This is a genomic window from Streptomyces sp. NBC_01304 (genome assembly GCF_035975855.1).
Classification (GTDB): domain Bacteria; phylum Actinomycetota; class Actinomycetes; order Streptomycetales; family Streptomycetaceae; genus Streptomyces.
This window is the reverse complement of the sequence record NZ_CP109055.1, coordinates 1546846-2469591: the sequence shown is the minus strand read 5'-3', so window position 1 is coordinate 2469591 and position 922746 is coordinate 1546846. Positions and strand designations below refer to the sequence as shown.

Sequence of the window (922746 nt, the reverse complement as noted above, 5' to 3'; positions counted from 1 at the left end):
GAAGTACGCGGCGTCGAACAGCGCGCTCAGACGGCACAGTTCGAGCTCCCCGAGGGACAGCCGGCCGTTCTTGACCAGGTGCTCGGCCGCGCGGTGCGGATCGCCGGCGCCGGCCCGTGCCTCGTCCCAGTCCGCCTGCGAGAGGCGGCCCTGCGCGATCAGGAGGGTGTCGAGGCCGGGGGAGCGCGGGCTCTCGGCGTGCACCACCTGCCCGTCGACGAGATGGAGCGTGCCCGGCTCCCGCTGCAGCGCTCCGGTGGCGCGCTCCGCGGCCAGGCGCAGCAGCATGGTGGAGCGGACGGGCAGGGTGGTCGCCGCCGCGGGCGACGTGGTTCTCACTGCAGGACCAGCCGTCTGGTCAGGTCCTGCAGGCGCAGCCGGGCGAGCGCGAGATTGCCGGCGTCGCGGTCCAGCCACAGGTGCAGGAACACGCTGCTGTCGAGGGTGCCTTCGACGAAGCGTATGAGGTGGTAGCCGTCGCGGGTGGTGATGATCAGGTCCTCGACCGGGTACGCGGGGTCCGCGTCCGCGTCGGGGGCATCGTCCGTGCGCTCGGGGGCTTCCGGACCGGCGGGTATCCGGGCACCGCCCGGATCGAACGCGCCGGACTCCATCACCAGCCTGGCCAGCTCCGCCGTCCGCGCGGCAGCCGTCTCGGGGTCCCCGCCGGGCGACTCACCGGCACAGTGCAGGGCGAAGCCGCAGGTCCAGTCGACCAGCGCGGCGCCCCGCGCGCCGGGCACGCTGATCGCTTCGAGCAGACTCACATCGATCCCGGGCACCCGAAATCCCCTCCCTGCACCGCCGGTTGGCGCACATCTCGCGCCGGGGTGACGAGGAGGCTATGCAGGCATGGTGGCCGGAATAGGGGAGTGGCACATTCCAGAGGAACTTGCCCAAGTTCGACAGTCCCGCGCTCCATCCGGCGCGGCTCCTGTCCTGTTTCCGTGACTTGTATCGCTCAAAAGAGGCAAGCGGAAGGGTTTGTACGATGCCGGGATGACGACCATCACCCTCGTCCGGGGCGACATCACCGAGCAGTCCGCCGACGCGCTCGTCAACGCCGCCAACTCGTCCCTCCTGGGCGGCGGAGGCGTGGACGGAGCCATCCACCGGCGCGGCGGCCCCGAGATCCTCGCCGCCTGCCGCAAGCTGCGCGCCGGCCACTACGGCAAGGGCCTGCCCACCGGTCGCGCCGTGGCCACCACGGCGGGGCGGCTCGACGCGCGATGGGTGATCCACACGGTCGGCCCGGTATGGCAGGGCCCCGGCAGCGACCCGGAGCGGCTCGCCTCCTGCTACCGCGAATCCCTGCGCGTGGCCGACGAGTTGGGGGCGCGCACGGTCGCCTTCCCGGCGATCTCCACCGGGGTGTACCGCTGGCCGCTCGACGAGGCCGCCCGGGTCGCGCTGGACACGGTGCGCGGCGCGCGTACGGAGGTCGAGGAGGTGGGGTTCGTGCTCTTCGACGAGCGGGCGTACGAGGCCTTCGCGGCTTGCGCGGATCTCGCGTAGGCCCCACGCCGGGGCCCGAGGCGCCGCGGTCGGCGTGCACCTCGCGCGGCCCCGAGGTGTTCGCGCTCTGCGCGGACCTCGCCCAGCCCCGCCACCGCGCCCCGAGGTTGATGTCGGATTCTCGCCAGCCATCCCCCTGACCTTGGGCGAAGCTATATCCATGCACACCGACACCGAGAGCTGCGTACGCGCCGTCCAGTCCAAGGACGCACGCTTCGACGGCTGGTTCTTCACCGCGGTCACGAGCACGAAGATCTACTGCCGCCCCAGCTGTCCGGTCGTGCCGCCCAAGCCCGAGAACATGCGCTTCTATCCGAGCGCGGCCGCCTGCCAGCAGGCCGGATTCCGTGCCTGCAAGCGCTGCCGCCCCGACACCAGCCCCGGCTCCCCGGAGTGGAACCACCGCGCCGACCTCGTGGCCCGCGCCATGCGCCTCATCGGCGACGGCATCGTCGACCGCGAGGGCGTGCCGGGCCTGGCCGCCCGGCTCGGCTACAGCACCCGGCAGATCGAGCGGCAGCTGCTCGCCGAGCTCGGCGCGGGTCCGCTCGCCCTGGCCCGCGCCCAGCGCGCGCAGACCGCTCGGCTGCTGATCGAGACCACCGAACTGCCCATGGCGGAGATCGCGTTCGCCGCCGGATTCGCCTCGATCCGCACCTTCAACGACACGGTCCGCGAGGTCTTCGCCCTCACCCCGGGCGACCTGCGCACCCGCGCCGCCCGCGGCCTGCGCACCGCCGAGCGGACCCCCGGCGTCCTGAGCCTCCGCCTCCCGTTCCGCGCCCCCCTCAACCCCGACAACCTCTTCGGCCACCTCGCCGCCACCGCCGTACCCGGCGTGGAGGAGTGGCGCGAGGGCGCCTACCGCCGCACGCTCCGCCTCCCGTACGGACACGGCGTCGTCGCCCTCACCCCGAACCCCGACCACATCGCCTGCCGCCTCGCCCTCACCGACCAGCGCGACCTCACCGTCGCCATCAGCCGCTGCCGCCGCATGCTCGACCTCGACGCCGACCCGGTCGCCGTGGACGAACAGCTCAGCGCCGACCCGCTGCTCGCGCCCCTCGTCGCGAAGGCCCCGGGCCGCCGCGTGCCGCGCACGGTGGACGAGGCGGAGTTCGCGGTACGCGCCGTCCTGGGCCAGCAGGTCTCCACGGCCGCCGCCCGCACCCACGCGGCCCGCCTGGTCACCGCGCACGGCGAGGAGATCGACGACCCCGAGGGCGGCCTCACCCACCTCTTCCCCTCGCCGCAGGCGCTGGCCGCGCTCGACCCCGAGTCGCTCGCCCTGCCGCGCAGCCGCCGCACCACCCTGACCACGCTGGTCGGCCAACTGGCGGACGGAACCCTCGACTTGGGCGTCGAACGCGACTGGGACGAGGCACGCGCCAAGCTCAACGCACTGCCCGGGTTCGGGCCCTGGACCGTCGAAGTGATCGCCATGCGGGCGCTCGGCGACCCGGACGCGTTCCTCCCCTCCGACCTGGGGATCCGGCGGGCGGCGGCCGACCTCGGCCTGCCGTCGACCCCGGCGGCGCTCACCGCGCGGGCCGCGGCCTGGCAGCCGTGGCGGGCGTACGCCGTCCAATACCTGTGGGCGACGGACGACCACCCCATCAACCACCTTCCCGCGTAACCCGTGTAAGGAGCCACACACATGGCCCAGAACAAGCAGCACATGGTGATCGACAGCCCCTACGGCCCGCTCACCCTCGTCGCCACCGACGGCGTCCTCTCCGGCCTCTACATGACCGACCAGCGCCACCGCCCTGCCGAGGAGACCTTTGGCGTCCTTGACGACGAGCCCTTCTCACACGTCATCCAGCAGCTGGAGGCCTACTTCAAGGGCGAGTTGACCGACTTCGACCTGCCCCTGCACCTGCACGGCACGGACTTCCAGCGCAGCGTCTGGGCCGAGCTCCGGAAGATCCCGTACGGCGAGACCCGGTCGTACGGCGAACTCGCCGAGGCCCTCGGCAACCCGGCCGCGTCCCGCGCGGTCGGCCTCGCCAACGGCAAGAACCCGATCGGCATCATCGTCCCCTGCCACCGCGTCGTCGGCGCCAACGGCAGCCTCACCGGCTATGGCGGCGGCCTCGACCGCAAGCAGCGCCTCCTGGAGTTCGAGGGCGGGGCGGAGGCGGAGCAGGCGCTGTTCTAGGGTCGTCGCCAGGTACAGGGGAGACACGGGGGAAGGGCAAGGCGTGTCAAAGGTCGTATGGCTGGACGAATCGGGGTGGCGGTCAAGGCCGCAGCCGGGCGGCGAGCCCCTGCTCCGGATCCTCGTCGACGAAGAGGATCTGCGGACCCACCCCGACGGCGCCGCGCCCCTCGCCTACCTGGAACGGGCCCTGCCGCCCGGCGGCGTCGCCGCGTACAAACAGGCCCGCAAGCAGGGCGTCCGGACCTTCGCGCTCTGGTTCGACGCCCACCGCGGACAGCCCTTCGCGTACGTCACCACCAAGTCCGCGGCCAAGGGCGCGTCGGCGACGTACGAAGTACTCGGCGCGAGCGGCGAACCGGTCGCGCTGATCGGGCGCGAACCGGCCCTGCGCGGCGCCGTGCGCACCCGCTGGACCGTGCAGCAGGCGGGCCAGGCACCGTTCGCCGGCCGCAAGGGCAACCCCTTCTGGTGGTGCGTGTGGTGGCTGATCTCGCCCGTCCAACTGGCCATCGGTGTCGCCGCGATGATCGGCGGGGACGGCGATGTGGCCCGGATGCCGCGCCGCACGAAATGGCGCCGGAACGGCCGGGTCGCCCTCGACTGGCAGAGCGGCGGGTCCGGCTTCCGGCTCCACGTCCACGACGAACAGCTGGACCCGCGCGCGATCGCCGCCCTGGTCGCGCTGGTGCGCAGCCACGACGGCGCGCTGGGGCACGCCTGGGACAAGCTGCCGTAGGTCAGCCCGCCAGCCGTTCGAGCAGCGCCGGCAGCGCGGTCCCGATCGGCTCGCGGATCACCTCGTGCGCCAGCCCGTCGTACGGCGTCGGCTCGGCGTTCACGATGATCAGGCGGGCCCCGTGCTCGGCGGCGATCCCGGCCAGCGAGGCTGCGGGCTGCACCTGCAGCGTCGTACCGACCGCCACGAAGACCTCACAGGCCTTGGCGATCCCCATCGCCTCGCCGAGCACGACGGGGTCGAGGCCCTCGCCGAACATGACGGTCGCCGACTTCAGGATCCCGCCGCAGGTCAGGCATGAGGGATCGGCCTCGCCCGCCTCGACCCGGACCAGCGCGTCCGCCATCGACGTACGGGCATGGCACCGGGTGCACACCACCGACCGCGCGGTGCCGTGCAGTTCATGGACCTTGCGGGCGGAGACGCCGGCCAGCTGGTGCAGCCCGTCGACGTTCTGTGTGATGACCCGCACCGGGTTCCCGGCGCGCTCGAAGGCGGCGATGGCCTCGTGCGCGACATTCGGCTCGGCGCTCCAGGTCGCGCTGGTGCGCCGCATCTGCCAGGAGCGGCGGCGGATCTCCGGATCGGCCATGTAGTACTCGTACGTGACGAGCTTCTCGGCCTCGGGATCGCGTCGCCACAGGCCGTTCGGCCCGCGGTAGTCGGGGATGCCGGAGTCGGTGGAGATCCCGGCGCCGCTGAGGATGGCGACCATGGTCATGCAGCGAGCGTACGCAGCCACCCTCGGCCCCGGCCAGCGCATTTGGGTCCGGGCGAACGAGGCACCGGGCCGGACGTCTACCTGCCGACCCGGGCCCAAGTCCCCTAGACCCGCTCCCCGTTCACCAGCTCGGCCGGCCCCGTGCCCGCCTCCAGCGCGGCCAGGGCGGCCCGGATCCTGGCGACCGTGCGCGGGGGACCATACCCGTCGAGTTCCTTGACCGTGACCAGCTGCCAGGAGTCCAGTTCCTCCTCCTGCAGCACGATCGCGTCGAGCTGCTCCTGCGTGAGCACCCCGCCGTCGTACAGATAGGCGGCGATCGGCGGCCGGTCCGGCCCAGGCACCCAGTCGATCGCGAGCAGCCGGCCCGGCGCCACGTCCAGGCCGATCTCCTCCAGGGTCTCGCGCCGGGCGGCCTCGCGGGGCGTCTCCTCGTCGTCCGACTCGATGGTTCCGCCGGGCAGGGCCAGGCCCTCGCGGTAGTTGGGGTCGAGGATCAGCACGCGGCCCTCGCCGTCGCGGAAGAGCATGGCGGCACCGGCGAGGATCTTGGGCAGGCCGGCGATGTACGTGGCGTAGTCGAGAGTGGTCACGCAGGGCAGCGTAATCGCTGCGGACAGCTCGTCCGGATCACCCGGAGAGCGTCGCCAACCGTACGGTCCGCGCCGCCAGTTCACCGATCCACGCCCCGGCGAGCGTCTGCGTCAGGGCGGCGTTCGCCGTGTCCGTGGTGAACGCCGCCGGGATCAGCGCGGCCGCGAACATCGTTCAACCGATGCCCGGCCGTCAGGTGCGGTCAGTCCTCGTCCTGGGTGCGCGACTTCACGATGCGCCGCAACCGGTGGTGACGTACCGGCGAACCCTGCTCGGAGACCGCGTCGCCCACCATCGTCTTCACCGCGTCCCGCAGGCCGTGCAGGGCGTGGCTGCGGGGCGGGCCCGCGCCCGGGTCCTCGCGCAGCTCCTTCAGCAGGGCCCAGCACAGGGCCAGCATCACGAGCACGAAGGGCAGCGCGACCAGGATCGTCGCGCTCTGCAGCGAGCTCAGGCCGCCCGCGACCAGGAGCACCGCGGCGACCGCCGCCATCAGCACGCCCCAGACGACGACCAGCCAGGTCCGCGGGTGCAGCGCGCCCCGGCTGGTCAGCGAACCCATCACCAGGGACGCCGAGTCGGCGCTCGTCACGAAGTACGTCATGACCAGGAGCATCGCCACCCACGAGGTGACCGTGCCGATCGGCAGGGCGTCCAGCATCGCGAACAGCGAGGCCTCCGGGCCCTCGTTCACCTTGGCCGCCATGTCGGCCTTGCCCGTCTCGTCCAGGCGGATGCCGGTGCCGCCCATCACGCAGAACCAGATGACCGTCGCGCCGCTGGGCACGAGCAGCACCCCGATGAGGAACTCACGGATCGTGCGGCCGCGCGAGATCCGCGCGATGAAGGTGCCGACGAACGGCGCCCACGACATCCACCACGCCCAGTAGAAGATCGTCCACTTGCCCAGCCAGGAGCTGTCGGTGAAGGCGCCGGTGCGGGTCGCCATCGGGATCAGGCGGAACAGGTAGTTGCCGACGCTCGCCGGGATCGCGTCGAGGATGTAGACCGTCGGGCCGAGGACGAACACGAAGAGCATCAGGCACGAGGCCAGCACGATGTTGATGGTGCTGAGCCACTTCACACCCTTGTGCAGCCCCGAGAAGGCCGAGGCCACGAACGCGGCGCCGAGGGCGACGATGATGATCAGCTCGACCGTGACGGAGTCCTCGACGCCCGCCGTCAGATGCAGGCCCGTGGCCACCTGCAGCGCGCCGACCCCGAGACTCGTCGCCGTGCCGAAGACCGTCGCGAACATGGCGAGCAGATCGATCAGCCGGCCCGGCCAGCCCGCCACCCGCTCCTCGCCGAGCAACGGTACGAAGACCGAGCTCAGCCGGTTGCCGCGGCCCTTGCGGAAGCCCGCGTAGGCGAGGGCGAGGCCCGCGATGCCGTAGATCGCCCAGGGCGTGAACGTCCAGTGGAAGAACGAGTACTGCAGGGCCGTGCCCGCGGCCCCCGGCGTCCGCTCGTCCATGCCGGTCCCGGGCGGCGGGGTCAGGTAGTGCTGCAGGGGCTCACCGACGCCGTAGAACATCAAGCCGATGCCCATGCCGGCGCTGAACATCATCGCGATCCACGCGAGGTTCGTGAACTCCGGCCTGGAGTCGTCGGGGCCGAGCCGGATCCGGCCGAACCGGCTGATCGCGATCACCGCGCAGAACACCAGGAAGATGTCGGCGGCGATCACGAAGAGCCAGGCGAAGTTGGCCAGGACCCAGGCGAGCGCGGTGGACGAGGCACTCTCGAACGACTTCTTGCCGAGCGCGGCCCAGGCCACCACGGCCAGTACGGCGACCACGCCGATGCCGACCAGGGTCAGGTCCGGGGCGTTGTCCTCGGGTGGGTCCGGAGGTGCGGCGGGCTGGGTTTGATCGATCGTTTCCGTGCTCATGACGCCCCACTATGGTGGGAAATCAGCTGATTTATGGGGTGGGCACGCCGTCCTCGGGCGTCTCGACGTGAGGGCCGTCATGGGCACGAAGGCCCCTCGGAGGTTAAGGTCGCAGCGGCGCGACTGCCTTGACGCGAGCAAGGCCCGGAAAGCAAGGGGATCCAAGGTGGCGGACGCTGCAGCAACGGCGGCAGAAGGTAACAGCAGGCGTGTGCTGATAGCCGCGGACAAGTTCAAGGGTTCGCTCACGGCCGTGCAGGTCGCCGAGCGAGTGACGGCCGGTCTGCGCCGGGTGGCCCCGGACGTACAGATCGAGGCCCTGCCGGTGGCCGATGGCGGCGACGGCACCGTCGCGGCCGCGGTGGCGGGCGGCTTCGAGCGCCGCGAAGTGCGGGTGACCGGGCCGGTGGGCACCGAGGTCACGGCGGCGTACGCGCTGCGCGGGGACACGGCGGTCGTCGAGATGGCCGAGGCCTCCGGCCTCCAGCTCCTTCCCGAGGGTGTCTTCGCCCCCCTCACCTCCACCACCTACGGCTCCGGCGAGCTGCTGCTCGCCGCGCTCGACGCGGGGGCGCGCACGATCGTCTTCGGCGTCGGCGGCAGTGCGACCACCGACGGCGGGGCCGGGATGCTGGCCGCGCTCGGTGCGAAGTTCCTGGACGCGGACGGTGAGCCGGTCGCCCCCGGTGGCGGGCCCCTGCGGGACCTGGCCACGGCGGACCTGTCCGGCATCGACCCGCGTTTCGCCGAGGTCGACCTGGTCCTCGCCAGCGACGTGGACAACCCGCTCACGGGCCCCAAGGGTGCCCCGGCGGTGTACGGGCCCCAGAAGGGTGCCTCGCCCGAGGACGTGGCCACGCTGGACGCGGCCCTCGCGCACTTCGCGCTGGTCCTGGAGAAGTCGGTCGGGCCCCAGGCCGCGGAGTTCGCCGCGTCCCCCGGTGCGGGTGCCGCGGGTGGCATCGGCTATGGCGCGCTGGTCGCGCTCGGTGCGCGGTTCCGGGCCGGCATCGAGGTCATGCTCGACGTCCTGGGCTTCGCCCCGGCCCTTTCGCGGGCCACGCTCGTGATCACGGGTGAGGGGTCGCTGGACGAGCAGACGCTGCACGGGAAGGCTCCGGCGGGGGTCGCTGCGGCGGCGCGTGCCGCTAGGGTGCCGGTCGTCGCGGTCTGCGGCCGCCTCGCTCTCACCGAGGAGGCGCTGGCCGGGGCCGGGATCGAGCGGGCCTATCCGCTGACTTCGGTCGAGCCGGATGTCGCCAAGTGCATCGCGGAGGCGGGGCCCATCCTGGAGCGGGTGGCGGAGCAGATCGCTCGGGACCGGCTGGTCTGAGGCTTCTTTTCCCCCACCCCGCCCCTTCCCGTAAGGCTGCCGCCGGCTTCAAAAGACTGTCCTCAAACGCCGGACGGGCTGATTCATCGCTGATGAATCAGCCCGTCCGGCGTTTGAGGACACCGCCCGCAGGGCGGAAGGCTTCGCAGAATTTCGGGAAGGGGCGGGGTGGGGAATTCTCATCCTTGCGTCAGCCGATGCGCATCCAACGCCAGCGTCATCTCCGTAAGGTCCCGCGGCCGGGACAGAGACCGCGACGTCAGCTGCTCCAAGCGCTTCAAGCGGTTGAACACCGTATTGCGGTGGCAATAGAGCCGCCCGGCCGCCCGCCCGGCAGACCCCTCACACGCCAACCACGCGTCCAGCGTCTCCAGCAACACCGCCCGATCCGCCGGATCAAGCCCGAGCAGCGCATCGAAGACGTCGGACACGAGCAGCTGCGCAAGCTCCGGCTGCGAAACCACCAGCGCGGCCGACATCCGCCGGTCGAGCCGCACGATCCCCGTCGTATCCGGCGCACACGTCCTGAGCGCCAACTCCGCGAGCTGCCGCGCCCGCCCCAGTTCGGCGAGCCCCTCCACCACGGGGCTGATCCCGCCCGGCCCGGGACAGCGTCCGTCGAGCAGCGAGGCCAGCGCGTCGAGCCCCGTGTCGGGGGCGAGCGCCGCCACCCCCAGCTCGCAGTCGGCCCGCATCCGCCACACGAACCGCACCCCCGTGCCCTGGATGAGCCGGTGGAACGGCTCGCGCCCGTCCCGCCGCTCGACCCGCAGCACCACCACCGCGTACCGCCCCTGCTCGGGCAGATCGAGCCCGGCGGCGGCGCGTGAGGTGAGTTCGGGGTCGCGGCGCCCGTCCAGGAGCGCGTCGAGGAGCGCCTGCAGCCGCTCGTCCGTACGCCGCCGAAGCTCCAGCTCGGTCGCCCGGTACGCCTCCGAGACCGTGTCCACCTGCTCGTCCACCGCGGACCACACCATGGTCGCCGACTGCATCGCCACCGCGGCCCGCTCCGGATCCTGCGCCCCCGCAGCGTCGAGCAGCGACTCCCAGGTCAACCGCCCCGCCTCCCGGTAGGCGTTCACCAGCAGATCGAGCGGCAACCCTTGCTGGGCCCGCCGCCGGCCGAGCAGCTCGGCATGGGCCAGGTCGCGGCGCGGCGAGGCACGCGGCGCCCGCATCGCCTCGATGCCTATCCGCATCGCCTCCTCGGCCTCGCGCCAGTGCTGGTCGTAGGGGATGACCAGGCCGTACGTCGGCGACTGCGCGGCGAGGCGCCGCAAGTACTCGTCGACCATGTCCGGGAGCTTCTCCAGGAGGGTGCCGCACGCCTGCGCGAGCAGCTTCCAGTCGTGCCCCGTACGGGGTCTGCGCGCCACCATGAGCCGGAGGATGCCACCCCTCGGCCCGCAGCGGCAGACCCCTGACGTGGGGTGTTGTGCGCGTGCACAACAGGGCGCGGTTCCCGCTGGTCACGGGCAGCACGTCGGCCCCGCGACGTAGACGTACCGACCGGTCGGTGCTGAGCTGTGCGCCACGCAGGACCTGCCGGTCGGAACGTGAGTCTGCCGGACCCCGGAACCCGGGAGCCGCCCGACGCGGACCGGCAGTACCTGAGACGTGCGGAATCCGTGCCGGACCCCCGGACCGGACCCGGACCGCAACCTGGATCGGACCCCGGACCGGACCGGTCCCGGGCCACACCGGACCTGCGGACCCCCCGCCAGACCTAGCCCCAGCCCCAGCCCCAGACCCCAGAACCCGCCACAGGCCCCATCCCGCACCCGTCCCCCGACGGACCGCCGGGGCCCAACAGTCCAGAGAGGGGAGCCATGGGAGGTGCCGCACTCGAAGTACGGGACCTGTCCGTCGGATACGGACCCGTGCGAGCCCTGCGCCAGGTGTCGCTCCAGGTGCCCGAGGGCGCCGTCGTCACCGTGCTCGGCTCCAACGGCGCAGGCAAGTCCACGCTCCTGCGCGCCATTTCCCGCACGCTGTCGTTCCACGGCGGCGCCGTGACCGGTGGGGCCCTGACCCTCGGTGGGCAGCCGCTGCACAGCCTCGCCGCGAGCCGGGTCGTCGCCGCCGGGGTGTCCCAAGTCCCGGAAGGGCGCCAGGTGTTCGCCCGGATGACGGTCGAGGACAACCTGCGCGCGGGCGCCCTCGGCTCGTCCGGCGACCGCGCGGCGAAGGCCAAGGCGCTGCGCCGCGTCCACGAGCTCTTCCCCGTCCTCGCCGAACGGTCCCGCCAGCACGCGGGCCTGCTCTCCGGCGGGGAACAGCAGATGCTCGCGGTCGGCCGGGCCCTGATGGCGTCCCCGAGACTGCTGCTGCTCGACGAGCCCTCGCTCGGCCTCGCCCCGCTCATGGCAGCCCGTATTGCCGACACGGTCCGGGAGATCAACGCGCAGGGCACCGGCGTCCTCCTGGTCGAGCAGAACGCGGCACTCGCCCTCCAACTCGCCTCGTACGCCTACGTCCTGGAGGTCGGCGAGGTCACCCTGTCCGGCCCCGCCGACGAACTGGCCGCCTCCGACGAGGTGCGCCGCCGCTACCTGGGCGTCGTCGACGAGACGGCCGCGGACGACGCGTCCGGGGCGGCGGCCAGGCACCCGGTGCTGTCCCGGTGGGAGGGCTGACATGACCGATGTCCCCACCCACGACGGCGGCCTGAGAGCCGACACCTTCCGCCATCGGGCCGGCGCACTCGGGCCACGTGGCCCGGTCCGCGTCACCGGTCGCCCCGCCGGGGCCGCGCGCCCGGTGAGAGGCGATGCGGCCGGCGTCTCTGCCCGAGTCGGCCCGGGAGCCGACACTTCCCGTCACCGGGACGAGGCTTTCGAGAGCTCCGCCCCGGGCCGCCGTACTGCCGGTCCTGCGTCCATCGCCGGCGCCGCGCCCGCCGCCGACCCGGCCGGAGGCCTGACATGACCGAGGCGCCACCCGTGACCGACGCACCCCCGACCGACGTACCCCCGCTCACCGTCAGCCAGTTGACGGTCCGCTTCGCCGGGCTCACCGCCCTCGACGCCGTCGACTTCACCGTCCGTCCCGGCACCGTGCACGCCGTCATCGGCCCCAACGGCGCCGGCAAGTCCACCACCTTCAACGTCCTCTCGGGCGTCTACCGGGCCACCTCCGGCAGCGTCCGCTTCGGCGCCGACGAGCTCACCGGCCTGCCTCCGCACCGCATCGCCGGACTCGGCATCGCCCGCACCTTCCAGAACCTCGCCCTGCCGCCGCGCGCCACGGTCGCCGACAGCCTGCTGCTCGGCCGCCACCGCCTCACCCGCACCGGGTTCGTCGCGGCGGGCCTGCGCCTGCCGTCCGCCGCCCGCGAGGAGCGGCGGCACCGCGAACGGGTCCGGGAGATCGCCGCGTTCGTCGGCATCGAGGACCAACTCGACCGTCCGGCAGGCTCGTTGGCGTACGGCCAGCAGAAGCTCGCGGAACTCGCCCGCGCCCTGTGCATGGAGCCCAAGCTGCTGCTCCTGGACGAGCCCGTCGCCGGCATGACCGCCGACGAGCGGCGCCGTACCGCAGCCGTCATCGCCGGGGTGCGCGACAGCCTCGGCATCTCGATCGTCCTTGTGGAGCACGACATGGGAGTGGTGATGCGGCTCGCCGACTCGGTGACCGTCCTGGACTTCGGCCGCCGCATCGCGGACGGCACCCCCGGCGACGTACAGAACGATCCGGCGGTCGTACGCGCCTACCTGGGCGGCAGCGACGAAGGCAGCGCAGGAACGGAGGCTGCCGCCTCATGACCACCTTCCTCGAACTCCTCCTCAACGGCGTCTCGATGGGCTCCGTCTACGCCCTGATCGCCCTCGGCTTCGTCGTCATCTTCAAGGCCACCGAAGTCGTCAACTTCGCCCATGCCTCACTGCTGTTGGCGGGCGGATACATCACCGCGATCCTGCACGACGACATCGGGTTCTGGCCCGCCCTCATCGTCGGCGTCGTGGGCGCGGCCCTGGTCGGCGCGGCCATCGAGTTCCTGGTGATGCGCCGCTACCGGGGCTCCGACCAGAGCGTCCTCGCCATCGTCACCATCGGCGTCGACATCCTTCTCGTCACCGACCTCACCCGGCGCATCGGCACCAGCGTCCTCACGGTCGGCGACCCCTGGGGCGACACGGTGGTGCCGCTCGGGCCGGTCCACATCGCCCAGACCCGCATCGCCGCCCTGATCGCCGCCGGGTTGCTCATCACCGCCTTCCTGCTGGCGTTCCGGTTCACCTCCTGGGGCGTCGCCATGCGGGCCGCCGCCGAGAGCGCGGAGACCGCGGCGCTGATGGGCGTACGCCTGGGCCGGGTGTCGATCAGTGCCTGGGCGGTGGCGGGCGGACTCGCCGCCGTGGCCGCGCTGTTCCTCACGGTCTTCCCGACCCCCGGCCTGGAGAGATCCACCTCCTTCGCCGCGATGAAGGCCTTCCCGGCCGCGATCCTCGGCGGCCTCGACTCCACCACGGGCGCGCTGGTCGGCGGCCTGATCGTCGGCGTCACCGAGTCCCTCGCCACCGGCTACCAGGGCGACTTGACGTTCCTCGGCCGCGGGCTCGGCGACCTCGGCCCCTACCTCGTCATGGTCGTCATCCTGCTGGTGCGGCCCGCAGGGCTCTTCGGGACGAAGGAGCTGGCCCGTGTCTGATGTCTCCCACGCCACCGAGTCCTCCGACGTGCTGGTCAAGTCACAGGAGCCGACGACCGGGCGCCCGCGCCCCAAGTGGCTCACCCCGTGGCGTACTTACGCATGGCTGGTGGGCGCCGTCCTCCTGCTCGCCTTCCCCTTCTACCTCGACCGCTTCTGGCTGCAGGCGGGACTGTTCGCCATGGCCGCCGCGATCGGCGCGATCGGCCTCAACCTGCTCACCGGAGCGACCGGCCAGCTCTCCATGGGCCATGCCTTCTTCCTCGCGGTGGGCGCGTACGGCTACTGCGTCTTCGCGGGTGACGGCAAGGGCGGGCTCACCGGGATCGGTCTGCCGCCGATGGTCGCGGCGGCCCTCGCGGTCGCCGTGTCGGGGGTCGCGGGCGGCCTGTTCAGCCCCATCGCGGGCCGGCTGCGCGGCGCCTATCTGGGCATCGCGACCCTCGCCCTGATCTTCATCGGCCAGCATGTGCTGTCCAATGCCCACGATCTGACGGGCGGCTTCAACGGCCGCGACGTACCTCCGCTGAGCGTCTTCGGCCTCACCTTCGACGACTCCGAAATCGTCATCGCCAACGTCCCGTTCGGGTCCGCGGAGAAGCTCTGGTACGCGGGGCTGCTCCTGCTCCTTTGCGGCGGGCTGTTCGCCCGCGGGGTGCTGCGCGGCCGCCCGGGGCGCGCCATGAACGCGATCCGCGACCACCGCATCGCGGCCGGCGTCCTCGGCGTGCCCGTCGCCCGCTACCGGGCCGGGGTGTTCGTCCTGTCGTCCATGTACGCGGGCCTCGCGGGCGTGCTGCTCGCCCTGGTCTTCCAGCGGACCGTGCCCGAGTACTTCGGCATGGCGCTGTCCCTGGAGTACCTGGCGATGATCGTCATCGGCGGGCTCGGCTCGGTGTCGGGGGCGGTGGTGGGCGCCGCCTTCGTGTCGCTCCTACCGCAGCTCCTGTCCCGCTACAGCGACGCCCTGCCGTTGGTCTCCGCCCCCGGTACGGGCGGCGTCGCACCGGGCGAGGCGTCCCGGTACCTCTACGGGGCCGCCGTCGTGGCGGTCGTGCTCTTCCTGCCCGGCGGCCTGGTGAGGCTCGCCGCCCGGCGCACCGCAGCATCAACTTCTGGGGAGGACAAATGAATTCGCGTACGAGAATGACAGCGGCGGTGCTCGCCGCACTGCTCGCCGTGGGCGGCGCCGCAGGGTGCAGCTCCAAGGCGAAGACCGGTGACGAGGGCGGCAAGGAGGGCGCCGGGGGAGTGAAGGCCGGCCCCGGCGTGACCGACAAGAAGATCACCCTCGGTGCGCTCACCGACATGACCGGCGTCTACGCCACCCTCGGCAAGAGCGTCACCCAGGCCGAGCAGCTCTGGGTGAAGCAGACCAACGCCGAGGGCGGCATCTGCGGCCGCGACCTCGAACTCAAGGTCCGCGACCACGGCTACGACCCGCAGCGCGCCCTCGCCACCTACACCGAGCTGGAGCCCGAGGTGCTCGGCTTCTCGGAGTTCATCGGCTCGCCCTTCGTCGCCTCGCTCAAGCAGCGCATCGACGGCCAGGACAAGGCCCTGGTCATTCCGCAGGCCTGGTCGGCGTCGCTGCTCGGCAGCCCGTACATCCGGGTGCTCGGCACGACGTACGACATCGAGACGATCAACGCGATCGACTTCCTGATGAAGGAGAAGGGCCTCAAGAAGGGCGACAAGCTCGGCCATGTCTACTTCGAGGGCGACTACGGCGAGAACGCCCTGGCCGGCTCCCAGCACATGGCCAAGGAGACGGGCCTGAAGATCGTCGAGCAGAAGATCAAGCCGACCGACAACGACATGTCCGCGCAGGTCTCCGCCCTCAAGAAGGCGGGCGTCAAGGCGATCGTGATCAGCGCGGGCCCGCGCCAGGCGGCCTCCCTGGTCGGCGTCGCGGCGGCGACCGGCCTCAAGGTCCCCGTCATCGGCAACAACTCGGCGTACGCCCCCCAGCTCCTCGCCACCGAGGCCGGGCCCGCCCTGGAGGCGATGTACTACGTCGCCACCCCGGCGCTCCCCATCGGCGACAAGGCGGAGGGCCCCGCCAAGCTCGCCGCCGACTACGCCAAGGCCTACCCGAAGGACCCCCTCGACAACGGCGTGGTCGCGGGCTGGACCGCGGCCGCCGCGTTCGGCGAGGCCCTGAAGCGTGCCTGCGCGGACAAGGACCTCACCCGCGAGGGCGTGGACAAGGCGCTCCTGACGATGAACGACTTCGAGTCCGGCTTCGGCCCGCAGAACTTCTCCGACCCGAAGCAGCCGTCGTCCCTGGAGAGCGTGATCATCAAGCCGGACAAGAAGGCGAAGGGCGGGTCCTCGGTGGTGCGCGGGTCGGAGGCGTCCGAGGCCGCCGCGTCGTTCACCAGGAACTGAGCCGACATCGGCCCCCGGCCGCCCCGGCGGCCGCGGCACCAGGCCGTCCGGGCGGTCACGGGTCAGGACCTGTGACCGCCTGGACGCTCCCGCGCGTCAGGGATGCATCCGAGCGCCCTTGAGCACCTTGTCCACCGCGCTCCGGGCCCCGTACACCGCGATGCCGACCAGGTCGAGCTGCTCACCGTGCACGGCCCGCACCGCCGCCCTGTTGTCCCGGTCGTTGCCGGTGGCGAACAGGTCGGCGGTGAACACGCCCGTCGTCAGGGAGCGGGACAGCCCACGGCGGCGCACGGCGGCCATCAGCTCCTTGGCCCCTTCGAAGACCAGCACGGGCTGGCGGAACATCGGCAGATACGCGGTCCCGTCGGCGTCCGCGTAGGGCTCGCCGACCACTTCGGGCGTCGTCGAGCCGAGCCCGCTGACCAGGAACGCGGTGACGTTCAGCCGCTGCCAGGGCTCGAGGTCCTCGCGCAGCAGCACGGCGATCTTGGTGTCGAAGCGGACGGGCGCCAGCTCGGCAGTGGGCTCGGGGGCTTCGTGGTGCGCGGTGGCGGGGGCGTCTGTTCTCATGCGTCGAGACTCCCGCGTGCGCGGATGCCGCGTCTTGTACGTTCCTTGCATGGTCCCCGGCGAGCGCATCACCGCCTGGCGTCCTGCCGTGACGGGCGTCGTGGAGGTCTTCCACGCCCGTTTCACCGAGCACGCCTACCCCATGCACGTCCATGACGCCTGGACGCTTCTGATCGTCGACGACGGAGCCGTCCGCTACGACCTGGACCGGCACCAGCACGGCACCCCGGGCGACACGGTCAGCCTGCTCCCGCCGCACGTTCCGCACAACGGCTCGCCCGCCACCCCCGGCGGGTTCCGCAAGCGGGTGCTCTACCTCGACAGCACGCTGCTCGACGAGACCCTCATCGGCCCTGCGGTGGACAGCCCCGACCTCGTCGACCCGGTCCTGCGTCGCCGTATCGGCCGGCTGCACGGGTCCCTGACACACGTCGGCGACGAACTGGAGGCGGAGAGCCGCCTCGCCCTCGTCGCGGAGCGTCTGCGCACCCACCTGCGCCCCCGTCTGACGGCAGCGGACGAGCCGCCCGCACCCGGTGTCGCCCATGCGCTGCGCGACCTCCTGGACGAGCGGCTGCTCGACGGCATCACCCTGGACGAGGCGGCCGGGCTCGTGCACGCCCATCCCGCCCATCTCGTCCGTGCCTTCAGCGCCGCCTTCGGTATCGCCCCGCACCAGTACGTCACCTCGCGCCGCGTCGACCGCGCACGCCGGCTGCTCCTGGCGGGGCGCCCGGCCGGCGAGGTGGCACGGGAGGCGGGCTTCTACGACCAGTCGCATCTGACCCGGCACTTCAAGCGCCTCATCGGGGTCCCACCGGGGCGGTACGCGGGCCGGGGCAGGCGCGGCTGACGTCGAACGGGCCGGCCGACGCGCAGGGCGGCCGGATACGCCAAAGGGGCCCGAACCTGTTGGTTCGGGCCCCTTCGGTCAACGTACTGGTGTGAACTACGGCAGCTGAGCCGCACGCGCCTCGCGGCGGTTGTCGCGGAAGTTGTTCACCCGTCGAGCCGTGGCGAAGAGCGGAATCACCGCGCCGAGCACGAGCTGCAGCGCACAGCCCGTCTGAAGCAGCAACTGCCCACCGGGCGCATCGAAGGCCCAGGCAGCGAGCAGCCCTATGCTCAGCACGATCCACGACAGCATCGCGACGGCCAGGCGGCCACGAGGCTTCGGATACTCGACCCGGCTCACCATCAGCCACGCCGTACCCACGATCGCCATCAGCGTCGCGTAGAACGGCAGCTCGAGCAGCACGATCGAGACGACCGTGAGCGCACCGAACGGCGAGGGCATGCCCTGGAAGGTGCCGTCCTTCACGGTGACGCACGAGAATCTCGCAAGCCGCAGCACCACCGCCAACAGCACGACGATCGCGCCCACCGCCGCGACCCGCTCATGCGCGTCCCTCGCGACCATGCCGTAAACGAGCACGAAGTACGCGGGAGCGAGACCGAAGCTGATCAGGTCGGAGAGGTTGTCCAGCTCCGCGCCCATCGGCGACGACCGCAGCTTGCGGGCCACGAGGCCGTCGAAGAGGTCGAAGACCGCCGCGCACAGCATCAGTATCACCGCGGTGGCGGCGCTGTTGCGGGCCATGCCCGCCTCGTCGCCGGTGAGGTGCGGGATGAGGATGCCGGTGGTGGTGAAGTACACCGCCATGAACCCGCACGTGGCGTTACCGAGGGTGAGGGTGTCCGCTATTGAGAGACGCAGCGACAGCGGCATCTCCTCTTCGGAGTCGTCCTCGGCCTCGGGCACCCACCCGGCCTGTGTATCAGGATCAATCACGGTCAATGCGAGTCACCCCAGCCTCGGTCTTCTGACCGACCTCGACCGCGACCTCGACACCCTCAGGGAGGTAGATGTCGACGCGCGAGCCGAAACGGATCAGACCGATTCGCTCACCCTGCTCCACCTTCGTGCCCTGCGGCACGTAAGGAACGATGCGCCGTGCGACCGCGCCCGCGATCTGCACCATCTCGATGTCACCGAGCTCGGTGTCGAAGTGCCAGACAACGCGCTCGTTGTTCTCGCTCTCCTTGTTGAACGCCGGCACGAACCCACCGGGGATGTGCTCGACCGAAGTCACCGTGCCCGACAGAGGCGCGCGGTTGACGTGGACGTTCAACGGGCTCATGAAGATCGCGACGCGGGTGCGTCCGTCCTTCCACGGCATGATGCTCTGCACCACACCGTCGGCCGGGGAGATGACCCGGCCCTGAGTGATCTCGCGCTCGGGGTCGCGGAAGAACCACAGCATGCCCGCCGCAAGAGCGGTGGCGGGTACGGCGACGACCCGCGCGGCCGTGGAACGGCGCGAGCGGGCGAGGCTGATCGCTGCGGTGGCGACGGTCGGCAGAAGCCACGGCGATGCTCCGCGAGCAAGGCGGCCCTTGAGGGCGCCGTCGCGTGGTGCAGAGGTTTGGCTGTGGGGCATGGATGACCTTCGTAGCGGATGATGCCGCGCGGAGACGGGGGACGGCGGCTTTTCCGGGATCGTATCGGTTGCACGCAACAACTGGGCAAGCCGGGAAGCCGAGTCGGCGGCCGAAGAGTGTTGACAGAGTGTGATCTTCATCGTGAAGAAAACACCCAAATCAGGACTTTTAGCCCTGGAGTCGATACTCCTCGAGCAGGCGCCGCCCAATGATCATTTTCTGGATCTCGGCGGTACCTTCACCGATCAGCAGCATCGGGGCCTCGCGGTAGAGCCGCTCGATCTCGTACTCCTTGGAGAACCCGTAGCCACCATGGATACGGAAGGCGTCCTCCACGACTTCTTTGCAGTATTCGGACGCGAGGTACTTCGCCATCCCTGCTTCGAGGTCGTTTCGTTCCCCGGAGTCCTTTTTGCGTGCTGCGTTAACCATCATCGCATGAGCGGCCTCGACCTTGGTAGCCATCTCGGCCAGCTTGAACTGAATCGCCTGGTGCTCGGCGATCGCTTTTCCGAAAGTGTGGCGTTGTTGGGCATAAGAGACACCCAATTCAAAGGCACGCTGCGCGACGCCGCAGCCACGCGCTGCAACATTGACGCGACCGACTTCGACACCGTCCATCATTTGGTAAAACCCGCGACCGGTGGCCCCGCCGAGCACACGATTGGCCGGAATTCGCAGTCCGTCCATGATGAGTTCGGTGGTATCGACCCCCTTGTAACCCATCTTGTCGATCTTGCCCGGGATGGTCAGCCCGGGACGGACCTCGCCGAAGCCGGGCTCCTTCTCGACCAGGAACGTCGTCATCGACTTGTGCGGCGCCGTGCCCTCCGGGTGACCCTCGTCACTCCGGCACAGAACGGCCACCAGATTCGACGTTCCGCCGTTCGTCAGCCACATCTTCTGGCCGTTCAGGACGTACTCGTCACCGTCCTTGACGCCCTTCGACGTGATCGCCGACACATCCGAGCCGAGCGCCGGCTCCGACATGGAGAACGCGCCGCGCACCTCGCCGAGCGCCATCCGCGGCAGGAAGGTGTCCTTCTGCTCCTGGGTGCCGTGCTGCTTCAGCATGTACGCCACGATGAAGTGCGTGTTGATGATGCCGGAGACCGACATCCAGCCCCGCGCTATCTCCTCCACGCACAGCGCGTACGTGAGGAGCGACTCGCCCAGGCCGCCGTACTCCTCCGGGATCATGAGGCCGAAGAGCCCCAACTCCTTGAGGCCGTCGACGATCTGCTGCGGGTACTCGTCCCGGTGCTCCAACTCCGTCGCGACAGGAATGATCTCCTTGTCGACGAAGTCCCGGACGGTGGACAGGATCTCCTGCTGGACGTCGGTGAGGCCAGCGGTCTGAGCGAGTCGGCTCATTGCTACTTCTCCTGCTTCTTCACGGGCTCGACGAGCTCCGGGCGGCCGGGCTGCTCGCCGCCGCGCTCCTTGATGTACGTCTCCGTCGGGACCATGACCTTGCGGCGGAACACACAGACCAGCGTGCCGTCCTGCTTGTAGCCCTTGGTCTCCACGTAGACGATCCCGCGGTCGTTCTTCGACTTCGACGGCGTCTTGTCGAGAACCGTCGTCTCGCCGTAGAGCGTGTCGCCGTGGAAGGTCGGCGCCACGTGCTTCAGCGACTCGATCTCCAGGTTGGCGATGGCCTTCCCGGACACATCCGGAACGCTCATGCCCAGCAACAGCGAGTAGATGTAGTTGCCCACGACGACGTTCTTCCCGAAATCGGTCGTCTTCTCCGCATAGTTGGTGTCCATGTGGAGCGGGTGGTGGTTCATGGTGAGGAGACAGAAGAGGTGGTCGTCGTACTCGGTGACCGTCTTTCCGGGCCAGTGCTTGTAGACCGCCCCGACCTCGAACTCCTCGTAAGTGCGTCCGAACTGCATCGCGCTCAGGGCTCCTTAGCTCTCGGGGATTTCGAACTTCGAGATACGCGTCATGCCGGCGGCCCGGCCCTTGCCGGAGATGACGAGCGCCATCTTGCGGCTGGCCTCGTCGATCATCTCGTCGCCGAGCATCGCGGAGCCCTTCTTGCCGCCCGCCTCGGAGGTGCAGTAGTCGTACGCGTCCAGGATCAGCTCGGCGTGGTCGAAGTCCTCCTGCGACGGCGAGAAGATCTCGTTCGACGCCTCGACCTGACCGGGGTGCAGGACCCACTTGCCGTCGAAGCCGAGGGCGGCGGCGCGCTGGGCGACCTCGCGGTAGCCGTCCACGTTGCGGATCTGCAGGTAGGGGCCGTCGATCGCCTGGAGGTCGTTGGCGCGGGCCGCCATCAGGATCTTCATCAGGATGTAGTGGTACGCGTCCGCGCCGTAGCCCGGCGGCTGCTCGCCGACGACCAGGGTCTTCATGTTGATGGACGCCATGAAGTCGGCCGGGCCGAAGATGATGGTCTCGGTGCGGGGCGAGGCCTCGGCGATCGCGTTGACGTTGTTGAGGCCCTTGGCGTTCTCGATCTGCGCCTCGATGCCGATCTTCCCGACCTCGAAGCCCATCGTCTTCTCGATCTGGGTGAGCAGGAGGTCGAGCGCGACGACCTGCTGGGCGTCCTGCACCTTCGGCAGCATGATGCAGTCGAGGTTCTGGCCCGCGCCCTCGACGACCGTCACGACATCGCGGTACGTCCACTCGGTGGTCCAGTCGTTCACGCGGACCACGCGCGTCTTGCCGGTCCAGTCACCCTCGTTGAGGAACTTGACGATGGTGTGCCGGGCCTCCGGCTTGGCGAGCGGCGCGCAGGCGTCCTCCAGGTCGAGGAAGACCTGGTCGGCCGGCAGGCCCTGGGCCTTTTCCAGGAAGCGGGGGTTCGAGCCCGGGACCGCGAGGCAGGAACGCCGCGGACGGAGACGGTTGATGGGCGCGGTCATGCGGGGACCTCCAGAGGGTCGAGCTTGTTCGCTTGCCGGATCTCGTCGACGATACGGCCGATGATCTCCGTGATACCGAAGTCCTTCGGGGTGAAGACGGCGGCCACGCCCGCCCGCTTCAATTGTTCGGCGTCGGCATTCGGAATGATGCCGCCGACGATGACGGGCACGTCGTGCGCCCCCGCTTCGTGCATCCTCTCCAGCACATCCGGCACCAGCTCGGCGTGCGAGCCGGACAGGATGGACAGGCCCACACAGTGCACGTCCTCCGACAGCGCGGCGGACACGATCTGCTCCGGGGTGAGCCGGATGCCCTGGTAGACCACCTCGAAGCCGGCGTCCCGCGCACGCACCGCGATCTGCTCGGCCCCGTTGGAGTGTCCGTCCAGACCAGGCTTGCCGACCAGGAGGCGGAGCTTGCCGGACCCCATCTCCTCGGCCGTACGCGCCACCTTCTCGCGTACGACGGCGAGCGGCGTGCCCTCCTCGGCGGTCACGGCGACCGGCGCGGACGAGACGCCCGTGGGCGCCCGGAACTCGCCGAACACCTCGCGCAGCGCCCCCGACCACTCGCCGGTGGTCACCCCGGCCCGGGCGCACTCAAGGGTGGCCTCCATCAGGTTCTCCGTGCCGGCGGCGGCGTCCTTCAGGCGCTGCAGGGCCTGAAGGGTGGTCGGGTAGTGGTACGGGTCGCCCATGCCCTGCCGGTCCGACGACTCCTGCCGGGTGGTGCGCCAGTCGCCGATGGCCCGCACCACGCGGGCCTCGACGGCCGGGTCGACCGACATGATCGCGGCGTCCAGGTCGGCGGTGAGCGGGTTGGGCTCGGTGGTCTCGAAGACGTTGACCCCGACGATCTTGTCCTCGCCGCCCTCGATGCGCGCCCTGCGCTCGGCGTGCGAGGAGACGAGCTGGGACTTGAGGTACCCGGACTCGACGGCGGCCATCGCACCGCCCATCTCCTGGATCCGGTCGATCTCGGCGAGGGAGTCCTTGACCAGCTGGGCCACCTTCTCCTCGATCACATGGGAGCCGGCGAAGATGTCCTCGTACTCCAACAGGTCGCTCTCATGCGCGAGGACCTGCTGGATCCGAAGGGACCACTGCTGGTCCCAGGGGCGGGGCAGGCCCAACGCCTCGTTCCAGGCCGGGAGTTGGACGGCCCGCGCGCGGGCGTCCTTGGAGAGCGTCACGGCCAGCATCTCAAGGACGATCCGCTGGACGTTGTTCTCCGGCTGCGCCTCGGTCAGGCCCAGGGAGTTGACCTGGACCCCGTACCGGAACCGGCGCTGTTTCGGGTTCTCGATGCTGTATCGCTCGCGCGTGACCTGATCCCAGATCCGCCCGAACGCCCGCATCTTGCACATCTCCTCGATGAAGCGGACACCCGCGTTCACAAAGAAGGAGATACGGGCCACGACGTCCCCGAACTTCTCGGCGGGGACCTGCCCTGAGTCGCGTACAGCATCGAGAACCGCGATGGCGGTGGACATCGCGTAAGCGATCTCCTGGACCGGTGTGGCCCCCGCCTCCTGGAGGTGGTAGCTGCAGATGTTGATCGGGTTCCACTTGGGGATGTGGGACACCGTGTAAGCGATCATGTCGGTCGTCAGGCGCAGACTCGGCCCGGGCGGGAAGACATGGGTCCCGCGCGACAGGTACTCCTTGACGATGTCGTTCTGCGTCGTCCCCTGGAGCTGCGTGATGTCCGCGCCCTGTTCCTCGGCGACCACCTGGTAGAGCGCCAGGAGCCACATCGCGGTGGCGTTGATGGTCATCGAGGTGTTCATCTGCTCCAGGGGGATGTCCTGGAACAGCCGCCGCATGTCACCGAGGTGCGAGACCGGTACGCCGACCCGGCCGACCTCGCCGCGGGCGAGGATGTGGTCGGGGTCGTAGCCGGTCTGCGTCGGCAGGTCGAACGCGACCGACAGGCCGGTCTGGCCCTTGGCGAGGTTGCGGCGGTACAGCTCGTTGGACGCCTCCGCCGTGGAGTGACCGGCGTAGGTGCGCATGAGCCACGGCCGGTCCTTCTGACGCTCAGTCATCTTCCGCTGCTCCTTGGGCGTTTCAGATGTTGCGGAAGCGGTTGATGGCGTCGATGTGCTGGGCGCGCTTCTCCTCGTCGCGCACGCCCAGGCCCTCCTGCGGGGCGAGGGCGAGGACGCCGACCTTGCCCTGGTGGAGGTTGCGGTGCACGTCGTACGCGGCCTGCCCGGTGTCCTCCAGGGAGTACACCTTCGACAGTGTCGGGTGGATCTTCCCCTTCGCGATCAGGCGGTTGGCCTCCCAGGCCTCGCGGTAGTTGGCGAAGTGCGAGCCGATGATGCGCTTCAGGGACATCCACAGGTAGCGGTTGTCGTACTCGTGCATGTAGCCGGAGGTGGAGGCGCAGGTGGTGATGGTGCCGCCCTTGCGGGTGACGTACACCGAGGCGCCGAAGGTCTCGCGGCCGGGGTGCTCGAAGACGATGTCGATGTCCTCGCCGCCGGTGAACTCGCGGATGCGCTTGCCGAAGCGCTTCCACTCCTTCGGGTCCTGGGTGTGCTCGTCCTTCCAGAACTTGTAGCCCTCGGCGTTGCGGTCGATGATCGCCTCGGCGCCCATGGACCGGCAGATGTCCGCCTTCTGCTCGCTGGACACGACACAGATCGGGTTGGCGCCGCCGGCGAGCGCGAACTGCGTGGCGTAGGAGCCGAGTCCGCCGCTCGCGCCCCAGATCAGCACGTTGTCGCCCTGCTTCATGCCGGCGCCGTTGCGCGAGACGAGCTGGCGGTACGCGGTCGAGTTGACCAGACCGGGAGCCGCGGCCTCCTCCCAGCTCAAGTGGTCGGGCTTCGGCATGAGTTGGTTGGACTTGACGAGCGCGATCTCGGCGAGGCCGCCGAAGTTGGTCTCGAAGCCCCAGATGCGCTGCTCGGGGTCGAGCATCGTGTCGTTGTGGCCGTCGCTCGACTCCAGCTCGACGGAGAGGCAGTGCGCGACGACCTCGTCGCCGGGCTTCCAGGCGTTGACGCCGGGGCCGGTGCGCAGCACGACGCCCGCGAGGTCGGAGCCGATCACGTGGTACGGCAGGTCGTGGCGCTTGGTGAGCTCGCTGAGCTTGCCGTAGCGCTCCAGGAAGCTGAAGGTCGACAGCGGCTCGAAGATCGAGGTCCAGACCGAGTTGTAGTTGACCGAGCTGGCCATGACGGCCACCAGGGCCTCGCCCGGGCCGAGTTCGGGCACCGGCACGTCGTCCAGGTGCAGCGACTTGCGGGGGTCCTTGTCGCGGGTCTGAAGACCCTCGAACATGTCCGCCTCGTCCTTGTGCACGGTGATCGCGCGGTACGAGTCGGGGAGGGGGAGTGCGGCGAAGTCGGCGGGAGTGGAGTCCGGCGACTGGATCGCGTCCAGGATGTCCTTCACGGGTTGCCTCCGGCGGTGAGCGCCTTTTGTTCTGAGGGTCGGCGCTTGAGGGTTACGTCGGGGTGCTGCGGTGGAGGTGTGCCGTCGGTTCGGCGGGGGTGTTGCGGCAGCGCTTTGGTGGGCGCGGGAGGTTGCCTGTGACGCAGGCGTCGTGGGGGCGGATTTGGCTGTGGGACAGCCGCCCTTCGACTTCCCTCAACGTATGGCACGCCGTGCCAGGTGGCAAGACACTGGGTGCCGCGAATTAATGAACGATGATCGATCAGTGCAGGTCAGGGGTGGTGCGGTCTCAGACGTCCCCCCCACCCCGCCCCTTCCCGAAAGGCTGCCGCCGGCTTAAAAAGATGTCCTCAAACGCCGGACGGGCTGATTCATGGCTGATGCATCAGCCATGAATCAGCCCGTCCGGCGTTTGAGGACAAGCGGGTCTGGGGGCGCAGCCCCCGGCCTCCGGAGGATTTCGGGAAGGGGCGGGGTGGGGGATTAAGAACGTTCCCGCAGAGCCGACTCGATCGTGCGCATGACCTCATGCAAAGGCGCATCGGTACGGGCCACCGTGACCAGAACCTCGCCCTGCGCGGCAAGCGACGCCGCAGGGGTCGAACGGGGCTCGGGGCCGCGCCCCGCCCCGATCCCCGTGCCGAACGTCCGGCGGACGATCGCGAAGGCGTGGTCCAGCTGGTTCTCCACGTCGCCCTGGCCCCCGGCCCGGAGCCAGCGCCGCAGCACGTGGTTGTGGGCCGTGACAACGGCCGACGCGGCGACCTCCGCGAGCAGCGGGTCGTCGTTGCCGTCGTGGTGGGCCTGCTCGTCGAAGTGGCCGAGCAGGTAGCGCGTGAAGAGGCGTTCGTAGCGGGCCACCGACGCGATCTCGCGCTCCCGCAGCGTCGGGACCTCGCGGGTCAGGCGGTAGCGCTCCACGGACACGGCCGGCGAGGCCGCGTACATCTTCATGACTTCCTTGATGCCCCGGCACACCGTGTCCAGCGGATGCTCGTGCGGCGGCGCCGCGTTGAGCACCGCCTCCGCGCGGATCAACGTGTCGTCGTGGTCCGGGAAGATCGCCTCTTCCTTGGAGCGGAAGTGCCGGAAGAAGGTCCGCCGCGCGACCCCGGCCGTCGCGGCGATCTCGTCGACGGTCGTCGCCTCGTAGCCCTTGGTGGAGAAGAGCTCCATCGCCGCGGCCGCCAGTTCCCGGCGCATCTTGAGGCGCTGTGCGGCGGCGCGAGAGCCGGCTGCGCTCTCGGGAGCGTCGGGGGATGCGGGCGTGCGGGATGACTTGGCGGCCTTGGGCATGGCATGAACGTACTGCATATACGCAGCTGGTACCGGATCCGGGACGGGGCTGCTTGACGGTTCAAGCAGCCCGCCCCAGTCCGTGTGGACCTCAGCGCCGGGCATATTCGCGGAAGCCGCGCCCCGTCTTGCGGCCCAGGCAGCCCGCAGCGACGAGGTGTTCCAGGAGCGGCGCCGGGGCCAGGCCCGGGTCGCGGAACTCGCGGTGCAGGACCTTCTCGATGGCGAGGGAGACGTCCAGGCCGACCACGTCGAGGAGCTCGAAGGGGCCCATCGGGTAGCCGCCGCCCAGCTTCATCGCGGCGTCGATGTCGTCGAGGGTCGCGTAGTGCTCCTGCACCATCTTGATCGCGTTGTTGAGGTACGGGAAGAGCAGCGCGTTCACGATGAAGCCGGCCCGGTCGCCGCAGTCCACCGCGTGCTTGCGGATCTTCGTGCACACCTCGCGGGCCGTGGCGTGGACGTCGTCGGTGGTCAGGACCGTGCGCACGACCTCGACCAGCTTCATCGCGGGGGCCGGGTTGAAGAAGTGCATGCCGATCACGTCCTGCGGGCGCGAGGTGGCGCGGGCGCAGGCGACGACGGGCAGCGAGGACGTGGTCGTGGCGAGGACCGCGCCCGGCTTGCACACCTTGTCGAAGGTGGCGAACAGCTGCTGCTTGATCTCCAGGTCCTCGGCGACCGCCTCGAGCGCCAGGTCGACGTCGGCGAAGGCGTCGTAGGAACCGGCCGGCGTGATGCGCTCCAGGGTCTCCGCGCGGGCCTCGGCGGTCATCCGGCCCTTGTCGACAGAGCGCGAAAGGGACTTGGAAATACGGGACTTGGCGGTCTCGGCCTTCTCCAGGCTGCGGGCCGCGAGGACGACCGCGTAGCCCGCCTTGGCGAAGACCTCCGCGATGCCGGACGCCATCGTGCCGGAGCCCGCGACGCCCACCGAGGAGACCGTCCGGCCCGGCGTGAGCTGGGCGTCGGCCAGCGGGGTGAGCGCGTCGCGCACGACGGTCGCGCCGCCCGGCGCCTCGTACGTGTAGAAGCCGCGCCCCGACTTGCGCCCGGTCAGGCCCGCCTCGCTGAGCTGCTTGAGGATCGGCGCCGGGGCGTGCAGGCGGTCCCGGGACGCCGAGTACATCGCGTCCAGGACCGTGCGCGCGGTGTCGATGCCGATCATGTCGAGCAGCGCGAGCGGGCCCATCGGGAGTCCGCAGCCCAGCTTCATCGCGGCGTCGATGTCCTCGCGCGAGGCGTACTTGGCCTCGTACATCGCGGCCGCCTGGTTGAGGTAGCCGAAGAGCAGCCCGTCCGCGACGAAGCCCGGCCGGTCGCCGACCGAGACCGGCTCCTTGCCCAGGTCGAGGGCGAGCGCGGTGACCGCCTCGACGGCCTGCGGGTCGGTGAGCACGGAGGACACGATCTCGACGAGCTTCATCGCCGGGGCCGGGTTGAAGAAGTGCATCCCGAGCACGCGCTCGGGGCGCGAGGAGTCGGCGGCGAGGCGGGTCACGGACAGCGCGTTGGTGCCGGTGGCGAGGATGGCGTCCGGGCGCACGACGGTGTCCAGCTCACGGAAGACCTGGTTCTTGATCTCGTACGACTCCGGCACGACCTCGATCACGAGATCGGCGTCGGCCGCCGCCTGCAGATCGCTGAAGGTGCGGAAGCGGGCGAGGGCGTCGCGCCGCTCCTGCTCGGTGAGGCGCTCGCGCTGCACCGCACGCGCGGTCGAGGCCTCGAGGGCGGCGACGGCCTGGGTGGCCGCGGTCGCGCTGATGTCGATGCCGATGACCTCGCGGCCGGCGCGGGCCAGGACTTCGGCAATTCCGGTGCCCATCGTGCCGAGGCCGATCACGGCAACGGTCTGCAGGGAGGGACGGTCCATCGCGGACTCCAGGAATGGTGAGGGTGACGACTGAGAGGGCGTACGCGAGCAGCCGGCCGTACGACTCCACGGCGAGGTGGGTCAACGGGCGTGCCGCATACGGGAGTTGCGTGTCGTGTCCGGGCGCTTAACAGGCCGACGAAGAGCGTCGGCAGACCGGCGGAGAGCGCCGGGAGCCCGGTGAAGGAGCGACGGGCCCTGTCCCCGGGCCACGTCGTACGCGTAGTGCGTGCGCGGCGCTCACAAGCGCCGTGCGATACCGAAACCGACAACACTCGCGGCGGCTGCGTCACCAGGCCGCCGAGAGACGCGGATGCTGTGGGGATTCCCTGCACCCGCTCGATTGAGCTTAACTCGCCAGTAACGAGCGCACCAGACCCCGGACTTTGTGACCTGCGTCGCTCCGAGAGCTTTGCGGGCAGGGGCTCAGGCCGGGGCTCGGGCCGGGGCTCAGGCCGGCCGGACCCGCTCCAGGGCGCCCGCGGCCGCCGCCATGAGGCGGGGGTGGGCGCAGGCCGCCTTCAGTACGTGCGCGGCGCGCGGGTCGCCGAGTGAGCCGAGGCCCTCCACGCAGGCGAGCGCCACCCGCCAGTAAGGGTCGTGCGGCTTGGCCAGCCGGCGCTCCAGGGTGGTGATGAGCGCGGGCGCGGACTCGGGAGCGCGCAGTGCGGTGAGCAGCCGCACCGGGTGCAGCGCGTAGGCGACGCGGAGTTCATTGGTGGCGAGGGCCGCGGCCGCGCGTGCCGTGCGCGGGTCGCCGAGCCGGGCCAGGGCCCCGGCGGCGGCGGCGCAGCGGTCGGGTTCGCGGTGGTTGAGCAGCAGCACGAGGGTCTCGAAGGCCCGTGCGTCGCGGGCGTTGCCGAGCCGAACGGCGGCCATCTCCCTGGCCCACAGCGGCCGTTCGGGCTCGGTCAGGACACGGGCGAGCGCGTCCAGGTCCTGGGTCGAGCGCAGCCGCTCGAACTCGGGTGTGGCGCCTGCCTCTTGGCGTAAGCGCTCCGTGACGGCTCGCGACTCCGGGTCCATGAAGTCAGCGTAGATCCCCGACGACCTGCGCGTACCGCATCTCGGGCACGGGCTCCCCGTCCACCTCGAAGGGCTCCTCGACGCCGTCCGCGTGGAAGCCGGCGTGCTCGTAGAAGCGGCGGGCGCGGGCGTTGCCGGTGAGGACCCAGAGGTAGAGCGTGGGGTATCCGGCGGCCGTCGCACGGGTCAGGGTCTCGGCCATGAGGGCCTGGCCGATGCCGCCGCCGTACTCGCCGGGGTGTACGTAGATCGCGTACAACTCGCCGTCGGCGGTGCGCCGGGGATCGTTCGGGTAGGGGCCGTCCGTGCGGTACGGGCCGTATGCGGCCCAGCCGACAGGGGTGCCGTTCCGCTCCGCGATCAGGTTCGTGACGGTGCTGTTGCGGTCGGCCCACAGTTCGCGGCGGCGGGCCGCGTCCTCCTCGACGCTCATCGCGTCGAGGTGTGCCTGGGGGATCAGTCCCCGGTACGCGGCCTGCCAGCCCCGGACCCGGATCTCGGCCACGGCGTCGCAGTCTGCTTCGGTCATCTCACGGATGTGCACGTCCATGGGGGCAGCCTTTGCCTTCAGTGGGCGGTGGTGCAAGTGCTTTACGAGTCCCCACCCCGCCCCTTCCCGAAAGTCTTCGACGACTGGGGCTTCGCCCCTGGCCCCCTTTGTCCTCAAACGCCGGACGGGCTGATTCGTCAGCCCGTCCGGCGCTTGAGGAAATTTCCCGGGGCCGGTGATCAGCCAGTCATCGAACAGTTGTCAGCCGGTCACGACCGGAAGCCCAGCAGCCCGTGCAGCACGGAAGGGCTGCCGGGGGCGGCCGTGCTCGCGGCCTTGGCCTTCAGCGGCTCCGGGTCCGGCAGGGTCGCGCACACCGCGTCCGCGTCCCCGTGGCCGTCGCCGCGCGGGACCTTGCCCGTGGCCAGATAGTCGGCCAAGTACCCGTCCAGGCAGGCGTTTCCGCTCAGTGTGATGCCGTGGTTGCCGCCGCCTTCCTCGACCACCAGGCTGGATCCGCGTAGCTTGCGGTGGACGGTGACGCCGCCCTCGTACGGAGTCGCCGCGTCGTCGGTCGCCTGGAAGAGCAGCACGGGCGGCAGCTTGTGGTTGGAGACGTTCGTCGGGTTCAGCGAGCCCGTGGGCCAGAAGGCACACGGCGCGTTGTACCAGGCGTTGTTCCAGGCCATGAAGGGCGCCTTCTCGTGCGCCTTCCAGTTGTCGTGCTGCCACTGCCCCCAGTCGCGGGGCCACCACGCGTCGCGGCACTGGACCGCCGCGTAGATCGAGTAGCCGTTGTCACCGGCCGCGTCGACGGCCGCGAAGTTCTCGTACGCCTCCACCAGCGGGTCGGCGTCCTTCTTGTTCACGTACGCCGCGAACGCCTCGGCCAGGTACGGCCAGTAGCCGTTGAAGTAGCCGCCGGGGACGAAGGTGTCCTCGAGCTCGCTCGCGCCGACCTTCTTGCCCGCGGGCTTCTTGGCGAGGGCCGCGCGCATCGCGTACCACTTGGCCTCGACCTCGGCGGGATCGGTGCCGAGCTTGTACGTCTTGTCGTGCTTGGCCACCCAGGCGGCGAAGGCCTTGTGCCGGGAGTCGAAGGCGTGGTCCTGGTCGAGGTTGTCCTCGTACCAGACGCCGGTCGGGTCGACGATCGAGTCGAGCACCGCGCGCCGCACCCGCTCCGGGTAGAGCTTCGCGTACACGGCGCCCAGATAGGTCCCGTACGAGTAGCCGAAGTAGTTGATCTGCTTCGCGCCCAGGGCCTTGCGGATGGCGTCCATGTCCCTGACCGCGCTGACCGTGTCGATGTACTTCAGCAGCCCGCCGTACTTCTTGCCGCAGGCCGCCGCGAAGGCCTTCACCCGGTCCAGGTTGGCCTTCTCGATCTTTCCGGTGCTCGGCACCGAGTCGGGCCGCACCGGCGCGAAGTGCCCGGGCCTGCAGTTGAGCGCGGGCTGGCTCTTGCCGACGCCGCGCGGGTCGAAGCCGATCACGTCGTACTGCGCCGCCACCTTCTTCGGCAGCGAGCCCGCCACGAACCCGGCCAGCGTGAGCCCGCTGGCACCGGGGCCGCCGGGGTTGACGAGCAGCGGACCCTGGTACGTCTTCGCCGTGTGCTTGACGCGCGACAGCGCGAGGGTGATCTTCTTGCCGTCGGGGTGCCTGTGGTCCAGCGGCACCTTCAGCGAGGAACACTGCAGAGTCGGATAGTCCTTGGTCGAACAGTCGGCCCACTTCAGCGAGGTGCGCGCGGCCTGGGTGTCGCTGCCGGCCGCGGACGGGGCCGCCGTGAGGAGCCCGCCCGCCAGTGCGAAGGCACCGGCCAGCGCGACTGCGCTTCTCTTCATCTGGCCTCCCGAGATGGAGGGTTCTGACTGTGCATGCCACAGCCCGAGCCGCATCGTGCCGGAAAAGGCGCCCGGAAGGGCATGTTCTGCTGAGAGTTGACCGGATTGGGGAATGCGCGAGGTATTCGGGGCGTGTCAGAGCAGGGTGAGCTGGGTGGGTTCGGTGGTGGCCGCCGCCTGCTCGGTCGGCCGCTCGCCCGCGCGCGGTGGCGGCAGCTGCCGGGCCGCCCCCGGCTGCCAGGGGCCGATGCCGAACTCCTGGGCCAGCTCGTGCACATGGCGGGTGATCCGGCGCTGGTACCACTTCGGGGCGTACGCCCCCTCCGCGTACAACCGCTCGTAGCGGCGTACGAGATACGGGTGGTGCTCGGCCAGCCACGCCATGAACCACTCGCGCGCGCCTGGCCGCAGATGCAGCACCAGCGGCGTGACCGAGGTGGCGCCCGAAGCGGCGATCGCCCGCACCGTGGCGCGCAGTTGGTCCGGCGAGTCGCCGAGGAACGGGATGACCGGGGCCATCAGGACGCCGCACCCGATGCCGTGCTCGGTGAGCGTGCGCACGACGTCCAGGCGGCGCTCGGGGGAGGGGGTGCCCGGCTCGACGGTGCGCCACAGGGCGGTGTCCGTGAAGCCGACCGAGACCGAGATGCCGACCTCGGTGACGGCGGCCGCCTGCCGCAGGAGGTCGAGGTCGCGCAGGATCAGCGTGCCCTTGGTCAGGATCGAGAAGGGGTTCGCGTGGTCGCGCAGGGCCGCGATGATGCCCGGCATCAGGCGGTAACGGCCCTCGGCGCGCTGATAGCAGTCGACGTTGGTGCCCATCGCGATGTGCTCGCCGTGCCAGCGGCGCGAGGCGAGCTGGTGGCGAAGGAGCTCCGGGGCGTTGACCTTCACCACGATCTGGGAGTCGAAGCCGAGGCCGGTGTCGAGGTCGAGGTAGCTGTGGGTCTTGCGGGCGAAACAGTAGACACACGCGTGTGAGCAGCCTCGGTACGGATTCACCGTCCACTCGAAGGGCATGCGGGAGGCGCCGGGCACGCGGTTGACGATCGACCGGGCCCGTATTTCGTGGAAGGTGATGCCCCGGAACTCGGGGGTGTCGAAGGTCCTGGTGGTCACCGCGTCCGCACCGAAGAGCGCGGCGTCGTCCCGCGCGGTGTCGGTCAGGTTGTCCCAGCGCATGGTGTCTCCTCGGTAGCACTGATCAGAGAATAGAACATACGTTCCCTTGATCGTGCGACCACCGCGCCGCGCGGTGGCGTCGACGACGTCCTGGCCACGGCCAACCACCGTCGCCCACGCGCGACGACGCCGACGGCGTGCTCTACGTTCAGCGCATCGTGGTCGTCACCGACCCCAAGGCGAAGCTCCACGCGAACGACGGGGTCAAGCAACGCGTCCTCGCCGAGCACTTCGAGATCCGCTCCGACACCACCGGGGGCCACCGCCGGGTGATCGTCTACGAACGAGCCGACTGAGCCGGGGTCACGCCCGCGCGACCCGCGTCCCGAGCTGTCACACCCGGGGGCCACAATGGGGAACGCAGGACGAAAGCCCCCGAGCAGTACCCCGGACAGCAGCAGTGGAGGAAGTGCAATGGCGCAGGTAGAGGCCACCACGGAGCGGATCATCGCGGCCGAGCCCGACGACGTGTTCGACGCCCTCGCCGACTACAGCGGCACCCGCGCCAAGCTGCTGCCCGCGCACTTCAGCGAGTACGAGGTGCGTGAGGGCGGCGACGGCAAGGGCACCCTCGTCCACTGGAAGCTCCAGGCCACCAGCAAGCGCATCCGCGACTGCCTGCTCGAGGTGGACGAGCCGACCGACGGGCAGCTCGTCGAGAAGGACCGCAACTCCTCGATGGTCACCACCTGGACCGTCACCCCGGCGGGTGAAGGCCGGTCCCGCGCCGTGGTCACGACCGTGTGGAACGGCGCGGGCGGCATCGGCGGCTTCTTCGAGAAGACCTTCGCGCCCAAGGGCCTTGCCCGGATCTACGACGAGCTGCTGGCCAAGCTCGCCGCCGAGGTGGAGAAGTAGAGCCGGAGCACTTCGAAGGTCGGCTCAGGCGGCCGGCGGCTCCTCGCGGCCGTCCGCCTGGGGCCCCCGCGCATCAGCCGCCTTCAGGAGCCACGCGGCCAAGTACGGGGCGAGACCCGCGTGATGCCGTACCCAGCGGAAGTGGTCGACGGCCTTCCCCTCGGCCGAGTCGCGCGTGTACTGCCAACGGTCCACCGCTGCCCGCGGCACCTTCCCGGCCAAGTGCTCCCGGGCGCCGACCGGGGCGAGTGAGTCGTGGTCGACGCCGACCACGAGCACCGGCAGCGCGAGGTCTCGCAGGGCTCCCTCGTAGTCGACCGGGCTGCCCGTCGGCGCGTACCGCCCCGTGCGCGCCTGCCGGGCCCAGTCCCGCATCACACCGGCCGGCTGCTGCCCGCCGAACCCGAGGCGCCGCCCCGGCCAGTGCCCGAGCGCCGTGGCCAGCCCCGCGGCCAGCTGGCTGAACACCAGCGTGCCGAGCCCGCGCACGCCGTACGCCCGCCACCACACGGACCCGGACGCGACCAGCGCCACCGCATCGACCGGGACCTTCGCGGTCGCCGCGTGCAGCAGGCCGAACTGGCCGCCCAGGCTGTGACCGACCAACGCCACGGGGGCACCCGGCAGTTCGGCGCGTACCGCGTCGAGCACCGCCGGCAGATCGTCCTCCAGCATCTCCCGGTAGCCGAACCGCACCCCGCGCGCGGCACGCGGCCTGCTCTCGCCCTGCCCGCGCAGATCCACGGTCACCACCGAGAGCCCCTCCCCGTGCAGGGCGCGGGCGAGCGGCAGATAGAAGCGGGCCGGCGTGCCCATCGCGGGCAGGATCACCGCCACCGGCCGGCCGGGCTCGGCGGACCGCAGGGCGCGCACGACGAAAGTCGCCCCGCCCGTGGACCGCACCAGGGCAAGCTCCGGCAACGGCTCGTCGTTCATGGCTCAAGACCTCTCGGTTCACCTGTCACGTGCACCCCGTCGACGTCGGCGTACGGCTGTACGGGGCAGTCATCTGCGTGCGTACAGGGCAACCCCCGCCTCCGTAAAGGGAAACCGGCGCGGGCGTGAGCGACGCCACGTCGGCGGGGCGGTCGCCAGGTCTCGGCCGGGCAACCGCCGGGTCAACCCGGGGTCGCTGATTCGGGTGGTTTCGCCCGGTCCTCGAATACGCGCGGGTAGCGCCCGAGATGGATCAAAGCCGCAGCTCCACGCCGCGCGCCCCGGCCTGGGGCGCAGTGGTCCACCGGCCCGAACTCCCCCTTCTGGGTGATCAGTTCAGTTGCTCCGGCTTGTCCCGCAATGCGAAAAAGGGGCGGCGCAGGGAGCGACGAGGGGAGCAGTTCGTGGGCGGGATCACGCTGGTGAAGGACGAACCGGACATCGCATCCCCGCCGCCTCCGGATCCACCCGCCGCGTCGGCCGTCGCAGAACTCAGCCCGCGCCGGGTGCGCATGGTCTTCGTCGGCCTGATGCTGGCGCTGCTGCTCGCCGCGCTCGAGCAGATGATCGTGGCCACCGCGTTGCCGAAGATCGTGGGCGAACTGCACGGCCTGGACAAGATGTCCTGGGCGATCACCGCCTATCTGCTGACCGCCACCATCGGCCTGCCGATCTACGGAAAGCTCGGCGACCTCTTCGGCCGCAAGGGCGTCTTCCAGTTCGCGATCGTCGTCTTCATCATCGGCTCCGCGCTGGCCGGCTGGTCGCGGACGATGGACGAGCTCATCGCCTTCCGCGCGATCCAGGGCATCGGCGCCGGCGGCCTCATGATCGGCGTACAGGCGATCATCGCGGACATCGTGCCGCCCCGCGAACGCGGCCGCTACATGGGCGTGATCGGCGCCGCGTACGGACTCGCCTCCGTGGCGGGCCCGTTGCTCGGCGGATTCTTCACCGACCACGCGAGCTGGCGCTGGTGCTTCTACATCAACGTGCCGTTCGGCCTCGTCACGCTCGCCGTCATCGCCGTCGTGCTGAAGCTGCCGAAGCCGAAGACCCGGGCCAGGCTGGACGTCCTCGGCGCGCTGCTGCTCGCCTCGGCCTCAACCTGCCTGGTCCTGCTGACCAGTTGGGGCGGCACCGAGTACGAGTGGGGCGACCGGGTCATCCTCGGCCTGGGTGCGGGCGCCGTCGTCTCGGCCGTGCTCTTCGTCGTCGTCGAGCACTTCGCCGTCGAACCGATCATCCCGCTGCGGCTCTTCCGCGATGCCACCTTCAACATCACGGGCGTCGTCGGCGCGGTCGTCGGCGTCGGGCTGTTCGGCGCGGCCAGCTACCTGCCCACGTTCCTGCAGATGGTCGACGGCGCCTCCGCCACCGAGTCCGGCCTGCTGATGCTCCCGATGATGGGCGGCATCGTCGTCGCCTCCATCGTCTCCGGACAGCTCATCAGCCACACCGGGCACTACCGGATCTATCCGATCCTCGGCGGCGCGATCTCCGCCGTCGGCATGTGGCTGCTCTCCCGGCTCGAAGTGGACACCTCGCGCCTCGAGTACAGCATCTGGATGGCCGTACTCGGCCTCGGCATCGGCCTGATCATGCCGGTCCTCATCCTCGCCGTGCAGAACGCCGTGCAGCCCGCCGACCTGGGCACCGCCACCAGCGCCAACAACTACTTCCGGCAGATCGGCGGCAGCGTCGGCGCCGCCATCTTCGGCACGCTCTTCGCCGACAGGCTCGCCGACGCGCTCTCCGACCGGCTGCCGGCCGGCGCCGATCTGCCCGACCCCGAATCCATCACCCCACAGCTCGTCCACGCGATGCCCGCCGCCCTGCGCGAGGGATACATCCAGGCGTACGCGGACGCGATGCCGCGCATCTTCCTCTATCTGGTGCCGGTACTCGTCCTCGGCCTGCTCATCGCCTGCTTCCTGAAGGAGACCCCCCTCGTGACCAGCGCCGCGTCCCACAACGCCCCCGCCGAGCCCGCCGCCTCCATTCCGCAGGCCCGTCTGTCGTACGCCGCCGGGGTCCCGGTCTGCGGCACCGTCCAGCACTCCGACGGGAGCTGTGTGCCGCGCGCCGCGCTCACCCTCATCGACGTCACCGGGCAGCAGATCGGGCGGGGCGCGAGCGGCGAGGACGGGCGCTACGCCCTGTCGACGCCGGGCGCGGGCGCCTATGTCCTGATCGCCGCGGCGGGCGGGCACCAGCCGCAGGCCGTGTCGGTCACGGTGGGGGAGCGGCCGGTCGAGCTCGATGTGGTGCTCGGCGGGGCGGGGCGCCTGGCCGGCGTGGTGATGACGGCGGACGGTACGCCGGTTCGGGATGCGGCGGTGACCCTCACGGATGTGCGGGGCGAAGTCGTGGCCACGACGCGCAGTGGGCGTGAAGGGGGTTATGTCATCACGGAGTTGGTGGCCGGGGAGTACACGCTGGCTGCCAGTGCCCCCGCCTATCGCCCGGCCGCGCTGCCGGTCAGCGTGCAGGCCTCGCGGGAGACGCGGCAGGACATCGAGCTCGCGGGTGGGGCCGTGCTCCGCGGGACGGTGCGGGCGAGTGGGGGCCGGCCTGTCGAGGACGCTCGGGTGACGCTGCTCGATGCGGCGGGGAATGTGGTGGACACGCTGACGACTGGGCCGGATGGGACGTTCCGCTTTGTGGACCTGTCGTCCGGCGAGTACACCGTGATCGCGGCCGGGTACCCGCCGGTGGCCACGGTGTTGCAGGTTGCCGGGGGTGGGCGGACCGAGCGGGATCTGCAGCTCGGGCACGAGGACTGACCGCCCGGGGTTCGCCTTCCTGGCGTCCGGCGCCTGGGTGGGGCTAGCCATGGGTTGAGCGCACTCGGCGCCTTCGTGCTGTGCCCACCCTTCCCCAAGCTCTCGGCTTCGCTCGAGCAGGGGGGACCCCCCTCGCCCTGCGGAACGCCTGCCCACAGCGGTGGGGCGGGAAGGGGGGAGGGCGGAACGACTGCCCGCAGCGGTGGGGCAGGGGGGCGACTGCCCGCAGCGGGCGAGCGGTGCGGGGCAAGCAATTCCCGCGATGCCGCACCTCGCAATGCCGTGCGGTCGTACCGTGGTTGATGGCGGCGCAGATCTTGCGCTGCCATCGGGAAGGAGCCCAGCCAAATGGAGCCTCGCACTCCGGGTGGGCCGGTGGCGCAGAGCGCGGTGGCCGGCCGTATCCCGCTGGCCGTCGTCGTCGTGGACGACGCGGGCCTGGTGTCGCACTGGAGCACCGGCGCGCGGCGACTCTTCGGCCATGCCAAGGAAGAGGCGGTGGGCCGCCCCGCCGTGGACCTGCTGCCGGTGTCCGGCGCGCTGCCCGAGCAGTCCCAGCCCAAGCCCCGTGCGGCGTACGAGGATTACGACGAGTACGGAGATCTCGGCCCCGACCTGGAGGCATCCCTCGGCGGCCGCACCTCCTACCCCGCAGCCGGCCGGGCCAGGTTCTCCGACCCGGGCGGCGACCACGACCCCGACCAGGGCCGGATCGACGTGCTGTGGTGGGCGTACCCCCTGGTCGGCCCCGGCACCGAGCGGCTCCTGGTGCTCGCGGCCGACGCGGGTGGACTCGACCACGACGACGAGGATCCGGACGGCACCGGCCTGGAGCGCATCGCGCCGGGCTTCGCCCTGCACACCGAGTTCCCCGGCTCCGAGGAACTGGCCCGCCGGCTGCCGGAGATCCTGCCGAGCATGAGCGTCGGCGAGGGGGCGCGGATCGTCTCCCAGATCCTTGAACTCGGCTATCCCGTGCTGGAGTTCAGCCAGCACGACCGCGTCCCCGTCACCCCCGACTGGGGAGTGCCGCGCCGCGCCGAGCGCCGGGCCCGCAGGCTGCGCGCCGCCCAGGCGGCCGAGGCCGGGATCGTACTGCCCGAGCAGCAGCGGCCGACGGCCGTCGAAGAGGCCGAGGACCTCGAATACGCCGCCGTACGCGAGCACTTGGAGTTCCTCAACGAAGTCAGCGGCCGCATCGGCTCCTCCCTCGACCTGTCCCAGACGATCGTCGAGGTCAGCCGGGCCGTCGTCCCCCGCTTCACCGACGTGGCCGGGACGTACCTGCGCGAGCAGGTCGTCGCGGGCGAGGGCTTCCCCGAGGGCCCGCCGGACGCCACCACGATGTGGCACCGCGTCGCCCTCGAGCACACCGATGAACCCGGGCGCTGGGACGATGTCGTACCGGTCGGCGAGTCCATGCCGTTTCCCGTGCACACCCCGTTCTTCCAGTGCATGACCACCGGGCAGCCCGTACTCGTGCCGCGCATCAGCGAGCAGATGGGTACCGCCATCGCCTCGCAGTTCGAGAAGCGCGACATCCGGCCGCTGATCACCAACCGCTCCATGCTGGTCGTCCCGCTCAAGGCCCGCAACGTGGTGCTCGGCTTCATGATCCTGCTGCGCCACCCGGCGCGCATCGAGTTCAACGACATGGACCGCGTGACGGGCGCCGAACTCGCCGCCCGCGCCGGCCTCGTACTCGACAACGCCCGCATGTACACGTACCAGGAGAGCGTCGCCGAGACCCTCCAGGACAGCATGCTGCCGCACATCGAACCGCGGATGCCGGGCTGCGACATCGCCACCCGCTATCTGCCGGGCACGCTCCTCGGCCGGGTCGGCGGCGACTGGTTCGACTCCATCAAGCTGCCGGGGTCCAGGACCGCCCTGGTCGTCGGCGACGTGATGGGCCACGGCCTCAACTCCGCGGCGATGATGGGCCAGTTGCGTACGGCCGTACAGACCATGGCGGCCCTCGACCTGCCACCCGCCCAACTCCTGCGCAACCTCGACGACTTGGCGCAGCGGCTCGGCGAGAACTATCTCGCGACCTGTCTGTACGCGGTGTACGACCCGATCGTGGGTGAGCTGCACCTCGCCAACGCCGGGCACATCCCGCCGGTCGTCGTCCGGGCCGCGGACGGCAGCAGCGATCTCCTGGAACTGCCGACCGGGGCGCCGATCGGTGTCGGCGGAGTGCCGTTCGAGTCGGTACGCGTCCCGGTCGCCCCCGGTGACCGGCTCGTCATGTGCACCGACGGCCTGGTCGAGGTGCGCGGCGAGGACATCGGCGTGGGGCTCGCGACGCTCTGTGAGTCGGCCGCCCACCCGGCCGCGTCCATGGACGACGCCTGCGACACGATCATCCGCGCCCTCAACACGCGCGGCGGCCGCAAGGACGACGTGGCGCTCCTGATGGCCCGGCTGAACGGCATCGAGCAGGCCGACGTGGCGAGCTGGCGGCTCGCGCTCGACCCCCAAGAGGTGGGCAGGGCGCGGCAGTTGGTGTGCGAACAACTCGCCGCCTGGGGCCTCTCGGCGGTCTCCGAGACCGTGGAACTCCTGGTCAGCGAGCTCGTCACCAATGCCGTACGGCACGCTCACAGCCGCCATGTGGAGCTCCGCCTGGTCCGCAGCGACGCGCTGCTCGGCGAGGTGGAGGACGACGACCACACCTTGCCCACGCTGCGCAGCGCGGGCCCCGCCGACGAGTTCGGGCGCGGCCTCAGGGTGGTGAGCAGCCTCGCCAGGGAGTGGGGCGCGAGCCGGACCGGCGAGGGGAAGTCGGTGTGGTTCGAGGTGGCGCTTCGGTAGCGGGGGCGTGCGTGCGGCGCCATCGGGTCGAACGATCAGTGAAGGTATGCGCCGGGCGCTTGTCCGCGCATGGCTCGGAGCGGTAGACCGATCTTTACGTGGTCGCGCGGGTCCCGCGTGACACCACCTGGGGATCGGGAGCTGGTCATGAGCGTCACTCAGCGATACCGCGAGGCCTGGGAAGGCTTCTGGCGCGAGGCGTCCGAGGAACAGGGCTCCGTCTTCTGGGACGCCGAGCCGGCCCTCACCGTGGGGCTCCATCTAGCCCTCTTCGAACGGCACTTGACGGCCGTCGGGCTGCCCTTCGTGGACCTGGGCTGCGGGAACGGTACGCAGACCCGGTTCCTGGCCGAGCGTTTCCCGCGCGTGGTCGGGGCCGATCTGTCGGATGCCGCGATCGAGCATGCGCGGCACGCGGATGCGGGGGGCGAGGCTTCCTACCGGGTGCTCGATGCCAGCGCCAAGGGTGAGGCCGAGGCGCTGCACGCCGAGCTGGGGGACGCGAATGTGTACATGCGGGGTGTGCTGCACCAGTGCGACCCTGACGATCGAGCGCCGCTGGCCGAGTCCATCGCTGCGCTCGTCGGGGCGCGGGGCAGGGCCTTCGTGGTGGAGCCTTCGCAGGCGGCGGGGGCGTTGCTGATGGGGCTTGCGCAGGGGCCTGGCGGGCCGCCGCCGAAGATGGAGCCCGTGTTCCGGCACGGGATCGCGCCCGTGGGGGTGCCGGATGATGCGGTGCCGGAGTACTTCCGGGCGGCGGGGCTGCGGGTCCTTGGCCAGGGTGAACTGCCGCTCACCACCACGGATTACCTGCCGGATGGGACGCGGATCGAGTTGCCGTCGCAGTGGCTGGTTGTGGGGCGCTGAATTTCCCCCACCCCGCCCCTTCCCGAAATGCTGCGCAGCCTTCCGCCCTACGGGCGGTGTCCTCAAACGCCGGACGGGCTGATTCATCAGCGATGAATCAGCCCGTCCGGCGTTTGAGGACAGTCTTTGAAGCCGGCGGCAGCCTAACGGGAAGGGGCGGGGAGGGGCGGGGAAATTCAAGCCGCCACCGCGACCCGCGCCCCCGCCCGCGCGAACCGCTCCCGCGCCTCCCCCAGCGCCGCATGCCCAGGCGCCTTCGCCGTGCGCGGCGGGTCCAGGTGAAGCTGCTGGAACACGTCGCGCCGCACGGGCGCATAGGGCCGCAGCTCGACCGGACAGTCGAGCTCCGCTCCCAGATGGGCTGCCGAGGCGACGGCCTCGGGGGAGTCCGTCACGCCGGGCACCAGCAGGTACGACATCCGCAGTGGCACCCCGTGCTCCGCCGCCCGCCGGGCAAAGGCCAGGGCGGGCTCCGCCCTGCGGTGGTGCAGCGCCCAGCTGGTGCGCTCGTCGGCGGCGTGCAGATCGAGCACGACCTCGTCGGCCGCGTCCAGGACGGAGGGCGAGAGGGCCGAGGCCGCGTGCCCGGACGTACGCACCCGCGTCCGCACCCCCGCCTGCTTGAACGCCGCGAGCACGGACGCCGTGAACTCCGGCTGGGCCAGCGGTTCGCCCCCGGACAGCTCCAGGCCCTGACCGGCCTGCAGTGCGGGGAGATGGACGAGGGCGTACATCAGAAGGTCGGCGGCGGTCAGTCGCTGGGCGCCGCCCCGGAACCAGGTCTCCGGGTGGGCCCCGTACGGGCAGCGCACCGGATCACCGGCGAGACGTACCGACATCAGCGTCCCGCGCTGGTCGTCCCGCGCGTCCAGGAGCACCGAGTGCACGAAGCCGGCCCCGGCGGGCGGGAGCGCGGCGGCCGCGGCCGTGCCGGGGCTTTCCTCCGGGCCGGGACGGCGGAAGGCCGAGCGGCGCGAGAGGGCGCTCAGGGACACGGAGCGCAGGGAACGGGAGCGGGGGAGGAATGCCATGGATGACTCGCTTGCCTCGCTGTACACGGTCGGCCCTGGTACGAGGTCGGCCTGGAAAACCATCGGTCCGCTCCTCAGTGTGCGCCGGGCGAGGCCCCCTCAAGTGCGGCGTTGGCCCTCGGTCGCCGGGCCGTTCGGCTCTAGCTCCGGGGTGATGTACTGCGGTAGCTGCCAGGGGAAGGACCCGAACCAGGCGTAGCTGAACGCGAAGCCGAAGCCGAGACAGATCAGGCCGCCGAGGGCGTCGGTCCAGAAGTGGTTGGCCGTGGAGATGATCACGAGCAGGGTGGCCACCGGGTAGAGGATGCCGAGCGCCCTGGCCCAGGGGTGCCGGGCGAAGCTCGCGATCATCGTGGCGCACCAGGTGGACCAGCCGATGTGCATGGACGGCATCGCGGCATACGGGTTCGAGACCGACGCGGCGTGGCCCTGGCTCATGGAGCCCCAGGTGTGGTGCACGGCGACCGTGTCGATGAAGCCGGCGTCCTCCATGAGGCGGGGCGGGGCGAGCGGGAAGAAGTAGAAGCCGAGCAGGGCGATGCCGGTGGTGGCGAACAGGGCGAGGCGGCCGCTGATGTAGCGGCCGGGGTGGCGGCGGTAGAGCCAGACCAGGACGCCGATCGTGATGATGAAGTGCAGGGTCGCGTAGTAGTAGTTCATGCCCGTGATGAGCCAAGTGACCTTGTTCATCGCGTGGTTGATGGCGTGCTCGGCGCCGATGCCGATACGCCGCTCCATGTCCCACACCCAGTCGGCGTGCCGGAGCGCGAGGGCCTTCTCCTCGGGTACGGCGTTGCGGACGAGGGAGTACAGCCAGTAGCTCACGGCGATCAGGACGATCTCGAACCAGAGCATGGGCTTGCGCGGGGTGCGCGCCCTGGTCAGGAGGCTGGGCCCCCGCTCGGGCTCGGTGGGCTCGGTGGGCTCGGTGGGGCGGACGGTGGTCACGGTCCCAGCCTTACGAGTGCGGGGGCGGCCGCAACTCGGGCCGGTCCGCTTCGGCGATCGCCTCGGTGCCTGCTTCGGCGCCGGCTGCGGGGACGCGCCGCCCGGCCAGCGCGTTGGCGCCGACGAGCACGCCGAGCGCCACGGCGACCACGGTCAGCAGGGCGGTGGCGGTCGTGTCGAGACCGCCGCTCTTGCGGTCGACGAGCAGCAGTCCCACGCCGGTCAGGCCGAGGCTGCCGGGGACCAGCATCCAGAAGCCGGGCAGGAAGACGACCTGGGCGGGCGGCGCATGCCGGTTGCGCTCGATCAGCCGGGTGGCCAGCGGCAGAGCCACCCCGCCGGCGAAGGCGCCGAACAGCGGTCCGGCAAGGCCGCCGGCCAGCTCCTGGCCGATCTTGGCGATACACAGGACGAGCAGCAGCCACGGCAGCGTACGCAGGGAGGCGGAGTAGTTGAGGACGTAGCCAAGGCCGAGCAGCACGACACCGGCCCAGGCCGCCCAGGCGCCCAGGGCGTCCACACTGGCGTCCTTGCCGAGCGGGTGCGCGGTGACCAACTGGTGGCCGATCGCGATGCCGAAGGCGAGCAGGACCAGGACGTTGAGGCCGTACACGAGGCGGCTTGCGCCCGACAGGATGGAGCCGGTGGCCAGCTCGATGGTGCCCATGGTCAGGGCGGAGCCGGGGAGGAAGGCGAGGAGCGGCGGGATCAGCAGCTTGGTGGGGTCCTCGCCGAGCAGCGGGCCGCTGTAGCGGTAGGCGATGGCGGTGACCAGGACGGCGGCGAGCACCGGCAGGGCGAGGGACATCACGCGCCCGGCGAGCTGCGCCGCCTCGCGCAGCGCGCCGACGAAGGCGCCGAGCACGGCGTATCCGGCGAGCGCCATGGTGTTGGGCAGGGTCAGCAGGCCGAGGCCCATGGTCATCACGACATAGCCGAGGAGACGCGGCCAGAGGCCGTAGCGGGGCTTCATCGCGTCGATCTCGGCGAGCTCGGCGGCGCCCTCGTGGGGCGACACGGGGTGGACGTAGAGCTCGTCGAGGAACCGGTAGAGCCGGTCGATCTGGTCGAAGCGCAGATTCGGGCCCTGGACGGGGGCGAAGTCGATCACGGAGTCGGGGGCGCGTCCGGCGCGTACGAAGACCCCGGTCGGCACGGCGAAGGTGTGCACGGTGGTGAAGCCGTAGTGGGTGCCGAGCCGGTTGACGGCGTCCTGTACGTCGGCGACGGACTCCCCGGCGCGGATGAGCGCGGTGCCCACCGCACGCAGGAAGGCGATCAGCTCCTGGGGCGGGGGCGGCGGTTCGCTGGACACGGGCACCTCGGCTGCGAGGGGCAGCAGGGCGCGGAGCTTGCGCAGCCGGTGCCGGGCGGCGGACGCGGACGCGTGCCGCGGCGTGGCACGCCGGGGTAGGCCGGGCCGCTCGCGGCGGGCCTCGGCCGCGGGGACGTCCCCCTCGGCGTCGCCCTGCACGGGCGTCGGCGCGTCGGCCATGGCCACATCCTGCGCGGCCCGGGACACCTGGCGCACGCCCGGCGGGGCGGCCACGGGCAAATGGGTGAGGACCGGCGTGCGATGAGTCGCGGGCCCGCGACTCGTCGCACGACGCCCGGCCACGATCGGGCGCACTCAGCCAGCGCGAATGTCGGGGGCCGTCGACGCTGGGCCCATGAGACACGGCCAGTCCCACGAGTCCGACGCGGCCAAGGGGCCCACCCTGTGGAGTGAGCTGAAGGACGCGGTGAGCCCGCGGGCCGCGCTGCTCGTTCTCGGAGTGCTGACCCTGGGTGTGCTGTTCATCGCCTCGTACGCGGGTGCCTTCCACCACCCCAAGCCGAAGGACATCTCCTTCGGTGTGGTCGCCCCGGAGCCGGTGAGCGGTCAACTGGTCGGCGCGTACGGCAAGTTGCCCGGGCACCCGCTGTCGCCGCGCGTCGTCGGCTCGGTGGAGGAGGCCCGGGGGCAGGTCGAGAACCGCAAGCTCTACGCGGCCCTGGTAGTCGACCCGAGGGGCACCGACGACCAGCTGCTCGTGGCGAGCGGCGGCGGTGCGGCCGTGTCCGACGCCGTCGCGGAGATCGTCGACACGGTGGAGGCCGCGGGCCGGCCGCCGAGGTTCGCCAAGACCGTGGACGTGGCGCCCATCGACAAGGGCGACCAGCGCGGTCTGTCGTCGTTCTATCTGGTGGTGGGCTGGTGCGTGGGCGGCTATCTGTGCGCCGCCATCCTGGCCATCGCCTATGGGGCGCGCCCCGCGAACCAGCGGCGGGCCGTGGTGCGCCTGGGCGTCCTCGCCCTGTACTCGATCGTGCTCGGCCTGCTCGGCGCGGTGGTGATCGGCCCGGTCCTGGGCGCGCTGCCCGGCAGCGTGGTGGCGCTGTGGTGGCTGGGTGCGCTGGTGTCGTTCGCGGCCGGGGCCACCACCTTCGCCTTCCAGAGCATGGCCGGCGTGATCGGCATCGGGCTGACCGTGCTCGTCATCGTGATCGCCGGCAACCCGAGCGCGGGCGGCGCCTACCCGTATCCGCTGCTTCCGCCGTTCTGGCGTGACATCGGGCCCGCGCTGATCCCGGGTGCCGGCACGTGGACGGCACGCTCGATCGCGTACTTCGACAACCGGGCGATGGGCGGCCCGCTCCTGGTGCTCGGGGCCTGGGCGCTCGCCGGAGCGGCGGTGACCATGGTTTTCGCCTCGCTGAAGAAGGGCCGCGACACGATCGACGCGAGCGAGGTCCGGCAGTGACCTCCGGTGGAGGCCCGTTCGAGGACCCCGCATGGGCGTGATCCGTGACCATCCCGAACTCGCCCTGTTCCTCTGCCTGGCCGTGGCTACCTCGTGGGCAACAGTGACCAGCACATGCCCTCGGCCGCGCAGAGCTCGGTGCCGATGCTCGGCTGCACGATCACGTACGCCCTGTCCCACTTCCTGCTGCCGCTGACCGGTCCGATCCTCGTCGGCATTCTCGGCGCCTGACCCCCACCACTGAGCCCTCCGCGACCTCCAGGGAGCCGACGTGCCGAAGACCACCTTCACCCGCGAGGAGATCCAGTCCCTCGCCCGGCTCAGCCCGTTCGAGCTGAAGGACAAGTTCATCCAGATCGCGCAGGAGGTCCAGGCGGACGAGCCCGGCCAGAAGGGCACGTCGTCCGTTCAGATGCTCAACGCCGGGCGTGGCAACCCCAATTGGATCGCGTCCGGCCCTCGTGAGGCCTTCTTCGCGCTCGGCTATTTCGCGCTCTCGGAGTCCAAGCGGGTGTGGAGTGCCGACAACCTCGGTGGCATGCCGGAGAAGAAGGACATCGGCGTACGTTTCGACCGCTGGCTGCGCGCCAACCCCGAACTGGACGGCACGGAGATGCTGCAGGCCTGCGTGGACAAGGCCGTCGAGCGCTTCGGCTTCGACAAGGACGCCCTGCTGCACGAGCTCGCAGACTCGATCGTCGGCGACAACTACCCGGTGCCCGGCCGCATGTTGATCCACGCCGAGCAAATCGTCCGCGGCTACATCGGCGACGAGATGTTCGACCGGAACCCGCCCGCGGACAACAACCTCAGCCTGTTCGCCACCGAGGGCGGCACCGCCGCCATGTGCTACATCTTCGACTCGCTGATGAAGAACGGCATCCTGCACAAGGGCGACAAGATCGCGCTCCTGGTGCCGGTGTTCACGCCGTACCTGGAGATCCCCGAGCTCGACACCTACGAGTTCGACGTGGTGCACGTCGAGGCCGGCCTGTTCGCCGAGGAGGGTGTGCGCGAGTGGCGCTACCCGACGGAAGAGGTCGCCAAGCTGGCGGACCCGGACATCAAGCTGGCGTGCATCGTCAACCCCTCCAACCCGCCCTCCCTGGCGATGAGTCAGCGCGTCATCGACCAGATCAAGGACATCGTCGCCACCGAGAACCCCCACCTTCTCTTCGTCACCGACGACGTGTACGGCACCTTCGTCGAGGGCTTCCGGTCGATCGCCGCCGACCTGCACCGCAACACCCTGCTCGTGTACTCGTACTCCAAGCACTACGGCTGCACCGGGTGGCGGCTCGGCGTGATCGGCCTGCACGACGACAACGTGATCGACGAGATGATCGCGAACCTTCCGCGGAGCGAGAAGGAACGGCTCGCCAGGCGTTACGGGTCCCTCACGCTGGAGCCCGAGAAGATCAAGTTCATCGACCGGCTCGTCGCCGACTCCCGGCAGGTCGCCCTCAACCACACCGCCGGCCTGTCCCTGCCACAGCAGGTGCAGATGGTCCTGTTCTCCCTCTTCGACATGCTCGACGAGGGCCAGGCGTACAAGCTCAAGGTCCGCTCCATCGTCCATCAGCGCCTCGAACTGCTCCTGGAGGGCGCCCAGATGAAGATCTCGGAGGACGCCGGGCGGGCCGGCTACTACATCGAACTCGACCTGCTCGCGGAGGCCGAGCGGGTGCACGGCAAGGACTTCGCGGACTTCCTGGAGCACAACTACGAGCCGGTCGACCCGCTGTTCCGCCTCGCCGAGCAGACCCGGGTGGTGCTGCTCAACGGCGGCGGCTTCGAGGGGCCCCAGTGGTCGGTGCGGGTCTCGCTCGCGAACCTCGACGACCTGGACTACCTGAAGATCGGGCACCATCTGCGGGAGATCTTCGGCGATTACGCGAGTGAATGGCAGGCGTCCAAGGCCTGAAGGTCCAAGGTCTGAAGGTCCAAGGCCTGAAGGTCCAAGGTCTGAAGCGGGCCGTTACGTCCCTGTGGGCGGCGGGAGTTGACCCGTGGTCAGGAACTGCTCGACGCGCTCCTCGTACGGCGCGATGTCGATGCCCTGCCCGTCGAGCCAGGCATCCGAGTAGTACTTGTCGAGGTAGCGCTCGCCCGGGTCGCACAGCAGCGTCACCACGCTGCCCTGCTCGCCGGCCGCCCGCATCTCCGAGATGATTTTGAACGCGGCCCATACGTTGGTGCCGGTCGAGCCGCCGCACTTGCGGCCGAGCAGCCGCTCCAGGACCCGGATCGTGGCGATGGACGCGGCGTCCGGGACGCGCATCATGCGGTCGACGGCCTCGATCACGAAGCTGGGCTCCACGCGCTCGCGCCCGATGCCCTCGATGCGGGAGCCGATGGTGGTCGTCACGGAGCGGTCGTCGTCGCGCCAGCCGCGCATGAACGCCGAGTTCTCCGGGTCGGCGACACAGATGCCGGTGGCGCGCTGCGTGTAGTGCAGGAAGCGGGAGAGGGTGGCCGAGGTGCCGCCGGTGCCCGCCGCGGCCACGATCCAGGAGGGCTCCGGGAAGCGCTCCTGGGCGAGTTGGCGGAAGACGGAGTCGGCGATGTTGTTGTTGCCGCGCCAGTCGGTGGCCCGCTCGGCGTTGGTGAACTGGTCCATGTAGTGCCCGCCGGTCTGCTCGGCGAGGTCGGCCGCGACCTGGTAGACCGAGGACGGGTCGTCGACCAAGTGGCAGGTGCCGCCGTGGAATTCGATCAGGTCGCACTTGCTGCGTACGGTCGTCTTCGACATGACCGCGACGAACGGTACGCCGATCAGCTTCGCGAAGTACGCCTCCGAGACGGCCGTCGAGCCGGAGGAGGCCTCGATCACCGGCTTGCCCGGCTTGATCCAGCCGTTGCACAGCGCGTGCAGGAACAGCGAGCGGGCGAGGCGGTGCTTGAGGCTGCCCGTCGGGTGCGTGGACTCGTCCTTGAGATAGAGGTCGATGCCCCACTCGACGGGCAGCGGCACCGGCAGCAGATGGGTGTCGGCGCTGCGGTTGCCGTCGGCCTGCACCTTGCGGACGGCCTCGCGCAGCCAGGCCCGGAAGGCGGGGTCGTAGCGGTTGATGTCCTCTTCGAGGGCGATGCCGCTGCAATCTGTCCGGGATGGTGAGGTCATAGGGCCATGTTCAGGGCGGCCGCGGCCGTCCGCGAGCAGGGAGCCGCTGGTCGTAGGCCGTCCGGAGGGACGCCAGTGGTCTGGGCCAGTGAGAGTTATCCACAGGCCTGGTCGTGATGTTCGGCAACGCGTACGGTTTCGTCCCATGAAGATCCTGATCAGCGCCGACATGGAGGGCGCCACCGGCGTGACGTGGCCCGCCGACGTGCTGCCCGGCACGCCCCAGTGGGAGCGGTGCCGCGCCATGTTCACCTCGGACGTGAATGCCGCCGTGCTCGGTTTCTTCGACGGCGGTGCCGATGAGGTGCTCATCAATGAGGCGCACTGGTCCATGCGCAATCTGCTGCTCGAGCGTCTGGACGAGCGCGCGGAAATGCTCACCGGCCGGCACAAGTCGCTGAGCATGGTCGAGGGCATCCAGCACGGGGACGTCGACGGCATCGCCTTCGTCGGCTACCACACGGGCGCGGGCGCGGAGGGCGTGCTCGCGCACACCTATCTGGCCAACTCGATCACCGGGGTGTGGCTGAACGGCGTGCGGGCGAGCGAGGGCCTGCTGAACGCGCAGGTGGTCGCGGAGTACGGAGTGCCCGTCATCCTCGTCACCGGTGACGATCTGACCTGTGACGACGCCCTCGGCTATGCGCCCGAGGCACGCAAGGTCGCGGTGAAGGACCACGTATCGCGGTACGCGGCGGTGTGCCGCACCCCCGCGCGCACGGCCGGTGACATCAGGGCCGCGGCCAAGGAGGCGGCGGCGCTCGCGGTGCGGCACGAGCCGGTGCGCGGCGGGCCCTTCACCGTGGAGCTGGAGTTCGACGCGGAGCACCTGTCGATGGCGGCGACGGTCGTTCCGGGTGTCGGGCGAACCGGGGAGCGCAAGGTCGCGTATACCTCGCAGGACATGTACGAGGGGATTCGGACCTTCAAGGCGGTCACCACGATCGTCTCGGCCGCGGTGGAGGAGCAGTATGGCTGACCGCCAGTCAGGCGCCCGGGCAGTTGCCGAGCGCGCAGCCGGCGAGGTGGACGACGAGGCGCTCGACGAGGTCGTGCGGTTCACGTCCGACCTGATCCGCATCGACACCACCAACCGAGGCAGCGGCGACTGCCAGGAGCGCCCGGCCGCCGAGTACGCCGCCGAGCAGCTGGCGGGCGCAGGTCTGGAACCGGCCATGCTGGAGCGCACCAAGGGCCGGACGAACGTCGTGGCGCGCATCGAGGGCACCGACCCCTCTGCCGACGCGCTGCTCGTCCACGGCCACCTGGACGTCGTGCCCGCCGAGGCCGACGACTGGCAGGTGCACCCGTTCTCCGGCGAGATCCGCGACGGCGTGGTCTGGGGCCGGGGCGCGATCGACATGAAGAACATGGACGCGATGATCCTGTCCGTCGTACGCGGCTGGGCGCGCGCGGGAATCCGCCCCCGCCGGGACATCGTGATCGCCTTCACCGCCGACGAGGAGGCCAGCGCCATCGACGGCTCCGGCTTCCTCGCCGACCACCAGCGCCACCTCTTCGAGGGCTGCACCGAGGGCATCAGCGAGTCCGGCGCCTTCACCTTCCACGCAGGTGGCGGCCTGCGCCTCTACCCCGTCGCGGCGGGGGAGCGGGGCACCGCCTGGCTCAAGCTCACCGCCGAGGGCCGCGCAGGACACGGCTCCAAGGTCAACCGCGCCAACGCGGTCAGCAGGCTCGCGGCCGCCGTCGCCCGCATCGGGGACCACGAGTGGCCGGTCCGCCTCACCCCCACCGTGCGTGCCGCGCTCACCGAACTGGCCGCGGTCCTCGGCATCGACGCGGACGTCGACGCCCCGGACTTCGACGTCGACCTGCTCCTGAGCAAGCTGGGCCCGGCCGCGTCCCTCGTCGAGCCCACCGTGCGCAACAGCGCCAACCCCACGGTCCTCGAGGCCGGATACAAGGTCAATGTGATCCCCGGGCACGCCACGGCCTATGTCGACGGCCGTGTGGTGCCCGGCGGCGAAGCAGAGTTCCGCACCACCATGGACGCGCTCACCGGACCCGATGTTTCCTGGGACTACCACCACGGCGAGGTCGCACTGCAGGCCCCCGTCGACTCACCCACGTATGCCGCGATGAAGGCGGCGCTGGAAGAGTTCGACCCAGGGGCACATGTGGTGCCGTACTGCATGTCGGGTGGCACGGACGCCAAGCAGTTCTCCCGCCTCGGCATCACCGGCTACGGCTTCTCGCCGCTGAAACTGCCCGAGGGCTTCGACTATCAGGCGCTCTTCCACGGCGTGGACGAGCGGGTGCCGGTCGAGGCACTGCACTTCGGGGTTCGTGTGCTGGACCGATTTCTGCGAACGGTCTAGGGAAAGTGGGGGACATGGTGCGCACCGAGGCGTACGGAGCCTGGACATCACCGATCGACGCCGCGCTCGCGGCCTCCCACGACGGGCGGCCGGAGTACGCGGAGTTCGTCGGGGACGAGGTGTGGTGGACCGCGCCCCGCCCGACCGAGGGCGGGCGCCGGGCGCTGGTGCGGCGGCGGGCCGAGGGCGGCGAGGAGTCGGTGCTGCCCGCGCCGTGGAACGTCCGCAGCAGGGTCATCGAGTACGGCGGCCGGCCCTGGGCCGGAGCGCAGCAGGGCGGCGGGCCGCTCCTGGTGTTCGTCAACTTCACGGACCAGCGGCTGTACGCGTACGAGCCGGACATACCCGGCAGCGAGCCCCGGCCCCTGACCCCCGTCTCGCCGGTCGGCGAAGGCATCCGCTGGGCTGATCCGCAGCTGCGCCCCGACCTGGGCGAAGTGTGGTGCGTGCTCGAGGAGTTCACCGGGGACGGACCCAGTGATGTGCGCCGGGTGATCGCGGCCGTACCGCTCGACGGCTCGGCCGCCGAGGACCGGAGCGCGGTGCGGGAGCTGTCCGACGGACGGCACCGCTTCGTCACCGGCGCCCGGCTCTCGCCCGACGGACGGCGTGCGGCCTGGCTCGCCTGGGACCACCCGCGGATGCCCTGGGACGGCACCGAGTTGTTGGTCGCCGACGTCGGCGAGGACGGCCGCTTCGGTGTGGCGTCGGCGGTCGCGGGCGGACCCGAGGAGTCGATCGCCCAGGCCGAGTGGGCGCCGGACGGGACCCTGCTCTTCGCGTCGGACCGCACCGGCTGGTGGAACCTGTACCGGGCCGACGACCGGGGCGGAGCGGTCGCGCTGTGCCGGCGTGACGAGGAGTTCGCGGGACCGCTGTGGAAGATCGGCGTGCGCTGGTTCGCACCGCTGGACAACGGCCTGATCGCCGTCGTGCACGGCAAGGGCGCCACCGCGCTCGGGATACTCGACCCGGAGACCGGGGAAGTCGTCGACGCCGCGGGCCCCTGGACCGAGTGGTCCGGCACCCTCACCACCCACGGCAGCCGCGTCGTCGGCGTCGCCGCGAGCCCGCGCAGCGCGTACGAGGTCGTGGAGCTCGACACCTCCAGCGGCCGGGCCCGCGTCATCGGCGCCACACACGACGACCCGGTGGACCCCACCTACTATCCCGAACCCCAGATCCGCACCTTCAGCGGCCCGGCAGGGCGCGAGATCCACGCCCACATCTATCCACCGCACAACCCCCGACACCGCGCCCCGGACGCCGAGTTGCCGCCCTACGTGGTGTGGGTGCACGGCGGGCCGACCGGGCACGCCCCGCTCGTGCTCGACCTGGAGATCGCCTACTTCACCTCGCGCGGCATCGGCGTCGCCGAGGTCAACTACGGCGGCTCGACCGGGTACGGCCGCGCGTATCGCAACCGGCTGCGCGAGCAGTGGGGCGTCGTCGACGTCGAGGACTGCGCGGCCGTCGCCCTCGCCCTCGCCGAGGAGGGCACCGCCGACCCGGCGCGGCTCGCCATCCGGGGCGGCAGCGCGGGCGGCTGGACCGCGGCGGCCTCGCTCGCCCTGACCGATGTGTACGCCTGCGGCACCGTCATCTACCCGATCCTCGACCTCACCGGCTGGGCCACCGGCGAGACCCACGACTTCGAGTCGCAGTACCTGGAGTCCCTGGTCGGGCCGCTCGCCGAGGTCCCGGGCCGCTACCAGGAGCGCTCGCCCGCCGCCCAGGCGGACAGGATCACCGCGCCGTTCCTGCTCCTGCAGGGCCTGGACGACGTGATCTGCCCGCCCTCCCAGTGCGAGCGGTTCCTCGCCCGGATGGCGGGGCGCCGGGTGCCGCACGCCTACATCGCCTTCGAGGGGGAGGGGCACGGCTTCCGTCGCGCGGACACCATGATCCGCGTACTGGAGTCCGAACTCTCCCTGTATGCCCAGACCTTCGGCATCAGACCGCCCGGCATCGCGACCCTGGAGCTGTCCAAGTGACACCGCCCAACGGAGCCCGCCGACCGGCTCCCCTCGTGCGCCCCCGCCGCCTCGTCCCCGGCGACCGCGTCGCCGTCGTGGCGCCCAGCGGCCCCGTCCCCGAGGAGCGGCTGCAGGCCGGTCTCGACATTCTGCGCGGCTGGGACCTGGACCCGGTCGTCGCACCCCATGTCCTGGACCGGCACGCCGAGTTGGGCTACCTCGCCGGGGCCGACCGGGACCGCGCCCGGGACCTGCAGCAGGCGTGGTGCGACCCGTCGGTCGCGGGGGTGTTCTGCGCACGCGGCGGGTACGGCGTGCAGCGCATGGTGGACTTGCTCGACTTCGACGCGATGCGCGCGGCCGGTCCCAAGGTGTTCCTCGGGTTCAGTGACATCACCGCCCTGCACGAGGCCTTCGCGGTCCGCCTCGGCCTCGCCACGCTGCACGGACCGATGGCGGCCGGCGCCGACTTCATCAAGAACGCACGCGCGCAGGACCACTTGAGGGCCACGCTGTTCGCCCCCGAGTCGGTACGCACCATCGAGGGGTCGGGCCGGGCGATGGTCCCCGGCCGGGCGAGCGGCATCACGCTGGGCGGCTGCCTCTGCCTGCTCGCCGCCGACCTGGGCACCCCGCACGCCAGGCCCTCCGCCCGAGGCGGCCTGCTCTGCCTGGAGGACACCGGCGAGGAGCCGTACCGCGTCGACCGCATGCTGACCCAACTCCTGCGCTCCGGCTGGCTGGAGGGGGTCTCGGGCATCCTGCTGGGCTCATGGGCGGAGTGCGAGCCGTACGAGGAGGTACGGGCCGTCCTCGTCGACCGCCTTGCCGGGCTCGGGGTGCCGGTCGTCGAGGAGTTCGGGTTCGGGCACGGCGAGGGAGCGCTGACGATTCCGCTGGGGGTGCCTGCCGTGCTGGACGCGGACGCGGGGACGCTGACGCTGGAGGTTCCCGCGCTGGGCTGACGCCGGCCCGTGCTGGGCCGACCCGGTCCGACCCGCCCCGGTCCGACCCGCCCCGCCCCGGCCCGGCGGTCGGGCGACGTGCGCCCCAGCAGCCCCACCCTTCACTGAATCTCCGTCAAGAAACCCCGGTCACACCCGTTGACCCGGATCTGACACGTGTCACAGCATGAGCGCGTCCCCGGACTTACCCGTGGGTAATTTTCAGTCCTCAGCGTGGAGGTCGTGCGTGTCCCGAGCCGTGCCCCGTTCCCGTAAGCCCCTGGCGATGGCCCTCGGTGCCGCGCTCGCCGCACCGCTCGCCCTGGCCGCTGCGCCCGCCCACGCGACGGACGCCGCGACAGGTCAATTCACCGTCACCGCGCTGAAGTTCACCGTCGACGCGGGCGGCACCACCTGCACGGTCGACGCCGACCTCTACCGCCCGGCGGGCGCCGACCGCGCCCACCCGGTGCCCGCGATCCTGACCACCAACGGCTTCGGCGGCAGCAAGGCCGACGGCTCCACCGACGCCACCGCCAAGGCCTTCGCCCAGCGCGGCTACGCCGCCCTCGCCTACTCGGGCCTCGGCTTCGGCAAGTCCGGCTGCCCGATCTCCCTGGACGACCCGCGCATCGACGGCAAGGCGGCCTCACGGCTCATCGACTTCCTCGCCGGCAAGCGCGCCGCCGACGACGGCACCAAGGCCGATTTCGTCACCAAGGACGGCAAGGGCGACCCCCGTGTCGGCATGATCGGCGGCTCCTACGGCGGGGCGATCCAGCTGGCGACCGCCGCCGTGGACCGCCGCGTCGACGCGCTGGTCCCGATGATCACCTGGAACGACCTGGCCTACTCGCTCGACCCGAACAACACGGCGCAGACCAGCGGCGTCTCCTCCGACACCCCGGGCGCGTACAAGTACCAGTGGACCAACGGCTTCTTCCTCATCGGCGAGGCACAGGGCCTGCTCAACCCCAGCCTGGACCCCTCCCGGCTCGGCGCCTCCGGCTGTCTGCACTTCGTCGCCGGCGCCTGCGAGACCAAGCGCCTCCTGGACGCCAAGCGCTACCCCACGGGCCGCACCGCCGAGATGCTGAACTTCGCGCGCGGCACGTCCCCCGTGTCGTACGTGAACCGGGTCAAGGCACCGACGCTGCTCGTCCAGGGGCAGGCCGACAGTCTCTTCAACCTCAACGAGGCGACGGCGACGTACAAGCAGCTGAAGGCCGCCGGCACCACCACCAAGATGATCTGGCAGTCCTGGGGCCACAGCGGCGGCCTCACCGACCCGGCCACGGGTGAACTCAACCTCGGCCAGGGCAACTTGGAGACGAGCTACGTCGGCAAGCGGATCCTCGCCTGGTTCGACCGCTACCTGCAGAAGCACAAGGGCACCGACACCGGCCCCGAGTTCGCGTACTACCGCGACTGGAAGTCGGCCACCGACGCCTACGGGACCGCCGCACGGCTGCCCGCCACCAACCAGAAGCTCTACCTCTCCGGCGACGGCAAGCTCGTCGACAACCGCAGCAAGGTCGCGCGCGGCAGCCGCGAGTACAAGAACTGGCTGATCCCCACCAGCCACTCCGAAAGCTCCCTCGCCGGCATGATCGGCCTGCCCGACCCGGCACCCCGGGACACCAAGGGCACCTACCTCGACTGGACCAGCGAGCCGCTCACCGAGGCCACCGACGTCGTCGGCGCCCCGAAGGCGACCTTGCGCGTCATCTCCCCGAAGACCGAGCGGGTGCAGAACTCCGGCGACGGAGCCGACAAGCTGGTGCTCTTCGCCAAGCTGTACGACATCGCGCCCGACGGCACCAAGACCCTCGTCCACCGCCTGGTCGCACCGGTCCGGGTGCCCGACGTGACCAGGAAGTTCACGGTCACCCTGCCCGGCATCGTGCACCGCTACGAGAAGGGCCACCGCCTCCAGTTCGTGATCGCCGCGAGCGACGACGCGTACTTCGGCAACAAGGGCGTCAAGCCGGTCACCGTCACCAGCGCGCCCGAGGACACCGGAGTCGTCGAGCTGCCCGTGGTCCGGTAACCCGACTGGCCCAGCCCTGAGCGCCTGTCTTTGAACCCCCGCCTGCGCCCCGATGCCCGGCACGCACCCTCGGCGCACGCACCGACTGCGCATGGCAGCGGCTCCGCCGCGGGCGCCGCGCCCGCGCTCCGCGCGAACGACGGGGGTTCGAAGGCAGGCTCTCACCCGGAGGAACGCCGTCCACCCCCGCCCGCCGTGCGCGAAACGGGACCCGCTGCACATCCTGGTCCCAGGGGGCGGACGGCCGAACTCCGACGGAAGGGTCCACGCATGAGCTCCAACGCTTCGAGCGGTGGCGGCGGCAAGAAGAACGGGATGCTCACGCCCGGCCGCCTGACCGTCGCGGGCCTCGGCATTCTCGCCCTCATTTTCATCTTCGAGAACACCCGCAACACCAAGATCCGCCTGCTGATCCCCGAAGTGACCATGCCGCTGTGGATGGCGCTCCTGGGCACGGGCCTGATCGGTGCCCTCTGCGGGGCCTACCTCATCAGGAGACGCAAATGAAGGTGCAGCGCACGCGCGGCCGGCGCATCGGCGTGGTGGCCGGAGCCGCCCTCGCCATGACCGCGATGACGGCAACCGCGGCGATGGCGGCGGGCCCGCCGATGCCGGACTTCGAGGGCAAGCCCTTGATGAACGTCTTCAAGACGGTCGACTACCGCACCCGTGTCGACGTACGCGACGCCAGCGGCTTCAACCGCTACGTCCTGTGGCCCGGCAGCTGGAAGGTCTGCGAGCAGACCCCGAAGGCGGGCGTCGAGCTCAACGGCCAGACCGTACTCATCGGGGTGGTCAAGAAGACCGAGCCCTGTCCCAAATAGCTCCCCACACCCCGAGTTAGTGTGCCGGAATGTCTTCTCACGTCACCTACCTCGCCGAGGGGCCTCGCGTCGGCATACGCCACTTCACCCACGCCGACGCCGAGGCCTTCACGGCCCTGGCCCGCGAGAGCCGGAAGCTGCACCACCCCTGGCTGGCGCCGCCCGTCACCACAGAGGCGTACGAGACCTACGCGGGCCGCCTCATCGAGGACCCCACCAAGGCGGGCTTCCTCGTCTGCGACCGCGACACAGCCGACATCGCAGGCTTCATCAACATCAACAACATCGTCCAGGGCGCCTTCCTCTGCGGCGCCCTCGGCTACGGCGCCTTCGCCCACGCCGCGGGCAGAGGCCTGATGACCGAAGCCCTCAACCTGGTCGTCGCCCACGCTTTCCAAGAACCCTTGAACCTGCACCGCCTTGAAATCAACGCCCAGCCCGGCAATACGGCATCCATCGCCCTGGCCCGAAGCTGCGGCTTCCGCCTCGAGGGCTACTCGCCGGACTTCCTCTACATCGACGGCGCCTGGCGCGACCACGAACGCTGGGCCGTCACGCGCGAGATGCGCCGGCGATCAGCAGTGCACGAACGCGAGGGGTCGGGTCGGTAGGTGCGTGCTCGACGCATACCGGACCACCTGCAATTGCCCGCGGCGAGCACGTACCCACCGACGCGGCCCCGCCTTGGGCAACGGCGCTGAGCCAGAACGCACGAGAGGGGGCCCACCCCAAAGCCCCGCCTCACAAAATCCAGCCCGTCCGGCGCTTGAGGACCAGGGGCCCGGGGGCCCGGGGGCAGAGCCCCCGCGACCTCAACCGAAGCAGAGCCTCGACGAAACACGCCAAGCTCCAGCAGGATGACCGCATGCGACGGATCGTGGTCATCGACGCCCCCTCCAACCTGGGCCTGCGCCCACCCACCCCCACCAGCGTCCCCGGCTGCTACAAACTGGCCGGCGCCCTGCGCGAGCAGCGCATCGTGCAGCGCCTGGGCGCGCACGAGGGAGGCGTAGTAGTGCCGCCCCGCTACGACCGGGGCAACTGGCAGGAGGGCGACGGCGTGTTCAACGCCGAGGCCATCGCCGCGTACACCCCCAAGCTGGCCGACCGCATCGAACAGCACCTAAGGGCGGGAGACTTCCCGCTCGTCCTCGGCGGCGACTGCTCGATCCAGCTCGGCGCGTCCCTGGCCATGCGCCGCATCGGCCGCTACGGCCTCGCGGCCATCGACGGTTCCGCGGACTTCCGGCACACGGGCAACTCCGAGCGGATCGGCGCGGCGGGCGGCGAGGAGCTGGCGATCGGCACCGGACGCGGCCAGGACGACCTCGCCGACATCGAGGGCCTCAGGCCCTACCTCCGCGACGAGGACGTACGGCTCTTCGGGATGCGTGACTACGACGAGGACCGTGCCGAACTCGCCGAGTTGAAGATTCCGACCGCGACCGTCGGCGAGATCCGCGAATGGGGCCCGGAGGGCATCGCGGGCGCGGTGCGACAGGGCTTCGAGGCCGCCGCCGAACAACTGCCCGACTTCGGCGGGTACTGGGTCCACCTGGACGCCGACGTGCTCGACCCGACCGTCATGCCGGCCGTCGACAGCCCGGACCCGGACGGGCTCCTGCCCGAGGAACTGACCCGGCTCCTGCGCACATTGGTGCAGTCCGACCACTGCGTGGGCCTCAACGTCACCATCTACGACCCCGACCTGGACCCCGACGGCACCGCGGCCGCCCTCCTCACGGACATCGTCGTGAACGCCTTTGCGCAATCCTGACCGGGAGATCCCCTGGTCAACCGCACCACCAAACTGTTCCATGGTCAGGTGACGACGATCCGACGCGACGTACTGACCCTGCCCGGAGCCGCGTTGGGGCCGGAGAACCCGCTGCCGGCCCTGCGCACCCTCGACGAGATGCACACGATCGACGAGCGCGCCAAGGGAGGCCTGCCCCGGGACATGGCGCGGCAGATCGGCTACGAGCCGCTGCACAACGTGCTGCCCGTCCGCATCCTCGACGGCTACACCCGCGACCGTGCCGAGCTCACCCTCGACACGATCGTGCTCGAGAACGACCGGCTGCGCGCCACGGTCCTGCCCGGCCTCGGAGGCCGGGTGTACTCCCTGGTCCACAAGTCGACCGAAGCGCACTCCACCGAAACCCAGACCACCGAAACCCGCCCCACCGAAACCGAACTCCTCTACCGCAACCCGGTGTTCCAGCCCGCCGACTTCGCACTCAACGGCGCCTGGTACTCCGGCGGCATCGAGTGGAACATCGGCGCCACCGGCCACACCACCCTCTCCTGCGCCCCGGTGCACGCCGCACGCGTTCCCGCGCCGGGCGGCGGCGAGATGCTCAGGCTCTGGGAGTGGGAGCGGCTGCGCGACGTGCCGTTCCAGGTGGATCTGTGGCTGCCGGAGGGATCCGACTTCCTGTACGTCGGTGTCCGCGTGCGCAATCCGCACGAGAAGCCGGTGCCCGTGTATTGGTGGTCCAACATCGCCGTGCCCGAGGAGCGCAGGGTGCTCGCCCCGGCCGACGAGGCCTGGCACTTCGGATACGAACGGAGCCTGCGACGAGTACCCGTGCCCGAGTGGAACGGCGTGGACCGCACGTACCCGCTGCGCAGCGAATACCCCGCCGACTACTTCTACGAGGTCCCCGACAACGAGCGCCGCTGGATAGCCGCGCTCGACGAGAGGGGACAGGGCCTCGTCCAGACGTCGACCGACCTGCTGCGCGGCCGCAAGCTCTTCCTGTGGGGCTCCGGCACCGGCGGCCGCCGCTGGCAGCGCTGGCTCACCGAACCCGGCACCGGCGGCTACTGCGAGATCCAGGCGGGCCTCGCCCGCACCCAGCTGGAGCATGTGAAGCTCGACGCGGAGAGCGAGTTCGCCTGGCTGGAGGCGTACGGCCCGCTCAAGGCCGACGCCCCGGCGGCGCACGGCGGCGACTGGGCCGCCGCCCGCGCCGACGTCGCCGGCCGCCTGGAGGACGTGCTGCCCCGCGCCTCGGTCGAGGAGGCCTACGAGGCCTGGCGCGCGCACGCCGACGCCGAGCCCGGCGAGCGGCTGGCCACCGGCTCCGGGTGGGGCGCGCTCGAAGTCCTGCGCACCGGCTACAAGTTGCCGGGCACCCCCTTCGACGAGGCCACGCTCGGCGACGTACAGGCGCCGTGGCTGGAACTCCTGCACGGCGGCGCCGTCCCGGAGCCGCGCAAGGTGGCACCGCCCGGGCCCACGCCGGTGGCCCCGGCCTGGCGGGACATGCTGGAGACCGCGCCCGCCGAACCGCACACCGAGTACCACCTGGGGGTCGCCCAGTGGCACGCCGGGGACCTCGCGCAGGCGGTACGCAGCTGGGAGCGCGGCCTCGAACTCGCGCCCTCGCAATGGCCGTTGCTGCGCTGCCTGGCCGTGGCCGACCGGGAGGCGGGCAATCCGGAACGGGCCGCCGACCGCTACGTCGAGGCCTTCGACGACCTGTGCGCCGAGCGGCGCGACGACGGCGAGACCTGGACCGCGGCCACCGCCGCCCTCGGCCGCGAGGCGATCGAGGCGCTGCTCGCCACGGGCCGGGTCCCGCAGGCCCGCTCGGTGTGGGACCGGCTGCGGCCGGAGAACCGGGCCCGCGGCCGGTTCCGGCTGATCGAGGCCCAACTGCTGCTCGCCGAGGGCGAGAAGGAGGCGGCGCGCGCCGTGTTCGACGCGGGGTTCGAGGTGTCGGATCTACGGGAAGGGGCGGAGGTCCTGGGGGAGACCTGGGAGGCACTGACGGATGAACCGCTGCCCGAGCGGTACGAGTTCCGGATGCGGCCGGCTGCTGAATGAGCCGTAGGGGGAACGGAACCGGCTGCTGAATGAACCGTAGAACGAATTGGTATCCCCGGGCCTGAACCGGATCGGCCCCGGTGACCGTCGCTGCGTACAGACACCGGACAACAGTCAACGGTGCGGCGACGGTCACGGGGGATGCCATGGACACGGAGAACCGGCCGGGCGCCGGCCAGGGCCAGGACCAGGGCCAGGACCAGAGCCATGTCCAGAGCCATGAGCCGTGCCCCCAGTGCGGCGCCGCCATGCCGGTCCACGCGGACCACGTCGTCTGGTGCCGGGCCTGCGACTGGAACGTGGCGCCCGAGCTCTTCGTGTTCGGAGTCGGCCGGACCGCCTCGCTGCGGCGGGAGTCGGCCGGGCGGCAGGCGGCGAGGGTCTTCCAGGAGCTGGTGGGGGCGGACCGCATCGGGCGGCGCTCGCGGCTCACCCCGGCCCATCTGGCGTCGTACGCCGTCGCGACGGTCGTCCACGGCGTCGCCCTGGGGATCGCGGCCTGGGCGGTGCTGATCCTCGTCGCGTGGTGGTGGAACCCGCTGATGTGGGTGGTCGGCCTGGCGATGCTCGGCCTGTCCGCCGTGCTGCGGCCCTGGTTCCAGTGGCTGCCGCGCCACCTGCCCCGGCTCCAACGGGCCGACGCGCCACGGCTGTTCGGTCTGATCGACGAGGTGGCGGCCGTGGTCGGCACGCGTGGCGTGGACGTCGTGGTGCTCGACCCCGGCTTCAACGCGTACGTGACGCGGTACGGGCCCCGGCGGCGCGGACTGTGCATCGGGCTCACGCTGTGGGAGACGCTCACCCCGAGCCGGCGCGTCGCCCTGCTCGGCCATGAGCTCGGGCACTACGCGAACGGCGACTGCCGCCACGGCTTCTTCGTCGGCAACGCCCTTTACACGCTGGCCCTTTGGGCCCATGTGCTCAACCCGGGCCGCTGGCGCAAGAGCCGCATGCGGCACTACTTCGCGACGTTCGTGCTGCGCTGGCCGTACTACCTCGTGGACGGCACGCTGCGGCTCCTGGAGCGGCTGACCCTGCACGGCTCGGCGCGCCGCGAGTACCTGGCCGACGGCCTCTCCGCACAGGCCGCCTCCACCGAGGCCGCGGTCGGCCTCGCGCAAGGGCTGCTGTACGGCGGGGCGGCGATGGCGGGTCTCGACGCGGCGATCGAGGGCGAGGTGCTCGACTGGCGCACCATGCCGTGGCGGGCGGCGGCCGAGGCGGTGCGGCGGCTGCCCGAGCAGGAACGCGAACGGCTGCACAGGGTCAGCCAGTTGGAGTGGCACTACGAGGACGACACGCATCCCCCGACCCATCTGCGGATCGAGCTCCTTGAGCGCCGGCCGGAGCGCCCCGGCGCGGTGCATTTCGACCGTAAGGCCGTGGCGGCCGTGGAGCGGGAACTGGAGCGCGCCGTATGGCGGTTGATCAGGCGGCTGCGCTGAGGGCGCCGGCTTCTGGTGGGTCCGGTCGGTTCCGAGGGGGCCCGTCGCTTCCGAGGGTCTAGTCGGTGCCGCCCTGCCGGTCCACGTACTCGAAGACCGAACCGTCCGGATGCACCGCGATCAGATTGCGGCCGACCGGTGTCGGCACCGGGCCGGCGATCACCTGCGCGCCGGAGCCGGTGAGCACGGTGTACGCCTCGTCGACGTCCCGCACCGCGATGGTCGCCGCGACCTTGCGCAGCACCTCCAACTCGGCCTCGGGCCCGCTCATCAGCAAGAACGCGCCGACCGCGGCGACGGACACGCCACCGCGCTCGAAGCGCAGCGCCCGGCCGCCGGTGAGACGTTCATAGAACGCGACCGAGGTGTCCAGGTCGTCGACGCAGATGCGCAGCGTGGTCCCGAGGATCTCCATGGCTACAACACCCTTGCCTCTCCGAGCCGTTGATCCTTTTTCCCTGCAACTGCCCTTGCAACTTCCCTTGCGACTTCGCTTGCAACGATTTCATGATTGCCGCGCAGCTGTCAGCCGGCCGTCAGGATCTCCGTGCCGCGTGCCGCGAGGTGCTCGACGACGGGGTCGTGCGGGTCGGCGTCGGTGATCAGTCCGCTGATCTCCTCGAAGGGCAGGACGCGGAACCGCGAAGCCGTGCCGATCTTCTCGGAGGAGGCGAGGACGTAGGTGTCCGCGGCCCTCGCGGCCAGGGCGCGCTTCATCGCGGCCTCCTCGGCGTCGCCGGTGGTCAGCCCCGCCTCCGGGTGCACGCCCGTGACGCCGAGCAGGCAGAGGTCGGCGGAGACGTTCTGCGCGGCCTCGACCGCGGCCGCGCCGCAGGCGACCGCCGAGTGCTTGAAGACGCGGCCGCCGAGCAGGAAGAGCTCCGCGCGCGGATGGTCGAGCAGGGCCGCGGCGATCGTCGGGCTGTGCGTGATCACGGTGCAGGCCAGGTCCTGCGGGAGGGCCCCGGCGACGGCGAGAGCGGTGGTGCCCCCGTCGAGGATCAGCGCGCCGCCCGGCCGCACCAGGGCGGCGGCCACGGCGGCGACCTTGCGTTTGCCGTCGGTGGCCACGTTCTGCCGGGCGGCGTAGTCCACCACGGCCGGCGAGACGGGCAGGGCCCCGCCGTAGACCCGCTGGCACAGCCCCTCGGCCGCGAGGTCGCGGAGGTCGCGCCGCACGCTGTCCTCGGAAATGCCCAGCTCGGCGGCGACGTCCTTCGCGACGATCTTCCCCTCGCGGGTGAGCAGGCCCAACAGGTGGTCGCGTCGTTCAGCAGCCAGCATGCACACTCTCTCCTGTTCTTGCACGATTCTGCATGTACGGTAACGCCTCATGACCGACGAACCAAAACCCAGCACCGACGAACCAAAGCCCAGCACCGACGAGCCACAGCGGAAGGTCGACCAGGGCGTCGCCACCGCGCACGGGGTGGTCGCGTGAGGCCCGGCATCGACACCCCCGACCACCGCGGCCGCACCGGCCTCGACCGAGTCGGCCGCGACCTGGACCGCAACCCGGACGTCGTGGTGCGCGACGTCGAGCTCACCTCGCAGGGCTGGCACGTGCTGCGGCGTACCACCTTCGACTACCGCCGTGGCGACGGCCGTTGGGAGACGCAGCAGCGCGAGACCTACGACCGCGGGAACGGCGCCGTCGTCCTGCCGTACGACACCGCACGCGGCCGCGTCCTGCTCACCCGGCAGTTCCGCTTCCCGGCGTACGTCAACGACCACCCCGACGGCATGCTCGTCGAAGCCGCCGCAGGGCTGCTCGACGCGGACGACCCGCTCACCGCGATCCGGCGAGAGAGCACGGAGGAACTCGGCGTCGCCCTCGGCCCGCTCACCCACGTCCTCGACGCCTTCATGAGCCCCGGCTCGGTGACCGAACGCCTTCACTTCTTCGCGGCGCCCTACACCCCGGCCGACCGCACCGGACCCGGCGGCGGACTCGAGGAGGACGGCGAGGACATCGAGGTCCTCGAACTCCCCTTCGCCGACGCCCTCGCCATGACCCGCGACGGCCGCATCGCCGACGGCAAGACCATCCTGCTCCTGCAATGGGCGGCCCTGGACGGGCCGTTCGCCCGCACGCCCACGGCGGCGACGTAGGGCGGCAGCCGCCGCACGACGTCGAACGTGGGCTCCTTCAGCCGGACCGGCCGGAGTTGAGCCGGGCGGCCTGGCGGGTCAGATGGTCGCGTTCGCCGAGGTTGGGTGCCTTCCGGGCCGCCTCGGCGTAAAGGCGGGCCGCCGTGGCCAGGTCGCCGTCGCGCTCGTGGAGGTACGCCGCCACCGCGGCGTGGCGGGGCAGCGCGTCGTCCAGAGGTGCGAGCGCCGCCAGGCCGGCACGCGGTCCGTCGGCCTCGCCGACGGCCACCGCGCGGTTGAGCCGTACGACCGGGTTGTCGGTCAGGGCCGCGAGCTCGTCGTACCACTCGACGATCTGCACCCAGTCGGTCTCCCCGGCGGTGGGCGCGTCGGCGTGCAGGGCCGCGATCGCGGCCTGGGCCTGGAACTCGCCGAGGCGGTCGCGCGCGAGGGCGGACTGCAGGATCTTGATCCCCTCGGCGATCGCCCGGGTGTCCCAGCGGCCGCGGTCCTGTTCCGCGAGCGGTACGAGGCTGCCGTCGGGCGCGGTCCTGGCCGCGCGCCGGGCGTGGTGCAGCAGCATGAGCGCGAGCAGCCCCGCCACCTCGGGGTGGTCGATCGCGGCCGCGAGCTGCCGCGTGAGGCGGATGGCCTCGGCGACGAGGTCGACGTCGCCGGAGTAGCCCTCGTTGAAGACCAGGTAGAGGACGCGCAGCACGGTGGCGACGTCGCCGGCTTCGTCGAACCGCACGCCGGAGACGGTGCGCTTGGCCCGGCTGATGCGCTGCGCCATGGTCGCCTCGGGCACCAGGTAGGCCTGGGCGATCTGGCGCGTGGTGAGCCCGCCGACGGCGCGCAGCGTGAGCGCGACCGCGGACGACGGGGTCAACGACGGGTGGGCGCACAGGAAGTAGAGCTGGAGCGTGTCGTCCGCGGCAGGCGTGGGCCCGGGCGCCGGCTCCTCGTCGACGAGGTCCTCGCGCCGGCGGCGGGCGGTGTCCGCGCGGGTCGCGTCGAGGAACTTGCGCCAGGCCACGGTGACCAGCCAGCCCTTCGCGTCCCGCGGCGGGTCGGCCGGCCAGTGGTGGACCGCCTCGACGAGCGCGTCCTGCACGGCGTCCTCGGCCGCCGCGAAGTCGGCTCCGCGGCGGACGAGGACTCCGAGCACGCCCGGGGTGAGGCTCCTCAGCAGGGCCTCGTTCAGCTGGGTCACCTGAGAGGTCACTCCGTGACGGTGGGCTGCTCGCCGTAGAACGGGCGTAGCTCCAGCCACTCGTGGATGGGCTTGCCGCCGGCCCCGGGGGCGGCCGACAGTTCTCCGGCCAGCTCGACGGCGCGCTCGTAGCTGTCGACGTCGATCACCATCCAGCCGGCGATGAGGTCCTTGGTCTCGGCGAAAGGTCCGTCGGTGACGGGCGGCCTGCCCTCACCGTCGTACCGGACCCACGTCCCCTCGGGGGCGAGCGCCTGGCCGTCGACGAACTCGCCGGTCTTCTCCAGGCTGTCCGCGAAGTCCCGCATGTACTGGAGGTGGGCCGAGATCTCGTCCTGCGTCCACTGGTCCATGGGCACGCAGTTCACCGCTTCCGGGGCGCCACGGTAGTGCTTGAGCATCAGGTACTTGGCCATGAGGGTTCTCCTCGGTATCGGTGCGATCCATTGTGGTCGCTCTCACCACGGGGACGGAGCCGGTCCCGCGATCTCGACATCGTCGCCGGAGCTATTTTCCGCCCGGTGTGCCGGCTGCGTTCCGCCCGGTGCGCGAACCGGGCCCGGGCGCGGCGCGCCGACCCGGCCGTACGGCGTTACGCCCCTCGGGCGGCGGGTACCCGGACGCCATGAAACGCACCGGACCCGAACATTCCGAGCACACCGAACACACCGAATACACCGAGCAGTTGGGCCGCACAGGAGGCGCGCGCGGGACGCCGGGCACGCCCGATCCGCTGGGCGCCGACCTGACCGACGCGCTCGCCCAGATCGTGCGTGACACGGTCCGCGAGGAGCTGCGCGAGCAGACCCGCAAGCAGCGCCGCACGGCCGCCCTGTACGCGGCCTCCGGGACCCTTGCCCTGTACGCGGGCGCCGCCGTCGCCCTGGCCGTCGGCCTGGCGCTCGCCCTGGGCGTGGCGTCGTGGGGCGCCGCCCTGATCGTCGGCGCGCTGCTCGCCGCCCTGGCCTACGTCATGCGCAGCGCCGCACGCTCCGGGCACCGGGCGCAGCGGGACGTCGAGCTGGACACCTCGCTGGCCGCGGAACCGGACACCGGCCGGACCCCGTTCGGCCGACCCCTGCCCGGCACCGGCTCCCCGGCCACCCCCGCCGTCCCGCCCAACGAGCCGCTGCCGCCCGACGCCCCGCCGACGCCCACCGCCGGGCCGCGCCCCATGCCGAGGCAGCGCGACCAGGCCGCACCGCCCCGGCCGGAGGGCCCGCCGAGCACCGAGCGGTGAGCCGTGGCCCGGCGCCGGAGCCGAATCGGGCGGGGCTCACCCCGCCCCGCCGCCCGGACCGGCCCACCCCGCCGCCACCACCGCATCGCGCGCGATCTCCACGACGGCCCGCCCGTCCGTGGCCACCCGCACCGTCCCCGGCGGCAGCCCTTCGTCGAGTGCCCGCGCCATGAACGCGCTGCGCCGCAGTTGCCGCTCCAGCTCCGACCCCTGCTCGCGCCCCGTGAGCCGGGCGCGGACGGTGGCGTCGGTCGCCGTGAGCAGGACGCGTACGATCCGGGCGTCGTCCCCGAGGGCGCGCGTGAACAGGCCCGACGCCTCGGCCAGGACGCTCGCCGTGTTGGTGTAGATCAGCCGACGGCAGCCGAGCGCGGCGTAGTTGGCCCACACCGCCGCCAGATTGCGCTCCGTGATCAGCGAGCGGTCCGGGTCGCCGGGCGGCGCCGGATGGATGTGGTCGAGGAAGTCGCCCTCGACCAGCGCGTGCCCGGCCTCGACGGCCCGCAGCTGCGCCGACACCTCGAAGCCCACGGACGACTTGCCGGACCCGGACCGGCCCCCGATGAGCAGCACCTCGGTGATATCCATGGCCGGAGCCTGCCACTCGAGGGCCGGTGAGCGGGCGAGCCTCAAAGCACACGGACGAGGCTCAAAGCACACGGACGAGCCTCAAAGCACCCGGAACTCCTCGATCTCCTCCGCCCGCAGCGTCAGCCCGTGCCCCACCCCCGCATCGGGCCGCACCGAGCCGCCCATCGGGTCGAGGACGCCGTCGAAGAACATCAGCTCGATCCGCGCATGGTCGTGGAACCACTCGATGTGCCGCAGGTTCGGCACGCTCGCCGCGGCCGCCGCATGCGCGTGCGGTGCCCCGTGCGCGGAGATCTCCAGGCCGTGCGCCTGGGCGAGGGCGGCGGCGCGCAGCCATTCGGTGAGGCCGCCGCAGCGGGTGGCGTCGGCCTGCAGACAGTCCAGTGCGGGGATCATGCGGGCGAAGCAGGCCAGGTCGTAGCCGTACTGGCCCGCGGCGACATCGCACACCACCGTGTCCCGCACCAGGCTGAGCCCGTCCAGGTCGTCCGAGGCGACCGGCTCCTCGAACCAGCCGACCTGCAGTTCGGCGAGCGCGGCCCCGACCCGGACGGCCTGCTTGCGCGTGTAGGCGCCATTGGCGTCGACGTACAACTCGCCCTGCGGTCCGATCACTTGGCGGGCGGCCGCCACCCGGTCCAGGTCGCGGGCGACCGCCCGCCCCCAGCTCTCACCGATCCGGATCTTGACGCGGGGGATGTGCTGGCCGTGCACCCAGCCGTTGAGCTGCGCCGCGAGATGGGTGTCGTGGTACGTGGTGAACCCGCCGCTGCCGTACACCGGCACCGACTCGCGGGCCGCGCCGAGGAGACGTACGAGCGGCGTCTCCAGGAGCCGCGCCTTGAGGTCCCACAGGGCGATGTCCACCGCGGACAGCGCGCAGCCCGCGATGCCGGGCCGTCCCGCGTTGCGCACGGCCCTGACCATCGCGGTGTGCGCCGCCGGGACGTCGAGCGCGGAGCGGCCGACGATCGCTGCGGCGAGCTGTTCGCGGATCACGTCGGCGGCGGCCGCGGGGGCGTAGGTCCAGCCCGTGCCGGTCGCATGGCCCGCGGTGATCTCGGTGATCACCACGGTGGTGGTGTCCCAGGCGAAGGTGCCGTCCGCCTCGGGGGCGTCGGTCGGCACGGTGTAGGCGGACACGGCGGGCGTCTCGATCGGCACGGTGTTCTTGGTCATCTCACGTTCTCCTGTACGCCCTTGCCGGTGCCCGCGATCAGTTCGCGGTCCGCTCGCTCCGGGGAGCCTCCGGGCCGGGCGGGAACCGGGTATCCCCTCCGGGCGGAACTAGGCCCTGTCGCACTCCGCGGCGGGCGCGGGCCCCGCGGCGAAGCCGCTGTCGGATGCGGGTGCAGAGATCGCCGGAGGGTTTGTCGAAGCGGCTCGCGGGGACCCGCAGAGACCTGCGTCCGCGATCGTGCCGGAGGTCCCCGTGAGCCGTACCCGAGTCGTGATCGTCGCAGCCGGCCGCGCCGGTCGCCGGCCGCCCGCACGCCTGCCGGGCGGGCGGGCGGGCGGGCCGGACGTGCCGAGGTCGCGCCGCCCGACCCCGAGGGCGACCGCGCCGAGCCGGCGTACGACCGACTGGTCATCGCCATAGCCCGCGTACCCGGCCGACCGGGAAAGGAATAGCGACGTGGAAAGCCACCAAGTAGCCGAACTCGCCCAGCAGTTGAGGGTCGACTCCGTCCGCATGGCCGCCGCGGCCGGATCCGGACACCCCACCTCCTCCCTGTCGGCCGCCGACCTGATGGCCGTGCTGCTCGCCCGCCATCTGCGCTACGACTTCGCCCGCCCCGACCACCCCGGCAACGACCGGTTCATCCTCTCCAAGGGCCACGCCTCGCCGCTCCTGTACGCCGCGTACAAGGCGGCCGGCGCCCTCGACGACGACGAGCTGCGCACCTTCCGCGCGCTCGACAGCCGCCTCGAAGGCCACCCCAAACCGGGCCGGCTGCCCTGGGTCGAGGTCGCCACCGGCTCGCTCGGGCAGGGTCTGCCCGTCGGCGTCGGCATGGCCCTCGCGGGCAAGCGGCTCGACCGGGTCGGCTACCGGGTGTGGGTCCTGTGCGGCGACAGCGAGATGGCCGAGGGCTCCGTGTGGGAGGCCGCCGAACAGGCCGCCCACGAACACCTCGACAACCTCACCGCGCTCGTCGACGTCAACCGGCTAGGACAGCGCGGGCCGACCCGGCACGGGCACGATCTGGCCGCGTACGCACGGCGGTTCGACGCCTTCGGCTGGCACACCATCCAGGTCGACGGCCACGACGTGGACGCGATCGACCGGGCCCTTCAGGAGGCCCGTTCCACCACCCGCCAGCCCACCGCGATCCTCGCCCGCACCCTCAAGGGCAAGGGCGTCGCCGCCGCCGAGGACCGCGAGGGCCTGCACGGCAAGCCCCTCCCGCACCCCGAGGAGGCCATCGAGGAACTGGGCGGCGTACGCGACCTCCGCGTCGAGGTCCAACGCCCGCCCGCCGCACGGACGTTGCACGCGGTCCGCAGCGGCCACCTGGAGCTGCCCCGCTTCGACATCGGCGCGGAGGTCGCCACCCGCACCGCGTTCGGGCAGGCCCTCACCGCCCTCGGCCACGCCCGGGGTGATGTGGTGACCCTGGACGGCGAGGTCGGCGACTCGACGAAGGCCGAACTGTTCGCCAAGGAGCACCCGGAGCGCTACTTCGAGTGCTACATCGCCGAACAGCAGCTCGTCGCCGCCGCGGTGGGGCTCGCCGCCCGCGGCTATCTGCCGTACGCGGCCACCTTCGCGGCGTTCCTGACCCGGGCCCACGACTTCCTGCGCATGGCCTCCGTCAGCGGGGTGTCCCTGAACGTCGTCGGCTCCCACGCGGGCGTCGCCATCGGGCAGGACGGGCCGTCCCAGATGGGCCTCGAAGACCTGGCGATGTTCCGGGCGCTGCACGGCAGCACCGTCCTGTACCCGTGCGACGCCAACCAGACGGCGCGGCTCGTGGCGGAGATGGCCGGGCTCTCCGGCATCCGCTATTTGCGCACCACGCGCGGCGAATGCCCGGTGATCTACGGGCCCGAGGAGGAGTTCCCGGCCGGCGGCAGCAAGGTGCTCAGGTCCTCCGACGCGGACCGGGTGACCGTCGTCGCGGCCGGCGTCACCGTGCACGAGGCGCTGGCCGCCGCCGACTCGCTGGCCGAGGCGGGGATCCCGGTCCGGGTGATCGACCTCTACTCGGTCAAGCCCGTCGACCGCCGCACCCTGCACCAGGCCGCCGAACGCACCGGATGCCTCCTCACGGTCGAGGACCACCGGGAGGCCGGCGGGCTGGGCGACGCGGTGCTGGAAGCCTTTGCCGATGGGCGTCCGGTGCCGCGCCTGGCCCGGCTGGCGGTGCGCTCGATGCCGGGATCGGCGTCGCCCGCCGAGCAGTTGAGGGCGGCGGGGATCGACGCGGAGGCGATCGCGGCGGGCGTACGGCTGCTTGTGGAGCAGGCGGTCGTACGTTGACGAACCCGCCCGTACGTTGACGACCGCGGGCCGTGCGTCGACGACTGCGGCGGCCCGCACCCGCCCCGCACCCGCCCCGCGCCCGAACACCCGCCCGAACTCCGGGCGCCCCGGCGAGGTTTGGCCAAGGGCGCCGGGGTCACTCGGAGGACGAGGCTGCCATGACCAATACATCCAGCAACACCCCGAAGAAGAACCAGGGCGCGGCGGACGAGACGCCGGGGCCGATGGCCGTGCTGCGCGAGGCGCGCACCCAGCTCGCGGAACTCACCGGCATGGTGGCCGAGTCCGTGTCGTCCTTCGAACGCACCGAGGACGGCTGGACGTTGGAGATCGAGGTCCTCGAACTGGCCCGGGTCCCCGACACCATGAGCCTGATCGCGAGCTACCAGGTCGACCTCGACCCGCAGGGCGCGCTCACGGGCTACCGGCGGATCCGGCGTTACGAACGCGGACGATCGGACGCACACAGGTCCGGCGGCCGCTGACGACCGCGGTCCCCGCGCCAGACACGCAAGTCAAGCCAGCAAAGGAGGAACGGTCGCGATGACCGTTGTCCCCGCACAGCAATCAGGCGGCGCAGGCGGCACGAGTGGCCTGTACGACGTCATCGAACTGGTCCTCGACCGAGGCCTCGTGATCGATGCGTTCGTACGTGTCTCGCTCGTCGGCATCGAGATCCTGAAGATCGACGTCAGGGTCGTCGTCGCCAGCGTCGACACCTATCTCCGCTTCGCCGAGGCCTGCAACCGCCTCGACCTGGAGGCCGGACCGCACAAAAGCCCCGGACTGCCCGACCTGGTCGGCGAGATGACCGAGTCCGGCGCCCGCGGCAAGTCCAAGGGCGCGCTGACCGGCGCCGCCCAGACCGTCTCCGACGCGTTCAAGCAGGCCCGCGAGGAGGGCCAGGAGTCCGCCAGGCCCAGCGCCCGCCGCACCACGAGTGCCCGTAGGAAGAAGGAGGAGCAGGAGTGAGTACGTACATCTATGGGATCGCCAGGAGTACGCACTCCAAGCTTCCCCAGGGCATGAACGGGGTCGGCACCCCGGCCCGCACGGTGCGCATCGTGACGGCGGGAGATCTGTCCGCGATCTGCAGCGACGCGCCCGAGGGGCTGCGGCCCAAGCGCAACGACCTGCTCGCCCACCAGAACGTGCTCGCCGAGGCCGGCGCCGGCGGTGCCGTACTGCCGATGCGCTTCGGCAGCCTCGCGCCCGACGACCTGGCCGTGGCCGGTGTCCTCGAAGAGCGCGGCGACCACTACAAGGAGCGCCTCGAAGCGCTGGACGGCAAGGTCGAGTACAACGTCAAGGCCACCCACAACCAGGAAGCCGTCCTGCACCAGGTGATGGCCGAGCGCCCGGAGTTGCGCGAGCTGACCGAAGCCAACCGGCTTGCGGGCGGCGGCAGTTACGAGCAGCGCCTGCACCTGGGCGAGATGGTCGTGGCCGCCGTGCAGGCCCGGGAGCAGGCGGACGCGGCCGAGCTGCAGGCGACCTTGGAGCGGGTCTCCGACGCGGTGAACGCGGGTCCCGAATCCACCGGGTGGCTGGCCAACGTGTCCTTCCTGGTGGCCCGCAAGTCCGCCGAGGAGTTCCTTGCCGCGCTCGACTCCCTGCGCAAGGAACACGCCCACCTGGAGCTGCGGGTCAACGGCCCGCTGCCGCCGTACAGCTTCGTCGACCCGGGGCCGGCCGAGCACGCGCAGCCGTCAACGGCCGACGTCTCGTCCGCGCCGTCCACGGCGGACGTGACCGGCGAGCGCGGCCGGACGGAGTGAGGGCATGGGGCTCATCGGCGAGGTACTGCTGCTGCCGATCGCCCCGGTGCGCGGCTCCCTCTGGGTGATCAGACAAGTCGTGGCCGAGGCGGAACGGATCTATTACGACCCCTCGGTGGTCCGCAACGAACTCGCCCAACTCGAGCAGCGGCTCGAGGCGGGCGAGATCGATGATGCCGAGTTCGACCGGTTGGAGGACGACCTGCTCGACCGGCTGGAGATAGCGATGCAGCGGGCCACCGGCCCGCGGAACGGAAGCCACTGATGAATCGCATGGCACTGGGCCTCGCCGTAGGGGCGGGGTATGTGCTCGGACGAACCAAGAAGATGAAGCTGGCGTTCGCCGTCGGCACGCTGGTGGCGGGCAAGCGCATGAAGCTGAGCCCGCGCGCGCTCGGCGATCTGATGAGCAAACAGCTGGCGCAGAACCCCCAGTTCAAGGAGATCGGCGACCAGCTCCGCGAGGACATGCGGGGCGTCGGCAAGGCCGCGACCGGGGCAATGCTGAACCGGCAGCTGGAGGGCCTTGCCGACCGGCTGCACGACCGGACGCTCGGCGTGCAGGACCGGATATCGGGGGTCGTACCGGACGTGCTGGGCGACGAGGACGCGTACGACGACGAGGACGAAGAGGGCGGCGAGGACGAAGGGGAGGGCCGGAAGCAGAGCTCCGACAGCGAGCGGTCCGGCGATTCCGGTCGCTCCGGTCGCTCCGGTGGCTCCGGTGGCTCCGGTGGCTCCGCCAAGAAGTCCACCGACACCGCGAAGCGCGCCAAGAAGGCCCCGGCCGCGGCGAAGAAGCCCGCGTCGCAGGCCAAGTCGGGGACCGGGCAGACAGCGGGCCGGGCCGCGAAGACCGCGAAGAAGGCTCCGGAACGGACCGCGAAGAAGACGCCGGCCCGCTCCGCGAAGAAGGCCGCGAGTGCCGCCCGTTCCACCGCCCGTCGCACGACGTCGGCGGGCTCGGGATCGGGCTCGCGACCGTCTTCGTCGAAGGGAGGCGGCGGCCGTGCCTGACACCAAGAACCCCCTGGCCTCCGTGGCCGGCAGCGCCGCCGCCGACCGCGTCAAGGCCGAACTCCAGGACTACCTCGCCGCCCAGGCCCAGCGCCTGCTGATCGGCGCGGGCCGCAAGCTCGGCGACACCACCCTCAAGCTCAACGACATCGCCGAGGGCAAGAGCCCCGGCTTCGCCAAGCTCGCCCTCGACGGCGGCCGCAAGCTCGCCGAGGGCAAGGGCCCGCTGCGCAGCGCGGTGGAGCTCGGCGCGGGCCGGCTCAAGGACACGGTGAAGGACAAGCTCAAGGGTCTCGGCAAGGGCGGCGGCCGCAAGAAGGGCGGCGGCAAGAAGCCGGTCGTCATTCTGGAGTACGTCGACGTGGGCGTCCCGCTCCGGGTCGCGTACGACCAGTGGACCCAGTTCCAGGAGTTCTCCACCTTCGCCAAGGGCGTCCGCAGCGTCAGCAGGGCGGGCGACACCGACTCGGACTGGCAGCTCAAGATCTTCTGGTCCAGCCGCAGTTGGAAGGCGCACACCACCGACCAGGTGCCCGACGACCGCATCGCTTGGACGTCGGAGGGCGCCAAGGGCACCACGAAGGGCGTCGTCTCCTTCCACGAGATGGCCGAGAACCTCACCCGCATCGTGCTGATCGTCGAGTACTACCCGAAGGGCCTCTTCGAGAAGACCGGCAACATCTGGCGCGCCCAGGGCCGCCGCACCCGTCTCGACCTCAAGCACTTCGCCCGCTTCGTCAGCCTGCGCGGCGAGGCCACCGACAGCTGGCGCGGCGAGATCCGCGACGGCGAAGTGGTGACCACCCACGAGGAGGCGATGGAGGCCGAAGAGGCCGAAGGCGTCGAAGAGGGTGAGGAGCGCGACACGGCCTCCGACGAATTCGAGGAGGACGAGGAGCCCGAGGACTTCGACGAGTCCGAGTCCGAGGCGGAGGGCGAGGGCGAGTCCGAGGCGGAAGACGAGTTCGAAGAGGAAGCAGAGGAAGAGGAAGAAGAGCCCGAGCAGGACGAGGAGTTGGAGTACGAGGACGACGTCGAGGAGAAGGAACAGGAGCTGGAGCGTCAGGGCCGGAGCGGCCGATGACGACGGCGAGCCGCCTCCCCGACCCCTACGGCCAGGGGAGCGGCGCCAACCTCGCGGACATCCTCGAGCGGGTCCTCGACAAGGGCATCGTCATCGCGGGCGACATCCGCATCAATCTGCTCGACATCGAACTGCTCACCATCAAACTGCGCCTCATCGTCGCCTCGGTCGACAAGGCCAAGGAAATGGGCATCGACTGGTGGGAGGAGGACCCGGCGCTGTCGTCAGGTGCGCGCCGGGCCGAACTCTCCCGCGAGAACACCGAGTTGCGGGCCCGCATCGCCGCGCTGGAGGAGGGGAGCGACACCGACGGGCAGCAGGCCGAGCCGGCGAAGGGGAGCCGGCGAACGACGAAGGGGAGCCGCAGTGAGCGGTGAGCTGATGTACGTCTATGCGGTGTGCCGCCCCTACGAGGCGGCGCTGCAGGCGGAGTTGACCGGGGTCGGCCAGGCCCCGGTCAAGGCGTTGCGGCACGGCGATCTGGTCGCCGTGCTCAGCGCCGTGCCGCAGCGCGACTTCGCCGAGCAGCCGCTCCGCGCCCATCTGGAGGACCTCGACTGGCTGGCCGCCACGGCCCGCGCCCACCAGACCGTGGTCGCCGCGCTGGCCACGGTCACCTCCCCGGTGCCGCTGCGGCTCGCCACGGTGTTCCACGACGAGAGCGGCGTACGCACCCTCATCGAGGCCGAGGCGGACCGCTTCCGGCGCACCCTGGACCGCCTCGACGGGCGGGTCGAGTGGGGGGTCAAGGTCCAGCTGCAGAGCGGGAGTTCGCAGCCCGAGGCGCCGGCCCGTCCGGCGCCCGCGAGCGGCCGGGACTATCTCCGGCAGCGCCTGGCCGGCCGGCGCTCCCAGGACGACCGGGACGAGCGCGCCGAACGCTTCGCCGCCCGCCTGCACCAGGAGCTGTCCCGGCATGCCGAGGCGGCCCGGCTGCACCCGCCGCAGAACTCGTCGCTCTCCCGGGAGCCGGGCCGCAACGTGCTCAACGCCGCCTATCTGGTGCCGCGCAAGGACTCGGAGGCGTTCGTGGAACTGGTGGACCGGACGAAGGGCGAGGAGTCGGACCTCGGCGTCGAACTCACCGGCCCCTGGGCCGCGTACTCCTTCACGGAGTTCGCGGAGGATGCGGAGGATGCGGAGGACGAAGCGGAGGAGGAGCGGCCGTGACCGTCATCGAACGACGTGAGGTCGCCCTCGTCGACCTGCTCGACCGGCTGCTCGCCGGGGGAGTGGTCATCGCGGGCGACCTCACACTGCGGATCGCGGACGTGGATCTCGTACGGATCGATCTCAATGCCCTCATCAGTTCCGTGAACGAGCAGGTTCCCTCGCCTTTCGAAAGGCTGGAATGACGCGCATGACCCGCCGCAATCGTGTGGAACTCGATCCCGACACAGTGGAACGCGATCTCGTCAAACTCGTCCTGACCGTCGTCGAATTGCTGCGCCAGCTCATGGAACGCCAGGCGCTGCGCCGTTTCGACACCGGGGAACTGACGGAGGAGCAGGAGGAGCGGATCGGGCTGACATTGATGCTGCTCGAGGATCGCATGGCCGAATTGCGCGAACGCTACGGCCTGCTCCCCGAGGACCTCAACATCGACCTCGGTCCGCTGGGCCCCCTGCTCCCCAGGGATTAGCGGTCAGTACCCCTGTCTACCAGTACCCCTATCTACCATCGATACCAGCGGGACCTGCTCCCGGCGGTCGTGGTGGAGCGCATCACGAAGCCGAGCAGCCAGATGACGAGCACGGCGATGGCGATCCACCAGAGAACCTTTACCGCGAATCCGGCCCCGAAAAGAATCAGGGCGAGCAGTAGAACGAGCAGAATAGGAACCACTATTCACACCTCCAGCATTCCGAGTTCCCCGGAAAGCCGGTCCGACACGGTCGTGCCGGAATCGGCTGAATCGGACCGGCACTGAATCAGACCCTGCAGAGAATTTCCCCGTGCAGTACGGAGAACCAGCCGTCCGCCTGCTTCCCCCATGCACGCCAGGCCGCGGAAATCGCCGTCAGCTCCTCGGTCCGCGCGTGCCCGCCCTCCACCGCGAGGCGCGCGTACGAGGACGCGACGGTGCGGTCGGCCCACAGGCCGCTCCACCAGGCGCGCTCCTCGGGAGTGCTGAAGGTCCAGGTGGACGACGAGGCCGCGACGTCGGCATAACCGGCCGCCAGCGCCCAGGACTTGAGCCGGCGTCCGGCATCCGGCTCGCCGCCGTTGGCGCGGGCGACGCGCTCGTACAGCTCCAGCCAGTCGTCCAGGACCGGCGGGCACGGGTACCAGGTCATCGCCGCGTAGTCCGAGTCGCGGGCCGCGACGATCCCGCCCGGCCGCGTCACCCGGCGCATCTCACGCAGGGCCTGCACCGGGTCGCCCACGTGCTGCAGCACCTGGTGCGCGTGCACGACGTCGAAGGAGTCGTCCGGATACTGCAGCGCGTGCACGTCGGCGGTGGTGAACTCCACGTTTGCCAGGCCGCGTTCGGCGGCGTGCGCACGGGCCTTGTCGACCACGTCGGCCGCCGCGTCGACACCGGTGACACGGCCCTCGGGGACCAGCGCCGCCAGGTCGGCGGTGATGGTGCCGGGGCCGCAGCCGATGTCCAGGACGCGGTGGTCCGGGCGCAGTTCACCGAGCAGGTACGCCGCCGAGTTGGCGGCGGTCCGCCAAGTGTGCGAGCGCAGCACCGACTCGTGGTGCCCGTGCGTGTAGACGGCGGTCTCCTGCGGCGTCTCCTGGGACATGGCCTGCTCCTCCCCGGTGCCCCGGCGTCGTCGTCCGGGGCGATACGGGGAACCGTACGCGAGCATGTCGAATAATGAGATGCCCATCTTGCTATGTGGGCACCAAGGGCTGTGGCCCGGCGGCGGTCGGCGGTCAGGCGTGTCTCATGCAGGCAGCGGGCGGTACACGATCAGCGCCTCGGGCAGCTTCTCCAGGAGCAACTCGCCGCCCATCTCGGTCACTTCACCGTCGTACGCCACCGGCGTCCCCGGCGTCAGGCCGCTGATCCGCAGCCGCCGCAGCCGCACCGCCGCGTGCAGGGGCGAGCGGCTGAGCGGCCCGGCGAGCGCCGCCGCGAGGAGCCGGGCGCCCGGGCGGCGGCCGCCGTGCGCGACCCGGATGTCGAGCAGGCCGTCCGCGAGGTCGTACCGGCGGCCCGGGGCGAGCCCCATCCGGTGATAGGTGCCGTTGCCGGCGAACAGGAGCCACAACGCCCGCCTGCGCCCGCCCAGTTCGGCCTCCATCGGCCGCTGGTCGCTGTGCAGCATGCGGGCCGCCGCGAGCACCCCGGCCGGCCAGCCCCCGATGAGCTTGGCCCAGCGTTCGCGGCGTTGCACCAGTTCGGGATAGACGCCCAGGCTGAACGTATTGACGAAGTGCCCGACGGGGCCGTCGGCCGAGCCGAACCGCCCCACGTCCACGGCCACCGCCTCGCCCGTGCGCACCGACTGGCTCAGGTCCTTGGCGTCCTCCACCCCCAGGTCGTACGCGAAGTGGTTGAGCGTGCCGCCCGGCAGGACCGCCAGCGGCAGGCCGTACCGCAGCGCGACGGACACCGCCGCGTTGACCGTACCGTCGCCCCCGCACACCCCGAGCGCCCGTGCGCGGCCCGCCGCCTTCTCCAACTCGGCCTGCAGCTCGGCCGGTTCGCACTCCACCAATTCGGCCGCCGGCAGCGCGTCGCGCAGTGCCTGGGCCCGGGTCGCCGAACCCGAGGCCGAGTTGACCACCATGACCAGGCCCTGGCCGTCCGGCAGCGCCGGTGCCTCGGCCTTGGGCCGCCCCGGCGGCGGCAGCTGGGACCGGGTCGGCACCATGCCGCGCACCGCGAAGGCCGCGCCCGCGCCGAGCGCGGCGCCCGCGAGGACGTCGCTCGGGAAGTGCGCCCCGGTGTACACCCGGGACACCGCCACCGCGGCCGCGAGCGGGGCCACCGCCGCGCCCCAGGCCGGCGACTCCAGGGCGACGCCGGTCGCGAAGGCCGCGGCGGAGGCCGAGTGGCCGGACGGGAAGGACGTGGTGATCGGCTGCCGGTGCAACTGCCGGATCAGCGGCACGGAGTCCAGCAGCGGCCTGGCCCGGCGCACCGACCGCTTCCCGAAGGTGTTGACCGTCGCAGAGGCGAGCGCCAGCGAGACGACCCCGCGCGCGGCCGCCCGCCGGGCCCGCGGCGTACGGCTCGCGGCGATCGCGGCGGCCACACCGAACCACAGCACACCGTGATTGGCGCTGCGGCTGAGGCGGGGGAGTGCGGGGTCGGCGCCGGGCCAGTGGCGGCTGGCCACCGCGTCGAACAGGCGGCAGTCGAGCGCGACGAGCCGGGCCCGGATCCCCTTGGCGGGACCGGCGGGCAGAACGGTGAGGTCGGCGTCAGCAGTCATGCGCTGCGAGTACCCCGTACACCCCCGCGGATCCCCGTCGGCGCCACGGTGTGAAGAGTGCCACGTCAGCCCTCTCGGCAGCCCCGCGTCGGTCTGACCAAGGCAAACGGTTTGCTCTCGCCCCCCTGCCCCGCCGAGAATGCGGAACCATGGGTCACCTGGAAGCAGCACACCTCGAATACGACCTCCCGGACGGCAGGTCCCTGCTCGGGGACGTCTCCTTCCGCGTCGGCGAAGGCGCGATCGTCGCACTCGTCGGGCCGAACGGAGCGGGCAAGACGACCCTGCTCCGCCTGATCTCCGGCGAGATCGAGCCGCACGGCGGGTCGGTCACCGTGAGCGGCGGACTCGGCGTGATGCCCCAGTTCGTGGGCTCCGTACGGGACGAGACCACGGTCCGCGACCTGCTCGTATCCGTCGCGAACCCGCGTATCCGGGAGGCCGCGAAGGCCGTCGACACCGCCGAGCACAAGATCATGACGGTCGACGACGAGGCCGCGCAGATGAGTTACGCGCAGGCCCTCTCCGACTGGGCCGAGGCCCAGGGCTACGAGGCCGAGACCGTCTGGGACATGTGCACGATGGCCGCGCTCGGCGTGCCGTACGACAAGGCCCAGTTCCGCGAGGTGCGCACGCTCAGCGGCGGCGAGCAGAAACGACTCGTCCTGGAGTCCCTGCTGCGCGGCACCGACGAGGTGCTGCTGCTGGACGAGCCGGACAACTACCTCGACGTGCCCGGCAAGCGCTGGCTGGAGGGAAAGCTCAAGGAGACCCGTAAGACGGTGCTCTTCGTCTCCCACGACCGGGAGCTCCTCGCCCGCGCCGCCGAGAAGATCGTCAGCGTCGAGCCGGGCCCGGCCGGGGCCGACGCCTGGGTGCACGGCGGCGGCTTCTCGACGTACCACGAGGCCCGCCGCGAACGCTTCGCCCGCTTCGAGGAACTGCGCCGCCGCTGGGACGAGAAGCACGCCCAGCTGAAGAAGCTCGTGGTCAACCTGCGCCAGGCCGCCGCGGTCAGCCACGAAATGGCCTCCCGCTATGCCGCCGCCCAGACCAGGCTCAAGAAGTTCGAGGAGGCCGGACCGCCGCCCGAGCCGCCGCGCGAGCAGGACATCACCATGCGCCTGCACGGCGGGCGCACCGGAATTCGCGCCGTGACCTGCGAAGGGCTGGAGCTCACCGGCCTGATGAAGCCCTTCGACCTGGAGGTCTTCTTCGGCGAGCGGGTCGCGGTCCTCGGCTCCAACGGCTCCGGCAAGTCGCACTTCCTGCGCCTGCTCGCGGGGGAGCCGGTCAAGCACACGGGCCTGTGGAAGCTGGGCGCCCGCGTCGTCCCCGGCCACTTCGCGCAGACCCACGCCCATCCCGAGCTGTTCGGCCGCCCCCTCCTCGACATCCTGTGGAGCGAGCACGCGCAGAACAAGGGCCAGGCGATGTCACGACTGCGCCGGTACGAGCTGACCGGCCAGGCGGAGCAGAAGTTCGAGCGCCTCTCGGGCGGCCAGCAGGCCCGCTTCCAGATCCTGCTCCTGGAGCTGGAGGGCTGCACCGCCCTGCTCCTGGACGAGCCCACGGACAACCTGGACCTGGAGTCGGCGGAGGCACTGCAGGAGGGCCTGGAGGCCTTCGAGGGCACGGTCCTCGCGGTCACCCACGACCGTTGGTTCGCCAAGTCCTTCGACCGCTACCTGGTGTTCGGCAGCGACGGCCACGTACGGGAGACTCCGGAGCCGGTGTGGGACGAGCGGCGGGTCGAGCGGGAGCGCTGAGCTGCTTTTTTGCCCCGCCCCGCCCCGCCCCGCCCCGCCCCGTAAGGCTGCCGCCGGCATCAATCAGCCTGTCCGGCGTTTGAGGACACCGCCCGGAGGGCGGAAGGCTTCGCAGCCCGCGGCGGCAGCCGCTGATGTCACAGTCGGGAAGGGGCGGGCAGGGGAAGAGGTCACGCCCACCGGAGCAGCGCCCCCAGCCCACCCTCCGGCACCCCGGACGCGTCCTCGACCGCCAACGCCCCGGCCCCGGAAGCCGCCGCCGCCCGCAGCAGCGCGTCATCCGCCCGAGCCTCACCCGGCGCATCCGCGCCAAGAACCCGGGCATCCGCACGCCGCACCGCAACTTGATCCGGCTCCCGCCCCACCCACACACTGCGCCGTGCATCGGCCCCGCCCGGCGCGAGCAACAGCTCGGCGATCCGGTGCTCACGCGCCGCCTCGACCAGCGCCGGCACCCCTTCGGCCGCCGCCCGGCCCTCGGCCTGCTCGCGTCCGGCCAGGAACGCCGCCACCTCCCGCTCCACCTCGCGCCGGGCGTGCTCGGCCCGGGCGCCGGCGACCTCATCGTCCAGGAGCCGGCCGCCGGCGTCGGCCCCGTCGGCGCGGCCGCCGTGCTCCGACTCGATGGTCCGGGTCTGCAGCTGCGGCAGCAGCCGGTCGTGCACCGCCCGCCGCTCGCGGGCGCCGCCCACCAGGACGATCAGGTCCGCGCGGGTCTCCTCGGCGCAGGCCACGAGGGCGCCCGCGATCTCGGCGGCGTTGTGCTCCCAGGTGTTCTCGACCTTCGCCTGGAAGTGCCGCTCCGACCAGTCGGCGGTGGACGCCTTGTGAACCGGCCACTGCCGCCCGGCCACCCCGCCGGCCGGCCGCGCCCCATGGGCGCCGCGCACCTCGAAGTCGGCGCCCCGGCGGTCCACGTACGCGACCAGACAGACCGGGGCCGGATCGGCGAGGCGGAGCAGCGGCGCCACGTGCGGCAGCGTGCCCCAGTGCACCAGCGGACTGGCGTCGGGCGGCCTGCTCAGCGGCGGATCGAGCACCACCTCGCCACCCGTGGCGAACAGCGCGCGGCCCACCGGCTGGGGCGAGTGCCGCAGCTCCTCCAGGGCGGAGTACACGGTCTGACAGGTCGGCTCGTCGGCGCCCTGCGCGGTGAGGTTCCGGAACGCCGAGAGCGCGTCGAGCGACCGCTCGTCCGGAGTGGACTCGGAGTGTCGTGAGGTGTCGACGTACACCGAGGCCCAAGGGCCGGGACGGTCGAACAGCGGGTTGAGGAAGGCGAGTTCCATGGCTCCTCCGTGCGACGTGCCGGGTATTTCGTCCCCGGCGGGTACCCGCAACACAGGCACCTATGGCCAGGGACACGGCCAGAAGGTGGCAGGAAGGCACACGCGACGACTCGAAGAGCAAGACGTCCCGAAGAGCAAGACGTCTCGAAGAGCAAGACGACCCGAAGAGCAAGACGACCCAAAAGGCGAACAGCCATGGGCGGAGTGGACCCCCGGCGCCTCGACGACCAGGAGCTGGCGAAGGAACTCGAGACCATCCACCGGACCCGGCACGACACGCTGCTGCACGGCTCGAACGACGCACTGCGTACGCACAATGAACGGATGGCCGCACTCGAAGGCGAATATCTGCGCCGCCACCCGCGCCGCCCGGTGATCGGCGGCAGGACCCGGGCCGGCGCCCGTTCGAGGGGAGAAGCACCGTCATGACCCACACCGCACTGCTCGCACGCCACGGCGAGGCGCTCGACCTGTTCACCGACCGTGTGCACCAGGTGGGCGCCGACCAGTGGGACGGGCCCACGCCCTGCACCGACTGGTCCGTACGCGACCTCGTCAACCACCTGATCGGGGAGCAGCTCTGGGTGCCGCCCCTCGTCCGGGACGGCGCGACCATCGAGTCCGTCGGCGACACCTTCGACGGCGACCTGCTCGGTCCCGACCCGGTCGCCTCCTGGGACACCGCGGCCGACGCCGCACGCCGGGCCTTCGCCGAACCCGGTGCCCTCGACCGCACCGTGCACCTCTCGTACGGCGACACCCCGTGCGCGCACTACTGCGCGCAAATGGTGACGGACCTCGTGGTCCACGCCTGGGACCTGTCCCGGGCGATCGGCGCGGACGAGCGGCTGCCCGCCCCGCTGGTGGACTACGCGGTCCGTGAAGTCTCCCCGTACGCCGCCGACTTGGCCAAGAGCGACCTGTTCGCCGCACCGGTGGAGCCACCGCCGGGCGCGGACGCACAGACCAAGCTGCTCAGCCTGCTCGGCCGACGGCCCTGATCTGATCGACCTGACCTGACCTGACCTGACCTGACCCGCCCGGCCGGGCCCTGCTCAGACGGTGGTGCTGCCCGGCCGGTCGTCGGGCCGGGCCCGGCTGATGTCGGCCAGCGTGGAGGCGGGGTCCTGGGTGACGGCCAGGTCGCCGAGGCTGACCATGCCGACGGGCCGGCCCTGCTCCACGACGGGCAGCCGCCGCACCGCGTGCTCCCGCATCAGCGTCACCGCGGCCGCCACGGGGTCCTCCGGGCCGATGACCACCGGGTTCGGGGTGCAGACGGCCTGGGCGCTGATGGTCAGCGGATCGGCCCCGTCGGCGACCGCGCGCAGGGTGATGTCCCGGTCGGTGAGCACACCCACCACCTGCCCCTCGGAGGCCACGAGGACGTCCCCGATGTCCTGGGCGCGCATCAGCTGTGCCGCTTCGACGAGCGAGGCGTCGGGGCGGACGGAGACGACGCCCGGTGTCATGACTTCCCTCACGATGTCGGCCATTGCACTGGGTCCTTCCCGGGAGTGGGGTTCATCGGCGTGACCCCGCCCGCAGTACCCCGCAGGGTGCGGACTATGCCTCGCCGGGCCCGTTGGTGACGGGTCGGTGGCCATCTTGCTGACACGGCAAAGGAGTTGCTGGGGGATACGGGAGTTTGGGGTGGGGTCTACGGGGCACCCGACGTTGCGGCCGAGCGGCCATGGGAGAGAGGGCTTCGGGCGCGGAAATCAGGGCCGCGCCCGAAGCTCCCCTCTTGCCCTCGTCGTAGCCGTCCGGGCGTCGTCGTAGCCCTACGGACGCCCACGTCGCATCCCTCCGGACGCCCTCTTCGCGGACTTCCGGACAACCTCTTCGCGCCCTCAGGCATTCGCCCTTCATGCCGGGTTTGCCGTCCCGTGTCCAGGAGACCCGGATATCGACATTCCCAGGGGAAGGAAGAGCTCATGGCGATATTCGCTGTGCTCATTCCAGTGGTGATGCTGGGCGTAGTTCTGGCGCTCGGCCGGTACGAGGAACTGATGCTGCCGCCCGCACAGGAAGCGGACGACCGAGGCGGCGCCGGGATGGCGCCCACGGCGTGAGGGTGCGAGCGGACGGCCGGCCCACGCCACAGGGCGTGGGCCGGCCGTCCCGCGCGGCGCGGCTCAGTGCTTCTTGCCCCCGCCCCCGCCGGGCAGGAACTCCTGCACCTTCGCCTTCAGCCCCTGCTTGACCATCGCACCCCGGTCCGCGTCCCCCTTGAGGATCGACGCGGCCGTCGCCTCCAACTGCTCCCACGTCGCATGCGGCGGAATAGGCGGCACCGCGGGATCGGTCAGGAACTCCACCACCGCGGGCCCGTCCGCCTCGAGCGCGGCCCGCCACCCCGCCTCGACGTCGTCCGCCTTCTCCACCCGGATGCCGGTCAGTCCGATCGACCGGGCGAACGCCGCATAGGGCACGTCCGGGATCTCCTGCGAGGGCAGGAAGGACGGGGCGCCGCCCATGGCCCGCAGCTCCCACGTCACCTGGTTCAGGTCCTGGTTGTTCCACACACCGACGACCAGCCGCGGATCCGCCCACCGATCCCGGTACTTGGCGGCCGTGATCAGCTCGGCCAGACCGTTCATCTGCATCGCCCCGTCCCCGGCCAGCGCGATCACCGGCCGGTCCGGGTGTGCGAACTTCGCGCCGATCGCGTACGGCACCGCACAGCCCATCGAGGCCAGCGTCCCCGACAGCGACCCGCGCATCGTGCCCCGCATCGTCAGGTGCCGCGCGTACCAGTTGGCCACCGACCCCGAGTCGGCCGTCACGATCGCATTGTCGGGCAGCAGCGGGTCCAACGCCCGTGCCACGTACTCCGGGTTGACCGGATCGGCGTCGAGACCTGCCCGCCGCTCCATCACCTCGTGCCAGCGCTCGATCCCCGCACACACCTCGTCGTACCACTCCCGCCCGGTGTCCCGGCGGGCCTGACCGATCAGCGGGATCAGCCGCCGCAGCGTCTCCTTCGCGTCGCCGACCAGGTTCACCTCGTACGGGTATCGCATCCCGACCATGTGCGGATCGAGGTCGATCTGCACGGCCCGCGCCTTGCCGAAGTCCGGCAGGAACTGCGCGTACGGGAAGCTCGACCCGATGGTCAGCAGGGTGTCGCAGTCCCGCATCAGCTCGTAGCTGGGCCGGGTGCCGAGGAGCCCGATCGACCCGGTGACGTACGGGAGTTCATCGCTGAGGACGTCCTTGCCGAGCAGCGCCTTCGCGACGCCCGCGCCCAGGATCCCGGCGATCTCCTCGACTTCCGCCCGCGCGCCCGCGGCGCCCTGCCCGACCAGAATCGCCGTCCTGGCGCCGGAGTTGAGCACCTCCGCGGCCCGTTCGAGGGCGTCCTGCGTGGGCAGTGACGTCCACCCGCTGCGGTCCAGGCTGGACGGCACCATCTTGAACTCGTGCGGCGGCGGGGAGTAGTCGAGTTCCTGTACGTCGCCGGGGACGATCACCGCCGTGGGGGCGCGCCGCGCGTGGGCCGTGCGGATCGCCCGGTCCAGGACGTTCGGCAGTTGTTCGGGCACGGTCACGGTCTCCACGAAGTCGGAGGCCACGTCCTTGAACAGCGAGTGCAGATCGACCTCTTGCTGGTACGAGCCGCCCATCGCGCTGCGATGCGTCTGCCCGACGATCGCGAGCACCGGCACATGGTCCAGCTTGGCGTCGTACAGACCGGCGAGGAGATGGATCGCGCCGGGCCCCGAGGTCGCCGCGCACACCCCGAGCCGGCCGCTGAACTTGGCGTACCCGACGGCCTGGAACGCGGACATCTCCTCGTGCCGGGACTGGATGAAGCGGGGTCGGTCGTCGGCCCGGCCCCAGGCTGCGAGCAGTCCGTTGATGCCGTCCCCCGGGTAGCCGAAGACCTGCTCGACGCCCCAGGCGCGCAGCCTCTCCAGGATGTGGTCGGCGACCTTGGTGCTCATGACGGACCTCCCATGACGGGCCGGTGCGCGGCCCGTTCGGCGCTGTCGGTGATGTCGTGATGCCGGCGCACCGAGTGACCCCCGCCCGCTCCGGGAAACCTGGCGCGGTGTTTGGGCGGGCGAGCCGGGGGCAGGCGAATGACGTGCTTCGGACCGGAGGCACATCCGTGGGAGCGGCTTCGCCGCCCAGGGTGTGTCCACCCCTGCCCGGCTGCGCGCACTCCCACGGTGAATGGTCCAAAAGCCGGCACCGATTCAGGGAGTTGCAGCACATATGCGTACCAACGCAGCTGTGAAGCGCCACCCGCACGACGACGCCCCCGACACCGCCGAGGACTTCCGACGCCTCGCGGCACTGCCCGACGGACCCGAGAGGGACGCCCTGCGCCAGGACCTGGTGCGCGCGTGGCTGCCCATGGCCGAGCGCCTGGCCGGCCGGTTCCGCAACCGCGGCGAGTCCTACGAGGACCTGCGCCAGGTCGCGTCCCTCGGCCTGGTCAAGGCCGTCGACCGGTACGACCCCGCCCTGGGCAGCGCCTTCGAGAGCTACGCAGTCCCCACCGTGACCGGTGAGATCAAACGGCACTTCCGCGACCACATGTGGACCCTGCACGTGCCGCGCCGCGTCCAGGACCTGCGCAACCGTGTCCGGTTCGCCCGCCAGGACCTGACCCAGACCGTCTCCGGGCGCGCCCCCACCCTCGAGGAGATCGCCGACAAGGCGCGCATGACGGTCGAGGAGGCCCGCACCGGACTCGAGGCCCTCGACAGCTTCACCGCCCTCTCGCTGGACGCGGAACTCCCCGGCAGCGAGGACGGATACGCCCTGCGCGACGCGCTCGGCGCGCCCGATCCGGCGCTCGACGTGGTCATCGACCGCGAGGCGGTCAAGCCCTGCCTCGGGCGGCTGCCGGAGCGGGAGCGGGCGATCCTGTACATGCGCTACTTCGGCGACATGGCGCAGAGCAAGATCGCCGAGGAGCTCGGCATCTCGCAGATGCATGTGTCACGGCTCATCAGCCGGTGCTGCAGTCGCATCCGCGAGGAGGCTTTGCGCGAGGCGGCTTAGCCTGCGGCGCGCTGCGGGACAGGTTGAGCCGTGATTTCGGCGGGGTCTCGGGGGCGCTGCCCCCGGGCCCCCGCTCCTCAAACGCCGGAGGGGCTGGATTCTGCCCAACTGGCCGGATGCGCCGATCTGCTGGTTGTGCCGCGCTGCCGCTCAGCCCGGGCGTCGCATGGCCAACGCCACATGACGCGACATCACATCCACCGCCTGCGCCTCCGCCATCGAGAACGCGAGGCGCGCCCCCGTACGGAACAGCGTGAGGACCCCCTCGACCCGGCCGCCCTCCGGCGCGACGAGCGGGACGCACAACAGGGACGTGACGTCGGCGCGTACGAGCACGGAAGTGCCCGCGGCGTCGACGCCGAACCCGTCCGGGTCCTCCGGGCGGACCTGCAGCGCGGTCGAACCGCCGCGTGCCGCCTCGACGACGAGGGGGCACGCGGCGGGGTCCTGCCCGGCCACCGCGGCCACCGCCCCCTCGGGGTCGTCCGCCGGGCCGAGCACCGCCGTGCGGGACATCCGTGAAGCCCCGGCGTCGGCGATCACCCAGTCCGCGAACCGCCCGTGCAGCACCTCGGCCGCACAGTTGAGCACCGCCGCCCGGTCGCCGGGCCGCAGCCCGAGCAGTCGCGACGCCATCGCGTCCACCAGATCCATCAGCGCCGCGTGCAGGGTGGCCTCGGCCAGGTCCGGCACCGGGCGGTGCACCATCTGGGGGCGCCCGGAGCGGGACTCGGCCGGCTGCAGCACCACGAGGACGGCGGTACGCGGCTCATTGCTCGGACGCAGCGGCGTGAGCGTCGCCCGCACCGGGTCGGCGGGGCGCTGCTGCAGATGCACGGTGAGGCTGCGGTCGCCCTCGCCGCGCGCCACGGCCGCGGCCTGCGAGCGGAACGCGGCACGGTCGCCGGGCGCGAGGAGCCCGGCCAGCGGACGCCCCGTCGCATAGCCCGCGCGTACGCCGGTGAAGGAGGCCGCCGCGAAGTTCATCCGGCGTACCACCGTCTCGCGGTCCACCAGCGCGACCGGCAGCGGCAGTCGCTGGAACACGGCCCGAAGGAGCTGCTGCTCCGCCCGGTCCCCGCCGCCCGCGCTCCCCGCCCCGCCACCGGCGACGAGTTGCTCGAAGCGGGGCCACAACTGCTGCGCCGCATGGTCGAGTTCGAAGAGCGCCGCGTCCAGGACCGTGTGCAGATCGTCCATGGGAGCGGTCCGGGCAGTTCTCAACTCGCCCACACGGCGCACGAAGTCCGCGAGGTCTTCACCGAATTCGTCCGTCTGCGTCATAAGAGGAAAGCTAGCCTCTCCCACCGTTTCCCGGGGTGGACCGGGGGCAGGCGAAATGGAGGAGGAGATCCCAGATGCGAGAGACCGCGTCCCTTGTCCAAGGCAGTCCCGCCCCGGAGTCCGCGCCCACCGCCCGCCGGCTGTCCGAGCTGGCGGAACAGGCCGCGCGCTGCACCACCGCCTGCTGCGGCGCCGGCGCGACCATGGCCGACCGTGCCGAGGCCGCCGCCCCCGGCGCCGCCGAGCGCCCCGCCGCCGTCACCCACCCCGACCTCGCCGCGGTCCTGTCCGTGCAGCTCCGCTCCGGCGACGGCCCCATCCCCGCCGCCCTCGAACAGGGCGAGCCCGTCGACACCGCCGACCTGCTGCACGAGGAACGCTGGCCGGACTACCGCGCGGCGGCCCTGGACGCCGGCGTACGGTCCAGCGTCACGCTGCCTTTCCAGCGGTCGGGCCTCACCGTCACTTTGAGCCTGTTCAGCTTCCGCCCCCGCGCCCTCGACGACGCCGCGTTCGGCCCCGCCCGGGCGCTCGGCGACCTCGCCGCCACCGGCCTGGCCCGCGACCGCCGCTACCACGCCGCGCTCGCCGAGATCGACCAGTTGGGCACCGCACTGCGCACCCGGCCCGTCGTCGACCAGGCCTGCGGCATCGTGATGCACGTCCTGGCCTGCGACGCCGAGGACGCCTTCGCGGTCCTGCGCCGCATCTCGCAGGCGACCAACCGCAAGCTCACGGAGGTCGCCGCGGCCCTCGTCGAGACGCGCGGCCGCGGCCTGGAGAAGGAGCTGGCCTCGCTGGCGAACTGAGCGGATCGCCGACCGCATCGCTGACCGCATCGCTGTGCGCATCGGCGTACGGCGGGCTCACCCGTGCGGCGGCGAACGTACCGCTAATGGGGCCCCGGCACGGGCGAGTGATGATTTGTCAGGTTTCTATGGCTTCGTGGGTGCGCTCCCAGCGCCCCAGCCGCAGCCGTAAGGAGCCCGACCCATGCGTATCGCCCGTGCAGTCGCCGCCACCGCACTCGCCTCGGCCGCCGTCGGCCTCACCGCGTCGGCGGCGTTCGCGGACTCGGCCGGGGTCAAGCCGAGCACCGTCGCCCCGGGCGGCACGGTCACCATCTCCGTCGACTGCTCCGCGCACACCTCCAACCCGCCGCAGTCGATCTCCGCCAGCTCGCAGGCGTTCTCCGCTGGCCAGGTCCAGCTGCACCTCGTCGCGGGCAACCAGGACGCCTCCTTCGGCCCCACCTACAGCGGCACCGCCCAGATCGCGGGCAACGCCAACTTCTCCAGCAACGGGCCCAACGGCGTCGGCGTGACCTCCGACTGGAGCGTCGACGGCAGCTGCCCCGGCGGCAGCCAGTGGAACGCGAACTTCACCGTCTCCCGCTCCGGCACCGTCCCGCACGGCGTGCACGGCGGCCTCGGCGGCAGCTTCACCGACTCGGCCACCACCATGCTCACCGGGGCCGTCCTCGTGGTCGGCGCGCTGGGTGCCGCGTACTACGTCGTACGCCGCCGGGACGCCGAGGGCCGCGGCTGACGGCTTGACGCTCCGAGGCCGGCCGCCCGTATCCGCCGGGCCGAGTCCGGGCATGGATACGGGCGGCGGCACGTCCGACTGCCCGTCAGTTCGCCGGTCTGCCGCCTGTCGTCTCCATCTGCCGTCTGTCGTCCGGCGTCTGCAATCCGTCGTCCGTCCGTCGAGAGTGCGCGGTACGTCGCCCACGCGTGCAGTGCCCAGTACGTCGTCTACGTCGTCTACGTCGTCTACGTCGCGTACGTCGCCCAGGAGTACGGAGGTACCCATGCTTCCGGAAGGCCACGGCCCCGTCCGGTACGGCCCGCCCCCGCCCGACCCCGGTCTTCCGGTGCTCCCGGAACTCGCCGCCGTGCTCGCCGCGTCCGCCGGGCGCGCCCACCCCGAACCCCCGGGCGGCCCGACCGAACTGCTCGACGCGGCCTGCGGCTACTGGGCCCGCCGTGGCCTGCCCACCGAGCGCGAGCACACCGCGGCGGGCCCCGGCGCGACCCCGCTGCTGCTCGCCCTGACGGCGGCCGTCGGCGGCGACGTCCTGTTGCCGCGCCCCTGCCCGGCCTGGTGGGAGCCGGGGGCCAGACTCCTCGGGCGGCGCACCTACCACGTGCCGACACCCGTCGAGTGCGGCGGAATCCCGGACCCGTACGCCCTGTTGGAGACGGTTCGCCGGGTCCGGGCCGAGGGCGGCGACCCGCGGCTGCTCGTCCTGTCCGTCGCGGACGACCCCACGGCCACCGTGCCGCCGCCCGAAGTGCTGCACGAGACGGTCGAGGCGGCGCTCGGCGAGGGGCTGCACCTGATCTCCGACGAGACCTGGCGCGACACCCTGCACCACCCGCAGGACACCGTCCTCATCGGCCCCGCCGAGATGGCCCCCGAGCACGTCACGGTCCTGGCCGACCTGCACGGCGCGTATCTGCCCGCCGACTGGCCCGCCGCGATCGCCCGCTTCCCGGCCACCGCCGAGGGCGCCGCCCTGCGCGCCCGCACCCTCGACGTGCTCACCGCGCTCGGCGCCCGGGTCGCGGCCCCGGTCGCCTCGGCGGCGGCGTACGCACTGGGCGAACCCGACGCGATCACCGCCCGCCTCACCGTGGCCGTACGGCTGCACGCGCGCGTGGCCACCGCCATGCACCGCGCCCTGCTCGCCGCCGGGATCCTCGCCCGGCCCCCGCAGGCGGGCCGCCATCTCTACGCCGACCTGGGGCCCCTGCGGTCGGTGCTCGCCGCGCGTGGTGTCACGGACGCGATGGAGCTGGAGGACCACCTCACCGAGCGGCTCGGCATGCCGACGCCCGGCGGTCACCGCTTCGGCGACGATCTGGGCGCGCTGCGGGTGCGCCTGTCCACCGGACCGCTGCTCGGCGCCACCCCGCAGCAACGCCTGGAATCCCTCACCGCCTCGGACCCCCTCGCGTTGCCGCACGTGGAGCGGGCGTTGAGCATCTTCGGATCGGCCCTGGACGACCTACGGGCCGACGCCCAGCGAATGGAGCCGCCTCGATGACCCAGCAGTCCGAGTCGACGACGTCCCGCGCTCTGACTCCGGCGGCGGCACCGCCGGAGTCAGAGCGCTCCACCGCGCCCCGCCCGCTCGGCGAGCCGCGCCGCTGGCCCAAGACGTTCGCCGACCGGCTCACCGCGCCGCTGCCCGGAGTCAAGGCCCTCGCCCGCTTTCTGCGCGAGGGCTCGCTCAGGCCCGGCGCAGAGGGCGTCGCGGACATCCCGCAGCTGCCGTTCGAGCCGGGCCCGCTGCCCCGCGTGGACGCGAGCACGGTGGCGGTCACCTGGGTGGGGCACGCCAGTTGGGTCCTGCGCATCGGCGGCCTGACCGTCCTCACCGACCCCGTCTGGTCCCGCAAGATCTTCGGCATCCCGGCCCGCATCACCCCCGCCGGCATCGCGTGGAACGCCCTGCCGCGCGTCGACGCGGTCGTCATCAGCCACAACCACTACGACCACCTGGACGCCCCGACCCTGAAGAGACTCCCGCGCGAGACACCGGTGTTCGTACCGGCGGGGCTTGGGCGGTGGTTCAAGCGCCGCCGCTTCACGTGCGTCACCGAGCTCGACTGGTGGGAGGCCGCCGAACTGGCCACCCCCGAGGGCGACACCGTCCGCTTCGACTTCGTGCCCGCCCACCACTGGTCCAAGCGCTTCCTCACCGATACCTGCCGCACCCTGTGGGGCGGCTGGGTCCTCACCGACGGCGCGGGCCGCAAGGTGTACTTCGCGGGGGACACGGGCTACGGCCACTGGTTCAAGGAGATCGGCGACCGCCACCCCGGCATCGACCTCGCGATGCTGCCGATCGGCGCGTACGACCCGCGCTGGTGGCTGAGCGATGTGCACTGCGACCCGGAGGAGGCCGTACGCGCCGTCGACGACCTCGCCGCCAAGCGCCTGGCCCCGATGCACTGGGCCACCTTCCTGCTGTCGGCGGAGCCGGTCCTCGAACCGCTGCACCGCGTCCGGGCGGCGTGGGAGAAGACGGGCCGGGCCCGCGAGGACCTGTGGGACCTCCCGGTCGGCGCCTCGCGCGTCCTGGAGGCCTGAGCGAGGAGCAGTGCGAGGGTCAGTGGGAGGGCCGCACCCGCCGCCACACCATCGGCGCCCCACTGATCACCACGGTCAGCAGCACCGCCGCCACCACGCCCTTCCACGGCTCGTCGAACAGCGAGCCGCCCAGGATCCCGATCAGTTGGTACGTCGCCGCCCATGCCAGACAGGCCGGTGCGTTCCCGCGTACGAAGCGACGCAGCGGCATCTTGGCCATCAGGCACGCCAGCATCACCGGAATCCGCCCCGCCGGGACAAGGCGCGACAGCACGAGCACCGCGACCCCGTGGTCGTCCAGCTTGTCCTGCGCCTGCTTCAGCCGCTCCTCCGGCGCCCGGTCGCGCAGCGCCTTGAGCCACCGCGAGCCGTTCTTCGACCGCATCCCGCGCCGCCCCAGCCAGTACAGCCCGGTGTCCCCGAGGAACGCCGCGAACGACGCCACCAGGAACACGATGAGCAGCGACAGCGGATCCGTCTGATGGAACGCCACCACCGCCGCCGAGCTCACCACCGCCCCCGTCGGCACTACCGGGACGAGCGCCCCGATCACCACGAGCAGGAACAGCGAGGGATAGCCCACGGCCTGCTGGGTCGACTCGGTCGGCACGACGGCCGCCCGGTCGGCCAGCAACAGCAAGCTTTCCAGGCTCACTTGGCGCCCTCCGGCCGAATGCTCTCGCCGTGCCCGAGCCGGTGCACCGTCACCTGCGGGGCGAGCCGCGCGGCATGGCGCTCGAACTCCACACCCGGCGCATGGAATTCGTGCGGCCTGACCGCGTCCATGCCGATCGGCCAGTACGTCCCGTAGTGCACCGGCACCGCACTGCGCGGCGCGAGCCGGGCCAGGGCCTCGGCGGCGCGGCCGGCATCGAGATGGCCGTGCCCCAGATAGGGCCCCCAGCCGCCCACCGGAAGCAGCGCCACATCGACCTCGCCGACCTCGTCGGCCATGGCATCGAACAGGCCCGTGTCCCCGGCGAAGTACGTCCGCGCCGTACCGCTCACCACATAGCCGAGCGCCGGACACCGCTCGGGGCCGTACGGCAGCCGCCGCCCGTCGTGCGCCGCGGACACCGCCCGCACGACAAGCCCGTCCCCGATCATCGTCGAGTCCCCGGGCCCGACCTCGGTGAGCCGCAGCGCGCCGTCCGCGACGACCCGCCGCAGTCCGCGTACCGCCTGCGCAGCCCCGCGCGGCACCAGGACCTGCGTGCCACGGGGCAGCTGCGCCAGCGACGGCAGATGCAGATGGTCGGCGTGCAGATGCGAGATGAGCACGGCATCGGCGACCGTGGCCCGCGGCGGCGGTACGTCGCCCCGGCGCCGCCGCAGGTGCGCGAGACGCCGCGCGAACAGGGGGTCGGTCAGCACCCGGGTGCCGGAGTCCTCGATCGTGCAGGTCGCATGGCCCCACCAGGTGATCTCCACCGGCACGTGCTGCCTCCTTACGCTCACTGCTGCAGAGCCTACGGCGAGTAGTAGGGTTCCCGGCGAAGGCCGAGGCGAGGCGGGGTGGACCCCATGGGCGAGGTAAGGGTGGCATCGATCGCCAGCCTGATGCCGCTGGAGGAGCTGGACCGCGATCCCTTCCTGGTGGATACGCGCAGTCAGCAGGCGATGTGTGCGCGGTGGGCTGCGGCCCGGGGGTATGTGATCACGCGCGAGCTCCTGGTGCACGGGGTGCGGGTCGACCACTGCAGCCTGTGGGAGGGGGCGGTCGATCTTTTCGTGGCGCCGAGTCGCCGGGTGCTGGAGCGGGCGCTGGTGTCTGTGGACGACTTCTCCGCGGAGTGCGCCCGGCGCGGGGTCCGGCTCGAGACCGCTGGTCTCGACGAGCCTGCGTACGACGCCGAGATGAAGGCGCATGTGCATCGGCGGCTGTCGATGCCGACCGCGGGCTATGACGGCTGCTGATTTATCCCCTCCCCGCCCCTTCCCGAAATCCTGCGGAGCTGTGTCCTCAAAATCAGCCCGTCCGGCGCTTGAGGACAGTCTTTGAAGCCGGCGGCAGCCTTATGGGAAGGGGCGGGGAGGGGGAATATGACACGCTTGCCCCGAGGTGAGGCGACGTGATCAAGGGGCGCTGGCGGACCGCCGGCAAGACGGCATGGCGGATCGGGGCCGTATGGATCGTCAGCACGCTGACGATGCTCGTACTGGCCGGCGCGCTCCCCGACTTCCGGCTCCAGTCCGCCACCGGCGACAGCGCCACCCGCATCGCCATCACCGCCGCGATCGGAGCCGGCGCCTTCGGCATCCTGAGCGCCCTCGTCTGGCCCTTCCTGGTACGGGCGCTCCTCCTGGTCCCCGCCCTGGTCCTGGGCCTGCTCGTCTTCTTCCTCAACGGCTCGCTCCTCCTGATCGCCCTGCGCCTCATCCCCGACGGCCGCGGTGAGGCGGCCCCGGAGACGGCGGTCGTGGTCGCCGCGGTGATGTCGGCCGTCGCGTCGGCGACCTCCACGGCTCTCGCCGTACGCGACGACGAGGCGTACCGCCGCAGGCTCTACCGCCTCGCCGACCGCCGACGGGGCAAGACCGCCGCGCCACCCGGCCCGCGTACGCCCGGCACGGTCTTCCTCCAGCTCGACGGGGTGGGCCACGACGTCCTGGAGCACGCCGTGCGGGCAGGACTCATGCCCACGGTCGAGGGCTGGCTCGCGGACACCCACCGGCTCACGCCGTGGCGCACCGACTGGTCCAGCCAGACCGGCGCCAGCCAGCTGGGCATCTTGCACGGCAGCAACCACGATGTCCCGGCCTTCCGTTGGTACGAGAAGGACACCGGCGAGGTCATGGTCAGCAACCGCCCCGCCAGCGCCGCGGAACTGCAGCGCCGCGCCATCGAGCGCACCGGCGACGGCGGGCTGCTCACCCGGGACGGTGCGAGCCGCGGGAACCTCTTCAGCGGGGGAGCCGAGCAGCTGGCCCTGGTGCTGTCGATGGCGGCCCGGCGGGGGCGCAAGAACCGTTCCCGCGCCGGATACTTCGCGTATTTCTCCGACCCGGCGAACGCCGTCCGCACCGCTATGTCGTTCATCGCCGAGGTCGGCCGCGAGATCGGCCAGTCGGTGCGGGGGCGGCTGTGCCGGGTCCGGCCCCGGGTCAAGCGGGGCGGGCTCTACCCGGTGATCCGGGCGTTCGCGACGGTCGTCGAGCGCGATGTGGTGGTCGCCGCGGTGATAGGGGACATGCTCGCCGGGCGCAGTGCGGTCTACGCCGACCTGGTCGCGTACGACGAAGTGGCGCACCACTCCGGGCCGCTCAGCCGTGACGCGGAGAAGGTGCTGCAGCGCCTGGACCGGTCCCTCGAACTCATCGCCACGGTCGCCGAACACGCCCCGCGCAGCTACCGGATCGTGCTGCTCTCCGATCACGGCCAGAGCCCGGGGGAGACCTTCCACCGGCGTTACGGGCTGAGCCTCGCCGACCTGGTCCGGGCCGGCTGCGGGCTGCCGGTGCCGCGCAAGGCGCAGCGCACCCACAGCGGCGCCGAGGCATGGGCCGCGCTCGGGGCGGCGCTGCACCGGCCCGTCGAGGAGGTGCTCGTCGCGGAGAGCCAGCGCCAGCGGCACAGCGAGCCCGTCGTACTCGCCTCCGGCAACCTCGGCCTGATCTCCTTCCCGGGTGTGCCGGGGCGGATGACCCGCGAACAGATCGAGGCCAGGCACCCGGCCCTCCTTGCCACCCTCGCCAACCATCCCGGCGTCGGCTTCCTCCTCGTCCGCAGCGAGGAGCACGGCGCGCTGGTGCTCGGCGCGCACGGCGCCGAGGTGCGCCTCGACGAGCTGGGCCCGGACGCGGGGCCCCAACAGCTCGGCCCGCTCGCGGAGTTCGGGCCCGGGGCCGCCGACGCGGTGCGGCGCACCGACTCCTTCCCGCACACCGCGGACATCATGGTCAACTCCTGGTACGACCCTCAGACCGGCGAAGTCCTCGCCTTCGAGGAGCAGATCGGCTCGCACGGCGGGCTCGGCGGCGCGCAGGGCCGTCCGTTCCTGCTGTCGCCGCGCACCCTGTCCGAGCCGGTGGGGCAGGGGGAGGAGCTGGTGGGCGCCGAGCAGGTGCACCGGGTGCTGCGGTGCTGGCTGCGGGAGGCGGACGGGCCGCAGGTGCCGGTGGGGGGTGCCCTGGAGGATCACCCGCCCCGACAGGAAGCGGAAGGAGCATTTCCGGTTACCGGTCGTGCCGTACCGGACAAAAGCCTTTGATTTGGTGCACCGTTTGCCTCTACGTGACCATGGTCGGCCGTCCCGCACCCAGCGGGCCGAACGGCACCACGAGAGGCGCACCACCCCATGCAGGACGAGCAGACCCCGCCCAGCAAGCACGCCCGGCGGTTCGGGCTGCCCATCGCGACCTGCCTGGTCATGGGCAACATCGTGGGCGGCGGCATCTTCTTGCTGCCGGCCTCGGTGGCCCCGTACGGCACCATCAGCCTCGTCGCCTTCGGCATCCTCACGCTCGGCGCGATCGCCCTCGCCCTCGTCTTCGGCAAGCTCTCCGCGCGCGACCCGCGCACCGGCGGCCCCTATGTGTACGCGCGTGAGGCATTCGGCGACTTCGCCGGATTCCTCGCCGCCTGGTCGTACTGGATCACCGCCTGGGTGTCGAACGCCGCGCTCGCCGTGATCGCGGTGGGCTATCTGAGCGTGCTCTTCCCCGGGCTCTCCGACCACAAGTGGGCGATGTGCGGGGCCGCCCTTGTCTGCCAGTGGCTGCCCGGCTTCGCCAACTTCGCCGGCACCCGCTACGTCGGCGCGGTCCAACTCGTCGCCACCGTACTGAAGTTCGCGCCCCTGCTGCTCGTCGCCATCGGCGGGCTCTTCTTCTTCGACGCCGACAACCTCGGCCCCTTCCAGACCGGCGAGGGCGGCGGCGGCATCGGCGCCATCTCCGCGGCGGCCGCGATCCTGCTCTTCTCCTACCTGGGCGTCGAGTCCGCCGCGATGAGCGCCGGCGAGGTCCGCGACCCGCGCCGCAACGTCGGCCGCGCCACCATCCTCGGCGTCCTCGGCGCCGCCGGCGTCTACCTGCTCGGCACCCTCGCGGTCTTCGGCACCGTCGCCCACGACAAGCTCGTCGACAGCAAGGCGCCCTTCACGGACGCCGTTAACGTCATGTTCGGCGGCTCCTGGGGCGGCACCCTGGTCGCCTGGGCCGCGATCATCTCCATCCTCGGCGCGCTCAACGGCTGGACGCTGCTCAGCGCCCAGGCGCCGTACGCCGCCGCCAAGGACGGCCTGTTCCCCGCGATCTTCGCCAAGAAGGAGCGGGGCGTGCCCACCGTCGGCGTACTGATCACCGTGATCCTCGCCTCGGCGCTCACCGTCTACCAGTACGCGTCCGACGGTAAGGGAGTCTTCGAACTCCTCGTCACCGTCACGACGTTCATGGCGACCGTGCCCTACCTCCTTGCCGCCGCCGCGCAGATCTACTACCTGCTGTCCGGGCAGGCGGACCGCGTGCACCGCGGACGTCTGGTGCGCGACTCGCTGGTCGCCCTCATCGCCTTCGGCTTCTCGATGTGGCTCGTCGCGGGCTCCGGCTACGAGCCGGTCTACCAGGGCGTGCTGTTCCTGTTCGCCGGAGTCCTCGTGTACGCGTTGATGTCGGCCCGCAAGAAGAAGGCGGGCCTCGCCGAAGCGGCGTGACCGCGCACCACGGAAAACCGGCCGGGCCGGTTCCGCGCACCCCCAAGGCGCAGAACCGGCCCGCCCCCGCGCTCACCTGGCCAGCGGCGCCACCACCCAGCGGCGCGTCTTGAACATGCTGTCCGGAGAACCGATCTCGATCAGCTTGCGGGCGGCGAGATAGGCCTCGTTGCCCTCGATCTCATAGCCGACCTCGAACGACCCCGCCACATCCTTGACCTCGAGCGACTGCCGGACCGCCGCGAGCGCGGAAGCCTCGGAGGACTCCACGGACGACGCCGCGAGCTCGGCGATCAGCCGCTCCTGGGCCGCCTGCAGCGCCTTCTTCGGGTCCTTCTCGCGAGCCGGGGCGGCGGGCTTCGCGCCACCCTTCGGCGACGGCGGGGCCACGGCGGAACTGGGCGTCCGCGTCGCGCCGGTGGCCTCGCGGGTGGACAGCTGCGCCTGGACGACGGTTCCGTCGTTGTCCAGCGCCACCCTGATCTCGCCCCGGTCCGGAGTGATCACCGGCACTCCGTCGAAGGCCTGCCGGAAGGTGACGAACGTCTGCAGGGAGTACGGCTCGCCGAGCTCGGTGCCGTCCTTCTTGCCGGAGTTCTCCATCAGGTCGTGCACCGAATCCAGGACCAGCTCGGCCCCTTGGGCGTGCTGCTCGGCGAAGGCACGGGCCGCCTCGACCGCGCGGTCGGTGGGCAGCTGGGTCTTGTTGCGCCGGTTGGGCTCGGCGAGCTTCACCCAGCGGATCGCGTGCGGCGCCGTCGAGATGGACCGGTCACCGGAGTTGACGCTCGCGACGCCCTGCCGCTCGATCTGGACCTCCTGCAGCGCCGCCGACGGGAAGTTCGCCAGCTGCCCCAGCTTGGTCAGTTCGGCGCTCGGGTCGCGCGGTGCCAGCTGCACGGTCTTCGGGTCCTTCGGGGCCTGGGTGGTGGCCTCGCGCAGGCCCTCGCGTGCGTAGTACCAGCGCCACACGTACCAGTTGTCCGGCGTGTGCTCCCGGTAGAAGTTCCGCTCGCCGTTCAGCCGCGCCGTCGCCTCGGCCTGGGTCGCGCCGGTCGCGCAGACCGACGGGGCCTGGCCCTTGTAGATGTCCCAACTGGCGTTCAGCCACGCGTCGCAGTAGGTCTGGCCGGCCCGCCACTTCTCCCAGAACTTCTTGCCGTAGTCACCGCTGTCGATGCTGACCGTCTCGAAGCCGAAGATCATGCGGGAGCCGAGGTTCGGGCCCGCCCAGGTGCGGATCGGGTTGTGGCCCGCAAGGACGCGCAGCGAGAAGCAGGTCGACCAGAAGACGTAGTTGGCCCTCTCGTTGCCGAACGCCATCCGGTTGGAGACCGCGTCACTGCGGCCGTCCCACACCGCGCCGAGCGGCGCGAAGAACACGCCGTTGCCGTCCATGCCGCCGTGGCCCGAGTGGTACACGGCACAGACCGCGTCCATCCCGTACCGGTCCTGCCAGTTGTCGTACGTCTCCTCGTACGCCCACGGCTGCACGCCGCCGTCGGCGAACCAGAAGTTGCGGTCGTAGAACTGCTGCAGGTATGCCAGCCAGCCGGTGGCGTCCGCGTGCGTCTGGGACAGTGGCGACTGGTTGACGAACTTCTGGATGCTGAACGCACCCCACCATCCGAATGTCGAGTCACGATCGACCGCTCCCGGCTTCTCGCCTTCGAACGGTGACGGCCCTCGGTCGCCAAAGATCATGCGCATGGCCAAGCCTCCCCTTTGAGTGCTCCGCTGAATGCTCTGTCTCCAGTGCGCCCCCGCACGTGCCCGGCACGGTGCCGTGACCGCACTGCTCCCCCTGCCCCGCCGTCGCCCCACGACGAGGGGGGCTCAACGTGTCACCGCGCGGGGCCTTTCGCCAGCGCCGATTCCGGTCATCCGGGCTGCGCCACAGGCATGTCACGTCGCCCCAGGGGACGCGCGGGGGCAGGGAGCCGCCGGTGGTACGCGCCCCGCGCGCGCCTCGCCTTGTGCGCTGCGTCCCGAGGCCAGCAGGCCACCCACTGTTCGTACCGGACCCCGTGCACCTGCGCCCCCCACTCGAACACCGCGCCGCAGCCGGTTTTCGGCCGCGGCCGGGCAAGGGGCCGTTGTTGCCCGTACGGGGCCGCCGGGTGTGGTCGGATGGGGGTGACGCTCATCGTCCGGAACCGTCCTGAACTGCTTTGCAGCGTCCCTTAGAGGAAGGAAACGTCGTGGCCACGACGCGCACCGCTCACACCGTCTGGGAAGGCAGCCTGACCGAAGGCGCCGGCGAGGTGACCCTCGACTCCTCGGGCATCGGCAAGTACCCGGTGTCCTGGCCGTCCCGCGCCGAGGCGGCCAACGGCAAGACCAGCCCCGAGGAGCTCATCGCCGCCGCCCACTCCAGCTGCTACTCGATGGCCCTGTCGCACGGCCTGACCGGTGCGGGCAACCCGCCCACCCGGCTGACCACGCAGGCCGAGGTCACCTTCCAGCCGGGCACCGGCATCACCGGGATCCACCTCACCGTCGAGGGCGAGGTCCCCGGCCTCGACGAGGCGGCGTTCCTTGCGGCGGCCGAGGACGCCAAGAAGAACTGCCCGGTCAGCCAGGCCCTCACCGGCACGACCATCACGCTGGACGCGAAGCTGGCCTGACGTCCATCGCACGCCCTTCGCGTGAGCACCCTCGCCCCGGCCGTGAACTCGGCCGGGGCGAGGGTGTGTTGGCGTACGGGAGTACTCACTCGCTAGGGCCTGTCCGGCGGATCTTCGCGGGCCCACGACGCCTGGCACGCGCCCCCAGCCTCCGGCCGGGGGTGCCCCCGCTCGCCGCACGCCCGAATCACCCAAGTACGTCCAGTACGAGGGCGATCCGGGCGCACGCCGAGAGCACGCACCAGACGCCGCGGGCTCTTCCGCGAAGATCCGCCGGACACGCCCTAGTCGTCCGCCGCACCCTCGATCCGGTCGAGCACGGCTGTGTAGCGTTCCCGGCGGTCGGGGCGGGCGTGAGCCGAGGCGTGGCGGAGTGCGGGCACCGCCGGTGTGCCGATCCGGACGAGGCCGTCGGCCGCCGCCCTGCGGACGACGGGGTGCGGATGTGCGAGCAGCGCGGTCACGGCCGGGATCGCGGGCTCCCAGGCGGCGTGGCCGAGGGTCTGGACCGCCATCCGTACGACGTTCGGCTCGGGGTCGTCGAGGAGCAGCGCGGTGTGTGCCAGGTAGGCCGCCCGGTCGAGTGCGGTGCGCGCGGCGCGGTGGGCGTGCAGCCTGATGCCCGGCTTGGGGTGGTGCAGCAACTCGCCGATCAGTTCGGCCAGTTCGGGGTCTCGGTCCTCGGTCAGCCGGGTCAGGGCCCGGCGCACCTGCTCCGGGGTGCCCGTACGGGCCAGCTCGCGGGTCTCCTCGCGGGTGGTGCGGCCTGCGGGGGTGCCGGGTGGGGTGCGGGTGAGCAGGGCCGAGAGCGCGGCGGCGTCCTCGGCGGCGGAGTCCGGGCCGCGCAGCGGGCCGTCCACGAGCAGGATGCGGTCGGCGATCGCGTCGCGGCCCTCGGCGCGCAGCCGCTCCAGGGTCCGGGCCAGTGCGGGCGTCCTCAGGAGCGTACGTCCGAGAAGAAGGTCGACGAATCCCCAGCGCCCGGCGGCGAGTTGGCCTTCGAGGGCCTGGGCGAGGACGTCGGCGGGGACGCGGTGGAGCAGCCCTGCGGCCTGCACCCGCAGGGCGGGTGAGCCGTGCTCCCACTGGTCGAGGAGGAGGGGGAGCAGTGGTTCCAGGCCGGCCGGTTCGAGCGCGGCCGCGGCCTGGAGCAGCCGGTCGGGGCGGACGCCGTCCGCCTGGAGGTCGCGCTTGCCGAGGGTGGGCAGGGGGCGGACCAGTTCACCACTGACCGGCACGGTGACGCGGCCCCGGAGGAAGGCGCGCAGCACGAGCAGGCGGGTCTCGGGTTCCGGCCAGTCGAGAAGGGCTCCGGCGGCGGCGTTCCGGCGGTCTTCCCCGGGTGCCTCCAGCATGGCGGCCAGGCGCTGGAACTGGGCGGCCGAGCGCGGCTGGTCGAGGTCGTCGACCGCAACGACCCTTGGACGTACGTCAGTTGACGGATCGCCGGTCTCGGTGAGGATCCAGGCCGGGGTGTCGAGGGGCTGGAGCGCGGTCATCCAGCCGAGGAGCGCGGCACGGACCGCCTGGCCGGCGTCGGGGTAGAGGTCGATCAGGGCCGTGAGGCGGGTGCGGGAGTCGGGCGGAGAAGGCGGGCGCCCCACGGTGCCGGATGCCGTGCCGGCCGTGCCGGTCGTTCCGGGCGCGCCGGTCGTGCCGTCCGCGACCAAGACCGCGCTCGTGCTGTCCTCGGACCGGCGCCGGAACTCCCGCAGTGCGTCGGGTGTGCGGGCCGCCTCGGTGAGCGAGGCTCGCCACTCCTCGTCGGCCCGTTCGGCGGCCCGGACGGGTTCCGACGCTCCGAACGCCTCGTGCAGCAACGCCACTTCGGCCCGTCGCGGGTCGGGGGTGAGCCCCGCCGAGGCGAGGGCCCGGTCGAGGTCGGCGCGGACCAGGACCGCGCCGAGGGCGCGCAGCAGGGGCAGCGTGGAGCGTACGCCCGCCGGGGCGGGCGGCAGCGCGCGCACCGCACCAAGCACCTCGGGCGCCTCGGCCGCCGGGAGCTCGGCCGCGACCGCTTCGAGCACGGCGAGCAGCCCGTCCCGGTCCGCCCCCGAGGCCTCGGCGAGCCCCGCCAGCAGAACTCCCTTGAACCGGGCGTACGTCGACAGCTCCCAGGCCGCCCACGGAGCCGGGCAGAGCAGCAGCGTGACCCGCAGCAGCCGGTCCCGGTCGGCGGGCCGCGCGGCGGCCAGCTCCAGCCAGTCGGCGAGCAGCGGTCGCAGCGTCCGCAGCCCGAGGGGATGCGGCAGTTGAGGCAGTGCGGCGATGCGCAGGGCGGCCTCGGGATGCCAGCCGTCGGCGAAGAGCGTTTCGACGTCGGGCTCGGCAGGGGCGGGCACCGCGTGGCCGTGCTCCGCCAGGAGGGGCGCCAGTTCGCCGAGTTCCCCGGTGGCGAGGCGTATCCGCTCCTCGGCCAGGAGGGCGAGCAGCGCCGGGGCGACGGGCGAACCCTGGGCGTGCAGGGCGGCGACGGCCCGCGCGGACAGGGCCCGGTCCAGCCCCAGGATCAGCAGCTCGCGGGCGTCCTCGGCGCGCTCGGCGGCAGCGATCAGCGTGGCCGCCCAGGCGTCACCGAGGATCTGCCGGAGGGCGCCGAGTACGGCGGAACGCAGACCGGGATTGCCGTGGTGGCCGAGCCAGTACAGGAGCTTCGGCACCGCCGCGGGCGCCCCGGCCCGGGACAGCACCTCGGCAGCGGTCTTCTTGATGTTCATGGCGGGGTGGTCCAGGCACTCGGCGATCGCCCCCGCCGCCCAGTCGGCCCGCGCCCGGCCGAGCGCGAGCAGCGACTGCCGTACGGTCTGGACGTCCTCGGCCCGGGTCAGCGTGATGAGGGTCGCCGACAGGGCCTGCGCGTCGTCGCCCGAGGTGCCCTGCCCGGGCCCCAGCAGCGCGATCACCTGCTTGCGGACGTGCCGGTCGCGGTGGCGAAGCAGCCGGTGCACCCGGGGGCGGATGTGCGGGGACGGGGCCCTGAGCAGGAGTTCCAGCAGGATGGACTGCTCGCCGTCACCGAGGTCGTCGCGGTCGAGCAGGCCGAGGGCCAGGTCCGCGACGAGTGCGTGGCCCGCCTCGTCCGGGCCCGCCGCGTCGAGCAGACAGACCGGCCGGATCCTGCCCCGCCGGTGCAGCCGGGCGCCCAACGCACGTATGGCGTCCAGGACTTCCTGCGGCACTGCGGGCGCGTCAGCGGGCAGCTCGTCCCGCGTGCGGACCGCCTCCGGACCGCCCGGCTCCAGGAAGGCGGCCTGCTCGGCCACGATGCGCAGGACGAGATCGGCCAGGACGGGCAGGAGGTCGGCGCCCCCGTGGGCGGCCAGACGGCAGAGTGCCGCCACGGGTTGCTCGGGGTCCAAGTGGGCCCGCAGGAACGCCAGTTCGCGCTCGTCGGGACCGCCGAGATCGGCCGCGACGGGGCCGGGCAGATCGGCGGGGTCGAGCCGGTCGAGGAGCTTGCGCCGGCCGGCCGGGTCGTCGGTCAGCTGCCACAGCAGGGCCAGCGCCCGGTGCCGTACCGCCCGAAGAGGCGGCGCGATCGGACCCGCGCCGCACAGACCCGCGCGTAGCGCCGCGGCCGTCCGCTCACCGCCGATGGCCTCCAGGGCGTCGAGCACCGGACCGGGATGCGCCGGCAGCAGCGCGAGCACGGCGTCCTCGGCCGGGGTGTGGCGCAGGGTGCGGAGCGCGTGCAGGAAGGGGGCGGGCGCGGGAGTCAGCGGGAGTACGTCGGTGATCGCGTCGCCGATCGGCGGGTCGCCCGCGAGGCCCTGACCGGCCAGCGCGACCAGGAGGTCCAGCCGCCGCGGCCAGGAGGGGTCGTCCGGCGCGGCCCCGGTCAGGGCGCGGAACATCTCCTGGCGGCAGGTGAACAGGATCGTGGCGACCTCGCCCGCCGGAATCGAGTGATCGGCGAGGGCGAGCGCGACGACCGGCCCGGCCTGCGCGTCGGAGGGGAAGTGGCCTCGCCGGTGCAGCCCGCGCAGGCACGTCACCAACGGCCCGCCGAACAGCAGCGGATCGCGGCCCGCGAACGACGTCAGCCCGGGTATGTCGCCGCGCTCGGCCAGGTCGCCGAGGAGCTCCAGGGCGCGGCGGCGCAGCGCGGGCGGCAGGTCCGGGTCTTCGAGGGTCGTCCGGAGTACGTCCCCGTGGCCGTGCCGGGCCACCGCGGCGAGCGCGGCCTCGGCACGCCCGGGCTCGGCCGACGCCGCGTCGGCGGCGAGGAACGGAGTGAACCGCTCGCGCGGCCACGGCTCCAACGCCGCCCAGGGCTCGGCGAGTTCACGTAGAACGGCGGTTGCCGTCCGGCCCTCGACGAGCGCCGCCAGCCGCGCGCGCACCCGGGCGGGCGCGAGCAGGCCCGTGTGCAGGCCCTGGCGGACGAGGCGCAGCGCCTCCGGGCGCAGCACCGGGTCCGTGCTGTCGGCGAGTGCGGAGACGAGTTCGTCGGGCCGGTGGGCGGCGGCCAAGTCCGTGCTGCGGACGGCCTGGTGGAGGAGCTCGCCCGCGGGTTCGTTCCGGACGACCGCCGCATCGTTGAGCAACTCGGCGCGCAGCCACGCCACTTGGACCCGTACCGGCAGATCGGCCGTACGCCACTGGAGGTGGCGGGCGCCTTCGAGGTGCCGCCCGAGGCGTTCGTGGAGGCCCGCCTGCACCAGGGCCGCCTCGGCGGGCTCGGCCACGGAGGTGGGCAGGAGCGCCGCGAGTGCGGCTTCCTCGGCGGGGCCCGCCGCAGGGTGGGCGGCCAGCCGGAGCAGACCCTGATGGCGTCGACGGGGGTCGTCGTCCTTCAGGAGCTGTCCGAAACCGTGGTCTGTCGGCGAGGTCGTCACCAGCGGATCCTAGGCACCGTGCGGGCGGCCTTTCCAACGGATTGCTGCGGGAGAGGAGCCGACGGCGGTCGGCTGCAGTACCGGCCCGGGGGATTGACAAGGCATCGCTCAAGTTTTGTGCTGGAGCTCCAGGGCACGCGGGCAGGGATCGGGACATCGGAAGACTCCGGAAGGGGACTGACATGGCACGCGCGGTCGGCATTGATCTCGGTACGACGAACTCCGTGGTCGCCGTACTGGAGGGGGGCGAGCCCACCGTCGTCGCCAACGCGGAGGGGGCCCGCACCACACCCTCCGTGGTGGCCTTCGCCAAGAACGGCGAGGTGCTCGTCGGCGAGGTCGCCAAACGGCAGGCGGTCACCAACATCGACCGCACCGCCCGCTCCGTCAAACGCCATATGGGCGAGCCCGATTGGCGCTTCCCGCACGAGGGCCAGGTGGACGGCACCCGCTTCACCGCGCAGGAACTGTCGGCCCGCGTCCTGCAGAAGCTCAAGCGCGACGCGGAGTCGTATCTCGGCGAGACGGTCACCGACGCGGTGGTCACCGTCCCCGCCTACTTCGACGACACCCAGCGCCAGGCCACCAAGGAGGCCGGCGAGATCGCGGGCCTGAAGGTCCTGCGCATCATCAACGAGCCGACCGCCGCCGCCCTCGCGTACGGCCTGGACCGCGGCGACGAGCAGACCGTGCTCGTCTTCGACCTCGGCGGCGGCACCTTCGACGTCTCGCTCCTGGAGATCGGCGAGGGCGTGATCGAGGTCAAGGCCACCAACGGCGACACCCACCTGGGCGGCGACGACTGGGACCAGCGGGTGGTGGACCACCTGGTCAAGCAGTTCAAGAACGGCCACGGGGTCGACCTCGCCAAGGACAAGATGGCCGTGCAGCGGCTGCGCGAGGCCGCCGAGAAGGCCAAGATCGAGCTGTCGTCGGCGGGCGAGACCACCGTCAACCTGCCCTACATCACGGCATCTGCGGAAGGCCCGCTGCACCTGGACGAGAAGCTGACCCGCGCCCAGTTCCAGGAGCTCACGGCGGACCTCCTGGAGCGCTGCAAGACGCCCTTCCACCAGGCGGTCAAGGACGCCGGGATCAAGCTCGCGGCCGTGGACCACGTCATCCTCGTGGGCGGCTCGACGCGGATGCCCGCCGTGACCGAGCTGGTCAAGGAGCTCACCGGCAAGGACCCGCACAAGGGGGTCAACCCCGACGAGGTGGTCGCCGTGGGCGCCGCGCTGCAGGCCGGGGTCATCCGGGGCGACGTGAAGGACGTCCTGCTGCTCGACGTCACGCCGCTGTCCCTCGGGATCGAGACCAAGGGCGGCATCATGACCAAGCTGATCGAGCGCAACACCACGATCCCGACGAAGCGTTCGGAGGTCTTCACCACCGCTGCCGACAACCAGCCCTCGGTGGGCATCCAGGTCTTCCAGGGGGAGCGCGAGATCGCCGCGTACAACAAGAAGCTCGGCGTCTTCGACCTGACGGGCCTGCCGCCCGCGCCGCGCGGCGTGCCGCAGATCGAGGTCACCTTCGACATCGACGCCAACGGGATCATGCACGTCTCGGCCAAGGACCGGGCGACCGGGCGCGAGCAGAAGATGACCGTCACCGGCGGGTCCGCGCTGCCGAAGGACGACATCGACCGGATGGTGCGGGACGCGGAGCAGTACGCGGACGAGGATCGGCGGCACCGGGTGGCAGCCGAGACCCGTAACCAGGCCGAGCAACTGGCCTATCAGACCGAGCGGTTCGTGCAGGAGAACGAGTCCCGGATCCCTGCCGATACGAAGGCGGAGGTCGAGACGGCGCTCTCCGAGCTGAAGGAGAAGATCGAGTCTTCGGCCGAGGACACGGAGGTGCTGCGCGCGGCCACGGAGAAGCTGGCCGTGGTGAGCCAGAAGATGGGGCAGGCGATGTACGCCGCCGCGCAGGAGGCCCCGTCGGACGCGGCGTCTCCCGAGGCTGAGCCCGAGGATCAGGCTCCGGGGTCCGAGGACGTCGTGGACGCGGAGATCGTCGATGACGAGAAGGGGCCGAAGGACGGCGCGGCCTGAGCATGCGCACCCCCACCGGACCGGCCAGGTGGGGCACTCACGCGGGGGCGGTAGTGCTCGCCGAAGAGCCGTGCGACGAGTTCGCCCCGGCTGGAGACCTCCGCCTTGCCGAAGACGGCCTTGAGATGGTCGCGCACGGTGTGCGGGGAGATGAACAGCGTCGCGGCGATCTCGGTGGTGGGCAGCCCGCGCGTGACGAGATGGGTGATCTCCAGCTCGCGGGGAGTCAGACCGTACGCCTCGGCGATGAGGACGGCCCGGTCGGCGGCCGCCGTCGGCTCGATCACGAGTGCCACGGGACCGGGCCGCCCGGCGGGGCCGTCGAGGCAGGAGGCATGACAGGTCAGCCAGCGGTCGTCGAGGGTTCGGATCCGTACCCTCGCGCCGCCTGCCCGCTCGCGGCCCCGGGCGATCGCCCGGGCCTGCAGCACGGTGGCGACCACCCAGATCGGCAGCCTCAGGCCCAACTCCGTGGGAATGGACGGACCTTCGGGCAGGCGCGCGAGATGCTTTCGCGCCTCCTCGTTGATCGACGTCGGCTCGCCGGAGGGGTCGAAGAGCACCAGCCCGGGCGTGGGCGCGTCGGCCGTGCCGCCGGACGAGGACGGGCGGGCGAACCGGCGCACCTGCGCGGCAAGCGGGCCGGACAGACCGGCGAGCAGCGCGCTTTCGGCCGGGCCGAACCGGACGCCACCGCGCATCCGGAACAGGCTCACCACGCCCCAAGGCCGGTCGCCGATCCGGAGCACGGCCCGTAGCTCGTCGTCGACGCCCTGGCCCTCGAGCAGCCGGCTGAAGCGCGCGCTGCGCGCGGGCAGGTCGCCGGTGGCCTCACGCAGACCGGCGGCCGGGACGGCGGCGCGGGCGAGATCCCGGAACGGCAGGACGTTCTCCTCCAGGAGTTCGCTCTCCCAGTACCCGGCGCAGCGTTCGCCGGAGCCCAGGTTCTCCACCAGCATCGGCGTGGTGACGAGACCGGTCTCCGGGTCGGTGGCCGCCCATACGGCCGAGTCGAACGGCATCAGCCGGCGCAGCTCGGCGGACGTACGGCTGAAGAGTTCCCGGGTGTCGGTGGCCCGCCGGGCAGCCGACAAGACTTTGGCGCGCGCATCGGACATGGAAATCCCCCCGTCGTCCGGACGCAGACCACCCTGCCCGCTCCCCTGTCCTGCACCAACCCCCCGTTTGAGGGGGGGGCATTCCCCGCCGGTCACCGCTCGCGGGGGATGGGGCTCGGCGCTGCCGACGGCGAGGCTCGATGACGTCGGGGCCGCACTTCGGATGCGGCCCGGAACGTCGCCACCGCAACGTCGTAGTCGTAAGGGGAAGAACATGCACATCGCCCTCGTCGGAGCAGGTGCCGCCGCCGTCGGTCTGCTGGACAGACTGGCGCAGACGGCCGAAGGCCCTGGGGCCATCACGGTGTTCGAGCCGTCCCCGTACCTGTGGCGAGGCCGCCCCTACGGCCCGGACCTGGACACGGTGCTGGTCAACGCACCCCCGGCCATCATGTCGATCCGGCACCTGGACTTCGCGCACTATGCGGCCTGGCTGGGCTCGCGCGGCCCCGCTCACCTCGACGAACGGCTGGGCCAACCGCTGGTTCCCCGCGCGCTGTTCGGCGAGTACCTGGCACACACCGCCGAGACGGCGCTGGCCGCGCTGCGCGCAGACGGTTGGCAGGTGCGCGTCGTCACGGCCCGCGTCACCGGGGCGGCCCGGTCCGGGGCCGGCTGGTCGCTGAGCACCGAGGACGGACGCGGCTACGAGGCGGACCACGTGGCCCTGTGCGTGGGCGGGGGAGCGCCGCAGGACCACTACGGTCTCGCCGGCGTCGCCGGATTCGTGGCGGATCCCTACCCGCTGGCCGACACCCTCGACCGGGTCCCGCCCGGCAGTGGCGTCGCGGTCATCGGGAGCGGCCTGACCGCGGTCGACATCGTCGTGTCGCTGGCCGCGCGCGGGCACACCGGGCCGATCATGCTGCTGTCCCGCAGCGGAGTGCTGCCCCACGTCTGGCAGCGCCCGGTCGACCACCGTCCGCAGCACGTGACCGCCGAGCGGGTGGCAGCGCTGCACCGGCAGCACGGCGGAGTCACCCTCGCGGACCTCACCGGGCTGCTGCGCACCGAACTGGCCGAGGCGGGCGAGGACTTCGAAGCCTTCGCGGCCGAACTCCACGCGGCCGAGACCGAGGATCCCGTCCGGCGCCTGCGGGCGCAGCTGGCCGCTGTCGATGACCCGAGGATCGGCCGCCGGGTCCTCCAGGAGACGGCGCACAGCGTGGGCCCGTACGCGTGGCGGCTGCTGCCCGAACCCGACCGCGTGCTACTGCGCCGCCACTTCCGCACGGCGACGAGCGTGGCCTCACCGATGGTCCCGGTGAACGCTGCCACCGTGCTGCGGCTGTTCGACTCCGGGCAACTCGCCGCCGTCGCGGGTGTCCGCAAGATCGAGGCGGCGGACGGGGTGTTCCGGGTGTACGGCGACGACGGCGAGCGCACCTTCGACGCAGTGATCAACGCGGTGAACCCGCCGCCACGGGCGATCCCACCGGCGGCCGGCCCCCTGGTCACGGCCCTGCTGGCCGATGGCTCGGCCGCGCTGCACCCGGCCGGCGGCGTGGTTCCGGCCGACCCGCGCCTGCACGTCGTGGGCGACCTCGCCGGGGGCGGTTCGTTCATCACGTCGAGCATCGCGGGCATAGCGGCTCAAGCGGCACAGGTCGCGCAGACGATCCTCGGCCGATGAGTCCGGCCGCCGCCGAGGACCACGGCTCCGAACTACGGCTCCGACCGCTCCCAGCCCCGGCGCTCCGGTCGCGCCCCCAGCTGCTTGGAGTCCCGGCTCCGGTACACCACGTACGGCCGGAACAGATACTGCACCGGCGCCGAGAACATGTGCACGAGGCGGGTGAACGGCAGCAGGGCGAACAGGAGAAGCCCGATCACCGCATGGATCTGGAAGGTCAGCGGCACCCCCACCATCAGGTCCACTTTCGGCTGGAGTTCGAAAATGGAACGGGCCCACGGCCCGATGGTCTGCCGGTAGTCGTAGCCCTCGTCCAGGCCGGAGTTGGTGAGCTTGGCCCACATGCCCATCACGATCGCCGCGAGCAGCACCAGATACATGAGCTTGTCGTTGACCGTGGTCGCCTTGAACACCGGGGTGTTGGTGCGTCGGCGCCACAGGAGCATCAGGATGCCGAGCACGGTCAGTGCGCCCGCCGCCGTCCCGCCGAACAGCGACAGCTGGTGGTAGGTGTGCTCCGACATGCCGACCTTGTCCGTCCACGACTCCGGCACGAACAGGCCCATCAGATGACCGACGAGCACGAAGAGGATGCCGTAGTGGAACATCGGCGAGGCGATGTTGAGGAGCTTCGACTCGTAGACCTGGGACGAGCGGGTCGTCCAGCCGAACTTGTCGTAGCGGTAGCGCCAGATGAGCCCCGCCACGAGCAGGGCCGCGGCGATGTACGGAAGGGCGCCCCACAGCAGCGTATTCATGAAGGTTCTCCGGTGAGTGCGGGCTCCGCGTCGATGAGCGGCAGCAGTCGCGGCGAGCCGAACGGTTCGAGCCCGACGTCCTCCATCGGCGGCCCGCTGCGCGCCAGCGCCTGAGCCTCCGCCTTGTCCTTCGGGGAGGGGCCCGGGAGCGTGCCGCAGACCGCTTGCAGGACGGAGGCGTACGGCGTGCCGTGGTCGGTCAGGGCGAGGCGGAGGAGTTCGAGCCCGGCCCGGTGCTCCTCCAGGAGCAAAGTCCCGGCCTGGGCGGAGAATTCGAGCACCGCCGGGAGGAAGTCCGGCAGTTCCTCGCCCGTGAATTCCAGGCCGTGCTCCCGGTAGGTCTGCTTGAAGCCGACCAGCGTCATCCCGCGCCGCCGGGTGTCGCCGTCCCGCCACCAACTCAGGTACAGACTGTGCCGGTTCTTGAAGTCGAAGACCCGGACGTAGTCGGCCGCCAGCTCGGGCAGGGGGATGGATTCCGCGTACGAGACGAACGTACGCAGCTCCGGGACGGCCTCCCGGACGAGCGGGAGCCGCGAGCGGAACTCGTCGTCGGGGTAGGCCAGGCAGAGCGCCGCCGCCTGGTACAGAACCGCGTTCCCGGAGATCTTCGAGGTCTTCACTGCTGCTCCCTCACGTCGTCGGGCTCGGCGTCGGCCGTCTGGCGTTTGCGGGCCGCGTGGAAGTTCTCGATCGTCACCAGGGGCAGGTTCTTGCGGCCCGAGTCCCCGCCCAGCGGACCGTCGCCGCCCATGCCGGGCCCGTCCGCGTGGTCCAGGGAGCAGGAGTCGGGGACCGCGGACTCCTCCAGGCGCTTGGCGTCGCCCATCGCGGCGGTCGGGATGACGTACCGGTCCTCGTACTTGGCGATGGCGAGTAGGCGGTACATCTCCTCGATCTCGGGGCCGCTCATGCCCACCGAGTCGGCGATCGAGTGCGCCGGGCGGTCGCCGAGGTTGATGGCCCGCATGTGGGAACGCATCGCGGCGAGCTTGTTGAGGGAGGACCGGACCGGGCCGGTGTCGCCCGCGGTGAAGAGCTCCGCGAGGTATTCGAGGGGGATGCGCAGGGTGTCGATCGCGCCGAAGAGGTTGTCCGCGTCCTCGCCGTCGAAGCCGGTCTCCGTCAAGGCGTCCACGACGGGGGAGAGCGGCGGGATGTACCAGACCATCGGCATCGTCCGGTACTCCGGGTGCAGCGGGAGCGCCACCTTGTACTTGCTGATCAGGGCGTGCACGGGGGAGCGGCGGGCCGCCTCGATCCAGTCGTACTGGATGCCCGCCTTCTCCGCCTCGCGCCGCACCTCGGGGTCCTCCGGGTCGAGGAAGACGCCCAACTGGGCCTCGTACAGCCCCTTGTCGTCCTCGGTCTCGGCGGCCGCGGTCACCTTGTCCGCGTCGTACAGGATCACCCCGAGGTAGCGCAGGCGGCCCACGCAGGTCTCGGAGCAGACCGTCGGCAGGCCCACCTCGATGCGCGGGTAGCACATCGTGCACTTCTCGGCCTTGCCCGTGCTGTGGTTGAAGTAGATCTTCTTGTACGGGCACCCGGTGACGCACTTGCGCCAGCCGCGGCAGCCGTCCTGGTCGACGAGGACGATGCCGTCCTCTTCCCGCTTGTAGATGGCGCCGGACGGACAGGAGGCCACGCAGGACGGGTTGAGGCAGTGCTCGCAGATCCGGGGCAGGTAGAACATGAAGGTCTGCTCGAACTGGAACTTGACCTTCTCCGCGGCCTTTTCGCGGGTCTTGGCGACCATCGGGTCCAGGTCGCCGTGCTCGTAGGCGCCGCCCAGGTTGTCGTCCCAGTTGGAGGACCACTCGACCTTCATCGGCTTGCCGCTGATCAGCGAGCGCGGCTCGGCCACCGGGTAGTCGTCGCCGAGCGGGGCGTCCGTGAGGTTCTTGTAGTCGTACGTCCAGGGCTCGTAGTAGTCCTTGATCTCCGGCAGCTTCGGGTTGGAGAAGATGCCGAGCAGGGACTTGATGCGGCCGCCGTTCCTCAGTTTCAGGCCGCCGCGCTTGTTGAGGGTCCAGCCGCCCTTCCAGTGGTCCTGGTCCTCGTAGCGGCGCGGATAGCCCTGGCCGGGGCGGGTCTCGACGTTGTTGAACCAGACGTACTCCATGCCCGTCCGGTTGGTCCACGTCTGCTTGCAGGTGACCGAGCAGGTGTGGCACCCGATGCACTTGTCGAGGTTCATCACCATCGCGATTTGAGCCTTGATGCGCATGGGAATCAGTACTCCAGGCTTCTAATAGGTCACAGTCTGCGAGCGGCGGCGGATGACGGTCACTTCGTCGCGCTGGTTGCCCGTCGGGCCGAGGTAGTTGAACGCCCAGGACAGCTGCGCGTAGCCGCCGATGAGATGGCTCGGCTTCATCAGGACCCGGGTCAGCGAGTTGTGGATGCCGCCGCGCTTTCCGCTGGCCTCCGCCTTGGGGACGTTGACCGTGCGTTCCTGCGCGTGGTGCATGTAGACCGTGCCGGCCGGCATGCGGTGGGAGACGATCGCGCGGGCCACGACCACGCCGTTGCGGTTGACCGCCTCGATCCAGTCGTTGTCCTTCACGCCGATCGACTCCGCGTCCTGCGGGGCCATCCAGATGCACTGACCGCCGCGGGACAGCGACAGCATGAACAGGTTGTCCTGGTACTCGGAGTGGATGGACCACTTGTTGTGCGGGGTCAGATAGCGGACCGTGACCTGCTTCTCGCCGTCCGGGCCGAGCACCGGTTCGCCGAAGAGCTTGTTCATGTCCAGCGGCGGCCGGTACACCGGCAGCGCCTCGCCCAGTTCATGGATCCAGTCGTGGTCGAGGAAGAAGTGCTGGCGGCCGGTGAGGGTGTGCCAGGGCTTCAGGTGCTCGGTGTTGAGGGTGAAGGCTGTGTAGCGCCGCCCGCCCGCCTCGCTGCCGCTCCACTCCGGGGAGGTGATCACGGGGACGGGCGCGGCTTGAGTGTCCGCGTACGTGATCAGCTTGCCCTCGTGCTCGGCGGCGAGATGCGCCATCTCCTGGCCGGTGCGTTCCTCCAGGGTGTGGAAGCCCTGGGTGGCGAGGCGGCCGTTGGTCGTGCCGGACAGGGCGAGGATGGTGTTCGCCGCCTTGACCGCCGTGTCCAGGAGGGGGCGGCCGTCGGCGGGGCCGCCGCGGACCGTGCCGTTGCGCTCCTTGAGGCTCTCGACCTCCTGGTCGGGCCTGAACGCGATGCCCTTCACGGGCAGGCCCAGCTTCTCCACGAGCGGGCCGAGCGAGGCGAACTTCTCGCCGATCGCCGTGTAGTCGCGTTCCACGACGGCGAGGCCCGGCATGGTCCTGCCCGGCACCGGTTCGCAGTCGCCGTTCTTCCAGTCCAGGACCACCCCGCCGGGCTGCGCCGTCTCGCCCGGGGTGTCGTGCTGCAGGGCGGTGGCCACGATGTCCTTGCGGACGCCGAGGTGCGCGCGGGCCTGCTCGCTGAACTTGCGGGCCAGGTCGAGGAAGGTGTCGAAGTCGCTGCGGGCCTGCCAGGGCGGGTCCACGGCGGGCGTGAACGAATGGACGTAGGGGTGCATGTCCGTGGTGGCGATGTCGTGCTTCTCGTACCAGGTGGCGGCAGGAAGGACGACGTCCGAGAGCAGCGTGGAGGACGTCTGCCGGAAGTCCAGGGAGAGCAGCAGGTCCAACTTGCCCTCGGGGGCGTCCTCGTGCCACTTCACATCACGCGGCCGTACGTCCTCGGAGGCTTCCTCGGCCCGCAGGGAGGAGTGGGTGCCGAGGAGGTGCTTGGTGAAGTACTCGGCGCCCTTCGCGGAGGAACCCAGCAGGTTCGCCCGCCACAGGGTCAGGACGCGCGGCCAGTTCTCCGGCGCGTCCGGGTCCTCGACGGCGAACTTCAAGGTGCCCGCCTTGAGTTCACTGACGACGTTGGCCACCGGGTCCTCGGCGGCCTCGGCGAGGTCGAGGGGGTTGCGGTCGAAGGTCGGGTACGACGGCATCCAGCCCGTACGGGCCGACAGGGCAAGGCAGTCCGCGCCCGTCATGCCGTCGAAGCGGCCCTCGCCGAGCGGGGAGGACAGGACGTCGGCCTGGAACTTGTCGTAGCGCCACTGGTCGGTGTTGAGGAACCAGTAGGCCGCGCCGATCATCTGGCGCGGCGGCCGGCTCCAGTCGTTGGCGCTGGCCAGGGATGCCCAGCCGGTCGCCGGCCGGCACTTCTCCTGGCCGACGTAGTGCGCCCAGCCGCCGCCGTTGCGCCCCTGGCAGCCGGTGAGCTGGAGCAGGGCCAGGAAGCCCCGGTAGATGGTCTCGGAGTGGAACCAGTGGTTGGTCCCCGCGCCCATCAGGATCATGCAGCGCCCGCGCGACTTCTCGGCGGTGTCGGCGAACTCCCGGGCGATCTTCACGGCCTTCGCGGCCGGCACCGACGTCAGCGCCTCCTGCCAGCCGGGAGTGCCTGGCGCGTCCGTGTCCTCGTACGACGACGGCCAGTCACCCGGCAGCCCCTCGCGCCCGACGCCGTACTGCGCGAGCAGCAGGTCGAAGACGGTGGTGACCAGGGGCCCGTCCTGCCCGCCGAGCCGTGTCGCGGGCACTCCGCGCCTGAGGATCTCGCCGCGCCCCTGACCGTGCTCGCCGCCCTCGGTGTCGAAGCGGGGGAGCAGCACCTCGACGCCCGCCGCGACCTCGGAGCCGTGCAGCGAGAGCTGCGGGCTGATCGAGCCGAGCTGCAGATTCCACTTGCCCTTGCCGGAGTCGGTCCAGCGGAAGCCCAACGAGCCATTGGGGACGGCCGGTTGACCGGTGGTCTCGTCGAGGACGACGGTCTTCCACTCGCCGGCCTCACCGCCCTGCCCGAGGTCGGTGGCGCGCAGGAACTTGGCCGGGACGTACGCGCCGTCCTTCTCGGTCAGCGTCACGAGGAACGGCAGGTCGGTGAACTTGCGCACGTAGTCGTCGAAGAACTCCGTCTTCTTCTCGACGAAGTACTCCTTGAGGATCACATGACCCATGGAGATCGCGAGCGCCCCGTCGGTGCCGGGGTGGGGGTGCAGCCACTCGTCGGCGAACTTCGCGTTGTCCGCGTAGTCCGGTGCGACCACGACGACCTTCTGGCCGCGATAGCGGGCCTCGGCCATCCAGTGCGCGTCCGGGGTGCGGGTGACGGGGACGTTGGAGCCCCACATCATCAGGTACGCGGCGTCCCACCAGTCGCCCGACTCGGGGACGTCGGTCTGGTCGCCGAACACCTGCGGGGAGGCGACCGGGAGGTCCGCGTACCAGTCGTAGAAGCTGAGCATCGGGGCGCCGATGAGGCTCATGAACCGGGCGCCCGCCGCGTGCGACACCATCGACATCGCGGGGATCGGCGAGAAGCCGGCGACCCGGTCGGGGCCGTACTCCTTGATGGTGTGGACATGCGCGGCCGCGACGATCTCCAGGGCCTCGTCCCAGGTGGCCCGCACCAACCCGCCCTTGCCGCGGGCCTGTTGGTACCTGCGGCGCCGCTCCGGGTCGCCCTGGATGTCGGCCCACGCGAGCACCGGGTCGCCGAGGCGCTGTTTGGCCTCGCGATACATCTCGACGAGGACGCCACGGATGTACGGGTAGCGGACCCGGGTCGGCGAGTACGTGTACCAGGAGAACGCGGCTCCACGGGGGCAGCCGCGCGGCTCGTACTCGGGGCGGTCGGGGCCGACGCTCGGGTAGTCCGTCTGCTGGGTCTCCCAGGTGATGATGCCGTCCTTGACGTACACCTTCCACCGGCACGAACCGGTGCAGTTCACGCCGTGCGTGGAGTTCACGACCTTGTCGTGGCTCCAGCGGTCCCGGTAGAAGCTGTCCGAGTCCCGGCCGCCCTTGATCGACACGCTGTGCAGGTCGGGGGCGGCGGTGCCGCGGGTGAAGAACTTGCCGGCGCGCAGCAGCGCGGCGCCCGGCTCCGTCACTTTGTCGGCCACCGTTCGAGCTCCCTCAGGTCTGCGCGCGTACACCTTGAGGCGAACCTAGGTGTGGCGCTGATGGGGCACATCCGGGCGGGGGCCGGACGGGTTGCGGGCTCCGGCCGAGGGCCGGGCGCGAGCCGTGCGGGCCGTCCGGGCTACGCGGGCTTGCGGTCGCGCAGCAGCCAGAGGCCGACGGCGGAGCCTATGACGACCAGACCGGACGGGATGCTGAGCAGGACCTGGGTCACGCCCGACGAGATGAAGCTGGTGCTGACGTTGAAGAGCACGGACGCGGTGAGCAGAACCCAGAGCAGGGCCTTCATGGTGGTGACTCCGTAGCGGTCGTGGGTGGCGTTCGAGGCCAAGCCGTGTTCGCTTGACGTGATCAACTCTGCCGTAGCGCGATCACCGTTCCGACCCTGCGGGCTGCCCAATGAATGGTGTAGCCCGCTACACCTCGCCGAATGCGCAGGTCGCCTAGCCTGACCACCATGAAAGAGGCAATACGCAGGGCAGGCCGGGCCACACTGCACCTGACCGTGGGTGCCGGGCTGAGCTTCGCCTGCTACATCCTCTTCGGGCTGATCCTGGTGGGCCTCGCGGCGACCATGCTCGTCGTCGGTGCGGGCATGCTCCCCGAGACAGTGCAGACCGTTCGCCGCTTCGCCGGCTTCGAGCGGCGCCGGACCGCCGCCTGGTCCGGGGCACCCGTGCCCGAGGCGTATCTGCCGCTGACCGGGCCGCTGGCCGAGCGGATCCGGCACGCCACGACCGACCCGGGTACCTATCGCGACCTGCGCTGGGTCGCCGCCCAGCTCGTCTACGGACTCGTTCTCTTCTACGTCGCCCTCGTGGGCTGGGTCCCCGCCCTGCTCGTCGACGGGATCTGGTCAGGGCTGCTGCGCCGGGAACCGGTCGCGCTGCCCCTGTTCACCCGGCTCGTCGACCTGGAGGCCACCTGGTCGAGGGCCCTGCTGCTGCCCTCGCCCGGCATGACCCTCGCCACCCGCGTCGAGCAGCTCACCGCGACCCGGGCCGGGGCGATCGCCGCGCACGGGGCCGAGCTGCGGCGCATCGAGCGCGATCTGCACGACGGGGCCCAGGCCCATCTGGTCGCGCTCTCCATGCGGATCGGGCTCGCCCGCCGCGCCTACGACCGCGACCCGAGCGCCGCACGCCGCCTCCTCGACGAGGCGCAGGACCAGGCGGAGGAGGCCCTCGCCGAGCTGCGGCACGTCGTACGCGGCATCCATCCGCCCGTCCTCACCGACCGGGGCCTGGCCGGCGCGGTGCGGGCGCTCGCGGCGAGCAGCGGTCTCGACGTGAACGTGCTCTCGTCCGAAGGGCTGGCAGTGGAGGACAACGGCGGGGCACGGGCGCCGGCCGCCGTGGAGGCCGCCGCGTACTTCGTCGTGGCGGAAGCGCTCACCAACGCGGCCAAGCACAGCGGGAGCGAGCGGGTCTCGATCGCACTGACCCAGGCCCCGAAGGGCCTGTCCCTTTCCGTACGCGACGAAGGGCGGGGCGGCGCGGACGAGTCGGCCGGGTCGGGGCTCCTGGGCATCCGGCGCAGGGTTGCCGCCCTTGATGGCACAGTGGCGCTGACCAGCCCCGTCGGGGGGCCGACCGTGATCGATGTGGAGCTGCCGTGCGTGTGGTGATCGCCGAGGACAACGCCCTGCTGAGAGAGGGCCTTGTGCTGCTCCTGAGTTCGGCCGGGCACGAGGTCGCCGGGGTCGCCTCGACCGGCCCCGAGGTGCTGCCGCTCCTCCTCGAACACCGCCCCGACGCCGCGGTGTTGGACGTCCGCATGCCGCCCGGTTTCCGCGACGAGGGCCTGCGGGCCGCGCTGGCCGCGCGGGAATCGCTGCCGGATCTGCCGGTGCTCGTGCTGTCCCAGTACGTCGAGGAGACCTATGCGGCGGAGTTGCTGGGCGGGGGTGCGCGGGGCGTGGGCTATCTGTTGAAGGACCGGGTCGGGCGGGTCGATGAGTTCCTGGACGCGCTGGATCGGGTGGCGGCGGGGGGTACGGCGCTCGATCCCGAGGTGGTGACGGAGCTGATGGCGCGGCGGCGCAAGGACGATCCGCTGTCTTTGCTGACGCCGCGTGAGCGCGAGGTGCTGAAGCTCATGGCGGAGGGGCACGACAATGCGACCATTGCCAAGGTCCTTGTCGTGACGGAGCGTTCGGTGCACAAGCATGTGGGCAATGTGTTCACGAAGCTGAAGCTTCCGCCGAGTGACAGTGGGCATCGGCGGGTTCGGGCTGTGCTGGCGTATCTGAACGCGGGGTGATTTCTTCCCCACCCCGCCCCTTCCCGAAATCCTGCGGAGCTTTCCGCCCTCCGGGCGGTGTCCTCAATCGCCGGACGGGCTGACTTTGTCAGCCCGTCCGGCGATTGAGGACTTTCGGGAAGGGGCGGGGTGGGGGCAATGTCCCTGCCTCAGCCTCGACGCAACGCCCGCCGAGCCGGCAACAGCACCCCCGCGTAAGCGGTCACCACCACGACTCCGACGATCGCCACGCCCTGCGCCAAAGGCAGATACGGCAGCGAACCCGTCAGTGCCACGCTGAACGCCAGCAGTGGCACCAGCGCGACGGCCGCACCGACCACCAACCCGACCGCAGCCACCACAGCGGCCTCCGCCCGCAGCATCCGCCGCAGTTGGGCCCGCCCCGCCCCCACCAGCCGCAACAACCGAAGCTGCGGCCGCCGGCCAATGGTGATCAGCCGGAGCGTGCTGAGCACGGCCAGCGCCGTGAACCCGCCGATCGCCGCAACCGCGACCAGCCCGAGCAGCCCGCTCAACTCCTCGCCCTCCAACCGGAGTCGGGGGAAAGAGGGGTGCTCGGACACCGCCACCCCGGGCCCGGCCGCCCGCTCGACCCGGTCGCGTACGGCGGAAACCGAAGAGCCGGGCTTCATGGCGATCAGCACCTGCGCGGCGCCGGGCGCAGCCACATGCCGTGCCAACTGCTCACGCGAGAGCAGGAAGTCGCCCACCGCGAGCGCGCGTTCATGGATGGCGGCCACCTTCAGCGGCGCCTCGACCCCGTCACCGAAGCGGAGCCGCACCGTGCTGCCCAGGGACAGGTCGAGCGAGGCGGCCCGGTCCCGGCCGACCGACACCCTGCCGGGGCGCAGCCCGTCGAGGGAGCCCTGCTCGACACCGGGGTCGAGGGTGCGGGCCAGTCCGCGCGGGGTCACGCCGAGGACCGGGAGCCGGTCCAGGCGCGGCTCGCCCGTCTCGTGGTGGGCAAGGACCACCGTGCTGGGCAGCACCTCCGTGGCCGCCGCCACGCCGGCCTGGGACCGGATCCGGTCCGCCGCACCGGCGGGCAGGGCGGGCGCGGTCACCGCGAGGTCCGCCCGCAGCGCCTGCGCGGCCTGCGCGTCGCCGGCCCGCGCCATCGTCGTACCGGCCCCGAGCTGCACCGCGGCAAACGCCGTGACCAGCACGATCGGGGTGATCGCGGCCCCGAGGCGACGAGGGTTCGCCGTCGAGTCGGCCGCGGCGAGGCGCCCGCCGACGCCGCCGAGGGCACGCAGTGGTCGGTTCAGGACGGCCATCGCGCCCCGGGCGATCCACGGCCCGAGGAGCGCGCAACCGATGACCATCGTGACCGCGGCGGCCCCGGCCGCGGCAGCCGCCGCGTCGCCGCTCTGCGTGGTGGCCGTACCCGCCGAGCTCAGGCCGGCGAACAGCAGCACGAGGCCGGTGATCCGCCGCTTGTTGCCCAGCACGCGCGGCTCGGTCGCGGCCTCGCCCAGCGCCTGCGCGGGCCGCACCTTCGCCGCACGCGCGGACGCGATCGCGGCGGTCAGCCGGGCCACGCCGAGCGTCAGTGCCGCCGTGGCCAGGGGCAGTGTGAACAGCCAGGCGGGGGTGGGAAGTTCGAGGCCCGGAGGGAGGACTTCGCGGGCCCGCAGGAGCGCCAGGAGGCCCAGGAAGGAAGGGATCGAGGCCGCCGCGCCGAGCAGCGCGGGACGCAGCGCCACCCGCGTCACCTCACGGCCCACCGCCGCCCGCACCTGTCGGGGTGTCGCCCCGACGGCGCGCAGCAGCGCCAGTTCGCCCGCCCGCTGTTGCAGTGCCTGCACGAGGAGCGAGGACACGACGAGCACGGCGACCATCAGCAGCGTCGCCGACACCGATCCGAGCATTTCGAGAAGGCCCGTACGCGCGGGCGGCGCGTCCAGGTGTTCGGCCGTCCCGCGGGCGTCGCCTGCGAGCACCTTGAGCCCGCCGGTGTCGTCCTTGGCGCGGTCGCCCGCGCCGACGTCCTGCAGGCCGGCCCGGTTCAGGGCGTCCTGCACGCGCGCCTACAACTCGCCGACGGACACGCCCCGTTCGGGCAGGACGCCGATGGCGTCCACGGAGGCGGCAGGGCGGCCTGCCAGGGAACGGGCCTCGGGCGTCGTGAAGTAGACCGCGTCCGGACCGCCGCCTCCGTGGATGCCATCGGCGTCCGTGGTGCCGACGACCGTGTACGTCTTCGGAGTGCCGTCCGGCGCGGTCACCGTGAGCCGGGTCCCGGGGGAGGCGGCCAGGCCCGCCGCGACCACTTCGGTGTCCTTCGAGGGCGCACGGCCCTCCTTGATCGGGTAAGGGGCCAGCTCCGCCGCTGCCCAAGGGCGGCCCTGTACCGCCGACTTGCCCGCCACGGCCACCGGGAACGCGACGTCCGGCACCGCCTCGCGTACCCCGGGCACGTCGCCCACCACGCCCACCGCAGGCTCCGGCACCCCGACCCGTTCGGTCAGGGACGCCTTCGCGGTCTTCGGCTCGCTGCCCCACGGCTTGGCCGTGAAGTGCGTGGTCTGGTCGCCGGTCACCACCAGCGGGGCCGCCGCATAGCGCTCCACGCGCGCGTGCCCGACAGCCGTGGACACCAACGTCAGCGCGAAGGTGCCGAGCAGCAGCGAGGTGAGGGCGAGCGCGGCGAACACCGTGCCCCAGGCCTTGCGGTGGCTGCGCAGGGAGCGTTTGGCGAGCAGGGCGGGGGCGTGCGCGCCCTCCCTGGCCGCTTCCTTGCCTGCTCCGTCGAACTTCCTCACCCCTTTGCCCCGGGCGCTCATCGGCCCAACCCCCGCAGTGCGCCCCGGACTTCCTCCGCGCTCGGCTGCACCAAGCTGCCCACGAGCCGGCCCCGGTCCAGGAAGACGGCCTCGTCCGCCCACTCGGCGGCCGCCGGATCGTGCGTGACCATGACCACCGTGTGCCCGGACCGGTCCACGGCCTGCCGAAGCAGGGCGAGCACCTCGGCCGCGGTCACCGGGTCGAGGGCGCCCGTCGGCTCGTCCGCGAACACCACCTCGGGCTCGTTGACCAGCGCGCGGGCGATCGCCACCCGCTGCTGCTGCCCGCCGGACAGCCGGGCCGGCGCCTCCGCGGCACGGTCGGCCAGACCCACCGCTTCCAGGGCCCGCAACGCCCGCTCCTCGTAACCCTCGTGCGCCGAGACGGAACCGGAGACGGAACCGGAGGCGAATCCAGAAGCGGAACCCGAACCCGGACTGCCTCCCGCCAGCAGCAGCGGCAGTGCCGCGTTCTCCAGGACGCTCAGCGACGGCACCAGATTCAGCGCCTGGAACACAGACCCGATCCGGTCCCGGCGCAGCCTGGTCAGGGACGTTTCCTTCAGCCCGGCCAGATCCGTGCCCGCGATCCGCACCGTGCCCGAGGTCGGCCGGTCGAGCCCCGCCGCGCACTGCAACAGCGTCGACTTGCCCGAACCGGAACGGCCCATGACGGCCAGCATCCGCCCCGGCGGCAGCGTGAGACTGACCGCGTCGAGCGCGGGCACGCCCTGCTGGTACTCCCGGCTCACCGCGTCGAGATCGAGCGCGGGCACCGGTTCGGCCAGTACCGCCGTGCCGCCACCGTCCCCGCTGCCGTCGGGTTCCGTGCCGGTGCGCCGCCTGAGCATCTCGTACGTCCTCTCGTGATCGGATACGTCACTGATCACGGTAGGAATCGGGCGGGCCGGGCACGAGGGAGCAGATACCCGTCCCGCGGTGGAGCCCGCTACACCCCCAGTGCGCCTCCAGGCCGTGCCGAGCCGCATTACCTCAGAGGTAATCGACGCCCCGGGCCCGCCCCGGCAGGGTGATGACCACCGGATCCCGGGGCGGCGCACTCCGCTCCGGTGTCCGGCCCCACCGGGCCACCACCACTCGACGGAGGTCGAACGACCATGGCTGCCATCCAGCTCACCGCCCTCGCCCGCACCACCGAGCCGACGACCGTGCTGCGCCGCTTCCTCGCCCTGGACGCGGTGGTCACCGCGGCCAACGGGCTCGCCTACCTTGCCCTTTCGGGGCCCCTAGGGCGGCTTCTCGGGGTCGGCTCGACGCTGCTGTTCGAGCTCGGCGCCTTCCTCACGCTGTACGCCGCGGGGGTCGGCTTCCTGGCGACGCGGAAGCGGCCCCCGGTGTTCCCCGTCCGCGCGGTCGTCGAGATCAACGCGGTCTGGGCCGTCGTGAGCATCGTCGCCCTCGCCGCCTGGCTGTCGCCGAGCACCGCGGGGGCCGTGTGGATCCCGCTGCAGGCGGCGACCGTCGCGGGCTTCGCGGGGCTGCAGTGGGCGGCGCTGCGACAGCTCAAGGCATGAGCATCTGCAGGTACTTGACCGTCGCCGGGTCGGCCGGGAGCAGCGTCTCGATGGCCAGCTCGGCGACGGTCACGTCCATGGGTGTGTTGAACGTCGAGATCGACGACACGAAGGACAGGATCCGGCCCTCGTGCTCGATGCGCAGCGGCAGCGCGAGATAGGCCACCGGGCCGGCGTCCGCCGCACTCTCGCCGGGGTCGGCCACCGGGTACCCGGCCACCTCCTCGTACAACTCCCGCACCGCGTCAGAGCGTTGCAGGGCGATCTGGCGCTCCATCTGGTGCAGCAGATGTCCCCGCCACTCGCCGAGATTGCGGATCCTCGGGGCGAGGCCCTCGGGGTGGAGGGTGAGGCGCATCGCGTTCAGCGGCGGCGCGAGAAGGTGCTCGGGCAGGCCGTCCATGAGCATCGCGATGCCCCGGTTGGCGGCGATGACGTCGTACTTGGCGTCCACGATCAGCGCCGGGTACGGCTCGTAGCCGCGCAGCAGCTGCTCCAGACCCTCGCGAACGGACTGGAACGAGGGATCGTCCATCGAGGTCTCGGGGAAGCGGGGTGCGTAGCCCGCCGCGAGCAGCAGGGCGTTCTGGTCCCGTACCGGGATCTCCAGGTGCTCGGCGAGCCGCAGCAGGAACTCCTCGCTGGGGCGGGAGCGGCCCGTCTCGACGAAGCTGATGTGCCGTGCGGAGGAATCGGCGCGCAGCGCGAGGTCCAGCTGACTGATCCGGCGCTGCTCGCGCCAGCCCCTCAGGAGCGGGCCGGCGCCCTTACCTGGCGCGACAGTTGTCATACGTCGACCGTAGCCGATCGAATGTCGGTCCCTTGTGGCAGGCTGAAAGCGCTGAAACGCATCGAGGAACGAAGGAGCGCGGCCATGGCACTCGCACCGCTGTCGCAGAAGGAGATCGAGGACCGGCTCGCGGAGCTTCCCGGCTGGTCCCTCGACGGTGACCGCATCGCTCGCTCGTACCGGCTCGGCTCGCACTTCGCGGCCACCGCGATGGTCGTGCACATCGCGCAGGTGCAGGAGGAACTCGACCACCACTCGGACCTCTCGCTCGGGTACAACACGGTGTCCCTGTCGGTGAACACGCACAGCGTGGGCGGGGCCGTGACGGACAAGGACTTCGAACTGGCGCGAAGGGTCGAGGAGTTCGCCCCGGGCCACGGAGCGAGCTGAGCCGTGGTGCTGCTCGACTACACCAAGGAAGCCGCCGACTACGACGAGACGCGCGGCGGCGTGCCGCGGGCCGAGGCCGCGGCGTCCGCGGTCCTGGGCCTGGTGCCCCGGGCCACCCGCACCCTGCTGGACGTGGCCTGCGGCACCGGCATCGTCCCCGAGAGGCTGGCCCGGCCCGGGCTGCGCGTGAGCGGCGTGGACCCGGCGTCGGGCATGGCGCGCAGGGCGGCGGAGCGGCTGCCCGGCGCCGTCGTCATCGGGGACGGGCGCCAACTGCCCTTCCCGGACGCCTCGTTCGACGCCGTGAGCGCGGTGTGGCTGCTGCACCTGGTCGCGGTGGCCGAGGCCGAGCGAATCGTCGGAGAGTGCGCGCGGGTGCTGCGCCCCGGCGGGGTCTTCGTGACCACCGTCGACAAGGACGCGGGGCACGACGTCGGCTCCGACATCGACGCGGTGTTCGCCCCGCATCTGTCGAACGTGGCCTCCGACCGCGCGGATCTCATCGAGGGGTACGCGCGCGCGTGCGGCCTGGAGCCGGCGGGGGAGGCCCGCTTCCCGGGGCACGGGCAGGGCCGGTCCGCGCTGCGTACGGCCGCCGCGGTGCGCCGGGGTCACTACGTGTCGCGGCTGACCGTGCGCGGCGCCGAGGCCGAGCAGGTCGCCGCCCAACTGGAGGCGCTTCCGGAACCGGACCGGCCGCGGGCCGATCCCGTCTACCGGCTGTCGGCGTTCCGGCGGCCGGGCTGAGCGGGCGGCCGACGGCGGCCTGACCGGCCGGTCCATGCCCGCGTTTGCCGAAACGGCAACGGAGATTGCCTCGCGCGAGGCGGGCGGAGCACGCTGGCAGGGACAGCGGCGAGGAGCGGAAGGGGCGCCATCCCGATGAGCGACCAGCAGCAACACCACGGCGACCACGGGCCCGAGACGCACCGGCACGGGGGTCACGACCAGCAGCAGCACCACAGCGGCCAGCGGCCCGAGACGCATGGGCACGGGGGCCACGACCAGCAGCCCGGCGGCGGTCACGGTGACCAGTCGGGCGGCGGCGGTAACGGTGACCAGTCGGGCGGCGGCGGTAACGGTCACCAGTCGGGCGGCGGCGGCCACCACCACGGCCACACCTCGGACATGGACTGGAACACCATGGGCGAGGCGCTTGAGCGCCGTGCCGCCGTCTACACCCCGGTCTACGACCAGATCATCGCCGACCTCCGCGCCCGCACCCCCCGCCCCGCCCGCATCATCGACGCCGGCAGCGGCCCCGGCGCCGTCTCCGTCAGGCTCGCCGAGGCCTTCCCCGAGGCCGAGGTCGTCGCGGTGGACGGCGGCGAGGCCCTACTGGAGCGGGCCGCCGCACGCTTCGAGCGCGCCAGGCTCGCCCCGCGCGCCCGCACCCACCTGGCCGAACTCCCGGACGGGCTCGGCGCGTTGGGCCCCGCCGACGTCATCTGGCTCGGCCAGTCCCTGCACCACATCGGCGATCAGCGGGCCGCGCTCGCCGCGTTCGCGAAGCACCTCGCGCCCGGCGGCGTCCTGGTCCTCCTCGAGGGCGGCCTGCCGGCCCGCCACCTGCCGCGCGACATCGGCATCGGCCGGCCCGGCCTGGAGGTCCGCGTCGACGCGGCGAGGGAGAACTGGTTCGCCGAGATGCGCACCTCGCTGCCCGGCGCCAAGGCCGAGACCGAGGACTGGGCCGCACTGCTCGCCTCGGCCGGACTGACCCACGCCGCGACCCGCAGTTACCTCCTCGACCTGCCCGCACCCCTCGACGATCTGGCCCGCGCCCATGTGGCGAACTTCTTCGGCCAACTCGGGGAGGCCTTCGCCGAGCGCCTGGACGCCGACGACCTGGCCACGGTCGCCCGCCTGGTCGACCCCGCCGACGAGGCGAGCGTGCTGTGCCGCCCGGACATCTTCGTGCTGACGGCCCAGACGGTACACATGGCGGTCAGGGCGGACTAGCGTCGCCCCGTACGGGCCGATCGCCCGGGCCGCGCACGGAAGTTCGCTCCCCGGGCCGCGTACGGCAGTGCGCTCACAGAGGGGAGCACGCACATGACCGGCACCCAGAAGCCCTTCCGCATCGAGACGCAGATCGCGGCCCCCGCCGACACGATCTGGCGCCACCTCACCGAACCCGCCCTGATCCGGGACTGGTTCGGCTGGGAGTACCCGGGACTCGACGACGAGATCCGGCAGATCTACATCGAGGGGGCCGACCCGCAGCCACCGGACCGCATCGCGTTCGGGGACGGCCAGGAGATGCTGCTCGTCGCCGGACGGCAGCGCACCGTGCTCCGGGTCGCGACGACCCGGGCACTGCCGCCCGGCGGCGACCCGCACCGGCACGATCCGGTGGAGGAGGGCTGGCGCGTCTTCTTCGAGCAGCTGCGCTTCCTGCTCGAACGCCGGCCGGGCGAGCGCCGGCACACCCTCTACCTCACCGGCCGTGCCTCCGGGCGCGAGCTGCTTGAGCTGATCGAGTCGGCGGCGGACAAGGAGGTGTGGCACTCCAGCCGGTTCGCGCAGCTGACGGTCGACCGCGAGGAGAACCTGATCGCCGCGGCCACCCAGGAGCCGATCACCACCGACCGGCCGGGCCCGGTGAGCGTCACGGTCAACGGCTACGGCCTCGACACCCCGTCCCGCATCGCCCTGCGCGAGCGCTGGCTGGCCCGCTGGCAGGTCGCCGACGCGGCGATCACGCCCTAGGCGTGCTGTCCCGGGACGTTGGTGACAGCACACCTAGGACATGTGTCGGAAGTCCCTCCTGCCCCGCGACGCCCGGCACGCCCCCACTGCCTCAAGAGCGTGGGAGGTGCCCCCGCTCGCCGCACCGGCCGAAAGCCCCAGTACGTCCGGTCCATCGACGGGGCCTTCCGGCCAGCACGCCGAGAGCACGCACCGCGAGACATCAGCTTCCCCAAGCTCTCGGCTTCGCTCGAGCAGGGAGGTGCCCCCCTCGCAGCGGGCGCAGGGCCCGCCCTCCGGGTGGACGGGGGGACTTCCGACACACGCCCCAGCGGCCCAGCTGCCGAGGAGACCGGGCCTGCCGGCCGCCGGGGCCCGCGCGACTCAGCCCGCGTCCTTGCAGAGGTGGATGCGGGCGGCCGCGTAGATCGCCGCGGCCTCCTTGGGCGACGTACCGGCGGGAACTTCCTTCTGTACGTCGCTCCAGTCGGCGCCGCCCTCGACCTTCCGGCAGGCCGCCTCGCCGGCGTCCAGCAGGCGGTCGCCGGAGAGCCCGGTGTCGGGCAGGCGGTCGTTCACGTCGGACAGGAAGTGGGACTGGCTCCAGGACTCCTTGTACTCGACCACCACCCAGGCGATTCCGCCGCCGAGCAGGGCCAGGGTGCCGACGGAGAGTGCGAGGAAGGTCTTTCCGGCGCTCCAGGGGGCGCGGACGTCCTTCGGCGGGTTGTGCATGAACGGTCCTGTCTTCGCGTGCTGGCCTTCTCGACCCTCTCCGGGGGAAAGAGGGGATTTCGGTGCAGGAGGTTCAGTCTCACCGGTTTGTCCGTAAACGCGCGATCCCCGCACGCCGTGGCGTACGGGGATCACGGGAGCCGCTGAACAGTGCGGCCGGATGGAACTCAGGCAGATGGAACCCAGGCAGATCGACTCAGGCGACGTCGAAGGTGGCCGGGTCCGGACCCAGGCGCTTGCCCTCGTCCAGGGCGGCGATCGCCGACAGGTCCTCGTCGTCCAGCTCGAAGCCGAAGACGTCGATGTTCTCCGCGATCCGCGACGGCGTCACGGACTTCGGGATGACGACATTGCCGAGCTGCAGATGCCAGCTCAGCACCACCTGGGCCGGCGTACGGCCGTGCTTCCGGGCGATCGCGACGACGGTCGGCACTTCAAGAAGTCCCTTGCCCTGGCCGAGCGGCGACCAGGCCTCGGTCGCGATGCCGTGCTGCGCGTGGAAGGCGCGCGAGGCGGACTGCTGGAGCTGCGGGTGCAGCTCGATCTGGTTGATCACCGGCACCACGGACGTCTCGTCGAGCAGACGCTCCAGGTGCTCGGGCAGGAAGTTCGAGACGCCGATCGCCTTCGCGCGGCCGTCCGCGTAGATCTTCTCGAAGGCCTTGTACGTGTCCACATAGCTGTCCTTGGACGGCAGCGGCCAGTGGATCAGGTACAGGTCGACGTAGTCGAGGCCCAGCTTGCCCAGCGAGGTGTCGAAGGCGCGCAGCGTGGAGTCGTACCCCTGATCGGCGTTCCACAGCTTGGTCGTCACGAAGACGTCCTCGCGTGCGATGCCGGAGTCGGCGATCGCCTGGCCCGTGCCCGCCTCGTTGCCGTAGATCGCGGCGGTGTCGATGCTGCGGTACCCGGCCTCGAGCGCCGTGCCGACGGCCTGCGCCGCCTCGTCGTCCGGAACCTGCCAGACGCCGAAGCCGAGCTGCGGCATCTCGACGCCATTGTTCAAGGTGATGGTGGGGACCTTGCTCACGATCTCTCGATCCTTACGTGGTCGACGGTTTGCTCCCAGCCTCAACGATCACAGGCTGGTCCGCATTCCCGTGCGGAGATTGGCGCGATACAGCCCCGACCTTATCGGTCTGAACCATTGACCGAGTCCGGTCACGCCATGACCCTGTAACGCATGACTGAACACAGGACACATTTATGAACGCGGCCCGAAGGTCACTTCTGGCCGCCGCCCTCGGCGGCGCGGCGGCGGCGACGCTCCCCGCCACGCCTGCGCGGGCCGCGAGCTGGCAACTGCGCTGGTCGCCCTCCGCCACGGCCGACGGACTCGACGCCTTCGAGACGATCGAGGACGACCGGGCCGACTCGCACCCGGCCGCCCGGCCGCACATCTACCGGGACGGCGACAACTGGCGCTTCAACATGCACACCGTCGACCGGGACACCAGCACCGACCGCCAGCGCCAGGAGGTCACCGGCTGCCGCACCCCCTCCGGCTACCTCAAGTGGCTTCCCGGCCAGACCTGGCGGGTCACGTACTCGATGTTCCTGCCGAGCACCCTCAAGGCGACCAGCACCTTCACGCACATCATGCAGATGAAGCAGCCGGGCACCGGCACCTCGCCGATCGTCGTCCAGTCACTGCGCCGCGTGGACGGCGCGCAGACCATCGAGCTCAAGGTCTTCGAGTCCGACACTCTCGTCGGGCGTACGCCGCTGGAGCCACTGCACAACAAATGGACCGACGTCGACTTCCAGATCAAGATCGGCGACGGTACGTCCGGCTCGGTGCGCTGGATCCTCAAGAGCGGCGGCAGCACGGTGATCGACAAGGCGAAGTCCGGCGTCGACACGCTGCTCGCGGACCGGGTGCGCCCCAAGTGGGGCATCTACCGTTCCCTGGGCGACAGTTCGGGCTCGCTGCAGAACTGCCACATGCTGATCGGCAAGATGCGCGCGTACCAGCTGGTCTGAGCCGCCGAGAGGTGGCTGAGCGGTGCCTACACGTCGGCCGTGCCGAGGTACGCCTCCTTGACCTTCGGGTCGGCGCGTACCTCGGCGGCCGTGCCCTGGGCCAGGACCTCGCCCAGGTCGAGCACGACGACGCGGGCGCAGAGCTCCATGACGAAGGCGACGTTGTGCTCGATGAGGAGCACGGCACAGCCCTCCTCGTCGGCCAAGTGCCGGATGACAGCCGACAGTTGCTGTCTCTCGTCGGCTGTCATCCCGGACGCCGGCTCGTCGAGGAGCAGTACGCGCGGCGGATCGGCCACCGCGCGGGCCAGCTCCACCATCCGGGCCTGCCCGACGGGGAGCGCGCCCGCGTAGTCGCCGGCCAGCGCGTCGAGACCGCATTCGCGCAGGACCGTGGCGGCCCGTTCCCTCCTGGCCCTTTCGTGGGTACGTCGCGTCGGTGCGGCCACGAGATCGGCGGCGACCCCGCCACCGCCGCCGCGCCACTCCTGCGCCACCACCAGGTTGTCGGCGACCGTGAGCTGCCCGAACAGCTGCTGCCGCTGGAAGGTGCGGCGCATGCCGTGCCGGGCCCGCCAGACGGGGGAGCGCCGGGTGACGTCCGTACCGTCGAGCAGGACCCGGCCCGCGTCGGGGCGGCGGATGCCCGAGAGGACGTCGAACAGGGTGGTCTTGCCGGCCCCGTTGGGCCCGATCAGCCCGCAGACCTCGCCGGGCCGGATGCCGAGCGTCACGCCCTTGAGGGCGCGGATGCCGCCGAAGTGGACGCGTACGTCCTGGGTTTCGAGGAGGTGGTCGGTCATGGCTTCGCCGCCTCAGCTGTGCCGGATTCGGTTGCCGCGATGCCCAGGTAGGCCTCGGTGAGGCGGTCCGCCTGTACCTCCGAGCGGGGGCCGCACCAGCTGACCTTGCCCTGGGCGAGGTAGGCCACGGTGTCGGCGACGCCGAGGATTTCCGCCGCCTTCTCCTCCACCAGGAGAAGTGCCGTCCCGGCGTCCCTCAGCTCGGCGAGCAGCTGGAAGACCTCGTCGACGATGCGTGGGGCCAGGCCCAGGGAGGGCTCGTCGGCGATGAGGACCTTGGGGGGCTTCTGGAGGAGCGGGGCCAGGGCGAGCATCTGCTGCTCGCCGCCGGAGAGGGAGCCTGCGGGGATGCCGCGGCGGGTCGCGAGGGCGGGGAATCTTTCGTAGACCGCCGCGCGGTCGGGCTTGTCGGGGAGGTGCAGGGCGAGGTTTTCCTCGATGGTGAGGGTGGGGAAGATGCCGCGGCCCTCCGGGGCCAGGAGGATCCCTTGCCGGGACAGCTTGACGGGGCCGTCGGTGGTGGCGTCCCGCCCCTGTACGTGGATCTGGCCCCTGATCGGGGCGATCAGGCCTGCGGCCACCTTGCAAGTCGTCGATTTCCCGGCCCCGTTGGGGCCCAGGAGGGCCAGGATCTCGCCGGACCGGATGGTGAGGTCGACGCCGTGGAGGACGGGGGCTCCGTCGTAGCCTGCGTGGATGTTGTGGAGGGTGAGGGCTGTTGATTCCCCAACCCGCCCCTTCCCGTAATCCTGCGGAGCCTTGCGCCCTCCGGGCACGTCCTCAATCGCCGGACGGGCTGATTTGCTGAGCCCGAAGCCGTCCGCAGGACTTTCGGGAAGGGGCGGGGTGGGGAGAGAAGAAGCCCGACGCCGGTGCAGCCGCACCGACACCGCCGCGCAATACCCGTCCGGGTCGTTCGCCAGTGCCAGCCCCGCCAGCCCGAACAGAATCACCGGCAGGTGTGACGAATCGGTCACGTAGTCCGACAGGACATGCGGCACCAGCGCGAACACCAGCCCCGCCACCACGGCGAACTGGGGCCGCCGCACTCCCGCCGCGACCACCACCGCCAGCCACACCAACCCGGCCATGGCCGTGAAGTCCGTGGCCGTGATGCGGGTGTTGAAGGACGCGTACATCACGCCACCGAACCCGGCCAGGCCCGCCGACAGCGTGAACAGCATCAGCTTGGTCCGGATCACGGACACACCCGACGCCATCGCCGCAGCCGGAGCAGACCGCACCGCCAGCATCGCCCGCCCCGACGCCGAGTTCCGCAGCGCGCTGAGCGCGGCCACCGCCGCCGTCACCAGGACGACCATCGCGACGCCCATCGCACGGTCGTCGTTCAGGTCGACGAAGCCGAAGACGGGCCGGGGGATCTCCCACCCGGTGTCGCCGTTCCGCAACCACCCCATCTGGAACAGGACTTGGTCGGCAAGGAAGGCCAGCGCCAACGTGGCGAGCGCCAGCGACCGCCCCCCGAGCCGCAGCGCGGGCAGCGCCACCAGCGCCCCGAGCAGCGCCGCCACACACGTGCCCACCAGCGCGGCCGCGACAAAGGGCCAGCCATGGCTCATCAGCAGCCCGGCCACGAGCGCGGCACCCGTGACGAAGGTCGCCTGCGCCAGCGAGACCATCGCGCCGAGGCCCGTCACCACGGTGAACGAGATGAATACCAGGGAAATCGCCAGCCCTTGAGCCAGGATCCCGCTCCAGAAGGGCGTCGTCACCGTGTAGAAGGACAGCGCGAGCAAGACGGCGCCCAGCGCCCATGGCCCCCAACGCCGCCCCCACGACCGCCCCGCCAGATAGTCGATCGGTGGCGCGTCCGCCGCCGCCGTGCCCGCCGTGCGCTGCCGCCGCGTCAGGACGAGGAGCCCCACGAAGAGGATCAGGAAGGGCACGGCCGTACGGAATCCGGTGATGTTGTCCGCGAAGTCGGCGTACCCCGCGACCAGGTTCTGCAGCACACCCAGCGCGAGCCCGCCCGCGAACGCGAGGGGAATGGAGGCGAACCGGCCGAGGACCGCGGCGGTGGCCGAGACGAACAGGAACAGGGTGAAGTCGTTCGCGTTCAGCCCGAGCAGCGGCGTCGCGAGAACCCCCGCCAACCCCGCCAGCCCCGACGACAGCATCCACGCGATCGACGAGAGCCGGTCCGCGCTCATCCCGCGCAGTTCGACGAGGGACCGGTTGTCGACGGAGGCCCGCAGCCGCACCCCGAGCGGGGTGTGCCGCATGACCACCCAAAGACCCACCGCGACCACGGCCGTGCACACCCAGGTGATCAGCTGGTCGGAGTCGATCCCGACCCCGTCCGTCAGCTGCCAGACCTTCGCAGGACTCGGCCCGACCCCCGGCAGCCCGAACTGGTTCTCCGCGGACTTCACCGAAGCCCCGGCCTTCTCCAGCAGCTCGACGATCCACAGCCCGAGCGCGGGCAGCGCGACGAGCAGCCCGATCGTCGCCACGATCTGCGCCGTCTCACCCACCCGCGCCAGCTTGCGGAACATCAGCCGGTCGAGCCCCCAGCCGAGCCCCGGCGCGACCACGCACACCACGAGCACGGCCGTGGGCACGGCGGGCCAGCCGAGGCCCGAGTGCAACTCGTAGAAGCCGAGGGCACAGAGGTAAGCGGTCGCCCCGTGCGCGAAGTTGAAGAGCCCGGACGCCGAGTAGGAGAGCACGAGCCCGGTGGCGAGCAGCGCGTACAGCGCACCCGATACGAGCCCGCTGAGCACGAATCCCAGCAGATCAGCCATGGTGCGGACCCCCGGCTACTTGAAGGGAATGGGCTCGTAGCACTTGAACGGCGACGACACCGCGTACTTCCCGTCCTTGAGCTGTACGAGCGCCCCGCACCCGAACGCCTCCCGCTGCCCCTTGGGCAGGGCCCGGTCGCCGACCATCGTGCCGGTGTCGGAGAAGCCGTCCGCCGCCTTCTGGAACGACTCGACGGTCAGGTCCTTGCCGGCCTTCTCCGCGATCGAGAGGAAGAGGTCCGCGGACATGTAGCCGGTCATCATGTGCATGTTGAGCGGTACGTCCTTGCCCGCGGCCTTCTTGATGTCTTCCTTGAACTGCTTCATCGAGGGGCTCGTCGACTCGAACGGCTCGAAGGCGAGCAGCACGTGCACCCCGTCGAGCGCCTGCTTGGTGGCGTCCTTGGCGAGCAGGGCCGGGTCGTAGTCCGTCGGGTCGGTGAGCACGCCCTTGTAGCCGGCGCGCTTGAGGGCCGTGAACAGGCCGATGTTGTACGGGGTCTGCATCACCGAGACGATCGCGTCGGGCGCCTTGCCGCCGTTGCTGCGCAGCAGGGCCTTGGTGTACGCGGACCAGTCGCTGGGCGCGGTGGTGGTGGGGACGTTGGCCTTGGCGTACGTCACCTTGAAGCCGGCCGTCTTGAAGCCCTGTTGGTACGTACGGATGCTGAACTTGCCGGGCTCGTTGTCATTGGCGATGATCGCCACCGACTTGCCCTTGGCGCCGCCGAGGACGTGGGCGAGGCCCTCGGGCCAGCTCTGGGTGATGGTGCCGCCGGGCATCGGGACCAGGCAGCCGTTGAAGCCGTAGAGGAACTTGTTCTGGCCGCAGAACGAGGGAAGGGTGCCCCAGCCGAAGGTCGGCACCTTCTGCTTCTCCAGGAAGTCGGCGCCGGAGAAGGTGGTGGAGCTCATCGGGGAGACGGCGAAGACCTTCTCCTGCTGGACGAGTTTGCGGGCCGCGGCCATGTTCTTGCCGCCGTCCTGCCCGTCGTCCTCCGCGCCCAGGTAGTCGATCTTGCGGCCGTTGATGCCGCCCTCCGCGTTGGCGCGGTCGTAGCGGGCCTTGGCGCCGAGGTCGGTGTCCTTCTTGCTGTAACCGCTCGCGGTCGTCATCGACACGATGCCGCCGACCTTGATGGAGTCGGCGCTCACGCCGCGTGCCGAACTGCCTTTGTCCCCATCGCCACTTGACGTGGAGGCGGAGTTGCACGCGGTGGCGGCGAGCAGCAGTGCCCCCGCTGCGGCGATGGTTCGGATGGTTCGTCGCGACACGGTCGGGATCCCTCCGCCAAACAGGAATGTTGCAGTGTGACGGTGATTCTGTGCGGGACCTGATGAACCGTCAATAACTGTCGCAGCGGGAATTGATGGACCGTCAGTTCTGGCTGTGGCGCGTGCTGATGACCCGTCAGCTCCGGTAAAGAGCCTCGACCTCAGTGTCGTACGCCTGCTCGATCGCCTTGCGCTTGAGCTTGAGCGACGGGGTGAGCAGACCGTGCTCCTCGGAGAACTGGTGCGCCAGGATCCGGAACGTACGGATCGACTCGGCCTGTGAGACCAGGGTGTTGGCGGCCACCACGGCCCGCCGGATCTCGGTCTCCAGATCGGGGTCGCGGACGAGATCGGCGGGTGCGAGGGTCGGCTTGCCGCGCATGTTCAGCCAGTGCTCGACCGAGTCGGCGTCCAAGGTGACGAGCGCCGCGATGTACGGACGGTCGTTGCCGACCACGATGCACTGGGCGACCAAGGGGTGATCGCGTACGCGCTCCTCCAGCTGCGAGGGGGAGACGCTCTTGCCGCCGGAGGTCACGATGATCTCCTTCTTGCGGCCGGTGATCGTCAGATAGCCGTCCTCGTCGAGCGCCCCCAGGTCGCCGGTCGCGAGCCAGCCGTCGTGCAGCACCGCGTCGGTCGCCTTCGGGTCGCCCAGGTAGCCCTGGAAGACCTGGTCGCCGTACAGCCACACCTCGCCGTCGTCCGCGATGTGCACGGTGGTGCCGGGGATCGGGCGGCCGACCGTGCCGAAGCGGGTCTGCTCGGGCGGATTGGCGGTCGCGGCCGCCGTGGACTCGGTCAGCCCGTAGCCCTCGTAGATGATGACGCCGGCGCCCGCGAAGAAGAGACCGAGCCGCCGGTCCATGCCCGAGCCGCCCGACATGGCGTGCCGCACCCGGCCGCCCATCGCGTCGCGCACCTTGGAGTAGACGAGCTTGTCGAAGACCGAGTGCTGCATGCGCAGCCCCGCCGAAGGCCCCGGGCCCGTCCCGAACGCCTTCTGCTCCATGGCGTCCGCGTACTTCACGGCGCACTCGACGGCCTTGTCGAAGGGGCCGAGCTTGCCGTCGGCCTCGGCCTTCCTGCGCGCCGCGTTGAAGACCTTCTCGAAGATGTACGGCACCGCGAGGATGAACGTCGGCCGGAACGCGGCCAGATCGGGCAGCAGCGCCGCCGCGCTCAGGTCCGGCTGATGGGCGAGCTTGACCCCGGCGCGCACCGCCCCGATCTGCACCATTCGCCCGAAGACATGCGCGAGCGGCAGGAACAGCAGCGTCGAGGCGACGTCGCCGGACTTGGTGTGGAAGACCGGCTCCCAGCGCTCGGTGACCGTGTCCGCCTCGTACATGAAGTTGGCGTGGGTGATCACGCAGCCCTTGGGGCGGCCGGTGGTGCCCGAGGTGTAGATGATCGTGGCCACCGAGTCGGGGGTCACGGCGCGGCGGTGGCGCTGGACCACCTCGTCGTCGATGTGCTCGCCGGCCGCCCGCACCTCGCCCATCGCGTCCGCGTCCAGCTGCCAGAGCCGCTGCAGCTGCGGCAGCCGGTCGATGACCGAGCCGATCGTCATCGCGTGGTCCTCGTGCTCCACCACGCAGGCCGAGACCTGGGCGTCGTGCAGCATCCAGAAGACCTGCTCGGCCGAGGAGGTGGGGTAGATCGGCACCACCTGGGCGCCGATGGTCCACAGCGCGAAGTCGAAGAGCGTCCACTCGTAGCGGGTCCGCGACATGATCGCGACGCGGTCCCCGAAGCGCACGCCGTGCGCGAGCAGACCCTTGGCGAGCGCGAGCACCTCGTCACGGAACTCGGCGGCCGTCACGTCCTGCCAGCGGCCGTCGATCTTGCGCCCGAACGCGGTCCGGTGCGGGTCCTCGAGGGCATGGTCGAAGACGGCGTCTGCAAGGCCGCCCACCGGCGGCGCCGACGCCAGGGGAGGGGAGGTGAACTCGCGCAATGGTTCTCCTAGTGGCGCTCCGCACAGCGCCGGTGACGGTACCCCACTGTGCGCCCCGGCGGGAGGGGGTCATTCCAGGTCGGGGCGCGCGGTATCGGTACAGGTCAGCCGGGTAAATACGGTCACAAGGGGCGAGGTTGGGGCAGAATCCGGACGGGATTCTGACTCTTCAGTAAGTTACGGCGGCGTAATCTCCACGGAATCTGTACGAGGCAGTCACCGGGGTGCCGGTGCCCGAGCCGGTTCTGGCCGGGAGTGATGCCCTTGTCCGACGGCGCCCCCACGAATAATGGAGGCGGAACGGCCCGGCCGTCCCGGGGGGTGGTCAGGTGGACCCGAGGTACCCGATGGACCCGACGAGCGTCCCGCGGCAGGTGTCCGAAGGCGGGCGGCGCAAGGTGATCAGGGTCGCGGTCGTGGACGAGAACGACATCTTCCGGCGCGGCCTGGTGGCGTGCCTGGAGACCGACGAGGCGCTCCTCGTGGTGCACGAGGCACCCTTCGGACCGGTGCCGGACGGCGTGGACGTGGTGCTCGCCTCGGCCCGCGCGGCACCCGGGCCGACCGGATCGGAAACGGCCGAGGGGCAGGGCGAGGGACAGGCCGACGGGCAGGCCGGGCGGCCGGTCGAAGGGCCGCCCCGGCTGATCTGCGCCGACCCCTGCTGCCTCGACGGGCAGCCGGGCCGGCCCCCGGCCGACGCGGTGCTCTCCCGCTCCCGGCTCACCGAGGAGCAGCTGCTCGCCGCCGTGCACGCGGCCGCCTGCGGGCTCCAGCTGCGGGGCGCCCGGCCGGTACGGGCCGAGGCGCGGGCGGCCGACGCGCTGACCGACCGCATGCGGCAGGTCCTCGCGCTGCTCGCCGACGGGTGCGGGACGCGGGAGATCGCCGACCGGATCGGGTTCTCGGAGCGCACGGTCAAGAGCGTGGTCCAGCAGGCCCAGTACCGTCTCGGGGCGCGCAGCCGGGCCCAGGCGGTGGCCACCGCGATCCGGGACGGGCTCATCTGACGGGACGGGCTCATCTGAAACGTACCGACTCGCCCGCGCCTACGGGCAGTTGACCTTCCCTTCGGGGCAAGGCCCGGTCCCGGTCTGCCCCGAGGTCCGCCCCGGCGGCCGCTTCACCGGGGACGCCGGGCACTGCTCTGCTTGCGGCATGAAGCATGCAGACGTCCCGCTGTGGCTCGACGAACCGAACGTGATCTTCCGCCGGGGCCTGGCCGACTGCCTCACCAGGGCCGGCTTCGTGATCGTCGGGGAGAGCGCGCGGCTGTTGCCCGCGCCCGACCTGGGCGCGGCCGCGCTCCTGGTCACCGGGGCGGACCCGGAGTGCCTGCCCGGCCTCGCGGCGCTCCTCGAAGGGCGGCCGCTGCCGCTGCTCGGGCTGCTCGACGCGGCCCGGCCCGAGTGGGTGCGCCCGGCCCTGGAGTGCGGCTTCGCCGGGCTGCTGGTGCGCGCCGAGACGACCCCCGAGGGCCTGGTCGCCGCGGTGGACGCGATCGCCGCAGGCACCGGCGCACTGCCGCCCGCGCTGCTCGCCGGGCTCCTCGCCGACCTCGGCGGCGCCGGGCGGCTGCGCGCGGTCACCGGCCTGCTCGCCCGGCGCGAGCTCGATGTGCTCCGGCTGCTCGCGGACGGCAGCAGCACCCGCGAGATCGCCGGAGCGCTCGCGTACTCCGAGCGCACGGTCAAGAACATCGTGCACGACACCCTGACCAAGCTGAACTGCCGCACCCGCGCCCACGCCGTGGCCACGGTGGTCCGCCAGGGCGCCCTCTAGGACGCCCCAACAGGCGGTAGCGGCTGCCCGGTTGACTGCCCGGCCGCCTCTCGTACGGCCTCCCGCACCGGCCTAGCGTCGAGGCGTACCCAACCGGCGAACGGCAGCGAGCGGGGGAGGCGGCATGTGCTCCGAGTTCTGGTGGCTGGCTTCGGTGGCATCGCCGGACGCGGCATCCGGGCGATCCTGCGACCGCCCGAATTCCTCGTCGAGGAATGCCCGGTGGACGCCGTGACGGCGCTCGTCGCGGCGACCCACCCCGATGTGCTGCTCCTGGAGACCGGCCCGTACGACGGCTTCGGGCGGGACATGCGCTCCGTGGCGGTCGCGGCCGGCACCACCGTGGTCGAGTGCTCCGCGCACCGCACCACCCTGCGCGTCCACCCGCCGACGGGCGGCTGCTTCACCCGGCCGCTCAGCGAACACGCCCTCCTCGACAGCGTCCGCGCCGGTGGGCGGGGGTGACCGTGCGGATCACCACGTACCGCATCCCGTCGGGAACCGCGGGCACCGCGCGGACCGTGCGGCACATCCGCGCCCTCATCCTGAGCGGCGCCAAGGACATGGCGGTACGCCGCCGGGCCGTGCACATCCTCGGCGTCGAGGGTGTGCCCGCCAAGGACTATCTCGCCGAGATCAGGGCCCTGTTCGAGTGGGTGCGCCGCAACGTCCGCTACACCCGCGACCCGTACCGCGTCGAACTCCTGCACTCCGCCCGGCGGATGCTCCAGCTGCGGGCCGGTGACTGCGACGACATGACCATCCTGCTCGGCGCGCTGCTGGAGTCCGTCGGGCACCCGGTCCGCATCGTCCTCGCCGGGCCCGACCCGGACCGGCCCGGCCTGTTCACGCACGTCTATCCCGAGGCCGGCCACCGCGGCCGCTGGATCGCCCTGGACGCGACGATGCCGCACCCCATGGGCTGGGCGCCCGACAGCCCGGTGAAGAAGGTCATTTCGCTGCGTACGCGAACACGAAGGGGATGTGCCATGAACTCGGCAGCGAGGAACGCGTCGCCGATGAACGCGTCGGCCGTGAACGCGCCGTCCATGAATCCGGCCGCCATGGACCCGGGGGCCCTGGACGGCCCGTTAGGACAGCCGCCCCCGGGACCGGCCGCGGACCTGATCGCGGCGGTACGCCGGCCGGGGCTGCCCGCGCGCGACCCCCGGGTCCGGGCGGTCTGGGACCAGCTGCGCGCCGAGGGCCGCCTCGGCCAGGACCCCTGGCTGCGCCAAGTGCTGCGCCGGATCTGGCAGTCCGGGCTCGGCCCCGGCCACCGCCCGCGCACAGCGGCCCGGTTGGCGGCCGCGCTGCTCGCACCCGGGACGTATCCCGGCCAGACGCCCGGCTACCCCGGACCCTGGAACGCCTATCCGGCGCCCGCGTACTACCCGGCCACCGCCCCCTTCTACGTCCCGCCCGCCCGCCGGTACTGGCGCCAGGGCCGACCCGGCTACGGGTACCGGCCGGGCTACGGCTACCGCCCCGGTCAGGGCTATCGGCCCGCCCTGCCCTACGCGCCGCAGGCCCCGTACCGCCCGCCCGTCCCGTACGCGTACCCCCGCGACCACCGCACGGCACGCGTGCGCTGAACGCCAGGACCGCATTCCCCGCGATACCCGTGAAACGCGATACCCGTGAAAGGAGAGCGAGGCCATGGCACGGGTGACCGGCGTCAAGGAGAAGCTGCACAGCCCTCTTTACGACGCCTTCTTCCTGCGCGACGACAGTGAGACGTTCGAGGACCGGATGACCGACCCTCGCGTGATCCGCTTCTTCGTCGACGTACAGGACAAGACACGCCTCGAGACCAACATGCAGGCGGCCGGTGTGCTGCCGAGCCTGAACAGCTTCGAGGCACGGGCGATGCGCGTGGTCGTCAGCGACACGGCGCCGGTCCACGACCACCCGGACCCCTTCATCCCAGACCTGATCTTCAGCTCCGTGGTGACGCTCCTGGTCGGCGAGAAGGAGGCGATCACCGCGCCGACGTTCATGTTCCCGGCCGGCGCCGGGGTGTTCTCCGGCAGCAGCGCGTCGCCGCTGAGCCACGGCATGCCCGACCCGATGGCCACCTTCCGCTTCGCCGAGCCGGTGCTCATCGAGCCCCAGCAGAACTTCCGGGTCGAAATGCTCTTCCCGCGCGGGCTGCCCGGATCCGTGGCGCGCGAGACGGGCCCCCGGAACGTCTGGGTGGTCCTCGACGGCTACCTGGAGCGCGACGTCCAGTAGGGAGACCTCAGGCATGTTCCACGACGGACTAGACGACGGACTAGACGACGGATTCGACCTCGGCGACGAGGAATTGATGACCGTGCAAGGGCTCGACGGATATGGCGCCTACGGTGCGTACGGCTGCGCGATGTGCGGCTACGGCGACTGCCCCGGTGACGGGACCTGCGGCCAGTACGAGGACGTCGCCGGGTACGGCCAGCCGGCGGGCATGGGCCAGTACGGCCAGGAAGAACCCCTCGGCTGGTACGGCGAGACCGACGAGCTCGGCCACACCTTCCAGCCGCAGGCCGCCCACACCGCCAGGTGTGTGCCGGGCGAGGTGCGCCGGGGCCGGGACGGGCGGCTGTACGAGTGGGTCGAGGGGTACGACGGGCTCGGATCCCCGGTGGGGTTCTGGTCGTTGATACCCGCCCTCGCCAAGACGGTGCTGCCGCTGGCCGCCCGCTATCTGCCCCAGGTGCTGCGGGCCGTACGCGGCCGCCGACCGCCGCGCATGCTGCCGCCCGCGATGCAGTACGCCGCCCCCACGCCCCTGGTCGCCCCCATGCCGCCCGCACCGGAGGCGCCGCCCGGCGAGGGCGACGAGCTGAACGGCTTCGGATACGGCTACGGATACGGCGAGGGCCCGGCCGACGAGCCGCTCGCCGAGGGCGAGGAGCCGGGCGGCACCGGCGACTACGTGCCCGGCCCCGAAGGCAACCCGGGACAGGGCGGCGTGGAGGGCTACGTCCGCGAACGGCGGCCCAGGACCCGGGCGTTCCGCCGCCCCGTACAGGCCCCCGAACTCTGGCGGCCGCTCTGGTGACCGGAGGTCACGATGCAGGACGACCAGCAGTACGGCCGGCAGAACGGCGCGCAGTACGGGTCGCGGTACGGCTCACAACACGGCTCGCAGCAGGGCGAGTTCGGACAGGCCCCGGTGCGCTACCCCGACCGTGGCGACGGTCAGGCGCCGTGGTCCGGGCCGCCCTCCACCAAGGAGATCCCCTTCGACCACGTCGTGGTCCTCAGGCTGCGCGGCCTGGCCGGCAACCGGGTCGAGGAGACCCTCAGCATCAGCGTCGACGGAGCCTTCGTCGCCACCTCGATCGGCTACAGCTTCATCCCCAAACCACCCACCGGCGGCGTCATCAACGGCCAGGCCGTCCAACTGCCGCCCCCCTGGGACGCGTTGGTCGGTGCCGCCTTCAACGATCCGGCGGACGCGGCCCGCTGCCTCTTCGCGCGCTTCTGCGGCATCGACTTCACGTACAGCATCGTCGACAGCGGCAGCGGCCGTGAGCTGCAGAACCGGGCGATCCACAACATCGCGGGGCTCGGCAGCTCCGACGGCGCGCGGCCGTTCAGGCCGATGGCCAAGCCGATGCTGTTCCTGCCCCGGTCCACGATCCGGATCGTCGTCGACGAGGTCTCCGAAGGGCCGCTGTTCACGGACGCGCAGCTCTTCTTCGTGCTGCACGGCTACAAGATGCTCGGCTATCTGCCATGACCGCCCAGCCGTACGCCTCCTCGTCGGCCCGCTACGACCAGGCGTCCTGCACCGTGTGCGGCTGCGCCGGAGCCGGTCAGTGCCACGTCTGCGGCAGCCCGCTGGACGCCCGGGTCTTCGACAGCTCCAGCGTGCTGGCCGCGCCGGGGCCCGGCGAGGAGGTGGTGCTCGCCCGGTTCGAACTGCCGGCCACGCACTGTGGACTGCTGCAGTACTTCGCCCAGTTCACCGACCGCTTCGCCCGCGACCCCACCAAGCTGGCGACGCCCGGGTACCGCTGGCAGATCCGCAGCGACGTACAGCCGCTCGACCCGTACCTGAGCTTCGGGCACATCATCAATCCCTGGGGCCTGTCCGGCTTTCCGCTCGACATCCGGGTCTCCGAGGGCGCGACCCTCGAGTTCACCGTCCGCAACACGGGGGCCTCGCGGGCGGACGAGTTGACCGAGGTGGCCGGGCGGATCGTGGGCCGGCACTGGTACGACGTCCGGTTCGGGGGCGCGCCGGGACGTCTGTGACGCGAAGCCCGGGACGTCTGTGACGCGAAGCCTTGACGCACGACCGACCCGAGGAGCGGGACGCGATGGTGTACATCCGAACGCCGGGCTGGTCCGGCGCACTTGGGCAGGGGCCGGTCCGGCCGCCGTCGCGGCGCTGCGCGGCGTTCAACCGGGCGAGCACGCCGCACGACACCGCGTCGAGGCTGCTGATCGAGCAGCTGCGGCTGCCGGTCACCGCCGAGCAGACGGCTCTGCAGGCCCGGCGGGCCGAGACGCTGCGCCGGCTGTTCCGGAGCCTCGATGCCGCCACGGCCGCCCGGCTGGCCGCACGCCTCAACGACATGTCCGACCCCCTCGCCAGGTTCTTGGACTGCGAACTGTCGATGCCGCTGAGGGCGGAACTGCGGGCTTTGCTGAACCGGCCCCCGGCGCCGGCCTCCTCGCCGCCCGGCCCGTCACCCAGGGCGCCGTGGCCCTTCGCGCCTCCCTGGCCGCCCGTCCAGCCCCCGCAGCCGCCGCCGTTCCAGCCCTCGCAGCCTCCCGCGCAGCCCCCGATGCCCTGCCCGCCGTGGGCGCGTTGCGGCCCCGGCGAAGAGGTCATCTTCGATCCGCCGCCGCCCGGCATCTCGGTCACCGACCTGCTCAGGCGCGCCCGCGACCTCCTGGACTTCGCCCTCAAGATCGGCCTGACCGGAGCGGCCGTCGCCGCCCTCGCGGCCGCGCTCGCCGAGGCCGGGAAGCTCCTCGCGGTGTTCACCGGGGCCAACATCGGCGGCCGGCTGATCTTCCACTCGGGTGTCGGCCGGCTGCAGATCCTGACCTCCCCGCCGGGCGCCGACGCCCACTACCTCGTCCGGCGCGCCGTCGCGGCGGCCATGCAACGCCCGGAATGGGCCCAACTGGAGGCGCGACTGCGCGAGTTGCCCCGCTTCGAGGGCCCCGTACAGGAGCAGCTGCGTGACGCCAGGGGCCGTTTCCGGCCACGGCAGCCCGGCGACCAGGGCCCCGGCTCGGACTGGGAGGAGGTCGCCTGTGCCCGGGTCGCCCGGAACTTCCCGTACTCCGCCAACAAGGTCTACGTACGCGCCTATTCGGCCCCTCCGGGCACCCCGAACCGGCGCCTGGGCCACCTGGTGATCGTCGACTGCATCGGCTCCCGCAGCCGCACCAGGGGCCTCAAGCTCTTCGAGGCCAAACAGGGCGGCTGGTTCCGCCGCCTGCAGGGCCTCGTCTACGGAATGCTGGAGGCGAACGGCGGCCAGATCATCACCGCCCGCGGCCCCTACCCCGCCGGTCTGCAGCTGCCCGTCGGCACCAAGGTCCACGTCCTGACCCCCACCAACATCGAGATGATTCTCCGGGAATCCTGATGTCGCCAACCCGCCCTTCGGTGACGGCAGTTCGGCAGCTGTCCCCGTACGAGCAGCTGGCCGCCCGCTACGACGCCCTCCTCGGCGACCGCGCCTTCGCCCGCCTCGGCCGCGCCTACGCACGGATCGAACGCCACTACGGCCTCGCCTTCCGCTCCGCCGCCGACGTGGGCTGCGGCACCGGCACCTTCGTGGCCCAGCTGCGGGCCCGCGGCATCCACCCCGTCTGGGGCGTGGACCGCTCCCCGCACATGCTGGCCAGAGCCCTCGCCAAGAACCGGGGGAACGGCGCCCGCTTCCTCCTCCAGGACCTGCGCACCCTGCGCCTGCCGCACCAAGTCGACCTGCTGACCTGCCAGTTCGACACCCTGAACTATCTGCTCCGGCCGCCCGAACTGCACACCGCGCTACGCGCCTTCGCCCGCGCCCTGCCTCCCGGCGGCCACACGGTCTTCGACATGATCGTGCGCACCGGTCCCGGTGCGGCGCCCCTGCGCCGGGTGCGGGTGGAGCGTCGAGGGCCGCAGGGGACCGCGTACGAGACCCACGTCCAACGCGCCTACCGCACCGAGGAGATCACCGCCGCCCTCACCGGCAGCGGCTTCCACCTGCGCGGCGCCCACCCGGTCCCCGAAGGGCACCCGGCCCTGCGGCTGGTCTTCGTGGCCCGCAAGGCGGACACCGCCGTCAGCCCTCGCAGCGGGCGAAGTCCATCACCCAGTTGGTCACCCAGGTCTGCTCCCCGTCCACCGAGTACGCCTGCTCCCAACGGGCCGTCGACTCACTGATGTTCGACCACCGGAACCGCACCCGCACCACCTTGCCCTCGTACGGCTCGTCCCCGAAGAACTCACCGGTCCCGTCCTCGGCGAACCGCCCGGTCACCGGCGGATACAGCAGCCCCGTGCGGGAGTCCGCCCAGTACAGCGACCACTCCTTGGTGGCCTGGTTGAACAGCCGCAGCGTCAGCCCCGAGTAGCCCTTCCCCGGAACGGTCACCTCGTCGAAGTGCGCGGCACCCCCGAAGTGCGTACCGCCCTCGGTGACCCCCTCGAACTCGTCCCAGCCACCCGCCTCCGGCGCCAGGAAGTCGTGCGCCCTGCGGTGCCGGACCGACCAGCGGCCGGTGAGGAAGTCGAAGTCGTGCGGAGTGGTCGTGGTGGTGCTCATGAGCGGTCTCCTGTCGTGCCCTCGGGGAGGGAGTCGGCGATATACGCATCCAGATCGGGCTTTTCGGGCGCGAGCATGTGCCGCACCCAGGCATCGCGTTCATGCGTGATCGGCGGGATCTCCCATACGCAGCCGATCCAGGGCGTCTTGGCGACGACGAAGTGCGTCGGGTCGAGGTCCGGGCAGTCCAGCGCCGGCTGGCCCGCGGCCGCGCCCGCGAAGTGCAGGACGTTGTCCCATGCCCAGCTGTAGGCGTTGAGGTAGGCGCCGGTGTCGGTGCCGCGGTGCAGCACGACGAAGGTGGCGGGCGGCGTGCCGTCCGGCTCCGGCAGCAGGGTCGGCAGGATCTTGTACGCCGCCTCCTCGACGTCCGGCGCGATGCCGGCCGGGTCGGCGCTCACGTGGTAGCGCTTGATCCGGCGGCCGCCCGCCTCGATGGGCGGTGGGGTCCACAGGTGCTTCTCTTCGAAAGCCGTGTTCAAAGCCATGGCTGGACGGTAGGGCCGCTTCACTGACATCTTCTGTCAGTGAAGTCGTCAGTGAAATCGTCATGAAGTCCAGCCGTCTCGTCTCGATCCTGCTGCTCCTGCAGAGCCGCGGCCGCCTGACCGCCGCGCAGCTCGCCGACGAGCTGGAGGTGTCGGTCCGTACCGTCTACCGCGATGTCGAGGCGCTCGGCGCGGCCGGGGTCCCGCTGTACGCGGACGCCGGGCACGCGGGCGGCTACCGGCTGCTCGACGGCTGGCGTACGAGGCTCACGGGCCTCACCGCGAGCGAGGCGGAGGCCCTTTCGCTGGCCGGAGTGCCGGGCGCGGCCGCGGAGTTGGGGCTCGGGCCGCTGCTCACGGCGGGCCGGCTCAAGGTGGAGGCCGCGCTGCCGCCGGAGCTGCGGGCGCACGCCTCACGGATCGCGGCACGCTTCCATCTGGACGCGCCCGGCTGGTACACGGAGGCCGACGCGGTGCCGTTCCTGCCCGCGGTGGCCGACGCGGCCTGGAACGGGCGGGTGCTGCGGGTGCGTTACCGGCGCTGGAAGGAGCCCACCGAGGTCGACCGGCGCCTGGAACCGTACGGGCTCGTCCTCAAGGCGGGCCGCTGGTACGTGGTCAGCGGCCCCCGCCCGGTGACGTACCGCGTCGACCAGATCCTCCGACTCGACGTCACCGACGAGGAGTTCACGATCCCGGACGGATTCGACCTGGCCGCGTACTGGCAGCGCTACCAGGAGGACTTCCTGGCCCGCCTGCACACGGCCGAGGCAGTCGTCCGCCTCACGGACGCAGGCGCGGCCCGGCTGACCGGGGCACAGGCGAAGGCGCTGGCCGCGACGGGCCAGGCAGCGGGCGACGGCTGGACCCGGGCGGTGCTGCCCATCGAATCGCTCGACCACGCGCACGGCGAGTTCCTGCGGCTCGGCGAGGAGGTCGAGGTGCTCGAACCGACGGAGCTGCGGGAGCGGATCGCGGCGACGGTGGCGGGGCTGGCGGGGCGGTACGGACGCGGTACTGAGTAGGGGTACTCAGGCCATCCGATCCGGCCCGGTCCATACTGACGCGCATGCCGCGACCCTTTCGTACGTACGCCGCCGTCCTTGGCACCGCCGGACTGCTCGCCCTGACCGGCTGCGGCAAGGAGCGCCCGGCCGAGAGCGCACCAGGGCAGCCGACCGCGAGCGCGGCGTCGGGTCAGCCCTCCGCGAGCGCGAGCTCCGCCCTGCCGAGCCGGCCTGCGGAGCCCGAACTCCCCGCCGCCCTGCGGAAGATCCACGAGGCCTGCGAGAAGGACCCGGCCCCCGAACCCACGGCGAGCCCGACCCCGTTCGTCGACGGCTCGGACGGCACCAAGTACGCCGAGAACCACGGCTTCCAGCGACCGTCCCGGCTGACCGGCGCCCAGCTCTGCGAGGGCGAGGCCAACAGCCGCCGCATCGTCGCGGCCCTGCGCGCACTGGACCGGCCGTCACCTGAGAGCGTGCGCCGGACCCTGGCCGACCTGGGCTATCCGGCGGAGCGCCTCACGATCCCCACCGGCGCCGCCACCGACTACGTGCCGTTCACCCTCGACCTCTCCGGACTGTGCCTGGACGGCGTCGCGGGCAGCGGCGTGCCGCGGGCCGAGCCGCACGGCAGGTACATCGAGGGCACCGGCTGCGAGAAGCCTGTGGGCGGGCACTGAATTTCTCCCCGCCCCGCCCCTTCCCGAAATTCTGCGAAGCCTTCCGCCCGTCGGGCGGTGTCCTCAAGCGCCGGACGGGCTGATTTCATGAGCCGGCCCCCCGATGCAACCGGTCACCCCCGGCCAGAACCGCCGCCGCCAACGCCTCCGCAGGGCCCCGTGCCGAAGCCCGTCGCCGGTCGTCCCCGTGCAGCAGGACGAAGTCCACGCCGCCCAGGTCGGGCAGGCCCGCCCGGACCCGGGTCAGGCCCGGGGGGATGAGGCCGCGGGTGTGTGCCATTACGCCGAGGCCCGCTCGGGCCGCCGCGATCAGGCCGTTCAGGCTGGTGCTCGTGCAGGCGATGCGCCAGGCGCGGCCCTCCCGCTCCAGGACCTCCAGGGCGCGGGCCCGGGTGAGGCCCGGCGGTGGGTAGACGATCAGCGGCACCGGCTGGTCAGGGTCGAGGCGTAGCCGCTCCGCCCCGATCCAGACCAGGTCGTCCCGCCACACGACCGTGCCCCGGGAGGCCCCCGACCGCTTGGCGAGGACCAGGTCGAGCTTTCCGTCGGCGAGCATCGCGTGCAGGGTGCCGGACAGCTCGACCGTCAGCTCCAGGTCGACCTCGGGGTTCTCGTGCCGGAAGGCCTCCAGGATCTCCGGCAGCCGGGTCAGCACGAAGTCCTCGGACGCGCCGAAACGCAGCCGCCCGCGCAGCCGCGTACCCGCGAAGAAGGCGGCGGCCCTTTCGTTCGCGTCGAGGATCGAGCGGGCGAAGCCCAGCATCGCCTCGCCGTCCTCGGTGAGCTCCACGCCGTGGGTGTCGCGGGAGAAGAGCCGGCGGCCGGTCGCGTCCTCCAGGCGGCGCACCTGCTGGCTCACCGTGGACTGGCGCAGGCCGAGCCGCCGGGCGGCCTGGGTGAAGCTGAGGGTTTGCGCGACCGCCAGGAAGGTACGCAGCTGAACGGGGTCGTACATGCCACCAGCCTAGCCCGGTTATCGCAGATCGTGATGACAGTAAGTGCGGTATGCAGGATTCCCGATTTCCGGGAAGGAGAGGACGATGGAAAGGGCACGTACCTGCACCACCCGGTCCCGCCCCCCACTCTGGAGCACCACGCACGTGAAACGCCTCGCCTGGCCGTCCCGGATGCCGATCGACCCGTACATCCTGGCTCTGCTGTCCACCGTGGGGATCGCGGCGCTGCTGCCCGCCAGAGGCACGGCCGCCGACGTCGCCGACGCCGCCTCGACCGGGGCCGTCGCACTGCTCTTCTTCCTCTACGGCGCCCGGCTCTCCACCCGCGAGGCACTCGACGGGCTGCGCAACTGGAAGCTCCACCTGACCATCCTGGCCGCCACCTTCGTGGCCTTCCCGCTCCTCGGCCTGGCGGCCAAGGGGCTGACCCCGGTCCTGTCGCAGCCGCTCTACACCGGTCTGCTGTTCCTGTGCGTGGTGCCGTCCACCGTCCAGTCGTCGATCGCCTTCACGTCGATCGCCCGCGGCAACGTCCCGGCGGCGATCTGCGCGGGCTCGTTCTCCTCGCTCGCCGGCATCGTCCTGACGCCCCTGCTCGCGGCCGGGCTCATCGGCGGGAACGCGAGCTTCTCCGCCGACTCGATCGTGAAGATCGTGCTGCAGCTGCTCGTCCCGTTCCTCGCCGGACAGTTCCTGCGCCGCTGGGTCGGCGGGTTCCTCACCCGGAACAAGAAGGTCCTCGGGTACGTCGACCGGGGATCCATCCTCCTCGTCGTGTACGCCGCCTTCAGCCTCGGCATGGTCGAGGGCATCTGGCACCAGGTCGACGCGCTGCACCTGGCCGTGCTGCTCGGCGTCGAGGCCGTGCTGCTCGCCGTGATGCTCTCGCTGACCTGGTTCGGGGCCAAGCGGCTCGGCTTCAGCCGCGAGGACCGGATCGCCATCCAGTTCGCCGGTTCGAAGAAGTCCCTGGCGGGCGGACTGCCCATGGCCAGCGTGCTGTTCGGGCCGCAGGCCTCGCTCGCCGTGCTGCCGCTGATGCTCTTCCACCAGATGCAGCTCATGGTCTGCGCGGTGATCGCCAAGCGCCGCTCGCGCGACCCGGAGGCCCTGGCCCAGGAAGGGCAGGCGGGCCCGCCGGGCCCTAGTCGGCCGGCGCGAGGCGCAGGCGTACGAACCTCGGCCGGTACAGCTCGACGTTCCGACTGACCTGGTCGTGCGCCACCTGCGGGGTGGCGTCCAGCCAGTTCACGTCGTAGCTCAGGAGCAGCCGCCCCCCGTTCGGCTCCAGCGCCGGGTGGGCCTGCGGGTTGTAGACCGCCGTGTCCTGCTTGGGCGCGCCGTCCTGCGGCATCGGCGGCGCGAAGCCCTTCGCCGGGCCGTGCCAGGGGCCGGTGGGGGAGCAGGCCCAGTACGAGGTGACGGTCGTCAGGCCCTCCGTGCCTGCGGCCATGGTGAACAGGACCCAGGTCCCGTCGTCGCGTACGACCGTGAACGCACTGCCCACCCCCTTCGCCGCCCCGTCCCCGAGCACCGCCCTCGCCTTGCGCCCGTCGCCCGTCCAGTTCTTGCCGTTCCAGTACTGCCAGCCGTCCGGGTCGGCGAGCCTGCCCTCGGGGACGCGCGCGAGGTAGGCGTTGGACGCCGGGCGGGCGGCCGCCTTTCCGTCGTTGCCGCCGAAGACGTACGTGTATCCGTCGCCGCCCTCCGTGCCCGTGCCCCGGTCGGTGTCCTGGCCGTCGACCGCCGTGGTGCCGTACAGGACGCGCTTTTCGGGGTCGGCGACCCGCGTCTGGTCGGAGACCTTCACGATCGACTCGACGCGCAGGCCGGGCAGCGAGAGGGTGGCGACCTCCGTGGCGGTCGGCATCCCGTAGATCCAGGGCTCGCCCGCCGTCGCCCGCGTCCACAGCAGGACCCGGACCACCTTCTGGTCCGAGCCGGGGGAGCGCGGCTCGACCTTCGCGGCCACCGGCCAACGCCACTCCTGCGGGCTCGGGTTGGCGAACAGGGGCGCGGGCAAGGTGCGCTCCAGGGAGCCGCCCGCCGACATCACCACGGCGGAGTTGCGCACGAACGGCGCGGTGTTGTCCCGCCACGCATGCGGCTGCCCGGACAGATTGGGCGGGGCGTGCACCTGCCCCAGATAGGTGTCCGAGAACAGCCAGAGCAGCCGCCCGTCCGGCAGCCGCACCGAGTGCGTCCCGTCGCCGCCGGTCCAGTCGTCGGCCCGCGACGCGTCGTTGCCGTACCGGACGAACTCCCCGGTCGTCCGCTCGTCCGCCTGCCACGAGCCCACCTTGCGCGGGGCGCACGGGGCGCCGCCCTCCCGGTCGTCGTCGCCCGGGAGGGCGGTGAGCAGCACGGCCCCGATGACCAGCACGAGCAGCAGCAGAAAGCCTGTCCCGTGCCGTTCGGCGGCCGACGTTCGCTCCGTTCGCTCTTTGGCGGACACGCAGGGACGCTAACCCCTGCCGCTGATCCGGTCCATGGGCAGCCACGCGACGGTGTCCCGAGTCACAGCCGCATCGGCGGTCTCGCCGGTGCGCAGATCTGTCAGCTCCTCGTCGCTCAACGCCCGGTCGTAGACCCGCACTTCGTCGATCGCGCCCGTGAAGTGCGCCCTGCTGTCCACGCGCTGCCCGATGTGGAAACCGAACCCGGAGTTGCGGGTGACCGTGCCCGGCACGTCGGGACCGGTGAGGTGCGCGCCGTCCACGGTCAGGGTGAGCGAGCCGCCCGTGCGACGCAGCGCGATGTGGTGCCACTGGCCGTCGTTGTACGCCGAAGTCGTACGCAGCGACGCGGACTTGGGCGCGGTCGCCCCCTCGCGGGTGGTGATCAGGGCCGTGATGCGGTTCGAGGCGGGCTCGCCGCGCAGCCAGACCTGCGGCTGATTGGTGCCGACGCCGCCCATCCACAGCAGGGGCTGCTCCCCGGTCGTGGCCGAGTAGCGGAACCAGAGCGAGGCCGTGAAGTCCTTTGCCCCAAGCGGGAGTTCATCCCGGTACGGCAGGCGCACCGCGTCGTCCGTACCGTCGAACTCGACCGCCCCGCCGAACCTCCCCTCCGTCTCGCGCGCCCCGCCGAGCACGGCCGCGCCCCGCGCGTGCGGTGCCCGGTCGCTCGTCGTCGGGTCGGGGCCCCGGCGCGGCTGCAGCCAGTCCTCGGTGAAGCGGGCGAAGCGGATCTCGTCGCGGGCGTCCACCGCGCCGCCCTCGTACATCAGGCCCACCGTGCCGGAGTCGACGGCGGCCATGTCGGAGTAGCCGGACCAGTCGGTGGTCACCTGGCTGCCGCGGTCGACGCTCTCCCAGGTGCGGCCCTCGTCGTAGGAGGAGCGGACCATCATGGTGCGGCGCCGGTCCGGGTCCGCGGGGCAGGCGAGCAGCATCCGTTTGCCGAGGCGGATCGCGGAGCCCTGCACCTGCGGGGTGTAGAGGTCGGGGATCGCCCGGAACTTGCCCGTGAAGGAGTCGCCGCCGTCCCGGCTCACGGCGTGCGTGCGATGGCCGAGGTCGGTGCCGTCCTGCTCGCGGCCGCTGACGTAGACCGAGCCGTCAGTGCGTTCCGCGAGGGTGATCTCGGAGGGCTTCTGCCGGAAGGTGCCGTCGTCGGCGACCGGCCAGGAGTCGGTGGCGCCGATGTCCCAGTTGTCGCCGCCGTCGTCGCTGGTGATCAGGGCGGCGTGATTGGCGGTGACCCGACTGCCGTTCCACGTCTCGGTGTTGACGCCGAACACGAGGCGGCTCTTGTGCCGGCCGCGCTGCAGCTGGATGCCGTGCACGGGCCCGGTGGCGTACCAGGAGTTCCACTCGGCGGGCAGGATCTGGTCGCTCAGGTCGCGCGGCGCGGACCAGGTGCGGCCGTCGTCGTCGCTGTGCTGCATATGGGGTGTGCGCTTGCACGGCACGTCGCAGTTGCCGCCGCCGGGCTTGCCCGGGTTCCAGGTCTCGGCGAGCACGATCCGGCCCGTCTCGCGGTCGACGATCGGGGCGGGGTTGCCGTGCGTGTCGCCCGCGCCCTCGTTGACGACCTGCAGCGGTGACCATGTACGACCGCCGTCCTCGGAACGCTTGACGACCAGGTCTATGTCCCCGGCGTCGCTGCAGTCGTTGACGCGGCCCTCGGCGAACGCGAGCAGCGTGCCCTTGACCGTCTTCACGACCGCCGGGATGCGGAAGCAGGCGTAGCCGGGATCCTGGGCGGCCTTGAACAGCACCTGCTGCTCGAACTCCGTTGCCCCGGGCGGGGATTCGGCATGCGCCGGGCCGGTGAGCCCCGCGAGTACGGCGGTGACGGCGACAGCTGCTGTCGCGGCTGGTCTGAAGCGTGCACGGAGACCTGATGGCATGGTGCGACCTGCCCTTCGGGCGTCTGGCGGTGCGGCGAGCGGCTGAGGCTGCGCCGCGTGGCTGTGCGCTGCGTGCCTGCGTGCTGCGTGCCTGCGTGCTGCGTGGCTCCGGGGTACGTGGCGCCGGTAATGCGTCCGGACAACCGGACATCCAACGTCCAATGTCCGTGTCACAGACGCTACTTGCACCGCTTCGCACCCCACAAGGAGCATGCGCGCAGGGATTTGGGCGTACGCCGACGACTCCGCTGCGACCAGGTGGTTCAGGCCGTCCCGGTGTCCGGCCGAGGCTTCGCGGGAAGGGCCTCCGCGGACCAGGGGCGGCGCAGGACCGGCAGAACCGGGAGCACGGCCGAGGCCGGGTCGGGGCCGGGGGCCGGTGCCGAGCCGTCCCTGCGGCAGATCAGTGCGTCGGCGTCGTCGGCCGGGACCTGGAGGCTGTAGCCCTGCGGACAGGCGGCCCCGGGTTCGCCCTGCGGGCCTGCGGGGCCCGGCTCGCCCCTGTCCCCCTGATTGCCCTTGTCTCCCTGATCGCCCTTGTCGCCCTTGAAGCCGGTGTCTCCGGCGGGGCCGGCCGGCCCCGCCGGTCCCTGCGCCCCGTCGGCGCCCGCCGCTCCCCGCTCGCCGGGCGGTCCTGCCTCGCCCGCCGGGCCTCGTTCGCCCGCAGGGCCCTGCGGTCCGGGCGATCCCTGCTCCCCGCGCGGCCCTTGCCCGCCGCCGGCCCCCCGCTCGCCGTTCGCCCCTGCCTCGCCCCGCACTCCGGCCTCGCCCCTTGCTCCGGGCGACCCCGGTTCACCGGCAGGCACCCGGACGCGGGCCAGGAGGTCGTCCACGGCGTCGGCGGGGTCGGGCGCGGCGGGCGTCTGCCCGGCAGCCTGCACCTGGGCACGCAGGGTGCGTACGTCCTCGGCGAGGGTGGACAGGGCCTCGCCCCTGCGCTGGGCCTCGCTCGCCATCCGGTCGGCCCGGCGGTCGCCCGCATCGATCCGGCCCCACAGGATCACCGCGATGCCGCAGAGGGCGACGAGGACGAAGACGAGGACGATCTTGCGCCAGCGCAGGGCGATCAGTTGCTCGACGCGCGTCACGTGGCGCCTTTCCTTCACGTGGTGCCTCCGAGCCGGTGGTTGTCCAGGCGCAACCGCGCGATCTCCGACTGGTCCGCGGCGTGCAGGGTGCGCAACTCGTCGATGCGGGAGTCACGTTCGGCGATCTGCCGCTCCAGCCGGTCGCGCTCCGACTGCAGGCGCTCCGTGAGGGTCGAGTAGCCGCTCAGGGCGTTCTCGCCCCGCTTGCCCAGGTACGCCACGACGGCCGCCCCGAGCACGCCCGTGCATGCCAATAACGAGCCGAGCAGGGTGGTGCCGGCATCCAAGCGACTGCCTCCGTACCTGGACCTAGAACTCATGGGGAGCAACGAGCGGTCGGGGCCGGCGGATGCGTTGTGGCCCCCTTGACCACCGGAAGAGTGTTGACGGAGCGTCAGGGCGCTGAGCTCCCCGTCGTGTCGGTCAGGTGCGGGGCCGTGTCCGTCAGGGTGCGAGGTCGCGTTCGTCGAGGTGCGAGGTCGTGTCCGTCAGGGCACGAGGACCACCTTGCCGAGGTTCCGCCTGCCCTCGATCGCCTCGTGGGCCAGTGCCGCGTCCTCGAGGGCGAACTCGCCGTGCACCGCGGGCCGCAGCGTGCCCTCGCCGAACAGCCGCCACAGCTCCGCGACCCAACCCGCGTACCGCTCGGGCTGGTTGCGGGCGACCATCGCCGTCTGGAACCCGATCACCGACTTGCCGCCGACCAGCAGGTCGTACGCCTCGACGGTCCCGCCGCCGGAGCTGTAGGCGACGAGCCGGCCGCCCGGGGCGAGTGCCTGGACGGCGGGCTTGAGGAGCTTGCCGCCGACGGCGTCGAGCACGATGTCGACCGGCTCGCCCCAGCTCGCCTCCTCGTACGTCACCACCTCGTCGGCGCCGAGCCCGCGCACGAAGTCCGACTTGGCCGGGTCGCCCACGGCCGCCACGATCCGCGAGGCGCCCCTCGACCTCGCGAGCTGCAGGGCGAGATGACCGACCCCGCTCGCGGCAGCGGTCACCAGCACCGACTCGCCCTTCTCGGGCCGCGCGGCCGCCAGGGCGCCGAGCGCGACCACACCGCTGCGGACCAGCGCGACGGCGTCCCGCGCGGTGGCGCCCGCCGGAATGGGCGAGGCCATCGCGGTCTGCAGCAGAGCGAAGTCGGCGTAGCCGTGCCCGAAGCAGAGTCCGGTCACGCGATCGCCGACCGCGTGGCCGGTGACGCCCTCGCCGACGCGCACCACCTCGCCGCCCAGCTCACCGCCGAGCGGTATCGGCTCGGCGGCCTCGCGCACTTTGCGCACGACGGGCAGCGTGACGCCGATCGCCTCCGTCCTGACCAGCAGCTCGCCCGGTCCGGGCGTCGGGACGGCGACCTCTTCGAGGAACAACGTGTCGGGTCCGCCGCTGTGTTCATACCGAATGCGCCGCATGGGCGATCGCCTCCACGTACCGTCGGGTTTCCTTGGGATCCCCAACGACGCAAGAAGTACCGTTGGGGATCCCAACGGTACAAGGGGAACCGTTGGGAAGTCCAATGATTCTTCGGTACGCTTTCCGCCATGCCGGAAACCCCGCCCGCCCCCACCCGCATCCGCACCCTCCCCAGCTGGCTCCTCGGCCGCGCCGCCGCCCGCGGCCGCGGCCTGGTCGCCGAGGCCCTCGCGCAGCACGACATGAAGATGTGGCACCACGTGGTCCTCGCGGCCGTCGCCGACCTGGGGCCGGTCGCCCAGGCGGAGTTGGGGAGGGCCGTCTCGCTCGACCCCAAGGACATGGTCGGCATCCTCAACGACCTGCAGTCGGCCGACCTGATCGTCCGGGCCCCCGACCCGAACGACCGCCGCAAGAACGCGGTGCGCCTGACGGCCGCGGGGGAGCGGCGCCTCGAGGAGTGCACGAAGGCGGGGCGATGGGCCAACGAGGAGTTGCTGGCGCCCTTGTCGAAGACGGAGCGGGAGCAGTTCCTGGAGATGCTGCGGAGGATCACCCAGGTCGGACAGTGAAGCGGGCCCGGCCGGCGCAGGGGGCGCTCCCCGCCGGTCCGGGCCCGCGTCGCCGTGTGCGCGAGGCGTGACCGCCTGGTCAGCCCTGGCCGGCCGAGGCCTCCAGGGCCAGGCGATGCTCGCCCGCGTACACGTTCATGGAGGCCCCCCGCAGAAATCCGACCAGCGTGAGGCCGGTCTCCGTGGCGAGGTCGACCGCGAGGGACGACGGGGCCGAGACGGCGGCGAGGATCGGGATGCCCGCCATCACCGCCTTCTGGGCCAGCTCGAACGAAGCGCGGCCCGAGACGAGCAGGATGGTGCGGGAGAGGGGCAGGCGGCCCTCGCGGACCGCGCGGCCCACGAGCTTGTCGACCGCGTTGTGCCGGCCGACGTCCTCCCGTATGTCGACCAGCTCTCCGGTCTCGGTGAAGAGTGCTGCCGCGTGCAGGCCCCCGGTCCGGTCGAACACGCGCTGCGCCGCGCGCAGCCGGTCGGGGAGGCCCGCGAGCAGTTCGGGCTCGATCCGGACCGGGGGAGTGTCGGCGATCTCCCAGCGCGCCTGCGTGCGCACGGCGTCGAGGCTGGCCTTGCCGCACAGGCCGCAGGAGGAGGTCGTATAGACGTTGCGTTCGAGCGTGATGTCGGGGACCACGACACCCGGGGCGAGCTTCACGTCCACCACGTTGTACGTGTTCGAGCCGTCCGCCGTGGCACCCGCGCAGTAGACGATCGACTGCAGCTCGTCCGCCGAGGCAAGGACTCCCTCGCTCACCAGGAAGCCCGCCGCGAGCGCGAAGTCGTCGCCCGGGGTGCGCATCGTGATGGCCAGGGGCTTGCCGTTCAGCCGGATCTCCAGGGGTTCCTCCGCGACGAGCGTGTCCGGTCGTGCGGACACCGCCCCGTCCCGGATGCGGATCACTCGGCGTCGCTCGGTGACGCGTCCCATGCCAGATCAGTCCTCAGTCGCGGTTCTGTACGTGCTGGTAGCCGAAGCGGCCCTTGATGCAGAGGTTGCCGTGGGTCACCGGGTTGTCGTGCGGCGAGGTGACCTTGACGATCTCATTGTCCTGCACGTGCAGGGTCAGGTTGCAGCCCACTCCGCAGTACGCGCACACGGTGGTCGTCTCCGTCTGCGCGCTCTCGTCCCAGGTGCCGGCCGCCCGCATGTCGTACTCGGACTTGAAGGAGAGCGCCCCGGTCGGGCACACCTCGATGCAGTTGCCGCAGTACACGCACGCCGACTCGGTGAGCGGCCCGTCGTGCTCGACCGCGATCCGGGCGTCGAAGCCGCGGCCGGTGACCGAGATGGCGAAGGTGTTCTGCCACTGGTCGCCGCAGGCGTCCACGCACTTGTAGCAGAGGATGCACTTGTCGTAGTCGCGGACGTAGAGGTCGTTGTCGACCTTGGGCGACTCGTTGAGCCGGGCCGCGTCCGGACCGAAGCGGTCGGGCTTGGCCTCGTACTCCTTGAGCCACCCCGCCACCTGCGGCGTGGTCGACAGGTCGACCGAGGACGCGAGGAGTTCGAGCACGATCTTGCGGCTGTGCCGGGCCCGTTCGGTGTCGGTCCGCACCACCATGGCGGGCTCCGCCTTGCGGGAGCAGGCCGGGGCGAGGGTGCGCGCGCCCTCCACCTCGACGACGCACACGCGGCAGGCGTTCTTCGGGGTGAGCGTGTCGCCCTGGCAGAGCGTCGGGATGTCCTTGCCCGCCGCCTTGCAGGCATCGAGGATCGTCGAGCCCTCGGGGACCCGCACCGGCTGCTCGTCGAGCGTGAACTCGACCAGGCGGCGCGGCAGTCCGAGCGACACGGGCACGGATGCGGAGGTCGGGCGCGGTTGCGCTGGCGCTGTCATTCGTACGCTCCAAGCCGGTCGATGGCCGATTCCACGGCGTTCCACGCGGTCTGCCCCAGACCGCAGATCGAGGCGTCCTTCATGGCCGCCCCCACTTCCCTGAGCAGGTTGATGTCCTCGGCGGCCGCCGCGCCCGTGCGGTCGGCGATGCGGTGCAGCGCCTCCTCCTGGCGGACCGTGCCGACCCGGCACGGCACGCACTGGCCGCACGACTCGTCGCGGAAGAACTCCGCGATCCGCAGGAGCATCCGGGGCAGCGGGACGCTGTCGTCCAGGGCGAGGACCACGCCCGATCCGAGGGTCGTGCCGGCCTCCCTCGTGCCCTCGAAGGTCAGCGGAATGTCCAGTTCATCGGGGCGTACGAAGCCGCCGGCTGCCCCGCCGAGGAGGACGGCCCGCAGTCGTGCGGGCTTGCCCGCCAGGTCGAGGAGGTCGCCGAGGGTCGCGCCGAACGGCAGCTCGTAGATCCCCGGGCGCTCCACGTTGCCCGAGACGCAGAACAGCTTGGGCCCGGTGGACTTCTCCGTCCCGATGGCCGCGTACGCCTGCGCCCCCATGGTCAGGATCGGCAGGACGTTGACCAGCGTCTCGACGTTGTTCTCGGCGGTCGGCTTGCCGAACAGGCCCTTCTCGACGGGGAACGGCGGCTTGGACCGGGGTTCGCCCCGGTACCCCTCGATGGAGTTGAAGAGCGCCGTCTCCTCGCCGCAGATGTACGCTCCCGCGCCGCGCCGGATCTCGATGTCGAAGGCGTACCCCTGGCCGAGGACGTCCGGGCCGAGCAGGCCGCGTGCCCTGGCCTGGGAGATGGCGTGCTCCAGGCGCCGCAGGGCGCGGGGGTACTCGCCGCGGAGGTAGAGGTAACCGAGGTGGGCGCCGGTCGCGTAGCCCGCGATCGTCATCGCCTCGATGAGGGAGTACGGGTCGCCCTCCATCAGGACGCGGTCCTTGAAGGTGCCGGGCTCGGATTCGTCCGCGTTGCAGACCAGGTAGTGCGGGTGGTCGGGCTGGGCGGCGGTCGCGCTCCACTTGCGGCCCGTGGGGAAGGCGGCGCCGCCCCTTCCTAGGAGGCCGGCCTCGGTGACCTCGCGGATCACTCCGGCGGGGCCGAGTTTGAAGGCCCTCCGCAGGGCCTCGTAGCCGCCATTGGCCCGGTAGTCGTCGAGGTTCTCGGGGTCTACGACCCCGACCCGTCGCAGGAGGATCAGGCCGTCCTGGCCTGCCTGGGGGACGGCGAGTGCGGCTGCGGGTTCGGGGGTTGCCGCTTCCGGTGCCGCGGCGGCCAGGGCTATGGCTTCGGCGGTCGCCGGGGCTATGACGGCGGTGGCTCTTTGCCGCTCCCTCGGCTCGGGTTCCTGCCCGCTGAGCGCGGCCAACAGGCTGTCGCCGGGGCCGTTTTGATCCCCCGCCCCGCTCCTTCCCGTAAGGCTGCCGCCGGCTTCCAAAGGGTTGTCCTCAAACGCCGGACGGGCTGATTCATCAGGGGATACCCCTGCCCGCACCACCAACGCCGCCGGAGCCCGCTCGCACAAGCCCAGGCACGGGCTCTCCTCCCACACGGCCCCACCCGCCACCGGCGTACCCGCAGGGCCCAGCCGGGCAGCCAAGCTCGCACACACCGAAGCCGAACCCCGGGCCGCGCAAGCCAAGTCCGTGCAGACGTGCACCACAGTCGCGGGCCGCGGCTTCACCGCGAACATGGAGTAGAACGTGGCCACCCCGTACGCCTCCGCCGGCGGCACCGTCAGCCGCCGGCACAGATAGTCGAGGGCGCCCTCGCTGATCCACCCCACCCGGTCGTTCACCGCGTGCAACCCCGGCAACAGCAGATCCCGCCGCTCCCGCGCCGCCCGGCCCCCGCGCGCCCAGCGCAGATCGGCATCGGTACGGTCCGCGGCACCTTCCCACGCCGACTCCGGAGGACCGAGCAGGGCGTCGATCGCCGCCCGCTCCTCGTCCGTCGGCTTGCTGTCACCGAAGTGCAGATCCACAGTCTCAGCTCCTCACGGCCGTGACCGGCGCATCGGCCGGCGCGAAACCGGCCGGCAGCTTCTCGATTCGTATTGCCGACGCCTTGAACTCCGCCGTCCCCGCGATCGGGCAATTCGCCTCGATCGTCAGCTGGTTGGTGTCCACCTCGTCGGGAAAGTGCATGGTCATGAAGGCGAGCCCGGGCCGCAGCGCCGGGTCGACCCAGACCGGCGCGGTGACCGTCCCGCGCCGGGAGGCGACCAGGACCTCCTCGCCCACCCGGACGCCGTAGTGCTCCGCGTCCTCGGGGCACAGCTCGATGTACTCGCCGCGGCGCAGCGGAGAGGCGAAACCGCCGCTCTGCACACCGGTGTTGTATGAGTCCAGGCGACGCCCGGTCGTCAGGCGCAGCGGATACGTCTCGTCGGTCAGGTCGACCGGCGGATCGTGCTCGACCAGGCCGAAGGGCGCTCGGCGACCGCGCAGCGCGGGGTCGGTCTCCCACAGCCGGCCGTGCAGGAAGCTCGACGGCAGCTTGTCCTCGTCGGGGCAGGGCCACTGCAGGCCCTGGTGCACGTCGAGACGCTCGTACGTCATGCCGAAGTGATCGGGGGACAGGGAGCGCAGCTCGTTCCACACGGCCTCGGAGTCGGCGAACTTCCATTCGTGGCCGAGGCGTCCGGCGATGTCGCAGATGATGTCGATGTCCTCGCGCGCCTCACCGGGCGGCGTGAGGGCGGCGCGTACCCGCTGAACCCGCCGTTCGCTGTTGGTCGTCGTACCGTCCGTCTCCGCCCAGGCGGCCGTGGCGGGCAGCACCACGTCGGCCATCTCGGCCGTCTTGGTCAGGAAGATGTCCTGCACGACCAGGTGGTCGAGTGCGGCGAGCCGGCGCAGTGCCTGCTCGCTGTCGGCCTCGGACTGGGCCGGGTTCTCGCCGATGCAGTAGACGGCGCGCAGCGTGCCGTGCTCCATCGACTCGAACATCTCGGTGAGCGTCATGCCGTAGCGCGGCTGGATCACCGTGTCCCAGGCCGTCTCGAACTTCGCCCGGTGGCCGTCGTTCAGGATGTCCTGGAAGCCGGGCAGCCGGTTGGGGATGGCGCCCATGTCGCCGCCGCCCTGCACGTTGTTCTGTCCGCGCAGCGGCTGTACGCCCGCGCCCCACCGGCCGACGTGCCCGGTCAGGAGCGAGAGATTGATCAACGCCCGTACGTTGTCCGTGCCGTTGTGGTGTTCGGTGATGCCGAGGGTCCAGCAGAGCTGGGCCCGCTCGGCGGTGGCGAAGGCATGGGCGAGGTCGCGGATGGCGGCGGCGGGTACGCCCGTCACCTTCTCCGCGAGCGACAGCGTCCAGGGCTCCACCAGCGCGGCGTACTCCGCGAAACCGCTCGTCGCGCGCTCGATGAACGTCCTGTTGTGCAGCCCCGCACGGATGATCTCCCGCCCGACGGCGTGCGCGAGCGGGATGTCCGTGCCGACGTTGAGGCCGAGCCAGCTCTCCGCCCACTCGGCGGTGGACGTGCGGCGCGGGTCGACGGCGTACATCCGGGCGCCGTTGTGGATCCCCTTGAGGACGTGCTGGAAGAAGATCGGGTGCGCGAAGCGGGCGTTGGAGCCCCACATCAGGATGAAGTCGGTGTGCTCCACCTCCTCGTACGAAGAGGTGCCGCCGCCCGAACCGAAGGCCGCGGACAGGCCGGCGACGCTCGGTGCGTGACAGGTGCGGTTGCAGGAGTCGACGTTGTTGGTGCCCATCACCACGCGGGTGAACTTCTGTGCCACGTAGTTCATTTCATTGGTGGCGCGGGCGCAGGACAGCATGGCGAAGGAGTCGGGGCCGTGCTCCTCGCGGGCCGTGCGGAACCCCGCGGCGGCCCGCTGCAGCGCCTCGTCCCAGGTGGCGCGGCGCAACGGCTCGTCGCGCGAGTCCCGGACCAGGGGATGAGTAAGTCGGTTGTACGTCTTGGGAGTTCGGTTTCGCTTCTTCACGCTGCGCTCCTCATACCTGCCCATGGAGATGGCCCCTGGCTTGTGACCAGTGGGTGCGCCCTATTGCATACAGTATTCTGTAGGCGAGCTTCAACGGAAGCCTCTTGTAAGGGATTTGAGCCGCCGGGATGTGTGCCGCCGCAATGCGAGCCGCCGGTCACCACCAATAGACGGGGTACGGCTGCCGGGCGCCCTCGCCCCCACCAGGCCCACGGCGACAAGCAGCACCGTGGCCAGCAGGAGCAGCCCGAGGAAGGCCGGCGCCGGGGGCCCGGTGAGCCCGACGATCATCGCGGTGGCGGCGGCGGGCGAGTGCGCCATCCGCAGTGTCAGCATCGCGCCCAGCGCGAGCCCGCCCGCCACGGCCGCGCTCCACGCGTTCGCCCCGCCGATCAGCACCACCAGGTAGCCGGTGACCGCGGCCACCAGCTGCCCGCCCACCACATTGCGCGGCTGGCCGAGCGGGGTGCCGGACGCTCCCGCCACCAGCGCCATGCTCGCGGCCAGTGGCGGGATCAGCAGGGTCTGCCCCCACCAGGTTCCGAGCGCCACCAGGATCAGCAGGGCGCAGATGCTGGTTCCGGTGGCGATCAGAGTGGCTCGCGCCGGGCCGCGGGGAGGCGCCTTGGTGCGATACCAGGGCGACGGTGCGGCAGGCGGCGGGGCGTTTCTCCCGGTCCGTAAGGATGCGGTCCGGGAGGTGGTCGTACGCGGCATGGAAAGCGGTCCTCCCCTGAAGGTGGAGCTGCCGGACTGCCGTCCGGCGTCTCTCAGGCGGCGGTCCCCCGGGCGAGGAGATCGGAAATGGCGTCCACCGTGCGCAAGGTGGGCACCGGGACGTCGGCGATGGACGCCAACTCGACGACGGCGGCGAGCAGTACGTCGAGTTCGAGCGGTTTGCCCTTCTCCAGGTCCTGGAGCGTCGACGTCCGGTGGTCGCCGACCCGCTCGGCGCCCGCGATGCGGCGCTCGATGGAGATGTCGGGGCGGCAGCCGAGCGCCTCGGCGACGGCCAGGGTCTCGGCCATCATCAACTCGATGACCTGGCGCGTCGTGCGATGCCGGCACATCTGAACCATCGTGGCCCGGGTCAGCGCGCTGATCGGGTTGAAGGAGATGTTGCCGAGCAGCTTGATCCAGATGTCCTTGCGCAGATCCGGCTCGACGGGGCACTTGAGCCCGCCCGCCTGCATGGCCTCGCTGAACTCCAGGCAGCGCTTGGACACCGACCGGTCGGGCTCGCCGATGGAGAACCGGGTGCCTTCGAGGTGGCGTACAACTCCCGGACCCTCCAGCTCCGTTGCCGCGTAGACGACGCACCCGATGGCCCGCCGCTGCTCCAGGACCGCGCTGACCGAGCCGCCGGGGTCGACGCTCTCGACGCGCTGCCCGTCGTGCGGGCCGCCGTGCCGGTGGAAGTACCACCAGGGGATGCCGTTCTGCGCGGCGATCACCGACGTGTGGTCCTGGAGCAGCGGCTCGACCAGCGGCCCGCACGCCGCATAGGAGTTGGCCTTGAGTCCCAGGAAGACATGGTCGACCGGGCCGATGTCGGCCGGCCGGTCCGTCGCGGGCACCTGCGCGGTCCAGTCACCGCGCGGGCTGAGCACCCTGACTCCGTGCTGCCGCATGGCCGCCAAGTGCGGTCCACGGGCGACGAGATGGACATCGGCGCCGGCGCGGTGCAGCGCGGCTCCGACGTAGGCGCCGATCGCTCCGGCACCGACAACTGCGACTTTCACTTGGCTCTCCGTTCGGTCGAGGGAACCGATGGAAGGGCGTCGAAGGACGGGAGCGGACCGGGCGGACGCTCGGCTGCCGGGCCACTCGATGTCGACTGAATATTGTCTACAGTATGGAATGAGGTGCGGCAAGACTTCGCACAGGAGCGGGAGTTGACCGGGTCCCGCGTTCGGGGCCGCGTTCGGGTGCGGGCGGCGGACCTGGCGCGGAGCGGCGGTTCGGGTGGCGGACGTGCCGCAGCCCGGCCCCTCGGGGAGAGGGGCCGGGCTGCAGGGCTCGGGGATGCCGGGTCGGGCGGCGGTCAGTTCTTGCCGACCTTGGTGTTGGAGGTGGTGGTGGCGGTGCCCTGCAGGGTCAGCTCCTTCGGGGCCACGACCATGTCCTTGCCGGACTTCTCGTTGCAGGCGTTGTAGGGAGCGGTCGACGAAAGGATGGACAGCGGGCCGTTCCACTGCCAGGGCGCGAGACAGGCGTCGTTGAGGATGTTGATGCCGCTGTCACGGTCGCTGCCGCCCGACGGGCGGTTGCAGGCGTTGTACGATCCGTCGCCGGCGCCGACGTTGCCCGGGCCGGTCCAGTGCCACGGAGCGCCGCACAGCTTGTCGCCGACGGTGGTGTTGGGGATGTCGAGCCCGAGCTTGGCGTTGCCCTTCGCGTTCCCGCCGGGGGCGTCGTCCCCGCCCGCGGCGAAGGCCGGGCTGACGGCGGCGGCGAAGAGGGCGGCGATGGCGCCGATTACGGCCAGGGACTTACGAAACATGATCATTTTCCTTCGTTTTCGGGAAGCCCTGTTTACGGGCCTCACGATTAGCAACGAAACCGGAAAAATGTGGATGCGCATTTTGCCCCGGACGGGCCAATTGTCGCGTTAGATCATTCAATTGACTCAACGGTTCGACGAAACTGCATATCGCATACGGGTGTTCGGTCGACACCCTTCCCAACCCGCCCCGGCCTTCCTAGAGTTCGCGACCATGAGCCCGCCTCTCGCACCTGTCGGCTGGAGCCGCTGGCTGGTGCCGCCCGCAGCCCTTTCCGTCCACCTCTCCATCGGCCAGGCCTACGCCTGGAGCGTCTTCAAGCCGCCGCTGGAACTGCAGCTCGGGCTCTCCGGTACGCAGAGCGCCCTGCCCTTCCAGCTGGCCATCGTGATGCTCGGCCTGTCCGCCGCGTTCGGCGGCACCCTCGTGGAGCGCAACGGGCCGCGTTGGGCGATGACCGTGGCGCTGTACTGCTTCTCCTCGGGGTTCGTGCTCGCCGCCCTCGGCGCCTGGACCGAGCAGTACTGGCTGATCGTCTTCGGCTACGGCTTCGTCGGCGGCATCGGGCTCGGCATCGGCTACATCTCGCCGGTCTCCACATTGATCAAGTGGTTCCCGGACCGGCCCGGCATGGCCACCGGCATCGCCATCATGGGCTTCGGCGGCGGCGCGCTGATCGCCTCGCCCTGGTCGGCGCAGATGATCGAGTCCTTCCCCCTCGGGACCCAGGGCATCGCGCTCGCGTTCCTGATCCACGGAGTGACGTACGCCCTCTTCATGTCCCTCGGCGTACTCCTCATCCGCGTCCCGCGGCCGGCCACCGGCGCGAGCGGCGAGCAGCGGGCCCCCGAACTCACCGGTCCCCAGGTCTCCGCACGCTCCGCCGTGCGCACCCCGCAGTTCTGGTGCCTGTGGGTCGTCCTCTGCATGAACGTCACCGCGGGCATCGGCATCCTCGAGAAGGCCGCCCCGATGATCACGGACTTCTTCGCGGACTCCAGCGCACCCGTCACGGCCTCCGCGGCCGCGGGCTTCGTGGCGCTGCTCTCGGCGGCCAACATGGCGGGCCGCATCGGCTGGTCCTCCACCTCCGACCTGATCGGCCGCAAGAACGCCTACCGGGTCTACCTCGGCGTGGGCGCGCTGATGTACCTGCTGATCGCCCGCTTCGGGGACGGCTCGAAGCCGCTGTTCATCTGCTGCGCCCTGGTGATCCTGTCCTTCTACGGCGGCGGCTTCGCGACGATCCCCGCGTATCTGAAGGACCTCTTCGGCACGTACCAGGTGGGCGCCATCCACGGCAGGCTGCTCACCGCCTGGTCCACCGCGGGCGTGCTCGGGCCGCTGATCGTGAACCGGGTGGCCGACTCCCAGGAGGCGGCGGGCAAGAGCGGCGCCGGGCTCTACGGGCTCTCGCTCACCATCATGATCGGCCTGCTCGCGGTGGGCTTCGTGGCCAATGAGCTCGTACGTCCCGTCCACCGGCGCCACCACCACGTCCCCGCGCAGAGGAAGGCAAGTGATGACGACACCGTCAGGGAGGACGCCTAGCCGCCGCGGCCTGATCCTGTTCGCCTGGCTGTGGGTCGGGCTGCCGCTCGGCTACGGCCTGTACGAACTCGTACGCAAGGCCACGCAGCTGTTCACGGGGTAGCCGGACGGCTGTTCGCGGGATGGCCACACAGCTGTTCGCGGGACGGAGCGCGGCCGTCCCTCCCGGGGAGGATGTGCGTGTTCGCCGGATAAGGGCGGACGTGCCCTCGGGATAAGGGCGGCCGCGCAGATCATGAGAAGCCTCCAAGGCCCGTGCCGGAATCCTGTCGCTTTACGTGCCCTGCTACCCACCAGTCGCTGAGCAGACTGGTGGGTCCTGATGTCACCGGCACGAGGGGTTCCACAGATGAACACAGCGCACGGTTCGCGCATCGCCGCGGTCGGCCACTACCAGCCCGCCAAGGTCCTCACCAATGAGGACGTGGCGGCACTGGTCGACACGAGCGACGAGTGGATCCGCAGCCGCGTGGGCATCCGCACCCGTCACATCGCGGGCCCCGACGAACCGGTCGACGAGCTCGCCGCCCAGGCCGGGGCCAAGGCGCTGGCCGCCGCGGGGCTCGCGCCCGAGGACATCGACCTGGTCCTGGTCGCCACCTCCACCGCGATCGACCGCTCCCCGAACATGGCGGCCCGCGTCGCCGCCCGCCTCGGCATCCCCTCGCCCGCCGCCATGGACCTCAACGTCGTGTGCGCCGGCTTCACGCACGCCCTGGCCACCGCCGATCACGCGCTGCGCGCCGGATCGGCGACCCGGGCCCTGGTGATCGGCGCCGACAAGATGTCCGAGGTCGCCGACTGGACCGACCGCACCACCTGCGTCCTGGTCGGCGACGGCGCCGGCGCCGCGGTCGTCGAGGCCGCCCCCGCGGGCGAGCCGGCCGGGATCGGGCCGGTCCTGTGGGGCTCGGTGCCGACGATGGGCAACGCCGTACGCATTGAGGGCACGCCCCCGGTCTTCGCGCAGGAGGGCCAGTCCGTCTACCGCTGGGCCACCACCCAGCTGCCGCCGCTGGCCCGCAAGGTCTGCGAGAAGGCGGGCATCACCCCCGAGGACCTGGCAGGGGTCGTGCTGCACCAGGCCAACCTGCGCATCATCGAGCCCCTCGCCGAGCGCATCGGGGCGGTGAACGCGGTGGTCGCCCGCGATGTGATCGAGTCCGGGAACACTTCGGCGGCCAGCGTGCCGCTCGCGCTGTCCAAGCTGGTGGAGCGGCGGGAGATCGAGCCCGGGGCGCCGGTGCTGCTCTTCGCCTTCGGCGGGAACCTCAGCTATGCGGGGCAGGTCGTGCGCTGCCCGTGACGTCTTCACCGCGTGCCTCTGGGGCCGGTGTGATGAGGTCAACTCCCTCTGGATCTGGCCATTGTGCTCGGTAGACTGTAGACGATAGCCAATGTAGTAGGGAGACTTGGCTGTACGTAGCCGAGGGCTGTCAGTAGCCGAGGAGGGGGACCGCGATGTTGTCCGCAGGACTGCCACAGGGTGCCGTGCCGAAACTGGAGCGGCCCGGCCCGCTGCGCGAGCGGGTGTACGAGGCGCTCCTCGAGCTGATAACGACCCGTGCGCTGCGCCCGGGCCAGCACCTCGTGGAGAGCGAACTCGCCGGGCACCTCGGGGTGTCCCGCCAGCCCGTGCGCGAGGCGCTGCAGCGGCTCAACACCGAGGGGTGGGTCGATCTGCGGCCCGCGCAGGGTGCCTTTGTGCACGAGCCCACCGAGGAGGAGGCCGACCAGCTGCTCACCGTGCGTACGTTGCTCGAGGCGGAGGCGGCGCGGCTTGCGGCGGCCAATGCGGGCACGGCGGGGATCGCCGCGCTCGAGGAGCTGTGCGAGATCGGGGAGAAGGCTGTCGCCGACGGGGAGCGTGACCTGGTGGTCGCGACCAATGCGCGGTTCCATGCCAAGGTCATGGAGCTGGCGGGGAACGTGGTCCTTGCCGAGCTGGCCGGGCAGGTTGATCGGCGGGTGCGGTGGTATTACACGCCGGTTGCCCGGCAGCGGGGGAAGCAGTCGTGGATCGAGCATCGCGATTTGATCGCGGCGATCGCCGCGCGGGATGAGGAGCGGGCCAAGGATGTGATGCGGGCGCATACCGAGCACACCCGGCGTACCTATCATCAGCGGGCCGAGGGCTGATTTTCTCCCCGCCCCGCCCCTTCCCGTAATTCTGCGAAGCTTTCCGCCTTTCGGGCGGTGTCCTCAAACGCCGGACGGGCTGAAGGCTTGCGGACCGGCTGATTGGGCCCACTCACGGAAGGTGCGAGGCTCCCTTCCGGTCAACTCACGCACGGTCGGCCGCACTTGGGACTCGTCCAGAGTCCCGTCCACATAGAAGCTGAAGAACGCCTCGACGTACTCGGCCGGCATCTGTGCGGTCATCTCCGCCCTCGCCTCGCCGTCCGGCTGGGGCTCGAAGTGGAGCTTGCGGTCCAGTACCTCGGCCAGGATGCGGACCCGGTCGGCCGGGAGGAGGGCTTCGGGGCCCGTCAGGGCGTAGGCCTGGCCCTCGTGCTGTGCCGAGCGGAGCGCGAGTGCGGCGACCGCACCGATGTCGTACGGGTCGATCGTCGCGGTCCGTACGCCGGCGAACGGGGCGCGGACCACGTCGCCCGCCGCCAACTGGTCCTTCCACTGCAGGGCGTTGGAGGCGAAGCCGACCGGGCGCAGGAACGTCCAGGGCAGGCCCGAGGCGCGGACCGCGTCCTCCGATTCCAGCATGTAGCGGGTGACCGCGTTGGAGCGGTCACCCGGTACCGGGATCGAGCTGCTGGACAGGAGCACCACCCGCTCGACGCCGGACCGGCGCATCGCGGCCAGCGACTCGGGCATCTCCTGGTAGCCGGGGAGCAGGAAGACGGCGCTCATGCCGTCGAGCGCCGCCGTGACCGAGTCCGCGCTGTTGAGGTCGCCCGCGAACCCCTCGGCGCCCTCGGCACCCTCGGGGACGCGCCCCGAGCGGCTGAACGCCCTTACCCGTTCGCCCTGTTGGACGAGGTGGCGGACGACTTCGGAGCCGACGTTTCCGGTGGCGCCGGTGACGAGGATCATGCGGTTCCCTTTCCGTAGGACCATCCCGTAGGACCTTCCAGAGCCTCGCACGCCCGTTCCTGGTGCGGGGCCGCACGCATCTTTGTCCTCAAGGTGGAGAAAGTTGGGATGGATTCCTGCTCAACTTCTTCCCAGTCCCAGCAGCCGCTGCTACGTTCCCCTCGAAAGCAGCGAGATGCCGACCACGGCGGGAGGGGCAGCGTGAGGCGCATGACGGCTCGACCCGCGAACGCGCACCAGGCGCGACTGCTCCGTCTGCTGCGTGACGGCGGGCCGAACTCCCGGGCCCAGCTCGGGGATCAGGTCGACCTCTCGCGTTCCAAGCTCGCCGTGGAAGTGGACCGGCTCCTGGAGACCGGTCTCGTGGTGGCCGACGGCCTCGCCGCCTCGCGCGGTGGCCGTCGGTCGCACAACATCCGGCTCGCCCCCGCGCTGCGCTTCCTCGGCGTCGACATCGGTGCCACGTCGATCGATGTGGCCGTCACCAACGCCGAGTTGGAGGTCCTCGGGCATCTCAACCAGCCCATGGACGTACGGGAAGGACCGGTCGCCGTCTTCGAGCAGGTGCTCGCGATGGCGGCCAAGCTTAAGGCCACCGGGGTCGCGGAGGGGTTCGACGGAGCGGGGATCGGCGTGCCCGGCCCCGTCCGCTACCCCGAAGGCGTCCCGGTCGCCCCGCCGATCATGCCCGGCTGGGACGGGTTCCCGGTCCGGGAGGCGCTCAGCCAGGACCTGGGCTGCCCGGTCATGGTCGACAACGACGTGAACCTGATGGCGATGGGGGAGCAGCACGCGGGCGTCGCACGCTCCGTGGGCGACTTCCTCTGCGTCAAGATCGGCACGGGCATCGGCTGCGGCATCGTCGTCGGCGGTGAGGTCTACCGCGGTACGACGGGCAGCGCCGGCGACATCGGGCACATCCAGGTCGAGCCCGACGGGCGCGCCTGCGCCTGTGGCAACAGGGGCTGCCTGGAAGCCCACTTCAGCGGCGCGGCCCTGTCCCGCGACGCCGAGGAGGCCGCCCGCTCCGGACTGTCCCCGGAACTCGCGGACCGCCTGGAGGCCACCGGCAAGCTCACCGCCGCCGATGTCGCCGCGGCGGCCGCGGCGGGGGACGCCACCGCGCTCGACCTGATCCGCGAGGGCGGCAACCGCACCGGCCAGGTGATCGCCGGCCTGGTCAGCTTCTTCAATCCGGGCCTGGTGGTGATCGGCGGCGGGGTGACCGGGCTCGGCCACACCCTGCTCGCCGCGATCCGCACCCAGGTCTACCGCCAGTCGCTCCCGCTCGCGACCGGCAATCTCCCCATCGTCCTGGGCGAGTTGGGGCCGACCGCAGGAGTGATCGGGGCGGCCCGGCTCATCAGCGACCATCTGTTCTCGCCTGCCTGATCCGCGCGCACCGTACGCCTCGTACGACTTGTAAGAGCCGCACGTCAGAACCACCCCAGCACAGCGCTCAGCTTTGCCCTGCCCGCTCACCGGCCGCGTACCCGCCGAGGGGAACCGTCATGGCAACACCTGAACCACCGCTGCCCGCCGACCAGCCACCCCTGCTCACCATGCAGGGCATCACCAAGTCCTTCCCCGGCGTACGCGCCCTGGACGGCGTCGCCCTCGACGTCCGGCCCGGCGAAGTGCACTGCCTGCTCGGCCAGAACGGCGCGGGCAAGTCCACCCTGATCAAGGTCCTCGCGGGCGCCCACCAGCCCGACGGCGGGCAGATCACCTGGCGCGGTGAGACCGTCACGCTCAAGTCGCCGATCGCGGCGATGCGGCTCGGGATCGCCACCATCTACCAGGAGCTCGACCTCGTCGAAGGTCTGTCCGTGGCCGAGAACGTCTACCTCGGGCACGAGCCGACCACCGCCGGGTTCGTCGTACGCGGACGGGACGCGCGCACCTCAACGGGCAAGCTGCTCAAGCGACTTGGCCACCCCGAGATCGATCCGGCCAGCCTCGTCGGCGAGCTCTCCGCCGCCCAGCAGCAGATCGTGTCGATGGCCCGGGCCCTCTCCCACGACGTCCGCCTCATTGTGATGGACGAGCCGTCCGCCGCCCTCGACCCGGACGAGGTCGACAACCTCTTCCGCATCGTCGGCGACCTCACCGCGGACGGTGTCGCCGTCGTCTACATCTCGCACCGCCTGGAGGAGATCCGCCGCATCGGCGACCGTGTCACCGTCCTCAAGGACGGCCGCGCCGTGGCCGTCGGACTCCCCGCGAAGTCCACCCCGACGCGCGAGGTCGTCGCCCTGATGACCGGCCGCAACGTCGAGTACGCCTTCCCCGACCGGCCCACCGGAGTCACCGGGGACGTCCCGCTGCTCAAGGTCCGAGGTCTCGCCCGCGACGGCGAGTTCGCGCCGCTCGACCTGGAGCTGCGGCCCGGCGAGATCGTCGGGCTCGCCGGACTCGTCGGCTCCGGGCGCTCCGAGATCCTGGAGACGGTGTACGGGGCGCGCAAGCCCAGCGCCGGTCAAGTCCTCATCGACGGACGGGTGTTGAAGCCGGGCAGCGTACGCGCCGCCGTCCGCGCCGGGCTCGGGCTCGCCCCCGAGGAGCGCAAGGCGCAGGCCCTGCTGATGATGGAGTCGGTCACCCGCAACGTGTCTGTGTCGTCCATGTCCCGCTTCTCGCGCTGGGGCTGGCTCGACCGGCGGGCGGAGCTCGCGGCGGCCCGCAAGGCCACCCAGGAGCTTTCGCTGCGGCCCGACCGTCCGCACGCCGCCGTCCGCACCCTGTCCGGCGGCAACCAGCAGAAGGCGGTCCTCGCCCGCTGGCTCCTTCGCGGCTGCCGGGTGCTGCTGCTCGACGAACCCACCCGCGGTGTCGACGTCGGCGCCCGCGCCGAGCTCTACGCAGTCATCCGCCGCCTCGCCGACGAAGGCCTCGCCGTGCTCCTCGTCTCCAGCGAGGTCCCCGAAGTCCTCGGCCTCGCCGACCGCGTACTCGTCCTGCGCGAGGGCCGAGTCGTCCACGAGGCACCCGCCCGGGAGCTCGACGAACACCGCGTACTCGACCTCGTCATGGAAGGGAGCCCCGCGTCATGAACAAGGCCGCATCGAAGGCGGAGCAGAACGGCCCCGGAGCGGGGCCCGTGCTCGCCGTGGGCAAGACGGACACCCCGAACGGCAGCCCTTGGCGCGTCACCTTCGCCCGCGCCGACGTCCGCACGCTCTCCCTGGTCGGCGTCCTCGTCGTGCTCGTCCTCATCGGCGGCATCACCAAGCCCGACGCATTCCTCGACACCCGCAACGTCCAGCTGATCCTCACCCAGGCCTCGACCATCGGCGTCGTCACTGTCGGCATGACCTTCGTCATCATGTCCGGCGGCATCGACTTGTCCGTCGGCGCGATCGTGGCGCTCTCCTCCTGCTGGGCGACGACCCTCGCCACCCAGGAGTACGGCTTCGCGGGCATCCTCTTCACCGCGGTGATCGTCGGCCTGGGCTGTGGCCTCGTCAACGGCGTGCTCGTCGCGTACGGCGGGATCGTGCCGTTCATCGCGACGCTCGCCATGCTCGCCTCGGCCCGGGGCCTGGCTCTGCAGATCACCGACGGCAAGACTCAGACCATTGACAACCAGTCGGTGCTCTCCCTCGGCGAACGCGACTCGTTCATCCTCGGCATCCCGCCGCTCGCCCTCATCTTCGGCGGCGTCGCCGTCGTCGGCTGGCTGCTCCTGAACCGGACGACGTTCGGGCGGCGCACCGTCGCCGTGGGCGGCAACGCGGAGGCGGCACGGCTCGCCGGCATCGACGTACGACGACAGCGTCTGTACCTGTACCTGCTGTCCGGGCTGTGCTGCGGGATCGCCGCCTTCCTGCTGATCGTGCTCTCCGGATCCGGTCAGAACACCAACGGCAATCTGTACGAGCTCGACGCCATCGCCGCCGCGATCATCGGCGGCACCCTGCTCAGCGGGGGCCGGGGCACCATCGTCGGCTCCGTGCTCGGCGTACTGATCTTCACCACGATCACCAACATCTTCCAGCTGAACAACCTGGAGACCGCCACCCAGCAGATCGCCAAGGGCGCGATCATCGTCGCCGCGGTCCTGGTCCAGGGTCGCGCCTCCAAAACTCCCTAGCGCATCACAGCACTGAGCAACTCCCTTCTCCCAACCGCCAGTTCCCCTCCCGCGAAGGGTCCGTCATGCCAGAAATCACGAGCCGCAGAGGGCTGCTCTTCGGAGCCGCCGCCGTGTCGACCGGTGCGCTCCTCACCGCCTGCACCAGCAATGACCCCAAGGAGGAGAACAAGCAGCCCAGCAACAACGCGCCCATCGCCGACGACAAGCCGGGCAAGCCCGTCACCATCGGCTTCGCCGGGCCCGAGGCCGACCACGGCTGGCTGAACGCCATCAACGTCAACGCCCGTGAGCGTGCCAAGAAGTACAGCGACGTCACCCTGGAGATCACCGAGGGCTCCAACGACACGGCCACCCAGATCGGCCAGATCGACACCCTCATCAACAAGAAGGTCGACGTCCTGGTGATCCTGCCGGCCGACGGCAAGGCCATGACCCAGGCCGGCCTGAAGGCCATGAAGGCCGGCATCCCCGTGATCAACCTCGACCGGATCTTCGCCTCGCCCCAGGCCTTCCGCTGCTGGGTCGGCGGCGACAACTACCGCATGGGCCTCAACGCCGGGATGTACATCGGCGAGAAGCTCAAGGACAAGAAGAACGCCAAGGTCGTCGAGCTCGCCGGGATGGACACCCTGGAGCTCACCCAGGAACGCACCAAGGGCTTCGACGACGCCCTGAAGAACTTCCCCAACGTCGAGAAGGTGGCCCGGCAGGCCGCCAAGTTCACCGTCGAGTCGGGGCAGTCCGTGATGTCCGGCCTGCTGCAGGCGCAGAAGAGCTTCGACGCCCTGTGGAACCACGACGACGACCAGGGCGTGGGCGCGCTGACGGCCATCAAGCAGGCCGGGCGCGACGAGTTCTTCATGGTCGGCGGCGCGGGCGCGCTCTCCGCGTTCGAGGCCATCGAGAAGGACAACTCGGTCCTCAAGGCGACCGTCCTCTACCCGCCGACCATGGCGGCCTCGGCGATCGACGTGGCCCGCGCCCTCGGGCAGAGCAAGGGCGTCGCAGGCTTCGCCGAACGGGAGATCCCCGCGTCCATCACGCTCTACTCGGCGGTCGTGACCAAGGACAACGTCGGCGAATACATGGCCACGGGCTTCAAGTGAGCCGTGACCAGGCGCCGTTACCGCACCGCACCGGGCCGGTCGGCCCACCGCCGTTGAGGAGGAAGACCGCATGCTGGAGGACGAGACGGAGCACACGCCGGGCGCCGGGCCGGGTGGCGGGGGAGCCCCGCCACAGGCCCTGGGCGTCGGGATGGTCGGCTACGCGTTCATGGGCGCCGCCCACTCCCAGGGCTGGCGCACCGTGTCCCACGTCTTCGACCTGCCCCTTCGCCCCCGTCTCGCGGCCGTCTGCGGGCGCGACGGCGCAGCGGTCAGGGCGGCCGCCGACCGGCTCGGCTGGGCGGCGGCCGAGACCGACTGGCGCGCGTTGATCGCACGCGACGACGTGCAGCTCGTCGACATCTGCACACCGGGCGACAGCCACGCCGAGATCGCCATCGCCGCCCTGGACGCGGGCAAGCACGTGCTGTGCGAGAAGCCCCTCGCGAACTCGGTCGAGGAGGCCGAGGCCATGGCGGACGCCGCCCGGCGCGCCCGCGCCCGCGGTCAGCTCGCGATGGTCGGCTTCAACTACCGCCGGGTGCCCGCGATGGCGCTCGCCCGGCGCATGGTCGCCGAGGGCCGCATCGGCACGGTCCGGCACGTGCGCGTCGCCTATCTGCAGGACTGGCTCGTCGACCCGGAGTTCCCGCTGACCTGGCGCCTGGAGCGCGAGCACGCCGGGTCGGGGGCGCTCGGGGACCTCGGGGCGCACATCGTGGATCTGGCGCAGTTCGTCGCCGGGGAGCCGCTCGTCGGGGTGTCCGCCATGACGGAGACGTTCGTACGCGAACGGCCGTTGCTCGACGGTGCGTCGGCGGGTCTGTCCGGGGCGGGCGGGGGCGCGGCGAAGGGGCCGGTGACCGTGGACGACGCCGCGCTGTTCACCGGTCGGCTCGCGTCCGGCGCGCTTGCCTCCTTCGAGGCGACACGGTTCGCTTCGGGGCGCAAGAACGCGCTGCGGCTCGAACTCAACGGCTCCGACGGGTCGTTGGCGTTCGACCTGGAGCGCCTCAACGAGCTCTCCTTCCACGACCACACCGAGCCCGCGGCTTCGGCAGGCTTCCGCCGCATCCTCGTCACCGAGGCCGAGCACCCCTACCTGGAGGCCTGGTGGCCGCCCGGCCACGCCCTCGGCTACGAGCACACCTTCGTGCACCAGGCGCGCGACCTGGTCCACGCGATCGCCGCCGGCACCGACCCCGCGCCGTCCTTCGCGGACGGGCTGCAGGTGCAGCGGGTGCTCGCGGCGGTCGAGGAGAGCGCAGAGAAGAACTCCGCGTACACCCCCATCCCTGTATCCGTCCCCCTCCCCGATCCCGTACAGGAGGCGTAGTCGTCATGCCCCGCCCCTTCACGCTCTTCACCGGACAGTGGGCCGACCTGCCGCTCGAAGAGGTCTGCCGGCTCGCCCGCGACTTCGGCTACGACGGGCTCGAACTCGCCTGCTGGGGCGACCACTTCGAGGTCGACAAGGCCCTGGCCGATCCGGGATACCTGCCGGGCCGGCACCAACTGCTCGAAAAGTACGGCCTGAAATGCTGGGCCATCTCCAACCACCTGGTCGGCCAGGCCGTGTGCGACTCGATCATCGACGAGCGGCACCAGGCGATCCTGCCCGCGCGGATCTGGGGCGACGGCGACGGGGAGGGCGTACGGCAGCGGGCGGCGGCGGAGATCGCGGACACGGCGCGGGCCGCGGCGGCGTTCGGCGTCGACACGGTCATCGGGTTCACCGGGTCGTCGATCTGGCATCTGGTCGCGATGTTCCCGCCCGCGCCGGAGTCCATGATCGAGCGGGGGTACGAGGACTTCGCCACCCGCTGGAACCCGATCCTGGACGTCTTCGACGCGCAGGGCGTGCGGTTCGCCCATGAGGTCCACCCCAGCGAGATCGCGTACGACTACTGGACCACGGTCCGGGCCCTGGAGGCGGTGGACCGGCGTCCGGCCTTCGGCCTGAACTTCGACCCCTCGCACTTCGTGTGGCAGGACCTGGATCCGGTCGGGTTCCTCTACGACTTCCGGGACCGGATCTACCACGTGGACTGCAAGGAGGCGCGGCGCCGCCTTGACGGCCGCAATGGCCGCCTGGGCTCGCATCTGCCGTGGGGCGACCCCCGTCGCGGCTGGGATTTCGTCTCCGCGGGCCACGGGGACGTCCCTTGGGAGGACGTGTTCCGGATGCTGCGGTCCATCGACTACTCGGGGCCGATCTCGGTCGAGTGGGAGGACGCGGGGATGGACCGGCTACAGGGTGCCCCTGAGGCGCTGTCGCGGTTGAAGGCATATGACTTCGAGCCCCCGACGGCCTCCTTCGACGCGGCGTTCGGGGGAGCCGAGTAACTGCATTCTCCCCGCCCCGCCCCTTCCCGAGATGCTGCGCAGCCTTCCGCCCTGCGGGCGGTGTCCTCAAACGCCGGACGGGCTGATGAAATCAGCCCGTCCGGCGTTTGAGGACAGAGGCCGAAGGCCGATCCGGGGTCCGGGGCGGAGCCCCGAAGCCGTCCGTCAGGACTTTCGGGAAGGGGCGGGGAGGGGATCAAACATGCCCAAAACCCCCTTTGTCCAGCCGCAGGAAAAAGCCCAACTCGACCGCTGCGCAAGGGCTTTCCGGCCCGGACAAAGCCGGATAGCGTCGTTGATGCGCGCATGACATACAGCACCGCAAGGCCCGGGTGACGGCGCACCCGGAGACCCGCCCGCCCCGTACCACCAGCTCCCCCGGAGGGACTCGTGCACAGGAAACGGCCCAGACTCCGCAAGCCACTCGCACTCCTCGCCACCACACTCCTGGCGGGCGCCACCTTGGCCCTCACCCCCGGGACCGGCGCCGGCGCCGCCGAGGCGCCCGAGCCCAAAGCGGCCGCAGCCGCCGCCGAGGACTTCCAGCAGGTCACCCTCGCCAAGGGCGAGGAGGAGGTCGGCGAGCCCATGACCCTCGCCGTCCTGCCCGACCGCAAGGTCCTGCACACCTCCCGCGACGGCGAACTCCGCATCACCGACGCGAACGGCACCACCAAGCTCGCCGGCAAGCTGAACGTCTACTCGCACGACGAAGAGGGCCTCCAAGGCGTCGGCGTGGACCCGAAGTTCGGCGAGAACCGGTTCATCTACCTCTACTACGCGCCCCCGCTGAACACCCCCGCGGGCGACGCCCCCAACGAGGGCACGGCCGACGACTTCAAGAAGTTCGACGGAGTGAACCGCCTCTCCCGCTTCGTGCTGAAGGAGGACGGCACCCTCGACAACGCCAGCGAGAAGCAGATCCTCGACGTCCCCGCGTCCCGCGGCATCTGCTGCCACGTCGGCGGCGACATCGACTTCGACAAGGACGGCAACCTGTACCTGTCGACGGGCGACGACTCCAACCCGTTCGCCTCGGACGGCTTCACGCCCATCGACGAGCGGGCGAACCGCAACCCCGCGTACGACGCCCGGCGCGGCGCCGGCAACACCAACGACCTGCGGGGCAAGATCCTGCGGATCAAGGTCAACGCCGACGGGACGTACATCAACCCCAGCGGCAACCTCTTCGCGCCGGGGACGGACAAGACGCGTCCCGAGATCTACGCCATGGGCTTCCGCAACCCGTTCCGGATGAGCGTCGACAAGCCCACCGGCATTGTGTACGTGGGTGATTACGGCCCCGACGCGGGTGCGGCAAACGCAAGTCGCGGGCCCGCGGGCCAAGTTGAGTTCGCCCGCGTCACCAAGCCCGGCAACTACGGCTGGCCGTACTGCACCGGCAAGAACGACGCCTACGTCGACTACGACTTCGCCACCGGCACCTCGGGCGCCAAGTTCGACTGCGCGGCCCTCAAGAACACCTCGCCGCACAACACGGGCCTGACCGACCTGCCGCCCGCGCAGGAAGCCTGGATCCCGTACGACGGCGGCTCCGTGCCCGAGTTCGGCAGCGGCTCCGAGTCGCCGATGGGCGGGCCGGTCTACCGGTACGACGCGGCGTCGACGTCGCCCGTGAAGTTCCCCGAGGCCTACGACGGCGACTTCTTCGCCGGGGAGTTCGGGCGCCGCTGGATCAAGCGCATCGAGCACTCCGCCGACGGCTCCGTGCAGTCCATCAACGCCTTCCCGTGGACCGGGACCCAGGTGATGGACATGGAGTTCGGGCCCGACGGGGCGCTGTACGTCCTCGACTACGGGACCGCCTGGTTCGGCGGCGACGAGCACTCCGCCCTCTACCGCATAGAGAACGCGACGGACGGCCACTCGCCGGTCGTCGAGGCGAGCGCGAGCAAGACCTCCGGCCAGGCCCCGCTGAAGGTCGGCTTCACCTCCAAGGCCACCGACGCGGACGGCGGCACGCTGACGTATTCCTGGGCGTTCGGGGACGGCGGCACGGCGACCGGGGCCAACCCGACGTACACGTACAAGAAGAACGGCACCTACACCGCGACCGTCACCGCGAAGGACTCCACGGGCCGCACCGGAAGCGCCGACGTGCATGTCGTCGTCGGCAACACCGCGCCCAAGGTCACCCTTGAACTGCCGGGCGACGGCCAGCTGTTCACCTTCGGCGACAAGATCCCGTTCAAGGTGAAGGTGACCGACCCCGAGGACGGCACCATCGACTGCACCAAGGTCAAGGTCACCCACATCCTCGGCCACGACAGCCACGGCCACCCCGTCACCTCGGCCAACGGCTGCGAGGGCACCCTGCAGACCTCCGCGGACGGCGAGCACGACCCGAACGCGAACATCTTCGGGGTCTTCGACGCCGAGTACACCGACAAGGGCGCGAACGGCCAGCCGGCCCTCACCACCCACGACCAGAACGTCGTCCAGCCCAAGCACCGCCAGGCCGAGCACTACAACGGCTCCAAGGGCGTCTCGGTCGTCGCCCACACACCGGCGCACGGCGGCAAGACCGTCGGCGACATCAACAACGGCGACTGGATCTCCTTCAAGCCGTACATCCTGGGCAACGCCAAGTCCCTTACCGCGCGCGTCGCTTCGGCCGGAGCGGGCGGCACCCTGGAGATCCGCAGCGGCTCCGCGGGCGGCCGGCTGCTCGGCTCCGTGAAGGTCGAGCCGACCGGCTCCTGGGAGACGTACAAGGACGTCACCGCGACCCTGAGCAAGGCGCCGAAGGGCACCACCAGCCTCGTCCTGGTCTTCAAGGGCACGGGCAGCGGAGCCCTCTACGACGTCGACGACTTCAGCCTCACCACCGGCTGAACCCACGGATGAGAAAGGGACAACCATGCGTGCATCAGCGCGGCTGGCCACCGCGACGGCCGCGGCCGCCCTGCTCATCGGCTGCGTATCGGGACCGGCGTCGTCCAAGGCGCCGGAGGAGTCCGCCGCCTCGGCGGCGGCCGGGAAGGTCCTTGTCTTCAGCAAGACGGCCGGCTTCCGGCACGACTCCATCCCGGACGGCATCGCCGCCGTCAAGGACCTCGGCACGGCGAACGGCTTCGCGGTCGACGCCACCGAGGACGCCGGGGCCTTCACGGCCTCGAACCTCGCCCAGTACGACGCCGTGGTCTGGCTCTCGACCACCGGCGACGTGCTCAACTCCGAGCAGCAGACCGCCTTCGAGGGCTACATCAAGGGCGGCGGCGCCTACGTAGGAGTGCATGCCGCCGCCGACACCGAATACGACTGGGCGTTCTACGGCGGGCTCGCCGGCGCCTACTTCCAGTCGCACCCCGCGATACAGGACGCGAAGGTCGTCGTCGAGGACCGGGGGCATCCCGCCACCGGGCATCTGGGCGCGGCGTGGCAGCGTACGGACGAGTGGTACAACTACCGCTCCAATCCCCGCGATAGCGCCCATGTCCTCGCCTCGCTCGACGAGAGCTCCTACACCGGCGGGTCGATGAACGGCGACCACCCCATCGCCTGGTGCCAGGACTATCAGGGCGGCCGCTCCTTCTACACCGGCGGCGGCCACACCAAGGAGTCCTACGCCGACCCCGCCTTCCGGCAGCATCTGCTCGGCGGCATCCGGTGGGCGATCGGCGACGCGCAGGCCGACTGCCGGGTGGAGAAGGGCTATACGCCCCTCTTCGACGGGACGTCGACGGACGGCTGGAAGCAGGCCGGACCCGGCGCGTTCACGCTGGCCGACGGCACGCTGACGACGACCGGCGGGATGGGGATGCTCTGGTACGCGCAGCGCGAGCTGGCGGCGTACTCGCTCAAGGTCGACTGGAAGATGGCCGGAGACGACAACTCCGGGATCTTTGTGGGCTTCCCGCCCTCCGACGACCCGTGGTCGGCCGTCAACAACGGCTATGAGATCCAGATCGACGCCACGGACGTACCGGAGAAGACCACCGGCTCGGTGTACGGCTTCAAGTCGGCGGACATCGCCAAGCGGGACGCCGCGCTCAACCCGCCGGGGGAGTGGAACACCTACGAACTCCGGGTCGAGGGCGAGCGCCTGCGGATCTACCTCAACGGTGTGAAGATCAACGACTTCACCAACACCGACCCGGCGCGCAGCCTGCGCCAGGGCCATGTCGGCATCCAGAACCACGGCGCCGACGACGAGGTCTCGTTCCGCAACATCCGGGTGAAGGAACTGCGCGCCCGGCCCGGCGGGGGTCACTAGTCGACGGTGGGCGGAGGACGCCGGACCTCCGCCCACCGTCTTTCGTCCCCCACCGTCTTTCAGCGCGTGCACGACACGTGTGCGCTGCACGTGTGTACGACACGTATGTACGGCCTATGTATGTGGAGTCGCGTACGGAGTGCGTACGTCGGGAGTACGTACGGAACTTGGGAGGCAGCCTGTGTCCACTACCTCTACCCCAACTGCTACTGGTGTCTGGCTGATCGGGGCTCGCGGCTCCGTCGCCACGACCGCCGTCGCGGGCTGCGCGGCCGTCGCGGCGGGGCTGCAACCGGCGACGGGGATGGTGACGGAGACCCCGCCGTTCGCCGACAGCGGGCTCCCGGCGCTGGGCTCGCTGGTGTTCGGCGGGCACGACACCTCCGGCTGCCCGCTGCCCAAGCGGGCCGAGCAACTGGTGAGCGCGGGGGTGCTGCCGCACGGCCTTCCGGCCGCGGTGCTCGGCGAACTCGCCGCCGCGGACGCGGAGATACGCGGTGGCGGGCCGCTGCCCGGCGACACCCGGTCGGAGGAGGAGCTGATCGACTCCTTCGCCGACGACATACGTGACTTCGTACGCCGCCAGGGTCTGGGGCGGGCCGTCGTGGTGAACGTCGCCTCCACCGAAGCCCTGCCCGGCGAGGGCGCGGGCCTGCCCGCGAGCTCGCTCTACGCGGCGGCGGCCCTGCGGGCGGGCTGCCCCTATGTGAACTTCACGCCCTCAACGGGCCTGCACCACCCGGTACTTGCTGCGCCTGCCGCCGCCAGCGGCCTGCCCTACTCGGGCCGCGACGGCAAGACCGGCCAGACCCTGCTGCGGTCGGTGCTCGCCCCGATGTTCCTGCAGCGGGCGCTCGCCGTGCGCGCCTGGTCCGGCACGAACCTCCTCGGGGGCGGCGACGGGGCGGCCCTCGCCGACCCCGGTGCCGCCGCCGCCAAGAACGCGGGCAAGGAGCGCGTCCTCGCCGACGTCTTCGGCTCGGCCCCCGAGGGCGAGGTCCACATCGACGACGTGCCCGCGCTCGGCGACTGGAAGACCGCCTGGGACCACATCGCGTTCGACGGTTTCCTCGGCTCCCGCATGGTCCTGCAGACCACCTGGCAGGGCTGCGACTCGGCACTCGCGGCCCCGCTGATCCTCGACCTGGCACGGCTCGTGGCACGGGCGGCGGAACTGGGCATCGCGGGCCCGCTGCCGGAGCTGGGCTTCTACTTCAAGGACCCGGACGGCGGCGGGTCGGCCGCGCTCGGGGAGCAGTACAAGGCCTTGGTGGACTTCGCGGGACGGCTTCGGGAGGAGGGCGCGTGAGGGGCCACCGCATACGCCTCCTCACGTCCGACCTCACCGGTGGAACGGGGTCTGCGACCGCCCCACTCCGCGCGGCGGCCGCGGGAGGCCGCCGCGCGGGGGGTCGCTGCGCGGGCTCGCGGGGATCGGGTCGGGCCCTGACTCCGGCTACGGCTACGGCTACGGCTACGGCTTCGGTGCCGGGGCTGTGGGCGGTAGTTGAGGGAGTTTGCCGCTCGGGTGGTTCGGGTGGTTCGGGTGGTTCGGACGGTTCGGGTGGTCCGGGCGTGCGTGTCGTGCCCCTGGTCGGTGTGACGGATGCGGGGGGTGGTCGGGCGAGCTTGCGGGGTTCGGCTCCGGCTCCGGTGCCGGTGCCGGTGCCGGGGTCGTGGGTGGTCGTGGGCTCGGCTGTGGGCTCGGAGGCGGTCGAGGGGGTCTGCCGCTCGGGTGGCCTGCGATGGCCGGCTCGGGTGTCGGGGCCGTGGGCGGGGGCGGTCGCATGAGTGCGCGGGACTGGGCCGAACTGCTGCGGGTCTCCGCGCTGTTCACGGTGCCGGGGGATGCGCTGGCCGGGGCTGCGGCGAGCGGGCTGCGGCCCAATCGACGGACGCTGCTGGCGATCGGCAGCTCGCTGTGCCTGTACGAGGCCGGCATGGCGCTCAACGACTGGGCCGACCGGGCCGAGGACGCGATCGACCGGCCGCACCGTCCGCTGCCCTCGGGGCGGATCGCGCCGGGTGCGGCGCTGGCCGCGGCGGGCGGGCTGACGGTGGCGGGGCTCGCCCTCGCGGCGCGGGCGGGGCGGCCGGCCCAGGCGGTGGCGGGCGCGCTCGCGGCCTCGGTCTGGTCCTACGACCTCGGCCTCAAGCGCACGGCGTTGGGCCCCGCGGCCATGGCGACGGCACGCTCGCTCGACCTTCTCCTCGGCGCGACGGCGACGGGCGGCCGGGCCCGCACGGCCCTGCCCTCCGCCGCCCTGCTCGGCGCCCACACACTCGCGGTCACCTCCGTCTCGCGCCATGAGACCCAGGGCGGGTCCGTCGCGGTGCCGGTGGGCGCGTTGGCGGCGACGGTCGTGCTGGGCGAGCTGTTGGGCCGCCCTCGGACTGCCGGGCCCGGGTCCAGGCCAGGGCGCGACGGGCTCGACGGGCTCGACGGGCTCGACGGTGGGGGTGAGGGCGACGTGGCGGGCGTGGGTGGAGACCGGCCCGGCACGGGCGTGTCCTGGGCCGGTGCAGGCAAGACCTGGTCCGCCCTGGGCGGGGGCCCACACGGCGCGGGCAAGGGCCGCCCCGGCGTGGCCGCGCGTGAGGGCGGGACCGGTGTCGGTCACCGCGTGCGCAACGGCGGGGCGGGCCTCGGTGTACGCGGGCTGCCGCGCCCGGCCTCCCTCCTTGCCGCCGCCTATGTCGCGACCGCCGCCAAGCCCCTGTTCCACGCCGCGCTCAACCCTTCCCCGCCGCTCACCCAACGCGCCGTCGGCGGCGGCATCCGGGCCATGATCCCGCTCCAGGCGGCCCTCGCGGCCCGCACCGGAGCCCTCGGCACCGCACTGGCGACGGCCGCCCTGGCCCCGCTCGCGCGGCGGTTCGGGCGGAAGGTGAGCGTGACGTGAGCGCGGTCGTGGTGCGTTCCCGCCGCCCGCGGTTGGTCGGGGCCTTTCCGAGGCCGGGCCGACCTCGGTCGGCCCGGGCCCGGCAGAGCCCAGGGCGCCCGCATCTGGACGGAGCCCTCCGGCGCCCGAGCCGCGCATACCTCGACGGACCGTTTCGGGCCCCGGGCCGCCTGGACCCGCACCCCGCCGGCCTCGACCCGCACCCCCGACGGCCCCGCCCGCCCCGCTCCCCCCAGGGAAGGTGACCACCCCATGTCCCTCCGCCTCGGCTACGGCACCAACGGCCTCACCGACCTCCGCCTGGAAGACGCCCTCGCCCTCCTCGCCGATCTCGGCTACGACGGCGTCGGCCTCACCCTCGACCACATGCACCTCGACCCGATGGCCCCGGACCTGGCCGCCCGGACCCGTCGCGTGGCCCGGCGTCTCGGTCAACTCGGCCTGGGCGTAACGGTCGAGACCGGCGCCCGTTACGTGCTCGACCCGCGCCACAAGCACGGCCCCTCCCTCCTCGACCCCGACCCGGACCGCCGTGCCGCCCGCGTCCGCCTGCTGATCCGCGCCGTGCAGGTCGCCGCAGACCTGGGCGCGCACGCCGTGCACTGCTTCAGCGGCATCACCCCGCCGGGCACCGCCGACGACGTCGCCTGGCAGCGGCTCGCCGACGCGCTCGGCTCCGTACTCGACGCGGCGACCGGCGCCGGAGTCCCCCTCGCCGTCGAACCCGAACCCGGCCACCTCCTCTCCTGCCTCGCCGACTTCCACCATCTGCGCACCCTCACCGGCGACCCCGAGGCCCTGGGCCTCACCCTCGACATCGGCCACTGCCAGTGCCTGGAACCCGCCCCACCGGCCGACTGCGTACGCGACGCGGCCCCCTGGCTGCGGCACGTCCAGATCGAGGACATGCGCCGCGGTGTGCACGAACACCTCCCCTTCGGCGACGGCGAAATCGACTTCCCGCCGGTCCTGGCGGCCCTCGCCGCCACCGGCTACCAGGGCCTGACGGTCGTCGAACTGCCCCGCCACTCCCACGCGGGCCCCCAACTCGCCGAGGAATCCCTGCAGTTCCTTTGCAAGGCAGCCGCCGAAGCGGCAACACACGCCCCCGCCGGCACCGAAGGAGGCACGCCGTGACCGACGACCTCACCGAGCCGCGCACCCGCCTCGCGGGGCAACTCGGCGGCGCCGCCCGCGCCTGGCTGGACCAGGCACTCGACGAGGCGACCGCGGGCCGCACCGGCCGGCACGCCGAACCCGAAGCCACCCCGCCCACCTGGGAGTTGCGTTTCGCGGAGGCCGGCCGAAGATGCGGCGCGCCGCACGCCGAAGCCGCCCGCGTCCTGCTCCTGCGCACCGCCCACGCCGGCTCGGCCACCCTGACCCGCCTCTACCGGCAGGGCACCGCCGACGAACGCCGCGCCGTCCTCACCGCCCTGCCCGACCTGCTGCGGGGCCCGGACGCACTGGCTCTGACCGAGGACGCCCTGCGCACCAACGACACCCGCCTCGTCGCCGCCGCCGTGGGCCCCTACGCGGCCGCCCACCTGGACGCGCACGCCTGGCGGCACGCCGTCCTCAAGTGCCTGTTCACCGGCGTACCCGTGGACGCCGTCGCCGACCTGGCGGACCGCGCCCACGCCGACGCCGAACTGGCCCGCATGCTCGGCGACTACGCGGGCGAGCGCACCGCCGCAGGCCGTCCCGTACCCGCCGACCTGCACCGGGTCCTGGCCCTGACCGCCCCCGCCCCCGCGGGCCCGACCACCCCCGCGGAGCAGCACGCACGGCACAAGGAGTCCTGATGCGCATCTTCGACCCCCACATCCACATGACGTCCCGGACCACCGACGACTACGAGGCCATGCACGCCGCCGGCGTCCGCGCCGTCGTCGAGCCCGCCTTCTGGCTGGGCCAGCCCCGCACCTCGCCCTCCTCCTTCTTCGACTACTTCGACGCCCTCCTCGGCTGGGAACCCTTCCGCGCCGCCCAGTACGGCATAGCCCACCACTGCACGATCGCCCTCAACCCCAAAGAGGCCAACGACCCCCGCTGCACCCCCGTCCTGGACCAGCTGCCCCGCTATCTCGTCAAGGACAACGTCGTCGCCGTCGGCGAGATCGGCTATGACTCGATGACCCCGGCCGAGGACACCGCGCTCGCCGCGCAGCTGCAGCTCGCCGCCGACCACGAGCTCCCCGCCCTGGTGCACACCCCGCACCGCGACAAGCTCGCGGGCCTGCGCCGCACCCTCGACGTCGTACGCGAATCCGCCCTGCCGCTCGACCGCGTCCTGCTGGACCACCTCAACGAGACCACGGTCGAGGAGGCCAAGGACGCGGGCTGCTGGCTCGGCTTCTCCGTCTATCCCGACACCAAGATGGACGAGGAGCGGATGGTCGCGATCCTGGAGGCCTACGGGCCCGAGAAGGTCCTGGTCAACTCGGCCGCCGACTGGGGCAAGAGCGACCCGCTCAAGACCCGCAAGGTCGGCGACGCGATGCTCAAGGCCGGCTTCGACGAGGAGATCGTCGACCAGGTCCTGTGGCGCAACCCCGTCGCCTTCTACGGCCTCAGCGGCCGCCTCGTCCTCGACCTGCCGGGCGCCGCCGAGGCGGCTGCGGCCACCCACGAGGGCAATTCCATCCTGCGCGGGGCGCCCAAGAGCGCGACAGCGGGGGAGTGAGCCATGCGCTTCCGGCACCCCGACGGCTCCACCCTGCACCTGGCCTACTGCACCAATGTGCACCCGGCCGAGACCCTGGACGGCGTCCTCGCCCAGCTCCGCGACCACTGCGAGCCCGTACGCAAACGCCTCGGCCGCGACCGCCTCGGCATCGGCCTCTGGCTGGCCCGGGACGCCGCCCGCGCCCTGACCGCCGACCCGGCCGCGCTGCGCTCCCTTCGCGCCGAACTCGACCGGCGCGGCCTCGAAGTGGTCACCCTCAATGGCTTCCCCTATGAGGGCTTCGGCGCACAGGAGGTCAAGTACCGGGTCTACAAGCCCGATTGGGCCGATCCCGAACGCCTGGAACACACCACTTCCCTGGCCCGCCTCCTCACCGCGCTGCTCCCGGACGACGTCACCGAAGGCAGCATCTCGACCCTCCCGCTGGCCTGGCGCACCGCCTACGACGACGAGCGCGCCACCACCGCGCACGCCGCGCTGAAGACCCTCGCCGAACGCCTCGACGCCCTCGAGGACCTCACCGGCCGCTCGATCCGCATCGGCCTGGAGCCCGAACCGGGCTGCACGGTGGAGACCACCGCCGACGCCATCGCCCCGCTCACCGCCATCGGCCACCCCCGCATCGGCATCTGCCTCGACACCTGCCATCTCGCCACCTCCTTCGAAGACCCGCAGTCCGCCCTGGCCGCCCTCGACCGGGCCGGTATTCCCATCCCCAAGGTCCAGCTCTCCGCCGCCCTGCACGCCGCGCAACCCCATCTGCCCGAGGTGCGCGAGGCGTTGGCCGCCTTCGACGAACCCCGCTTCCTCCACCAGACCCGCACGGCCGGCCCGACCGGTCTGCGCGGCACGGACGACCTGGGCGAAGCCCTCGCCGCGGCCGGGCGCGCACCCTCGCCCTCCGCCGAAGCCCTCGCCGCGGCCGGGCACGCACCCTCCGCCGAAGGTCTCGCCGCGGACGGCCCCGCACGCACCATCGAAGCCCTCGCCGCAGCGGGACCCGCGCACACCACCGAAGCCCTCCCCGTCACCACCCCCTGGCGCTCGCACTTCCACGTCCCGCTCCACGCGGCCCCCGCCCCGCCGCTGACCTCCACCCTCCCGGTCCTGCGCGACACCCTGACCCGCCTGGTCGGCGGCCCGCACCCGCGCACCCGTCACCTCGAGGTGGAGACGTACACCTGGCAGGCCCTGCCGCCCGAGCTGCGCCCCCACAACCGCACTCAGCTGGCCGACGGCATCGCCGCCGAACTCACCCTCGCCCGCGACCTGTTGACGGACCTCGGCCTCAAGGAACTCCCATGACCACAGCCACCCCGGACCCGGCCGAAGCCACCACCGAAGCCACCGCCACCGGCTCCTCCGACCCCACCCCCCTCCTGGTCCTGGACGTCGTGGGCCTCACCCCCCGCCTCCTCGACCACATGCCGAACCTGAAGGCCCTCGGCCAGTCCGGCTCCCGTGCCGAGCTCGGCACCGTCCTGCCCGCCGTCACCTGCGCCGCCCAGTCCACCTTCCTCACCGGTGCCCTGCCCGCCGAACACGGCATCGTCGGCAACGGCTGGTACTTCCGCGACCTCGGCGACGTACTCCTGTGGCGTCAGCACAACGGCCTGGTCTCCGGCGACAAGCTGTGGGACGCCGCCCGCCGCACGCACCCCGGCTACACCGTCGCCAACATCTGCTGGTGGTACGCCATGGGCGCCGACACCGACTACACCGTCACCCCCCGTCCCGTGTACTACGCCGACGGCCGCAAGGAACCCGACTGCTACACCCGGCCCCCGGCCCTCCACGACGAACTCACCGCCAAATTCGGCACCTTCCCCCTCTTCCACTTCTGGGGCCCCGGCGCCGACATCGTGTCCTCCCGCTGGATCGTGGACGCGACCCGCCACATCATCGACACCCGCCGGCCCGACCTGGCCCTCGCCTACCTTCCCCACCTCGACTACGACCTGCAGCGCTACGGCCCCGACGACCCCCGCTCCCTGCAGGCCGCCACCGACCTCGACCAGGCCCTCGCCCCGCTCCTCGCCGACGCGAGAGCAGAGGGCCGCACGGTGGTCGCCCTGTCCGAGTACGGCATCACCCGCGTCAGCCGCACCATCGACATCAACCGCGCCCTGCGCAAGGCCGGGCTCCTGGAGGTCCACACCCAGGACGGCATGGAATACCTCGACCCGATGGCGTCCCGCGCCTTCGCCGTCGCCGACCATCAGATCGCCCACGTCTACGTGCGCCGCCCCGAGGACATGGACGCGACCCGGCAAGCCCTCGACGGCCTCGACGGAATCGAGCAACTCCTCGACGACGAGGGCAAGAAGAAGCACGGCCTGGACCACCCGCGCTCCGGCGAACTCGTCGCCGTCGCCCAGCCGGACGCCTGGTTCACGTACTACTACTGGCTCGACGACAGCCTCGCGCCCGACTTCGCGCAGCTCGTCGAGATCCATCGCAAACCCGGCTACGACCCGGTCGAGCTCTTCATGGACCCCGAAGACCCCTATGTGAAGGTCAAGGCGGCAAAGGCCCTCGCACGCAAGAAGCTCGGCATGCGCTACCGCATGGCGGTGGTGCCCCTGGACCCGTCACCTATTCGCGGCAGCCATGGTCGCCTGCCCGATGACCCGAACGACGGTCCGCTCATCCTGTGCTCCACCCCCCACGCTGTCACCGGCCCCATCAAGGCCACCGATGTGAAGTCGCTGCTGCTCCACCTCGCGGGCCTCGGCTGAGTTCGGCCGAGCGTCGAACGCCCTGCCGATCCCGCACGAACAACTGAACCAGACGCCACTGACAATGCCCCTTGACCTCGGAGGAGTTCCGTATGAGCCGCACACCCGCAGACCCCGAACTCACCCGCCGACTCAGCAGACGCGGCATGCTCGGCGTCGCCGCGGGCGCCACCGCAGCCGCCCTCGTCGGTGCCGCGGCGACCCCGGCCGCCGCGCAGCCCGCACCGCAGGCCGCCACCGGCGGCCGCGGCCGCCCCGTGCTGCCGCCCGGCCGTCTCGGCATCCAGCTCTACAGCCTGCGCGACAAGGTCTCCACGCTCGGCTTCGCACCCGTCTTCGCCGAGCTGCACAAGTACGGCTACGACGAGGTGGAGTACGCCGGCTACGGACAGGGCTCGGCCGGCCCGATCACCCTCGCCGAGCTGAAGCAGCTCACCGCCGACCACGGCCTCAACGCCATAGGCAGCCACGTCGGTTACTACTCCGACGACCCGAACGCGTACACCTTCGCGCAGAACCTCACCAAGGTCCTCGACGACGCCCAGGCGCTCGGCCTCAAGCACATCGGCACCGCCTCCGGACCGTTCCGCTACGGCTCGACCGTCGACGGCTGGAAGCGGGCCGCCGAGGAGTTCAACACGTACGGCGCGGCGGCGAAGAAGCGCGGCATGAAGTTCTACCAGCACAACCATTCCGAGGAGTTCTCCTTCGCGACGGACAAGCCGAACGTCCGCCTGTACGACGTGCTCCTCGCGGAGACCGACCCCGAGCTCGTCTATCTGGAGATGGACATCTTCTGGGCGTACTCCGGGCAGTTCCGCTTCTCCCAGCAGGTGGACGGCACCCCGCGCCCCTTCGACCCGCTGCGTTACGTACTGAAGCAGCCGCACCGCTACCCGTTGTTCCACGTCAAGGACGGCATCAAGGACCCGACCAACACGTACGGCTATCGCATGACCGATGTCGGCGACGGCGACATCGACTACAAGACGTTCCTGTCCGAGGTGACCCGCAGGTCCCACAACGGCCGTCGCTACCACCACTGGCAGGCCGAACACGACCAGCCCGTCGAGTCGTTCGCCTTCGCCCGCAAGTCGAGCGAGCACCTGCATTCGCTGCGGGAGAGGTGCGGCGACTGACGTACGCGCCTTCGCGGGCAGCCCCGCGCAGGCACCCGGGCACAGGCCAGGGCCCGGCCACCGCAACCGGTGGCCGGGCCCTGATCGTCGGCGTCCCGCGCGGTCAGTCGGTCAGTCGGTCTCCCGGCTGATCGGCTGGGGGTTCGGCTTGGTGACGGGCCGCCCCCGGTAGTCGCGTCCCGGCGCCTTGAGGAACAGCGCGATGACGAACGCCACCAAGGACAGGGATCCGGCCAGGGTGAACGCGCCGTTCAGCCCCCACGCGGTGACCGCGACGGAGCCCATGCCCGCGCCCAGGCCGGAGACCAGCTTCGAGCTGTACACCATGCCGTAGTTGGAGGCGTTGTTGTTCTCGCCGAAGTAGTCGGCGGTCATGGCCGCGAACATCGGGAAGATCGCGCCGCCGCCGAATCCGGAGATCGCGGAGAAGATCAGGAACAGGGTCAAATTCTGCATGCCGGCTGCCCAGATGATGCCGAACTGGGAGAGCCCGAGCACGATGCAGACGAAGAGCAGGCATTCCTTGCGCCCGTACCGGTCGGACAGCCAGCCGATGACACCGCGGCCGGTGCCGTTGACGATGGCCTTCAGGGACATGGCCGTCGCCACGATCCCCGCGGCGAAGCCGGCCGACTCCCCGATGTCGACCTGGAACGAGATGCCGAAGATGTTCACGCCCGAGGTGAACGCGAGACAGACCCACATCACCGCGACACGGCCGGTCTTCCAGGCCTCCTTGGGCGACATCTGCTTCATGGCCGGCGGGTTCTTCTGCAGCGAACGGGCCGCACGCGGGTCGGCCGGCGGGTGCAGCGGGTCGACCTCGGCCGGCCACCAGTTACGCGGCGGGTCCTTGAAGAAGAAGCCGGCGTACGCGACGGCTCCGGCGAGGAGCAGCCCCGCCGAGACCAGCACCCAGCGGTAGTTGGACGCGTCCATGTAGCCGTGGAAGAGGAAGACGAAGGGCACCGAACCGTAGGCGAAACCGCCGTTCACGAAGCCGGTCTTGCCACCCTTGCGTTCCGGATACCACTTGCCGACCATGTTGACGCAGGTGGCGTACACCATGCCGGCGCCCATGCCGCTGAACATGCCGAACCCGATGACCGCCAGCATGACGTGCGGTGCGAAGGCCAGCGACAGGTAGCCGATGAAGGTGCCGGCCGCGCCGAGCATCATCGCCCAGCGAGCGGGCAGCTTCCCGGACTCACGCAGCTTTCCGGCCGGGAATGCGACCGCGGCCTGGAAGAACACCCAAGTGGTGAGCATCCAGTAGATGCTGGTGCTGGACCACGCGTGTGCCTCGTGCAGGGTGTCCTCGGCGGACGCGAACGCGTACTCCGCCGAGCTGATCCCCATCATGCCGATCCACGGCAGGATGACCATCCACTTGCGCTTGCGGCCCATGATGTCGATGTCGGTTTCGCCGACGCGGAACACCCGGCCGTTCTTGTCCGTCACCTCCCGGTAGGGAGCCGACGTCGGTATTTCGGTTGTTGTCATGTTGCTAAGCACCCCTTGCGTCGAAAAGAGCTTGGCCAGCGCCCCCTGTCCAATGCCTTTCGTGTGCGCCTGGGTCATGGGACGGCCTGCGCGCACCGCCTGCCGTCCCGCTCGCTCATGGACTCATGGGCCACCTCCGAGCAGCCCCGCCGCCCGCGCCCAGCGGTACTTGGCGCCGAGCGCGGCGACCGGCTTCTCGGTCGTGTACGGATAGGCCACGACCCCTCGCGCGAAGAGATACCGGCAGGCCTCCTCGACCTCGACGTCACCCGCGAGCGACGCCACGACCGGCTTCTCGATGCCCCGCTCCCGGAATTCGGCCACCACGCGCGCGGTGAGCTCGGCGAAGACCATGGGAGGCGTGACGACGGTGTGCCAGTAGCCGAGGACCAGGGAGTGGATCCGCGGGTCCTCGAGTCCGAGACGGATGGTGTTCTCGTACGTCGACGGGGGTTCGCCCCCCGTGATGTCGACGGGGTTGCCCGCGGCCCCGAACGGCGGGATGAAGGCCCTGAAGGCCGCGTCCAGGTCGTCCGGAATCTCCATCAAGGAGAGGCCGTTGTCGTACGCCGCGTCACTGAGCAGTACTCCCGAGCCCCCGGCGCCGGTGATGATGACGACGTTGTCGCCCTTGGGTGTCGGCAGCACCGGCAGCGCACGCGCGTACTCGAGCATCTCGTTCAGCCCGGGCGCCCGGATGACGCCCGCCTGCCGCAGGATGTCGTCGTACACGGCGTCGTCGCCCGCGAGGGCGCCGGTGTGCGATCCGGCGGCCCTGGCGCCGGCGGCCGTGCGTCCCGCCTTCAGGACGACGACGGGCTTCTTCGGAACGGTCGCCCGCGCGGCTTCGACAAAGGCGCGTCCGTCCTTCAGATCCTCCAGGTGCATGGCGATGCACTCGGTGTGCGGATCCTCGCCGAACCAGGTCAGCAGGTCGTCCTCGTCCAGGTCGGCCTTGTTGCCGAGCCCGACGATCGCCGAGACCCCCGTACCGGTCGACCGGGCGAAACCCAGGATCGCCATCCCTATGCCGCCCGACTGGGAGGTCAGCGCGACCGGCCCCTTCACGTCGTACGGCGTGCAGAAGGTGGCGCAGAGGTCCTGCCAGGTCGAGTAGTAGCCGTAGATGTTCGGCCCGAGCACCCGCACCCCGTGCCGCTCGGCGATCTCCACGACCTCGTCCTGCAGGGCGTGTTCACCGGTCTCCGCGAACCCGGAGGGGATCAGTACGGCGTTGGGAACGCCCTTCTTGCCCACCTCCTCCAAGGCCGATGCCACGAACTTGGCAGGGATCGCAAAGACCGCCACATCCACCTCACCAGGCACGTCAGTGACACTCTTGTACGCCTTGCGGCCCAGAATGTCATCGGCCCGGGGATGCACCGGATGGATCTTTCCGGGGAAACCTCCGTCGATGAGATTGCGCATGACCGAATTGCCGATCTTGCCCTGCTCGTTGGAGGCACCGATCACGGCGACCGACCGCGGCCGCATCAGCCGCCGCATCGACGTGAGGATCTCCTCCCGGCCGTACGTACGCCGCTGCCGGGGCGGATCCGTCGCCAGGAGCACCCGGATGTCCGCGGCGAACGCGCCCTGCGGGGTGGCGATCACCGGGTTGAGGTCCACCTCGGCGATCTCCGGGAAGTCGGCGACCAGTTCGGAGACCCGCCGGATCTGCTCGGCAAGCGCCCACCGGTCGACCGGGGGAGCGCCGCGCACCCCGCGCAGGATCTCGGCCGCCCGGATCGAGTCGAGCATCGACAGGGCCTCGTCGCCGTCGACCGGCGCGAGCCGGAAGGTGACGTCCTTCAGCACCTCCACCAGTACGCCGCCGAGCCCGAAGGCGACCACCTTCCCGAAGGTCGGATCGGTCACCGCGCCGACGATCACCTCGGTGCCCCGGGGCAGCAGTTGCTGCACCTGGATCCCCTCGATGCGCGCGTCGGCGTCGTACGCCCGGACGTTCTTGACGATCTCGTAGAAGGCGGCCCGCACCTCGCTCGCGCCCCGCACCCCGACGACGACACCGCCGGCCTCGGTCTTGTGCAGGATGTCCGGGGAGACGATCTTCAGCACCACCGGCCCGTCGCAACGTGCCGCGTACGCCACCGCCTGGTCCACGTCGCGGGCCAACTCCTCGCCCGGCACGGCGATCCCGTACGCGTCCGCGATCACCTTGCCCTCGGGCGCGGTCAGCGACGTACGCCCCTTCGCGCGTACGGAATCGAGCAGCGCCCGCACCGTGCGCACACGGTCCTGGGTCAGCACGTCATATCACCCCGCTCGACCTGAGCAGGCGCAACTCCTCGTCGCCGAGCCCCAGTTCGCCGACGTACACCTCCTCGTTGTGCTCGCCGAGCAGCGGCGAACCGGTGACGTCCACGGGGGAGTCGGAGAGCTTCAGCGGGGAGCCGACGGTGATGTACTCGCCGCGCTCGGCGTGCGGGACCGTGACGACGATGTCGTTCGCGATCAGCGACTCGTCCTCGATGATCTCCTTGGTGGAGAGGATCGGCCCGCACGGGATGTTGCGCCGGTTCAGCTCCTCCAGGACCTGCCACTTGGGCAGCGTCGCCGTCCACTCCTCGATCAGCTGGAACATCTTGGAGAGCTGGGGCAGCCGGGCCTCCGGCGTCGCCCACTCGGGGTCCTCGGCGAGCTCCGGCCGGCCGATCAGCGCGGACAGCGGCTTCCAGCCGACGGGCTGCACGATGACGTACACGTAGTCGTTCGGCCCGCCCGGCGCACACCGCACCGCCCACCCAGGCTGACCTCCGCCGGAGGCATTGCCCGAGCGGGGAACTTCCGTGCCGAAGTCGTCGTTTGGATATTCGGCGAGCGGGCCGTGGGCCAGGCGCTGCTGATCGCGCAACTTCACCCGGCAGAGGTTGAGCACGGCATGCTGCATGGCCACGTTGACCCGCTGCCCGCGCCCGGTGTTCTCCCGCTGGAACAGCGCCGCGAGGATCCCCGCGACGGCGTGGATTCCGGTGCCCGAGTCCCCGATCTGCGCACCCGTGGCCATCGGCGGCCCGTCCTCGAAGCCGGTGGTCGCCATCGACCCGCCCATGGCCTGGGCCACGACCTCGTACGCCTTGTAGTTGGTGTACGGGCCCTCACCGAACCCCTTGATGGAGGCATAGACGATCTTCGGGTTGATCTCCTTGATCCGGTCCCAGGTGAACCCCATCCGGTCCACCGCGCCCGGGCCGAAGTTCTCGACCATGACATCGCTGCGCCGGATCAGCTCGGTGAGGATCTCCTTGCCGCGCTCGGTCTTGGTGTTGAGGGTGATGCTCCGCTTGTTGGAGTTGAGCATCGTGAAGTACAGCGAGTCGACGTCGGGCAGGTCGCGCAGCTGCTTGCGCGTGATGTCCCCGGTCGGCGCCTCGAGCTTGACCACGTCCGCACCGAGCCAGGCGAGCAGCTGGGTCGCCGAGGGGCCGGACTGTACGTGCGTCATGTCGAGGACGCGGATGCCTTCCAGAGCTTTGGTCTGCGTCATGGGCACAGCGCTCCTCTTATCGGTGCGTGGGCTGGGTTGGTGAGGTCGAGGCCTCTGGCGCGGGTGCGGGCTTCTGCCCTGCCGCGCGGGCGCGCCTCATGTCGAGGGCCGTCCGCTCGGCGGTACGCAGCTCGTCGAGCCAGGCCGCACGGCCGGCCGTCCCCGTGACGGCGTCGAGGACCGGGCCCGCGTCGCCGGTGTCGACGTGCACGACGGTCACGTGCGGGGAGAGCCGCTTCCCGTAATCCCGGCGAAATCCCGGTACGGCCCCGACGACGACGATCACATCGGCGTTGGCGAGGGCGTACGGGCGCGACAGCGCGAGCTGTCCGGGGCCACCGCTCGTCGCCTCGTCCGGCTCCGTTCCCGCGTACACGGGCACCTGACGGTTGCGTACGAAATCGGCTGCCGACCCGGCGCCGAGCAGGACGGCCGGACGCTCGGCATGCACCAGCACATCGGAGAGCCGGCTGATCCCATCGGGCATACGAAGTCCTTCCCTCTGCGGGGGAGTTGGCCTGGTCACGCGGCCCTCGCGGTAGATTGCATACAGTCGACGAATACTGTATGAAGCTTGTTATCCCGCATCCGGTGGGTGGTGTCCAGGGGGCGTGCGGCACTTATTGGTCAGGAGCCGAAAATGGACCTGTACGAACACCAGGCAAGGGAACTCTTCGAGCAATACGGGGTGTTGGTGCCAAACGCCGAGGTAGCGGACTCGGCGAAGGAAGCCCGGCGGATCGCCGAACGCCTCGGCGGCCGGGTGGTCGTCAAGGCCCAGGTGAAGACCGGCGGGCGCGGCAAGGCGGGCGGGGTGAAGCTCGCCGCGGACGAGGCGGCGGCCGAGATCACCGCCCGCCAGATCCTCGGCATGGACATCAAGGGCCACACCGTGGACAAGGTGATGCTCGCCCAACCGGTCGACATCGAGACCGAGTTCTATGTCTCGTACGTCCTCGACCGCACGGCCGGCCGCTTCCTCGCCATCGCCTCCGCCGAGGGCGGCATGGACATCGAGGAGGTCGCGGCCCGGCGCCCCGAGGCGGTCGCCCGCGTCCTCGTCGACCCCGCCACCGGCGTCACCGCGGACAAGGCGGCCGAGATCGCCGCGGCCGCGGGCCTGCCGCCCGAGACCGCCGACGTCCTGGTCAAGCTGTGGACCGTAATGGTGGAGGAGGACGCGGTCCTGGTCGAGGTCAATCCGCTCGTCCGCACCAAGGACGGGCAGATCCTGGCCCTCGACGGCAAGGTCACCCTCGACGACAACGCCCGCTTCCGCCAGGCGCGTTGGGCCCCGGCGACCGAGGCGGCGTACAACGACGGACTGGAGGCGACCGCGGCCGCCAAGGGACTCAACTACGTCAAGCTCGACGGCTCGGTGGGCGTGATCGGCAACGGCGCCGGACTGGTGATGTCGACCCTCGACGTGGTCGCCGGCTGTGGCGCGAAGCCCGCCAACTTCCTCGACATCGGCGGCGGCGCCTCGGCCCGGATCATGGCCGACGGCCTCAATGTCATCCTCTCCGACCCCGAGGTGAAGTCCGTCTTCGTGAACGTCTTCGGCGGCATCACCGCCTGCGACGCCGTCGCCGACGGCATCGTCCAGGCGCTGGACTCCGTACGCCTGACCAAACCCCTGGTCGTCCGCCTCGACGGCAACAACGCCGCCCGCGGCCGCGCCATCCTCGACGGCCACTTCCATCCGCTCGTCGAGCAGGTCGCCACGATGGACGGCGCCGCCCGCAGGGCCGCCGAACTCGCCCACTAGCCGCACCACTTGAGGAGGCAGCCATGGCCATCTACCTGACCAAGGAGAGCAAGGTCCTCGTCCAGGGCATGACCGGCAGCGAGGGCATGAAACACACCCGCCGGATGCTGGCGGCGGGCACGAACGTCGTCGGCGGCGTCAACCCCCGCAAGGCCGGCCGGACCGTCGACTTCGACGACCGCGCCGTCCCCGTCTACGGCACCGTCCGCGAGGGCATCGCGGCCACCGGCGCCGACGTCACGATCGTGTTCGTGCCGCCCGCCTTCTGCAAGGCGGCCGTCATCGAGGCCGCCGACGCGGGGATCGCACTCGCCGTCGTCATCACGGAGGGCATCCCGGTGCACGACGCCGTGACCTTCCAGTCGTACGCGAAGCAGCGCGGGACTCGCGTCATCGGCCCCAACTGCCCCGGCCTGATCACCCCCGGCCAGTCCAACGCCGGCATCATCCCCGCCGACATCACCAAGCCCGGCCGCATCGGCCTGGTCTCCAAGTCCGGCACGCTCACCTATCAACTCATGTACGAGCTGCGGGACATCGGCTTCTCCACCTGTGTCGGCATCGGCGGCGACCCCGTCATCGGCACCAGCCACATCGACTGCCTCGAGGCGTTCGAGGCCGACCCCGACACCGAACTCATCGTGCTCATCGGCGAGATCGGCGGCGACGCGGAGGAGCGTGCGGCGGCCTACATCCGCGAACACGTCACCAAGCCGGTGATCGGATACGTCGCCGGATTCACCGCCCCCGAGGGCCGCACGATGGGCCACGCGGGCGCCATCGTCTCCGGCTCGTCGGGCACGGCCCGGGCCAAGAAGGACGCCCTGGAGGCCGTCGGCGTCCGGGTCGGCGCCACCCCCACCGAGACGGCGCGGCTCGTGCTCGACCGGCTCGGCATCTGACCCCAACGGGCAGCCGCGGGCGGCCACTTACCCATTGCCCGAGTGATCACCCGTACCCGCCCAGTGACACCCCTCATAGGCGACCAGGACCGCTTCCCCTACCGTCCTGCGGCAAAGCCATGCACCACTCGCCCGCCCCGACTGTGCACCGTGAGCGGAGAATCGACGATGGCAACCACCCCTTCCTCCCCTACCTCTCCCACCTTCACCCTCAAGCCGGGAACCGCCTGGACCGACGCCTGGCAGCGCTGCCGGGCCGTCGCCCCCGAGGCGTTCCGCGACGACCACGTGCTCAACCTCTGGAACGCGACGTGGCAGACCGGCGGCAGCACCCTGCCCGCCACCTCCCCCGTCGACGGCACCCCGATCGCGGGCCCGCCCCGCCTCGACGCACCCACCGCACACCAGGCGGTCCGCGCCTCACTCGACCAGCACCGCGCCTGGCGCCACGTCCCGCTCCAGGAGCGCCGGGCCCGCGTCGCCGCCACCCTCGACGCCCTCACCGAGCACCGCGAGCTCCTCGCCCTCCTCCTCGTCTGGGAGATAGGCAAGCCGTGGCGCCTCGCCCAGGCAGACGTCGACCGGGCCATCGACGGAGTGCGCTGGTACGTCGACGGAATCGAGCCGATGCTCGAAGGCCGGGCGCCCCTCGACGGCCCGGTCTCCAACATCGCCAGCTGGAACTACCCGATGTCCGTCCTGGTCCACGCGATGCTGATCCAGGCCCTGGCCGGCAACGCGGTGATCGCCAAGACCCCCACCGACGGCGGCCTCGCCTGCCTCACCCTGGCCTGCGCCCTCGCCTCCCGCGAGGGCATCCCGGTCACCCTGGTCAGCGGCAGCGGCGGCCAGCTCTCCGAGGCCCTGGTCCGCGCCCCCGAGATCGGCTGCGTCTCCTTCGTGGGCGGCCGCGACACCGGCGCCGCGGTGGCCACCGCCGTCGCGGACCTCGGCAAGCGCCACATCCTCGAACAGGAAGGCCTCAACACCTGGGGCATCTGGAACCACACCGACTGGGACGCCCTGACCGCGGTCATCCCCAAGCTCTTCGACTACGGCAAGCAGCGCTGCACGGCCTACCCGCGCTTCGTGGTCCAGCGCTCGGCCTTCGACCAGTTCCTCGCCGCCTACCTCCCGGCCGTACGCTCCCTGCGCACCGGCCACCCCCTGGCCGTGGCAGACCCGGCCGACCCCCTGCCCGCCCTCGACTTCGGCCCGCTGATCAACCCGGCCAAGGCGAAGGAGCTGGCCGACCAGGTGGCCGAGGCGATCGACAGGGGCGCGGTCCCGCTGTACCGGGGCACGCTGGAGGACGGCCCGTTCTTGCCCGGCCAGGACACCTCCGCCTACCTGCCACCCGTGACCCTGCTCAATCCGCCCCCGTCCTCCCCCCTCCACCATGCGGAGCCCTTCGGCCCGGTCGACACGATCGTCCTGGTCGACACGGAGGCGGAGCTGCTTGCGGCCATGAACGCGTCAAACGGGGCCCTGGTGGCAACGCTCTCCACCGACGACCCGGCGACGTACGCCCGTCTCGCCCCCCAGATCCAGGCCTTCAAGGTCGGCCACGGAAAGCCCCGCTCCCGCGGCGACCGCGAGGAGCTCTTCGGCGGCTTCGGGGCGTCCTGGAGCGGCGCCTTCGTCGGCGGTGAGCTGCTGATCCGCGCGGTCACCCAGGGTCCGGCCGACGAACGGCTGCCGGGGAACTTCCCGGAGTACCGCCTGATGCCGTAGCCGCAGTTCCTCCCTGCGTAGCCATTCCGTCACTCTTGGTGAAACTCTGGGCCCGACCGGCGCCGACCCCGTGCGGCCAGCGGATATGCGGGTGAAGAGCACCTCGAAACCTTGGTATTGTTGTCCATGTCGCCGCGGGGTTACGGCCCCGGCGGGCGGCAGACACCTAGTCCGGGTGGCGGAATGGCAGACGCGCTAGCTTGAGGTGCTAGTGCCCTTTATCGGGCGTGGGGGTTCAAGTCCCCCCTCGGACACAAGCAGTACACCCAGCGGTGCTGGCCGACTCTTCGGCCGGCACCGTTTGTGTTTGGTGCCCCCCGATTCGGCGGGACTTCCCCGAGGCTGGTTCTGCGCCGGAAGTCTTGCGCCTGCTCTCCGAGCTGCCGGACACCGTCGGGTACGACGCGGAACTGTTCCGGACGAGCGAGTACAGGCGGCGATCATCTTGCTCGCCCACGGCAGCATCCGTCAGCTTCGGGCAGCCATTCAGCGCCTGACCCGAGGTCCGCGCAACTGCCGGCCATCTCCAAATTGTGTGTGGTGATCAAGGTCGGGTGCGCCCCGACTCCGCCACCCGGGCCCGTAGTTGAACCGGGCGTCGCGGAAGGCCCCTCGCGGCACCGTGAGGCACCCTCCCGAATGCGCCAACAGGGCCTAAATATGGCCGAGTTGGCGGCGTGGGGAAGGATTCATTCCGCCGCTGTCGTCGGCCTGTGGAACTCCCGTCATTGCAGGTCAGACGTGCGTCTTCGGCGGCAGGTTGCCTGCAAGTGGTGATCAATTGGTGAAACCAGTTCCAAAGCTTCAGCACAAATTGCACACATCCCCTCTTCAGGCAGCCGCCAATGGTCTAGATTGACCGTGCTTCACCTGGTTGAACATGAGGCAACCAGTAATGATCAATAGGTCCGGCGCTACGAACAGCCATCAGTTGCGTTCCCGACGCCAGGCCTGGGGGTGGCGAATTCTTGGGGCCCGCGAGGGGGCCCGGGGTGCGGGGAGCACCCGGGGTTTCGACGGGTTCTCGTGCACCTCGAGCGTCTGGCGGGACATGCGAGTCCACTGCCGCCTGGGTGGGTTGTTCAAGTAGCGCCGAAACGGCCGTGACACGGCCGGGCTGTCATGCACGGGGGGCGGGGAGTCCTCCTGGGGGGAGGAAGAGCGCGGCACGGGGGGCGGGGCCTCCCATGGGGAGGAACTGTGCGGGGGGCGGGGGCCTCCCGAGGGGGAGGAACCGTGTTGGGCGAACACGTCGGACCCACTGGCGACCTGGGGGGGTCTGTCCAGGAGGGCGACTTAGTCAGCCCGTTTCCGTCAGCGCACTGGCGCATGGCGAACGGGACAATCAGCCGGCCCGCGATCGACTGGGAGCAGCGGTACCGACGTACCGTGATCCTCAGCGACACCATGGCCACCGCCCTCGTGGTGGCGGCGATAGGCGGCTTCTTCGGGGCCCGGGATGCGGCCAACTGGCATGAGAAGTGGAGAATTCTCGCCTTCCTCACCGAGCTCCTCGTGCTGGGGTCGCTCGCGGTGAGCCGGGCCTGGGCGCCGGCCGTGCTCGGCCAGGGCGCCGAGGAATTCCGCAGACTCGGACGCTCACTCTTCACGGCGGCCGTCGTGCTCTCGCTCGGCGGGATCGCCCTCACCTCGCGGAACATCAAACTCTGGATCTTCGTCGCGATACCGGCGATCGCGCTCATCACCATGACCGAGCGATATCTCCTCCGTCTGTGGCTGCACAAACAGCGGATGGAAGGAAGATGCCTGCGCCCGGTGCTCGCTGCCGGGAGTCTGGCCACCGTGCGCGACCTGATCGCCCGGACCCGCAAATATCCGCATCTCGGCTGGCGGGTGGAGGCGGTCTGCACACGGGACGGACTCGGGCTCGACGGCGACCAGTTGGACGGAGTGCCGGTGGTCGGGATGCTGGCGGACGTCGCGGGCCACGTGCGCCGCGACGGCTACCGCGTCGTCGCGGTCACCCCGGATCCGCACTGGTCGCCGGACGGCCTGCAGCGGCTGGCCTGGAACCTCGAGGGCAGCGATGCCGAGATGGTCGTGGCCCCCGTCCTCATGGAGGTGGCAGGACCGCGGCTGCACGTCGACGCGGTGCTCGGGATCCCGCTCCTCCGGGTCAGCATGCCGACCTTCACCGGAGGCCGCCGGGCGGTCAAAGGGGTCGTCGACCGGCTGGGTGCGGCGTTCCTGCTGATGGTGTTCGCCCCGCTGATGGTGGTCGTCGGGCTGCTCGTCCTGGTGGACAGCCGGGGTGGGGCGCTGTATCGCCAGCGCAGAGTCGGCAAGGACGGCCGCGAGTTCACCATCTTCAAGTTCCGCACCATGGTCTCCGGCGCCCACAAGGCACGTGCCGGGCTGACCGACCTCAACGAGGGCGCCGGCCTGCTGTTCAAGCTCCGCCGGGACCCGCGGGTGACCCGGGTGGGAGCGGTGCTGCGCCGCTACTCGCTCGACGAGCTCCCGCAGCTCTTCAACGTGCTCACCGGATCGATGTCGCTGGTGGGCCCGCGGCCTCCGTTGCCGGAGGAGTCGGCCGCGTACGGCCCGGACATCAAGCGGCGGCTCCTGGTCAAGCCCGGGCTCACCGGTCTGTGGCAGATCAGCGGACGCAGCGACCTGCCGTGGGAGGAGGCGGTCCGCCTCGACCTGCGCTACGTCGAGGACTGGTCGCTCGCCCTCGACACAGTGATCTTGTGGAAGACCCTGCGGGCGGTGCTCCAGGGCCAGGGGGCGTATTGATGCGCGGGCGGCTGCAACGCGGTGGCCCGGCCGGCGCGTGGACCGCAGGCCGAAAGGGCCTGCCCAGGGGGAGGAACAGGACATGAGAGTAAGCGTCTTAGGGCTCGGCTACGTCGGCTGTGTGTCGGCGGCATGCCTGGCCAGCCTCGGCCACGAGGTCATCGGGGTGGACGTGAACCAGGTGAAGGTCGACCTGGTCAACGACGGCAAGGCCCCCGTGGTCGAGGAGCGGATCGGCGAGCTCATCGCCGAGGTCGTACGGACCGGAGCGCTGCGAGCCACCCGCGACGTGCGCGAGGCGATCATGGGCAGCGAGGTGTCGCTGATCTGCGTGGGCACGCCGTCGGAGCCCAACGGCAGCCTGTGCACCACGTACTTGGAGCGGGTCACCGAGGAGATCGGTGCCGCGGTGGCCGAGCGGGGCGGGCGGCAGACGGTCGTGTTCCGCTCCACCATGCTCCCGGGCACCTGCCTGAACCTCCTCGTACCGATCCTGGAGAAGTACGCCGGTACCGCCGGGGTGGACTTCGGGGTCGCGGTCAACCCGGAGTTCCTGCGCGAGGGCACCAGCGTGCGGGACTTCTTCGACCCGCCCAAGACCGTCATCGGCGAACTCGACGCGGCCAGCGGCGACGTGGTGGCGGCGCTGTACGAAGGCCTGCCCGGCGAGGTGTTCCGGGTACCGGTCCCGACGGCCGAGGCGATCAAGTACGCGGACAACGCCTTCCACGGCCTCAAGATCGGCTTCGCGAACGAGCTGGGCGCGGTGTGCCAGGCGCTCGGGGTGGACTCGCACCAGGTGATGGACGTGTTCCTCGCCGACCGCAAGCTGAACATCAGCCCCGCCTACCTGCGGCCCGGCTTCGCCTTCGGCGGCTCCTGCCTGCCCAAGGATCTGCGCAGTCTGGTGTACGCGGCCCAGCGGGCCGACGTCTCGGTGCCGATCCTCGCCCATGTGCTGCCCTCCAACGCCGACCATCTGCAGCGCGCGGTGGAGCTGGTCGAGCGCACCGGCAAGCGCAAGGTGGGCCTGTTCGGGCTGTCGTTCAAGCCCGGCACCGACGACCTCCGCGAGAGCCCGCTCGTCGAGCTGGCGGAGCGGCTCTTCGGCAAGGGCTACGACCTGAAGATCTACGACGCCAATGTGAGCCTGTCCCGGCTGCTCGGCGCGAACCGCGAGTACATCGAGACCCGGCTGCCGCACCTCGGGCAGCTGCTCGCGGAGTCCGTGGACGAAGTGCTCGAGCACGCCGAGGTGTGCCTGGTCGGGACCAAGGATCCGGCCGTCCTGTCGGCGCTGCCCCATGGCACCGGCCCGATGATCGTCGACCTCATCCGCATACCCGACGCCGACGCGCGCCGGGCCGAACCTGGGTACGTGGGCCTTGCTTGGTGACACAACCAGCGGAGCCGGGGCCTCCCGGCGCGCGCTGATCTTGGTGGAGAACCTGTCGGTGCCGTTCGACCGGCGGGTGTGGCAGGAGTGCACGACGCTGCGCGACGCGGGCTGGACGGTGCACGTCATTTGTCCCCAAGGGACAAAGCGGGACATGGAGTTGGAGGCGGAGGTCGACGGGGTGCGGATCCACCGCTACCCGTTGCGCGCGGCCACCGGAGGACCGGCCGGCTACCTGCGGGAGTACGGATCCGCGCTGTGGCACACGATGCGGCTGGCCCGCAAGGTCGGCCCGGTCGACGTGGTGCACGCCTGCAACCCGCCCGACCTGCTGTTCCTGCCGGCGCTGTGGCTGAAGCGGCGCGGCGCGCGGTTCGTGTTCGACCAGCACGACCTGGTGCCGGAGTTGTACCTCTCGCGGTTCGACCGCGGCAAGGATCTGCTCTACCGCGGTGTGTGCGCGCTGGAGCGGCGGACCTACCGGGCCGCGGATGTCGTGATCGCCACTAACGAGAGCTACCGGGACGTCGCACTCAGCCGCGGCGGCAAGCGGCCCGAGGACGTCTTCGTGGTGCGCAGCGCGCCCCAGGTAGAGCGGTTCCAACCGGTGCCGCCCGAAACGGAGTTGAAGCGCGGCAAGCCTCATCTGCTGTGCTACCTCGGCGTCATGGGCCCTCAGGACGGCGTCGACTACGCGCTGCGGGCCCTCGCGAAGCTGCGCGACGAGCTCGGACGGACCGACTGGCACGCGGTGTTCGTCGGCTCCGGCGACGCCTTCGACGCGATGGTGGAGCTGTCCCGGAAGCTCGGCCTCTCGGATCAGGTGCAGTTCACCGGTCGCATCCCGGACGCCGATCTGGTGCGCTACCTGTCCACCGCGGACGTGTGCCTCTCGCCCGACCCGCGCAACCCGCTCAACGACGTGTCGACCATGAACAAGGTCCTGGAGTACATGGCGATGGGCAGGCCCCTCGTCTCGTTCGACCTCCGCGAGGCGCGGGTCTCCGCCGGTGACGCCGCCGTCTACGCGGCCGCCGACGACGAGGCCGAGTTCGCCGGGCTCGTCGCGATGCTGCTCGACGATCCGGAGAAGCGGGCCCGCATGGGCAAGATCGGCCAGGAACGGATCGGCGGAGAGCTCTCGTGGCGGAACTCGCAGGCGGCGCTGCTCGACGCCTACGCCGCCGCCTGCCGTGACCGCGCCCCGGTGGCGACGGGCAACCCGGTCCGGACAGGGAAGAAGCCGCGCCGATGAGTGAAGACCCGATACGCCTGGTCACGATCGGCCGGATCTTCCGCCGGCGCTGGCGGCTGCTCGCCGCCCTCGCCGTGGTGGGCGCGCTCGTCGGCTACGGCGTCTCCGTGCTGTTCCCGCCGCGCTACACGACGTCGGCCTCGGTAGTGCTGCCGGGGCAGTGGGAGCAGCGCGAGCTGCTGACCCAGTCGGAGATCGCGACCAGTTCGGCGGTGGTCGACCGCGCGGCCGCCAAGCTCGACTGGCCGGGCGTCAGCGGCAGCGACCTGCGGGAGCAAGTGGGCGCCAAGGCCGCCGACGGGAACATCATCAAGGTCTCGGGCACCGCCGAAACCCCGGAGCGCGCACAACGGCTCGCCGACCAGGTGGCCAAGGAATTCGTCTCGTTCGCCGCGCGGATCGCGGGCGACCCCGGCGCGGCGACAGGGCCCGAGGCGCTGCGCAAGAAGGTGGAGCAGACCAGCCGCCGCATCACCGAGCTGGCCAAGGCGGCCGATCCGGGGCAGAGCGTGGAGAGCGTGCAGGGGCGCACCGAGCTCGAGAAGCTGCGGACCGCGCTGGAGGAGGCCATGGACAAGCTGGGCGAGACCGACCCGGCGGCGAACAAGTCCAGCATGGTCATCATGGGGCCGTCGCCCCGGCCGGCCGGCGAGGCACCGCCCACGAGGATGCAGTTGATGGCCGGTGGGGCACTGCTGTTCTTCCTGCTCGCGGTCATCGGCCATCTCACCGCCGCGCGGGCGAGCCGCCGACTGCGCACCGAAGCGGAGATAGCCGCGGCGCTGGGCTCGGCGTTCCTCGGCACCGTCGACGTGCCGGAGGAACGGTCCGCGGCGCGGTCGGAGGGCGGCGGCCTGTGGGCCCGGATCCGCCGGCTGCTCGGCCTCGACATCCGATGGGACACACCGGCCCCGCGGACGTCCGGCGACGAGGCCGGACGGAAGATCCGCTACCGGCGGGTGTGCGCGCGCCTGAGGGGTCAACTGCCCTCCCGCCGACGGCTGTTGGTCGTCGTACCGGACGGCGACGAGATCGCCCGCCGGGCCGCCGGACAGCTCGCCGCCGAGGCCGAGAGCGACCCTTCCGCCGGCGCTTCGAGCAGGGGAGACCTCATGCTGCGGGTGGTCGGAGTCCCGGTGGACCGCCCGGTGGTGCCGGACCGCGCCGCCGAATCCGGCGCCCTGATCGTGCTCAGCGAGGGGAGCCTGACCGCGACGGAGCTCGCCGGCCTCGCCGAGGCGTGTGCGGACGGCAAGCACGAGGTCGTCGGCTTCGTCGTCGCCGGGACGGTCCGGGTCACCGAGCCGCTGTCCGCCGGTCAACCTCCGGAGGGTGCCACGCTGGCGCTCGCCGTGCGCGGCCACGCGACGGGGGGTTCGGCGTGACGACGAGCACGACTTCGCAGTCCTCGCAGGCTGCTCCGCTGTTCGACCTGCAGGCGCTGGTGGTGGCGGTGCGCAGGCGCCGCCGCTTCTGGTGCGCCATGGCGCTGCTCGGCCTTCTTGCCGGCGCGGCGATCGCGGTCCTGATGCCGCCGCCGCCGACCGCGGTGACCAAGGTGCTCGTCGCGCACAAGGAGGACCAGCCCAACGACCCCGGAACGCTGATCCGCACCGACGTCGCGCTGCTGCAGACCACACGGGTCGCCGGCAAGGCCCTGGACGCCCTCAAGTCCCCGGAACGCCCGGAAGACTTCATGGGCGAGTACACGGCCACCGGCCTGACCAACAACCTGCTGCAGATCGAAGTGACGGGTGACAGCGACGCCGACGCGGTGGCCCGGGCCGAGGCGCTGGCCGACGCGTTCGTCGCCGACCACGTCAGGCGGATGCGGGAAGCCTCGAACGCCGAGGCCAAGACCCTGCTCGACCAGCGGGCCCTCCTTCAGGAAGAGCTCGCCAAGGTCAACAAGGCGATCGAGAGCCAGCCGCCGGAGAGCGACCCGGACGCTCCGGCCGAAGCCGAGTCGCTCTTCGCCCGCAGGGCCGAACTCACCTCACGCATCGACGACTACGGCCAGCGCTCCGCGGAGGCACGCCTCGGCGCTCCGCAGCTCATCGCCGGTACGCAGATCGTGGACGCCCCGCGCGCGGTGCGGCACTCGCTGCCCAAGGCGGCCGTCACCAACGCCGGGATCGGGCTCGTCCTCGGGCTCGTCCTCGGGCTCGCGCTGGCCGCGGTCGGCACGGTGGTACGGGACCGCCCCGTGCTGCGCCGGGCGATCGCCGCGAACCTGGGTGCCTCGGTCGTCGCGGAGCTGCGCCGGGCGTCCCTGAAGTCGGGCAGGCCCTGGCAGCGCCGACGGACCCGGGCGGCACGGACAAGGCTCACCGCGACCCTGGCCCGCGCCGTACGCGACGCCGCGGAACCGGTGTCGCTCCTCGAACTGGGCTGTGTACGCAGCATGAGCGCCATCGCCCTGGACCTCGCCGACGCCCTGGCGGAGGACGGTCCTGTGGTGATCATCGACGGCCTGCCCGGCCGGCAACTCGCGGACCGCCGCCAGAAGCCGGGCGACCCGACCGTGGTCAGCGGCGACCGCGCCGCGACCGTGCCGAACAAGATGCGCCGGATCGGCGTCGGCTCGGTCGCGCCCGGCACGGCATGGACCGACCTGCGGCACCTCGGCACCCAGACCGTGCTCGTGGTGCGTGCCGGGCACGGCAGCGCCGCATGGCTGCACACCGTGGCGCGGCAACTCGCGGACCTGGGCATTCCAGTGATCGGTGTGGTGCTGATCGACCCCGACCCGCGCGACCGGACCGACGGCACGCTGTGGGACGGGCTGCACACCGCGCTGCGCGGCCGTGCCGAGCGGCTGCCCCGGCAGAACGGGACGGGCCAACTGAGAACCGAGCGGCAGTCGATGGTCGCCGCACGAGTCCCGGACAGCGACCAGGAGGCACGGTAAGACATGTGTGGCATAGCAGGTACCTACCGATGGCCGGACGGGAAGGCCGTGACCGACCGGCTCACCGACACCCTCGCCCACCGCGGTCCGGACGGGGCGGGCCGGTACAGCCACGCCGCAGGGGACGGCGAAGTGCAGCTCGGGCACCGGCGGTTGAGCATCATCGACCTGTCCGAGACCGGCGCCCAGCCGATGGTCTCCGGTGGCCTCGCCCTCTCGTACAACGGCGAGCTGTACAACGCGCCCGAGCTGCGTGCCGAGTTGACGGCAGCCGGGGTGCGCTTCCGCGGCACCTCCGACACCGAGGTGCTCTTGGAGGCCTGGCGGCGCTGGGGCACGGACTGCCTGCCCCGGCTGCGCGGCATGTTCGCGTTCGCGGTCTTCGACGAGCGGACGGGTGAACTGGTCCTGGCCCGCGACCAGTTGGGCATCAAGCCGCTGTTCCTGCTGCGGCGCGGCAAGGGTCTGGTGTTCGCCTCCGAGCTGAAGGCGCTGGCCGCCGCGACCGGCGGGTCGCTGCAGGTGGACGACGCGGCCCTGGTGGCCTCGCTGCTCTACTACTGGGTGCCGGACTCGCGTTGCGCGTTCCGCGAGGCGGAGAAGCTGCCGCCGGGGAGCTGGCTCAGATGCCGGCCCGACGGCCGGGTGGAGCGCGGTCAGTACTGGAACCTGAAGGACGTCGCGGCCGAGGGCCAGGAACGGGCCCGCAGCGGCGAACGGCCGGACCTGGCCGCCATCGTCGAGGAGTCGACGAAGCGGCACCTGCTCTCCGACGTACCCGTGGCGACCTTCCTCTCCGGCGGTCTCGACTCCAGCTACCTGACCGCGCTCGCGGCCCGCCACCAGCCCGGGATCTCCGCGTACACGATCGGATTCCGCGCCGAGGACGCCAAGTTCGAGGCGATGCCGGACGACCTGCGCTACGCCCGGCAGGTGGCCGGGCAGTTCGGCGTCGACCTGCACGAGATCGAGATCGCGCCCAACGTGCTCGATCTGCTGCCGGAGATGACGTACCACCTGGACGAGCCGATCGGCGACCCCGCCGCGATCAACACCTTCCTGATCTGCAACGCCGCCCGCGAAGCCGGCATCAAGGTGATGCTCTCGGGGATGGGCGCCGACGAGCTGTTCGCCGGCTACCGCAAGCACCTGGCCAACCTGATCGCGCTGCGCTACCAGCGCGTCCCGCGGCCCCTGCGGCGCGGTGTGCACGCGGCCGTGGACCGGCTGCCGGTCGCCTCGGCCCGCCGCGGGTACCGGTCGGTGCGGTTCGCGAAGCGGTTCCTGTCCTTCGCTGACCTGCCGGAGGAGACCGCGTTCCGGCGCAGCTACACCATGTACGACCAGGACGAGCTGCTCGCCCTGGTCAACCCGGACCTGGCCGGGACGGTCGACGACGTACTGACCGAGCATGCGGACATCTACCAGGACAACGACCTCGACGACTTCGTCAACCGCATGTGCCTGGGCGACGCCCGGATGTTCCTGCCGGGCCTGAACCTCGCCTACACGGACCGCTCCAGCATGGCCGCGTCGACCGAGGTGCGGGTGCCGTACGTCGACGTCGAGGTGGTCAAGGCGGCGTTCGCCGTGCCCGGCGAGCGCAAGATCGTCGGACGGCAGGGCAAGGTCGTCCTCAAGGAGGCGGCCACCTCGATCCTGCCCAGGGAGATTGCGTACCGGCCCAAGGGCCTGTTCAGCGCGCCGCTGCGGGCCTGGATGAGCCGGGACCTGGCACCGCTGGTACGCGAGGTGATCAACGACGGCGTACTCGTCAACTCGGGGATCCTGCGCCGCGACGCGCTCGCGCGGATGGTCGCCGAGGACGCCGCAGGGCAGCGGGACTTCTCCAAGCATCTGTGGCATGTGCTGACCCTGGAGTACTGGTATCGCGGCGCGACCTCTGGCTCCGGCCAGAGCCGGGCGGCCTGACGTCGTAAGAGCAGGCGCCTGACCGCGTGAGAGCAAGCGGCTAGACGGAGAAAGAGCAAGAGGAGCTCGGGTGAAACAGGTTGTGCAGAACTACAAGAGCGGCGAGCTGGCGCTGCTCGACGTGCCGGTGCCGGGATGCAAGCCGGGCGGCGTGCTGGTGCGGACGGCGTACTCGCTGATATCCACCGGCACCGAGCTCATGAAGGTGTCCGAGGCCGGCATGTCGATGGTGGGCAAGGCCCGCTCGCGTCCCGACCAGGTGGCCAAGGTCATGCAGAGCGTCGCCACCAACGGCGTGGGCCCCACCTACCGCAAGGTGATGGGCAAGCTGGACTCCTATACGCCGCTGGGCTATTCGCTGTGCGGCATCGTCGAGCAGGTCGGCGCCGGGATCGACGACGTGAAGGTCGGCGACCTCGTGGCCTGCGCGGGCAACGAGCACGCGCTGCACGCCGAATTGAACTGGGTGCCGAAGAACCTCTACGCCCCGGTGCCGGACGGTCTGGCGCCGCAGCATGCGGCCTTCGGCACCGTCGGGTCGATCGCGATGCAGGGCGTCCGCCAGGGCGAGCCGCAGCTCGGCGAGGTGGCCCTCGTCATCGGCCTCGGGCTGATCGGGCAGCTGGTGGCGCAGCTTCTGACCGCCTCGGGAGTACGCGTCGTCGGCGTCGACCCCGACCCGGCACGCTGCGAGCTCGCCGAGGGTCTGGGCGCCGCGGCCTGCGGCGACCCCGCGTCCGCCGCCGTGGAGGCCGCCGTCGCCGAACTCACCGGCGGTCACGGCGTGGACCAGGTGTACCTGGCCGCCGGCGGCGCCAGCAACCAACCCGTGGAGCTGGCCGCCAAGTTGAGCCGGGACCGCGGCCGGGTCGTCGACATCGGCAAGTGCCGCCTCGACCTGCCGTGGAACGCGTACTACGAGAAGGAACTCGACGTCCGGTTCTCCCGCTCGTACGGCCCCGGACGCTACGACCCGTCGTACGAGATGGAGGGCCGGGACTACCCGATCGGCTACGTGCGCTGGACCGAGCGCCGCAACCTGGCGTGCTTCCTCGATCTGCTCGCCCGCGACCGCGTCGACGTGGAGCCCCTGGTCTCGCACATCGCCGACTTCGACGACGCCGTGGAGACGTACCGGAGTCTGAAGGACGGCGAGCTGAAGGCCGTGGCCGTGCTGTTCCGGTACCCCGAACAGGCAGCGGAATCAGGGGAGTCGGAGCCTGCGACGGTGACCGTGCCCGCCGTCCGGCGCAGCGGCGGAGCACCCCTCCCGGCCCGGTCCGCCAAGGCACCCGTGCGCCTCGCGTTCGTCGGCGCGGGCAACTACGCGACGTCCATGCTGCTGCCGCACCTGGCAGGGCGCGACGGCGTCGAGCTGTCCACGGTCGTCACCACGACGTCGCTGTCCGCGGCCAACGCGCAGCGGAAGTTCGGCTTCGCCCAGGCCACCACCGACCTCGACGCCGTGCTCGGCGACAAGTCCATCGACGCGGTGTTCGTCGTCACCCGGCACAGCTCGCACGCCGAACTCACCGGGCGGGCGCTCCTCGCCGGCAAGGCCGTGTTCGTGGAGAAGCCCCTGGCCCTCACCGAGGACGACCTGTCGGGCGTGCTCGCGGCGGTGGAGGAGTCCGGCAACGACCGGCTGCAGGTCGGCTTCAACCGCCGGTTCGCGCCCCTCCTTCAGGAGGCTGGGAAACGGTTCGGCGCCCGCACCGGTCCGGCGAGCCTGCGCTACCTGGTCAACGCGGGCCGGCTGCAGCACGGCAGCTGGTACCTCCAACAGGGCACCGAGGGCTCGCGGTTCGCCGGCGAGGGCGGACACTTCATCGACACGGCGAGCTGGCTGCTCGGGGCCGATCCGATCTCGGTGTACGCGGTCGCCGCCTCCGGCAACGACGACCTGCAGGTCGTGCTGCGCTACCCGGACGGCTCCACCGCCACGATCAGCTACGTCACCACCGGGCCGTCGAGCTTCCCCAAGGAAACGCTGGACCTCGTCGCGGACGGCAAGGTGCTGCGGCTCGACGACTTCGTGCGCGCCTCGGTGTATTCCGAAGGCACCGCCGGCCGCAAGCGGTGGGTCAGTTCGCGGCTGCCCAAGGCCCGGGACAAGGGCCAGGAGGCCGAACTGGCCGCGTTCATCAAGGCCGTGCGGACCGGCGGGCCGATGCCGGTGCCGCTGGAGTCCCTCGTCGCCACCACCGCGGCCACCCTCGCCGTGCAGGCCGGCCTGCACGGCGGCGCGCCGGTGACGCTGGAGAGCGCGCGATGACCTTGAGCGCGGGCTGGTACTTACGGCGGCTGTCCCGGATGGGACCGCGGGAGGTCGGCGGCCGGGTGGGCGACGCGGTGCGCCGACGCCGCTGGCGGCTGTCGCTGCCGGACTGCCCGGACGTGACCGGCGCCCGGTTCACCGCGGTGCTGCCCGCCGACGTGATCGCCGCCGTGCCGGCGGCCGCCGCGAAACGGCTCATCGCCGAGGCCGACCGGCTGATGGCGGGGCACGTCGAGTACTTCGGGGTCGGCCGCGACGACCTGGCCGACCCGGACTGGTGGTACGACCCGAAGACCGGGCGCCGCGCTCCGTGGGGCTACGCCTTCGACGTGCCGTACCGCAACGAGGACGCGGTCGGGGACATCAAGCAGATCTGGGAGCTGTCCCGGCACCAGTACCTCACCGTGCTCGCCGCCGCCTACGCGCTCACCGGGAACGAGCGGTACGCCGAGCGGGTGGCCGAGCACCTGCGGCTGTGGTGGGCGGCCAACGCGCCGCTGCGTGGAGTGCACTGGATCAGCGGCATCGAGCTGGGGATCCGGCTGCTCTCCTGGGTGTGGATCCGTCGGCTGCTCGACGGCTGGGCGGGCGCGGCCGCCCTGTTCGAGGACAACCCGGTGGCACGGAACCAGATCTGGCACCACCAGCGCTGGCTGGCCGCCTTCCCCAGCCGGGGCTCCTCGGCGAACAACCACATCATCGCCGAGGCCGCCGGGCAGCTCGCCGCTGCCTGCGCGTTCAACTGGTTTCCCTCCTCGGTACGTTGGCGGGACGGCGCGCTGCGGTCACTCGAACGGCACCTGCGCGGCAATACCTTCGACTCCGGCCTCAACCGTGAGCTGGCCACCGAGTACCACGGCCTCGTCCTTGAGCTCGGCCTGGCCGCGGTGGCCGAGGCGGACGCCGCCGATGTGCCGGTTCCCGCGTCGCTCCGGCTGACGCTGCTGCGGATGACCGACGCGCTCGCGGCCGTCGTGGACGGCCGGCTGCGGCCGCCGCGCCAAGGGGACGCGGACGACGGGCACGGACTGATCGTGGACGGCGCGGGCACCGACCGCTGGGGCTCGCTCCTCGCCACCGGGGACGCCGTGTTCGGCCGGCTCGACTGGTGGCCGGCAGTGACCGGAACCGACGTGCGCACCCCGCTGCTCGCCGCGCTCATCAAGCCCACCGAGCTGTCCGTGACCCGCCCGGTGAGCCGTCCGCACCACTTCGCCGACGCGGGCCTCACCATCCTGCGCGGTCCCGACGGGATCTGGTGCCGCTGCGACGGCGGTCCGCACGGCTTCCTGTCCATCGCCGCGCACGCCCACGCGGACGCGCTCGCCGTGGAGGTCCGGCACGACGGGGTCGACGTGCTCGCCGACCCGGGGACGTACTGCTACCACGGGCAGCCCGAGTGGCGGCAGTACTTCCGCTCGACCCTCGGCCACAACACCCTGCAGCTGGACGGCGAGGACCAGTCCGTCTCCGGCGGCCCGTTCCTGTGGACCCGGCAGGCCCGCACCCGCGTCCTGGTCGCGGACGCCCCCGACGAGGGCGTGGCCACCTGGTGCGCCGAGCACGACGGGTATCAGGGTTCCGTGCATCGCCGTAGGGTGGAACTGGCTCCAGATGTACGGGAGTTGAGGGTGGTCGACGAGGTGCGCGGCCCGCGCCGGTCCGCCCGCCTGGCGTTCCACCTCGGCCCGGCGATCGCCGCGGAACTGGACGGGAACCGGGCTGAGCTCACCTGGACCCGGGACGGCGAGGACCGCTCCGCGGTGCTCGACCTGCCCGGGCAGCTGACCTGGCGGGCGCATCGCGGCGAGAGCGGCCCGCCGCTGGGCTGGTACTCCGCCGGCTTCGGGCAGAAGGAACCCGCCACCACGCTGGTCGGCACCGGCTTCGCCGACGGCGCCGCGCCGTCGGGGGAGTTCACCACCGTGCTCAGGTTCCGCGGCTAAGGAGGACGAGTGGGGATCAAGTGGCGGAACTGGGCGAGATCGTCGGCACCGTTGGCGCTGGCACTCCTTGTGGTGACCGGCTGCACGAGCACGCCAGGCGGCGCCAAGGCGGAGCCGACCGGTGGGTCGACCACGTCCAAGATGCCCGCCACACCCGTGGCCCGGGTGTGCGCCAAGCCACCGGCCGGACCGGCGAAGGCACCGGCGGGCGCGGTGACGGTCGACCCCGCGGTGGTCGGTGACCTCGTCGCGAAGACCAAGAAGAGCCCCGCGAACACCACCTTCTGGCTGCGACCGGGCAAGCACCGCCTGGAGCGGGACCGCTATGCCCAGGTCATCCCGAAGAAGGGGAACCGTTACCTCGGGGCGCCGGGCGCGGTGCTCGACGGACAGAAGGTCAACCAGTACGCGTTCGGCGGCAGCGCCCGCGACGTCACCATCAGCCAGCTGACCGTGCAGCGCTTCGTCGCGCCGCAGGACCAGGGCGTGGTCAACCACGACTCGGCCGACGGATGGGTGATCGAGCACGCGAGGATCCAGGACAACTCCGGCGCCGGGATGATGGCGGGCGCCCGCCAGCAGGTCCGCGCCAACTGCCTGCGCAACAACGGGCAGTACGGAATGAACGCGTACAAGCCAGACGGCCGCATCACCGGCCTCGTGCTTGAGGACAACGAGATCGTGGGCAACAACACCGGCGACTGGGAGCGGAAGCGGGAAGGCTGCGGCTGCACCGGAGGCGTCAAGTTCTGGGCCGTCAACGGCGCCGACGTACGCGGCAACTGGGTGCACGACAACCGCGGCACCGGGCTGTGGGCGGACACCAACAACAACGACTTCCGTATCGAGGACAACGTCCTCGAAGCCAACGACGGTGCCGCGCTGATCTACGAGACCAGCTACAACGCGGTCATCCGCGACAACACGATCCGGCAGAACAACTGGGTGGAGGGCCGCAAGCAGGCCGGCCGCGGCGACAACTTCCCCTTCGCGACCATCTACTTGTCCGAGTCGGGCGGCGAACCACGGATCCGGGCCCGCACGGACAAGATCGAGATCTACCGGAACGTGCTGGAGAACAACTGGTCCGGGATCACCCTGTGGGAGAACGCCGACCGGTTCTGCAACAGCCCGGCCAACACCTCCTCCGGTGACTGCACCCTGCTGGTGAAGGACACCGACCGCTGCGCGAAGCCGGCGATCGCCAAGGCGCCGCTCTACGCCGACTGCCGGTGGAAGACCCAGCGGGTGGACATCCACGGCAACCGCTTCGTCCTGGACAAGTCCGTCGTCAAGTGCACGGAGAAGTGCGACCGGATGGCGGTTCTCGCCAACTACGGCACCTATCCCAAGTGGTCGCCGTACAAGGGCGAGCGGGTGTCGGAGGCGATCACCCGCAAGCAGGACAACCGCTGGCACGACAACGTCTACCTCGGACCGTGGAAGTTCGTCGCCTTCGACCCGAGCCGGGTCCTCGACTTCGGACCGTGGCAGGGCAAGGGGTACCGGCAGGACGCGGGCAGCACCCTCGACCGACGGGCCGGTGGCTGAGGTGGGCAAAGACCTGAGGCCGACCGAGCTGCCGGGCGCGGCGGACACCACGGGCACACAGCCCGGCGCCGAACCGCACCCCACCGCCACACCGAGGATCGTCGCGATCGTCTGGGGACTGCTGGTCCTCAACACGCTCGGCTCCGCCGGGGCGGTGACCGTCATCCCGCTGCCCCGCTCCCTCATCCAGATGGTCACCATGGGCTCGCTGGTCGCCGCGTTCGCGCTGGCGCTCATGGTCAACCTCCAACTGCGCATCCGGGCCAGCGCGTTCCTGCTGCTGCTCACCCTGCTGCTCGTGCCGAGCGTGATCTCCAGCGTGGACCTGGAGTCCGGGTTCGGCGCGCTCTTCCGCTGCGGCCGCCTTGCTCTCTTCGTCGCCACGCTGTGGCTGCTCAGCCGCTGGTGGGACGGCGGCACGACGTTCGTCCGGTACCACATCAGGATGTACTTCGCGGTGCTCGGTACGGTCGCCGCCGGCGCGGTCATCTCACCCGGCGCGGCCATGCCCGAGCTCTACGGCGGGCGCCTCGTCGGCGCGTTGTGGCCGCTGACCCCGCCGCAGATCGGACAGTACGCCGCAGTGATCATCGGGCTCACCGTGCTGCTCCTCCTCGGCCGCCGGACCACCGGGGCGAGCGCGGCGGTGGTCATCGTGCCGTCGCTCGTCCTGCTCGTGCTGACCCATACCCGTACGGCCACGCTCGGCCTGCTCATCGGGCTCGCGTTCGCGATCTGCTCGCTCGTCCTGACCAGCGCCGCGGCCCGCCGGTTCTTCGGCTGGGCGCTGCTGTGCGCCGTCGTGGCCGCGGTGGGCTTCAGCTCCGCGCTGCAGGCGTGGTACCTGCGCGGGCAGAGCCAGGAGTACTTCTCCAGCCTCAACGGCCGGGCCCTCGTCTGGGACGCCCTGCTCGCGGCGCCGAGGTCGACCTCGGAGATGGTGTTCGGCACGGGCCTGGGCGACAAGTCGTTCGGCGGGCTGCCGATCGACAACAGCTGGCTGGCCGTCTACGCCGAACAGGGACTGCTGGGTGTCACCCTCGTGGCGGCGTTCATCGTCGTCCTCGCCGGCGTCGCGCTGCTGCGGCCACCGTCGCTGGCCCGGGCCTGCGCGATCTTCCTGATCAGCTACTGCGCGATCGCGTCGTACACCGAGGCCGGTCTCGGCGACGCCTCGCCGTATCTGCTGCATCTGACCGTGGCCGCCTCGCTGCTCGTGGTCCCTGCCGCGGTCACGCCCCGCGGGGCGGCCGACGGCCCCCGACGACGCAGCCCGCACTGGGCCCGGCACACGCCGCCCTCGACGGCCCAAGCTCCTCGACCCTCGACGGCCGGGGTCTCTCGACGACGTATCCCGCGCTGGGCCCGGGGAAAGGAGGTGACCTGACATGCACGTTCTCGTGGTGCACAACCGCTACTCCTCGGGTCAGCCGAGCGGGGAGAACAAGGTCGTCGACCAGGAGGTGGCGCTGCTGCGCGAGGCAGGGCACCGGGTCGAGGTGTTCGAGCGGCGCAGCGACGACATCGCCGACCGCTCCCTCCTCGGAAAGGTCGCGGTGCCGCTCCTCGTGCCGTGGAACCCTTCGGTGCGAAGGGAGTTGACGGCCCGGCTGCGCGCCGACCGGCCGGACGTGGTGCACGTCCACAACGTCTTCCCGCTCCTGTCGCCCGCGGTCCTTGCCGCCTGCGCCGACGCGGGCGTGCCCGCCGTCGCCACGCTGCACAACTACACCCAGGTCTGCCCGCCCGGCACCCTGCAGCGGGACGGCCGGCCGTGCACCGAGTGCGTCGGCGGGTCGCCGCTGCCCGCCGTCCGGCACGGCTGCTACCGGAACTCCAGCCTGGCGACGGTGCCGCTCGCGGTCAGCTTGTCGGTCAACCGGCGCCGGTGGTGGTCCGGCGTGGAGCGGTTCCTGTGCATCTCCGCGGCGCAGCGCGACGTCCTGGTGGCGGCCGGCATGCCGGCCGAACGCCTCGCGGTGAAGCACAACTTCGTGCCCGACCCGGGCGAGCGCCGAGCGGGCGCCGGGGAGCATGTGCTCTATCTGGGCCGGCTCGCCGAGGTCAAGGGCGTACGGCTGCTCATGGCCGCCTGGGACGAGATCGCGGCGAGCGGCGGTGTGGGCGTGCCGCTCGTGATCGCCGGTGCGGGACCGCTGGAGTCGGAGGTCACCGCCTGGGCGGCGGGCCGCGACGACGTGCGGTACGTCGGCCTGTACGACGCCGCGGAGAGCCGCAAGGCCGTCGCGCGGTCGGTCGCCGTGGTGGCTCCCTCGACCTGGCTGGAGGCGTTCGGCCTGGTGGTCGTCGAGGCGATGGCGGCGGGGGTCCCGGCGGTCGCCGCCGGGCACGGGGCGTTCGTCGAACTGGTCGAGGACGGGGTGACCGGGCTGCTGCACCAGCCGGGCGAGGCAGCCTCACTCGCGTCCTGCATACGCCGGATCGCGACCGATCCGGACCGCAACAAAGAGTTGGGCCGGGCGGCCCGGAACCGCTACGAGCAGGGCTTCAGCCCGGCCGTCGGTCTGGAGCGCCTGGTGGACGAGTACCGCACCGCGATCGCGGGTCGGCCCGGCGGCGGGGACAGCCCGCCGCCGCAGGGAAATGGAAACGCTGACTCGCGGCGGGGGGCCCGCGCGAGCAGGGGGGATGGGGGCAGTAAATGACACGATGCCGACTCTGCGGCTCGGCGGCGCTGGCGAGCGTCGTCGATCTGGGGGCGACCCCGCCGTGCGAGAGCTTTCTCGCCGCGGACCAACTGGACCAGCCGGAACCGGCGTACCCGCTGCACCTGCGGGTCTGCACCGACTGCTGGCTGGCGCAGATCCCGCCGCTGATCACGCCGGAGGAGACGTTCAAGGAGTACGCGTACTTCTCCTCCTTCTCGACCTCCTGGGTGGAGCACGCGCGCACCTACGTCGCCGACGCCACGGCGCGGGCGGGGCTCGGTTCCGACGCGTTCGTGGTCGAAGTGGCAAGCAACGACGGCTACTTGCTGAAGCATGTGGTGGACCGGGGGATCCGCTGCCTGGGCATCGAGCCGTCGGTGAACGTCGGCGCTGCGGCGCGCGACGCGGGCGTGCCCACGCTCACGGAGTTCCTGTCCCCGGAGACAGGTGCGGCCGTCCGCGCCGAACACGGCCCGGCAGACCTGGTCGTGGCCAACAACGTGTACGCGCACATCCCCGACGTGGTCGGGTTCACCCAGGGTCTGCGCGCCCTGGTCGCCGACGACGGCTGGGTCTCCATCGAGGTGCAGCACCTGCTGACCCTGATCGAGGAGAACCAGTACGACACGATCTACCACGAGCACTTCCAGTACTACACGGTCGCGTCCGCGATCCGGGCCCTGGCCAGTGGTGGACTCGCCCTCGTGGACGTCGAGTTGCTGCCCACGCACGGCGGCTCCATCCGGCTGTGGGCCCGGCCCGCCGAGGTGGCCGGTGAGCCGACCTCGCGAGTGGCCGACGTACTGGCCCGGGAGAAGGCCGCCGGGCTGCAGGAGCTCTCCGGGTACACCGAGTTCTCCGCCCGCGTCGCCAAGGTACGCAGGGACCTGATGCGGTTCCTCATCGAGGCGGCCGAGCGCGGTGAAACGGTCGTCGGGTACGGCGCCCCGGGCAAGGGCAACACCCTGCTCAACCACTGCGGCATCCGGCCCGACCTGCTCGCGTACACGGTCGACCGCAACCCGTACAAGCACGGCAGGTTCACCCCGGGCACCCGCATCCCGATCCTGCCGCCCGAGCAGATCGCCGCCGACAAGCCCGACTACGTCCTCGTCCTCCCGTGGAACCTGCGGGCCGAGCTGGTCGAGCAGCTGTCCTTCGTGCACGACTGGGGCGGCCGCCTCGTCTTCCCCATCCCGGAACTGAGCATCGTCGACGGTCACGTCGTGAAAGAGGTCACAGCATGAAGGTCGTACTGTTCTGCGGCGGCTACGGGCTGCGGATGCGCAGCGGAGCCGGCGACGACGTGCCCAAGCCGATGGCGATGGTCGGTCCGCGGCCGCTGATCTGGCACGTCATGCGCTACTACGCGTCCTTCGGGCACACGGAGTTCATCCTGTGCCTCGGGTACGGGGCACACCACATCAAGAACTTCTTCCTCAACTACGAGGAGACGACGTCCAACGACTTCGTGCTGCGGGGCGGGAAGACCGAGCTGCTCTCCACCGACATAGCCGACTGGACGATCACGTTCGCGCAGACCGGCATCGAGTCGCCGATCGGGGAGCGGCTGCGCCGGGTGCGCCACCACCTGGACGGCGACGACATGTTCCTCGCCAACTACGCGGACGTGCTCACCGACGCCCCGCTGCCGGAGATGATCGAGAAGTTCGCCGTGCGTGACGCCGGTGCGTCGATGATGGTGGTGCCGCCGCAGTCCTCGTTCCACTGCGTGGACCTGGGCGCGGACGGCCTGGTGGGGGGCATCACCGCGGTGAGCGAACTGCCGCTGTGGGAGAACGGCGGCTACTTCGTGCTCCGCCAGGAGGTCTTCGACCACATACCGGAGAACGGGGACCTGGTCGCCGACGGCTGCGGCCAACTGGCCAAGCAGGGCAGGCTGGTGGCGTACCAGCACCGCGGCTTCTGGAAGCCGACCGACACCGTGAAGGAGCGGGCCGCGCTCGACGACGCGTACGCCCGGGGCGAGCGTCCCTGGGCCGTCTGGGAACGCGACGCCGCCGCGGTGGGGACCGCGTGATCCGGCTCGGGGCCGGGCGCCTGGAACGGATCGTCGCGGTGGGCGCGCACTGCGACGACATCGCCATCGGCGCGGGCGGCACGCTCCTCGCGCTGTGCCGCGCGCACCCGGGCATCCGCGTCGACGCGCTGGTGCTCTCCGGGGGCGGCGGCGAGCGGGAGCAGGAGGAGCGGGCCGCGCTCGCCGCCTTCTGCCCGGGCGCCGAACTGCGGCTCACGGTCGACAAGTTGCCGGACGGGCGGCTGCCCGCGCACTGGGAGGAGGCCAAGTCCGCCATCGAGGAGCTGCGCGAGCGGACCGAGCCGGATCTCGTCCTCGCCCCGCGCACCGATGACGCGCACCAGGACCACCGCGGCCTGGCGAAGCTGATGACCACCGCGTTCCGCGACCACCTGGTCCTCGGCTACGAGATCGTCAAGTGGGACGGCGACCTCGGCCGCCCTTCGGCGTACCAGCCACTGACCCCCGAGATCGCCGAACAGAAGGTGCGGCTCCTGCAGGAGCACTACCCCTCGCAACGGCACCGGCCCTGGTACGACCGGGAGGCCTTCCTCGGCCTCGCACGGATCCGCGGCATCGAATGCCACGCGCGCTACGCCGAGGCGTTCGCCGTCACCAAACTCACGCTCGACCTGGGCACTTTCGATCAAGGGGAATGAACAGTGCGCGTACTACTGACCGGGCACCAGGGCTACTTGGGCACAGTGATGGCCCCGGTCCTCGCGGCCGCCGGACACGAGGTCGTCGGCCTCGACGCCGGACTGTTCGCCGACTGCGTCCTCGGCCCGCCGCCCGCGGACCCGCCGGGGCACCGGGTGGACCTGCGTGACATCACGGCCGAACACGTGGCCGGGGTGGACGCCGTGATCCACCTGGCCGCGCTCTCCAACGACCCGCTGGGATCCCTCGCCCCGGAGCTCACGTACGACATCAACCACCACGCGTCCGTACGCCTGGCCCGCCTCGCCCGCGACGCCGGGGTGCGGCGCTTCCTGTACGCGTCGACCTGCTCGGTCTACGGAGCCGCCGGCGGCGGCGAGTTGGTGGCCGAGGACGCCCCGCTGCGCCCGGTGACGCCGTACGCGGAGTCCAAGGTGCGCGTGGAGGACGACCTGCACCCGCTCGCCGACGGCGACTTCAGCCCGGTGTTCATGCGCAACGCCACCGCCTTCGGCTACTCGCCCCGGCTGCGCGCCGACATCGTGCTGAACAACCTGGTGGGCCACGCGCTGCTGTCCGGCGAGGTGTTGGTGCTCTCCGACGGCACGCCCTGGCGCCCGCTGGTGCACGCCGCCGACATCGCCCGGGCCTTCGCGGCCGCGCTGGGCGCGCCGCGCGAGGCGGTGCACGACCGGGCGTTCAACATCGGCAGCGAGGTCAACAACGTCACGGTCGCCGAGATCGCCGAGCAGGTCGCCGAGGCGGTGTCCGGCGCGAAGGTGAGGATCACCGGGGAGAACGGCGCCGATCCACGGTCGTACCGGGTGGACTTCTCCCGGTTCCGGGCCGCGATCCCCGGCTTCGACTGCGAGTGGACGGTCAAGCGGGGTGCGCTCGAACTCGCCGAGGCCTACCGGAAGTTCGGGCTGACCAAGGAGGACTTCGAGCGGCGCTTCACCCGCCTTGCCGTGCTGCGCGCGGCGTCCGAGACGGGCGCCGTCGACGACACCCTGCGGTGGTGCAGATGACCACTGTCGGCGAGGAGATGCACGCGCTGGTGGAGCGGCTGTACCCGCTGTGCCGGAGCATCACCGGCGACGGGGTGCGCGCCACCTTGGACATCGTCGGCGAATACCTCCCGCTGCAGACGCACGAGGTGCCGACCGGGACGCAGGTGCTCGACTGGACGGTGCCCCAGGAGTGGAACATCAGGGACGCGTACGTTGCCGACGCCGCCGGCAACCGGGTCGTCGACTTCGCCGAGTCCAGCCTGCACGTGCTCGGCTACAGCGTGCCGGTGTCGACGACCATGCCCCTGTCCGAGCTGCGCGCCCATCTGCACACCCTGCCGGACCACCCCAAGTGGGTGCCGTACCGCACCAGTTACTACAAACCCGCATGGGGGTTCTGCCTGGCCCAGGAGGCCTTGGACGCGCTGCCGGACGGCGACTACGAGGTCCGTATCGACTCCACCCTCGCCGACGGCCACCTCACCTACGCCGAGCACGTGGTCCCCGGGCAGGTCCCGGACGAGGTGATCGTCTCCTGCCACGTCTGCCACCCGTCGCTGGCCAACGACAACCTGGCCGGCATCGCGGTGGCCACGTACCTGGCGCGGGCGCTCGCGGAGCAGACGCCGTACTACACCTACCGGTTCATCTTCGCGCCCGGCACCATCGGGGCGATCACCTGGCTGGCCCGCAACGCGCAGCGGATCGAGCAGGTCAAGCACGGCCTCGTGCTGGCCTGCGCGGGGGACCGGGGCCAACTGACGTACAAGCAGAGCAGGCGCGGCGACGCGGAGATCGACCGGGTGATGCGGCACGTACTCGAAGCATCCGAACGCCCGCACCGCATCGCCGAGTTCACTCCGTACGGCTACGACGAGCGGCAGTACTGCTCACCCGGGTTCAACCTCGGCGTGGGCTCGCTCAGCCGGACCCCGTACGCCGGCTACCCCGAGTACCACACCTCGGCGGACAACCCGGGCTTCGTCACCCCGCAGGCGATGGCGGACACCCTCGCGGTCTGCCGCGAGGCGTTCGCCGTCCTGGATCGCAACCGGTGCTATCTCAACCTCAGTCCGTACGGCGAACCACAGCTGGGCAAGCGGGGGTTGTACGACGCGGTCGGCGGCCGCAGCGACACCAAACAGGCCCAGCTGGCCATGCTCTGGGTGCTCAGCCTCTCCGACGGCGAGCACAGTCTCCTCGACGTCGCCGAGCGGAGCGGGCTGCCGTTCGGCGCCGTCGCCGCGGCGGCCGACGCCCTGGGCGCGGCCGGGCTGGTCAAGGCTTGACGCCGATGACCACCGAGGGCGAGAAGACGACGCCGGCGGCCGGGGGGAGGCACGCCCGCCCGACCGCCAGGCGGGCCGTCGTCGGCCGGCTGTCCTGGGGCCTGGCCGACCAGGCGGTCTGCAGCATGACCAACTTCGCGGTGGGCCTCTATGTGGCACGCTCGCTGGGCCTTGCCGCGTTCGGCGTGTTCAGCCTGGCCTGGGTGACGTACGGCGTGGTGCTCAACGTCTCCCGCGGCCTCGCCACCGACCCGCTCGTGGTGCGCTTCAGCGGTGTGCCGGAGTGGTCCTGGCGCGCGGCGGTGGCCCGTTCGTCGGGTACCGCGCTCGGTGTCGGCGCCGCCATCGGCGCGGTGTGCCTGGCGGTCGGGCTGAGTCTCGGCGGCCACCTGGGGCCCGCGTTCGCCGCCCTCGGCGTGGTGCTGCCGGGACTGCTGCTCCAGGACGCCTGGCGGTACTCGTTCTTCGCCGCCGGCACCGGGCGGAAGGCATTCGTCAACGACGTCCTGGGCGGCGTCGCGCTCGTCCCGGCCCTGGTGGTGGCGGCCCGCGTGGGCAGCGTGCAGGCCTTCGTGCTCGCCTGGGGAGCGGCAGCCGCGGTGGCGGCCGGGTACGGCTGCTTCCAGTCCCGCATCCGGCCCCGGCCGGCCGAAGCACGCGCGTGGCTGCGCGAGCAGCGCGACCTCGGCTACCGGTATCTCGCCGAGAACGTCGGTGTCAGCGGCGCGGCCCAGCTGAGGGCGTACGGGCTCGGCGCGATCGTCGGGGTCAGCGCGGTGGGCGTGGTCCGGGGCGCCGAGCTGTTGCTCGGCCCGTTCCTGGCCGTCCTGATGGGGCTGTCCCTGGTCACCGTCCCGGAGGCGGCCCGGGTGCTGCGGCAGGCTCCGCACCGCCTCGCCAGGTTCTGCTTCCTGCTGTCCGGCTCTCTCGCCTGTGCCGCGCTGCTCTGGGGCGTGGCGCTGCTCCTGGTGCCGGACCGGGCCGGCGAACTGGTGCTCGGCGACGTCTGGCGGTCCGCCTCCGGGCTCATCGTGCCGGCCGCGCTCGGGCTCGCGGGTTCCGGCCTCGGCGTCGGCGCCGCGGCCGGGCTGCGCGCGCTCGCCGCGGCCCGACGAAGCCTGCGCGCCCAGCTGTTCGCCTCCACCTGCTACGTCGGCGGCGGGCTCGGCGGAGCGGTCGCGGCCGGCGCGCTCGGCTCGGCCTGGGGCGTCGCCGCCGCGACCGCCTGCAGCTCCGCCGTGTGGTGGCTGCAGCTGCGGGCAGCCCTGCGTGAGCGTCACCAAGATTCCATCCGTGAAGCGAGGACACCATGACCACCCCCCATCCCCGGCTCAGCATCGGCCTGCCCGTGTACAACGGCGAGGAGTACCTGGCCGAGTCGCTCGACGCCCTGCTGGGCCAGACCTACGAGGACTTCGAGCTGGTCATCTCGGACAACGCCTCGACCGACGGGACCCAGGAGATCTGCCGCAAGTACGCCGCGCAGGACGCGCGCATCCGGTACATCCGCCTTGACCGCAACATCGGCGCCGCACCGAACCACAACTACGTGTTCACCGAGTGCCGCGGCGAGCTCTTCAAGTGGGCCTCGCACGACGACCTCTACGCCCGGGACCTCCTGCTGCGCTGCGTCGAGGCGCTGGACGAGCGGCCGGACGTCGTCCTCGCACACAGCGGCCAGGCGGTCATCGACGGCGACGGGCAGGTGACGGTCCCGTACGAGTACGGGCTCGCCACCGACTCGCCACGCGCGCCGGAGCGCTTCCGCAGTTACCTGTTCGAGCCCGGCGGCGACGACTTCTACGGGGTCATGCGGGCCGACATGCTGCGCCGGGTGAAGCCGCACGACAGCTACCACCACGCGGACCGCACGTTCGTCGCCGAGATCGTCCTGCACGGACCCTTCCACCAGGTGCCGGAGCTCCTCTACTTCCGCCGCGACCATCCCACCCGCGCCGAGCGGGCGAACCCGTCCAAGCGCTCCCGGTGCGTCAACCTGGACCCGCGCCGGGCAGGCCTGCTGCACCCGACGCCGCGGCTGCTCGCCGAGTACGTCTGGGGCTTCGTCTCGGCGATCCGGCGGGCGCCGCTGTCCGCCGCCGACCGGCGCGCGTGCTACCGCCATCTCGCCGCGTGGATGACCAGCCGGGTCCGGCCGGGCGCCGGCGAGCGGGTCGAGGACCGCGCCCCGGTCGACCCGGCGAAGCTCACCGTCTCCGTCGACGCCCTCGTCGCCGGCCGCGAAGGCCGCCAAGGTCGTGCAGGCACTGAAGGTCGGGCAGGCAGTGAGGGTCGTGCAGGCAGTGAAGGGGGCAAGGCATGACGTCCGGACACCAAACTCCGGTACGCGTAGGGGTGTTCGGCCTGCTCGGCTCCGGCAACCTCGGCAACGACGGTTCGCTCGAAGCCGTGCTCGGCTACCTCCGCACCGCGCACCCGAAGGCGGCGGTGGACGCGCTGTGCGGCGGACCCGAGGTCGTCGCGACCCGCTACCGGATCCCCGCGACACGGCTGCACTGGTACCGCGGCGAGTACCGCACCGCGTCCCGGGCGGGCGCGATCGCGGGGAAGGGCCTCGGCAAACTCGTCGACGTCTTCCGCACCGCCGCCTGGGTGCGCCGGCACGACGTGGTGATCGTGCCGGGCATGGGCGTCCTCGAGGCCACGCTGCCGCTGCGGCCGTGGGGCTTCCCGTACTCCCTGTTCCTGCTCTGCGCGTCCGGCCGGCTGTTCGGCACCCGGATCGCGCTGGTCGGCGTCGGCGCCGCCCCGATCGGCAACCGGCCGACCCGGACCCTGGTGCGCTGGTCGGCCCGCCTTGCCGCCTACCGCTCGTACCGCGACGACCAGTCCCGCGACGCGATGCGGGCGATGGGCGTGCCCACCGCGCGCGACGAGGTCTACCCGGACCTCGCCTTCGCCCTGCCGACGAGCTCGCTCTCAGGGCAGACCCCGGACCCGCCGGGCCCGGTCTGCGTCGGCGTCATGGACTTCCACGGCGGCAACGACGACCGCGCCCGCGCCGACGAGATCCACCGCCGCTACCTCGACGGGACAACTCGGTTCGTGCGTACGCTGGTTGAGGAGGGCAGGCCGGTCCGGCTGCTCACCGGCGACGCATGCGACGCGCCGGTGGTCGCCGCGATCCTCGACGCGGTGGACTCGCCGCTGGTCACCGCCGCAGCGGCGGCCTCCCTCGCCGACCTGATGAAGGAGATGGCGGTGGCCGACGCCGTGGTGGCGACCCGCTACCACAACCTGATCTGCGCGCTGAAGGTCGGCACACCGACCCTCGCGCTCAGTTACGCGACGAAGAGCGACGCGCTCATGGACCGGATGGGCCTGGGCGCGTACTGCCATCCGGCCCGCGAGGTCGACGCCGACCGGCTGCTCGCGCAATTCCGGGACCTGGAGCGGCAATCGGGCCGGCTGCGAGGGACCCTCGCCGAGCGGAACCAGCTCGCCACCCGGCAACTCGAGGACCAGTTCACGGCCTTGACCGCTGCTCTGTTCCCGGCGACCACCCCCACCCACGCCCTTCGGGAGGCTTCATGAAGGTGACTCAAGTCCCGGCGATCGAGGGCGCGTTCCTCTTCGAGCCGACGCCGTACGCCGACGAACGCGGCTTCTTCTGCCGTACGTTCGACACCGACGTCGTCCGCTCGGTGGGCCTCGACCCGCACGCCTTCGTCCAGGACAGCGTGTCCCGCTCGGCCCGGGGCGTACTGCGCGGCCTGCACCTGCGCTCCGGCGCCGGCGAGGCCAAGCTCGTGCGGTGCTCGTACGGAAAGATCTTCGACGTCGTTGTGGACCTGCGGCCCCACTCGCCGACGTACCGCAACGTGGCCTCCTTCGAGCTGTCCGACCAGACGCAGCGGAGCGTGTACATCCCGGCGGGGTGCGCGCACGGCTTCCAGGCGCTGACCGAGACCGCCGACACCTCGTACCGGATCGACCGCGAGCACGATCCGGCCGAGGACGTGACGATCGCCTTCGACGACCCGGAGCTCGCCATCGCCTGGCCGCTGCCGGTCGCCTCCATGTCCCCGCGGGACCGCGAGGCGCCGAGCCTCGCCAAGGTCCTGCTCCAGATCGAGAGTTGAGGTCGGCGTGGACACCGAAGCCACCGAAGAGCTGCGCCTGCCCCGGTCCCGGCAGGCGAACGAGCGGCTGCACGCCATGATCCCCGGGGGCGCGCACACGTACGCCAAGGGCGACGACCAGTACCCCGAGAACCTGGCCCCGGTCATCAGCCACGGCCGCGGCGCCCACGTGTGGGACGTCGACGGCAACCGCTACATCGAGTACGGGTCCGGCCTGCGGTCGGTCAGTCTCGGCCACGCCCACCCGCGCGTGATCGAAGCGGTGCGGCGGGAGCTCGACCGGGGCAGCAACTTCGTGCGGCCGTCCATCGTGGAGGTGGAGGCCGCGGAACGCTTCCTGGCCACGGTGCCGACCGCCGAGATGGTGAAGTTCACGAAGAACGGCTCCGACGCCACCACCGCCGCGGTCCGTCTCGCCCGCGCCGTCACCGGGCGTCCACGGGTGGCGATCTGCGGCGACCACCCGTTCTTCTCCGTCGACGACTGGTTCATCGGTACGACGCCGATGTCGGCCGGCATTCCGGCGGCGACCACCGAACTCACCGTGGCCTTTCCCTACGGGGACCTGGCCGCCACGGAGGAACTGCTCACCCGGTACCAGGACGAGATCGCCTGCCTGATCCTCGAACCCGCCGGCCACACCGAACCCCCGCCCGGATACCTCGCCGGCCTGCGCGAACTGGCCGACCGGCACGGCTGCGTACTCGTCTTCGACGAGATGATCACCGGCTTCCGGTGGTCCGAGGCGGGCGCCCAGGGCCTGTACGGCGTCGTCCCCGACCTCTCCACGTTCGGCAAGGCGCTGGGCAACGGGTTCGCCGTCTCCGCCCTTGCCGGGCGCCGCGAGCTGATGGAGTGGGGCGGCCTTCGGCACTCCGGCGACCGGGTGTTCCTGCTGTCCACCACGCACGGTGCGGAGACGCACTCCCTGGCGGCCGCGATGGCGGTGCAGACCACGTACGTCGAGGAGGGCATCACGGCCCGCCTGCACGCCCTCGGCGAGCGGCTGGCCGCCGGTGTGCGCGAGGCGGCGGCGGGCATGGGCGTCGGCGGCCACATCGTCGTCCGGGGCCGGGCCAGCAACCTGGTCTTCGCCACCCTCGACGAGCACGGGCAGCCGTCGCAGCAGTACCGCACCCTGTTCCTGCGCCGGCTCCTCGCGGGCGGGGTCCTCGCCCCGTCGTTCGTGGTGAGCAGCGCGCTCGACGACGCGGACATCGACCGCACCGTCGACGTGGTGGCTCAGGCATGTGCCGTGTACCGCAAGGCACTTGACGCCGCCGACCCCACTCCGTGGCTGGTCGGGCGACCGGTGAAGCCGGTGTTCCGGCGCTTGGCGTGAAGCGATCAGTGCTGCCCGTGCCGACGGGAGTCGGCGATCCGGTCGACCACCCACGCGGTCGCCGGAATCACCGCCAGCGCGGTGCACCAGCCGCCGAGGACGTCGGTCGGGTAGTGCGCGCCCAGGGCGACCTGCGCCCAGCCCATGGCGGCGCCGGCGACCAGCGCCGCGGCGAGCACGAGCGACGTGCCGGCCGCCCTGCCGAGGCCGAGCCGGCCGGTCGCGAGGAACGCCGCCATGAGGGCGAGCGCGGTGAGGAAGGCGGTGTGCCCGCTCGGGTAGGACAGGTTGCCGTCGCCGTGGATGGTGCGTTCCACTACGTACTTGAGCAGGGTCCCCGTCCCCACAGTCATGCCCACACCGGCCACGACGAGGACCGCGGCGCGACGCTGCCGAAGCAGCAGGCAGCCCGCCACGGCGGCCACGATGAGCGTCGCCGCTCCGACGGGCTCTCCCAGGAAGTCGATGGGCAGAGCGACGTTCCGCCACGGCGGCCGCACACTGTCCGCCGTCGGCTCGACAAACCACCTGTCCACCCTGCCGGGCTCGCTGTGTCCGGCGTACAGGACCCCGAGCGCGACGACCACGAGCGCGGCGAGGACCGCGATGAACCCGAGCCACGCGCGCAGCGTCGGGGGCAGCACCGCGCGAGCGGAACGGCCGGTCTCACGCCCCACCGCTGCATCAGCGGCTTCCTGTTTCCCCTGCTCCAGGCAGATGCGATCCACCTCCCCCTCGCCCGTCAGTGTACGAGTTGTCGGTGTTGTGTGAGCCGCAGATATCCTGATCGCATGAACGAGAATCCGCCGCCATGTCCGAAATGCTCCTGTGAGTACACCTACGAGATGAACGCCCTCGTGGTGTGCCCCGAATGCGGCCACGAGTGGGTGCCCGCCGAGGAAGGTGCCGAGGTGGCCTCGGGCGGGCAGGAGAAGGTCGTCAAGGACGCGGTAGGCAACGTCCTGAGCGACGGCGACAGCGTGACCGTCGTCAAGGCGCTCAAGGTCAAGGGCAACCCCTCCGGCATCAAGGCCGGCACCAAGGTGCGCAACATCCGGCTGATCGACGGCGTCGACGGCCACGACATCGACTGCAAGATCGACGGGTTCGGGGCGATGCAGCTCAAGTCGAGCGTGGTCAAGAAGGCCTAGCCCTGCCTAGGATCGATCTTTGAGGGGCGCAGGGGCCGCAGGGCTCGAAGGGTCGCCGCAGGGGAGGGGTCGCCGATGCTGTTCCGTCAGCTGGAGTACTTCGTGGCGGTGGCCAGGGAGCGGCACTTCGCGCGAGCCGCGGAGTCCTGCTACGTGTCGCAGCCCGCGCTCTCCGCGGCGATAGCCAAGCTCGAGCGCGAACTCAACGTCACGCTGATCAACCGCGGGCACAACTACGAGGGCCTCACCCCCGAGGGCGAGCGGCTCGTCGTGTGGGCCAAGCGGATCCTCGCCGAGCAGGACGCGTTCAAGGCCGAGGTGGCCGCCGTGCAGTCCGGCATCACCGGGACGCTGCGGCTCGGCACCGAACCCACGGCGTCCACGACCCTGGCGCTCCCGGTCGGCGCCTTCTGCTCGGCGCACCCGCTGGCCAAGGTGCAGGTCCGCTCCCGGCTCTCGACGAAGGAACTGCTGCGCCAGCTGCGCGAGTTCGAGCTCGACGCCGCGATCGCCCACTTCGGCCCCGACGACCGGGACGGCCTGCAGGTGACGCCGCTGTACGAGGAGCGGTACATGCTCCTGGTCTCCAGCGACCAGCTGCTGCCGGGCACCCACACCATGACCTGGGCGGAGGCCGCCCAGCTGCCGCTCGCGCTGCTCACGCCCGACATGCGCATCCGGCAGCTCATCGACGGGGTGTTCGGCCGGCTCGGCGTCGTGGTGACCCCGCAGGTGGAGACGGACTCGATCGCTTCCCTGTACGCGCATGTGGGGGTCGGTGAGTGGGCGAGCATCGTGCCGCACTCCTGGCTGCGGGCGATGCCCGTGATCGGCCGGACCAGGGCCGTCCGCCTGGTCGAACCGGACGCCAGGGCGCAGGTGTCTGTGGCGATCCAGGCGGCGACACCCGGGTCGATCGCGGCCAGGGCGTTCGTGAACGCGGCGACGGGTCTGTCCCTGGACGACTTCTTCGACCAGCCGATGCCGGCCGAGCACCGCGTCCGATAGGGGTCGCGGCAGGCCTTCAGCGCGCGAACAGCGCGTCCACCGCCTGCCGGTCGAGGCCGCCCTTCGCGGTGTGCGGCAGCGCGGCGACCACCTCCAGCCGGTCGGGCACCTCGAAGGCCGCGAGGCGGCCCTGGCAGTAGCGCAGGATCTCCGCCGACCCGACGGGCTCGTCCGTGCGCACCACCACCGCGGCGCCGACCCGCTGCCCGTAGGTGGCGTCGGGCAGGGCGAACACCGCCGCCTCGACGACGCCCGGGTACCCGGCGAGGATGTCCTCGACGTACTCGGGCGAGATCTTCTCGCCGCCGCGGTGGATGAGGTTCTTGATCCGACCGGTGAGGCAGAGATGGCCGTCCTCGTCCAGCGCGCCCAGGTCGCCGGTGCGGAACCAGCCGTCGGTGAAACTGCGCGCCGTCTCGGCCGGGCCGGCGAGATAGCCGCGGGCCACGGTGGGTCCGTGCACCCACACCTCGCCCTCGACGCCGGGCGGGCAGGTGTGCCCCTGCTCGTCAACCACCCGTAGGGCGAGGCCCGTTGGCCGGCCGACCGACGCGTTCTTGAGCAGCCCGTGCTGCGGCAGCGGTTCGCTGGTCGCCTGGTGCGAGGTCTCGGTCATGCCGTACGCGGACAGGAGCGGGGCCCCGAAGGTCCGCTCCAGGGCGCGCTGCGTGGCCGTGTTGAGGGGCGCGCTGGAGCTGCGTACGAACTTCAGGGGTGCGGCCTGCGGGCCCGGATAGTCGCGCTCCGAGCGGTCCAGGAGGATCTCGTGGACCGCCGGGACCGCGGTGAACCAGGTCGCCGCCACCGCCCGTACGTCGTCCCAGAACGTGTGCGCCGTGAACCGGCCGTCCGCCGGAAGCAGTACGCAGCCGCCGCCGGCCAGCGAGGCGAGCAGCGTCGCGAACAGGCCGTGGCTGTGGAAGAACGGCATCACCGCGACCGTGGCGTCACCGGGCCCCAGTTCGTACGTGGCGCAGATGCCGCGCACGGAGGCCGCGATGTTGTCGTGCGTCAGCGGGACCATCCTGGCCCGGTCCGAGGTCCCGGCGGTCAACAGGACGAGGGCGTCGCGGTCGCCGAACTCGCTTGCAGCGCCCCGCAGTTGAGGGGCAACGAGGGTCCCGGCATCGAGGGAGGCCGTCGCCGTGCCGGCGCGGGAGAGGTCGACGCGCAGCGGCCAGGCCGAAGCGCCGGCCCCGGCGGGCGGAGCGCCCGGGCCGACGAGCAGGGCCCGCGCCCCGAGCGCGTCCAGGCGGTCCGACAGCTGGGACCCGGGCAGGGCCGGGTCCAGCGGAGCGACCACCAGACCGGCCCGCGCCGCGCCGAGCAGTCCGACCACGAACTCGGCCGTGTTGGCGCATCTCAGGCCGACCGCGTCACCCCGGCGAAGGCCCGCCCCCACGAGCCGGCCCGCCACGTCGTCGGCCAGTGCGGCGAGGGCGCGGTAGGACAGTTCGAGGCGGTCGCCGGTGACGACGAGCGCGCGGGCCCGGGGACGGCTCCGTACCTGACGGTCGAGGAGATCGGCGAGCCCCGTGACCGCCGGGGCCCGGTACCCGCCCGGCTCCCGCAGGGATGCTGCGGTCGGAACGGCCATGACACTCCACCTCCTCGCACCAGGCACGGCGCAGCTGTCGTGAGGCTGCCCCTGCGAGCCTGCGCGGGCGGGCGGGAGGCGTCCAATAGGCACGTCCGACCAGCCGATAGCGGCCATTTATCAAGGGAGTTCGGGCGCCCGCGACCGGCCCTGGAGGGCTCTCGATAGATGTTGGTTATCAGCTGGTCGCCGATAGGTCTTGGACGGGGCGCGAGCGCGCTGCGGAAGGTTGGGGCGTGCGCCGGAAGTCCCTCCTGCCCCGCGACGCCTGGCACGCGCCCCCAAGCTCTTCGAGCAGGGGGACCCCCTCTCGCCGCACCAGGCGAAAGCCCAAGTACGTCCAGTACGAGGACTTCCGCCCGGCACGCCGAGAGCACGCACCAGCCGCCGCAGGGCCCGCCCTGCGGGCGGACGGAGGGACTTCCGGCGCACGCCCCAACGAGTAGCCGCACGCATGACCTGCCCAAGGAGGACCTCGGACCATGACTGACCCTGCTGGCCCTGCTGAAACGGACACCGAGGCGACCGCCGAGGCCCAGGCCGCACTCACCGACGGGTACCACCTGGTCGTCGACGCGCTGAAGTTGAACGACGTGGACACCATCTACGGGGTGGTCGGCATTCCGATCACCGACCTGGCCCGCCTCGCGCAGGCGCAGGGCATCCGCTACATCGGCTTCCGCCACGAGAGCAACGCCGGCCACGCGGCAGCCGCGGCCGGGTACTTGACCCAGAAGCCGGGCATCGCCCTGACGGTGTCGGCGCCGGGCTTCCTCAACGGCCTGGTGGCGCTGGCGAACGCGACGACGAACTGCTTCCCGATGGTGCAGATCTCCGGCTCCAGCGAGCGGCACCTGGTCGACCTCAAACAGGGCGACTACGAGGAGATGGACCAACTCGCCGCCGCCCAGCCCTTCGTGAAGGCCGCCTACCGCGTCAGCCGCGTCGAGGACATCGGCCGCGGCATCGCGCGTGCGCTGCGTACCGCGATATCCGGCCGCCCCGGCGGCGTGTACCTCGACATTCCGGCCCAGGTCCTCGGCTCCATCATGGACGCGGAGGAGGGCGCCAAGACGCTGAGCCGCCTCGTCGACCCCGCGCCGCGCCAGCTGCCCGCCCCGGAGGCGGTGGACCGGGCGATCGAGCTTCTGGCCGGTGCCGAACGGCCGTTGGTGGTGCTCGGCAAGGGGGCCGCGTACGCCCAGGCCGACGACAAGATCCGCGAGTTCATCGAGTCGACCGGCGTCCCGTACGTACCGATGTCGATGGCGAAGGGCCTGCTGCCCGACGACCACCCGCAGTCCGCGGCCACCGCCCGCTCGATGGCCCTGAAGAAGGCCGACGTCGTGATGCTCGTCGGCGCCCGCCTCAACTGGCTCCTCAATCACGGCCAGACGGGCTGGAACCCCGACGCGAAATTCATCCAGGTCGACATCGAGCCCAAGGAGATGGACAGCAACCAGCCCATCGCCGCCCCGCTCGTCGGCGACATCGAGTCGGTGCTCGACGCGATCGCCGAACGCACCAAGCCCGGCCAGATCGCCACCCCCGCGGCCTGGAAGGAAGAGCTGGCGGCCCGCTCGGCGACGAACGTCGCGAAGATGGCGAAGCGCCTGGAGGCCGACCCGCACCCGATGCAGTTCATGGGCGCCCTGAAGGCCGTACGCGACGTCCTGCGCGAGCGCCCCGAGATCTACCTCGTCAACGAGGGTGCCAACGCGCTCGACATCGCCCGCAACGTCATCGACATGCACGTGCCGCGCCACCGCCTGGACAGCGGCACCTGGGGCGTGATGGGCATCGGCATGGGCTATGCGATCGCCGCCGCCGTGGAGAGCGGACAGCCCGTCGTGGCCGTCGAGGGCGACAGCGCCTTCGGGTTCAGCGGCATGGAGCTGGAGACGATCTGCCGCTACAAGCTGCCCGTCGTCACGGTCATCATGAACAACGGCGGCGTCTACCGCGGCGACGACGTCAACCCGCTCGGCGACGCCCCGTCCCCGACGACCCTCATGGGCGCGGCCCGGCACGACCTGATGGCCGAGGCGTTCGGCGGCAAGGGCTACCGCGCGACCACGCCCGCCGAGGTCACCGCCGCCCTCACCGAGGCCCTGGCCGCCGGCGGCCCCGCGCTCATCGACTGCGAGATCGACCCCTCGGCCGGCACCGAGAGCGGCCACATCGCGCACCTCAATCCCAAGGGCATCACCGTCGGCAACATCACGCCGGCCAAGAAGTGAACTCCCCTTCCCACTGAAGCACTTCACGAAAAGGAAGCCGACATGACCGCTGTGCCCTCCAACGGCCTGCCGCTCGCCGGAATCAAGGTGATCGACTTCACCGGCGTCCAGGCCGGTCCCGCCTGCACCCAGATGCTCGCCTGGTTCGGCGCCGACGTCATCAAGGTCGAGCGCCCCCAGGGCGGCGATGTCACCCGCAACCAGCTGCGGGACATCCCCGAGCTCGACGCCCTCTACTTCACCATGCTGAACAGCAACAAGCGTTCCCTCGCCATCAACACCAAGACCCCCGAGGGCAAAGAGGTCATGGAGAAGATGATCCGCGAGGCGGACGTCCTCGTCGAGAACTTCGCGCCCGGCGCGATGGACCGCATGGGCCTCTCCTGGGACCACATCCACCAGCTGAACCCGCGCCTGATCTTCGGTTCGGTCAAGGGCTTCAACGACTCCTCGTCCTGGTCGGACCTGAAGGTGTACGAGAACGTCGCGCAGGCCGCCGGCGGCGCCGCGTCGACCACCGGGTTCTGGGACGGCCCGCCGACCATCAGCGGCTCGGCACTCGGCGACAGCAACACCGGGATGCACCTGATGATCGGGCTCCTCACGGCGATCATCCAGCGCAACCAGACCGGCCTCGGCCAGAAGGTCTCGGTGTCCATGCAGGACGCCTGCCTCAACCTCACCCGCGTCAAGCTCCGCGACCAGCAGCGCCTGGAGAAGATCGGCTACCTGGAGGAGTACCCGCAGTACCCGCACGGCGAGTTCGGCGACGCCGTGCCGCGCGGCGGCAACGCGGGCGGCGGCGGCCAGCCCGGCTGGATCCTGAAATGCAAGGGCTGGGAGACCGACCCCAACGCCTACATCTACTTCACGATCCAGGAGCAGAACTGGAAGCGCACGGCGGAGGCCATCGGCCACCCCGAGTGGGTCGAGGACCCGGACTACACCACGGCCAAGGCCCGCCAGCCGCGCATCATGGAGATCTTCGGCGAGATCGAGAAGTGGCTCGCCGACAAGACGAAGTACGAGGCCGTCGACATCCTGCGCGAGTGGGAGGTGCCCTGCGCCCCCGTGCTCTCCATGAAGGAACTCGCCGAGGACCCCGACATGCGCAAGAGCGGCACGATCGTCGAGGTCGAGCAGAAGGAGCGCGGCACCTATCTGACGGTGGGCAGCCCGATCAAGTTCTCCGCCTTCAAGCCCGACATCATCGGCGCCCCGCTGCTCGGCGAGCACACGGACGAGGTCCTCGCCGACCTCGGCTACGACGCGGACGACATCCGCAAGCTGCACGAGGGCAAGGTCGTGGCCTGACCTAGGGCGCCCCGCAATACCCGGGTGCCCTGCGGGCGTGGGTCCGCGCGCAGGGCACCCGTTCCAACGTTTCGACGTTTTGACGTTTCGACGTTTCGACGTTTTGACAGGGAGGCACAATGGCGGACTTGGACCCGGCAGTGGTCCTCGGCATGGCGGATCAGGCGCCCGACGGCATCGTGATCGTCGACCGGGAAGGGCTCGTCCGGTACTGGAACCAGGGCGCGGAGCGCATCTTCGGCTGGTCGGCGGCCGAGGTCGCGGGCCGGAGCCTCGATCTGATCATCCCGGAGAAGCACCGGCGACGGCACCACGACGGCTTCGTCGCCGCCATGGCCTCCGGCACCTCGCGCTACGGGGCCGACGACCTGCTGGCCGTGCCCGCCCTGACCGCGTCCGGCGCCACCGTCTCGATCGAGTTCAGCGTGGTCCTGCTGACCGCGGCCGACGGCACGGCGAGCCACGTCGGGGCCGTCATCCGGGACGTCACCGCGCGCCGGGCGCAGGAGAAGGAGGTACGCCGCCGCCTCCTGGAGACCGCTTCGAGCCGCGCCACGCCCTGACCACCTGCCCTGCGTGCCCCGCCCGACCCGACCCGCCCGACCCGACCCGCCCGACCCGACCCGACAGGACCGGGCACGGATCGTCGGGTGCGGCAGGGTGGGTCCTTCCTAACGTGGTGGGCGAAAGGGAAGGAGTCCGGGGTGCTTGAGCGGCTGAATCGGGCCATGGAACACATCGAGGCACACCTCGACCAGCGGATCGAGGCGGCCGAGCTGGCCCGGCTCGCGGTGACGAGCGAGTATCACCTGCGGCGGCTGTTCTCCGCGCTCGCGGGGATGCCGCTGTCCGAGTACATCCGGCGCAGACGGCTCACCGTCGCGGGCGCCGAAGTGCTCGCGGGGGAGCGGACGTTGCTCGACATCGCGGTGCGCTACGGCTACACCTCGGGGGAGGCGTTCGCGCGTGCCTTCAAGGGCGTGCACGGCGTCGGTCCCGGGGATGCCCGGCGCACCGGGGCGAGCCTGCAGTCGCAGCCGCGGATGTCCTTCCGACTCACCGTCGAAGGAAGCAGCAGCATGCGATACCGCGTCGTGGACAAGGAAGAATTCCGGGTCGTCGGCAAGAAGGCCCGCGTCCCCCTCGTGCACGAGGGGATGAACCCGGCGATCGCCGACTTCATCCGGGGCATCGGCCAGGAGACCATGGAGCGCATCCGGGCCCTGTCCGACCAGGAGCCGAAGGGAATCGTCGCGGTCAGCGACAAGCTGGACCCCAGCCGGGCCGAGGGCACCGAACTCGACTACTACCACGCGGTGGTGACGAGTGCGGCCACGCCCGAGGACCTGGACGAGCTCACCGTGCCGGCCGGGACCTGGGCCGTCTTCGAGAGCTCCGGGCCGTTCCCGCAGGCGCTGCAGTACATGTGGCGGGACGTGTTCACCCAGTGGTTCCCGTCCAACCCGTACCAGAGCCGTCCGGGTCCGGAGATCCTGCGCATTCACCTGTCGCCGGACGCGACGCAGGCGGACGCGGAGCTGTGGATCCCGGTGGAGCGGACCGCTGCCTGATCAAGCCTCGCCCTGGAGGGCCGGTTCGCGCAGCCCGCGCAATGCGACGAGGCCCAGCGCGGGCAGCGCGATCAGCGGGGCGAGCGCCACCTGCAGCGAGGTGGCGTCGGCCAGGGCGCCGACGAGCGGGCTCGCGAGGCCGCCGACGCTGACGGTCAGGCCGAGCGTGACCCCGCTCGCGGTGCCCATCCGGCGGGGCAGATAGTCCTGGCCGAGGGTGATGTGCAGGGAGAAGGGCACATACAGTCCGGCCGAGGCGAGGGCGACGCACCCGTACAGCGCCGGACCGGGCACGAGGACCACCCCGGCGACGGCGAGGACCGTCAGGGCGTACGACCACCGCACGACCGGGACCCGCCCGTACCGCGTGGCAAGCCGCCCGCCCACCACCGTGCCGACCGCGCCGCCCCCGTAGAGCACGAACAGCGCGACGGTGCCCGCGACTTCGCCGCCGCCGGCGCGCTCGCGGACGTACAGCGAAATGAAGGTGCTCAGGCAGACGAACACGATCGAACGGCAGACGACGGCCCCCGACAGCCGGGCGAACGAGGCCCAGTCGTCCCTGTCGTCCTTGGCGTCCTTGGCGTCCGTGGTCTTGGCTGATGTGTATGTCCCTTCCGTACGAGGGGAGTTGAGCCCGAACAGACCTCGCAGCGCGACCACGCACAGCCCCGCGCCCACCAGCGCGGGCAGCGCCAGGAGGGGCGAGGCGCCCAGGCCGCCCGTGGCGACGACACCCGAGACCAGCAGGGGCGCGGTGGCGAAGCCGAGGTTGCCGCCGAGGGAGAACCAGCCCATCGCGGTATGGCTGCCGCCGCTCGCGAGCCGGGCCACCCGGGCGGCCTCCGGGTGGTACGCGGCCACCCCGACCCCGGACAGGGCGACCGCCCAGAGGGTCAGGGCGTACGACCCGCCGAGCCCGGCGAGGGCGACCCCTGCACCGCCCACCAGGGTGCTCACCGGCAGCAGCCACGGCAGGGCCCACCGGTCGGTGAGCGCGCCGAACAACGGCTGCACCACGGAGGAGAGCAGGGACGCGGCCAGCACGATGCCGGACACGGCGGCGTAGGTATAGGCGCGCTCGGAGACGAAGAACGGCACCAGGGAAGCGACCGCCCCCTGGTAGACGTCCACGCAGGCGTGCCCCAGCGACAGCAGGGTGAGGCTGCGCCTGCGCCTGCGAAGAGGGACAAGAGGGCGGGTGTGCAAGGGACTTGAGACTGGAGTGGTTGGCACTCAGCCATCGTCGCCACGGAGGGCCATGGCGTGCTTCCGATAAAGTGCCAACTTATGCCGGAGACCCGCCACACCCGCCAGGAGCAGGACCGCCCGATCCGCCACACCCCCGAGGCGCCCACCCGCACCCAGTCCCTGACCCCCGGGGAGCGCATCGACGCGCACCGGCACGACGACCACCAGATCGTCTACGCGGGCTCCGGCGTGCTCGCCGTCACGACCGACGCCGGCACCTGGTTCGCCCCCGGCAACCGGGCCATCTGGGTCCCCGCCGGCTGCGTCCACGCCCACCGCGCCCACGGCCCCATCACGCTGCACCTCCTGGGCCTGCCCCGCACCTCGAACCCGCCGGCCCTGGAGTCCCCGACGGTCCTCACCGTCGACCCGCTGCTGCGCGAGCTGATCCTCGCGTACACCCGGGAACCCCACGACGACACCGCCGAGCGCCGCCGTCTGCGGGCGGTCGTGCTCGACCGGGTGCGTGCCGCGCCCCGGGAACCCGGCCGGCTGCCCGCCGCCACCGACCCCCGCCTCGCCGCCGTCTGCACCCTGCTGCACGAGCACCCCGCCGACCCGCGGAGCCTGGCCGAACTGGGCGCGGCGTCAGGGGCCGGCGAGCGCACCCTCAGCCGGCTCTTCCGCCGCGAGCTGGGCATGACCTTCCCGCAGTGGCGCACCCAGCTGCGCCTCTACCACGCGCTGCGGATGCTGGCCGACGACCTGCCCGTCACGACCGTCGCCCACCGCTGCGGCTGGTCCTCCACCAGCGCCTTCATCGACGTCTTCCGCGGCGCCTTCGGCCACACCCCGGGGGCGTACAAGTCCCGTTCCTGACAGGCCGGTTCGCCCTCGCCCCGGGTTTGCCGCCTGCCCGCAGGGGCACCCCGTACTGCGGCGACGCGGAGGAGGAGCCATGAGCCTGGTGAAGGCGACAGCGATCGTGCTGGACTGTGCGGCCCCCGAGGAACTGGCCGAGTTCTACAAGGCGTTCCTGGCGGCCGAGGAATGTCCCGGCGCGACCGCCAACCGCATCGACATAGGCACCGAGACCGGCATCCGCATGGCCTTCCGCCGCGATCTGAACGCCACCCCCACCAGCTGGCCGCGCCCCGACGACTCCTACCAGTCCCATCTCGACTTCCTGGTCGACGCGTCCGACCTGGACGAGGTGGAGCGGGACCTGGTCGGGCTCGGCGCGACGCCGATGGAGACCTCGGGGCGCGGCGGGCCCAATGAGGCGCGGACCTACTTCGATCCGTCGGGCCACTCCTTCACGGTGCGCTCGTCGCTGCAGCACGGACCCAAGACGGACTGAGGGCCGCAGGTCGCGTCAGCGCGCGTCGGGGGTCGGGGTGATCAGACCGTCAACGGCCGTGCGTACGTGACGAATTCGCGGTCGACCACGAAGCCCGACTTCTCGTAGAGGCCGAGCGCCCCGGACGGATTGACCGTGTCCACGGTGAGCGACGCGGTGTCGTAGCCCGCGTCCAGCGCCCCCTGCAGCGCGTCGGCGAGCAGCGCCGGGGCCGCACCCCGGCCGCGGTAGTCGCGGCGGGTCGCCAGATAGCCGACGTGGCAGTCGCGCTTCCCGCTCGCCGCGGTGTCGGCCTCGTTCTCCTCCGCGAGCAGATACGCGCCCACCTCGTCGCCCGCCACGAGCAGCCGCGACATCGCGGGCCTGAACGAGCGCGCGCCGGTGACCCAGGTGTGCCAGTCGGTCGGGTCGAGGGCGGTGAAGTTCCAGTGGTCGCGGAACGCGTCGTTGTGCGCGAGGCGGGTGGCCTCGTCGTAGGAGTCGTCGAAGGGCACGATGCGGGTGCCGTCGGGGGCGGGCCGCGGCTCGGGGCGGTCCGACCGCAGCGGGTGGGTCATCTCGAACCACCAGCGGACGGGCGTGAAGCCCCGGTGCTCGGCCAGGATGCGCAGGCTGTCGTCCTTGGCCTTGCCGCCGATCATGAGCTCGCCGGGCAGCCCCGCCAGCTCCTCGTGCTCGGTGTGCAGGGCGGTCGCGCGGCCGCCCATCCAGTCGACGAGCCCGGCCCCGAGGCCGCGCCGCCGCCAGTCGGGGTGGACCGCTGCCCCGCCGTCGAAGCGGGCCGCGTCCACCGCGCCGTGCGGCGTGTGCACCGTGGCGAACGCGACCAGGCGCGTCCCGTCCCACAGGCCCAGGGTGTCGCTCTCCGTGTCCAGCTTGGGGTCGGCCAGCTCTTCGGCGAGATCCTCGGCGTCCACGTGATGCCCGGTCCTGTCGACCTGCTCGACGGCTTGTTCCAGCTCCAGCCAGGCAGGGACGTCGTCCTTGCTCAGCGGGCGGGCCACGAGGGCACTGAGGGCATTCGGGGTGTCCGGTCCGGATATGTCTGCCATCTCTTCATGGTCGTACGCGCCCGACGATCCCGCCGCTTCTGGGCCCGGCGCGCCGCGCCCGAGCTGCCCGCACCCGCCTGACCTGGGACTTTAAGCCGGGGTCCAAAGTCCCGGGGCCGGGACCAAGGTCGGGACGGCGGGTGCCGCCGAGCCCCCATCATGGTCACCATGCATGACGAGAAGCAGGTCGACCGGCACCAGCAGCCCCATGAGCAGCAGCCCCACGAGCAGCAGTCCCACCCGCAGCAGTCACTGAGCGTCGCGGAGCGCAGCGTTCCGCTCGCGGCGTCGCCGAACATGCGTGACGTGGGCGGTCTGGCCACCAGGGACGGGCGGCAGGTGAAGCGGGGCGTCACCTTCCGCTCCGGCGAGCTGAGCAAGCTGGACGAGGAGCAGATCGGCGTACTCGCGGCCCTCGGCATCACCCGCGTCCTGGACCTGCGCACCGACGACGAGCGCGCCAAGGGCCCGGACCGGCTGCCGCAAGGCGTACCCAGCATCCACCTCGACGTGCTCGGCGACACCAGCTCCGGCCGGGCGGCGGCCGGTGCGGGCGGCGCGGGACCGGCCGATGCGAGCAGCTTCGACGACATGACCAAGCCGGGTGCCATGGAGGGGATGTACCGCGACCTGGTCTCCGCCGGGTCGGCGCGCAAGGCCTACCGGGCGATGTTCGAGGAGCTGGCGGCCGCGGACGGCACCCCCGTGCTCTTCCACTGCACGGGCGGCCGTGACCGCGCGGGCTGGGCCGCCGCCTCGCTCCAGACGCTCCTCGGCGTCAGCAGGCAGGACGTGACGGCCGACTACCTCGCGTCCAACGAGCGCCTCGACGCCTACCTCACCAAGATGCTGGAGCCGTACGCCGCCCGGGGCGCCGACGTGGCGAAGATCAAGCAGGCCACCGAGCTGCGGCCGGCCTTCCTGGACGCCGCCTTCCAGGAGATCGACGCCCGGTACGGCTCGTTCGAGGGCTACTTGACGGAAGGCCTGGGCCTGTCCGACACCACCCTCGCCACGGTCCGCGCCGCCCACCTGCAGGCGTGACCTACACGTGCACGGTCGTGGCCTCGCCCTGCTGCTGGGCCGGGGCCCCGCGCCGGTACAGCACGTACGACACGACGAGGCCGAGCGCGAAGAACAGCGCCGACCACCAGTAGGCCGTCGAATAGCTGCGCAGCTGGGCCTCGGCCATGACGTCGGGTGTGGGCTGCCTGCCGACGAGGTAGTTGGTGGCCGCGCTGGTCGCGAGGGTGTTCAGCAGGGCCGTACCGATCGAACCACCCACCTGCTGGCTGGTGTTGACCATCGCCGAGGCGACTCCCGCATCATGCGCCTCCACGCCCATCGTGGCCATGCTCATGGCCGGCGCGAAGATCAGGCCGAGGCCGAGGCCGAGGACGAGCAGGGGCGGCAGCACATGGGTGAGGTAGCCGCTGTTCAGGTCGAGGGCGGTCATCCACACCATGCCGGCGGCGGACAGGCCCATGCCCAGCGGGACGATCGGCTTGGCGCCCATGCGCGGCACCAGGTTGTTGGTGGTGACGACGGAGGCCACGATCATCACGCCGACCATCGGCAGGAACGCCAGGCCGGTCTTGACCGGCGTATAGGCGAGGATCTGCTGCAGGTAGTACGTGAGGAACAGGAACACGCCGAACATGCCGGCGCCGGAGATGAACATCGCCAGGAACGAGGCGCCCCGGTCCCGGTCGAGCACCACGCGCAGCGGCAGCAGCGGATGCGTCGCCCGCGTCTGCCACCAGGCGAACGCCGCGACGAGCAGGGCGCCGATCACCAGGAATCCCCAGGTGGACGCCGAACTCCAGGCGTGCGTCTCGGCGTTGGAGAAGCCGTAGACGATGCAGAACAGTCCGGCCGACACCAACAGCGTGCCCGGCACATCCAGCTTCGGCCGGTCGTCCGGGCGCCCGCCGTGCAGCAGCCGCGAACCGCCGACCAGCGCGAGCGCCGCGATGGCCAGGTTCACGTACAGGCACCAGCGCCAGTCCAGGTACTCCGTGAGTACGCCGCCGAGCAGCAGCCCCACCGCACCGCCGGTGCCCGCGATCGCGCCGTAGATGCCGAAGGCCTTGGCGCGCTCCTTGGGGTCGGTGAAGGTAGTGGTCAGCAGGGACAGGGCGGCCGGCGCGAGGAGCGCGGCGAAGATGCCCTGCAGGGCGCGGGCCGTGACCAGCATGGTGAAGCTGCCGGCCGCGCCGCCGAGCGCGGAGGCGCCCGCGAAACCGGCCAGGCCGACCATGAAGACCAGCTTCCGGCCGACCAGGTCCGCGATCCGGCCGCCCAGGAGCAGCAGGCTGCCGAAGGCCAGGGCGTACGCCGTCACGATCCACTGGCGGTTGCCGTCCGTGAAGCCCAGGTCCTGCTGGGCGGACGGCAGCGCGATGTTCACGATGGTCGCGTCGAGGACCACCATGAGCTGCGCCATGCCGATGACGGCGAGGATCCACCAGCGGTGCTCGTGGGCGCCGCCGGTGGAAGGGGAAGCCGGGCGTCGGACAAGGCCGTCACTGCCCTGCAGGCCCTCGGATATCTGTACTCGGTCCATCCGGTCCATGGGAACGCTCTCCTCACCCCCCGAAATGCACCCAATTCACGCTAATAGAGCATTTCGGGAGGCGCGACCGGGGGTGGCAGAGGGGAAGGGTTACTCGAAGCCGAGCGCTGCCGCCGCCCCGGGGGTGCCTGCGGACAGGTGGGCGAAGGTGGTGAGATCCTCGCGCCGCAGTCGGCGCACCACGGCCTCGGCCTGCGCGGCGGGTGGGGTGCCGTCGTCCGCGAAGGACCAGAGGAGCTGGACATAGGGGTCGTCACCGGTGTGCCGGGCCGACGCGGGATGGATGAAGGACGCCTTCACGACGCCGGGCTCGGCATGGTGCGTACCGACCCAGATCAGTCGGCAGTCCCAGCGGCGCACCAACTCCGGTTCGTCCCGCAGCCGTTCCCGCACGAGTCGCGCGAGCGTGCGGCCGGGCCACTCCCAGCTGTGGTCCTCGGTGGCTCGCTCGACCTCGGCGTCGTAGGCGGCGGCGTCGAAGCGCAGGGCGGGCGGGATCGGCGCGTCTTCGGTGGACTTCGACCTGTGCCAGTCGCGCCAGACGACGGTGTCGCCCTCGCGGACGACGGTGACGTAGAGGGCGCCGCAGCAGCCTTCGGTGCAGTAGGCCTCGGCCAGCTCCACCTCGTGCGGCTCATCGGTGGCCCGGAGCAGGCCGGGATCGAGCAGGTACTCCGGAGCGTGGGCCGGTCCCGCGTCGAAGGCATCGGCGACCACGGGGTGGCCGTCGACGAGGATCCTGGTCTCCACCTGCGTGGAGTGCGCCGGATCGGGCACGGCCACCGCGATGCGCAGCCCCGGAGGATCGGTGGGGCACCGGGCCAGGGTGCGCTCGATCCATGCGGCCCGATGGCGCTGGTCGGCATGGGGCGCCGAGGCGCGGGCCGTGCGGACCAGCTCCGTCCAGTCCGGGCGCCGCAGGGGGCGGCACAGGGCGTCGAGGAGTTCGCCGTGCCGGCGTGGCGTCATGTCGAGCAGTCCGCTGTGACCGCTGTACAACTCCTGGACGAGCGAGGTGAGTTGGGCGGCGCGGTCGAGGGAGGGCGGTAGATCGGGGGCCGCCGCGGCGAGTGCGAGGAACAGGGCACGGGCGTCCGGGTAGTGGCGGATCTCGGCTCGGTAGTCGCCCCAGCTGGTCATCCGGGCTAGGAGGCCCAGCGTCTGGTCGACGATGCCGATGTCGTCCGGCCGCTCGCGGAGGAGGTCGAGGAGCCGGACGGCTTCGGCGATCTGGCGGGCGGTCGATGGCGCGAGACCGGCGATGGCCTCGGGGTGGTGGAGCAGCCATTCCCGTACGCGCGGGTCGTCCGCGCGCCGTACGAGTGCGGGCAGCACGTGCCTCAACTGCCGATCCGCAGGCGGCATCCGCTCGGCGAGCGACAGCAGGTCGGGCACGGGATCGGGCAGGGTCTCCAGGGCGGCGACGGCCTCGTGGGTGAAGGGGCGGGACATCCCGATGGCGCGTACCGCCTCGGTGTCGAACGGCAGCCGGGCACGGGCGATCAGGGCCAGGCCGAGCAGGCGGGCGTACCGGTCCTCGTACGCGAGGAGCACGACGCCGATGTCCCGCATCCGGGAACTCTCGGGGTGGGGCACGTCCGCGAGGACCCGGTGGATGAGGTGAGCGGAGGGCTTCAGTTCACGGAGCCCGGCAGCGAGCGCGGGGGCTCCGCCGCCCTCTTCGGGCAGCTGCGCGGTGAACAGCTGGAGCAGCTTCTCGCCCTCGGCCGTCTTGCGGGCCGGGCGGCGGCCGGTGCGGCTCACCAGCGGGGGAGGGACTCGATTCGGTAGGTCATGGGCGTGATCGTGCCTGACCGCATGCGCGGGGCGCAAGGCGTTATCCGGCGCGGCAGCGGCAGCGGCAGTGGCAGCGGCAGCGTCACGCGCCCGGCACGGTCTGGTGCAACTGCCGTACGAACGCCGCGTTGTCCGGCGTCTTGCGGAGCTGGTCGCGCAGCGCCTCGTAAGACGTCTGGGAGTCACGGTTGTGCAGGACCCGGCGCAGGCCGCGCATGGCCGTCAACTCCTCCTGCGGCAGGAGCAGTTCCTCGCGTCGGGTGCCGGACGGGGCCAGGTCGAGCGCCGGGTACATGCGCTTGTCGGCGAGGCCGCGGTCGAGGCGGAGCTCCATGTTGCCGGTGCCCTTGAGCTCCTCGAAGAAGTAGTCGTCGGCGCGGGAGCCGGTGTCGACCAGGGCGGTGGCGAGGATGGTCAGCGAACCGCCCTCCTCGGCAAGGCGCGCGGCGCCGAACAGCTGCTTGGGCCCCTGCACGGCGGACGCGTCCACGCCGCCGCTGAGCGTCCTGCCGCCCGAGGAGGCCGCGTTGTTGTAGGCGCGGCACAGGCGGGTCAGCGAGTCGAGCAGGATGACGACGTCACGGCCCTGCTCGACGAGACGCTTGGCGCGCTCGATCGCGAGCTCGGCGAGGGCGATGTGCTGCTTGGCCGGCTTGTCGAAGGTCGACGCGAGCACCTCGCCCTTGATGGCGCGGCGCATGTCGGTGACTTCTTCGGGGCGTTCGTCGACGAGGAGCACCATCAGATGGGCCTCGGGGTGGTTCGTGGTGATCGCGGCGGCCAACTGCTGCAGGAGCACGGTCTTGCCGGTCTTGGGCGGTGCCACGATCAGCCCGCGCTGTCCCTTGCCGATCGGCGCGATCAGGTCGACCATGCGCGGCGCGAGTCCGCCCGCGGGGTGCTCCAGACGGAGCCGGTCGCGAGGGTGCAGCGGGGTCAGGGTGGCGAACTTCCGGCGGTCGCGCAGGAGTTCCGGCGCGAGGCCGTTGACCTGCTCGACCTCGCTGAGGGTGCGGGGGCGGGCGCAGACGCCCTGGACGATGTCGCCCTTGCGCAGGCCGTGGCGGCGGATGAGGGCCGCGGGGACCTGGACGTCGGCGGAGGTCGCGACATAGCCGGGGCCACGGAGGAATCCGTTGCCGCCGCCCTTGCCGTTTCCGGCGGGGATGTCGAGGACGCCGAGTGCGGCGGTGGTTTCCGGCTTCTGCCGGGTGGTGCTGATGGGGGGTTCGAGTGTGGTGGTCATGATGGGGTGTCCTTCCAGGACGAGAGGGCCGCCCGCGCTGAGGCAGGGCATGGCGAAGAGAGAAGTGGGGGGCGAGAAATCAGCCCCTCCGGCGTTCGAGGAGCGGGGTCAGGGGCGGAGCCCCATGACGACGCGGAAAAGCCGGAAACCGTGAAAGTGATGCTGAGACGGGGTTCGATCCCCGGTGAGATGGACACCGACGCCGCATCCGTGAGGAATGCACGGGGGCGTAACTCAAGTGCCAATCGCACTGTAGCACGCGACGCGACCGGCCCCGCCGGGACTTTGGTCACAGATCGCTGGGGCCGCCCTCTATGCTCGGCCCCGATGTTCTCTCCCCAGGGCCCCACCCTCCGCGAACTGGCCGTTCAGGCCCTGTCCTCCGTCGAGCACGGCTACGACCTGCTCGCCCCGAAGTTCGACCAGACCCCGTTCCGTACGCCCGACCGCATCCTCGACGCGACGGAAGACGTCCTGCGTGCGCTCGGCCCCTTCGGCAGCGGCCTGGACCTGTGCTGCGGCACCGGCGCCGGGCTCGGCGTGCTGCGTGAGGTCTGCCGGGACCAGGTGGTGGGCGTCGACATCAGCGAGGGGATGCTCCGGACCGGCCGGGCGCAGGCGCCCGCCGCGCGGGTCCGTGGCGATGCGCTCGCGCTGCCCTTCCGTGAGGCCTTCGACCTGGTCGTGAGCTTCGGGGCCTTCGGGCACTTCCTGCCCGCCGAGCGCCCGCGGCTCTTCGCCCAGGCCGCCGCCGTGCTGCGCCCCGGCGGACGGTTCGCGTTCCCCGTGGCGGCCCCGCCGCGGCCCGGTTCACCGGCGTACTGGATGCTGCTCGGCTTCGACGGCGCGATGCGGGTCCGCAATGCGCTGTGGCGGCCGCCCTTCGTCATGTACTACCGCGACTTCCGCCTCGCCGAGGTGCACGCGGAGCTGCAACAGGCGGGCCTGGACGTCGAGTTGTACGCCCTCGACGACGTCGGCCGGCGCCCCGACGGCTCGCCCCGCTGCCGGCTCGTGGTCGCCACCAAACGCTGAGCCCGGCACGGAGCGGGACGTCGGACGGTCCCGGACGGATCAACTCCACCAGGTACTAGGCCTGTTGGACGAGCATGCTGATGTCTACCCTGGGAGGCGCCTGAGGGGGAGACGCATGAGCGAAAGCAGCGACCGCACCCGGAGCAACGGACGGGCCGGAGCCCGCGGGCCCGGACCCGGCAAGGGCGAGCGCATGGCCGACTGGGCCGATGGCCGGCTCGGCATCAACGCCCTCGCCAAGACCCAGATGCGCAAGATCTTCCCGGACCACTGGTCCTTCATGTTCGGCGAGATCTGCCTCTACAGCTTCATCATCCTCATCCTCACCGGCATCTACCTGACCCTCTTCTTCGAGCCGAGCGGCGTCGAGGTCATCTACAACGGCGCGTACACCCCGCTCAACGGCGTGCCGATGACCAGGGCCTTCGAGTCCACCGTCGACATCAGCATGGAAGTGCGCGGCGGACTGCTGATCCGGCAGATCCACCACTGGGCGGCCGTCGTCTTCGTCGCCGGCATGCTGGTGCACATGATGCGGGTGTTCTTCACCGGAGCGTTCCGCAAGCCCCGCGAGATCAACTGGCTGTTCGGCTGGACCCTGCTCTTCCTCAGCCTGATCACCGGCCTCACCGGCTATTCGCTGCCCGACGACATGCTGTCCGGCACCGGCATCCGCTTCGCGCAGGGCGCGATCCTGTCGGTCCCGGTGGTGGGGACGTACCTCTCCTTCTTCCTCTTCGGCGGAGAGTTCCCGGGCGACGACATCATCTCGCGGCTCTACCCGATCCATGTGCTGCTGCTGCCGGGCATCATGCTGGGCCTGATCGTCGCCCATCTGATCCTGGTCTTCTACCACAAGCACACCCAGTTCGCCGGGCCCGGACGGAGCGAGAAGAACGTGGTCGGGGCGCCGTTCATGCCCATCTACATGGCGAAGGCGGGCGGCTTCTTCTTCCTGGTCTTCGGCGTGCTCGCGATCATGGGCGCGGTCGCCTCCATCAACCCGGTGTGGGCGATCGGCCCCTACCGGCCGGACCATGTGTCCACCGGCGCCCAACCCGACTGGTATCTGGGCTTCTCCGAGGGCCTGATCCGGGTGATGCCCAGCTGGGAGATCAACGCCTGGGGACACACCCTGGAGCTGGGCGTCTTCATCCCCTTCTCGCTGTTCCCCCTGATCATGCTGGCGATCGGGATCTATCCCTTCGTCGAGTCCTGGGTCACGGGCGACAAGCGCGAGCACCACGTCGCCCAGCGGCCCCGCAACCAGCCAGTGCGCACGGGACTCGGCGTGGGCTGGCTGTCGCTCTTCGCGGTGCTGATGGTGGGTGGCGGCAACGACCTGTGGGCCACGCACTTCCATCTCTCCATCAACTCGATCACCTGGTTCGTCCGCATCGCCTTCTTCGTCGTGCCGGTCCTCGCCTTCATCGTCACCAAACGCTTCTGCCAGGGCCTGCAGCGCCGCGACCGCGAGAAGATCCTGCACGGCCGGGAGACCGGCACCATCAAGCGGCTGCCGCACGGCGAGTACGTCGAGGTCCATGAGCCGCTCTCGCGCGCCCAGCTGTACACGCTGACCTCCCATGAGCAGCCCAAGGCCTTCGAGTTGGGGCCGAAGGTCGACTCCAACGGGGTGGAGCGGAAGTTCCGCCGAGCCGACCGGCTGCGGGCGCGCCTCGCCCGCTCCATGTACGGGCCCGGTACGCACATTCCGAAGGCCACGCCGGAAGAATTCCTGGAGATCCAGGCGCACCACGGCGGTCACGAGGAGCACGGCGAGCCCGGCGAGCAGGTGTCCACGCGTACGACCGAGGGCGGTTCGTGACGGGCGCCGTGAACCAGGGGTCCCGCTTCGCCGGCCGCGTGGCCGTCGTCACCGGTGCCGCGTCGGGCATCGGCGCCGCCACGGCCGCGCGCCTGGCCGAGGAGGGTGCCGCCGTCGTCCTCGCCGATGTCGCCGCCGAGCGGGGCGAGAAGGGCGCGGCGGGCATCCGGGAGCGCGGCGGCCGCGCCGAGTTCGTGCGCGCGGACGTCGCCGAACCCGCCGACTGGGAGCGGGTGTTGGCCGCCGCGCACACCTTCGGGCCGGTCGGCGTCCTGGTCTCCAACGCCTTCACCGTCCAGGTCGCGCCCGCCCACGAGCTGCCGCTGGCCTCCTGGGACCGGCAGCTCGCGGTCAACCTCACCGGCGCCTTCCTCGGCTTCAAGGCGGCACACGCCGACCTGGTCGCCGAGTGCGGCGCGGTCGTCCTGGTCTCGTCCGTCCACGCCCACAAGGGAATCCCGGGCCACCCCGGCTACGCCGCCGCCAAGGGCGCGCTGCTCTCCCTGTGCGGGCAGCTCGCCGTCGAGTACGGGCCCGAGGTGCGGGTCAACGCCGTCCTGCCGGGCCCCGTCCTCACCGCCGCCTGGGACCGCGTCGCGGACGAGGACCGCGCGGCCAGCATCGCAGGCACGGCCGCGCGCCGCTTCGGGCGGCCCGAGGAGGTCGCCGCGGCCGTGGCGTTCCTGGCCGCCGACGAGGCCGCGTACATCACCGGTACGAGTCTGGTGGTGGACGGCGGCTGGAGCGTGGTCAAGGAGTCGTCGTGACCGCGTGAACCGCCGGAGGGCGCAGGCTGATTACGCCACCGAGTCGACCAACTCCGCGAGTGCGAGCGCGAGTTCGTCGAGGCCCGGACCCGCCGGACCGCCGGGCTCGCTCATGTACACATCGCGCCGGATCTCGATCATCAGCGCCTCGACGCCCGGCTCCCGGCCGTAGAACTTCAACGGCACATACGTCCCCGCGAAGGGCGTGTTGACCGCCGTGCCCCTGAACCGGGCGAACGCCGCCTCGGCGCGGGCGAGCAGCGCGGGCGGCGTGTGGAAGGAATCCACACCCAGGCAGACGGGCGGCCGTGGCCCGTCGCCGTGCAGTTCGTATGGCAGCGGCGCGGACGGATACGAATGGACGTCGATCACCACCGCACGGCCGGCGGCGGCCAGCCGCTCCTGGACGGCGGACGTCATGGCCTCGGCGTACGGATGGAAGTACGTCTCGATCAGCGCGGCGGCGTCCGGCGCCTCGCCGTCCGGACCCTGCGGGCGCAGTCGCGCGCGATGTGTGGTGCGGGTGTAGACCGCGCCCATGCCGACCGCCCGCATCTCCTCGCGCTCGTCGGGGAAGCGCTCGGGGTCGACCACCAGGCGGGACAGCCGGTTGACGAACTGCCAGGGTGCGGTCCGCGCCGCGGCCGCGGCGAGCGCCGCGACGGAGTCCGTGTGGGCGTCGGTGATGTGGTCCAACTCGCCTTCAAGCGAGGCGTCTTCGAGCACGATGCCCCGGCGCACCGCCGACGGCACGGCCCGCGCGCCGTGCGGCACGTGCAGCAGCACGGGGGAGTGCGCGGCTCCTGGCAGCAGCGTGAAAGGGTCCATGGGCATGAAGAGGCTCCCGGGCAGAAGGTCCGTCCGGGAGCCAACACTAGGGCCGATCAACGATCAACGATCAATGGTCGGTGAGGGCGCTCAGTGCTCAGTGCTCAGCGGTCATCGGTCATCGGTCATCGGTCAGCGGTCCGCGAAGACGATCCACACCTGACCCCGAGCGAAGTTCATCGGCGTGCCGTTCTTGAGCGAGAAGGTCGTGCCGCCGGCCGCCGAAGGCCGCTTCCACACCGTGTCGTACGCCTTGCCGTCCCGCAGCACGGTCGCCGTGCCGCGGCCCACCGTGTGGATGTACGGCGTCACGGCACCGTTCACGTCGCGGTACTTCGAGGGCCGCATCAGCACCTTCTGGATGACGATCGTGCGGGCGCTCATCTGCTTGCCGGAGGTGAGCCGGGCCGGCACCCCGTCGAACGACACCATCCACTTCTTCCACTTCGGCGACCAGCGGAAGGAGTGGCGGGCCGCCGAATAGTTCACGCTCCGCATCCAGGCCCGCTTGCCGCCCCTGGGCGCCGGGCCGAAGCGGAAGCCGATGTCCTTGGCCAGGCTCGTCTTCGGCGCCGCGGGTGCCGTACGAAGGACGGACCACGGCTTGACGAACAGGTTGTGCGGCGCCTGGCGGTCGTTCGCCCGGAAGTACGCGCGCGGGACCTTGCCGTGCGGACGGATGTGGATCGGCGACCTGCGCAGGAACTTGGCGAGCGAGCTGCGCACCCCCGAGTAGGCGAGCACGGGGCGCCCGAACTGCTTGAGCAGCTCCACGTCCGACTCGCGGGCACTGCGCACCGGACCGAGCGAGCGCGGGCGGCTGCTGGAGTACACGCCCATCAGACGGCTCATGCCGCCCTCGACCTTCTCGACGTACACCAGGTCCGCCTGGTCGAGCCCGTGGTGCGGGCGGGCGCCGCGGGCGTTGTCGAACTTCACGGCGAGGACCCGGCCCCGGTGGGTCAGCCGGCCCGTGAAGGGGTGCGGCCCCGGTGCCGTGGCGCTCACGTCCGTGGCGTTCTCGTCCGCGGGGCCCGCGGCCGTCCCCGGCGAGAGCTCCGCCGAGGAGGCCGAGGAAGCCGAGGAGGACGCGGTCGTCGGATCGGGGTCGTCGTGCGTGGACTCGTACGCCGCCGCGCCCAGGGTCAGCGAGCCTGCCGCCGCCAGGGCGATCAGCCGCGCTCCCCGGCGGATTCTTCGCGCGGCCCGCGCGTTCTGTTCGGCCCGGTCGGCCTCTGCGGTCGGTTCGCCCGGGGTGGCCTGTGCAGTCGTCGCTGTCATCGCAGCGCCTCCGTCGTCCGGCTTGGAATCCGCTGGGCGGATTCCGGTGTGGTTGTGGCAGGGCAGTCCTTCCTCCACGGCACACCGGCCGAATCACCGCAGCGGCCATCCAACCGCCAGTCATTCATCCTTTCTGGCAGCATCTGTTCGACACGCGCCGCAGCTGACGCCATGTCAGCTCATGGTCGTACGGTTCACCGCCGCGGTACGTAGTGCTGCGGCAGCCCGCGCCGCTCCACCGGCGGTAGATTGCGGGCCGGCGTCTCCACGGCCGGCGCGTGGGCGGGCGCCGACCCCCGCTCGCGGGCCCAGCCCGCGCGGGCCCTCGGGTGGAATCGGCGGCTCGGCGGGACGAGCCGCCAGGCGCGGTCGACCAGCCGGCCGAGGGCGCGCAGCCGGCGCTCGTCGCGCGCGGTCCAGCGGTGGCCGAGCCGCTCGCGGACCGCGGGCGGGTACATGCCGACCGTCATCCACACGGTGAGGCGCGCGATCGGGACGCGGGCCAGGGCCCACAGCGGATCCGGAAGCAGCCGCAGGTTCGGGGGCTTGGCGACGCGGCGGAGGTCGAGCACGTCCCGGGCCGGCTTGTTGTCCTCCAGTACGTCGGCGCACATGTGGTCCCAGTAGGCCTGGAACGCCTCCCAGTTCGCCGGTACGGGCCGCATGCTCACGCCGTACAGCGCGTACCAGCGCACATGCTCGTCGAAGAGCCGGCGCCGCTGATCCTCCGTCAGGCCGCCGCCGAAGTAGTCGGCCACGTGCATGGTCAGGACGAAGAACGTGGCGTGCGCCCAGTAGAACGTGTCCGGGTTGAGCGCGTGGTACGGGCGGCCGCGCTCGTCCACGCCCTTGATCATGTCGTGGTAGCCGCGGACCTCGCGGGCGGTCTGCGCGGCGCGCGGCCCGTCGTACACGACCCCGCCGATCGGATAGAGCGAGCGGAACAGCCGCTCCCAGCGCTCCTCGAAGAACCGCGAGTGCTCGGCGACGCCCGCGCCGAGCTCCGGATGCATGTTCTGCATGGACCCGGCCCAGGGCGCGAGCAGCACGCCCCGCCAGTCGCCGAACCAGCGCCAGGTGAGGGAGTCGGGGCCGAGTGGGGTCGCGTCGCGGGGTGCGGGGTCGGGGGGTGTCACTTCGCGCGATGTCTCGTCTGCCACGGTGTGCCTCCTGTGCGGAGTCTGCGTGCGGACCGAGCCCATGTGAGGACGGGCGTCGTCAGATTAGGATGTGCGGACAGATGGCGTCAACATGCCTTCGGGGAGGCCGAGTTGAGCGAGCGGACGTGGGGCGGCAGCACCCTGGCCGACCGTCGGGCGGAGCGCCGCGCGAGCCTGCTGGCCGTTGCGCAGCGCATTGCCGGAGAGGAGGGCAGTGCCGCTGTCACGGTGCGGTCCGTGTGCCGCCGGGCGCAGTTGACGGACCGGTACTTCTACGAGAGCTTCGCCGGGCGCGACGCCCTGCTGCTTGCCGCCTTCGAGGCGGTCGCGAGCGAGGCGCAGCGGGTGCTGGCCGACGCGGTCGCCCACTCCGGGCCGCGCCCCGAGGCCCGTGCCCGCGCGGCCGTCGAGGCCTTCGTCGGGCTGGTCCTCGACTCGCCGCACAAGGGGCGGCTGCTGCTGCTCGAGCCGTTCGCGGATCCGGTGCTCGGGGCGCGGAGCCATGCGCTGATGCCGCCCTTTGTCGATTTGATCTACGGGCAGTTGGCGCGGGACGCGGATGGCGCGGATGACGCGGAGCGGAGGATGGCGGCGTATGCCCTGGTGGGCGGGCTCGCGAATCTCTTCGCCGGCTGGCTGCGGGGTTCTTTTGAGCTGCCGCGGGAGAGGCTGGTCGAGCATGGGGTTCGGCTGGTGTTGGCGGCTGTTTGATCCCCCACCCCGCCCCTTCCCGAAAGTCCTCAAACGCCGGACGGGCTGATAAATCAGCCCGTCCGGCGTTTGAGGACATCAGTGGCAGTCCGGTTGAAGCCGGCGGCAGCCTTACGGGAAGGGGCGGGGCGGGGAGAATTTTTCGACGGGGCCGCCACGACGCTGACCTGGGCGTATCACCGTGCATGAAGAGGCCCGTACTCCCCGTCGAACTAGTTGGCCACGCCATCTATCTCCATGGCCCCGAGCATCGGGAAGACGTACCGCCGATGTGTGAAGGATCACGATGGGAGCAAAGCATGCACCTCAGCGCAGCACCGGCCAGGGAAGGAGCAGCGTCCCGCAACACGCGGGCGCGGCGCTCGGCGCCATGAGCGGAGCCGGCATCGCGTCCGGCCTCGGCCTGTACGGCACGGTCGCGGGCGCGGTCGTCTTCAGCCTGGCGGCCACGGTCGGAGGAGCTCTCTTCCAGCACGGCCTGCACCGCGCAGGGGACACCGCGAAGGGCGCCGCGGCGGCGGTGCGCGGCCGCCATCGCGGCGGGCGAAGGCGCAAGGTGGTCCGTACCGTGGCGCCCCTCGGCATCTGCGTACTGGCCGTCGGCGCGATGGCCTTCACGGGGCCCGCCGTGTCCGGCACGCAGGAGCGGCCGGCCCCGTCGTCGCATCAGCCCTGATCGGCCCCGATGCCGGGCGGGTTCGGGATGCGGTTGCCGAAGTAGTCGTACGCGCCCGTGTCGCCCGTCACCGAGCCGGCGCCGCGCGCGGGCGAGCCGGACCGCAGCCGCACATCGTCGGGCTTCGTCGGATGCGCGGAGAGCAGGAGGGGATCGGCTCGCACCCCCGAGGTGTCGCGCGGCTGGTCGGTGTTCCAGTACAGGTTGTTCGCGTACGAACCGAGCGTGTCCTTGATGGGGGAGCCGCCCCCGGTCGCCGCACCGACGAAGATGTTGTCGCGGAACGACGTGCCGGACTGGCCGTTGTTGGACACCAGAGGGGTGTCGGCGCGGTCGGTGACGATGGTGTTGCGGTAGATCCGCGTGTCCGTCGTCGGGTTGCAGACGACCGAGATCACGCCGTACGGATCCATCGTGTTGCGGTCGTTCACGCTGATGTTGTCGTGGAAGCGGTTGGCGTCCGTCTTCATGCCCGCGCCGTTGCAGACGAGGAGGAAGCCGCCCTCGTTGTCGTGGCTGTAGTTGTAGCGGTAGACGTTGCGGTTGTTGCCGCCGTCGAAGTCGAAGGCCATCGAGTCGCGGGTGCCGTGGCCGCCGGTGACCTCGTTGTACTGGTAGAGCACGTCGTCCGAATTCCAGGCCCAGATACCGGCGTTGTAGCCGGCCGAGCGCTCGTTGAAGCCGTCGACGTAGTTGTGCTCGACCAGGGCCTTCTTCGCGGTCTGGACGACGATGCCGTCGCCGCCCACGTCGTACACCTTGTTGCCCTTGACGACCAGACCGGTGATCGCCTCCCAGCTGGTGCCGGGCCCCTCGGGGTGTTCGGGCCTGCGGCCCCAGGTCGAGGACGTGCCGATGCCCGTGCGGTCCACGTGCCGGACCGTCGAGTTCTCGACGCGTACGCCGTCGAAGCGGGACGGCGTCGAAGAGCCGAGGACCGAGAAGAGGATGCCGCCGGAGGGGTCGGGGTCCTTGAAGTCGGCGCCGTTCACGTCGTGCACGTCCACCCCGGCCACCACGAAGTGCTCGGCGACGCCGTGGTCCGTGAGCTGGACAAGGAGGCCCGCGCGGCGGTCCGTGGTGGTCGGGGCGCCGGTGTTGGAGAGGTCCAGATTGCGGATCTCCCACTGTTCGGTGTCGGCCAGGTGGACGGTGGCCCGTGCGCCCGCGCCCTCCAAGTGGGGCTTGGCGCCCCGGCCGTAGGCGTCGATGCGGACGGGGGCGCCGGCCGCGCCCGCCCCCTTGGGGGCGAGTACGCCGGTGCAGCTCGTGCCGCGGCGCAGCAGCAGCCGGTCGCCGGGGCCGTAGGTGTGGGCGCTCGCCTTGGCGAGGGACTTCCAGGCGGCGCCCGACGATGTGCCGGAGGAGGTGTCGTTGCCGCCCCGGCAGTCGACGTAGAAGCTCGTGCCGGCGGCGCCGTGCGCCGATGCGGCGGCGGGCAGCAGACCCGCGGCGGCCGCGGCAAGTGCCACGGCCAGGACGGTGGTTCGGCGCAGGGGCATGGGCGGGCGCTCCGATCGAGGGGGGAGAGTGGGGGGAGAGCGGCAGAGAAGTGATCGGAACGCTAGCCAGTCGGGGCCTCAACGGCCCATGGACAAACATGACTTGGTATTGGACGCATGGGTACTGCGCGTACCGCCTGCACCGCACAGGCGTGACCTATGCGCAATGCATGGCCTTTGCGTAACCCATTGACAGCTGAGCCCGCCACGGAGAAGCTCCAACACGCCCGTGTTAACGCTAACACCGGCCGCCGGACACACCTGTGGGAGCTGCCCATGTCAGGTAGTCGCCGCCCGTTACCGAGGCGCACCGTGCTGGCCGCGGCCGCCGCGGGCGTACTCACCTCGGCGTGCGGCACCGCGTCCGGGCAGCCCCCGGGGAAGGTCGCCGTCCTGGGCGACAACGCCACCTGGGCCGCGCCGATGGCGGCCGCAGGCAAGGCCATGAAGCAGGTGTCGGGCCTGGAGCTGGTGCCCGAGGTCAACCCGTCGCTCGACTCCTTCGAGCAGGTCGTCAAGTCGTCCCTGCGCACCCACAAGACCCCGGACATGCTCAAGTACTGGTCCGGCTACCGGCTCCAGGACCTGGCCCGCACCGGCGGCATCGTCGACCTGACGAAGCAGTGGGACGCGGCGGCCGGCAAGGGCTGGGTCGACCGCTCGCTGCGGGACGCCTTCACCTACCGGGGCCGGGTCTACGCGCTGCCGATGAACCTCGCGTACTGGGTGTTCTTCTACAACCCCGAGCTCTTCAAGGCCCATGACCTCCAAGCCCCGCGCACCTGGGACGACTTCCTCACCGCCTGCGCGCGCCTGAAGGCCGACGGCATCACCCCGCTGCACGGCACCGCGGACGGGCGCTGGCCCTCCTTCATCTGGTTCCAGGAGATCCTCAGCCGCCAGGACCCGCAGTTCTACGAGGACTTGATGAACGGCCGCGAGAGCTACACCGACCCGCGCGCCGAGCGAGCCCTGCGTACCCTCGTCGACTTCTTCGACAAGGACTGGTTCACGGCGATGGACATGAACCACGTCGACGCCGCCGCGGCCGTGGTGCACGGCAAGGTCGGCATGGTGCCCTGCGGCACCTGGCTCGGCTCGACGCTGGTCGGCGCGGGCGGCAAACCGGGCAAGAACCTCGACGCGTTCGTGCTGCCCATGGCCGAGCCGGGCACCCGCCCCTGCGTGATCTTCGAGTCCAGTGCCTTCGTCTCCACCGTCAAGGGCCCCGACCGGGTGGAGGCCCTGAAGGCGGCCTCCAACTGGCTGCACCCGGCCGTGATGAAGGCCTTCTCGCACACCCTCCAGGACGGCTGCCCCAACCCGAAGGTCCCGGCCGCCAACCCCATGATCGACGGCCTGGCGAAGAAGGTCCGCGGCGACAAGCTGTGGCTGCTCAACCGCTTCTGGGAGCAGGGCCCGCCCGAACTCGTCGAGGCGACCGTCGACGACCTCGCGGGCTTTCTGCTCGACCCGTCCTCGTACAAGAAGGTCCTTCGGACCATGCAGGAGCGCGCGGACGATGCCTGGCAGGTGTGGCGGGAGGCGGAGCAGACATGACCGAGATCGCGACTCCCGCGCAGACCACGACACCCGTGCGGATGCGCCGCCGGGTGCCGGTCCGCACGCCCCATCAGGGTGTCGGCCGCAGCGCCCGGCTCGGCGGTCCGATGGCCGCGATTCCGTGGGCGCTGCCCGCGTTCGCGCTGGTCGGCGTGCTGCTCGTGTATCCGTTCTTCCGCAGCGTCTACGGCAGCTTCTTCGAGGACAACGGCTTCACCAGCTCGTTCACGGGGCTCGACAACTACTCCCGGCTCGCCGACGACCCGATCTTCGGTCGGTCGGTGGTCAACACCCTGATGTGGGTGGCCGGGACGCTGCTCCTGCCGGTGCTCGCCGGTCTTGTGATCGCGGTGGCCACGCACCGGATGCGGTTCGGCGGACTGGCCCAGCTGGCGATCATCCTGCCGTACGCGATCTCCGCGGCGGCGACCGCGGTCCTGTGGAACTTCATGCTCACCTCGGACGGCGCGGTCAACCAGGTCCTGCGCGGCATCGGCCTGGACTCCTGGGCGCAGACCTGGCTCCTGGAGTGGCCGCACAACACCCTCGCCATGATCGTGGCGAGCACCTGGCAGGCCACCGGCCTCAATGTGGTGCTCTTCGCCATCGGGCTGCGTGCGATCCCCCAAGACACCATCGAGGCAGCCCAGTTGGACGGTGCGCGCGGCTGGCGGATGTTCCGGTACGTCACCCTGCCGCAGCTGAAGGCCGTCACCGTGGTCGTGGTCGGGATGGCCGTCGTGAACAGCCTCAAAGCCTTCGACATGATCTGGATCCTCACCAAGGGCGGCCCGTCCCGCTCCTCGGAGACCCTCGCGCTGTCCATGTACCGGGAGACGTTCCGGCTCTTCCACGTCGGCTACGGCTCGGCCATCGCACTGGTCCTGTCGGTCATCGTCGTCGGCTCGTCCTGGCTGTATCTGCGCCGCCAGATGCCCGAGCAGTCCGCGCTGAAGAGCTGAGGAGGGGACGCAAATGGGGCGCTGGATGCGCAATCTGTTCGTCGCCGGGTGTGTGCTGCTGTGGCTGGTGCCGATGTACCTCCTGGTCGTCAACGCGCTGACCCCGCAGACCGAGTACACCGGCAAGCCCGACTGGACTGTCCAGGGCTTCGACCTCTGGAACAACCTCAAGACCGCCTGGGACGTCGCCGGCATCGGCGACAGCTTCCAGGCCTCGCTCCTGTACGCCGTGGTGTGCGGGCTCGCGGCCGTCCTGGTGGCGGCGATGGCGGCGTTCGCCGTCGTCATCCTGCCGATCCCGAGGCCCGCGCTGTGGTTCTGGGTGATCTACTCCGGCACCCTGTTCCCGCTGCAGATCTTCCTCGCCCCGCTCTTCGGGATGTACGCCGACGCCAACCTGTACGACACCCGCCTCGGCCTGATGCTCGTGTACGCCGCCTGGGCCGTGCCCTTCGCCTTCTTCCTGATCCGCAATCAGATGACCACGATGCCACCGGAGTTGACGGAGGCCGCCCTCATCGACGGCGCCTCCTTCGCGCGGATCTTCTGGCGCATCCACGTCCCCCTGATGAAGGCGGGCCTCGGCGCGGCCTTCATCTTCCAGTTCACCGCCGTCTGGAACGACCTGCTGCTCGGCATCACCCTCAGCCGCAGCCCCGAGGTCCAGCCCGTCATGGCGGCCCTGACCACCCTCAACAACGCCTACTCCTCGACCGGACCGCCGGTCATCCTGGCCGGCGCGCTCATCGTGTCCGCGCCGACCCTCCTCGTCTTCCTGGTGTTCCGCGGCCTGTTCCTGCGCGGCGTCACCGCATCCGCCGCCCGCTGACCCCCTTTGGAGCCTGCATGACCACTCGGGCCCTCGTCCGCACCACCGACTGGGACAACGACCGCATCCGCGCCGGGCTGCGCTCCTCCGTGGTGAGCGCGGAGGGCAGCCTCGGCGGCAGCGCCCTGCGGATCACCGAGGAGCCGCTGCTGCGCCGCGCGGACGGCGGCGGGCTGCTCCAGTCGGTGCGGGTCGAGGCCGTCAACGGGTCGGTGATTCCCGAGGAGTTGGTCGTACGCACCGACGCGGGCGAAGCCCTCACCGTCGAGCGCATACCGGGTCCGGGCGCCTCGATCCGCCTGCTCGTCCCCGCCGTGACCGCCCCCACCCGGGTCACCCTCGCCCTCCCTGACGGGCCTGACGCCATCGACGTACCGCTGAACCCGCAACGCGAGTGGACGCTCCACCTCATCCACCACTCGCACCTCGACATCGGCTACACCGACCCCCAGGGCCGCGTCCTCGCCGAGCACCTGTCCTTCCTCGACTCCTGCCTGGAGCTCACCCGGGCCACCGACGACTGGCCGCCCGAGTCCCAATTCCGGTGGTGCGTCGAGTCGTTGTGGTCCTTCCGGCAGTGGGCCGACGCCCGGCCCGCCGAGCAGGTCGCCGAGTTCGTACGCCGGGTGCGCGAGGGCCGCATCGAGCTGACGGCGCTGCCGTTCAACCTGCACACCGAGACCTGCTCCACCGACGAGCTGCACGAACTGCTCCGCCTGGCCCGCGACGTACGCGACGAACACGGCGTCGACTTCACCTCCGCCATGCAGACCGACGTGCCGGGCGCGGTCGTCGGCCTCGTCGACGCGCTCGCCGCGAACGGGGTCAAGTACCTGTCCGTCGCCCATAATTGGGCCGGCCGCTCCGTGCCCCACCTCGTCGGCGGCGAGAAGCTGCCCCGGCTCTTCCGCTGGCGGGCCCCCAGCGGCAACAGCGTCCTGGTCTGGGTCACCGACACCCCGCACGGCCTCGCCTACATGGAGGGCCCCCTCCTCGGCTTCGACACCAAGTACGCCGACGTCGACGACCTGCTCCCCGCCTACCTGACCGCGCTGGCCACCCACCCCTACCCGTACCGCGGCGGCATCTTCGGCTGGGCCATGGGCGACCACGAGGTCAAGCGCGAGCCCTACCCCTGGGACGTCCTGCACCTGCGCGTGCAGGGCAAGTTCGGGGACAACGCGCCGCCGCGCCGCATCATCGCCGACACCGTCCGGCGCTGGAACGAGACCTGGGCGTACCCGCAGCTGCGGCTGTCCCGCAACGAGGACTTCTTCACCGATGCCGAGGCCCGCCTCGGCGAGCAGATACAGACCTTCGACGGCGACTGGACCGACTGGTGGGTGGACGGCGTGGGCTCGGGGGCCATGCCGCTCTCCCTCGCGCGCACCGCGCAGTCCGTCGTCGCCGATGCCCAGACCCTCGGCGCGTTCGCGGGTCTCCTCGGCGCCACGGGGGCCGAGGAAGACAGCCGCGACGCGTCGGGGGTCCATGAAGCGGTCTCCCTCTTCGACGAGCACACCTGGGGCGCCGGGGACCCCTGGACGCACGGCGACGAGGGAGGCCACAGCGGCGAGCACCAGTGGCACTGGAAGTACGGCCAGGCCCTGCGCGCTCACGACGACAGCCGGTCGCTGCTCGGGCGGGCCTCGGCCCGGCTCGGGCAGCGACTGGCCGTCGCGCAGGACGCTGTGGCGACGTACCACGTGGTCAATACCTGCTCCTGGCCGCGCACCGACGTCGCACGGATCTTCCTTCCGGAGGCCACCGTGCCGCTGGAACAGACCGTGACGATCACCGATGCGCGCACCGGGAGCCCGCTCGCGCACGAGGAGGAGCCGCAGGTCAACGACGACCACCGGGACGCCGGGCGGTTCCTCCTCGTGCGCGTGGACGGCGTGCCGCCCCTCGGGTCGGTGCGCCTCGACATCACCGCGGACGCCGGCGCTCACCAGGGGGAAGCGGCACCGGCGTCCGCGGTGGTGCAGGCGGCGGAGGTGCCGGAGTCGACCGGGTGGAACCCCACCGGCGGCACCGAGCGGGAGGACCCGGCCGAGACCTCGGCCGCCGCACACGCGCTGCCCGACCCGACGCTGCTTGAGAACGAATACCTGGCCGTACGGGTCGACCTCGCCCGCGCCTGCATCGCCTCGGTCATCGACAAGTCGACCGGCCGCGAGCTGGTCCGGCAGGGCGCCATCACCGGCTTCAACGCCTACGTCCACGACAGCTACACGACGGCCGGTGCCTTCAACCACAACTCCAGCCGTACGACGGCGTCCGACCGCCTGGAACACCTCGGCCGCCGCACCGTCGCCCCGCCCGCCGCCCTGATCGCCCGCACCTCCACCGCCCTCGCCGAATCCCTCACCTACGAGACCCACCCGGCCGGCGCCAACCGGCTGCGCACCACCCTCACCCTGGCGCACGGCGTGGGACGCCTCGACATCGAGAACCGCCTCGACAAGGACGCCACCCTCGGCAAGGAGAGCGCCTACTTCGCGTTCCCCTTCGCCTTCGACGACCCGGAGGTCCGCATGGAGGCCTCGGGCGGCGTGACCGGTACCGGGCTGCCCGTCGTGCCCGGGTCCGCGCTGCACATGCGGGCGATCCGCCGCTGGGTGACGCTCGCCGAGGACGGCTTCGCGGTGGCGTGGGCGACGCAGGACGCGCCGCTCGTGCAGTTCGGCAACATCGCGCTGCCGTACGCGCCGTTCCCGAAGACGATGGGCCACGACGAACCCGCCACCATCTACTCCTGGATCCACAACAACCTCTGGGACACCAACTTCCCCAGCGGACAGGCCTTCGAGGTCACCTTCCGCTACAGCCTCGCCTGCGCCCCGACCACCGAAGGACTCGGCCCGCGCACCGCCGCCGCCCACAGCCGCCCGCTGCACCCCGTGCGGGCCAGGGGCGCCGCCGACGCAGGGCCGCCGCCCGCCGCGCTCGCCTTCGCCGAACTCGGCGATCCGCGCGTCCGCCTCGCCGGGGCCGCCACGCCCGGCCCCGGCGAGATCCTGCTGCGGCTGCAGTCCTTCGCCGAGGAGCCGGTCGCCTGCCCGGTCCGGCTCCACTTCCCGGTGGCGGCGGCGCACACGGCGGACTGGCTGGGCGAGGCCGGTCCCGAACTACGCGTCACAGAAGGGGAGTTCGCGGTCGACGTGCCCGCGCTCGGCACCGCGGCGGTTCTTCTCGTACGTCCCTGAGGACCGGGCCCGTCCAGGCCGGTGGCGCACCGCAGCGTCGCGCATCGGCCAGGACCGGACCGGCCCCGAACACCGGCAAGCTCGCACGAAGGAGACCGCGTGTACCGGCTCGACCCCCGCTACCCCCCGGCTCCGGGGAGCACGCTCACCACCGGCTGGCCCGCCCTCGCCGGCACCCTCCCCACGGGCCCGGCGACCCTCGCGATCGAGGGCCCGCCCACCGCAGACTGGGACACTCTCTCCGCCCGCCTCACCGACGAACTCGACCGCCGCGGCACCCGCGTGCGCACCCTCGACATCCGCGCCCACTACGCGCCGCCCGAAGTCGTCCGCCGCCGCACCGAACGCCCCGAGGACACCACCGACCCCTACTACTGCAAGCTCGCCGAGAACCACCTGCGCGACCTCTTCGGCGAACTCCCGCCCACGCCGAGGCACTACGGGCCTGACGGGCTGCTGATCGTCTACGGTCCGGGCGCCTCGCTCGTCCCGTACGACCTGCTCTGGTACGCCGACCTGCCCAAGCGCCACGCCGAAACCGCCGTCGCGGCCGCAACGGGCCGCAATCTCGGACTGCCGGACGAACCGCCCTCCCTGCGGCGCCTTTTCTACGTCGACTGGCCCATGCTCGACCGCCACCGCGACCGCCTCGCCCCCCGCCTCGACGCCTGGCTCGACCTGCAGGACGCCGACCGGCCCGCCTGCCTGGACGGCGACGGACTGCGCCGCACCCTCGCCGCCCTCGCCCGGCAACCCGTACGCACCCGTCCCTACTTCAACTCCACGCCCTGGGGCGGTCATTGGGCCCAGCGTGACCTCGGCTTCAACCCCGGCGCCCGCAACACGGCCCTCGGCTACGAACTCATCGCCCCCGAGTCCGGCGTACTCATCGGACACGGCCCCGACGCGCAGGCCGAGGTGCCCTTCCAGCTCCTGTGTGTACTTCAGCCCGAGGGGGTACTCGGCCCGGACGTCCACACCCGATTCGGCACGTCCTTCCCGATCCGCTTCGACTACCTCGACACGGTCGACGGCGGCAATCTCTCCGTCCACTGCCACCCCAAAGAGCCGTACATGCGCGCACAGTTCGGCTGGGACTACACCCAGCACGAGACGTACTACCTGACGCACGGGAGCCCCGACACGCGCGTCTTCCTGGGCCTGCGCGAGGACACCGACCTCGCCCTGTTCCGCAAACAGATCGAGGAGGCCGCCCAGGACGGAGTCCCGATGGACCCGGCCGACCACGTCCAGACCTTCCCCGCCGAACAGGGCCGCCTCTTCCTCATCCCCGCGGGCACCCCGCACGCGAGCGGCGCCGGGAACCTGGTCCTGGAGATCAGCGCCACCCCCTACCTCTACAGCCTCCGCTTCTACGACTGGCTGCGCCCCGACGCCGACGGCCGCCCCCGCCAACTCCCGTACGAACACGGCCTGGCGAACCTGGAGACGGACCGGCGCGGCGACGCGGTCGCCCGCGACCTGGTGCAGGAACCCCGCACCCTGCGCACCGGCGACGGCTGGCGCGAAGAGCTCATCGGCGCCCTGGACGAGATGTTCTACGAGGTCCGCCGCTACGCCCTGGACCCGGCCGCGACCGCCGCCGACGACACGGCCGGGCGCTTCCACGTGCTCAACGTGGTGGAGGGCGAGGGGGTGGAGCTGGTGACCGCTGCGGGAGACGTCCATGCGCTGTCGTACGCCGAGACGCTGACCGTGCCCGCGGCCGTGGGCGGCTACCGGCTGCGGGCCCTGGGCGACGCCCGGGTCTTGGTCGTGAAGGCGCTCGTACGTTGCTGACGGACGACGCGGCCCAGACGCTGCCGGGCGACGGGCGCGCCCGCACGGCCTTGACCCCGGCCCTGGAGATCGGCGGCACCCACGTCGGCGCGGCCCAAGTCGCCTTCCCCGGAGCCGAGGTGAGCGCGCGCACCCGGCTCCCGCTCGGGCCCAGGGACCGGGCGCCCGAGGTGCTGGGCGCCGTGGTGCGGTGCGCCGCGGGCCTTGAGGCACCGGACGGAGCGGTTTGGGGCGTCGCCGTGCCCGGGCCCTTCGACTACGAGAAGGGCGTGGCCCTGTTCGCCGGGGTCGGCAAGTTCGACGACCTGTACGGCGTCGATGTGCGAGCCGTCCTCCTCGACGGGGTGTGGCCGCGCCCCGCCGACCTGGTCTTCCTCAACGACGCGCACGCCTTCACCCTCGGCGAGTGGCGGGCCGGGGCCACCCGCGGACACCGGAGGTGCGTGGGCATCACCCTCGGCACCGGGATCGGCTCCGCCTTCCTCGCGGACGGGGAACTCTGCCGGGAGGGTCCTGGCGTGCCGCCGGACGGCCGGATCGACCTGGTGACGGTGGCCGGGCGGCCGCTGGAGGACACGGTGTCGCGGCGGGCGCTGCTCGCCCGGTACGGCGACCCGGACGCGGACGTACGCGACCTCGCGGTGCGGGCGCGGGCGGGGGAGCGGCGGGCCCGCCTCGTCCTGGACGAGGCCTTCGTCGCGCTGGGCGGTGTACTGGCGCCACGCTTGCGGGAGTTCGGCGCCTCGGCGCTCGTCGTGGGCGGCGCCATGTCCGCCTCCTGGGACCTGGTGGGCCCCGCCCTGCGCACGGGCCTGGGTGCGACCGGGGTCCTGCTGCTCCGGTCGGCCCTGGGGGAGGACGCGGGGCTGGTGGGCGCGGCGGCGTATGCGGCGGGGCGGAGCTGATCAATCAGCCCGTCCGGCGTTTGAGGACACCGCCCGAAGGGCGGAAGGCGTCGCGGACTTACGGGAAGGGGCGGGGCGGGGAGAATCTGGACCGAGACCACACCGAGCGGAAGGACGAGAACGCCATGCCCGACCCAAGCACCCCCAGGGGCGGGCCCCCAACCCTGAGGGACGTCGCCGAACGCGCAGCGGTCAGCGCGATGACCGCCTCACGCGTACTGCGCGACGACCCCCGCGTACTCCCCGCCACAAGGGACCGCGTCCGCGCAGCCGCAGCGGAACTCGGCTACCGCCCCAACGCCCTCGCCAGAGGCCTGCGCCTGGGCCGAGGCACCGGCCTCGTGGGCCTCGTCGTCACCCACCTCGCCAACCCCTTCTACTCGCGTCTCGCCCTCGGCGTGGACGCGGTGACCGGCGCCCACGGCCTCAAGACCGTCATCGGCAACACCGGCCAGGACCCGGACGGCGAACGGGAGTTGGTGGAGGACCTGGTCTCCCGCAGGGTCGACGGCATCATCGCCGTGCCCGCCGGCGCCGAGCAGCGCCATCTCGCCACGGCCGCCGGGGAGGGCGTCCCCGTCGTCCTCGCCAGCCGCCCGCCCGTCGGCTTCGACGCCGACTGCGTCCTGGTCGACGACTTCGGCGGAGCGCGGGCTGCCACGGCCCGGCTCATCGAGCGGGGACACCGCCGGATCGGCTTCCTCGGGTCGCCGCCCACCGTCTACACGGGCACGGAACGGCTGCGGGGTTACGCCGCCGCCCTGGAGTCGGCAGGCCTGACGGTCGACGCGCGCCTGGTCCGGCAGGGTCAGACCGAACCCGACGAGGCGACCCGCGCGGCGGCCGGGCTGCTCGCGTCCGCGGACCCGCCGAGCGCCCTGTTCTGCTCCAACAACCGCAACACCATCGGGGCGTTCCGCGCCGTACGCTCGCACGCCGAGGACATCGCGCTCGCCGGGTTCGACGACTTCGAGCTGGCGGACGCGCTGGGGCTGCCGCTGACGTTGGTGGCGTACGACAGCGACGAACTCGGGCGGGCGGCGGGCCGCCTCCTGGTCGGCAGGCTCGCCGACAAGCGGGGGGCGGCCCAGCGGATTGTGTTGCCCACCAGCCTTGTGGAGTACGGGAGTTGAGAAGGTGCGATGCGAGCGCCGGGCTCAGCGCTTCACGTACGCGATCCAGAGCTGCCCTCGCGCGAAGCTCAGCCGCTCGCCGTCCGGGCTCGTGTACACCGTCTCGGCCCGCGCGTCGGGCCGCTCCCACTTCGCCTCGTACGCCCGCCCGTCACGCAGCACCACGGCCGTGCCCGAGCCGACGGTCTCCGTGTACGGGGAGGAGTTGCCCCACCGGTCGTGGAAGCGCGAGTCGCGGACCCGCGTCTTCTGGACGACGACCGTGGCGGGCGCGAGCGCGCCGGCCGCGCCGTCCATCGCCACCTGCCAGCGCTTCTTCGCCGCGGACCAGGTGAAGGTGAACCGGGCCGAGGGGAAGCGGACCGTGCGCACTGCCGTGGGGGTGCCGCCCGGTGGGGGCGGGCCGAAGCGCAGGCCCGCCGGGGTGAGGTCGCGGGCGGTGATCGCGGGCTTCAGGCGGGCCGGGCGCAGATAGAGGTTGTGGGGGGCCGGCCGGTCGGCCGAGCGGAAGTAGGCACCGGAGGACCGTTCGGGCGGGCGCGCGATCAACTCCGCGTCGGCGATGAGGGGTTGGAGCTTGCCCTGCGCGCCCGAGTAGGCGAGGACCGGGCGGCCGTACTGGCCGAGCAGCGCCAGATCCGTCTCGCGGGCGCTGCGGACCGGGCCGATCACCGGCGGCAGATCCTCCGCCGCGTACACGGCCAGCAGCCTGCTCAGGCCCGACTCGACCTGCTCGACGTGAATGACGGAGGCTTCGGCGAGACCCGTGTGCGGGCGGGCCGGACCGACGTTGTCTATCTTCACGGCCAGGACGGTGCCGGTGACCCCGCCCTTGCCGTCCTCCTCGCCGGGGCCGGTGCCGCCCGGGCCGTTGCCCTCGATGGTGCAGCCGGTGAGCGCGGCGGCCGCGCTCCCGGCCGCCGCGCCGGCCGATCCCAGAAGAAACGTTCGACGCCTCATGGGGAAGGAGTACCCGGCGCACCCCTCCCTCAGGCCTCACCCGAGATCGAGCGCGTTGCGCAGACCGAGCCGGAAGCGGGTCCGGTCGATGCGCTTGAGCCCCTCGATCTCCGGCGGCCGGTACAGCGGGATCAGCTTGCAGCGCGGCGCGCTCGAACCCACGTTGTCCAGCAGGGCGTTGACCGCCTGGCGGGCGGAGGCGTTGGCGCCCTCCATCGTCGCGAGGTCGATGCTCACGGAGACGTAGTCACCGGCGAGGAAGAAGTTGGGGATCTTCGTGGCCGACGACGGCCGGTTGTGCAGCGTCCCGACCGGGTGGATCAGGAGCTCGTCCTCGTTCGTCGGGTTGGGCGTGCCGATGCCGTCGACGCCCGGGTCAAGGAACCACGAGTGCAGCACGGTGTCGCTCAGGACCGTCCTGCCGGTGTCGTTGAGGGAGGCCTTGAGCTGCGCCCACACCTCACGGGCGACCTCCTCGCGGGTGCACTGCTTGGCCGTCTTGCCGTAGAGGATGCCGGGCTTGTCCCACTCGGAGATGTCCACCGAGAGGCAGTCCTTGACCACGCCGTCCCCGTAGTCGGCCGGGAAGTCACGGCCGTCCCAGTGGTGGGCCTGGGCGATGGCGGTCAACGACCAGGGGGAATCTATGCAGTTGAAGTGGCCGCGTACGACCGGAGGCGTCTCGGTCAGATAGAACTGGATGCCCGTCATCCAGTCCGTCTCCAGCTTGTCGCACCGCGCCAACTGCGGGTCTGCCGCCTTGAGTTCGGCGCTCCAGGTGCGCCGGGCGTGCTCGACCGGCATCGCGGACACGTAGTGGTCGGCGCTGACGGGCTGCCGGGTGCCGTCCGGATCCTCGATGAGGGCCCCCGACACCCGTCCGTCCCCGCCCAGCTTCACCTCACGCACGGTCCAGCCGATGCGGAACTCGACGCCCAGGGACTTCAGATGGGTGACCCAGGGGTCGATCCAGGCCTCGTTGGTGGGCGCGTTGAGGATGCGGTCGGGCGGGCCGTCCGCGCCCTGGCCGAGCGCGTTGAGGACGAAGGCCTCGCCGAGCGTGCCGACGGTGCGGGTGGAGGCCTCCTCGGCCTTCGTCGCGACGATGTTGCGGGTCACGCCGATCGCGAGGATGCGCTGGTACTCCTTCGACATCTGCTCGGCGCGCACGAAGTCCCACCAAGGGGTCTTCTCCCAGGTGGAGTTGCGGCGCTCGTCGCAGCTGGTGAGGAAGACGAGCGCGCGGTTCACGAAGTACGCGGTCTCGTGCAGCGGCAGATTGAAGCCGAGCTCCAGGAATCCGGTCAGGGCCCGCTTGAGCTCGTCGAGCGTGAGCTTCTCGGGCTCGCCGCCGGTGACGTCGGGGATCGGCATCCGCAGGTCCTCGCGGCCGCCGCCCCGCGCGAACATCATCTCCTTGGGCGCGATCAGGTTGTCCCAGACGCCGTTGGCGTTGCCGGGGAACGGGATGCGCCGCATCGTGTCCGGGAGGTTGTGGTAGATCCCCGGAATGAACCGGAACCCGTGCTCCGCGGGCAGCGGTTTCCGGCCGCCCTTCGCGCTGTCCGGTACGTCCATGGAGCGGGCCTTGCCCCCGAGCGCGCGCCGCTCGTAGACGGTCACGGCGAAGCCCCGCTCGGCGAGTTCATGCGCGGCGGTCAGCCCGGCCACACCGCCGCCGAGGACGGCCACGGACTGCTGCGCCGGCTGCGCGGTGCCTGCCGCGGCACGGGCGGCCTGCGCCGTCCCGGCCCCCAGCGCCACCGCGCCCCCGGCGGCCGCCGCCCCCACCACGAACTTGCGCCGCGTACTGCCCACTTGAGCCATGGCCGTCCCCCTACCGTCGGTAACCCCTGGTGTCCGGCGGGAGCATATGAGGGAGGCGCAGGGCACGGAAGTGGCGGGCGCAAAGCTGTGGGGACATTGGCGCGAATGCGCGTCCGGCACCCCGCCGGTGTGGCAAATCAGCCCGTCCGGCGTTTGAGGACACCGCCCGGAGGGCGGAAAGCTCCGCAGGATTTAGGGAAGGGGCGGGGAGGGGCAAAAATGGCCCGTCCGGCGAGGACCGGGGCCCGGGGCAGCGCCCCGCGACCTCAGCGCCTCACCCTTGCCCCGGCGCCAAGATCTCGCCCAAGTCGTACTTGACCGGCTCCTCCAACTGCTCGTACGTACAGCTCGCGGGCACCCGGTCACCCCGCCACCGGCGAAACCGCGCGGTGTGCCGAAACCGCGTCCCCTCCATGTGCTCGTACGCCACCTCGGCAACCAGCTCCGGCCGCAGCGCCACCCAGGACAGATCCTTCTTCCCGGACCACCGGCTGGGCGCACCCGGCAGCCGCGCCGACTCGTGCGCCGCCTCATCGGTCCAGGCCGCCCAGGGATGCCCTTCGGCGGACTCCATGCGCAACGGCTCCAGCTCCGCGACGAGCTCCTCGCGGCGCTTCGCCGTGAACGCGGCGCACACCCCCACGTGCTGCAGCACCCCGTGGTCGTCGTACAGGCCGAGCAGGAGCGAGCCGACGACGGGGCCCGACTTGTGGAACCGGTAGCCCGCGACGACGACGTCCGCCGTGCGCTCATGCTTGATCTTGAACATGAGGCGTTCGTTCTGCCGGTAGAGCAGGTCGAGCGGCTTGGCGATGACGCCGTCGAGGCCCGCCCCCTCGTACTGCTCGAACCAGCCCTGCGCGACCTCGGGGTCCGTGGTCGCGGGCGCGATGTGCACCGGCGCGGTGACTCCGGCGAGGGCCGTCGTCAGGCGGGCCCTGCGGTCCGCCAGAGGGACGCCGAGGAGAGAGTCGTCGCCGAGGGCGAGGAGGTCGAAGGCCACGAACGACGCCGGGGTCTGCCCGGCGAGGAGCTTGATCCGGGACTGGGCGGGGTGGATGCGCTCGCTGAGCGCGTCGAAGTCGAGCCGGCCGTCACGGGCCACGACGATCTCGCCGTCCAGGACGCAGCGGCCCGGAAGCCGCTCCAGAAGCGCCTCGACCAGCTCGGGAAAGTACCTGGTCAGCGGCCTGCCGGTGCGGCTGGCCAGCTCGATCTCGGCACCGTCACGGAACACGATCGCGCGAAAGCCGTCCCACTTGGCCTCGTACTGCATGTCCGGCGGGATCTTGGCCACGGGCTTGGCCAGCATGGGCTTGACGGGCGGCATCACCGGTAGGTCCATGCCCCGATTCTGCGGGCTTCGGCCCCCATCCGCTCCCTGTCCGCAGCCCGCTTCTCCCGCTCCGCCGCGTTCCCTCTTCTCCCGCTCATTCCCCATATGCGGGCGGCGCCCCTTGGGCCTACGGTGGCGGGCATGGCCAAAGCTGCACCGGTGGAGCTCAAGGCAGGCGATCGGACCGTCCGGCTGTCCAGCCCGGACAAGGTGTACTTCCCGGAGCGCGGGTTCACCAAGCTGGATCTCGCGCAGTACTACCTGGCCGTCGGCGAGGGCATCACCCGCGCCCTGCGCGACCGGCCGACCACCCTGGAGCGCTACCCGGAGGGCGTGACGGGCGAGTCCTTCTTCCAGAAGCGCGCACCCAAGAACACCCCCGACTGGATCCCCACCGCCACCATCACCTTCCCCAGCGGCCGCACCGCCGACGAGATCTGCCCCACCGAACCGGCCGCCGTGCTCTGGGCCGCCCAGTACGGCACCTTCACCTTCCACCCCTGGCCGGTCCGCTCCGGCGACGTCGACCACCCCGACGAGCTCCGCATCGATCTCGACCCGCAGCCCGGCACGGACTACGCGGACGCGGTGCGCGCCGCCCATGAACTGCGCGCGGTCCTGGACGAGTTCGGCGGACTGCGCGGCTGGCCCAAGACCTCCGGCGGGCGCGGCCTGCACGTCTTCGTGCCGATCACACCCCGCTGGACCTTCACCGAGGTACGCCGCGCCGCGATCGCCTGCGGCCGGGAACTGGAGCGCCGCCTGCCCAAGGCGGTCACCACGGCGTGGTGGAAGGAGGAGCGGGGCGAGCGCATCTTCGTCGACTACAACCAGACGGCCCGGGACCGCACGATGGCTTCCGCGTACTCGGTACGCCCGCAGCCGCATGCCCCCGTCTCGGCGCCGCTGCGCTGGTCCGAGGTGGACTCCGCCGTGCCCGAGGACTTCGACATCGGCACGATGCCGGCGCGCTACGCCGAAGTGGGCGACGTCCACGCGGACATGGAGGACGAGGCCTTCTCCCTCGACGCCCTCCTCGAACTGGCCGCCAAGGACGAGAAGGACCGGGGGCTCGGCGACCTGCCGTACCCGCCGGAGTACCCGAAGATGCCGGGGGAGCCCAAGCGGGTGCAGCCGAGCAAGGCGAAGCGCGAGACGTAGTCCTTCGGCTCCCTTCGGCTCGCTCGTCCGGCGCTTTCAGGCCGGTGATTTCCGGGTGGGCCGGGGTGCCGAAGTCCGGGTGCGCCTGGACGCCGATATCCGGGTGCGCCGCGACAGCCGGCGCAGGGATGATCGACGTATGCCGATCACCGAAGTCTCGCCCGGAGTGTCCCTCGCGTACGAGACCTTCGGTGACCCCGCCGATCCGGCCGTCCTGCTCGTCATGGGATTCGGCACGCAGCTGATCGCCTGGCACGAGGACTTCTGCCGGGCCCTCGCAGACCGTGGCCGCCATGTGATCCGCTACGACAACCGCGACTGCGGGCTGTCCACCAAGTTCGACGAGCACCCCGTCGACCTGGGCCGGTTCATCGCCGCCGTGAGCTCGGGGGACATCGCGAGCGCCCTCGCGATGGTGCCCTACTCGCTCCAGGACATGGCCGACGACGGCCTCGGCCTGCTCACCGCGCTCGGGATCGAGCGGGCTCATGTGGTCGGGTCCTCGATGGGCGGCATGATCGCCCAGACGATGGCCGTCTCCCGCCCGGCGCGGGTCCTGACCCTGACGTCGATGATGTCCTCGACCGGCGAGCCCGAGTACGGCCGGGCCGCCCCCGAGGCCCAGGCGGTGCTCTTCAGCCCGAAGCCGGCGGACCGGGAGGGATACGTCGCGGCGGCCGAGAAGGAACTGGTGTGGGCCTCCAAGCGCTACGGCGACCCCGGTGACCTGCGCGAGCTGGCCGCCCGTAGCTACGACCGCGCCTACTACCCGGCCGGAGTCGGACGTCAGCTCGGCGCGATGATCCTCGGCGGCTCACGCGCGGACGCACTCCTTCAGCTCCGGGTGCCGACGCTGGTGATCCATGGACTGGACGACACGCTGATCGACCCCAGCGGCGGGAAACGCACCGCGGACCTGGTGCCCGGAGCGGAGCTCCTGCTGCTCCCCGACATGGGCCACGACCGGCCCCGTGAACTCTGGCCCGACATCATCGACGCGTTGGCGACGCACACCGGCTGAGCGCCGTCCGACCGGGCGCCGTCCGGCTGAGGGCCGCACCGACAACGGTGCCCCCACCCCGGCGCGGGGGAGGGGCACCGTCAACTTCCTCGCAGGTCAGGCCGAGGGAACGGCGATGGTCCGGAGCGGCTAGAGCTCCCTGATCCGGATGTCCCGGTACGAGACCACGTCCGTCACGCCATGCACCTGGAGCCCGATGTAGCCAGAGGCGTACCGCCGGCCGTCCGTGCCCGGATCGTCGGAGCGCGGCGGGTAGAACTCCTGCCCGCCCACGTTGTCGAACTCGTTGATCAAGGTGCCGTTCCGGTAGATCGAGTAGTGCTGGTCCACCACCTTGATCTCGTAGTCGTTCCAGGTGCCCTTGGGCGTCACACCCGCACCCGCGAGCCCGACCCGGTCGAAGCCGTAGAGCGAACCGGTCTTGTACATGTCGCCGTCGGGACGGTCGAGCACCTGCACCTCGTGCCCGTACTTGATCGCGACCCACTCCGGACGCGACTCCTCCGGATGGTCATGGACCTGCGGGAAGCGTACGAAGACACCGGAGTTGGTGTTTCCGTTGGCAGGGGCGTCGTCGCGCCACTGCAGCTTGAGCGAGAAGTCGTCGTACTTCCGCTCGGGGAACCAGAGCATTCCCATGCCCGCCACCTGCGTACTGCTGGTCATCGTCCCGTCGGCGTTGAGGCCGAACGAACCGCCGCCCACCTGCTGCCATTTGGCGAACGACGACTGGGTGCCGTCGAACAGGGACCGGTAGCCCTCGGTCTGGCCGGGCTTGCCGATGCCCGACGTCTCGGCGGCCGCGTAGATCGTGGTGTGCTCGCGCTGGTCGATGACGCCCTCCGCAAGGAGGCGGTCGAGCACCGTGTCGACGTGCTTGAGGAACAGCGCGTGCGACGACCAGTCCTTCTCGTCCTCGATCAGCTCACCGATGGTGCAGCGGGCCTTGGTCATGCGGTTCGGCACGCCGCTGTCGACCGACCCCACGAACACGGTGGCCCGCTCGTCGAACTCCGGGCAGTTGGGCGCCGGTACGCCGCCGCCCTCGACGACCGTGAAGGCCGTGGTCTTCGCCTCCGAGGTGTTGCCCGCCTTGTCGCTCGCCCGGTAGGCGACGGTGTGCCGACCCACGCGGTCCACGACCAGCGGGGCCGTGTAGGCGAGGTAGGGCGCGCCGTCAAGGGAGTACTCGATCTTGTCGAGCCCCGAGCCGCCGTCCTCGTCCTTCGCGGTGACGGTGGTGGTCGCCCTGCCGACGTACGCGCCGTCGGAGTTGACCGTGCCCGTCACCTTCGCGGACGTCTCCGGCGGCGTCTTGTCCACGGCGGGCGGTGCGACCACCGTGAACTCGACGTTCTTCTCGGCCGCGGCGTTGCCGGCCTTGTCGGTGGCGCGATAGCGGACCTTGTACGCGCCCGGGTCGTGGAACATCACCGGTGCCGTGTACGGCTGCCAGGCACCGGCGTCCCCGACCGCGTACTCGATGGTGTTGACCCCGGATCCGGCGTCGGACGCGGACACGGTGGCCGTGGCCATGCCGACGTACTGGCCCTGCTCGTTCTTCTCGCCGGTCACCGTCGCCGAGGTCTCCGGCGGCGTCTTGTCGTCCGTGGGCGGGGCGGCCACCGAGAACTCCGTGCTCTTCTCGGCGGCGACGTTGCCGGCCTTGTCGGCGGCCCGATATCTGATCTTGTGGCTGCCGACCTGGTTGACGACGACCGGGTTCGTGTACGGCTGCCAGGCACCGGCGTCCCCGACCGCGTACTCGATCTTGTCGACGCCCGAACCGCCGGTCTCGTCCGCCGCGGTGACGGTCACCGTGGCCTGGCCGACGTAGGCGCCGTCGGAGTTCTTCGTCCCGTCGACCTTCACGTCGGTCGAGGGCGCCGTGGTGTCCTCGCCGCCGCCCGCAGTGACAGTGAGGATGCCCTGCATCGTGCCGTGCCCGGGGATCGTGCAGTGGTACAGATAGCGCCCGGGCGTCAGCGTGACCTCGGCGGTGTGCTTGCCGCCCTGGTCGTCGCTCGGGTTGGCCAGGATGTTCAGCGGGACGTCGTTGTTGTACTCGGGATCGGACACGTCGAACGTCAGGGTGTGCGGCATCCCGGTCGTGTTGCCGGTGGCCGCGCTGTTCTCGAAGACGATCGTCGTGGGCCCCGCCACCGCCGTGGTCGGCGCCGACAGGTACTTGTCGATGGGGTCACCCGCGGTCCAGTTCAGCACCTGGGCCGCCACTGCCTTCTCCCCTTCGGGCAGGGCCTCCCGCCCGTACGCGGCCGGGACGCTCAGCCCGAGCAGCAACAACAAGAAGGCGAGCAATATCCGCCACGCGCGCGCGGCGCCCGTCCGTGGCATGCGGGATCTGCGTCTCACCGCTCCGCCTTCCTGGCCAGATCGGCCGTGCTCGGCGTCGGTCCGTGGCCCTCATAAGTGATCCGCCACAGCGCCGACTTGGTGTCCGAGGTGAAGAAGCCGCGCCCGTAATCGAGCACATAGAGGGCGCCATCGGGACCGAACTTCCAGTCCATGAGGTTCTTGATGCCGTCATTGCCGATCGGGATGATCTTCTTCAGGTTCTCGGCGTGCACCGGAAGGCCGCCCTTGCCGATGGTGTTCGGGTCCATCAGGACCGCGTGCCGGGGCTGGTCGGAGTCGTAGAAGTCGCCGACGAACCACTTTCCGTCCCAGTACGACGGCCACTTGCCGGCGCCCACCGAGTCGGGGTCGTAGCGGTAGACGGGCCCGTTCATCGCGGCCTGGCCGCCGCCCTTGAGCCACGGCAGCAGGAACTTCTGCTCCGCTTCCTTGTAGGAAGGGATGCCGTTCGCGTCCCTGGGGAAGTCGGGGCCGCCGCCCTGGGGCGAGTACCAGATGGTGTTGGACGTGACGGGCGGCAGTTTCACCAGGCCGTCGTTGTTCGGCGACTCGTTCTTCGGGGCGTTGCAGTCGTACCAGCCGAGGGGCTTGGTAGGGTCCGGCAGATTGCGGTCCCGGTACGGCTGCTTGTTGCCCATGCAGTACGGCCAGCCGTGGTTGCCCGGACCGGTGATCGCGGCGAATGTGTCGTACTTCGCCGGGCCCCAAGTGGTCGACGGGGCACCCGCGTCGGGGCCCACCCACCCCGCGTACAGAATGTCGGTCTTCTTGTCGATGGAGATCCGCGCGGGGTTGCGCACGCCCATCACATAGATCTCGCCGCGGGTCTTGCCGCCGCCCTCGTCCTGCTCCTCGCCGGTGAAGAGATTGCCCGCGGGGAGCGTGTAGGTGCCGTCCTGCTCCGGGTGGATGCGCAGGATCTTGCCGTTGAGGTTGTTGGTGTTGCCGGCGGTGCGCCGCGCGTCGGCGAAGGAGACGCCCTTGTAGGTGGGCTCGGGGTTGTTGCCCGAGTAGCCGTCGCTGAAGCGGCTTGAGTTGTTGTCGCCGGTCGCGATGTAGAGGTTGTTCTTGGAGTCCCAGGCCATGCCGCCGCCCGAGTGGCAGCAACTGTGCACCTGGACCGGCCACTTGAGCAGGACCTTCTCGGTGTTCACGTCCAGCTTGTTGGTGGTCAGGTTCATGGTGAAGCGGGAGACGCGGCGCTCGGCCATCTGTGTGTCGCGGTTGAGGCCGGAGTGCGGCGTGTAGTGCAGGTACACCCAGCCGTTCTCCAGGAAGCGCGGGTCCAGCTCGATGCCGAGCAGGCCCTCCTCGACCTTGATCAGCTCATCGCCGCCGCCCTTGTTGCCGAAGACGTTCAGCCAGCCCGCCTTGGTGACCTGGCCGGTCTTCGGGTCGTAGACGTGGATCTCGCCCTGGCCCTTGCCGATGTTCGGGTCGTTCCAGTCGGTCACCACGGGCTGCGAGGAGTCCGCGCCGCCCCGGCCGATGTAGATCACCCGGCCGTCCTTGGCGGTGACCAGGCCGTGCGGCTCGCCGATCTGGTCGTTCTGGCCCGGCTGGTTGGCCTTGGTGAGGCGCTCGGCACGGTAGTTGCTGTTGATCGTGGCCGTGCAGTCGGCCCGCTCCAGGCGGGTGGTCCACAGCAGGGCGCCGCGCAGGTGGGTGCGGAAGTCCGCCTCGGCGTAGCTGTCGACGGTGCCGCCCATGGCGGTGTAGAAGGAGCGGCCGCCGTCGTAGTCGCGGCACCAGGACACCGGGTGGTCCGCGCCGTTGGCGCCCTCGCCCGGGGTGTACGTCGCCTCGCGGACGCGCGCCACCGTGTGGACGTCGCCGGACGGGTTCTTGGTCCAGTTCAGCCACTTGTCGGGGCGCTTCCACTGCAGCGGCAGGGACTTGGTGGCCGGATTCTGCCGGTCGCCGACCTCCACGGTGGCCCGCTGCGAGGTGGCGCCGCTGCCGGCGGCCGGGCGGGCGCCGATCAGGCCGGTGAACCAGTCGGAGTAGGGCTCGGTGCGGGCCGCGTCGTGCAGGCCCAGGAAGCCGCCGCCGGCCTCCATGTACGCCTCCAGGCCCAACTCCTGATCGGCGTCGAGGACATCGCCGCCGCCGGTGAGGAACACGACCGCGTTGTACTTGCCGAGCTCGGCCTCATTGGTGAAGACGGAGCCGTCGTCGGTGGCAGTGATCTCGAACTGCTGGTCCGTCGGCCCCGACTGCCCGATCTTCTCGATGGCCTCGATCCCGGCATTGACCAGCGGCGACTCCTCGTTCGCGGAGGCGTGGAACACCAGCACCCGGACGTCCTTCCCGCCGGGCGGCGAGGGCAGGGACATCGTTGTCATGCCAGGCTCCGGATACGGCCGCGCGCTCGCCGGCGCCGAGGCGAGCAGCCCCGCCGTCAGCGTGCCCGCCGCGAGCCCGGCCGCCCAGATCCGCCAGGCGTTTCTCGGTCTGCGCCTGCTCAACCCTCGTAGATCCAAGGGCTTTTGATGCGGTGTGCGCCGCATGAGTTCACCCACCCCTCGTCGGTCACAGCGACAGCGCCAAGGAAGCTAGACGCCTTTTCGCGAGTCGCCAATAGTTATGACCGAGATGGCACAAACTTTGTCCTGACCGTGGATAAACGAAGATCCCCCGGCTACCGTGTGGCCGTCCCGGGGGCCACCTGAGCCCCGCCAATCTCCGTACCAACATGGGGAGTTCGGTGATGACTGAAGCGGCTGCGGCACCCGGACCGGGCGGCGGCGACCTGGGAAGACGACCGGCCGACGGCAACCTGGGCAGACGCGCCTTCACCCGGCGGTTCGTCGCCGGGGGAGCGGTGGTGGCCACGGGTCTGACATCGATGTCGGCGGCGGCGCCCGCCAGTTCGGCGGCGGACGGTCCGCGTCAGGCCGAGGCCGCCGGGGAGGTCAAGCGCATCACCCTGTACGCAGAGAAGCTCGCCGACGGACAGATGGGCTACGGCCTGGAGAAGGGCAAGGCCTCGATCCCCGGGCCGCTCCTGCAGATGGTCGAGGGCGACACGCTGCACATCGAGGTCGTGAACACGATGGACGTGGCGGTCAGCCTCCACCCGCACGGCGTCGACTACGAGATCAGCAGCGACGGCACCCGGCACAACAACAGCCATATAGAGCCCGGCGGTTCACGCACCTACACCTGGCGCACCCACGCCCCGGGCCGCCGCGCGGACGGCACCTGGCGGGCGGGCAGCGCGGGCTACTGGCACTACCACGACCACGTCGTCGGCACCGACCACGGCACCGGGGGCCTGCGCAAGGGCCTGTACGGCCCGCTGATCGTGCGCCGCGCGGGCGACGTCCTGCCCGACAAGACGTACACGATTGTCTTCAACGACATGACCATCAACAACCTGCCCAAGGGGCCGGACTTGAAGGCGACGGTGGGCGACCGCGTCGAGATCGTGATGATCACGCACGGCGAGTACTACCACACGTTCCACATGCATGGTCATCGCTGGGCGGACAACCGCACCGGCATCCTGTCCGGCCCCGACGACCCGACCCCCGTCATCGACAACAAGATCACCGGCCCTGCCGACTCCTTCGGCTTCCAGATCATCGCGGGCGAGGGCGTCGGCGCGGGCGCCTGGATGTACCACTGCCATGTCCAGAGCCACTCCGACATGGGCATGGCGGGCATGTTCCTGGTCGCCAAGCCGGACGGGACGATCCCGGGGCACGACGGGCATGCGGCGCACAAGGCCGGGGGCGGCGCGGGTGAAACGGGCAGGCACGCGCACTGAAGTCATGTGCCGGGGCGGGCACTTGTGAGTTCCCTGCCGGGCGCGCACCCGTGAGTCCTCGGCCGGGCTGCGCGCCCGAGGCGGGGCGCGATGCCTGTCAGAGGCCATCGGTACGGTGACCGCCATGGATGACGAGACCCGGCACGGCTTGATGGAGGCACAACGGGCAGCGGTGGAAGCCCGGCAGGTCACCGACGCGTGGCAGCGCATCGAGGCATGGCTCGGGCAGCACGCGCCCGGGACCCTGGCCGCCCTGCGGCCGGGTGCGCGCGACGCGGAGGTCACCGCCCTCGTGCAGGACCGGATCGGGGTGCGCATACCGCCGGGGCTGCGGGCGTTGTGGGCCGAGCATGCCGGGGTGCACGACGTTCCGTGGGCCTCGTTCATGCTCGGCGACCGGGCCCTGATGGACTTCGAGGCGGTCGTCTCCAAGTACGAGATGATGCGCGACCTGCAACGCCGCGACGGCGACGAGGAGCACCCGTTCTGGCGGGCGGCCTGGATCCCGTTCTGCTCCGCCGGTGCCCACGACACCGCGTCGGGCCTCTATCTGGATGCCGAGACCGGGCGCATCTGCCACTGGGACATGTACGGGGAGCGCACGCCGCGATACGAGTCGTTGACGACCTATCTGGAGGAGATGGCGGACCGCCTGGAGGCGCCGACCCTGGTGGGCGGCGACAAGCCGGGGCTCCTGGACCTTCGGGCCTTGGCGTGGGGGCCGCCGGTGGATGCCGAACGGGCGGCCTTGTGGGAGCCCTTCACCGGGCGTGACATGCCGAGCCGTCGCCCGGGCCGCGAGTGACGACGGCCTCGTTCGGGCGGCACCCGTCGCGCAGAGCGCGCGCACCGAATCCTCGCAGGGGCGCGATTGTCAGTGCCCGGTGCAAGACTCGTGAGTGGTAGGAGAACGGGACCCGTCAAAGGAGCCGGATCATGCTCACCACCAGTTTCGTCACCGGTTCGGTCAACTGGGCCGACCTCGGCACCCCGGACATCGAGGGTGCGAACACGTTCTACGCCGGGCTCTTCGGCTGGGCCGCGCAGTCGGCCGGCGAGGACTTCGGTGGCTATGTCACCTATCGCAGCGGCGGGAAGTCGGTCGCGGGCGGGATGGCGGTGCCCGCGGACCAGGGGACGCCCGCCTGGTCCGTGTACTTCCGGACGCCGGACGTCGACGCCACCGCGAAGTCCGTCGAGCAGGCCGGCGGCACGGTCGTCTTCGACCCCATGGACGTCGGGGACCTCGGCCGCATGGCGATCTTCACCGACTCGGCCGGTGCGAGCTTCGGCGCCTGGCAGCCGGGCACGATGAAGGGCTTCGAGACGGTGAACGACGCGAACACGCTCACCTGGGTCGAGCTCTACACCGACGACGTCCCGGCCGCCGCGGCGTTCTACAGCGCGGTGTTCGGCCTGCAGACCGCCGATGTCAGCTTCCCCGGCGGCACGTACACCTCGGCGCACCCGGCGAACACCGGCGAGGACGCGATGTTCGGCGGCCTGGTACCCAAGGGCTCCGACCCCCTGGAGGCGCAGGGCGGGGCGTACTGGCTGCCGTACTTCGGGGTGGACGACTGCGACGCGACGGTCGCCAAGGCCAAGCAGGCTGGCGCGAGCGTCCGCATGGAGCCCTTCTCCGCGGCGGGCGTGGGCCGCTTCGCCAAGCTGGCGGACCCCTACGGCGCGAAGTTCGGCGTGATCAAGGGAGACCCTAACCAGACCTGAGCGCGGAGAGCCCGGAGCCCGGGCAGGGGCCTGGGGTCGGGGGAACGCCAGGGGGTCGGGGAAGGCCCGGGGGGTCGGGGAAGGCCCGGGACTTTGTGCCCTGGAATAGAACTGACCCCCATCGTTTATATTCGTTCTATGACCGAAATGACCGGTGGTGAGGCCGCGCAGAGCGTCCATCGCGCACTCGCCGTTCCTTCACGACGGCGTCTGATGTCCCTGCTGCGGGAGGCGGACGGCCTGCTGGGCGCGGACGAGCTCGCGGCCGCCGCCGGTCTCTCGGTCGCCACGGTCCGGCACCATCTGATCGCGCTCGTCGATGCCGGACTCGTGCGGGCCACCGCTACCGCAGGCCCGGGGCGCGGACGGCCGAAGCTTCGCTATACGGCCGTCCGCGCCGCCCCGCAGGACGCCACCGGGGACACCGCGTACCGCGATCTCGCGGCCGCCCTGGTCGAGGCCGTCGCAGGCGGCGGATCCACCGCCCGCGACGCGGGCCTGGCCTGGGGCCGCCGCCTCGCCGCCGGGCCGGGGACCGCCCCACCCGCCGAGCGGGTCTTCACGCACGCCGCACGCATGGGCTTCGACCCCGAGCAGGCCCCGGCCCCGGCCGGCACCGAGCGGGTCCTGCTGCACGCCTGCCCCTATCGCGACATGGCGCGGCACCGGCCCGAGGTCGTGTGCGCCGTCCATCAGGGCGTGCTCGACGGACTCCTCGAAGGCACCGGCACCGAGGCCGAATTGAGGCCCTTCGTAGGGCCCGACCTGTGCCGCGCGGACCTGCACCCGACGTCCTGAACCACTCCGTCCCACGACCTGAACCACTCCGTCCCACGACCTGAACCACTCCGTCCCACGACCTGAACCACCGCACCCGCATGCCCTGAACCAAAGGAGAACCCCGGTGTTCCCCATCAACATCGGCACCCAGTACATACGCGGCGACATGCCCGTCGTCCGCATCGACCCGCAGGGCGCCCCCTTCAAAGAACTCGCCGCAGGCCGCATCCAGTTGCTGGCCCACACCGACCTCGAGGCCCACGCCTACGACGACTCCGAGCTGCTCCTCACCGGAATCGAGGGCGAGGTCGTGGTCGGCAACCCCGGCCGCAGCGCGGTGCGCATCGGCCCCGGCGCCTGCGTCATGGTGCCGCGCGGCGAGCTGTTCACGCTCGCCAACCTCGCCGAACAGCCCGCCACCGTCCTCGCCGTGTTCTCCCGCAGCGACTTCGTCGACAACCTCCCGCGCCCCCGCCGCGACCGCGAGCCGGCCGCCGAGCGCACCCTGCACGCCGTCGCCTGACACCCACCCGCTTTCCAGGCCATCCCAACTCCCGTACCAGACAAGGAAAACCCGCATGTTCGGCATGTCCATCGACACCACCGTCGACCCCGAGTCCCCGTTTCTCGCCCTGCGCCTTGACCCCGAGAACGGCCCGTTCCGCAGCCTCGCCGCGGTGCGCATCCAGGTGCCCGCGGGCGGCAGCGTCCCGGCGCACAGCCACGAGGGGTCCGAGCTGCTGCTCACCGGGATCACCGGTGTCGTCGAGGCGTCCTGCAAGTGCGGCAGCAAGTCCGTGGCCCCCGGCACCTTCGCGATGCTCCCGGTGGGCAAGGAGATATCGCTCGCCAACCACGGCACGGAGGACGCGACCGTCCTCGCGGTGTTCTCGCAGAGCGCGTTCACCGAGAACCTGCCGAGGGCGGCCGCCCAGGGCTGCGGCTGTCACGCATAGCTGCCGCGGCTGTGACGCATGGCTGCGGCGGCTGTGACGCATGGCTGCGGCTGTCACGGATAAACGACTCGTTGACCATTCATTGATCGATTGTTTCGTCGCGCAGGGCAGCATCACCGCCATGCTCAGCAAGACCACAGACGACGCGACCCCCACCGCCACGCCCAGCTGGCAGGAGCAGGCACTCTGCGCCCAGACCGGGCCCGAGTTCTTCTTCCCCGAGCCCGGCGGCTCCGTGAACGAGGCCAAGCAGCTCTGCCTCGCCTGCGAGGGCAGAACCGCCTGCCTCGAGTACGCCCTGGCCAACGACGAGCGCTTCGGCGTCTGGGGCGGACTCTCCGAGAAGGAGAGGCTCCGCCTCAGGCGCCGCTGAACCGTGAGTACTGAACCCTGAGCGCTCAACCGCGAGCGTTCAGGCGTACGTCACCGTGAACTGCCGTGTCCCGGCGGGCACCCGCACATCGTCGCCCGTCACCGGCAGCTCCTGCCCGTCCGCGCTCGCGCCCCGCACCGCACCGAACCGGCACGGGTAGACGAACCGCGCCCGCTCCGGCGCCTCGGTGACGTCGACCGTCACCTTCCGTTCCCCGGCGTCGTGCCGCAGCCGGTACCCGAAGGGCGCCCCGAGCAGCGTCGGTGCGGCGGCCACCGACACCGTCTGGCCGTCCGGCACCCAGTGGGGCCGTATGCCCGGCGCGATGTACAGGTGCGGATCGCGGTCCTCGTCCGCCTCGAAGAACAGGATGTCGCGGATCAGCAGCAGATACTCGGCCGCCGCCCAGCCGTGCGGGATGTCCCCCATGTACCAGTGCCGGTCGGGGAATTCCATGAAATCAGACGCGATCGGGAACGCGTGCTGTTCGTTCCACGCCCCGAGCGCCGCCGCCCGCTGCAGCGCCCTCGGGAAGGCCGCCGCCACGGTCCAGCCGAGCAGCCGGTCCATCTTCTCCGGGTCGCCCGCAAGCAGATAGGCGTGCGCCAACTGCATGCCCAGATAGGGCCCGTACGCGTTCCAGGCCGCCTCGTGCCGGAAGCCGCCGGTCACGAAGCGCGCGTACATCGTGTCGAGCGTGAACCGCGCCGCCCGGTCGACGTCCTGCCCCAGCTTCTCGCCCATGTGCAGCCGCAGCGGATGGAAGTACGCCGCCGCGCCGATCATCGTCGAGTCGCGTCGGCCCACATCGCCCGGACCGGTCGGGATGTACGTCTCCCACTCGCCGAGCCTGGCCTGCTCGCCCAGGACCCACCGTACGGAAGCGGCGGTGGCCGCCTTCAAGTCGTCGAAGGCGCCCCAGAGTTCGGGGACTTCGGGCGCGCCGAGCCGCTCCGCGAGCCGCGCCGCCTCATGGAGTCCGGCGAGTCCCCACAGGTCGTCCCAGTAGTGCGGCTGGTGCCGCTCGCCCAGGTGCTCCGCGCTCCAGCCGGCGTGCAGCAGCCCGTTCCCGTCCCGGTTGTCACGCAGCCAGCGCGCCCCGTCGAGGACGTACGGGACGTACATCCGCGCCCCGAGAGCCGAGGAGCGGTGCGTGCGGTCGAAGCGGCCGAACGCCCACAGCGCCTGCCCGTTGGAGTCCCACTCGCGGTCGTCCTTCTCGTGCGGCCCGCCGTAGAAGCCGTACTCGGCGCAGGGCCCGATGCGCCCCGTGCCCCGGTTGAACTTCAGCGGATAGTGCGTGCCCAACTGCGTCTCGGCGAGGGCGGTGTCCCCGACCAGTGAGCAGGCCGTGGCCTCCACCGAGGAGTCGCGGATCCAGAACGAGTCGTAGACGGTCGGCCCCGGATGGATCTCCCCGTGGTCGGAGAGGATGAGCAGCTGCGAGCGGGCCTGCCGGAACAGCTCGGTGAGGTGGGCCACCGGCCCGGGCAGACCCGGCTGCACGCCCTGATCCAGCAACTTGCCGTTCCAGAAGGCCCGGTTGGCCTCCTCCAGATCGGCGGCGGGGACGGAACGTATCTCCGCAAGGTCCCCCTGCCCGCTGTAGAGATCGACCGGAAGCCGCACGTCGACCTCGGCGATCTCGTCCTCGGCGACCCGGAACGGCCAGGCGAACACGGCGCTGCACAGCCCCGCCACCTGGTCCTGCGCCTCGTGACCACCGTTCAGCTTGCCGCCGTTCACCAGGTCGTGGAACGGGCTGCGCTGCAGATACGAGTCCGGGTCCTGTGAGAAGTCCGGGTTGCCGTACACCCCGTACTGCTCGGGCCGTGTGTCGAAGACGGGGCCCCAGCCGGTATTGGTCTCCACCCGTGCCTCGTCCGGGAGATAGCGCAGATAGGTGAGGCGCCGGTCGGTGATCTGCCCGCCGCCCCGGTCGTGCCGCTGGAAGCCGCTGGGTCCGGCCGGCATGACGGCCGCGCACAGCCAGCCCTCGCGCGGCTGCCCCGAGGGGCTGCCGACGGTCAGCCGGGTCACCGCGAGATCGCGCTGGCGGGCGCCGACGGTCGTCGCGAAGGTCCGCTGCACCAGCTCCACACCGTGCGCCGCCCGGAACGTGGTGAGCACGACCGGCTGATGGGCGGCCTCCATTCGCTGCTCGACCTCGGAGCCGTCCGCCGGGTCGGACAGCTGCGGGAGATGGACCTTGCCGGCGACCGGGTCGTAGAGGAAGAACGAAAGACAGTACTTGTCGTAGACCGGCTCGATCTCGCCCGCCTGCCCGATCAGGCTCTCCTGCCGGTGGTCCTTGACGCCCACCATGTGCCAGTACCGGTACAGGGCGTTGGAGGCGAAGGCGGCCTCCTTCGACTCGTACGTGAAGCTGTCGAAGTCGTCGCTCCAGCGCCGGAAGTTCGCCTGCGCCCACCAGGGCACGGGATACGGGACCCGCTCCCTGCCGGCCCAGCTGCGCCACATCACTTCGTAGAACATCCACTCATGGGTCTGTGCCATGACGGTCACCCCCTGCGGGCACCGTTGCACCGGACGGCCGGACCGTAAATGGCCCTGCCCGGCCAGCTCTTCGCCGTCCGACCCCCGTTCAACCCCTTTACACGCCCGTCACCTGTCGCTAACTTGCAGCAAATTCCTGCAACAACTTTCAATCAATCTTGAGCAGTTGAGAGGGAAGGACCCCGCAATGCTCACGAGATTCCCCCCACGCATGCTCTACGCGCTCGTGGTGGCAGGACTGCTGGCCGTCCTGCTGCCGGCCGTCCCCGCCCGAGGAGCCGTGGCCCCCGAGCCGACGGCCTCCGGGTCGACGGCTGGAGCCGATAGCGCCACCATGCTCGGCGGCGACCCGCGCAAGGATGCCGTCTATTTCGCGATGACCGCCCGGTTCTACGACGGCGACGCGTCCAACAACCGCGGCGGCAGCCAGCACGCGAAGTCGGGCAACGCCGCCAACAACGACCCCATGTTCCGGGGTGACTTCAAGGGCCTGGCCGGAAAGCTCGACTACATCAAGGGTCTCGGGTTCTCCGCGATCTGGATCACTCCGGTTGTCATGAACCGGTCGGATTACGACTACCACGGGTACCACGGCTACGACTTCTACGAGATCGACCCGAGGCTCGAGTCCGACGGCGTCTCGTACCAGCAGCTCATCGACCAGGCACACGCCAAGGGCATCAAGATCTACCAGGACGTCGTGTACAACCACTCCTCGCGCTGGGGCGCGAAGGGCCTGTTCGAGCCGACGGTCTTCGGTGTCCGGGACACGGACTGGTCCGAGTACTACGACGCCCCGGTGGCCGGCAAGGAGTACGACCCGCTCGAAGAGAACGCCAAGGGCAAGACGTACAACGGCGACGTCTGGTCCACCGACCAGCCCGCCGACAGCACCTGTCCGGACTGGGGCAGGCCCACCGGCTCCACCGATCCCGACGGCCGCAAGAACTACAACTGCCAGTGGCCGAGCCCCATGAAGGGCATGTTCCCCGCCACCGCGTACGACCAGTGCTGGATCGGCAACTGGGAGGGCGAGGACGCCCGCAGCTGCTGGCTGCACGAAGACCTGGCCGACTTCAACACGGAGAACGCGGGCGTCCAGAAGTACCTGATCGACGCGTACGCCAAGTACATCGACATGGGCGTCGACGGCTTCCGGATCGACACCGCCGTGCACATCCCGCGCACCACCTGGAACCGCCGCTTCCTGCCCGCCCTGCACGAGCGCCTGGTGGCGAAGTACGGAGCCGAGAAGGCCCAGGACTTCTATGTGTTCGGCGAGGTCGCGGCCTTCGTCAACGACAAGTGGAACCGCGGTTCGGTCAACCACTCCGCGCAGTTCTTCACCTGGCGGGAGCGCAAGGAGTACAGCGCGGACGACACCGCGGCGGCCAAGGAGATGTACGAGTACGAGCAGGCGCAGGGCACGGGCAACCAGCCCACCTCGACCAACGCGTTCCTGGACGGGAACGGCTACCACGCCCCGGACCGCTCGAAGTTCTCCGGCATGAACATCATCGACATGCGGATGCACATGAACTTCGGCGACGCCCCGAACGCCTTCCACAACGGCAAGGACTCGGACGACAGCGTCAACGACGCGACGTACAACGCCGTATACGTCGACAGCCACGACTACGGCCCGAACAAGTCGTCCACCCGCTACGCCGGAGGTACCGACGCCTGGGCCGAGAACATGGCGCTGATGTGGACCTTCCGCGGCATCCCGACCCTGTACTACGGGTCGGAGATCGAGTTCCAGAAGGGGCAGCGCATCGACTGCGGCCCCACCTGTCCGCTCGCCACCACCGGGCGGGCGTACTACGGCGACCATCTCCAAGGGGCCGTCACGGCAAGTGAGTTCGGCAAGGTCGACAGTGCGACCGGCGAGGTCGCCACCACCCTGCAGCAGCCCCTCGTGCGGCACGTCCAGCGCCTCAACCAGATCCGCCGCGCAGTACCCGCGCTGCAGATGGGCCAGTACTCGACCGAGGGCATCGACGGGCAGATGGCCTACAAGCGCCGCTACACCTCGGGCGCCACCGACAGCTTCGCCCTGGTCACGGTGTCGGGCGGCGCGACCTTCGCGGGCATCCCGAACGGGACGTACAAGGACGCGATCACCGGGGACACCCGCACGGTCACCGACGGACGGCTCACCGTGGACGGCCCCGGCAAGGGCAATCTGCGGGTGTACGTCCTCGACCTGCCCGGGAACCCGGCGCCGGGCAAGATCGGCGAGGCGGGGCCCTTCCTCAAGTAGCGCACACCTGAAGGGACTTGAAGCGGGGGACGGCTGAAAGAACTTGCAAACGACCTGGTGCCCGGGGCGGTCGAGCCCCGGGCACCAGATCGAGGGAGTACGAAGGCGGACTCAGCCGGCCTGGGCCGCCCGGGCCGCGATGCGCGCCTTGCGGGCCGCCAGCTTCTCGTCGAACTTCGAGGCCTCGGAGTCCAGGCCGCCCATGAACATGCCGAGCTCCTCCTGCGCCTTGAGCCCCTCCGGGCCGAGCCCGTCGATCTGCAGGACCTTGAGGTGGCGAAGGACGGGCGCCAGGACGTCGTCGTGGTGGATCCGCATGTTGTAGATCTCGCCGATCGCCATCTGGGCCGCCGCACGCTCGAAGCCGGGCATGCCGTGCCCGGGCATCCGGAAGTTGACGACGACGTCGCGCACGGCCTGCATGGTCAGGTCGGGGGCGAGCTCGAAGGCGGCCTTGAGGAGGTTGCGGTAGAACACCATGTGCAGGTTCTCGTCGGTGGCGATGCGCGCCAGCATCCGGTCACAGACCGGGTCGCCCGACTGGTGGCCCGTGTTGCGGTGCGACACCCGGGTGGCGAGCTCCTGGAAGGCGACGTACGCCACCGAGTGCAGCATCGAGTGCCGGTTGTCCGACTCGAAGCCCTCGGACATGTGGATCATGCGGAACTGCTCGAGCTTGTCCGGGTCCACGGCGCGCGAGGCGAGGAGGTAGTCGCGCATGACGATGCCGTGCCGGCCCTCCTCCGCGGTCCAGCGGTGCACCCAGGTGCCCCAGGCGCCGTTGCGGCCGAAGAGCGACGCGATCTCGTGGTGGTAGCTGGGGAGGTTGTCCTCGGTCAGCAGGTTGACGATCAGGGCCGTCTTGCCGATCTCGGTGACCTTCGACTGGCTGGGGTCCCAGTCCTCGCCGTCCTCGAAGAAGGCGGGGAAGTTGCGGCCGTCCGCCCACGGCACGTACTCGTGCGGCATCCAGTCCTTGGTGACCTTGAGATGGCGGTTCAGCTCCGTCTCCACCACCTCCTCCAGGGCGTACAGCAGCTTGGCATCGGTCCAGGTGTCCGAGCTGCCGAGGTGGGGAGAGGTGATCGTCACGGGGGCTCCTGCGGGGACGGAGTTCATCACGGGCGTGCTGACCTACGGGTTCGTAGGGCGTACTTACCTACGGCTTCGTAGGTTACGAGACCGTAGGTTAAGCGTCGAGTAAAGGAGATCCCTGATCAGGGGTGGCCCCTGACCGATTTCCCTCGATTCGCACGTCTACGGCATGATCCTCTTTGTCCGGAAACCGCCGTCTATGCGTACAGGCCGCGCAGCCGTACCGAGAGACACGTCACGCAGCCCTCGAGCTTCTCGAACTCGCCGATGTCCACGACGACCGGGTCATAGCCCAGATCGGCGAGCAGCTCGGCCGTCTTCGGCGCGCTCGCCGCGAGCAGCAGCTTGCCGCCGCCCAGGAGCACCACATGCGCCCCGGACTCCTCGGGCACGGGCAGAAAGCGGTCGAACATCGTGGGGGTGTCCACCAGCGGCTCGTACCCGATCACGGTCCCGTCCGGCAGCGCCGTCACCGCCGACTTCAGGTGCAGCACCTTCGCCACCGGCACGGCGACCACCCGCGCCCCCAACGGCTCGAACGCGGCCCGCAGTTGCTGCACCCCGGCGGCATTGGTCCGCCCGCCGCGCCCTACGTACACCGTGTCACCGATCTTGAGTACGTCCCCGCCGTCGAGCGTGCCCGGCTCCCAGACCCAGTTCACGGAGGCCCCGAGCGCCGCCACGGCTTGCTCGACCGCGCTCGTCTCCGGCCGCCGGGACTCGGCGCCGGGCCGGGCTATGAGCGCCACATTGCGGAACATCACCACGGTGTCCTCGACGAACACCCCGTCCGGGCAGTCGTCGGCCGGCGCCACCTCGACGGTCTCCCACCCGTGCGCCCGCAGCGCTTCCGCGTAGGCCTCCCACTGCGCGACGGCGAGATCGGCATCGACCTCGGTCCGCTCCAGATGCGTGACAAGGCCCTCGGCGAGGCGCGGGCTGGGGCGGCGGATCAGCGCCTTCTGGCTGGGCACGGGCGGGACTCCGTATCGCGTCGACGGCGGGGGCGTGTGGCGGTCATCATGCAGTGCCCCGGCCCGCCTGCGGAACCCCGCGATTCAGGCCTCCGGCCCGCCGCCACACATCCCTCACACCTGCCGCCGCACCCCTCAGACCTGCCGATACTTCGTGATCAGGTACTCCGCCTCGTCGTCGATCGCGTTCTTGAGGTAGTCGAGGTTGATCCGCATCGGATGCCCGTCGGCCGCGTTCTCCAGCTCGGCCACGTCCGCGTGCTCCTTGCCTCGCGCGTCCTCGTACTCGTCAAGGAGGTCCCCGAGGGTGGGCACCCGGTCCAGTTTCGCCTCCTTGACGAACCGCCGCCCCGGCTCGTCGAGCCCGACGGCCTTGACGACCTTGTGGTCGCGCACCGTGATCCGGTACTTCCCGAGGCCGCCGCGCTCACCGCCGAGTGATTCGAGCGTGTACGCGTACGCCGCCGGCTCCTCCCACTCCGCGGCCCGCACCTTGCCCGGCGCGGTCGTCCCGGTCGAGGCGCGCGGCGTCCCGTCGGAGCAGCCCGTCACTCCCAGGGCCAGTGCGAGCACCAGGCCCGGCACCGCGTACAGCCCTGTCCTGCCCGTCCTGCCTGCCTTTCGGTGCATGAACAGATCCTTCCCCCGTGATGAGTGCCCTTTCGACGCTCACCACGGGGGACCGGTTCCCCTGCGGTCGCGATCACCGCGTACTCATCAGCTCGCGTACCTCCTCCGCGGTGATGTCCTGCAGCTTCCCGTCGAGCAGCAGCCAGCGCGTGATGCCGATCGACTCCAGGAACGGCAGGTCGTGGCTGGCCACGATCAGCGCTCCCTCGTACGACTCCAACGCGGACGTCAGCTGCTTCACGCTCGCCATGTCCAGGTTGTTCGTCGGCTCGTCGAGCATCAGCAACTGCGGTGCGGGCTCGGCGAGGAGCAGCGCCGCGAGCGCCGCCCGGAAGCGTTCGCCGCCCGACAGGGTGGCCGCCTGCTGGTCGGCCTTCGCGCCCTTGAACAGGAAGCGGGCAAGGCGCGCCCGGATCCGGTTGTTGGTCGCGTCGGGTGCCCGCAGGGCGACGTTCTCGGCGACGGACAGCTTCTCGTCGAGCACGTCGAGCCGCTGCGGCAGGAACCTCAGCGGCACGTGCGCCACCGCCTCGCCCTCCTGCGCCGCGAGCTCCCCGCTGATGGTGCGCAGGAGCGTGGTCTTGCCCGCGCCGTTCCGCCCGACCAGCGCGATCCGCTCGGGTCCGCGCAGCTCGAACTCGCCCTGGACCTCCGCCCCGTAACGGAGCATCAGGCCGCTCAGGGTGAGCACCGACCGGCCCGGCGGCACGGCCGTGTACGGCAGGTCGACGCGGATCTCGTCGTCGTCCCTGACCGCGTCGACCGCCTCGTCGAGGCGCTCCTTGGCCTGGCTCAGCTTCTCCTCGTGCATGATGCGGTGCTTGCCCGCGGAGACCTGGGCCTCCCGCTTGCGGGCATTCATGACGATCTTCGGCTCACGCTTCTGCGCGTACATCTTGTTGCCGTAGCGAACCCGCCGGGCCAACTTCATGTGGGCGTCGGCCAGTTCGCGCTTCTGGCGCTTCAGATCGGTCTCGGCGACGCGCACCATGCGCTCCGCCGCCTCCTGCTCGACGGCCAGGGCCTCCTCGTACGCGGAGAAGTTGCCCCCGTACCAGACGATCTCGCCCGTCCTGAGGTCGGCGATCTGGTCGACCAGGTCGAGGAGTTCACGGTCGTGGCTGACCACGACGAGCACTCCCGACCAGGCCTCGACGGCCGCGTACAGCCTGCGGCGTGCGTACAGGTCGAGGTTGTTCGTCGGCTCGTCCAGCAGCAGCACACCGGGCCGGCCGAGCAGCAGCGCGGCCAGCCTGAGCAGCACGGACTCGCCGCCGGAGACCTCACCGATGGTGCGGTCGAGGCCGATGTGGCCGAGGCCGAGCTGGTCGAGGGTGGCGATCGCGCGCTCCTCGACGTCCCAGTCGTCGCCGACGGCCGTGAAGTTGGCCTCGCTCGCGTCGCCCGCCTCGATGGCGTGCAGCGCGGCACGGGTCTCGGCGATGCCGAGCACGACGTCGACCCGCAGGCCGGTGTCGAGCGTGACGTTCTGCGGCAGATAGCCGACGTCGCCGGCGACGCGGATGGCGCCCTCGCCCGGGTTGAGCTCACCCGCGATCAGCTTCAACAGGGTTGATTTCCCTGAGCCGTTGACGCCGATGAGCCCGGTCCGGCCGGTGCCGAAGGCGGCCTGCAGGCCGTCGAAGACCTCGGTGCCGTCGGGCCACGAGAAGCCGAGCGCGGTGCAGGTGATGGACGTGTGTGAAGCGGGGAAGGTAGACATGTGCGGCCTCCGGCGCGTGCGTGAATGGGCATGGCAAGCGCGTATGAGACACGAGGGTGCGACGGCCCGGAGGAGCGATGCGTCAGCGACGGCATCGGGGCATGAAAAAAGCCCTGTTCCGGGAGGTTCGGCTCTGCTGCCGAGGTCGCACGCCATGCGGGCAGGAAATACTCACTGCATCGCTTCGTGTCTCAGGACCTCAGTAGCGCAACGGCCGACTCCGATCAACGGGAACAAGACTTGTACACCGTAAAGGGCAATGGTCGGGGGCGTCAACCCCTATCTTGGGCCGCGTAGAGGGAGGTCCCCGCGCAGGGAGGTTCCCGTGCCCAGTGGCCCGCTGTCGCTTGCCGCCCAGCTGTATCTGCTTGCCTGGGACGTTCCGGACGAGACGTTCCCCGTGATCGCCGCCCCCCGCCTGACCTGCGCCGCGCACCTGCCCTACCTGGTACGGGCCGGCGCCCTGACCGAGCTCGCCCAGGGCGGTCTCCTGCGCGACGCGGACGGTGTGGCCGAGCCGGTGCCGCACGGCCGGACCGGGGACGTGGTCCTCGACGGGCTCCTGGAGCTGATGGCCGCATCCCGCCCGCGCAGCTGGCAGGCCTGGATCCTGGTGCGGGCCCACGCGACGTTGGAGGCGGTGGCCGCCGAGCTGGTGTCGGCCGGGTATCTGCGGGTCCGCCGCAGGCGGCTGCTCGGCGTCTTCCCGTACCGCCAAGTCGAGCTGGAACGGCCGCAGTTCGTCGAGGGCCTGCGGGCCGAAACCCTGGACGTGCTGGGGGCCGCCCGTCCCGTGGCGGAGATCGCGGAGCGCGACGCGGCGCTGATCGCGCTCGCGGCGGCCGGGGAGCTGAACACGCTGCTGCCGACGGCGGAACGCATGCGCCACAAGAAGCGCATCGAGGCCCTCGCCGAGCGGGGCGCGACCACGGCTCCGGCGCTCGCCTCGCTGCTCACGGGTCTGCGAGCGGCACGGATCGACGCGATGTCACTGTCGTAGTCCGGGGGGAACCACCGCCGGGTGCGCCCCGAAAGGACTGGGGGGAACTGCGCGACGCTGGGGTGCGCCCCGAAGGGGCGCGGGGAACTGCGCGCCCAGCCCCCACCGGCCTGCAGGTGAAGAACGGAGGAGCCAGCCCCAATCCCGCCCCACCGAGCCGAGCGCTACGCGTCCCGCATCAGCTGCAGCAGATCCTCATCCATGTCGAGATGCAGGTGCTCCCGGCCGGCAGGCACCAGCGCGGCCGACCGCTTGAGGAACGTACGCACCGCCGCGCTGCACACGTGGATGATCGCCGTGCCCTCGGGCGCGTGGAACTCCAGGACCGTCCGGTCGTAGCCGTAGGGCCGCACCCGTACGTCGCCCTCGCCGACCGGATTCTCCAGGCCGGTCTCGAGCAGCTCACGGGCGAACACCCAGGACACGTCCACGCCTTCGAGCGTGGCCGGGGCCGGGAAGGCCATACGGACGGCGAACGGATCACGTCGGTCGTAATGCAGCGTCGCGGGGATGGTGGGCATGCGCGGCGCGGCGGCGACGAGTCGGGCCTCGACGGCTTGCTCGATGACGATGGACAACGCCTGCTCCCTTGCGACAGCTGGATGAATGGGGCCTGGCACATGCATAGACGGTGGAATGCGGGAATCCGTGCACGTGGCGGGTCGTGAGCTGTGTCACCGAAATCGGCCCCGGGCCAGCGGGGTCGGCGCCACGGTAGGGGGGTGGGCCGCCGGCCGCGACCGCCGCACGGGGGATATTTGCGCGGGCGGCCGCACCCTGGACGCTGCCGGGGCGGTGGGCTAGCTTCGCCGCCCATGAGGGGAATGGGGAACACGAGCAGCCAGAGCCCTGCGAGCAAGCAGTGGCGCAAGCGAATCAGAGTGTCCGCGGGGGTGTGCGGGGCGGCGCTCGCCGCGACGGCCCTCGCCGGACCCGCGCAGGCCAGGGGGGTGGACCGCGGCGAAACGGCGGCCGCGAGCGAGGGAACGTACAAGAGCGGCGACAGCGGCGAGATGACGGGCGCGGCCGCGAACGGCCTGGCCGGCAAGCCCGGCTGGCAGCTCAAGGCGAGCGGCGTCGAGGTCCGCTTCCGCGGTCTTTCGGCCGTCAGCCGGAGCACCGCCTGGGTCGCCGGTTCGAAGGGCACCGTGCTGCGCACCGCTGACGGCGGCAAGAGCTGGCGCAATGTGTCGCCGCCGGGCGCCGAGACGCTCGAGTTCCGCGACATCGAGGCCTTCGACGGGCGGCGCGCGGTGGCGCTCGCCATCGGTGAGGGCGAGGCTTCCCGCGTCTTCCGTACGGAGGACGGCGGTGCGACCTGGACGGAGTCGTTCCGCAACACCGATCCGAAGGCGTTCTACGACTGCATGACCTTCTTCGACCGCTCGCACGGCCTGGCCCTGAGCGACCCGGTCGACGGCAAGTACCGCATCCTGTCCACCTCCGACGGCGGCCGTTCCTGGAAGGTGCTGCCCAACACCGGCATGCCGGCCGCCCAGGAGGGCGAGGCGTCGTTCGCGGCGAGCGGGCAGTGCCTGGTCAGCGCCGGGTCGAAGGACGTCTGGCTGGCCACCGGCGGCGCGGCCCACGCGCGCGTGCTGCACTCCGGCGACCGGGGCCTGACCTGGACGGCGACCGATTCGCCGATCCCCGCGGGCGACCCGGCGCGCGGCGTCTTCGCGGTGGCCTTCCGTGACCGTACGCACGGCCTCGCGGTCGGCGGCGACTACCGCGCCGACCAGGCCTCGCCCGACGCGGCCGCGGTCAGCGACGACGGCGGCCGCACCTGGGACCTCGCCGCACAGCCGCCGCCCGCCTACCGCTCGGGCGTCACCTGGTTCCCGCACAGCAAGTCCGTCGCCCTCGCGGTCGGCCCGACCGGCACGGACGTGACGACGAACGGCGGCCGCACCTGGAAGACCGTCGACACGGGGTCGTACGACACCGTGGACTGCACCAAGGACTTCGGGTGCTGGGCCTCGGGGGAGAAGGGCAGGATCGCCCGCCTCGAAGGCTGAGGCTTCCCCGGTCAGGTCCGGGGCTGCTGCTTGTAGGCGGCGAGCTCGGGCGCCGTACGCGTCGCGATGAACTCCGTGACGCGGTACGCGCACACGCCGGCCACGGTGAAGGGGTCGGCCGCGGTGATCTCCTCGATCGCACCGCGGTCGTCCCCGACGGCCAGGATGACCCCGCCGTCGCGCGGGTTCTTGCGCCCCGAGGCGATGAAGGTGCCGGCGGCGAACTGCTCGTCGACCCAGGCGATGTGGGCCTCCATCTCCTTCTCGACGTCGGAGAGGGGCGCGGTGTAGGTGAGCTCGAGAATGAACATGATCGCGAGGCTACCTTCCGGCGACCTCAGCCCTCATGGCCGCCCGCGGCCCGTGCTTTCGCCTGTGTGCGTTGCCCGCGCCGCCCTGCCAGCCACAGGACGGCTGCCGCGTACAGGCACACCATCGGGACGTCGACGGCGAACGTCGCCCAGTCCATGTCGGCGGCCGTCTCGTCGGTCGCGAAGCCGTCCGTGGTGCCCGCCATGAGGCCGAAGGGGAGCAGGTTGGTGACGACGTGGAGCGCGATCGCCGCTTCAAGGCCGCCGGTACGGATCGTCAGCCAGGCCGCGACCACCGCGAAGACGAACAGGTCGGCGAAGCCCCACGGGGTGCCCCAGCCGTGCGCCGCGGCGAACAGCAGCGCCTGCGGCAGCACCGCGACCCATGGTGAGCGGCACCACGCGCCGACCGCCTGCACCAGCCAGCCCCGGAACGCGTACTCCTCGGCGGCCGCCTGGAACGGCACCAGGAGCAGGACCATCGCAAGGCCGGTCAGAAACGGCGTGAGCCCCGCCCACGCCAACTCGCCGCCACCGTCCGCGGGTTCGGGCAGCAGCACCATGATGCCGAACGACGCCCCGGTCAGCGGCAGCGCGAGCGCCAGGCAGCGCCCGAGCCAGGCCCACCGCACCCGGCCCGTCACCGACGACACCGTCCCGGCCGGGCGGCGCTGCGCCCAGCGCGCGGCCAGGAGGACGACGGGCAGGCCGAGCGCGAGGCTTGCGAGGGCGACCGCCGTGTCGCCCAGCGCCCCCAACTGCCGGAAACCGTCGGCATCCTGAGGCCGGTCCAGGACCGCCCCCACCACCTCGCCGCCGGCGAACACCACCAGCGCGGCGAGGGCGACGCCGACGACCACCACACACGTCCCGGCCAGCGGCCGCCACCAACGGTGCTGCCCACTCGACAGGGCCAGCCGGTGGTAGGGGAGTGCGGGGGGCGGCAGGGTCTGCGGGCTCTGTGGGGTCTGCAGGTAGGTCGTCATGTGCCTCAGCATTCCGGTGACGTACGCCCCGGGCATCGGCCGCCCGTACCACCGCCGTCTGCAACCAGGGATAGAGACCGCCCCGTCGGACCCCAACCCCGGGCAGAGCCGCCTCCGTATGATCGTCGCCTGTATGCAGCGCGTACGAGGCACACGAGGCGCACGAGGCACACGGGGAGCACGAGGAACACAGTGAACACGGGGAACGCATGGAGCCGGAGCACATAGGGAAGCGCGCGCGGGAGTGCCTGCGGGACTGGCTGCTGCCCGCACTCGTCGCCGCCTTCCAGCTGGCCTTCTGGCCCGGTCTGAAACTGCGCGCCGGTGAGACGCCCGCGGCGCCGGACCTCGTGGTCTGCCTTGCCGTCGCCGCGGTGACCTCCGTGGCGCTCGGACTGCGCCGCCGCCGTCCGGTCGCCTCGGCACTCGCCGTCGAGGCAGGGCTGCTCGTCGGGCTGCCGGCCGCCGAGGACGCAACCCTGATGTGTTCGCTGGCCGTTGTGGTCGCCCTCTACTCGGTCGCGGTGCACCGCCCGCTCGGGACGGCGGTCCTGGTGACGTCCGTCCTCCTCGTCTCCGCCGGGCTCAGGTGCGTGGTGCGGTACGACTCGCTGCTCGAGGCGGGTGGCGAGGCGCTGGTCAACTTCGCGCTGTACGCCACCGCCGTGGGCCTGGGCCGCGGCCGCGCCCGGTGGTACGAGGGCCGCCTTGCCGCGGCCCAGGACCTGCGGAGGGCGGAGGCCGCACGGGCGACCGCGGCCACGAGCGAACGTACGCGCCTCGCCCGCGAACTCCACGACGTCAGCGCCCATCACCTCACCTCCGTGGTGGTCACCGTCGACGCCGCCCGCCGCCTTGGGGACCGCAGGCCCGAACTGGCCGAGGAGGCGCTGCGGTTCGCCGCGGAGGGCGGCCGCGAGACGATGGCCGCGCTGCACCGCCTGGTCACGGCGATGCGGACCTCGGCGACGGACGAGGAGAGCGCGCTCGAGGACCGGATCGCCGAACTCGCCGCCGGGTTCGCCCGGTTGGGGCTCCGCCCGGCCGTCCGGGTGGCGCCACCACTCGCCGGACTGACCGGGCCGGTCGCCGAGGCGGCCTTCGGGATCGTGCGCGAGGCCCTCACCAATGCCTTGCGGTACGCCCCCTCGGCCGCCGTCCGCGTCGAGGTGAGCGAACGCGACGGAACCCTGCAACTCACGGTCGACGACGACGGACCGGGTGGGTCGGCCCCGGGACCGCGACGGGACGGGCTGGGATCCGGACCGGATGGGTTGGGCTCGGGCCGCGGCACCACCGGCATGCGGGAACGCGCGGCCGCGCTCGGCGGCACCCTGACGGTCGGCCCCCGCAAGGGCGCGGCGGGCTGGTCGGTGCGGGCGAGCCTGCCGCGCACCCCTGCTGCTGCCCACCACCTGCACACACTGCGGCCGGAGCGGTCGGCCGACCTGGCGATCGTCCTCGCCCTCGCCGCGATCCCCCTCTTCGTCGTCCTCACCTTGGGGGTCGTGCCGTTCGCCGTGGCCGTGCTGCCCGCGGCCCTGCACGCGCTGCCCCTGCTGTGGCGCCGTCAGCAGCCGTGGCGGGTGCTGCTCGGGGTCCTCGCCGCCGCGTGGCTCGCCCCTGCGGCACTCGCCCTCGGGGTGGTGGAGTGGGAGGCGGCCTGGGCGCTGGGGATCGGGGGCGCCTTCGCGGACGGCGTGGCGCTGTACTCGGTCGCCGCCCATGCGGGGCGCGCACGGGATACGTGGTCGGCGATCTTGATGACGGCGTCCGGCCTGGCGGCGGCGCTGGTCGTCCTCGGTGAGCTCTCCGACTTCTCCGAATTCTCCGGCGACGTGTCCGACCCGGCCGGATTCCTGACGTTCATGACGGTCCTCGTCACGGCCCTGCTGGTCGTTCTCCTCGCCCCGGTCTGGGCCCTCGGCGCGGCCGTCCGGGCCCGCCGGGAGCGGATCAGGGGCCGCGAGCACAGCGCGCTCGCGGCGACGGTCCAGGGCGCGGTCGTCGAGGCGTACGAGGAGCGGCAGCGCATCGCCGCCGAGCTGCGCGGCGCGGTCCTGCGCAGGGCGGAGGCGCTGGTGCAGCGGGCCGGCACGGGCGACCTCGACGGCTGCGCCGAGCAGGCCCGGGCGGGCCTGTCCGCGATGCGCGAACTCCTCGCCGCGCTGCGGGAGCTGGCCGCGCCTCCGATGGGCCCTGCCGCCCCCACAGTCACCATGACCCGGCCCACCCATCCTTCCGACCTCAAGGAGACGTCACCATCACTGTCCGAGTGCTGATCGTCGACGACCAGGCCGTGGTCCGCGCCGGATTCGCGGCCATCGTCGGCGCCGAACCCGATCTGGACGTCGTGGCCGAGGCCGCGGACGGCGCCCGTGCCGTGGAGCTTGCCGCCGAACTCGCCCCCGATGTCGTCCTCATGGACATCCGGATGCCCGGCATGGACGGCCTCACCGCGACCCGCCTGCTCACCGGCCGGGCGGACGCTCCGCGGGTCCTCGTCCTGACCACCTTCGACCAGGACGCCTACGTGCACGACGCCCTGCGCGCAGGCGCCTCCGGCTTCCTGCTGAAGGACGCCGAGCCGGACGAACTCCTCACCGGCATCAGGGTCGTGGCCTGTGGCGACGGCATGCTCGCCCCCACCGTCACCCGCCGCCTGATCGACACCTTCGCGCGTACGGCCGCCCCCACCGCGCCGGACACCGCCCCGCTGGAGTCCCTCACCCCGCGCGAGCGCGAGGTGCTCTCCCTGGTCGCGGCGGGCCTGGCCAACGCCGAGATCGCCGAGTCGCTGGGCGTGACGGTCGGCACGGTCAAGTCCCATGTCAACGCGCTGCTCGCCAAGTTGGGCCTGCGCGACCGGGTGCAGGCCACGATCTTCGCGTACGACACCGGGCTTGCGCGGCCGCGCGGGACGGGGTGACGACAGCGGCGGTCCCGAAGGGCAGGCGGATCGGGCCCCGATTCCGGACGCGATATTCCGTGCGCCCGAATCCCGCCGCCGCGTACGCTCTGGCACATCATGATCAACGTACGCATCCCGGCCGACTGGCCCACCACAGAGGCCGAAGCCCGCGCCGTCCAGGACGACTTGCGCACCCGCGTCGTGCTCGGCGAACCCGGACCACCGCCGGGCACGGGGCATGTCACCGGCGTCGATGTCGCGTACGACGACGAGCGTGACGTGGTCGTCGCGGCGGCCGTGGTGCTGGACGCCGCGACCCTGGAGGTCGTCGAGGAGGCCACCGCGGTCGGGCGGATCTCGTTCCCGTACGTTCCCGGGCTCCTGGCCTTCCGCGAGATACCCACCGTCCTCGCCGCGCTCGAGGAGCTCACGGCCGAGCCCGGCCTCGTCGTGTGCGACGGGTACGGCCTCGCGCACCCGCGCCGCTTCGGACTCGCCAGTCATCTAGGGGTGCTCGGCGGATACGCCACGATCGGCGTCGCCAAGAACCCCTTCGGCTTCACGCACGCCGAAATCGACGACCCGCGCGGGAGCGCGGCCGCCCTGCTCGACGGTGCGCAGGAGGTCGGCCGGGCCGTCCGTACGCAAGCCGGGGTGAAGCCGGTCTATGTGTCGGTCGGCCATCGCGTCGGCCTGGACACGGCGGTCGCGCACACCCTCCACCTGGCGCCCCGCTACCGCCTCCCGGAGACCACCAGGCGCGCCGACTCACTGTGCCGACGCGCCCTGGCAGAGGCCCTGGCGGGCCAGGGGCGGGACACCCCCTAGCGAACCGCGACGACCCGGAACCTGATCCCCGCGTCGCGCAGCCGGTCGATCAGCGCATCGCCCATCGCGACCGCGGTCGTGACCTGCCCGGACGTCTCGGGCAGCTCGTCGAAGGCGAGGCAGAGCGCCGACTCGGCGAACATCTTCGCCGTCTCGTCGTAGCCCGGGTCGCCGCCCGAGACCTCGGTGTACACCCGGCGCCCGCCGCCCTCGCCGACGAAGCGCACCGAGAACCAGCTCTTGGCGCGCCGCGCCTCGCTCGGGCCCTCGCCCGGCTTGACCCGGCCCGACAACCAGCGCCGCGCGGGCGGCAGTTGGGCCGCGGCGACCAGCGCGCCCATCGCGGCGGCGCCGCCGAGCGCGACGGACAGGTGCTTGACGGCGGCGTAGTGCCGGTAGCGGAAGTCGGGGCCGTACCGGGCGAGGGCCCGGGCCGAGCGCTGCACGATCTGCGGGTCGATCGTCGGCAGCGGCACCGCCCAGGCGCCGACCTCCTTGGCGTACCGCGGCGCGCTCACCGGGGCGTACGCGCGCCGGCCCACCACGCGCGGCTCGTACCGGCGCCGGTCCTGCGCGGCCGCCAGGGTCTGCCGGCCGCGCGCGAACGCGGTCAGCGCGGAGGCGAACGTACCGCCGGAGAACGTGGCGTTGGACCGTACGAAACCGTCGACCCGCAGCGGCACGTCCTCGGGGAGCTGCTGCACCGTGAAGTGCACCCCCAGGTCGTGCGGAATCGAGTCGAAGCCGCACGCGTGCACCAGGCGCGCACCGGTCTCCCGCGCGCGTGCGTCGTGCCGCACGTACATGAGGTCGACGAACTCCGGCTCACCGGTGAGGTCCAGATAGTCCGTGCCCGTGTCCGCGCAGGCCGCGACCAGATCCTGCCCGTAGGTGATGTACGGGCCGACCGTGCTGGCCACCACGCGCGCGCTCTGGGCGATCTCCCGCAGCGCGGCCGGGTCGTCGGCCTCGGCCCGGATCAGCGGAAGGTCGCCCCACCGCTTGTCGATCCCGGCCAGCCGCTCCCGCAGGCTCTCCAGCTTGGCCTCGCTGCGCCCGGCGAGGGCCCAGCGCAGTCCCTCGGGTGCGTGCTCGGCCAGGTACTCGGCGGTGAGCACCCCGACGAATCCCGTGGCACCGAAGAGCACGATGTCGTACGTACGCTCCGTACGCCCTGACTTGTCCTGGTCGGCCATGTCCTCGCACCCCTCGGTTCAGCTCTCGCGCCGTTGTCGGTGGCCGAGGCTAGCGTGCGTGGTGCAGAGCAGTCCGAGGACCCCGGAGGAGTGCCATGGCCACCGACCGCAAACCGGCTGAAAAGCCGGCCGGACATTCAACCGCGAAGCCGCCCAAGGCCTCAGCCGCGAAGCCGCCCAAGGCCGCCGTCGCGCGCTGGGAGAAGGCCCGCGCCTGCGCCCTCGGGATGCCGGGCGCCGTCGAGGAATTCCCCTGGGGCGAGTCCGCCGCCAAGGTCAGCAAGAAGGTGTTCGTCTTCCTCGGCATGGCCGACGGCAGCTACCCGATGGGCATGACGGTCAAGCTCACCGACCCCGAGGCGCATGCCCACGCCCTGTCCTTTCCCGGGGTCGAGCCCGCCGGGTACGGCCTGGGCAAGGCGGGCTGGGTGCGCATCGCGCTGGCGGAGAAGGGGGCACCCGCGGCGGAGCTGCTGTGCGACTGGGTGGAGGAGAGCTATCGGGCGATCGCACCGAAGAAGCAGGTCGCGGAGCTGGACGCGCGGTGAATCCGGGCCGCGTGCGGCAGGCTGCGCCAGGAGATTTCTAAGCGCTTGCTCGCCAGGTCTTGTGCGGAGTGGAACGCGTTCTTAACATCGCTGATGTTACATCAGTTGTGTCACAGTGCTGGGGGCTTGATGACAGGCACGGCAGGGACGTCACGGACGACAGGGACGGCAGGGACGGCAGGCACACCGACCGGGCGCCAGGGCCCGCTCACCGGCGTCAAGGTGGTCGAGCTGGCCGGCATCGGGCCGGGCCCGTTCGCCGCGATGCTGCTGGCCGACCTCGGCGCTGATGTCGTGCGGGTGGACCGCCCCGGCGGCGGCGGGCTCGCGGTGAACCCGCAGTACGACATCACCAACCGCAACAAGCGCTCCGTCCTGGTCGACCTGAAGTCCCCGGACGGCCCGGACCGGGTCCTCGACCTGGTCGAGCGCGCCGACATCCTCATCGAGGGCTACCGACCCGGCGTCGCCGAGCGCCTCGGTGTCGGCCCGGACGCCTGCAAGGCCCGCAACCCCCGCCTGGTGTACGGCCGGATGACCGGCTGGGGGCAACAGGGCCCGCTCGCCCAGAGCGCCGGGCACGACATCGCGTACATCGCGATCACCGGGACGCTCGGCATGATCGGCAACCCGGACGAGCCCCCGGCGATCCCCGCGAACCTCGTGGGGGACTACGCGGGCGGCTCCCTCTACCTCGTCGTCGGCGTGCTGGCCGCACTGCAGCACGCGCGCGTGACGGGAGAAGGACAGGTCGTGGACGCCGCGATCGTCGACGGAACGGCGCATCTGTCCGCGATGATCCACGGCATGATGGCGGCCGGCGGCTGGCAGGACCGGCGCGGCGCCAACCTGCTGGACGGCGGCTGCCCCTTCTACGGCACCTACGAGACGGCTGACGGCGGCTACATGGCGGTCGGCGCCCTGGAGCAGCAGTTCTACGACGAGTTCGTCGAGATGCTCGGCATCAAGGACCAGGCCCCGGCCCGCAAGGACCTGGCCGCGTGGGGCGACCTGAAGGCGGCGATCGCGGCGCAGTTCAAGACACGTACGCGCGACGAATGGACGCGGCTCTTCGAGGGCTCCGACGCCTGTGTGGCGCCCGTCCTCTCGCTGCGCGAGGCCCCCGGCCACCCGCACCTCGCGGCCCGCGGCACCTTCGTCGAGCACAGCGGCATCACCCAGCCGGCACCCGCGCCCCGCTTCTCGGCGACGCCCGGCAGCGTACGTACGGCACCCGCCCAGCCCGGCGCGGACACCGCGGAGGTGGCCGACGACTGGGACGTCCCGAGCCTGGCCCAGGACCGGACGAAGACCCAGGACCGGACGAAGACCCAGGACCGGACGAAGACCGAGGACCGGAAGAAGGACGACGCCTGATGGAGCTCTCGATTCCGCTCGCCTACTCCGGCGGAGATCCGCGCGAGGCCTGCGACCAGGCCGCCGCCCTTGAAGCGGCGGGCCTCGACGCGGTGTGGGTCGCCGAGGCCTACGGCTTCGACTCGCCCACGATCATGGGCTACTTGGCGGCGAAGACCGAGCGCATGAAGATCGGCGCCGGCATCCTCAACGTCTACTCCCGCACCCCCGCCCTCATCGCCCAGACCGCCGCCGGCCTCGACGCGATCTCCGGCGGCCGGGCGATCATGGGCCTCGGCGCCTCAGGACCGCAGGTGATCGAGGGCTGGCACGGGATGGCGTACGACAAGCCGCTCGGCCGCACCCGCGAGGCCATCGAGCTGACCCGCCGCATCCTGCGCCGCGAGGTCATCGACCACCACGGCATCACGGACATGCCCCGGCCCGGTGGTCTGGGCAAGCCGCTGAAGATCCTCACCAGGCCGGTGCGTTCCGAAGTCCCGCTCTACGTCGCCTCCTTGGGCCCGGCGAACGTGCGGATGACGGCCGAGATCGCCGACGGCTGGCTGCCCACGCTCTTCATCCCGGAGAAGGCCCACCAGGTGTGGGGCGCGCCGCTCGCCGAGGGCGGCGCCAAGCGCTCCCCGGAGCTGGGCCCGCTGCAGACGGTCGCGGGCGGTCTGCTCGCCATCGGCGAGGACGCCGCCGCGATCCGGGACTTCGCACGGCCCCAAATCGCGCTCTATGTAGGCGGCATGGGCGCGCCGGGCAAGAACTTCTACAACGACCTGGCGGTCGCGTACGGCTACGAGAAGGAAGCCAAGCGCATCCAGGAGCTCTACCTCTCCGGCAAGAAGAAGGAAGCCGAAGCGGCTGTCCCCGACGAGTTCTGCGAGCTCATCTCCCTGTGCGGACCGGAGAGTTACGTACGCGAGCGCGTCGAGGCCTTCCGCGCGGCGGGCGTCACCATGCTCAACGTCATTCCGGTCGGCCCCGAGCCGGCCAAGTTGGTCGAAACCGTCAAGAGCTGGCTCTAGGCCCTGTCGTCAAATTCCCGTCTGCCGTGCGACGCCCGGCACGCACTCTCGCCGCACCACCCGAAAGGCCAAGTACGTCCAGTACGAGACCTTCCGGGCGGCACGCCGAGAGCACGCACCGGACGCCGCACGGCCGCCCTTCGGGCAACGACGGGAATTTGACGACAGGACCTAGGCCCAAGGAGGCATCGAGTTCCATGACGTCACAGACGCCACAGACGCCCTCGGGCATGAAGCGGCAGCTCTACACCGCCGAGCACGAGGCCTTCCGGGAGGCCGTGCGGACCTTCCTCACCAAGGAGGTCACCCCGCACTACGAGCAGTGGGAGAAGGACGGCATCGTCTCCCGCGAGGCCTGGCTCGCGGCCGGCAAGCAGGGGCTGCTCGGGCTTGCCGTGCCCGAGGAGTACGGGGGCGGCGGGAACACCGACTTCCGCTACAGCGCGGTCCTCGCCGAGGAGTTCACCCGCGCGGGCGCGGCCGGGCTCGCGGTCGGCCTGCACAACGACATCATCGGGCCCTACCTGACCGGCCTCGGCACCGACGAGCAGAAACGGCGCTGGCTGCCCAAGTTCTGCAGCGGCGAGATCGTCACCGCGATCGCCATGACCGAGCCGGGCGCGGGCTCCGACCTCCAGGGCATCCGTACGACCGCCGAGGACAAGGGCGACCACTGGCTGCTCAACGGCTCCAAGACCTTCATCTCCAACGGCATCATCTCCGACCTGGTGATCGTCGTCGCCAAGACGACGCCGGAAGGTGGCGCGAAGGGCCTGTCGCTCCTCGTCGTCGAGCGCGGCATGGAGGGCTTCGAGCGCGGCCGGAACCTGGACAAGATCGGCCAGAAGGCCCAGGACACCGCCGAGTTGTTCTTCAACGAGGTGAAGGTCCCCAAGGAGAATCTCCTGGGCGAGCTCGACGGCGCCTTCATCCACCTGATGACCAACCTCGCGCAGGAGCGCATGGGCATCGCGGTCGCCGCGATCGCCGCCGCCGAGTACCTCCTCGAAATCACCATGCAGTACGTGCAGGAGCGCGAGGCCTTCGGCCGCAAGCTGGCCAAGCTCCAGCACATCCGGTTCGAGATCGCCGAGATGGCCACCGAGTGCGCCGTCACCCGTACGTTCCTCGACCGCTGCATCGTCGATCACTCGAACGGGGAACTCGACGCCGTGCACGCCTCCATGGCCAAGTGGTGGGCCACGGAACTGCAGAAACGCGTCGCCGACCGCTGTCTGCAACTGCACGGCGGCTACGGCTATATGACCGAATACCGCGTGGCCAGGGCCTTCACGGACGGCCGTATCCAGACCATCTACGGCGGTACGACCGAGATCATGAAGGAGATCATCGGGCGTTCCCTGCTGCCCTAGCCCTCCCGGCCGCCTTGCACAGCCACCCTCATTCCGCACCCCTGAAAGGCTTGAGACCTTGAGCACCGAAGCGTACGTGTACGACGCGATCCGCACCCCGCGCGGGCGCGGCAAGGCCAATGGCGCCCTGCACGGCACCAAGCCCATCGACCTCGTCGTCGGCCTGATCCACGAGATCCAGGCCCGCTTCCCGTCCCTGGACCCGGCCGCGATCGACGACATCGTGCTCGGCGTGGTCGGCCCGGTCGGCGACCAGGGCTCCGACATCGCCCGGATCGCGGCCATCGCCGCAGGACTGCCGGACACGGTGGCCGGCGTACAGGAGAACCGCTTCTGTGCCTCGGGCCTGGAAGCCGTCAACATGGCGGCCATGAAGGTCCGTTCGGGCTGGGAGGACCTGGTGCTCGCGGGCGGCGTCGAGTCGATGTCGCGGGTGCCGATGGCCTCGGACGGCGGCGCCTGGTTCGCCGACCCGATGACCAACTGGGACACCAACTTCGCGCCCCAGGGCATCGGCGCCGACCTCATCGCCACCATCGAGGGCTTCAGCCGCCGGGACGTCGACGAGTACGCGGCCCTCTCGCAGGAGCGCGCGGCCAACGCCGTGAAGGACGGCCGGTTCGCGCGGTCCGTCGTGCCGGTCAAGGACCGCAGCGGCCTGACGATCCTCGACCACGACGAGCACCTGCGGCCCGGCACCACCGCCGACTCGCTCGCCAAGCTGAAGGCGTCCTTCGCCGACATCGGCGACCTGGGCGGCTTCGACGCGGTCGCGCTGCAGAAGTACCACTGGATCGAGAAGATCGACCACGTGCACCACGCCGGCAACTCCTCCGGCATCGTCGACGGCGCCTCCCTGGTCGCCATCGGCAACAAGGAGGTGGGGGAGCGGTACGGCCTCACCCCACGCGCCCGCATCGTCTCCGTCGCGGTCTCCGGCTCGGAGCCGACCATCATGCTCACCGGGCCCGCCCCGGCCACCCGCAAGGCCCTCGCCAAGGCCGGACTGACCATCGACGACATCGACCTCGTCGAGATCAACGAGGCGTTCGCGGCGGTCGTCCTGCGCTTCGTCAAGGACATGGGCCTGTCCCTGGACAAGGTCAACGTCAACGGCGGCGCCATCGCTCTCGGCCACCCGCTCGGCGCGACCGGCGCGATGATCCTCGGCACCCTCGTCGACGAGCTGGAGCGCCAGGACAAGCGCTACGGCCTGGCCACGCTGTGCGTCGGCGGCGGCATGGGCATCGCCACGATCGTCGAGCGCCTGTAACTCCCCAGCGGATCCAGCCCACTTCCCCAGCTTCCTTGAGCTCCCCCGAGCTCTTTGCGGAAGCTTCCTTGAGCTTTCATACGGAGACGTAGAAATGACCGAGAGCACCACCATCCGCTGGGAACAGGACGACACGGGCATCGTCACCCTCGTCCTGGACGACCCGAACCAGTCCGCGAACACCATGAATCAGGCGTTCAAGGACTCCATCGCGGCGATCGCCGACCGCGCGGAGGCCGCCCTCGCCGAGAACCCGGACTCCATCCGCGGCATCATCTACACCTCCGCGAAGAAGACCTTCTTCGCGGGCGGCGACCTCAAGGACATGATCCAGATCGGCCCGGAGAACGCCCAGCTGGCGTTCGACGCGGGCACCGCCATCAAGTCCTCGCTGCGCCGCATCGAGACCCTCGGCAAGCCGGTCGTCGCCGCGATCAACGGCGCGGCCCTGGGCGGCGGTTACGAGATCGCGCTCGCCTCGCACCACCGCGTCGCCCTCGACGCCAAGGGCTCCAAGATCGGCCTGCCCGAGGTCACCCTCGGCCTGCTCCCCGCGGGCGGCGGCGTCACCCGCACCGTCCGCCTCATGGGCATCGCCGACGCGCTCCTCAAGGTCCTGCTGCAGGGCACCCAGTACTCGCCGCAGCGCGCCCTGGAGAACGGCCTGGTCCACGAAGTGGCCGCCACCCCCGAGGAGATGATCGAGAAGGCCCGCGCCTTCATCGAGGCCAACCCGGAGTCGGTCCAGCCCTGGGACAAGCCCGGCTACAAGATCCCCGGCGGCACCCCGGCCAACCCGAAGTTCGCCGCCAACCTGCCGGCCTTCCCGGCCAACCTCAAGAAGCAGACCAACGGCGCCAACTACCCGGCCCCGCGCAACATCCTCGCGGCCGCCGTCGAGGGCTCCCAGGTCGACTTCGAGACCGCGCTGATCATCGAGGCGCGCTACTTCACCGAGCTGGTCACGGGCCAGGTCGCGAAGAACATGATCCAGGCGTTCTTCTTCGACCTGAGCGCCGTCAACTCCGGTGCCAACCGCCCCAAGGGCATCGAGCAGCGCAAGGCCCGCAAGGTCGCCGTCCTCGGCGCCGGGATGATGGGCGCGGGCATCGCCTACTCGTGCGCCCGCGCCGGCATCGAGGTCGTCCTCAAAGACGTGTCCCAGGAGGCCGCGGACAAGGGCAAGGGCTACTCGGTCAAGCTGTGCGAGAAGGCCGTCTCCCGTGGCCGTACCACTCAGGAGAAGGCCGACGCGCTGCTCGCCCTGATCACACCGACCGCCGACCCACAGGGTGTAGCGGGCTGCGACGCGGTGATCGAGGCGGTCTTCGAGGACCCGGCGCTCAAGCACAAGGTCTTCCAGGAGATCCAGGACATCGTCGAGCCCGACGCGCTGCTCTGCTCCAACACCTCCACCCTGCCGATCACCGCCCTGGCAGAGGGGGTTTCGCGTCCGGTCGACTTCATCGGCCTGCACTTCTTCTCGCCCGTCGACAAGATGCCGCTGGTCGAGATCATCAAGGGCGCGGGCACCGGAGACGAGGCCCTGGCGCGCGCCTTCGACCTCGTACGGCAGATCAACAAGACGCCGATCGTCGTCAACGACTCGCGCGGCTTCTTCACCTCGCGCGTCATCGGCCACTTCATCAACGAGGGCGTCGCGATGGTCGGCGAGGGCATCGAGCCCGCCTCCGTCGAGCAGGCCGCGGCCCAGGCCGGCTACCCGGCGAAGGTCCTCTCCCTGATGGACGAGCTGACCCTCACCCTCCCGCGCAAGATCCGCAACGAGTCGAAGAAGGCCATCGAGGACGAGGGCGGCACCTGGCCCTCGCACCCCGCCGAGGGCGTCATCGACCGCATGATCGACGACTTCGACCGCAAGGGACGCGCGGCCGGGGCGGGCTTCTACGAGTACGTCGACGGCAAGCGCGCGGGCCTCTGGCCGGGCCTGCGCGAGCACTTCACCCGCGAGGGCGCCGAGATCCCCTTCGAGGACATGCAGGAGCGCATGCTCTTCTCGGAGGCCCTCGACACCGTCCGGCTCTTCGAGGAAGGCGTCCTCACGTCGGTCGCCGACGCCAACATCGGCTCCATCTTCGGCATCGGATTCCCGGGCTGGACCGGTGGTGTCGTGCAGTACATGAACGGGTACGAGGGCGGGCTCGCCGGATTCGTGGCGCGCGCCCGTGAGCTGGCCGAGCGGTACGGCGACCGGTTCCTGCCGCCCGCGCTGCTCGTCGAAAAGGCCGAGAAGGGCGAGAAGTTCACGGACGCGTGACCGTGCGCCGCGGCTGACACTTCGTCGGCGGCTGCGGGCCCTTCGGGCCTCGCGGTCGCCGACGACGCGTTTCACGGGATTGACGCGCGGAACGGGTGGGCACGCTCGAAAGCGATGAACGAATAGTCCGGAGAGTCTGATTCATCCCGTACGTGTGACCGGGCTGGGTCCTCCGGTGCGTGTGATCGGGGAACGGCGCGAGAGGAAGCACGATGCCACTGGCGGAACCCCACCCCTTCCTGTCCCTGCTCGCCGCTCTCGCCCTGCTCTTCGAGGACCGCGCCTGGATCGCCGTCGCCGTGATGGCGGCCGCCACCGCCGCCGGGATCCTCCTCGCGGGCCGCACCGCACGCCATGCGGCGCTCGTCCTGCTGCTCGCCTCGGGCACCATGCTCACCACCGTCGTGGTCGACCTGGTGCCGGAGACCTGGCACGAGAGCGTTCTGACCGGAGTCCCCGGCTGGCTGCCGTTCGCGGCCGCGACACTCTCGTACGTCCTCGTCTCCTGCCTCACCCGGCACGAAGGCGCACACCCACGACGGGTGGCCGCGCGCAGCCGCGGTGCCCACGCACCGGGCCGGCACCGCCGCATCGAAGAGGCCGCCGGCGTGCTGTCCGCCGGGCTCGGCGCCGCGACCGCCCTGGCCGTGCACCGCGTGGTCGAGGGGACCACGCTGGCCCTCGTCTTCTCCGTGCCGGTCTGTCTGGCGCTGCTCGTGACCTCGGCGGGCAACGGCCTCGCCCTCGGGGCGATGCTGCACGACGCACGCCAACCCCTCGGGCCGTGGCTGCTGCTCGCCTGTCTGAGTCCGGCGGCCGGCGTCCTCGCCGCGCTCGCCCTCCATCTGTCGCAGACCGCGCTTCCGTTGGGGCTCGCGCTCGTCGCCGGGATCGTGGTGCGGCTCGCGGTCATCGGGTTCCGGGTCGCGGCACGGAAGCGGGCGGCCCAGGGCCTCCTCGCACGCTGGCACCTGACCACGGTGGCCGCGGCGGCCCTGGCGACGGGGGCGCTGCTGATCGCCGCGCACTGACGCCGCACCGGTTTCCGCGAGGCCGCCGTCTCGCCCGAAGGACGCCGCCCGACCGTACAGAAAGGCAGATGGCCGTGGGGGATACCCGCTCCGCCGAGGAGCCCACCGCTGCGCACGTCAGCACCGCGCGCCACATGGGGCCGGACGCCGCCGGCCACCACGACCGGCACCCGGAATTCCCGGGCCAGGACCGGCCGTTGCTCACCCCGGACGACGTACACCACAAGTGGTTCACCACGGCCCGGCTGCGGGAGGGGTACGACCTGGGGCAGGTCGACAGCTTCCTGCACGACGTCGAGGTCACCCTCGACCGGCTCTACCGGGACAACGCGGCCCTGCGCGGCCGGCTGGACCAGGCCCCCGCGCAACCCGCCCCGGCGGACGGCGAGTTCGCGGCACGAGTGCTGGCCCTGGCCGACCGGACCGCCGAGCAGACGCTGGCCTCCGCGTGCACCGAGGCGACCAGGATCCTGAGCGAGGCGCAGGAGCGGGCGGCCCGGATCGAGCAGGAGGCGGCGGAGGCGGCGCGGCGCACAGGGCAGGAGGCGGTGGAGGCGGCGCGGCGTACCGGGCAGGAGGCGGTGGAGCGCGGTCGCGCGCAGGTCGCCGCGGAGGCCGCCGACCTCGACCGCCAACTGCACGCCAGACGCTCGGAGCTGGCGGCGCTCAACAGCTCCCGGCTCTCCCTCGAGCGGCAACTCGCCGGTCTGCGCGGCCTGGTGGCCGAATACCGCAGCGGCCTGACGGTCACTGTCGCCGACGGCCTGGACGCGGTCGACCGCCGTGCCGACGCCTATCTGGGGGCGGCGTCCCCGCCTCCGCCGGGCCCTTTCATGAGCCATTGATGACCGCGACGTGAAGGCGGTGTGCGCCCGGAGCCCCGCACTCCGGGCGCACTTATGTCTTTGATACAAACGGGGAGTTGCGGGGCGGACCGCCCTGCAGCCGTTCAACTCGCAAGGAAACACGCAAGGAAACAACGGGGAGGAGCCGCACCATGCGGTTCGCATCGCATCGCGCCGTCCAGGGTGTCGGCATCGGGGTTCTCGCCCTGTCGCTCGCACTCACGGGCTGCGGGGGCAAGAAGAACAAGAAGAAGAACCGCAACGGCCGTTCGGGCCACGCGGCCCCGGCCGTGCCCGGCGCCGGCGCGGTGTCCCGCACCGGTCTGCTCACGGTGGACGAGGTGCTGCCGCCCGCCGACGCCATGCCGCCGACCCTGCGTACGGTGAAGACGGAGGAAGCCCGCTCGGGCAAGGCGGTCAAGGGCTGTGTCCCCGCCGGCAAGTGCAAGGGCTCCGTGGCCAGTGGCTTCGTCGGCTGGCAGAGCGCCGACAACAAGGACAGCGCCGACTTCAAGGTGATCGTCTTCAAGAACGCGAGCCAGGCCACCCGGGCCTTCGCCGACTGGAAGTACGAGGCGACCAACAAGCCCGACCAGTACAAGGCCGCGCCGACGGCCAACGTCGCCGAGCAGACGTACGCCTACGGCTACAACCCGCAGTACCGCTCCGACGCGAGCGACCAGACGGTCCTGCTCCAGCAGGGCAAGTTCATCGGCATCGTCAAGAGCAAGGGTGCGACCGACCTCGCCGACCGGCCCAGCGCCCTCGCCGAGCTGTCGAAGATGTTCGCCGAGCGGTTGCTGCAGAGCGCCACGGGCCAGGACATCACCGCGAACGCGGCAGCGGTCAAGCTCCCTTGACCGCTCCGCGCTCTGCGCGGGAGGGTGCTGCGGACCCCGGATAGCGGGCTCGCAGCTCCTCCTTGAGGGACCGCTGGAAGGCCGTGACCAGCGCCTGCATCACCATCGGCTGCATGTGGGCGGACAGGGACTTCATCGCCTCCACCGCCTCCGGGTTGCGCTCCTTCTCGCTGTACGGACCCCACACCTCGTCCTGGAACAGCCGCGTCAGCTCCTTCGCCGCCTCGCGCGAGTGCTCCAGCATCACCGTGCGGGCGGCCAGGATCGTCTCCAACGCGATGGGTACGTCGAGGAGTCGGACCCCGAGGTGCAGGATGCCCGGGTCGATCCGGAAGGTGTCGGGGGCGGCGGTGCGCTCCAGGACGTTCATCGCGGCGAGCCGGTCCAGGTCGCTCTCGGTCAGTGCGCGCCCGGCCCGCCGCTCCAACTGCTCGCGGCTCGTCTCCTCGGCGCCCTCCGGGATCCAACTGGCCACCAGGGCGCGGTGGATGGCGAGATCGTGCTCGCTCATGTCCGGCGGCAGCTGCTCCAGATAGCGCTCGATCGCGGCCAGCGTCAGACCGTGGTGCTGCAGCTCCTCGATGAGGGCGAGCCGGGACAGATGCTCGGGGCCGTAGCGGCCGACGCGGCGGGGGCCGATGACGGGCGGCGGCAGCAGTCCGCGCGTGCTGTAGAAGCGGACGGTGCGGACGGTGACGCCGGCGCGCGCGGCCAGTTCGTCGACCGTCAGCGTCGGCGCCGCCTCTGTATCTGGCTCGGTCGTCATGCCTGCGCTCCATCTCCCCGCCGTGTGCATCAATGCAGTGCAACAGTATTGCTGTCTCACTGAAATTGCCCAAGAGTGGCGGGGCATCTCGCCTGCGCATTGAGGTCCCATCCGTCGATGACGACGCCTGGAGGCGGTCTTGACCACGATCCTGCGCCTTCCCGGAGATCCCGCCGAGCTGACCCTGCCCGCACTGCTCCTGCGCAATGCCCAGGACCACGGCGACCTGCCGGCCCTGTCCTGGCGCGACGCCGAAGGCTCCTGGACCACCCTTACCTGGGCCGAGGCCCGCCACGAGGTCGGCGTCCTCGCCGCCGGGTACGCCGCACTGGGCGTGGAGCGCGGCGAGCACGTCCTGATGATGATGGGCAACCGCGCCGAGCACTGGCTGACCGACCTGGCCCTCACCCACCTCGGCGCCGTCCCCGTCACGGTGTACAGCACGGCCGCGCCCGAGCAGGTCGCCCACATCGCCCGGCACAGCCGCGCCCGCCTCGCCGTTCTCGAGGGGGCCCGGGAACTGGCGCGCTGGGAGCCCCTGTTGGCGGACGAATCGGTTCCGCTGGCCCGGCTGATCGTGCTGGAGGAGGCCGACGCCGCCGACCACGCGACGTATGAGTCGGTGCGCTCCACCGGGGCCGCCCGCTTCACCGCGGACGCCTTCGAGAAGGCCTGGCAGGAGACCCGCCCGACCGACCCGCTGACCGTCGTCTACACCTCGGGCACCACCGGCGACCCCAAGGGCGTACGGATCACTCACCGCAACGTCGTCCTCAACGGCGTCGCCCTCGACCGGATGGTCGAGCTGCCCGACCACGTCGAGCACATCTGCTACCTCCCCTTCGCCCACATCGCGGAGCGCATGCTCGGCATCTATCTGCCGGTGTTCCGCGCCTCGCACGTCCACCTGTGCGCCGAACCGGCGCAGGTCGCGGCGACGGCCCGGGAGCTGCACCCGGCCCAGTTCTTCGGGGTGCCGAGGGTCTGGGAGAAGCTCGCCGCCTCCGTACGGTCCGCGCTCGCCGTGCTGCCCGCGGAGCAGCAGCAGGCCATCGCCGCCGCGGGCGACACTGCCCGCGCGCACCTCGCGTACCGCGAGAAGGGCGAGGAACCGCCGGCCCCACTGGAAGCCGCGTACCAGCAGGCCAAGGAGGGGATCCTCGACCCGCTGCTCGCGATGGCCGGCTTCGAGCGCCTGGTGTGGACGGCGAGCGCCTCCGCGCCGATGCCGCTCGACGTGGTGCGGTTCTGGGCCGGGTTCGGCATCGCGATCATGGACGCCTGGGGGCTGACCGAGACCATCGGGGTGGCCACCACCAACACCCCGGCCGCCTTCCGGCTCGGCTCGGTCGGGCGGCCCCTCGACGGCGTGGAGATACGGACGGCCGAGGACGGCGAGATCTTCGTACGCGGCGAGACCGTCTTCGACGGCTATCTGCGGGCCGACGGCACGGTGGCGAGCGCCTGCGACACCGGCGGCTGGTTCCCGACCGGCGACATCGGCCGGATCGACGCGGACGGTTTCCTCTGGCTCACCGACCGCAAGAAGGAAATGATCATTACGTCGACGGGCAAGAACGTCTCGCCCGCACTCGTCGAGAACACCCTCAAGGAACACCCGCTGATCGGCCAGGCCCTGGCCCACGGGGACGGCCGCTCCTATCTGGTGGCCCTCCTTGTCCTCGACGCGGAGATGGCACCGGTCTGGGCGAAGGCCCACGGGATCGAGCCCGAGGGAATCTCGCTGGTCGACCACACCGAGGTCATCGCCGAGATCGCGCGAGCCGTCGAGGCGGCCAACGCGCGCCTCAACCGCACCGAGCAGATCAAGCGTTACCGCCTGCTCGCCGAGGAATGGGGACCGGAGACCGGCGAACTCACGCCCTCCCTCAAGCTGCGCCGCCGGATAATTGGTGAGAAGTACGAAGACGTCATTGCGGATCTGTACAACCCGGACAGCGATATTCCGTAAAGGCCTTGATCAACATGTGAGATGTTCCGCTATGTGAACTGCGCCACCGCGCCGCGGGTTAACCCTGGGTAAAGGTGTGCCGTTGGTTCGTGCCGCGTCAGGGGTGGCACGGGCCCGAGCACCCCCTGGTCCACAGAGAGTAGAACGACCCGTGAGCAAGGAAGCCGTCACCACGGCCTCGGCCGCACCCCGCACAGGTGCCGCCCCCCAGCCGCCCGCGGACGCGGGCGACGCCGGTTACAGCAAGGACCTCAAGGCCCGCCACATCAACATGATCGCGATCGGCGGAGCGATCGGCACCGGTCTGTTCCTCGGTGCGGGCGGCCGCCTCAACTCGGCCGGACCTGGCCTTGCCCTCGCCTACCTGGTGTGCGGCATCTTCGCGTTCTTCGTCGTCAGAGCCCTCGGTGAGCTGGTCGTCTACCGACCCTCCTCCGGCTCGTTCGTCTCTTACGCGCGTGAGTTCCTCGGCGAGAAGGGCGCGTACGTCGCCGGCTGGGCGTACTTCCTCAACTGGTCGACCACCGGCATCGCGGACATCACCGCGATCGCGATGTACACGCACTACTGGAGCTTCTTCACCGACATCCCCCAGTGGGTGCTCGCACTGATAGCCCTCGCCATCGTCCTCGTCGTGAACCTGATCTCGGTGAAGATCTTCGGCGAGATGGAGTTCTGGTTCTCGATCGTGAAGGTCGCCGCCCTGGTCGCCTTCATGCTGATCGGCATCTTCCTGCTCGTCACGTCGCACGAGGTCGGCGGCCAGACGCCGGGCCTGCACGTCGTCACCGACAACGGCGGCCTCTTCCCGGCCGGCCTGATGCCCGTGGTGATCGTGATGCAGGGTGTCGTCTTCGCGTACGCCTCCCTCGAACTGGTCGGCGTCGCGGCGGGCGAGACCGCCGAGCCGCAGAAGATCGTCCCGCGTGCGGTGAACTCGATCATGTGGCGCGTAGGCCTCTTCTACGTCGGCTCGGTCGTCCTCCTCGCCCTCCTCATGCCCGGCTCGATGTACTCCAGCGACGAGAGCCCCTTCGTCACGGTCCTCTCGAACGTCGGCGTCCCGGCGGCCGGCGACGTCATGAACCTGGTCGTGCTCACGGCCGCCATGTCGTCCCTCAACTCCGGCCTCTACTCCACGGGCCGCATCCTGCGCTCCATGGCGATGGCGGGCTCCGCGCCCTCCTTCACCGCGAAGATGAGCCGCAACAAGGTGCCCTACGGCGGCATCCTGCTCACCTCGGGCATCTGCGTCCTCGGTGTCGGCCTCAACTTCCTGATGCCGGAGAAGGCCTTCGAGATCGTCCTGAACGTCGCGTCGCTCGGCATCATCACCACCTGGGTCACGATCATGGTCTGCCACCTGGTGTTCGTGCGCCGGGCCAAGCAGGGTCTGCTCGAACGGCCCAAGTTCCGCCTCCCGGGCAGCCCCGTCACGGAGATCGTGACGATCGCCTTCCTGCTGACCGTCCTCGGCCTGATGTGGCAGGACCCGGAGATCGGCCGCCGCACGCTCTTCCTGATCCCGGTGATCGCCGTGGCGCTGGTCATCGGCTGGTTCGGGGTCCGCGGCAAGGTCGCGCGGAACGAGGCGGAGCGGGCGGACCAGGAACTGGGCATCAAGCAGTAGCTCCCGCCCGGGACTTACCGGAGCCCGTACGGAACTCGGGGCTTCCCGGAGCCCGTACGGAACTCGGCTTCCCGGAGCCCGCACGAAAACTGAAAAGCCCACTGTCAGTGGGGGCCTCTACGGTGGCGTCATGTCGGAGAACACGGATCTTGCCGAGATCACGTACGTCCGGGGTGACGCCACCGTTCCTTTCGGCAAGGGCGTCAAGGTGATAGCCCATGTCTGCAACGACCTCGGGGGCTGGGGCAAGGGCTTCGTCCTCGCCCTGTCGCGCCGCTGGCCCGAGCCCGAGGCGGCCTACCGCCGCTGGCACCGGGAGCGCGCGACGAACGACTTCGGCCTCGGCGCCCTCCAGCTCGTCCGGGTCGACCGCTACCTCTGGGTGGCGAACCTGATCGGCCAGCGCGGAATCCGAACAGGCAGCAAGGGAGTGCCGGTCCGGTACGAGGCGATCGACACGGCACTCGCGACGCTGGGCGACCGGGCGCTGGAGCTCGGAGCGTCCGTCCACATGCCCCGCATCGGCTGCGGGCTCGCCGGCGGGAAGTGGGGACGGGTAGAGCCCCTGGTCGCGGCGCGGTTGGCGGGCCGGGGGGTGGCGGTGACGGTGTACGACCACGACTGACGGGGGCTGGAGGTCGGGGGCCGGGGGTCGACGGCCGGAGGGAGGCCGGGGCCGGGCGGGGGCGGTTGGCCCCGGGGCGGTCGGGGGAGCGCCGGGCGGTAGTCGGGAGCGGCGTGCCCCGGGCGGCGGTCGGGAGCGGCGCGGCACCGGGGCCACCGCCTAAGTGGGGCGAATGGGGCGCGCGAATCCACCCAAATCGGGCCTCCTGGAGCCCCTTTCACCCCACTTGGCCCGCGCTGCCCGCTCCGCTCCCGCCGCCGCGTCCTCCGCCCGGCGTCCGCTCCGCCCGGCGCCCTCCGACTCCGCCCGGCCCGGCCCCGGCCGGCGCCCTCCCAGCCCCGCTCCGCCCGCGCCCTCCCAGCCCCGCCCCCTCCCGGCCCTGCGCCCGTCCCTCCCCGCGCCCTCCCTCCCCGCCCCCACCTCACCCCTGCAAGTACGCCAGCACCGCCAGCACCCGCCGATGGTCGTCCGACGCCGGCGGCAGGTCCAGCTTCAGCAGGATGTTCGCGATGTGCTTGGCCACTGCCGCCTCCGTGATGACCAGGGCGCGGGCGATCGCCGCGTTCGACCTGCCCTCCGCCATCAGGCCGAGGACCTCGCGTTCGCGTGCGGTGAGCCGGGTCAGGGGGTCGCGGCGACGGGCCAGGAGCTGGCGTACGACCTCGGGGTCGACGACCATTCCGCCCTCGGCGACCCGCAGCAGCGCGTCCGTGAACTCCGTGACATCCCCGATGCGTTCCTTCAGGAGATAGCCGGTACCCGCGCCGTGCCGCCCTTCGATGAGCTCCTCGGCGAAGGTCTGCTCCACGTACTGGCTGAGCACCAGGACCGCCAAGGAGGGCTGCAGCGACTGGAGTTCGCGCACCGCGTGCAGGCCCTCGTCGGTGAAGTCCGGCGGCATCCGGACGTCGGCGATCACCACGTCCGGCTCGTACTTCTGCGCCGCCGCGACCAGGGAGGGGCCGTCTCCCACGGCTGCGGGCACGGTGTGCCCGAAGCGCTCGAGGAGGCTCACCAGTCCCGCCCGCAGCAATACCGCGTCCTCGCCGATCACCACGGTCAACTGCCGCACGGAATCTCCACTCTGAGCCGGGTCGGCCCGCCGATCGGGCTGGCCAGGAGCATTCTGCCGTCCACCGCCGACACCCGGTCGGCCAGGCCGGTGAGCCCGGTCCCCGCCTCGGCGACCGCCCCGCCGCGCCCGTCGTCGCTCACCTCCACCACCAGCAGATCGCGCTCCCGCCAGGCCCGCACCAGGCAGCGCTCGGCCTCGCTGTGCTTGGCGGCGTTGGCGAGGGCCTCGCACACCGCGTAGTACGCGGCCACCTCGACGGACGGCGAGAGCCGGTCGCCGACGTCGACCTCGAGGTCGACGGGTATCGGGGAGCGGCCCGCCACATCGCGGATCGCGGCAGGCAGCCCGCGCTCGGTGAGCACGTGCGGATGCACCCCCTGGATCAGCTCGCGCAGCTCGACCAGCGCGGCCTTGGCCATCTGGTGCGCCTCCTCGACCTCCTGCGCGGCGCGCGAGCCGGCCGGCAGGTCGAGCCCGGCGAGGCCCAGCTTCACGCTCAGCGCGACCAGGCGCTGCTGCGCCCCGTCGTGCAGATCGCGCTCTATGCGCCGGCGCTCGGCCTCGTACGCATCGACCAGACGCGCGCGCGAGCGCCGCACCTCGCGCAACTCGCCGTCGCGCGGCAGCAGATAGAGCCGGGCCGCGGTGGACCGCACACCCGCCCAGATCACGACGGGATACGCGGCCACCGGCAGCAGCAATATCCCCGCGACGGGTCCCGCTATCGAGGCGAAGGGGCCGGCCGTCGGCTGCAGCGGAGCGGTGATCAGCGCGCCCGGGATGCCGGCGGCGAGCAGGACCACCGCGAGGTCCGCCCAGCCGAGCGCGAGTATCGAGACCGTGCCCCAGCCCGTCGCCCGCGGCCAGTTGGGCACCGGGTGGGCCTCGCGGTCGACGAGGCGCAGCCGCCACTGCTCGACCGGGCCCGCGACGGCTGCGACAAAGGCGAGCACCCCGAGGACGGCGATCGCGGCGGTCGCCAAGCCGATCCGCTGCCACGAGGCGACGATCCCGCCCACGGACACGCAGCCGCCCACCCCGAGCACGCCGCCCGCCAGCAGATAGAAGGCGGACCGCCAGGTCCAGGAGGTGCGGAGCAGGCCGAGCGGCTCACGCGTCAGCGCCTCCATCACATTGCGCGAGGACATCCGGCCCCCTTTGTCGTCGTGTCGTCGTGTCGTCGTGCCATCGCGAGAGTCGCCGTCGCGAGAGATCATTCCTCGACCGTAGCCCGCTGCCGGGCGCCGGGCACTAGTGCTAGGTGTAGTCCGAGGACTAGCGCAGGTGCCCGTGTGCCGACGAGGGCGGCACCGGTTGACTCGACGCATGTCGATGACACAGACCGTGACCACCACACACCCCGTCGAGCTGCGGGCCGTCACTCAGCGCTACGGCGCGGGAGAGCAGACGGTGACCGCGTTGGACGCCGTGTCGCTGAGCTTCGCCGCCGCCACCATGACCGCCGTGATGGGGCCCTCAGGCTCCGGCAAGTCCACGCTGCTGCACTGCGCGGCCGGACTGGACCGGCCCGCCGAGGGCCACGTCGTCCTCGCGGGCACGGACACCGCGGACCTGGACGAGACGGCGCTCACCCTGCTGCGCCGAGATCGCACAGGCTTCGTCTTCCAGGCCTTCAACCTCGTCTCGGCGCTGACCGCCGAGCAGAACGTCGCCCTGCCGGGCCGCCTCGCCGGCCGCCGCCCCGACCCGGCCGCCGTCACCGCCGCCCTGGCCGAGGTGGGCCTCGCCGACCGGGCCGGGCACCGGCCGAGCCAGCTGTCCGGCGGGCAGCAGCAGCGGGTGGCGATAGCCCGCGCCCTGATCGCGCGGCCCGCCGTGCTCTTCGCGGACGAGCCGACCGGGGCGCTCGACACCAAGACCTCGCGCACGGTGCTCGGGCTGCTGCGCGGCCTGGTCGACCGGCACGGACAGACCGTCGTCATGGTCACGCACGACCCGGCCGCGGCGTCGTACGCGGACCGTGTGGTGTTCCTCGCCGACGGCCGGATCGCCGGTGAACTCACCGGCCGCAGCGGCGCCGAGGCCATCGCCTCGCGCATGGCGGTACTGGAGGGGCAGGCATGAGCGGGCAGAGGAAGATCGCGGGAAGGCCGAGGGAAATGCGAGGAGGACCGATCCGGGGAAGCAAGCGCCTTGCCGCGTTCCTCGACCGGGTGGGCCCGCGGAGCTTCGCCAGTCTCCGGGAGCGGCCCGTCACCTTCGCGGGGTCGTTCGTCGCGCTCTGCCTGGGCGTCGCCATCCTCACCATGAGCGCGCTGGTGCTGCTGTCCGGCGGCAGCGGAGTACCGGAGCGCTTCGCGGGTACGCCGCTCGTGGTCCAGAGCGGCCAAGGCAGCGCGGGCAGCGGTGTGTTCCTGGAGAAGTACCCGTTCTCGCCCGAGCGTGCCGACGAACTGAAGCGTGAACTCGCCGCCCTGCCCGGCGTGTCCAGGGCCATCCCCGACCACGCCTTCTACGCCCAGGCGCTCATCGACGGCAAGCCGGCCGGTGAGCAGACCAAGGGCGACCGCCTCGGCCACGGCTGGTCCAGCGCCGCCCTCGCCCCCTACCGCCTCGCGGCGGGCCAGGCCCCGCGGCAGCCGGACGAGGTCGCCCTCGACCGGTCCCTGGGCCTCGCGCCGGGTGCCCCGGTCACGCTGCTCACGGCCGAGGGGCCCGCGAAGTTCACCGTGTCCGGCACGGTCGACGGACCGGGCTACTACCTCACCGACACCCGTGCGGCCCAACTCTCCGGCGGCACAAGGGTGATAGGCCTCCTCACGGGCAAGGGCGCCGATCAGGCCCGTGTCGGGGCGGACGCGAAGTCCCTCGTGGGGGACTCGGGCACGGTTCTCGGCGGACAGGCCCGCGAGGCCCTCGCCCCGCCGCGGGACGAGCAGACCCGCTGGATCGGCGGGCAGGTCGTCGCCGCGATGGCCGCGCTCTCCGCGTTCGTCACCGTCTTCGTGATCGCCTCCACCTTCGCCTTCACCGTCGCCCAGCGCCGCCGCGAGTTCGGGATGCTCCGCACCATCGGCGCCACCCCCAGGCAACTGCGGCGCATGCTGCACGGCGAGGCACTGGCGATCGGCACGGCCGGATCGGCCACCGGTGTGCTGCTCGGTGCGATCGCCGCGCCATGGCTCGGTGGACTCCTCGTGGACGCCGGCTTCCTGCCACGGGGCTTCGAAGTCCGCACGCCGCCCTGGGCGTTGGCGGCAGCCTTCGCGGTCGGCGTCGGTGTGGCCCTCGCCGGAGTTTGGTCGGCGTCCCGCAAGGCCGCCGGGATCGCTCCGCTGGAGGCACTGCGCGAGGCGGCCGTCGACGACCGGCCGCTGACCCGGTCCCGGCTGATCACAGGCCTGGCCTTCACCGGCCTCGGGCTGTGCACGGCGGTGGCCTCGGCCTCCGCCGACCCCGCCGACATGATCACGCTGTCCCTGGTCACGGCCGTCGGCCTGATCACCGGCGTGACCCTGCTCGTCCCGGCGATCGCGCCACCGCTCGTGCGCCTGGTGTCCTGGCCCCTGTCGAGGAGTTCGGGAGCCGCGGCCGTCCTGGTGCGCGAGGGCATGCTCACCGCCGTACGGCGCACCGCCGCCACGATCGCACCCGTACTCGCCACCGTCGCCTTCGTCGTCCTGATCACCGGCAACACCCAGACGAGCGCCAACTCCTATGCCGCGGAAGGGCAGGCGAGTGTCCATGCCGAGGCCTCCGTGGTCCCCGACGGCACACCGGGGCTCACCGACGCGGCCGTCGCCCGGGTCGAGGGGACCGCGCTGCTGCCCACCACCGTGTACGGAGGTGCCGGACACCAGGCGTTCGAGGGCGCCGGGATCGACCCGCGCACCTTCCGCGCCGTCCACAACCGGGTGGAGGTGACGGCCGGAGCCCTGGACGGACTCGAAGCCCCGGACACGGTGGCCGTGACCCGTTCCCTGCTCACCACGCTCGATGCGAAGCCGGGCGGCACGGCGGAGTTCACCTTCGAGGACGGACGGACCGCACGGCTGCGGATCGTGGCCGTCCTGGACGACCGATCCGCGCCGTACGGCGCGCTCTTCGCCCGGCAGACGGTGCGGGCCCACGACCCTTCGGCGCTCACCGAGGTCGTCCACCGCACGGGCCCGGCAGAGTCTCAACTCCCGGTCGGTGCACAGGAGATATCCGTCGCCGCGTACGCCGGGCAGGAGGACGCGGAGGAGGACCGACTGGTGTGGGTGTTCACCCTGCTCCTGGTCGCCCTGTCCGCCGGGTACACGGGCCTGGCCGTGGGCAACACCTTGCTGATGGCCACCGCCGGCCGCGCCGGTGACTTCCAGGTGCTGCGCCGCTCCGGAGCGCTGCCCCGCCAGGTCCTGCGGACGGTCGCGGGTGAGACGGCCTTCGTGGTCGGCCTCGGCACCCTGCTCGGCGGTCTCGTCGCGCTGCCCTCGCTCCTGGGTATCAGGGCCGGGCTCAGCGGGACGCTCGGGATACCCGTCGAACTGGTCGTGCCCTGGGCGCCGGTGCTCGGGGCGGTCGGCGGGTGCCTCGTGCTGGCGCTGGCGGCAAGTGTGCTGCCCGCTCGGCGGGCGATGCGCAGAGGGGGCGTCTGACTGGGGCCGCAGTGGGTACCCGGGGCCGAAGCACAGCCCACTGAGGGGAAACGCGAAGGACCATGAAGACCCAGACGCGCAAGGACCCGACCCCGCTCAGGACCGCCCCCGGCCCGGCGGAACGGCTGCTCGTGCGGGACAAGAGCCTGCGGACGTGCATCCCCGGCGTGCCCGGCTTCGCAGCGCCGGGCGAGAGCGGCAGTTGTGACAGGGAGCCGCACATCGTCCGAGGCGAGGACTGAAACCGATCGGGAGGTGAACGAGCGTGGCACAGCGGACCGAACCGGATCGAGAACTGATGGGTGTGGCACAGCGGACCGAACCCGATCGAGCAGTGACGGGCGTGGCACAGCGGACCGAACCCGATCGGGAGGTGACGGGTGTGGCGCAGCGGACCGAAGCGGCCGAGGGCGTCCCCTCGACCGCGGAGTTGGTGAAGCTGGCCTCGGCGCAGTTCTCGGAACTGGCGCGGGAGGAACTGGCCCTGGCCCGTGCGGAGATGCGGGAGAAGGGGCGCAGGACGGGTATCAGCGGAGGGCTGTACGGCGCTGCCGGCGTCGTGGGCCTCTTCCTGTTCCAGGTTCTGCTCGGCGCCGCCGTCGCGGGCCTCGCCCTGCGACTTCCGCTCTGGGGCGCCGCGTTGGTGGTGGCCGGAGTACTGACCGTCGGCGGCGGCGTACTGCTGCTGCTCGGCCGGCGACAGGGCCGACGCGCGACGCCGCTGGCGCCGGAGCGAGCGGTCGACAGTGTGCGCAGCGACATCCAGGAGATCAAGGAGAGGGCACGACGATGACCGGTGGAGAGAAGGAGAACGAGACAGTGGCTGCCGCGCGGGCACGTGTCGAGCAGGCCAGGGAACGCCTCGGCGAAACCGTCGGGCAGCTGGCCGACAAGGCCGACCTCAAGGGCCGGGCGCAGGAGAAGACGGCGGAGATCACCACCAACGTCCAGCAGGCGGCGGCCAGGACGGCGCACGCGGTGCAGGACCACACACCGGAACCGGTGCGAGAGGCCGCGGTCAGGACGGCCCACGCGGTACAGGAGCACACTCCGGAGCCGGTCCGGCAGGCGGCAGCCAAGGCCGCCTCGGCAGGCCGGGCCCGCCCGGGTCCCCTGCTCGTGGCCGGTGCGGCAGCGGCGACCGCCGTGGTGGTGGTGCGCCGGCGTCGCGCCCGCAAGGGGTGAGCGATGGATCCGGCGAAGCTGATGTACAAGCCCGTCGGCATGGTGGTGGGCGTTCTCGGCGGCGCCCTCGCAGGGATGGCCTTCCGCTGGATCTGGGCCAAGGTCGACGACACGAGGGAGGCGCCCAAACCCCTTGACGAGGAGCGGAGTTGGCGGGAGGTGCTGCCCGCGGCCGCACTGGAAGGTGCCACCTTCGCCGTGGTGAGAGCGGCGGTCGAGCGTGGCGGCGCCACCGCCTTTCGGCGCACCACGGGGAAATGGCCGGCCTGACCCCGAGGCCGCCGGCCCGCGGCACCCTCACGATGCTGCGTGACCTCGACACCCCCGAGGGGGTTACGAGCACCCGACACCGGGAGGGCCCGCACGCGAACCTGAGGGCCGACGCGCGAACCTGACACCGGGAGGGCCGACGCGCGAACCCGACACCGTGAGGGCCCGCACGCGAACCTGACAGCGGGAGGGCCGACACGAGAACCGACACCCCTGAGGCCCGCTATGCGAAGTGGTGGGCCAGCGCCCCGTGCGGGTCCGGCCCGACCGTCGGGTCCGGTGCCGCATGGTCGACGTGCACCGTCGCCGCCGTCAGCTTCGGCACCGCGTGCAGCAGGGCATGCTCCGCCGCCACCGCGCGGGCGTGTGCCTCGACCACCGTGAGGTGCGGGTCCACCACGATCGAGGTCTCGGCCCGCAACGCATGGCCCAGCCACCGAAGTCGGACGTCGCCCACCCCGCGTACGCCCGAAACCCCGGCCAGGGCCCGCTCGGCGGCGTCGACCAGGGTCGGGTCCACCGCGTCCATCAGCCGGTGCCAGACCTCGCGGGCCGCCGTACGCAGCACCAGCGCGATCGCGACCGTGATCGCCAGACCGATCAGCGGGTCCGCGAGGCGCCAACCGAGCGCCGAGCCGCCCGCCCCGAGGAGCACGGCGAGAGAGGTGAAACCGTCCGTGCGGGCGTGCAGTCCGTCGGCGACCAGCGCGGCCGAACCGATCCGCCGCCCCGTGCGGATCCGGGCGCGCGCCACCCACTCGTTGCCGAGGAAGCCGACCAGGCCCGCCGCCGCGACGGCCGGGAGGTGACTGACGTCCTGGGGCTCGACCAGCCGGCGCACGGCCGCGTACCCGGCGAAGAGCGCCGAGGCCGCGATCACCAGGACCACGAAGACGCCCGCCAGATCCTCGGCCCGGCCGAAGCCGTACGTATAGCGCCGGGTCGCGGCCCGGCGGCCCAGCACGAAAGCGAGGGCCAGGGGCAGTGCGGTCAGGGCGTCCGCCGCGTTGTGCACCGTGTCGCCGAGCAGCGCCACGGAGCCCGACAGCGCGGCAATCACCGCCTGGACGACGGTGGTCGCGGCGAGGACGGCGAGCGAGAACCACAGCGTGCGCAGCCCGGCCGCCGAGCTCTCCAGGGCCGCGTCGACCTTGTCGGCGGGGTCATGGCTGTGCGGCGTCACGGCATGCGCGACCCGATGCCGAAGCTTCGCCCACCGGGAGGCCGCATGGGCGTGACCATGCCCGTCTCCGTGCCCGTTCCCGTGCTCATGCCCGTTCCCGTGCCCGTTCCCCTGTCCATGAGCGTCCCCATGCCCGTGTCCATGAGCGTGCCCGGAGTGGGGTGCATGACCGTGATCGTGACCGTGTCCCTGACCTGTCATGCACCCACCGTGGCACACCAACTCCCTTGCAGCCACTGCCGAAAAGCGGCCCCTGACCAGCTGCGAAGCACTCGCAGATGCCAGTTCGGGGCCGCCCGGCAGCCGGGGTGCGGCTACTGCCCGGACGCGGTCACCGGGTAGTGGTCGGACAGGTTGGTGTACGTGTAGTCCTTGCCCCAGCTGGAGACGGTCCAGGGCGCGCTCTGCTCCTTGACGACCGTGTTGTTCCAGCCCGCCGGGCGGGCGTGGCCCGCGCGGTGCAGGACGTAGTCCAGGTCCTCGCGCGGGTCGTCCGGGTAGCGGTCCTTCGCGATCGAGTTGTCCTGGGTGTCGAAGGAGTACGGGTGCCCGGTCCGGGAGTCCGCGCCCACCAGGCCGCCGTCGGCGAGCATGGAGGCGTACTCGGCGCTGTGCGAGTCGACGTTCATGTCCCCGGCGACCAGGACCTGCTCGGAGGCGGGGATGTTCTTGGCGTCCAGGAACGCGTCGATCGTCTTGAACTGCTTGCTGCGCATCGCTGCCGCCTCACCCGCGTCGCACCCCGGGTCGGTGGACTGCGCATGGGTGCCGACCACATGCACGCGCGTGCCGTTCACGTCCAACACCACATAGGCGAAGCCCTTGTTGGAGTACCAGTCGGAGCCGCAGGCGTCCGGGTAGACGTACTGCTCCTTGCGCACGATCGGCCACTTGCTGAGCACGGTGACCCCGCCGTCCTCGGGCGTCGTCGTGGAGTAGTTGCCCCCGGTCGCGTCCCAGCCGTCCTTGCTGCGGCCGACCACCGGGGTCTGATGCGGGTACTGCGCCGCCGCGTTCCGCTTCAGGGCGTCCGACGAGGAGTTGTCGAAGGCCTCCTGGAGCACGACGACGTCCTGGCCCTTGAAGAAGGCGGTCTTGGGGATCTCGGCGGCCCGGTGGTCCTGGCCCCAGTTCGGGTAGAGCGACTTGCTGAACAGGAAGGTGTTGTACGTCAGCACCTTCAGGCCGGGGGTCGCCGCGGCGTCCGCCGCCGGGGCGACGGCGACGAGTGTGGCCCCCGCGACTGCGGTGGCGAGAGCCGCACCGGACATGCGGCGGCGTACGGAAAGGGACACAGGGACTCCTGCGGTGAGTGGGGGGTACGGGGTGGCGTCCCACATCAAAGCAGCGGTGGTTACTTCTGGGTAGCCTTTGGGTGGCGGCAAGTTGGCGTCCTGAATGCATGTTCGATCACGGGGTCGGCGGGGTAGATCATCCGCATGTACTTGCTGCCCGAAAGCCTGCCCATCGGCCCGTTGAACATGAGGGTGGAGGACCTCGCCCTCGGCGCCGTCGCCTTCGGTGCCGCCTTCGCCTTCATCCGGGCGATGGTGCTGCGCATGAATCGCGTCCTCCAGGTCCGTGAGGAACTGTCGACGATTCCCGAGGGCGGCATCTACCACGACATCTACCTCGCCGAGCAGGAGCTCGCCGCGCTGCGCTCCGGAAGCCGCCATGAGGCCGCCCGCATCCGCCAGGACGCCCTGGAGGAAGGCGCCTCCCTCCTGGTCGCCGCCCGTGAGGACGGGATCCAGGAGCGCGACCGGATCCTCGCCTCCGGCCAGGCCCGCATCGAGGCGGACCGCGCCGCGGCCGAGGCCGAACTGCGCCTCCATGTGGCCGAGTTGGCATCAGAACTCGCGGCCCGCATAGTCGGCGAGCCGATCCCCGCGGGGGCGGGCCACGGCGACGCACGCTACAACCCGTAACTCCTGCCGATGATGTCCCGCTGAATCTCGCTAGTGCCGCCGTACACCGTCGACACCACCGTGGCCCGCAGGTGCCGCTCCATGTCGTACTCGGTGGCGTAGCCGTACCCGCCCATCATCTGCATGCCCTCAAGTGCGGCCCTCTTGGCGGTCTCCGTGGCCTTCAGCTTGGCCATCGACGCCTCGCGCGGGAACAGCCGCTCCGGCTCCGCGTCGCACCGCGCCGCCAGGTCGAAGACGAGCAGCCGCGCGCACTCGATCTCCGTGGCCAGATCCGCGAGCCGGTGCCGCAGTGCCTGGAACGTGCCGACCGGCCGCCCGAACTGCACCCGCGCACCGACGTACGCCACCGTGTCCTCGAAGATCCGCTCGGCCCGGCCGAGCATGTTCGCGGCGAGGAAGAGACGCTCCGCGTTCAGCCCCGCCATCAGCTGCGGCCACGCCTCGCCCACCGTGCCCACCACCGCGTCGGCGGGCAGCCGTACGTCCGTGAAGTGGACGTCGTTGACCTCGCGCCCGCCCATCGTCTCGATGCCCCGCACCTCGATGCCCGCGGTCGCCGCCGGAACGTGGAACATGGTCAGCCCCTGGTGCTTGTCCCCGGAGGCGTCGGTGCGGGCGACGAGCAGGATGTACTCGGCGAGATGAGCGTTGGATATCCAGGTCTTGTGTCCGTTCACCAACCACCCGCCGTCCGGGCGCAGTTCGGCCTTGCAGCGCAGCGCCGCCACGTCCGAGCCCGCTTCCGGCTCCGACATCGCGATCGCGAGCACCTGGCCCCCGACCGCGCCACCCACCGCCGCCTTGCGCTGCGCCGGGCTGCCGAACCTTTCGTACGCCTTCGCCGTGATCACGGACGTCACGAAACCGCCGCACGGCACCAGGCCGCGCGCGGTCTCCCGCAGGAACAGGCAGGCGTCGGTCATGCCCCCGCCCGCCCCGCCGTACTCCGCCGGCAGACACACCCCGAGCCAGCCGAGCTCCGCCAACTTCGCGTACAGCGCGGGGGAGTGCGGTCCGCCCGGCTCGGCGGTCAGCGCATCCCGCTGCTCACGGGTTCCGCACTCCCGGCGCGCGAAGTCACGGAGCGCGGTGACGAAGTCCTGCTGCTCGGCCGTCAGGGCCATGAACGCCTCCTGAAGTGCGCTGAGTTACAAAGTTATGGAGCCGGTCTCTGTGTAGCTGTGGTTGAGTGAGTGACGAACACCAGGGAGGGGCCATGGCCGCAGAGAGCACGGTAGAGAGCGCGGTGGAGAGCAAGGCGGAAGGCGCGGCAGAAGGCGCGGCAGCGAGCGCGCTGGACCAGTCGATGCTGGCCGGCGCCCTGGGCTCCCCGCGGCCCCCCGGCGACGCCCTCTCCGAGCAGATACTCGACGCGGCCCGCGAGCAGTTCACGACCTTCGGGCTGCGCCGCTCGACCGTCGACGACGTGGCCAAGCGGGCCGGCGTCTCGCGGGTCACCGTGTACCGGCGGATCGGCGGCAAGGACGCCCTCGTATCGGCCTGTCTGCTGCGCGAGTACCAGCGCTTCGTCACCGAGGTCGACGCGGCGGTGGCGGCCCTGCCGGCCATGGAGGACCGCCTCGTCGAGGGCTTCGCCGCCGTGCTGCGGCACATCCGGGACCATCCGCTGGTCGGCGGCCTGATGCGGCTGGAGCCCGAGACGATGCTGCCGTTCCTCACCCTGGAGAGCGGGCCCGCCTTCCTGGCCATGCGGGAGTACCTCGCCGACCGGCTGCGGCGGGCGCAGCGCGCCGAGGGCAGGCCGGAGCGCGATCCCACGCCCGTCGCCGAGCTGATGGTGCGGATCACGGTCTCCTTCCTGCTCAACCCGGTCAGCTGCTTCGAGATCGACGAGGACGACCAGGCGCGCGAGTTCGCCCGCCGCTACCTGGTCCCACTGCTGCAGGCGTAGCCCCCTCCGCAAAAGCCCCCGTAAGGCCCTCTCCGCAAGGAGAGGTCAGAACCGGGCGTGCAGCCTCCGCCCCAGCTCCACCGCCTTCGCCGCCTTCTCGCGCGGCGTCGCGAACGAGGTCAGGTCGACCGCCGGAGCGAACCGCCGCACGGTCACCGACCGCGCCGCGGCGAACGCCCGCAGCCCCTCCGCCCCATGGATCCGCCCGAACCCCGACTCGCCCGTCCCGCCGAACGGCAACGACGGCACCCCGGCGAACCCGAGCACCGAATTCACCGACACCGCGCCCGAGTCGAGCCGCCGCGCCACCCGCAGCCCCGCCGCCCGCGACCCCGTGAACACCGCGGCACCGAGCCCGTACGCCGACGCATTGGCCCGCGCCACCGCCTCGTCCAGGTCCGCCACCCGGTTGACCGCCACCACGGGCCCGAAGGTCTCCTCGGTCATCGCGGGCGAATCCTCCGGTACGTCGACGAGTACGACCGGATGCACATAGGGCCCCCGCACCGACTCGGGACCGCCCAACGGGGCCCGCGCCCCACCGGCGAGGGCCTCCTTCATGTGCCGTTCCACGACACCGAGTTGACCGGGCAGCGTCATCGGCCCGTACTCCCCGTCGGGCGTCCCCGGCGACAGCGCCCGCGCGGCCCGCACCACCCGCCCGCACAGCTCCTCGTGCACCGAGGCCACGGCATACACGCGCTCCACGCCCGCGCAGGTCTGCCCCGCGTTGGACATCGCGCCCCACACCACCGCCTCGGCGACCGCGTCCAGATCCGCGTCCGCGCCCACGATCACCGCGTCCTTGCCCCCGCACTCCGCGAGCAGCGGCGTCAGCGTCCCCGCGCAGGCCGCCGCCACCTTGCGGGCGGTGCCCGGCGACCCGGTGAACGCCACCTTGTCCACACCGGACAGGGCGAGCGCCTGCCCCGTCGATCCGGGCCCCGTCACGCACTGCAGCAGATCGGCGCAGTCCGGCACCGCCTCGCCGAACGACGAGGCAAGGAACTCACCGACGCCCGGCGTGAGTTCGGACGGCTTGAACACCACGGCGTTCCCGGCCGCGAGCGCGTACCCGATCGACCCCATCGGCGTATAGACCGGGTAGTTCCACGGCCCGATCACCCCGATCACACCCAGCGGCCGATATCCGAGCAGGGCCCGCTGATGAACGGAGAGCAGCCCCGAGGAGACCTGCCGCATCCGCAGCACCCGCCGGGCATGGCGCGCCGCCCAGTCCAGATGCACCAGCGCGAGCAGCACCTCGGCCCGCGCGTCGTGCTCCGGCTTGCCCGTCTCGCGCGCGACCAGCGCGGCGAGCTCGTCCATGCGCCGGGCCAGCGCCCGCTTCCAGGCGAGCAGCCGGTCCCTGCGCCCCGCCCAGCCGAGCCCCGCCCACACGGCGGCCGCGCCCCGGCCGCGTACGACCGTGTCCCGCACCTCCTCGGGCCCGTGCACCGGGTGCTCCGACAGCACGTCACCGCTGACGGGGGAACGTACGGCGAAAGTGCTCATCAGGACTCCCGTCCGTTCATCAGGGGATGGGCCGGATCGCCGGGCACCGGCTTGAGCGGCCGGGCGTGGGCCCAGTGCGGGCCGAGGTCGTCGAGGGTGTAACCGAAGGGATACGTAAGGGGCTTGGGGAGCTTCGGCCACCAGCGCGGCCGCGCCGGCAGCAGCCGGACGAACTGCGAACGCCCCCGAACGGCGCCCACCGCGAGCCGCTGCACCCACCGCGGCTGCGGCCGGAAGCCGAGGGCGCGCAGCAGCGGTTCGTCGAGCAGCGCCAGCGAGAAGCGCGCCATGACGGGTCGCAGGAGTGCCGGATACCAGGAGGAGCTGACGCGGAAGGTGGCGGTCGCGACGCGCCGGTTGGCCGGGTGGTACGCGAACATCTCGCGCTCGTAGTCGTCAAGGAGCTTCTCGAAGGCGTCGTACGTCGACGGGGCGCCCTCGATGTGCATCATCTGCGCCATCTTGTGTCCGACCAGGGCGAGCGCCTCCGCCTCGTTGGCGCACAGCGGGCGCCAGCCGAAGCGGTCGATCCAGCGCTTGGGGCCGACGACCGTGGTGGCGAGGACGTACAGGAAGTCCTCGTTGGCGATGTCGTACTTGCCGTGAATCCTGTTCAGGTGGCGCGCCGCGGCCCGGCCGCGATCCGAGTCGAAGCCGTCCTGCGCCATCTCGTGGCCGAACAGAATGGTGTCGTCGTACCGCTTCTGGCCCGCCTTCTCGAACTCCTGGGTCCGGTCGAGGAGTTGGGAGATGCGGGGCACGCCGTAGTCGCGGATGAAGGCGATGCCGATCCCCTGTGTGTAGTCCCAGGGGAACTCGTACTGCGAGATCAGTTTGTGGATGCGCTCGAAGTCGCGCGCCGGGTCCAAGCGGCGGATCTCGCGCAGTCGCGTGTAGCGGCCCATCGGGGCTCCTTAAGGGCGGTGGGCGGGCTGCTGCCTGGTTCCATGGTGAGCCGGAAAGCGCCAACTCGTCCTGCTCCAGCGCAACTTGACGGCCCCCCTCGCCCCCGAGAGTCAAAGTTACAATGACTATTGACTTGTCTCATCAGTCGCGTCAACACTGCTGACGCAGATTCGAGCACGGGAGCCCCCCATGAGCGGACCCCCACCACCACCACCCGGCGGCATCCTGTGGACCGTCGCCGGGGACGTACGCATGCTGCTCACCCTGCCCCCGGCGCTCACCATGCAGGTCGCCCACCCGGCCGTCGGCGCGGGCGTCGACGAGCACTCGGTGTTCCGCACCGACCCCTGGGGACGCGGCGAGCGCTCGCTCCGGTCGGTGCAGCTGTGGGTGTACGGGGGAGAGCGGGCCGCCGAGGAGGGGCGCCGGCTGCGCGCCCTGCACAAGACGATCCAGGGCACGGACACCCGGGGCCGCCGCTACCACGCGCTGATGCCCGACTACTACGCGTGGGTGCACGCCACCGGCTTCCCCGTCTTCCGGCACACCGCGAAGTACCTGCAGCGGCGCCCCTACACCGAGGCCCAGGAGCGGCAGCTGTACGCGGAGTGGCTGCAGGTCGGACGCATCCTCGGCATCCACGACCGGGACATGCCGCAGACGATCGAGGAGTTCTGGCCCTACTACCGCAAGGTCCTGGAGACCGAGATCGAGGCCACCGCGGTCGTCCGCGAGCTCGTGGCCGTCGACCGCCCGGTCCCGGCGCCGGACCGGGGGCCTTGGCTGCTCAGGGTCGCGCTGCGGGCGGCCTGGCCGCTGGTGTTCCCGCCGCTGGCGCGCTTCCGGCGCTTCATCACCATCGGGCTCATGCCGCCGGACGCGCGAGAGGCGATAGGGCTGCCGTGGACCGAGGCGCAGGAGCGCAGGCTGCGACGGTTCGGGCGGGTGGTGCGGACCGTGGTGCCGCTGCTCCCCGAGCGGCTGCGGTACCTGCCGCTGGCGCGGGAGGCACGGGCGAAGGCCCGGGTCGGTCGTGGGGGGCGGGGCTAAGCTGGCCGTGTGACGCCAACGGATCTCTCGGACCTGGTGCGGCTGCGTCGGGCCCGCGACAAGATGGACCGCGACTACGCGGAGCCGATCGACGTCCCGGCCCTTGCGGCCTCGGCCCTCATGTCGGCCGGCCACTTCTCGCGCAGCTTCCGTGCCGCGTTCGGCGAGACTCCGTACAGCTATCTGATGACCCGCAGGATCGAGCGGGCCAAGGCCCTGCTGCGGCGCGGTGACCTGTCAGTGACGGACGTCTGCTTCGCTGTCGGCTGTACGTCGCTGGGGACGTTCAGCACCCGCTTCACCGAGCTGGTCGGGGAGAGCCCGAGCGCCTACCGGGCGCGCCCGCACGAGCAGGGCGAGGCCATCCCGGCCTGCGTCGCCAAGATCTTCACGCGCCCGGTCCGCAACCCCGAGAAGGCGGAAAAGGCCGAGCAGGCGAGGATCGCCGAACGGGTCAGGAATCAAGAAGCCAAGGGCGAGCCGTCCCCGTAGCGTGGGCCGCATGGACATCAAACTTCAGCAGTGCTTCATCGCCGTCGACGACCACGACAAGGCCCTCGAGTTCTACCGCGACGTGCTCGGCTTCGAGGTGCGCAACGACGTCGGGTTCGAGGGCATGCGCTGGGTGACCCTCGGCTCGCCCACGCAGGACGTGGAGATCGTCCTCGAACCGCCGGCCGCGGACCCGAACGCCTCCCCGGCGGACAAGCAGGCCATGGAGGAACTGCTCGCCAAGGGCATGCTGCGTGGCGTGATCTTCCGGACCCAGGACGTCGACGCCGTCTTCGAGCGCATCCAGGCGTCGGGCGCCGAGGTGCTGCAGGAGCCGTTCGACCAGCCGTACGGCGTCCGGGACTGCGCCTTCCGCGATCCGGCGGGCAACATGCTGCGCTTCAACCAGCTGCCCGCGAAGTGAGCCGGTTCCGCCCCGCCGCCCAACAGGGGGCAGCGGGGCGGGAATTACTCAGCGGCAGCTGATTCGGCAGTCGCCCACTCAGTGATCGTGACCGTGCTCGTGGATCGAGTTGGTCGCCGCGATCTTCTTCCAGCCCTTGGGCTGAGCGAGCTTGCCGGCGCCGGGCGCCCGCAGCACCTCGGCCTTGGCCGCCGCGGGCGCGCCCGGCCGGGTCGGCTGGTAGAGCCAGGTGTCGAAGAGCGACGCGAGGGGCTTGCCGGAGACCTCCTCGGCGTACCGGACGAAGTCACCCACCTTCGCGTTGCCGTACTTGTACTTGGCCGGCCAGCCCTTGAGGAGCTCGAAGAACACGTCGTCGCCGACCTCGTTGCGCAGCGCCTGCAGGGCCAGCGCGCCCCGGTCGTAGACCGCGATGTCGAACTGGTTCTCCGCGCCCGGGTCGCCCGGCTTGACGGTCCAGAACGGGTCGTCCGCGGGGTGCGAGGCATACACGTAGTCCGCGAGCTCCTGCGCCGAGGCCTCGCCCTCCTTCTCGGACCACAGCCACTGGCTGTAGCGCGCGAAGCCCTCGTTGACCCAGATGTCCTTCCAGCCGTGCACGGACACGCTGTCGCCGTACCACTGGTGGGCCAGCTCGTGCACGACCACGGACACGTTCGAGCCGTTCGCGAACTGGCGCGGGCTGTAGAACGGCCGGGTCTGGGTCTCCAGCGCGAAGCCGGAGGTCACGTTCGGGACGTACCCGCCAAGGGCGTTGAAGGGGTACGGCCCGTACAGCTCGGTCAGCCACTCGGCGACCTCGGTGGTCCGCTCGATGCTGGCGCGCGCCGAACCCGCGTTGTCGCCGAGGTCCTTGCTGTACGCGTTGAGGACCGGCAGGCCGTCCGCCGTCTTGTCCGTCGTGATGTCGAACTTGCCGACGGCGAGCGTGGTCAGGTAAGAGGCCTGCGGCTTGTTGGAGCGCCAGCTGTAGCGGGTCCAGTCCTTGCCGACCGGGCGGGTGGACTGCAGGACGCCGTTGCTGATCGCCTGGACGTCGTTGGGGACCTGCACGGAGACGTCGTACGTCGCCTTGTCGAGCGGGTGGTCGTTGGACGGGAACCACCACACGGCCGAGTCGGGCTCCTGCGCCGCCACGGCGCCGTCGGGCGTACGGGCCCACGCGGTCCAGTCGTTGATCTTCAGCTCGGACGGCTTGCCCGCGTACTTCACGACGATCGCGGCCGGCGCGCCCTTGGGCAGCGGGGTCGCCGGGGTGATCTCCAGCTCCTGGGTGCCGGAGGCCTTGAACGTGGCCTTCTTGCCGTTGACCCGGACCTCGCTGACCTTCAGGCCGAAGTCGAGGTTGAAGCGCGACAGGTCCTGCTTGGCGGTGGCGATAAGGGTCGCCGTGCCCTCCAACAGGTCGGTCTTGGGCTGGTACTTGAGGCGCAGGTCGTAGTGGGAGACGTCGTAACCGCCGTTGCCACTGGCCGGGTAGTAGGGGTCGCCGATCCCCGGCGCGCCCGGCGAGAAATCTGCGGCCGATGCCGGGATCGCCAGCAAGAAGGCGGCCGCGAGCGCGCTCGGGACGATGAGTCTGCGGTGCACGTCAACTCCAAGTCGTAGGGTCACAAGATCTGATGTGACCCTATTCAGCACCCGTCGCCCCAGTCATGTCCATGGCCGCATCTGTCACACGATCGCCATTCGGCCGACATGTGCCACTCCGGTCGATACGCCTGACATTTGTCCAACTGCTCACCTCTACTGCCCTCTTTTGTACGGGAGTTGACTGGAGTAGCTTCCGCGCATGCCGATATGTGCGCGGGACATGCGCTTCATACGTGCGGTGCTCCTGGTGGCCGCCCTGATAGCAGTGACGCTTTCCCCGGTGACCTCAGCCAGTGCTCAGGGCTCCGGGTCTCAGGGCTCGGGGGCGCAGAGCTCCGGAACCCAGAGCTCCGGAGGCCGGGAGAGTAAGCCGGTCTATTCGTACGCCGATGCCATACGCGAGTCCGTCTGGGTCGACACGAAGATCGACGGCGATGGCGACGGGAAGAACGACCGGGTCGCGGCCGACATCATCAGGCCGCGTGAACCGGCCCAGCAGGGGCGGAAGATACCGGTCATCATGGACGCCAGCCCGTACTACTCCTGCTGCGGGCGCGGCAACGAGAGCCAGAAGAAGACGTACGACGCGGACGGCAACGTCGTCCAGTTCCCGCTCTTCTACGACAACTACTTCGTCCCGCGCGGCTATGCCTTCGTCGCCGTCGACCTCGCCGGAACCAACCGCTCCGACGGCTGTGTCGACGTCGGCGGCCGCTCCGACGTCCAGTCCGCCAAGGCCGTCGTCGAATGGCTGAACGGCGACGCCCGCGCCTACACCACCCGCACCGGTACCGAACGCACCCGGGCCGGCTGGACCAACGGCAAGACCGGCATGATCGGCAAGAGCTACGACGGCACCATCGCCAACGGCGTGGCCGCGACCGGCGTCGACGGCCTGGAGACGATCGTGCCGATCGGCGCGATCTCCTCCTGGTACGACTACTACTTCCAGCAGGGCGCCCCGCTCTACGACAGCGGCCCGGAGTGGCTGTCCGACTACGTGGAGAGCCCCGAGGCACGGCTGCGCTGCGCAGCCGTGCAGAAGCGCCTCGTCGACGAGGCACCCCGTAACGGCGACTGGACCGGCCTCTGGGACGAGCGCAACCACGTGCCGGACGCCGACAACGTCGAGGCCAGCGTCTTCGTCGTACACGGCATGCAGGACCTCAACGTCCGCGCCAAGCACTTCGGCCAGTGGTGGGACGCCCTCGCGAAGCAGGGCGTGGACCGCAAGATCTGGCTGAGCCAGACCGGCCACGTCGACCCCTTCGACTTCCGCCGCGCCGACTGGGTACGCACCCTGCACCGCTGGTTCGACCATGAGCTGCTCGGCTACGACAACGGCATCGACGACGAGCCGATGGCCGACATCGAGCGCGCCCCCGACACCTGGGCCACCAGCACCCAGTGGCCGCCGCGCCCGACCGACGGTGTCAAGGTCCGTCCCGGCAAGGGCAGTCAGGCCGGCGTCGGCACCCTGGGCCTGAAGTCCGCGCCCGCCGGAGCCACCGAGTCCTTCACGGACGACCCCAAGAAGGGCGAGTTCGACTGGGCGGCCGCCATCGACACCGGCACCCCCGAGAAGGCCGGCTTCGTCACCAAGCCGCTCTCCAAGGACCTGCGCCTGTCCGGCTCCTCGAAGGTCACCGTCACGGCCACGCCGTCGACGAGCAGCGCCCACCTGTCGGCCGTCCTGGTCGACATCGGCCCGGACACCATCCGCGACTACACCGCGGCCGGCGAGGGCATCACGACCCTCACCGAACGCACCTGCTGGGGCGCGACCAGGACCGGGGACAGCCCCTGCTTCAAGGAGACCGCCGCCAACAAGAAGGCCGTCGACTACAACGTCTTCAGCCGCGGCTGGGCCGACCTGAACACCTGGGCCGACCCCGAGAAGGGCCGCGAACTCACCCCGGGCAAGCCCTACACGCTCACCATCGACGTCGCCGCCAGCGACCACGTCGTCCCGGCCGGGCATCGCCTCGCCCTGATCGTGGGCGGCACCGACATCGACCTCATCGACCCGCCGGCCAGCACCCCGAAGCTGACCCTGGACCTGTCCCGTACCTACGCCAAGCTGCCGATCGTCGGCGGCACCCGCGCCTTCGCCGCCGCCACCAGCGGCAACGCACAGGCGGCCGCGCCCCGCGAGGCCCGCTACGAAGGCCTGACCGAGGCGCCGGCCGCGAGCCGGGTTCCGCCGCTGCCGTAACACCCGTGCCGCAGGCGGCCCGTGATGTCCAGCGGGCCGCCTGCGGGCCGACGTACAGCAGGTGTACGACCTACCTCAGGAGACCGCACCCCGTGAGACCCCGCCTCGCCGCCCTCGCCCTGACCGCCGCCGCGACCGCCCTCGCCGCCCCCCTGCTCACCGCCCCCGCGAACGCCAGTGCCGGGGCGACAGACACGGCCACCACCTTGCCCCGCACCGGATTCGAGCTCAGCAACGGCAAGAACTGGACCACCCAGCCCGAGGAGTGGGACTTCCTCGCCGCCGTCGACCGGGGCAGCGACCGCGTCGGCATCGACCGGATCGGCTCCACCAAGCAGAACCGCCCGCTCCAGCTCGTCCGCATCGGCGGCGGCCACCGCCCCACCGCCACCGTCCTGCTGATCTGCAGCCAGCACGGCGACGAGCCGTCCGGGCGCGAGGCCTGCCTCACCAAGGTCCGCGACCTGGCCTTCGCCAAGGACAAGCGGACCAAGAAGTTCCTGGAGCGCACGCGCCTCCTGGTCGTCCCCACCGCCAACCCGGACGGCCGCAACGCCGACACCCGCGGCAACTCCGACGGCGTCGACATCAACCGCGACCACATAGCCCTGCAGACCGCCGAGGGCCGCGCCATGGCCGCCGTCATCCGCGACGAACGCCCCGACGTCATCTATGACCTGCACGAGTACGGCGCGACCCCGCCGTACTACGACAAGGACCTGTTCGACCTGTGGCCGCGCAACCTCAACACCGACGCGCACGTCCACGAGGAGGCCCAGACCCTCTCGGACGACTACGTCCGGCCCGCCGCCAACGAGGCCGGCCACTCGACGGGGACGTACGGCATCTGGACCGACCCGGTCACCGGCGACCCGATCAAGCAGACCGCCGGCGACGGCCAGGAGCGCATCCTGCGCAACGCGTCCGGCATCAAGCACGCGGTCGGGCTGCTCATCGAGAGCAGGGTCGACGCGCTCAGCGACGCCGAGAAGGCCGACGAGTCGCTCAACCACCGGCGCCGGGTCGCGTCCCAAACCTCCGCCCTGGGCGGCCTGTTCGAGTTCACGGACGAGCGCGGCCGCCGCGTCCACGCCGCGACGACCGCCTCCCGGTACAAGGGCCTCGCGGACCGCGGCCCGGTCTATCTGGGCGGCGCCGACAACGACCCCGCCGAACCCGCCGAGATCATCCAGGACCCGCCCTGCGGCTACCGCCTGGACGCCGCCCAGTACGCGGACCTCAAGGACGAACTCGCCCTGCACGGCGTCCGAGTGAAGACCGACGGCACGGGCGCGCTCGTCCCCGTACGACAGTCGCAACGCGCGCTCGTCCCGCTGCTGCTCGACGAGCGGGCGCCGTACCACCTGGCCAAGGGAGCACCAGTAGAAGCCTGCTGAGGGCGTGTGAGCTGCGAGTTCTGTGTGGCACCTGTGGTAGGGGGTAGCGGAGACACAAATCCGTCACCCCCCGAGAGGTCGCCCAGTGTCGCAAGACGCACCACAGCAACCGCCTCACAAGCAACCACCACCCCACCAGCAGCCACCACACCTGTCACTGCCGAAACACAGTGAACGGCCACCCCAGACCGACCGCGTGGTGTTCGGCGTCACCGCCGTCCTCACCCTCGCGTTCGTGGTCTGGGGGGCCGTCTCCACCAAGTCCCTCGAGAGCGTGTCCAGCAAGATGCTCACGGGGCTGATCCACAACGGCGGCTGGGCCTTCGTGCTCGCCGCCTCCGGCTTCGTGGTCTTCGCGCTGTGGCTGGCCATCAGCCGCTACGGGAAGATCACCCTCGGTGCGGAGGGCGAGGCGCCGGAGTTCCGTACGGTTTCGTGGGTCGCCATGATGTTCAGCGCCGGCATGGGCATCGGCCTGATGTTCTACGGCGTGAGCGAGCCGCTCTCGCACTTCAAGACGCCCCCGCCCGGCACCGATCCGGCGGACGCCGCGGCGGCCATGCAGACCTCGATGGCGACGACGCTCTTCCACTGGACGCTGCACCCGTGGGCGATCTACGCGGTCGTCGGCCTCGCCATCGCCTACAGCAGCTTCCGGCGCGGCCGCAGGCAGACCATCAGTGCCGTCTTCACGCCGCTCATCGGCAAGAAGCACGCGAACGGCACCCCGGGCCGGGTCATCGACATCCTCGCCATCTTCGCCACGCTCTTCGGCTCGGCCGCCTCCCTCGGGCTCGGCGCGCTGCAGATCGGCAGCGGCATGGAGGAGCTGAACTGGGCCGAGAAGGTCGGCACCGGCGTGCTCGTCTCCATCATCGCGGTCCTGACCGTGGCGTTCGTGGCCTCGGCGGTCTCCGGTGTGGAGAAGGGCATCCAGTGGCTGTCCAACATCAACATGGTGCTCGCCCTGATCCTCGCGGTGTTCGTGTTCGTCGCCGGACCGACGATCATCGTCCTGGACCTGCTGCCGACCTCGATCGCCTCGTACCTCGGTGATCTGCCGCAGATGATCGGCCGCACCGAAGCCTCCAGCGGCGAGGGCGTCGCCGACTGGCTGAGCGGCTGGACGGTCTTCTACTGGGCGTGGTGGATCTCCTGGACGCCCTTCGTCGGCATGTTCATCGCACGCATCAGCCGCGGCCGTACGATCCGTCAGTTCATCGGCGGCGTGATTCTCGTGCCGTCCACCGTGAGCCTCCTCTGGTTCGCGATCTTCGGCGGTACGTCGATGAAGCTGGCGGAGTCGAAGCGCCTGGCCGACGAGGCCACGTCGGAGGGTCAACTCTTCGCCGTGCTCCGGGAGTTCCCCATCGCCACCGCGATGAGCCTCCTGGTGATGATTCTGGTCGGCATCTTCTTCGTGTCCGGCGCCGACGCCGCCTCCATCGTGATGGGCACGCTCTCCCAGAAGGGCACCTTCGAGCCGTCGAAGTTCGTGGTCGTCTTCTGGGGCGTGGTCACCGGAGGCGTCGCGGCCGTCATGCTGCTCATCGGCAACGGCAAGGACAACGCGCTGCAGGGCCTGCAGAACCTGACCATCCTGGCCGCGGCGCCATTCGCCGTGGTGATGATCGGCATGTGCGTGGCCATGATGCGCGACCTGCGCCAGGACCCGCTGATCGTGCGGGGCGAGAAGGGCGAGGAGGCCATCGAGATGGCGGTCATCGCCGGACACGAGCAGTACGACGGCGACTTCGAGATCCAGATCGGGCCGGCGCCGACCGAGTCCGAAGCGGGTTCGCGTTCGGATTAGGGGACGCCGCCCTGCGCCCACCCCTGCCGACCCTGCGGGCACCCGTGCCGCAGGGCGGCACGGGTGGGCGCAGGCGAAGGTGCCGGACGCGGTTGAAGCGGGCCTCAGGGCGGCGGGCCCCGTCGATCGCCCCCCCATCAGCTCAGGCAAGCTCCGCCGCAGCCTCCGCACACCCCCACGCCACGGTCACTCCCGCACCCCCGTGCCCATAGTTGTGCACCAACACCCCACCACCCACCAGCACTTCGCGTTCGATCCGCACCGCGGGCCGCACCGGCCGCAGCCCCACCCGGTGCTCCAGGACCCGGGCCTTCGCGAGAGCGGGATGCACGCGTGCACAGCGCTCGACGATCGCCCGAGCCGTCGCCGGGTCCGCCGTACGGTCCCAGGAACCCGGCTGCGAGGTGCCGCCGAGAACGACACCGAACGGCTGCGGCAGCATGTACGTGATCTCCGTGGGGGAGTTGGGCGCCGCGAACCACTCCTCGATCCCCGGGTTCTCCACGACCACCAGCTGCCCGCGCACCGGCTCCACCGACGCGTCGGGCACCAGCTCACGCGCCCCGAGCCCCGAGCAGTTGACCACGACGGGCGCCACCCGCGCCGCCTCGTCGAACCCGGACACCGCGCGCGCCTCGACCGCCCCGCCCGCAGCGAGCAACCGCCGCGTCAGATAGCCCAGATGGGCCCGCATGTCGATCAGCGGCACCGTCGCCCGCAGCCCCTGCCCGTACCCCTCCGGCAGCTCGTCCGCCGTCGCCTCGCGCGCCCCGGGCAGCGCCTCGGTCCACACCGGCATGAAGTCCAGCGGAGTGTCGGCCTGCACCCCGGCGACGCGCCGCACCCCGGTCGCCCCCGGATCGCCCGCCAGCGCCTCGTACTCCTGCAGTGAGCGCACCGCCCACGCGCCCACCAACTCCGCGGGCTCGATGTGATACGGCCAGCACAGGGCCCCCGCCACCGCCGAAGTCGTCTGCTCCGAGGGCTCCTTGGCCCACACCCGGACCCGGCGGCCCCGCTCGGCGAGGACGATCGCCGTCGTCAGCCCGATGACCCCACCGCCCACCACGACCACATCGGCCTCGTACGCATCAGTACTCATGCCCGGACCCTAGACCGCCGTGATTCACCGAATGTGCCTTTGTGGAATCTGTGATGCCGTGCTCACATCAGTCTCCCGCTGGGGATACTCAGGGCATGTCTGCCGAATACATGACCTTCGGCCTCGCGCCGGCGACACGTGCCGGTGGGGTCCTGGCCAACGGTGACTACCAAGTGCACCGCGATTTCCTGGACTTCATCGTGGACGGCCGCCCGCTGCTGTTCCAGCTCTCCGACCTCGACGCCGTCTCCCCGCTCGCGGCCGACGTGCCGCCCGCCATCTTCACCGCGCATGTACGCCGCCTCCTCCTGGAGGCCGAACCACCACTGGCCGACGGCCGGTACGTCATCTACGGCTGCCCCGAGTGCGAGGGCCTCGAATGCGGCGCGGTCACCGCACGGATCGAGCGGGCCGACGACAGCTCGGACGACGTGGTCTGGCGGGACTTCGCCTGGCAGACCAGCGAACACGCTGACCTGGAGCGCAACGGCTACCACGGAATCGGCCCCTTTCGCTTCGCCGGCGACCAGTACCGCACCGAACTCGGCCGCCTGCTCGACACGTCCACCGAACCCCCCGCCCGCCGCCGCGTCCTGCTCATCGGCGCCCGCGCGGCGGTCCTCGGCAAGCTCGCGGCGGCCCTGCGCATCATCGGGATCGGCGCGGAGATCACCCAGGACGTCCAGGACGCCGCGGCCATGGCGCCCGAGGAGCTGCGCACCTATGGCGCGGTCGCCTTCGGCCGCGCGGTCACGGACGACCAACGCACCACGGTGCAGGGCGCGTTCGTACGCGCGGGTGTGGACGTGGCGTACGTCGACGGGCTCGCCCCCATCACCCCGCTCCTGGTCGCCCAGATCGAGGGCGCCCTCGACCGCAGCCCACCGGCCCAGCGCCGCCTCGTCCGCCTGGTCGCCGCGGAGGGCGAAGCAGGCGTGGAGGTCACCTCGACCTGCCGGGTGCGCCTGATCGCGTACCGCCTCGACCGCCTCTACCGCACCCACACCCACGAGGTCTTCGACGACGTACTGGAGCCCGGCAAGCACCGAATTGCGCTGGACGCCAAGGCCACCAAGGGGGAATCCTTCATCGTGGCACGCACCACGGGGAGCGTGCTGGTCGCACCGATGGTGCGATGACACTGCCGCACCGGCCAGGCGGGCCGTACTCCGCCACCAGAAGATGAAGCTGAACTCCACCCGCACCACCACGACTTGGAGGCCCGCCTCCACGGCCCGATGAGCACGGCCCGAGGCAGCCGGACCTCCGGGCGAGGCGAACCGACTCCTGGCCGAGGCGGCCCTCCACCCGCGATCCGCACCCGCACCCCGGCAGAGCTCCGCCGCTCCCGCCGACCACGAGCCCACTCCTGCTGGGACCACCTGTACGCGGCCCCGCTCTGGCCCCTGCACGGCGCCAACCTCGGAACCCTGGCACGTACGTGCGACGCGGTCGGCGCCTGCATCACGGTGCCGCGCTTCTCCTGGGTTCCCGAGGCCCTGGCCCGCGGCAACACCCTCCGCAAGCCACCTTGCGTCCACTGGACCGGCGACCCACTGGGCTGGCTGGACAAGCAACGGGCCCGAGGCCTGCGCATAGTCGGCGTGGAACTGGCCGACGAGGCAGTCCGCCTCGCCGACCTCCCCACGGCCCGCGAGCCCACGGTCCTGGTCCTCGGCCACGAACAACACGGCATCCCGCCGGAGGCACTGGACCGCTTGGACGCCTGCGTGGAAATCCCGATGGTGGGCACGGGAGCAAGCCTGAACGTGGCGGTGGCGGGGTCGTTGGCGCTGTACAAGCTGGCAGGACTTCTGTGATGGTCCTCAAACGCCGGACGGGCTGATAAATCAGCCCGTCCGGCGTTTGAGGACAGTCTTTGAAGCCGGCGGCAGCCTTACGGGAAGGGGCGGGGTGGGGAAAAAGAAACGGGTCAGCCCCGCTTCTTCCGATCCACCAGCCCTGCCTTGCGCAGCGCATCCGCCATCGCACTATTGGCCGGAGGCGGCGCCTGCCGCCCACCCGCCCCGGCCCCGCCGGTACGGCGATCCCGGCCCTGGCCGCCACTGCCACCTCGCTGCTGCGGAGGCCGACCACCCTGACCCTTGGCCTGGCCACGCTCCCGCCGCCCACCGGGCGAAGAACCGGCGTCCGAGGCCGCGGCTTCGTCGTCCAACCGGAGCGTCAGCGAAATCCGCTTACGCGGAATATCGACCTCAAGCACCTTCACCTTCACGATGTCCCCGGGCTTCACCACATCCCGAGGATCCTTCACGAAGGTCTTGGACATGGCCGACACGTGCACAAGCCCGTCCTGATGCACACCCACATCCACGAAGGCCCCGAACGCCGCCACGTTCGTGACGACCCCTTCGAGCACCATCGAGGGCGCCAGGTCGGAGATCTTCTCGACGCCGTCCTTGAAGGAAGCCGTCTTGAACGCGGGCCGCGGGTCACGCCCCGGCTTCTCCAGCTCGCGCAGAATGTCCGTCACGGTCGGCAGACCGAACTTCTCGTCCACGAACTCGGCGGGCTTCAGCGAGCGCAGCGCCGCACCGTTGCCCACCAGCGAGGCGACCTCGCCCCCCACGGACTTCACCATCTTGCGCACCACCGGATACGCCTCCGGGTGCACGGATGACGCGTCCAACGGGTCGTCCCCGCCACGGATCCGCAGGAACCCCGCGCACTGCTCGTACGCCTTCGGCCCGAGCCGCGCCACATCCTTGAGCGCCGTACGCGCCCGGAACGGCCCGTTCGCATCGCGGTGCGCCACGATGTTCTCGGCGAGCCCCGCCCCGATGCCCGACACCCGGGCGAGCAGCGGCGTGGACGCGGTGTTCACGTCCACACCCACGCCGTTCACACAGTCCTCGACCACCGCGTCCAGCGAGCGCGAGAGCTTCACCTCGGAAAGGTCGTGCTGGTACTGCCCGACGCCGATCGACTTGGGGTCGATCTTCACCAGCTCTGCGAGGGGGTCCTGCAGCCGGCGCGCGATCGAGACCGCGCCGCGGATGGACACATCGAGGTCGGGCAGCTCCTGCGAGGCGAAGGCCGAGGCGGAGTACACCGAGGCGCCGGCCTCCGAGACCATGACCTTGGTGAGGTTCAACTCCGGGTGCTTGGTGATGAGTTCACCGGCGAGCTTGTCGGTCTCGCGGGACGCCGTGCCGTTGCCGATCGCCACGAGGTCGACCTGGTGCTCCTTGGCGAGCTTGGCCAGCTTGGCGAGGGACTCGTCCCACTTGTTGGCCGGCACGTGCGGGTAGATCGTGTCGATCGCGACGACCTTGCCCGTCGCGTCGACCACGGCGACCTTCACGCCGGTACGGAAGCCGGGGTCGAGCCCCAGCGTCGCGCGCGTGCCCGCCGGGGCGGCGAGCAGCAGGTCCCGGAGGTTCGACGCGAAGACCTTGACCGCCTCGTCCTCGGCGGCGGTACGCAGCCTCAGCCGGACATCGATGCCGAGGTGCACCAGGATGCGGGTCCGCCAGGCCCAACGGGCGGTGTCCACAAGCCACTTGTCGGCCGGGCGGCCCCGGTCGGAGATGCCGAAGCGGTGGGCGACGATGCCCTCGAAGCTGGACGGCCCTTCGGTCGCCTCCTCGGGCTCCAGGACGAGGTCGAGCACGCCCTCCTTCTCGCCGCGCAGCATCGCGAGCACGCGGTGCGAGGGCAGGTCCTTGAAGGGCTCCGCGAAGTCGAAGTAGTCGGCGAACTTGGCGCCTTCGGTCTCCTTGCCGTCGCGCACCTTCGCGGCGAGCCGCCCGCGCGTCCACATGCGCTCACGCAGCTCGCCGATCAGGTCGGCGTCCTCACCGAACCGCTCGGTGAGGATGGCGCGGGCACCGTCGAGGGCGGCCTGCGCGTCGGCAACTCCCTTGTCGGCGTCCACGAACGCCGCGGCGGCCGCGTGTGGGTCCACCGACGGGTCCCCGAGCAGCCCCTCGGCGAGCGGCTCCAGGCCGGCCTCGCGGGCGATCTGCGCTTTGGTGCGCCGCTTGGGCTTGAAGGGCAGATAGATGTCTTCGAGGCGGGCCTTGGTGTCGGCGGCGAGGATCTGGGTCCGCAGTTCATCGGTGAGCTTGCCCCCCTCGTTCACCGACTCCAGGATCGCGGTACGCCGCTCCTCCAGCTCCCGCAGATAGCGCAGCCGCTCCTCGAGCGTGCGCAGCTGCGCATCGTCGAGCATCTCGGTCGCTTCCTTGCGGTAGCGCGCGATGAACGGGACGGTCGAACCGCCGTCGAGCAGTTCGACCGCGGCCCGCACCTGACGCTCCCGCACGCCGAGTTCCTCGGCGATCCTGCCCTCGATGGAACCCACGGTGGGTGGCAGCTGTGTCGTCACGTTCCGGTACCGCCTTCTCGCTGAGCTTGCTGCAACTTTGCGCGTCAGCATTGTGGCAGGTGGCACCGACAAGGCGGGGCCCGGTCGGCTCAGGCCCGTCGTGCGCGTCCCGGCCTGCGGCCCCAGCCGGTGGGTCGCCCGCGCCCGGCCCGGCGTGCGCCTGAGGCCCCGCGTCCGCTCCGGCCGCCCCGGCGCCCGGAGCGCGAGGCCCCGCCGAACAGCCGGGCCAGCAAACGGAACGGCAGCGTCACCAAGCCGGTGACGGCCGCGCCGATCTGGCGCAGTGCGTCTGCGATCGCACGGAACATGAGATATCTCCCCTCGTTGCCGCCCGGCCGAACCGGCCGGACGGCCAACGGGTAGCCGCAGGCAGGCACCGCAAACGCGGCCCGTCCCGCAGGCCCGGGAGCGAGGTCAGCCCTTGCCGATCAGATCCGCCGGGAAGGCCCCCGCGCCGAGCGCGGTGGCGATGAACCCGGTCGCCAGCTCGGTCAGCCGCTCCACCCCGGCCGCGCCCAGATGCGCGTAGGGAGCCGCGTCGAGGCGGTCCGTACGGTCCTCGATGTCCTTGCGCAGTTCGACGCCGGCCGGGGTCAACTCCCCGTCGGTGGCGAGGAGTCCACGCCCGGTCAGGCGAGCCACGGCCACATCCCACTCCTCCTGGGTCCAGCCGCGCATGGCCAGGATCCACTTGGGTGTCATGCCCTTGCCGGTCGCGGTGTGGCTGACCAGCGCCTCCAGCGGGTCGAGGTCCGCCTCCAGGAGAGCCGTCAGATGACCGTCGCCGCGGTGCTCGCGCAGCAGCGTCGCCGCATGCCAGTAGGCGAGGTGCGGCTCGTCAGGCACCGGCAGGTCGGCGTGCGCGGCGTACAGCGGCCGTGCGTGGCGTGTACAGGCCTCCGCGGCCCGCAGCGCGAGGCGTGCGGCCTCGGCCATCTCGTCCGAGGCCACGGCCTCGTCGCCGAGCAGCCGGCGCAGCGTCGTGTCGGCGGCACGCGTGCGTGCGGCCAGCACCACCTGGGGGGACGCGATCTCCCACACGGCCGGCAGATGCCGGGCGACCAGCTCGTACTTGAAGTTGTAGAAGGTCGCGGCGACCGCGCCGGGCCCCACCGCCCCCATCGCCGCGGCCCGCCCCGCGAAATAGGCGGCCCGTCGGTCCTCGATGCCGACTCCGGCGAATTCCCTGGTGGCGTCCGGCGAGAAGTACACCGTGGAGTGCATCGGGTTGATCACGTTGTGGCAGCGACGTCCCGCGCGTGCGGGCAGAGCGGCAAGAGAGGTCATGCCAAGCACGTTACCGACTGGTCGGTACGTCTGGAAGGGCAGGGGCGCAACGCTGAGGCGGGTGGGGAGTGACACCACGGCAGGGCCGACCGGGATGGCAGCATAGGTGGGTTCTTCGTCATTGCGGCCATCGCCGGCCGCCGGAAGGATCGAGGGCATGACGAAGCGCACCGTCCTGGTCGTCCTTTTCGACGACATCCAGAGCCTCGACGTCACCGGCCCCGTGGAGGTCTTCGCGGGCGCCGCGTACGCCGAGGAGGCCGTCGGCTACCGGATCCACACCGCGTCCCTGGACGGCGGCCCGGTGCGCACCTCGAGCGGCCTCACCCTGGTCCCGGACAGTTCCCTCGCCGACGCCCCCGTACCGCACACCCTGCTCCTCCCGGGCGGCCAGGGCACCCGGCACCCCGACCCGCGCCTGATCGACTGGCTGCGCGCGAACGCCCCGCGGGCGAAGCGGCTGGTCTCGGTGTGCACGGGCGCGATCCTGCTCGCGGCCGCCGGGCTCCTGGAGGGCCGTCGCGCGACCACCCACTGGGCGTACTGCGACACCCTCGCCCGCAACTACCCGCAGATCGACGTCGACCCCGACGCCATCTACGTGCGCGACGGCCACATCGCCACCTCCGCCGGCGTCACCGCGGGCATCGATCTGGCGCTGGCCCTGGTCGAGGAGGACCTTGGCCGTGACATGGCGCTCGGCATCGCCCGCCACCTGGTCGTCTTCCTCAGACGCCCGGGTAACCAGGCCCAGTTCAGCGCCCAGCTCGCCGCGCAGACCGCACAGCGCGAGCCCCTGCGCGAGGTCCAGCAGTGGATCACGGAACACCCGGCCGACGACCTGAGCGTCGAGTCCCTGGCCGCCCGCGCCCGGCTCTCGCCCCGGCACTTCGCCCGCGCCTTCCAGTCCGAGACCGGGATGACCCCCGGCAAGTACGTGGAGCGCGTCCGCCTGGAGCAGGCGCGCCGCCTCCTGGAGGACAGCACCGACGGCGTCGAGGGCATCTCCCGGGCCTGCGGCTACGGCACCCCGGAGGCCATGCGCCGGGCCTTCGTCAAAACCCTCGGCGCGGCCCCCGCGGAGTACCGGCGCCGCTTCCGCCCCACTCCCGCATGACCCCTGAACCCGTACGCCCCTGAACCCGTACGCCCTGAACCCGTACGCCCCGAACCCGTACGCCCTGAACCCGTACGCCCTGAATCCGTACGCCCTCAATCCGTACGCCCTCAATCCGTACGCCCTCAATCCATACGCCCTCAATCCATACGTCTCTGAACTCGCCATCCGTGCATTCCTACACCCCTGAAACCGGAGCCCTGCCATGCAGATCGCGATCGTCCTCTTCGACCGATTCACCGCCTTGGACGCGGTGGGCCCCTATGAAATCCTCAGCCGGATCCCCGACGCAGAAACGGTCTTCGTCGCCGAGCGGACGGGCCCCGTCCGCAACGACACCGGCACCCTCGCCCTCGTCGCCGACAAGACGCTGGACGAGGTGACGCGCCCGGACGTCGTGATCGTTCCCGGCGGCCCGGGCCAGACCCCGCAGATGGAGAACGAGCGGCTGCTCGACTGGCTCCGGGCCGTCGACGCCACCACCACCTGGACCACGTCCGTGTGCACCGGCTCGCTGCTGCTCGCCGCGGCCGGCCTGATCAAGGACCGCCGCGCCACCTCGCACTGGCTGGCCCTGCCCTACCTCAAGCGCTTCGACGTCGAACCCACCGGCGAACGCGTCGTGTTCGACGGCAAGTACGTCACCGCCGCGGGCGTCTCCTCCGGCATCGACATGGCCCTCGCCCTCACCGGAAGGATCGCCGGGGACCGGACCGCCCAGTCCCTCCAGCTACTCACCGAGTACGACCCCCAGCCGCCGTACGACGCGGGCTCCCCGCAGAAGGCCCCGGCCGATCTCGTCGAGGAGTACCGCGCGACCACTCGCCACCCGCAGGCCTGAACAGCACCCACACCCCAGGGAGGGGATCCCATGCAGATCGCAGTACTCCTCTACGACGGCTTCACGGCCCTCGACGCCATCGGTCCCTACCAGACCCTCAGCCCGCTCCCGGACACCGAGGTCGTGTTCGTGGCCGAGCAGGCGGGGCCGGTCCAGGACGACAACCGCACCCTCAGCCTCGTCGCCGCGAAGTCGCTCGCCGAGGTGAGCGGCCCGGACATCGTGGTCGTCCCCGGCGGCCCGCCGGAGAACGTGCAGGTCCAGATGGACAACGAGGCCGTCACGGGCTGGCTGCGCGCGGTCGACGCCACCACCACCTGGACCACCTCGGTGTGCACCGGCAGCCTGCTGCTCGCCGCCGCGGGCCTGCTGGCCGGCCGCCGTGCGACGACCCACTGGCTGTCCCGTGAGGACATCGGGAAGCACGGCGTCGAACCGACCGGTGACCGCGTCGTGTTCGACGGCAAGTACGTCACCGCGGCGGGCGTCTCCTCCGGCATCGACATGGGCCTGACCCTGGCCGGAAAGATCGCCGGCGATCAGTACGCCCAGGGCATCCAGCTCATGATCGAGTACGACCCGCAGCCGCCGTACGACGCGGGTTCGCCGGAGAAGGCCCCGGCCGAACTGGTCGAGTTCTTCAGGGCAGGCGGGGCGGCGCAGAAGTAGTCGGCGAGGAGGTGGGGCTCCAGCCGAACCGCGGCTCCCTGCGCTCCAGGAAGGCGGCGACACCCTCCGCGGTGTCGCCGCTCTCGCGTGCCTGCCGGGCCCAGTGCTCGTCCCGGTCCTCGCGCCCGTCCGCGAACTCCTTGGCCGCCGCCTGCGTCAGCTGCGACCGCGACACCAGCACCTTCGCGAACTCCGCGACCCGCTTGTCCAGTTCGCCGGCGGGCAGCACCTCGTCGACGAGCCCCGTGCGCAGCGCCCGCTCGGTGTCGATCAACTCGCCCGAGAACAGCAGGTACTTGGCGGTCGCGGGCCCCACCAGGCGCACCAGGCGCCGCGTCGAGGAGGCCGCGTACACGATCCCGAGCTTGGAAGGGGTGATCCCGAACGACGCACCGTCCTCCGCGAACCGCAGATCACAGGCCGCCGCCAGCTGGCACCCACCGCCCACGCAGAATCCCCGCACCGCTGCGATCGTGGGCTTAGGAAAGGCGGCAAGGGCCTCCTCGGCCCGCACCGCGAGCTCCTGCGCCTCGCCGGCCGACGCCCGCAGCCCGGAGATGTCCGCCCCGGCGCAGAAGGTCGCGCCCTCACCCGTCAGGACCAACACCCGTACGGCCGTGTCGGCGGCCAGCCGATCGAGCAGCGCGGGCAGCGCGCGCCACATGCCGGTGGTCATCGCATTGCGCTTGGCCGGGTGGTGGATCACGACGGTGGCCACGCCCCCGTCGATGCTCTGGACCAGCTCTGCCTCGGTGTCCGCCATGCGCCGGATGCTATCCGTAGCCCACGAACGTACGATCAAGAAGGGGGCGGCTGGGTACTGGCAGGGGGCAGCTCCGAGGAGGCGCTCCATGTCCAAGGCGAACACTCCCACGACCCCCGAGGAGCACGGCAAGCAGCTCAGCCGCAGTTTCGGCTGGCTCGCCGCGCTCGGCGCGATCCTGGTGCTCGGCGGGTTCATCGGCCTGATCTACACCGGCGTCGCCACTCTGACCTCGATGCTCCTGTTCGGCTGGCTGCTCCTGGCCGGCGGCATCGTGGGCCTGCTGCAGTCCGTCCAGCTGCGCGGCACCAACTTCTTCTGGCTGGGCGTCGTGGTCGCGGCCCTCAACCTCGCCGCGGGCGTCGTCGTCATCCGCCACCCCGAGGGCACGGCCGAGGCGCTGACCATGTTCGCCGCGCTGCTGTTCCTGACCGGCGGAGTCTTCCGTCTGGTCGGCAGTCTGGTGGTACGTGGACCGCAGTTCGGCCTGACCCTCGTCCAGGGCGCCTTCGGCGTGCTGATCGGCCTCCTGGTGCTCGGCGAGTGGCCCAGCAGCAGCCTCTATGTGATCGGCTGCTTCATCTCCCTGGCGCTGCTCTTCGACGGCCTCGGCCTGATCGCGATGGGTGTCGGCGGCCGACGCATCGTCAGTCTCGTGTCCGACACCGGCGAGACCCCGGCCAAGGACGCCGACGCCACCTCTGACGCCGTCACGACCGAAGAGCACTTGAAGGCAGAACAAGAAGGACAGGACCAGTCGCACACCTGACGCTGTCATACGCAGGTGATCAAAAGGCGTCGATAGCCGCCGAGTTCTGATCACTGATGCGATACGGTCCAAAACCTTCCCAAACTCGATGTGTGGTGACAATCGAGCGCGAGGGCGGGGACCGGACGATGGGTGAGCAGGGCAGTGCGCCACCGGGCTCAACCTCGGCCGGACCACTGCCGTACGAGGGTGTGTGGAGGTTCACCGCACCCGCCGTCGACAGTTCCGTGCCACAGGCCCGGCACGCGGTGCGCGATCTGCTCGCCCGCCAGGGCGTGCCCGCCTCGGACGACAACATTCAAGGGCTGCTGCTCATCGTCTCGGAGCTCGTCACCAACGCCGTACGGCACGCGGCCCTGCTCTCCCCGATGATCGCGCTCGAGGTGGCCGTGGGCGCCGAATGGATGCGGGTCTCCGTCGAGGACAACCATCCCTACCGGCCCACCGCCCTGGAGGCCGAGGAGAGCCAGACCGGCGGCCGTGGGCTGCTCCTCGTACGGGAGATCACCAAGGAAGCGGGCGGCGCCTGCGACGCCGAACACACGGCGAGCGGCGGCAAGGTGATCTGGGCGGCCCTGCCGCTCAAGTCCCATGTGCCGCCGCTCTGAAGCCGGTCTACGCCCCCCGGGTCACCAGTCCGCGGCCGGTCCCGTCAGCTCCTTGATGGCCGGCCGCGCCGCGTCGAGCACCGTCATGAACCACGCCGAGAACGGCGCCTCTTCATGCCGCACGAGCAGCTCGGCCGACGTCACGAAGGCCGTCTCGCCGACCTCCTCCGGATCCGGCCGCAGCGGTGCCTGCACCATGCCGACGAAGAGATGGTTGAACTCCTGCTCCACCAACCCCGAAGCGGGATCGGGGTGGTTGTAGCGCACCGTGCCCGCCTCGGCGAGCAACGAGGGCGAGACACCCAGCTCCTCGTACGTACGCCGGGCCGCCGCGGCGAACGGCGACTCGTCCGGATAGGGGTGCCCGCAACAGGTGTTGGACCACACACCGGGCGAGTGGTACTTGCCGAGCGCCCGGCGCTGCAGCAGCAGCCGACCCTGCTCGTCGAAGAGGAACACGGAAAACGCCCGGTGCAGCTGCCCGGGCGCCTGATGGGCGGAGAGCTTCTCCGCCGTGCCGATGGTATTGCCGTCCTCGTCGACCAGTTCGAGCAAGATTTCTTCAGCGGCGGAGCCGCCCGCTGAACTGTTCGCCGCGGTGGCTGGTGTGATCGGCATGCCCATCCTTCGCTTCGGTTCGAACCTCAAGTCTGCCGTACGAAACCGGTGCCAACGGCACTATCAGGCCTAACACGCGCCCCGCATGTCCCCGGTCCCCGCCTCAGCGGGGACCGGGAAAAGAGCGTCTACCGACCTCAGACGCCGAAAGCCGCCGGGTAGATGATCGTGCCCTGCGGCACCGGACCGGAACCGTCGAACACCAGGGCCATCAGCGCCTCGTCCGGCACCTCGAACGTCGTTCCGACGCCGAAGCCGGACGCCCGCGTGAAGCCGAACCGCGGGTAGTACTCGGGATGTCCGAGCACGATCACCAGCCGTTCGTCGCCACGCGCGCGTGCCGCTTCGAGCACACCCTGTACGACGGCCGTGCCCGCTCCTTGGTTCTGGAAGCGGGGCGATGTCGCAACGGGAGCCAGCGCGAGCGCCGGTGCGCCGTCGACCCGGCAGCGGGTGATCAGGGCGTGCGCCGCGATCTCGCCGTCGGGTGTCTCGGCGACGTACGACAGACCCGGCACCCAGGCCTCGGTGTCGGCGCGCAGCGCGTCCACCAGGTCGGCCTCCGCACCTGTCTCGAAAGCGGCGGCGTTGACGGCGTGCACCGCCGCGCGGTCCGCCCCGGTCTCCGGCCGGACCCGCCAGCCGTCGCCTGCCGGGCGCAGCACCCGGCCGGTGTAGCCGTACTCGTCGCCGTGTTCGTCGCGCATCCTGATCTCCTCGCGGGTGGCGGCCAGCGCCTCGGTCATGCCCGGTGCGGCCGGATCCGCCGCGTCGGCGCGCTCCTGGAGCGGCCCGTAGTACTCGGCCCAGTCGGACTCGGGCTGCGGGTGGACGCCGAGCACGTGGTACCCGGCGGCAGTGGCGGCCCTGGTGTTCGCCTCGGTGGTACGCAACGCATAGTGCCGCTCCCAGAAGGCGCGCGCCTTCTGGGAGGGTTCGGCGGTGGTCCACTCGCACTCGGTGACGACCAGCGCGCCGCCCGGAGCGAGCAGGCGCCGCCACCGTCGCAGCGCCTTGTCGTAGCCGATGCTGTAGGCCGAGCTCTCGGCCCACACCAGGTCGAACGACCCGTCGGGGAAGTCGAGCTCGGCCATGTCGGCCCTGAGGGTGGTGATCGACCCGGCGAGCCCGCGCGCCTCGGCGGCCGCGTTCAGCTCGGCCAGGAACGGCTCGTGCAGATCGACGGCCGTCACCTGGGCGCCTGCCTCCGCGGCGAGCAGCAGTGCGGCACGGCCCGGACCGCAGCCCAGGTCGAGCACGCGCGGACGCGCAGGCAGCGGGCCCGCGAGGGAGAGGAGGTGCCGGGTGGTGGCGTCGGAGCCGGGGCCCTGCCGGGGGAGTGCGTGGTGCAGGGCGAAGAAGGCCTCATAGGAGGCTGAATTTTCAGTGTTGTTGGCGTTGTCGGACAACGTGGGAACCCTTTGGGGTCAGGGCTCGGGGACGGCGCTCTCGCCGGTCAGCCGCGAGCCCGGGAAATGGGGACGACCTTGTCGCCGCGCGCAGCAGCGTTCGTCACGACAGTCATCAACCCACCTCCAAGATTCGCTGGCCACCTTATCACCCTGAGTCACTGCCCCCGGCCCGTGCAGCGGGGGGCTCGGCCGTGCTCAGTGACAGACCCTGGCCTCGTGCACCACATGCCCGCTGGGCTCGAGCTGGAAGGTGCAGTGCTCCACGTCGAAGTGGCCCCCGATGCACCCCTGCAATTCGTGCAGCAGCTTCTCGTGCCCCACCGCGTCGAGCACTTCATGGCTGACGACCACATGTGCGGAGAGCACCGGCATCCCGGACGTGATCGTCCAGGCGTGCAGATCGTGTACGTCCTCCACGCCGGGCAGCTCCACCATGTGGGCCCGCACCTCGGCCATGTCGACTCCCTTGGGTGCCGCTTCGAGGAGGACGTTCAGGGTCTCCCGCAGGAGCTTCACGGTGCGCGGCACGATCATGAGGCCGATCGCGAGGGAGGCGATCGGGTCCGCCGCCTGCCAGCCCGTGAAGACGATGACCAGCGCCGACACGATCACGGTCGCCGAGCCGAGCGCGTCCGCGAGCACTTCCAGGAAGGCGCCCCGCACGTTCAGGCTCTCCTTCTGGCCGCGGACCAGGAGCGACAGCGAGATCATGTTCGCGACGAGACCGATGACACCGAAGACGATCGCGAGACCGCCCCGGGTCTCGGCCGGCGTGACGAACCGCTCGATCGCCTCGTACAGCACATAGCCGCCCACCCCGAGCAGCAGCAGACAGTTGGCGAGCGCGGCCAGGATCTCGGCCCGCGCGTATCCGAAGGTGCGGTTCTCGCTCGGCGGGCGGTTGGCGAAGTGGATCGCGAGCAGGGCCATGCCGAGCCCCAGCGCGTCCGTCGCCATGTGGGTGGCATCCGCGACCAGTGCGAGGGAGTCCGCCACGATGCCGCCGACGATCTCCACCACCATCACGGTCAGCGTGATCATGAGCGCTGTCCGGAGCCGCCCGCGGTACGCGGCCGCCGCGGTCCCGGTAGTCGGGCCGCCGTGCGCATGCCCGTGGTCGTGCCCTGCCCCCATGGGTCCCCCTCGTCGATTCGGTCGTCGCCGCGGCCGTGCTGCCCGCTGCGGCAGAGGCCAGTGAACTACGGGGTAGGGGTATGGAGCAACACTGCACTGAACACCGTTGTCATGTGCTCTGACCTGCGGAAATGATCGCAGGTCAGAGCGGTGCGAAGATCGCTTCTAGCCGCGGTCGACTCAAACGCGGTTTGTGGGTTGAGGTCCGGATCGACGATGATGGCGAAGCGGCTCAGCCCTGGCAGAGCACGCTTATCGGGCCGTAAACGGCCGGTGAACGGCCGCTTCCATTAATCCGATAGCCTCTGCCGACGCCCGGTCAGGCTCTGGCCGGGGGTCCCCCTCGCACGCCGCCCGGTGCCTCCCGCGCCGGACACCCAAGGAGTGAGTTCGTCTGTCGACCGCCATCCTCACCGGTTCGCCGGTCCCCGGATCGTCGCTCGAGGGCGACCTGCGGGAGCTGGGGTTCGAGGTGCAGGTCTCCTCGGGTGCCGCGGACATCGCGACCCTGCTCGCCGCGGTCCCCGCGGATGAGCGCGTCGCCGTCGTCGACGCCGCATTCGTCGGCCACGTCCACGCGCTGCGCCTCGGCCTGACCGACCCCCGCTTCCACGCCAGCGCGATCCCCGGCGCCGTCTCCGCACTGCCGAGCGCCCGGGCCGAGCTGACCCGGGCCGTGCGCCAGGCGGTCACCTCCGGGGCGCCCGCCGCGGCGGGGTCCGTGCCCGGCAACTCCGGCGACGTCCTGGACGTACCCCTGACGCAGCGCATCGCCACGGCCCTCGACGCCGACGACGTCGAGCTGCACCGGCCCGAGCTCGGCACGCTCGTCGCGCAGGTGCCGGCCGGCCCGCAGGCCCGCAACGAGGCCCGGCAGGCGGTCGCCGCGGTCGACGAGGAGGCCGTGCGGCTGCGCACCGCGGTCAAGTCCCGCGACGGCTTCTTCACCACGTACTGCATCAGCCCGTACTCCCGCTACCTCGCGCGCTGGTGCGCCCGCCGGGGCCTGACCCCGAACCAGGTCACCACGGCCTCGCTGATCACCGCCCTGATCGCGGCCGGCTGCGCCGCGACCGGTGAGCGCTGGGGCTTCGTCGCGGCCGGCGCGCTGCTCCTCTTCTCCTTCGTCCTGGACTGCACCGACGGGCAGCTCGCCCGCTACTCGCTGCAGTACTCGACGATGGGCGCCTGGCTCGACGCCACCTTCGACCGCGCCAAGGAGTACGCCTACTACGCGGGCCTCGCCCTCGGCGCGGCCAACGCGAGTGGCGACGACGTGTGGGCGCTCGCCCTGGGCGCGATGGTGCTGCAGACCTGCCGGCACGTCGTGGACTTCTCCTTCAACGAGGCGAACCACGACGCGACCGCCGCTGGTAAATCTGTAGTTGGCAGCCCCACCGCCGCCCTTTCGGACAAGCTCGACAGCATCGGCTGGACGGTCTGGCTGCGCCGGATGATAGTTCTGCCGATCGGCGAACGCTGGGCCATGATCGCCGTACTGACCGCGTTGACCACGCCCCGGATCACGCTGTACGCACTCCTGATCGGCTGTGCCTTCGCGGCGCTCTACACCACCTCGGGCCGGGTGCTGCGCTCGCTGACCCGCAAGGCGACCCGGACGGACCGGGCGGCGCAGGCGCTGTCGGAGCTCGCGGACACGGGGCCGCTGGGCGAGTGGTTCGCGGCGGGCTCCCCGCGCCGCAAGCGCCGTACCGGCGGCTTCGAGGCGCCCATCGTGGCGTTGCTCGGCACGGCGCTGCTGATCACGGCAGCCCTTGAGAACCCCGCAGGCTGGGGCCTCGTGGCCGCCGCCGCGATGTACGCCGTCCTCTCGGCGACCGCCGTCTGCGCGCCCCTCAAGGGCCCCCTCGACTGGCTGGTCCCGCCGATCTTCCGCGCCGCCGAGTACGGCACGGTCCTGATCCTCGCCGCCAAGGCGGATGTGAACGGGGCCTTGCCGGCGGCTTTCGGCCTGGTGGCCGCCGTCGCCTACCATCACTACGACACGGTGTACCGCATTCGCGGTGGCACCGGCGCGCCCCCGCACTGGCTGGTGCGGGCCATCGGCGGACAAGAAGGCAGGACGCTGGCTGTCGCAGTCGCTGCCGCCCTGCTGTCCGCGCAAGATTTCACCGTCGCGCTCACGGCCCTGGCCGTGCTCGTGGCACTAGTGGTGCTCAGCGAGAGCATCCGCTTCTGGGTGTCCTCCGGAGCACCCGCCGTACACGATGAAGGAGAACCCGCATGATCGGCCTCGTGCTGGCGGCCGGCGCCGGACGGCGTCTTCGCCCCTACACGGACACCCTGCCCAAGGCCCTGGTGCCCGTCGATGGTGAGACCACCATCCTCGACCTGACGCTCGGCAACTTCGCCGAGATCGGTCTTTCCGAGGTCGCGATCATCGTCGGCTACCGCAAGGAAGCCGTCTACGCGCGCAAGGAGGCTCTTGAGGCGAAGTACGGCCTCAAGATCACCCTGATCGACAACGACAAGGCCGAGGAGTGGAACAACGCCTACTCCCTGTGGTGCGGCCGTGACGCGATCAAGCACGACGTGATCCTCGCCAACGGCGACACCGTGCACCCGGTCTCCGTCGAGAAGACCCTCCTTGCCGCCCGCGGCGACGGCAAGAAGATCATCCTCGCCCTCGACACGGTGAAGCAGCTCGCCGACGAGGAGATGAAGGTCGTCGTGGACCCCGAGAAGGGTGTCCAGCGCATCACCAAGCTGATGGACCCGTCCGAGGCCACCGGTGAGTACATCGGCGTCACCCTCATCGAGGGCTCCGCCGCCGAAGAGCTCGCCGACGCCCTCAAGGTCACCTTCGAGCGCGACCCCGACCTCTACTACGAGGACGGCTACCAGGAGCTCGTCAACCGCGGCTTCAAGATCGACGTGGCGCCGATCGGCGACCTCAAGTGGGTCGAGATCGACAACCACGACGACCTCGCCAAGGGGCGGGAGATCGCGTGCCTGTACTGACCCGGCTGATGCCGGCCCCGGTTGTCGTCGACATCCGGGCCGGCGCGCTGGACGATCTGGCCACGATCCTGACCGACCAGCGCATCGCCCCCACCGGCAAGCTCGCCTTCGCGATCAGCAGCGGTGGTTCCGGCAAGATGCTGCAGGAGCGCTTCGCCCCTGCCTTCCCCGGCGCGGACTGGTTCGATGACGCCGACGGCACCATCGACGGCGCCGTCAAGCTGGCCGACTCGATAAAGAAGGCCGGCCGGTACGACGCGGTCGTCTCGCTCGGCGGCGGCAAGGTCGTCGACTGTGCGAAGTACGCGGCGGCCCGGGTCGGTCTGCCGCTGGTCGCCGTGGCGACGAACCTCGCCCACGACGGTCTGTGCTCGCCGGTGGCCACGCTGGACAACGACGCCGGCCGTGGTTCGTACGGTGTGCCGAACCCGATCGGCGTGGTCATCGACCTGGACGTCATCCGGGACGCCCCGGCACGGTTCGTCCGGGCCGGCATCGGCGACGTCATCTGCAAGATCTCCGCCGTCGCCGACTGGGAGCTTTCCCACGAGGTAAACGGCGAGCAGGTCGACGGCCTGGCCGCCGCCATGGCCCGCCAGGCCGCGCACGCGGTGCTGCGGCACCCGGGCGGCATCGGCGACGACGAATTCCTCAGCGTGCTCGCCGAGTCCCTGGTGATGTGCGGTCTCGCGATGTCCGTGGCCGGCGACTCGAGGCCCGCCTCCGGCGCCTGCCACGAGATCTGCCACGCCTTCGACCTGCTCTTCCCCAAGCGCAACGCGCAGCACGGAGAGCAGTGCGGGTTCGGCGGAGCGTTCGCCACGTTCCTGCGCGGTGACCACGACGTCGCGAAGGAAATGGTCGCGACGCTGCGCCGGCACGGGCTGCCGGTCCTCGCGGAGGAGATGGGCTACAGCGACCAGGACCTCGTGGACGCGGTGCTCTTCGCCCCGCAGACGCGTCCCGGCCGCTACACGATCCTCGAGCACCTCAACCTCAACGCCGATCAGATCAGGGACGCATACGCCGACTATGCAAAAACCATCGGTAGCTGAGCTCCGCCCGGTCGTTCACCCCCCGGGTGTGAAGGACCGGCGCAGTGGTGAGCACTGGGCCGGCCGGCTCTACATGCGCGAGATCTCCCTGCGCATCGACCGGCACCTGGTGAACACGAAGGTCACGCCGAACCAGGTGACCTACGTGATGACCGTCGCGGCCGCCCTGGCCGCTCCGGTCCTGCTCGTGCCTGGCATCTGGGGCGCCGTGCTCGGCGTGCTGATGGTCCAGCTCTACCTGCTGTTCGACTGCGTCGACGGTGAGCTGGCCCGCTACAAGAAGCAGTACTCGCTCGCCGGTGTCTACCTGGACCGCGTCGCCGCCTACATCTGCGACGCCGCTGTCCTGGTCGGCTTCGGCCTGCGCGCCGCCGACATCTGGGGCGAGGGGCGCATCGACTGGCTGTGGGCGTTCCTCGGGACGCTCGCCGCGCTCGGCGCCATTCTGATCAAGTCCGAGACGGACCTGGTCGGAGTGGCCCGGCACCAGGCGAACAAGCCCGTGGTCCAGGAGTCCGCCGCCGAGATCAGCTCGTCCGGCATGGCCCTGGCCCGCAGGGCCGCATCGGCCCTGAAGTTCCACCGGCTCATCCTCGGCATCGAGGCGTCCCTGCTGATCCTCGTCCTCGCGATCGTGGACCAGGCCCGCGGAGACCTGTACTTCTCGCGCCTCGGCGTGGCCGTACTGGCCGGCATCGCCCTGCTGCAGACCCTGCTGCACCTCGTGTCCATCCTGGCCTCGAGCAGGCTCAAGTGACCGACCAGCTGAAGGTCGGAGCGGTGATCATCACCATGGGTAACCGCCCCGACGAGCTCCGCGCCCTCCTCGACTCGGTCGCCAAGCAGGACGGCGACCGCGTCGAGGTGGTCGTGGTCGGCAACGGCTCCCCGGTGCCGGACGTCCCCGCGGGCGTACGCACCGTCGAGCTGCCCGAGAACCTGGGCATCCCCGGCGGCCGCAACATAGGCATCGAGGCCTTCGGCGAGAGGGGCCGGGACGTCGACGTCCTGCTCTTCCTGGACGACGACGGCCTGCTCCCGAACACCGACACCGCCGAGCTGTGCCGCAAGGCCTTCACGGCGGACCCGAAGCTGGGCATCATCAGCTTCCGCATCGCCGACCCGGACACCGGCGAGACCCAGCGCCGGCACGTGCCGCGGCTGCGGGCCTCCGACCCGATGCGCAACTCCCGCGTCACCACCTTCCTGGGCGGCGCCAACGCCGTCCGCACCAAGGTGTTCCAAGAGGTCGGCGGGCTGCCCGACGACTTCTTCTACGCCCATGAGGAGACCGATCTGGCCTGGCGGGCCCTCGACGCCGGCTGGATGATCGACTACCGGTCCGACATGGTCCTGAACCACCCCACCACGGCCCCCTCACGGCACGCGGTCTACCACCGGATGGTCGCCCGCAACCGCGTCTGGCTGGCCCGCCGCAACCTCCCCGCCCCGCTGGTCCCCGTCTACCTCGGGGTCTGGATGCTGCTCACCCTGGTCCGGCGGCCCTCCCGGCCCGCCCTCAAGGCCTGGTTCGGCGGCTTCAAGGAGGGCTGGACCACCCCCTGCGGGCCCAGGCGCCCCATGAAGTGGCGTACGGTGTGGCGGCTGACCCGACTGGGCCGACCTCCTGTCATCTGACAAGCTCGTGTCTGAGAGCATTCGGGCCGTGTCCCCCATACGGCACAGCCCTGGTTCCTGCTGCGCGTGAACCAGCAGCGCATCTTGAAGACGAAAGTTTCCACTTGTGAGTGAGACAACGCATGACGGCGGTGTCGCGGTGAGTGTGCCACCGTCGCCCGATGACGGGCTCTCCCGGGCCGAACTGGCTGCCAAGTACGGCCTCAGCCAGAGCGGTGCCCGGCCAGGACTTCTCGAGTACGTCGGTCAACTCTGGGACCGCCGCCACTTCATCCTCGCCTTCTCGCAGGCCAAGCTCACCGCCCAGTACAGCCAGGCGAAGCTCGGCCAGCTGTGGCAGGTGGCGACGCCGCTGTTGAACGCCGCGGTCTACTTCTTCATCTTCGGCCTGCTGCTCGGCGGCCGGGGCGGGATGCCGAACGACATCTACATCCCGTTCCTCGTGACGGGCGTCTTCGTCTTCACCTTCACGCAGAGCTCGGTGATGGCGGGTGTGCGGGCGATCTCCGGGAACCTGGGCCTGGTGCGTGCGCTGCACTTCCCGCGCGCCTCGCTGCCCATCTCGTTCTCGCTGCAACAGCTTCAGCAACTGCTGTTCTCGATGATCGTCCTGGTCGTGGTGCTGCTCGGCTTCGGGCACTTCCCGAGCTGGTCCTGGCTCCTGGTCGTCCCCGCCCTGGCGCTGCAGTTCGTCTTCAACGTCGGCCTGTCGCTGATCATGGCGCGGATGGGCAGCAAGACGCCCGACCTCGCCCAGCTGATGCCGTTCGTGCTGCGGACCTGGATGTACGCGTCCGGCGTGATGTTCCCGCTGGCCCACATGCTGAAGGAGGCGCACGCCCCGGCCTGGATGGCCGATGTGCTGCTCGCCAATCCGGCGGCGGTCTACATGGACCTCATGCGGTACGCGCTGATCGACGGCTTCGAGGGGCACCAGAACCTGCCGCCGCACGTTTGGACCGTCGCACTCGGCTGGGCGGTGCTCACCGGCGTCCTCGGTTTTGTGTACTTCTGGAAGGCTGAGGAGCGTTACGGCCGTGGCTGAGACGACCCCCCCGGTGGATGCGAAGATCCCCACCGTCATCGCGGACGAGCTGCACATCGTCTACCGCGTCAACGGCGCCAAGACCGGCAAGGGCAGTGCGACCTCGGCCCTGAGTCGCATCATCAGGCGCGGCGACGAGCGCGGTGTGCGCAAGGTGCACGCCGTACGCGGCGTCAGCTTCACCGCCTACCGCGGTGAGGCCATCGGCCTTATCGGCTCCAACGGTTCCGGCAAGTCCACGCTGCTCCGCGCCATCGCGGGCCTGCTCCCCGCCGAGAAGGGCAAGGTCTACACCGACGGCCAGCCCTCGCTGCTCGGTGTGAACGCGGCCCTGATGAACGACCTCACGGGCGAGCGGAACGTCATACTCGGCGGGCTCGCCATGGGTATGTCCCGCGAGCAGATCAAGGAGCGCTACCAGCAGATCGTCGACTTCTCGGGCATCAACGAGAAGGGCGACTTCATCACTCTGCCGATGCGCACCTACTCCTCCGGCATGGCGGCCCGCCTCCGCTTCTCCATCGCGGCGGCCAAGGACCACGACGTCCTGATGATCGACGAGGCCCTCGCCACCGGTGACCGGTCCTTCCAGAAGCGCTCCGAGGCCCGCATCCGCGAGCTTCGCAAGGAGGCCGGCACGGTCTTCCTGGTCAGCCACAACAACAAGTCGATCAGGGACACCTGCGACCGTGTGCTGTGGCTCGAACGCGGCGAGCTGCGCATGGACGGCGCCACGGACGAGGTGCTCAAGGAGTACGAGAAGTTCACCGGCAAGTAGCCGCCGCACGTGAAACGGGCCCCGCCGGAACCGTCCGGCGGGGCCCCGTCGTGAGTGCAGGCATGGAGGACCCGGCCCGGCCGGGGCCAACTCCCTTACCGGTCAGGAATGTTGACACGAATCGGTGTGTTGTTGTGATGTGCAGAACACCCCGGCATTCCGGTCGGCGCTGTACAACGTAAGCTGGGGCGGTATCGGCGGCGTGTCCGAAATAGGATGTATTGGGTCGCAGTGTAGAACGGGAGACGTGACGGCTATGGCTTGTGAAAACTCCCAGCTCCGCAAGGCTTCTGCCGTCCCCGCACCGGGCAGCACGCGGTGACGGGAAGCCGGGTGACGAGCCCCGGTGCCCCCGCACGTGCGACGCTCGACAAGGCCGCCGACGAGAACTTCCCCGTCGCGCCCTTCTTCCTGCCCAAGGCCTGGCGCGCCGACCTGATGGCGATCTACGGCTACGCCCGCCTCGTCGACGACATCGGCGACGGCGACCTCGCCCCGGGCGGAGGCGACGCCCGACACCTGGGCCTGGACGCCGCGGCGGCCGAGGACCGGCTCGCCTTCCTGGACGCCTTCGAGGCGGACCTGCGCAAGGTCTTCGACTCGACGCCGCGCCACCCCCTGCTGCGTAAACTGCAGCCCACCGTCCGCCGCCACCGCCTGACCCCGGAGCCCTTCCTCGGCCTCATCGAGGCGAACCGCCAGGATCAGCTCGTCAGCCGGTACGAGACGTACGACGACCTCCTCGCGTACTGCGAACTTTCGGCCAACCCGGTCGGCCGCCTGGTCCTCGGCATCACCGGAACCACCAGCCCGGAGCGGGTACGGCTCTCCGACGCGATCTGCACGGCCCTGCAGATCGTCGAGCATCTGCAGGACGTCAGTGAGGATCTCGCACGTGACCGGATCTATCTGCCGGGCGAGGACATGAAGCGCTTCTCCGTCACGGAAGCCGATCTGGCCGCTCCCGCGGCGGGCGCATCGGTGCGCGCACTGGTTGCATACGAATCAGGACGCGCCCAGGGCCTCCTGAATGAAGGCACCCCGCTGGTGGGTAGCGTGCACGGCAGGCTGAGACTGCTGCTCGCCGGATTCGTGGCGGGGGGACGCGCGGCGCTGGCGGCGATCGAGGCTGTGGGACACGACGTACTGCCAGGACCGCCCAAGCCCACCAAGATGCGCTTGCTGCGCGAGGTGGGAGCGACTCTGCGAGGAGAGGGGTGAGCCGAACTGTGGGGAGCACTGAGGGGAATGAAGACGTGTCCGCGCCGGTACTTGCTGCGTACAGCTACTGCGAGGCCGTGACAGGCCAGCAGGCGCGCAACTTCGCGTACGGCATCAGGCTGTTGCCGGCGCCGAAGCGGCGTGCCATGTCGGCGCTGTACGCGTTTTCCCGGCGGGTCGACGACATCGGCGACGGTGCGCTCGCCCCGGACGTCAAGGGCGTCCGGCTGGAGGACACCAGGGCCCTGCTCGACCGGGTCCGGGCAGGTCAGGTGGACGAGGACGACACCGACCCGGTGGCCGTCGCGCTCAGCCATGCCGCTCAGCACTTCCCGATCCCGCTCGAGGGGCTCGACGAACTCATCGACGGCGTCCTCATGGACGTACGCGGCGAGACCTACGAGACCTGGGACGACCTCAAGGTCTACTGCCGCTGTGTGGCCGGCGCCATCGGACGGCTCTCGCTCGGCGTGTTCGGCACCGAGCCGGGGGCGCGCCAGGCGGAGCGTGCGCCGGAGTACGCCGACACGCTCGGCCTCGCGCTCCAACTCACCAACATCCTCAGGGACGTTCGCGAGGACGCCGAGGGCGGCCGCACCTATCTGCCGGCCGACGACCTCGCCAAGTTCGGCTGCTCGGACGGATTCGCCCGCTCCGAGATGCCCGCCGGGGCCGACTTCGCGGGCCTCGTGCACTTCGAGGTCCGGCGCGCCCGCGCCCTGTTCGCCGAGGGCTACCGGCTCCTGCCCATGCTCGACCGGCGCAGCGGCGCCTGTGTCGCGGCCATGGCCGGAATCTACCGGCGCCTGCTCGACCGCATCGAGCGCGAGCCCGAGGCGGTGCTGCGCGGCCGGGTGTCGCTGCCGGGGCGGGAGAAGGCGTACGTCGCCGTGCGTGGTCTGTCCGGGATCGACGCACGGTACATCTCCCGGCAGACCGCCAGGAGGCGTACGTGACGCGCATCTGTGTCGAGACGCGCATCCCCGTTCAGTACCGGGCAATTCCCCCCAAGCGGCAGGCAACCCTCCGTGGGGGGACGGCGTCCCTGACTGAGATGGCCTGCCCGGCACCGGTGATCGGCGCGGCCCAAGGGGAGGGCGCATGACCGCGAACGACACGCAGCCGGACCGCGCCGAAGGCGCGTCCGCGGTGGTCGTCGGCGGCGGGCTCGCCGGGATCACCACGGCACTCGCGCTCGCCGACGGCGGGCTGCGGGTGACGCTGCTCGAAGGGCGGCCCCGGCTCGGCGGCCTCGCCTTCTCGTTCAAGCGCGGCGAGCTGACCGTGGACAACGGCCAGCACGTGTACCTGCGTTGCTGCACCGCCTACCAGTGGTTTCTCGACCGCGTGCGGGGCGCGCACCTCGCGCCCCTGCAGAAACGTCTCGATGTGCCGGTGCTCGACGCCGACCGGATGCGCCTCGGCCGGCTGCGCCGCACGGCGCTCCCCGTGCCGCTGCACCTGGCCGCGAGCCTGTCGACGTACCCGCACCTCTCGCTCGCCGAGCGCGCCAAGGTCGGCCGGGCCGCACTCGCGCTCAAGGGGCTCGACCTGGCCGATCCGGCCCTGGACGACGTGGACTTCGGGACCTGGCTGGCGAAGCACGGGCAGTCGCCGCGGGCCATCGAGGCCCTGTGGGACCTGGTCGGCATCGCCACGCTCAACGCGGTCGCGGGGGACTCCTCGCTCGGCCTCGCCGCCATGGTCTTCAAGACCGGACTGCTCTCCGACCCCGGCGCGGCCGACATCGGCTGGGCCCGGGTACCGCTCGGCGACCTGCACGACACGCTCGCCCGCGAGGCCCTGGACAAGGCCGGCGTGCGCACCGAACTGCGCACCAAGGTCGATGCCGTCTCCCGTACGGAGGACGGCAGTTGGCGCGTCGACGTGGACGGGGAGCGGATCGACGCCGACACCGTCGTGCTCGCCGTACCGCAGCGCGAGGCGCACGAGCTGCTGCCCGAGGGCGCGCTCGACAACCAGGACGCGCTGCTCGACATCGGCACCGCGCCGATCCTGAACATCCACGTCCTGTACGACCGCAAGGTCCTCAAGCAGCCCTTCTTCGCCGCGCTCGGCACCCCCGTCCAGTGGGTCTTCGACCGCACCGAGGCCTCCGGGTACACCGGCGGCCAGTACCTCGCCCTGTCGCAGTCCATCGCGCAGGACGAGATCGACACGCCCGTCGCCGAGCTGCGGACGCGCTATCTGCCGGAGCTGGAGCGGCTGTTGCCCGCCGCACGGGGTGCGCAGGTGCGCGACTTCTTCGTCACGCGCGAGCGCACCGCGACCTTCGCCCCCACCCCCGGCGTGGGCCGCCTGCGGCCCGCCGCCCGCACCAAGGCCCCCGGCCTGTACCTGGCCGGCGCGTGGACGGCCACCGGCTGGCCCGCGACCATGGAGAGCGCGGTGCGCAGTGGTACCCAGGCCGCTCAGGCCGCGCTCGAAGCACTCGGCCGCCCTCATGACCATCTGTTTCAGGAGGCGGCATGAGCAGCAGCACCAGTACTGGAATCATCAGAGGAGAGACTGTGCCGACTGTGCCCTCGGCGGGACCGGCAGCGACCGAAGCCGCGGATGTGACCGCGCTCCTGGAGCGCGGACGGACCATGGCCCAGCCCGTGCTCCGTGCCGCTGTGGACCGGCTCGCGCCGCCCATGGACACCGTCGCGGCCTACCACTTCGGCTGGATCGACGCCGAGGGCCGCCCGTCCGACGGGGACGGCGGCAAGGCCGTACGCCCCGCGCTCGCGCTGCTCTCCGCCGAGGCGGCAGGCAGCACCCCCGAGGTGGGCATCCCCGGCGCGGTCGCCGTGGAACTGGTGCACAACTTCTCGCTCCTGCACGACGACCTGATGGACGGCGACGAGCAGCGCCGCCACCGCGACACCGTGTGGAAGGTGCACGGCCCCGCCCAGGCGATCCTCGTCGGCGACGCGCTGTTCGCCCTCGCCAACGAGGTGCTGCTCGAACTCGGCACCGTCGAGGCCGGTCGCGCCACTCGCCGACTGACCACCGCCACCAGGAAGTTGATCGACGGGCAGGCGCAGGACATCTCCTACGAGCACCGCGAGCGGGTCACCGTCGAGGAGTGCCTGGAGATGGAGGGCAACAAGACCGGCGCCCTGCTCGCCTGCGCCGTCTCCATCGGCGCGGTCCTCGGCGGCGCCGACGACGCCACCGCGGACACCCTCGAGGAGTACGGCTACCACCTCGGCCTCGCCTTCCAGGCCGTGGACGACCTGCTCGGCATCTGGGGCGACCCGGAGTCCACCGGCAAGCAGACCTGGTCCGACCTGCGCCAGCGCAAGAAGTCGCTGCCCGTGGTGGCCGCCCTCGCGGCCAGCGGTCCGGCCGCCGAGCGCCTCGGTGAGCTGCTCGCGGCCGACGCCAAGAGCAATGACTTCGAGAACTTCTCCGAGGAGGAGTTCGCCACCCGCGCGGCCCTCATCGAGGAGGCGGGCGGCCGTGAGTGGACCGCCCAGGAGGCCCGGCGCCAGCACACCATCGCCGTCGAGGCCCTGAACCGGGTGGACATGCCGGACCGGGTCAGGGCGCAGCTGGTGGAGCTCGCCGACTTCGTCGTCGTACGAAAGAGATGATCACCATCAGGAGCCGCCGCAGCAGCCTCATATGACTCGCAGTCGCCGGCCGGGCGGCTGACGCAAGACCAGCCCCCGGCCGACGGCAGACCCCAGCACAGCAGCACTTCGAAGCAAGCGAAACTGCACGAAGGGGAAGCCATGACAGCGACGACCGACGGAAGCACCGGAGCCCTCCCGCCCCGCGCAGCCTCGGCCACCGAAACCGACCCGACCCCGGCCGCGTTCGAGGCGGCGCGGGGGGCCACGCAGCGGGCCACCGCATATCTGCTCTCCAGGCAGGACGCGCAGGGGTGGTGGAAGGGCGACCTCGAGACCAACGTCACGATGGACGCCGAGGACCTGCTGCTCAGGCAGTTCCTGGGCATCCGGGACGAGAAGACGACGCAGGCCGCCGGGCTCTTCATCCGGGGCGAGCAGCGCGAGGACGGCACCTGGGCCACGTTCTTCGGCGGACCCGGGGACCTCTCCGCCACCATCGAGGCGTACGTCGCGCTCCGGATGGCCGGTGACGCGCCCGACGCGGAGCACATGGCGAAGGCCTCCGCGTGGATCCGCGACAAGGGCGGCATCGCGGCCGCGCGGGTGTTCACCCGGATCTGGCTGGCGCTCTTCGGCTGGTGGAAGTGGGACGACCTGCCCCAACTGCCGCCGGAGCTCATCTACTTCCCCAAGTGGTTCCCGCTCAACATCTACGACTTCGGGTGCTGGGCCCGGCAGACGATCGTGCCGCTCACCGTCGTCTCCGCGAAGCGGCCGGTGCGGCCCGCGCCCTTCGCGCTCGACGAGCTGCACACCGACGCCCGCGACCCCAACCCCGCCAAACCCCTTGCCCCGGTTGCCAGTTGGGACGGCGTGTTCCAGCGCCTCGACAAGGCGCTGCACGCGTACCACAAGGTCGCGGTGCCCGGTCTGCGGCGGATGGCGATGCGCTCCGCCGCCCGCTGGATCATCGAGCGCCAGGAGAACGACGGCTGCTGGGGTGGCATCCAGCCGCCCGCCGTGTACTCGGTGATCGCCCTGCATCTGCTCGGCTACGACCTCGATCACCCGGTGCTCCGCGAGGGCCTTGCTTCCCTGGACCGGTTCGCGATCTGGCGCGAGGACGGGGCCCGGATGATCGAGGCCTGCCAGTCGCCGGTGTGGGACACCTGCCTCGCCACCATCGCGCTGGCCGACGCGGGACTGCCCGCCGACCATCCGGCGCTGGTGAAGGCCGCCGACTGGATGCTCGCCGAGGAGATCACCCGGCCCGGCGACTGGTCGGTGCGCAGGCCCCAACTACCGCCGGGCGGCTGGGCGTTCGAGTTCCACAACGACAACTACCCGGACATCGACGACACCGCCGAGGTCGTCCTCGCCCTGCGCCGCGTCCAGCACCCCGACCCCCGGCGGGTCGACGGAGCCGTCGGCCGCGCGGTGCGCTGGAACCTCGGCATGCAGTCCAAGAACGGCGCCTGGGGCGCCTTCGACGTCGACAACACCAGCCCGTTCCCCAACCGCCTGCCGTTCTGCGACTTCGGCGAGGTCATCGACCCGCCGTCCGCCGACGTCACCGCGCACGTCGTGGAGATGCTCGCCTACGAGGGCCTCTCGCACGACCCGCGCACCCGCCGCGGCATCGAGTGGCTGCTCGCCGAACAGGAGGCGAACGGCGCCTGGTTCGGGCGCTGGGGCGTCAACTACATCTACGGCACCGGATCCGTGGTGCCCGCCCTGGCCGCCGCCGGCCTGCCCGGCTCGCACCCGGCGATCCGGCGCGCGGTGAGCTGGCTGGAGTCGGTGCAGAACGACGACGGGGGCTGGGGCGAGGACCTGCGCTCGTACGTCGACACCAAGTGGGTGGCCCGCGGCGAGTCCACCGCCTCCCAGACCGGGTGGGCGCTGCTCGCGCTGCTCGCGGCGGGGGAGCGGGAGTCGAAGGCCACCGAGCGCGGGGTCGCCTGGCTCGCCGAGACCCAGCTCGCGGACGGGTCCTGGGACGAGCCGTACTTCACGGGGACCGGCTTCCCGTGGGACTTCTCCATCAACTACCACCTCTACCGGCAGGTGTTCCCGCTCACCGCGCTCGGCCGGTATGTGCACGGAACCGGCCACGGGAGGAGCTGAGTTGGGAATCGACCCCCCTATGAAACAGCCCGCGGAGCCCGCGCGGGAGTCCGTTTCGCCGCTGCTGATCGCGTGCGCGCTGCGCATCGAGCGGTTCGCCCTGGGCCGCGGCGACCGCACGTCGGCCCAGGGTCCCGTCACGGTGCTGCGCACCGGCATGGGACCCAAGGCCGCCGAGCGCGCCGTCACGCGCACGCTCGGGGACCCGGCCCTCCGCGACGCGGCCGTCATCGCGACGGGCTTCTGCGCGGGCCTCGCACCCGGTATGCACCCGGGTGACCTGGTCGTCGCCGACGAGACCCGCGACCCGCGCGGCGCCACCGTCTGCGAGGGCACCGAGCTCCTGGTCAAGGAGCTGGTCAAGGCCGTGCCGGGACACACCGTGCACACCGGCCCGATGACCGGTTCCGCCCATGTCGTACGGGGGCACGAGCGCGCCGATCTGCTGGCTCAGGGATCGATCGCGGTGGACATGGAGTCCGCAGCCACGCTGTACACCGCCGTGCAGGCCGGGCCGCGCCCGGTTGCGGCCGTACGGGTGGTCGTGGACGCCCCCGAGCATGAACTCGTCCGCATCGGCACGGTGCGCGGTGGAATATCAGCTTTCCGCGTTCTTCGTGCCGTCCTTCCGGCCTTCTATGAATGGCACCGTTCTTTGCTGCTCCCCCGGAGGTGAGCTAGTCATGGCCATGCCGCTTCGTCAGTCCATCAAGGTCGCTACCTATCTCTTTGAACAGAAGCTCCGCAAGCGCGACAAGTTTCCCTTGATCGTTGAGCTCGAGCCGCTGTTCGCCTGCAACCTCGCGTGCGAGGGCTGCGGCAAGATCCAGCATCCGGCCGGGGTGCTCAAGCAGCGGATGCCCGTGGCCCAGGCCGTGGGCGCCGTGCTCGAGTCCGGGGCACCGATGGTGTCCATCGCCGGCGGCGAGCCGCTGATGCACCCTCAGATCGACGAGATCGTCCGGCAGTTGGTGGCCAAGAAGAAGTACATCTTCCTCTGCACCAACGCCATGCTGCTGCGCAAGAAGATGGACAAGTTCACGCCCTCCCCGTACTTCGCCTTCGCCGTGCACATCGACGGCATGCGCGAGCGGCACGACGAGTCCGTCGCGAAGGAGGGCGTGTTCGACGAGGCGGTGGAGGCCATCAAGGAGGCCAAGAAGCGCGGCTTCCGCGTCACCACCAACTCGACGTTCTTCAACACCGACACCCCCCAGACCATCATCGAGGTCCTCAACTTCCTCAATGACGACCTCGAGGTGGACGAGATGATGCTCTCGCCCGCCTACGCCTACGAGAAGGCGCCCGACCAGGAGCACTTCCTGGGCGTCGAGCAGACCCGCGAGCTCTTCAAGAAGGCCTTCGCGGGCGGCAACCGGCGGCGCTGGCGGCTCAACCACTCGCCGCTGTTCCTCGACTTCCTCGAGGGCAAGGTCGACTTCCCGTGCACGGCGTGGGCCATCCCCAACTACTCGCTCTTCGGCTGGCAGCGGCCCTGCTATCTGATGAGCGACGGCTATGTGCCCACGTACAAGGAACTCGTCGAGGAGACCGACTGGGACAAGTACGGCCGGGGCAAGGACCCGCGCTGCGCCAACTGCATGGCGCACTGCGGCTACGAGCCGACCGCCGTGCTCGCCACCATGGGGTCCCTCAAGGAGTCGCTGCGCGCGATGCGGGAGACCGTTTCCGGAAACCGCAGCTGAGGAACGGGTGACGACATGAGTGGGGAACCTGTCGCACTCGGAGTACCCGAGCTGCCGGCCCGGCCCGTCGCGGAGCGCCGTCGCTCCCGGCAGATCCAGGTCGGGTCGGTGGCGGTGGGGGGTGACGCACCGGTCTCGGTGCAGTCGATGACGACGACGCGTACGTCCGACATCGGTGCCACGCTGCAGCAGATCGCCGAACTCACCGCGTCCGGCTGCCAGATCGTGCGCGTCGCCTGCCCCACGCAGGACGACGCGGACGCGCTGGCGACCATCGCCCGCAAGTCGCAGATCCCGGTGATCGCGGACATCCACTTCCAGCCGAAGTACGTCTTCGCGGCGATCGACGCCGGGTGTGCGGCGGTCCGCGTGAACCCGGGGAACATCAAGCAGTTCGACGACAAGGTGAAGGAGATCGCGCAGGCCGCCTCGGCGGCCGGGACGCCGATCCGGATCGGCGTCAACGCGGGCTCGCTCGACCGGCGCCTGATGGAGAAGTACGGGAAGGCGACGCCCGAGGCGCTCGTGGAGTCGGCGCTGTGGGAGGCGTCGCTCTTCGAGGAGCATGGCTTCAGGGACATCAAGATCTCGGTCAAGCACAACGACCCGGTGGTCATGGTCAACGCCTACCGGCAGCTGGCCGCCGCCTGTGACTATCCGCTGCATCTGGGGGTGACGGAGGCGGGCCCCGCGTTCCAGGGCACGATCAAGTCAGCTGTCGCCTTCGGGGCGTTGCTGAGCGAGGGGATCGGCGACACCATCCGGGTCTCGTTGTCCGCGCCGCCGGCCGAGGAGGTCAAGGTCGGGCTGCAGATCCTGGAGTCGCTGAACCTGAAGCAGCGGCGCCTGGAGATCGTGTCGTGCCCGTCCTGCGGGCGGGCCCAGGTCGACGTCTACAAGCTGGCCGACGAGGTGACGGCGGGCCTGGAGGGCATGGAAGTGCCGCTTCGCGTGGCCGTCATGGGCTGTGTCGTGAATGGTCCCGGTGAGGCCCGCGAGGCCGATCTGGGCGTGGCGTCCGGCAACGGCAAGGGGCAGATCTTCGTCAAGGGCGAGGTCATCAAGACCGTGCCCGAGTCGAAGATCGTGGAGACGCTGATCGACGAGGCCATGAAGATCGCCGAGCAGATGGAGAAGGACGGCGTCGCCTCCGGCGCACCGGTGGTCACGGCGGCCGGCGAGCCGGCCGGGGTCGTGAGCTGAAGCCTTGAGCTGACGCTTCGAGCGATACGTACAAGCGATGCGTACAAGCGAGAAGGAGGGGGCCCGAGCGTGACGATTCTGGAGAACATTCGGGGGCCGCGCGACCTGAAGGCGCTGACCGAGGACGAACTCGCCGAACTCGCCGAGGAGATCCGGGAGTTCCTGGTGCACGCGGTCGCCCGCACCGGCGGCCACCTCGGTCCCAACCTCGGTGTGGTGGAGCTGTCCATCGCCCTGCACCGCGTCTTCGAGTCGCCGGTCGACCGGATCGTGTGGGACACCGGGCATCAGAGCTACGTCCACAAACTGCTCACCGGACGGCAGGACTTCTCCAAGCTGCGGGGCAAGGGCGGCCTGTCCGGCTACCCCTCGCGCGAGGAGTCCGAGCACGACATCGTCGAGAACAGCCACGCCTCCACCGCCCTCGGCTGGGCGGACGGGCTCGCCAAGGCGCACGAGGTGCTGGGCGACCCCGGCCATGTCGTCGCCGTCATCGGGGACGGGGCGCTCACCGGGGGCATGGCCTGGGAGGCGCTGAACAACATCGCCGCCGCCAAGGACCGGCCGCTGATCATCGTCGTCAATGACAACGAGCGGTCGTACGCTCCCACCATCGGCGGTCTCGCCAACCATCTGGCCACGCTGCGCACGACCGACGGCTACGAGAAGGTGCTGGCCTGGGGCAAGGAGCTGCTGCAGCACACGCCGGTGATCGGGCAGCCGCTGTACGAGTCGCTGCACGGGGCGAAGAAGGGCTTCAAGGACGCCTTCGCACCGCAGGGCATGTTCGAGGACCTGGGGCTCAAGTACGTCGGGCCGATCGACGGGCACGACATCGCGGCCGTCGAGTCGGCGCTGCGGCGGGCCAAGCGGTTCCACGGGCCGGTGCTCGTGCACTGTCTGACCGAGAAGGGGCGCGGGTACGAGCCCGCGCTTGCGGACGAGGCCGACCGCTTCCACACCGTGGGGGTCATGGACCCGCTCACGTGTGAGCCGCTCGCCCCGTCCAACGGGCCTTCCTGGACCTCGGTGTTCGGCGACGAGATCGCGGAGATCGGGCGGGAACGCCCCGATGTCGTGGCGATCACGGCGGCGATGCTGCACCCGGTGGGGCTCACCAAGTTCGCCGAGGAGTTCCCCGAGCGGGTCTGGGACGTCGGGATCGCCGAGCAGCACGCGGCGGTGTCGGCGGCCGGCCTCGCCACCGGTGGACTGCACCCCGTCGTCGCCGTGTACGCCACCTTCCTCAACCGGGCCTTCGACCAGCTCCTCATGGACGTCGCCCTGCACCGGAGCGGCGTGACCTTCGTGCTCGACCGGGCCGGGGTGACCGGCGTGGACGGGGCCTCGCACAACGGCATGTGGGACATGTCCGTGCTGCAGGTCGTGCCGGGCCTGCGCATCGCCGCCCCGCGCGACGCGGACCAGCTGCGCGCGCAGCTGCGGGAGGCGGTGGACGTCGACGACGCCCCTACGGTGATCCGCTTCCCGAAAGAGTCGGTGGGGCCCGAGATCCCCGCCCTCGACCGGGTCGGCGGCATGGACGTGCTGCACCGGGCCGACGACGCACAGGTACTTCTGGTCGCCGTGGGGGTCATGGCTCCCGTCTGTCTGCAGGCCGCCGAACTCCTTCAGGCGCGGGGGATCGGGTGCACCGTGGTCGACCCGCGCTGGGTCAAGCCCGTCGACGAGGCGCTGCCGGCGCTGGCCGAGCAGCATGAGCTCGTCGCCGTGGTGGAGGACAACAGCCGTGCGGCGGGCGTCGGTTCGGCCGTCGGGCAGGCGCTGCGGGACGCGGAGGTCGACGTGGCGCTGCGGACCTTCGGCATCCCGGAACAGTTCCTGGCGCATGCCAAGCGGGGCGAAGTCCTGGCCGATCTGGGGCTCACTCCGGTGGAGATCGCCGGACGGATCGGGGCCACGTTGGCACGTAAGGCCGAACGTGGGGAACGCAACGCGGATCGTGGGGAACGTAAGGAGAAAGACGTATGACGGACGAGGCGTCCAAGGGCTTCGACCTCGGCAGGCTGCTCGCCGAGCGCGGCGCCGAGCGCTATGAGCTGCATGCGCGGCACCTCAACCACCAGCTGCCGCGCATGCTGCACACCATCGGCTTCGACAAGGTCTACGAGCGGGCCGAGGGCGCGCACTTCTGGGACGCCGAGGGCAACGACTACCTCGACATGCTCGCCGGGTTCGGGGTGATGGGGCTCGGCCGGCACCACCCCGTCGTCCGCAAGGCCCTGCACGACGTCCTGGACGCCTCGCTCGCCGACCTCACCCGCTTCGACTGCCAGCCGCTGCCGGGTCTGCTCGCCGAGCAACTCCTCAACCACAGCCCGCACTTGGACCGGGTCTTCTTCGGCAACAGCGGTACGGAGGCCGTGGAGACCGCGCTCAAGTTCGCACGGTACGCCACCGGGAAGCCGAGGATCCTGTACTGCTCGCACGCCTTCCACGGGCTGACCACCGGGTCGCTGTCCGTGAACGGCGAGGCGGGGTTCCGGGACGGGTTCGCGCCGCTGCTGCCCGACACCGCGATCGAGCTCGGTGATCTCGACGCGCTGGCAAGGGAGTTGAAGAAGGGCGACGTGGCGGGCTTCGTCGTCGAGCCCATCCAGGGCAAGGGCGTGCTCGAGTCGCCGCCCGGATTCCTGCGCGCCGCCCAGGACTTGCTGCACCAGCACAAGGCGCTGCTCATCGCCGACGAGGTACAGACCGGACTCGGCCGGACCGGCGACTTCTACGCCTACCAGCACGAGGACGGCGTCGAGCCCGATCTGGTCTGTGTCGCCAAGGCGCTGTCCGGCGGGTATGTGCCGGTCGGGGCGACCCTCGGCAAGGACTGGATCTTCAAGAAGGTCTACTCGTCGATGGACCGGGTGCTCGTGCACTCGGCGAGCTTCGGCTCCAACGCCCAGGCCATGGCGGCCGGCCTCGCGGTCCTCTCGGTCATGCGGGACGAGCAGGTCGTGGCCAACGCGCGGGCGATGGGGGAGCTGCTGAAGTCGCGGCTCGCGGCGCTCGTGGACCGGTACGAGCTGCTGCACGACGTGCGCGGGCGCGGCCTGATGATCGGCATCGAGTTCGGCAAGCCGTCGTCGCTGAAACTGCGCACCCGGTGGGCCGCGCTGCAGGTCGCGCGCAAGGGGCTGTTCGCGCAGATGGTCGTCGTGCCGCTGCTGCAGAAGCACCGGATCCTGACGCAGGTGTCCGGCGACCACCTGGAAGTGATCAAGCTGATCCCGCCGCTGACCATCGGGGAGGCGGACGTGGACCGCTTCGTCGAGGCCTTCACCGCCGTGATGGACGACGCCCACAGCGGGGGCGGGCTGATGTGGGACTTCGGGAAGACCCTGGTGAAGCAGGCGGTCGCCAACCGCTGACGGGTCCGGCGGGTGAATCGCTGACCGGCCCGGCGCGGGTTTGCCTCAGAGGCAAGAAAATTGCCGCTGAGGCAAACCTCTGGCTGAATCATGGGCATGAGTCCTGCCGACCCTGCCGAGGCGGATGCCGCCCTCGCCGTCGCGCCGCAGCTGCGTGAGCTGCGGCGGCGCGCCTCGCTCACGCTCGAGGCCGCCGCGCGATCCGCCGGTCTGTCGCCCGCGCATCTCTCGCGGCTCGAGACCGGGCAACGCCAGCCGTCCCTTCCGATGCTGCTGGCCCTCGCGCGCATCTACGGTACGACGGTCTCCGAGCTGCTCGGGGAGACCCCCGCCGACCGTGACGCCGTGGTGCGCGCCGCCGACATGGAACCCACCGCGGCCGGCGGCTGGACGTACTGGCAGGCCGGGGCGCCAGCCCGCGGGATGCAGGCCCTGCGCCTCCAAGTGCCGTACGGCGCGCAGGGCGACATCGTGCGGGTGCATCCGGGCGAGGAGTGGCTGTACGTCCTCACCGGGCGGTTGCGCATGCGCCTGGGCGACAGCACCCATCTGCTCGCACCGGGAGACAGCGCGCACTTCGACTCGCTGACCCCGCACCGGATCGCCGCTGCGGACCGGAGCGGGGTCGAGCTCCTTTTCGTACACACCCTGCTGCAGAGCCCGGCCACCGCGCTCTGTCTTGGAGAGCCGACATGAGCGAGAACGCCATGAACGAGAACAGCGCAAGCCAGGACACCGAGAGCGCGAACAAGAAGACCGACATGGAGGAGAAGTTCCCGCGGGGCCTCGTCATCCGACTGATCGTGTACGTCGCCGTCGGACACCTCTTCGCGGCCTTCGTCTACCTGCTCTTCACGCTCGGCGGGCAGAACCAGTAGGCCTGGGCGGGGAACCTAGTCGAGGAACTTCTCGCGCAGCCGCTCGCGCACCTCGGGCGTGACCTTCAGGCCCTCTTCGAGGTAGCGGTCGACGCTGCCCCAGGTCTCCTCGATCGTGTCGAAGGCGGCGCGCAGATACTCGACGCGGGCGTCGAAGAGGGGGCTCAGGAGCTCCATGACCTCGGGGGACATGGCCTCCGGCGAGTCGCTGGTGCGCTTCACCTTGTAGCGGCGGTGGGCGGCGTTGGACTCCAGGTAGTCCGTCTCGATGGCCTCGCGCTCGACGCCCAGGGCGAGCAGGGTGACCGCGATGGACAGGCCCGCGCGGTCCTTGCCGGCGGCGCAGTGCATCAGGGCGGGCACGCTGTCCTCGGCGAGGGCGTGCAGGACCCGGCTGTGCTCGGCGGTGCGCTCCTTGATGATCGAGCGGTACGACGACGTGATGCGGTCCGCGGCCTTGCCGTCGGCGAGGATCGAGCGGAGCTCGTCCATGTTGCCGTCGCGGACCATCTTCCAGAACTCGGCGCCGTCGGCCGGGTCGGAGAGCGGCAGATTCACATTGCGTACGCCGGTCAGCTCGACGTCCGGGCCTTCGAGCTTCTGATCCGCCGCATTGCGGAAGTCGAATATGGTGTGCAGCCCCAGCGAGCCGAGGAACTCGGCGTCGGACGCGGTGGCATGGGCCAGATGGCCACTGCGGAAGAGCCGCCCGGCCTGCAACCGCCGGCCGTCCACGGTCGGCAGCCCGCCCACGTCACGGAAATTGCGCACTCCGGCCAGCTCGGGTTCTGTCGACGGGACCTGCTGCGTCACGGGGGCTCCTCCGAATAGGCCGTCGGCGCTTGCTCGCCGGCGGTGCGCGCCTTCGACCATACGACATCGGTGTCCAGGGCAATCATCTGTCCGCATGCCCGGAAAGCGGAGGTGGCATCGGGATGTGCGCGCGGTGGTGAAGAGTGCGGCGCGGGCGTTGCCCCGGCCGTGGGGCGCCCCCGAAGATGGCCGTGAGTGTTCACGGCTGTGCGCACCTGTGCGTGGCTGATCGCGGCTGTTCGGATCTGTGGGGGTCTTGGTGATCGAGGTCGGTGGCGACGGTCGTACGTGGGTGCTCTCCGGGCCCACCAGCAGTTACGCCCTCCACCTGGGCGCCGGCGACGAACTGCTTCACCTGCACTGGGGCGCGCGCATCGCCCTCGCCGACGCGGAGGCCCTGGCGGCCGAACCGGGCCCGCCCGCCCGGGGGTTCGAGTCCCCGCTGGACGGACGCGAGGAGTACCCGGTCGAGGGCGGGCCCCGCTTCGTGCGGCCCGCGCTGTCGGTGCGTACGCCTGAAGTGCGGGGCACCGAGTGGCAGTTCGGGGCGGCGAGCGTGGCGGCCGGCGAGCTGCGCCTGCGCTTCGAGGACACGGCGCACCGGCTCGGGATCACGCTGGTGTACCGGATGCGCGGGGACGTGCTGGAGCGCTCCGCCGTCCTGGAGCACCTGGGCCACGGCCCGGACGTGGAGGTGCTGCGCGCGGACTCCGCGGTCTGGACGCTGCCGGAGCGCGAGCGGTGGCGGCTGTCCCAGCTGCACGGGCGGTGGGCCGCCGAGTCGCGGCTCGTACGCTCCGACCTCACGTACGGCGAGAAGATCATCGGGAGTCGGCGCGGGCACACGAGCCATCAGCATCTGCCCTGGGTCGCGCTCGACGCGGAAGGGGCGAGTGAGGAGCACGGCGAGGTCTACGGCTGCGCCCTCGCCTGGTCGGGGTCATGGCGCATCGCCGTGCAGCAGCTGCCGGACGGTCGGGTGCAGATCGCCGGCGGGAGCGGGCACGACGACTCGGGGCAGGCGCTGCTGCGGCCCGGTGAGTCCCTCACCACGCCCGTCTTCGCCGGACTGTGGAGCGCGGGTGGCTTCGGCGGGGCGAGCCGGGCCTGGCACGCCTACCAGCTGGAGCACGTGATCCCGGACGCCCAGGACGTGCGGCCCGTGCTCTACAACTCCTGGGAGGCCACCGGCTTCGACATCTCCGAGGCGCAGCAGCGGGCGCTGGCCCGGCGGGCGGCCGACATCGGTGTGGAGCTGTTCGTGGTGGACGATGCCTGGTTCGGGCGGCGCACCAGCGACCGGGCCGGCCTCGGCGACTGGACACCGAATCCTGATCGTTTTCCCGGCGGGCTGAAGCCGCTCGCCGATGAAGTGCACGGGCTGGGAATGCAGTTCGGGATCTGGGTCGAACCGGAAATGGTCAACGCGGACAGTGATCTGTATCGGGCGCACCCCGACTGGGTGCAGCACTTTCCCGGGCGTACCCGCACCGAATTCCGGCATCAGCTGGTGCTCAACCTCGCGCGCACCGACGTACAGGACTATCTGTGGGAACAGCTGCACACACTGTTGTCGTCCGCGCCGATCGACTATGTGAAATGGGACTTCAACCGCAGCTTCACGGATGCGGGCTGGCCCGGCGAGGAGTGTCCGCAGCGGCTCTGGAATGACCATGTGCATGCCTTGTACGCGCTGCTCGACCGGCTGCGGGCCGAGCACCCCGGGGTGGCCTTCGAGTCCTGCTCGGGCGGGGGCGGCCGGATCGATCTGGGCATCCTCGCCCGGACCGACCAGGTGTGGACCTCCGACAACACCGACCCGTTGGACCGGCTCGCCATCCAGCACGGCTTCAGCCAGCTGCACCCCGCCCGGGTGATGGCCGCCTGGGTCACCGACAGCCCGAACACGCAGCTCAACGACCGAGTGAGCTCGCTTCGCTTCCGCTTCGTGAGCGCCATGGCGGGGGTGCTCGGGGTGGGCGGCGATCTCACGCGGTGGAGCGAGGCGGAGCTGGCCGAGGCGCGGGAGTGGGTGGACCTCTACAAGGAGATCAGGCCCGTCGTGCAGCACGGCGAGCTGTACCGGCTGCGGGCTCCGGACGGCGGGCTCAGTGCCGTGCAGTACGTGCACGGGGGCGAGGTCGTCGTCCTCGCGTGGCTGCAGGCGCAGCGGTACGGGGAGCCGGTGGCGCGGCTGCGGCTGCGGGGGCTCGATCCGGCGGGGACGTACGAGCAGGTCGGGGTGGGGGACAGGGTCGGCAGGAGCGACAGGGCCGGGGCGGGAGAGGTGCACCGGGGGGCGGTGCTGCTCCATCACGGGCTGCACACCGGGCTGCGTGGTGACCTTGATGCCGCGATCTTCCGCTTCAGTCGTAAATGACCGATTCGGGGGATTAGGTAGTTTCAGGTGGTTGGTGAACTTCAAGTGGTTCGCTGGATAAGGGGCTTACGCGGGCCTTCGTGGTAACTGGCCTGGAACTAAAGGCTCATGGCTCTCTGTCCGTGAGCGGGATCATAGTCGTGACCGTGCGTGGCGATCTTCGCGGGCCGATTTCCAGGGGTAAGGCGGCACTAAAGATCATTCATCCACGGAGTGTGACGGCAATTCCGGGAATGGATCATCGGTGGGCAATTGCGCGGGAATTGATTGCTTGTCTCCGCGCTCCGCGCTCGTTTACGTTCTGCGGCATCCGGACGGACGCCCAATCCTGCCGCCGCCCGGAATTCCGCACACCCACCCGTGTACGGCAGGAGCGGGGGACCCACGGTTAGATGCCGCATCCGGTCCACCGGAGAGGCTTGGGGTGAAGCCGCGTAAAAGCGGCCGGACATCTCCAGTCCGAACCCGACAGCTCACCTCGCAGGCGCCGGAGAGGAATTCGCCATGCCCGCGAAGGGTAAGCACCGCCGTCCCAAGTCCCAGCGGATCAGCCGCGGATTCGCCGCCGCAGGCACCGGAGGCGCCGCCCTCGCGCTGCCGCTGCTCGGAGCCGCCGGCGCCCATGCTGCGACCGCCGCCGCCCCCCAGGTGCAGCAGGCCGCCCCCGCCGCCGCACCGCAGGCCGCCGCCAAGACGTACTCCGTCGTCGCCGGGGACTCGCTGTCCGCGATCGCCGACGAGCTGAACGTCGACGGCGGCTGGAAGAAGCTGTACGCCGACAACCGCAAGGTCGTCGGCGACGACCCCCGGCACATACGCCCCGGCATGAAGCTGAAGCTCGACGGCGCCGCCGAGGCCACCGCGAAGTCCGCGGCGAAGGCCGACGCCACCGGGGCCACGGCCAGCCAGGCGCAGATCGACGCGGCCGGCACCAAGGCTGCCGAGGCCGTGCAGGGCGAGGCCGTCCAGGCCAAGGCCGCGAACGGCTTCACCGCCCCGGTCGAGGCCCCCATCAGCACCTCGTACCGCACGGCCGGCGCCATGTGGTCCAGCGGCTACCACACCGGCACCGACTTCGTCGTCCCGTCCGGCACCCCGGTCAAGGCCATCGGCGAGGGCACCGTCGTCTCGGCCGGCTGGAGCGGCTCGTACGGCAACGAGGTCGTCATCCAGCACGCCGACGGCCACTACTCGCAGTACGCCCACATGACGTCCCTGAACGTCGCCACCGGGCAGAGCGTCGACGGCGGCACCCAGATCGGCCTGTCCGGCTCCACCGGCAACTCCACCGGACCGCACCTGCACTTCGAGGTCCGCACCGGCCCCGGCTACGGCTCGGACGTCGACCCGCTCGCGTACCTGCGCAGCCACGGCGTGACCGTCTGACGCATTGCGCACCGTGTTCAGGAGCGCGTTCCGAGCCGCGTCCCGAACTGCATCGCGACCGTGCTTTCACCGATGGCCGGAGCCCGTAAAGGGCTCCGGCCATCGGTGCGTTCGGCGCTGATGCCCGGTATTCCGACTTGGTTCGATCTTTATCGGTGGCATATATCACCCGCCGTCAAGCCCCCGTTGACCCTTATTACGGTGGCGTAGGTCACGGGACGAGGTGAAAGATATGCCGACGTGGCAGACGAATCGACACCCCAGTTCAAGTCGTACGCGGCTGTCGGCGACAGCTTCACCGAAGGTGTCGGCGACCCGGGCCCCGGCGACACCTTCGTCGGCTGGGCCGACCGCCTGGCCGTCCTCCTCGACGACCGGCACCCCGAGCAGACCTTCCGCTACGCCAACCTCGCCGTGCGCGGCAAGCTCCTCGACCAGATCGTCGAGGAGCAGGTCCCGCGCGCCAAGGAGCTCGCCCCCGACCTGGTGAGCTTCTGCGCCGGCGGCAACGACATCATTCGCCCCGGCACCGACCCCGACGACGTCGCGGCCCGCTTCGAGCGGGCCGTCGCCGACCTGAAGGAGAACGTCGGCACGGTCCTCGTGACCACCGGCTTCGACACCCGGAACGTTCCGGTCCTGCGGCATCTGCGCGGCAAGATCGCTACGTACACCGCCCATGTGCGCTCCATCGCCGACCGCTACGACTGCCCCGTCCTCGACCTGTGGTCGCTGCGCTCGGTCCAGGACCGCCGTGCCTGGGACGGTGACCGCCTCCACCTGTCGGCGGAGGGCCACACCCGCGTCGCGCTGCGCGCCGCCCAGGTGCTCGGCCTGGAGATCCCGGCCGACCCCGACCAGGCATGGCCGCCGCTGCCGCCGCGAGGCACGCTCGAGGTGCGGCGCGACGACATCCAGTGGGCGCGCGAGTATCTGGTCCCGTGGATCGGGCGGCGGCTGCGCGGGGAGTCTTCGGGCGACCACGTGTCGGCGAAGCGGCCGGACCTGATGCCTCTGTGAGTCGGGCCTGATGTCTCCGTGCGTCGGGCCTGATGTCTTCGTGCGTCGGGCCTGTTGGGTCTGCGAGCCGTTCCTGATGCCTCTGAGAGCCGGATCTGTCGCCTCCGTAAGGAGGTTGCCCTTTAGCTGGAGCGAAGGCGTATCGAGTTAGAGTTCGATGATTTCGACACGTCTACTCATGGGGGCCAGTCATGGCGCTTTTCGGCAACGCGCACACCATCGATCCGGGCAAGGCGCAGCAGGAGTACGCACGCCTCCTCGGGCAGGGCGAACAGGTCTACGCCGCCTTCGTGTTGATCCGCGACACCATGCTGTTCACCGATCGCCGCCTCGTCCTCATCGACAAGCAGGGGATCACCGGCAAGAAGGTCGAGTACCACACGGTGCCGTACCGCAGCATCACGCACTTCGCGGTGGAGACCGCGGGGCACTTCGACCTCGACGCGGAACTCAAGATCTGGATATCGGGCAACCCCACGCCGATCGAGAAGACCTTCACCAAGGGCGTCAACATCTATGAGGTGCAGGCGATCCTGACGCAGTTCGTGGCCCGGTGAGGTGACCCGGTGAGGTGACAGGCGGCGCGGAGCGGGAGTGGCGTGGCCCCCCGGGCGGGCGCCGGTGCTGGGATGACCGCGCGGCCTCTCCGGGAACCGGGGGAGGGGCCCTAAGAGCGGAAGGACCACCCCTCATGCCCGTACGCACCTCAACGCCCCTGGCCGCACGGTCGCTCGCCGCGGCCGTCCTGGCCGGGGGCCTGCTCGCCGGTGCCGCGACGCAGGCCGTCGCCGCACCCGAGGCCTCGCCCGCCGCCCAGGCCGGGACCGCGCAGGCGCCCAAGCCGGCGACCGTGACCGTGACCGGCGAGGGCCGTGCGACGGCCATGCCGGACACGGCCGTCGTCACCGTCGGCGTCGAGGTCACCAAGCCGACCGCGCAGGCCGCCCTCAAGGCGCAGAACGCCGCGGCGGACGCGCTGCTCGCGGCCGCGAAGAAGGAGGGGCTCGCGGAGCGGGACGTACGCACCGAGAGCCTGTCGCTCTCCGCCGTCAACGAGCACAACCCCACCACCGGCACGTCCAAGATCACCGGATATCAGGCGGGGCAGGTGTTCTCGCTGCAGGTCCGCGACATCAAGCGGACCGGCGCGGTCATCCAGGCCGTGATGGACGCGAGCGGCGACGCCGGCCGCATCCACTCCGTCGCCTTCGACGTCGCCGACAGCAGCCGCCTGCGTTCCGCGGCGCGCCGCTCCGCGCACCTGGACGCGCACGAGAAGGCCGTGCAGTACGCGCGGCTCAGCGGCTGCAAGCTGGGCCGTCTGGTGTCGCTGAACGAGGGGGAGAGCGGGCGGCCGCGCCCGCTCGCGATGCCGGCCGTGGCGTTCGACAAGGAGGGCGTGCCGGTGGCGCCGGGGGAGGTCGAGGACCAGGTGACGGTCACTGCCGTGTATGAGCTGTGCTGACGGTCTCGCCCTGAACGGGCGGTTCAGCCCTGGTGTGCCGCGCCGGTCAACGCCTCGCGGTCGAGGCCGAGTTCGCGGGCCAGGGCGTCGTCGACCCACTCCAGCATGGCGGTCCGGGTCAGCGTGCCCGCGTACGCCGTGGTCTGCACGGCCAGGCCGTCGAGCAGGGCGGTCAGGCGCAGGGCCGCCGCCCTCGGGTCGGGGCAGCTGAACTCGCCCGCGGCGGCGCCCTCGGCCATGACCTCGGCGAGGGCGGCCTTCCACTGCTGGTCGAGGTCGCGGGTCACCTCGCGCAGGGCGGGCTCGCGCTGGGCCGCGGCCCAGCCCTCGATCCACAGCCGCCAGCCCTTGGCCTGGCCGGTCGGCGCGTACCAGCGCACCGCCGCCCGCAGTCGGCGCAGGGCGGTGGTGCGGCGGCCCAGGACCTTGCGCAGATGGGCCAGGTCGCCCTCGGCGGCGTAGGTGAAGGCGGCCGCGACGAGCCGTTCCTTGGACGCGAAGTGGTAGAGCACCAGGGCGTTGCTCACGCCGAGCGAGGAGGCGACATCGGCGATGCGGACCGCGGCCACGCCACGGGCCTCGATCTGCTCGACGGCGGCGCGAAGGAGTTCTTCGCGCCGCTCCTGCACACTCAACCGGACCCGTGCCACGGCGTCACCCTAGTTGCTCGCGGACGGCCGGAGCAGGGCGGGGCCGACCGGGGATTCGGCTGTACCGGGACTCAGCGGTACCGAGGATTCAGCGGTACCGCAGATTCAGCGGTACGTGCCGAACCGTTCCGTGATGACCGGCAGCCGCTCCGCCGCCAGTGCGTGCGCCGCGGCCCGCGGGGTGCGGCCGTCGGCGGCGGCACGGTCCAGGAGATGGCCGACCAGGGCGCGCATCGCCCCGCGCGTGTGCGCGAAGGCCGCGTTCGCGTCGGCCGGGACGTCGCCGAAGAGCGTCCACCACCACCAGGCATTGGTCCCGGAGTTGACGGCCACGTCCGGAAGGACGGTGACGCCACGGGCCGCCAGCAGCTCCTCGGCCTCCGGCAGCACCGGCAGATTGGCGGCCTCGACGATCCAACGCGCCCTGATCCGCGCCTGGTTGGCGGCGTCGATCGCATAGGACACCGCGGCGGGGACCAGCACCTCCGCGTCCGCCGCCAGCCAGGCGTCGTCGCCGAGTTCCTGGTCGCCGGGCCGCAGCACGGAACGGTCCACGCAGCCGTACGCGTCCCGCGCGGCGAGCAGCGCCTCCACGTCCAGGCCGTCCGGGTTGGCGATCGTCCCCTTGATGTCGGCGACGGCGACGATCTTGAGCCCGGCCCGTTGGAGGAACCGGGCCGTCGCCCCGCCCATCGTGCCGAGGCCCTGCACGGACACGCGGGCCCCGATGCGCTCCACGCGCGCGTGGTCGAGCGCGACGAGTACCGCCTCGGCGACTCCGCAGCCGCCGACCAGCTCGTCCAGACCGATGCCGTCCACCTCGACGGCGAACGCGTCCGCCAGCCGCGCTCGGGCTTCCCTCTCGTCGTCGAGCAGCGGATACACCGCCTGGATGGACGAGGTCAGCCCGGCCTCCGCCACCGCCCTGTCGACGACGTCCTGGGTGAGCCCGAGATCCTCACCCATGGTCCAGAAGCTCTCGATGTAGGGCCGCATGGCCCGCAGGTAGCGCACGAGAATCCCGTACGCCGCCGGGTCGCGCGGATCGCAGTCGATGCCGCCCTTCGCGCCGCCGAGCGGGATGTAGCGGGCCCGCGGGTCGTAGTGCAGGGCTTCCTTCATCGTCATCCCGCGCGCGAGGCCGGCGACTTCGTCGAGGGTGCAGCCCGGGCGCATGCGCAGGCCCCCGCTGGACACGCCACGCACCAGCCGGTCGACGACCAGGAAGCCGCGGTGGCCGGTGACGTGGTCGTTCCAGGTGAGGGACAGCAGGGGTGCGCCGGGCATGGTGCCTCCAAAGGATGCGGGGACGGCACCATGCTACTGACTGGCTATTCAGTAACGCGAGGATGTGCAGCGGTGCCGGACCCACAGGGCGCGTGCCCGCTGTCAGTGGGGGCGAGCACAATGGCCGACATGATCCAAACGCTTCCGGCGGTGCTGCCCGGTGCCTTGGTGGACACGCACGGCATAGACCTGACGCCGCCGTCCTCGCAGACGTCGCACTCGCCGCGTTGGCGGACGTCGGTCGACGACGTGACGGTCGCACCCTGTGGGGACGTCTACACGTTGACCACCGCACTCCGGAACACCTGGGGCGTGGCCGACGACGAGCCGGACCCGGGCGTCGCGAACTTCCGGTACCGGATCATCACGCGGCACTCCGCGGACGGCGAGGTCCTGGCCAGTGCGCTGTGCCCGTCCGACGACGACGGATCGGCCTCGGCCGTGGCCGACGGCGACGACATGACCTTCTGTGTGCTGCCCGACGGCACGCTGTCCGTCAACGCCCACCGGGACCGTACGACCCTGATCGCACCGGATCTGAGCCGAGTGCTTGCCACTTACGCCTCGACCGAGGACCGCACAGCGGGCAACGGCTTCGCCGGCTCGATCAGCGTCACGCCCTCGGGGCGCCTGCTGTGCACGGCCGCCGAGTACGGGGTCTGGGGCTACGGCAGCCGCATCGCCAACATCGTCGGACTCGCCGACGGTGCTTTGACGCCGGACAACAGGCCGCTGATCGAGGCGATCTCCTCGCTCGACCCCGCACCGGCCCGCCACGGTGACGACGACCTCACGGCTCAAGTCCGGTACCAGGGCTCGCCGGTCGGCAGGGAGCATCGCCCGCGCCCGGCGCTGACCGAGCTGGTCGCCGGAGCGGACCGGCTGTCCGGGTGGCACGACTCACGCCTCGGCCGCCCCGTCCCCCTGGCCGACGACCTGTTCGTCGTCCCTGTCTTCGCCAAGATCTACCGCGGCGGCAACCTGGGACAGCCGTTCGTCTTCGCCCTGGTCAACGACAAGGGCGAGATGACCGGCCGCCTGCAGGGCCTGGACCCGCGCACCGAAAGCCCCTTCACCGGCTTCTGCTTCACCCTCGCCGGCGACCCGTACCGCGGCCGGGCCTTCCACCTCAACCGCTACGGCATGTACGCCTGGGACAGGAGCGGCGCCCTGCGTGCCCGGCTGGACACCGCCGCCAAGACCTTCAAGCCCCTGACCCCCTTCACCCTGGCCGGCTGCGCCCCCGACGGCGACCTGCTGCTGTTCCACCGCAAGCAGCACCTGATCCTGCGCGTGCCCGCCCCCGACGACCTCGCCGACCTCCCGACGGTGATGGAGGACGCCCTGCGCACGTACGCGAAGCAGCGGACCGCCCTGAAGAAGGCGTGGGCCCCCGTCGACTGGCACTGGGTCCACGCCTCGGTCCCGGTCGGCCGGCTCTGAGCTCCCTCTCAGGCCGCGGACTGCGCTTCGGACCCGGACCCGCGCAGCTCGCACGAGTCCTTGAAGCCCTGGCTGGTCAGGCCGAGTGCGGCGTTGACCCGGGAGCGCAGGTTCTCCACGGCCACCATCGTCGTGAGCTCCACGAAGGCCGGCTCGCCGAGCTGCTCGACCAGGCGGGCGGCCACGTCGTCGTCGATGTCGGGCGGGGTCGCGGTCATGCCCTCCGCGTACCCCATGACGTCCCGCTCCAGCGCCGTGTACGCGTCGCTGTCACGCCAGGCCGGGACGTCGTGCAGCTTGGCCGGGTCCATGCCGCGCTCGTGGTTCTCCCAGTAGCCGAAGTCCATGCACCAGGAGCAGCCGATCGACGCGGCCGAGGCCATCACCGCGAGGGCCTTGAGGTCGGTGTCGAGCTTGTTCCACTTGGCCAGGGACAGCTCGAAGCGGGCCGTGCTCCACAGCACCTTCGGGTTGTGCGCGGTCGCCTTCGCCGGGTCCATGACCTTGCCGTAGGTGCGCTTCGAGTACCACTCGATCGCCCGGTAGAAGAGGGTGCGGGGCGGGGTGAGCGAGATGCGGGCCATGGGGCCACCTCCGTACGAGGACTGCTGTGTCTGCCTTGTCACCCCTACGACGGACCCGGCACCCGGGAATGTGACATCGCGGATCCAGCGGATTCACACGGACCGGAATCCTGCGGGCGCATGCCGCGTTGAGCAGGTCATGACGGCTACCGACGAGTCACCCGACGCGCGCGAGGACGCTCTGCTGAAGCTGGTTTCCGAATACGACGGCGGGGTCCTGGTCACCCTCCGGCGCGACGGCCGCCCCCAGCTGTCGAACGTGAACCACCACTACTACCCGGACGAGCGCATCATCCGCGTCTCGATCACGGCCGACCGGGCCAAGACCCGCAACCTGCTGCGCGACCCGCGGGCGAGCTACCACGTCACCAGCGACGACCGCTGGGACTACACCGTCGTCGACGCCACCGCCGAGCTCACCCCGGTCGCCGCCGACCCGCACGACGCGACCGTCGAGGAGCTGATCACCCTGTTCCGCGACGTACGGGGCGAACACCCCGACTGGGACGACTACCGCGCGGCCATGGTGCGCGACCAGCGGATCGTGCTCCGGCTGCACGTCGAGCGCGCCTACGGCCAGCGGCGCGGACAGGGCTGAGCAGCCCCATGAGCCCCGTCCACCGCGATACGTCTCACCAGGGCGGATCCGGCCCATGACGCCACTGTCGGACCCCCAGCCCATAATGGAAAACCTGCCGATCCTCCAGGAGGTGCCGTGACCCGTTCCCTGCTCCCAGGGCTCAGCTCGCTGCGGCCCGACGCCTTCGGCGCCGAGCCGAGCGGCGAGCGGCTGGCGCGGATCCGTAGATCGCCGAACTTCGCCGACGGCACGTTCCAGAACCCCGTCGGCGCCAGGGTCGGGCCCGTCGGCTCCAAGATCGAATTCGCCAAGCTCTACTTCGCGAAGGAGCAGCGCCTGCGCCGTGCCCCGGTCGGCACCGTGCCCGTGCACCCGACGACCCTCGCCGACCTCGCCAAGCCCCCGGCGAGCGGGCTGCGGCTCACCTGGATGGGGCACTCCAGCGTGCTCGCCGAGATCGACGGCCGGCGGATCCTGTTCGACCCCGTGTGGGGAGAGCGCTGCTCGCCCTTCGCCTTCGCCGGGCCGAAGCGGCTGCACCCCGTGCCGGTGCCGCTCGCGGCGCTCGGCCCGGTCGACGCCGTGGTCATCTCGCACGACCACTACGACCACCTCGACATGCCCACCATCAAGGCCCTGGCCGGTACGGACACGGTCTTCGCGGTGCCCCTCGGCGTCGGCGCCCACCTCGAGCACTGGGGCGTGCCCGCCGACCGGCTGCGCGAGCTGGACTGGCACGAGAGCACCAAGATCGCCGGCCTCACGCTGACCGCCACGCCCGCCCGCCACTTCTGCGGCCGCGGACTGCGCAACCAGCAGCACACCCTGTGGGCCTCCTGGGCCGTCGCGGGCGACGAGCACCGCATCTTCCACAGCGGGGACACCGGCTACTTCCCCGGCTTCAAGGACATCGGCGAGGCGTACGGACCGTTCGACGCGACGATGGTCCAGATCGGCGCCTACTCGGACTTCTGGCCCGACATCCACATGACGCCGCAGGAGGGCATCCAGGCGCACCTGGACCTGCAGGGCGGCCCGCACGGCGCGTTCCTGCCGATCCACTGGGGCACGTTCAACCTCGCCCCGCACCCGTGGGACGAGCCGGGCGAGGACACCTTCGCCGCGGGGCGCCGCGCGGGGGTGACGGTCGCGCTGCCGGAGCCCGGGCAGCCCTTCGAGCCGACCGCGGACACCCTCCCGGTATCGCCGTGGTGGCGCGGCGTCGCGGCGCCCGCGTCGGATGCGGCCCGCAGTGCGTCCGGGGACACTGGCAAACCCCGGTCCGAGCCGGTCGGCGAGCCCGGTCAGCCCGAGGCGGCGCCGGTCGCCTAGCCGCGCAGGACCCGAACCCCGGAGGGCCCGGATGAGCTCGTACGGCAGCTGGACCGAGGACGAGGGTCTGCCCGCGTTCGCCCTCCGGGCCGGGGCCGTGCACCCGGCGTGGAACCGCTTCATCGACCCGCCCACCCGCAGACGCTGGATCCACCTCGGCAACCGCAGGCTCACCCTCGTCGCCGACACCGAGGGCCGCAGCGGCCTCTGGGACGAGCACCGTGGCCTGCGCTGGCTCACCGAACCGGAGCCGCGCGGCACCGGTGTCAGCACCCTCGAAGACGCCCGTGGCGCAAGCCTGTTGAGCTCGGACCAGCCGGACACGGAGCTGCTGTTCGGACCGACGTACGCACGCGCGCGTGCCCGCACCGAAGGCGCTGCCCTGGAACGCACGGTGCTGTGCCCCGAGGGGGAGCAGCCGTTCGTGCTGGTGCGGGTCGACGTGGCCAACGAGGGTGCGTCGCCCCTGCGCGGGCAGCTGACCGAGGAATGGGACGTCAGACAGCGGCAGTTGGAGTACCTCGAGATCGGGACGCGCAAGTCTCCGCCCGTGTACGAAGGTGGTGTGCCGCTTCGCCTGGAAGCGCTCGACGGGGCGGCAGGGGAGATGCGGGCCGAGGGCAGTCAGGGCCCGCTGCGCGTCACCGTTCCCGTCGACCTCGCACCGGGGCAGCGGCACACGGCGTGGTTCCGCTTCGGTGTGGCCGAGGACGGGACCGACGGCGTACGCGAACCCGGCATCGCAGAGGGGAAGTTGACGCCTTCCCCGCAAGCCCTCTACGAGCAGTCCCTGCAGACCCTTCGGTCCCGCCTGCCGCGCGCCGCAGCCGGCCGGGCGCCCGAGGCCGCCGTCGAGATCCCCTGGCATGCCGCGCAGCTCACCGGGGGAATCTGCGCCGACGGCGTGCTCGGCGGGCACACCCTCGACCAGGGGTCCGCGTACTCCTTCAGGCACGGCTTCAACGGCGCCGCGCGTGATCCGCTGCAGCACGCCCTGCCGCTCGTCCACACCGAACCGGACCTCGCGCTGTCCGTGCTGCGCAACACCTGCGCCTGGGCGAGCGAGGACGGTGAACTGCCCTATGCGCTCGATGCGGACAAGCAGCCGCGCACCGACCTGTTCCGGCCCTCCGACCAGAACCTGTGGGCCCTGTGGCTCGCCGCCGAGTACGCCGCCGCGACCGGTGACCTGGCCGCCTTCGCCGCGCCGGCCGGTTTCCACCCCGCGTACAAGGCGCCCGAGGTGTCGCTCGGCGAGCATCTGCGGCGCCAGTTCCGGTACTTCAAGGACGTCGTCGGCACCGGCGAGCACGGGCACGTACGGATCCGCAACGCCGACTGGAACGACCTGGTGCTCGACGAGGTGCACACCGACCGGCAGACGATGATCGACCGCGGCGAGTCCGTGCTCAACTCCGCGATGGCCGCCTGGGTGTTGCCGGTGTACGCGGGGCTCGCGGACCGGCTCGGCGACCACGGAACGGCCGACGAGGCGCGGACGTACGGCGAGCAGCTGCGCCGGCGGGTAGCGGGGGAGTGGAACGGCCGGTGGTTCCGGCGGGCGCACGGACCCGGCGACGACCCGGTCGGCGAGCACGACATGTGGCTCGAGGTGCAGCCGTGGGCCATCCTGTGCGGCGCCGCGGACGCCGACCGTTCCCGCCAACTCCTCGCCACCATCGACGAGTTGGTGCGCAAGGACTCGCCGCTCGGCGCACGGCTGCAGTGGCCGGCGCCCGAGGCCGACCGGGGCGGGATCTGGTACGCCATCAACGCCACACTCGTCTGGGCGGCCGCCGAGATCGACCCCGACCTGGCCTGGGACGAATGGCGCCGCATGACCCTGCACGCGCACGCCCGCGCCTACCCCGACCTGTGGGAGGGCACGCTCTCCGGCCCCGACGCCTACCTGCCGCCCGAGTCGGAGCGCCCCGGCCGGACCTGGGTGCTGCCCGAGGTCGGCGTCGCCATGCAGGCCTGGCCGGTCGCCAACCAACACGCGCACGCCCAGCCCCTGTTCGGCTATCTGCGCCTGCTCGGCATCGGGCCCAGGCCCGACGGGCGGCTCGCGGTCGGCGGGGCGGCCGCCGGCGGCGCCGGGTTCGACAGTCCGGTCCTGACCGTACGGCCCGACGGCTCCGGGCGACTGCGGACGCTGGGGGAGACCGAGGTCGTCACGGCACGCGGGAGCGTGCGCGGCGGACCCGGCGACATCGACTGGGTGTGACCGGGGCGGGGCGCCCGCAGTCCGGAACGGTCGCCATGCGGCCCGGATTGGCGTAGCGGCACACCTGTCGGCAACGTACGGCAACACCCGTAGGCGACGTACGCGAACACCCGTCCGACCTGGCATTCGTTCGGCAGTGCGAGGCCTCATACCAGAGCGGGACGCAGCTCGCTGGACTTTGTCAACTGCCCACCGAACCTGTTGCGTTGGCGACTACGGTGTGTGCTCGTCGATCAACGCAGGGGTGCATCCGGCGCCTCGCCGCGAATCGGCACGGACAAGCACGCCCCGTACGCAAAATCTGTCAGAACCTGTCAAAAGAGTCGTACGCCGATCCGCTGGAGCCCCACGCACCCATTCCCCACCGCCTCCGGCGAGGGAACCCCACTCGAGGAAGCTGATGTCTCACCTTCGCGAACCGGCCGCACGCGCAGACCGCCGTGAGGGCGGGCGGCACGGCAGGCCGGGACCCCGCAACGCCTCGCCGCTGCCCGAGACCCACATACGCCGGCAGCTGCTGCGCACCGCGGTCCTGCCCGCGGTCGCCGTCGCCCTGTGCGGGTCGGCCGCCGTCCTGTTCACCCTCCGCTCCGCGCACCTCGCCCCCACACCCGAGCTCTGGTCCGTCCTCGCCGGCGCGGGCGCCGTCGCCGTCGCCGGCATCGCGGCGGCCGCCATCAGCGCCGACCGCACCGCGCGCGCCACCCTCGACCGGCTCACGTCCCTGCGCAGAACGAGCGCGCGCGGCCAGTCCGACCTGCGCGGACTCGTCGAGCAGCTGCGCCGCGGCGAGAGCCTGCCCGCACGCCGTACGCCCACACAGCCGGCCCCGTCGGGCGACGAATTCGACCTGCTCGCCGAGGAGTTGAACCGCGCGCACGACATGGCCGTCGCCTCCGTCGTGCAGGCCTCGCAGCTGTCCAGCCACGCGGGCAGCGAGCAGAAGGTCGAGGTCTTCGTCAATCTGGCCCGCAGGCTGCAGTCCCTGGTGCACCGCGAGATCCAGCTCCTGGACGAGCTGGAGAACGAGGTGGAGGACCCGGAGCTGCTCAAGGGCCTCTTCCACGTCGACCACCTCGCCACCCGCATCCGCCGGCACGCCGAGAACCTCGCCGTCCTCGGCGGCGCGATCTCGCGCAGGCAGTGGTCCCACCCGGTCACCATGACCGAGGTGCTGCGCTCCTCGATCGCCGAGGTCGAGCAGTACTCGCGGGTCAAGCTGGTGCCGCCGATCGACGGGACCCTGCGCGGGCACGCCGTCGCCGACGTCATCCACCTCCTCGCCGAACTCGTCGAGAACGCCACGGTGTTCTCCGCCCCGCACACCCAGGTGCTGCTGCGGGCAAGCCATGTCACCGCGGGCCTCGCCGTGGAGGTCGAGGACCGCGGACTCGGCATGCCGGTCACCGAGCAGAACAAGATGAACTCCCTGCTCTCCGACCCCGACCAGGTCAACGTCGCCAGCCTGCTCTCCGACGGGCGGATCGGCCTCTTCGTGGTCTCCGCGCTCGCCCGCAGGCACGGCGTCGCGGTGCGGCTGCAGACGAACATCTACGGCGGCATCCAGGCCGTGATCGTGCTGCCCCAGGGCCTGCTCGGCTCCGAGCCGCAGCCGCAGCAGGGCCAACAGGCCGCAGACGCACCGCAATCCCAGCAGTCGCAGCAGGGCCAGCAGGCGCAGCAAGGCGCACAGGTCCCCGCGGTCGCCGCCGCCCCGGTGGCGGGCCGGGTCCCCGTCGCGGTCCCGGCCGGATCCGGCGCCACGAACGGCGCCGTCGCGATGGCAAGCGCGCCAGACCAGGCGCCGGTCCTGCCGCGCAGGGCGGAGGCCCCGGCCCTCACCCTGCACACGAGCCACACCGGCCATGCGACGCACACCGGTCACGCGGGCCACGCGAGCAACGCGGGTCATGCGAGCCACACCGGCCACGCGGGCCATGCGAGCACCGCGGGCCACGCGAGCACCGCAGGCAACGCGGGCCTCACCGCACAGGCCACCGCCTCGATGGCCCATGTGCCGCTGCAACCGGGACCCGACGACGCGGCCGGCATCGCCGCCGCAACCCCGTTGCCCGTACGGGCGACGCACGAGGAGCGGCCCAACCCGGCGGAGGCCCTGCCCGGGATCCGCCCCGAGGAGCGGTCCGTGGCCGCCGAGCACAGCGCGGCCCCCACCTCCGGAGGATCGGGCGGATCCGTACGCGGCACCATGGGCCGGCCCCAACTGCCCAAGCGACGCGCCCAGGAACACCTGGTGCCCCAACTGCGCGACGCACCCGCCGCACCCGCACCGGACAACGGCCACCTCGTGGGCCACGACCCCGGCCTGATGGCGGCCTTCCAGCGCGGCATCGGCCTCGCCGAGGCACATGGCGACCCGGACCACGACAGCGAGCAGAACGGTGGGCACGACCGCCACCACGACCTCGACGACAACTCCCGGCGGGAGGGCCGCAGTCCGGCCGGCTGACCCCACCCGCCCGGCAGCTCCGGCCGCTGACCTCGGCCGGAGCCCCGTACCACCGACACCCCCACGCATGACCCCCGTACCCCAAGGAGCCGACCACCATGGCGAGCGAAGTACCGACCGGCCATGTCTCCGACCTCGACTGGCTGTTGAGCGGCCTGGTGCAACGCGTGCCGCACACCCGCAGTGCGGTGCTGCTCTCCTCCGACGGACTGGTCAAATCGGTCCACGGCCTAGACCCGGACAGCGCCGACCACATGGCCGCGCTCGCCTCCGGGCTCTACTCGCTCGGCAGAAGCGCCGGCGCCCGCTTCGGGGACGGCGGCGAGGTCCGCCAGGTAGTGGTGGAACTCGCGTCCACGCTGCTCTTCGTCTCCACCGCGGGCTCCGGCACCTGCCTCGCCGTGCTCGCCGGGCGCGACGCGGACGCCGCCGTCCTCGGCTACGAGATGGCGATGCTGGTCAAGAGCGTACGGCCGTATCTGATCACCCCGGCCCGACAAGCCGCGGAGCCGACGGCGCTGAGGCCCTGAGCATGGCGGCCCCGCAGGACGGGCCATGGCTCGACGACGCGGCCGGCCGGCTCGTCCGTCCCTACACGGTGAGCAACGGCAGGACCCGGCCGACCGCGGCGCTCGACCTGCTCTCCCTGGTGATGTCGACCGGCACCTCGCCGGTCGGCCACATGGGCCCGGAACACACACAGGCGCTCGGCCTGTGCCGTGGCGGGCCCACCTCGGTCGCGGAGATCGCGGCGCAGCTGAGACTGCCCGCGGTGGTGACCAAGGTGCTCCTGTCCGATCTCGTCGACTGCGGGGCGCTCACCGCGAAGGCGCCCGGCTTCCGCCACCACCCCACCGACCGGTCACTACTGGAGGCAGTGCTCGATGGTCTACGACGACGGCTCTGAAGCCTTCACCGCCGACGCCTTCACCGACGAGGCCCGCGACCTCACCCCGGGGGAGTCGGTCGACGACCTCTTCCCCGACGCCCTGAAGATCCTGATCGCGGGCGGCTTCGGCGTCGGCAAGACCACCTTCGTGGGCGCGGTCAGCGAGATCGAACCGCTCAGCACGGAGGAGCTGCTGACCACGGTCAGCGTGGCCACCGACAGCCTGGAGGGCGTCGAGCACAAGACCACCACGACCGTGGCCATGGACTTCGGACGGATCACCCTCGACGACCGCCACGTGCTCTATCTCTTCGGCACCCCCGGCCAGGAACGCTTCTGGTTCATGTGGGACGAGCTCTCCGAGGGCGCCCTCGGCGCCGTCGTACTCGCCGACACCCGCAGGCTCGAGGACTGCTTCTCGGCCGTCGACTTCTTCGAGCGGCGGGGCATCGGATTCGTCGTCGCGGTCAACGAGTTCGACGGTGCGTACCGCTACGAGCCCGAAGAGGTCCGCTCGGCCATAGACCTCCGACCCGATGTGCCGGTCCTGCTGTGCGACGCACGCATCTCCAGCTCCGGCATCCAGACCCTGGTGACGCTGGTCCAGCACCTGCTCACCACCACACCGGCACCTAGCTCGAGCTACGGAGCGCACACATGACGTACGACCCCACAGGGCATCTGCTTCTCACTCCGATCGACAAGGAGGCGCCGAGCCGGGTGCAGCGGCTGCGCCAGCTCGGCCTCGGTGACCAGCCCGACCCTGCCTTCGACGCGTTCGCCGACCGGCTTGCCGAGGTCACGGGTGCGCCCTTCTCGATGGTCAACTTCATTGATGAGAACCGGCAGTTCTTCGCCGGGCTGCACACCCCGCAGGGCACACACTCGGGCACCGAGCTGGGGGCTGCCGCGGCGAGCAGTGGGGTGAGCCGCTACATGGCGCGGGACCACGGCTACTGCCCGCATGTGGTGGTGCGCCGCAAGGCCCTGGTCCTTGAGGACGTCTGTGACTATCCCCGGTTCGCCGGGAACCCGGTGGTCGACGAGATCGGCATCCGCTCCTATCTGGGGGCGCCGCTCATCGACCGTACGGGCATGGCGCTCGGCACCATCTGCGTGGTCGACACCGAGCCGCGCCCCTGGGGGAGGGCGGGGCTCGAGACGATCAAGTCCCTTGCGGCCGAGCTGATCGAGCAGATCCACCGCCGGGAGGACGGGCGGATCTGACCCGGCTCACCGGTTCGCGCAGCCGGCTCAGCGGCTCGCGAATCCGGTGCACCGGCCCCGTCGTCCGTCGGTTCAGGCGACGGCGGTACGGAGCTGACGGGGGACCTTGACCGGGGGCTGGGGCTCCGCCTCGGCTCGCGCGGGCTCCGTGCGTACGTACTCCGACAGGCGTTCGGACCAGCTGCCTTTGGCGGTGCCGAGAGCTACTTCGGCCAGGCGCAGGAGTTGGATGTCGGAGGTGCCTGCGGGGGCGAAGATGTGGTGTGCGTCGCGGAGGAAGCGTTCGATGGGCCGGTCGGTGAACAGGCCGGCGGCCGCGTGGATTTCCATGGCGTTGCGGGCGGAGTCGAGGGCCGATTCGACGTTGACGAGTTTGGCGTTCATCAACTCCGCGTCGCAGGAGGCGCCCTGGTCCAACAAGAAGACCGAGTGGTATGCGGCCAGCCGGGCCGTCATCAGCCTCGACTGCATCTGGCCCAGCTTCAGCTTGATGTTGGCCAGCTCGTACAGCGGCTGGCCGTAGCGGTGCCGCTCGGTGCAGAAGCGGGTCGTCTCGTCCAGTAACGCCTGGTGGATGCCGAGCGAGACCGCGGTCAGGTTCGCCCGGCCGTAGAGCACGCTGGAGGAGTAGGCGACCGCCAGGCCGTCGCCTTCCTTGCCGAGCCGGTTCGCGGCAGGTACCCGGCAGTTGTCGAAGTACAGCTCGCCGAAGCTGAAACCGTGCAGGCCCATGGTGTCGCGTGGGGCGCCCAGCGAGAATCCGGGGCGATCCGATTCGACGAGGAACGCCGTCAGACCCTTCGAGCCGGGGCCAGTGCGGACCACGACGCCGTGCAGGTCGCCGACATGGCTGTTGCCCACGTACACCTTGCGGCCGCTCAGGAGGTAGTCGTCGCCGTCGCGGACCGCGCTGGCGGTCATCCCGAGGACGTGGCCACCGGATTCGGGTTCGGTCACCGCGATCGTGGGCAGGCAGTCGCCCGCCGCGACGGCCGGCAGCCACGTCTTCTTCTGTGCCTCGTTGCCGAAGTGCACGATCTTCGCAACGCCCAGCTGCGAGGCCTGCGCCATCGCACCCATGGCGCCGCTCACCCTCGACAGCTCCTCGATGATGATGGTCTTGGCGAGGTGTCCGACGCCCATCCCGCCGTACTGGCGGGCCACCGTCGCGCCGATCCAGCCCTGGCGGGCTATCAGCCTCGACAGCTCGTGCTGCACGGTGCGGGTGGCCTCCATCGCCGCCACCCGTGGCCGGACCTCGCGTTCGGCGAAGCCACGTACGTCTTCTCGGAGTTGATGGTGAAGCTCACTCGTGAAGTAGCTGCCCATCGCGAGCCCTCTTCCGTGAAACGCCTGCTCGCAGGGTTGTTCGAGCAGGTGACACCTCGGTAGTGGCCCCGTCCCGAACGGCCCCTCACACCATCTTGTTGAACCTTTGGCAACGTACAAGATCGCGACGTAACTTTGGCCAAAATGCGGATAGTTGACGTTTGGTCGGATCTTGTGGGGTGTGGTGGGTCCTGTCCGGTCCACCTCCGTGGCATTCCCCCCGTTCATCGCCCTGCCACATGCCAAAGGCAAAGGTTTCGTGGGCATATGGCACGGAGGGTCAGGTAGGCGGCCTCAGATGCTCAGAGTGTCTCCTTCTGGGAAACGAATTCGGACACTGTCTTCCTCTACGGAGCAGGAAATGGACTCCTGGAGTGCGCGCGGATGTATCACATCCTGAGACAGGGCGACCAGCGTGACATGTACGCTCTCGCCGCCCGGGTGTGCGGACTTGAGCAGATAGGGCGTCGCCGAATGCGCTCCGAGGGCATTGGCCGCCACCTCGCGGGCGATGCCGGCCTCCTCGTCCCAGCCGTACAGGCCGACAACTGCGCTGGTCAGCCCCGTTTCGGTGCGCGTGAGCGCCCAGCCGGGACCGTGCTCGACGTGCGGGCGTACCGCACCGGCCACCGCGTGCCCGCCCTCCCGGACCGTCACTCCGGCCGGTGCCTGCACTCGGTGCACACGAATCTCCCAGGGCCCATGCAGCACACTGGTCGACTCGATCGGGAAAAGCTCGTCCCTGTCCGGAAGTTGTGCATCCTGACGCGATGAAGCCACCCGTCCCGCACACCTCAAGGGGTGAATACGGCCACGGCGCGAAGGTGTGCCGGACGGCGTGAGCAGCGCGAAGTGGTTGTCCACGGCGCGCGCCCAGGCGTGCTCCGCGGTCTCGGGCGCCGTCGCCGTGGAGTAGCCGAGCTTCGCGTAGTGCGGGTCGTCCCGGGGCGGGACGGGGCCGTCGTGCGGGTGGTGGTCGCTGCCGTGGTTCACCAGGCGCACGATGCCGTCGTGCCGGGTGCCGTGCAGCAGCCAGCCCGGTGCGGGCAGCGCCGTGTACTGGTCCGACTCCTCGACGGGCAGCGGGAGTTCACGCTCCGTCCACACCGCGTGGTCGGCCGGCAGGAGCAGCCCGAGGAAACCCTTGCTTGCCCAGTAAGGGGAAGCAGGACCCGAGTACGGCTGTGTGGACGGCAGGAACGGCCCGTACCAGCCGAGCGACAGGAGACCCCGCTCGTCCGGCACCCCGCGCTCCACGAAGTGCCGCGCCGTGCCCGAGGCGAGGCGGCGGGTCAGGCCCGGCGCGAGCGGCGAGCAATCGGCGAGGGCGCCCATCCAGACCGGGGCGACGGAGGCGAAACGGTACGTCAGTGAGCGGCCCTGGTGCACGGGCGCGCCGTCGGCGCCGAAGAAGTGGGCGTAGCTGTTCAGGAATTGGGACAGGCGCTCGCGGTAGACCTTGCCGCGGCCGCCGTCGCCTCCTGCCTGGCCGGGTCCCTCGCCTCCTTCGTGTCCCTCATTGCCGGCGGCCGTCGCCATGCGCGACCACAGCAGGGGGTACAGGTGCATGGCCCAGCCGTTGTAGTAGTCGAAGTTGCGGCCGTCACCGTCGCTGTACCAGCCGTCGCCCAGATACCAGTCCTCGATCCGGTCCAGGCCGCCGTCGATGTCCGCCTGGCTGAACGGAGCGCCCACCGACGCCAGGAACTGCTCGGACACCACCTGGAAGAGCCGCCAGTTGTTGTCCCAGGTGCGTGCCCCGACGAACCCCGAGAACCAGTCGACGACGCGCTGCTGCACCCTGCCGTCGAGCCGGTCCCAGATCCAGGGGCGCGTCTCGTGCAGGGCGATGGCGATGGAGGCGGCCTCCACCATCTGCTGGGAGCAGTCGGTCAGTCGGGGCCAGGCCTCACCGGAGGCCGGGTCGGTGCCCGCTGTCAGACCCTGCGCGTACCGTTCGATCAATCGGGGGTCCGCATCCCCGCGGGCCCCGCCGATCCTGAACGCCGCGAGCAGAAACGATCGCGCGTACCCCTCGAGCCCGTCCGACACCACACCCGACCAACTGGCCCGTCCCGGCAGGCGGTACTGCGCGAAACCCGGCGTGGCATACGGCACGAGCGCGTCCAGCAACCGGTCGGCAAGCGCCTCCCAATGGGCCCGCGTCCAGCCGGTGTAGGGCGAGCGGACGCGGTCGGCGGCGGGGAGGGGGAGGTGGGGTGCCGGGCCAGGTGACGCCGGGTCGGGGGATGCGGGACGAGGGGATGTGGGCACGGGTCTGCTCCGTCCAGAGGGGTCGGGGGCACCTGGGGGCCCTGGCTTCCGGTTCGTGGATCGACCGCGCTGGGTCGACCGTCCTTGTCGGCGCAGTGCGTAAGGCTGGTCCACTGCGCTGGTTGACGCAGAGCGTAAGCGCTTACTAGGTTGCGGCGCCATGGCTGAGACCCCCGCTCGCACCCGGCCCGACCTGCGCCTCGGCATCCTCGGATACGGGCTGCGCGGCTCCCTCGCCCGCACGGCCCACCGGCCGGGACAGGGCGCCGTGGTGCATGCCCTCGCCGATCCGGACCCGGCGGCCCGGACCCTGGCGGCCCGGCACTTCCCCGGCGTCGACCTCACCGACGACCCGTACGAGATCATCGCCCGCCCGGACATCGACGTCGTGCTGATCCTGACCCCCGACCACACGCACGCCGACCTCGCCTGTGCGGCTCTGCGGGCAGGCAGACCTGCGTTCGTCGAGAAGCTCCTGGACATCACCGTCGAGCGCTGCGACGACATCCTGCGCACGGCCCACGCGACGGGGTGTCTACGGCCGGCTCTCCAGCACGTCGACCGACAACTCCCGCACGACGCCCTCATCCACCTCGACCCCGAGACCGGGTCCGCCCGGCACATGTGCGACGCCCTTGTCGACCGTGACCGTGGGGCCCGCGTACGGCGAGTCGAGGAACTGGCGGCCGTTCAGGTCGACCGGGGTGTCGATGCCGAACGCCGCGAAGAGGTGCAGCGAGGCGGCGAGGCCCAGGTCCGAGTCCGTCAGGCCCGACCCCATCAGACGTACGCCACTGTCCTCGGCCAGCGCGCACAGCCGCCGCGACAGGGTGAGCCCGCCGCTGCGCTGCACCTTGGCGATGGCGACGTCCACCGCTTCCAGGCGGATGAAGGTGGCCAGATCGCCGGGGTGGCGCAGGGACTCGTCGAGGGCGATGGGCACGGGGGACAGGTCGCGCAGCCGGCGCAGTCCGGGTATGTCGTTGGCGGGCAGGGGCTGTTCGAAGGCGGTGACGCCCAGGTCGTCGAGGCGGCGGGCGATGCGCAGGGCGCTGTGCACGGAGTAGGCCTGGTTGGCGTCGACCCACAGGGGTGCGGCCGGCGCGTGCTCACGCACCGCCGCGACCACCGCCACGTCCGTGGCCTCGTCGTGCAGACCGATCTTGACCTTGAAGGCGCGATGTCCGAGGCCAAGACCCTCCGCCACGCTGTCGCCGACCTCCTCGGGCGACTGCCCCGACACGATCCAGCCCAGGGCCAGTGTCTCGGTCCGCCGCTGCCCCCACAGCACTCCGAGCGGTACGCCTGTGGCGCGGCCCAGGAGGTCGTGCAGGGCCACGTCCACCGCGGACTTGGCGAGTGGGGCGCCGATGCTGAAGCCGCGGTTGACCGCGCGGTCGAAGGCGCGGTCGACACCGTCCAGGTCCCAGGCCGGGCGTCCGAGTACGGCCGGGGTGAGGTAGCGGTCGATGGTGGTGACGATGGACTCGGCCGTCTCGTACGTCCACGCCGGAATGGGTGTGGCCTCGCCCCACCCGTGCACGCCGTCGGCGGAGACCTTGACCAGGATCCGGATGCTGGGCCGCCCGGCAACGGCCACCGCGCCGCCGGACACGCCGAAGGAGCGGCGGGTGGGGAGGGCGACGGCGAAGGTCTCGATGCGGTCGACGGTCAGGCCGGTGAGGTCCGTCGGAGCGGTCGGAGTGGCCGGAGGGGTCGGCCTCGGTGAGCCGGGAGGCGGAGGCTGCGTGGGGGAGGGCATCGTCAATGGTCCCTTTCCGCTGGTGAGTTGGGCCGGGCCGTGCTCGCGCGCAGCACCACTTCGCCGCTGAAGCGCTCCACGCGGGAGCGTCGGCCGCGCGGCTCGCGCAGGGCGAGGGCGATGGCGCTGTGCCCCATGCGGGTCAGGGGGAGCGCGACCGTCGTGAGGGGCGGGGTGAGTTCACGTACGAGAGGGATGTCGTCGAACCCGGCGAGGGAGACGTCCTCGGGCACCCGCAGACCCTGCTCGCGAAAGGCGGCGAGGGCTCCCACCGCCATCACGTCGGTCACCGCGAAGACACAGGTGGGGCGGTGGCCGCGACGCAGCAGCTCGGTGGCCGCGAGGTGCCCGCCGTCCCGGGTGAAGGCGCCGTGGACGATGTGCTCGGGCCGCAGGGGGACCCCGGCTTCGGCGAGTGCTTCGCGGAAGCCGGCGAGGCGGTCGGCGACCGTGGTCAGCTCCGGCGGCCCGCTGAGCACGGCGAACTCGCGGTGTCCCAGGCCGAGCAGCGCCCGGGCGAGGGAGGCGGCGCCTTCGCGGTTCTCCGGGAGCACGGTGTCGACGCGCAGACTGCGGTGGCGGCTCACGACGGCGACCCGGCCGCCGCCGCGCAGGTACGGGGTCAGCTCGGCGTCCAGTGAACGCTCCCAGGCGCGGTCCTGGAAGCCGGAGCCGATCAGGAGGATGGCGCGGGCGCGCTGGGCGCGGAGCATCGAGATGTACGCGATCTCGCGGGCGGGCGCACGGAAGGTGGAGGCCAGCATGACGAGCAGGCCCTGCTCGGCGGCGGCGCGCATCACGCCGCTGGCGATGGCGGCGAAGTAGGGGTCGCTGACGTCGTGGCAGATGACGCCGACGGTGTTGTTGGACGCGCTGGCCAGGGCCTGGGCGTGGGCGTTGGGGATGTAGCCGAGTTCGCCGGCCGCTGTCAGGACGCGTTGGCGCAGGTCCTCGCGGACGCGGGCGGTGCCGTTGAGGGCGCGGGACGCCGTGGCGGGGGAGACGCCCGCCGCGCGGGCCACGGCGTGCAGGGTGATGTGGGGTTGCGGGGCGTGGGGGTCGGGGGCCTCCACCCGTTCGCTCACTCGCGCCCCCCTTCGGGCGTCTCGGAGACAGGACGCTGCAGGAAACGGCGTCGTACGAAACGGCGTCGGAGGAAGCGGCGCCGGTCGAAACGACGTCGTACGAAACTTCGGGACGACCTATTGACCGGTCAGTCAGGTGGTCATTAGCGTGGCTGACACCCTATCAGAAAGCGCTTTCTGAAAGCGTTTTCCCGAAAAGTTCCCCACAATTGCCGTCCGCCTCAGGGGAGTTCCTCGTGAGTCAGAGCGCACTGTCCGCACCACCCGTGAAGACGGCGGGAGTTGCGGTGCGGGACCGGCCGCCCCTGCGTCAACGTGTGCTGGACGCCGCGGAGAAGAGCTGGCGCCCCGTGGTGCTGCTCCTCGCCTGCTTCGTGGCCTGGTGGGTGATCGCCGCGGCCGAGCTGGTGGAGCCCTATCTCGTGCCGTCTCCGGGCAGCACGCTCGACGTACTCCTGGACAAGCCCGACTACCTCTGGCAGCACAGCTGGGTGACGACGTACGAGACGCTCCTCGGTTTCGTGATCGCCGTGGCCGTCGGTGTGTTCGCCGCCGTGATCATGGTCTATTCGTCCACCGTCGAGAAGACGCTCTATCCCATCCTGCTCTTCGCGCAGGTCGTTCCGAAGATCGCCATCGCCCCGCTGTTCGTCGTGTGGCTGGGCTTCGGCATCGGGCCCAAGATTCTGATCGCCGTGCTGATCGCCTTCTTCCCCGTGGTCATCTCCATGGTCACCGGCCTCAAGGCGGTCGACCCGGAAATGCTGCAGCTCTCCTCGACGATGGGGGCGAGTTCGTGGCAGACCTTTGCGAAGATCCGCTTCCCGGCCTCGCTGCCGCATCTGTTCTCCGGGCTGAAGGTGGCCGTCACGCTCGCCGTCACGGGCGCGGTCGTCGGCGAGTTCGTCGGGGCGAACGAGGGCCTTGGATATGTGATCCTCCAGGCCAACGGCAACATGGACACCCCGATGCTGTTCGCCGGGCTGCTCGTCATGTCGCTGATCGGCGTGGTCCTCTTCGTGCTCGTCGAGATCGCCGAAAAGCTGCTGCTTCCCTGGCACGCGAGCCGCAGGGACGCCTCCGCCACCACCGCGTACTGACAGCACCCGCGTACCGCGTACCGCGTACCCCCACGCACCGACCCGACGTCCGCTCGCGAAAGGTCCGGCCCACATGCACCCGCGCAGAACCCTGATCGCCCTTGTCCCTCTGATGCTGGTCGCCGCCACCGCGTGCGGCGGGGACGACTCGGGCACGACCACCACCAAGGACGGCAAGAAGCTCGACAAGGTGACGCTGACGCTCAACTGGTACCCGTACGGCGAACACGCGCCCTTCTACTACGGCAAGCAGCAGAAGATCTTCGAGAAGCACGGCATCGACCTGAACATCCAGGCCGGCCAGGGCTCCCAGAAGACGGTGCAGGCGACCGGTGCCGGGCAGACCGACTTCGGCTGGGCGGACACGCCCGCCGTGCTCTCCGGGGTCGAGGCGGGTGTGAACGTGAAGAGCCTCGGGGTGTTCCTGCAGACGACCCCCGCCTCCGTCCAGTTCTTCGCGGACAAGGGCATCAAGGGGCCCGCCGACCTCAAGGGCAGGACGATCGCGGGCACGGCGGGGGATGCGCTGTCCAAGACGTTCCCGACGTTCCTGAAGAAGAACGGCATGGCCGAGTCCGACGTCAAGGTCCAGAACACCGACCCGGCAGGCAAGATCGCCGCCGTGATCTCGGGCCGTACCGACGCGCTGCTCGGGTACGCCAGCGACCAGGGCCCCACCATGGCGCACAAGGCCAAGAAGGACGTGGCGTATCTGCGCTTCTCCGAGCACGGCCTCAACTTCTACTCCAACGGCCTCATCGCCGGGCCCAAGACCCTTCAGGGCAAGGGCGATCTGGCCAAGCGCATGGTGCAGGCGGTGAGCGAGTCGTGGGCGGCCGCCGAGAAGGAGCCCGGGCCCGCGGTGGCCTCGATGGACGGCGCGTCCGATCAACTGCCTCCGAAGGAAGTGCTTTCCGAGCAGTTCAAGACGACCGTGACCCTGCTGCACACCGACGCGACCAAGGGCAAGGAGCCCGGCGTCAACACGGAGGCGGACTGGCAGCAGACCATCGACGTCTTCGCCGACGCCGGCATGATCAAGAGCGCCAAGCCGGTCGGCGACTACTGGGCGTCGGACGTGGCGCTGAAGGGCTGAGCATGAGGAACGACGCGAGGCTGAAACCAGAGACCGATGTGGCGCTCAAGAAGGCCGACGACGCCGTGCCGCCGGCGGTGGACAGCATCGTCCCCGCGGTCGGCATCCACACCGTGGACGTACGCTTCCGCAGCAAGAAGCGCGATGTCACCGCCCTGCGTGACGTGTCGCTCGACGTCGGCATGGGTGAATTCGTGGCCATCGTCGGACCGTCGGGCTGCGGCAAGTCGACGCTCCTGAAGCTGGTCGCGGGCCTGCTCGCGCCGTCGTCGGGGGAGGTGCTGCTGCAGGGCGAGCGGGTGACGGGTCCACGCCACGACATCGGGTACGTCTTCCAGCGGGCTGCCCTCCTCGAGTGGCGCACGGCCCGGCGCAACATCCTGCTCCAGGCGGAGATGCGCAAGCTGCCGGGCGCGCAGGCACGCGCGCGTACCGACGAACTCATCAGGATGACCGGCCTGGAGGGCTTCGAGGACGCCTATCCGCACGAGCTGTCGGGAGGTATGCAGCAACGCGTGGCGCTGTGCCGGGCGCTGCTGCACCAGCCGCCGGTGCTGCTGATGGACGAGCCGTTCGGCGCTCTGGACGCGCTGACCCGGGAGCAGATGAACGTCGAGCTGCACCGCATCTGGCGGGAGACCGGCACCACCGTGCTCCTGGTGACGCACTCGATCGCCGAGGCCGTCTATCTCGCCGACCGGGTGGTGGTGATGAGCCCCCGCCCGGGCACCATCACGGAGATCATCGACGCCGGGCTCCCGGCCGAGCGCGACTACGCGGACACCATGGGACGCCCGGAGTTCCGGGACGCCACGACCCATATCCGGGGCCTGCTCGGCACGGTCGCGGAACACGACTGACCGACCCTGAACCGAGCGCGGGAAGCAGCCGCATGTGGGTGGGCCCCACCTCCTCATCGAGGAGGTGGGGCCCACCCACATGCGACTTGTCTTCCCCTCAATACCGCAGCGCCGCCAGGTAGTTGTAGCTGTTCCTGGCCGTGGCGAACGGATCGGCCGGCTGGTCGTGCTCCACCAGCCACTGCTTGACCCCGCCGACATGCGCGTCGGCGAACATCGTGGCGAAGTCGAGCACCCCCGATCCCACATCGGCGAAGTCACCGTTCGGCGCCATGTCCTTCACGTGCAGCGCCGGGAAACGATGCCGATGCCCGGTGAAGTACGCGGCCGGATCCGCGCCGCCCTTCGTCGCCCAGTAGACGTCCAGCTCGAAACCGACCAACTCGGGATCGGTCTCCTTGACCAGGACGTCGTAGAGCACCTCGCCGTCGACCACCGCATGGTCCGTGCCGTGGTTGTGGAAGAGCAGCCGCCCGAGCCCCGCCTCCCGCGAGGCGCGCCCGATCCGGTTGAACTCCCGCGCCGCCTCCCGGAATCCGGCCGGCGAGTGCAGGGCGCCCGGCAGGCTCGGCACCACCGGCCAGGCGGCGCCGAGCGTGTGCAGGTCGTCGAGGGACTGTGCCAGGCCCGGGCCCTTGAGGATGTCGTACGAGACGTGCTCCAGGACCGCCCGCAGACCGGTCGCGTCGAGCATCCCGCGGATGTCCGCCGCACTGTTCCCGTGCCGCCCGCTGACACCGACCGTGGCGTAGCCGATCTCCGCGAGCCGCTCCAGGGTGCCGCGGAAGTCCGTGGCGAGCGGGGTGCGCATCGTGTAGAGGTGCATGCCGATGCCGCCGCGCGGGATGCAGCGTCGGCGCTCGGAGGCGTACGAGGGTGTGGCGAGCCCCGCGGTCAGACCGAGGCCGAGCCCCAGTGACGTACCGAGAAACGCTCTTCTGGTGCCGTTGAAGGTGCTGTTGAAGGTCATGCCTGTTCTTCGCCCGAAGGCCATACGTCCTCGCCTCCTCAGCGCACCGTGACGCGGACCGCGCCCGTCGTGGTGTCGCCCTTGTCGTCGGTGACGGTCAGATGGGCCGTATAGGAGCCCACGCGCGCGTAGCTGTGATCGGCGCTCGCGCCCTGTTCGCCGGTTGGCTTGGTGTTGTCACCGAAGTCCCAGTGGTACGAGGCCACTTGGCGGCCCGGCAGCACCTTGACCGTGCCCTTGAGCTGCACCGCCAGCGGGGCCGGCCCCTCGGCGGGTGTGGCCGTGACACCCACCTCGGTGGCCGGGCGCTTCTCCACGCCGGGGCCGTTGAAGTGCAGCCAGTCCAGCGCGAACAGGTCGGGCTTGTCGCCGGCCCACGCGGGGTTGGTGAAGACCGCGTACAGCTTCACCGTGCCGCCCGGGTCCTTGAGCGCGGTCGTCGGCGAGACGACATTGCCCCAGCCTCCGGTGCTCGGCACGCTCACCTTGCCGAGGAGATCGCCGGTCGGGGACCCGGCCCGGAACTCGACGTCACCGCCGAGACCGCCCGAAGCGGCGCCGACCGTCACGGAGTCGATGCCCTTGAGGTGCACCGGATCGAAGCTGATCCAGTCCTTGTCCTCGATCTCGGTGAGCCGCTTGCCGCCCGAGGCATCCGGGCGGGAGCCCACCTGGGCGCCTCCGTGCGCCCCTCCGGTCGTCGTAAAGTGCTCGGCCTCCCGGAAGGTCGTCCGCAGCGTCAGAGCGGCCGAACCGGTCAGCGCGGGGACGCCGCCGGGTCCGCCCTTGTCCTCGTACTGGGCGGTGATCCCGTAGTACAGGTTCTGTCCGGGACCGTGACTGTCCCCGGCGTCGGTGACGATCTCGCCCGCGCACCCCGTGTAGTTGTCCAGGGGATGCAGATGGGAGTCATGGCCGAGCTGCGACTGGACGACGACCTTCTTGCAGTCGATTTGCCCGTCCTCCACATCCTTGACCTTGATCTGGAACGGGATGGTGTCCCCGAAGGCGAACATGCCGCCGTTCGGCGGGGATTGGATGGTCACCTCGGGCCGGGTGTTGCCGACGGTGATGTCGTGCACGGCGAGCGCGGTCAGCTGCTTGGGCGAGGTCACCTTCAGACGTGCGCTGAACCGGCCCTTCTGCGTGTAGGTGTGCGTCGGAGCGGCCTCGGTCGAGTCGGTGTCGCCGTCCCCGTCGAAGTCCCACGCGTAGGTGACCGGCGTGCCGTCCGGCAGCCCCGAGCCCGCGCTGGAGAACTTGACCGTCAGCGGCGCGGTGCCGTTGTCAGGCGCGGCCGTGATGCGCGCCTCCGGGAGGCGGTCGTCGCCCACGTAGTCGATCCGATAGATCCCGGAGCCCTCGTTGCTGCCGCCGCGTCCCGTGCCGCTGCCCAGCCCGAAATCGATGACATACAGGGCGCCATCGGGCCCGAAGTCCGCGTCGAACGGCTGGTTCCACTTCATGTCCCCGAAGACGGAGTTGATGGAGTGGAGATCACCGGCCTTGGCGGCGGGGAAGCGCGGATCGGTGAACGTCTGGTCCTTCTGCTGTATCGAGAAGGACTTGAAGAACGTCCGCGTGAGCTCGTAGTTGAGCCACTTCCCCTCGAAGGCCTCGGGGAATTTCGTGCGGTACGTGTTGTCCGCGTCGTAGTCGTAGACGGGGCCGCTCATCGGACCGCCGCCGCCCGTGCCCAGCTCGGGGAATTCCGCCGACGCAGAATAGGCGTACCAGACCAATGCCTTCTGCGCGGGCGGCAGTTCCCGTAGCCCCGTGTTGTTCGGCGAGTCGTTGACGAGGGCCGCGCAGTCGAATTTCGCCCCGGAGGTCTTCGTCGCGAAGTCGTAGTCGTTGAACGGGGTGTTGTTGCCGACGCAGTACGGCCAGCCGTAATTGCCCGCCTTGGTGATCCGGTTGAACTCGACCGTGCCCTCAGGGCCGCGGTTCGGGTCGGCGGCACGGGCGTCCGGGCCGTAGTCGCCGACGAGGAGGGCGCCGCTGAGCGGGTCGGTGGTGATGCGGAACGGGTTGCGCATGCCCATCGCGTAGATCTCAGGACGCGTCTTTTCCGTCCCCGGCGCGAAGAGATTCCCCTCCGGAACGGCATACGTCCCGTCGTTCTTCGGCGTGACCCGAAGTACCTTGCCCCGCAGGTCATTGGTATTGCCCGAGGTGCCCTGCGCGTCCCAGGCGCGGCGCCCCTCGCGCTCGTCTATCGGGGCGAATCCGTCCGAGGCGAACGGGTCGGTGTTGTCCCCGGTGGCGACGTACAGATTCCCCTTCTTGTCGAAGGCGATAGACCCGGCCATATGCGAATTGGCCCGCCCCTCGCCCCGCAGGGTGGGAATGGTCAACAGCCGCTTCTCGGACGCCATGCCGACCTTGCCGCCGCTCTCCGTGAACCGCGACAGATTGATCCGTTTCTCGGTCTTGTCCGAATGCAGCAGATATAGCCAGTGGTTGTCGCCGAACCGTGGATCGAGGGCGAGGCCGAGCAGTCCGTCCGACTGGCTCGTCATGTCCGGGGTGTACGCGAGGTCGAGCGCGGTGGAGACCTTCAGCGTCTCCTGGTCGATGATTTTCAGCTTGCCGGTGCGCTGGATGAAGAACACCCGGCGATCCGGCGCGACGGCCAGCTCGAACGGGTCGGCCAGATCGCTCGTGGCCAGCGGGGTGCGCTGGAAGGCGCCGGTCTTCGTCGCCGTGCAGTCACCCGGCTTGCTGCCGGCCGCCCACTCGATGCCGCCGAGCAGATGCTTGAGGAAACCCTCCTCCTGGAAGGCCGACTTGGCGTGCCCGCCGGCGGTGTACCAGGAGCGGCCGCCGTCATAGTTCTGGCACCAGGACCACGGGTGGTCGACGCCCTCGTCCAGGCCGGTGATGCCGTCGCGCACCTTGATCTGCGCGAGCGTGTGCACCTTCCCGGTGGGATTGGTGCGCCAGTTGTACCACTCCTCCGTACGCTCCCAGAGCTCGGGAAGGCCCTTCGTGGAGGGGTGCGCCTGGTCGAGGACCTTGATGCGGCCCGTCTGCACCTCTGGGTGCTTGTCGAAGATCGCGCCGACCAGGCCCTCGTACCAGCCCCAGTCCCGCTCGCTCGCGGAGGCCGCGTGCAGGCCGACCCAGCCGCCGCCCGCGCGGATGTACTTCTGCAGGGCGATGCGCTGCTCGGCGTTCAGCAAGTCGCCCTTCTCGGGCGTGGAGTTGGTGTTGTTGAAGACGATCGCCTGGAAGCGGGCGAGATTGGTGTCGGTGAACGCGCCGGCGTCGTCGGTCGCCTCGACCTCGAAGCCGTGCTCGCTGCCCAGCTTCTTGATCGCGTCGATGCCGGCCGGGATGGAGTCGTGGGCGAAGTTCGTGACCTTGGAGAAGACCAGGACGCGAACCGGTGCCGCCTCGGCTCGGGAGGGCGAGCTCAGGCCCAGGCTGAGCACGAGTGCCAGCAGGGCGATGAGGACCGTGAGGGGCGAGGGCGACCGGACGTGACGTCTTCGCGAGGCACGCGCGCGTGGCCGGTGAGGGGGCCCGGTCCGGCGCGTGGGGGCGGGCGAGGGCGAACTCGTGCTCATTGGGCGCTCCCTGGGCAGGTGGACGGCTACGACGGCGGTTGAGGGGCCGCCGTGAGGGGTGGGGAAAGCGCTTTCTGAGGTGCGTCGTTCAGGGTAGGTCGCGGGCATCTGGGGGGTCAATGGGTCGTAAGGGCCTTGAGCGGCAAGGGAGTTGACGCCGTCCGTACTCATGGCGCACTACAGGAGGTACTGGCTCCGCATGAGGCGGCGGCGCCGGGGGAGAGGACAGGAATGACCTACAGCACGGGCACCACACAGGCGCGCGACGGCGCGCAGATCGTCACCTACACCTGGCTCCCCGAAACCGGCCACCCGCGCGGTCAGCTGCAGATCGCCCACGGCGCCGCCGAACACGGCCTGCGCTACGACCGGTTCGCCCGGCACCTCGCCGCACACGGCTACGCCGTCATCGCCTCGGACCACCGCGGCCACGGCGCCACCGCCACGGCCACCGGCCTCGGCGTGACCGGCCCGGACGACGACGAACGTGACTCATGGCGCGCCATCGTCGACGACCTCAAGGCCATCGGCGACCAGGCCCGCGCACTGCACCCCGGCATCCCGTACGTCCTGCTCGGCCACAGCCTCGGCTCGATGTTGGCCCGCGACTACGCCCAGGAGTACGCCGACGACCTCGCCGGCCTCATCCTCAGCGGCACGTTCCGCTCGCTGCCCGGCGCCGAGATCGACGAATCGGTCGCCCGCCTCGAACGGGAGATCGCCGAGGGTGGCCGCAGCGCCCTGTCCGGCTACATCCCGGAGCGCTTCGCCTCGTTCAACGACCCCTACCCGCACCGCACCGGCTTCGAGTGGCTGTCACGGGATGCGGCCGAGGTCGACAAGTACGTCGCCGACGAGCGCTGCGGCTTCCCCTTCTCCGCAGGCCTCGCCCTGGACTGGGTGCGCAACATCCGCAAGATCAACGACCCCCGGAACATCGCCCGCACACCCGCCGACCTGCCCGTCCACATCGCGGTCGGCACGGCGGACCCCTGCAACCAGGGCATGACGCTCGTGTACGAACTCCTCGAGGACTACCGCTACGCGGGCCTGACCGACCTCACGTGGAAGGCGTACGACGACGCCCGGCACGAGATCCTCAACGAGACCAACCGGGCGGAGGTGATGGCGGACCTGACGGCCTGGCTGGACAAGCACGTGTGACGTCGTGTGCCTGATGGTGCGCACGGGCTTACGGGCTTAGGGGCTTACGGGTGCACGGGCGATTGGGTGATCGTTGTCAGTGGTGTGCCCTACGGTCATCCCATGGCCGCACGACTGACCTCCGCCGACGTCCGCAAGCTCGCGCTCTCCCTCCCGGAGACCACCGAGAAGATCGCCTGGTCCATGCCCACGTTCCGGGTGGCGGGCAAGATGTTCGTCACCCTGCCCGAGGAAGAGACGTCGATAGCCGTCCGCTGCCCCAAGGAGGAGCGGGACGAGCTGGTGCTCGCGGAGCCGGACAAGTTCTGGATCGCCGAGCACGAGGCGGGCTTCGCCTGGGTGCGGGCACGGCTCGCCGCGCTGGAGGACGCCGACGAGTTGCGGGACATCCTCGCGGACTCCTGGCGTCAGGCGGCGCCGGGGAGGCTCCTCGAGGACCATCCCGGGCTCGGGACGGCCGCGGGGGAGTGAGCGGGCGGGGGAGTGAGCGGGCGGGGGAGTGAGCGGCGGGCGGCCCGGTGGGCCGCCCGTGAGGTCCGCCCCCTAGGGCGTCAGCGGCCGAGGAAGCCGGCGATCCGCTCCCGCAGCGACACCACGTCCAGCCCATGGGCGGCCAGGTGCTCGTCCATGTCGCCGTACTTCCGCAGCTCGCGACGCGCGACCCCGAGGCCGAGCACGCGGTGTGGCACATCGGCCAGCGCGTCGTTCGCCGCGGCAGTCGACGTACCCGCCAGATACGGCTCGACGACCACCACATCGGCCCGCCCGCCCACGGCCCGGCGCAGCCCCTCCGCGTCGAACGGCCGCACCGTCGTCGCGTACAGCACCGTCACATCCAGCCCTTCGACCGCCGCCAGGACGTTGTCCAGCATCGGCCCCACGGCAACGACCGTGCGGCCGCGCCCCTCACGCACGGTGCGGAAATGCACGCCGTCGACCGCCAGCCCGGCCGCGTTCGACTGCTGCGACAGCCGTACGTAGACCTTGTCGTCCCCCGCCGCGACCGCGTGCCGCAGCAGCGTCTCGGCCTCGTCCGGATGGCCCGGCACATGCACGGTCCACCCGTCCAGGGTGTCGAGCAGCGCCACATCACCCGGCGACATGTGCGTGAAGCCGCCCGCCGGCCAGTCGTAGGAGCCGCCCGCACCGACCAGCACACCGCCCACGCCCTGGTGCCCGAAGTCGAGCTTGACCTGCTCGAAGGGTCGCTCCACGAGGAAGCTGGAGAAGGTGTGCACCACCGGCCGCAGCCCGGTCAGGGCGAGACCGGCGCCGGTGCCGATCAGCAGCTGCTCGCGGATGCCGACGTTGATGACGCGCTCCGGATGCCTGCGCTCGGCGTCCTCGAAGCGGTCCCGGCTGATCTCGGCGAGAACGAGGGCGAGCCGGGGGTCCTCATCAAGGAGCTCGGTGGTGGTGGCGGCGAAGCGGTCCCGCATGGTGTCCATGATCATCAATCCTTTTGAGGCGTGGAGACGGTTGGGGGTCAGGCGTTCTTCGGCTCGACATGGGCGACGACCACATGGGGCCGGCCGGCATGAGGCGTGGTGTAGGCCGCGTACAGCGCGGCGTGGTCCCGCCCGTCCACCTCCACGGCGGACCAGCCCGCCGCCTCGAAGCGGGCCGCGATCCCGCCGGGCCGCGCATGGCTGGCCGAGGCGTTGTCGATCACGAGGACATTGAGCCGGTCCAGCCCCGCCGGCCCCGCGAAGGCGATGGCCTCGTGATTGCTGCCCTCGTCCAGCTCGGCGTCCCCGACGAGAACCCACACCTGCGGCTCGACAAGCCCCTGCGCCCGCAGCCCCAGCGCCGTACCCACCCCGAGCGGCAGGCCGTGCCCGAGCGATCCGCTGCCGATCTCGGCACCCGGCACGAGCACCCGGTCCGGGTGATGCCCGAGCAGCGAGTCGTACGCCCCGAAGCCGGGCAGCTCGTCGACGGGGACGAACCCCTTGGCGGCAAGCACCGCGTAGTAGGCCATCGGCCCGTGCCCCTTGGAGAGCAGGAACCGGTCGCGCTCCGGGGCGCCCGCGGTCGCGGGCGTCACACGCAGTACCCGGTCGTACAGCACCCAGAGCGCATCGAGCGTGGAGGTCGCGGCGGGCCCGTGCTTCTCGTCGCCGGTCATGAGACCCATGAGTCCGGGCAGGTCCGCGTACCCGTACGAACGGGTCGAGGGGGTCGCGGTGGGGTCTGCTGCTGTCCTGGTGAGATCCGCTGTCGTCGTCATGACAGGGATCGTGCAACCTGAACCAAACTTGAGGTCAAGCCCTCGCAGGCTCAGGTGTGTGCCGGTGCCGGTGTACCCGCGCGCCGTAAAACGCGTTCACGACCACGGTCCCGAGTGCGGTATTGTTTCCGTGCGCGTCCGGCCAGGGGAAACCCCAGGTCAGATGAGCACCGGGACGTGGCGCAGCTTGGTAGCGCACTTGACTGGGGGTCAAGGGGTCGCAGGTTCAAATCCTGTCGTCCCGACAGTGATGTCGGATATTTCCGCTGGTGAGGGGCCGTCCTTTGGATGGCCCCTCATTCGTGTTCGGGGCTTTGGGCGTGCCCGGGCTTGGTCGGCCGACGGAAACTCACTCTGTGGGCGCGGGAAGCAGAGGTCGATCCCAGGTCGGCCGCTCGGTCGGGGGGCAACCCCGCAGGCGTGGGGAGCAGGGCCCCTCTCGGCCGTCGCCCACTGCTTGGTCGGGACGACCACCCCCTCCGCTGCCGGCCTCGTGCCCGTTCCCAGGGAATCCGGACGCCGCACTGGCAACCTCCACCGCCCCAAGTGGTACAGCCGACGCCTACGCCGGGTCTACTACCTGCCCGCCCGGACCAGCATGCGTCGATTCGCGAAGGCCCCAACCGCGACTACTACTTGAGGAAGCGACGCTTCAGCACAGTCCCGCCGGCGGTCCAAGCGGCAGCTTGACACGGCCATTGAGACTCCACTGACCTCACGAGGTCGGAGTCACTCCGCGAGTCGGCCGCTTGGCACACACCTGCCGGTAGCCGACGTACAGCCAGAGCGCCGTGGCCAGGAGCGCCAGCAGGCCGAAGCGCGTGGCTACATGGGGAAGAACGCTGAGGATTTCGTTCGAGTCGGCGCCCTGGATGATCCCTGGCGGTGGTGCTTCCCATCCCGAGGCCTCACGTCCCCACAGGTACGAGATCGGCGCACACACCGCGAGCGAAAAGGCCCACGAGGTGACGAGTCCGGACGCGGTCATGCGGATCTTCGACATGCTGCCCCCCGAACGGCTACGGGTAAGCCACATGCTGCCGACTCCAGGGAACGGGCACCAGAGGATCAACGGTAGAAGCGGCTGCTCTGCCTCACTTGCGCAGTCCGTGCACCTCGCGGGCCCCATCGAGGAAGGAGCCACGGGTAACACCGGTTGATCACAGGGAGCGGACACGAGAATGGCCCCTTGAATTCGCCATCCCTGGTCAGCGGCCGCTTCCAGCGCTACTACCTGCGCGGTGGGTGTGGGATTGGACCCCACGGTCACTCGCACGCAACGACGATTTTCAAGGCCGTTCGAGGTGGCGCGTGGTCGGTGCAGGCAGGTCTCCTCTTAGCCATCGACGATGCCCGACCGTCGGTTGGGCCACGGACTGGATACCGGACCGCCCCCGGACAGGACCAGGGATGCAGCTGCATTTCAGAGTTGGATTCCTCGCCGCCGACCACGCGCCACCGACCCTAGCCGCTCGTACTGACAAGCGAATGCATCCGCCGGCGGTCAGGCGCGCGGCGGTAGCATCCGGCATGCCCATCCCCTGGAGCTCCAGCGCCGACGCTTTTGCACACATCTTGCAGCGCCGCGGTGTTGAGCCCGATGCGGTTGTGGATGTGGAAGCCGCATGGGAGGCATTCGCAGAGTTCTCGCAGGTCTTGATCAGCGGCATCGAAGGCCCGGGCGACGACGGAGACTGCATCATCGCCCAATGGGGCAAGGGGGACTGGAACGCGGGGCAGCCGACGCTGTCCTTCGGTCGGCAGCTGGCCGTCTCGGACCGTGACCAGAGCGATCCGGACCGACAACCTGCCTACTGGTTGGTCGAGTTGGAACTGCGCTTTGCGGACGATCCGGCCTGGTCGGACCTCGACAGTATCGGCCTCCAGGACACCGGATTCGACGCTGCGGAGATCGGCGCTCCCCGAGACACCGTGCTTGCGGACAACCGCCGTCTGATGCACTCGTACCCTCAGCTGGCAGCGATGTGGCGAGCACAGCCGGTTCGCAGCCGCGTCACCCTGGAACGCGGTGATTGATCCGCTCCAGCCGGAGCGTTGTTGCGGCTGCGGCTTCTCGCTCAATCACGTGTGCAGCATCCCCCGTGCTGTGACCACATTGGTTCGCCGGGTTGAGCAGGGCCCTGCCCTTCACCGGCCTGGGTCATCGGAGGTCAGGGGCGACCTGCCGTTCGTCGGGAGAGGGACAGTCGGCGTGTTTCTCGGTCGACTTCGGTCACGACGACCGTGACATCGTCGCCGACCTGGACGACATCCTCTGGCGCCTCCACGGGCGTTGACGTGAGATCCCGAAGGTGGACCAGTCCCTCGATCCCGTCAGCGACTCGGACGAAGACCCCGAACGGCACCAACTTGGTGACGCGTCCCTGCAGTTCTTGGCCCACGGCAATCGACTCGGTGAATGTCTGGAACGGGTCGGGCTGCATTGCGCGCAAGGAAAGCCTGGCCTCGGCATTCCAGGTGTCGAACTGAAGGAACTCACCTGACACGCGCTGCCCAACCTGAACGACATCGGAAGCCGCTTCGAATCGCCGCCAGGACAGTTCGGGGATCGTGACGAACCCGACGCCGGGGAAGAGCGGATGCGCGGGGCCATCGTCCAGAGCCACGAAGACGCCGAACCGCTCGATCGCCGCGACCGTGCCGGAGAGGGTCTCGCCGCAGTGCAGCGATCCCAGGAACGCCCAGAGTTCTGGGCTCTCCGCCTGCCAGTCCATGCTGTCCAACCTTTCACATGGCGTGGTGAGCCCACTCTCTGCCGTCTCGCAGTACGGTCTGCCGCGGCCCTCAGGTGGCGCCCGCCCCAGCGGATGCCCCTTCTTGCAGCGAACGCGGGCCCGTTGAAGTCATTTGTCTGGGGTTGCTCGATAGCCAGCCGATCATTGGGCCGGGGCTCGTGAGCCAAGTGGGACGTGGAACGTGGAACGTGAGAGGACGTCAGTCTGGCGTGCGTTCTTGGGACGGGGCCGGCGCGTGTGCCGAACCGGGCAGGGCGTTGGCCATGAGGCAATGAGTTCCGCAGCAGAGACTGCGGCGTCTCATCGGCCAGTCCGCTCCGGGATCTTCGGAAGAACCTTCTTTGCGATGTCGAGGAGCGCACTGTCGTCGGGCAGGGCGCCGGACGTGCTCCAGACGGTGACTTCGTAGTAGCCGCCGTGGTCCGTCCGGTCGCGAGCCACGGTCAACGTCCTGGCCAGGGGGCCTTGTTCGACGGGTCCGCCGGAGCCGCCGCCGAGACTGATCTCGAGCTTCATCGTGTGATCCGAGGCGAAGACCGCTGGTCGGCCAAGAACGGTGAGCGTCTTGACGTCCTGTTCGTTGCCGTACTTCATCAGGTTCACGTACTGGGCGATCGACAGGTGGTTGTAAGTGGCCGAGAGATTCACGGTGTACGTGTCGAACCTGACCTCGGCCTCCGGCAGGGCGACCTTCCCGTCCGTCAGGGGAGCGGTGTTGTTGGTGCCGGAGACCGTGGTCGCGATCTCTTCGGGCGTGCCGAGCAACCGGGCCAGGTCGGGCCGGTTGAGGACCTTGCAGAGCTCGTCGCCGGTCGCGGGCCGGGGCGTCTGCTTGTATGTCGCCGGCAACTTCGTGTGTTCCCCGGCCGAACACGAGGCGGACCGCGGTGTGTTGTCATCGGACGGAAGCACACGTTCAGACACCCACAGAGCGGCCCCGAGTGCTCCAAACACGGCCACGGCCGCGATGGCCTGGCCCCACACGTTGGGCTCCTTCTGCGGAGCGTCCGGGTCGGGGCGCGGCCCTGCTTCGCGCTGGGACTGGGCTGCATCGTCGACCGCCGCCCCGTCTGCCAAGGCCGCCGTACTCGGGTTCCGGCGTGCGCGCAGGGCACGCAGCACCACGTGGACGCGTACCGCGGTGAACACGAGGAACACCACGCCGAGGCCGGCCGGGACCAGGTCGTGCTCGCGGACAGCGAGATACATGATGCGTCCGCCGAGGACAGCCCCGAGCGCGATGAGCAGCGGCTCGCGGACCCAGAAGGGCAGGAGACGGATGAGGAAACCGAGCATGCGGTGATCTCACCATGACATGATCACGTCCGCCGTGGTGGAAGCCACAGTTCCGGGACATCCTGCGCGTTTCCGCGGAGACCGTCACTCAGCCTCTCGTATCCCGCGTTCTCAACGCCCCGCCCACTGCAGGGACACCGCTATCGCGGCCGTCGGCGAAACGCCGGTGGTTGGCTGCATCGTCCGGGTCGGCCACCTGGCCTGGCCGCTTTGAACAACACCGGTGGCACAGGCGGCACAGGCGTCGGTTGGAGCGTTCATCGGTTCGGCACTGTTCGTGCCGTGGGGCCATGGTCGGCCGCGAGTGACCGCGGTGATCTGGGGGCGAGGCTGCTGATGCGAAGTAGATGCGTCCGTCCGAGGGCCACTGTGCCGGACGGCCCGCGACCAGCCACGCGATGGCAGCAGTTGCACGAAGCTCCACGGCGATCGGCAGCCGAAGCCCGGAGTCATCCTCCGACCAGAGGATGTCGGCGCCCCAGAGCGGAACCCCGACGAGCCCGGACCAAGAGGGATGGTCGGTTACCACCACAGCCGGTGTCCCTGCGGGCTATTCATCCTCGGTGAGCCCAGGCGACCGCATCCCGCCGTTGTCGCGACCCTTAACCCGCCCAGGCGTCCGAGATTCCTTGCATGCCAACGGAGCCAACGCCGTCTCCCTCGTACCGGACAGCCGCTCATCCCGCCAAGGGATCCGCACCCAATTTGGAAAGTCGATCGGGTTGAGGAAGCAGACCTCCTACGATGCCGAACATGGGGAGATCGCCTGGGCCGCTCAAGCAGCGTCTGTCCCAGGCGAACGTCACCCTCTTTCTCGCCGGCTGCCTGCTGGTGCTCGTGGGACTTCTCGGTGGCGGGATTTCACTGGCAGGCACCAGCATCGAGGGACCTCTCAACGGGTGGCAGCAGATAGTCGTCGGGGCGTTTGGCGCGCTGGTGCTGCCGGCGAGCCTGTTCGTCGGGGTGCCCGTGCCGGAACCCGCCCCAGGGGCGGGGCGGTTCCTCGGGGCACGGCCGGCCGCGCCCCGGCGCTTCGTGGAGCGGCCTGACGAATTCAACCGGCTCGTCGCGGCGCTCCGGCCCGACCTCGATCAGCCGGTCGCCCTGGTCGGGATGGCCGGTGCGGGCAAGACGGTGCTGGCCGGCCGGGCATCCCATGACGAGAAGCTACGGGCACGGTTTCCCGACGGGGTGCGCTGGATCCCGGTGGCCCACCGGCCCGACATTCCCGTACTGATGGCGGGCCTGGCCCGGCGGCTGGGTGTGGAGAGCCCGGAGTTCACGACCGTACAAGAGGGGCAGGAGGCGCTTGCGGAACTCCTCACCGGGCAGCGGGTGTTGATCGTCCTCGACGATGTGTGGGACAGGGCGGTGGTGGACGCGTTCCACGGCTTGGGCGATCGGTGCGGGCTGTTGTTCACCAGTCGAGACGCCGGGCTGGCCCGCGACCTGGACGCGGTGATCGTCGACATCGCGGAACTGTCCCTGGAGCAGTCCCTGGAACTGCTCGCCCGATGGGCGGACACCCCTGTGGGCCGGCTACCGCTGCTCGCCGACGACCTGTGCGCCGAGGTCGGCAACCTCGCACTCGGCATCTCCATGGTCGGAGCGATGGCGCGCAGCTCCGGCAGGCGGTGGGAGGACCTGCTCGAACTGCTGCGTACAGCCGATCTCGAAGCGATCAGGCACGACTTCGGTGCCGACTACCCGCACCCGACCCTCATCGCCGCGATCCGGCTGAGCCTGGACGCCCTGCCCAACCAGGAGAACCGCGACCGGTACGCCGAACTGGCCGTCTTCTCGGGGCGCGGCCCCTTCCCGCGTACGGCCGTCGAGGCGCTCTGGCAGACCAGCTCCCACCAAGTCGGCGATCTGCTCGGCCTGTTCGAAGACCGTTCACTCCTGACCTCGGAGGACGGCGAGACCTTCACGCTTCACGATCTTCAGTACGACGTCGTCACCGGCGGCCAGACGGCCGATGCCGCCGCCGTTGCGCACTCCCGGCTGGTCGAGGGCTACCGGACGCGGTGCCCGTCCGGCTGGACCAGCGGACCGAACGACGGGTACTTCCTGGAGAACCTCGCCCTCCACCTGGCCGAAGCCCGCTCCTACGGTGAACTCCGCGACCTGCTCGTCGACCTCGACTGGATGCGTACCAAGATGGAAAGAGTCGGCGTGGTGGACCTGCTCGTCGACTACGGGCACCACCCGGACAGCGTCACGATCCCGGTGCACTCCGCGCTCCAGCTCTCCGCGTCCATCCTCGGCGCCGACCCGGGCCAGCTCCGCGCGCAGCTCGTCAGCCGGCTGCTGGCCGACCCGGCACCCGACGTCGAGAATCTCGTACGGGAATGGGGGAGCTGGGACGAAGAGATCTGGCTGCGCCCCCTCACCCCGAGCACGGTTTCCGTGGGCGGGCCGCAGCGTCGGATCCTGCGCGACTTCGGCGGCATCGTCGAGGCAGTCGCGTTCGCCGACGACCGGCGGCTGGTCACCGGCAGCAGGGACGGGCGGATCCGTGTCTGGGAGGTCGACACCGGACGACTCGTCCGCACCATCACCGCGCACACGAAGCCGATCCTGGCGGCAGCTGTCATCCCGGGCGGGTACGCGGTCGCCGCCGCCTCTGCCGACGGGACCATCAGCCTGTGCAACCTCACCAGCGGGCGCCGCATCCGCACGTTCACCGGACACCGGGGCGCGGTGACCTCACTGGGCGTGAGCGGAGACGGGACCAGGCTGGTGTCCGCCGGGTGGGACAAGACGCTGCGGTTCTGGGACGTGGAAACCGGGGCGATGCTGGCCACTTGGGACGGTCGCCTTGACGCCATCACCGCGGTAGCGGTGAACACGGACGGCAGCGTTGCCGTTGGCGCGCTAGACAACGGGCACCTGATGATCTGGCACACGGACACGGACAGGGAGCCGGAGACCGTCGTGAACCCCGGCGGGGCCATCGGAGCAGTGGCTATCAGCGAGGACGGCCGCTCCCTCGTGTGCGGCGGCGCCGACGGCACGATCAGGGTGTGGGACGTGCGTACCGGCGAACTCCTGCAGGAACTGCACGGCCACGACGCCAAGTTGTGCTCGCTGACTCTCGCGCCGTTCGGCATCCTGGTCAGCGGCGGGCTCGACATGACCGTACGGACATGGCAGATCGCCACAGGGGAAGCGTTGCGTACTCTGCGAGGTCATTCCGGTGCGGTCCTGTCCGTCGCCGTTTCGCCTGACGGGCGTTCGATCGCCTCCGGCGGCGACGACGATGCCGCCCTCCTGTGGTGGCTCGAAGGGGAGGACCAGCCCGCGCCCGACGGCCATAGCGACGTCGTGCACAGCATCGCCCTCAGTGCGGATGGGCTACGCGCCACCTCGGTCGGACACGACCGGACGGAACGCACGTGGAGCGTCCGGGACGGTTCCCTGCTGAACTGCACACCCGTGCCTTCGACGCACGCCGGTGCTCACACCTGGAGCGCCGACGGCGCGTTGTTGGCCAGCAGTCCGGACAGCCGTACGGTCTACGTCGTCGGCGCCGGCGCCGGCTCCGGCTCCGGCTCCGGCTCCGGCGGGGAACGTACGCTGCACCGACTTGAGACACCCACGGGCAGGATCCGGACCCTGGCCTTCTCACCCGACGCGCGGTTCCTTGCCGCTGGTGGAGACGGCCTCTCGGTGCACGTCTGGGATCTGGAATCCGGCGAGCACCGACAGTCGATCGATGTCAGCGAAACGGTCTACGCCCTCCAATGGAGCGGCCCGGAACGTCTCCTTTTCGGGGACGGTCGACAGAAGCTGCGTGAATGGGATGTCAGCGGTGAAGTGCTGGTACAGGCACTCCCTGGTCCCGAGGGCACCATCTATGCGATCGACCTCAGTGACGACGGCCAGATCGCTCTCGCCGGCGGTGGAGACGAAGCCTGGCTGTGGAACCTCGACAGCGGCGAACTCCTCGGTGTCCTACGCGGTCATCACGACACCGTCTACGCGGTATCCCTGAGCCCGGATGCCCGCTGGGCCGTCACCGCAAGCTATGACCGGACTGTGCGGCTGTGGATGGTGCCGGAGTTGCAGGAGGTGGCACGGTGGACGGGGGATCATCCCATCCAGGTGTGCGTCACGGCGTATCTGACCGAGCCGGTCATCCTGGTCGGGGATGAGTCCGGAGCCGTCTATCGGTTGCGGCCGCAGGGGCCGGATCCACGGAGTTGCTGATCGTTTCAGGGTGAGGGTCCGGCACCCAGGCCGTCCGCCACGCCTGCTTTGCCGCCCGGTACGAATGCCTTGTCGCCCTGACCTCCAGTATCAAGGCCGAGCTCAGGGCAGGGTGGGCTGGGTGGGTACGGGGAGCGTGGAGCCATCGGAGCTGGGCTTCTTGCGAGGAACAACGTGGCTTGCCCCCAGGACGAGCGTGCCGCGATAGGAACCGGCCTTTGCTCGCGCTTCCTTTGGCACTGGGCCGACGCCGGCGATGACCCGCCACTCGTCGCCCGCCTTGAGGAACGCTCCGGCGCCGGCCTCCACCTCGCCGTCGACCCTCCAGCCACGTTCCTCGAACCGGCTGATGACGCGCTGCAGTTCGGCGTCGCCGGGGACGGTTCGGGACATGGCGACAGCGTGGACCTGTGAGCCGGGACGCTCAGGTGCCTCGAGGAAGTTCAGCTCCTTGAATCCTGCGGCGGCAAATCGGAGATCGCTCCGTACTTGCGCCAACGTCTTCTCCCGCGCCTCGGCCTTGGCGGCAGGCGACGCCCCCGCCGACGTGGTCCCCTTGGCCTTGGGCGTCCCCTGCCCGTCCGGGGTGTCCGCACCCGCGCACCCCCCGAACAGCAGCGCCGCCGCGGCCACGCATGCCGCCGTGGCGGTGGATCTGACACTCCTGGATGCCCAACCCTGCATTCCCCACCCCTTGTTCCGGGCCCGGCACACCAAAGGCCAGGCCAGAGCGCGGATTCTGGCATGCCGAAGCCGAGCGGTGACGGGTGGGGCCGGTGTCAGGTCAGCCGCCGCGGCCGCCGCGCCACTCGGGGCTTGATTTCGGGCCCCAAACCAGGATCTCGTTCGATTTGGAAGGGACTTGCAACCCGGGAACTCCACAGGGGCAGCCAGTCGTCAGATGCGAGGAGTCAGATCACTTGGTATCGAGGAGAGAGTGTCGTTGACAACCCATTCCAACGAGATGCCTGGCGGCGCGGTCGCGTTCAGCTCAGAACGTACGTTCAGAGTCTGGCGATACGGGGTCGGTCATTCTCAGCTGTTGCTCAGGGCAGTTCCTGACGAGGTGGACAGCGGTTGCTTGGATCTGCTCTTCGAGGGAGTGAGTGCCATGAAAATGGCCACCCAGTACGAGTCGATAGCAATCACTGTTGCCGGCGCGGACGAAACTCGCGAGATTCTTGAACTCTCTGGGCTTCCCCATAGTTGGGGCGAGCGGAGCCTTGCTCTTGCTCTCCGGTCCAGACAAGTCACTGGGCTCGTGCTCTGCAAGCGGGCAAGCGCTTTGCTGGGTGGGACTGACCCGGTCGAGGCTTCAGCTGTCTCTGCTGAGCAAAGGGTCGTTTGGAGTAGTAAGTGACGTGCTCCAGGAACTTGTTCAGGTAGGTGGGTGGGCGCTGTCCGGGACGGGACACCTGTGGTGTCCCGTCCCGGACAGCACGCCTACCGCACGTCGACGAAGTCACCCGAAGCCTTGGCTGCCGGGGTGGTGGACGTACCGGCGAAGTGCCAGCGCCAGTAGCCGTCCGCAGCAGCCGGAACGGTGGTCTTGAGGTTGCCGCTGCTGTCCGTTTTCACCGTCTTGACGGTGGTGTAGCTGCTGGCAGTCTTCTTGCGGAACTGCAGCTGGACAGGCTGGTTGGTGTAGCCGCGGTAGGTATGGGTCTCCCAGTTGGCGCGTGACAGCTTGCCGGTGACCGTGAGGGTCTTGCCCTTCTTGACCGGCTCGGGTGCGGCGTTGACGGTGAGCTTGGAGGCGCGCTGCAGGTTGAAGGTTGCAGCCGCACGGTCGTGGTGGTGGTCGCCGTCCTTGGCGTAGGCGAGGGCGCTGAGGTGCCAGGTGCCTGCGTCGGGATTGCTCAGCCAGCCGGCGCCCAGCGTGAAGGTGACGGTGCATGCATAGGTTGTGGCATCGATTGCCTTGCACGGCGGCTTGCTGCTGGGCGAGTTGATGCTTGTGGGTGCCTCGTAGGAGCCGTGGTACATCACAGCATCCGTGATGTCGATCCCACTGGGGTCGGTGGCGGTGACAGTGACGTTGAACTGGGTGGTGGCCTGGGTGCCGACCACGATGGGCTTGCCGCCATTCACGGTGGTGGAGACGATCTCAGTGTCGCCTTGCTGCGTGTCTGCAACGGCGGTCGGGGCTACGAGCCCAGTGGTCACGCCGGCGGTGAGCAGGGCAATGGTGGTGCGCTTGCGCATGGATATCCCCCCACGGGATGGAACGGCGGTTCTGCCGGCGGAGGGCGAGCAGGACCAAGATCGCAGTGACTGTAGTCGTTGCTGGACATTGGAGCGGTCAGGGGGGCGTGATGCTGAGCGGTCCTGCCCAGTCGGCAGGGGTGCGTGCGTGATGGGCCCGTTTCATCCGCTCTTTGGCGAAGGCGGCTTGGCGCTTGTGCGGGCGAACTGTCCTCCGGGTGGGGCCACTGCCGGTCGGCGCTGCCGCTGCGGGGCGTTCCCGCGAAGCGACCTGGCTCGTGGGACGGGTGCGGCGGCCCTCCTCGCACGGTTGGCAGTGGCCGCGTAGCTCAGCGGCACACCGGGCGTGGGGGAGGGATGCGCCCCTCCGGTGAAGCGGCGCGGCCAGGGGTGCCACGCGGCACCGGCGCCCCTGGCCCAACTCCCTTACTCAGGCGGGTGGTTGCCCTCAGCCCTCAGCCCGCAACCCGTCCCATCCAAGCCTCCACGTCCTCCGCCGACCGAGGCAGCCCCGCCGACAGGTTCTCGTGGCCGGCGTCCGTGACGAGGAGGTCGTCCTCGATGCGGACGCCGATGCCGCGCCACTCCTCGGGGACGGTGAGGTCGTCCGGCTGGAAGTACAGGCCGGGTTCGACGGTGAGGATCATGCCGGGCTGCAGTGGCCCGTCGACGTACTCCTCGTTGCGGGCCTGGGCGCAGTCGTGGACGTCCAGGCCGAGCATGTGGCCGGTGCCGGCCATGGTGAAGCGTCGCTGCAGGCCGAGTTCGTACGCGCGGTCGGCAGGGCCCTCGATGAAGCCCCACTCGACGAGGCGCGTCGCGAGGTGGCGTTGGGACGCCTCGTGGAAGTCGCGGTAGGCCGCGCCCGGCTTGACGGCCGCGAAGCCGGCTTCCTGGGCCTCGTACACCGCGTCGTAGACCTTGCGTTGTACGGGCGTGAACGTTCCGTTGATGGGGAGGGTGCGGGTGACGTCGGCGGTGTAGAGGGTGCGTGACTCCACGCCTGCGTCGAGGAGGAGCAGGTCTCCGGGGCGTACCGGACCGTCGTTGTCGGTCCAGTGCATGATCGTGGCGTGCTCGCCCGCGGCGCAGATCGAGCCGTAGCCGACGTGGTTGCCCTCGAGGCGGGCGCGGCGGTAGAAGGTGCCCTCGATCCAGCGCTCGGACGAGGCGACCGCCGTCGACAGCTCGCCGACCACATCGGTGAAGCCGCGCACCGTGGAGTCCACGGCCCCCCGCATCTCCTTGATCTCCCACTCGTCCTTGATGACGCGGAGATCGCTGAGTGCCTGCTCCAGGTCGGCGTCGCGCTCCTCGTCGGTGCTGACGGCGGCCTCCAGGGCCGGGTCGATGCCGCGCACGATCCGGGTCGGCACACCGGAGGAGGTGGAGGAGGAGGCCAGGTCCTCGGCCGCCGTACGGACGTCGCGGCAGGCCAGACCCAGCACGCGCGCGGACTCGGCCAGCGAGCGGCGGCGGCCCATCCAGAGTTCGGCGTGGTAGCCGCTCCAGAACTCGTCGTCGTCGCGGCTGTCGCGCGGCAGCTGGTAGCAGTACGCGTCGTGGCCGCCGCCCGCACGCGGTTCCAGGACGAGGGCGCCGTCGCGGGCCTGGTCGCCCGTCATGTGTACGTAGCCCGAGTACGGCCGGAACGGGTAAGTGTCGTCGTTGGAACGGGTCTTGAGGTTTCCCGACGGGATCACCAGGCGCTCGCCGGGGAAGCGTGCGGAGAGTGCGGCGCGGCGGTCGGCGGCGTACGGTGCCTGCTCGTCCGGCTGCAGGTCGTGCCGCTCGGTGTCCGCCCAGCCCGTGCGCATCAAGGCGGAGAGTTCCTCGGAGATCCCTGCGTAGAGACCGTTCTTCCGGCGCTCGGACACGTCGTACACCTTCCTGTGGGTGATTCCCGGATGCCCGCCGGTCGACGACGGCTTGCGGACGGTATCCCGCACCGCACACCGCCCGGGGCCGAGGAGTGCCACTGGCACAGATCGGCCACGAGTGCGGGGGAGCGGTCGATAATGCTGACCATGACGAATGCGAAGCTAGGCGAGGCCCTGCGGCTCCTTGGCCTCGATCACGCGGCCGGCCAGGTGTATCTGGCGCTGCTAGAGCTGGCCCCCGCACCGCTGACCGCGATCGGAGCCGCGGCCGGTCTCGACGACGGCGACCTCGCCTCGGCGTACCGCGTCCTCGTCGACGCCGGGCTGGCCAGCGCCGCCGACGGGGACGCGGACGTGGTGGCCCCCGTGCCGCCGACGGCCGGCCTGGAGATCCTCGCCCGGCACCGGGCGGCCGAGGTCGAGGAGTCACGCATCGCCGTCGGGGGCGCCTTCGAGTCGTTCCGGCGACAGCGGCTGGCCGCGTACAACGACGATCTCGTCGAGGTCGTCACCGGCGACGCCATCGGCCCTCGGATCCGGCACGCCTGGGCCAGTGCCCGCGAGCAGATCCGGCAGCTGGAGTCACCGCCGTACTTCGACGTGCCCAGCGCCACGGACGACGCGCTGGCCACGCTCGCCCGCGGGGTGACGCAGCGCGTCGTGTACTCGCGGGAGTCGCTGGAGCACCCCGGCCGGCTGAAGGACGCCATCGAGCCGTGCATCAACGCGGGTGAGCAGGCCAGGGTGCTGCCGTCCGTGCCGGTGAAACTCGTGATCATCGACGAGGCGTACGCACTGGTGTCGTTGTCGATCAAAGAGGCCGACGTGCACAACACCATGCTGGTCGTGCAGCCGTGCGGACTGCTGTCCGCGCTCATCGCCCTGTTCGAGCAGTCCTGGCAGAACGCCCTGCCGTTCCACGGCTCGACGGCCCTGCGCGGCGGGTTGGCGCCTGCCGACCGCCGCCTGCTGTGGCTCCTCGCGGGCGGCGCGGGCGACGACACCATCGCCCGTGAGCTGGGCATCAGCCGCCGTACGCTCTTTCGCCGGCTGCAGATGCTGATGGCCCGGCTCGGTGCCGCGAACCGTTTTCAGATGGCCTTGCAGGCCCAGCGCGCAGGGTGGCTGTGAGGGACCCAGGGTCTGACTTCAGACTCCTGACTTCAGACTTCTGACTTCAGACTCCTGAAACTCCTGCAGGTAGGGGCCGTCTTCGGATGGCCCCTACTTCGTGCCCGCCTCCGGTTTTCCGGAGGTCAAAGTTCCACTTCTGTGGCCGCCACCTATTGACCACCCCTGCCCCCAGCCATAGTCTCGCGCCCATCCCCAAATTGGTATACCAAAAGGCGAGCGAGTAGGAGTGTGTCATGGATGCCGTCTACGACAGGCCGGCGACGGTCACGGTCGACGGGCCGCCCCGCACCAGCCCCGGCCTCTACAGCCCCGACCTCGCCCCCACCAAGAAGGAAGGGCGCCGCTGGGGTGCGTACAACGTGTTCACGCTCTGGGGCAATGACGTGCACAGCCTCGGCAACTACGCCTTCGCCGTAGGGCTGTTCGCGCTCGGGATGAGCGTGTGGCACATCCTGATCGCCTTCGCGGTCGCCTCGGGTCTGCTGCTCGTGCTGCTGAATCTCTCGGGGTACATGGGGCACAAAACGGGTGTTCCGTTCCCCGTGATGAGTCGTATCGCCTTCGGGATCAAGGGGGCGCAGATCCCGGCCATGGTGCGCGGTGCCGTGGCCATCGCCTGGTTTGGGATACAGACCTATCTCGCCGCGTCCGTCCTGAACGCCCTCGTCAAGGTCCTGTTCCCCGGGCTCGCCTCCCTCGACGAGACCTCGGTCCTGGGGCTGTCCGTGCTCGGCTGGATCAGCTTCCTCGTGCTGTGGGCGGTCCAGGTCCTCATCGTCAGCTTCGGCATGGACCTCATCCGCAAGTACATGGCGTTCGCGGCGCCGACGATCCTGATCACCATGTGTGCGCTGGCGATCTGGATGTTCGTCCGGGCGGACGGCTCCATCGCCCTGTCGACCGGTGACGCCCCGACCGGTCTCGCCGCGTGGGGCGAGATCCTGCGCAGCGCCGCGCTCTGGGTCGTCATCTACGGCACCTTCGTGCTCAACTTCTGCGACTTCACGCGCTCCGCGAAGAGCCGCGGCGCGATCGTCCGCGGCAACCTCATCGGCATCCCCGTCAACATGCTGTTCTTCGCGGGCATCGCGGTCGTGCTCAGCGGTGCCCAGTTCAAGCTGAACGGCGAAGTCATCACGGGTCCGGAAGACATCGTCCGGACGATCCCCAACACCTTCCTGATGGTGGCCGCGTCGCTCGCCTTCATCACCCTCACCATCGCGGTCAACCTGCTCGCGAACTTCGTCGCGCCCATCTACGCCCTGGTCAACCTGTTCCCGCGCAAGCTCACGTTCCGCAGCGCCGGGCTCGTCAGCGCCGTCATCGGACTGATCATCCTGCCCTGGAACCTCTACAACAGCCCGACCGTCGTCAACTACTTCCTGGGCGGACTCGGCGCCCTGCTCGGCCCGGTCTTCGGCATCGTGATGACGGACTACTGGCTGATCCGCCGGACCCGCGTGAACGTGCCGGACCTCTACACCGAAGACGCGGATGGTGACTACCAGTACCGGGGTGGCTGGCACGTGCGGGCGATCGGCGCCCTCGTCCCGGCAGCGGCCGTCGCCGTGGTCGTCGCCCTGGTCCCCGCCTTCGAGTCCGTCTCCGGCTTCTCGTGGTTCATCGGCGCGATCCTCGCCGCCCTCCTCTACCTGGCCTTCGCGGACCGCAGCCGGCCGGCCCGGGACGTCGACGGCGCGGCCATCGCGGTCGACGCCTCCAGCAGCGCCGCCCACTGACAGCGCCGGGCACGGTCGGCCCCGGCCACAAGGGGAGCGACCAACGCCCGTATCCCTCCACGAGATCCTCCGGCTCCACCCGCACAGAAAGCCCACCCATGCGCATCCTCGTAGTCAACGTCAACACCACCACCTCGATCACCGAGAGCATCGGGATCCAGGCCGCCGAGGCCGCGTCGCCGGGCACCGAAATCGTGCCGCTCACACCGGAGTTTGGCGCCGAGTCCGTGGAGGGCAATTACGAGAGCTACCTCGCGGCGGTCTCCGTGATGGAGGCGGTACGCGCCTACCCGCAGCCCTTCGACGCCGTCATCCAGGCCGGATACGGCGAGCACGGGCGGGAGGGGCTGCAAGAACTGCTCGACGTGCCCGTCGTCGACATCACCGAGGCCGCGGCCAGCACCGCGCAGTTCCTCGGCCACCGCTACTCCGTCGTCACCACGCTCGACCGGACCGTGCCGCTCATCGAGGACAGGCTCCGGCTCGCGGGACTGCTCGACCGCTGCGCCTCGGTCCGGGCCAGCGGTCTGCCCGTACTCGCCCTGGAGGAGGACGCGGAAGCCGCCGTGAAGGCCATCGTCGAGCAGGCGGCCCGCGCCGTCGAGGACGACAAGGCCGAAGTCATCTGCCTCGGCTGCGGCGGCATGGCGGGCCTCGCGGAGCGCGTGACCGAGCGCACCGGCGTACCGGTGGTCGACGGCGTCGCGGCGGCGGTGACCATCGCCGAATCCCTCGTACGCCTCGGTCTGTCCACGTCCAAGGTGCGTACGTACGCGGCGCCGCGGCCCAAGACCGTGAAGAACTGGCCGCCGCGCTGGGTCTGAGCTACCGGGGGCCTGACTACCGGCTCACCGGTCCGGCTCCTCGAAGTCCGGGAAGGTGGGCGGGAAGAGTACGTCGGCTCCGCGGCCGTGTACGTCCCGCTCGCCGTAGGCCGCGCGCATCTTGTCGAACAGGGCCTGCGCGCGGCGGCCCAGCTCGTCGGTGTCGACTCCGGGCAGCCGGCCGTCGACGAGGACCGGCCGGCCGTTCACCACGGAGCAAGTGGCGTTGCGGGCACTGCCGTTGAGGAGCAGCGTCCGTACGGGGTCGTCGAGCACGCCGTCACGGAAGTCGTCGAGCCGGAACGCGACGAGGTCGGCGCGGGCGCCCGGCGCAAGGCGGCCGAGATCGTCGCGGCCCAGGGCCCGGGCCCCGCCGAGCGTGGCGGCCTCGACATACGCCTCGGCGGGCGCGGCATCCGCCCGCCCGTCGACCACCTTGGCGAGGTGCACCCCGAGGTCCATGCCCCGGATCAGGTCAGGCGGGAACGAGTCGGTGCCCAGGCACAGATTGAGCCCGGCGTCGCGGTACGTGCCGAAGGAGTGCAGCACGTCCCCGTAGCGCAGTGAGGTCTGCGGGCAGTGCACGACGGACACCCCGGCGTCGACGAGGACGGCCAGGTCGCCGCGGTCCTCGCCCTGCACGGACGGGTGGCGGTCGATGACGATGCCGTGCGGCACGAGCAGCCGGGTCTCCAACAGGCCGCTGCGGGTGAGGAGTTCGAGTGGCGTGCAGTCGTGGATGCGTCGCACGAGTGCGCGTTCCGTCATGCCCTGCAGGCAGTGCAGGCGGACCGGGACGTCCCGGCTCAGGGCCAACTCGGCTGTGGCGTCCAGGAGTTGGGGGGTGAGCGTCTCGATGCGGCAGGGCAGGAGCGCGCCGCGTACGAGCGGGTCGGCCAACTGCTCGACGTGGTCGAGGAACCGCTCGGCGTCCCGCAGCCCGGCCCGCCCCCGCTCCTCGTCGAACGCGATGTCGCGCCGGCCGTCGGGGTGGACGACGTTCACGCCGGAGCGGTAGCTCGGCCCCAAGTAGCCGCGCAGGCCGAGCCGTCGCGAGGTGTCGGCCATGGCGACGAGCTCGTCGTACGTCTCGGCCCACGCGCTGTGCACCTCGGAGGCGATCGGCATGTAGGTGGTGATGCCGTGCAGGGCGAGCTGGACGAGTGCGTACGTACGGATCACCGAGCGCTCGTCCGGGGTGAACACGTCGCGGCTGCGTGCGGCGTACTCGTACGACCACTGGTGCCCCGGGGCGAGTTCGGGCGAGGCCCAGGAGTCGAGGACGAGGTGGTCGATGTCGGCCAGGGCGTCGAGATCGATGAGCCCCGGTGTCACCAGGCAGTCGCCCAGATCGACATCGTGGTCGAGGGGACCGGTCCAGCCGCGGCCGACATGGATGAGGGTGTCGTCTTCCCAGACCACCTCGCCGTCGCGCAGCAGCACGTGGCGTCCGCCCTGGTGGGCGAGCACATGGGCGGCGCGCCAACGAGTACGCAAGGGATCCTCCTGAGGTCGCCGGCCGGGCGGGGCCGGCGTCGGAGTCGGCGTCCAGACCGTAGCATTTGGAATACCAGATAGCGGCAGGGGCGGTGGAGGGGGCCTAGCCGCGCAGCAGCCGGGCGATCTCGTCCTGGCCCTTCTCCTCGGCATGCTGCAGCGCCGTCTTCCCGGACTTGTCCTCGAGGGAACGGTCGGCGCCCCCGGCCAGCAGAAGCTTCACGGACTCCTGGTGGTCCTTGCCGCCGTCGCCGAGGATCACTGCCTCCAACAGGGCGGTCCAGCCGAGGTCGTTGATGTGGTTGATGTCGACGTCGATGTCCGGGTTGGTGGTGACCTCGCGGATGTAGTCGACGTGACCGTGCTCGCCGGCCGGGATCAGGGACGTGCCGCCGTACCGGTTGACCAGGGTGTAGTCCGGGTCCGCCGCGGCCAGCACCCGGGCCATCTTGGCGCTGCCGGTCACGCCGGTGACCAGCCAGGGAGTATCGCGCTGCGCGTCGACCGCGTCCGGGTCGGCGCCCGCCTCGACGAGCAGCCGGGCGGCCACGTCGTGGTCGCCGGTGGCGGCGAGGAGCAGCGGTGTGCGGCGGTCGGCGTCGCGGGTTTCGAGGTCGGCGCCGCGCGCGATGGCATCGCGTACGGCATCGGGCTTTCCGTCGCGCGCGGCGGTGAGGAGGTCCCGGCTCGCGGCGGGGTCGGATTCCTGGCGCTTCACCTCTCCCTTGGCCGTGGCTGACGCAGATCCGGATGAGGACTGGGCTGCTGCGGGCGTCCGCTCGGCCGTGGGCGCGGCGTCGGACTGCGCGCTGCACGCGGTCGCGAGCACGGCCGCCCCGGCGAGCGAGGCGATGAGAAGGGTGATCCTGCGCGACGAAGCCATGGGGTCCTCTTTCGTGGTCGTGGGGGAGCCGGCGGCCGATGAGGGCCCGTTCAGTCCATGCTCGGAGCGCTTCGCGGGCGCGGCCGTCGCTGAACCGGCTGGAGCCCGGCGGCGTACGGAGGACTCCCGGGTCGACCGATCGGCTGATGCGCCGCATGCCCGATCCCCAGTATCCGATATTCGGTATACCAAACAGGCTCCTCCCTGACCTGGTGAGAGAATGAGCCGCATGGCAGGTTCTGAAGGCTTCGAGCCCGAGTCGGATCGGGTCACCCGGCAGTTGCGGGACGACATCCTCGACGGCGTACGTCCACCCGGGAGCAAGCTCGTCGAGCGTGAGCTCGCCGCCGATCTCGGCGTGAGCCGGCTGCCCGTGCGCGAAGCCCTCAAGTCGCTCGTGGCGGAGGGCCTGGTGACCCCGCGACCGCGGACCTGGGCCGTCGTGCGGGAGTTCAGCCCCACGGACGTGTCGGACCTGGACGAAGTGCGCTCCGCACTGGAGACCCTGACCTTCCGCCTCGCGGCCCAGCGCTGCACCCGCCCGGGGCTCGAACAGCTCCGCGCCAACCTCGACGCGGAGCTGGACGCGGCCCGGCAGGGCGACGCCGTACGCGCGCGCCGCGCCGCCGCCGACTTCCACGAGACGGTGACCTCGCTCGCCGCCAACGAACTGCTCACCGAGCTGGAACGCACGTTGCGCAGCCGGATGCGCTGGCTGCTCAGCCGGCACGACGACCTGCTGGCCGTCGCCAAGGAGCACGAAGAGCTCTACGACTCGATCGCGGCGCGGGACGTGCAGCGCGTCGAGGAACTGGTCATGCAGCACCTGGAGACGGGGCGCGGCGCGATCGCCGCGCATCTGCGGGCGGCCAAGGAGCAAACGGCCGAGGAGTAGCGCGTACGGAGCTGATCAGACGGGGCCGACGCGGGGAGCGGGTCCGTCCTCCTGGGCATCGGTCCCCGCGAGCGGAATCGCCGCGGAGACGACCGTCCCGAGCCCCGGATCCGTCTCGACGGTGAGCGTGCCGCCGAGCTGTTGCGCCCGCGCCCGCATCGCCGGCAGGCCGTGCCCGCGTACGCCGCCGGGCTGTCCGGTGGCATCGAAGCCGCAGCCGTCGTCGGCGATGTCCAGGACCACCTGGTCGTCGAGGTGGGTGAGGGTGAGGGCCGCCGTGGTGGCGTCGGCGTGCTCGCGTACGTTCGCAAGGGCGCCCTGCGCGATCCTCAGCAGCGCGGACTGGACCCGGTCGGGCAGCGGCGTCAGCGGATCGCCGTCCTGGCGGAAGCGGACCTGGAGCGCGCCGGACGTCTCGCGCGCGGCGAGCCTGCGCAGCGCGTCGGTGAGGCCGCCGCCCTCGGCCAGGTCGGCGGGGGCGAGATCGTGCACGAAGCGGCGGGCCTCGACGAGGTTGTGCTCGGCGATGGACTCGGCGCTGCGGACATGGCGCAGGGCGGTCTCGGGGTCCGTGCTCCAGAGGCGGCTCGCTGCCTGCAGCAGCATCTGCTGGCTGGACAGGCCCTGGGCGAGGGTGTCGTGGATCTCCATGGAGAGGCGCTGCCGCTCGGCGAGCGTGCCCTCGCGCCGCTCGGTGGCGGCCAGTTCACGACGGGTGCGTACGAGATCGGCGACAGTGGTCCGCAGCCGGTCCGTCTGGCGCTGGGAGTACGTGAACACGGCGGTGGCGACGGCGGAGCCGGCCAACGGCGCGAGGATCAGGTTCGGGTCGAAACCGAAGCGCAGCCGCAGTTTCATCTGCGCCGCCACGACGAACGTGGTGAGCAGGAAGACGAGAATGACCGCGGCCCGCAACCGCAGGGTCCGCAGACCGGTGTAGAAGAGCGGCACCGCGCACCAGCCGAAGCTCGGCGCGAGGTAGGCCAGGGTGAGCCAGATGCCGATCACGGCGGTCAGCCAGACCTTGTGTGCCGTGCCCGCGCCCGTCCGGTCCGGAGTGGGGTCCTCCCGTGGGCCGATGACCGGGCCGAGCAGGTAGAGCAGCGCCAGCGTGACCGCGAGCACCAGCACCCACGGGGTGGCGGGCGCCTTGGGGTGGACCATCAGATAGCGGGTCAGGGACGAGCCGAGGAGCACGAAGAAGGCCACATGCATCACGGCCGCGAGCCAGCGGGCGTCCGGGTCGGCGAACGGCTGCGCGTCCGGGACGGCGAACGGCTGCTCCGCGTGGGACGTCCCGGCCGGGGACGGCTCCTCGGGCGACCGCTTGTCTAGCTGCACCGCTTGCCTCTTCCGTCTTCACGCACCGTGTGCCCTTGTCCCACTTGTCCTGCCGTACCCATGGTGACCTGGGCGGATGACCCTCGCATCAGCTGATCGGTTGACGGGGCCGTCATCCGTCGGGCACGCGGACGGCAGCCTCCAGGTCGACCGGTGGGGGCGGGTTCCGCCGCCACGATGGATACCAGAGCGGGAACGCAGCAAGCAGAGCTTCCCGAGCCACCTGGTTGACCCTGAGGAGCCAAAGATCATGAAGAAGCTTTCCCTGCGTACCCGTGTCCTGACCGGTTCCGTCGCCGCCGCCGCGCTCGCCGCCGGCACCTTCGGCACCGTCTCGGCCAACGCCGCCACCCCGGCCGCGGACGCCAAGAACAAGAACACGATGCAGTCCACCCACCTGACCATCGAGGCCGCCACCAAGGCCGCGCAGGTCACCCTCGACGCCGCGAAGAAGGAGAACCAGCGTGTCTCCGTCGCCGTCGTGGACCGCAACGGCAACACCATCCTGACGCTGCGCGGCGACGGCGCCGGCCCGCAGTCCTACGAGGCCGCGCAGAAGAAGGCCTTCACCGCCGTCTCCTGGAACGCCCCCACCTCGCAGCTGGTCAAGAACCTCGAGAAGGCCCCGACGCTGAAGGACATCCCCGGCACCCTCTTCCTCGCCGGTGGCGCCCCCGTCACCGTGAAGAACGCCCCGATCGCGGGCATCGGCGTGGCCGGCGCCCCGAGCGGCGACCTGGACGAGAAGTTCGCGCAGGCCGGCGTGGCCTCCCTCGCCAAGTAGTCCGTCCCACCGGGCAGTTCACAGACTCCGGCGGCACCCGCCCCCCCCGTACGGGTGCCGCCGGGCTTTTTCGTACGGACATGGAGGACCAGATGCACGAACGCAACCGCCGGCTCCTCGACGCCGCCCGCCGTGGCGACGCCGCAGAGGTACGTGCCGCCCTGGACGCCGGAGCCTCCGTGGAAGCGCGAGACGAGGACCTGCGCTCTCCCCTCCTGATCGCCTCCCTCAACAGTCATGTCGAGGCGGCGCGGGTCCTTGTCGCGGCCGGCGCCGACCCGAACGCCCAGGACATGCGCCACGACAGCGCCTGGCTGGTCACCGGCGTGACCGGCAATGTCGCGATGATGCGGGTCCTGCTGCCCGCGGGCCCGGACCTGACCCTGCGCAACCGCTTCGGCGGGATCTCGCTGATCCCGGCCAGCGAGCGGGGCCATGTCGCCTACGTACGGGCCGTGCTGCGCGAGACCGACATCGACGTGAACCACGTCAACGACCTCGGCTGGACCGCCCTGTTGGAGGCCGTGATCCTCGGCGACGGGGGCCTCGACCACCAGGAGATCGTGGAACTGCTCCTCGCGGCGGGCGCCCGCCGCGACCTCGCCGACGGGGACGGCGTCACACCGCTGCGGCACGCCGAGCGGCGCGGCTTCAAGGCCCTCGCGGCACTGCTGAGGGCCGCCTGATGGCGGGCGCCGGCCGGGGCACGGCCCTGCGGGGCGGAGTCCTCGGAACTGCCGCTCTGGTGCTGTTCCTCGCCGGGTGCGGTACCGGCGGGGCCGCCGAGTCCGCGCCCGCCGCGCCCCGGACCGCCGACGTGAAGCCGTCAGGTCCGGCCCCCGCGCGCACCGCGCAGGGCACCCTCCTTGTCGCGGACTTCGACGCCGACACGGTCACCTTCGTCGACCCGGACCGTGGGCCCATCGACTCGGTGAAGGTCGGGACGGCGCCGTACGGCCTGGTCGTCGGCGACGACGGCAGGGCATGGGTGGCGACCGCCGAGGGCGTGGCCGTCGTCGACACCGAGACGCGCAAGAGCCTCGGCCGGATCCCGTACGAGACGAAGACCGGACCCGTCACGACGGGCGAGTACCGCGGCGGCGGCATGGGCATCGCCCTCGCACCCGACGGCAAGCAGGTGTACGTCGGCGTCAACGTCCCTGGTGAGAAGGGGGTGTTGGAGGTCATCGACGCCGACCGGCGCGAGGTGACGGACACGGTTCCCGTCGGCCGCCGCCCCTTCGACGTCGATGTCTCGCGTGACGGCGCCGAGGTGTACGCCACCGGGCACGACTCGTACGACGTGACGGCCGTGCGCACCGACTCGCTCACGCCGCGCAGGCTCGTGGTCGCCCCGTACGGCGAGCTCGGCCTCGGCTCCTGGCTGAAGCCGCACTATGCCGCCGTACGCGACGACGGCAAGGTGCTGCTGCCCTTCGAGGGGGAGCGGCTTGCTGTCCTCGACCCGCGTACCGGGAAGGTGGCCATCGAGAAGATGACCGCCAACACTCATCAGCACGGCGCCGCCGTCGCCCCCGACGGCACCCTGCTCGTCGTCGGCACGGGGCCGATCGACGGCTCCGACGAGGGGCCGTCCCTGACGGTCCGCGCGCCGGACGGCAAGGAGCGCGTCGTGCCGCTCGACGGTCCGCACGAGGACGTCGCGGTGTCCGAGGACGGCCGCACCGCGTACGTCACCGGCGGCTTCACCCGGGAGGGCTCGTGGGACGGCATCACCGTCGTCGACCTGGACAGCGGTGAGACGCGGCGGCTGCCGGCCGGGGTGCGACCCCTGGGCATCGCGGTTCTCTGACCGCCCCTTTGCGCGCCCTTTTGCTCAGGGGCAGCGGCTCGCGAGGACGCAGAACTCGTTCCCCTCCGGGTCGGCCAGGGTCACCCAGCTCTCCTCGCCACTCTGGCCGACGTCGGCGTGCCGGGCGCCCAGGTCGAGCAGGCGGCGGACCTCTTCGTCCTGCTCCCGGTCGGTCGCGTTGACGTCGAGGTGGAGCCGGTTCTTGATCGTCTTGCCCTCGGGCACGCGCGCGAAGGTCAACGTCGGCGACACCGGACCCGGATGGCTCTTGGCCTCGGGGGCTGTGGGGGAGCCGATGGTGACCACCCCGTCCTCCTCCTCGTCCAGCACCTCGTAGTCGAGGACCGAGCACCAGAACCGGGCCAGGGCGTGCGGATCAGCGCAGTCGATCGCGAGCTCGGTGAACTTGCTGGCCATGTGAGGACCTCCCGGTGACGTAGGGGGTGCGGCGCGTGCAGCGGGTGCGGCGAGTGCAGCGAGTACAGGGAGTGCGCCGAAGGGGAACACGCTAGTGGCGCTGGAATGGAACGTGTATTCGATTAAGCGGTAAGGTGCGGTCATGGCCATGCACCTCCAGGGCTCCCTCTTCGACCAGCCCGACGACGCGACCGGCTCCCGCCTCGCCCCGCTCGACGGCCTGCGCAGGACCGAGCTGGGTGACGGTGCCTGGATCGACCTGCTGCCCGGCTGGCTGAGCGGGGCGGACGGGCTCTTCGAGCGCCTTGCCGCGGCCGTGCCGTGGCGGGCCGAGCGGCGGCAGATGTACGAACAGGTCGTGGACGTACCGAGACTGCTCGCCTTCTACCGCGAGGGCGTCCCGCTCCCGGACCCGGTCCTGGCCGAGGCGAGGGGCGCGCTCGGTGCGCATTACGCCGCCGAGCTGGGCGAACCCTTCACCACGGCCGGCCTCTGCTACTACCGGGACGGCCGCGACAGCGTGGCCTGGCACGGCGACCGGATCGGTCGGGGCGCCCGTGAGGACACCATGGTCGCCATCCTCTCGGTGGGCTCCCCGCGCGACCTGGTCCTGCGCCCGCTCGGAGGCGGGCCGAGCGTGCGGCGGCCGCTCGGGCACGGCGATCTGATCGTGATGGGCGGTTCCTGCCAGCGCACCTGGGAACACGCGATCCCCAAGTCGACGCGCGCGGCAGGACCGCGCATCAGCATCCAGTTCCGTCCGCGCGGCGTGAGTTGAGCCCGCGCGGGGTGGAAGTCAGAGGTTGAAGGTCGTCACCACCGCGAGATGGTCCGACGGCCAGCCCGAACCCCCGCCCCATGTACGGGAGTTGGTCGCGTCCAGCGAGCCGCCCCGGTAGAGGATGAAGTCGATCCGGTCCTGCGGCTCGGGGCGGCCCTCGTTCGTCTTCACCACCGGCGACCAGGTGTTGCCGGGGCGGGCCGCCTCGTCCGGATTGACCTCGCGGTACGAGTCCCAGTAGCCGGCGTCCGCGAAGACCTTGGTGGCGGGCCACTGGACCACCGAAGCGCAGTGCGCCGCCTTGGTGTCGGCGGTCCAGTCCAGGTGGGACGGCGTGTTGAAGTCGCCGGCGATGATCGCGGGGCTGGAGCCGGCCCAGCTGAGGATTTCCTGCGCCTGCTTCTTGCGGTTCGCCTCGTCGGCGTAGATGGTCTCGTAACTGTCGTTGTCGAAGCAGGCGTTGTACGGGCCGTACTTGGTGTAGTCGAGATGCGCCGAGTAGATCCAGATGCCCTTGATCTTCACGGCGACCGTGCCGCCGCCGCCCGTCGTCCAGTCGGTGCCCTCGAAGGGGAGCCTGCTGATGATGTCGACGTCGGTGCCGGTGTCGGTGGCGTACCAGCCGAGCTTGTCCGCGATCTGCCGGGTCGAGCTGCCGGAGTACTCCTGCAGCGAGACGACGTCGGCGCCCGCCTTGGTGATCTCGTTCGCGGTCTTGTTGGTGCCGTCGGGGACCTGGGTGCCGCCGTGCCAGGTGTTGAAGCTCATCACGGTGAGCGTGCCGGCGGCGGGAGCGGGGGCCGCCGCCGGAGCGGGTGCGGCCAGGCCGAGGGTGAAGGCGGCGGCCAGGGCGGTGCCCGCGCAGGCCGCCCGCCGGAAGAGTTTCATGTCCATGCCATGTTCGTACCAGTCGGCGGTGAGGCGCACACGTGGGTGCCGTGAACGGTGTGGTGAACGGTTTCCGGAGGTCCGGTGATCGTCGCTCGACGGGACCCGGTGATCACCGGCCGAAGTGGACCGATTACGCACAGTTCATCCTTATTGCCCAATTAGGTGCATCTTGCTACCTTCGCCAGACCCCGCCCAGACCTTCTCCAGGGAGACTCATGCGCCGAATACATCCCGCCGCGGCCGCTGGTGGCGCGGTGGTTGTAGGTGCCGGTGGCCTGTATCTCGCCGGGCTGCTGCTCGCCGGCGACGGCATATCCTCGGGCACCCAGGTGCGCGGCGTCGACATCGGCGGCCTGAGCCGCGGTGAGGCCCGCGAGAAGCTGGAGAAGGAGCACGCCCAGGCCGCGTCCGAGCCGCTGAAGCTGAACATCGGGGGACGCAGCGCCGAGATCGACCCCGCGAAGGCAGGCCTTGGCTTCGATGCCGAGCAGACCGCCGAGCGGGCCGCGAACCCCGGCGCCAACCCGCTGAACGTGATCGGGAACCTCTTCGGCTCCGGCGGCGACGTGGAGCCGGTCGTCAAGGTCGACGAGGCCAAGGCCCGCATCGCCCTGCAGGACCTGTCCAAGACGCACGACCAGAAGGTCCGCGACGGCGGCGTCTCCTTCAAGGGCGGCAAGGCCAAGGAGGTCGAGGCCCGCACCGGCCAGGCCCTCGACGTCGACGCCGCGATCGACACCCTGCGCGGCACGTACCTGGCGAAGGCCAAGGACGACGGCGACGGCGGCAAGAAGTCCGGCACGGACAAGCCCCAGGTGACCGCGGCCGACCTCCCCACCAAGAAGACCGAGCCCGGCGTCTCCGGCGAAGAGGCCAAGCGCGCCCTGCGCGAGTTCGGCGACCCCGCCATGTCGGGCCCCGTGACCCTCAAGGTCGGCGACAAGCAGCTCGTCATCGGCCAGGAGATCCTCGGCAAGCACCTCAAGATGCAGCCCGACGCGGACGGCAAGCTGCAGCCCAAGCTCGACGCCAAGGGCCTGCTCGCCGACCCCGCGCTCACCGCGCCGCTCGCCCAGGTCGCCACCAAGGCGACCAACGCCCAGCTGCGCCTCGACGGCGACAAGGTGGTCGTGGTCGCCGACGCCAAGCCCGGCCAGGAGATCACCGACAAGGCCCTCGAAAAGGCCGTCCTGCCGCTGCTCGCCAAGACCGGCACCGCCGCCCGCACCGCCGACGTGGCGACCGTGAAGACGCAGCCCACGGTGACCCGCGAGAACGCCGCGCAGCTCGGCCTGAAGGAGAAGATGTCCTCCTTCACGGTCAACTTCGACAAGGCTCCGTACCGTACGACCAACATCGGCCGCGCCGCCGAGCTGATCAACGGGTCCGTGGTGAAGCCGGGGGAGACCTGGAGCTACAACAAGACCGTCGGTGAGCGCACCAAGGCCAACGGCTTCGTCGACGGCACGATGATCCTCAACGGCCAGTACACCAAGGCCGCAGGCGGTGGCGTCTCGGCCGTGGCCACCACGATGTTCAACGCGATGTTCTTCGCCGGCGTGAAGCCCGTCGAGTACGGCGCGCACTCCTTCTACATCGAGCGCTACCCGGAGGGCCGCGAGGCCACCGTCGCCTGGGGCAGCCTCGACCTGAAGTTCAACAACGACTCGGGCAACGCCATCTACGTCGAGGCCAAGGCCACCGACACCTCGGTCACCATCAGCTTCATCGGCACCAAGAAGTACGACTCCATCGAGGCCACCAAGGGCCCGCGCACCAACATCAAGCAGCCCGCCGAGCGCACCAGCGACAGCAAGCAGTGCGAGCCGCAGACCCCGGCCGAGGGCTTCGACGTCACGGTCGAGCGGATCTTCAAGAAGGACGGCGTGGAAGTGAAGCGCGAGCCGTTCCGCACGCACTACACGCCGCGCGACAAGGTCACCTGCGAGGCGCCGGAGAAGCCCTCCGGCGGCCCGACCGACCAGGTCGGCTGACAGCGGCCGACCAGGTCGGCTGACAGCGGCCGACCAGGTCGGCCGACAGCCTCGGGCGAGGCCTCGGGCGAGGTCGGATTCCGGCCACGGGTTCCGGCCAGAACTGACCGACCGGTCAGCAGCTGCGTACCGGCCCGCCGCACCCCGCTGACCATGGCCTAACGTGTGGCCGGTGAAGGGGTTCGACACCGTCGCGGCCCGGCTAGGGCCTGTCCTGGCCCTCGCCGCCGTCCTCGCCGCAGCAGCCGGCACAGCAGGCGCCGTGGGCTACGCACGTGCCGGCGGGTCCGCCGCCGACGTGGCCCGCGACCTCGCCGTGGGCTGGGCCTACGCGGGCGCCGGCCTGGTCGCCTGGTGGCGCAGGCCCGCCAACCGCACCGGCCTGCTCATGGTCGCCGAGGGCATCACCTGGTTCCTCGGCAATCTGCAGGGCACGAACGTGCCCGCCCTGTTCGCCGTGGGCGCCTGGTGGGAGGCGCTCAACATGGCCGTCCTCGTCCACCTCGTCCTCACCTTCCCCGACGGCCGGGCGGCCTCCGCCACGGGACGGCGGCTCATCGGCTTCGGTTACGGACTCGTCGCGGTCGGCGGCCTCCTGCGCACCCTCACCTACGACCCGGCCCTCGCGTCCGAGGCGACGTATCTGGACTGCCGCGACTGCGGCCCCAACCCGCTGCTCGTACCGGATGCAACCGGCCTCTTCCCGTACGTCGACGGCGTCTATCGCGGTCTCGGCTGGGCGATCTCCATTGTCATGGTCGTGGCGATCGTGCGCCGCTGGCGGCGCGCCTCCGTGGCCCGCCGCCGCGCGCTGCTCCCCGCCTGGATCGCGATCAGCATCACCATGGCCTTCGCCGCCTGGGACGTCCTGCTCCTCGCCCTGCCCGACCTGAGCGGTCTCGGCGAGGACGCGATCCTGCTTGCTTCCGACCTCGCCCAGGCCGCCGTCCCGCTCGCCTTCCTGGCCGGACTCCTGCGGATGCAGCTGCAGCGCGCGGAGGTCAGCGGCCTCGTCATCGAGGTCGGCGCGGAACCCACGCCCGCCCGCATGCGCGCGATGCTGGCGCGGGTGCTCGGGGACGCGACCGTACGGCTCGGACTGTGGCAGGAGGAGCAGAGTGCGTACGTCGACGAGGGCGGCCGGCGCCTCAAGGCGGACGGCCCCGGCGTCACCCGGGTCGACTCCTCGCGCGGCACCCCGCTCGCCGTGCTCCGCCACGACCCGGCCCTCGCCGAGGACCCCGAACTCCTCGAAGCGGTCGGCGCCTCGCTGCGGCTCGGCCTGGAGAACGCCTGGCTGCGCACCGAGGCCAGGGAGGTCACCTCACGCATCGTGCGCGCCGCCGACACCGAACGCCAACGCCTGGAACGGGACCTGCACGACGGCGCGCAGACCCGCCTCGTCTTCGCCCTGATGACACTGCGCCGCGTCGCCAAGGGCGTCGCCGATCACCCCGACGCCTCCGTGCGCGACTCCGTCGCCGAGGTCGAGCACAGCCTGCGCCTGGCCCTGGAGGAGCTGCGCGGCATCGCGCACGGCATCCACCCGGCCGTCCTCACCCGCGAGGGCCTCGGCCCGGCGCTCACCGCGCTCGCCGAGCAGGCCGCGCTGCCCGTGGTGGTCGCCGCCGAACCCGGCCGCTTCGACCCGGTGGTGGAGTCCACCGCCTATTTCACCGTCTGCGAGACCCTCGCCAACGCCGCCAAGCACGCCCGCGCCAAGGCCGTCAGCATCTCGGCCCGCAGACACGGCGACACCCTCGTCGTCGAGACGGTCGACGACGGCATAGGAGGCGCCGACACGGCGCTCGGCTCCGGACTGCGCGGCCTCGCCGACCGCCTGGCCGCCGTCGACGGCGTACTGCAGGTGCACAGCCCCGCCGGGGGCGGCACCCGGATCAGGGCGGAGCTGCCGTGCGGGTGATCGTGGCCGAGGACTCGGCGATCCTGCGCCAGGGCATCGTGCGGCTGCTCCAGGACGAGGGCGTGGAGGTGTCCGCACAGTGCGGGGAGGCCGGGCCGCTGCTCGGCCTGGTCGCCGAACACCGCCCGGACGTCGTCCTGTTGGACATCCGGATGCCGCCGACCCACACCGACGAAGGCATCCGCGCGGCGGCCGCGATCCGGTCCGCGTTCCCCGGTACCGGGGTGCTGCTGCTGTCCCAGTACGTCGAGACGACGGCCACGGTGCGGGCGCTCGCCGAGGACTCCCGGGGCTTCGGCTATCTGCTCAAGGAACGCGTCGCGGACGTCGACGAGCTGGCCGGTGCGCTGAAACGGGTCGCGGCGGGTGAGGCCGTCGTGGACCCGGAGGTCGTGGCCCGCCTGATGGGCGCGCGCAGTGCGGCGGGGCCGCTGGCCCAACTCACCGCACGGGAGCGGGACGTACTGGAACTGATGGCCCAGGGCAGGTCCAACGACGCCATCGCGCAGCAGCTGGTCATCGGCGGCAAGACGGTGGAGACGCACGTACGCAACATCTTCACCAAGCTGCGGCTCGGCGCGGAATCGATGGACCACCGGCGCGTGATGGCGGTCCTCGCCTATCTGCGCGGCGCCTGATCCCTCTCGGGCCGGTCGCGATGCCTGACCCCCCTCGGGCCGACCTCGTCCCGGACGTCCGCCCCGCGCTGGACCTACCCCCGTGTCCCCCGACTGCCCAATCGCGGAGCGGTGCCGGTGCGGTCCAACTTAGGCGGCGCCAGGCGCCCGGACATCAGGGCCAGCCCTGAAATCCCGCCTTTCGCCGGCCGGCTACCACTTGCCGGCTACCACTTCGCGACCGGTGCCAGATTGTTCTGCAGGGCAGAGGCGTCGTCGTCGCACTGCACGTAACACGCTTGAAGTGCGGCACTTGCGGCGGCGTCGTCGACGCCGGTTTCGGTTTGGCGGGCCAGATCCATCGCGGCGTTGCCCGTGCTGAGGCACGAGTTGAAGACCTCCTGGCTGACGCAGTCGGCGCCGGCGCTGCCGGCGGAGAGCGCCAGTGCCACGCCTGCTCCTGCAGCCACGAACGTGTTGCGCAGAGTGTGGTGCCTCATGGCTGATTCCTTCCTCTGGGCGTTCTGTGGGGCCGATTCATTGTCCGCACCGAACTGAACGCATAGATAGCCACAAAAGCGACAGAACACCATGAGTCATGGCTGGTGGCTTTCAGTGGAAGGGGCTGCGTTCACGGGCGCTCGGTCGGCCGGCCCCGGTCGGACGAGACGGCGATGAGCTCGGAGCGGCCGTCGGCGGTCAGCTGCAGGATCGGGATGGCCTTGTTGACCGGGTCGCCGGTGTTCTGGAACTGGATGAAGCCGCTGGCGCCGGGCACCGCCTGGTTGCCGACCATCTGATGGAACATCCGCGCCACCGCGGGCCCGGTGACCTTGCCCTTCCAGCCCGAGGCCATCCGGATGCCCTGCGCCGCGGTGAGGACCGCGTCGTGCGCCATGATGTCCTGGCCGTCGTAGCGCGGGTCGTTCTTGAACCACTGGTCGAGCAGGTTGCCGGGGCGGAAGTTCCGCGCCGAGGGCTCGGACACCGCCTTGCGGTTCTTGTCGTACATCTCCGCGTGGGCGAGACCCGTGTACAGCACGTCCACCCCGGTCTTCGCGGCGGCGGCCAGCTCGTCCGGGGTGAGGTTCGTGGTGTCGTCGCCGGTCAGGACCGTGAACGGCTGCTTCTGGCAGGCCCGGTTGGCGATCGCGTCGAGGAAGTGCGACAGATGCCGGCCGCGCCCGGCGAAATAGACGACCTGGGGCTTTTGGTCGCAGAGCTGGCCCGGCATGTACCGCAGCTCGTTCTGCCAGGCGCCGGCCACGGACGAGTCGTACGTCATGGTGTCGGCGACCAGTTCATGGGTGTCGTCCTTGAACTCCTTCTCGAAGGCCCTGCCGAGCGTCTTCGCGTACAGATTGCTCTCGGCGGCGTCCTGGACGACGACGGCGCTGCGGATCTTCTGCTGCTTGAGATAGGCCGAACCCGCCTTCGCCTCCGCGTCGTTGGTGGGCGCCACGCGGACGAAACCGTTGATGTCCTTTATGTTCGTCGCCGTCATGGTGCTCGCGACGGTGGCGAGTCCGGCCTCGGAGAACCGCTTCAACGCGGCCAGATTGCGGTTCGTACTCGGTCCGAGTCCGACGACCGAGACGAGGCGCTCGGAGTCCTTGCGGGCGATCAGCTCGTCGGCGGTGTGCGACCACTCGGACGAACTGCTCCCCGAATTGGCGATCAGCAGACGGATCTTGGGCGAGGCGGAGAGGTCGCCGCGATTGTGCCGGTACTGGGCGAGGTAGGCGCCTTCGAGTTCATGGCGTACGGAGTTCTCGGAGTTGCTGTCGTCGTTGTCGAGGGTGAAGGAGGCCAGGTAGGCGACGCTGACGTACGGCTCCTTGCCCTCGTTCTTGACGACCCGGTCGTTCTCCGCCTTGATCTTCTTCTCCACCTCGGCGAGATGACCGGCGAAGTGGTACGCGCCGTCGGTGACCCCGACGCATTCGTCCTTCTCGCCCCGCTTGACCACGCCGTCCCCGCACTTGGCCTGCGACGACTCGTACCAGCCCCACGCCAGGTTCCCGAGGATCCCGAGCGCGACGGCGGCGAGCACCCCGATCACCACCCGCTTCACGACGTGCAGCGGCCATTCGATCCTGCGCATGGCGCTCAGCCCCCTGCCGTGATCGTCAGCGGGTGGCGCCAGTGGCGGTAGCGCTCCGACTCGTTGAGCAGGGCCACGTTGTCGTTCCTCCACAGTCTCGACAGCTGGATGAAGCCGTCGGCGATCACATCGCCGAGCCGCAGCGCGGGGTCGGTGAGCGGGTCGCTCCACAGCCAGCGGGCGGCCGTCAGATCCCGCACCACCGCGTGCGTGGTCACCGCGGCGTCGGGATGGGCGGGGCCGAGCCCGGCCAGCAGGTCGAGCGGACCGCCCGGTGTCATCAGGCGGTTGGGGGCCGCCGTGATCCGGTCGAACTCGCTGATCCACTGCTCGGCGCGGACCGCCTGGAAGCGGTCCACGAGATGCCCGGCCACCGCGTCCAGATCACCGAGGGCGAGCCGGTGGTACATCTGCGCCGCCCCGCGTCCCTCCGCCTGGTGGTGGTCGGCGAGCAGCTCGTGGGCGGTGTCCCAGTCGTGCGGTCGCAGCGCCAGCTGCCACAGCAGCAGCCGGCGCAGCCACGGATGCAGCGCGGGCGTCAGCGAACCGGGGCTCTGCAGCAGCCAGCGGGACCGCAGCTCGGTGAACAGCGCCTCGCCGTGCCCGAGCACCTGCGTGCCCAGATACAGGTCCTGGGCCGCCGCGCACTCGGCGAGCGAGTCCAGCTCCCGCGGCCCGAAGCCCTCCAGGAGCCCGGCGAGCGCCGAGTCCACCAGAGGTACGTTGTCCTCGCCGACCTGCACCGTCCGCTCCGGGAGCGTCCGCAGCCAGCGGTCCTGCTCCGGCCCCGGATCGGGCGGCGCGCCCTGCTGCCGCAGCACCTCCAGGACCTCGTGCACCGCCTTCGGCAGGCCGCTGGTGAGCCGGTGGATGAAGGGCGCGAGCCGGGCGAACGGGGCGAGGCCCGGATGCGTGTGCAGCTGCTGCTCGATGTGGATGCGGACCTCGTCCAGATTGAGGTCGCGCAGCCGCAGCGGATACCACCAGGTGTCCTCGCCGTCCCGCGGCGGCCGGTGCTCGGCCCAGTCCGCGGGCGAGGCCCGGTCCGGCACCCGCAGCTGCCAGGGCCACTGCTCGCCGGTGACCGGGCCCCAGCGCGGCAGCCAGCGGTTGCAGCTCGCGACGACGGTCAGCGGGTCGCAGTCCCGCCCGGCCACCACCGTGTCGTCGTGCCGGGCGCGAAGGAGCAGGTCGAGGAAGCGGCGGCCGTACTCGGTGTGGGTGTCGTCGAGCAGGACGAGCAGCGAGCGGGGCGCGAAGGAGCGACCCACATTGCGCCGCAGATCCTCCAGGAACGCCGAGAACAGCACCCGGTCCAGGCGCTCCGTGTCGTCCTCGTCGCCCTGGTGGCGCCAGATGTTGAGCTCGACCAGGGCGTCCCAGCGGTCCTGGCTCTGGATCAGCGGATGGTCCCCGTACCAGGCGGCCTCCGCGCTGAACCGGGTCCCCGGCAGCCTGCGCCGTCCGCGCCGCAGGGCGTCCGTGAGCAGGGCGTGGACGAGCGCGGAGGCACCCTCCGGCGCCCTGATCGCGCTGCCCGCGACATCGAGGAAGGCCGCGAGGTAGTCGCCGTAGCGGTGCTCGGCCTGCTGCTGGAAGGAGTCGAGCCTGCGCCGGATGTCGCGCCTGCCCTGGGCCAGCGTGGTGATCGACAGGTCCTGGTCGGAGGCGAGCAGCCCGAGGGTGAGGAGCGGAAAGCGGGAGCGCCGGTAGCGCGGCAGCTTGCGCTCCAGCTGGCGGGCGATCAGGCCCAGGGCGTAGCGGGGGAGCAGGGCCTGGCCCGGGGCGAACTTGACGTACGCGAAAGGGAATTCGGGCCCGAACCGCTCCATCAGGACGCTGTGCGTCTCGCTGGAGCCGCTGCCGTGCGGCCCGAGGAGCAGGGTGACGGGGCGCTCCGCGTCCGGCTGCTGTTTCAGGCAGGCGTCCACCAGGGAGACGATGCCCCTGCGTCCCCTGATGCCGATGCCCGCTGCCGACTCCGTCACGTGCCCCCGCTCCCCTGAATGCCGATGCGTGCCGGTAGGTGCCGTTGCCTGCCGTGCGCCGGTGCAGTGAGGATCCCACGCTGATCGCTCGGACATGCGAAGTACCGCTGGTTTTACCGTGGTTGGAGGGGTGGGAGCGATCTGTTTTCCGCCCGGCCCGATGGCTGATTACGTACGGCGGGGACCAGTTGGTTACTTACGGCCGGGTCCAAGGGCCTGCCGGGTCCCGGCCCCATATCGGCCAAAAAGTGGAGGTGTGATCTGGTAGGGGCACCTAGCTTGGATATGTGAGTGATTCGATAAGTATGCAGAAGCAGCCCGAGGTGCCGGCCCCGTCCAGGCGGCGGCACCCCCGAGGGCTCTCCACGCTCGCGCTGACCGAGATGTGGGAGCGCTTCAGCCTCTACGGCATGGTCGCCATCCTGGTCCACTTCCTCGCCGCCAAGACGCAGTCGGGCGGCATGGGCCTGAGCGAGGGCACCGCCGAGGCCGTCGAGGGCGTGTACATGGCCATGATCGGCCTGCTCGCGCTGCCCGGCGGCTGGGTCGCCGACCGCCTGCTCGGCGCCCGCCGCACCGTACTGTGGGGCGGCATCGTCATCATGGCCGGCCACATCGCCATGTCGGTCCCCGGCAACCTGGGCGTCTGGCCGGGCCTGTTCCTCATCACCATCGGCACCGGACTCCTGAAGTCCAACATCTCCGCGATGGTCGGCTGCCTCTACGCCGAGGGCGACGAGCGCCGCGACGCCGGCTACTCGCTCTTCTACATGGGCATCAACTTCGGCGCCCTGGTCGCCCCGCTGCTCGTCGGCTTCCTCGGCGAGGAGGTCAACTGGCACCTCGGCTTCGCCGCCGCGGCCGTCGGCATGGCCTTCGGCCTCGCGCAGTACGTCATCGGCGGCCGGCGCATGGCGGACACGTACAAGGAAGCCCCCATCACCCCGCTGACCCCGCGCGAGCGCCACACCCTCAAGCGCAACGGCGCCATCGCCGCGGCCGGCCTGCTGCTGCTCGGCCTGCTCGGCGCGGTCACCGGCAGCCTGGACATCGACAACATCACCTTCGCGCTCACGCTGATCGCTGTCGTCGTCCCGGGCGGCTACCTCGTCTACATGTACCGCAGCCCCAGCGTCACCACCGAGGAGCGCAAGCGCCTCAAGGCGTACGTATGGCTGTTCGCGGCCGCCGCCCTGTTCTGGATGATCTACGACCAGGTCGGCAGCGAACTCAACCTGTTCGCCGCGCAGAAGACCAACCTGGACGTCTTCGGCTGGTCCATGCCCGCCAGTTGGACCCAGTCCATCGGCTCGGTGTTCGTGATCCTGATGGCGCCGCTGTTCGCGGTGTTCTGGGTGCGCCGGGGGCGCAACTTCTCCACCCCCGGCAAGTTCGCCGCCGCGCTCGGCCTGGTCGGAATCTCCTTCCTCCTGATGTCGGCCGCCTCGTCGCTGGCCTCCGGCGGTGCGAAGGTCTCCCTGATGTGGCTGATCGGCGTCTACTTCATCCAGGTCATCGGCGAGATGTGCCTCAGCCCGGTGGGTCTGTCCGTGACCACCGTGCTCGCGCCGCGCGCCTTCACCAACCAGATGATGGGCGTCTGGTTCCTGGCCGCCGCGACCGGCGACGCGATCGGCGGACAGCTGCCCCGCCTGGACGACGTGATCGGCCAGAGCTCCAACTTCCTCTGGCAGGGCGCCCTGTTGATCGTCGCGGGCATCGCGATGTTCCTCGGCGCGGGCAAGCTGCGGGCGCTCATCGGGGAGCAGCGGCCGGCCGCGACCGAGGTCACTGTCGCCGCCTGAGGGCACGCGGCGGGTTCACCGCTCAGTCGGTCCGGGGCTTCTCGAACTCCTCGATCAGCACGGAGTACTGCTCCCCGCCGTGTCCGGCGGCGAGCGACCGGTCGGCCATCGCCTTGATCAGCCTGGGCAGTTCGGCGTTGACGCCCACCGCCTCGCTCTCCTCGATGAGGTGGTCTATCGACCGGGCATGGGTGTCCAGGGCCGCCACCTCGGCCGCGAAGGAGCGGCTGTCGATCTCCTCGGCGTGCCCGGGCAGCCATTCGGCGACACCGGCGGCGATCTGCCGCGCGAACGGGGCGTACGTCGCCGCGTCCACACCGGCGGTCCTGAGCAGGGCGGTGCCCTGCAGCCAGGCGTTCAGGACGCTCCACATCATGGCCAGTCCGGCCACGTCGTACAGGGACGCGAGCCCGTGGTCCGCACCGAGATGGCTGACGGTGCCGAGCGCGGCGAGCGCCGACTCGTGCGCCTCGAAGTCCGACTGCGGCCCGCTGTGCAGAATCACCGCCTCGGCCGTCCCGATCGCCGACGGGATGGCCATGATGGCGCCGTCCAGGTAACGGGCGCCGCGCCGCTCGGCCCAGCGGGCGGCCTCCCGGGCCTGGGCGGAGGAGCCCGAGGTCAGGTTGACCAGCATCGTGCCGTCCAGTTCGACCCGTTCGACGTCGCCCGCGTCGAGCAGTTCGTACATCGCCCGGTAGTCGGTGACGCAGACGATCGTCAGAGGGCTTGCCTTGACCGCGTGGCCGATCGTGGGCGCCAATTGCGCGCCGTCCGCGACCAGTTGGTCGGCCTTGGCGGTCGTACGGTTCCACACGGTCGTGGGATGCCCGGCCTTGAGGAAGGTGGCGGCGAGCGCCTGGCCCATCAGGCCAAGTCCGATGACTGTCACGGGAGTAGCGGTCGCGGGAGCGGCGGTAACGGGAGTAGCGGTATCGGTTGCGTTGTTCATGGCAACATCGTCAACGTTGATACCGGTGTGAAGGTCAAGCGAGGTTTTTGATGCGTATCGGGGAACTGAGTCGCCGGACGGGCGTCAACGCCCACCAGCTGCGCTACTACGAGGCCCAGGGCCTGCTGCCGGCGGACCGCAGGGCGAACGGCTATCGCGAGTTCGACGAGGGCGCCCTGCTGCGGGTGAAGCAGATCCGGCACCTGCTCGGTGCCGGACTGTCCTCCGAGGACATCGCCTACGTGCTGCCCTGCGCGGTCGGCGAGGCACCCCAACTCCCCGGATGCCCCGAGCTGTTGGCCGCGATGCGGGGACGGCTGCAGCGGCTGGACGACCAGATGGAGACGCTCGCCCGGTCCCGCGAGGCGCTCGCCGCGTACGTGGACGCGGCCGAGCGCATGGGCGGCGAGAGCTATCCGCCCTTCGACGGCACCGGCGACGCCGCCTCTGTCGACGAGATCGCTGCCGCGTCTTGACCCCCCTTCAGCGCCGGGCATCCGTCCGCAGCCAGGGCACCTCCTCGGCGGCGTACCGGTACGCACGGAACACCGCGTTCGGCTCCGCCGGGAAGAGGGCGCTCACCTCGCGCTCCCGGTAACCGCCGAAGAACGGCACCACGTACTCCCAGCACAGATAGCCGTCCTCGGTCACCTCGAAGAGGCGGCCCGCCGGGGAGTCGGTGACCAGGGTGTTGCCGTTCGCCAAGCGCTGCGCGCTGCCCATGAAGGGCGCGAAGAACGCCTCGCGCGCCGGATCGTGGTACTCCCACACCACCTTGCCGCTCGCCGGTTCGACCTCGATGACGCGGCTGAACGGCACGTCGTTCCCGGGCCGGTAGACGCCGTTGTCGAAGACGAGGAAGTTGCCGTTGTCCAGCTCGGTCGGGCAGTGCTGCTGGCTCACGACACCCGGCTCCGTACGCCACACGACCTCGCCGGTGGCGCGGCTGATGACGATCACCGCGGAGGCGCTGCGCAGGCTGGCCAGGATGTTGCCGTCGCGCAGCGGGAGCACGCTGTTGATGAGCGGATAGTGCTCGCGGGAGTAGTCCGGGTGCAGCGGGAAGCCGTCCCGGTCGAGGTGTTCGGCGACGCGCCACTCCCATGTGGTGCGGCCCTGCGCGTCGACCTCCTTGATGGTGTCCGCCCATATGGTGTCGCCGCCCGCCTCGGAGCCGGGCACCCCACCGCGTACGGCTGCCGCCTCGGCCCCCGTCAGCGGCTCAAGCGCGCTGTAGAGGAGCCGGCCGTCGCCGTAGTGGTGCGCGTCGTGGTGCTGGTACCGGTCCCGGTGCTCGCGCAGGACCGTGCCGTCCGGGGCGACCTCCTGCATGATGCCGCCGCGGTACTTGTGCCACATCGGGAACAGGGCGGGCTCGTCGGGGAGTACGCCGTTGTAGCCGAGGTTGCCGTTCGGCAGGACGCGCGCGTGGCGGCCCGGGCGGTACGGAAGGTCCCAGCGGTGCACGACCTCTCCGTGCGCGTCGATCAGATGGACCTCGCCGGTCCCGGTGAGCGGCGCGAAGAGCGTGTAGCCGCCGAAGCTGCGCTCCTCGTCGAGCGCGATGAGTCCGGTGCCGCGACGGCGGCGCTGGTTCTGGTCGACAGCAGGCATGAGGAACCCCCCAGGGACAGAGTTACTTAACTTTCTTTGGTGACAGTGAAGGAGTTAAGCAGAGAGGTAGGCTTCTGCCCCACCCCCGGTTCGGAGAGTGAGATGAGCGAGACGTGAGCGCGGCGTGAGTGAGGCGGACGAGCCCCGGATCGGCCCCGGCATGCGCAGGCGCCGCCGCGCCCTCGACCTGACCCTGGCCGAAGTGGCCGCCCGCACCGGCCTGTCCGTGCCGTTCCTCAGCCAGGTCGAGAACGGCCGCTCCCGGCCGAGCATGGGCTCCCTCCAGCGCATCGCCGACGCACTCGGCACGACGGCCGTGCAGCTCCTCGCCGCAGCCGAGGCGCCGCGCCCGGTGGATGTCGTACGCCGGCAATCGGCCGCAGTTCACGACGACGCGGGGGACGGCACACCCGGGCGGATGCGCCCACTCGTACGCGGCCAACAGAGGCTGCACGCCCTGGAGTTCACCGGCGCCCACGCGGGCCGACGCGAGCTCGTGCACCGCAACGACGAGATCCTCTACGTCGCCGACGGCTCCGCCGAGGTCGAGGCCGACGGCACGACGCACCACCTCCGGGCGGGCGACACCCTGTACTGCGCGGGCGGCATCAAGCACCGCTGGCGCCCACTCGAACCCGGCACGCGCGTCCTGGTCGTGGGCATCGCCGACCACGTACAGGTCACCGACGACCGGATGCCGTGATGCGGTCGCCGGCGCACGTCCTGATCCTCGGCGGCACCACGGAGGCCCGCCACCTCGCGGCCGCCCTCGCGGACCGCCCCGACCTGCACGTGACCAGCTCCCTCGCGGGCCGCGTCGCTCGCCCCGGGGCGCTCCCCGGCGACGTACGCATCGGCGGATTCGGCGGCGTCGAGGGCCTGACGGCATGGTTGCGCGAACACCGCGTCGACGCCCTCGTGGACGCGACGCACCCCTTCGCCGAAGCGATCAGCGCGAACGCCGCAGAGGCCGCGCAGGCAGCCCGCGTACCGCTCCTGACACTGCGCCGCCCCGGCTGGCAGGCCGGACCGGGGGACACGTGGCACTCGGTCGCCTCCCTGGCCGAGGCGGCCGCGCTGCTGCCCGAGTTGGGGGAGCGGATCTTCCTCACGACGGGCCGGCTCGGGCTCTCCGCCTTCTGTGGGCGGGAGCTGGACTCACTTCATTTCCTCGTACGTTCCGTGGAGCCGCCCGAACCGCCCCTGCCCCCGCACGCCCAAGTGGTCCTCGACCGGGGCCCGTTCACCGTCGAGGGCGAGACGGCGCTCCTGCGGGAGCACGCGATCGACGTCCTGGTCACCAAGGACAGCGGGGGAGCGGCCACGGCCGCCAAACTCGTCGCCGCGCGACACCTCGGACTGCCCGTGGTCGTGGTCCGCCGGCCCGCCTGCCCGCAGGGCGTCCCGGTTGCCGCCGACGCGGAGGCCGCGCTCGAGTGGCTGTTGACCGTCGCGCACAGGCCCTAGGCGTGCACCTGACGGAGGCCGATGACAGGCGGTCACGCACAACGCCGCACCGGACACCGGCCGACGTCGAGCGTCCGCGCGTGCGACTTCCGCCGGACCCGCAGGCGCGGTCCCGCCCGGAACGGTCCGATCCTGGGCCTGGCCGCCTCGATGGCCCACGTCGACATCACGAAGATCGGAACCCATCCCCGCCGGCGGAGGTCACCGGTCACGATCCGCCTCACCGCGACGGACAACAGGCAGACGACCACCAACCGCCGCAAGGGCTGCCGTCCGGTGATCGAGTCCACTGACTTGCTGGGGCAATCGTCATGCTGTGACGGGGTAGTGGGCGGGGGTACTCATGGAACTGACGCGTTGGCCGCCTGTCAACGGAGACTTTGATCTGGCCGTTGACAGGCTGGCGGCGCCTCAAAAGAGCAGTGCTGATCTGAGCCCTCAGCCCGAACCGGCGACCAGCGCCTCGCCGAGCGGGGTGCGCCGGTAGAGCACCGACCGTCCGGACCTGGCACGGACGAGCAGCCCCGCGCCTCGCAGGATGGCGAGGTGGTCTCCTACCGCGCCGGGTGCCATGGCGAGGCTTCGGGCGAGGTGGCTGGTACTGGCCGGGGCGTCCAGCGCCAACAGCAGCCGGGCTCGGGCCCGGCCGACCAGAGCGGTCAGCGCGTCCGGTTGGGGGACGGTCTCCTGTTCGCCCCACAGGGCGGCGGTGCCGCGGGCCGGATAGACCAAGGTCCTGGGCCAGGGGTCTTCCAGGTGGGCGGCGACATTCCCGACGAAGACCGAAGGGATCAGCAGGAGCCCGTCGCCGGCGAGGCGGACTGTTCCGCCTCGGAAGAAGCCGATCTCGATACCGCCGGCGCGCGAGACGATGCCCGGGTGCAGGCTCTCGATGGTCGCGGCCCATCCGTGCTCGCCGATCACACCCACCCGGTGCACGACATCGCGCTCACAGATCGCGCGCAGTTGCGGCCAGTCCGGGGCGAGCAGCTCTTGCCACGCCTGGTCCATCGCCTCGGCGATCCTGGAGACGGCGTCCGTCGAGTCCAGCACTGCGCGTACGCGGGGATCACGCGCGGACGGGCCGGTCGCGGCGGCGGCGAACTCGTGGCGGGCCACTTCCAGCGGTGTGGCCCGGATCATGGCCAGGTCGTCTGCCCAGGTCTGGTTGAGGCCGCGCGGGGGCGGGGCGACGAAGTTCGGTCCGCCTTGCGGGGTTTGCAGCGCGAGGACGGCGTCCAGTTCGGTCTCGCGGCGAAGCCGTTCAAAGGCCGGCAGAAGCCGGGTGGCCCAGGCTCGCGGCAGCGGCCGGTTCTGGCCGGCGAGCGAGCGCAGCAGCAGGACGAGGTCCGTCGCGGGCGACAGCGCGAAGCGGCTGCGCAGCAGGTCCTCGACGGACACTTCGAAGCGCAGCACCCAGTCATGCTACCGCCAGACGCCTGTTCCGATTCGTCCAGCGACGAATCATTGGTGAGTGGTGTGGGCACAGGGCGAGGCTCGGCGTCATGACCCTCACCGCCGAACCCGCGCAGGGCAACCACCGTGCCACCTACCGGGAGGTGCTGGCCGAGCCGCGATTCCGGCTGCTCTTCTCGACCCGCACCGTCGCGATCACCGCGGACTCGCTGCGGATCACCACGTTCTCGGTGCTGGTCTTCGCGACCACCGGCTCCGCGCTGTTGAGCGCACTGGCCTTCGGCATCGGCTTCCTCCCGCAGTTGTTCGGCTCGCTGCTGCTGGGCTCGCTGGCCGACCGACTGCCGCCCCGCGCGCTCATCGCCGGCGGCTACGCCTTGGAGTGCGCCGCCGCCCTGCTGCTCGCCCTGGTGCGGATGCCGATCGCGGCAAGCCTCGGTGTCGTGGCGCTGGTCGCCCTCGCCACACCGGTGTTTCACGGTGCGTCGAGCCGGCTGGTCGCACAGTGGCTGGAGGGCGATGCCTATGTACTGGGCCGTTCACTGAACAACATCGCTGCCTCCGGCGCACAATTGCTCGGTCTGGCGCTGGGCGGTGCGGCCGTCGCGGCACTCGGCCCGCACCGGGCGCTCGCGGTAAGCGCCGCCCTTTACCTCGGCTGCGCGCTCGCCATCCGCATCCGGCTGCCCCGGCTGCAGCCGCGAGAGTTTGGCGGCACACCCGGCAGCGCCCGGGGCGATGGCGGGACCGTCCGCACAAGCCTGCACGGTGCCGGCCTGCTGCTGCGCGGAGACACGGTGCGACGCCTGATGCTGGCCCAGTGGCTACCTCCCGCGTTCGTAGCGGGCGCGGAAGGCCTGATCGTCGCCTACGCGGGAGGACGCCACTTCGCGCCCGGCTGGTACGCGGTGCTGATGGGCTGTCTGCCGGTCGGCATGCTGGTCGGTGACCTGCTGGTGGGCCGGCTCCTACGGCCACCCACCCGGGAGCGACTGGTAGTCCCGTTGATTGCGCTGATGGGACTGCCGCTGGTCGGCTTCGCCGCCGAGCCCGGAGTGGGCGTCTCGTCCTGTCTGCTGCTGCTCTGCGGCTTCGGATTCGCCTACGCTCTCGGCCTGCAACGGCCGTTCCTGGACGCCCTGCCGCAGGACGGCCAGGGCCAGGCCTTCGGGCTGCTCGGCTCCGGCAGCATGACACTGCAGGGCGTCGGGCCGGCCTGCTTCGGCGCGGTGGCCGCAGGCATCGGAACAGGCGGCGCAATCGCCCTGGCAGGCGGCGCGGCGGCACTTACCGCCGGCTGGATTCTCACCTGGCACCCGCCCACCTCCCCGCGCCCCGTCCCCAACCACTCAACGGGATCAGAGAACGGCACCGAACAGCATGCGTGTAACTCTCCTGCGCAGTAACCGTCGCAGGCCGGGTCAGCCACAAGCCGTCACACACCCCACCCCCACCCCCACATCTCTCTGACAGACGGTCACTCGGCTCTGCCAGCCGTTGCGGACCACGTACGGGATCTTGAGACCACGAACAGCCCATGGAAGGTTCATGCCGCATGATCGATGAATTCGCGAAGGACGACCTGCACGGGAGACTGCGGCGGGACCGCGAGGCACTGCTCTGGAAACTCGACGGCTTGTCCGAATACGACGCCCGCCGACCTTTGACAGCGACCGGGACCAACCTCCTCGGCCTGGTCAAACACGTGGCCACCGTCGAGGCCAGGTACTTCGGCGAGGTCTTCGACCGCCCTTCCCCGGAACCGCTGCCCCGGTGGCAGGACTCCGACGGCAGTGATCAGTGGGCGACCGAGGACGAGACCCGCGAGCAAATCACCGGGTTCTACCGGCGCACGTGGGAACACTCGGACGCGACGATCAACGAGCTTCCCCCCGACGCCCCCGGCCACGTGCCGTGGTGGCCGGAGCCTTATCCCAACACGAACCTGCTCGCCGTCATGGCCCATGTCCTCGTCGAGTCCGTCCGGCATGCCGGGCACGCCGACATCCTGCGCGAGGGCCTCGACGGCCGCACCGGGTTGCGCGCCGAACACGAGAAGCCGATCGACGAGGAAGCCCGTGCGGCCCACTGCGCGAAGATCGAGCGGGCCGCCAGGTCGGCCGCAGCAGCCAAGGCTTAGTCGGACGTACCAGGCAGCCTGAGATCAGCTCCCCTACCGGCACGTGCGATTTCCGAGCACCCGGCCACCCGAGGTGCCCGCGTCACCCGATGTGGGCGTTCAGTCCACCCCTTCGCCGTCCTCGTTCAGCTCGAGCCCGTCCGCGTCGCTCAGCGGGCGCAGGGCGCCGGCGGCGTCGATGTATCGGGTCGTCCAGAGCGCGATGGCGTTGGCAGTGGGTCGCGCCCGATGGTGAAGCCATCGACGACATGACGGTCAACGCGGCCGGCGTCAACGCTGATGGCTTCACCAACGCCGGGCCCATTCAGCCCGGAACTTTCCAGTGGCGCAGCCAGGTCTTCGACCTGACCGAGGCGCAACGCAGCGGGACGCTGATCTACGTGGACGGCGAGGGGCAGGCGTTCCGGTGGAAGATGCCCGCCAAGGATGCGGGGCCTGAACTTGCCAGGCTCAAGGCAGCGTTGGCCCGGCTCGGCTTGCGCTGCACCCGCCAGGGAGGGGGAGGGCTGCGGCCAGGGCCGTCAGAGCGACGGAGCGCTTGATTGGAGGCAAGACCAGTCAACCGCACCCGCCGCTCAGACCAGGTCCGACCTGGATCTCGGCGTCTTTGACTCGACGTCACCGGAGGTCCGGAGCGGCGGCTGTCGCTCGGTCGCGCAGGGCGGGGGCCAGGGCTGTGAGCATCAGGGCGGCGGTGCAGGCGAAGGCCAGTGAGTAGCCGGTCCCGCCGGCCAGCAGGCCGAAGCCGACGGCGCCGGCGCCCATGCCCGCGTCGTAGGCGAAGTTCCACATGGCACTGACCGTGCCGTAACTCCCGCTGGGGACGCGCGAGTACATCAGGGACAGTGTGGCGTTCTGGGCGATGCCGAAGCCGATGCCGAAGACGGCCACTCCGGCTACCACCGCGATCGGATTGTGCGTCAGAGTCAGCATGAGCGTGCCCAGTGCCGAGGCGAGCAGCCCGGGCAGGACGAGCCTGGCAGTTCCGTGCCGGTCGCCGTGCCGGCCGGCGGCCCAGCGGGCCGCAGTCGAGGCGGTGGGCTGCACGAACAGGGCCACCGCTACGAGCCCGGTGGACGCCGACGGCACGGCGAGTGGGAGGAAGGTGACGATGATCCCCGCGGCCAGAGCGGTGGCCGCGAAGACGACGGCGGGCCGGACGAGGTGCCCAGTGCGGAATCCGGTGATCAGACCGAGCTGCTTCCCCTCGGCAGCGTCCCGGTAGGGCAGGGCGGGAACCGTGAGGATCGCGGCCAGCGCGACCAGGCCGCCGGCCGCCGACACCGGCCCGTATCCGACGTGGGCCGTCAGCCACACGCCCAGCGGCAGGGCTGCCAGCGTCGGCACTCCGGACACGATGCCAACCAGCGCCAGCCCTTCACCCCGGCGCTCGGGGGGGATCAGCGACGCCGTCAGCGCGCCGCCCGCGACGAGGGTGACGGCGAAGCCCAGACCGCGCACGATACAGATCGCCACGATCCACCCGATGTGCCCGGAGGCGGTCAGTGCCATCGCCGGCGCGCCGAGTAGGAACAGACCCGCCGCCAGCGTCACACGGATACCGAAGCGGGCTAGCAGCCGGGGGCTGAGCAGCACCCCGACGACTGTGGCGAACATGAGCGCGCCTGTGGTCAGCCCCGCGCCGCCGCCCGAGCCGGACTCCTCGGCGTACAGGGGAACGACCGACAACAGCAGGTAGTAGCTCGCCGAGGCGCCGATGATCGACACAAAGCGCACGAGTAGCGGCCGGGTCACCAGCCGGGGTCGTTCGGAAGTGGATTCTGCGGGCTGCGGATCGGTCGTCTGGGCCATGCAAGGACGCTAGAGGGGCGGGCGGACCATCGGTAAGGTCCAATTCCATGCGCCTTGAGTGGTCCGGTCTGTCGCCCGAGCTTCTTCTCGACATCGACCGCGAGCGTGCCGAACCTTTGCGACGGCAACTGGAACACCAGGTCCGCGACGCGATCAGGACGGGGCGCCTGCAAGTCGGCGAGCGGCTGCCTTCGTCGCGCGAACTGGCCCGCGCGCTAGGCCTTTCACGCGGGCTCGTACAGGACTGCTACGCCCAGCTCCAGGCCGAGGGATACCTGTCCGCCCGGGCCGGCTCGGCGACCCGGGTGGCGGCAGGGGAGGGTGCGCCGCCGACTCGCTCCACAGTTCCCCTGGCGGGACCGGGCCTCGTGGCCGATTTCCGGTGGGGCGTCCCGGACTTGAGCGGATTCCCGCTCGCTGACTGGCTGTGGGCGATGCGCGAGGCCGGCAGGGCCGCGCCGGTGACCGCGCTCGACTACGGCGACCCGCGCGGCAGCGCCGTACTGCGTGAGGTTGTGGCCGGCTATCTGCGGCGGGTGCGGTCCGCCGCGGCGGACCCCGAACGGATCGTCATCTGCTCGGGGTACGCGCAGGGCCTCGGCCTGGCCCTGCGCGCCCTGGCCCGGACAGGAGTGCGGTGCGTCGCGTACGAGGATCCGGGCTCACCCGCCGCCGTACGCGGGGCCGCGGAGGCGGCGGGTATGACGGCGGTCCCGGTGCCGGTCGCCGAGCACGGCATCGACGTCGAGGCGCTCGTGGCGACCGATGCCCGAGCGGTCATCGTCACCCCCGCACACCAGTGGCCGACGGGCGTGGCACTCGCCCCCGAGCGCCGGCTGGCACTCATCGAATGGGCGAGGCGTGCCGACGCGGTCATCATCGAGGACGATTACGACGCGGAGTTCCGCTACGACCGGGAGCCGGTCGGCGCACTGCAGGGACTCGCCGCGGACCGTGTGGTCTCCATCGGCAGCGTCAGCAAATCCCTCGTGCCGGCGCTTCGCATCGGGTGGCTGCTCTGCCCTCCCGCGCTCGCCGAGGACATCACCGCGCTCAAGCGCCTCGACGACCGCGGCTCACCCACGCTCGACCAGCTCGCCCTCGCGACGATGATCCAGTCCGGCCGCTACGACCGGCACTTGCGCCGGATGCGAACCAAGTACGCCGCCCGACGTACCGCATTGGTGGAAGCGCTCGCCGAACATGCCCCCGGTGTCGAGGTGACCGGCTTGGCAGCAGGGTTCCATGCGGTCGCGCATCTCGGCGAGCCGGCCGACGAGTTGGCCGTCATCACCGCCGCCCGGGCCAGATCCGTCGGCCTCTACGGGATGAGCGCCTGCCGCTCGGCGCATCTGCGCACGCCGGTCCAACTGGTCCTTGGATTCGGCAACGTCGATGAGCGCGCCATCGCGGCGGGCATCGCCTCCGTGGGCGACCTCCTCCATGGGGGGTGAGGGGCCTGGGGTGACATATCGCCGTACGACGCGGCCTTGGCGCGGTCAAGGGCGAAGCCACCGGCACCCCGCGGCGGTGAGCGAACACCCAGCGATGACAGTCGACGTACGTCTGTAAGTCCTGGCCCGAGGTAGTGACTGATCCCTCGGCGCGCGGATGCGTGCCGACGGGCGGAGGGGGCGAGGCCTTGCGCACGCCGAGCCTGACGGGCATCCCGGTCGTACCCGGTGCAGTTCGTACGGCCCGCCGGAAGGGGCGGCGAGACGTTGCAGGCAGGGTGACCGATGCGCTGGTGCGGTGCACGCGGCCATGCGCAACGCTCGTACGCCAGGTTGGCGCTGGGCGACTCGTCCGGGCCCCGGACCCATCAACTTGCGTGTTGTGCACCTATGTTGACGGTGCCGTGAGGGCGGTCAACATGGTCCTGTGTGGCTGGTCGCGGCGAGCCTGTGGCCGGGCAGGGTGACGGAGCTCTGGCCACCGGCCACTCCCACGCCTTGGTAGTCGTCGGCTTTCGACCGCCTTTGGCGGACGCTGATGCAGAAGGTGGCCTCCGTGCCGGAGGCGGTGACCGTGTAGCGGGCGTCGGCTGCTGTGTGCGGTTCCACAGGCTCAGCCGAGACGCCGGACGGTGGGGCCTCGCCGCCGCTGTGTTCGCGGACCACGTCCTCGATCGTCGTGGCGTCGGAGGCGGAGCCGGGCCCGGTGGCACCCGCGTCACCGTCACCGGCTCCGAGCTCGCCGACGAAGGAGGATCCGTCCAACTGGGCCGTGCCCTGCCGTACCGCGGAGGCCAGTTCGTCGTCGCTCCACTCGGTCTCGGCTGCGGCGTCCATGACCCTGAACGCGCCGATCACCATGATCCCGGCCATCACGAGGAACGTGATACGGCCGACGAGGAAGGCGCGGAGTGACGGCAGGTATGCCCCGCTGCTCGCCGCCATCGTGTTCCTGGGCATCGGCCAAGGTGTCACCTGGACCGGCATGTGGGTGGCCGCCGCAACCGGCGTCGCCCCGGAGCAGCAGGGCGTGGCCTCGGCGACCGCCTCGACATCGCAGCAGATCGGCAGCGCCGTGGGCCTGGCCGTCCTGGTCGCCATCGCGGCACCGGCCAGCCGCTCGGGCATCGCGGACTTCGTCGGCGGCTTGCAGACGGCCGTTCATGTGTCGGCCGGGCTCACCCTGCTCGGGGTGCTGATCGCCTTCGCGATTCCCTCGCCGAAGGCCGCCCAGGCACCCGCGGCTTCAGAGCCGGGAACGCCCGGAGAGAGCGCGACCACGGTCTCTGGGCACCAGCAACACTGCTCCCCTGGCTGACGGGAAGGTCACGCAAGGCGATCAGTGAGTTGCCGTGGCCACGGTGGACGCGCACCCCAGATGTGGCGTCGGCACGGAACTGATGCTCCATCCCCAGCGAGACCAGACAGCACGTTGGCCACGGCCTTCCCCCGCCGCTGGCTCCCCGCGGGCAGCATGACCGAGGACGGCCATGTCCCCTGTGGCGCTGTAGGCGGGGCGAGTTGATCTACTCGGGGTGCTCGGGTCCATGCCTCCTTTGGGGAGCCCGCAGGCCGCAGCAGGGCTCCGCATCGGCGACACCCTCGCCGGCTCCCGCCGCCCTAGCGGTAGTTGAGTCAAAGACGAGGGCGGGCGAGTGGGATTTACCCACGTCCGAGAGCGCTCCACTACGGCAGTGTGAACGCGGTGTGGCAAGCATCCGGCCAAGCCTGGAGTCTGTTGACGGGGCCGACGCGCCGGTGCTCCACTGGCGCCATGCCCGCACCACTGCCGCTGGTCACCCGCAACCACATCGACTTCGGTCGCGTGTGGTCCTCCTCGTGTTGAGCCTGACCGTGCAGCAGCACACCGCCTGATCCACGCCCCTTCTCGCCCTCTCGCGGGGCTTGCGTCGGCAGGCGAACTCTTGCCTCCGCTCCTCACTGGTTCCTGGCTTCCTGCCCTTCTTCCCTTCCTTTTGCTGTCGCCTTCCGCGGCCGGTTCACGCTGCCGTGCCGCGCCCTGTCCTGCCCCGTGCCGCACCCCAACTCATCGGAGAGACACCACAGATGGAGCTCGTAGAACGTCCTGCCCTGGACCCGGAGAACGTGCTCCGCATAGTCGCCGAGGTACTCGGCGGCGAAGCGGTGGCCGACGCCTCGTTCGTCGCGCAGGGCGGCGACTCGTTCCATGCCGTCCTCGTCGTCGCCCGGATCGAGGAGACCTGGCAGATCGAGGCCGACTTCACGGACGTACTGCAACTGACGCCGGCGCAACTGGCCGACGCGCTGGCCGACGCCCCCCGTCTGCCGTGAGCCTTTCGATCGCCGTCCGCCCCGGTGCGCCCATAGGGGAGGAGGAGACGGTGCACGCGGCGGTGCTCGCGCAGGCGGCCCGCTTCCCGCAGGCGCCCGCGTTGTGCGGGCCCGGCGAGGACCGGGTCACGTACGCCGAACTGGTGCGGCGCGCCTACGAGATCCGCGATCTGCTCACCGGGGCGGGGGTACGGCCCGGTGCGTTCGTGCCGGTCAGGGCCGTTCCCGGCGCGGCCTTCGCGATCGCCGCGCTGGGTGTGCTGCTCGCGGGCGCGGCCTATGCGGCGGTGGACCCCGACTGGCCTGCCGAGCGCGTCGACGGGGTGCTCGCCGACCTGGACGCCACGGTCGTGCTCGACGCCGTCGACACCGACGGCGCCCGGGTCAGGGCGGTCCGTGCCGCAGCACCCGGGCACGCGACGGCCGGCATGCCCGGTGCCGGGGATGCGGCCTGCGTGTTCTTCACCTCCGGTTCCACCGGGCGGCCCAAGGGCGTGGTCGTACCGCACCGTGCCTTCGTCCGCACGTTCGTCGACGGCGGGTTCGCCGCGTTCGGACGCGGGACCGTCATGCCCCTGCTCGCCGCGCCCTACTGGGACGCCGGTGCGCTGGAGGTGTTCGGGCCGCTGATGAACGGGGGGTGCTGTGTGGTGCCGGCCGAGCGGCTGCTCACGCCCGACGGGCTGCGCGCGCTGATCGGCGGACAGCAGGTCAACACCGCCTGGCTGACCAGCTCGTTGGTCAATCTCCTCGTCGACGAGGACATCGACGCGTTCGAGGGCATCCAGCACCTGATGACCGGCGGTGAGCGCCTGTCCGAGCCGCATGTCGCCGCGCTGCGGGCCCGCTTCCCCGGGCTGCGCCTCACCAATGGCTACGGCCCGGTGGAGTCCATGGTGTTCGTGTCGACGTACGACATCGGCAGGCAGCTGGACGACGGCCCGTACGGGATTCCACTGGGCTCTCCGGTGCGCGGCACGCTCCTTGCCGTCCTGGACGCGGCGGGCCGGCCGGTGGAGCACGGGACTGCCGGGGAGCTGTGGGTGGCCGGTGACGGGCTCGCCCTCGGCTATCTCGCCCGGCCCGAGGAGGACGAGCGCCGCTTCGCCACGCTGACGCTGCCGGGCCACGGTGCGCTGCGCGCGTACCGCACCGGCGACCGGGTCGTCCTCGACGGCTCGGGGCGGCTCTCCTTCCTCGGCAGGCTGGACCGCCAGTTCAAGATCCGGGGGCATCGGGTCGAGCCGGGCGAGGTGGAACGGCGGATCGCCGAACTCCCGGGTGTGCGGCAGGCGTTCCTGGTGCCGGTGCGCGATGAGCGGTCCACTGTCGTCGGCACGGTCTGCGTGTACGTCACCGGGTCGGGCCGTGCGCTGCCGGACGCGCGGTTGCGCGGGCACGCCGCGGCGACGCTGGCCGGCTATCTGCGACCGGACCGGTTCCTGCACCTGGAGCCGGTACCGCTGGGCCCCACCGGCAAGGCGGACCTGCGCGCCGTCGAGGCGTGGGCGCTCGCGCGGCCCGGCGCCGGGGCGGCGGGCGGAGAGCCCGGCACGAGCGATGCCGGGGAAGCCGGTGAAGCCGGAAAAGACAGCCCCGCCAAGAGCGGGGAAGGGGACGGCGGCCTCGGCGGCAACGGCGCCGAGGCAGGCGGCCCCAGCGGGAGCGGCGCCGGTGACGGCTCCGAGTCGGCCGTGCTGCGGGCGGTGCGGGAGATCCTCGCGCTGCCCGCGCTCGGCGCCGACGCCGACCTGCTCGACGCCGGTGCGAACTCGCTGCAGGTGCTGCGCGTCGCGGCACGGCTCTCGCGGCAGTGCGGGCTCTCGCTGTCCGCCCGCGATGTGTACCGGCACCCGAGCGTCGCCGCCCTCGAAGACCTCGTACGACAGCGCCCGGCGACCCCCGCGCGCGAGGCCGCCGACGTGCCGGGCACAGACACGCACATAGGTGCGGGTGCGGGCGCCGACACCGGCCAACTCTCGCCCGGCGAGCGGCGGTTCTGGCTGGCCGAGCGGCTGGCCCCGGGGGCACCCGGACATGTGGTCGTCACCCGTACCGAGGTGACCGGCCCGCTCGACCCCGACCGGCTGCGGCAGGCCCTGACCGCGGTGGCCGCCGCCCACCCCGCCCTGCGGACGTCGTTCCCCCGCCAGGGCGCCCGTCCCCGCCGCAGCGTGGCCGGCAGGGCCGCGCCGGTCCCGCTCACGGTCCGCCGCAGCGCGGGCGATCCGGAGCGGGCGGAGTGGGGCCAGTGGGAGGAGCAGCAGCTCGTCGAGGAGCTGGCGGCGGGACTGCACGATCTCGACCGGGGCCCGCTGTTCGCGGGCGCGTTGCTCACCCTCGGGCCGCGCCGCCACCTGCTGCTCATCGGCGTCCACCACCTCGTGTACGACGGTGCCTCCGACGCCGTCGTCATGGCGGACCTGGCCGCCGCGTACGCGGGGTCCCCGCCGGCGGCGGCGCCCGGGCCGCCCGAGGACGCCGGCCTCGCCCCCGCGGAGCGGGAACGGCAGCGCGCGTTCTGGCGCGGCCAGGTCGAGGACGCGCCCGCCCTCGCCCTGCCGTACGGTGCTGCGCCGTCCATGCGGGAGCTGTGGACCCGTGACGTGGTCGCACATCCGGTGCGCCTCAGCGGTGAACAGGCCTCGAGGGTAAAGGAGTTGGCCGCCGCCGAGCGCTGCCCCGCGCTGGTCGTGCTGCTTGCCGCCTGGTGGCGGACGCTGGCCAAGGTCACCGGGCAGTACGACCTCACGATCGGCACCGTCGTCGACACCCGCGGTCCACAGGAAGAACGGACCGTCGGGTATCTCGCCAACGGTCTGCCGGTCCGCATCACCGCGGATCCCGCGCAGCCGCCCGGCGAACTGCTCGCCCTCGCCCGGGAGCGGCTCTTCGACGTCCTCGCGCACCCGGCGCTCCCCACCGACGAGATCGCCGCGCTCGCCCCACGCCCGCCCGACGGCCGCGCCCCGCTCTACCAGAACATCCTCGCCCTCCAGCGCACCGGGCCGCCCCAACTGACCCCGGACGGCGTGCGGTTCACGCCGCTGGCCGCCCCGCCCCTGGGCCCGCAGACCGAGCTGTGCTGCGAGCTGTGGGACGACGGCCTGAGCTACACGGGCGCCGTCCTGGCGCCCGAAGGGCTGCTCGACGCGCAGGCGCTCGCCGAGATCGCCGACCGCTTCCGCTCGGAACTCCTCGACCTCTCCGCGCCACCCGGCCCGCACCTCGCCGCACCGGCCCCCCACCCGGCCCGTACCTCTCCACTCCGTTCTCCTTCCGACACGGACCCACGATCCGACAAGGACCCACGATGACCGACGCCGCACCGCTGTCCTGGACCCAGGAACGGCTCTGGTTCGAGGAACAGCTGCGACCGGGTGACGTCGCCTACAACATGCCGGTCGTGCAGCGCGTCCGCGGCCCGCTGGACACCGCCCTCCTCCAGCGGGCCCTCGACCTCGTCGTCGCCCGCCACGACGCCCTGCGCACCGTCTTCGACGCGACCGAGGGCACTCCCACCCAGCGGGTGCTGCCCGGCCTGCGCGTCACCGCCGAGGTGCGTGACCTGCGCGGACTGCCGGACCCGGCGGCCGCCGGCGACGACGCCACCCGACGCGAGGCCCGGGCGCCCTTCGACCTGGCCGCGGGACCGCTGCTGCGGGCACTGGTCCTGCGGGTCGCCGACGACGAGCACCTGCTCTCCATGACGGTGCATCACATCGTTTTCGACGGCTGGTCGTTCGGGATTCTCTTCAAGGAGCTGTCGCAGGCGTACGCCGCCCTGGACGCGGGCACGGATCCCGGATTCCGGCCGCTGAGAGGGCAGTTCGCCGACGCGGTGCGGGCCGAGCGCGCGGAGCTGACCGACGACGCCGTCGACGAACTCGTCGCCTGGTGGCGCGCCCACCTCGACGAGGTGCCCCGCGTGCTCGACCTGCCCACCGACCGCCCCCGCCCCGCCGTACGCGCCCAGCAGGGCGCCACCCGCCGCCTCGGCGTGGACGCGGCGACCGCTGGGGGAATGCGCGAGGTGGCCCGGCGGCACGAGGCCACCCCGTTCATGGCGCTGCTCTCGGCCTTCGGCGTGGTCCTGGCCCGCCAGACCGGGCAGGACCGCCTCATCGTCGGCACCCCGGCCGCCACGCGGGGCGCCGGCACCCGCGACGTGGTCGGCTGCTTCCTCAACACCCTGCCGCTGCGCGTCGACACCGGCGCCGCCACGACCTTCGCCGATCTGCTGCGGCAGGTCAGGGACGACGCCCTGACGGCCTTCGCCCGCCAGCGGGTGCCGTTCGCCCGGCTGGTCTCCGAACTGGCCCCGGAGCGCGATCTGTCGCGCAGCCGGCTCGTCCAGGTCTTCTTCAACGTCCTGCCGCCGACCGGCACCCTCGACCTGCCCGGCTGCACCGTCGAGCCGCTGCCCGCGGGCGACATCGACAACAAATTCGACCTCACGCTGTACGTCGCCTTCGAGGACGACGGCACTCTCACCCTGGAGGCCGTGTACGACACCGCGCTCTACGACGCCCCACGCGTCGACGCGCTCCTGGAGCAGGTGCGGGGCGTCCTCACGCAGGCCGCCGCCGAACCCGCCACGCCCCTCGCCCAGTTCACCCTGGCCACCCCCGGCTCGGCCGCCCGCCAGCCGGAGATCGCCGCCCGGCCGGCCGCCGCCCGGACCGAGTCGCTGCTCGACCGGCTCGCCCGGCACGCCGCCGCGCACCCCGACCGGCCCGCGCTCATCGGCGCCGACCGGGTGTGGACGTACGCGGAGGTGGAAGCGGCCACCGAGGGACTGGCCCGGCGGCTGCGCGCGCTCGGCGTCGGCACCGGCGATGTGGTGGCGGTGCACGCCACCCGCGACCCGGCCGCCGCCCTAGGCGTCCTCGCCACGGTCAAGGCGGGCGCGGTCTTCGCCCTCCTCGACGCCCGGTATCCCGAGGGCGCGCTGGCCGCGCGGGCCGCCGAACTGGCGCCGCGCGCCTGGCTCGACTGCGCCCCCGGGCACCCGCTGCCCGCCTTCGCCGAGGGGCCCGTCCTGCGGCCCGAGCCCGGCCCTCCGCCGGTCGGGCCCACCGGTGCCGCGCCGGGCCCGGACGACCCCGCGTACGTGGCCTTCACCTCGGGCACCACCGGGCGACCGCGTGCCGTGCTCGGCACGCACCGGCCGGTCGCGCACTTCCTCGACTGGTACGTACGCTCCTTCGACCTCGGCCCCGACGACCGTTTCGCGGTGCTCTCCGGGCTCGGGCACGACCCGTTCCTGCGCGATGTGCTCACCCCCGTGTGGGCGGGCGGCGCCGCGGTCTTCCCGGCCGCGGACGTACGGGACACGGCGGCGATCGGCGCCTGGCTGGGCACCGCCGAGATCACCGTCGCGCACCTCACCCCGGCGCTCGGCCGGGCCGTCGCCGACCACGGCGAGCACGCCCCCGCGCTGCGGCTGCTCGGCTTCGGCGGCGACATCCTGCCGGGCCGCACCGTGCGCTCCTGGTCGGCGCTGGCTCCAGGGGCGCGGATCCTCAACATGTACGGGGCCACGGAGACACCGCAGGCCGTGTCGGTGCACACCGTCGACACCTCGCAGCCGGTGCGGGCAGCCGTGCCGCTGGGCCCGGGCATCGACGGCGTGCAGCTCTTCGTGCTCGCCGGTGACCGCCCGGCCGGTATCGGCGAGATCGGCGAAATCGTCGTACGCACCCCATACTTGGCGCGTTACGCGAGCGAGGACGGCGATCCGTCCGGCTTCGTACCGGATCCGTTGTCCGGCCGCAGCGACACCCTGGTCTACCGCACCGGTGACCTGGCCCGGCTGCGGCCCGACGGGCTCATCGACCACCTCGGCAGGGCCGACCGGCAGCTCAAGGTGCGCGGCTTCCGGGTGGAGCCCACCGCGATCGAGGAGGCCCTGGCCACGCTGCCCGGCATCGCCCGGGCCGTCGTGCTCGCCGTACCGGAACCGACCGGCGATCACCGGCTCGTCGGCCACCTGGCCACCGGCGCAGCCCGCCCGGACCTGGCGGCGGTGCGCGCCGGGCTGGCGAGGCTGCTGCCGGAGTACCTGATCCCGTCCGCCTTCGTCGTCCAGGACACGCTCCCGCTGACCGCCAACGGCAAGGTCGACCACGCCGCGCTGCGGGCCCTTGGCCACGAAGAGGCCGCGACCGGTGCGTACGCCGAACCCTCGGGTCCGGTGCAGCGGCGCATCGCCGAGGTGTGGCGGGAAGTGCTCGGCCGTGAACGCGTAGGCGCCGATGACGACTTCTTCGCGCTCGGCGGGCACTCGCTGCTGCTCACCCGCGTACTGGCCCGGCTGCGGGGCGGGTTCGTCCGCACCGACGGCGAGCTGCTGCAGCTGCGGGACCTCTTCGAGCAGCCCACGGTGGCCACGCTCGGCGCCCTGCTCCGCGCGGCGGACGGCGAGGATCCGGTGACGGCGGCACGCGCCCCGCTGACCCGCGTCGACCCGGAACTCCCGGCCCCGCTGTCCTGGACCCAGGAACGGCTCTGGTTCGAGGAGCAGTTGCGGCCCGCGGACACCGCGTACAACATGCCGCTGGTGCTGCGGCTGCGCGGTCCGCTGGACCTGGACGCCCTGCAGTCGGCCGTGGACGCGGTGGTGGAGCGGCACGCGGTGCTGCGCTCGGTGTTCGAGCTGCGCGACGGCAGCCCGGTGCAGCGCGCCGTGCCGGGGGCGCGGGTGCTGGTCGAGCGAGGTGATGTGCGATCCGCGGCCGACCCGGCGTCGGCTGCGATCGCGGCCGCCATGCGGTCGGTCAAGGAGCCCTTCGATCTGGGCAAGGGGCCGCTGCTGCGGGCCTTCTCCGTCCGCGTCGGCGACGAGGAGCACCTGTTTGCCCTGACGGTCCATCACATCGTGTTCGACGGCTGGTCGTTCGGCGTACTCCTGAAGGACCTGTCCCGCGCCTACGCCGACAGTGGGGCGATCGCTGCCGGTCCCGTTCTGCAGTTCGCCGATGTGGCCCGCTGGGAGCGCGCCGACCTGGCGGGGGAGGCGCTCGAAGACCTGCTGACCTGGTGGCGCGGCCACCTCGACGGCGTACCGCACGTACTCGAACTGCCCACTGACCGGCCGCGTCCCGCCGTCCAGGGGCACCGGGGCGCGCGCCGCCCGCTGGTGGTCGACGCTGAGACGGCCGCGGGGCTGCGGGCGCTGGCGGCCGAGTCCGGCAGCACCCTGTTCATGGCGCTGCTCTCGGCGTACGCCGTGGTGCTGTCCCGGTACACCGGGCAGCGGCGCCTCCTGGTCGGCACTCCCGTCGCCAACCGGCCGCGCCCGGAGTTCGAGGACCTGGCCGGCTGCTTCCTCAACACCGTCGCCCTGCGCGTCGATCTGGACGGCGACCCGGACTTCCGCGAACTGCTCGCCCGCGTACGGCAGAACGCGCTCGGCGCCTTCGCCCATCAGCGGGTGCCGTTCGGGAAGCTGGTGTCCGAGCTGGTGCCCGACCGGGACCTGTCGCGCAATCCGGTCGCGCAGGTGCTGTTCGCCCTGCAGAACGTGGAGCTCGGCACGCTGGACGTGCCCGGCCTCGACGCGGAACTCGTCGAAGTCTCCGAGGCCAACAGCCAGTTCGACCTCAATCTGCGGATGATCGACACCGGCCGGGAGATCCAGGGCTGGCTCGACTACGACGTCGACCTGTTCGACGCGGCCACCGTCGAGCGGTTCGTGGAGCACTTCACGCACGCCCTGGCCGCCGTCGTCGCCGACCCGCACGTGCCGGTGGCGGCCGTCGACATCCTGGGCGCCGCCGAGCGGGCCCGGCTGACCGAGCACTGGAACGACACCGCGACCGGCGTACTGCCCGAGGCCACCCTCACCCAGCTGCTGAGCCGGGCGGGGGAGGGGTACGCGTCGCGCACCGCGCTGCGCTTCGAGGGCCGCGAGGTCGGCTACGCCGAGCTGCACCGCCGTGCCAACCGGCTGGCGCACCGGCTGCGAGAGCTCGGCGTCGGCCCGGACACCGTCGTCGGGGTCCGTCTCGACCGGTCGGTGGAGCTCATGGTGGCGCTCCTCGCGGTGCTCAAGGCGGGCGGCGCCTATCTGCCGCTCGACACCGGATATCCCGAGGACCGGCTCGCGTTCATGCTCGCCGACTCGGGGGCGCCCGTGCTGCTCACCGGCCCCGGTGACGCGCCCCGACCGCAGGGCGCGGGCGGGCCGACGGTCGTGGTGGTGGACGAGGACGTCGCCGCGGGACACCCGGAGACCGAGCCCGCACCGCTCGCCGGACCGGACCATCTGGCGTACGTCATCTACACCTCGGGCTCGACCGGCCGCCCCAAGGGCGTGCAGGTGCCGCACCGCGGCATCGTCAACCGGCTGCTGTGGATGCAGGACGCCTATCAACTCGGCGCCTCGGACGCGGTGTTGCAGAAGACGCCGGTCAGCTTCGACGTATCGGTCTGGGAGCTGTTCTGGCCGCTGCTCACCGGCGCCCGGCTCGTGCTCGCCGGGCCCGGCGGCCACCGTGACCCGCTGTATCTGGCCGACCTGATACGGCGCGAGGCGGTGACCGTCTGCCACTTCGTGCCGCCGATGCTGGACGCCTTCCTGCGCGCCGGACAGGCCGGCGCGTGCGCCTCGCTGCGGCTCGTGGTGTGCAGCGGCGAGGCGCTGCCCGCCGAGCTCGCCCGCCGATTCCACCAGGTCGTGGAAGCGCGCCTGGAGAATCTGTACGGGCCGACGGAGGCGTCCGTCGACGTCACCCGGTTCTCGGTCCCGCCCGGCCGGCCCGGCGCGAGCCTGCCCATCGGTACGCCCATCGCCCACACCCGCACCTACGTCCTCGACGACCGGCTCGCCCCCGTGCCCACGGGTGTGCCGGGCGAGCTCTACCTCGGCGGCGTGCAGCTGGCCCGCGGCTACGGCGGGCGGCCCGGGCTGACCGCCGACCGGTTCGTGCCCGACCCGTTCGGGCCGCCCGGCTCGCGCCTCTACCGGACCGGGGACGTCGCGCGGTGGACGGCCGACGGCGTCCTCGACTACCTCGGCCGCTCGGACCACCAGGTGAAGGTGCGCGGATTCCGCATCGAACTCGGCGAGATCGAGGCCGCGTTGCTCGACCAGGAGGGTGTCGCCCAGGCCGTGGTGATCGTGCGCGAGGACGATCTCGGCGACCGGCGCATCGTCGCCTACCTCACCTCGGCTGCTTCAACGCCGGTGCCGGACAGGGCAGTTCTGCGTGCGGTGCTCGCCGGCCGGCTGCCCGAGCACATGCTGCCCAGCGCGTTCGTCGCCCTCGACGCGCTGCCGCTCGGCCCGAACGGAAAGGTGGACCGAGCCGCACTGCCCGCGCCCGCAGCCCCGGTCACCGGGCGGGGCGCCTACATCCCGCCGAGCACGCCCGACGAGGAGAAGCTCGCCGCGCTCTGGGCCGAGGTCCTGCGGCTCGACCGGGTCGGGGTCGGCGACAACTTCTTCGAGATCGGCGGCGATTCGATGCACGCCGTCCGCATCACCGGCCTCGCCCGCGAGCAGGGCCTCGACATCCCGCTGCAGCGGTTCTTCACCAGCCCGACCGTCGCCGACCTGGCGCGCCGCCCGGCGACCGCGTCCACCGCGGCCGAGCAGCCCCGCGAGGTGTCCGCCTTCGGGCTGCTGTCCGCCGAGGACCTGGCCCGACTGCGGTCCTGACCGGCCGCGCTGCTGACCGACCGCACGCCTCGCCGACCGCATGCCTCGCCGGCCGCGCCCCCGAAACGGCCGCTCGCCCTTCAGCCGGGCGAGCCCACCCGCGTACCCCCTCGACCCACCCGGAAGGATCCACCGTGCCGTCTGCCGACGACATCATCGACGCCTATCCCCTCACCCTGCTCCAGTCCGGAATGCTCTTCCACAGCTTCGCGGACGGTGACACGCCCACCTACCACGACATCTCCGGCATCCGGCTGTCCGGGCCCTTCGACGAGGCGGCCCTGCGCAGATCCCTCGACGCGGTCCTCGCCCGCCACGACATCCTGCGGTCCAGCTTCGACGTGACCCGCTTCAGCCAACCCATGCAGCTGGTGCACGCCACGGTCGAGACCCCGCTCACCGTCGACGACCTGCGCGGACTCGACCCCGCCGAACAGGCCGCGCGCATCGCCGAGTGGACCGCGCGGGAGAAGGGCACGCCGTTCGTGCTGACGAAGGCGCCGCTGCTCGCCGTGCACGTACAGGTCTTCTCCGACAGCGACTTCCAGCTCAATCTGAGCTTCCACCACGCCGTGCTCGACGGCTGGAGCCTGTCGCTGGTCACCGCACAGCTCCTTGAGGGGTACGACGCCGGGCTCGGCGGCACCTTCAGCGCCGCCCCCGCGCCGGTCACCCGGTTCCGCGACTATCTGGCGCTGGAGCAGGCGGCCCTGGCGTCCGACGAGGACCGCGCCTACTGGACGGCGCTGCTCGCCGACAGCGACTTCACCGGGCTGCCCCGGCACGAAGACGCGGGCCGCCTCGACGAGCGCACGGCCCGCCTCCACCAAGTGCCGCTGCCCGAGGGCATCGGCGACCGGCTGCGCAAGGTGGCGGCCGACGCCGGGGTGGGGGTGAAGGCCGTGATGTTCGCCGCGCACGCCCGGGTCCTCTCGCTGCTCACCGGACAGTCCCGCGTCGTCACCGGCCGGGTCAGCAACGGCCGGCCCGAGACCGCGGACGGCGACCAGGTCGTCGGCCTGTTCCTGAACACGCTGCCGCTGGTGGCCGACGTGGCGGGCGCCACCTGGACCGAGCTGGCCCAGCGGATCCACCACCAGGAGACCGACGCGCTGCCGCACCGCCGCTACCCGCTCGCCCAGCTGCTGCAGGACCTGCGCCAGGGGCCGCTGTTCGAGACGGTCGTGGACCACCGCAGCTTCCGCAGCTACGAGCTCGAACTGGACCAACTGTCCATCACGGGCGGGGAGTTCTTCGAGCAGACCAACTTCCCCTTCACGGCAAACTTCGGCACCGACCCGGCCACCGGCGAGGTCGGGCTGCGCATCAACTACGACGCCGCGCAGTTCACCGCCGCACGCGTCGAGACCATCGGCGGCTACTACGCCAGGGCTCTCGCCGCGCTCGTCGAGGATCCCTCGGCCGCCGTGCACGCCACCGAACTCCTCGACGCGGCCGAGCGCGAGCGGCTGCTGCGCGAGTGGAACGACACCGCGGAGGGCTGGTCCCTGGAGCGCACCCTGCCCGAGCTGCTCGCCGAGCGTGCGGCGAAGACCCCCGACGCGGTGGCGGTCCGGTTCGGCACCGACACCCTCACGTACGCCGAGCTGGGCGCCCGCTCCAACCGCCTCGCCTGGGAGCTGCGCGACCACGGCGTCGGCCCGGACACCCTGGTCGGCGTCCACCTGGACCGCTCCCTGGAACTGATCGTCAGCCTGGTCGCGGTGCTCAAGGCCGGTGGCGCGTATGTGCCGTTGGACCCGGGCTATCCGGCGGACCGGCTCGCCTACATGCTCGACGACGCCGCGGTGCCGGTGCTCCTCACGGGCGCCGGGTCCACCCCGCCCCGGACCCCCGAGGGCACGGCCGTCATCGAGGTCACCGCCGCCACCGCGGCGGACCGCCCGGACGTCGACCTGCCCTGGCTCGCGGGCCCGGACCACCTCGCGTACGTCATCTACACCTCGGGCTCGACGGGCCTGCCCAAGGGCGTGCAGGTGCCGCACCGGGCCCTGCTCAACCTGCTGTTCTCCTTCGGCCGCGATCTGCGCATCACGCCCGCCGACCGGCTGCTCGCGGTGACCTCGCTGTCCTTCGACATCGCGGGCCTGGAGGTCTATCTGCCGCTGCTCACCGGCGCCGAGCTGATCGTCGCCCCCGACATCGCGGTGGACGGGGCCCGGCTGCGCGAGCACCTGGAGTCCTCGGGCGCGACCATCGTCCAGGCCACGCCGTCGAGTTGGCGGCTGCTCGTCGAGGCGGGCCTGGGCGCCGACCCCCGGCTGCGGGTGATATCGGGCGGCGAGGCGCTGCCCGAGGAACTGGCCCGGGACCTCACCGACCGGTTCGGCGAGGTGTGGAACGCGTACGGCCCGACCGAGACGACCATCTGGTCCTGCCTGGACCGGGTGCGGCCCGCCGAACCCGTCACGCTCGGCCGCCCGATCGCCGGCACCCAGGTGCACATCCTGGACGCCTCCTACGGCCTGGTCCCCGACGGCGTGCCCGGCGACCTGTACATCGCGGGCGACGGCCTCGCCCGCGGCTACTCGCGGCGCGGCGACCTGACGGCGGAGCGCTTCGTGCCCGACCCGTACGGCGGGCTGCCCGGCGCCCGGATGTACCGCACCGGTGACGTGGCCCGCCGACTGCCCGACGGCAGGCTGGAGTTCCTCGGGCGCTCCGACCACCAGGTCAAGGTGCGCGGCTTCCGGATCGAGCTGGGCGAGATCGAGACGGTCCTCGCCCGGCATCCCGCCGTGGGGCGGGTCGTGGTCACCGCCCGGGACGACGCGCCGGGCGGCACCCGCCTGGTCGCCTACCTCACCGCCGACGGGGCCGTCGGTTCCCAGCCCGATACCGCCGAACTGCGCGCCCTGGCCGCCGAGTCGCTTCCCGACTACATGGTGCCGAGCGCCTTCGTCGTCCTGGACGCCTTCCCGCTCACGCCGAACGGCAAGGTCGACCGGCAGGCCCTGCCCGCCCCCGACCGCGCTCAGACCACAGCCGGGGTGTTCGTCGCCCCGCGCACCGAGACCGAGGAACAGCTCGCCGAGATCTGGCGCGATGTCCTGTCCGTCGAACGGGTCGGCGTCACCGACCCGTTCCTCGACCTCGGCGGCACCTCCATCTCCGCCCTGCGCGTGATCATGCGGCTGCCCGACATCACGGACGTGGAAGTGCCGGTCGCGGCGCTCTTCGAGGGCGGCACCATCGAGAAGCTCGCCTCGATCATCGACGGCGAGCAGCAGGCCACCGCCTCCACCCTGGTCACCCTGCGCTCGGCCGGCGAACGCCCGCCGTTCTTCCTGGTGCACCCGCTCGGCGGGAGCGTGTTCTGCTACTCCGAACTCGTCGACGTGCTCCACCCCGACCAGCCGCTCTACGCCTTCCAGGCACCCGAGTACGCGGGCCCCGACGTGCCCCGCCCCGACACCGTCGAGGACATCGCCCGCCTCTACCTCTCCGAGGTCCGCGCGGTCCAGCCCGAGGGGCCCTATTACCTCGGCGGCTGGTGCATGGGCGGGATGGTCTCGTACGAGATGGCCCGGCAGCTGGAGGCCGCGGGCGAAGAGGTCGGGATGCTCACGATCATCAGCGCCAGCATCGACGACCCGGTGCCGCCGCGCTACGCCACCAGCGAGTCCGCGGCGATCCTCGGCGCGTTCGCCGGTCAACTGGACGTCACCGAGGAGGAGTTGGCGGCGCTGGACTCCGACGCCCGGATCGAGCACGTCGTCAGGCTCACCCAGGGCACCGGCCACGAGCGGGCCGACGCCCGCTCCACCGCGGACCTGCGCCGTCTGGTCCAGCTCTACCAGCGGCACGCCCGCGCCCTGCTCACGTACCGCGACACCCCGCGCGACCCGCTGCGCACCGACGCGGTCCTCATCCGGGCCGAGACGGAGCTGTTCGACGGCTGGCACATGGGCTGGCTGGAGCGGGTCGGCGGCCGGCTCCTGATCGACGAGTCGCCCGGCAACCACTTCAGCATGCTCGAGCAGCCCAACGTCCCCGAGGTCGCCCGCCGCCTGGAGGGCGCCGCGGCCGGCCGGCCGCGCGGCGAGCTCGCCGGGTGACCCACCCCGTTCCCCCGGCCGGTCAAGTACGCACCACCATCGAGGAGTTGTCCCCATGTCAGAAACCGTGACCGCCGCCGAGGTCGACGAGGCGGCCCCCGCACCACCGCGCAGCGTGTGGAAGAACGCCGACTTCACCAAGCTGTGGACCGGCCAGACCGCCTCGCTGTTCGCGGCCCAGATCAGCGAACTGGCCCTGCCGCTGGTCGCCGTGCTCGCCCTGACGGCGAGTTCGGCGCAGGTCGGTGTGCTGACCTCCGTGATCAAGCTGCCGTATCTGCTGCTTTCGCTGCTCGCGGGAGTCCTGGTGGACCGGGTGCGGCGCCGGAACATCCTCATCGCCACCGACCTCGGCCGGGCCCTGGTCCTTTCGGTGATCCCGGTTCTGTACTGGACGCACTCGCTGGGCATCAGCTGGCTGTATGTCCTCGGCTTCTTCGCGGGCTGCGGAAGCGTGCTCTTCGACGTGGCGGGGCAGGCCTATCTGCCCCGCCTCGTCGAACGCGACGAGCTGACCCGGGGCAACGCGGCCCTCGGCGCCAGCCAGTCCGCGGCCACCGTCGGCGGTCCCGCGCTCGGCGGTGTCCTCGTGCAGTGGCTGACGGCGCCCGTGGCGGTGCTCGCCGCGTCCGCCTCGTATCTGGCCTCCGCGGTCACCATCTGGTCCATCAAGCACCGGGAGGACAAGCCGACGGCCACCGAGGCGGCCGGCCCCGCCGCGACGCTGCGCGAGGTGTGGACCGGCCTGCGGTTCGTGTTCGGCAACGAGGCGCTGCGCGCCATGACGATCATGGCGTCCATCTTCAACCTGTCGTTCACCGCGTACGAGGTGGCTTTCCTTCAGTTCATGCCGCGCACCCTCGGTCTGAGCGCCGCACAGATCGGCCTGGTGATGGCCGCGCTCGGCCCGGGCTTCCTGGTCGGCGCGACCTTCGCGGGACAGCTGCCCAAGCGGCTCGGCTACGGCCGCACCATGCTGATCACCGCGTCGATCGCCAACCTGGTGATGCTGGGCACGGCCGCCGTGCACGGCGACGGGGTGCTCTCGGTGGGTGCGCTGATGCTGATCAACTTCCTGTTCGCGTCGTTCGGCGTGGCCAACAACGTGACCATCCTCAGCATCCGCCAGACCCTCACCCCCGACTCGCTGCAGGGCCGGGTAGCCGCCACGAACCGCTTCGTCGCCATGGGCATCGCCCCGCTCGGCGCCCTCATCGGCGGCTTCCTGGGCGCGGCGGCAGGCCTGCGCTCCACCGTCCTGATCACCGCGATCGGCCTGTGCCTCGCCCTGATCCCGCTCGGCGCGTCCTCGCTCGCCCGCCTCAAGCACGAGCTGCCCGCTCAGCTTTCCGAGTGAGTACCTCCCCTGCAGCTCCTGCAGCTCCTGCAGCTCCTGCAGATCCTTCAGACCAGAAAGGCACCAGTCACCCATGACCGACCAGCCCACCGGCACCTTCTCCGAGCCGGTCCACACCGTCGTCGTCAACCACGAGGAGCAGTACTCGCTCTGGCCGGCCGTGCTGCCGCTGCCCGACGGCTGGCGCGAGACCGGCACCCGTGGCTCGCGCGAGGAGTGCCTGGCCCACATCGACTCGGTCTGGACCGACCTGCGGCCGCTGAGCATCCGCTAGCACGCGCCTCACCTCCCTTCCCTCTTCCTTCCCTCCCTTCAACTCCAAGGCATGGACATGGACTTCAGCCTCTTCTACTTCGCGGACGGCAGCGTCGGCTCCACCGACGGCGGGCGCTACGACCTGCTGCTCGACGGTGCCCGGTTCGCCGATACGCACGGCTTCTCGGCGGTGTGGACGCCCGAGCGGCACTTCCATCCGTTCGGCGGGCTCTACCCCAACCCGTCGGTGACCGGTGCCGCGGTCGCGGCCGTCACCGAGCGGGTCGCGATCCGGGCGGGCAGCGTGGTGGCGCCGCTCCACCACCCGGTACGGATCGCCGAGGAGTGGTCGGTCGTCGACAACATCTCCGGCGGCCGGGCCGGCATCTCCCTGGCGTCCGGCTGGAACGCGGTGGACTTCGCGCTGCGCCCCGAGGGCTACGCGGACCGCAAGAACGCCGTCCTGGAGGCGGTGGACCAGGTGCGCGCCCTGTGGCGGGGCGAACCGCTCCAGGTCACCGATGGCGCCGGCAACCCCGCCGAGGTGCGGATCCACCCGAGGCCCGTGCAGGCCGAACTGCCGGTGTGGGTCACGAGCGCAGGCGGCCCGGAGACCTTCCGGGCCGCGGGCCGGGCGGGCGCCGGGGTGCTCACCCACCTGCTGGGGCAGAGCCTCGACGAACTCGCCGAGAAGATCGCCCTCTACCGCAAGGCCCTGGCCGACCGGCCCGACCACGACGGCCGCCCCGGGCATGTCGCGCTGATGCTGCACACCTACATCGGCGATGACGCGGGCCAGGTCAAGGAGACGGTCCGGGAACCCTTCACCGCGTACCTGAAGAGCTCCTTCGGACTGATCGCCCGCTCCGCCACCAGCATTCTGCAGGGCTTCGACCTGGACAAACTCCGGGACTCCGACATCGACTTCCTGGTCCGGCGCTCCTTCGACACGTACTACACGAGCAGCGGTCTGTTCGGCACCGTCGAGCAGGCGTCCGCGATCGTGGAACAGGCGCGGGCCGCCGGCGTCGACGAACTGGCCTGCCTCATCGACTTCGGGGTGCCCTCGGACACGGTGCTCGCCGGGCTCGACCGGCTCGACGCGCTGCGCCGGGCCACGCAGACGGGCGGCGAGCGATGACCGGGACCCAGCGGGAAGCGGCCACCTCCATCGCCTGGGACCCCGTCGACTCGCGGGGCCCGGCCCGCCCCGTGGAGGGCGCTGAGCGCGGCGGGACGCTGCGCATCCTGCGCGACGGCGACTACGACCACCTCGACCCCCAACGCATCCACACCTTGCAGTCCACGGCGCTCGGGCAGTTGCTGTACCGGACGCTGACGATGTTCGCCGAGGACGGCAGGGGCGGCTGGACGCTGGTCGGCGATCTCGCCGACAGCCCGGGCCGCGACGTCCACGGAGACGCGCGCACCTGGGAGTTCACCCTCAAGGACGGCATCCGCTTCGAGGACGGCCGCCCGGTCACCGCGGCCGACGTCGCGCACGGCATCGCCCGCTCCTTCGAGCAGTCCCTCCCGGGCGGACCCACGCATCTGCAGGACTGGCTGCGCGAGAACGGCGACTATCCGGGTCCGCACACCTCCGGCAGCGACCAGGTGCCCGGCCTGGAGGTACGCGGCGCCCGCACCCTGGTGTTCCGCTTCCGCGATCCGCACCCGGACCTGCCGATGGCCGTGTCCCTCGCCACGACCGCGCCGGTCCCGGCGGACGTGGACACGGGGGAGAGCTACGGCAAGGCGCCGCTGGCGTCGGGCTCGTACCGGATCGCCGACCACGTCCCGGACGAGCGGCTGATCCTGGAACGCAACCCGCACTGGTCGGCCGCGACCGACGCGGTGCGCCATGACCATGTGGACCGCATCCACATCGAGTTGGGGGTCGACGCGGAGCAGCAGACCGTGCGCGCACGCGGCGATCAGGGCGACGACACCTTCGCCGTGGGCGAGAACCAGGCGCCGGCCGAACTCGCCCCGGAACTCCTCGCCGACACCTCCCTCCAGGGCCGGCTGCGCCGGGATCCCACTCCGCTCGTCTGGTATCTCGCCGTCAACACCGCCCGGGTGACGAATAGTTCGGTGCGCCGCGCCCTCGCCACGGCGGTGGACCGCGGCGCGGTGCGCGACGCGATGCTGGACCCGACGCAGGGCGCCCTGGTGCACACCCTGCTGTCGCCCGGCACCATCGGCTACCGCGCCTACCCCGACCCGCACGGCGCGGGCCCGCACGGCGATCCCGAGGCGGCGCGCGCCCTGCTCGCGGGAGCCACGCCCACCCTGCGGCTGCTCAGCCGGGACGGCGCCTACTTCACCGGGGCGTGCCGGGCGGTGGCCGACAGCCTGGAGCGGGCGGGCTTCCGGGTCGAGGTGGTGGAGATCGACCGCCCCTCGCACAATGCGGCCGCGCTCGCCAAGGACAACGAGTACGACCTCTACATGATGGCGACGGCCGCCGACTGGCCCGGCGCCTCGACACTCCTGACCGCCTTCGACGGGCGCACCATCCGGCCGACGGGCAACGCCAACTTCACCTACCTCGACGACCCGGACATCAACGCGGAGATCGACCGGATCAGCGCCCTGCCCGCAGACCTCGCGGCACCCGAATGGGGCGCCCTCGACGAACGGCTGACGACACATCAGGTGCCGCTCATACCCCTCTACTCGTACGTCCATCTCGCGGTCAGCGGGTCCCGGGTGGGCGGCGTGTTCACGTCCTCCTACCTCGGCACGCCCGTCTATTACGACGCGTACGTCACCGGCTCCGGTGCCGCCGAGGGCGCGGGGGGCCGGCCGTGACCGACCAGCCCACCCTGTACGAGCGATTCGCCGCCTCCGCCGCCGAGTTCGGCGACCGGACCGCGCTGGAGGTCGGCGGCAGCCGACTGACGTACGCGGAACTGCGGGCCCTCGCCGACCGGACCGCGGCCCGCCTGGTCGCGGCGCTCGACGGCCGGGTCCCGGCCCGGGTCGGCATCCTGGCGGGGCGCAGTGTCGCCGCGTACGCCTCCTATCTGGCGGCGCAGCGGATCGGGGCAGCCGCGGTGCCGCTCGGCGTCGACCAGGCACCGCAGCGGCTCGCGGTCATCGCGGCCGACGCCGGCCTCGACGTGGCGATCGCCGAGGAGGTGCGCCAACTGCCGGTGCCGGTCGTGCAGTTCACCACGGACGGCGACGTCGACGCCGGCCTGGAACTGCCCGCGCACCGACCGGACCCCGACTCCGTCGCGTACATCGTGTTCACCTCCGGATCCACCGGCACACCCAAAGGCGTGCCGATCCTCCAGCGCAACGCCTCGGCGACCCTGGACCACGCCCTGGACCGCTACGACATCGGCCCGGACGCCCGGGTGTCGGGGACCTTCGACCTCACCTTCGACCCGGCGGCCTGGGACATGTTCACCGCCTGGTCCGCGGGGGCGGCGCTGGTGGTCCCCGGCCGCGGTGAACTGGTGCGCCCCGCACGGTTCATCGCCGGCCGTGGCATCACGCACTGGTTCTCGGTGCCGTCCGTCATCACGTACGCGCAGCGCCTGGGCGACCTGACGGCGGGCGGCATGCCGCAGCTGCGCTGGACGCTGTTCGGCGGCGAGCCGCTGACCGTGCGGCAGGCCGCCGCCTGGCGCGAGGCCGCACCCGCCGCCGTCCTGGAGAACCTCTACGGACCCACCGAAGTGACCATCTCCTGCGCCCAGTTCAGACTGCCCGACGACCCGCGACGGTGGCCGAAGACCGCCAACGGCACCGTGCCGATCGGCACGGTGTACCCGCGTCTCGACTTCCTCGTCCTCGACGAGTCCGGCGCACCGTCCGAGGAAGGGGAGCTGTGCGTACGCGGGCCGCAGCGCTTTCCCGGATATCTGCGGCCCGAGGAGAACGCGGGCCGGTTCGTCCGCTTCGACGGGCGGGTGGCGACGCCGTACGAGGACGCCGCGCCGCCCGGCGACGAGGTGTACTACCGCACCGGTGACCGGGTGCGGGCCCAGGGGGAGGCCCTGGTTCATCTGGGGCGCCTCGACCACCAGGTGAAGATCCGAGGCCATCGCATCGAGCTCGGCGAGGTCGAGGCCGCGCTGCGCGCACTGCCCGGCGTCGAGGAGGCGGTGGTCGTGCCGGTCGCGGACGCGCATGGCCAGACGGGTCTGGCGGCCGCCTACACCGGCATCGCCCAGGACCCGTCGCTGGTGCGCGCGGAGCTGGCCGAGCGTGTTCCGGGGTACATGGTGCCGCGCGGCCTGACCCGGGTCGACGACCTGCCGCTCAACGCGAACCGCAAGATCGACCGCAGGGCGGTCGCCGCTCGGTTGTCGACAGCCGGAGAAGGGCGTGCCGGGGTGGGGGCGTGAGTGAGGTTCAGTGCTCGCAGAGGGAGAATTCTCGTTCGTAGAGCTGCTCGTTGTGTTCGTCGACGAAGAACTTGCGTTCCCGCATGAGTTGTTCGCGGTAGTTCCTGGCCTGTTCGAGCGTCATGGTCGAGGTGTCGGACCATGGCTGCTGCGGGGGCACATCGGAGGTCGAGACGATCTTTTCCGACGGGTCGACCAGGAAGAACGCGAGAATCTTGCGATGCCCCGGGCGGCCGGGGTCCGCGAGGCGGAACGAACCGACGCGGTGTTGCAGGATGTTCGGGAACGCCAGGCAGCGGCCCGCCGGGGTCGCTGCCGATCCCAGCACCTGGTTCAGTGCGTCTTCGTCCTCCAGGCCGTAGACCTCACGCAGACCGTCGTCGTCGTTCTGTTCGTAGTCCGGGTCGTCGAGTGCCGCCCGGAAGCTCAGCCGGCTTTCGGTGATGTTCTCGCTGTCCCAGTAGTAGATGCCGGTCGAGACGATCCGCTCGTTCAGCATCCCCTCGACATGCCAGGAACCGCCGGTGTACTCGGGCTTGTCCGGGGTGAGGTGAAGGGTGGCGAGCTTGACGATGACCTGGAGACGGCGGCCGCGCAGGTCGACTCGGGCGAAGTCGTCGGGCACCCCGGGCGGGGTGAAGGCCGGGGCGTCCGGGACGGAGGGGCGGCGGTTCTCCCACCAGGCGTCCTGGGCCTCGCCATAGGCGCGGACGGCCTCCTTGTAGGCCTCCTCGTCACTGAAGGACGACTTGTCCGGGTACTCGGGCTCCGAGTCGTACCACCCGTAGGGATCGGCCTCGATCCGCGGGGGCCGCGGATGGCGCAGATCGGTGAGCACGTTCTCGAAGAGCGGGCGCAGGCGCGCGAACAAGTCCGGCAGGACGGAGCCGAGTTCGCGATGAGTCTCGGGATGGACGTTGTTGACGTACGAGCGGAAGGCGACATCGCCGTCGTCACTGACGTCGACATCCGTGGGCAGCCACTGGAACTTCTCCGAGAATTCGTACTGCGCATGGCGGTTCGCCGGGTTCTGCCAGGCCCGCTCGGGCGCGCCGCTCACGTCTCTCACCAGACAGAACAGCGACGGATGCACCAGATCCAGTACCTGGCCGTCGGATCCGGGATGCCAGTCCTGTTCCGCCCCGGGGACCTCCTCCAGAACCCGAACCGCCTCGCGCAGCCGGGATCCGAGCGCGTCACCGACCAGCGTGTCCGACTGCCACACCCCGTCGACGGCGGACACCTCGACGCCGGTCCGCCCGTCCCGCAACGCGGCGTAGTGCACGAGTTCGGCCAGCACGTAACGAACCTGCGCTTCGGTGAGACCCTGGGCGGCCGCTTCCTGCGTCCACCTGGCGACGATGCCGGCATCGTTCACCTTGTCGAACCACCCCGGCTTCGCCCGGATGTGGGCGCTGCACTGCATCATCTGAAGTTCCCGCAGCGTCCGAGGCGTCGCGAACGCTATGGAGCGTGAAGCATGAAACGGCAGCGGGAAAGCAGACAGGCCAGTCACTTCTCTTGAACCTTCCAGTCGACGTGCGGTGGCGGGAAGGCTACTTCAGCGGACTGACACCGCCCGGCGGCAGCAGATCAACGTCACACAGGCCCTAGCGCGACCCCGCCGGCACCTTCCCCTGCCCGCCCGGCATCCCGTGCGCCAGATCCTCCGCCAGCAGCCGCTTCGCGATCCGGTCGACCGCCGCGCGCAGTTCGGGCCCTGCCGGGTGTCCGAGGTCCGACTCCAGCTGGTCGCCCAGCCAGGCCGCCCAGGCCTTGCCGATCGTCTCGGCCTCGCGCTCGCCCGCCGGTGTCAGGGAGAAGTAGGTGCCCTCGCGGGACAGGAAGCCCTCGTCGGCCATCCGGTCGAACACCGGGACAAGGACCTCGGGCGGCAGCTGCCGGCGGGCCGCGATCAGGCCGAGGCTCGCGTGGCCGACCATCCGCGTGAAGAAGTCGACCTGCATGACCGCCCAGGCCCCGGCCATGTCGAGGCGAGTGTCGGACCCGGCGACGACCTTGCGTGCGTCGGCCATCCCCTTCGCCCGGATGATCTTTCCGATGCCCAGCTCCAGGATCCGGTCCGAGTCACCCGTGGCGACCGGCGAGGAGAAGCCCTCGCCCATGTCGGACGCGCCCGCCTGAGCGCTGTCGCGCAGCTTCACCTGCTTGAGGAAGAGGGCGATGACGAAGCCGACGACCGCGACGGGGACCGTCCAGAGGAAGACCGTGTGCAGGGAGTCGGCGTACGCCTTGATGATCGGCGCGGCCGTCGCCGTCGGCAGTCCGTGCAGGCCCTGTGGGCTCCCCGCCGCCTTGGCGACCATCGCCGGGTCGGCGCCGGTCGCGGCCGCGGCGGCCACGCCTTCCTTCATGTTCGGCTTCAGGGTGTTGGCGTAGATCGTGCCGAACACCGCCGTGCCGAACGCACTGCCCAGTGTGCGGAAGAACGTCACGCCGGAGGTCGCGGTGCCGAGGTCGGAGTAGTCCACGGTGTTCTGCACGGCGATCGTCAGGACCTGCATGCACAGACCGATTCCGACACCGAGCACGAACATGTAGAAGGACTCGAGCCAGATGTTGCTGTCCGTGCCCATCAGGGAGAGGAGATAGAGGCCTACGCCCATCACCAGGGAGCCGATGATCGGGAAGATCCGGTAGGTGCCGGTCTTGCTGACGACGTTGCCGCTGAAGATGGACGCGATGAGGAGGCCCGCGACCATCGGCAGCGTGCGGACGCCGGAGATCGTGGCCGAATCCCCGTCGACGTACTGCAAGAAGGTCGGCAGGAACGTCATCGCACCCAGCATCGCGAAGCCCACGATGAAGGACAGGATCGAGCAGACCGTGAACACCGGATTCGCGAACAGCCGCATCGGCAGCATCGGTTCGGCCGCCCGCGTCTCCACCACGCAGAACAGGGCGAGCGCCACGATGCCGCCCACGAACAGGCCGATGATCGTGGGTGAGCCCCAGGCGTACTCGTTGCCGCCCCAACTCGTCGCCAGGATCAGCGCGCTGGAGCCGATCGCGACCAGCGCGATGCCGAGGTAGTCGATGGCCGGGCGGACCGCGGACCGGACGCTCGGGATGGTGCGCGCGGCCGCGATCACCACGGCGATCGCGATCGGTACGTTGACGTAGAAGGCCCAGCGCCAGGACAGGTGGTCCGTGAAGAGGCCGCCGAGCAGCGGGCCGATGACCGTCGAGACGCCGAAGACCGCGCCGATCGCCCCCTGGTACTTGCCGCGCTCGCGCAGCGGGATCACATCCGCGATCAGCGCCATCGCGGTCACCATCAGACCGCCCGCGCCGATGCCCTGGATGCCGCGGAAGGCGATCAGCATCAGCATGTTCCCGGCCAGACCGCACAGGAGCGAGCCGACGATGAAGACGATCGCCGAGACCTGGAAGATCACCTTCCGGCCGAAGAGGTCACCGAACTTGCCGACCAGGACCGTCGACACCGTCTCGGCGAGCAGATAGGCGGTCACCACCCACGACATGTGGGCGCCGCCGCCCAGGTCGGCCACGATCGTGGGCAGCGCGGTGCCCACGATCGTCTGGTCGAGGGCGGCGAGCAGCACGCCGAGCATGATCGTGACGAACACGACGTTCCGTGTCCGCACATCCAGCACGGGCGGGGCGGTGGCGGCCGCGGGGGCCTCGGCAGTGGTGGTCACACCAGCCACTCTTGTGTGGGCCACCACCATGTGCATGCGGTGTACGCCGTACCGGTGACGCCCCGACCGCCGAGCGGGGCGGACCTAGGGCGTGTGTCGGAAGTCCCTCCTGCCCCGCGACGCCCGGCACGCACTCTCGGCGTGCCGGGCGAAAACCCAAGTACGTCCAGTACGAGGACTTCCGCCCGGCACGCCGAGAGCACGCACGAGACGCCGCAGGGCCCGCCCTCCGGGCGGACGGAGGGACTTCCGACACACGCCCTAGCGCTCCGGGTTGCGCCGCAGCAGATAGGTGTCCATGATCCAGCCCTTGCGCTCCCGGGCCTCGGCCCGCAGCCGCTCGATCTTCGGCGCGGCCTCGGCGAGCGGGCCGGAGACCAGGATCTCGTCGGGGGTGCCGATGTATGCGCCCCAGTAGATGTCCATGTCCATCGCCGGTCCGGAATCCGCCGCAGCGTCATCCGCCGTGCCATCCGCCGTGCCGTCCGTCACGTACTGGCGGAACGCCTGATGGGCGTCCAGCATCACGACCACGTCGTCCACGCCCTCGGGGAACCCCTGGGCGAGCCGCCGGCCCGTCGTGATCTGCACGGGTCGCGCCACCCGGTTGAGGCCCGTGCGGTGCTTGGCCACGAGCGCCGAGACGCTGCTGATGCCGGGCACGACGTCGTGGTCGAAGGAGACGTTCCCGCGGTCGAGGATCTCCTCGAGGATGCCGAGCGTGCTGTCGTACAGCGCCGGATCGCCCCACACCAGGAACGCCCCGGTCTCGTCCTCGGCCAGCTCGTCCAGGATCAGCCGCTCGTAGATGTCGGCCCGGCGGCTGCGCCAGTCGTCCACGGCCGGCGCGTAGTTGCTCGTGCGGCGGTCGCGGTCCGGGTCGCGGGCCTCCACCAGGCGGTACGCGCCGCCCGGTATGTGGGCGTCCAGAATGTCCCGGCGCAGCTGCGTCAGGTCCGACTTCTCCTCGCCCTTGTCCAGGATGAAGAAGACGTCGGTGTCCTGGATCGCCTTGACGGCCTGCAGGGTCAGGTGGTCGGGGTCGCCCGCGCCGATGCCGATGACATGAATGGTTCGCACCGGGTCAGTCTGCCGTACGCCCTTCGGGAGGCTGCGGGCGCGGCTCCGTGCGGAGCGTGGGCGCGCAGGCCGCCGCGTCGATGGGCTTCGTCTCCCGCTCGGCCCGCGTCGCCAACTCCTCGGCCCAGACGGTCAGTCCGGGCCCGTCGATTCCGTACGGCAGTCCGGTGCCCGCGACTTCCGGTACGCGTCCGAGCGCCGCGGCACCCCGGCGCAACAGCCGGGCCCCGCCCGTCGCATTGCCCCGCGCCGCATGGGTGAGGCCGACCGCGAGCTGCGCGAGGCCCCGCCACAGCGTCTCTTCGTCCGCGGGCCCCGACTTCCAGGCATCCTCGAACACCTCGTGCGCATGGAAGGGCTTGCCCGCGTCGAGGAGGGTCTGGGCCTCGGTGAGCGTGGCGGCGGGGGAGCGCACGATCCCCTCGGGCTGACGGGCGACGCCCTCGGCGCCGTAGGGGAGCGGGCGGCCGAGTCCGTCGCGGGGGCGGGCGTTGCGGGCCCGGCCGTCGCTGTCGCGGTCGCGGGCGGCGGTGGGGTCGGCGGGGTCCGGGGCGGGTGGGGTGGTCACTCGTCGATTGTCACCCTTCGGCCACCCGCTGCACCTGCCGGCCACCACCACCGGCGCAGCCGGGCTCAGGCGGCGTCTGCCGACGCGTGGCGCTCCTGGATCCGGGCGATGACCCGTTCGCGGCCCAGTCTCCGCGCCTGCCGCAGCTTGGCCTCCGCGGCGAGCACCGGGATCCAGCACAGCCAGCCCCACAGGCTGAACTCCAGTATGCCGCTCATCACCAGCCACTTGTTGAGGCCGAAGGACAGCAGCAACGTCACCGCGTAGGCCGCGACCCGATGCCTGATCAGCAAACGCAGCGGGGCGTTGGCCGGCCCCTGCAGCAGCTCGACCGCGGCGGCCAGTTCGGCCGTGCGCAGGTCCTCGCCCGCGTCCGCGACCGGCTCCTTGCTCCGCAGGGCGGCGGCCACCTGCTCGCCTTGTTCCGCCTGCTCCGCCTGTCGTACCTGTCCCTGCAGAACGCCGACCTTGAGATCGTCCCAGTACCCGCGGCCGGCCCAGCCCACGGCATCGTCGACCCGTGCACGCTCCGGGGAGCCGGGCGGGGCGAGATCCTCGATCTGTGCTTGCAGGGTCACCGCGCGCTTGGCGCGGCCGGGGTATTCAAACCCGTCGGCGCGCAGACAGAGTTCGAGGTAGGACACCAGGAGCCCGAGGTCGTCCGGCGCGAGCGCGAGGCCCTGCCGGTAGGCCGACTCGGCCTCGGTGTCATGGTCGTCCTCGTCCTCCGCGGCGTGCGCCTGCCCGAGCCACCGGTAGAGCACCGGATCACCGCCGAGGTCGGCGAGCCCCTCCTCCGCGACGCCCCGGACCGCCGCGTGCGCACCGACCGCAAAGAGTTCGGAGCACCGTTCGATGTACTGCTGTCGTTCCACTTCCCACCCCATTCGTGCATCGGAACTCTCCGCGAGCGACTGTGCCGCGTCAACGGTTTTCTGATCACGATTGGCACGATTGGACGGATGCAGGGCTGGGCGCGCGGGATCCCGAATCAGTGCGGCGAGCGCCGTGGTCCGCGGGTGCCGCAGTGCACCGGTGCGGGTCGAGGTGACCAACTGTCTGTCACATGCTGGGATTTGAAGCGTTCAAGCGTTCAAGCGCTCAAGCACCACCTCTGATGGACGGACCATCAAGACCGAGCGCAGCCGTACCGCATCCGACCAGCACGAGATCGACAGCGACATCGCCGCGCGCTGTACGCATGGATCAACACATCTCGGTCGCGGAGCGAGAGCGCTGTGCTCACCCCTCGGGCGAGAGGCGCCGCCCCGAGCGGGGCCGGACGGGTACCCCGAAACGGTGGATCACCGCAGGTCCGAGGTGAGGTAAGGTTCTGTCTGTCCGAGCGGCGGGGAAACCCGCGGATCGAACACCGGGACGTGGCGCAGCTTGGTAGCGCACTTGACTGGGGGTCAAGGGGTCGCAGGTTCAAATCCTGTCGTCCCGACGGTGTTTTCGCAGCTGAGGGGCCATTCGATGAATGGCCCCTCACGCATGTCCGGGGCGCCTTTCATGTATGCCCGGGGTACCCCGCCGCGCATGCCCCGACTTGGGCCCGCGACCGGACCCCGCCGTGCCGCCCGCAGCGCCCCTCACGCGTCGTCGTCGGCTCTGCCGCTCATCACCCCCGCCCCGTTCCACAGTGCGTCCAACGCGCCCTGCTCCAGCACCGGCCCCGGCAGCTCGCCGCTCGGCTGGGCGAGGCTCGGGCCGAGGAGGGATGCGAAGCGGTGGGCCAGGCGGCGGGTCAAGGGAGCGTCGAGGCCGGGCAGGGGGCGGGAGATCAGGGTGAGCAGGAGCAGGACGTCGACGTGGTTCACGTCGGCCTTCAACGTGCCTTCGCGGCGGGCGTGTTCGAGCAGCACGGTGAGCGCGGCCAGGTAGGCGTCGACCGTCGTGCGGATCTCCGCCGTCGAGCGGAAGCGGCCGGCGGCGACGGGCAGCAGGCCCGCGGAGTGGGTCGCGACGCAGTGGTGCAGGACGCGCACCAGCGCCGTATAGGCGTCCGGCTCGTCGCGCAGGGCCGTCTCGACGGTCCGGGTGACCTCGCGCATCACATCCAGGCAGACCTCACGGATCAGGTCCTCGCGGGACGGGAAGCGGCGGTACAGCGTGGCGATGCCCACGCCCGCCTGCCTGGCGATCGAATCGAGCGGCGCCTCGGGGCCGACCTCCTGGAAGACGATCCTGGCCGCGCTGAGCAGCCGCTGCCTCGCCTCCTGGCGGTAGCGCGGGCCGCGGGCCTTGCTGACATCGCTGATCTCGGGGCGCGAAGCAGGCATTCGACTGGCTCCTCGGGGTCGACGGCAGGCCCGGCAGGGGGCCCTTGTATCGAAGGGCAACCCTCCGATACTCTCCCGGTGTGGGATCGGAGGGAAGACCTCCGATCATATTGGGTTCGCTTTCCACGGCTGGACCGCGGTCGCGGTCCTGGAGCGGACCAGAGGAACGGGGCGTCGGAGCAAGGCGGTTCGGAGCAGTCCGACGAGCAGGCGCCGTCATCGGGGACGGCCCGGCTCCCGCCGCAGGAGAGCCTCGCGCGACTCCGCGCGCACCCGTCCGAGCACCAAGGAGCACCAGAGAATGAGCACTTCCGCCAGCCGTCTCCTCGACGGCCGTACGGCCCTCGTCACCGGCGCGAGCCGGGGCATCGGCGCCGCCTGCGCCCGGGCCCTCGGCCGTGCCGGAGCCGCGGTCGCCGTCAACTACCTGACCAGCGCGGGACCCGCCGCCCAAGTGGTGCGCGACATCGAGGACTTGGGATCCAAGGCCGTCGCCGTACAGGGCGACGTCAGCGACTTCGCGGCCGCGACCGCCCTCGTCGACCAGGCCGTCGGCATGCTCGGCGACATCGATGTCCTGGTCTGCAACGCCGCAGGGCCGGGCAGTTTCGTGCACGGCCCCGTGGTCGACGCGGGCGACACCATCGAGCAGCAGGTGGTCACCCAACTTCGGGCCACGACACACCTGTGCCGGCTCCTCGTCCCCGCCATGCGGGCGCGCCGCAGCGGCAGCATCGTCTTCATCGGCTCCACCGAGTCCCGCAGCAGCGCGCCGGCGGTGCCCCATGTGGCGGTGGCGAAGGCCACCCAGGACGCGCTGATGCGGGTGCTCGCCGCGGAACTCGGCCCCGAGGGCATCCGGGTCAACACCGTCGCACCGGGACTCGTGGCCACCGACGGCAGCGCCGCCGCCCTCACCCCGCAGCTCATCGAGGCCGTCACCGGCAGCACCGCACTGCGCAGGCTCGGCCAGGCCGCGGACGTGGCCGACGCGGTCGTGGCCCTCGCCAGCGATCTCAGCCGCCACATCACCGGGGCGTACGTCCCTGTCGACGGAGGCCTCGCCATGCACTGAACGCGCCGCGATTTGGGCTGTAAATAACGTGACCCTGCTGCTGGCGGTGCGGTGCCGCGCCCCTGCAGTCGTGCGAGCCCGCCGTCATCGCGCCCCGAGGCGCGGAACCACCGCCCCGCGTCGCCCCCGATGCGCGGAACCACCGCCCCGCGCCGCCGCCAGGGCGCGGGGCCCCGGGGTGCCTTCGGCCCCGCCCGTCCTTCACCGTCGTACGCCCCGAGAGGCCATGTCGTCATGACGCCACACGCCGGGAGTCAACCCTCCACGAGTCGTCCCGTCGCGGGTCAACCCGCCGCGCCCCGCGCCAGGAACGCCGCACTCGCCCTGCTGACGATGGCCCAGTTCCTCGTCGTGATCGATGCCTCGGTCATCAATGTCGCGCTGCCGCCCATAGCCAAGTCCCTTCATTTCACGGAGAGTTCGCTGTCCTGGGTGGTCAATGCCTACACGCTCGCGCTCGGCGGGCTGCTGCTCCTCGGCGGGCGGCTGGCCGATCGGCTCGGTCGGCGCAGGATGTTCATGGCGGGGCTCGCGCTGTTCGGTGTCGCCTCGCTGCTCGGGGGACTCGCGCCCACCGCCGGGTGGCTGATCGCCGGGCGGGCCCTGCAGGGGGTCGGTGCCGCGCTCGTGTCGCCCGCCGCCCTCTCGCTGCTCACCGTGACCTTCACGGAGGGCAAGGAGCGCAACCGGGCGCTGGGTATTTGGGGAGCGGCCACCGGCGCGGGTGGCGCGGCGGGCGTGCTGCTCGGTGGGGTCATCACTTCGGGGATCGGGTGGCGTTGGGTGTTGTTCGTCAATGTCCCCGTCAGTCTCGTCGTCGCCCTGCTGGCCCTGCGGCTGCTCGCGGAGTCCGCCGAGCGCGGCACCGCGCAGGGTTTCGGCGTCACCAGCGCGGTCACTGTCACGGCCGGTCTCTGTCTGGTCGTGTACGCCGCCGTGGATGCGGAGAGTGCGGGCTGGGGCTCGGCTGCCACCCTCGGCGGCTTCGCGGGGGGTGCGGTGCTGATTGCGGCGTTCCTCGTGCTGCAGGCGCGGTCGCGGTCGCCGCTCATGCCGCTGTCCATCTTCCGGCTGCCCACCCTGCGGGGTGCCAACGTGGTGGCCCTGCTGCTCAATCTGGGGCTGCTCGCGATGTTCTTCTTCCTCTCCCTCTACATGGGTGAGGTGCTGCACTACGACGCCATGGCGATCGGCGTGGCGTATCTGCCGCTGACCGTGAGCATTCTGGTGGCCGCCAACGCGGCCGGGCGGCTGGCCGGTTCGCTCGGGCTGCGGACCACTCTCGTCGGTGGCTTGGCCTGCCTCTTTCTCGGGCTGGCCTGGTTCACGCGGATCTCCGCGCCCGGTGGTTCGTACGCCGCCGATCTGCTCGGGCCGTGTCTGCTCGCCGGGATCGGGTTCGGCGGGGCCGTGGTGCCGTTGACGATCGCCGCCGTGCACGGGGCCCCGGCGAAGGACTCGGGGCTGGCCTCCGGGCTGTTCAACACGACCCAGCAGATCGGTGGCGCGCTCGGCCTCGGCATCCTCGCCTCGGTCGCGGCGACCACCACGAGCCGTGCCGGCGCGAGCAGTAGGGCGGAGGCGCTCACCGAGGGATTCAGGGCGGCGTTCGGTGTCGCGGCGGCCTGCGTGCTGCTGGGCATCGTCGCCGCGTTCGTGCTGATGGCCGGTCGCGGGGACCCTTTGGCGCGGCACGGCGAGGAGGCGGGCGCGGGTGCGCCGGCGGAGGCCGCGCCGGCCCATCCGGCCAGGTGAGACGAGGATCCGAAGGGAGCGGCATCATGCGCGTGTTGGTCACCGGGGCCGACGGCATGCTCGGCCGGCAGGTGTGTGCCCGGCTCACCGAGGGCGGTGCCCTGGTGTTGCCGACCGGTCGGGGCAGCCTCGACATCACGGACCGGCGGGCCGTTCGTACGGCGCTGCTCGACCGGCGGCCCGACGTGGTCGTCAACTGCGCCGCCTGGACGGCCGTCGATCGCGCGGAGCGTGAGGAGCGGGCGGCGCTCGCCGTGAACGGGCGGGGTCCCGCTCATCTCGCCGCGGCCTGTGGGCAGGTACGGGCCCGGCTCATTCACGTCTCGACCGACTACGTCTTCCACGGCACCCCCGCCGACGTGGGCACCCCCATGCCCGAGCATGCCGAGCCGGACCCGCGTACCGCCTACGGCCGTACCAAACTCGCGGGCGAGCGGGCCGTGCGCACCTTGCTCCCGTTGTCCTCGGCGATCGTGCGCACCGGCTGGCTGTACGGCGCGGGAGGGCCCAACTTCGTGCGCACGATGGCTGGTTCGGCGCTGGCGGGGCGGCCGGTGGAGGTCGTGGCGGACCAGTACGGCCAGCCCACCTGGACCGTCGACGTCGCCGATCGGATTGCCGCGCTGGCCGCCGCGCCGGCCCACCGTGCCCGCGGCATCTTCCACGCCACCAGCTGCGGCTTCGCCACCTGGCACACCTTCGCGCGCGAGATCTACCGGCTGCTGGGCGCCGACCCCGGACTGGTCGCCGCCGTCTCGTCCGAATGCCTCAACAGGCGCGCGCCGCGGCCGATTTGGAGCGTGCTTTCCCACGATGCCTGGGCGCGGGCCCGCCTTGGCCCGCCCCGGCACTGGCACGCGGCCCTGGCCGAGGCGCTGGGCAGGCCGGGTGATCCGTCCGGTCCGCTGCGCAGGGAGCTGCTCGCGGCGGCGGGCGAGCCGGTAGGCGCCCGCACACCCCACCGAACGGAGTGCTGAGCATGAAGCCCCTTTCCATCGAAGGCGCGTGGTCGTACGACGCCCGGGTCTTTCACGACGAGCGCGGCAGCTTCCACGAGACGTTCCGGAGTCCGCAGGTGCGCACGGTGACCGGCCGGGATCTTCCGGTGGAGCAGGTGAACTGCTCGGTGTCCCGGCAGGGCGTCATCCGTGGGGTGCACTACGCCGATGTGCCGCCAGGGCAGGGGAAGTACGTCATGTGCCTGCGCGGTGCGGTTCTGGACGCCGTGGTCGACGTCCGGGTCGGCTCGCCCACCTTCGGGGCCTGGGAGACCGTGGAGCTCAGCGAGGTCAATCGGCGTGCGGTGTTTCTGTCGGAGGGGCTCGGGCACGCCTTCCAGGCGCTCACCGACGAGGCGACCGTGCTCTATCTGTGCTCGGCGTCCTACGACCCGGAGCGCGAGCGCGGCATCGATCCGCTCGATGCGGACCTGGGCATCGGCTGGCGGCAGGGTCTCGCTCCCGTGCTCTCGGCGCGGGACACGCTCGCGGTTTCCCTCGCGCAGGCGGAGCGCGAGGGGCTGCTTCCGTCGTACGCCGAGTGCGCGCGGGCCCGCCCCCTCGTTCCCTGAGGGCCTGAACAAGGGGGTGGGCGGGGGCAGTTCAGCTCTCAGGCGGGTGCCGGGGCTGCCACCAGTCGCGGTTGTCGCGGTACCAGTCCACGACGGCGGCGAGTCCTTCGTCGAAGTCGACCTCGGGTCGGTAGCCGAGTTCTTCGCGGAGTTTGGTGTCGTCCAGGGCGTAGCGCCGGTCGTGTCCCTTGCGGTCGGGGACGTGCCGCACGCTGGCCCGGTCGGCGCCGCACAGGTCGAGGAGCCGGGTCGTGAGGTCGCGGTTGGTCAGTTCGGTGCCGCCGCCGACGTGGTAGACCTCGCCGGGCCTGCCCTTGTCCAGGACGAGGCGCAGGGCGTGGCAGTGGTCCTCGACGTGCAGCCATTCGCGTACGTGCAATCCGTCGCCGTACAAGGGGACTTGACCGCCGTCGAGCAGGGTCGTGACGAAGCGTGGGATGAGTTTTTCCGGGTGTTGGCGGGGTCCGTAGTTGTTGCTGCACCGGGTGGTGACGACCTCCAGGCCCGAGGTGCGCCAGTGGCTCTGGGCGAAGAGATCGCTCGCGGCTTTGGTGACCGCGTACGGCGAGGTGGGGGCGAGCGGGCACTGCTCGTCCCAGGCGCCGGTGGCGGTCGAGCCGTACACCTCGTCGGTGGAGACGTGCACGACGCGGGCGACGGCGTGGCGGGCGCTCGCCTCCAGGAGGTGATGGGTGCCGAGGACGTTGGAGAGCACGAACTGTTCGGCGCCGAGCAGGGAGCGGTCGACGTGCGATTCCGCGGCGAAGTGGACCACGGCCTCGTGTCCGGGCAGCAGCTCGTCGACCAGGCGTGCGTCGCACAGATCGCCTTGTACGAAGCGCAGCCGGGGGTGGTCGAGGGGCAGGTTCGCCGGGTTGCCCGCGTACGTCAGTTTGTCGAGGACGGTGACCTCGGCGCGCTCGTGGCCGGGGTGCCGGCCGTCGAGCAGGCCGCGTACGAAGGCCGAACCGATGAAGCCCGCGCCCCCGGTGACCAGGAGGTTCATGGGCACACCACCGCCACCCGGCTGTGGTCGCCGACGATCAGGCGGGCGGCCGGCGCCGAATGCACCCTGCTGTGCCGGCCGATGACGGAGCGGGCGACGGAACGCACCTCGTGCAGGGTGGCGCCGTCCATCACGATGGAGTCCTCGACGTGCGTGGCACGCACTTCACAGCCCGTCCCGACCGCGGTGTACGGACCTATCTCGCTGTCGACGACGGTGCTGCCCGCGCCGATCACCGTCGGGCCGACGACCCGGGATCGGCTGATGACGGCGCCGGGTTCCACCACGACGTCGCCGACGAGTTCGCTGGCGGTGTCGACGTACCCCTCGATGCTGTGCGGCAGCGTCCTGAGGAGTTCCCGGTTGCAGTCGAGGAGCCCTTCGATGACGCCGGTGTCGCGCCAGAAGCCGGTGAACACGTCGGCGCGCACCTCGCGCCCGCGGGCGATCAGCCAGCCGATCGCGTCGGTGATCTCCCACTCGCCGCGCGCACTGGGTCCGATGGCCCGCACCGCGCGGTGGATCGAGGGGCCGAAGACGTACGTGCCGACGAGTGCGAGCCGGGACGGTGCGAGCCGGGGCTTTTCCGCGACGGCGCAGACGCGTCCGTCGGCGCCGAGGACGGCGACGCCGTAGCGGCTGGGATCGTCGACCTCGCTCACCATGACCATGGCGTCCGGGCGTCGTTCGCGGAACTGTTTGAGCAGGTGGGCGACGCCGCCGAGGACCACGTTGTCGCCCAGGTACATGACGAAGTCGTCCCGGCCGAGGAAGTCTTGGGAGATCAGTACGCAGTGGGCGAGGCCGAGCGGTTCTTCCTGCGGAATGCAGGTGATCTGCAGGCCGAGCCGTGTGCCGTCGCCCACGAGGGTGCGTACGTCGTCGCCGTGCGGTCCGACGATGACGCCGACCTCGGTGATGCCGGCGTCGCGCAGGTTGTCGAGGGCGTGCAGCAGGACGGGTTTGTTGGCGATGGGCACGAGCTGCTTGGACATGGTGTGGGTCAGCGGGCGCAGGCGGGTGCCTGCCCCTCCTGCGAGCAGTAGCGCTTTCATCAGCAGTCCTTGGTCGCAAGTCAGAAGGTCAAGTCAGCAGATCAAGAAGGTTGTTGACGAGGTCGGCGGGGCTGGGCAGGCGGGTGATCTCGTCGCGGACGTCGAGGGCCGCCTTGCGGGTGGCTTCGTCGTCGAGGAGGTCGCGTACGCGCCCGATGTCCAGGTCGTCGAGGGCGGCGACGTGGCCCGCTCCCCGGGCGCGTACCGCCTCGGCGCCGGTGAACTGGTCGGCGCCCGACGGCATGATGAGCTGCGGCACCCCGGCGACCAGGCCCGTCATGGTGGTGCCGGAGCCGCCGTGGTGGACGAGCGCGGCGCAGGTGCGCAGGAGCGGGCCGAGCGGCACCCAGCCCGCGACGCGCACGTTCTGCGGAACCGGGCCGAGGCCGTCGGGGCTCGCGTCGCCGGTGGCGAGGACGAGTTCGAGGTCGTGGCGGGCCGCCGACTCGGCCAGGCGCCGCAGTGGCTTCAGGCCGCCGAACAGCGGCAGTACGGTGCCGAGGGTCACGGCGATCCGGGGCCGGGGCGGGGGAGTGAGGAGCCAGGCGGGGAGGTGGCCGCCGCCGTTGTAGGGGACGTAGCGCATCACGAGGTCTGACGGTCCCGGGCCGGACAGGCTCGGCGGTGCGACGGTCAGTCGGGCGGCGGGCGGGGGCGGCGGCCCGGTCAGGCCGTGCCGGCGGTAGGCGGGGGAGAGGTGGGTGAAGAGGGCGGCGTCCAGGCCGGGCAACTCGCCGGGCCCGATGCCGTGTTCGACGGCCGGTACGCCGAGCCGGGCCGCGAGCAGCGGCCCCGCACCCTGGGACGGGGTGTGCACGACGAGGTCGGGCCGCCAGGCGAGAGCGGCGGTGACGGCCCGGTCGGTGAGGGCGTCGGAGACGGCGGCGAACATCTCGGCGTACAGGCCGATGTCGCTGTCGGGTCCGGTCATGCCGAGGTCGAAGCCCACGCCGCGTTCGCGCATGAAGTCGTAGTAGACGGAGTCGATTCCGGGTGGTGCCACGTCGACGCAGGTCAGCCCGGCGCGGGCGGCGCGTTCGGCGTCGGCGGTGGCGAACAGGACGTCGTGGCCCGCGCCCATGAGGGCGTGGGCGGTGGAGACCAGCGGGAAGACGTGACCGAGCCCCTTGGGCATGGTGAACAGCACGCGCACGGTGAACTCCCGCCGCCTCAGTGGCCGTTGCCGGGTGGGGGCCAGGGGCTGTCGGCCGCTGCCTGCGCGTCGTCCCCGGTATGCGTGTCGTCCCCGGTGTGTGCGTCGTCCTCGGTATGCGCGGCGTCCTCGACGGGCGGGACCGCGGAGCGGGGGATCCACGGGGGTATCGCGCCCTCGGAGTTGGCCGCCTTCTCCAGGAAGGCGATGCCGCGGTAGAAGTGCACGGCTCCGACGTGTTCGGCCAGGTAGCCGGGGCGGCGGCCGGCCCGGTGCGGGATGTCCTCGTGGTGCAGGCCGTCCACCAGGGTCTTGAGGAAGCCGGTGGAACCGCGTGGCGAGGCAAGGTCGTCGGGGGTGCCGCCGAAGCCGGGGGCGTACGCCCATTGCAGGTCCTCGACGACGTACAGGCCGCCGGGCCGCAGGCAGGGGAAGAGCGTGGTCAGTGCGGTGATGACGTGGCGGCTGACGTGGCTTCCGTCGTCGATGACGATGTCGAAGGGGCCGTAGGTGTCGGCGATGTCGCGCAGCAGGTCGGGGTCGCTCTGGTCGCCCTTGAGGGTGGTGATGCGGGGCTCGTCGATGCCGGTCTTGTCGAAGATGTCGAGGCCGTGGATGAGGCCGCGCCGGAAGTACCGCTTCCAGGTGCGCAGCGAGCCGCCGCCGAGGTCGGCCCGGTCGTAGCCGCCGATGCCGATCTCCAGGACGCGCACCGGTTCGTCGCGCAGCTGGGCGAAGTGCCGTTCGTAGTGCGGGGTGAACCAGTGCAGGGGGCCCCACTTGTCGGTGCGGTGGCGCAGGGCGAGTTCCGCGAGGGCGGGCGGTGCGGGTTCGAGGGCGGCCAGGACCACCTGGACGGCGTCGGACACCGGGTGCATGCGGCGAATCCAGGATTCGGGGTCGCTCGTGTCCGTGGTGTCGCGGCCGAGGCGCAGTTCGGTGCGGCGGGTGCGGCCCGCGCGGGCTCCTGCGGGGCCGTACAGGGCGCGTACCAGGTCGCTGAGTTCGTACGAGATCCACATCGGTGCCGTCGGATCCGGGCCCGGTGCCGCGCTCACGCCTTTGCCGGAGACGGTGAGGACGTGGCTGTGGGTGCGGTCCTCGTGGCGCAGGTCGAACTGCACCGGAGTGTCGGGCAGTTCGGGGTGCGGAAGGCAGCGGGAGATCAACTCGTCCACGGCGATGCGGACGACTTGGGCGGCTCCGGTCTCGTGCACCGCGCGGAGGGTGTCCTCGGGGCGGGCGCCGGCGGCGAGCAGGAGGCGCTCCAGTGCGTCGTGGTCGGCCGCGCGCGATGCGGGGCCGGCCGTGGACCTTGAGGAATCGGCGGCGGGAGATGGGGAGTTGGCTGTGGGCAATGAGGAGCCGGGAGTGTGGCTCATGGAATCCCCCAGAGAGTGACGTCGGCCGGATCCGGCCCGACGGAAAGCTGCCGGAGGTGCGCGGCCGTACAGCGGTGTACGGCGGGCACGGCAGCATCGGAGGGCAACCCTCCGAACTTGTCACGACACTATCGGAGGTCTACCCTCCGTACAAGGGGGCAGTGAATGCCACCGACTGCGGGGCAGTTGAGGGCTCGACGGCAGGGTGCGAGGGTCGAGCGGTACAGGAGTGTCCTGACGTTAAGGGCTGGCAAAACTGCACCGGGATCCCGACATAAATGCATGCTGAACGTACATAATGTGTCAAGTTCGGCCACTTTCAGTCGCGCCCGACAGGGCGTCCGCAACGGGGAGACGTGACAGTGACGGCGAGTTCGGGCGGCGTGATCCAGACGGCAACGGCCCAGGGGGCCACGGCAACTGTCCAGGCGGCGGCGGTTCAGGCGGCAGCGGTTCCGACGACAGCGGTTCAGACGGCAACGGGTCAGCGTGCGGCCCCCGGGAGCGGGCCACCGCCTCACCTGGCGACCGCCCGTGCGCTGGTCGACGTCATCTCGGGCAAGTGGGACCTGGCCATCATGATCGAGCTGTGGCCGGAGAGCCGGCGGCACGCGGAACTCGGGCGGGCGACCGGCGTGGAGCGCAAGCAACTCACCCGCGTGCTGCGCCGCCTGGAGGGTTCCGGTCTGGTGGACCGCACGGTCGAGACGGCGCAGTCGCCCGTGCGGGTGCGGTACGGGCTGACCGCCCGGGGACGGGAATTGCTGCGCAGCATCGATGAGTTGGCCCGTTGGTGGGCCACCGGTGACAGTGGGTCCGCGGCGCGGCTTTGCGGGTAGCGGTGCGCTTGCCGGTGGGTTGGTGCGCTGCGTTCGGTTGGGCCTTTCCCGGCTCGGGTCGCGGGGGCTCTGCCCCCGGGCCCCCGCTCCTCAAGCGCCGGAGGGGCTGATCTTCCTGCCGGAGGGCCGTCGGGCCTTCCTGTCGCAGGGGCGTTGGGATCTGCGGGTGCGTCGTGGCTGGGCGCGCAGTTCCCCGCGCCCCTGGCGGGGCAAGTCCAGCCTCCGGCACCCCTGGCGGGGCAAGTCCGGGCCCCCGCGCCCCTGGCGGGGCGCGCGTGTTTCCCGGTTCGTCGTGAACCCCGACGCGCCTGGCTCGCCGGACCTACTCCTTGGGCTTGCCGCGGCGGGCCGGTGTCTTCTTGCTCTTCGCGCCGGTCTTTCCGGTCTGCTCGGCGGGGGCGGCCGCCACGTCCGTGCCGTTCCACAGGGCGTCCAGCGCGTCCTGGTCCAGGCGCGGTTCGGCCAGTTCGGCCGACTCCGGTGCGCTCAGGGCCGGGATGAGCAGCCCGAGGTAGCGATGGGCGAGCTGCTGGGCGAAATCGGCGTCCGCGCCGGGCAGCGGCCGGGAGATCAGGGCCAGCATCAGCAGGATGTCCACGTGGTTGACCTGGGCCTTCAACGCGCCCTCGGCGCGCGCCCGGTCGAGCAGGCCGGACAGCGCGTCGACGTACGCCGTCCTCGCTCCCAGCACCTCCTCGGTCTTGAGGAAGCGGCCCGCCGCGACCGGCAGCATGCCCGCCGCGTGCGTCGACACGCAGTAGTGCAGCACCCGCACCAGGGCGCTCCAGGCGTCGGGCTCCTCCTGCTCGGCGCGCGCGGTCTCCTCGGTGACGTCGTGCATGACGTCCAGGCAGACCTCGCGCAGCAGGTCCTCGCGCGTCGGGAAGCGGCGGTACAGCGTCGCGATGCCCACGCCGGCCCGGCGGGCGATGACTTCCAGGCGGGCGTCGTGCCCGTCCTCCTGGAAGACCAGGCGGGCGGCGTCGAGGATGCCCTGCCGCGCCTCGGCACGGAACCGCGGCCCCGCCCCTTCGCTCGCGTCGGGCGGCGTGCCCGGCGTGCGTGCCTTCGCCGCTGACGTGTGTGTATCGGTCGGCATGCTGAGACCCCTTGTTCGGAGGGAATCCCTCCGATAGTCTGACGGCAGAGTTCGGAGGAGAACCCTCCGATCGTTTGACTCTACCGTGTCCGCGCCCCGAAGAGGAGATCGCGGGGGAGCGGACCTTCCCGGAATGAGGGCTGTGGTCATGGTGGCTTTCGGCTCCGGCACACCGCGACGGGAGTCGTTCTCCCGCGTCGAGCCGGTTCATGTGGACGCCGAGCTGGGGGTGGGCGAGATCCGCGTCCGTCTTGCGGAGGTGCCAGAGATGGTGGTCGAGGTCTGGGCGGGGGCCGGCTGGTACGCGTCCGCCCAGCCCGCCTGTCCGAACGGAGGGGTGTGGCCGCGGGGCGGCTACCAATGGGGCTGGCATCCCGGGCACCACCCCGTGCCCGTGCCGCCGGTTCCTCCGGTGCCGGGTGTGCCGCAGGTCCCCCCTGTCCCCGGCGTTGCGGGCGTGCCCGGGGTGGGCGCGGGCTGGGCGTGGGGGCCGGGGCACGGGCCGATTCCGCCCGGGCACGGGTACGTTCCCGGGTATGGCACGGTGCCGCCCGGTCACGGCTATGTGCCGGGCTACGGCGCGGTGCCCGCGGGCGGTGCGGCCGTCGCCGCGGGCAGTGCCGCGGTCGGGCTCGGGGCCCTCGACATCTCCCTGGAGGAGAAGAGCGGCCGGCTCCGCATCGGCGTACCGCAGGGGCATCCGCTGTGGACCACGACGCTGGCAGTCGACATCACCGCCCCCGCCCGCTCCAGCCTGAACTTACGTACGGGCAGCGGCTCCATCGCGGTCTCCGGCACCGCCTCCGCCGTGGCGCTGACGACCGGGTCCGGCTCGCTCGACCTGGAGCGCGCCGAGGGCGAGGCCACCTTCGAAACCGGCTCGGGCAGCATCGCCGCCGGGCATCTGCTCGGGCGCGGACGCCTGCGGACCGGCAGCGGCTCCGTGGACGTGGGAACGGTCGAAGGTGAGGTCTCCGCGCACGCCGGCACCGGCCAGATCGCCGTCAACTGTGTGGTGTCCGGCGCCCTGGACGCCGTCACCAACTCGGGGGAGATCCGGATCGGGGTACGCGACGGCGTCGCCGCCGAGGTGGACGCGCACTCGGGCTCCGGAGGCGTACGCAACGACCTGGCCGCCGGCCCCGCCCCGGGCGCCGGGGCACCCACCGTGCGGCTGACCGCGCGCACCGGCTCGGGGCGGGTATGGATCGCCCGCGCCGCGTGAGGGGGCACGGACCCTCCTGCTCGGCACGTCTCCGCGTGAGGGCCCTTGGATCCTGCTCGGCACGTCGCCGTGAGAGGGCCCATGGATCCGGCCCGGCACGTCGCCGCGTGAGGGCGCATGCATCCGGCCCGGCACGTCGCCGCGTGCGAGGGCACGGATCCCGTCCGGCGCGCCGCCGCCCGCCGCTCACCGCTCAGTTGCCGTGGCCAGGCGTGCGTCTCTTACCGCTCATCCCGCACCGCTCAAGAATCGGAGCCCTTCGGTGAACTCCCCTGTCGGCCGCCTCCTCGAAGGCCGTATCGCCCTGGTGACCGGCGGCAGCCGTGGCATCGGGGCCGCGACCGCCCGCGCCCTGGGCCGCAACGGGGCCTCGGTGGCCGTCAACTACCTCTCCAACAAACAGGCCGCCGACGACGTGGTGCACAGCATCGAGCTCGACGGGTCCAAGGCGGTGGCCGTGCAGGGCGATGTCTGCGCCCCCGACCAGGCCGCCGAACTCGTCTGGCAGGCCGGTGAGTTGCTCGGCGACATCGACATCCTGGTGTGCAACGCGGTGGGCGGCCCGCCCGTCTTCCACGGCACCGCGCTCGACTCCGGGTACGAGGTCCAGGCCCGGGTCGACGCACAGATCAGGGCGACCCTCAATGCCTGCCGGATGGTCGCCCCCGCGATGCGCGGCCGCAGGAGCGGCAGCATCGTCTTCGTCGGCTCCAGCGAATCGCGCAGCAGCGGGCCCGTGGTCGCCGACATCGCCGTGGCCAAGGCCGCCCAGGACGCCCTGATGCGGGTGCTGGCCGCCGAGTTGGGGCCGGACGGAGTGCGGGTCAACACGGTCGCGCCGGGCTTCGTGCCCACCGACGGCAGCGCCCCCTCCGGGCGCCCGAGCCTGCTCAGCGCCCTGGCGGCGGTCACCCCGCTGCGAAGGATCGCCCAGGCGGAGGACGTCGCCGATGCCATCGTGGCCCTCGCCAGCGATCTGACCCGGCACATCACCGGTGCCTATCTGCCCGTGGACGGAGGGCAGATCATGCACTGAGGCCGCCGGTCGGCCGGCGCCGACCGCCCCAGAGCCGCCCCTGCCGCGCGTTCCGTCCCCCGTTGCCGCGGCAGGGGCCCGTCACCGGAAATTAACCAGCAAGGAGAATGGGCTGCGCCATGCCCAATTCCCCCCGGCCCGGCAAACATTGTCGACCCATATGTTTTCGCATCCTTAACATCCCTGCTCCGTGCGGTGGTTGGTGACAGCGAAAGCCCCTAGGTGGCATCAAGTTCCCCCTTGCGGTTCGTCTTTCATCTTTGTTTCCCTGAAGCCACGCCGCCGGCCAGGGAATCACTTGACTCCCCGAGTGGGCCGGACGGCTCACCCGAGGAGACCGACTTGGCGACCATATGCAGGCCGGCCATTGCAGTTCCGGAAAACGTCATCACGATGGAAGAAACCCTCGAGATGGCGAAGCAGGTCCATTCCGGAAGCCCGCAGTTGCCGCTCGCCCTCCGCCTCATCACCAATACCGGAGTCCAGAAGCGGCACATCATCCAGCCGCTCGAACGCACCCTGCGCCACCCCGGGTTCGAGACCCGCAACAAGATCTACGAACGCGAGGCCAAACGCCGGGTGCCGCCCGTCGTCCAGCAGGCCCTCGCCAACGCCGAACTCACCGCCCGCGACATCGACGCGATCATCTACGTCTCGTGCACCGGGTTCATGATGCCGTCCATGACGGCCTGGCTCATCAACACGATGGGCTTTCGCACCGACACCCGGCAGATCCCCATCGCCCAGCTCGGCTGCGCCGCCGGAGCCGCGGCCATCAACCGCGCACACGACTTCTGCGTCGCCCACCCACGGGCCAACGTCCTCATCGTGGCCTGCGAGTTCTGTTCCCTCTGCTACCAGCCGACCGACGGCGACGTGGGCTCCCTGCTCTCCGACGGCCTGTTCGGCGACGCCGTCGCGGCCACCGTCGTACGCGGCGAGGGCGGCACCGGAGTGCACCTGGAGCGCAACGAGGCGTACCTGATCCCCGACACCGAGGAGTGGATCTCGTACGACGTGAAGGACACCGGCTTCCACTTCCGCCTGGACAAGCGGGTGCCCGGCACCATGGAACCCCTCGCGCCCGTCCTCAAGGACGTCGTGCGCCGGCAGAACTGGGACGTCCAGAACCTCGACTTCTACATCATCCACGCGGGCGGCCCGCGCATTCTCGACGACCTGTGCAAGTTCCTCGGGGTGGCTCCCGAAGAATTCCGTTTCAGTCGCACCACGCTCACTCAGTACGGAAATATCGCCAGTGCCGTGGTCCTCGATTCGCTGGCCCGCATGTTCGCCGAGAATGCCGTGACGGACGGGGCCCGTGGAATCATCGCGGGATTCGGTCCCGGAATCACCGCCGAAGTGGCCGTCGGGTCCTGGACGGTGCACGAGAGCGAGTTCCACTTCGAGGAAAAGCTGGCCGAGGCGGCCGCGATATGAGCGTCGACGGGCTCATCATTCCGCCGGGCCAGGGAAAGAAACTGGTGACCAAGGCGCACGAGGTCACCTTCAAGGTCACCGGAGAGCATTCGCGTACCGGATCCAGTTTCGAGGTCATCGTGCCACCCGGATTCGATGTCGGCGCGCACACGCACACCCGCAGCGAGGAGCTGTTCTACATCGTGGAGGGCGAGTTGGACGTCCTCGCCTTCGAGCCGCGGGACCGCACCGGCGACTGGGGCAGCTGGCAGTCGCCGTCCGGGGCCAAGCCGGTACGGGCGGGGGCGGGCAGCGTGCTCTTCGTGCCGCCCGGGTGCCCGCACGCCTTCGCCAACCGCACGGACACCCCGGTGAAGATGTTCTTCCAGGCCGCGCCGCCGCCCGATCACGAGGCGTACTTCGACCAGCTCCTGGAGATCTTCGCGGCCGGCGGCGAGATCGACGCCACCGCCGTGGAACGGCTGCGCGAGAAGTACGACATCCAGCAGATCACGCCCCTGACCTACGGCTGATCCCGTCCCGAGTGACGGCCGCATCCGCCCCCGACCGACGGCTGATCCCGAAGGGCCATGTCATGTCCCGCATCCTCGCGATCTCCGGGTCCCTGCGCAGGGACTCCTTCAACACCCGTCTGCTCCAGGCCATCGAGCCCCTCGCCCCGGAGGGGATGGAGTTCGAGACGTACGACGGACTCGCCGAAGTCCCCCTCTTCAACGAGGACCTGGACACCGATCCGGCGCTGCCCGCGGTGGCGCGCTGGCGCGAGGCGATCCGTCGCGCGGACGGCCTGGTCATCGCCACGCCCGAGTACAACCACTCGGTGCCCGGCGTCCTCAAGAACGCCATCGACTGGGCCTCACGCCCGCACGGCCGTGGCACCCTCACCGGCAAGGGCATCTGCGTCCTCGTCGCCACACTCGGCCGCCTCAAGGGCTTCAGGGGCCTCAGCGACACCAGCAGGATCCTCGCGGAACTCGGCAACCTCGTCATCGCCGAACCTGAGGTCGTGGTCTCCTCGGCGCCCAGCGCCCTGATCACCGGCCCCGACGGCGCCGTACGCCTCACCGACGAGACCGCCGCCACCCTCATCACCATCCAGCTGGAAGCGCTCGCCGACGTCGTCAAGACCCAGGCCGCGACCAGCGCCCGCGAGGCCGTCGCCCGCAACCAACTCCTCCTGGACCGGCTGCAGTTCTACCCCTACGTCGTCCGTGCCCTGGCCGACGGCGCCACCGACCCGGCGGTCATGGAACGCCTCACCGCGGCGGGACTCGCGCCGCACACCGTCACGGAATGGCTCGCCGAGGCCCGCGGCGCCGGCCGTTCGGCCTGACGGCCCGGCCGCCGCACGATCCCGTCCGTTCACCGACCGATCCACCGACAGCGAAGGACACCACCCATGCCCAGCACCGTGCACACCCGCGGTCTGCACGACCCCGCCGTCCGCAAGGTCCTCGACCGGCTCTTCGCCGAGGCCGTCGCGGACGAGGCCAAGACGCCGAGCGTCGCCGGCACCCTGACCGCCTGGAAGGGCGAGCCCAGCGCGGAGGAGCTCCGCCGGATCTCCGTGGACGTCGCGCACGACGCCCTGCTGCCCGTCCCACCCGAGGTCGGCACGCTCCTCTACCAGCTGGTACGCGCCACCGGCGCGACCACGGTCGTCGAGTACGGCACGTCGTACGGCATCTCGACCATCCACCTGGCGGCCGCGGTCCGCGACAACGGCGGCGGCCTGGTCATCGGCTCCGAACTCAACGAGACCAAGGCGAAGATCGCCGCTGCCAACATCGCCGAGGCAGGTCTCGACGCGTACGCCGAGGTCCGCGTCGGCGACGCCCGCGAGACCCTGCCCCAAGTACCGGGCCCCATCGGCCTGTTGCTCCTGGACGGCTGGACCCCGCTCTTCCATGGCGTCCTCAAGCTGCTCGAACCCAAGCTGACCACCGGGTCCGTCGTCGTCGCCGACGACACCAACCTGTTCCCCGAGAAGCTCACCGACTACTTCGCCCACGTGCGCGGCGCCGACAGCGGCTACACCTCTACGCCGCTGCCCCTCGGCGACGGACTCGAACTCTCGGTCCGCACCGCGTAGGCCCCCCAGGACCGGAGGGCGTCGTCACTCCCCTTCAACGGCGCCCTCCGCCCCTAGGTCCTGTCTTCAAACTCCCGCCTGCCCCGCGACGCCCGGCACGCACTCTCGCCGCACCGGGCGAAAGCCCAAGTACGTCCAGTACGAGGACTTCCACCCGGCACGCCGAGAGCACGCACCAGACGCCGCAAGGCCGCCCTTCGGGCGACGACGGGAGTTTGAAGACACGCCCTAGGGCCTGTCTTCAAACTCCCGCCTGCCCCGCGACGCCGCAGTGACATCAGCTGCTGCCGCAGCGGGCGCACTCTCGCCGCACCGGGCGAAAGCCCGAGTACGTCCAGTACGAGGGCTTCCGCCCGGCACGCCGAGAGCACGCACCGGACGCCGCGGGGCCGCCCTTCGGGCGACGACGGGAGTTTGAAGACAGGCCCTAGCCCCCCCCAGCCAGCAGCCGCTGCAACCCCAGGAGCGCCGTGTCCCGCCGTCTGTTCACCTCCGAATCCGTCACCGAGGGCCACCCCGACAAGATCGCCGACCAGATCAGCGACACGATTCTCGACGCGCTGCTGCGGGACGATCCGACGTCCCGCGTCGCCGTGGAGACCCTGATCACCACCGGCCAGGTCCATGTGGCCGGCGAGGTCACCACCACGGCCTACGCGCCGATCGCCCAGCTGGTCCGGGACAAGATCCTCGACATCGGCTACGACTCCTCCGCCAAGGGCTTCGACGGCGCCTCCTGCGGGGTGTCGGTGTCGATCGGCACCCAGTCGCCCGACATCGCGCAGGGCGTCGACACCGCGTACGAGCAGCGTGTCTCCGGCGCGAGTGACCTGCTCGACGAACAGGGCGCCGGCGACCAGGGGTTGATGTTCGGGTACGCGTGCGACGAGACCCCCGGCCTCATGCCGTTGCCGATCCACCTCGCCCACCGGCTCTCCCGGCGGCTGACCGCCGTGCGCAAGGACGGCACCGTCGCCTACCTGCGCCCGGACGGCAAGACGCAGGTCACCATCGAGTACCTGGGCAGCCGCCCGGTCCGCCTGGACACGGTCGTCGTGTCCTCGCAGCACGCCGCCGGCATCGATCTGGCGGGGCTCCTGACTCCCGACGTGCGACACCACGTCGTCGAGCACGTCCTGGCCGAACTCACCGACGAGGGCCTCAAGTTGGAGACCGAGGGGTACCGGCTGCTGGTCAACCCCACCGGCCGCTTCGAGATCGGCGGCCCGATGGGCGACGCGGGCCTGACCGGCCGCAAGATCATCATCGATACCTACGGCGGCATGGCCCGGCACGGCGGCGGTGCCTTCTCCGGCAAGGACCCCTCCAAGGTCGACCGCTCGGCGGCCTACGCGATGCGCTGGGTCGCCAAGAACGTCGTCGCGGCCGGGCTGGCCGAGCGCTGCGAGGTCCAGGTCGCGTACGCGATCGGCAAGGCCGAGCCCGTCGGCCTGTTCATCGAGACCTTCGGCACCGCCGCCGTCGCCCAGCACGTCATCGAGAAGGCCGTCCACGAGGTCTTCGACCTCCGCCCGGCCGCGATCATCCGCGACCTCGACCTACTGCGCCCGATCTACGCACAGACAGCCGCGTACGGCCACTTCGGCCGCGAACTCCCCGAGTTCACCTGGGAGAAGACCGACCGCGTCGACGCGCTGCGCACGGCCGCGGGGGTGTGAGATGCGCATCGCCGTCACCGGCTCCGTCGCCACCGACCACCTGATGAGCTTCCCCGGCCACTTCAGCGACCAGCTCCTGCCCGATCAACTCGCCCATGTCTCACTGTCGTTCCTCGTCGACAGCCTCGACGTCCGTCCCGGCGGTGTCGCCGCCAACATCGCCTACGGTCTCGCCCGGCTGGGCCATCGCCCGCTGCTCGTCGGTTCCGTGGGCGCCGACTTCGAGGCCCACGGCGCCGAACTGGCCCACCTCGGCGTTGACATGACGGCCCTCCACGTGTCCTCCGCACGGCACACCGCACGCTTCATGTGCACCACCGACGAGGCGGGCAACCAGCTCGCCTCGTTCTACACCGGCGCCATGGCGGAAGCCTCGTCGATCGACCTGGCCGAGGCGGTAGGCGGTCACGGCGGCGTCGACCTCGTGCACATCGGGGCGGACGACCCCGACGCCATGTCCCTGCACACCCGGGCCTGCCGGGCCCTCGGCATCCCGTTCGCCGCCGACCCCTCGCAGCAACTGGCCCGTCTCGACGGCCCGGCGATCCGCCATCTCGTCCACGAGGCCCGGCTGTTGTTCACCAACGAGTACGAACGGGCGCTGCTGCTCGACAAGACCGGCTGGCACGAACGGGACGTGCTGACCCGGGTCGGGACGTGGATCACCACCCGGGGCGCCAAGGGCAGCGTCGTCGAGCGCTGCGGGGAGCCCGCGGTGGAAGTCCCGGCCGTGGCCGTCGCGGACGCCGTGGACCCGACGGGCGTCGGCGACGCGTACCGGGCGGGATTCCTGTCGGCGACCGCACACGGACACGACCCGGTCACCGCGGCCCAACGGGGCTCCGCACTCGCCTCGTTCGCCCTGCGCCACCTCGGCACCCAGACGTACGACCCCACCGAGACCCAGCTGCACGAGGCGCTCGCCGCGACCTACGGACCGGAGGCGGCGGCCGGGCCTCCCGCGCCGCACGCCGCGGCGGATCAGACGACAGCGGCTCAGACCACGGCGACCCGGTCCGCGACGACCCGGGCGCCACGATGACGACCGCCACGGTCGAACGGCCGACCCTCACCGCGGCGTTGCGCGCCGGCCGGCGCTCGTACTCCTTCGAGTTCTTCCCGCCCAAGACACCCAAGGGCGAACGCCTCCTGTGGGACACGGTGCGCCGCGTCGAAGCCGTGCACCCCACCTTCGTCTCGGTCACCTACGGAGCCGGCGGCTCCTCACGCGCACGCACCGTGCACCTCACCCGGCGCATCGCCCTGGAAACCACGCTGCGCCCCGTCGCCCACCTCACCGCCGTCGGCCACTCCGTCGCCGAGCTCCGGCAGATCATCGGCGCGTACGCCGACGCCGGCATCCGCGACGTCCTCGCCGTACGCGGCGACCCGCCCGGCGATCCCCGGGCAGCGTGGACCCGCCACCCCCAAGGCCTCGCCCACGCCGCCGACTTGGTGCGCCTGGTCCGCTCGTGCGGCGACTTCTCCGTCGGCGTCGCCGCCTTCCCCGAGCGCCATCCCCGCTCCGCCACCTGGGACGAGGACATCCGCCACTTCGTGGCCAAGTGCCGGGCGGGCGCGGACTACGCCATCACCCAGATGTTCTTCCGGGCCGAGGACTACTTCCGGCTGCGCGACCGGCTCACCGCCGCCGGCTGCGACACCCCGGTCATCCCGGAGATCATGCCGGCCACCGACGTACGCCAGATCCGCCGCTTCGCCGAACTCAGCGACGCCACCTTCCCCGAAGACCTCGCATCCCGCCTCGACGCGGCCCGCCACGACCCGGCCCTCGCCCACCGCATCGGCGTCGACCACGCCACCGACCTGGCCCAACGCCTCCTGGACGGCGAGGCACCCGGCCTGCACTACATCACCCTCAACCACTGCGGTGCCGCCCTCGACATCCACCGGGGGCTGCGCCTGCCCACGACCGACGACCTCCTGGAGGTGGCACCGTGACCGCAGCGACGCTCTCGGCCCGCGCCCGCGAGGCGGCCCGCACGGCCGCCGCGCACACCCGGTCCGCCGAGACGGAGCGGGTCCTGCACCCCGAAGTGGCCCAGGCCCTCGTATCCGCCGGATTCGCCCGGCACTTCGTCCCCGCACGCTGGGGCGGCAGCGCCGGCGGCCACCTGGAAGCCACGCTCGCCACCGCGGCAGTGGGCCGCTCCTGCGCCTCGGCGGCCTGGTGCGCGTCGGTCATCGCGTACGGCTCCCGCATGGCCCTGGCCCTCCCCGAGCAAGGCCGAAGCGACCTCTGGTCGGCCGGCCCCGACACGGTGGTCGTCGCCGGACTGCAGCCGACGGGCCGCACCGAGCCCGCGCCGGGCGGCCGGCGGATCAGCGGCCGCTGGTCCTACGTCAGTGCGGTGGCTCACTGCGACTGGGCGCTCGTCTCGGCCCCGGTGGACGAGGACGGCGCGCTCGATCCCGGCCGCCGCTTCTTCGCCCTGCCCCGCGCGCAGTTCACGGTCGAGGACACCTGGCACACCCTCGGCATGCGCGGCACCGGCAGCAACACCGTGGCCGTGGACGACGTCTTCGTCCCCGCGCACCGCACCTTCCGCGCCGAGGACCTCGAACGACCCCCCGTCCCGCTGCCCGCGGTGGCGGGGCTGACCTTCGCACCCCCGCTCGTCGGCGCGGCCCAGGCCGCGCTGGCGGTCGCCGCCCAGGAACTCCCGCCGAGCGTCGAACTGGTCCGCGCGGCGGGCGACACCAGGCTCGCCCTGAGCCTGCTCACCCGCGTCGCGGCCAACGCCGACGCCCATCCCGCGGGCGAGCGGCCCGACTGGCAGACCTGGTCCCTGTGGGACTGCGCCCGCGCCGCCGAACTCGCCAAGTCCGCCGTCGACCGCCTCATCGAGGCGATGGGCACGCGCGCCTACGCCGACGGCCATCCCGTGCAGCAGGTCTGGCGCGACCTCCGCACGGGCGCCAGCCACGTCCGCCTCCGGCCCGAACTCGCCGCGGCCGCCTGCTACCCCGCACTCAAGGACCTCCATGACCCGCACTGAACCAAGCACCCGCCCCGGCCCGGTCGCCGAACTGCACGAGATCCGTGAGCTCGCCTTGGCCGGGCCCGGCGAGAAGGCGACGGAGACGCAGCACGCCAAAGGCAAGCTGACGGCGCGTGAGCGGATTGAACTGCTGCTGGATCAGGGCTCGTTCAGGGAGGTCGAGCAGTTACGTCGGCATCGGGCGACGGGTTTTGGCCTGGAGAGCAAGAAGCCGTACACCGATGGTGTGATCACGGGTTGGGGGACGGTCGAGGGCCACACGGTCTTCGTGTACGCGCATGACTTCCGGATCTTTGGTGGTGCGTTGGGCGAGGCCCATGCCACGAAGATCCACAAGATTATGGACATGGCGATCGCGGCGGGTGCGCCGTTGGTGTCGCTGAACGACGGTGCCGGCGCCCGTATCCAGGAGGGTGTTTCCGCGCTGGCCGGTTATGGCGGGATCTTCCAGCGCAACACCCGGGCGTCCGGGGTGATCCCGCAGATCAGCGTCATGCTCGGTCCGTGTGCGGGCGGCGCGGCGTACTCGCCCGCCTTGACGGATTTCGTGTTCATGGTGCGTGAGACCTCGCAGATGTTCATCACGGGTCCCGATGTGGTGAAGGCCGTGACGGGTGAGGAGATCACGCAGAACGGGCTCGGTGGCGCGGACGTGCACGCCGAGACCTCGGGCGTCGCGCACTTCGCGTACGACGACGAAGAGACCTGCATCGCCGAGGTCCGCTACCTCCTGACGATGCTCCCCTCCAACAGTCGCGAGATGCCTCCTGGCTTCCCGGGCGACGACCGGCCGGACCGCCCCACCCCCTTGCTGCGCGACCTGGTCCCGTCCGACCCGAGCGCCGCGTACGACATGCACAAGGTCATGGCCGAACTCGTCGATGACGGCGAGTACTTGGAGATCCATGAGCGCTGGGCGCGCAACATCGTGTGCGCCCTGGCCCGGCTCGACGGTGAGGTCGTCGGGATCGTCGCCAACCAACCCCAGGCCCTGGCAGGCGTGCTGGACATCGAAGCCTCCGAGAAGGCGGCCCGCTTTGTGCAGATGTGCGACGCGTTCAACATCCCCCTCGTCACTCTCCTGGACGTCCCCGGCTTCCTGCCCGGCGTCGACCAGGAACACGGCGGGATCATCCGCCACGGCGCCAAGCTCCTCTACGCCTACTGCAACGCCACCGTCCCGAGGATCTCCCTGATTCTCCGCAAGGCGTATGGGGGTGCGTACATCGTCATGGACTCCCAGTCCATCGGCGCGGACCTCACCTACGCCTGGCCCACCAACGAGATCGCCGTCATGGGCGCCGAGGGCGCTGCCAACGTCATCTTCCGCCGCCAGATCGCCGAGGCCACCGACCCCGACGCCATGCGGGCCCGCATGGTCAAGGAGTACAAGGCCGAACTGATGCACCCGTACTACGCGGCCGAACGCGGCCTCGTCGACGACGTCATCGACCCCGCCGAGACCCGGGACGTGCTGATCTCGTCCCTGGCCATGCTCCGCAACAAACACGCTGACCTGCCCGTGCGCAAGCACGGCAACCCGCCCCAATAGGAGGTGGCCGGGATGAGCCCGACCTTCGTACGTGTGGAGAAGGGACACGCGGAGCCCGAGGAGGTCGCCGCCCTCACTGCGGCTCTCCTCGCCCGGGCTGCCGCGCACCACGCACCTGCCCGGGGCCGCCGGGCGCGGGCCAAGGCCGGCTGGCGCCGCCTGGAGCGCACCGCGGGGTTCCGGTCCCCGTGCAGCTGGCAGGGCTGACCACGGACGGCCGACGCGTGCGGGCCGCTCACCCCGTCTCGGTGAGCAGCCCGTCGACGAGCTCGCGCGGCAGGCCGTGCGTCTGGTGCAGATAGTCGTAGTCGTCCTGGCCCAGGGAGCCGTCGTACCCGTGCCGCGACAGGACGAGGCGGCCGCGCTCCAGGAGCTTCCGGAAGCGCTGCTCCTCGCCGCCGAGCACGTCCAGTACGTCGCGTACGTCACCGACCTCGCACGACTGACGGAAGTGGTCCAGGGTGTGCTCGACGAGCTCCCGGGGCAGGTCGGTCAGCGTGCGCGACGGATCGCCTCGCCAGAGCAGCGTCAACAGGCGCCGGACCAGGCGGCGCAGCACATAGCCGCGTCCCGTGTTGGACGGCCGGACGCCGTCGCCGACGACCGTGATGCCGGAACGCAGATGGTCGCAGACCACGCGCAGCGAGGTCTCGTCCAGGGACCAGAGCCCGGGCAGGGTCCGCATCCACGGTTCGAAGAGATCGCTCTCGAAGACCGAGCTCTTGCCCTGCAGGACGCTGACCAGGCGTTCCAGGCCCATGCCCGTGTCGATGCCCGACTGGCGCAGCGTTTCGAGGCTGCCGTCCTCGTGGCGCCGGTAGCGCATCATCACGTGGTTCCACACCTCGACCCAGCGCGGATCGGTGGTCGGCGTGGACTGCGGCGGGCCCTCGCCGGTCCACAGGAAGATCTCCGAGTCGGGTCCGCAGGGGCCGGTGGGGCCGTTGGACCACCAGTTGTCCTCCCGGGTGAGCTCCACCGGGACGCCGAGGTCGGTCCAGGTCTCCAGGGACCGTTCGTCGGGGCCGACCTGGTCGTCGCCGCCGAAGACGGTGACGTACAGCCGGTCCTGCTCGATCCCGAAGCCCTCGCGCAGCAGCCGGTGGCCCCAGCGCAGGCTCTGCGGGCCGTCGTAGTCGCCGAGCGACCAGGAGCCGAGCATCTGGAAGACGGTCAGATGGGTGGGGTCGCCGACCTCGTCGAGATCGCTGGTGCGCAGACAGCGCTGTACGTTGACGAGCCGGCGGCCCAGCGGATGCGGGCGGCCCTCCAGGTACGGCGTCAGCGGGTGCATGCCCGCCGTGGTGAAGAGCACCGGGTCGCCGGGCGGCGGGATGAGGGAGCTGCCCGTGATGCGGTGGTGCCCCTGGTCGCGGTAGAAGTCGAGGAACGTGCTCAGGGTCTGCTCGGTGGTCAGGGTGCTCATGGGGTTCATGGCGGTGGGATCCTTCGGGTTCGGTTCGGGGGAACCGGAAAGAGCCACCGCGCACAGGCCCCTGCGGAGGGGCGCTGAACTGCGAAGAGTCGTCGAACGACGAACCGGCGGCCGTTTCCGGTCGCCGGGGGAGTGGAGAAGGTCAGGCAGCGGCGGCCGGCGAGCTGGTAGCTCGTGCGGCTGCTGCGTGGCTGCGATGGATGACCTTCATGCCCTCCACGGTAACAGGGCGCGTCAGGCCGGTCACCCGAATTGATCGTGGCCGGACCGGTGACCGAACGCGTGGCCGAAAAGCGTCCACGCCTTGAGACGGCGGGGGTTGCTCCAGGTCAGGTGAAGATGCTGATTTTCCTCTTCACACGACCTCCTCCTGACGTGACCGGAAGATGCCTTGTTCCTCAACTCACCCGCAACTAATACTTCGTTGAGCACTTACGCATCAGGAGTCACAAGCGCATTGCTTGGTCCGGGCGGCCAACCGCCCGGGCACTGACGGGGGAAACTGATGAGGCGTGCATGACCTGACGCGCCCTGCGCGCGGTCCGCCATGCGCGCCTTTCTTGAGCGCCTCCCTCTGCCGTCTCTTGGTGCCTTCACCAGGTGCCTGAGAAGGGATAGGAGGGGGAATGCCGACGAATGCAGTGAGCGCCGCCAAGCCGACATATCCCGGCGTATACGTCGAAGAGCTTCCCAGCAGTGTCCGTACCATCTCGACCGTCACCACCTCGGTGACCGCGTTCGTGGGTCACACCCGGCGCGGCCCGCTGAACGAACCGGTGCGGGTCACCAGCTTCACCGAGTTCGAGCGCCGCTTCGGCGGCCTGAGCTCGCAAAGTGCCGTCGGCTACGCGGTGCACCAGTTCTTCGGCAACGGCGGCACGGTCGCCGTGATCGTCCGCGTCACCAAGGCGGGCAGCGGCAAGGCCGCCTGCGTCACCCTGGAGTCCACCGAGGGCCACAGCGAGTGCCCGGTCCTCGAAGTGCACGCCAAGGAGCCCGGCCACTGGGGCAACGGGCTGCGCGTCGCCGTCGACTACGACACCCCGTGCCCGGACGACGAGTTCAACCTGCGGGTCTACGACGCCCGCGGCGGCGCCCGCGAGGCCTTCACCGGCCTGTCCATGGACGCCTCGCACGGCCGTTACGCCCCGACCGTCATCAACGCGGGCTCCCGCCTGATCCGCGTCGACGTCGTCGGCGAGGGCCGGCCCGACCCCTCGGGCACCGTCTCCAAGCCGTTCGGGCACGAACTGCCCAACCTGGCCGTCGACTTGACGGTCAAGATCGGCGAGGTCGAGCGCGAGTTCACGCTGTACGACCCCGAGTGCGACGGCGAGGCCCCGTGCAACGTCGCCGAGCTCGCGCTGCTCCTGGAGCGCAAGCTGCGGGCCCTGCCCGACGCCCCCGGCAAGCACGCCTTCGCGGGCGCCGAGGTCACCGCCTTCGGCCGCCGCATCCAGGTGGTCGCGGGCTCCACCGACCCCGAGGACGTCGTACGGTTCCTCGGCGAGTGCGCCAACGACCTGGGCCTCGAAGGCTCGGTCAACCCGCCGGTGTTCCCGCTCGAGGGCGGCGAGGACGGCGAGGCGCCGGGTCCCCGCGACCTCATCGGCTCCGAGGCCGGCAAGACCGGCATCCAGGCGCTGCGCGGCGAGGACGACGTCAACCTCCTCGTGCTGCCCGAGCTGGCGGCGTACGAGAACACCGAGGACGCGATCACAGTCGTCTCGGCGGCGCAGCGGCTCTGCCAGGAGCGGCGGATCTTCCTCCTCGTCGACGCCCCGAACTCCTGGGGCAGCGTCGACGCGGCGCGCGCGGGCCTCGCGGCCTTCGAGCAGGTGCGCGGCAACCACGCGGGCCTGTACTTCCCGCAGCTGCAGCTCACCGACCCGCTCACCGGACGGCTCCGCTCCTTCCCGCCGTCGGGCGCCGTCGCGGGTGTGTTCGCCCGTACGGACGCCGAGCGCGGCGTGTGGAAGGCGCCGGCCGGCACCGAGGCACGGCTCGCCGGGGTGCACTCCCTCGCGGTCAAGCTCACCGACCGCGAGAGCGGCCTGCTCAACCCGCTGGGCGTGAACTGCCTGCGGACCTTCCCGATGGTCGGCCCGACCGTCTGGGGCGCCCGCACCCTTGAGGGCTCCGACGCCCTAGACAGCGAGTGGAAGTACGTACCCGTGCGGCGCCTCGCGCTGCATGTCGAGGAGAGCCTCCAACGCGGCCTGCAGTGGGTCGTGTTCGAGCCCAACGACGAGAACCTGTGGCAGCAGATCCGCCTCAGCGCCTCCTCGTACCTGCACAACCTCTTCCGCCAGGGCGCCTTCAAGGGCGGCACTCCGCGCGAGGCGTACTTCGTCAAGTGCGACCACGACACCACGACGGACGAGGACATCGCGAACGGCGTGGTGAACGTCCTGGTCGGCATCGCGCCGGTCAAGCCCGCCGAGTTCGTGATCGTCAAGATCCAGCAGACGTCCGGGCAGTTCGAGCTCTGAGGGGCCTCGAGCTCTGAAGGCCTCAGAACCTCGACAGCATGGAGAGCGTGAAGGAATCCGATGGCTGAGTTCAACGTCAACGCCCATCGCTTCGACCCCTACAAGAACTTCAAGTTCCTGGTCCTGTGGGACGGTCGTACGGTCGCGGGCATCAGCAAGATCAGTCCGCTGAAGCGGACCACCGAGGTCGTCAAGCACCGGCACGGCGGCGACCCGAGCTCCCCGCGCAAGTCGCCGGGCCGCTCCGAGTTCGAGGGCATCACGCTGGAGCGCGGGGTCACCCACGACCCCGAGTTCGACCGCTGGGCCAACAAGGTCTGGCAGGTCGGGGCCGGTCTCGGCTCCGAGGTGTCCCTTGCCGACTTCCGCAAGGACATCGTCATCCAGGTCCTCAACGAGGCCGGACAGGTCGCCGTCTCGCACAAGCTCTACCGGACCTGGCCCAGCGAGTACCAGGTCCTCGGCGAGCTGGACGCCAACGCCAACGCGGTGGCCATCCAGTCGCTGAAGCTCGAGTGCGAGGGCTGGGAGCGCGACTACGAGGTGCCCGAGCCCGAGGAGCCCTCCTTCCTCAACCCGGCCTGACCTAGGTCGAGTTGAGCGACTTGCACCACCGGTCGCGGCGCTCGCCGCGACTGCACCACATCGGTTGAACTCCACCGCACGGGCGGCGGCACGGGCACGGAACGGGGGCGGGTATGACGGTCACTCAGGCCGGCGACCTCCTGGCGACATGGGAGGCGGGGCTCGGGCACGACGGCCCCGGCCGCGCCCTGCTCCTGCACCGCGCCGCCCGCCCCGAGCTCGACGGCGCCGGCCCCGATGGCGCTGCCCTGCTCGCGCTGCCGGTCGGCGCCCGCGAGGCCGACCTGTTCGCGCTGCGCCGGGCCCTGTTCGGCGAGCGCATGCAGGTCAGGCTCGACTGCTCGGCCTGCGGCGCGGACATGGAATTCGACCTGGACGCGGGGGAGTTCGCCCGTTCCCTGCGCCCGCCGGACCAGCCGGTGGTGCAACTCACCGAGGGTGGCTGGGACGTCGCGTTCCGGGTGCCGACCGTCGCCGACCTGACAGCGGCGGCCCGGCACCCGGACGCGGCACTCTTCGCCGACGGGGCGCGGCGGGCGCTGCTTGCCCGGTGTGTCGTCTCGGCCGTGCGCGACGGAGTCGCCGTCGCCGTGGACGTACCGGATGTGCTGGAAGTCCTGCCGGAATCCGTACAGCGCAAGATCTCAGAGGCAGCCGAGGCCGTCGATCCGGCCGCCGACGTGACGCTCAACATCAACTGCCCGGAGTGCGACGCCGCCACCCGGGCCGAACTCGACATCGCCTCCTACCTGTGGACGGAGCTGGACGCCTGGGCGCGCGACGTCCTGCTCGACGTCCATCTGCTCGCCACCGCCTACGGCTGGAGCGAGCCGGAGATCCTGGCGCTCAGCCCGCTGCGGCGCCGCTACTACCTGGAGCTGTGTGCGGATGCCTGAGACCGAGGGCGCACCGGGGGGCGAGTCCCCGGACGCCGCCTCCCCTTCGGACTACTTCGACCGGCTGCTCGCCCGGCACACCCGGGGTGCCACGCCGCGCGCCGGGGTGGCCCGGGTGCGACCGCGCCTCGCCGGGCCCTTCGAGCGGGTCGAGGCGGTGCGCGGCGCGGGGCTCGTGGAGGCGGACGGGGCCGAGCCGCTGTGGCCGTCGACCGCTCAATCACCGGTCCAGCAGGGCGAGTTGGGCCGGATGGAACGCGAGGTCCGGTTCCACTCGGAGCGCGAGCGCACCGTCGTACGCGCCGAACCGGCCCCCGCTCCCGCGCCGCTCACCCCGCGTCCGTCGACCGCCGTGACGCCCGCGGTGCCCCTGCTGCGGCCCGCCGCCGCGCCGGTGCCGCGCGCCCTGCCCGACACCTCGCGCCGCGCCGCGGCCCGGGAACGTACCGCCGTCCGGCCGTCCCAGAGCGCGGCCTCCGCGCCCGTCCCCCCGGGTGCGGACGCCGCAGCCGCCGCCGTGCCCGCCCCCCTTCGGCCCAGTGCCGTGGACACGGCGGCGGCACGGGACGCGGCCCGTCAGTCCTCGGGTCGGCGCGGCGCGCGCGGCGGCGAACAGGTGGTGCACGTGCAGATCGGACGGCTCGAGGTCACCGCGGCCGGCGCCGCGCCGGCAGCCGGCGGCCGGGGACCGGGGCAGGCCCCGGGGAGGCAGGGCGCGACGGTGAGCCTGCAGGACTACCTGGCACGGGGGCGTGACGCATGAACGTACGACCTGACGTACTGAACGAGGGACTGAGGAACTGACGCCATGAGCAACGCACTCGCACTCGCCCACGTCACCCAGGCCCTCGCCCTGCTGATCGAGGACAACCTGCAGCCCGAGATCGACATCGCGGTCAACGTCGAGCCGCGCAAGCCGCCGGCCGACCCGCCGACCGACCCCACCATCACCGTGTTCCTCTACCAGGTCACGCCCAACACCTCGCAGCGCAACAACGACCTGCCGACCCGGGCCTCCGACGGCACGCTCCTCAAGCGCCCGGCCGCCGCGCTCGATCTGCACTTCGTGATCAGCGCGTACGGCGACGAGACGACGCTGGTGGGGCAGCGGCTCATCGGCTCCGTGGTGCGCACGCTGCACGAGATACCCATCCTGCCCAAGGACATGATCGAACTGGCCGGTGAGAAGCCCTACTTGGCGGGCAGCGACCTGGCCGATGCGGTCCAGAAGGTGCGATTCACACCGACCGTGATGGACATCGACGAGACGTCGAAGCTGTGGGGGATGCTGCACCAGACGCCGTACTCGCTGTCGGTGGTGTACCAGGCGGCGCTCGTCTTCATCGAGGGCCGCGAGGTGCCCGTCCCGGCCAAGCCGGTGGAACGGCACACGGTGAAGGTGCTGCCGTTCGGGGCGCCGGGGGCGCCCGAGCGGCCGGTGGTCGGGGCCGATGCGGACGCCGGTGCCGGTGCGGGTGCGGGTGTGGGGTCGGGCTCCGGATCGGCTTTCGACGGCGGTACGTCGACGGGTTCGGGCCGCGCCTCGGGTGCCGGCCCCGCTTCGGCCGAGGTCGCCCTGCCCGCGCAGGCCGGGACGTCCGCCAACGCCACGACCAAGGCGGTGGCCAAGGCACCCGCGAAGGCGCCGGCGAAGACGACCGCCAAGGCGCCGGCCCGCGCGCGCAAGACCGCTGCCGCGCGTGGCGCCGCCGCGAAGAACAACGCGGAGCCCGACGCCCCGAAGGCCGAGGGTGCGGGCGCCGAGGGCGCGGAGAGCTGAGGCGGCGTGCGGATACCGGGGGCAGGTGAGGACATGGCGGCGGACGCACCGGGCACGGCGGCCGGGCGGGGCGGGGCCCTGCCGTTGACGGCGGAGATCCAGCGGGTGCTGGCCCTCGTGGACGCGCATGCGGCACGGGCGGGCCGGGCTTCCCGGGGTTCCGAAAGGTCCGGGGCTTCCGAAGGCTCTGGGGCTTCCGGAGGTTCCAGGGTTTCCGAAGGTTCTGGAGGTTCTGGAGGTTCTGGAGTGTCCGAAGGCTCCGACCCTTCCGGAGCTTCCGCCGGGCCTGCGGGCGATGCGCCTAAGGCGGCAGCCGATCCCGGGAAGGCGGCGGCCGACCCCGGCAAAGCGGCGGCCGACCCCGGCAACGTACCCGCCGAGACACCCGCAACTGCCGCGCCCCTCACGGCCCTTGCCTCCTGCTTCGGCCTCACACCCTTCGAGCGGGACCTCGTCCTGCTCACCGCCGCCCACGAGCTCGACCCCACGACCGCCGCACGCTGCGCCGCCGCGAGCGGTGATCCCGAGCGGGCGTACCCCACCTTCTCGCTCGCCCTCGCCGCGCTCGCCGAGCCGCACTGGAGTGCGCTCACCCCGGTCGCCCCGCTGCGCCGCTGGCGCCTGGTGGAGCTCGACGACGAGTCGCGGCTGACCATGTCCCGGCTCCGGCTCGACGAGCGCATCCTGCACTTCCTGCTCGGCTCGCCCTATCTGGACGCCCGGCTGCACGGCCAGCTGCGCCGCACGCCGGTCGCGGACGGGCTGCCGCCCTCGTACGACCTGGCCGCGAACCGGGTCACCGCGGGCTGGACGACGGCCGCGCGCCCCGGTGCGCCGCTCCTCGTCGAGCTGGTCGGCGGCGACCTGCGCAGCCGCGCCGACATCGCCGCCGCCGCGGCCGCCCGCGCCGGGCTCGGGATCTACGCGATGAACGCCGAGGACATCCCCACCGACCCGGCCGCCCGCGACGCGCTCGCCCGGCTCTGGCAGCGCGAGGCGATCCTGCTCCCGGCCGCGCTGCTCGTAGAGGTAGGCGAACTGGACCGGGACCAGCGGGCGGCGACCGAGGCGTTCCTGGCCGGGGCCGCCGTACCCGTCGTCGTCTCCAGCGAGGACCCACGCGCGTCGGAGCGGGCACGCGGTGAACGGGTGAGCGTGCCGCAGCTGGACGACGAGGAGCAACTCGGCCTGTGGGCGGGGGAGTTCGAAGGCGTCGTCGACATCGAAGAGGGAGAGCTCCGCTCCCTGGTGGCGCAGTTCCAGCTGCCGCCCCATGTCGTACGCTCCGCCGCTGCCGCCGTCCGTCGCGATCTGCCCGACGAGGACGTGCTCGACGGGGCGCAGCTCGCCTGGCGGGCCGGTCTGGGCGAGGCCCGCGTCGGCATGGACGAGCTGGGGCGGCGCATCGAGCCCGACGCGGGCTGGGACGACCTGGTGCTGCACGACCGGCAGACCAGCGTGCTGCGCGAGATCGTCGCGCACGTACGGCAGCGCGCGAAGGTCCACCAGGAGTGGGGATTCGCGGCGACCCTGCGCCGCGGCCTCGGCGTCACCGCGCTCTTCGCGGGCGGTTCCGGCACCGGCAAGACCCTGGCCGCCGAGGTGATGGCCAAGGAACTCGGCCTCGACCTCTTCATCATCGACCTCTCCCAGGTGGTCAGTAAGTACATCGGCGAGACCGAGAAGAACCTCCGCAAGGTCTTCGACGCCGCCGAACGCGGCGGCGCGCTGCTCCTGTTCGACGAGGCCGACGCCCTGTTCGGCAAGCGCAGCGAGGTCAAGGACAGCCACGACCGGTACGCCAACCTGGAGGTCAGCTACCTCCTGATGCGCATGGAGGCCTACCGGGGCCTCGCCATCCTCACCACCAACATGAAGAAGGCCCTCGACACGGCCTTCATGCGCCGCATCCGCTTCGTCGTCGACTTCCCCTTCCCGGCCGAGCAGGAACGCGCCGAGATCTGGCGCCGCGTCCTGCCACCCCAGACCCCGGTCAAGGGCATCGAGCCGGACCTCCTCGCCCAACTCACCGTCGCCGGCGGCTCGATCCGCAACATCGCCCTCTCCGGGGCCTTCCTCGCCGCCGAGGAGGGCGACCGGCTGCAGATGCGGCACATGCTCGCGGCGGCCCGTACCGAATACCTCAAGCTGGAACGCTCCTTGACGCCGACGGAGGTCCGCGGATGGGTGTGAAACGCGACGGTCAAGAGCCCCATGAGATACGCATCGACGTCGGCGAGCTGGTCCTCGACGGCTTCCGCGTCGACCCCGACCGGGTTTCGGCGTCCTTCGAGCGCGAGCTGTCCCGTCTCGTACGCGAACACGGCGTGCCGCTGGCGGCGGACGGCGCCCTGGCCGTGGACGGGCTGTCCGGCCTGCCGCCGCTGCCCGCCAGCCTGTCGGCGCGCCGCCTGGGCCAGGAGCTGGCCCGGGCCGTGCACGCCGGGCTTTCCGGCCGCGGGGAGGTGACCCGATGAGCAGCTCTCCCACCCAGGACTCCCGCGCCGAGCAGTCCGCCGAACAGCGCCGCAAGAAGCGCAAGGAACGCGCCGCCAAGAACCGCGCGCCCGAGCCGAAGGACATCGTCAGCGGCGCCGGACAGCCTCTCGACGTGGGCGTACGGCGGGAGTTGGAGGAGCAACTGGGGCACGACTTCAGCCGCGTACGCCTGCACACCGACCGTGACGCGGGCGTCCTCACCGACCTGCTCGGCGCGGACGCGGTCGCGGTCGGCCAGGACATCTTCTTCCGCGAGGGCGCCTACCGGCCGGGCACGGTCGACGGCCAACGCCTGCTCGCCCACGAGCTGTTGCACACGGTGCAGAACCCCGACGGGCTGGGCGCGCTGCGCGCCGGCCGTGACCTGGGCGCGGTCAGCCTGCCGCAGCAGGCGGCGGAGCGGGAGGCGGAGGAGGGCGCGCAGGCGGTCGTACGGTCCGAGGAGTCGGACCCGGCCTCTGCGCCGGACGTCGAGGAGGGGCAGGCCACCCCCGGGTGGATGCGGTACGCCACCGTCGACGCCGACCGCAACCGCATCGAGCAGATCGACCCGGCGACGCTCGTGGACCGCCTCACCAACTCGGTGGTGCGCTCGCTGCGCGGCGACCCGGAGGACCTGTCCAAGCGCACCCGGATGCAACTGGCGCGGCTGCCCGACGAGTTGCTGGACGGGGTGCTGGTCAAACTGGAGGACCGGCTGCTCAGCTCGGAGCACGAGCGGGTGCTCGATCTCGTCGACGACATCGGTGACGTCGACGAGCTGGAGCAGAACTCCCTCGATGTGCCGGGCCTGGAGAGCGACTCGGCGGCAGACCTGCTCCTGGAGCGGGAGACCGAGTGGCGCCGGGCCGAGGAGGAGCGGGCCGAGGAGGCGCTGCCCGGGATCGCGCCCGGTCCGGAGAAGGAACAGGTCGACCTGGAGTGGGCGCCCGGCAGCACCCCGGAGAACGGGGGCAGCAGGGAGGACGGGACCAGTCCGCAGGGCGGGCGGCACAAGCCGAAGCCTCAGTCGAAGCCCGGTGAGGGCCGGAAGCAAGACAACGCCCAGTCCGGCAGCGAGGGTTCAGGGGGTGCGGCCGCGCCCCCTGCCGCTCCGCGGCAGGAGTCGTCCTCGGGCCGGAGCGGCGAGTCGGGCACGAAGTCAGGGAGCGGCGGGCAGGGCGGCGGCGAGAAGGGCGAGAAGAAGGAAGCGGGCGGCGCCGAGGGCAAGGAGGGGCAGGACCAGCAGGGCGCCGCGGCCGCGAGCAAGGAGGAGTCCGCGGCCAAGAACCGGCCGGGCGCGGCCGACGCGATGGCGGCGGGCAAGCAGCTGAAGCCGGAGGACAAGCGCGGCGGCGACAAGCCCACCGGCTCGCCCAAGGCGAGCGGCAAGGACGCGCAGCAGTCCGGTGCGGTCAGCAAGCTCGACGGCGTACGCAATCAGGATCTGGAAGGCGCGGACGAGAAGGCCGAGGACGATCCGTTCGGCTCGGGAAGCGACTCGGAGGTCGAGGTCGGCGGCGGGGAGCCGAGCGCCTGGGACACCAAGCTCGCGCCCGAGGACTTCCTGCCCGAGCAGGACCTCGACGTGTCCGCCGTACCGACCGCCGACAAGCTGGAGCCGGGGGCGGCCGGGTCCGGCGCGACGCCGTCCTTCCCGGCACCGCCGCCGACCAAGGCCGACAAGGTGCAGGCCGAGCGAGCCGCCGAGGACGCCGAGGACGCGGAGCTGCCGGAGGCCGAGGAGGAGTCCGCCGCCCCGGTGGAACCTTCGGCCGACGCGAGCCAAGAGGGCCTGGACGGCGGGCAGTTGAGTGGCGTCGACGTGGAGCGGGCCGCCGCCGCTCCGGCGGGGGCGGGCGCGCCCACGAAGGACCCGAAGAGCGGCGACGACCCGAAGGCCGGGCCGGTCGCCGCGCAGACGACGGTGCAGGAAGCGCCGGGCAAGGCCGGCGGCGGTGAGGCCAAGGAGGCCCCGGCCAAGGAGGCCGCCGCCAAGGAGGAGAAGGGCGCCCCGGCGGCCGGGGACAAGGCGGGGAGTGCGCCGGAGAAGGGATCTCAGCAGGCGGGCGGGAGCAAGTCGGCGGCTTCGGAGCCGGCTGCCAAGTCGTCGGCCCCATCGGGTTCTTCGGGGTCCTCCGGGGCTTCGGCGGGCTCGGGGGCCGGAGCGGGGACTTCCGGCAAGAGCGAGCCGGCGCCCGAACCGAAGGCTCCGTCCGGTGACGCGCCTGGGGGTGGCAGCGCCCCGAAGGAGGAGGCCCCCGCCCCGAAGGCGCCCGAGCCGGCTCCGGAGCCCGCGAAGGCTCCCGAGGCACCGGCCCCGGCTCCCGAGGCCGCGCCCGGCCCGGAGACCGCCCCGGCGCCCAAGGCCGCCGGCCGCAAGCAGGGTTCCGCGCCGAAGGCACGCGGGGGCGGGGGAGGCGGTGGCGGGAGCAAGGCGGCCGCCCCGGGCAAGGGGAAGAAGGACTCCGCCGCCGCCCCGAACCTCTCCACGGTGTCCCCCGAGGCGGGCCTGTCCACGGCCGCGAAGCTCAAGCCGCACAAGGCACTCCAGGCCATGTCGGGCGTGAGCGGCGCCGCTGACCGCACGGTCGGCGACGAGCACAAGGCCCTCGCCGCCGCGCCGCCCCAGATGCAGCGCCCGGCAGGCGCGCCGCAGACCTTGGAAGGCAAGCCCAAGTCCGACGCCGCGGCGACGTACTCCCAGGACCCCGCGCAGAAGTCCGAGGCCCCCAAGGACGAGAAGGCCGAGGTCAAGGGCGCCAAGGAGCCCGAGGGGCAGATCGAGGCCGAGAAGGCGGAGGAGCCCGGCGGCTGGGACACCTTCGCGATGGCCCTGGGCTTTATCGGCGGCAAGATCGTCAACGCGGTCACGAGCTTCTTCGGCGCCGACGAACCCACGGTCGACCCGCAGGCCCTGGCCGCCAAGTTCGCCGGCCTGCCCACCAAGGACGAGGCGCTGAAGAAGGCCCAGGCGGGCAATGCGCCGGGCGTGGAGATGCAGGGCGCCGCCGAGACGACGGCCGGCGAGCAGGGCACCAGCGTCGATACCAAGGGCCAGGAGACCGTCGCCACGGGCCGCGACGACGCAGGCCGTCCGATGGGCGAGAACCAGGTCTACCCCAACGCTCCCAAGGAGCAGATGAAGGGGAAGGTGCCCGGCGCCGACGGCAGCAAGGGCGGCGGCCCCGAGGGTGGCGCGTCCACCGGGGCCGTACCTCCCGAGGCCGCGTCGGAGGTCGCCGAGCACGACCGCGGTCCGCAGTTCCAACAGGCCTTCAGCCAGGGCCAGAAGGGCATGTCCGAGGGGCGTCAGACCAAGGACAAGGACTTCCGCGAGTCCCAGGCGAAGCACAAGGCGAAGGTCGACGCCGAGATCGCGACCAACACCAAGAGCCAGGCGGACCAGCGCGGCAAGGCGATGACCGAGGTCACTTCGCAGCGCGCGGACTGGCGTACGGAGCAGGACGGCGAGCTCAAGAAGCTCGGCACGAAGAAGACGGACCGGCACGACAAGGTCCGCAAGGACGTCAAGGACAAGGAAGAAAAGACAGACAAGGACGTCACCAAGGAAAAGGACGACGGCGACAAGAAGATCAAGGACGAGAACACCAAGGCGGAGAAGGACGCCGACAAACAGCGCGACAACAGCGTCAAGGACTCGGGCAACTGGGTCAGCAAGGCCTTCAACTGGATCAAAGAGAAGGTCATCGAGATCAAGAACGCGATCGTCCGCGTCATCAAGGCGGCACGCGACGCGGTCATCGGGTTCATCAAGAACTTCAAGGAGAACGTCGAGCGCTGGATCAACGAGGCGCGCAAGTTCATCGTCGAGACGATCAAGACGCTCATCAATGATCTGATCGAGTTCGCCAAGGCGATGGTGCGGGCCATCATCGAACTCGCCAACCGCATACGGAAGTTCATCACTTCCCTCATCGCGGCGGCGATCGCCTTCGTGAACCGTCTCGCGGCGATGCTGAAGAAGATCATCACTGATCTCCTGAACGCCATCGCCAAGATGCTCAGCGACATCCTGAACATCCTGAAGAAGATGCTCAAGGACGTCATCAAGGCGGTCGTCGACGCGGTCAAGACGGTCCTCGACTACGCCTCGAAACTCCTCTCCGCGCTGGGCGACTTCATGCTCATCGCGGTCGACTTCCTCTCCGATCCGGGCGGTTGGCTGAGCGGGGCGAAGAACTCCGCGGTGGACGGCGCGAAGAACCACCTCTTCCGCGAGGTGATCTCGGCGGTCAAGTCGTGGTTCTCCTCGAAGATCGAGGAAATCATCGGGGTCCCGAAGGCGATCCTGGAGAAGCTGATGAAGGGCGGCTTCACCCTCGAAAAGATCGTCAAGGAGACCTGGGACGCGATCGTCCCGATGCTCCCTCTCATCATCGGCGAGATCGTCATCACGAAGGTCATCGCCAAGCTGATCCCGGGCGCGGGCTGGGCCATGGCGGTCATCGACGCGATCCGTACGGCGATCGGGGCGCTGGGCGAAATCCTGCGGGCGATCGGCGCGGTGATCTCGTGGCTGAAGGCGGTCCGCCAGGGTGGCGCCGGGATCCTCTTCGCGAAGGCGGTGGCGGCGGGGATCGTGGCGCTTCTCGAGCTGGCGTACGAGGCGTTGCTGAGCGGGATCGGCAAGTACGTCGCGAAGGTGGGCAAGCGGCTGAAGGGCGTTGCCGTCAAGCTCGGCAAGGACAAGGGCGGGAAGGGCGACGGGAAGAAGCCCGACGGGGGCTCGGATGACAAGGGCGGCGACAAGGGTGGCGACAAGGGCGCCCCGAAGACGACGCCCGCGTCATCGCCTGCGACGCCCAAGTCGGGGCCGAAGACGACGCCGGCGCCGAAGGCTGATGGCAAGCCGGGGACGAAGACCGACCCGAAGAAGCCCGGGGCCGGGGCTGACGGGAAGAAGCCCGCGGGTGATGGGACGAAGGGCGACAAGGGGGCCCCGGCCAAGCCGGATACGCGCCCGACGCCTGCGCCGAAGCCCAAGCCGAAGCCGGAGACTCCGGCCAAGCCGAAAACCGACACGGACGCGAAGCCGAAGACCGACCCCGGCACGAAGCCGAAGGACACGTCGCCGGACAAGCCGAAGGACGCTACGCCGGACAAGCCCAAGGACGACGGCAAGGATGCGCCCGGCAAGCCGAAGGACGACAAGGACGGGACGGGCAAGCCCAAGGACGACAAGGGTGCGCCGGGTAAGCCCAAGGATCAGGGTCCGGACAAGCCGAAGGGCGATGGCAAGGACGGGCCGGGGAAGCCGAGGGGAGACAAGGACGCACCTGGGAAGCCGAAACCCGACAAGGACGGCCCAGGGCGCAAGCCCGGCACGAACGGACCGGGACGCAAGCCCGGCAAGGATGGGCCCGGGCGCAGGCCTGGGCCCGGCAGACCCAAGAGTAGGGACGACAAGGACAAGCGGAAGCAAGAAGAGGACGACAAGGCGCAGCGGTTGGCGAGGATCGTTGCCCGTATCCGGCCGATCATTCGCAAGAAACTGGCCAAGGGCATGGATCCGTCGGTGCACAGAGAACTGCTGGCCAATCTCCGGCGCTGGTATCGGCTCACTCGTCTGGCGAAGGCAGGAAACCCGGGTTTTGGCGTTGCGGCGACACTCAATCCGACCGCTCCGGTCACTTCGGGATACACCGACGCCGAGGACTTCGACACGAACGACTACGAGGAGCACACTGACTACCTTGAGAACCAGCCGGACCCGAAGCTCCCGCCGCCTCGCATCCCAAAGTTCGCCAATGGTGAGCTGGCGAAGAATTTCAAGGCCGAATATCTCAATGCCAAATTCGCCAAAGCGCATGGTCAAAAGGCGCATTCGCGTCTCGTGCACGAGCCCCTGGGATTCCGGCATCTCAACAAGTATGACCTCAACAGGGAAGCCAGCACGCGATGGGTCCGGATGCACATGCTCCCTGAGAAGCTTGGAGGCCCCTTCCTCGGATCCAACCTGGTGCCGGCCCGGAATACCGTCAACAATCCCATTTTTTATCGCGGGATCGAGCAGTATCCGGAAAATGAAATGAATCGCGACGACGCGAGTCGCGCCGACAAGCTGCGTATGGTGTGGTATCAGATAGACCTGACCTACTGGCAGAGCACTGCGAAGGGTTTCCCGCGGACGATTTCCGCAAAATGGGGGGCATATCGATACGATAACGTTGCCAAAGAGTGGAAAGAGAAGACTCCTGTCGGTCATGGCCCCCTTAAATTCTCGGTGGGACCTCTGGAAAAGCCGCCAGCGCCAAACGGTGCGGCGAGTTTGGTTCGCCCGAATCGGGACACAGTTAAACGACTGATGAGGATGCTGCGCGTTTCGGAGGCTTTCGCGAAGGCTATTGTTTATGTCCGTGATCATAATGGAGATGGTTCATCCGCCGCCGCCAAGCCGAAACGTACGGTGGAGTTGGTGAAACGCCTGACTGAACTCCCGGATACGCGCAAGAGTCGAATATCGGACTTCTCGGCCGGAGTCACTTCCCTGGCGGCTGCTGAGGGGGACGGCAATATTGAGTACTGAAGAAGTCAAGTCGAGTGGAGAGCACGAAGATATGCGCGAGCCGACCGACGCTGAACGAAAGTTGTTCCAGGCGCAACAAGAGATCATCACCTGTGGGGCCATTTCGGTAAACCGCGCCGACACGGGAGATCTCGGTGAGGTTTTCGACTCGGCGCCTGAGCTCTTCTCGTACCTTCCCGATTGGGAGGGGGTGAATTTCAGTCGCGACCTGTGCGTCAACAGTCCGCGAATCTCCGAGATCGCAAATTGCTGGTACAGCGAGTCGTTTGGCCCGGCTGACTTCGGCGGCGAGTTCAGAGTGACCGATCTCTTCACGGCAGTGCTCAAGCATGCGCCCGAACTGGCCTGGCCCGGCTCTACGGATGAGGAGCGGGAGCTCTTCTCGCAGCTGCGGGTAATCGACGACACGCCGCTGGCCGCGACGGGGCAACTCGCAGCGGTTCGTGTTCAGGCGATCGTCGATCCCTGGGAGGTTTGGTACTACGACATGGAATTGAACAAGGTTGCGGGTTGGGATCGGCAGTATGTGCAACTCGACCTGACCTATCCCGCATACATGGAACAACTAGCCATCACGAAAGGTACGTTTGGGTGGCAGTACCTATTCGCCGATGACGTCGCATTGGGGCACCCGGACTTCGAGCACGTCAAAAGTCATTTGACGACCATGCTGCAAGAATTCCCTCGACTATTCCCCGCTTGGGACTACGCCGACCTCTCACGTCGCCTGGAGGCCCGCCTGTGACCCGCTACGCCAACATCCCCAAGCCCATCCGCTCAGGAATAGTCCTCATAGACCCCGAACGCGGCACCCCCCAACGAATAATCGTCCTCCAATTCAACCCGGACACCCTGGAACGAAGCCTCTCGCCCCAAACAGCAGGCGCAGGAGGCGACTCCGGCGGCGGTGGCAGCGGAAACGGGGACCGTAACGAGGCCCTGCGCCTGAAGGGGCCCGCCCAGGAGACCTGGAAGTTCACCGCCGAGATCGACGCGACCGATCAGCTCGAGATCGCCGCGCCGGACGGCATCCACCCCCAACTGGCCACCCTGGAAATGCTGGTGCAGCCCACCACGGCGCAGCTCCGCGAAGCGAGCCGGCTGGCGAAGAACGGGACCATTGAGATCAGCCCGATCGAGATGCCGTTGACCCTGTTCACCTGGGGGAGCAAGCGGGTCATGCCCGTGCGGCTGACCGAGCTGTCCATCAATGAGTCGGCGTTCGACGTGAACCTGAACCCGATCAGGGCCTCGCTCAGCATCGGGCTCAAGGTCCTCAGCGTCAGCGACCTCCCGGCCGGGCACCTGGGCGCCGACCTCTACATGGCCCACCTCGCGCAGAAGGAGCGCCTCGCGAGCGCCGCGCGTCGCGGCAGTCTCGGGGCGCTCGGGCTCAACGGGGTGCTGGGCTGATGAACAGGGCGGGGCGAAGTGCGGGAACACCGAGCGGGAGGGGCTGAGGCAGCGGCATGGCTGAGATAGAGCCGTACGAGAATGCGATGGATGCCATACCGGGGGCGCACCCGTACCCGAGGTCGAGTCGCTATCACGATGCCGAGATCGGGATTCATCGGCAGCCGGATGGCACCGAAGTGCGTTACATCAAGCGGCGGTTGCTGCCCCCGCTGCCCGACGAGGGCGACACGCAGGAGCACACCGTCAGCACCGGCGAGCGCCCCGATCTGCTCGGGCAGCGCTACTTCGGGGACCCGGGCCAGTGGTGGCAGATCGCCGATGCCAATCCCGTACTCGATCCGCAGGAGCTGACGGACGAGGCCGGCAGCACCATAGACATCCCGCTCGCCGGCGGCTTCCCGCAGGGGAACCGGCGTGGGTGAGACTCCCGTCGGGCAGGGCCCCGTCCACATCACGCTCCACATGGGGCCGCAGCTCACCAAGCCGGTCCCGCAAGAGGTCACCGAGGCGCTGCTCAGTGCACAGATCACCGCCACCGCGGGGGAGCGGAGCGGATTCCAGCTCGCCTTCGATCTGACGAAGAACGGGGTGATCAGCCGGAACCTGCTGCCGGAAGGGTTCTTCGATCCGAAGACCCGCGTCGTCGTCACCGTCACCGTCAAGGGCACGCCCGAAGTGCTGCTCGACGGGCTGATCGTGCGGCAGGAGGTGGGGGCCAGCAATCAGCCGGGGCACTCCACGCTCACCGTCACCGGCGAAGACCTCACCCTCCTCATGGACTTGGAGGAGCGCACGGACCGGTACCCGAACCTGCCGCCGTCCCAGCGTGTCCTGGCCATTCTGCGCCGCTACTCCGAGTACGGCATCCGGCCGGACGTGTACCGCGAGCACATCACGCAGCCGCCCCACGAGAACCTGCGGGTGCATTACCAGACCGGTACGGATCTGCAGTACGTCAATGAGCTGGCCAGGGCCAATGGGTACACCTTCTACCTGGAGCCGGGGCCCAACCCCGGCCAGTCGAGCGCCCGTTGGGGCCCGGAGGTCCGCCTCGGCATCCGGCAGCACGCCCTCAACGTCAACATGGACGCCAACTCCACGGTCGACCAGCTGACGTTCGCGTACGACGGGACCGCGCGGACGGAACCGCAGGCCCGCGTGCAGGATCCGGGCACCCGGTTCTCCTCGCTGCTGCCGCAGCCTTCCATCAGCCCGCTGCGGCCCGCGCTCGGCAAGCGGCCCACCCCCGCGCTCAAGCGCAAGACGCTGTCGGGCACCGCCAAGCAGCTGCGCGCGCAGGCCGAGGCCGAACTCCTGGCCCAGGCCGCCGTTTCGGCCGACGTCATCTCGGGGTCGGGCTCGCTCGACGTCAACCGGCACGGATATCTGCTGCAGCCCCGCCAGTTGGTGGGCGTGCGCGGCTCCGGGCGGGCGTACGACGGCGACTACTACGTCAAGTCCGTCACGCACAACCTGCGGCCGGGCTCCTTCCAGCAGAACTTCACGCTGTCCAGGGAGGGGCTGGAGGCGCAGAGCGGCACCGTCCGCCCATGACCGCAGCAGAGATGCCCGCAACACCGCACACACCAGGAGCAGTTCAGCATGGCGGCACCCAGCAATCGCTACCTCGGCAAGTTCCGCGGCAAGGTGATCGACAACAACGACCCGCTGCGCATCGGCCGGGTCACCGTCGAGGTCCCGGACGTCCTGGGCAATGAGGCCTCGACGTGGGCGTTGCCCTGTCTGCCGTTCACCGGGCTCAAGGCCGGCCAGTTCGTGGTGCCGTCCAAGGGGGCCGGCGTCTGGGTCGAGTTCGAGCAGGGTGATCCCAGCTATCCGATATGGACCGGGTGCTGGTACGGGGATGAGGGCGAACTCCCTCCCGACGCACGGGACTTGGTGGAGCAGGCGTCCGAGCACAAGCCGGTCGTGGTGCAGACACCCAACGCGAACAAGATCGTGATGTCGGACGCGCCGGGCGCGGACCGCGGCATCCGGCTGCAGGCCGAGGGCGGCTCGTACATCCACATCACCCCGGGGGCGATCATCATCGCGACCGGCGGGGGCGCGGAGATCCGTCTCGAAGGCGAGCGAGTGACCATCAAGGGCCTGTTGAACATGGCCGCCAAGCAGTAACAAGACGGGGGACGAATCAAGTTGTCCGGGACATCCGGGGTATCCGGGAGCCTGCTCGGCGAGGACGCCGTGATCAGCTGCCCGCACGGCGGCCGAGCCACGGCCGCCAGTACATCGACATCGAACGGGGCGGTGCTGCTCAACGGCGTGCCGGTCCTCACCGGCGCGCACACCCATGTGGTCGCAGGCTGCCCGCACACCGTCGACGGCGTGCCCTCACCCTGTGTGGCCGTCCGCTTCGCCGCGCACGACATCGGCATCACCGTCGACGGCGTGCCCGTGCTGCTCGACACCTCCGCGGCCCAGTGCTTCTCGGCGGCCTTCGTCGCCCAGGGGCCGCCCTTCGTCCAGGCCACGCAGCGAGAGGTGACGGTCGGATGAGCCGACGCACACGGATCCGCAGCGACTTCGCCTTCCCGTTCCGGGTCGACCGGCGGGGGCGTACCGCGCACGCGGACCACGACGAGCATGTACGCGACCTGATCGAGCAGTTGCTGTTCACCAGCCCCGGCGAGCGCGTGATGCGCCCCGACTTCGGCTGCGGACTGCTCGACCTGGTCTTCTCCCCGAACAGCCCCGAGCTGACCAGCACCCTCGAACTGTCCGTGCAGGCCGCCCTGCAGCGCTGGCTCGGCGACCTGATCGAGGTCGAGGCGCTGGACATGGAAAGCGACGAGAACGTCGTACGCGTCTTCCTCGCCTATGCCGTGCGCGCCACCGGGACCCGCCGTGACGACGTCTTCGAAGGGAGGGCCCAGGCGTGAGCACCAGCACCGTAGGCCGACGGGCCAAGGTAAGAGCCGCACAGCTCAACGGAGTTGACGCCGTGGAGGTCGGTGACGACGGGTTCACCCTCACCGTCACCTTCCTCGGCAAGGCCCCGCACGGCCTGTGCCCGGAGAACGTACGCATCGACGGCGGCCGCCGCGTCACCGGCATCCACGCCCTGGACGTGAGCGTCGAGCGCGAGGAGGACCCCGAGCTCGACGACCGCCTGTACGTCACCCTCGACAAGGCCGGCGACACCTCCCGCTACCGGCTCTCCCTCGTGGAGGCCGACCCCTACGGGCGGCCCGGCGACGTGCCCTTCCGCGGCTTCGACCAGCGCTACCACAGCGCAGGCTTCGTCTTCCGGCCCGACTGCCCCACGCCCTTCGACTGCAAGGACGATCCTCAACAGGCCGAAGAGGGCGCGGAGTTCCCCGCGGCGCCGGTCATCGACTACACGGCCCGCGACTACGAGACCATCCGCAAGCTCCTCCTGGACCGCCTCGCACTCACCACCCCCGACTGGGTCGAGCGCAACCCCGCCGACCTCGGCATGACCCTGGTCGAGCTGCTCGCCCACACCGGCGACCGGATCAGCTACCAGCAGGACGCGGTCGCCACCGAGGCCTATCTGGACACCGCCCGCCGCCGGATCTCCGTACGCCGCCACGTACGGCTCATCGACTACGCGATGCACGACGGGGTGGGCGCGCGGGCGTACGTCGCCGTGGAGACGGCCGGCGAGCACACCCTGCTGCCGGGCACCTACCGCTTCGCCTCCGTCGACGTACGCACCCTCGACGCGCACGACCGGCCCGAGCCCGGCACCGTCATCGACGACGCCGACCTCGCCGACCTGGACGAGCGCGGCTCGGTGGAGGTCTTCGAACCGGTCGCCGCCGACGAACCGCTCCGGCTCCTCGACGCGCACAACGCGATCCGGCTGTGGACCTGGGGCGGCGACACCTGTGCCCTGCCCACAGGCGCCACCGCCGTCACCCTGCGCGACGAGTGGGCCGATCCCGAGCTGTGCCAGGAGCGGCGGCTCGACCTGCACCCCGGCGACGTACTGATCCTGGAAGAGGTGAAGGGCCCGCGCACCGGCACCCCCGGCGACGCCGACCCCACCCACCGCCAGGCGGTTCGCCTCACCTCCGTCACCCCCGGCGTCGACCGCATCGAGGACCAGCCCGTCCTGGAGGTCACCTGGGCCGCCGAGGACGCCCTGCGCTTCCCGCTCTGCCTGACCACGCTCGGCGGCCGCGACTGCGCACCGGTCGAGGACGTCAGCCTGGCGCGCGGCAACGTGGCCCTCGTCGACCACGGCCGCTCCCTGAACTGGTGCGGCGACGCACTGCCCGAGACGGTGACCGTGCCGCACGACCCGGCGGTCGTCGGCTCCTGCGAGCCACCCGCGTTCGGCTGCGCCGACCGCGACGAGGGCAACGCACCCGCGCGGCTCATCAACTTCCTTGCGGATAAGGCGGAGTGCGGTACGTCGCTGAGCGCGGACGACGTCCGTGAGCTGTTCGCCGTCGTGGGAGAGGCCGAGACGAGCCGCGCCGGGCTAGGCCTCGAACTGGCCGGGCAGCGCCAGGAACGTGTCGTCCCCGGCACGGCCTACGCGCAGGCCGGGGCCCTGCGGACCCTGCTCGCCCAGTCCGTGTACCCGGGCATCAGGCCCCGCTTCCACCCGAAGCTCGCCCGCACCCCCGTCACCCAGAGTGTCGCCTTCCCCGACCCGGCCCACGTCAGCAAGGGCCAGGCCGACCGGCTCGCCGCGATACCGGAGCGGATCAAGCAGCGCCTGGTCGAGCTGTGGCGCAGCGCCCGCGACCGAGACGGGCTCGACGAGGCGGAGATCGCCGAGCTGACGGTGATCTACGGCCTGAAGATCCTGGAACGCCTCGAACTGCACCTCCACCCGGTCCGGGCCCTTCGCGAACTCCTGCACCGCAGCGACAAGTTGATCGCGAACAAGCTGCGCCGCATCGAGGTCCTCACCGCCCGCGCCCGCGCGGGAACGGTCCTCGACGGGCGCATCGCCTGGGAGATCGCCCACAGCTGGGGCCCGCCCTACGCCGCCGGACTCCACCCCGACGAGCCCGTCCTGCGCGGCCCGGCGAGCACCGCCCTCGTCCAGGACCCGCGCCGCGCCCTGCCCGCCGTACGCGTCCACGAGGGCGAGCACGTCTGGGAGCCGCGCCGCGACCTGTTCGAAAGCGGCCCGCGCGAGCGGCACTTCGTGGGCGAGCTCGACGACGACGGGCGCCTCGCCCTGCGCTTCGGCGACGGCCTGCACGGCGCCCGGCCCACCCCGGGCGCCCGCCTGGAGCTCCGCTACCGGCTCGGCGGCCCCACCGCCGGCAACGTGGGCGCGGAGGCCATCAACCACCTGGTGCTCTGCCGGGACGACGACGCCGACGAGGCCACCGTCCCCGTCGCGGGCGTGCGCAACCCGCTGCCCGCACTCGGCGGAGTGGAGCCCGAACCCCTGGAGCAGGTACGCCAGTTGGCCCCGCTCGACCTGCGCCGCACCCGGCTGCGCGCCGTCACCGCCGACGACTACGCGGCCCTCGCCTCGGCCCTGCCCGGCGTCCAGCGGGCCGCCGCCGAGATCCGCTGGACCGGCAGCGTCCAGGAGGCGCACATCGCCATCGACGCGCTGGGGACCGGCTCCCCGCCCCCTGCCCTGCTCGACTCGGTCGCGCACTCCCTGGAGGCGTACCGGCGCATCGGCCACGACCTGGTCGTCGGCCCCGCCCGGCACGTGCCGGTGGACATCGCGCTGACCGTGTGCGCCGAGCCCGGCCACCAGCAGGGCCAGGTCCTGGCCGAGCTCTACCGCGTCCTGGGCCGCGGCCGGCTGCCCGGGGGGCGGCTCGGCTTCTTCCACCCGGACGCCCTGACGTTCGGCGAACCGGTACGGCTCAGCCGCCTGGTCGCGGCGGCCGCCGCGGTGCAGGGCGTCTCAAGCGTCCAAGTCACCCGCCTGCGAAGGCTGTTCCACGAGGACCGATCGGAGAGGGAGGACGGCGTGCTGCGGCTCGGCCCGCTGGAGATCGCGACCTGCGACAACGACCCGGACCGGCCCGAGAACGGGCGCCTGGAGATCACCCTGGGAGGTGCCCGATGAGCGGCACGTCCCCCCTCACCCTGCGAGGTGCCCGATGAGCGACGACTGCACCTGTGGCGGCACCTGCGGCCCGTGCGGCGGCGGTCACGACGAGCGGCAAGCTCCGGTCGCGCCGCACAACCCGCCGGGCCGCACCGCCCTGGATTACCGCGTCGGCGAGTACGGCTCCTTCCTGGCCGCCCTCCACGACCGGCTGGCCTCACCCGCCTACCCGGCCCTGGAACGGCTCACCGTCCGCACCCCCGACGACCCGGCGCTCGGCCTGCTCGATGCCACCGCCGTCCTCGGGGACCTGCTGACCTTCCACTCCGAGCGGATCGCCGACGAGGCGTATGTGCGTACCGCCAACGAGCATCGCTCCCTGGTGCTCCTCGGCCGTCTGGTCGGCCACCGGCCGCGCCCCGGAGTCGCCGCCTCCACCCACCTCGCGTACCGCCTGGACCGCGACCCGCGCGCCGAGGCGCTGCCCGTCGTCATCCCGCGCGGGGCGCGCAGTCACTCCGTGCCCGCCTCGGCCGACGAGGAGTCGCAGACCTTCGAGACGGCCCGGGACCTGACGGCCCGCTGGGACTGGAACGAGCTCAAGGTCCGCAGGCGGCGGGCCTCGCTCATCACCCCGGACGACGTGGAGCGCCGCTCCGCGCTGTTCGTCGAGGGCACGGACAACTCCCTGCGCACCGGCGACCAGTTGCTGTTCGTCTTCGAGGAGAAGGCGGGCGGCGACCGGCGCCTCGCACCCGTCGCGAGCGTCCGCGTCGACCGGGACGACGACATCACCGCCATCGGTCTGCCCATCTCGGCGCCGCCGACCCTCAAGGAGCTCGTCGACGAGGTCGGGCGCTGGGTCGCCGAACCCATGGGGCCGGGCGAACCGGGCGAGGAGCCGCCCACGCCCGAGGTGCCCAACCCGCGGCCGGTCAGCCTGTTCATCGAGGAGTTCGACCTCCAGGTACTCAAGCCGCTGCGGGCCGATCTGCCGGGCATCAAGACGCCCGGCAAGCTCGCCGCCCGCCTCGCCGAACCGGTGGAGCGACTCGGCGAGGCGCAGGTTCTCACCCAGGCGTACGAAGATGTCGCCGGCTGGTTCGAGCAGCTGAAGGCCGTCCTGGCCGAACTCGCCGAGCGGGCACTGGAGTTGGCGCCCGCCCGGGCGGTGGACGACGACGCGCGCGCCGCCGCGCTGACCTACACGGCACAGCGGCAGGAGCCCCGGGCCGGCGCCTTCGACGCCCTGGCCGCTCTGGTCCCCGCCCTCACCACCGGCAGCGCCGCCGGGTCCGGCCAGGGCCCCGCCGCCCCGACCCCGGGCGCCGACACGGCCCGCCTCCTCACGGCCCTGCACCCCGGCCTCGCCCACACCCTTCCGCCGGCCCTGCGCAGGGCGAAGGCGCCGAGCGCGCCCAAGCTGCTGCGTGAACTTCTCGCCATGCGCGTACGCACGGCGCCGTTCGGCGCGGCGGCCCCGCTCAAGCCGGTCCAGGACGACCGCGGCCGCGTCATCCGCACCGCCGACTGGCCGCTCACCGGCGCCGTGCTGACCAGCATGCGCATCGTCTTCGACACCTCGGGCAAGGTGCCGGAGAAGGCCGAGTTCCAGTACATCGAGGGCTCCGGCTCCGACCAGCGCTCGGAGAACCTGCTCGGCCAGACGCCGATACCGACGTTCCCGCTCGGCCCCGGCAGCGTCACCGTGACGACCCGCGCGGGCCAGAACCGCGAGCTGAGCTGGCTGGCCCGGCGGCCCGCCGACTCCCAGGAGCCGGGCGTCACCGCCCAGTTGCACGCGGGGCTGCCCGCGATGGGCCTGTTCGTGTCCCGGCCCGACGACGAGGGCCGCATCCATGCCGTGGTCGGCACCGGCGCCTCGGATCCGGTGGTCCTGCGGCCCGGCGAGCCCCAGCAGGTCACCCGCGACGGGTACGAGGTGACCCTCGCGTACACGGCGGCCGGCACCCAGCCGAACGTCGAGCTCGTCATCGCGAGCAAGCCGGAGCCGGTCAACCGCCGCATCCTGCAGCTGGAGAGCGTGCAGGACGGCATCACGGTCGGCAGCTGGGTCGCGATCCGGCGCCCCAAGAAGACGCACGCCCCCGGCGAACCCGACCTGGGGTTCGTCACCACCAAGGTCACATCGGTGCGTACGGCCGCGTACACCAACTACGGCATCACCGGCCGCGGCACCGAACTCGTCCTCGCCGACGAGTGGTTGGACGGCACGGACGTGCTGCTCTCGCACATCAGGGACACCACGGTGTACGCGGTGGGCGAGCCGCTGCGGATGGCGGACGAGCCGCTCGGCGAGGACGTGCACGGCAACGAGATCGAACTGGCCGAGCTCCACACCGATCTGCAGCGCGGCCGCACGCTCATCGTCGGCGGGCAGCGCAGCGACATCCCCGGCACGACCGGTGTCGAGGCCACCGAGGTCGTGGTGATCGCCGCCGCCGAGCGGGTCACCGACCCGACCGCACCCGACGGTCCCTTCCACACCAGGCTCACCCTGACCGCGGACCTCGCACACCGCTACTGCCGCGAGACGGTGAAGATCCTCGGCAACGTCGTCGAGGCGACGCACGGCGAGAGCCGCGACGAGCCCATCGGCAGCGGCAACTCCGACCGCACGAACCAGACGTTCGCCCTGTGGCAGTCACCCCTCACCTGGATGGCCTCCGACACGCCGCTGGGCGCGACACCCGCCCTGGAGGTACGCGTCGACGGCCTGCTCTGGCACGCCGTGGACAGCCTCGCCGGACGCGGTCCCCGCGACCGGATCTACATCACCGGCACCACCGCCGACGGCCGCACCACCGTGACCTTCGGCGACGGTGTGCACGGCGCCCGGCTGCCCAGCGGCCACGAGAACGTCCGGGCCCGCTACCGCTTCGGCACCGGCAAGGCCGCCAACGTCGCCGCGGACCGCATCACCCAGGCGGTGACCCGGCCCCTCGGCGTCACCGCGGTCAGCAACCCGCGGCCCGCCACCGGAGGCGCCGACGCGGACGGCCCCGCGCTCACCCGCTCCACCATCCCGCTGTCGGTCGCGGCCCTGGACCGCCTGGTCTCGGCGCCCGACTACGAGGACTTCGCCCGCTCCCGCGCCGGGATCGGCCGGGCCTTCGCCCGTGAACTCTTCGACGGCAGGCGGCGGTTGCTGCATGTGACGGTCGCCGGCACGGACGACGTGCCGATCGCCGAGGACTCCGACCTGCTGCGGTCGCTGCGCGCCTCCCTCACCGCGTACGGCGATCCACGCCTTGCCGTGCGGGTCGACGTACGCGAACTGGTGGTGCTGCTCCTCGCCGCGAAGGTGAAGGTGGCGCCCGACCACTCCTGGGAGATCGTCCAGCCGCGCCTGCGTCAGGCCCTGCTGCGCCGACTCGGGTTCGAGGGAAGGGAGTTGGGCCGCCCCGCAGCCCTCTCCGAAGTCCTCGCCACGGCACACCGGGTGCCGGGCGTCGACTACCTGGACGTCGACGTGTTCACCGGCGTCCCCGCCTCGGCGACCCCCGCGGAGCTGGCCGAGCTCGTCACCGACCCTGGCCCGCCGCGCGCCTCGGTGCCGGCCCGCCCGGCGACGTACGACGAACGCACCTACACCGTGCGCGACAAGGACGGCGAGACCCTCTCGTCGATCAGCGCCCGGCACGGACTGCCGCTCGCCGAACTGCTGCGCCTCAACCCCGACATCACCGACACCCGGCGCCTGGCCAAGGGCCGTTCGGTGTACGTCTTCCGCGGCATCCGCCCGGCGCAGCTGGTGCTGCTCTCGCCGAAGGCCGCGGACACCATCGTTCTCACGGAGGTCAAGTGATGTCCCGAGAGCCGGACGGCCTCGCCGACCTGCTGCCCCAGTGGCACCGCCTGCGCGACGCCGAGGAGGGCGAGCCGCTGCGGGCGCTGCTCGCCGTCATGGCCGAGCAGCTGGACCGGGTGCGGGACGGCGTCGAGCAGGGATATGAGGACCTGTTCGTCGAGACGGCCGAGCCCTGGGTGCTGCCCTACCTCGGCGACCTCGTGGGCTACCGCACCCTGCCCGGCTACGAGCGCGTCCTCAGCACCGGTCTGCGCGGGGCGAGTTCGGCCCGCCTGGAGCAGGCGATCGCCCCGCGCCGCGACGTGGCAGCCACCGTCGGCAGCCGCCGCCGCAAGGGCACCCTGCACCTCCTGGAGGAAATCTCCGAGCAGGTCGCCAACTGGCCCGCGCGGGCCGTGGAGTTGTCGCGGCTCGTCTCCCAGCAGCAGCCGGTCAAGCTGTACGCGGACGGGGCGGGGCACCGCGCCGGGCGTGGGCGCACGGCCGATCTGCGCGACGGTGCGGCGCTCGATCTGGCGGGCGGGCCCTTCGGGGCGGTGCCGCGCACGGTGGACGTGCGGCGCGCCGACTCCCGGCACCGGCAAGGAGGTTGGAGCCCGGCCGGGGTGGCGCTGTTCGTGTGGCGGCTCAAGGCGTACTCGCTGACCACGTCACCCGCGTACTGCATCGACCGGGCCCGCAACCTGTACACCTTCTCCATCCTCGGCAACGACAGCCCCCTGGTGACCAAGCCGGAGCCGGAGCCGTCCGCGACGCACATCGCGACGGTCGACAACGTCCCGGCGTTCATCCGGCGCCGCCAGCTGCACGACCGGCTCGCCGACTACTACGGGCCCGGCAAGAGCTTCGTCATCCGCCGTGACGGCGAGGACAAGCCCGTGCCGCTGTCCGACATCGTGGTCGCCGACCTGTCCGAGTGGCGCTACCGGCCCAAGCGCGGACAGGTCGCCGTGGACCCGGAGTTGGGCCGGATCGCCTTCGGTGCGCGCTCGGCCCCCCGGCAGGGCGTGTGGGTCGACTACCACTACGCGTTCGGCGCCGACATGGGCGGCGGCGAGTACCCGCGCGACCGCGTCGAGCGGCCCGACGCCGCCGTCTACCGGGTGGGCCCCGGTGAGACGTACCGGCAGATCATGGACGCCTACCGGGCCTGGCAGCACGACCGCAGGGCCGGGGACTGCGGGCCCGACGGCATCGTCGAGATCACCCACTCCGGCGCCTACCAGGAACAGCTCGACTTCGACCTCGACCCGGGCGACCGCTTCGAACTGCGCGCCGCCGAGGGGGCGCGGCCGGTCATCCGGCTCCTGGACTGGTACAGCAACCGGCCCGACGCCCTCAACATCCGCGCGGTGTCCGAGGATTGCGCCCCCGGCGAGCGGCCCCGCATCGTCCTCGACGGGCTGCTCGTCGCCGGGCGCGGCATCAACGTCACCGGGCCCATGGGCGCCGTCGTCGTACGCCACTCGACGCTCGTGCCCGGCTGGTCCCTGGAGCCCGAGTGCGACCCGCACTCGCCGGAGGAGCCCAGCATCGTCCTGGAGCGCACCACCGCCTGCCTGCAGATCGAGGACAGCATCCTCGGCACCATCGAGGTCATCGGCGAGGAGGTGTCCGAGGAACCCCTCGACATCCATCTGCGCGACTCGATCCTCGACGCCACCGGGAGCGACCGCGAGGCCCTGTCCGCGCCGGACTGCCGGCACGCGCACGCCGTGCTGCACATCCACCGCTCCACCGTCATCGGCGAGATCCACACCCACGCGGTCCGCATCGCCGAGAACTCGCTCTTCACGGGGCGGCTGCACGTGGCCCGGCGGGGCATCGGCTGCATGCGCTTCTCGTACGTTCCCGCCGGATCGCGCACCCCGCGCCGCTACCGGTGCCAGCCCGATCTGGTGGGCCCGGGCGAAGCCGGGCGGGTGCGGCCGCTGTTCACGTCCGAGCGCTACGGCACGCCCTGGTACGGGCAGTTGGCGGACCGCAGCGCCGAGGAGATCCGGCGCGGCGCGGAGGACGGGGCCGAGCTGGGCGCCTTCCACGACCTGTACCGGCCGCAGCGCGAGGACAGCCTGCGGGCCCGCCTCGCGGAGTACGTACCGGCCGGGACGGACGCCGGGATCTTCTTCGTGACCTGAGCCGGGGCCGTGCACCGCGCGCCCATCGACGACTTGCAGACCCGCACATTCCTGAACCAGGGGGACCCCCTTCATGCACGCTGATCTCTCCCGCTCCACCTTCCGGCCCGAGGCGCACTACTCGGCGGTCATCGCCCAGCAGGGCCGGGTCCAGCTCGACGCCGACGCCAACGAGCAGGCCGCGATCCAGCTCCACCAGGCGCGGACGATCGCCGCCGACCTGATAGGGCAGCACGGCGGACCGGTCGACAACCCGGGATTCGGCATCTTCTACCGCGGTGGCACGCCCGACATCGACACCCTGTACATCTACGGCGGCCGCTACTACGTCGACGGCATCCTGTGCGACGCGACCCGCCCCGTCGCGGGTACGCCGGTACCCGACGAGGACGCCGCGGACGCCGCGGACGAGGGCGCCGCGGACGCGCCCGAGGCCGAGAAGCCGTTCTGGACGTACTGGGACCAGCCGGACGGCCACCGGGACCAGGAGCGGCCCGGCGACCGGCTGCCCACCGACTACCCCTTCGTGGTGTACCTCAACGTGTGGGAGCGGGCGGTGACCGCAGCCGAGGACCCGGCGCTGCGCGAGGTCGCGCTCGGCTCGGCGATGCCGGACACGGCCGCCCGCTCCAAGGTCGTCTGGCAGGTCCTGCCGCTCGCCTACTCGGCCCTGGGCCTGGAGGGCGACGTACCGCCGCCCGCCGACGTCCGCGCGGCCTTCGAGAGCTGGGCCCGCAAGGAAGCCGTCCCCAAGTCCCGCCTCGCCGCCCGCAGCGAGCGCCCCGACCACGCCGACGAGGACCCCTGCCTGGTCAGGCCGGACGCCCGCTACCGGGGTCCGGAGAACCAGCTGTACCGCGTGGAGATCCACGAGAAGGGCGAGGCGGGCAAGGACGGCAAGCCCGGCAACGCCACCTTCAAGTGGTCCCGGGAGAACGGCTCCGTGGTCTTCCCCGTCGACGAACTCGACGGCACCTGGGTGCAGTTGGCGACCCTCGGCCAGGACGACAAGCTGGACCTGAACGTCGGCGACCACGTCGAGCTCGTCGACACCGCCTACGCCTCCCGCCTGGAGGCGCTGCCGCTGCTCAGGGTCGAGGAGCTCGACCTGCCCGGCCGCCGGGTCCGCCTGAACGCCGAGCCCGACCAGCACGTCGGGCGCCGCCCCGAGCTGAACCCGTACCTGCGCCGCTGGGACCACCACGAGGCGCCCAAGCGCAAGGGCCGCACCAGCGCGTTGCGGGGCGGCGCCATCCGCATCGAGGAAGGCACCTGGCTGCCGCTCGAGGACGGCGTCGAGGTCTACTTCGAGAAGGGCGGCAAGTACCGCACCGGCGACCACTGGACGGTCGCCGCCCGCACCGCGACCGGCGGCGTGGAATGGCCCACCGACGCCGCCCGCCGGCCGCTCCTGCGACACCCGGCCGGCATCGTCCGCCACTACGCGCCGCTCGCCCTGGTCAAGGGCGAGGGCTCCCCGGTCGACCTGCGCCTGAGCTTCCCCACGCTCGCCCGCCAGTCCATCGCGGTCGCCGACGCGGCCGCCCTGGCCGCCGAGGAGCAGGCCCGCGAGGAGGAGTACGCGGCCGAAGCGGCGTCCGCCGCCCCCGGCGCCGGGCGGTCGCAGACCACGGCCGAGGCCGAGGCCACGGCAGCGGAGGGGGATGCCTGATGGCGAAGCCCCTGACCGCGTCCAAGATGGTGGAGATCCTGCGCGCCGAGGGCCTCACGGTCCACGAGGTGCGCAACTGGCGCCGCCACAACCGCAATACGAAGGGCCCCTTCGGCCCGCTCAACGGCGTGATGATCCACCACACCGTCAGCTCGGGCACCCGCGCCTCCGTCGACCTCTGCTACGAGGGCCACGCCTCGCTGCCGGGACCGCTGTGCCACGGCGTCATCGACAAGAAGGGCGAGATCCACCTCGTCGGCAACGGCCGCGCCAACCACGCGGGCCTCGGCGACAGCGACGTACTGCGCGCGGTGGTCAACGAGACGAGGCTGCCGCACGACAACGAGGCCGACTCCGACGGCAACCGGCACTTCTACGGCTTCGAGTGCATCAACCGCGGCGACGGCAGGGACCCCTGGCCCGAGGCGCAGAAGGAGGCCATCGAGAAGGTCGCGGCGGCCATCTGCCGCGCCCACGGCTGGACCGAACGCTCGGTGATCGGCCACAAGGAGTGGCAGCCCGGCAAGGTCGACCCGCGCGGCTTCACCATGGACGGCATGCGGCGGCGCATCGCCGACCGCCTCAAGGGCAACGGCAACGGCGACGGGGGCAATGACGGGGGCGGCACCACCAAGCCGAGGCCGCAGCCCGAGCAGCCGCCCAAGCCGCCGAAGCCGCCGAAGGCCGAGTACGAGCCGTTCCCGGGCGGTGGCTTCTTCCACGTCGGGCAGAGCCATCCCATGATCACCGTCATGGGGCACCGCCTGATGGCGGAGGGCTGCGGCCGCTACGAGGTGCGGCCGAGCCCCGACTGGACCGAGGCGGACCGCAAGTCGTACGCGGCCTGGCAGCACAAGCTGGGCTTCAAGGGGAAGGACGCGGACGGCATCCCCGGGAAGGTCAGCTGGGACCTGCTGAAAGTGCCGAAGTCGGGACGGTGAAGGCCGGGGGGTGAGACGGAGCGGTCGCGGCACGGGAGCCGATGCTCCCTGCCGCGACCGCCGGGTGTGCCTCATGCCCAGGCGTACGAGGACGCCTCAGTCCTCGAAGTAGGCGTCCAGGACCTTGTCCAGCTGGTCCGCCCAGGTGCCCAGCGTCGCCTTGTCGGCGGCCTGGACCTCGGCCGGGTACCAGCGGCCGTTCGGCGTGTGGACCGTGACGGTGAAGCGGCGCCCGAACCGGGACGTGGCCTGCTCCACCGCGCTGATCTCGTCCCAGGTGAATTCGCAGGCCTCCTCGTCGAGCCGGAAGTGGACCCCCGTGGCGTCGACGGTGATGGCGCCGCGGCGGTCGGTGGCCTCGAACTCGGGGCCTTCCGCATCCTTGGCCTTGGCCTCGGCCGCCGCGGCTTCCTCACCGTCGGCGTCCGTGCCCTCGCCGTCCGTGCTCTCGGCCTCTGTGTCCTCGCCGTCCGTGTCCGCGGTCGTCCCGCCCTCGGCCGCCTCGTCGAGACCGGCGGCCTCCTCGCTCGCGGATGCCGCACCGTCCGCGGCGGCCGACGCGTCGTCCGCGGCCGTCTCAACGTCGGCGTCGCTGTCGACCGGGGCCGGCTTGGCGGTGGGAACGAAACCCGGAACGAAGGCCGGATCGGTCGCCGCCGTGTTCAAGGGGGCTGCGTTCTTGGCGTGCTCGTCTATGCGCTTTTCCACGGTGCGCAGTATGGCCGATCAGGCTGTGCGGCGTCGCGTCCCGCGTCAGGGCCGCAGCGGAATCGATGCATCGCGCTGGTGCGGCACCGGGTGCGGGCTCTGGATCACGGCCTCCTGCGCCAGTCCCGACAGCTCCGACACGTCCGGGCCCGGGCCCTGCTGGATCGCGACGGACCGGGTCGGCGCGGGGATACGGATGCCCTCCGCGCGGAACCGGGTGTGCAGCTGCTTGATGAACTCGTGCTTGATCCGGTACTGGTCGCTGAACTCGCCGACGCCCAGGATCACCGTGAAGTTGATCCGCGAGTCCCCGAACGTGTGGAACCGCACGGCGGGTTCGTGCTCGGGCACCGCCCCGTCCACGCCCATCATCACGCTCGCGACGACCTCCATGGTGACCCGCTCCACATGCTCCAGGTCGCTGTCGTAGCCGACGCCCACCTGCACCAGGATCGACAGCTGCTGCTCGGGCCGGGTGAAGTTGGTCATATTGGTGCCGGACAGCTGCGCGTTGGGGATGATCACCAGGTTGTTGGAGAGGTTGCGCACCACGGTGTTGCGCCAGTTGATGTCGACGACATAGCCCTCCTCACCACTGCTGAGCCGGATGTAGTCACCGGGCTGCACCGTCTTCGAGGCGAGGATGTGCACGCCCGCGAAGAGGTTGGCGAGGGTGTCCTGCAGGGCGAGGGCGACCGCCAGTCCACCCACACCGAGCGCGGTGATGAGCGGGGCGATGGAGACGCCGAGGGTCTCCAGGACGACGAGCACACCGATCGCGAGGACCACGACGCGCGTGATGTTCACGAAGATGGTCGCCGATCCGGCGACACCGGTCCTGGCGTGCGTCACGGACCGTACGAGCCGGGTGACCACACGGGCCACGGCGAGCGTGGTGACGAGGATGAACAGCGCGGTCAGCGACTGGTTCACGATCGTGCCGACCCGCTTGGTCAGCGGCAGCGCGGCGGCGCCGATCGCGGCACCGCCCACGATCGCGGCCCACGGCACGACCTGGCGCAGGGCGTCGACGACGATGTCGTCCCCGCTCCACGTGGTGCGCCGCGCGTGCTTGCCGAGCCACTTCATGGTGATGCGCAGCAACAGGCCCGCCAGGATGCCCGCGACGATCGCGGTCCCGGCCACCAGCCAGTCGTGCAGGACGAGTTCCCGGGTCACGGGGCACCTCCCGCGCCACGGAGGCCGGAGTGCCGGGGTGCGGAGTGCACCTGGGGATGCGCTATGTGAGGTTTCGTCACGTGTCACCTGCTCGATTGCGGGGGTGCTGACGCCTCGGAGGTACGTACGCGGCCGAGGCGAGCTGTCATCCTGCCGCATGGCCCCCGGCGCGGGGCGGGTACCCCCATCTGGAGCTGGGCGTTCCGGTATGCCCCGGGTCCGGCACGCCTCGGGGCCCGGTCCGTCGTGGAACGGGCCGGGCCCCGAGGGGTGTTGGGCGGTGCCGGGTCAGGCCGTGACGATCGCCGGGTCGCTGACGCTCACCGCGCCCGTCTCGACGTGGCCCGCGAGGCGCCGCAACCAGGCCGCGTCCGCGTCGGACTTGACGGTGATGTCGTACCAGGACTTGCTCGCCCGCAGGTCGACCGTGTGCTCCACGGAGGCGCCCGCGTTCACCTTGAACGTCTGGCTCGCCCCGCCGTAGGCGTTGGTCAGGGTGAGGTTGACGGCCGAGCTGCCCGCGTTCTTGAGGGTCAGCTTGATGTTCCCGCTCGCCTTGTCGTGGCGGGCGACCACCTCGGGGGCCACGGCCTTGCCGGCGCTCTTGAAGTGGCGCAGGAAGCCGTTCGGGCCGAACACCGCCAGATCGTGCCTGCCGTCGCTCGCGTACTGCGAGTTCCAGGTGTCGGCGACCGTCTTGCCGGCCTCGGTGGTGTACGTCCAGGGCCCGTCGGTGCGGTTGCCGGAGCGCACGTGGAAGCAGACGCCCGCGCTCGGCCCCGCGCCGAAGGTGAGCTGGTACTTGCCCGCGGCCGCGTCGTAGACGCCGTCGACCAGCGGGGCGTACGGCAGGGCACGGGCCGGGCGGGAGCCGCGCTCCTGCTTGGGCAGGGTGCCCTTGGCCGGGGCCTTGGGGGAGTAGCCCGGCGGGTAGTCGTGGTTCGGCGGCTCGTACCCGTCGGTGTCCGGCAGCGTCGCGGGCTGGGTGTCGACCTTGCCGAAGTCGAAGGCGGAGGTCAGGTCGCCGCAGATGGCGCGCCGCCACGGCGAGATGTTGGGCTCCTTGACGCCGAAGCGCTTCTCCATGAACCGGATGATCGAGGTGTGGTCGAAGACCTCGGAGTTCACGTAGCCGCCCGTGCTCCACGGCGAGACGACGAGCATCGGCACGCGCTGGCCGAGCCCGTAGTGCCCGGCCGCGTACGAGGCGTTGCCCTTGAAGTAGTCAGAGTCCGTCGCGACGGTCGACTTGCCCTGGTTCGCGTCCTTCGGGACGTACGGCGGCACGACGTGGTCGAAGTAGCCGTCGTTCTCGTCGTACGTGATGAACAGGGCGGTCTTCGCCCACACGTCTGGGTTCGAGGTGAGCGCGTCCAGGACCTGCGCGATGTACCAGGCGCCGTAGTTCACGGGCCAGTTGGGGTGCTCGGAGAACGCCTCCGGCGCCGCTATCCAGGAGATCTTCGGCAGTTTGCCGGCCTTCACGTCGGCCTTGAGGACGTCGAAGTAGCCGTCGCCCGCCTTGACGTTGGTGCCGGTGCGGGCCTTCTCGTACAGGGCATCGCCCGGCTTGGCGCCTCGGAAGGTGTTGAAGTACAGCAGCGAGTTGTCGCCGTAGTTGCCGCGGAACTGGTCGCTGATCCAGCCCCAGTGCCCGGCCGCGTCCAGGCCGTCGCCGATGTCCTGGTACACCTTCCAGGAGACCCCGGCCTGCTCCAGGCGCTCGGCGTACGTCGTCCAGCCGTAGCCCGCCTCCTGGTTGCCGAGGACCGGGCCGCCGCCCGTGCCGTCGTTGCCGACGTAACCCGTCAGCATGTAGTAGCGGTTGGGGTCCGTGGCGCCCAGGAACGAGCAGTGGTAGTCGTCGCAGACGGTGAACGCGTCGGCGAGCGCGTAGTGGAACGGGATGTCCTCGCGCTCCAGGTACACCATCGTCCGCTCGGACTTGGCGTTGACCCAGTTGTCGTACTTGCCGCTGTTGAAGGCGCTGTGGCCGCCCGCCCAGTCGTGGTCGAGGCCCGAGATGAACTGCATGCCGAGGTTCTCGGCGTCGGGGTGGTACGGCAGTACCTCCTTGCCGCCGCCCTGCTGGTTCCACACCGGCTTGCCGCTGGGCAGCGTCACCGGGCGGGGGTCGCCGAAGCCGCGTACGCCCTTCATCGTGCCGAAGTAGTGGTCGAAGGACCGGTTCTCCTGCATCAGGACGACGATGTGCTCGACGTCCTGAAGGGTGCCCGTGGCGCGCGCCGCGGGCAGCGATGCGGCACGGGCGATGCTCTCCGACAGCGCCGCGTAGCCCGCGGTCGCGCCGGCGATCTGGAGGAAACGCCGCCGATTGAGTTCAGGCATGAGTGTGGGGACCTCTTGAAGTGTGTTGGGTTGTGGGGACCTTGCGCCCGGAGTGTTCCAAGAGGAGCCAGTGGAACGGAAGAGGTGGTGACGCGTCAATGACCAGGTGAGGTACGGAAAGCGAACAGCCCGGCGGCGCCGCTCCGTGGAAGAACGGCACCGCCGGGCTGTCTGCGGGAGTTGGGAAAGTGTTCAGGCCGCGTCCGGCTGCCAGATCGTGGAGCGCAGATCCGAGCCGCGGACCAGCTGGATCCGCCAGGGATCGATGCGGATCACCTCGTACTCGGGGTCCTCGGGGCCGCCCCGCCAGTAGTGCACCGGGTCGTAGCCCACACCCGGCGGGCCGCCCCGGACGTAGAGGTCCCAGGCGTGCCTCTTGTCGCTCTCGGCCTCGGCCCAGGCGGAGAGGGCGTCGACGTGGACGGTGTTCTGGCGTGGGTTCCAGTACGAGTACGTCGTGTGCGGGCTGTTGGCCAGGTGCGCCGCCTTCACGGGCGTCTTGTACGCCGCCAGCCAGCCGACGGGGCGGCCGTCGACGACCTCCCAGACGGGCAGCAGGACCCTGGCACGGGGCCGGTTCTTGCGGTCGACCGTGATCATCGTGGCGTACTTGATGTCCCGTACGTAGCTGAAGAAGGTGTCCTGGAGGTCGGCGAAGCTGTCGACTTTGGTGGTGGGCATGTGCCGTGCTCCTTAGGGCTGGGGGAACGTGTCAGTGGGCGGCGGGGAGTTCGGCCGTACGCTCGTCGGCGGACGGCTCGCCCTTGCCGATCACCCGGCCGTCGGCGGACCGGCGGGTGCGTACTCCGAAGCCGGCGATGAGCACCGCGAGCAGGGCGGCGGCGAGCGGCACCCAGAGCGCCGCGCGGTAGCCGTCGAGCAGAGCGGCGGGTGAACTCGACGTGGTGGCCCAGACGTTCACGGTCGCGGCCCCCGAGAGGCCGAGTGCCGCGCCGAACTGGAACGAGGTGTAGAGCAGCCCGCCGGCCAGCCCCTGCTCCTCCTCCTTGACGCCCTCGGTGGCCACGATGGTGAGCGGGCCGTAGGTCAGCGCGAACGCGATGCCGAGCAGGAGCAGGCTCGGGAGCATGGCCAGATAGGTCCAGTCGGCGCCGACTCGCAGGAAGAGGGCGTACGAGAGGGAAGTGACGAGCAGTCCGGCGAGGATCAGCCTGGCGTTGCCGAAGCGGTCGACCAGCTTCGGGACGAGGACCGGCGACAGGATCGCGTCGATGCCGATGACGATCATCGCGAAGCTGGTCTGCAGGGTGGACCAGCCGCGCAGCTCCTGGAGATAGAGGACGACCAGGAACTGGAAGCCGAAGAAGCCTGCCGCGAAGAGCAGCCCGGCCGCGTTCGCCCGCACCAGGGCGCCGCTGCGGAAGATGCCGAGCCGGACCAGGGGTGCGGCGGAGCGACGCTCGACGGCGATGAACGCGGCGAGCGCGGCGAGCCCCGCTCCGAGTGTCGTGACGGTCCAGACGAGCGAGGTGTGGCTGGCGCGCTCGACGCCGAGGACCAGGAGCAGGATCGCCGCGGTGATGGCGAGGCCGCCGGCCAGGTCGAGGCTCTGCCCGGCGCGGTCGGGGCGCGGCGACTTGGGGACGAAGGCGAGCGCGGCGAGCAGGATCAGGGCGGAGAGGACGACCGGTGCGAAGAACACCCAGCGCCAGCCGGCCGAGGTGAGCAGACCGCCCACGACCAGGCCGATCGAGAAGCCGCCCGCCCCGGTGCCGGAGTAGATGAGCAGCGCCCTGTTGCGCCGCGGCCCCTCCTCGAACCCGGTGGTGATGATGGAAAGGCCGGCCGGGGTCATGAAGGCCGCCGCGACACCGGTGACGAAGCGGGCCGTGACCAGCATCCAGCCCTCCGTGGCGAATCCGCCGAGCCCGGAGAACACCAGGAAGACGGAGAGCCACAGGACGAACATCCGGCGCCGCCCGAAGAGGTCGGCGGCGCGCCCGCCCACCAGCATGAAGCCGCCGTACCCGAGGACGTACGCGCTCATGACCCACTGCAACGAGCCGGTGGACAGTCCGAGATCGGCACGGATGGCGGGCAGCGCCACATTGAGCATGGCCACATCGATGCCCTCGAGGAAGATCGCGCCGCACAGGACGAGCAGCACGCCCCAGTCCCGGGCGCTCAGTGGGGCGGCTGAGGCTTTCTGTGCACTCATAACGGTTCAACTCCAGGGTGATGAAAGGTGATGGAGGAGCGCGGGAGGAGCGCGGAACCAACGGCTCCGCGGCTCCGCCGCGACGTCGACGGGGCGTTCATCGGCGGCTCACTCACCCTCCGCCAGAGGCCTGGGCCGGAACAACGGCGAAGATCTCGACGTTCGTTCAGCCAGGCTTACCGATCCGGTTCACCTGGGGGAATTGATGGAACGCGACGAGATCGAATGCTTTCTGCTGCTCGCCGAGGAGCTGCACTTCGGCCGCACCGCCGACCGGATGCGGCTCTCCAAGGCCCGGGTGAGCCAGCTGGTGGCACGCCTCGAACGGCGCGTCGGGGCCCCGCTGTTCGTCCGCACCAGCCGCCGCGTCGCGCTCACCCCGCTGGGGCGGCAGCTGCATGCGGACCTCGAACCGCACCACCGCGCGATGGAGGCGGCCCTGGCCCGCGCCGTCGCCACCGCCCGCGGCATCGACGTGGTCCTGCACGTCGGGTTCGCCAACCCGCTGACCGGCGAGATCGCGCTGAAGGCGGCGGAGACCCTTCGGGTCAGCCACCCCGGACTCACCGTGGAGATCTGCGAGGTGCCGCTCTCCGATCCGTACGGGCAGCTGCGCAGCGGTGACTTCGACGTCCAGCTCCAGGAGTTCCCGGTACGCGAGCACGACCTGGGCGGCGGCCCGACACTGCTCACCGAGGAGCGCGTCCTCACGGTGTCCTCGACGCACCCGCTCGCCACCCGGGACTCGGTGTCGCTGGAGGACCTCGCGGACGTCCCCCTGCTCACCATCGAGGGCGAACTCCCGGACTACTGGCTCAAGGAGCGCGTACCCACGCACACCCCGAGCGGCCGCCCGATCGCGCGCGGCCCCGCGGTGACCCAGATGCAGGAGGCGCTGATGCTGGTGGCGGCCGGCAAGGGCGCCCTGCTCGCCCCCGCCCACACGGCGACGTACTACGCCCGCCCGGGCGTCGCCTACCTCCCCCTCGTCGACGCGGAGCCGGTCGGGTACGGCCTGGTCTGGCGCGCGGAGAACGGCGCGGGCGCGGTGGAGGCATTTGCCGGGGCGGCGCGTGCGGTGGCCCGGGAGGTGGCGCTGGGGGATCCGCGGACGGGGGTGCCGGGGTGACGGAAGACCGGGGTGACGGAAAACCCGTTGGCCGATCATCAGTGCGCTGCGACGATGCCTCTGTTTCCGCTACGGAGGGCAGTTGTTCGTTTTCACGTGCGCGGGGTGCGGCACCGAGCTGACCGCCGCCTTGTCCGAAGTCGCCCTGCCGGTCCATGCCCACCAGAAGTTCGGGAACGGGCTGCAGCTCCCGGTGCTGATGGAGCCGGGCACGTTCGCCGTGGAGCCGGAGCCCTGGGGGCCGCCGTGGCGCAGGTGGGCGGAGCTCGATCCGGACGAGGCGGAGTCCCGCGGCATCTACGCACCGGTCTGGGGCCTGTCCGACGGCGCGCCCGGCGCGATCGTCACGGCACCCGGAGACACCCGTAACACCGTGCTGATCCCGGACAGACGCGGCGGCGCCTGCTGCGGCATGGACGGGGGCGACGGCCCCAACATGGCCTGCGCGGCGTGTGGTTTGCCCGTGGCGACCAGGATCGACGACTGTTCGCTGTGGCAGGCGGTGTGGCTCGCCCCGGACGCCGTGCACCAGCGCCCCGTGGACACGGCCGACGATGCGGCGATGTCCTGGGCAGAGCTGATGGCGGAGGGGAAACGCACGCCCCCGTTCGAGCCGATAACCAACTCGTGGGGTGGTTCGCGGCTGGGGTCGGACCGCTGCTGGAAGTGGAGCCCGCTGTGGGAGGCGGCGGCCGGCCGGGCGCTCGCTCACCTGCTGGCAGCTTCCGAGGGTCGCCGGGTGACCGTCCCGAACGGCCTGGTCGGGGAGGTGTTCCAGCGTGCTCTCGACGCATTGCTGCCCGATCGACTGCCGACGCGGCCCGCGCTCCTGGCCGGACCGGGGTGGCCCGATTCCGACATGAGCGTGGACATCCTGCTGGTGCCGGTCCATCCGCATACGGGCAGGCCCTGGGTCCCGGCCCGCTCGGCCGCCTCCGCCTACCTGGTGCCGCTGCCCTTCGGGGTATGGCTGGGGCTGGCCTTCCCCGAGCAGCACTTGCCCGAGCCCGCCTCGGGCCACCTGCCCGGCGACGTCCTCCGCGACGACCCGCCCGCGCCGCGCGCCAGCCAACTGTTCTGCGCCGACTCGGGGACGTTCGAGCACACCCTGGTCCGCTTGCCGGCCATCCGCAGCCCTTGGCTGCGCGAGATCCTCGAGAACCTCACGCAGCACATGCGCGCCCGGCTGTTCTAGCGCCCTACGACGGCGTCGGCCCCTGCATCTGCTTGCTGATCCACTCGATCGCGGGCGGCATGTTCGGCACGTAGGTGGCCGCGTTGTGGCCGCCGCCCGGGATGGTGTTGAGCATCGTGTGCACCGGGGCCTTGTCGCCGTACGCCGCGATGAACTGCTTGGCGTGGGCCAGGCCGCCCGCGTCGCTGGTGCCCGTGCCGGCCTGGAAGGCGACGTACACGTCCGGGCCCTTGTCGGCGATCAGCTGCTTGGCCAGCTTCATCGGGTTGTTGGCGTCCTGCTCCTTCTGGTGCCCCGCCCACAGCCGCGAGTCCGGCACCACGTCAGGACCCGAGGCGATGACCGCCTTGAACTTGTCCGGGTGCTGCAGGACGGTCTTCAGGCCCGCGAAGGCGCCGGTGGAGGAGCCCATGAAGGCCCAGCCGTCACGGGAGTTGATGGTGCGGAAGTTCTGCTTGACCAGGTCCGGCACGTCCTTGGCGAGCCAGGTGCCCATCTTGGGCTGGCCGGGAATGTCACTGCCGTCCCAGTAGGTGCCCAGCTCGGGGTCCTTCGGGTCCTTGTCGTGGTTCTCCGGGTTGAGCACCGGCATGGCCACGATGAACGGCAGCGACTTGCCCTGGTCCGCCCACTTGTCGATGGACTCCTCCAGCTTGAGGTCGGTGCCCATCCAGTAGTTGGTCGGATAGCCCGCGCCGCCCGGCAGCGCGATCAGCACGGGGAAGCCGCTCTTGGCGTACTTGGGGTCGGTGTACTCCTTGGGCGCCCACAGCCACACCTTGCCGGTGAAGCCGGACTTCTTCCCGGTGAAGGTGACCTCGCCGATCTTGGTGCCGTCCTGCACGGTGGCGGCGACGCGGACGTCGGCGGCGGGACCGGTGGGCATCAGGGTCTTGCCGTTGCCGGCGGTCTGCACCCCGCCGTTCCCGTCCCCGCTGCCCGCCTCGTTCGACCCGAAGGTCATCGGGTCGCCGTTGTCGGAGAACACATCGAAATGGTTCAGCACGGGCCAGGCGACCAGGCCGAGCGCCACTATGGATGCCGCCACCACGAGAAGGCGGCGGCGGGTGTGCGGCCGCCTGCGTCGGCCCTGCGGGCGCCGACGGTCGTTGCCGGGGAAGGAGTGGGTCATCCCTTCAGGCTAGAAAGACACCTTTCTCCGTTTCGTATAGAGAAGGTCAATTAATGACCTATCCGGGGAGTTGGGGGCTTAGTGCCCTGCTGATAGCGGGACTTTGGTCCTGCCGGTTCCCGTACGAGGTCATGTCGGCAGGCAGTCGCACCGGCACGTCGGCAGCCGACGGACCGGCTCACACCAGCAACCGCAGCGCCGTCTCCGCCACTCCGAGCCGCACGGTCTGCCCCCAGGCGAGCTCCAGGGCGTCCGTCTCCATCCCGTCGCCGAAGACGATCAGCCGGTCCGACTCGATGGTCAGCCGCAGCCCCTCGCCCCGGCCGAGCAGTCCCGCCACCCGTGAGGTCCCGGTGGCGGGCGACGGCCAGGCCTCCCGTACGAACCAGATCAGCCGCGCCTGCGTCGGCCCCGGCAGCTCCAGGCCCGACCCGCACTGCTGCCACACGGACCGCAGCCACCCCGTGGCCCCCGTCCCCGTGCCGACCAGCACCCCGGAGGAGGCCTGCACCTCCGGAGCCTCGTCCCCGCCGCCCGCCTCGAAGCCCTCGCCGCCCGTCCCGAAGCCCTTGTCGCCCGCCCCGAACCCCACCCCGCCAGTCCCGAACCCCTCGTTGCCCGCCCCGAACCCCACGTCGCCCGTCCCGAGCCGGTAACGGGCGGTCTGGTGGCTCGGCGGCCCGAAGTAGATCTCGTTGAGTGCGAGCAGCCGCTGGGTGTCGTCGGCGACGGCCTCCACCATGGTGAGCTCGTCGACGGCGGACCGCGCCCCGAGCGCGGCCGGCAGCAACTTCGCGGCGTCCGCGGCCCGGTGGCGCACGAGCACGCCCGGATTGCGGCCGGGGTCGGTGTCGATGCCGATCACCGGCTGGCCGGACAGATACTTCGCCGCGTTGGCCACGAGCCCGTCCTGCCCGACCACGACCACCACGTCCTCGGGCCCGAACAGGAACCGGTCCAGGTCCGCCCGCTCCACCCGCGTCTGCCGCCACTGCAGTGGCACCGCGGCCGCCACCTCGGCGAGCGCCCGCCGGGTGCGCTGATGGCGCTCGACGACCTCCTCGATGGACCGCCCGCGCGAGGAGAGGAAGAACGCGGCCTGACCGTGTGTGCCGTGCCGGGCGAGCAACTCCTCGTACTCCGTGGTGCGATGGACGAGCACGGCCCGCGGCGCGAGGCTCACGAGGCGTCGCCCTCGGCGGCCGGGCGGCCCAGCTTGGCGAGGAGCCCGGTCAGCACGTCGGGGGAGAGGGTGAGGCTGTCGATGCGGGGCAGATTCTCGGCGAACCGGGTCGCGGTCAGCGCGTTGAGGGTCGCCGCCGGGATCTCCGCGTGGGCCCGCAGCCAGGCCGACTTGGCCGTCGCCCGCGCCTCGCCGAGCTCGCGGGCCGCTTCGGCCTCCGCCTTGGCGAGGCGCACCTTGCGGGCGGCCTCGGCCTCGGCGCGTACGCCGTCCGCGGCCGCGTTCTCCTCGGCCTCGCGACGGGCGTTGGTGCCGCGCTGGTCGACCAACTGCTCCTCACGACGGGCGAGTTCGATCTTGCTGGCCAGCTCGTTCTCGGCGATGGCGCGCTCCCGCTCCACCGCCACCGCCCGCCGCTCGTACGTCGCCCGGTCGGCCTCCTGCTGGATCTCCTCGCGCGCCGGGGTGCGCAGCGCCCGCTCGACCTCGGGTTCGGGGCGGATGGCGACGACCCGGGCGGCGACCACCTCGATGCCCGTGCCGGGCAGCCGGGGCTCGGCGGCGAGGCCGTCGGCGATGCGGGCCCGGACCGCCGCGACACCGTCGACCAGGGCCGCGGACAGCGGAGTGCGGGCCAGCACGTCGAGGGCGTGCTGCTGCGCGGTCTCGGTGAGCAGCGTGGCCAGCTGCTCCAGCGGGGCGCCGCGCCAGACGCCGGTGTCCGGGTCGATGGAGAAGTCGAGGCGCTCGGCCGCGGTCGCCGGCTCGCTGATCCGGTACGTCACCGTCGCCTGCACGCTCACGTCCTGGAAGTCGGACGTCCGCGCGTGGAAGGCCATCGCCAACTCCCGGTCGTTCACCGGCACTTCGGACAGCGCGGCGGTCAACGAGCGGAACCAGAAGCTCAGTCCGGGCCCGTCGTGCACGAGCGTGCCGCGCCGGTGGTGGCGGATGTGGGCGGTGGGCGCCGAGCGCAGATGGCGCCAGCCGAAGCGGCGGGTGATGTCGGCCATGGGATCCCCTCGTCATCGTTCTCTGTCCCGGTGTTCTCAGGCCCCGGTTCCGTTTTCGTCATGTCGACGATATCGAGGCGACCGGGTTGTCGTCAAGGGGACGAAAAGTGCTCGCCGGGCGCGCGACTAGGTATACGTAGCCGGGCCCGACGGCGAAGTTACGTATACCGACAACGCGCGTACGGCGATGCGGGACGCCGCTTCCGGCGGCAGGATGACGGATGTACGGCATGAGCGAGGTCGGCTGACTTGTCGGTGAGCCAGCCGACCGTCGTCGTGCCGTCGGCGCGCCCCCGTCCCTGGCATTCCCCCCTCCTTCCGTCGGGGTCGGTGGAGCGCGCCCCCTCACCGGTTCTTCGGCCCTTCGGCCCCGGTCCGCTCCGCGCCCTTCCTCCCCGCGCGGCGCTTCTGAACAGCTGTTTCGTGTGCTCTTCGTGAACGACACGTGTCACCAACTCGGCAGGAACGTATCGTCGACAGCGCGTGACCAACGACTCTATGAGGCAGCACATGACATACGGGCTGATCCGCCGACGTCCGGGAGAACTGCCCGTGGAAGTCACGGGATTTGTGGGACGGGCAGCGGAACTCGCCGGGGTCGCCGCCGAGTTGAGGATCGCCCGCATGGTGACGGTCACCGGCCCCGGTGGCGTCGGCAAGACCCGGATCGCCCTGCGCACCGCCGCCCGGGTCGCCGAGCGGTACGAGCACGGCGTCCGCCTCGTCGAACTCTCCGAGCTGCGCGACCCCGAACTCCTGCCGCACACCGTCGCCGCCGCCCTCGGCCTGCCGGAGAACGAAGCCCGCTCCCCGCTTGACGCCGTCCTCGACCACCTCCGCGACCAGCGCACGCTGATCGTCTTCGACACCTGCGAGCACCTGGTCGACGCCTGCGCGATGCTCGCCGACATCATGCTGCGCGAGACCACCGGTGTCTCCGTCCTCGCCACCAGCCGGCAACCCCTCGACGTGCCCGGCGAACACATCTGCCCCGTCGCGCCGTTGCCCGTCCAGAGCGACGAAGGAGGCGACGCGATCGAGCTGTTCGCGCAGCGCGCCGCCGCCGTCGTGCCCGGCTTCACCGTCGACCAGGCCAACCGCGCGGACGTGGTCCGGCTCTGCCGCCGCCTCGACGGCATGCCCCTCGCCATCGAACTGGCCACCGTACGGCTGCGCGCGGTCCCCCTCGGCCAGCTCCTGGAACGCATCGAGGACCGTTTCCGCCTCCTCACCGGCGGCCGGCGCACCGCACTGCCGCGCCACCAGACCCTGCGTACCGCCATCGAATGGAGCCACGACCTGTGCACCGCGCAGGAGCAGCTCCTGTGGTCGCGGCTCTCCGTGTTCGCCGGGTCCTTCGACATAGCGGCCGCCGAAGAGGTCTGTGCGGGCGGCGAGTTGCCGCACGAGGACGTGCTGCAGTCGCTCGTCGGACTCGTCGACAAGTCGGTGGTCCTGCGCGTCGGCGAGGACGGCTCCCGCTATCGGATGCTGGACACGCTGCGCGAGTACGGCGCCGAGCACCTGGCCGTCCGCGGCGAGGAGGGAGCCGTACGCGAACGGCACTTCGCATGGTGTCTCGTGGCGGCCGAGGGCTTCGACCGGCACTTCCTCGACGACGACCAGATCGCCCGCTACCGCGAACTGCGCCGCAGACACACCGACCTCCGGGTCGCCGTGGAGTACGCGCTCGCCACCCCCGGCAAGGACCGTGAGGCCGCCGCGCTCACCGGGGCCCTCTGGGGCTACTGGCACATCGCCGGACTGCACACCGAGGGCCGCTACTGGTACCGGAAGATCACCGATCGCTTCCCGGACGGCCGCGAACGCGCGTGGGCGCTCGCACAGTCCAGCTATCTCGGCGCCTTCCAGGCCGACCCGGTCGCCCTGGAGCAGGCACAGGAGTGCGTGTCCCTCGCCGACGGCCTCGGCGACCCGGTGATCGCCGGCCGGGGCCGGGTCTATCTGAACCTCTGCCACACCTTCATGGGCCACCACGAGGAGGCGGCCAAGGCGGCGAGCGAGGCCTACGAGATCCTCGAGGCCGCCGACGACACGATCGGTCTGGTCACCCTGGAGACCCAGATAGGCCTCATGAACCACCTGATGGGCGAGTTGGACGCGGCCATCGCGGTGTGCGAACGAGGCCTGCGCCGCTTTCGCGCGGACTCCACCGAAGGGTGGGTGCGCGGCTATCTGCACTACGTGACGGGCGCGACGCGTTACCGGCGGGGCGAGTTCGGGCAGAGCGCCGAGTCCGGGCGCACCGCGCTGCGCATCAAGCACGAGCTGGGCGACGGCGTCGGCATGGGCTACTGCCTGGAGCTCCTGGCCTGGCTCGCCTCGCACGAGGAACGGCACGAGGACGCGATGCGGCTCATCGGGGCCGCCGACCCGCTGTGGCAGAACGCCGGGGCCCGGCTCGGCGGCACGGCCATCATGCTCGACCTGCACCGCACGGCGGTGGCCGCGGCCGAGCGGGCGCTGGGGCAGGCGCGGTGCGGGCGGTTGCGGGCCGAAGGGGCCGCGCAGGCGCTCGACCAGGTGGTCGCCGTGGTCACGGGCGAGCAGGAAGCGGCACCTGTCCGCGGGGACGTACCGGCACCGCGCACTGCGCGGGCGCTGCGGGACGCCGCTGCCGCGGCCGTCGCGCTGACCCGGCGCGAGCGCGAAGTGGCGCTGCTCGCCGCCGAGTCGCTGTCCAATCGGGAGATCGCCGAGCGCCTCGTCATCTCGAAGCGGACGGTCGACGCCCACTTGGAGCGGATCCTGGCGAAGCTGGGGATCGCATCGCGAGGGGAGATCGCGGGCCGGCTCCGGGGTTAGATCCGGTGGGGCCCGTATCCTCGCCGCAACAAACCAGCCCGTCCGGCGTTTGAGGACCGGGGGTCCCGGGGCAGAGCCCCCGCGACCCAAGCGATAGGGACGCTCACCATCTGGCACGACCTCACACTCTGGCAAGGCGCAGCCCTCGCGGGCGCCGCGGCGCTCGTCGGGTTCTCCAAGACCGCGGTCAGCGGCGCCAATACGGTCAGCCTCGCGATCTTCGCCGCGGTGCTGCCCGCGCGCGAGTCGACCGGAGTGCTGCTGCCCGTCCTGATCGCCGGGGACCTCATCGCCGTCCACACCTACCGCCGGCATGCCCACTGGCCCACGCTGTGGCGGCTGTTCCCCGCGGTCGGGGCGGGGGTGCTTGCCGGGACGGCGTTCATGATGTGGGCGGACGACGCCGCGGTCCGTACGTCGATCGGGGCGATCCTGCTGCTGATGGCGGGGTTCACCGTGTTGCGGCGCAGGATGGACAGGGCCGTTCAGGAAGGTACGGATGCCACCACCGGGCCCGGCCAACTGTCGCGCGGCGCCCGCGCGAAGGCCCGCTCCTACGGAGTGCTCGGCGGGTTCACCACCATGGTCGCCAACGCCGGCGGCCCTGTGATGTCCCTGTATCTGCTGTCCGCGGGCTTCAAGAAGCTGGGGTTCCTGGGGACCTCCGCGTGGTTCTTCCTGATCGTCAACTCCTTCAAGGTGCCCTTCAGCGTGGGCCTGGGCCTGATCGACCTGCGGTCGCTCGCGCTGGACGCGGCCCTCGTGCTGTTCGTGATTCCCGGCGCCTACCTCGGCAAGATCTGCGTGGACCGCATCGACCAGCGGCTGTTCGAGCGCCTGGTGATCGCGGCGACCGTGCTGGGCGGCGTGCAACTGCTGCTGCGCTGAGACCGCCCTCGAACGCGTGCGCGTGAGGGATTACGATCCTGGGCCATGAGCGCATCTGATCAAGACCAGGTCGAGGCCGCAGACGTATCCGAGCCCGCACGTGCGGCGCTCACGCCCCGCCAGGCCAGACGGATGCGCATCGCGGCGGCCGCCGTGGCGATGGCCGCGGTGGGAGTGGTCCTCGCCGTGCGCCTCAACAGCCGGGCGTCGGTGCTCGTCGTCGGGGTGTACGGGCTGTTGCTCATCCTCTGCGGCATCGTCATCGAACTCAGCCGTCGCGGCCGCACCCGGCTCGGCACCTGGGTGCTCGGCGCGGGCCTGGTCGCGGCGCTGACGGCGGACTGGGTGCTGCTGCCCTGAGAGCGCGGGCCTACTCGAACGTCCCGTGCCGCCCCGCCCCCGCCGCGAACCGGGACGCACCTTCCAGGGCGCCGCCCAACACGCCCACGCCGTGCCGCAGTTCGTTCGCCAGGCCCTGCTCCTCCGACAGGCCCTCCTGCTCCAGTACGGACGTACGGTCGTGGCGCAGACAGGCCTGCGGGAACCGGGCGATCTCCGCCGCGAGCGCCTCGGCCTCCGCCCGCGCCCGGCCCGGGGCCACCACACGGTTGGCCAGGCCCATCTCGTACGCCTCCGCAGCCGCCACCGGCCGTCCGGTCAGGATCATGTCCATCGCGCGGCTCGTCCCGATCAGCCGGGGCAGCCGCACCGTGCCGCCGTCGATCAGCGGCACGCCCCAGCGGCGGCAGAACACCCCGAACTCCGCGTCCTGTTCGGCGACCCGCAGATCGCACCAGAGCGCCAGCTCAAGGCCGCCCGCCACCGCGTGCCCGCTCACCGCGGCGATCACCGGCTTGGTCAGCCGCAGCCGGGTGGGCCCCATCGGCCCGTCGCCGTCGGCCTCGACCCGGTTGCCGCGCTCGCTGCCGATCGCCTTGAGGTCGGCGCCCGCGCAGAACGTGCCGCCCGCGCCCCACAGGACGGCCACGCGCGCCTCGTCGTCGGCCTCGAAGTCACGGAAGGCGTCCGCCAGTTGAGCCGCCGTGGGCCCGTCGACCGCGTTGCGCACCTCGGGGCGGGACAGGACGACGGTGGTGACGGGGCCCTGGCGTTCGCTGCGTACGGCGTGGTCGGTCATCGAGGGCAACTCCCTTGGAGGCGACGGCTGGAGGCGGCGGCCGGGACGACGGCGGCACAGCACAAACTACCGAGCGGGCCCACCGGCGACCCGACCCCCCGGTTCCGGCTAAAGGACCTTGAACCGTACGAGCGCACCCAGCGTGAGTGCCCCCGGCAGCAGCGGGAGCCACACGGTGATGATCCGGTACGCCACCACGACGGCCGTCGCCACGGCCGCGGGCCCGCCCGCCGCCACCAGCGCCACCACGAGCGCGGCCTCGACCGAGCCGAGGCCCCCCGGCGTCGGCACCAGCGCCACCGCCACGGTCGCCGCGAGATAGGCGAGGGCCATGTGCATGGGCGGTACGGGAAGTTCGAGCGCCCGCCCCACCGCGACCAGGCCCGCCGCCTGCAACGCCGGGAACGCGAGCGAGCCGCCCCACAGGGCGAGGGCCCGCGCGGGCCGGGCGTGCACGGACCGGGCCTCGCCCAGCGCGGTGCGCAGGAAGTCACGTACGGCGGTACGGAGTCTGCGTACGAGCAGCAGCACCGTCACCAGGACGCACACCACCGCCACCGTCACCACGAGCAGCGACTCCAGGGCCCCGCCCGGCAGCAGCGTGCCGAGCCGCAGCGCGCCCGGGAACGCGACGAGCAGCGCCGCGAGGAGGGTGATCCGGCCCAGTGCCTCGGCGAGCATGTACAGCGCGAGCGCCGCCGAGGAGCGGGCGAGCGGCAGGCCGCACACCGTCATGAAGCGGAGGTTCACCGCCCCCGCCCCGAGCCCGGTGGGCAGCATGTGGTTGGCCGCGCCCGCCGCGAACTGCGTGGCAAGGAGCCGGAACGCGGGCAGCCGCTCGACCACCGCGCCCTGCCGCGTACAGGCCGCAGCGACCCAGGCCAGACAGGTCGTCGAGCCGGCGGCGAGCAACCAGCCGGGCTCGGCGGCGGGCAGCTTGGCGAAGCCCTCGGCGAGCACGGGCCAGTGCCGCACCGCGAGCACGGCGACGAACGCGAGCGGCAGCAGACACAGGATCTGGCGCAGGGAGGGGAGCGGGAGTCGGGTGGTGGCCGGGGGGTGCGGCTTCGCCGGAAGCCGGGGCTTCTGCTCGAAGAGGCGGGGTTTCCTCACGGAAGGACAGGTTTTCCACACCGCACCAACGTGGGGTTGCGGACGGGCGTACGGGCGCTGACACGCCGGTCAACGCCCGGGAGAAGATCGCCGATTGACGAATGACCGGCAGTTCCGGCAAACCCTTGACCTCAAGTTTGCTTGAGGTCCTACGGTTCTGACCATGAGCATGGAGACCACAGCCTGGACGCAGCTGCACAGCGTGATGACCGCGCAGCAGGACCGACGCCCCTTCGCCCGCGCCACCCTGCGCCGCATCGGCGCCTTCGCCCGCCCACATCGCCGCCGAATCGTGCAGTTCCTGCTGCTCAGCGTGGTGCTCGCACTTCTCGCGGTGGCCACCCCGGTCCTCGCGGGCAAGGTAGTCGACGCCATCGTGAAGGGCTCCGACCAGGGCGTGGTGCTCCGCATCGCCGGCCTGATCGCGCTCATCGCGATCGCCGAGGCGGGACTCGGACTCCTCAACCGCTGGCTCTCCTCGAGCCTCGGCGAGGACCTGATCCTGCACCTGCGGACCACGGTCTTCGACCACGTGCAGAAGATGCCGGTCGCCTTCTTCACCCGGACCCGCACCGGCGCCCTCGTCAGCCGCCTCAACAACGACGTCATCGGCGCCCAACGCGCCTTCTCCAACACGCTCTCCGGGGTGGTCGGCAACATCGTCACCCTGCTCCTGACCCTGGCCGTGATGCTCACCCTGTCCTGGCAGATCACCCTGCTCGCGCTGGTGCTGCTGCCCGTGTTCGTGATCCCCGCACGCCGGATGGGCGCCCGGATGGCCGGGCTGACGCGCGAGGCCGCCAACCACAACGCCGCCATGGGGACGCGGATGACGGAGCGGTTCTCGGCGCCGGGCGCGACCCTGATCAAGCTGTTCGGGCGGCCCGGTGAGGAGTCCGCGGAGTTCGCGGAGCGGGCACGGCGGGTGCGGGACATCGGCGTACGCACCGCCATGGCGCAGTCCGCGTTCATCACCGCGCTGACGCTGGTCTCGGCCCTCGCCCTCGCCCTGGTGTACGGGCTCGGCGGCTACTACGCGCTGCGCGGCTCGCTCGAACCCGGCGCGGTCGTCGCCCTCGCGCTGCTCCTCACCCGCCTCTACGCGCCCCTGACTTCCCTGGCGGGAGCCCGAGTTGAGGTCATGAGCGCCCTGGTCAGCTTCGAGCGGGTCTTCGAGGTGCTCGACCTCAAGCCGCTCATCGAGGAGAAGCCGGACGCCCGCGCGGTCCCGGAGGGGCCCGTCTCCGTCGAGTTCGAGAAGGTCCGCTTCGGCTACCCGGCCGCCGACAAGGTCTCCCTCGCCTCCCTCGAAGAGGTCGCCTCCCTCGACACCCGCGGCGGCGCCGAGGTCCTGCACGAGGTGTCGTTCAAGGCCGAACCCGGCCAGACGGTGGCGCTCGTGGGCTCCTCCGGCGCCGGCAAGTCGACCATCGCGCAGCTGGTGCCCCGCCTGTACGACGCGGACTCCGGGGTCGTGCGCCTCGGGGGTGTCGACGTACGCGACCTGAGCGCGGCCTCCGTACGGGACACGCTCGGCATGGTCACCCAGGACGGCCACCTCTTCCACGACTCGGTCCGCGCCAACCTGCTGCTCGCCCGGCCCTCGGCGACCGAGGACGACCTGTGGGACGCCTTGCGCCGCTCCCGCCTGGAGGACCTGGTCGCCTCGCTGCCGGACGGGCTCGACACGGTGGTGGGGGAGCGGGGCTACCGCCTCTCCGGCGGGGAGCGGCAGCGGCTGACGATCGCCCGGCTGCTGCTTGCCCAGCAGCGGGTGGTGATCCTCGACGAGGCGACGGCCCACCTGGACAACACCTCCGAGGCGGCGGTGCAGGAAGCCCTCGGTGAGGCCCTGGCCGGGCGCACGGCGGTGGTCATCGCGCACCGGTTGTCGACGGTGCGGGCCGCGGATCTGATCCTCGTCGTCGAGGCCGGGCAGATCGTGGAGCGGGGACGGCACGAGGAGCTGCTCGCGCTCGGCGGGCGGTATGCGGAGCTTTACCGGACGCAGTTCGCGAAGGCCGACGGGGATGCGGTGGTTGAGGCGGCTTGATATTTCCGCACCCCGCCCCTTCCCGAAAGTCCTCAAGCGCCGGACGGGCTGATTCATCAGCCCGTCCGGCGCTTGAGGGGGAACAAGTATTCTGGGCGACGTCGGCGCGTACCCGCCCGCGGGACGCGACCCTCAACCCAACAGGAGTCGCACCATGCTGCGCACCATGTTCAAGAGCAAGATCCACCGCGCCACGGTGACCCAGGCCGACCTGCACTACGTGGGATCCGTGACCGTCGACGCCGACCTCATGAAGGCCGCCGACCTGCTCCCCGGCGAGCTCGTCCACATCGTCGACATCACCAACGGCGCCCGCCTGGAGACCTACGTCATCGAGGGCGAGCCCGGCTCCGGCGTCATCGGGATCAACGGCGCCGCCGCCCACCTCGTGCATCCCGGCGACCTCGTCATCCTCATCAGCTACGCCCAGGTCGACGACGCCGAGGCCCGCACCCTGCGCCCCAGCGTCGTACACGTCGACGCCGACAACCGCATCGTCGAGCTCGGCGACGACGCCTCGGCCCCCGTACCGGGCAGCGACACCTCCCGCAGCCCGCACGCGCGCGTGCCGGAGCCGGCGAGCGGGGCCCGCACCGCGTAGCGCAGACTGTGGCCATGACAGACATCAAGATCCACGACGATCGGGCGCAGGGCCGTCTCGAGGCCCGCGCCGGATCCGAAGTCGTCGGCCACATCGCCTACTTCGAGCAGTCGGAGCCCGTCCGCGCCCTGGTCGCCGTGCACACCGTGGTGGAGCCGGCGCACGAGGGACAGGGCATCGCCGGCTCGCTCGCCCGTGAGCTGTACGCCCTCGCGGGGCGCGAGAACGCCGCCGTGGTGCCGCTCTGCCCGTACGTCGCCAAGTGGGCCGAGCGCCACCCGGACGAGGCCCCGGCCGCCGCGCCGGAACTCGTCGAGGCCGCGAAGCGGCAGCTCGCCGCGGATCCCGGGAAATGGTGACCCGGGTCCAGGAAGGGACGCGCGCACTCCGGCGTTGACCCAAGTCACGGCAACGCAGGCGACGTACGACCGAAGGAGCCTCCATGGCGCAGGACGACGAGATCACCATCAGCCCCACCGGCTGGGTCGCCGACCAGGCCCGCATCTACGAGGAGTCCGGCGGCACCAAGGGCGCCACCGTCCAGGGCGCGCCCTGCCTGCTGCTCGACTACAAGGGCCGGCGCTCCGGACAGTGGCGGCGCACCGTGCTCATCTACGGCACGGACGGCGAGGACTACCTGGTCGTGGCGTCGAACGGCGGCGCCGACGAGCACCCGCTCTGGTACCGGAACCTGGAGTCCGAGCCCGAGACGCGCCTCAGGGTCGGGCCGGAGCGGTTCGAGGCGCGGGCCGAGACGCTGAGCGCCGAGGAGAAGGCGCGGGTGTGGCCGTCCCTCGTGGAGCTCTTCGCGCCGTACGCCGCGTATCAGAAGAAGACGGAGCGGGACATTCCCGTGGTGCGGCTCATCCGGCAAAAGGCCTGATCAGGGCAGGTTCGGTCATGGTCGGCGGATAGCTTCGCCGGGCGCGGGCACCCGAGGCGGGAGACAGTGGAAGGACGACCGCCCCCAGGGCCTGCGCCCGGCGGTCCAGCACCTCCCCGTTCCGCTGGAGGAACTCCCATGAGCGACCCGTATCCCGATCCCGTCCACCCCTGGCCCACCCCCGGCCCCGGTGGCCCGGTCGGTCCCGACCGGCGGCCGGAACCAGGCGAGCCGGGCAATCCGGGTGATCCGATCCCGGTCCCGGAGCCGGTCCCGCACCCCGTGCCGCATCCGGTGCCGCAGCCCTCGCCTTCGCCGGTCCCGAGCCCGCCCGGGCCGGATCCGGTACCCGAGCCTCAGCCTCAGCCGGGGCCGATCTCGTAACGCCGACGACATGGCGCTGACGACGCGGCACCGGGGCCGGGCCATACAGGCCCGGCCCCGGTGCCGCGTACGCGCTGCGCCTGTACCGCGACGCTTACGGCTCGATGCCTACGCCTCGACCTCGGCGCGGTCGCCGCCCCACAGCGTGTGGAACGACCCCTCGCGGTCCGTGCGCCGGTAGGTGTGCGCGCCGAAGAAGTCCCGCTGGCCCTGCGTCAGCGCCGCCGGCAGGCGCTCGGCGCGCAGTGCGTCGTAGTACGCGAGCGCCGCCGCGAAGCCCGGCGTGGGCACGCCCTGCTGGGTCGCCGCCACGATCACCGCACGCCAGTCGTCCTGCGCCGCGCCGATCTCGTCGGCGAAGCCCTTGTCGGAGAGCAGGCTCGGCAGGTCCGCACGCGCGTCGTAGGCCGCACGGATGCGGTCCAGGAACGCGGCACGGATGATGCAGCCGCCGCGCCAGATCGAGGCCACGGCGCCCAGGTCGATGTTCCAGTCGTACTCGTCGCTGCCGGCCTGGATCTCGTGGAAGCCCTGCGTGTACGAGACGATCTTGGACGCGTACAGCGCCTGCTCGACCTTGTCCGCGAACGCCGCCGCCTCGGCCTCCGAGAGCGGCTTGGCCGAAGGGCCCGCCAGCTCGCGCGAGGCCTCGCGCAGCGCGGTGTGGCCGGAGAGGGAGCGGGCGAAGACGGCCTCGGCGATGCCGGAGACCGGAACGCCCAGGTCGAGCGCGATCTGCACGGTCCAGCGGCCCGTGCCCTTCTGCTCGGCCTGGTCCTGCACGACGTCCACGAAGGGCTTGCCCGTCTTGGCGTCCACGTGGCTGAGGACCTCGGCCGTGATCTCGATCAGGTACGAGTCCAGTCGGCCGGTGTTCCAGGTGCGGAAGATGTCCGCGATCTGGGCGGGGGAGTAGCCCGCGACATCGCGCAGCAGGTGGTACGCCTCGGCGATGAGCTGCATGTCGGCGTACTCGATGCCGTTGTGCACCATCTTCACGAAGTGCCCGGCGCCGTCGGGGCCGCAGTGCGTCACGCACGGGGTGCCGTCGGCGGCCTTCGCGGAGATCTTCTCCAGCATCGGGCCCAGCGTCGCGTACGACTCCACCGAGCCGCCCGGCATGATGCTCGGGCCGAGCAGCGCGCCCTCCTCGCCGCCGGAGACGCCGGTGCCGACGAAGTGCAGGCCCTGCTCGCGCAGCTCCTGCTCGCGGCGCCGGGTGTCGGCGAAGTGCGCGTTGCCGCCGTCGATGATCATGTCGCCCGGCTCCAGGAGCGGCGCGAACTCGCGGATCACCGCGTCCGTCGGCTCACCCGCCTTCACCATGATCACCAGCCGGCGGGGGCGCTCCAGGGCGGCCACGAACTCCTCGGCGCTCTCGGCGGCGACGAAGGTCCCCTCGTCCCCGAACTCCTCGACGAGCGCACGGGTCTTGGCCGCGGTGCGGTTGTGCAGGGCGACCGAGTAGCCGTTGCGCGCGAAGTTGCGGGCGAGGTTGCGCCCCATGACCGCGAGTCCGGTGACGCCGATCTGGGCTGAAGTGCTCATTGACTCAAAGCTCCTGGAATCGGAAGTGCTGTCGACGGGCCAAGTATCCACTTAGGCTGCCCGGAGTTTTCCCGACAGCGTGTCCGAAGCCTGACCGGTGAAAAGCCGAAGCGTGCCCGAGGAGTGTGTCGCCCATGGCCCTGTTCGACCTGCCGCTCGACCAACTGCGGAACTACCGCCCGGCGTTGCCGCAGCCCGAGGACTTCGACCAGTTCTGGGAGAAGACCCTCGCCGAGGCCCGCGAGTACGACCTGGACGCGCGGTTCGCGCCCGTTGATCTCGCGCTTACTTCGGTCGAGGTTCATGACGTCACCTTCGCCGGGTTCGGTGGACACCCGGTCAAGGCATGGCTGATCCTGCCCGCCGGCCTGACCGGGCCGGTGCCCGCGGTGGTCGAGTACATCGGGTACGGAGGCGGGCGCGGGCTGCCCCACATGCATCTGCTCTGGGCCGCGGCGGGCTTCGCGCACTTCGTCATGGACACGCGCGGACAGGGCAGTGCGGGCTGGGCGGAGGGCGTCACTCCGGACCCGGTGGGCAGCGGTCCGGCCCATCCGGGCTTCATGACGCGCGGCATAGAGGACCCGCACGACTACTACTACCGCCGTCTCTACACCGATGCCGTACGCGCCGTCGAGGCGGCCCGCGCCCACCCCCTGGTCGACGCCGCCCGCGTCGCCGCCACCGGCGTCAGCCAGGGCGGCGGTCTGACCCTCGCGGTCGGCGGGCTCGTGCCCGACCTGGCGGCGATAGCCCCCGACGTGCCGTTCCTGTGCGACTTCCCGCGCGCGGCGACCCTCACCGACCGCCAGCCCTACCGCGAGATAGGCCAGTACCTGAAGGCCCGCAGGGGAGATGAGGAGCAGGTCTTCCGCACCCTCTCCTACTTCGACGGCGTCCACTTCGCCGCACGCGGAACCGCCCCCGCCCTCTTCTCGGCGGCCTTGGAGGACCAGACCTGCCCGCCGTCCACCGTCTACGCGGCGTTCAACTCCTACGGCTCCCGAGGGGGCGCCGGAGCATCGGTGGAGAAGGCGATCGAGCTGTACTCCTTCAACGACCACGAGGGCGGCGGTCCTTACCAGCAGGCCGTACAACTGGGCTGGCTGCCGGGCAAGTTGAGGTCCTAGCGAGCCGCCCCGCACTGGCTCTTTCATCCAATTGATCAGCTGGTAAAGGGATTTGGCGGTGTGCGCGCCCCCTTGTCATGGCCTGTTCGGAGCGATTACTTTTGCGGCTCCTGACGAGTGTGCGCGCGCGTGTCCACGGGCGCCTGTAGGGGGTTTCCATGGCCGTACGCGGTCGTCACCGCCGGTACCAGCCCAGCAGGATCAACCGCGCCTCGCTCACCGTCACGGCGGGCGGGGCCGGGATGGCCCTGCCGCTGATGGGGAGCGGCACGGCCCACGCGGCCGACGTGAACACCTGGAACAAGGTCGCCGCCTGCGAATCGACCAACAACTGGTCCATCAACACCGGCAACGGCTACTACGGCGGCCTCCAGTTCAGCCAGTCCACCTGGCAGGCCTACGGCGGCACGGCGTACGCGCCACGGGCCGACCTGGCCACCAAGGACCAGCAGATAGCCGTCGCCGAGAAGGTCCTCAAGGGGCAGGGCCCGCGGGCCTGGCCGGTGTGCTCGGTGAAGGCCGGGCTGACCCGGGGCGGCGACGCGCCGGACATCAGCCCCGCTGGCGGGTCGAAGTCCTCCGGATCGGATGGCTCGCGAGTCGAGAAGGCCTCCGCGGCGACGGGCCCCGAGACCACGCCGCAGTCCAAGGCGGGCAAGACCGAGATGTACACGGTCGTGCGCGGCGACAGCCTCTCCCGGATCGCGGACACCGAACACGTCAAGGGCGGTTGGCGCCACCTGTACGAGGCGAACCGCAAGGTCATCGGCGGCGACCCGGACCTGATTCTGCCCGGGCAGCGGATCGCGTTGGGCGGGGCAGGCGGCGGGAAGTCGGGCTCGGGTTCCGGGTCGTCGGGTTCGGGCTCGTCCGGGCGGGGCGAGGACACCCCCGCTTCGAAGTCCGACCGCTCCGACCGGGGCAAGGCCGACCGGGACAAGGCGGACGGCGGCAAGTCCGACAGCGGTAAATCCGACAGTGGCAAGTCCACCTCCACCGGGCACACCCTGGCCGCCCCCGTGGCCGCGGGCCCGAGCACGCCGTACCACGCGGCCGGTGGCTCCTGGTCGAGCGGCTATCACACGGGCGTCGACTTCCCGGTGCCCACCGGGACCTCCGTGAAGGCGGTCGCCGCGGGCCGGGTCGTCTCGGCGGGCTGGGGCGGCGCGTACGGCTACCAGGTCGTGATCCGGCACACCGACGGCAAGTACAGCCAGTACGGCCATCTCTCGGCGCTCACCGTCAAGTCCGGCCAGAGCGTGGGCGCGGGCCAGCGCATAGGGCGCTCGGGTGCCACCGGGAACGCGACCGGGCCCCATCTGCACTTCGAGGTGCGGACGGGGCCCGACTACGGTTCGGACGTGGATCCGCTCGCGTATCTGCGGGCGGGCGGGGTCAGGATCTGAGCCCGTGCGGGGCGGCCCGCGTCAGGGCCGGTGCCGCCCGCACGGCGTGAGGCGCTTGCGCCGGTCGCGCTGCCGGATGCTCGTCTGGCCGGGCGGTCCCGTCTGGTTCGACGCGGGCTGGGCCGGGACCGCCGGGAGGACGTCGTAGGCGAGCGCCGAGGGATCGGCGGGGACGGCCCGGCCGTCCAGCCGCGCCAGTTCCGCCAGGGGCTCCAGGTCGGGATCGAGTGGCTGATCCAGTGACGGGCCGAGTGGCTGATCCACCGCACCCGTGACGGGCTGATCCACTGCGCCGGCCGGTGCGGAATTCGGTGACCGGTCCAGCGGCTGATCCATTGAGCCGTCCCGTACGGCGGCCTGGTCCAGTGGTTGATCCACCGAGCCCTCCCACACGGCTGTCCCTTCCCGTACGACGGCCCCTTCGCGTACGCCGCCGCCTCCGTGCGCACCCTCCGACGCCGATACGTGCGCGGACGCCAGCTCCGCCGGTGCCTCCACCGGTGCCTGCCGGGGCCGCCGGATCGCGGGGCCCTTTGCCACGGTGCGGCCCGTGCTCTGCCGCGTACCGCCGATGCGCTCCGTCGTGAGCAGGATCAGACCGCCCGCCGCCACGACACCGCAGCCGAGGGCCAGGGACGTCCCTGCCGCGCCGTACCGGAAGCTCTCGCCGAACAGCGTGAGCCCGACCGCCGCCGCGACCACCGGGTTCACCACGGTCAGTGTCGCGAGGGGCGCCGCGAGCCCCGCGCCCCGGTACGAGGCCTGGGACAGCATCATTCCGCCGGTCGCCAGGACCGCGATCACCGTGAGGCTCGGGAGCTCCTGCAGCGGGGCGCTCGCGGTGAAGTCGACGGCGACCGTCTTGGTGAACACCGACGCGATACCGAACGCGACGCCCGCGGCGCCGGCCAGGATCACGCTGCGTACGACGGGGTGCCGGTGCACGGCGTGGGCGGTGACCATCAGGGCCGCCACCGCGCCGAACGTGATCAGGGCGAGCACCAGCCGCGCGGTGCCGTCCAGGGAGTCGGAATTCGCGGTTCCGGTGAGCGAGAGGAGGCCCACGAGGCCCACCGTCGCCATGATCGCGCCACGCCACGCGGTGGAACCCGCCCGGCGCCCGACAAAAAGCGCCGCCATCGGCAGCGCGAAGACGATGGTCAGCGCGCCCAGCGGCTGCACCAGGCTGAGCGGGCCGAAGGCGAGGGCGGCCACGTGCAGGATCGCGCCCAGGCCGTTGAGGCCGACGGCGATCCACCAGCTGGTCCGCCGCAGCGGGGCGTACGACTGCTGCGGCGTGCTCGCGGCCACGCGTTCCTGGACGATCGCCCCGGCCGCGTAGGCCACGGCCGAGACGAGGGAGAGCAGCACGGCGAGGGCGAGAGCACTCATCGGATGCTCCCGGCCCGGAGCCGCGGTGAACGGCCCCCTGGACGTGCCCAACGGTCGAATTCCATGCCTTCAACGATGACGTGTCGTTCCTGGCTCTGCATCGTCCTTGAGCAGGCATTGGGTCCTACTGCCGATGGAGTAGGCCAGGTCTCCCGTACACCTGTGGGTGGTCTCTCCAAGGTGGATGTCCCCCGCTCCTTGCCTGGTCGGAAGCGTTTCGTACGGCAGTGCGGCCGACCTGCCCCACGGGCCGGCCGTCGTCTGTTCCTCCAACGTCCGGCGCCGGGCCGATCTTCCGGCGACTTCAAGCAGTCTTCTGACGACTTCAAGCACTCCCGGCAGTCCTGGTATTCCGTCCCGCCTCCGTGAAGCGGACCCGCCCCGTGTCCAGGTCGAACAGTGCCCCCAGCACGCTCGCCCCCGAGAACACCGGATCGCCGCCGAGCCGGTCGCCGATCCGCCGCACGTTCGCCTCGACGGCGTTGCCCACCCAGTCGCCGGGCCGGAACCGGGTCTCCCGCGCGGCCGGCGCGATCGCGTCCACGAGCTCGCCCAGATGCCCGCGCGGCCGGGCCCCGCCGCGCACCCGCGCCACCGCCGCCGACACCGCCCCGCACCGCTCGTGGCCGAGCACGACCACCATCGGCACGCCGAGCTCCTCGACGCCGTACTGCACACTGCCGAGCACCGCGTCGTCCAGGGCGTGGCCGGCCGAGCGGATCACCAGGAGATCGCCGAGGCCCTGGTCGAAGATGTGCTCCGGCGGCACGCGCGAGTCGATGCAGCCGAGGACCACGGCGAACGGATGCTGCGCCGAGGCCACCGTCCGCCGCCGGCGTGGGCCCTCGTGCGGATGGCGCGGGTGGTACGCGGCGTAGCGGGCGTTGCCCGCGCTGAGGCGGGCCCGGGCCTCGGCGGCGGTCCTCGGGCGCCGGTCGGGCAACAACGGTCTGGGCGAGGGCACTTGGGCGGCGGCGACGGTCGTGGGCAGGACGAGGGCGCCGAGGCCGAGGAAGGCGCGGCGGTTGCGGGGTGTCATGGTCATGGAGGTGATGGTGAGGGCGGTTGCGCACGGGCGCACCGGTTGCGGCGCCGCAACCACTCATGTGGGTGCCGGGGAGGGCAGGGGCGGCGCCGGGGTGCGTCGGGGTGCGTCGGGGACTTGCGGTGGTGAGGCGAGGGGCGTCTTCCCCGCGCTCTCCCTCCCCTTGAGTCCCTTTCCTTGAGTCCCTTGCGCTGTCCACGTTCACCGTCCATCGTCCACCGCGTCGCGCCCTGCCCGCCGTCCGATCGGCCCGGGCACGACCCCGCCCACCGCACCGTGAAAGGCTGCCCGCATGGCACCCCCGGCTGACCTGGTCGACCTCCCCGAACTCGCCTCCGTCGGCGGCTTCTTCGCCCTGCGCGCCGAGCGGCCGGGCCCACCCGGCACCCACCTTCCCCTCGCCCGCATCCACGCGGGCGACCACGCGCCCCTCACCGCCCGCGTCGACAAGGTCACCGCCCGCCTCGACGCCCCCGAGTCCCGCATCGGGGTGTCCGTCGCCCACCTCGGCCTCGCCGCCCGCCTGTGGTCCCTCGCGCTCGGGTCCGCCGCCCTGTACGGCCGGGTCCTCGACCTCGACCCGGAGCGGCTGTGCTGGGACTGGGACGGGGCGAGCCCGGACGACCTATGGCTCGACGGGGTGCGGACGCGGCCGGTGGCCGAGCTCGCCGACGCCGTCGTACGGGATCACCTCGACCCGTTGCACACGGCCCTGCGCAGCACGTACCGCATCTCGGAGCGGCTGCTGTGGGGCAACGCGGGTTCCGCGCTCGCGGGCGCGGCCCGTGAACTCCACGGCTGGGCAGGGCGGCACGGCCGCCCGGAAGCGGGTGAGCACGCGCTCGCCCTTGCCGCCGAGCTGCTGCGGCATCCCGCCCTGACCGGCACCGGAACCCTGACCGGTACGGCATTCCGGCGCCGCAGCTGCTGCCTCTACTACCGGTGCCCCGGCGGCGGCCTGTGCGGCGACTGCTGCTTCGACCGGCCGCCCGGCCGCTGAGGCCCTGTCTTTGGCAGGTCCGCGTCGCCGGTCTTCCGCCCGCGCCCCTTCTGCGTGACCATGAGTGGGGACGCCGACGTGTCAGGGGACCGGAGGGCCGACGGTGAAGGTGGGACTGCTCAGTCGCGAGTACCCCCCGGACGTCTACGGCGGGGCGGGTGTCCATGTGGAGTTCCTGGCACGGGAGTTACGTTCCCTCGCCGACCTCTCCGTGCACTGCTGGGGCGACGGCGACAGCGAGGAGCCCGGCGTCCTGCGCCACGGCCCCGCCCCCGGTCTGCACACCGCCAACGACGCCCTGCGGACCTTCTCCGTGGACCTCTCCATGGCCGCCGCCCTCGAAGACCGCGAGCTGGTGCACTCGCACACCTGGTACGCCAACCTCGCCGGCCACCTCGCCAAGCTGCTGTACGGCATCCCCCATGTGGTCACCTCGCACTCCCTGGAGCCCCTGCGCCCCTGGAAGGCCGAGCAACTCGGCGGCGGCTACGCCCTGTCCGGGTGGGCCGAGCGCACCGCCATCGAGGCCGCCGACGCGGTGATCGCCGTGTCCCGGGGGATGCGGGACGACATCCTGGACTGCTATCCGGCGCTCGACCCGGCCCGCGTCCACATCGTGCACAACGGCATCGACACCGCCCTGTACCGGCCCGACCCCGCCACCGACACCGTGCGGCGCCTGGGCGTCGACCCGGACCGGCCGTACGTCCTGTTCGTCGGACGCATCACCCGGCAGAAGGGCGTCCCGCACCTGCTGCGCGCCGCCCGTCGCCTCGACCCCGCAGTGCAGCTCGTGCTCTGCGCGGGGGCGCCGGACACGCCGCAGATCGACCGTGAGTTCCGCGCGCTCTTCGACGAACTGCGGCGGACCCGCGAGGCCGTCCACTGGATCCCCGAGATGCTGCCGCGCCCCGATGTCGTCCAACTCCTCAGCCATGCCGCCGTGTTCGTGTGCCCTTCGGTGTACGAGCCGCTCGGCATCGTCAACCTGGAGGCCATGGCCTGCGGCACGCCGGTGGTCGCCTCACGGGTCGGCGGCATCCCGGAAGTCGTCGAGGACGGCGTGACGGGCGTCCTTGTCGACCACGACGAGCGGCACCCGGAGGACTTCGAGCACCGCTTCGGCCGCCGCCTCGACGAGCTCGTCGCCGACCCGGCCACGGCCCGCCGGATGGGCGCCGCCGGACGGGAGCGCGTGGTGCGGGAGTTCGGCTGGGACAAGGTGGCCCGGCGCACGCTCGAGATCTACGAGGAGCTCCGCCCGGACAAGACAACCACATAGGGCCTCACCACAAGGGGCCTCACCGCACAGGGCATGACCGCACAGGGCATGACCGTACGAGGCACGACCGCATGGGACCCGGCCACATGGGGACCCGGCCAGGCACGGCGCAACGGCATGGGCGCGACCACATGGGGCCCGGGTACATGGGACCCGACCAGGCACGGTGCGACCACATGGGGCCCGACCACAGGGCCCCACCACATGGGGACCCGACCAACTAGGGGGCGGCGATGCGCGGTGGACCTTCGGTGCTCGGAATAGTCCTGGCGGGCGGCGAGGGCAAGCGCCTGATGCCGCTCACCGCGGACCGCGCGAAACCCGCGGTCACCTTCGGCGGCACCTACCGCCTCGTCGACTTCGTCCTGTCTAACCTCGTCAACGGCGACATCCTGCGGATCTGCGTCCTCACCCAGTACAAGTCGCACTCCCTCGACCGTCACGTCACCACCACCTGGCGCATGTCGAGCCTGCTCGGCAACTACGTCACGCCCGTCCCCGCCCAGCAGCGCCTCGGCCCGCGCTGGTACCTGGGCAGCGCCGACGCGATCCTGCAGTCGCTCAACCTCGTCCACGACGAACAGCCCGACTACATCGCGGTGTTCGGCGCCGACCACGTGTACCGCATGGACCCCCGCCAGATGCTGCAGCAGCACATCGACAGCGGCGCCGGCGTCACCGTCGCCGGCATCAGGGTGCCGCGCACCGAGTCCTCCTCGTTCGGGATCATCACCCCGGCCCGGGACGGCTCGCGTGTGGAGCGCTTCCTGGAGAAGCCCGCCGATCCGCCCGGTCTGCCAGGAGACGAACGCCATGTCTTCGCCTCGATGGGCAACTACATCTTCACCACCAAGGCCCTCATCGAGGCCCTGCACCAGGATGCCGAGGACGACACGTCGGTGCACGACATGGGCGGCTCCCTGCTGCCCATGCTCACCGACCGGGGTGTGGCCCAGCTCTACGACTTCAACGACAACCACGTGCCCGGCGAGAGCCCTCGGGACCACGGCTACTGGCGCGATGTGGGCACCCTGGACTCGTACTACGACGCACACATGGACCTGATCTCGGACCACCCGGTCTTCAACCTCTACAACCGGCGCTGGCCCATCTACACCCACCCCGGTCAGCGCCCGCCCGCGAAGTTCGTGGCCGGCGGCATCGCGGGGGAGTCCATCGTCAGCCCCGGCTGTGTGATCAGCGGCCAGGTCACCGGCTCGGTCCTGTCGCCGGGCGTGGTCGTCGAGGCGGGCGCCGTGGTGCAGGGTTCCGTGCTGCACGACAACGTGCGGGTGGGGCGGGGCGCCGTGGTGCGCGGGGCGGTCCTCGACAAGAACGTCGACGTCCCGCCGGGCGCGACCATAGGCGTCAACCCCGAACGCGACCACGAGCTCTACACCGTCTCGAAGAACGGCGTGATCGCGCTCGGTAAGGGGCAACGGGTGGACTGACCCAGCCCGAGCCCGAGCCCGAGCCCGAGCCCGAGCCCGAGTTGAGGCCCGAGCCCGACGCGAGCCCGAGCCGAGGCGTGCGACGGGGCCCGGTCCCTCCCCCGAGACGGACCGGACCCCGTCGGCCATAAGGCATCGGACAGGCGGACAGATGGACAGGCGGACAGCGGACCGGTCAGCAGTCCAGGTAGGCGACGTGGATCCACACGCCGGTCGTGCCGCCCCACAGATCGCCCATGGCCCAGTTGCCCTCGACGCCGCGGACGTCGATGTTCTGGCCGCGGTTGACCTGGCCGAGCACCGGGTAGTCGGTGCCGGGCCCGCCGCGGTAGTTGACGCCGTTGTCGTTGACGGTGCAGGTCTGGGCCGCGGCCTGCCGGTCCGCGACCTTGGCGGGCTTGGCGTCCGGCGCTGCCTGGGCGGAGCCCGCCGTGGTGGCGACGGCGCCGGTGGTGGCGGCGATCACCGCGAGGCCGGCCAGGGTCCTCTTGAAGCTGGGCATACGCATGATGGTGGTTCCTCCCCGTTTGGAGCGGTGTTCCTTACGTGCTCCACCATCCGCCCGCCACGCCCCACGCGGTACCTGACGTATGTCAGGACGACCCGTCGTACCAGGTCAGGACGCCTGACTCCCGTACTCCGCAAGGTTCTTGAGCACCTGCTCCACGAAGGGCCGCGTCCGCTCGGGCACCCCGCCCTCCGCGACCACCACCTTCCCGCTGGTGCGATACGCGGCAGCGAGCAGCGCCGGTACGTCGCGCCGCATGCCGTGCCCCTTGAAGTACTGGTCGAGGTGGCACAGGAAGGCTCCCATCGCCCCGATCGCGTCGGGCGGTGACATGTAGTCCTTGCGGCCGTCCCCGTCGCCGTCCACCGCCCAGCCGTCGAAGACCTCGGGCGTCCACATCGCGATGCCGTACTCGCGGATCCTGATGCCGTCCTTGCCGGTACGCACCCGGTGGGCGTCCGCGTCGAAACCGCTCTCGGCCTTGAGCATCGCGGCGATCAGCGCAGGCGTGACCTCCTCGCCGGAGCAGCGCTGGGCGGCGTTGGTGATGTACGGGCGCAGCGCGTCGGGCACGTCCGAGCGGGCGGGCAGGGCGCCGCCGAGCGGGGCGGCGGTGACCGAAGTGCCGGACGGGGAAGGTCCGTCGCCCGCCGAGTCGTTGCTTTGGCCCGCGTCGGTCGCGAGCACCACCCCGGTGCCGGCCAAAGCTGCCAGCAGGGTCCCGCACGCGGCGAGGACGACGGCGGTCCGGCGGCGTACGGCACGGTGGGGCCGGCTGAGGGAACGTACGCGCGCGGCGAGACTCTCGGCGGTGACGGACGCCCTGGAGGCATGATCGGGACGCAGACAGTCACCGATCAACTCGCGCCAGCCGTCCGGCACTTGAGCATCGAGACGCAGCGGCGCACCTTCCCGCGCATACGACTGCGCGGCCAGCGCCCGGGCCCGCGCGGTCGAGCCGGGGAAGGGGTGCAGGCCGCCGGTCAGCACCTGATGGGCGAGCACCCCGAAGGCCCAGACGTCCGCCGTGGGACGCAACTTGGTGCCCCGGCAGCCGGTCCGCTGCGACCACCACTCCGGCGGCACATGGTCGATCGACCCGAGCGGCAGGACGTACGCATGGGTCCCCTCCAGCTCGGCGGTGAGCCCGAAGTCGGCGAGCCAGACCGCCCCGTCGGCGGCAAGGAGGATGTTGGCCGGTTTGAGGTCGCCGTGCACCCAGCCGCGCGCGTGGACGTGCGCGAGGCCGTCGATCACCCCCTGGAGCACCCGCTGCGCCACCGGCACCGCCTTCCCGGGCCGCTCCCGCAGCAGGTCCTGGAGGCTGCATTCGGCCCGGTCCATGACGAGGGCGGTGACGCCGTCGAGGTCGGGGCGTTCGGGATCGTGCAGGGTGCGGACCGTGTGCGTGCGCACGATGTGGGGGTGGTCGGCCTCCAGGCTGAAACGGGCCTCGCGCCGCACCAGGTCGTCCATGGCGGTGCGCTGGCCGGGCGTGAGCAGATCGGTGCGCAGGAACTTGATCGCGGCCTCGGTGCCGTCGACCGTCGATTCGGCGCCGTACACACTGCCCCAACTGCCCGCCCCGATCGGGGTGGTGACGCGCCAGGGGCCCACGAGGTAGCCGGGGGAGACGCTGATCGGGGGCGGGGTGGCGTCGTCGTTCATACGGGCCTCTCCAGGAGGGCGAGATGGTCCTCCCGCACCAGGTCGAAGCGGAGCGCGAACGTCACCAGCTCCTCGCGCTTGCCGCCCACCTGACCGGCCTCCTGCGCCGCCTCGTCACGCAGGCGGAGCTTGACCGAAGTCAGGTAGTCGATGTGGTAGTTGACGGCCGAGCGGGTCAACTCCGCACAGCTCGCCAGCGGACGCAGCCGCTCCAGTACGTCACCCACGCCCGGCACCGCCCCGCTGGAGGCACACCGCAGCCGCGGCTCGCACAGGGCGAGCAGGACGAGGAAGTACTTCGACGTGGGGTCGAGCGCGAAGGGACTGGCCGTCGGCTCGCCCAGGCGTGCGTCCGGTTCGCCGTCCAGATAGGCGTGTTCCGGCGCGAACACCTTGAACGACGCGTCGCCGTCCGTCGCCGGCAGCAGCACCCGGGAGAACTCGAACGGCACCGGCGCCGCCAGCCGGCCCGGCGCGACCTTGATGTGCTCGCCCGCGCCCTCCAGGTTCTCGACGACGTACGTGACACGTCGGCTGAAATTGGACAGTCGCCAGTAGTCCTCGGCGGCCACGATCTGGCCCGCGCACCGCGAGACCCCGGGATCGTCCAGGGGGATGGCCACCGGGTCGCCGGGTGCGCCGCGCCCGAACTCCGCGGTGCCGCCCGGCCCGAGGCGCAGCAGGCGCGGCCTCGACGGCCTGCCGCCCGGTCCGACCCCGGGCCCGCTGCCCGGCCGCGCGGCATGCGCCGGCTGCGGCTCCGGCAGCTGCACGATGACCGTATCCATCCCGTCCCCTCCCGCTCGAGCACCTCAACTCCTAGGACGACACGGCCCGTTGCGACGGTTGCTATCGCGACGTGGTTGCGGGGGTGCGCGGGGTCGGATTTCGGCCGGGGCGTGCGGGCGGGCGCACGGACGGGGCGTACGGGACGGTCGGGAGGGGTGAGTGGGGCGAGCGGGCCGGGGCAAGCCTTAATGTGCTCGTAACGATCCGTGTTCCGAACGTACTTGACCGTAGTCGTTCGCTGGTTATTGACTGCAAGCTCCCCGTCGTCGACGCGAGAGCTCCGCATGCCTGCTGCTGCCGCTGCCCCGATATCCGCCGCCTCCGAGATGCTCGCACCGCTCGACCTCGCCTTCTGGAACATCGAGTCCGCCGAGCACCCGATGCACCTGGGGGCGCTCGGGGTCTTCGCGGCCGATGCCGCCGATGCCGCCGACGGAGCGCCCGGTTCCGCCCGCCGGGCCGCGGACCTGCTCATCGCCCGCGCCGCCACGGTGGAGGGCCTGCGGATGCGCATCCGCGGCGTCTGGCTCCCGGTGGGCGGCGCGGTGCGCGAGGAGGCGCCGGGCTTCGACCCGCGCAGACACGTCCATCTGGCGCCCGCCGCGCGGGACTTCCACGCGGCGGCGGGGGAGCTGATGGAGCGGCCCCTGGACCGGGAGCGCCCGCCCTGGGAGGCGCATGTGCTGCCGGGGCCCGACGGCACGTCCTTCGCGGTGCTGTTCAAGTTCCACCACGCCCTGGCCGACGGGCTGCGCGCGCTCACCCTCGCCGCCGGGGTCATGGACCCGCAGCCCGCCCCGCCGCCCCGCGCCAGGCGGGCCGTCCCCGAGCAGCGGCCGGGCGCCCGCCACTGGCTGCCAGGCCCGCTCGGCCTGCTCAACCCGCGCGCCCTGAACGTCGCTGTGCGCCGCACCCTCGGCGAGGTCGGCCAGGCCCTCGACATCGGCGCCTCGGTCGCCCGCGCCACCTGGGGCGTCCGGAGCGCCCCGGCCCTGACCTCGGACGCGACCGGCACCCGCCGCACCGCGGGCGCGGTCCTCGACCTCGACGACGTGCACCGCATCCGCAAGCGGGCCGGCGGCACCGTGAACGACGTCCTCATCGCCCTCGTCGCGGGCGCCCTGCGCCGCTGGCTGGACGAGCGCGGCGAGGACGGCGAGGACGGTGCGGTCCTCGACGACGTGGCGCCGCGCGCCCTGATACCCGTCTCGCGCCGCCGTCCCCGCGCCGGCCAGCCCCAGGGCAACCGGCTCTCCGGCTATCTGGTCCGCCTCCCCGTGGGCGAGCAGGACCCCCTCGCACGGCTGCGGACGGTGCGTACCGCCATGGACCGCAACAAGGACGCGGGCCCCACCCGCGGCGCGGGCGCCGTCGCGCTGCTCGCCGATCATGTGCCACCGCTTGGCCACCGGCTCGGCGGGCCCGTCGTCGCCCAGGCCGCCCGGCTGCTCTTCGACATCCTCGTCACCAGCGTGCCCCTGCCCAGCCTCGGCCTGACCCTCGACGGCTGCCCGCTCACCGAGGTCTACCCCTTCGCGCCGCTCGCCCAGGGCCAGTCCCTGGCCGTCGCCGTCTCCACCTACCGGGGCCGCGTCCACTTCGGCCTGGTCGCGGACGCCGAGGCCGTGCCCGACCTGGACCGCCTCACGGCAGCCCTGCACGAGGAGCTCAAGGAGCTGACCGAGGCCGTCAGGGCGTAGCCGGGCGAGGCCGTCAGGGCATAAGCGGAGGCTATGAAGGCATAAGCGGTTTGGAGTAGGCGCCCGTGCTTACGTAAAGTTGAGGCTTTGGGGACTTCCGGGCGCGGGCGCGCACGACTGAGCACGAGGAAAAGCGGCGATGACGGTGGCGTCACAGGACAGCCAGGAGTTCGGCTCCGACGAGGGCTTCGGCCCCGACGAAGAGCCGGCACAGACCTTCGGCCCCGGCATCGACCCGGAGCGGCTCGCGGTCTGCCTCGCCGTGCTCGACGAGCTCGACAAGATCGAGGTCGACCACCCGGACGCGATCCAGGTCCGCCGCGCCACCGCCGGCATCTACCGCACGGTCAAGCAGCGCCGCCGCCAGGAGCGCCGCGCCGCGAAGACCGAGCACGACCGCAACGTGACGCACGCCACCGCGACCGGCTCCGCCGAGCGCATCGACGACGAGACGCAGGGTCTGCTGCCCTCCTCCTCCACGGTCGGCGAGATCGCCGGGATACTCCAGCGCCCCCGGTCCTGCTACATCTGCAAGGCCCGGTACGTCGAGGTCGACGCCTTCTATCACCAGCTCTGCCAGAAGTGCGCCGCCGAGAACCGCGCCAAGCGCGACGCCCACGCCGACCTCACAGGCAAGCGCGCGCTGCTCACCGGCGGCCGCGCCAAGATCGGCATGTACATCGCGCTGCGCCTGCTGCGCGACGGCGCGCACACGACGATCACCACGCGCTTCCCCAAGGACGCCATCCGCCGCTTCAAGGCGATGGACGACTCGGCGGACTGGATCCACCGCCTCGAAGTCGTCGGCATCGACCTGCGCGACCCGGCCCAGGCCGTGGCCCTCGCGGACCAGGTCGCCGAGCAGGGGCCGCTCGACATCCTGATCAACAACGCGACGCAGACGGTACGCCGCCTGCCGTCCGCGTACGCCGCCCTGGTGGACGGCGAGAGCGCCCCGCTGCCCGCCGGTGAACTCCCGCCGCACCACGTGATCGGCGCCTTCAACTCCGGCGCCGTGGACGGCCTGACCGCCCTCCCGAAGGGCATCTCCGGCCTCGACGCGCAGCAGGTCGCCGACCTCGCGCTGGTCGCGGGCAACGCCAGCGTCGCCCGGCACCGCGACGGCACCGCCATCGACGCGGGCGGCCTGGTCCCGGACGTCGTCGACACCAACACCTGGGTCCAGTCCATCGAGCAGATCTCGCCGGTGGAACTCCTCGAGACCCAACTGTGCAACTACACGGCCCCGTTCATCCTGATCAGCGCCCTGCGGCCGGCGATGGCCGAGGCCGCGAAGAAGGCATCGAGCAAGCGCGCGTACGTCGTCAACGTCTCGGCGATGGAAGGCGTCTTCGGCCGCGGCTACAAGGGCGCGGGCCACCCGAACACCAACGCCGCGAAGGCCGCGATGAACATGGTGACGCGCACCAGCGCCCAGGAGATGTTCCAGACCGACGGCATCCTGATGACCTCGGTCGACACCGGCTGGATCACCGACGAACGCCCGCACTACGACAAGCTGCGCCTCGCCGAGGAGGGCTTCCACGCGCCCCTCGACCTGATCGACGGCGCGGCGCGCGTGTACGACCCGGTCGTGCGCGGCGAGGCGGGCGAGGACCTGTACGGCGTCTTCCTGAAGGACTACGCACCCGGCAACTGGTAGGCGGAGCAGGCCCATAAACGGCCGTCTTAAACGGACGGCCTATACAAGCGTCATAGACGGTCGTATAGTCGCCGCCATGACGACGTGCGCCGCAACGCCTCAACTCCCCGCCGCTCCGGGCCCGTTCATGGCCTTCGCGCGCTTCGTGCTGTGCGGCGGCGGGGTCGGGGTCGCCTCCTGCGCCGCGGTGGCCGGACTGTCCGAGCTGCTTCCGTGGGCCCTCGCGAACGCGCTGGTCACCGTCGCCTCCACGCTCCTCGCCACCGAGCTGCACGCCCGCTTCACCTTCGGTGCGGGCGGGCGCGGGACTTGGCGTCAGCATCTGCAGTCGGCGGGGTCGGCGGCGGCCGCGTACGGCCTCACCTGCGCGGCGATGCTCGTGCTGCACATGACGGTGGCCGCGCCGGGCGTCCTGTGGGAGCAGGCCGTGTATCTGTCGGCCTCGGGGCTGGCCGGGCTCGGGCGCTTCGCCGTTCTGCGGCTCGTCGTCTTCACGCGCGCCGCCGCCCGGACCCCGAACGCCCAGGCCGTTCAGGCGACTTCGGCCGCGCCGGTACGCAGCCGCAGTCAGGCGTCCTTTGCGGTACGCAGCCGCTCATGCACCGCGTACGACCCGACCCCCGCCGCCGCGCGCACCCTGGTGCCCCCGTCCACCAACAGGTCCGCCCCGGTCACCCACCGCGCCTCGTCCGACACCAGCCAGCACACGGCGTGCGCGACGTCCCACGGCTCCCCGATGCGGCCGAGCGGCAGGCCCTCGGCGATGCGCTGCTCCTCGCCTTCCCATACGAATCGCGCCATTTCGGTGCGGACCAGGCCGGGCGAGACCGCGTTCACCCTTACCCGGGGCGACAGTTCGCCCGCGAGCTGTCGTGTCAGGTGCAGCAGCGCGGCCTTGCTCGTCCCGTACGCGCCCACATGTGGGCCGACGCCATGGGTGCCCTCCGTGCAGATGTTGACCACGGCCCCGCCGTGGTCCCGCATCCAGGCCTCCCACGCGCACCGCACCAGGCGCAGCGGCGCCTCCACGTTGACGGCGAACGCCTCGCTCCAGGCCGCGAGGTCGGCCTCCATGAGCGGCCCGTAGGGCTGGTTGGTCGCCGCGTTGTTCACCACGATGTCAAGGCGTCCGAAGGTGCTGAGCATCAGCTCGGCGCACGCCTGAAGATGTGCCGGGTCGGCCACCGATCCCGCCAGGCCCACGGCCCGGGCGCCGCCCGCCCGCAGCCCCGCCACCGCTTCGCGCACCCCGTCTGCGTCCCGTGCGGTGACGCAGACCCCGGCCCCCGAGGCGCCCAGCTGCTCCGCGACGGCGAGCCCGATCCCGCGGGAGCCGCCCGTGACGAGGGCGGCCTTGCCGTTGAGCGAGTCTCTGCCGGAGGTTGAGTGAGGCTCAACTGTCATCCGCTTACCTTCTCATGACGATCCATCAGAAGGGCAGGGCGAGAGAACGCACGGAGCCAGGAGCCAGGAGCCAGAAACCAGGAGCCGGTGGCGCGGGCGGCGCGCAGGGGCGGGGGAGGCGGACATCAGGGAGCCACGAGGACTGCCCTCAGGGATTCAGGGCGCCGTCGACGGACCCCATCGGGCCGACGTACTCCATCGGGCCGACGGAGCCCGGTGCGCCGAGGGACTTCGGTGGGCCGGTGAACTCCGATGGGCTGCCACCAGTTCGAGCACGTCACGCCAGTCCTCCAGGACTCCGGCGGCGACCCCGGCCACCCGCGCGGTCTCGACCGCCTGCCGGAGAGAGGCCGCGTCCTCGGCCGGCGCGGCCGGCGGCCCGGGCGCATCGGCCGAAGTGCCGCCGGCCCGGAGGCAGTCGATGAGCCATGCCACCCGCTCCCCGAGCAGCCCCCGCACCGCCTCGGCCGGCAAGTCCTTGACCAGGCCCGCGACTTGGAGCTCCTTGTCGCTCGGGTGGGAGCGGCGCAGCAGGGCCGCGGTCTGCAAGGGGTGTTCGCCAGGGCGGGTCTCCAGGAGGCCCATCAGTCCGTCGACGCCCAGCGCCTGGCGGTCGACCGGGCCGGTCGGATGCGGCTCCATGTGCGGCTCCATGTGCGACTCCCTCCCACGCGGTGGATGCCGTCCAGAGCAGCAGACCATGGCCAGATCATGGCCGAATGAACACCGGGCGACCGGTAAAGGACGGGTCAGTTTCCGGCCCCATCGAGCAGGGTCGCGCTCATATGGGTACTCTGGTGGGGACGGACAGCCTAAATGGGTCCCACCAACACCCACGGCCCGTCCCGGGGCAAGCCGGTCATCGCGGCCCTGCCTCGCGTGAGTTACCGGCGCCACCGCGCTTTTGAACTGCCCAGAAGTAGAGCCCCACGGGGCGGCCGGCGCCCGGTCCTCGGGCCGGCGCGGTGCGACCGGGGGTTACCCCGACACAGACAGGAGTGCGCGGTGACACCAGAGAAGTCCAAGAGCGAGCAGCGAGGCCCCACGGAGCGCGGAGACCGCAAGGGCCGCCCCAAGGAGCTGGGCAGCCTCGAGGTGTGGGCCCGGTCGGCCCCGATCCGGCTCGCCGGATACGAGGACGACCTCGCGGAGCCGCACATCCTCCAGGGCATTGACTGAACGCAGCGGAAATTTGCGGGCCCCGCCTTCCCGATTGGAAGGCGGGGCCCTTTCTCGTGCCGCACTCTTCCGCGCCCGGAGCCGTGCTCGATCCGCGAAGTTCGCCCGGATACAGGACGTACGTCCCGTACAGATCAGGCCGCAAGCCCCGTGCGGCAAGTGACAAGAGTCCGGACTGCCCCCCTGATCCCGGCGGGTACCACTGGAGGGACCTTTATGCCCGTACGACATTGAGAGCCGCAGTGCAGCACGAAGAGACCACCGCTGCCCCCGACCGTGAGGCCATCGGCCGCCACCGCGTCCTGTTCCGCACCGTCCACCGCCGAAAGAACCCCCGACTGCGCCAGAGCGACATCACCATCTCCGAGGAGCAGGCGGTCAAGAGGGCGGTGAAGGCGACCGCACTCGGCAACGCCATGGAGTGGTTCGACTTCGGCGTCTACGCCTACCTCGCCGTCACCATCGGCCAGGTCTTCTTCCCCTCCGGGAACCCGACCGCGCAGACCCTGTCCTCGCTCGCCACCTTCGCCGCGGCCTTCCTGGTCCGGCCCATCGGCGGCGCGTTCTTCGGACCGCTCGGCGACAAGGTCGGCCGCAAGAAGATCCTTGCCCTCACCATGATCATGATGGCGAGCGCGACCCTCGCGATCGGACTGATTCCCAGCTACGCCACCATCGGCATCTGGGCGCCGATCCTGCTCATCGTCTGCCGCATGGTGCAGGGCTTCTCCACCGGCGGCGAGTACGGCGGCGCGGCGACCTTCATCGCCGAGTACGCCCCCGACAAGCGCCGCGGCTTCTGGGGCTCCTTCCTGGAGTTCGGCACCCTCATCGGCTACACCGCCGCCGCCACCCTGGTCACCACGCTGACGATGCTCCTCAGCGACGACGCCATGCACTCCTGGGGCTGGCGCGTGCCGTTCCTCGTCGCGGGCCCGCTCGGCCTCATCGGCCTCTATCTGCGGATGAAGCTCGACGAGTCCCCGGCGTTCCGGAAGCTGGAGGAGGGCGGCGGACCCGGCGACGTACGGGAGAAGAAGTCCTTCAAGGACTCCTTCGTCGGCCAGTGGCGCGCGATGCTGCTCTGCATCGCCCTGGTCGCGGCCTTCAACATCACCGACTACATGCTGCTCTCGTACATGCCGACGTACCTCACCGATCTCGGCTTCGGCGAGACCGGCGGACTGATGTCCATCGTCGTCGTGATGCTGATCCTGATGGCCCTGATCAACTCGGTCGGCCGGCTGTCCGACCGGATCGGCCGCAAGCCGGTCCTGATGGCGGGCTCCATGGGCTTCATCGTCCTTGCCGTGCCGAGCTTCCTGCTCATCAAGCAGGGCGGCACCGTCCCGGTCTTCGCCGGACTGCTGATCCTCGGCCTCGCCCTGGTCTGCTACCTGGGCGCCATGTCGTCCTCGCTGCCGGCCCTGTTCCCGACGGATGTGCGCTACAGCTCGCTGTCCATCGGCTTCAACATCTCGGTCTCGCTCTTCGGCGGTACGACGCCGCTGGTGGTCGCCGCGCTGATCAGCAAGACCGGCAACGATCTGATGCCGGCGTACTACACGATGCTCGCCGGAGCCGTCGGCCTCCTCGCGGTCCTCGCCATGAAGGAGACGGCCCGCCGGCCGCTGGAGGGCTCCCCGCCCTCGGTGGCCACCGAGGAGGAGGCCCGCGAACTGGTGGAGGCACAGCGCTGAACCCGGCCCGGGTCGCGGCGGGTGTGCCCCGGCCGCGACCCGGGTGCCGTCACAAGATCCGTCACGAGATCCGGTACGAGATCCGGTACGAGATCCGGTACGAGTGCGAGATCCGTTACGCAGGTGCGGGAGCCGTACGCTGCCACGGCCGTTCCGCCCCCAACACCGCCGCCACGTCCAGGAGTTGCTGCTCGCTCCCCGGCGCCCCCACCAGCTGCACCGAGCCCGGCGCCCCCGACGACAGATACCCGAACGGCAGCGACAGCGCCGGCCACCCGGTCAGGTTCCAGACCGGCGTGAGCGGCGAATAGCGGGTGTCGGTGAGCACATTGCGCAGCCAGCCCCGCTGGTGCCAGGCCACCGCGCGCGGCCCGCGCCGGGCCAGGGCCGGGGTGAGCAGCACGTCATGGGCGGCGAAGAACGGCTCCAGTCGGCGGCGCAGCTGCTCGCGGCGGTCGCCCTGCTCGACCGAGCGCAGGGTGCGGCGTCCGATCGAGGCGTGTACGCGGGTACGCCGGGCCAGTTGGCGGACGTCGAGGTCCCTGGCGTCGACGTGCGTGCCCGCCGTCCAGTGCGCGAGGGCGGTCTGGCCGAGCCACAACGGGTAGGACGGGTCCGCGTTCTCCACCTCCAGACCCGCCGTGGCCAGCACCTTTCCGGCCTCGCGTGCGGCGGTCGCGTACGAGTGGTGGATCGTGACACCCGCGAGCGGACTGCGCGTGGAGACGGCGATGCGCAGCGCGGACGCGGAACCCGCACCTCCCTCGGGGGCCGGGGCGCCGGCGAGGATCGCGAGCATCAGGCGGGCGTCCTCGGTCGTGGTGGCGAGGGGGCCGTTCTCGGACATGCCGAACCAGCCGCCGCCGAGATCGCGCGGGACCACGTCGGGGCCCGGCTTGAGGCCGATCAGGCCGCAGTTGGCGGCGGGGATGCGCAGCGAGCCCATGCCGTCGTTGCCCAGTGCGATCGGCACCAGGCCCGCCGCCACCGCGGCCGCGCTGCCGCCGGAGGAACCCCCGGCCGTGCGGGTGGTGTCCCAGGGGTTGCGGGCGATGCCGTACGCGCTCTCGGTGGTGCCGAAGACGCACAGCTCGGGGACGTTGGTCAGACCGACGACGATCGCGCCCGCCGCCCGCAGCCGGGCGACGGTGGGGTGGTCCTCGGCCGCGGGCGTGGTGGCGTGGGCCGCCGAACCGTGCAGGGTCGACTCGCCGCGTACCGGCAGATTGTCCTTGACCGCCACCGGCACGCCCGCAAGCGGCAGTTCGGCCAGATCCGCGCGCTCGGCCAGCGCGTCCGCCTCGGCGAGGGCGGCCTGCGCGCGCACCAGCCGGAAGGCGCCCACCCGGGCGTCGAGGAGTTCGATCCGCGCGAGGTGCTCGGCCACCACTTCCCTGGGCGTGACCCTCTTCTCGCGTACGGCGGCGGCGATCTCGACGGCGGTGCGGCCGGCCCAGCTGGTCACGGTGGCTCCTCGGTGCGTGTGCGCGCTGCTCGGTGTGGGGTTCTGGGTGTTGGCAGCACTGTGCACGCTTGGGATGCTCCGCGTCGAGAGGGGCATGGATCATCCGATGACTGATCGCCCCGTCGGCGAACTTCCCTCCCTGTGCGGTCCATTGACAGAGATACGTCACGCCTCAATCATCAGACATCCGATGAATCAACGGCATGGTTGAGGAGCGAGAGACATGGACGAGTCTTCGCGTACGGGGCTCAGCAGGCGGCGCTTTGTGGCGGGGGCGGTGGTCTCCGGCTCGATGCTGGCGATGGCGCCCGGCAGCCCGGCGGCGGCCGCCGCGGCCGGGGCCGCGCCCCCGGAGCCCTCGTACCGCATCCCGATCAGCCCCGACGACACCCCGGCCGAACTCGTCGACAAGGCGTCCCGGATCCGCCCGACGGATCGTCAGATCGCCTGGCAGCGCCTGGAGAAGACCGCCTTCCTGCACTTCGGCGTGAACACCTTCACCGGCCTCGAATGGGGCACGGGCGACGAGGATCCGGACGTCTTCCAGCCGGCCGGCCTCGACACCGACCAGTGGGCCCGGGCGCTGCGCGACGGCGGCTTCGAGCTGGCCATCCTCACGGTCAAGCACCACGACGGGTTCGTGCTCTACCCCTCCCGGTACACCAAGCACGGTGTCGTATCGAGCAGTTGGGCCGACGGGCGCGGCGACGTACTCCGTTCCTTCGCCGACTCGATGCGACGGCACGGCATCAAGGTCGGGGTGTACGTCTCCCCGGCGGACGAGAACCAGTACCTGCACGGCGTGTACGCGAACGGCAGCGCGCGCTCGCCGCGAACCATCCCGACACCACTGCCCGGTGACAACCAGGCCGACGGCTCTGCGAGCTTCGAGCTGCCCGCGACGGACTACGGCGCCTACATGCTCAACCAGCTCCACGAGGTCCTGACGCAGTACGGGCCCATCGACGAGGTGTGGTTCGACGGTTCGCAGGGCCGGATCCCGCCCGGCACGGTCGAGCGCTACGACTGGGACAGCTGGTACACCCTGATCCGCGCCCTCGCCCCGGACGCGGCGATCGCGGTGTCCGGGCCGGACGTGCGCTGGGTCGGCAACGAGGGCGGGCTCGCCCGCGAGGACGAGTGGAGCGTCATCCCCGTCAAGGAGAAGGACTACGGCCGCACCGACTACGCGCTGGCCTACGACGCCCCCGACCAGGGCAGCCGGTCCGCTCTCGCGTCCGCCCGCACCGTCGCCACGCACCTGCAGTGGTGGCCCGCGGAGTGCGACGTGTCCATCAGGCCGGGCTGGTTCTACCACGAGGACCAGGTGCCGAAGTCCGTGGACCAGCTCACCGACATCTACTTCCGCTCGGTGGGCCGCAACTCGGTGCTGCTGCTCAACATCCCGCCGGACAAGCGGGGGTTGCTGCCCGCGGCGGACGTGGCCCGGCTGCGGGAGTTCCGCGAGCGGATCGAGGCGGAGCTGCCGGCCGATCTCGCGCGGGGTGCGCGGGTTTCGGGGGACGGGGTGGGGGCGGGGCGTGCGGTGGACGGTGATCCGGACACGGCCTGAGCGGCGCCGGGCCCTGGCCGGGGGACGCTGGAAGTCGACCTCGGCCGGGTGGTCGAGGTGGACCGGGTGCGGCTTGCCGAGGACGTTCGGCGTGGGGAGCAGGTGGAGGGCGTCATGATCGAGGCGCGGACTGCGTCCGGGGCTTGGGAGGTGGTGGCCCGTGCCGGGGTGGTGGGGGCGAGCCGGATCCTGTTGCTGCCTGCGCCGGTGGCTGCGCGTGCGTGGCGGCTACGGATTGCCGCTTCGCGGCGGGCGGGGCGGATTTCGGAGTTCGGGCTGTATCGGTCGCGGGTGTAAGGACTGATTCCCCCACTCCTCAAACGCCGGACGGGCTGACAGATCAGCCCGTCCGGCGTTTTCAGCCCGTCCGGCGTTTGAGGACAGAGGCCGAAGGCCGATCCGGGGGCCAGGGGCGAAGCCCCAGGCTGTCCGCAGGACTTTCGGGAAGGGGCGGGGTGGGGGAAGAGCACCCTCAGCCCAACTGCCCCCGCAACCAAGCCTCGACCTCCCCCACATGCGCCGCCGCCGCGACTCGCGCCGCCTCGGGATCCCGGGCCACCAGCGCCTCGTGAATCCGCGCATGCTCCCGCCGGGTGCGCTCGAAAGCCCCCTCCTCCTGGTACCCCCGCCACACCCGGGCCCGAAAGGTCCGCGAGGACAGCCCGTCCAGAATCGCCGCCATCGACTCGTTCCCGGCGGCAGCCACGATCGCCCGATGGAAGGCGAGGTCGTGCGCGAGGATCTCCTCCGGATCCTCGGTCGCCTCCATCGCAGCGAGATGCTCCGACACCACGGCCAGCTGCTCCGCGGTGATCCGCGCCGCCGCCAGGCCCGTCGCGGTCGACTCCAACACCCGCCGTACTTCGAGGAGTTCGACGAGCTGCTGTCCCCGGGACAGATCGGCCACGACCCCGAAGGTCTCCAGGAGATCCCCGGCCTGCAGCTGCGTCACATAGATCCCCGACCCGTGCCGGGCCTCCAGCACCCCCAGCACGGTCAGCGCCCGCACCGCCTCCCGCATCGAACTCCGTGAGATCCCCAGCTGCGCCGACAGGTCCCGCTCCGTCGGCAGCCGCTGCCCCGGCTCGAGCCGCCCCTCGCCGATCATCGCCTTGATCTGCTCGATGGCGCGCTGCGTCACCGTGCCCTTCTGTGCAGCCACCTGTTCCAAGCCGCCCACCCCATCCCCAAGCCGAGTGCGTCGCAGTCTAACCAGCCAAGTGGTCGGACCACTATGGCCAACTCGCCGCGAAATATTGCCTGCAGGAGGGTTGTGAAGCGCAAGTGGTCTGATGAATATTCGCTGCGACCCCGTTTGGCAGTCATCCACGCAGTCATCCATGAGGAGCCGTCACATGGCCGGCACAACCGTGCGCACAGCCCTGCGCACCGCGGCGGCAGCCGCCTGCGCCACCCTCCTGCTCGCGGCATGCGGCAGTACCAAGGACACCGTCGACTCCGGCGGCGAAGGCGGCGGCGACGGCGGCAAGGTCGGCGTGATCGTCCCCCTGCTGACCTCGCCGTTCTGGCAGTCGTACAACGACTACGTGCCGAAGATGGCCAAGTCCGAGGACGTAGACGCGCTGAAGACGGTGAACTCCAACAGCGACTCCGCGCAGCAGATCACGGACATCAACAACCAGCTCAACCAGGGCGTACGCGGCCTCGTCGTGGCCCCCCTCGACAGCGCGGCCATCTCCGCGGGCCTGGACCAGGCCGAACGCAAGGGCGTCCCCGTCGTCGCCGTGGACGTGGCCCCCGAGAAGGGCAAGGTCGCCATGGTGGTCCGCGCCGACAACGAGGCGTACGGCATCAAGGCCTGCGAATTCCTCGGCGGTCAGGTCAAGTCCGGCAAGGTCGTGCAGATCATGGGCGACCTGGCGTCGGTCAACGGCCGGGAGCGGTCCGAGGCCTTCCGGACCTGTGTGAAGGAGAAGTTCCCGAAGCTGAAGGTCCTGGAGATCCCCGCCAAGTGGGAGTCCGACACCGCGGCCGCCAAGCTGGACACCCTCCTCAACGCCAACCCCGACATCAAGGGGATCTACATGCAGGCGGGCGGCGTGTACCTCGCGCCGACGCTGCAGACCCTCAAGTCGAAGGGGATGCTGAAGAAGGCCGGCGAGAAGGGCCACATCGCGATCGTCTCCAACGACGGCATCCCGCAGGAGTTCGACGCCATCCGCAAGGGCCAGATCGACGCCACGGTCTCCCAACCGGCGGACTCGTACGCCAAGTACGGCATGTACTACATCAAGGCGGCCATGGCCGGGAAGACCTTCAAGCCCGGCCCGACCGACCACAAGTCGACCATCGTGAAGCTCCCCAGCGGCATCCTCGAGGACCAGCTGCCGGCGCCGCTCGTCACGAAGGACAACGTCGACGACCCCGAGCTGTGGGGCAACACCGTCAAATGATCACGCCGCCTCCCGCCCCCTCCGTGGGGCCCCCCGCCCCGCTCCTGAAGCCGCTCGTCGAAGCCCACGGCATCGTCAAGCGCTACGGCCCCACCACCGCCCTCCAGGACGGCCAACTCACCGTCCTGCCCGGCGAATCGCATGCGCTGGTGGGCCGCAACGGCGCCGGCAAGTCCACCCTCGTCCGCATCCTCACCGGGCTGCAGGCACCCGACGCGGGCACCGTCCGCTTCGACGGCGACCCGGCCCCGCCGCTCGCCGACCGCGACGCCTGGCGCACCAAGGTGGCCTGCGTCTACCAACACCCCACCGTCGTACCGGAATTGACGGTCGCCGAGAACCTCTTCATCAACCGGCAGCCCGCAGGACGCGGCGGCTTCATCAGCTGGCGCCGGCTCAAGAGTGAGGCGGCGGCCGTCCTCGACACCTGGGACGTACGCGTCGACAGCGGCGCCCGCACCGCGGACCTGTCCGTCGAGGACCGCCAAATGGTGGAGATCGCCCGGGCGTTGAGCTTCGGCGCCCGCTTCATCGTCCTCGACGAGCCCACCGCCCAGCTCGACAACCGCGAGATCGAACGGCTCTTCACGCGGATGCGGGCCCTGCAGGAGTCGGGCGTCACCTTCCTGTTCATCTCGCACCATCTGCAGGAGGTGTACGAGGTCTGCCAGACCGTCACCGTCCTGCGCGACGCCCGCTGGATCACCACCGCCCCGGTCGCCGAACTCCCGCGCGCCGCGCTGGTGGAGGCGATGGCGGGGGAGTCCCTGGTCGACCGTTCACAGGGGGTACGTCACCACGTACGCGACGACGCACCCGTGCTCCTCGACGCGCAGGGCCTCAGCGGCGAGGCGTACGCGGACATCGCGCTCACCGTCCGCGGCGGCGAGGTCGTCGGCCTCGCCGGATCCAGCGGCAGCGGCAAGATCCAGCTCGCCGAGACCTTCGCCGGACTGCACACCCCGACTGCCGGAAGCGCCCAAGTCGCCGGCAGAAAGCTCAAGTTCGGGGACGTGAGCGCCGCACTCGAAGCCGGCGTCGGCTGCGTACCCCGCGACCGGCACGAGCAGGGACTCGTGCCCGGCATGACCATCGGCGACAACGCCACCATGAGCGTCCTCTCCCGCCTCGGACGCTACGGCTTCGTCGGCACCGGGCGCAGGCGAGGCGTCGCCCACGACCTCATCGAGCGCCTCGACATCCACACCGAGGGCCCCGAACAGCCGGTCTCCGACCTGTCCGGCGGCAACGCCCAGAAGGTCGTCATGGCCCGCGCCCTGGCCTCCGACCCGCGGCTGCTCGTCCTCATCAACCCCACCGCGGGCGTCGACGTGAAGTCCAAGGAATCCCTGCTCGCCCGCATGGACGGCGCCCGCGACGACGGCACCGCCGTCCTGGTCGTCTCCGACGAGCTGGACGACCTGCGCCGCTGCGACCGGGTCCTCGTCCTCTTCCACGGCCGCATCGTCGCCGAACATCCGGCGGGCTTCCGCGACCACGAGCTGATCGCCTCCATCGAAGGAGTAGACCGTGACCGACACAGCTGACCTCAAGGCCGCGTCGGCCGGGCCACCCGACCTTTCCGTACGTCCCGCCAAAGGCACCCCGGCCAAGTCTGCGGGCCGCTCCGTGCTGCTGCGCAGGGCCCGCGAACTCGCCCTCGTGCCAGCTCTGTTGGCGCTTCTGATCCTCGGGTCCGTGCTCAACGACTCGTTCCTGACCGAGCGCAACCTGATCTCGATCCTCGGCGCCTCGGCCGCCCTCGCCATGGTGGTGCTCGCCGAGTCGCTGGTGCTGATCACCGGCAAGTTCGACCTGTCCCTGGAGTCGGTCGTCGGCATCGCGCCCGCACTCGGCGCCCTGCTCGTCCTGCCCGCCGCGCAGGCCGGGTTCGGCACCGAATACCCGGTCGCCGTGGCGCTGCTCGCGATCCTCGTCACCGGCGCGCTCATCGGCGCCTTCAACGGCATCCTCGTCGTGAAACTCAAGCTCAACGCCTTCATCGTCACGCTCGCCATGCTGATCATCCTGCGCGGCCTGCTCGTCGGCGCCACCGAGGGCAAGACCCTGTTCGGCATGCCGGAGGCCTTCTACTCACTGGCCACCACCACCTTCCTCACCATTCCCATGTCGGTGTGGCTGGCCGCCGCGTCCTTCGCCGTCGCGGGCTTCGTCCTCAAGTACCACCGCTGGGGCCGGGCCCTGTACGCGATCGGCGGCAACGCGGACGCCGCCCGCGCCGCCGGCATCCGGGTCGAGCGCGTCATGCTCGGCGTCTTCGTCGTCGCCGGAGTGCTCGCCGCGGTGGGCGGCCTGATGCAGACCGGCTACGTCGGCGCCATCAACGCCAACCAGGGCCAGAACATGATCTTCACGGTGTTCGCGGCGGCCGTCATCGGCGGCATCAGCCTGGACGGCGGCAAGGGCACCATGTTCGGCGCCCTCACCGGAGTGCTCCTGCTCGGCGTCGTACAGAACCTGCTCACCCTCGCCCAGGTGCCGTCCTTCTGGATCCAGGCGATCTACGGCGGGATCATCCTCGTCGCCCTGATGATCGCCCGCGTCACCACCGGCCGCGCACAGGACTGACGTGGCCACCGGGACCGACGTGGCCACCAGGACTGACGTGGCCACCGGGACCGACGCGCCCACCAGGACCGTGCACCCTCCCGAAAGAGCCCCCGTGACCTCAACTCCCGCGTGCATCACGGCAGTCGACACGTACGACATCCGCTTCCCGACCTCCCGCGAACTCGACGGCTCCGATGCCATGAACCCCGATCCCGACTACTCGGCCGCTTACGTGGTGCTGCGCACCGACGCGGACGACGGCCACGAGGGGCACGGCTTCACCTTCACCATCGGGCGCGGCAACGACGTCCAGGTCGCCGCCATCGACGCGCTCAGGGCGCATGTGCTCGGCCGCCCCGTCGACGCGCTGTGCGCCGACCCGGGCTCGCTCAACCGGGACCTGATCGGCGACAGCCAACTGCGCTGGCTGGGCCCCGAGAAGGGCGTGATGCACATGGCGATCGGCGCCGTCGTCAACGCCGTGTGGGACCTGGCGGCCAAGCGCGCCCACAAGCCCCTGTGGCGGCTGCTCGCCGACGCCGAACCGGAGTGGCTCGTCTCCCAGGTCGACTTCCGCTACATCGCCGACGCCCTCACCCCCGAGGACGCCCTCGCCCTGCTGCGCGAGGGCAGACGCGGCGCGGCCGAGCGGATCGCGAAGCTGCGGGTCCGCGGCTACCCGGCGTACACCACCTCGCCCGGCTGGCTCGGCTACAGCGACGAGAAGCTCACCCGCCTCGCCCGCCAAGCCGTCGCCGACGGCTTCACCCAGATCAAGCTGAAGGTCGGCGCCGACCTCGACGACGACGTACGCCGCATGAAGGCGGCCCGCGCCGCCGTCGGCCCGGACATCCGCATCGCCGTCGACGCCAACCAGCGCTGGAACGTCGACGAGGCCATCGAGTGGACCCGCGCCCTGGCCGCGTACGACCCGCACTGGATCGAGGAACCCACCAGCCCCGACGACATCCTCGGCCACGCCGCGATCCGCAAGGCCGTGGCCCCCGTGCAGGTCGCCACCGGCGAGCACGTCCAGAACCGCATCGTCTTCAAGCAGCTCCTGCAGGTCGGCGCGATCGACGTCCTGCAGATCGACGCGGCACGCGTCGGCGGCGTCAACGAGAACCTCGCGATCCTGCTGCTCGCCGCCCACTTCCAGGTGCCGGTGTGCCCGCACGCGGGCGGCGTCGGCCTGTGCGAACTCGTCCAGCACCTCTCGATGTTCGACTACGCGGCACTGTCCGGGACGACCGAGCACCGCGTGATCGAGTACGTCGACCATCTGCACGACCACTTCCTGGACCCGGTCCTCGTGGTGGACGGTCACTACAGCACGCCCACCGCACCGGGGTTCTCGGCCACCATGCGCCCCGAGTCGATGGCGCGCTACACCTATCCGGGCGGCGGCTACTGGGCCGCCGAGAGCGCGGGCCAGGCACGCCAGGCACGTCAGAAGGGAGCGGCCGCATGACGGAGCTGTCGGACTTCGAAGGACTCAAGGCGCTGGTCACGGGGGGAGCGTCCGGCATCGGCCGGGCCACCGCCGACCTCCTCGCCGCACGCGGCGCCCAGGTCACCGTCCTGGACCTGGATCCGTCCACGGTGACCAAGCCGCTGCTCGCCCGGCGGGCCGACGTCACCGACGACGCGTCCGTACGCGCGGCCGTCGAGGCCGCGGCGGCGGAGATGGGCGGCCTCGACATCCTGGTCAACAATGCGGGCATCGGCGCGCAGGGCACCGTCGAGGACAACGACGACGCGCAGTGGACGCGCGTCCTGGACGTGAACGTGCTCGGGATGGTCCGCACGGCCCGCGCCGCTCTCCCGCATCTGCGCGGCTCGCAGCGGGCAGCGATCGTCAACACCTGCTCCATAGCCGCCACCGCGGGCCTCCCGCAGCGCGCCCTGTACAGCGCCAGCAAGGGCGCTGTCCTCTCGCTGACCCTGGCCATGGCCGCCGACCACGTCCGCGAAGGCATCCGGGTCAACTGCGTGAACCCCGGCACCGTCGACACCCCCTGGGTGGGCCGCCTCCTGGACGCCGCCGACGACCCGGCCGCCGAACGCGCCGCCCTGGAGGCCCGCCAGCCCACCGGCCGTCTCGTCGCGGCCGGCGAAGTCGCCGCCGCCATCTGCTACTTGGCAAGCCCGCTGGCGGGCGCCACCACCGGCACCGCACTCGCCGTCGACGGCGGCATGCAGGGCCTGCGCCTGCGCCCGGTGATGCCCTCATGACGGGCATACGTTCCCGCCGCCTCGGCCGCACCGACGTCGAGGTCAGCGAGCTGTCGTACGGCGGCGCGGGCATCGGTAACCTCTTCGCCCCGGTCACGGACGCCGACGCCGCCGCCTCCGTCGAGGCCGCCTGGGACGCGGGCATCCGCTACTTCGACACGGCACCGCACTACGGGCTCGGCCTGTCCGAGCGCAGACTGGGCGAGGTGTTGCGCGGCCGGGACCGGTCGACGTACACGATCTCCACCAAGGTCGGCCGCCGCCTCGAACCGGTCGCCGAACCCACCGGCGACGACCTCCGTGACGGCGGCTTCGCCGTGCCGAACGCGCACCGTCGGATCTGGGACTTCAGCGCCGACGGCGTCCGCCGCACCATCGAGTCCAGCCTGGAACGCCTGGGCCTGGACCGCGTCGACGTCGTCTACCTCCACGACCCCGACAACCACGGCGAGGAGGCCTTCCGCGACGGCTACCCGGCCCTGGAACAGCTGCGTGCGGAGGGCATGGTGGGGGCGATCGGCGCGGGCATGAACCAGGCCGAGATGCTCACCCGCTTCGTCCGCGACACCGACATCGACGCCGTGCTGTGCGCCGGCCGCTACACCCTCATCGACCACGAGGCGCTTGCCGAACTGCTGCCCGCCGCCGAGGAACGCGGCACGTCGATCGTCATCGGCGGGGTCTACAACTCCGGACTGCTCGCCGACCCGAAACCCGGCGCGCGCTTCAACTACCAAGAGGCACCCGACGAACTCCTCGACCGGGCCCGTTCCCTGGCGGCCCTCGCCGAGCGGCACGGCACGACCCTGCGCGCGGCCGCCCTGGCGTTCCCCTTCGGGCACCCTTCCGTCGCCAGCGTGCTGATCGGCGTCCGGTCGCCCGCTCAAGTCGTCGACGGGGCCGAGCAGTTCGCGACCGAGGTTCCCGCCGACTTCTGGAAGGCGGCCCGCGCCGCAGGCCATCTGCCGCCCGAGGTCCCGGTGCCGGGGGAGGTCCGCCCATGAGGATCGCCCTGCACACCAAGGTCCGCGCAGGCCGCACAGCCGAGTACGACGCCGCCCACCGCGAGGTCCCGGCCGAACTCACCGACGCGATCCGCGCGGCCGGGGCGACGTCCTGGACGATCTGGCGCAGCGGCACGGACCTCTTCCACCTCATCGACTGCGCGGACTACCCGCGCATGCTCGCCGAGCTGGAGAAGCTTCCCGTCAACGTCGCCTGGCAGGCCCGCATGGCCGACCTCCTCGACGTCGTCCACGACTACTCCGCAGGCGGCACGGAGGCCGGACTGCCGGTCGTCTGGGAGCTGCCATGACCGGCGCTGCCTCCCGCTCCTCCTCCTCGGCGGCCGCAGAGCCGTGGATCGTCGACGCCCATCACCACGTCTGGGATCTGTCCGTACGCGACCAGGAGTGGATCACCGGCCCCGAACTCGCCCCGATCCGAAGGAACTTCACCCTCGACGACCTCGTCCCGGCCGCCCGCGCGGCCGGGGTGGCAGCGACGGTGCTGGTCCAGACGGTGTGCGTCGCCGAGGAGACCCCGGAGTTCCTGGCCCTCGCGGCGGGCAGCGACCTGGTCGCGGGCGTCGTCGGCTGGACCGACCTCACCGCCCCGGACATCGCCGACACCCTCGCCCGCCTGCGTGAACTCCCGGGCGGCGCCCACCTCGTGGGCATCCGCCACCAGGTCCAGGGCGAGCCGGACCCCGAGTGGCTGCTCCGCCCGGACGTCGCCCGGGGCCTGCGGGCGCTGAGCGCGGCCGGGCTCGCCTACGACCTGGTGGTCCTGCCCCACCAGCTCCCCGCCTGCGTCGCGGCGGCCGCCGCCCACCCCGAACTCACCTTCGTCCTGGACCACTTGGGCAAGCCACCCATCGCGGCAGCCACCCTCGAACCCTGGGCCACCGACCTGCGCGCCCTCGCCGCCCTGCCCCACGTCACCGCCAAACTCTCCGGCCTGGTCACCGAGGCCGACCGGCATTCCTGGACGGCCAAGGATCTGCGACCGTACATGGACACCGCGCTGGACGCGTTCGGCCCGGCCCGCCTGATGTTCGGATCCGACTGGCCGGTGAGCACTCTGGCGGCAACGTACGACCAAGTCTTCGACACCGCACGGGAGTTGACTGCCCACCTGGGCCCTGCCGAACGCGAGCAGTTGTTCGCCCGCACGGCTAGGGATGTGTACGGCCTCTGAGCCTGTCGTCCGGCGCCGCGTCCAAGCGGGTCGGCGGCCAGTACTCGCGCACGAACGTCCGCTGCCACCACGCCCCCGTCGCGCGCAGCTCCCGCCACGTGGTGAAGCGGTAGCGATAGAGCCGGGCGCGTACGTACGTCGGCGGCGCGTCCGGGAACGGATTGTGCCGCAGCAGCCGCAGCGTATCCCGGTCGTTCTGCAGGAGCCGCTCCACCAGCGGCCCGAACCAGGCCCGCGCGTAGGAGGGGGACAGCGCGGCGAACCACAGCATCCAGTCGAGCCGCAGATGGTAGGGAGCGAACTGGCGCGGCATCCGGCGCACGTCGCCGGGCTTGCCCCGGAATCCGTACTCGCGCCAGCCCGCGCCGTCCGGCAGCGGCACGGGCTCCGCCGTGCCCTCGATGACGACCTCCTGGCGTACCCGGCCCACCGTGCCGAAGGCGCCGTAGGCGTTGACCAGGTGCAGCGGGTCGAACGAGTAGTTCATGATCTGCCGCCGGGACAGCAGATTGCGCGCGGGGCGGTAACTCAGCGCCGCCACCAGGCCGGTGACCGCGCACACGGCCCCCACGTACCAGCCGGGAGCCTGGCCGGCCCCGGCCGGGGCGCCGCCCGCCGTGATGCCGAGCCGGGCGAAGTCGACGGCGGACAGGGCGAGGGCGATGGTGAGCCAGTTCAGCCAGGAGAAGTTGCCCGACAGGACGAGCCACAGCTGGGTGGCGATCATCAGGCAGGCCGCGCCCGTCGCGACCGGTTGCGGAGTGAAGAGCAGAAAGGGCACCAGGAGCTGCGTTACGTGGTTCGCGGCCACCTCTACGCGGTGCACCGGCTTCGGCAGCCGGTGGAAGAACCAGCTCAGCGGGCCCGGCATCGGCTGCGTCTCATGGTGGAAGTACAGGCAGGTCAGCCGCCGCCAGCAGGCGTCCCCGCGCATCTTGATCAGCCCGGCGCCGAACTCCACCCGGAACAGCACCCAGCGCAGCAGCCACAGGACGAGGACCGGCGGCGCCACCTCGTCATTGCCGAGGAAGACCGCGAGGAAGCCCACTTCGAGCAGGAGTGACTCCCAGCCGAAGCCGTACCAGGTCTGGCCCACATTGACGATCGACAGATAGAGCGCCCACGGCACCAGCCACAGGGCCATGCCCGCCCACAGCGGGACGAGGTGATCCACGCCCGCGAGCAGTGCGGCCGCGCACAGCGCCCCCGTCCAGGCGCAGAGCGCGAACAGGCGGTCGGAGTAGCGCAGTTGGAACAGGCTCGGGGCCCGGCGCAGCGGCACGCGGGCGACGTACTCCGGCACCGGCAGCATCCCGCGCTCGCCGATCAGTGCCCGGAACTGCCGGGCCGCGGCGACGAACGCCACGAGATAGACGGCGGCGAGCGTCCGCTGGAAGACCAGTCGGGTCAGCCAGTAGCCCGGTTCCGTGAACCACTCCACGCACACCATTGTGCGACCCGTTCCGCTTGCGGGCCCCCGTTCCCCACTGCAGACAATGAGGAACAAATTGCCCAGAACTGTCGGCAAGAGGCGGGAGAGAACGGCGTGTACTCACCGACCAGGCGCACGGCCACGGCCCTCGCGATATCCGCGGCCCTGCTGGTCGCGGGCTGCTCCAGCAGCGGCGACAAGAGCGGGACCACCACCGACGCGGGGGACGAACTCTTCCTGCAGCCGGTGGCCGCACAGGGCCCCGACCCCTTCACCGACTCCACCGCCAAGGCGTCCGCGACCCCGCCGCCCGTCACCCGAACGCCGCAACCGTCGCCGACCGCGGTGAGCCCGTCGGCCACCCAGCAGGCGATCCGCTCCATCTCCGGCTCGACCCCCGGCCTCTACGGCGGTACGCAGTCGATCTCCAGCTGCGACGTCGAGCAGCAGGTCCGCTTCCTCACCGGCGAGCAGGCCAAGGCCCGCGCGTTCTCGGAGGTCGCCGGCATCAGCCAGGCGAGCATCCCGAGCTTCCTGCGCGGCCTCACCCCGGTCCAGCTGCGCGGCGACACCCGCGTGACGAACCACGGCTACCGCGACGGCCGGGCCACCAACTTCCAGTCCGTGCTGCAGGGCGGCACGGCCGTCCTCGTCGACAACCGCGGCATGCCGCGCGTGCGCTGCGCCTGCGGCAACCCGCTCACCCCGCCGGCCTCGCTCAAGGGCAACCCGAGCCACAACGGGCAGCCGTGGAACGGCTACCACCCGACCAAGGTCGTCGTGGTCACGCCCGCGCCCAACGTGATCAACAACCTCCAGATCATCAACATCACGAACATCACCAACAACACGACCAACATCTGGATCGAGCGCCCCATCGGTGACGACGGCGACCGGGACCGGGTCATTCCGCCCCCGCCCACGCCGACGCCGGACCCGACCGATCCGGATGTCGACCCGACCGGCCCCGACGAGTCGGACACCCCGTCGCCCACCGACCCGGACGAGTCCGGATCGGCCTCGCCCGACGAGTCGGGGTCCACGTCACCGGACGAGTCCGACTCCACGTCGCCGGACCCGACCGACACCGACGAGAGCGCCTCACCGACCCCCGACTGCCCGTCGGTCATGCCCACTCCCACGACGCCGGGCGGTCCGACCCCGACGATCCCGGCCGGATGCCCGGTCCCGCCGCCGGCGCCGACCGACGAGGAGCCGACGGACGGCGGTCTCGTACCGCCCCCGCCCCCCGAGGAGCCGACCGACATCCAGCCCACGGCCGACGACACCCCGCCGTTCCCGGAGGACCGCAGCGTCGCCCCGCCGGACCAGCAGGAGCAGACGGCCCCCGAGCAGCAGGACCAGACCGTCCCCGAGCAGACGGTCCCGGAGGACCAGGGCACCTTCGACCAGTTCATTCCGGACACCCCGGAGCAGGACACCTTCAACGGCTGACCCGCACCTCAGGCAGCTGCTGACCTGCACGCCCGCACGCGGAAAATCGTCCTTCCGGCCGAAGCGCTCCTGGCCGGAAGGACGAAGCGTGCCCGGCGCCCCACGTGTTTCCCTCGAATCTTCTGCCCTGTACGCCGCAGCAGTGAGGGGAAGCGTTCCGTGCTGCACGTCCTGTATCTCATCGGCGTCGCCTCCTTCGCGGCGAGCGGTGTGCTGGCCGCGCACCGCGCCAACATGGACCCCTTCGGCGGCCTGGTCCTGGCCTTCGCCGCATCCATCTCGGGCGGCACCCTGCGCGACCTGATCCTGGACCGGCACCCGCTGTACTGGACCCACGACTGGATCCTGCTCACCGTCATCAGCTGCACGGCGATCGCCACCATGCTCTATCTGCGCCGTTGGGAGCTCCCGCAGCGCTCCTTGATGACCGTCGACGCCGTCGGTCTCTCCGTCGTCACCGTGATCGGCGCCCAGGCCGCCATCGCCGCGGGCGTCACCCCGTTCGCCGTGATCATCCTGGCGGTGCTCACCGGCGTCACCGGCGAAGTGGTGCGCGACGTGCTGTGCGGCGAGTTCCCGCCGCTGCTGCTGCGCGAGGACGTGTACGCCACCGCCGCACTCGCCGGGGCCCTGGTCTACCTGGGCCTCGACTGGATCGGCGCGGACAAGACCCTGGCCACGGTGATCGCCGCCGGACTGGTCTTCGCCCTGCGGATGGCCGCGATCCTGCGGGACCTGCACCTGCCCGGCCTGCAGGAGCCCACGATGAAGCCCATATCTCGAAAAAACACATAACCAGTGACAAAGTGGCCCCATGGTGGAGCAGGGTGCCGACTGGGAAGCCGACGCCGGATGGCCCGGACACCCGGCAAACGGTGACCCGGTCCTGGCGCTCAACCGCATGGGCACCTTCGACTGGGACCTCGACACCGGCCTGATGTCCATGGACGCCCAGGCCCACCTGGTCTTCGACGTCCGGCCCGAGGAATACGACGGCCACCCGGAGACCCTCGCCGTCCGGGTGCCGCCCCCCGAGGGCCACCGCCTGGACGCCCTGGTCTCCGCGGCCCTGAAGAACGGCAACGAGAACTACGGGGTGTACTTCCGCCTCCGCACCCGCGAGGGCGCCCTGCGCTGGACCCACACCCAGGGCTACATCCGGCGCGACGAGACGGGCCGCCCGCGCCGCATCATCGGCATCGTCCGGGACGCCACCGAGGAGCTGCGCGACTCCGCGATCCGCTTCCAGCAGGACGCCGAGACCCGGCGCAACACCAGCATCGTCGAGGGCACCACGGCGGCCCTCGCGCACGCCAACACCACGAAGGACGTCATCGACGTCCTCAGGGACACCGAGGGCCTCGCCCACCTGGGCGCCGCCAGCCTCGTCATGGGCCTGGTCGAGGCCGGCCGCATCCACCTGGTCGCGGAGGGCCCGGCGGGCGCCTTCGTGCCCGGCACCCGCTTCACCCGCATCGACGAGCCCTACCCGATGAGCGAGGTGGTCCGCACCCTCACCCCCCGCTTCATCGAATCCCGCGAGGAATTCGCCGAGTGCTACCCCCTCCTGTGGCCGCACATCGCCTACCTCGACATCACCTCGGCCGCCTATCTGCCGCTGATCGCCCAGGGCCGCCCCATCGGCGCGCTCGGCCTGCTCTACAGCGACAAGACCGGCTTCACCGCCGACGAGCGCAACCTCCTGGTCGCGCTCGGCAGTTCCATCGCACAGAGCCTCGCCCGCGCCATGCTCTTCGAGCAGGACAAGGACCTCGCCCAGGGACTGCAGCAGGCGATGCTGCCGCGCACCATCCCCGACGTCCCCGGCGCCGACATCGCCGTCCGCTACCGCTCGGCCCGCCTCGGCCGGGACATCGGCGGCGACTGGTACGACGTGATCCCGCTGCCCGGCGGCCGCGTCGGGGCCGTCATCGGCGACGTACAGGGTCATGACACCCATGCCGCGGCCGTCATGGGCCAGCTGCGCATCGTCCTTCGCGCGTACGCCGCCGAGGGCCACACGCCCGCCACCGTGATGGCCCGCGCCTCGGTCTTCCTGCACGAACTCGACACCGACCGCTTCGCGACCTGCCTGTACGCGCAGGCCGACCTGACCACCGGCGTGGTGCAGTTCGTACGCGCCGGACACCTCGACCCTCTCCTGCGCACCGCCGACGGAGCCTGCCGCCGCATCCCCGTCGAGGGCGGCCTCCCGCTCGGCCTCTCGGCCGAGTTCGGGCGGCTCGAATACCCGGTCACCGCCGTGGAGTTGGACCCCGGACAGACCCTCCTCCTCTGCACGGACGGCCTCGTCGAGGAGCCGGGCGCCGACCTCGACGACGGCATGCTGACCCTCACCCGGCTCGTCGGTTCCGGCCCCGCCGACCTGCAGGAACTGGCCGACCGGCTCACCGAGGTGGTGCAGGGCCGCGGCGGCGAGGACGACGCCGCCCTGCTCCTGCTGCGCCGCCGCGCCGCCGACGCCCCGATGGCCGGCGGCCGCCTCCAGCAGCACGTCGCGCCGAACGACCCGGAGGCCCTGAGCGAGGCCCGGCACATGATCCGGGCCGCCGTCCGGGCCTGGGGCGCCCGCGACCGCGCCGACGAGATCGAGCTGGTCGCCGACGAGCTGATCACCAACGCCCTGATGCACACCGAAGGCGCCGCGGTCGTGACCCTGCGCATACTGACCGGCGCCGAACGCCGCCTGCGCGTCGAGGTCGAGGACGGCTCCAGCGCCCTGCCGCGCCGCCGCGAGGCCGGCGACTCCGGCGTCTCGGGCCGCGGCCTGCTCCTGGTGGACCGGCTCGCGGACGTCTGGGGCGTGGAGTCGCGGGGCAACGGCAAGGCGGTGTGGTGCGAGTTCACGATGCCGGAACGCGAGTAGGCGGGGAGGGTGCGGGCCGGGCCGCCGGTCCGTCAGGTCCCGTGCGGCCCGGCCCACGTCTCAGGTGCCGTCGATCAGACGGACGGCGATGGCCGGGCTGAACTGCCCCGCCGGAACGGTGGGCGCGATGCCGCATTCCCCGTCGGAATTGCCCGGCGTCTTGACCCAGAGCAGCATCTCGGCGCCGCCCCCGACCTGCGGCGGCGTACCCAGCTTGCGCCCCGCGGGGTTGCACCACTCGCCGTTGTTTCCGTTGCCGTTGCGGCTCGTGTCGACCACGAACTTGGCAGCGTAGCCAAGGGAGTTGTTCACCGAGTTCGCGTACGACACCGAGGCGCCGGTGGTGTAGTAGTTCGACACATTGACCGAGAAGCCGCGCACATTGCGCACGCCCGCCGCGTTCAGGCGGCTCGCCATGGTCGAGGCGGCCACCCAGCCCGCGTTGCCGCCGTCGAGGTAGGCGTAGGTGTTGGGCGCCTTCGCCTTGAACTGCTCGGTGGCGTACTTGAGCATCCCGATGCGCTCGTCGATCTGCGTCTGGCTCATACAGCTGAAGTCGCCGAGTGCGTCCGGCTCGATGACGACCACGGCGGGCTTGTCGCCGACGGCCGCCGCGAAGGTGGCGATCCAGGTGCGGTACGCGCCCACACTGCCGGCGCCGCCCCCCGAGTGCCCGCCGCAGGCGTCCCGGCCCGGGATGTTGTACGCGACGAGGACGGGCAGCTTGTTGTGACTGTCGGCGGCGCCCACATAGGAGGCGATGGTGGAGCTTCCGCTCTCGTTGCCGAACCAGCGGCCGATCGGCCGGGACCCGATGGACGACTGGATCCGGGCCGCGCGGGAGTCGCCCGGGTTGTTCCTGGCCCAGGTGGCGGGCGACGAGTTCGGATTGACGTAGAAGCCGTCGGTAAGGCCGATGGGGTCGGCCGCGGCCGCCGGGCCCGCGGTGATCAGCGGGACGACCGTCAGGGCGAGCACGGAGGCAAGGGCCGCCAGGAGGCGGGATTTCCGTCGCACGGTGGATCCCCTTTCAACGGGGGAGTGGGAAGTCGGGCTGCCGCGGGCCCTCGGCTCGGACCGGCCCGTACGTCCTCGTCCTGAGGGGGCCGGTCCACGGCGGTGGTGCGCCTGTGGGGAGCTGCGAAAACGCAGCGGTCAGGGGTCAGCGGTCAGCGGGAGTCGGCGAAGGCCGCCACCCACGCGAGCGACGAGTTCCAGTTGATCGCCACCTCGTTGGTGGACCAGGAACCGATGTCGTCGATGTAGCACTTGGCGGGTGCGCAACCGGGGAGGTTCTGCTGCGCCACCGGGTCCTGCAGCCCGGAGTTCGGTCCGCCGGCCAGTGAACCGGGCGGCGGGCTCGGGTACTTGGGGTCGAGTTGGTGGGACCAGTGCCGGTGGTGCTGGTTGTGGCTGGCCCGTTCTCCGTATCCGCTGATGAAGGACTGGTTCAGGCCGTTGCGGCCGAGCAGGTAGTCCATCGATTCGAGGACGGCGTCGCGGTAGCCGCCGCGGTGTGTGAGGTCGTAGGCCATCGCGATGATCATCGCGCTGTTGGTGGTGGCGCTGGTGGAACCCCAGGCGTACGCGCCGTCTGCGGGCAGCGACGGGTTCGGATAGCCCTGGCCCTGCTCATCGCGTACGTAGCCGTCGGCGACCTCGATGATGCGCTTTCGGGCCCCGAGCACCCGGTCGGCCGGGAAGCGCAGGGGGAGCCGGGCGATGGTGAGGTCGGCGAGCGCGCCCGTCTCCTTCCAGGAGAAGCCTTCCGCCGTGACCTTCGTGTCGACGTACGGCAGATACCCGCGCTTGCCCGTGGTGGCGTACAGCTCCGCCGCCGCCCAGGAGAACTCGTCGCTCACGTCGGTGTCGTCGTAGGGCCCGCCGCCCACCCCGTCCTCGCGCGGCGCGTACCGGTCCGGGTGGTCGAGCGCCGCCTGCCACGCGGTCTCGGCCGTGGTCTTGCAGCGCCGGGCGAACGGCTTGTCCCAGGCGGCCCAGACGCGGGCGCACTGGGCGGCCGATGCGGCCAGGTTGAGGGTGGCGGCCGTGGACGGGGCGTGCAGATAGCGGGGCTGGGGGTCGTTGCCCGGCAGCATCGGGTGTGCGGTCCACGCGAAGTCGTGGATCTTGTGGTGCGCCATGCCGGCCAGAGGCTTGCCCTCGGGAACCTGCATGCGCAGCAGGAACTCCATCTCCCAGCGCGACTCGTCGAGCACGTCGGGTACGCGGTTGTCCTGCTCGGGTATGCGCAGCAGCCCGTCGCGCAGGCCTTCCCGGTCGCCCTGGTACAGCGAGCGCTCGTAGAGGTCCATCAGCTGCCAGGCGGCGAGTGCGCCGTTCACCACGTACTTGCCGTGGTCGCCCGCGTCGTACCAACCGCCGCGCACATCAAGGGAGTAGTCGCAGCTGCCGGGCAGGCAGGGGACGCTGGTGTCGCCCTTGTTGGGTGCTTCGCCGATGTGCCCGGCGGCCCTGGCGTGCTCCTCGCCGACGTACTTCGCCTCGATCGGCGTGCCGGAGCGGTTGTGGTAGAAGTACGCCAGCGCGTCCCGGCGGAGGGTGTCGTAGGGGCTCTTGGCGATGTCGAAGGGCTCACTGACCTGAGCGGCCACCGACAGCCTGTAACCGCTCCCAATCTTGCGCACGGCCGAGAAGTCGACCAGGTGGACGTGGTCCCCGGACGGGGCGTCGTCGCCCTTGACCCGAGTGCGCCCACTGGCCGCCAACTCGCCCGCACTGTCGCGCAGTTGCCATTCCAGTGGCTCGGTCGAGGCATCCACGACCGACGCCCGCTTGGCGCCCGAGGCCGGGTATCCGTGCTGGTTGACGCGGACCGGTGAGCCGAAGTCGCGGCCGCCGCCCGGCGGGATCGCGCCCCCGGTCAGCGAGATGTCGTCCACGCAGAGGGTGTACGGCTCCTTCGCGCCGCCCGCCTGGAAGGCGAGTTGGGCATGGAGCGTGGCCACCTTGGAGGTCCCCGTGAACTCGTACGTCTTGGGGGCCGAGGTCAGCGAGACCGGCTTGTTCAGCGTGCTCGTCCCCGGCGGTGACGCCAGTTGCAGGGTGGAGCGGACGGTGACGTCCTTGGTGGCGGAGGCCGTGAAGCGCAGGGTGTACGGCTGGTCGGCCTCCAGGGGGATGTCATTCTGGCCGATCATCGAGTCCCAGGGGTTCACGGTGCCGGCCGGGATGTCGGCGCACAGCCGCCCCGACTCCACCGCCGAAGGCGAGTTGGCACTGCTCCACCAGGGAGTCTTCACGGAGTCGAAGGTGCCGTTGAGCACGCGTTCATAGGCGTCGGCGGCCTCGGCGCCGGCCTGTCCGGGCGGGGCGAGGGCGACGACGAGAAGCAGGGGCAGGCCGACCGCGGTCAGCCTGGGTGAGACGGACATACCGGGCCCTCTCGGGTTGCGGAATCCCGGCACACCGCGGCGTCAGTGCCGGATGCTCCCGCCAACAGACGCCAGGTGTCAACGATTTGAGCGCAAGGAAATTCCCTGGCGCACCCCACTTCCCAGACGTACGACTTGCTCCTACTCTCCTGCTGTAACCGCTCCCAATTTTGCTCGGTCCGGGAGTGTCAGCACCGGCAAGAGCCACGGCGTCACCGCAGCTCACAGGTGTATTGCATGGCCCGAGACGCGCTCAATCTTCGTGTAAGCGCTTCCGGGAAACACCCGCTCACTGGAGGTTCTGCATGTCCGCACGACTGATGCGCCCGCTGCTCGCGGTCGCGCTCGCCGGAGTTCTGGCGGCCACGGCCACCGGATGTGGTGGGGAAGGTGACGCGTCCGATTCGGGGAAGACCACGCTGGTCGTCAAGACGTTCAGCCAGTTCGGCTACGAGGACCTCTACAAGGAGTACGAGGCCGCCCACCCCGACATCGACATCAAGGAGGAGAACATCTCGCAGATGGGCGACTACCTGCCCAAGCTGCAGCAGTGGATGGCCACGGGACACGGGGCCGGTGATGTGGTCGCCCTGGAGGAGGGCATCATCACCCAGTTCATGGAGAAGCCGGACCAGTTCGTGAACCTGCTCGACCACGGGGCCGGATCCCTCAAGGGCGAGTACCTCGACTGGAAGTGGAAGCAGGCGCTGACCCGGGACGGCAAGCAGCTCGTCGGCCTCGGCACCGACGTCGGCGCCCAGGGCATGTGCTACCGCACCGACCTGTTCAAGAAGGCGGGGCTGCCCACCGACCGCGAGAAGGTCGGCGCGCTCTGGCCCACCTGGGAGGAGTACCTGGCCACGGGGGAGAAGTTCAAGGACGCCAAGACCGGGGCGCACTTCTTCGACTCGGCGGGCAGCATCTACCAGAACATCCTGATGCAGCAGGGCGACCACACGTACTACGACACCGACAACAAGCTCGTCATCGACTCCAACCCCGGGGTGAAGGCCGCCTGGGACCAGACCGTGGAGATGATCGACGCCGGCCTGTCGGGCAACATCATGCCGTGGAGCCCGCAGTGGAACGCCGGGTTCAAGAAGGGGACGTTCGCCACCATCCCCTGCCCGTCGTGGATGCTCGGCACCATCGAGAAGCAGTCGGGCCCCGAGAACGCCGGCAAGTGGGACGTGGCCAAGGTGCCCGGCAACGGCGCGGTCCGCGGCGGCTCGTTCCTCGCGGTGCCCAAGCAGAGCGGGCACCAGAAGGAGGCCGCCGAGCTGGTGAAGTTCCTGACCAGCGCCAAGGGCCAGACCACCGCGTTCAAGTCGAAGAACAACTTCCCGTCGGCGCTCAAGGCCATCGACGACCCCGCGGTCAAGGGATTCACCAACAAGTACTTCAACGACGCACCCGTCGGCAAGATCTTCGGAGAGAGCGTCAAGGGCCTCGAACCCGTCTACCTGGGCCCGAAGAACACCCCCATCGGCGACCGCGTCGGCAACGCCCTGGCCGCGATCGAGCAGGGCAAGCTGGCGCCGGACGAGGCCTGGGACCGGGCTGTCGACGACGCCGAGCGCGTCGCGAACTGACTCCCGAAACCCCCGAACCCTGCGCCCAAGGACACACGTTGGCGATTGACATGCGGCCGGGCCCGGCCGGGAAATCCTCCGAGTCGACGGACACGGGCGGGCCGGGCCCCGCCAAGGAACGCGGCAGGCTGCTCTCCCGCCTCGACGCGGCCGCCTCCCCGTACCTCTTCATCTCCCCCTTCTTCCTGATCTTCGCCGTCTTCGGCCTCTTCCCGCTCGGCTACACCGCCTGGGTCTCCCTCCACAAGTGGGAGCTCGCCGGCAAGGGCGACTTCATCGGCCTGGACAACTACACCGAGCTGTTCGGCGACCCCGACTTCTGGAACGCCGTGGTCAACACCCTCGGCATGCTCGTACTCGCCACCGTGCCCCAGCTGTTGATCGCGCTGGTCCTGGCCAGTCTGCTCAACCAGCGGCTGCGCGGACTGACCCTGCTGCGGATGGGCGTCCTCATCCCGATCGTCACCTCGGTGGCGGCCGTGGGCATCGTGTTCAGCCAGATCTTCGACCGGGACGCCGGCATGGTGAACGGGCTGCTCGACCTGGTCGGCATCGCCCCTGTCGACTGGCGGGCCGACAAGTGGTCCTCGTGGATCGCGATTTCCTCGATGGTCAACTGGCGCTGGACCGGCTACAACGCGCTCATCTACCTGGCCGCGATGCAGTCCATCCCGAAGGAGCTCTACGAGGCCGCGGTCATCGACGGGGCGGGCCGGATCCGCCAGTTCTGGTCGATCACCGTGCCGAACATCCGGCCCGCCGTGATCTTCACGGTGATCGTCTCGACCATCGCCGGGATGCAGCTGTTCACCGAGCCGCTGATCTTCGGGCAGGGCGCGTACGCCATCTCCGGCGGCACCCTGCGGCAGTTCCAGACGGTGTCCATGTACATGTTCGAGAAGGCGTTCCGGGACTTCGACCTCGGCTACGGCTCGGCCGTCGCCTGGGTGATCTTCCTGATCATCGCGTTCCTGATGCTCGTCAATTACCTCTTCACCCGGAGGGCGAAATAGCCGTGCGCAAGTCCGGACAACCGCTGGTCTACTTCACCCTGATCGTGGCGATCGCCCTGTCGGCCTTCCCGCTCTACTGGCTCTTCGTGGTCGCCACCCGCTCCAACGACGTCGTCGGCGACTGGCCGCCGCCCCTCCTGCCCGGCGGAAACCTCGGCGACAACATCTCCCGCCTCTTCGCCGCCGAGGACGCCAACTTCCTTACCGGCATGGTCAACTCGGCAATCTCCTCGATCACCGTCACCGTCGCGGTGGTGTTCTTCAGCTCGCTGGCCGGCTTCGCCTTCGCCAAGCTGAGGTTCCGCGGCCGCAACGCACTGCTCCTGGTCATCCTCGGAACCATGATGATCCCCGTCCAGATGGGCATCATCCCGCTCTACATGATCATGGTGGAGCTGGGCTGGCAGAACCGGCTGCAGGCGGTCATCGTGCCGTTCCTGGTCTCCGCCTTCGGCGTCTTCCTGATGCGCCAGTACGCCGAGCGCGCCGTCCCCGACGAACTCATCGAGGCCGCCCGCGTCGACGGTGCCACGACCTTCCGCATCTACTGGACCGTCGTCCTGCCCGCGCTGCGGCCGGGCGCCGCGGTTCTCGGCCTGTTCACCTTCATGGGCACCTGGAACGAATTCCTGTGGCCGCTCGCCGTGTTGGAGGCGGACAACCCGACCGTGCAGTTCTCCCTCTCCCAGCTGTCCACCTCCTACTACACCGACTACACCCTGATGTTCTCGGGCGCGCTGGTCGCCACCGTGCCGCTGTTCTTCGTCTTCATCGCGTTCGGCCGCCAGATCATCGGCGGCATCATGGAAGGGGCAGTCAAGGCGTGAGCACCACCACGGAACCCGGACCCGCATCCGATGCCGGGCGGCCGGAGCCGACACCTGCGGCGTTCGGCCCCGACTTCGTCTGGGGCGCGGCCACCTCCAGCTACCAGATCGAAGGCGCCGCCACCGAAGACGGACGAGGCCCCTCGATCTGGGACACCTTCGCCGCTTCGCCCGGCAAGGTCGACGGCGGCGACACCGGCGCGATCGCCGCCGACCACTACCACCGATACCGCGACGACGTCGCCCTCATGGCCCAACTCGGCCTCGGCGCCTACCGGTTCTCGATCGCCTGGCCCCGCATCCAGCCGCTCGGCTCGGGCCGCATCGAGCAGCGCGGCCTCGACTTCTACCGCCGCCTGACCGACACCCTGCTCGAGCACGGCATCGAGCCCTGGCCCACCCTCTACCACTGGGACCTGCCCCAGCCGTTGGAGGACGCCGGCGGCTGGCCCGCACGCGACACCGCACTGCGCTTCGCCGAGTACGCGGCCGTCGTGCACGAGGCCCTCTCCGACCGCGTCACCCACTGGACCACCCTCAACGAACCCTGGTGCTCCGCCTTCCTCGGCTACGCCACCGGCCGCCACGCCCCCGGCCGCCGCGAACCCGCCGGGGCCGTACGCGCCGCCCACCATCTGCTGCTCGGACACGGCCTGGCGGCCGAAGCCATGCGCGGCGCACAGGTCGGCATCACCCTGAACCTCACCCAGGTCACCGCGCACAGCACCGCACCGGCCGACCTGGATGCTGCCCGCCGCATCGACGGCATGCAGAACCGCCTCTTCCTCGACCCGCTGCTGCGCGCGCGATACCCCGAGGACGTCGTCCACGACCTGGCGGCGACCCTCGACTTCCGTCACGTACAGGAAGGGGACCTCAAGACGATCGCGGCGCCGCTGGACTTCCTCGGTGTCAACTACTACGCGCCCCTGCTCGTCGCCGACGGGGGAGGGGCCCGTACGGCAACGGCGTACGTGGGCGCGGAGTCCGTACGCACCGTGGACGGCGGGCGGCCGCGCACCTCCATCGGCTGGGAGATCGACGAACAGGGCCTGCTCGACCTGCTGTTGCGCCTGAGGCGCGACTATTCGGCCCTGCCCCTGTACATCACCGAGAACGGCGCCGCCTTCGACGACGAGGTGCACGACACCGGCCGCGTGGCCTACCTGAAGGGCCATGTACGGGCGTGCGCCGAGGCCATCGGCCGCGGGGTCCCGCTGGCGGGGTATTTCGTCTGGTCGCTGCTCGACAACTTCGAGTGGTCGTACGGCTATGCCCAGCGCTTCGGCATCGTCCACGTCGACTACGCGACCCAGCGGCGCACCCTCAAGGACAGCGCCCGCTGGTACGCCTCGCTCATCGGACGGGGCGGCGGGTGAACGGGACCGCGCGCACGATTGGGAGCGCTCACAGCATTGATACGCTCCAGCCAGCCAGGAACCACAGCCCGGCACGACAGTGCTCGGACAGACACGGGAGCGGTCCTCAGGATGAGCAAGCGGCAGCCCACTCTCGACGAAGTGGCGCTGCGCGCCGGAGTCTCCCGGGGAACCGTCTCCCGCGTCATGAACAACGCGGCGCACGTCAGCAAGAAGGCCCGCCAGGCCGTCGAGCGGGCCGTCGAGGAGCTGGGCTATGTGCCGAGCGCGGCAGCCCGTTCGCTGGCCACGCAGCGGCGGGGCGCGGTCGTCCTCGCGATCTCCAGCGATGACCCGGCGCTGTTCGCGAACCTCTTCTTCGCCGAGGTCATCACCGGGGTCAACGCGGTGATCGAGGAGACCGACCTGGAGCTGCTCCTGGTCCTCGCGGCCTCCGAGCGCGGCCGCAGCCGGCTCACCCGCATCCTGCAGTCGCGCGGCGCCGACGGCGTGATGCTGCTCGCGCTGCGCGAGAACGACCCGCTGACGAAGATCGCCGAAGAGGGGCACGTCCCCGTCGTGCACGGCGGCCGCCCCCTGGAGAAGGCGCCCCAGTGGTACGTGGACGCCGACAACCGCGGCGGGGCCCGGCAGGCCGTGGAGTACCTGATCTCCACGGGCCGGCAGCACATCGGGACCATCACCGGCTCGCTCGACATGCACGTCGGCGTCTCCCGTCACCTGGGCTTCCGCGAGGCGGTCGCCCTCGCCGGGCTGAGCGACCGGCGGGTGGCGCACGGCGACTTCAGTGAGGAGAGCGGGGCCGCGGGCATGGCCCGGCTGCTCGACGAACACCCCGATCTGGACGCCGTGTTCGTGGCCTCCGACGCGATGGCGGCCGGCGCCCTCACCGTGCTGCGGGAGCGCGGCCGCGCCGTGCCCGACGACATCGCGGTGGTCGGCTTCAACGACATCGTCACCGCCCAGCACACCCAGCCGGCGCTCACGACCGTCCGCCAGCCCATCGAGGCGCTCGGCCGCGAGATGACCCGCATGCTGGTCCGCCTCATCAACGGCGAGCAGCCGACCCCGCTGATCCTGCCCACCGAACTGGTCATCAGGAACTCGGCCTGAGGGCCTGTCCCTGAACCCCGCCGGGCAGGCCCCGCCTTCGAGCCGCGCCACGGGGGGCGGCTCGAAGGCGGGCGCGGCGCGCCTAGGGTTGAGGCGTGCGGCGTACGAACCTGACCGGCCCCGAGGGTGCCTGGACCGGCCTCCTCATCGAGGTCACCGGCCGGCCCCGGCCGTCGCTGTGCCTGCACACGGCGGGCGAGGGCAGGCTGTTGCTCGGGCAGGCGGGTGTGCCGCTGCTGCTCGCCGCGGTCTCCCCGGGACTGCACGGCGTCGACTTCCGGCGCCTCGACACCTTCCGCCCACCCGTGCCGCCGGTCCGCGCCGATCTCGCTCGCCGACACCGGGGCGTGGCCGAGCGCTGGGCCCACCATTTCGCGGCCGCGCTGAGCGACGGGGCAAACGGGCCGCTGCACGACGGGCGGTGGATCCTGTCCGCGCACACACCGTTGCTCCGCTCCTGGAACCGGCACGGCGCGGGCCCCGCGGAGTACTGGGGCGAGGCGCTCGTCCAGGGGCATCCCGACGGCGACATCGACTGGTGGTTCCCGCACGCCGCGCCCTGGCCGGTCTGCCCGCTGCGGCCGATGCCCGGTCCGGACGACGCGCGGGTGAAGGCGTACCGCAAACAGGCGCGGGAAGGCACGCTGCCGCCGGTCCTGTTGTGGTGGGTCACCGGCCTGCAGAGCCTTGTGCCGCTCGACGGCCACGCCCGCCTCGCGGCCGCCCTGGCCGAGGACATCGAGCCGCCGCTCCTGGTGCTGCACCGCGCCGCCCCACCGGACGAGCTGGCCTCCGGCACTCACGAGGCCGCCACCGCCTACGAGACCGAGCTCGCCCGCTGGGCCGAACTGCGCGCCACGCACGGCCCCCGGATCCCGGACGGGACCGAGCAAGCCGGGCATGCCCTGGCGCGCCGCCTGACCGAGCTGCACACCGGACACCGTCCCACCTGGGCCTGGCCATTGCCCGGCGGCAGCGCGGCGTGGGAGCGGATCGCGGCCGAGCACGCGCCGCACCTGCTGCGGGGGCCTCGCGGATCGTGCGGGACGCCGCCTGCTGGGTAGGTCCCGGGCGTCGCCGCACGTGGCTGTGGCCGTTGTCCTGCGGCGGTGCTGCGGTGGCACGCGGAAGCGGATCGCGGCCGAGCACGCGCCGCACCTGCAGCGGGGGCCCCGCAGCAGGTGCGGGACGCGGCCCGCTGGGTAGGCCCCGGGCCGTCGCCCCACCTTCGCGGCCCCGCAGCGGCACGTGCGGCCCGCCCCAGCCTGGGTAGGCTCCCGCCATGACCGACCAGCCGCCGACCGCCCCGCACGCCGAGCACGTCGTGGACACCTCCCCGACCGGCGCGGAGATCACCAGCACCGAATGCCCGCAGTGCGGCGCCCAGGTGGCGGGGCTCAACGGGCGGTACGCATGCGGCATCTGCGGCTGGGTCAACCACTGGTCGCAGGGCCACGGCGATCTGCCCACGGCCGAACAGGACCCGGACTACCCGGGCCCCGACGCACCCCGCCCCACCGCCCTGCGACGCAGACGAAGCTGAGCGTTCCGCCGCCGGATGCGGCAGGCTGGAACCATGCCCGAGCTCCCCGAAGTCGAGTCGCTCAAGGACTTCCTGGGCGACCACGCCGTCGGCCTGACGCTGGTGCGGGTGCTGCCCGTCGCGGTCAGTGTCCTCAAGACGTACGAGCCGCCGCCGACCGCGCTCGAGGGCGAACCGGTGACGGCCGTGCGGCGGCACGGCAAGTTCCTCGACCTGACCGTGGGGGAGGGGGAGCGGGAGCTGCACCTCGTCACCCACCTCGCCCGGGCGGGCTGGCTGCACTGGAAGGACCGCCTCCCCCGACGGCATGCCCAAGCCGGGCAAGGGCCCGCTCGCCCTGCGCGTCGCCTTCGAGGACGGCTCGGGCTTCGACCTCACCGAGGCGGGCACGAAGAAGGGCCTCGCCGTGTACGTCGTACGGGATCCGGCAGAGGTCCGCGGCATCGCCCGCCTCGGCCCCGACCCGCTCGCCCCCGGCTTCGACGCGGCGGCCCTCGCGGCGCTGCTGCACGGTGAACGCCGCCAGATCAAGGGGGCGTTGCGGGACCAGGGCCTGATCGCGGGAATCGGAAACGCGTACAGCGACGAGATCCTTCATGCGGCGAAGATGTCGCCGTTCAAGCTCGCCGACCACCTCACCTGCGACGACGTCGAGGTCCTGTACGAGGCCCTGCGCAGCACCCTGCAGGACGCCGTCGAGCGCTCGCGCGGCCTCGCTGCGGGCAGGCTCAAGTCGGAGAAGAAGAGCGGCCTGCGCGTGCACGGCCGCACCGGGGAGCCCTGCCCGGTGTGCGGGGACACGATCCGCGAAGTGTCCTTCGCCGACTCGTCGTTGCAGTACTGCCCCACCTGCCAGACGGGCGGCAAGCCGCTCGCCGACCGCCGGATGTCGAGGCTCTTGAAGTAGGTGGCGTACGGCCGCACGGCTGCGGCGTACGGCTTTACGGCTGACGCAAGGTCACGAGCCTGCGCCCCTCGGCCGTCCGCACCTCGAACCGGTCGATGTCGTCCGGCCGCAGGGCCGACCCGCCCTGCGTGCGCACCGCCTCGCCGCGCCGCCCCGACACCGCCCATGTCGTCACGGTCTGTTCCGTGCCGTCGGCGGCGACGGCGATCAGCTCGCACACCCGGGGCCCGCGAGCGTCACGGACCTCGAGGCCGACCTCCGTGCCCCAGTCCCGGCCCCGCTCCGTGAGTACGGCGGCCACCCCGGTAGCCGGGTCGTGCGCGGAGATCCGCAGGCCGTCCTCGGGCGCGCCGGGCAGCACCAGGAGGCCCCCGACGGCCGCGAGACCCACGGCCACCGCACCGGCCGCCACCACCCTCGGCCACCGTGCGCGCGCCGGAGTCACCTCGTGCAGCAGCCGCTCGAGGAGGGCGGGGGAGGGCGCGGCCAGTGGCCCGACGACGGACGGCGTGAGCGTGGAGTAGTGCCCCAACACCCTTGCCGTACCGGCGAATTCATCCACCGTCAGGACACAGGCCGGGCAGGCCATGAGGTGGTCCTCGAAGCGGAACGCGTCCGCCCGGTCGAGGACGCCGAGCGCATAGGCGCCGGCATCGCGATGCGGCTCGAGGGTCCTCATGTCGATCCTTACGTTCAGCGGTGCTGCTGCGACCTCAGGTACTGCCCTGGGCCCTCCCGTACGCAGCAGACCGCCGAAGCGTTCAGAACAGGTGGATCGCCAGATGCCCGAGCGGCAGCCCCAGCTGCCAGGCGGGCGTCCACACCTTCGGCCCGTCGTCCTCGCCCTGCGCCGCGCCTTCGAGGAGCGCCGCGTCCAGGTCGGGGGCGAGCAGCTCCGTCTCCTGCAGCCAGGTCCAGGCGACCCGCGCGAGATCCAGGTCGGGCCCGACGCCGCCGGCCTCGAAGGCCTGTTCCTCCAGGCGGTCCATCCGCTCGCTGACCCAGTCCTGCCACGGCTGGTCGTACGCCGTCAGCGAGAGCCAGGTCTCCAGCTGGGAGATGACCCGGATGCCGGAGAGTTCCCCGTCGGCGTCCGACAGGAAGATCGTCAGGGCCAGCGCGTCGCGCCCGGCCCGGTACTCGAACGACGTGGGCGGCATGAGGTCGCCGGTGCGCAGGAGCTCATCGGCGATGTACTCCGCGTACAACCAGGCCATCGGCACCGTCAGCTCTCCACTGCTGCCGGCGTCGTTCGTGCTTCTGTGCGGCATCCTGATCGCCTTTCTGAGCTTCCTCCGGTCCCTCCGGCTCCGTTCGCGGGCGAGGCCCCCGCTCCGTTGGGCAAGCGGCGGGGTGAGTTGAACGGCTGGGAGTAGCCGATTACTCAACGAGGCCGCGAGCAAGGGGTTTTACGGAGGTTTGACTCGGGCTCCGGTTTCGGCCCAGGTCGGTGGCGCAACCCGGAAGAACTCGCCGCGGTGCGCGTGCTGCCTTCTGCGCACGGGGGTTCACGCTACCGGCTCCGGCGTCCGCGGGACCCGGTTCTCGAGTATGGCCCCGGCCACTTCGCGACCTGTGCTCGAGGTCCGCGCGGAGGACGTCCCGTGGAGGCAAATGGAAGGATCTGACTCCGTTTCAGGGACTAAGCCGGTATTGCTCCTTGACTCCTCTTGTGTCCAAATGTGGATTCATCTGGCTGCTATCCGAGCGAATCCCCGATTCACCGAATGACGGAGCCTGGCCGATGACTCAGCGCACTCAGCGCTCACCCCGCACGCGACAGGGCATGGCGGTCCTCGCCGCCGCACTGCTCTCGGCGACCGCGGCATGCACCGCCTCGCAGGCGCCCGCACCGGGCCCGGCGGCCGACGCCCCGCTTCCCGGGGCGCCCTCCCCGGCGGGCGGCGGCCACGGCAAGGCGGCGCGCGGGATCACCATCGCCGCGACCGGCGATGTGCTGCCGCACGCCTCGATCATCCGCCAGGCCAACGCGGATGCGGGGGGCGACGGTTACGACTTCACGCAGATGCTCGCGGGCGCCAAGCCGGTGATCTCCAAGGCGGATCTGGCGATCTGTCACATGGAGACCGTCTACGGAGCGAACGGCGACTACACCGGCTACCCGACCTTCAAGTCCCCGCCCCAGGTGGCCGCGGCCCTCGCCGAGACGGGCTACGACGCCTGCTCCACGGCCTCCAACCACACCCTGGACGCCGGCCCGCAGGGGCTGCGCCGCACCCTGGACGCCCTCGACAAGGCGGGCATCCGGCACTCCGGCTCGTACCGCTCGGCGAAGGACGCGAGCAGGCCCACGCTCATGAACGTGGGCGCCGCCAAGGTCGCGCACATCGCCGCCACGTACGGCACGAACGGCTTCCCGCTGCCCAAGGGCCAGCCCTGGGCGGTGAATCAGCTCAACGAGCGGAAGATCATCGCCGATGCGCGCGCCGCCCGTAAGGCCGGCGCCGACATCGTCGTCTTCAGCCCGCACTGGGGCACGGAGTGGCAGGACGCCCCCGATGCCAAGCAGCGCACCCTCGCCCGCCGCCTCACCGCCTCGCGGTCCGGTGGCCGCCCCGACATCGACCTGATCATCGGCACCCACGCCCATGTCCCGCAGGCGTACGAGAAGGTCAACGGAACCTGGGTGATCTACGGCATGGGCGACCAGATCGCCGGCAGCATGATCAATTACTCGGGCGCCCACGACCCCCGAGGCAACATGGGCACGATCGGCCGCTTCACCTTCCTGCCCCCGAAGCAGCCCGGCGGCCGCTGGGAGACCGGCAAGGCCGAGTTCATCCCGCAGTGGTTCGACACGGAGGAGGGTCGCGTCGTCAACCTCAACGCGGCCATCAAGCGCGGCGCGGACTACACGGACGTACGCGACCGCATCCGCCGGGTGGTGCTGAGCCGGGGGGCGGCGAAGCAGGGGCTTGTGATGGGGCAGTAGCGCCGTCGGCCGCCGCGAGCCCGATCGCGGTCCGGCCCTGATGCACCGGCTCTCTCCGTCTCGCCCGCGCGTACCGTCAACGGGTAGGGGAGAGGGGGCGTCATGGTGACGTTCGACCCGGACAAGAAGCCGACCAAGCGCACGGTGTGGCGTCGGATCTTCGGCCTGAACCCGGCGGCCGATGTGCGCCGAGCCCGGCTGGACACGCGGGACATGAAGGAAGCGAGGGCCAAGATCAAGAGGGCCCGATCGGACCGCGCGTACGTCAAGCAGCTAAAGAAGGACGGCACGCTGAGGTAGCCGACCGCATGACCGAGCCCCCGCCCTCACCGGGCGGGGGCTCTTCGCTGCCGAGCGGCGTTCTGCGGGTGAGCCGCGCAGCGCTACGGCACCACCGTCACCGGCCACCGCCCCGCCTTCACGAGGCGTACCGCGATCGACCCGATGATCCGGTGTCCCGCCTGCTCGGACGTGCCCACCACCACGGCGTCCGCCTTGAGGTCGTCCGCCGCGCCGACCAGGCCGCTGTACGGGTCGCCGCGGAAGGTGTGGAACTCCCAGCGCACGTCGAATATGCCCTTCACCCGCTCGGCGCTCTCCCGGATCTCCTGGATCAGGCTCTCGGCGATCTCGTCGGTGGTGTCGGCGACGGGCGCACCCATGGCGGCTCCGGCCGCGAGCAGCGGCTGTACGTAGACGACCGCGAGCAGCGCGTTCTGTCTCCGGGCCAGGCCTCCGGCATATGCCGCAGCCCGCAAGGAGGAGTCGGAGCCGTCGACGCCGACGACGATCACCTTGGGTCCGTCAGTACCGCGCTCGAACTGCTGGGACTGGTCTTCGGTCACGGCCCCGAGGCTAGCCCAGGGCCCCTCGCCCGCCGCTCATCGGCACCCGCTCGACGGGCGGGGTCGGCAAGCTCTTCTTAGAGTCGGGACCATGAGTGCCAGCGTGGAGGAGTCCGGGCCCCCGATATCCGAGGGGCCGCCGCCGCGGGACAAGGGCAAGGCGGTGGACCGCGAGCCCGAACCGGGACGCGGCCAGGGCTTCCTTGCCAAGGTGCCGGACGGCTTCGCGACCGCCTTCGGCCTGCTCGGCCTCTACTGTGCCGTCACCGCGCTCATCGCACCGCTGCGCCGCCTCTTCGCGCCGGTCACCCGGGCCCTGGACCACGCCACCGTGCCGGTCAGCCCGAACCTCGCCTACGCGGTGTTCCTGTTCCTGCTCGCCGCGGCCTGCGCCTCCCGCAAGACCATTGCCTGGCGCATCGTCGTCGCCTATCTGTCCCTGCTGCTCATCTGGGACGGCATCCGCATCGCACAGGGTCACTGGCACGACAACCTCGCCTCCGCGGTCGTCTGTGCCGCCGCCCTGGTCGTCCTGGTCCTCGCGTACCGGGAGTTCTACGCGGACTCCAGGCGCGGCGCGTTCCTGCGGGCCCTCGGCATCCTCGCGGCCGGCCTGGGCTCGTCGATCCTCATCGGCTGGGGCCTGGTCGAGCTCTTCCCGGGCACCCTGGAGCGCGGCCAGCGCTTCCTGTGGGCGGCCAACCGGGTCTGCGGCGGCCTGGTCTCCGGGCGGCAGTTCGACGGTTCGCCGCCGCGCCCGCTGTACTTCTTCCTCGGCCTGTTCGGCGCCCTCGCGCTGATCCACGCCGCCCTCACCCTGTTCCGCTCGCAGCGCATGGAAGCGGCCCTGCACGGCGACGAGGAGCCCCGCATCAGGGCCCTGCTCGGCGCGTACGGCGAGAACGACTCGCTCGGCTATTTCGCCACCCGCCGCGACAAGGCCGTCGTCTTCTCGCCCAACGGCAAGGCCGCCGTCACCTACCGCGTCGAGGCGGGCGTCGTCCTGGCCAGTGGCGACCCGGTGGGCGACCCCGGCTCCTGGGACCAGGCCATCGAGGCCTGGCTGGAAGCCGCCAAGCGCTACGCCTGGGCGCCGGCCTGCATGGGCGCCTCCGAGGAGGGCGCCAGGGCCTTCGCCCGGCACGGCCTCGGCGCGCTGGAACTCGGCGACGAGGCGATCCTGCACGTCGCCAAGTTCGACCTCGACGGCCGCGACATGCGCGTCACCCGCCAGGCCGTCAACCGCGTCAAGCGCACCGGCGCCACCTGCCGGGTGCGCCGCCACTCCAGCCTCTCCGACGAGGAGATGGAGCAGATCATCGACCGCGCCGACGCCTGGCGCGACACGGAGACCGAGCGCGGCTTCTCCATGGCCCTGGACCGGCTCGGCGACCCGCAGGACGGCGACTGCCTGCTCGTCGAGTGCATGGACGCGAACGGCAAGCTGCTCGCCCTGCTGTCCTTCGTCCCCTGGGGCAAGGACGGCATCTCCCTCGACCTGATGCGCCGCGACCGCTCCGCACCCAACGGCGTCATGGAGTTCATGGTCGCCGAACTGTGCGCCGTCGTCGGCAAGTTGGGCGTGCGCCGGATCTCCCTCAACTTCGCCGTCTTCCGCGCCGTCTTCGAGGAGGGCGGCCGGATCGGCGCGGGCCCGATCCTGCGGCTGTGGCGCAAGCTGCTGCTGTTCTTCTCCAAGTGGTGGCAGCTGGAGGCCCTGTACCGCTCCAACGCCAAGTACGACCCCGAGTGGTACCCCCGCTTCATCTGCTACGGCGACGCGGGCTCGCTCGCCCGGATCTCGCTGGCGTCCGGCATCGCCGAGGGCTTCGTCTCCGTACCGTCCATGAGCAACCTCTGGGCCAAGGGCCACCGGCCCGCCCGCTTCGTGCAGCCCTCGACCACCGCGGGCCTGCCCCCCATCGAAGAACTCGGCCTGGGCGCAACGGCCGCCGAGGACCAGGACCCCACCGCCGGCCTGCCCGAACAGGTCCGCATCCGCCACCGCAAACTGCAGCGCCTCCAGGACAGCGGCATCGACCCCTACCCGGTCGGCATCGCCCAGCGCACCCACACCCTCGCCGAGATCCGCGCCGCCCACCCCTCGCTCACCGCGGGCACTCGCACCGGGGAGCAGGTGACCGTCGCGGGCCGCGTGATGCTGGTACGCAACCTCGGCGGCGTCGCCTTCGCGGTCCTGCGCGACTGGTCGGGCGACCTGCAACTCGCCTTCACCCGCGAGCACTTGGACGCCTTGAAGAGCTTCACCGCCACCACCGACATCGGCGACCACATCACGGCGAACGGCGAGATCGCCGCCTCCGACAAGGGCGAGCTTTCCGTCTTCGTCACCGACTGGCAGCTCACCGGCAAGTGCCTGCGCCCGCTCCCCGACAAGCGCCGCGGCCTCGCCGACCCCGAGGCCAAGGTTCGCCGCCGCTATGTCGACCTGGTAGCCAACCCGGATGCCCGCGACGTCGTACGCGCCCGCTCGACGGCCGTACAGGCGCTGCGCCAGGGCCTGTTGGAGCGCGGCTACCTCGAGGTCGAGACGCCGATGCTGCAGCAGATCCACGGCGGCGCCAACGCCCGCCCCTTCACCACCCACATCAACGCCTACGACCTCGACCTCTATCTGCGCATCGCCCCCGAGCTCTACCTCAAGCGGCTCTGCGTCGGCGGCCTGGAGAAGGTCTTCGAGATGGGCCGCACCTTCCGCAACGAGGGCGTGAGCTACAAGCACAACCCCGAGTTCACGATGCTGGAGGCCTACCAGGCCTTCGCCGACTACGACGTGATGCTCAACCTCACCCGCGAGCTCATCCAGGGCGCCGCGACCGCGGCCTTCGGCTCGGCGGTCGCCCGCAAGGCCGATGAGAGCGGCAAGCTCGTCGAGCACGACATCTCCGGGCTCTGGCCGGTCAAGACCGTGTACGGCGCCATCTCCGAGGCCCTCGGCGAGGAGATCGACGCCGACACCGAGCTGCCCGAGCTGCACCGGCACTGCGACCGTGCCGGGGTGCCGTACACCCCCGAGAACGGACGTGGCGACGTCGTCCTCGAAATGTACGAGCGCCTGGTCGAGGAGAAGACCGAACTCCCCACCTTCTACAAGGACTTCCCGACCGACGTCTCCCCGCTCACCCGCCAGCACCGCACCGACCCCCGGCTCGCCGAACGCTGGGACCTCGTCGCCTTCGGCACCGAACTGGGCACCGCCTACTCGGAGTTGACCGACCCGGTCGAGCAACGCCGCCGCCTCACCGCCCAGTCGCTGCTCGCGGCCGGCGGCGACCCGGAGGCGATGGAGCTCGACGAGGACTTCCTGGACGCCCTCGAATACGCGATGCCGCCCACCGGCGGTCTGGGCATCGGCGTGGACCGGCTCGTCATGTTCCTCACCGGACTGACCATCCGGGAGACGCTGCCCTTCCCCCTTGTAAGGCGTCGCTGAGGATTCCGCATCCCCAGCCGGTCCCATCAGGTGTTTTCGCCCGCGTCCCCGTGTTGTTGAGGCCGCACGGCATGCCGCCGTGCGAGGCATTAGTCATGAAAAACGACGAATCGCTTTCGGGGCGTCGCGCACTGCTGCGCGGCGCCGCCGGAGCTGCCGCTGTGTTCGGTCTCGGCGCCGTCTCCGGGTGCGGCAGCTCCGCCACTCCCGCCCGGCCCGTCCCGGGCGCGGCCGGCGCCCGGGCCGCCCGCCCCATGAAACCGTCCGCGTACCGCCTCCAGCCGATGGGCGCCGCGGGCCCGCAGCGTGTCACGGCCACCCAGCTGCCCGTCCGCAGCCGGCCCATCCTGCGCCTCAAGGGCGGTGGGCGCAGCATGGTGCTCACCTTCGACGACGGACCCGACCCCAGGTACACGCCCGGCATCCTGCGCACCCTGCGCAAGCACGACGTCCGGGCGATGTTCTTCCTGTGCGGTGAAATGGTCGATGCCTTCCCGCACTTGGTGCAGGCGATCGTCGACGACGGGCACGTCGTCGGCAACCACACCTGGTCCCACCCCCAGCTGACCCGGATGTCCCGGGCCGCGGTGCGCGACGAGATCGTGCGCACCAGCGAGGCGATCGAGGAGGTGACCGGCGAATCCCCCCAGTGGTTCCGGGCTCCCTACGGTGCCTGGAACCGGGCGGCCTTCGAGGTCGGCGCCGAGCTCGGCATGGAGCCCCTGGCGTGGACCGTGGACAGCCTGGACTGGACGGAGCCGGGCACCGGCACCATCATCCGCAACGTCATGGCGGGCGCCGGCCCCGGCGTGGTGGTGCTGTCCCACGACGCGGGCGGCAACCGGTCCCAGAGCGTGCGCGCCCTCGGCACCTACCTGCCCGAACTCCTCGACTCCGGCTACCGGATCAGCCTGCCCCGCCGCCGCGCCATGTGAGGCGGCCTTGAACGGGGGCTTTCGCCCGCCCGGTCAGCGTGTGCTGATCAGGCGGGCGAAGGCCACGACGTTCCCGTCGTAGCCGTCCTTCTTGTTGAATCCGCCGCCGCAGGTGATGACCCGCAATTCCGGTGCACCGGTGGATCCGTAGACCTTGGTGCCGGGGAAATTGGCCTTCTCGAACACCTCGACGCCGTAGATCTCGAATACGGCGGTACGTCCGTCCTTGCGCGTCACCTCGACGCGATTGCCCTTCTTCAGCGCGCCCAGGCCGTAAAAGACCGCGGGGCCCTGCATGTTGTCGACGTGGCCGACCACGACGGCCGTGCCCTTCTCGCCCGGCGACACGGCACCGGTGAACCAGCCGGCCAGATTCGGTGCCTCGGCCGGTGGCGCGTCCACCCAGCCCTCCGCGTCCAGGCCCACGGGCTGGATCGGGGCGTCCACCTGGATCGCCGGGATCTTGACCCGCTCGGCCAGCGAGAACGGCAGCGGCTCGGCGAGCCGCGTGCCGTGCTGGGCCATGTCCAGGAGACGGCTGTCGGCCGCGGCGGCCGACGCGGGCTGCGGGGGACCCACGGCGAATTCACCGGAGCCATTGCGGATCAGGGCGAGACCGGTGAGCAGAACAAGCGCTATGACACCCCAAGGTGCCCGCTTCTTCTGCGGTTCCTCCTCCTGCTCCGGGTGCGACGAAGGCATTCGTAATTCCCCTCTCAACGCGGCATGCGAACCGCGTCCGTTGCGCATGGCAGCACGCTAAGCGCGTGGCGCCCGGCGGGCGACAGAGCGAGGGCGAACGGGTGGCGGGCGACCTCCCCGGGGACCGTCCGCGTACTCGCCGCGGACTCCCCGCGGACTCCGTGCGTACTCCCTGGTGAGCCATCCGAGTTGCAGTCACCAGAAGATTTCTGACGGTCTGTGACCTGCGCGGACACCGCTTTGTGCGCGATCGTCCCGGCGTGTCGGCTCACCAGGACGGACCAGCCCCGAAATGCGGGTCTGCACAAGGCAGCTGAGGGTCGGTCTGGGAGGCGCACTCGCCGATCCTGCCCGGGGGCGTTCCCCGGGGCGTTCTCCCGCGGAGGTCCACATGCGTAACTCACGGGCCCTGGCGGTCACTGTCGCCGCCGGTGCATTCATCGGGCTCGCCGCACCCGCGGCGAGCGCCTGGGACGCCAGCACCATCAGCGTCAGCCCGAGCTATGTCTCCCGTGGCGGCACCGCCACCGTCACGGTGAGCGCCTCGGAGTGCCGGACGGGCGGCCACGTGTCGTCGTCGGCCTTCCCCAACACCCCGGTGAGCTGGAACGGGGGCGCCGCCACCGCCCAGGTCACCGTTCACCACGACGCGTACGTCGGCTCGCACGACGTGAGCGTCACCTGCGCCGGATCCACCATCACCAAGCCGGCCGGCATCACCGTCATCCACGGCGGTGTCCGCGGTGGTCTCGGTGGCAGCTCCGCCACCGGTGCCACGCCCACCGACATGGCGATCGGCGGCACGCTGGTGGCCGCCGCGGTGATCGGCGGCGGGATCTTCTGGCTGCGCCGTCGCGGCGAGGCCAAGGCCTGACGCCACCACAGCACTTCGCCCCGGGATCGATGCGGATCCCGGGGCGAAACGCTGTGTGAACGGCCGTCAGGCGGTGTCGTGAACCGCCGTCGGACGTCGTCGTGAACTGACGTCAGGCGTCGTCCTCCACCGGACGGCGGCGCGCCCAGTAGTAGGCGGAGCCAAGTGCACCGGCGATGAGCGCGGCGCCGAGGCCGAGCTCCCCGAGGTCGAGGTCGCCGAGGCTGCCGCCGAAGCCGGCCCGGACGCCGTGGTGCACCGGCGGGGTGGTGTGGCTGCTGCCGCCGGTCGCGATGGTGAGGTCGGTCGTGCCCTTCTCGCCCTTGCAGTCGAAGGTCACCGTGTACATCGCGCCGGGCTTGGCGTCCCAGTCGACGGTGGCCGTGGAGGCCTGACCCTTCGGGATGGTGACCGTGTCGAAGATCCCCGAGGACGCGGTCGCCGACGAGTCGCAGCCGTCCACCTTGAGCGTGACCTGACCGCCCGCGGCGATCGTCGAGGGCGTGACGCTGAACCCGTACGACGTGATGTTGCCGCCCGAGGTGCCGCCGTCGTCGTTCTCCATGGCCGCGGTCGCGGCGGCGGTGCCGAGTGCGAGTGCGCCGACGGTGGCGATGGCCACGGATGCGCTGGCTATTGCGCGCATGATGTTCCTCCGGGTCCCCGAGGAGCAGCCGCGGACCTCTTCCGCTGACGGCAGGAAATGCACCTCGATGCCCGAAACGCTAGGGAGTGCGCCGTACGGCCGCGATCGCTGTCGTGCGAATGGGGCACGTCGGTACGCCGCACAGGGGAACCGGCGGCGAAGGCGTTTGAGAGCGCGGTCGGTGCGGCGGTGTCCGTCAGGGCCGCGCGTTCTGAGAGGGCGTCAGCGGATCAGGCCCATGGTGCGGGCCAGCCAGGGCACGTTGTTCTGGAAGCCGGGGCGCCACACCTGCCAGCTGTGATTGCCGGGCAGCTCCATGAGCTGGGCCTGCATGCCGGCCTTCTTCGCGGCCTCGTACACCTGGTGCGCCTGTGCCCGGTACGGGTTGTCGTCGGTGCCCGCCACGAACATGCCCGCGGTGTCCGGGAACTTGGTGCGGGCCATCACATCCAGCGGGTTGACCTTCCGGTACGCCGCCTCGTCACCGCCGAACGTCTGCTTGACGGTGTTCTGCAGGCTGCCGTTGGTCGGCTCGGCCTCGCCGGAGATGTCGAGGAAGGCGCCGTACCGCTGCGGGGCGTTGACCGCCATCTGCAGCGAGCAGGTGCCGCCGTTGGACAGGCCCGAGATCGCCCACTGCTTGCGGTCGGTGGCCGTCTGCAGATGGCCGGTGATCCAGGCCGGCACGTCCTCGGCGAGATACGTCTGGATCTTTCCGAGCCGCGAGTCCATGCACAGCGGGTCCTTGAACGGGGTACCCAGCTGGTCGGCGACCACCACCACCGGGGCGAGGCCCTGATGCTGTGCGGCGAACGAATCCATGATGTCGGGCAGCTGGCCCGAGGTGATCCAGTTCTCGGGAGCGCCCGGCTGGCCCGCCATCAGGACCAGGACGGGAAGCTGCGGCCGCGGATTCGCCTGGTAGGCGGGCGGCAGGTAGACGTACGCGTCCTGCGCCTTGAAGCCCGACCTGGTGCCGGGGATCGCGGTCTTGGAGACGGTGCCCTTGCCCGGCATGCCGGCCGGCGCCTTCCACACCTCCGACAGCGTCTTGCCCTCGGGGACGTCGACGACGCCCTCCTTGCCGGTGCCCGTCGCGTCCTTCAGGCTCACGGTGTTCTGGGGGCCCAGCATGGTGCGTACGGTCGGATAGTTGTCGTAGAAGATGTTGGCCTGGTTCATCGCGAACACCGCGGTCAGCAGGCCCGCGAGCAGGGCGCCCGCGCGGCCGCGCCAGCGCAGGAACGGCATCCGCAGCACGGCCAGGACCAGGCCGAGGAACAGGATGCCGATCCAGAACATGATCTCGGTCGGCAGATCGTCGGGGAACGGCTTCCACCAGTCGTTGACGATCACCTTCACCAGGATCGTCAGGAGTGCCGTCACCACGACGCCGATCGGCAGCCAGAGCGTCCACCAACGGCGCCTGCGGGAGATGACCAGGAACGCCAGCGAGGCGCAGCCCAGGATCTTCAGGACGACCGGGACGGCGCCGTCGACCAGCGACCAGTCGAGCGGCCCGGCCGCCCAGGACACCTGCTGCACTCCGGTCCCACCGCCGATCCGTCCGGGTCACCGCGCCTGTCCGCCGGGGGACCACTGTCTGTGATCTGTCCAGGTCACCACTGATGCGCGGGTCCGCCGCGCCACTCCACGAGGTGCGGGTCGTCGAGGGCCGCGTCGGCCTCGTTCAGCCCGGCCCGGCGCAGGAACTCCACCAGCTCGCGGTCGCTGTTCGCGGTGCCCAGCGGCACCCCGCGCACGGCCACCCGCCGCCCTTCCCCCGCCTTGGGCGGAAACACGACGATCGGCGCTTGCCAGGCCATGCGTCCAGGGTGCGTCAGGGCGCCGGAACCCGCAGCTCGGGGGCGTCCATCGGGTCCCGTGGAAGGGCGCCCGCAGGGCCACGGCGCAGGGGCCGCCGGTGCGGGGCGCGAAAAGAATCTCGGGAACGCGTTGAACGCACCCGGTACCCGTTCGCGTACCTAGGGCCATGTGCGGCCCGTCCCGGCGCCGTGACACCGACCGGATCGCCGGAACACCCGGACGACCCGTATCCCAGGAGCAACAGGAGACAACGATGAACACCTGGCGGAGCGCTTCGATCGCGGTGACGGCTGCGGCCCTGTTGGCGCTGACGACGGCGTGCGGTCAGGAGAAGGGATCGGACGCACCGGACGGTCAGTCCGTGGGCAACGCGGCCCCCGCGCAGGACGGCTACGGCTCGGGCGACGGATACGGCTCCGACTCCGGATCCGACGCGGGGGCCGGCGCGGCGAAGGCCGCGGGGCAGCTGGCGGTGTGGGACAGCAAGGAGCTCGGCAAGGTCGTGACGGACAGCGCCGGGTTCACCCTGTACCGCTTCGACAAGGACACCGCGAAGCCGCCCAAGTCGAACTGCGCCGGCGACTGCGCGAAGACCTGGCCCGTGGCGCTCGCCGAAGGAGCGAAGGCCGCCCCCGGTGTGGACGCCGCGCTGATCGGCTCGGTCACCCGCGACGACGGCAGCAAGCAACTCACCATCGCGGGCTGGCCGATGTACCGGTACGCCGAGGACAAGAAGCCCGGCGACGCCAATGGACAGGGCGTGGGCGGCACTTGGTTCGCCGCCGCCCCCGACGGCAAGAAGGCCGCCCCGGGACAGTCCGGCGACGCGGGAGACGGCGAAGCGGCCGACCTGGCCGGTCTTTCGACCCGCAAGGACCCGAAGCTGGGCGAGATCATCGTCGACAAGAACGGAATGACCGTCTACCGGTTCAAGAAGGACTCCGCCTGGCCGATGAAGTCCGCGTGTGTCGGTGAATGCCTCGACAACTGGCCCGTCGTGGAACCGGTCGACAAGAACGACACCGAGGGAATCATCAAGAAGGGATTCGTCACCTTCAACCGGCCCGACGGAATCAAGCAGCAGAGCATCAACTGCTGGCCGGTCTACACCTTCTCCGGCGACAAGAAGCCCGGAGACACCAACGGCCAAGGCGTGGGCGGCACCTGGTACGCCGTGTCCCCGCAGGCAAAGCTGGTCGGCGCGCCCAAGTAGGGCTCCAGCACGGCGCATAAGGAGTGAAACGGTTTCCCGGCGCGTCCGACCTGGTCGGCCCCTCTTCCGCCCCCGTGGAGGAGGGGCCGATCGCTGTGCACGTGCGGCTGCAGGTGCACATGCCAAAGGCAGTGACCGAGAACGGACGGGCAATTTCCGGTTCTGCTCGACCCGTTGGCGAGCGATCAGTAGCCTCTGCTCGAACACTGGCACGTCTAAGCTCGCCGGTGCTCGAATCTGCTCGTACCGGCTTGCTTGGAGAAAATCATGGAGCGCCCCGCCTGGGCCCCTCGCGGCATCGACATCTCGGTGCCCAGTGTGTCCCGAATTTACGACTACTACCTGGGCGGTTCGCACAACTTCGAGTCGGATCGGGAAGCCGCCCGCAAGGCCATGGAATTCATGCCGGGCCTGCCGAAGATCATGCAGACGAACCGCGCCTTCATGCGCAGGGCCGTCCGCTTCGCCGTCGACCAGGGCGTCACGCAGTTCCTGGACATCGGCTCCGGCATCCCGACTTTCGGAAATGTTCATGAAGTCGCGCAGGCCGCGCATCCCGGCGCCCGCGTGGTGTACGTCGACCACGACCCGGTCGCCGTGGCGCACAGCGAGGCCGTGCTCGCGGGACAGAGCGATGCCGCCGTGGTGGCCGGCGACCTGAGGAAGCCCCACGAGATCCTTGCCGCCCCCCAGGTCGGCGAACTCCTCGACCTGGACCGGCCGGTGGCGCTGCTCCTGGTCGCGGTGCTGCACTTCCTCACCGACGCCGACGATCCCTACCGGGCCGTCGGCGAGCTGCGGGACGCGCTCGCGCCCGGCAGCCTGCTCATCTGCACCCATGCCTCGTTCGACGGCATCCCGCTGCCCACCGAGCAGGCCCAGGGCACCGTCGGGGTGTACGAGGACATCCGCAATCCGCTGGTCATGCGCTCGCGCGACGAGGTCGCGCGGTTCTTCGAGGGGTACGAGATGGTGGAGCCCGGCCTTGTTCCTCCGCCGAACTGGCGGCCCGAGACGCCCACGGACCAGGAGGACCCGTTCGCCTTCGCCGGCTATGCGGGTGTGGGGCGCACAGCGTGAGCCCGGAGCCGGACGGCCCAGAGGGAAGACTGCGCAGGTTCGCCACCATATGGAGCCGCGCGGTCTTCCCCGTCACCGCGACGTCCATGACCCGCCCCGAGTTCGAGGAGCTCCTGCTGCCGCTGGCCAGGCGGCTGCGGGACGCCCTCGCGGAGCGGGCCTTCGACGCGGCCGCGGGGCAGGCGGTGGGGCAGGCGCTCGTCGAGCTGCACTGCACGGACCCGGAGGCGCTCAGCGCCACCCTCGACGTCGTCGAGTCCTATCTGGTGCTGTACTGCGGCGACCTGGGCACGCACGACGGCGAACGCGGCGCGGTGGGCGACGACGCGGCGGCCGCCCGGCTCAAGGAGGGCCTCAGGGCCCGCAGTTCGCGGCTGCAGCACGCCGTCGCGGCGGGCTTCGCCGGGGCGTTGCGCCGGCGCACCCTGGCCGAGCAGGAGTCCATCTCGCAGGCGGCGCTGAACGCCCGGCACACGGTGGCCGAGGCCCTGCACGTCAGCGAGGCCAAGTTCCGCGCCATCTTCGAGGGCGCGGCCATCGGCATCGGCATCGCGAAGCTCGACGGCACCATCCTGCAGGTCAACGACACGCTGATGCGGATGTTCCGCGGCGACATGGACAACCACCTCATGCGCCGCAACGTCAGCGACTGGACGCACCCCGACGACGCCCCCCATGTGTGGCGGCTCTACGAGGAGTTGGTCACCGGTGTGCGCGAGCACTACAGCGTCGAGAAGCCGTACTACCGCAGTGACGGCACGGTTCTGTGGACCAACCTGACCGTCTCGCTCCTGCGCGACGCCGACGGCGAGCCGCAGTACCAACTGGCGCTGATGGAGGACACCACCGAGCGCCGGCTGCTCAACCTGCGGCTGCGCTACGAGGCCACGCACGACGCACTCACCGGACTGCCCAACCGGACGCTGTTCTTCGAGCGCCTGGAGAAGGCCCTGGCCGCGGGCGACGGCATGCGGTTCGGCCTGTGCTACCTCGACCTGGACGGCTTCAAGACCATCAACGACAGCCTCGGCCACGCCGCCGGGGACCGCCTGCTCGTGGAGGTCGCCGACCGGCTGCAGGCCTGCGCCACCGCACCCGGCGAGATGGTCGCACGGCTCGGCGGCGACGAGTTCGTCGCGCTCACCACCGGCCTGGACACCCGGCGCGAGGTGGACGAGCTGGCCGGGCGGATCCTCAGCGTCCTGTCCATCCCGATCCGCATCGAGGGCCGCGAGCTCACGGTGCGCGGCTCGATCGGCATCGTGGAGGGCCCGGCCGGCGAGCAGTCGGCGGCGGAGGTGCTGCGCAGCGCCGACATCACGATGTACCGCGCCAAGTCCGCGGGCGGCAACCGCTTCGAGCTCGCCGACCCCGAGGTCGACGCCCGCACCATCACCCGGCACGGCCTCACCACGGCACTGCCCACCGCGCTCGACCGGGGCGAGTTCTTCATCGAGTACCAGCCACTCGTGCATCTCGCCGACGGCAGCGTCAGCGGGGCGGAGGCGCTGGTGCGCTGGTCGCATCCGCAGCACGGCCTGATCGGCCCCGACCGGTTCATCCCGCTCGCCGAGCACACCGGGCTGATCGTGCCGCTCGGGCGGTGGGTCCTCGGTGAGGCGGTGCGGCAGGCGCAGGAGTGGCAGTCGCAGTACGGGGCCGACTCGCCCCTGCGGATCAATGTGAACCTCTCGCCGTGCCAGCTGCACCATCCGCACCTGGTGGCCGACACCGTGGAGACCCTGGAGCGGGTCGGGCTCGATCCGACCGCGCTGTGCCTGGAGGTGACCGAGTCGGCGCTGATCGGGGCCGATGACGATCTGCTCAAGCCGTTGCGCCGGCTCGCCGAGATGGGGGTGGGGATCGCGCTCGACGACTTCGGGACGGGGTATTCGAATCTCGCCAATCTGCGGCGGTTGCCGGTGAGTGTGCTGAAACTGGACCGGTCCTTCACGCAGGGCATGCAGCACTATCCGGCAGACCCGGTCGATCTGAAGATCGTCGAGGGGATCGTGTCCCTCGCGCACAGTCTGGATCTGTCGGTGACCGTGGAGGGGGTGGAGACCGGGGCGCAGGCCGAGCAGTTGCGGGAGTTGGGCTGTGACACGGCTCAGGGCTGGTACTACGCCCGGCCGGGGCCTGCGGATCGGTTGCACTCGCTGGCGTTGGTGGATGCGGTGGGGTGAGTGGGGCGGGGGATTGTTCTCCCCGCCCCGCCCCTTCCCGTAAGGCTGCTGCCGGCTTCAAAAGATTGTCCTCAAACGCCGGACGGGCTGAAGAGATGCCGGACGGGCCGGATCAGTTGGGGCGTGTCCCCGTGATCACTGTCGCGTAGAGGTCCTCGCAGGTCTCGATCCGCGGTACGAGGCCGTCGCCCGCCACGATGTCCGCCGCGAGCCCCGCCTGCTGTTCGCTCGTCTCGAACAGGAGATGGCCGCCCGGTGCCAGCCAGTGCGCCGCCTCCGCCGTGACCCGGCGCAGGACGTCGAGGCCGTCCGAGCCGCCGTCCAGGGCCAGTTGAGCCTCGTGGTCGCGGGCCTCCGGGGGCAGGAACGCGACCTCCGACGTGGGGACGTACGGAACGTTGGCGAGGAGTATGCCGACCCGCCCGCGCAGCGACGCGGGCAGCGGGGCGTACAGGTCGCCCTCGAAGACCCGGCCGCCGAGCCCCGCCACATTGCGCCGGGCGCAGGCCACCGCCGCCGGGTCGAGGTCGGCCGCGTACAGCTCGGCGCGGCCGAGCGAGGAGACCAGGGCCGCGCCCAGTGCGCCCGAGCCGCAGCACAGGTCGACGACGACGGCGTCCGGGGCGGCGAGGGTGGTGGCCCGGTCGATGAGGAACTCGGTGCGGCGGCGCGGGACGAAGACGCCGGGGTCCACCTCGATGCGCAGGCCGCGGAACTCCGCCCAGCCCAGGACGTGTTCGAGGGGGAGGCCGAGGGCGCGGCGCTCCGCCATGGCGGCGAGTTCCCCGGGCGTGCGGGCGGTGGCGAGGAGGAGATCCGCCTCGTCCTCGGCGAATACGCAGCCCGCGGCGCGCAGCCGGACGGTGAGGGCGGCATGGCTGAGCGCGGACGAAGAAGCGGTGAGCGGTGACGGGGTGACCGACATGGGGGCCTTTCGTACTGGCGAAGGGCGCTCCGAAGACGTCAGGAGGTCAGGTCACCTGTACTGACGGGAGAGGCGAGCGCCCGGCTGGAATACCGCGGGAACAGCGGGGATCGGACTCACCTCCTCGGTCGTGCGGCCCGGGTACGTCCGGGTCGTGATTCGGCCACTGTACCCGAGCCCTTCGCGGGGCCCGCGACCGGCTTGAGCAGCATCGACTGCAGCTCCCGTGCGGCCCGCGGCGGCGCCACATCGCTGCGGTGCGCGAGCGCGATCGTGCGGTGCAGGCCCGGTCGGGTCAGCGGCGAGACGCGGAGCCCCGGGCCCGCCCGCTCCGCGACCATCTGCGGCACCACGGCGATGCCGAGCCCGGCCCGCACGAAGCCGAGCACCGCGTCCATCTCGCCGCCCTCCACCGCGAACACCGGCTCGAAGCCCGCGCCTCGGCAGGCGGCGACCGTGAGTTCGCGCAGGTCGTAGCCGTGCCGGAACATCACAAGGCGCTCGCCCTGCAGATCGGCGATGCGGACGGAGGCGCGGCCGCCGCCCGGCGCCGGCTCGTCCGGGGACGACACCACCACCAGGTCCTCGCGCAGCAGCTCGACCGTCGTCAGGGCGGGGGAGGGGGAGGGCAGCGGCAGCACGACGAGCGCCAGGTCCAGGGCGCCGCGGGCGAGTTCGCGTACGAGATCGTGCGAGCCGCCCTCCTCGATCTCGAGCCGGACCCCCGGATAGCGGTCGTGGAAGGCGCGCAGCACCTCGGGGAGGAGCCCCGTGCACAGGCTCGGCGTCGCACCGAGCCGCACCCGCCCCGCCCGCAGCTGCGCCAGCTCCTGCACCTCCAGGCGGGCCGTGTCCGCGTCGGCGAGGATCCGGCGGGCCAGCGGCAGCAGTGCCTCGCCCGCGTCGGTGAGCGCGATGTTGCCCCGGGCGCGGCTGAACAGCTCGGTGCCCAGCTCCCGTTCGAGGGCCCTGATCTGCTGCGACAGGGAGGGCTGGGCGACGTGCACCTGCTCGGCGGCGCGGGTGAAGTGCCGGGTCTCGGCGACCGCCACGAAGTACTGCAGCTGCTGGAATTGCATACACGACAGCCTACGAGGCTCCATAGGCTCTGGCTATGGAAATGAGCTGGATCATGTCTTGGACCAATCGGGACCTTGGCCTCTAGCGTCGGTTGCATGGCTCTGGCGACGCGGACGGATCCGCAGACAGGACGACGGCCGTCCATGGCGCACACGCTGTGGAACTCGACCGTCGGCAAGAAGACCGTGATGGCCGTGAGCGGCCTGATCATGCTGCTGTACCTGGTCGTTCACATGATGGGCAATCTGAAGATCTTCTTCGGTCCGGACGAGTTCAACGGCTACGCCCACTGGCTGCGTGTCGTCGGCGAGCCCTTCATGCACTACGAGTGGACGCTCTGGCTGGTCCGCGTGGTGCTGCTCGCCGCGGTCGTCGCGCATGCGGTGTCCGCGTACCAGCTCAGCCGCCGCGACATCAAGGCGCGGCCCAGCAAGTACGTGCACAAGAAGGCGCGCGCGAGCTATGCGACGCGGACCATGCGCTGGGGCGGGATCATCCTCGGCCTGTTCCTCGTGTGGCACCTGCTCGATCTGACGACCCTGACCGTCAACAACCACGGTGTGCACGGCGAGGCGTACCAGAACGTCGTCGCGACCTTCCACACCTGGTACGGCAACGTCATCTACATCACCGCGATGCTCGCCCTCGGCTTCCACATCCGGCACGGCTTCTGGAGCGCGGCCCAGACCCTCGGCGCCGCAAGCGCCCGCCGTGACCGGGCCCTGAAGCTGACGGCCAACGGCCTCGCGGTGCTGCTGACCGTGGGCTTCGTCTCCGTACCCGTCGCCGTCATGACCGGATTGGTGAGCTGACATGGCTTATTGGGATTACGCGGTCGGCGAGGCCCTCGCCGACGCCTTGGCCCCGGCGGGGCCGGTCGCCGAGCGCTGGGACACCCGGCGCTTCGAGGCCAAGCTGGTCAACCCGGCCAACCGGCGCAAGCACACCGTGATCGTCGTGGGCACCGGGCTCGCGGGCGGCTCGGCGGGCGCCACGCTGGCCGAACAGGGCTACCACGTCGTGCAGTTCTGCTTCTCGGACTCGCCGCGCCGGGCGCACTCGATCGCCGCGCAGGGCGGCATCAACGCCGCGAAGAACTACCGCAACGACGGCGACTCGGTCCACCGCCTCTTCTACGACACGGTCAAGGGCGGCGACTTCCGCGCCCGCGAGTCCAACGTCCACCGGCTCGCGCAGATCTCCGTCGAGATCATCGACCAGTGCGTGGCCCAGGGCGTGCCGTTCGCCCGGGAGTACGGCGGGCTGCTCGACACCCGCTCCTTCGGCGGCGTACAGGTGTCGCGTACGTTCTACGCCCGCGGGCAGACCGGGCAGCAGCTGCTCCTCGGCGCCTATCAGGCGCTGTCGCGTCAAATCGCCGCAGGGAACGTCGAGTTGCACGCCCGCACCGAGATGCTCGACCTGATCGTCGTGGACGGGCGGGCCCGCGGGATCGTCGCCCGGGACCTGGTGACCGGGAAGATCGACACCTACTTCGCGGACGCCGTGGTGCTCGCGACGGGCGGCTACGGCAACGTCTTCTACCTGTCGACGAACGCCATGAACTCCAACGCCACCGCCGTCTGGCGGGCCCACCGGCGCGGCGCCTACTTCGCCAACCCCTGCTTCACGCAGATCCACCCCACCTGCATTCCGCGCACCGGTGACCACCAGTCGAAGCTGACGCTGATGAGCGAGTCGCTGCGCAACGACGGACGGATCTGGGTGCCGAAGGCGCAGGGCGACACCCGGCCGGCGAACGAGATCCCCGAGGACGAGCGGGACTACTACCTGGAGCGGATCTACCCGTCCTTCGGCAACCTGGTCCCGCGCGACATCGCCTCCCGCGCCGCCAAGAACGTGTGCGACGAGGGCAGGGGAGTGGGGCCCGGCGGGCAGGGCGTCTACCTGGACTTCGCCGATGCCATCGGGCGGATGGGCCGGGACAAGGTCGAGGAAAAGTACGGCAACCTCTTCGAGATGTACGAGCGGATCACCGCGGAGAACCCGTACGAGGTGCCGATGCGGATCTATCCGGCCGTGCACTACACGATGGGTGGCCTGTGGGTCGACTACGACCTGGGGACCACCGTGCCGGGCCTGTTCGCGATCGGCGAGGCCAACTTCTCCGACCACGGGGCGAACCGGCTCGGCGCGTCCGCGCTGATGCAGGGCCTCGCGGACGGCTACTTCGTCCTCCCCTCGACGATCAACGACTATCTGGCGCGCAACCCGCACAATGACGAGGTGGGCGCCGAACACCCCGTGGTCCAGGAGGTGTTGGCCGAGACCGAGGACCGGATCAACCTGCTGCTCGCCGTCGACGGCGACCGTACCCCCGACTCCTTCCACCGTGAACTCGGCGAGCTGATGTGGGAGTTCTGCGGCATGGCCCGTACGGAGACGGGGCTGCGCAAGGCCCTGGAGCGCATCCCGCAGATCCGCGAGGAGTTCTGGCGCCGCATCAAGGTCCCGGGCAGCGGCGAGGAGTTCAACCAGTCCCTGGAGAAGGCCAACCGCATCGTCGACTACCTGGAGCTCGCCGAGCTGATGTGCCTCGACGCACTGCACCGCGCCGAGTCCTGCGGCGGCCACTTCCGCGAGGAGTCCCAGACGCCGGACGGCGAGGCGGCACGGCGGGACGAGGAGTTCTCGTACGCGGCGGCCTGGGAGTTCACCGCGACGGGTGCTTCCCCCGTGCTGCACAAGGAAGAGCTGACCTTCGAGTACGTCCACCCCACCCAGCGGAGCTACGCATGAAGCTCAACCTGCGCGTCTGGCGGCAGCGGTCCGCCGATGCCGACGGAGCGATGTCCACGTACGAAGTGGACGGAATCTCCCAGGACATGTCGTTCCTGGAGATGCTCGACACGCTCAACGAAGAGCTGATCGTGAAGGGTGAGGACCCGGTCGCCTTCGACCACGACTGCCGCGAAGGGATCTGCGGGGCCTGCTCGCTCGTCATCAACGGCGACGCCCACGGGCCGGAGCGGACCACGACCTGCCAGCTCCACATGCGGTCCTTCGAGGACGGCGACACCATCGACATCGAACCGTGGCGGGCGGCGGCCTTCCCCGTCATCAAGGACCTGGTCGTCGACCGTTCGTCCTTCGACCGGATCATCCAGGCGGGTGGGTATGTCAGCGCGCCCACCGGGTCCGCGCCCGAGGCGCATGCCACGCCCGTGCCCAAGCCGGACGCGGACTCCGCGTTCGAGCATGCGGAGTGCATCGGGTGCGGGGCGTGTGTGGCGGCCTGTCCGAACGGTTCGGCGATGCTCTTCACGTCGGCGAAGGTCAACCATTTGAATGTGCTGCCGCAGGGGGCGCCCGAGCGGGAGACGCGGGTGCTCGACATGGTGGGGCAGATGGACGCGGAGGGGTTCGGCGGGTGCACGCTCACCGGGGAGTGCGCCACCGCTTGTCCCAAGGGGATTCCGCTGCCGTCCATTGCGGCCATGAACAAGGAGTGGCTGCGGGCGACGCGAAAGGTGTCCCGACGCTGAGGGTTGTGTGAGAGCTGTGAGAGGGCGGTGGTGGGGGTTGTGAACCTGCCGCCGCCCTCTGTAGCTTCCTCCAAGATCATTGCTGTACGGGGGAAGTGGGAAGTCATGCCTGGTCAGGCGGCACAGGACGGGTATCGCGTCCAGAAGGGCGGCATGGCCGCCGAGGCCGACAAGCTCGACAAGGCGGGCGACGACGTCGGTGTCGTCGCGGCCGCGGTCAAGGACACGGCCTGCTACACGCCGGACGCCCTCGGCGGATCGGACTCGGGTCCCGCGTACAACGACTTCGCCGCCAGCTGGCAGGCCGAGGCCGAGACCCTGGAGGCCGCGCTGCATGAACTGGCCGACAAGGTCAGGGTGTCGAGCGCGAACTACCAGGGCGCCGAGCATCAGGCCGTCGCCGGGATGAGCGCGGCCGGGGCCTCGGACGTCGCGCCCATCTCGGCCCCGGCGGACGGTGGTTACCGGACGATGCCCGCTCCTGCCGGCGGCGGAGCCACGGCCATTTCCGCGCCTGTGGGCCGTGACGACTTCTGGTCCGGTCCGACCCCGGCGGGGGACACGCCGCGGCTGGCTCCGGTGGGTCGTGACGATGTCTGGTCGGGTCCGACGCCTGCGGGTGATACGCCTCGACTGCTGCCGGAAGGCGACGGCCCGTACTGGTCCGGTCCGGCACCGGCGGGGGACACGCCTCGGCTGCTGCCCGAGGACGACGGCCCGTACTGGTCCGGTCCGGCACCGGCGGGTGACACGCCCCCGCTTGGCCCGCCGCCGGTGGGGACCAATCCGACGCCCGGTGGCAGGCCCCCGGGGCTCGCCGACTTCGACTGAGTCGTCGCACTCCTCAACTCCCGCCGTGCCGCGCGCTGTTCGCGCGCCCCTGCACTTTCCGCTTCGCTCCGATCCGACATGCCGGAGGCCACCCAGCCATGCCCGACGCAGGCGAATCCACCACCGACCGCCGACAGAAGCTCGCCGGGCTCCATGAGGCGATCTTCGATGCCGGGGACAAGAACACTCTCATCGGGTACATCGACGACTGCCTGAAGATCTCCCCGCCGGTCGGTTCGCCGAGCACCCTCGAGTCCCTGGCCGAGGGGTACCAGAAGCAGCTCCAGTCCGTACGGGACGTGACCGAGCGGATCGAGAAGATCGGCGGAAGCACGCTCCCCGATGTCTGGGTGGGCAGTACGGGCGCCAAGGCCGCCGAGGTGATCATGGCTGCCGGCCGGTCCTCCGAGCAGATGGAGGTGGCCTTCAAGGGCGCGGCCAAAGCGCTGTTCGACCTTGCCGACGTCCTCACCCAGGCACAGGGCATCGACCGGGGCGGGCGCGAGCAGATGCGCGAGGCGCGTTCGATGCTCGGCGGCGAGGACGGCTGGTTCGACGACATGGTGGAGAAGGACGCCGAGGAGGAGGAACGGCTGCGGGCCCGCAGCATCGCCTACGCGGGCGCCAGTCGGATGCACACCGCGGCCGAGAAGGCCGACGACGCCGCCCGGGCGGCCGCCCGCGACCTGAACAAGCTCGCCTCCGAGGCCCGCGCGGGCAAGATGAAGACCGACAACATCTCCGCCGCCGACCGCTTGGTCCTCGCCGACATCGCCGGGCCCGAGGGCCGGCCGAGATGAACGAGCTGCTCACCGCGAACGACCTGGAGCGGTCCGGGCGGGCCATGGAGAAGTTGAGCGCCGCCGACGAGGCGAAGTTCGAGAGGATGCTCGCAGAGTCCAAGTCCCCGCAGGAACGCGCGTACTTGATGAAGGCCTTGGCGGCCGGGTACGACGTCAAGGAGGTCGGGGAGTTCCGGGAAAAGATCCACGGCAAGGATCAGTACTGGTTGCAGGAGCACTTGACTCCGGTGACCACGGCGGGCGACAGCATGAAGGACGAGGGCCTGGCCGATGACGGCCGCGCCAAGAACACGGACGAGCAGATGTTCTACGGCGAGAACTGGTCGCAGGAGGGCAACACCTGCGTCCCGTCGACCGTCGTCACGGGCCGTGCCATGGTCGATCCGGTCTACGCCCTCGAACTCACCGGCGGCCCGTCCGGCCAGGAGAGCGACGACGCGGCCTTCCGCAGTCGGCTGCACGACGAGCAACTGCGGCTGCACGAGGAGGGCGACGGCGACAACGAGTACGACTTCCCCTTCGGCAGCACCCCTGACGGCATGGACAACGACGGCAAGACCACGATCTCCAACAAGGAGATCAGCCCGCACACCGGCAGCGAGTACGAGCTCCAGGAGGTTCGCAGCGCCGACGAGCGCCGCGATGCGCTGCCCGACATCGAGAAGGCCGTGGCCGAGGGCAAGCCGGTGCCGATCGGTGTCGAGGGGAAGGAGGACGGCGACCGCGTCGGTCACTCCATGATGATCGTCGGCCAGGAGGGCGACATGCTCCAGATCTACAACCCCTGGGGCACCACCACGTGGGTCAGCGAGGACGACTTCGTCAACGGCAACATGGGCAAGGCCTCGCGCGGCAGCCTGTCCGACGCCTACGCCGTGCACGTGCCCGCCGAGTGAACACAAGCCCGAGGTCCCCCATGCGCCTTCGTTCCGCCCTCTCCCTCGTCCTGTCCCTGGTGGCACTGACGGCCTTGTCGGGCTGTGGGCTGTTCGGACCCACGACGTACGGGGTCGATGAGCAGTCCATCGAGGTGGACGCGGGCGACGAGTTCGTCTTGTCCCTCCCGGCCAGCCCCTCTCTGGGCGAGAACTGGTTCGTGGCAGAGCCCCGCGCCGACAAGGACGTCGTCAAGCTCCAGAGCCTGGACGAGGATTGGGGGGACGGCGGAGGCAATGACGGCGGAGGGGGCGGAACCCAGTCCTTCACCTTCAAGGCGGGCGAGCCGGGCACAGCGAAGATCAAGATGCTGCACTGCCAACTCGGCAAGTGCAGTACCAAGTTGGGTGCCCCTGCGCCGACGCCCTCACCGGGCGAGTCGCCCTTCCCCGTCGTCACCGGGAAGCCGGGCGAGCACGACCGCGAGTACTACGTCTTCACCGTCACCGTCGGATGACCGTCACTGAGGTCCACATGAATGCCACGCCACGCCCCACCAAGCCCACCAAGACGGACGACGAATCCGCCCTCATCGACCCGGCGATGCTCCTGCGCTACGGCCTGGGCGCCGAAGGCCCGCACCGCACTGTCCTGTTCGGCGACGGCGCGATAGGTGCCGCCGTGGTCCTCGACCGACTCGGCGTCCAGCCCCGCTCGATCGCCTTCCTCGCCAAGGTCGTCCGCAGCGGCGGTGTGCGCTACACGGCCCGGCTTCCCGAGCTGCTCCCGGGCCAGGAGGCCGCGGACCTCGTGCGCGGCTGGCTGGAGTCGGCCGCCACGGTCGCCCGTCCGGTCGAGGGCGACGACGTCACCGCCCGCTGGCTGGAGTCCGTGTCCGAACTGATCGGTCTGCGCCGCACCACCCGCGCCCGCGCCGCACGCTGAGGCGCGCCGCCCGCCTCAACTGCCCACCGCGCGCAACGTCCCCGGCCTGCGCCCGTTCAACCGGTCCAGGGCCGCGGACGTCGCCTCGTCCGCGGGCAGCAGTACCCGCAACCGCTGCCCGTCCGACTCCGGGAGTTCGAGCACCTCGTAGGAGAGGCGGAGTTCCCCCACCTCGGGGTGGACCAAGCGCTCCGCTCCCGACCGCACCGGCACCCGCCTGGCGGAAGCGAGCCGGTCCGTGAAGGCCGCCCCGGCGGTGATCGTCAGCTCCTCGGCGAGGTTGGCCAGGTTGGGGTCCTCCTGGCCGAGGCCGAAGGGGATCGAGGCGACCTGTTCGTCGGCCACCAGCTCCCAGTCGGGATATGCCTCGCGGGCCCGCGGGTCGGTCAGTACGTAGCGGATCAGGCTCGGCGGCGATCCGTCGAGCGCGCCCAGGGGCCCGGCCAGCCGCTCGTATCCGCGGGTGTGGGCGACCGCCTCGCCGAGCCAGTTGACCACCACCGCGGGCGTCGGCTCCAGGCGGTCGAGCAGCGCCCGCACCGTGGGCCGCACCTCCCGCGTGGGCGTCGGTGCGACCGTGCACAGGAAGTGGCCCTCGGCCGACTTCATCAGGTGCCGCAGATGCACCCGGTCGTCCAGGCCGAGCCGCAGCGCGTCGCTGAGCGCGGCCATCACCTGGGCGGACGGACGGCGGTCGCGGCCCTGTTCCAGGCGGGCCAGATACTCCACGCTGATGCCGGCGAGCAGAGCGAGCTCGGAGCGGCGCAGCCCCGGCGTGCGGCGTCGACTGCCGGGCGGCAGGCCCACTTCGGCCGGCGCCAGCCCTTCGCGGCGGGCGCGCAGGAAGGCTCCCAACTGGTTGTCACTCACCCCCAGATGGTACGAGCCCCGGCTCTCCTTATCGTGGCCCTGTCACTACCAGCCTCAGCCGGGCCTTCCTCCGGCCCTGCGCGGCCCGCAGGGTGAGGGGCATGACCACTGAGACGAACACCACCCTCCCGCTGTCCGCCGGCACCTGGAAGTTCGACCCCCTGCATTCCGCGGTCGGCTTCCAGATCCGCCACCTCGGCATCTCCAAGGTCCGGGGCCGCTTCGACCAGCTGGAGGCCGAGCTGGTCGTGGGGGAGACCCTCGCCGACAGCCTGATCACGGCCACCGTCGCCCTGGAGTCGATCAACACGGGGAACGCCGACCGTGACGCCCACGTCCGGGCCTCCGACCTGCTCGACGTCGCCAAGCGGCCCACCATGGCGTTCCGTTCGACCGGGATCAGCGGCGAGGGCGAGGACTGGACCCTCGAAGGCGATCTGACCATCGGCGACGTGACCCGGCCGATCGCCTTCGACGTCGAGTTCGGCGGGCTCGTCGACGTACCCATGGACGGCAGCCGGCACGCCGGGTTCGAGGCGACGGGGGAGCTGCGGCGCAGCGAGTTCGGCCTGGACTTCGCGCCCGGGTTCCTCGGCGAGGTCGTGAAGATCAACCTGGATGTGCAGTTCGTGGCGCCGGAGTCGGGGGACTCCGCCGACAGCTGACCCACCGTCAAAAAGCCGCTGTCGTACGCCTTGACCGGTTGTAGGGGCCATCCATACCGTCGGCCTCATGCATCCGGGAGCGTACGACCCCGACAGGGCGGCCGTCGTCACCGCCGACGGCCGCCGGACGCTTACGTACGGCCGGCTCGAAGAGCGATCGGTGCGGCTCGCGAACCATCTGCGGGCCGCGGGCCTGCGGCGCGGCGACCATCTCGCGGTCCTGTCGGACAACGATCCGCGGATGCTCGAGGTGTACTGGGCGGCGCTCCGCTCGGGCCTCTACCTCACGGCGGTCAACCACCACCTCACCGCGCAGGAGGCGGCGTACATCGTCCGCGACTGCGGTGCGAGCGGCATCGTGGTGTCCGCCTCGCTTGCCGAACTGGCGGAAGAGGTCGCCGAGTCGGCGCCGGGGCCGAAGGTGCGGCTGGCCTACGGCGGCGTGGCGGTGGCGGGGCACGACTCGTACGAGGACGCCCTGGCGGCGGCCTCCCCGGTGGCGCCCGCGCACCAGCCGCGCGGCACCGACATGCTCTACTCCTCCGGCACCACCGGCCGCCCCAAGGGCATCGTGCCCACGCTCCCCGAAGGGGACGTCACCTCCGAACCCAGCATGTACCAGCTGATCTTCCAGCCGATGTACGGCTTCGACGAGGGCACCGTCTACCTCTGCCCCGCACCCCTCTACCACGCGGCACCCCTGCGCTTCTCCGGCGTCATCACCGCGACCGGCGGCACGATCGTCCTCATGGACGCCTTCGACGCCGAGGGCGCGCTCGCCGCGATCGAGCGGCACCGGGTGACGCACAGCCAGTGGGTGCCCACCATGTTCGTGCGGATGCTGAAGCTCCCGGACGCGGTGCGCGAGAGCTACGACGTGTCGTCCCTGAAGGTCGCCATCCATGCGGCAGCGCCCTGCCCCGTGCAGGTCAAGCAGCGGATGATGGACTGGTGGGGTCCGGTCCTGCACGAGTACTACTCGTCCACCGAGGGCAACGGCATCACCTTCATCAACCCCGGGGAATGGCTGCGCAAGCCCGGCTCGGTCGGGCGCGCCGAGCTCCTGGGAGAGCTGCGGATCTGCGCCGAGGACGGCACGCTGCTCGGCCCCGGCGAGACCGGCACCGTCTACTTCGAGCGCGAGGAACTGCCCTTCCGCTACCACAACGACACCGGCCGCACGGTCGAGGCCCAGCACCCCGGCCACCCCACCTGGACCACCACCGGCGACGTCGGCCACGTCGACGACGACGGCTATCTCTTCCTCACCGACCGCCGCGCCTTCACGATCATCTCGGGCGGCGTGAACATCTATCCGCAGGAGATCGAGGACTGTCTGACCCTGCACCCGAAGGTCGCCGACGTGGCCGTCATCGGGGTGCCGGACGCGGAGATGGGCGAATCGGTGAAGGCGGTCGTCCAGGCGGAGTCCGGGGTTGTGCCGGGACCCGAACTCGCCCGTGAGCTCCTGGACTTCGTACGGGAGCGGATCGCGCACTACAAGGCGCCGCGCAGCCTGGACTTCACGGACGCGCTGCCGCGCACCCCCGCGGGCAAGCTGGCCAAATCCGCGCTGCGGAAGGCCTATTGGCCCTCCGTCTAGTCGTTCAGAGTGCGCGGGCCAGATACTCCGCCGTGCGGCTCCCGGCCACGCCCGCCACCTCGGCCGGCGTGCCGGTCGCGACGATCCGGCCGCCCTCGTCGCCCCCGCCAGGACCGAGGTCGATCACCCAGTCCGCCCCGGCCACCACCGCCATGTCGTGCTCGACGACCACCACCGAGTGCCCCGCGTCGACAAGACCGTGCAACTGCCGCAGCAGGACCTCCACATCGGCCGGGTGCAGGCCCGTCGTCGGCTCGTCCAGGAGGTAGAGCGTGTGCCCGCGCCGGGTCCGCTGCAGCTCGCTCGCCAGCTTGATCCGCTGGGCCTCGCCGCCGGACAGTTCGGTCGCGGGCTGCCCGAGGCGCAGATAGCCGAGCCCGACATCGAGGAGCGCACGCAGGCTGCGTACGGCGGCCGGGGTGTCGGCGAAGAAGTCCGCGGCAGCCTCGACGGTCAGGTCGAGGACGCCGGCGATGGTGCGGCCCTCGTGTGTGATCTCCAGCGTCTCGGGGTTGTAGCGCGCGCCGTGGCAGTCCGGGCAGGGTGTGTACGTACTCGGCAGGAAGAGCAGTTCGACGCTGACGAACCCCTCGCCCTGACAGGTCTCGCACCGCCCGCCCGCCACATTGAACGAGAACCGGCCCGCCTTGTAGCCGCGCGCCTTCGCCTCCTCGGTCTCCGTGAAGAGTTTCCGTACGACGTCGAAGAGGCCGGTGTACGTCGCCAGGTTCGACCGCGGCGTACGGCCGATCGGCTTCTGGTCGACGCGCACCAGACGGCCCACGCCCGGCAGGTCCTCGGTCAACTCGCCGACCAAGGTGGACTTTCCGGAACCCGACACGCCCGTCACGGCGGTGAACACCCCGAGCGGCAACTCCGCCGTGACGCCCCGCAGATTGTGCCGGGTGACCGGGCCCGCCTTCAGCCATCCCGAAGGCGCGCGCACCTCCCGGGCGGGCGCGGCCGCGCGGTCGAAGAGGAAGCGCCGCGTCGCCGACTCCTCGACCCCGGCCAGCTCCGCGACCGGACCGCTGTGCAGGACCCGACCGCCGTGCTCGCCCGCGTGCGGCCCGACGTCCACGAGCCAGTCCGCCTCCCGTACGACATCGAGGTGGTGCTCGACGACGAACACCGAATTCCCGGCCGCCTTCAGCCTGTTGAGTACGGTGAGCAGGGCCTCGGTGTCCGCCGGATGCAGCCCGGCCGAGGGCTCGTCCAGGACGTACACGACACCGAAGAGCCCCGACCGCAGCTGCGTCGCGAGCCGCAGTCGCTGCAGCTCGCCCGCCGACAGGGTGGGCGTCACCCGGTCCAGGCTGAGATAGCCGAGCCCCAGCTCGGTCACCACCTCGATGCGCGAGAGCAGATCGCCGGTGAGCACGCGCGCCGTCTCGTCGCCCGCCGCCGCACCCTCAGCAAGCAGCTCGGCGAGCGAGGTCAGCGGCAGGGCGGCCAGGTCGGCGATGGTGCGGCCGGCGAACGTCACCGCGAGGGACTCGGGCCGCAGCCGGCTGCCGTGGCACACCGGGCAGGGCGCGCTCTGCAGGAAGCGCTCCGCCTTGGCGCGCAGCGTCTGGCTCTTGGAGTCGGAGAACGTCTTCAGCACATAGCGCCGGGCGCTCATGTACGTGCCCTGGTAAGGGCGTTGGATACGGCCGGCCTCGCGCACCGGGTGCACGGTGACCACCGGCTGCTCGTCCGTGAAGAGAATCCACTCCCGGTCCTGCCGCGGGAGCTCCCGCCACGGCCGGTCCACGTCGTGGCCGAGCGTGTCGAGGACGTCCCGGAGGTTCTTGCCCTGCCAGGCACCCGGCCAGGCGGCGATCGCGCCCTCGCGGATCGACAACTCCGGGTTCGGGACGAGCAGTTCCTCGGTGACCCGGTGCACCCGTCCGAGGCCGTGGCACTCGGGGCAGGCCCCGGCCGCCGTGTTCGGCGAGAACGCGTCGGACTCGAGGCGCGCGGCGCCCGCCGGGTAGCTGCCCGCGCGGGAGAACAGCATGCGCAGGGAGTTGGAGAGGGTGGTCACCGTCCCGACGGACGAGCGCGACGTCGGCGTCGAGCGACGCTGCTCCAGCGACACGGCAGGCGGCAGCCCCGAGATCTCGCCGACCTTCGGCGCGCCCACCTGATGGATGAGGCGACGCGCGTACGGCGCCACGGACTCGAAGTAGCGGCGCTGCGCCTCGGCGTAGATCGTGCCGAAGGCGAGGCTCGACTTGCCCGAGCCGGAGACGCCGGTGAAGACGACCAGGACGTCACGCGGGATGTCCACGTCGACCGCGCGCAGATTGTGCTCGCGGGCGGCGCGGACGCGGATGTACGGGTCGTGGCCGTGGTCCGGCGTGGCATGCATGTGTGGAGTTCCCGGTGCTGGTGCTGGTGCTGGTGCTCATGGAGCGGGGGCAAACCCCACGATTCTAGGCCCCGGCCAGTCCCGCGACTCGGGCTAGGGCCTGTCCGGCGGATCTTCGCGGGCCCACGACGCCTGGCACGCACTCTCGCCGCACGCCCGCATCACCCAAGTACGTCCAGTACGAGGGCGATCCGGGCGCACGCCGAGAGCACGCACCAGACGCCGCGGGCTCTTCCGCGAAGATCCGCCGGACAGGCCCTAGGCGGCCCCGCCCAGTCCCGCGACCCGGGCCAGCCGCCGGTAGGAGTCCAGCATCCCTTCCCGGTCGTACGTCGACGTCGTGACCAGGACCTCGTCGGCGCCGCTCGCCGCGATCACGTCTTCCAGGGCGGCGGCGACCTCGTCCTCGGTGCCGTACAGCTGGCCCTTCAGGCCTGACTCGTAGAAGCCCCGCTCCTTCTCGGTCATCTCGCGCGCCTCGGTCCGCCCGGCCGGTTCGAGGGGCGGGAAGACGCCGTGCGTGCGGGAGTACGCCATCGACCAGGCCTCGGGGATCAAGAGGCGCCGTGCCTGCTCGGAGGTGTCGGCGACGGCGACGTTCCCCGCCACGACGACATACGGCTCGTCCGCCCACAGCGAGGGCTTGAAGCCGTCGCGGTACCGCTCGATCGCCGCCAGCAGCTTCGAGCGGCCCCGCAGATCGCCGATGACGAGCGGCAGCCCGGCGGCCGCCGCGATGTCCGCGCCCTCGCCGGTGGCCAGGACGTACGCGGGTATCCGCAGGCCCTCCGCCGGGTGGGCGTGCACCTGGGGGTGGGCGGTCTGGGTGCCGGTGAGGTAGCCGAGCAGCGTCTCCAGCTGGCCGGCGAAATCGTCGGCATCGTCCTTGTCGTGGCCCAGCGCCTTGCGTACGCCGCCCGTGAAGCCGACGGAGCGGCCCAGGCCCATGTCGATGCGGCCCGGGAAGAGGGATTCCAGGACGCCGAACTGCTCGGCCACGACCAGGGGTTGGTGGTTCGGCAGCATCACCCCTCCGGTGCCGACGCGGATCCTCGAGGTGGCCCCGGCGACGGCTGCCGCGAGCACGGTGGGGGCGGAGCCCGCGACTCCGGGGACGCTGTGGTGTTCCGAGACCCAGAAGCGGTGGTAGCCGAGCTTCTCGGCCTCCTTCGCGAAGGCCACCGTGTCGCGCAGGGCCTCCCCCTGGGGGTGGCCCTGGCGGGTGCGGGAGCGGTCCAGGACGGAGAAGCGGGTTTCTGCGAATGCGGTGGTCACGTGGGGTGTAACGCTGGGTGGGTGGGTTTTGATCCCTCGGGGACGGGCTGAATGATCAAACCCGGGCCGAGTCCGGCGTCCAGCCCTTCGTGCCCTCCACGATCCGCACCGAAGCCCTCACCAACGACTCCAGCCCCGCCGCATCCACCTTGTCCAGGGTGTCCGCCGGGTCGAAGAGGTACGGCGGGGCCGACAGGAAGTGGACCAGGGGGACGCCCTCCGGGTGGAAGAACGCGCCGTCCGTCGGGGGCATCGGGGAGAAGACGTCCGGTGGCAGGACCAGGGAACGGCGCAGGTCCTCGGCCCGCAGTGTCCGCGCCACCAGCGATTCGAGCCGGGGCGAGCGGCTCGTGAACCACCAGCGCACCTCCGGGTCGTCGGTCGGCACCAGCTTCCCGTCCACCGTCTCGCAGCGCCGCGCCGCGTGCTCCAGGTGCAGCTGCACCACCACGTCGTCCAGGAGCCCGCGATGGGCGTCGATGAAGGCGCGGGTGCCGGCGCCGCCCGCCATGTGGCCGGAGGCGAGGAGGAAGAGCAGGTTGTGCGGGCGGTCCGGCGCCGGGATCTCCGCCCAGTACGTCGCCGCCGCGAGGACCATCGCGATGCCCGTGCCGTCCTCCACCGCCGAAGCCCACGGTCCGTCGTGGTGGGAGGCCACGACGGCCCAGTGCCCGGAGGCGCCGGGCAGGGTGGCGACCACGTTGTGGGTGGTCACGGTGTCGGTGCTCGCGTCGACCGTCAGGGTTCCGGTGCAGGGGCCCGCGTCGAGCAGTTCCAGGAGGTGGCGTCCGTCCGAGCCCGAGATCCAGACCGCGGGCAGGGGCCGCGGCTCCGCGTCGTAGGGAACGTAGTACTCGCGGGTGTCCCACGGGACGCCGGTCAGCGCGCCGACGAACCCGGTCGCCCCCGCCGCCCGCGCCGGGCCGAGCACATCCGTCAACCCCGGCCCGAACGGCAGCAGTTGGGTGAGCTCGTCGAAGGCGCCCTCGGGGTCGTGCACGGCGGTGGCGAGGTCGCGTACCTCCGACTGGCGCAGCTCGGAGAAGGCCAGCTCGTCGACGACGAGACAGCCGGGGCCGCCGCTCTCCCCGAGGCGTCGGACAGGGGCCGTCACCCCCGCGGTCGCCGCGGTGTACGGCAGCGGGAACCCGGCCAGTTCCACCGCGCGCCCGGGATCGGCGTCGAGCGCGACCCGCAGGCTTGCCGAGTGCGGTCGCCAGCGGGGCGTGTCGAGGGGCTCCAGACGGACGCCGAGGCCCAGGTCCCGCAGTCGCCGGGCCGCCCAGTCACAGGTCCAGTCGTCCGCGGGGTAGCCGGGCCTGCGTACGCCCTGCTCCGTGATCGCCGCGATCCAGCGCAGCATCTCGTCCGAGCTCGGCAGCATCGGCTTCGGCCTCCGTCCGTCGCGTCGACTGGGGTACGGCCGACCGTAGGCTGAGGTCATGGACGCCGCACCCAAGCCACCTCTGGCCCTCTTCGACCTCGACAACACCCTTGCAGACACGGCCCACCGCCAGCACTTCCTGGAGGGCAAGCCGCGGGACTGGAACGGGTTCTTCGGGGCGGCCCCCGACGACCCGCCGCTCGCCGAGGGCGTCGACCTGGTGCGCAGGAGCGCCGAGGACTGCGAGATCCAGTACCTGACCGGGCGCCCCGAGCGGTGCCGGGCCGACACGCTCGACTGGCTGGAGCGGCACGGGCTGCCCGCGGGGCGCCTGTGGATGCGGCGCGACAACGACCGCAGGCCGGCCCGCCTGACCAAGGTCGAGGTCCTGCGGCGGCTGGCCCGCGGCCGTGAGGTGCGCATGCTCGTGGACGACGACGAGCTCGTGTGCGATGCCGTCGAGCAGGCGGGCTTCAAGGTCGTACGCGCCCGCTGGGCGCACTCCTCCGACGCCCTGAAGGACGCCCAGGAGCGCGAGGGCCGCACCTGACCCCGGCCCCAACTGCCTTCGGCCGGCCGCCTTTCGGCCGCCTGCGGCCGGCCGAACCCCGGCTGCCTAGACCTGGTCGTTGTCCTCCAGCCGGAACCCGACCTTCAGCCCCACCTGGTAGTGCTCGATCGCGCCGTCCACGATGTGACCGCGTACTTGGGTGACCTCGAACCAGTCCATCCCCCTGAGCGTCTGCGACGCGCGCGCGACGCCGTTGCGGATGGCCTGGTCCACGCCGTCCGGCGACGTGCCGACGATTTCGGTGACCCGGTAGGTGTGATCGGACATAGGGCTCGCACTCCCTTGCTCTGGCTCCTGGCCGCCCGTCCGGCGGTCACTCCACCGTGCCCCAGCGGGCCCCGGTGCGCGAGGCGGTGGACTCGTCCAATAGCTGGGACATGACACGCCAACCCCTTGACCGACCCATTGGTCCATACCAAAATCCAGCCACCACACCCGAACAAGCGCTGACCGCTTGACCCCCACCTCGGGCGATCCTCCGTGCCCGCATCCCGAAGGTGGACCCCCAGTGAAACAGCGCTTCCTCGCCGTCTGTCTGGCCCTGTCGTCCGTCGCCGTGCTGGGCGGCTGCGGCCTCCTGCCCGGCAACGCCGACGACTCCGGGCAGCGCACCGTCACCGTGTGGCTGATGAAGGACAGTGCCTCGCAGGGCTTCATCGAGAAGTTCAGCGCCTGGTTCGAGGAGCGGCACCCCGAAGTCGACCTCGACATCCGGATCCAGGAGTGGAGCGGCATCGGCAAGAAGGTGTCGGCCGCCCTCGCGACGCCGGACCCGGGAGTGAGCGAGGACCCCGACGCCGCGTCCGACGCCCCGGACGTCATCGAGGTCGGCAACACCCAGGTCGCCCAGTACGTCGACCAGCGCGGCCTCGCGGACCTCTCGCTCGAGTCCCTGCGGGACTTCGGCATGGACGACTGGGTGCCCGGACTCGCCGAGCCCGGCAGCTTCAACGGCAAGCAGTTCGGCATCCCCTGGTACGCCGCCAATCGCGTCGTCATCTACAACAAGGACCTCTTCACCGCGGCCGGCATCAAGCGCCCGCCCGCTTCGTACGACGAGTGGCTGGCGTACACCCGACGCCTCAACTCCGGCGGAAACCAAGGCATCTACCTCGCCGGGCAGGACTGGTACACGCTCTCCGGGTTCATCTGGGAGGAGGGCGGCGAACTCGCCACCGAGCACAGCGGAGTGTGGAAGGGCAGCCTGGACAGCCCCGCCGCGCTGCGCGCCATGGACTTCTACCGGCGGCTGCAGGCGCTCGGCCAGGGACCCGAGGACGCCGACGAGGAGACCCCGCCGCAGGCCGAGGTGTTCGCGAAGGGCGACGTCGCCCAGATCGTCTCCGTACCGGGGGCGGCCCGCCTCATCGAGGAGAAGAACCCCGACCTGAAGGGGAAGCTGGGCTTCTTCCCGGTCCCCGGCAAGCGGCAGGGCCGGCCGGGAGCCGTCTTCACCGGCGGCTCCGACCTCGTCGTGCCCGAACGCAGTGACGAGCGGGACGCGGCCGTCGACGTCGTGGCGGCCCTCGCCGGCAAGAAGTGGCAGACCGAGCTGGCCCGGTCCATGAACTATGTGCCCAACAAGACCACCCTGGCCGGCGTCGTGGCGGGTGAACCCGGCGTCGAGGCCATGGCGAAGGGTGCCGCCCGGGGCCGGGCCACGCCCAACTCGCCGCGCTGGGCGGCCGTCGAGGAGGACAACCCGATCAAGGCGTGGATGACCGAGGTCCTCACCGGGGGCGACCCGGCGCGCACGGCGAAGACCGCGTCGCGCCGGATCACCGAGGCACTCGACCTGAGGAAGCCTTGATTCAGGGGCTCCTCGGGCGAAATGACCTCAACATCAGCTCCCTGCGCGGCCGTTCACGCCCGGAACAACGACAGCGCGAAGCGTCCCGCCTCGTCCGTCCACCACTTCACCGGTTCAAGGCCCACGGCGGCGAGTTCGGCGCAGATCCCCTCCTCACGGAACTTCGCCGACACCTCCGTGCGCAACTCCTCGCCCGCCGCGAAGTCCACGGCCAGGTCGAGGGACGGGATCTTCACGGTGTGCGCGGTACGCGCCCGCAGCCGCATCTCGATCCACTCCTGCTCCCTGTCCCAGTGCGCGACGTGGTCGAAGGCCGCCGGATCGAAGTCGGCGTCGAGCTCGCGGTTGATGACGCTCAGGACGTTCTTGTTGAACTCCGCGGTCACCCCGGCCGCGTCGTCGTACGCCGCGACCAGCGTGGCCTCGTCCTTCACCAGGTCGGTGCCGAGCAGCAACGAGTCGCCGGGCGCCAGCAGGGAACGTACGGACGAGAAGAACGCGGCACGTTCGGCGGGCACCAGATTGCCGATCGTGCCGCCGAGGAACGCGAGCAGCCGCGGCCCCGGAGTGTCCGGCAGGGCCAGTCCCCGGGTGAAGTCGGCGATCAGGGCGTGCACTTGGAGGGCGGGGCGCTGTGCGATCAGACCGTGCCCGGCCTGGCGCAGGGCGGTCTCGCTGACATCGACGGGAACGTACGTCTGCAGATCGGTGAGCGCGTCGAGGAGGTGCCGGGTCTTGTCCGAGGAGCCCGAGCCCAGCTCGATCAGCGTCCGCGCCCCCGTCGCGGCGGCTATCTCGTCGGCACGGGCGAGCAGGATCTCGCGTTCGGCGCGGGTCGGGTAGTACTCGTCCAGGGCGGTGATCTGCTCGAACAGCGCGCTTCCCCGGGCGTCGTAGAACCACTTCGGCGGCAGTGTCTTGGGGCTCTGGGTCAGGCCGGCGAGGACGTCGGCGCGCAGGTCGGCGTCGGTGGCGTCCTCGGGCAGGGTCCTGGTGACGAGGAACGGGCTCACGCGAGGGTCTCCTTCAGTGGTGCGAGCGGTGCAAGGGGTACGCGGGCCTCGTCGAGGTCCTTCAGCGGGGTGAGCAGCACATCGGTGCGGCTCGCGGCGAGCAGGGTGCGGTCGGGGACCTCGTGCCAGTGCGGGTCGTCGTCGTAGGGCTCGGAGGCGACGACCGTGCGGCGGTCGGGCTCCGCGCGGTACCAGAGGGTGTCGCCCCAGGCGGTCGCGACGATGGTCTCGCCGTCGGTGAGCAGGAGGTTGAGGCGGGAGCCGGGGGCTGCCGCGGCGATGTCGAGGACGGTGTCGGCGAGGGCTTGCGGGCCCTCGTCGCCGGTCCTCAGACGGTGCAGCACCAGCGCCCAGACGAGGGCCGCGTCGCAGCGTGCCTCCAGGCGGAGCAGCTCCTCGGGCGGCAGTTCACGGGCGAGCTCCGCCAGCGAGCGGGGCCAGCCGGTGACGGCCCCGTTGTGGCTGAACAGCCAGGGCCCCGACGCGAAGGGCGCGGCCGCGGCCTCCCCGTCCGCCCCCGCCACCGTCGCGTCCCGCACCGCGGCGAGCATGGCCCCACTCCTTACGACCCGCGCCAGATCGGCGAACGACGCGTCGGCCCACATCGGCCCGGACCGGCGGTAGCGGGCCGGCACCGGATCGCCGTCCGCGTACCAACCCACCCCGAAACCATCGGCGTTGACCGTCCCGTGCTGCTGGTGCCGGGGCGCCCAGGCCTGCCGGTACAGGCCGTGCGGCGGCCGCACCAGGAGCTCGCCGAGCGGTTCGGGCGGGCCGAGGAAGGCCAGGTGGCGGCACATCAGCGGGCCCCCTCTTCGACGGAGGCGTCCCGCGCCGTGCGGAACCCGGAGAAGATCTGCCGGCGCACCGGATAGTCCCAGTTGCGGAACGTGCCCCGGCAGGCCACCTGGTCCACGGCGAACGACCCGCCGCGCAGCACCTTGTGGCCGGGGCCGAAGAAGACCTCCGAGTACTCGCGGTAGGGAAAGGCGACGAACCCCGGGTGCGGCAGGAAGTCCGAGGCCGTCCACTCCCACACGTCACCGATCAACTGCCGCACCCCGTACGGGGATTCACCCGCCTCGTACGCGCCCGCCGGGGCCGGCCGCAGATGCCGCTGGCCCAGGTTGGCGTGCGCGGGCGTCGGGTCCGCGTCGCCCCACGGATAGCGGCGCGAGCGGCCCGTCGCCGGGTCGTGGCGGGCGGCCTTCTCCCACTCGGCCTCGGTGGGCAGCCGCCGCCCCGCCCAGCGGGCGTAGGCGTCGGCCTCGTACCAGCTCACATGCAGCACCGGCTCGTCCACCGGCACCGGCTCGGTCACCCCGAACCGGCGCCGCAGCCACTGCCCGCCCTCCTCGCGCCAGAACAGCGGGGCCCGGATGCCGTGCTCGGTGATGTGCGCCCAGCCGGCCGGGTCCCACCAGCGGGACTGCGTGTACCCGCCGTCGGCCATGAAGTTCAGATACGCGCCGCAGGTGACGGGTGTCGTGTCGATCCAGTACGCCGCCACGTCACGCCGGTGCGCGGGCCGCTCGTTGTCCAGGGCCCACGGCTCGGTGGAGGTGCCCATCGTGAACGGACCGCCGGGGACGAGTACTTCGGGCGTCGGCAGGCCCTTCGACGGCGGTGGTTCGGGAGCGGTGAGGGCGGCCGGGCCGCGCCGCAGCTGATGCGTGATGAGCATCGTCTCGTCGTGCTGCTGCTCGTGCTGCGCGATCATCCCGAAGGCGAAGGCCGCGTCGGTCAGCGGTCCGGCGCCGTGCAGCGGGGTGCGCTCCAGGACGTCCAGGACCCTGCCGCGGACGTCGGCGGCATAGCGCTGGGACTCGGCGGGCGTCAGGAGCGGCAGCGTGGGGCGCTCGGCGCGCGGGTGCTCGAAGGCGTCGTACACCGAGTCGATCTCCGGCCGCATGGCCTCCCGCCCGGCGACGGCACGGAGGAGCCACTGCTCCTCCTGGTTGCCGATGTGCGCCAGATCCCACACCAGGGGCGACATCAACGGCGAGTGCTGCGCGGTCAGTTCGGCATCGTCCACACAGGTGGTGAGCAGCCGGGTCCGGGCCCGCGCCGCGGTGAGCGCCACCAGGGCACGCTCGCGGAGCAGGGCCGGGTCGGCCGGGGCCTCGGGTGCGGTCATGGGTGCCTCCCACGGTTCTCGTACGGGGTGTCGGGTCACGGCTGCCTCCCGTGGGCCCGGTCGAGCAGGTCGTCGGCCGGGCAGCGGCCGCGCGACACATGACGTTCGGCGAAGGCGCCGACCGCGTCGCGGAGCGCGGCCGACGCGCCCCGCCGGGGCAGGGCGTCCAGGGCCGCGGCGAAACAGCCGACGGCGGCCTCGTGCAGCTCCGGATCGGTCAGGGCGTCGCGTGCGGCGGACCGCCACAGCGGGTTGTCCGGCGCCGCGCAACTGGCACGCTCGGCCAGGGGTTTGACCGTCCGGTAGGCCCGCTCGGCCGCCTCGGGGTCGTCGAACAGCGCGTCCACGACGGCCAGGGGAACCTGCCAGCCGTCCTCGCCCGGCTGGGCGTCGATCATCCGCAGTTCCAGGTGACCCCGGGGACGTACCGGCGGAAACAGCGTCGTGAGGTGGTAGTCGAGATCCGCGCGGGTCGGCGGCCGCGGCCGGCCGGTGCGCACCCACTCGCGGAAGGTCAGGCCCTGCGGCACCGGCCACGGTCCGTCGTCGCTGCGCACACACATCACCGGCGCGTCCAGGACGTGCCGCGTCCAGGCGGTCCGTGGCTCCGGGCCGGGCGGCGGCGCGGCCGAGCGGCCCGGATCGATCGCCGCCCACCGGGCCTGCCGGGTCGAGCGCCAGCCGGTCGAACGGCCTTGCTCGAAGGGCGAGTTGGCGAACGCCGCGACCAGGACCGCGCCGAGCAGGTGCGCCATCTGCCAGCGCCGCCCGTGTCCGAGCGGTCCCGGCTCCTCGTGGCCCGCGTCCAGGCAGATCTGCACGGACGCCGTGGAGCACATCATGGCCCGGCCGGCGGGTCCCGCCCGGTCGAGGCAGCGCTCCATCGCGTCGTAGCGCGGCTCGTGCAGCACCCGGCGCGGCGGCAGCCAGGGCTCCTGGCCGATCCCGGTGAGGCCGAGGCCGAACTCCGCGAGCGTGCCGCGCACTTGCGTGAGGTCGGCGGATACGGAGTCGACGCACTGAGTGAGCGAGGCGGCGGGCAGCGAGCTGAGCTCCAGCTGGCCGCCGGGCTCGACCGTGAGGGCCGAGCGGAGGGGCAGGGCGCGCAGTGCGGCATGTGCGGCGGCGCGCCGGTCGGGAGGGACGGGGAGCCGCGGCAGCCGCAGCTCGTGGACGAGGAACTCCACCTCCACACCGAGGGTGCGGGGTGGTCCCGTCTTGAAGCAGATGCCATGCACCAGAGCTTCTGCCTCGGCCTGCGTGACGGCCGGGGCGAGCTCCGTACAGTCGGCCTCTTTCATGGCCGGATCCTCCTGTCGAGAACCAATGGACTGTGCGTTTTGTGCGTGTGCACAACACGGGTACGGATGGCCCGAGTTGTGCACACCCGGTCCACCCAAGACCCTTCGAGGCGTTCGCACAAGAGTGCCCCTGGGGTGGGAAAAGTCTGTTGCGGCACCGGACTTGCGCAGCACACGATGCGTTCATGCAGGTGACGGGGGAGAGATCATGAGCGCACGGCTGCGGGCTGTGGCGAAGCACACGGAAGAGATCGTCGAGGCGGGTGGGTACGTCGCCTCCGACGGCCGCGCGGTCACGCTCGCGGCCGGCGTCGCGGCGGCCCTGGGCGGCACGAGGATGTTCGGCCCCGACCCGGTGGAGGTGCCCGCCGCGGCGCCCGTGACCACGGTGATCGAGGTGACGGGCGAGAGCAGCCTGGAGGCGGCGCGCAGGCTGGCGGGCGAGGCGTCCGGGCCGGGCGCGGTGGGCGAGGGGCCCGGACCGGTCGCCGTGCTCAACTTCGCCTCGGCGCGCAATCCCGGTGGCGGCTACCTCAACGGGGCGCAGGCCCAGGAGGAGGCGCTCTGCCGGGGCTCGGCGCTGTATGCGTGCCTGCTGCGGGCGCCCGAGTTCTACGACCACCACCGGGCGGAGCGCGACCCCTTCTACTCGGACCGCGTGATCCACTCGCCGGGCGTCCCGGTCTTCCGCGACGACCGGGGCCGCCTCCTGGACGTGCCGTACGAGGCGGGCTTCCTCACCTCACCGGCGCCGAACGCGGGGGTGATCGCACGCCGCACCCCGGAGCTGGCCGACCGCATCCCGGCCGCGCTCGCCGCACGCGCCGAGCGGGTGCTCGAGACGGCGGCGGCGTGCGGGTATCGCAGGCTGGTGCTCGGGGCGTGGGGCTGCGGGGTGTTCCAGAACGATCCGGCGCAGGTGGCGGAGGCGTTCCGGGCGCTGCTCACCGAAGGGGGACGCTTCGCGGGGCGGTTCGAGCATGTGGTGTTCGGGGTGCTCGACCGGGGCGGTGTGACGAGGGCGGCGTTCGAGGCGGCGTTTCCCGGCTGACCCCGGCGCGTCGTGCAGCCCGGCGTGCTGTACGACGCGGGGCTCCGCCCCGGACCCCGCTCCTCAAACGCCGGAGGGGCGGGAGTTTGAAGACAGGCCCTAGCGCCAGCCATACCGTTCACGAAGCCGCAGCACCACGAGATTGAAGCGGCCCCGATCCAGCGCGCAGGCCTCCCGTCGCATCCCCCGCTCGTGCACCCGAAGGACCCGGTCCAGGTCCACCCACGAGTCGCGCCCCGAGCTGTCCCAGGGCCCGCTGCCGAGGGCCACCCACTCGCGGTCCTGGTCGTGCCGCTTGCTGGAGAGCTGTACGGCGAGCAGCGTGCCCCCGGTCTCGCGGGCGACGACGAGGACCGGGCGGTCCTTGCCGCGGCCGTCGTTCTCCTCGTACGGCACCCAGGTCCACACGATCTCGCCGGGGTCCGGGTCTCCGTCGTGCGCGGGGGAGTACTCCGTACGGACCGTGCCGACCTCCTGCGCCTCGCACTCACAGGTCGCGAAGGCACCATCCTGGCCAGGGGTTTCGGGCATGCGGGAATCATCAGTGAAGGCAGTCACGCGGTCAGGCTAGGGCCTGCCCCGGGTACTTCGCAGCGCGGGGGCACCCGCCGGAACGGTGACCGGCGTGGTGTGTCGCTTGATCCACTGCCACCCGCGTGAAAGTCATGACGCTGAACCCGACGGGAGAAAGCGAATGACGATGTTCGTGACACGAGGCCGCCCCGCCACCGCCCTGCGGTCAACTGCCGCCGCCTTCACGGCGGCCCTGGCACTGGCCGTTCTGCCGGCCCAGGCGGCGACGGCGGCACCTGCCGACGACGACGAGCAGCGGATGGCGCAGGAAGCCTTCGCCGCGATGTGCCCCGCCGAACCGGTCGAGCACGAGGCCGACTGGTACACGGCCTTCGACTCGTGGCAGTCCATGCAGCCCTATGACTGGCGCGGGAACAACTCGGCCTACCGCGAGGCCCGCAACATGCTCTACAGCGACCCCGCGTTCAACGAGGACACCCGGGTCAGGATGTGCGAGGGACTGGTCGCGTACTCCGACGTGGTCAAGAACTCGACCCTGGACCGCAAGGGAGACCTGAAGAACGGCTGCGCCACGGAAGCGGGCATGACGGCGTTCTACGACCACAAGATCCAGGCGCTGCGCGCCATCGAGGCGAAGAACTGGCCGGAGGTCGACAAGCTGGTGCCGGGCTGGCGGGACCCGGCGCAGTTCGTGCGCGACTACCACAAGGTGTCGTGCACGGCTCTGACCGGCGTGAGCGACTGACGCCGGCGCGGCACTCGGACGGTCGGGCCGGGGTCTGTCTGGAGCAGCCCACAGCGCGGGGCTGCCGCGCGGACCCCAGGCTCGGTCCATGGCGACCCTCCGCAACACCCTGCGCGCCCTGGCGGTCCTCGCCACCGCGGGCCTGACCCTCACCGCGCTGCCCGCCGCACGCGCGGTCGACCGTACGGACCGTCAACAGGAGCCGCCCGCGCCTCTCGCGGCCCCCGCCCCGCGCACGGTCTCCGCCTGGCTCCCGTACTGGGACCAGGAAGGCGCGTACCGCGCCGCACTGCGCCACAAGGACCAGCTGCACACCGTCAGCCCCTTCTGGTACCAGGCGAAGACCGGGACCCGCATCTCCGGGCACAAGGGCGCGGGCGAGAGGCGCGTCATCGACGGGCTGCACCGCGCGGGCATCAAGGTCGTGCCGACGGTGACGGACCCGATGAAGCCCGGAGTCCTCGCCTCCCTCGTCACCACGCCCGCCCGCCGGGCCGAACACATCAGGGCCCTCACCGCCCTCGCCCGCAGCCACGCCTACGACGGCATCGACATCGACTACGAATCCATCTTCGAGTCCGTCGGTACGTTCGACGCCGCCACGCTGCGCCGACTGCGCGCCGGATACGCCACCTTCGTCGAGGAGCTGTGCCGGGCCCTGCACACCGAGCGCCGGACCTGCGTCATCACCGTCACGCCGCAGACCAAGGGCAACGGCCGGATGTGGGACTACCGGCGCATCGGCGCGGCCGCCGACCGGCTGCGCATCATGGCGTACAACCTGCACTGGTCCATGGGCTCGCCCGGACCGCTGTCCAGCCCGGCCTGGTACGAGGAGATCCTCGCCAACGCCACGCAGCTCGTGCCCAGGCGCAAGATCGAGCTCGCGCTGCCCGCGTACGGCTGGGACTGGGCCGTCGGCGCCAAGGGCCGTGCCCGGCACGTGACGTCGCAGGAGGCCGAGGCCCTGCGCCGCAAGGTCAAGGCGCCCTACAGCCTCGATCCCGTCTCGCGCACGCCGCACTTCACGTACAAGGAGGGCAAGGTGCGCCGCACCGTCTGGTACCAGGACGCCCGCGGAACGGCCGCGCACCTGCCGGTCCTGCGCAAGTACGGCGTGGCCAACACCGCGCTGTGGGCCCTCAACTTCGAGGACCCGCAGCTGTGGCGGACGCTCGCCCAAGGGTGAGCCAGGGCCGAGCCGGGGCTGAGCCAAGGGTGCGCGCCCGCCGTCGCGTCAGCCGGGCTTGATGGTCTCGTCCGGCTTGACCTCGTCGTCGCCACCGACGGCGATGCGCTCCGACCTGGGCGGAGCCGGCGCCTGCTGCGCGGGCAGACCGACCGCCTTGGTGCCGTTCGGGGACTGGCCGTCCGGCTGCCCGTTCATGGCACCGAGCAACTGCCGGGCGAGCCCGAGCCCCGTGCCGCCCATCGTCAGCGCCTTGGTGAACAGGTCCGACATCCCGTCCGCGCCATTGAGCAGCACCATGTGGTCGATGCTGTCGAAGGCGCCCGCCCCGGCAGCCACGATCTCCGGCCACTTCTCGGCGAGTTGCTGGGCGATGACCGCTTCCTGGTTCTCGGTGAGGGCCTGGGCCCGGGCCTTGATGGCGTCCGCCTCGGCGAGACCGTTCGCCTTCACCGCGGCGGCCGCGGCGAGCCCGCGCGCCTCGGTGGCCGCCGCCTCGGCCTCACCCGTCAGCCGGGTCGCGGTGGCGGAGGCGGCGCTGGCCAGTTCGGTCTCCTTGGCCTTCGCCTGGGCGGCCGAGACCCGGGCGTCGCGGTCGGCGTCGGCGCGGGTACGGGTCTCGTAAGCCGCCGCGTCGGCGGGTTTGCGCACGTCGGCCTGGAGCTGCTGCTCGCGGCGGTGCGACTCGAGTTCGGCGACGCGGGTCTCCTGGACGACGACCTCCTGGCGGGCCGCCGCGTCGGCGAGCGGGCCCGCCTGCCGGGAACTGGCGGCGGCCTTGTCGCGCTCCGCCTGATAGCCGGCCTGGAGGATCTCGCTGTCCCGGGTGGCCTCCGACATCCGGGCGGCGGCGGCCTGTTCGGCCTCGGTGGCGAGGCGGTTGGCCTCGGCCTGCGCGATCCGGGCGTCGCGGTGGACGGCCGCGGCGTGCGGCATGGCGAGGTTCTTGATGTACCCGGTCGGGTCGTCGATCTCATGGATCTGCAGCGAGTCCACGATCAGCCCGAGCTTCTCCATCTCGGTGCCGCACGCGGAGCGCGTCTGCCCGGTGAGCTTGTCCCGGTCGCGAATCATGTCCTCGACCGTCAACCCGCCCACGATGGACCGCAGATGACCCGCGAACACGTTGTGCACCCGCTCGGCCATCAGCTTCTGCTGGTCGAGGAAGCGGCGCCCCGCGTTGGCGATCGACACGAAGTCGTCGCCGACCTTGAAGATGACCACGCCCCGGATCTTCAGCGGAATGCCCTGGTGCGTGACGCACTCGACCGACAGATCGGTCTCGTTGAGATCGAGCGACAGCTTCCGCACGGCCTGCACCCCGGGGATGACCAGGGTGCCGCGCCCGGTGACGATACGGAATCCCATGCCCTCACCGAGACCCTCGGTGCGGTGCTTGGACCCCGAGATGATCAGGGCCTCATTGGGTTCCGCGACCCGCCACATCAGTTTGAACAGAACGATCAGAACCAGGAGTGCGCCCAGCGCGACTCCCGCGACTACTCCGAAGACCACGGCCTTCTCCCCCTTTGGCCCGATGCCACCGCTCGGCACCGAATGAAGGGGAGTGTCCTCCTGGCTTGCGTCCCGGTGAATCCCCTGACGCCCAATTAGCGCATTCTTGACGCGCGTTGACGGCGGCCCGCGCTCACCGGGTCACCGCCGCGGCGGGCGCCGTACAGTGTGAGCGTGGACGACGCGTCGATGGTGGGCCTGATGGGCCGGGTGACAGGCACGGTCGGGCCGGGCCTCGTCGGCGAGGTGATGGTCCGCGTCCGGGGCGGCGCCGAGGCCTTCCTCGCCTATCCGGCGTCGGCGAAGGACCGCATCGACACCGGCACGGTGGTGATGATCGTGGAGTATCTGGCGCCGCGCACCGTGTATGTGACGGCCGCTTACGACGGTTGAGGCGTGCGGTCGACTCCTACGTGGCTTGCGCCGGCCGCCTCTCGTACCACTTCAGCTCCGCCTCCAGCTGCGCGGCCAGCGACACGAGCAGCGGTTCGCTGTTGGCCGGGCCCAACAGCTGGGCGCCCAGCGGCAGTTCACCCGGGGCGAACCCCGCCGGTACGTTCACGCCCGGCCAGCCCAGCACGTTCCACGTCCAGGCGTACGGGCAGGCCGCGATCATCGCCCGGTCGGTGCGCCAGCCGTTCATCTTGGCGATGGTGCCGATCCGCGGGGGCGGCGTGGCCGTCGTCGGGGCGAGCACCACGTCGTACGAGTGGAAGATCGCGCCCACTCGCCGGTGCAGCCGCGCCTCCGCGCGCCGGGCGAGCCGCAGCGGCGCCCCGCCGAGCAGCCGCCCGAGCCGGGCCGCCTCCCGGGTGCGGGGGTCGAGCAGTGCGGGGTCGGGCACCCGGTCGACCCACTCGGCGATGCCCGCCGTGCCCCGCGGCACGAAGGTCAGCCCGATCGGCCCGTAGTGCGGGTCGGCCTCCTCGACGTGGTGGCCGAGCGCGGCCAGCTTGTCCGCGAGCTGCAGGACGGCCGCCCGGACCACCGGGGTGAGCCGCTTCGGGGTGGCGGTGAACGGCATCTTCAACGACACCGCGATCCGCAGCCGCCCGGGCTCGCGCCGGGCCGCCGCCGCCAGCTCGACCGGCGGCGGCTTGTGCAGATCGCCGGGGTGGCTGCCGCTGGCCGCGTCGAGCAGCAGCGCCGCGTCCTCGACCGTCCTCGCGAGGGGCCCGTTCACGGTGATGCCCTTGAAGGCTTCCGGATCCGGCATCGACGAGATGCGGCCGCGCTGCGGCTTGATGCCGACCAGATGTGTCCAGGCGGCGGGGATCCGCACCGAGCCCGCGCCGTCCGAGCCGAGCGCCGCGGACACCAGGCCCGCCGCGACGGCCGCCGCCGAACCGCCCGACGAACCCCCGGGCGTGTGCCGGGTGTTCCACGGGTTGCGGGTGTCACCGAAGGCCGGGCCCTCGGTGAAGGGCCACTGCCCCAGTTCACAGCTGTTGGTCTTGCCCACGACGACGGCGCCGGCCGCGCGCAGCCTGCGTACCGCCTCGGCGTCCTCGGTCTTGCGCGGGAAGTCCCCGCGGCAGCCGAACGCCGTCGGCTCGCCCGCCACATCCATGTCGTCCTTGACGGCGATCGGCACCCCGAGCAGCGGCAGCCGCTCGCCGGCGGCGAGACGCTTGTCGGCGTCCTCCGCCTCGGCGAGCGCGGCCTCGGCCCGCACCAGCCGGAACGCGTTCAACGAGTCCTGCGAGGCCTCGATCCGGGCGAGCGCCTGCTCCACCTGCGCACGGGACGAGGTCTCACCGTCGGCGAGGGACCTGGCGGTCTGCGCCAGTCCTGCGGCACGGTCGGGGCTCATACGGGACACCTCTCGGGCGGGGGTCTGCCGGTACGTCCGCACGTTACCTGTCAGTAGCGCCTTGTGGTACGCACAATTCGGCACGGTCGCAAGGGAGTTCCCGGCCGGCCAGGTCCTGCCGGGCGCGCTGTCGGTGCCGTCTGGAAAGATGCGGCACGTCATGGCGCACATACCGAAGCAGACCACGAAGCAGATCGCAGACCCACCGGAGCACGGGGCCACCCCGTCGGGGCCGGCCCGGCCGTCGGCGCACCGGCCGGTGCCCACGAGCGCCGACGTGGCGCGCGCCGCGGGGGTCTCGCGTGCGACGGTCTCGTACGTCCTCAACAACACCACCGCCGTACGCATCAGCGAGCCCACCCGGCGCCGGGTGCGCGAGGCCGCCGAGGAGCTCGGCTATGTGCCGCACGCCGCGGCCCGCAGCCTGCGCGCCGGGCACAGCCGGATGGTGCTCATGCCGACCGCGCAGATCCCGGTCGGCCCGCTCTACAGCCACTTCTTCAACGAGCTGCAGTGGGCGCTGCGCCGCCTCGACTACACGGTGGTGCAGTACGGCAGCGTCGGCATGAGCGGCGACGAGGCCGCCCGCGCCTGGGCCGAACTCCGCCCGGTCGCCGTCCTCATCCCGGGCGCGGGCTCCCTGGGCCCGCGCGGCGTCGGCGTCCTGAAGCGTGCCGGGGCCAAGGCCGTGCTGACCCTCGGGCCCGAGCGCGTCGAGGGCGCCCACACCCTGCTCATGGACCAGCGCGAGGTCGGGCAGTGCGCGGGCCGGCACCTGATCGAGCGGGGCCGGCGCCGGATCGGCGTGGTCGTGCCGGTGGAGGCGGGCCTGGACATCTTCGCCGGGCCGCGCCTCGAGGGTGTGCGGGCGGCGGCCGAGGGCACGGGTGCGCAGGTCGTGCCGGTGCCTCTCGAGCTCACCGAGGAGTCCGCGGCCGAGCTGGCCGGGCGGTGGCGTGGTCTGGGCCTGGACGCGGTGTTCGCGTACAACGACGAGTACGCGATGCTGCTGATGCGTGCGCTGCAGGACGCGGGCGTTTCCGTCCCGGAGGAGACCGCGCTGATCGGCGCGGACGACCTTCTGCTCGGTCGCCTTCTGCGGCCCCGGCTGAGCACGGTCCACCTGGAACTTCCGTCGGGGCAGCGGCTCGCGGAGCTGGTGGACCGGGTCGTGCGGGACCCCGGTGGGCCGCTGGAGGTGCACGACCTGATGGTGGCCACGGCGGTCCCGCGGGACTCGACATAAGGCTGCCGCCGGCATAAATCAGCCCGTCCGGCGTTTGAGGACAATCTTTGAAGCTGGCGGCAGCCTTTCGGGAAGGGGCGGGGAGGGGAGAAGATCAGCCCGGTCAGGGACCCAGCAAGCCCAGGAGCAGAGATGACCAGCCCCGCCACACGCGACGTGTACATCGTCGACGCCGTCCGCACCCCGATCGGCAAGTTCGGCGGAGCCCTCTCCTCCGTACGCCCCGACGACCTCGCCGCCCACGTCGTCCGAGCCCTGGTGGAACGCACCCCGGACCTCGACCCGTCCCGCATCGACGACGTCGTCTTCGGCGACGCGAACGGCGCGGGCGAGGACAACCGGGACGTGGCCCGCATGGCCGTCCTGCTCGCCGGCCTGCCCGTCTCCGTGCCGGGCGTCACCGTCAACCGCCTCTGCGGCTCGGGTCTGGAGGCCGTCATCCAGGCGGCCCGCGCCATCGCCCTCGGCGACGCCTCGATCGCGATCGCGGGCGGCGTCGAGTCGATGTCCCGCGCCCCCTGGGTGCTGCAGAAGCCCGAACGCGCCTTCCCGGCCGGCCACCAGCAGCTGCACTCGACGACGCTGGGCTGGCGCATGACCAACCCGTTGATGCCCGCCGAGTGGACGGTGGCGCTCGGCGAGGGCGCCGAACTCGTCGCGGACAAGCACAAGATCACGCGCGCGCAGCAGGACGAGTTCGCCCTGGCCAGCCACCAGAAGGCCGCGGCGGCATGGGCCGCGGGCGACTACGACGCCGAGGTCGTGACGTACGACGGCATCGACCTCACCCGCGACGAGTGCATCCGCGACAGCACGTCCCTCGACGCCCTGGCCAAGCTGAAGCCCTCCTTCCGCAAGGACGGCGGCACCGTCACGCCGGGCAACGCCTCCCCGCTCAACGACGGCGCCGCGGCCCTGCTGCTCGTCGACGAGGAGGGCCTCGCCGCCACCGGCCGCGAACCCCTGGCCCGGGTGCGGGCGAACGCCGTCAGCGGCATCGAGCCGCACCTGTTCGGCCTCGGCCCGGTCGAGGCGGTCCGGCGCGCGCTCGCCAAGGCGGACCGCACCTTCGCCGACCTCACCACCTTCGAGCTCAACGAGGCGTTCGCCGCACAGTCGTTGGGCTGCCTCGCCGAGTGGCCGGACCTCGACCCTGCCGTGGTCAACCCGCGCGGCGGCGCCATCGCCATCGGCCACCCGCTCGGCGCGTCCGGCGCCCGCCTGGCCGGCTCGGTCGCCCACCAGCTCAAGGCGGCGGGGTCCGGCACCGGGCTCGCGGCGCTGTGCATCGGCGTGGGGCAGGGGCTGGCGCTCGTCCTGGAGCGCTGAGGGGCGAGACCTGAGCGGGAGCTGAGCGGGCACTGATCGGGCGCCGCGGACGACTCGGGTGCAACTCCCCGGCGAACATGGGAAGTTGGGCCCGAGCGGCACTGTCGGCGGCGACTCATTTCCCGTACCGCCGCACTACGATGTTGCACGCTAAACCAAACGTGCACGCGGCCCCCCAACCAGCGCGCTGACCCTCAGCGATCGGAGACCTGGCATGCCCCTGCTCGACCCGAAGACCTGGCAGCCCCGCAGTCTTTCGGGCGGTGAGTACGCCGTCACCGAACCCGCCACCGGGAGCGCGCTGGCCACGGTCACCCTCGCCTCGGCCGACGACCTCGCGCCCGCCGCCGCCAACGCCCGTGCCGCACAGGCCGATTGGGCCGCCGCCCCGCACTTCGTCCGCGCGGGAGTCCTGCGCAGAGCCGGCGACCTCTTCACCCAGTACGCCGACGAACTGCGGCCCTGGCTGATCCGCGAGTCGGGCTCCATCTCCGGCAAGGCAGACTTCGAACTGCACGTCGCCGCCCAGGAGTGCTACGAGGCCGCCGCCCTCGCCTCCCGCCCGGCCGGGCAGGTGCTGCCGAGCGAGGCGCCCCGGCTCTCGTACACGCGCCGCGTCCCGGTGGGGGTGGTCGGGGTGATCGCGCCGTTCAACGCGCCGCTGATTCTGGCGATACGTTCCGTCGCCCCGGCCCTGGCCCTCGGCAACGCGGCCCTGCTCAAGCCGGATCCGCGCACCGCGGTCTGCGGCGGGCTGTTCCTCGCGGCGGTGTTCGCGGAGGCCGGACTGCCCGAGGGGCTGCTGCACGTCCTGCCCGGCGGGGCCGACGTGGGGGAGGCACTGGTCGCCGACCCGCTCGTCCCGGTGATCTCCTTCACGGGCTCGACCGGCGCCGGCCGCAAGGTCGGTGAGGCCGCGGGCCGCCACCTCAAGCGCGCCCACCTCGAACTCGGCGGGAACTCCGCCCTGATCGTCCTGGAGGACGCCGACCTCGACGCGGTGATCTCCACCGCCGCCTGGGGCTCCTTCTTCCACCAGGGCCAGATCTGCATGACCACGGGCCGCCACCTGGTGCACGCCTCGCTCTACGACGAGTACGTCGCCCGCCTCGCCGCGAAGGCCGACTCCCTCGCCGTCGGCGACCCGCACACCGAGCAGGTCCACCTCGGCCCGCTCATCGACGCGGCCCAACTCGCCAAGGTGCACGGCCTGGTGGAGGCCTCCACCGCGCGCGGCGCCAAGCTCGTCGCGGGCGGCAGCCACCGCGAGCTCTTCTACCGGCCCACCGTCCTCGCCGACGTCGACGACCACACCCCCGCCTACGCGGAGGAGGTCTTCGGGCCCGTCGCCCCGGTACGCCCCTTCACCACCCTCGACGAGGCGGCCGCGCTCGCCGCCGCCAGCCCGTACGGCCTGTCGCTCGGCATCGTCACCCGCGACACGGCACGCGGCCTGGCCCTCGCCGACCGCATCCCGACGGGCATCGCCCACATCAACGACCAGACGGTCAACGACGAGGCCGTGGCCCCCTTCGGCGGCGTCGCCGCCACCGGCACCGGCGCGCGCTTCGGCGGCGACGCCAACCTGGACGCCTTCACCGAACTGCGCTGGACGACGGTGCGCGGCGACGTGGCGGGCTACCCGTTCTAGCCGTTCCCCCTCAGGCCTGCGCCGAGCCGTTGCCGGACGGCGCCTGACCGCCCTCGGGCGCCTGACCGTCCTTCTTCGCCTGCTCGGCGGCGATCGCGCTGCGGACCTGCTCCATGTCCACCTTGCGCGCCTGCCCGATGACGTCCTCCAGGGCCGATTCGGGCAGCGCGCCGGGCTGCGCGAAGATCGCGACCTTGTCCCGGATGATCGCGAGCGTCGGAATCGACTGGATCCCGAAGGCCTGCGCCAGCTCCGGCTGCGCCTCCGTGTCGACCTTCCCGAAGACCAGGTCCGGGTGGCGCTCCGAGGCGCCCTCGTACACCGGGCCGAACTGGCGGCACGGACCGCACCACTCCGCCCAGAAGTCGATCAGGACGAATTCGTTCCCCGACACGATCTCGTCGAAGTTCTGCTTGGTGAGTTCCTGGGTGCTCACGTTTACCTACCTCTGTGGGGGCCTGCGGACGTACCGCCCGCACAACGGTGCGTGGCGGCGGCGTATTCCGGGATGGGTCCCGGGCCACTGATGCGGCTGCCCCTGTGGCCCCGGCGTACACATGCGGGAAGACTTGCACCCATGGCACAGGCACACACAGCACCCACCGAGTACGACGTAGTGGTCCTCGGCGCCGGGCCCGTCGGCGAGAACGTCGCCGACCGCACCCGGGCCGCGGGCCTGTCCACCGCGATCGTGGAGAGCGAGCTGATCGGCGGTGAATGCTCCTACTGGGCATGCATGCCGAGCAAGGCCCTGCTCCGCCCCGTGATCGCCCGCGCCGACGCCCGCAAGGTGCCCGGCCTGCGCCAGGCCGTGCAGGGCCCGCTCGATGCGGCGGCGGTCCTCGCGCACCGCGACTACTACACCTCGCACTGGAAGGACGACGGCCAGGTCGGCTGGCTCGACTCCATCGGCGCCCGCATCTACCGCGGCCACGGCCGCCTCGCCGGACCACGGACGGTCACCGTCACCGGCCCCGAGGGCGAGCACCACACCCTCGCCGCCCGGCACGCCGTCGTCGTCTCCACCGGCACCCGCGCCGTCCTGCCCGACCTGCCGGGACTCGCCGAGGTGAAGCCCTGGACCAGCCGCGAGGCGACCAGCGCGCAGGCCGTCCCCGGCCGTCTGGTGGTCGTGGGCGGCGGCGTCGTCGGCACCGAGATGGCGACGGCTTGGCAGGCCCTCGGCTCCCAGGTCACGATGGTCGTACGCGGCGACGGACTGCTGCCCCGCATGGAGCCCTTCGCGGGCGAACTGATCGCGGACGCGCTGCGGGAAGCGGGCGCGGAGGTACGTACTAACGCGTCGGTGAAATCGGTCGTACGCGACGGGGCGGGCGTCACCGTCGAACTCGCCGACGGCACCCGCGTCGAGGCCGACGAAGTGCTCTTCGCCACCGGCCGCGCCCCGCGCACCGACGACATCGGCCTGCACACCGTCGGCATCGAGGACGGCTCCTGGCTGGATGTCGACGACAGCTGCCGGGTCGAGGGCTCCGACTGGCTGTACGCGGTCGGCGACGTCAACCACCGCGCCCTGCTCACGCACCAGGGCAAGTACCAGGCGCGCATCGCCGGTGCCGCGATCGGCGCCCGCGCGCAGGGAGTTCCGGTCATGGAGTCCGACGCGTGGGGCGCGCACGCCGCCACCGCCGACCACCTCGCCGTGCCCCAAGTGGTGTTCACCGACCCGGAGGCCGCCTCCGTCGGACCGACCCTCGCCGAGGCCGAGGCGGCCGGCCTGCCGGTGCGGGCCGTCGACTACGACATGGCCGGCGTCGCGGGCGCAGGCCTGTACGCGGACGGCTACACGGGCCGGGCCCGCATGCTCGTCGACACCGAGCGCGAGGTGCTGCTCGGCGTGACCTTCGTCGGCCCCGGCGCGGGCGAACTGCTGCACGCGGCGACGATCGCCGTCGCCGGGCAGGTGCCCATCGAGCGGCTGTGGCACGCGGTACCCGCGTACCCCACGATCAGCGAGGTGTGGCTGCGGCTCCTGGAGACCTATCGGGGCTGAGCGGCCGGCGGTTCAGCCGCGCTTGACGGCCTTGAGGATCACGAACTTCGGGTTGCCGACGACGAGTTCACAGTTGCCGAAGATCCGCTTCAGCTGCACGTGATACCCGAGGTGCCGGTTCCCGACGACCCACAGCTCACCACCGGGCCGCAGCGCCCGGCGCGCTCCCGTGAACATGCGGCGCGCGGTGGCATCGGTGGTGGCCTGGTGGGAGTGGAACGGCGGGTTGTTGAGGATCAGGTCGACGGAGTCCGGGGGCACGTCCGCGAGTCCGTCGCCCGGACGGAACTCCGCCTTCCCGCCGGTCCCGGTCGTCACGTTTGTGCGGTACGTCGCCTCGGCGGAGGCCACCGCCTGGTGGGACTCGTCCAGGAACAGCACCTCGGCCTCGGGATTGCCGAGCGCGGCGGCCGTACCCACGACGCCGTTGCCGCAGCCGAGGTCGACGACCCGCTCGGGGCCGTGCCGCTTGGGCAGGTGCTGCAGCAGGAAGCGGGTGCCGATGTCGAGGCGCTCGGCGCAGAACACCCCGGCGTGGTTGACGACGGTGCGGCCCGAGACCACGCCGATGTCCTCGGGGAGCGCGTACGTGTACGGCCACGGGTTCGGTCCGGGCGCGAGGCCCGGGTCCGGTGTGCAGAAGATCAGCCGCGCCTTCTGCTCTGCCAGGGAGGTGCGGGTCGGGCCGAGGATCCGCTCGAAGAGCTTCAGCGTCGAGGTGTGGATCTCCTTGACCATGCCGGTGCCGACGACGACCGTGCCCGCGTGGACGGCGGGCCGCAGCCGGTGCAGCTGGTCCTCGAGGAGGGCGAGGCTCTTCGGCACGCGGACCAGGAGAACGTCGATGCGCTCCGGGGGAGTGTCCTGCGTACTGAGGAGACGTACGCCCTCGCCGGTGGCCCCGTGCCGGGCCAGATTCGCGCGCGTGGCCTGCTGCCCCAGGAACGAGTCGGAGATCTGCGCGGTGGAGTGCTCGGCGAGGGCCGTGGTGAGCGCGCCCCAGCGGTCGCCGAGGATCACCAGGGAGCCCGAGAGGTCCGTGCCGGACCCGTCGAGGTGGCGCAGCAGATAGGAGTCGGAGGCGTCCCAGGCGCGGAGCCGGTCGCGGGGGTCCTCGGGGAAGCGGGTGAGCTCCAGCTCGCCCCGGGCCGAAATCAGACGGTCGTTCATCGTGGCCTCAGGCTAACCGAGGGAAAGGCGCACGGTGACCCGGTGATCAGGGAGGACGGCGGGGTGCAGCCGGGCCACGGGGAGCCGCGCCGGGACGGCCGCGCGCCGCTCGCCCCGCCGAACTACGCCTGACGGCGGGACCGTCCGCGTCCGAGCGCCGTGACGGTTGCCCCGGCCCACGCCTCGGCTAGGTTGTGGGCCATGAGCAATCTTGATCGCGAGGCAGCCCTCTCCGTGTGCGGCGGACGGGGCTTCGTAGTGGCCGAACCGGTACGTGAACTCCTCACCCCGCGTCGCGTGAAGCTCGGCGAGTCCACCGAAGTGCGCCGCCTGCTGCCCAACTTGGGCCGCCGCATGGTCGGCGCCTGGTGCTTCGTCGACCACTACGGCCCCGACGACATCGCCGACGAGCCCGGCATGCAGGTGCCGCCGCACCCGCACATGGGCCTGCAGACGGTGAGCTGGCTGCACGACGGCGAGGTCCTGCACCGCGACTCCACCGGCAGCGTCGCCACGATCCGCCCCCGCGAACTGGGCCTGCAGACCACCGGCAACGCCATCAGCCACGCCGAACAGACCCCCGCCTCGCACTCCCGCTTCCTGCACGGCGCCCAGCTGTGGACCGCGCTGCCGAACGAACACCGGCACATCGACGCCCACTTCGAGCACCACACCGAACTCCCGCAGGTCCTCGCGCCCGGCCTGACCGGCACGGTCGTCCTCGGCACCCTCGACGGCACCACCTCGCCCGGCGCGACCTACTCCCCGCTCGTCGGCGCCGACCTGGCCCTGACCCGGGGCGCCGACGTCCGCGTACCGCTGGAGCCGGACTTCGAGTACGCGGTGCTGTCCATGTCGGGCGAGGTCCACGTGGACGGCGTACAGGTACTGCCCGGCTCGATGCTGTACCTCGGCTGCGGCCGCACCGAACTCCCGCTGCGCGCCGAGTCGGAGGCGGGGCTGATGCTCCTGGGCGGTGAGCCGTTCGAGGAGGAGATCGTCATGTGGTGGAACTTCATCGGGCGCACCGGCGAGGAGATCGCACAGGCTCGTTCGGACTGGATGACCGGCACTCGCTTCGGTGAGGTGAAGGGCTACGACGGTGACCCGCTGCCGGCCCCGGAACTCCCGTCGGTACCGCTGAAACCGCGGGGTCGGGTTCGCTGACCTGGGCGTGTGCCCGAGCGAAGGATGAACTCTTTCGACCACAAGGTCGTCGATGCCTTTCTCTGCATGCCGGAGCGCAAATCAGCACACCCAGCAGTACGCGCGCCTTCTTTTCATTCGTTTACAGTCGGTGGGCGCGCCGCCAATGGGCAGCGTTTCGCCCTATTTGCGAGGTGTTTGATGGGTAGATTGCTGGATTCCTACGAGACGACGGCGTCGGCAAGCTACCGGCTGCTCGGGCTGCACGACACGACGATGGGGGCGGAGACGGTCGATGATGATGCGGACAGATCGAAGTGGCTGCTTCCGGGGCCGGGCCTGGTGTATCTCCAGACGCCGCCGGAGGTGGGCACGGTAGCGATACGTCTGGAGTCGTGGACCACTGCACCGGCTCCGCCGCCCGGCCCGTGGGCGGGGCAGGAAGAAGTCGAGGCGGATCTTCCCGAAGGCGAGCTCCGCCTGCAAGCCCCGACCGCAGGGCCGTGGGAAATCCCGCTGGTGTTGCCGTCGCCGGGCACGTACCGGATGCGGTGGCAGTGGGTGTTCAACCCGGACATCGGCCGCACCTTCACCTCTCCTCTGGAGGGCTGCTTCGGCGACCCGCTCGACAATCCCGGCGGCCATGAAGCCGCCATGGGCGAACAGCACCAGTACTGCCTGATACAGATTTGGCGGACCGCCAGCGCCTAACCGTCGTGACGGAAGAGATCGCAGGGCCGCCCCCGGAACGGGGACGGCCCTGCTTTTGGATCACCGGAATATTGCTGCCGGAATGTCAGTCACCGATGGTGATGGTGAAGGATTCCCAGTCGAGGATCCGGTCACTCTGGTACCAGGCATTAAGGCGATTGCCTGCCTCCTGGTTTTCCTTCGGGTCGATGTAGCGGACGGAGAAGTCGTCCTTGTACTGGTCGCCTTCGTATAGGTAGCGGGCAGCGCCTTCGGCAGACGATTTGAACGGGTATTCGTCGCAGTCCTTGCCCGCGGCCGGGGCGCCGGGGGTGTTCTCGTTGCAGTCCCGCGTGCGGACCGTCTCGTTCTTGTCGTAGCGATCCTTGGAGGTCGCTCCGGCGGAGCCGGTGATGCGGTGCAGTGGGTGCAGCGGGCTTGCGCCGGGCAGGTTCTTCCCGGTCTTCTTCGGGTAGCTGGCGTCCGGGTTGTTTCGAACCTCGTCGATGTGGCGGGCTACCGCCTCGACTCCGGTGTACGCCACCGGCGGGGCGGCGTGGCTCGTGTCGCTCTTGTCGTAGCGCAAGGAAGGAGTCGCGTCGGGGAAGACGGAACCGACCTTGGCCCACGTGTTGTAGGCGGCGCTGTCGAAGCGCACCTCGCCCTCTTCACCTTCGGAGGGGATGAACTGGCCGTAGCCGGGCAGGGTGAAGTCCAGCTCCGGGGTGAACTTGCCGACCGCCACCTGCTCACCGAGGGCGACGTCGGGAAGCTTGGGGGTGGAGGACCACAGGTCGAACTTGGTGTCGCCGTTGAGCTTCCATGCGGCGGGCGAGTCCTTGCGCCCGTCGAAGAGCCCGGTGTAGCAGGCTTCTTCCGGCTTCGCGGTGGGGTTGCCGGTGTTCCAGGTGCCTTCGCAGGGGAGATTCGCTTCGATCTTCGCGCCGGCCTTGGCGAAGTCGCCGCCGATCCAGTGGACGTCGAGGTTCAGGTCGAAGTCGGCGTAGCGGGTGAATTCGCTGGTGTCCCTCCCGCCGATCTTGCCCTGGCCGATGAGGGTTTGCGTGGCGACGAATTCACCCTGCAGGTAGCAGCCCGGGGGCCACAGGCCGCACTTGATGGCGGGCATCAGGACGAGTGTTTCCTGGCAGTAGGAGAACCGGTTCTTGATCCAGCCTGACGCGTTGTCGGCGTCATCGGCCGCGGAGCACTCGGCGGGGTCCTGGATGTACTCGTACTGGTCGGCGGGCTTCTTGCCGCCGGCGAACTTTCCGCTGGGGGTGGTGTAGGTCCGCTCCCATACCGCGCGGGTGCTCTTGGCATCCTTGGTCTTGGGGGCGGAAGGCCCGCGGCTGGGCTTGATGCCGAGGGCTTCGAGGTTGCCGTCCCGCTTGAAGACGTCCTGGACTTCCTGGACCTTCTTGGGATCCTTGACGATCTTCGGGTCGGAGATCGTGTAGGAGTCGCCGGGCTGCAGGTTGGTGGGCTTGCCCGCGGCGGCGGTCTCGACGACGAACTCCCGCCACGGGGAGAAGTTCAGGTTGTAGTGGGTGCCGTCGTAGGCATTGGTGCGGAACTTGTACGTCTTGCCGTCCACGAGCTGCCCCGCCGGCACCTGCACGCTCGCCCACTCGCCGGGCTTGACGAAGTCGGAGACGATGACCCCGTCGCCGGCCGGCGTGGTGATGGGCTTGTTCGTGGCCGCGTCATAGACCTGGAAAGTGCCGTTGACCGTGTCACCGTCGGCGTCGGCGAACTTGTCCCGAAGCGTGGGAGTGAGGGTGTTGACCCCCCACACGCCGTTGTGCGACTGGAACGGCGGCCCGGCCTGCTGGGCGGTGCCGTCCCCGGGCCGGTAGTTGTAGTTCACCGTCAACGTCGGCTGATTGGCCGTCGCATTACGGGAGTTGACGATCTTCCACGCCTTGGCATCGTCCTCCGAGGCCCGGATGCCCATGTGGCTGCGGGTCTGCTTCGCGCTCGCCCACGCCTGCACCAGGTCCTTCACATCCGCCTTGACCCAGCCGTCCGCGGTGTCGGAACAGCCCGCGGCGTTGCCCTTGGTCTCGGTGGAGGTGGCGAACTTCTGCAGCCAGTCGGGCTGCGCGGTCCAGCGCGAGGCGGAGGAGCCGGCGGTGGTGTTCCACACGTCCCAGCCGTGTGCCTTGCAGTCGGTGTTGCCGGAGTGGGTGTTGTAGAACTCCACCTTCGCCGAGGAGATCAGCGCATCCGCGAACGGCTCGGTGTTCCACGTCATCAGCGACCGGGCGACGCGGGTGGTGCCGTCGGAGTTCTTGGTGCCGGGGTTGCCCCAGTCCAGCTCGGTCTGAGAGCCGAGGTCGGTGGTCTCGCCGCGCTGCACGTAGGTGTCGAAGGTGTTGCCCAGCGCCGAGGTCGACGGGTCGATCGTCACCGGGTACTGCGTCGCGGGATCGGCCAGCCACTTCGCGTCCGGGGAGACGACGAGATCGATGCTGCCCTGGCCGTGGTCGACGACCTGCATGTCGACCCGGTGGCGGTTCTCGTGCTTGCCGGAGACCTTGTCGACGGAGGCGTCCCACATCATCGGAGCGGGCATGGTGGCCTTCTTCGCGCCGGTCTTGGCGTCGGTGAAGGTGACCGAACCATCGGCATTCGCGCCGGCCTTGAGCCCCTCGGCCTCGAGCGGCAGGGTGTAGCCGTACGCGCCGCCGGGCCGCTGGTTCAGCTTGGTGTACTGCTCGAAGCCGGTGCGGGTGGCCTCGACAATCACATCCGCGCCAGGGACGGCGTTCTTGTACGTGGCGGTGGTGCCCTCGAGCTGCGGCTCGGGCAGTCCGCCCTTCCACTTGAGGGTTACCTGCTCGCCGTCCTGGCCGCCGAGGGTGACCAGGTCCCGCGGGGCGGCGTCCTCGGTGGCCCTGATGGACTTCGCCGGGGTACCGCTCCCTTCGGCCAGCTTCAGGCCGGTGGGGTGCGCCTTCGCCCGGACGGTGCCATCCGCCGCCTTGTGGAAGGTGGCATCGACGTCAACCCACTTGCCGTCCTTCTCGATCCGCTCCGGCCCGGCGGTCACCTCGGAGGTGAGGGAGCCGTCCGGGTTGGCGTAGGTCAGGGACGTCGGGGTGGTCTCGTTCGGGACGAGGGTCTTCTTCCCGGTCTTCTTCGCCTCGGCCAACGCCCAGGGGATGCCGCCCTTGCTGTGTTTCTGGGCCCAGGCCCGACCGGCTTCGTCGGTCTCGGCAGCTGTCGACTTCTGTGCTCCGGCAGGGGCGGCGATCGGCTCGCCCGGCGTTGAGGCGCCGGCCTGACCCGACATCAGCACCGCTTCGGCCGTCAGCAACAAGGCGGCAGCCGCGGCCACTTGAGCGCGTCTGTATTTCGACCGAGGCCTGCGACCCGGTATGTGCGTGGACAACTCGTCAGTCCTTTCAGGTCACGCCGCTCGGCGTGATCACCGCAGGACTGTAGGCACGAGGTAAGGGCCAATAGCCGTAGGGGAACTGACTTCCTGTGAGGTCATCGCCACGGTTGCCTGGAGGATCAACCGAGACCAGCCGCCCTGCTCGAAACCCGGGCAGGGGGTTGTACGAGATGGCGTGCCGCTCCCGTTCGGATAACGCGAAGCTCCCGTGAAGGTCCGAAATGGCCCTCTTAAAACGCCACATAGATGCAGGAAGAGGGGTTCCGTCCGTCCTGGGGGCGAGAGACGTTTGGTGGCCGGGCGTGAGTCGTCGAGAGTCGTCGAGGGTGGGGTCTGCAAGACCGCTTGGCTCGGCTGGTGGGACGCCATCCCCCGCAACTGCCCACCTTGGAGGGCGGCAGCCCGGATGCGACGCTGCCCGGAAGGGTGACTCTCCTAAAGATCACACCCCCCTGGGGTGGGCGGGCCATGGCGGTTGGCGTTCCTAGTTGCCGGACGACCCCGCGGGTGAGAAGCCTGCCAACTGGCATGTGGATACACAAAGGTACTTAAGGCGCTAAAGGTAAGTTTCACTCCGGCCGGGGTGGACATCCGGCTACTGACCGAACCCGTGACCCGACACGTCGAGAGGCGGCACTCATGTCGGACGACGAGCAGGCGACGAACTCCGGTAGTGCCGAGGCACGCGCGCGGGGGCGTGACGAGACCGGCGACGAGCAGGCCGACCGGCAGTGGACCGAGCTGCTCCAGGAGCTGCGCGTGGCGCAGACAGGCGTGCAGATTCTCTTCGGCTTCCTGCTGACCCTCGTCTTCCAACCGCGTTTCGGGCAGCTGTCGGAGACCGACCAGGACATCTACGTCGCCACCGTCGTGCTCGGTGCGGCGACCACCGGAGCGCTGATCGGCCCGGTGTCGCTGCACCGGCTGGTCACGGGTCGGCGCATCAAACCACGGGCCGTCGCCCTGGCCTCCCGTCTGACGGTCGTCGGCCTGGTGCTGCTGCTGTGCACCATGACCTCGGCGCTGCTGCTGATCCTGCGGGTGGCCCTGCACAACACGGTCGCGCTGTGGCTGGTCGGCGCCGTGGTGCTGTGGTTCGTCCTGTGCTGGTTCGTCCTGCCTGCCTGGGCCCGGCACACCAGCCGTCGGGAGCCGTGACGCCGGGCGGGCGCGATCAGGTCGGTGCGCCGGGCGCTGTTCGCCCGCATCGAGAAGGCCCCGCCCCGCGGACGGTTCGGACGACGCGGACGACTTGCTCGTCGAACCCCGGACCGGGCGGGATGTCCTGCCGCCGGGCGTTCAGGCCCGCTTGCCCGACCAGGCCGCCCACAGCGCCGCGTACGGACCGCCCGCGTCCTTGAGCTGCGCGTGCGGGCCGCTCTCGACGACCCGGCCGTGTGCGAGGACGACGACCCGGTCGGCCGAGGCCGCCTGGGTCAGGCGGTGGGCGACGATCAGGGCGGTGCGCCCGTCGAGCGCCGCCGCCGCGGAGCGCTCCAGGACGCGGGCTCCCGCGCTGCCCGCCTCCGCCGTCGCCTCGTCCAGGACGGCGAGGAGTGGGTCGGCCAACACCAGCCTGGCCAGGGCCAGTTGCTGGGCCTTGGCCGCGTCCAGGCTGTGCGCCCCCTCGCCGACCTCGGTCGCGAGGCCCTGCGGCAACGCCTCGGCCCAGGACAGCGCGTCCACCGTGGCGAGCGCGGCCCGTAGTTCGTCGTCGCTCGCGCCGGGCCGGGCCAGGCGCAGGTCCTCGGCGAGCGTGCCGGAGAAGACGTGCAGTTCCTGCGACACGAGGACCGCGGCGGGCCGTCCGTCGGTGCGGCCCGGCATGCTGACCTCGCCGCTCGTGGGCGGCTGCACCCCGGCCAGGATCCGGGCGAGGGTGCTCTTGCCGGCGCCGCTCGTTCCGACGAGCGCGACATGCTCGCCCTCGTGCAGGGCGAGGTCGACGTCGTGCAGGACGGCTGTCTTCGCGTCGTAGGAGTGGCCGACGCCGCGTACGGCGACGATCTCCGCCGTACGCGCCCGTCGTGCGGCCGGCACGTCGGCGGTCTCCGGCAGATCCGTCACGCCGACCAGGCGGGCGAGTCCCGCGGTCGCCGACTGGGCGTCGTCGAGCAGGGCCAGGGCCGCGTTGACCGGCCCGAAGAGATTGTGGAAGTAGAGCGCGGCGGCGGTCGCCGTGCCCACCGACACGGCGTCCTCGCGGACCAGGACCAGGCCCGCGAAGAGCACCGCGACCAGACCGGTGTACTCGGCTATGTGCAGCCGCCCGTAGAACCCGAGGATCAGGCGGATGCCGCGCAGGTTGAGGCCGACCGCCTCGCGGGAGCGGCCGGCGACCCGCTCGGTGTGCTCGTCCTCGAGGAGGTGGGCGCGTACGGTGCCGGCCCCGCCGATCGACTCCAGGAGCTGTTGCTGCTGCGCCCCGGTCGCGATGCGCTGGCGGGCGTACAGCGGCACGGCCTTGCGTACGTACCAGCGGGCGGTCCACGCCTGTACGGGCGCCGCGAGCAGCGCGGCGAGGAGGAAGCGCCAGTCGAGGACGGCCAGGGCGATCAGGGTCAGCACGATCGTCAGGCCGGAGCGGGCCAGTTCGGGCAGCGCGGAGCGCACCGCCTCCGAGACCCGGGCCACATCCGCGGTGACGCGCGAGGTGAGGTCGCCCGCGCCGGCGCGTTCGAGGCGGTCGGCGGGCAGCGTCAGGGCGCGCTCCACGAACCGCTCGCGCAGCCGGGCGAGCACGGACTCGCCCAGCTTGGCGACCAGGCCCATGCCCCAGGCGGTCGCGGCTCCCTGGGTCAGGGCCACGACGGCGAGCAGCACGACGGGCAGGGTGAGGGCGCTAGGCGCCACGCTGCCCGCGTCGTTGAGACCCTCGGCCACGAGGTCCACGATCCGGCCGAGAAGCGGCTGCATCAGCAGCCCGACGGCGGTCGCGGCGACCAGCACGAGGCCCGCCCGCACGGCCATCAGCCGGTCGGGGCGCAGGAGTTCGAGCGCGGCCGCACGGGTGCGGCGGCCGGTGGCGACCGGCAGCAGATCCATCGGCGGACCGGCCGGGTCCTGCCGCGTCGCGGGCCCGGCGGCGCGGTCGTCTTCGGTGTCCTGAACGCCGGGCGGCACGCTCATGAGAGGACCGCCGTCCGGTACAGGGAGCTGCGCCGCACCAGTTCCTCGTGCGACGCCTCGTCGGTGAGCCGGCCGTCGTCGATGAGTGCCACCCGGTCGGCGACGGCGAGCAGCGCCGGGCTGCTGGTGACGAGGACGGTGGTGCGGCCGCGCCGGATCTCCCGGATGCCGGTGGCGATCCGGGACTCGGTCGCGGCGTCGATCGCGGTCGTCGGGTCGTGCACGACCAGGACGTCGCGGTCGGCGGCCAGCGCGCGGGCCAGCGCGACGCGTTGGCGCTGGCCGCCGGACAGGGCCCGGCCGCGCTCGCCGACCGGTGCGTCGAGTCCGCCCGGCACCGAGGCGGCCACTTCGTCGGCGCCCGCGGCGGCCGTCGCGGCCTCGTGCGCGCCGCCGGTCACCGCGGCGATGTTGTCCCGGATCGAGCCCGCGAACAGCTCGGCGCCGTGCTCGGCCACCAGGACCCGGGAGCGCAGGGTCCGCGGAGGCAATTCCGTGAACGGTACGCCGTCGAGTTCGAGGCGGCCCTCGGCCGGGTCCACCTGCCGGGCGAGGCAGCGTACGAGGGTGTCCGCGTGGGCCGGTTCCGTGACGACGACGCCGATGAACTCGCCCGGGGCGACGCTCAGTTCGAGGCCGGACAGGCCTTCGTGGGTGAGCCCGGACAGGCGCAGGGCGCCGCGGGGGGTGTCGCCGGGGGCGGTGAGCGCCGGGTCCCGGTCCGGGGCTGAGGCGGGCTCGGCGTTCCCGGCCGCGGGCTCTGCGGGATGCTCGGCCGTAGCCGTAGCCGTAGCCGTAGCCGTAGCCTTCGCCGCGATGTCCCCCGGTGCGGACAGCACCTCCGCGATACGCCCCGCCGAGGCCCGGGATCGGGCCACGTCGGCCGCCACCCAGGCCACCACCTGCAGCGGACCGGGCAGGAAGAGGGCGAGGCCCACCGCCGCCACCAGTTCGCCGAGGCCGATGCCGCCGGACAGCACAAGGCGTCCGCCGACCAGCGCGACCAGGGCGATGAACAACCCGGTCAGCGTCTGCATCAGCCCGGTCTGCAACGCCTCGGCCCGCGCGGCCCGCACCGTCGCGGCGAGGGAGGCGCGGCTGGTGAGCCGGTAGCGGTCGGAGGCCGCGCGCTGGGCGCCCAGACCCTGCAGCACCCGGACCCCGGCGACCAGGTCGGCGGCAACCCCGGAGGCATGCGCGGCGTGCTCCCGCTCGGCGTGGCTGCGGTGCTCGAGCGGGCGGGCCAGCAACTGACCGAGGCCCATCAGCACCGGCGTACCGAGCAGGATCAGCAGGCCGAGCGGCACCGAGGCGCGCAGGAGGAGCACCGCGCCGGCCGCGAGACCGACGACGGCGGAGAACCCCATCGGCAGCGCCCGCGTGAGGGAGCCCGCCCGCATGGCGTCCTCCGTGGCGACGCTGACCAGGGCGCCCGCCGGCCGTCCGCGCGACGCGCCGCCGTACGGGTCGAGCACCCGGCGCACCAGCCGCATCCGCAAGGTGTGCGCGGCGTGCTCCGTGGCGAACTCGCCCGCGCGGGCGCCGAGTTGGAATCCGCCGGAGAGGAAGACGTACACGACGGCAAGCAGCAGGGCCCAGCGCACGAACGAGGCGGGGTCCGGGTGGACGACCGCGCGGTCGACGATGAATCCGATGAGGACGGGGATGAGCGCCTCACCGGTCTGGTGCGCGGCGCCCAGCACACAGGCCGCGGCGACGCGCCGCCGCTCACCCGCGACCACGCCCCGCAGGACCTCCCGCCCGCCCTGCCGTGCGTCGTCGTGCATTCCGTTCCCGCTTTCCGCCTGACCCGCCCTTAAGAATCAGGTAAGGCTAACCTGACCAATTTGTTCCCGGGTGGGTGGGGACCCGTCTCTGTTCCCGGGCGGGTGGGGCCCGTCACACCGGCCGTCACACCGAGCGTTCGGCCCGCTCCACCAGGCGCGACAGTTCCACGCGGGAGCGCACGCCCAGGGTCGCGAAGACATTGCGCAGGTGGTGGTCGACCGTGCGCACGCTCACCGACAGCCGCCGGGCCACCTCTCGGTTGGTGGACCCCTCGGCCACGTACAGCGCGATGCGCAGCTGTTGCGGGGTCAGGCCGGCCAGGGCGCCGGGCGGCTCCTGGGCGGGTGCGGCGCCGGTCGCGCGCAGCTCGGCCGCCGCCTGGGCCGCCCAGACGGGGGCGCCGCACCGTTCGAAGGCGACCAGCGCGTCGCGCAGCGGAGGCCGGGCCCGCGCCGGTCTGCGGTCGCGGCGCAGCCACTTGCCGTACAGGAGCAGCGTGCGGGCACGCTCGAAGTCGCCGCCCGCCGAGCGGTGTGCGGCCAGCGCCTGTTCGTACCAGGCCTCGGTGCGCGCGGGCGGGCCCTCTCCCGCGGCGGCCAACAGGGCGCGGCAGCGGGCAAGTTGGGCGGGCGCCTGTGGGTCGGCGCCGAACGCGGTCCACCGGGCGAACTCCTCGACGGGATGCAGCGCGGCCCCCGGCGACCCGGTGAGCGTGGCCGCCTCCACGAAGCAGGGCACGGCCAGCATCCGTACCCCGAAGTGCCCCTGGCGCGGACCGGAGCAGACCTGAGGGGCGAGCCTGGCCGCCGCCTCGGCCACCCGTCCGCGCGCCAACTCCGCCCGGGCCAGCGCCCATTGGCTGAGTGTGGCGGCCTGGGCGAGGCCGTGCCGGCCCGCGATGGCCTCGGCGATCTCGGCATGGGCGCGGACGGTGGCGGCATCGGCGTCGAGGGAGGCGACCAGGGCGAGCACGGCGTGCTGGTGCGCCAGGACGTTGCGCTGCCCGGTGCGTTCGGCGGCGGCCACGCCGTCCTGCCCGTGCGCACGGGCCCGGGAGTGCCGCCCCGCCCGCAACTCCGCGTAGGCGAGCAGCTCCAGGGCCCGGGGCAGCAGCAGGTCCAGGCCCAGGGCGCGGGCCAGGGCGAGGGCACGGCCGGTGACCCGGCAGGCGGCCGGCAGGTCACCGAGCACCAGGGCTGCCGCACCTGCCCGGAGCAGACTCTCCGGTTCGTCGTCGGCCGTGGGGCGGGGCGGGCCGCCTTCCGGCTCGTGGTCGCCTCTGGTGCGGAGCCCACTTTCCGAAGCTTCGCCCTCGCCTCCTGCTCCCGGGAACGCGCCTCCCGCCCCCGGGAACTCACCACTCGCGCCCGCCACCACCCGGCGCAACGCCGCCCGCCCCGAGTCGAATCCGTGCGCGCCGCCGCGCAGCACCGCGCACATCCCGCTGCGGTAGTCGGCCAGTTCGCCCGGTTCCGGCCCGGCCGGGCAGGCGTCGGGGTCCGCACCGCCGGGCCGGGCGCCCGTGTCCGCGGCGCAGTTCGCGTGGTCCGGGCACACCGCTTCCCGGTACGCGGACGCGTCGCCCATCGCCCACGCCGCCTCGCCCGCGTCGAGGCGTGCCTTGAACGCCTCGTCCGGCTGCTGCCGCGCCAGCAGCCGCGCCGCGAGGAGCAGCGACTCCCGGGCATCGGCGACCGGGCCGTCCCCCAGGGCGACCAGCCCCTGTACGCGGCAGGCGCGGCCGCGCGTGACCCGGTCGGCGGCGAGCGTCCGCACCTGGGCGAGCAGCGCCTGGGCGTGCTCAGGTCGCCCCGCCGCCCGCGCCTGTTCGGCCGCCTCGACGAGCAGTGCGGCACGCCCGCCGGGACCGGCGGCAAGGGTCGCGGCCCGCTCCAGGGCCAGGGCCCGCGCCGCAGGTGTGAGCGGGGCGCCCTCGGCCCGGACGGCGTCGGCCAGCGCCGCGGACAGCTCCGCGTCGGGGCCGTCGCAGGCCAGCGCCCGATGGCTCAGCCGGTCGAGCCGTTCCCCTTCCGCTTCGAGTACGCGGGCCAGCAGCTGGTGCGCCTCGCGGCGGCAGGCGTACGTCGCGCCCATGTAGACGGCGGTACGGGGTAGTCGGGCGTCGAAGCGGATGCCTCCCGCGCTGCCGTGCACCAGCCCCGCGCTCTCGGCCCTCTCCAGCGCCTGAGCCGGCACCCCCAAGGCCCGGGCGGCACGCAGCACCGGCCCGGTCGGCGCGCCCTCGGCGGCGGGGTCCGCCTCCTGCGCGGCGGCCGCCAGGAGCAGCACCACCCGCGCGCCGGACGGGAGCGCGGCCACGGCCCGGACCGCCACGCCCGCACCGGCGGGCGCCCACTGGGCGAGGCGTCGCCGGATGCGCCCAGCGGTTTCGGGCGAGGGTGACTCCGCCGCCCCCTGCTGCAATCGGGCCGAACTCGCGTGTGTCCCGGTCACGTTCGGCACGCTACTGGCGCGTAGGCCGCAGGGGAAGGCGCCGGTCCGGCTGCGTGTGGACGCGGGACCGACGGCCGCCTGAAGGGCGGCCGCCGGCCGGGAACGCGATGTCATACGGGGGTGAACGTCAGCCGGAGTGAGGGCAGTTGCCGCGGTATTCCTCGATGGTGGCGCTCGGCTGCGGCAGCGGGCACAGGAACTGCTCGTACCGTACGTCGTTGTCGATGAACCGCTTCAGCCAGGAGATGCTGTACTTCGCGATCGTCGTGTTCGACGAGTTCGGCGTGAAGTGCGTGGCGTTGTTCAGCTCCAGGTAGGCACGGTCGAGAGAGGTCGGCAGGCTCCGGTAGAACGGCTCCGAGTGCGAGGCCACCGGGGCTATCGTGTCGCCGTCCGCCCCGACGACCAGGGTCGGGGTCCGCAGCTCCGGCCAGGTGGTGTCGAGGTTCCAGCCGGTGAGCGGTATCGCGGCCTGCAGGGCGGGCCGCGACTTGGCGGCCTCCAGGGTTCCGCCGCCGCCCATGGAGTGCCCCATCACGCCGAGCCGGCTGGTGTCGATGCGGCCGCGTACGCTGCTGCGCTGCGTCAAGTAGTCGAGCGCCGCGAGGAGTTGGCGCCCTCGGGAGTCGGGCTGGTCCAGCGTGGTGTTGGTGTCGATGGTGAACACGACGAAGCCCTGCGACGCGAGGCGCGGGCCCAGCCAGGCGATGGAGGACTGGTAGGCGGTGTAGCCGGGGGAGATGGCCACGGCACCGAAGGTGCCGTCGGCGGTGCTGGTCGGGTAGTAGATGGTGCCGCCGCCGAAGCCCGTGACACCGAGCGACGACACGGTGGTCTGCGACACGGCGTACGAACCGCGCGGCGCCTCGATGCTCGCGACGGTCGGATCCGGGCCGCGCTCAAAGGGGTTGTCGGCCGCGGCCTGCGCGCTGAGCGCGGGGGCGGTAACGAGTGCGGCCAGCGCCGCGAGGCCGGCGAGTCCGGCGCGAACGAGACGGCCGCGCGGCCGGCGGCGCGTCGGGGCTGCGGGGAGAGTGGAGGTGGCTGGGGCGGCCTGCGACTCGGTGCTGAAGTCCTGCACGAGGGACGTCCTTTCCCTGTGGGGGTGCCGGCTGTCTCCGGCAGCGGCCACCTTCCTGCAGGGCAAGGCGCGCTGGCATCGGTGAAATCACCGGTCTCGCGGCAGGGATGTCGTCAGCGGCTCAACGGCGGCTGCGTACCAGCGAATACAGCGGCTCAACGGCGGCTTCGTACCAGCAAATACAGGAAGTACGGCGTCCCGATGAGCGCGGACACAAGACCGGCGCCGATCTGCGCGGGAGCGATCACCGTGCGGCCGAGCAGATCCGCGGAGCACACGAGGACCGCGCCGAGCAGGACCGAGACCGGCAGCACCCGCACGTGCCGTCGGCCCACGAGGGCACGGGCCGCGTGCGGGGCCACCAGACCCACGAAGGCGATCATCCCGGCGGCGGCGATGGCACTCGCGGTGAGCAGCACGCTCAGCACGAGCCAGCCCAGGCGCCCACGGGACAGGCCGATTCCGAGGAGCCGCGGGGTGTCCTCGTCCAGCGACACCAGGTCGAGCTGTGTGCGCCGGGTGATGGCAACGGCCAGGCCCACGACGAGAACAGCGGCGATCGGCACCACGTCGGGCAGGGTCCGCCCGTAGGTGGAGCCGGACAGCCAGGTGAGCGCCTTCGTCGCGTTGAACGGGTCGGTCAGCACGATCAGCAGGTTGATCAGGGCGGTGGTGGCGGTGGCGACGCCCATGCCGACCAGGACGAGCCGGTTCTGCTGGAAGCCGTCCCGTGCGGAGAGCCCGAAGACGAGCACGGCGGCGACGGCGGCGCCCGCGAAGGCCGCCCCGGCCAGGCCCCACGAACTGGCCAGGGGCACCGTCGTCACCAGGATCACGGCGCCGAGCCCGGCCCCGCCGGAGATGCCGAGCAGCGTGGGCTCCGCGAGGGGGTTGCGGGAGACTGCCTGCACCAGCGTGCCCGCCAGGGCGAGCGCCGCACCCGCGAGGAGGGCGGCGAGGACGCGCGGCACCCGGGTGTCGAGGACGAAGGAGATGCTCTGGGTCGCCCTGCCCTGCGCCCAGTTGACCACGTCGCCGAGCAGCAGCTTGCTGTCGCCGAGGAGCACTCCGGCCACGGCGACGGCGACGAGCACCGCCACCAGGACGGCCGTGGTGGCCAGGAAGACGGTCCGGCTCCTGATGCGCAGCCGGTCGGGTGCCTCGGAGCCCGCGGTGTCCTTCAGCCGTGCGGCCATGACGACCAGGAACACGGCGCCGACGAGGCTCGTGACGACGCCGGTCGGTACGGCCACCGCGGTGTCCGAGGGCACCAGCGCGCGCAGCAGCACGTCCGAGCCGAGGACGAGCCCCGCGCCCACCAGGCCCGCCAGCGGCAAGCGCGCACGGGCCTTGGTGAACGGGCGGATCCGGCGGCCGAGGGGACGTACGAGGGCGGGGGCGCACAGACCGACGAAGCCGATCGGACCGGCGAGCGTGACGGCCGCCGCGGAGAGCAGCGCCCCGAGCACGACGACGGTGATCCGGGTGGACCTGACCGGCACGCCGAGCCCGCGGGCGGCGTCGTCGCCGAGGGCGAGGGCGTCGACCCGGTGGGCGACCAGGAGCAGCCCGACGAGACCGATGACGACGAGGGGCGCCATCTGCAGCACCCCGTCGAAGCCGTACTGCGCGATGCTGCCCTGGTTCCAGTGCCGGAGCCCGTCCGTCTCCAGCGGGAACAGCAGGAGCAGCCCGTCGGTGATGGCGGTGAGGCCGAGGGTGAGCGCGGTGCCGGCGAGCACCAGACGTACCGTGCCCGCGCCGAGACCGGACAGGCCGAGCACGACGGCCGCCGCGGCCAGGGCGCCGATGAACGCGACGCCGGACGAGGCGAGTTGGGGCAGTGAGATGCCGGCCGTGGCGACCAGGCCGAGCGTCAGATAGGAGCCCGCGTTCACCGCGAGGGTGTCCGGTGAGGCGAGCACATTGCGGCTGACCGCCTGCAGGGCGGCGCCGGCCACGCCGAGGGCGGCGCCGACGAGCAGCCCCGCGGTCATCCTGGGCAGCCGGGAGGAGATGAGCACCGAGGTGTCGGCCGAGTCGGCCTGCCCGGTGAGCGCCTTGAACACCTCGGCGGCGCCCGCGTGGGCGGTGCCCTGGGTGATGTCGATGATCGCGAGGGCCCCGACGAGCAGGACCAGCGTGGCCGTCACCGCGACGACGCCGGTCCGGGACGCGGCCGTCGACGGACGGGTGGTGGCGGGAGTTGGTGCGGTGACGGCCATGGCGTTGCTTCGTCAGTCCCTTGCTCGGTCGGTCCCTCGCGAGTCCCTTGCCTGGTCGGTTACTTGGTCAGTTCCTTGACGACGGCGTCGACGTACGCCTCCATCGAGGCGGTGCCGCCGAACATCCAGATGCCGTCGGGCAGCTGGTGCACATTGCCGGCCTTCACGAACGGCAGGGACTTCCACACGGAGTTCTTGTTCAGGACGCCGGTGAACGGGGTGCTGGTCTTGTCGTCCTTGTTGCCGATGTGGGCGAAGTGCACCTTGTCGCCGAGCTTGGTGAGGCCTTCGACGTCGGTGGAGCCGAGCCCGTACTTCTTGTCGCCCTTGACCTTCCAGGCGTTCTTCAGGCCGAGCTTCTCGTTGACGCCGCCGATCAGGGAGCCGCTCGTGAACGGGCGGATCTGGACCTGGTTGGAGACGATGTAGCCGTCGGCGAACGCGTACTCGGCGCCGCCGAGGCCGGCCTTCTCGAGGGCCTTCTTGCCGTCGGCGACCTTCGCGTCGAACTGCGCCTTGAGCTTGTCGGCCTGCTCCGTGGTGCCGGTGGCCTTCGCGACGAGGTCGAGGGTCTTCGTCATCTGCCCGATCGGGTCGGCAGCGTCGGCCGGCTCGACCGTCAGGACCGGGGCGATCTCGCGCATCTGCTTGATGGCGGCCGCGGGCAGGTCGGTGGTGGCGAGGATGAGGTCGGGCGACAGGGAGGCTATGGAGTCCATGCTCGGCTCGCCGCGCGTGCCGACGTCCTTGGGGTCGTTCTTCAGCGGGACGACGGTGTCCCAGGTCTGGTAGCCCTTGACGTCGGCGACGCCGACCGGGTCGACGCCCAGCGAGATCATGTTCTCGACGACGTTCCACTCGGTGGCGACGACCTTCTTGGCCGGTCCGTCGAGCTTCACCTGCTCGCCCGTGCCGTCGGTGAGGGTGATGGCCTCGGAGGTCTTCTTCTTGCTGTCGGCGGCCGGCTCGGTGGTGCCGCAGGAGGTCAGGGTGAGGGCCGCGGCGGTGGCGACCGCCGCGGTGATCAGGAGGCGCTTCATGAGGGTGTGCTGAGCCTTTCGCTCTGGTTTCGCGTGGAGTTGCCGCGTGCGTCGTCGCCGCGTGCTTCGTTGCTTCGCGCCTCGACCCCGCGTGCTGTGTCGATGCGTCGTGCTGTGTCTGTGCTTCGTGTGTGGTGCCGGCCGATCGCACGGGTGCGAAGCCGGCCCGTCAGGGGGTCGTGCGAGACCTCGATCCGGATGCCGTAGACCTCCGTCAGACGCTCCGGTGTCAGCACGTCGTCGGGGCGGCCCTCGGCGACGATCCGGCCGTCTTGGAGCAGGACGATCCCGTCGGCGACGGCGGCCGCCTGGTCGAGGTCGTGCAGGACGACGCCCACGGCGATGTGGTGGTCGTCCGCCAAGTCGCGGATCAGGTCGAGGAGTTCGACCTGGTAGCGCAGGTCGAGGTGGTTCGTGGGCTCGTCGAGGAGCAGTACGCCGGTCTCCTGGGCGAGACAGCCGGCGAGCCAGACCCGCTGCAGCTGACCGCCGGAGAGGTGCTCGGCGCCGCGGTCGGCGAGGTCGCTCACGCCCGTCATGGCGAGCGCGCGGTCCACCGCGGCCCGGCCGCCCGGGTCCGCGGCGCCCCAGCGGCCCCGGTACGGGTAGCGGCCGAACTCGACGACGTCGCGCACGGTCAGCCCGCTGGGCGTGGGGCGGCCCTGGGTGAGCAGGGCCACGCGCCGGGAGAACTCACGGGGGCTCAGGGCGAGGGCGTCGGTGTCGGCGTCGAGGGTGAGGGTGGCGGTCCGCGGCTTCTGCAGCCGCGCGAGGGTGCGCAGGAGGGTCGACTTCCCGCTGCCGTTCGGGCCCACCAGGACGGTCACCGCGCCGGGGCGCAGGCTGACCGCCGCGTCGTGCACGACGTCGATGCCGTCGTACGCCACGGTCACCGCGGTGGCCGACAGCGCAGGGCTGTGCGGACGCGTGGCGGTCCCTGAGGTCGTCTCTTCCTCAACTTTCACGCTGGGAAGGTTAGCCTAACCTAAAGGCCGTTTACGACGGGGGTGCGCCAGAAAGACCTGGTGAGCAGGATCAATGGGAGCCGATGAGCCGGAGCAAGAGGAGCCGGCGAGCAGGATCAAGGCCCGTGCGGGGGCTCAGCCCCTGTCGCCCCCGAAGGCGTCCAGGATGCGCTCGGCGGCCAGGGTGGCCGTCAACTCACCCTTCCTGACCCGCTGTTCAAGGTCGGGAGCGAGGGAGCGGACCGCCGGATCGGCGTGCAGCCGCCCCAGGAGTTCGTCGCGGACCATCGTCCAGGTCCAGTCGACCTGCTGGTCGCGGCGCTTCGCCGTGAGGCGTCCGGTGGAGTCGAGCAACGAGCGGTGCTGCTCCAGGCGCTCCCACACCGTGTCGAGTCCGGCGGATTCGCGGGCGCTGCAACTGAGCACCGGCGGAGTCCAGGCCGCATCCACCGGATGCATCAGCCGCAGCGCGCCCGCGAGTTCACGGGCGGCGGCCTGGGCATCGCGCTGGTGCGGCCCGTCCGCCTTGTTGATGGCGATCACGTCGGCGAGCTCCAGGACGCCCTTCTTGATGCCCTGGAGCTGGTCGCCGGTGCGGGCCAGGGAGAGCAGCAGGAACGAGTCGACCATGTTCGCCACCGCGGTCTCGGACTGGCCGACGCCCACCGTCTCCACGAGGACGACGTCGTAGCCCGCCGCCTCCATCACGACCATCGACTCCCGGGTCGCCTTGGCGACGCCGCCAAGGGTGCCCGCCGAGGGGGAGGGGCGCACGAAAGCGGCCGGATCGACCGAAAGGCGCTCCATCCGGGTCTTGTCGCCCAGGATGGAGCCGCCGGTACGAGTGGAGGACGGGTCGACGGCGAGCACCGCGACCCGGTGGCCGAGTTCCGTCAGCATCGAGCCGAACGCGTCGATGAACGTCGACTTGCCGACCCCCGGCACCCCGCTGACCCCGATGCGCCGCGCGTTCCCGCTGTGCGGCAGCAGCTCCGTCAGCAACTCCTGGGCCAGCGCCCGGTGCCCGGGCCGGGTCGACTCGACGAGCGTGATGGCGCGCGCGATGAACGCCCGCTTCCCGTCGAGTACGCCCTTCACATACGCGTTCAGATCGATGGTCTTCATGAACTACAGGGTGCCGTGGCCGAGGTCGGCGGCGAGTCGCTCCACCAGGTCGTACGCCGCATCCGGAATGACCGTGCCGGGCGGGAACACGGCAGCCGCGCCCATCTCCAGGAGCGTGGCCACGTCCTGCGGCGGGATCACCCCGCCGACCACGATCATGATGTCTTCGCGGCCCTCCTCGGCGAGCGCCTCACGCAGCGCCGGTACGAGGGTGAGGTGCCCGGCGGCGAGCGACGAGACCCCGACGATGTGCACGTCCGCCTCGACGGCCTGGCGCGCGACCTCGCCCGGCGTCTGGAACAGCGGGCCGACGTCGACGTCGAAGCCGAGGTCGGCGAACGCGGTGGCGATCACCTTCTGGCCGCGGTCGTGCCCGTCCTGGCCCATCTTGGCGACCAGGATGCGCGGACGCCGCCCCTCCGCCTGGCCGAAGGCGTCGACCAGGGTGCGGGTGCGGTCCACGGACGGGGACTCGCCGGCTTCGTTGCGGTACACACCGGAGATCGTACGGATCTGTCCCGCGTGCCGCCCGTACACCTTCTCCAACGCGTCCGAGATCTCGCCCACGGTCGCCTTCGCGCGGGCCGCGTGCACCGCCAGGTCCAGCAGGTTGCCGGTGTTCTCCGACGCCGCCCGGGTCAGCGCGTGCAGCGCGTCCTGGCAGACCTGCTCGTCGCGTTCGGCGCGCAGCCGGCGCAGCTTCTCGATCTGCTGGGCGCGCACCGAGGAGTTGTCGACCTTGAGGACGTCGATCTGCTCGTCGGTCTCGACCCGGTACTTGTTGACGCCGATGACCGGCTGGCGCCCGGAGTCGATCCGCGCCTGGGTGCGGGCCGCGGCCTCCTCCACGCGCAGCTTCGGGATGCCCGCGTCGATGGCCTGCGCCATGCCGCCGGCCGCCTCGACCTCCTCGATGTGCTGCCAGGCGCGGCGCGCGAGGTCGTACGTCAGCTTCTCGACGTACGCACTGCCGCCCCACGGGTCGATCGACCGGGTCGTGCCCGACTCCTGCTGCAGCAGCAGTTGGGTGTTGCGGGCGATGCGCGCGGAGAAGTCGGTGGGCAGGGCGAGCGCCTCGTCGAGGGCGTTGGTGTGCAGCGACTGGGTGTGCCCCTGGGTCGCGGCCATCGCCTCCACACACGTACGCGTCACGTTGTTGAACACGTCCTGCGCGGTCAGCGACCAGCCCGAGGTCTGCGAATGGGTGCGCAGCGAAAGGGACTTGGCGTTCTTCGGGTCGAACTGCTTGACCAGCCTCGCCCAAAGGAGGCGGGCCGCGCGCAGCTTGGCGACCTCCATGAAGAAGTTCATGCCGATCGCCCAGAAGAAGCTCAGGCGCGGCGCGAACGCGTCCACGTCCAGGCCCGCCTCCTGCCCGGCCCGCAGGTACTCCACCCCGTCGGCGAGGGTGTACGCGAGCTCCAAGTCGGCCGTCGCGCCCGCCTCTTGGATGTGATATCCGGAGATGGAGATCGAGTTGTAGCGCGGCATCTTCTGTGAGGTGTACGCGAAGATGTCGGAGATGATCCGCATCGAGGGCTTCGGCGGATAGATGTAGGTGTTGCGGACCATGAACTCTTTGAGGATGTCGTTCTGAATGGTCCCGGCCAGCTTCTCCGGCGGTACGCCCTGCTCCTCGGCCGCGACGATGTACAGCGCGAGCACCGGCAGCACGGCGCCGTTCATCGTCATCGACACGGTCATCTTGTCCAGCGGGATGCCGTCGAAGAGCTGCCGCATGTCGAGGATCGAGTCGATCGCCACGCCCGCCATGCCGACGTCACCGGTGACGCGCGGGTGGTCGCTGTCGTAGCCGCGGTGCGTGGGCAGGTCGAAGGCGACGGACAGGCCCTTCTGGCCGGCCGCGAGGTTGCGCCGGTAGAAGGCGTTGGACTCCTCGGCCGTGGAGAAACCCGCGTACTGCCGGATCGTCCAGGGCTGGTTGACGTACATCGTCGGGTAGGGCCCGCGCAGATACGGGGCCACACCCGGGTACGTCTCAAGGAAGTCCAGGCCCTCCAGGTCCTGCCCGGTGTACAGCGGCTTGACCGCGATGCCCTCCGGGGTCTCCCACAGAAGGTCCTCGCCGGCAGCCGCGCTCTTGACGGCGCCGCGCCAGTCGTCGAGCCCGCCGTCCACTGCTGCAGGGGAGGGGGTGCCCAGCTCGATCGCCGAGAAGTCGGGGATGGACATCAGGACACTCCCATGCGGTCGAGCGTGGTGGAAAGCACGGCCACGGCGTCACAGCCGGCGAAGACGTAGCTGTCGACATCCGCGTACGAGGACGGGCGGCCCGCGAGAAACACATGGCGGGCGCCCGCCGCGCGCAGTGCCTTCGCGGTGCTCTCGGCCTGCTCCTCGTACACCGTGTCGCTGGAGCACAGGCACACCTCCGTGGCCCCGCTCTCCTCGAACGTGCCCTCGGTGACGGGCTCGATGCCGCCCGCCTGGAAGAGGTTCGCGGCGGAGGTGAGGCGCGCGGTGTGGGCCGCGGCCGGTCCGAGCGCCGCCAGGTACACGCGGGGCCGGGTGCCGGTCGCCGCCAACTGGGCGTCGGAGCGGGCGCGCAGGGCCTCGAAGCCCTCGTCGCGTCGCACCCGGGGCAGGCCCCCGGACCTGGGCTCGGGTGCGGGTTCGCGGACCACCGGCGGCTCGGCGAGGTTCGGGAACTCGCTTACGCCGGTGACCGGTTCACGGCGCTTGGCGAGGGCCTTGCTGCGTACGGCCCAGGTCGCGGCGAGGCGGTCGCCGACCAGCCCGGAGCGCAGGGCCGCGGCCTGGCCGCCCGCCCGCTCGATGTCCTGGAAGAACGCCCAGGCGGCGTGGGCGAGTTCGTCGGTCAGCCGCTCCACGTACCAGGAGCCGCCCGCCGGGTCGATCACCCGCGACAGGTGCGACTCCTCGATGAGGACGGTCGAGGTGTTGCGGGCGATCCGCCGGGCGAACGCGTCCGGCAGGCCCAGCTCGTGGTCGAAGGGCAGCACGGTCACGGCGTCGGCGCCGCCCACCCCGGCGGCCAGCGTGGCGACCGTGGTGCGCAGCATGTTCACCCACGGGTCGCGGCGCGTCATCATCACCGGCGAGGTCACCGCGTGCTGCAGCTGCGCGCCCGCCCGCGGTGCCCCGCAGACCTCGGCCACGCGGGCCCAGAGGCGGCGTGCGGCCCGGAGTTTGGCGATGGTCGTGAACTGGTCGGCGGTGGCCGCGTACCGGAACTCCAGCTGCGCACACGCCTGTTCGACGGTCAGCCCCGCCCCGGTCAGCTCGCGCAGATAGGCGACGCCCGTCGCCAGCGAGGCGCCCAGCTCCTGCGCCGCCGAGCCACCGGCCTCGTGGTACGGCAGCGCGTCCACGGTCAGCGCGCGCAGCCCCGGATACCGCTCGGCGCACAGCCGGGCCAGCTCGGCCACGGGTGCGAAGTCGTACGAGCTGCCGGTGCGGCCCTCGTGACCCAGCGGATCGGCACCCAGATTGCCGCGCACCGCCTCGGCGGCGACCCCGCGCTCCTCGTACAGCTTCAGCAGCCGTCGCGCGGCCGGCTCGACCTCGTCGCCCGCGTCCAGGACGACCGGAGCGAGGTCGAGGTAGACGCCGTCGAGCGTGCGGTCGAGGGCGGCGACCGGGATGCCGGCACCCTCGCCGACGGTCAGCCACAGGGAGGTCACGCCGTTCTCGAGGTCACCCAGGACCGCGCCCGAGTCCGCCACGAGATGGCGCTGGCGCACGTCCCAGCCGCCGATCACGTTCCCCTCGGCGCGACTGCCACGCACAAAAGGTGCGAAGCCGGGCAGGCCGGGGTCGGGCGCGGCATCGTGCGCGGTGTACAGGGGCCGGGCACTCAGCCCGTCCTCCAGCACGGTGGACAGGGCGTCCTCCGCCTCGGCGCTCGAGATCTCCTTGCCCGATTTGCGCAGCACGCCGGAGACCAGGTGCTGCCACTGCTCGTGCGTGGCGTCGGGGAACTCGGCTGCCAGGGAAAGGTCGTCGTCAGGCAGGACCGTCATGGTCGGATCGTAGGTCAGCACGGTGGAGGATCAGCAGAGGGAACGGCTGTGACCTTGTTCTCTTCTACGAGGCGCGGTCGTCGGGCGCGGGCAGCGGCAGAACATCGCGCAGTCTCGTACCCGCGCCCCTGCCGCGTGCCACCGGGGCGACCGTCAGGTCCGTGATCCGCGGTGTGTCCGCCGAGCGGACATCCGGGTATGCGCACGCCCCGGGCGAGGCGGTCACGCATCGCGTCGAGCCGCTGCCCGGTCGTCTCGCCCGCCGCCGGGGGGCAGGGAGGGGCGGTACGGCCACCCCTGCCTGCCCTCGACTCACCTCAGGACTCGGGCAGTTCGGCCCGCACCGTGCGGGCCGCCGCGACCAGGTTCTCCAGCGACGCCCGCGTCTCGGGCCAGCCGCGGGTCTTCAGGCCGCAGTCCGGGTTGACCCAGAGGCGCCGGGCCGGGATGGCCTCAAGTCCCTTGCGCAGCAAGGAAGCCGCCTCCTCGGCGCTGGGCACGCGCGGCGAATGGATGTCGTAGACGCCGGGTCCGGCCTCGCGGGGATAGCCGTGCTCGGCCAGCTCCCGGGCGACCTGCATGTGGGAGCGGGCCGCCTCCAGGCTGATGACGTCGGCGTCGAGGTCGTCGATGGCCCGGACGATGTCGCCGAACTCGGCGTAGCACATGTGCGTGTGGATCTGGGTGTCCGGCCGTACGCCACCGGTGCTGAGGCGGAACGACTCCGTGGCCCACTCCAGGTACGCAGCATGTCCGGCGGCCCGCAGCGGCAGCGTCTCGCGCAGGGCGGGCTCGTCGACCTGGATGACCGAAGTGCCCGCCGCCTCCAGGTCGTCGACCTCGTCGCGCAGGGCGAGCGCGACCTGCCGTGCGGTGTCGCCGAGCGGCTGGTCGTCGCGTACGAACGACCAGGCGAGCATGGTCACCGGACCGGTCAGCATGCCCTTGACGGGCCGGTCGGTCAGCGACTGGGCGTACGACGTCCAGCGCACCGTCATCGGCTCGGGGCGGGAGATGTCCCCGGCGAGGACCGGCGGCCGCACATAGCGGGTGCCGTACGACTGGACCCAGCCGTGCTGGGTGGCGAGGTAGCCGCTCAGCTGTTCCGCGAAGTACTGGACCATGTCGTTGCGTTCGGGCTCGCCGTGCACCAGGACGTCGATGCCGGCCTTCTCCTGGAAGGCGAGGACCTCCTGGATCTCGGCCTCGATGCGCTCCTCGTACGCGGCCGCGCCGATGCGCCCCGCGCGCAGATCGGCGCGCGCCGTGCGCAACTCGGCGGTCTGCGGGAACGAGCCGATCGTGGTGGTCGGCAGGAGCGGCAGCCCGAGGCGGTCCCGCTGGGCGGCGGCCCGCGCCTCGTACGGCGCCGAGCGGCGGCCGTCCGCGTCGGTGATCGCGGCGGCGCGGGCCCGCACCGCCGGGTCGTGGGTGATGGGGGAGCCGGCCCGGGACGCCAGGTCGGCCCGGTTGGCGGCCAGTTCGGCGGCGATGGCGCCGGTGCCCCGGGCGAGGCCGCGGGCGAGGGTGACGATCTCCGTCGTCTTCTGCCGGGCGAACGCCAGCCAGCGCAGGATCTGCGGCTCGATGTCCCGCTCGGCGGCCGCGTCGAGGGGCACGTGCAGCAGCGAGCAGGAGGCGGCCACGTCGACCCGGTCGGCGAGGCCGAGCAGGGTGCCGAGAACGGACAGGGACTTCTCGAAGTCGTTGATCCAGACGTTGCGGCCGTCGACGACGCCCGCGACGAGCCGCTTGCCCGGCAGCCCGCCGACCGCGGCGAGATCGTCCAGGTTGGCGGCGGCGGCCCCGGTGAAGTCGAGCGCCAGCCCGTCCACCGGCGCCTTGGCGAGCACGGGAAGCGCTTCGCCGAGCCGGTCGAAATAGGAGGCGACCAGGAGCTTCGGCCGGTCGGGCAGGGCGCCCAGATCGCGGTAGGCGCGGGCGGTGGCGTTCAGTTCCGCCGGGGTGCGGTCCTGGACCAGGGCCGGCTCGTCCAGCTGCACCCACTCGGCGCCCGCCGCCCGCAGATCGGCCAGGACCTCCGCGTACACCGGGAGCAGCCGGTCGAGCAGGGTGAGCGGCTCGAAGTCGGGCGCGACGCCGGGGGCGGGCTTGGCGAGCAGCAGGTACGTGACGGGCCCGACGAGGACGGGGCGCGCGGTGTGGCCGAACGCCAGGGCCTCCTTGAGCTCGGCCACCTGCTTGGCGGAGTCCGCCGCGAAGACCGTGTCCGGCCCCAACTCCGGCACAAGATAGTGGTAGTTGGTGTCGAACCACTTGGTCATCTCAAGGGGTGCCACGTCCTGGTTGCCCCGGGCCATCGCGAAGTAGCCGTCGAGAGTGTCCGCTTCGACGGCCGCGCGGTGCCGGGCGGGGACGGCGCCGACCATGACGCTGGTGTCCAGGACGTGGTCGTAGTAGGAGAAGTCGCCGGTCGGCACCTCGTGCACGCCCGCGTCGGCCAACTGCTGCCAGTTCGCCCGGCGCAGGCCCTCGGCGATCTCCTTGAGGGCGTCGGCGCCGATCCGGCCCTTCCAGTACCCCTCGACGGCCTTCTTCAGTTCGCGCTGCGCGCCCTGGCGGGGGTAGCCGTACACGGTGGCCTGCGCCGCCGCGGCTGCGGACTTCGCTGTCACGGAAATCTCCTTCGCGAGATGACTCCTGAGATCCCGGCGACGGGACACGGACGCGAAGGGGGATGACACATCGGACGGACCGCACGCGCACTACGGACGCGGTGTTCCTCCGATATGTACGCCGACCCGCCCACGAGGTCACCGGGATGTCCGCGCACGAGGGATCGCGCGCGGGCAACGGGCAGGTCTTCGGACTCGCGAGCACGCCCTCCAAGAGGAGGACACCTACTGGCCGTCGCTTCCCAGACCCGGCCGGGCCCAGTGCGTATGACGGCGGTCGTTCCCGCTCACCGCTGCGGGGCAGTCCCGGATTTACACCGGGTTCCCTCTTACGACGCCTCCCGCCTGGCGGACGGGGCGAACCAGCTGCGCACCCAGCCTAGAGGATGCGGCTGGAGTACGGGTATGGCGGTCTCCTCCCGAAGGGGGCGAACCGCCCCGTGGTTACGATCGCGACGCGGTGCCGACGATCGTGACCGGACAGGAGCCAAGGGTGAGCAAGACGTACGCCGGAGCGCGGTTGCGGCGGCTGCGCGAGGAACGGCGCATGAGCCAGGTCGAGTTGGCCCGGGTCCTCGCGATCTCCCCGAGCTATCTGAACCAGATGGAGCACGATTCGCGGCCGCTGACCGTGCCCGTCCTGCTGCGCCTGACGGAGACGTTCGGCGTGGACCCCGGCTTCTTCTCCGAGCGCGACACCAGCCGCCTCGTGGCCGACCTGCGGGACGCCCTCACCGGCGAGGTCGCCGCGGGCCGGGTGTCGGCGACCGACCTCGCGGAGCTGGCCTCGCGCACCCCTGCGGCGGCGCAGCTCCTGGTGGACCTGGGCCGCCGCAACCAGCACCTCGCCGAGCAGCTGACCGAAGCCGCGGAGGGGCGGGGGCCGGGTACGACGGCCCAACCCCGTTCCGCACACGAGGAGATACGCGAGTTCTTCTACCGCCGCCAGAACTATCTGCACGACACGGACCTCGCCGCGGAGCGGCTGGCCGCCGAGACCGGCATCCGCCCGGGAGAGGTGGTGCGCAGCCTGTCCGCACGTCTCACCGAGCGTCACGGCGTACGACTGGCCGCGGACTGCGGCGAGTTGCTGCACCGCTACGACCCGGCGGCCGGGGTCCTGAACCTCTCCGCCCGGCTGCGCCCCGGCCAGCAGGCGTTCCGGATGGCGACGCAGCTGGCGCTCCTGGAGTACGCCGATGAACTCTCCGCCCTCGCCTCCGAGGACTTCGCGCCGGACTCCGCCGCCTGGCCGCTGGCCCGCATCGGCATCGCCAACTACTTCGCCGCAGCCCTGATCCTCCCGTACCGCCGCTTCCACGCGGCGGCGGAGGAGTTCCGCTACGACATCGAGCGGCTGACCGACCACTTCGGTCTCGGCTACGAGACCATCTGCCACCGCCTCAGCACGTTGCAACGCCCCCGGCTGCGTGGTGTCCCCTTCTCGTTCGTCCGGGTCGACCGGGCGGGCAACATGTCCAAACGCCAGTCGGCCACCGCGTTCCACTTCTCCCGGGCCGGCGGCACCTGCCCGCTGTGGAACGTCTACGAGGCGTTCGCCGCCCCCGGCCGCATCCACGTCCAGGTCGCCGCGATGCCGGACGGCCAGCGGTACTTGTGGACGGCCCGCGCCGCCACCCGCCACCGGGGCGGCTGGGGAGAGCCCGGCAAGACCTTCGCCATCGGTCTGGGCTGCGAGATCCGGCATGCCGCCCGGCTCGTCTACTCCGACGGCCTCGACCTCGACAACATCTCCGCCGCCGTTCCCATCGGCATGGGCTGCCGCCTCTGCGAACGCATCGACTGCCCGCAGCGGGCCGTGCCGCCCCTGGACCGCCGGCTCGCGATCGACGAGAACAGCAGCACCTTCGTGCCCTACCCGGTGGCCGGGGAGCCGCGCGTCGGCTGAAGTCGGCTTCGCAAAGTTGGCAACTGTCCCGTGAAGATGCGCAGAACTTGGCATAAGTCCCTGCTTGAGGGCACGGAGTGCCACTGCGAAAGTCGTGTTGTGGCCGCCGGTCAAGGGGCTGCACTTTCCAACCCGGCACGTCGTGCCAGGAGTTGGCACACTTCACGAGACACCTTGGGGAGAACAGTCATGGCGCAGGCACGCACGACGGCCGAAGAGCTGCGGCAGCGGTGGGCGACGGACCCGCGTTGGCAGGGGATCGAGCGCACCTACACCGCCGAGGACGTCGTACGCCTGTCCGGCAGCGTCCGCGAGGAGCACACCCTCGCCCGGCGCGGCGCCGAGCGGCTCTGGCGCGAACTGCACGAACGGGACTACGTCCACGCGCTCGGCGCGCTCACCGGCGGGCAGGCCGTGCAGCAGGTGAGGGCCGGCCTGCGGGCGATCTATCTGTCGGGCTGGCAGGTCGCCGCCGACGCCAATCAGGCCGGTCACACCTACCCCGACCAGAGCCTGTACCCGGTCAACTCCGTTCCCCAGGTGGTGCGTCGGATCAACAACGCGCTGCTGCGCGCCGACCAGATCGCCACCGCCGAAGGGGGCAGCGACACGACCGACTGGCTCGCGCCGATCGTCGCCGACGCGGAGGCCGGATTCGGCGGCCCGCTCAACGCCTTCGAACTCACCAAGGCGATGATCGCCGCCGGCGCGGCGGGCATCCACTACGAGGACCAGCTGGCCTCGGAGAAGAAGTGCGGCCACCTCGGCGGCAAGGTGCTCGTGCCCACCGCCCAGCACATCCGCACCCTCAACGCGGCCCGCCTCGCCGCCGACATCGCCGATGTGCCGACCCTCGTCGTCGCCCGCACGGACGCGCTCGCCGCGAACCTGCTGACCAGCGATGTCGACGAGCGCGACGCGCAGTTCGTGACGGGGGAGCGCACGGCAGAGGGCTTCTACCGGGTGCACAACGGCATGGCTCCGGTCATCGCACGCGGTCTCGCCTACGCCCCGTACGCCGACCTGATCTGGGTCGAGACCGGCACCCCCGACCTGGCGCAGGCCCGCGAGTTCGCCGAGGCCCTCCACGCCGAGCACCCGGACCAGATGCTCGCGTACAACTGCTCGCCCTCCTTCAACTGGAAGGCGGCCCTCGACGACGACCAGATCGCCAAGTTCCAGCGGGAGTTGGGCGCGATGGGGTACCGCTTCCAGTTCATCACCCTGGCCGGCTTCCACTCGCTCAACCACGGCATGTTCGACCTGGCGCGCGGCTACGCGGACCACGGCATGACGGCGTACGTCGATCTGCAGGAGCGGGAGTTCGCGGCCCAGGAGCACGGCTTCACCGCGGTGAGGCATCAGCGTGAGGTCGGCACGGGCTACTTCGATCTGGTGTCGACCGCCGTCAACCCGGCGTCCTCGACGACTGCGCTGCGCGGCTCGACGGAGGAATCGCAGTTCCACTAGGCGCTCCGCGAAGCGCTCCGCGGGGAGGCTGGTCCTTCTGGGCGAGGCCCGGGCCCGGTACGTCATCTGCGAGTGCGTCGTGGCTGGTCGCGCAGTTCCCCGCGCCCCTTCGGGGCCCGACCTTTCGGGGCCCGCCCCTTTCCTGTTCCTCCGTCCGCCTAGGAGCCCTCGTGGCCACCGCCCCAACCACCATCAGCCGCGTACAAGTTCTCGGCCCGCCCGGTGACCGGCACGACGAGATCCTGACCCCCGAGGCGCTCGCCTTCCTCGGCCGGCTCGATGCCGCCTTCGCCGCCCGCCGGTTCGAGTTGCTCGCCGAGCGCCGCCGCCGTGCCGAGCGGATCGCGTCCGGCGTTCCCCTCGACTTCCCGCTCACCACGGCGGCAGTCCGCGCCGACCGCGACTGGCGGGTCGCACCGCCCGCCCCCGGGCTCGCCGACCGCCGCGTGGAGATCACCGGGCCGCCCGAACGGCGGATCACCGTGAACGCCCTCAACTCCGGGGCCCAGGTGTGGATGGCGGACTTCGAGGACGCCACCTCACCGACCTGGGAGAACATCGTCGGCGGGCAGCTCAACCTGCTCGACGCCGTCGAGCGGCGCATCGACTTCACCGCACCCGACGGCAAGGAGTACCGTCTCGGCGCCGCCGACGACCTCGCCACCATCGCCGTACGCCCCCGCGGCTGGCACCTCATCGAGAAGCACCTCGTCGTCGACGAACGGCCGCTCCCCGCCGCGCTGGTGGACTTCGGCCTGTACTTCTTCCACTGCGCGCGACGGCAGATCGACGCGGGCCGCGGCCCGTACTTCTACCTGCCCAAGCTGGAGAACCGGTACGAGGCCCGGCTCTGGAACGACGTCTTCGTCCTCGCCCAGGACCTGCTAGGCATCCCCCGCGGCACCGTCCGCGCCACCGTCCTCATCGAGACGGTCACCGCGGCCTTCGAGATGGAGGAGATCCTCTACGAGCTGCGGGAGCACGGCGCCGGGCTCAACGCGGGCCGCTGGGACTATCTGTTCAGCCTGATCAAGACCTTCGGCCATCGCCGCGACTTCGTCCTGCCCGACCGCTCCAAGGTCACCATGACCGCCCCCTTCATGCGCGCGTACACCGACCTCCTGGTACGCACCTGCCATCGCCGCGGCGCACACGCCATCGGCGGGATGGCCGCCCAGGTGCCGGGCACGGACCCGCAGGCCCGCGAGGCGGCGCTGGCCAAGGTGCGGCTCGACAAGGAGCGCGAGGCCGAGGACGGCTTCGACGGCTCCTGGGTCGCCCACCCCGGCCTCGTCCCCGTCTGCCGCGACGTCTTCGACGGCGTACTCGGCAACCGGCCGCACCAGATCGAACGCAGCCGCCAGGACGTCGACATCACCCCCGCCGACCTGCTCGGCGTCCGCCGCACCAGCGGCCCGCCCACCCCGGAGGGCATCCGCTGCGACATCGAGGTCGCGCTGCACTACTTCGCCGCCTGGCTGCAGGGCCGGGGCGCGGTGGCCGTGCACGGCCTGATGGAGGACGCCGCCACCGCCGATGTCGCCCGCGTGCAGATCTGGCAGTGGATACGCCACGGCCTGGTGGACCGCAGCGCGGTCATCGCCGTCCTGGACGAGGAGACCGCCGCCCTCGGCGCCGCCTACCCCTGGGTCCCGGTCGACCAGGCCCGCGCCCTCTTCGAACGCACCGCCCTGGGCCGCGATCTGCCCGCCTTCTTCACCACCGACGCCTACGCCCGCCACCTGGTCGCCGTCCGGCCGGAGGCACGCTCATGAGTCCCCGGATCGACAAGGTGGGGGTGGTCGGCGGCGGGCTGATGGGCGCCGGCATCGCGGAGGTCTGCGCCCGCGCCGGACTCGACACCGTGGTCTGCGAGGCCGACGCGGTGGCCGCGCGGGCGGCCCGTGAGCGCGTCGCGCTGTCCCTCGAACGCGCCGTGCAGCGCGGCAAGCTGGACCGGATCTCCGCCGAGGACGCATTGAACCGGCTCGTCTTCACCGGCAGCCTCGACGATCTGGCCGACCGCCGGCTCGTGATCGAGGCGGTGGTCGAGAACGCGGACGCCAAGACGGAGATCTTCGCCGCACTCGACAAGATCGTCGAGGATCCGGAGGCGATCCTCGCCACCAACACCTCGTCGATTCCCGTGATGCGCCTGGGCATGGCCACACAGCGCGCGGACCACGTCCTCGGCCTGCACTTCTTCAACCCGGTCCCCGTCCTGCCCCTGGTCGAGATCGTCACCTCGCTGCACACCACGCCCCAAGTGGCCGACACGGTCCAGGAGTTCGTCACCCGAGCGCTCGGCAAGACCGTGGTCCGCTCCCAGGACCGCGCCGGGTTCGTCGTCAACGCCCTGCTGATCCCGTACCTTCTCGCGGCGATCCGCATGGCCGAGTCCGGATTCGCCACCCCGACCGACGTCGACTCCGGCATGGAGCTCGGCTGTGCCCACCCGATGGGCCCGCTCAAGCTGGCCGACCTGATCGGCCTCGACACCGTCGCGGCCATCGCGGAATCCCTCTACGAAGAGTTCAAGGAGCCCCTGTACGCCCCGCCGCCGCTGCTCCAGCGCATGGTGGAGGCGGGCCTGCTCGGCCGGAAGAGCGGGCGCGGCTTCCACCACTACGACCCGCACTGAGCGGGCCGGCCGGCGCCCTGCCACGAGGGCCCCGGCAGGTGGGGGCAGGGTGCGGGGCGGCACGCCGATGCCGCCCCGCACCCGCAGCGGCTCACCAGGTGCAGTCGGCCCGCAAGTCCTGGATGCTGTCGGCCAGTTCGGCGGGCTGCCCGGGCCAGCCCGTCGTGTGCCACCGGGCGATGCGCCAGGCCAGCCGCCGGGGCCACAGGGCCGTGCTCGGCAGCGCGTGGACCGGCATCCACCGGGGCCTGCCGCCGTAGTTGTCGAGCAGGGCGGGGTCGCCGACCTCCCCGTCGGCGGACATCAGGAAGTAGTGCTCGCGCCGGCCTTCCTTCCACACCCGGGCCACCTCACCGGTCACGGTCCCGGCCAGCGCGGTCTCCTCCCGCAACTCCCGTACGACGGCGTCGTGCAGGGACTCGCCGGGCTCGACTCCGCCGCCGGGGATCTCGAAGTAGACCTCGCCGTCCTCGTCGAACTCGATGAGGAGCATGTGCTCGTCACGCAGGACGATCGCGCCTGCCCGCACCCGCACCGGCGCTGCGGCGGCCGGGTCGTCCCAGGGCGCGGTTTCCGGCAGCGGGGCGCCTGTTGCCCAGTCCCGGAGCACGCTCTCCGCAGTGCCGACCGGACGGATGCGGGCATGCAACGCCGCGCTGAGCGGCAGCGAGCTCAGGGCGCCGTCGGCGTCCTGGTCCTGGCGCGGGAAGCGGTAGGCCCCACTCCGCTCGGGGTCCTCGGCGAGGACGAGCCCCGTCCCGTCGAACTGCACGCGCGCGTTGGCTGATCCGTCCGTCATCCGGGCAGATTAGCCGTGAAATGATGACCGGTGAAAAGGCGATGGCGGCCCGAGGAAGCCGGTGCGATTCCGGCGCGGTCCCGCCACTGTGATCGGCGAGCGGATCCCGACAGGCCACTGCCCCTTGGGGGGTGGGAAGGCCGGGACGAGCATCGACCCGAGAGCCAGGACACTCACGCTGTCGCCTCCTCGACGGACCACCGGGGCGGATCTCCCCGAAGAGAGGAACGGTGCGGCATGCCCGCGAAGCCTGTCAGTAGTGCGCAGAACCAGGTGGCGGGGGCGGCGGACCGCCGGGCGCCGTGCCGGGTCGTCGTGTGCCGGGACTGCTGCTGCGGCAGCCCCAAGGTGATCGGCGTCGACCATGCCGCGCAGACCGCACGGCTGCGTGCTCAGGCGCCGGTACGCATAGCCGAGTGCCTGGACGTGTGCGACCAGGCCAACGTGATCGTCGTCCAGCCCTCCGCCGCCGGCCGGGCGGCGGGTGCGCGGCCGGTGTGGCTGGGCCTGGTCAACGACGCCGCCGCGACCGAGGACATCGTCGACTGGGTGCGCGCGGGCGGCCCCGGCATCGCGCCGCTGCCGGAGATCCTCGACCTGTACACCTTCACCCCGCCGAGGCGCCGCTCGGTGTGGTGAGACCGGCAGTCGCGGCCGGTCCCGCATCCGTCTTCACGCCGTACCAGCAGGTGGAGACGGGCAGAAACAGGCGGAGGCCCGCCCGACGGAAGTTCGGGCGGGCCGCAGGCCATGTGTGTGCTCGTGGCCGGACACCTCTCGGCTGGGCCGCGACATCGACTCCGCCCGCCCTCACGCATGAGGACCGCGACAAGGACGGAGCCCACCGCTATCTCCTGAGCGCTCATCCCGTCCTCCGGCGACGCGGGAACGGAGCCTTCTCCGCAACGTGGGCAGCACCGCGTCCTGCATAGAGCTGAACCCCGACGGGGCGTCGGCGCCGCTCGGCGGGGTCCAAGTGGATGACGCACCGTCAGGAAGGTGACCGCCCGGGCGGGGCCCGGCCCACCGGCGACACGCCGACTGAGCTGGGCCCCCGTCAGGGCGCGGACGCCTCGGGCGTGTTCGGCCTCCCGCTGTGCCGTCCGGTGCGCACCCGCCACCTTTTCGCGCTTGGCAGCGAGGATTGCGAACGCCGTCGGGGCGGTGGTGGCCTGCTGCTCGGCCGGTCGAGAGGGGGAGCCATTTTGCGCCACGCCCGCCGGGCGCGAGGGGCAGCCGCTTGATCCAGGCGGGCATGGGTGGTGTCCTTCAGGCACGAGGTGGGTTTCTGCGAGAGCTCGTCGGGACTTGCTTCTTCGTCGTACGGCCGGGAGTTGCTGCTCCCGGCCGTACGCCACGGTCCGCACGCCAAATGCCTTGCGCAGAACGCGACTTACTCGATCTCGCGCACCGGGGCACCGGCGTGGCTCCGGTCCCGGGCCAGGAATTGCGTTGCGGGGCGAACGAGTCGCGCGCGATGATCCCCGAATGGTTTCGACACCTCCCGACGGCCGCGCCGGAATCGACGCCGCCCTGGTCAAGCGCCTGCTGGCCGCCCAGTTCCCGCAGTGGGGCGAGCTGCCCGTGACGCCGGTGGAGGTCGACGGCTGGGACAACAGGACCTATCGCCTCGGCGACGACAAGACGGTGCGGCTGCCCACCGCCGCCAGTTATGCCCTGGCGGTCGACAAGGAGAACCACTGGCTGCCCCGCCTCGCGCCGTCGCTGCCCGTGGCGATCCCGCCCGTGCTGGCCAGGGGCGTACCCGGCGAGGGCTATCCCTTCCCGTGGTCGGTGCGCGGGTGGCTGGCGGGGGAGACGGTCGCGCGCGGACGCGTTGACGACATGTCCGCCCTCGCCGTCTCGGTGGCCGGGTTCCTGCACGCGCTGCAGCGCTGCGAGACCGCCGGCGGTCCGGTCGCGGGCGAGCACAGCTGGTACCGGGGCGCCGCCCCGGACCACTACGACGCCGAGACCCGGAACTGCCTGCACCTGCTGCAGGGACGGGTCGACACCGGCCGGGCAGCCGCCGTCTGGGAGGCCGCACTCGCCGCCGAGTGGCACGGGACGCCCGTGTGGTTCCACGGCGACATCGCCGCCGGCAACCTGCTGGTCGAGAACGGCAAGCTGACGGCTGTCATCGACTTCGGCACCTCGGGCGTGGGCGACCCGGCCTGCGATCTGGTGGCCGCGTGGGGAATGTTCGACGGGGAGAGCCGGGAGGCGTTCCGCGAGGCGGTCGACCAGGACGCGGGGACGTGGGCGCGGGCCCGGGGCTGGGCCCTGTGGAAGGCGCTGCTCGTGCTGTCCGGCTGCATCGACACCGACCCGGAGCAGGCCGCGGTCAACCGGCGCGTCATCGACGCGGTACTCGCCGACCACGACCGCTTCGGCAGTTCGCGCACGGCCTGAGGGCCCTTCGTTCTGCGGGCTTCCCCGATGGGCCGCGTGGACCGCGTGGAGCCTCATGCCGTACGACAGGCCGGTGCGCCGACTGGTGCGGGGGCACGCCGGCTGCGTTCTCGGCTCCGACCGGCGCGCCGCCAGGGCGCGCGTGGTCAAGCTGGTCAAGGACCTGGATGCGGCGCTGCTGGACTTCGACGGCACCCCGGTGACCGGGCAGACGGTGGTGGGTCCGTTCGGCGACGCCTTGTACCGCCGCTCGTCCTGGCACGCGATCTCGCCGGCGCTGTCCGGACTGATCACCTACAGCAACCCGAGCCCGCTGCTCGATCTCACCGCCCCAAGTGCCGGGCGGCCCGAGGTCAACCCGCCCGGCCCGTCCGGCGGTTGGGGACGGCGTCCAGGGCGGGGGTGAGGACCTTGAACGCCTGGTCGATCAGTTCGGCGGGGTCCTGCGAACCGTCGCTGCCGCTCCACCGCTGGAGCACGGCGTGGAAGGCGGTCAGCGCCATCCCGGCGGCCAGCTGCGGGTACAGGTCGCCGTCGGGGTCGAGCCCCGAGCGGTCCGCGAGCTCCGCCGCCAGGTCGTCGCGCCACTGCGCCTGGCGCTCCAGGAAGCGGGCGAGCAGGGCCGGGGTGCGCAGGATCAGCTGCACCACGCGCAGCGCCCGCTCGGCGTGGTCCGAGCGGTCGGCGCAGGCGGCGAGCGGCACCGTGACGGCGTGCCGCAGTGCCACCGAGGGCCGCTCCTTCGCCGGCCGGGCCGCGAGCCCGCTGCGCATACCGGTGCCCATGTCGGCCAGGAACTGGACGACCACGTCCTCCTTCGACGCGAAGTATCGGAAGAACGTCCGCTTGGAGACCCCCGCCGTGGCCACGATCTCGTCGACGGTGACCGCGTCGAAGCCCTTCTCCACGAGGAGTTGGAGCGCGGCTTCGGTCAGCTCGTCCGCGACGAGCTGACGCTTGCGCTGGGCCAGGCTGATTTCGGGGCGGGAGTTCACCGGGTTCACCGGGCGATCGTACACGCCATGCCATGCCTTGTGCGGCACTCGGAGCTTGCCATGGCATGTCAGGCAGCTCTTGACACCAAGTGCCATCAACGGCAGCGTGTGGCGCATGACGCAACAGAAGCGCTGGAATGCCGAACACATCCCGGACCAGACCGGGCGGATCTTCCTCGTCACGGGAGCCAACAGCGGCCTGGGCCTGGCGACGACGCGGGCCCTCGCCCGCCGCGGCGCGCAGGTGATCCTCGCGGTGCGCGACGAGGAGAAGGGCCGGCGGGCGATGGCCGACATCACCGCCGAGCAGCCGGGCGCGCGCCTGGAGGTGCGCCCGCTCGACCTCGCCGACCTCGACTCGGTCCGGGCCTTCGCCGAGAAGGTGCGCGTCGACCACCCCCGTATCGACGTACTCATCAACAACGCCGGCCTGATGGCGCCGCCCCGCACGCTGAGCGCGCAGGGCCACGAGCTGCAGTTCGCCGTGAACCATCTCGGGCACTTCGCGCTCACCGGGCTGCTGCTCGACCTGCTGTCCGGCGCGCCCGACTCCCGTGTGGTCACGGTGAGTTCGGCCAACCACCGCCAGGGGAGCCTCTACTTCGACGACCTCACCGGGGAGCGCCGGTACAAGCCCATGGCCTTCTACAATCAGTCGAAGTTCGCCAACGCCGTGTTCGGGCGCGAGCTGCACCGGCGCCTCGACGCGGCGGGCAGCGCGGTGCGCAGCGTCCTCGCCCACCCCGGCTACACCGCAACCAACCTGCAGTCGGGCACGCCGGTCGCCCTGGTGCGGCTGCTGTTCGGCCGGGTCCTCGCCCCGCTGGCCCAGGCCCCGGCCGACGGCGCCCTGTCGCAGCTGTACGCGGCGACCGAGCCGGAGGTGCGCGGTGGCGAGTTCATCGGCCCGGGCGGCATGGCCGAGCTGCGCGGGGCCCCGGTGCGGGTGGAGCTGTCGAAGGCGGCAGCCGATCCCCAACTGGGCGCTCGGCTCTGGGACTTGTCGGAGAAGCTGACCGGGGTACGGTTCACACTCCCGACACCAATGCCTGCCTGAGCCCAACCGGGCAGCGCTCCGCCCAGGAGCGCCCCGCAGGGGCGCGGGGAACTGCGCGACCGGCCCCCACCGGCCCGCAGACGACAAACCGGCCTCCCCGCGGAGGCGAGGGGCGCGGGGGGACTGCGGGCCCACGCTCCACGGGCCCGCAGACGACACACCCGCCTCCCCGCGGAGCGCCCATACGGGCCCCCAAGACGAGCGGCCAGCGCATCCGCGGGCTCCAATGGACAGGTGACCGCGCCCCCCGACGACTGCCTCGCGCGCAACGAGTGGATCTGCGGCGACTACCTGAGCACCCGTCGCCAGATCCTCACCGACGCGGTCCTGCAGCACCTGCAGCTCACCCTCGTGTCCGTGCTCATCGCGCTGGTGATCGCCGTCCCGCTCGCGCTGCTCGCCCGCCGCTGGAGCGCGGTCGCGGGCCCGGTGCTCGCGCTCACCACCGTGCTCTACACGATCCCGTCCCTGGCGATGTTCTCGCTGCTGCTGCCCGCCTACGGGCTCTCCGCATCCCTCGTCATCGCGGGCCTCGTCCTTTACTCGCTCACGCTCCTCGTACGCAACATCCTCGCCGGACTGCGCGCCGTGCCCGAAGAGACCCGGCAGGCGGCCCGCGGCATGGGATACGGCCCGATCCGGCTGCTGCTCACCGTGGAACTGCCGCTCGCCCTGCCCGCCGCGATGGCCGGCCTGCGCATCGCCACCGTGTCGGCGGTCTCCCTCGTCACGGTCGGCGCGATCGTCGGCTTCGGCGGGCTCGGCAACCTCATCTACGCGGGCATGAACACCTACTTCAAGGCCCAGGTGCTCACCGCGTCCGTGCTGTGCGTGATCATCGCCATCGCCGCCGACCTGCTGCTGCTCGGCGCCCAGCGGCTCCTCACCCCCTGGCAGCGCGGATGAGGCGGCGGCGTACATGAAGACACTCACCGACGCCTGGGACTGGCTCACCGACGGATCCCACTGGTCGGGGGCCGACGGCATCTGGCACCGGCTCACCGAGCACCTGGTCCTGACCGTCGTCTGTCTGCTGATCAGCTGTCTGATCGCGCTGCCCGTCGCCCTGGTCCTCGGCCACCTGGGCAAGGGCGGCGCGCTCGCCGTGAACATCTCCAACGTCGGCCGGGCGGTGCCCACCTTCGCCGTCCTCGTGCTGCTCCTGCTCACCCCGCTCGGGAAATACGGGCAGGGCCCCACCGTGGTCGCCCTGGTCCTGTTCGCCGTGCCACCGCTGCTCACCAACGCGTACGTCGGGATGCGCGGCGTCGACCAGGACGTGGTGCGGGCCGCCCGGGGCATGGGCATGACGGGATGGCAGCAGCTGTGGCGGGTCGAGCTGCCGCTGGCGCTGCCGATGATCCTCAACGGCGTACGGATCGCGGCCGTACAGCTCGTGGCGACCGCGACGATCGCCGCGCTCGCGGGCGGCGGCGGGCTCGGGCGGATCATCACGGCGGGCTTCAACCTCGCGTCCACCGCGCAGGTCGTCGCGGGCGCCGTGCTGGTCGCGGCGTTCGCGCTGCTCGTGGAGGCCGTCTTCGAGATCGCGGAACGGCTCGCGCCCGGCTGGGCGCGGGGGAGGGCCGAGGCATGAGGCGCCGACTGGCCGCGACCGCCCTCGCCGTGCTGCTCACCGGGTGCGCCACCGGGCCCGCGCTGGAGAACCAGGGCGAGGTCACCGCCCCGCCGGGCGACAGCAGTTCGCTGACCATCGGCTCGGCCGGATTCACCGAGAGCGAGCTCCTCGCGCACATGTACGCGAGCCTCCTCAGCCAGGCCGGATACAAGACCAAGCTCCTGACCGTGGCCAACCGCGAGCTGTACGAACCCGCCATGGAAAGCGGCCAGATCGACGTCGTCCCCGAGTACGCCGCCACCTTCGCGGACTGGTTGAACGCCAAGGCCAACGGCCCCGACGCCGAGCCCGTGGCCTCCCCGGACCTCGACGCCACGATGACGGCCTTGCGCCGCCTCGCCACCCCGCGGGGCCTCACCGTCCTGCCGCCCGGAAAGGCCGTCGACCAGAACGCCTACGCGGTCGCCGGCTCCTACGCCGCGGAGCACCACCTCAAGACCCTCTCCGACCTCGGCAGGTCGGGCCTTCCGGTGCGGCTGGCGGCGGGCGACGAATGCGTCAAACGCTCGTTCTGCGCACCGGGGTTGAAGAAGGTCTACGGCATCGACATCACCGCCGTCGACCCCAAGGGCTTCGGCACCGTGCCCGCCAAGCAGGCCGTGCAGAACGGCCAGGACCAGATGGTCGCCACGACCACCACCGACGCCACGCTCACCGAGTTCGGCCTGGTGCTCCTCGCCGACGACAAGAAGCTGCAGAACGCCGATTACATCGTGCCCGTCGTGAACCGCTCCCGGGCCGGCAGCGAGCGCGTCGCCAAGGCGCTGGACAAGGTCAACGACGTACTGACGACGGCCGATCTCGCGTCCATGAACCAACAGGTGGACAGCTGGCGGCGGTTGCCCGAGGACGTCGCCGAGGCCTATCTGGAATCCAAGGGGCTGCTGAAATGAGCCGTGACAGGGGGTAAGTCATCGTGACGAGGTCGTAGCGACGGTGACCGTACTGCAGCGGCGGCGGGGCTACCGGCCGGGGCCCGGAGCCGGTTGTATGCCATGCCATGACAGACAACGGGGGAAGCCAGGAAGCACGACAGCAGCGATTATCCGAGAAGGGCGCGGCGACCGATCCGCAGCCCGAGGGACTTCTCGACTCGGTCACCGAGCGTGAGCACGGCGCGTACGTCCGACTCAGCACGACCTACCCGCAGCAGCAGGTCCAACTCCAGCTGATCTACAGCGCGAGCCAGCGCGCGCTGGAGCTGAAGACCCGGGAGTCGGTGCGGATCACCGTCATGCGGGTCCTCGCCAACGCGCTGTCCGATCCACGGCTGGGCGAGGAGAAGCCCAACAAGCACCTCACCGACTATCTCGACCAGGAGATCGCCGAACTGCACGCCCGACTGCAGCAGGACTGTGCGATGTCCGTCAGCCAAGGCCTCAACCGGGGCCTCGCGCTGGGGATGGGGCTGAGCGCCGTCCTGCTCGGGGTGCCCCTGCTGTGGGGCCTCGACGTCCTGTACCTGCTCGGCATCTCACTGAACTGCAGCAGCCGCTGGACCCTGCTCGCGGCCGTGGTGTGCGGCGGCGTCGGGGCGCTCGGGGCGGCCCTCAGCGTGCTGGTCCGGGTGCGCAACGGCAGCAAACCGCCGGCCCGTCGCACCGACGGCCGGGAGACGTCGATCGTGCCCGCGCAGATGTTCCGCGCCATGTTCCACGAGGGCGTGTACCGGGTCCTGGTGGGCTGGATCCTCGCGCTCGCCCTGTACTTCATCATCGGCGGCGGCATCGTGGACGTCCTCAAGGTCCCGGCGACCACGTCCGACATGTGCCCGACCGAGGGCGCCGGGTCGGCGGCCAAGGGCACCGATTTCTGGGTCTTCTGGTGCGCGGTGGGTTTCCTGGCCGGGTTCAACGAGCGGTGGGCGTTCGGCCTGCTGCACCGGCAGGCGAAGACGACGAAGCCGTAGGCCTGGCCGGCAGGTCGCACGGGGCTTCGGCCGGGCGGTGACGTCATGGCGAAGTCGTCCGGCCGGAGGTCGCGGGGGCGCTGCCCCCGGGCCCCCGCTCCTCAAACGCCGGAGGGGCTGATTTTGCCCTACGCGTCTGCCACCGAGTCGAACTCGACTTCGTCCCGCCCAACCCCCTGCGCATCCGCATCCACCGACCGCCGCAAGGCCTCATGCAGCTTCGCCGGGGTGAGGACGCCCAGGAAGCGGGCCCCGTCGAGCACCGCGACCCAGCCCGCGTCGTGCTGCAGCATCACGCCGAAGGCCTGCTTGAGCGGGGCGCCCACCGGTACCCACGAGTTCATCCGGTGGGCCAGCTCGCCCACCTTCGCCTCGCCCGCGAGCGCCAGTTCGTCGACGCCCGCCCAGCCGTGCAGTTCGCCGCCCTCGTCGGTGACGACGGCCCAGCGCGCGCCCTGCTCCCGCAGCCGCGCCGCCGCCTGCGCCGCGCGTTCGTCGACGCGGGCCAGCGGCGGCTCCTCCAGGTCGTCCGGCTCGATCGTCGTGACCGAGAGCCGCTTCAGGCCCCGGTCGGCGCCCACGAACTCGGCGACGTACGGCGTCGCAGGATTGCCGAGGACCGAGCCGGGGGTGTCGAACTGCTCGATGCGGCCCTGCCCGTACACCGCGATCCGATCGCCGAGCCGGACCGCCTCCTCGATGTCGTGCGTGACCATCAGGACCGTCTTGCGGACCCTGGCCTGCATCTCCAGGAACTGGTCCTGCAACTGCTCGCGCACCACCGGGTCCACCGCCCCGAACGGCTCGTCCATCAGGAGCACCGGCGGATCCGCGGCGAGCGCCCGCGCCACCCCGACCCGCTGGCGCTGCCCGCCGGACAGCTGGTCCGGATAGCGCGACCCGTACTTCGCCGGGTCGAGCCCCACCATGTCGAGCAGCTCCGCGGCCCGCGCCTTCGCCCTGCCGCGCTTCCAGCCCACCAGGGCCGGCACGGTCGCCGTGTTGTCGAGGATCGTGCGATGCGGGAACAGCCCGACCTGCTGGATGACGTAGCCGATGCGGCGGCGCAGCTTCACCGGGTCGACCGTCGAGATGTCCTCGCCGTTGACGTAGATCCGCCCGGACGAGGGCTCGATCAGCCGGTTGACCATCATCATGGTCGTCGTCTTGCCGCAGCCGGAGGGTCCGACGAGCGTGACCAGTTCCCCCTCGGCGACCTCGAAGGACAGGTCGTCCACGGCGATCGTGCCGTCCGGGTAGCGCTTGGTCACCTGCTCGAACCGGATCATGACCTCACGCTAACCGCGCGGCTCAGCCCTCGCTCAGCAGGACCACCTCAAGGGTGCGCGGCCCGTGCACCCCTTCCACCCGGTCCAGCTCGATGTCGCTGGTCGCGGACGGGCCGGAGATCCAGGTGAGCGGTCGCGCCGGGTCCAGCCGTTCGAGGGCCTCGGGCACCGAGGAGACGACCTGGTCGGGGACGCGGACGACGCAGATGTGGTGGTCGGGGATCAGGGTGATGCGGCGACGCCCCTGATCGGGGGAGCCGTCGAGGACGAGCGTGCCGGTTTCGGCGATCGCGACGGCGCACCCGGTGACGACACTGTCGACCTCGTCCAGCTCGTGCGCCGTGTGCCCGGCCTCGTCCGGGACCGGGGTGGCGTCCGCCGCGTCGAGCCAGTGCGCGGGCAACCCGGGCGGCACGAGAACCCTGCGCGCACCCGGCTCGCCCCGCGCACCGAGGAGCCGCGCCAGGAGCGCGGGCAGCCCGCCCGGGTCGCTCCGGTGCACGATGGCCCGGTAGTCCGCGAGGTTCTCGGCGAGCAGATCGACGGTCTCCGCCGTGCTCAGCGACCCGTGCACCCGCAGATAGTCCCGGCTCACGGCCTGCTCGTACGTCGCCTCGTCGCCGGGCACATCGACGAGCGCCTGCCGCACCCGCCCCAGGATGAGATCCCTGCTGCTCACTTCGCCGCCCCGCCCTTCCCGGAGGTCCCGGAGTTCGGTGACTTCCCGGTCGTTCCGCCATTCGTACGCTGCCACCAGTCGCGGAACGACTCCGCGGGCACCTTCGGCAGCTCCCGGCTCGCGCTCCACGCCTTGCCCGGCCCGGGCAGCTTGCGCGGGTGCAGCCGGCGGGTGCGGGACGCGAACCGCTGGCCCGCCCGCAGCGCGGCAGGGCGGGCGAAGGCCCAGCCGGCGGCGCGCATCGCGGCCCGCTCGGCGGCGTGCCCCTTCGCGGGCTTGAGGCGCACCTTGGCCCCGCCACTGGTGACCTCGCCGCCCTGCACCACCCGCTCGCGCAGATGCACCAGGACCTCGGGGATGTCGATGGCGACCGGGCACACGTCGTAGCAGGCCCCGCACAGCGAGGACGCGTACGGCAGCGAAGCGTCGATCTCGCTTGCCGTGCCCCGCAGTTGGGGGCTGAGGATCGCCCCGATCGGGCCCGGGTAGACCGAGCCGTACGCGTGCCCGCCGGCCCGCTCGTACACCGGGCACACATTGAGGCAGGCCGAGCAGCGGATGCAGCGCAGTGCCTGGCGGCCGACCGTGTCGGCGAGGGTGTCGGTGCGGCCGTTGTCGAGGAGGACCAGGTGGAAGGTGGTCGGGCCGTCGCCGTCCGTGGTGCCGGTCCAGGTGGTCGTGTAGGGGTTCATGCGTTCGGCCGTGGAGGAGCGGGGGAGCGTCTGCAGGAACACCTCCAGGTCCCGCCAGGTCGGCACGATCTTCTCGATGCCGACGACCGAGATCAGCGTCTCGGGGAGGGTCAGGCACATCCGGCCGTTGCCCTCGGATTCGAGGACGACCAGGGTGCCCGTCTCGGCGACCATGAAGTTCGCGCCGGAGATCCCGACCTTCGCGCGCAGGAACTTCTCCCGCAGATGCAGCCGGGCCGCCTCCGCGAGCTCGGCCGGGCTGTCCGCGAGGCCGTCGGGGGCGGGACGGCCCCAACTGCCCATCTCACGGGCGAAGATGTCGCGGATCTCGCCGCGGTTGCGATGGATCGCCGGGACCAGGATGTGCGAAGGCCGGTCGTGGCCCAACTGCACGATCAGCTCGGCCAGATCGGTCTCGTACGCGGCGATCCCCTCGGCTTCGAGGGCCTCGTTGAGGCCGATCTCCTGCGTGGCCATCGACTTGACCTTGACGACCTCGCTCTGGCCGGTCGCCTTGACGAGGTCCGCGACGATCCGGTTGGCCTCGTCCGCGTCGGCCGCCCAGTGCACGGTGCCGCCGGCCGCCGTGACCGACTCCTCCAACTGCACCAGGTACCGGTCGAGATGGCGCAGCGTGTGGTCCTTGATCTGCTTGCCCGCCTCGCGCAGCAGGGCGAAGTCGGCGAGCTCGTCGACCGCGCGGGCCCGCTTGTCGCGGATGGTGTGCGTCGCGTGCCGCAGATTGCCGCGCAGGGTGTCGTCGTGCACGGCTTCGTGCGCGGCCTTGGGGAAGGCCGGCATTCCCACGAACGTGCCGCTCATGCCAGGGGCTCCTCTTCGGTGCTCGCCAGGATCTCCGCGATGTGGACCGGCCGCAGGGGCGTGCGCAGCCGGGCCATCGTGCCGCCCAGGTGCATCAGGCACGAGTTGTCCGCCGCGCACAGCGCCTCGGCGCCGGTGGACTCGGCGTTGCGCACCTTGTCCGCGCCCATCGCCGCCGACACGTCGGGGTTCTTCACCGCGAAGGTGCCGCCGAAGCCGCAGCACTCCTCGGCCCCCGGCAGCTCCACCAGGTCCAGGCCCTGCACGGCCTCGAGCAGCCGGCGCGGCCGGTCGCCGAGGCGCAGGCCGCGCAGTCCGTGGCAGGTCGGGTGGTACGTCACCGAATGCGGGTAGTACGCGCCCACGTCGGTCACGCCGAGGACGTCGACCAGGAACTCCGTGAGCTCGTACGTCTTGGGCACCACGGGCGCCAGGGCCTGTGCGAGGGAATCGCCGCGCCCCTCGGCCCGCGCCCGCTCCCCGAGCCGCGGATACAGCTCCTTCACCATCGCCCCACAGGAACCGGACGGCGTCACGATCGCCTCGTACTCCCCGAAGACATCGGAGAAATGCCGGGCCAGCGGCTCGGCCTGATGCCGGTACCCGGTGTTGTAGTGCGCCTGCCCGCAGCACGTCTGGGCCATCGGGAAGTCGACCTCAACTCCCAGCCTGGTCAGCAGTTTCACCACGGCACGCCCCGTGTCCGGATAGAGCGTGTCGTTGACACAGGTGAGGAACAGGGCGACCCGCATCGCGGCCCCTCCTTCTCGATCATCGGATGTGCGCAGCTTAGGCGGAGCCGGAGCGCGGGGGGAGGGGTCGGCGGGCGGGAGGGGGCGCGGGGGCGTCCGGGTGATCGGTTTGTGGTGAACTGGAGAGCAGTCGAACACCTCCCGGGAGCCTCGTTGACCACCTACCGCCAGCCCGGCGTCGTCCTCACCGACCGCCGCTTCACCGTGCCCCTCGACCACGCCCGCCCCGACGGGGAGACGATCGAGCTGTATGCCCGGGAGGTCGTCGCGAGCGACCGGGTGGATGCCGGGCTGCCCTGGCTGGTGTACCTGGAGGGCGGCCCCGGCTGCAGCGTGCGGCGCTTCGTCGGGCGGGAGGCGTGGCTCGGCCGCGCCGTGCGCGAGTTCCGGGTGCTGCTCCTCGACCAGCGCGGCACCGGACGCTCCACCCCCGCGAACCGCCAGACGCTCCCGCTCCGCGGCGGCCCCGCCGAACAGGCCGACTACCTCGCGCACTTCAGGGCCGACTCCATCGTCCGCGACTGCGAGGCCGTCCGCGCCGACGTCACCGGCGGCGCCCCCTGGACGGTGCTGGGGCAGAGCTTCGGCGGGTTCTGCACCACGCACTACCTGTCCACGGCGCCCGAGGGCCTGAGCATGGCCCTGGTCACCGGCGGACTGCCGTCCCTGGACGCCCGCGCGGACGACGTCTACCGGGCCGCGTACCCGCGCATCGCCCGCAAGAACGCCGCGCACTACGCCCGTTACCCGCAGGACGTCGAGCGGGCCCGGCAGATCGCCGCCCACCTCGCCGAGCACGGACCGGTCACCCTGCCCGGCGGCTACCGGCTGACCGTCGAGGCGTTCCAGTCGCTGGGCATCCTGCTCGGCTCGGGCGACGGCAGCCACCGGCTGCACTACCTCCTGGAGAACGCGTTCGTCCGTACCCCGGGCGGCCCGGAGTTCTCCGACGCCTTCCAGGAGGACGTCCAGACGTCGCTGTCCTACGCGGGCCGCCCGCTGTTCGCCCTCCTGCACGAGGCGATCTACGGGCAGGGCCAGGAGCCCACGAACTGGGCGGCCGAGCGGGTGCGCGCCGAGTTCCCCGAGTTCGACGCGGCCCGGTCCCTCAAGGGCGAGGACCCGGTCCTGTTCACCGGGGAGTCCATCCATCCCTGGCAGTTCGAGAGCGACCCCGCGCTCGCCCCGCTGCGCGAGACCACCGAACTCCTCGCCGCCCGCACCGACTGGACACCCCTCTACGACCCGGCCCGCCTGGCGCGCAACGAGGTGCCGGTCGCCGCCGCCGTCTACCACGACGACATGTACGTCGACACCGGGCACTCCCTGGCCACCGCCCGCACCATCCGTGGCCTGCGCACCTGGGTCACCGACGAGTTCGAGCACGACGGGGTGCGCGCGGGCGGCCCGCGCGTACTCGACCGGCTCCTGGCCCTGGCCCGCGACGAGGCCTGACGCCTAACCTGCGTGCATGACCGAAATGCCTGTTCAGCCAGTGGATCAACTGCAACCCATGCCCGAGGACTGGCAGCGGGCCCTCGCCGTCGTCGCCCACCCCGACGACCTGGAGTACGGCTGCTCCGGGGCCGTCGCGGGCTGGACCGACGGCGGCCGCGAGGTGACCTATCTCCTCGCCACCCGGGGTGAGGCGGGCATCGACTCGATCGAGCCCGCCAAGTGCGCCCCGCTGCGCGAGCAGGAGCAGCGGGACAGCGCGGCCGTCGTCGGGGTGTCCACGGTCGAGTTCCTGGACCACAAGGACGGCATCGTGGAGTACGGCCTCGGGCTGCGCCGCGACATCGCCGCGGCCATCCGCAGGCACCGGCCCGAACTGCTCATCACGCTGAATCACCGCGAGACCTTCGGCGGCGTGTTCCTCAACACCCCCGACCACATGGCGGTCGGCCGCGCCACCATCGAGGCGGCCGCCGACGCCGGCAACCGCTGGATCTTCCCCGAACTCATCGAGGAGCAGGGCCTGGAACCCTGGAACGGCGTGCGCTGGGTCGCCGTCGCCGGATCCTCGAAGGCCACGCACGCGGTGGACGCCACACCGGGGTTCGAGCGGGCCGTCCAGTCACTGCTCGCCCATCGCACGTACATCGAAGGGCTCACGGACGAGGACCCTCAGACGTACGTACGCAACTTCCTGACCATGACGACGGGGCGGGCGGCGGAGCGCTTCGGCGGACGGCCCGCGGTGTCGTTCGAGGTCTTCAGCCGCGAGATGCCCTAGCCGGGGACCTTCAGTCTCCCGGCCGGGCCCCCTATGGTGACGGTCCGTCAGAATCGTTGCGGCGCAGGGGGCTCGGGTGATCGACACCACCGGTACGGACATCCCGGAGGGCGAGGAACGCCTCCGCCTCGACGTCGAGGACGGCCTCGGCATCCTCACCCTCTGCCGCCCGGACAAGCTCAACGGCTGGAGCTGGGAATCCACCCGGCAGCTCGGCATCATGGCCGACCGGATCCGCTTCGACGACTCCGTCAGGGCGGTCCTGCTGCGCGCCGAGGGCCGGGCTTTCTGTGCGGGCATCGACGTCACCGCGCCCGGCGGGGCGATCACCGGGCGTTCGGGCGCGGAGCGGACCCGCAACTACTACGAGGGCATCCGCTGGGTGCACGAGCGGTTCAAGGTCTTCGCCACGCTGCCGCAGCCCGTGGTCGCGGCCGTGCAGGGCTACTGCCTCGGCTTCGGCTTCGAGCTGGCACTCATGGCGGACATCCGGATCGCGGCGGACGACGCGGTGTTCGCGCTGCCCGAGGCGCAGATCGGGGTAGCCGTCGACGCGGGCGGCGATCTGCGCATCGCCCGGGACGCGGGCGCCGGCTGGGCGAAGATGCTGGCGCTCACCGGGCGGCGTATCGACGCGGCCACGGCGGAACGGCTCAACCTGCTGCAACTCACCACACCCCTGGCCGAGTTGGAGAAGGCCGCCCGCGCGGTCGCGGCCGAGATCGCGGCAAACGCCCCGCTCGCCGTGCAGGGCATCAAACGCGACATCGACGCCTACGCGGACACGGGCCTCGCCGAGGCCCTGGACCGCACGGCGATGACGGCGGCGCTGACGCTGACCTCGGAGGACTCCCGGGAGGGCTACGCGGCGAAGGCCAAGCGCCGGCCGCCGTCCTTCGAGGGCAAGTGACCCCTGTCCCGCGAACGGGAATCACCCTTCGAAGGGCCCTCGCCCCATCTGCTCCCGCACCGGCACCACCGGCGGACTCACCAGCCCGCGCCGCTGCCAGTTCGCCCCGTCCACGACCAGCGTGTGGCCGGTGATGAAGCGGGCGTAGGGGGAGGCCAGGAAGGTGGCGGCCCAGCCCAGTTCGCGGGGCGCCCCGACGCGCAGGGCGGGCTGCCGGTCGTCCTTGTCGTGGCGCGCCTGCTCCAGGTTCGCGCGGATGTCGGCCGTCATGTCCTCGTGCGGCATCAGACCGGGCACGAGCCCGTTGACCTGGATGCCGTACGGGCCCCACTCGACGGCAAGTGTCTCGACGAGGTTCTTCACGCCCGCCTTGGCCGCCGCGCTGTGTGCGAAGCCGGGGCCGCCCGTCCAGGCGTACGAGGCGCCGACGTCGACGATCGAGGCCGGCGTGCCGGCGGCGAGGTGGCGGCGCCCGAACTCGCGCGTCATGAAGAACGTGCCGGTCAGCGTGATGTCGACGACGGAGCGCCAGGCGTTCGGCGAGATGTCCTCGGCGGGGACGGGGAAGTTCGCGGCCGCGTTGTTGATGAGCACGCCGGGCAGTCCCAGCTCGGCCTCGGCCGCGTCGAAGACCTCGGCGATGCGCTCCGGGTCGCGGATGTCGCACGCGACGGTCAGCACCCGCCCGCCCAACGCGGAGAGTTCGTCGTGGGCGGCCTTCAGATGCTCGGGCTTCCGGCTGGCGATCACCAGATCCGCGCCGAGCCGCGCGAACTCGGCAGCGATCGCCTTCCCGAGCCCCGTGCCACCGCCGGTGACCAGGACCACCGCGTCGTCGAAGGTGCCGGGCGGCAGCGCGCTCGCGCCGGGCGGGGGAGGGGCGGGCAGTCCGGGCAGACGCGTCTCAGTCATGGCGCATCGATAGCGCGTACGCGCACAAAGATCCATGCCCATGCCCGGAACGTTCATTGACACACCCTCAAGACCCGTGTGAATCCTGGGAGTCGAGTGGACCCGAGTGCACCTGTGTCGAGCCGTGTCGCGCGAACACCTGGAGGACCTGTGTCGTTCCGCCCGCCCCGCGCCGCCCTCGTCGGCGCGATAGCCGCCGTCCTCGCCCTGGGCCTGAGCGTCCCCGGCCAGGCGTCCGGGGCCCCGCCGGGCGAGGACCCGCCGGTCCCGCGGATCACGCCGACGCCCCAGTCCGTCAAGGAGCGCACGGACCGGGTCACGGTCACCGGCACCGTCACCCTGGTGACCGGCGAGCAGACCGACCCCGCCGCTCTCGACGTCACCCGAGGCGCCCTGCGCACCGCAGGCGCACGCAAGGTCGTACGCAGCCACAGCGCCGCAGCCGACGGCCTGAACGTCTACGTCGGCGGCCCATCCGAGAACCCGTCCTCCGCCGACGCCCTCAAGGCCCTCGGCCTGCAGGGTCCGGCAGGCCTGCCGTCCGGCGGCCATGTCCTCGGCATCGGCAAGAACCGCATCGTCCTGGCCGGCGCCGACGCGACGGGCACCTACTACGCGGCCCAGTCCCTGCGCCAACTCCTCCCGCACCGTGACCGGCCAGGCACCCAGGTGCGCGGCATCGCCGTCCGCGACTGGCCCGCCACCGCGCTGCGCGGCGTCATCGAGGGCTTCTACGGCACCCCCTGGTCGCACGAGGCACGCCTGGACCAGCTCGACTTCTACGGCGCGCACAAGATGAACATCTACGTCTACTCGCCCAAGGATGACCCCTACCTCCGGGAGAAGTGGCGCGAGCCCTACCCCGCCGAACAGCTCGCCAAAATAAAGGAGTTGGTGGACCGGGCCCGCGAGCGGCACGTCGAGTTCACCTACGCCCTCTCGCCGGGCCTGTCCGTCTGCTACAGCTCGGACGCCGAGGTCAAGGCCCTCGCCGACAAGTTCCAGACCATCTGGGACATCGGCGTACGCACCTTCGCCGTGCCGCTTGACGACATCAGCTACACCGACTGGAACTGCCCCGCCGACGAGGCCAAATGGGGCACGGGCGGAGGCGCGGCGGGCGCCGCGCAGGCGCATCTGCTCAACCGGGTCAACCGCGAGTTCATGGCCAAGAACCCCGGCGCCCAGCCCCTGCAGATGGTGCCCACCGAGTACTACGACGTCACCCCGTCCCCGTACAAGAAGGCCCTCGCCGAGCAGCTCGACAAGGACGTCCTCGTTGAGTGGACCGGCATCGGGGTGATCGCCCCCACGATGACGGTCGCCGAGGCGAAGAAGGCCCGTGAGGTGTTCGGGCACCCCATCCTCACCTGGGACAACTACCCGGTGAACGACTACGTGCCGAACCGCCTGCTGCTCGGCCCGTTCAACGGCCGTGAGAAGGGCCTCGCCGAGGAGTTGGCCGGCATCACGGCGAACCCGATGATCCAGCCGTACGCCTCGAAGATCGCGCTCTTCACGGTCGCCGACTACACCTGGAACGACCAGGACTACGACCCGCGTACGTCATGGAGCGCGGCCCTCAAGGAGATGGCGGGCGGCGACGCACGGGCCGAGCGGGCGCTTCGGGTGTTCTCCGACGCGAGCTACGGCTCGCTCCTCAACGAGCAGCAGGCGCCCGAACTGGCCGCCGCCTTCAAGGAGTTCTGGGACAAGGGCGACGAGGCGCGCCTCGCGCGGGTGCTCCAGGAGTTCGGCGCCGCACCCGGCGTGCTGCGCTCGCGCCTGCCCGAGCCCGGCTTCCTGGCCGACGCGGCCCCCTGGCTGGACTCCGCCGAGGCCTGGGGCAAGGCCGCGTCCACCGCGCTGCGGATGGTCGGCGCCAGCCGGGAGGGGGACGGCGCGACGGCCTGGAAGCTGCGGCAGGAACTGCCCGAACTGGTCAAGAAGGCCAGGTCGTTCACGACCACCAAACCCGGCGGCGGGACCGTCCCGGTCCTCCTCGGTGACGGCGTCCTCGACGCGTTCGTCGACGACGCGATCGCCGAGCACGACCGGCTGCTCGGCGTCGCGGGCCGCCCCAAGGCGACGAGCACGCTCGGCACCTACCAGGACAACCCGCCCGCGCGGATGTCGGACGGCGACGACGCGACGTACTACTGGAGCAACGGCGCCCCGAAGGCGGGCACTTCGATCGGCCTCGATCTGCGCCGGTCCCGTGAACTCGGCGCGGTGCGGCTCGCCATGGGCAAGGCGGGGAGCACCAACGACTATCTGCACGAGGGCGTCCTCGAGTATTCCGCGGACGGAAAGGAGTGGAAGGCGCTGACCACCTTCTCCGGGAAGGCGGAGGTCACCTTCACCCCGCCGGCCGGGACCGAGGCCCGTTACGTGCGGGCCCGAGCGACTGCCGGGCAGGACTACTGGCTGGTGGTACGGGAGTTCGGCGTGGCCGGGGCCGGCGTCGAGGTGAGCGGCGGCCCGCCCGCCGAGCCGGGCAGCACCCTGTCCGCCGCCGCGGACGGCGACCCCGCGACGGTGTACCGGGCAGCGAGGGCCCCGCAGGCCGGCGAGAGCCTGGTGGTGGAGCTGGGCCCGGCGAAGGCGTTGCACGCGGTGACCGTGCTGCAGACCGGAGATCCGGTCCGGGCCCGGGTGCAGGTGCGCAGTAGCGGCGAGTGGAAGGCCGTGGGCGAACTGACGGGCGCGTACGCCAAGTTGCCCACGACTCTGACCGGGGACGCGGTGCGCCTGGAGTGGAGCGAGGGCAGTGCCGCGCCACGGATCGCCGAGATCATCGCGGACTGAGCCACCCTGCGCCGCAGCACTGAACCACCCTGCGCCACAGCGAGGCCCCGCCCGGAATCGGGCGGGGCCTCGCTGCTTGCTCGCTCCGGCCGTCGTCAGGAGCCCGGCCGATGCCCCCACGCGTAGATGCGATCGCCCCGGCGCAGCACCTTCCACAGCCGCTCGGCGTCCACGTACCGAAGGTTGACGCAGCCGTGCGAGCCCGGCGGCCTGAAGATGTTCCCGTACGTGCCGTGCAGGGCCTGCCCGCCGCTGAAGTACTGGCTGAACGGCATGGGCGAGTTGTACAGCCTGGACCACTCGTTCTTGACGCGGTAGCCCACCTTGAACCATCCCGTGCGCGTCGGCAGGCCCGCCCGGCCGCTGCGGATGAGCACCGGCCGGAACAGCATCGTGTCGTCCTGGCGCACCCACAGCAGCTGCCGGCTCAGATCCACACAGACGACCCGGCCGCGCCGCTGGGGGCATCCCTTCAGCCGGTCGGTGTGCGTCCTGGCCCAGCGCAGGGCGAGCAGCTGATGGGTGACGGGTCCGGCGAAGCCGTTCGAAGGGCGGACCCCGACCGAGAGCTGGAAGTTCCGGACCGCCCGGCAGTCGGCGGCCGACTGCCGGCCGTCGACCTTCAGCCCGAGGTACGACTCGACCTGCCGCTGCCGGGGACCGGTGCTCGTGGAGCAGTACGGGCGCTGCCGGGCGCCGGGCATCTGCTGCTCCGCGGGCGGGACGTACTCGATGGGCGTGCTCGGGGCGGCGTACTCCGCACCCGGATTCGGGTCCGTGGGCCGCGAGCCGTCCTGCCGGGGGAGCGTGGTGCCCTGGTCGGGCGTGTCCTGCTGATAGGGAGCTTCCGGGGTGAGCGGGATGCCGGGCACCAGCAGGTGCTCGGGGACGGGGCGCGGGTCGGCGTCCGCCGCGGCCTTGCCGACCGTGAGTGATGCCGCGAGGAGAACGGTCAGCGCCGCCGCGCACAGGCGGTGGGGGGACTGCGATCTGTTACGCATGGAGAACACTTTCTCTTCCCCGCCCCGCCCCTTCCCGTAAGGCTGCGCCGCGTTCCGCCCTTCGGGCGGTGTCCTCAATCGCCGGACGGGCTGATTTATGCCGGCGGCAGCCTTACGGGAAGGGGCGGGGTGGGGAATCAAAACGCGTGATTGACGGCGCCCACCCGTTCCCACAGGAGCAAGCGACCGCTTAGTATGCAGCAGCAACCCCGGTCCACGGTTACCCCCCTGGGAGGCCCAATGCAGGTGTGGCGAGTGCATGAGAACGGCGAGCCGGGCGAGGTGATGCGCCTCGAAGAGGCCGACACGCCGACCCCCGGCGAGGGCCAGCTCCTGCTGAAGGTCCGGGCGGCGAACATCAACTTCCCCGACGCGCTGCTCTGCCGCGGCCAGTACCAGATCCGCCCCCCGCTGCCCTTCACCCCGGGCGTGGAGATCTGCGGCGAGACCGAGGACGGCCGACGCGTCATCGCCAACCCCGCGCTGCCGCACGGCGGATTCGCCGAGTACGCGCTCGCCGACGAGGCCGCCCTGCTGCCCGCGCCCGACGCACTCGACGACGCGGAGGCCGCCGCCCTGCACATCGGCTACCAGACCGGCTGGTTCGGCCTGCACCGCCGCGCGCACCTCCAGGCGGGCGAGACCCTGCTGGTGCACGCGGCCGCGGGCGGCGTCGGCAGTGCCGCCGTGCAGCTGGGCAAGGCCGCCGGGGCCAGGGTCATCGGCGTGGTCGGCGGCGCCGACAAGGTACGGGTCGCCGACGAGCTGGGCTGCGACGTCGTCATCGACCGCCGCACCGACGACGTGATCGCCGCCGTGAAGGACGCCACCGGCGGCCGCGGCGCCGACGTGATCTACGACCCGGTGGGTGGGGACGCCTACAAGCAGTCCACGAAGGTCGTGGCCTTCGAGGGCCGCATCCTGGTCGTCGGTTTCGCCAGCGGCGCCATCCCCGCGCCCGCGCTCAACCACGCCCTGGTGAAGAACTACGCGATCGTCGGGCTCCACTGGGGTCTGTACAACACCAAGGACCCGGCCTCGATCCGAGCCTGCCACGACGAGCTGACCCGGCTCGCCGCCGAGGGCGTCGTCAAGCCGCTGATCTCCGAGCGGGTGCCGCTCAAGGACGCCGCGGCCGCCGTCCAGCGCGTCGCGGACGGCGTCACCACCGGTCGTCTGGCCGTCATCCCCGAAGGAGCCCGAGCATGACGGACGCCGCCGAACTCAGCCTGCGTACCAGGGAATTGCTCGCCGCACACCCACCGGAGAGCACCGACCGCCTCGACTTCCTCAAGGCCCGCTTCGACGCCGGACTCGCCTGGGTGCATTTCCCCGAGGGCCTGGGCGGACTCGGTGCGCCGCGCTCCTTGCAGGCCGTCGTCGACGCCGAGCTGGAGGCCGCGGGCGCGCCCGACAACGACCCGCGCCGCATCGGCATCGGCCTCGGCATGGCCGCGCCGACGATCCTCGCGTACGGCACCGACGAGCAGAAGCGGCGCCTGCTGCGCCCGCTGTGGGTCGGCGAGGAGGTGTGGTGCCAGCTCTTCAGCGAGCCCGGCGCGGGCTCCGACCTCGCGGCGCTCGGCACCCGTGCGGTCCGTGACGGTGACGCGTGGGTGGTCAACGGCCAGAAGGTCTGGACGTCCAACGCCCACAACGCCCGCTGGGCCATCCTCATCGCCCGCACCGACCCCGACCTGCCCAAGCACCGGGGCATCACGTACTTCGTGTGCGACATGACCGACCCGGGCGTCGAAGTGCGGCCGCTGCGGCAGATCACCGGCGAGGCCGAGTTCAACGAGGTCTTCCTCTCGGACGTACGCATCCCCGACGCCATGCGCCTCGGCGAGATCGGCGACGGCTGGAAGGTCGCCCAGACGACCCTCATGAACGAGCGCGTCGCCATCGGCGGCATGCGCCTGCCCCGCGAGGGCGGCATGATCGCCCCGGTCGCCAAGGCCTGGCGCGAACGCCCCGAGCTGCGCACCCACGACCTCCACCAGCGCCTGCTCCAGCTCTGGGTCGAGACCGAGGTCGCCCGCCTCACCGGCGAACGCCTGCGCCAGCAGCTCGTCGCCGGGCACCCCGGGCCCGAGGGCTCTGGCATGAAGCTGGGCTTCGCCCGCCTCAACCAGAAGGTCAGCGGCCTGGAGGTCGAACTCCTCGGCGAGGAGGGCCTGTTGTACGACGACTGGACGATGCGCCGCCCCGAGATCGTCGACTTCGTGGGCCGCGAGGCCGGCTACCGCTACCTCCGCTCCAAGGGCAACAGCATCGAGGGCGGCACCAGCGAGGTGCTGCTCAACATCGTCGCCGAACGCGTCCTCGGACTGCCCTCCGAACCGCGTACCGACAAGGACGTCGCATGGAAGGACCTGGCGCGATGAGCGACCTCTTGTACTCCGAGACGGAGGACGAACTCCGTTCTGCCGTACGCTCCCTCCTCGCCGACCGCTGCGACGCCGCGGCCGTCATCGCGCGCACGGAATCGGGCGAGCCGCACGACAGCGAGCTGTGGAAGGCGCTCGGCACCGACATGGGCCTCGCGGGCCTGCTGGTGCCGGAGGCGCTCGGCGGGCAGGGCGCCACGCACCGCGAAGCGGCGGTGGTCCTGGAGGAGTTGGGGCGCGCGGTCGCCCCGGTGCCCTACCTGACCAGCGCGGTGATCGCCACCGAGGTGCTGCTCGGCTGTGACTCCGCGCGTCCCGAAGTCGCCGAACTGCTCTCGGTGTTGGCGTCCGGCCGGTCGGTCGGGGCGCTCGCGCTGCCGCTGTCGACGGCGCCGGACGCCGCCTACGACGTCGTACGTTCCGAGGGTGAGCGCCTGCACGGGCGCATCACCGGAGTCGCGGACGCGGCGGCCGCCGATGTGCTGCTCGTCGTCGCCGACGGCGGTCTGTACGCCGTCGACACCGCCCAGTCCACCGAGAACGCAGTCGTCGTCGAGCCGCAGACGGCCTTCGACCTGACCCGCCCGCTCGCCGCGGTCACCCTGACCGGCGCCCGTGCGCGCGCCCTGCACACGGATGCCGCTCCGGCCGTACGCAGGGGCCTGCTGTCCGGCGCCGGACTGCTCGCCTCCGAGCAACTCGGCCTCGCCGACTGGTGCTTGACCGAGACGGTCCGCTATACCCGCGAGCGCAACCAGTTCAACCGCCCCGTCGGCTCCTTCCAGGCCCTCAAGCACCGCCTGGCCGAGCTGTGGCTGGAGACCGTGAACGCCCGCGCCGCGGCCCGCAACGCGGCCGACGCACTGGCGGTCGACTCGGCGGAGGCCCCCCTGGCCGTCGCCCTGGCCCAGGCGTACTGCGCCCCCATGGCGGTGCACGCGGCGGAGGAAGCCCTTCAGCTGCACGGCGGCATCGGCATGACCTGGGAACACCCCGTCCACCTCTACCTGAAGCGCGCCAAGTCCGACTCGATCGCGCTGGGCACGGCGGGCCGCCACCGCGAGGCCCTGGCGGAACTGGTGGATCTCCGCGCACCGTAGCGAAGTTGGCCGTACCCTCCCCGTACGTCTGGGTGGGGAGGGTACGGATGGCACGTCTGCTTGGCTGCGGGGTCGGGCTGATCCAACGGCCTGTCCGGCGATGTCTGCATGTGCGGCTCCGTGCGGCCGTGGGGCGATGTCTGCGCGTCCCGCTCTCCCAGCCCGTCCGGCCCCATCCGCACGCCGCGCTCTCCCAGCCCGTCCGGCGTTTGAGGACACCGCCCGCGGGGCGGAAGGCTTCGCAGAATTACGGGAAGGGGCGGGGTGGGGAAAATCTCTTCTGGCGGCCGGCCCGGACCCATTGCCCTGAACGGGAGCGAGGGTGAGGACCGAGACCGTGGTCCGCGCCGAGCAGGACCTGCGGCGTGAGCGGCGATTGCTGGTGAGCGGCCCGCCGGGCATCGGCAAGACCGCACTTCTCGACGCGCTCGCCGAACGCGCGGCCGCACGCGGCGAACGCGTGCTCTACCTGTGCCCCCAACCCCCGGACCACGCCGTCCCGTTCGCCACGGTCGCCGACCTCCTGCTCGCCCTGCCCGACCGCCGCGTCGACCTGCTCCCCCTGCCACAGCGCCAAGCCGCCACCGCAGTCCTGCGCCACGACACGCCGCCACCCGGCGGTGAACCGGACCCCCTGGCGGTACGCCTCGCCCTGACCGCGGTGCTGCACGAAGCCGGGCCCTGTCTGATCGTCGTGGACAACGCGCACTGCACCGACCCCGCCAGCGAAGCCGCCCTGACCTGCCTGGCCGGACTCCCCGTCGACGTGATCGGCGCGGCCGACACCGCGCCCCAATTCCTCGACGGAGCACCGACGTTCACCGTCGAACCGCTCGCCGCCGACGAAGTCGCCGCCCTGCTCGCCGGGCAACACCTCACGGCCCGCCTCTCCGGCCGCATCCACCGGGCCAGCGGCGGCAACCCCCGCATCGCCCTGGAACTCGGCCGCGCGGTCGCCGCGCTGCGCAGCCCGCCGCACCCGCTGGACGCGCTGCCCGTGCCCGAGCGGGTCCGCGCGATGGTCCGCCGCAGGCTCGACGCGCTCCCGGCCGCCGTGCGCCGCACGCTGCTGACCGCGGCCCTCGCCGACCGGCCCACCCCCGCGCTGCTGCGGCGCGCGGCGAGCCGCGACGTCGAGGAGGACCTGCGGCTCGCCGCCCGGGACGGGCTGGCCGTCTTCGGCGCCGACGAACTCGGCTTCACCGCTGAGGTGTTGGCCCTCGTCCTGGTCGAGAGCAGCAGCTGGGCGGACCGCTCGGCCGCCCACCGCGCCCTCACCCACGCGGTCACCGACCCGGTGGAGGCCGCCCGCCACCGGGCGCTGGCCACCGACGACATCGACGCGGGCCTCGCCGCGGAACTGGAGGCCGCGGCGGACACGGCCCGTGCCCGCGGCGACCGGGGCAAGGCGGCCGAACTGGGCCTGCTCGCGGCCCGCCGGACGCCGCTGGGGGAGGGGAGCGGGGCGCGACCCGGAGCGCGTACGCCAGAAGGGAACCAGCCCAAAGTACGTACGCCACAAGGAACGAGCACCGCCCACGCCGACGCCGTCCGCCGCTTCGTCGCCGCCGCCGACGATGCCGGGTGCGCCGGACGGGCCGACCTCGCACGCCGGGCCGCGGCCGAGGTCCTTGAGCACTCCGCGCGGCCCGGTGAACGCGTCGGCGCCCTGCTCGCCGTGATCGACGCGGCCGGGCAGGCCCTCGACGACGTGGACGAGGAATTCGCCCGGGCCGGCGCCGAGGCCGCCGGCGACCCGGGACTCCTGGCGGCCGTGCAGCTGCGCCTCGCCTGGAAGGCCAACCTGTACGGCGACCCGGTCAAGGCCCGCGGCGCCGCGGCCCGTGCCGCCGCGCTCGCCGAGCGGGCCCGGCAGCCGGGCGTCGCCGTCATGGCGCTGACCATGCGGGCCCGCCTGGAACGCGTGCTCGGCGAGGCGGACGCCGAGGCCACCCTGGAGCGGGCGCTCGCCGCCGCGGTGCCGGGCGAGCCCGTCCACGTACGCAATCAGCCGCGTTTTCTGCGGGTGCGGCACGATCTGTTCGACGACCGCCTGGACCGGGCCCGGGCCGGGCTGCTCGACCTGCTGCCGGTCGCCGAACGCTCCGGCGACGCCGAGGACTTGGTCGAGGTGTTGCGGGGCCTCGCCGAGACCGAGGCCCGCGCCGGGCGCTGCGCCGCGGCCCTGCGGCACGCCGAGCGCGCCGTACGGGTCACCGCCGAGGCGGGCGGGTCACCGGGGCCCTGCTGGTATACCGCCGCCGTCGCCGAGGCCGCCGGCGGCAGCTTCGAGCGGGCCCGGGCCTTCGCGCTGCGCGGGGTGCGGGCCTCTCAGGACGAGCACGACCGGGTCTTCCTCTCCCGCAACCGGCACGTCCTCGGCATGGTCCATCTCGTCACCGGCAGCGCGGCCGACGCCGTCGAGCAGCTGTCGCTGGTACGGGAGGGGGAGCGGGCCCAACAGGTCGGCGATCCCTCGCTGTTGCGCTGGCACGCCGACCTCGCGGAGGCGTTCGCGCTGGCCGGAAGAAACGACGAGGCAAGTAGCGTGATCGAGCAATACGCCGGTACAGCGCGCGAGTTGGGGCGTACCAGCACCCTGGCCGCTCTCGACCGGGCGGGCGCGGTGAACCTCACGGCGCTGGGCGAGGCGGCCCGGGCCGCGGCCCTCCTGGAGTCGGCCGCAGAACGCTTTGAAGCGCTCGGGCTGCCTCTCGAACGCGGGCGTTGCCTCTGGCTGTTGTCCCGTACGCGCCTGCGTCAGCGTCGCCGGGCGGGTGCGCGGCAGGCGCTCGTAGACGCCCTGGACCTCTTCGCCGCGGCCGACGCGCACGCCTGGCAGGCCCTGGTCGGGGAGGCGCTGGCCCGGCTCGACGCGGGCGGTGGTGCCCGCGGGGCGGGTGAGGGACTCACCACGGCGGAGGAGCAGTTGGCGTCGCTGGTCGCGGCGGGTGCGAGCAATCGTGAGGCGGCGTCCCGGCTCCATCTCAGCGTCAAGACCGTGGAGACGATGCTGACGCGCATCTACCGGAAGCTGGGTGTCCAGTCGCGGGCCCAACTGGCCGCGGCCCGCGCCGTCCCGCACGACGGCCGGCCCTGACCTGCCGCTGCCCGGACGGTGCCGCGCCCGCAGAGCCTGGTGGCGCGAACACCAGGCTCAACACACTCTCACCTGGGCCCGCACCGCCCTGTCAGGGTCGCGGTCATGACCCCACGCACCGTTCTGATCACCGGCGCGACCCAGGGCCTGGGCCGCGGCATCGCACTCGACCTCGCGGCCCGGGGCGACACCGTGCTGCTCCACGGCCGTGACCGCACGCGCCTCGAAGCCGTCGCCGCCGAGGTGCGGGCCGCCGCGCCGGACGCCGCTGTACGTACCTATCTCGCGGACCTGGGCGACCTCGACCAGGTGCACGCCATGGCCGAGCGGATCCGCGAGGCCGAGCCGCGGCTCGACGCGCTGGTCAACAACGCCGTTGCGGGTGGTGGCGCCGAGCCGTTGCGCCGCGAGCTGAGCCGACAGGGGCATGAACTCCGGTTCGCGGTCAACCACTTGGCGCCTTACGCCCTCACCCGGCACTTGCTGCCGTTGCTCACCGCGTCGGCGCCGGCCCGGGTGGTCAACGTCGCCTCGATCGGGCAGGAGGCCGTCGACTTCGACGACGTCATGCTGGAGCGGGGGTACGAGGGGCTGCGTGCCTACTGCCGCAGCAAACTCGCCCTGATCATGGCGACGTTCGAGCTCGCCGCCGAACTGGACGGCACCGGCGTCACCGTGAACACGCTCCACCCGGCGCATCTGATGGACACCGACGGAGTACGCGCGTACGGCCTGACCCCGGTCGTCGGCATCGAGGAGGGCGTACGCCCGACCGTACGTCTCGTCACCGACCCGGACCTCGGCTCCACCACCGGCCGCTACTTCGACCGCTTCACCCACACCCGGGCCCACGAGCAGGCCTACGACGTGACGGCCCGGGCCCGTCTGATGAAGCTGACCCATGAGCTGATCGGCGCCGGAGTGAGTCGTGTGGTTCCGGGCGGTGAGGGGGTGGTGCCCCGCTGACCGCAGGCGCGGATCGCCCCGCTGACCGCAGTCTCCGATCGCCCCCGCTGACCGCAGGCGTCGATCCGGGATCGGGCGCCGCCCGGGATGTCGCCGCCCCGCGCCTCTCGTCCCCAACCCCCCCGTCACCGCAAGGGATTCCCCTCATGCTCCGCGCCGAAGCGGAGCGCACGCTGCACAGGTGCGTCTGACGTGGCCCCGTCATTGCCGCGTCGACCGTCGCCCTGTCACGAGAGGAATCCCCCGTGAACCACCGACGACACCACCGTCCCCGCAGAGCCGTCGCCTGGGGCGCCGCCGCGAGCGCGGTGCTGCTCACGCTCGGCGCCCTGCAGCAGTCCGCGCAGGCGGAGCCGCCACCACCGAGCCCCGACGCCGCCCTGGTCGAGGCAGTCCAGCGCGACCTGGGTCTGACCGAGCAGCAGGCGCGGGCCCGGCTCGCCGACGAGGCGGCGGCCGCGCGCAGCGCGACCACGCTGCGCGGTGAGCTGGGCGACCGCCTCGCCGGTGTCTGGTTCGACGCGGACAGCGGCAGGCTCGCCGCCGCCGTCACCGGCAAGAAGGACGCCGAGCGGGTGCGGGCGGCAGGCGCCGAGCCGCATCTCGTCGACCGCGGTGCGGCCGAACTGGACGCCACCGCCCGGGCCGTGACCCGCCTGGTCGGCAACGGGCAGAAGGGTGTGCGCAGTTGGGGTGTCGACGTACGCGCCAACCGTGTAGAGGTCACCGCCGGGCGTACGGCGGACGCCGCGTTCCTGAAGCGGCTCGCGGTCTTCGGCGACCGCGTCCACGTCACCCGTACCGCCGATGCCCCCACGCAACAGCAGGGCGAGGTCGCCGGTGGTGAGAAGTGGGTGCCGGGCAGTGAGAGCCCCTGTTCCATAGGGTTCGCCGTCAACCGCAGCGGCGGCGGCAAGGCCTTCGTGACCGCCGGACACTGTACGAACGACGCCAACCAGGCCGCGTACGGCAAGGACGGCACCCGGGTCGGCACCTCCAACAAGGGCGGCACCGGCAGTTACAACAACCGTGAGGGCGACTTCGGCATCGTCGAGGTCGACCAGGCGGGCTGGGAGTTGAGCAGCCGGGTCGAGGGCTACGACAAGCCCGACGTGACCGTGACCGGGTCGGCCGATGCCGCGCTCGGCACGCTGGTGTGCCGCTCGGGCCAGACCAGCAAGTACCAGTGCGGCGAGGTCACGAAGGTCAACGAGACCGTCGACTACGGCAACGTGATCATCGAGGGGCTTTCCTACACGGATGCCTGCTCGGCGGGCGGCGACTCGGGCGGCTCGTACGTGACCGCTTCCGGTGGCAAGGCGGTCGGCATCCACTCCGGCGGCGGCGAGAACATCTGCGGCAGCTCCGGTGAGACCTTCACCATCTTCCAGCCGGTCAACGAGGCGCTCGCCAAGTTCCAGTCGAGCGTCGTGACCGGGGCCCCGCAGCCCGGCGCCGTGACCGTCGCGGCGGTCTCGAACCAGCACACCGCGGTGGGCCAGAAGGCCGAGGTCAAGAACAGCGCGGAGGGCGGCACCGCGCCCTACGCGTGGAGTGCGAGCGGACTGCCCGCTGGCCTGACCATCGACAAGTCGACCGGCACCGTCTCGGGCGCCGCCACGGCGGCGGGCACCTCGAACGTGACCGTCACCGCCACGGACAGCGCCGGCAAGTCCGGCTCGACCTCCTTCACCTGGACCGTCGGCGACACGGGCGGTGGTGACCTGTCGATCCAGAACCCGGGCAGCCAGACGGTGTACATCGGCAAGCCCGTCTCGGTCTCGGTCGTCGCCTCCGGCGGCAGTGGGGCCCGCACCTTCTCGGCGACCGGCCTCCCGGCCGGGCTGTCCATCGACAAGGCCACCGGGAAGATCAGCGGCAGCCCGACCGCCTGGGGTTCCACCACCAGCCGGATCACCGTCACGGACGGAGCGGGCAAGACCGCCTCGACCGGCGTGACCTGGTTCGTCTTCAACTGACCCGTTGATTCGCCCTTGATCCGCCCCTGATCCGGGCTCGACCCGGCTCCCCTTGATCCGCCCCCCGATCCGCCTCCCCGCGGACCGCGCCCGCCGTACGGACCACCTGCCACCCCCACCTCTTACATGCGGCATACTTGCGAACTGTTCGCAATAACTGTCGATCTTGAATAGGGGTGTGGGGCATGGCGGCCCGAGCGATACGGGGAGCGGGCGCACTGGCGGCGGCCGCCGCACTGGCGGTCGCCGCCTCGGCGTGTTCGGCGCCGGGCGGCAGCTCGGGGACCAAGGGCGCGAAGGATTCCGCGGTCGTCGGCATCGCCTACGAGCCGGACAGCCTGAGCCCGCTGCTCGGCTACGGCAAGGACGGCAACTCCAAGATCTTCGACGGTCTGCTCACGCATGACGCCGACATGAAGCTGCAGCCCGCGCTCGCCGCCGCCCTGCCCAAGGTGAGCGCCGACGGACTCACGTATACGTACGAACTCCGGGACGGCGTGAAGTTCAGCGACGGGAAGCCCTTCACGGCGAAGGACGTCGTCTTCACCTACGAGACCATCCTCGACAAGAAGACGAACAACGCCTCCAAGACCGAACTCGACGCCCTCAAGAGTGTGGAGGCCAAGGGCGACGGCGAGGTCGTCTTCCACCTGAAGTACCCCTACGCGCCCTTCGCCGAGCGCACCGTGCTGCCCATCGCGCCCGAGCACGTCGCGGGCAAGCAGGACGTCAACACCGGCGAGTTCACCACCAAGCCGATCGGCACCGGACCGTACAAGCTCGTCGGCTGGTCCAAGGGCGAGAAGCTCACCTTCACCGCGAACCCCGACTACTGGGGCGGCGCGCCGAAGGTGAAGGACTTCACCATGGCGATCATCAAGGACGACGACATCCGCGCAACCCGGCTGCGCTCCGGCGACCTGGACGGCGCGATCCTGCCGCCGAACCTCGCCAAGACCTTCGCGGGCGACAAGGCGAAGAAGACGTACGAGGCGAAGAGCTTCGACTACCGCGTGGTGACCCTGCCCACCGGCAACGACGTCACCGGTGACACCGCGATCCGCCGCGCCCTGGACGTCGCCGTCGACCGCAAGGCGATGGTCGACTCCATCCTGGACGGCGCAGGCAAGGCGGCGTACGGCCCGGTCCCCACCGACAGCGAGTGGTTCACCAAGGGCACCGAGCGCACCCACGACCTGAAGAAGGCCGAGCAGATCCTCGACGACGCCGGCTGGAAGAAGGGCGACGACGGCATCCGTACGAAGGACGGCGTCCGCGCCTCCTTCCCGCTCTGGTACCTCTCCGGCGACAAGCTCCGCCAGGACCACGCCCTCGCCTACGCCTCCGACGCCAAGAAGGCCGGCATCGAGGTCAAGGTGCAGGCCGGCACCTGGGAGGTCATCGAGCCGCGGATGCCCAAGGACGCGGTCCTCGCGGGCGGCGGCGCCCCGGCCGACCCCGACTTCGACCAGTTCACGATGCTCAACTCCAAGCTCGCGGGCGACGGCTTCAACAACATGGGCCACTACGACAACCCGGCCGTCGACAAGGCCCTCGACGAGGGCCGCAAGACCGACGACAAGGCGAAGCGGAAGGCCGCGTACGACACCGTCCAGCGCGAGCTCGTGAAGAACCCCGGCTACACCTTCCTCACCCACATCGACCACCTGTATGTCGTCAATGACGACTACCCGGACCTCACCACCCAGGTCGAGCCGCACGACCACGGCCTGGCGTCGGGCCCCTGGTGGAACGTCGAGGACTGGCAGCCCAAGAAGTGACACCCGGCACCGAATCCCGCACCAAAGGCTCCACCCGGAGGCTCCCCTGGGGGCCGATGGCACGCATGACGGGACGGCGGGCCCTGTTCGCCGTCCCCGTCCTGCTGGCCGTGACCTTCGGGGTGTTCGCGGTCGCCGCCGCCTCCCCGTTCGACCCGGTGAAGGCGTACGCGGGCACGGCAGGGCTGACCGCCTCCCAGGAGAACCTCGACCAGCTGCGCGCCAACCTCGGCGTCGACCAGCCGCTCGCCACCCGCTGGTGGCAGTGGCTCACCCACGCCCTGAGCGGCGACCTCGGCGACTCCAGCGTCCTGCGCCAGCCGGTTTCCGAGGTGATCGGGGAGCGGCTCGGCTGGTCCGTGCTGCTCGCTGCCGTCGCGTTCACCGTGGCGATCCTGCTCGGCACGGCGCTCGGCGTGCTGGCCGCACGCCGGCAGGGCGGCTGGCTGGACCGGGGCATCACCTCGCTCGCGTACACCCTGGAGGCCGCACCGCCGTTCTGGCTCGGGCTGCTCGCCGTGTGGTTCTTCGCCCTGAAGCTGGGTGCGCTGCCCGCGGGCGGGCTCACCGACACCGGCACGACGGTCGTCAGCGCCTCGCAGGTGCTCAGCCATCTGGCGCTGCCCGCCGGGGTGTTGGCGATCTCGCAGCTGCCGTGGTTCGTGCTGTACGTGCGCCAGGGCGTCGGCGACGCGTTGGCGGAGGACCCGGTGCGCGGGGCACGCGCGCGTGGCCTGCGTTCCCGGACCGTGCTGCTCTCGCACGCCCTGCGCTCCGGGATGCTGCCGGTGCTGACGCTCATCGGCTCCCGCGTCCCCGAACTGATCACCGGGGCGCTCCTCGTGGAGACCGTGTTCAGCTGGCCCGGCATCGCGGCGGCCACCGTCGAGGCCGCGACGTCCGTGGACTTCCCGCTGCTCGCCGCGCTCACCGTGCTCGCCACGGTCGCGGTGCTGCTCGGCAATCTCCTGGCGGACCTGTTGTACGGGCTCGCGGATCCGAGGGTGGGCTTCGATGGCTGAGCAAGTGATGCCGTGGCGCAGGGCAGGGGCACAAAAGCGCTCCACGCGCGCGTGGCGCGTACGCGTCTGTGCCGTGCTCGTCGCCGCGGTGGTCCTCGCGGTCCTCGTCGTACCGCCGCTCGTGCAGCTCGACGAGCAGGCCGTGAACCTGGCCGCCAAGCTTCAACCGCCTTCCTGGCGACACCCCTTCGGCACCGACGACGTGGGGCGCGATCTGCTGCTGCGCTGCGTGTACGGGCTCAGGGTGTCGCTGCTCGTCGGCGTGGTCGCGGCGGTCGTGGCCACCGTGATCGGCACAGCGGTGGGCGCGGCGGCCGGGGCGTTCGGCGGCTGGGCGGACCGCCTCGTCATGCGCCTGGTCGACCTGTTCTCGTCCGTGCCGCACCTGCTGCTCGGCATCTTCATCGTGGCGATGTTCCGGCCCGGCATCTGGCCGGTCGTCGTCTCGGTGGCCCTCACCCACTGGCTGTCGACGGCGCGCATCGTGCGCGCCGAAGTCCTCTCGCTGCGTTCGCGGCCCTACGTCGACGCGGCGATATCCGGCGGCGCCTCACGCCGGAGGGTCGCCGTGCGGCACCTGCTGCCCGGCGTGCTCCCGCAAGCCGGCCTCGCCGCGGCCTTGATGGTGCCGCACGCGATCTGGCACGAGTCGGCGCTGTCCTTCCTCGGCCTCGGCCTGCCCACCCACGAGGCGAGCCTCGGCACGCTCGTGCAGGGCGCGCGCGGGTCGCTGCTGGCCGGGGACTGGTGGCCGACGCTGTTCCCCGGCCTGTTCATCATCGTGCCGACGCTGGCGATCGCGGGGCTCGCGGGGGCGTGGCGGGAGCGGCTCAATCCGCGGCGGCGATCGGAGCTCATGCTGTGAACGTGCTCTCTGTGGAGGGTCTTTCGGTACGTTTCCGGATGCGCGGCGGCGCGTACGTCCGGGCCGTCAGCGACGCCCACTTCGACCTCAAGGCGGGGGAGTGCCTGGCGCTCGTCGGCGAGAGCGGGTGCGGCAAGTCCGTGCTCGCCTCCGCGCTGCTCGGGCTGCTGCCCGGCAACGCCGAGACCGCCGGGTCCGCGTTCATCGGCGGCGGCCTCGATCTGCTGGCCGCCGACGAGCGGACCCTGGCCCGGCAGGTACGCGGGCGCCGCGTCGGCCTCGTACCGCAGAGCCCGGCCGCGCACCTGACGCCGGTGCGTACCGTACGGTCCCAACTGGAGGAGACCGTCCGCGAGTTGACCGGCACCCGCAGGGCCGGACTGCGGGCGGCGGCCGTCGCCGCGGCCGAGCGGGCCGCGTTCCCCGCCGACCACCTCGACCGCTATCCGCACGAGCTGTCCGGTGGCCTCGCCCAGCGCGCGGCCACCGCGCTCGCCCTGATCGGCGACGCCCCGCTGCTGCTCGCCGACGAGCCGACGACCGGGCTCGACCGGGACCTGGTGGACCGCACGGTCGACGAGCTCAAGCGGCACACGGGGGAGACCCGGGCGCTGCTGATGATCACGCATGATCTGGCGGCGGCCGAGCGGATCGCCGACCGGATCGCGGTCATGTACGCGGGGCGGATCGTCGAACTCGCGGACGCCGGGGACTTCTTCGGCACGCCAGGCCCCCGCCACCCCTATGCCCGGGGCCTGTTGAACGCCCTGCCCGAGCGGGACTTCACGCCGATCCCCGGGATGCCGCCCGAGCTGGGCGCGCTGCCCGCAGGCTGCGCCTTCGCGGCGCGCTGCGCGAGGGCGAGCGCGGCCTGCGAGACGCTGCCCGCACTGCGTGCCGGGGTCGCCTGCCATCACGCCCTGGAGGTCGAGCGTGCTTGAACTCGATGCCATCACCGCCGGATACGACCGCCGGGCCCCCGTCGTCCGCGACGCGGGCCTGACGATCGCGCCCGGCGAGGCGGTGGGTCTGCTCGGGCCCAGCGGCTGCGGCAAGTCGACCCTGGCGCGGGTCGCGGCGCTTCTGCACCGGCCGGACGCGGGCCGGGTCGTCGTCGACGGCGAGGTCGTGGCCGGGTGGCGGCACGGCGCGCCGCGGGCGCTGCGGACGGCCTTCGGCGTGGTCTTCCAGCAGCCCCGGCTGTCCGCCGACCCGCGGCTGAAGCTGGCCGACCTGATCGGCGAGCCGCTGCGGGCGGTCGGGCGGGGCGCGGAAGTCGCGATACGCGTACGGGAGTTGGCCCGCACGGTGGGTCTGACCGAGGAGCTGCTTGGGCGCCGCCCGCACGAGGTCAGCGACGGTCAGCTGCAGCGGGCCTGCCTGGCCCGGGCCCTGGTGCTGCGGCCGCGCTGGCTGGTGTGCGACGAGATGACGGCCATGCTCGATGCCTCGACGACGGCGGCGCTGGTCCAGGTGGTCGAGGACTATCGCGGCGAGAGCGGGGCCGGACTGCTCGCGGTCGGGCACGACCGGGTGCTCCTTGAACGGTGGTGCGACCGGACCGTGCGGTGGGCGGAGTTGGCAGGCCGCTGACTGCCCGACGGTCTTTGGCCGGTCGCGTCAGGGCGCGGCCGCCAGGAGGAGGGGATCGAGCGGCGGTGCCGGCAGCCCGAAGCGGTCGGCGATCACCCGCACCAGGCGACGGTGGTCGTCGTAGTGGTGGTCGAAGCAGTCGTGGCCGTCGTCCTGTGCCTGAGCGCAGGCCGAGTCTGGGCCGATCAGGTTCGCGGCCAGGAGCTCCGGCGACAGGTGGTCCGGATTGTCGCCCGGCCGTTGCTGCAGGTTCCCGAAGCTGAAGCCGACGATCGCGCGGCCGTCGCGGTAGTACGTGAAGCCCGGCGGGTGGCCCCTGGAGCTGCACGGCTCGGTCACGAACACCACGACCTCCGCGTCCCCGGGGCAGAGGAGGCCGTAGTCGACCTCGTAGAACTCCTCCTCGTCGAACTCCTCGTAGTCCTCGTCCAGCCAGTTCAGCATCTCGTGCACCGCCCACACCCAGCCGTTCCCCTCCCCGTGCGCGAGCGGTTCACGCTGCTGGTCGCGCAGGCCCCGGGTGAGCGCGTCCACGGGTATGCCCCGGGCGAAGACGACATTCCTCTCGTGGCCGGGCAAGGAGTCCTGGATCCAGTCGGTCATGCGATCACCCTAGGTACGGGCACTGACAATCGGCCCCGGTGTGGGGTTCTCCCCACCACGACATGGTGGACTGCCGGATGTCCCCGCCCGGGTGGCGCCGCGAATCATGGTCGTAGGCACGCACACCACTGAACGGGGACAGCGCGATGACCACGACACGCACCTTCCGCCGCACGGCAGGCACGGCTCTGCTGCTCACCCTCGCGGTCACCGCCGCCGTCCCCGCGGCGGCCATGGCGGGCCCCGGCACGGATGGCCGGGGCGGCGCGAAGGGGTCGCCCGTCGGCCCCGCCACCCCCGTCGGCGTATGGCGACTCGACGGCTACGGCACCGTGCTCAAGGTGGAGGCGGGCCGGGTGAAGGAGTACCAGGTCACCGGGATCAGCTGCCTGCCGGGCGAGAGCGCCCGGCGCCTGCCCGGCGGCGGGTTCCGCTACGCCACCGAGGACGGCGAAGTGCTCCAAGTGCGGCCCGGGTCGGTGCACTTCGACGGCTCGGTCGGCGACCGTGCGGCCCACCGGATCGCCGCCCTGCCCGAGCTGTGCCGCAAGGCTCCCGGCAAGGGCCCGGTCGCCGCCTTCGACGTGTTCTGGCAGTCGTTCGCCGAGAACTACCCCTTCTTCGCGGCCAAGGGCATCGACTGGAACGCCGTACGCGACCGCTACCGCCCGCGCGTCCACCCGGGCACGAGCGACGCCCAACTCTTCGCGGTCTTCCGGGAGATGCTCGCCCCGCTGCACGACGCCCACGTCTTCCTGCAGGCCGGTGACCGGGTCTTCGCGCAGGGCCGCCCCGGCACCACCATGCCCGGCCCCGAACTCGACGCCCGCGTCAAGGCGTACGTACAGGACGTGGACCTGGGCGGGAAGAAGCCGCAGGAGTTCGCGCAGGGCCGGATCTCGTACGCCGATCTGCCCGACGGGCGCGGCTACTTGAGGGTGTCCGGCTTCAGCGGATACACGAAGGGCGGAGGGTTCGCCGCCGAGAGCGCCGAACTCGACCGCGCCCTGGACGCCGTCCTCACCGCCGAGCGGACCGCCCGGCTGCGGGGGCTGATCGTCGACCTGCGGATCAACGGCGGCGGCTATGACGCGCTCGGCCTGCAGCTGGCGTCGAGGCTCACGGACCGCCCGTACTTCGCCTACGCCAAGCGCGTCCGCAACGACCCGGCCGACGCGACCCGGTTCACCCGGCCGCAGCCCCTCTCCGTCGAGCCCGCGCACGCTCCGCGCTACACCGGTCCCGTCGCCCTGCTGACCGGCGGATCCACCGTCAGCGCGGGGGAGACCTTCACACAGGCCCTCATGGAACGACCCGGCCGGACGGTCCGGATCGGGCAGCCGACCCAGGGCGTGTTCTCCGACGTCCTCGGCCGGACCCTGCCGAACGGCTGGCAGATCGGCCTGCCCAACGAGCAGTTCCTGACCCGGACCGGGCAGGCCTTCGACGGCCCGGGCATCCCGCCGCAGCGCCGTACGCCGGTCTTCACCGAGGAGGAGTTCACGCAGCGCCGCGACTCGGCCTTCACCGCGGCCCTGGACCTGCTGTAGGCAGGCCCGCGACCACCCGGCGCGTGATCAGCCGGTGCGCGGCACCACCATCACGTCCGTGCCCCGCTCCCGGATCTCCCGCACCTGGTCCTGCGCCAGCCCGTCGTCCACGATCAGCAGATCGAAGTCCGTGAGCGGCGCCAGTGCGTACAGCCCGTCCCGTACGAACTTCGAGTGGTCGGCAAGGAGTACGGTCCGCGTGGCCGAGGCCATCATCGCCCGCTTGACCTGCACCGTCTCCGGCGACGTGTGATAGCAGCGGCCGCGCGTGACCGCCGTGGTCGACATGAAGAACGCGTCCGCGCGAAAGGCCTCCACGCTGTCGGCGGTGTGCAGGCCCATGAACGCGTCGTACGCGGGGAAGTAGCTGCCGCCCAGCGCGATCAGGGAGATCCCGGGCTCCCTGGCGAGGGCGTTGACCGCCGGAAGTGAGTTGGTGAGCACCGTGAGCGGGGTGCGGCCGGTCAGCTCGCGCGTCAGGTGCAGGCAGGTCGTGCTGTCGTCGAGGATGATCGTCTGCCCGGGCCCGATCAGCGTGGCGGCCGCCCGGGCCAGCTGCTGCTTGGTCGCCGAGTTCGCGGACATCCGCTCGGCCACGGTGCCGTGGAACTGCGCCGAGGGCAGCCCGGTCGCCCCGCCGCGCACCTTGCGCAGCCACCCCTGGGTCTGCAGGAAGTCCAGATCGCGGTGGATCGTCATCAGGCTGACGTCGTACTCGGCGGCGAGGTCCGTGGCCCGCACGAAGCCCTTGGTGAGGACGGCTTCGCGGATCCGCCTGCGGCGGTCCTCGCGTATGTCCGCCCGGTCGTCGCTCGCCACGCTCTCTCCTCGCGTCATGTGAAAACCCCAAGTGATGATCTCACGGATTTAACGCGGGTGCCGGGGGTGCGAAGGGTATGAGTCCAGCTCAGGGCAGAGGGCCTTAAGCCCTTCTCACATGGGCCCGCGAAGCCGCCGCGGGAGAAGCCATCAGGCGTTTGACGTGGGCTTTAGCCGATTTGTTAACTCGATATCGCACGGACCGCCCAGGTCCGGCTGCGGACCGCAACCAATCGGCCCGTCCCTCTCATTGCTGTTGGGGAGCTTCAATGACGAACACCCCCGTGGCACCCGCATCGGGTACCACCGACCGATCGCCGTCCTTCTTCACACGGGCCGGCATTCCGCAGTCGATCTCCTGGGGCTACCTCGGCCTCCTGATCTTCATGACCGGGGTCGGCATCGAGGCCGGCTTCCTCTCGCCCTACCTGGAGGGCCTCGGCATCGCCGCCTCCAGCGTCGCGATGATCTTCACGGTGTACGGCGTCACCGGTGCGGTCGCCGCCTGGTTCTCCGGCGCGCTGTCCGACCTGTGGGGCCCGCGCAAGGTGATGTGGCTCGGCCTCGTCACCTTCGCCCTCACCCACGTCTTCTTCCTGACGGTGGCGATCCCCAGCAAGTCGTACGGGCTGCTGCTCCTCGCGTACGCACTGCGCGGACTCGCGTTCCCACTGTTCGCGTACTCCTTCCTCGTCTGGATCGCGGCGGTCGCCCCGCCCAAGCAGATGGGCAGCGCGATGGGCTGGTTCTGGTCGGCGTTCTCCGCCGGTCTGCCCACCCTCGGCTCGCTCTCCGCGAGCCTGCTCATCCCGTTCATCGGCGAGTACTCGACGCTGTGGGTGGCCCTCGCGGTGGTCGGCGTCGGCGGACTGCTTCCGCTGCTCCTGATCAAGGAGCCGACCGGCTCCAAGCGCCTCGCCCCCGAGGGCGAGAGCCCGATGACCGGCCTGGTCGGCAGCCTCACGATCCTCTACCGCAACCCGCGCGTCGGAGCCGGCGCCGCGGTCCGCATGTTCAACACCGCCTCCCAGTTCGGCATCATGGTGATGCTGCCGGTCTGGTTCGTGAACACGATCGGCCTCAGCAACGAGCAGTGGCTGCGCCTGGTGGCCGTCATGTTCGGCACCAACATCTTCACCAACCTGATGTTCGGCGTCATCGGCGACAAGATCGGCTGGCGCACCACCGTCGCCTACTGCGGCGGCATCGGCTGCACCCTCTCCACGCTGGTTCTCTTCTACGTGCCGAACGCGGTCGGCTCCTCGTACGCCCTGTGCCTGCTGGCCGCCATCTTCTACGGCGCCACCCTCTCCGGGTACGTACCGCTCTCGGCCCTGATGACGGCCATCGCCCCGAGCCACAAGGGCCAGGCCATGGCCGCCCTGAACCTCGGCGCCGGTGCCTCCACCTTCCTCGGCCCGCTGATGGTCAGCCTCTTCCTCGGGCCGATCGGCGTCGCCGGCGTCATGTGGATCTTCGCCGGATTCCACGCACTGAGCGCGGTACTGATGCTGGCCCTCAAGACCACCACCCCCACCGCCGAGCCGGTGAACTCCCTGCCACAGCCCGCCACTTCCGCCGACCGCGACCTGGTCGACGCCCACACCTCGAAGGGACTGTGACCCCCCATGTCGGTACTCGCCATCGACGTCGGCACCACGATGATCAAGTCGGTCGTCTTCGACGACCAGGGCAATGAGCTCGCCGTCGCGCGTCTGGCCACCGAGGTCCACCGCCGGCACGCGGGCTGGGCCGAGCAGGACATGAGCGCCGTGTGGAACGCGGTCGTCTACACCGTCCGCAACGCGCTCTCCGAGATCGACGACCCGGTCTGGCTGGTGACCTTCACCGCCCAGGGCGACGGCGCCTGGCTCGTCGACAAGCAGGGCAAGCCCACCGGCCCGGCCATCCTGTGGTCCGACGGCCGCGCCGGCGACATCCTCACCCGCTGGGAGAAGGAGGGCATCCTCGAGGACGCCTTCCGCCGCAACGGCTCGCTCACCTGCTCCGGCATGCCGAACGCCATCTTCAGCTGGCTCGGCTCCAACGACCCGCAGCGCCTGGCCCGTTCGGCGGCCTCGCTGACCGCCGCGGGCTGGCTCTTCCTCAACCTGACCGGTGTCACGGCGATGGACGAGTCGGATGCCTCGGCGCCGTTCCTGAACCACGCGACCGGCGACTACGACGACGAGATCGTCGACATGTTCGGCCTCTCCGGATACCGGCGGCTGCTGCCGCGGGTGCTCGGCGAGCAGGAGCGCATCGCCGAGATCACCAAGGAGGCCGCGGGCCAACTGGGGCTGCCCGAGGGGCTTCCGGTCGTGATGGCCCCGTACGACATCGCCTCCACGGCCCGCGGCGTCGGCGTCGTCAACCCCGGCCAGGCCTGCTCGATCCTCGGCACCACGCTGTGCACGGAGATCGTCCGGCACGACATCGACACCACCGGCGAGCCCTCCGGCATCAACATCGCCTACCGGGGCCGCGAGCGCGTGCTGCGCGCCTTCCCCACCCTGAACGGCGCCGACGTCCTCAACTGGGCCGCCAAGCTGCTGCACCTGGAGGGCCCGCCGGAACTCTCGAAGATCGCCTTCGAGGGCTCGGTGCCCGGCGCCCGGGGCCTGACCTTCCTGCCGTACCTCTCGCCGGCCGGGGAGCGCGCTCCGTTCCTCGACCCGCGGGCCCGCGGCACCTTCTGGGGCCTGTCCCTGGAGCACACCCAGGCCGACATCGCCCGCTCCGTTTTCGACGGCCTCTCCCTCGTCCTGCGCGACTCCCTGGTGGCCTCGCGCACGACGGTCACCGAGCTCCGGCTGTGCGGCGGCGGCGCCAACAGCGAGGAGTGGTGCCAGCTCATCGCCGACACCACCGGCGTGCCCACGGCCCGCTCCGGCGACACCGAGCTCGGCGCCAAGGGCGCGTTCCTGACCGCCCTGGTGCTCTCCGGCGCCGAGTCGTCCATGCACAGCGCCGCCGCCAAGTACGTACGGATGACGTCCACTTGGGAGCCGGACCCGGAGCGCTCCCAGTACTACGCGGGCCTGTACGAGTCCTTCCTCGAGTGGCGCACCCTGGCCCGCGAGGCGGGCTGGAGCGCGGCCAACGCCTCCGCCGCCCCTTACGTCCCCGGGCCCCGCAAGGCCCCCGCACAAGGAGCTCCCCGTGCCTGACCGCCTCCCCGCTGACGCCGTCTGGCTCGGCCTCGACCTCGGCACGCAGTCCGCGCGCTGCGTCGCCGTCGACTCGACGGGGCAGGTCCTGGCCGCCGCCTCGCGGCCGCTGACCAGCCACCGCGACGGCAAGCGCCACGAACAGGACCCCGAGCAGTGGTGGAGCGCGCTGGCCGAGGCCTGCCGCGAAGCCCTCGTCGGCATCGACCCGGCACGCGTCAAGGGCCTTGCCCTCGACGGCACTTCGGGCACGATCCTTCTCGCGGACGCCGACGGCACCCCGCTCACCCGGGGCCTGATGTACGACGACGGGCGCGCCGCCGACCAGGCGGTGCGCGCCAACCAGGCGGGCGAGGCCGTCTGGCAGGACCTGGGCTACCGCTCGATGCAGCCCTCTTGGGCCCTGCCCAAGCTTTTGTGGCTGCTCGACAACGAACCTGCAGCAGCCGGTACTGGGGTCCGGCTGCTGCACCAGACCGACCTGGTCACCTGGCGCCTCGCCGGCCATCAGGTCGCCTCCGACGCCAGCCACGCCCTCAAGACCGGCTACCACCTGATCGAGGAGCGCTGGCCCGAGAAGGAGATGGCCGAACTCGGCGTCCCTGCCGCCCTGTTGCCCGATGTCGTACGTCCCGGAAGCGTCATCGGCACCGTGTGCGCCGAGGCCGCCGAGGCGACCGGTATCCCGGCCGGCACGGCGATCGTCGCCGGCATGACCGACGGCTGCGCCGCCCAGATCGGCGCGGGCGCCCTCACCCCTGGCGCCTGGAACTCGGTGCTCGGCACCACCCTGGTGTTCAAGGGCATGAGCCCGCACCTCGTACGCGACCCCGGCGGCGTCGTCTACTGCCACCGCGGGCCCGGCGAGAGCTGGCTGCCCGGCGGCGCCTCCAGCAGCGGCGCGGGCGTGATCTCCCGCGAGTTCGCGGGCGCCGACCTCGACGAACTCACCGTCCTGGCAAGCGAGTCGGACTCCGACGCGGTCGCCTACCCCCTGGTGTCGACGGGCGGGGAGCGCTTCCCCTTCCGTGCCCCGGATGCCGAACCCTTCGTCCTCGGCACCCCGGCCGACGAGGCCGAGCGCTTCCACGCCTACCTCCTCGGTGTCGCCTGCGTGGAGCGCCTCTGCTTCGACTACCTCGACCTCCTCGGCGCCCCGGTCGACGGCCCGCTCACCCTCACCGGCGGCGGCGCCAGGAACCGCTACTGGTCCCGGCTGCGCGCCGACGTCATGGGCCGCCCGGTCCGGCTGCCCGAGCAGGCCGAGGGCGCCATCGGCATGGCGGTCCTCGCCGCCACCTCCAGCGGCGCCTCCGTGCAGGACGCGGCCGCCGCCATGGTCCGCATCGGTGAGGAGATCCAGCCCGATCCGGCCCGCACCGCGCGCTGGACCCCCGTCTACCTCGCCTTCCTCGACGAACTCGTCCGCCGCGGCTGGCTCGACAACGCCGTTGCCGCACACGCCAAGCAGAGGGCAGCACGATGACCGACTTCATCCTGGTACGCCACGGCGAGACCGTCTGGCACGCCGAGAACCGCTACGCGGGCCGCGCGGACGTCGCGCTCACCGAGCGGGGCCTGCGCCAGGCCGACGACCTCGGCGCCTGGGCCAAGGGCCAGCAGATCCACGCGGTCTACACCTCGCCGCTCACCCGAGCCCGGCTCACCGCCGCCCCCGCCGCCCGCGCCCTGCACCTGGAGCCGCGCATCGACGAGCGGCTCTACGAGCTCGACTTCGGCGACGGCGAGGGCCTGACCATCGCCGAGATGGCCGAGCGCTTCCCCGAGCGGCAGGCCGCCTTCCTGCGCCGGCCGGTCACCGACCACCTGCCAGGCGGCAACGACCCCAGGGTCGCCGCCGCGCAGGCCAAGGCCTGCCTCGAAGAGATCGCCGCAGAGTTCCCCGGCGGCCGGATCCTGATCGTCGCGCACAACGCCCTGTTCCGGGTGATGCTCTGCGACCTGCTCGGCATCGACCTCGACGACTACCGCCGGGTGTTCCCGTTCCTGGACAACGGCACCCTCACCGAGGTCCGCCTCAGCGGCGGCCAGGCCTCCCTGCTGCGCTTCAACGCGCCGACCCCTCCGGTGCCCGCGCCGGCCCCGCACTGACGCGCAGCCACCGACCACCACGTACCGACTCCTCCCACCCCCTCAGGAGAACCCCTCATGAGCACCAAGGTCCTCGCAGCCGGCGACCACTTCGTCCTCCCGCACCTGCTGACCGAAGAGGTCGTCAAGGCCACCGACGGCAAGGTTGACGTCGCCGAGATCAAGCTGCCCTGGCCGCACACCCCCTTCGGCCCCGTCGCCGAGGTCATCGAGGCCTCCGGCACCGAGGACGAGATGATCGAGGCCCTGCAGGGCGTCGAGGTCTGCGTCACCCAGCTCGCCCCGCTCACCGAGCGCATCCTGGCCAACTGCCCCGACCTGAAGCTGATGTGCATCAGCCGCGGCGGCCCGGTCAACGCCAACCTGGAAGCGGCCACCAAGCACGGCGTCGCCGTCTGCTACGCCCCGGGCCGCAACGCCACCGCCACCGCCGAGCACACCCTCACCCTGCTCCTGGCCGCTGCCCGCGGGGTCGGTGACACGCACGCCGACCTGCGCCAGGGCGTGTGGCGCGGCGACTACTACGACTACAACAACTGCGGCATCGAGATCGAGGGCGCCATCGTCGGCCTCATCGGCTACGGCGCCATCGGCTCCCGCGTGGCCAAGGTCCTCAAGGCCATGGGTGCCGAGGTCCTGGTCTTCGACCCGTACGTCAAGCCCGAACTGGTCGAGGGCATCGCCGAGTTGGTCTCCCTGGACGACCTGCTCACCCGCTCCCGCATCGTCTCGCTGCACGCCCGCGTCACCGAGGAGACCAAGGGCATGATCGGCGCCGAGCAGCTCGCGAAGATGCCGCGCGGCTCCGTCATCGTCAACTGCGCCCGCGGCGCCCTCCTGGACTACGACGCCGTGTGCGACGCGCTCGACTCCGGGCAGCTGTCCGGCGCGGGCTTCGACGTCTTCCCGAGCGAGCCGGTCCCCGCCGACTCCCGCCTCCTCAAGACCCCCGGCGTCGTCATGACCCCGCACATCGCGGGCGGCAGCCAGGAGGTCGCCCACAAGGCCGCGCGCATCGTCGCCGGCGAGGTCGGCCGCTACCTCTTGGGCGAGCCGCTCGCCCACTGCGCCAACCCCGAGGTCTTCCAGACCGCCGCCCAGGCCTGACACCCGTACTCGTAACGCCAGTTCGGCCCCGCACCGGCGCGAACTGAGAACGCAAGGAGAAGAAGAACCATGGACCAGTCGAGCCGTTACGCCAACCTTGCCCTGAACGAAGAGGACCTCATCAAGGGCGGCCGTCACGTGCTGTGCGCCTACACGATGAAGCCCAAGGCCGGCTTCGGCGACTTCCTCTCGACCGCGGCCCACTTCGCGGCCGAGTCCTCGACCGGCACCAACGTCGAGGTGTGCACCACCGACGACTTCACCAAGGGTGTCGACGCGCTCGTCTACGAGATCGACGAGGCCAAGGAGCTCATGAAGATCGCGTACCCGATCGAGCTCTTCGACCGCAACATCATCGACGGCCGCGCGATGATCGCCTCCTTCCTCACCCTGACCATCGGCAACAACCAGGGCATGGGCGACGTCGAGTACGCCAAGATGCACGACTTCTACGTGCCGCCGGCCTACCTGCGCCTGTTCGACGGCCCGATGATGAACATCCAGGACATGTGGCGCGTCCTGGACCGCCCGGTCGTCAACGGCGGCATGGTCGTCGGCACCATCATCAAGCCGAAGCTGGGCCTTCGCCCGCAGCCCTTCGCGGACGCCTGCCACCAGTTCTGGCTGGGCGGCGACTTCATCAAGAACGACGAGCCGCAGGGCAACCAGGTCTTCGCGCCGCTCAAGGACACGATGAAGGCAGTGGCCGACGCCATGCGCCGCGCCCAGGACGCCACCGGCGAGGCCAAGCTGTTCTCCGCCAACATCACCGCCGACGACCCGGCCGAGATGATCGCCCGCGGCGAGTTCATCCTGGAGACCTTCGCCGAGAACGCCGACCACGTCGCCTTCCTCGTCGACGGCTACGTCGCCGGACCGACCTCGGTCACGACCGCCCGCCGGAACTTCCCCAACCAGTTCCTGCACTTCCACCGGGCCGGCCACGGCGCCGTCACCAGCCCGCAGTCGCAGCGCGGTTACACGTCCTTCGTGCACTGCAAGATGACCCGTCTGCAGGGCGCCTCGGGCATGCACACCGGCACCATGGGCTACGGCAAGATGGAGGGTGACGCCGCCGACAAGGCCATCGCCTTCATGCTGGACCAGGACGCGGCCGACGGTCCCTTCTACCACCAGGAATGGCTGGGCATGAAGGCCACGACGCCGATCATCTCCGGCGGCATGAACGCCCTGCGCCTGCCCGGCTTCTTCGACAATCTGGGCCACTCCAATGTGATCCAGACCTCGGGCGGCGGCGCCTTCGGCCACAAGGACGGCGGCACCGCGGGCGCCAAGTCCCTGCGTCAGGCGCAGGACGCCTGGATGAAGGGCATCAAGCTCACCGAGTACGCGAAGGACCACCCGGAGCTCAAGGGCGCCTTCGAGTCCTTCCAGGCCGACGCGGACAAGTTCTACCCGAACTGGCGCGACGAGCTCGGCGTCAAGTAGCCGGACCCGGACCGGGCTTGGAGGCCCCCTACGTCCCCGGGGCCTCCAAGCCCGCCCCTCACCGCTCGCCCCCGACGCCCTCAACTCCCGCGCAACGTAAGGAACGCAACGCCGTGCACGACATACTCGACCGGCTCACCGGCGAGGGCGTCTCCCTCTGGCTCGACGACCTCTCCCGCACCCGCATCACCGGCGGCTCCCTCGCGGACGTCATCCGCGACAAGTACGTCACCGGGGTGACCACCAACCCGGCCATCTTCAGCAAGGCGATCGCCGGCGGCGCGGGCTACCAGGCGCAGCTGCGCGACCTCGCCGCGCGCGGCCTCACCGTGGACGAGGCCGTCCGCATGATCACCACCAAGGACGTGCGCGACGCCTGTGACGTGCTGCGTTGGGTGTACGACGCCACCGGCGGCCGCGACGGACGGGTGTCCGTCGAGGTCGACCCGCGCTTCGCGCACCACGCCGAGGCCACCGTCGCCGAGGCCCGGCAGCTGCACTGGCTGGTGGACCGCGAGAACGTGATGATCAAGATCCCGGCGACCGAGGCGGGCCTGCCCGCGATCACCGAGACCGTAGCCGACGGCATCAGCGTCAACGCCACCCTGATCTTCTCCCTGGAACGCCACCAGGCCGTCATGGACGCCTACTTGGCCGGCCTGGAGCGGGCCCGGGACGCGGGCCACGACCTGTCGAAGATCCACTCGGTGGCGTCGTTCTTCGTCTCCCGCGTCGACACCGAGATCGACCGCAGGCTCGACGACATCGGCACGCCCGAGGCGCGCGCACTGCGCGGCAGGGCCGCACTCGCCAACGCCCGGCTCGCCTACGAGGCGTACGAGAAGGTCTTCCGAGGCGAGCGCTGGGCCGCCCTGGAGGCCGAGGGCGCGCACCGCCAGCGCGTCCTGTGGGCCTCGACCGGGGTGAAGGACCCGGCCTACCCCGACACGCTCTACGTGGACCAACTGGTCGCCCCCGACACGGTCAACACCATGCCGGAGGCCACCCTCGACGCCACCGCCGACCACGCACAGGTCACCGGCGACACCATCCGCCCGTACTTCCGGCAGGCCGGCGAGGACCTGGAGGCCCTGGCCGTGCTCGGCGTCTCCTACGACGAGGTGGTCGCCCTCCTGGAGAAGCAGGCCGTCACCGGATTCGAGGAGGCCTGGCGAACCCTGCTCGACGCCCTGGCCGACCAGTTGCAGCGCAGCGGGGTGTAGCCGCTTCACGGACTGCCGGCCGGTGACGGGAGGACTCGGGGGAGTGGGCCGTCACCGGCAAGCACGGGGCCCAGGGGAGTGGGCCCGGGGAGGCATGCGCCGGACGGGCTGATCCATCAGCCCGTCCGGCGTTTGAGGACGTTGGTGACCGTCGTGGACGACATCCCGCACCCGTCGTGGAAGCCGGCGGCAGCCTTTCGGGAAGGGGCGGGGTGGGGAACAAGAAGAGCCGCACCTCGAATGAACCGTCGGCGACGAGAACGCCAACTCCACGCAGGGCACTGCCATTTGAGCGGACCGGGCACGCATACTCACGCATGCAGCCCCACCCGCCGCCGCCCCGGGAGACACCATGGCCCCAGTGAGTCGCCGCAGAGCCGTCACCACGATCACCGCAGCCCTCGCCGGCACCCTGGCCGCACCCGCGTACGCGTACGCCCAAGACGCCGACGGCCGCCACAAGAAACCCCTGCGCCGTGCGCACGCGCACAACGACTACCTGCACCCGCGCCCGCTCCTTGACGCCCTGGACCACCGCTTCACCAGCGTCGAAGCCGACATCTTCCTGGTCGACGGCCAACTCCTCGTCGCCCACGAGCCGGGCGGGCTCGACCCGAAACGCACCCTGGAAGCGCTCTACCTCGACCCGCTGAAGGCCCGCATCAAGGCCAACCACGGCTCGGTGCACCGGGGTCACCGCAAGCCGGTGCAGCTGCTCATCGACATCAAGACCGAGGGCGCGGCGACGTACCTCGAACTCCATCGCCATCTGCGGCGCTACCGGGGGATGTTCACGACGTACGCGCACGGCCGCGTCCACCGCGGACCGGTCACCGCCGTGATCTCGGGCGACCGCGCGGCCCGCGCCCCGATGGAGGCGCAGCAGGTGCGGCACGCCTTCTACGACGGGCGCCTCACCGACCTCGGCGGCCCGGCCACGGCCGCGCTGATCCCGCTGATCAGCGACAACTGGGCCAACAACTTCACCTGGCAGGGCGTGGGCCCGATGCCCAGCGCCGAGCGGGACAAGCTGCACACCCTCGTGAGCACCGCGCACGCCCGGGGCCAGCGGGTCCGGTTCTGGGCCACGCCCGACCTGCCCGGCCAGGAGCGCGGCGCGGTGTGGGCCGAGCTGATCGCGGCCGACGCCGACCACCTCAACACCGATGACCTGGCGGCGCTCGAGGGCTTCCTGGACGCGTACGACCGACGCTGACCGCCTCTCATCGGGCGACGGTTACACGCAGTCAACCCTCGTTCGGAGGACATGCCACTCCCCTGAACGGGCCCTCCGCTACGCCACACTGGCGGCCGAAAGCCGCGGTGCCGACGTGGCGGAGGAGGTTGACCATGGCCATTTCGATTTCAGTCGTCGTGCTGCTGCTGATCCTTGCGGTGGTCTTCCTGCGCAACGGCGCCCTGAAGATCTCGCACGCGTTGGTGTGCGTCCTGCTCGGCTTCTATCTGGCGAGCTCCAAGGCGGCGCCCACCATCCAGAGCGGACTCACCGCCACGGCCAACATCGTCAGCGGGCTGCAGCCGTAACGCGGCCCCGGGCCGCGACACGGTGCCGGGGCCCGGGGCCGAAGGGGGCGCGGCGATCGTGTCGCTTTCATGAACAACCCTCAGCTTTTCTTGGGCAGTTGGGGATCACGGCCCTAGCTTCGTGCCCATGTCCCGCAGACCGCTCTCCCGCGCACTCGCCCTGACCCTCGCCGTGACCGCCGCGTCCGTGGCGTTTCCGGCGCAGGCCGAGGAGATCCCCAAGGCGCCCGGCCACCGGCTCGTCGAGAACTACTCCGGCGCCCCCGCCGCCGCGCGGCCCGTCCCCGGCGAGGCACCCCCGCAGCACCCCTTCCTCGCCGCCAACGGCCGCAGCGGCATGCACGCGGACGCCGCCGGCAGCGGGACGTACCCCTGGAGCGGACCGCTGGGCGACAGGCCCGCCGTGGACAGCGAGAAGATGGCCGCGCTCGGCGGCGAGTGCGCGACCGTCACCTTCGACTCGGCCGGCCGCATCGTCACCGTCTGCGGCACCTTCGAGGGCTTCCTGGTGAAGCTCCTCGACCCGAGGTCCCTGGACACGCTCGCCGAGTACAAGCTGCCGCAGCGGCCCTCGACGGTCGAGGCGATCACCCGTCTCGACTTCTCGCGGATCTTCAAGGACACCTCGGGCGGTGCGTACTCCTACCTCGACAACGAGGACCGCCTGGTCCTCGCCGACTCCCGCCAGCACATCGTCCGCCTCGCCCACGAGCAGGCCGCGGACGGCAGTTGGAAGTTCGTCGTCGACAAGGACTGGGACCTGACCTCCCACGTCCCGCACGACTGCGTGTCCTGGACCAACCTGAACCCGGACGGCGAGTGCGATCCGGTCACCTCCGTGATGCCCGACTGGCAGGGCCGCATCTGGTGGGTGACCCGGCAGGGCCGCGTCGGCACCGTCGACCCGGCGAGCGGCGACATTCGCTCGATCCGGCTGGCCGGCGAGGAGATCCAGAACTCGTTCTCCGTCGCCCAGGACGGCGTGTCCATCGTCACCGACCACGCCCTCTACAGCTTCCGCGCCGACGCCGACGGCACCCCGCGCGCCCAGTGGCGCCAGACGTACGACCGCGGCACGGGCACCAAGCCGGGCTCCGTGAACCAGGGTTCGGGAACCACCCCCGACCTCTTCGGCGCCCACGGCCAGAAGTACGTGGCCATCACCGACAACGCCGACGACCGCATGAACATCCTCGTCTACCGGCGCGACGCCGGAGTCCCCGACGGCCGGCGCCTGGTCTGCAAGGTCCCGGTCTTCGGCTCCGGCGCCTCCACGACGGACAACTCCCTCATCAGCTGGCGCAACAGCCTCGTCGTCGAGAACAACTACGGCTACGAGAACGTCACTTCACTTACCTTCGGCCGCAGCGTCGTCGGCGGGGTGAGCAGGGTCGACGTCCGCGAGGACGGCAGCGGCTGCGACACGGTCTGGGAGAGCGCGGTCCGCTCGCCGTCGACCGTGCCGAAGCTGTCCACGGCGAACGGCCTGCTGTACTTCTACGAAAAGGAACCGAACGCGCTGGGCATCGATGCCTGGTACCTGACCGCGGTCGACTTCCGCACGGGGGAGCGGCGTTGGCGCAAGCTCGTGGGCACGGGCATCGCGTACGACAACAACTGGGCGCCGGTGACGCTCGGGCCCGACGGGACGGCGTACGTCGGCGTCTTCAACGGGCTCGTGGCGGTACGCGACGCGGAGTGAGCCGCCCCGCCCGCGGTGAAAGGAGCCGTCAGGGGCGGGCGAAGACGGCCACCCCGTTCGGCACCGGCCGCTCCACACCCCCGCTGGGGTGGTTGCGCACCGTCACCGCGGGCGCCCCGGGATCCCGCGACACCAGCGTCGAGGACCCGCCGCCGTCCAGGCTGAACGCGTCGTCGGCACCCAAGTCCCGCATCACATCGGCGACTTCGGCGATGGTCAGCCCGGTCCGGAACTCCACCGCGCCGTCCAGGGCGAGCAGATGGATCCGCCACCCGCCGTCGGAGGCGCCCACCGCGCTGCGTACCGCCGAGGTGACGGTGTCCAGGCCGGCCAGCGGCACTCCGTCGCGCAGCACCGGGTACCCGCCGAGGGCCATCCGGTACGGAATCCGGGGCGAGGCGGCCACCAGGCGGTGGCGGACCGAGACCCGCTCGCCCTCGCTCAGCTTGCGCAGCTCCTGCGCCCCGGCCTCCCGCCCGACCAGCACGGTCTCACCGGGCCCGATCGGCCCGGCCCCCGGCGTCTCGGCGGCCGCCACGACGCGCCCGTCGAGCACCGTCACCTCGTACGTGTCGGTCGAGCAGGGCGCCGCCCGGTCGGTGTCCGTGCCGCAGGTGGCCCGCAGTCGCGACACCGATCCCCAGTCGGAGGTGAACGCCCCGACCGAACCCACGGGCAGCGCGTACTGGTTGAGCCCGCCGAGGGGCAGCCTGCCCTGCTCGGTGCGTACCGAGCCGTCCAGGGCGAGCGAGTCGAGCCGTGCCCGGCGGTCGATGCCCACCCCGAACACGTCCCGGGTGGTGGTGCCGGGCGGCAGTGCCGGGCCGAAGCGCTGGCCGTCCGGCACGGCGGCCTTGAGCCGGTGGCCGCCCGCGACGGCGGGGCCGACGGGCGCCCCGGTCGCCTCGACGCCCGGGTGCTGGGTCTCGGTGATGTTGAAGAAGTCGCCGTTCACGGCGGCGAGGGCGCCCTGCGCGTCAGCCATGCCCGACACGGTCTGGCGTTTGCCCACGGCGCCCGGGTACAGCAGATCGAGCCGCAGTCGCGGGTCGCGCAGGTCGACGCTGACCACGTGCGCGCGGGTGGTGCCGTGCGACGCGGCGATGTCGAAGGACCGGTACTCGACGCCGGGCGCGAGCCGCACGACCGGATCCGCCGCCGATGCCGGTGCGGCCCCGGCGAGCCCGCCACCGACCAGGGCCCCGCAGGCGGAGAGCACCGCCAACGCCGACCGCACCCCTCTGAACCGTCTGGACGTTCGCGTACGAAATGTCACAGGCCCCCCTGGCGCATCTCCCCGACCGGAACCCTCCAACTGTCCCAGTCGGAAAGGGAGTTCACCAGATGCGCGCGACGCCCGGACGGCTACGTTCCGACGATCCGGGAACGTATGAGAAAACGCACCCCCTCCGGCGCCTCCAGCGAGAACCCGCCCCCGCGCCCCGCCACCACATCGACGATGAGCCGGGTGTGGCTCCACACCTCGTACTGGTTCTTCGCCATCCAGAACCCGACCGGCTCATCGACCCCGTCGACGGACAGCTCGGCGAGGAGGAGGTCGGAGGAACCGGTGCGGAAGTCGCCCTCCGGATAGCACATGGGCGAGCTGCCGTCGCAGCAGCCGCCCGACTGGTGGAACATCAGCGGGCCGTGCCGCTCCCGCAGGCGTCGCACCAAGTCGGCGGCATCCGGGGTCAGTTCGACGCGCGGTGGATGGTTGGTCGTCACGGCTGACACCTGCTAGTCGTCATGGCTGAGACCTGTCGGCTGTCGCGTAGTTCTGCTGGTGCGGGTCAGTCGACTCCCTGCGACGTTGCGACGAGGTTGCAGTCCGTGCGGGAGGCGTAGGCGCGGACGTCCGCGTCGGCGTCGGTGGTGGCCGTGGCCAGCGCGGCCCGGGCCGCCGGGTCGGCGCGGTGGGCGAGGAGGGACAGGACTGCGGCCTTACGCACGTCCGGGTTGGAGTCGTCCAGCGCCTTGGCGAGGGCGGGCACGGCAGCGGCGGCCGCCCGCAGCGCGGTGGCCGCACCGGCGCGGACCTGCCAGGCGGGGTCGTCGAGGGCGGCGGTGGCCCGTGCGGCGTATGCGGGCGGGCAGCCGGTGGTGGCCAGGGCGGCGAGGGCGGCGCCGGTGACGAGCGGGTCGGGGTCGTCGAGGAGCGGGCGAAGGGGCGCCGGATCCGGGTCGCGTACGGCGGCCAGCCCCCGGGCCACCGCGACCCGTACCTCGCGGGCCGGGTCGGCGCCGGCCGCCGCCAGACCGGTGACGGCGTCCACCGAGACCAGGGCCCGCACGGCATGGATACGGACGTCGATGTCGGCGTCGCCCAGCGCGCGGGAGTACAGCGGGGCATCGCCCAGGCGCAGCGCTCGCAGCACTTCGAGTGCGGCGGCCCGCACGACCGGGTCCGGCACGCGCAGCGCCTCGCGCAGGCCCGCCCCCAACTCCGGCTCGGCAGGCAGTACTTCGACCAGCTCGCGCAGGGCTGCCGCGGCCGCCGCCCGGACCGGGGGTGCGGTGTCCTGCAGCCGGTCGGCGAGCGCGCGGCCCGCACCGGAGGGCACGGTCTCGCCGAGGACGGCGACGGCGGCCGCACGAACCGCCGGGTCGGCGTCGGTGAGGTAAGGGAGCAGCGCGTCCAGGTCGGGGGAGTCCTCGGCGAGGGCGAGCAGCCTCAGGAGGGCGGGGCCGGGCCGCACCGGAACGGGCGAGGGGCGGGCCGCGACCGGCTCCACGGGCGGCACCGGGGCCGGCGCCGCAGCCGGTGCGGAGTCGCGCGGGCCCGCCGTGGCCACCGGCGTCAACGCGACCTCGCCCAGCCACCGCTCCGGCCCGGGCGCGGGGTCGAACTCCGGCACCGGAACCACATACGGCTCGACCGGCCGTGCGGTGAACTCCATTGCCCCGGAAGGGGACTTGCGCAGGTCCAGATGGTGCAGCCAGCCTGCGTCGTCCTGCTCCGGGTGGTCGAGACGCTCGTGGTAGAGACCCCAGCGCGACTCCGTGCGGGCCAGCGACGCGCGGGCGGCCATCTCCGCGCAGTCCCGGATGAAGCCGACCTCGGCGCAGCGCATCAGCTCGTGCGCGGTGCGCGCGCCCATGTCCGCGATCTCGTCCGACATCCGGTCGAACGCCTCCACCGCGAGCGACAGTTTGGCCCCGCTCTTGGGCGGTGCCACATAGTCGTTGACGTACCGGCGCAGCTTGTACTCCACCTGCGGTTGCGGGGGTCCGTCGGGGTGGCGCAGCGGCCGGTAGGCGAGCTCGTGCGCGGCGACGAGCTGCTCGCGGGGCAACTCCCCTTCATAGGCCCGGAATTGGGCGGCGTCCTCGCCGGCCAGATCGCCGAAGACGAACGCCCCGATCATGTAGTTGTGCGGCACGCAGGCGAGGTCGCCGGCGGCGTAGAGCCGGGGCACGGTCGTACGGGCCTGCGCGTCCACCCGCACCCCCGAGGCGGAGTGCCCGCCGCACAGGCCGATCTCCGAGATGTGCATCTCGATGTCGTGGGTGCGGTAGTCGTGCCCGCGCCCCTCGTGGAAGGTGCCCCGGGTGGGCCGCTCGGTGGTGTGCAGGATCGACTCGACCGCGCTGATGGTCTCCTCGGGCAGATGGCTGAGCTTGAGGTACACCGGGCCCCGGTCGGAGGCGAGTTCGGCCGCGAACTCGGACATCATCCGCCCCGACCAGTAGTCCGACTCCACGAACCGCTCGCCGAGCCGGTTCACCTGGTAGCCGCCGAACGGGTTCGCGACGTAGGCGCAGGCAGGGCCGTTGTAGTCCTTGATCAGCGGGTTGATCTGGAAGCACTCGATGCCGGTGAGCGCGGCGCCCGCGTGATAGGCCATCGCATAGCCGTCGCCCGCGTTCGTCGGGTTCTCGTACGTCCCGTACAGATAGCCGGAGGCGGGCAGGCCGAGGCGCCCGCAGGCCCCGGTGGCCAAGACGACCGCGCCCGCGCGCACGACGGTGAACTCCCCGGTGCGGGTGTGGAATCCGGCCGCGCCGATCACCCGGCCGTCGCCGGGGTGGGTGAGCAGCCGGACCGGCATGACGCGGTTCTCGATGCGGATGCGCTCGCGCATCTCGCGGCGCCGCAGCTGCCGGTAGAGCACCTTCTTGATGTCCTTGCCCTCCGGCATGGGCAGCACATAGGAACCGGACCGGTGCACCTGGCGGACCGCGTACTCGCCGTGCTCGTCCTTCTCGAACTTCACCCCGTACGACTCCAGGCGCTTGACCATGGCGAAGCCGCGGGTCGCGGTCTGGCGGACGGTGGACTGGTCGACGATGCCGTCGTTGGCGCGCGTGATCTCGGCGACGTAGTCGTCGGGTTCGGCCCGTCCCGGGATGATCGCGTTGTTCACGCCGTCCATGCCCATCGCGAGTGCGCCGGAGTGCCGCACGTGGGCCTTCTCCAGAAGCAGTACGCGGGCGCCGCGTCCGGCGGCCGTCAGCGCGGCCATGGTGCCCGCGGTGCCGCCGCCGATGACGAGGACGTCGCAGGACAGTTCCGTCGCGTCGGCGAGGGCGGGAATGGCCAGGGGGGTGTCCGCCACGGTGTTCACGGGCGTGCCTTTCGGGGGTTCGGTCAGAGGGAGGCGAGGACGCGTCGGCGCAGGGCGACCGTGCCGGCGGCCTGCCGTGCCTCGCGGTCCCGCGGGTACGGCACGTCGAAGACCTCGCCGGACGCCAACTGGGCGACGCGGTCGCCGAGATGGAGGGCCTCGTCCACGTCGTGGGTGACGAAGACGACGGTCGCGCCGGTGCCGTTGAGGATGTCCACAAGAAGGTCCTGCATTCCGGCGCGCGTGTGCGCGTCCAGGGCGCCGAAGGGCTCGTCCATCAGGACCGTGCGGGGCCGGCCGGCCAAGGCGCGGGCCAGCTGGACGCGTTGACGCTGTCCGCCGGAGAGCTGGTGCGGCAGCTTGTGGGCGTGGTCGGCGAGACCGACCCGGTCCAGCCAGTCGGCCGCGGCCGCTCTGCGTTCGGCCCGGGGCTGCCGGCGGATGGCCAGGGGCAGTTCGACGTTGGCGCGCACGGTGCGCCACGGCAGCAGGGCATCGTGCTGGAAGACCAGGGCCCGGTCGGCATCCGGGCGGGCGATCGGCTCACCGTCCTCGGCCACCTCCCCCGCCAGCGCGGGCAGCAGTCCGGCGAGCGTGCGCAGCAGGGTGGACTTGCCGCAGCCGGACGGGCCGACCACGGCGAGCAGTTCACCGGGCGCGATCCGCAGATCGAGGGTGCCCGCCACGGCGGTGCCGCCCGGATGGCCGAGCTGTACGCCGTGCAGGGCGAGTTCGGCGCCGGTCGTCGCGGACGCGGTGGACACGCTCGACGTGGCGGACGAGGTCGAGGTGGCGGCCGCGGCGGTCCGGGTAGGGCTCATGGGACCGGCTCCTTCTCGGGTACGGGGGTGGAGGCGGCGGTGCGAGCCGACGCGGCAGCGGTCGCGGGCGCGGTCGAGCGGCGCAGCACCCGTCGCGCGGGGCGTGCCGAGACCCGTTCGGCCGGGCGGGGCAGCCAGGCGGTCGCGCGTCGGCCCAGCAGCTCCACCGTCGTGGAGGTCAGCCAGCCGAGCAGGCCGATGGTGGCCATGCCGACGAAGACGCCCGGGTAGTCGACGATCGTGTAGTCCTGCCAGGTGCGATAGCCCACCCCGTACTCCCCGGAGATCATCTCGGCGGAGATCACACAGATCCACGAGACGCCGATGCCCACCGAGAGGCCCCCGAAGATGCCCGGCAGCGCGCCCGGAAGCACCACCGAGAACAGCACCCGCAGCCGGCCGCCGCCCATGGTGAGCACGGCCTCCTCCCACACCGGGCTGAGGGCCCGCACCGCATGCCGGGTCGAGACCAGCACGGGGAAGAAAGCCGCCGTGAAGGTGATGAACACGATGCCCTGCTCATTGGTGGGCAGCAGCAGGATCGCCACCGGCACCAGTGCGATGGCCGGTATCGGCCGGGCCACCTCGACCAGCGGGCCGAACAGATCGGCGGCCCAGCGCGAGCGGGCCACGGCCGTCCCGGCGGCGACCCCGAGGACCGAGGCCAGCAGGAAGCCGACCAGGATCCGGCGCAGACTGTGGCCCAGGTCCTGCCAGTACGGTGCGGTGCCGAGCCGGTCGGCGAGGGTCGCGGCCACCTCCCCGATGGTGGGGAACTGCTCGAAGCGCAGCCACAGATTGACGTCGTACGAGGTCAGCAGCTGCCACAGGCCGAGCGCCGCGGCCAGCGAACCGACCCGCACCAGACGGCGCACCGCACTCACGACGCCAGCTCCAGCGCGTCCGCGTAGCTGACGGTCCGCGCCCCCAAGTGCCCCGCGACGTACCGCTTCGCGCCGGCCGGGGTGACGAAGGCGTACAGGTCGGCGCCGTCCGCGACCCAGATCGCCCGGTTCGCGAACCACGGGGTGCCGGTCACCGCGTCGGGCACGTAGGCGGCTCGTACGTCGGCGCCGTCGATGGCCTTCAGGAGGGCCTTGGGGCTGTCGAAGGTACGCGTGGAGTCCGCGCCCTTCAGCCACAGTTGGGGCTTGGCGGCAGTGGCCTTGGGGTAGTCCGGTGAATTCACCGCCCGCTTCAGCGGGGCCGGGTCGACGAAGGCGTCCACATCGACCTCGCCGACGAGCTTGGCCGCCTTGAGGACGGGAACGTCCTTCTTCAGGGCGGCGATCAGCTCGGGGCGCAGCCGCGGGTCGAAGGTGGCGATGCCGCCCGCGCCGTTGTAGAGGTAGACGACCTCGGCGGGAAGACCCGTCGCCTTCGCGACTGCCTCGGCCGCGGCCACCGGCTCGTCACGCAGATGATCGGTGGCCCGCTTCTGCGCCGCGAGGAAGTCGTCGAGGACGCCCGCGCGCTCCCCGGCGAACTCTTCTCGTACGGTGACGCCGTGGAAGGTCGGCACGTTCAGCTCGGCCCCGTCGTACAGGGCCTCGGCCTTGCCCTCGAAGGCCAGTTGGCCGGGCCAGGCAACGAACTGGGACAGTGCGTCCACGCTTCCCGCGGTCAGCGCCGAGGCGCCCACGCTGGGCTGCTGGTTGAGCTTGCGGATCCCCTGCTCGGGGTCGATCCCGGCGCGCTGCAGTGCGCGCACCAAAGTGCCGTCGGCCGCCGAGCCGACGCTGGTGGACACCTTCTTGCCGCGCAGATCGGCCAGCGACTTCAGCGGCGAACCGGGCGCGGTGACCACGGTGTTGAGACCGCCGCGCAGGTTGTAGCCGGTGACCGCGACCAGTCGGGTGGGCTGCCCCAGCTGCTTGCCGCGGGCCGCGTTGATCAGGAGCGGGAAGTCGCCCATCGAACCGATGTCGATCTTCCCGGCGGTCATCTGGGCGGTGATCGGCGCGCCGGTCGCGTAGTCCTGCCACTTGACCTTGTAGGTGATGCCGTCCTTCTTGCCGCGCTCCTGGAGCTCCTGCTCGAAGTAGCCGAGGGAGCGGAGCAGGGTGCCCGCGGTGACGGTGTTGATGGTCTTGGACTGATAGCCGACGGTCACGGTGACCGTGCCCGAGTCGTCGGCCCCGGCCACCCCGCCGCAGGCGGTGGCGAGCGGCAGCAGCAGGGCCGCCGGGAGGAGGCGGGCGATGTGGGCAATCGGCGTGCGGTTCATGGGAGTCGGGCCTTTCGCCGGAGCGTTCGCCGGGGGTTTCACCGGAGCGTTCACCGGAGGAGATAGGGCATGTTGACGGTGACCGCGCCGGTGGGACAGCGAGCCGCGCACGGTCCGCAGTACCAGCACTCGTCGACGTGCATATAGGCCTTGCCGTTGTCCTCGCGGATCGCGAGCGAGTCGAGGGGGCACATGTCGACACAGAGCGTGCAGCCGTCGAGGCACTTGGACTCGTCGATGGTCACGGGCACATCGGCGCGCTGCGGGACCAGGGGCATGGCTGTCTCCAGGAAGGGCGGGGGGGGGGGGGGAGGAGGAAGGTGAAGTAGGCGAAGTGACGTAGGAGGAAAGCGACTTGAGGGAATTGGGGGAGCTTCAGACGGACCGGTGCAGCACGCCGCTCATGGTGATGCGGTCGCCCCGGATCCGGATGAACTCCAGGTCCACCGGCCGCCCGTCGGGCAGATGGGTCAGCCGCTCCAGCATCAGCACGGCGGATCCGCGCGGGGCCTGCAGCACCGCCGCGGAGTGCGCGTCGGCGGTGACGGCTTCGAGGGTGATCTCGGCGTGGCCGAGCGGAGCGCCGGTGAGCGATTCGAGCAGCCGGAAGATGTCGTTGTTCTCGAGGTCGCAGCCGAGCAGTTCGCCGCCCACATCCATGGGCAGATAGGAGAGATCGAGCGACAGCGGCAGCCCGTTGAGATGGCGCAGCCGCTCGATGCAGAGCACATCGCTGTGTTCGGGCAGCCCCAGCCGATGGGCCACGGGGCCGGAGGCGGTGACGGGCCCGACGGTTCGGACCTGGTTGGTGACCCGGCCGTGCTCGTGCAGGACTTCGGCAAGACCCTGCAGTCGGTCCAGGCCGTGCGGATACTTCTCGCAGACCACCACCGTGCCGACGCCGGGCTGCCGGCGCACGAGCTGTTCGCTGCGCAGCAGGTCCAGGGCCTGTCGTACGGTGTTGCGGCTGGCCCGGTAGTCGGCGGCGAGGGTGTCCTCCAGGGGCAGGACGCCCCGGGCGAAGCCGCCCGCCAGAATCTGGTGGCGCAGCAGATCGGCGAGCTGGCGCGCCTGGTCCGCACGCAGCCGACGGCGGCGCGCGGCAGCGATCGGCAGGGCGGCGGGGGTGCGTTCGGCTGGCATGGCAGGGAACGTACCCGGGGGCCCGTGGCGATGGTGTTGCCGCAGTATTGCGCCACCTGCTGCCCGATACGCGCCGCTCTGACCTGGGCATTTCATGGTGGGCGGGCAGGATCCGCCACTGCGCTGTCCGTAACGTGGACGTTCGGGCGGGCCTCGACACGAAGGAGGGGGAGCCGGGCTCCCCCTCCGTGGCGTCAGCGAGACGTCAGAAGTCCCCGTCCGCGACCTGAAGGACCGTCAGGCCGATGGCCCGCCAGGCCTGGACGACCTGGTTGCGGTCGTCCAGGACGCATGTGACGTCGTACGCGTCCCGCACGTGTGCGTCGAAGAGCTCGACCTTCACGAGCGAGTCCTTCCGGGAGTCCCCGGACGGCCGCATGAACGGGCCCGTGTACGGGACGCCGACGTGCTCGGTCAGCCACGCCTCGGTGGCCTCGCGGCAGTCGTCGGTGCGGCCCGACAGGAACACGATCCGGTTGCCCGCCGCGTGCAGCGCCCGCACGACCTGGACCACCGGCGGATTCGGCACGTCCTCGTGCACCCGGGTCTCGTCGAACGGGCTGCGGCCCGTCATCAGGGCGACCGTCCCGTCGATGTCGACCAGGACCGCCTTGGGGGTGTCCGGCTTCGGCTCGTACGTCCGCCCGACCGGGGCGGCCTCGCGGCTCTCGTCCGGCAGCGGCAGAGGGAAGGCCTTGCCGGCCAGGTAACGCAGGTGGAGGTCGCGGATGGTGTCCTCGCCCACCGACGCCGCACGGGCCGCGTCCCGCTCCAGGCAGGTCTCCAGCGGGACATCGGTGAAGTCGTGCACCTCCAGCTCCGCGCCCGCCCGGTCCGCGAGGCGGGCCAGGTCGCGGGCGACGCGCTGCGGCAGGTTGGTGTCGTCGCAGACCACGTCGTGGCCCTGGCGGAGCAGCTTGAGGATCGCCGCGTCCCGGACGGCCATGACGCGCTTCTCGGTGACGCCCTTGACGTGCTCGCCGGAGTCGAGCATGGCGCGCAGGTCGTCCCGGTTGACGCGGGCCCGGCCTGCGCGGTCCTCGGCCGTCCAGGCGCGCGCCCAGGTGGTCTTGCCGCTGGCGGGCAGGCCTCGGGTGAAGTGCAGGGTGGGCATCAGGCTGTGTCCTTGCTGGACTTGGCGTCCTCGGTGCTGACTGTGCTGTCGGTGTTCTCGGTGTCCTCGGCCGCGAAATTGGCCGGGCGCTGGTCGCCCTCCGGGCGCAGGGTGTGCCAGATCCGGGCGGACGGGTCACGGCCGTCCAGGAGCTGGAACAGCCAGGCGCGCAGCGGCGAACGGCCCGCGACGGCCGCGTACTCCTTGCGCGTCCACCCCTCGGGCAGCTCCTCGACGATGCGCGCGTGCTCGGCACGCGCCTGCGCGAGGATCGCGTCGCGCCGCCCGTTCAGGTCGGCCTCCACGTCCTTGATCCAGCCGTGGAACTCGTCCGGCAGCCCGTCGCAGATCTCGGCCGACGTGTCGCCCGCGCCGAGCCGCTCCCAGACCACGCGCGCGCTGAGGCCGGTGACGATGCGGTGCAGGGCCACGTAGTCGTCCTGCTTGATCTTGATCATGGTGTGGCCGTGGCCGGGGAAGCGCAGCACGAGGCCTTCCGCGCCCGCGCGCGGCGGGGCGGCGAGCGCGTCGGCCAGCGTCGCGAAGTCGAAGGTGTCCACCCGCGGTCCCTCCCACGGGAGTTCGTCCGCGGGGACGGGAGCACCGGTCGCCATGTCGACTCCGCCGAGCAGGACGAGGTCGTCGAGCTTGCCGTAGTCGCAGACGATCCTGTTCTCCGGGAAGATGATCTCGAAGAGGTACGTGACCCCCGGCTTGATCTCCGCGGTGGCCGCGTACCGCTCCTGCCAGACCTCGGTCGCGTGCAGCGCCTGGTCGGAGGCGAAGGAGCCCCGGGTGGCGATGGCGTGACCGCCCTCGGGCACCGGGTAGAGGATGCCGAGCGAGCCGTCGAGCTTGTCGGTCACCACGACGGGCTCGTCCAGGCCGAAGGTGCCCTCGGGGTGCTCGGCGAAGTTGAAGAACTTCGCGTACGGACGGGCGAGTATCCGGCCGTTCTCGTCGACGACCAAGCCTCGGCACTGCCGGGTGACCTCGTTCCACACGCGCTCGAACTGGGCCTTCTCGGTGTAGTTGAGAATGCGCAGGGGCAGCGAGGGGTGGCTCTGCTCGCGGATGAAGCCCTCGTCGAGGGAGCGCGCGAGCAGTGCGGGGTCGAGCAGGTCACCGAGGTGGGAAGACATGGCCTCTCCTGACAGGCCGGGGGAATGGACCGCTCGATCATGTCAGGGACGCGGTGACCAGCGCCTTCCCTTTTCTCCCCGGTGGGCTCCCGGGTGGCAGCGCGGTCAGGTCGCCGGGACGGGGGCGTACCGCGACGCCGTCCACAGGTCCTGCTCGATGCGCGAGGCCGTCTCCCGCAGCGCCGGCAGCACGTCGTCGAGGCACTCCTGGTTGCTGCGGCGGCTGCTGTGCATGGCGACGTTGACCGCGGCCACCACCTGCCCCGCGCGGTCCCGGACGGGGACGGCGACCGAGCGCAGGCCCGCCTCCAACTCGCCGTCGGTGAGGGCGTATTGCTGCTCCTGCACCCGGTCGAGAAGTACGTCCAGGGCGGGCCGTGCGGTGACGGTGGACTCGGTGAGGGCGCGCAGTTCGGCGCCGTCGAGGAGGGCGGAGCGCTCGGCCGGCGGCAGGCCGGACAGCAGGATGCGGCCCATCGAAGTGGCGTACGCGGGCAGCCGGGTGCCGAGGTGGATGTCGACGCTCATGATGCGCCCGGCGGCGGCCCGCGCCGTGTACTGGATGTCCCCGCCCGCGAGGACCGCGAGCGAGGCCGAGTCGTGCACCTGCCGCATCAGGGCGTCGAGATGGGGCGCGGCGAGGCGGGACAGCGAGGTGCGGGACAGCGGGGCGAAGCCGAGGTCCAGGACGCGCGGGGTGAGCCGGTACTGCCGCTCGTGCGCGGTGACGTAGCCGAGGTGTTCCAGGGTGATCAGGGCCCGGCGTGCGGTCGCCCGGGCCAGTCCGGTCGCCTCGGCGACTGCGGTGAGCGGCAGGGCGTCACGGCCCTCGCCGAACGCGGTCAGCACGGTCAGACCGCGGGCCAGCGACTCCACGAACTCCCGCCCGAGGGCCTGCTTCGAGGCTCCGGTCCAGTCGGCGAGCGCGGCCCGGTCCGGGGCCGGGGCGCTCGCGGCCGGGGCGCCCCGCAGGGTCTGCTCCATCGCGGCGACGGCGGTGCGCAGTCGGGGCAGCACCGCGTCCCGCAGTGAGGTGACGGTGTGCCTGCTGGTGTGGCTGACCACGCTCGCCGCGCAGACCTTGCGGCCGTCGGCGTCGTGCACGGCGACCGCGAGGGCGATCAGTCCCGGCTCCAGCAGCTGGTCGTCGACCGCCCAGCCGCGGTCTGCTGCTTCGGCCGTACGTTCCTGAAGCGCGGCCCCGTTGCGTGCGGCGTCCTGCGGCGGTCGCACCGCGGGAAAACCGCGCTGCTCCGGGTCGGCGGCGAGCCGTTCCCGCCACCGCTCCCACTGCGCCTGCGTCCACTCGGCGGCGAAGAGCGGTCCGGGTGCCATGCGTTCGAGGGGCAGCAGATCGCCGATGCGGAAGCTGAGCGTCATGGCGCGGCGGTGGGTGACCTGATGGATGAAGCGCAGGCCGTCCCCGTCGGGCACGGTCAGGGACACGGACTCGTCGAGCTCGTCGGCAAGGCGGCGCACCTGCGGGCCGAGCAGGTCGGGCAGGCGTACGGCGGCCAGATAGGCGTTGCCGAGTTCCATGATCCTGGGCTGCAGGGTCGCGGACCGGCCGGCCAGGCGCAGATAGCCCATCCGCTCGAGGGTGGCGGCGACGCGGTCGACGGTGGAGCGGGCCAGTCCGGTGGCGTGGGAGAGGTCGCGCAGGCTCAACTCGCCGTCGGTGTCGGCGAGTTCGCGCAGCACGAGAATGCCGCGCATGAGGGGCGCGACGGCTTCCGGAGGAGCTGTCTCGGGCGGGGTGTCGATCGTCGTCATGGGCTCTTTCGTGCCGGTGGTGCCGTCACCCTAACTCCGGTGCCCGGCCGGTCGGCCGGGCACCGTTGCCGCGCCCGGGCTCGCTCAGCCGGTGGCACCCGCCACCGCGGTGGCGGCCCGGTCCCGCGCGGGCCGTCTGCCCAGCGGCACCAGGGAGATCGCGGCGGCGCCGAGGACGGCCGCGACGGCGAAGGTGGTGAAGCCGAGCGAGGCATTGCCGTCGGTGAGGACGGCCCCGCCCAGCCAGGGCCCGACGACGGCTCCGGTCCGGCCCACTCCGGTGACCCAGCCCAGACCGGTGGCGCGCTCGGCGGGTGCGTACACCGTGGCGGTGGCGGCGTACACCATCACCTGCGCGCTGAACAGCCAGATGCCCGTCGCGAACACGATCACGTACGCGAGGCCCAGCGGCAGTTCGGCCCGCAGCAGGAACACCCCGCAGGCGGTCAGCACGAACCAGATCGCGGACACCTTCACCGGACCGAACCGGTCTGCGGTGCGCCCCGCCACGAGCATGCCGACGATTCCGCCCGCGTTGATCACCATCAGGAAGGTGACGGAGGAGGAAAGGCTGTAACCGGAGGCACGCATCAGCGCGGGCAGCCAGGTCGAGACGCCGTACACGAGCAGCAGTCCCGCGAACGAGGCGATCCACAGCAGGGGAGTGGCCCAGCGGGTGCCCGGCGCGAACAGGGCGCCGATCGCGGACAGCCGCCCCTTCGCGCCCGCCGCCGGTGCCTCGGCGACGCCGGGGCGCGGCAGTCGGAACCGGTCGGCTGTCGCGTACGCCTGCTCGGTGCGGCCCTTGGCGAGGAGCACGCGCGGCGACTCCGGCAGCCACTTCAGCACCAGCGGCACGGCCACCACGGCGGGGATGACGCCCGCCCAGAACACCCAGCGCCAGCCGTGCTCGGGTGCGACGGCGAGGCCGAGGCCCGTGGCCGCCATGCCGCCCGCGTGGTACGAGGTCATCATCAGGCCGGTGGCGAGGGCCGCGCGGCGCGGCGGGGCGAACTCGGCGACGATCGCGAGGCCGATGGGCATCAGCCCGCCGAGACCGAGCCCGGCGAGGAACCGTCCGGCGCCGAAGGCGGTGGCGCTCGGGGCGAGCGCGCACACCGCCGAGCCGGCCGAGAACAGCACGACGCTCGTGGTGACCAGGGGCTTGCGGCCGAGCCAGTCGGTGAGCGTGCCCGCGGTGAGCGCGCCGATCAGCATGCCGAACGTGGTCCAGGAGCCGACGGTGCCGCCGAGGGAGGTGGTGAATCCGAGCTCCGGGTCGGTGAGGAGATGGGGCATCACGGCGCCGTAGATGTTCACGTCCATGCCGTCGAAGAAGACGACGAGCCAGCACAGGGCGAGGACGGGGGCCACCGACCTGAAGGTGTGCGCGGCTGGGTGGGGTGGGCGGTGAGGGGCGGAACCGGGTGCGGTCACGGGACTTGCTCACTCTCTCTCCTGGACCCATCTCTCCCGGCCGTCGAGTTCGCCAGGTGAAATTGAGTTCGCTATCGCCGGGATGTGAGTGTCCGCACGGTGTCGTGAGCTGTCAATGCTTTGCGCGCGTTCGGGCGCCCCTCCGCTGGATCGGCGTCCCTGGAGCCCCTGGGTCGCCAACGGCCGTTCCTGCAGCAGGACTTGTGAGCCGCGCGGTGCGCTGCTAGTGATGTTACGCAGACACAGAATTCGTTTCATCGCATCAGAGAGGTGCGGTATGGCTGATGTCAGCAGACGCAAGGTGTTGATGGCAGGGGGCGCGGTCGGCGCCCTCGGTGCGCTGGGCGCCGCGATGCCCGCGCAGGCGCTGCCGTGGACCTGGTCGCCCGAGGGTTCGGTGGCGGGCGCGGGGGCCGGCGAGGACCCGCGATGGGTGTGGGACGCCGAGGCCGATCCGCTGGTCGCCTCGCTCCTCGAGCGGGGCGAAGTGCCCCGGGTCAATGAGCTGTTACGGACCTGGACGAAGAACGGCCAGCCGCTGCCGGCCGGACTGCCCGCGGATCTGCGGGACTTCATGGAGGAGGCCCGCCGACTGCCCTCCTGGGCCGACGAGGCGAAGCTCGCCACCGCGGTCGCCTTCAACGAGAAGCGCGGGCTCTACCTCGGCCTGCTGTACGGCCTGGCCAGCGGAATGATGAGCACGGTCATCCCCAAGGAAGCGCGCGCCGTCTACTACTCCAAGGGCGGCGCGGACATGAAGGACCGCATCTCCAAGACCGCCAAACTCGGCTACGACATCGGCTCGCGCAACGCCTACCGGCCCGACGGCGAGATGATCGTGACCTGCCTCAAGACCCGCCTGGTGCACGCGGCGGTCCGCCACCTGCTGCCGCAGTCCCCGCGCTGGGCGGACGCCGCCGACGAGGAAATCCCCATCAGCCAGCGGGACATGATGGTCACCTGGCACAGCCTGCCGACCACCGTCATGAAGAAGCTCACCGCGTGGAAGGTGCCGATCCCCGCCGCCGACTCGGCGGCCTTCCTGCACTCGTGGCAGCTGAGCGCGCACATGCTCGGCGTCAAGGACGAGTACATCCCCGCGTCGTGGGACGAGGCGAACGCCCAGGCGGAGCAGGTCCTCGATCCGGTGCTCGCCCCGACGCCCGAGGGCATCGAGCTGGCCGACATCCTTCTGGGCCTCGGCTCCGAGGTCGACGGCGGCCTCCTGAGCAGGCCCGTCCTCGGCTCGTTCACCCGCTTCATGCTCGGGGATCAGATCGCGGAATGGCTGAAGATCCCCAGGGAACCGCTCTGGGACCCCCTGCTCAAGGCGTCCTGGGGCCCCTTCGTCGCCGTCCGCGAAGGCCTGCTCCCCTTCCCGCTCGCCCCGAAGGCCTACTGGACCTTCGACGAGTTCCTGCGCCGGGCGACCCTGCTCTTCCTGTCCGAGGCGCGGCCGATCAGCATCGAGATCCCGGTGGCCAACCGCCCGTCCTGAACGGGCCCTACGCATACAGGAGTTGAGGACATGGCCGAACTCAGCAGGCGGAAGATGCTCGTCTCCGGCGGGGCGCTGGGCACACTCGGGGCCCTCGGGATGGCCGCCCCCGCTCACGCGCGCTCGCTGATGAACTGGACCTGGGCGCCCAGTGGTTCGGTCGCGGGGTCCGGCGCCGGCGCCGATCCGCGGTGGGTGTGGGACGAGGAGGCCGACCCCCTCGTCGCCTCACTGCTCGGCCGCGGCGCCGTACCCGAGGTCAACCGGCTGCTGTGGGGCTGGGAGCGCAACGACCAGCCCCTGCCGGCCGGACTGTCGCAGGACCTGCGGGAGTTCATAGACAAGGCGAGGCAGCTGCCGGCCTGGGCGGACCGCGACAAGCTGGAGACCGCGGCCCGGTTCAACAAGACCAGGGGCCTGTACCTCAACCTGCTCAACGGCGTGGGTGGCGGCATGCTGAGCACCGCCATTCCCAAGGAGGCACGCGCGGTCTACTACTCCAAGGGCGGCGCGGACATGGAGGACCGCGTCGCCAAGACGAGCATCCTGGGGTTCGCCGTCGGCGCCCCGAACGCGTACCGGCCGGACGGCTCCTGCATGGTCGAGGCCGTGAAGACCCGCCTGGTGCACGCGGCGGTGCGCCACCTGCTGCGGCAGTCCCCGCACTGGCCCGGCGAGATCCCGATCAGCCAGAACGACATGCTGGTCACCTGGCACACCCTGCCGACCTTCGCCATGCGCAGGATGCGTGACTGGAAGGTCCCGGTCACCGGCGCCGAGTCCGCGGCGTATCTGCACGTGTGGCAGGTGACCGCGGACCTGCTCGGCATCAAGGACGAGTACATCCCCGCGACCTGGGACGCGGCGTACTCCCAGGCGGACCAGGTGCTGCCCCCGGCCATGGGACCGACCCGCGAGGGCGTCGAGCTGACCGACATCCTGCTCGGCCAGCTCGCCGAGCAGACCAGCCCCGGCAGCATCGGCCGGCCGCTGTGCAACGCGCTCGCCCGGTATCTGGTCGGCGACGAGGTGGCCGACTGGGACGGCATTCGCCGCGAGCCGGTCTGGGACCCGGCGGTCTCGGCCGCATGGCCGGCCCTGGTGAAGTTCCGCGAGGGCCTCATTCCGCTGCCGCTGGTGCCCGAGGCCGCGTGGGTCCTGGACGAGGCCGCCCGGCGGTACATCTTGTTCTATCTGACCAAGGGCAAGGAGACGAAGATCGAGATGCCCACGGTGAACCGGCCTGCCGGGTGACCGTGGGCCGGCCTACCGACAGTGGCCCTACCGCCAGTGGGCCCCTACCACCAGTAGACGGGATACCGGGACGCCCGCTTGGCCCGCCCGGCGACGATCCCCGCGGCGACAAGGAGAACCGTGGCGGTGAGCAGCAGCGGGAGGAAGGTCAGCGGGGCAGGCGCCTGCAGGACGACGATGACGGCGGTGGCCGCGGCCGGGGAGTGCGGCGTCCTGCTGATCATCATGGTGCCCAGCGCGAGGCCGCCGGCCAGTGCGGCGGCCCACGTCGAGCTGCCGCACAGGGCCAGCACCAGATAGCCGGCGAGCGCGGACAGGAGGTGGCCGCCGATCAGGCTGCGCGGCTGCGCGAGGGGGAGCGCCGGAGTGCTGTGCACGAGGGCCGCGCTGGCCGCGAGGGGCGGTATGAGCATGGGTTCGTGCAGTACGGAGCCCGTGGCGGCCAGGAGCAGCAGCACGGAGATCGCCGAGGCGGTGGCGTGCAGGGTGTGGCGGTGCCCGGGAAAGGCGGGAGCGCGTCCGGCAAGGAGGCGCCGCACGGTCGGGCGCGATGCGGTGTCGGTACTCATGTGACTCTCGGGACCTGGGCCTGGGGCCCTGTAGTGCGGGTGGGGCGTGGAACGGTCCCGTGCTGGTGTGCAACGTGCCCCGTGACCCGGTGATCGACGGGGGCTGACCTTGCGCCGGCCTCCGGTGGGGGCGACACAGTCCAACGTTCATCTAATCAGGCGCTGGATGCGAGGTCGTCGGCGGCCGCCGCCCTGCGATTCGCAGGCCGCCTCCCCGTGGTCACCGAGGCTCACTCCCTGTGGCCACCGAGGCCCGCGAGCCGGGGCGCGGCGCCGGGGGCGTCGGCGCGGTCACCGCGCGGTACCGGCGGCGCGCGAGGTGCTGTGCGATCGCCCCATTCGAGGGGGGCGGAAATCGTCCGATCAACCACTCGACTTTGGCGCGCCGACCGCGAATTCGGCCGGTTCGGGAATGACCAAGGCCCACGGCTTGACCTGCGAGGTCTCGGCCAACTAGCTTGCGTTAAACGTTGACCCATAACTACCGAAAGGAGGCGACCAGCAGATGTACACCAGCTCTGATCTTGGTTGCCTCGCCCAGTGCACTGTCTGGGTCCCGGGTCGGATCGCGCACGGCTGCTGAGCAAGCCGTTCTGATGTGCCCGTCCACGGCATATTTCGGATCTCCCGCCATAACCTCCTTCGGCATAATTGATATGCGTGCCGATTTTGCGCCTGCTCCTCTCACGTGGCGCGTTTGAACACAGAAAGCTGCCTGAAAATTGGCGAACATGATGAATCGATCGCTCGCGCACGGAAACGAAGGTCTGTCATGACAGAGGCGCGGATTACGGTCAACGGAAAAGAAACCCCGATCTTCCCGTGTGCACCCCACACCACGGCGCTGGACTTCCTGCGCGACAACGGCCTCACCGGCACCAAGGAGGGCTGCGCCGAGGGTGAGTGCGGCGCCTGTTCGGTGCTGGTGGCCCGCCCCGGTGTGAACAAGCCCACCGACTGGGTCGCGGTCAACGCCTGCCTGGTCCCGGCTGCGGCGCTCGACGGCCAGGAGGTCATCACCTCCGAAGGCCTCGCCACCCCCGGTGCCGACGGCACGCCGGCCGCCCTGCACCCCGTGCAGGAGGAGATGGCCACCCGAGGTGGCTCCCAGTGCGGCTACTGCACCCCGGGCTTCATCTGCAGCATGGCCTCGGAGTACTACCGCTCCGACCGCTGCGAGCACGGCAACCCGCTGGACGGCGGTGACGACGCGGCCGAGGGCCACGACGCCGAGCACGGTCCGAACGGCTTCGACCTGCACTCGCTGAGCGGAAACCTGTGCCGCTGTACCGGCTACCGCCCGATCCGCGATGCCGCGTTCGCCGTCGGTGAGCCCACCGACGAGGACCCCCTCGCACAGCGCCGCGACGAGGAGCCGCCCGCCCCGGTGGCCACCGAGTACACCCAGGACGGCAAGACGTTCCTGCGGAAGAACACCCTCGCCGAGACACTGCAGGTACTGCGCGAGCGTCCCGACGCGGTCGTCGTCGCCGGCTCCACCGACTTCGGCGTCGAGGTCAACATCCGCTCCCGCCGGGCCGACTGCGTGGTCGCCATCGACCGGCTGCCGGAACTCCGGGAGCTGCGCCTCGAGGCCGACCACATCGAGATCGGCGCGGCCCTGACGCTCACCGAGATCGAGCGCAAGCTCGACGGCGACGTCCCGCTGCTCGCCGAGCTGTTCCCGCAGTTCGCCTCCCGGCTCATCCGCAACGGTGCGACCTTCGGCGGCAACCTCGGTACCGGCTCGCCCATCGGCGACAGCCCGCCGGTGCTGCTCGCGCTCGAGGCGTCGCTCGTGCTCGCCGACGTCGACGGTGAGCGCGTGGTCCCGCTGGCCGACTACTTCACCGGATACCGGCAGAGCGTGCGCCGTCCCGGCGAGCTGATCCGCGCGGTGCGCATCCCGCTGCCGCTGGCTCCGGTCACGGCCTTCCACAAGATTGCCAAGCGTCGCTTCGACGACATCTCCAGCGTCGCCGTCGGTTTCGCCCTCGTCATCGAGGACGGCATCGTCCGCAAGGCGCGCATCGGCCTGGGTGGCGTCGCCGCCACCCCGATCCGCGCGCTCGCCACCGAGGCGGCCCTGGAGGGCAAGCCCTGGTCGGAGGAGACTGTAGAGGCAGCGGCACGAGTGCTGCGGGGCGAGGGAACGCCGATGGACGACCATCGCGCCAGCTCCCTCTACCGTTCCGCGATGCTCGGCCAGAGCCTGAAGAAGCTGCACGCACAGACCACCGAGGCGGTGTCGTCATGAGTCATCTTTCCGAGCTCCCCGAGAAGCCCGTAGTCGGCGTCTCGATGCCGCACGAGAGTGCCTACCAGCACGTCACCGGCACCGCGCTCTACACCGACGACCTGGTCCAGCGGACCAAGGACGTGCTGCACCTGTACCCGGTGCAGGTCATGAAGGCCCGCGGCAAGGTCACCGCGCTGCGCACCAAGGCCGCGCTCGCCGTGCCCGGCGTGGTCCGCGTGCTGACCGGTGCCGACGTGCCCGGCGTCAACGACGCCGGCATGAAGCACGACGAGCCGCTCTTCCCCGACGAGGTCATGTTCCACGGCCACGCGGTGGCCTGGGTGCTCGGCGAGACCCTGGAAGCGGCCCGGCTCGGCGCCGCGGCCGTCGAGGTGGACCTCGAGGAACTGCCCTCCCTGGTCTCGCTGCAGGACGCGATGGCGGCCGAGAGCTACCACGGCGCCCGGCCGAACATGGTGCACGGCGACGTCGACGCGGGCTTCGCCGAGTCCGCGCACGTGTTCTCCGGTGAGTTCCAGTTCGCCGGTCAGGAGCACTTCTACCTCGAGACCCACGCGGCCCTCGCGCTGGTCGACGAGAACGAGCAGATCTTCATCCAGAGCAGCACCCAGCACCCCTCGGAGACCCAGGAAATCGTCTCCCACGTGCTGGGCGTGCCCTCGCACGAGATCACCGTGCAGTGCCTGCGGATGGGCGGCGGCTTCGGCGGCAAGGAGATGCAGCCGCACGGGTTCGCGGCCATCGCCGCGCTCGGCGCCAAGCTCACCGGCCGTCCGGTCCGGTTCCGGCTCAACCGGACCCAGGACCTGACCATGTCCGGCAAGCGGCACGGCTTCCACGCCAAGTGGAAGATCGGCTTCGACGCCGAGGGCCGTATCCAGGCCCTCGACGCCACCCTGGTCGCCGACGGCGGCTGGAGCCTGGACCTCTCCGAGCCGGTCCTCGCCCGTGCGCTGTGCCACATCGACAACACGTACTGGATCCCCAACGCCCGGGTGAACGGTCTGATCGCCAAGACCAACACGGTCTCCAACACCGCGTTCCGCGGCTTCGGCGGACCGCAGGGCATGATCGTGATCGAGGACATCCTCGGCCGCTGCGCGCCGCAGCTGGGCCTCGACGCGATGGACCTGCGCGAGCGCAACTTCTACCAGCCGGGCCAGGGCCAGACCACGCCGTACGGCCAGCCCGTCACCCAGGCCGACCGGATCTCCGCCGTCTGGGAGCAGGTCAAGGAGGACGCCGGCATCGCGGAGCGCAAGCGCGAGATCGCCGCCTTCAACGCCGCGCACCCGAACACCAAGCGGGCCCTCGCGATCACCGGCATCAAGTTCGGCATCTCGTTCAACCTCACCGCCTTCAACCAGGGCGGCGCCCTCGTACTGATCTACAAGGACGGCTCCGTCCTGATCAACCACGGCGGCACCGAGATGGGCCAGGGCCTGCACACCAAGATGATGCAGGTGGCCGCGACCACGCTGGGCATCCCGCTGCACAAGGTCCGCCTCGCCCCGACGCGTACCGACAAGGTGCCCAACACCTCCGCCACGGCGGCCAGTTCGGGCGCGGACCTCAACGGCGGCGCGATCAAGAACGCCTGTGAGCAGCTGCGCGAGCGGCTCCTGCAGGTGGCCGGTACCCAGCTGGGCGGGAACGCCTCCGACGTGCGCATCGTCGAGGGCGTCGCACGCGTCCTGGGCAGCGACAAGGAGCTGGCCTGGGACGACCTGGTGCGCACCGCGTACTTCCAGCGCGTCCAGCTCTCCGCGTCCGGCTACTACCGGACCGAGGGCCTGCACTGGGACGCGAAGTCTTTCCGCGGCTCGCCGTTCAAGTACTTCTCCAACGGTGCCGCGGCGACGGAGGTGGAGGTCGACGGGTTCACCGGCGCCTACCGCATCCGCCGGGTGGACATCGTGCACGACGTCGGCGACAGCCTCTCCCCGATGATCGACATCGGTCAGGTCGAGGGCGGCTTCGTCCAGGGCGCGGGCTGGCTCACGCTCGAGGACCTGCGCTGGGACACCGGCGACGGCCCCCACCGCGGCCGGCTGCAGACCCAGGCGGCCAGCACGTACAAGCTGCCGAGCTTCTCGGAGATGCCCGAGGAGTTCAACGTCACGCTCATGGAGAACGCCACCGAAGAGGGCGCCGTCTACGGCTCCAAGGCGGTCGGCGAGCCCCCGCTGATGCTGGCGTTCTCGGTGCGCGAGGCGCTGCGGCAGGCCGCCGCCGCGTTCGGGCCTGCCGGGGTCAGTGTCGACCTGGCCTCGCCCGCGACGCCGGAAGCGATGTTCTGGGCGATCGAGGCCGCTCGCGAGAGCGTCGCGTCCCAGAACGGTCAGGTCACCAACGGGTTTGCCGCGAACGGCCACTCGGCGAACGGCCACTCTGCCAACGGCAACGCGGCCAACGGCAAGGTCCGTACCGACTCAGAAGCATTGAGCGGTGCCTGACATGACATGGATCGCCGCGGTCGCACGGTTGCGGGCACGCCGGGAGTTCGGCGTACTCGTCACCGTCGCGACCGTGCGCGGTCATGCCCCGCGCGACGCCGGTGCGAAGCTCGTCGTGGGGCAGAGCCAGACATGGGGCTCGATCGGTGGCGGCAACTGCGAGGCCGTCGCGATCGACCGGGCCAGGGAGATGATCGCCGTGGCCAAGTCGGAGCCGGAGCTGATCGATTTCGCCCTGAACGACAAGGTGAACAACCAGCACGGAGTGCAGTGCTGCGGCGGCACGATCTCGGTGCTGCTCGAACCACTGCCGGTGGTACGGGCGGTGGCGGTCTTCGGTCTCGGGCACGTGGGGCTCGAACTGGCCCGCATCCTGGCCCGTCAGGACATCGATCTCCATCTGATCGACAGCCGCGCCGAAATGCTCGCCAAGGAGCGGCTCGACGTCCTGTCGGACTCGGCGGCGCAGGTGCACGTGCACCACACGCCGCTGCTGCCCGAGGAGGTCCTGGAGGAGTTGCCGCGCGGCACCCACGTCCTGATCATGACCCATGATCACGCCGAGGATGCCGCCCTGTGCGACGCCGCCCTGCGCTCGTCCCATCTCGGTTCCATCGGCCTGATCGGGTCGGCGGCCAAGTGGGTGCGGTTCCGCAAGCGCCTGTCCACCGAGGGCGGGCACGACGACGCCACCATCGACCGGATCAAGACCCCGATCGGGCTTGCCGACATCACCGGCAAGGAGCCCGCGACGATCGCCGTGAGCGTCGCCGCCGATCTGCTGCGTGCCTTCGAGAACGAGGCGGACTGAACCGGGGTCCCCTCGCACCGACGGACCGAAAGGGTGCCCCGCGCCCGTGCCGACGCACGGATGCGGGGCACCCTTTCGCATGGAGAAGGTGTACGTACGTCATGGAGCAGGCGTACGCACGTCACCGCGTGGCGCCGCCCCCGACCGGGCGTTCGGCCTCGGCCCGGTCGCCGCTCACGCGCCTGCGGAACACCCAGTACGTCCATGCCTGGTACGCGATCACCACCGGTGCCATGAACGCCGCGACCCACGTGAGGATCGTCAGGGTGTGGTCGCTCGACGCCGCGCCCGTGACCGTCAGGCCCCACGCCGGCTGCAGGGACGACGGCAGGACGACGGGGAACAGCGCGAGGAACGTGGAGGCGACCACGCCGACCACCGCCACGCCGGAGAGGGCGAACGCCCAGCCGTCCCTTGCCCGTTCATTGAGTTCACCGGCGAGGAACAGCGCCGCACCCACGACGCCCGCCACGATCAACGTCCAGTCCCCTCGGCCGTCCATGTGGTGGTGGATCCAGAAGAGGAAGCCCAGCGTCACGAGCCCGGTCGGGCCGCCCAGCTTGCGGGCCAGACCCCGTGCCCGGTCCCGTACGGCGCCGCTCGTCTTCAGGGCCGCGAAGAGCGCGCCGTGGAAGGTGAACAACAGCAGCGTGACGAGAGCGCCGAGGGCGGCGTACGGGTTCAGCAGGTCGAGGACGGTGCCGGCGAAGTTCCCGTTCGCGTCGATCGGCACCCCGTGCACCATGTCGGCGAGGATGCCGCCCCACAGCAGCGCACTCCCCAGCGAGGACCAGAAGACACAGCGGTCACAGGTGCGGCGCCAGCGGGCGTCGTCCCGCTTCGCGCGGTACTCGATCGCGACGCCGCGGACGATCAGGCAGACCAGCACCGCCAGAATCGGCAGGTAGAAGCCGCTGCACAGCGTGGCGTACCAGTCCGGGAAGGCCGCGAAGGTGGCCCCGACGGCGGTCAGCATCCAGACCTCGTTGCCGTCCCAGACCGGGCCGATGGTGGCGAGGAGCACGCCACGCTCGTGCTCGTCCCGGGCGAGGAGCCGGGTCAGCACGCCGATGCCGAAGTCGAAGCCTTCCAGGAAGAAGTAGCCCGCCCACAGGAAGGCGATCAACACGAACCAGACGTCGTGGAGTTGCATGGTGATGAGGTGTTCCCGTCGGTACGTCAGTACGTGGATGCGGCGTCGTTCGATGTGCGCGCGTCGCGTCAGTAGGTGAAGTGCCCGGCCGCCTGCGGCACTTCTGATCCCTGTGCGTCCGGCTCCTCGATCTGCGGCCCGGCCTTGGCGTAGCGGGCCATGAGGCGGACCTCGACGACCGCGAGTGCCGCGTACAGCAGGGTGAAGACGGTCAGGGACGTGATGACCGACGCGGTCGAGACGCTCGGCGAGACCGCGTCCCTCGTCTTCATCAGGCCGTTGACGACCCAGGGCTGGCGGCCCATCTCGGTGAAGATCCAGCCGAACGCGTCGGCGACGAGCGGGCAGCCCATGGTGAGGATGCCGATGCGCCAGAACAACTTCGTGGGCAGGGCGCCGAGTTCGCGCCGCTTGGTGAGGGCGAGGCGGGGCACCTCCTCGTCGCCCGTGCGCAGATCCGCAGCGAGCCACCGCTTCTTCCTGGTCAGCCACAGGCCGGCCGCGCCCGCGACGCAGGACACCATGCCGAAGCCGATCATCAGCCGGAACGCCCAGAAGGTCATGAAGATGCTGGGGATGTAGTCCTTGGGCTCGCCGCCGTAGCGGGCGGCCTCCTTGGCGGCGATGTCCTTGATGCCGGGAACGGGGTCCGTGAAGTTGTCGTGGGCGAGGAAGGAGAGGACGCCGGGGACCTCGATGGCGACGTCGTTGCGGCTCTCGTCGAGATCGCCGACCGCGAAGACGGAGAACGGCGCGGGCGCCCGGGTGTCCCACAGTGCCTCGGCCGCGGCCATCTTCATCGGCTGCTGCTTGAACATGACCTTGCCGAGGCTGTCGCCGCTGAGGGCGGTGGCGGCTCCGGCGACGACCGCGAGGGTGAGGCCGAGGCGCAGCGACGTACGCATCACGGCGGTCTGCTTGCCTTGCACAGGGCCGGGCGCGGCGCCGGATGTCCGGGCGCGCTTGGTGCGCCACAGGTGGTACGAGGCGATGCCGACGACGAACGCCCCGCCGGTCAGGAAGGAGGAGCTGAGCGTGTGCCAGGCGTTGACGAGCAGGGTCTGCTGCGTCAACACGGCCCACATGTCGTCCAGTTGGGCCTTACCGGTGGCCTTGTCCAGGTGGTAGCCGACCGGGTGCTGCATCCAGGAGTTGGCGGCGAGGATGAAGTAGGAGGAGAGGATCGTGCCGAGCGACACCAGCCAGATGCACGCGCAGTGCACCTTCTTGGGCAGCTTGTCCCAGCCGAAGATCCACAGGCCGATGAAGGTCGACTCCAGGAAGAAGGCGATCAGGGCCTCGAAGGCGAGCGGGGCGCCGAAGATGTCGCCGACGAACTTCGAGTAGTCCGACCAGTTCATGCCGAACTGGAATTCCTGCACGATGCCGGTGACCACGCCGAGCGCGATATTGATGAGGAAGAGCTTTCCCCAGAACTTCGTGGCGTGGCGGTACTTCTCCTTGCCGGTCCGCACCCAGGCGGTCTCCAGGCCCGCCGTGATCGCGGCGAGCGAGATGGTCAGCGGGACGAAGAGGAAGTGGTAGACGGTGGTGATGCCGAACTGCCACCGGGCCATGGTCTCGGGTGCCAGGGCGAGTTGCACGCCGGACCCCCGCTACTTCGCTGCGGCGACGGCGGGTGCGGCGGCAGGGACCGGCGGTGGCAGGAAGAGGGTGCCGCGCAGGGCGCCGCAGGCGGTACGTATCGCCACCGCGGCCCAGGCCACGACGAGCAGCGCGTACAGCGCCACCGCGGCCACGGTGAACAACTCGGCGCCGGTGCGCGCGGCAAGCCCGATGCTGCCGGTGACGCAGGTGCCGACCGGGAAGGTGAAGCCCCACCAGGTCAGGTTGAAGGGCAGCCCACCATGGCGGGCGGTACGGATCGTGACCGCGGCGGCGAGCACCAGCCAGAGCATCGCGAAGCCCCAGGTCACCACGCCGAACAGCTCGGCGAACACCGCCATGCCCTGGGCGTAGCGGGCAGGCAGCACACCGGGTGCCACATTGGCGAGCAGCCCGGCGGCGGTGACCGACTGCCCCAGCGGGCCGAGCACGATCCACAGCGTGGGCACGGTGCCGGCGGCCGGCATCTCGTGGTGCATCAGGCGCGAGTAGATCATGTTGATCACGAGGAACGCGGCGATGAGGCTGATGCCGAACATCGCGAAGCAGGCCAGGATCATGGTGAGCCGCAGCTGGCCGGGCGGGGTGTGCGGAATGAGCAGCGCGCCCATCGCGGCGGAGACCATCGGCGGCACGATGGGCATCAGCCAGCCGCCGAACGCCGCGTCGGGCGCCATCCTGTGACGGGTGATCATGCGGTACGGGACGGCGAAGGCGCAGATCAGACCGAGCACCGTACCGGCCGACCACAAGGCCCAGTCGACGGCGACGGCCGCGTCCAGCCCGATCCAGTCCTTGCCGAGCAGCAGGGTGCCGGCGCCGATGGTCATCAGGGCCATCGGCGGGGCGCCGTAGAACTGCGACATCACGGGATTGCTGCCGTGCGCACGGGCGTTGGCGCCGTACCGGGCCCAGTGGATGCCCCAGGCGGTGACCATCGCGAGCAGAAGCAGCGCGGCACCGGCCCAGACCACCGTGGCGGCGGTGCGCAGCCCCGGGAACTGGAGCGGCAGGGTCGCGGCGGCGTTCGCCACGATGCCGGTGCCCATCACGGAGGCGAACCAGTTCGGACCCAGGTGACGGAAGACGTCGCCGGGCTCGTCGAGGTCGCGCAGCAGGCGGCGCTGCGCGGGGGCGGAGGGTGCGGTCACGGTGCTCATGCCGCAACCATCGGGCCCACGCTGGTGGCCGGGTAGAGGTGCCGGACCAATGACCCCATAGGCCCGCCTTATGCCCCAGGCAGCAGCCCCGCCCCAAGCCCGAGGCATCAGCCCCGCCCCAGGTCCCAGGCATCCGCACCGCCTCATGCCCCAGGCATCAAGCGAGCTTATGGGTACATCACTACGCGACCGCTACCGGCGCGTAACCGCCGGACGGAGGGTGAAGCCACCAACCCCTCCGATGAAGCAGGGACCTGAGATGTACACCCTCCTCTTCCTCCTGATCGCACTGTGCGTGTTCGCGGTGCTCCGCGACTGGTCGCACCGGGCTCGGATGCTGCTGTGGTCCGGGACGCTGGCCCTCACGGTCCTGGCACTCCTGCCGCACATCCTGAACCACACCTTCCACCTGGCTCTGTGAGGAAGAACCCCCGATGATCACCATGACCACCACCACCTTGAACCCCGAAGCCCCCGCCTCGGCCGGGCTCTCCAACAAGCTCGGGCTGATCTTCGCCAATCTGTACGTCCTCGGGATGTGCGGCACCATCGGCGGCGCGTACGTCTTCCAGTTCGCTCTCTGGGAGTACCCCTGCCCGATGTGCCTGCTGCAGCGCATGTTCTTGCTGATCAGCGCGCTCGGCCCGGCCTACATCGTGCACCGCTCCCGCAAGGGCGCCGTCACCACCAAGGAGTTCGCCACCGGCTGGGGCATGGCGATCGTGGCCGCCCTGCTCGGCAGCACCGCCTCGATCACCCAGGTCCTGATGCACATCGTGCCGCCGGACGCGGGGTACGCCGGCGCCCTGTTCGGCCTGCACCTGTACACCTGGGCCGCGATCACCTTCGGCGTCGCCGTGCTGGCCGCGGGCGTCAACCTCGTCCTGACCCAGGAGGCCCAGCCCCTGGACGCCGCCGCCGACTCTCCCGTCCTGCGCGGCCTCGGCGCCGTCACCCTCGCCGTGCTGGTCTTCTTCGCGGTCAGCAACCTGGTGGCCTGCTTCTTCCTGCAGGGCCTGCACTGGCAGATGCCGGGCGACCCGACCAGTTACGCCTTCTTCGCCGACCTCTTCTGAGCGACTCGACCCGGTGTGCCGAGAGATTCACCCGGGAGCCCGACCGCTGTCCCCGGCGGTCGGGCTCCCGTCGGTCGGGCTCCCGTCTGGCTCCGTACTGATGGCGTGCACCGGACAGGCGCGCACCGCCTCCCGCACCAGGGGATCCCCGCCGCCGTCCGCACGGCCCGGAAGGATCTCGCTGAATCCGTCGTCGTCCTGGGTGAAGACGCCGGGAGCGGTGAGCGCGCACATGCCGGCGCCGATGCACCGCTCCTTGTCGACGTGGACCTGCACGTCCCTCTCCTCCTCTGTCTGCTGCCGTGGCCAACTGCTACCAGGTGACGGGGAGTTCGAGCATCCCCTGCAAGGTGTCGCCCGGTTTGAAGGGGATCTCCTGCGCGGGCACCGCGAGGGCGAGTCCCGGCAGGCGCCGGAACAGTGTCCGCAGGGCGATCTCGATCTCCGCGCGGGCGAGGTTCTGGCCCAGGCGCTGGTGAATGCCGAATCCGAAGGCGAGGTGGTGGCGGGCGGGCCGGTGCCAGTCGAGGCTCTCGGGGGCGTCGTACACCTCGGCGTCGCGGTTGATGAGGGAGGTGGCGAAGACGACTCCGTCACCGGCCCGGATGGTGTTGCCGGCGATTGAGATGTCGTCTTTGGCGACGCGCAGCATGCCGTCCGCGATGGACAGGAAACGCAGCAACTCCTCGACCGCGGGCGGCATTAGCGTCTGCTCAGCACGCAGTTCTGCGAGCCGCCGCGGGTGCTGGAGGAGCGTGAACGTACCGAGGGAGAGCATGTTGGCGGTCGTCTCGTGCCCGGCGACCAGCAGGATCGTGGCCAGGCGGACGACCTCCTCGCGCTCGGCCGCGCCCGTCACCAGGTGCTCCTGAATGAGGTCGTCGAGGAGCCCGTCGCCGGGGTCGCGCAGCTTGCGGTCGATCAACGAGTGGAAGTAGCCCTGCAGTTCGTCCCGTGCCCGCTCCACGTCCTCGGCGCCCGGGCCGCGCAGCAGGCGGCGTGACTGCTCCTCGAAGAAGTCGTGATCGGCGTACGGCACACCGAGCAGGGCGCAGATCACCATGGACGGAACCGGCAGCGCGAACGACTCGACCAGCTCGGCCGGCGGCCCCTGCGCCTCCATCGCGTCCAGGAGCCGGTCGACCGTCTCCTGGATCCGGGGGCGCAGCGCGTTGATGCGCTTGACCGAGAAGCTGGGGATCAGCAGCCGGCGCTGCTCGTTGTGCTCGGGGTCGTCGACACCGAGCAGGGCGGTACGCCGGTCGCGCAGAGCGGCGAATCGCGCGGTGGGCGCGGGGAAGGCCGCGTTGCGGCGGTCGCTGGACAGCCGTTGGTCGGCGAGCAGTTCACGGGCCGCGGCGTGCCCGGTGACCGCCCACACGCTGCGGCCGTCGAAGAACGTGACCTGGCTCAGGGGGTGTTGTGCGCGCAGCGGTTCGTAGGCTGTCGGCGGGTGATAGGGGCACGTACGGTCCTGGGGGAATGCAACGGCTTCTGTCATCGAAGACCTCACAAGCTGATGGCTTCGCCTCTCACCAGCCATTGGATGCCTGGGGCGCCTATTTGGTCCACGGGAACACCGGCCAGATCACCGGGGCCGGTACGTGACCGGTTTGCCGCCCTTCGCATGAGGCACGACCGGCTTGCTCCCGCTGCGGCACGGTGTCGCCGGGGGTGCACGCGGTCCGGCGAGTGGACGAGGGCGGCTTGATCGCCGCATAAACGCAGGCCGGAATGGATCGCTCCGTGACCCTTACGCCGCTGTCCGGGCGGGCGCGGATCCGCCGGGCCTCCTTGCCCTGAGGGCCCCGAGGGCCCTGCGGCGTGGCTCGGCGGCGGCATCGGCAGGGGGTCCTGCGCTGCCGCCGTACGGTCACGAGGGTGCGTGGAGCCAGCATGCGGCCGGGCCGAAGTCGGGTTCCTGCACACGGCAGAGGTCCATCGCGTGCGGGCAGCGGGGGTGGAAGCGGCAGCCCGGTGGCGGGTCGGCCGGGTCGGGGACGTCGCCGGCGAGTTCGGCGGGCAGGGTGCCGAGGCCGTCGGGGTGCGGGATGGCCCGCAAGAGGGCCTGGGTGTACGGGTGTTGGGGCGAGTCCCAGACCGTCGCGGTCTCGCCGACTTCGACGATCTTGCCGAGGTACATGACCGCGATCCGGTCGGCGATCAGCCGGACCACGGACAGGTCGTGGCTGATGAAGAGCAGCCCGGCGCCCGCGTCCACGGCCAGGTCGCGCATCAGCGTGGCGACCTGGGACTGGGCGGAGGCGTCCAGGGCGGAGATGGGTTCGTCGCCGATCAGCAGCCGGGGCCGGGCGGCCAGCGCACGGGCGATGGCGACGCGCTGGCGCTGGCCGCCGGAGAGCTCGTGCGGGTGCCGGGCCGCGAACGAGCGGGGCAGGCCCACGCGTTCGAGCAGGTCGGCCGGGGTGCCGGGGTCGCCGCTGACGCGCAGGCCGTCGGCGATCTGGTCGCCGACGCGACGCCGCGGGTTCAGGGAGGCGTACGGGTCCTGGAAGACCATCTGGATGCCGGTCAGCTCCCTTCGCCGCAGGCCGAGCGGGGTGACCGGCCGGCCGTCGAACGTGAGGGAGCCGCCCGCCGTCGCGTGCAGCCCGCAGACGGCGCGGGCCAGCGTCGATTTGCCGCACCCCGACTCGCCCACCAGGCCCACGACTTCGCCCGGCGCGACGGTGAGAGAGGCGCCGGCGACCGCCCGGACGGCGGGCCGCCCGGGGGACCGGTGCTCGATGACCAGGTCGTCGATGCTGAGCAGAGTCTCGGCAGTCACGACAGAGTCGGCAGTCACGGCATTCTCGGTGGTCACGGCAGGGCCTCCAACAGTGAGCGGGTGTAAGGGTGCGAGGGCTCGCGCAGTACGGACTCCCGTGGGCCCGACTCCACGACCAGGCCGCCCTGCAGCACGCTCACCTCGTCGGCGATCGCCGACATGACGCCGAGGTCGTGGGTGATGAGCAGGATCGCGAGGCCGAGCTCGTCGCACAGACCGCGAAGCAGGCGCAGGATCCCGGCCTGCACGGTCACGTCGAGGGCGGTGGTGGGCTCGTCGGCGATGAGCACCTGCGGGTCGCAGGCCAGCGCCACCGCGATGGCGATGCGCTGGCGCATACCGCCGGAGAACTGGTGCGGATAGCGCCGCAACGCCTCCGCGGGGCCGGGAATGCGGACCTTGGCGAGGAGTTCCACGGCGCGCTCCCGCGCCTCGGCCCGGCCGAGACCCAGGTGCAGGCGCATGTGCTCGGTCAGTTGCCGGCCCACGCTCAGCATGGGGTGCAGGCTGGTGGACGGGTCCTGGAAGACCATCGCGACGTCGTTGCCGCGCACCCGGTTGAGCTCCTTGTCGGGCAGCCCGAGCAGGTCGCGCCCGGCCAGCTCGATCCGCCCGCTCGCCCGTGCCCCGTACGGCAGGAGCCCGAGGACGGCGAAGCCCGTCATGGTCTTGCCCGACCCGCTCTCGCCGGCCAGACCGTGCACCTGCCCCTTGCGCAGGGCGAGGTCGACGCCGGACAGGATCTGCGCGCCACGGATCGTCACCCGCAGATCGGTGATCGTGAGGGTCACAGGGCACGCTCCTTGACGCTGCGGGCAGTTCGGGGGTCCAGGGCGTCGCGCAGCGTGTCACCGAGGAAGTTGAACGCGAGGACCACCGTCAGGATCGCGAGCCCCGGGAACGTCGCCACCCACCAGCTGTCGAAGACCTCCACCCCCGAAGCCACCATCGCCCCCCACTCCGCGGACGGCGGCGTGGCACCCAGACCGAGGAACGACAGCCCCGACAGGAGCAGCAGTGCCGTACCGATGTCGAGCGTGGCGAGGACGAGGATCGGGCCCACCACGTTGGGCAGTACGTCCACCCGCAGCGAGCGCCACACCGAGAAGCCGAGCAGCCTCCCGCTGAGTACGTACTCCTGCTCGCGCACGGAAAGGACCAGGCCGCGGCCGACGCGTGCGTAGGACGCCCAGGCCACGACGAGCACGGCGAGGACCGCGTTGGTGAGGCTGGCGCCGAGCGCGGCCGCCACCACCATGGCCAGGATGATCGTCGGGAACGCGAACACGAGGTCCGCAAGCCGCATGATGGTCTCGTCCGCCCACCGGCCGAAGTATCCGGCGACCGCGCCCAGGAACCCGCCGATCAGCACGGACAGGGCGACCAGCAGCAGCGTCAGCGTGATCGACACGCGTGCGCCGTAAAGAACCCGGCTGAGGATGTCGCGCCCGAGCTGATCCGTGCCGAACCAGTGCCCGGGACCCGGCTCGGCGAGCCGGGGCAGCTCCTGGGCCAGGGGGTCGTGCGGTGCGAGGAGGGGCGCGGCGGCGGCGATCACCAGCCAGGCGAGGGCCAGCAACGCCCCGACGACGGCTTGCGGTCGGCGCCAGGCGTCGGGCAGTCGCCGCACCGCTGCGGGCAGTCGTTTCACCGTGCCGGGAAGCCGTCTGGTCGCGGCAGAAGTACGGCTCATCGCAGCCTCACCCGGGGGTCGATCACGCCGTACAGGACGTCCACGAGCAGGTTGATGGCCAGGTAGACACCGCTCACGACCAGGCCGACTCCCATGATGGCGGGCAGATCCAGCGCGGTGGCGCTCTTGAACGCGTACTGTCCGACGCCCTGCCACGCGAAGATCGCCTCGACAAGTACGGTGCCCGACAGGAGACTTCCGAACGCCAGCCCGGCCACCGTGATGATCGGCACCAGCGCCGAGCGCAGCACGTACCGGAAGAGGATCACCCGGCCGGGCAGCCCCTTGGCGCGGCCCGCACGGACGTAGTCCTGTCCGAGCACTTCGAGCACGGCACTGCGGGTGAAGCGGGTCAGCAGTCCGATCGTGTAGAGCGAGAGCACCAGGGCGGGCATGATCAGGTGGCCGAGCGCGCTGGAGAAGATGTCCCATCGGCCGGCCAGCGCCGCGTCCAGTGTGTGCAGTCCGGTGAGGGGCGGCGGAGCGCCGAGGCCGGGGTCCACGCGGCCGCTGCCCGGGGTGAGTTGCAGGCGGTAGAAGAAGACGTAGAACGCCAGGAGCGCCAGCCAGAACGTCGGCACCGAGACGCCGATCAGGCTCACCATCCGCAGGACGTGGTCGGCCAGGCGGTCCCGGCGCAGCGCGGCGATCAGGCCGAACGCCACGCCAAGCACCAGCGAGATGACGATCGCGGCGCCCGCCAGCTCCAGGGTCGCGGGCACGAACTCCGCCAGGTCCTCGCTCACCGGCCGGTGGGACTGCTGGCTCGTGCCCAGGTCGCCGTGGAGCAGGCCTTCCAGGAACACCAAGTACTGCTGCGGGAGCGGCTTGTCGAGCCCGTGCTCGGCCCGCCACTGCGCCACGGCCGCCGGGTCGTCGATCGCCCGCTGCCCCAGGTTCGCGGCTGCCGGGTCGCCGGGGACGAGGTTCGTCAGGACGAACGTCACCAGCGTGACGCCCCAGGCCAGCAGGAGCGCGACGAGCCCCCTGCGGATCAGGAATCGCAGCAGTGGCCGGCTGCGCACGCGTTTCGGTGTGGTTCCCGTGTCACTGGTCGCCATGTCACTTCACGCCGAGGTCGGCGAGGTCGACGGTCCACACCGGGTGGTAGGCGAGGCCGGTCACCGAGGCGGCCGTCACGATGTTCTGGCCGGGCTGGATGAGCGGGACGTACGGGCCCGAGTCGTTGAGCCGGGTCTGCAGATCGGCGAAGGCCTGCTTGCGCGCGTCGTCGCCGAGTGCGGTGGCCGCCTTGTCGCCCATGGCCTCCAACTCCTTGTCCGCGCCCGCCTTCCAGCCGAGGCGCAGACCCACCGGCTTGCCGGGCAGGAACACCAGGTAGCCGCTGGGGTCCGGGTGGTCCGGGCCCCAGTACCACAGGCCCATCTCCTCTTTGCCGTTGCGGTAGTTGTCCGCCGCGGTGGTCAGCGGGGTGGGCTTGAGGGCGACGGTGATGCCGACCTCCTTGAGGTTGGCCTGGACGCGCTCGGCCAGCGGTTGCAGGGACAGGCCGTTGACGGTGAGCTCGCTCGGATACTCCAGCTCCACCTTCGGGTCGGTGAGCCCGCTCGCCGCCAGCGCCGCCTTGGCTCCCGCGACGTCCCGCTTCGGCGCCTGCTCCGGCGGGAGCGCGCCGAGCAGTTGGGACGGGATGATGCCGGGCGCCTGCACCGAACCCTCGCCGGCCAGTTCGAGGAGGCCCTTGTAGTCGACGCCCTTGCGCACCGCCTCCGCGAACTTCGGGTTCGCGGTCGTCTTGCTGACCGCCTTGTTGCGGGTGGCGAACAGGAAGATCACGTTGGCCGACGCGGTCCGCTTCACCTGCAGCCCGGCGGGTGTGTTCCTGGCCTGGTCGCCGGAGAGGTTGAGGGCGATCTGGCTGTCGCCGCGCTGCACGTTGAGCTTCTGGGTCGCCGCCTCGACGTTGCGGATGACGACCTTGTCGTACGCGGGTTTGTCGCCGTAGTACTTCTTGTTCGCACGCAGCACCACCTGGTTGCTGACGTTGAAGGACTCGATGATGTACGGCCCCGAGCCGGCGGACGCCGAGTTGAGGTACTGCTCGGCCTTGTCCTTCGCGTCGGTGGTCGCGCCGTGCGCCTTGGCGACCTTGCTGTTGAGGATGCCGAGCACCGGGTTCGGCAGGATGTACGGCAGTGCGGGGTTGGGCGTCTTCGACGTCAGCGTGATCGTGGAGTCGTCGGTCTTGGCGACCTTCACCCCGTCGAGCAGGAACGACGGGTTGCCCTTGAGGTCGCGCAGCCGGGTCAGCGAGAAGACCACGTCGTCGGCGGTGAGCGGGGACCCGTCGCTGAACCTCGCCCCCGAACGGAGCTTGAGCGTAAGGACCTTGCCGTCGTCCGACAGTTCGTACGACTTGGCCAGGGCGGGCACCGGCTTGGTGACGTCGCCGCCGTCGAAGGTGAGCAGCGTGTCGTAGACCGCCTTGCCGATGAACAGGCCGGTCGCCTCGTACATCCGTCCCGGGTCGGCCGTCTTGAGGTCGAAGGACGTGTCGACGACGAGCGTCCTGCTGCCGGCCGACGGTGTGTCCGAGCCGCCGGCGGAGCAGGCCGACAGCGCCAGGGCGGTGGCCAACAGCAGGGCCGTCAAGTGGGTACGGGGCGCCATGAGAGGACCTCCAGGTCGGACGGCAGCGCGAGGCGGTTGGGTCGTGCGGGCCATGCAGGCCGTGCGGGGTGCGCAGGTGATGCAGGCCGTGCACGTCGGCGAAGTCATGAGAGCTGTGCAGGTCATGACGGGGTATCAGCGAACGCTAGGCCAGCTGCCGGGACGCCTCTTCGGAGCGTCGTACGAAGCGGAGCGCGCTCGTATGTGCCGACGGACGAAGGGCACCTGCGCCGTGCCCGTGCGGGTCCCGACCCGGTCGGGTTCGTAGCGCGGCACCAATGGGCGGGCCGGAATCTGTTCGGCCGTCCTTAGCCACGGGGCGGCGCAGGTCGCCACGATGTCGGTTCCCGGCGGCACCGACTGCCCGGGAGTACGTACCTGCCTGTCGCGCTACGAAAGGAAGCCCCATGTTCCGTCGTTCCAGAGCTGTCCTCATCGCGAGCATCGCGGCCATGGCCATGGCCGCGTCGCCGGCCGTGTCCGTCGCTTCGTCCGCCCAGACCGCGACGGGGAACGACGCCGTCCAGCGTGTGCTCGACGAAGCGGTGAGCGTAGGCGGGGCTCCCGGCATCCTCGCCGAGGTCCAGAAGGGTTCCACCCGGTGGTTCGGCACCGCCGGGGTCGCCGACACCACCACGAAGCGCAAGCTGCAGTCCGGCGACCGCTACCGGATAGGCAGCACGACGAAGACGTTCACGGCCACCGTCCTGCTACAACTGGTGGGCGAAGGGAAGCTCCGCCTCGACGACACCGTCGAGAAGTGGCTGCCGGGTGTGGTGCGGGGCAACGGGCACGACGGCAGCAAGATCACCGTACGGCAGCTGCTCAACCACACCAGCGGCATCTTCAACTACACCAACGACCCGCAGGTCGTGGCCAACCTGGTCGGTCCGGGCTTCCTCGACCACCGCTTCGACAGCGTCAAGCCCCAGCAACTCGTCGACACGGCCATGAGTCATGCGCCGGACTTCGCGCCGGGTACGTCGTGGGCGTACTCCAACACCAACTTCATCCTGGCCGGGATGATCGCGGAGAAGGTCTCGGGACGCCCCCTCGCCACCGAGGTGACCCGGCGGATCATCGTGCCGCTCGGCCTGACCAACACGTACCTGCCGGGCCAGAGCACCAGCATCTACGGGCCGCACGGCAAGGCCTACTCCAAGCTCCTCGTGCCCGACCCCGCGGCCCCGGTGTACGACGTGAGCGAGCTGAACGCCAGCTGGGCCGGCGCGGCCGGCGACATGATCTCCACGGCCGGCGACATCAACCGCTTCTACGGCGCCCTGCTCAGCGGCCGGTTGCTGCGTCCCGCCGAGCAGAAGGCGATGTTCACGGGAGTGCCGACCGTCAACTGGATCCCGAACACCGAGTACGGGCTCGGCATGATCGCCCAGAAGCTGTCGTGCGGCGTCCAGGTGTGGGGACACGGCGGCACGATCCACGGCTCGCTGTCGTGGGCGATGGGGCTGCGCGACGGCTCGAAGGTCGCCAGCACCAACATCAACGGCGACTGGGTCAACCAGGGCGGCATCTCCACCGACTTGATGCAGGCGGTCTTCTGTCCCGCCACGGGTGCCAGTGCCGGTACCAGTGCGGGCGTCGGCACCGATGAGGGCTCCGAGCGGACGGCCACGCGTCCGGTGGCGCGACCCTTGCAGCTCTTCTGATCCAGGACCGGTGACCCTTCGCCCGCATCGCCCGCTTCGCCCGGAGCAGCCCGCACTTGGGTCGCCCGGGTCGAGGCGGGCGGGGCGCGCACCGGCTTCGGATCACGGCCGTGATCCGGCGGCCGGATCAGGACACGAAGGGGCACGACATGAAGGGGCACGACATGAAGGGGCACGACGCAAAGGGGCACGACACGAAAGGGAGGGAAGCGTGAGCGAACTCGTCGAGGCGGCCGTGGCGGCGTCCGACCTGGCTCAGCGACGGTCCGGAGTGGCCATCAGGGAGCTGTCGCAGGAGACGGAGTTCCGGGCGGCCTGCGACCTGCTCGACCGGGTCTGGCGGCCCCCGGCGGGCAGCCCGCTGATCACCATGGCACTGCTGCGGGGCTTTGAGCATTCGGGCAGTTACGTGGTCGGCGCGTACGAGTCCGACCGGTTGCTCGGCGTGTGCATCGGCTTCCTCGCGAAGGCCGGGCTGCACTCGCACATAGCGGGCGTCGAGGCGCGGGCCCGGGGCCGCACCATCGGGTTCGCGCTGAAGGTCCACCAACGGGCCTGGTCGCTGGAGCGCGCCATCACCAAGGTGACATGGACGTACGACCCACTCGTCAGCCGCAATGCCTACTTCAACCTCGCCAAGCTGGGCGCCGTCGCTCAGGAGTATCTGCCGGACTTCTACGGCGAGATGGACGACGGCGTGAACAAGGGACAGGGGTCCGACCGGATGCTGGTCGGCTGGGACCTGACTGCCTCGGCCGTCGCCGAGGGCTGCCTCCCGCCGCACCATGGGGCGGCGCTGCCGCCGGACGCGGTGGCGGGGCTCGACGCGGACGCGAACGGTCTGCCCGTCCTCGGACCGCTCGACGCCCCTTGCCTCACGATCCGGATCCCCGCCGACATCGAGGCACTGCGCGCCGAGCGTCCGGGAGCCGCCCAGGCCTGGCGCTCGGCACTGCGGGACACGCTCGGGGGTCTCCTCGCGGAGGGCGCGGCCGTCACCGGCTTCACCCGCGACGGCCGGTATCTCGTCGAACGCAAGGCAGAGGGGTGAGGAGCGGTCGCCGGATCCCGGCCGGACGACGCCCATGGAGCCGCGCATAGGATGCGAAGCCGAAGTCGTCGCGACGCAACGGGGAATCTGTGATGGGGGAATCTGCGATGAGCGAGAAGGCTCGCATACTCTTTGACGCACTCGACCTCAACGGCGACGGGCAGCTGACCCGGGACGAGGTGATCACCGCCCTCCGGACGAAGGGGCCCACACTCGCCGCCCGGGGGGATCTGCCGTTCTGGGGTGTGCAGGATGCCGATGCTTCGTCGGCGCTGTTCGATGCCGCGGACAAGAATGGTGACGCGGTGCTGACCTTCGAGGAGTTCGCCGCCGAGGTCAACCGCAAGTTCGGCTGGTCGCGCCCGGCTGCGCTGTGACGCTGCGGGCCGCCGTCCGCCGCAGAGTTGGGCGGTCACGATCGGTGAATGGGTCGCAGCCTCGGTGACCCGTCTCGTACCCTCTGGCTAGGATGCGCGCCACATTTCTGACGGTGCGTCAATAGGGGGGGCTCGTGGCTGAAGTACGCGTCGAGACGGTGGTTTTGGATGCGGCGGGGAGCCGTCAGATCTCCAGCCGCACGCGTACCAGCGCCTCGCTGGGTGAGCGCGCTGCAGAGTTGGAGGAGGCCATCGTGCAGGCTTCCGCTGTCGCACAGCAGTCTCTGGCCCGAGTGCCGCGCCGGGACGGGTGGCAGGTGTCCAGCATGGATGTCACCTTCGGGCTCACCCTTGCCGCGGAGGCCGGAGTCATCCTGTCCAAGGCATCGGCAGAGGCGTCCTTCGAGGTCACTCTCACTGTCGAGCGGGTCCCGGAGTCACCGTGACGGCGACGGGCTACTGGGTTGAACTGTGCCAGTCACAGCAGCGCATGGGCGGTGGCTTTCTGCTGACGCGGCGCTATGTGCTCACGGCGCTCCACTGTCTGCGGCCTCTGTCATCGATGGATGGGCCCGTCGACATTCTGCTGTCCGACGGCACAAGGATTGTCGGTCAGGTGTCCGGTGTCGACGTCGACGCCGACTTGGCGCTCGTCATGGTCTCCGCGGCGCACGATGTGACGGTGCGGATCCCGCGTGCTGGTGTTGCCCATGGCGGCGACAAATGGCACGGGCCCTACCGGCCTGCGGCGACCGAGGTGCAGCTGCAGGGGCAGGTCGACAGCGGGATGGCCGACTACCTGTGCGAGAGCGGCACCGTCATCCAGGCCCTGCAGCTCACCACCCACCAGCACTTGGGAGACTATTCGGGATACTCCGGGGGACCCGTCGTGAAGGGCGACCTGGACGGCGACGACCCGGTGGTCGTGGGAATCCTGCTGGAGCAGGCGCCGGACAGAGAAGCTGTGCACAGGGCTGCGAATGTTCTGTTCGCGGCGACGATCGGTGAGGCCATGAGCCGCTTCGACCAGTTCGACGTGGCGCATTTGCTGGACGTCGTGCATCCGGCGAGTCGCGAGGACCCTCCCATGACGAGGGTGGCGAAGCCCGCGGTTGAGGCCGCAGCCGCCACCGCGGAGTCCTGGTTCGAGCGCCTTGAGGAGTGGTCACGCCGTGGGGTCCTGGACGCCTCGCAGATCTCTGAGCTCAAGTTCCTGGCCGCAAAGGCAGCCATCGAAGGGCCCATGTCCGGGGAGGTGGCATGAGCGATCGGTGGCAGGAGGCTGTCTCCACGGCCGAAGAGGCCGTCCGCGGAGAGGCGGGAGCTCTGCCGCGTGCCACAGCCGCCGTCACCCATCTCCGTGCTGAACCGGTTCCGCTGCGGCGGCCCTCGCTGGGCAGGGACCTGGCCTATCTGACCGCGCTGCTCGAGTCGGTCGGGCTCGGTGCCGAAGCGCACGCCCTGCTGGAGCACGTCGTGTGGTCCGTGCAGTGGGACCCCGACGCGATCTCACTGCCCGGTTCGGTGCGCAATGAGCTCGCCGTCGTGCTCGCCGACCGTGGCCATCTGCCGGCCGCCCTCGCGCTGCTGTCGACCGCCGCTGTTCTGCACATCGATGCGGGTCCGGACGCGGTGGCGGCGGGGACGTGGGCGAATCTGGCGGCAGTACGGATGCGGTCGGGCGATCTGCCCGGTGCCGAAAGGTCGGCCCGGCGGGCGCAGAAAATGCTGCCCGCCGACGTCTCGTCGCATGCAGAAGTGGAAGCACAGCTCTTGGCGGAGTCGGTGCTGGCCGAGTCGGCTCGTCAGCAGGGCCGCGATGCCGCAGCGGACGAGTTCGTCCACGCGATCGGCCGCACGGCGCGCCGGCTGGTGCGACTTCTCGGCAGCGACCACCCGTCAGCGCTGGCAGCGCTCATCACGCTGAGCCGGGCCGAGTTCGCCTCGGCGCGAGCGGCGGGCGATCGCGAGCGGATGGAGAGCGTGAACGACGTGCTTGCGATTGCTGCCCAGAAGGCATCGGCGGCACTGGGGCGACATCACCCCTTGTCCGAGTCCTCGTTGGTGAATCTGGCAACCTCGGAATTCGAGGCCGCGCAGTCTTCAGGGGACCCACGTCGTCTCAGCGCGGCGAAAGCCATGATCCTTATGGCGGCCGAGCACCCACTCCAGAAGCAACGACTTCACCCGGTTCACTCTCCCTCGATGTCAGGTGACCGGATCACGCAGACGGACTACGCGACGGCGCGGCACGGGCCGTCGTCACCGGTCGAGTCGGCACGGTCTCGGACCGAGCAGCGGCGCGGGCATGATCCGCACGACCGCAGCGGCGCGAAGTTGATGTTCGTCGAGTTGCGCAAGCTGCCCGACGGCAGCGCGGAGTACGCGGAGCTGCGCAACCAGCTGGTGCGGATGCACCTGCCGCTGGTCGAGCATCTGGCCCGCCGCTTCCGCAACCGCGGCGAGCCGCTGGACGACCTGACCCAGGTCGCGACCATCGGCCTGATCAAGTCGGTGGACCGCTTCGACCCGGAGCGCGGCGTCGAGTTCTCGACGTACGCGACCCCCACGGTCGTCGGCGAGATCAAGCGGCACTTCCGCGACAAGGGCTGGGCCGTCCGCGTCCCGCGCCGCCTGCAGGAGCTGCGGCTCGCCCTCACCGCGGCGACCGCCGAGCTCTCGCAGCAGCACGGCCGTTCCCCCACGGTGCACGAGCTCGCCGAGAAACTCGGGATCTCCGAGGACGAGGTCCTGGAGGGCCTGGAGTCGGCCAACGCGTACTCCACGCTGTCCCTGGACGTCCCGGACACGGACGACGAGTCCCCGGCCGTCGCGGACACCCTGGGCGCCGAGGACGCGGCCCTCGAGTACCGCGAGTCCCTCAAGCCGCTCCTGGCGGACCTGCCGCCGCGCGAGAAGCGCATCCTGCTGCTCCGGTTCTTCGGGAACATGACGCAGTCGCAGATCGCCCAGGAAGTCGGCATCTCGCAGATGCACGTCTCGCGCCTGCTCGCGCGGACGCTGGCGCAGCTGCGGGAGAAGCTGCTTGTGGAGGAGTAGGCCCAACGCCCGGGGCAAGTCTTCTTCGGCGGCGGTGCCCGGGCCCCACTGTGAGTGGGCCGAACGGAAGGCGCCCGACGGGCAGAAGCCCGGTTCAGGCACCTCTCCTCGTGCCCTCAGAAGAACCCGACCTTCTTCGCCGAGTAGCTCACCAGCAAGTTCATCGTCTGCTGGTGGTACACGAGTTGCGCCATCGTTGGCCTGCGGGAAAAGGGCGCGATCTGCGCATGCGGGCGACTGTTGGGGCGCGGCTGGTCCGGATCTTGGTCACCTGCGGGTTCTACGTTTGGCAGGTACTTCGTGGTGACGATCGCATGGCGGCGTACGGTGTGGGCCGCTGTCGGTCGCCGCACACGCCGGCGGGGTCTGAGATCCCGCCGCTCTGGGCCACCACCTGAACTCGAAGTCTCCGGCTCTGGCCGGGCATTCGGCGTATGCGCTGGTGCTGCCGGCCGGTCCAGCCGTGCAATCGTCGGCCGCCGGGGGCGCGAGCACGCCTCCGAAAGCCGTCAGCAGGGCCAGTGTTCCCGTCGGCACGGCAGCTCGCAGAGCCCGGCATCAGGTCCGTCGCTTGAGGGCTCCTTCGTCTCGTCGGTCAGGGCTGGTTGGGGGGCGAGTCCGGTCCGGTGCAGCCAGCGCAGGTGCTCGCGCGGTGTCGATCCGTATCCACCGCCGTGGTCGGCGTACCGCCGGACGCGGATGTCCTTGGCGCCCGCGTAGCGGTTGTACGCCGCGTACACCGTCGAGGGCGGGCAGATTGGGTCCATCAGGGCCACGCTGAAGAGCGCGGGCGCGGTGGCGCGGGCGGCGAAGTGAGCGCCGTCGAAGTAGTCGAGCGTGGCGAAGACCCGCTCCGGGTGCTCCCGGGTGTGCCAGCGCAGGTACTTGGTGAGTTCGTCGTACGGGCCCTCGGACGCCGCATCCACGGCATGCCGGAAGTCGCACAGGAACGGAACGTCGGAGAGGACACCCGCGACCTGGTCACCCGCGAGGCCGCCGACGGCCAGGGCCAGACCGCCGCCCTGGCAGCCGCCTTGCACCACGATGCGCTCCGCGTCGACGTGCGGCAGGGCGCGGGCGCAGTCCACGGCGCGTACGCAATCGGTGATGAGGCGCCGGTAGTAGTGGTGCCGGGGGTCGTCGATGCCACGCGTCATGAATCCCCCGACCCACTGGGTGCCAGGGCCTTCGCCGTGGTCGGGCGTCTCGTGTCCCTGGCTCCGGCTGCCGACGATCAGCTGCGCGTACCCGGCGGCCCGGGAAGAGCAGATGGTCCGTGGGCAGCCCCCGGCCACCGCTGTAGCCGAGGTACGTGATCACGACGGGTCTCAACACCACGCTCATCCGCAGCCTCAAGGCGCCGCCCCGACCGGTGTGGGAGGAGCCGCCCAGCAAGACGGGACTCACCGCCAAGGGCGGCCTGCTGCTCCTGTGCTGCCTCGGCGTACTCGGTCCGCTGTGGATCGTCATCGTCACCAGCCTCTCCCCGAAGCCGGTGATCGACCAGGTCGGCGGCCTGGTCGTGATCCCCCGCGACATCACGTTCATCAACTACACGGAACTGCTCGGCGGGGGCCAGGTCAGTCGCGCGATCATGGTCTCGGGCGGGGTGACGTTCTTCGGGGCCGGCCTCATCCCGACGTACCTGCTCGTGCAGGGGCTCGGCCTCACCGGCACCTATCTGTCGCTGATCCTGCCGAGCGCGGTGAGCGTCTTCAACATCCTGGTCCTGCGGGCCTTCTTCATGGGGATCTCCCCGGAGCTCATCGAGTCCGCCCGCATCGACGGGGCCGGAGAGCTGCGCATCTTGCTGACCATGATCCTGCCGCTGTCGCGGGCGGTGACGCGGTCATCTCCCTGTTCTACGCGGTCGGTTACTGGAGTGCCTGGTTCAACGCCTCCATCTACCTCACCGACCAGGAGATGCTGCCGCTGCAGAACGTGCTCATCCAGCTGGTCCAGGACGGCACCGAAGCGCCGACCGGCCTCCAGAAGGCCGTGCGTACCGGTGAACTCTCCAGCCTGGCGCTGCAGATGGCCGTCATGGTCCTCGCGCTGATCCCCGTCGCGGTGGCCTCCCCGTTCGTGCAGCGGCACTTCAAGAAGGGCATGCTCACGGGAGCCATCAAGGGCTGAGACCGGCCTTGGCCGGGCGATGGGGTCAGTGTCGGGCGAACTGGACCCGGGTGGGTTGCACGACGTTCGGCCGCACCGCGATTCCGGTGATGGTCAGTCGCTCGCCATAGATGTCGGTGAGTCTGATCGCGCTGCCGCACCCGCCGCCGTCGGCGGAGATGAAGTAGTTGTAGGCGGTGCGGGGCAGTTGGCGCCAGCCGCCAGTGGTGCGGATCTCCAGCCCGGCGAGCGGGTTGCGGTGGCCGATCGCCTGGACGGCGCACCAGTGGGGGCTGGAGCCGGTCTTGTACCGGAGGGAGATCGTGTCGGCGGTAGTGGGGCTCAGCAGGGTCCAGGTGACGGGGATCCGGCCGACCTTGAGGTCGGCGAGCTTGGCGAATGCCTGTTGGCTGAGGTCGAGTTGCCCCGGTGCGCAGGGCAGGGGGCATTCGTTGGTGATCCGTACCGTGATGGATTTGCCGTTGGCCGCGCGGACGCGTACGTATGCGCCGCATGCCTTGGACGTCTCGTAGTCGGTGGTGTTCATGGCCGCGACCATGAGGTCGGCGCTCGGGCCGAACAGACAGGCGCCGTCTCCGTCCCCGGCCTCGTAGGCGGTGGCGACGCCCTGGTAAGCGGTGTGCGGTTCAATCCGTCCTGCCTGCGAGGCCGTGGCGGACTTTCGCGGGGGCCGCGGGGTGTCAGCGGGTGACGGTCGCGGTGACGTGGCGGTCGCGGTTTCCGTCGGCGTGGGGGAGCCGGTCGGGCTCGCGGTCGGGGTGCGTGTTTCGCCGGCGGCGGCGGTGGCGAGCGGTGTGACCGCGGCAGGCCCCGCATCGGCGCCGCGGTCGGGCAGCAACACCAAGACCAAGTAGGCGAGAACGCCCGCGACGATCAGCGCCGACGTGGTGCCCAGCACGAGCCTGCGTCTGTGCCTGCGCTGCCGCGCGGCCTGCCTCAGTGTGTTCATTTCCTGTCCGTCCGCAAGATCGAGCCGATGGTGCACTGCTGAGTGACCGCCGGAAGCACAAAGGTTGCCGACGACTTCGGACAGGCGCACCGGCCCGGTGCGGGCGGGGAGCCTCTAAGGAAGCGCGTGACCGGTTCCCGCACGCCCGACCCCGCGTACGTCTCGCGGGCTCGCGCCGAGCTCGCGGCGGCAGGCCTTGTTGAAGGCCTGGAGGTCGGCGATGCCCACCGCCGCGGCGATGGCGGTGATGGACAGGGTGGACGACAGCAGGAGATGGCGGGCGCGTTGAAGGCGTCGGTGCCGGATGTACGACACGACCGTGTGGCCGGTCGCGGCACGGAACACACGCGTCAGGTGGGTGTGGGAGATTCCGACGGCGCGAGCGACGTCCGGTACGGACAGCGGGCCCGCGAGGTGTTCCTCGACGTAGGCCTGCGCCGCGGCCACGAGGGGATGGTGGCGCCCGGCCCCGTCGCTCCTCGGCAACTCGGCGACACGCCACAGGGCGGCCCAGACCTCGGCGGTGGCGCGCGCGGGAGAAGTCGGCATGGCCGCGACGGCGTGCCGGAGCAGATCGGCGAGGCGCGTGCTCTCGGCCGCGGCGTCCTGCATGACCGGGACCACCCGTCCGGTTCCGCCGTCGTACAGCCGCAGATGGACGTAGAAGTGCTCCGACCTGCCCCGGTAGTGGAAGCACACCTCCGTGTTCGGTGGCACGAGGCTGACATGGCCGGGCCGGATGGGGTGGAGCGACTGTCCGAGGGACAGGGTGCCCTCGTAGTGGTAGAGGTGCAGCTGCCACAGGTCGGGCAGCCGGAAGACGTCGTGGTCGGTGGAGACGCCGTGTACCCCGATGCCGGCGTCGACCACGGTGGGCGGCTCGTCGAGCCGCAGTGTCACGAGTTCCATGAGGACGGAAAATTACCAGCACTGGACGATTCCAGCCCACGACCGAGCCATGCGGGGCACGTACGTTCGTCGCATGCCAACCAGCAAGCGACTCCTGACATCGGTTCAGGCGGCGCGCTTCGTCGCGCAGGGATTTCTGCGCCTGGACGGAGTGGTGCCGCAGGAGATCAACGAACGGGCCATCACGACCCTGACCGAGGGCCTGCCGGACGTGCCCTACGGCACCGAGCTGAGCAAGGCGTTCGCGCAGGACCACTTCATCCACGAGCTGCTCGGCCTGCCGGCCGTCGCGGGCGCCGTCGAGAGCCTGGTCGGACCCGAGCCGACCGTCGACCACCATGCGGTCCATGTGCGCGAGCCGCACGAGGGACACGCGCAGGCCCTCCACGGCGACGCGATCATCGACGTACGGCCCGACGCGTTCGACATCCAACTCATGTACTACCCGCACGAGGTGACCGCCGAGATGGGTGGCACGCTCAGCGTGCCGGGCAGTCATCTGCGCAGGATCAACGAGACGGACGTCGGCCGCGTCCAGAACCTCAGGGGCCAGACGCGTCTGACCTGCCCGGCGGGCACGGTCGTCCTCCTGCACCACGGCATCTGGCACGGCGGTCGCCGCAACGACACCACACGCCGTCGCTTCATGTACAAGCTTCGCCTCAACCCGACCGTGCCACAGGTGCGGCTCTGGGACACCTCCGACCTGCATGACCCGGCGGTGACCGCGGAACTCAACACGTACTTCCCCTGGTACGAACAGGCCGCCGCCCGACTCGAGATCTACAACCGGGTCCTGCTGTGGCGGGCCCTGACCGGTGATGAGTCGTTCGACGTCGAGTACTGGGTCACGCGCGTCAGCAACCGCCCGGCCCTGAGGAGTCACGCATGAGACAGCAGGTCCTGGTCCTCTACCTCTCGACGTCGGCACTCGACTCCCACGTCGTGGGCTGGTCCCGCTACGACGGGACCGGCCGCACCCGTCCGACGACCGGTGACAGCGACGAGCCGCCCTACCCCACCGGGCTCGCCGCGCTGCACGACGGGTGGCGCCTGTTCCAGGCGGCCCAGTTGCTGCCGCCGCAGTCCGGCCACGAGTACGACGTCTCCTTCCTCAAGCACGAGTTCTTCTTCGAGAAGCTGGAAGAAGGCGCTCGCCCCTGAACCCGTACCGGAACTTCGCCCGAGCGGTCCCGGATCAGTACCCGTAGGTCATCTTGTGCGCGACTTCAGGGCGGAACCGTCCGGCCGAAGAGCCGGTTCCGGCACCGCAGTTGCTGTCGGACTCACCCGGAACCTTGACCCGAAGGAGCATCTCGGCGCCTCCGCCCAGCTGGGTGGGGGCGCCGATACGGCGGCCCGGGGGGTTGCACCACTGGCCGTTGGAGCCGTCGCCGTTGTGGCTGGTGTCCACGAGGCGCCGGGCCATGGTCGCCGCGCTCGCCCAGGCCGGGTTGCCGGCGTCGAGGTAGACCCATGTGCAGTTCTCCTTGTGCGGCCCGGAGGGGTGCGGTGACCCCGCATGCGGTGCGTCGAGGCCTTGCGAGGGGCGTTCTCGCCCTGGCCGCGGCCCGGTGCCGTGCCCCCTGCTCAGGGGGACCGGCACCGTGACCACGGCGGACCATCAGAGGGATCTTGTCCGCGTCATCGCGAAACGCCCTTCCTGAAGCCCCGGTTGCTCACGAGCGGGTCCACTTCTGGTTGGCCTGGCCGTTGCAGGTCCACAGGACCAGCGGTGTTCCGTTGGCGGTGCCGGCCCCGTTGGCGTCGAGGCACAGCCCGGCATGGACGTTGCGGATCGACCCGTCGGAACCGAGGGTCCACTTCTGGTTGCTCTGGCCGTTGCAGGGCCAGGTGATGACGCGGGTGCCGTTGGTGGTGCCCTGGTTGTAGGCGTCCAGGCACTTGTCGCCGAAGACGCGGATCTCGCCGCCGGCCCACGTGGTCCACAGCTGGTTGGCGGCCGAGTGGCAGTCCCAGAGCAGCGCCGTGGTCCCGGCGGCGGTGGAGGCGTTGTCCACGTCCACGCAGCGGCCGGAGGCGTTGCCCCTCAGACGCGAGGTGGTGGTGGCGAGCGGGCTGCCGCCGGTGACCCGGAAGACGGCGACGCCGTGCGCGGGGACGCTCGCTGATATCTGCCCGGACGTGCTCGACGTGCCGCCGGTCCACAGGTCGGTGAGGGTGAACGGCCCACCGGACAGGCCGACTTGCGCGGCCGACGCGGTGACCGTCGCCGCGCCGGCGCCCCGGTTGAACAGGCCCACCGCGACCGAGCCGTCGGACAGCGGCTTGGCGAACACCTCGGTGCTGCCGTCGTCGCGCACTCTGCGCCCGCCCGCGCCCAGGGGGTCCTGGTTCACCGCCAGCAGACGCGGGTTGCGCAGGATCGTGCTCACGTCGGCGGACATGGTGCGGATGTCGTTGCCGGCCATGAGCGGGGCACTCATCAGCGCCCACAGGGCGAAGTGCGAGCGGGACTCGGTCAGGGACAGGCCGGGACGGCCGACGACCAGCATGTCGGGGTCGTTCCAGTGTCCCGGGCCCGACTGCGCCGCCAGCGGCGCGGTGACGTCCAGGACGTTGCCGACGCCCATCGGGTAGCTGTTGGTGTTGCCGTTCTGCCAGATGTCGAGCAGGTCCTCGGTCGTCCGCCACAGGTCGGCGACCTCGCCCCAGTTGTACTTGTCGCCGGTGATGGCGTGGAAGCTGTTGGGGTTGATGCTGTAGACGATCGGCCGCCCGGTGGCGCGCAGGGCATCGCGCATCAGCGTGAACCGCGCGACCTGCTCGTCACGGGTGCCGCTGGAGGAGCACCAGTCGTACTTGAGGTAGTCGACGCCCCACGCGGCGAATGCGGCGGCGTCCTGGGCCTCGTGCCCCTTGCTGCCCGTCGACCCGGGATAGGCGCCGCTGCCCTGCGCGCAGGTGCGCTCGCCCGGCACCTGGTAGATCCCGAACTTCAGGCCCTTGCCGTGGATGTAGTCCCCGAGCGCCTTCATCCCGCTGGGGAACTTGGTCGGGTTGGCCCGCAGGTTGCCCGCCGCGTCACGCTGCGGGTCGAACCAGCAGTCGTCGACCACCACGTACTGGTAGCCGGCGTCCCGCATGCCCGAGGACACCATCGCGTCGGCGGCCTGGCGAACCTGAGCCTCGGTGATCCCGCACCCGAAGCTGTTCCAGCTGTTCCAGCCCAACGGCGGGGTGAGTGCCGGACTGCCCGGCGCGGCCGCGGCGGTGGAGTGGGCGGCGGCCGTCATGGAAGCGGTGACCGCCAACGCGGCCGCCGCGAGGAGGTGGGGCAGGCGTCTGCCTGGTCGTCTGGACATCGGGGCTCCTTTGTCGGAAGGGGACGCCATGAGCTGGACGCTGCAACACCGCGCAGCGATGGAGCCGTACGGAATATCGAACGTCGTTCGGTGTTCATGCGGACGCAGGACCCGGCAGGGCGGCTGCCGGGCCCCGGCCGGCTTCAGCTCGCCGCGCTGTTCAGCGCCGCGAGGACCGCGCCATATGCCTCCTTCTTCTGGTAGTTGCCGTTGAAGAGCAGCGGGGTTTCCTGGGCCCGCCAGGAGTACTTGTCGGTGACGCCCCACACGGTGATGCCGTTGCACCGGGCGACGGCCACGCACGCCTGGGTGACCTGCCGGTACACATTGGCCTGTGCCGAACCGGAGCCGCCGACGTCGAGCTCGGTGATCTGCACGTGCACGCCGAGGTCGGCGAAGCGCTGGAGGTTCTGGCGGTAGGTGCCGAGGTCGGAGTTCGAGGCCAGGTGGCTCTGGAAGCCGACGCAGTCGATCGGTACGCCCCGGGCGCGGAAGTCCTTGACCATCCGGTAGATGCCATCGCTCTTGGCGTTGATGCCGTCGGTGCTGTAGTCGTTGTAGCAGAGCTTGGCCTTGGGGTCGGCTGCTCTCGCGGTGCGGAAGGCGTCCTCGATCCAGCCGTCGCCGAGCTGCATCTGGAGATTGGACCGGCGCCGGCTGCCGTCCCATTCGAACGCCTCGTTGACCACGTCCCAGGAGTCGATCTTGCCCGCGTAGTGGCCGGCGACCTTGGTGATGTGGTTGCGCATCGCCTGGCGCAGGGCGTCACCGGTCAGTCCCTGTACCCAGCCGGGCTGCTGGGCGTGCCAGACCAGGGTGTGGCCGCGTACGAACTTGCCGCGCTGCCGCGCGTAGTCGAGGAGTTGGTCGCCCCCGCTGAAGTTGAACTGATTCGGGCTCGGCTCGGTGGCGTCCCACTTCATCGCGTTCTCGGCGACGACGCTGGAGAACTCCCGGTTGAGAGTGGACTCGTAGTCCGCCTCACCGAGGTGGGGGGCGACCGCGGCGCCGAAGTACCGGCCGCTCTGGGCGGCCGCACCGCCGAGGGTGTCGGCGGCCTGCGCGGCGGGTGCGAACGTCAGGGCGGCCGCTGCCGCCAGGGCGCCGGTCGCCGCGACGGTGATCGCCGATCGCGTGCGTCGGGAGGTGCGTCGGTGGGTGTGCCGTGTGGAAGATCTGTCGGTCATTGCGCTTCTCTCTCTGGTGGGGGTGAGTGGTGGCGCGAGGCCTGCATTGCTGCGGCCGTCGGCCGTCAGGCCAGGGCGGCTTCCCAGCGGGTGCCGTCTCCGGTGGCGTCGGCGGCGAGGCGGTCGCGGGCGGCGGTGTCGTCGTACAGCCGCCAGCGGAACCAGTCCACGAGGGTGTTCTGGGTCCGGTCGAAGGTGGGGAACCCCGGGTTGAGGTGCGCGGCGGTCAGGAGCGCCGCCATCAGGGCGGTCACCGCGGTCAGCGCCCCCGTACGCCTGCCGCGGTGGCGCCCTGATGCACGCATGCTGCTCAGCCCTTCTTCTTCCGTGCCGCGGCCGCGAGCGACGCCGCGATCGTGTCGTACGCCGGCTTGTGCTGGAGGTTCTCGTCCCAGGGCAGGGCCGCGCCCTCGCCCGGGAAGACCGGCGGGATCCAGGAGTGTCGGTCGGAGTAGCCCCACACGGTGATGCCGACGCAGCGCCGCACGGCCAGGCAGGCGTCGGTGACCCGCCCGTACATGTCGGCCTGCTGGGCGAGCTTGGCCGGGTCGGTCGGCAGGATCATGCGGATGTCGAGCTCGGTGAGGGCGACGTCGAGGCCGAGGTCGGCGAAGCGCTGGATGTTCTGCTGCATCTGGTTCGGGAATCCGTACTGCAGCGCCAGATGGGCCTGCATGCCGAAGCCGTCGATAGGGACGCCGTCGGCCTTGAGCCGCTTGATGAGCGTGTAGTACGCGTCCGACTTGGCGCCGGTTGCCTCGACGTTGTAGTCGTTGAGGTAGAGCTTGACCTTCGGGTCGGCGGCGCGGGCCCAGCGCAGGGCGTCGGCGACGTAGCCGGGGCCGAGGGTCTTGTAGAAGATGCTGTCGCGGTACGTGCCGTCCTCGTTCATGATCTCGTTGGCGACGTCCCAGGCGAAGACCTTGCCCTTGTAGTGCGTGACCACGTTCGTGATGTGGTTCTTGAGGATCGAGCGGAGTTCGTCGGCGGTCCAGGTGCCGGAGGTCAGCCAGCCCGGCAGCTGGTTGTGCCAGAGCAGGGTGTGGCCGCGCACCGAAAGGCCCTTGGACTGGGCGTAGTTGACGATCTCGTCGCCCCCTGCGTAGTTGAAGACGCCGCGCTGGGGTTCGGTGGCCTCCCACTTCATGGTGTTGCCGGGGGTGGTCGAGCCGAACTCGGTGCCGAGCAGGTCGGCGTACGGGGTGTCGGCGAGCTCGGGGTTGTCGACTGCGGAGCCGAAGTAGCGGCCGCTCTTTTGGGCCAGGTCGTCGAGGGTGGTGGCCCGGTGACGGCGGTCGGTGGCCGCGTCGGCACCCGGTGCTCCGGCGAGGCCGAGCAGCAGGGTGGCCGCGAGGGCGTAGGCGCCGGCTCTCGTGCGGCGTGGGGGTGTGCGCATGGTGCGTCTCCTCAACTGTGGGGTGGGGATGTGCGGTTGACCTTGCGCTGAGCGGGTCGGGCTGTTGGCTGGTCGGGCCGGCTACTTCACCCGCATCTCGCACCGCATCCGGCGCTCGTGCCCGACCTCTCGTACCGGACCCGTGAGGGTGAGCGGCACGGTGTGGTGGGCGTGAGCGCTGGACGCGGCGATGCGCAGTTCGAGGGCGCCGGGTTCGACGACGCGGCGGCCGTCGGCGCCGGTGTACGCGGCGAGATCGGCCGGGAACGTGGCGTGCACCTCGGCCGAGGCTCCGGCCTCGAGCGGGACCCGGGCGTAGCCGACGAGCCGGACCTCGGGCCGGGCGACGGTGCCGACGGGATCGTGGAGGTAGAGCTGGACGACTTCGGTGCCGGGGCGGTCGCCGGTGTTGCGGACGGTGAGCCGGATCGATGTCTCGCCGTCGGTGGCCAGTTCGGGGCTCTCGCAGTGCGGGGTCTCCCAGGCGAACGTGGTGTAGGACAGGCCGTGTCCGAACGGGTACAGGGGTGTCGGGTCCACGGTGCTGGGGAAGCCGTGCCGGCCGAGCGGCGGCGCGAGGTAGGGGGCGGGCTGGCCGCCTGGGGTGCGCGGTACGCCTAGCGGCAGTCGGCCGGTCGGCTCGACGCGGCCCGACAGGACGCCCGCGACCGCGGCGCCGCCCTCCTGTCCGGGGAAGAAGGCCTGCACGACGGCGGCGGCCCGGTCCGCCCAGCGGCCGAGCGCGTAGGGCCGCCCGCTGAGCACGACGATGCCGGTCGGCGTCCCGGAGGCAAGCGCGCGGTTGAGCACCTCACTCTGGTTGTACGGGAGTTCCAGGTCCTCCGTGTCGCAGCCCTCGCCGGACGAGCCGCGCCCGAACAGTCCGGAGCGGTCGCCGACCACGGCGAGGCAGAGGTCGGCGTCCGCCGGGTCGGCCACGAACGCGGCAGTGGGGAACTCCGCGCGGAGCGCCTCGGCGAGCGTGGGTACCTCTACGCCGGTGGGCAGTTCGGGATGGTGTACGCCCACGTGACGGGGGAACGTGTAGCAGCCGAGCATGGCGGCCTGCTCATGGGCCAGCGGCCCGACGACGGCGATGCGCAGCCCGTCGCTCAGTGGCAGCGCCCCGGAGTTGGCGAGCAGGACGACCGACTCCTCGGCGACCTTCCGGGCCAGCTCCCGCGTGTGCGCCGGGTTCAGGTCGACGGGCGCGTCGCCCGTGACGGGCTCCCAGTCGGGGTCGAGCAGCCCCAGTTCGCACTTCTGCGTGAGGACGCGCAGCGCGGCCCGGTCGAGCAGGTCCTCGGGAAGCGTACGCGTGGTACTGAAGCAGCGGGCCGCCGGAAGCTCCACGTCGACGCCGGCCGCGAGGGCGAGCGACGCGGCGCCGCTTTCGCCGTCGGCGATCCGGTGCGCTTCCTCGAGCAGCGAGACGCCGTAGTAGTCCGAGACCACGGTCCCGGTGAACTGCCAGGTGTCGCGCAGGAGTTGAGTGAGCAGTACGGCATGGGCGTGGGCCGGCAGGCCGTCGATGTCGTTGTAGGCGGGCATCACGGAGCGGGCTCCGCCGTCGCGTACCGCCATCTCGAACGGGGGCAGGATCACGTCGGCGAGTTCGCGGGGGCCGAGCGACGCGGGCGCGTGGTTGCGGGCGGCGCGGGACGCCGAGTAGGCGGCGAAGTGCTTGAGGGTGGCGACGATCCCAGCTGCCTCCAGGCCGCGTACGTACGCGGTACCGATGGTGCCGACGAGGTAGGGGTCCTCGCCGATGGACTCCTCGGTGCGGCCCCAGCGGGGATCGCGTACGACGTCGAGGACGGGCGCGAGTCCCTGGTGGATGCCGACGGCGCGCATCGACGCACCGATGGCCTGCGCCATCTCGGTGACCAGGGCGGGGTCGAAGGTGGCGCCCCAGGCGAGGGGGGTCGGGAAGACGGTGGCCTGCCAGGCGGTGAACCCGGTCAGGCACTCCTCGTGGGCGAGCGCGGGCAGGCCGAACCGGTTGCCGGCACGGATCGTGCGCTGGAGTGCGGCGAGCCGGGCGGCGCCCTCGGCAGGTTCGACGGGCACGGTGCCGAAGGGGCGGGTGAGGTGGCCGAGTCCGTAGGGAAGGAGTGCATCGAGGGCGGCACTGCGGGCCGCGTAGGTGTGCTGGCCCGGGGCGACGTCGCCCGCCCCGCTGCCATCGGGCTCGGCGCCGATCCACACGCTGGTCAGCTGGGCGGTCTTCTCCTCGTCGGTCATGCGGGCGAGCAGGTCCGCCGCCCGGACGTGGGCGGGCAGGGTGGTGTCCTGCCATGGCTTGACCATGGAACTCCTCAAGTGCGTAGCGGTGAAAGGTGGTTCGGGGCGGCCGTCAGCCCTTGGTCGCGCCCATCGTGATGCCGCCGATCAGCTGGCGTTCGGCGACGGCGTAGAAGGCGAGCGCGGGCGCCATCGACAGGACGAGGTACGCGAAGATGCGGGCGACGTCGGCCGAGTACTGGCCCTGGAACTGCTGGACGCCGACGGGGATCGTCCACCAGGTGGGTTCGCTGAAGACGAGCAGTGGCAGCAGGAAGTTGTTCCAACTGGCCACCACGGCAAGGACGGAGACGGTTCCGAGCGCCGGCCGTGCCATGGGCAGCAGGATCCGCCAGAAGAAGCCGAACGCCGAGCAGCCGTCGAGGGTGGCCGCCTCCTCCAGCTCGCCGGGGATCTCCCGGAAGAAGTTGCGCAGGATGACGATGGTGAGGGGCAGGCCGAACGCGGCCTGCGGCAGGATCACCCCCCACGGATTGTCGAGCAGGTCGAAGGTGCGCAGGAGAACGAACAGCGGCAGGACCGCCACGGCGAACGGGAACATCAGTCCGGCCGTGAACATCATGAAGAGCGCCTCCCGGCCGCGGAACGCGAACCGGGCGAGGGCGAACGCGGCGAGCGCCGCCACGGAGACCGTCAGGAGTGTCGTCCCGACGGCGATCAGCGTGGAGGAGCCGAGCGCACGCCAGAACGCGCTGTCCTGCAGAATCGCCGAGTAGTTCTCCGTCACCCACGGCGAGGGCAGGCCGAAGGTGTTGCCGGAGAGCTGATCGGTGGACTTGAAGCCGGAGATGAGCGCGTACAGCAAGGGCGTCACCATGACGACACCGATGACCCACACGATCACGTACAGGGGGAACGAGCGCACCCTGCGCCGACGTGCGGCGTCCCGTGCGGTCACGGCAGGTGGCGCGGCAGGAGCCGTCTGTGCCGTCCGGGCTGTCTGTGCCTTCATCGGGGGCCTCGCATGTTCGTCAGGGCTCCTTCGGTGTCGCGGCGCAGCACATAGCGCTGGTAGAGGACCGCGAAGGTGAGGCTGATGAGGAACATGACGATCGAGATCGCGCCGGCATAGCCCATCTGGTAGCGCTTGAACCCGAACTGGAACATTGTGATCGCCATCGTCTCCGACCGGTGGTCGGGGCCGCCCTGCGTCACCACCCACACCAGGTCGAAGAGCTGGATCGCGCCGATCACGGACAGGAAGATGCTCATCCGGATCGTCGGGCCGAGCAGGGGCAGCGTGACGTTCCTGAACCGCTGCCAGGCGTTCGCCCCGTCGATCCGGGCGGCCTCGGTGAGTTCGGGCGGGATGCCTTGCAGGCCCGCCAGGAGGAGCATCATGTGGAACCCGAAGTACTTCCAGGTCATGACCAGGAAGAGGGTCGCCAGGACCGTGTCCTGGTCGGCGAACCACAGGCCGCCGACGCCGTCGAGGCCGATCGCGCCGAGCACCTTGTCGGCGAGCCCGCTGTCCGGCGCGAAGATCATGCCGAAGAGGACGCCTGTGATGACTTCGGAGAGTACGAACGGGGCGAAGAACAGCATCCGGTAGAAGGCGCGGCCGCGCAGCTTCTGGTTGAGGAGGACGGCCATGGCGAGCGCGAACGGCAGTTGCAGGCCGAGCGAGAACACCACGAGGAGCAGGCCGCGCCACAGGTCGCCGAGGAAGACCGGGTCCTGGAACAGTCGGCCGAAGTTGTCCAGGCCCACGAAGTCCGAAGGTGACCCGAAACCACCCCAGTTGAAGAAGGACACGTATCCCGCGTACAGGATCGGGAGAACCACGAACAGGCCGAACAGGATCAGCCCGGGGACGGTGAAGAGGAAGGCGGTCAGCCAGTCGCGTATCCGCCGGGCAAGAGGCCGCCGGTTCTCCACCTGGCCGACCGGCGGCTCTTTGCCCAGGGTGGGGCGTGCGTCCTCGATCTGGGTCGAAGTCATCGTCATTTACTGGCTCTTGGCTACCTGTGTGATGGAACTGGCCACGTCCTTCGGGGACTTGGAGCCCGCGATGAGGGCGGCCACCGAGTCGTTGATCTCCTGGCCGACGGCCGGCGGGTAGGCCTGGTCGAGGTAGAGCTGGAAGGCGGTGGTGGCGTTGAGCAAGTCGGAGACGGCCTTGATGTTGGGGTCGGTGAGGGCGTCTTGGGCGTCCTTGTTCACCGGGATCATCCCGCCTTCCTTGACAAGCGTGCGGTTGGTCGCGGCGCTGACGAAGAACTTCAGGAACTCGACGGCCTCCCTGGGCCCGCCTTTGCGCACCGCGTAGCCGCCGCCTCCGCCGAACACGTCGGTCTGCTTCCCCTTGCCGCCCTCGACGGCCGGGAAGGGGAAGAAGCCGAGGTCGTCGCCGAGGCCCTTGCCCTCCGACTGCTGCACATTCGGCGCCCACTGGCCCATCAGCTCCATGGCCGCCTTGGCGTTGCCCATGGTGGCGCCCTGGCCGGTCGGGCCCGGGTACGCGGCGCCGAGGAAGCCCTTCTGGAACGGCTTCAGGTCGACGAGCGCCTGCAGCTGCTCGCCCGCCTTCACGAAGTCGTCGCCGGTGAAGTCCTTGGCGTCGGCGGCCTTCTGCATCCCGTCGACGCCGGCGATGCGGATCGACAGATACGCCCAGTAGTACATCCCCGGCCACTTCTCCTTGCCGGCGAGGGCGAGCGGGGTGATCCCGGCGGCCTTGAGCTTCTCGACCGCGTCGAGGAACTCGGACCAGGTGGCGGGCGGGTTCTCGATCTTGGCCTTCTTGAAGAGCGCCTTGTTGTACCAGAAGCCGACGGCGCCGATGTCGTTCGGGATCGCGTACGTCCTGCCGTCGAACTCGTACGCCTCGCGGGAGGCGGGCACGAGGTCGTCGATCCAGTCCTTGACGAGGTCGGTGAGGTCCTCGGTGAGGCCGGCGTCCACCTGCTGCTTGAGGACGCCGCCGCCCCAGGTGTTGTACAGGTCGGGCAGCTTCCCCGAGCTGGTCAGGGCCGTCATCTTCGACTTGAACGCATCGTTCTCCAGCGCGACGAGCTTGATCTTGATCTTGGGATTCGCCTTCTCGAACGCCTTGGCCTGCGCGGGCCACAGGGTCTTGCCGGGCTCGGTGGTCTGGATGTGCCACCACTCGACGACGGTCCTGCCCTGGCTGTCCGTGCCGCCGGAGTCGGAGTCTCCGCAGGACGTGAGCACCGCGGTGCCCAGACCGGCCACGGTGACGGCGCCCAGGAAACGGCGGCGGGAGAGATCGGAGGCTGGCATGGCGCACCTTCCGGAAGTGATCCGAAAATTATCGGGAGATGGCCACGGAAGTTACGGACATGAGGCGGGGGTGTCAACGGCCTTAACGAAAAAGGCCGTTGACACCCCCGGGGGATGCCGGTGCGCTACGCGCCGCGCGGGGCCGTAGTACTCGCCCTGACCACCAGTTCCGTCGCCAGATCGATGCGTGGCGACGCGGGTGCGACCGACCGTGCGAGATCGAGAGCGGCGCGGGCCGCCAACTTGCCCATGTCGGACAGGGGTTGGCGGACGGTGGTGAGCGGCGGCGCGGACCAGCGGACCTCCGGCAGGTCGTCGAAGCCGACGACGCTCATGTCCTCGGGCACCCGAAGGCCACGCCTGCGCAGTGCCTCGATCGCGCCGAGCGCCATCTGGTCGCTGGCGGCGAAGACGGCGGTGGGTGGCTCGGCCAGGTCCAACAGCCTGTTGCAGCCGGTGAATCCGGACTCGTGGTAGAAGTCGCCGGGCACGATGAGGCTGTCGTCGACCGGCACGCCCGCCACGTCCAGGGCCGCCCGGTAGCCGTCGAGCCGGGCGCGTGAGCACAGCAGCCGCGGCGGGCCTTCTATGAACCCGATCCGCCGGTGCCCCAGCGCGAGCAGATGCTCGGTCGCGGCCATCCCGCCCGCCCAGTTGGTGGCGCCGACGGTCGGCACGTCGAGCGCAGGGGACCCGGCCGGATCGATCACCACCAAGGGCACGCCCAGGCGGCGCAGCTCGTCGTGCAGCACCGGGCTGAGGACCGACGTCACGAGAATCACGCCGTCGGAGGCGCGGGCCCGCAGATTGGTCATCCACTGCCGCGCATCGCCCGCCCGGTCGTGGATCGCGGAGACCACGGTGCCCATTCCCGCCTCGTGCGCGACCTCCTCGACGCCTCGGATGATCTCCACGGCCCAGGGGCTGTCCAGGTCGTTGAAGACCAGGTCGAGCAGGGCCGCCCGGGCCCCGGGCGCCGTCGTCCGGCGCTGGTAGCCGTGCTGGTGCAGCAGGTCCTCGACCCGGGCCCGGGTGGCGGGCGAGACGTCGGAGCGGCCGTTGACGACCCGCGAGACGGTGGGCACGGACACCCCGGCCTCCCGTGCGATCTCGGTGATCGTCACCTTGGCCGGCCCCTCCGGGCTCTGCGTGGCCGTCCTGCGCTGGGAGCCTGCCCCGGCCATGTTCCCCACCTCCGTCGACATCTCCATCCGAAAGAACTACGGATGTCTTCCGGAAACTGTAGGACATGCCTTCGGGCGCCCCCGGTCAAGCCCTGCTCCGTACGCTCTGCCCTTCAACCTGGGAGAGACGTCGACGGAGTGGAGCCAGGATCATCCTGGCTCCACTCCATGGTGCGGGCGTATCACTGGAACTGTGCGAAGAACCTCCAGATCTCTGCCTTGGTCCAGGTGGTGACGCCGCTTTCGTCGGGGGAGCCGTCGACCGGACCGGGTACGTGGCCTCCGTCGAACGCTGCCCATTGGACCGGGTACCCGGCACGGCAGCCCGAGTAGGTGGTGGTGATGTGCGTTCGGCTGCCCGGTGCGGGCTCACGCGGGTTCTGGGCGGTGCAGCCGTTGTTGGCGACGAACTTGTCGCGCAGGGACCGTCCTTGCGCGATGTTGAGGACGTTGTCGCTGATGCCGTGGATTCCGAAGTAGGCGGTGGGCTGGGTGCCGCCGCTGCATCCGCTGATCTGGCCGCCGGACATGACCGCGACGGCCCTGAAGACGTTCGCCCGGGAGCAGGCGAGTGCGTAGCTCATGCCGCCGCCCCAGCTGAATCCCGTGGCGAAACGCTGTGCCGGGTTGACGCAGAGGCCGCCCTCGATGCGCCGGATCATGTCGTCGACGAAGGTGATGTCCTCACCGCCCGAATTGGCCCAGCCGTTGCCGAGGCCCTGGGGGGCGACGAGGATCGCGGTGTTGTTCGACTGTTCCTGTTGGCCGTAATAGGACCAGGCGGTCCCGCTCGTGCCGCCCGAGGAGACCTCGCCGGCGGTTCCGCCCCGCCAGTGGAACGCGAAAATGAGCCGGTAGCGGTGGCTGTTGTCGTAGTTGGCGGGAACTCTGAGGACGAAGCTGCGGCTCTTGCCACCGCTCTGAATCGTGTGCGTACCGCTCGCCAGAGTCGGGGCGCTGCCGCATGCCTCGCCGCCACCGGACGACAGCTTGACCATCTGCCATTGCTGGTTGGCGCTGCCCCAGTCGCTGTACTGGACGACGCCTGCGCCGTCGGCGGTGGAGGCGCCCTGCACCTCCACCGCCTTGCCGCTGTTGCGGTTGATCAGCCGGACGTGGCCCGCGTCGGAGTCGGCCAGGCGGAACTGCTGGTTGGCCCCGTTGTGGTCGGCCCACTGCTGGATCGCGGCACCGTCGGCGGTCGAGGCGCCGGCCACGTCGAGAACCTTGTCCGAATGCCGGGCCTTGAGCCGGTAGAAGCCGCCGCCGGAGTCCACGAACTGCCACTGCTGGTTGGCTCCGTCGTGGCGTGTCCACTGGCTGACCCGTGCGCCGTCGGCGGTGGACGTGCCGGAGACGTCCAGCGCCTTGCCGCTGTTGCGATTGACCAGGGCGTACCAGGCGTTGGTGTCCACCGTCGCCGCCTGGGCGGGCGATGGATTCACCACGGCGAGCATGCCGATCGCGAGGGTCGCCGCCACCACGGCGGCGACCCGGGACCACCAGCGAAGTCGTCGTGGAGGGGCAGGGGAAGCCGCACCGTAGGTCTTCATCGGTTCACCCTTTCTTCTGTGGCAGATGCCATCAGGTGCGGGTCCAGCGTTGGTTGCTGCCGTTCGAGCAGGAGTAGAGCTGGATCAGGGTGCCGTTGGCGGTTCCGTTCGCGGCGGCGTCGAGGCAGAGGCCCGACTGGACGCCGACGATGGATCCGTCGGAGTTGAGGCGCCACTTCTGGTTGTCGCCGCCCCAGCAGCTGTAGATCTGGACTTTGGCGCCGTTGCCGGTGCCGGCGGCGTCCAGGCACTTGTTGCCGTAGACCCTCAGCTCGCCCGCGGCGGTGGGGGTCCATTGCTGGTTGGTGCCGCTGTGGCAGTCCCACAGTTGGAGCTGGGTGCCGTCGGTGGTGCCGGCGCCGGGCACGTCCAGGCAGCGGCCCGAAGCGACGCCCTTGATCTGTCCGGAACCCGAAGGGGGCGTGGAGCCGCCGTTGAGTGCGTTGAGGACGGCGGTGTACGCGGGCTTCTTGCTGCCGTCGCCGTTGAACAACAGCGGTGAGTGCTCCGGTCGCCAGGAATCGGTGTCGCGCACACCCCAGACAGTGATGCCGAGGCAGCGCGCGACGGCCAGGCAGTCGTTGGTCACGTTGGCGTAGGTCGTGGCCGAGGCGCCCTGGATGTCGAGTTCGGTGATGGCCACGTCGACGCCGAGGGCGGCGAAGCTCTGCAGGGTCGTGCGGAAGTTGCTGTTGTAAGGGCTGTCGTTGTTGAAGTGCGACTGGAAGCCGACGCAGTCGATCGGCACGCCGCGCTGCTTGAAGTCGCGGACCATGGCGTACACGGCCTGGGTCTTGGCCCAGCTCCAGTTCTCGATGTTGTAGTCGTTGTAGCAGAGCTTGGCGGCCGGGTCGGCGGCGCGCGCGGTGCGGAAGGCGACCTCGATCCAGTCGTTGCCGGTGCGCTGCAGGTTGGAGTCGCGCCGGGCGCCCGAACTGCCGTCGGCGAAGGCCTCGTTCACGACGTCCCACTGGGCGATCTTGCCCTTGTAGTGGGCCATCACGCCGTTGATGTGGCCGATCATCGCCTGGCGTAGATCGCTGCCGCCGAGGCTCTGCATCCAGCCGGGCTGCTGGGAGTGCCAGGCCAGGGTGTGACCGCGCACCTTCTTGCCGTTCTGCACCGCCCAGTTGTAGACGCGGTCACCGGCGGTGAAGTTGAACTGGCCCCGCTGGGGTTCGGTGGCGTCGATCTTCATCTCGTTCTCGGCCGTCACCGAGTTGAACTCGCGGCCCGCGATCGTCGTGTACGCCGAGTCGCCCAGCCTGCCCGAGGCGATGGCGGTGCCGAAGTAGCGGCCGCTCTGCGCCGCCGCGGCGCCGAGCGTGCTCTCGGCCGCACTCTCGGCGGCGTGTGCGGTCGGCGCCGAGACCGGCGCGACGACCGCACCGAGGACGCCGACGACCAGCGCTATCAGCAGACCACCGAACTTCCGGCGGACGGCGGGTGGGGGATTGGCAGGCGAAGCCATGACTGTGCCTCCAGGGTAGAAATCACGGAAGGACTGAAGTGCAGGGGAATGGGTCGTCCGTTCCCGCTCGGCAGACGAACGGATGGACGACGGGACGGGACGGGCCGGCCGGAAGCCGGGCAGCACGGGATCACCGGACATCGCGGTCATGGAAGCGGGACGACGTCTGCCCGGGCCTGGCCGACCATGGATCAGGTGCAGGCGTTCCCGTTGAGCGCGAAGGCCGTGGGGGAGGGATTGGTCCCGGCGTACGTCCCCTGGACTCCGAAGCTCGCTGTCGCACCGCTCGCGATCGTGCGGTTCCAGTCGGCGTCGCGGGCGACGACGGCGGTGCCGCTCTGGGTGACGGTCGCGTTCCAGGCGTTCGTGACGCGCTGGCCGGCCGGGTAGGACCAGCTCAGCTTCCATCCCTCCACGGATGCCGGGCCCGTGTTCTTGACGGAGACCGTCGCGGTGAAGCCACCGCTCCAGACGCTGTCGGTCTTGTACGTCACCGCGCAGGCGGCGGTGGGTGGTTCGCCGGTAGAGGTCCGCTCGGCGGCGTAGGCGGCGAGCCAGGCCAGCGGGGCGTTCCAGTTGACGGCCACCTCGTTGGTGGAGTACGAGCCGATGTCGTCGATGTAGCAGGCGGCGGGCGCGCAGCCGGCCAACTTCTCTTCCGCCACCGGGTCCTGGAGTCCGCTGTTGGGCCCGCCCGCCAGCGATCCCGCCGGAGGATGGGGCAGCGAGGCGTCCAACTGGTGGGCCCAGAAGCGGTGATGCTGGTTCTGCGAGGACGTCTCGCCGTAGCCGGATATGTAGGACTGGCCGAGGGCGTTGCGGCCAAGGAGGTAGTCCATTGTCTCCAGTACGCCGGTGCGGTAGCGCTCGTTGCCGGTCAGCTCCCCGGCGACGGCCAGGACGATCGCGTCGCCCGCCACTTCGCCGTTGGAGCCCCAGAAGTAGCCGTCCGCCGGGACGGGCACCGCGTAGCCCTGGGCGGCCATCCGGGACAGGTAGCCGTCGGCGGCTGCCGTCACCGAGGACCGGACCCGGTCCCGGTCCGCTGCGGGCAGACCGCTCGGGACGGTGGCCAGGGTGAGCCGGCCGAGCGCGGCCGTGTCCGCCCAGCCGAAGCCGTACGCGGAGAAGGCAGTCGGCGAAGTGTGCCAGGACGAGCCGGTGACCGCGTCCCGGTAGCCGCTCTCGCCGGTCGTGGCGTACAGCTCGGCCGCCGCCCAGTAGAACTCGTCGGTGACCTGGGTGTCGCCGTAGGCGCCGCCGCCGGTGCTGTCCGAATCCGGCGCGTACATGGCCGGGTTGGCCCGGGCCGCCGTCCAGGCCCGGCGGGCGACCGACAGGCAGCGGTCGGCGTACGCGGCGTCGTAGGGCCTGAAGACCCGGGCGCACTGGGCCGCGGCCGCTGCGAGGTTGAGGGTCGCCGCCGTGGACGGACGGTGCAACTCGCGGGGCTGGGCGTCCTGTTCGGGGCGCATCGGCATGCCGGTCCAGGCCGCGTCATGGATCTTGTGGAACGCCATGCCCGCGTACGGCTTGCCCTCGGGCACCTGCATCCGCATCAGGAAGTCGAGCTCCCAGCGCGCCTCGTCCAGGACGTCGGGTACGCCGTTGCCGCGTTCGGGGACCCGCAGGGTCGAGTCGCCGAGCGCCGCATCCGTGCCCGCCCGCTCGGCCCGCTCGAAGGAGTTGACCATCAGCCAGGTGGAAATGCCGCCGTTCACCACGTACTTGCCGTGGTCGCCCGCGTCGTACCAGCCGCCCCTGACGTCCTGGGTGTAGTCGCACACGCCTGCCTGGCATGGGACGGAAGTGTCGCCCTTGTTGGGCGCGACACCGAGGTGTCCGGCGGGCCGCGCGTAGGCGGAGCCCACCAGGGAGGCGTCGATGGGGATGCCGCTGCGCTGGTGGTGGAAGAACGCCATCGCGTCGGTGCGCAGACCGTCGTACAGGTTCGCGCGGATGTCGAAGGGAACGCTGCCGCTGCCGTCGACCGCGAGGACGTATCCCGAGCCGGACCCTCGGTACGAGGAGAAGTCGGCCACCTGGACGGACTGGCCGGAGGGAGTGTCCGCGCCGCGCGGGACGGTCGCACCGGAGGCGACCACCGTCCCGGACGCGTCGCGCAACTGCCAGGTGAGCGACTGTGTCGCCGTGGTGACCACGGTGGCGCGCTTGGGGCCGTCGGGCAGGTAGCCGACCTGGTTGACGCGTACGGCCGTGGCCGCCGCCGTGGAGGGGGCGGCTGCCGCGGTGGGCGTGGTCAGGAGGCCGCCGACGAGGAGGGAACCCGTCAGCAGGGAGGCGGCGAGGCGTCTGGGGTGGCGTAACAAAGGGGTGGGGGGCATGAGGGGCTCCTGTGTCGATGGGAAGTGAAGGAGCGGAAATTGCGACGGGCGCTGGGAGCGCTCCCATTCGAAATATCGAACAGCGGTCGGTAGGCCGAAGATTCGAGGCGGACAGTAATGACGCACAGGGCGGTCGTCAACAGGTGTGACTCGTGCGGCAGTTGAAGATGCGCCGGCGAACTGGTTCAGAAACTTTCAGAGAGCTTCCGGTCGGCGCGACATGCCTGTCAAGCCCCAATCGGGGGCGCTCTTTGTGGACAGATCGGTGGTAGGTCTTGACCGGGAGGCCTCACGTTCCTAGCTTGTGGCGTCGAAGAAGATGAGAATCTTCCGAAAAGTTTCCGAGAATGAACTTGCCGCAGTCGTCACAACCGGCCGTCAGCTGGGACGGCTGAAGGCCGGACAGCTATTTCCGCCTCTGCCCCCGACGCGGCCGCTCCGCGGTCCATCGAGGTTCACCCCCCACCCCCGCCCCCAGGAGGTCCTCTGATGTGGTTTCGCCATCCGTCCCTGCTGCACCTGAGACGCTTACTTGCCGTCCTTGCGCCCTTGCTGCTCGTGGCCACTTTCCTCGGCGCCCAGCCCGCCGCCGCGGCGACCGTCGACACCAACGCCTGGTACGTGCTGGTCAACCGCAACAGCGGCAAGGCCCTGGACGTCTACAACCTGGCGACCAACGACGGCGCGCGCATCACCCAGTGGACCAGGAACGATCAGAACCAGCAGCAGTGGCAGTTCGTCGACTCCGGCGGCGGCAACTACCGCATCAAGTCCCGCCACTCCGGCAAGGTCATTGACGTTCAGAACCGGTCCACCGCCAACGGCGGCGCGATCGTCCAGTGGGCCGACCTGAACGGCACCAACCAGCAGTGGCGGCTGGCCGACAGCTCGGACGGCTACGTGAGGTTCATCGCGCGCCACAGCGACAAGGCCCTCGAAGTACAAGGCGCCTCCACCGCCGACAACGCGAACATCGTCCAGTACGACGACTGGGGCGGCACCAACCAGCAGTGGCAGCTCGTCAAGGTCGGCAGCGGCAATCCCCCCGGCCCGTGCGATCTTCCGTCGACGTACCGCTGGACATCAACGGGCGCGCTCGCGCAGCCCAAGCCGGGATGGGTCTCGCTCAAGGACTTCACCGTCGTCCCCTACAACGGCAAGCAGCTCGTCTACGCGACGACGCACGATACGGGCACGAGCTGGGGCTCCATGAACTTCAACCTCTTCACCAACTGGTCGGAGATGGCCTCCGCCGGCCAGAACGGGATGTCATCCTCCACCGTCGCGCCCACGCTCTTCTACTTCGCGCCGAAGAACATCTGGGTGCTCACCTACCAGTGGGGCGCGACCGCCTTCTCCTACCGGACGTCGAGCGACCCCACCAACCCGAACGGCTGGTCAGCACCGCACGAGCTCTTCTCCGGAAGCATCGGCGGCTCCGGAACAGGACCCATCGACCAGACGCTCATCGGTGACGGGACGAACATGTACCTGTTCTTCGCCGGTGACAACGGCAAGATCTACCGGGCCAGTATGCCGATAGGGAACTTCCCGGGCAGCTTCGGCTCGTCGTACACGACGATCATGAGCGATACGATGAACAACCTGTTCGAAGCCCCGCAGGTCTACAAGCTCCAGGGCCAGAACCGCTACCTCATGATCGTCGAGGCGATCGGCTCGCAGGGCCGCTACTTCCGCTCGTTCACGGCCACCAGCCTGAACGGCTCATGGACACCGCAGGCCGCGACCGAGAGCAACCCCTTCGCCGGCAAGGCCAACAGTGGTGCCACCTGGACCAACGACATCAGCCATGGCGAACTGCTCCGCACCGGCGCCGATCAGACCATGACCGTCGATCCCTGCAATCTGCAGCTGCTCTACCAGGGACGCAGCCCCAACTCCGGCGGCGACTACGGCCTCCTGCCTTACCGGCCAGGTCTGCTGACACAGCAGCGCTGACAGGCGTGACGCGGGTCCGGCTCCGGCTCCGGCTCCGGCTCCGGCATGGAGCCGACATGGCGGGCTCGGCGGTAGGCCGGGCCCGCCCGGGTCACGCGACAACTTCAGCGCTCATACGGCAACGGAGCGCGGGGCCGGGCAACGATCACCAGCCCGCACCGGGAGCAGACGCCACCAGGGCCGGTGATATCGAGGCGGTCACCGAACAGATGGCGTTGCGCCTGCGATGGCGCCGGTGACGTAGGAGCAATTCAGGCCAGGGCCGTGAGCGCAGGATGAAAGTGATGCTCGGAGCGCCATCCTCCGCAATATCTGCGGGACCCGCCCGCTCTAGGCCTAATCTTTCCGGAAATTGCGTCGATGCTACGCAACAGTTACGCAAGCGGAGTCATTCCTGACCTTTTGCGTCACCTTCCGAAGCAGAATCTTCCGAATGGAGCGTATTGATCCGCCTTTCCGACCTTGATTTCACCAGTGCATTTCAATGAAGCCTCAGGGGTAGCCCTGATTTCTTCTGCTGGTCCGGTGTTTGGCGCAGATCTCCCGTGACCATCCACGTTTTCATCCGACATTCTCTTTTGCTGTTGGCGACAACACTCGGCAGTTCGGGCCGAGTTAGCGCATCGCCAACCAGACGAAACGAGAAGTCCATGACAGCTACTATCCGCATCCTCGCCCGCAAGACGGCGCCGCTCCTCATGGCCGGCGCCATGGCGGTGGGCGTCGCGGCGGTGGCCGCCCCGTCGGCCTCGGCCGCCATCATCCCCAACCGCTGCGAATACACTGGCAGCCAGCCGACGCTGTCGTACGCCCCCAACACCTACAAGCTTGCGGTCAAGCAGGTGCAGTGCGAGCTGAACTACTCGCTGAAGTACACGACCGTTGAGGTGGACGGCTACTTCGGCTCCGCCACGCGCTCGGCCGTGAGGAAGCTCCAGGACTGCTCCAACATCGCCATCGACGGAATAGTTGGATCGGACACCTGGGGCAAGCTCAACTACTGGGCCAAGTCAAATGGTTGGGCCGACGTGTCGGGCAGCTGCTGACCATCACCACGTCACGCCTAATGAGGTACGCGAGGTGAGACACACTTCGCGGCGCAGGGAAACCCCGGCTGTCTCAATTCGAGGCGGCCGGGGCTTTCGCGGTGGCAATGATCGTGCGGTGGGCCGAAATTGATACCTGGACCGTTCCCTGTGCGCCGTTCAGTCGGGAGGGGTGACCGGATCACTGATGCGGCGCCAAGCTCTTTCTCCCTATCAACGGGGGGACTTGATGGCTGTCGTGTGTCAAGAGATCCAGGAATGGATTGAGACCCGGGCAGAGCAGCCTGTCGGTACGCGGGTCGCGCGGACAGAGGACAACTGCAGTGGTCTGCCGTGGTGGAATCCGGCCCGCCGATTCCGCACCATCTCCAGCGGCGCGCCGGGCAACGCGTGCCGCAGCAGGGCCTGATGGTCGAGGGCCGGGACCGGAAGGGACCTGATGCCTGATGGACGAGTCCGTGCCGGTCTCCTGAATGTTTCCGCAATCACCATCTCCGTGGCCGCCCTGGTCGCATCGGTCGCATCGGTCTGGCACGGCCGAAACCAACTCCAGATATCCAGGGAAGCCAACCACCTGCCCGTGCTTGCCGCACTGCTCGCCCAGTTCCGGACCGTGGAACTGAACGACCACTACATCTACGTATGCACGAAGCTCCGTGAAGAACACTCGCCGGAACTGGGCATCAGCGGGCTGCCGCAGCCCGCCCGGGAAGCGGTCTACGACGTCGCCTACTTCCTGCAGACCTTCGCCGGAATGGCATCCCTGGGCATCGCCAGTGAGAGAGAACTGCTGGCCGTGCTCCACACCAGGGACGAACCGCCCGCCCCCATGGAGGATGAGGCGCCAAGGCCGGCCGCCATACGCGAAGGCCCGCCAGCGCCTGGAAGAACGGGAACGCCACGCTTCTCCATCGCTCCCGTTCAACGATGATGTACGGCTCGAGAGCCTCCCGGGTCTTGATGATCAGATCGTTCAGCACCCACCGCTGGTCGGACTGAAATTTGGGATCGCGCACATGAGTGAGCAGCAGCTCGGCCGTCATGGCCAGATAGCTCACCGCCCGCGTCCGCGAGATCTGGAGCCGAGCACCTCAAGCAGAAGCAGCCGGCGTCATCAAGTGGTGGGGTCGTATTCCTGTTGGTCGAGAGCGGGCCTGGCCGAGGGGCGGTTGTCCCGACTGGAGATCGCTCGGGAGGTGGGGCCTCGGCGGTCGGGCCGGAGGCTGAGCCGGGGTCTTGGTCCGTGACTGGTCCGGAAGAGCGGGTCAGGAGCGGGATGGCGCTGGGAGGAACTGGGAGTTGACACGTGAACCGGGCTCCGCGCTGAGCGAGCCGAGCGGAAGGCGCCAGACGGGGAAAAGGCCAGGTCAGGCGCCTTTTCTCGTGCCCTTAGAAGAACCCGACCTTCTTCGCCGAGTACGACACCAGCAAGTTCTTCGTCTGCTGGTAGTGCTCCAGCATCATCTTGTGGTTCTCCCGCCCGATCCCCGACTGCTTGTACCCGCCGAAGGCCGCATGTGCCGGATACGCGTGGAAGTTGTTCACCCACACCCGGCCGGCCTGGATCGCACGGCCCGCCCGGTAGGCCGTGTTGATGTCGCGGGTCCACACGCCGGCGCCCAGGCCGTACAGCGTGTCGTTGGCGATGCGGATCGCGTCGTCGTAGTCGTTGAAGGACGTGACCGAGACGACCGGGCCGAAGATCTCCTCCTGGAAGATCCGCATGCGGTTGTCGCCCTCGAAGATGGTGGGCTGCACGTAGTAGCCGCCCGCCAACTCGCCGTCGTAGTCGATGCGTTGGCCACCCGCCAGGATCTTTGCACCCTCGCGCTGGCCGATGTCGAGGTAGGAGAGGATCTTCTCCAGCTGGTCGTTGGAGGACTGGGCGCCGATCATCGTGTCGGTGTCGAGTGGGTGGCCCGGCGTGATCTGCTCGGTGCGGGCGATGGCCGCGTCCAGGAACTCGCTGTAGTGGCCGCGCTGGATCAGGGCCCGCGAGGGGCAGGTGCAGACCTCGCCCTGGTTGAGGGCGAACATCGTGAAGCCTTCGAGGGCCTTGTCGCGGAAGTCGTCGTTGGCGGCCCACACGTCGTCGAAGAAGATGTTCGGCGACTTGCCGCCCAGCTCCAGGGTGACCGGCTTGATGTTCTCGGAGGCGTACTGCATGATCAGCCGCCCCGTGGTGGTCTCCCCGGTGAAGGCGACCTTCGCGACGCGCGGGCTGGAGGCGAGGGGCTTGCCCGCCTCCGCGCCGAAGCCGTTGACGATGTTCACGACGCCCGGCGGCAGCAGGTCCGCGACCAGGCCCAGCCACACGTGCACCGACGCCGGGGTCTGCTCGGCCGGCTTGAGGACGACCGCGTTGCCCGCGGCCAGGGCGGGCGCGAGCTTCCAAGTCGCCATCAGGATGGGGAAGTTCCACGGGATGATCTGGGCCACCACACCGAGCGGCTCCTGGAAGTGGTACGCGATGGTGTCGTCGTCGATCTCGCTGAGCGAGCCCTCCTGCGCGCGGATCGCCCCGGCGAAGTACCGGAAGTGGTCGATGGCCAGGGGGATGTCGGCGGCGAGGGTCTCGCGGATCGGCTTGCCGTTCTCCCAGGACTCGGCGACCGCGAGCTGCTCCAGGTTCGCCTCCATCCGGTCGGCGATCTTCGCCAGGATGTTGGCGCGCTCGGTCGTCGAGGTGGCACCCCAGGCGGGGGCGGCCGCGTGGGCGGCGTCGAGGGCGCGCTCCACGTCCTCGGCGGTGCCGCGGGCCACCTCCGTGAAGGTCTGGCCGTTGACCGGGCTGGGGTTCTCGAAGTACTGGCCGCGGGCGGGCGGTACGTACTCGCCGCCGATGAAGTGCTGATAGCGCGGGGCGAAGGAGACGAGGGCGCCTTCGGTGCCGGGCGCGGCGTAACGGGTCATCTCGGTGGGCCTCCCCTGTGCGGCTGCCCGCCGTCGGGCAGCGCTCCGGCGGAGGCTAGGGGCGCGGAGGTTGCAACCACGTTGCGGCCGGCTCCCCGCACAGGGGTCCTGCCGTACGCCCGGGGTCCTGCCGTACGTCCCGGGGTCCTGTCGTAGGTCCCGAGGTCCTGCCGTACGCCCCGGAGGCGTGCCCCTATGTCGTGGGGTCGTGCCCGCCTGTCCCGAGGCCGTGCCCGCCGCCCCAGGTTCGTGCCCTACTCGCCGCCGCAGCGACCCTTGGGGCCGCGCCCTACGGCGCCCACGCGGCCGCCGCCTGCTCCGCGTCCAGCTCCACCAGTCGCGCCCGCGCGGGTGCCCGCTCCGGGGCGCCGTGCGGGAGTACGTCGACGAGCGCCTGCCACACGTCGAGGTCGTCCTCGCCCCACGCGCTGTGCGCCCAGTCGGCGAGCAGCTGCGGATCGCCGCGCGCGATGAGCGCACCGCGCAGGGCGCCCTCCAGGCGGCGCCGCATCCGGGCCACTTCGGGCGCGCCGGAGCGGGGGAGGAGAGGTCCGTTGTACGCGCCCATCGCGCCGGAGACCGCCCCGGCGGCCAGGCGCCGCTCGACGAGCGCGAAGTCGGCGTCGACCGGGGCGGTCAGCCGATAGGGGCGGGACACGAGCAGCTCGGTGCCGAGCAGGGCGCGCAGCCGGGACATCTCGGCGCGCAGAGTCACGGGCGACATCGACTCGTCCTCGTACAGACAGAGCAGCAGCTGATCACCCGTCAGGCCCTCGGGGTGGCAGGCGAGAAGGGTGAGGAGCTCGCTGTGTCTGCGGCTGAGCCGGAGCTTTCGGCCGTGCGCGACGAGGAGGGCCTCGTCGCGGCCCAGGGCGTGCAGTTCGAGGGCCGGTGCGGGGGCGCGGTGGTCCAGGGCGAGCTGTGCCTCGGCGGCCCGCGCGACGGCCTGGACGAAGGCGAGGCTGTGCGGGTGTGCCAGGCGGTCGCCGCCGGTGATGTCGACGGCGCCCAGCACACGGCCCGAGCGCGGGTCGTGCACCGGGGCGGCGGCGCAGGTCCAGGGCTGGACGGGTCTGCTGAAGTGCTCGGCGGCGAAGACCTGCACGGGCCGGTCGACTGCGACCGCGGTACCGGGCGCGTTGGTGCCCATCACGGACTCCGACCAGCGGGCCCCCGGCACGAAGTTCATGCTCCCGGCGCGGTTGCGCGTCCCGGCGTGCCCCTCCACCCACAACAGCCGGCCCTGCGCGTCGCACACCGCGAGGAGATGCTCGCCGTCCATGGCGAAGGTGCTGGTCAGCTCGCGGAACAGAGGCATGACCCGGGCCAGCGGATGGTCGGCGCGGTACGAGCCGAGCTCGCCGTCGCCGAGTTCGACGTGCGCGGTGCAGTCGGGGCTGACGTGTGCGCGTGCGGAGCGCTGCCAGGAGTCGGCGACCACGGGGCGTACCGGGCGGTGGTCCAGCGTGCCCGCCGAGGTGAAGGCGGCGTGGGCGCGGCGTACGGCTCGCGCGCGTGCGACGGGGTCGGTGCCGGGTTCGAGGGCCACCCACGGATCCGTCAACTCGGCCTCCTGGTCAGGGCGATGTGGTCCTGCAAGTCGTCGTTGTGGTCTTGCACATCGTCACTCCGCCAGGGGAGTCCGACAACCGTCGCGGCGGTGGTCGCTGTGCGATTGGCGTGATCGGTGTCCCGGCGGTCCGGCCCGCCGGGCGCTGCGAGCGCCGTCAGACGGTGTTGATCAGACGGATGTAGCGCGACCAGTCCCAGTAGGGCCCGGGGTCGGTGTGATCCGAGCCGGGCACCTGGACATGGCCGATGATGTGCTCCCGGTCCTTCGTGATGCCGTACGTGTCACAGATGTGCGCGGTGAGCGCCGCCGACGACTCGTACATCGCGTCGGTGAAGTACTCCGGCTGATCCACCCAGCCCTCGTGCTCGATGCCCACACTGCGGGTGTTGTACGACCAATTGCCCGCGTGCCAGCCGATGTTGCGGTTGCGGACGCACTGGGCGACATGGCCGTCGTTCGAGCGCACCACGTAGTGCGCGGACACCTGTTTCGCCGGGTTCTGGAAGATGGCGAGGGCGTCCGCGTACGTCTCCTGTGTGACGTGGATGATCACGCGGTCGATGCGGTAGCTGATCGGACGGTTGGACGCCGTGTAGTTGGAGGTGCTGGCCGGTACCCACCCGGCGGGCGGGTAGTCGGTGGTGGCCGGCCGCGCGGCGGCGGGGGAGGCCGTCAGGAGCGTGGCGGGGGCGGCGGCGAGTGCGGCGGCTCCGAGGAGCAGCCGGCGTCTGCCGGGGTCGGCGGGGTCGGTGGGGGACGATCTGGCGCGGTCGTGTTCCATGGGGCGACCTGCCTCTCTGGGTAACTCGCTTCAGTGGGGGAGCAGTTCACGTGCGGCGGGCGAGCTCCGCTGCCTGCTCGCGCAGTCGGTCGTGCAGCCCGCGGTGGGTCTCGTGCGCCGGCAGCCACTCCTTCCGTATCTTCGCGACGCACGTGTAATTGGTGTCGCAGACATTGGCCAGCGGTGACTCGACGGCCTGTGTGGCGAACTGATAGGCGTCGAGCTCCGTGAAGCCGTAGTCGCGCACCAGCCACTGGATCAGGTCCAGTTGGCAGATCCGGAAGGCGTCCTCCAGGGGACGCGCGGAGCCGGTCGAGATCAGATGGGTGTCCGACTCGATCCGCGGCCAGGGCGTGGGGAGTCCCTTGAGCAGTTCGACGATCACGACGGTGTTCATGGCGCACTCGACGGCGACGCCGCACGTCTCGCCCTCGCCCTGCCGCGCGTGCCCGTCGCCGAGGCTCAGCAGCGCGCCCTCGACGTTGACGCCGAGATAGCAGGTGACACCGGCCCGCATCTCGGGCGTGTCCATGTTCCCGCCGTGCGCGTCGGGCACGAGCGCCGAACGCACCTCGAGCCCGGCGGGCGCGACACCGACCGTGCCGTGCATGGGATCCATCGGCAGCTCGATCGTGAAATCGCTGTCGTGAGCGGCGAATTGCGCGGTACGCCGGTCCCGGTCGAGCTGCCAGATCCACACCCGCTCGGGCAGCGGCGGCTGCAGCGTCGCCGTGGTGTGCGTGGAGGTCAGCGCCCCGAACAGCGGCACGGTCGTGGACGCCGCCCAGTCGCGGGCGGGCTCGATCGACACGAAGTGCACGGCCAGGGTGTCGCCGGGCTCCGCGCCCTGGACGTAGAAGGGTCCGGTCTGCGGGTTGAGGAACGGGAACGTGCAGACCTGCGACACCAGGTCCTTCTCGGACCGTACGTGCCCGGCGAAGCAGTCCTCCGTGTGGAGGTCGAGGACCGTGCCGGGCAGGATCCGGGCGACGGGGGGTGCGCCGCCGAACGTCCAGGCGTACTCGCCGGGTTGGGGCCGGACGCTCAGGATCCTGGGCTCGCGGTCGGTCATCGGCTCTCCGCTCCGGTCGGTCCTGAAGTCGATTCCGGTCGGTCCGTCGCCTCTGCGTCCGTCTCTTCGTCCGCTTCTTCGTCGAGATGTACGCGGGCGGTGTCGGCGACGCGTTCCGGATGCCGCCGCAGCAGCACCAGGAGCACCACCGCGCCGAGCGCCATCCAGACGCCGACGACGGGACCCGCGTACGACACGGGTTCGGTCAGCTCCGTGACGAAGTCGAAGACCGGCAGGCCCGCGGCCGTCAGCAGCGCGGGCACGAACGCGGCGATGCCGAGCAGCGGGAACAGCAAGTGCCGGACCGGGCTGAGGAGTTCGCGCCGCCGTCGCAGGAAATACGCGGCGCAGGCCAGGTTGGTGACGATGTACACGCCGATCACGACGGTGACGATGACGGTCGCGAGCAGCAGGAACGCGGTCACCGGGTCATAGGCGAGCCCCAGCCCCAGACAGGCCCCGACCGCCACGACGAACTGGACGGCCACCCCGACGGCGGGCGAGCGGTGCCGGGGATGGAGGCGGGCGAGGGCCGCGGGGAACACGCCGATGCGGCCGAAGGCGAAGGCCGTGCGGGTGGAGACGTTCGCGCAGGCATTGGCGTTGGCGAGCGTCGAGTTGACCACCGCGAAGAACACCAGGACCCAGAACGCCCCGAACGACGCGCGCGCCACTCCGTCCCAGGACGCGGCACCCGAGGCGCCGAACTTGCCGAACTCGTCGGGCCCCAGGTACACGGCCATCGCATACGTCGTGACGACGTACACCAGGCCGATCGCCAGCGCCGCCCCGAGCACCGCGCGCCTCACGGTGCGGCGCGGGTCCTTGGTCTCCTCGGCGAGCGGCGCCGCGGCCTCGAACCCGGCGAAGGCCAGCACGGTGTAGACCGACCCCGCGAACACCCCGCCGATGCCCTCGTAACCCTCGGCGGTGTGCGAAGTCCCGAACACCGACAGCGTGTTGTCGCCGCCCGCCTGCGAGATCAGCATGACGGCGAACACCAGGAACACCAGCACCTCGAAGACGCCGAGCACGGTGCCGAAGCGCGCGGAGGCCCGTACCCCGAACCACCCCGCCATCGCGATGATCACGGCGCCCGCGAGCGACCAGGGCCACCACAGGTCCGCCGGATACCCGGACCACTCCTGATGCAGCGTGCCCGCCGTGGTGAACCCCAGCTGCAGCAGCAACAGGGCGGGGACCAGCGCCTCGACGAACACATATCCCCAGCCCACGAGGAACCCGACGGTCGGGTGGAGCCCTTGCGCGGCGTACGTCGCCGTCGATCCGGCGGCCGGCAACTGCCGCGCCAGCTCGCCCACGCACGACGCGGTGAACAGGCAGGCCACCAGGGCGATCAGCACCGAGAGCGGCAGACTGCCGCCCGCGAAGGCGGTCCCCGCCGGGATGGACGCGGCGATCGCGGCGGCGGGCGCCATCGCCGTGATGCTCTGGAACAGGACCTCGCGCAGCCCGATCGCCTCGCGTCTGAGGCCCTGCGTCCCGCCTTTCGGTGCGTACGTTTCCCCCGTCACGCCTGAACTCCTCGCGTCGGTCGCATTGCGTGGGTGGCAGTGCTGCTGCGCATGCGTTTCGTTGGCGCTGCGTCAGTCGAACGGCAAGAGGTGAGCGCTAAGTACGGTACGGGCCAGGGGAGTTGGGGTGGAAGAGGGCGGGACGGGTCGGCGCTCGCGCCGCACCGCTCGGCGGGGCGGATCGGCGGTTCCCCGCACAGTCGGGCTACCCGGCCCGGCCCGCCAGCGCGGCCGGATCGTCGAGCACCGCCTGCACCACCGAGTGCGCCGCGCCGAGCAGTGGTCCCTGCGAGCCGAGCCGCGACACCGTCACCGAGCCGCCCCTGGGGCGCTGCGGGTCGGCGGTACGGCGGCCCAACTCCCGCTCCAGGGAGGGCAGTAGCCAAGGGGCGAGCCGGGACAGGGCGCCGCCGAGGACCACGGTCTGCGGGTCGAGCAGGTTCACCGCACCGGACAGCGCGATGCCGAGCGCGGAACCGGCGCCGCGCAGCGCACGGCGCACCCGCTGGTCCCCGTCGTCGGCGAGACCGGCGAGCAGCCCGATCCGGCCCCCGCCCGGCTCCAGGCCCGCCGCCCGCAGCACCGCCTCCTCGCCCGCGTACTGCTCGAGACAGCCCCGCCCGCCGCACGGGCAGGCGGGACCCTCGGGACGTACCGGCACATGCCCCAACTCGCCCGCGAAGCCGTGCGTTCCGCGCAGCAGTCGGCCCCCGACGACGAGGGCGGCGCCGATGCCGATCTCCGCCGAGACATGGACGAAGTCCTGCGGCGCCGGGTCGCCGCCGATCCACAGCTCGGCGAGCGCGCCCAGATTCGCTTCGTTGTCGACGCTCAGCGCCATCCCCTCCGGGCCGTCCGCGCGCAGGTGGGCGCCTATGTCGACCTGGCTCCAGCCGAGGTTGGGCGCGCGCACCACGGTGTGCGAGTCACGGGCGACCAGGCCGGGGACCGCCACCGCGAGCCCCGCGGGGCGCAGGCCGAGGCCGCGCGCGGTGCTGGTCACTTCGCCCACCAGGCGGGCGAGTTCCTTGAGGACGGGCTCGGGCGGGCGCCCCCGGTTGTCGCCCTCGGCGGCTGCCCTGGCCCGCACCTTGCCGTGCAGATCCACGGCGCACACCGCGAGATGGTCCACGCCGATCTCGGCGCCGATCCCGACCGGGCCGTGCGGCCCGACGGTCAGCGAGCTCCCCGGACGCCCCACCGTGCCGGGCCGTTCCGGACCCAGCTCGACGAGGAGCCCGCCCCGGATCAGCTCGTCGACGAGCGTGGACACGGCGGCCCGGGTGAGCCCGATCCGTCCGGCCACCGCGGCCCGCGAGAGCGGCCCCTGGGCGACGACGGCGTGCATGACCAGGGAGAGGTTGCGGCGTCGGATGCCCTGCTGGGTGTTGGGCCAGGGGGCGTCGGGCGAGGGGTCGGTCATGGGGATCAGCTTCTTTCCGGAGTGCGGGGCAGGCGTGCGTGGTGCTTCTGGCTGCGTGTACGGGCGTACAGGACAGGGGAGTTGAGCGGGACCGCGCGCATGCCGGTCACCCCCGCCCCAGCAGCGCGCCGGCATCCCCGAGCACCCCGGCGATCCGTTCCAGCGCCGCCTCGTCCCGCTCGACCGGTTCGAGCACCGGCCCGCGCGCCGTGCCCCAGCGGCGCGCCACCGCCGCCGGGTCCTCCCCGGTGAGCAGGCCCGCGGCCTGCGCCGCGGCGCCGAGCGCGACCAACTCGTCCGCCTGCGGCACCTGCACCGCACGCCCCGAGAGCCGCCGCACCGTCTGCTGCCACGCGTTGCCGCGCGCCCCGCCGCCGATCAGGAGCAGCGCGGAGTCCTCGGCGCTCGGGGCCCCGCCCGGATCCGTCGCGAGCACCAGGTCGAGCGCCTTCAGGAGCGCGAACACCGCCCCGTCGTAAGCCGCTTGGAGGATCTGCCCCGGCGAGGTGTCGTGCCGCAAACCGTGCAGCAGGCCCGAGGCGCCCGGCAGATTGGGGGTGCGCTCGCCGTCCAGGAACGGCAGCACCGTCACGGTCCCGCCCGCCTCCACCGCCTCGCGGTCGCGGCCGAGCAGGGCCGCGACCCGGTCGACGGCGAGCGTGCAGTTGAGGGTGCAGGCCAGCGGCAGCCAGTCGCCGCGCGCGTCGGCGAAGCCCGCCACGGTGCCGCTCGCGTCGGCGGCCGGGCGTCGCGACACGGCGTACACCGTCCCGGAGGTCCCGAGGCTGAGCACCGGGGTGCCGGGCCGCAGCCCGAGTCCGAGCGCCGCGGCCGCGTTGTCACCCGTGCCGGGCGCCACCAAAACGCCGCGGGAAAAGGGCAGTTCGGGCAGCCCGCGCACGGTCCCGGCGACCTCGCCGGGACGTACGACCCTCGGCAGGAGCGCCGGATCGAGACCCACGCGCGCGAGGATCTCCTCGTCGTACGCCTCCGTGGCCGCGGCCCACCACCCGGTCCCGGAGGCATCGCCGCGGTCCGTGGTGCCGTCGCCCGTGAGCCGTTCGGTGAGGTAGTCGTGCGGGAGCCGCACCGCCGCCGTGGCCGCCGCGGCCTCGGGCTCGTGCGCGCACAGCCAGGCCCACTTGGCCACGGTGAACGCGGGCCCCGGCACGCTCCCGATCCGCTCCGCCCAGGCCTTCGCCCCGCCGAACTCCTCGATCAGCCGCTCGCTCTGAGGCGCCGGACGCACATCGTTCCAGAGCAGCGCGGGCCGTACCGGCGCACCGTCCGAGCCCAGCGTGACAAGGCCGTGCTGCTGCCCGCCGACGGACACCGCGGCCACCTGGTGCGCGGCAGGACCACAGCGGCGTACCGCCTCGACGAGCGCCTCCCACCACTGCCGGGGATCGCTCTCCCGGCCCCCGCCGTCCGCTCCCGGCGACACGGTGTGCGGGGCCTGTCCGCGCGCCACCACGTGTCCCGTCGCCGCGTCGACGATCAGCACTTTGGTGGACTGCGTCGAGCTGTCCACCCCGGCGACGAACGGACCGTCGGCCTCTGACATGGGTCTCTCCGTTCGGGCCACTCGACGGCCGGCGCCGTCTTCTCAGCAATGAAGTGTTCCCAGCGATGACGTCTTCCGGGCGAAGACATCTTCCCAGCGATGGCTACGGATACTAATTTGTTAAGGGCGATGACGAAATACTCCGCACACCGCATCCATGAAGGAGTCGCCGCGATGCATCCCCGCTACCAGCCCACCCCCGAGGACAAGTTCAGCTTCGGCCTGTGGACCGTCGGCTGGCAGGGCCGTGACCCCTTCGGCGAGGCGACCCGGGCCGCCCTCGATCCGGTCGAGAGCGTGCAGCGGCTCGCCGAACTCGGCGCGTACGGCGTCACGTTCCACGACGACGACCTGATCCCCTTCGGCGCCTCGGACACCGAGCGCGAGGCTCACGTCAAGCGCTTCCGGCAGGCCCTCGACGCGACCGGGCTCATCGTCCCGATGGCCACCACGAACCTGTTCACGCACCCCGTGTTCAAGGACGGCGGCTTCACGTCGAACGACCGCGACGTACGCCGCTTCGCCCTGCGCAAGACGATCCGCAACATCGACCTCGCCGCCGAGCTCGGCGCGCGGACGTACGTGGCCTGGGGCGGCCGCGAGGGCGCGGAGTCGGGTGCCGCCAAGGACGTCCGGGTGGCCCTGGACCGCATGAAGGAAGCCTTCGACCTGCTCGGCGAGTACGTCCTCGAGCAGGGCTACGACCTGCGCTTCGCCATCGAGCCCAAGCCGAACGAGCCGCGCGGCGACATCCTGCTCCCCACCGTCGGCCACGCCCTCGCCTTCATCGAACGCCTGGAGCGCCCCGACCTGTACGGAGTGAACCCCGAGGTCGGCCACGAGCAGATGGCCGGCCTCAACTTCCCGCACTCCATAGCCCAGGCCCTGTGGGCGGGCAAGCTCTTCCACATCGACCTGAACGGCCAGACCGGCATCAAGTACGACCAGGACCTGCGCTTCGGCGCCGGCGATGTGCGCTCCGCGTTCTGGCTCGTCGACCTGCTCGAATCCGCCGGATACGAGGGCCCGCGCCACTTCGACTTCAAGCCGCCGCGCACCGAGGACTACGACGGGGTGTGGGCGTCGGCCGCGGGCTGCATGCGCAACTATCTGATCCTGCGCGAGCGGACCGCCGCGTTCCGCGACGACCCGGAGGTCCAGGAGGCGCTGCGCGCCGCCGGCCTCGACGAACTGGCCACGCCCACCGCGGCGGACGGCCTCGCGGCACTCCTCGCGGACCGCACCGCCTACGAGGAGTTCGACGTCACCGCGGCCGCCGAGCGCGGGATGGGCTTCGAGCGGCTCGACCAGCTGGCGATGGATCATCTGCTGGGGGTGCGTGGCTGATTGTGGGACGGGACGGGACGGGACGGGACGGGCGGGGCGGGGCAGGGTGCGGGACGGGGCGCGTGGCTGAGCCCGTCGATCCGCTTCCCGCACTCGCCAACTTCCGTACAAGGGTCGCGTCGTGACCGAATATGGCCGACTCTTGGCGTTATGGCCATGCCGCCCGTTCCCCCGCCCCCGCCGAACCCGCCCGGGGGTGGCTTCGGCTCACCCTCGGACGAGCCGAACGACGGATGGAACCGAGGACCGAATCAAGGACCGGACCAAGCACCGGCCTACGGACCGGGGTACCCCCCGACGCAGGGCGCCGGGGGATACGGCGCGCCCGGTGGGCCCGGCGGTGGCGGATACGGCCCGCCGGGTGGCGGCGACCCGCAGTGGCAGGAACCGCCGCCGTCGGGGCCGGGGCCGGGGCGGCGGAACCTGCTCTTCGTGCTGCTCGCGGTGCTCGTGGGACTCGGGGCGATCGCCGCCGTGGTCTTCGTGGTGACCGGGGACGACGACGATCCGCCGGGCAAGAAGCCGCCCGGGTCGAGCCCGTCGGTGGGCATTCCGAGCGGGATCCCCACCGAGCTGCCGTCGGGCTTCCCCTCGGGGCTTCCTTCGGGGTTCCCGTCCGACTTCCCCACCGAGTTCCCCTCGGGACTGCCCTCCGGCTTCCCGACCGGCTTCCCCACCGACCTGCCGACCGACTTCCTGTCCGCGTTGCCCACCGACCTCCTCGAAGCCGGGAGCGACGTGGCTCCCTAGCGGGACGAGGTTGCCCGGCGGTCCGTACTCACCAGCCCTTGGGGACCTTCACGTGCGTCACGGAGGTCTCCAGGCCGCTGTCCACGAGCCGGCCGTCGGCGTCGAAGGCCTCGGGCCCGTCGCTCATGCCGAAGTCGTTGTCGTTGATCAGGGCCAGGGTGTTGCGGCCTGCGAGCGCGACGCCCTCGATCTTCCCGGGCACGCCCTTCACCGCGCCCAGGTCGACGACCAGGCGCTTCTTGAGGACGGGCACGCCCTGCCCGGCCGGGTCATCGAGCTGCTCCAGGGCGGGGGAGGTGGCGGGGTCGTCCCAGGCCCCACCGAGGATGTTCGCCTTCCGGTCAAGGCGTACGCGCTGCAGCCGGGCCGCCTTGTCGGTGCGCTCCTGCACGAGCAGGGTGTCGTCGCCGATGGCCACCACGGAGGAGATCTTCAGCTCGGACGTGTCGTCCTCGCTCGGGTCGACCAAGTCCACCGGGTCGAAGCGGTACGCGTACTCCGCGGTCACCTGCTCCTTGCGCGGTGAGAACCGCAGCAGCCGCGCCGTCCGCGAGGCCTCGCCCGCGTCCTGGTCGGGCAGCGACAGCGGGCTCTGCACCGCCATCACCAGGTCGCCGCCAGGCAGTTGGGCCAGGCCCTCGAAGCCGCGGTTGGTCTTGCGGTGCAGCAGCACGCCGGGCAGCGCCTCGACCACGGGGTAGTCCGCGCCGGTCAGCTTCAGGCCCTCGGGCACGTACCGGGTGAGCACCTTGCCGCGCGCGGAGACATGCACCAGGGAGGGGCCGTACTCGTCGACGAGCCAGAAGCTCCCGTCGTGGGCCCGCACGATGCCCTCGGTGTCGAGGCCGTTCGGGTCGTACGTGAGCGGGGTCCGGGCGTCATAGGTGTACGGCGCCTCGTCGCGGCCCTCCTGGTTGGGCAGGCCGGTGACCGCCTTGCCGCTCGCCGTGGTGATCGGGAGCGCGTCGAGCACCTTCACGCGGTCGCCGGAAACCCGGATCTTCACGATCGCCGGATCGAAGCCCGGCACCGGGAAGGTGCGGCGCTTCTTGCCGTCGACCTTGATCTGGCCGTTGGGGCCGCGGTCGGTCACCGTCCAGAACTCGCCCTTGCGGCCGGCCGGGTACAGATCGCTGCCGATGCCGCCCAGGTCGACGCCCCGGTCGTCGGCGACCGTGCCGGGCAGCAGCTCGTTGCTGAACCGAGCGAGCGGCAGGTCCGGCAGGGTCGCGCTGCCGGTCACCTCGGGGGCGGCGGTGGCAGGGGCCTGCACGCCGGTCGCGGTTCCGGCCACCGCGATCGCGGCGAGCACGGCGACCGGCACACCGACGGCGACGGAACGGCGGATGCTGCGCCGCTGCAGAGCGGACCGCCGGTGCGGGGCGTGCGGGGACATTCGGGCCTCCTGTGACACGTACGTATGGCTGCGCAGTCACCTTCGAAGGTCCAGCCCAACGCCGGGCGGCCGTCAGGTGAACGCCAGGAGACGCGAAGTCGGCGCCTCCTTGGGAAGGGGAGGCGCCGACTTCAACTACGGCTGTCTTCTGGCACGTTGGGGTGTATGCCTGCTATGTCCGTACGGAGGGTGGGTCCTCCGGTGCGTCGCGGTCATTCGCCCCCGGTGACCGCGGCCAGCGCCGCGGCCGGGTCCTGCGCCGCCGGGCCCGCCGGGGCCCAGCGGCCGCGCTCCTTGCGGTAGGGCCACCAGCGTCCGTCCTGGCCGAGCCGCAGCTGGGCGTCGGTGCCGACGACCGTCCAGCGATTGCGGGCGGCCTTCAGCGGCGGCCGCTCGTCCTCGTCCCAGGCCGCATCCAGTGCGGCACGCGCGCGTGCCGACGCGTCGCCCTGCACCGCCCACTCCTCTTCGAGTACGCACAGGGCGGGCGCCCCGCCGAACTCCCAGGCCCGCACGGCCAGCTGCAGCCCCTCACGGTCCCGGCCCGTGCCGGACGCGAGGCGTGCCAGAACGGCCGGGTCCGCCGCCGCATCGGCCTCGGTCGCCGCGAGCCGTACCGCGTCCTGCTGCTCGGTCAACTCCGCGTCGAGGGGCTGCCCTTCGTGCCCGGGAGCCAGCGCCTCGGCGAGCAGCCGGTGCGCCTCCGCGGCGGCCCGTGCGGCCAGGAACTCCAGCGCCCCGACGTCGAGGCCCGCGGCGGGCTCGGTCTCGGTGTCCAGGGCCGGCGGGGTGCCGGGCGCCTGCGGCAGCGGCGGGGGAGCGGGCAGCGGGGGCAGGATGGCGCCGGTCGCGTACGCCTCGTCGGCGGCCACGCCCACCGGGGCGTCCTCCGCCTCCTCGGGGGCCGACTCGTCGGGCGCGGCCCGCGAGACACTGCGTACCTGCAACTCGTCGAGCAGCTCCCGCTCACCGCGCCCGCGCATCAGGAGCAGCACGAAGGGATCCTGGTCGAGCAGGCGCGCCACCTGGTAGCAGAGCGCGGCGGTGTGCGCGCAGTGGTCCCACGCCTCACAGGTGCACTCGGGCTCCAGGTCGCCTATGCCCGGCAGGAGTTCGACGCCCGCGGCCGCCGCGTCCTCGACCAGGTGCGGCGGCATCTCCCGGTCCAGGAGCGCCGCGATGTGCCCGGCGCGCTCGACGGCCATGTCGAGGAACCGGTCCCACTCGTCGTCCGAAAGGCGCTGCAGCAGCACGTCGGAGCGGAACGCGCTGCGCCCCCGGTCCTCCACCACTGCCGTGATCCGCCCCGGCCGCACCGACACGGCGCCGACCGCACCCGCCCGCGCGAGGCGGCGGCCCGCCTTCGTCTGCTGGTTGTCGAGCGCCGTGTCCTCCAGCGCCTTCAGCCAGGACTGACCCCACCAGGTGGTGGCGAGACCGCGGCCGTGCGCGGGCGGCAGTGCGGAGAAGGTGCGCTCGTTCTCGGGCGATTGGGGCAAGTCGTGGGCCTCCTGCGATTGTCGGGCTTCTCGGGTCTCGTCCACGTCGTCGTACGCGTCGCTCATCGGGCACCTCCGCGCAGCTCGACCAGGTCGGCCAGCTCGGCGTCGGTCAGCTCGGTGAGCGCGGCCTCGCCGGAGCCGAGGACGGAGTCCGCGAGCTCCCGCTTGCGCTCCAGCATCGCGGCGATGCGGTCCTCGATGGTGCCCTCCGCGATCAGCCGGTGGACCTGCACCGGCTGGGTCTGGCCGATGCGGTACGCGCGGTCGGTGGCCTGCGCCTCGACGGCGGGGTTCCACCAGCGGTCGTAGTGCACGACGTGTTCCGCGCGGGTCAGGTTCAGACCGGTGCCGGCCGCCTTCAACGACAGCAGGAAGACCGGGACTTCACCGTCCTGGAAGCGGTTCACCATCTCCTCGCGCCGCTGGATCGGCGTGCCGCCGTGCAGGAACTGGGTGGCCACGCCGCGCTTGGCCAGATGCCGCTCGATGAGCCGCGCCATCTGCACGTACTGCGTGAAGACCAGGACGCGTCCGTCCTCGGCGAGGATCGTGTCGAGCAGCTCGTCCAGGAGCTCCAGCTTCCCGGAGCGGCCGACGATCTGCGGGCGGTCCTCCTTGAGGTACTGCGCCGGGTGGTTGCAGATCTGCTTCAGGCCGGTGAGCAGCTTGACGATCAGGCCGCGTCGCTCCATGCCGTCGGCGGCGGCGATCGCCTCCATCGTCTCGCGCACCACGGCCTCGTACAGGCCCGCCTGCTCCTTGGTGAGGGAGACCGCGCGGTCCGTCTCGGTCTTCGGCGGCAGCTCGGGCGCGATGCCGGGGTCCGACTTGCGGCGCCGCAGCAGGAAGGGGCGTACGAGTGCGGACAGACGCTCGGCGGCGGCCGGGTCCTTGCCGCCCTCGACGGCCTTCGCGTAACGGCTGCGGAAGGTGCCGAGCTTGCCGAGGAGCCCCGGGGTGGTCCAGTCGAGGATCGCCCACAGCTCGGAGAGATTGTTCTCCACGGGGGTGCCGGTGAGCGCCACGCGCGCGCGGGCGTCGATCGTGCGCAGCTCCTTGGCGGTCGCCGAGTAGGGGTTCTTGATGTGCTGCGCCTCGTCGGTGACGACCATCCCCCAGGTGACGGTGGCCAGTTGGGCCGCGTCCAGGCGCATCGTGCCGTACGTGGTGAGCACGAACTCGCCCGCGGCCAGGTCGTCGAGGCTGCGCGAGGCGCCGTGGAAGCGGCGCACGGGGGTGCCGGGCGCGAACTTCTCGATCTCGCGCTGCCAGTTGCCCATGAGGGAGGTCGGGCAGACCACCAGGGTGGGGCCGGCGGAGGCTTCCTCGGTCTGGCGGTGCAGGTGGAGGGCGATCAGGGTGATGGTCTTGCCGAGGCCCATGTCGTCGGCGAGGCAGCCGCCGAGGCCGAGCGAGGTCATCGTGGACAGCCAGTTGAGGCCGCGCAGCTGGTAGTCGCGCAGCGTCGCGGTGAGCGCGGCAGGCTGCGGGACCGAGGTGTCCCCCTCGGGGTTCGCGAGGCGGCCGCGCAGGTTCGCCAGCCAGCCCGTGGGCGTGACCTCGACACGGCGGCCCGCGACCTCCGCGGAGCCCGTGAGGACGGCGCCCAGGGCGTCGATCGGGGTGACCTTGCGGTCCTCCTGGGCCTGCGCGAGGCGGGCCTCGTCGGGGTCGATGAGCACCCACTGATCACGCAGCCGCACCAGGGGGCGATTCGACTCGGCGAGCTGGTCGAGTTCCGCGCGGGTCAGCTGTTGGCCGCCGAGCGCGAACTTCCAGTTGAAGGCGAGCAGGGCGTCCGCCGACAGGAACGACGGGCTGTCGGAGGCCGCCTTCGCGGCGAAACCGCCGTCCTCCTTGTCGTCGATCGGGTCGCCGGCCGCGTCGCGGAGGGCCTCGGGCGGGCCGATGACGGCACGCGCGGTGAGCTTCCGGGCCAGCTCCTTCGGCCAGTGCACAGCGACACCCACGGTCGCGAGGGTGCGCGAGGCCTCACCGAGCAGCTCGGCGACCTCCTCGTCCGCGAGCTCGACGACATCCGGCACCGAGGCGGAAAGGAGCGGTGCGAGCGGCGCCCAGGCGCGGGCGGCACGGCGCAGCGCGAGCAGGGCGTCCAGCCGGCTGCGCGGCCCGAACGAGCGTGCGGCCGGGCCGGATTCGGCCCACACGTCGGCCGCGTCGGCGACGAGCGCGGGGTCGCTGACGCTGTGCAGCTGCAGGACGGCCCGGAACGGCAGTGCGGCACCCTCGGCGGCGTCAGGTGTGAGACCCGGGACCTCCACGCGCAGCGACAGGCGTACGCCCGCGTCGTGCCCGGCGGCCACATCGGCGGCCCAGGCCCGCTGCTCGGGCATCCGCTGCGGCTCACGGGTCGCGAACGCCGGATGGCCGTTGGCCAGGGGAGCCGCGGGGGAGCGCGGCAGGGTGTCGGCGACGGCGTCGAGGAAACGGCGCAGGAGCTGCTCGGGATCGGGCAGCCGCAGCCCGGCGCTCTCGTCGGCGAGCGGCACGGCGTGCGCGGCGGGCGGCATCGCGGCGGCCAGGTCGCGCAGCTGCTGCAGGTCGTCGGCGCCCAGCGGGCCGGTCCGCCAGGCATCGTGATCGGTCGCGGACAGGCCGGGCAACAGCAGCCCGCGTGCGGCAAGTTGCAGCGCGAGCAGCGCCGCCGCACCCCAGAAGGCGCCGGCCGGCGCGGCGCCCTGCACGCCACGCGCGCGCGTGAGCACCGCGAGCGCCTCACGCACGGGCAGCGCGAGTGCGGGCACCTCGACCGGCTCGACCGCTCCGGAGGTGTCGGGCAGGGCGACGGTCAGCGCTTCGGCGGTGCCGGACGCGACGGCCGGGGGCGCCTCGCCGTCCGGGCGCCAGAACGCGACCCGGCCCGTCCGTGCGGGATCGCCCGGCAGGAAAACGGCTGAACAGAGTGCGAGTTGAGAGATCTCGGAGGGGGATACCGCAGGGAGCCTGTGCACAGGAATGGCAGATTCCTCAAACTTGACTACTGGACCGGAGCGGCCGAGGGTACCTCGGCGCAGGGCCTCCGTGGGAGCGAATCGCCCGTGATGTGTGTCACCCCTCTGCGTGCGGGTGCGACGTCGGGTGCGAGGGGTGTACCCAGCACCACCCTGCACAGGGTGGCACCCCCCTGCGGATACGGGTGGTGGCGCCATGGTTGCGGAAGGTCATGGATCCGTACGTTTTGACAGGTCAAGCAATACGCGATCAAGTCGAGAACACGGACCGGGAGTTGCCCCATGTCTCAGGCCGCACTGGCGGAGCCCCGCCCCGCCGCCCCACCCGCCAAGGCCGCCGGTACGGGCTCCCGCGGCAGCGAGTTCGCGCCGCTCCTGCGCACCGTGAAGGGCCAGGGGCTCCTTGAGAAACGCACCGGCCGGTACGCGCTCGGGATCGCCGTGAACGCGCTCGCCCTCGCCGCGATCATCACCGCGATGGTGCTGATCGGCAGCTCCTGGTGGGCGCTGCTCCTCGCCGTCCCGCTCGGCGTCTTCTCGGCGCGTACGGCCTTCATCGGCCACGACGCCTGCCACTCCCAGATATCCGGCAGCCGCCGGGTGAACCGGGTGATCGGCGTCGTCCACGCCAATCTGCTCCTGGGGATGAGCGCGGCCTGGTGGACCGACAAGCACAACCGCCACCACGCCAACCCCAACCACCTGGAGAAGGACCCGGACGTCGCCCCCGACGTGCTGGTCTTCGCCGACGAACACGCCGTGGGGCGCACCGGGTTCAAGGCCTGGCTCACCCGCCATCAGGCCTGGCTGTTCTTCCCGCTGTGCCTGCTCGAAGGCCTCAACCTCAAGGTGAACGGCTTCAAGGACCTGCGCCGGCAGGCCCCGCGCGAACGCGCCGTCGAGGGGATCACGCTCCTGCTGCACCTGGCCGCGTACGTCACGCTGCTCCTCACCACCCTGACCGTCGGCCAGGCCCTCCTCTTCGCCCTCATCCACCAGGGCCTGTTCGGGCTGCACCTGGGCCTCGCCTTCGCGCCCAACCACAAGGGCATGGAGATGCCGGACTCCCACGACACCGGGAGCGAGCGCTGGGGGCATCTGCGCCGCCAGGTCCTCACCTCGCGCAACATCCGGGGCTCGGCCCTCACCGACTGGTTCCTCGGCGGCCTCAACTACCAGATCGAGCACCATCTCTTCCCGAGCATGCCCCGCCCCCACCTGCGCCTGGCCCAGCCGCTGGTCCGCGCGCACTGCCGGGAGCTGGGCATCTCCTACGCCGAGACAGGCGTGGTGGACTCCTACCGCCAGGCCCTGCGCCACCTGCGTGAGGTGGGCGAGCCGCTGCGGGTCGAGTTCGACTAGGGCGTGTCCGGCGGATCTTCGCGGAAGAGCCCGCGGCGTCTGGCGCGTGCCAGGCGTAGTGGGCCCGCGAAGATCCGCCGGACAGGCCCTAGGCCTGTCTCGGCGCATCGTCTGGCTGTCGGGCCGCAGCAGACGTCAGGTTGTCCGGTTCCGCTCCCTCACCCATGCGGTGAAGTCCTCGATTCCGTCGATCAGCGCCTCGAAGCGGAAGGAGTGGAAGAGGTCGAAGGCATGGTGGCCGCCCGGGAGTTCGACGTACACGACCGGCGAGGTGGAGACGGAGCGCAGGGCCGTGACCAGGGCCTTGGGATTCTCGATGGGCACCAGCTCGTCCAGGTCGCCGTGCGCGATGAGGAACGGTGGTGCGTCCGGCCGGGCGAGCTTCGTCGGGTCGGTCGTCGGATCGCCGTCGAAGTACACCCCGAGATAGCCGTTGAGCGCGATGGCGGCGGTCACCGAGGTGTCCACCTCCTCGAACCCGGGCTGATAGGCGGGGTCGTTGGGGGTGAGGGCGGCCAGCGACGCCATGTGCCCGCCTGCGGAACTACCCGTGATGAACACACCCGCCTCGGGATCCGCGCCGTACGTCTTGGCGTGTTCCCGTGCCCAGGCGATGACCTTCTTCGCGTCGATGAGGTGGTCGGGGTACGAAAAGGCGGGCTGCAGACGGTAGTTGGCGCTGATGCACACCCACCCCTTGCTTGCGAACCGGTAGAGCATGGGCAGCGATTGGGTGTCCTTCCGGCCTTGGTCGAAGTGGCCGCCATGGAAGTGGATCAGGACGGGGCCGCCCTCGGGGCGCGAGCGGTGATGGTAGACGTCGAGGAGGTTGCGCCGGCCCGCGTCCCCGTAACTGAGGTTGCGTACCCGCTTGACGTCACCGCGGCGACGGAAGAAGGGCCTGAGCAGAATGCGCGCAAGCGGCGGCCGGCGACGGGTACTCGAACCCTCGCCGAGTGCTTCGTCCAGGGCGCGCCGGACCAGCGGCGCCGTCCGTATCCCGCGGCGGGCCACCACCACGAGACCGGCGGCCGAAACAGCTGCCAGAGCGACGGCCGCCCAGTCGGCGGCCGTGGCGATGTCGCCCTCCACGAACGCCAGCGTCGTCGATGCCGCAAGCCCGTAGAGGGCGACGTGCGGTATCTCGTTGAAGACCAGGCCGAGCCGGTAACTGAAGTAGAAAAGCGGCTGCGGCCCTCGGATGCGCACCAGGCAGAACACCGTGATGAGTGCGGCCAAAACTGCGGTCACGACATAGCCAACAGCCACTGGAACCAACCCCGTTCGATGACGTCCTCCGGAAAGTACCTCACCTGTGGTACCACGGATGAGGTAGTTTTGGGAACGTGAATCAAGAAAGAAGGGCTCGCCTCGGTGATGCGGCCATCGACGTACTGGCGGAATCGGGCAGCCGGGGCCTGACGCACCGGGCCGTCGACGCCGCAGCGGAGGTGCCGCAGGGCACCACCAAGAACTACTTCCCCACCAGGGACGCGCTGTTGCGGGCGAGCATGGAGCGCATCATCGAGCTGCACGCGGCGATCCCCAGACCCGCACCCGTCGACCGGGCGGGCCTGGCCGCCCTGCTGCGCACGCTCCTGGAGCACGTCGTGGGGCCCGGCCGCGTGCGGGTGCTCGCCCTCCTGGAGCTACAGCGCGAAGCGAGCCGGACTCCGTGGCTGGGGGCGCCCCTCGACGCCTTCGCGGCTGCCGACTTCGCCTTCTTCGAGCACGCCCAGCGCAGCGCGGGCCTGCCCGTGACCCCGCAGCGCGCCGCCACCGTCACGCTGGCCCTGCACGCCGCACTCCCGCACCTGGTGGCTGAGGGCCCCCTCACCCAGGCCGCGGCCGGACTCGACGACATCGCAGGGTTCGTCAACGGCCTCCTGGAGACGGTGTACGGGGCCGCGTGAAAGCGTCGACCGGCCAACGTCGGCCGGATGGACCCCCCGTGCCCGCCCGTCTCTCCGGTCTCCGGCGTCGGGCAGGCGTCGATGACGGTCTCAGGGGCGCATCAGGGTCCGCAGGGCAGGACATCAGGGTCCGGTCAGGGTTCACACTGGAACCACGGGGGCTCGCGCACCCGTTCTCATGGACAGAGGGCGGCGACCGCCGCAGCCGCTGAGGAGGCGACGTACATGTCACGGAACGCGAAGATCGCCGCAGGAGGTGTGGCAGTCGGCCTGATCCTGCTGATCTGGCTGCCCTGGTGGATCGCCCTGCTGATCGTGGTCGGTGTGCCGGCAGCGGCCTATCTGACGCTCGACCCTGCGCAGCGGCGCAGGCTGCGGCGCGTCACGCGCAAGGAGCTCGGCCGCTGATCCGGCCGCCCGCACGCCCCGGCTCCGGGGGCGTGCGGGTCCTTCACAAGGAGCGGGCCGCGCCGCCGTCGATGCGGATGCTCTCGCCGTTGATGTAGGCGGCGTCGTCCGAGACGAGGAAGGCCGCGAGCTTTCCGATCTCCTCGACGGTCGCGTACCGGCCCGCGGGAATCTTTGCGAGGAACTCCGGATCCTCGGGCCAGCTGTTGACGAAGCCCGGCATCAGGCTGTTCATGCGGATGTTCTTGGCCGCGTGCTGGTCGGCGTACAGCTTGGTGAAGCTGGTCAGGGCCGCGCGCAGGCTGGAGTTGACGGGGATCAGGCCCATGGGCTCGAAGGCGGTGTACGAGGAGAGGTTGACGAAGGCGCCCTTGCCCGCGCGCTCCATGTGCGGCGTCGTCAGCCGGGCCATGCGGACGACGCTGAGCAGCAGCATGTCGAGCCCGTCGTGCCAGTCCTGGTCGGTCACCTTCAGGAGCTCATCGTTCTTGGCGTGGCCCGCGCCGTTGATCACCGAGTCGATCCGGCCGTGCCGTTCCAGGGTGCCGTCGACGAGCCGCGCGAGATCGGCGGGGTTGGTGAGCGACCCGAGGGTGGCCGTGCCGCCGAGCTCGCGGGCCAGGTCGTGTACCGCCTCATCGATGTCGAACAGGGACAGCGTGTGCCCGGCCGCGGCCAGCTGGGAGGCGATGCCCCGGCCTATGCCGGATCCGGCGGCGGTGACGATCGTGACGGGAGTGGGGGTGCTCATGGGGGTTCCTTGCGATTCGGTACGACGGTACGAAGGAAACCGTACTGTCGAACCAAGGAAGGGGCAAATCGGGCATCGTACGAGAAGCGTCGTACCATCGTTTCCATGGCTACGTACCACCCCGATCGCGACCAGCTGCTCATCGAGGACGTCCTCACCGCGCTGGGCAACCCGGTGCGCCTGGGCATCGTGCGCGAGCTCGCGTCGTCCGACGAGGAGCGCACGTGCGGCAGCCTGCCGCTCGAAGTCACCAAGGCCACGGCGACCCATCACTGGCGGGTGCTACGGGAATCGGGCATCACGCGGGAGCACAAGGTGGGCCGTTCCAAGGCCGTCACGCTGCGGCGTGACGACCTCGAAACCCGGTTTCCGGGACTGCTGGAGGCGGTGCTCGCAGCGAGCGCGCCGACCCGCTGAAGCCGGGCCCGGTCAGGAAGGCCGTACGGCCAGCTTCTCCAGCGCCTCGAGCAGGCCGGGCAGCTCGGGCCCGCGCCCCACCGGCACGACCTCGCCCGGCTCCTCGTCGAGCAGGAGGAAGGCGATGTCGTCGGTCCGCGCGACCATGGACCAGCCGGGGCCGTCGGCACGCAGGATGCGGGCGCTCTCGGTGGCGAAGGCGGAGCGTATGCGGCCGAGCGGCGGCGGTGTGTCGAGGTAGGCCCGTGCTTCTTCGAGGACGCGCCGCACGCTGCTGGGGGCTTCTGGCTCGGGCTGCGCGGAGCCCTCGGCCGGCTCCGGGCTCTCGGTGGCGTCCGCGCTCTGCCGGTTCTCCGGTCCCTCGGGGCCGGCCGGTCCCTCCGGGGTCGCGGTGTCCTGCGCACCCGTCGCGTCCGTCGCGTCCGTCGCGTCCGTCGTGTCCTTCGAGTCCGACGTGTCCGTCGCGCCGTCGTCGGCCGAATCGCCGCTCTGAGGCTCGGAGTTCGCGGTGGCATCCGCTCCCGCGTCCGAGCCGGATCCGGTTCCGGGGGCACCGGCGCCGTCCTCCGGCTCGGCGGCAGTCTCCGCCTCGGCGCCCGAGTCCGTGAAATCCGCGTCATCGATCTGCTCGCGCCAAGCGGCCCACCGCAGCGCGATCTCGTCCGCGCCGAGCCGCCGTTGGGCAGGCCCCCAGACGCTGGTGTCGGGCGGTGCGAGTGCCGGGCGGCCGTCTTGCGGATCGGGCTCGGGGTCGTGCGGCGCCGGGACGCCGGGCGCGGCGACCGACAGGGCGAGCGGCCAGCCGGGCAGCGCGGCGACCACGGTGCGGTCGTCGGGGGACAGGTCGTACTCCATGCCGCAGTCCCAGGAGGCGATGGCGACGGCCACCAAGGACACGTCGTCGACGACCACCGTCCACCGCGCGCCCTGCCCGTCCTGGCCGAGCACCAGGCCGTACCCGTCGGCGAGCGGCACGAGATCCAGGGCCGCGCAGGCCTCCGGGTAGTCGTCACCGAGCACGCTCGGGAACTGCGCAGGCGTCAAAAGCACCGCGGTCAGCACATACAGTGCCTCGTCAGCGGCGACAGCCTCGTCCGTCCCGGCCATGGCACCCCTCCCGATCGTCACGTCCGTCGGCGCACCTTAACCAGTGGGTAACCCGGCCGTCGAGGCCTCTTGGCCGGGAAATAATCCCTCGTCCGCAGCGCTGCCGCGGACCTACGCTGCCCGGCATGGCCAACTCCCGCTTCGTCTGCCTCCCGTGCCGTGCCGGGTACAAGAAATCCCGCGACCACCTGCGCGTACGCGGGCACGTCTGCCCGCGGTGCGGTGGCGAACTGATCGACGCGGGCACCGGACTTGCCGTGCCCAAGCACCGCGACATCGCCGGCTGGCGGGCCCTGACCGCGGTGTTGAACGCGGGGATCCGCTTCCGTCAGAGCTGCTGCGGCGGCCCCGGCTACCGCCCGCGCACCCCACGGGAGGTCCGTGAACGCCTCTCGTACGCCGCCGAGTTGGGGATCCCGGTGACCCGGGCCCTGCGCTGCTACGACCTGACGCGCACCGACATCAGGCGGCAGGCAGGCCGAGGAGAGTTCGGGCGACGGTCTGCGGCGACTCGTCGCGCTCGCGGGCGAGGGCTATGACCGCACGGCAGGCGAGCTCGTTGACGCCGAAGGAGAGCGCCTCGGGCGACACCCACCCCGCGGCCTCCTCCTGCTGCTCCTGGTCGTCCTCGGCGCAGGCCGACACATAGGTCGCGGCCGCCTCGAAGAGATTGTGCGTACGCCGTGCCTCACGCTCGTGCGCCGCCCGTGTCCCGGCGCCCGAGGCAGTCGTCTCGGGCTTCCCGGCGGACGTGCCCGGCTCGCGCCCGTCCGGCCGGAACAGTCTGCGCAGTCGGTCGAACATGTGCGGACCACCTTCCCCCATGGGCGGGCACCGTCCCCCGACGCGGCCACCCGATTGATCTTCCTTCCAAGTGTGCCGCATCCCGGCGCAGTTCGAGCCGCCGCGGAGCTCGCGCGCGGGGAGGCCGGCTCAGCCCTCCCGCACCGCCAGCGCAAGAAAACGGGCATCCTCGTCCACGTACGACACCATGCGCCAGCCAGAACCGGCCAGCAGTGGACGGAGGTTGTCCTCGGCCCGCAGATCGCCCGGCGTCATCTGCCGCCCCTGGCGCGCGGCGAGGGCGGCACGCCCGATGGGGTGGAAGAGTGCGAGGCGGCCGCCGGGCCGCACCACCCGCGCCAACTCGTGCAGATTCTCGGCGGGTTGTGGCAGATGTGAGATCAGCCCGGCGCCGAACACGGCATCCAGGGCGCCGTCGCGCACCGGCAGCCGCGACACATCGGCGAGCAGCAGAGCCCCGGCCGAGTCCCGCCCCGCCGCCACCGCGGCGGTCAGCATGGCAGGGGTGAGATCGGCGCCGAGGACCACTCCCGAGGTGCCGACGGCGGCGCGCAGCGCGGGCAGCGCGCGCCCCGTGCCGCAGCCCGCGTCGAGCACCGAGTCACCCGTGCGCAGCCCCAACTCGGCGACGCCCGCCGCGTACGCCGGGCCGTCGTCGGGGAAGCGGGTGTCCCAGTCGGCCGCGCGCGCCGTGAAGAACTCCTGGACTCTGCTCGGGTCATCGCTCATGACACCGATGATCGCGCACGCCACTGACAATGCAGCGGCGGGCCCCGCACGCCCGTGCGGCGCACATGTTCGAGCTTGACGCGATCGTTCAGGAACATAGCTCTGTCATATTCCGACCGGTTTCGAACTGCGCCCCTGTTGTGCGCCCCCACCCGGACTAGCGTCCCTGAGCCATGGGACACCTGGACCACGCCACCTTCGGCTGGCTGACACCCGTGCTGTCATACGTGATGGCCTGCATCGGCGCAGCCCTCGGCCTGCGCTGCACCGTCCGCGCCCTCGCCGCCACGGGGAGGTCACGGCGCAACTGGCTGATCACGGCGGCCTCCGCGATCGGCACCGGCATCTGGACGATGCACTTCGTGGCGATGCTCGGCTTCAGCGTCAGCGGCTCGGAGATCCGCTACAACGTGCCGCTGACCATCCTGAGCCTCGTCGTCGCCATGGTCGTCGTCGGCGCGGGAGTCTTCGCGGTCGGCTACGGCCGCGACCGAGGCCGGGCCCTCGCCCTCGGCGGACTCACCACCGGACTCGGCGTCGCGAGCATGCACTACCTGGGCATGGCCGCCCTGCGGCTGCACGGCGAAGTCACCTACGACCCCGCGCTCGTCGGGCTCTCCGTGGCCATCGCCGTCGTCGCGGCGACCGCCGCCCTGTGGGCGGCGCTCAACATCAAGTCGGCGCTCGCGGTCGCCGTCGCCTCGCTCGTCATGGGCGGCGCGGTGAGCAGCATGCACTACACCGGAATGATGGCGGTGGGCGTGCGTGTGGACCCCTCCGGCGGGTCCCTGCCCGGGGCCACGGCGATGCAGTTCATCTTCCCCCTCGCCGTGGGCCTCGGCTCCTATCTCTTCCTGACCTCGGCCTTCGTCGCGCTCTCCCCGACGGCGGGCGAGCGCGAGGCCTCCGCCTCGGCCCAGCGGCCGATGCAGGGCGCCGCCCGCTGACGGCGGTCCCCGGGCCGGCCGACGGCCGGCACCCCGCGGACCACGCCCCGTTCCCCGTACCGAGCGAGGAGGCCATGCGCATATCCCGCAGCACCCCCGACAGCACTTCCGGCCCCGAAGGCCCGCCCTCGAACGAGGCCAACGGCACCCCGGCCACCACCCCCGCGCGCGGACGGCGCGCACATGCGGGAGCACCCGCCGAGGAGAACCCGTACGACCGGGCCGAACCGCCCCCGCCCGCCCCGGACCCGCAAGAACAGCCACTACGCGCGCGTGGCGGAGGCTGGCGGGTGCGCCCGCGCACCGTCCGCGCCAAGATCGTCTGCCTGTTGATGGTGCCGGTCGTCTCCCTGCTCGCCCTGTGGGCGTACGCGACCGTCACCACGGCCCAGGACGTCGCGCGGCTGCGCCAGTTGCAGCGCGTCGACGAGGACGTACGCGGACCCGTCGCGACCGCCGTCGCGGCCCTCCAGGCCGAGCGCGGCGCAGCCGTCCGCTATGCGGCGCAGCCCGGCGCCGCGCGCGGCGACGAACTGGAGAAGCAGGCCAAGGCGACCGACAAGGCCGTGGCCGGGCTGCGGCTCGACGACGGCCACACCATCGCGGACGGCGGCGGTCTGCCGCCCCAAGTGGCCGACCGCCTCGACACGTTCGTCGTCGGCGTGGCCGACCTCAAGGACCTGCGCGGCACGATCCTCGACCGGCGTACCGGCTGGGAGGAGGCCTACGGGCAGTACACCGGGACCATCTCCGCGGCCTTCGGCGTCGGGGGAGCCCTCACCGGCATCCAGGACGCCGAACTCGGCTCCGACGCGCGCGTGCTGCTCGAATTCACCAAGGCCGCCGAGATGCTGGCCCGGGAGGACGCCCTGCTGTCCACCGCGCGGCTCACCAAGTCCCTCGACGGCAAGCGGCTGCACGCGTTCATCGGCGCCGTCGAGACCCGGCGCACCCTGACCGACGGCGCCGTCGACGACCTGCGCGGGACCGAGCGGGCCGCCTGGCACGACCTCGAGGAGGGGAGCGCGTACGCCGACGTGCGCGCCATCGAGGACAAGGTGCTCGCCGCGGACGCCGGCCGCAAGGCCGTCGACGCGATCGACGAGGCACGCTGGGACGCCGCCGTGCCCGGACTGCAGGAAGACCTGCGCGCCATCGAGGCGGGCGCCGGAGCCAGCGCCGCCGACCGCGCCGATCCCTTCACCCGCGGGGTGCTCAGCCCGGCCGGCGCCGCCGTGCTGTTCGGCCTGCTGGCCGTCGCCGCCTCGCTCGTGATCTCGGTACGCATCGGCCGCGGCCTCGTCGTCGAACTGGTCAGCCTGCGCAACAGCGCGCTCGAGATCGCCCGCCGCAAACTCCCCGGCGCCATGCGCCGGTTGCGGGCCGGCGAAGAACTCGACATCCACGCCGAGGCCCCGCCCAAACCACCCGCCGAGGACGAGACGGGCCAGGTCGCCGAGGCACTCGACACCGTGCACCGCGCCGCCCTGAGCGCCGCGATCGAGCGCGCCGAACTCGCCAGCGGCATCTCCGGCGTCTTCGTCAACCTCGCCCGGCGCAGCCAGGTCCTGGTCCACCGCCAGCTCAACCTCCTGGACTCCATGGAACGCAGGGCCGACGACCCGAACGAGCTCAGCGACCTGTTCCGGCTCGACCACCTCACCACCCGCATGCGCAGGCACGCGGAGAGCTTGATCATCCTCTCCGGGGCGGCCCCCGGCCGGGCCTGGCGCATGCCGGTCTCCCTGACCAACGTCGTGCGCGCCGCCGTCTCCGAAGTCGAGGACTACGCGCGTGTGGAGGTACGTCAGCTCCCGGAGGCCGCAGTCGTGGGCTCAGCGGTCGCCGACCTCACCCATCTGCTCGCCGAAATCGTCGAGAACGCCGCCCAGTTCTCCCCGCCACACACCAAGGTCCGCGTCAGCGGCGAACCCGTCGGCAACGGCTACGCCCTGGAGATCGAGGACCGGGGCCTGGGCATGGGCAAGGAACGCCTCGCCGAGGCAAACCGGCGCATCGAGCAGTCCGAGACGCTCGACCTGTTCGACAGCGACCGGCTGGGCCTGTTCGTGGTGAGCAGACTCGCCGCACGCCACGGCATCAAGGTCCATCTGCGGACGTCCCCCTACGGCGGCACCACCGCCGTCGTCCTGCTGCCCACCGGGCTGCTGCAGGGCGCCCTCGGCCCCTCCGTCAGGCCCGCCCGCGACCAGCTCGACCCACACGAGACAGCCGACGCCGCCGAGCACGCACGCGTGGCGGGCGGTTCCGGACCCGCCCGCCTGGGCGGCGCCGCCGGCCTCGTGGCGGGACCCCGCCCCGCCCTCGCACCGTCCGCGGCCGAACCCGCGCCGCCCCCCGGCGTCACCACGCTCAGGCTGCACACCCGCACCACGGACGCCAACGGTTCGGACACCCGCACCACCGACACCAACGGCTCCGGCAGCCGCGGCACCGGCGACGACAGCACGGACACCGACGGGTCCGACGACAACGACGGCCTCCCACGCCGCGTACGCCAGACCCACCTCGCACCACAACTGCGCGAGGAACAGACGGCAGCGGAACCCCCGCCCCCGTCGCACACCTCGCAGGAAACCGACGAACGCACCCCCGAGCAGGTCAGGGACCGCATGGCCGCCTACCGCGACGGCTGGGCGCGCGGCGGCCGACCACCCGGCAAGGCCCGGGGCGCGGGCGGCGTACGCAGCCAGGGCAGCGACAGCAGCGAAGGAGACGGCACATGATCGAGGACCCCAGAGCCGGCACGGCCCACCGTTCCGGTGAACTCGACTGGCTGCTCGACGACTTGGTGCTGCGCGTCGGCGAGGTGCGGCACTGCGTGGTGCTCTCCAACGACGGGCTCGCGGTCGGCGCCTCCAGCGCGCTGCACCGCGAGGACGCCGAGCATCTGGCGGCGGTCGCCTCCGGATTCCACAGCCTCGCCAAGGGGGCGGGCCGGCACTTCGGTGCCGGCGGGGTGCGCCAGACCATGGTCGAGATGGACGACGGCTTCCTGTTCGTCGCCGCGGCGGGCGACGGCTCCTGCCTCGCGGTGCTCAGCACGGCGACCGCCGACATAGGCCTGATCGCGTACGAGATGGCGCTCTTGGTGAAACGTGTCGGCGAGCACCTCTTCACCCCACCACGCTTCGCCGCACGGCCCCCCGCCGCGGGATGAGGGAAGGAGGCGACCGCAGGTCATGAACCCCCACGAGCACCACGAGTACGACCGGAGCGACCGCGTCGCCGACGGCACCGGCCGGCCGGAAGCCGGCAGCCAGTGGTACGACGCCGACGCGGGACCGCTCGTCCGCCCCTATGCGATGACCGGCGGCCGGACCCAGCCGGGCCCGACCGGCGTGCACTTCGACCTGATCGCGCTCGTCACCCTCGACACGAACGCGCCCGACTCGGGCGAGGACACGGCGCTCGGACCCGAGCACCGCTCCCTCGTCGAGCTGTGCCGCGCCGAGACCCAGTCGGTCGCGGAACTCGCGGCCGGCGCCGATCTGCCGGTGGGCGTGGTCCGGGTCCTCCTCGGGGACCTGCTCGAGCTGGGCTGCGTCAAGGTGAGCAGGCCGGTGCCCCCCGCACAGCTACCCGACGAAAAGATCCTGAGAGAAGTGATCGATGGGCTCCGAGCGCTCTGAGAGCACGGTCGGCGAACCCGCCGCCCTTGCGCTGAAGATTCTGGTCGCGGGCGGCTTCGGGGTGGGCAAGACCACCCTGGTCGGCGCGGTCAGTGAAATCCGCCCCCTTCGTACGGAGGAACAACTCAGCGAACTGGGCGAATCGGTGGACGACACCGTCGGTGTCGCCCGCAAGACCACCACCACCGTCGCCATGGACTTCGGCCGGATCACCATCAGGTCGGGCCTGTCGCTCTACCTCTTCGGCACGCCCGGTCAGGACCGCTTCTGGTTCCTCTGGGACGAACTGTCGCAGGGCGCACTCGGCGCCGTCGTCCTCGCGGACACCCGGCGGCTCGAGGACTGCTTCCCCGCGGTGGACTTCTTCGAGCACCGGCACATCCCCTTCGTGGTGGCCGTCAACTGCTTCGCAGGGGCGCGCACCTACGGCGCTCAGGATGTCTCCCGCGCCCTCGACCTCGACCGGGGAACACCGGTCGTGCTGTGTGACGCACGCGACCGGGATTCGGGAAAGGAAGTGCTGATACGACTCGTCGAGTACGCCGGGCGGATGCACACCGCCCGGCTGCTCGACTCGGTCGGCTGAGGAGCGCGGAGCGAGGCCTCAGGGGGCGGGCCGGCTCAGTCGGCCACGCCCCCTTGGGCCAGTACCTTCTCGATCCGTACGCGGACGAGCAGTTCACCGGGTACGCCATTGCGCTCGCCGTACTCCTCGGCGCGCTCCTCGCCCATGTACCGGGCCGCGATCCGGCCCGCCCAGTGCCGGACCTCGGCCAGCTCCTCCACCAGCTCGGCCTGCCCGCGGATCACCACGAACGCGAACGGCGGCCGGTCGTCGTCCACGCACAGCGACACCCGCCCGTCGCGGGCCAGATTGCGGCCCTTGACCGACTCCTTCGCAGTGTTGAAGACGAGGTCGTTCCCGTCGAGCAGGAACCAGATCGGTGCGATGTGCGGCGAGCCGTCGGCCCGTACGGTGGAGAGTTTCGCGGTGCGGGTGCCGTGCGAGACGAAGGCATGCCATTCGTCCTCGGTCATCTTCTGTGCCATGTACCCATCCTGTCTTGCCGAGGGGGCAACCGTGGTGAAGGCTGGCGGGCAACGGGAACGGGGAGGCCGAACATGGTGCAAGGCACGGGACTTGGCTGGCTGCTGGACGATCTGACCCAGCGGGTGGAGCACGTACGGCACGCGCTGGTCCTTTCCAACGACGGACTGGTGACCGGCGCGAGCACGAGCCTGCCACGCGAGGACGCCGAACATCTGGCGGCGGTCGCCTCCGGACTGCACAGCCTCGCCAAGGGGTCGGGGCGCCACTTCGCAGCGGGCGGCGTACGCCAGACCATGATCGAGTTCGATGAGGCGGTGCTGTTCGTGACGGCGGCCGGCGACGGCAGCTGTCTGTGCGTCCTGAGCTCGTCGGACGCGGACATCGGGCAGGTGGCCTACGAGATGACGCTGCTCGTCAATCGCGTCGGCGAGCACCTCAAAGTCGGGGCACGGCAGCCGCAGCGAACGCCGGTGATAGACCTCTGACCTGCCAGTACGGTCTCGTGGACAGAGTTATCCACAGGCTCGGCGGGATTTCGCGAATCGGGCTACGGTCTTCACCGAGAGTAATCGCATCTCACGGGGGAGACCGTCATGGCTGCAAGTGCAGGCACCCACACGCCAGTTGAGTCGTACGCCACCGGGCGCGCGGCCAGAGAACTGGAACTCAAGCGCGGCGAGTTCGAACTGGCCGTACAACTCGGCTGCGTCCGTACCGTCGCAGGCGAGGAGAGCGGACGGCGCCGCGTCACCAGGACCGAACTCGACCGGCTGCGTGCGGCGGACGGCTTTCCCGGCACCCTGCGCGAGCGGGTCCGCATGGTCGGCACGGCGCAGGGCGCCGAGCTCCTCGGCGTGAGCACGGGGCGCTTCACCCGGCTGGCCCGGGCCGGTCTGCTGGTGCCGGTGAAGTGGTATCTGAATCGCTACAGGGCTGTGGTCTGGCTCTATCTCGCCGACGACGTGGGGCAGTTCGCCGATGCCAACGCCGCGCTGCTCACCGGACAGGCCCCGGAGACGATGCGCAGCCGGCTCGCGGCGGGGGAGGACCTGCGGGCCAGGAATTGGCGGGCGCGGCGCTGCGGGTTCCTGCTGAAGACGGCCGGGGACTCGTGGGAGCGGGCGGCCGTCGCGGCCTCGATGCTCGACACGATCCAGGTCGCCGAGCTCGTGCCGGATCCCTATGAACGCGCCGAGTTGCGCCGACTGCAGCCAGATCCGTTCGGCACGCCCAGCAGGCCCGATTCAGCCGCCGCTCAGGCCACCGCGAGGATCTTGTACGCGGACGCTCCGGACGAGATCCGCTGGCTGCGGGCGGTGCTCGGCCTGGAACTCGACGCGGCACGCCAGGAACGGGCCGCGCCTCGGCCCATGGGGGACCGCACGGTCCGGGTGGCCGCCTCCGGCACGGCCGTCGTGACGGACGGCGTGCCCGGGACGCACGACGAGGCGGGCGGCCGAGTGGCCGCGCTGTGCCCGGATGGCGGGGCCGATCCAGCGCCGCGGCCCCGCCCGGCTGACCGGGGCGGGCGAGTGGCAGGGCCGGCTTCGGTCGAGGGGGTCGATCGTGTGGCCGGGCAGTGCTCCGGCGGCGGGGGTGAGGACCGTGCGGTCGGGCGTCGCCCGGCCGCCGAGGTCGGCCCCGTGACGGAGCCACGCCTGCCCGCCGCGGCCGACTCCATGGACCGCCCCCGCCCTCTCCGGGCGCCGGACGGCCAGGTGGCCAAGGCCGCGAGGAGCGCCAACACCCCTGCGCCGCGCTCCCTGTTGCGGCGCTTCCGGCGCAGGCCCCGCCCCGCTCTGGACCGGTGTGTCCGCCGTGCGGTGACGTAACCGCTGAGGCCGGTGGCGTACTGGAGTGCTACTGCGTCGCGTCGAGGTCCGCGGCGTAGTGCTCGATCGCCGCGCGGTATCCGGCGATGCCCGGATCGCTGCTGGTGGCCGCGAGCAGCTTCAGCAGCAGCTCCATCGCGTCGTGCGTGCGGCCGGAGTTGTACAGGGACATCGCGAGGAACGTCCGAAGAGCTCCGTCGTCCGGGAATTCGGCGACGGCCGCGGTGAGGGTCTCGACGGCCTGCGGGTACTGCCCGAGCACCCGGTAGGTCGAGCCGAGCCCGAGCAGCGCCCCGGCGCGGTCCTCGTCGGACAGGCCGGGAACGCCGACGGCCCGCCGGTAGTACGGCACCGCCTCGGCCTCCAGGCCGAGCGTGTCGTGCACCCAGGCGGCTTGGTAGGCGACGTCGGGGTCGTCGGGGAACTCCTCGCCGAGCGCGACGAGCAGCACCCGGGCCTCCTCGCGGCGCCCGGCCTCCCGCAGCCGCACGGCCTCGGCCAGCCGGCCGCTCCGGTCGTCCGTGGTCAAGTCCGTGCTCAAGGAGTGCCGCCCTTGTCCCGCGCGTCGTACGGACGGAACAAGCCCTCCTGCACGCACGAGACGAGGAGCCGCCCTTCGCGGTCATAGATGCGGCCCCGGGCCAGGCCCCGGCCGCCCGTCGCGATCGGGGACTCCTGGTCGTAGAGGAACCATTCGTCGGCACGGAAGGGACGGTGGAACCACATCGCGTGGTCGAGCGAGGCCATGTCGAAGCCGCGCGGGCCCCACAGGGGCTCGACCGGGATGCGTACGGCGTCGAGGAGCGTCATGTCGCTGGCGTACGTCAGCGCGCAGGTGTGGATCAGCTGGTCGTCACCGAGGTTGCCGACGGCGCGCATCCATACGGCGCTGCGCGGCTCGGCGGCCTTGACCTCGTCGGAGCTCCAGCGCAGCCGGTCGACATAGCGGATGTCGAACGGCTGACGGCGGGCCATGCGCTCCAACTGCTCGGGCAGCGCGCCCAGATGCTCACGGATCTCGTCGGTGACTTTCGGCAGCGACTCGGGGTCCGGCGCGGTCAGCCGCGGCGGCAGTTGGTGCTCGATGCTCCCCTCTTCCGGCTGATGAAAGGAGGCGGTCAGATTGAAGATCGTGCGGCCCTGCTGCACCGCGGTGACCCGGCGGGTGGTGAAGGAGCGCCCGTCCCGCACCCGTTCGACCTGGTACACGATCGGCACCCCGGGGTGGCCCGGGCGCAGGAAGTACGCGTGCAGCGAGTGCACCGGCCGGTCCCCGTCGGTGGTGCGGCCCGCGGCGATGAGCGCCTGGCCGGCGACCTGTCCGCCGAAGACGCGCTGCAGGGACTCCTGCGGGCTGCGGCCACGGAAGATGTTGACCTCGATCTGCTCCAGGTCGAGCAGATCGACGAGCCTTTCGGCGGGATTCGGCGCGGCGGAGGTGGCCTCGGCGGAATCAGTCATCGTGTGTTCTCCGGTTCAGGGTGCGAAGCGGCGGGAGCGTTCAGAGCTGGCCGACATCCGTGACGCGGACGACCGCGCGGCCCTCCTCGTCGGAGGCCGCGAGATCCACCTCCGCGCTGATGCCCCAGTCATGGTCGCCGTTCGGGTCGGCGAAGGTCTGCCGGACGCGCCACAGACCGTGCGCCGCGTCCTCCTCGATGGCGAGCAGCTTGGGACCGCGGGCGTCCGGGCCGGTGCCCAGGTCCTCGTACTCGTCCCAGTACTTGTCCATCGCCTCGCCCCACGCGTCGGCGTCCCAGCCGGACTCGGCGTCCATCTCGGCCAGCGCGTCGACGTTGTCCAGCGCGGCCAGTTCGACCCGGCGGAACAGGGCGTTGCGGACCAGGACCCTGAAGGCGCGCGCGTTCGCGGTCACCGGCTTGACCTCGTCGGCCTTCTCCTGGGCCTGCTCGGCGGTCTCGACCTCCGGATTGGCGAGCTGCTCCCACTCGTCGAGGAGGCTGGAGTCGACCTGGCGGACCATCTCGCCGAGCCAGGCGATGAGGTCTTCGAGGTCCTCGGACTTCAGGTCGTCCGGGATGGTGTGCTCAAGAGCCTTGTAGGCACTGGCGAGGTAGCGCAGGACGATGCCCTCGGTGCGGGCCAGCTCGTACCAGGACGTGAACTCGGTGAAGGTCAGCGCCCGTTCGTACATGTCGCGGATGACGGACTTGGGGGAGACCGGGTGGTCGGCGACCCAGGGGTGCGACTTCTTGTAGACGTTGTAGGCGTGCCAGAGCAGCTCTTCCAGCGGCTTCGGGTACGAGATGTCCTGGAGGCGCTCCATGCGCTCCTCGTACTCGACGCCGTCCGCCTTCATCTGGCCGACCGCCTCACCGCGCGCCTTGTTCTGCATGGCGGCGAGGATCTGGCGCGGGTCGTCGAGGGTCGACTCGACGACGGAGACCATGTCGAGTGCGTACGACGGCGACTCCGGCTCAAGGAGGTCGAAGGCGGCCAGCGCGAACGTCGACAGGGGCTGGTTGAGGGCGAAGTCCTGCTGGAGGTCGACGGTGAGCCGGATGCTGCGGCCCTCGGCGTCGGGGGTGTCCAGCTGCTCCACGACGCCGCCGTCGAGCAGCGAGCGGTAGATGGCGATGGCCCGGCGGATGTGCCGCAGCTGCGCCTTGCGCGGCTCGTGGTTGTCCTCCAGGAGGTGGCGCATCGCCTTGAAGGCGTCGCCGGGTCGGGCGATCACCGAGAGCAGCATGATGTTGGTGACCCGGAAGCGGGAGGTCAGCGGCTCCGGGTCGGCGCCGATGAGCTTTTCGAAGGTGGTGTCCGACCACGCGACAAAGCCTTCCGGGGCCTTCTTGCGGACCACCTTGCGGCGCTTCTTCGGGTCGTCGCCCGCCTTGCTCAGTGCCTTCTCGTTCTCGATGACGTGCTCGGGCGCCTGGGCGACGACAAGGCCGGAGGTGTCGAAGCCGGCCCGCCCCGCACGGCCGGCGATCTGGTGGAACTCCCGGGCGCGCAGGGTGCGTACACGCGTGCCGTCGTACTTGGTGAGCGCGGTGAACAGCACCGTACGGATGGGGACGTTGACGCCCACGCCGAGGGTGTCGGTGCCGCAGATGACCTTCAGCAGACCGGCCTGGGCGAGTTTCTCCACCAGACGCCGGTACTTGGGCAGCATGCCGGCGTGGTGCACGCCGATGCCGTGCCGTACGTAACGCGAGAGGTTCTGGCCGAACTTGGTGGTGAACCGGAAGCTGCCGATCAGGTCGGCGATCTGGTCCTTCTCCTCGCGCGTACACATGTTGATGCTCATCAGCGACTGCGCCCGCTCGACGGCCTGCGCCTGCGTGAAGTGCACGATGTACACCGGCGCTTGCTTGGTCTCCAGCAGTTCGGTGATGGTCTCGGTGATCGGGGTGAGCCGGTACTCGTAGGAGAGCGGCACCGGCCGGGTCGCCGAGCGGACCACCGAGGTCGGGCGGCCGGTGCGGCGGGTCAGGTCCTTCTCGAACATCGCGACGTCGCCGAGCGTCGCCGACATCAGGATGAACTGCGCCTGTGGCAGCTCCAGGAGCGGGATCTGCCAGGCCCAGCCGCGGTCCGGCTCCGCGTAGAAGTGGAACTCGTCCATCACGACCTGGCCGATGTCGGCGTGCTTGCCGTCGCGCAGCGCGATGGAGGCGAGCACCTCGGCGGTGCAGCAGATGACGGGCGCGTCCGAGTTGACGGACGCGTCGCCGGTCAGCATGCCGACGTTCTCGGTGCCGAAGAGCTTGCACAGGTCGAAGAACTTCTCCGACACCAGCGCCTTGATCGGCGCCGTGTAGAAGGTGACCTTGTCCTGGGCCAGCGCCGCGAAGTGCGCACCAGCCGCGACCAGCGACTTGCCCGAGCCGGTCGGCGTGGACAAGATCACATTCGCCCCGGAGACCACCTCGATCAGCGCCTCCTCCTGAGCCGGGTAGAGGGTGATCCCCTGGTCCTCGGCCCACGACGAGAAGGCGTCGAAGAGGGCATCGGGGTCGGCATCCGGCGGCAGCTGATCGATAAGGGTCACCCCCCCATCTTGCCTCTCCCGGGTACGGATCAGGGAACCGGCGGTTCACACGAAGATCATGAGCGCTACGCTGTGCCGTCGATCGGCACTCCACCAGGCCGTCAACTGGGCTTGGGCGTAACGGGAAATGGGGCGGGGAACGGCCATGATGGGTCCTGCACACTCACTGTCGGGAGCAGCGGCCTGGCTGGGGGTGGGCGCGGCGGCGGCCGCCGCCGGTCACAAGATGCCCTGGCCCGTCCTCGTCGTCGGCGCCCTGATCTGCGCGGGCGCGGCCCTCGCCCCCGACCTGGACCACAAGTCGGCGACCATCTCCCGCGCCTTCGGCCCGCTCTCGCGCGGCCTGTGCGAGATCGTCGACAAGCTCTCGTACGCCGTCTACAAGGCGACCCGCTCGACCCGCGACCCGCGCCGTTCCGGCGGCCACCGCACCCTCACCCACACCTGGGTGTGGGCCGTCCTGATCGGCGCCGGCGCCTCGGTCGCGGCGATCACCGGGGGCCGCTGGGCGGTCCTGGCGATCCTCTTCGTCCATCTGGTGCTCGCCGTGGAAGGCCTGCTGTGGCGGGCGGCCCGGATGTCCAGCGACGTCCTGGTGTGGCTGCTCGGCGCGACCAGCGCCTGGATCCTCGCGGGAGTCCTGGACAAGCCGGGCAACGGTGCGAGCTGGCTGTTCGACGCCCCGGGCCAGGAGTATCTGTGGCTCGGCCTGCCGATCGTCCTCGGCGCCCTGGTCCACGACATCGGCGACGCGCTGACCGTCTCCGGCTGCCCGGTCCTCTGGCCCATCCCGATCGCGGGCAAGCGCTGGTACCCGCTGGGCCCGCCGAAGATGATGCGGTTCCGGGCCGGCAGCTGGATCGAGCTGAAGGTCCTCATGCCGGTGTTCATGCTGCTCGGGGGAGTGGGCGGGGCGGCCGCCATGAACTTCATCTGACGCGGGCGGCGCCCCGGCACGCGCGATCACCGGCCGGCGTCGCTCAGCTGCTGCATCCGGGCCTCCTCCACGTCGAGCATCTTCTGGGCGTTGCCGAGCGCGCGGGAGCTGTAGGTGCCGAGCGAGCGGAGCGCGAGAAGACGGCGGCGTTCGGCGTCCAGGACGGCGAGCCGCAGGGTGAGGTACTGCTCGCGCTGGTCCGCCTTGGCCGCCAGGTCCGGCGTGGCCTCTTCGTCCTCGGCGGGCGTGGGCCGGGCGCGCATCAGGCTGGTGTCCCGCACCCGGTTCAGCACCTCGGGGTCCACGGGATGCCCGTCCGGGCTGGTCAGGTCGGGGTCGTCGAGTACGTCGGAGGCGGCGGCGGACAGCTCCCCGAGCAGGTCGACGTACTCCTGGCGCAGCCGGTCCTCGTCGTCGCCCGGCACCTTCACCGTGCGGATCACCCACGGCAGGCTCAGGCCCTGCAGCAGCAGGGTCGTCACCGCGACGACGTACGCGATCAGGATGAGCTGCGGCCGGTCGGGCACGTCCTCCGGCAGGCTCTGCGCGGCGGCCAGGGTGATCGCCCCGCGCATCCCCGACCAGGCGAGGACGACCCCGCCGCGCCAGCCCAGCGCCTCATTGAGCTGGAACTGCACATCGGCGCTGACCCGGGTCACCCGCGTCTTCATGTGCTCGAACCGCTTGGTGCCGAACCGTTCGTCATCCGCGGGGGCGGCATCGATGCGGGCCTGGATCTGCTCCAGCTTCGGGACGGACTGGGCGGCCTTCTTCCGGTCGTTGCGCAGCGCCTCGACCAGCGGCCAGCAGAAGACCATCCGCACCACGATCACCAGTGCCGACGCCACGAGACCGATGGTCAGTGCCCGCCAGGCGCCGAGCCCGTCGTCGTGGACCTCGTCGATGAGCCGCTTCAGGCCGAGCCCCATCAGCAGGAAGATCGCGCTCTCCAGGAGGAACGCGAGGGTCCGCCAGTTCGTCGCCTCGGCGATGCGGTCCTGTGCCCGCAGATAGCGCGGGCTCTGATGCCCGGTGACCAGGCCCGCCACGACCACCGCGAGGACCCCGGAGGCCTCGAACTCCTCGGCCGGCACGAACGCGATGAAGGGGATGACGAAGGAGATCGCCGTGTTGAGGACGGTGTCGTCGAGCAGCGCCCGGATGCGTACGTTGACGTACCCGACGACGAGGCCGACGGCGATCGCGATCACCACGGCGTACAGGAAGTCCCCGGCGATGCCCCACACGGACACCGACCCCGCGATCGCCGCGATCGCCGACCGCAGGAGCACCAGGGCCGACGCGTCGTTGACCAGGCCCTCGCCCTCCAGGACGGTCACCAGGCGCGAGGGAAGGCCGAGCTTCTTGCCGACGGAGGTGGCGGCGACCGCGTCGGTGGGGCTGATGACCGCGCCGAGCGCGAAGGCGGTGGGCCAGCCCAGGTCGGGCAGCAGCCAGTGGAACAGCCAGCCGGCCCCGAGCGTCGTCACGGCGACGAGCACCACCGCGAGCCCGCTGATCGCCTTGAAGTTGCGGCGGAAGTCGTGGGCGGGCATGTTCACCGCCGTCGAGTAGAGCAGGGGCGGCAGCACCCCGGCGAGGATCCACTCGGGCTCGGCCATCGGATGCGGCATGCCGGGGATGAAGCTGAGGGCGATGCCCACCACGACGAGGCTCAGCGGCGCGGCGAGTCCGAGCCGGTCCGAGAAGGCGGCGACGGCGACGATGCTGATGACGCCGACGACCGCGATGAGGGTCAGTTCCATGGCTCAGCCCCCGTGGTGGTGCTGGTGAGTGGGACGGGGCGCGAGCAGGCAGGTGACATGGGTGCCGCTCAGATGTGTCTCGTGCGGTTCGAGGCGGTCGACGAGCTGACCGACCTCGGCGAGGGTGCTCGCGCAGGCCTTCGCCGCGAGCACGGCGAACTCGCGGCCCTCGTCGGCGAAGGCGAGATTGCCGCGCCGGTCGCCACGTTCCGCGCGCAGGAGGGCGAGATCGCCGGTGAGGGCCGGGACGGGGCCGTATTCGTCACCGCCGAAATAGACGGCGTGGCTCTCGTCCGCGGCGGGTTCGGCATACGTGCCCACCTGGGCGTAGAAGGTCGCGGCGCCCGCACCGCCCGCCTGCAGCCGCTCCTCCAGGAGGCGCAGCGGCACGAACTGGGCGGACGCGGAGCCGAGTTGAGGCAGCTCCTGCCCCGCCTCCTCCGTCGAGTGGACCAGCCGCGCGACGCCGCCCCCGCCGAGCAGAAGCCCCAGGCCCACGCCCGCCCGGTCGGGCCGTGCGCAGACCACCGCCAGCTCCCGGGGCCCGGCCTCGGCCAGGGCAACGAGCAGCGCATCGGGATGGGTGCCGTCCACAGCGTCCCCCAGGACGAGCACGCTGCCCGCCTTGACGGCGGAGATCGCCTCGGCTGCCGAGGTTGTCACTTTGTCGGTGTTGTCCACATGGCGCATTGTCGTCCCGGACGACCACCGGGCCCGGTTGCCGCAGGCCGCGTCCGGGTGGCTTCGCGAGGATGGACCACACGACCGCGGCGCGGTGCCCGCCGCGGCGTCCGTCTATCGTGCTGCCATGACCGACGCCGCGCACCGTCCGGTGCTCTTCCTGGATGTGGACGGGCCGCTGATTCCGTTCGGGGCCACTTCCCGTCAACTGCCGGACGGATACCCGACGTACGCGACGGACGTCGACGCGGATGGGCATGCGGGCGACGACTCCGCAGCGAACCCACTGCTCGCCAGGATCAATCCGAAGCACGGCTCCCGGCTGGCCGCCCTGCCCTGCGACCTGGTGTGGGCCACGACCTGGATGGCCGACGCGAACGACTGCGTCGCGCCCAGGCTGGGCCTGCCGGCGTTGCCGGTCCTGGACTGGCCCGAGCCGACCCGGGCGGACGAGCGGGCCGGGCTCCACTGGAAGACCCGACCCCTCGTCCACCGGGCAGCGGGCCGCACCTTCGCCTGGGTCGACGACGAGATCAGCGACGCCGACCGGGCCTGGGTGGCCGAGCATCACCCGGGCCGTGCCCTGCTGCACCGCGTGGACCCGTGCTTCGGGCTCACGGACGCCGACTTCGCGGCGCTCGACGCCTGGCTGCACGCCAACCACTGAGGCGGCGCACGCCTCACCCGTGCCAAGACCTCCAGAGCGCCGCATACGCCCCGTCCGCCGCCACCAACTCGTCATGGCTGCCCAGCTCGGCGATCCGCCCCCGCTCCACCACCGCGATCACATCCGCGTCGTGCGCGGTGTGCAGGCGGTGGGCGATGGCCACCACGGTCCGTCCTTCGAGGACCCGCGCGAGCGAGCGCTCCAGGTGGCGGGCCGCCCGGGGGTCGAGGAGCGATGTCGCCTCGTCCAGGACCAGCGTGTGCGGGTCCGCGAGGACAAGGCGGGCCAGCGCGATCTGCTGCGCCTGCGCCGGAGTCAGCGCGAGCCCGCCCGAGCCGACCTCGGTGTCGAGCCCCTCGTCCAGGGCCCGCGCCCAGCCGTCCGCGTCCACCGCCCCGAGCGCCGCCCAGAGTTCGGCGTCCTCGGCGCCCGAGCGGGCGAGCAGCAGGTTGTCGCGCAGGGAGCCCACGAACACGTGATGCTCCTGGTTGACCAGCGCCACATGCTCACGCACCCGCTCCGGCGGCATCTGTGACAGTTCGGCCCGGCCGAGGCTGACCGACCCGGTGCGCGGTGCGTAGATCCCGGCGAGCAGCCGCCCGAGCGTCGACTTGCCCGCGCCGGAAGGCCCGACCAGCGCGACCCGGCTGCCCGGCGCCACCTTGAGCGACACCTCGCGCAGCACGTCCACACCCGGCCGGTACCCGAAGTTCACCTTGTCGGCGTCGACCTGGCGCCCCTCGGGCGCGAGCGAGGCGTCGCCCTCGCCCGGCTCGATCTCCCGCACACCGACCAGGCGGCCCAACGAGACCTGGGCGACCTGGAGTTCGTCGTACCAGCGCAGAATGAGACCGACCGGGTCGACCATCATCTGCGCGAGCAAGGCACCCGTGGTCAGCTGCCCGACCCCGATCCAGCCCTGCAGCACGAAGACGCCGCCGACCATCAGGACCGAGCCGAGCACGGTCACATGCGTGAAGTTGATGACCGGGAAGAGCACGGACCGCAGCCACAGCGTGTAGCGTTCCCACGCCGTCCACTCCTTTACCCGCTGGTCGGACAGCGCGATGCGCCGCTCGCCGAGCCGGTGGGCCTCCACCGTCCGCCCCGCGTCCACCGTCTCGGTGAGCGCGGCGGCCACGGCCGCGTACCCGGCGGCCTCCGAACGGTACGCGGACGGCGCCCGCTTGAAGTACCAGCGGCAGCCGACCACAAGCAGCGGCACCGCGAGCAGCACCGCGGGCGCCAGCGGCGGCGCGGTCACCACGAGCCCGCCGAGGAGCAGCGCGATCCACACCACGCCGATCGTCAGCTGCGGCACGGCCTCCCGCATGGCGTTCGCCAGACGGTCGATGTCGGTCGTGATCCGGGAGAGCAGGTCACCGGTGCCGGCCCGTTCCAGGACGCCCGGGGGCAGCCCCACCGACCGGATCAGGAAGTCCTCGCGCAGGTCGGCCAGCATCCGCTCGCCGAGCATCGCGCCACGCAGCCGTACCAGTCGCACGAACAGGGCCTGCACCACGAGCGCACCCGCGAACACCGCGACCGTACGCGTCAGATGGAGATCCGCCGCGGCACCCTCGGATGCCGTCGACGCCTTCTCGATGAGCGACCCGAGCAACCAGGGGCCGACCATCGAAGCGATGACCGCGACCGCGTTCACGGCGACGAGCAGCGCGAACGCCTTGCGGTGGCGGCGCAGCAGTTCGCGCACATAGGCGCGCACGGTCGCGGGCCCGCCCACCGGCAGGGTGGTGGCGGTACGAGGGGCCGCCGGATCGTACTCCGGCGGCGCCAGGCCGATCATGCCGTCTCCTCGATGTCGTAGGCGGAGCCGAACTCGCCCACGAAGGAGCCCTGTTCAGCCTTGGTCTGTTGTGGTGCGTGCTCCACGTGCTCTGCGTGTTCTGCCTGCTCCTCGTCCGTCTCGCGGGTGACCACGGCCCGGTAGCGCGGGTCGGTGTGCACCAACTCCCGGTGCACGCCCACCGCGACGACCTCGCCCTCGGTCACGAGGACGACGCGTTCGGCCCGGTCGAGCAGCAGCGGCGAGGACGTGAGGACGACGGTCGTACGTCCCTTCCGCAGCGCCCGCAGCCCCTCGGCGATCCGCGCCTCCGTGTGCGAGTCGACGGCGGACGTGGGCTCGTCGAGCACCAGGACCTCGGGGTCGGTGACCAACGACCGTGCCAGGGCGAGCCGTTGGCGCTGACCGCCGGAGAGCGACCGGCCCCGCTCCGTGATCGGCGCCGCCATCGGATCGTCGTCCACGGACGCCTGCGCCAGCGCCTCGAGCACATCCGCGCACTCGGCGGCGGACAGCGCGTCCTCGGCCGTCACCTGCCCCGAAGCGGGCACGTCGAGAAGCTCCGTCAGGGTCCCGGAGAGCAGCACCGGGTCCTTGTCCTGCACGAGCACCGCGCCGCGCGCGGCGTCCAGCGGCACTTCGTCGAGGGCAACGCCCCCGAGCAGAACGGACGCCGTCCGCTCCTCCAGCGCCGCATGCCCGCCGAGCCGCTCCGCGAGCCGCCCCGCCTCGTCCGGGTCGCCGCACACCACGGCGGTCAGCCGCCCGCTCGGCGCGAGCAGCCCGGTCGCCGGGTCGTACAGATCGCCGGACAGACCCCCTGCCGGTACCTGTGCGAGACCCTTTTCCGGTACGTCGACGGAGTCGGCCCCGACGTCCGCACCGCGCTCGTCCCCGTCCGCGTACGAGACCCGCTCCAGCGAAAGGACCCGAGCCGCGCGCCGTGCCGACGGGCGGGAGAAGGAGTACGCCATGGCGATCTCCTCGAAGTGGCGCAGCGGATACGTCAGGAGCATCACCGCGCTGTAGACCGTGACCAGTTCACCGACCTCGATGCGGCCGTCCCGCACGAGCCCCAGTCCGTAGCCGACCACCGCGATGAGCATCAGGCCGGGCAGCAGGATCTGGACGGCGCTGATGAGCGACCACATCCTGGCGTTGCGCACGGCCGCCTTGCGGACCTCCTGGGAGGCGCTCCGGTAGCGGCTGAGGAACAGCTCCTCGCCGCCGATGCCGCGCAGCACCCGCAACCCGGCCACCGTGTCGGACGCCAACTCGGTTGCCTTGCCCGCCTTTTCGCGCTGCACGTCGGCGAGCTTGGTGGCGCGCGGCAGCAGCGGCAGCACGCCGAGCGCCACGACGGGCACGCCCACCGCGACGACCAGGCCGAGCTCCGGCGCGTACACGAGGAGGCTCACACAGACCACGACGACGGTGACGGCCGCCGCCGTGAACCGGGAGAGCGCCTCTACGAACCATCCAATTTTCTCTACGTCACCTGTTGATACGGCCACCACTTCACCAGCGGCGACGCGGCGGGTGAGGGCGGCCCCCAGCTGGGCCGTCTTGCGGGCGAGCAGCTGCTGCACCCGGGCCGCCGAGGTGATCCAGTTGGTGACGGCCGTACGGTGCAGCATGACCTCGCCGCAGGCGATGGCCACACCGGTCACGGCAAGCAGTCCACCGGCGAGCGCGAGCCGCACCCCGGAGCGGTCCACCACGGCCTGCACCGCGAGGCCGACGCCGTACGGCAGGGCCATCACGGAGGTGAAGTGCAGCAGACCCCACGCCAGTGACTTCAGCTGACCGGCCAGCTGGTTCCGCCCGAGCCACAGCAGGAATCGGGGACCCGAGCGTGCGTCGGGCACACCCGGATCCGGATACGGAAGGTGACTGATCTGCATGACATCCCAAAGGCAGGGGGTGGACGACGGGGCCGCGCGTCGGGGCCCGGAACGTGGGGGAAACGGAAAGCGGAAGCCGTGCAAGGCTGACGCTCCGACGAGGCCCGAAGCAAACGATTTTCCGGCCGCGGGCAAAGAACGGGCCTTCTTCCGCCGTACCCGCAGGGGGCGCCGCGGCCGTCCCGGGGCGGGGTGCGACGATGGCACGTATGCGCATATGGGGACGGGCACACACGGCACGTACGGCACTCGCGGCGGCGGCATGCCTGACGCTGCTCACCTCCTGCGGGAGCTCCGCCGACGGCAGCTCGTCCAGCGGCCCGGGCTCCGACAACAAGAAGGCCGCCGGGAACGCCGCGCCGCCCACCACCGACCTCAAGCGCATCCCCGAGGTGGGTGACCGTCTGCAGCGGCAGATCCCGGATAACGCCCGCCAGGTCGTCGCCGTCCAGGGCGCGGGCAAGGACTCCGCGGACGCCACCGTGGCCCTCTACACCAAGGACGGCGCCACCTGGGACCGCACCCGCAGCTGGCCCGCCCACAACGGCAAGAAGGGCTGGACCACCGACCACCGCGAGGGCGACAAGCGCAGCCCCGTGGGCGTCTTCACGCTGTCCGACGCGGGCGGCGTCCTCGCCGACCCCGGCGCGAAGCTGCCGTACACCCAGTCCTCGGCCTTCCAGGCGTCCCGTTCCTGGCCCAAGTCCCACTGGCACGACTTCGACCTGGTCGTCGCCATCGACTACAACCGCGCCAAGGGCACCTCGCCCAACGACCCCACCCGCCCCCAGGGCCAGTCCAAGGGCGGCTACATCTGGCTGCACATGGACCACGGCAGCGGCACCTCGGGCTGTGTGAGCGTGTCCAAGCAGGCGATGACGTACCTCCTGCGCACCCTCGACCCGAAGCAGCACCCGGTGATCGTGATGGGCGACAAGGCGAATCTCGGCGCCTGAGCGGCGCTCACCGGCGCTCACCCGGGCTTCGCCCTCTGGCGCACGCCCCCGTCTCACGCTTCACTCCTGTCCCATGAGACGACGAAGGACCCTCCCGTCCCTGTGCGCGGGATTCGCCCTGGCCGCAGGCACGTTGCTCGGCCCGGCCGCCGCCGCACAGGCGGCCGACGAAGTGCCGGCGGAGTTCGGCACGGACTGGCACGACCCGCTCACCGCCGCACCCCCGATACCGAAGCCGGACGCCAAGTCCTGCCAAGTGACCGTCGCCGAGGCCCAGTTCAAGGACTTCACGCCTTATCAGGGCGCGTACGCACCGCCGAAGGGCTGCGGCGACAACTGGAGCAAGGTCGTCCTGCGCCTCGAAGGCAAGGTCAAGGGGCGGCAGTACGACCGCCTCGGCTATCTGCACATCGGCGGGGTCGAAGTCTTGCGTACGTCGACGCCGCAGCCCTCGCCGGACGGCATCGCCTGGCAGGTCGAGAAGGACGTCACGCGCTACGCCGACACCCTGCGCTCCGACCAGCGGGTCGAGATGCTGATCGGCAACGTCGTCAACGACACCTACACCGGCATCATCGACGTCAAGGCGACGCTGACCTTCTACGCCGCCGAAGGCCGAGCCAAGCCCGCGAAGACTCCCGATCGCGTACTGACCCTCGACGACGGCAAGTTGACCACCCCGCGCAACAGCGAGCGCATCGTCGCCGAGGTCTACGCCACCGGCTCGGGCGGCGGCTGCGAGGAGTACTGGTACCTGTCCGTGCCGGACCCCGCACCCTACTCGTGCAAGACCCCGGACGGCCCCTACCGGGAGGTGCAGATCAGCGTCGACGGGAAGCTCGCGGGGATCGCCGCGCCGTTCCCGACGGTGTGGACCGGCGGCTGGTCCAACCCCTTTCTCTGGTACGTGATCCCCGGCCCGCGCGCCTTCGACATCAAGCCGATCACCTACGACCTCACCCCCTTCGCGGGCCTCCTGAACGACGGTCGCGCGCACCGCGTCGACGTCTCCGTCGTCGGCGTCCCTGAGGGTCAGACCGGCTGGAGCACCCCGGTCAATGTGCTGGTCTGGCAGGACCACGGCGCCGAGCAGGTCACCGGCAGACTGACCGGGCACAAGGTCGGCGAAACTGCCAACTCGTCCAAGCACACGCCCGGTTCGGAACACCGCGTCGTCACCGAGGGCGGCCACCGGCTCACCACCGCCGGCTACCTCGACACCTCGCACGGCCGGGTCACCACCACCGTCACGCGTGAGCTCACCGCCACCTCCGTGCACCGCTGGACCGAGGGCGAGGCGATGGACGCACTGGACGGCACCTGGACCGACCACGAGACGGTCGTCCGGGACGGGCGCGGTCCCGCCACGACGACCCGCACCCAACGTACGTACACCATGGACGGCACCACGACGCTCGGCGCGGGCGACCGGCTGCGCACCGCCATCGACCTCGGCGACCGCGAGAAGACGGTCACGCATCAAGGCGGGCGACGCCTCAACTGGGCGTACCTGGACGACAGTTACTCCGGCGACGCCACCTACACCGCGAACGTGCCCCGCGACCAGCGGCACGCCGTCGGCACTTCCCGCGAGCGCTACCGGCTGACGGGCGACACGGGCTGTTACGACCGCACCCTCGCCACCGAGCAGGGAATCCTGACGGAGAACCGGCTGCGCTGCTGACCGCGTGGTTCCCAGCCACTTGGGGCCGGACCGCATGGGGCCGGACCACACATGCACCTGTGTGGTCCGGCCCCAAGTGGCGTCACCCCACTAGGCCTTGGGCTTCTCCGAGTCCATCCCCGGCCGTGTCTTCTTCCACAGCCCGCGCGTGAAGTCCGGAATCGGCTGCGGCGCACCGTTCGCCTTGATCGACAGATGGCTCAGCGGCACCGGCGCCGTCCAGGTCACCGCGTCGTACACGTCGAAGTCCGGCACCAGGCCGAGCTGCATGCACTGCATCAGCCGGAACACCAGCATGTAGTCCATGCCGCCGTGTCCGCCGGGCGGGTTGGCGTGCTCCTTCCACAGCCAGTGGTCCCAGTCGGCGTACCCGCCGAAGTCGTGCCAGGCGTCGTCGCTGTGGTCCGGCTCCAGGTAGATGCGCGCCGGGTAGTCCTCGAACACGCCCTTGGTGCCGCCGAGGTTGTTGATCCGGCTGTAGGGGTGCGGCGTCGACACATCGTGCTCGAGCCGGATGACGCGGCCCTTCGCCGTCTGGACCAGACTGATCGTCCGGTCGCTCTCGATGTAGGTCTCCTTCCAACTCGGGTCACCGGGCGGCATGTTGGCCTTGCGGTACGCGGCGAGGCCGAGCGCCGGGGTGCCGTAGCTGGATATGTGGGTGACGCGGTCGCCGCGGTTGATGTCCATGTAGTTGGAGACCGGCCCGAACCCGTGGTTGGGGTACAGGTCACCGCGCAGCCGGGTGTGCCACAGGCGCCGCCACGGACCTTCGTAGTAGTCGGGGTCGAACATCAGGCCGCGCAGATCGTGGTTGTACGCGCCCGCGCCGTGCAGCAAATCGCCGAAGAGCCCGGCGTGCGCCATGCGCAGGACCCGCATCTCGTTCTTGCCGTAGCAGCAGTTCTCCAGCTGCATGCAGTGTCTGCGGGTGCGCTCGGACAGATCGACCAGCTCCCACAGCTGGTCCAGCTGCAGCGCGATCGGACACTCCACGCCGACGTGCTTCCCGTTCAGCATCGCCGTCTTGGCCATCTCGAAGTGCCAGTCCCAGGGCGTGGCGACGTACACGAAGTCGATGTCGGTGCGCTTGCACAGGTTCTCGAAGTCGTGCTCGCCCTTGGTGTACGTCGCCGGGGCGGGCTGGCCCGCGTCCGTGACCTTCTTGGCGGCCGCGGCCGTCTTGTCCTTGACCGGGTCGCAGAGGGCCACGACCTTGACCTGCGGCTGGGCGAGAAAGAGGTCGATCATGCTGCCGCCGCGATTGCCTAGGCCGACGATCCCGACCCGCACCGTGCTGCGCTTCTCGAACGGTACGCCGATCATGGTCTCGCCCTGCCGGGCCGGCGCCTGAGCGGCCTGAGCGGCCGTGGCCGCGCTCTGCTCGGGCGCCGCGCTCGCCGTACCGCTGCCGAGGGCGCCGATGCCGAGCCCGGCGGCACCGGCGATCGAGGCGGTGCGGAGCACCGACCTACGGGAAGGGTCGGATGACGTGGAGGTTTCGGGGGTGGTCGCGGCGGACTCGTCGGGCAGTGGGGTGGCGTTCTCGTCGTGCATCGGACCTCCGTCTATGGGGGCGGTTGAGCAACGGCGGAAGCCACCCTGACGGTGCGATCAGCGGTACGCAAGAGGCCGAAGTGGCCAGAGAGTTGGACTTTCCCGCACCGCGCGATCAAGCGGCACTGCGTGCCCAAAGGTCGGGTGTCTCGCCGAGCCGGAGTGCCGCCTGCGTGACCGGTGGTCGCGTCAGCCGCGCACCCCGGCGAGGGCGGGCCGCGCGAGGGGCAGCCCGGCGCAGCGACGGCAGGCGCGGGCCGAACCGGCCACCGAGGCGTGCGAGGCGGCCGCGAGTGCGCCGGCCAGGGCGAGCAGCGGCCAACTCGTGGCGAGCGCGGCGGCGGTGGCGAGCGCGAGCGTCGTGACCGCCATGGAGACACTGGCCGTGGTGCCCGCCCAGCCGACCACCAGCGGCAGCCGGTCGGGCGTGGGAAGCCGGCGGGCGAGGGTACCGGTGGCGGCCAGCGTCGCCGCGGCGAGCAGCGCGGCGACGGTCGCGACGCCGGCGAGATGCACGGCCAACAGCTGAGCGGTGCGCGGCAGTTGCCACGCCTGGCCGTGCTCGACCGTCCAGGACAGATACCAGCAGGCGATCAGGAAGGGCGCGGTCAGCACGACGGCCCGTGCGGTGTGCCGGGCCTGCGCGACGGTCAGTTCGCCCTGGCAGCTGGGCACGAGCTCCTCGACCGTGCCGAACTCCCGCACCGCGAGGTGCGCGGCCTGCTCGTGGGGCAGCCCGTCGTCGGTGTACGCCGCCGCCGTGTCCGTGAGGCCGTCGCGAATCTCGTCGATCATCCTGGCCTTGGCCCGGGCCGGTCCGTGCAGGGCGGCATCGAGGGCCGCCACATGGTCCGCGATCGGGTCGGTGTGTGAGCCGCTGGTCGGGCCGGCGTCGCTCATGTGGCAAGCCCTGCCGAGGTGTTGGGCGGCGCTGCGGGGTTCAGGACCGAGCCGATCGCGGCGGTGAACTCGCTCCACGCCGTCCGCTCGCCGGCCAGGGTGCGCTGACCGGCCTCGGTCAGCGCGTAGCACCGCCGGCGCCGTTCGCCGGTCGACTCCCAGCTGCTGCTCAGCAGTCCGAGCCGCTCGAGTCGCTGCAGGGCCGGGTAGATCGTGCCCGTACGCAGTTCGAGCGCGCCCCCGCTGCGCTCCTGTACCGCGGCGATGATCGCGTACCCGTGCAGCGGACCCGGCTCCAGTACGGCAAGCAGCAGTCCATCCAGGTGCCCTCGCACCGCATCCGGCTTCATGGGTCGGCAGCCTACCCAAATCCGCCGCGATATGTAGGCCGCCTACCCAAAAATCATGTAGGCAGTGTATGTATTGGCAGCCAACATATTTGTGCTCGGACCCGGAGGTCCCCGCAGTGACCAAGCTGTTGTTGTCCGTACATGTCCTCGTCGCGATCCTGGCGGTCGGATCGATCACCGTGGCCGCCTCGATGTTCCCGCGCTATGCGCTCCAGGCAGTCGGCATCGAAGGGGAAGGGGAGGGGGAGGCGGAAGGCCAGGGGGAGGCAGGAGGTCAGGGGCCGGACGGCCGCGCCGCCGGGATCGCCGCACTGCTGCACCGGGTCTGCCGCGGTTACGCGCTCGCCGGTCTCGCCGTGCCGGTGTTCGGCATCGCCACCGGCGCCCAACTCGGCGTCCTCACCGACGCCTGGCTGATCGCCTCGCTCGCCCTGACCACGATCGCCGCGGCCCTGCTGGCCCTGGCCATCCTGCCCGGCCAGCAGCGCCTGCTCGCCCTGGCGGAGAGCTCGTCCGGGAGCTTGTCCGAGGACGCGCCGCCCCGGGAGACGGCGCGTCCCACCGCGTCCCGCCTGACGATGCTCACCGGCATCTTCAACGTGCTCTGGGCGGCCGTGGTCGTCCTGATGATCGTCCGCCCCGGCTCCACCACGGGTGCCTGACCATGGTGCGCACGCTGCGGATCGCAGCCCACGTGGAGGCAGTGTCGCTGCTGGCCCTCCTTGCCAACCTGCTCACCGCACACGTACAGGCGATCTCCTCGCTCTGCGGCCCGCTGCACGGCAGCGCCTACCTCGTCGTCATCGCGACCACTTGGATGATTCCTGCGGGCGCCTCGTCGGGAGCCCGATGGCGAGCCCTCATCCCCGGAGCCGGCGGACTGCTGGCCCTGCGGCGGATCACTCAACTCCGCGACGCGGGCCGCGTCGCCCGCTCGAGTTCGATCAGCACGGAGTAGTAACTGCGCCCCGTCGCATGGTCCATGCCGACCTCGCACATCCGGTTGGCCGACAGATGGGCGTCGTAGTGCCGCGAGGTGACCTCGGCGGCCTCGCGGGCCGTGGCCGATTCGGTGAGCTCCTTGTGCAGCATGCCCCGGTCGCCGGCGAAGCCGCAGCAGGCCTCGTCGTCGGGGGTGACCACCTCTTCGGCGCAGGCCTCGGCGACCGCGCGCAGCTGCGGGCCGTCGCCGAGGTGGCGCATGGAGCAGGTGGTGTGCACGACGGCCGAGCCGACCTTGCGCAGGACGGTCAGCTGCGGCAGCAGCTCCTCGGCGGCCCACACCAGGGAGTCCACGATGGCGAGTTCGGCGTGCAACTCGCGGTTGGCGTCGGTCAGATACGGCACGATCTCGTCCGCGATGCCGAGCGTGCACGAGGAGGCGTCCACCACGAGCGGCAGCCGCCCGCCCGCCGTCCAGCCCCAGGCCGCCTCGACGATGCGGTTGGCCATGACCTTGTTGCCGTCCCAGTACCCCTTGGAGTGCCAGATGGTGGCGCAGCAGGTGCCGGCCACGTCACCGGGGATCCACACCGGCTTTCCCGCCCGCGCCGACACCGCGACGACGGCCTGCGCGAGCGAGGGCCCGCCCTTCGCCTCGGGCCCGCCGAAGATGCGGTTGACGCACGCCGGGTAGTACACGGCGCTCGCTCCGACCCGTGAGGTGGTGGGCAGCCTGCGGGCGGCCGCGCCCGGGATCTGGGGCAGCCACTCGGGGACCAGGTCGGGGCGTACTGCCTTGCGGGCGGTACGCGTCACGGCCGTGAGCAACCGGTCGCTGATCTTGTCGGCGGCGGCCACCGCGAGCCGGGCCGAGACCTCCACCGCCTTGAAGTTCTTCGCCGCGAGGGCCGCGATCCGCTCCTCGCGCGGCGTGTGCCGGGCGTGCCGGAAGTCCTTCATCATCATGCCGGTGTCGATGCCGACGGGGCAGGCCAGCTTGCAGGTCGAGTCGCCTGCGCAGGTGTCCACGGCGTCATATCCGTACGCCTCGAGCAGCTTGTCCTCGACGGGGGAGTCCGCGGCCTGCCGCATCACCTCGCGGCGCAGCACGATCCGCTGACGTGGCGAGGTGGTCAAGTCGTGGCTGGGGCAGGTCGGTTCGCAGAAGCCGCACTCGATGCACGGGTCGGCGATCGCCTCGACCTTCGGGATGGTCTTCAGGCCGCGCAGATGCGCCTTGGGGTCGCGGTCCAGGACGATTCGCGGGGCGAGCACCCCGTCGGGGTCGATGACCTGCTTCGTGCGCCACATCAACTCGGTCGCCTTCGGGCCCCACTCCAGCTCCAGGAACGGCGCGATGTTGCGGCCCGTGGCGTGCTCGGCCTTGAGCGAGCCGTCGAAGCGCTCGACGGTGAGGCGGCAGAAGTCGTCCATGAACGCGGCATAGCGCCCGACGTCCGCCTCCTTGCTCGCGTCGAAGGCGAGCAGGAAGTGCAGATTGCCGTGCGCGGCATGCCCCGCGACGGCCGCGTCGAACCCGTGCCGGGTCTGCAGCTCCAGCAACTGGGAGCAGGCGTCGGCCAGTTGTGAGGGCGGCACCGCGAAGTCCTCGGTGATCAGCGTCGTGCCGGCGGGCCGCGACCCGCCCACCGCCGTCACGAATGCCTTACGTGCCTTCCAGTACCCGCCGATCGTCTTGGCGTCCCGGGTGAACTCATTGGTCACCGACACGACCGGCTTGACCAGTTCGAGCCCTTCGAGGGCGCGGGCCGCGGCCCCCTCGTACGCCGCCTGCCCCGCCTCGTCCGGCGCCCGGAACTCCACGAGCAGTGCCGTCGTCCCTTTCGGCAGCTCCGCCCAGTCGGCGGGCACGCCTTGGACGCTGACCGAGGCGCGCAGGGTGTTGCCGTCCATCAGCTCGACGGCGATCGCGCCGGCCTCGTTGAACAGCGGCACCGCGGCAGCCGCCGCCGGCAGCGAGGGGAAGAACAACAGCGCCGAGGACACCTGCCGGTCGAGCGGCAGTGTGTCGAAGACGACCTCGGAGATGAAGCCGAAGGTGCCCTCCGAGCCGACCATCAGGCCGCGCAGGATCTCCGCCGGGGTCGAGCCGTCGAGATAGGCGTCGAGGCGATAGCCGTTGGTGTTCTTGATCTCGTACTTGGCGCGGATCCGGGCGACGAGATCCGGGTCCGCCTCGATCTCCCGCTTGATGGCCAACAGGCCCTCGCAGAGCGCCGGTTCGGCGTGCGCGAGCTGTTCGTCGGCAGCGTCCTCGCCGGTGTCGACGACCGTGCCCGACGGCAGGACGAAGGTGAGCGAGGCGAGTGTCCGGTAGGAGTTGCGGGTCGTGCCCGCCGTCATCCCGGAGGCGTTGTTGGCGACGACCCCGCCGAGCGTGCAGGCGATCGCGCTCGCCGGGTCGGGGCCGAGCACCCGGCCGTACCGGGACAGCGTCGCATTGGCCCGCACCACCGTGGTGCCGGGGCCGATGCGGGCCTGCGCGCCGTCGCCGAGCACCTCGACGCCCGCCCAGTGCTTGCGCACGTCGACCAGGATGTCCTCGCCCTGTGCCTGCCCGTTCAGGCTGGTGCCGGCCGCGCGGAAGACGACTTCGCGGCCCTTCCCGTGCGCGTACGACAGGATCGCCGAGACGTCGTCGATGTCCTCGGCAACCACGACGACCTGCGGCAGGAAGCGGTAGGGGCTGGCGTCGGAGGCGTACCGCACCAGGTCCGAGACCTTGCTGAGCACCTTCTCCTCGCCGAGCAGTGCGATCAGCTCGCCGCGCAGCGGCTCCGGAGTCCCCTGCGCCTGCCGGTCCTGCACCCGGTCGGGTGACGGGGCGGCCCGGCCCGGTTCGGGGCGCAGGCGGTCGGGGTTCGGCTCCAGCAGGGGCATGGCGGACTCCTCCGGCGTCGTCTTCCGCTACCGCTTGTGCCGTCTCAGCACCGCCCGGGATCGTCGAGCAGCGCGGACAGCAGACCGCCGAGCGCACTGCGTTGTCCGGCGGTCAATGGAGCCAGGATGTCCTCTGCGGCGGCCCGGCGCGCGCTGCGCAGCGAACCGAGCACCTTGCGGCCCTCATCGGTGAGCTCGATCCGGATCACCCGGCGGTTGGCCGGGTCGGGTGCGCGACGCACGCAGTCGGCGCCCTCCAGGCCGTCCACCAGCGTCGTCACCGCGCGCGGCACCACCTCCAGGCGCTGCGCCAGATCGGCCATGCGCGGCGGTGCGTCGAAGTGGGCGAGGGTGCGAAGCAGCCGGGACTGGGCGGGCGTGATGCCGACCGGTTCGAGGTGTCGCTTCTGGATGCGATGCAGCCTGCGGGTGAGCCTGAGCAGCTGCTCGGCCAGCAGGCCGTCCGCGTCACCCGCGTCGGAGGCGCGGGCTCGGGTGTGGCCGCCCGTGTCCTGAGCAGGGGCGTGGCCGTCCGCAGCAACGGTGCGGGCGTCGGGCGAGGTCATGGCTCCGAGACTAGCAGGACTACGCTCATTGTGAATATAGGTAACAATGAGCTATGCTCCTCAGGTCATAGAGTTCTCACACCCAGGCCCGGCGCTTCGGCCCGGCCGTCCAGGAGGCCCATTGCATCCCCGAGAACCCGGGTGGACCCCACCCGCCAAGAATCCGGCCGATCCCGAGCCGCCCCGCGAGGTGCGCCGGATCCTGCGTCTCTTCCGCCCCTACCGCGCCCGTCTGACCGTTGTCGGTCTGCTCGTCGCGGCCTCGTCGCTCGTCGGTGTCGCCACCCCGTTCCTGCTCAAGGAGACGCTGGACACCGCGATCCCCGAGGGCCGCACCGGACTGCTCACCCTGCTCGCCCTCGGCATGATCGCCAGCGCGGTCCTGACCAGCGTCTTCGGCGTCCTGCAGACCCTGATCTCGACGACCGTCGGCCAGCGCGTCATGCACGACCTGCGCACCGCCGTGTACGACCGGCTGCAGCGCATGTCGCTCGCCTTCTTCACCCGGACCCGCACCGGCGAGGTCCAGTCCCGCATCGCCAACGACATCGGCGGCATGCAGGCGACCGTGACCTCCACCGCGACCTCGCTGGTCTCGAACCTCACCAGCGTCGTGGCGACCGTCGTCGCCATGCTCGCCCTGGACTGGCGCCTGACCGTCGTGTCGCTGCTGCTGCTCCCCGTCTTCGTGTGGATCAGCCGCAAGGTCGGCCGCGAGCGCAAGAAGATCGCCACGCAGCGCCAGAAGCAGATGGCCACGATGGCCGCCACGGTCACCGAGTCGCTGTCGGTGAGCGGCATCCTGCTCGGCCGCACCATGGGCCGCTCCGACTCCCTGACCAAGTCCTTCTCGGACGAGTCCGAGCGCCTCATCGACCTCGAAGTCCGCTCCAACATGGCAGGGCGCTGGCGGATGTCGGTCATCGGCATCGTCATGGCCGCCATGCCGGCCTTCATCTACTGGACCGCGGGCATGGCCCTCCACGTGGGCGGCCCCGCCATCTCGCTCGGCACCCTGGTCGCCTTCGTCTCGCTGCAGCAGGGCCTGTTCCGGCCGACGGTCAGCCTGCTCTCCACCGGCGTACAGATCCAGACCTCGCTCGCGTTGTTCCAGCGCATCTTCGAGTACCTCGACCTGCCGATCGACATCACCGAACCGGACGAGCCGGTCCGTCTCGACAAGGTCAAGGGTGAAGTCCGCCTGGAGAAGGTCGAGTTCCACTACGACACCGAGGGCGCCCCGATCCTGCACGCCATCGACGTGGACGTCCCCGCGGGCAACAGCCTCGCCGTCGTCGGCCCCACCGGCTCAGGCAAGTCGACCCTCAGCTATCTGGTGCCCCGGCTGTACGACGTCACCGGCGGCCGCGTCACGATCGACGGCGTCGACGTACGCGACCTCGACTTCGACACCTTGGCCCGTGCGGTCGGCGTCGTCTCCCAGGAGACGTACCTCTTCCACGCCTCGGTCGCCGACAACCTGCGCTTCGCCAAGCCGGACGCCTCCGACGAGGAGCTCCACGAGGCGGCCCGCGCGGCCCAGATCCACGACCACATCGCGGGCCTGCCCGACGGGTACGACACCGTCGTCGGCGAGCGCGGACACCGCTTCTCCGGCGGTGAGAAGCAGCGCCTGGCGATCGCCCGCACCATCCTGCGCGACCCGCCCGTCCTCATCCTCGACGAGGCGACCAGCGCCCTGGACAACCAGACGGAACAGGCCGTGCAGCAGGCCATCGACGCGCTGTCCGCCAACCGCACCACGATCACCATCGCGCACCGCCTCTCCACGGTCCGCGGCGCCGACCAGATCGTCGTCCTCGACACCGGCCGGATCACCGAACGCGGCACGCACGAGGCGCTGATGGACGCCGACGGCCGGTACGCGGCGCTCGTCCGCCGGGACGCCCAACTCGCGCCGGCGGGATGACAATATTCAAGACATTCCGGATGTACCGGAATTAACGGGCGGTGCGGGTTACCGTGCCCGCATGCTGAACAAGTCACCGCGCCGGGGCAAGATCCGGCTGACCCGCCGCGGCAAGGCGGCGCTCCTCCTGACCGGGGCCGTCGCGGCCGGCGCCGCGGTGGCGGTGCCCCTGCTGCAAAGCGGGTCCGACGCCGACAAGCAGTCCGAGTCCCTGCTGATTCCCGAGGGCTGGCGCGCCGGGCAGGTGTACGCGGCCATCGAGAAGGCCCTCGGGGCGCCACCCGGGACCGCCAAGAAGGCCGCCGTCGGCCTGAAGCTCCCGGGCGAGGCGTCCGGCAACCCGGAGGGCTACCTCTTCCCGGCGACGTATCCGATCGGCAAGCAGTCGACGCCCGCCTCCGTGCTCTCGTACATGGTGAACACCGCCAACCAGAAGTTCGGCACCGGCCAGGTGGCCGCGGGCGCGGGCCGCAACGCGGTGTCGGTGTACCAGACGGTGACCATCGCGAGCATCGTGCAGGCCGAGGCGGAGAACGAGAAGGACATGGGCAAGGTGGCCAGGGTCGTCTACAACCGCCTGGACCGCGGCATGCCGCTGCAGATGGACTCGACCATCAACTACGCCCTGAACCGCTCCACCTTGGACACGACGGCCGCCGACACCAAGCTCAAGAGCCCCTACAACACGTACGAGCGCATGGGCCTGCCGCCCACGCCCATCGCCAACCCCGGCGAGGCCGCCGTCAAGGCGGCGATCAGTCCGCCGGCGGGGGACTGGCTGTACTTCGTGACGGTCAAGCCGGGCGACACCCGCTTCACGGCCGACTACGCGGAACAGCAGCGCAACGTCGCCGAGTTCAACCAGATCCGCGCACAGGCCCGCAAGGGCGAGCAGGCGAACGCGGCTCGCTGAACTGGATCGGCCCATTCGTGCCGACCGGGCTCAGCCCACCAACTCACGCTTCCCGGCGAGGAGTCGGCGGATCTCGCTCACCGCGGCCCGCCCCGCCCGGTTCGCGCCGATGGTCGACGCCGAAGGCCCGTACCCGACCAGGTGGATCCGTGGATCGAGCGCGACGCGGGTGCCTTCCAGGCGGATGCCCCCGCCGGGCTCGCGCAGCCCGAGCGGCGCCAGATGCCCGGTCACCGGCCGGAATCCGGTCGCCCAGAGGATGACGTCCGCCGCGACCCGGCGGCCGTCGTCCCACTCCACTCCGTCCGGGGTGATGCGGTCGAACATCGGCAGCCGGTCCAGGACGCCGTTCGCGCGGGCCTCGCGGATCGCGTCGTTGACCGGCAGTCCGGTGACCGAGACGACGCTGCGCGGCACCAGTCCCTGACGTACCCGCTCCTCGACCATCGCGACGGCCGAGCGCCCCCAGTTCTCGTCGAAGGGGCCCTCGCGGAAGACGGGCGGGCGCCGGGTGACCCAGGTGGTCGAGGCCGCGTACGGCGCGATCTCCATCAGGTGCTGGGTGCCGGAGGCGCCACCGCCCACGACCACCACGCGCTGCCCGGCGAACTCTTCGGGCCCGGGGTAGTTCGCGGTGTGCAACTGCCGCCCGCGGAAGGTCTCCTGGCCGGGGTAGCGCGGCCAGAACGGCCGGTCCCAGGTGCCGGTCGCGCTGATCAGGGCGCGGGTGGCGTACGTACCTTCCGAGGACTCGACGAGCAGTCGCCCGCCCTCGCCCTCCCGTACCGCCTGTACCGAGACCGGCCGGTGCACGTGCAGGTCGAAGGTCTCCTCGTAGGACGCGAAGTACTCGCCGATCACCTCGGACGAGGGCCGGGTGTCGTCCGCGCCCGTGAGCTCCATGCCGGGTAGCGCGTGCATGCCGTGGACGCGGCCGTACGTCAGTGACGGCCAGCGGAACTGCCAGGCTCCGCCCGGACGCGGCGAGCGGTCCAGGACCACGAAGTCCCGGTCGGGCTCGTAGCCGGTGCGGCGCAGATGGTGGGCGGCGGACAGGCCCGCCTGCCCGGCGCCGATCACCACGACCTCGACTTCGCGTACCGCGTCCCGCACCCCGATGTTGTTCATGCTTCTACCAACTTCATCGGGGTGCGAGATCTTCCCGAAGGCCGCTGGAGGCTCAGCGACCGCCTCCCACCAGCAGCGGAGCCCCGCCCGGAGCCGAGGCGGGCCGCCCGTTCGCGGCCGGAACCCCGGCGAGCGGCGAGGTGAGCGCGTGCGGCAGCAGGCCCCGGGCGGCGAGCTCCGGAGTGACGCCCTCGCCGAACCAGTACGCCTCCTCCAGGTGCGGATAGCCGGAGAGGACGAAGTGCTCCACGCCGAGCGCGTGGTACTCCTCGATCCGGTCGGCCACCTCGCCATGGCTGCCCACCAGGGCGGTCCCCGCCCCGCCGCGCACCAGGCCGACGCCCGCCCACAGGTTGGGCGCGATCTCCAGCTTGTCGCGCGAGCCGCCGTGCAGGGCGAGCATCCGCTGCTGGCCCACCGACTCGCTCTTGCCGAGTGCCTGCTGGGCGGCCGCGATCGTGTCGGGATCGAGGTCGTCCAGGAGCCGGTTCGCGGTCGCCCAGGCCTCGGCCGAGGAGTCCCGCGAGATCGTGTGCAGCCGGATCCCGAAGCGGACCGTGCGGCCCTCGGCCTCGGCGAGACCCCGGATCCAGTCGATCTTCTGTTTGACCTGCTCCGGCGGCTCTCCCCAGGTCAGATAGACGTCGGAGTGCCGGGCCGCGACCGGCCCCGCCGCGGCCGAGGACCCGCCGAAGAAGATCTCCGGCAGCGGGTCCGGCGGCAGCGCGGTCAGGCCGCCCTCGACCTGGTAGTGCTCGCCGTCGAAGTCGTACGGCTTGCCGCGCCACACCCCCCGTACGACCGACAGGAACTCATCCGTGCGGGCATAGCGGCGGTCGTGGTCCAGGTGGTCGCCGAAGCGCCGCTGCTCGGTGGAGTCGCCGCCCGTGACGACGTTCAGGAGCAGCCGGCCGCGGGTGATGCGCTGGTACGTCGCCGCCATCTGCGCGGCGAGTACGGGGGAGATCACGCCGGGCCGGAACGCGACCAGGAACTTGAGGCGCTCGGTGTGCTGGGCGAGGGCGACCGTGGTCAGCCAGGCGTCCTCGCACCAGGTGCCGGTCGGGGTGAGGACCGCCTCGAAGCCCAACTGCTCGGCGGCCTTGGCGATTTGGGCCAGATACTCGATGTCGGGCGCGCGCACCCCGCTGACCGGGGTGATCCGGGAGCGCTTGATGCCGCCGTCGGTGTAGGCGTGCCGGTCGACCAGGGTGCGGCCGTCGCCGCCGGTCGGCAGGAACCAGTGCAGATGAACCGTCATGACGTCCTCACTTCTCCTGGTAGCTGCGGGCCTCGGTGGTGGACGGCGGCAGATCGCCGTTGAAGCGCGGGTCGACGAAGTCGGCGAAGTCCACCTTGCGCGGGATGAGCTTCAGAGCGGTGAAGGTGTCGGCGATCTTCTGCTCGGAGGCGATCGCCGCCTTGTCGACGGCGACGGGAACGCGCGTACCGTTCGAGCGCTTCACCGCGGCGAGCGCCACGTCGTACGGCAGACCGGTCTCCTTCGACCAGACCTTGGCCCAGGCGTCCGGGTGCTTGAAGACCCAGTCCTGCGCGCGGCGCAGGCGGGCCAGGTAGTCCTCGATCGCGGCGGACTTCTCCTTGTCCGCGAGTGCGCTGGGCGCGGCCACCTGGAAGTTGAGGCCGTTGACCAGGCCCTCGCCGCCGATCAGCACGCGGCCCTTCTTCGAGCCGAGCACCTGCGAGGTGTACGGGTCCCAGACCGCCCAGGCGTCCACCTTGCCGCTGTTGAACGCGGCCAGGGCATCGGCCGGCTGCAGATAGCTGACCTTGACGTCCTTGATGGACAGGCCCGCCGACTTGAGGGCCGCGATCAGCTGGTAGTGCGCCGAACTGCCCTGGGCCACGGCCACCGACTTGCCCTTGAGCTGCGCGGGCTTCTTGAGCGAGGAGTCCTCGGGGACGAGGATCGCCTCGCCGTCCGCGTTGCCGTGGCTCGCACTCACCACCGTGATCTTCGACCCGGCGCCCGCCGCGAACACCGGCGGGGTGTTGCCGACCGCGCCGATGTCGACGGCCTTGGCGTTGACCGCCTCCAGGAGCGGCGGCCCGGACGTGAACGTCGACCACTTGATCTTGTAGTCGAGGTCCTTCAGCTCCCCGGCCGCACGCAGCACGGCCTCGGAACCACCCTTCTGGTCCCCGACGTTGAGCGTGAGCGAACCCTTCCCGTCGACGCCGTCACCGGCACCGCCCGCCGAGGTCTGGGCCGACGAGGAGCCGCCGCAGGCCGCGAGCAGCAGGGTCAGCGGGGCGAGCAGGGCGGGGAGCAAACGGTGTGGTCGCATGGTGTGTCCGTATCTGTGGGCAGGTGGTGGCACGTGTGAGTTCGGTGTGCGCGGGGGAGTTCTTCCGGCGGTACGTCTACGTCGCTGAAGTCGCGTACGCCGTACGGGAGTCAGGTCTGTGGTGGGGGAGTCAGGCGGCTCCGGCCGAGGTGTCGACGCCGAGCAGGTCGAGCAGGCGGGCCCGTAGTTGAGCGAAGCGGGGGTCGGAGATGTCGCGGGGGCGGTCCAGGTCGACCGTCACCTCGTGGGCGATGACGCCGTCGTCCATCACCAGGACCCGGTCCGCGAGCAGCACCGCCTCCTCGACGTCGTGCGTGACGAGCAGCACGGCGCAGCCGCGGCGCTGCCACAACTCGCCGACCAGGCGCTGGGCCTTGATCCGGGTGAGTGCGTCGAGCGCGCCGAACGGCTCGTCGAGCAGCAGCAGATCGGGCTCGCGGACCAGGGCGCGGGCCAGTGAGGCCCGCTGGGCCTCACCCCCGGAGAGCGTCTTGGGCCAGGCGTCCGAGCGGTGGTCGAGGCCGACCTCCGCCAACGCACGTTCGGCGAGCGCCCGTTCAGGCCTGCCCGGCAGGCCGAGCAGCACATTGCGCCAGACCTTCTTCCAGGGCATGAGGCGCGGCGCCTGGAACGCGGTCGCCTTGCGGCGCGGCACCAGGACGGTGCCCTCGATGTCGCGGTCGAGACCGGCGAGGATCTTCAGCAGGGTCGACTTGCCGCAGCCGCTGCGGCCGAGCAGGGCCACGAACTCGCCGGGCCGGACGGACAGTTCGAGCCCGTCGACGACGCGCTTGCCGTCGAAGGTGCGGGACAGGCCCGAGACGTGCACCGCCGCCTCGGCGGCCGCCGTCCGGGTCACTGGCCCGTGAATGTCGGTCGCCATTGCAGCAACAGCCTTTCGAGGGTACGGACGACGAGGTCGGCGAGCAGGCCGAGGAAGGCGTACACGATGAGGCAGACGACGATCACGTCGGTCCGCAGGAAGTCCCTGGCCTGCATCATCAGAAACCCGATGCCCGCGTCGGCGTTGACCTGCTCGGCGAAGACCAGCGCCAGCCACGCCACCCCGAGCGAGTAGCGCAGGCCCGTCATCGCGCCGGGCAGCGCCCCCGGCAGCACGACATGGCGGACCAGGCCCCAGCGGGACAGGCCGAGGGACTGCCCGGCCTCGATCAGCTGCGAGTCGACGCCGCGGATACCCGCGTACACATTGAGATACAGCGGGAAGGTCACGCCCATCGTGATGATGGCGATCTTCGGGGTCTCGCCGATGCCGAACCAGATGATGAACAGCGGGATCAGCCCGACGAACGGCACCGTCCGCAGCATCTGCACGCTCGCGTCGACCACGTCCTCGCCGACCCGGAACAGCCCGGAGACCAGCGCGAGCAACGTGCCCACGACCGTGCCGAGCAGCAGCCCGAGCGCGACCCGCTGCACGGACACCCCCATCGCGGAGGTGAGCGACCCGTCGGCGATCAGATCGCGGCCGACCCGGGCGATGGTGCCGGGCGAGGCGAGCGTCTCGGCGGGCAACACCCCGGTGGCGCTGAGGAGTTGCCACAGGGCGAGCAGCAGGAGAGGGCCCGAGGTGCGGCGCAGCCAGCGGGGGACGCGGGTGCGGCGGGTCCGGGAGGAGATGAGGCGTTCGAGAGCGGGGGCGGCGGAGCCGTTGTCGTCCTTTCCGGGCGACTCCTTTTCCAGTGATATTTCGCCGATGTCGGGTGGTGGGGCATGGCTGATGCTCATGGGGCTCCAGGGCAGGAGTGGGCGGGAAGGGCGCACGAAGGCAGCGGTGGAGCGCGACTCAGGGGCCGATCACGCGTGGTGGCGTGCCGGACTCAGGCTGCGGTGGGCAGCGAGTGCGTAAAGAAAGAGGGAGAGAGCTGAGAGGGCGTCAGCAGCCGCGGCGACACGCGGCGGAGGCCACCCGCAGCAGGTCGATGTGACCGCGCGTGGTGAGCATGACTGAACGCAACATGCCGCAGAACGTAGCGAGATCGTCCATCGACGGTCAATCGGCGTCTCGCTCTGCGGACGCTCATATGGACAGCATGTGGACGCCCATGGAGACCGGCGGGCGCCGAGCGGTGCCGGATGGGCCAGGATGGCCGTATGCCCGATGCCTTCACCACGCGTGTGCTGCAGATCACCACCGGCTCCTCGGAACGAGTCGTCGACCTCACCCACGAGTGCGCCGAGTTCCTGCGCGCCGTGGCGGCGGGCCGTGACGGCCTGCTCAACATCTTCGTCCCGCATGCCACCGCCGGCATCGCGGTGCTCGAGACCGGTGCGGGCAGCGACGACGACCTGCTCGCCGCACTGCACACCCTGCTGCCGGCCGACGACCGGTGGCAGCATGCGCACGGCAGCCCGGGCCACGGCCGGGACCACGTCCTGCCCGCACTCGTGCCACCGCATGCGACGCTTCCGGTGGTCAACGGGGGGCTGGAGCTGGGGACTTGGCAGTCGGTGTGTCTGGTGGATACGAACAGGGACAATCCTCATCGCCAGGTCCGGCTGTCGTTCCTTGCGTGACGAGGGGGCCGACTCCAGGTCTGAAGGTCGGCCGTACCAATCGATTCTGGCGCGGACTTCGCAGTTCGCGCGCATTGGCATCGCACCTCGTGGTGAACGATGGAGAGGTGCTGGCAGGCAAGACCTCCCAGCTAATGAGAGATGTCCTTCACCACGCGGGGTGGCCGCGGCCCGGCCTTCGGATGTGAGAGTGGACGTGCACGACGCCGGCGCACACCGTCACGTCGGTGGCGGCGCGCGCTCGCGCAGACGGCATACGTCGGGGTGGAAGATGTCGCGGGTGCCGATGAATACCCGAGACGGGCGCGAGGCGGATCTCCTGCCGCACCCATGGGGGCACGGCTGCCTGTGGGCTCGCCATCACCACGAGCGGGCCGGCCCCTCCTCGATCTCCCGCCAAAGGTGGGGTCTTGCCACCAGGTTGGTCTCGTCCCGGAACAGCTGGAGGCTCCTGGGCCGGTGCCAGGGGCGGTCGAAGCTCTGCAACGCGCTCTGGAAGGCCGTCGCGACGTCTTTGTCCCAGACGTGGCTGTACGAGATGAACGCGTCGTAGTCGCCTGCCTCACCCACGTGGGCGACTTCCCTGCTGGGCTTGCCGCTCACCGTCCCACGCCCGTCGCCGTCACCGGGCGAGTCACCGCGCGGCGGGACCGTTGCCGGCGTCGGGCATAGTGCTCTCCTCGGGACTGCCGTCGGAGGCCCGGGGGGCGGGGACGTATCGCAGGAGGGGCTCTGGTTCACGGACCCCGGCGAGACGGGCGAAGCCGATCGCGTAGTCGTGGATGGCGTGCTGCACTCGCTGGAGTTCGGCCCGGCAGGCGGCGTTGTCCGGCCAGTCGGATTCCGGGCTGTCGGGGTTCGTCCGTTCGAACTCCCTCAGCCGTGGGTGCCATTGGGACAGGAACGGCCTCAACTCCCGGTTCAGCATGGTGATCGCGAAGTACTCGACCGTCTGACCGCCCGGCACCGGGGCGGAGGGCCGGGCGACCTTCAGTGTCTCTCGCGCTGTGGCGAACAGCCCGTACATCGACGTGAGCGCCTCGCGGAGAACGCCCTCATCACTGGCGAGTGGCTGCGTCGAGACTCGGGTCGCGGTCTCGACGAACATGCGCCAGGCGACCTGGCGGGAGTCGTTGTTGACTGCGAAGGTGACCTCGCTCAGTTGTGGGATCGCGACCTTCACCTCGGTGACCTGGGCGAGGCGCCGGTACCACTGCACCGCGACGACGGTCACAGCGCCTACTGCGCCACCCGCGATCACGAACAGGATGCGGCTGGTCACCTGTGTGAGGCTGAAGACTCCCAGCCCCGCGAGCGAGCCGACGACCGTTGCTGCGGCCAGCCGGGCGGTCAGGATGCCGTTGCTCCGCCAACGACGTACCTGTCCAGCACCGGGACGGCCTAGCTGTCCACTCATCCGCCCGTTCGCCCCCATTGTTCGCACGCGTCACGTGTACAGGTGAAAAGAAAATAGCGTCACGGCGGCGAAGAGAGTAGTTGGCCCCGACACTCGAACAATCTTTGATCATCTGGACGCAGAGCGCCAGAGCGGAGTCGCGCCGAGCCGGACCAACAGGCATGTTAAGTAAGGAAGTTGGTGTGGTGCGCCGGGAACGGCTTGAGTGCAGGGAAGGGAGACGGGGGACGCCATGAGTGATGCCGTAGATGAGGCTGAGGTGCGAGCCGCGGCGTCGGACAGCGTGAAACAGCGCGATGCCTTCATCTCGTACAGCCAGAGCAAGAACAGGCCGCTTGCGAAACAGCTCCAGCGAGGCCTGGAGCGGCTGGCCGTCTCGCGCTTCCGGCCCATGCGGATGAGCGTGTTCCGCGACGTCACCGGCCTGTCCGCAAACCACGACCTGTGGAAGTCGATCCAGCGCGAACTGGCACGCTCCCGCCATCTCATCCTGCTCGCCTCCCCAGAGGCCGCTGCTTCGCCGTGGGTGGCCAGGGAAGTCGACTACTGGCTGCGCGAGCGTGACGCCGAGCACCTGCTCATCGCCGTGGCGAGTGGTGAGATCGCATGGGACGACAGGGCCGGCGACTTCGACTGGCAGAAGACCACATGTCTGCCACGGAACCTGGCGGGCCACTTCACGTCCATGCCGCTCTGGGTGGACCTCCGCGAGATCGAGGAACGAGGCCACCACTCGCTGCGGTACCCACCGTTCCGCGCCGCGGTTGCCACCCTCGCCGCGCCGTTGCACGGCCGTCCCAAGGAAGAGCTGGAGCACGACGACTTCAGGCAACTCCGGTTGGTCAAACGGCTCAGCTGGTCGGGCGTCGCCCTGCTCATGGCGCTGCTCGTCCTCGCGGTATACGGCTTCTTCGACGCGGGCAGGCAGCGTGACGAGGCCGTGGCACAGGCTCGCATCTCCGCGTCACAGGCACTGGCCGCCCGCTCCGGACAACTGCTCGCGACCAGTCCCAACCAGGCTGCGCAGTACGCCCTCTACGCCGAGGAGACCCGGTCCACGCCCGAGTCCCGGCGTGCCCTGGCCCAAGCCGTGGCCGCCGCGCCGTACGCCAAGCGGCGCCTGCGCGCGGATGCCGATTCGGTGACGGGATACGAAGGCGCGGGCAGGCCAGCCGCCACGGACGTCGTCCTCAGCGCGGACGGTTCGACCGCCGCCTACCTCTCCGACTTCGATCAGACCCGACGCGTACGCCTCTACGACGTGCGATCTGCCCGGCAGTCGCGCGTACTGCGCGCCGATGGCAAACCCAGAGCGCTGAGCCGGGACGGCCGCGTCCTGGCCACGGAGGTCTACCTCAACCGGGTCCAGCTGTGGGACACCCGGACTGGCAAGCTCCTGCGCACGATGGCTGCGGGGCACACGGAGGACCTGCCCAATGCCGCGCACGGGCTCTCGAGCCTTGCTCTCTCGCCCGACGGACGGTGGGTCGCGGCCTCGCATGTCACCCCCGAGCTCAAGGCATTCGTAGTCGTGTGGCGTGCGTCCGACGGCCGCGAGGTCACCCGGCTTCGGGTGAGCAGGGCCCGGCTCGGGCTCGGGTTTTCCCGGGACGGCTCCCGTATGACCCTGGTCGACAGCGGGCGTCAGCAGGTCCGGGAGTTCCGGACGGAATCGGCGAGTTGGGCGGCCGCCAGGTCCCTGCCCGGAATGACCGGCGACACCTCGGACCCCTGGAAGTACAGCGAGGTCCTGCTTTTCGACGGGGCGGGCAAGGCCCTGGCCAGGACCGAGGAGCGCGCCGAGGTGTGGGACCTGGAACGCCGCCGCCGCATCGCCGCACGGTCCTTGGGTGTGCACCAGGACATGGCGGTCGCCGACGGCGAGGGGAACTTCGTGGTGGGCGGGCAGCACGGTGAGGTCCGGCTCTACGACGCCACGCTGCGGCCCGGAACGACACTGGGCCGGCTGGCACGGACGGCCAACACCCTTGCCATGTCGGCCGACGGCGCCCAGGTGGCCGTCGCCTCGTATGGCGGCGAGTTCAATCTCTTCACCACAGGAGTCCGGCGGGGGCAGCAAATCCCCCTTGGCGTCGGAGAGTTCACCTACGGGGAACTGACCCCCGACGGACGAATGGCAGTGCGCCGGACCGAGGGGCACACCGAGTTCCGGGATCCGCGCACCGGCCGCCGGCTCGGCGAGATTCCGTACGCCAACCTGTCCGTGAACCTGGAGGACACTGCTTACGCACTCAGCGGAGACAAGCGGTATGTCGGCATGCAGAGTGTGCGGCGCGGTGCTGAGGACAAGGGGCGCTTCGACATCTGGGATCTGCGAACCGGGAAACGGACGGGCTGCGGCGTGGCCATCAATAGTGCCTACGGGGATCGGGTTCGCCCCGCGGTCTACTTCCTCCCGGGCGACCGGTACGTGGTCGGCTTCTGGAACGGCGCCGTGGAAGTGCTCGACACGAGGGCCTGCACCCGCAGCACGGTGATGCCGGAGCCGAAGTACGGCTCCCTCGCCATCGCCCTGAGCGGCGACCGTAAGTCCCTGGTTGTTCTCGACCAGACCAGCAACGACGTCGACATCTGGCGCTGGGACGGCGACCACGCCTTCGAGCGCGCCGTCCACACCACCCTGCCGGGTGAGGCCCAGCCCGTTGGCATCGGAGTCGACCACGAGGGGAACCAGGCGGCCTTCGCTGACGAGGAGAGTCACGTGTACGTCGTACGCCTCGACTCCGGACAGCGTGTGCGTGCCACTGGGCACCTACCGCGCGATACCCATGACGTGGCATTCAGCAGGGACGGCAGTCTGCTGTTGCAGGGCTTCAGCACTAAGACCGACCAGGGTGTGCGCATCCTGGACGCGGCCACAGGCGACCAGCTCGACGTCTGGCGCACGGATCCACCGGTCGGCTCCACGAAGCCCGACGCCGGCGTGCAGGTGGTTCCCGGCCCCGCCGACGACATCCTCACCCTCGGCCCGGACCGCAAGGTCGTCCGCCGCACGGTCGGCGTGGAGGCGTGGCGGGACCTGCTGTGCGGTCTGGTCGGCCAGCCTCTACCCAGCCGGGAACGGGACCGTTACCTGGAGGGCCTGGATGTGGAGGCGCCCTGCCGCTGAGCGCGATGCGGATGGCCCCGAGCCCTAGGGTGGCGGATGAGCCTCCTGTGGCTGGATTTGATGGAAGCCCTCCCTTACGTCACATCCACCTGGGTAGAATCCCGCGTTGCTGTCCACTGGATCGGACTCGTTTGGCGCAGGGGGAATTCCATGCCTGTCAGTACTTCCGGGGCGTTACGTCGGCAGCTTTCAGAGTGCATATGCGGGTCGCTCAAGGCCCGCATGGCGGTGCTGGCCTCGGCTCTCCTTTTGGTATTGGCCAGCGGGTGTACAGAAGGTGCGAGCAGGTTGCCCGATTCGTCAACGGAAACTCCGTCACCCGCTTCGTTTCCATCCAGTCCACCAGATTCCGCGAAGTGCCCAGGTGAAGTGCTCGATCATCGGGACATCAAGCACCCAAACCTCGGAGCGGTCCGCGTATTCCTGATCCGGCGGACCGATTCAAGCACTCCCAACGGGTGCATCGCAGCCGTCACGGGCAGCGGTCGCGCGCTGGAAGCCATCGGCGTGGACATTGACGTGAACATCGGCGAAAACGCACTGCGTTTCGCGGATCCTGCATCCGACACCACCAAAAACACCTTCGTGATCTACAACCCGGGCCGCTATGACGGGGTGCTGGTTCTCGTGCCTGAAAAAGGCGGGTTCGAGGACATTGCCTGGGAAAGTCCGGACGATCACTATCGTGGCGGGAGGCTAGCCTATTATGATGCGCGACTCGTCGGTCCCGGCGGAGACGGTCGGTACGCGATAGTCAAGTCCAACAACAACTGCGACCCCAGCTGCGCCGAGGGCGCCACTTCGAACGTCACGCTGCACTGGAACGGTCACGAATACCTGCCGACGGCATGACGCGGAGTCGGTTTCCCTCGTGGCTTCGGAGACTCGGCCTGACGTTCAACCGGTTGCGGACACGCATAGCCCCCGGTAGGCGGATAAGAGCCGAACTCGGGTACGGCGCCTTTCTCTCCTACAGTGGGGATCGCGACCGACAATGGCTGCCGCACCTGCAGCGGGCCATCGAAAAGCAGTCCCGTCCCTGGTACAAGCCGCCTCGCATCAGAGTATTCCTCGATGGCAGTGGTATATCGATCGGTCCGCAGCTCTGGGGAAAGATCGAGGCTGGCCTTGCGCGCTCCGAATGGCTCGTCGTCATGGCGTCGCCGGAGTCGAAAGAATCGGAATGGGTCGACCGGGAAATCGAATGGTGGCTGAAACACAGGTCGGTCGACAATATCCTGCTCGTTGTGTCCGCCGGACGGTTGGTGTGGGACGAGCAGCAGTGCGACTGGAATTCGGAGCTCTCGACAGCGCTCCCTACTCGCTTGTTCGGACGTTTCGAGCAGCAACCGGTCTGGAAATCCGTCGACCTGCGCCGCCCCGACAACGGCACGGATCTGCTGCCGGATGTCGACAGCGTTGCGGTTGGCATCGCGTCCGTTCTACGCGGCCTTCCCGAGGATGACCTGAAGTCGGAGGGTGTGCGCGACACGAGGCGCAACCTGCGAACCGCCAGGATCATCGCGGCCATATTGGGTTTGCTCCTCCTGATCACCAGTACGGTGTCAGTAATCGCGCTGGTCCAACGCGCTGAGGCCACCCGCCAGCGTGACCATGCCGTCGCACAGCAGTTGATCAGTCAGAGTTCCTTCCTCGCTACCCGTGACCCCTTCGGCGCCCGATTGAAAGCGTTGGCGGCATGGCGGATCGATCCAACTCCGGAATCCCGCCTCGCAGTTCTCAACGCAGCCGTCAACCCGGAGACCGGGTTGCTCGCGCATTCCTGGCCCATGAGATCGGTGGCCTTCAGCCCGGACGGCAAGACAATTGCCTCCGGCAGCGACGACGGCATCGTGCGCCTCTGGGATGCGGCTAAGCAGCAGAAGATCGGTGACTCGTTCATCGGGCACAACCGAGGCGTCACATCAGTGGCCTTCGGACCAGACGGCAAGACCTTGGCCAGCTCAAGTTTCGACGGAACTGTCCGGCTCTGGGACATCGCCGAGCGCACACAGATCGGTGACGCGTTCCGCCCCCGGTCCGGGATGCTCTATTCGGTCGCCTTCAGCCCTGATGGCAGGATTCTCGCCGCCGGTGGCGAGAGCGACTCCGGGGCGGCCGTACGGATGTGGGACGTGGCGACACATCGCCAGATCGGCAAGCCGCTCGGAGGGCGTATCACCGCTGTCTACGCAGTGGCCTTCAGCCCCGACGGCAAGGCCTTGGCCGCCGGAGGCACAGACGGCCTACGGCTCTGGGACGTCAACTCCCATGTACCGCTTGGCAAGGCACTGGGGACACCGAACGACAGCGTCTCATCGGTCTCCTTCAACAGAGACGGCACGACCATCGCCTCCGCCCATGCCGACGGCAGCGTCCGTATCTGGGACGCCTCCACTGGAAGGCCGGTCGGGAAGCCGTTCAACTCCTACGCCGGGCCGGTCGACTCGGTGGAATTCAGCCCCGATGGCGCGATGTTCGCCGCCTCCCACGAGGACGGCAGCGTGCACCTCTGGCACGTCTCTCGGCACAGCCGGATGGGACCGCCCTTCACCGGTCATACGAGTACGGTCCGGTCTGTGGCTTTCAGCCCGGACGGATCGACCCTGGCAAGTGCGAGTGAGGACACCACAGTTCGGTTGTGGGATGTCCGCGCACAACGGCAGATCGGACCATCGATCAATACCGGGAGCAGCGGTTCGACGGCGCTCAGTCCAAATGGCCGAACCTTGGCTGCAACCGACTCCGACACCGGCGTGCGCTTCTGGGACGTTGCCGCACGGCGCGAGATCGGTGCTCCGCTGGAGCACAGTGTGCTGGACTTGAGCCCCGCGATCTCCTTCAGCCCCGACAGCACTGTGCTTGCCACCGACTCGGGCGAGACAAGACCCCGTGTGAAACTCTGGGACGTCAGAACGCGCCGTCAGATCGGCAAGTCCATGCCCGGCCACACCGGCGACATATTCGCCTTGGATTTCAGCCCCGATGGCAAGACTCTCATCAGTTCCGGCGAGGACTCCCTGCGTATGTGGAATCCGGCAACACAGCGTCAGATAGGCACGCCAATCCATGCCGAGGGATGGAACCTCGAGTTCAGCCCTGACAGCCGCACCTTCGCCACCAGCACCGCGGACAACACAGTGGTGCTCTGGGACACCGCCACACGTCACCGTATCGGCGAGACTCGCCCCAGCCACACCGCGCAGATCAGCGATATCGCCTTCAGTCCGGACGGCACGGTCTTCGCCACCGCGAGCCGCGACAACACCGTTCGGCTCTGGAGCGTGGCCACGCGTAAACAGATCGGGGAATCACTGACGGGCCATCGCAGCGGTGTGTACTCCGTAACGTTCAGCCCCAATGGGAAAACGCTGGGCACCGGCAGTATGGATGGGACGGTCAGGCTCTGGGACGTCGCTTCCCGGCGGCAGATCGGCGTGCCGCTCGAAGGGCACGGCGCCGGCGTCACCGGTGTGGCCTTCGGCCTTGACGGCAAGAGGATTATCAGCTGGAGCGGCGACAGTACGGTGCGGCTATGGGATGTCAACGCGACGGTGGATCCGGTGCACTCGCTGTGCGTGTGGGCAAGCGGTGCATTCACCGCCGACCGGTGGCGCGCTTATGTACCTGCCGGCCCCGCTTACCGGAAGCTGTGCCTGAAGGCCGGACCAAAGTAACCGGGTGGACGGGACGTTGCGCAACGGCCCGACTCGGGTGGATACGAACATGGACAATCCGGACCGTCAGCTAAGCCTGTCGTCCCTCGGCTGAACCGTGCCCGTCAGTGCCCGTGAGGCACATGTGTTCGCTTAACCTGGAGCTGTGTCAGGTGGCCCTTACCTGGGTCGTACCTGCGGGAACTAGGATGCGTCCGTGATCTGCGTCGGGCTCGGGAACCGGCGCCGTCCCCGCACTCGTGCAGGGACGAAACGGGCTGAAGCGGATGCAGGTGAGAGATGGAGACCAGGTCCGTGCTCGTCGCGCGCCCGCGACGAGGGCCGGGTCGGCGGTCGGCCGGTCACGACGGAGGTCCGGCGCCGAGGGTGAGGCGTCGTGGATAAGGTCGCGCTCACCGCTGCGGGTCTCTACGTCATCGTCCTGCTGCGCGCCGGCGGGACATTCGCCGTGGGGTGGCTGGCCGGCACCGGCGCCCGGCGCGGCAGGTTCGCCGAGCGGATCTCCTCGGCCAAGTTCGTGCGTGCAGAACGCGCGATTCAGCGGTGGGGAGCGCCCGTGGTGGCCGTGTCCTTCCTGACCGTCGGGTTCCAGACCGTCGCGAATTTCCTCGCCGGAAGCATGCGCATGCCGCTCTCCCGCTACCTCCCGGCACTCTTCGTGGGGGGAGCGTGCTGGGCGCTGATCTACGCGACCGTCGGGATCGGCGTGCTGGAAGTCCTGTCGCGGCTGTTCGCCGAGCATGCCGTGCTCGGTGTGACCGGGGTCTCGGTCCTCCTCGCGGTGTGCGGCGTACTGGTGTACCGGCGCAGGAAGGCTGCGACTTCCGGCTGAGGGCGGGCGGGGTGCCGGCCAGGTCGGCCATGACGCACCCGCGCCCCGGTCCCGTACGGTGCGGGCGGCCGGGGCGCAGGCGGGTCCGGTCGGTTCACCGGTTCACCGGTGTGCCGGGTCAGGTCAGTTCAGCGGTGCGCTGATCGTTCCGTTGAACTGGATGCGCGGCCAGCCGCGCGCCGCTGCGAGCTCGTTGAGCGCGTTCGCGACCTCCAGGGCCGTGATGTTGTTGGCGGCCGGGGCCTGCTCGACGCGGATGCTGAACTTCACTTCCATGTACGCGTCGATGTCGCCGATGCTTGTCGATCCGTTGAACTCGGCCCCGGGTCCCCATTCGACGGGTTCCTGGGCGGCGCCTGCTGCTTGGGCCGTGGCCGCATCCGGCGCGGCGGCCTCCTTCTCGGTCGCCGTCGCGGAACCGGCGCCGGTCAGAACGGCGCCCGCTGCCGCAGTGCCCGAGTAACCCAGCAGGGTCCGCCTCGAGACGTTCTTCATGTTCCCCTCCAGATCGTGCGAAGCCTCCCCCTGGAGGCCGATGTTGATCGTATGGAGCGAAGGTGAAGGATGTGGCGGAACGTGAAGATCCCCGAGATGACCCCGGCGGGAGGCCTCCTCGGCGGCCCAACTGTCAGTGCCATGCCCTACGTTCGAACCCCATGGACGCGTATCTCGCGGGCAAGGACGCCCCGGTGGGCACCCCCGCCCATGCCCTGTACATATGGATCGAGTCGCTGCACCAGCGGATGGACCTGCTCCTCGCCCAGTTCACCGCAGACGGCTGGGACCACGACTACTCGATCGGCTCCCTGAGGCTCTTGGAGGAGGATCTGGCGACCCTCTACGGGACCGATGACGGTCAGGACTCGACCGCCCTGTACATGGAAGCCCTGGCGGGATATCTGGGTGAAGTGCTGCTCGCGGAAGGGGGCGGGCGCTGGGTGTGGGACGAGAGTGCGGGATCCGTGGGTCTGCCCGCCGTCGAGCCCGATCCGGAGCTCGGCCTCGAGACCGTCGTGCCGATTCTGCTGGTGGGGCAGGCCGTCTACGAGAAGACGCAGAACGTCTTCGCCACGGTCGCCCTGCGTCTGCGCCGGGCGGTCGTCCGGCACAAGGCGGCGCACCCCGGGTGGAGGCCCGAGCGGGTGCGCACACCATGGGTGCGCTTCGGTGAGTTGGACGAGGTCGGCGCGTTGTGGAAGTACTGGCCGAACGAACGCTTCCACGACTACCTGACCTGGTGGGCCGACGGGGCGGGCGGCGGCCGGGAGCGCTGGGACTTCGGGCCCGCGTCGCTCGACGCCCTGGAGGCTCTGCTGCGCGAGCGCCTGGGGACGGTCGAGCAGTACGACAAGGTCGCGGGCGAACCCTTCTGGGTCCAGGCGGCCTGGTACGCCGCCGAGTACGTGGTCCGCAGGAAGGACGCCGCCTGGCAGTTCCGCAAGTCCAACCCCGAGGCCCCGCCCGGGACTTGGTACGCGGCGGACTCGTACTGGACCGACACCGTCTTCGTCGACCAGCGGATGCGGTACGGCGGCCATGCCGAGCATCCCACGCAGATGCTGCGCGCCGTGCTCGAAGGCGAGACCCTGCGCGCGGTCGTGGACCGCTTCCCGGACCCGGCGCCCGCGGTCGTGCCCGACGGGGCCACCGATGAACCCTGGCCCAGGGCCTTGTGGCCGCTCGTCGCCCCGGAGCATCTGCCGGCGCCCCTGACCGACGAGGAGCGGGAGCAACTGGCCGAGGAGCACCGGGAATTGGCGGCAGACCCGGACCTCAAGGACCCCGACTGGCACGACAACCCGCGCCTGACCGCCTGGCTGGACGCACGCCGCGCGTCCTTCGCCGACTGGGTCGGGCAGGCCGGCGGGTCCACCGCCGACTGGGACTTCTCACCCGCGAGCCTGGACCGCCTGCAGGCCGTGGTGCGGGAGAAGTTCGCCACGTACGAGGAGATGAAGGCCACGCCGGAGGATCCGTTCCTGCTCGGCGCGTCCTGGTACTTCGGGGAGGTGCAGGTCGTCCACTGCGGCGCCCGCTGGACATTCGCCCCCGATCCCGAACCCGACTCTTTCTACGGTGCGCCGACGGTCGTCGAGCCGGACCTGGAGGAGGACGAACTCGACGATGACGACGAAGACTTCGACCCCGACGACCCCGACGACCCGGACGCGATGTCCGGCCATGCCTGCGCCCCGGCGGACCACCTGTGCGGGCTCGTCCTCCGTGACGACCCGGAGGAGCGCCTTGTCGACTGGCTGAAGGGGTATCGCCGCAGTCCGGTCGACGACAGCGGGCGGTGAGCGGAAGGGCGGCCCGCCGGAGTCCCGGACTCGGCGCCCCGGTTCGGGCATCGCGGTGGCGGGTCGGTGCGCACGTCGGCCACGACGCCGCGGAAAGTGCGGGAGTCGACGGCGCACGGGCGGGCCCCGGTCGACGGTCGACGACGATCAGTCTTGGCAATGCCCAGCACCGGCCACGGGCCCTTTGGCTACAGTCTTCCGAGGGTAACTGGCTTTGACAACAGGGCGGTTGAAGTGGGGCGACGATTCTTCGTTGCGCTGGGGAGCGGTCGGTACCGGCACCTTCCCGCGGACGCACAACTGGGATCCGTGCCGCGTGATGTCCGCACGATGACCGAGCTGTTCAAGTCCTTCGGGTACCAGACCGTACTCCCGGGCCTGGGTGAGTACGACGGAGCCGAGCAGATCCGGCAGAAGCTGCGGCACTGGTCGGCGGATGCCGAGTTGACGGCCGACGACGTGGTGGTCGTCTACTTCGCCGGGCATGGCGTGGTCGAGGAGCGGGACCGGCACTATCTGCTCTGCTGGGACTCGCAGGACGAGGACCTGGCGACCACGGCCCTGGCCACCGAGGACCTGCTGCGGATTCTGTGCCGGGGCAGGCTGCGGCACTTGCTGTTGGTCCTGGACACCTGCTCCGGCGGGGCGGGCAGCGCCGAGGCCTCCGCTGTGGCGCTGCAGTCGATCGCCTACCGCAACGCGGGCACGGTGGCGTCGTCGGGGCTGTGGTTCCTAGCTGCCGCACGCCGGAAGGACATCGCCGAGGACGGCGCCTTCGTCACCGCTCTCACCGATGCGGTGCACACGACGACCGGGCGTACCGGGCAACGACAGGAGTTCCTCGACCTCACCGAACTGGTGAAGGCGATCAACGAACGCTTCGAGGCCGACAGCCGGGGGCAGCGGGCCGAGCTGGCCAGTGGCCTGGTCACCGGGCTCGCCCCCTTCCTGCCCAACTCCGGCTACCAGGAAGGGCTGCCGCCCATCGGTTCGGACCTCGAGGTGCAGCGCCGTGTGGCCGCCCGGGACCTCACGGAGCACTTCGGTCCGCGCTCGCGAGGAGTCGAGTTCGAGTCGGAGCAGGGCCTGTACTTCAGTGGACGGGTACGGGTGCTGTCCGAGCTGGTCGGCTGGCTGACGGCCGAGACGGCGGACGAGGACGGCCGGGGACGTGTTGTCACCGGTAGTCCGGGCTGTGGGAAGTCGGCGGTTCTGGGCAGGATCGTCGCCCTGTCGGACGGGCGCTATCGATCGAAGTTCGACCTCTTGAGCGTCGACCCGGACACCGTGGTCCCCGAAGGCTGCGTCACCGCCGCGGTGCACGCGCGGCACAAGCGGCTCGAGGAGGTGGTCGTGCGGATCGCCACGGCACTGGGCACGGAAGCGGACGGCGCGGCAGCGCTCCTGCAGGAACTCACCAGGAGGGGGCGGCTCGGGCACACCTCGGTCATCGTGGTGGACGCCGTCGACGAGGCGGGATCGGACACCGCCGCGGACGCGGGTGGACATGGGGAGCCCCGCCGGATCACCCGGGAACTGCTTCGCCCCATGTCCGAGATACCCGGGGTCCGGCTCCTGGTGGGGACCCGCCATGAGCTGGTCGCACCGCTCGGCCCCACCTTCACCGTCATCGACCTGGACCGGGCCGGATACCGGGCAGGTGATGATGACGTCGCGGGCTATGTCACCCGGGTGCTCCTCGCTTCTGAAGAGGCCGACGTACGCACCCCCTACCGAGACCGCCCCGAGCTGGCCGCGATGGTCGCCAGGGGTGTCGGGGAGAAGGCCGCCGGCGTCTACCTCTACGCGCGCACGACGGCCCGCACCCTGCGCTCGGACCGGGCGGCCGTCGACGTCAACAGCCCCGGGTGGGCCGACAAGTTGCCGAGTGAGGTCGGTGAGGCGTTCGACGACTATCTCGCGCGCTTCGGCCCCGATGAACCACGCGTGCGCCGGATGCTGCTCGCCCTGGCCTTCTCGGAGGGAAAGGGTCTGCCGCGAGGCAGGGTCTGGACGGCGCTGAGCTCGGTCATCTCCGGCCAGGCCTGCACGGAGGAGGACGTCACCTGGGTCCTGGACGTGGCCGAGGCGTACATCGCCGAAGTCATCGACGACGACCACCGCTCGGTCTACCGGCTGTACCACAAGGCTCTCGCCGAGCATCTGCGCGCCACTGCGGACCGTCCTCCCGAAGACATCCAGGGCTCGGTCGTGGAGGCGCTCCGCTCGCTGGTCCCCATCTCGCCGGACGGCCGCCTGGAGTGGTTCGCGGCGGTGCCCTATGTGCGTCAACACCTGGCCACGCATGCCGCAGCGGCGGGCCTGCTCGCCGGCCTCATCGAGGACCCCGGGTTTCTGCTGGCCGGTGAACCACTGTCCCTGTTGCGCGCGTTCTCGTCCATCGAGGGCGAGGAGCCGCGCCGCATCCGCGGATCGTACGAGCAGGTGGCACATCGTCTGACGGCCGATCGCCCGATCGGCGAGCGGGCGGCCGACCTTCAGCTCTCGGCCCGCCGCTGTGAGGCCGACCGGCTGGCCGACCGGATCGAGGAGCTTGGCGTCGCACTGCCCTGGTCGGCGAAGTGGGCCTGGTGGTCCACGAGTGGTGTGCATCGTCTCCTCAGCGCCCACGCGAAGACGATCGGCTGTGTGGCCGTCGGTGATCTCGACGGTCGCCCGATCGCGGTGACCGGGAGCTTCGACGGGACGGCCCGCGTCTGGGACCTGACGTCGCAGCGGCAGATCGGAGATCCGCTCCCGGTGGACATCGCCGTGAGCGCCATCGCCATCGGGGACCTCGGGGACTACACCGTCGCGCTCACCGGAGGTCAAGACGGCACCGTTCGGATCTGGGACCTCTCGGCGGGTCAGGAGCACGGCCCGCCGCTCACGGGGCACACCAATCAGGTCGAGAGCATCGTGGTGGGCGCCATCGGCGGTCATCCGGTGGTACTGACCGCCAGCGCTGACGGGACGGCCCGTGTCTGGGACCTGGTCACGAGGCAGCAGTTGGGCGCCGACCTCAGCGCCCACCGGCGCACCGTATGGGACGCCGATCTGGGCGAGTTGGACGGGCGTCCCATCGCCATCACGGGCGGCGACGACAAGTCCGTTTACGTCTGGGACCTGAGCGAGGTGCTCGAGGGCGGGGACGCGCGCGTCCACGGCAGCCCGCTCGTCGGGCCGGCGGAGGCGGTCACCGCGGTGTGCGCGGCACGGCTCGACGGACGGGCCGTGGCGCTGGTCGGCGATCGTACGGGCATGCTCAGCCGCTGGGATCTCGAGTCGCGGCGGCAGATCGGCGAGCCGGTCATGGCACACGTCTACTACGTCCGGAGCGGGGTCGCGTCCGCGGTGGTCGGCGAGTTCAACGGCCGGCCCGTGGCACTGACCAGCGGGCGCAGGGAATCGCGCCTGTGGGATCTGCGCACCCTGCAGCAGTTGGGACACCCGCTGCGCGGCCATGTCGAGGACATCACGGCGGCGGCCCTCACCGACCGCGCGGATGCTTCGATGGCGGTCACCGTCAGCCAGGACCGAACGGCACGTGTCTGGGACTTGACGGCTGATCAGCCCGTCGAGGGGCATGCCCGGCCCGTCTGTTCCACGGCCCTGGTGACGGTTCGGGGCCGGTCACTGGTGCTCACGGGCGGCGAGGACGGAACGGCTCGGCTGTGGGACCCCGGCACACACACCCAGGTCTGCCCTCCGATGGAGGGGCATTCGGGGCAGGTGCTCGCCGTGGCGCTCGGCACGGTGCACGGAAAGACCGTCGCGGCGACGGCGGGGGCCGACACCACGGTCCGGCTGTGGGATCCGTTCGCGAAGGCGGCTCTCGGGCAGCCTCTGCGGGGGCATACCAATGCGGTACGTTGCCTCGCTTTCGGCGAGTTGGGCGACGCCCCGGTCGTGGTCAGTGGCGGCGAGGACGGGACCGTCCGCCTCTGGGACGTCCTGACCGGGGAGCCGGTCGGCCGGCCGCTTGTGGGGCACATCGGCGGGATCCGGCACCTTGCCGTTCGCAAGGTCCACGACGGCATGGAGATCGTCCTGGCCACCACGCTGGATCACGCGTACGTCTGGCACATCGAGAGCCGCACCGCACCTGGCCGGGTGCAGCCCAAGGCTCACTTCAACGTCGAGGATCTCACCCCCTCGGCGCGGGCGGTGGGAGTGGCGTTCCACGAGGCCCGGCCGGTCGTCCTGACCGTGCTCGAAGGCAACAACGTGTACGTGCACGGCGTGGAGAGCCGAACGGTGGTTGCCGGGCCGCTGACCGGCCACGCCGAATTGGTTCTGGTGGGTGCCCTCGCGCGCGTCGGGCGCAGAACCCTCGTGGCCACCATGGCCGTTGACGACACGGCGCGGGCCTGGGACCTGGAATCGGCGGAGCCCCTGGGACCCCCGATGGAGGGCTTCACCCGATTGGGAACGCTGGCCGACCGGGCCGCGCCGGCCCTCGGGCAGCTCGACGGGGTGCCGGTGGCAGCCGTCGCCACCTCGCGGGAAGTGCGCGTTTGGGACCTCACCACCATGCGGTCCGTCGGGGAGCCGCTGTGCGGGGCGGAACAGAGCCTGGTGTCGGCCGACATCCTGCGGACCCGGGACGGCAGGGAAGTCGTTGCCACCGGTGGCGTCGACGGGGTCGTGCGCACCCACGACCTGGAGGACGGTCGCCAGGTGGCGGCCCATCTGACTTCGGGTGCGCAGGTGGCCCACGACGTGACGACCGTCTCGCTGGATCGCGACAGCGTGACCGTGCGCAGCGGTTGGGCCGAGACAGAGGTGTGGAGCCTGGAGTCCCGCACTCGGCTCAGTAAGCGCTCGGGGGCGTCATGGCGGGCCTGTGTGCACTCGACCGGGGACAGCACGGTGGTGATCAACGTCGCGGGTGACTACTCCCTGCACGCCTGGGACCTGATCACTCAGGCGCCGGTGTGCCCTCCGATGACCGGGCACACCGCGGTTGTGATGACGGTGCGCGCCGCGACCGTCGGTGGCCGCCAACTCGTGGCGAGCGCCTCGGTGGACGGCACGGTGCGGATCTGGGATCTGCGGACCGGGGCTCCTGTCGGGTCGCCTCTCAGCGGCCATGAGATGGGGGCGTACGGTTTGGAGTTCGCCCGCACCGACCGCGACATGATCATCACCGGTGCGGGCAACGGCGCCTTGCGCTTCTGGAACATCGACGACGGGAGCGACGCCGGCGTGGAGCTCGAGCCCTTCCCGTCCGCGATCCGGGCCATTCGTTTCGTGGACATCGCGGGCACCCCCACGTTGGTGGCCGCCGACCGCTACGGACTGATGCGGGTCTGGACGGTCGATTCGCCCGCGTGGAAAGCCGAGCTGGACATCGGCAGCTCCATCCGAGGCATCTCCGCCGACAGCGCCGGTCGGGTCTGCGTCGCGACCGACATGGGTGTGGTCACGCTCCACCTCTATCCCGAGCGGCAGCCCGAGGGCAGAGGAGGTGCGTCATGACGCGGGTGGTGCTCGTGCACGGCATCGGCAAGCAGTACCTGGGCGCGGAAACGCTCCTCGCCGACTGGCGCCCGGCACTGAGCGACGGCATCGCCCGGGCCGGGGGCCTCCAAATCCCGGGCGAGGAGGTGTCGATGGCCTTCTACGGGGACCTCTTCCGGCCTGCGGGCCACCGCGGGCTCGGTATCCCGGAGCTGGACGCCTCCGACGTCCACGACGACCTGGAACGCGAGCTGCTGATCGAGTGGTGGCGGGCCGCAGCCGAGATCGAGGCCCGGGTGCCAGGCCCGGACGCCCCCGCCCGGCTCCGGACGCCGCACCTCGTGCAGCGCGCGCTCGACGCGCTCAGCCACTCCACGTTCTTCGCCGGGCTCAGCGAGCGACTGCTCATCTGGAGCGCCAGGCAGGTGCGCCTCTACTTCACCGAACCCGACGTAAGGGCCTTGGTCCGGGAGAGAGTTGAGCGCGGCATCACGCCGCAGACCGAGGTGATCGTCGCCCATTCCCTGGGTACGGTCGCCGCCTACGAGGCCCTGTGCGCCCATCCGGAGTGGCAGGACCTGACCTTCGTTTCCCTGGGATCCCCCCTGGGTGTACGCAACTTGGTCTTCGACCGGCTGGTGCCGGCCCCCGCCGGCGGCCGCGGGCGCTGGCCCGCGTCCGTGAAACGCTGGGTCAACGTCGCTGACAAGGGCGATGTGGTCCCGCTGGTGAAGGAGCTCGGTTCGAGGTTCGGGGACCGTGTCAAGGATGTCCGGATCCACAATGGCGCCAAGGCGCATGACGTACGGCCGTATCTCACGGCGCGGGAGACCGGGCGGGCGATTGCCCAGGGGCTCGGATCGCTGTGAGGAATGGCAAAACGCCCGGACCTCGACGGGGAGGTGCCGGGCGTCGCCGCCGAACGGCCGGGCGTGGCCCGTAGGTTGCTGCTCGGGCGGGTGCCCGTGATGCCGCGCCTCGGACGGCGCCCGCGGCGTTCTTAGTGGGAGTGCTTCTTGGCGTACGCGCGGGCGTACGCGTCCCCCGCGATCAGCGCGTCGGCCACCATGCCCGGCGTCACCGGGAAGGGCATGTTGTGCGTCGTCTCGCCCTCGGCGGTCGAGGCGCGGCCGATCGCGAGGAGCTCCTCGCGGTCCGGGTCCACCAGGCCGATCTCGGCGAGTGTGGTGGGCAGGCCGACCTCCCGGCTGAAGCGGAGGTAGGTCTCCAACTCGTCGGTGGGGGCGCCCTCCAGGACCAGCTGGGCGAGGGTGCCGATGTTGACCTTCTCGCCGTGCATCATGCCGTGCACATGGTGCGAGACGGTCAGACCGTTGTGGATGCCGTGCGCGGCGGCCAGGCCGCAGCTCTCGAAGCCGAGGCCGGACAGCAGCGTGTTGGCCTCCGTGATCTTCTCCAACGCCGGGGTGACGACGTGCTGTTCGGCGGCGAGCCTGGCCTGCGGTCCGTACTCCATGAGCGTCTCCCAGCAGAGCCGCGCAAGGCTCAGGGACGCCTCGGTGGCGAGGCCGCCGGCCATCGCGGTCCGGTTGGCGGCGACGCAGACCCGCGCCTCGTACCAGGTGGCGAGCGCGTCACCCATGCCGGAGACGATGAACCGGCTGGGGGCGCCCGCGACCAGGGCCGTGTCGACCAGGACCAGGTTCGGGTTGCGGGTGAAGAACGAATAGCGCTCGAAGGCGCCTTCCTCGGTATAGATCACGGCGAGGGCGCTGGTCGGCGCGTCCGTCGAGGCGACGGTCGGGGCGCTCACCACCGCGATGTCGCCGCAGGCGTGGCCGACGGCCTTCGCGGTGTCGATGGCCGTGCCGCCGCCGATGCCCACGACGACGTCCGCCCCGGCCGCCTTGGCGACGGCGGTGATCCGGTCGATCTCCCGCTGTGTGCACAGTCCGCCGAACGTCTCCTTGGTGAGCTTGACCCCGGCCGCGGACAGGGAGTTCGTGACCGTCTCGTCGACGAAGCCCCAGACGCCCTTGTCGGCGAGCACGACGGCGTTCTCACCCAGGCGCGAGAGGTGGTCGCCCAGCTGCTGCATGGCGCCGGCGCCCTGAACGTACTTGGGCGGGCTGATCATCATGCGGGTGGCGACGGTGTTCATGACGGGACCTCCTCATAAGGCCGCGGCGGCGGCCTATTCCTGCTTCGCTGAAGAAATAGCGGAAGATCTGGCGAAGCGCCTCCGAATGGTGATCCGATGGCGTTGACCGGAGTGTGCCACAGGAATTGTGAATTTCGAAATTCTGGAAATTCGGGCTGGGTGGGTAGGTCGGGCGGGGTGGCCGAGATTTCTTACACATCGCTCACGAGCTGCGCTAACGTGCGTGAACCCGGGCCCTTCTGCGTGATTTTGCGGGACCAAAGACCCCTGTACGCGCCCTGCCGTTCGCGTAATTTTCACGTAAAGGCACTGCTGGTGCGGGGGCATGGGAAGAGATATTGCTTTCCGTGCCGTCGGCATTTCTATTTGGTATTCAATTCGAGGAGAGGCCCGCCGTGAAGAAGCTCATCAACACCCCGGAGACCGTGGTCGCCGATGCGCTGCGGGGCATGGCGGTCAGCCACCCCGAACTGACCGTGGACGCCGAGGCAGGCATCGTCACCCGGGCCGGCGGCAAGGTCCCCGGCAAGGTCGGCATCCTCTCCGGCGGCGGCAGCGGCCACGAGCCCCTGCACGCCGGCTTCGTCGGCCGCGGCATGCTGGACGCCGCCGTCGCGGGCCCCGTCTTCACCTCCCCGGTGCCGGACCGGATCGGATCGGCCACCGCGGCGATCGACTCGGGCGCCGGTGTGCTGCACATCGTGAAGAACTACACCGGCGACATCCTCAACTTCGGCATGGCCGCCGAGGACGCCGACGACGAAGGCATCAAGGTCGAGACCGTCGTGGTCGACGACGACGTGGCCGTCGCCCGCGGCGAGGGCGCGGGTCGCCGGGGCACCGGCGCCACCCTGTTCGTGGAGAAGCTTGCGGGCGCCCTCGCCGAGACCGGCGCACCGCTCGCCGAGGTCGCCGCGCTGGCCCGCAAGGTGAACGAGCACAGCCGCAGCTTCGGCGTGGCCCTGTCCTCCTGCACCACGCCCGCCAACGGCGCCCCCAACTTCGAACTCGGCCCGGACGAGGTCGAGATCGGCGTGGGCATCCACGGCGAACCCGGCCGCCGCCGTGCCCGGTTGACCACCGCCGCCGAGACCGCCGAGATCATGCTCGACGCCATCCTCGAGGACCTTCCCGAGGCCGCCGGAGCCCCGGTGATCGTCCTCGTCAACGGCCTCGGCGCGACCCCGCCGATCGAGCTGTACGTCGTACGCGCCGAGGTCGAGCGCATCCTCGCCGCCCGCGGCATCGCCGTCGCCCGCTCCCTCGTCGGCAACTACGTCACCAGCCTCGACATGGCCGGCTGCACGATCACGGTGTGCCGCGCCGACGAGCAGATGCTGCGGCTGTGGGACGCGCCCGTGCACACGCCGTCGCTGCGCTGGGGCGCCTGAGGCCCGGCGCCTCCCCGACCGCCCACCCCCGATCCTGACACCCTCCCCTCTCCAGGAAGACAGGAAGTACAGTCCCGTGACTGCGCACCCCTCCTCCGAACTCGTCCTCGACGCCGCCTACTTCGGCCGCTGGCTCGCCGCCGCCTCCGAGCTCTTCGCGCGCGACGGGGCCCGGCTGACCGCCCTCGACGCGGCGATCGGCGACGGCGACCACGGCGCCAACATGGTGCGGGGCTTCGGCGCCGCCCGCGCCGCGGCCGACCAGGCGTCGCCGGCCACCCCCGGCGAGCTCCTGGGCCTGGCCGGCACCACCCTCACCAACTCCGTCGGCGGCGCGTCAGGACCGCTCTTCGGCATGGCGCTGCGCCGCACCGGCAAGCGGCTCGGGGCCGAACCTGCGGTATCCGGCGCGCAGTTGGCGGCGTCCCTGCGGGCGGGCGCCGAGGCGGTCGGCAAGCTGGGCGGCGCCGCACCCGGCGACGCGACCCTGCTCGACGCGCTGCTGCCCGCCCTGGACGCCCTGGACAGGGAACTGGCCGCCGGTACGCCGGTGACCGGGGCCCTCGACGCGGCCCGTGCGGCGGCCCGGGCGGGCGCCGACGCCACCGAGCCGATGCAGGCCCGCAAGGGCAGGGCCAGCTACCTCGGCGAGCGCAGCGTCGGGCACCAGGACGCGGGTGCCAACTCCGTGGTGCTGCTCTTCGACGCCTTCACCGTCGCGGCGGACGCCTCGTGGGCGCCGGAGCCGGTGGCGGCCGCCGTGGAGCAGCCCGCCGAGGCCGAGGTCCCGGCGCCCGAGGCGGACCCTCGCGTGGGCGTCGTCCTCGTCTCGCACAGCCGTGAAGTGGCCGAGGCCACCGCCGAGTTGGCCAAGGCCATGGTCGGCTCCGGCGATGTCGCCCCGGTCCTCGCGGCGGGCGGCACCGACGACGGCCGGATCGGCACCAGCGCCGAACTCATCCACGCCGCGGCCCTCAAGGTGGACCAGGGCAGGGGCGTCGCGGTGCTGTGCGACATGGGCAGCGCCGTCCTCACCGTCCAGGCCCTGCTCGGCGACGGCGACGAGCGCGCGATGCCCGCCGACACCCGCATCGTGGACGCCCCGTTCGTCGAGGGTGCGGTCGGCGTGGTCGTCACGGCCTCGGTCGGCGGGGACCTGGCCATGGTCCTGGCGGCCGGCGAGGACGCGCGGAACTACCGCAAGGGCTGAGCGAGTTCGCCGAGTTCGCCCTTGCCGGCGCCCCGCCCCTGGACTCTCCCCAGGGGCGGGGCGGGGCGGGGCGGGGCGTTCGGCGTATGTGGCGGGCTCTGGTCGTCGTGGCGGGTTCTGGTGGTACGTGTCGGGCTCTGCGTCGTGCGTGGCGGGCTCCGCGTTCCGGATAGGTTCCCAGTCTGGACATTGTCTCGGTTTGGTCTCGGTCGCCGAAGGGCTGAACGTGCCCGGCGGTGGGCCCCGTACTCACAGGTCGAACGCCGGGGCACCCCGGCGACCGACCCGAGGAGACCTCCGATGCTCAAGAAGAACACCGCCCTCTTCGCCTCCCTCGCCGCGACCGGAGCCCTGCTCCTCACCGCCTGCGGCGGGGGTGGCGACGCCTCGAAGTCCACCGGCTCCGCGCCCTCTTCGTCCGCCGCCGGGGCACCCGCCGCCGCGGACGGCGCCGGCTCCATGGACCTCGCCTTCAAGTCGGGCACGGCCCGGCAGAACAACGCGCCCAAGAACACCGGCGACTGGGCCAACGCGCCGGGTGCCCCCGCGACAAAGCCCGTGCAGCGCAAGTGGGTTCAGCTGTCGGCCGCGCAGGCGGGCAATCTGAACCCGGTCGTCGTCAACGGGGCGGGCTTCACGCTCTACCGGTTCGACAAGGACACCGCCTCGCCCTCGAAGTCCAACTGCAGCGGCGCGTGCGCCACCACCTGGCCGCCGGTCCTCGTCGACCCGCGCGGCAAGATCTTCGTGGACGGCGTACAGCCCTCCGCGGTGGGCGTCATCACCCGCGACGACGGCACGCACCAGGTCACCATCGGCGGCTGGCCGGTCTACCGCTTCAGCAAGGACACCAAGCCGGGCGACACCAACGGCCAGGGCGTGGGCGGCACTTGGTTCGGCGTCACGCCCGACGGCCAGAAGTCGGGGGCACCGCAGGAGCAGGAGCAGGGTCAGGATCCCGCCGAGCCGCAGAACGCCCCGGCCTCCAGCGTGGTCCTCTTCGACGACGCGAACTTCTCCGACAACGGCCCCGCCCAGGGCGTCGCCGGTCCCGGCTGCCAGAACGTCGCACGCCCCGGCGTGACGTCCTCCCTGTCCGCGAGCGGCAGTCTGAAGATCTGGTCGAAGCCGAACTGCAAGGGCGAGTCGAAGGTGGTCAGCGGCGATGTCGCCGACTTGGCCGCCATCGGATTCGACAACAGGATCAGCTCGGTGAAGTTCGGCTGAGCGGCCGGGCCCGGCAAAGGAGGGCGTACGGTCAGCCCCCTACGCGACCGCGGTGACCGCAGTCAGCAGCACCGCCGAGTCCTCCAGCGCCGCGAGCCCGTGCCGCTCCTTCGGGACCGGCCCGACCTGCCCCGCCGCCAGGTCGGTGCCGGCCCCGGCGGCGGTCATCAGCCGGACCCGGCCGCGCAGCACCTGAAGGCTGGCGGCGGGCGGGGTGTTGTGCTCGTCGAGGGCCGTGCCCGCGGTCAGCGCGATGACGCTCTGCCGCAACGCGCCGTCGTGCACGATCAGTTGGGCGCTGCGTCCGTGCGGGTCGGTGCGCGCCTGGGCCAGGTGCTCGTCGGCGGCGGCGATGAGGTCCGTGGTGCGGTCTTCCATGGCGGTCTCCTGGGAGGGTTGGCTGTGGCGGCCGGTGCCACCAGCCTTACGGGTGCCCCGCAGAACGCAACTCGGACCCCGCCACACGCAACTCGGATCCATCCACCCGCAACTCGGACCCCGCGGGCCCGACCGAAGTCACCCGACCGGCCTCGCCTCCCTGCCCCGCCGGGCCCGCACGCCCAGCATGAGGACCATGACGCCGCCCACCGCCCCCACCGTCCGCGTACGCCGCGCCTACGACGCCCCCACACCCGCCGACGGCACCCGAGTCCTGGTCGACCGCCTCTGGCCCCGCGGCCTCAGCAAGGGCGACGCCCACTTCGACGCCTGGCCGAAGTCGCTGACCCCGTCGACCGAGCTGCGCCGCTGGTACCACGGCGACGAGGGAACGTACGACGAATTCGTTCGCCGCTACGAGGCCGAACTGGCCGAGCCCGCAGCGGCCGAGGCGCTGGCCGCCCTCGGGGCCCGGGTCCGCGACGGCGAGCAGCTCACCCTGGTCACCGCCGCCAAGGACCCGGCCGTCAGCCACACCTCGGTCCTCAAGCGGCTCCTGGAGAGCTGACGCGCAACTACCTCTGCAGGCCCGCGATCCAGTCGTACGCCGCCCGCGCGCTGAACTCCGACTGGCCGCCGGGGAAGAGCAGCCCCGCCGCCTCGAACGCCGCGTCGCCCGCGTCGGCGGCGACGTACGGAATCGCGATGCACGCCATCCCCGCGCGCTGCGCCGCGAGGGCGCCCGGCGCCGCGTCCTCCATGACCACGCAGTCCGCGGGCGCCGCCCCGAGCCGGCGGGCCGCCTCCAGGAACACGTCCGGCGCCGGCTTGCCCCGCTCGACCTCGTCGGCGGAGATCACGGTGGTCAGGAGGGAGTCGAGGCCGGTGCCTTCGAGGATGGCGTGGATCGCGTCGAGCGAGGAGCCGGACGCCACCGCCATCGGCACCCCGTCCGCGTGCAGCATGTCGGCGAACTGGCGCATCTCCGGATAGGCGTGCGTCGAGGTGCGGGCCAGCTCCAGATAGCGGCGGTTCTTGTCGGCGAGGAGCTCTGCGAGGGGAGTCGTCAGGCCGTACTTCTCGCGCCACAGCTCCAGCGTCTCGGCGGTGGAGATGCCGACATAGCGCTCGTGGTCCTCCCAGGTGAAGTCCGTGATGCCCTGCGAGGCGAGCACCTGACGGCCCGCTTCGAAGTAGTTCGGTTCGCTGTCGACGAGCGTCCCGTCGAGGTCGAAGATGACCGTGGTGCCGTTGAGTCCGGTGTGGTGGTCGCCGGTGCCGCGCGGGGCGTTCGCAGTGCTCATGCCCCCAAGCATGCCAATACGCCGATCAAAGCCGCTTTTCGTCCGCCGCGCGGCCCGCGGACGCCGAGGCCCGGCCCACCGCCTCGACCAGCGGCAACAGGCGGTGCGGCACCCGTTCGCGCAGCACCATCTCGGTCCGGGTGCGGACCACGCCGGGCAGCTGGATCAGCTGCTGGATCACATCTTCGAGGTGCGCGTTGTCGCGGGCGGCCACGCGGGTCAGCAGATCCCCGCCCCCGGTGATCGAAAAGGCCTCGATGATCTCCGGCACGGCGGCGAGCGCTTCCCCCACCTCGTCCAGGTGCCCCTGGGTGACCTCGATGTGCACGAACGCGAGGACCGGGTGGCCGAGCGCGGCCGGCGACAGCGTGGGGCCCGTGCCGGTGATCACGCCGTCCCGCTCCAGTCGGTCGAGCCGGGCCTGCAGGGTGCCGCGGGCGATGCCCAGAATCCGCGCGTACTCCCGCACGCTGGTGCGCGGCTGCTCCAGGAGCAGCCGCAGAATCCGGGTGTCGAGCTCGTCCACCGCCATGGTCCGTTGGCCTCCTGTGCGTCCTGCATGATCGTCCACAACTGTACCAATGGCGCAGTTGTCAGAGGTCGAGTTGAGCCAGTGGGCCACCTGATGTTTTCCTTACCTCATCGATGGCGCTGCGGGAAGGGTCCCGTGGCGCTTTTTCATGTCGAAAGCCGGGCGCGGTCGCCAGAAGTGATCAACGGCTGAGGAGAAGGGGCGGGGCACAGCAGTGCGGAGGATGTTTGTGGCGCCGGATCCGGGGCGTCTGCGCCTGCGGGTCTCGCTGCGTGCGGTGCTCGGTGTCGGACTCGCGGTCGCGGCCGCGGAGCTCGCCGGGCTGTCGCTGACCGCGTCCATCACCGGCGGACTCGCCGCGCTGCTCGCGCTGTTCACGGTCGCCGACCCCACGGTGCGCCGGCAGGCCGTCACCACCGCGCTGCTGCCCGCCGCGGGCTTCCCGGTGCTCGCCCTCGCCGCCTCGCTGCACGCACTGCCGCTGCTGCGCGACGTCGCCTTCGTGACCGTGGTGTTCTGCGGCGTGTACGCGCGGCGCTGGGGTGCTCGCGGGCATGCGCTCGGCATTTTCGCGTTCATGCAGTTCTTCGTCATCCAGTTCCTGCACGCCGCCCCGGCCGAGCTGCCCCAGCTGTACGCCGCCGTCGCGCTGGCCCTCGCCGCCGCGGGCACCGTCCGCTTCGTGCTCTGGCCCATCGAGCGCCGCACCCCGCCCGCCGCGCAGCCCGCGCCGCTGGCCGGACTCGGCCTCGCCCGGCCGAGCACCCGGCAGGCCTTCCAGGCGAGCGCCGCCTGCGCCTTCGCCATCGCCGTCGGGCAGTTCGTGTCCGGCGACCGCTGGTACTGGGCCGTCGGCACTGCCTGGTGGATCTTCGTCAACACCGCCTCGCGCGGCGAGACCCTGGTCCGGGGCTTCCGCCGCGTCGTCGGCACGGTCGTCGGCATCGCGGCCGGGCTGCTGATCGCCGTACCCCTGCACGGGGCACCCGCGCCGACCGCCGCGCTCGTCGCGGTCTGCGTCTTCGGGATCTTCTACACCGCCGCGCCGTCGTACTCCTGGATGATGTTCTTCGTGACCGTCATGGCGGGACTGCTGTACGGGCTCCTCGGCGTGCTGCACCCGGGACTGCTCGCCCTGCGCTTCGTCGAGACCGGCATCGGCGCGCTCGGCGCGGCCCTGGCCGTCGCCCTGATCCTGCCGATCACCACGCACGCGGCCACCGACGCCTGGGTCGGCCGCGCCCTGCAGCGCGTGCACCGCTGCACCACCGAGGCCGCCCGCCGGCTCGCGGGCGACGACCGCGCCGACCCCGCCCCGCACGCCGCCGAACTCGAGATCCTGCTCGGCCGCGTCCGTATGGCCCTCGCCCCGCTGGTGCACCCGCTGAGCCCCTACCGGGCCCGCAAGGCGCGGGCCCGCCAGATCCTGGTCCTGCTCGACGACTGCGCCCGCGAGGTGCGCGGCCTCGCCGCCGTGGCCGCGGACCCCGACGCCTCCCACGACGCCCGCCTCACCGCCGCGTGCGAACGCGTCGCCACGGCCGTACACGCCCTGGTCGGAACCGAGGCCGCAGGACGGCTGCCCGAGCCCGCCACCGCGGCGGACCATCACCCCGGCGCCGAGCAGGCGCTGGCCCATCTGCACGCCCTGGAGCGGGCGCTCACCCATCTCGCCGTGCCCCTGCGCGGCTCGGTACGTGCCCGTGTGGAAGGCGCCTGAGCGGCGCTCGACCGCATCCCCTGAGGCGGCCCGCCGGGCCCGTCGCCGCCCCGTGTCCGCAGCCGACCCCGGTGGGCCCCGGAGCGTTCGGTGCCGCGCGCCGTTCGCGGGCATCCGACGGCGTACGCCGTTACGCCCAGGGCATGTTTCCGTCCGGGGCCCGGGTCGTGGCCCATACTGGTGGATCATGTCGGCCGGCTGTGTGGGACGGGCGGAGGTGTGGCGATGCGGCGTGAGCAACCTGGTGGTGACGACAAGGGCGACGGAGCCTCCGGCCGCGTTTCCGAGGGGCGTCAGCAGATCACGGCCGCCCTGGCGGCGGCTGCCGCGGGCGTCGCGCGCCGGGATGTTCCCCTGGCGCTGTGCCGGGCCTGCCTCGACCTGCTCCCCGTGACGGGGGCCTCGGTGTCCCTCACCGCGCCCGGCGCGGTGCAGGCCCTGTGGTGCGCCAGCGACCCGGTCGCGGGCCGGCTGGCCGAGGCCCAGTACACCCTGGGTGAAGGGCCCTGCAGGTCGGCGCTGGAGCTGGTCGCGCCGGTGCTGGCCGCGGACCTCACCGGCGGGCCCGACTTCCGCAGATGGCCGGTCTTCGCACAGCAGGCCGTGGAGCTGGGCGCGCGGGCGGTGTTCTCCCTGCCGCTCGGCACCGGCGTACTGGCGATCGGCACCTTCGACCTGTACCGCGACAGCGTGGGCGCGCTGTCCGAGCGGGAGCTGCGGCTCGCGCTCATGGTGCGGGACGCGCTCACCTTCGCCGTCCTGAATCTGCACCACGACTTCGAGCTGAATCCGCGCCACGGCTCCGACCTGCAGTTCGCTGCCGAACCCGACGGCCATGACCCGGTGGACGGGAGCGGAGTAGCGTCATGGGTAGAGGCTGCGGAGGCCGACCACACCGAGGTCCACCAGGCCGTCGGCATGGTCATGGCACAGTTGGAAACCGACCCGCAGCAGGCCCTGGACCGGCTGCGGGCGCACGCCTTCGCCGAGGGACGCACGGTCACCGAGGTGGCCCGAGACGTCGTCGACCGGGCACTCCGCTTCCAGGCGGAGACAGTCCCGGACGCTGAGCCCAGGCGGCGCAGCACGAATGAAGAGGGACGGTGAACGGTCACATGAACCGGGAACAGCAGCTCGCCGAGGCATTCGTCGGTCTGACCGACACCCTCGCCGAGGACTTCGACCCGGTGGTCCTCCTGGACCGGTTGGCACGGCACTGCGTCGAGATCGTCGGGGCGCATGACGTGGGCATCATGATGGCGACGGCCCGTGGCGGCCTGCGCACCATGGCGGTCTCCGGCGAGAGTGCGGCGCTCGTCGAGATGTTCCGGCTGCAGAGCGGGCAGGGGCCGTGCCTGGACTGCTACCGCACCGGCCGGCCCGTGGACGTCGCCGACCTGGGTGGAATTGCCGACCGCTGGCCGGAGTTGGTGCCCCTCGCGGTGCGGGCCGGCTACCGCGCCGCGCATGCGCTGCCGCTGCGTGCGGGGGACCGGACCATCGGTGCGGTGAACCTCCTGCTCGCCGCGCCCGGCGGTCTGCCCGCCGCCGACCTGCGGCTGGCCCAGGCCCTCGCCGATGTGGCGGCCCTGGCCCTCATCCACTACCGCGCCGATCAGGCCGGTACCGGTGACATCCTCACCCGCGTACAGTCCGCGCTGGCGGGCAAGGCGGCCGTCGAGATGGCCACGGGGATGCTCGCCGAACGGGGCGGGCTCGACCTCACCCGGGCCCTGCACGCCCTGCAGAGCTACTGCAGGGCCAACGGCCTGCGCCTCACCGACACCGCCCAGGCCCTGGTCCGCCGTGACCTCGACGCGAACTCGGTGCTCTCCCTCCTCAACTGACCGTACGCATACCGCAGTTGTGTCGCGCGCGGGGCAGGAACGGTCGAACTCGATCGCGGCCGATCGATCGTGGGCACCCTTGAATCGGCTTCGGTCCCTTGGGGGACGAGAGGTGGCACCGGGCTCTGCAACCGGTGTAAGAGTTGGCCATCGCCCTGGACCTCGGTGGTGGTGACGCCCCGCTGCGATCCCGCATCGAGGCCTCGCCCATTTTCTGTCTGTCCTGAGAAATGTGCAGGGGGTTCGCGATGAGCGCCGATGAACCGGCCTACGCGATGTACGCGCAAGTCGTGGGACCGACCACCGTCCTGGAACTCCACGGGGAGATGGACATCCAGGCCGCGGTGGCGCTCGCACCACACGCGGCGGAACTGATGGTCCGCCGCTGTCCCGAGGTGGTGGTCGACCTGACCGCCGTGACGTTCCTGGATCCCGCAGGTCTGCGCCTGCTGTCGGGGATCCGGTCCCGGGTCGCCGAGCGCGGCGGCACGCTCTGGGTCGTACGTGGCGGACCGTCCGTGATGAAGGTGATCCAACTCGCCCGCCTGGAGGCCGCGTTCACCTTCGTCGACCGGTATCCGGCGGCCCTGGCGGACGGCGACCGCCCGCCCGAGGCCGACAGCGCGGCCTGAGGGCTTGCTGCCGCCGGCACCCCGACGCCCGGCACGCACGCTCCCGGCCCGGCGCACGCGCCCGGCACGCACTCCCGCGCAACTCCCGACCCTGACCTGCGACATGTACAACCCGCCCGTGAATGAGGCACATTCACCGGGCACATACAGGGTGGATCAGGGGGAGCGGAGGGTAATCCCGCGACACACACGGGAGTCACGCGCGGACCGTGCGGGAGCGGTTCGCGTCCCGCAGCCGCCTGGGGGTGTTCGCCGTGCGGAAGTTCCTGCGCCGTGACCAGGAGACCGTGACCTGCAGGGCCGCCGCCCTGCCGGAGACCGGTGAGCGCCACGACAGGGCGGCGGTGACGGCTCCGGGCAGCCGATGCGCGGGCGGCCACCCGGAGCCGATCGCCAGGTGGCAGGAGGCCGTCGAGTTCATCGCCCTGCACCACCGCGAGGAACTCGACGGCGCCGACCCGGCCCACCGCACCGAGGTGATCCGCGCCGAGATCGACGCGACGGGAACGTACCGCCACACCGCCGAAGAACTCACCTTCGGCGCCCGCGTCGCCTGGCGCAACGCCAACCGCTGCATCGGCCGCCTCTACTGGCGCTCCCTGCGCGTACGCGATCGACGGCAGGTCACCCGGGGCGCGGACATCGCCGCGGAGTCGGCCGACCACCTGCGCGAGGCGGCCGGCCGCGACGGCCGGATCCGCCCGCTGATCACGGTGTTCGCCCCCGACGAGCCGGGCCGCCCGGGGCCGCGGATCTGGAACGAGCAGTTGATCCGGTACGCGGGTTACGAGGCCCCCGACGGCGCTGTGTGCGGCGATCCGCGCAACGTCGGGATCACCGCACTGGCCCGCCGCCTCGGCTGGCCCGGCGGCGCGGGCACGCCCTTCGACGTGCTGCCGCTCGTGGTGCAGGGCGCGGGGGAGGAGCCCCGCTGCTACCCGCTGCCGGCGGACGCCGTGCTCGAAGTGGCCATCGAGCACCCGGAGTACGCATGGTGGGCGGAGCTCGGGCTGCGCTGGCACGCGGTGCCCGCACTCGCCAACATGTGCCTGGAGATCGGCGGTGTCTGCTACCCCACCGCGCCGTTCAACGGCTGGTACATGGGCACCGAGATCGGCGCCCGCAACTTCGCCGACACCGACCGCTACGACCTGCTGCCGTGCATCGCCGACCGCCTGGGCCTCGACACCGGCGTCGACCGCTCGCTGTGGAAGGACCGGGCCCTGGTCGAGCTCAACCGCTCCGTCCTGCACTCCTTCGACCGGGCGGGCGTCACCGTCACCGACCACCACACCGAGTCGCGGCGCTTCCTCGCCCACATGGGACGCGAGGAGCGCCACGGCCGTCCGGTGGGCGCCGACTGGTCCTGGATCGTGCCGCCGATCTCCGGCAGCGCGACCCCCGTCTTCCACCGCACCTACGACCCGACCGAGCGCCGTCCCGCGTACGTCCACCACGCCGAGGCGCATGCCCGGGCGCGGGGCGACCTGGACGGCTGAGGGGCGCGGTCAAGCGAGGCCGAGGGTCTGCCGATCCTGGTCTAGACCGCCTGCTACGGTCGGCGCCGTGACACGCGGGGACCCGCGTGCCGGGACGAAGGGGCAATCCAGTGGGCGGCGTTCGGGCGTACATCGGTTCGTTCACCTCGGCGGGCGGCCGGGGCATCCTCATGGCTGCGGTCGACCAGGACACCGGGGCGCTGAGCGTGCTCGGCGCCACGGACGCGCTCTCCGACCCCTCCTACCTCGCGCTCGCCCCGGACGGCGACGTCCTGTACGCGGTCGGAGAGACGGACGAGGGGCAGGCCGCGGCGTTCGGCGTGCGCGGCGACAAGCCCGAACTGCTCGGCGCGCCCGCCCTCGTCGGCGGCTCCGGGCCGACACACCTCGCGCTCGCGCAAGGACATGTGCTGACGGCCAACTACGGTTCGGGCAGCGTCAGTTGGCTGCCCCTGAACACGGACGGCTCACTCGACGGCGCCGGCGGCGTGCTCCGGCACGAGGGGACGGGGCCCGTCGCCGCCCGCCAGGAAGGGCCGCACGCCCATCAGGTGCTGCCCGACCCCAGCGGCCGCTGGGTGCTCAGCGTCGACCTCGGCACCGACTCCGTGCGGGTGTGCGCCCTGACGGCGGGGGAGTTGCGCCTGCACCACGAGGTGGCCCTGCGCCCCGGCAGCGGCCCGCGCCACCTGGCGTTCCACCCGCGCGGCGACCTCGCGTACGTCATGAACGAACTCGCCCCCACCCTCACCACCTGCCGCTGGGACGCCGAGGCCGGCCGGCTCGAACCGCTCGGCGAGATCCCCGTCCTCGCCGGTCAAGTCACCGGCGACGCCTACCCGTCGGAGGTCGTGATCGCCCCGGACGGCCGCTTCGCGTGGACCGCGACCCGCGGCCAGGACGCGATCTCGGTGCTCGCCCTGGACGCCGAGGGCCGCGCGCCGCGCCTGGTCACCACCGTGGACTGCGGCGGCCACTGGCCCCGGGACCTGGCGGTGCATCCCTCGGGGCGTTTCCTGTACGCGGCCAACGAACGCTCCGGCGACGTGACGTGGTTCGCCGTCGACCCGCAGACGGGCATCCCGGAGCGCGCGGGGTCGATCGAGGCTCCGGCGGCTTCGTGCGTGGTGTTCGGCTGAGACGTTCGGCGGAGGCCGGGCCCCTGGGAGGCATCAGTGGATGCCGGGCCTCCCATCAGGCGCTGAGGACGTACGAAGGGCCCGCTCCCTGTCCGGGGGCGGGCCCTTGCGTGCTTCGTCTTGTGCGCGGCAGGGTGCTCGGCGCCGCTAACCCGTTCAGTGCGTCTGCGCGGGCTGCGGCGGGGCGATGCCCAGGGCCGTCATGTACTTCGACAGCGCGAGCTTGCCGATCGCCGGGTACGCGCCGATCGCCTCCGAAGTGGCACAGCCCGCCTCCTTCGCGGCCGTGTCGAGCAGGCCGTCGCCCACCTCCGGGCCGATCAGGTGCGGGGCCAGCGCGAGCTGGCCGGAGCCCGAGCCGCGCAGCTGCTCGGCGGTCGCCGCGATCGCGCCGTCCTGGTCGAGGGCGGCGGCCATGACCGGCACCGCGAGGCGCGCGGCGAGCAGCATGCCGGTGATCCCGGCGGCCTGCACGGCCTCCTCGCCGCCGACGGTGGCCAGGATGATGCCGTCCGCCGCCGTCGCCACGGTGAAGAGCCTGGCCCTGTCGGCGCGGGCCAGCCCTGCTTCGGAGAGGCGTACGTGCAGCGCTTCGGCGAGCAGCGGGTGCGGGCCGAGCACATCGGTCAGCTCGACGGCGGCACGGCTGTCCATCACGGCCTGCCGGATGTGGCGCATCATCGCGTTGTCCGGCCCCGCGAGGAGCGGCACCACGACGGCGACCGGGCCCTGCGGCTCGGCCACCTCCTGACCTGCGGCGAGCGCCTGCTCATAGCGGGCGGCGCGCTGCTCGGCGCTGTGCGCGAGGACCGCCGTGAGGGTCGGGTACTCGGCCGAAACGGTGGCCTCGTGGTCGGTGCCTTCGAGGAAGCCGATCCGGGCGTCGAGGCCCGGCAGCTCGGAGCGGGCGATGCTTATGACCTCTTCGGCGAGGCCCCGGGTGGCTGTGCTGGGCACGCCAGGAACGGCCAGCACCAGTGCGGGTGCTCCCTCGGGAGCAACCACGGGTTCCGGGCGGCGGTGCCGGCCGGGCTGGCGGGGTCGCGGCATTCGTACAGGCAGGCCGGAAGCGGGCCCAGTGGGGGAGCTCATGGCGCCGCATGCTACTGGCTTCCCCTGGTCCTCTGTTCGGGGAGGGGGCGGGTGAGTGGTATCCGTCCGGATTTATCCGTTCAGTTCCGATTGAGTCAACTGTGGTGATCGGTAAGGGGCCCTGGGGTGTCGGCCGGTGACCCGTCGCGGCCGTCGGCAGGCGATCCGACGCAGTGCAGCAGCCGGCCGTCGTGCGGCAGCAGCAGGCGGTCGACGGCGAGTGCGGAGGCGAGGGCGAGCGACCCGGACAGCGGGTCGCCGGCCGCCGACACCGGCCGTGCGTACGGCAGTTGACCGGCCAGCTCCTCCTTCAAGGGGGTGAGGAGCGGGTCGCCCAGTTTGAACAGGCCGCCGGTCAGGGCGACTTCACAGTCGGTCCCGACCGGGCACACGGCGGCGGCCGCCGCCGCGATGTGCCCGGCGGCATCCCGCAGAATGCCGTCCGCGACGGGGTCGGCGGGGGCGCAGCGGGCCACCTCGGGGGCGAAGGAGGCGAGCACGGCGGGGCGGTCGGTGCGCGGGTAGAGCCGGCCGGGCAGCTCGGTCACTGGGCCGCCGAACACTTCCTCGGCGCGCGCGAGCAGCGCGGCCGAGCCGCCACGGCGTCCGTCGTGCGCCCGCATCGCGGCATCGAGCCCGGCACGGCCGATCCAGGCGCCACCGCCGCAGTCGCCCAGGAGGTGCCCCCAGCCGTCGGCCCGCCGCCAAGCGCCGAGATCAGTGCCAAGGGCGATCATGCCGGTCCCGGCGGCGACCACCGCACCGGGGCGCTGCCCGAGCGCTCCCGCATACGCCGTCACCGCATCGGCCGCCAGCACGAGGCGCCGCACCCCGAACTCGGCCTCCAGGGCGCCGGGCAGCGTGGCCCGCAGGCCGTCCCCGAGCGTGGCCATTCCGGCGGCCCCGATGGCCACGGCCCGCAGGGCGCCGCCGCCTGCCTGATCGAGCAGCTTGCGGGCCATGGGGACGAGCTGTTCCAGGAGGTGGGCGGCGTCGATCCCTTCAGGGCCGGTGCGTATGGGTTCGCGGGAGGCGGTGGTGCTGCGCGGGCCGGTCGGCAAGGCCCGCGCACCCGGTCCCGCCTGCCGGTCCGGGTCCTCCGGAGTTTCCGTCAGATCCAGCCCCTCCGGCGTTTGAGGAGCGGGGGTCGGGGGGCGGAGCCCCCGGGGCCCGTCCCCTGGAGGGCTTGCCGTCGAACCGGGCCCGGGGTCCACCGCCGCAAGGCCGACCCGCAGCCCCGACCCGCCGGAGTCGACCCCCAGCACCCACTCGGCGGCCGCCGTCACGGCAACCGCCAATCCACCGGCTCGGCGCCCTGTCGCGCCAGAAGCTCGTTGACCTTGCTGAACGGCCGCGAGCCGAAGAAGCCGCGGTCTGCCGACATGGGCGAGGGATGCGGCGAGGGATGCGAGGACTCCACCGCCGGCAGATCGCAGAGGAGCGGCCGCAGATTGCGGGCGTCCCGCCCCCACAGCACGGACACCAGCGGCTTGCCGCGTGCGGCGAGCGCGCCGATGGCCTGCTTGGTGGCCTCCTGTGCGGGAGTTCCGAGTTCTCGGTTCCGGCGTCGATTGGATGACCAGGCATGATGGCTATGGCGGAGTGGCTTGATCACTGGGCGCAACGGGCTCCCCTCCTCCCCGATGACCGGCTGCACGAGCTTCTCGCACGTCTTGACGACCTTGATGAGGACGAAGACTAGCGCCGTGTCGTGCTCTGGATGCAGGGATCCTGCCTGCTTGTACGGGCTGTCAGTGTGGACCACTAGAGTGACTCGGCATGGCACCGCGACCGTTGCACGAACTTGTTGAGGCCGGCTGGGCGAAGGCTCTGGAGCCGGTGGCCGATCGCATTGCGGGCATGGGGGACTTTCTCCGTGCGGAGGTGGCGGCGGGCCGGACGTATCTTCCGGCCGGGGCGAATGTCCTGCGGGCGTTTCAGCAACCGTTTGACGACGTACGCGTGTTGATCGTCGGTCAGGATCCTTACCCGACGCCGGGCATGGCGATCGGGCTGAGCTTCGCTGTCGCGCCTGATGTGCGTTCGCTGCCGGGCAGCTTGGAGAACATCTACCGGGAGCTGAACTCGGACCTAGGCTTGCCCCGGCCCTCCAACGGTGATCTGACGCCGTGGACTGAGCAGGGTGTGCTGTTGCTGAACAGGGCGCTGACCACGGCTCCGCGCAAGCCGGGCGCGCACCGTGGCAAGGGCTGGGAGGAAGTCACCGAGCAGGCCATCAGCGCGCTCGCCGCACGCGGCAAGCCGCTGGTGTCCGTGCT

General features: G+C 71.2%; 775 protein-coding genes, 3 tRNA genes, 11 pseudogenes and 3 riboswitches (2 of these 792 cut by a window edge). Of the genes and pseudogenes, 474 read left to right on the top strand and 315 right to left on the bottom strand.

Annotated elements, in window-relative coordinates:
• Together OG430_RS10775 and OG430_RS10770 are read right to left on the bottom strand one after the other, a co-directional pair.
• On the bottom strand, positions 1–288 hold the 5' portion of the coding sequence (locus tag OG430_RS10775; protein ID WP_327359042.1) for a transcriptional regulator. 492 nt of this gene lie to the left of the window's left edge; the window shows 288 of its 780 coding nt (coding positions 1–288); the start codon lies at positions 286–288; its stop codon lies beyond the left edge, outside the window.
• Positions 289–335: 47 nt separating this feature from the next.
• A complete protein-coding gene (locus OG430_RS10770; RefSeq protein WP_327352225.1) occupies positions 336–782 on the bottom strand; it encodes a hypothetical protein in 447 nt (148 codons plus the stop codon).
• 217 nt (positions 783–999) lie between these two features.
• On the opposite strand from OG430_RS10770, the gene OG430_RS10765 reads away from it, so the two are divergent.
• The 4 genes from OG430_RS10765 to OG430_RS10750 all read left to right on the top strand — a co-directional run bounded on the left by OG430_RS10765 (position 1000) and on the right by OG430_RS10750 (position 4415).
• Positions 1000–1515 (top strand): O-acetyl-ADP-ribose deacetylase, encoded by a 516-nt coding sequence (locus OG430_RS10765; RefSeq protein WP_327352224.1) that lies wholly within the window; start codon positions 1000–1002, stop codon positions 1513–1515.
• Positions 1516–1675: 160 nt separating this feature from the next.
• A complete protein-coding gene (locus OG430_RS10760; protein WP_327352223.1) occupies positions 1676–3151 on the top strand; it encodes an AlkA N-terminal domain-containing protein in 1476 nt (491 codons plus the stop codon).
• A gap of 21 nt (positions 3152–3172) precedes the next feature.
• Complete coding sequence (locus tag OG430_RS10755; protein ID WP_327352222.1) at positions 3173–3676, top strand: methylated-DNA--[protein]-cysteine S-methyltransferase; 504 nt, start codon at positions 3173–3175, stop codon at positions 3674–3676.
• A 43-nt stretch (positions 3677–3719) separates the two neighbouring features.
• Complete coding sequence (locus OG430_RS10750; protein ID WP_327352221.1) at positions 3720–4415, top strand: hypothetical protein; 696 nt, start codon at positions 3720–3722, stop codon at positions 4413–4415.
• 1 nt (position 4416) lies between these two features.
• Here OG430_RS10750 and OG430_RS10745 read toward each other — a convergent pair whose 3' ends face one another.
• The 4 genes from OG430_RS10745 to OG430_RS10730 all read right to left on the bottom strand — a co-directional run bounded on the left by OG430_RS10745 (position 4417) and on the right by OG430_RS10730 (position 7624).
• A complete protein-coding gene (locus OG430_RS10745; RefSeq protein WP_327352220.1) occupies positions 4417–5136 on the bottom strand; it encodes an SIR2 family NAD-dependent protein deacylase in 720 nt (239 codons plus the stop codon).
• Between the two features lie 104 nt (positions 5137–5240).
• Positions 5241–5729: an NUDIX hydrolase gene (locus OG430_RS10740; protein ID WP_327352219.1), complete on the bottom strand. Its 489-nt coding sequence runs from the start codon at positions 5727–5729 to the stop codon at positions 5241–5243.
• A gap of 37 nt (positions 5730–5766) precedes the next feature.
• The gene (locus OG430_RS10735) at positions 5767–5901 is read right to left on the bottom strand and encodes a hypothetical protein (RefSeq protein ID WP_327352218.1); all 135 of its coding nucleotides are present in this window, start codon (positions 5899–5901) and stop codon (positions 5767–5769) included.
• A gap of 31 nt (positions 5902–5932) precedes the next feature.
• A complete protein-coding gene (locus tag OG430_RS10730; protein ID WP_327352217.1) occupies positions 5933–7624 on the bottom strand; it encodes a BCCT family transporter in 1692 nt (563 codons plus the stop codon).
• 211 nt (positions 7625–7835) lie between these two features.
• Here OG430_RS10730 and OG430_RS10725 point away from each other — a divergent pair, with 211 nt between their 5' ends.
• The gene (locus OG430_RS10725) at positions 7836–8957 is read left to right on the top strand and encodes a glycerate kinase (RefSeq protein WP_442816465.1); all 1122 of its coding nucleotides are present in this window, start codon (positions 7836–7838) and stop codon (positions 8955–8957) included.
• 179 nt (positions 8958–9136) lie between these two features.
• On the opposite strand, the gene OG430_RS10720 is transcribed toward OG430_RS10725, so the two are convergent.
• The gene (locus OG430_RS10720) at positions 9137–10336 is read right to left on the bottom strand and encodes a PucR family transcriptional regulator (RefSeq protein ID WP_327352215.1); all 1200 of its coding nucleotides are present in this window, start codon (positions 10334–10336) and stop codon (positions 9137–9139) included.
• A 450-nt stretch (positions 10337–10786) separates the two neighbouring features.
• Between OG430_RS10720 and OG430_RS10715 the strand changes: the two genes are divergently transcribed.
• From OG430_RS10715 to OG430_RS10695, 5 genes are all read left to right on the top strand, one after another.
• The gene (locus tag OG430_RS10715; RefSeq protein WP_327352214.1) at positions 10787–11593 is read left to right on the top strand and encodes an ABC transporter ATP-binding protein; all 807 of its coding nucleotides are present in this window, start codon (positions 10787–10789) and stop codon (positions 11591–11593) included.
• A 288-nt stretch (positions 11594–11881) separates the two neighbouring features.
• Entirely contained in the window at positions 11882–12721 is an 840-nt protein-coding gene (locus OG430_RS10710; protein WP_327352213.1) for an ABC transporter ATP-binding protein, read from the top strand.
• A complete protein-coding gene (locus tag OG430_RS10705; protein WP_327352212.1) occupies positions 12718–13608 on the top strand; it encodes a branched-chain amino acid ABC transporter permease in 891 nt (296 codons plus the stop codon). Before OG430_RS10710 ends, OG430_RS10705 begins: the two co-directional genes overlap by 4 nt.
• A gap of 31 nt (positions 13609–13639) precedes the next feature.
• Positions 13640–14740 carry a branched-chain amino acid ABC transporter permease gene (locus OG430_RS10700; protein ID WP_442816703.1) on the top strand — a complete coding sequence of 367 codons (1101 nt, stop codon included), beginning with the start codon at positions 13640–13642 and terminating at the stop codon, positions 14738–14740.
• Between the two features lie 14 nt (positions 14741–14754).
• Entirely contained in the window at positions 14755–15999 is a 1245-nt protein-coding gene (locus tag OG430_RS10695; protein WP_327352211.1) for an ABC transporter substrate-binding protein, read from the top strand.
• Between the two features lie 96 nt (positions 16000–16095).
• Here OG430_RS10695 and OG430_RS10690 read toward each other — a convergent pair whose 3' ends face one another.
• The gene (locus OG430_RS10690) at positions 16096–16572 is read right to left on the bottom strand and encodes a DUF2000 domain-containing protein (protein WP_327352210.1); all 477 of its coding nucleotides are present in this window, start codon (positions 16570–16572) and stop codon (positions 16096–16098) included.
• Between the two features lie 49 nt (positions 16573–16621).
• On the opposite strand from OG430_RS10690, the gene OG430_RS10685 reads away from it, so the two are divergent.
• Positions 16622–17425 (top strand): helix-turn-helix transcriptional regulator, encoded by an 804-nt coding sequence (locus OG430_RS10685; protein ID WP_327352209.1) that lies wholly within the window; start codon positions 16622–16624, stop codon positions 17423–17425.
• A 96-nt stretch (positions 17426–17521) separates the two neighbouring features.
• On the opposite strand, the gene pssA is transcribed toward OG430_RS10685, so the two are convergent.
• The 13 genes from pssA to OG430_RS10620 all read right to left on the bottom strand — a co-directional run bounded on the left by pssA (position 17522) and on the right by OG430_RS10620 (position 33024).
• On the bottom strand, positions 17522–18370 hold the full coding sequence (gene pssA, locus OG430_RS10680; protein WP_327352208.1) for a CDP-diacylglycerol--serine O-phosphatidyltransferase: 849 nt from the start codon (positions 18368–18370) through the stop codon (positions 17522–17524).
• Complete coding sequence (locus OG430_RS10675; RefSeq protein WP_327359039.1) at positions 18357–19013, bottom strand: phosphatidylserine decarboxylase; 657 nt, start codon at positions 19011–19013, stop codon at positions 18357–18359. Before OG430_RS10675 ends, pssA begins: the two co-directional genes overlap by 14 nt.
• A gap of 169 nt (positions 19014–19182) precedes the next feature.
• The gene (locus tag OG430_RS10670; RefSeq protein WP_327352207.1) at positions 19183–20388 is read right to left on the bottom strand and encodes an acyl-CoA dehydrogenase family protein; all 1206 of its coding nucleotides are present in this window, start codon (positions 20386–20388) and stop codon (positions 19183–19185) included.
• A 2-nt stretch (positions 20389–20390) separates the two neighbouring features.
• The gene (locus tag OG430_RS10665) at positions 20391–20915 is read right to left on the bottom strand and encodes a MaoC family dehydratase (protein WP_327352206.1); all 525 of its coding nucleotides are present in this window, start codon (positions 20913–20915) and stop codon (positions 20391–20393) included.
• A gap of 15 nt (positions 20916–20930) precedes the next feature.
• Positions 20931–21896: an HpcH/HpaI aldolase/citrate lyase family protein gene (locus OG430_RS10660; RefSeq protein WP_327352205.1), complete on the bottom strand. Its 966-nt coding sequence runs from the start codon at positions 21894–21896 to the stop codon at positions 20931–20933.
• A complete protein-coding gene (locus OG430_RS10655) occupies positions 21893–23944 on the bottom strand; it encodes a protein meaA (protein WP_327352204.1) in 2052 nt (683 codons plus the stop codon). The genes OG430_RS10660 and OG430_RS10655 overlap by 4 nt, the downstream gene beginning before the upstream one ends.
• A gap of 22 nt (positions 23945–23966) precedes the next feature.
• Positions 23967–25304, bottom strand: a complete 1338-nt coding sequence (gene ccrA, locus OG430_RS10650; RefSeq protein WP_327352203.1) for a crotonyl-CoA carboxylase/reductase — start codon at positions 25302–25304, stop codon at positions 23967–23969.
• 483 nt (positions 25305–25787) lie between these two features.
• Positions 25788–26618: a TetR family transcriptional regulator gene (locus tag OG430_RS10645; RefSeq protein ID WP_327352202.1), complete on the bottom strand. Its 831-nt coding sequence runs from the start codon at positions 26616–26618 to the stop codon at positions 25788–25790.
• Positions 26619–26691: 73 nt separating this feature from the next.
• Positions 26692–28476, bottom strand: a complete 1785-nt coding sequence (locus tag OG430_RS10640; RefSeq protein ID WP_327352201.1) for a 3-hydroxyacyl-CoA dehydrogenase family protein — start codon at positions 28474–28476, stop codon at positions 26692–26694.
• 450 nt (positions 28477–28926) lie between these two features.
• The gene (locus OG430_RS10635; RefSeq protein WP_327352200.1) at positions 28927–29502 is read right to left on the bottom strand and encodes an adenylosuccinate lyase; all 576 of its coding nucleotides are present in this window, start codon (positions 29500–29502) and stop codon (positions 28927–28929) included.
• A gap of 4 nt (positions 29503–29506) precedes the next feature.
• Positions 29507–30052 (bottom strand): GNAT family N-acetyltransferase, encoded by a 546-nt coding sequence (locus OG430_RS10630; protein ID WP_327352199.1) that lies wholly within the window; start codon positions 30050–30052, stop codon positions 29507–29509.
• Positions 30053–30261: 209 nt separating this feature from the next.
• Positions 30262–31842: an alpha/beta hydrolase gene (locus OG430_RS10625; protein ID WP_327352198.1), complete on the bottom strand. Its 1581-nt coding sequence runs from the start codon at positions 31840–31842 to the stop codon at positions 30262–30264.
• Between the two features lie 135 nt (positions 31843–31977).
• Positions 31978–33024: an Rv2578c family radical SAM protein gene (locus OG430_RS10620; RefSeq protein ID WP_327352197.1), complete on the bottom strand. Its 1047-nt coding sequence runs from the start codon at positions 33022–33024 to the stop codon at positions 31978–31980.
• Between the two features lie 137 nt (positions 33025–33161).
• Between OG430_RS10620 and OG430_RS10615 the strand changes: the two genes are divergently transcribed.
• Positions 33162–33320 carry a hypothetical protein gene (locus OG430_RS10615; protein WP_327352196.1) on the top strand — a complete coding sequence of 53 codons (159 nt, stop codon included), beginning with the start codon at positions 33162–33164 and terminating at the stop codon, positions 33318–33320.
• Positions 33321–33438: 118 nt separating this feature from the next.
• Positions 33439–33882, top strand: coding sequence for an SRPBCC family protein (locus OG430_RS10610; RefSeq protein ID WP_327352195.1), 444 nt, complete (start codon positions 33439–33441; stop codon positions 33880–33882).
• Positions 33883–33906: 24 nt separating this feature from the next.
• Here the strand turns inward: OG430_RS10610 and OG430_RS10605 are convergent, their stop codons facing one another.
• The gene (locus OG430_RS10605; protein ID WP_327352194.1) at positions 33907–34818 is read right to left on the bottom strand and encodes an alpha/beta hydrolase family protein; all 912 of its coding nucleotides are present in this window, start codon (positions 34816–34818) and stop codon (positions 33907–33909) included.
• A gap of 404 nt (positions 34819–35222) precedes the next feature.
• On the opposite strand from OG430_RS10605, the gene OG430_RS10600 reads away from it, so the two are divergent.
• The 3 genes from OG430_RS10600 to OG430_RS10590 all read left to right on the top strand — a co-directional run bounded on the left by OG430_RS10600 (position 35223) and on the right by OG430_RS10590 (position 41288).
• Positions 35223–37604: an MFS transporter gene (locus OG430_RS10600; protein ID WP_327352193.1), complete on the top strand. Its 2382-nt coding sequence runs from the start codon at positions 35223–35225 to the stop codon at positions 37602–37604.
• Positions 37605–37952: 348 nt separating this feature from the next.
• Complete coding sequence (locus OG430_RS10595) at positions 37953–40421, top strand: ATP-binding SpoIIE family protein phosphatase (RefSeq protein ID WP_327352192.1); 2469 nt, start codon at positions 37953–37955, stop codon at positions 40419–40421.
• A gap of 147 nt (positions 40422–40568) precedes the next feature.
• Positions 40569–41288 (top strand): class I SAM-dependent methyltransferase, encoded by a 720-nt coding sequence (locus tag OG430_RS10590; protein ID WP_327352191.1) that lies wholly within the window; start codon positions 40569–40571, stop codon positions 41286–41288.
• A gap of 176 nt (positions 41289–41464) precedes the next feature.
• Here the strand turns inward: OG430_RS10590 and OG430_RS10585 are convergent, their stop codons facing one another.
• The 3 genes from OG430_RS10585 to OG430_RS10575 form a co-directional block, all read right to left on the bottom strand.
• Positions 41465–42319: a radical SAM protein gene (locus OG430_RS10585; protein ID WP_327352190.1), complete on the bottom strand. Its 855-nt coding sequence runs from the start codon at positions 42317–42319 to the stop codon at positions 41465–41467.
• A gap of 99 nt (positions 42320–42418) precedes the next feature.
• Positions 42419–43267, bottom strand: a complete 849-nt coding sequence (locus tag OG430_RS10580) for a phosphatase PAP2 family protein (RefSeq protein WP_442816464.1) — start codon at positions 43265–43267, stop codon at positions 42419–42421.
• Between the two features lie 10 nt (positions 43268–43277).
• The gene (locus tag OG430_RS10575) at positions 43278–44816 is read right to left on the bottom strand and encodes a threonine/serine ThrE exporter family protein (RefSeq protein WP_327352189.1); all 1539 of its coding nucleotides are present in this window, start codon (positions 44814–44816) and stop codon (positions 43278–43280) included.
• Positions 44817–44937: 121 nt separating this feature from the next.
• On the opposite strand from OG430_RS10575, the gene OG430_RS10570 reads away from it, so the two are divergent.
• Together OG430_RS10570 and OG430_RS10565 are read left to right on the top strand one after the other, a co-directional pair.
• A complete protein-coding gene (locus OG430_RS10570; RefSeq protein WP_327352188.1) occupies positions 44938–46011 on the top strand; it encodes a DUF3533 domain-containing protein in 1074 nt (357 codons plus the stop codon).
• 271 nt (positions 46012–46282) lie between these two features.
• Positions 46283–47935 (top strand): bifunctional aspartate transaminase/aspartate 4-decarboxylase, encoded by a 1653-nt coding sequence (locus OG430_RS10565; protein WP_327352187.1) that lies wholly within the window; start codon positions 46283–46285, stop codon positions 47933–47935.
• A gap of 54 nt (positions 47936–47989) precedes the next feature.
• On the opposite strand, the gene OG430_RS10560 is transcribed toward OG430_RS10565, so the two are convergent.
• Complete coding sequence (locus OG430_RS10560; RefSeq protein WP_327352186.1) at positions 47990–49135, bottom strand: PLP-dependent cysteine synthase family protein; 1146 nt, start codon at positions 49133–49135, stop codon at positions 47990–47992.
• A gap of 145 nt (positions 49136–49280) precedes the next feature.
• Between OG430_RS10560 and OG430_RS10555 the strand changes: the two genes are divergently transcribed.
• From OG430_RS10555 to OG430_RS10505, 11 genes are all read left to right on the top strand, one after another.
• Positions 49281–50114, top strand: coding sequence for a M55 family metallopeptidase (locus OG430_RS10555; protein ID WP_327352185.1), 834 nt, complete (start codon positions 49281–49283; stop codon positions 50112–50114).
• The gene (locus OG430_RS10550) at positions 50107–51474 is read left to right on the top strand and encodes a M20/M25/M40 family metallo-hydrolase (protein WP_327352184.1); all 1368 of its coding nucleotides are present in this window, start codon (positions 50107–50109) and stop codon (positions 51472–51474) included. Before OG430_RS10555 ends, OG430_RS10550 begins: the two co-directional genes overlap by 8 nt.
• Before the next feature lie 14 nt (positions 51475–51488).
• Entirely contained in the window at positions 51489–53468 is a 1980-nt protein-coding gene (locus OG430_RS10545; protein WP_327352183.1) for a S9 family peptidase, read from the top strand.
• Positions 53465–54415 carry a S66 peptidase family protein gene (locus OG430_RS10540; protein ID WP_327352182.1) on the top strand — a complete coding sequence of 317 codons (951 nt, stop codon included), beginning with the start codon at positions 53465–53467 and terminating at the stop codon, positions 54413–54415. Before OG430_RS10545 ends, OG430_RS10540 begins: the two co-directional genes overlap by 4 nt.
• A 265-nt stretch (positions 54416–54680) precedes the next feature.
• A complete protein-coding gene (locus OG430_RS10535) occupies positions 54681–56444 on the top strand; it encodes a CocE/NonD family hydrolase (RefSeq protein WP_327359037.1) in 1764 nt (587 codons plus the stop codon).
• Between the two features lie 270 nt (positions 56445–56714).
• Positions 56715–56951 (top strand): DUF1049 domain-containing protein, encoded by a 237-nt coding sequence (locus tag OG430_RS10530; RefSeq protein ID WP_327352181.1) that lies wholly within the window; start codon positions 56715–56717, stop codon positions 56949–56951.
• On the top strand, positions 56948–57268 hold the full coding sequence (locus OG430_RS10525; RefSeq protein ID WP_327352180.1) for a hypothetical protein: 321 nt from the start codon (positions 56948–56950) through the stop codon (positions 57266–57268). Before OG430_RS10530 ends, OG430_RS10525 begins: the two co-directional genes overlap by 4 nt.
• A 29-nt stretch (positions 57269–57297) precedes the next feature.
• Positions 57298–57879 (top strand): GNAT family N-acetyltransferase, encoded by a 582-nt coding sequence (locus tag OG430_RS10520; RefSeq protein WP_327352179.1) that lies wholly within the window; start codon positions 57298–57300, stop codon positions 57877–57879.
• Between the two features lie 254 nt (positions 57880–58133).
• Positions 58134–59045, top strand: a complete 912-nt coding sequence (locus OG430_RS10515) for an arginase family protein (RefSeq protein WP_327352178.1) — start codon at positions 58134–58136, stop codon at positions 59043–59045.
• Positions 59046–59093: 48 nt separating this feature from the next.
• Complete coding sequence (locus OG430_RS10510) at positions 59094–61103, top strand: DUF5107 domain-containing protein (RefSeq protein ID WP_327352177.1); 2010 nt, start codon at positions 59094–59096, stop codon at positions 61101–61103.
• A 146-nt stretch (positions 61104–61249) separates the two neighbouring features.
• The gene (locus OG430_RS10505) at positions 61250–62548 is read left to right on the top strand and encodes a M48 family metalloprotease (protein WP_327352176.1); all 1299 of its coding nucleotides are present in this window, start codon (positions 61250–61252) and stop codon (positions 62546–62548) included.
• Between the two features lie 58 nt (positions 62549–62606).
• Here OG430_RS10505 and OG430_RS10500 read toward each other — a convergent pair whose 3' ends face one another.
• A complete protein-coding gene (locus OG430_RS10500) occupies positions 62607–62963 on the bottom strand; it encodes a VOC family protein (RefSeq protein WP_327352175.1) in 357 nt (118 codons plus the stop codon).
• A 110-nt stretch (positions 62964–63073) separates the two neighbouring features.
• Complete coding sequence (locus tag OG430_RS10495; protein WP_327352174.1) at positions 63074–63832, bottom strand: DeoR/GlpR family DNA-binding transcription regulator; 759 nt, start codon at positions 63830–63832, stop codon at positions 63074–63076.
• Between the two features lie 153 nt (positions 63833–63985).
• Here OG430_RS10495 and OG430_RS10490 point away from each other — a divergent pair, with 153 nt between their 5' ends.
• Entirely contained in the window at positions 63986–64660 is a 675-nt protein-coding gene (locus OG430_RS10490; RefSeq protein ID WP_327352173.1) for an NUDIX domain-containing protein, read from the top strand.
• A 37-nt stretch (positions 64661–64697) separates the two neighbouring features.
• Here the strand turns inward: OG430_RS10490 and OG430_RS10485 are convergent, their stop codons facing one another.
• Together OG430_RS10485 and OG430_RS10480 are read right to left on the bottom strand one after the other, a co-directional pair.
• Positions 64698–65843 carry an RNA polymerase sigma factor gene (locus tag OG430_RS10485; protein ID WP_327359036.1) on the bottom strand — a complete coding sequence of 382 codons (1146 nt, stop codon included), beginning with the start codon at positions 65841–65843 and terminating at the stop codon, positions 64698–64700.
• A gap of 17 nt (positions 65844–65860) precedes the next feature.
• Positions 65861–66268, bottom strand: coding sequence for a YciI family protein (locus tag OG430_RS10480; protein WP_327352172.1), 408 nt, complete (start codon positions 66266–66268; stop codon positions 65861–65863).
• 209 nt (positions 66269–66477) lie between these two features.
• On the opposite strand from OG430_RS10480, the gene OG430_RS10475 reads away from it, so the two are divergent.
• Positions 66478–67092: a phage holin family protein gene (locus tag OG430_RS10475; protein WP_327352171.1), complete on the top strand. Its 615-nt coding sequence runs from the start codon at positions 66478–66480 to the stop codon at positions 67090–67092.
• Between the two features lie 36 nt (positions 67093–67128).
• Here the strand turns inward: OG430_RS10475 and OG430_RS10470 are convergent, their stop codons facing one another.
• Both OG430_RS10470 and OG430_RS10465 read right to left on the bottom strand, forming a co-directional pair.
• Positions 67129–67680 carry a hypothetical protein gene (locus OG430_RS10470; protein ID WP_327352170.1) on the bottom strand — a complete coding sequence of 184 codons (552 nt, stop codon included), beginning with the start codon at positions 67678–67680 and terminating at the stop codon, positions 67129–67131.
• 81 nt (positions 67681–67761) lie between these two features.
• Positions 67762–68862 carry an enolase C-terminal domain-like protein gene (locus OG430_RS10465; RefSeq protein ID WP_327352169.1) on the bottom strand — a complete coding sequence of 367 codons (1101 nt, stop codon included), beginning with the start codon at positions 68860–68862 and terminating at the stop codon, positions 67762–67764.
• A 454-nt stretch (positions 68863–69316) separates the two neighbouring features.
• On the opposite strand from OG430_RS10465, the pseudogene OG430_RS10460 reads away from it, so the two are divergent.
• The 11 genes and pseudogenes from OG430_RS10460 to OG430_RS10410 form a co-directional block, all read left to right on the top strand.
• Positions 69317–71167: pseudogene (locus tag OG430_RS10460) on the top strand (transketolase); the annotation flags it as partial.
• 161 nt (positions 71168–71328) lie between these two features.
• Positions 71329–71655 carry a gas vesicle protein GvpO gene (locus OG430_RS10455; RefSeq protein WP_327352168.1) on the top strand — a complete coding sequence of 109 codons (327 nt, stop codon included), beginning with the start codon at positions 71329–71331 and terminating at the stop codon, positions 71653–71655.
• A 58-nt stretch (positions 71656–71713) separates the two neighbouring features.
• Positions 71714–72142 carry a gas vesicle structural protein GvpA gene (locus tag OG430_RS10450; RefSeq protein WP_327352167.1) on the top strand — a complete coding sequence of 143 codons (429 nt, stop codon included), beginning with the start codon at positions 71714–71716 and terminating at the stop codon, positions 72140–72142.
• Complete coding sequence (locus OG430_RS10445; RefSeq protein ID WP_327352166.1) at positions 72139–72948, top strand: GvpL/GvpF family gas vesicle protein; 810 nt, start codon at positions 72139–72141, stop codon at positions 72946–72948. Before OG430_RS10450 ends, OG430_RS10445 begins: the two co-directional genes overlap by 4 nt.
• Positions 72949–72952: 4 nt before the next feature.
• Positions 72953–73213 (top strand): gas vesicle protein GvpG, encoded by a 261-nt coding sequence (locus tag OG430_RS10440; RefSeq protein WP_327352165.1) that lies wholly within the window; start codon positions 72953–72955, stop codon positions 73211–73213.
• Positions 73213–73965 (top strand): hypothetical protein, encoded by a 753-nt coding sequence (locus OG430_RS10435; RefSeq protein ID WP_327352164.1) that lies wholly within the window; start codon positions 73213–73215, stop codon positions 73963–73965. The genes OG430_RS10440 and OG430_RS10435 overlap by 1 nt, the downstream gene beginning before the upstream one ends.
• Complete coding sequence (locus OG430_RS10430; RefSeq protein WP_327352163.1) at positions 73958–75049, top strand: SRPBCC family protein; 1092 nt, start codon at positions 73958–73960, stop codon at positions 75047–75049. The genes OG430_RS10435 and OG430_RS10430 overlap by 8 nt, the downstream gene beginning before the upstream one ends.
• Positions 75046–75426: a gas vesicle protein gene (locus OG430_RS10425; RefSeq protein WP_327352162.1), complete on the top strand. Its 381-nt coding sequence runs from the start codon at positions 75046–75048 to the stop codon at positions 75424–75426. Before OG430_RS10430 ends, OG430_RS10425 begins: the two co-directional genes overlap by 4 nt.
• Positions 75427–75430: 4 nt before the next feature.
• Positions 75431–76219, top strand: a complete 789-nt coding sequence (locus OG430_RS10420; protein ID WP_442816702.1) for a GvpL/GvpF family gas vesicle protein — start codon at positions 75431–75433, stop codon at positions 76217–76219.
• On the top strand, positions 76216–76404 hold the full coding sequence (locus tag OG430_RS10415) for a gas vesicle protein (protein WP_327352160.1): 189 nt from the start codon (positions 76216–76218) through the stop codon (positions 76402–76404). Before OG430_RS10420 ends, OG430_RS10415 begins: the two co-directional genes overlap by 4 nt.
• 5 nt (positions 76405–76409) lie before the next feature.
• The gene (locus OG430_RS10410; RefSeq protein WP_327359035.1) at positions 76410–76691 is read left to right on the top strand and encodes a gas vesicle protein K; all 282 of its coding nucleotides are present in this window, start codon (positions 76410–76412) and stop codon (positions 76689–76691) included.
• A 32-nt stretch (positions 76692–76723) separates the two neighbouring features.
• Here OG430_RS10410 and OG430_RS10405 read toward each other — a convergent pair whose 3' ends face one another.
• The 3 genes from OG430_RS10405 to OG430_RS10395 form a co-directional block, all read right to left on the bottom strand.
• Complete coding sequence (locus OG430_RS10405; RefSeq protein ID WP_327352159.1) at positions 76724–76894, bottom strand: hydrophobic protein; 171 nt, start codon at positions 76892–76894, stop codon at positions 76724–76726.
• Positions 76895–76980: 86 nt separating this feature from the next.
• The gene (locus OG430_RS10400; RefSeq protein ID WP_327352158.1) at positions 76981–77802 is read right to left on the bottom strand and encodes a class I SAM-dependent methyltransferase; all 822 of its coding nucleotides are present in this window, start codon (positions 77800–77802) and stop codon (positions 76981–76983) included.
• Between the two features lie 144 nt (positions 77803–77946).
• The gene (locus OG430_RS10395; RefSeq protein WP_327352157.1) at positions 77947–79443 is read right to left on the bottom strand and encodes a bifunctional phosphatase PAP2/diacylglycerol kinase family protein; all 1497 of its coding nucleotides are present in this window, start codon (positions 79441–79443) and stop codon (positions 77947–77949) included.
• 149 nt (positions 79444–79592) lie between these two features.
• Between OG430_RS10395 and OG430_RS10390 the strand changes: the two genes are divergently transcribed.
• Complete coding sequence (locus OG430_RS10390) at positions 79593–81212, top strand: ABC-F family ATP-binding cassette domain-containing protein (RefSeq protein WP_327352156.1); 1620 nt, start codon at positions 79593–79595, stop codon at positions 81210–81212.
• Positions 81213–81382: 170 nt separating this feature from the next.
• On the opposite strand, the gene OG430_RS10385 is transcribed toward OG430_RS10390, so the two are convergent.
• Positions 81383–82501, bottom strand: coding sequence for a baeRF2 domain-containing protein (locus tag OG430_RS10385; RefSeq protein WP_327352155.1), 1119 nt, complete (start codon positions 82499–82501; stop codon positions 81383–81385).
• A gap of 195 nt (positions 82502–82696) precedes the next feature.
• Between OG430_RS10385 and OG430_RS10380 the strand changes: the two genes are divergently transcribed.
• A complete protein-coding gene (locus OG430_RS10380; protein WP_327352154.1) occupies positions 82697–82930 on the top strand; it encodes a DUF6158 family protein in 234 nt (77 codons plus the stop codon).
• Positions 82927–83502, top strand: a complete 576-nt coding sequence (locus OG430_RS10375) for a TIGR03086 family metal-binding protein (RefSeq protein ID WP_327352153.1) — start codon at positions 82927–82929, stop codon at positions 83500–83502. The genes OG430_RS10380 and OG430_RS10375 overlap by 4 nt, the downstream gene beginning before the upstream one ends.
• 54 nt (positions 83503–83556) lie before the next feature.
• Here the strand turns inward: OG430_RS10375 and OG430_RS10370 are convergent, their stop codons facing one another.
• Entirely contained in the window at positions 83557–83997 is a 441-nt protein-coding gene (locus tag OG430_RS10370; protein ID WP_327352152.1) for a CBS domain-containing protein, read from the bottom strand.
• A gap of 441 nt (positions 83998–84438) precedes the next feature.
• Between OG430_RS10370 and OG430_RS10365 the strand changes: the two genes are divergently transcribed.
• A complete protein-coding gene (locus tag OG430_RS10365) occupies positions 84439–84576 on the top strand; it encodes a hypothetical protein (protein WP_327352151.1) in 138 nt (45 codons plus the stop codon).
• Between the two features lie 63 nt (positions 84577–84639).
• On the opposite strand, the gene OG430_RS10360 is transcribed toward OG430_RS10365, so the two are convergent.
• Positions 84640–86451 (bottom strand): thiamine pyrophosphate-requiring protein, encoded by a 1812-nt coding sequence (locus tag OG430_RS10360; protein WP_327352150.1) that lies wholly within the window; start codon positions 86449–86451, stop codon positions 84640–84642.
• Positions 86452–86725: 274 nt separating this feature from the next.
• Between OG430_RS10360 and OG430_RS10355 the strand changes: the two genes are divergently transcribed.
• Positions 86726–87520, top strand: a complete 795-nt coding sequence (locus OG430_RS10355; protein WP_327352149.1) for a SigB/SigF/SigG family RNA polymerase sigma factor — start codon at positions 86726–86728, stop codon at positions 87518–87520.
• A 150-nt stretch (positions 87521–87670) separates the two neighbouring features.
• Here the strand turns inward: OG430_RS10355 and OG430_RS10350 are convergent, their stop codons facing one another.
• Positions 87671–88804 (bottom strand): PAS domain-containing protein, encoded by a 1134-nt coding sequence (locus OG430_RS10350; protein WP_327352148.1) that lies wholly within the window; start codon positions 88802–88804, stop codon positions 87671–87673.
• A 74-nt stretch (positions 88805–88878) separates the two neighbouring features.
• Here OG430_RS10350 and OG430_RS10345 point away from each other — a divergent pair, with 74 nt between their 5' ends.
• From OG430_RS10345 to OG430_RS10330, 4 genes are all read left to right on the top strand, one after another.
• The gene (locus OG430_RS10345; RefSeq protein WP_327352147.1) at positions 88879–89613 is read left to right on the top strand and encodes an ANTAR domain-containing response regulator; all 735 of its coding nucleotides are present in this window, start codon (positions 88879–88881) and stop codon (positions 89611–89613) included.
• Between the two features lie 184 nt (positions 89614–89797).
• A complete protein-coding gene (locus OG430_RS10340; protein ID WP_327352146.1) occupies positions 89798–90352 on the top strand; it encodes a hypothetical protein in 555 nt (184 codons plus the stop codon).
• A 265-nt stretch (positions 90353–90617) separates the two neighbouring features.
• Positions 90618–91856, top strand: coding sequence for an aminotransferase class I/II-fold pyridoxal phosphate-dependent enzyme (locus OG430_RS10335; protein ID WP_327352145.1), 1239 nt, complete (start codon positions 90618–90620; stop codon positions 91854–91856).
• The gene (locus OG430_RS10330; RefSeq protein ID WP_327352144.1) at positions 91853–92905 is read left to right on the top strand and encodes an MBL fold metallo-hydrolase; all 1053 of its coding nucleotides are present in this window, start codon (positions 91853–91855) and stop codon (positions 92903–92905) included. Before OG430_RS10335 ends, OG430_RS10330 begins: the two co-directional genes overlap by 4 nt.
• A gap of 19 nt (positions 92906–92924) precedes the next feature.
• Here the strand turns inward: OG430_RS10330 and OG430_RS10325 are convergent, their stop codons facing one another.
• Positions 92925–93560, bottom strand: coding sequence for a DedA family protein (locus OG430_RS10325; RefSeq protein ID WP_327352143.1), 636 nt, complete (start codon positions 93558–93560; stop codon positions 92925–92927).
• Entirely contained in the window at positions 93557–94342 is a 786-nt protein-coding gene (locus OG430_RS10320) for an MBL fold metallo-hydrolase (protein WP_327352142.1), read from the bottom strand. Before OG430_RS10320 ends, OG430_RS10325 begins: the two co-directional genes overlap by 4 nt.
• An 87-nt stretch (positions 94343–94429) precedes the next feature.
• On the opposite strand from OG430_RS10320, the gene OG430_RS10315 reads away from it, so the two are divergent.
• The 3 genes from OG430_RS10315 (at position 94430) to OG430_RS10305 (ending at position 98559) form a co-directional block, all read left to right on the top strand.
• Positions 94430–94822, top strand: coding sequence for a hypothetical protein (locus tag OG430_RS10315; protein WP_327352141.1), 393 nt, complete (start codon positions 94430–94432; stop codon positions 94820–94822).
• Positions 94823–95055: 233 nt separating this feature from the next.
• Positions 95056–97116, top strand: coding sequence for an alkaline phosphatase family protein (locus tag OG430_RS10310; protein ID WP_442816701.1), 2061 nt, complete (start codon positions 95056–95058; stop codon positions 97114–97116).
• 87 nt (positions 97117–97203) lie between these two features.
• The gene (locus OG430_RS10305) at positions 97204–98559 is read left to right on the top strand and encodes an amino acid permease (protein WP_327352139.1); all 1356 of its coding nucleotides are present in this window, start codon (positions 97204–97206) and stop codon (positions 98557–98559) included.
• Between the two features lie 72 nt (positions 98560–98631).
• Here OG430_RS10305 and OG430_RS10300 read toward each other — a convergent pair whose 3' ends face one another.
• Positions 98632–100269, bottom strand: coding sequence for a DUF6345 domain-containing protein (locus tag OG430_RS10300; protein ID WP_327352138.1), 1638 nt, complete (start codon positions 100267–100269; stop codon positions 98632–98634).
• 491 nt (positions 100270–100760) lie between these two features.
• On the opposite strand from OG430_RS10300, the gene OG430_RS10295 reads away from it, so the two are divergent.
• Positions 100761–101186 carry an OsmC family peroxiredoxin gene (locus tag OG430_RS10295; RefSeq protein WP_327352137.1) on the top strand — a complete coding sequence of 142 codons (426 nt, stop codon included), beginning with the start codon at positions 100761–100763 and terminating at the stop codon, positions 101184–101186.
• A 284-nt stretch (positions 101187–101470) separates the two neighbouring features.
• On the opposite strand, the gene OG430_RS10290 is transcribed toward OG430_RS10295, so the two are convergent.
• Positions 101471–106024: a HEAT repeat domain-containing protein gene (locus OG430_RS10290; protein ID WP_327352136.1), complete on the bottom strand. Its 4554-nt coding sequence runs from the start codon at positions 106022–106024 to the stop codon at positions 101471–101473.
• 182 nt (positions 106025–106206) lie between these two features.
• On the opposite strand from OG430_RS10290, the gene dnaK reads away from it, so the two are divergent.
• A complete protein-coding gene (gene dnaK / locus OG430_RS10285) occupies positions 106207–108084 on the top strand; it encodes a molecular chaperone DnaK (RefSeq protein ID WP_327352135.1) in 1878 nt (625 codons plus the stop codon).
• Here dnaK and OG430_RS10280 read toward each other — a convergent pair.
• Positions 108006–109202 (bottom strand): helix-turn-helix transcriptional regulator, encoded by a 1197-nt coding sequence (locus OG430_RS10280; RefSeq protein ID WP_327352134.1) that lies wholly within the window; start codon positions 109200–109202, stop codon positions 108006–108008. The genes dnaK and OG430_RS10280 overlap by 79 nt on opposite strands.
• A 214-nt stretch (positions 109203–109416) precedes the next feature.
• Here OG430_RS10280 and OG430_RS10275 point away from each other — a divergent pair, with 214 nt between their 5' ends.
• Positions 109417–110835: an FAD/NAD(P)-binding protein gene (locus OG430_RS10275; protein ID WP_327352133.1), complete on the top strand. Its 1419-nt coding sequence runs from the start codon at positions 109417–109419 to the stop codon at positions 110833–110835.
• Positions 110836–110867: 32 nt separating this feature from the next.
• Here the strand turns inward: OG430_RS10275 and narI are convergent, their stop codons facing one another.
• The 5 genes from narI to OG430_RS10250 all read right to left on the bottom strand — a co-directional run bounded on the left by narI (position 110868) and on the right by OG430_RS10250 (position 117881).
• Positions 110868–111593, bottom strand: coding sequence for a respiratory nitrate reductase subunit gamma (narI, locus tag OG430_RS10270; RefSeq protein ID WP_327352132.1), 726 nt, complete (start codon positions 111591–111593; stop codon positions 110868–110870).
• Positions 111590–112216 carry a nitrate reductase molybdenum cofactor assembly chaperone gene (gene narJ / locus OG430_RS10265; RefSeq protein WP_327352131.1) on the bottom strand — a complete coding sequence of 209 codons (627 nt, stop codon included), beginning with the start codon at positions 112214–112216 and terminating at the stop codon, positions 111590–111592. The genes narI and narJ overlap by 4 nt, the downstream gene beginning before the upstream one ends.
• Entirely contained in the window at positions 112213–113823 is a 1611-nt protein-coding gene (gene narH / locus OG430_RS10260; protein WP_327352130.1) for a nitrate reductase subunit beta, read from the bottom strand. Before narH ends, narJ begins: the two co-directional genes overlap by 4 nt.
• A 21-nt stretch (positions 113824–113844) precedes the next feature.
• Positions 113845–117531 carry a nitrate reductase subunit alpha gene (locus OG430_RS10255; protein ID WP_327352129.1) on the bottom strand — a complete coding sequence of 1229 codons (3687 nt, stop codon included), beginning with the start codon at positions 117529–117531 and terminating at the stop codon, positions 113845–113847.
• Between the two features lie 140 nt (positions 117532–117671).
• The gene (locus OG430_RS10250) at positions 117672–117881 is read right to left on the bottom strand and encodes a hypothetical protein (RefSeq protein WP_327352128.1); all 210 of its coding nucleotides are present in this window, start codon (positions 117879–117881) and stop codon (positions 117672–117674) included.
• 126 nt (positions 117882–118007) lie between these two features.
• Here OG430_RS10250 and OG430_RS10245 point away from each other — a divergent pair, with 126 nt between their 5' ends.
• Positions 118008–119177, top strand: a complete 1170-nt coding sequence (locus tag OG430_RS10245; RefSeq protein WP_327352127.1) for a sensor histidine kinase — start codon at positions 118008–118010, stop codon at positions 119175–119177.
• Positions 119165–119812, top strand: a complete 648-nt coding sequence (locus OG430_RS10240) for a response regulator transcription factor (protein ID WP_327352126.1) — start codon at positions 119165–119167, stop codon at positions 119810–119812. The genes OG430_RS10245 and OG430_RS10240 overlap by 13 nt, the downstream gene beginning before the upstream one ends.
• Before the next feature lie 149 nt (positions 119813–119961).
• Here OG430_RS10240 and OG430_RS10235 read toward each other — a convergent pair whose 3' ends face one another.
• Genes OG430_RS10235 through OG430_RS10225 form a run of 3 tightly spaced genes read right to left on the bottom strand, consistent with a single transcriptional unit; the run spans position 119962 to position 123449 of the window.
• Positions 119962–121836, bottom strand: coding sequence for an FtsX-like permease family protein (locus tag OG430_RS10235; protein ID WP_327352125.1), 1875 nt, complete (start codon positions 121834–121836; stop codon positions 119962–119964).
• Between the two features lie 6 nt (positions 121837–121842).
• Positions 121843–122577, bottom strand: a complete 735-nt coding sequence (locus OG430_RS10230) for a hypothetical protein (protein ID WP_327352124.1) — start codon at positions 122575–122577, stop codon at positions 121843–121845.
• 17 nt (positions 122578–122594) lie between these two features.
• Positions 122595–123449, bottom strand: coding sequence for an ABC transporter ATP-binding protein (locus OG430_RS10225; RefSeq protein WP_327359034.1), 855 nt, complete (start codon positions 123447–123449; stop codon positions 122595–122597).
• A 267-nt stretch (positions 123450–123716) separates the two neighbouring features.
• On the opposite strand from OG430_RS10225, the gene OG430_RS10220 reads away from it, so the two are divergent.
• Positions 123717–124133: a hypothetical protein gene (locus OG430_RS10220; RefSeq protein WP_327352123.1), complete on the top strand. Its 417-nt coding sequence runs from the start codon at positions 123717–123719 to the stop codon at positions 124131–124133.
• On the opposite strand, the gene OG430_RS10215 is transcribed toward OG430_RS10220, so the two are convergent.
• Entirely contained in the window at positions 124123–124923 is an 801-nt protein-coding gene (locus OG430_RS10215) for a helix-turn-helix domain-containing protein (RefSeq protein WP_327352122.1), read from the bottom strand. The genes OG430_RS10220 and OG430_RS10215 overlap by 11 nt on opposite strands.
• Before the next feature lie 84 nt (positions 124924–125007).
• Here OG430_RS10215 and OG430_RS10210 point away from each other — a divergent pair, with 84 nt between their 5' ends.
• The 4 genes from OG430_RS10210 (at position 125008) to OG430_RS10195 (ending at position 128025) form a co-directional block, all read left to right on the top strand.
• Positions 125008–125313, top strand: coding sequence for a 4a-hydroxytetrahydrobiopterin dehydratase (locus OG430_RS10210; protein ID WP_327352121.1), 306 nt, complete (start codon positions 125008–125010; stop codon positions 125311–125313).
• Between the two features lie 9 nt (positions 125314–125322).
• Entirely contained in the window at positions 125323–126060 is a 738-nt protein-coding gene (locus OG430_RS10205; RefSeq protein ID WP_327359033.1) for a class I SAM-dependent methyltransferase, read from the top strand.
• Positions 126061–126195: 135 nt separating this feature from the next.
• Entirely contained in the window at positions 126196–127275 is a 1080-nt protein-coding gene (locus tag OG430_RS10200) for a methyltransferase (protein WP_327352120.1), read from the top strand.
• Between the two features lie 93 nt (positions 127276–127368).
• A complete protein-coding gene (locus tag OG430_RS10195) occupies positions 127369–128025 on the top strand; it encodes a hypothetical protein (protein ID WP_327352119.1) in 657 nt (218 codons plus the stop codon).
• Positions 128026–128388: 363 nt separating this feature from the next.
• Here OG430_RS10195 and OG430_RS10190 read toward each other — a convergent pair whose 3' ends face one another.
• Together OG430_RS10190 and OG430_RS10185 are read right to left on the bottom strand one after the other, a co-directional pair.
• Complete coding sequence (locus OG430_RS10190; RefSeq protein WP_327352118.1) at positions 128389–128739, bottom strand: DUF732 domain-containing protein; 351 nt, start codon at positions 128737–128739, stop codon at positions 128389–128391.
• Positions 128740–128935: 196 nt separating this feature from the next.
• Positions 128936–129769: an aldo/keto reductase gene (locus OG430_RS10185; protein WP_327352117.1), complete on the bottom strand. Its 834-nt coding sequence runs from the start codon at positions 129767–129769 to the stop codon at positions 128936–128938.
• Positions 129770–129945: 176 nt separating this feature from the next.
• Here OG430_RS10185 and OG430_RS10180 point away from each other — a divergent pair, with 176 nt between their 5' ends.
• Positions 129946–130722, top strand: coding sequence for a Tat pathway signal sequence domain protein (locus OG430_RS10180; protein ID WP_327352116.1), 777 nt, complete (start codon positions 129946–129948; stop codon positions 130720–130722).
• A gap of 26 nt (positions 130723–130748) precedes the next feature.
• On the opposite strand, the gene OG430_RS10175 is transcribed toward OG430_RS10180, so the two are convergent.
• The 4 genes from OG430_RS10175 to OG430_RS10160 form a co-directional block, all read right to left on the bottom strand.
• Complete coding sequence (locus tag OG430_RS10175; protein ID WP_327352115.1) at positions 130749–131525, bottom strand: ABC transporter ATP-binding protein; 777 nt, start codon at positions 131523–131525, stop codon at positions 130749–130751.
• On the bottom strand, positions 131522–134290 hold the full coding sequence (locus tag OG430_RS10170) for an ABC transporter permease subunit (RefSeq protein ID WP_327352114.1): 2769 nt from the start codon (positions 134288–134290) through the stop codon (positions 131522–131524). Before OG430_RS10170 ends, OG430_RS10175 begins: the two co-directional genes overlap by 4 nt.
• Before the next feature lie 15 nt (positions 134291–134305).
• A complete protein-coding gene (locus tag OG430_RS10165; protein WP_327352113.1) occupies positions 134306–135565 on the bottom strand; it encodes an ABC transporter substrate-binding protein in 1260 nt (419 codons plus the stop codon).
• A gap of 136 nt (positions 135566–135701) precedes the next feature.
• The gene (locus OG430_RS10160) at positions 135702–137525 is read right to left on the bottom strand and encodes an AMP-dependent synthetase/ligase (protein WP_327352112.1); all 1824 of its coding nucleotides are present in this window, start codon (positions 137523–137525) and stop codon (positions 135702–135704) included.
• Positions 137526–137872: 347 nt separating this feature from the next.
• Between OG430_RS10160 and OG430_RS10155 the strand changes: the two genes are divergently transcribed.
• From OG430_RS10155 to OG430_RS10110, 10 genes are all read left to right on the top strand, one after another.
• Positions 137873–138535 carry a response regulator transcription factor gene (locus OG430_RS10155; RefSeq protein WP_327352111.1) on the top strand — a complete coding sequence of 221 codons (663 nt, stop codon included), beginning with the start codon at positions 137873–137875 and terminating at the stop codon, positions 138533–138535.
• A 148-nt stretch (positions 138536–138683) separates the two neighbouring features.
• Positions 138684–139307, top strand: a complete 624-nt coding sequence (locus OG430_RS10150; protein ID WP_327352110.1) for a helix-turn-helix transcriptional regulator — start codon at positions 138684–138686, stop codon at positions 139305–139307.
• 126 nt (positions 139308–139433) lie between these two features.
• Complete coding sequence (locus OG430_RS10145) at positions 139434–139772, top strand: hypothetical protein (protein ID WP_327352109.1); 339 nt, start codon at positions 139434–139436, stop codon at positions 139770–139772.
• 2 nt (positions 139773–139774) lie between these two features.
• Positions 139775–140902 carry a transglutaminase-like domain-containing protein gene (locus OG430_RS10140; RefSeq protein WP_327352108.1) on the top strand — a complete coding sequence of 376 codons (1128 nt, stop codon included), beginning with the start codon at positions 139775–139777 and terminating at the stop codon, positions 140900–140902.
• A gap of 64 nt (positions 140903–140966) precedes the next feature.
• Positions 140967–141542 (top strand): hypothetical protein, encoded by a 576-nt coding sequence (locus tag OG430_RS10135; protein WP_327352107.1) that lies wholly within the window; start codon positions 140967–140969, stop codon positions 141540–141542.
• A gap of 13 nt (positions 141543–141555) precedes the next feature.
• The gene (locus OG430_RS10130) at positions 141556–142350 is read left to right on the top strand and encodes a hypothetical protein (RefSeq protein WP_327352106.1); all 795 of its coding nucleotides are present in this window, start codon (positions 141556–141558) and stop codon (positions 142348–142350) included.
• Positions 142351–142362: 12 nt separating this feature from the next.
• Positions 142363–143034 carry a hypothetical protein gene (locus OG430_RS10125; protein ID WP_327352105.1) on the top strand — a complete coding sequence of 224 codons (672 nt, stop codon included), beginning with the start codon at positions 142363–142365 and terminating at the stop codon, positions 143032–143034.
• Entirely contained in the window at positions 143031–143552 is a 522-nt protein-coding gene (locus tag OG430_RS10120) for a hypothetical protein (RefSeq protein ID WP_327352104.1), read from the top strand. Before OG430_RS10125 ends, OG430_RS10120 begins: the two co-directional genes overlap by 4 nt.
• A gap of 65 nt (positions 143553–143617) precedes the next feature.
• Positions 143618–144904 (top strand): hypothetical protein, encoded by a 1287-nt coding sequence (locus tag OG430_RS10115; RefSeq protein ID WP_327352103.1) that lies wholly within the window; start codon positions 143618–143620, stop codon positions 144902–144904.
• A complete protein-coding gene (locus OG430_RS10110; RefSeq protein WP_327352102.1) occupies positions 144904–145692 on the top strand; it encodes a class I SAM-dependent DNA methyltransferase in 789 nt (262 codons plus the stop codon). Before OG430_RS10115 ends, OG430_RS10110 begins: the two co-directional genes overlap by 1 nt.
• On the opposite strand, the gene OG430_RS10105 is transcribed toward OG430_RS10110, so the two are convergent.
• Together OG430_RS10105 and OG430_RS10100 are read right to left on the bottom strand one after the other, a co-directional pair.
• Positions 145592–146074 (bottom strand): hypothetical protein, encoded by a 483-nt coding sequence (locus OG430_RS10105; RefSeq protein WP_327352101.1) that lies wholly within the window; start codon positions 146072–146074, stop codon positions 145592–145594. The two genes, OG430_RS10110 and OG430_RS10105, sit on opposite strands and share 101 nt — an antisense overlap.
• Positions 146071–146562 (bottom strand): hypothetical protein, encoded by a 492-nt coding sequence (locus tag OG430_RS10100; RefSeq protein ID WP_327352100.1) that lies wholly within the window; start codon positions 146560–146562, stop codon positions 146071–146073. The genes OG430_RS10105 and OG430_RS10100 overlap by 4 nt, the downstream gene beginning before the upstream one ends.
• Positions 146563–146624: 62 nt before the next feature.
• Between OG430_RS10100 and OG430_RS10095 the strand changes: the two genes are divergently transcribed.
• Together OG430_RS10095 and OG430_RS10090 are read left to right on the top strand one after the other, a co-directional pair.
• Positions 146625–147587: a helix-turn-helix transcriptional regulator gene (locus tag OG430_RS10095; RefSeq protein WP_327352099.1), complete on the top strand. Its 963-nt coding sequence runs from the start codon at positions 146625–146627 to the stop codon at positions 147585–147587.
• A gap of 44 nt (positions 147588–147631) precedes the next feature.
• A complete protein-coding gene (locus OG430_RS10090) occupies positions 147632–148249 on the top strand; it encodes a hypothetical protein (RefSeq protein ID WP_327352098.1) in 618 nt (205 codons plus the stop codon).
• A gap of 85 nt (positions 148250–148334) precedes the next feature.
• Here the strand turns inward: OG430_RS10090 and OG430_RS10085 are convergent, their stop codons facing one another.
• Complete coding sequence (locus OG430_RS10085; protein ID WP_327352097.1) at positions 148335–149204, bottom strand: LysR substrate-binding domain-containing protein; 870 nt, start codon at positions 149202–149204, stop codon at positions 148335–148337.
• Positions 149205–149376: 172 nt separating this feature from the next.
• Between OG430_RS10085 and OG430_RS10080 the strand changes: the two genes are divergently transcribed.
• Entirely contained in the window at positions 149377–150414 is a 1038-nt protein-coding gene (locus OG430_RS10080) for a bile acid:sodium symporter family protein (RefSeq protein WP_327359032.1), read from the top strand.
• On the opposite strand, the gene OG430_RS10075 is transcribed toward OG430_RS10080, so the two are convergent.
• The 5 genes from OG430_RS10075 to OG430_RS10055 all read right to left on the bottom strand — a co-directional run bounded on the left by OG430_RS10075 (position 150350) and on the right by OG430_RS10055 (position 156059).
• The gene (locus OG430_RS10075; protein ID WP_327352096.1) at positions 150350–151660 is read right to left on the bottom strand and encodes a DUF4185 domain-containing protein; all 1311 of its coding nucleotides are present in this window, start codon (positions 151658–151660) and stop codon (positions 150350–150352) included. The two genes, OG430_RS10080 and OG430_RS10075, sit on opposite strands and share 65 nt — an antisense overlap.
• Positions 151661–151669: 9 nt before the next feature.
• Positions 151670–153559: a sialidase family protein gene (locus OG430_RS10070; RefSeq protein WP_327352095.1), complete on the bottom strand. Its 1890-nt coding sequence runs from the start codon at positions 153557–153559 to the stop codon at positions 151670–151672.
• A gap of 263 nt (positions 153560–153822) precedes the next feature.
• Positions 153823–154647: a collagen-like protein gene (locus tag OG430_RS10065; RefSeq protein ID WP_327352094.1), complete on the bottom strand. Its 825-nt coding sequence runs from the start codon at positions 154645–154647 to the stop codon at positions 153823–153825.
• 14 nt (positions 154648–154661) lie between these two features.
• Positions 154662–154934, bottom strand: coding sequence for a hypothetical protein (locus OG430_RS10060; protein WP_327352093.1), 273 nt, complete (start codon positions 154932–154934; stop codon positions 154662–154664).
• 201 nt (positions 154935–155135) lie between these two features.
• The gene (locus OG430_RS10055) at positions 155136–156059 is read right to left on the bottom strand and encodes a quinone oxidoreductase family protein (RefSeq protein ID WP_327352092.1); all 924 of its coding nucleotides are present in this window, start codon (positions 156057–156059) and stop codon (positions 155136–155138) included.
• A gap of 129 nt (positions 156060–156188) precedes the next feature.
• Between OG430_RS10055 and OG430_RS10050 the strand changes: the two genes are divergently transcribed.
• Positions 156189–156632: a MarR family winged helix-turn-helix transcriptional regulator gene (locus tag OG430_RS10050; protein ID WP_327352091.1), complete on the top strand. Its 444-nt coding sequence runs from the start codon at positions 156189–156191 to the stop codon at positions 156630–156632.
• A 79-nt stretch (positions 156633–156711) separates the two neighbouring features.
• On the opposite strand, the gene fdhD is transcribed toward OG430_RS10050, so the two are convergent.
• The 7 genes from fdhD to OG430_RS10015 all read right to left on the bottom strand — a co-directional run bounded on the left by fdhD (position 156712) and on the right by OG430_RS10015 (position 164936).
• Positions 156712–157560 (bottom strand): formate dehydrogenase accessory sulfurtransferase FdhD, encoded by an 849-nt coding sequence (gene fdhD / locus OG430_RS10045; RefSeq protein ID WP_327352090.1) that lies wholly within the window; start codon positions 157558–157560, stop codon positions 156712–156714.
• A 13-nt stretch (positions 157561–157573) separates the two neighbouring features.
• Positions 157574–158470, bottom strand: a complete 897-nt coding sequence (locus tag OG430_RS10040; protein WP_327352089.1) for a 2Fe-2S iron-sulfur cluster-binding protein — start codon at positions 158468–158470, stop codon at positions 157574–157576.
• A complete protein-coding gene (locus OG430_RS10035; RefSeq protein WP_327352088.1) occupies positions 158467–160461 on the bottom strand; it encodes an NAD(P)H-dependent oxidoreductase subunit E in 1995 nt (664 codons plus the stop codon). The genes OG430_RS10040 and OG430_RS10035 overlap by 4 nt, the downstream gene beginning before the upstream one ends.
• A 4-nt stretch (positions 160462–160465) precedes the next feature.
• Complete coding sequence (locus OG430_RS10030; protein ID WP_327352087.1) at positions 160466–162433, bottom strand: molybdopterin oxidoreductase family protein; 1968 nt, start codon at positions 162431–162433, stop codon at positions 160466–160468.
• Between the two features lie 90 nt (positions 162434–162523).
• The gene (locus tag OG430_RS10025) at positions 162524–163150 is read right to left on the bottom strand and encodes an HPP family protein (RefSeq protein ID WP_327352086.1); all 627 of its coding nucleotides are present in this window, start codon (positions 163148–163150) and stop codon (positions 162524–162526) included.
• Positions 163151–163203: 53 nt separating this feature from the next.
• Positions 163204–164175, bottom strand: coding sequence for a 2-dehydropantoate 2-reductase (locus tag OG430_RS10020; protein ID WP_327352085.1), 972 nt, complete (start codon positions 164173–164175; stop codon positions 163204–163206).
• 302 nt (positions 164176–164477) lie between these two features.
• The gene (locus OG430_RS10015; protein WP_327352084.1) at positions 164478–164936 is read right to left on the bottom strand and encodes a hypothetical protein; all 459 of its coding nucleotides are present in this window, start codon (positions 164934–164936) and stop codon (positions 164478–164480) included.
• 214 nt (positions 164937–165150) lie between these two features.
• Here OG430_RS10015 and OG430_RS10010 point away from each other — a divergent pair, with 214 nt between their 5' ends.
• The 4 genes from OG430_RS10010 to OG430_RS09995 all read left to right on the top strand — a co-directional run bounded on the left by OG430_RS10010 (position 165151) and on the right by OG430_RS09995 (position 168627).
• Complete coding sequence (locus tag OG430_RS10010) at positions 165151–166488, top strand: OFA family MFS transporter (RefSeq protein ID WP_327352083.1); 1338 nt, start codon at positions 165151–165153, stop codon at positions 166486–166488.
• Complete coding sequence (locus OG430_RS10005) at positions 166460–166591, top strand: MFS transporter small subunit (RefSeq protein ID WP_327352082.1); 132 nt, start codon at positions 166460–166462, stop codon at positions 166589–166591. The genes OG430_RS10010 and OG430_RS10005 overlap by 29 nt, the downstream gene beginning before the upstream one ends.
• Before the next feature lie 246 nt (positions 166592–166837).
• Positions 166838–167794: a beta-ketoacyl-ACP synthase III gene (locus OG430_RS10000; protein ID WP_327352081.1), complete on the top strand. Its 957-nt coding sequence runs from the start codon at positions 166838–166840 to the stop codon at positions 167792–167794.
• Positions 167795–167949: 155 nt separating this feature from the next.
• Positions 167950–168627 carry a GntR family transcriptional regulator gene (locus tag OG430_RS09995; protein WP_327352080.1) on the top strand — a complete coding sequence of 226 codons (678 nt, stop codon included), beginning with the start codon at positions 167950–167952 and terminating at the stop codon, positions 168625–168627.
• 63 nt (positions 168628–168690) lie between these two features.
• Here OG430_RS09995 and OG430_RS09990 read toward each other — a convergent pair whose 3' ends face one another.
• Entirely contained in the window at positions 168691–169539 is an 849-nt protein-coding gene (locus OG430_RS09990; RefSeq protein ID WP_327352079.1) for an NAD(P)H-binding protein, read from the bottom strand.
• Positions 169540–169749: 210 nt separating this feature from the next.
• Between OG430_RS09990 and OG430_RS09985 the strand changes: the two genes are divergently transcribed.
• From OG430_RS09985 to OG430_RS09910, 16 genes are all read left to right on the top strand, one after another.
• On the top strand, positions 169750–170931 hold the full coding sequence (locus OG430_RS09985) for an ROK family transcriptional regulator (protein WP_327352078.1): 1182 nt from the start codon (positions 169750–169752) through the stop codon (positions 170929–170931).
• Positions 170932–171101: 170 nt separating this feature from the next.
• Positions 171102–172592, top strand: coding sequence for a sugar ABC transporter ATP-binding protein (locus OG430_RS09980; protein ID WP_327359031.1), 1491 nt, complete (start codon positions 171102–171104; stop codon positions 172590–172592).
• Positions 172589–173632 carry an ABC transporter permease gene (locus OG430_RS09975; RefSeq protein WP_327352077.1) on the top strand — a complete coding sequence of 348 codons (1044 nt, stop codon included), beginning with the start codon at positions 172589–172591 and terminating at the stop codon, positions 173630–173632. The genes OG430_RS09980 and OG430_RS09975 overlap by 4 nt, the downstream gene beginning before the upstream one ends.
• A gap of 65 nt (positions 173633–173697) precedes the next feature.
• Positions 173698–174741 (top strand): substrate-binding domain-containing protein, encoded by a 1044-nt coding sequence (locus OG430_RS09970; RefSeq protein ID WP_327352076.1) that lies wholly within the window; start codon positions 173698–173700, stop codon positions 174739–174741.
• Between the two features lie 70 nt (positions 174742–174811).
• Complete coding sequence (locus tag OG430_RS09965) at positions 174812–176077, top strand: Gfo/Idh/MocA family protein (RefSeq protein ID WP_442816463.1); 1266 nt, start codon at positions 174812–174814, stop codon at positions 176075–176077.
• Between the two features lie 5 nt (positions 176078–176082).
• A complete protein-coding gene (locus OG430_RS09960) occupies positions 176083–177087 on the top strand; it encodes a sugar phosphate isomerase/epimerase family protein (RefSeq protein WP_327352075.1) in 1005 nt (334 codons plus the stop codon).
• A gap of 390 nt (positions 177088–177477) precedes the next feature.
• Positions 177478–179943, top strand: a complete 2466-nt coding sequence (locus OG430_RS09955; protein WP_327352074.1) for a PQQ-dependent sugar dehydrogenase — start codon at positions 177478–177480, stop codon at positions 179941–179943.
• Between the two features lie 25 nt (positions 179944–179968).
• The gene (locus OG430_RS09950; RefSeq protein ID WP_327352073.1) at positions 179969–181324 is read left to right on the top strand and encodes a ThuA domain-containing protein; all 1356 of its coding nucleotides are present in this window, start codon (positions 179969–179971) and stop codon (positions 181322–181324) included.
• A gap of 181 nt (positions 181325–181505) precedes the next feature.
• Positions 181506–182633 (top strand): inositol-3-phosphate synthase, encoded by a 1128-nt coding sequence (locus OG430_RS09945; RefSeq protein WP_327352072.1) that lies wholly within the window; start codon positions 181506–181508, stop codon positions 182631–182633.
• 478 nt (positions 182634–183111) lie between these two features.
• Complete coding sequence (locus OG430_RS09940) at positions 183112–184227, top strand: SCO3242 family prenyltransferase (protein ID WP_327352071.1); 1116 nt, start codon at positions 183112–183114, stop codon at positions 184225–184227.
• A 252-nt stretch (positions 184228–184479) separates the two neighbouring features.
• The gene (locus OG430_RS09935) at positions 184480–185364 is read left to right on the top strand and encodes a sugar phosphate isomerase/epimerase family protein (protein ID WP_327352070.1); all 885 of its coding nucleotides are present in this window, start codon (positions 184480–184482) and stop codon (positions 185362–185364) included.
• Complete coding sequence (locus tag OG430_RS09930) at positions 185361–186032, top strand: EboA domain-containing protein (protein ID WP_327352069.1); 672 nt, start codon at positions 185361–185363, stop codon at positions 186030–186032. The genes OG430_RS09935 and OG430_RS09930 overlap by 4 nt, the downstream gene beginning before the upstream one ends.
• Positions 186032–186913 (top strand): TatD family hydrolase, encoded by an 882-nt coding sequence (locus OG430_RS09925; RefSeq protein WP_327352068.1) that lies wholly within the window; start codon positions 186032–186034, stop codon positions 186911–186913. The genes OG430_RS09930 and OG430_RS09925 overlap by 1 nt, the downstream gene beginning before the upstream one ends.
• Positions 186914–186916: 3 nt before the next feature.
• A complete protein-coding gene (gene eboE, locus OG430_RS09920; protein WP_327352067.1) occupies positions 186917–188221 on the top strand; it encodes a metabolite traffic protein EboE in 1305 nt (434 codons plus the stop codon).
• Positions 188218–189654 carry a nucleotide pyrophosphatase/phosphodiesterase family protein gene (locus tag OG430_RS09915; RefSeq protein ID WP_327352066.1) on the top strand — a complete coding sequence of 479 codons (1437 nt, stop codon included), beginning with the start codon at positions 188218–188220 and terminating at the stop codon, positions 189652–189654. Before eboE ends, OG430_RS09915 begins: the two co-directional genes overlap by 4 nt.
• 92 nt (positions 189655–189746) lie before the next feature.
• Positions 189747–190793: a sugar phosphate isomerase/epimerase family protein gene (locus OG430_RS09910; protein ID WP_327352065.1), complete on the top strand. Its 1047-nt coding sequence runs from the start codon at positions 189747–189749 to the stop codon at positions 190791–190793.
• 111 nt (positions 190794–190904) lie between these two features.
• Here OG430_RS09910 and OG430_RS09905 read toward each other — a convergent pair whose 3' ends face one another.
• The 4 genes from OG430_RS09905 to OG430_RS09890 all read right to left on the bottom strand — a co-directional run bounded on the left by OG430_RS09905 (position 190905) and on the right by OG430_RS09890 (position 196291).
• Positions 190905–192296 (bottom strand): OFA family MFS transporter, encoded by a 1392-nt coding sequence (locus tag OG430_RS09905; protein WP_327352064.1) that lies wholly within the window; start codon positions 192294–192296, stop codon positions 190905–190907.
• 123 nt (positions 192297–192419) lie between these two features.
• Positions 192420–194564, bottom strand: a complete 2145-nt coding sequence (locus OG430_RS09900) for an acetate--CoA ligase family protein (protein WP_327359029.1) — start codon at positions 194562–194564, stop codon at positions 192420–192422.
• Positions 194565–194568: 4 nt separating this feature from the next.
• The gene (gene frc, locus OG430_RS09895) at positions 194569–195804 is read right to left on the bottom strand and encodes a formyl-CoA transferase (protein WP_327352063.1); all 1236 of its coding nucleotides are present in this window, start codon (positions 195802–195804) and stop codon (positions 194569–194571) included.
• Between the two features lie 16 nt (positions 195805–195820).
• Entirely contained in the window at positions 195821–196291 is a 471-nt protein-coding gene (locus tag OG430_RS09890) for a hypothetical protein (protein ID WP_327352062.1), read from the bottom strand.
• 153 nt (positions 196292–196444) lie between these two features.
• On the opposite strand from OG430_RS09890, the gene sucC reads away from it, so the two are divergent.
• From sucC to OG430_RS09765, 25 genes are all read left to right on the top strand, one after another.
• Positions 196445–197572, top strand: coding sequence for an ADP-forming succinate--CoA ligase subunit beta (sucC, locus tag OG430_RS09885; protein ID WP_327352061.1), 1128 nt, complete (start codon positions 196445–196447; stop codon positions 197570–197572).
• Between the two features lie 23 nt (positions 197573–197595).
• Positions 197596–198474 carry a succinate--CoA ligase subunit alpha gene (gene sucD, locus OG430_RS09880; RefSeq protein ID WP_327352060.1) on the top strand — a complete coding sequence of 293 codons (879 nt, stop codon included), beginning with the start codon at positions 197596–197598 and terminating at the stop codon, positions 198472–198474.
• A gap of 168 nt (positions 198475–198642) precedes the next feature.
• On the top strand, positions 198643–200208 hold the full coding sequence (locus tag OG430_RS09875; protein WP_327352059.1) for an aldehyde dehydrogenase family protein: 1566 nt from the start codon (positions 198643–198645) through the stop codon (positions 200206–200208).
• Positions 200209–200377: 169 nt separating this feature from the next.
• Positions 200378–200462, top strand: a tRNA-Leu gene (locus tag OG430_RS09870).
• A 1075-nt stretch (positions 200463–201537) separates the two neighbouring features.
• The gene (locus OG430_RS09865; RefSeq protein ID WP_327352058.1) at positions 201538–202968 is read left to right on the top strand and encodes a sugar transferase; all 1431 of its coding nucleotides are present in this window, start codon (positions 201538–201540) and stop codon (positions 202966–202968) included.
• An 82-nt stretch (positions 202969–203050) separates the two neighbouring features.
• Complete coding sequence (locus OG430_RS09860) at positions 203051–204364, top strand: nucleotide sugar dehydrogenase (RefSeq protein ID WP_327352057.1); 1314 nt, start codon at positions 203051–203053, stop codon at positions 204362–204364.
• Entirely contained in the window at positions 204354–205619 is a 1266-nt protein-coding gene (locus OG430_RS09855) for a glycosyltransferase family 4 protein (protein WP_327352056.1), read from the top strand. Before OG430_RS09860 ends, OG430_RS09855 begins: the two co-directional genes overlap by 11 nt.
• Positions 205616–207004, top strand: a complete 1389-nt coding sequence (locus OG430_RS09850; RefSeq protein ID WP_327352055.1) for a Wzz/FepE/Etk N-terminal domain-containing protein — start codon at positions 205616–205618, stop codon at positions 207002–207004. The genes OG430_RS09855 and OG430_RS09850 overlap by 4 nt, the downstream gene beginning before the upstream one ends.
• Positions 207001–208530 (top strand): Wzz/FepE/Etk N-terminal domain-containing protein, encoded by a 1530-nt coding sequence (locus OG430_RS09845; protein WP_327352054.1) that lies wholly within the window; start codon positions 207001–207003, stop codon positions 208528–208530. Before OG430_RS09850 ends, OG430_RS09845 begins: the two co-directional genes overlap by 4 nt.
• 3 nt (positions 208531–208533) lie before the next feature.
• Positions 208534–210462 (top strand): asparagine synthase (glutamine-hydrolyzing), encoded by a 1929-nt coding sequence (gene asnB, locus OG430_RS09840; protein WP_327352053.1) that lies wholly within the window; start codon positions 208534–208536, stop codon positions 210460–210462.
• Positions 210463–210532: 70 nt separating this feature from the next.
• Positions 210533–212737 (top strand): bi-domain-containing oxidoreductase, encoded by a 2205-nt coding sequence (locus OG430_RS09835; protein ID WP_327352052.1) that lies wholly within the window; start codon positions 210533–210535, stop codon positions 212735–212737.
• Positions 212734–214686, top strand: coding sequence for an alginate lyase family protein (locus OG430_RS09830; RefSeq protein WP_327352051.1), 1953 nt, complete (start codon positions 212734–212736; stop codon positions 214684–214686). The genes OG430_RS09835 and OG430_RS09830 overlap by 4 nt, the downstream gene beginning before the upstream one ends.
• A 9-nt stretch (positions 214687–214695) precedes the next feature.
• Positions 214696–216237, top strand: a complete 1542-nt coding sequence (locus OG430_RS09825; protein WP_327352050.1) for a right-handed parallel beta-helix repeat-containing protein — start codon at positions 214696–214698, stop codon at positions 216235–216237.
• Positions 216230–217624 carry an O-antigen ligase family protein gene (locus tag OG430_RS09820; protein ID WP_442816462.1) on the top strand — a complete coding sequence of 465 codons (1395 nt, stop codon included), beginning with the start codon at positions 216230–216232 and terminating at the stop codon, positions 217622–217624. Before OG430_RS09825 ends, OG430_RS09820 begins: the two co-directional genes overlap by 8 nt.
• A 1-nt stretch (position 217625) precedes the next feature.
• Positions 217626–218903: a glycosyltransferase gene (locus OG430_RS09815; RefSeq protein WP_327352049.1), complete on the top strand. Its 1278-nt coding sequence runs from the start codon at positions 217626–217628 to the stop codon at positions 218901–218903.
• Positions 218900–220153 (top strand): class I SAM-dependent methyltransferase, encoded by a 1254-nt coding sequence (locus OG430_RS09810; protein ID WP_327352048.1) that lies wholly within the window; start codon positions 218900–218902, stop codon positions 220151–220153. The genes OG430_RS09815 and OG430_RS09810 overlap by 4 nt, the downstream gene beginning before the upstream one ends.
• Positions 220150–220947 (top strand): glucose-1-phosphate cytidylyltransferase, encoded by a 798-nt coding sequence (locus OG430_RS09805; RefSeq protein WP_327352047.1) that lies wholly within the window; start codon positions 220150–220152, stop codon positions 220945–220947. Before OG430_RS09810 ends, OG430_RS09805 begins: the two co-directional genes overlap by 4 nt.
• Complete coding sequence (locus OG430_RS09800) at positions 220944–221606, top strand: PIG-L deacetylase family protein (protein WP_327352046.1); 663 nt, start codon at positions 220944–220946, stop codon at positions 221604–221606. Before OG430_RS09805 ends, OG430_RS09800 begins: the two co-directional genes overlap by 4 nt.
• 3 nt (positions 221607–221609) lie before the next feature.
• The gene (locus tag OG430_RS09795) at positions 221610–222635 is read left to right on the top strand and encodes an NAD-dependent epimerase/dehydratase family protein (RefSeq protein WP_327352045.1); all 1026 of its coding nucleotides are present in this window, start codon (positions 221610–221612) and stop codon (positions 222633–222635) included.
• On the top strand, positions 222632–223906 hold the full coding sequence (locus tag OG430_RS09790) for a DUF4910 domain-containing protein (protein WP_327359027.1): 1275 nt from the start codon (positions 222632–222634) through the stop codon (positions 223904–223906). Before OG430_RS09795 ends, OG430_RS09790 begins: the two co-directional genes overlap by 4 nt.
• Positions 223907–223911: 5 nt before the next feature.
• The gene (locus tag OG430_RS09785; protein WP_327352044.1) at positions 223912–225219 is read left to right on the top strand and encodes a hypothetical protein; all 1308 of its coding nucleotides are present in this window, start codon (positions 223912–223914) and stop codon (positions 225217–225219) included.
• Complete coding sequence (locus tag OG430_RS09780) at positions 225216–226229, top strand: glycosyltransferase family 2 protein (protein WP_327352043.1); 1014 nt, start codon at positions 225216–225218, stop codon at positions 226227–226229. Before OG430_RS09785 ends, OG430_RS09780 begins: the two co-directional genes overlap by 4 nt.
• On the top strand, positions 226226–227461 hold the full coding sequence (locus OG430_RS09775; protein WP_327352042.1) for a polysaccharide pyruvyl transferase family protein: 1236 nt from the start codon (positions 226226–226228) through the stop codon (positions 227459–227461). The genes OG430_RS09780 and OG430_RS09775 overlap by 4 nt, the downstream gene beginning before the upstream one ends.
• Positions 227458–228009, top strand: coding sequence for a dTDP-4-dehydrorhamnose 3,5-epimerase (rfbC, locus tag OG430_RS09770; RefSeq protein WP_327352041.1), 552 nt, complete (start codon positions 227458–227460; stop codon positions 228007–228009). The genes OG430_RS09775 and rfbC overlap by 4 nt, the downstream gene beginning before the upstream one ends.
• A 7-nt stretch (positions 228010–228016) precedes the next feature.
• Positions 228017–229351, top strand: coding sequence for a glutamate-1-semialdehyde 2,1-aminomutase (locus OG430_RS09765; RefSeq protein ID WP_327352040.1), 1335 nt, complete (start codon positions 228017–228019; stop codon positions 229349–229351).
• A gap of 5 nt (positions 229352–229356) precedes the next feature.
• Here OG430_RS09765 and OG430_RS09760 read toward each other — a convergent pair whose 3' ends face one another.
• Complete coding sequence (locus OG430_RS09760; RefSeq protein WP_327352039.1) at positions 229357–229995, bottom strand: phosphatase PAP2 family protein; 639 nt, start codon at positions 229993–229995, stop codon at positions 229357–229359.
• Positions 229996–230142: 147 nt separating this feature from the next.
• Between OG430_RS09760 and OG430_RS09755 the strand changes: the two genes are divergently transcribed.
• Positions 230143–230502: a zinc ribbon domain-containing protein YjdM gene (locus OG430_RS09755; protein ID WP_327352038.1), complete on the top strand. Its 360-nt coding sequence runs from the start codon at positions 230143–230145 to the stop codon at positions 230500–230502.
• 75 nt (positions 230503–230577) lie between these two features.
• Positions 230578–231510 (top strand): LysR family transcriptional regulator, encoded by a 933-nt coding sequence (locus OG430_RS09750; protein WP_327352037.1) that lies wholly within the window; start codon positions 230578–230580, stop codon positions 231508–231510.
• 16 nt (positions 231511–231526) lie between these two features.
• Here the strand turns inward: OG430_RS09750 and OG430_RS09745 are convergent, their stop codons facing one another.
• On the bottom strand, positions 231527–233107 hold the full coding sequence (locus OG430_RS09745; protein WP_327352036.1) for a FadD7 family fatty acid--CoA ligase: 1581 nt from the start codon (positions 233105–233107) through the stop codon (positions 231527–231529).
• A gap of 482 nt (positions 233108–233589) precedes the next feature.
• On the opposite strand from OG430_RS09745, the gene oxc reads away from it, so the two are divergent.
• The 4 genes from oxc to OG430_RS09725 all read left to right on the top strand — a co-directional run bounded on the left by oxc (position 233590) and on the right by OG430_RS09725 (position 238232).
• On the top strand, positions 233590–235347 hold the full coding sequence (gene oxc, locus OG430_RS09740) for an oxalyl-CoA decarboxylase (protein ID WP_327352035.1): 1758 nt from the start codon (positions 233590–233592) through the stop codon (positions 235345–235347).
• Positions 235348–235389: 42 nt separating this feature from the next.
• Positions 235390–236661 (top strand): formyl-CoA transferase, encoded by a 1272-nt coding sequence (gene frc / locus OG430_RS09735; RefSeq protein ID WP_327352034.1) that lies wholly within the window; start codon positions 235390–235392, stop codon positions 236659–236661.
• A gap of 119 nt (positions 236662–236780) precedes the next feature.
• Positions 236781–237224: a PAS domain-containing protein gene (locus OG430_RS09730; RefSeq protein ID WP_327352033.1), complete on the top strand. Its 444-nt coding sequence runs from the start codon at positions 236781–236783 to the stop codon at positions 237222–237224.
• A gap of 141 nt (positions 237225–237365) precedes the next feature.
• Positions 237366–238232 (top strand): AraC family transcriptional regulator, encoded by an 867-nt coding sequence (locus OG430_RS09725; protein ID WP_327352032.1) that lies wholly within the window; start codon positions 237366–237368, stop codon positions 238230–238232.
• Here OG430_RS09725 and OG430_RS09720 read toward each other — a convergent pair whose 3' ends face one another.
• Positions 238233–239366, bottom strand: a complete 1134-nt coding sequence (locus tag OG430_RS09720; RefSeq protein ID WP_327352031.1) for an MFS transporter — start codon at positions 239364–239366, stop codon at positions 238233–238235.
• Positions 239367–239522: 156 nt separating this feature from the next.
• Here OG430_RS09720 and OG430_RS09715 point away from each other — a divergent pair, with 156 nt between their 5' ends.
• Positions 239523–240302: an AraC family transcriptional regulator gene (locus tag OG430_RS09715; protein ID WP_327352030.1), complete on the top strand. Its 780-nt coding sequence runs from the start codon at positions 239523–239525 to the stop codon at positions 240300–240302.
• A gap of 79 nt (positions 240303–240381) precedes the next feature.
• Positions 240382–240783: a VOC family protein gene (locus OG430_RS09710; RefSeq protein ID WP_327352029.1), complete on the top strand. Its 402-nt coding sequence runs from the start codon at positions 240382–240384 to the stop codon at positions 240781–240783.
• A 41-nt stretch (positions 240784–240824) separates the two neighbouring features.
• Here the strand turns inward: OG430_RS09710 and OG430_RS09705 are convergent, their stop codons facing one another.
• On the bottom strand, positions 240825–241835 hold the full coding sequence (locus OG430_RS09705; RefSeq protein WP_327352028.1) for a GNAT family N-acetyltransferase: 1011 nt from the start codon (positions 241833–241835) through the stop codon (positions 240825–240827).
• Between the two features lie 168 nt (positions 241836–242003).
• Here OG430_RS09705 and OG430_RS09700 point away from each other — a divergent pair, with 168 nt between their 5' ends.
• Entirely contained in the window at positions 242004–242879 is an 876-nt protein-coding gene (locus OG430_RS09700; RefSeq protein ID WP_327352027.1) for a tyrosine-protein phosphatase, read from the top strand.
• Between the two features lies 1 nt (position 242880).
• On the opposite strand, the gene OG430_RS09695 is transcribed toward OG430_RS09700, so the two are convergent.
• The 3 genes from OG430_RS09695 to rho form a co-directional block, all read right to left on the bottom strand.
• Positions 242881–244401 (bottom strand): MFS transporter, encoded by a 1521-nt coding sequence (locus OG430_RS09695; RefSeq protein ID WP_442816700.1) that lies wholly within the window; start codon positions 244399–244401, stop codon positions 242881–242883.
• 99 nt (positions 244402–244500) lie between these two features.
• Positions 244501–246174: a hypothetical protein gene (locus OG430_RS09690; protein WP_327352026.1), complete on the bottom strand. Its 1674-nt coding sequence runs from the start codon at positions 246172–246174 to the stop codon at positions 244501–244503.
• A gap of 115 nt (positions 246175–246289) precedes the next feature.
• Positions 246290–247453: a transcription termination factor Rho gene (gene rho, locus OG430_RS09685; RefSeq protein ID WP_327352025.1), complete on the bottom strand. Its 1164-nt coding sequence runs from the start codon at positions 247451–247453 to the stop codon at positions 246290–246292.
• A gap of 327 nt (positions 247454–247780) precedes the next feature.
• Between rho and OG430_RS09680 the strand changes: the two genes are divergently transcribed.
• The 3 genes from OG430_RS09680 to OG430_RS09670 all read left to right on the top strand — a co-directional run bounded on the left by OG430_RS09680 (position 247781) and on the right by OG430_RS09670 (position 251083).
• On the top strand, positions 247781–248488 hold the full coding sequence (locus tag OG430_RS09680; RefSeq protein ID WP_327352024.1) for a class I SAM-dependent methyltransferase: 708 nt from the start codon (positions 247781–247783) through the stop codon (positions 248486–248488).
• Between the two features lie 115 nt (positions 248489–248603).
• Entirely contained in the window at positions 248604–250316 is a 1713-nt protein-coding gene (gene qcrB / locus OG430_RS09675; protein WP_442816461.1) for a cytochrome bc1 complex cytochrome b subunit, read from the top strand.
• The gene (locus tag OG430_RS09670) at positions 250313–251083 is read left to right on the top strand and encodes an SDR family NAD(P)-dependent oxidoreductase (RefSeq protein ID WP_327352023.1); all 771 of its coding nucleotides are present in this window, start codon (positions 250313–250315) and stop codon (positions 251081–251083) included. The genes qcrB and OG430_RS09670 overlap by 4 nt, the downstream gene beginning before the upstream one ends.
• A gap of 30 nt (positions 251084–251113) precedes the next feature.
• Here OG430_RS09670 and OG430_RS09665 read toward each other — a convergent pair whose 3' ends face one another.
• The 3 genes from OG430_RS09665 to OG430_RS09655 form a co-directional block, all read right to left on the bottom strand.
• Positions 251114–251911, bottom strand: a complete 798-nt coding sequence (locus OG430_RS09665) for an N-formylglutamate amidohydrolase (RefSeq protein ID WP_327359024.1) — start codon at positions 251909–251911, stop codon at positions 251114–251116.
• A gap of 132 nt (positions 251912–252043) precedes the next feature.
• Positions 252044–253192, bottom strand: a complete 1149-nt coding sequence (locus tag OG430_RS09660; protein ID WP_327352022.1) for a DUF3048 domain-containing protein — start codon at positions 253190–253192, stop codon at positions 252044–252046.
• A gap of 194 nt (positions 253193–253386) precedes the next feature.
• Positions 253387–254352, bottom strand: coding sequence for an oxygenase MpaB family protein (locus tag OG430_RS09655; RefSeq protein WP_327352021.1), 966 nt, complete (start codon positions 254350–254352; stop codon positions 253387–253389).
• A gap of 111 nt (positions 254353–254463) precedes the next feature.
• Between OG430_RS09655 and OG430_RS09650 the strand changes: the two genes are divergently transcribed.
• A complete protein-coding gene (locus OG430_RS09650) occupies positions 254464–255063 on the top strand; it encodes a TetR/AcrR family transcriptional regulator (RefSeq protein ID WP_327352020.1) in 600 nt (199 codons plus the stop codon).
• A gap of 286 nt (positions 255064–255349) precedes the next feature.
• Positions 255350–255739: a hypothetical protein gene (locus OG430_RS09645; protein ID WP_327352019.1), complete on the top strand. Its 390-nt coding sequence runs from the start codon at positions 255350–255352 to the stop codon at positions 255737–255739.
• Here OG430_RS09645 and OG430_RS09640 read toward each other — a convergent pair.
• A complete protein-coding gene (locus OG430_RS09640) occupies positions 255730–257241 on the bottom strand; it encodes a right-handed parallel beta-helix repeat-containing protein (protein WP_327352018.1) in 1512 nt (503 codons plus the stop codon). The two genes, OG430_RS09645 and OG430_RS09640, sit on opposite strands and share 10 nt — an antisense overlap.
• Before the next feature lie 276 nt (positions 257242–257517).
• Between OG430_RS09640 and OG430_RS09635 the strand changes: the two genes are divergently transcribed.
• From OG430_RS09635 to OG430_RS09605, 7 genes are all read left to right on the top strand, one after another.
• A complete protein-coding gene (locus tag OG430_RS09635; RefSeq protein ID WP_327352017.1) occupies positions 257518–258801 on the top strand; it encodes an ABC transporter substrate-binding protein in 1284 nt (427 codons plus the stop codon).
• Positions 258798–259766 carry a carbohydrate ABC transporter permease gene (locus tag OG430_RS09630; RefSeq protein ID WP_327352016.1) on the top strand — a complete coding sequence of 323 codons (969 nt, stop codon included), beginning with the start codon at positions 258798–258800 and terminating at the stop codon, positions 259764–259766. Before OG430_RS09635 ends, OG430_RS09630 begins: the two co-directional genes overlap by 4 nt.
• A gap of 13 nt (positions 259767–259779) precedes the next feature.
• Positions 259780–260595 (top strand): carbohydrate ABC transporter permease, encoded by an 816-nt coding sequence (locus OG430_RS09625; RefSeq protein WP_327352015.1) that lies wholly within the window; start codon positions 259780–259782, stop codon positions 260593–260595.
• 17 nt (positions 260596–260612) lie between these two features.
• Complete coding sequence (locus tag OG430_RS09620) at positions 260613–263804, top strand: alpha-mannosidase (protein WP_327352014.1); 3192 nt, start codon at positions 260613–260615, stop codon at positions 263802–263804.
• Positions 263805–263903: 99 nt separating this feature from the next.
• Positions 263904–265604 carry a class I mannose-6-phosphate isomerase gene (locus tag OG430_RS09615; protein WP_327352013.1) on the top strand — a complete coding sequence of 567 codons (1701 nt, stop codon included), beginning with the start codon at positions 263904–263906 and terminating at the stop codon, positions 265602–265604.
• Positions 265605–265654: 50 nt separating this feature from the next.
• Positions 265655–266509 (top strand): ROK family protein, encoded by an 855-nt coding sequence (locus OG430_RS09610; protein ID WP_327359023.1) that lies wholly within the window; start codon positions 265655–265657, stop codon positions 266507–266509.
• Between the two features lie 125 nt (positions 266510–266634).
• A complete protein-coding gene (locus tag OG430_RS09605; RefSeq protein ID WP_327352012.1) occupies positions 266635–267642 on the top strand; it encodes a LacI family DNA-binding transcriptional regulator in 1008 nt (335 codons plus the stop codon).
• A gap of 24 nt (positions 267643–267666) precedes the next feature.
• On the opposite strand, the gene OG430_RS09600 is transcribed toward OG430_RS09605, so the two are convergent.
• The 3 genes from OG430_RS09600 to OG430_RS09590 form a co-directional block, all read right to left on the bottom strand.
• Positions 267667–268602 (bottom strand): DUF3048 domain-containing protein, encoded by a 936-nt coding sequence (locus OG430_RS09600; RefSeq protein ID WP_327352011.1) that lies wholly within the window; start codon positions 268600–268602, stop codon positions 267667–267669.
• A gap of 36 nt (positions 268603–268638) precedes the next feature.
• Positions 268639–270429: a hydroxysqualene dehydroxylase gene (locus OG430_RS09595; protein WP_327352010.1), complete on the bottom strand. Its 1791-nt coding sequence runs from the start codon at positions 270427–270429 to the stop codon at positions 268639–268641.
• Between the two features lie 274 nt (positions 270430–270703).
• Positions 270704–271774, bottom strand: a complete 1071-nt coding sequence (locus OG430_RS09590; RefSeq protein ID WP_327352009.1) for an ATP-dependent DNA ligase — start codon at positions 271772–271774, stop codon at positions 270704–270706.
• A gap of 132 nt (positions 271775–271906) precedes the next feature.
• On the opposite strand from OG430_RS09590, the gene ligD reads away from it, so the two are divergent.
• Together ligD and OG430_RS09580 are read left to right on the top strand one after the other, a co-directional pair.
• Positions 271907–272926 carry a non-homologous end-joining DNA ligase gene (ligD, locus tag OG430_RS09585; RefSeq protein ID WP_327352008.1) on the top strand — a complete coding sequence of 340 codons (1020 nt, stop codon included), beginning with the start codon at positions 271907–271909 and terminating at the stop codon, positions 272924–272926.
• A gap of 139 nt (positions 272927–273065) precedes the next feature.
• Positions 273066–273947: an alpha/beta fold hydrolase gene (locus OG430_RS09580; protein ID WP_327352007.1), complete on the top strand. Its 882-nt coding sequence runs from the start codon at positions 273066–273068 to the stop codon at positions 273945–273947.
• 129 nt (positions 273948–274076) lie between these two features.
• On the opposite strand, the gene OG430_RS09575 is transcribed toward OG430_RS09580, so the two are convergent.
• Together OG430_RS09575 and OG430_RS09570 are read right to left on the bottom strand one after the other, a co-directional pair.
• Entirely contained in the window at positions 274077–276302 is a 2226-nt protein-coding gene (locus OG430_RS09575; protein WP_327359022.1) for an OmpL47-type beta-barrel domain-containing protein, read from the bottom strand.
• Positions 276303–276316: 14 nt separating this feature from the next.
• On the bottom strand, positions 276317–278668 hold the full coding sequence (locus tag OG430_RS09570; protein WP_442816460.1) for a ThuA domain-containing protein: 2352 nt from the start codon (positions 278666–278668) through the stop codon (positions 276317–276319).
• On the opposite strand from OG430_RS09570, the gene OG430_RS09565 reads away from it, so the two are divergent.
• The 8 genes from OG430_RS09565 (at position 278667) to OG430_RS09530 (ending at position 283932) form a co-directional block, all read left to right on the top strand.
• Complete coding sequence (locus tag OG430_RS09565; RefSeq protein ID WP_327352006.1) at positions 278667–278816, top strand: hypothetical protein; 150 nt, start codon at positions 278667–278669, stop codon at positions 278814–278816. The two genes, OG430_RS09570 and OG430_RS09565, sit on opposite strands and share 2 nt — an antisense overlap.
• A 286-nt stretch (positions 278817–279102) precedes the next feature.
• A complete protein-coding gene (locus OG430_RS09560; RefSeq protein WP_327359020.1) occupies positions 279103–280095 on the top strand; it encodes a multicopper oxidase domain-containing protein in 993 nt (330 codons plus the stop codon).
• 124 nt (positions 280096–280219) lie between these two features.
• Positions 280220–280900 carry an SMI1/KNR4 family protein gene (locus tag OG430_RS09555; protein ID WP_327352005.1) on the top strand — a complete coding sequence of 227 codons (681 nt, stop codon included), beginning with the start codon at positions 280220–280222 and terminating at the stop codon, positions 280898–280900.
• 131 nt (positions 280901–281031) lie between these two features.
• The gene (locus OG430_RS09550) at positions 281032–281823 is read left to right on the top strand and encodes a VOC family protein (RefSeq protein WP_327352004.1); all 792 of its coding nucleotides are present in this window, start codon (positions 281032–281034) and stop codon (positions 281821–281823) included.
• A gap of 138 nt (positions 281824–281961) precedes the next feature.
• Complete coding sequence (locus tag OG430_RS09545) at positions 281962–282621, top strand: helix-turn-helix transcriptional regulator (RefSeq protein WP_327352003.1); 660 nt, start codon at positions 281962–281964, stop codon at positions 282619–282621.
• A gap of 106 nt (positions 282622–282727) precedes the next feature.
• Positions 282728–283126 carry a hypothetical protein gene (locus tag OG430_RS09540; RefSeq protein ID WP_327352002.1) on the top strand — a complete coding sequence of 133 codons (399 nt, stop codon included), beginning with the start codon at positions 282728–282730 and terminating at the stop codon, positions 283124–283126.
• A 55-nt stretch (positions 283127–283181) separates the two neighbouring features.
• Positions 283182–283559, top strand: a complete 378-nt coding sequence (locus OG430_RS09535) for a cupin domain-containing protein (RefSeq protein WP_327352001.1) — start codon at positions 283182–283184, stop codon at positions 283557–283559.
• Positions 283560–283680: 121 nt separating this feature from the next.
• Positions 283681–283932, top strand: a complete 252-nt coding sequence (locus OG430_RS09530) for a WhiB family transcriptional regulator (protein WP_327352000.1) — start codon at positions 283681–283683, stop codon at positions 283930–283932.
• Positions 283933–283971: 39 nt separating this feature from the next.
• Here the strand turns inward: OG430_RS09530 and OG430_RS09525 are convergent, their stop codons facing one another.
• Positions 283972–286449 carry a hypothetical protein gene (locus OG430_RS09525; RefSeq protein WP_327351999.1) on the bottom strand — a complete coding sequence of 826 codons (2478 nt, stop codon included), beginning with the start codon at positions 286447–286449 and terminating at the stop codon, positions 283972–283974.
• Between the two features lie 259 nt (positions 286450–286708).
• Here OG430_RS09525 and OG430_RS09520 point away from each other — a divergent pair.
• Positions 286709–288712: pseudogene (locus tag OG430_RS09520) on the top strand (alpha-amylase family glycosyl hydrolase); the annotation flags it as partial.
• Between the two features lie 111 nt (positions 288713–288823).
• Here OG430_RS09520 and OG430_RS09515 read toward each other — a convergent pair.
• The 4 genes from OG430_RS09515 to OG430_RS09500 form a co-directional block, all read right to left on the bottom strand.
• Complete coding sequence (locus OG430_RS09515) at positions 288824–289804, bottom strand: acyl-ACP desaturase (protein WP_327351998.1); 981 nt, start codon at positions 289802–289804, stop codon at positions 288824–288826.
• Between the two features lie 200 nt (positions 289805–290004).
• A complete protein-coding gene (gene ddaH / locus OG430_RS09510; RefSeq protein ID WP_327351997.1) occupies positions 290005–290781 on the bottom strand; it encodes a dimethylargininase in 777 nt (258 codons plus the stop codon).
• Between the two features lie 135 nt (positions 290782–290916).
• Positions 290917–291411, bottom strand: a complete 495-nt coding sequence (locus tag OG430_RS09505; RefSeq protein ID WP_327351996.1) for a DUF6174 domain-containing protein — start codon at positions 291409–291411, stop codon at positions 290917–290919.
• A 73-nt stretch (positions 291412–291484) separates the two neighbouring features.
• Positions 291485–293134: an ABC-F family ATP-binding cassette domain-containing protein gene (locus OG430_RS09500; RefSeq protein ID WP_327351995.1), complete on the bottom strand. Its 1650-nt coding sequence runs from the start codon at positions 293132–293134 to the stop codon at positions 291485–291487.
• Positions 293135–293459: 325 nt separating this feature from the next.
• Between OG430_RS09500 and OG430_RS09495 the strand changes: the two genes are divergently transcribed.
• Positions 293460–294134: a GOLPH3/VPS74 family protein gene (locus OG430_RS09495; protein WP_327351994.1), complete on the top strand. Its 675-nt coding sequence runs from the start codon at positions 293460–293462 to the stop codon at positions 294132–294134.
• A gap of 164 nt (positions 294135–294298) precedes the next feature.
• Here the strand turns inward: OG430_RS09495 and OG430_RS09490 are convergent, their stop codons facing one another.
• The gene (locus OG430_RS09490) at positions 294299–294712 is read right to left on the bottom strand and encodes an SsgA family sporulation/cell division regulator (RefSeq protein WP_327351993.1); all 414 of its coding nucleotides are present in this window, start codon (positions 294710–294712) and stop codon (positions 294299–294301) included.
• Between the two features lie 237 nt (positions 294713–294949).
• Between OG430_RS09490 and OG430_RS09485 the strand changes: the two genes are divergently transcribed.
• Positions 294950–296152, top strand: a complete 1203-nt coding sequence (locus tag OG430_RS09485) for a WD40/YVTN/BNR-like repeat-containing protein (RefSeq protein WP_442816459.1) — start codon at positions 294950–294952, stop codon at positions 296150–296152.
• Positions 296153–296163: 11 nt separating this feature from the next.
• Here OG430_RS09485 and OG430_RS09480 read toward each other — a convergent pair whose 3' ends face one another.
• Together OG430_RS09480 and OG430_RS09475 are read right to left on the bottom strand one after the other, a co-directional pair.
• Positions 296164–296463 carry a YciI family protein gene (locus OG430_RS09480; protein WP_327351992.1) on the bottom strand — a complete coding sequence of 100 codons (300 nt, stop codon included), beginning with the start codon at positions 296461–296463 and terminating at the stop codon, positions 296164–296166.
• Between the two features lie 26 nt (positions 296464–296489).
• Positions 296490–297449 (bottom strand): CPBP family intramembrane glutamic endopeptidase, encoded by a 960-nt coding sequence (locus OG430_RS09475; RefSeq protein WP_327351991.1) that lies wholly within the window; start codon positions 297447–297449, stop codon positions 296490–296492.
• Between the two features lie 209 nt (positions 297450–297658).
• Between OG430_RS09475 and OG430_RS09470 the strand changes: the two genes are divergently transcribed.
• The 3 genes from OG430_RS09470 (at position 297659) to OG430_RS09460 (ending at position 301188) form a co-directional block, all read left to right on the top strand.
• On the top strand, positions 297659–299731 hold the full coding sequence (locus tag OG430_RS09470; RefSeq protein ID WP_327351990.1) for a sensor histidine kinase: 2073 nt from the start codon (positions 297659–297661) through the stop codon (positions 299729–299731).
• Complete coding sequence (locus tag OG430_RS09465; RefSeq protein ID WP_327359018.1) at positions 299713–300378, top strand: response regulator transcription factor; 666 nt, start codon at positions 299713–299715, stop codon at positions 300376–300378. Before OG430_RS09470 ends, OG430_RS09465 begins: the two co-directional genes overlap by 19 nt.
• Before the next feature lie 99 nt (positions 300379–300477).
• A complete protein-coding gene (locus OG430_RS09460; RefSeq protein ID WP_327351989.1) occupies positions 300478–301188 on the top strand; it encodes an endonuclease V in 711 nt (236 codons plus the stop codon).
• On the opposite strand, the gene OG430_RS09455 is transcribed toward OG430_RS09460, so the two are convergent.
• Positions 301185–302384, bottom strand: a complete 1200-nt coding sequence (locus OG430_RS09455; RefSeq protein WP_327351988.1) for a saccharopine dehydrogenase family protein — start codon at positions 302382–302384, stop codon at positions 301185–301187. The genes OG430_RS09460 and OG430_RS09455 overlap by 4 nt on opposite strands.
• A gap of 227 nt (positions 302385–302611) precedes the next feature.
• On the opposite strand from OG430_RS09455, the gene OG430_RS09450 reads away from it, so the two are divergent.
• The 9 genes from OG430_RS09450 to OG430_RS09410 all read left to right on the top strand — a co-directional run bounded on the left by OG430_RS09450 (position 302612) and on the right by OG430_RS09410 (position 312985).
• Positions 302612–302932 carry an MmcQ/YjbR family DNA-binding protein gene (locus OG430_RS09450; protein ID WP_327359017.1) on the top strand — a complete coding sequence of 107 codons (321 nt, stop codon included), beginning with the start codon at positions 302612–302614 and terminating at the stop codon, positions 302930–302932.
• Positions 302933–303061: 129 nt separating this feature from the next.
• Positions 303062–304309, top strand: a complete 1248-nt coding sequence (locus OG430_RS09445) for a CaiB/BaiF CoA transferase family protein (protein ID WP_442816458.1) — start codon at positions 303062–303064, stop codon at positions 304307–304309.
• The gene (locus tag OG430_RS09440; protein ID WP_327351986.1) at positions 304309–305325 is read left to right on the top strand and encodes an LLM class F420-dependent oxidoreductase; all 1017 of its coding nucleotides are present in this window, start codon (positions 304309–304311) and stop codon (positions 305323–305325) included. The genes OG430_RS09445 and OG430_RS09440 overlap by 1 nt, the downstream gene beginning before the upstream one ends.
• Before the next feature lie 230 nt (positions 305326–305555).
• A complete protein-coding gene (locus OG430_RS09435; RefSeq protein ID WP_327359016.1) occupies positions 305556–306698 on the top strand; it encodes an acyl-CoA dehydrogenase family protein in 1143 nt (380 codons plus the stop codon).
• A gap of 58 nt (positions 306699–306756) precedes the next feature.
• Positions 306757–307971 (top strand): acetyl-CoA C-acetyltransferase, encoded by a 1215-nt coding sequence (locus tag OG430_RS09430; protein ID WP_327351985.1) that lies wholly within the window; start codon positions 306757–306759, stop codon positions 307969–307971.
• A 94-nt stretch (positions 307972–308065) separates the two neighbouring features.
• Positions 308066–310249, top strand: a complete 2184-nt coding sequence (locus OG430_RS09425) for a 3-hydroxyacyl-CoA dehydrogenase NAD-binding domain-containing protein (RefSeq protein ID WP_327351984.1) — start codon at positions 308066–308068, stop codon at positions 310247–310249.
• A 212-nt stretch (positions 310250–310461) separates the two neighbouring features.
• Positions 310462–311280, top strand: a complete 819-nt coding sequence (locus tag OG430_RS09420) for a hypothetical protein (RefSeq protein ID WP_327351983.1) — start codon at positions 310462–310464, stop codon at positions 311278–311280.
• Between the two features lie 68 nt (positions 311281–311348).
• Positions 311349–312125 (top strand): DivIVA domain-containing protein, encoded by a 777-nt coding sequence (locus OG430_RS09415; RefSeq protein ID WP_327351982.1) that lies wholly within the window; start codon positions 311349–311351, stop codon positions 312123–312125.
• 152 nt (positions 312126–312277) lie between these two features.
• Complete coding sequence (locus tag OG430_RS09410) at positions 312278–312985, top strand: hypothetical protein (protein ID WP_327351981.1); 708 nt, start codon at positions 312278–312280, stop codon at positions 312983–312985.
• Here OG430_RS09410 and OG430_RS09405 read toward each other — a convergent pair.
• Positions 312972–313751, bottom strand: coding sequence for a MerR family transcriptional regulator (locus tag OG430_RS09405; protein ID WP_327351980.1), 780 nt, complete (start codon positions 313749–313751; stop codon positions 312972–312974). The genes OG430_RS09410 and OG430_RS09405 overlap by 14 nt on opposite strands.
• A 139-nt stretch (positions 313752–313890) precedes the next feature.
• Here OG430_RS09405 and OG430_RS09400 point away from each other — a divergent pair, with 139 nt between their 5' ends.
• The 3 genes from OG430_RS09400 to OG430_RS09390 all read left to right on the top strand — a co-directional run bounded on the left by OG430_RS09400 (position 313891) and on the right by OG430_RS09390 (position 317978).
• Positions 313891–315723 carry an AMP-dependent synthetase/ligase gene (locus tag OG430_RS09400; RefSeq protein ID WP_327351979.1) on the top strand — a complete coding sequence of 611 codons (1833 nt, stop codon included), beginning with the start codon at positions 313891–313893 and terminating at the stop codon, positions 315721–315723.
• 151 nt (positions 315724–315874) lie between these two features.
• Entirely contained in the window at positions 315875–317353 is a 1479-nt protein-coding gene (locus OG430_RS09395; protein WP_327351978.1) for an amino acid permease, read from the top strand.
• A 130-nt stretch (positions 317354–317483) separates the two neighbouring features.
• Complete coding sequence (locus OG430_RS09390; RefSeq protein ID WP_327351977.1) at positions 317484–317978, top strand: macro domain-containing protein; 495 nt, start codon at positions 317484–317486, stop codon at positions 317976–317978.
• A 421-nt stretch (positions 317979–318399) separates the two neighbouring features.
• Here OG430_RS09390 and OG430_RS09385 read toward each other — a convergent pair whose 3' ends face one another.
• Together OG430_RS09385 and OG430_RS09380 are read right to left on the bottom strand one after the other, a co-directional pair.
• Positions 318400–319050 (bottom strand): response regulator transcription factor, encoded by a 651-nt coding sequence (locus tag OG430_RS09385; RefSeq protein ID WP_327351976.1) that lies wholly within the window; start codon positions 319048–319050, stop codon positions 318400–318402.
• On the bottom strand, positions 319038–320201 hold the full coding sequence (locus tag OG430_RS09380; protein ID WP_327351975.1) for a sensor histidine kinase: 1164 nt from the start codon (positions 320199–320201) through the stop codon (positions 319038–319040). The genes OG430_RS09385 and OG430_RS09380 overlap by 13 nt, the downstream gene beginning before the upstream one ends.
• A gap of 178 nt (positions 320202–320379) precedes the next feature.
• On the opposite strand from OG430_RS09380, the gene OG430_RS09375 reads away from it, so the two are divergent.
• The 6 genes from OG430_RS09375 to OG430_RS09350 all read left to right on the top strand — a co-directional run bounded on the left by OG430_RS09375 (position 320380) and on the right by OG430_RS09350 (position 325109).
• Positions 320380–321138 (top strand): ABC transporter ATP-binding protein, encoded by a 759-nt coding sequence (locus OG430_RS09375; protein WP_327351974.1) that lies wholly within the window; start codon positions 320380–320382, stop codon positions 321136–321138.
• A complete protein-coding gene (locus OG430_RS09370) occupies positions 321135–323654 on the top strand; it encodes an FtsX-like permease family protein (RefSeq protein ID WP_327351973.1) in 2520 nt (839 codons plus the stop codon). The genes OG430_RS09375 and OG430_RS09370 overlap by 4 nt, the downstream gene beginning before the upstream one ends.
• Positions 323655–323716: 62 nt before the next feature.
• Positions 323717–323896 carry a hypothetical protein gene (locus OG430_RS09365; protein ID WP_327351972.1) on the top strand — a complete coding sequence of 60 codons (180 nt, stop codon included), beginning with the start codon at positions 323717–323719 and terminating at the stop codon, positions 323894–323896.
• A gap of 23 nt (positions 323897–323919) precedes the next feature.
• Complete coding sequence (locus tag OG430_RS09360; RefSeq protein ID WP_327351971.1) at positions 323920–324447, top strand: phage holin family protein; 528 nt, start codon at positions 323920–323922, stop codon at positions 324445–324447.
• Positions 324444–324839: a DUF3618 domain-containing protein gene (locus OG430_RS09355; RefSeq protein WP_327351970.1), complete on the top strand. Its 396-nt coding sequence runs from the start codon at positions 324444–324446 to the stop codon at positions 324837–324839. The genes OG430_RS09360 and OG430_RS09355 overlap by 4 nt, the downstream gene beginning before the upstream one ends.
• A gap of 3 nt (positions 324840–324842) precedes the next feature.
• The gene (locus OG430_RS09350; RefSeq protein WP_327351969.1) at positions 324843–325109 is read left to right on the top strand and encodes a DUF4235 domain-containing protein; all 267 of its coding nucleotides are present in this window, start codon (positions 324843–324845) and stop codon (positions 325107–325109) included.
• A gap of 223 nt (positions 325110–325332) precedes the next feature.
• Here OG430_RS09350 and OG430_RS09345 read toward each other — a convergent pair whose 3' ends face one another.
• A complete protein-coding gene (locus OG430_RS09345; protein ID WP_327351968.1) occupies positions 325333–326493 on the bottom strand; it encodes a cation diffusion facilitator family transporter in 1161 nt (386 codons plus the stop codon).
• A 113-nt stretch (positions 326494–326606) separates the two neighbouring features.
• A complete protein-coding gene (sph, locus tag OG430_RS09340; RefSeq protein WP_327359015.1) occupies positions 326607–327563 on the bottom strand; it encodes a sphingomyelin phosphodiesterase in 957 nt (318 codons plus the stop codon).
• Between the two features lie 168 nt (positions 327564–327731).
• Between sph and OG430_RS09335 the strand changes: the two genes are divergently transcribed.
• A complete protein-coding gene (locus OG430_RS09335) occupies positions 327732–328220 on the top strand; it encodes a F0F1 ATP synthase subunit B family protein (RefSeq protein ID WP_327351967.1) in 489 nt (162 codons plus the stop codon).
• On the opposite strand, the gene OG430_RS09330 is transcribed toward OG430_RS09335, so the two are convergent.
• Positions 328208–329347, bottom strand: coding sequence for an acyl-CoA dehydrogenase family protein (locus tag OG430_RS09330; protein ID WP_327351966.1), 1140 nt, complete (start codon positions 329345–329347; stop codon positions 328208–328210). The genes OG430_RS09335 and OG430_RS09330 overlap by 13 nt on opposite strands.
• Before the next feature lie 182 nt (positions 329348–329529).
• Here OG430_RS09330 and OG430_RS09325 point away from each other — a divergent pair, with 182 nt between their 5' ends.
• Positions 329530–330135, top strand: a complete 606-nt coding sequence (locus tag OG430_RS09325; RefSeq protein ID WP_327359014.1) for a TetR/AcrR family transcriptional regulator — start codon at positions 329530–329532, stop codon at positions 330133–330135.
• A gap of 45 nt (positions 330136–330180) precedes the next feature.
• Here the strand turns inward: OG430_RS09325 and OG430_RS09320 are convergent, their stop codons facing one another.
• Together OG430_RS09320 and OG430_RS09315 are read right to left on the bottom strand one after the other, a co-directional pair.
• Positions 330181–331650 carry an aldehyde dehydrogenase family protein gene (locus OG430_RS09320; protein WP_327351965.1) on the bottom strand — a complete coding sequence of 490 codons (1470 nt, stop codon included), beginning with the start codon at positions 331648–331650 and terminating at the stop codon, positions 330181–330183.
• On the bottom strand, positions 331650–332555 hold the full coding sequence (locus OG430_RS09315) for an oxygenase MpaB family protein (protein ID WP_327351964.1): 906 nt from the start codon (positions 332553–332555) through the stop codon (positions 331650–331652). The genes OG430_RS09320 and OG430_RS09315 overlap by 1 nt, the downstream gene beginning before the upstream one ends.
• Before the next feature lie 190 nt (positions 332556–332745).
• On the opposite strand from OG430_RS09315, the gene OG430_RS09310 reads away from it, so the two are divergent.
• The 3 genes from OG430_RS09310 (at position 332746) to OG430_RS09300 (ending at position 334522) form a co-directional block, all read left to right on the top strand.
• Positions 332746–333606 carry an oxygenase MpaB family protein gene (locus OG430_RS09310; RefSeq protein WP_327351963.1) on the top strand — a complete coding sequence of 287 codons (861 nt, stop codon included), beginning with the start codon at positions 332746–332748 and terminating at the stop codon, positions 333604–333606.
• A 63-nt stretch (positions 333607–333669) separates the two neighbouring features.
• Positions 333670–334098 carry a helix-turn-helix transcriptional regulator gene (locus OG430_RS09305; RefSeq protein WP_327359013.1) on the top strand — a complete coding sequence of 143 codons (429 nt, stop codon included), beginning with the start codon at positions 333670–333672 and terminating at the stop codon, positions 334096–334098.
• A 10-nt stretch (positions 334099–334108) separates the two neighbouring features.
• Positions 334109–334522: a VOC family protein gene (locus OG430_RS09300; protein WP_327351962.1), complete on the top strand. Its 414-nt coding sequence runs from the start codon at positions 334109–334111 to the stop codon at positions 334520–334522.
• A gap of 78 nt (positions 334523–334600) precedes the next feature.
• Here the strand turns inward: OG430_RS09300 and OG430_RS09295 are convergent, their stop codons facing one another.
• A complete protein-coding gene (locus OG430_RS09295) occupies positions 334601–336112 on the bottom strand; it encodes a M1 family metallopeptidase (RefSeq protein ID WP_327351961.1) in 1512 nt (503 codons plus the stop codon).
• Positions 336113–336335: 223 nt separating this feature from the next.
• Between OG430_RS09295 and OG430_RS09290 the strand changes: the two genes are divergently transcribed.
• From OG430_RS09290 to OG430_RS09280, 3 genes are all read left to right on the top strand, one after another.
• Positions 336336–338330, top strand: a complete 1995-nt coding sequence (locus OG430_RS09290; RefSeq protein ID WP_327351960.1) for a Xaa-Pro dipeptidyl-peptidase — start codon at positions 336336–336338, stop codon at positions 338328–338330.
• 92 nt (positions 338331–338422) lie between these two features.
• Positions 338423–339727 (top strand): M14 family metallopeptidase, encoded by a 1305-nt coding sequence (locus OG430_RS09285; RefSeq protein WP_327351959.1) that lies wholly within the window; start codon positions 338423–338425, stop codon positions 339725–339727.
• A 196-nt stretch (positions 339728–339923) separates the two neighbouring features.
• Positions 339924–341540: a BCCT family transporter gene (locus OG430_RS09280; RefSeq protein WP_442816457.1), complete on the top strand. Its 1617-nt coding sequence runs from the start codon at positions 339924–339926 to the stop codon at positions 341538–341540.
• Between the two features lie 142 nt (positions 341541–341682).
• Here OG430_RS09280 and OG430_RS09275 read toward each other — a convergent pair whose 3' ends face one another.
• Complete coding sequence (locus tag OG430_RS09275; protein WP_327351958.1) at positions 341683–342642, bottom strand: FAD-dependent oxidoreductase; 960 nt, start codon at positions 342640–342642, stop codon at positions 341683–341685.
• Between the two features lie 95 nt (positions 342643–342737).
• Between OG430_RS09275 and OG430_RS09270 the strand changes: the two genes are divergently transcribed.
• Both OG430_RS09270 and OG430_RS09265 read left to right on the top strand, forming a co-directional pair.
• Positions 342738–343781 carry an oxidoreductase gene (locus OG430_RS09270; RefSeq protein ID WP_327351957.1) on the top strand — a complete coding sequence of 348 codons (1044 nt, stop codon included), beginning with the start codon at positions 342738–342740 and terminating at the stop codon, positions 343779–343781.
• A 99-nt stretch (positions 343782–343880) separates the two neighbouring features.
• Entirely contained in the window at positions 343881–344462 is a 582-nt protein-coding gene (locus OG430_RS09265; protein ID WP_327351956.1) for a TrmH family RNA methyltransferase, read from the top strand.
• Between the two features lie 113 nt (positions 344463–344575).
• Here the strand turns inward: OG430_RS09265 and OG430_RS09260 are convergent, their stop codons facing one another.
• The 3 genes and pseudogenes from OG430_RS09260 to OG430_RS09250 all read right to left on the bottom strand — a co-directional run bounded on the left by OG430_RS09260 (position 344576) and on the right by OG430_RS09250 (position 348280).
• On the bottom strand, positions 344576–346993 hold the full coding sequence (locus OG430_RS09260; RefSeq protein ID WP_327351955.1) for a Tex family protein: 2418 nt from the start codon (positions 346991–346993) through the stop codon (positions 344576–344578).
• 188 nt (positions 346994–347181) lie between these two features.
• Positions 347182–347301: pseudogene (locus tag OG430_RS09255) on the bottom strand (LPFR motif small protein); the annotation flags it as partial.
• Positions 347302–347407: 106 nt separating this feature from the next.
• Positions 347408–348280, bottom strand: a complete 873-nt coding sequence (locus tag OG430_RS09250; protein WP_327351954.1) for an SCO6745 family protein — start codon at positions 348278–348280, stop codon at positions 347408–347410.
• Between the two features lie 157 nt (positions 348281–348437).
• Between OG430_RS09250 and OG430_RS09245 the strand changes: the two genes are divergently transcribed.
• From OG430_RS09245 to OG430_RS09235, 3 genes are all read left to right on the top strand, one after another.
• Positions 348438–349397 carry a GlxA family transcriptional regulator gene (locus OG430_RS09245; protein ID WP_327351953.1) on the top strand — a complete coding sequence of 320 codons (960 nt, stop codon included), beginning with the start codon at positions 348438–348440 and terminating at the stop codon, positions 349395–349397.
• Positions 349398–349602: 205 nt separating this feature from the next.
• On the top strand, positions 349603–350238 hold the full coding sequence (locus tag OG430_RS09240) for a DJ-1/PfpI family protein (RefSeq protein ID WP_327351952.1): 636 nt from the start codon (positions 349603–349605) through the stop codon (positions 350236–350238).
• A gap of 30 nt (positions 350239–350268) precedes the next feature.
• On the top strand, positions 350269–350907 hold the full coding sequence (locus OG430_RS09235) for a DJ-1/PfpI family protein (RefSeq protein WP_327351951.1): 639 nt from the start codon (positions 350269–350271) through the stop codon (positions 350905–350907).
• Here OG430_RS09235 and OG430_RS09230 read toward each other — a convergent pair.
• Positions 350879–351670: an enoyl-CoA hydratase/isomerase family protein gene (locus OG430_RS09230; protein WP_327351950.1), complete on the bottom strand. Its 792-nt coding sequence runs from the start codon at positions 351668–351670 to the stop codon at positions 350879–350881. The genes OG430_RS09235 and OG430_RS09230 overlap by 29 nt on opposite strands.
• An 88-nt stretch (positions 351671–351758) precedes the next feature.
• Here OG430_RS09230 and OG430_RS09225 point away from each other — a divergent pair, with 88 nt between their 5' ends.
• Complete coding sequence (locus tag OG430_RS09225) at positions 351759–352439, top strand: HdeD family acid-resistance protein (RefSeq protein ID WP_327351949.1); 681 nt, start codon at positions 351759–351761, stop codon at positions 352437–352439.
• Positions 352440–352531: 92 nt separating this feature from the next.
• Positions 352532–353047 (top strand): ATP-binding protein, encoded by a 516-nt coding sequence (locus tag OG430_RS09220; RefSeq protein WP_442816456.1) that lies wholly within the window; start codon positions 352532–352534, stop codon positions 353045–353047.
• Between the two features lie 21 nt (positions 353048–353068).
• Here the strand turns inward: OG430_RS09220 and idi are convergent, their stop codons facing one another.
• From idi to OG430_RS09205, 3 genes are all read right to left on the bottom strand, one after another.
• A complete protein-coding gene (idi, locus tag OG430_RS09215; RefSeq protein WP_327351948.1) occupies positions 353069–353665 on the bottom strand; it encodes an isopentenyl-diphosphate Delta-isomerase in 597 nt (198 codons plus the stop codon).
• 137 nt (positions 353666–353802) lie between these two features.
• Positions 353803–355074, bottom strand: coding sequence for a bifunctional class I SAM-dependent methyltransferase/N-acetyltransferase (locus OG430_RS09210; protein WP_327351947.1), 1272 nt, complete (start codon positions 355072–355074; stop codon positions 353803–353805).
• Positions 355075–355272: 198 nt separating this feature from the next.
• Positions 355273–356211: a cation diffusion facilitator family transporter gene (locus tag OG430_RS09205; protein WP_327351946.1), complete on the bottom strand. Its 939-nt coding sequence runs from the start codon at positions 356209–356211 to the stop codon at positions 355273–355275.
• Positions 356212–356605: 394 nt separating this feature from the next.
• Here OG430_RS09205 and OG430_RS09200 point away from each other — a divergent pair, with 394 nt between their 5' ends.
• The 20 genes from OG430_RS09200 to OG430_RS09110 all read left to right on the top strand — a co-directional run bounded on the left by OG430_RS09200 (position 356606) and on the right by OG430_RS09110 (position 377814).
• The gene (locus OG430_RS09200; protein WP_327359010.1) at positions 356606–358459 is read left to right on the top strand and encodes a DUF5941 domain-containing protein; all 1854 of its coding nucleotides are present in this window, start codon (positions 356606–356608) and stop codon (positions 358457–358459) included.
• Complete coding sequence (locus tag OG430_RS09195) at positions 358456–359193, top strand: phosphocholine cytidylyltransferase family protein (protein ID WP_327351945.1); 738 nt, start codon at positions 358456–358458, stop codon at positions 359191–359193. Before OG430_RS09200 ends, OG430_RS09195 begins: the two co-directional genes overlap by 4 nt.
• Positions 359181–360248 (top strand): iron-containing alcohol dehydrogenase family protein, encoded by a 1068-nt coding sequence (locus OG430_RS09190; protein WP_327351944.1) that lies wholly within the window; start codon positions 359181–359183, stop codon positions 360246–360248. The genes OG430_RS09195 and OG430_RS09190 overlap by 13 nt, the downstream gene beginning before the upstream one ends.
• Positions 360226–361005, top strand: a complete 780-nt coding sequence (locus OG430_RS09185) for a CDP-alcohol phosphatidyltransferase family protein (protein WP_327351943.1) — start codon at positions 360226–360228, stop codon at positions 361003–361005. The genes OG430_RS09190 and OG430_RS09185 overlap by 23 nt, the downstream gene beginning before the upstream one ends.
• Before the next feature lie 35 nt (positions 361006–361040).
• The gene (locus OG430_RS09180; protein WP_442816699.1) at positions 361041–361886 is read left to right on the top strand and encodes a glycosyltransferase family 2 protein; all 846 of its coding nucleotides are present in this window, start codon (positions 361041–361043) and stop codon (positions 361884–361886) included.
• A 106-nt stretch (positions 361887–361992) separates the two neighbouring features.
• Positions 361993–362931 (top strand): ABC transporter permease, encoded by a 939-nt coding sequence (locus OG430_RS09175; protein WP_327351941.1) that lies wholly within the window; start codon positions 361993–361995, stop codon positions 362929–362931.
• Positions 362924–363709: an ABC transporter ATP-binding protein gene (locus OG430_RS09170; RefSeq protein WP_327351940.1), complete on the top strand. Its 786-nt coding sequence runs from the start codon at positions 362924–362926 to the stop codon at positions 363707–363709. Before OG430_RS09175 ends, OG430_RS09170 begins: the two co-directional genes overlap by 8 nt.
• A gap of 333 nt (positions 363710–364042) precedes the next feature.
• Positions 364043–364930, top strand: a complete 888-nt coding sequence (gene hpnC / locus OG430_RS09165) for a squalene synthase HpnC (RefSeq protein ID WP_327351939.1) — start codon at positions 364043–364045, stop codon at positions 364928–364930.
• Between the two features lie 35 nt (positions 364931–364965).
• Positions 364966–365886: a presqualene diphosphate synthase HpnD gene (hpnD, locus tag OG430_RS09160; protein WP_327351938.1), complete on the top strand. Its 921-nt coding sequence runs from the start codon at positions 364966–364968 to the stop codon at positions 365884–365886.
• Positions 365883–366035, top strand: a complete 153-nt coding sequence (locus OG430_RS49440) for a DUF6380 family protein (RefSeq protein ID WP_442816455.1) — start codon at positions 365883–365885, stop codon at positions 366033–366035. The genes hpnD and OG430_RS49440 overlap by 4 nt, the downstream gene beginning before the upstream one ends.
• The gene (gene hpnE, locus OG430_RS09155; RefSeq protein WP_327351937.1) at positions 366032–367423 is read left to right on the top strand and encodes a hydroxysqualene dehydroxylase HpnE; all 1392 of its coding nucleotides are present in this window, start codon (positions 366032–366034) and stop codon (positions 367421–367423) included. Before OG430_RS49440 ends, hpnE begins: the two co-directional genes overlap by 4 nt.
• Positions 367420–368532: a polyprenyl synthetase family protein gene (locus OG430_RS09150; protein ID WP_327351936.1), complete on the top strand. Its 1113-nt coding sequence runs from the start codon at positions 367420–367422 to the stop codon at positions 368530–368532. The genes hpnE and OG430_RS09150 overlap by 4 nt, the downstream gene beginning before the upstream one ends.
• Before the next feature lie 141 nt (positions 368533–368673).
• On the top strand, positions 368674–370641 hold the full coding sequence (gene shc / locus OG430_RS09145; RefSeq protein ID WP_327351935.1) for a squalene--hopene cyclase: 1968 nt from the start codon (positions 368674–368676) through the stop codon (positions 370639–370641).
• 19 nt (positions 370642–370660) lie between these two features.
• Positions 370661–371317 (top strand): phosphorylase family protein, encoded by a 657-nt coding sequence (locus OG430_RS09140; protein ID WP_327351934.1) that lies wholly within the window; start codon positions 370661–370663, stop codon positions 371315–371317.
• Positions 371318–371324: 7 nt separating this feature from the next.
• The gene (hpnH, locus tag OG430_RS09135) at positions 371325–372347 is read left to right on the top strand and encodes an adenosyl-hopene transferase HpnH (RefSeq protein ID WP_327351933.1); all 1023 of its coding nucleotides are present in this window, start codon (positions 371325–371327) and stop codon (positions 372345–372347) included.
• 15 nt (positions 372348–372362) lie between these two features.
• Positions 372363–373550 carry a flavodoxin-dependent (E)-4-hydroxy-3-methylbut-2-enyl-diphosphate synthase gene (ispG, locus tag OG430_RS09130; protein WP_327351932.1) on the top strand — a complete coding sequence of 396 codons (1188 nt, stop codon included), beginning with the start codon at positions 372363–372365 and terminating at the stop codon, positions 373548–373550.
• Between the two features lie 69 nt (positions 373551–373619).
• Complete coding sequence (dxs, locus tag OG430_RS09125) at positions 373620–375542, top strand: 1-deoxy-D-xylulose-5-phosphate synthase (RefSeq protein ID WP_327351931.1); 1923 nt, start codon at positions 373620–373622, stop codon at positions 375540–375542.
• On the top strand, positions 375539–376936 hold the full coding sequence (locus OG430_RS09120; RefSeq protein ID WP_327351930.1) for an aspartate aminotransferase family protein: 1398 nt from the start codon (positions 375539–375541) through the stop codon (positions 376934–376936). Before dxs ends, OG430_RS09120 begins: the two co-directional genes overlap by 4 nt.
• A 96-nt stretch (positions 376937–377032) precedes the next feature.
• Positions 377033–377632 carry a helix-turn-helix domain-containing protein gene (locus OG430_RS09115; RefSeq protein ID WP_327351929.1) on the top strand — a complete coding sequence of 200 codons (600 nt, stop codon included), beginning with the start codon at positions 377033–377035 and terminating at the stop codon, positions 377630–377632.
• A 65-nt stretch (positions 377633–377697) separates the two neighbouring features.
• Complete coding sequence (locus OG430_RS09110) at positions 377698–377814, top strand: DUF6126 family protein (RefSeq protein ID WP_327359009.1); 117 nt, start codon at positions 377698–377700, stop codon at positions 377812–377814.
• A gap of 15 nt (positions 377815–377829) precedes the next feature.
• Here the strand turns inward: OG430_RS09110 and OG430_RS09105 are convergent, their stop codons facing one another.
• A complete protein-coding gene (locus OG430_RS09105; protein WP_327351928.1) occupies positions 377830–378627 on the bottom strand; it encodes a tyrosine-protein phosphatase in 798 nt (265 codons plus the stop codon).
• A gap of 259 nt (positions 378628–378886) precedes the next feature.
• Between OG430_RS09105 and OG430_RS09100 the strand changes: the two genes are divergently transcribed.
• The 5 genes from OG430_RS09100 (at position 378887) to OG430_RS09080 (ending at position 384878) form a co-directional block, all read left to right on the top strand.
• Positions 378887–381007, top strand: a complete 2121-nt coding sequence (locus tag OG430_RS09100; RefSeq protein WP_327351927.1) for an alpha-galactosidase — start codon at positions 378887–378889, stop codon at positions 381005–381007.
• 341 nt (positions 381008–381348) lie between these two features.
• Positions 381349–381509: riboswitch (cyclic di-AMP (ydaO/yuaA leader) on the top strand.
• Between the two features lie 2 nt (positions 381510–381511).
• Complete coding sequence (locus OG430_RS09095; protein WP_327351926.1) at positions 381512–382393, top strand: M23 family metallopeptidase; 882 nt, start codon at positions 381512–381514, stop codon at positions 382391–382393.
• A gap of 240 nt (positions 382394–382633) precedes the next feature.
• Complete coding sequence (locus OG430_RS09090; protein WP_327351925.1) at positions 382634–383413, top strand: SGNH/GDSL hydrolase family protein; 780 nt, start codon at positions 382634–382636, stop codon at positions 383411–383413.
• Between the two features lie 191 nt (positions 383414–383604).
• Entirely contained in the window at positions 383605–383970 is a 366-nt protein-coding gene (locus tag OG430_RS09085; RefSeq protein ID WP_327351924.1) for a PH domain-containing protein, read from the top strand.
• Positions 383971–384104: 134 nt separating this feature from the next.
• The gene (locus OG430_RS09080) at positions 384105–384878 is read left to right on the top strand and encodes an SIMPL domain-containing protein (protein ID WP_327351923.1); all 774 of its coding nucleotides are present in this window, start codon (positions 384105–384107) and stop codon (positions 384876–384878) included.
• Positions 384879–384901: 23 nt separating this feature from the next.
• Here OG430_RS09080 and OG430_RS09075 read toward each other — a convergent pair whose 3' ends face one another.
• Both OG430_RS09075 and OG430_RS09070 read right to left on the bottom strand, forming a co-directional pair.
• The gene (locus tag OG430_RS09075; protein ID WP_327351922.1) at positions 384902–385528 is read right to left on the bottom strand and encodes a TetR/AcrR family transcriptional regulator; all 627 of its coding nucleotides are present in this window, start codon (positions 385526–385528) and stop codon (positions 384902–384904) included.
• A gap of 105 nt (positions 385529–385633) precedes the next feature.
• On the bottom strand, positions 385634–386815 hold the full coding sequence (locus OG430_RS09070; RefSeq protein WP_327351921.1) for a Glu/Leu/Phe/Val dehydrogenase dimerization domain-containing protein: 1182 nt from the start codon (positions 386813–386815) through the stop codon (positions 385634–385636).
• 129 nt (positions 386816–386944) lie between these two features.
• Between OG430_RS09070 and OG430_RS09065 the strand changes: the two genes are divergently transcribed.
• Positions 386945–388258 carry a hypothetical protein gene (locus tag OG430_RS09065; protein ID WP_327351920.1) on the top strand — a complete coding sequence of 438 codons (1314 nt, stop codon included), beginning with the start codon at positions 386945–386947 and terminating at the stop codon, positions 388256–388258.
• Between the two features lie 8 nt (positions 388259–388266).
• Here the strand turns inward: OG430_RS09065 and OG430_RS09060 are convergent, their stop codons facing one another.
• Positions 388267–388842 carry a carboxymuconolactone decarboxylase family protein gene (locus OG430_RS09060; protein ID WP_327351919.1) on the bottom strand — a complete coding sequence of 192 codons (576 nt, stop codon included), beginning with the start codon at positions 388840–388842 and terminating at the stop codon, positions 388267–388269.
• 139 nt (positions 388843–388981) lie between these two features.
• Between OG430_RS09060 and OG430_RS09055 the strand changes: the two genes are divergently transcribed.
• The 8 genes from OG430_RS09055 to OG430_RS09020 all read left to right on the top strand — a co-directional run bounded on the left by OG430_RS09055 (position 388982) and on the right by OG430_RS09020 (position 397567).
• Positions 388982–389440, top strand: coding sequence for a PPOX class F420-dependent oxidoreductase (locus tag OG430_RS09055; protein WP_327351918.1), 459 nt, complete (start codon positions 388982–388984; stop codon positions 389438–389440).
• A 117-nt stretch (positions 389441–389557) separates the two neighbouring features.
• Positions 389558–390754 (top strand): MBL fold metallo-hydrolase, encoded by a 1197-nt coding sequence (locus OG430_RS09050; RefSeq protein WP_327351917.1) that lies wholly within the window; start codon positions 389558–389560, stop codon positions 390752–390754.
• A gap of 31 nt (positions 390755–390785) precedes the next feature.
• Positions 390786–392981 (top strand): GH36-type glycosyl hydrolase domain-containing protein, encoded by a 2196-nt coding sequence (locus OG430_RS09045; protein WP_327351916.1) that lies wholly within the window; start codon positions 390786–390788, stop codon positions 392979–392981.
• Positions 392982–393381: 400 nt separating this feature from the next.
• Positions 393382–395451, top strand: coding sequence for an ATP-binding protein (locus OG430_RS09040; protein WP_327351915.1), 2070 nt, complete (start codon positions 393382–393384; stop codon positions 395449–395451).
• 98 nt (positions 395452–395549) lie between these two features.
• On the top strand, positions 395550–395981 hold the full coding sequence (locus tag OG430_RS09035) for a roadblock/LC7 domain-containing protein (protein WP_327351914.1): 432 nt from the start codon (positions 395550–395552) through the stop codon (positions 395979–395981).
• A gap of 2 nt (positions 395982–395983) precedes the next feature.
• Positions 395984–396358: a DUF742 domain-containing protein gene (locus tag OG430_RS09030; RefSeq protein WP_327351913.1), complete on the top strand. Its 375-nt coding sequence runs from the start codon at positions 395984–395986 to the stop codon at positions 396356–396358.
• Entirely contained in the window at positions 396336–397001 is a 666-nt protein-coding gene (locus OG430_RS09025; protein WP_327351912.1) for a GTP-binding protein, read from the top strand. The genes OG430_RS09030 and OG430_RS09025 overlap by 23 nt, the downstream gene beginning before the upstream one ends.
• The gene (locus tag OG430_RS09020; protein WP_327351911.1) at positions 396998–397567 is read left to right on the top strand and encodes a GAF domain-containing protein; all 570 of its coding nucleotides are present in this window, start codon (positions 396998–397000) and stop codon (positions 397565–397567) included. The genes OG430_RS09025 and OG430_RS09020 overlap by 4 nt, the downstream gene beginning before the upstream one ends.
• Before the next feature lie 72 nt (positions 397568–397639).
• Here OG430_RS09020 and OG430_RS09015 read toward each other — a convergent pair whose 3' ends face one another.
• The gene (locus tag OG430_RS09015; protein WP_327351910.1) at positions 397640–398896 is read right to left on the bottom strand and encodes an acyl-CoA dehydrogenase family protein; all 1257 of its coding nucleotides are present in this window, start codon (positions 398894–398896) and stop codon (positions 397640–397642) included.
• 294 nt (positions 398897–399190) lie between these two features.
• Positions 399191–401170, bottom strand: a complete 1980-nt coding sequence (locus OG430_RS09010; protein WP_327351909.1) for a DUF2264 domain-containing protein — start codon at positions 401168–401170, stop codon at positions 399191–399193.
• Between the two features lie 160 nt (positions 401171–401330).
• Here OG430_RS09010 and OG430_RS09005 point away from each other — a divergent pair.
• A pseudogene (locus OG430_RS09005) lies at positions 401331–401645 on the top strand (Gfo/Idh/MocA family protein); the annotation flags it as partial.
• Between the two features lie 60 nt (positions 401646–401705).
• Here OG430_RS09005 and OG430_RS09000 read toward each other — a convergent pair.
• Together OG430_RS09000 and OG430_RS08995 are read right to left on the bottom strand one after the other, a co-directional pair.
• Positions 401706–402932: a mandelate racemase/muconate lactonizing enzyme family protein gene (locus tag OG430_RS09000; protein ID WP_327351908.1), complete on the bottom strand. Its 1227-nt coding sequence runs from the start codon at positions 402930–402932 to the stop codon at positions 401706–401708.
• 2 nt (positions 402933–402934) lie between these two features.
• Positions 402935–403969, bottom strand: coding sequence for a LacI family DNA-binding transcriptional regulator (locus OG430_RS08995; RefSeq protein WP_327359008.1), 1035 nt, complete (start codon positions 403967–403969; stop codon positions 402935–402937).
• Between the two features lie 284 nt (positions 403970–404253).
• On the opposite strand from OG430_RS08995, the gene OG430_RS08990 reads away from it, so the two are divergent.
• The 3 genes from OG430_RS08990 (at position 404254) to OG430_RS08980 (ending at position 407073) form a co-directional block, all read left to right on the top strand.
• A complete protein-coding gene (locus OG430_RS08990; protein ID WP_327351907.1) occupies positions 404254–405117 on the top strand; it encodes an ABC transporter permease in 864 nt (287 codons plus the stop codon).
• A 73-nt stretch (positions 405118–405190) separates the two neighbouring features.
• A complete protein-coding gene (locus tag OG430_RS08985) occupies positions 405191–406213 on the top strand; it encodes an ABC transporter substrate-binding protein (protein ID WP_327351906.1) in 1023 nt (340 codons plus the stop codon).
• A 2-nt stretch (positions 406214–406215) separates the two neighbouring features.
• Positions 406216–407073 carry an ABC transporter ATP-binding protein gene (locus tag OG430_RS08980; protein ID WP_442816454.1) on the top strand — a complete coding sequence of 286 codons (858 nt, stop codon included), beginning with the start codon at positions 406216–406218 and terminating at the stop codon, positions 407071–407073.
• A 97-nt stretch (positions 407074–407170) separates the two neighbouring features.
• Here the strand turns inward: OG430_RS08980 and OG430_RS08975 are convergent, their stop codons facing one another.
• Both OG430_RS08975 and OG430_RS08970 read right to left on the bottom strand, forming a co-directional pair.
• Positions 407171–408043 carry a sugar phosphate isomerase/epimerase family protein gene (locus tag OG430_RS08975; protein ID WP_327351905.1) on the bottom strand — a complete coding sequence of 291 codons (873 nt, stop codon included), beginning with the start codon at positions 408041–408043 and terminating at the stop codon, positions 407171–407173.
• Positions 408044–408081: 38 nt separating this feature from the next.
• Positions 408082–411615 (bottom strand): ThuA domain-containing protein, encoded by a 3534-nt coding sequence (locus OG430_RS08970; protein WP_327351904.1) that lies wholly within the window; start codon positions 411613–411615, stop codon positions 408082–408084.
• Positions 411616–411846: 231 nt separating this feature from the next.
• Here OG430_RS08970 and OG430_RS08965 point away from each other — a divergent pair, with 231 nt between their 5' ends.
• Both OG430_RS08965 and OG430_RS08960 read left to right on the top strand, forming a co-directional pair.
• The gene (locus OG430_RS08965) at positions 411847–412779 is read left to right on the top strand and encodes an alpha/beta hydrolase (protein WP_327351903.1); all 933 of its coding nucleotides are present in this window, start codon (positions 411847–411849) and stop codon (positions 412777–412779) included.
• Between the two features lie 102 nt (positions 412780–412881).
• A complete protein-coding gene (locus OG430_RS08960) occupies positions 412882–413250 on the top strand; it encodes an MmcQ/YjbR family DNA-binding protein (protein ID WP_327351902.1) in 369 nt (122 codons plus the stop codon).
• An 80-nt stretch (positions 413251–413330) separates the two neighbouring features.
• Here OG430_RS08960 and OG430_RS08955 read toward each other — a convergent pair whose 3' ends face one another.
• Entirely contained in the window at positions 413331–414227 is an 897-nt protein-coding gene (locus OG430_RS08955; protein ID WP_327351901.1) for a transketolase family protein, read from the bottom strand.
• A 38-nt stretch (positions 414228–414265) separates the two neighbouring features.
• A complete protein-coding gene (locus OG430_RS08950; protein WP_442816453.1) occupies positions 414266–415009 on the bottom strand; it encodes a transketolase in 744 nt (247 codons plus the stop codon).
• A gap of 171 nt (positions 415010–415180) precedes the next feature.
• Between OG430_RS08950 and OG430_RS08945 the strand changes: the two genes are divergently transcribed.
• Positions 415181–415254: transfer RNA gene (locus OG430_RS08945), tRNA-Pro, on the top strand.
• 5 nt (positions 415255–415259) lie between these two features.
• Entirely contained in the window at positions 415260–415649 is a 390-nt protein-coding gene (locus tag OG430_RS49435; RefSeq protein WP_442816452.1) for a transposase, read from the top strand.
• A 75-nt stretch (positions 415650–415724) separates the two neighbouring features.
• Here OG430_RS49435 and OG430_RS08940 read toward each other — a convergent pair whose 3' ends face one another.
• A complete protein-coding gene (locus OG430_RS08940; protein WP_327351900.1) occupies positions 415725–416012 on the bottom strand; it encodes a hypothetical protein in 288 nt (95 codons plus the stop codon).
• Between the two features lie 407 nt (positions 416013–416419).
• Here OG430_RS08940 and OG430_RS08935 point away from each other — a divergent pair, with 407 nt between their 5' ends.
• Positions 416420–417046 carry a hypothetical protein gene (locus OG430_RS08935; protein WP_327351899.1) on the top strand — a complete coding sequence of 209 codons (627 nt, stop codon included), beginning with the start codon at positions 416420–416422 and terminating at the stop codon, positions 417044–417046.
• A 134-nt stretch (positions 417047–417180) separates the two neighbouring features.
• Here the strand turns inward: OG430_RS08935 and OG430_RS08930 are convergent, their stop codons facing one another.
• Positions 417181–417744 (bottom strand): S1 RNA-binding domain-containing protein, encoded by a 564-nt coding sequence (locus OG430_RS08930; protein WP_327351898.1) that lies wholly within the window; start codon positions 417742–417744, stop codon positions 417181–417183.
• A 321-nt stretch (positions 417745–418065) separates the two neighbouring features.
• Positions 418066–419061 (bottom strand): DUF6215 domain-containing protein, encoded by a 996-nt coding sequence (locus tag OG430_RS08925; RefSeq protein WP_327351897.1) that lies wholly within the window; start codon positions 419059–419061, stop codon positions 418066–418068.
• Between the two features lie 753 nt (positions 419062–419814).
• On the opposite strand from OG430_RS08925, the gene OG430_RS08920 reads away from it, so the two are divergent.
• Positions 419815–423273: an NB-ARC domain-containing protein gene (locus tag OG430_RS08920; RefSeq protein WP_327351896.1), complete on the top strand. Its 3459-nt coding sequence runs from the start codon at positions 419815–419817 to the stop codon at positions 423271–423273.
• 102 nt (positions 423274–423375) lie between these two features.
• Here the strand turns inward: OG430_RS08920 and OG430_RS08915 are convergent, their stop codons facing one another.
• The 3 genes from OG430_RS08915 to OG430_RS08905 form a co-directional block, all read right to left on the bottom strand.
• Positions 423376–423906, bottom strand: coding sequence for a hypothetical protein (locus OG430_RS08915; RefSeq protein WP_327351895.1), 531 nt, complete (start codon positions 423904–423906; stop codon positions 423376–423378).
• Positions 423907–424716: 810 nt separating this feature from the next.
• The gene (locus OG430_RS08910) at positions 424717–425478 is read right to left on the bottom strand and encodes a calcium-binding protein (protein WP_327351894.1); all 762 of its coding nucleotides are present in this window, start codon (positions 425476–425478) and stop codon (positions 424717–424719) included.
• 455 nt (positions 425479–425933) lie between these two features.
• Positions 425934–427355, bottom strand: a complete 1422-nt coding sequence (locus OG430_RS08905) for an aminopeptidase P family protein (protein WP_327351893.1) — start codon at positions 427353–427355, stop codon at positions 425934–425936.
• 150 nt (positions 427356–427505) lie between these two features.
• On the opposite strand from OG430_RS08905, the gene OG430_RS08900 reads away from it, so the two are divergent.
• From OG430_RS08900 to OG430_RS08890, 3 genes are all read left to right on the top strand, one after another.
• Entirely contained in the window at positions 427506–428489 is a 984-nt protein-coding gene (locus OG430_RS08900; protein ID WP_327351892.1) for a LuxR family transcriptional regulator, read from the top strand.
• A 236-nt stretch (positions 428490–428725) separates the two neighbouring features.
• Positions 428726–430231 (top strand): NCS1 family nucleobase:cation symporter-1, encoded by a 1506-nt coding sequence (locus tag OG430_RS08895; RefSeq protein ID WP_327351891.1) that lies wholly within the window; start codon positions 428726–428728, stop codon positions 430229–430231.
• Between the two features lie 98 nt (positions 430232–430329).
• Positions 430330–431055, top strand: a complete 726-nt coding sequence (locus OG430_RS08890) for an aspartate/glutamate racemase family protein (RefSeq protein ID WP_327351890.1) — start codon at positions 430330–430332, stop codon at positions 431053–431055.
• A 24-nt stretch (positions 431056–431079) separates the two neighbouring features.
• On the opposite strand, the gene OG430_RS08885 is transcribed toward OG430_RS08890, so the two are convergent.
• Both OG430_RS08885 and OG430_RS08880 read right to left on the bottom strand, forming a co-directional pair.
• A complete protein-coding gene (locus tag OG430_RS08885; RefSeq protein WP_327351889.1) occupies positions 431080–432552 on the bottom strand; it encodes a chlorohydrolase family protein in 1473 nt (490 codons plus the stop codon).
• 103 nt (positions 432553–432655) lie between these two features.
• Positions 432656–433435, bottom strand: coding sequence for an ankyrin repeat domain-containing protein (locus OG430_RS08880; protein WP_442816451.1), 780 nt, complete (start codon positions 433433–433435; stop codon positions 432656–432658).
• 229 nt (positions 433436–433664) lie between these two features.
• Between OG430_RS08880 and OG430_RS08875 the strand changes: the two genes are divergently transcribed.
• On the top strand, positions 433665–434330 hold the full coding sequence (locus OG430_RS08875) for a GntR family transcriptional regulator (protein ID WP_327351888.1): 666 nt from the start codon (positions 433665–433667) through the stop codon (positions 434328–434330).
• Between the two features lie 15 nt (positions 434331–434345).
• Here OG430_RS08875 and OG430_RS08870 read toward each other — a convergent pair whose 3' ends face one another.
• Positions 434346–435545, bottom strand: coding sequence for a sensor histidine kinase (locus tag OG430_RS08870; protein ID WP_327359004.1), 1200 nt, complete (start codon positions 435543–435545; stop codon positions 434346–434348).
• A 376-nt stretch (positions 435546–435921) separates the two neighbouring features.
• Between OG430_RS08870 and OG430_RS08865 the strand changes: the two genes are divergently transcribed.
• The 3 genes from OG430_RS08865 to OG430_RS08855 all read left to right on the top strand — a co-directional run bounded on the left by OG430_RS08865 (position 435922) and on the right by OG430_RS08855 (position 438268).
• Positions 435922–436455 carry a GlcG/HbpS family heme-binding protein gene (locus tag OG430_RS08865; protein ID WP_327351887.1) on the top strand — a complete coding sequence of 178 codons (534 nt, stop codon included), beginning with the start codon at positions 435922–435924 and terminating at the stop codon, positions 436453–436455.
• A 92-nt stretch (positions 436456–436547) separates the two neighbouring features.
• Complete coding sequence (locus OG430_RS08860) at positions 436548–437141, top strand: ankyrin repeat domain-containing protein (RefSeq protein ID WP_327351886.1); 594 nt, start codon at positions 436548–436550, stop codon at positions 437139–437141.
• Positions 437141–438268 (top strand): YncE family protein, encoded by a 1128-nt coding sequence (locus tag OG430_RS08855; protein WP_327351885.1) that lies wholly within the window; start codon positions 437141–437143, stop codon positions 438266–438268. Before OG430_RS08860 ends, OG430_RS08855 begins: the two co-directional genes overlap by 1 nt.
• Positions 438269–438292: 24 nt before the next feature.
• Here OG430_RS08855 and OG430_RS08850 read toward each other — a convergent pair whose 3' ends face one another.
• Positions 438293–438685, bottom strand: coding sequence for a VOC family protein (locus tag OG430_RS08850; RefSeq protein WP_327351884.1), 393 nt, complete (start codon positions 438683–438685; stop codon positions 438293–438295).
• Positions 438686–438827: 142 nt separating this feature from the next.
• Here OG430_RS08850 and OG430_RS08845 point away from each other — a divergent pair, with 142 nt between their 5' ends.
• Complete coding sequence (locus OG430_RS08845; protein ID WP_327351883.1) at positions 438828–439463, top strand: alpha-ketoglutarate-dependent dioxygenase AlkB; 636 nt, start codon at positions 438828–438830, stop codon at positions 439461–439463.
• A gap of 18 nt (positions 439464–439481) precedes the next feature.
• Here the strand turns inward: OG430_RS08845 and OG430_RS08840 are convergent, their stop codons facing one another.
• Positions 439482–440360 carry an endonuclease/exonuclease/phosphatase family protein gene (locus OG430_RS08840; RefSeq protein WP_327351882.1) on the bottom strand — a complete coding sequence of 293 codons (879 nt, stop codon included), beginning with the start codon at positions 440358–440360 and terminating at the stop codon, positions 439482–439484.
• Between the two features lie 212 nt (positions 440361–440572).
• On the opposite strand from OG430_RS08840, the gene OG430_RS08835 reads away from it, so the two are divergent.
• The 3 genes from OG430_RS08835 (at position 440573) to OG430_RS08825 (ending at position 444913) form a co-directional block, all read left to right on the top strand.
• The gene (locus tag OG430_RS08835; protein ID WP_327351881.1) at positions 440573–442351 is read left to right on the top strand and encodes a VanW family protein; all 1779 of its coding nucleotides are present in this window, start codon (positions 440573–440575) and stop codon (positions 442349–442351) included.
• A gap of 172 nt (positions 442352–442523) precedes the next feature.
• Positions 442524–444275 (top strand): sensor histidine kinase, encoded by a 1752-nt coding sequence (locus OG430_RS08830; protein ID WP_327351880.1) that lies wholly within the window; start codon positions 442524–442526, stop codon positions 444273–444275.
• Positions 444272–444913, top strand: a complete 642-nt coding sequence (locus OG430_RS08825) for a response regulator transcription factor (RefSeq protein WP_327359003.1) — start codon at positions 444272–444274, stop codon at positions 444911–444913. Before OG430_RS08830 ends, OG430_RS08825 begins: the two co-directional genes overlap by 4 nt.
• A gap of 206 nt (positions 444914–445119) precedes the next feature.
• On the opposite strand, the gene OG430_RS08820 is transcribed toward OG430_RS08825, so the two are convergent.
• The 3 genes from OG430_RS08820 to OG430_RS08810 all read right to left on the bottom strand — a co-directional run bounded on the left by OG430_RS08820 (position 445120) and on the right by OG430_RS08810 (position 448984).
• The gene (locus tag OG430_RS08820) at positions 445120–445392 is read right to left on the bottom strand and encodes a hypothetical protein (protein ID WP_327351879.1); all 273 of its coding nucleotides are present in this window, start codon (positions 445390–445392) and stop codon (positions 445120–445122) included.
• 131 nt (positions 445393–445523) lie between these two features.
• Positions 445524–446996, bottom strand: a complete 1473-nt coding sequence (locus tag OG430_RS08815) for a branched-chain amino acid ABC transporter substrate-binding protein (RefSeq protein ID WP_327351878.1) — start codon at positions 446994–446996, stop codon at positions 445524–445526.
• A 5-nt stretch (positions 446997–447001) separates the two neighbouring features.
• Positions 447002–448984, bottom strand: coding sequence for a hypothetical protein (locus OG430_RS08810; RefSeq protein ID WP_327351877.1), 1983 nt, complete (start codon positions 448982–448984; stop codon positions 447002–447004).
• Positions 448985–449271: 287 nt separating this feature from the next.
• Here OG430_RS08810 and OG430_RS08805 point away from each other — a divergent pair, with 287 nt between their 5' ends.
• Positions 449272–450789 (top strand): peptide MFS transporter, encoded by a 1518-nt coding sequence (locus tag OG430_RS08805; RefSeq protein ID WP_327351876.1) that lies wholly within the window; start codon positions 449272–449274, stop codon positions 450787–450789.
• A gap of 22 nt (positions 450790–450811) precedes the next feature.
• Here the strand turns inward: OG430_RS08805 and OG430_RS08800 are convergent, their stop codons facing one another.
• Positions 450812–451741 (bottom strand): NAD(P)-dependent oxidoreductase, encoded by a 930-nt coding sequence (locus OG430_RS08800; protein ID WP_327351875.1) that lies wholly within the window; start codon positions 451739–451741, stop codon positions 450812–450814.
• Between the two features lie 50 nt (positions 451742–451791).
• Between OG430_RS08800 and OG430_RS08795 the strand changes: the two genes are divergently transcribed.
• Complete coding sequence (locus OG430_RS08795) at positions 451792–452217, top strand: MerR family transcriptional regulator (protein WP_327351874.1); 426 nt, start codon at positions 451792–451794, stop codon at positions 452215–452217.
• Between the two features lie 7 nt (positions 452218–452224).
• Here the strand turns inward: OG430_RS08795 and OG430_RS08790 are convergent, their stop codons facing one another.
• The gene (locus OG430_RS08790; protein ID WP_327351873.1) at positions 452225–453355 is read right to left on the bottom strand and encodes an aryl-sulfate sulfotransferase; all 1131 of its coding nucleotides are present in this window, start codon (positions 453353–453355) and stop codon (positions 452225–452227) included.
• Between the two features lie 160 nt (positions 453356–453515).
• Here OG430_RS08790 and OG430_RS08785 point away from each other — a divergent pair, with 160 nt between their 5' ends.
• Positions 453516–454058 (top strand): helix-turn-helix domain-containing protein, encoded by a 543-nt coding sequence (locus tag OG430_RS08785; RefSeq protein ID WP_327359002.1) that lies wholly within the window; start codon positions 453516–453518, stop codon positions 454056–454058.
• Positions 454058–454822 carry a cobalt-precorrin-6A reductase gene (locus tag OG430_RS08780; RefSeq protein WP_327351872.1) on the top strand — a complete coding sequence of 255 codons (765 nt, stop codon included), beginning with the start codon at positions 454058–454060 and terminating at the stop codon, positions 454820–454822. Before OG430_RS08785 ends, OG430_RS08780 begins: the two co-directional genes overlap by 1 nt.
• Before the next feature lie 438 nt (positions 454823–455260).
• Here OG430_RS08780 and OG430_RS08770 read toward each other — a convergent pair whose 3' ends face one another.
• Complete coding sequence (locus tag OG430_RS08770; protein WP_327351871.1) at positions 455261–456238, bottom strand: ArsR/SmtB family transcription factor; 978 nt, start codon at positions 456236–456238, stop codon at positions 455261–455263.
• Positions 456239–456327: 89 nt separating this feature from the next.
• Between OG430_RS08770 and OG430_RS08765 the strand changes: the two genes are divergently transcribed.
• From OG430_RS08765 to OG430_RS08755, 3 genes are all read left to right on the top strand, one after another.
• A complete protein-coding gene (locus OG430_RS08765) occupies positions 456328–457644 on the top strand; it encodes an MFS transporter (RefSeq protein WP_327351870.1) in 1317 nt (438 codons plus the stop codon).
• A gap of 149 nt (positions 457645–457793) precedes the next feature.
• Complete coding sequence (locus tag OG430_RS08760; RefSeq protein WP_327351869.1) at positions 457794–458378, top strand: DinB family protein; 585 nt, start codon at positions 457794–457796, stop codon at positions 458376–458378.
• Positions 458379–458626: 248 nt separating this feature from the next.
• A complete protein-coding gene (locus OG430_RS08755; RefSeq protein ID WP_327351868.1) occupies positions 458627–458920 on the top strand; it encodes a hypothetical protein in 294 nt (97 codons plus the stop codon).
• Between the two features lie 76 nt (positions 458921–458996).
• Here the strand turns inward: OG430_RS08755 and OG430_RS08750 are convergent, their stop codons facing one another.
• The gene (locus OG430_RS08750; RefSeq protein ID WP_327351867.1) at positions 458997–460190 is read right to left on the bottom strand and encodes an MFS transporter; all 1194 of its coding nucleotides are present in this window, start codon (positions 460188–460190) and stop codon (positions 458997–458999) included.
• 47 nt (positions 460191–460237) lie between these two features.
• Between OG430_RS08750 and pdxR the strand changes: the two genes are divergently transcribed.
• The gene (gene pdxR, locus OG430_RS08745; protein ID WP_327351866.1) at positions 460238–461644 is read left to right on the top strand and encodes a MocR-like pyridoxine biosynthesis transcription factor PdxR; all 1407 of its coding nucleotides are present in this window, start codon (positions 460238–460240) and stop codon (positions 461642–461644) included.
• A 414-nt stretch (positions 461645–462058) separates the two neighbouring features.
• On the opposite strand, the gene OG430_RS08740 is transcribed toward pdxR, so the two are convergent.
• A complete protein-coding gene (locus OG430_RS08740; protein WP_327351865.1) occupies positions 462059–462604 on the bottom strand; it encodes a hypothetical protein in 546 nt (181 codons plus the stop codon).
• Between OG430_RS08740 and OG430_RS08735 the strand changes: the two genes are divergently transcribed.
• From OG430_RS08735 to OG430_RS08690, 10 genes are all read left to right on the top strand, one after another.
• Positions 462591–462962 carry a hypothetical protein gene (locus OG430_RS08735; RefSeq protein ID WP_327351864.1) on the top strand — a complete coding sequence of 124 codons (372 nt, stop codon included), beginning with the start codon at positions 462591–462593 and terminating at the stop codon, positions 462960–462962. The genes OG430_RS08740 and OG430_RS08735 overlap by 14 nt on opposite strands.
• A 749-nt stretch (positions 462963–463711) precedes the next feature.
• Positions 463712–463957, top strand: a complete 246-nt coding sequence (locus tag OG430_RS08730; protein ID WP_327351863.1) for an acyl carrier protein — start codon at positions 463712–463714, stop codon at positions 463955–463957.
• A complete protein-coding gene (locus tag OG430_RS08725; RefSeq protein ID WP_327351862.1) occupies positions 463954–467274 on the top strand; it encodes an AMP-binding protein in 3321 nt (1106 codons plus the stop codon). The genes OG430_RS08730 and OG430_RS08725 overlap by 4 nt, the downstream gene beginning before the upstream one ends.
• A complete protein-coding gene (locus tag OG430_RS08720; protein WP_327351861.1) occupies positions 467271–473621 on the top strand; it encodes a non-ribosomal peptide synthetase in 6351 nt (2116 codons plus the stop codon). The genes OG430_RS08725 and OG430_RS08720 overlap by 4 nt, the downstream gene beginning before the upstream one ends.
• Before the next feature lie 134 nt (positions 473622–473755).
• Positions 473756–477700: a non-ribosomal peptide synthetase gene (locus OG430_RS08715; RefSeq protein WP_327351860.1), complete on the top strand. Its 3945-nt coding sequence runs from the start codon at positions 473756–473758 to the stop codon at positions 477698–477700.
• Positions 477701–477755: 55 nt separating this feature from the next.
• The gene (locus tag OG430_RS08710) at positions 477756–479057 is read left to right on the top strand and encodes an MFS transporter (protein ID WP_327351859.1); all 1302 of its coding nucleotides are present in this window, start codon (positions 477756–477758) and stop codon (positions 479055–479057) included.
• 73 nt (positions 479058–479130) lie between these two features.
• Positions 479131–479331 carry an MbtH family protein gene (locus OG430_RS08705; protein WP_327351858.1) on the top strand — a complete coding sequence of 67 codons (201 nt, stop codon included), beginning with the start codon at positions 479131–479133 and terminating at the stop codon, positions 479329–479331.
• Between the two features lie 51 nt (positions 479332–479382).
• Positions 479383–480453 (top strand): LLM class flavin-dependent oxidoreductase, encoded by a 1071-nt coding sequence (locus tag OG430_RS08700; RefSeq protein WP_327351857.1) that lies wholly within the window; start codon positions 479383–479385, stop codon positions 480451–480453.
• Positions 480450–482126, top strand: a complete 1677-nt coding sequence (locus OG430_RS08695) for an ABC transporter substrate-binding protein (RefSeq protein WP_327351856.1) — start codon at positions 480450–480452, stop codon at positions 482124–482126. The genes OG430_RS08700 and OG430_RS08695 overlap by 4 nt, the downstream gene beginning before the upstream one ends.
• Entirely contained in the window at positions 482123–483673 is a 1551-nt protein-coding gene (locus tag OG430_RS08690; protein ID WP_327351855.1) for an AMP-binding protein, read from the top strand. The genes OG430_RS08695 and OG430_RS08690 overlap by 4 nt, the downstream gene beginning before the upstream one ends.
• Before the next feature lie 7 nt (positions 483674–483680).
• On the opposite strand, the gene OG430_RS08685 is transcribed toward OG430_RS08690, so the two are convergent.
• From OG430_RS08685 to OG430_RS08665, 5 genes are all read right to left on the bottom strand, one after another.
• Positions 483681–485189, bottom strand: a complete 1509-nt coding sequence (locus tag OG430_RS08685) for a DUF4246 domain-containing protein (RefSeq protein ID WP_327351854.1) — start codon at positions 485187–485189, stop codon at positions 483681–483683.
• Between the two features lie 94 nt (positions 485190–485283).
• The gene (locus tag OG430_RS08680; protein ID WP_327351853.1) at positions 485284–487356 is read right to left on the bottom strand and encodes an MDR family MFS transporter; all 2073 of its coding nucleotides are present in this window, start codon (positions 487354–487356) and stop codon (positions 485284–485286) included.
• Positions 487357–487617: 261 nt separating this feature from the next.
• The gene (gene cobF / locus OG430_RS08675; RefSeq protein WP_327351852.1) at positions 487618–488436 is read right to left on the bottom strand and encodes a precorrin-6A synthase (deacetylating); all 819 of its coding nucleotides are present in this window, start codon (positions 488434–488436) and stop codon (positions 487618–487620) included.
• 4 nt (positions 488437–488440) lie between these two features.
• Entirely contained in the window at positions 488441–489004 is a 564-nt protein-coding gene (locus OG430_RS08670; RefSeq protein ID WP_327351851.1) for a DUF309 domain-containing protein, read from the bottom strand.
• A 65-nt stretch (positions 489005–489069) separates the two neighbouring features.
• Positions 489070–489879: a hypothetical protein gene (locus OG430_RS08665; protein WP_327351850.1), complete on the bottom strand. Its 810-nt coding sequence runs from the start codon at positions 489877–489879 to the stop codon at positions 489070–489072.
• A gap of 498 nt (positions 489880–490377) precedes the next feature.
• Between OG430_RS08665 and OG430_RS08660 the strand changes: the two genes are divergently transcribed.
• A tRNA-Pro gene (locus OG430_RS08660) sits at positions 490378–490451 on the top strand.
• A gap of 145 nt (positions 490452–490596) precedes the next feature.
• On the opposite strand, the gene OG430_RS08655 is transcribed toward OG430_RS08660, so the two are convergent.
• Positions 490597–491286 carry a TetR/AcrR family transcriptional regulator gene (locus OG430_RS08655; protein ID WP_327351849.1) on the bottom strand — a complete coding sequence of 230 codons (690 nt, stop codon included), beginning with the start codon at positions 491284–491286 and terminating at the stop codon, positions 490597–490599.
• A gap of 301 nt (positions 491287–491587) precedes the next feature.
• On the opposite strand from OG430_RS08655, the gene OG430_RS08650 reads away from it, so the two are divergent.
• From OG430_RS08650 to OG430_RS08635, 4 genes are all read left to right on the top strand, one after another.
• A complete protein-coding gene (locus OG430_RS08650) occupies positions 491588–492361 on the top strand; it encodes an SDR family NAD(P)-dependent oxidoreductase (protein ID WP_327351848.1) in 774 nt (257 codons plus the stop codon).
• A 234-nt stretch (positions 492362–492595) separates the two neighbouring features.
• The gene (locus tag OG430_RS08645) at positions 492596–494116 is read left to right on the top strand and encodes an MFS transporter (RefSeq protein ID WP_327351847.1); all 1521 of its coding nucleotides are present in this window, start codon (positions 492596–492598) and stop codon (positions 494114–494116) included.
• Positions 494117–494142: 26 nt separating this feature from the next.
• Positions 494143–495093, top strand: a complete 951-nt coding sequence (gene rfbD / locus OG430_RS08640) for a dTDP-4-dehydrorhamnose reductase (RefSeq protein WP_327351846.1) — start codon at positions 494143–494145, stop codon at positions 495091–495093.
• Positions 495094–495095: 2 nt separating this feature from the next.
• Positions 495096–495686: a dTDP-4-dehydrorhamnose 3,5-epimerase family protein gene (locus OG430_RS08635; RefSeq protein WP_327351845.1), complete on the top strand. Its 591-nt coding sequence runs from the start codon at positions 495096–495098 to the stop codon at positions 495684–495686.
• A gap of 31 nt (positions 495687–495717) precedes the next feature.
• On the opposite strand, the gene rfbB is transcribed toward OG430_RS08635, so the two are convergent.
• From rfbB to OG430_RS08615, 4 genes are read right to left on the bottom strand one after another with little or no spacing between them, the layout of a single operon-like run.
• Positions 495718–496692: a dTDP-glucose 4,6-dehydratase gene (rfbB, locus tag OG430_RS08630; RefSeq protein WP_327351844.1), complete on the bottom strand. Its 975-nt coding sequence runs from the start codon at positions 496690–496692 to the stop codon at positions 495718–495720.
• A complete protein-coding gene (locus tag OG430_RS08625) occupies positions 496689–497747 on the bottom strand; it encodes a glucose-1-phosphate thymidylyltransferase (RefSeq protein ID WP_327351843.1) in 1059 nt (352 codons plus the stop codon). The genes rfbB and OG430_RS08625 overlap by 4 nt, the downstream gene beginning before the upstream one ends.
• Positions 497748–497775: 28 nt before the next feature.
• Positions 497776–498900 carry a nucleotide disphospho-sugar-binding domain-containing protein gene (locus OG430_RS08620; RefSeq protein ID WP_327351842.1) on the bottom strand — a complete coding sequence of 375 codons (1125 nt, stop codon included), beginning with the start codon at positions 498898–498900 and terminating at the stop codon, positions 497776–497778.
• A 17-nt stretch (positions 498901–498917) separates the two neighbouring features.
• Complete coding sequence (locus OG430_RS08615) at positions 498918–500282, bottom strand: class I SAM-dependent methyltransferase (RefSeq protein ID WP_327351841.1); 1365 nt, start codon at positions 500280–500282, stop codon at positions 498918–498920.
• A 362-nt stretch (positions 500283–500644) separates the two neighbouring features.
• Here OG430_RS08615 and OG430_RS08610 point away from each other — a divergent pair, with 362 nt between their 5' ends.
• Positions 500645–501121: a winged helix-turn-helix transcriptional regulator gene (locus OG430_RS08610; protein ID WP_327351840.1), complete on the top strand. Its 477-nt coding sequence runs from the start codon at positions 500645–500647 to the stop codon at positions 501119–501121.
• Between the two features lie 322 nt (positions 501122–501443).
• Here OG430_RS08610 and OG430_RS08605 read toward each other — a convergent pair whose 3' ends face one another.
• Positions 501444–502220, bottom strand: coding sequence for a TetR/AcrR family transcriptional regulator (locus OG430_RS08605; protein ID WP_327351839.1), 777 nt, complete (start codon positions 502218–502220; stop codon positions 501444–501446).
• 133 nt (positions 502221–502353) lie between these two features.
• Between OG430_RS08605 and OG430_RS08600 the strand changes: the two genes are divergently transcribed.
• The 12 genes from OG430_RS08600 (at position 502354) to OG430_RS08545 (ending at position 514474) form a co-directional block, all read left to right on the top strand.
• A complete protein-coding gene (locus OG430_RS08600; RefSeq protein WP_327351838.1) occupies positions 502354–503445 on the top strand; it encodes a DUF4097 family beta strand repeat-containing protein in 1092 nt (363 codons plus the stop codon).
• Between the two features lie 262 nt (positions 503446–503707).
• Positions 503708–504481, top strand: coding sequence for an SDR family NAD(P)-dependent oxidoreductase (locus OG430_RS08595; RefSeq protein WP_327351837.1), 774 nt, complete (start codon positions 503708–503710; stop codon positions 504479–504481).
• 342 nt (positions 504482–504823) lie between these two features.
• Positions 504824–505921, top strand: coding sequence for a type III polyketide synthase (locus tag OG430_RS08590; protein ID WP_327351836.1), 1098 nt, complete (start codon positions 504824–504826; stop codon positions 505919–505921).
• Positions 505918–506433 (top strand): cupin domain-containing protein, encoded by a 516-nt coding sequence (locus OG430_RS08585; protein WP_327351835.1) that lies wholly within the window; start codon positions 505918–505920, stop codon positions 506431–506433. The genes OG430_RS08590 and OG430_RS08585 overlap by 4 nt, the downstream gene beginning before the upstream one ends.
• An 11-nt stretch (positions 506434–506444) precedes the next feature.
• Positions 506445–507254, top strand: coding sequence for an NADPH-dependent FMN reductase (locus OG430_RS08580; RefSeq protein WP_327351834.1), 810 nt, complete (start codon positions 506445–506447; stop codon positions 507252–507254).
• A gap of 66 nt (positions 507255–507320) precedes the next feature.
• Positions 507321–508013 carry an O-methyltransferase gene (locus tag OG430_RS08575; RefSeq protein ID WP_327351833.1) on the top strand — a complete coding sequence of 231 codons (693 nt, stop codon included), beginning with the start codon at positions 507321–507323 and terminating at the stop codon, positions 508011–508013.
• A gap of 470 nt (positions 508014–508483) precedes the next feature.
• On the top strand, positions 508484–509692 hold the full coding sequence (gene metK, locus OG430_RS08570) for a methionine adenosyltransferase (RefSeq protein ID WP_327351832.1): 1209 nt from the start codon (positions 508484–508486) through the stop codon (positions 509690–509692).
• A gap of 1 nt (position 509693) precedes the next feature.
• A complete protein-coding gene (locus tag OG430_RS08565) occupies positions 509694–510734 on the top strand; it encodes a carbohydrate kinase family protein (protein WP_327351831.1) in 1041 nt (346 codons plus the stop codon).
• On the top strand, positions 510731–511654 hold the full coding sequence (gene metF, locus OG430_RS08560; RefSeq protein ID WP_327351830.1) for a methylenetetrahydrofolate reductase [NAD(P)H]: 924 nt from the start codon (positions 510731–510733) through the stop codon (positions 511652–511654). The genes OG430_RS08565 and metF overlap by 4 nt, the downstream gene beginning before the upstream one ends.
• Complete coding sequence (locus tag OG430_RS08555; RefSeq protein ID WP_327351829.1) at positions 511651–512712, top strand: acyl-CoA dehydrogenase family protein; 1062 nt, start codon at positions 511651–511653, stop codon at positions 512710–512712. The genes metF and OG430_RS08555 overlap by 4 nt, the downstream gene beginning before the upstream one ends.
• The gene (locus OG430_RS08550) at positions 512699–514267 is read left to right on the top strand and encodes an acyl-CoA carboxylase subunit beta (protein ID WP_327351828.1); all 1569 of its coding nucleotides are present in this window, start codon (positions 512699–512701) and stop codon (positions 514265–514267) included. Before OG430_RS08555 ends, OG430_RS08550 begins: the two co-directional genes overlap by 14 nt.
• Before the next feature lie 12 nt (positions 514268–514279).
• A complete protein-coding gene (locus tag OG430_RS08545; RefSeq protein ID WP_327351827.1) occupies positions 514280–514474 on the top strand; it encodes an acyl-CoA carboxylase epsilon subunit in 195 nt (64 codons plus the stop codon).
• Positions 514475–514502: 28 nt separating this feature from the next.
• On the opposite strand, the gene OG430_RS08540 is transcribed toward OG430_RS08545, so the two are convergent.
• Positions 514503–515702, bottom strand: a complete 1200-nt coding sequence (locus tag OG430_RS08540; protein WP_442816450.1) for an alanine--tRNA ligase-related protein — start codon at positions 515700–515702, stop codon at positions 514503–514505.
• 626 nt (positions 515703–516328) lie between these two features.
• Between OG430_RS08540 and OG430_RS08535 the strand changes: the two genes are divergently transcribed.
• The 20 genes from OG430_RS08535 (at position 516329) to OG430_RS08440 (ending at position 546504) form a co-directional block, all read left to right on the top strand.
• Positions 516329–518194 (top strand): phage tail sheath family protein, encoded by a 1866-nt coding sequence (locus tag OG430_RS08535; RefSeq protein ID WP_327351826.1) that lies wholly within the window; start codon positions 516329–516331, stop codon positions 518192–518194.
• A 60-nt stretch (positions 518195–518254) separates the two neighbouring features.
• Positions 518255–518779 carry a phage tail protein gene (locus OG430_RS08530; RefSeq protein WP_255979047.1) on the top strand — a complete coding sequence of 175 codons (525 nt, stop codon included), beginning with the start codon at positions 518255–518257 and terminating at the stop codon, positions 518777–518779.
• A 113-nt stretch (positions 518780–518892) separates the two neighbouring features.
• Positions 518893–519675 (top strand): T4 family baseplate hub assembly chaperone, encoded by a 783-nt coding sequence (locus OG430_RS08525; RefSeq protein ID WP_327351825.1) that lies wholly within the window; start codon positions 518893–518895, stop codon positions 519673–519675.
• Positions 519668–520438: a hypothetical protein gene (locus tag OG430_RS08520; protein ID WP_327351824.1), complete on the top strand. Its 771-nt coding sequence runs from the start codon at positions 519668–519670 to the stop codon at positions 520436–520438. The genes OG430_RS08525 and OG430_RS08520 overlap by 8 nt, the downstream gene beginning before the upstream one ends.
• A 45-nt stretch (positions 520439–520483) precedes the next feature.
• Positions 520484–521455, top strand: a complete 972-nt coding sequence (locus tag OG430_RS08515; protein ID WP_327351823.1) for a DUF4255 domain-containing protein — start codon at positions 520484–520486, stop codon at positions 521453–521455.
• 33 nt (positions 521456–521488) lie between these two features.
• On the top strand, positions 521489–523648 hold the full coding sequence (locus OG430_RS08510) for an ATP-binding protein (protein ID WP_327351822.1): 2160 nt from the start codon (positions 521489–521491) through the stop codon (positions 523646–523648).
• The gene (locus OG430_RS08505; RefSeq protein ID WP_327351821.1) at positions 523639–523932 is read left to right on the top strand and encodes a hypothetical protein; all 294 of its coding nucleotides are present in this window, start codon (positions 523639–523641) and stop codon (positions 523930–523932) included. The genes OG430_RS08510 and OG430_RS08505 overlap by 10 nt, the downstream gene beginning before the upstream one ends.
• Positions 523929–530483 carry an eCIS core domain-containing protein gene (locus OG430_RS08500; RefSeq protein WP_327351820.1) on the top strand — a complete coding sequence of 2185 codons (6555 nt, stop codon included), beginning with the start codon at positions 523929–523931 and terminating at the stop codon, positions 530481–530483. The genes OG430_RS08505 and OG430_RS08500 overlap by 4 nt, the downstream gene beginning before the upstream one ends.
• Before the next feature lie 31 nt (positions 530484–530514).
• The gene (locus tag OG430_RS08495) at positions 530515–531228 is read left to right on the top strand and encodes a hypothetical protein (RefSeq protein ID WP_327351819.1); all 714 of its coding nucleotides are present in this window, start codon (positions 530515–530517) and stop codon (positions 531226–531228) included.
• Positions 531225–531896, top strand: coding sequence for a hypothetical protein (locus OG430_RS08490; protein ID WP_327351818.1), 672 nt, complete (start codon positions 531225–531227; stop codon positions 531894–531896). Before OG430_RS08495 ends, OG430_RS08490 begins: the two co-directional genes overlap by 4 nt.
• 56 nt (positions 531897–531952) lie before the next feature.
• Positions 531953–532321, top strand: a complete 369-nt coding sequence (locus OG430_RS08485; protein ID WP_327351817.1) for a hypothetical protein — start codon at positions 531953–531955, stop codon at positions 532319–532321.
• The gene (locus OG430_RS08480) at positions 532314–533453 is read left to right on the top strand and encodes a hypothetical protein (RefSeq protein WP_327351816.1); all 1140 of its coding nucleotides are present in this window, start codon (positions 532314–532316) and stop codon (positions 533451–533453) included. The genes OG430_RS08485 and OG430_RS08480 overlap by 8 nt, the downstream gene beginning before the upstream one ends.
• A 48-nt stretch (positions 533454–533501) precedes the next feature.
• Positions 533502–534035, top strand: coding sequence for a phage baseplate assembly protein V (locus OG430_RS08475; protein ID WP_327351815.1), 534 nt, complete (start codon positions 533502–533504; stop codon positions 534033–534035).
• Between the two features lie 21 nt (positions 534036–534056).
• Positions 534057–534416, top strand: coding sequence for a hypothetical protein (locus tag OG430_RS08470; RefSeq protein WP_327351814.1), 360 nt, complete (start codon positions 534057–534059; stop codon positions 534414–534416).
• Positions 534413–534799 (top strand): GPW/gp25 family protein, encoded by a 387-nt coding sequence (locus tag OG430_RS08465; RefSeq protein ID WP_327351813.1) that lies wholly within the window; start codon positions 534413–534415, stop codon positions 534797–534799. Before OG430_RS08470 ends, OG430_RS08465 begins: the two co-directional genes overlap by 4 nt.
• A complete protein-coding gene (locus OG430_RS08460) occupies positions 534796–537939 on the top strand; it encodes a putative baseplate assembly protein (RefSeq protein ID WP_327351812.1) in 3144 nt (1047 codons plus the stop codon). Before OG430_RS08465 ends, OG430_RS08460 begins: the two co-directional genes overlap by 4 nt.
• Before the next feature lie 34 nt (positions 537940–537973).
• Positions 537974–541750: a putative baseplate assembly protein gene (locus OG430_RS08455; RefSeq protein WP_327351811.1), complete on the top strand. Its 3777-nt coding sequence runs from the start codon at positions 537974–537976 to the stop codon at positions 541748–541750.
• Entirely contained in the window at positions 541750–543891 is a 2142-nt protein-coding gene (locus OG430_RS08450; RefSeq protein ID WP_327351810.1) for a hypothetical protein, read from the top strand. The genes OG430_RS08455 and OG430_RS08450 overlap by 1 nt, the downstream gene beginning before the upstream one ends.
• A 73-nt stretch (positions 543892–543964) precedes the next feature.
• On the top strand, positions 543965–545563 hold the full coding sequence (locus OG430_RS08445; RefSeq protein WP_327351809.1) for a DUF6519 domain-containing protein: 1599 nt from the start codon (positions 543965–543967) through the stop codon (positions 545561–545563).
• Positions 545563–546504 carry a peptidoglycan-binding protein gene (locus tag OG430_RS08440; RefSeq protein ID WP_327351808.1) on the top strand — a complete coding sequence of 314 codons (942 nt, stop codon included), beginning with the start codon at positions 545563–545565 and terminating at the stop codon, positions 546502–546504. Before OG430_RS08445 ends, OG430_RS08440 begins: the two co-directional genes overlap by 1 nt.
• A gap of 96 nt (positions 546505–546600) precedes the next feature.
• Here the strand turns inward: OG430_RS08440 and OG430_RS08435 are convergent, their stop codons facing one another.
• From OG430_RS08435 to OG430_RS08415, 5 genes are all read right to left on the bottom strand, one after another.
• Positions 546601–547212: a hypothetical protein gene (locus tag OG430_RS08435; RefSeq protein WP_327351807.1), complete on the bottom strand. Its 612-nt coding sequence runs from the start codon at positions 547210–547212 to the stop codon at positions 546601–546603.
• 45 nt (positions 547213–547257) lie between these two features.
• Entirely contained in the window at positions 547258–548391 is a 1134-nt protein-coding gene (locus tag OG430_RS08430) for a mechanosensitive ion channel family protein (RefSeq protein ID WP_327351806.1), read from the bottom strand.
• Between the two features lie 288 nt (positions 548392–548679).
• Positions 548680–550740, bottom strand: coding sequence for a phosphocholine-specific phospholipase C (locus tag OG430_RS08425; protein WP_327351805.1), 2061 nt, complete (start codon positions 550738–550740; stop codon positions 548680–548682).
• 192 nt (positions 550741–550932) lie between these two features.
• Complete coding sequence (locus OG430_RS08420) at positions 550933–551421, bottom strand: pyridoxamine 5'-phosphate oxidase family protein (RefSeq protein ID WP_327351804.1); 489 nt, start codon at positions 551419–551421, stop codon at positions 550933–550935.
• 31 nt (positions 551422–551452) lie between these two features.
• The gene (locus OG430_RS08415) at positions 551453–552919 is read right to left on the bottom strand and encodes an MFS transporter (RefSeq protein WP_327351803.1); all 1467 of its coding nucleotides are present in this window, start codon (positions 552917–552919) and stop codon (positions 551453–551455) included.
• Positions 552920–553124: 205 nt separating this feature from the next.
• Between OG430_RS08415 and OG430_RS08410 the strand changes: the two genes are divergently transcribed.
• Together OG430_RS08410 and OG430_RS08405 are read left to right on the top strand one after the other, a co-directional pair.
• Positions 553125–554048 (top strand): LysR family transcriptional regulator, encoded by a 924-nt coding sequence (locus OG430_RS08410; RefSeq protein WP_327351802.1) that lies wholly within the window; start codon positions 553125–553127, stop codon positions 554046–554048.
• 82 nt (positions 554049–554130) lie between these two features.
• On the top strand, positions 554131–555243 hold the full coding sequence (locus tag OG430_RS08405; protein WP_327351801.1) for a hypothetical protein: 1113 nt from the start codon (positions 554131–554133) through the stop codon (positions 555241–555243).
• A 4-nt stretch (positions 555244–555247) separates the two neighbouring features.
• On the opposite strand, the gene OG430_RS08400 is transcribed toward OG430_RS08405, so the two are convergent.
• The 3 genes from OG430_RS08400 to OG430_RS08390 form a co-directional block, all read right to left on the bottom strand.
• Positions 555248–556375: an alpha/beta hydrolase gene (locus OG430_RS08400; protein WP_327351800.1), complete on the bottom strand. Its 1128-nt coding sequence runs from the start codon at positions 556373–556375 to the stop codon at positions 555248–555250.
• 178 nt (positions 556376–556553) lie between these two features.
• Entirely contained in the window at positions 556554–557558 is a 1005-nt protein-coding gene (locus OG430_RS08395; RefSeq protein WP_327351799.1) for a hypothetical protein, read from the bottom strand.
• Complete coding sequence (locus OG430_RS08390; protein WP_327351798.1) at positions 557555–558571, bottom strand: SPFH domain-containing protein; 1017 nt, start codon at positions 558569–558571, stop codon at positions 557555–557557. The genes OG430_RS08395 and OG430_RS08390 overlap by 4 nt, the downstream gene beginning before the upstream one ends.
• Positions 558572–559141: 570 nt before the next feature.
• Here OG430_RS08390 and OG430_RS08385 point away from each other — a divergent pair.
• The 3 genes from OG430_RS08385 (at position 559142) to OG430_RS08375 (ending at position 562645) form a co-directional block, all read left to right on the top strand.
• A complete protein-coding gene (locus OG430_RS08385; RefSeq protein ID WP_327351797.1) occupies positions 559142–561397 on the top strand; it encodes an ATP-binding protein in 2256 nt (751 codons plus the stop codon).
• 93 nt (positions 561398–561490) lie between these two features.
• Positions 561491–562285 (top strand): sulfite exporter TauE/SafE family protein, encoded by a 795-nt coding sequence (locus tag OG430_RS08380; protein ID WP_327359000.1) that lies wholly within the window; start codon positions 561491–561493, stop codon positions 562283–562285.
• 45 nt (positions 562286–562330) lie between these two features.
• Positions 562331–562645: a hypothetical protein gene (locus tag OG430_RS08375; RefSeq protein WP_327351796.1), complete on the top strand. Its 315-nt coding sequence runs from the start codon at positions 562331–562333 to the stop codon at positions 562643–562645.
• Between the two features lie 10 nt (positions 562646–562655).
• Here OG430_RS08375 and OG430_RS08370 read toward each other — a convergent pair whose 3' ends face one another.
• Together OG430_RS08370 and OG430_RS08365 are read right to left on the bottom strand one after the other, a co-directional pair.
• Entirely contained in the window at positions 562656–563423 is a 768-nt protein-coding gene (locus OG430_RS08370; RefSeq protein ID WP_327351795.1) for a crotonase/enoyl-CoA hydratase family protein, read from the bottom strand.
• Between the two features lie 108 nt (positions 563424–563531).
• Positions 563532–564449, bottom strand: a complete 918-nt coding sequence (locus OG430_RS08365; RefSeq protein ID WP_327358999.1) for a lysylphosphatidylglycerol synthase transmembrane domain-containing protein — start codon at positions 564447–564449, stop codon at positions 563532–563534.
• A gap of 250 nt (positions 564450–564699) precedes the next feature.
• On the opposite strand from OG430_RS08365, the gene OG430_RS08360 reads away from it, so the two are divergent.
• The 4 genes from OG430_RS08360 (at position 564700) to OG430_RS08345 (ending at position 568073) form a co-directional block, all read left to right on the top strand.
• Complete coding sequence (locus tag OG430_RS08360) at positions 564700–566589, top strand: ABC transporter ATP-binding protein (protein ID WP_327351794.1); 1890 nt, start codon at positions 564700–564702, stop codon at positions 566587–566589.
• 154 nt (positions 566590–566743) lie between these two features.
• The gene (gene panD / locus OG430_RS08355; protein ID WP_327351793.1) at positions 566744–567190 is read left to right on the top strand and encodes an aspartate 1-decarboxylase; all 447 of its coding nucleotides are present in this window, start codon (positions 566744–566746) and stop codon (positions 567188–567190) included.
• A 14-nt stretch (positions 567191–567204) separates the two neighbouring features.
• Positions 567205–567549, top strand: a complete 345-nt coding sequence (locus OG430_RS08350) for a GNAT family N-acetyltransferase (protein WP_327351792.1) — start codon at positions 567205–567207, stop codon at positions 567547–567549.
• Between the two features lie 83 nt (positions 567550–567632).
• Positions 567633–568073 (top strand): nitroreductase family deazaflavin-dependent oxidoreductase, encoded by a 441-nt coding sequence (locus tag OG430_RS08345; protein ID WP_327351791.1) that lies wholly within the window; start codon positions 567633–567635, stop codon positions 568071–568073.
• A gap of 492 nt (positions 568074–568565) precedes the next feature.
• On the opposite strand, the gene gndA is transcribed toward OG430_RS08345, so the two are convergent.
• Complete coding sequence (gndA, locus tag OG430_RS08340; protein WP_327351790.1) at positions 568566–570005, bottom strand: NADP-dependent phosphogluconate dehydrogenase; 1440 nt, start codon at positions 570003–570005, stop codon at positions 568566–568568.
• Between the two features lie 134 nt (positions 570006–570139).
• Between gndA and OG430_RS08335 the strand changes: the two genes are divergently transcribed.
• The gene (locus OG430_RS08335) at positions 570140–571135 is read left to right on the top strand and encodes an acetylxylan esterase (RefSeq protein ID WP_327351789.1); all 996 of its coding nucleotides are present in this window, start codon (positions 570140–570142) and stop codon (positions 571133–571135) included.
• A 158-nt stretch (positions 571136–571293) separates the two neighbouring features.
• On the top strand, positions 571294–572541 hold the full coding sequence (locus OG430_RS08330) for a transglycosylase family protein (protein ID WP_327351788.1): 1248 nt from the start codon (positions 571294–571296) through the stop codon (positions 572539–572541).
• Positions 572542–572562: 21 nt separating this feature from the next.
• Here OG430_RS08330 and OG430_RS08325 read toward each other — a convergent pair whose 3' ends face one another.
• Both OG430_RS08325 and OG430_RS08320 read right to left on the bottom strand, forming a co-directional pair.
• The gene (locus OG430_RS08325; RefSeq protein WP_327351787.1) at positions 572563–573933 is read right to left on the bottom strand and encodes a DMT family transporter; all 1371 of its coding nucleotides are present in this window, start codon (positions 573931–573933) and stop codon (positions 572563–572565) included.
• 325 nt (positions 573934–574258) lie between these two features.
• A complete protein-coding gene (locus OG430_RS08320) occupies positions 574259–574978 on the bottom strand; it encodes a carbonic anhydrase (RefSeq protein WP_327351786.1) in 720 nt (239 codons plus the stop codon).
• Between the two features lie 292 nt (positions 574979–575270).
• Between OG430_RS08320 and OG430_RS08315 the strand changes: the two genes are divergently transcribed.
• The 3 genes from OG430_RS08315 to glgC all read left to right on the top strand — a co-directional run bounded on the left by OG430_RS08315 (position 575271) and on the right by glgC (position 578711).
• Positions 575271–575978 (top strand): IucA/IucC family C-terminal-domain containing protein, encoded by a 708-nt coding sequence (locus OG430_RS08315; protein ID WP_327351785.1) that lies wholly within the window; start codon positions 575271–575273, stop codon positions 575976–575978.
• Positions 575979–576081: 103 nt separating this feature from the next.
• Positions 576082–577260 (top strand): glycogen synthase, encoded by a 1179-nt coding sequence (gene glgA / locus OG430_RS08310; RefSeq protein WP_327351784.1) that lies wholly within the window; start codon positions 576082–576084, stop codon positions 577258–577260.
• A 233-nt stretch (positions 577261–577493) separates the two neighbouring features.
• Entirely contained in the window at positions 577494–578711 is a 1218-nt protein-coding gene (glgC, locus tag OG430_RS08305) for a glucose-1-phosphate adenylyltransferase (protein ID WP_327351783.1), read from the top strand.
• Between the two features lie 175 nt (positions 578712–578886).
• On the opposite strand, the gene OG430_RS08300 is transcribed toward glgC, so the two are convergent.
• The 3 genes from OG430_RS08300 to OG430_RS08290 form a co-directional block, all read right to left on the bottom strand.
• Positions 578887–579213: an SH3 domain-containing protein gene (locus OG430_RS08300; protein WP_327351782.1), complete on the bottom strand. Its 327-nt coding sequence runs from the start codon at positions 579211–579213 to the stop codon at positions 578887–578889.
• A gap of 114 nt (positions 579214–579327) precedes the next feature.
• Entirely contained in the window at positions 579328–580887 is a 1560-nt protein-coding gene (locus OG430_RS08295) for a serine/threonine-protein kinase (protein ID WP_327351781.1), read from the bottom strand.
• Positions 580884–581675 (bottom strand): serine/threonine protein kinase, encoded by a 792-nt coding sequence (locus OG430_RS08290; RefSeq protein WP_327351780.1) that lies wholly within the window; start codon positions 581673–581675, stop codon positions 580884–580886. The genes OG430_RS08295 and OG430_RS08290 overlap by 4 nt, the downstream gene beginning before the upstream one ends.
• A 285-nt stretch (positions 581676–581960) precedes the next feature.
• On the opposite strand from OG430_RS08290, the gene OG430_RS08285 reads away from it, so the two are divergent.
• The 3 genes and pseudogenes from OG430_RS08285 to OG430_RS08275 form a co-directional block, all read left to right on the top strand.
• Positions 581961–583376: a wax ester/triacylglycerol synthase family O-acyltransferase gene (locus tag OG430_RS08285; protein ID WP_327351779.1), complete on the top strand. Its 1416-nt coding sequence runs from the start codon at positions 581961–581963 to the stop codon at positions 583374–583376.
• A gap of 139 nt (positions 583377–583515) precedes the next feature.
• The gene (locus OG430_RS08280) at positions 583516–585039 is read left to right on the top strand and encodes an SDR family NAD(P)-dependent oxidoreductase (protein ID WP_327351778.1); all 1524 of its coding nucleotides are present in this window, start codon (positions 583516–583518) and stop codon (positions 585037–585039) included.
• 76 nt (positions 585040–585115) lie between these two features.
• A pseudogene (locus OG430_RS08275) lies at positions 585116–585601 on the top strand (GtrA family protein); the annotation flags it as partial.
• Between the two features lie 5 nt (positions 585602–585606).
• On the opposite strand, the gene OG430_RS08270 reads toward OG430_RS08275, so the two are convergent.
• Both OG430_RS08270 and OG430_RS08265 read right to left on the bottom strand, forming a co-directional pair.
• Positions 585607–586443: an SDR family oxidoreductase gene (locus tag OG430_RS08270; protein ID WP_327351777.1), complete on the bottom strand. Its 837-nt coding sequence runs from the start codon at positions 586441–586443 to the stop codon at positions 585607–585609.
• Positions 586444–586599: 156 nt separating this feature from the next.
• Entirely contained in the window at positions 586600–587097 is a 498-nt protein-coding gene (locus OG430_RS08265; RefSeq protein ID WP_442816449.1) for a hypothetical protein, read from the bottom strand.
• A 351-nt stretch (positions 587098–587448) separates the two neighbouring features.
• On the opposite strand from OG430_RS08265, the gene OG430_RS08260 reads away from it, so the two are divergent.
• Both OG430_RS08260 and proP read left to right on the top strand, forming a co-directional pair.
• Entirely contained in the window at positions 587449–587622 is a 174-nt protein-coding gene (locus OG430_RS08260; RefSeq protein WP_327351776.1) for a hypothetical protein, read from the top strand.
• 242 nt (positions 587623–587864) lie between these two features.
• A complete protein-coding gene (gene proP / locus OG430_RS08255; protein WP_327351775.1) occupies positions 587865–589322 on the top strand; it encodes a glycine betaine/L-proline transporter ProP in 1458 nt (485 codons plus the stop codon).
• Between the two features lie 115 nt (positions 589323–589437).
• Here the strand turns inward: proP and OG430_RS08250 are convergent, their stop codons facing one another.
• Entirely contained in the window at positions 589438–590787 is a 1350-nt protein-coding gene (locus tag OG430_RS08250; protein WP_327351774.1) for an amidase, read from the bottom strand.
• 301 nt (positions 590788–591088) lie between these two features.
• Here OG430_RS08250 and OG430_RS08245 point away from each other — a divergent pair.
• Positions 591089–592657 (top strand): annotated as a pseudogene (locus OG430_RS08245) (alpha-L-fucosidase).
• A 175-nt stretch (positions 592658–592832) separates the two neighbouring features.
• On the opposite strand, the gene OG430_RS08240 reads toward OG430_RS08245, so the two are convergent.
• On the bottom strand, positions 592833–593531 hold the full coding sequence (locus tag OG430_RS08240; protein ID WP_327351773.1) for a FadR/GntR family transcriptional regulator: 699 nt from the start codon (positions 593529–593531) through the stop codon (positions 592833–592835).
• A 184-nt stretch (positions 593532–593715) separates the two neighbouring features.
• Here OG430_RS08240 and OG430_RS08235 point away from each other — a divergent pair, with 184 nt between their 5' ends.
• From OG430_RS08235 to OG430_RS08200, 8 genes are all read left to right on the top strand, one after another.
• Positions 593716–594774 (top strand): sugar ABC transporter substrate-binding protein, encoded by a 1059-nt coding sequence (locus OG430_RS08235; protein WP_327351772.1) that lies wholly within the window; start codon positions 593716–593718, stop codon positions 594772–594774.
• Positions 594771–596321 carry a sugar ABC transporter ATP-binding protein gene (locus OG430_RS08230; protein ID WP_327351771.1) on the top strand — a complete coding sequence of 517 codons (1551 nt, stop codon included), beginning with the start codon at positions 594771–594773 and terminating at the stop codon, positions 596319–596321. Before OG430_RS08235 ends, OG430_RS08230 begins: the two co-directional genes overlap by 4 nt.
• Positions 596305–597363: an ABC transporter permease gene (locus tag OG430_RS08225; RefSeq protein ID WP_442816448.1), complete on the top strand. Its 1059-nt coding sequence runs from the start codon at positions 596305–596307 to the stop codon at positions 597361–597363. The genes OG430_RS08230 and OG430_RS08225 overlap by 17 nt, the downstream gene beginning before the upstream one ends.
• Before the next feature lie 94 nt (positions 597364–597457).
• A complete protein-coding gene (locus tag OG430_RS08220; RefSeq protein WP_327351770.1) occupies positions 597458–598816 on the top strand; it encodes an L-fuconate dehydratase in 1359 nt (452 codons plus the stop codon).
• A gap of 5 nt (positions 598817–598821) precedes the next feature.
• On the top strand, positions 598822–599580 hold the full coding sequence (locus OG430_RS08215; RefSeq protein WP_327358996.1) for an SDR family NAD(P)-dependent oxidoreductase: 759 nt from the start codon (positions 598822–598824) through the stop codon (positions 599578–599580).
• Positions 599577–600584 carry an aldo/keto reductase gene (locus OG430_RS08210; RefSeq protein WP_327351769.1) on the top strand — a complete coding sequence of 336 codons (1008 nt, stop codon included), beginning with the start codon at positions 599577–599579 and terminating at the stop codon, positions 600582–600584. The genes OG430_RS08215 and OG430_RS08210 overlap by 4 nt, the downstream gene beginning before the upstream one ends.
• On the top strand, positions 600581–600895 hold the full coding sequence (locus OG430_RS08205; RefSeq protein WP_327351768.1) for an L-rhamnose mutarotase: 315 nt from the start codon (positions 600581–600583) through the stop codon (positions 600893–600895). The genes OG430_RS08210 and OG430_RS08205 overlap by 4 nt, the downstream gene beginning before the upstream one ends.
• Positions 600892–601779: an amidohydrolase family protein gene (locus OG430_RS08200; RefSeq protein WP_327351767.1), complete on the top strand. Its 888-nt coding sequence runs from the start codon at positions 600892–600894 to the stop codon at positions 601777–601779. Before OG430_RS08205 ends, OG430_RS08200 begins: the two co-directional genes overlap by 4 nt.
• Here OG430_RS08200 and OG430_RS08195 read toward each other — a convergent pair.
• Complete coding sequence (locus OG430_RS08195; protein ID WP_327351766.1) at positions 601757–603220, bottom strand: lipase maturation factor family protein; 1464 nt, start codon at positions 603218–603220, stop codon at positions 601757–601759. The genes OG430_RS08200 and OG430_RS08195 overlap by 23 nt on opposite strands.
• A 105-nt stretch (positions 603221–603325) precedes the next feature.
• Between OG430_RS08195 and OG430_RS08190 the strand changes: the two genes are divergently transcribed.
• From OG430_RS08190 to OG430_RS08180, 3 genes are all read left to right on the top strand, one after another.
• Positions 603326–604666 carry a DUF6777 domain-containing protein gene (locus tag OG430_RS08190; protein ID WP_327351765.1) on the top strand — a complete coding sequence of 447 codons (1341 nt, stop codon included), beginning with the start codon at positions 603326–603328 and terminating at the stop codon, positions 604664–604666.
• Between the two features lie 159 nt (positions 604667–604825).
• Positions 604826–605461 carry a trimeric intracellular cation channel family protein gene (locus OG430_RS08185; RefSeq protein WP_327351764.1) on the top strand — a complete coding sequence of 212 codons (636 nt, stop codon included), beginning with the start codon at positions 604826–604828 and terminating at the stop codon, positions 605459–605461.
• 19 nt (positions 605462–605480) lie between these two features.
• Positions 605481–607553, top strand: coding sequence for a SpoIIE family protein phosphatase (locus OG430_RS08180; RefSeq protein ID WP_327351763.1), 2073 nt, complete (start codon positions 605481–605483; stop codon positions 607551–607553).
• Positions 607554–607613: 60 nt separating this feature from the next.
• Here OG430_RS08180 and OG430_RS08175 read toward each other — a convergent pair whose 3' ends face one another.
• Both OG430_RS08175 and OG430_RS08170 read right to left on the bottom strand, forming a co-directional pair.
• Entirely contained in the window at positions 607614–608570 is a 957-nt protein-coding gene (locus tag OG430_RS08175) for a glycoside hydrolase family 6 protein (protein ID WP_327351762.1), read from the bottom strand.
• A gap of 152 nt (positions 608571–608722) precedes the next feature.
• Positions 608723–610948, bottom strand: a complete 2226-nt coding sequence (locus OG430_RS08170) for a glycoside hydrolase family 9 protein (protein ID WP_327351761.1) — start codon at positions 610946–610948, stop codon at positions 608723–608725.
• Between the two features lie 305 nt (positions 610949–611253).
• Here OG430_RS08170 and OG430_RS08165 point away from each other — a divergent pair, with 305 nt between their 5' ends.
• From OG430_RS08165 to OG430_RS08130, 8 genes and pseudogenes are all read left to right on the top strand, one after another.
• Positions 611254–612540 carry an ABC transporter substrate-binding protein gene (locus tag OG430_RS08165; RefSeq protein WP_327351760.1) on the top strand — a complete coding sequence of 429 codons (1287 nt, stop codon included), beginning with the start codon at positions 611254–611256 and terminating at the stop codon, positions 612538–612540.
• A 38-nt stretch (positions 612541–612578) separates the two neighbouring features.
• Positions 612579–613553 carry a carbohydrate ABC transporter permease gene (locus OG430_RS08160; protein WP_327351759.1) on the top strand — a complete coding sequence of 325 codons (975 nt, stop codon included), beginning with the start codon at positions 612579–612581 and terminating at the stop codon, positions 613551–613553.
• A 2-nt stretch (positions 613554–613555) separates the two neighbouring features.
• Complete coding sequence (locus OG430_RS08155) at positions 613556–614380, top strand: carbohydrate ABC transporter permease (RefSeq protein ID WP_327351758.1); 825 nt, start codon at positions 613556–613558, stop codon at positions 614378–614380.
• A complete protein-coding gene (locus tag OG430_RS08150; protein ID WP_327351757.1) occupies positions 614377–615759 on the top strand; it encodes a GH1 family beta-glucosidase in 1383 nt (460 codons plus the stop codon). The genes OG430_RS08155 and OG430_RS08150 overlap by 4 nt, the downstream gene beginning before the upstream one ends.
• Positions 615760–615870: 111 nt before the next feature.
• Positions 615871–616872: a LacI family DNA-binding transcriptional regulator gene (locus OG430_RS08145; RefSeq protein WP_327351756.1), complete on the top strand. Its 1002-nt coding sequence runs from the start codon at positions 615871–615873 to the stop codon at positions 616870–616872.
• A 95-nt stretch (positions 616873–616967) separates the two neighbouring features.
• On the top strand, positions 616968–617936 hold the full coding sequence (locus OG430_RS08140; RefSeq protein ID WP_327351755.1) for a hypothetical protein: 969 nt from the start codon (positions 616968–616970) through the stop codon (positions 617934–617936).
• A 218-nt stretch (positions 617937–618154) separates the two neighbouring features.
• Positions 618155–618415, top strand: a complete 261-nt coding sequence (locus OG430_RS08135; protein WP_327351754.1) for a hypothetical protein — start codon at positions 618155–618157, stop codon at positions 618413–618415.
• Between the two features lie 33 nt (positions 618416–618448).
• Positions 618449–619322, top strand: a pseudogene (locus OG430_RS08130) (Fpg/Nei family DNA glycosylase).
• Between the two features lie 34 nt (positions 619323–619356).
• On the opposite strand, the gene OG430_RS08125 reads toward OG430_RS08130, so the two are convergent.
• Positions 619357–620001, bottom strand: a complete 645-nt coding sequence (locus OG430_RS08125) for a zf-HC2 domain-containing protein (protein ID WP_327351753.1) — start codon at positions 619999–620001, stop codon at positions 619357–619359.
• Positions 620002–620083: 82 nt separating this feature from the next.
• Positions 620084–620593 carry a hypothetical protein gene (locus OG430_RS08120; protein ID WP_327351752.1) on the bottom strand — a complete coding sequence of 170 codons (510 nt, stop codon included), beginning with the start codon at positions 620591–620593 and terminating at the stop codon, positions 620084–620086.
• A gap of 473 nt (positions 620594–621066) precedes the next feature.
• Between OG430_RS08120 and OG430_RS08115 the strand changes: the two genes are divergently transcribed.
• On the top strand, positions 621067–622275 hold the full coding sequence (locus OG430_RS08115) for a CapA family protein (RefSeq protein ID WP_327351751.1): 1209 nt from the start codon (positions 621067–621069) through the stop codon (positions 622273–622275).
• A 102-nt stretch (positions 622276–622377) separates the two neighbouring features.
• Complete coding sequence (locus OG430_RS08110) at positions 622378–622575, top strand: hypothetical protein (protein WP_327351750.1); 198 nt, start codon at positions 622378–622380, stop codon at positions 622573–622575.
• Between the two features lie 83 nt (positions 622576–622658).
• Here OG430_RS08110 and OG430_RS08105 read toward each other — a convergent pair whose 3' ends face one another.
• The gene (locus tag OG430_RS08105) at positions 622659–623120 is read right to left on the bottom strand and encodes a universal stress protein (protein ID WP_327351749.1); all 462 of its coding nucleotides are present in this window, start codon (positions 623118–623120) and stop codon (positions 622659–622661) included.
• A gap of 91 nt (positions 623121–623211) precedes the next feature.
• Between OG430_RS08105 and lysX the strand changes: the two genes are divergently transcribed.
• Together lysX and OG430_RS08095 are read left to right on the top strand one after the other, a co-directional pair.
• Entirely contained in the window at positions 623212–626574 is a 3363-nt protein-coding gene (lysX, locus tag OG430_RS08100) for a bifunctional lysylphosphatidylglycerol synthetase/lysine--tRNA ligase LysX (protein ID WP_327351748.1), read from the top strand.
• Between the two features lie 95 nt (positions 626575–626669).
• Positions 626670–627509 (top strand): polysaccharide deacetylase family protein, encoded by an 840-nt coding sequence (locus tag OG430_RS08095; protein ID WP_327351747.1) that lies wholly within the window; start codon positions 626670–626672, stop codon positions 627507–627509.
• A 33-nt stretch (positions 627510–627542) separates the two neighbouring features.
• Here OG430_RS08095 and OG430_RS08090 read toward each other — a convergent pair whose 3' ends face one another.
• Positions 627543–628211 carry a class F sortase gene (locus tag OG430_RS08090; RefSeq protein ID WP_327351746.1) on the bottom strand — a complete coding sequence of 223 codons (669 nt, stop codon included), beginning with the start codon at positions 628209–628211 and terminating at the stop codon, positions 627543–627545.
• A gap of 391 nt (positions 628212–628602) precedes the next feature.
• Between OG430_RS08090 and OG430_RS08085 the strand changes: the two genes are divergently transcribed.
• Positions 628603–629085 (top strand): hypothetical protein, encoded by a 483-nt coding sequence (locus OG430_RS08085; protein WP_327351745.1) that lies wholly within the window; start codon positions 628603–628605, stop codon positions 629083–629085.
• 112 nt (positions 629086–629197) lie between these two features.
• Here OG430_RS08085 and OG430_RS08080 read toward each other — a convergent pair whose 3' ends face one another.
• The 3 genes from OG430_RS08080 to OG430_RS08070 all read right to left on the bottom strand — a co-directional run bounded on the left by OG430_RS08080 (position 629198) and on the right by OG430_RS08070 (position 631557).
• Positions 629198–629731 carry a hypothetical protein gene (locus OG430_RS08080; RefSeq protein WP_327351744.1) on the bottom strand — a complete coding sequence of 178 codons (534 nt, stop codon included), beginning with the start codon at positions 629729–629731 and terminating at the stop codon, positions 629198–629200.
• Between the two features lie 222 nt (positions 629732–629953).
• A complete protein-coding gene (locus OG430_RS08075) occupies positions 629954–631276 on the bottom strand; it encodes an alpha/beta hydrolase-fold protein (protein WP_327351743.1) in 1323 nt (440 codons plus the stop codon).
• Between the two features lie 74 nt (positions 631277–631350).
• The gene (locus tag OG430_RS08070) at positions 631351–631557 is read right to left on the bottom strand and encodes a hypothetical protein (protein ID WP_327351742.1); all 207 of its coding nucleotides are present in this window, start codon (positions 631555–631557) and stop codon (positions 631351–631353) included.
• Positions 631558–631811: 254 nt separating this feature from the next.
• On the opposite strand from OG430_RS08070, the gene OG430_RS08065 reads away from it, so the two are divergent.
• The 3 genes from OG430_RS08065 to OG430_RS08055 all read left to right on the top strand — a co-directional run bounded on the left by OG430_RS08065 (position 631812) and on the right by OG430_RS08055 (position 636037).
• On the top strand, positions 631812–632771 hold the full coding sequence (locus OG430_RS08065) for an SCO0930 family lipoprotein (RefSeq protein WP_327351741.1): 960 nt from the start codon (positions 631812–631814) through the stop codon (positions 632769–632771).
• 267 nt (positions 632772–633038) lie between these two features.
• Positions 633039–633851 (top strand): SAM-dependent methyltransferase, encoded by an 813-nt coding sequence (locus OG430_RS08060; protein WP_327351740.1) that lies wholly within the window; start codon positions 633039–633041, stop codon positions 633849–633851.
• Entirely contained in the window at positions 633848–636037 is a 2190-nt protein-coding gene (locus OG430_RS08055; RefSeq protein WP_327351739.1) for a putative bifunctional diguanylate cyclase/phosphodiesterase, read from the top strand. Before OG430_RS08060 ends, OG430_RS08055 begins: the two co-directional genes overlap by 4 nt.
• 112 nt (positions 636038–636149) lie before the next feature.
• Here OG430_RS08055 and OG430_RS08050 read toward each other — a convergent pair whose 3' ends face one another.
• The gene (locus OG430_RS08050) at positions 636150–636962 is read right to left on the bottom strand and encodes a putative protein N(5)-glutamine methyltransferase (protein WP_327351738.1); all 813 of its coding nucleotides are present in this window, start codon (positions 636960–636962) and stop codon (positions 636150–636152) included.
• 116 nt (positions 636963–637078) lie between these two features.
• Entirely contained in the window at positions 637079–638041 is a 963-nt protein-coding gene (locus tag OG430_RS08045) for a LysR family transcriptional regulator (RefSeq protein ID WP_327351737.1), read from the bottom strand.
• A gap of 96 nt (positions 638042–638137) precedes the next feature.
• On the opposite strand from OG430_RS08045, the gene OG430_RS08040 reads away from it, so the two are divergent.
• From OG430_RS08040 to OG430_RS08005, 8 genes are all read left to right on the top strand, one after another.
• Positions 638138–638854, top strand: coding sequence for a succinate dehydrogenase (locus OG430_RS08040; protein ID WP_327351736.1), 717 nt, complete (start codon positions 638138–638140; stop codon positions 638852–638854).
• 1 nt (position 638855) lies between these two features.
• The gene (locus tag OG430_RS08035; RefSeq protein WP_327351735.1) at positions 638856–640802 is read left to right on the top strand and encodes a fumarate reductase/succinate dehydrogenase flavoprotein subunit; all 1947 of its coding nucleotides are present in this window, start codon (positions 638856–638858) and stop codon (positions 640800–640802) included.
• Positions 640799–641548 (top strand): succinate dehydrogenase/fumarate reductase iron-sulfur subunit, encoded by a 750-nt coding sequence (locus tag OG430_RS08030; protein ID WP_327351734.1) that lies wholly within the window; start codon positions 640799–640801, stop codon positions 641546–641548. The genes OG430_RS08035 and OG430_RS08030 overlap by 4 nt, the downstream gene beginning before the upstream one ends.
• A gap of 105 nt (positions 641549–641653) precedes the next feature.
• Entirely contained in the window at positions 641654–642379 is a 726-nt protein-coding gene (locus OG430_RS08025; RefSeq protein ID WP_327351733.1) for a WXG100 family type VII secretion target, read from the top strand.
• A gap of 98 nt (positions 642380–642477) precedes the next feature.
• Entirely contained in the window at positions 642478–643179 is a 702-nt protein-coding gene (locus OG430_RS08020; RefSeq protein ID WP_327351732.1) for a hypothetical protein, read from the top strand.
• A complete protein-coding gene (locus OG430_RS08015) occupies positions 643176–644078 on the top strand; it encodes a hypothetical protein (RefSeq protein WP_327351731.1) in 903 nt (300 codons plus the stop codon). Before OG430_RS08020 ends, OG430_RS08015 begins: the two co-directional genes overlap by 4 nt.
• Positions 644079–644098: 20 nt before the next feature.
• Positions 644099–644575, top strand: a complete 477-nt coding sequence (locus OG430_RS08010; RefSeq protein ID WP_327351730.1) for a protease inhibitor I42 family protein — start codon at positions 644099–644101, stop codon at positions 644573–644575.
• A complete protein-coding gene (locus OG430_RS08005; protein WP_327351729.1) occupies positions 644572–645003 on the top strand; it encodes a hypothetical protein in 432 nt (143 codons plus the stop codon). The genes OG430_RS08010 and OG430_RS08005 overlap by 4 nt, the downstream gene beginning before the upstream one ends.
• 15 nt (positions 645004–645018) lie before the next feature.
• Here OG430_RS08005 and OG430_RS08000 read toward each other — a convergent pair whose 3' ends face one another.
• On the bottom strand, positions 645019–645873 hold the full coding sequence (locus tag OG430_RS08000) for a helix-turn-helix domain-containing protein (protein ID WP_327351728.1): 855 nt from the start codon (positions 645871–645873) through the stop codon (positions 645019–645021).
• A 101-nt stretch (positions 645874–645974) separates the two neighbouring features.
• On the opposite strand from OG430_RS08000, the gene OG430_RS07995 reads away from it, so the two are divergent.
• The gene (locus tag OG430_RS07995; RefSeq protein WP_327351727.1) at positions 645975–646538 is read left to right on the top strand and encodes a YceI family protein; all 564 of its coding nucleotides are present in this window, start codon (positions 645975–645977) and stop codon (positions 646536–646538) included.
• A 67-nt stretch (positions 646539–646605) separates the two neighbouring features.
• A complete protein-coding gene (locus OG430_RS07990) occupies positions 646606–648141 on the top strand; it encodes an acyl-CoA synthetase (RefSeq protein WP_327351726.1) in 1536 nt (511 codons plus the stop codon).
• A 4-nt stretch (positions 648142–648145) separates the two neighbouring features.
• On the opposite strand, the gene OG430_RS07985 is transcribed toward OG430_RS07990, so the two are convergent.
• From OG430_RS07985 to OG430_RS07975, 3 genes are all read right to left on the bottom strand, one after another.
• Complete coding sequence (locus tag OG430_RS07985) at positions 648146–650497, bottom strand: excinuclease ABC subunit UvrA (protein WP_327351725.1); 2352 nt, start codon at positions 650495–650497, stop codon at positions 648146–648148.
• A gap of 258 nt (positions 650498–650755) precedes the next feature.
• Positions 650756–651772, bottom strand: a complete 1017-nt coding sequence (locus OG430_RS07980; protein WP_327351724.1) for an LLM class flavin-dependent oxidoreductase — start codon at positions 651770–651772, stop codon at positions 650756–650758.
• A 55-nt stretch (positions 651773–651827) separates the two neighbouring features.
• Complete coding sequence (locus OG430_RS07975; protein WP_327351723.1) at positions 651828–653156, bottom strand: M28 family peptidase; 1329 nt, start codon at positions 653154–653156, stop codon at positions 651828–651830.
• A 58-nt stretch (positions 653157–653214) separates the two neighbouring features.
• On the opposite strand from OG430_RS07975, the gene OG430_RS07970 reads away from it, so the two are divergent.
• Positions 653215–653706, top strand: a complete 492-nt coding sequence (locus tag OG430_RS07970) for a phosphatase domain-containing protein (protein ID WP_327351722.1) — start codon at positions 653215–653217, stop codon at positions 653704–653706.
• A gap of 66 nt (positions 653707–653772) precedes the next feature.
• Here OG430_RS07970 and OG430_RS07965 read toward each other — a convergent pair whose 3' ends face one another.
• Positions 653773–653994, bottom strand: a complete 222-nt coding sequence (locus OG430_RS07965) for a dodecin (protein ID WP_327351721.1) — start codon at positions 653992–653994, stop codon at positions 653773–653775.
• Between the two features lie 241 nt (positions 653995–654235).
• Between OG430_RS07965 and OG430_RS07960 the strand changes: the two genes are divergently transcribed.
• Positions 654236–655537 (top strand): extracellular solute-binding protein, encoded by a 1302-nt coding sequence (locus OG430_RS07960; RefSeq protein ID WP_327351720.1) that lies wholly within the window; start codon positions 654236–654238, stop codon positions 655535–655537.
• A 53-nt stretch (positions 655538–655590) separates the two neighbouring features.
• Here OG430_RS07960 and egtD read toward each other — a convergent pair whose 3' ends face one another.
• The 4 genes from egtD to egtA are packed head-to-tail and all read right to left on the bottom strand — an operon-like array spanning position 655591 to position 659988.
• Positions 655591–656550, bottom strand: coding sequence for an L-histidine N(alpha)-methyltransferase (gene egtD, locus OG430_RS07955; RefSeq protein ID WP_327351719.1), 960 nt, complete (start codon positions 656548–656550; stop codon positions 655591–655593).
• On the bottom strand, positions 656547–657350 hold the full coding sequence (gene egtC, locus OG430_RS07950; protein WP_327351718.1) for an ergothioneine biosynthesis protein EgtC: 804 nt from the start codon (positions 657348–657350) through the stop codon (positions 656547–656549). The genes egtD and egtC overlap by 4 nt, the downstream gene beginning before the upstream one ends.
• A complete protein-coding gene (gene egtB, locus OG430_RS07945) occupies positions 657350–658687 on the bottom strand; it encodes an ergothioneine biosynthesis protein EgtB (protein WP_327351717.1) in 1338 nt (445 codons plus the stop codon). The genes egtC and egtB overlap by 1 nt, the downstream gene beginning before the upstream one ends.
• Before the next feature lie 35 nt (positions 658688–658722).
• Positions 658723–659988: an ergothioneine biosynthesis glutamate--cysteine ligase EgtA gene (gene egtA / locus OG430_RS07940; RefSeq protein ID WP_327351716.1), complete on the bottom strand. Its 1266-nt coding sequence runs from the start codon at positions 659986–659988 to the stop codon at positions 658723–658725.
• Positions 659989–660196: 208 nt separating this feature from the next.
• Between egtA and OG430_RS07935 the strand changes: the two genes are divergently transcribed.
• Positions 660197–661039 (top strand): TIGR02452 family protein, encoded by an 843-nt coding sequence (locus tag OG430_RS07935; RefSeq protein WP_327351715.1) that lies wholly within the window; start codon positions 660197–660199, stop codon positions 661037–661039.
• Between the two features lie 99 nt (positions 661040–661138).
• On the opposite strand, the gene OG430_RS07930 is transcribed toward OG430_RS07935, so the two are convergent.
• Positions 661139–661597 (bottom strand): type II toxin-antitoxin system PemK/MazF family toxin, encoded by a 459-nt coding sequence (locus OG430_RS07930; RefSeq protein WP_327351714.1) that lies wholly within the window; start codon positions 661595–661597, stop codon positions 661139–661141.
• Between the two features lie 136 nt (positions 661598–661733).
• Here OG430_RS07930 and OG430_RS07925 point away from each other — a divergent pair, with 136 nt between their 5' ends.
• Positions 661734–662318 carry a hypothetical protein gene (locus tag OG430_RS07925; protein WP_327351713.1) on the top strand — a complete coding sequence of 195 codons (585 nt, stop codon included), beginning with the start codon at positions 661734–661736 and terminating at the stop codon, positions 662316–662318.
• Positions 662319–662406: 88 nt separating this feature from the next.
• Positions 662407–663507, top strand: a complete 1101-nt coding sequence (locus tag OG430_RS07920; RefSeq protein WP_327351712.1) for a glycosyl hydrolase family 18 protein — start codon at positions 662407–662409, stop codon at positions 663505–663507.
• Between the two features lie 48 nt (positions 663508–663555).
• On the opposite strand, the gene OG430_RS07915 is transcribed toward OG430_RS07920, so the two are convergent.
• The gene (locus tag OG430_RS07915; protein ID WP_327351711.1) at positions 663556–665022 is read right to left on the bottom strand and encodes a flotillin family protein; all 1467 of its coding nucleotides are present in this window, start codon (positions 665020–665022) and stop codon (positions 663556–663558) included.
• A 168-nt stretch (positions 665023–665190) separates the two neighbouring features.
• Here OG430_RS07915 and OG430_RS07910 point away from each other — a divergent pair, with 168 nt between their 5' ends.
• On the top strand, positions 665191–665415 hold the full coding sequence (locus OG430_RS07910) for a hypothetical protein (RefSeq protein WP_327351710.1): 225 nt from the start codon (positions 665191–665193) through the stop codon (positions 665413–665415).
• 16 nt (positions 665416–665431) lie between these two features.
• Here OG430_RS07910 and OG430_RS07905 read toward each other — a convergent pair whose 3' ends face one another.
• A complete protein-coding gene (locus OG430_RS07905; protein ID WP_442816447.1) occupies positions 665432–666997 on the bottom strand; it encodes an amidase in 1566 nt (521 codons plus the stop codon).
• Here OG430_RS07905 and OG430_RS07900 point away from each other — a divergent pair.
• The 3 genes from OG430_RS07900 (at position 666984) to OG430_RS07890 (ending at position 671061) form a co-directional block, all read left to right on the top strand.
• Positions 666984–668081 carry a LacI family DNA-binding transcriptional regulator gene (locus OG430_RS07900; protein WP_442816446.1) on the top strand — a complete coding sequence of 366 codons (1098 nt, stop codon included), beginning with the start codon at positions 666984–666986 and terminating at the stop codon, positions 668079–668081. The genes OG430_RS07905 and OG430_RS07900 overlap by 14 nt on opposite strands.
• A gap of 132 nt (positions 668082–668213) precedes the next feature.
• Complete coding sequence (locus OG430_RS07895; RefSeq protein WP_327351708.1) at positions 668214–669410, top strand: thiolase family protein; 1197 nt, start codon at positions 668214–668216, stop codon at positions 669408–669410.
• Positions 669411–669624: 214 nt separating this feature from the next.
• Positions 669625–671061, top strand: a complete 1437-nt coding sequence (locus OG430_RS07890) for an aldehyde dehydrogenase family protein (RefSeq protein ID WP_327351707.1) — start codon at positions 669625–669627, stop codon at positions 671059–671061.
• A gap of 10 nt (positions 671062–671071) precedes the next feature.
• Here OG430_RS07890 and OG430_RS07885 read toward each other — a convergent pair whose 3' ends face one another.
• Entirely contained in the window at positions 671072–671497 is a 426-nt protein-coding gene (locus OG430_RS07885; protein WP_327351706.1) for a thioredoxin family protein, read from the bottom strand.
• 141 nt (positions 671498–671638) lie between these two features.
• On the opposite strand from OG430_RS07885, the gene OG430_RS07880 reads away from it, so the two are divergent.
• The gene (locus tag OG430_RS07880) at positions 671639–673075 is read left to right on the top strand and encodes a dihydrolipoyl dehydrogenase family protein (protein ID WP_327351705.1); all 1437 of its coding nucleotides are present in this window, start codon (positions 671639–671641) and stop codon (positions 673073–673075) included.
• A 12-nt stretch (positions 673076–673087) separates the two neighbouring features.
• On the opposite strand, the gene OG430_RS07875 is transcribed toward OG430_RS07880, so the two are convergent.
• Positions 673088–674245, bottom strand: a complete 1158-nt coding sequence (locus tag OG430_RS07875) for a methyltransferase (protein WP_327351704.1) — start codon at positions 674243–674245, stop codon at positions 673088–673090.
• Positions 674246–674446: 201 nt separating this feature from the next.
• Between OG430_RS07875 and OG430_RS07870 the strand changes: the two genes are divergently transcribed.
• Both OG430_RS07870 and OG430_RS07865 read left to right on the top strand, forming a co-directional pair.
• Positions 674447–675412 (top strand): pirin family protein, encoded by a 966-nt coding sequence (locus OG430_RS07870; RefSeq protein WP_327351703.1) that lies wholly within the window; start codon positions 674447–674449, stop codon positions 675410–675412.
• Positions 675413–675436: 24 nt separating this feature from the next.
• On the top strand, positions 675437–676102 hold the full coding sequence (locus tag OG430_RS07865) for a hypothetical protein (protein WP_327351702.1): 666 nt from the start codon (positions 675437–675439) through the stop codon (positions 676100–676102).
• Positions 676103–676187: 85 nt separating this feature from the next.
• Here OG430_RS07865 and OG430_RS07860 read toward each other — a convergent pair whose 3' ends face one another.
• Positions 676188–679424 carry a DNRLRE domain-containing protein gene (locus OG430_RS07860; RefSeq protein WP_327351701.1) on the bottom strand — a complete coding sequence of 1079 codons (3237 nt, stop codon included), beginning with the start codon at positions 679422–679424 and terminating at the stop codon, positions 676188–676190.
• A gap of 699 nt (positions 679425–680123) precedes the next feature.
• On the opposite strand from OG430_RS07860, the gene OG430_RS07855 reads away from it, so the two are divergent.
• Positions 680124–680642, top strand: a complete 519-nt coding sequence (locus OG430_RS07855; RefSeq protein WP_327351700.1) for a DUF6328 family protein — start codon at positions 680124–680126, stop codon at positions 680640–680642.
• A 141-nt stretch (positions 680643–680783) separates the two neighbouring features.
• Here OG430_RS07855 and OG430_RS07850 read toward each other — a convergent pair whose 3' ends face one another.
• The 11 genes from OG430_RS07850 to metE form a co-directional block, all read right to left on the bottom strand.
• Complete coding sequence (locus tag OG430_RS07850) at positions 680784–682613, bottom strand: ABC transporter ATP-binding protein (RefSeq protein WP_442816445.1); 1830 nt, start codon at positions 682611–682613, stop codon at positions 680784–680786.
• Positions 682610–684400 carry an ABC transporter ATP-binding protein gene (locus OG430_RS07845; RefSeq protein ID WP_327351699.1) on the bottom strand — a complete coding sequence of 597 codons (1791 nt, stop codon included), beginning with the start codon at positions 684398–684400 and terminating at the stop codon, positions 682610–682612. Before OG430_RS07845 ends, OG430_RS07850 begins: the two co-directional genes overlap by 4 nt.
• A gap of 124 nt (positions 684401–684524) precedes the next feature.
• Positions 684525–686855 carry a helix-turn-helix transcriptional regulator gene (locus tag OG430_RS07840; protein WP_327351698.1) on the bottom strand — a complete coding sequence of 777 codons (2331 nt, stop codon included), beginning with the start codon at positions 686853–686855 and terminating at the stop codon, positions 684525–684527.
• Positions 686856–686982: 127 nt separating this feature from the next.
• Positions 686983–687936, bottom strand: a complete 954-nt coding sequence (gene bdeA, locus OG430_RS07835; protein WP_442816444.1) for a bis(hydroxyethyl) terephthalate hydrolase — start codon at positions 687934–687936, stop codon at positions 686983–686985.
• Between the two features lie 155 nt (positions 687937–688091).
• Positions 688092–690161, bottom strand: a complete 2070-nt coding sequence (locus tag OG430_RS07830) for an iron ABC transporter permease (RefSeq protein WP_327351697.1) — start codon at positions 690159–690161, stop codon at positions 688092–688094.
• Positions 690162–690220: 59 nt separating this feature from the next.
• Positions 690221–691201: an iron-siderophore ABC transporter substrate-binding protein gene (locus tag OG430_RS07825; protein WP_327351696.1), complete on the bottom strand. Its 981-nt coding sequence runs from the start codon at positions 691199–691201 to the stop codon at positions 690221–690223.
• Positions 691198–692166 carry an ABC transporter ATP-binding protein gene (locus tag OG430_RS07820; protein WP_327351695.1) on the bottom strand — a complete coding sequence of 323 codons (969 nt, stop codon included), beginning with the start codon at positions 692164–692166 and terminating at the stop codon, positions 691198–691200. The genes OG430_RS07825 and OG430_RS07820 overlap by 4 nt, the downstream gene beginning before the upstream one ends.
• 135 nt (positions 692167–692301) lie before the next feature.
• Positions 692302–693291, bottom strand: coding sequence for a methylmalonyl Co-A mutase-associated GTPase MeaB (gene meaB, locus OG430_RS07815; RefSeq protein ID WP_327351694.1), 990 nt, complete (start codon positions 693289–693291; stop codon positions 692302–692304).
• Between the two features lie 3 nt (positions 693292–693294).
• Complete coding sequence (gene scpA, locus OG430_RS07810; RefSeq protein WP_327351693.1) at positions 693295–695484, bottom strand: methylmalonyl-CoA mutase; 2190 nt, start codon at positions 695482–695484, stop codon at positions 693295–693297.
• Positions 695484–697295: a methylmalonyl-CoA mutase family protein gene (locus OG430_RS07805; RefSeq protein WP_327351692.1), complete on the bottom strand. Its 1812-nt coding sequence runs from the start codon at positions 697293–697295 to the stop codon at positions 695484–695486. The genes scpA and OG430_RS07805 overlap by 1 nt, the downstream gene beginning before the upstream one ends.
• A 317-nt stretch (positions 697296–697612) precedes the next feature.
• Positions 697613–699931, bottom strand: coding sequence for a 5-methyltetrahydropteroyltriglutamate--homocysteine S-methyltransferase (gene metE, locus OG430_RS07800; protein ID WP_327351691.1), 2319 nt, complete (start codon positions 699929–699931; stop codon positions 697613–697615).
• A 163-nt stretch (positions 699932–700094) separates the two neighbouring features.
• A riboswitch (cobalamin riboswitch) is annotated at positions 700095–700313 on the bottom strand.
• Positions 700314–700424: 111 nt separating this feature from the next.
• Between metE and OG430_RS07795 the strand changes: the two genes are divergently transcribed.
• From OG430_RS07795 to OG430_RS07780, 4 genes are all read left to right on the top strand, one after another.
• The gene (locus OG430_RS07795; protein WP_327351690.1) at positions 700425–701840 is read left to right on the top strand and encodes a short-chain fatty acyl-CoA regulator family protein; all 1416 of its coding nucleotides are present in this window, start codon (positions 700425–700427) and stop codon (positions 701838–701840) included.
• A 189-nt stretch (positions 701841–702029) separates the two neighbouring features.
• A complete protein-coding gene (gene aceA, locus OG430_RS07790; RefSeq protein WP_327351689.1) occupies positions 702030–703310 on the top strand; it encodes an isocitrate lyase in 1281 nt (426 codons plus the stop codon).
• A 170-nt stretch (positions 703311–703480) separates the two neighbouring features.
• A complete protein-coding gene (aceB, locus tag OG430_RS07785) occupies positions 703481–705085 on the top strand; it encodes a malate synthase A (RefSeq protein WP_327351688.1) in 1605 nt (534 codons plus the stop codon).
• Complete coding sequence (locus tag OG430_RS07780; protein WP_327351687.1) at positions 705082–705951, top strand: 3-hydroxybutyryl-CoA dehydrogenase; 870 nt, start codon at positions 705082–705084, stop codon at positions 705949–705951. Before aceB ends, OG430_RS07780 begins: the two co-directional genes overlap by 4 nt.
• 91 nt (positions 705952–706042) lie before the next feature.
• On the opposite strand, the gene OG430_RS07775 is transcribed toward OG430_RS07780, so the two are convergent.
• Positions 706043–706750, bottom strand: coding sequence for an NUDIX domain-containing protein (locus OG430_RS07775; protein WP_327351686.1), 708 nt, complete (start codon positions 706748–706750; stop codon positions 706043–706045).
• 51 nt (positions 706751–706801) lie between these two features.
• Positions 706802–706925: riboswitch (cobalamin riboswitch) on the top strand.
• Between the two features lie 62 nt (positions 706926–706987).
• Here OG430_RS07775 and OG430_RS07770 point away from each other — a divergent pair.
• The 3 genes from OG430_RS07770 to OG430_RS07760 all read left to right on the top strand — a co-directional run bounded on the left by OG430_RS07770 (position 706988) and on the right by OG430_RS07760 (position 709568).
• Complete coding sequence (locus tag OG430_RS07770) at positions 706988–707389, top strand: (2Fe-2S) ferredoxin domain-containing protein (protein ID WP_327351685.1); 402 nt, start codon at positions 706988–706990, stop codon at positions 707387–707389.
• Between the two features lie 849 nt (positions 707390–708238).
• Entirely contained in the window at positions 708239–709162 is a 924-nt protein-coding gene (locus OG430_RS07765; protein WP_327351684.1) for an aminoglycoside phosphotransferase family protein, read from the top strand.
• A 55-nt stretch (positions 709163–709217) separates the two neighbouring features.
• Positions 709218–709568: a hypothetical protein gene (locus OG430_RS07760; protein ID WP_327351683.1), complete on the top strand. Its 351-nt coding sequence runs from the start codon at positions 709218–709220 to the stop codon at positions 709566–709568.
• Here the strand turns inward: OG430_RS07760 and OG430_RS07755 are convergent.
• Positions 709516–710166 (bottom strand): acyl-CoA-like ligand-binding transcription factor, encoded by a 651-nt coding sequence (locus tag OG430_RS07755; protein WP_327351682.1) that lies wholly within the window; start codon positions 710164–710166, stop codon positions 709516–709518. The two genes, OG430_RS07760 and OG430_RS07755, sit on opposite strands and share 53 nt — an antisense overlap.
• Before the next feature lie 106 nt (positions 710167–710272).
• On the opposite strand from OG430_RS07755, the gene OG430_RS07750 reads away from it, so the two are divergent.
• The 5 genes from OG430_RS07750 to OG430_RS07730 all read left to right on the top strand — a co-directional run bounded on the left by OG430_RS07750 (position 710273) and on the right by OG430_RS07730 (position 714762).
• Positions 710273–711214: an oxidoreductase gene (locus OG430_RS07750; RefSeq protein ID WP_327351681.1), complete on the top strand. Its 942-nt coding sequence runs from the start codon at positions 710273–710275 to the stop codon at positions 711212–711214.
• A gap of 234 nt (positions 711215–711448) precedes the next feature.
• On the top strand, positions 711449–712120 hold the full coding sequence (locus OG430_RS07745; protein ID WP_327351680.1) for an ABC transporter permease: 672 nt from the start codon (positions 711449–711451) through the stop codon (positions 712118–712120).
• Positions 712121–712133: 13 nt separating this feature from the next.
• Entirely contained in the window at positions 712134–712811 is a 678-nt protein-coding gene (locus tag OG430_RS07740; RefSeq protein WP_327351679.1) for an ABC transporter permease, read from the top strand.
• Positions 712808–713746, top strand: coding sequence for an ABC transporter substrate-binding protein (locus OG430_RS07735; protein ID WP_327351678.1), 939 nt, complete (start codon positions 712808–712810; stop codon positions 713744–713746). Before OG430_RS07740 ends, OG430_RS07735 begins: the two co-directional genes overlap by 4 nt.
• Positions 713747–713853: 107 nt before the next feature.
• Complete coding sequence (locus OG430_RS07730) at positions 713854–714762, top strand: hypothetical protein (RefSeq protein ID WP_327351677.1); 909 nt, start codon at positions 713854–713856, stop codon at positions 714760–714762.
• Positions 714763–714890: 128 nt separating this feature from the next.
• Here OG430_RS07730 and OG430_RS07725 read toward each other — a convergent pair whose 3' ends face one another.
• From OG430_RS07725 to OG430_RS07710, 4 genes are read right to left on the bottom strand one after another with little or no spacing between them, the layout of a single operon-like run.
• Positions 714891–716051 (bottom strand): ABC transporter ATP-binding protein, encoded by a 1161-nt coding sequence (locus tag OG430_RS07725; protein WP_327351676.1) that lies wholly within the window; start codon positions 716049–716051, stop codon positions 714891–714893.
• Positions 716052–716073: 22 nt separating this feature from the next.
• Complete coding sequence (locus tag OG430_RS07720; protein ID WP_327351675.1) at positions 716074–716730, bottom strand: LutC/YkgG family protein; 657 nt, start codon at positions 716728–716730, stop codon at positions 716074–716076.
• A complete protein-coding gene (locus tag OG430_RS07715; protein WP_327351674.1) occupies positions 716727–718244 on the bottom strand; it encodes a lactate utilization protein B in 1518 nt (505 codons plus the stop codon). Before OG430_RS07715 ends, OG430_RS07720 begins: the two co-directional genes overlap by 4 nt.
• Positions 718241–718996, bottom strand: coding sequence for a (Fe-S)-binding protein (locus OG430_RS07710; RefSeq protein ID WP_327351673.1), 756 nt, complete (start codon positions 718994–718996; stop codon positions 718241–718243). The genes OG430_RS07715 and OG430_RS07710 overlap by 4 nt, the downstream gene beginning before the upstream one ends.
• 153 nt (positions 718997–719149) lie before the next feature.
• On the opposite strand from OG430_RS07710, the gene OG430_RS07705 reads away from it, so the two are divergent.
• The 3 genes from OG430_RS07705 to OG430_RS07695 all read left to right on the top strand — a co-directional run bounded on the left by OG430_RS07705 (position 719150) and on the right by OG430_RS07695 (position 722142).
• Positions 719150–720451 carry an alpha/beta fold hydrolase gene (locus tag OG430_RS07705; RefSeq protein ID WP_327351672.1) on the top strand — a complete coding sequence of 434 codons (1302 nt, stop codon included), beginning with the start codon at positions 719150–719152 and terminating at the stop codon, positions 720449–720451.
• 25 nt (positions 720452–720476) lie between these two features.
• Positions 720477–721232: a PIG-L deacetylase family protein gene (locus tag OG430_RS07700; protein WP_442816698.1), complete on the top strand. Its 756-nt coding sequence runs from the start codon at positions 720477–720479 to the stop codon at positions 721230–721232.
• A 76-nt stretch (positions 721233–721308) separates the two neighbouring features.
• Complete coding sequence (locus tag OG430_RS07695) at positions 721309–722142, top strand: enoyl-CoA hydratase/isomerase family protein (RefSeq protein ID WP_327351670.1); 834 nt, start codon at positions 721309–721311, stop codon at positions 722140–722142.
• A gap of 21 nt (positions 722143–722163) precedes the next feature.
• Here the strand turns inward: OG430_RS07695 and OG430_RS07690 are convergent, their stop codons facing one another.
• Positions 722164–723054 (bottom strand): SDR family oxidoreductase, encoded by an 891-nt coding sequence (locus OG430_RS07690; protein WP_327351669.1) that lies wholly within the window; start codon positions 723052–723054, stop codon positions 722164–722166.
• Between the two features lie 150 nt (positions 723055–723204).
• Between OG430_RS07690 and OG430_RS07685 the strand changes: the two genes are divergently transcribed.
• A complete protein-coding gene (locus OG430_RS07685) occupies positions 723205–725862 on the top strand; it encodes a beta-N-acetylglucosaminidase domain-containing protein (protein WP_327351668.1) in 2658 nt (885 codons plus the stop codon).
• Between the two features lie 95 nt (positions 725863–725957).
• Here OG430_RS07685 and OG430_RS07680 read toward each other — a convergent pair whose 3' ends face one another.
• Positions 725958–726863, bottom strand: a complete 906-nt coding sequence (locus OG430_RS07680) for a L,D-transpeptidase (RefSeq protein ID WP_327351667.1) — start codon at positions 726861–726863, stop codon at positions 725958–725960.
• 240 nt (positions 726864–727103) lie between these two features.
• Between OG430_RS07680 and OG430_RS07675 the strand changes: the two genes are divergently transcribed.
• The 11 genes from OG430_RS07675 (at position 727104) to OG430_RS07625 (ending at position 741659) form a co-directional block, all read left to right on the top strand.
• Positions 727104–728072 (top strand): NADPH:quinone oxidoreductase family protein, encoded by a 969-nt coding sequence (locus tag OG430_RS07675; protein ID WP_327351666.1) that lies wholly within the window; start codon positions 727104–727106, stop codon positions 728070–728072.
• Complete coding sequence (locus OG430_RS07670; RefSeq protein ID WP_327351665.1) at positions 728069–729250, top strand: acyl-CoA dehydrogenase family protein; 1182 nt, start codon at positions 728069–728071, stop codon at positions 729248–729250. Before OG430_RS07675 ends, OG430_RS07670 begins: the two co-directional genes overlap by 4 nt.
• The gene (locus OG430_RS07665; RefSeq protein WP_327351664.1) at positions 729247–730353 is read left to right on the top strand and encodes an acyl-CoA dehydrogenase family protein; all 1107 of its coding nucleotides are present in this window, start codon (positions 729247–729249) and stop codon (positions 730351–730353) included. Before OG430_RS07670 ends, OG430_RS07665 begins: the two co-directional genes overlap by 4 nt.
• Before the next feature lie 322 nt (positions 730354–730675).
• Positions 730676–733453, top strand: coding sequence for an AAA family ATPase (locus OG430_RS07660; RefSeq protein WP_327351663.1), 2778 nt, complete (start codon positions 730676–730678; stop codon positions 733451–733453).
• Positions 733454–733558: 105 nt separating this feature from the next.
• Positions 733559–734419 (top strand): SDR family NAD(P)-dependent oxidoreductase, encoded by an 861-nt coding sequence (locus OG430_RS07655; RefSeq protein ID WP_327351662.1) that lies wholly within the window; start codon positions 733559–733561, stop codon positions 734417–734419.
• A 245-nt stretch (positions 734420–734664) separates the two neighbouring features.
• Positions 734665–736398 carry a putative Ig domain-containing protein gene (locus tag OG430_RS07650; RefSeq protein ID WP_327351661.1) on the top strand — a complete coding sequence of 578 codons (1734 nt, stop codon included), beginning with the start codon at positions 734665–734667 and terminating at the stop codon, positions 736396–736398.
• Positions 736399–736583: 185 nt separating this feature from the next.
• Complete coding sequence (locus OG430_RS07645; RefSeq protein ID WP_327351660.1) at positions 736584–738179, top strand: ABC transporter substrate-binding protein; 1596 nt, start codon at positions 736584–736586, stop codon at positions 738177–738179.
• Between the two features lie 56 nt (positions 738180–738235).
• Positions 738236–739201, top strand: a complete 966-nt coding sequence (locus OG430_RS07640) for an ABC transporter permease (protein ID WP_327351659.1) — start codon at positions 738236–738238, stop codon at positions 739199–739201.
• Positions 739194–740066: an ABC transporter permease gene (locus tag OG430_RS07635; RefSeq protein WP_327351658.1), complete on the top strand. Its 873-nt coding sequence runs from the start codon at positions 739194–739196 to the stop codon at positions 740064–740066. Before OG430_RS07640 ends, OG430_RS07635 begins: the two co-directional genes overlap by 8 nt.
• Complete coding sequence (locus OG430_RS07630; RefSeq protein WP_327351657.1) at positions 740063–741007, top strand: ABC transporter ATP-binding protein; 945 nt, start codon at positions 740063–740065, stop codon at positions 741005–741007. The genes OG430_RS07635 and OG430_RS07630 overlap by 4 nt, the downstream gene beginning before the upstream one ends.
• On the top strand, positions 741000–741659 hold the full coding sequence (locus OG430_RS07625; RefSeq protein WP_327351656.1) for an ABC transporter ATP-binding protein: 660 nt from the start codon (positions 741000–741002) through the stop codon (positions 741657–741659). The genes OG430_RS07630 and OG430_RS07625 overlap by 8 nt, the downstream gene beginning before the upstream one ends.
• A 27-nt stretch (positions 741660–741686) precedes the next feature.
• On the opposite strand, the gene OG430_RS07620 is transcribed toward OG430_RS07625, so the two are convergent.
• Entirely contained in the window at positions 741687–742262 is a 576-nt protein-coding gene (locus tag OG430_RS07620) for a hypothetical protein (protein ID WP_327351655.1), read from the bottom strand.
• Positions 742263–742408: 146 nt separating this feature from the next.
• On the opposite strand from OG430_RS07620, the gene OG430_RS07615 reads away from it, so the two are divergent.
• A complete protein-coding gene (locus OG430_RS07615; RefSeq protein ID WP_327351654.1) occupies positions 742409–743812 on the top strand; it encodes a S41 family peptidase in 1404 nt (467 codons plus the stop codon).
• A 27-nt stretch (positions 743813–743839) separates the two neighbouring features.
• On the opposite strand, the gene OG430_RS07610 is transcribed toward OG430_RS07615, so the two are convergent.
• Positions 743840–744649, bottom strand: a complete 810-nt coding sequence (locus OG430_RS07610; protein WP_442816443.1) for a DeoR/GlpR family DNA-binding transcription regulator — start codon at positions 744647–744649, stop codon at positions 743840–743842.
• A gap of 251 nt (positions 744650–744900) precedes the next feature.
• On the opposite strand from OG430_RS07610, the gene OG430_RS07605 reads away from it, so the two are divergent.
• The 10 genes from OG430_RS07605 to OG430_RS07560 all read left to right on the top strand — a co-directional run bounded on the left by OG430_RS07605 (position 744901) and on the right by OG430_RS07560 (position 756939).
• Positions 744901–746253, top strand: coding sequence for an MFS transporter (locus OG430_RS07605; RefSeq protein ID WP_327351652.1), 1353 nt, complete (start codon positions 744901–744903; stop codon positions 746251–746253).
• Between the two features lie 6 nt (positions 746254–746259).
• Positions 746260–747801, top strand: coding sequence for an FGGY-family carbohydrate kinase (locus OG430_RS07600; RefSeq protein WP_327351651.1), 1542 nt, complete (start codon positions 746260–746262; stop codon positions 747799–747801).
• Complete coding sequence (locus OG430_RS07595) at positions 747794–749287, top strand: FGGY-family carbohydrate kinase (RefSeq protein ID WP_327351650.1); 1494 nt, start codon at positions 747794–747796, stop codon at positions 749285–749287. The genes OG430_RS07600 and OG430_RS07595 overlap by 8 nt, the downstream gene beginning before the upstream one ends.
• Positions 749284–749913, top strand: coding sequence for a histidine phosphatase family protein (locus OG430_RS07590; protein ID WP_327351649.1), 630 nt, complete (start codon positions 749284–749286; stop codon positions 749911–749913). Before OG430_RS07595 ends, OG430_RS07590 begins: the two co-directional genes overlap by 4 nt.
• Before the next feature lie 57 nt (positions 749914–749970).
• Positions 749971–751020 (top strand): 2-hydroxyacid dehydrogenase, encoded by a 1050-nt coding sequence (locus OG430_RS07585; protein WP_327351648.1) that lies wholly within the window; start codon positions 749971–749973, stop codon positions 751018–751020.
• Positions 751021–751089: 69 nt separating this feature from the next.
• Positions 751090–752469, top strand: a complete 1380-nt coding sequence (locus OG430_RS07580; protein ID WP_327351647.1) for a ribulose-bisphosphate carboxylase — start codon at positions 751090–751092, stop codon at positions 752467–752469.
• A gap of 113 nt (positions 752470–752582) precedes the next feature.
• The gene (tal, locus tag OG430_RS07575) at positions 752583–753692 is read left to right on the top strand and encodes a transaldolase (RefSeq protein ID WP_327351646.1); all 1110 of its coding nucleotides are present in this window, start codon (positions 752583–752585) and stop codon (positions 753690–753692) included.
• Positions 753693–754044: 352 nt separating this feature from the next.
• Positions 754045–754908: a phosphatidylinositol-specific phospholipase C/glycerophosphodiester phosphodiesterase family protein gene (locus OG430_RS07570; RefSeq protein ID WP_327351645.1), complete on the top strand. Its 864-nt coding sequence runs from the start codon at positions 754045–754047 to the stop codon at positions 754906–754908.
• A gap of 134 nt (positions 754909–755042) precedes the next feature.
• Positions 755043–755237, top strand: a complete 195-nt coding sequence (locus OG430_RS07565) for a hypothetical protein (protein ID WP_327351644.1) — start codon at positions 755043–755045, stop codon at positions 755235–755237.
• 127 nt (positions 755238–755364) lie between these two features.
• Complete coding sequence (locus tag OG430_RS07560; protein WP_327351643.1) at positions 755365–756939, top strand: hypothetical protein; 1575 nt, start codon at positions 755365–755367, stop codon at positions 756937–756939.
• A 28-nt stretch (positions 756940–756967) separates the two neighbouring features.
• On the opposite strand, the gene OG430_RS07555 is transcribed toward OG430_RS07560, so the two are convergent.
• The 12 genes from OG430_RS07555 to OG430_RS07500 form a co-directional block, all read right to left on the bottom strand.
• Positions 756968–758176 (bottom strand): phosphodiester glycosidase family protein, encoded by a 1209-nt coding sequence (locus OG430_RS07555; protein WP_327351642.1) that lies wholly within the window; start codon positions 758174–758176, stop codon positions 756968–756970.
• Between the two features lie 128 nt (positions 758177–758304).
• Positions 758305–758667, bottom strand: a complete 363-nt coding sequence (locus OG430_RS07550) for a DUF779 domain-containing protein (RefSeq protein ID WP_327351641.1) — start codon at positions 758665–758667, stop codon at positions 758305–758307.
• A 65-nt stretch (positions 758668–758732) separates the two neighbouring features.
• Complete coding sequence (locus tag OG430_RS07545; protein WP_327351640.1) at positions 758733–761507, bottom strand: fumarate reductase/succinate dehydrogenase flavoprotein subunit; 2775 nt, start codon at positions 761505–761507, stop codon at positions 758733–758735.
• 23 nt (positions 761508–761530) lie between these two features.
• A complete protein-coding gene (locus OG430_RS07540; RefSeq protein WP_327351639.1) occupies positions 761531–762328 on the bottom strand; it encodes an ABC transporter ATP-binding protein in 798 nt (265 codons plus the stop codon).
• Positions 762325–763212 (bottom strand): ABC transporter permease, encoded by an 888-nt coding sequence (locus OG430_RS07535; protein ID WP_327351638.1) that lies wholly within the window; start codon positions 763210–763212, stop codon positions 762325–762327. The genes OG430_RS07540 and OG430_RS07535 overlap by 4 nt, the downstream gene beginning before the upstream one ends.
• Positions 763209–764555 carry an ABC transporter substrate-binding protein gene (locus OG430_RS07530; protein WP_327351637.1) on the bottom strand — a complete coding sequence of 449 codons (1347 nt, stop codon included), beginning with the start codon at positions 764553–764555 and terminating at the stop codon, positions 763209–763211. Before OG430_RS07530 ends, OG430_RS07535 begins: the two co-directional genes overlap by 4 nt.
• A gap of 50 nt (positions 764556–764605) precedes the next feature.
• Positions 764606–764833, bottom strand: coding sequence for a 4Fe-4S dicluster domain-containing protein (locus OG430_RS07525; protein WP_327351636.1), 228 nt, complete (start codon positions 764831–764833; stop codon positions 764606–764608).
• Between the two features lie 97 nt (positions 764834–764930).
• Positions 764931–765698: a GntR family transcriptional regulator gene (locus OG430_RS07520; RefSeq protein WP_327351635.1), complete on the bottom strand. Its 768-nt coding sequence runs from the start codon at positions 765696–765698 to the stop codon at positions 764931–764933.
• A gap of 205 nt (positions 765699–765903) precedes the next feature.
• Positions 765904–766812, bottom strand: a complete 909-nt coding sequence (locus OG430_RS07515) for a phosphatase domain-containing protein (protein WP_327351634.1) — start codon at positions 766810–766812, stop codon at positions 765904–765906.
• Positions 766812–767954: an RNA ligase gene (locus tag OG430_RS07510; RefSeq protein ID WP_327351633.1), complete on the bottom strand. Its 1143-nt coding sequence runs from the start codon at positions 767952–767954 to the stop codon at positions 766812–766814. Before OG430_RS07510 ends, OG430_RS07515 begins: the two co-directional genes overlap by 1 nt.
• 105 nt (positions 767955–768059) lie before the next feature.
• Positions 768060–769727: an IclR family transcriptional regulator domain-containing protein gene (locus OG430_RS07505; protein ID WP_327351632.1), complete on the bottom strand. Its 1668-nt coding sequence runs from the start codon at positions 769725–769727 to the stop codon at positions 768060–768062.
• Positions 769728–769811: 84 nt separating this feature from the next.
• Positions 769812–771101, bottom strand: coding sequence for an MFS transporter (locus OG430_RS07500; protein ID WP_327351631.1), 1290 nt, complete (start codon positions 771099–771101; stop codon positions 769812–769814).
• A 340-nt stretch (positions 771102–771441) separates the two neighbouring features.
• On the opposite strand from OG430_RS07500, the gene OG430_RS07495 reads away from it, so the two are divergent.
• Positions 771442–772662 carry an oxygenase MpaB family protein gene (locus tag OG430_RS07495; RefSeq protein WP_327351630.1) on the top strand — a complete coding sequence of 407 codons (1221 nt, stop codon included), beginning with the start codon at positions 771442–771444 and terminating at the stop codon, positions 772660–772662.
• A gap of 30 nt (positions 772663–772692) precedes the next feature.
• On the top strand, positions 772693–773916 hold the full coding sequence (locus tag OG430_RS07490; RefSeq protein WP_327351629.1) for an oxygenase MpaB family protein: 1224 nt from the start codon (positions 772693–772695) through the stop codon (positions 773914–773916).
• 44 nt (positions 773917–773960) lie between these two features.
• Here OG430_RS07490 and OG430_RS07485 read toward each other — a convergent pair whose 3' ends face one another.
• Positions 773961–774485: an HPP family protein gene (locus tag OG430_RS07485; RefSeq protein ID WP_327351628.1), complete on the bottom strand. Its 525-nt coding sequence runs from the start codon at positions 774483–774485 to the stop codon at positions 773961–773963.
• 772 nt (positions 774486–775257) lie between these two features.
• Between OG430_RS07485 and OG430_RS07480 the strand changes: the two genes are divergently transcribed.
• Genes OG430_RS07480 through xdhC form a run of 3 tightly spaced genes read left to right on the top strand, consistent with a single transcriptional unit; the run spans position 775258 to position 780012 of the window.
• Positions 775258–776742, top strand: coding sequence for a xanthine dehydrogenase small subunit (locus OG430_RS07480; RefSeq protein WP_327351627.1), 1485 nt, complete (start codon positions 775258–775260; stop codon positions 776740–776742).
• Positions 776739–779201 carry a xanthine dehydrogenase molybdopterin binding subunit gene (gene xdhB / locus OG430_RS07475; protein ID WP_327351626.1) on the top strand — a complete coding sequence of 821 codons (2463 nt, stop codon included), beginning with the start codon at positions 776739–776741 and terminating at the stop codon, positions 779199–779201. Before OG430_RS07480 ends, xdhB begins: the two co-directional genes overlap by 4 nt.
• A gap of 1 nt (position 779202) precedes the next feature.
• A complete protein-coding gene (gene xdhC / locus OG430_RS07470) occupies positions 779203–780012 on the top strand; it encodes a xanthine dehydrogenase accessory protein XdhC (RefSeq protein WP_327358992.1) in 810 nt (269 codons plus the stop codon).
• 121 nt (positions 780013–780133) lie between these two features.
• On the opposite strand, the gene cydB is transcribed toward xdhC, so the two are convergent.
• The 3 genes from cydB to OG430_RS07455 all read right to left on the bottom strand — a co-directional run bounded on the left by cydB (position 780134) and on the right by OG430_RS07455 (position 783951).
• Positions 780134–781165, bottom strand: a complete 1032-nt coding sequence (cydB, locus tag OG430_RS07465; protein ID WP_327351625.1) for a cytochrome d ubiquinol oxidase subunit II — start codon at positions 781163–781165, stop codon at positions 780134–780136.
• Positions 781166–781233: 68 nt separating this feature from the next.
• A complete protein-coding gene (locus OG430_RS07460) occupies positions 781234–782769 on the bottom strand; it encodes a cytochrome ubiquinol oxidase subunit I (RefSeq protein ID WP_327351624.1) in 1536 nt (511 codons plus the stop codon).
• Between the two features lie 12 nt (positions 782770–782781).
• A complete protein-coding gene (locus OG430_RS07455) occupies positions 782782–783951 on the bottom strand; it encodes a TDT family transporter (protein WP_327351623.1) in 1170 nt (389 codons plus the stop codon).
• Between the two features lie 241 nt (positions 783952–784192).
• Here OG430_RS07455 and OG430_RS07450 point away from each other — a divergent pair, with 241 nt between their 5' ends.
• Together OG430_RS07450 and OG430_RS07445 are read left to right on the top strand one after the other, a co-directional pair.
• Complete coding sequence (locus OG430_RS07450) at positions 784193–784372, top strand: hypothetical protein (RefSeq protein WP_327351622.1); 180 nt, start codon at positions 784193–784195, stop codon at positions 784370–784372.
• A gap of 13 nt (positions 784373–784385) precedes the next feature.
• A complete protein-coding gene (locus tag OG430_RS07445; RefSeq protein ID WP_327351621.1) occupies positions 784386–785027 on the top strand; it encodes a disulfide bond formation protein B in 642 nt (213 codons plus the stop codon).
• Between the two features lie 27 nt (positions 785028–785054).
• Here OG430_RS07445 and OG430_RS07440 read toward each other — a convergent pair whose 3' ends face one another.
• From OG430_RS07440 to OG430_RS07410, 7 genes are all read right to left on the bottom strand, one after another.
• Entirely contained in the window at positions 785055–785303 is a 249-nt protein-coding gene (locus OG430_RS07440) for a ferredoxin (protein ID WP_327351620.1), read from the bottom strand.
• Positions 785304–785340: 37 nt separating this feature from the next.
• A complete protein-coding gene (locus tag OG430_RS07435) occupies positions 785341–786528 on the bottom strand; it encodes a cytochrome P450 (RefSeq protein ID WP_327351619.1) in 1188 nt (395 codons plus the stop codon).
• Positions 786529–786900: 372 nt separating this feature from the next.
• The gene (locus tag OG430_RS07430; protein WP_327351618.1) at positions 786901–787815 is read right to left on the bottom strand and encodes an ABC transporter ATP-binding protein; all 915 of its coding nucleotides are present in this window, start codon (positions 787813–787815) and stop codon (positions 786901–786903) included.
• Positions 787816–787847: 32 nt separating this feature from the next.
• Positions 787848–788606 (bottom strand): ABC transporter ATP-binding protein, encoded by a 759-nt coding sequence (locus tag OG430_RS07425; protein WP_327351617.1) that lies wholly within the window; start codon positions 788604–788606, stop codon positions 787848–787850.
• A complete protein-coding gene (locus OG430_RS07420) occupies positions 788603–789508 on the bottom strand; it encodes an ABC transporter permease (protein WP_327351616.1) in 906 nt (301 codons plus the stop codon). The genes OG430_RS07425 and OG430_RS07420 overlap by 4 nt, the downstream gene beginning before the upstream one ends.
• Positions 789505–790533: an ABC transporter permease gene (locus tag OG430_RS07415; RefSeq protein WP_327351615.1), complete on the bottom strand. Its 1029-nt coding sequence runs from the start codon at positions 790531–790533 to the stop codon at positions 789505–789507. The genes OG430_RS07420 and OG430_RS07415 overlap by 4 nt, the downstream gene beginning before the upstream one ends.
• A gap of 37 nt (positions 790534–790570) precedes the next feature.
• A complete protein-coding gene (locus tag OG430_RS07410; RefSeq protein ID WP_327351614.1) occupies positions 790571–792139 on the bottom strand; it encodes an ABC transporter substrate-binding protein in 1569 nt (522 codons plus the stop codon).
• Positions 792140–792546: 407 nt separating this feature from the next.
• Here OG430_RS07410 and OG430_RS07405 point away from each other — a divergent pair, with 407 nt between their 5' ends.
• From OG430_RS07405 to OG430_RS07380, 6 genes are all read left to right on the top strand, one after another.
• Positions 792547–793806, top strand: coding sequence for a serine hydrolase domain-containing protein (locus OG430_RS07405; protein ID WP_327351613.1), 1260 nt, complete (start codon positions 792547–792549; stop codon positions 793804–793806).
• Between the two features lie 211 nt (positions 793807–794017).
• Positions 794018–794857 (top strand): GNAT family N-acetyltransferase, encoded by an 840-nt coding sequence (locus OG430_RS07400; RefSeq protein ID WP_327351612.1) that lies wholly within the window; start codon positions 794018–794020, stop codon positions 794855–794857.
• A 107-nt stretch (positions 794858–794964) separates the two neighbouring features.
• Positions 794965–795234, top strand: coding sequence for an EF-hand domain-containing protein (locus OG430_RS07395; protein WP_327351611.1), 270 nt, complete (start codon positions 794965–794967; stop codon positions 795232–795234).
• Positions 795235–795368: 134 nt separating this feature from the next.
• Entirely contained in the window at positions 795369–795680 is a 312-nt protein-coding gene (locus tag OG430_RS07390) for a CU044_2847 family protein (protein ID WP_327351610.1), read from the top strand.
• Entirely contained in the window at positions 795677–796498 is an 822-nt protein-coding gene (locus tag OG430_RS07385) for a trypsin-like peptidase domain-containing protein (protein WP_327351609.1), read from the top strand. The genes OG430_RS07390 and OG430_RS07385 overlap by 4 nt, the downstream gene beginning before the upstream one ends.
• A 710-nt stretch (positions 796499–797208) precedes the next feature.
• Positions 797209–798294, top strand: a complete 1086-nt coding sequence (locus OG430_RS07380; protein ID WP_442816697.1) for an RNA polymerase sigma factor SigF — start codon at positions 797209–797211, stop codon at positions 798292–798294.
• 509 nt (positions 798295–798803) lie between these two features.
• Here the strand turns inward: OG430_RS07380 and OG430_RS07375 are convergent.
• On the bottom strand, positions 798804–799589 hold the full coding sequence (locus tag OG430_RS07375) for an acetylxylan esterase (protein WP_327351608.1): 786 nt from the start codon (positions 799587–799589) through the stop codon (positions 798804–798806).
• Between the two features lie 17 nt (positions 799590–799606).
• On the opposite strand from OG430_RS07375, the pseudogene OG430_RS07370 reads away from it, so the two are divergent.
• Positions 799607–800430, top strand: a pseudogene (locus tag OG430_RS07370) (carbohydrate ABC transporter permease).
• A gap of 25 nt (positions 800431–800455) precedes the next feature.
• Here OG430_RS07370 and OG430_RS07365 read toward each other — a convergent pair.
• Together OG430_RS07365 and OG430_RS07360 are read right to left on the bottom strand one after the other, a co-directional pair.
• Positions 800456–801379 (bottom strand): expansin EXLX1 family cellulose-binding protein, encoded by a 924-nt coding sequence (locus OG430_RS07365; RefSeq protein ID WP_327351607.1) that lies wholly within the window; start codon positions 801377–801379, stop codon positions 800456–800458.
• 114 nt (positions 801380–801493) lie between these two features.
• Positions 801494–802288 carry an AraC family transcriptional regulator gene (locus tag OG430_RS07360; protein WP_327351606.1) on the bottom strand — a complete coding sequence of 265 codons (795 nt, stop codon included), beginning with the start codon at positions 802286–802288 and terminating at the stop codon, positions 801494–801496.
• A 73-nt stretch (positions 802289–802361) separates the two neighbouring features.
• Between OG430_RS07360 and OG430_RS07355 the strand changes: the two genes are divergently transcribed.
• Positions 802362–803180: a phytanoyl-CoA dioxygenase family protein gene (locus OG430_RS07355; protein WP_327351605.1), complete on the top strand. Its 819-nt coding sequence runs from the start codon at positions 802362–802364 to the stop codon at positions 803178–803180.
• Positions 803177–803452: a hypothetical protein gene (locus OG430_RS07350; protein ID WP_327351604.1), complete on the top strand. Its 276-nt coding sequence runs from the start codon at positions 803177–803179 to the stop codon at positions 803450–803452. The genes OG430_RS07355 and OG430_RS07350 overlap by 4 nt, the downstream gene beginning before the upstream one ends.
• Positions 803453–803486: 34 nt before the next feature.
• Here OG430_RS07350 and OG430_RS07345 read toward each other — a convergent pair.
• The 13 genes and pseudogenes from OG430_RS07345 to OG430_RS07285 form a co-directional block, all read right to left on the bottom strand.
• Positions 803487–803768 (bottom strand): annotated as a pseudogene (locus tag OG430_RS07345) (glycoside hydrolase family 6 protein); the annotation flags it as partial.
• 199 nt (positions 803769–803967) lie between these two features.
• A complete protein-coding gene (locus OG430_RS07340) occupies positions 803968–805614 on the bottom strand; it encodes a glycoside hydrolase family 27 protein (protein ID WP_327351603.1) in 1647 nt (548 codons plus the stop codon).
• Positions 805615–805757: 143 nt separating this feature from the next.
• Positions 805758–806801: an endo-1,4-beta-xylanase gene (locus OG430_RS07335; protein WP_327351602.1), complete on the bottom strand. Its 1044-nt coding sequence runs from the start codon at positions 806799–806801 to the stop codon at positions 805758–805760.
• Positions 806802–806866: 65 nt separating this feature from the next.
• Positions 806867–807106, bottom strand: coding sequence for a hypothetical protein (locus tag OG430_RS07330; RefSeq protein ID WP_327351601.1), 240 nt, complete (start codon positions 807104–807106; stop codon positions 806867–806869).
• A 5-nt stretch (positions 807107–807111) separates the two neighbouring features.
• Positions 807112–808197 (bottom strand): endo-1,4-beta-xylanase, encoded by a 1086-nt coding sequence (locus OG430_RS07325; protein ID WP_327351600.1) that lies wholly within the window; start codon positions 808195–808197, stop codon positions 807112–807114.
• Positions 808198–808278: 81 nt separating this feature from the next.
• Positions 808279–810507: a beta-glucosidase gene (locus OG430_RS07320; protein ID WP_327351599.1), complete on the bottom strand. Its 2229-nt coding sequence runs from the start codon at positions 810505–810507 to the stop codon at positions 808279–808281.
• 46 nt (positions 810508–810553) lie between these two features.
• Positions 810554–811318, bottom strand: coding sequence for a carbohydrate ABC transporter permease (locus OG430_RS07315; RefSeq protein ID WP_327358990.1), 765 nt, complete (start codon positions 811316–811318; stop codon positions 810554–810556).
• Between the two features lie 131 nt (positions 811319–811449).
• Positions 811450–812442, bottom strand: coding sequence for a carbohydrate ABC transporter permease (locus tag OG430_RS07310; protein ID WP_327358989.1), 993 nt, complete (start codon positions 812440–812442; stop codon positions 811450–811452).
• A 6-nt stretch (positions 812443–812448) separates the two neighbouring features.
• Positions 812449–813744 (bottom strand): extracellular solute-binding protein, encoded by a 1296-nt coding sequence (locus OG430_RS07305; RefSeq protein ID WP_327351598.1) that lies wholly within the window; start codon positions 813742–813744, stop codon positions 812449–812451.
• 125 nt (positions 813745–813869) lie between these two features.
• On the bottom strand, positions 813870–814928 hold the full coding sequence (locus OG430_RS07300; protein ID WP_327351597.1) for a LacI family DNA-binding transcriptional regulator: 1059 nt from the start codon (positions 814926–814928) through the stop codon (positions 813870–813872).
• A gap of 182 nt (positions 814929–815110) precedes the next feature.
• Complete coding sequence (locus OG430_RS07295; protein ID WP_327358988.1) at positions 815111–816412, bottom strand: RICIN domain-containing protein; 1302 nt, start codon at positions 816410–816412, stop codon at positions 815111–815113.
• 100 nt (positions 816413–816512) lie between these two features.
• Positions 816513–817952, bottom strand: a complete 1440-nt coding sequence (locus OG430_RS07290; protein ID WP_327351596.1) for an endo-1,4-beta-xylanase — start codon at positions 817950–817952, stop codon at positions 816513–816515.
• Between the two features lie 191 nt (positions 817953–818143).
• Positions 818144–820297 (bottom strand): glycoside hydrolase family 9 protein, encoded by a 2154-nt coding sequence (locus tag OG430_RS07285; RefSeq protein ID WP_327351595.1) that lies wholly within the window; start codon positions 820295–820297, stop codon positions 818144–818146.
• A 489-nt stretch (positions 820298–820786) separates the two neighbouring features.
• Here OG430_RS07285 and OG430_RS07280 point away from each other — a divergent pair, with 489 nt between their 5' ends.
• From OG430_RS07280 to OG430_RS07270, 3 genes are all read left to right on the top strand, one after another.
• Entirely contained in the window at positions 820787–822256 is a 1470-nt protein-coding gene (locus tag OG430_RS07280; protein ID WP_327351594.1) for a non-reducing end alpha-L-arabinofuranosidase family hydrolase, read from the top strand.
• Between the two features lie 650 nt (positions 822257–822906).
• Positions 822907–823302: a peptidoglycan-binding domain-containing protein gene (locus OG430_RS07275; protein WP_327351593.1), complete on the top strand. Its 396-nt coding sequence runs from the start codon at positions 822907–822909 to the stop codon at positions 823300–823302.
• A 496-nt stretch (positions 823303–823798) separates the two neighbouring features.
• Positions 823799–824233, top strand: a complete 435-nt coding sequence (locus tag OG430_RS07270; RefSeq protein ID WP_327351592.1) for a hypothetical protein — start codon at positions 823799–823801, stop codon at positions 824231–824233.
• Between the two features lie 458 nt (positions 824234–824691).
• Here OG430_RS07270 and exaC read toward each other — a convergent pair whose 3' ends face one another.
• From exaC to xylB, 7 genes are all read right to left on the bottom strand, one after another.
• A complete protein-coding gene (gene exaC, locus OG430_RS07265; RefSeq protein WP_327351591.1) occupies positions 824692–826215 on the bottom strand; it encodes an acetaldehyde dehydrogenase ExaC in 1524 nt (507 codons plus the stop codon).
• 289 nt (positions 826216–826504) lie between these two features.
• Positions 826505–827779, bottom strand: coding sequence for a GAF domain-containing protein (locus tag OG430_RS07260; RefSeq protein WP_327351590.1), 1275 nt, complete (start codon positions 827777–827779; stop codon positions 826505–826507).
• Positions 827780–827942: 163 nt separating this feature from the next.
• Entirely contained in the window at positions 827943–828569 is a 627-nt protein-coding gene (locus tag OG430_RS07255) for an N-acetylmuramoyl-L-alanine amidase (protein ID WP_327351589.1), read from the bottom strand.
• 46 nt (positions 828570–828615) lie between these two features.
• Positions 828616–829641 carry an acetamidase/formamidase family protein gene (locus OG430_RS07250; protein WP_327351588.1) on the bottom strand — a complete coding sequence of 342 codons (1026 nt, stop codon included), beginning with the start codon at positions 829639–829641 and terminating at the stop codon, positions 828616–828618.
• Positions 829638–831176 carry an APC family permease gene (locus OG430_RS07245; RefSeq protein ID WP_442816442.1) on the bottom strand — a complete coding sequence of 513 codons (1539 nt, stop codon included), beginning with the start codon at positions 831174–831176 and terminating at the stop codon, positions 829638–829640. The genes OG430_RS07250 and OG430_RS07245 overlap by 4 nt, the downstream gene beginning before the upstream one ends.
• Positions 831177–831381: 205 nt before the next feature.
• The gene (locus OG430_RS07240) at positions 831382–832599 is read right to left on the bottom strand and encodes an ROK family transcriptional regulator (RefSeq protein WP_327351587.1); all 1218 of its coding nucleotides are present in this window, start codon (positions 832597–832599) and stop codon (positions 831382–831384) included.
• A gap of 106 nt (positions 832600–832705) precedes the next feature.
• Entirely contained in the window at positions 832706–834163 is a 1458-nt protein-coding gene (gene xylB, locus OG430_RS07235) for a xylulokinase (protein ID WP_327351586.1), read from the bottom strand.
• 174 nt (positions 834164–834337) lie between these two features.
• Between xylB and xylA the strand changes: the two genes are divergently transcribed.
• Together xylA and OG430_RS07225 are read left to right on the top strand one after the other, a co-directional pair.
• Positions 834338–835510, top strand: a complete 1173-nt coding sequence (xylA, locus tag OG430_RS07230; RefSeq protein ID WP_327358986.1) for a xylose isomerase — start codon at positions 834338–834340, stop codon at positions 835508–835510.
• A gap of 150 nt (positions 835511–835660) precedes the next feature.
• Entirely contained in the window at positions 835661–836260 is a 600-nt protein-coding gene (locus OG430_RS07225) for a hypothetical protein (RefSeq protein WP_327351585.1), read from the top strand.
• 28 nt (positions 836261–836288) lie between these two features.
• On the opposite strand, the gene OG430_RS07220 is transcribed toward OG430_RS07225, so the two are convergent.
• From OG430_RS07220 to OG430_RS07210, 3 genes are all read right to left on the bottom strand, one after another.
• On the bottom strand, positions 836289–837656 hold the full coding sequence (locus OG430_RS07220; RefSeq protein ID WP_327351584.1) for an esterase-like activity of phytase family protein: 1368 nt from the start codon (positions 837654–837656) through the stop codon (positions 836289–836291).
• Positions 837657–837868: 212 nt separating this feature from the next.
• Positions 837869–839221, bottom strand: a complete 1353-nt coding sequence (locus tag OG430_RS07215) for an SWIM zinc finger family protein (RefSeq protein WP_327351583.1) — start codon at positions 839219–839221, stop codon at positions 837869–837871.
• Positions 839218–842130, bottom strand: a complete 2913-nt coding sequence (locus tag OG430_RS07210) for a DEAD/DEAH box helicase (protein ID WP_327351582.1) — start codon at positions 842128–842130, stop codon at positions 839218–839220. The genes OG430_RS07215 and OG430_RS07210 overlap by 4 nt, the downstream gene beginning before the upstream one ends.
• 282 nt (positions 842131–842412) lie before the next feature.
• Here OG430_RS07210 and OG430_RS07205 point away from each other — a divergent pair, with 282 nt between their 5' ends.
• The gene (locus OG430_RS07205; protein ID WP_327351581.1) at positions 842413–843492 is read left to right on the top strand and encodes an acyl-CoA desaturase; all 1080 of its coding nucleotides are present in this window, start codon (positions 842413–842415) and stop codon (positions 843490–843492) included.
• A gap of 135 nt (positions 843493–843627) precedes the next feature.
• On the opposite strand, the gene OG430_RS07200 is transcribed toward OG430_RS07205, so the two are convergent.
• Complete coding sequence (locus tag OG430_RS07200; protein ID WP_327351580.1) at positions 843628–844743, bottom strand: alpha/beta hydrolase; 1116 nt, start codon at positions 844741–844743, stop codon at positions 843628–843630.
• A gap of 95 nt (positions 844744–844838) precedes the next feature.
• Between OG430_RS07200 and OG430_RS07195 the strand changes: the two genes are divergently transcribed.
• On the top strand, positions 844839–845405 hold the full coding sequence (locus OG430_RS07195; RefSeq protein WP_327351579.1) for a TetR/AcrR family transcriptional regulator: 567 nt from the start codon (positions 844839–844841) through the stop codon (positions 845403–845405).
• Positions 845406–845630: 225 nt separating this feature from the next.
• Positions 845631–845813 (top strand): hypothetical protein, encoded by a 183-nt coding sequence (locus OG430_RS07190; RefSeq protein WP_327351578.1) that lies wholly within the window; start codon positions 845631–845633, stop codon positions 845811–845813.
• 43 nt (positions 845814–845856) lie between these two features.
• On the opposite strand, the gene OG430_RS07185 is transcribed toward OG430_RS07190, so the two are convergent.
• Positions 845857–846564: an SDR family oxidoreductase gene (locus OG430_RS07185; protein WP_327351577.1), complete on the bottom strand. Its 708-nt coding sequence runs from the start codon at positions 846562–846564 to the stop codon at positions 845857–845859.
• Positions 846565–846669: 105 nt separating this feature from the next.
• Between OG430_RS07185 and OG430_RS07180 the strand changes: the two genes are divergently transcribed.
• The gene (locus tag OG430_RS07180; protein WP_327351576.1) at positions 846670–846981 is read left to right on the top strand and encodes an ArsR/SmtB family transcription factor; all 312 of its coding nucleotides are present in this window, start codon (positions 846670–846672) and stop codon (positions 846979–846981) included.
• Between the two features lie 12 nt (positions 846982–846993).
• Here the strand turns inward: OG430_RS07180 and OG430_RS07175 are convergent, their stop codons facing one another.
• Complete coding sequence (locus tag OG430_RS07175) at positions 846994–848088, bottom strand: hypothetical protein (protein ID WP_327358985.1); 1095 nt, start codon at positions 848086–848088, stop codon at positions 846994–846996.
• 125 nt (positions 848089–848213) lie between these two features.
• Between OG430_RS07175 and OG430_RS07170 the strand changes: the two genes are divergently transcribed.
• Complete coding sequence (locus OG430_RS07170; RefSeq protein ID WP_327351575.1) at positions 848214–848627, top strand: deoxyxylulose-5-phosphate synthase; 414 nt, start codon at positions 848214–848216, stop codon at positions 848625–848627.
• On the opposite strand, the gene OG430_RS07165 is transcribed toward OG430_RS07170, so the two are convergent.
• Both OG430_RS07165 and OG430_RS07160 read right to left on the bottom strand, forming a co-directional pair.
• The gene (locus OG430_RS07165) at positions 848551–848892 is read right to left on the bottom strand and encodes a hypothetical protein (protein ID WP_327351574.1); all 342 of its coding nucleotides are present in this window, start codon (positions 848890–848892) and stop codon (positions 848551–848553) included. The genes OG430_RS07170 and OG430_RS07165 overlap by 77 nt on opposite strands.
• Positions 848893–849021: 129 nt before the next feature.
• Positions 849022–849621, bottom strand: coding sequence for a class I SAM-dependent methyltransferase (locus tag OG430_RS07160; RefSeq protein WP_327351573.1), 600 nt, complete (start codon positions 849619–849621; stop codon positions 849022–849024).
• Between the two features lie 173 nt (positions 849622–849794).
• On the opposite strand from OG430_RS07160, the gene OG430_RS07155 reads away from it, so the two are divergent.
• From OG430_RS07155 to OG430_RS07135, 5 genes are all read left to right on the top strand, one after another.
• A complete protein-coding gene (locus OG430_RS07155; RefSeq protein WP_327351572.1) occupies positions 849795–850568 on the top strand; it encodes an MHYT domain-containing protein in 774 nt (257 codons plus the stop codon).
• A 74-nt stretch (positions 850569–850642) separates the two neighbouring features.
• The gene (locus OG430_RS07150; protein WP_327351571.1) at positions 850643–853315 is read left to right on the top strand and encodes a sensor histidine kinase; all 2673 of its coding nucleotides are present in this window, start codon (positions 850643–850645) and stop codon (positions 853313–853315) included.
• Positions 853312–853749: a roadblock/LC7 domain-containing protein gene (locus OG430_RS07145; RefSeq protein ID WP_327351570.1), complete on the top strand. Its 438-nt coding sequence runs from the start codon at positions 853312–853314 to the stop codon at positions 853747–853749. Before OG430_RS07150 ends, OG430_RS07145 begins: the two co-directional genes overlap by 4 nt.
• A 22-nt stretch (positions 853750–853771) precedes the next feature.
• Positions 853772–854221 carry a DUF742 domain-containing protein gene (locus OG430_RS07140; protein ID WP_327351569.1) on the top strand — a complete coding sequence of 150 codons (450 nt, stop codon included), beginning with the start codon at positions 853772–853774 and terminating at the stop codon, positions 854219–854221.
• A complete protein-coding gene (locus OG430_RS07135) occupies positions 854202–854807 on the top strand; it encodes a GTP-binding protein (protein WP_327351568.1) in 606 nt (201 codons plus the stop codon). Before OG430_RS07140 ends, OG430_RS07135 begins: the two co-directional genes overlap by 20 nt.
• Positions 854808–854842: 35 nt before the next feature.
• On the opposite strand, the gene OG430_RS07130 is transcribed toward OG430_RS07135, so the two are convergent.
• A complete protein-coding gene (locus tag OG430_RS07130; protein ID WP_327351567.1) occupies positions 854843–855271 on the bottom strand; it encodes a PPOX class F420-dependent oxidoreductase in 429 nt (142 codons plus the stop codon).
• 72 nt (positions 855272–855343) lie between these two features.
• Between OG430_RS07130 and OG430_RS07125 the strand changes: the two genes are divergently transcribed.
• Together OG430_RS07125 and OG430_RS07120 are read left to right on the top strand one after the other, a co-directional pair.
• Positions 855344–855757 carry a roadblock/LC7 domain-containing protein gene (locus tag OG430_RS07125; protein ID WP_327351566.1) on the top strand — a complete coding sequence of 138 codons (414 nt, stop codon included), beginning with the start codon at positions 855344–855346 and terminating at the stop codon, positions 855755–855757.
• A gap of 108 nt (positions 855758–855865) precedes the next feature.
• Positions 855866–857104 (top strand): DUF6397 family protein, encoded by a 1239-nt coding sequence (locus tag OG430_RS07120; protein ID WP_327351565.1) that lies wholly within the window; start codon positions 855866–855868, stop codon positions 857102–857104.
• Between the two features lie 28 nt (positions 857105–857132).
• On the opposite strand, the gene OG430_RS07115 is transcribed toward OG430_RS07120, so the two are convergent.
• Genes OG430_RS07115 through OG430_RS07105 form a run of 3 tightly spaced genes read right to left on the bottom strand, consistent with a single transcriptional unit; the run spans position 857133 to position 861152 of the window.
• Complete coding sequence (locus OG430_RS07115; protein WP_442816696.1) at positions 857133–857633, bottom strand: tetratricopeptide repeat protein; 501 nt, start codon at positions 857631–857633, stop codon at positions 857133–857135.
• An 8-nt stretch (positions 857634–857641) separates the two neighbouring features.
• Entirely contained in the window at positions 857642–858565 is a 924-nt protein-coding gene (locus OG430_RS07110) for an acyl-CoA thioesterase (protein WP_327351563.1), read from the bottom strand.
• 40 nt (positions 858566–858605) lie between these two features.
• Positions 858606–861152: a DEAD/DEAH box helicase gene (locus OG430_RS07105; protein ID WP_327358984.1), complete on the bottom strand. Its 2547-nt coding sequence runs from the start codon at positions 861150–861152 to the stop codon at positions 858606–858608.
• A gap of 112 nt (positions 861153–861264) precedes the next feature.
• Between OG430_RS07105 and OG430_RS07100 the strand changes: the two genes are divergently transcribed.
• Positions 861265–862056, top strand: a complete 792-nt coding sequence (locus OG430_RS07100; protein ID WP_327351562.1) for a metal-dependent hydrolase — start codon at positions 861265–861267, stop codon at positions 862054–862056.
• A gap of 26 nt (positions 862057–862082) precedes the next feature.
• Here the strand turns inward: OG430_RS07100 and OG430_RS07095 are convergent, their stop codons facing one another.
• Both OG430_RS07095 and OG430_RS07090 read right to left on the bottom strand, forming a co-directional pair.
• Complete coding sequence (locus OG430_RS07095; protein ID WP_327351561.1) at positions 862083–863822, bottom strand: cation:proton antiporter; 1740 nt, start codon at positions 863820–863822, stop codon at positions 862083–862085.
• Between the two features lie 3 nt (positions 863823–863825).
• Positions 863826–864503, bottom strand: coding sequence for a CoA-transferase (locus OG430_RS07090; protein ID WP_327351560.1), 678 nt, complete (start codon positions 864501–864503; stop codon positions 863826–863828).
• A 127-nt stretch (positions 864504–864630) separates the two neighbouring features.
• On the opposite strand from OG430_RS07090, the gene OG430_RS07085 reads away from it, so the two are divergent.
• A complete protein-coding gene (locus OG430_RS07085; RefSeq protein WP_327351559.1) occupies positions 864631–865170 on the top strand; it encodes an HAD domain-containing protein in 540 nt (179 codons plus the stop codon).
• A gap of 13 nt (positions 865171–865183) precedes the next feature.
• On the opposite strand, the gene OG430_RS07080 is transcribed toward OG430_RS07085, so the two are convergent.
• Both OG430_RS07080 and OG430_RS07075 read right to left on the bottom strand, forming a co-directional pair.
• Positions 865184–866977, bottom strand: a complete 1794-nt coding sequence (locus tag OG430_RS07080; protein ID WP_327351558.1) for an ABC transporter ATP-binding protein — start codon at positions 866975–866977, stop codon at positions 865184–865186.
• Complete coding sequence (locus OG430_RS07075; protein WP_327351557.1) at positions 866974–868881, bottom strand: ABC transporter ATP-binding protein; 1908 nt, start codon at positions 868879–868881, stop codon at positions 866974–866976. Before OG430_RS07075 ends, OG430_RS07080 begins: the two co-directional genes overlap by 4 nt.
• Positions 868882–869090: 209 nt before the next feature.
• On the opposite strand from OG430_RS07075, the gene OG430_RS07070 reads away from it, so the two are divergent.
• Positions 869091–869837, top strand: a complete 747-nt coding sequence (locus OG430_RS07070) for a L,D-transpeptidase family protein (RefSeq protein WP_327351556.1) — start codon at positions 869091–869093, stop codon at positions 869835–869837.
• A 73-nt stretch (positions 869838–869910) separates the two neighbouring features.
• Positions 869911–871521, top strand: a complete 1611-nt coding sequence (locus OG430_RS07065; RefSeq protein WP_327351555.1) for a peptide-N4-asparagine amidase — start codon at positions 869911–869913, stop codon at positions 871519–871521.
• 90 nt (positions 871522–871611) lie between these two features.
• Here the strand turns inward: OG430_RS07065 and OG430_RS07060 are convergent, their stop codons facing one another.
• From OG430_RS07060 to OG430_RS07050, 3 genes are all read right to left on the bottom strand, one after another.
• On the bottom strand, positions 871612–873078 hold the full coding sequence (locus tag OG430_RS07060) for a Gfo/Idh/MocA family protein (RefSeq protein WP_327351554.1): 1467 nt from the start codon (positions 873076–873078) through the stop codon (positions 871612–871614).
• Positions 873079–873267: 189 nt separating this feature from the next.
• Positions 873268–873978, bottom strand: coding sequence for a permease prefix domain 1-containing protein (locus tag OG430_RS07055; protein ID WP_327351553.1), 711 nt, complete (start codon positions 873976–873978; stop codon positions 873268–873270).
• Positions 873975–874328, bottom strand: coding sequence for a PadR family transcriptional regulator (locus tag OG430_RS07050; RefSeq protein ID WP_327351552.1), 354 nt, complete (start codon positions 874326–874328; stop codon positions 873975–873977). The genes OG430_RS07055 and OG430_RS07050 overlap by 4 nt, the downstream gene beginning before the upstream one ends.
• A 116-nt stretch (positions 874329–874444) precedes the next feature.
• Here OG430_RS07050 and OG430_RS07045 point away from each other — a divergent pair, with 116 nt between their 5' ends.
• Both OG430_RS07045 and OG430_RS07040 read left to right on the top strand, forming a co-directional pair.
• On the top strand, positions 874445–874990 hold the full coding sequence (locus OG430_RS07045) for a hypothetical protein (RefSeq protein ID WP_327351551.1): 546 nt from the start codon (positions 874445–874447) through the stop codon (positions 874988–874990).
• A 2-nt stretch (positions 874991–874992) separates the two neighbouring features.
• Positions 874993–875286 carry a DUF3817 domain-containing protein gene (locus OG430_RS07040; protein WP_442816441.1) on the top strand — a complete coding sequence of 98 codons (294 nt, stop codon included), beginning with the start codon at positions 874993–874995 and terminating at the stop codon, positions 875284–875286.
• Here the strand turns inward: OG430_RS07040 and OG430_RS07035 are convergent.
• Positions 875232–878171, bottom strand: a complete 2940-nt coding sequence (locus OG430_RS07035) for an FAD-binding and (Fe-S)-binding domain-containing protein (protein ID WP_327351550.1) — start codon at positions 878169–878171, stop codon at positions 875232–875234. The two genes, OG430_RS07040 and OG430_RS07035, sit on opposite strands and share 55 nt — an antisense overlap.
• Before the next feature lie 44 nt (positions 878172–878215).
• Positions 878216–878737, bottom strand: a complete 522-nt coding sequence (locus OG430_RS07030; protein WP_327351549.1) for a MarR family winged helix-turn-helix transcriptional regulator — start codon at positions 878735–878737, stop codon at positions 878216–878218.
• A gap of 121 nt (positions 878738–878858) precedes the next feature.
• Between OG430_RS07030 and OG430_RS07025 the strand changes: the two genes are divergently transcribed.
• Both OG430_RS07025 and mltG read left to right on the top strand, forming a co-directional pair.
• Positions 878859–880667, top strand: coding sequence for an ABC transporter ATP-binding protein (locus OG430_RS07025; RefSeq protein ID WP_327351548.1), 1809 nt, complete (start codon positions 878859–878861; stop codon positions 880665–880667).
• Between the two features lie 61 nt (positions 880668–880728).
• Positions 880729–881580 carry an endolytic transglycosylase MltG gene (mltG, locus tag OG430_RS07020; RefSeq protein ID WP_327351547.1) on the top strand — a complete coding sequence of 284 codons (852 nt, stop codon included), beginning with the start codon at positions 880729–880731 and terminating at the stop codon, positions 881578–881580.
• A gap of 30 nt (positions 881581–881610) precedes the next feature.
• Here mltG and OG430_RS07015 read toward each other — a convergent pair whose 3' ends face one another.
• From OG430_RS07015 to OG430_RS49430, 6 genes are all read right to left on the bottom strand, one after another.
• Entirely contained in the window at positions 881611–882708 is a 1098-nt protein-coding gene (locus tag OG430_RS07015; RefSeq protein WP_327351546.1) for an NAD(P)-binding domain-containing protein, read from the bottom strand.
• A gap of 52 nt (positions 882709–882760) precedes the next feature.
• A complete protein-coding gene (locus OG430_RS07010) occupies positions 882761–883969 on the bottom strand; it encodes an LLM class flavin-dependent oxidoreductase (RefSeq protein WP_327351545.1) in 1209 nt (402 codons plus the stop codon).
• A gap of 7 nt (positions 883970–883976) precedes the next feature.
• Entirely contained in the window at positions 883977–885017 is a 1041-nt protein-coding gene (locus OG430_RS07005; RefSeq protein WP_327351544.1) for an ABC transporter substrate-binding protein, read from the bottom strand.
• A gap of 130 nt (positions 885018–885147) precedes the next feature.
• The gene (locus OG430_RS07000) at positions 885148–885900 is read right to left on the bottom strand and encodes an ABC transporter ATP-binding protein (RefSeq protein WP_327351543.1); all 753 of its coding nucleotides are present in this window, start codon (positions 885898–885900) and stop codon (positions 885148–885150) included.
• Complete coding sequence (locus tag OG430_RS06995; RefSeq protein ID WP_327351542.1) at positions 885873–886766, bottom strand: ABC transporter permease; 894 nt, start codon at positions 886764–886766, stop codon at positions 885873–885875. The genes OG430_RS07000 and OG430_RS06995 overlap by 28 nt, the downstream gene beginning before the upstream one ends.
• Positions 886767–886914: 148 nt before the next feature.
• Positions 886915–886998, bottom strand: a complete 84-nt coding sequence (locus tag OG430_RS49430) for a putative leader peptide (protein WP_353962413.1) — start codon at positions 886996–886998, stop codon at positions 886915–886917.
• 134 nt (positions 886999–887132) lie between these two features.
• On the opposite strand from OG430_RS49430, the gene OG430_RS06990 reads away from it, so the two are divergent.
• Entirely contained in the window at positions 887133–887555 is a 423-nt protein-coding gene (locus OG430_RS06990; RefSeq protein ID WP_327351541.1) for a YjbQ family protein, read from the top strand.
• A 360-nt stretch (positions 887556–887915) separates the two neighbouring features.
• Here OG430_RS06990 and OG430_RS06985 read toward each other — a convergent pair whose 3' ends face one another.
• Both OG430_RS06985 and OG430_RS06980 read right to left on the bottom strand, forming a co-directional pair.
• On the bottom strand, positions 887916–888125 hold the full coding sequence (locus OG430_RS06985) for a hypothetical protein (protein WP_327351540.1): 210 nt from the start codon (positions 888123–888125) through the stop codon (positions 887916–887918).
• 64 nt (positions 888126–888189) lie between these two features.
• Positions 888190–888837: a hypothetical protein gene (locus OG430_RS06980; RefSeq protein ID WP_327351539.1), complete on the bottom strand. Its 648-nt coding sequence runs from the start codon at positions 888835–888837 to the stop codon at positions 888190–888192.
• A 367-nt stretch (positions 888838–889204) separates the two neighbouring features.
• Between OG430_RS06980 and OG430_RS06975 the strand changes: the two genes are divergently transcribed.
• From OG430_RS06975 to OG430_RS06960, 4 genes are all read left to right on the top strand, one after another.
• The gene (locus OG430_RS06975; RefSeq protein WP_327351538.1) at positions 889205–892102 is read left to right on the top strand and encodes a toll/interleukin-1 receptor domain-containing protein; all 2898 of its coding nucleotides are present in this window, start codon (positions 889205–889207) and stop codon (positions 892100–892102) included.
• A gap of 369 nt (positions 892103–892471) precedes the next feature.
• Positions 892472–892954, top strand: a complete 483-nt coding sequence (locus tag OG430_RS06970; RefSeq protein ID WP_327351537.1) for a hypothetical protein — start codon at positions 892472–892474, stop codon at positions 892952–892954.
• A 53-nt stretch (positions 892955–893007) separates the two neighbouring features.
• Positions 893008–895779 (top strand): TIR domain-containing protein, encoded by a 2772-nt coding sequence (locus tag OG430_RS06965; protein ID WP_327351536.1) that lies wholly within the window; start codon positions 893008–893010, stop codon positions 895777–895779.
• 376 nt (positions 895780–896155) lie between these two features.
• Positions 896156–896611 carry a DedA family protein gene (locus tag OG430_RS06960; protein WP_327351535.1) on the top strand — a complete coding sequence of 152 codons (456 nt, stop codon included), beginning with the start codon at positions 896156–896158 and terminating at the stop codon, positions 896609–896611.
• A 123-nt stretch (positions 896612–896734) separates the two neighbouring features.
• Here the strand turns inward: OG430_RS06960 and OG430_RS06955 are convergent, their stop codons facing one another.
• A complete protein-coding gene (locus OG430_RS06955) occupies positions 896735–897106 on the bottom strand; it encodes a hypothetical protein (RefSeq protein ID WP_327351534.1) in 372 nt (123 codons plus the stop codon).
• A gap of 161 nt (positions 897107–897267) precedes the next feature.
• Here OG430_RS06955 and OG430_RS06950 point away from each other — a divergent pair, with 161 nt between their 5' ends.
• The 3 genes from OG430_RS06950 (at position 897268) to OG430_RS06940 (ending at position 905243) form a co-directional block, all read left to right on the top strand.
• The gene (locus tag OG430_RS06950) at positions 897268–898911 is read left to right on the top strand and encodes a hypothetical protein (RefSeq protein WP_327351533.1); all 1644 of its coding nucleotides are present in this window, start codon (positions 897268–897270) and stop codon (positions 898909–898911) included.
• A gap of 234 nt (positions 898912–899145) precedes the next feature.
• Positions 899146–904392 carry a caspase family protein gene (locus tag OG430_RS06945; RefSeq protein WP_327351532.1) on the top strand — a complete coding sequence of 1749 codons (5247 nt, stop codon included), beginning with the start codon at positions 899146–899148 and terminating at the stop codon, positions 904390–904392.
• The gene (locus OG430_RS06940) at positions 904389–905243 is read left to right on the top strand and encodes a hypothetical protein (protein WP_327351531.1); all 855 of its coding nucleotides are present in this window, start codon (positions 904389–904391) and stop codon (positions 905241–905243) included. Before OG430_RS06945 ends, OG430_RS06940 begins: the two co-directional genes overlap by 4 nt.
• Positions 905244–905374: 131 nt before the next feature.
• Here the strand turns inward: OG430_RS06940 and OG430_RS06935 are convergent, their stop codons facing one another.
• Positions 905375–906496: a glycerol dehydrogenase gene (locus tag OG430_RS06935; RefSeq protein ID WP_327351530.1), complete on the bottom strand. Its 1122-nt coding sequence runs from the start codon at positions 906494–906496 to the stop codon at positions 905375–905377.
• Between the two features lie 395 nt (positions 906497–906891).
• Between OG430_RS06935 and dhaK the strand changes: the two genes are divergently transcribed.
• From dhaK to OG430_RS06915, 4 genes and pseudogenes are all read left to right on the top strand, one after another.
• A complete protein-coding gene (gene dhaK / locus OG430_RS06930) occupies positions 906892–907887 on the top strand; it encodes a dihydroxyacetone kinase subunit DhaK (RefSeq protein WP_327351529.1) in 996 nt (331 codons plus the stop codon).
• A gap of 76 nt (positions 907888–907963) precedes the next feature.
• A pseudogene (dhaL, locus tag OG430_RS06925) lies at positions 907964–908617 on the top strand (dihydroxyacetone kinase subunit DhaL); the annotation flags it as partial.
• An 18-nt stretch (positions 908618–908635) separates the two neighbouring features.
• Positions 908636–909097: a dihydroxyacetone kinase phosphoryl donor subunit DhaM gene (gene dhaM, locus OG430_RS06920; RefSeq protein WP_442816695.1), complete on the top strand. Its 462-nt coding sequence runs from the start codon at positions 908636–908638 to the stop codon at positions 909095–909097.
• Positions 909098–909397: 300 nt separating this feature from the next.
• On the top strand, positions 909398–910324 hold the full coding sequence (locus OG430_RS06915; protein WP_327351528.1) for a hypothetical protein: 927 nt from the start codon (positions 909398–909400) through the stop codon (positions 910322–910324).
• Positions 910325–910363: 39 nt separating this feature from the next.
• Here the strand turns inward: OG430_RS06915 and OG430_RS06910 are convergent, their stop codons facing one another.
• On the bottom strand, positions 910364–910702 hold the full coding sequence (locus tag OG430_RS06910; RefSeq protein WP_327351527.1) for a cupin: 339 nt from the start codon (positions 910700–910702) through the stop codon (positions 910364–910366).
• 196 nt (positions 910703–910898) lie between these two features.
• Between OG430_RS06910 and OG430_RS06905 the strand changes: the two genes are divergently transcribed.
• Entirely contained in the window at positions 910899–911270 is a 372-nt protein-coding gene (locus tag OG430_RS06905) for a DUF488 domain-containing protein (protein WP_327351526.1), read from the top strand.
• 7 nt (positions 911271–911277) lie between these two features.
• Here OG430_RS06905 and OG430_RS06900 read toward each other — a convergent pair whose 3' ends face one another.
• A complete protein-coding gene (locus OG430_RS06900) occupies positions 911278–912006 on the bottom strand; it encodes an HAD family hydrolase (protein WP_327351525.1) in 729 nt (242 codons plus the stop codon).
• A gap of 25 nt (positions 912007–912031) precedes the next feature.
• Positions 912032–912538: an Lrp/AsnC family transcriptional regulator gene (locus tag OG430_RS06895; RefSeq protein WP_327351524.1), complete on the bottom strand. Its 507-nt coding sequence runs from the start codon at positions 912536–912538 to the stop codon at positions 912032–912034.
• Between the two features lie 223 nt (positions 912539–912761).
• On the opposite strand from OG430_RS06895, the gene OG430_RS06890 reads away from it, so the two are divergent.
• The 6 genes from OG430_RS06890 to OG430_RS06865 all read left to right on the top strand — a co-directional run bounded on the left by OG430_RS06890 (position 912762) and on the right by OG430_RS06865 (position 919375).
• The gene (locus OG430_RS06890) at positions 912762–914258 is read left to right on the top strand and encodes an FUSC family protein (protein ID WP_327358981.1); all 1497 of its coding nucleotides are present in this window, start codon (positions 912762–912764) and stop codon (positions 914256–914258) included.
• A gap of 225 nt (positions 914259–914483) precedes the next feature.
• A complete protein-coding gene (locus tag OG430_RS06885) occupies positions 914484–915365 on the top strand; it encodes a GAF and ANTAR domain-containing protein (RefSeq protein WP_327351523.1) in 882 nt (293 codons plus the stop codon).
• An 8-nt stretch (positions 915366–915373) separates the two neighbouring features.
• Positions 915374–916105, top strand: a complete 732-nt coding sequence (locus OG430_RS06880; RefSeq protein WP_327351522.1) for a GAF and ANTAR domain-containing protein — start codon at positions 915374–915376, stop codon at positions 916103–916105.
• 248 nt (positions 916106–916353) lie between these two features.
• Complete coding sequence (locus tag OG430_RS06875; protein ID WP_327351521.1) at positions 916354–916737, top strand: STAS domain-containing protein; 384 nt, start codon at positions 916354–916356, stop codon at positions 916735–916737.
• A 344-nt stretch (positions 916738–917081) separates the two neighbouring features.
• On the top strand, positions 917082–918236 hold the full coding sequence (locus tag OG430_RS06870) for a nitric oxide synthase oxygenase (RefSeq protein ID WP_327358980.1): 1155 nt from the start codon (positions 917082–917084) through the stop codon (positions 918234–918236).
• A gap of 110 nt (positions 918237–918346) precedes the next feature.
• A complete protein-coding gene (locus OG430_RS06865) occupies positions 918347–919375 on the top strand; it encodes a lactonase family protein (protein WP_327351520.1) in 1029 nt (342 codons plus the stop codon).
• A 156-nt stretch (positions 919376–919531) separates the two neighbouring features.
• On the opposite strand, the gene OG430_RS06860 is transcribed toward OG430_RS06865, so the two are convergent.
• The 3 genes and pseudogenes from OG430_RS06860 to OG430_RS06850 all read right to left on the bottom strand — a co-directional run.
• Complete coding sequence (locus OG430_RS06860; protein ID WP_327351519.1) at positions 919532–920467, bottom strand: sirohydrochlorin chelatase; 936 nt, start codon at positions 920465–920467, stop codon at positions 919532–919534.
• A gap of 95 nt (positions 920468–920562) precedes the next feature.
• On the bottom strand, positions 920563–921582 hold the full coding sequence (locus OG430_RS06855; protein WP_442816694.1) for an N-acetylglucosamine kinase: 1020 nt from the start codon (positions 921580–921582) through the stop codon (positions 920563–920565).
• 167 nt (positions 921583–921749) lie between these two features.
• Positions 921750–922004: pseudogene (locus tag OG430_RS06850) on the bottom strand (uracil-DNA glycosylase); the annotation flags it as partial.
• 242 nt (positions 922005–922246) lie between these two features.
• Here OG430_RS06850 and OG430_RS06845 point away from each other — a divergent pair.
• Positions 922247–922746, top strand: the 5' portion of a protein-coding gene (locus OG430_RS06845; RefSeq protein ID WP_327351517.1) for a uracil-DNA glycosylase. Its footprint extends 178 nt past the window's final position; 500 of the gene's 678 nt are visible here — the first part of the coding sequence; it begins with the start codon at positions 922247–922249; its stop codon lies off the right edge, out of view.

Coding starts and splice junctions, on each gene's coding strand:
- OG430_RS10765 (WP_327352224.1), top strand. CDS start 1,000: ATGACGACCATCACCCTCGTCCGGGGCGACATCACCGAGCAGTCCGCC.
- OG430_RS10760 (WP_327352223.1), top strand. CDS start 1,676: ATGCACACCGACACCGAGAGCTGCGTACGCGCCGTCCAGTCCAAGGAC.
- OG430_RS10755 (WP_327352222.1), top strand. CDS start 3,173: ATGGCCCAGAACAAGCAGCACATGGTGATCGACAGCCCCTACGGCCCG.
- OG430_RS10745 (WP_327352220.1), bottom strand. CDS start 5,136: ATGACCATGGTCGCCATCCTCAGCGGCGCCGGGATCTCCACCGACTCC.
- OG430_RS10735 (WP_327352218.1), bottom strand. CDS start 5,901: ATGTTCGCGGCCGCGCTGATCCCGGCGGCGTTCACCACGGACACGGCG.
- OG430_RS10730 (WP_327352217.1), bottom strand. CDS start 7,624: ATGAGCACGGAAACGATCGATCAAACCCAGCCCGCCGCACCTCCGGAC.
- OG430_RS10720 (WP_327352215.1), bottom strand. CDS start 10,336: ATGGTGGCGCGCAGACCCCGTACGGGGCACGACTGGAAGCTGCTCGCG.
- OG430_RS10715 (WP_327352214.1), top strand. CDS start 10,787: ATGGGAGGTGCCGCACTCGAAGTACGGGACCTGTCCGTCGGATACGGA.
- OG430_RS10710 (WP_327352213.1), top strand. CDS start 11,882: ATGACCGAGGCGCCACCCGTGACCGACGCACCCCCGACCGACGTACCC.
- OG430_RS10705 (WP_327352212.1), top strand. CDS start 12,718: ATGACCACCTTCCTCGAACTCCTCCTCAACGGCGTCTCGATGGGCTCC.
- OG430_RS10695 (WP_327352211.1), top strand. CDS start 14,755: ATGACAGCGGCGGTGCTCGCCGCACTGCTCGCCGTGGGCGGCGCCGCA.
- OG430_RS10690 (WP_327352210.1), bottom strand. CDS start 16,572: ATGAGAACAGACGCCCCCGCCACCGCGCACCACGAAGCCCCCGAGCCC.
- OG430_RS10685 (WP_327352209.1), top strand. CDS start 16,622: ATGGTCCCCGGCGAGCGCATCACCGCCTGGCGTCCTGCCGTGACGGGC.
- OG430_RS10675 (WP_327359039.1), bottom strand. CDS start 19,013: ATGCCCCACAGCCAAACCTCTGCACCACGCGACGGCGCCCTCAAGGGC.
- OG430_RS10670 (WP_327352207.1), bottom strand. CDS start 20,388: ATGAGCCGACTCGCTCAGACCGCTGGCCTCACCGACGTCCAGCAGGAG.
- OG430_RS10665 (WP_327352206.1), bottom strand. CDS start 20,915: ATGCAGTTCGGACGCACTTACGAGGAGTTCGAGGTCGGGGCGGTCTAC.
- OG430_RS10660 (WP_327352205.1), bottom strand. CDS start 21,896: ATGACCGCGCCCATCAACCGTCTCCGTCCGCGGCGTTCCTGCCTCGCG.
- OG430_RS10655 (WP_327352204.1), bottom strand. CDS start 23,944: ATGACTGAGCGTCAGAAGGACCGGCCGTGGCTCATGCGCACCTACGCC.
- OG430_RS10645 (WP_327352202.1), bottom strand. CDS start 26,618: ATGCAGTACGTTCATGCCATGCCCAAGGCCGCCAAGTCATCCCGCACG.
- OG430_RS10640 (WP_327352201.1), bottom strand. CDS start 28,476: ATGGACCGTCCCTCCCTGCAGACCGTTGCCGTGATCGGCCTCGGCACG.
- OG430_RS10635 (WP_327352200.1), bottom strand. CDS start 29,502: ATGGACCCGGAGTCGCGAGCCGTCACGGAGCGCTTACGCCAAGAGGCA.
- OG430_RS10630 (WP_327352199.1), bottom strand. CDS start 30,052: ATGGACGTGCACATCCGTGAGATGACCGAAGCAGACTGCGACGCCGTG.
- OG430_RS10625 (WP_327352198.1), bottom strand. CDS start 31,842: ATGAAGAGAAGCGCAGTCGCGCTGGCCGGTGCCTTCGCACTGGCGGGC.
- OG430_RS10620 (WP_327352197.1), bottom strand. CDS start 33,024: ATGCGCTGGGACAACCTGACCGACACCGCGCGGGACGACGCCGCGCTC.
- OG430_RS10610 (WP_327352195.1), top strand. CDS start 33,439: ATGGCGCAGGTAGAGGCCACCACGGAGCGGATCATCGCGGCCGAGCCC.
- OG430_RS10605 (WP_327352194.1), bottom strand. CDS start 34,818: ATGAACGACGAGCCGTTGCCGGAGCTTGCCCTGGTGCGGTCCACGGGC.
- OG430_RS10595 (WP_327352192.1), top strand. CDS start 37,953: ATGGAGCCTCGCACTCCGGGTGGGCCGGTGGCGCAGAGCGCGGTGGCC.
- OG430_RS10590 (WP_327352191.1), top strand. CDS start 40,569: ATGAGCGTCACTCAGCGATACCGCGAGGCCTGGGAAGGCTTCTGGCGC.
- OG430_RS10585 (WP_327352190.1), bottom strand. CDS start 42,319: ATGGCATTCCTCCCCCGCTCCCGTTCCCTGCGCTCCGTGTCCCTGAGC.
- OG430_RS10570 (WP_327352188.1), top strand. CDS start 44,938: ATGAGACACGGCCAGTCCCACGAGTCCGACGCGGCCAAGGGGCCCACC.
- OG430_RS10560 (WP_327352186.1), bottom strand. CDS start 49,135: ATGACCTCACCATCCCGGACAGATTGCAGCGGCATCGCCCTCGAAGAG.
- OG430_RS10555 (WP_327352185.1), top strand. CDS start 49,281: ATGAAGATCCTGATCAGCGCCGACATGGAGGGCGCCACCGGCGTGACG.
- OG430_RS10550 (WP_327352184.1), top strand. CDS start 50,107: ATGGCTGACCGCCAGTCAGGCGCCCGGGCAGTTGCCGAGCGCGCAGCC.
- OG430_RS10545 (WP_327352183.1), top strand. CDS start 51,489: ATGGTGCGCACCGAGGCGTACGGAGCCTGGACATCACCGATCGACGCC.
- OG430_RS10535 (WP_327359037.1), top strand. CDS start 54,681: ATGGCCCTCGGTGCCGCGCTCGCCGCACCGCTCGCCCTGGCCGCTGCG.
- OG430_RS10530 (WP_327352181.1), top strand. CDS start 56,715: ATGAGCTCCAACGCTTCGAGCGGTGGCGGCGGCAAGAAGAACGGGATG.
- OG430_RS10525 (WP_327352180.1), top strand. CDS start 56,948: ATGAAGGTGCAGCGCACGCGCGGCCGGCGCATCGGCGTGGTGGCCGGA.
- OG430_RS10520 (WP_327352179.1), top strand. CDS start 57,298: ATGTCTTCTCACGTCACCTACCTCGCCGAGGGGCCTCGCGTCGGCATA.
- OG430_RS10515 (WP_327352178.1), top strand. CDS start 58,134: ATGCGACGGATCGTGGTCATCGACGCCCCCTCCAACCTGGGCCTGCGC.
- OG430_RS10505 (WP_327352176.1), top strand. CDS start 61,250: ATGGACACGGAGAACCGGCCGGGCGCCGGCCAGGGCCAGGACCAGGGC.
- OG430_RS10500 (WP_327352175.1), bottom strand. CDS start 62,963: ATGGAGATCCTCGGGACCACGCTGCGCATCTGCGTCGACGACCTGGAC.
- OG430_RS10495 (WP_327352174.1), bottom strand. CDS start 63,832: ATGCTGGCTGCTGAACGACGCGACCACCTGTTGGGCCTGCTCACCCGC.
- OG430_RS10480 (WP_327352172.1), bottom strand. CDS start 66,268: ATGGCCAAGTACCTGATGCTCAAGCACTACCGTGGCGCCCCGGAAGCG.
- OG430_RS10475 (WP_327352171.1), top strand. CDS start 66,478: ATGAAACGCACCGGACCCGAACATTCCGAGCACACCGAACACACCGAA.
- OG430_RS10470 (WP_327352170.1), bottom strand. CDS start 67,680: ATGGATATCACCGAGGTGCTGCTCATCGGGGGCCGGTCCGGGTCCGGC.
- OG430_RS10465 (WP_327352169.1), bottom strand. CDS start 68,862: ATGACCAAGAACACCGTGCCGATCGAGACGCCCGCCGTGTCCGCCTAC.
- OG430_RS10455 (WP_327352168.1), top strand. CDS start 71,329: ATGACCAATACATCCAGCAACACCCCGAAGAAGAACCAGGGCGCGGCG.
- OG430_RS10450 (WP_327352167.1), top strand. CDS start 71,714: ATGACCGTTGTCCCCGCACAGCAATCAGGCGGCGCAGGCGGCACGAGT.
- OG430_RS10440 (WP_327352165.1), top strand. CDS start 72,953: ATGGGGCTCATCGGCGAGGTACTGCTGCTGCCGATCGCCCCGGTGCGC.
- OG430_RS10435 (WP_327352164.1), top strand. CDS start 73,213: ATGAATCGCATGGCACTGGGCCTCGCCGTAGGGGCGGGGTATGTGCTC.
- OG430_RS10425 (WP_327352162.1), top strand. CDS start 75,046: ATGACGACGGCGAGCCGCCTCCCCGACCCCTACGGCCAGGGGAGCGGC.
- OG430_RS10420 (WP_442816702.1), top strand. CDS start 75,431: ATGTACGTCTATGCGGTGTGCCGCCCCTACGAGGCGGCGCTGCAGGCG.
- OG430_RS10410 (WP_327359035.1), top strand. CDS start 76,410: ATGACCCGCCGCAATCGTGTGGAACTCGATCCCGACACAGTGGAACGC.
- OG430_RS10400 (WP_327352158.1), bottom strand. CDS start 77,802: ATGTCCCAGGAGACGCCGCAGGAGACCGCCGTCTACACGCACGGGCAC.
- OG430_RS10395 (WP_327352157.1), bottom strand. CDS start 79,443: ATGACTGCTGACGCCGACCTCACCGTTCTGCCCGCCGGTCCCGCCAAG.
- OG430_RS10390 (WP_327352156.1), top strand. CDS start 79,593: ATGGGTCACCTGGAAGCAGCACACCTCGAATACGACCTCCCGGACGGC.
- OG430_RS10385 (WP_327352155.1), bottom strand. CDS start 82,501: ATGGAACTCGCCTTCCTCAACCCGCTGTTCGACCGTCCCGGCCCTTGG.
- OG430_RS10380 (WP_327352154.1), top strand. CDS start 82,697: ATGGGCGGAGTGGACCCCCGGCGCCTCGACGACCAGGAGCTGGCGAAG.
- OG430_RS10375 (WP_327352153.1), top strand. CDS start 82,927: ATGACCCACACCGCACTGCTCGCACGCCACGGCGAGGCGCTCGACCTG.
- OG430_RS10370 (WP_327352152.1), bottom strand. CDS start 83,997: ATGGCCGACATCGTGAGGGAAGTCATGACACCGGGCGTCGTCTCCGTC.
- OG430_RS10365 (WP_327352151.1), top strand. CDS start 84,439: ATGGCGATATTCGCTGTGCTCATTCCAGTGGTGATGCTGGGCGTAGTT.
- OG430_RS10360 (WP_327352150.1), bottom strand. CDS start 86,451: ATGAGCACCAAGGTCGCCGACCACATCCTGGAGAGGCTGCGCGCCTGG.
- OG430_RS10355 (WP_327352149.1), top strand. CDS start 86,726: ATGCGTACCAACGCAGCTGTGAAGCGCCACCCGCACGACGACGCCCCC.
- OG430_RS10350 (WP_327352148.1), bottom strand. CDS start 88,804: ATGACGCAGACGGACGAATTCGGTGAAGACCTCGCGGACTTCGTGCGC.
- OG430_RS10345 (WP_327352147.1), top strand. CDS start 88,879: ATGCGAGAGACCGCGTCCCTTGTCCAAGGCAGTCCCGCCCCGGAGTCC.
- OG430_RS10340 (WP_327352146.1), top strand. CDS start 89,798: ATGCGTATCGCCCGTGCAGTCGCCGCCACCGCACTCGCCTCGGCCGCC.
- OG430_RS10335 (WP_327352145.1), top strand. CDS start 90,618: ATGCTTCCGGAAGGCCACGGCCCCGTCCGGTACGGCCCGCCCCCGCCC.
- OG430_RS10330 (WP_327352144.1), top strand. CDS start 91,853: ATGACCCAGCAGTCCGAGTCGACGACGTCCCGCGCTCTGACTCCGGCG.
- OG430_RS10315 (WP_327352141.1), top strand. CDS start 94,430: ATGGGCGAGGTAAGGGTGGCATCGATCGCCAGCCTGATGCCGCTGGAG.
- OG430_RS10310 (WP_442816701.1), top strand. CDS start 95,056: ATGCTCGTACTGGCCGGCGCGCTCCCCGACTTCCGGCTCCAGTCCGCC.
- OG430_RS10305 (WP_327352139.1), top strand. CDS start 97,204: ATGCAGGACGAGCAGACCCCGCCCAGCAAGCACGCCCGGCGGTTCGGG.
- OG430_RS10300 (WP_327352138.1), bottom strand. CDS start 100,269: ATGCGCATGATCTTTGGCGACCGAGGGCCGTCACCGTTCGAAGGCGAG.
- dnaK (WP_327352135.1), top strand. CDS start 106,207: ATGGCACGCGCGGTCGGCATTGATCTCGGTACGACGAACTCCGTGGTC.
- OG430_RS10280 (WP_327352134.1), bottom strand. CDS start 109,202: ATGTCCGATGCGCGCGCCAAAGTCTTGTCGGCTGCCCGGCGGGCCACC.
- OG430_RS10275 (WP_327352133.1), top strand. CDS start 109,417: ATGCACATCGCCCTCGTCGGAGCAGGTGCCGCCGCCGTCGGTCTGCTG.
- narI (WP_327352132.1), bottom strand. CDS start 111,593: ATGAATACGCTGCTGTGGGGCGCCCTTCCGTACATCGCCGCGGCCCTG.
- narH (WP_327352130.1), bottom strand. CDS start 113,823: ATGCGCATCAAGGCTCAAATCGCGATGGTGATGAACCTCGACAAGTGC.
- OG430_RS10245 (WP_327352127.1), top strand. CDS start 118,008: ATGAAAGAGGCAATACGCAGGGCAGGCCGGGCCACACTGCACCTGACC.
- OG430_RS10225 (WP_327359034.1), bottom strand. CDS start 123,449: ATGCTCAGGCGGCGCACCGGCACGGAACCCGACGGCAGCGGGGACGGT.
- OG430_RS10220 (WP_327352123.1), top strand. CDS start 123,717: ATGGCTGCCATCCAGCTCACCGCCCTCGCCCGCACCACCGAGCCGACG.
- OG430_RS10215 (WP_327352122.1), bottom strand. CDS start 124,923: ATGACAACTGTCGCGCCAGGTAAGGGCGCCGGCCCGCTCCTGAGGGGC.
- OG430_RS10210 (WP_327352121.1), top strand. CDS start 125,008: ATGGCACTCGCACCGCTGTCGCAGAAGGAGATCGAGGACCGGCTCGCG.
- OG430_RS10200 (WP_327352120.1), top strand. CDS start 126,196: ATGAGCGACCAGCAGCAACACCACGGCGACCACGGGCCCGAGACGCAC.
- OG430_RS10195 (WP_327352119.1), top strand. CDS start 127,369: ATGACCGGCACCCAGAAGCCCTTCCGCATCGAGACGCAGATCGCGGCC.
- OG430_RS10190 (WP_327352118.1), bottom strand. CDS start 128,739: ATGCACAACCCGCCGAAGGACGTCCGCGCCCCCTGGAGCGCCGGAAAG.
- OG430_RS10180 (WP_327352116.1), top strand. CDS start 129,946: ATGAACGCGGCCCGAAGGTCACTTCTGGCCGCCGCCCTCGGCGGCGCG.
- OG430_RS10175 (WP_327352115.1), bottom strand. CDS start 131,525: ATGACCGACCACCTCCTCGAAACCCAGGACGTACGCGTCCACTTCGGC.
- OG430_RS10170 (WP_327352114.1), bottom strand. CDS start 134,290: ATGGCTGATCTGCTGGGATTCGTGCTCAGCGGGCTCGTATCGGGTGCG.
- OG430_RS10155 (WP_327352111.1), top strand. CDS start 137,873: ATGGACCCGACGAGCGTCCCGCGGCAGGTGTCCGAAGGCGGGCGGCGC.
- OG430_RS10150 (WP_327352110.1), top strand. CDS start 138,684: ATGAAGCATGCAGACGTCCCGCTGTGGCTCGACGAACCGAACGTGATC.
- OG430_RS10135 (WP_327352107.1), top strand. CDS start 140,967: ATGGCACGGGTGACCGGCGTCAAGGAGAAGCTGCACAGCCCTCTTTAC.
- OG430_RS10130 (WP_327352106.1), top strand. CDS start 141,556: ATGTTCCACGACGGACTAGACGACGGACTAGACGACGGATTCGACCTC.
- OG430_RS10125 (WP_327352105.1), top strand. CDS start 142,363: ATGCAGGACGACCAGCAGTACGGCCGGCAGAACGGCGCGCAGTACGGG.
- OG430_RS10120 (WP_327352104.1), top strand. CDS start 143,031: ATGACCGCCCAGCCGTACGCCTCCTCGTCGGCCCGCTACGACCAGGCG.
- OG430_RS10115 (WP_327352103.1), top strand. CDS start 143,618: ATGGTGTACATCCGAACGCCGGGCTGGTCCGGCGCACTTGGGCAGGGG.
- OG430_RS10110 (WP_327352102.1), top strand. CDS start 144,904: ATGTCGCCAACCCGCCCTTCGGTGACGGCAGTTCGGCAGCTGTCCCCG.
- OG430_RS10105 (WP_327352101.1), bottom strand. CDS start 146,074: ATGAGCACCACCACGACCACTCCGCACGACTTCGACTTCCTCACCGGC.
- OG430_RS10100 (WP_327352100.1), bottom strand. CDS start 146,562: ATGGCTTTGAACACGGCTTTCGAAGAGAAGCACCTGTGGACCCCACCG.
- OG430_RS10095 (WP_327352099.1), top strand. CDS start 146,625: ATGAAGTCCAGCCGTCTCGTCTCGATCCTGCTGCTCCTGCAGAGCCGC.
- OG430_RS10090 (WP_327352098.1), top strand. CDS start 147,632: ATGCCGCGACCCTTTCGTACGTACGCCGCCGTCCTTGGCACCGCCGGA.
- OG430_RS10085 (WP_327352097.1), bottom strand. CDS start 149,204: ATGTACGACCCCGTTCAGCTGCGTACCTTCCTGGCGGTCGCGCAAACC.
- OG430_RS10080 (WP_327359032.1), top strand. CDS start 149,377: ATGCCGATCGACCCGTACATCCTGGCTCTGCTGTCCACCGTGGGGATC.
- OG430_RS10070 (WP_327352095.1), bottom strand. CDS start 153,559: ATGCCATCAGGTCTCCGTGCACGCTTCAGACCAGCCGCGACAGCAGCT.
- OG430_RS10055 (WP_327352092.1), bottom strand. CDS start 156,059: ATGCGGCGCATTCGGTATGAACACAGCGGCGGACCCGACACGTTGTTC.
- OG430_RS10050 (WP_327352091.1), top strand. CDS start 156,189: ATGCCGGAAACCCCGCCCGCCCCCACCCGCATCCGCACCCTCCCCAGC.
- fdhD (WP_327352090.1), bottom strand. CDS start 157,560: ATGGGACGCGTCACCGAGCGACGCCGAGTGATCCGCATCCGGGACGGG.
- OG430_RS10040 (WP_327352089.1), bottom strand. CDS start 158,470: ATGACAGCGCCAGCGCAACCGCGCCCGACCTCCGCATCCGTGCCCGTG.
- OG430_RS10025 (WP_327352086.1), bottom strand. CDS start 163,150: ATGCCGCGTACGACCACCTCCCGGACCGCATCCTTACGGACCGGGAGA.
- OG430_RS10015 (WP_327352084.1), bottom strand. CDS start 164,936: ATGTTTCGTAAGTCCCTGGCCGTAATCGGCGCCATCGCCGCCCTCTTC.
- OG430_RS10010 (WP_327352083.1), top strand. CDS start 165,151: ATGAGCCCGCCTCTCGCACCTGTCGGCTGGAGCCGCTGGCTGGTGCCG.
- OG430_RS10005 (WP_327352082.1), top strand. CDS start 166,460: ATGACGACACCGTCAGGGAGGACGCCTAGCCGCCGCGGCCTGATCCTG.
- OG430_RS10000 (WP_327352081.1), top strand. CDS start 166,838: ATGAACACAGCGCACGGTTCGCGCATCGCCGCGGTCGGCCACTACCAG.
- OG430_RS09995 (WP_327352080.1), top strand. CDS start 167,950: ATGTTGTCCGCAGGACTGCCACAGGGTGCCGTGCCGAAACTGGAGCGG.
- OG430_RS09990 (WP_327352079.1), bottom strand. CDS start 169,539: ATGATCCTCGTCACCGGCGCCACCGGAAACGTCGGCTCCGAAGTCGTC.
- OG430_RS09985 (WP_327352078.1), top strand. CDS start 169,750: ATGACGGCTCGACCCGCGAACGCGCACCAGGCGCGACTGCTCCGTCTG.
- OG430_RS09980 (WP_327359031.1), top strand. CDS start 171,102: ATGCAGGGCATCACCAAGTCCTTCCCCGGCGTACGCGCCCTGGACGGC.
- OG430_RS09975 (WP_327352077.1), top strand. CDS start 172,589: ATGAACAAGGCCGCATCGAAGGCGGAGCAGAACGGCCCCGGAGCGGGG.
- OG430_RS09970 (WP_327352076.1), top strand. CDS start 173,698: ATGCCAGAAATCACGAGCCGCAGAGGGCTGCTCTTCGGAGCCGCCGCC.
- OG430_RS09965 (WP_442816463.1), top strand. CDS start 174,812: ATGCTGGAGGACGAGACGGAGCACACGCCGGGCGCCGGGCCGGGTGGC.
- OG430_RS09960 (WP_327352075.1), top strand. CDS start 176,083: ATGCCCCGCCCCTTCACGCTCTTCACCGGACAGTGGGCCGACCTGCCG.
- OG430_RS09950 (WP_327352073.1), top strand. CDS start 179,969: ATGCGTGCATCAGCGCGGCTGGCCACCGCGACGGCCGCGGCCGCCCTG.
- OG430_RS09940 (WP_327352071.1), top strand. CDS start 183,112: ATGAGTGCGCGGGACTGGGCCGAACTGCTGCGGGTCTCCGCGCTGTTC.
- OG430_RS09935 (WP_327352070.1), top strand. CDS start 184,480: ATGTCCCTCCGCCTCGGCTACGGCACCAACGGCCTCACCGACCTCCGC.
- OG430_RS09925 (WP_327352068.1), top strand. CDS start 186,032: ATGCGCATCTTCGACCCCCACATCCACATGACGTCCCGGACCACCGAC.
- eboE (WP_327352067.1), top strand. CDS start 186,917: ATGCGCTTCCGGCACCCCGACGGCTCCACCCTGCACCTGGCCTACTGC.
- OG430_RS09915 (WP_327352066.1), top strand. CDS start 188,218: ATGACCACAGCCACCCCGGACCCGGCCGAAGCCACCACCGAAGCCACC.
- OG430_RS09910 (WP_327352065.1), top strand. CDS start 189,747: ATGAGCCGCACACCCGCAGACCCCGAACTCACCCGCCGACTCAGCAGA.
- OG430_RS09905 (WP_327352064.1), bottom strand. CDS start 192,296: ATGACAACAACCGAAATACCGACGTCGGCTCCCTACCGGGAGGTGACG.
- frc (WP_327352063.1), bottom strand. CDS start 195,804: ATGACGCAGACCAAAGCTCTGGAAGGCATCCGCGTCCTCGACATGACG.
- OG430_RS09890 (WP_327352062.1), bottom strand. CDS start 196,291: ATGCCCGATGGGATCAGCCGGCTCTCCGATGTGCTGGTGCATGCCGAG.
- sucC (WP_327352061.1), top strand. CDS start 196,445: ATGGACCTGTACGAACACCAGGCAAGGGAACTCTTCGAGCAATACGGG.
- sucD (WP_327352060.1), top strand. CDS start 197,596: ATGGCCATCTACCTGACCAAGGAGAGCAAGGTCCTCGTCCAGGGCATG.
- OG430_RS09875 (WP_327352059.1), top strand. CDS start 198,643: ATGGCAACCACCCCTTCCTCCCCTACCTCTCCCACCTTCACCCTCAAG.
- OG430_RS09865 (WP_327352058.1), top strand. CDS start 201,538: ATGGCGAACGGGACAATCAGCCGGCCCGCGATCGACTGGGAGCAGCGG.
- OG430_RS09860 (WP_327352057.1), top strand. CDS start 203,051: ATGAGAGTAAGCGTCTTAGGGCTCGGCTACGTCGGCTGTGTGTCGGCG.
- OG430_RS09850 (WP_327352055.1), top strand. CDS start 205,616: ATGAGTGAAGACCCGATACGCCTGGTCACGATCGGCCGGATCTTCCGC.
- asnB (WP_327352053.1), top strand. CDS start 208,534: ATGTGTGGCATAGCAGGTACCTACCGATGGCCGGACGGGAAGGCCGTG.
- OG430_RS09830 (WP_327352051.1), top strand. CDS start 212,734: ATGACCTTGAGCGCGGGCTGGTACTTACGGCGGCTGTCCCGGATGGGA.
- OG430_RS09815 (WP_327352049.1), top strand. CDS start 217,626: ATGCACGTTCTCGTGGTGCACAACCGCTACTCCTCGGGTCAGCCGAGC.
- OG430_RS09810 (WP_327352048.1), top strand. CDS start 218,900: ATGACACGATGCCGACTCTGCGGCTCGGCGGCGCTGGCGAGCGTCGTC.
- OG430_RS09805 (WP_327352047.1), top strand. CDS start 220,150: ATGAAGGTCGTACTGTTCTGCGGCGGCTACGGGCTGCGGATGCGCAGC.
- OG430_RS09790 (WP_327359027.1), top strand. CDS start 222,632: ATGACCACTGTCGGCGAGGAGATGCACGCGCTGGTGGAGCGGCTGTAC.
- OG430_RS09785 (WP_327352044.1), top strand. CDS start 223,912: ATGACCACCGAGGGCGAGAAGACGACGCCGGCGGCCGGGGGGAGGCAC.
- OG430_RS09780 (WP_327352043.1), top strand. CDS start 225,216: ATGACCACCCCCCATCCCCGGCTCAGCATCGGCCTGCCCGTGTACAAC.
- OG430_RS09775 (WP_327352042.1), top strand. CDS start 226,226: ATGACGTCCGGACACCAAACTCCGGTACGCGTAGGGGTGTTCGGCCTG.
- rfbC (WP_327352041.1), top strand. CDS start 227,458: ATGAAGGTGACTCAAGTCCCGGCGATCGAGGGCGCGTTCCTCTTCGAG.
- OG430_RS09755 (WP_327352038.1), top strand. CDS start 230,143: ATGAACGAGAATCCGCCGCCATGTCCGAAATGCTCCTGTGAGTACACC.
- OG430_RS09750 (WP_327352037.1), top strand. CDS start 230,578: ATGCTGTTCCGTCAGCTGGAGTACTTCGTGGCGGTGGCCAGGGAGCGG.
- OG430_RS09745 (WP_327352036.1), bottom strand. CDS start 233,107: ATGGCCGTTCCGACCGCAGCATCCCTGCGGGAGCCGGGCGGGTACCGG.
- oxc (WP_327352035.1), top strand. CDS start 233,590: ATGACTGACCCTGCTGGCCCTGCTGAAACGGACACCGAGGCGACCGCC.
- frc (WP_327352034.1), top strand. CDS start 235,390: ATGACCGCTGTGCCCTCCAACGGCCTGCCGCTCGCCGGAATCAAGGTG.
- OG430_RS09730 (WP_327352033.1), top strand. CDS start 236,781: ATGGCGGACTTGGACCCGGCAGTGGTCCTCGGCATGGCGGATCAGGCG.
- OG430_RS09715 (WP_327352030.1), top strand. CDS start 239,523: ATGCCGGAGACCCGCCACACCCGCCAGGAGCAGGACCGCCCGATCCGC.
- OG430_RS09710 (WP_327352029.1), top strand. CDS start 240,382: ATGAGCCTGGTGAAGGCGACAGCGATCGTGCTGGACTGTGCGGCCCCC.
- OG430_RS09705 (WP_327352028.1), bottom strand. CDS start 241,835: ATGGCAGACATATCCGGACCGGACACCCCGAATGCCCTCAGTGCCCTC.
- OG430_RS09700 (WP_327352027.1), top strand. CDS start 242,004: ATGCATGACGAGAAGCAGGTCGACCGGCACCAGCAGCCCCATGAGCAG.
- OG430_RS09695 (WP_442816700.1), bottom strand. CDS start 244,401: ATGGACCGAGTACAGATATCCGAGGGCCTGCAGGGCAGTGACGGCCTT.
- rho (WP_327352025.1), bottom strand. CDS start 247,453: ATGACCACCACACTCGAACCCCCCATCAGCACCACCCGGCAGAAGCCG.
- OG430_RS09680 (WP_327352024.1), top strand. CDS start 247,781: ATGTTCTCTCCCCAGGGCCCCACCCTCCGCGAACTGGCCGTTCAGGCC.
- qcrB (WP_442816461.1), top strand. CDS start 248,604: ATGAGCGAAAGCAGCGACCGCACCCGGAGCAACGGACGGGCCGGAGCC.
- OG430_RS09665 (WP_327359024.1), bottom strand. CDS start 251,911: ATGGACCCTTTCACGCTGCTGCCAGGAGCCGCGCACTCCCCCGTGCTG.
- OG430_RS09660 (WP_327352022.1), bottom strand. CDS start 253,192: ATGACAGCGACGACTGCACAGGCCACCCCGGGCGAACCGACCGCAGAG.
- OG430_RS09645 (WP_327352019.1), top strand. CDS start 255,350: ATGGGAGCAAAGCATGCACCTCAGCGCAGCACCGGCCAGGGAAGGAGC.
- OG430_RS09640 (WP_327352018.1), bottom strand. CDS start 257,241: ATGCCCCTGCGCCGAACCACCGTCCTGGCCGTGGCACTTGCCGCGGCC.
- OG430_RS09635 (WP_327352017.1), top strand. CDS start 257,518: ATGTCAGGTAGTCGCCGCCCGTTACCGAGGCGCACCGTGCTGGCCGCG.
- OG430_RS09630 (WP_327352016.1), top strand. CDS start 258,798: ATGACCGAGATCGCGACTCCCGCGCAGACCACGACACCCGTGCGGATG.
- OG430_RS09625 (WP_327352015.1), top strand. CDS start 259,780: ATGGGGCGCTGGATGCGCAATCTGTTCGTCGCCGGGTGTGTGCTGCTG.
- OG430_RS09620 (WP_327352014.1), top strand. CDS start 260,613: ATGACCACTCGGGCCCTCGTCCGCACCACCGACTGGGACAACGACCGC.
- OG430_RS09605 (WP_327352012.1), top strand. CDS start 266,635: ATGCCCGACCCAAGCACCCCCAGGGGCGGGCCCCCAACCCTGAGGGAC.
- OG430_RS09600 (WP_327352011.1), bottom strand. CDS start 268,602: ATGAGGCGTCGAACGTTTCTTCTGGGATCGGCCGGCGCGGCGGCCGGG.
- OG430_RS09595 (WP_327352010.1), bottom strand. CDS start 270,429: ATGGCTCAAGTGGGCAGTACGCGGCGCAAGTTCGTGGTGGGGGCGGCG.
- OG430_RS09590 (WP_327352009.1), bottom strand. CDS start 271,774: ATGGACCTACCGGTGATGCCGCCCGTCAAGCCCATGCTGGCCAAGCCC.
- ligD (WP_327352008.1), top strand. CDS start 271,907: ATGGCCAAAGCTGCACCGGTGGAGCTCAAGGCAGGCGATCGGACCGTC.
- OG430_RS09580 (WP_327352007.1), top strand. CDS start 273,066: ATGCCGATCACCGAAGTCTCGCCCGGAGTGTCCCTCGCGTACGAGACC.
- OG430_RS09575 (WP_327359022.1), bottom strand. CDS start 276,302: ATGCCACGGACGGGCGCCGCGCGCGCGTGGCGGATATTGCTCGCCTTC.
- OG430_RS09565 (WP_327352006.1), top strand. CDS start 278,667: ATGCCAGGCTCCGGATACGGCCGCGCGCTCGCCGGCGCCGAGGCGAGC.
- OG430_RS09570 (WP_442816460.1), bottom strand. CDS start 278,668: ATGACAACGATGTCCCTGCCCTCGCCGCCCGGCGGGAAGGACGTCCGG.
- OG430_RS09555 (WP_327352005.1), top strand. CDS start 280,220: ATGGATGACGAGACCCGGCACGGCTTGATGGAGGCACAACGGGCAGCG.
- OG430_RS09550 (WP_327352004.1), top strand. CDS start 281,032: ATGCTCACCACCAGTTTCGTCACCGGTTCGGTCAACTGGGCCGACCTC.
- OG430_RS09545 (WP_327352003.1), top strand. CDS start 281,962: ATGACCGAAATGACCGGTGGTGAGGCCGCGCAGAGCGTCCATCGCGCA.
- OG430_RS09535 (WP_327352001.1), top strand. CDS start 283,182: ATGTTCGGCATGTCCATCGACACCACCGTCGACCCCGAGTCCCCGTTT.
- OG430_RS09530 (WP_327352000.1), top strand. CDS start 283,681: ATGCTCAGCAAGACCACAGACGACGCGACCCCCACCGCCACGCCCAGC.
- OG430_RS09525 (WP_327351999.1), bottom strand. CDS start 286,449: ATGGCACAGACCCATGAGTGGATGTTCTACGAAGTGATGTGGCGCAGC.
- OG430_RS09505 (WP_327351996.1), bottom strand. CDS start 291,411: ATGCACCGAAAGGCAGGCAGGACGGGCAGGACAGGGCTGTACGCGGTG.
- OG430_RS09500 (WP_327351995.1), bottom strand. CDS start 293,134: ATGTCTACCTTCCCCGCTTCACACACGTCCATCACCTGCACCGCGCTC.
- OG430_RS09485 (WP_442816459.1), top strand. CDS start 294,950: ATGAGGGGAATGGGGAACACGAGCAGCCAGAGCCCTGCGAGCAAGCAG.
- OG430_RS09480 (WP_327351992.1), bottom strand. CDS start 296,463: ATGTTCATTCTCGAGCTCACCTACACCGCGCCCCTCTCCGACGTCGAG.
- OG430_RS09475 (WP_327351991.1), bottom strand. CDS start 297,449: ATGACGACCTACCTGCAGACCCCACAGAGCCCGCAGACCCTGCCGCCC.
- OG430_RS09470 (WP_327351990.1), top strand. CDS start 297,659: ATGGAGCCGGAGCACATAGGGAAGCGCGCGCGGGAGTGCCTGCGGGAC.
- OG430_RS09460 (WP_327351989.1), top strand. CDS start 300,478: ATGATCAACGTACGCATCCCGGCCGACTGGCCCACCACAGAGGCCGAA.
- OG430_RS09455 (WP_327351988.1), bottom strand. CDS start 302,384: ATGGCCGACCAGGACAAGTCAGGGCGTACGGAGCGTACGTACGACATC.
- OG430_RS09450 (WP_327359017.1), top strand. CDS start 302,612: ATGCCGGGCGCCGTCGAGGAATTCCCCTGGGGCGAGTCCGCCGCCAAG.
- OG430_RS09445 (WP_442816458.1), top strand. CDS start 303,062: ATGACAGGCACGGCAGGGACGTCACGGACGACAGGGACGGCAGGGACG.
- OG430_RS09440 (WP_327351986.1), top strand. CDS start 304,309: ATGGAGCTCTCGATTCCGCTCGCCTACTCCGGCGGAGATCCGCGCGAG.
- OG430_RS09435 (WP_327359016.1), top strand. CDS start 305,556: ATGAAGCGGCAGCTCTACACCGCCGAGCACGAGGCCTTCCGGGAGGCC.
- OG430_RS09425 (WP_327351984.1), top strand. CDS start 308,066: ATGACCGAGAGCACCACCATCCGCTGGGAACAGGACGACACGGGCATC.
- OG430_RS09420 (WP_327351983.1), top strand. CDS start 310,462: ATGCCACTGGCGGAACCCCACCCCTTCCTGTCCCTGCTCGCCGCTCTC.
- OG430_RS09415 (WP_327351982.1), top strand. CDS start 311,349: ATGGCCGTGGGGGATACCCGCTCCGCCGAGGAGCCCACCGCTGCGCAC.
- OG430_RS09410 (WP_327351981.1), top strand. CDS start 312,278: ATGCGGTTCGCATCGCATCGCGCCGTCCAGGGTGTCGGCATCGGGGTT.
- OG430_RS09405 (WP_327351980.1), bottom strand. CDS start 313,751: ATGACGACCGAGCCAGATACAGAGGCGGCGCCGACGCTGACGGTCGAC.
- OG430_RS09390 (WP_327351977.1), top strand. CDS start 317,484: ATGTCGGAGAACACGGATCTTGCCGAGATCACGTACGTCCGGGGTGAC.
- OG430_RS09380 (WP_327351975.1), bottom strand. CDS start 320,201: ATGTCCTCGCGCAATGTGATGGAGGCGCTGACGCGTGAGCCGCTCGGC.
- OG430_RS09375 (WP_327351974.1), top strand. CDS start 320,380: ATGTCGATGACACAGACCGTGACCACCACACACCCCGTCGAGCTGCGG.
- OG430_RS09370 (WP_327351973.1), top strand. CDS start 321,135: ATGAGCGGGCAGAGGAAGATCGCGGGAAGGCCGAGGGAAATGCGAGGA.
- OG430_RS09365 (WP_327351972.1), top strand. CDS start 323,717: ATGAAGACCCAGACGCGCAAGGACCCGACCCCGCTCAGGACCGCCCCC.
- OG430_RS09355 (WP_327351970.1), top strand. CDS start 324,444: ATGACCGGTGGAGAGAAGGAGAACGAGACAGTGGCTGCCGCGCGGGCA.
- OG430_RS09350 (WP_327351969.1), top strand. CDS start 324,843: ATGGATCCGGCGAAGCTGATGTACAAGCCCGTCGGCATGGTGGTGGGC.
- OG430_RS09345 (WP_327351968.1), bottom strand. CDS start 326,493: ATGACAGGTCAGGGACACGGTCACGATCACGGTCATGCACCCCACTCC.
- sph (WP_327359015.1), bottom strand. CDS start 327,563: ATGTCCGGTGCGGCTCTCGCCACCGCAGTCGCGGGGGCCACACTCGTC.
- OG430_RS09335 (WP_327351967.1), top strand. CDS start 327,732: ATGTACTTGCTGCCCGAAAGCCTGCCCATCGGCCCGTTGAACATGAGG.
- OG430_RS09330 (WP_327351966.1), bottom strand. CDS start 329,347: ATGGCCCTGACGGCCGAGCAGCAGGACTTCGTCACCGCGCTCCGTGAC.
- OG430_RS09325 (WP_327359014.1), top strand. CDS start 329,530: ATGCTGGCCGGCGCCCTGGGCTCCCCGCGGCCCCCCGGCGACGCCCTC.
- OG430_RS09320 (WP_327351965.1), bottom strand. CDS start 331,650: ATGAGCACTTTCGCCGTACGTTCCCCCGTCAGCGGTGACGTGCTGTCG.
- OG430_RS09315 (WP_327351964.1), bottom strand. CDS start 332,555: ATGGGCCGCTACACGCGACTGCGCGAGATCCGCCGCTTGGACCCGGCG.
- OG430_RS09310 (WP_327351963.1), top strand. CDS start 332,746: ATGAGCGGACCCCCACCACCACCACCCGGCGGCATCCTGTGGACCGTC.
- OG430_RS09305 (WP_327359013.1), top strand. CDS start 333,670: ATGGACCGCGACTACGCGGAGCCGATCGACGTCCCGGCCCTTGCGGCC.
- OG430_RS09300 (WP_327351962.1), top strand. CDS start 334,109: ATGGACATCAAACTTCAGCAGTGCTTCATCGCCGTCGACGACCACGAC.
- OG430_RS09290 (WP_327351960.1), top strand. CDS start 336,336: ATGCGCTTCATACGTGCGGTGCTCCTGGTGGCCGCCCTGATAGCAGTG.
- OG430_RS09275 (WP_327351958.1), bottom strand. CDS start 342,642: ATGAGTACTGATGCGTACGAGGCCGATGTGGTCGTGGTGGGCGGTGGG.
- OG430_RS09270 (WP_327351957.1), top strand. CDS start 342,738: ATGTCTGCCGAATACATGACCTTCGGCCTCGCGCCGGCGACACGTGCC.
- OG430_RS09265 (WP_327351956.1), top strand. CDS start 343,881: ATGAGCACGGCCCGAGGCAGCCGGACCTCCGGGCGAGGCGAACCGACT.
- OG430_RS09250 (WP_327351954.1), bottom strand. CDS start 348,280: ATGACCTCTCTTGCCGCTCTGCCCGCACGCGCGGGACGTCGCTGCCAC.
- OG430_RS09245 (WP_327351953.1), top strand. CDS start 348,438: ATGACGAAGCGCACCGTCCTGGTCGTCCTTTTCGACGACATCCAGAGC.
- OG430_RS09240 (WP_327351952.1), top strand. CDS start 349,603: ATGCAGATCGCGATCGTCCTCTTCGACCGATTCACCGCCTTGGACGCG.
- OG430_RS09235 (WP_327351951.1), top strand. CDS start 350,269: ATGCAGATCGCAGTACTCCTCTACGACGGCTTCACGGCCCTCGACGCC.
- OG430_RS09230 (WP_327351950.1), bottom strand. CDS start 351,670: ATGGCGGACACCGAGGCAGAGCTGGTCCAGAGCATCGACGGGGGCGTG.
- OG430_RS09225 (WP_327351949.1), top strand. CDS start 351,759: ATGTCCAAGGCGAACACTCCCACGACCCCCGAGGAGCACGGCAAGCAG.
- idi (WP_327351948.1), bottom strand. CDS start 353,665: ATGCCGATCACACCAGCCACCGCGGCGAACAGTTCAGCGGGCGGCTCC.
- OG430_RS09205 (WP_327351946.1), bottom strand. CDS start 356,211: ATGGGGGCAGGGCACGACCACGGGCATGCGCACGGCGGCCCGACTACC.
- OG430_RS09195 (WP_327351945.1), top strand. CDS start 358,456: ATGATCGGCCTCGTGCTGGCGGCCGGCGCCGGACGGCGTCTTCGCCCC.
- OG430_RS09185 (WP_327351943.1), top strand. CDS start 360,226: ATGCAAAAACCATCGGTAGCTGAGCTCCGCCCGGTCGTTCACCCCCCG.
- OG430_RS09180 (WP_442816699.1), top strand. CDS start 361,041: ATGGGTAACCGCCCCGACGAGCTCCGCGCCCTCCTCGACTCGGTCGCC.
- hpnE (WP_327351937.1), top strand. CDS start 366,032: ATGACCGCGAACGACACGCAGCCGGACCGCGCCGAAGGCGCGTCCGCG.
- OG430_RS09150 (WP_327351936.1), top strand. CDS start 367,420: ATGAGCAGCAGCACCAGTACTGGAATCATCAGAGGAGAGACTGTGCCG.
- shc (WP_327351935.1), top strand. CDS start 368,674: ATGACAGCGACGACCGACGGAAGCACCGGAGCCCTCCCGCCCCGCGCA.
- OG430_RS09140 (WP_327351934.1), top strand. CDS start 370,661: ATGAAACAGCCCGCGGAGCCCGCGCGGGAGTCCGTTTCGCCGCTGCTG.
- hpnH (WP_327351933.1), top strand. CDS start 371,325: ATGGCCATGCCGCTTCGTCAGTCCATCAAGGTCGCTACCTATCTCTTT.
- ispG (WP_327351932.1), top strand. CDS start 372,363: ATGAGTGGGGAACCTGTCGCACTCGGAGTACCCGAGCTGCCGGCCCGG.
- OG430_RS09120 (WP_327351930.1), top strand. CDS start 375,539: ATGACGGACGAGGCGTCCAAGGGCTTCGACCTCGGCAGGCTGCTCGCC.
- OG430_RS09115 (WP_327351929.1), top strand. CDS start 377,033: ATGAGTCCTGCCGACCCTGCCGAGGCGGATGCCGCCCTCGCCGTCGCG.
- OG430_RS09110 (WP_327359009.1), top strand. CDS start 377,698: ATGGAGGAGAAGTTCCCGCGGGGCCTCGTCATCCGACTGATCGTGTAC.
- OG430_RS09095 (WP_327351926.1), top strand. CDS start 381,512: ATGCCCGCGAAGGGTAAGCACCGCCGTCCCAAGTCCCAGCGGATCAGC.
- OG430_RS09085 (WP_327351924.1), top strand. CDS start 383,605: ATGGCGCTTTTCGGCAACGCGCACACCATCGATCCGGGCAAGGCGCAG.
- OG430_RS09080 (WP_327351923.1), top strand. CDS start 384,105: ATGCCCGTACGCACCTCAACGCCCCTGGCCGCACGGTCGCTCGCCGCG.
- OG430_RS09070 (WP_327351921.1), bottom strand. CDS start 386,815: ATGCCCGGCGCACCCCTGCTGTCCCTCACCTGGAACGACCACGTCACC.
- OG430_RS09065 (WP_327351920.1), top strand. CDS start 386,945: ATGATCCAAACGCTTCCGGCGGTGCTGCCCGGTGCCTTGGTGGACACG.
- OG430_RS09060 (WP_327351919.1), bottom strand. CDS start 388,842: ATGGCCCGCATCTCGCTCACCCCGCCCCGCACCCTCTTCTACCGGGCG.
- OG430_RS09055 (WP_327351918.1), top strand. CDS start 388,982: ATGACGGCTACCGACGAGTCACCCGACGCGCGCGAGGACGCTCTGCTG.
- OG430_RS09045 (WP_327351916.1), top strand. CDS start 390,786: ATGAGCTCGTACGGCAGCTGGACCGAGGACGAGGGTCTGCCCGCGTTC.
- OG430_RS09040 (WP_327351915.1), top strand. CDS start 393,382: ATGTCTCACCTTCGCGAACCGGCCGCACGCGCAGACCGCCGTGAGGGC.
- OG430_RS09035 (WP_327351914.1), top strand. CDS start 395,550: ATGGCGAGCGAAGTACCGACCGGCCATGTCTCCGACCTCGACTGGCTG.
- OG430_RS09030 (WP_327351913.1), top strand. CDS start 395,984: ATGGCGGCCCCGCAGGACGGGCCATGGCTCGACGACGCGGCCGGCCGG.
- OG430_RS09025 (WP_327351912.1), top strand. CDS start 396,336: ATGGTCTACGACGACGGCTCTGAAGCCTTCACCGCCGACGCCTTCACC.
- OG430_RS09020 (WP_327351911.1), top strand. CDS start 396,998: ATGACGTACGACCCCACAGGGCATCTGCTTCTCACTCCGATCGACAAG.
- OG430_RS09015 (WP_327351910.1), bottom strand. CDS start 398,896: ATGGGCAGCTACTTCACGAGTGAGCTTCACCATCAACTCCGAGAAGAC.
- OG430_RS09000 (WP_327351908.1), bottom strand. CDS start 402,932: ATGCCCTCCCCCACGCAGCCTCCGCCTCCCGGCTCACCGAGGCCGACC.
- OG430_RS08985 (WP_327351906.1), top strand. CDS start 405,191: ATGCACCCGCGCAGAACCCTGATCGCCCTTGTCCCTCTGATGCTGGTC.
- OG430_RS08980 (WP_442816454.1), top strand. CDS start 406,216: ATGAGGAACGACGCGAGGCTGAAACCAGAGACCGATGTGGCGCTCAAG.
- OG430_RS08975 (WP_327351905.1), bottom strand. CDS start 408,043: ATGACCTTCAACAGCACCTTCAACGGCACCAGAAGAGCGTTTCTCGGT.
- OG430_RS08970 (WP_327351904.1), bottom strand. CDS start 411,615: ATGAGCACGAGTTCGCCCTCGCCCGCCCCCACGCGCCGGACCGGGCCC.
- OG430_RS08965 (WP_327351903.1), top strand. CDS start 411,847: ATGACCTACAGCACGGGCACCACACAGGCGCGCGACGGCGCGCAGATC.
- OG430_RS08960 (WP_327351902.1), top strand. CDS start 412,882: ATGGCCGCACGACTGACCTCCGCCGACGTCCGCAAGCTCGCGCTCTCC.
- OG430_RS08955 (WP_327351901.1), bottom strand. CDS start 414,227: ATGGACACCATGCGGGACCGCTTCGCCGCCACCACCACCGAGCTCCTT.
- OG430_RS08950 (WP_442816453.1), bottom strand. CDS start 415,009: ATGACGACGACAGCGGATCTCACCAGGACAGCAGCAGACCCCACCGCG.
- OG430_RS49435 (WP_442816452.1), top strand. CDS start 415,260: ATGTCGGATATTTCCGCTGGTGAGGGGCCGTCCTTTGGATGGCCCCTC.
- OG430_RS08940 (WP_327351900.1), bottom strand. CDS start 416,012: ATGTCGAAGATCCGCATGACCGCGTCCGGACTCGTCACCTCGTGGGCC.
- OG430_RS08935 (WP_327351899.1), top strand. CDS start 416,420: ATGCAGCTGCATTTCAGAGTTGGATTCCTCGCCGCCGACCACGCGCCA.
- OG430_RS08930 (WP_327351898.1), bottom strand. CDS start 417,744: ATGGACTGGCAGGCGGAGAGCCCAGAACTCTGGGCGTTCCTGGGATCG.
- OG430_RS08925 (WP_327351897.1), bottom strand. CDS start 419,061: ATGCTCGGTTTCCTCATCCGTCTCCTGCCCTTCTGGGTCCGCGAGCCG.
- OG430_RS08920 (WP_327351896.1), top strand. CDS start 419,815: ATGGGGAGATCGCCTGGGCCGCTCAAGCAGCGTCTGTCCCAGGCGAAC.
- OG430_RS08910 (WP_327351894.1), bottom strand. CDS start 425,478: ATGCGCAAGCGCACCACCATTGCCCTGCTCACCGCCGGCGTGACCACT.
- OG430_RS08900 (WP_327351892.1), top strand. CDS start 427,506: ATGACGAATGCGAAGCTAGGCGAGGCCCTGCGGCTCCTTGGCCTCGAT.
- OG430_RS08895 (WP_327351891.1), top strand. CDS start 428,726: ATGGATGCCGTCTACGACAGGCCGGCGACGGTCACGGTCGACGGGCCG.
- OG430_RS08890 (WP_327351890.1), top strand. CDS start 430,330: ATGCGCATCCTCGTAGTCAACGTCAACACCACCACCTCGATCACCGAG.
- OG430_RS08880 (WP_442816451.1), bottom strand. CDS start 433,435: ATGGCTTCGTCGCGCAGGATCACCCTTCTCATCGCCTCGCTCGCCGGG.
- OG430_RS08875 (WP_327351888.1), top strand. CDS start 433,665: ATGGCAGGTTCTGAAGGCTTCGAGCCCGAGTCGGATCGGGTCACCCGG.
- OG430_RS08870 (WP_327359004.1), bottom strand. CDS start 435,545: ATGCATGTGGCCTTCTTCGTGCTCCTCGGCTCGTCCCTGACCCGCTAT.
- OG430_RS08865 (WP_327351887.1), top strand. CDS start 435,922: ATGAAGAAGCTTTCCCTGCGTACCCGTGTCCTGACCGGTTCCGTCGCC.
- OG430_RS08860 (WP_327351886.1), top strand. CDS start 436,548: ATGCACGAACGCAACCGCCGGCTCCTCGACGCCGCCCGCCGTGGCGAC.
- OG430_RS08855 (WP_327351885.1), top strand. CDS start 437,141: ATGGCGGGCGCCGGCCGGGGCACGGCCCTGCGGGGCGGAGTCCTCGGA.
- OG430_RS08850 (WP_327351884.1), bottom strand. CDS start 438,685: ATGGCCAGCAAGTTCACCGAGCTCGCGATCGACTGCGCTGATCCGCAC.
- OG430_RS08845 (WP_327351883.1), top strand. CDS start 438,828: ATGGCCATGCACCTCCAGGGCTCCCTCTTCGACCAGCCCGACGACGCG.
- OG430_RS08840 (WP_327351882.1), bottom strand. CDS start 440,360: ATGGACATGAAACTCTTCCGGCGGGCGGCCTGCGCGGGCACCGCCCTG.
- OG430_RS08835 (WP_327351881.1), top strand. CDS start 440,573: ATGCGCCGAATACATCCCGCCGCGGCCGCTGGTGGCGCGGTGGTTGTA.
- OG430_RS08820 (WP_327351879.1), bottom strand. CDS start 445,392: ATGAGGCACCACACTCTGCGCAACACGTTCGTGGCTGCAGGAGCAGGC.
- OG430_RS08815 (WP_327351878.1), bottom strand. CDS start 446,996: ATGCGCAGGATCGAATGGCCGCTGCACGTCGTGAAGCGGGTGGTGATC.
- OG430_RS08800 (WP_327351875.1), bottom strand. CDS start 451,741: ATGAACAACGCAACCGATACCGCTACTCCCGTTACCGCCGCTCCCGCG.
- OG430_RS08795 (WP_327351874.1), top strand. CDS start 451,792: ATGCGTATCGGGGAACTGAGTCGCCGGACGGGCGTCAACGCCCACCAG.
- OG430_RS08790 (WP_327351873.1), bottom strand. CDS start 453,355: ATGCCTGCTGTCGACCAGAACCAGCGCCGCCGTCGCGGCACCGGACTC.
- OG430_RS08785 (WP_327359002.1), top strand. CDS start 453,516: ATGCGCAGGCGCCGCCGCGCCCTCGACCTGACCCTGGCCGAAGTGGCC.
- OG430_RS08780 (WP_327351872.1), top strand. CDS start 454,058: ATGCGGTCGCCGGCGCACGTCCTGATCCTCGGCGGCACCACGGAGGCC.
- OG430_RS08765 (WP_327351870.1), top strand. CDS start 456,328: ATGACCCTCACCGCCGAACCCGCGCAGGGCAACCACCGTGCCACCTAC.
- OG430_RS08760 (WP_327351869.1), top strand. CDS start 457,794: ATGATCGATGAATTCGCGAAGGACGACCTGCACGGGAGACTGCGGCGG.
- OG430_RS08755 (WP_327351868.1), top strand. CDS start 458,627: ATGACGGTCAACGCGGCCGGCGTCAACGCTGATGGCTTCACCAACGCC.
- OG430_RS08750 (WP_327351867.1), bottom strand. CDS start 460,190: ATGGCCCAGACGACCGATCCGCAGCCCGCAGAATCCACTTCCGAACGA.
- pdxR (WP_327351866.1), top strand. CDS start 460,238: ATGCGCCTTGAGTGGTCCGGTCTGTCGCCCGAGCTTCTTCTCGACATC.
- OG430_RS08740 (WP_327351865.1), bottom strand. CDS start 462,604: ATGCCCAGGAACACGATGGCGGCGAGCAGCGGGGCATACCTGCCGTCA.
- OG430_RS08730 (WP_327351863.1), top strand. CDS start 463,712: ATGGAGCTCGTAGAACGTCCTGCCCTGGACCCGGAGAACGTGCTCCGC.
- OG430_RS08720 (WP_327351861.1), top strand. CDS start 467,271: ATGACCGACGCCGCACCGCTGTCCTGGACCCAGGAACGGCTCTGGTTC.
- OG430_RS08710 (WP_327351859.1), top strand. CDS start 477,756: ATGTCAGAAACCGTGACCGCCGCCGAGGTCGACGAGGCGGCCCCCGCA.
- OG430_RS08705 (WP_327351858.1), top strand. CDS start 479,131: ATGACCGACCAGCCCACCGGCACCTTCTCCGAGCCGGTCCACACCGTC.
- OG430_RS08700 (WP_327351857.1), top strand. CDS start 479,383: ATGGACATGGACTTCAGCCTCTTCTACTTCGCGGACGGCAGCGTCGGC.
- OG430_RS08695 (WP_327351856.1), top strand. CDS start 480,450: ATGACCGGGACCCAGCGGGAAGCGGCCACCTCCATCGCCTGGGACCCC.
- OG430_RS08655 (WP_327351849.1), bottom strand. CDS start 491,286: ATGCCTGCTTCGCGCCCCGAGATCAGCGATGTCAGCAAGGCCCGCGGC.
- OG430_RS08650 (WP_327351848.1), top strand. CDS start 491,588: ATGAGCACTTCCGCCAGCCGTCTCCTCGACGGCCGTACGGCCCTCGTC.
- OG430_RS08645 (WP_327351847.1), top strand. CDS start 492,596: ATGACGCCACACGCCGGGAGTCAACCCTCCACGAGTCGTCCCGTCGCG.
- rfbD (WP_327351846.1), top strand. CDS start 494,143: ATGCGCGTGTTGGTCACCGGGGCCGACGGCATGCTCGGCCGGCAGGTG.
- OG430_RS08635 (WP_327351845.1), top strand. CDS start 495,096: ATGAAGCCCCTTTCCATCGAAGGCGCGTGGTCGTACGACGCCCGGGTC.
- rfbB (WP_327351844.1), bottom strand. CDS start 496,692: ATGAACCTCCTGGTCACCGGGGGCGCGGGCTTCATCGGTTCGGCCTTC.
- OG430_RS08625 (WP_327351843.1), bottom strand. CDS start 497,747: ATGAAAGCGCTACTGCTCGCAGGAGGGGCAGGCACCCGCCTGCGCCCG.
- OG430_RS08615 (WP_327351841.1), bottom strand. CDS start 500,282: ATGAGCCACACTCCCGGCTCCTCATTGCCCACAGCCAACTCCCCATCT.
- OG430_RS08605 (WP_327351839.1), bottom strand. CDS start 502,220: ATGCCGACCGATACACACACGTCAGCGGCGAAGGCACGCACGCCGGGC.
- OG430_RS08600 (WP_327351838.1), top strand. CDS start 502,354: ATGAGGGCTGTGGTCATGGTGGCTTTCGGCTCCGGCACACCGCGACGG.
- OG430_RS08585 (WP_327351835.1), top strand. CDS start 505,918: ATGAGCGTCGACGGGCTCATCATTCCGCCGGGCCAGGGAAAGAAACTG.
- OG430_RS08575 (WP_327351833.1), top strand. CDS start 507,321: ATGCCCAGCACCGTGCACACCCGCGGTCTGCACGACCCCGCCGTCCGC.
- OG430_RS08565 (WP_327351831.1), top strand. CDS start 509,694: ATGCGCATCGCCGTCACCGGCTCCGTCGCCACCGACCACCTGATGAGC.
- metF (WP_327351830.1), top strand. CDS start 510,731: ATGACGACCGCCACGGTCGAACGGCCGACCCTCACCGCGGCGTTGCGC.
- OG430_RS08550 (WP_327351828.1), top strand. CDS start 512,699: ATGACCCGCACTGAACCAAGCACCCGCCCCGGCCCGGTCGCCGAACTG.
- OG430_RS08545 (WP_327351827.1), top strand. CDS start 514,280: ATGAGCCCGACCTTCGTACGTGTGGAGAAGGGACACGCGGAGCCCGAG.
- OG430_RS08540 (WP_442816450.1), bottom strand. CDS start 515,702: ATGAACCCCATGAGCACCCTGACCACCGAGCAGACCCTGAGCACGTTC.
- OG430_RS08535 (WP_327351826.1), top strand. CDS start 516,329: ATGCCGACGAATGCAGTGAGCGCCGCCAAGCCGACATATCCCGGCGTA.
- OG430_RS08530 (WP_255979047.1), top strand. CDS start 518,255: ATGGCTGAGTTCAACGTCAACGCCCATCGCTTCGACCCCTACAAGAAC.
- OG430_RS08525 (WP_327351825.1), top strand. CDS start 518,893: ATGACGGTCACTCAGGCCGGCGACCTCCTGGCGACATGGGAGGCGGGG.
- OG430_RS08520 (WP_327351824.1), top strand. CDS start 519,668: ATGCCTGAGACCGAGGGCGCACCGGGGGGCGAGTCCCCGGACGCCGCC.
- OG430_RS08515 (WP_327351823.1), top strand. CDS start 520,484: ATGAGCAACGCACTCGCACTCGCCCACGTCACCCAGGCCCTCGCCCTG.
- OG430_RS08510 (WP_327351822.1), top strand. CDS start 521,489: ATGGCGGCGGACGCACCGGGCACGGCGGCCGGGCGGGGCGGGGCCCTG.
- OG430_RS08505 (WP_327351821.1), top strand. CDS start 523,639: ATGGGTGTGAAACGCGACGGTCAAGAGCCCCATGAGATACGCATCGAC.
- OG430_RS08500 (WP_327351820.1), top strand. CDS start 523,929: ATGAGCAGCTCTCCCACCCAGGACTCCCGCGCCGAGCAGTCCGCCGAA.
- OG430_RS08495 (WP_327351819.1), top strand. CDS start 530,515: ATGCGCGAGCCGACCGACGCTGAACGAAAGTTGTTCCAGGCGCAACAA.
- OG430_RS08485 (WP_327351817.1), top strand. CDS start 531,953: ATGGCTGAGATAGAGCCGTACGAGAATGCGATGGATGCCATACCGGGG.
- OG430_RS08475 (WP_327351815.1), top strand. CDS start 533,502: ATGGCGGCACCCAGCAATCGCTACCTCGGCAAGTTCCGCGGCAAGGTG.
- OG430_RS08465 (WP_327351813.1), top strand. CDS start 534,413: ATGAGCCGACGCACACGGATCCGCAGCGACTTCGCCTTCCCGTTCCGG.
- OG430_RS08455 (WP_327351811.1), top strand. CDS start 537,974: ATGAGCGACGACTGCACCTGTGGCGGCACCTGCGGCCCGTGCGGCGGC.
- OG430_RS08450 (WP_327351810.1), top strand. CDS start 541,750: ATGTCCCGAGAGCCGGACGGCCTCGCCGACCTGCTGCCCCAGTGGCAC.
- OG430_RS08445 (WP_327351809.1), top strand. CDS start 543,965: ATGCACGCTGATCTCTCCCGCTCCACCTTCCGGCCCGAGGCGCACTAC.
- OG430_RS08440 (WP_327351808.1), top strand. CDS start 545,563: ATGGCGAAGCCCCTGACCGCGTCCAAGATGGTGGAGATCCTGCGCGCC.
- OG430_RS08425 (WP_327351805.1), bottom strand. CDS start 550,740: ATGCCTGAACTCAATCGGCGGCGTTTCCTCCAGATCGCCGGCGCGACC.
- OG430_RS08420 (WP_327351804.1), bottom strand. CDS start 551,421: ATGCCCACCACCAAAGTCGACAGCTTCGCCGACCTCCAGGACACCTTC.
- OG430_RS08415 (WP_327351803.1), bottom strand. CDS start 552,919: ATGAGTGCACAGAAAGCCTCAGCCGCCCCACTGAGCGCCCGGGACTGG.
- OG430_RS08410 (WP_327351802.1), top strand. CDS start 553,125: ATGGAACGCGACGAGATCGAATGCTTTCTGCTGCTCGCCGAGGAGCTG.
- OG430_RS08400 (WP_327351800.1), bottom strand. CDS start 556,375: ATGACCCACTCCTTCCCCGGCAACGACCGTCGGCGCCCGCAGGGCCGA.
- OG430_RS08390 (WP_327351798.1), bottom strand. CDS start 558,571: ATGGCCGACATCACCCGCCGCTTCGGCTGGCGCCATCTGCGCTCGGCG.
- OG430_RS08375 (WP_327351796.1), top strand. CDS start 562,331: ATGAGCGCATCTGATCAAGACCAGGTCGAGGCCGCAGACGTATCCGAG.
- OG430_RS08370 (WP_327351795.1), bottom strand. CDS start 563,423: ATGACCGACCACGCCGTACGCAGCGAACGCCAGGGCCCCGTCACCACC.
- OG430_RS08360 (WP_327351794.1), top strand. CDS start 564,700: ATGAGCATGGAGACCACAGCCTGGACGCAGCTGCACAGCGTGATGACC.
- panD (WP_327351793.1), top strand. CDS start 566,744: ATGCTGCGCACCATGTTCAAGAGCAAGATCCACCGCGCCACGGTGACC.
- OG430_RS08350 (WP_327351792.1), top strand. CDS start 567,205: ATGACAGACATCAAGATCCACGACGATCGGGCGCAGGGCCGTCTCGAG.
- OG430_RS08345 (WP_327351791.1), top strand. CDS start 567,633: ATGGCGCAGGACGACGAGATCACCATCAGCCCCACCGGCTGGGTCGCC.
- gndA (WP_327351790.1), bottom strand. CDS start 570,005: ATGAGCACTTCAGCCCAGATCGGCGTCACCGGACTCGCGGTCATGGGG.
- OG430_RS08335 (WP_327351789.1), top strand. CDS start 570,140: ATGGCCCTGTTCGACCTGCCGCTCGACCAACTGCGGAACTACCGCCCG.
- OG430_RS08330 (WP_327351788.1), top strand. CDS start 571,294: ATGGCCGTACGCGGTCGTCACCGCCGGTACCAGCCCAGCAGGATCAAC.
- OG430_RS08325 (WP_327351787.1), bottom strand. CDS start 573,933: ATGAGTGCTCTCGCCCTCGCCGTGCTGCTCTCCCTCGTCTCGGCCGTG.
- OG430_RS08320 (WP_327351786.1), bottom strand. CDS start 574,978: ATGACCATGACACCCCGCAACCGCCGCGCCTTCCTCGGCCTCGGCGCC.
- OG430_RS08315 (WP_327351785.1), top strand. CDS start 575,271: ATGGCACCCCCGGCTGACCTGGTCGACCTCCCCGAACTCGCCTCCGTC.
- glgC (WP_327351783.1), top strand. CDS start 577,494: ATGCGCGGTGGACCTTCGGTGCTCGGAATAGTCCTGGCGGGCGGCGAG.
- OG430_RS08300 (WP_327351782.1), bottom strand. CDS start 579,213: ATGCCCAGCTTCAAGAGGACCCTGGCCGGCCTCGCGGTGATCGCCGCC.
- OG430_RS08295 (WP_327351781.1), bottom strand. CDS start 580,887: ATGAACGACGACGCCACCCCGCCCCCGATCAGCGTCTCCCCCGGCTAC.
- OG430_RS08290 (WP_327351780.1), bottom strand. CDS start 581,675: ATGGATACGGTCATCGTGCAGCTGCCGGAGCCGCAGCCGGCGCATGCC.
- OG430_RS08285 (WP_327351779.1), top strand. CDS start 581,961: ATGCCTGCTGCTGCCGCTGCCCCGATATCCGCCGCCTCCGAGATGCTC.
- OG430_RS08280 (WP_327351778.1), top strand. CDS start 583,516: ATGACGGTGGCGTCACAGGACAGCCAGGAGTTCGGCTCCGACGAGGGC.
- OG430_RS08270 (WP_327351777.1), bottom strand. CDS start 586,443: ATGACAGTTGAGCCTCACTCAACCTCCGGCAGAGACTCGCTCAACGGC.
- OG430_RS08265 (WP_442816449.1), bottom strand. CDS start 587,097: ATGGAGCCGCACATGGAGCCGCATCCGACCGGCCCGGTCGACCGCCAG.
- OG430_RS08235 (WP_327351772.1), top strand. CDS start 593,716: ATGGCCGGCACAACCGTGCGCACAGCCCTGCGCACCGCGGCGGCAGCC.
- OG430_RS08230 (WP_327351771.1), top strand. CDS start 594,771: ATGATCACGCCGCCTCCCGCCCCCTCCGTGGGGCCCCCCGCCCCGCTC.
- OG430_RS08210 (WP_327351769.1), top strand. CDS start 599,577: ATGACGGGCATACGTTCCCGCCGCCTCGGCCGCACCGACGTCGAGGTC.
- OG430_RS08205 (WP_327351768.1), top strand. CDS start 600,581: ATGAGGATCGCCCTGCACACCAAGGTCCGCGCAGGCCGCACAGCCGAG.
- OG430_RS08200 (WP_327351767.1), top strand. CDS start 600,892: ATGACCGGCGCTGCCTCCCGCTCCTCCTCCTCGGCGGCCGCAGAGCCG.
- OG430_RS08180 (WP_327351763.1), top strand. CDS start 605,481: ATGGTGGAGCAGGGTGCCGACTGGGAAGCCGACGCCGGATGGCCCGGA.
- OG430_RS08170 (WP_327351761.1), bottom strand. CDS start 610,948: ATGTCCGTCTCACCCAGGCTGACCGCGGTCGGCCTGCCCCTGCTTCTC.
- OG430_RS08165 (WP_327351760.1), top strand. CDS start 611,254: ATGTCCGCACGACTGATGCGCCCGCTGCTCGCGGTCGCGCTCGCCGGA.
- OG430_RS08145 (WP_327351756.1), top strand. CDS start 615,871: ATGAGCAAGCGGCAGCCCACTCTCGACGAAGTGGCGCTGCGCGCCGGA.
- OG430_RS08135 (WP_327351754.1), top strand. CDS start 618,155: ATGACCGACCAGCCGCCGACCGCCCCGCACGCCGAGCACGTCGTGGAC.
- OG430_RS08125 (WP_327351753.1), bottom strand. CDS start 620,001: ATGAGGACCCTCGAGCCGCATCGCGATGCCGGCGCCTATGCGCTCGGC.
- OG430_RS08120 (WP_327351752.1), bottom strand. CDS start 620,593: ATGCCGCACAGAAGCACGAACGACGCCGGCAGCAGTGGAGAGCTGACG.
- OG430_RS08115 (WP_327351751.1), top strand. CDS start 621,067: ATGACTCAGCGCACTCAGCGCTCACCCCGCACGCGACAGGGCATGGCG.
- OG430_RS08110 (WP_327351750.1), top strand. CDS start 622,378: ATGGTGACGTTCGACCCGGACAAGAAGCCGACCAAGCGCACGGTGTGG.
- lysX (WP_327351748.1), top strand. CDS start 623,212: ATGAGTGCCAGCGTGGAGGAGTCCGGGCCCCCGATATCCGAGGGGCCG.
- OG430_RS08095 (WP_327351747.1), top strand. CDS start 626,670: ATGAAAAACGACGAATCGCTTTCGGGGCGTCGCGCACTGCTGCGCGGC.
- OG430_RS08090 (WP_327351746.1), bottom strand. CDS start 628,211: ATGCCTTCGTCGCACCCGGAGCAGGAGGAGGAACCGCAGAAGAAGCGG.
- OG430_RS08085 (WP_327351745.1), top strand. CDS start 628,603: ATGCGTAACTCACGGGCCCTGGCGGTCACTGTCGCCGCCGGTGCATTC.
- OG430_RS08080 (WP_327351744.1), bottom strand. CDS start 629,731: ATGCGCGCAATAGCCAGCGCATCCGTGGCCATCGCCACCGTCGGCGCA.
- OG430_RS08070 (WP_327351742.1), bottom strand. CDS start 631,557: ATGGCCTGGCAAGCGCCGATCGTCGTGTTTCCGCCCAAGGCGGGGGAA.
- OG430_RS08065 (WP_327351741.1), top strand. CDS start 631,812: ATGAACACCTGGCGGAGCGCTTCGATCGCGGTGACGGCTGCGGCCCTG.
- OG430_RS08060 (WP_327351740.1), top strand. CDS start 633,039: ATGGAGCGCCCCGCCTGGGCCCCTCGCGGCATCGACATCTCGGTGCCC.
- OG430_RS08050 (WP_327351738.1), bottom strand. CDS start 636,962: ATGTCGGTCACCCCGTCACCGCTCACCGCTTCTTCGTCCGCGCTCAGC.
- OG430_RS08045 (WP_327351737.1), bottom strand. CDS start 638,041: ATGCAATTCCAGCAGCTGCAGTACTTCGTGGCGGTCGCCGAGACCCGG.
- OG430_RS08040 (WP_327351736.1), top strand. CDS start 638,138: ATGGCTCTGGCGACGCGGACGGATCCGCAGACAGGACGACGGCCGTCC.
- OG430_RS08035 (WP_327351735.1), top strand. CDS start 638,856: ATGGCTTATTGGGATTACGCGGTCGGCGAGGCCCTCGCCGACGCCTTG.
- OG430_RS08030 (WP_327351734.1), top strand. CDS start 640,799: ATGAAGCTCAACCTGCGCGTCTGGCGGCAGCGGTCCGCCGATGCCGAC.
- OG430_RS08025 (WP_327351733.1), top strand. CDS start 641,654: ATGCCTGGTCAGGCGGCACAGGACGGGTATCGCGTCCAGAAGGGCGGC.
- OG430_RS08020 (WP_327351732.1), top strand. CDS start 642,478: ATGCCCGACGCAGGCGAATCCACCACCGACCGCCGACAGAAGCTCGCC.
- OG430_RS08015 (WP_327351731.1), top strand. CDS start 643,176: ATGAACGAGCTGCTCACCGCGAACGACCTGGAGCGGTCCGGGCGGGCC.
- OG430_RS08010 (WP_327351730.1), top strand. CDS start 644,099: ATGCGCCTTCGTTCCGCCCTCTCCCTCGTCCTGTCCCTGGTGGCACTG.
- OG430_RS08005 (WP_327351729.1), top strand. CDS start 644,572: ATGACCGTCACTGAGGTCCACATGAATGCCACGCCACGCCCCACCAAG.
- OG430_RS07995 (WP_327351727.1), top strand. CDS start 645,975: ATGACCACTGAGACGAACACCACCCTCCCGCTGTCCGCCGGCACCTGG.
- OG430_RS07990 (WP_327351726.1), top strand. CDS start 646,606: ATGCATCCGGGAGCGTACGACCCCGACAGGGCGGCCGTCGTCACCGCC.
- OG430_RS07985 (WP_327351725.1), bottom strand. CDS start 650,497: ATGCATGCCACGCCGGACCACGGCCACGACCCGTACATCCGCGTCCGC.
- OG430_RS07975 (WP_327351723.1), bottom strand. CDS start 653,156: ATGCTGCCGAGCTCGGACGAGATGCTGCGCTGGATCGCGGCGATCACG.
- OG430_RS07970 (WP_327351722.1), top strand. CDS start 653,215: ATGGACGCCGCACCCAAGCCACCTCTGGCCCTCTTCGACCTCGACAAC.
- OG430_RS07965 (WP_327351721.1), bottom strand. CDS start 653,994: ATGTCCGATCACACCTACCGGGTCACCGAAATCGTCGGCACGTCGCCG.
- egtC (WP_327351718.1), bottom strand. CDS start 657,350: ATGTGCCGCCACCTGGCCTTCCTCGGCCCGCCCGAACCGCTCGGCGAG.
- egtB (WP_327351717.1), bottom strand. CDS start 658,687: ATGACCGCACCCGAGGCCCCGGCCGACCCGGCCCTGCTCCGCGAGCGT.
- egtA (WP_327351716.1), bottom strand. CDS start 659,988: ATGAAAGAGGCCGACTGTACGGAGCTCGCCCCGGCCGTCACGCAGGCC.
- OG430_RS07935 (WP_327351715.1), top strand. CDS start 660,197: ATGAGCGCACGGCTGCGGGCTGTGGCGAAGCACACGGAAGAGATCGTC.
- OG430_RS07925 (WP_327351713.1), top strand. CDS start 661,734: ATGACGATGTTCGTGACACGAGGCCGCCCCGCCACCGCCCTGCGGTCA.
- OG430_RS07920 (WP_327351712.1), top strand. CDS start 662,407: ATGGCGACCCTCCGCAACACCCTGCGCGCCCTGGCGGTCCTCGCCACC.
- OG430_RS07900 (WP_442816446.1), top strand. CDS start 666,984: ATGCGGCACGTCATGGCGCACATACCGAAGCAGACCACGAAGCAGATC.
- OG430_RS07905 (WP_442816447.1), bottom strand. CDS start 666,997: ATGACGTGCCGCATCTTTCCAGACGGCACCGACAGCGCGCCCGGCAGG.
- OG430_RS07895 (WP_327351708.1), top strand. CDS start 668,214: ATGACCAGCCCCGCCACACGCGACGTGTACATCGTCGACGCCGTCCGC.
- OG430_RS07890 (WP_327351707.1), top strand. CDS start 669,625: ATGCCCCTGCTCGACCCGAAGACCTGGCAGCCCCGCAGTCTTTCGGGC.
- OG430_RS07880 (WP_327351705.1), top strand. CDS start 671,639: ATGGCACAGGCACACACAGCACCCACCGAGTACGACGTAGTGGTCCTC.
- OG430_RS07875 (WP_327351704.1), bottom strand. CDS start 674,245: ATGAACGACCGTCTGATTTCGGCCCGGGGCGAGCTGGAGCTCACCCGC.
- OG430_RS07870 (WP_327351703.1), top strand. CDS start 674,447: ATGAGCAATCTTGATCGCGAGGCAGCCCTCTCCGTGTGCGGCGGACGG.
- OG430_RS07865 (WP_327351702.1), top strand. CDS start 675,437: ATGAACTCTTTCGACCACAAGGTCGTCGATGCCTTTCTCTGCATGCCG.
- OG430_RS07855 (WP_327351700.1), top strand. CDS start 680,124: ATGTCGGACGACGAGCAGGCGACGAACTCCGGTAGTGCCGAGGCACGC.
- OG430_RS07850 (WP_442816445.1), bottom strand. CDS start 682,613: ATGAGCGTGCCGCCCGGCGTTCAGGACACCGAAGACGACCGCGCCGCC.
- OG430_RS07845 (WP_327351699.1), bottom strand. CDS start 684,400: ATGCACGACGACGCACGGCAGGGCGGGCGGGAGGTCCTGCGGGGCGTG.
- OG430_RS07830 (WP_327351697.1), bottom strand. CDS start 690,161: ATGGCCGTCACCGCACCAACTCCCGCCACCACCCGTCCGTCGACGGCC.
- OG430_RS07825 (WP_327351696.1), bottom strand. CDS start 691,201: ATGAAGCGCCTCCTGATCACCGCGGCGGTCGCCACCGCCGCGGCCCTC.
- meaB (WP_327351694.1), bottom strand. CDS start 693,291: ATGAAGACCATCGATCTGAACGCGTATGTGAAGGGCGTACTCGACGGG.
- scpA (WP_327351693.1), bottom strand. CDS start 695,484: ATGTCCATCCCCGACTTCTCGGCGATCGAGCTGGGCACCCCCTCCCCT.
- OG430_RS07805 (WP_327351692.1), bottom strand. CDS start 697,295: ATGACGGTCCTGCCTGACGACGACCTTTCCCTGGCAGCCGAGTTCCCC.
- aceA (WP_327351689.1), top strand. CDS start 702,030: ATGGCGCAGGCACGCACGACGGCCGAAGAGCTGCGGCAGCGGTGGGCG.
- OG430_RS07780 (WP_327351687.1), top strand. CDS start 705,082: ATGAGTCCCCGGATCGACAAGGTGGGGGTGGTCGGCGGCGGGCTGATG.
- OG430_RS07775 (WP_327351686.1), bottom strand. CDS start 706,750: ATGACGGACGGATCAGCCAACGCGCGCGTGCAGTTCGACGGGACGGGG.
- OG430_RS07770 (WP_327351685.1), top strand. CDS start 706,988: ATGCCCGCGAAGCCTGTCAGTAGTGCGCAGAACCAGGTGGCGGGGGCG.
- OG430_RS07765 (WP_327351684.1), top strand. CDS start 708,239: ATGGTTTCGACACCTCCCGACGGCCGCGCCGGAATCGACGCCGCCCTG.
- OG430_RS07760 (WP_327351683.1), top strand. CDS start 709,218: ATGCCGTACGACAGGCCGGTGCGCCGACTGGTGCGGGGGCACGCCGGC.
- OG430_RS07750 (WP_327351681.1), top strand. CDS start 710,273: ATGACGCAACAGAAGCGCTGGAATGCCGAACACATCCCGGACCAGACC.
- OG430_RS07740 (WP_327351679.1), top strand. CDS start 712,134: ATGAAGACACTCACCGACGCCTGGGACTGGCTCACCGACGGATCCCAC.
- OG430_RS07735 (WP_327351678.1), top strand. CDS start 712,808: ATGAGGCGCCGACTGGCCGCGACCGCCCTCGCCGTGCTGCTCACCGGG.
- OG430_RS07730 (WP_327351677.1), top strand. CDS start 713,854: ATGACAGACAACGGGGGAAGCCAGGAAGCACGACAGCAGCGATTATCC.
- OG430_RS07725 (WP_327351676.1), bottom strand. CDS start 716,051: ATGATCCGGTTCGAGCAGGTGACCAAGCGCTACCCGGACGGCACGATC.
- OG430_RS07715 (WP_327351674.1), bottom strand. CDS start 718,244: ATGAGCGGCACGTTCGTGGGAATGCCGGCCTTCCCCAAGGCCGCGCAC.
- OG430_RS07710 (WP_327351673.1), bottom strand. CDS start 718,996: ATGCGGGTCGCCCTGTTCCTCACCTGTGTCAACGACACGCTCTATCCG.
- OG430_RS07700 (WP_442816698.1), top strand. CDS start 720,477: ATGCCTGTTCAGCCAGTGGATCAACTGCAACCCATGCCCGAGGACTGG.
- OG430_RS07690 (WP_327351669.1), bottom strand. CDS start 723,054: ATGACTGAGACGCGTCTGCCCGGACTGCCCGCCCCTCCCCCGCCCGGC.
- OG430_RS07680 (WP_327351667.1), bottom strand. CDS start 726,863: ATGCGTAACAGATCGCAGTCCCCCCACCGCCTGTGCGCGGCGGCGCTG.
- OG430_RS07675 (WP_327351666.1), top strand. CDS start 727,104: ATGCAGGTGTGGCGAGTGCATGAGAACGGCGAGCCGGGCGAGGTGATG.
- OG430_RS07670 (WP_327351665.1), top strand. CDS start 728,069: ATGACGGACGCCGCCGAACTCAGCCTGCGTACCAGGGAATTGCTCGCC.
- OG430_RS07665 (WP_327351664.1), top strand. CDS start 729,247: ATGAGCGACCTCTTGTACTCCGAGACGGAGGACGAACTCCGTTCTGCC.
- OG430_RS07655 (WP_327351662.1), top strand. CDS start 733,559: ATGACCCCACGCACCGTTCTGATCACCGGCGCGACCCAGGGCCTGGGC.
- OG430_RS07645 (WP_327351660.1), top strand. CDS start 736,584: ATGGCGGCCCGAGCGATACGGGGAGCGGGCGCACTGGCGGCGGCCGCC.
- OG430_RS07640 (WP_327351659.1), top strand. CDS start 738,236: ATGGCACGCATGACGGGACGGCGGGCCCTGTTCGCCGTCCCCGTCCTG.
- OG430_RS07635 (WP_327351658.1), top strand. CDS start 739,194: ATGGCTGAGCAAGTGATGCCGTGGCGCAGGGCAGGGGCACAAAAGCGC.
- OG430_RS07620 (WP_327351655.1), bottom strand. CDS start 742,262: ATGACCGACTGGATCCAGGACTCCTTGCCCGGCCACGAGAGGAATGTC.
- OG430_RS07615 (WP_327351654.1), top strand. CDS start 742,409: ATGACCACGACACGCACCTTCCGCCGCACGGCAGGCACGGCTCTGCTG.
- OG430_RS07610 (WP_442816443.1), bottom strand. CDS start 744,649: ATGACGCGAGGAGAGAGCGTGGCGAGCGACGACCGGGCGGACATACGC.
- OG430_RS07605 (WP_327351652.1), top strand. CDS start 744,901: ATGACGAACACCCCCGTGGCACCCGCATCGGGTACCACCGACCGATCG.
- OG430_RS07600 (WP_327351651.1), top strand. CDS start 746,260: ATGTCGGTACTCGCCATCGACGTCGGCACCACGATGATCAAGTCGGTC.
- OG430_RS07590 (WP_327351649.1), top strand. CDS start 749,284: ATGACCGACTTCATCCTGGTACGCCACGGCGAGACCGTCTGGCACGCC.
- OG430_RS07585 (WP_327351648.1), top strand. CDS start 749,971: ATGAGCACCAAGGTCCTCGCAGCCGGCGACCACTTCGTCCTCCCGCAC.
- OG430_RS07580 (WP_327351647.1), top strand. CDS start 751,090: ATGGACCAGTCGAGCCGTTACGCCAACCTTGCCCTGAACGAAGAGGAC.
- OG430_RS07570 (WP_327351645.1), top strand. CDS start 754,045: ATGGCCCCAGTGAGTCGCCGCAGAGCCGTCACCACGATCACCGCAGCC.
- OG430_RS07565 (WP_327351644.1), top strand. CDS start 755,043: ATGGCCATTTCGATTTCAGTCGTCGTGCTGCTGCTGATCCTTGCGGTG.
- OG430_RS07560 (WP_327351643.1), top strand. CDS start 755,365: ATGTCCCGCAGACCGCTCTCCCGCGCACTCGCCCTGACCCTCGCCGTG.
- OG430_RS07540 (WP_327351639.1), bottom strand. CDS start 762,328: ATGAGCCCTACCCGGACCGCCGCGGCCGCCACCTCGACCTCGTCCGCC.
- OG430_RS07530 (WP_327351637.1), bottom strand. CDS start 764,555: ATGAACCGCACGCCGATTGCCCACATCGCCCGCCTCCTCCCGGCGGCC.
- OG430_RS07525 (WP_327351636.1), bottom strand. CDS start 764,833: ATGCCCCTGGTCCCGCAGCGCGCCGATGTGCCCGTGACCATCGACGAG.
- OG430_RS07520 (WP_327351635.1), bottom strand. CDS start 765,698: ATGCCAGCCGAACGCACCCCCGCCGCCCTGCCGATCGCTGCCGCGCGC.
- OG430_RS07515 (WP_327351634.1), bottom strand. CDS start 766,812: ATGCCCACCCTGCACTTCACCCGAGGCCTGCCCGCCAGCGGCAAGACC.
- OG430_RS07510 (WP_327351633.1), bottom strand. CDS start 767,954: ATGTCTTCCCACCTCGGTGACCTGCTCGACCCCGCACTGCTCGCGCGC.
- OG430_RS07505 (WP_327351632.1), bottom strand. CDS start 769,727: ATGACGACGATCGACACCCCGCCCGAGACAGCTCCTCCGGAAGCCGTC.
- OG430_RS07495 (WP_327351630.1), top strand. CDS start 771,442: ATGGCTGATGTCAGCAGACGCAAGGTGTTGATGGCAGGGGGCGCGGTC.
- OG430_RS07490 (WP_327351629.1), top strand. CDS start 772,693: ATGGCCGAACTCAGCAGGCGGAAGATGCTCGTCTCCGGCGGGGCGCTG.
- OG430_RS07485 (WP_327351628.1), bottom strand. CDS start 774,485: ATGAGTACCGACACCGCATCGCGCCCGACCGTGCGGCGCCTCCTTGCC.
- OG430_RS07480 (WP_327351627.1), top strand. CDS start 775,258: ATGACAGAGGCGCGGATTACGGTCAACGGAAAAGAAACCCCGATCTTC.
- xdhB (WP_327351626.1), top strand. CDS start 776,739: ATGAGTCATCTTTCCGAGCTCCCCGAGAAGCCCGTAGTCGGCGTCTCG.
- xdhC (WP_327358992.1), top strand. CDS start 779,203: ATGACATGGATCGCCGCGGTCGCACGGTTGCGGGCACGCCGGGAGTTC.
- cydB (WP_327351625.1), bottom strand. CDS start 781,165: ATGCAACTCCACGACGTCTGGTTCGTGTTGATCGCCTTCCTGTGGGCG.
- OG430_RS07455 (WP_327351623.1), bottom strand. CDS start 783,951: ATGAGCACCGTGACCGCACCCTCCGCCCCCGCGCAGCGCCGCCTGCTG.
- OG430_RS07450 (WP_327351622.1), top strand. CDS start 784,193: ATGAAGCAGGGACCTGAGATGTACACCCTCCTCTTCCTCCTGATCGCA.
- OG430_RS07445 (WP_327351621.1), top strand. CDS start 784,386: ATGATCACCATGACCACCACCACCTTGAACCCCGAAGCCCCCGCCTCG.
- OG430_RS07435 (WP_327351619.1), bottom strand. CDS start 786,528: ATGACAGAAGCCGTTGCATTCCCCCAGGACCGTACGTGCCCCTATCAC.
- OG430_RS07420 (WP_327351616.1), bottom strand. CDS start 789,508: ATGAGCCGTACTTCTGCCGCGACCAGACGGCTTCCCGGCACGGTGAAA.
- OG430_RS07410 (WP_327351614.1), bottom strand. CDS start 792,139: ATGGCGCCCCGTACCCACTTGACGGCCCTGCTGTTGGCCACCGCCCTG.
- OG430_RS07405 (WP_327351613.1), top strand. CDS start 792,547: ATGTTCCGTCGTTCCAGAGCTGTCCTCATCGCGAGCATCGCGGCCATG.
- OG430_RS07395 (WP_327351611.1), top strand. CDS start 794,965: ATGAGCGAGAAGGCTCGCATACTCTTTGACGCACTCGACCTCAACGGC.
- OG430_RS07380 (WP_442816697.1), top strand. CDS start 797,209: ATGGAGAGCGTGAACGACGTGCTTGCGATTGCTGCCCAGAAGGCATCG.
- OG430_RS07365 (WP_327351607.1), bottom strand. CDS start 801,379: ATGAACACACTGAGGCAGGCCGCGCGGCAGCGCAGGCACAGACGCAGG.
- OG430_RS07360 (WP_327351606.1), bottom strand. CDS start 802,288: ATGGAACTCGTGACACTGCGGCTCGACGAGCCGCCCACCGTGGTCGAC.
- OG430_RS07355 (WP_327351605.1), top strand. CDS start 802,362: ATGCCAACCAGCAAGCGACTCCTGACATCGGTTCAGGCGGCGCGCTTC.
- OG430_RS07350 (WP_327351604.1), top strand. CDS start 803,177: ATGAGACAGCAGGTCCTGGTCCTCTACCTCTCGACGTCGGCACTCGAC.
- OG430_RS07340 (WP_327351603.1), bottom strand. CDS start 805,614: ATGTCCAGACGACCAGGCAGACGCCTGCCCCACCTCCTCGCGGCGGCC.
- OG430_RS07335 (WP_327351602.1), bottom strand. CDS start 806,801: ATGACCGACAGATCTTCCACACGGCACACCCACCGACGCACCTCCCGA.
- OG430_RS07330 (WP_327351601.1), bottom strand. CDS start 807,106: ATGCGTGCATCAGGGCGCCACCGCGGCAGGCGTACGGGGGCGCTGACC.
- OG430_RS07325 (WP_327351600.1), bottom strand. CDS start 808,197: ATGCGCACACCCCCACGCCGCACGAGAGCCGGCGCCTACGCCCTCGCG.
- OG430_RS07320 (WP_327351599.1), bottom strand. CDS start 810,507: ATGGTCAAGCCATGGCAGGACACCACCCTGCCCGCCCACGTCCGGGCG.
- OG430_RS07315 (WP_327358990.1), bottom strand. CDS start 811,318: ATGGTGACGCCCTTGCTGTACGCGCTCATCTCCGGCTTCAAGTCCACC.
- OG430_RS07310 (WP_327358989.1), bottom strand. CDS start 812,442: ATGACTTCGACCCAGATCGAGGACGCACGCCCCACCCTGGGCAAAGAG.
- OG430_RS07305 (WP_327351598.1), bottom strand. CDS start 813,744: ATGCCAGCCTCCGATCTCTCCCGCCGCCGTTTCCTGGGCGCCGTCACC.
- OG430_RS07300 (WP_327351597.1), bottom strand. CDS start 814,928: ATGGCCGGGGCAGGCTCCCAGCGCAGGACGGCCACGCAGAGCCCGGAG.
- OG430_RS07290 (WP_327351596.1), bottom strand. CDS start 817,952: ATGGCTTCGCCTGCCAATCCCCCACCCGCCGTCCGCCGGAAGTTCGGT.
- OG430_RS07285 (WP_327351595.1), bottom strand. CDS start 820,297: ATGCCCCCCACCCCTTTGTTACGCCACCCCAGACGCCTCGCCGCCTCC.
- OG430_RS07280 (WP_327351594.1), top strand. CDS start 820,787: ATGTGGTTTCGCCATCCGTCCCTGCTGCACCTGAGACGCTTACTTGCC.
- OG430_RS07275 (WP_327351593.1), top strand. CDS start 822,907: ATGACAGCTACTATCCGCATCCTCGCCCGCAAGACGGCGCCGCTCCTC.
- exaC (WP_327351591.1), bottom strand. CDS start 826,215: ATGACCCGTTACGCCGCGCCCGGCACCGAAGGCGCCCTCGTCTCCTTC.
- OG430_RS07255 (WP_327351589.1), bottom strand. CDS start 828,569: ATGGAACACGACCGCGCCAGATCGTCCCCCACCGACCCCGCCGACCCC.
- OG430_RS07250 (WP_327351588.1), bottom strand. CDS start 829,641: ATGACCGACCGCGAGCCCAGGATCCTGAGCGTCCGGCCCCAACCCGGC.
- OG430_RS07240 (WP_327351587.1), bottom strand. CDS start 832,599: ATGACCGACCCCTCGCCCGACGCCCCCTGGCCCAACACCCAGCAGGGC.
- xylB (WP_327351586.1), bottom strand. CDS start 834,163: ATGTCAGAGGCCGACGGTCCGTTCGTCGCCGGGGTGGACAGCTCGACG.
- xylA (WP_327358986.1), top strand. CDS start 834,338: ATGCATCCCCGCTACCAGCCCACCCCCGAGGACAAGTTCAGCTTCGGC.
- OG430_RS07225 (WP_327351585.1), top strand. CDS start 835,661: ATGGCCATGCCGCCCGTTCCCCCGCCCCCGCCGAACCCGCCCGGGGGT.
- OG430_RS07220 (WP_327351584.1), bottom strand. CDS start 837,656: ATGTCCCCGCACGCCCCGCACCGGCGGTCCGCTCTGCAGCGGCGCAGC.
- OG430_RS07215 (WP_327351583.1), bottom strand. CDS start 839,221: ATGAGCGACGCGTACGACGACGTGGACGAGACCCGAGAAGCCCGACAA.
- OG430_RS07205 (WP_327351581.1), top strand. CDS start 842,413: ATGTCTCAGGCCGCACTGGCGGAGCCCCGCCCCGCCGCCCCACCCGCC.
- OG430_RS07190 (WP_327351578.1), top strand. CDS start 845,631: ATGTCACGGAACGCGAAGATCGCCGCAGGAGGTGTGGCAGTCGGCCTG.
- OG430_RS07185 (WP_327351577.1), bottom strand. CDS start 846,564: ATGAGCACCCCCACTCCCGTCACGATCGTCACCGCCGCCGGATCCGGC.
- OG430_RS07180 (WP_327351576.1), top strand. CDS start 846,670: ATGGCTACGTACCACCCCGATCGCGACCAGCTGCTCATCGAGGACGTC.
- OG430_RS07175 (WP_327358985.1), bottom strand. CDS start 848,088: ATGGCCGGGACGGACGAGGCTGTCGCCGCTGACGAGGCACTGTATGTG.
- OG430_RS07170 (WP_327351575.1), top strand. CDS start 848,214: ATGGCCAACTCCCGCTTCGTCTGCCTCCCGTGCCGTGCCGGGTACAAG.
- OG430_RS07165 (WP_327351574.1), bottom strand. CDS start 848,892: ATGTTCGACCGACTGCGCAGACTGTTCCGGCCGGACGGGCGCGAGCCG.
- OG430_RS07160 (WP_327351573.1), bottom strand. CDS start 849,621: ATGAGCGATGACCCGAGCAGAGTCCAGGAGTTCTTCACGGCGCGCGCG.
- OG430_RS07155 (WP_327351572.1), top strand. CDS start 849,795: ATGGGACACCTGGACCACGCCACCTTCGGCTGGCTGACACCCGTGCTG.
- OG430_RS07150 (WP_327351571.1), top strand. CDS start 850,643: ATGCGCATATCCCGCAGCACCCCCGACAGCACTTCCGGCCCCGAAGGC.
- OG430_RS07145 (WP_327351570.1), top strand. CDS start 853,312: ATGATCGAGGACCCCAGAGCCGGCACGGCCCACCGTTCCGGTGAACTC.
- OG430_RS07140 (WP_327351569.1), top strand. CDS start 853,772: ATGAACCCCCACGAGCACCACGAGTACGACCGGAGCGACCGCGTCGCC.
- OG430_RS07135 (WP_327351568.1), top strand. CDS start 854,202: ATGGGCTCCGAGCGCTCTGAGAGCACGGTCGGCGAACCCGCCGCCCTT.
- OG430_RS07130 (WP_327351567.1), bottom strand. CDS start 855,271: ATGGCACAGAAGATGACCGAGGACGAATGGCATGCCTTCGTCTCGCAC.
- OG430_RS07125 (WP_327351566.1), top strand. CDS start 855,344: ATGGTGCAAGGCACGGGACTTGGCTGGCTGCTGGACGATCTGACCCAG.
- OG430_RS07120 (WP_327351565.1), top strand. CDS start 855,866: ATGGCTGCAAGTGCAGGCACCCACACGCCAGTTGAGTCGTACGCCACC.
- OG430_RS07110 (WP_327351563.1), bottom strand. CDS start 858,565: ATGACTGATTCCGCCGAGGCCACCTCCGCCGCGCCGAATCCCGCCGAA.
- OG430_RS07100 (WP_327351562.1), top strand. CDS start 861,265: ATGATGGGTCCTGCACACTCACTGTCGGGAGCAGCGGCCTGGCTGGGG.
- OG430_RS07095 (WP_327351561.1), bottom strand. CDS start 863,822: ATGGAACTGACCCTCATCGCGGTCGTCGGCGTCATCAGCATCGTCGCC.
- OG430_RS07085 (WP_327351559.1), top strand. CDS start 864,631: ATGACCGACGCCGCGCACCGTCCGGTGCTCTTCCTGGATGTGGACGGG.
- OG430_RS07080 (WP_327351558.1), bottom strand. CDS start 866,977: ATGATCGGCCTGGCGCCGCCGGAGTACGATCCGGCGGCCCCTCGTACC.
- OG430_RS07075 (WP_327351557.1), bottom strand. CDS start 868,881: ATGCAGATCAGTCACCTTCCGTATCCGGATCCGGGTGTGCCCGACGCA.
- OG430_RS07070 (WP_327351556.1), top strand. CDS start 869,091: ATGCGCATATGGGGACGGGCACACACGGCACGTACGGCACTCGCGGCG.
- OG430_RS07065 (WP_327351555.1), top strand. CDS start 869,911: ATGAGACGACGAAGGACCCTCCCGTCCCTGTGCGCGGGATTCGCCCTG.
- OG430_RS07060 (WP_327351554.1), bottom strand. CDS start 873,078: ATGCACGACGAGAACGCCACCCCACTGCCCGACGAGTCCGCCGCGACC.
- OG430_RS07055 (WP_327351553.1), bottom strand. CDS start 873,978: ATGAGCGACGCCGGCCCGACCAGCGGCTCACACACCGACCCGATCGCG.
- OG430_RS07050 (WP_327351552.1), bottom strand. CDS start 874,328: ATGAAGCCGGATGCGGTGCGAGGGCACCTGGATGGACTGCTGCTTGCC.
- OG430_RS07040 (WP_442816441.1), top strand. CDS start 874,993: ATGGTGCGCACGCTGCGGATCGCAGCCCACGTGGAGGCAGTGTCGCTG.
- OG430_RS07035 (WP_327351550.1), bottom strand. CDS start 878,171: ATGCCCCTGCTGGAGCCGAACCCCGACCGCCTGCGCCCCGAACCGGGC.
- OG430_RS07030 (WP_327351549.1), bottom strand. CDS start 878,737: ATGACCTCGCCCGACGCCCGCACCGTTGCTGCGGACGGCCACGCCCCT.
- mltG (WP_327351547.1), top strand. CDS start 880,729: ATGCTGAACAAGTCACCGCGCCGGGGCAAGATCCGGCTGACCCGCCGC.
- OG430_RS07015 (WP_327351546.1), bottom strand. CDS start 882,708: ATGAACAACATCGGGGTGCGGGACGCGGTACGCGAAGTCGAGGTCGTG.
- OG430_RS07010 (WP_327351545.1), bottom strand. CDS start 883,969: ATGACGGTTCATCTGCACTGGTTCCTGCCGACCGGCGGCGACGGCCGC.
- OG430_RS07005 (WP_327351544.1), bottom strand. CDS start 885,017: ATGCGACCACACCGTTTGCTCCCCGCCCTGCTCGCCCCGCTGACCCTG.
- OG430_RS07000 (WP_327351543.1), bottom strand. CDS start 885,900: ATGGCGACCGACATTCACGGGCCAGTGACCCGGACGGCGGCCGCCGAG.
- OG430_RS06995 (WP_327351542.1), bottom strand. CDS start 886,766: ATGAGCATCAGCCATGCCCCACCACCCGACATCGGCGAAATATCACTG.
- OG430_RS49430 (WP_353962413.1), bottom strand. CDS start 886,998: ATGTTGCGTTCAGTCATGCTCACCACGCGCGGTCACATCGACCTGCTG.
- OG430_RS06990 (WP_327351541.1), top strand. CDS start 887,133: ATGCCCGATGCCTTCACCACGCGTGTGCTGCAGATCACCACCGGCTCC.
- OG430_RS06975 (WP_327351538.1), top strand. CDS start 889,205: ATGAGTGATGCCGTAGATGAGGCTGAGGTGCGAGCCGCGGCGTCGGAC.
- OG430_RS06955 (WP_327351534.1), bottom strand. CDS start 897,106: ATGAAGAACGTCTCGAGGCGGACCCTGCTGGGTTACTCGGGCACTGCG.
- OG430_RS06950 (WP_327351533.1), top strand. CDS start 897,268: ATGGACGCGTATCTCGCGGGCAAGGACGCCCCGGTGGGCACCCCCGCC.
- OG430_RS06940 (WP_327351531.1), top strand. CDS start 904,389: ATGACGCGGGTGGTGCTCGTGCACGGCATCGGCAAGCAGTACCTGGGC.
- OG430_RS06935 (WP_327351530.1), bottom strand. CDS start 906,496: ATGAACACCGTCGCCACCCGCATGATGATCAGCCCGCCCAAGTACGTT.
- OG430_RS06915 (WP_327351528.1), top strand. CDS start 909,398: ATGCTCAAGAAGAACACCGCCCTCTTCGCCTCCCTCGCCGCGACCGGA.
- OG430_RS06910 (WP_327351527.1), bottom strand. CDS start 910,702: ATGGAAGACCGCACCACGGACCTCATCGCCGCCGCCGACGAGCACCTG.
- OG430_RS06905 (WP_327351526.1), top strand. CDS start 910,899: ATGACGCCGCCCACCGCCCCCACCGTCCGCGTACGCCGCGCCTACGAC.
- OG430_RS06900 (WP_327351525.1), bottom strand. CDS start 912,006: ATGAGCACTGCGAACGCCCCGCGCGGCACCGGCGACCACCACACCGGA.
- OG430_RS06895 (WP_327351524.1), bottom strand. CDS start 912,538: ATGGCGGTGGACGAGCTCGACACCCGGATTCTGCGGCTGCTCCTGGAG.
- OG430_RS06890 (WP_327358981.1), top strand. CDS start 912,762: ATGTTTGTGGCGCCGGATCCGGGGCGTCTGCGCCTGCGGGTCTCGCTG.
- OG430_RS06885 (WP_327351523.1), top strand. CDS start 914,484: ATGCGGCGTGAGCAACCTGGTGGTGACGACAAGGGCGACGGAGCCTCC.
- OG430_RS06880 (WP_327351522.1), top strand. CDS start 915,374: ATGAACCGGGAACAGCAGCTCGCCGAGGCATTCGTCGGTCTGACCGAC.
- OG430_RS06875 (WP_327351521.1), top strand. CDS start 916,354: ATGAGCGCCGATGAACCGGCCTACGCGATGTACGCGCAAGTCGTGGGA.
- OG430_RS06860 (WP_327351519.1), bottom strand. CDS start 920,467: ATGAGCTCCCCCACTGGGCCCGCTTCCGGCCTGCCTGTACGAATGCCG.